We start from the raw sequence: 922746 nt of genomic DNA, 5'->3' as shown, positions 1-922746 counted from the left end.
CACACTGACAGTCATGCGCCAGCCCGACCGGCAGGAAACCATGCTGTCGCCAGTTCTGCAGCGTGCGATCGTAAAAACCGCCGCCCATTCCCAGACGTTGTCCATATTGATCAAAAGCCACCAGCGGCACCATCATCACATCCAGCTGATCGAGGGTGATCAACTGCCGGATATCCAGCGGCGGCTCGGGAATATGGAGTTTATTTTTGCGCAGCAGGGTATCGGGTGAGTAGCGCAGGAATAACAAATTACCGGGGGAAAAGGGGTGTAATACTGGCAGATAAACCGCTTTCTTCAGATGCCAGAGACGGGCAATCAGCGGACGGGTATTGAGCTCGCCATCCACCGACAGGAACAGGGCGATATTGAGCGCTTCAGTCAGTGGAGCGTAATTCAGGGCGTGTTCAGCGAGCTGCTCAGCGGCCAGGGTTTGCTGCTCATCGGTTAGTGCGCGCCGTAAATGGCGGACGTGCTGGCGAATTGCCTGGCGTTGAGGCTGGATTGCATTGGGTCGCTGAGAAGGTTCAGACATGGTTTCCCCGCCGGATAAGTCGCTCAAGCAGCAACTATAACATGACAGTCGGGGAAAAATACCGGGACGAACAGGGTAGTACACAGGGACTACAGAAGAGAGATCTCCGAGATGCCGCCGTAGGCTGTAACCCTTGAACCCTTGGTTCAAGGTGAATATGCCGTCGCAACCATCAGGCTTCTCGGACGGACCGAGCATGCTCACAGGTTACGGAGCGTCACATTCTGTTTTTTTGAAATATCGGCTCAGGGGACTGGCCCACATGCAAACATCTCAGAGAAAATTTACCTCACCGTTACCAGAGTATAGCAACCATGAAGTTTTATTCGAACTTCGCATCCTCACGCTCAGTGATGCGACCTTGCTCAACCAGCGCCTGTTCAATCGTCTGCTGCAACATACGGATACGCTGTTCCATATTAGCAGCATAATCGCGCGTTTTCACTTTCTCTTGCGCCAGCTCGTGGCAGACGTTTAACGCGGCGATGAACACCAGTTGTTCTGTATTGGTGACTCTAGTGCGAACTTTTAGATCTTGCAACCGTTGATTGAGATCTTCAGCCGCTGCATTCAGCGCATCTTGCTGTTCAGGCGGACAATTCACTCTCAACGAACGACCAAAAATTTGTAAATCTACCGGTTGTGCAGACATGCCACCTTCCTGACTGATTACTTCGCCCGCAACTCCCTTAACCATCAATGGTTTGAGAGGTGGGCAACTATATAGACCCGCGAAATAAGTTACAACCCCTTTTCTGGAAACCTTGAGGCAGCTAGTGGTAGCATAACACGAACTTATTCTGCCAACGACGATGAAAACTTATGTCCTTACAGAACGCAACCCCCGATTACAACGCGCTGGCGGCGGCGCTCTCACAGCAGGGCGTAGGAATGACCCCAGCGGAAATGCATGGCTTGCTGAGCGGCATCCTGTGCGGCGGCAATCAGGACCCGAGCTGGAAGACCCTGGTGCACGATCTGGCCAATGAGGGCATGGCGTTTTCACAAAGCCTGTCGATGCCGTTACAGGCGCTGCACGAAAATATCGCCACCACGCTGGAAGATGAAGGTTTTCTGTTTCAGCTGCTGCTGCCGAGCGATGATGACATCACGGTATTCGATCGCGCCGATGCGCTGGCCGGCTGGGTAAACCATTTTCTGCTCGGCCTCGGCGTGACACAGCCTAAACTGGATAAAGTCACCGGCGAGACCGGTGAGGCGATCGATGATCTTCGCACCATCGCCCAGCTGGGCTATGAGGAAGACGAAGATGAGGAAGAGCTGGAACAGTCGCTGGAGGAGGTGATTGAGTATGTGCGTGTGGCGGCGTTGCTGTGTCACGACACCTTTACCCGTCCGCAGCCGACCGCGCCAGAAGTCCGGAAACCGACGCTACACTAAACTTACGTTAACGGGTCAACCGGTCAGTTCAATCCGATCAGATTACAGGGAGTGCAGAGATGATTTCACTGGACAGATTCCAGCAGCGTCGACAGGCGCTGTTAGCGAAAATGGTACCCGGCAGCGCCGCGTTGCTGTTTGCCGCGCCTGAAGTGACGCGCAGCAACGACACTGAATATCCGTTCCGTCAGAACAGCGACTTCTGGTATTTCACCGGCTTCAACGAGCCGCAGGCGCTGCTGGTGCTGATTAAAAGTGACGAAACGCATAACCACAGCGTTCTGTTTAACCGGGTACGGGATCTGACCGCGGAAGTCTGGTTCGGACGTCGACTGGGGCAGGAGGCGGCACCGGCAAAGCTGGGTGTCGATCGCGCTTTGCCGTGGAACGATATTGGCGAACAGCTGCACCTGCTGCTGAACGGTCTGGATGTGGTTTACCATGCGCAGGGCGAACATGCGGAAGCCGACACGCTGGTGTTTAACGCACTGGATAAGCTGCGCCGCGGTTTCCGCCAGAATCTCAGCGCACCGGCGACGGTGACCGACTGGCGTCCGTGGGTGCATGAGATGCGCCTGTTCAAGGATGAGGATGAGATTGCCTTGTTGCGCCGCGCCGGCAAAATCAGCGCCCTGGCGCATACCCGGGCGATGGAAGCCTGCCGCCCCGGGATGTATGAATATCAGCTCGAAGGCGAAATTCATCACGAATTTTCCCGTCACGGCGCCCGCTTTCCGGCTTACAACACCATTGTTGGCGCCGGTGAAAACGGCTGCATTCTGCACTACACCGAAAATGAGAGTGAACTGCGCGACGGCGACCTGGTGCTGATCGATGCAGGCTGTGAGTTTCACGGCTATGCCGGCGATATTACCCGCACCTTCCCGGTTAACGGGAAATTCAGCGCCCCGCAACGCGCCATCTATGACATCGTTCTGGCCTCTCTCTACACCTCTCTCACGCTGTTCCGGCCGGGCATCAGCATCCGTGAAGTGAATGACGAAGTGGTGCGGATTATGGTCAGCGGCCTGGTAGAGCTGGGCGTGCTGGAGGGTGAAGTCGAAACCCTGATTGCTGAAGAGGCGCATCGCCAGTTCTATATGCATGGCCTCAGCCACTGGCTGGGTCTGGACGTGCACGATGTGGGGCACTACGGTACCCCAAGCCGCGATCGGGTGCTGGAGCCAGGCATGGTACTGACCGTGGAGCCGGGGATCTACATCGCCCCGGATGCTGATGTCCCGGCAGAGTATCGCGGCATTGGCATTCGTATCGAAGATGACATTCTGATCACCGAAACCGGCAATGAAAATCTGACCGACAGCGTGGTGAAGGATGCCGAAGCGATCGAAGCATTAATGGCGGCGGCAAAAACAGCATGACTATTCTGATTGCCGGTGGCGGCATGACCGGCGCAACGCTGGCGCTGGCGATATCCCATCTGACGCAGGGCCAGCTGCCGGTGACGCTGATCGAAAGCAGCGAGCCCGCCAGCCGGTCGCACCCAGGCTATGACGGCCGCGCTATAGCACTGGCAGCCGGTACCTGTCAGCAGCTGGCCGATATCAACCTGTGGCAGCGCATTGCCGGCTGTGCCACACCGATTACCCACATTCATGTCTCCGATCGCGGCCATGCGGGATTCGTCTCGCTGGCGGCGGAGGATTACGACATTCCGGCGCTGGGGCAGGTGGTGGAGCTGTTCGATGTCGGACAGCGTCTGTTTGCTGAGCTGAAAAAAGCGCCGGGCGTCACGCTGCGCTGTCCGGCTCGCGTTACGCAGGCCAGTCGCAGCGCGCAGCAGGTCAGGGTAACGCTGGATAACGGCGAGCAGCTCAGTGGCGACCTGCTGGTGGCAGCCGATGGCTCACGTTCGGCGCTGGCGGCCTCCTGCGGTATCCAGTGGCAAACCAGCGACTACCAGCAACTGGCATTGATTGCTAATGTCACCACGGCGTTGCCGCATCAGGGACGTGCGTTTGAACGCTTTACCGAGCACGGCCCGCTGGCGTTGCTACCGATGTCCGGTAATCGCCTGTCGCTGGTGTGGTGCCATCCGCTGTCACAGCGTGATGCGGTTATGCGCTGGAGTGATGCTGACTTTCTTCGTGAACTGCAACGGGCGTTTGGCTGGCGGCTGGGCAAATTTACGCATGCCGGTCAGCGTGAATGTTACCCGCTGGCGCTGCACCGGGCGGTGCAGCCGGTCACGCATCGGGTAGCGGTAGTCGGTAACGCGGCGCAGACGCTGCACCCGATAGCCGGACAGGGCTTTAACCTTGGCCTGCGCGATGTGATGTCCCTGGCCGAGACGCTGGCCTCAGCCCATCGACAGCAGCAGGACCCCGGCAGCTATGCGGTGCTGAATCAGTATCAGCAGCGCCGTGAACAGGATCGCGCCGCGACCATCGGCATTACCGACGGCTTAGTCCGCATCTTCGCGAACCGGCATACGCCGCTGGTAATCGGGCGCAATCTGGGCCTGATGGCGATGGATCATCTGCCGTGGCTACGAAATCAACTGGCTGAGCGTACGCTTGGCTGGGTTAAGCGTTAATAAAGAGGCTTTGATGCAAACTTTTGATGTGGTGATCGCCGGTGGCGGTATGGTCGGACTGGCGGTCGCCTGCGGCCTGCAAGGCAGCGGACTGCGCATCGCGGTACTGGAAAAATCGCCCGAGCCACCGCTCAGCCTGAGTGATGCACCCTCGATTCGCGTTTCGGCCATTAATGCCGCCAGCGAACGGCTGCTGCAGAAGCTGGATGTCTGGTCGACCATTCTTTCGCTGCGCGCCAGCGCCTATCACGGCATGGAAGTGTGGGACAAAGATAGCTTCGGAGCTATCGCTTTTGACGACCAGCAGCAGGGGCTTTCTCATCTGGGTCATATCATCGAAAATCCGGTGATTCATCGCGCCCTGTGGCAACGCGCCAGCGTCTGCAGCGACGTCACGCTGATGGCGCCCTCACAGCTGCAGCAGGTGGCGTTTGGCGACAATGAAGCCTTTATTACCCTGCAGGATGGCAGCATGTTAACGGCGCGTCTGATGATTGCCGCTGACGGGGCCAACTCCTGGCTGCGTAACAAAGCAGATATTCCGCTGACCTTCTGGGATTACGATCATCACGCCCTGGTCGCCAACGTCCGTACTGCGCTGCCGCACGACGCAGTGGCGCGTCAGGTGTTTCATGGTGACGGTATCCTGGCTTTCCTGCCGATGCAGGACCCGCATCTGAGTTCGATTGTCTGGTCGCTGTCGCCGCAGGAAGCAAGCCGGCTGGAGACGATGCCGGAAGCGCTGTTCAACCAGCAGCTGTCGGTGGCGTTTGATATGCGGCTCGGCCTGTGCCAGCTGGAGAGCGAGCGCAAAACCTTCCCTCTGATGGCGCGCTATGCCCGCAACTTTGCCGCGCATCGTCTGGCGCTGGTGGGCGATGCGGCCCACACCATTCATCCGCTGGCAGGGCAGGGCGTCAACCTGGGCTTTATGGACGCGGCTGAACTGATTGGCGAGATTCGCCGTCTGCACCAGCAGGGTAAAGATATCGGACAGCACCTCTACCTGCGCCGCTACGAGCGCAGCCGTAAGCACAGCGCTGCGATGATGCTGGCTGGCATGCAGGGCTTCCGCGAAATGTTCTCCGGCACTCATCCGGCCAAAAAGCTGCTGCGCGACGTTGGCCTCAAGCTGGCGGACAGCCTGCCGGGCGTCAAACCGCTGATGCTGAAGCAGGCGATGGGCCTGAATGATCTGCCGGCGTGGCTGCGATAAACGCAGCGTCAGCGCTCACTACCAGGCCAGCATTTGCTGGCCTTTTTTATCGCTGAAATCCGCGCTGCACCATCACAATGCAGCGCCGCACCACCATTGCCCTTCGTTTGATTTATTCTAATTTTGCCGCGCAATTCGCATTACTTTTTCTTATTCGGTTGCCAAACCGTCACGGTGTTTTTTTAACATCCTGAACGGCTTCTCGCATAAATTTGCTGGGTATATTCAACCTCCCTGCATTTATTGCGTGATTAATCACAAAATCGCAGTTTTTTATCCTGTCGATGTGGAATCCTGGTTAGGCTGTGCATCAGCTTTCGACCCCGGTTTGCTTATGGTTAATCGTCAGATTCGGTGGTAACGTCAGGCTAAAGAGAACGTTTGCGTCGGCACCGTTTCCGGCGCGCTTTGCTACTCACTCGCTTCTGCACAGGATGGTTATGACTCAGCAAACACCTCTATTTGAACAGCATCAGGCCTGCGGCGCCCGCATGGTCGATTTTCATGGCTGGATGATGCCGCTGCATTATGGCTCCCAGATGGACGAGCATCATGCGGTGCGTAATGACGCCGGGATGTTTGATGTCTCCCACATGACGATTGTTGACCTGAAAGGCCCGCGTACCCGCGAGTTTCTGCGCTACCTGCTGGCAAATGATGTGGCAAAACTGACCCAGCCCGGCAAAGCGCTCTACACCGGCATGCTGAATGCGTCGGGTGGCGTCATTGACGATTTAATTGTTTACTTTATGAGCGAAGATTTTTTCCGGCTGGTGGTGAACTCCGCCACCCGTGAGAACGACCTCGCCTGGATCGCCCGGCATGCCGAGGGCTACGGCATTACGCTGACCGAACGTGACGACCTGGCGCTGATTGCCGTTCAGGGTCCGCAGGCGCAGCAGAAAGCGCAGACGCTGTTCAGCGACGCACAGCGGCAGGCGGTGGCCGGTATGAAGCCGTTCTTTGGCGTTGAGGCGGAGGGGCTGTTTATCGCCACTACCGGCTATACCGGTGAAGCGGGATATGAAATTGCATTACCGGCAGAGCAGGCAGCCGATTTCTGGCAGCGACTGCTGGCCGCCGGCGTCAGGCCGGCCGGGCTGGGCGCGCGCGACACGCTGCGGCTGGAAGCGGGCATGAACCTTTACGGTCAGGAGATGGATGAAGGCGTTTCTCCGCTGGCCGCCAATATGGGCTGGACGGTGAGCTGGGAGCCTGCTGACCGGGCTTTTATCGGCCGTGAAGCACTGGAACTCCAGCGTGAACGCGGCACAGAAAAACTGGTTGGGCTGATCCTGACCGAAAAAGGCGTGCTGCGTAACGGGCTGCCGGTGCGCTTCACCGACGACCAGGGCGAGCCGCAGGAAGGGATCATCACCAGCGGCTCTTTTTCGCCCACGCTGGGTTACAGCATTGCCCTGGCGCGGGTGCCGGCCTCGATTGGCGACACCGCCATCGTTGAGATTCGTAACCGTCAGATGCCGGTAAAGGTTACCCGACCGATTTTTGTCCGCGCCGGTAAACCGGTCGCCCAGTAAATTTTATTCAGGAGAAATGGCCAATGAGCAATGTGCCGAATACGTTGAAGTACCGCGACAGCCACGAGTGGGTGCGCAAAGAAGAAGATGGTTCTTACACCGTGGGGATCACCGAACACGCACAGGAACTGCTGGGTGACATGGTGTTTGTCGATCTGCCTGAAGTAGGGACAACCTTTGCGGCCGGTGAAGAGTGTGCCGTCGCCGAGTCGGTCAAAGCCGCATCAGATATCTATGCGCCGATCAGCGGTGAGATTGTGGCGGTCAATGATGCGCTGTCCGACGCACCAGAGCAGGTCAACAGCGAGCCGTATGACGGCGGCTGGTTATTCAAAATCAAAGCCAGTGACGAGTCAGAAATTGACGCGCTGCTGGATGCAGATGCGTATAAAGCGTCTATCGACGAGTAATCGTCAGGCGGCCTCTCGTCGGGGCCGCAGATTTCTGTTTGCTCTCTCTGTTCCCCAGCCCGATTCAGGATTTACTGCTAATGACTCAGACTCTCAGCCAGCTTGAACACAACGGTGCATTCATCGAGCGCCATATCGGTCCTTCACCTGAGCAACAAGCGATGATGCTTGACGCTATTGGCGCTCCGTCGCTGGAGGCATTAATCGGCGCGATTGTTCCGGCAGATATTCAGTTGCCTGGCCCGCCAGCGGTCGGTGAAGCCGCCACGGAACAGCAGGCGCTGGCTGAACTGAAAGCAATAGCCAGTCAGAATCTGCGTTACAAATCCTGGATCGGCATGGGATACAGCGCGGTAATCACGCCACCGGTGATCCTGCGGAATATGTTGGAGAATCCAGGCTGGTACACCGCCTATACGCCGTATCAGCCGGAGGTCTCACAGGGACGACTGGAGGCGTTGTTAAACTTCCAGCAGCTGACCCTGGATCTGACCGGCATGGATATCGCCTCCGCCTCGCTGCTGGACGAAGCCACCGCCGCTGCAGAAGCGATGGCGATGGCAAAACGCGTCAGCAAGCTGAAAAACGCCACTAAATTTTTTATTGCCGGGGATATTCATCCACAAACGCTTGATGTGGTGCGAACCCGTGCCGAAACCTTTGGTTTTGAACTGATTATCGATGAAGCCGAAAAAGCCCTGGATCATGACGATCTGTTTGGCGTGCTGCTGCAACAGGTTGGCACCACCGGCGAAGCGCACGATTACAGCGCGCTGATTGCCGCGCTGAAAGCCCGCAAAGTGGTGGTCAGCATGGCTGCCGATTTCATGTCGCTGGTGCTGCTGGAAGCGCCAGGCAAGCAGGGTGCGGATATTGTGTTTGGCTCTGCGCAGCGCTTCGGCGTGCCGATGGGTTACGGCGGTCCGCACGCGGCCTTCTTCGCCAGCCGCGATGAGCATAAACGCTCGATGCCGGGCCGCATCATCGGCGTCTCCCGTGATGCTGCCGGTCATACCGCGCTGCGCATGGCGATGCAGACCCGTGAACAGCATATCCGTCGCGAAAAGGCCAACTCCAACATCTGTACTTCTCAGGTGCTGCTGGCGAATATCGCCGGACTTTATGCGGTATTCCACGGTCCGGCGGGCCTCAAACGCATCGCCTCGCGCATCCATCGTTTTACCAACATTCTGGCGGCGGGCCTGCAACAGGGCGGTCTGATGCTGCGCCATCAGCACTGGTTCGATACCCTGACGGTGGAGGTCTCAGACAAAGCGGCGGTGCTGAACCGCGCCCTGAGCTTTGGCGTTAACCTGCGTAGCGATATTCATCAGGCAGTTGGCATCACGCTGGACGAAACCACCCAGCGTGAAGATATTCTGACGCTGTTCGCCATTCTGCTGGGTGACGCGCACGGGCTGGATCTGGATAAGCTCGACCACGACGTTGCGCTGGAGAGCCAGTCAATTCCGGCCGGTTTACTGCGCCACAGTGAGATCCTGACGCATCCGGTGTTTAACCGTCATCACAGTGAAACCGAGATGATGCGCTACATGCACAGCCTGGAGAAAAAGGATCTGGCGCTGAATCAGGCGATGATCCCTCTTGGCTCCTGCACCATGAAACTCAATGCCGCGGCGGAAATGATCCCGATCACCTGGCCGGAATTTGCTGAACTGCATCCGTTCTGCCCGGCAGAACAGGCGAGCGGTTATCTGCAGATGATCGGTCAGCTGTCGCAGTGGCTGGTACAGCTCACCGGCTACGATGCGCTTTGTATGCAGCCGAACTCTGGCGCGCAGGGCGAATATGCCGGTCTGCTGGCGATTCGTCGCTATCACGAAAGCCGCAACCAGGGCGATCGTCACCTCTGCCTGATCCCGAGCTCGGCCCACGGCACCAATCCGGCATCCGCACAGATGGCCGGCATGGATGTGGTGGTTGTGGCCTGTGATAAACAGGGCAACATTGACCTCGGCGATCTGCGCGAGAAAGCGGCACTGGCAGGCGACAAACTCTCCTGCATCATGGTGACCTATCCGTCGACCCACGGCGTATATGAAGAGACCATCCGCGAAGTCTGCCAGATTGTGCATCAGTATGGCGGTCAGGTTTACCTCGACGGCGCCAACATGAATGCGCAGGTCGGTATCACCACGCCGGGCTACATTGGCGCGGATGTGTCGCACCTTAACCTGCATAAAACGTTCTGTATTCCGCACGGCGGCGGCGGACCGGGCATGGGACCGATTGGCGTGAAAGCGCATCTGGCCCCGTTTGTTCCGGGTCACAGCGTGGTGCAGATCGATGGCGTATTAACGCAGCAGGGTGCGGTGTCAGCGGCACCGTTTGGCAGCGCCTCTATTCTGCCGATCAGCTGGATGTACATTCGCATGATGGGCGCGGAAGGGCTGAAGCAGGCCAGTTCAGTGGCGATCCTGAATGCCAACTATATCGCCAGTCGTTTGCAGTCAGCCTATCCGGTGCTCTATACCGGTCGTGATGGTCGGGTCGCGCATGAATGCATTCTCGATATCCGCCCGCTGAAAGAGCAGACCGGTATCAGCGAACTGGATATTGCCAAGCGTCTGATTGACTACGGTTTCCACGCACCGACCATGTCGTTCCCGGTGGCGGGAACATTGATGGTTGAACCGACCGAATCGGAAAGCAAAATCGAACTGGATCGTTTTATCGACGCGATGCTCTCTATCCGTATGGAGATCGACCGGGTAACGGCGGGCGAATGGCCGCTGGAAGACAATCCGCTGGTCAATGCGCCGCATACTCAGCTGGAAATCGTCAGCGAGTGGACGCATCCCTACAGCCGTGAGCTGGCGGTTTTCCCGGCGGGCAGCCATAACAAATACTGGCCGACGGTAAAACGTCTGGATGATGTGTTTGGCGATCGCAATCTGTTCTGCTCCTGCGTACCGATGAGCGATTATCAGTAACGCGCGTATACGCGAAACCGCTAAACCAACCTGAACAGGGCCGATTCGTCGGCCCTTTTTTTATGGGAGACAAGATGAAATTAGCACTGGTTACCGGCGGCAGTCGCGGTATCGGACGCGCCACCGCCCTATTACTGGCCGCCAGAGGCTATCGGGTGGCGGTCAATTATCGCCAGCGCGAGGCGGAAGCACAGCAGGTGGTGAGCGCGATCCAGCAGCAGGGCGGCGAGGCCTTTGCGCTGCAGGCGGATATTGCCGATGAAGCGCAGGTGATGGCAATGTTTGCGCAGCTCGATCACCAGTCCGCGCCGCTGACCCTGCTGGTTAACAACGCCGGGATTCTGTTTCAGCAGTGCCGGGTCGAGCAGCTCGATGCGGCCCGCCTGCACAAAGTTTTTGCGACCAACGTCATCGGCACCTTTCTCTGCTGCCGCGAAGCCGTCAAACGAATGGGAACCCATCACGGCGGTCAGGGCGGCGCGATAGTGAATGTCTCATCAGCCGCGGCCCGGATTGGCGCACCGGGTGAGTATGTCGATTATGCCGCGTCGAAAGGCGCGATGGATACGCTGACCAAAGGATTATCGCTGGAAGTGGCGCAGCAGGGGATTCGGGTTAACGGGGTTCGTCCGGGATTCATCTACACGGAAATGCATGCCGATGGCGGTGAGCCGGGTCGGGTTGATCGCCTCGCCAGTGCGATCCCGATGGGGCGCGGCGGGCAGGCGGAGGAGGTCGCGGAAGCGATTGTCTGGCTGGCCAGCGAGGCCGCCTCTTACGTCACCGGCAGCATCATTGATGCTGCCGGTGGGCGCTAACGCAGCACGCCGCTGCTTTTCAGCCGCGGCGTCACCCGTTACAGGTTTTCGCCATTGCTGGCGATAACCTGCTGATACCAGTTAAAGCTCTTCTTCTTCGAACGGGAGAAATCGCCGCTGCCGTCGTCGTTTTTATTGACGTGAATAAAGCCGTAACGCTTATCGTACTGGCCGGTGGTGAAGGAGACGCAATCCAGGCAGCCCCACGGCGTATAGCCCATTAGCTCTACACCGTCGTAAGTGACTGCTTTTTTCATCTCTTCGATGTGGGCGCGCAGATAGTCGATGCGGTAATCATCTTCAATCACGCCTGCATCGTTTGGCTTGTCGATAGCCCCAAAGCCGTTCTCGACGATAAACAGCGGCTTCTGATAGCGTTCATAGAGTTCGTTAAGCGCGTAACGCAGGCCGACGGGGTCAATCTGCCAGCCCCAGTCAGAGGCTTTAACGTGGGGATTTTTTACCACGCCTTCGAAGCCGGTGATCGGGTCATCCACGCCGCTGGCATCGGTTTTCACTGCGTTACTCATGTAGTAACTGAAGCCGACGTAGTCTGCACAGCCCTGACGCAGCGTATCGGCGTCATCCGCTTCCATCTGGATCTCATAGCCTTTACGCGCCCACTCTTTCAGAGTGTAAGCCGGATAGTAGCCGCGCATCTGCACATCGCTGAACACGTAACGCTGATGCATCGCTTCCTGCGCCAGCACCACATCATCAGGATGACAGGAGAAAGGATAGACCGGCACCATGGCGATCATGCAGCCAATCTGAAAGTCAGGATTAATGGCATGACCGAGTTTCACCACCTTCGCGCTGGCAACAAACTGGTGGTGCATCACCTGATACATCGCCTGTTCCGGTTTCTCATGCTCGGTAAAGATCACGCCAGAGCAGCAGTAACCAAACAGCGGATATTGCCAGTTGCGCTGGTTATTGATCTCGTTAAAGGTCATCCAGTATTTCACTTTGTTTTTATAGCGATTCAGCACCACTTCGCTGAAGCGCACAAAGAAATCGACTACCTTGCGGTTGTGCCAGCCGCCATACTGTTTCACCAGGTGATAAGGCATTTCGAAGTGAGAAAGGGTGATGACTGGTTCAATGCCGTACTTCAGCAGTTCATCAAACAGATCGTCGTAGAATTGCAGGCCAGCTTCATTGGGCTGTTGCTCGTCACCATTCGGGAAGATGCGGGTCCAGGCAATCGAGGTGCGGAAGCATTTGAAGCCCATCTCGGCAAACAGCGCCACATCCTGCTTATAGTGAGAGTAGAACTCCACCGCCTGATGGTTCGGATAAAAGTTGCCGGGCTGAACGCCGTCAGTGATCACCCGATCGACGCCGTGTGAGCCGCCGGTCAGCACATCAGCGATGCTGACGCCTTTACCGCCCTGATCCCAGCCGCCTTCAACCTGATGCGCCGCAACCGCACCGCCCCAAAGAAACCCTTTTGGTAACTGCAATTCTGCACTCATGCTTCACTCCATTACGGATATTGAAATTGCAGTGAGTGTAGCAAGGCAATAATGAAAGTCACGATATAACAACGCGCCAGTAATGTGATCTGTTACAGCCAGAAAACAGCCTGTTTTATTTCCCTAGCTGGCGCCCAATCGCCTCGATAATATAGGTGACCGGCACCTGAGTGGTGATGTCATAATTATCGGCCATGCGGATGATCGGGACGTGGTAACAGAGGCTGAAATCACTCATTTTCGCCAGCGAGCAGCTCTCAGTGTTGGTTATAGCGATAAGTTTGCACTTATTTGCACTGAACTGGCTGGCAATACGCAGGATCTCTTCGGTCTCGCCGGAAACCGACAGAATAATCGCAATTGCATTTTCATACAGATCGGGGCTGACGGGATAATAGGGATCGTCAATCGCGTGGCTGAATTTACCGAGGTTAGAGAAGAAACGCGCGCCATATTTCGCCAGGCTGCCCGACGTTCCGACGCCAATAAAAAACACCCGCTCAGCCTGATTAATCTTTTGCGCCGCCTGGGCAATCAACTGGCCGAACTCGTCGTTATTAATACTTTTAAAAAAACTCAACATCTCATGGACGCTGGCGGTATTCACCTGCGGTGCACTCTGCTGCTCGGTTAACCGCAGCCGGATACGAAATTCTGACCAGCCTTCGCAGTGCATCTTGCGGCAAAAGCGTAGCACGGTGGTGGTGGAAACCGCGGCCTGCTCGGCCAGCTCGCGAATGGTCATATAACCAACACGTTCACGATGTTTGATGATGAACTGATAGACCTGCATTTCCAGGTCATTAAGGCGGGCGAGATCGCGGTGCGAAAACATGGATGGCTCATTGTACAGTTGACCAGCCGACAGTTTACCAGATTCATCGGCGGGTTTGACCGTTACAACGTTTCACAGATTATTTTCAGCGTACATGTGTACACCGAAAGCGGAGTTGGCTACTCTGATGGTCCTGTTTTCGTTATGGCTTCACTTTCAGGACACCTTATGACCACCACGCGTATCCCCTCGCCAGGCTATTCACTCTCCGAGGAAATTGCTAATAGCATCAGTCATGGGCTGGGCTGCCTGTTTGGCATTGTTGCCCTGGTTCTGATGCTCAACAAGGCGTTTGAGACCGGTGCAGATGCCACCGCCATCACCAGCTACAGCCTGTATGGCGGCAGCATGATCCTGCTGTTTCTCGCCTCAACGCTTTATCACGCCATTCCCAACGGCCGGGCCAGGCCCTGGCTGAAAAAACTGGATCACTGCGCCATCTATCTGCTGATCGCCGGCACCTATACGCCTTTCCTGCTGGTGGGCCTGAAGTCGCCGCTGGCATACGGCCTGATGGTGGTGATCTGGGGCCTGGCGCTGGCCGGTATCATCTTTAAGCTGACCATTGCCCATCGTTTCAAAGTGCTGTCGCTGGTGACCTATCTCTGCATGGGCTGGCTGTCGCTGATTGTGGTCTATCAGCTGGCGATGACGCTGGCACCGGGCGGCATCTGGCTGCTGGCCATCGGCGGTATCATCTATTCGCTGGGGGTGATTTTCTATGTGGCGCGCCGCATTCCTTATAATCATGCGATCTGGCACGCGTTTGTACTGGGCGGCTCTGTCTGCCATTTCTGTGCGATCTATTTTTATGTCAGTTAGCCAGGCGGAACGGGCTTCCGCCTGGCGACCATCAGAGCCGTGAAGCGAGCATATCTTCCAGCTTTTGCTGATCCACAGCGAACTGGCGGATGCCTTCCGCCAGTTTATCGACCGCCATTGGGTCCTGATTATGCAGCCAGCGGAATTGCGCTTCCGTCAGCGGAGAGGGTGGATTCGACACCGCCGTCGAAGGTGTTAACTGGCGCGTCACCGGTAGCGTGCTGCTTTCCAGGCTCTGCAGCAGATCGGGGGAGATGGTCAGTCGATCGCAGCCCGCCAGCGCCAGCACCTGTTCGGTTTTACGAAAGCTGGCGCCCATAATCACCGTCTGATAGCGGTGAGATTTGTAGTAGTGATAAATGTTGCGTACTGACACCACGCCGGGATCGCGCTGCGCATCGTACTCCGTCTCTGGATTGCGGCTCTGATGCCAGTCATAGATACGTCCGACAAATGGCGAAATCAGAAACACTCCCGCTTCGGCACAGGCCTGCGCCTGAGCAAAGGAAAACAGCAGCGTCAGGTTGCACTGGATGCCGTTGCGCTCCAGGGTTTCAGCCGCGCGGATCCCTTCCCAGGTGGCCGCCAGCTTGATCAGAATGCGTGAGCGATCAATCCCTTGCTCTTCATACATCCGCACCAGCTTTTCGGCTTTGGTGACGCACATGCCGCGATCAAAGGAGAGACGCGCATCCACCTCGGTCGAAACCCGGCCCGGCACGCTTTTCAGAATCTCCACCCCAAGGTTAACCGCGACCCGATCGCTGGCATTGATGATCTGCGTCTGTTTGCTGCCGCCCTGCGTGCGGGCGTCCTCAATCGCCTGCTCAATCAGTGGCTGGTAGCGGGGCAGCGTCGCCGCTTTCAGGATCAGTGACGGATTAGTGGTGGCATCCTGCGGGTGATAGCGACGTATCGCCTCGATATCGCCGCTGTCGGCCACCACGGTGGTGAACTGTTTCAACGCCTCTAAAGGGTTCATTTTCTGCTCCATAGTCAGACCCGCAGCGCCACGCCAGGCACACTTTTCCCTGCGAAAGCCGCGTCGCCTCTCTGGTGGTGTGGTAAAGGAAAGTCAGGCGGAGTCCGGTAACGGGCGGCTTCGCCTGATGAAAAAGCGCGGCTTACTTATTCAGGCTCGCCTGCTCGTAATAATCAATTTTATCGACTTTTGCGCTCGACCCACCGGCCTCAAACTCCGACGCCAGCCAGGCATTGACGATGCTTTTCGCCAGCTCCGGTCCCACCACGCGTGCGCCCATCGTCATCACCTGCGCATTATTACTTTTGCGGGCGCGCTCGGCCGAGAAGGTGTCATGGCACTGGGCCGCCCGGACGCCAGGGACTTTATTGGCCACGATCGCCACGCCAATGCCGGTACCGCACAGCAGAATGCCGCGCTGATATTTTCCCTGCTGGATTGCCGTCGCCAGCGCGAAGGCCACGTCCGGATACATCGGGCGGTCATTGCGGGCGTCATTGCTGTAATCCACCACTTCGTACTGCTTCTCTTCCAGATGACGTTTAATCAAGTTTTTCAGTTCAATCGCCGCATCATCGGCGCCAATCGCGATCGTTTTCATCGTCTTCTCCAGCCAGTTACCCGCTTAGCCCGCCACGCAATGACAGGCGTAAAAATGTTCAGCTTTAGCCTGACACATTTCTGTTCATATGTTCAATAGTATTTCATTTGTTTTACGCGGCGTCGCGGCGACTGGCTGCGCTGTAAGCGTGATTCTTCCCCGCCCGGCGCGGCATACCGGCAGGTTATCTGAAAATTGCGCTGAATTTAATTCATTTGAAGAGGATCACAGATCTCACCGTTGCTGTTGAGAGCTGCTCAATTATACGTGTACTGTTCATTTGTTCGAATAGTGATACCAATGTACAAGAAGACCCATTGAGGACTCGCACATGGATTACCCAAGCCCTGTTTTTTGCACCTGCTTCGACAATGCACCGCGTGCGTTGCCAACACCTGACACCACTTTTTATCGCGCCCAGACCGGAGGTGCGTCATGACCCGGACCACAATGACTGACGTGGAGCAATCCGCGATTCGTAAGATCTCCTGGCGACTGGTGCCGTTTGTCGCCCTGATGTTTTTTATCAACTTCCTCGACCGTACGGCGATTTCATTCGCCGGACCCAATGGCATGACGCAGGATCTCGGCCTGACCGCCGTGCAGTTCGGTCTCGCCTCCGGCATCTTTTTCATCGGTTATATCCTGCTGGAAGTGCCGAGCAATCTGGCGCTGCATCGCTTTGGCGCCCGTAAATGGCTGGCGCGCATCATGATCAGCTGGGGCATCGTGTCGCTGCTCTTTACCTGGGTCAGCAGCATTAATGGGCTCTATACCCTGCGCCTGCTGCTGGGCATTGCGGAAGCGGGCTTTTTTCCCGGCGCGATCCTCTATCTCAGCATGTGGGTGCCCGCACGCCACCGCAGCAAAATCCTGTCGCTGTTTTATCTGGCGCAGCCACTGACCGTGGTATTCGGCGCACCGCTGGCGGCATCCTTTATTGAACAGCATGGCCTGTTTGGCCTGGCGGGCTGGCGCGTGATGTTCCTCGGTGTCTCCATCCCGGCCATTCTGATCGGCATCGTGGCGCTGTTCTGGCTGGTGGATACACCGCGTCAGGCGAAATGGCTGACGGCTGACGAGAAAAACTGGCTGACCCGCGAGCTGGATGCAGAACATAAGACGAAAACCCAGACCGGACACCAGGGCGTGCGCAGCATTCTTGGCAATCGCCGCGTCTGGATGCTGTGTCTGATCTACTTCGGTTTTATCTACGGCCTCTACGCGCTGGCCTTTTTCCTGCCGACCATCATCGGCGGCTTCCAGCAGCAGTTCGGCACCACCTTCAATGTGATGCAGAAAGGATTGATCACCGGCGTGCCTTACCTGATTGCCGCGGTGGTGATGTTCTTCTGGTCCCGTGACGCCTCTCGTCGTGGCTGCAAAACCTGGCACATCGCGATTCCTGCGGTGACCGGTGGCATCAGCGTGCCGCTGGCGCTGTTCATGGACTCGCCTTTCACCACCATCATGGTGATTGCGATTACCGCCAGCTCTATCTTTGCCGCCTTACCCAATTTCTGGACGTTGCCGACGCAGTTTCTGACCGGCGCTTCGGCTGCGGCCGCCATCGCCCTGATTAACACGCTGGGCAATGTGGCGGGCTTCTCGGCGGGCTATATCACCGGCGCGCTGCACGATGCCACCAGCAGCTACACCGTACCGATGTTTGTGGTTGGCGGCTTCATGTTGTTGTCAGCAGTGCTGATGCTGTTGCTGAACCGTAGCCGCCAGCTTGAACCGACCTCTCTCGCACAGGAGCAATTACCATGACTTACCTGTTTAACCAGCCTTCCGCTTTTGCGGCTGAACTGATCGAAGGCTTCGTGGCCGCTAATGCCGATAAAGTACGTCAGGTGCCGGGCGGGGTGGTGCGCAACACCCGCAGCCAGCCGGGCAGCGTAGCGGTCGTGGTGGGTGGTGGCTCAGGCCACTATCCGGCGTTCGCCGGGTTGGTTGGACAAGGTCTGGCGCACGGCGCGGCGATGGGCAATCTGTTTGCCTCGCCGTCGGCGCAGCAAATTTATAATGTGGCGCGCGCTGCCAGTAATGGCGGTGGCGTGTTACTGATGTTCGGCAACTATGCCGGTGACGTGCTGCATTTCGGTCAGGCCTGTGAGCGTCTGCGCGGCGATGGGATCCCGTGCGAGATCCTGGCGGTCACCGACGATATTTCCAGCGCCGGCATCGACGAGATTGAGAAACGGCGCGGCGTCGCCGGTGATCTGACGGTGTTCAAAGTTGCCTGCGCCGCTGCCGAAGCGGGCCATCCACTGAAGCAGGTACTCAGGCTGGCGCAGCATGCCAATAATCGCACCCGTTCGTTTGGCGTGGCGTTTTCTGGCTGTACCTTACCGGGCGCGTCGCACCCGTTGTTCGAAGTGGAAAAAGGGCGCATGGCGCTGGGGCTGGGCATTCATGGCGAACCGGGTATCAACGAATCGGCCGTGCCGACTGCCGATGAGCTGGCCGAAATTTTCGTTAACCGACTGCTCAGCGAGCTGCCGCCGGGCATCAGCCAGACGGCGGGAGAGCGGGTTGCGGTGATCCTTAATGGCCTCGGCACGGTGAAATATGAAGAGCTGTTCGTGGTCTATCGCCGGGTGGCGCAGCTGCTTGAGGCGGCGCAGTTGCAGGTCATTGAACCGGACGTCGGCGAATTTGTTACCAGCTTCAATATGGCTGGCGCTTCACTGACGTTGATGTGGCTGGATGATGAGCTGGAAACCTTCTGGCGCGCCCCGGCCAATGCTCCAGCCTACCGCAAAGGCAGCGTCATCGTTGCCGAAGCGCTGGGGCCGGATGCGATGCTGGAGCAGGCGGAAGAGAGCCTGCCTGTCGCCAGCGCTGACTCACAGCAGAGCGCACAACAGCTGCTGCAACTGCTGGAGGCGGTAGCCACCATGCTGCAACGCAACGCCGAAAAACTGGGTGATATTGATGCGGTGGCAGGCGATGGCGATCACGGCATCGGGATGGAACGCGGCGTGCTGGGCGCGGTTGAAAAGGCGCGTGAGGTGGCGGCGCGAGGCGCGGGAGCCGGCACGCTGTTATGTCGTGCGGCTGATGCCTGGGCTGATAAAGCGGGTGGCACCTCCGGCGCACTGTGGGGCGTGGCGCTGACCGCCATCGGAACCGCCATCGGTGACAGCCAGACGCCGGACGCTGCACGCATTGCCCGTGGCGTGCGGCAGGCGCAGGAAGGGATTCAGCATTTCGGCAAAGCGCGGGTCGGCGATAAGACTATGGTGGATGTGCTGGTCCCGTTCAGCGACAGCCTGAACGCCGCCGTTGCGCGCGGTAGCTCACTGACCGAGGCCTGGTGCGAAGCGGCACGGGTGGCTGATGACGCCGCGCAGGCCACGGCGCAACTGCTGCCGAAAATGGGGCGCGCCCGGCCGCTGGCTGAAAAAAGCCTCGGCACGCCCGATGCAGGCGCGATTTCGCTGGCGATGATCGTCAATACCGTGGCCGATTTGCTGAAAGATCACGCCACCGCGGATCAGGGAGTCTGAGCATGTCACAACCTGTTCTGTGGCTGGGCGTCAGCCTGAAAATGTATTTTGGCTACCAGCAAACCCTCGACTGGTGCCACGACGTTGCCGCGCTGGCGCGGCGTCATCCAGCGATTCAGCGCGGCGATATCGGGCTGTTTGTGCTGCCCGCCTATCCGGCGATACCGGCGGCTGCCGCTATTTTTGCCGATACGCCGGTACGCGTTGGGGGTCAGGATGTCTGCCAGGCTGAAAACGGTGCCTGGACCGGTGAAGTCAGCGCCAGCATGTTGCAGGAGCTGGGCTGTTCGCTGGCGGAGATCGGTCACGCCGAACGCCGCCGCCATTTCCATGAAGATTCCGCGCAGATTGCCGCCAAAGTGGCGATGTCGCTCAGCCACGGCCTGACGCCGGTGTTATGCATCGGGGAAGCGCAGCAGGGGGAACCGTCGCAGGCGATCGCCCTGTGCCAGCAGCAACTGGGCGAGGCGCTGTCGCTGGCACAGCAGCAGGGTCTGACCGGCACGCTCTTTTTTGCCTGGGAACCGCAGTGGGCGATTGGCGCACCGCAACCGGCACCCGAAAGCTATATCCGCGCGGTGTGTGAAGGTGTGCGTCAGTTGCCGACGCCAGCAGGCATTTCTCTGCAGGTGATCTACGGCGGCAGCGCCGGTCCGGGATTGATTCAGCGGCTTGGCGGAACCGTGGATGGTCTGTTCCTCGGCCGCTTTGCCCACGCTCCTGCCGCGCTGGAGCAGATTATTGACGAGGCCAGCGTGCTGGCGGAGGAGTGTCACTCATGAGCCAGATCGGACTTAGCACCTACGCCTTTTTCTGGCGCATGTCAGAGCGGGTTCCGCAGCCGCTGACGCTGGAACAGATGCTGGAGCAGACCGCCGCACTCGATCTGTCGCTGTTCCAGATTTGCGATTATCCGGCAATTGAGAGCTGGTCGGATGCCCACCTGCAACGGTTGCGGCAGCAGGCGGATGCGCTGGGCATTACGCTGGAACTCGGCACTCGTGGGCTGGAGACGGCCCATCTGCAACGCTATCTGCAGATGGCGCAACAGCTCGATGCGCATGTTGTGCGCTCGATGTTTTACACCGCCAGCCATCGCCCCTCACTGGAGCAGGCGGCGCAGCTGATCGCCGACGTGCTGCCGGACTATGCGGAGCAGCAGGTCCGGCTCTGTCTTGAGACCTACGAGCAGGTCAAAACGGCGGATCTGATGTCCGTGATTAACCGCTTTCCGTCGCCGTGGCTGGGTGTCTGTCTCGATCCGGCCAACTGCGTCGCCGGGCTGGAGTTACCTGAGCAGGTCATTGCGCAGACCGCGACGCGGGTCGGCAATCTGCACATCAAAGATTTCGCCTTTACCCGGCGTGATGGCTGGGTCGGCTTTACCTATGCCGGCTGCCCGATGGGTGAAGGCTTGCTCGATTATGACCAGATGATCGCCAGCGTGCGTCCGGCCGAACGCGGCATTAACCAGATTATTGAACACTGGCTGCCGTGGCAGGAAGACGCTGCCACCACCTGTCAGCGTGAAGCTGAGTGGACGGCGCGCAGCGTGGAATTTTTACGTAGTAAACAAAATCGGGAGTAATAATAATGAATCAACTGAAAACCCTTACTGTGATTGGCGCCGGCGGCAAGATGGGCATGCGCATTTCAGCCAACTTCCAGAAAAGTGATTACCAGGTCTTTTACTGTGAAAATTCACCCGCGGCGCAGCAGCAGGTTACTCAACAGGGCCGTGAACTGTCGGATGCCGCCTCGGTGGTGCCGTTAAGCGACGTGGTGATCCTGGCGGTGCCGGATATTGTGCTGGGTAAGGTCTCTGAAGCGGTGGTGCCGCAGATGAAGGCTGGCGCGGTGCTGTTAACGCTCGATCCGGCCGCCGCCTATGCCAATCTGATCTTCCAGCGTGACGATATTGAGTATGCGGTGGCGCATCCCTGTCATCCATCGGTGTTCCTTGAGCGTTACACCAAAGAGGAGCACGCCGACGCCTTTGGCGGCATTGCCGCGATTCAGCACGTTGCCGCGGCTTATGAAGCGGGCAGCGAGGCGCAGCGCGCCGAACTCAGCAAGGTGATCAGCGTGATGTATGGCCCGGTGGAGCAGGTACACTGGGTGACTGTGACCCAGCTGGCCTATCTTGAGCCGACGCTGGTTGAGACCGTCGCCTGCATGGTGGGTGCCTTTATGAAAGAAGCGCTCGATGAAACGGTGAAGCACAGTGGCGTTCCGGAAGAGGCCGCAAAAGCGATGCTCTACGGGCATATTCAGATTGCGCTGGCGGTAGCGTTCCGCGCCACTAATCCGTTCTCTGATGCCTGCATGATCGCCATGGAATATGGACGCGAGAAGATTGTGAAGCCTGACTGGAAGCAGATTTTCGATCAGAAAGAGCTGGATATCGTGATTGCCCGGATGCTGAAAATCGACGCCATTCATCGCTAATCTGTGACACCACTACCGGCTCGCCGCCTCAATGCCTGGCGAGGTGAGCCGGTTCAATGGTATAAATTCCCTCCTGAAACGCCTGTGCTTAGTCAGGTAACTCACTGCGAGACAGATAACGCATGGAAAAACACACGCCTTCTCAGGACGCTGAACTGCTGACCGAAATCGCAGTCGCCTATTATCAGGACGAAATTACCCAGGAAGAGATTGCGCGTAAGTTTGGCATTTCACGCATCAAAGTCGGACGGCTGCTGAAGCGTGCCAGGGAAGAGGGCATTGTTGAAATCAACGTGCGTTACCATCCGGTATTCAGTACCCGGCTTGAGCAGCAATTGCTTGACCGCTTTCCCCGCTTACAGCGTGCGCTGATCGCGCTCGATCTGCAGGACAATGATGAGCAGCGGCGTCAGGTGGCGGCGCTGGTCTCCTCCTGGCTGGAGCAATCGCTAAAAGAAAACTCGGTGGTGGCCGTCGGGCAAGGGCGCAACGTGGCGGCGGTGGCCGATCATCCGGGCCAGGCGCCGACGCGTAACTGTCACTTCATCAGCGGTATCGGCGGCACTCACCGTCCCGGTGATGCGATTAACGCTGACCACATCAGCCGTCGGCTGGCGAAGAAGTTTGGTGGCATCAGCGAAACACTCTACGCTCCGGCCTATGTCGAAGATCGCTCGCTGAAAGCGGCGTTTATGCAGAACGGCACCATTAAAGAGACGCTGGATCGGGCGCGCAAAGCTGACTTCGCGCTGGTCGGCATCGGCGACATGAATGAAAACAGCTACATGGTTAAGTTAGGCTGGTTTACGCCGCACGAAATCATCGACGCCAGCCTGAATCAGGGCGTCATCGGTGATATCGCGGGCTACGACTTTTTTAATTCGCAGGGGCAGCACGTTGATACCGTGATGAACGATCGGGTGATTGGTCTGAGCATTGATGAACTGCGCAAGATCCCGTGCGTGATTGCCATCGCCTCGGAGAACACCAAAGCGATGGCGATTCTGGGCGCGTTACGCACCGGCGCTATCGACATCATTGCCACCACGGCGCAGAACATCCGCACCCTGCTTAACATGACGCAGAAAGCGGAGTAGCCGCCGCGCAGGCACGCAGCCTCTGCGGCGACGTGCCTGAGCCGTTACTCTTCCTGCAGCGAGTAGGGCAGCGGCTGAATGGTCAGATGACCGCCTTCATCACCCTCAACCCGCAGCACGCTCTCCGGCTCCAGATCGTTATTCATCACCACCTGCACCCAGCTGACTCCGTCATCCAGCTGCACCGCCGTCAGCACGCTGCCGGTACGTCGCCAGCGCTCACCCATCCGGAGTTCCAGCGCCGCATTGGCTGGCGGCAGATGGCTGGCCTGTCCCGCCAGCCAGTAGAGTGCGCGTTTGTTCGCGCCACGGTATTTGGCCCGCGCCACCATCTCCTGACCGGTGTAGCAGCCTTTTTTAAAGCTGATGGCGTCCAGCGCCTGCAGGTTGGTGGCCTGAGGAATAAACTGCACGCTGGTGGCGGGATCAATCACCGGAATGCCGGCTTCAATCTCCAGCGCCAGCCACTGCTGGCTGTCATTGAACTCGGCATCATCCGCCAGTTTCTGCTGCAGCGATTCCGCCTGGGCCAGCGAGGTCACGATCAGGAAACGCTCCGCCGGATGCGCAAACCACAGCAGCGTGGTTTCTCCCTGCTGCACCACCGGGGTTTCGCTGTCGGGCAACTGTTCAAACAGGTTGGCCAGCGCGGCGCGCGCCTGGAAACCGGCCACGCCCAGCAACACGGCCTCATCATCGGCCGCCAGCGTCACTTTCGAGAACACCGCATATTTCTTTAATTCGCTCAGCTGAGTGTCGCGCAGTTCACGACGCACCAGATAGGCATAACCTTCGCCGCGATGGAACAGGCGCAGGTTGCTCCACATCTTGCCTTTGGCATCACAGTGAGCGGCGGGCAGATGGTGAGCGGCATCCAGCGCGGCCACGTCCAGCGTCAGCTGACCCTGCAGGTAGGCGGTGCTGTCGGGGCCGAAGACGGAAACCAGCGCCCAGGCATCCAGTGACATCAGCGTTAACGGCAGACGGGACGAGGCAACAGGCTGGCGCGGCGGTAAAGTAAAGGTTGGCATGGAGATATCCTGATTAAGAAGGTTCATCCGAAACAATATCCTCAATGTTAAAAGAGCCGACTGGCAATGCAACCTGTTTACTGAACACGGCGCACAAATCGCGTGATAACCCTGAAAAAAGGCGGCCTGATGTGCGGCAGATCGCACAGCAGGCTGCGCTTCGCCTGCAGCCTGCGACAATCCAGGTTACACTAGCCGCCATGTTGTGAACTGTGGAAACTGACGCATGGATATCAATGATAAATCACGGATTCAGTGGGCCTGCCGCCGCGGCATGCTGGAGCTGGATGTGGCTATTATGCCGTTCTTTAAATATGAATATGACAGCCTGAACGACACCGATAAGCAGGTGTTTATCGCGCTGCTCAGGAGCGACGATCCCGACCTGTTTAACTGGCTGATGAACCACGGCGAGCCCAGCGATCCTGAGCTGAAGCGGATGGTTAACCTGATTCAGCAGCGCAACCGTGAACGCGGCCCGGTGGCAATGTAATCTGCAGCCGTCCCGCCTGGCGCCTATCCTGCTGGGCGTGTGGCTGGTGGTGGCGCTCTCCGGCGTGTTGCTGCTGCCCGTCAGCGGAGGGTTGATTAAGCTGACGATAGCGGGATTAGTGCTGGCTGAAGGCGGATGCCATCATCAACGGCTCCGTCAGCGGCGCGGTTCGCTTCAGCGCGAGAGTGCGCAAATCTGGTGCTGGCAGGGCGAACGCTGGCGGCCGACTCAGCCGCTGCGCTGGCTGCCGTTTGGCGTGTTATGGGTGGCGAAAAGCGAGCGGGGCAGAACCCTGCGCTTATGGCTGATACAGGACATGATGCCGCCGGGTGAATGGCGGGCGTTGCGCGCCCGCTGTTTCAGCGAGGCGCAGAGCGAATGAGCGCTGAAGCGGCTTTACCCGCTAAAGCCGCTCACCGGATAGGGATGTTTAGCGATTACAGCAGTTCGGCGGTCTCGGTTAATATCTGCTCACACCACTGTTCGACGCGTTCGTCGGTGACCTCAAACTGGTTCACATCGTCGAGCGCCAGACCGACAAACTGCTGGCCGTCGGCAGTGAGCGGTTTCGGGCTGGTGAACTCATATCCTGCCAGCGGCCAGTAACCGACAAAGCGCACGCCCATCGGCTGCAACAACTCATGCAGCATACCCAGCGCATCCAGGAACCATTCACCGTAGCCAATCTGGTCGCCCATGCCGTACAGCGCCACAATCTTGTTGCGCAGATTCAGGGTCGACAGTTGCGACCAGATCGCCTCCCAGTCTTCCTGTAACTCGCCGAAATCCCAGGTCGGAATCCCCAGGATCAGCAGATCGTACTGCTCCATCAGGCGCGGATCGTCATCTTTCACGTTGTGCAGGGTGACGAGCTCTTCGCCAATAAAATCGCGAATTTTCTCCGCTACGATTTCGGTGTAACAGGTACTGGAACCGTAAAAAAGACCGATTTTCATGCAGATAACACTCTGTAAAGACTGACTTTGGCGCAATTGTACCAGAAGCGCCGCTGAATCAGGCATAATGAGCATGATTTTACAGCGAACGGCGGGGATAACGTGCAAGACAGCGAACTGACTGAACAGTTTCTCGATGCGCTCTGGATTGAGCGCAATCTGGCGCAGAATACGCTCTCCTCTTATCGCCAGGATCTCCAGACGCTGACCAGCTGGCTGGCGCATCATAATCTGACGCTGCTCAGCGTGATGCCGCTGGATCTGCAGCAGTTTCTGGCCGAGCGGCTGGAAGGCGGCTACAAGGCGACCAGTTCCGCCCGGCTGCTCAGCGCTATGCGCCGCCTGTTTCAATATCTTTACCGCGAGAAGCTCCGGTCTGACGATCCCAGCGCGCTGTTATCGGCACCGAAACTGCCGCAGCGACTGCCGAAGGATCTCAGCGAGGCGCAGGTGGAGCGGCTGCTGCAGGCACCGAACATCGACATCCCGCTTGAGCTGCGCGACAAAGCGATGCTGGAGTTACTCTACGCCACCGGTTTGCGCGTTTCTGAGCTGGTGGGCCTGACGCTGAGTGATATCAGCCTGCGGCAGGGCGTGGTGCGGGTCATCGGTAAAGGCGATAAAGAGCGACTGGTGCCGTTAGGTGAAGAAGCGGTTTACTGGCTGGAGCACTATCTGGAGCATGGACGGCCGTGGTTACTCAACGGACAGACGCTGGATGTGATGTTTCCAAGCAATCGGGCGCAGCAGATGACGCGGCAGACCTTCTGGCACCGCATCAAGCATTACGCCACGCTGGCCGGTATCGACAGTGAAAAATTGTCGCCGCATGTGATGCGCCATGCGTTTGCTACCCATCTGCTGAACCACGGTGCCGATCTGCGTGTCGTACAGATGTTGCTGGGACACAGCGATCTCTCCACCACCCAAATTTATACGCATGTCGCCACCGAGCGCCTGCGTCAGTTGCATCAACAACATCATCCGCGGGCCTGATCTGCGGAAATAAGGAAAGAGATGAACAAGCATTTTGCCATGCTGGCGCTGTTAGCCAGCGCCTTTTCCGGTCTGGCACAGGCCGATGACAGCGCCATTCAGCAATCATTAAAAAAGCTCGGCTTAAATCAGACTGAGATTTCCCCGTCACCGCTGCCGGGCTTCAAAACCGTGCTGTCGGAGAGCGGCGTGCTCTACGTAACCGATGATGGCAAACATATGATTCAGGGACCGCTGTATGACGTCAGCGGCGCACAGCCGGTCAACGTGACCAATCAGCTGCTCGACAAAAAAGTCGAGGCGCTGGTGCCGGAGATGATCGTCTACAAAGCACCAAAAGAGCAGCATGTGGTGACGGTGTTTACCGACATTACCTGTGGCTACTGCCGCAAGCTGCATGAGCAGATGGCAGACTACAATGCGCTGGGGATCACCGTACGCTATCTGGCGTTCCCGCGTGAAGGGCTGCATGGCCAGATTGAAACTGCGATGAAAGCGATCTGGTGCAGCGCCGATCGTAACAAAGCCTTTGATGAGGCGATGAAGGGCGATGCGCCGAAGATGGCCGCGCCAGACAGCTGCAAAATCAATATTGAACAGCACTACAAGCTCGGAGTGCTGTTTGGCATTCAGGGCACGCCAGCCATCCTGACCGACAGCGGCATGATGATCCCGGGCTATCAGGGTCCGCAGGAGCTGAAGCAGGTACTGGATAATCAAAAGCGTGGTGGTTAATCGGTGGTAAAAAACGAAGTGGAACTGCGTCGTCGTGAAGTGACGGTTGAGGATGCGCTGCCGGCAACCCTGCCGCCGTTGCTGAAACGTCTTTATCTGCAACGCGGGGTACGGGACGCGGCGGAGCTGGAGCGCGGCGCGAAAAATCTGCTGCCGTTCCAGGCGCTGAGCGGCATTGATAGCGCAGTGACGTTGCTGCATCAGGCGCTGCTCGATGGTCGCCGCATTATGGTGGTCGGCGATTTTGATGCCGATGGCGCGACCAGCACCGCGCTGACGGTGATGGCGCTGCGCAGCATGGGCGGCAGCAACGTGCAGTATCTGGTGCCGAACCGCTTCGAAGATGGGTATGGGCTTAGCCCGGAAGTGGTTGAGCAGGCGCGCGCGCGCGGTGCGGCGATGATCCTGACGGTGGATAACGGGATTTCGTCCCATGCCGGGGTTGAATGCGCGCACCAGCACGGTATTCCGGTGCTGCTCACCGATCACCACCTGCCGGGAGAAACCTTGCCGGCCGCCGAAGCGATCGTTAATCCCAACCTCGCCGACTGCAACTTCCCCTCGCGCGCACTGGCAGGCGTCGGCGTCGCGTTTTATCTGATGCTGGCGCTGCGTGCGCATCTGCGCACCCTGGGCTGGTTCGGCGCAACCCGCAGCGAACCTAATCTGGCGGAGCTGCTGGATCTGGTGGCGCTGGGCACGGTGGCTGATGTGGTGCCGCTCGACGTCAATAACCGCATTCTGGTGTGGCAGGGACTGAGCCGGATTCGCGCCGGTAAATGCCGTCCCGGCATTCGTGCGCTGCTGGAGATCGCCAACCGCGATGCGCGCCAGCTGGCGGCCAGCGATCTGGGCTTTGCGCTTGGCCCACGGCTTAATGCCGCCGGGCGACTGGATGACATGTCGGTCGGGGTGGCGTTACTGATGACTGACGATCTCAGCCAGGCGCGGATGTTAGCCAGCGAACTGGATGCGCTGAATCAGACGCGCAAAGAGATCGAGCAGGGGATGCAGAGCGAAGCGCTGGCACTGTGTCAGGCGCTGGAGCGTGAGCAGAGCGACCTGCCGCTGGGGCTGGCGTTTTATCATCCGGAGTGGCATCAGGGCGTGGTCGGGATTCTGGCTTCACGCCTGAAAGAGCGCTTTCACCGTCCGGTCATCGCTTTTGCGCCCGCCGGTGACGGGACGCTGAAAGGGTCCGGCCGCTCGATTGCCGGTCTGCATCTGCGCGATGCGCTGGAACGGCTTGATACCCTCAATCCGGGCCTGATGCTGAAGTTTGGCGGTCATGCGATGGCGGCGGGCCTGTCGCTGGAAACGGAACGCTATGAGGAGTTCCGCCAGCGCTTTGCCGAACTGGTCGGCGAATGGCTGGATGGCGAATCCCTGCAGGGCATTATCTGGTCCGATGGTGCGCTGCAGCCGCAGGAATTTTCCCTGCAGACCGCCGAGATGCTGCGTGAAGCAGGTCCCTGGGGCCAGGCGTTCCCGGAGCCCGCTTTCGATGGCAAATTTAAGCTATTGCAGCAACGGCTGGTGGGTGAACGCCATCTGAAAGTGATGGTGGAGCCGCTGGGCGGCGGCCCGCTGATCGATGGCATCGCCTTTAATGTGGATACCACACTCTGGCCCGACACCAGCGTGCGTCAGGTTGAACTGGCCTACAAGCTGGATATCAACGAATATCGCGGCAACCGCTCGGTGCAGCTGATCATCGATCATCTCTGGCCGGTTAACTGACCTTAACCGACAGTCGCGCCTCGTCTGCGGGTGAAGAGGCGCGACACCTGCCCGGCATCGTGTCGCCGTTCCTGCTTTCCCTCCACCGATGCACGGTACGCCATACCGTTAATCCCCGCCGCGCCGCCACCGCATCAGCGCTACAAACTGTCGTCAGTTTCGGGTAAACTTATCCGTTAATTTTCCTCTCCATCGAACGCAAAAAAGACGCTAAAGCCATGTTTGAAATCAACCCGGTCAAAAACCGTATTCAGGACCTCAGTGAGCGCAGCGACGTTCTTCGGGGGTATCTTTGACTACGATGCCAAGAAAGAACGCCTCGAAGAAGTAAACGCCGAGCTGGAACAGCCAGACGTGTGGAATGAGCCGGAACGCGCCCAGGCACTGGGCAAAGAGCGCTCCTCGCTTGAAGCGATTGTTGACACGCTCGACCAGATGACGCAAGGGCTGGAAGATGTCCAGGGTCTGCTGGAGCTGGCCGTCGAGGCCGACGACGAAGAGACGTTCAACGAAGCGGTGGCCGAGCTGGATGGCCTTGAAAGCAAGCTGGGAGAACTTGAATTTCGCCGTATGTTCTCCGGTGAATACGACAGCGCTGACTGCTATATCGATCTGCAGGCGGGCTCTGGCGGCACCGAAGCGCAGGACTGGGCCAGCATGCTGATGCGTATGTATCTGCGCTGGGCTGAATCCCGCGGTTTCAAAACTGAAATTATTGAAGAGTCTGAAGGCGAAGTGGCGGGCATTAAATCTGTGACCATTCGCGTATCGGGCGACTACGCCTTTGGCTGGTTGCGTACCGAAACCGGCGTGCATCGCCTGGTGCGTAAGAGCCCGTTCGACTCAGGCGGTCGTCGTCACACCTCATTCAGCTCAGCCTTTATCTATCCGGAAGTGGATGACGATATTGATATCGACATCAACCCCGCCGATCTGCGCATCGACGTCTATCGCGCCTCCGGTGCAGGTGGTCAGCACGTTAACCGGACGGAATCCGCGGTACGTATTACCCACATTCCAACCGGCACCGTGACTCAGTGTCAGAACGACCGTTCTCAGCACAAGAACAAAGATCAGGCGATGAAGCAGATGAAGGCGAAGCTGTACGAGCTTGAGATGCAAAAGAAAAATGCTGAGAAACAGGCGCTGGAAGACAACAAGTCTGACATCGGCTGGGGCAGCCAGATCCGTTCTTACGTGCTCGACGATTCGCGCATCAAAGATCTGCGTACCGGTGTGGAAACGCGCAACACCCAGGCGGTGCTGGACGGCGATCTGGATCGATTCATTGAAGCTAGTTTAAAAGCAGGGTTATAAGGAACCGACATGTCTGAACAACAACCGCAGAGCGCTGACGCCGCACTTGAGTTAAACAACGAACTGAAAACGCGTCGCGAAAAGCTGAGCGCGCTGCGTGCCAATGGCGTGGCGTTTCCTAACGATTTCCGTCGCGATACGCTCTCGAACCAGCTGCTGGAAAGCTATGGCGAGAAGAGCAACGAAGAACTGGAAGAGCTGGGCATCGAAGTAAGCGTGGCCGGACGCATGATGACGCGCCGTATCATGGGTAAAGCATCATTCGTGACCCTGCAGGATGTCGGCGGACGCATTCAGCTCTATGTTTCGCGTGATGATCTGGCTGAAGGGATCTACAACGAGCAGTTCAAAAAATGGGACCTCGGCGATATCCTCGGCGCGCGCGGCAAGCTGTTCAGGACCAAAACCGGCGAACTGTCGATTCACTGTTCTGAGCTGCGTCTGCTGACCAAAGCCCTGCGCCCGTTGCCGGATAAATTCCACGGCCTGGCCGATCAGGAAACCCGCTATCGCCAGCGCTACCTTGATCTGATCGCCAACGACGAATCACGTAAGACCTTCAAAATTCGCTCGCAAATCATGGCCGGTATCCGTCAGTTCATGGTCAGCCGCGACTTTATGGAAGTGGAAACCCCGATGATGCAGGTGATCCCGGGCGGTGCCTCTGCGCGTCCGTTCATCACCCATCACAATGCGCTGGACATCGATATGTACCTGCGTATTGCGCCTGAGCTCTATCTGAAGCGTCTGGTGGTCGGTGGCTTTGATCGGGTATTCGAGATCAACCGTAACTTCCGTAACGAAGGCATCTCGCCACGTCATAACCCAGAGTTCACTATGATGGAACTCTATATGGCGTACGCGGATTACAAAGATCTGATTGAGCTGACCGAGAGCCTGTTCCGTACCCTGGCGCAGGATGTGCTGGGCACCACCGTGGTGCCGTATGGCGAGCATCAGTTCGATTTCGGCAAGCCATTTGAAAAACTGACGATGCGCGAAGCGATCAAAAAATACCGTCCGGAAACCGATCTGGCCGATCTGGAAGACTTTGATAAAGCGGTAGCGATTGCTGAATCGCTGCACATTAAAGTCGAGAAGAGCTGGGGCCTGGGCCGTGTGGTCACAGAGATCTTTGAAGAGACCGCCGAAGCCCATCTGATTCAGCCGACCTTCATTACCGAATATCCGGCTGAAGTGTCGCCGCTGGCGCGCCGCAACGACCAGAACCCGGAGATCACCGATCGCTTTGAGTTCTTCATCGGCGGCCGTGAAATCGGTAACGGCTTCTCCGAGCTGAATGATGCGGAAGATCAGGCGGAGCGTTTCCTGCAGCAGGTCAATGCCAAAGATGCCGGTGATGACGAAGCGATGTTCTACGACGAAGATTATGTCACCGCGCTGGAACATGGTCTGCCACCTACCGCCGGTCTCGGTATCGGTATCGACCGTATGGTAATGCTGTTTACCAACAGCCACACCATCCGTGACGTGATTCTGTTCCCGGCGCTGCGTCCGGGCAGCAAATAACCATCACGCATAATACCTGACAGACTGCACCCCAAAGGCGGAACTCCGCTGAGTAGGGTGCAGTTTTTTTATCCTGCGCCAAAAGTCTGACAGCTGTCACTCTTCCAGCCACTGCTTTTATCTCACCCGTTCGAATTCATTATCCTGACACACTCCGATACACTATTTTACAGCACTAGTCTTTTTCTCATTAACTCCAATTAAAATCCGCAAAGTTATGCTTTTTTAACAGACAGTTAAACTGGACCCTGCACTTTTTGCGTTCGCTTATACACCGCGCTTAATGGTAATAACGCGCGATCAATCGCTGACTTTATGCGCTAAATGAAACCTATACAAAAATAATTACAATTTAATTCTATGCGAATCAGAAAAAGAGATCATTGCTTTAGCGTTAATGAATGGTCTGATGATTTCATCCTGATTTTAGATTGAGTGTTATAAAAAAGGCTTATCTGAATGGATGCTGCTTTCGAAGGCCGATTAACCTAATTCATTAATACAGAAAGAAATTAAAGCGAATAATATCATCATGAAAAAATAAGATATTCGGAATTAAATAATAAACGCTCCAGATTGGTAATTAATGTTAATAATGAAATAGCACTTTTAGATCAAGATAAAAAATGGCAAAAAACATAGGATAAATTGCGAGTGAAAACTCAGGAGTAATTGTCTTTAAGTGGTGTCACCTCAAATAATAATAAACAATTCATAGGATGAATTAGATGAAGAATGAGATCTTTATTCTCGGTAATAACGAGATGTTAATGCTTGGATTAAATGAACTTACAAGGAATTTTACAGGTAAAAAGGGACTGTTCTCTGTCCGACGTGTCAGTCTGATTGAGCTTATGCATATAGATGCCAGCTATAAAACCAGGAAGAAACAGAGTATTGCTATCGTTCCTGCACATCTCAAGGACGTTATTCATATCTTTGCCGGTATGGAGCATATCAGGCTGGTCCCCAGCAATATCAGTTTGTTTGCATTCTCGTCGCTGCTTAGCGAAGTCGTGTTCTCTGATGCAGGCGCAAATCGGCCAGGATCGAACGATGCACTTTTCCTGACGGCGAAGGAGAGACGCTATTGTTACCTGGTCTACAATGGCATTTCGAATAAAAAAATCGCCTGCTATTTCCAGTGCACAGAGAAAAATATCAGCTATCTGAAAAGAAAGATAATGTCGAAGTGGCAATGCAAAAATAGCCTCGATTTCTACAAGACGATAAATTATTTTTACGGTGATAATGACACGATTTTTGGCTTAAACAGCGCCGGATAGCACGACCGCTTGCAAGCCTGAATGTGTGTTATAGGAAGCATGAACTGTAAAAAACAATGGAAGCGTAGAGCGCGAGCATAACCCAGGCGCCATCAACCTCATCATTACAGGCCTGGCCACATGACATCATGGCCAGCCTGATTCTCTCTTACTGCTGAACATCCTCTCTGACCGTTAACCCCTGATGCGCACTAAAGGCAGAATCCTTTCCGTCTCTGAGCGTAAAAGGCGATGTTGCCTGGCCTCAACTCAGATTGCCGCATGCTATGTTGCTACGCCGCTAAACAACGGACTTCGCCCTGTTAAGACGAGCTGACCTGCACGTCTGGCTGTAGCGCGCATCCTGTTATTCCTGAAAGAGCTCGCACTCAGCTGCCAAAAAAGTGCAATGAAACGCGGTGATTACCTTTTCATCCTGAACTGCTATCTCTGAATGCGTTATCAGCCCGGCTGAAACTGCGTCACCTCAACCGTACGGAAACCTCGTCTGATTATTAACGACCGTTTCGTCAGCGCATAGGCTGGCGCTCAGCATCCTGATCTCTTTGGTGCGACTTTACACTTCGTTCATAAACCCGAGCGTCCTTTTCCGGATAGCAGATACGGATGACTGGTGCTGAACCCTCGGTCTGACCAGAGGGAGTCTGTCTCTGACTTTTAGCTGATTGACACAAACGCCTGCCTTTGAGCTTTTATCTTCTACCTCTTTTTATGTATAAAAGAGCACGGAAGCGATCTCGCTATGCCACTTTCCTTGTTATGCTGAACATTAATGGTGCATCGGTCGGCCGTTAATTTCCCCCTGTAACCTGCGTTTCGGGAATACTCCTCTCATTAACGCCGCTTTCACGCTGAATAAAGCGTTCTTCATCGCGCGAAACCTCCTAAAAGAAACTAATCATCATTTAAATTTTAATTAACAACTTACCTCAATGAAAATACGGGTTTTTAGGCCTTTCAAGTCTCATTTGACAATGAAGTGGTTAGCCTGAATAGCATTGATTTGGATGATTCTCACTAAGATTGTTATTTCATTCTCTTTTTTGTAAAGGTATAAATGCCTCCGTCAGCAAGCGGGTAAAGAAATGTATAGATACATATACGAAGCCTTACTCCTGCACCGAATATAAACAAACATGGCTCATAAAAAATGGGTCGGTTTTTTTATGTAACAACGCGAAGTGTACGCATAAGTAAATAAATTTAATTTAAGGATGATATAAATGAAAAAGATTCAACTGGCAATGATTATGGGTATGGTTCTGGCAAGCGGCAGCGTATTTGCAGCGGATCAGGGTCACGGTACTGTGCAATTCAAAGGCGAAATCATTGACGCACCTTGCTCAATCACTGCTGATACTGTTGAGCAGACTGTTGACCTGGGTCAGGTTTCAAGTTCAGTGCTGGCTAAAGGCGGCAAATCTTCACCTAAAGCATTCAACATCAAACTGGAAGATTGTACGATCACTACCCAGAAAACTGTAACCGCTACCTTCACCGGTAAAGGCGCTACTTTTGATACCACTTCTTCACTGCTGGCTCTGGCTGGTTCAGCTGCAGGCGCAGGTATCGCTATTACTGATGACAACAGCAGCGTCATTAAGCTGGGTACTGCGAGCACCCCTTACAACTTAACTACCGGCACGACTGAAGCTGAACTGCGTTACTCTGCTTACCTGCAGGGTGCAGCTGATAACACCGCTACCCCAATTGTTCCTGGTGAATTCACCAGCGTAGCTAACTTCACTTTAGCTTACGAATAATAGTCTGTATTTAATAAACAGGCGGTTCGCCGCCTGTTTATTTATTCAATGCTTCACGCATTATGAATTTAATAAGCACCGGGTGACGATTAATATGAGAATTTTTTTAATCTCTCTATTTTCCCTTGCGGTACTGAGCCAGTTTTCGGTAGCGAATGCCGCCGGGCAGGGACATGGTAAAGTACAAATGCAGGGAATGATAATAGATACGCCCTGTGCCATTTCGGCTGAAAGTCTGGACCAAAGTATCGATCTGGATGTTTTACCTGTGAGCACCATAGTCAATGAAGGTGTCGGACCTGCGCAACCCTTTACCATCAAACTCAGTAATTGCTCACTGGAATCCTCACTTAAAAACAAAAATGACTGGTCAAAGTTTTCCATTGCATTCGATGGAAATACGACTAATGGAGACCTGTTCAGTACGAGTGGTGAGGCCAATGGCGTAGGTCTGCAGATTTCTGATAAAGCCGGAAATATTGCCGTGCCAGGACAGGCTATGCCTGAGAATAGTATTACACCTGGCAGTATGACAATAAATTATAACTTACGTTTAATGGCAGACCAGAATACAGTTCGGGCTGGCAACTTCCAGAGCACTATACGCTTCAGAATGGATTATTACTGATGAAGGGATCTCATAAAAATTTACCCCTGCCAATAATAACAAGTAAAATACGGCCACTGGTTGTCAGTATAATATTGGCTCTGGGAACGAGTTCTTACGCAAGAGCCGCAGGTAATCAGGATATACAGTTCAATACAGACGTACTGGATGTAAAAGATCGCGAACACATTGACCTGAGCCATTTTGCCCGTGCCGGATATGTGATGCCGGGTAAGTACCATATGATGCTGCGGGTCAATCGCCACGAATTTAATGAAATTGATGTGGTTTTTCAGGTTCCGGCCAACGATCCTAAAGGCAGTGAACCCTGTATTACGCCAGAGATTGCTAACCAGATTGGCCTCAAAGATAAAATGAAAGGGCAGCTCGTCTGGCTGAATAACAATACCTGCTTAGATATTTCTTCGCTGCCGGGTGCCCAGGCAACGGGTAATCTGGCGGACAATGCGCTCGATATTTCGATCCCGCAAGCCTATATCGAATATATCGCTGACAACTGGGATCCCCCGTCACGCTGGGATGAAGGCATCCCAGGCGGCATACTGGATTACAGTGTTAACGCCAGAAATAGCCGCACCTCGGATGTGGGAAAAAATGAGCAGGATGTCAGTGGTAATGGTGTGGTCGGCCTTAATGCCGGACCCTGGCGCCTGCGCGGCGACTGGCAGGGCTATTACAACCACACAACGGGATTAAAAGAACCGTCTCAGCATACGTTACGCATGAGTCGCTACTATATGTATCGGGCTATCGGCGCGCTGCGGGCCAAGCTCACCCTGGGGGAAAACTATCTCTATTCAGATATTTTCGATAGTTTTCGTTTCACCGGGGCGAGCCTGGTATCTGACGACAGTATGCTGCCGCCGAACCTTCGTGGTTATGCGCCGGAGGTCAGTGGTGTCGCAAAAACGGACGCTAAGGTCACGGTTTCACAACAGGGACGGGTTATCTATGAAACCCAGGTACCCGCAGGGCCGTTTCGTATTCAGGATCTTAGCTCTGCTGTTTCCGGTACCCTGGATGTGCAGATTAAAGAGCAGGATGGCAGCGTTCGAACCTTTCAGGTCAATACCGCGAACATCCCTTATCTGACGCGTCCTGGCATCGTTCGCTACAAGATGGCATTAGGTAAACCTTCTGACTATCTGCGGCACAGTCGTGGTCCGAATTTCGCCAGCAGTGAGTTTTCCTGGGGGATCAATAATGGCTGGTCGCTTTATGGCGGGGCGATCATTGGCGGTGATTATAATGCGCTATCCACCGGGGTGGGACGTGATCTGCTGGCGTTTGGCGCACTCTCGGTCGATGTGACTCAGTCCCGGGCGCGTTTGCCGGATCAGGGCAACCTGACGGGTGAATCTTATCGTCTCAGCTATTCGAAGCGCTTTGAAGAGATTAGCAGTCAGGTTACTTTTGCCGGCTACCGCTTTTCCGAACGTAACTACCTGAGCATGTCTCAGTACCTTGACTTACGTTACCTTGGAAACAGCAATGGGCAGGGCAAAGAACTGTACACGATCACCTTCAATAAACAATTTGAAGATTTGGGTCTTAGCGGTTATTTAAACTATAGCCATCAGACTTACTGGGATCAGCCTGCCAACGACAACTATACGATGTCTCTGGCAAAGTACTTTGATTTTATGCGTCTTAAAAATCTGAGTATTAACCTGACGGCGTACCGGTCAGTTTATGATCACGCTAATGATGATGGCGCTTATCTGACGCTTAGTATTCCCTGGGGGAATACCGGTTCAATAAGCTATGACAGCCAGTATTACAACAGTAAAACATCGCATACGGTCAGTCTTTATAATCGTATCGACAGTAACAGTAATTATCAGCTTAGTACGGGCATTGATTCAAACAGTGACGGCAATGTCAGTGGTTATTATACCCATGATGGCGACCTGACGAGTATGACTGCCAATGCCAGCTATAGCAGTAACCAGTATAATTCTTTTGGTGTCTCTCTGCAGGGTGGGGTAACGGCCACCGGTAATGGGGTTGCGTTACACCGCATCGGCACATTAGGCGGAACACGAATGATGCTGGATACCGGTGGGGTGAAAAATGTTCCGCTGGTAGGTAACGGCGGTGTCAGCCACAGTAATATGTTCGGTAAAGCAGTCATCAGCGATCTTAATAGTTATTACCGCAGCAGCGTTCGGGTTGACCTGGATAAACTGGCCGATAATGTCGATGCACCTCGCTCAGTCGTGCAGTCCTCATTAACCGAAGGCGCTATTGGTTACCGTAAATTAGGCATCGTTGCCGGGCAGAAAGCGATGGCGATTGTGAAACTGGCTGATGGTTCCTCACCTCCGTTTGGCGCGACAATTGAAAATAAAGATGCTTATCAGACGGGTATTATTAATGATGATGGCAGCGTCTGGTTGACGGGAATTAATGCCGGCGAAGTGATGAAGGTGAAATGGGACGGTAAAGAGCAGTGCCATGTCACTTTGCCTAAGGTATTACCCCCATTAACCAGTGCATTACTGCTTCCTTGCGAATAAAGCAGCGCTGAAAAGATAAAAAATTTAAGAGAGAGTTATGATGAATATTAAAATTTTATCCTCCCTGATGGCAGGTTTATTACTTGGCTGTGCTGTCATGCCACAGGCCAATGCGGCCATTGCGCTGGACCGTACCCGCGTCATTTTTGATGGCGGAAAAAATTCGACCAGCCTGAATATCAGCAATAAAAATAAAGAACTTCCCTATCTGGCCCAGGGCTGGATAGAGGATGCCAACGGGAATAAAATAGATTCGCCGTTAATCGTACTTCCGCCGCTGCAGCGTCTGGACCCCTCGGCCAAAAGCCAGGTCAAAATCCAGTCGTTACCCGCGATTAACCTGCTGGCTCAGGATAAAGAGACGCTTTATTATTTTAATCTCAGGGAAATTCCACCGCGTACCAATAAAGCCAATACATTACAGATAGCATTGCAGACCAGAATAAAATTATTTTATCGTCCCGCCACCTTGATTAAGACTTCTGCGGAGATGATCAATGTCTGGAAAGATAAAGTTACCCTGACGCGTGAAGGCAATAAATATCGCATCAACAATAATACGCCTTACTTTTTTAATGTCGCCGCGGTGGGTAATGGCAGTAAAGATCTGGCTGAAATTAAGCCGTTGACGATTGCGCCGCAGAGCAGCGAAACCCTCTCTGTGAGTGCAGATCAGATGGGTAATTCACCCGATATTACCTTTATCAATGATTACGGTGGCCGGCCAAAACTGCATTTCCGCTGCAGTGGATCAACCTGCAACGTAGGTGAATATAAAGAAGGCTAATCCTGCGCTGTGCAGGATAGCAAGCAAGAACCAATCAGGAATTGCATATGGATATCGAAGCTACTTCGTTAACAGGAACGGGTTCAGGTCAGAGGATTATTCGTCACGGTTTGCAGGGACTGACATGCCTGATGGTCGCCTCTTTACTCTCAGCCGCGCCTGCTGTCCGGGCGCAGGATTTCAGTCAGGTAGACGGTGAGAGCGGCGTCATGCATATCTCCGGTGCGCTGACCCAGGGGGCCTGCCGTCTGGAAATGCAAAGTGCTGACCAGCATATTGAGCTGGGCACCATCACTACCGGGGATTTCAGCACGGTGGGCCAGCGTGGCGAGGCGATTCCGTTTCAACTGACTTTGCGCGACTGTTTGCTGAATGGCGGGCGTCAACGGGACGCCAGAACACAGAGTACCGTCTGGGATAGCCGCCAGCCTGTGGTCTCCGTCTCTTTTGTCGCGCCAGCCGATAATGAATCGCCCGATCTGGTTAAAGTCGCGGGGGCTCAGGGTGTGGGGCTGCGTCTGCTGGATAGCCGTCACCAGGATGTGCGTCTGGGCGATCGAAGTGAACCGGTTTTTGTCGCGCCTTATCACGATGTGTTGACCTGGTATGTGGTTCCTGAGCGTACGTCAGCGCCGCTGGTCGCCGGAGCTTTCACCTCCACCGTTAACTTTCGCCTGAATTATGACTGAGGTTAAAATTATGCCAGTGCCGCAGAGGGTGAGAGCGCTAATACCATGGCGTCGCATACGCACCTGTTTGAACAGTGTTATTGCGCTTTGTGTATGTCTGTCCGTGGGACCGCTTTACGCGATAGATCCGATTCCGATTAAAATAACCGGTACCGTTATCGCCACGGCTGCCTGTAATTTCGGCAGCGATGAAACGGTAGCCGTTGAATTTGGTGATGTTTATATTAATCAAATCAGCGGCGACTTTTATAAAAAGCCCGTTCCTTACACCTTAACCTGCCAGGGCGATTCTGCGGGTAAAACCATCAGCATGCAGTGGGTTGCCAATGCAGCTGCATTTGACAGTCAGTTAACAACCACCGATGTTTCCGGGCTGGGGATTAAGTTATTGCAGAATAATAGCCAGGTGAGTCCTAATGCCTGGTTTACCATTGACGCAAACTCTCCCCCTTCGCTGGATGTTGTTCTGGTTAAACAATCAGGTGCTTCTTTTAGCAGTGGGCAGGAATTTAATGCATCAGCAACGCTTAAAGTGGCTTATCAATAAGGAAGAATAAAGATGAAAGCCAGGCAACATTCTCTGCTCGGCATGAAGCTACTTGCTGCTTTGCCGCTTCTGTTTCTTTTTAGCGTCGAAACATATGCAGACCAGACGGGTGATACGGTTAATGTCACTATTCACGGCACGTTAAAACGCCAGCCCTGCCATATCAGCAATGACGAGAATATCGCCATTGAATTTGGCAATGTCGGGATCAATAAAATTGATGGCGAACGTTATAAGCAGCCAATCAGTTACACGCTGGAATGCGAAGATCCGGATGCCGCGGCAACGTTGAATATGACGCTGAAAGGGACGCAGACTGACTATAACACCGGCGCAATTACCACCACCATACCGGGGTTGGGTATTGAAATTCTGCAAAATGGGGCGCCGGTTAAGATCAATGAATCCTTTGTGATTGACTATAACAATCCTCCCACTCTGGAAGCGGTTCCGGTCTCTTCCGGCGCGGCATTAACGGAAGGCGCGTTTAGTGCGACGGCAACGTTACTGGCGGAGTATGAATAATGTCAGAATATAAAAAAATCGAAATCATTAACTTTTTTTTAGTCGTTAATCTGATTGTTATTATGCTTTTACTGCTGTTATTACAGGTGAAGGCCCATGCAGTGACGGATAATCTTCGGTTTTCGGGTAATCTTGTCGCGGAACCCTGCGTACTTGATCCGACAACAGAAAATATAGAACTCGATTTCGGTACCATTATTGATAAATATCTCTATATCAATCAGCGCGTTCACAGCCAGCCTTTTACGGTGCGTTTGCTGGAGTGCGATTTATCGCTGGGCAATACCGTGAGTTTAACCTTCAGCGGAACTGCGGACAGCGAATTAACCGATATGCTGGCGATAACCGGTTCGGCCAGCGGTATCGCGATTGGGCTGGAAAGTACCAGCGGTGTTGCGCTGCCGTTTAATAAAGCGACACCCATGTATGCATTGACGTCGGGCACCACCGAACTGGTATTTAATGGTTATGTTCAGGGCAAGCCAACGGCGATTCAAAATCATTCTATTGGCCGGGGCGAGTTTAACGCGATAGCGACTTTTACCCTCAATTATGAATAAGCGCAGCCAGAGACTGAAACGAGTTTGTTGCTATTTATAAATTAGAAATGCGAATAACTGAACCGCGGAATAGGGTATGAGTGCGTGGTAACACAGCATTTTAGCGAGATAAAAATAATGAAGAAATTATCGAAGATAGCCAGTCTGATATTGAGTAAAACCGTGCTATCCGCGTTGGTTATCTGGCTCTGGTCGGCCAGCTGTAGCGCTTATGATTTTAGTGTGACCTGTTACGGTGACAATGGACTGTGCGGGCCGGGCGTCAATTTTACCTTAACCAAAATCAGTACTGCGCATGACGCGGTAGCAATACCGTTTTCACCGGTGTCAGTACAAATTTATCTGGCCAACTGCAGTTCCGATACCAGCTGCACTAAGCTGGTTGGTCCATTCTGGGAAAAAGCGATCAATTACCCCGCCTGGGAAGCAAAAACCTGGGGTAACCTGGGGACGAAGTTTCTTACCGCTAATATTCTCAATGGTGCCATTACTGCGGGTATCAATGCCGGTAGCGGTGATGTCTGGAATCCTCAGGCCTATAAAAACCTCTGCTTCAGCATCACACCCGTCAATCCGAGTAATGGCTGGTCAATCTGGGGGATAAATTATACTTATCCCGCGGGTACCGTGATGTGTTCAGTGCCGATTAACCGGGTTGTGGCCGATACCTGTAGTGTCTCAACACCCAGCATCGACGTCGCTTTTGGTCAGCTTGAGCGGTCAGAAATCAGCACGACGCTGCCTGCGAGTAATGATGTGAGCAAAACCCTGACGCTCAATTGCAGTGGCACCAGCGTTCACAACTTTTCGCTGAAGCTGAATATGACCCCGGTGTCGTGGTCAAACTCACAAATCACTACCAGTAACAGTGCGCTGGGTATCAGCGTATCGAAAGATAGCACCGTGCTGAATAACGGCTCTTCTTTCGACATGAGTGTGGCCGGGTCGGGCACCGCGGGGCTGGTCTTCAGCGTCTTGAGAAATCCTTCGCTGCCCAGCAGCAGCATTGCTACCGGCGACTTTACCGCTTCTGCAACGCTGGTTGTCACCGAACAGTAAGGTTTCTAGCCCTAAAAAAGGGTCTGATGCTCAGGTTTCCCGGCATCAGACCCTGATTAAAATATCTCTCCGCTGAGGCGCTGACCTCACCCACTCCTCAGGTTTTAATCGCCTGATCCAGCCATTGCTGAAAACGCGCATAGGGCACGTAGAGCGCAACATTCTTATACAGCGTCTTGCCGCTGGTATTGTCATTAATGCGATCGCTATAGCCGATGATCACGCCCGCCAGCGTATCGTCAGAGGCGTTATAGACCGCGCCGCCCGACATCCCTTTCACCACTCCGGCATTGGCCGCCACCACCACACAGTCCGCTTTGTTCCAGCTGTTTGCCAGCGTGGTATTAATCAGGTTCTGTCCGCTGGAGCTGACCGGCATCGCCGAAATAAAACTGTAGCCATAGAGATTCACCTGGTCGCCGATATGGCTGTTGCGAAAGCTGGGCGGCAGGCTGGCTTCGCTGTTTTTGTGGTAGACCACCGCCAGATCGCATTGCGGATGCCAGGACTTGACCCGATAGAGCGAAAACTTCGCTACGTGCGCGGCGGTCAGGCTGTACTCCGACGTCAGCGGAATGGTGGTGCCCAGCGTGCCTAATCCCAGCACGGTTGGAATACCGGTCACGGTCATATCGACCCGCTTTTCGGCCTCTTTACTGTACTCATAGTGACCCACCGAGCAGCCGGTTAAGGCAAATATCATCAGGGCAATAAGCCGTTGCATTCTTTCTCCCCGCGTCAGAATGAGTTCACACCAGCTGGCGTTTCATAATGGGGTTATCGGCAACGCTGAAATTTTATTTATTGCAGACACATTAAAAAGCGTAACCGGTGACAGGCAAATGACAACCCTTGCTGGGCTGTGGTGGCAAAATCGGGCGTTTTTGGTTGCGCTGCGGATGACAACATCCTGCAGCGACGGCAGATATTATTGCGACGATAGCAATAATCCTTTGCCGCAAGGGGACTATGTGGTGTTCAGCGGCTGTGCTGTAATAGCCCGCGTGACGCAGATCAAATATTAATAAGCGTCGACTGAGCCACGGCTTCGCGCGGTTCACCTGCATTTTCATCGTATTGGGAGAAATGTTATGCCTGTAGCGTTACTGGCGCTGGCGCTGAGTGCGTTCGCCATCGGCACCACCGAGTTTGTCATTATGGGCCTGCTGCCGGATGTGGCAGGCGATCTTCAGGTGTCGATTCCGTCAGCAGGCTGGTTAATCAGCGGTTATGCGTTAGGCGTCGCGATTGGCGCACCGATTATGGCGCTGCTGACCGCCAGGCTGCCGCGTAAAAAAACGCTGATGCTGTTAATGGTGATCTTCATCGTAGGCAATCTGCTGTGTGCGCTGGCCTACAACTATAACCTGCTGATGCTGGCACGTATCGTGACCGCGCTGTGCCACGGCGCCTTCTTTGGCATTGGTGCTGTGGTGGCGGCCAGTCTGGTGGCGCCGGGACGTCAGGCGTCTGCCGTGGCTCTGATGTTTACCGGGCTGACGCTGGCTAACGTACTGGGCGTGCCATTGGGCACCTGGTTTGGTCAGCTGTTCGGCTGGCGCGCGACCTTCTGGGGCGTGGCGGTTATCGGCGTGCTGGCTTTCATCGCCCTGATTGTCAGCCTGCCAGATAACAAACAGGAAAAACCGGTCGATCTCGCCAGTGAAGTGAGCGCGCTGGCTAACGGTAAACTGTGGCTGTCGCTGCTGATGACGGTATTTTTTGCCGCGGCGATGTTTGCGCTGTTCAGCTATATCGCGCCGCTGCTGTTAGAAGTGACCGGGATCAGCGATCGCGGCGTCAGCTGGACGCTGTTCCTGATTGGCGCGGGCCTGACGGTCGGCAATATTCTGGGCGGTAAAATGGCGGACTGGAAAGTCTCCTTCAGCCTGATCCTCAGCTTCTCCCTGATTGCGATTTTCTCGCTGCTGTTCAGCTGGACCAGCCACGCGCTGTGGCTGGCAGAGATCACCCTGTTCCTGTGGGCGATGGCAACCTTTGCCACCGTGCCAGGCCTGCAGATTAACGTGGTGCGTCACGGTAAAGAGGCCCCGAATCTGGTCTCGACCCTGAATATTTCCGCGTTCAACGTCGGTAATGCGCTGGGTGCCTGGGTCGGCGGGGCGGTGATTGGCCGGGGTTACGGCCTGACGGCGGTACCGGTTGCCGCCGCGGCGCTGGCGGTGATCGGTCTGCTGGTCTGCCTGATCACCTTCCGCAAATCGGGTGGCGCGGCTTCTGCGGTGCGCGCTTAAACCAGGCGTGCGGCGATGCGCGCCGGAAAGTCAGCCACCTGTTGTTGCAGATGGCTGACGAACGCATCGACCAGCGCCGAGGCGGGGCGGTGATGCGGCCGGACCAGGCTAACAGTAAAGGGCACCGACACGCTGAACCGCCGCATCACCACACCGCTGTCGGCATAATCGAGCGCCGTCAGCGGATTGACGATTGAAATGCCGACTCCCGCTCTGACCATAGCGCACACCGACGCGGCGCTGTGGGTTTCCAGCACCAGACGTCGATCCACTTCCTGTTCATGAAACAGCGCATCAAGCAGCTGGCGATAACTGTCGGTGCGCGACAGACTGACATAATTCTCACCGGCAAAATCCTGCGGCGTCAGTACGGCACGCTGACTAAGAGGATGCTGCTGCGGCAACACACAGACCTCATCGCAGGTTAACAGCGCATAACGATCGGTACCGGCCGGTGCATGCTGGGTTTCGGTTAAACCGAGGTCATAGCGCTGCGCCGACAGCCACTCCTCCAGCAGCGGCGACTCCTGCGGGATCACATTCAGACTGACATCCGGATAGCGCTGCAAAAAAGGCTGACACAGCGGTGGCAGCAGCGACTGCGAAAACACCGGTAAACAGGCAACCGAAAGCTCGCCCTGACGAAACTGCCGCAGGTTATCCGCCGCCTCCATGATGCGATCCAGCCCATACCAGGAACGCTGCACTTCCTCAAACAGCCGCAGCCCCTGCACCGTTGGTTGCAGACGTCCGCGCACCCGGCCAAACAGCTGCAGTCCGAGCTGCTGCTCCAGCCGCGCCAGCTCCCGGCTCACCGTCGGCTGCGAGGTGTGCAGCAGCGTCGCGGCCTGCGTCAGGTTACCGCTGGTCATCACCGCGTGAAAAATTTCAATGTGTCGCCAGTTGATGTTCGCCACACTGCCATCCCATATCAATTATGCATAGATGCTATTAAAACAGATATTTTTCGCTATAGCACGATTCTGGCTTAATGGGGTTATCGCCACAGGAGAATCCTTATGCCCCGTTCCTTACAGACCACTGAAACCGCGCTCAACGCCACTAACCTGCTGCCGCTGGCACGCCGCTATGCGGGGCCGTTCTGGGCCTACGATGCCGAAATCATTCAGGCGCGCATCACCCAGTTGCAGGCGTTTGATGTGGTGCGCTTTGCCCAGAAATCCTGCTCAAATATCCATATCCTGCGCCTGATGCGGGCGGCGGGCGTTAAGGTTGATTCGGTCTCGCTGGGCGAAATAGAACGTGCGCTGGTGGCGGGATACCAGCCGGGTGGTGACGAGATCGTGTTTACTGCTGACCTGTTTGATCAGCCCACGCTGGCGCGGATTGCGGCGCTGAAGGTGCCGGTTAATGCCGGTTCCGTCGATATGCTGCATCAGCTGGGGGCTGTCTCGCCGGGCCATGCGGTATGGCTGCGGGTTAACCCCGGTTTCGGCCACGGCCACAGTCAGAAAACCAATACCGGCGGTGAAAACAGCAAGCACGGTATCTGGCACGGGGATCTGGCCTTAGCGCTGGCGGCAATCCAGCAATATGGCCTGCGACTGGTGGGCATTCATATGCATATCGGTTCCGGCGTTGATTACGCCCATCTGCAACAGGTATGTGATGCGATGGTCAGTCTGGTGGTGGAGTTCGGTCAGGATCTGACCGCGATCTCAGCGGGCGGCGGATTGTCGATTCCCTATCGCTACGGTGAAGAGGCGATCGATACCGATCACTATTTTGGTTTGTGGGATGCCGCGCGCCAGCGTATTGCGCAGCACCTGGGTCATGACGTCAAACTGGAAATTGAGCCGGGTCGTTTCCTGGTGGCCGAGTCGGGCGTGCTGGTGTCGCAGGTGAGGGCGGTGAAAGAGATGGGCAGCCGTCACTTTGTGCTGGTCGACGCCGGTTTCAGTGATTTAATGCGCCCGTCGATGTACGGCAGCTATCACCATATCTCGCTGATGGCGGGCGATGAGCGGGCGATTGATGAGCTGCAGACTATCGACACGGTGGTCGCCGGTCCACTGTGCGAATCGGGCGATGTCTTTACCCAGCTGGAAGGCGGCAAAGTCGATACCCGTGCTATTCCGGCGGCGCAGGTCGGCGATTATCTGGTGTTTCATGACACCGGCGCGTATGGCGCGTCGATGTCATCCAATTACAACAGCCGTCCCCTGATCCCGGAAGTGCTGTTCGAACAGGGGCAACCGCGCGAGATCCGCCGCGCGCAGACCATCCAGGAATTACTGGCGCTGGAAGAGGTCTGACCGGCCGCACAGGCGGCAGCAAATGCCGCCTGTCAGTTAAACAGCTCTTTACGCAGCATCACCATCTCCTCCGCCAGATCGCGACACAACATCGCATTCATTAAATGATCCTGTGCATGCACCAGGATCAGCGTCACCGGTAACTTGCCGCTGCCTTCATCCGCGCCAATCAACTGCGTCTGAACCTTATGCGCTTCTTTTGCTGCGGCATCGGAGGCGGCCAGCGCCGCGTCGGCACCTGACCAGTCACGCTGGCGAGCGCACTGGATCGCCATCATCGCTGACGATCGGGCTTCCCCGGCATTGATCAGCAATTCCATCATGGTTTGTTCGAAATCCATACGACCTCCGTTATTGGTATGCCAAATTGGCTTTTTTAATCTTACTGGAATGCCAAAAAACGTTTCCGGGAGCTTTGTCACAGAAAGAAACGGGGAGAATCGTCATTTTGGTATGCCACTAACAGGGAAGATAGCCACGACTACTGGAATGCCAATCTTACATCTCTGAGGGTTGACCCATGTCTCTACAGGACCGCCTTATCGATTCGCTGGGCAGCTTTGCCACCCGCTTCAACAGCTACCGCTACATCATGGCGATCAAAGCCTCGTTCATTACCCTGATGCCGGTGATCATCGTCGGCGCCTTCTCGGTGCTGATTTCAAACATGGTGCTGGACAGTAAAAATGGCCTCGCCAGCTTCGCCGCGCTGAGTTTTTTAGCCGATCTGAAACCGATCACCAGCAGTATTAACTATGCCACGCTGAGCTTTCTTAACATTGGCGCGGTGTTCCTGATTGGGATTGAGCTGGGCCGTATCAACGGCATCAAAACCTTGTTCCCTGGCCTGCTGGCGGTCATCTGTTTTGTCTCCGTGACGCCGACCACCTTACAGATGATGGTCGACGGTCAGATGCATCTGGTCACCGATGTGCTGGCGAAGCAGTTTTCAGATACCAAAAGCCTGTTTCTCGGCATGTTTATCGCCATTCTGTCGGTCGAGATTTATTGCCGTCTCGAACAGGTTGAGCGGCTGAAAATTAAGATGCCTGATACCGTGCCGCCCAACGTTGCCGCCTCTTTTTCGGCGCTGATCCCGTCGATTATCACCGTGACGCTGGTGGCCACCTTTGGCTTTGTTTTCCATCGCGTTAGCGGCATGTATCTGTATGACGCGGTCTATCAGGTGGTGCAGCAACCGCTGGAGTCGGTGGTGCAGAGCCTGTGGGGGATTCTGATTCTGATGTTCGTTGCCCAGCTGTTCTGGGTCATTGGCATTCACGGCAATCAGATGGTGAAACCGATTCGTGAACCGCTGCTGCTGGGGGCGATTATGGTCAATATGACCGCCTTTGAGCAGGGCAAAGAGGCGCCAAATATCATCACCATGCCGTTCTGGGATGTTTACATGAGCATCGGCGGTTCCGGCCTCACCATCGGCCTGTTGACGGCGGTGATGCTGGCAACGCGGCGCAAGGAGATGCGTGAAATCGCCAAACTCTCCTTCGGCCCCGGCATCTTCAATATCAATGAACCGGTGATCTTTGGTATGCCGATTATGCTCAACCCGATCTTGGCGATCCCGTTCATCATTACGCCGCTGGTGACCGGTTCCATCGGCTATTTCGCCACGGTGATGGGATTCGCCGGCAAAGCGGTGGTGATGGTGCCGTGGACCACGCCACCGATCATTAACGCCTGGCTCTCGACGGCGGGATCGATGGGCGCGGTCGTGACTCAGATCATCTGCATTCTGGTATCGGTGCTGATCTACCTGCCGTTTGTCAAAGTGGCTGCCCGCCGCGCCGATGCTGCCGAAGCGCAAAATTCACAACCTGAACTGACCCCGAACCGACCGGAGGTGTTATGAGTCGCCAGCTGATTCAGATCCCGCAAAATTTTATTCTCGGTGCTGCTGCTTCAGCCTGGCAAACCGAGGGCTGGAGCGGGAAAAAAGTGGGGCAGGACTCCTGGCCAGACGCCTGGTATCAGCAGGATCGGCACGTCTGGCATAACGGCTATGGCCCGGCCGTCGCCACCGATTTTATTAACCGTTTTGAAGAAGATGTGGCGCTGATGAAAGCCAGCGGGCTGACACACTATCGTACCTCGATCAACTGGTCGCGTTTTCTCACCGACTATGAAACGGCCACGGTGGACGAAGAGTACGCCGCTTACTATGACCGGCTGATTGACGAGATGCAGCGCCAGGGGATTGAACTGATGCTCTGCCTGGAGCATTACGAGCTGCCCGCCACGCTGCTGGAGCAGTATGGCGGCTGGCAGTCAAAGCATGTGGTTGAGCTGTTTATCCGTTACGTCGAACAGGTGTTTAAACGCTATGCCGGACGGGTGACGCGCTGGTTTGTGTTTAACGAGCCGATTGTGGTGCAGACCCGCGTCTATCTCGATGCGCTGCGCTGGCCCTATGAGCAGAACACCCATAAGTGGATGCAGTGGAACCACCATAAAAATCTGGCCACCGCCCGGGTGGTGCAGCTGTTCCGCCAGGCGGGCTATGCCGGTCGCATCGGTACCATCCTCAACCCGGAAGTCACCTATCCGCGCTCGTCAGCCCCGCATGACCAGAAGGCGGCGCATATTTATGACCTGTTCTATAACCGGGTATTTCTCGATCCGGCTATTAAAGGCACCTATCCGGCGGAGCTGCTGGCACTGCTGGATAAACATCAGATTGAGTGGGAAGCAACGCCGGAAGAGCTGGCGATCATCGCTGGCAATACCGTCGATGAGGTCGGGCTTAATCTTTACTATCCGCACCGCGTAAAAGCCCCGTCCCGAGCCTGGCATCCGGAAACGCCGTTCCATCCCGCTTGGTATTACGAGCACTTTGAGTTGCCGGGCCGGCGGATGAACTCTTCGCGCGGCTGGGAAATTCAGCCGGAAATCATCTGGGATATGGCGCAGCGAATGCGCGATGAGTACGGCAACATTCCGTGGTTTGTCGCCGAGAGCGGCATGGGCGTCGAGAACGAAGCGCTGTTCAAAAACGCAGAGGGGGAAATTCAGGACGACTACCGCATCCACTTTATCAGCGAGCATCTGCATCAGGCGATCCGCGCGCAACAGGCGGGCATCAACTGTCAGGGCTATATGCTGTGGGCCTTCACCGACAATGTCTCGCCGATGAACGCCTTCAAAAACCGCTATGGCCTGATTGAAATCGACCTGGAGAACCAGCGTCAGCGCCGGATGAAAAAGTCCGCCCACTGGTTCCGGGCACTGCGCGATAACCAGCAATTTACCCTGTGGCTTGATGATGAGCCTAAGTAACCAAATAACCCGAGGAAGCGAGAATGAAACGTATTGTTCTGGCCTGTGCCGCAGGCATGTCGACATCAATGGTGGTGACAAGAATGGAAAAAGAGGCCGCCGCGCGCGGATTATCTTTTCAGATCTACGCCATCCCCGAACAGAATCTGCGTGAGGAGTTGCAAAATTACGGCAGCGAAGTGGTGGCGGTGCTGCTGGGGCCGCAGGTGCGCTTTAAACTGGAAGAGAATAAAAAACTGACCGACAGCTATCAGCTGCCGATTGCGGTGATTGATACCGTCGCTTACGGCACCCTGAATGGCGCAAAGGTACTCGATCAGGCGCTGGCTTTGATACACTGAGGCACAGTTTGCGAGCCATCTTCTCCGGCTCGCGGGCATTGTCGCGCAGGGAACGGCGGCAATGCCGTTAGCGCATTGATTGCAAAGGGTGAAAGCGTGGACAAAGCCGAAGCGCCGCAAGAAAAAAAGCAGTATCAGGAAATTGGTCAGCATCTGCGCCAGCAAATCAGCGACGGACATTATCCGGTGGGATCGCGCCTGCCGCCTGAACGTCAGCTGGCTGAAACCTGGGGCGTCAGCCGGACCATCGTGCGCGAGGCGTTATTGATGCTGGAGCTGGAAGGCACGGTGGATATTCGCCAGAGTTCCGGCGTCTACGTGATGCGTATTCCGTCCGCCAGCGACGATGAAGAAGAGGCTTTTTTCCGCAGCGATGTTGGCCCGTTTGAAATGCTGCAGGCGCGTCAGCTACTGGAGAGCAATATCGCCGCCTTTGCCGCTAAAATGGCGACCAAGGCGGACATCGAAAACCTGCGCCGCACGCTGGAGCAGGAGCAGCGTGCCATCGCCGCCAATGACAGCAGTCAGGATAACGACAAGTTATTTCATCTGTTGCTGGCGGGAGCCAGTCAGAATCAGATGCTGCTCGACACCGTGACCAGCATCTGGCGACATCACGACAGCAGCCCGCTGTGGCAGCAGCTGCGTCCCCAGTTTGAAACCCGCGCCTATCGCCTGAAGTGGCTGGGCGATCACCAGACCATTCTGGCCGCTCTGCGCCGTCGCGATGTGATGGGCGCATGGCAGGCCACCTGGCAGCACCTTGAGAATGTTAAAAATACGCTGCTGGAGCTCTCCGATGCGGATGCGCCTGACTTCGACGGTTATCTGTTTGATTCAGTACCGATCTTTCAGGGAAAGCTGATGTAGTGGAGAGTCATTAATGAAGATAGTGCCGCTTAGCGCCGTGCCTCAGTTTGCCGATCAGATTACCGAATGGCAGTGGCGGGCTTTCGGCGATCCTGACAGCCGTGACTTCTTCGCCAGCATTGTCGCCAGCAGCCTGAGCGGAAGCGATTTTCCGGTGACGTTTGTCGCCGTGGAGGCGGGCAATGCGATAGGTACGGTGGGCTTCTGGCGCTGTGATCTGATCAGCCGTCAGGATCTCTTCCCGTGGCTGGCGGCCCTTTATGTGGATAGGTCCGCGCGCGGCAAAGGCGTGAGTGAAGCGCTGCAGCAGCGGGTGATTCAGCACGCTCAGGCGCAGGGATATTCGCGGTTGTGGTTGTGGTCAACCTTCAGCGGCTATTACGAACGTTTTGGCTGGCAGCCTCAGGGCGAGGCGCTGGAATATCCCGACAAGCCTGTGATGCTCTATTCCCGCCCTCTGTAAAGGGTGCCAGCCGCGCTATTGGCGACCGGCACGGGCTGATTCAGGGAGCCGGATAGGTATAACGACGGTGGATCGCCTCTATGCCTTCCAGGATCTCAGCATTTAATGTCAGATTGAAGCTGTCAATGTTGGTCTGCAACTGCTCCAGCGTGGTCGCGCCGAGCAGGGTGCTGGCGACAAACGGCTGCTGACGCACGTAAGCCAGTGCCATCTGTGACGGATCAATCTGGTGCTGGCGGGCTAACGCCACATACTCGGCAACCGCCTGTTGCGACTGCTCGCCGCTGTAGCGGGTAAAGCGACTGAACAGCGTGTTGCGGGCACCGGCAGGCTGCGCGCCATTCAGGTACTTACCGCTCAGGGTGCCAAACGCCAGGCTGGAGTAAGCCAGCAGCTCAACCCCTTCATGCTGACTGATCTCGGCCAGACCCACTTCAAAGCTGCGGTTCAGCAGGCTGTAGGGATTCTGAATGCTGATGATGCGCGGCAGTTCATGCTTTTCCGCCAGTTGCAGATAGCGCATCACGCCCCATGCGGTTTCATTCGACACCCCGATATAGCGAATCTTACCGGCGCGCACCTGTTCGGTCAGCGCTTCCAGCGTCTCCAGCAGCGTCACCTGGGCGGTGGTTTCACTGTACTGATAGCCCAGCTTGCCAAAATAGTTGGTCTGACGTTGCGGCCAGTGCAGCTGATAGAGATCGATATAGTCGGTATTCAGGCGTTTCAGGCTGGCATCCAGCGCTTCGCGGATGTTCTTGCGGTCCAGTGCCATGTTAGGGCGAATCGACGCATCGTTACCGCGCGACGGGCCCGACACCTTGCTGGCCAGAATGATTTTGTCACGGCTGCCGCGCTGTTTCAGCCAGCTGCCAATGTACTGTTCGGTCAGACCCTGGGTTTCCGGGCGCGGTGGCACCGGATACATTTCGGCAGTATCAATAAAGTTAATGCCGGAACGAATAGCCAAATCCAGCTGAGCATGGGCGTCGGCTTCACTGTTCTGTTCGCCAAACGTCATGGTGCCCAACCCCAGCTGACTCACTTCCAGCGTGCTATGGGGAATACGATGATAGTGCATTGCCAGCTTCCTTTTCTTTATGGAATGGAATGTTGTCTCCTCAGGGACTATAGCGCGAGCAATGGCGGGGAAGGAAGGGGGAAAAGTCGGGGAAAACGCCTGCCAGCGGGGAAGATGCGGCAGGCGAGTCAATTTCGCACTTAGCGTTCAATGATGGTCGAGACCTCATCGCCGTTAATCTGTACTGCGTGACCCGACTGATCGGTGTACTGCACCAGCCCGGTTTCTTTATCAATGGTCGGCTTACCTTCGGTCATAATCATCCGGCCATCTTTAGTTGCCATCACATAATCTGAACTGCATCCGCTTAACATCGCTGCGGTTAGCGCCACAATTGCTACACCTGCCCATCCTTTCATTACGCCTCATCTCCACACATCATCGACTGCAAAAAGTGTAGTAATAAATTGTTTTGCCGGCCGGGTTAATCGTAGGAATCTGAAAATTTGCGGGCGAGCACGCTCGCCCTTGACATTTCTATGCGGTTTTCTTCTTACCGCGCATCAGGTTAAGGCACTCAACCGCCATTGAGAAGAACATGGCAAAATAAATGTAACCTTTTGGTACATGAACCGCGAAACTCTCCAGAATCAGGGTGAAACCGACCAGAATCAGGAAAGCTAACGCCAGCATTTTCACCGACGGATGGCGCTCAACAAACTCACCAATGCTGCGGGCAGCGAACATCATCATCAGCACTGCGATCACTACCGCCGCCATCATGATAAACAGATGATCGGAGAGGCCGATGGCGGTAATCACCGAGTCGAGGCTGAAAATAATATCCAGCAGCATGATCTGTACGATCGCGCCGAGGAACGAATGGACGTTGGATTTCTGTTCCGCTTCGTTACCTTCGATGGTTTCGTGGATCTCCATGCTCGATTTCCACAGCAGGAACAGACCACCGAACAGCAGAATCAGATCGCGGGCAGAGAAGGCGTGGTCCATCAGCGTAAACAGCGGATTGGTCAGTCTGGCCACCCAGGCGATAGAGGCCAGCAGTCCCAGACGCATTAACATCGCGCCCAGTAAACCGATGCGGCGTGCGCTGGCTTGCTGGTGCTTAGGCAGTTTAGCGACCACTAACGACAGGAAAATAATGTTATCAATACCCAGCACCACCTCAAGGATGGTCAGGGTTCCCAGTGCCAGCCAGGCGTTGGGATCGGCAATCCACTCAAACATACCTACATTCAATCCTAAACGAAAATTAAACGGGGATTATACGCACTGAATTTGCTTCTCTCCCACAAAATTGCGCCACGTCAGGTGAGAATGTCATTGCTACAGCAGAAAGTGGCGCGCCAGCAGCGGTCCGGTAAAACTCTTCTTCAGGTAAAAGCCGCGCGGTAAGGTTAGGATCGGTTGACCCTGATCGCCAATCCCTTCGGTCAGCGCTTTACTGTTGGCGGCTTTGGGACGGATCTGCAGCCAGGCGCCGTGGCGGGCGGTGATCTGATCTACCTGACCCAGCACAATCATATCCATCAACTCTTCCCAGTCCTGACGCAGCATCTCATCTTCTTCTGCGTTCGGGCTCCATAACAGCGGTGCCCCGACCCGACGCTGCCGCAGCGGAATATCACGCTGGCCTTCGACCGGGATCCACAACACCCGCGCCAGTTTGTGACGTACGTGGCTGGTCAGCCAGGTAACGCCACTGTTACCGGTAAGCGGGGCAACGCAGACAAAGGTGGTTTCCAGCGGTTTCCCTGTGGCATCAATCGGAATGGTTTTTAGCTCAATACCGAGATGGGCGAAGTCCTGCTCGGCTTTGCTGCCGGCACTGGCCCCGAGCAGCAGTTCCAGCAGCATACCGACCCAGCCTTTATCGCGTTTCAGGTCGGGAGGCATCGTCAGACCGGCCCGATCGGCCAGCGTTTCCAGCGTTAATCCGGCTAACGCCTGCGCCCGGGCCAGCAGGATAGCTTCATCTTCAGGCGGTGCTGGCAGGTGGCTCATGGTGATTACTCATGTTGCTTAAAATTTGCACAGGATGTTGCGCAGTGGGGTTAACTGAACAATTCACTGCGCTGAGTGAGGATAATAACATGATAGATCGTGCTTTTTTCAGCGGATCTCGCGGGCAATGAAAGGGGTGCTTGCAGGTTATCCCAACTTACTCGCAACAATGAACAGGATCTCATACCCGGTTATCCACAGAAAAGTGGGATAACCCGCCAGCCTGTGCGGTACTGGTTCCATTTACAGCCTTGACTTTGCCGTTTTTGACGCTAATTTCACCGCTCTGACCTAAGGCTGAGCGATCTGTTGTGGATAACCTGCTAAGCGATTAAAATTCATCCAACTGTAAAGAGTGGACAGTTTTGTCGGGGGTTAATCGCCGTGATAATTTGTTTATTCTTCAATTTTATCTATTATAATCAACCTGATATGGAATAATGGATTTTTCATCTGCCTGAAACGTTCAGCAAGGTTATTCAGTTAACTCCCGCGTTCTGCACAAAGCTATCCACAGAAAAGGTGAATAAGATCGATTTTTCTGAAGGGGATTGTTCATAACTAGCGGCTTCTCTGTGAGTTATCCCGGAGTTTTACGCTTAACACCCCGTGAATCCAGTGGTTTACCGCCTGTAAGGAGTGTGAAACAATCAGCCTATTCAAATTTAGCTTTGAGGTAGTCCGGTGATCGATGATGATGGCTACCGCCCGAATGTTGGTATCGTAATTTGTAACAGGCAGGGACAAGTGTTATGGGCCAGGCGCTTTGGACAGCACTCCTGGCAATTTCCTCAGGGAGGCATCAATCCCGGTGAAACCGCTGAACAGGCGATGTATCGCGAACTGTTCGAAGAAGTGGGGTTACACCGTAAAGATGTTCGAATACTTGCATCTACCCGTAACTGGTTGCGCTACAAGTTGCCAAAACGTTTGGTGCGTTGGGACACAAAGCCGGTATGTATCGGCCAGAAACAAAAGTGGTTTCTTCTGCAGTTAATGTCTAATGACGCGGATATCAATGTGCAGCACAGCAGCACGCCTGAGTTTGACGGCTGGCGCTGGGTGAGCTTCTGGTATCCGGTGCGTCAGGTTGTCTCCTTCAAACGCGACGTCTACCGTCGGGTGATGAAGGAATTCGCTGGCGTGGTGATGTCTATGCAGGAGAGTGCGGGGCAGCGAAACAATCCTGCCCATCGACGTAAGAGAGGATAGGCCACGCCCTTTATGCTCACTCAGTTGCGCGAAATTGTAGAAAAAGTGGCGAGTGCGCCGCGTCTGAATGAAGCACTCGACATTCTGGTCAATGAGATCTGTCTGGCGATGGAAACGGAAGTCTGTTCCGTTTACCTCGCCGATCACGATCGTCGCTGCTATTACCTGATGGCGACGCGCGGCCTGAAAAAGCCGCGTGGCCGCACCGTGACGCTGGCGTTCGACGAAGGCATCGTCGGTTTAGTCGGTCGTCTGGCCGAGCCGATCAACCTCGCCGACGCGCAAAGTCATCCCAGTTTTAAATATATCCCCGCGGTGAAAGAGGAGCGCTATCGCTCCTTCCTCGGCGTGCCAATCATCAGCCGTCGCCAGCTACTGGGCGTGCTGGTGGTACAGCAGCGTGAACATCGTCAGTTTGATGAGAGCGAAGAGTCGTTTCTGGTCACGCTGGCCACGCAGATGGCGGCGCTGCTGTCGCAATCCCAGATGGGGCAGCTGTTTGGTCAGTTCCGTCAGACCCGGATACGCGCCATCGCCGCCGCGCCAGGCGTGGCGGTAGCACCGGGCTGGGTCGATGAGACGCAGCCGCTGCTCGATCAGGTCTCCGCGGCCTCAACGCTGGATGTTCAGCGTGAGCGTGAACGCCTGTCGCTCGCCATGAGCGAAGCCGCCAGCGAATTTCGCCGTTTCAGCAAGCGTTTCAGTGCCAGCGTGCAGAAAGAGAGCGCGGCGATCTTTGACCTCTATTCCCACCTGTTAACCGATGCCCGTCTGAAGAAAGATCTGTTCGATGAGATCGAACGCGGATCGGTGGCGGAGTGGGCGGTTAAACAGGTGATCGAGAAGTTTGCCGAACAGTTCGCCAGCCTGACCGACAGCTATCTGCGGGAACGCGCGGGTGATCTGCGCGTGCTGGGTCAGCGTCTGTTATTCCATCTCGATGATTCGCTGGTCGGCACCAACGCCTGGCCGGAGCGGTTTGTGCTGGTGGCGGATGAACTGACTGCCACCTCGCTGGCGGAGCTGCCGCACGAGCGGCTGGCTGGGGTGGTGGTGCGCGACGGTGCCGCTAACTCCCATGCGGCGATCCTGACGCGTGCCATGGGTATCCCGACGGTCATGGGTGCTGATATCCTGCCGCATCAGCTGAATAAGCGGCTGCTGATCGTCGATGGTTACCGTGGCGAGCTGTTAATCGATCCCGAACCGGTGCTGGTGCAGGAGTATCAGCGGCTGATCAGCGAAGAGAACGCGCTGAGCAAAACGGCCGAAGGGGTCGTCGATCAACCCGGTGAGCTGAAAAGCGGCGAGCGGGTGCAGGTGATGCTGAACGCCGGATTAAGTCCGGAGCATGAACAGGCGCTCGGCAGCTGGGTTGACGGCATCGGCCTCTATCGCACCGAAATCCCATTTATGCTGCAGAACGGCTTCCCGTCAGAAGAGGAACAGGTGGCACAGTATCAGGGCATGTTGCAGCTGTTTCACAACAAGCCGGTCACGCTGCGCACCCTTGATGTGGGCGCGGATAAACAGCTGCCCTACATGCCGATCAGTGAAGAGAATCCCTGCCTGGGCTGGCGCGGTATCCGCCTGACGCTCGACCAGCCGGAAATTTTCCTGGTCCAGGTGCGTGCCATGCTGCGGGCGAATGCGGCCTCCGGCAACCTCAGTATTCTGTTGCCGATGATCAGTCATATCGACGAAATCGACGAGGCGAAACGGCTGATCGATCGTGCCGGTCGCGAAGTGGAAGAGATGCTGGGCTACACCATCCCCACGCCGCGCATCGGTATCATGATTGAAGTGCCGTCGATGCTGTTTATGATCCCGCATCTGGCGTCGCGCGTCGACTTTGTCTCGGTCGGCACCAACGATCTGACCCAGTATCTGCTGGCGGTGGACCGCAATAACACCCGCGTGGCCAATCTCTACGACTCGCTGCACCCGGCGATGCTGCGCGCCCTGCACGCTATCGCCCGCGAAGCCCGTCAGGCCAATCTTGAACTCTGCCTGTGTGGTGAAATGGCAGGCGATCCGATGTGTGTCGCGCTGCTGGTGGGGATGGGGTATCACCATCTCAGCATGAACGGTAAAAATGTGCCGCGCGTGAAATACCTGCTGCGCCATCTGGATCAGGAAGAAGCGCAGAAGCTCAGTGAACAGGGAATGAATGCGCATACCGCTACCGAGGTTCGCCATCTGGTCTCTACCTTTATGGAGCGGCGTGGACTGGGCGGTCTGATCCGCGGAGGCCGCTAAGCGTTATCCGCATTTACATTTCGGCGTCAACTGACAAAACCGGCTGTGCTATGATGCGCAGCCTTAATTTATGTGCCTGTTAACGCCCTTTTTTCAGGGCCGAAGAATAGACGGTGAATGATGAATAACGGCTATATTGCATTTCCGCAGTTCGATCCGGTGATCTTCTCTATCGGACCGGTTTCGCTGCACTGGTACGGTCTGATGTATCTGGTCGGCTTTGTTTTCGCCATGTGGCTGGCGGTGCGTCGCGCCAACAAGCCCGGCAGCGGCTGGAAAAAAGAGGAAGTGGAAAACCTGCTGTATGCCGGTTTCCTCGGCGTGTTCCTTGGCGGCCGTATCGGTTACGTGCTGTTCTACAATTTACCGCTGTTCCTGGAAAATCCGCTCTATCTGTTCAAAGTCTGGGATGGCGGCATGTCATTCCACGGTGGCCTGATTGGGGTGATAGTGGTGATGCTGGTCTTTGCTCGCCGCACTAAACGCCATTTCTTCCAGGTGGCTGATTTCATCGCCCCGCTGATCCCGTTTGGTCTCGGTGCAGGCCGTCTTGGCAACTTCATTAACGGCGAGCTGTGGGGCCGTGTCGATCCGGGGTTCCCGTTTGCCATGCTGTTCCCAGGCTCACGCAGCGAAGATGTCGCGCTGGCCGCCACCAACCCACAATATCAGGCGCTGCTCAATACCTACGGCGTGCTGCCACGTCATCCTTCGCAGCTTTATGAACTGATTCTTGAAGGGGTGGTGCTGTTCATCATTCTTAACCTGTTTATTCGTAAGCCGCGCCCGATGGGCAGCGTCTCTGGCCTGTTCCTGATCGGTTACGGCGCATTCCGTATTATCGTCGAGTTCTTCCGCCAGCCGGATGCCCAGCTTGGCCTGTTTGAAGGCGGAATCAGTATGGGGCAGATTCTCTCCGTCCCCATGATTATTGCCGGTATTGCCATGATGATCTGGGCCTATCGTCGTCGTCCACAGCCACAATTTCGTGAGGAAAAATGAAACAGTATCTGGACCTGATGCAACATGTGCTGAATGAAGGCACGCCAAAAGCTGACCGTACCGGAACCGGCACGCTTTCAATTTTTGGTCACCAGATGCGTTTCAATCTGCAGGATGGGTTTCCGCTGGTCACCACGAAAAAATGCCATATCCGATCCATCATTCATGAGCTGCTGTGGTTCCTGAAAGGTGACACCAACATCGGTTACCTGAAGGAGAATAATGTCTCAATCTGGGATGAGTGGGCGGATGAACAGGGCGATCTTGGCCCGGTTTATGGCAAGCAGTGGCGTAGCTGGGGCACCGCCAGCGGCGAAGAGATTGACCAGATCAGCAAAGTGATCGAGCAACTGAAACGCGACCCTGACTCACGCCGGATCATCGTCTCAGCCTGGAACGTGGGTGAACTGGATCAGATGGCGCTGGCACCGTGCCACGCCTTCTTCCAGTTCTACGTGGCTGACGGCAAGCTCTCATGCCAGCTTTATCAGCGCTCCTGCGACATCTTCCTGGGTCTGCCGTTCAACATTGCCAGTTATGCGCTGCTGGTGCATATGGTGGCGCAGCAGTGCGACCTGCAGGTCGGTGACTTCGTCTGGACCGGCGGAGATACCCACCTCTACAGTAACCATCTGGAGCAGGCGCGCCTGCAGCTGACCCGCGAGCCGCGTCCGCTGCCGAAGCTGGTCATTAAGCGTAAACCCGCTTCGTTGTTTGACTATCAGTTCGATGATTTCGACATTGAAGGTTACGATCCGCATCCGGCCATTAAGGCGCCGGTCGCGATTTAACCCATGCAAATGAAAAAGCCCCGGTGATGCTCTGCACGCCGGGGCTTTTTTTATGCCTGAGCGGTAAAAATATGCGGCACGGCTCGCAGCGTCATGCCACTGAATGTCTGATGATCGTTATCTCTGCGATGTCGTTTCCAGCCTCTCAACAGCCCGCTTGTTCCCGCTTTCATCACCCGGCACGCTAGCGCCATGAAAAGATACCCGTTACGCGGTTTTACCCTGCCGGAACTGCTGGTGGTGATGGTGATCGCCGGCATCCTGAGCCTCGGTGCACTTCACGGCTGGCAGCGCTGGCAGCAACGGCAGCAGCTGCGCGATACCGCCCAGCAGCTGCAGGGATTTCTGTTGCGGCTGCGTGCTCAGGCGTTCCGGCAAAATCGTGACCTGATCCTCTGGTCACGTGCGGGCCAACCCTGGTGTCTTGGCAGCGGCAGTCCGCCATCAGGGCCATGTCAGGCAGGAAAGCGGCTGCATTTCGTCGCACCGTACTCTGACGTAACCTTGTACGAATTACGCGGTGAGCCGGGTTTTTACGGTCGTCGCAACGTAGCCAGAGCAGGCAGCCTTGAGCTGGGTAATGACGCAGGCCGGCTGCGGCTGATTATTTCGGCCCGGGCGCGCATCCGTTTTTGCTTTACCGAAGACGAGGCGTGCCGTTGAAAGCGGCCGGATTCAGCCTGCTGGAGATGCTGATCGCAATGGCGATTGGCGCGGTGCTGATGGTCAGCGCCGGACGTTTCTTGCCGCTGCTGCTGGGCGAAAACGTCGAATTGTTGCAGCGGGCGCAGCTGCGTCAGGAGCTTCAGCAGATCATGGCCACGCTGGAAAAGGCGGTGCGGCGTGCCGGCTATTGCCACGGCGAGTGTGGCAGCGGCGCGCTGACAATCAGTGAAAACTGTCTGCTGCTGCGCTGGGATGAGAACAGCAACGGTCAGTGGGAAGGCGTTAACCAGGCGGACAGCGATCACTACGGCTATCGCCTGCGGTTGCAACAGCTGGAGATGCAGCGTGGGGTTGATGACTGCGGTTCTGGCGGCTGGGAACGGCTCTCCGATCCGGCTTTCCTGACGCTGGAGCAGTTCAGTGTGACCCGCCAGCAGAAGCTAATCCGGTTACGGTTGCAGGGGCGAGCCGGACGCTGGCTGGAAACGGTGGAAAGCTGGGTAGAGGGTGAAAACCTGTGAAGCAGCGGGGCAGCAGCACGCTGGGCATGGTGTTAATGCTGTTAGTGATCGGCAGCCTGACGCTGCATGCCAGCCGGAAAATGCTGGAGCAGGGGATGCTGTTACTGGCTGACGAGCAGCAGTTCATACAGGATTTCTGGCGGGCGCAGTCGGCCCTGCAATGGGGCTTAACCCAACGCTGGCCGGCGGGCGAAACGGCCGGTTGCCAGCTTAACGAAGGCGAGGGCTGGCGCAGTTGTCTACAGCGAGGTGAAGATGGAAAAGGGCTGCTCAAAGGTGAGGCCAGCGGCAGTGGCACCGCGGTGTGGCAGTGGGTCACACGCCAGCAGGGCCAGATTCAGGCGCTGCCGCACGGCTGGATTGACTACTGTCCGCTCACCAGGCCAGGCGACTGTCTCTGAGAACGGCGGATTCAGCCTGCCGGAAGCGTTATTTGCTCTGCTGTTAATGGCATTAAGCAGCAGTGCGCTTTTACAGTATCATCGCGCGCTGGCTCGCGGGTTCAGCCAGCAGTGGGAGCAGCGCGAGGCGTGGCGGGTAGCGGAACAACGTCTGGTCGGGCAGGCGGTCGCAGGCTGGCATTCCACCCTGCAACGCCAGAGCAGCCCGACAGGCTGTGTGCAGGAACGGGCCGATGTCCAGGGGCCGCAGCAGCGTACGGCTACCCTGACGCGATTACGCTGTTAAACCGCAGTCGCAAACGCCCTTTTGATGGGCTTCAACCGCGATCCGCGGTAGAGTTACCGGGCCGCAATACCGCAGTTATGTTCTGAGTTACCACAGGAGTTTTCATGTTTCACGTTTATCACTCAAATCAGCTTGATGTGCTGAAGATTCTGGCGGCTGCGGTGATTAAACATGATCCACTGGATGACCCTTTCGCCTCAGAGATGGTGCTGGTGCAAAGCCCGGGGATGGCGCAGTGGCTGCAAATGGAGCTGGCCCAGACCTTTGGTATCGCCGCCAACATCGAATTTCCACTGCCGGCCAGCTTTATCTGGGAGATGTTCGTTCGGGTGCTGCCCGACATTCCGGTAGAGAGCGCGTTCAGCAAAGCCAGCATGAGCTGGAAGCTGATGCATCGTCTGCCGGAAATGCTGGAGCACGAGGAATTTATCTCGCTGCGCCACTACCTGCATGACGATGGCGACAAACGTAAACTGTTCCAGCTGAGCTCGCGGGTGGCGGATCTGTTTGACCAGTATCTGGTCTATCGCGCCGACTGGCTCAACAGCTGGGAGCGCGGTGAAACCATTGAGGGACTGGGCGAGGCGCAGCGCTGGCAGGCGGCGCTGTGGCGCGATCTGGTCAGCTATACCGAAACCCTGCGCCAGCCTAAATGGCATCGTGCCAACCTCTATGCGCGTTTTATTCAGACGCTGGAGCAGGCGCAGCACACGCCAGAAAATCTGCCGAAGCGGGTCTTTATCTGTGGCATCTCCGCCTTGCCACCGGTCTATCTTCAGGCGTTGCAGGCGCTGGGACGCCATATCGATATCCATCTGCTGTTTACCAATCCCTGCCGCGATTACTGGGGCGATATTCAGGATTATGCCTTTCTGGCGAAGCTGCAAAGCCGTCAGCGTCGGCGTCATGGCGCGGATGAACAGCGCGGACTGTTCCGTGACGTGGAACAGGCGCCTGCGCTCTTCAATGAGGCGGGTGAACAACAGCTGACGAACCCTCTGCTTGCCTCATGGGGCAAGCTGGGGCGTGACAATCTTTTTCTGCTCAGCCAGATGGAAGATAATGACGACATCGACGCCTTTGTTGAGGTGGAAGAAGACAATCTGCTGCACTGCCTGCAGTCCGATCTGCTCAACCTGCAGGACAACGCGGTCATCGGGCTGAACGCCGCCGAACTGGCGCACAGCGATCAGAAACGCCGGCTCGATCCCGCCGATCGCTCAGTGGCGGTACAGGTGTGCCACAGTGCCCAGCGTGAAGTTGAAGTGCTGCAGGATCACCTGTTAGCGTTGATGGAGGCCAACCCGGCGCTGAAAGCGCGTGACATTATTGTCATGGTGGCCGATATCGACGCTTATGCGCCCTTTATTCAGGCCGTTTTCGCCAACGCACCTGCGGACCGTTATTTACCTTTTGCCATTTCAGATCGCCGCGCCAGCCAGGCACATCCGGCGATTGTCGCGTTCCTGCACCTGCTGGCGCTGCCGGATAGCCGCTTTGTCTCAGAAGATGTACTGGCGCTGCTGGATGTGCCGGCGCTGGCCAGCCATTTCGCCATTGATGAAAGCGGTCTGCGCCTGCTGCGACGTTGGGTCAGTGAGTCGGGGGTGCGCTGGGGGCTGGATGACGCCAGCGTGGAAGCCCTGTCATTACCGATCACCGGCCAGCACACCTGGCGCTTTGGTCTGCAGCGTATGCTGCTGGGCTATGCGATGGAAAGCCATAACGGTGACTGGCAAGGCATTCTGCCGTATGACGAATCGAGTGGCCTGGTGGGCGAACTGGCCGGGCATCTGGCGGAGCTGTTGTCGCGGCTTAACCACTGGCGGCAGCGGCTGGCCGAACCACGACCGCTGCAGGCCTGGCTGCCGCTATGCCGCGAGTTGCTGAACGCCTTTTTCAGCCCGGATGCGGAGACCGAAGCGGCGTTGCTGCTGGTTGAAGAGCAGTGGCAGGCGCTGATTGAATATGGCATGGACGCCCGCTTTGAAGAGGCGATACCGGTCACCCTGCTGCGTGACGATCTCCGCAGCCGGCTGGATCAGCAGCGTATCAGCCAGCGTTTTCTTGCCGGACAGATCAACTTCTGTACCCTGATGCCGATGCGTTCGATTCCGTTCCAGGTGGTTTGTCTGCTGGGGATGAATGATGGCGTTTATCCGCGCACCTTAGCGCCGTTAGGTTTTGATTTGATGCAACAAAAGTCACGCAAAGGCGATCGCAGCCGCCGTGACGATGACCGTTATCTGTTTCTGGAAGCGCTGATCTCTGCACAGCAGCAGCTCTACATCAGCTATATCGGGCGGGCTATTCAGGATAATACGGAACGCTACCCGTCGGTGCTGGTCACAGAACTGCTGGACTATATCGGCCAGAGTTTTTATCTGGAGGGTGATGAAGAGCGTGATCTGGATGAGAGTGCGGCGCGGGTGCGGGATCATCTGCAGCATCTGCACAGCCGGATGCCGTTTGCTGCCGATAACTTCCAGCCAGCTGCCAGACTGCAGAGCTTTGCCCGCGAATGGCTACCGGCCGCGCAGGGAACGGGAGAGCCACAACCCGATTTTGTCCAGCCGCTGGCGGCACCGACGATTGAGACGCTGACGCTGGAGGCGTTTCTGCGCTTCTGGCGCCATCCGGTGCGGGCATGGTTTCATCAACGGCTCGGGGTCAATTTCTGGCTGGAAGAGAACGAACTGCCCGACAGCGAACCCTTTGCTCTTGATAATCTGGAGCGTTATCAGATTAACGCGCAGTTGCTGAATGCGCTGGTGGAAGGGGAGGATACCCAGCGGCTCTATGCGCACCACCGTGCGGCGGGTAATCTGCCTTACGGTGCGTTTGGTGAACTGTTCTGGCAGGCGCAGCGTGACGAGATGCAGGAAGTGGCGGCAGAAGTGGTTACCCAGCGCAGCGAAGGCGAGAGCTGGGAAGTCAATCTGCAGCTGGAACAGGTCAGCCTGACCGGCTGGCTGACGCAGGTGCAGAGTGACGGACTATTGCGCTGGCGGCCAGGTGTGCTGAACATGAACGACGGCCTGCTGCTCTGGCTGGAGCATCTGGTCTACTGCGCACTGGGCGGAACCGGCAGCAGCCGGATGTATGGCCGGCAACACAGTCGCTGGTGCTTTCTGGCGGTAAGTCAGCAGGAGGCCCTCACGGCGCTGAATGATTATGTCGCGGGCTACCTGGCCGGTATGCGCCAGCCGCTGATGCTGCTTAACAAAAGCGGCGGCGCCTGGTTAACGGCCAGCTATGACAAAAAAAGCCAGCAACTTCTGACTGATGAGGCGACCCAGCTTAAAGCGCGTAATCGCCTGCTGACGGCGTGGTCAGGCAGTTATCAGGTAGAGGGTGAAGGCAGCGATCCCTACCTGCAACGCCTGTGTCGCGTGCTGGAAGAGACACAGCTACACCAGATAACTGAGGCGGCACAGCGCTGGTATTTACCAGTGCTGGCTGCACATCAGGATGATGAATAGCAGGCCAGGCAGCAGATAAGTTTACTGGCTAATTACACAGAAAGTTTGCTCTGCGTTGAGCCGCGGTGTCAGACACTGACGGTTTATTGGGTAAGGTAAGGGGTTTACATGCGGATATACGCACGCTGGCTGGCAACGCTGCTGATGAGTCTGGTGGCTTTCACAGCACTGGCGCAGACAGAAACGGGCTGGCAGCCGATTAATGAAGTCATTCGCAAGAGTGAACACGATCCTCGTCAGTATCAGGCCATCCGGCTCGACAACGGAATGACGGTATTACTGGTTTCCGATCCGGTGGCACCTAAGTCGCTGGCGGCGCTGACCTTACCGATTGGCTCTCTGGACGATCCCGATCAGCAGCTTGGTCTGGCGCACTATCTGGAGCATATGGTGCTGATGGGCTCTGCCCATTACCCGCAGCCGGACAATCTGGCTGAGTTCCTGAAAAAGCACGGTGGCAGCCACAATGCCAGCACCGCCTCTTACCGCACCGCCTTCTATCTGGAAGTGGAAAATGCTTCGCTGGAGCCAGCAGTGGATCGCCTGGCCGATGCGGTTGCCGCGCCGCTGCTGGACCCGGTGAACGCTGATCGGGAACGCCATGCGGTCAATGCTGAACTGACGATGGCGCGCTCGCGCGACGGTTTACGTATGGCGCAGGTTGGGGCGGAAACCCTTAACCCGGCTCATCCTGCTTCGCGCTTTTCCGGCGGTAACCTCGACACGCTGAAAGATAAGCCCGACAGTAAACTGCATCAGGCGCTGCAGGACTTTTACCACTCGCACTACTCCGCCAATCTGATGAAGGCGGTCATTTACAGCAATAAAACGCTGCCCGAGATGGCATCGATTGCCGCGAAAACCTTTGGTCGGGTCGCTAACCACAACGCCACTGTGCCGGCGATTACCGTGCCGGTGGTGACCGCGGAACAGCAGGGCATCCTGATCCACTATGTTCCGGCTCAGCCGCGCAAACAGCTTAAAATTGAGTTTCGTATTGGCAATAACAGCGATCGTTTTCGCAGCAAAACGGACACCCTGATCAGCTATCTGATCAGCAATCGCAGTAAAAATACCCTGACCGACTGGTTGCAAAAGCAGGGACTGGCCGATGGCGTCAATGCCGGTGCAGACCCGATGACCGATCGTAACGGCGGCGTCTTTGCCATTACCGCCTCGCTGACCGACAAAGGTCTGGCGCAACGTGACGAAGTGGTTGCGGCTATTTTTAGCTATATCAATCTGTTGCGTGAGCAGGCGGATGATAAGCGCTATTTCGATGAGGTCTCTCGCGTCCTGGCGCTCGATTTCCGCTATCCCTCCATCACCCGGGATATGGACTACATCGAATGGCTGGCCGACACCATGCTGCGGGTACCGGTTGAACACACGCTGGATGCGCCCTATCTGGCGGATCAGTACGATGCTGCGGCGATCAAAGCACGGCTCGATGAGATGACGCCGCAGCAGGCGCGTATCTGGTATATCAGTCCGCAGGAACCGCACAATAAACAGGCTTACTTTGTGGATGCGCCGTATCAGGTTGAAAAAATAGCGCCACAGACGTTTGCTGACTGGCAGCAACGCGCCAGCCAGATTGCGCTGTCGATGCCGACGCTGAACCCCTATATTCCGGATGACTTCACCCTGCTGCCAGCGGACGGAAAACAGTATCCGCATCCGGTCAGGCTGGAAAATGATGCCGGGATGCGCATTTACTGGATGCCCAGTCAGTTTTACGCCAGTGAGCCAAAGGCTGCGATCACGCTGGCGCTGCGCAACAAACATGCCATCAGCGACGCGCGCCAGCAGGTCCTGTTTGGCCTGAATGACTATCTCTCCAGTCTGGCGCTGGATGAGCTTAATTCGCAGGCGTCGGTGGGCGGCATCAGTTTCTCCACCGGCGAGAATGAGGGGCTGGTATTCAGCGCCAGCGGCTTTACCCAGCGCCTGCCCACTCTGCTGAAGAAGCTGGTGGAAGGGTATGCCACTTTCCAGCCCACGCCACAGCAACTGGAGCAGGCCAAATCCTGGTATCTGGAACGGCTTGACGCGGCAGAGAAAGGAAAAGCCTTTGAACAGGCGATTCAGCCGATGCAGCTGCTGTCACAATTGCCCTATACCCAGCGCGAGACGCGTCGCAAGCTGGTGAGCACAATCACACTTAACGACGTCACGGCTTATCGCGATCAACTGTTCCGCGCGGCAACGCCGGAAATGATGGTGGTAGGCAACCTCAGCGCCGATAGCGTGATTCAGCTGGGTCGCGAACTGAAACAGCAGATGCAGAGTAACGGGATCGACGCCTGGCGCAGCAAATATGTAACCTTCGAAAAACCGCTGAAAGCGAACCTGCAGCAGAAGGGCAGCAGTACCGATTCTGCCCTGGCGGCGCTCTATATTCCGCTGGGCTATGGCGAATATCAGAGCATGGCGAACAGCTCGATGCTGAGCCAGATTGTGCAGCCGTGGTTCTACAACCAGTTACGTACTGAAGAGCAACTCGGCTATGCGGTATTTGCCTTCCAGATGCCGGTGGGACGCCAGTGGGGAATTGGCTTCCTGCTGCAGAGCAACAGCAAACAACCCGCCTTGCTGCTGCAGCGTTATCAGGCCTTCTATCCGCAGGCGGAAAAACGCTTACGCAACATGAGCCAGGCCGACTTTGCTCAATACCAGCAGGCGATGATCAACGATCTGCAACAGCGGCCTCAGACCCTCGACGAGGAAGCGGATCGCTACAGTCGCGACTTTGACCGCCAGAACGACGCATTTAATACGCGCCAGAAAGTGATCGCCCAGATTAAACAACTGACGCCCGCCAGCCTGGCCGATTTCTTCCAGCAGGCGGTGATAGATCACACGGGTATGGTGATGACCTCGCAGATTGCGGGCAACAGTGATGAAAAAGTGGCCTTTGCCGCGTTGCCAGGCTGGAAAACCTGGAGCGAAGTGGCACAGTTGCAGCAGTCGCTGCCGGTAAAGAGTGAGACCCAATGACGCAGTTACCGCCTGAATCGCTGAACCCTTTAACACTGCCGCTCAGAGGCGAGCGGCTGATTGAGGCCTCAGCGGGCACCGGAAAAACCTTTACCATTGGCTTACTCTATCTGCGCCTGCTGCTGGGCCTTGGCGGTGAGAACGCCTACAGCCGGCCTCTGTCGGTTGAAGAAATTTTAGTCGTAACCTTTACCGAGGCCGCCACCGCTGAACTGCGCGGGCGTATCCGGGAGAATATCCATCAGCTGCGGCTGGCCTGCATCCGCGGTAAAAGCAGCGATTCGATGCACCAGTTGCTGCTTGATCAGATACCCGACTTAACGCACGCCGCCGCGCAGCTGCTGGCGGCAGAGCGACAGATGGATGAAGCCGCCATCTTTACCATCCACGGCTTCTGCCAGCGGATGCTCAACCTCAATGCGTTTGAATCCGGCATGCTGTTTGAGCAGGAGCTGATTGAGGATGAACAGGCGTTGCTGAAGCAATCCACCGCTGATTTCTGGCGTCGTCAGTGCTATCCGCTGTCGCTTGACGTGGCGCGAGTGATTGCCGCGGAATGGAGCGGACCGGACAGTCTGCTGACCACGCTGCGCCCCTGGCTCCAGGGCGAATCGCCCAGCCTGAAACGTCCACCAGCCGCCGATGAAACGCTGGCGTCACGTCACGCCCGCAATCTGGCACGCATCACCTCAATCAAGCAGCAGTGGCAGTCGCTCAGTGCTGATGTTGAAGGCATCATCGGCGCTTCCGGCGTCGATAAGCGCAGCTACAGCAGCAAGAATCTGCCGATCTGGGTTGCGAAAGTGACACAGTGGGCCAACAGCGAAACGCTGGATTACCAGTTGCCGAAAGAGCTGGAGCGATTTGGTCAGCAGCAGCTGGAGGAGAAAACCAAAAAAGGCGAAGCGCCACGCCATCCGGTGTTTGAGGCGATCGATCAGTTTCTGGCGGAGCCTTTATCGCTGCGGGATGTGATCATTGCCCAGGCGCTGACCGACGTGCGCGCCACTGTTCAGCGTGAGAAACGGCTGCGGGCGCTGTTAGGCTTTGATGACCTGCTGAGTAAGCTCGATGAGGCGTTGCAGCAGCCGGGCGGTATCCTGCTGGCTGAGACCATTCGGGCGCGCTTTCCGGTCGCCCTGATCGATGAATTTCAGGATACCGATCCGCAGCAATATCGCATTTTCCGCACGCTCTATATCAACCAGCCGGAACAGGCGCTGCTGTTAATCGGTGACCCTAAGCAGGCAATTTATGCGTTTCGCGGCGCGGACATTTTTACCTATCTGCGGGCGCGAAACGAAGTTAGTGCTCACTACACGCTCGATACTAACTGGCGCTCATCGCCGGAAATGGTCGATAGCGTAAATCGCCTGTTTTCACAGCTGGAATCGCCGTTTCTGTTCTCCGCCATTCCGTTCCTGCAGGTGAAACCGGCCGCGCCGAATCAGGCGCTGAAACTGATCTATGACGATCGGCCACAACCGGCGCTGCGCTTCTGGTTACAGCCGGGTGCAGGCGTCGGCAGCAGTGATTATCAGCAGTTTATGGCGCGTCAGTGTGCGGCGGATATCAGCCGCTGGCTGGTGGCCGGGCAGCAGGGTCGGGCATTGCTGGGAAAAGGCGAGGCACTGCAACCGGTGCGTGCGTCTGACATCACGGTGCTGGTCCGCAGCCGCAACGAAGCGGGATTGATCCGCGATGCGCTCAATGCATTGTCGATTCCTTCCGTCTATCTCTCCAGTCGCGACAGCGTCTACACCACGCCTGAAGCGCGAGAGTTGCTGTGGCTGCTGCAGGCGATTCAGGCACCGGAGCAGGAACGCCTGGTGCGCAGCGCGCTGGCGACCTCGATCTTCGCCATTGATGCCGCCACGCTGGATGCGCTGACCCAGAATGAGCGCGAGTGGGATGCGCTGGTCGAGCAGTTTGCCCTCTGGCAGCAGCTCTGGCACCAGCGTGGCGTGTTACCGATGCTGCGCGACGTGATGATCAAGCGTCAGCTGGCTGAAAATATGCTCGCCTCCGAAAACGGTGAGCGCCGTCTGACCGACCTGATGCATCTGGGCGAACTGTTGCAGGAAGCCTCAGTGCAGCTCGACAGTCCGCATGCACTGGTGCGTTTTCTGGCTCAGCAGATTGCCCGGCCCAATAGTCAGTCGGCCAGCCAGCAGCTGCGGCTGGAAAGCGATCGTCACCTGGTGCAAATCGTCACCATCCATAAATCGAAAGGGCTGCAATACCCGCTGGTCTGGCTGCCGTTTGCCGCTGGCTACCGTGAGGCAGCCAGTGCGCTTTATCACGATCGTGAAAGTTTTGCTGCCTTACTGGATGTGCAGGGCGATGCCCAGAGCATGGCGCTGGCCGAAGAGGAGCGCCTGGCCGAAGATTTACGTCTGCTCTATGTGGCCCTGACCCGTTCGGTTTATCACTGCAGCGTCGGTATTGCCCCGTTGATTAAGGGAACGCGTAAAAAAGAGGGCGAAAGCGATCTGCATAAAAGTGCGCTGGGTTATCTGGTGCAGCGGGGCGAAGCGGCCGATGCGGAGCAGCTCAGCCAGCGTCTGGCGGCGTTAAGCGGTAACGGGATTGAGGTTATCGCAGATGATTTGCGGCCAGGCGAAACGTGGCAGGATCGGCCAGCCGGCGATCAGGCATTAAGCAGCCGTGAAGTCACGCGTGCGCTGGCAGATGCCTGGCGGGTCACCAGTTACTCAGGACTGCAACAGCACCACAGCTCGGCGCTGCTGGATGCGCTGCCCAATTTTGATATCGATGCGGCAGGTGAAGAGGAGGGCAGTGAAGACGCGGCGCTCACGCCCCACCATTTCCCGCGCGGTGCCGCACCCGGCACCTTTTTACATGGCCTGTTTGAATCGATCGATTTTGCCGAACCGCCGGATAAAATCTGGCTGGAAGATCAGTTACAGCACCACGGCTATCCGCTGAGCTGGTTACCAGTCATCCAGCAGTGGATCGAACGGGTCCTGCATACGCCGCTTAACGCTGACGGCCTGACGCTGTCGGCAATAAAAAGCAGTGACCGGCTGATCGAGATGGAGTTTTATCTGCCGATTAATCATCTGCTGACCGCGGCCGATCTCGACGATCTGTTGCGCCGTCACGATCCGCTGTCACGACAGGCGGCAGCGCTCGATTTCCGCCAGGTGCGGGGCATGCTGAAAGGTTTTATCGATCTGGTGTTCCGCTGGCAGGGAAAATATTATCTGCTCGACTATAAGTCGAACTGGCTGGGGGAGAGCCACGCGGCGTATACGCCCGAGGCGATGGCGCAGGCGATGATCGACCACCGCTACGACCTGCAGTATCAGTTATATACCCTGGCGCTGCATCGCTATCTTCAGCACCGCCTGCAGGATTATGATTATCAGCGCCACTTCGGCGGGGTGTTTTATCTGTTTTTACGCGGGATGGATGGCAGTTCGCCGGATAACGGTATTTTTGCCACCCGTCCCGGCGAAGCCTTTATTGAAGAGATTGATGCGTTGTTTGGTCATTCCACGGAGTTGTCATGAGTGAAATGCTGAGCCTGCTGCTTCAGGCGGTTGATAAGCGTCTCCTGCGGCCGTTAGATATTCAGTTTGCCCGCCTGCTGGCGGAAGAATCACAACCGGCACTGCTGCTCGCGGCGGCCTGCGTTAGCGCGGAAGCGGGGGAAGGTCACGTCTGCCTGCCGCTGGATAACCTCAGCGAAGCGGGTCTGTTTGCGGGCCGTCAGCCCGCGCTGGCGCAGGCACTGTGGCAGGCTGCCGGTGCGCCGGATGACTGGTTATCACTGCTGGCCGACTGGGCAGCCGTCAGTGACGGCAGCCTGATTACCCCGCTGGTGCTCAGTAATCGCCGTCTCTATCTGCATCGTCTGTGGCACAGCGAGGGCCGGGTCGCGAGCTTCTTTGCCCTGCAGGAGGTGAAGTCGGCATTTGACGCCCAGGCGGCAAGTGAAGTGCTGAATACGCTGTTCGGCACGCGTCCGGATGACTGGCAGAAAATTGCCGCCGCGGTGGCGCTGACCCGCAAGACCGCGGTGATTTCCGGCGGACCCGGAACCGGTAAAACCACCACGGTGGCGAAATTACTCGCCGCGCTGATCCGGCTGAACCCTGGCAACTTACGGATTCAGTTAGCCGCTCCGACCGGCAAAGCCGCGGCGCGCCTCACCGAGTCGCTGGGTAACGCGCTGCAGAATTTAGCCGTTAGCGAGGAAGAGCGCCGACGCTTCCCGACGGAAGCGACCACGCTGCATCGGCTGCTGGGCGCGCAGCCAGATACCCAGCGTCTGCGCTATCACGCCGGTAATCCCCTGCATCTCGATGTGCTGGTGGTTGATGAAGCCTCAATGGTCGATCTGTCGATGATGGCGAAGCTGATCGCCGCACTGCCGGCCCATGCGCGGGTGGTTTTTCTTGGCGATCGTGACCAGCTGGCGTCGGTTGAGGCGGGTGCCGTGCTGGGCGATATCTGTCGCTGTACCGAGAGCGGCTACAGCCTGGCACGTGCGGAACAGCTCGCGTTGCTGACCGGATGTGCGCTGCAGGGCAGTGACGATCGGCTGGCACCCGCGGTACGTGACAGTATCTGTCTGCTGCAAAAAAGTTACCGTTTTGACGCCAAATCAGGCATTGGTCAGCTGGCTCAGGCCATTAACCTGGGGGATGCGCAGCAGGTGAAAGCGGTTTTCGCCGCAGGCTTTCAGGATCTCTGCTATCAGCCGTTAACCAGTGGCGAGGCTTATCAGGCGATGCTGGATGAGGTGGCACAGGGCTATCAGCCTTATCTGCAGCTGATCAGGCAGCAGGCGTCACCTGCCGAAGTGCTGACGGCCTTTGGTCGCTATCAGCTGCTGTGTGCGTTACGTGACGGGCCCTTTGGCGTGCAGGGGCTAAACCAGCGTATTGAACAGCGGCTGATGCAGCTGCAGCGTATTCGTCGTCCCGCTATCGGCGGGCGCTGGTACCTGGGACGGCCGGTTATGATTACCCGTAACGACAGTGCGCTGGGGCTGTTCAACGGCGATATCGGCATTACGCTGCGCGACGAAGAGGGCAACCTGAAGGTCTTTTTCCCGTTGCCGGATGGCAGCATCAAAGCGATTCAGCCGAGCCGCCTGCCATCGCATGAAACCGCCTGGGTGATGACGGTACATAAATCACAGGGATCGGAGTTTGATCATACCGCGCTGGTAATGCCAACGCAGTTCCTGCCGGTACTGACCCGTGAGCTGGTCTACACCGCGATAACGCGCGCCCGTAAACAGCTGACGCTCTACAGCGATCCGGGCGTATTCCAGCGGGCCGTGCAGCTGCAAACCCAGCGGCGTAGTGGTCTGGTAGAGCGACTGGGCGAGGCAGGATAATCCCCCGTCAGCGCGGGCCGGCGGCATGAGTCGCCCGGCCCGTTGAGCCCTTACAGCGTATGGCGGGTCAGATCGGCCATCAGGACCTTGGAGCGGCGCTGATAGTTATACATCTCTTTTTTACTCTCAGGCAGCGACTCAATATCGACCGGCGTAAAGCCGCGCTCCTGGAACCAGTGGATGCTGCGGGTGGTCAACACAAACAGCTTCTGCAGCCCCATCTGACGCGCCTGTAACGCCACACGCTGCAGCAACATTTCGCCGCGCGATGAGCTGCGATAGTCAGGATGAACCGCTACGCAGGCCATTTCACCGATCTTCTCATCCATAAAGGGATAGAGCGCGGCACAGGCAATCGTCAGGTTGTCGCGCTGAATGATAGTGAATTTATCAATCTCCATCTCCAGCTGTTCGCGTGAGCGACGCACCAGAATCCCCTGTTGCTCCAGCGGCCGGATCAGTTCGAGAATGCCGCCGATATCATTGATATTGGCGCGCCGGATCTGCTCGGCAGACTCCATCACGATCTGCGTGCCGATACCGTCACGAGAGAAGAGCTCCTGCAACAGCGCGCCATCTTCCTGATAGCTGATTAAATGGCTGCGCCGTACGCCACTGCGGCAGGCTTTGACCGCGCCGCGCAGGAAACGAACGGTGCCGGAGAGGTAATCGCCATCGCTTTCCATCTCGTCAATACGCGCCTGGGCATCATTCGGGAACAGCTCGGAGATAATGTTGCCTTCGCTATCCAGTGCGCCCTGTTCTGAGCAGAAGCCGATCATTTTTTCCGCTTTAAGTTTAATCGCCAGTTGGGTCGCCACCTCTTCCGAGGTCAGGTTAAAACTCTCACCGGTCACCGACACCGCCACCGGACCGAGCAGCACAATCGCGTCGTTATCCAGCTGACGATGAATAGCCTCTTCATCGATACGACGAATACGCCCGCTGTGACAATAATCGACGCCATCATCCACACCCAGCGGCTGCGCAATGATGAAGTTGCCGCTGACCACATTGATATGCGCGCCCTGCAGCGGCGTATTGTTGAGGCTCATGGAGAGACGGGCAGTAATATCTAACTGCAGACGACCGGCCGCCTGCTTCACGAGTTCCAGCGATTGCGCATCGGTAACGCGGGTAAACTTGTGATAAACCGGCTCAAGCTGATGTTCCGCCAGGCTGGCATCAATTTGCGGACGGGCGCCATAGACCACCACCAGGCGGATGCCGAGGCTGTGCAGCAGACCAATATCGTTGACGATGCCTGAGAAGTTCTCATGCTCAATCGCTTCGCCGCCCAGCATGATGACAAAGGTCTTGTCCCGGTGGGCATTGATATAGGGAACGGTATGGCGAAAACCCTGAACCAGTTCAGTACTACGTTCCTTCACGGCCAGTCCTCAGTGAATGATTATTCGAATTTTTTGTATTTTTATGCTTTTAGTCGCGATTTTGCAAGCGTTAATCCTGACGAAAATTTACGTTTTTTCGGGTGCCAAAGCCGCTAACAGCCTGCATTATTTAGGATTTCCGGGGTGACATCACCTTGCGGATTGGATAAAGTTTTCGCCGCCATTTTATTAACTGGCGCTTTTTTAGACATTACACAGCAGCTGGAGCGGCATGTCGGATTTTAATTCCCCCTTTTCACGCAGACGATTTTTACAAGGAAGCGGTGCCTTACTGCTGTTAAGTGTTAGCCGGGTCGGTTTGGCGGCGAAAAGCCATATCGTCGCGGTGCGTATCTGGCCGTCATCGACCTACTCGCGTATGACGCTGGAGTCGAATGTGGCGCTGAAGTACAGGCAGTTTGCGCTGAGCAATCCGGAACGGCTGGTGATTGATATTGAAGGGCTGCATCTCAATCCGGTACTGAAAGGGGTCGACAAGCAGGTGAGGGTGGATGATCCCTTTATCAAAAATGCGCGCGTCGGCCAGTTCGACAGCAACACGGTGAGGGTGGTGCTGGAGCTAAAGCGCAGTGTCGCACCCAAAATTTTTAATCTGTCGCCGGTGGCAGGCATTAATCACCGGCTGGTGGTGGATCTCTATCCCAGCCAGAATCAGGTGGAGGACGATCCCCTGCTGGCGCTGCTGAAGGATTATAACCAGGGCGATCTGGAAAAAAATGAAACGGTGCAGGCACCGTTGCCGGGCAAAGCCGGACGCGATCGTCCAATCATTATCATGATCGATCCCGGCCATGGCGGTGAAGATCCCGGTGCACACGGCAAACATAAAACCCGCGAGAAAGATATTGTGCTGAAGATTGGCCGGCGGCTGAAAGCGTTGATCGATAAAGAAGCCAATATGAAAGCCTACATGACGCGCAACGAGGATGTGTTTATTCCGCTGCGCGTCAGAGTCGCCAAAGCCCGCAAGCAGCGCGCCGATCTGTTCGTTTCGATTCATGCTGATGCGTTTACCAGCCGGGCGGCGCGCGGCTCTTCGGTGTTTGCTCTCTCAACCAGCGGCGCCACCTCGGCTGCAGCCCGCTTCCTTGCCCAGACCCAGAATGAATCTGACCTGATTGGCGGCGTCAGCAAGAGCGGCGATCGCTATCTCGACCACACCATGTTCGATATGGTGCAGCGGCAAACCATCCACGACAGCCTGAAGTTTGGCAAAGAGGTGCTGCACCGCATGGGACGCATCAACCATCTGCACAAACGAACGGTGGATCAGGCCGGATTTGCGGTGTTGAAAGCGCCTGATATCCCGTCAATCCTGGTGGAGACGGCTTTTATCAGTAATGTCGAAGAGGAACGTAAGTTGCGCACCACGCGCTATCAGCAGCAGGTAGCGGAGGCGATTCTGCACGGCATCAAAGCGTATGTGGAGAGTGGGGCGGCACTGGCGCATCGGTAAATGGCAGCGGGTAGCCTGCGCTATCCGTTGAGCTCCGATGACGAAGAGGATGTTCAATGAAGAAGAGGAGGTTCAGACGGAAGAAACAAAAAAACACCCTTTCAGGTGTTTAAATGATTGGTTGCGGGGGCCGGATTTGAACCGACGACCTTCGGGTTATGAGCCCGACGAGCTACCAGGCTGCTCCACCCCGCGTCCGTATCGTACTTTTTGCGCTTAGCGACTTTCACATTGTAACTTCTGTAAACTGTTGCAGAAGTATTGGTTGCGGGGGCCGGATTTGAACCGACGACCTTCGGGTTATGAGCCCGACGAGCTACCAGGCTGCTCCACCCCGCGTCCGTGGATGCGCACTATACTCCGCGCGTTATTTGATGCAACCCCTTTTTGCACACAAAGGCCAAATTTACAGTCAGTTGCTGAAGGATTCAACCATCTGATGAATTATTGAACTGATAGCCGGAGGCAGAAAGCGGATGGATTTCATTCTGCCGGGGGCTTTGCTATCGTCGCGGGACGAACATTTATAAAAAGAGACCATAATGAAAGCACACTGGGCCAGGATTGCTGTGACCGGCGCGTTGATCGCCCTGCTGGCGAGCTGTAGTTCTAAACCGACCGATCGCGGTCAGCAATATAAAGATGGCAAACTGGAACAGCCGCTGGCGCTGGTGAATCAGCCGAATGCCAAAGGCAGCCCGGTCAATGGCCGCGACTTTGGCGAGCAGGTGCGCCAGATTCAGACCGCATCATCCGGGCTGTACAGCCGCCAGAATGGAACCTACAGCGCGATTGAAAGCTGGCTGATGGCCGGTGCAGATACCCGCCAGCTGCAGCAGTTTGGCCTGAATGCCTGGCAGATGGAAGGTACGGATAACTACGGTAACGTGCAGTTCACCGGTTACTACACGCCGGTGGTTGAAGCGCGCTATACCCGTCAGGGTGAATTTCAGTATCCGATCTACCGGATGCCACCGCGTAAGCGCGGCGAGAAACTGCCAAGCCGCGCCTCTATCTATAGTGGCGGCCTCGATGACCGCTACGTCATCGCCTACAGCAACTCGCTGATTGATAACTTCATGATGGATGTGCAGGGCAGTGGCTACGTTGATTTTGGCGATGGTCGTCCGATGACCTTCTTTGGTTACGCCGGTAAAAATGGCTGGGGTTATCACAGTATCGGTAAAGAGCTGATCGATCGTGGTGAAGTGAAGCGTGAAGATATGTCGATGCAGGCGATTCGTCAGTGGGCGCAGGAACACTCGCCGCAGGAAGTCCGCTCGCTGCTGGAAACCAACCCATCTTTTGTCTTCTTTAAGCCGGAGCCGTTTACGCCAGTGCGGGGCGCCAGCGCGGTGCCGCTGGTTGCCAAAGCCTCGGTAGCGTCTGACCGTTCAATCATTCCGGCCGGAACGGCACTGCTGGCGGAAGTGCCGCAGCTAAATGAAAAAGGCAAATTCAACGGCAAATATGAGATGCGCCTGATGGTGGCGCTGGATGTGGGTGGCGCGATTAAAGGCCAGCACTTCGACATCTATCAGGGGATCGGGCCGGACGCCGCCCATCTGGCGGGCTTCTATAACCATTATGGCCGCGTCTGGGTACTGAAAGCCGCGCCGGGTGCCGGACAACCGCTGTTCTCCAGACCGCAAAACGGTAATAATGGCTCACTGCTACTCGGTTCCAACTAATTTCTTCTCTGCGGGCCTGCGGGCCCGCACGACGTTACAGGTTCAAATATGAAAGTGTTAAATGATGCCTGGCACCAGCGGTTTGGTGGCACGGCGCGTCTGTATGGTCAGGATGCGTTGCAGCGTTTTGCTGATGCGCATTTCTGCGTCATCGGAATTGGCGGCGTCGGCTCCTGGGCGGCTGAAGCGCTGGCGCGCACCGGTATCGGCAAAATCACCCTGATTGACATGGATGATGTCTGTATCACCAATACCAACCGGCAGATTCATGCGCTCAACGGCAACGTCGGCAAAGCCAAAACAGAGGTGATGGCGGAGCGGCTGCGCGCAATAAATCCCGACTGTGAAGTGATCTGCATCGACGACTTTATTACGCCGGACAACACCGCCGAACTGATGGCGGCGGGTTTCGATTATGTGATCGATGCGATCGACAGCGTGCGGCCTAAAGCGGCGCTGATCGCCTGGTGTCGCCGCAACAGGATCCCCTTGATCACCACCGGCGGCGCAGGCGGTCAGATCGATCCGACGCAGATCCAGGTAGCCGATCTGGCGAAAACCATTCAGGACCCGCTGGCGGCTAAGTTGCGCGAACGGCTGAAAACTTTTGGCGTGGTGAAAAACAGTAAGGGGAAACTCGGCATCGACTGCGTCTTTTCTACCGAGGCGCTGGTCTATCCACAGCCTGACGGCAGCGTGTGTGCTTCACGCAGCACCGCTGAAGGGCCGAAAAGAATGGACTGCGCCGCCGGTTTTGGCTCAGCCACGATGGTGACCGCAACTTTTGGTTTTGTCGCCGTCTCACACGCGCTGAAGAAATATCTGGCACGCGCTGCCCGTCAGGCCGAACCCAGCGCCTGACGCGCCGACTGCTGGACCGCGGTTGAGAGCGCCTGTAATCCGCTGCTGCGTGAGGCGCTGAGCTGGGCGCGCAGACCCAGCTCATCGAACAGCGCCAGCGGATCGTTTTCCAGCAGCGTTTGCGGCGTCTGACCTTCCACCGCGGTAAGCAGTACCGCCAGCAGACCGCGAACGATGCGGCCTTCACTGTCACCATAGAAGTGCAGCGTGCCGTCCGGACGCAACTGGCTGCTCAGCCAGACCCGGTTTTCACAGCCGCTTAACTCAATCCCGGCTTTTTTAAGCGTCTCCGGTAACGCGGGCAGCTGACGACTCAGCTGAATCAGCTGGCGATAGCGATCTTCCCACTGGTGAAAGCGGCTAAAGGTCTCCTTCAGGCTTTCAACCGTAATCAACTCGCCAAATGGATGTGGCGCTAACAGCGGTGAACTCATCTCAACACTCCGATAACAGCGAAATGGCGCTGCGCATGGCGCGCACCAGGGCATCAACATCCTGCAAATTATTATAGGGCGCAAATGAGGCGCGGAGCGTCCCGCTGACCCCCAGCGCTGCCAGTAGTGGCTGGGCGCAGTGCTGACCGGCACGCAACGCAATGCCCTGTTCCGCCAGCAGAGTGACAATATCGCTGTGGTGCAGGCCACTAAATTCAAACGCTAACAGGCTGGCATGGCCGCAGCGAAAACTACGAAAGCCTGGCAGTTCCGCCAGCTGCTCTTCCGCCAGACTGGCGAGCTGCTGGCTCCACATTTCGGCTTTGGCCTGATCGTGCTGACCCAGCCAGCTAAGTGCCGCACTTAATCCGACCACGCCAGCGACGTTTGGCGTACCCGCCTCGAAGCGCCACGGCACCGGCTGCGCGGTAAAACCGTTGAAATCGACCGCCGTCAGCATTTTTCCGCCACCCTGCCACGGCGCCATCTCTTCCAGCAGTTCCGCTTTGCCATACAACACGCCAATGCCCATCGGGGCATAAATTTTATGGCCGGAAAAGGCGTAAAAATCGATATCCAGTGCCTGCACATCGGGTGGGCAGTGCACTACGCCCTGCGCACCGTCCACCATCACCCTGGCGCCGACCGCATGTGCCAGCTGGATTGCCTGGGCGATATCGGGACAGCCGCCGGTCACATTGGACATCTGGCTCACCGCCAGCAGGCGGGTTCGGCTGTTGAGCAGGGCGGGTAGTTGAGCGATATCCGGCAACCGATCGACACCCAGCGGCCATTTGACGACCCGCGCGCCGCACGCCTGTGCTGCCATCAGCCACGGCACCAGATTGGCGTGGTGCTCGGCTTCGCTCACCACAATCTCATCGCCCGGCTGTAAGCGTGGACGCAGCCAGCTATTAGCCACCAGATTAATGGCTTCCGTGGTGCCACGCGTCCAGACAATCTGATGACCATCAGCGGCGTTAAGCCAATGGGCGACCTGGCTTCGCGCCTGCTCATATCGCTCGGTTAAAGCGCGTGCGGCGGCAAACTGGCTGCGGTGTACGGTGCCAGCGCTCAGGCTGTAGAACTGCTGAATGCTGTCGATCACCGCCTGCGGTTTCAGGGTGGTCGCGGCGCTGTCAAGGTAGACACCGGCATCGGCGAGTGCGGGAAACTGCTGGCGAAACGCCGTTGGGTTAAATACGGTCATGCTCGGCCCATGATGAGAATAAATAGGACCAGACTGAAAGAATGGTCTCTGTCTGGCAAAGCTGGAAAAGCGCGTTATGCTGATTATTGCAAGGTTTAAACCAAACCCGCACAACGATCGAACAATATTTGGTCGATCACACTTATCTGCTGCCTCTGGTTAGCGTAACGCGGGTGGTTTGATGCAATCAATCTGCAAGGAGATAGAAGATGAAAAAACTCACCGCAGTGCTGGCCGTGTGTACCCTGGCCTTTACCCTGACTGCCTGTTCCAGCAACTATGTGATGCACACTAATGATGGCCGTACCATTGTTGCCGACGGTAAACCAAAGGTAGACGATGAAACCGGTATGATCAGCTATAAAGATGCCAATGGCAACGAGCAGCAGATCAACCGTTCAGATGTCAAAGAAATGGTTGAGATGGGCCAGTAATTGAGCAAAAAAAAAGCACCGCATTTTGCGGTGCTATTTAAAAATCACTATGGACAGACAGGGTAAATCTACAGGAATTAAGAGCTTGATCCGCAATCGTCGGATCAAAAATTGCAAACACAACATCACGACCACAAGCCAAAAGCTTTCAGAAAATCTGCGAACTCACTCACAATTCTAAAAACTTTTCGTTCCGGCTCAGGAAGTGCGGCAACTATAGGTATTTGCTGGAGGTTCCTCAACGGACAAATTATAATGTCTCGGATTAAAAATTCTAATACGTAAAGGGTGAGTATTAGCCCGCGTGTTTTTTGCCGATCCGGATACGGAAAACCATGTCGAAACGCCTTCCTCCTCTTAACGCCCTGCGGGTATTTGATGCCGCCGCGCGCCATTTAAGCTTTACCAAAGCCGCTGAAGAGCTTTTCGTCACCCAGGCAGCTGTAAGCCATCAGATTAAATCTCTGGAAGATTTTCTCGGTCTGAAGCTGTTTCGCCGGAGGAATCGTTCGCTTTTGCTGACTGAAGAAGGTCAAAGCTACTATCTGGATATCAAAGAGATCTTCTCGGCGCTCAACGAAGCCACGCGTAAATTGCAGGCACGCAGCGCCAAGGGTGCGCTGACCGTCAGTTTACTGCCGAGCTTTGCGATTCAGTGGCTGGTTCCACGCCTCTCCAGCTTTAATATGGCTTATCCGGGGATCGACGTACGGATTCAGGCGGTTGACCGTGACGAAGAGAAACTGGCCGATGATGTCGACGTGGCGATTTTTTATGGTCGCGGCAACTGGCCAGGCCTGCGGGTTGAGAAGCTCTACGCTGAATATTTATTGCCCGTCTGCTCGCCTTCGCTGATGACCGGCGACAATCCGCTTAAAACACCGATGGATCTGGCGCGCTTCACGCTACTGCATGATGCCTCACGGCGTGACTGGCAATCCTATATCCGCCAGCTTGGTTTGCAGCATATCAACGTTCAGCAGGGTCCCATCTTCAGCCACAGCGCGATGGTATTACAGGCTGCGATTCACGGTCAGGGCGTCGCGCTGGCCAATAACGTGATGGCGCAAAGCGAAATCGAGGCCGGGCGTTTAATCTGTCCGTTTAACGACGTATTAGTCAGTAAAAATGCTTTTTATCTGGTTTGTCATGACAGTCAGGCAGAACTGGGTAAAATAGCCGCCTTTCGACAGTGGATCCTGGAAAAAGCTGCAACTGAACAAGAAAAATTCCGCTTTCGATACCAACAATAACGTCTTGATTTTATTGCATTGCGATGCAAACGCACTCTGAGGATCGTTTCATGTCCAGTCGTGCCATGTTTATCTTTGCTGCCATTAGCGGATTTTTGCTGGTGGCATTTGGTGCTTTTGGTGCCCACGTATTGAGTAAATCGCTCGGACCGGCTGAGATGGCCTGGATTCATACCGGGCTGGAATATCAGGCTTATCACACCTTAGCGGTGATGGGGCTGGGTGCTGCGATGCTGCGCCGCGCCAATATCTGGTTTTACTGGAGCAGTGCGCTGATGGCGCTCGGCACCGTACTCTTCAGCGGCAGCCTCTACTGTCTGGCGCTGTCGCATCTGAAGTTTTGGGTTTTTATCACCCCAGTGGGAGGATTATGCTTCCTCGCCGGTTGGGTATTGATGTTGATTGGCGCGCTGCGTCTTAAACGAAGGGCAGAACGCCATGAATAAAGTTTTACTCTATTGCCGTCCCGGTTTTGAAAAAGAGTGTGCGGCAGAAATCAGCGCTAAAGCTGCTGAACGCGAAGTCTACGGCTTCCCGCGGGTTAAAGAGGATTCCGGCTATGTGCTGTTTGAGTGTTATCAGTTTGAGGACGCCGAACGACTGGTACGTGAATTACCCTTTGACGATCTGATTTTTGCACGACAGATGCTGGTGGTGGGCGAACTGCTGCGCGATCTGCCGCAGGAAGACCGGATTACACCGATTGTCGGTATGCTGACCGGCGTGGTGGAAAAGGGCGGCGAACTGCGCGTTGAGGTGCCGGACACCAACGAAGCGAAAGAGCTGACTAAATTCTGCCGCAAGTTCACCGTACCGCTCCGTTCCGCGCTGCGCGAAAGCAAAATTTTGCTCAACTATGAAAGCCCGAAACGTCCGGTCGTGCATGTGTTTTTCATTGCGCCGGGTACCTGTTATGTCGGCTATTCGCTGCCGGAAAACAGTTCTGCTTTCTACATGGGTATTCCGCGGCTTAAATTCCCGTCTGATGCGCCGAGTCGTTCAACCCTGAAACTGGAAGAGGCGTTTCACGTCTTTATTCCGGCTGATGAATGGGATGAACGTCTCGCCAGCGGCATGTATGCCGTCGATCTCGGTGCCTGTCCTGGCGGCTGGACCTATCAACTGGTGCAGCGCAGCATGATGGTCTATGCGGTCGACAACGGTCCAATGGCACCGAGCCTGATGGATACCGGGCAGGTGATGCACGAACGCGCCGATGGATTTAAATTCCGTCCGCCGCGCACCAATATCAGCTGGCTGGTGTGCGACATGGTTGAGAAACCGGTGCGGGTAGCGAATCTGATGACCGACTGGCTGGTAAACGGCTGGTGCCGTGAGGCGATCTTCAACCTCAAGTTGCCGATGAAAAAGCGCTACGAAGAGGTGACGCAGAATCTGGCCATGATTCAGGAGCGGTTTGATGAGAACGGCATCAATGCGCAGATCCGCGCACGCCAGCTCTATCACGATCGCGAAGAAGTCACGGTACACATTCGCCGAATCTGGGCCGCAGTGGGTGGCCGTCGCGACGAGCGCTGATTAACCGGCTGAGTGTTCGCGGCTGAGGGTTTCGGCACTCAGCCGCTGTATCGTAACGTATTCAGATTACCCTGCAGAACCAGATCCCGCTTCAGCGTCGCCACCTCGCGACTCAACTCCGCCATCTGCTGACCGTTGGCTAATTTGTCGCGCCATTTTGGCGGCACCTGATCCAGGTGCTGATAGATCCCGTCGAGCGAATGAAAGTCTGACAACAGCTGTTTAGCACTTTTTGGCCCGATGCCGGTAATGCCAGGGATCTTGCTGCTGCTGATGCCACACAATCCCCAGAAATCGGGTAGCAGCTGCGGTACCACGCCAAACTCAGCTTCGATAAAGGGCAGATCGAGCCAGCGCTTCTGAAAGTAGTCACGAATGCGGATTTCGGGCGCCAGTAGCTGACAGTAACCTTTGTCTGTAGAGACGATGGTGGCCTGATGTCCGGCCTGCGCCATTTTTACCGCCAGCGTCGCGGCTAAATCATCCGCCTCATCCTGTTCGGCAATCCAGCAGCTGACGCCAGCGTCACGAAACGCCTGCTGCAACGCTGGCATTTCCGCCTGCAGATCGTCGGGCATCGGCGGACGGCCGCTTTTGTAATCCGGCAGGCGCTGATGACGCCAGCCATGATGGCGGGCTTCGCCATCAAATACCGCCACGACGTGGGTGGGACGGGTATGCCCTAATAGCTGGCGCAGTGCCGCCACGCAGCCATCGACGCAGGGCGATCCCTGCACCGCATGTAGCCGGCGTATCAGGTTTAACGCATCCACGATAAGAAGATGTAGAGCCATGAGCATCCTGGCAGCCTGACGGCTGCCTCCTGGTTTATTTGATGATTTCGTAGCAGGGGATGTAGGCGGTGCCCGGCAGCTTCATACGTTGCTGCGCAACAAATCCCTGTAGCAGTTCGTCCATGCGATGCATGATGTCGGCGTCGCCATGCAGTTTATAGCGACCTTTTTCGCGGATTTCGCGGATTCCCATCTCTTTCACGTTACCGGCGACGATGCCTGAAAAGGCGCGACGTAAATCGGCGGCCAGTTTTTCCGGCGGCTGGTTGGTGTAAAGGTTGAGGTTGGCCATATTTTCATGGGTCGGCAGGAAAGGCACCTGCAGATCCGGCGCGATGCGAATCGACCAGTTAAAGCTGTAGGCATCGCCCGTTTCACGACGATACTCTTTCACCTGCGGCATCGCTTTCTTCATCAGACGCGCCACTTCAGCGGCATCGTTGATAATAATCTGATAGTGCTTACGCGCCTGCTCGCCCAGCGTGCTGACGATGAAGTCATCCAGCACCCGGAAGTAATCTGCGCTCTCTTCAGGCCCGGTCAGGATCAGCGGTAACACCTGATCGCTGTTGTGCGGATTCATCATGATGCCGAGCAGATAGAGCAACTCTTCTGCGGTGCCGACCCCGCCAGGGAAGATAATGATGCCGTGGGCGATGCGGACAAAGGCCTCAAGGCGCTTCTCAATATCCGGCATGATGATCAGCTCATTCACCAGCGGATTAGGCGGCTCGGCCGCAATGATTGAGGGTTCTGTCAGACCAATAAAGCGGCTGTCCCGGTAGCGCTGCTGAGCATGGCCCACCGCGGCCCCTTTCATTGGCGCTTCCATCACGCCTGGCCCACAGCCAGTACAGATGTTCAGTTCACGCAGCCCCAGCTGGGTACCGACATTACGGCAATACTGATATTCCACCGCATTAATGGAATGGCCGCCCCAGCACACCACGGTGTTGGGATACTCGCCGATGTGCAGCGCACGGGCATTACGCAGAATGGAAAACACGGTGTTGGTGATGGCGGCAGAATCGTTCTCTTCTGCGGCGCTTAAACGGCCCGGCGCATTAAGCTGACCGCTGACAAACAGAATGTCGCGCAGTACGGCAAACAGGTTGGCCTGCAATGAACGAATGATGCGTCCATCAACGAACGCCTCTTCCGGTGGGTTGATCAGTTCCAGTTTGACGCCGCGCTCACGGCGCAGCACGTTGATATCAAAATTCTCAAAGCGGGAGAGTAATTCCTGGCTGCTGTCGGTCTGACTGCCGGAGTTCAGCACCGCCAGCGAGCAGTTGCGAAACAGTTGGTACAGGTCGCTGCTGGCCGTGCGTTTCAGCATATCGACTTCCAGCTGCGAGAGCAGATCCATTGAGCCAAGAGGGCTGATATGGGTAATCAAATGAACTCCTTTACACCCGCCTGGGTGACTGTTGACACTGCAAACGCAGTGACGAAAATCCCTGGTCGGCAATCCGCAGAATGCCGCCATCTCCAGAGTAGCCTTGTCGGCCCGCGTAGCTCAAGTGGAACCACGTCTGTCGCGCACAGCCTGCGAGAGATCTCGCAAACTACTGACGCACCAGACGCGAATAACCGGGAGAGAAGGGCACATTACTGCGCCACGGATTGATGTCGAGCCCGCCACGCCGCGTATAGCGCGCATAGACCGTCAGCGTCTCAGGATGACAGAAACGCAGCAGATCATTAAAGATACGCTCAACACACTGCTCATGAAATTCGTTGTGCTGGCGGAACGACACCAGATAGCGCAGCAGCGCTTCGCGGTCGATACGCGGGCCTTTATAACGAATCATCACCGAACCCCAGTCGGGCTGATGGGTAATCAGGCAGTTCGATTTGAGCAGATGGCTGACCAGCGTCTCTTCAACGATTTCGCTGCCAGCCGCATCAGCCAGATAGTCAGCATTGAAGCGGTAATCCTCGATGGCGATATCCTGCTCATCAATGCAGTAACCGTCGAAGTGGCCGATCGGCTGTCCTTCAATTTCATTGAGCCGGAACAGCGCGACCCGCACTTCACCGTCAGCACAGGCGCTGAGATCGCGCTCCAGCGTCTGGCGCACCTCGCCCCAGTCGGCGAAGCGGGTCTGATTAAAACTGTTCAGGTAGAGCTTAAAACTTTTCGATTCGATCAGGTTGCGGCTGTGCGCATCCAGCACCACTTCACCGACGGCCACCTGTGGCAGCCCTTTGCTGTTCAGCCACGACAGTTCATATAATGTCCAGATATCGCTGCCGCTGAACGGCAGGCTTTCCGGAAACAGGCCGAGCGGTTCACGGTTCAGGCTACGCGGTACCGCCTGCAACAAACTGTTGTCGTAGCGATCGTGATAGGCTGTGGGTTTGCCCAGCGTCAGGTTGCTGAGGGCCTGTTCCTGTTCGTGAGTAGTCATTGCGGTTACCACCAAAATTAATCAAAGTGGCTAAGTGTAACCTATCAGAAGTGAGAATATGAATGACGCAGCACACTGCCGCCGCATTGCGCGACTTTACTACCCGCTATTGTCAGTACTGGCACCAGCACGCTGGCCATGCGCCCGCCAGCAGCGATCTTTATGGCGTACCGTCGCCCTGTGCGCTGGAAGACCGCGACCAGCAGGTTCTGTGGCAGCCACAACCTTTTACGCTACCGCCCAGCCTGGATGCAGTGGGGCGAGCGATCGACCTGCAGTTGCAGCCGCAGATAACCGCGTTTTATACCACCCAGTTTGCCGGAGACATGCAAGCCCGCTTCGGCCAGCAAAACCTGACGCTGTTGCAGGTCTGGAGTGAAGAGGATTTTCTGCGGTTACAGGAGAATCTGATTGGTCATTTACTGATGCAGCGCCGGTTACGTCAGTCACCCACCCTGTTTATCGCCACCACCGAGTCAGAGCAGGCGATTATCTCGTTATCAAATCTCAGTGGGGAAGTGATACTTGAGCAGCCTGGTGGTAAAAAGCGCGAGGTTTTAGCGGAAAGTATTGAGATATTTCTTAAATCATTACAGCCGGTTAGCGCGTGATATGCAGTGATCACCCTGAGTTGTTGTGAGATATCTCTTACAAGCTGTGTGAGAGATCGTCAGATATCACTTGAGACATCCGGATGGCCCGGATGTAAAAAGATTGTGAATCATCGACTTAATGGCGTTAATCTGAAATTGTGTCACTAAGACACTGAACTTACGCTTTTAGTCACTTGTATGCACAAAACGTTCTGTCAGAATGTTTCGCACTGGCAGGATGCTGGGGACAACAGATATTCTCAGGATTGGGGATAAGCCATGAGGCAGGAACGTAACGGAGTTTACGTCACAGGGAAGGTTTCAGGACGAAACAGGATCGCTCAGGATTGAGTAAGGGACACCTCCAGGATGGAGAATGAGAGCCCCTCAGAAGAGGTGGTGGGCCAGGATGCTAAGGATTCATCAGGATGATGCGCGACTGGAGTTCGCACTGGAAAAGTTGTCAGGGAAGAGCAGGGAGCATTAACGTAGCGGGATGGCTGCAAACGAACCGGGAGCACTGTTTATACAGTGCTCCCTTTTTTTGTGCCTGCGCCAACAAGTGATATGCTTGCCGCCCGTTTTTTTACTGCCCGCTGGAGGTGGCGCATGACCCCTGAACAATTGATTATGCAACGGCTGGAGCAGGTTGAAGCGGTGTTGCGTGAGCACGATCTCTGGCAAAGCACGCCCCCTGAAGCCAGCGCCTTCGACAGCCGCGAACCGTTTTGCCTGGATACCCTTGAACCGCTGCAATGGCTGCAATGGGTGTTGATTCCCCGTATGCACGCCCTGATTGCTGCCCGGCATCCGCTGCCGAAAAACTTTGCGGTTGCCCCCTATTATGAAGTGGCACTGGTGCCTGACCAGCCCGGCGTTGCGCCGCTGTTGCTGACGCTGCGTCAGCTTGATGCGTTACTCAAGGATGCGGCTGTCTGATGCTGGAAATCATTTATCAGGACGAGTGGCTGGTGGCGGTCAACAAACCCAGTGGCTGGCTGGTGCATCGCAGCTGGCTGGACCGGCATGAAACGGTGTTTGTGATGCAGACGGTGCGCGATCAGATCGGTCAGCATGTCTTTACCGCGCACCGGCTGGATCGTCCCACTTCCGGCGTATTGCTGATGGGATTATCCAGTGAAGTCGGACGCCTGCTGTCGCAACAGTTTGAGCAGCACCAGATGCAGAAAACCTACCATGCGGTGCTACGCGGCTGGCTGGAAACCGGCGGTACGCTGGACTACCCGCTGGTGGAAGAGCTGGACAAAATTGCCGATAAGCACGCCACTGAAGCGCGCACCGCGCAGCCAGCGGTCACGGATTATCAGTCGCTGGCTACGGTGGAGATGCCGGTGGGCATTGGCCGTTATCCTGCGTCGCGCTATAGCCTGGTGGAACTGTCACCGAAAACCGGTCGCAAGCATCAGTTGCGGCGTCACATGTCGCACCTGCGTCATCCGATTATCGGCGACTCCGCCCACGGCGACCTGCGCCAGAATCGCGGCGCGGCAGAGCACTTCGGGGCTAACCGCCTGATGTTGCACGCCAGCAGTCTGGCGCTGACCCATCCGGTGACCGGCGAGCCGCTGCTGATTCGAGCCGGTCTGGATAGCGTCTGGCAGAACCTGATGACGCAGTTTGGCTGGCAGGATTGCATTCCTGAGGTACCGCGGGTTGAGTTTGCTGCGGCGCCAGGAGAGGATAAGGTTTCAGAATAACGGAGAAGGCAGATGGCAAAGATTGGCATTTTTGTAGGCACGGTATATGGCAATGCGCTGTTAGTGGCGGAAGAGGCAGAGCCGATTCTGCAACAGCAGGGCCACAGCGTGACGGTATTTGAAGATCCGACGCTGGCAGACTGGCAGGCTTACGCCAGCGACGTTGCGTTGATCGTGACCTCCACAACCGGACACGGCGACTTTCCGGATACCATTTCCGGGCTGTTTCACGCGGTAAAAGATCAGCTGGGTCATCAGCCAACGCTACGTTATGGCGTGATTGCGCTGGGTGACAGCAGCTACGACCACTTTTGTGGCGCGGGTAAAACTTTTGATGCATTGTTGCAGGAACACAGCGCCCAGCGCGTTGGCGACGTTCTGCTGGTCGATGCCAGTGAGAATCCGGAACCGGAAGCGGTGACCTCTCCCTGGGTTGAGGCCTGGGGCGCGCTGCTGTAATTCCGCCAGGCCTGCTCTCTTATCCCAGCCTCTTTAGCTGATGCGGCTGGCCCGGTCCGCCGTCACGGCCAGCCGGGTCCGGCTCCAATCAGGTCACCGGTGCCGGATTGAACACCGCCAGCTGATTGCGGATTCCCCAGCGATCTGACCAGGTCTGTTTGCGACCGCTGGCGATATCCAGAATCAACTCAAACAGCCGCCAGCCTACCTGCTCAATGCTCTCTTCGCCGGTGGCGATCGTACCGGCATTGATATCCATCAGATCGTGCCAGCGCTCGGCCAGCGCATTACGCGTTGCCATCTTAATCACCGGAATGGCCGCCAGTCCGTACGGCGTACCGCGTCCGGTAGTGAACACCTGCAGAGTAATGCCGGAAGCCATCTGCTGGGTGCCACAGACAAAATCGCTGGCTGGGGTCGCGGCATAGATTAAGCCGCGTCGGGTAGGGCGCTGACCTGGCGACAGCACTTCGACAATCGCACTGCGACCCGATTTAGCGATCGAGCCGAGCGCTTTTTCCACCACGTTTGCCAGTCCGCCTTTTTTATTACCAGGCGACGGGTTGGCGCTGCGATCGGTCTGCCCCTGATTCAGGTAGTCATCATACCAGGCCATCTCCTCCAGTAAGCGCTTACCAACCTCTTCATTAATGACGCGCGGCGTCAGCAGATGAATCGCATCACGCACCTCAGTGACCTCCGAGAACATCACCGTAGCGCCACAGCGCACCAGCAGATCGGAGGCGAAACCAACCGCAGGATTGGCCGTCACGCCCGAAAAGGCATCGCTGCCGCCGCACTGCATGCCGACAACCAGCTCAGAAGCCGGACAGGTTTCGCGCTGGCGCTGATTCAGTCGCTTCAGGTGTCGCTCGGCGACCTGCAAAATTTCGTCAACCATCGCGCCGAACCCAACCAGCTTCTCATCCTGCAGCCGCACAATGTCATGCTCCTCCAGCGAGATCGGCTGCACGTCTGGCGTGCCGGTCAGCAGCCGTTCCGGCTGTAATTTTTCACAGCCGAGACTGACAATCATCACTTCGCCGCCGAAGTTGGCGTTCAGCGCCAGGTTGTGGATGGTGCGAATCGGCACCACTGCCGCCGGCGCATTGATCGCCACGCCGCAGCCATAAAGATGGTTCAGTGCCACCACGCCATCGACATTGGGATAGCGCGGCAGTAAATCGCGTTCAATCAGCTGTACCACATGGTCAACCACGCCTGCCACGCAGTGTACGCTGGTGGTGATGCCGAGCAGGTTACGGGTGCCGACGCTGCCATCGGCGTTGCGATAGCCTTCAAAGGTATAGCCTTCCAGCGCCGGCAGTTCGGCAGGCACCTGGGTCGCCAGCGGCAGGCTCTCAAGCGGCGGGGCTTCCGGCAGAGCCACCAGCGACTCATCTATCCAGCTCCCTTCGGCGATGTCGCGTAGCGCATAACCGATCACTTCACCGTAGCGCAGAATGGGTGCGCCCTGCGCAATCGCGCTTAGCGCCACTTTATGACCCTGAGGCACATGCTCCGTCAGCGTCAGGCCATCAGCGAAACGGGTGCCGGCGGGCAAGCCCAGGCTGTTGACCACAATCGCGACATTGTCGAGCTCATGGACTTTGATATAGAGCGGTTGTTCGGTTGTAGTAGGGGTCATCGCTCACCTTCCGGTCTGTCGCACCGTACTTTTGCGGTGCGTTGTTGTGATAGTCGCTGTCACAGTTTGCCAGTTTCAGTATAAGGAGGCGCTGCAGGCTGTGCATTGTGCAATTGACCGGCTTTGAAAAGATTTGTCGCGGCGTTTTGGGTCGATTATCCAAAAGCAAGTGAAGAACCTCACAAACAGAGGGGGAAAACGGCTTTCCGGCCTGTTGAGAGGCGGTTATTTACAGGTTCCGTGAGCCATGCCGCAGGATTCTGTGCAAACGCCAAATAATCCAGTAAACATCAATCCTATTCCAGGGCGATGCTCCAATGTCATCGCCGCAGGGTGTTCTTATACTGATTTCCGTTAGCCAAAGTCAGGTTATCCGTCACGACGCTTTACCCATTCTGTCGCAGGTTGCACCGGCCGCGGTTCCCCGGTCAGCACCCTTTACCGGCAGGCTGCCGCAAAACAGTAAGGGTAAAGAAAAGTTTGCCAAAACAAAAAGATCGCCGTGTTTAACCCAACTTCTCTCTGATACCCAACGCGATGTGTATGCAGTCAGAGCGAATGTAGCTCACGCTATATTTCAGGAGTGCATCATGAATAGTTTCAGCCAGACCGCGGAAACGGTGCAGAAGCGCACCAATGCCCGATACTGGATTGTGGTGATGTTATTTATTGTCACCTCATTCAACTACGGCGACCGCGCAACCATTTCGATTGCCGGTTCGGCGATGTCCAAAGATATTGGCCTCGATTCAGTCGGACTGGGTTATATCTTCTCTGCCTTCTCATGGGCGTACGTTATTGGTCAGATTCCGGGCGGCTGGCTGCTCGATCGTTTCGGCTCAAAACGCGTCTATTTCTGGAGCATCTTTACCTGGTCGCTGTTTACCTTCCTGCAAGGGTTCGTCGATCTGTTCAGCGGCTTCGGTATCATCATGTCTCTGTTTATCCTGCGTTTCCTGGTCGGACTGGCCGAAGCGCCTTCCTTCCCTGGCAACAGCCGCATTGTTGCAGCCTGGTTTCCGGCGCAGGAGCGCGGCACGGCGGTGGCGATCTTCAACTCAGCGCAATACTTCGCCACCGTGATCTTCGCACCGATTATGGGCTGGCTGGTCTCCTCCGTGGGCTGGGCGCACGTCTTCTGGTTCATGGGCGGACTCGGCATCATCCTCAGCTTCATCTGGCTGAAGGTCATCCACGATCCCACCGATCATCCGGGCGTGAATAAAGCCGAGCTGGAGTATATGGAGCAGGGCGGTGCGCTGATCAACATGGATGCCAAAAAAGAGGGTCGCAAAGTGGGCTGGAGCGAGAAGTGGTTCCAGATCAAACAGCTGCTGACCTCACGCATGATGCTGGGTATCTACCTCGGTCAATACTGCGTTAACGCCTTAACCTACTTTTTTATTACCTGGTTCCCGGTCTATCTGGTGCAGGCGCGCGGCATGTCGATTCTTAAAGCGGGCTTTATTGCCTCGATTCCTGCGGTGTGCGGCTTTCTCGGCGGCGTGCTGGGCGGGGTGATCTCCGACTGGCTGATGCGCAAAACCGGCTCGCTGAATATCGCGCGTAAAACGCCGATCGTGCTTGGCATGCTGCTCTCTATTTCGATGGTGATGTGTAACTACACCGAAACCGAATGGGTGGTGGTGTTCTTCATGGCGCTGGCCTTCTTTGGTAAAGGGATTGGTGCGCTGGGCTGGGCGGTGATGGCGGATACCGCACCGAAAGAGATCAGTGGCCTGAGCGGCGGCCTGTTCAATATGTTCGGTAACTTTTCTGGCATTGTTACGCCGATCGCTATCGGTTACATCATCGCCACCAGCGGTTCCTTTGAAGGCGCGCTGATTTATGTCGGTATTCATGCCTTTGTCGCTGCCTTCAGCTTCCTGGTGATTGCGGGCGATATTAAACGTGTCGAACTGAAAACCTGGCCCGGTAAGGACGCATTATGAATACGCAAAGTTCGCCGGTGATCACAGAGATGCAGGTTATCCCGGTTGCCGGTTATGACAGCATGCTGCTTAACATTGGCGGTGCGCACAGCGCCTGCTTCACCCGTAACATTGTGGTGCTCACCGACAGCGCCGGGCATACCGGCGTCGGCGAAGCGCCCGGCGGCGACACCATCTATCAGACCCTGATCGAGGCGATTCCGCAGGTGAAAGGCCAGCAGATTGCCCGGATGAACCGGCTGGTGCAGCAGGTGCATAAGGGCAACCAGTCGGCTGACTTTACCACCTTCGGCAATGGTGCCTGGACGTTTGAACTGCGGGTCAATGCGGTGGCGGCGCTGGAAGCGGCACTGCTCGATCTGCTAGGCCAGTCGCTGGGCGTCCCGGTGGCGGAGTTACTCGGTCCCGGCAAGCAGCGTGATGAAGTCACGGTGCTGGGCTATCTGTTTTACCTTGGCGATCGGCGCAAAACCGATCTGCCCTATCTGAGCGGAGATCAGGCCAGCCATGAGTGGTATCACCTGCGTCATCAGGAAGCGCTGACCAGCGAAGCGGTGGTACGGCTGGCGGAGGCGGCTGCGGATAAATACGGATTTAAAGATTTCAAACTCAAAGGCGGCGTGCTGCCGGGCGAGCAGGAGATTGCCACCGCGGCGGCGCTGAAGCAGCGCTTTCCCGACGCCCGCATTACCGTCGATCCCAACGGTGCCTGGTTACTGGACGAAGCCATCGCGCTCTGTAAAGGGATGCAGGATGTGCTGACTTACGCTGAAGATCCCTGTGGTGCCGAGCAGGGCTATTCGGGACGCGAGGTGATGGCGGAGTTTCGCCGCGCCACCGGTCTGCCGGTCGCCACAAACATGATCGCCACCAACTGGCGCGAGATGAATCATGCGGTGATGCTCAACGCGGTCGATATCCCGTTAGCCGATCCCCATTTCTGGACCATGAGCGGTGCGGTGCGGGTGGCGCAGCTGTGCGACGACTGGGGCCTGACCTGGGGCTGCCACTCCAATAACCACTTCGATATTTCGCTGGCGATGTTCACCCATGTGGGTGCCGCCGCGCCAGGCAATCCTACCGCGATTGATACTCACTGGATCTGGCAGGAGGGCGATCAGCGCCTGACCAAAAATCCGCTGCAAATCCGCAACGGCAAAATCACGGTACCGGACGCGCCGGGCCTCGGCGTTGAGCTTGACTGGGACCGCGTGCATCAGGCCCACCAGCTTTACCAGTCACTGCCCGCTGGCGCCCGCAACGACGCCACGGCGATGCAATATCTGATTCCCGGTTGGACATTCGACCGTAAGCGCCCGGCTTTTGGCCGTGCAACAGCATAAGGAGCAGGAGATGAGTTCAACACCTAAAGTGACCGCCATGCAGGTGATTCCGGTTGCCGGTCACGACAGCATGTTGCTGAACCTCAGCGGCGCGCATTCGCCGTTTTTTACCCGCAATATTGTGATTATCAAAGATAACGCCGGTCATACCGGCGTCGGCGAGATTCCGGGCGGCGAAAAAATCCGTCAGACGCTGGAAGATGCGGCTTCGCTGGTGATCGGTAAAACCGTGGGCGAATACAAAAATATTCTCAGCCTGGTGCGCACTACCTTTGCGGATCGCGATGCCAGCGGGCGCGGCATGCAGACCTTCGATCTGCGCACCACCATCCACGTCGTGACCGGCATTGAAGCGGCGATGCTGGATCTGCTGGGGCAGCATCTGGGCGTTAACGTGGCGACCCTGCTGGGCGACGGGCAACAGCGCGACCGCGTTGAGATGCTCGGCTATCTGTTCTATGTCGGCGACCGCCGCAAGACCTCTCTGCCCTATCAGAGCCAGGAGAGCGATCCCTGCGACTGGTATCGCCTGCGTCACGAAGAGGCGTTAACCCCGGACACGGTGGTGCGGCTGGCAGAAGCGGCGTATGAAAAATATGGCTTCAACGATTTCAAACTCAAGGGCGGCGTACTGCGCGGTGGCGAAGAAGCCGAAGCGGTTACCGCGCTGGCGAAGCGTTTTCCTGAGGCGCGCATTACGCTCGATCCTAACGGTGCCTGGTCTCTCAACGAAGCGATCATGCTGGGTAAACAGCTGAAAGATGTGCTGGCTTACGCTGAAGATCCCTGTGGCGCGGAGCAGGGCTATTCGGGCCGCGAAGTGATGGCGGAGTTCCGCCGGGCGACCGGTATGCCGACCGCCACCAACATGATCGCCACCGACTGGCGGCAGATGGGGCATACGCTGTCGCTGCAGTCGGTCGATATTCCGCTGGCTGACCCGCATTTCTGGACCATGCAGGGCTCGGTGCGCGTGGCGCAGATGTGCCACGACTTCGGCCTGACCTGGGGCTCGCACTCCAATAACCACTTCGACATTTCACTGGCGATGTTTACCCACGTTGCCGCCGCCGCGCCGGGCGCCATCACCGCGATTGATACCCACTGGATCTGGCAGGAAGGCAATCAGCGCCTGACCAAAGAGCCGTTCCAGATTAAAGGCGGCATGGTGCAGGTGCCGCAGAAACCGGGTCTCGGCGTTGAGCTGGATATGGATCAGGTGATGCAGGCCAATGCGCTGTATCAGAAACATGGCCTTGGTGCGCGTGATGATGCGCAGGCGATGCAATTTCTGGTGCCAGGATGGACCTACGACAATAAACGTCCCTGCCTGGTACGTTAACCTTTTCGGCTCCCCTTGCGGAGCCACCGCCACAGGAGTTAACCATGAGTAATGCAGCCTGGCCGAATGGATTTCGTCGTCGTTTATTAGCGGGTGAAACCCTGATTGGTAGCTGGTGTGCGCTGGCCAGCCCGATCTCAACAGAGATTTTAGGACTGGCCGGTTTTGACTGGCTGGTTCTGGATGGCGAACATGCGCCCAACGACATCACCACCTTTGTGCCGCAGCTGATGGCGCTCAAGGGCAGTCACAGCGCGCCGGTGGTACGTCCGCCCTGCAATGAGCCAGTGATCATCAAGCGCCTGCTTGATATCGGCTTCAGTAACTTCCTGGTGCCGTTTGTTGAGACTGAAGAGGAAGCGCTGCGCGCAGTGGCCTCCACCCGCTATCCGCCTGCCGGCATTCGCGGCGTGTCGGTCTCTCATCGCAGCAACATGTACGGCACCCTGCCGGATTACAACAGCAGCATCAACGACAACATCACGGTGCTGGTGCAGATCGAAACCCAGCAGGCGGTGGACAACATTGACGCCATTGCTGCGGTTGAAGGCGTTGATGGCATCTTCGTGGGTCCCGGCGATCTCTCCGCCGCGCTCGGCTATCTTGGCCAGCCGGCGCACCCGGAAGTGCTGAAGGTGATTAAACATATCTTTGAACGCGCCAAAGCCGCCGGTAAGCCGAGCGGCATTCTGGCACCGGTAGAAGCGGATGCACGGCGCTATCTGGAATGGGGCGCGACCTTCGTAGCGGTCGGCAGCGATCTCGGTGTGTTCCGCAACGCCACGCAGGCGTTATGCGACAAATTTAAGCGTTAATCAATCAAGGGGAAACGCAATGAAAATTGGATTTATCGGCCTGGGTATTATGGGCAAACCCATGAGTAAAAACCTGGTGAAAGCCGGTTATTCGCTGGTAGTGCGCGATCATAACGCTGAAAACGAAGCGGAACTGACTGAACTGGGCGCGACCGTGGCGAAATCGCCAAAAGAGGTGGCTGAGCAGTGCGATGTGGTGATTACCATGGTGCCCAACTCGCCGCAGGTCATCGAAGTCTGTCTGGGTAAAAATGGCATTATTGAAGGGGCGAAGCCAGGCCTGGTGGTCATCGATATGAGCTCCATTGCGCCGCTGGCGAGCCGTGAAGTCCATGATGCGCTGGCAGAAAAAGGGATCAAAATGCTGGATGCGCCGGTCAGCGGTGGCGAGCCCAAAGCGATTGAAGGCACGCTCTCTGTGATGGTGGGCGGCGATAAAGCGGTATTCGATACCTGCTACGACATCATGAAAGCGATGGCGGGCTCGGTCGTTCATACCGGCGATATCGGCGCGGGCAACGTCACCAAACTGGCGAACCAGGTGATTGTGGCGCTGAACATTGCCGCGATGTCTGAGGCGTTATCGCTGGCAACCAAAGCGGGCGTGAACCCGGATCTGGTTTACCAAGCGATCCGTGGCGGCCTGGCGGGCAGTACCGTGCTGGATGCCAAAGCACCGATGGTGATGGATCGCAACTTCAAACCCGGCTTCCGTATCGATCTGCATATCAAGGATCTGGCGAATGCGCTGGATACCTCACACGGCATTGGCGCGCATCTGCCGCTGACGGCGGCGGTGATGGAGATGATGCAGGCGCTGCGTAATGATGGTCAGGGTTCCGCCGACCACAGTGCGCTTGCCTGCTATTATGAGAAGTTAGCGAAGGTTGAAATCGCCCGCTAAAACCCGGTGCCGGTGTCTGGGGATGCCGGACTGGTTTCAGAGCATTTCAATCACTTAACAGCGCTCGGATTGCCTATGAAAATCGTAATCGCACCGGATTCATATAAAGAGAGTTTATCCGCCCTGGAGGTGGCATCGGCGATTGAAGCGGGTTTCCGTGAAATCTTTCCCGATGCGCACTACCTGAAAATACCGGTCGCCGACGGTGGCGAAGGCACGGTAGAAGCGATGGTGGCGGCGACGAAAGGAAAAATCGTCAGGTTGAAGGTTACCGGGCCGCTTGGCGCGCAGGTTGACGCGTTTTATGGTTTGTCCGGTGATGAACGCACCGCCTATATCGAAATGGCGGCGGCCAGCGGCCTTGAACGGGTGCCTGCTGCGCAGCGCGATCCGCTGGTGACCACCTCCTTCGGCACCGGTGAACTGATCAAGAGCGCGCTGGACAAGGGCGTTGATCATATCATTATCGGCATCGGCGGCAGCGCCACCAACGACGGCGGCGCGGGCATGATGCAGGCGCTGGGGGCGCGACTGCTGGACGCGCAGGGCGGTGAAATCGGTTATGGTGGCGGCGCGCTGCCCGATCTCGCCAGCATTGATATCAGCCAGCTGGATAGCCGCATTGCCGAGTGTCGCATCGAGGTGGCCTGTGACGTGACCAATCCGCTGACCGGTAAAGAGGGGGCATCGGCGATTTTTGGTCCGCAAAAAGGCGCGACGCCCGCGCTGGTGCAGCAGCTCGATCAGGCGCTGACCCATTACGCAGCGATTATTCAGCGCGATCTCGATATGGATGTGCTGCATATTCCCGGCGGCGGTGCAGCGGGCGGTATGGGCGCGGCGCTGCACGCATTTTGTCAGGCAGATTTACGCCGCGGGATTGAGATTGTCACCGAAGCGCTGGGGCTGGCAGAGCAGGTGAAGGATGCCGATCTGGTGATTACCGGTGAAGGACGCATCGACAGTCAGAGTATTAATGGCAAGGTGCCGATTGGTGTGGCCAGCGTGGCAAAGCGCTTTAATAAACCGGTGATTGGCATTGCCGGCAGCCTGACGGCGGATGTCGGCGTAGTGCATCAGCACGGTCTGGATGCGGTGTTCAGCGTGCTCTACAGCATCTGTTCGCTGGAAGATGCGCTGGCCAGCGCCGGAAATAACGTTCAGCTGACCGCACGTAACGTTGCGGCTACGCTGAAGCTGGCCGGTTTCCGCTAGCCTGCGTGCGAGGGCGGGCGTGATCTGCGTCGCTGAGAGTGATGGCGCAGCACGCGGCCGTCGTCCTGCGCGCCATATTGCCGTCCGGCAGGCCATGATGCCGCCTTGCAGGCCACGACGCCGGCCTGAGCCGCCGCATCAACGGCCGCTATTCGACGCCCAGCACCCGCCGGGCTTCTCTGGCAACGTTCTCCATCTCATCCTGCAATTCCAGCAGTTCAGGTTCCAGCGCAGCAATATCGCTGGCATGGTGCAGTTCACGCTCCAGCTGATGACAGAGCTGCTTCATGCGTGGCACGCCGCTGTAGCTGGCGCTGCCGTGCAGTTTATGGATGATCTCACGCAGCGCACTGACCTCATTGCTGGTCATAAACTGCGCCATCTTTGCATGGACTTCCGGTAAAAACTCCAGCAGCATCCGCAGCAGATCGCGCGCCAGATCCGGCTTGTTTGCCGCCTGTCGCAGCGCCAGCTGCCAGTCGAGCGTCGGCAGTATGTTGGGCAGTTCCGGCACGACCACCGGCGGCGGCGGCGTGTAGCGTGCCAGCAGCTGACTTAATTTGCTTTCATCAATCGGCTTCGCCAGATAGTCATTCATCCCCGCCTTAATCAACTGCTCCCGCTCGCCATCAATCGCATGGGCGGTAACGGCGACAATCGGCGTGCTGGCATGGTGCGGCAGGCTGCGGATGATTTCACTGGCGCGAATACCATCAATGTCCGGCATCTGAATATCCATCAGAATCACGTCCAGCGCCTGCTGGCGGGCTTCGCGAATCGCGTGTTCGGCGCTGTTACACAGCACGATGCGCTGCACCTGCTCCTCCAGCAAGGCGCCGATCAGCTTGAGATTGGCCGGATTGTCATCCACCGCCATGACGGTCAACGGCAAGCGTGGCGACAGCGGCAGTTCGCTGATCTGGCGGGTATGCAAATCAACCAGCATCGGCAGCAGACGGGTCAGGGAAACCGGTTTGGCGATACAGCCATCAATGCCACGGACTTTCAGCTCATCGGCCAGCAGCATCATCGGGCTGGGCAGCGCCATCAGGACATGATCGGCCCGATCCAGCAGCGCATTAATCTGGCTTTCAGCCAGCAGCTGATGCTGGCTGACCGTAACCGGCATTGCCATCAGCAGCAGCGGATAGTGCGTCTCGCTTAATCCTTCCAGCGTTTCGCTGTAATCGATCTGCAGCGGCGTCGCGCTTAACATCTCCAGCGCCGCCCGGGCGACAGCGGGATTGGCTTCCACATAGGCGATACGCGCATGGGACAGCGCCTCCAGCACCCGCGGCATACCGGGCGCATTCGGATTGAGATCCAGCTGTACCCGAATCACAAAGGTCGAGCCGTGATCCGGCTCGCTGCTAAAGGTGATTTCGCCGCCCATCTCCCGTACCAGCTTCTGGGTGATCACCAGCCCCAGTCCGGTGCCGCCGTGACGGCGTGAAATGCTGGCGTCCGCCTGACGAAACGCCTGGAACAGTTGGGTCTGCTGCTGCTCAGAAATGCCGATGCCGGTATCCTCGACCTGAATCTCCAGCTCGACCCGGGTATGGGTGATCACCCGCTGTCCGACGCGCAGGCCAATGGTGCCCTTTTCGGTAAATTTAATGGCGTTGCCAATCAGGTTGATCAGGATCTGCTGCAGCCGCAGCGCATCGCCAATCACGTTATCCGGCACGCTGCTGTCGCACACCACCGTCAGCTCCAGACCTTTGTCATGGGCCGAAGGTGCCAGCAGCACCAGGGTTTCATCCAGCGTGGCGCGCAGCGGGAAGGGGATCGCTTCCAGCATCAGCTTGCCCGCTTCCAGCTTCGAGAAGTCGAGCACGTCGTTGATAATGCTGAGCAGATTGTTGGCCGAGCGTTCGATGGTCTGCATGTAATCACGCTGGGTGGCGCGCAGCTGGGTCTTGAGCATCTGACGGGTAAAGCCCAGCACGCCATTCAGCGGGGTACGCAGTTCATGCGACATATTGGCTAAGAACTCTGACTTGATGCGGGCCGCTTCCTGGGCCCGTTTTTTCGCCAGGTCCAGCTCGACGTTCTGAATCTCCAGCTGCTCCAGCGTCTCACGCAGGTCATAAGTGGCCTGATCGATATTGTGCTGCATCTCTTCGTGATAGGCGGTGAGCGACATCGCCATCGCATTAATGCCGTTTTTCAGAATGCTCAGTTCGCCCAGCATGTAACCCTCAACCCGGCTGTCGAGCTGACCGCGACGAATCCGGTCCACGGTGGTGACCATGTTGCGGATCGGGCCGGTGACGTCGCGCATCAGGCGATAGGCGAACAGCATCGCAATACAGAGGCAAAACAGCAGCATCAGCGTGGCGACAAACACCTCTTTGTACTGCTGCAGCCGTACCGATTGCAGATCGAGTTCGATGGCGACATAGCCGAGTGGATTACCGGCCGGTTTGGCATCTTCGTCCGGCAGTTCATCGACGTCATAACGTTCAGTGGTAATCGGGGTGCGCAGAATCAGCACGCTGCCGTGACGTTCCATCGAGACATCATCAGGCAGGGCGCGGATATCATCCTGTTGCAGCAGGCTCAGGTTCTGTTTGTTATTGGAGGTGACGTAGAGCTGGTTATGGTTGTCGAACACCGAAATTGCCCGGACGATACCGGAGTGACGGCGATGCAGCAGGCTGACCAGTTCGCGCATCGCATCGCGGTTATGCCAGGTCATGCTGTATTCGCTGGAGATCGCCAGCGGTTCGATAATGTTGGCGCCGGCATCCATCACCTGCCGCTGCAGTTCGTTGTAGCGATGCACCACAAAAAATGAGCTGAGCAGCAGGCCAACCATCAGGGTGGGTGCCAGAATTAAAATCATCATTCGCGCCCGCAGGCTGTATTTGGTCATAATAGTCGCCTGGCTACTCCGGCATTAACGTCCCTGTGCATCCGTCGACAAACCTGTGCACATCGTTTCAGAGAAAGAGAATTAACAATACTATGGCGCAATTTTACGCGGCAAAACAGCGCAGCACCCCGCAACAACGCATAACCGTCACCATCGACGAGCTGGACCCGTTCGGTCAGGGCGTGGCGCGTCATAAAGGCAAAACCATTTTTGTCAGCGGTGCGCTACCTGGTGAACAGGCCGAAATTATGCTGACAGAGGATAAACGGCAATTTGCCCGAGCGAAAGTGACGCGGCTGTTAAACAGCAGTCCGGCACGCGTCACGCCGCGCTGTCCCCATTTTGAGCGTTGCGGCGGCTGCCAGCAGCAGCATGTGGAGGTGGCTCTGCAACAGCAAAGCAAAGCCCAGGCGCTGAGCCGGATGCTGAGTCAGGCGGCACAGCAGCCGGTGGCGGTCGATGAAGTGATAGCCGGTGAACCCTGGGGCTATCGCCGTCGTGCCCGGCTGGGCCTGCAGTGGCAGAACAAGCAGCAGCGCCTGCAGATGGGTTTTCGTCAGGAAGCGAGCAACGATCTGGTCGATATCCATCAGTGCCCCATTTTGATGCCCGAACTTGAGGCGTTAATTCTCCCGCTACGCCACTGTCTGAGCGGCTTACGTGCCGTCAGGCGTCTCGGCCACGTTGAACTGGTGCAGGCGGACAACGGTCCGCTGATGATCCTGCGACATCTTGATGCGTTGCAGGCTGACGATCGTGAAAAACTGGAACAGTTTTCGCATAAGCATCAGCTGATGCTGTTTCTGGATGCGGGTGATGAGAAAGTAACGCCGTTAACCGCAGCGACGCCGTTCTATCACTCTCATCAACTTAAGCTAACCTTCAGTCCACAGGATTTTATTCAGGTTAACGATAGGGTGAATCAGCAGATGGTGGCGCAGGCGATAAGCTGGCTCGATCTGCAGCCGGAAGACCAGGTACTGGACCTGTTTTGCGGGATGGGGAACTTCACTCTTCCTATCGGAATCTTCGTACAAAATGTGGTTGGTGTGGAGGGCATTGCAGCATTAGTGCGGCAGGCAGCGTATAATGCTGAATTGAATAATCTTAAAAATGTCCGCTTTTTCCAGCATAACCTGGAGGAAGAGGTGTCGCGCCAGCCGTGGGCGGCACAGGGATTTAACAAGGTATTACTCGATCCGGCCCGTGCCGGGGCTGCAGGTGTGATGGCGCATGTGGTTAAACTTGCACCAGAACGCGTGGTCTATGTTTCGTGTAATCCCACCACACTCGCGCGCGACAGCCAGACATTGCTGTCGGCGGGCTACCAATTGGAAAGGGTCGCGATGCTGGATATGTTCCCACATACCCGTCATCTCGAATCCATGGTGCTGTTCAAGAAAACATAAGCGATGGGCTAAGTCGCTGTGCAGGAGAGGATATGGTTGCGGTCAGAAGTGCGCATTTAAATACTGAGGGGGAATTTGCCCTCGACCAGTGGATCGCCAGTCTCGGTATTGCTAACCCGCAATCATGTCAACGCGTCGCCGAAACCTGGCGCTACTGTGAAGCGCAAACCCAGGGCCATCCCGATCAATCGCTGCTGCTGTGGCGCGGCATCGAGATGGTCGAAATCCTCTCGATGCTCAGTATGGATATTGAAAGCCTGTGTGCGGCGCTGATCTTCCCGCTGGCTAACGATGAAGTGGTGAGCGAAGAAGATCTGGAAAAAACGGTGGGCAAAGGCATTGTCTCGCTGGTGCATGGCGTGCGCGATATGGATGCGATCCGTCAGCTGAAAGCGATTCACAATGATTCGATGGCCTCCGAGCAGGTGGATAACGTTCGCCGGATGCTGCTGGCGATGGTAGAAGATTTCCGCTGCGTGGTGCTCAAACTGGCCGAGCGCATCATGAACCTGCGCGAAATGAAAGACGCGCCGGAAGATGAGCGGGTACTGGCCGCCAAAGAAAGCACCAACATCTATGCGCCGCTGGCCAACCGGCTCGGCATTGGTCAGCTGAAGTGGGAGCTGGAAGATTACTGCTTCCGCTATCTGCATCCCGATGAATACAAACGCATCGCCAAACTGCTGCATGAGCGGCGCATTGACCGTGAGCAGTACATCGACAACTTCGTCAGCAACCTGCGCAAAGAGATGGCCAAAGAGGGCGTACGCGCCGAAGTCTATGGCCGACCGAAACATATCTACAGCATCTGGCGCAAGATGCAGAAGAAGTCGCTGGCGTTTGATGAGCTGTTCGACGTGCGGGCGGTGCGCATCGTGGCCGAACGCTTACAGGATTGTTACGGCGCGCTGGGCACGGTACACACGCTTTATCGTCATCTGCCGAGCGAGTTTGATGACTACGTGGCAAATCCTAAGCCCAATGGTTACCAGTCGATTCACACCGTGGTGTTAGGCCCGCAGGGCAAAACGGTGGAGATTCAGATCCGTACCCGCCAGATGCATGAAGATGCCGAACTGGGCGTGGCAGCGCACTGGAAATACAAAGAAGGCCCGACCTCCAGCAGCGCACGCGGCGCGGCGGGTCACGAAGAGCGTATCGCCTGGCTGCGTAAGCTGATCAGCTGGCAGGAAGAGATGGCGGATTCCGGTGAACTGCTGGAAGAGGTGCGCAGCCAGGTATTTGACGATCGGGTTTACGTCTTTACGCCGAAAGGGGATGTGGTGGATCTGCCCGCCGGCTCAACGCCGCTCGACTTCGCTTACCACATCCACAGTGATATCGGTCACCGCTGCATCGGTGCCAAAATCGGCGGCCGCATCGTGCCGTTTACCTATCAGCTTCAGATGGGCGATCAGGTTGAAGTGATCACCCAGAAACAGCCGAACCCGAGCCGTGACTGGCTCAATCCCAACCTCGGTTACATCACCACCAGCCGTGGCCGCTCGAAGATTCACAACTGGTTCCGTAAGCAGGATCGCGATAAGAACATCATCGCCGGACGACAGATTCTGGATAACGAGCTGAACCAGCTCGATATCAGCCTGCGTGAAGCCGAGAAGTTGCTGCTGCCGCGCTATAACGTCACCTCTCTGGAGGAGTTACTGGCGGCGATTGGCGGTGGCGATATTCGCCTTAATCAGATGGTGAACTTCCTGCAGGCGAAGCTCAACAAGCCGAGCGCCGAAGAGGAAGATCGCGAAGCGCTGCGCCAGTTAACCCAGAAATCTTACACTCCACCGTCACGCAAAGAGAGCGGGCGCGTGGTGGTGGAAGGCGTGGGCAACCTGATGCACCACATTGCGCGTTGCTGCCAGCCGATTCCGGGTGATGATATCGTCGGCTTCATCACCCAGGGGCGCGGTATTTCGATTCACCGTGCCGACTGTGACCAGCTGGCGGAGCTGATCTCCCATGCGCCGGAACGTATTGTTGACGCAGTATGGGGCGAAAGTTACTCCAGCGGTTACTCGCTGGTGGTACGGGTGACGGCCAACGATCGCAGCGGATTGCTGCGGGATATCACCACCATCCTCGCCAATGAAAAGGTCAATGTGCTGGGCGTGTCGAGCCGCAGCGATACCAAAAAGCAGCTGGCAACCATCGACATGGATATCGAGATTTATAACCATCAGGTGCTGGGACGGGTGCTGGCGCGGCTGAACCAGGTCTCTGATATCATCGACGCCCGCCGTTTACACTGATGCTTCTGGCCGTCTGCCCGCTATTCGCCGCTGATGTGAATCGCCGGGCAGACGCGCCGCACCACCGGCGCTATTGATGCGCCACCTCACGACCAACCGCAAAGGATTTCCAGAATGAACGCCATTGATCGCCTGCTTGGCATTATGAAAACCCTGCGCGATCCGCAACACGGCTGCCCGTGGGATCGTGAGCAGACCTTCGCCACCATCGCCCCGTATACGCTGGAAGAGACCTATGAAGTGCTGGACGCCATCCAGCGGGAAGATTTTGACGATCTGCGCGGCGAGCTGGGCGATCTGCTGTTTCAGGTGGTGTTTTATGCCCAGATGGCCAGCGAGCAGGATCGCTTTACCTTTGAGGATATCTGCCACGCCATCAGCGACAAGCTGGAGCGCCGTCATCCGCACATTTTTGCTGACGCCAGCGCGGAAACCAGCCGCGAAGTGCTGAAAAACTGGGAAGCGATCAAGACCGCTGAACGGGCGGAGAAGGCCCAGCATTCGGCGCTGGACGACATCCCCAGAGCGCTGCCGGCGCTGATGCGCGCCCACAAAATCCAGAAGCGCTGCCACAACGTCGGTTTTGACTGGACCACGCTGGGGCCGGTGGTGGCAAAAGTGCATGAAGAGATCGATGAAGTGATGCACGAGGCACAGCAAAGCGTGGTGGATAGCCAGAAGCTGGAAGAGGAGATCGGTGACCTGCTGTTTGCGACGGTGAACCTGTCACGCCATCTGGGCAGTAAAGCTGAAACCGCGCTGCAAAAGGCCAACGACAAGTTTGAGCGCCGCTTCCGCCAGGTGGAGGCGATCATCGCCGCACAGGGATTAAGTATGCCTGGTGCCACGCTGGAACAGATGGAAGCGGCCTGGCAGCAGGTGAAAACCGGTGAGAAGTGCTGATTATTCCAGCGCTGTGCATAAATTCGCCATCTGAGCTTACACGATTCAGCGTGGCGACAACTTTGTGACGTACATCAACATTTCATTAACGGCTATCCGCTATGTTAGCCGCAGCAATGCGTTGGAGGATGGCAGTGATTCATCAATTGTGGCTGATAGCGGTTTCCAGTATACTGTTTTCCCGTCCTGGTTATTCCACCGTCTTTAAACCTAAACTCTCAGGTTCAGCATGACAACGAATTATATTTTTGTGACCGGCGGGGTCGTATCCTCTCTGGGTAAAGGCATTGCCGCAGCCTCCCTCGCAGCCATTCTCGAAGCCCGTGGTCTTAACGTGACCATCATGAAGCTGGACCCGTATATCAACGTGGATCCAGGTACCATGAGCCCGACTCAGCACGGTGAAGTTTTCGTCACTGATGACGGGGCTGAAACCGATCTCGATTTGGGTCACTACGAGCGCTTCATCCGCACTAAAATGTCGCGTCGTAACAACTTCACCACTGGCCGTATCTACTCAGAAGTGCTGCGCAAAGAGCGCCGTGGCGACTATCTGGGCGCCACCATTCAGGTGATTCCGCACATCACCAACGCCATCAAAGAGCGCATTATTGAAGGCGGCGAAGGCCACGATGTGGTGCTGGTCGAAATCGGCGGCACGGTCGGCGATATCGAATCCCTGCCGTTCCTGGAAGCGATTCGCCAGATGGCGGTGGATGTGGGCCGCGAACACACCATGTATATGCACCTGACGCTGGTGCCCTATATGGCCGCTGCCGGTGAAGTGAAAACCAAACCGACCCAGCACTCGGTTAAAGAGCTGCTCTCCATCGGTATTCAGCCAGACGTGCTGATCTGCCGTTCCGATCGCGCTGTGCCAGCCAACGAACGCGCTAAAATCGCGCTGTTCTGTAACGTGCCAGAGAAAGCGGTTATTTCACTGAAAGACGTGGATTCCATTTACAAGATTCCTGGCATGCTGAAGTCGCAGGGCCTGGATGACTATATCTGCAAACGCTTCAACCTGAATGCGCCGGAAGCCAATCTGGCCGAGTGGGAACAGGTGATTTACGAAGAAGCCAATCCGGGTGGGGAAGTCACCATCGGGATGGTCGGCAAATACGTTGAATTGCCGGATGCCTATAAATCAGTGATTGAAGCGCTGAAGCACGGCGGCCTGAAAAATCGCGTCACCGTGAACATCAAACTGATCGACTCGCAGGATGTCGAATCACGCGGTGTCGAATTACTGAAAGATTTGGATGCGATTCTGATTCCGGGTGGCTTCGGTTACCGTGGCGTCGAAGGCAAGCTGATGACCGCGCAGTACGCACGTGAAAACAACGTGCCGTATCTCGGCATCTGTCTTGGTATGCAGGTGGCACTGATGGAGTTCGCCCGTAACGTTGCCGGGATGGAAGGCGCCAACTCCACCGAATTTGTGCCAGACTGTAAATATCCGGTAGTGGCATTGATTACCGAATGGCGTGACGAAGACGGCAACGTCGAAGTTCGCAGCGAGCAGAGCGATCTGGGCGGCACCATGCGTCTGGGCAGCCAGCAGTGTCAGTTAACGCCGGGCAGCCAGGTTCGCCAGCTGTACGGTTCTGACACCATCGTTGAGCGCCATCGCCACCGTTATGAAGTCAACAACATGCTGCTGAAGCCGATTGAAGCAGCCGGTCTGCGCGTAGCGGGTCGTTCTGGTGATGATCAACTGGTTGAGATTATTGAAATCCCGAACCATCCGTGGTTTGTGGCCTGCCAGTTCCACCCGGAGTTTACCTCGACCCCTCGTGATGGCCATCCGTTGTTTGCCGGCTTTGTGAAAGCGGCACATGAGCATCAGAAGCGTTTAGCGAAGTAAGATTCACGAGCAGCGCGCGAACTTTTCGCGCGTTGTTTGTCTTAGGATTGACTAACTTGTACTGAGGAAAAACGTAATGTCCAAAATCGTAAAAGTCATCGGTCGCGAAATTATCGACTCACGTGGTAACCCGACTGTTGAAGCAGAAGTGCATCTGGAAGGCGGTTTCGTTGGTCTGGCAGCAGCGCCATCAGGGGCTTCTACCGGTTCTCGCGAAGCACTGGAACTGCGTGACGGTGACAAATCTCGTTTCCTGGGCAAAGGCGTGACCAAAGCCGTTGCTGCGGTAAACGGCCCGATTGCTGAAGCGGTAAAAGGCAAAGACGCGAAAGATCAGGCGAACATCGATAAAATCATGATCGACCTGGACGGTACTGAGAACAAATCCAACTTCGGTGCGAACGCCATTCTGGCCGTCTCACTGGCGGCGGCGAAAGCCGCTGCGGCCTCTAAAGGTCAGCCGCTGTATGAGCACATCGCTGAACTGAACGGCACCCCAGGCAAATACTCTATGCCACTGCCAATGATGAACATCATCAACGGTGGCGAGCATGCCGATAACAACGTTGATATCCAGGAATTCATGATTCAGCCGGTTGGCGCTTCAAGCGTGAAAGAAGCGATCCGTATGGGTTCAGAAGTGTTCCACAACCTGGCAAAAGTGCTGAAAAGCAAAGGCATGAGCACTGCAGTCGGTGACGAAGGTGGCTATGCGCCAAACCTGGGTTCTAACGCCGAAGCGCTGGCCGTTATCGCTGAAGCAGTAAAAGCAGCGGGCTACGAGCTGGGCAAAGATATTACGCTGGCGATGGACTGTGCGGCCTCTGAGTTCTACAAAGATGGCAAATACGTGCTGGCCGGTGAAGGCGGTAAAGCGTTCACTTCAGAAGAGTTCACCCACTTCCTGGAAGATCTGACCAAACAGTATCCGATCGTTTCTATCGAAGATGGCCTGGACGAATCTGACTGGGATGGCTTCGCTTACCAGACCAAAGTCCTGGGCGACAAAATCCAGCTGGTGGGTGACGACCTGTTCGTGACCAACACCAAAATCCTGAAAGAAGGTATCGACAAAGGTATCGCTAACTCCATTCTGATCAAATTCAACCAGATCGGTTCTCTGACCGAAACCCTGGCAGCGATCAAAATGGCGAAAGACGCGGGCTACACTGCCGTGATCTCTCACCGTTCAGGCGAAACCGAAGATGCAACCATCGCTGACCTGGCGGTAGGGACTGCAGCGGGCCAGATCAAAACCGGTTCAATGAGCCGTTCTGACCGTGTGGCGAAGTACAACCAGCTGATTCGTATCGAAGAAGCGCTGGGTTCAAAAGCGCCATTCAACGGCCTGAAAGAAGTTAAAGGTCAGTAATGACCTGTGCAGATGTCGCGTAAAGCGGCATCGCATCATCTGAAAGCCCCGCCTTGTGCGGGGCTTTTTGTTGGCGGCGGTGTGCAGACGCGGATGGCAAATCCCGATCGCAAAGAGGCAAAAGCGGCATCTCTTTCTGCTCGCCCGTGCGATTACGCACCTCATCCCTGAGGTGCGCCCGTTACCGGGCCAACGTTTTGCGTTGTTCAAAAACGCTCCCGGTATTTTTGTCCTAAGCGCGGGTTCTGTCCTGGCCATCTATATTTTGAACCTGTCAGCCGTCTGAAGCCTCTCTTTTGTGACGTTTTGGCTTTTGCCCGGCGCGGAGAAAAGGCACAACGCGTGGTTGAGCTGTGCGGCAAATCTGCCATAATCAGCGCCCTGTTTTTTTCAAGCGAGTCCGTAATGCAATACCCGATTAACGAAATGTTCCAGACACTGCAGGGCGAAGGTTTTTATACCGGCGTACCCGCCATTTTCATCCGCTTACAGGGATGTCCGGTGGGCTGTAGCTGGTGTGATACCAAACATACCTGGGAGAAGCGGGCGGATCGGGAAACGTCGCTGGGCGATATTTTAATTAAAACGGTAGAGAGTGACGCCTGGGGCGATGCCGATGCGGCAACCTTACTTAACGCCATCCAGCAGCAGGGCTGGACCGCGCGCCATGTGGTGATCACCGGCGGCGAACCGGCGATCTACGATCTGCGTCCGTTAACCACGACGCTGGAGCAGCACGGTTTTCAGTGCCAGATTGAGACCAGCGGCACCCATGAGATTCGCTGTTCCGATCGGACCTGGGTGACGGTTTCGCCTAAAGTGAATATGCGTGGCGGCTATGATGTGCTGCCGCAGGCGCTGGTCCGCGCGGATGAGATCAAGCACCCGGTGGCGCGTATGCGTGATGTCGAGGCGCTGGATGAACTGCTGGCCGCTCTTGATGACGATAAAGCCCGTATCATCGCCTTACAGCCGATCAGCCGCAAAGATGAGGCAACCCGACTCTGTATCGAGACCTGCATTGCGCGTAACTGGCGTCTGTCGATGCAGACTCACAAATATCTCAATATCGCCTGAGGCGATGCGATGTGGGCCGGGTGAGAGTCCGAAACCGGGCTAGCCGGATCGGCGGGTAAAAAAACGCTGTGCCGGATCGAAGGGTTCGATCCGACAGCATTAACCGCGGTAGACGCAGCCCGCAGTGCAGGTTTCTTTGATCATCACCGCACTGAGCAGCGGCAGGCGAGGCTTCATCTGATCCCAGATCCATTTTGCCAGCACTTCGCTGGTCGGGTTTTCCAGCCCAGGGATCTCATTGAGATAATAGTGGTCAAGGCGATCGTAGATCGGCTTAAACGCCGCTTTCAGTTCAGCGAAATCCATCACCCAGCCAGTGTGCGCATCCACTTCGCCGGTAATTTCCAGACGCACCAGAAATGAATGACCGTGCAGACGACCGCATTTGTGTCCGGCCGGCACGTTGGGTAAATGGTGCGCGGCTTCGAACTGGAACTCTTTAAATAAAGTGGTAGACATAGTGGTTCTCAGACAGGAAAAAACCGCTAAATTCTACCTGAAAACCGCTATTTTCGCACCTGGATCACATTACGCCGCCACGAAACCTCCCGCCTGCCGATGTTGTACCAGCTAAATAACTGATATATCGCCGCTTTACTTACCACTTTTGCCGATTAATCCTACCAGGAAAACCATTTAGTCATTTTGGTTATTTGATATGTCGAAGGTGTATTTAATCGTTAATATACGGGCCGGTAACCTACGCACTCTTCCGCCATTTTACGGTCCGGACTTCTGATACTGGAATTTTTAACGCGATGACGACTCAGGCACCAGGTTCACTGCTTCCGCTCTCCCCGGAACAACTCGCCCGCTTACAGGCGGCGACGACCGATTATTCCCCCACCCAGCTGGCATGGCTGTCAGGTTATTTCTGGGGCAGGGTTGAACAGACACCGGGTAGCGCAGTGGCCAGCGCGCCGGCCCCCGTCACCGCCACCGCGCCAGAAGCACCGGCAATCACGCTGCTGTCGGCTTCGCAGACCGGCAATGCCCGTCGCCTGGCCGAGCAGTTGCGCGATGACCTGCAGGCAGCCAGACTGAATGTAAACCTGGTGAATGCTGGCGATTACAAGTTCAAGCAAATTGGGCAGGAAAAGCTGCTGATGGTGGTGACATCCACCCAGGGCGAAGGCGATCCACCGGAAGAAGCGGTGGCGCTGCATAAATTCCTGCTGTCAAAAAAGGCGCCGAAAATGACCGGTACCGCGTTTGCGGTGTTTGGCCTCGGCGACAGCTCTTATGAATTTTTCAGCAAAGCGGGCAAGGATTTTGATAGCCGGCTGGCGGAGCTGGGCGCGGAGCGACTGCTGGATCGGGTTGATGCCGATGTCGAGTATGCCGATCAGGCGGCGGCCTGGCGCAGTGCGCTGACAGAGATTTTAAAGCAGCGTGTGCCGACCGAATCCCCGGCTCAGGCTGCCGCAGCCGCCGCAGGCAGCGTCAATGAAGTCACCACCAGCCCCTATACCAAAGAGGCGCCACTCAGCGCCACGCTGGCGGTGAATCAGAAAATTACCGGCCGCGACTCTGACAAAGATGTTCGCCACATTGAAATTGATCTCGGCGAGTCAGGCCTGCGCTACCAGCCCGGCGACGCGCTGGGTATCTGGTATGAAAATGATAGCGCGCTGGTCAGCGAGCTGCTGGAGCTGGTCTGGCTGAAAGGTGATGAGCCGGTGCAGGTTCAGGGCGCAACGCTGCCGCTGGCTGAAGCGCTGCAAAAACATTTTGAGCTGACGGTTAATACGGCGCAAATCGTCGCGCAGTATGCCCAGCTGTCGCGTGATGCCGAGCTGCTGGCGCTGGTGGATGATAAAGCCCGGCTGCAACAGTATGCGCAGCGTTATCCGATTGTCGACATGATTCGTCTGGCCCCGGCGGAGCTCAGCGCAGAGCAACTGACGACGTTGCTGCGTCCGCTGACGCCACGGCTCTACTCAATCGCATCGTCGCAGGCGGAGACCGATACCGAAGTGCATATCACCGTGAGTGCAGTACGCTTTGATATTGAAGGTCGTCAGCGTGGCGGCGGTGCATCGACCTGGCTGGCCGATCGGGTTGAAGAAGAGGGCGAAGTTCGGGTGTTTATCGAGCACAACGATAACTTCCGCCTGCCGGCTAATCCGGACGCACCGGTGATCATGATTGGACCGGGTACCGGCATCGCGCCGTTCCGCGCTTTTATGCAGCAGCGCGAAAACGACGGTGCCAGCGGCAAAAACTGGCTGTTCTTCGGCAATCCGCACTTTACCGATGATTTCCTCTATCAGGTGGAGTGGCAGAAATATGTGAAAGAGGGGCTGCTGACCCGAATCGATCTGGCCTGGTCACGCGATCAGGCAGAGAAGGTATACGTACAGGATAAGATCCGCGCCAACGGTGCGGAAGTGTGGCGCTGGCTGCAGGAAGGCGCGCACCTTTACGTCTGTGGCGATGCGAATCGCATGGCGAAGGACGTTGAGCAGGCATTACTGGATGTGGTGGTCGAACACGGCGGAATGGATCGTGAAGCGGCCGACGAATTTTTAAGTGAGCTGCGCATTGAGCGCCGTTATCAGCGAGACGTTTACTAATGAGCGAAAAACACCCTGGACCGCTGGTTGTAGAAGGCAAATTAGCCGACGCTGAGCGTCTGAAGAAGCAGAGCAACTATCTGCGCGGCACCATTAAAGAAGATCTGGAAGAGGGTCTGACCGGCGGCTTTACCGGTGACAACTTCCTGCTGATCCGTTTCCACGGTATGTACCAGCAGGATGACCGCGATATTCGTGCCGAGCGTGCTGAGCAGAAGCTGGAGCCGCGCCACGCCATGATGCTGCGTTGCCGCTTGCCGGGCGGCATCATTACGCCGACCCAGTGGCTGGCCATCGACAAATTTGCCACCGATAAAACCATCTATGGCAGCATCCGTCTGACTAACCGTCAGACCTTCCAGTTTCACGGCATTCTGAAGAAGAATGTCAAGCCGACGCACCAGATGCTGCATGAAGTCGGACTGGATGCGCTGGCCACCGCCAATGATGTTAACCGCAACGTGCTCTGTACCTCGAATCCGGTGGAGTCGGAGCTGCATCAGGAAGCGTATGAGTGGGCGAAGAAACTCTCTGAGCACCTGCTGCCGCGCACCCGTGCCTACGCCGAAATCTGGTGGGATCAGGAGAAAGTTGCGACCACCGACGAAGAGCCGATCCTCGGTGAGACCTATCTGCCGCGTAAGTTTAAAACTACCGTGGTGATCCCGCCGCACAACGATGTGGATCTGCACGCCAACGATCTTAACTTCATCGCCGTGGCCGAGCAGGGCAAGCTGGTGGGCTTTAACCTGCTGGTCGGTGGTGGACTGTCGATTGAGCACGGTAACAAGGCCACCTACGCCCGTACCGCCAGCGAGTTCGGCTACTTCCCGCTGGAGAAGATCCTCGACGTGGCTGAAGCGGTGGTGACTACCCAGCGCGACTGGGGTAACCGCACCGATCGTAAGAATGCCAAAACCAAATACACCCTGGAACGCGTCGGCGTTGAGACGTTTAAAGCGGAAGTCGAGAAGCGGGCGGGCGTCACTTTTGAACCGATCCGTCCGTACGAATTTACCACCCGCGGCGATCGAATTGGCTGGATCAAAGGCATCGACAATAAATGGCACCTGACGCTGTTTATCGAGAATGGTCGCCTGCTGGACTATCCTGGCCGTCCGCTGAAGAGCGGCGTGGCTGAGATTGCTAAAATCCACCAGGGCGATTTCCGTCTGACCGCCAACCAGAACCTGATTGTGGCGGGCGTGCCGGAAAGCGAAAAGGCGAAGATTGAGGCGATCGCCCGTGAGCATGGGCTGATGGAAAACGTCTCGGCGCAGCGTGAGAACTCGATGGCCTGCGTGGCGTTCCCGACCTGTCCACTGGCGATGGCGGAGGCGGAACGCTTCCTGCCGGCGTTCGTGACCAAAGTTGAAGCGATCATGCACAGCCACGGCGTCGGTGATGAGCACATAGTGTTACGCGTTACCGGTTGTCCCAACGGCTGTGGCCGTGCCATGCTGGCTGAACTGGGTCTGGTCGGCAAAGCGCCAGGCCGTTACAACCTGCATCTCGGCGGCAACCGCATCGGCACACGCATCCCGCGGATGTACCGTGAAAACATTAATGAAAACGAAATCCTCGCCACCATTGATGAACTGGTGGGACGCTGGGCCAAAGAGCGCCATGCCGCTGAAGGCTTTGGTGACTTCGTGATCCGCGCGGGCATCGTTGCGCCTGTGCTGGACCCGGCGCGTGATTTCTGGGAGGAGGCAAAATGAGTCAGATTGACCTCGCAGCACTGAATGAGATGTCCAAAGTCCAGCGCGCAATGGCGCTGGCGGCCACCAATGCGCAGCTGGAGAAATCGTCAGCGGAAGCGCGGGTGAGCTGGGCGCTGGAAAATCTGCCGGGCGCCTACGTGCTCTCTTCCAGCTTCGGCATTCAGGCGGCGGTGTCGCTGCATCTGGTGACGCGTCAGCAGCCCGATATTCCGGTGATCCTCACCGATACCGGCTATCTGTTCCCGGAAACCTATCGCTTCATTGATGAGCTGGCGGATCAGCTCAATCTCAACCTCAAGGTGTTCCGCGCGGAGACCTCACCGGCCTGGCAGGAAGCGCGCTATGGCAAGCTGTGGGAGCAGGGCGTTGAGGGGATTGAGAAATACAACGACATCAATAAAGTGGAACCGATGAATCGGGCGCTGGAAACGCTGGGTGCGCAGACCTGGTTTGCCGGCCTGCGCCGCGATCAGTCCGGTAGCCGGGCTAATCTGCCGGTGCTCGGGGTGCAGCGCGGCGTGTTTAAAGTGCTGCCGATCATCGACTGGGATAACCGCCAGATTCATCAGTATCTGCAGCAGCATAATCTGAAATACCATCCGCTGTGGGATGAAGGCTATCTCTCAGTGGGCGATACCCATACCACCCGTAAGTGGGAGCCAGGCATGGCAGAAGAAGAGACCCGCTTTTTCGGCCTGAAGCGCGAGTGCGGTCTGCACGAAGGGTAAGGGTGCGGTTTCCGGCTTCTCTGCGATTTCACAGAGAAGCCGGTGATTTACTGACCTTTTAAGCCAGCAAATTCTTCAGCCGCGCGCGTGACGTTCACTCTGGTCACTGCGTAGTGCGCCACCGCAACAAAGGGATCTTCTGCCAGTATCGCCTCCAGCCGTTCAGGTTCCATCTCTTTCACCAGCAGCATTCCACCGGTACGCGGATCTTTACGTCCTGCCGCAATCATTACGCCTGCCTCAAAATAGCGATCCAGCCACGTAATGTGTGCGGCCAGCAGCGCTTCTACCTCTTCCATCGGACGAAAATAATCGAGAGAAACAACGTACATAACAGATCCTCAGACTTTGGGATTGGTGAGTTCGCTTAGCAGCGGCAGCAGCACGCTGACGCTGTCGCGGGTACGGGCGGTAATCCGGCCAGGCATCCAGCGATCCAGATAGTTCAGGTTATCGCGATCGGTCTGATGGCGAATGGTGCCGTCGGGAAAATGACGGCTGCGATGACGCTGCTGAGCGCCATCTTTGTTACCCAGCGTCCAGTTGCTGGCCGTGACATCCAGCAGTGGAAAGCCCGCTTTATCAAAGGCGTTCAGGCCGGGAAAATCCTGGCGGGTTAACTGATGGCTGGCGGCAGAAATGCCATGCTGGCGCGCCAGCAGCAAGGCGCGCTCGCTGGTCTGTTTACGCACCGCGCGCGGGGTATTCATCCCGCTGTTGAAATAGAGATGATCGCCGGCGATCAGGCTGTTGAGATCGATCACCAGCAGGGTATTTTTCTTCTCTCTGGCGCTCATGCGCTCGACATAATCGTCCATGCCGTGCATCTCCGCCTCACCGGCGCTGAGCGCCACGAAGCGCACGCCGTAGTGCAGCGGTTGCTGACTCAGCTGTTGTGCCAGCTCCAGCATCACGCCAAGGCCCGAGGCGTTATCATCGACGCCCTGCAGGCGTAAACCACCGAGGTTCTGGTTAGTCTGACTGTTGCTGTGCGGCGTCCAGGTATCCAGATGCGCGACGATCAGAATCTCCTGCGGTTCACTGCCGGCGCGGGCAGCAATCACGGAGGTCGCCGTCAGCTTATGCCAGCGTAATTTTCCGTCATTTTCCTGCCAGTTATAGCCGGTATTGAACTGCCGGGTATTGGTCTTAAAACCCAGCGCGGAAAATTGCTGCTGCAGATAGTCGGCCGCCATCAGTTCGGCCGGACTGCCGCTCATCCGGCCAGGAAAATAGGTGGCGATGTGACGAACCTGCTGCTCGGCAAAATGGCCAGGCTGGCTGGCAAGTGCCAGCGGGGAAAGTAGCGCGCCAATTAACGTCGCGGCTGCCCTCAATTGGAGGGAAAAAAACATAGTGCGTCCTTTTTCATTTTTCAGATACCGGTCCGGCATGACGCACCGGCCGGTCATGCCGGGCGACATTATAGCCTTTTTGCTCCGGCGTACGATGAACAGAATCAGGCACGGTACGCGCAGCGCTCGCTGGCTGCTCTGGCGGTAATCTGTATTTGCTGCCGGATGTGCCGATTTTTCCCCGCGGGTCCGGAGAATAATCTGTGAGCACGGTCACGGATAACCCCTTAATTCTCCGTCGTTAAGATCAAATTGTTCTGTGCTTTGCGGGGTCGTTATTCCATTCAGTAACTACTCATTCCAATTCGTAATTTCATCTGGATAAACTCAGGGACGTATAGTCGCGTTAATACAAAGTTAAAACATCAGGGTTAACGTGGACTATTTGCCCCTTTTTGCCGATCTCTCTGGCCGCCCGGTTCTGGTTGTCGGTGGTGGAGATATCGCAGCGCGAAAAATTGAACTGCTGCGCCGTGCGCGTGCGCGCGTGCAGATTGCCGCGCGTGAACTCTGCCCTGAACTGCAGGCGCTGCTGGAGACGCAGCAGCTGGAGTGGCTGGCGACTGCGTTTGATCCTGCCCAGCTGGACGGCGTTTTTCTGGTGATTGCCGCAACCGATGACAACGCCCTCAATGCTGCCGTATTCGAGGCGGCCAATGCGCGCCAGAAGCTGGTGAACGTGGTGGACGATCAGCCGAAATGCAGCTTTATCTTCCCGTCGATTGTTGACCGTTCACCGCTGGTGGTGGCGATCTCCTCCAGCGGCACCGCGCCGGTGCTGGCGCGGATGCTGCGTGAAAAGCTGGAGGCGCTGCTGCCTGCTAACCTGGGCCAGATGGCTGAGGTGGCCGGACAGTGGCGTGACAAGGTTAAACAGCGTTTTCAGCGGATGTCTGACCGTCGCCGTTTCTGGGAGCGGGCGTTCAACGGCCTGTTCGCCAGTCAGATGTCGGCTGGCAATGTGGATGAGGCGAAACGCACGCTGGATCGTGAACTGCTTGATGAACCGACCCGTCAGGGTGAAATCATTCTGGTGGGCGCGGGGCCGGGCGACAGCGGTCTGCTGACGCTGCGCGGTCTGCAGGTGATGCAGCTGGCCGATGTGGTGCTGTATGACCATCTGGTCAGTGACGAGGTGCTGGAGCTGGTGCGTCGCGACGCCGATCGCATCTGCGTCGGCAAACGGGCCGGCGCGCATTCGGTGCCGCAGGAAGAGACCAATCAGATGCTGGTGAAGCTGGCATTGCAGGGCAAGCGGGTCGTGCGCCTCAAGGGCGGCGATCCCTTTATCTTTGGCCGCGGCGGCGAAGAGCTGCAGGCGGCACAGCAGGCGGGTATTCCGTTTCAGGTGGTGCCGGGCGTTACTGCCGCTGCCGGTGCGACGGCCTACGCCGGTATTCCGCTGACCCACCGCGATTATGCTCAGAGCGTGATGTTTATTACCGGTCACTGTCGTCCGGATGGTGACGACATTGACTGGCCATCGCTGGCGCGGGCACGTCAGACGCTGGCGATCTATATGGGGACGGTTAAGGCTGCGCTGATTAGCGAGGCGCTGATTCAGCATGGCCGCGCAGCGTCAACGCCGGTGGCGGTGATCAGTCGCGGTACGCGTCAGGATCAACAGGTGCTGACCGGCACCTTAGAACAACTCGAGGCGCTGGCCGCCTCGGCACCCACTCCGGCACTGCTGGTGATCGGAGAAGTGGTCAATTTGCACGGGCAACTCGCCTGGTTTCAACATTCGGCACAGCAGGGGGCTCGCGAGTCCGCCGTTGTCAATCTGGCTTGAGGGAAAATCATGGACCAAAAACGACTCACTCATCTGCGTCAGCTGGAGGCGGAGAGTATCCACATCATTCGCGAAGTGGCGGCAGAGTTCAGCAACCCGGTGATGATGTACTCCATCGGTAAAGACTCCTCCGTGATGCTGCATCTGGCGCGTAAGGCCTTCTTTCCAGGCACGCTGCCGTTCCCGCTGCTGCATGTGGATACCGGCTGGAAATTCCGTGAAATGTACGAGTTTCGCGATCGCACCGTAAAAGCGATGGGCGCCGAGCTGCTGGTTCACCGCAACCCGGAAGGCGTGGCGATGGGCATTAACCCGTTCGTCCACGGCAGTGCCAAACACACCGACATCATGAAAACCGAAGGGCTGAAGCAGGCGCTGAATAAATATGGTTTCGATGCGGCTTTTGGTGGCGCACGCCGTGACGAAGAGAAGTCGCGCGCCAAAGAGCGTATCTACTCGTTCCGCGATCGTTTCCATCGCTGGGACCCGAAAAACCAGCGCCCGGAGCTGTGGCACAACTACAACGGTCAGATCAACAAGGGCGAAAGCATCCGCGTTTTCCCGCTGTCGAACTGGACCGAACTGGATATCTGGCAGTACATCTTCCTGGAAAACATCGAGATCGTGCCGCTCTACCTCGCAGCGCCGCGTCCGGTGCTGGAGCGTGATGGCATGCTGATGATGATCGATGACGATCGGATCAATCTGCAGCCCGGTGAAGTGATTAAACAGCGCATGGTGCGTTTCCGTACCCTCGGCTGCTGGCCGCTGACCGGCGCGGTGGAATCGGAGGCGCAAACGCTGCCGGAGATCATCGAAGAGATGCTGGTCTCTACCACCAGTGAGCGTCAGGGCCGCGTGATCGATCGCGATCAGTCCGGGTCGATGGAACTGAAAAAACGTCAGGGTTATTTCTAAGGAGACGCCAGATGAATACCGTAATTGCACAACAGATTGCCGACCAGGGCGGCGTTGAAGCCTGGCTGACCGCACAACAACACAAGAGCCTGCTGCGTTTTCTGACCTGCGGCAGCGTCGATGATGGCAAAAGCACCCTGATTGGTCGCCTGCTGCACGATACCCGGCAGATCTATGAAGATCAGCTCTCTTCGCTGCACAACGACAGCAAGCGTCACGGTACCCAGGGCGAGAAGCTCGATCTGGCGCTGCTGGTGGATGGTCTGCAGGCCGAGCGCGAGCAGGGCATCACCATTGATGTGGCCTATCGCTACTTCTCGACTGAAAAGCGTAAATTTATTATCGCTGATACGCCGGGACATGAGCAGTACACCCGTAATATGGCGACCGGTGCCTCAACCTGCGATCTGGCGATCCTGCTGATCGATGCCCGTAAAGGCGTGCTGGATCAGACCCGTCGGCACAGCTTTATCTCGACGCTGCTGGGGATCAAACACCTGGTGGTAGCGATCAATAAGATGGATCTGGTGGAGTACGATCAGGATCGCTACGAGCAGATCAAACAGGATTATCTCGATTTCGCTGCGCAGTTGCCGGACGACCTCGATATCCGTTTCGTACCGATGTCGGCGCTGGAAGGGGATAACGTAGCATCAGCCAGCCAGACCATGTCGTGGTACAGCGGTCCGACGCTGCTCGACGTGCTGGAAACGGTTGAACTGAAACGCGTGGTCGATCATCAGCCGATGCGTTTCCCGGTACAGTATGTCAACCGTCCAAACCTCGATTTCCGCGGCTACGCCGGAACGCTGGCTTCAGGCAGCGTACAGGTAGGCCAGCGCGTTAAAGTGCTGCCTTCTGGCGTGGAGTCGTCCATTGCCCGCATTGTGACCTTCGATGGCGATCTGCAGGAAGCGGGTGCAGGCGAAGCGATTACCCTTGTGCTGCAGGATGAGATTGATATCAGCCGTGGCGATCTGCTGGTGGATGCCAGTGAAGATCTGGCAGCGGTTCAGTCTGCCAGCGTTGACGTGGTCTGGATGGCAGAACAGCCGCTGCAGGCCGGTCAGAGTTACGACCTGAAAATCGCCGGTAAGAAAACCCGTGGCCGGGTAGAGAAGGTGCTGCATCAGGTCGAGATCAACTCGCTGGAGACGCGTCAGGTCGATACGCTGCCGCTGAACGGTATTGGTCGCATTGAGATCACCTTTGACGAACCGATGGTGCTCGACAGCTATCAGCAGAACCCGGTGACCGGCGGCATGATCTTTATCGATCGCCTGAGCAACGTTACCGTGGGTGCCGGCATGATCCATCAGCCAAACCATGATGCCCCGGTTAATACCGGCGAGTTCAGCGCCTTTGAACTGGAACTGAATGCGCTGGTGCGCCGTCACTTCCCACACTGGAACGCGCGCGATCTGCTGGGCGGTCAATAATGGCCCGGCACGATGACAACGTGGTGTGGCATGATCATCCGGTGACCCGCACCGCCCGCGAACAGCAGCACGGCCATCAGGGCGTGGTGCTGTGGTTCACCGGGCTGTCAGGCTCGGGGAAATCGACCGTGGCGGGCGCGCTGGAGCAGGCGCTGCACCGCATTGGTGTCAGCACCTATCTGCTGGATGGCGACAATGTGCGTCATGGCCTGTGCCGCGATCTCGGTTTCAGCGATGACGACCGCAAAGAGAACATTCGTCGGGTCGGCGAAGTGGCGAAGCTGATGGTGGACGCCGGGCTGGTGGTGCTGACCGCCTTTATTTCGCCGCATCGCGCCGAACGTCAGATGGTCCGCGATCTGCTGGAATCGGGCCAGTTTATTGAGGTGTTTGTGGATACGCCGCTGGCGGTGTGCGAAGCGCGCGATCCTAAAGGACTCTATCGCAAAGCACGCGCCGGTGAGCTGCGTAATTTCACCGGGATCGATAGCGTATACGAAGCGCCGGAAAGCCCGGAAATCCAGCTGGATGGCGAACAATTGGTTACAAAACTTGCCGCCCAATTGTTAGACCTGCTGCGTGACCGCGATATCATCAGATCCTGAACAGACAGCGGCAAATCCACGTTGATTTGCCGCCTTCGCGTCAACAGGACCTCTATGCAGAACATTACTCCCATGCTGGCTCGTAAAGATGAAAGCACCCCGGATGAGCCGCGTTCGTCGCTGCCGGGCGGCATCATCGGCTTTTTTGCCTACTGGTGCGCGCTGGCCATTCCCTTCCTGTTGTACGGCTCTAACACCTTGTTTTTCTTTCTCTACACCTGGCCTTTCTTCCTGGCACTGCTGCCGGTCTCGGTGCTGATGGGCATTGCGCTCAACACGCTGCTGCGCGGCCAGTTGTTGTGGACCACGCTCGCCACAGTCATTCTGGTCATTTGCCTGTTCTGGTTAATGTTCTCTTTTCTCTCCGGCTGGTAACCCTCTCGTGCCAGCGCGCTGATGTGCAAACGCATCGGCAGGTTACAAAACTTTTCCCGTCTGGTGATCCCTCTGATTCATATTTTGCGCAGACGCGCAGCAAAGCGCGCCATTTTCGCCACTGGTGTGGAGTCCTGTGCAAAGTTATGGGATGATTGGGCCGTTTTTAGGGGGCGGGATGGGAAAACTGACGTTACTGCTATTGGTGCTGCTTGGCTGGCTGCAATATTCATTGTGGCTGGGAAAAAATGGCATCCATGACTATACGCGCGTCAACGATGACGTCGCGGTGCAACAGGCGAATAACGCCAAACTGAAATCGCGTAACGATCAGCTGTTTGCCGAAATTGACGATCTCAATGGCGGCTCTGAAGCGATCGAGGAACGCGCACGCAATGAATTGGGCATGATCAAACCCGGTGAAACCTTCTATCGCCTTGTGCCTGACCAGAACAAACGCAACGCGCAACAAGCAGCGCAAAACCAACAACGATAAAACATGAACAATCTGTCCACCCTTGCGGATGTGATTGCCGTGGTGCCCGCTGCCGGAATCGGCAGCCGCATGCAGGCAAGCTGTCCTAAGCAGTATCTGACGATTGGTCAGCACACCCTTCTGGAACACAGCATTGCACGCCTGTTTTCCCATCCCGCTATCAAACAGGTGATTGTCGCCCTGAGCCCCAATGACCCGCATTTTGCCGCGCTGCCGCTGGCACGCGATCCGCGCGTGCTGCAGGTGACCGGCGGTGAAACGCGTGCCGAGTCGGTGCTGGCCGGCTTGCAGGCTGCCAAAGGCGCCTCATGGGTATTAGTGCATGATGCGGCGCGTCCCTGTCTGCATCCGGACGACCTTCAGCATCTGCTGAGCGTGCGTCAACAGAGCCACGTTGGTGGCATACTCGCGGCGCCGGTGCGTGACACCATGAAGCGGGGCGAGCCGGGTAAAGCGGCTATCGCCCATACCGTTGAGCGTGAAGATCTGTGGCACGCTTTAACGCCGCAATTTTTCCCGCACGCGTTACTCACTGCCTGCCTGACGCGCGCGCTGTCTGAAGGTGCCACCATCACGGATGAGGCGTCGGCGCTGGAGTATTGCGGCTATCATCCGGTGCTGGTGAGCGGACGCAGCGATAACATCAAAGTTACCCGGCCAGAAGATCTGGCGCTGGCGGCTTTTTATCTCAGTCAGATTCAATTAAAGGAGAGCGCATAATGCGTATCGGTCACGGTTTTGACGTTCACGCCTTCGGTGGAGAGGGTCCGCTGGTGATTGGCGGCGTGCGAATCCCGTTTGAACAGGGATTTATCGCCCACTCTGATGGCGATGTCGCGCTGCATGCGCTGACTGACGCGCTGTTAGGTGCGGTGGCAATGGGCGACATTGGTAAGCTGTTCCCGGATACCGATCCCGCTTTTAAAGGGGCCGACAGCCGCGGTTTGCTGCGTGAAGCCTGGCGTCGTATTGAAGCTAAAGGCTACCGCATCGGCAACGTCGATGTGACCCTGATTGCCCAGGCACCCAAAATGCTGCCGCACGTACCGCAAATGCGCATCAATATTGCTGAAGATCTCGGCTGCCATATGGATGCGGTCAACGTGAAAGCGACCACCACCGAGAAGCTCGGCTTCACCGGTCGTGGCGAAGGGATCGCCTGTGAGGCGGTGGCCCTGCTGCTCAAAGCCGATAGCCAGTGATGCTGCACTATCTGCACGGCGTGCCTGCCGTCACCGGCGTGATCAAAGCTAACCCGGAGGATTTCGTGGTGGTGGAAGATCTCGGCTATGGCGCGGACGGGGAAGGCGAGCATCTGCTGGTGCGCATCCGCAAAGTGGGTGCCAATACCCGCTTTGTCGCAGAGGCGCTGGCGAAGTATCTCGGCATCCATCAGCGTGATATGAGCTACGCCGGCATGAAAGATCGTCATGCGGTGACCGAGCAGACGCTCTGTTTTCGTCTGCCGGGCAATGCGATGCCGGATCTGCGCGGCTTTGCGCTGGAAGGGGTAGAGATCCTTGAAGTGGCGCGCCACAAGCGTAAGTTGCGTATCGGCGCGCTGGCGGGCAATGCGTTCCGTCTGGTGATCCGTCAGATCAGCGATCGCGATGCAGTGGAAACCCGTCTGACGCAGATACGCGATGCTGGCGTGCCTAACTATTTTGGCGAGCAGCGTTTTGGCCGTAACGGCAACAACCTGATTATGGCGGAGAAGTGGGCGCGCAATGAGATTGTGATGCGCGATCGTAACAAGCGCAGCCTGCTGCTGTCAGCGGCGCGCAGCGCATTGTTTAATCAGGTCACCAGCGCGCGTCTGCAACAGCAGGGCGGACTCAGCCAGGTGATGAGCGGCGATGCACTGCAGCTCACCGGACGGGGCAGCTGGTTTGTCGCTCAGCCTGAGGAGCTCGACGCACTGCAGGCCCGCGTTGATCAACACCAATTGCGCATCACGGCGCCGTTGCCGGGCTGTGGAGAGGCCGGTCCGCAGGCGGATGCGCTGGCGTTTGAACAGCAGGCGCTAGCTGAAGCGACGCTCTTGCTTAGCCTGATCACGCGTGAACGCGTCGATGCAGCCCGCCGCGCGATGCTGGTGGTGCCTCGCGATCTGTGCTGGAACTGGTGGGATGAGGTGACGCTGGAGATGAGCTTCTGGCTCCCCGCTGGCAGCTTTGCCACCAGCGTGGTCAGAGAGCTGCTGACCCAGACTGACGCGCTTGATAATATTGACGAGTAATCCCTGCTGCAACATTACCCTGAATGTGGGTATTGTTGCGGCAAACCCCCGCAGTAGTATGATTTACGCCTACCACTTCCTTGCATGCCTCGCTAGAATGCAAAAATCGCTGTCCGGTCTTCACCTGTTGCCATGCTGTTCAAACGGGTCCTGTCACGGCGACCAGTCGAATAGAAAAAGGTCAGAATAAATGCGGATATTGCTCAGCAACGATGACGGCATTCACGCGCCAGGTATTCAAACGCTGGCGAAAGCCCTGCGGCACTTTGCTGAAGTGCAGGTGGTTGCGCCCGATCGTAACCGAAGCGGCGCGTCGAACTCATTAACGCTGGAAACGCCGCTGCGCACCTTTACTCATGAGAATGGGGATATCGCGGTGCAGATGGGCACGCCGACAGACTGTGTTTATCTTGGCGTCAATGCGCTGATGCAGCCCCGTCCCGACATTGTGGTGTCGGGAATCAACGCTGGGCCCAATCTGGGGGATGATGTGATCTATTCCGGCACGGTGGCGGCGGCGATGGAAGGGCGTCACCTGGGGCTGCCTGCGGTAGCGGTATCGCTCAATGGTCATCAGCATTATGCGACAGCGGCGGCGGTGACCTGCGCTATTCTCAAGGCGCTGACGCAGCAACCGCTACGCACCGGCCGCATTCTTAACATCAACGTACCGGACCTGCCGCTGGCCGAGCTGAAAGGCATCCGCGTGACGCGCTGTGGCAGCCGGCATCCTGCCGATCAGGTTATCGCCCAGCAGGACCCGCGCGGCAACACCCTTTACTGGATTGGGCCGCCGGGGGAAAAACTGGATGCCGGTCCGGATACCGACTTTGCCGCGGTGGATCAGGGCTATGTCTCGGTGACTGCGCTGCATGTCGATCTGACCGCGCACAGCGCCCAGGATGTGCTGCATGAGTGGCTGGCTAAAGCTGAGGTGAACCTGGCATGGTGAATCGGCGTATTGAGACATTGCTGTCACAACTGCGTCAGCAGGGAATTGATGACGAGAACCTGCTGAAAGCCATCAGCGATGTGCCGCGTGAACGCTTTATCGATGAGGCTTTTGAACACAAAGCCTGGGATAATGTGGCCCTGCCGATCGGCTCCGGCCAGACCATCTCCCAGCCTTATATGGTGGCGCGAATGACGGCGCTGCTGGCGCTGAATCCGCATTCACGGGTGCTGGAAATCGGCACCGGTTCCGGCTATCAGACCGCCATCCTCGCCCATCTGGTGGATCACGTCTATTCAGTTGAACGTATTAAAGGGCTGCAGTGGCAGGCCAAGCGCCGCCTGAAACAGCTCGATCTGCATAATGTCTCGACCCGACATGGCGATGGCTGGCAGGGCTGGCCGTCGCGCGGGCCGTTCGACGCCATCATTGTTACCGCGGCCCCGCCAGAAATTCCGATTGCGCTGATAGCGCAACTGGCAGAAGGCGGCATTATGGTGCTGCCGGTCGGCGAAGATCAGCAGGTGCTGAAACGTCTGCGCCGTCAGGGCGAAGAAATTATTGAAGAAACGATTGAGCCGGTACGGTTTGTGCCGCTGGTTCAGGGCGATCTTGCGTGACCGGCTTCGTATTTCTTCACAACTGTTTCATAGCACCACGTACTTGATATTGTTACTATCCAATTTAATCAACAAAAACGCAGATTTTATCGCGCCGCGCAGAGCATTCTGCTGGCAAGTACAGTGAAACAGGTACATCAGGGTTGCCATCACGGGGGATCAATGAGCACGGGAAGCACAATTTTTCAGTTACGCCGTCTGGCGGCGCTTTCACTGGTAGGTTTTTGGCTGGCAGGCTGTAGCTCCAGCGACAACACACAAGCACCCATTAGCCGCGTTGGTGATGGCGGCGGCATGAGCAGCAGCCAGAGTGGCGCAGCAAGCGCCTCTGGTGGTGTTCCCGCGATGCCTTCACAGGGAGGAATGTTAAGCGGAAGTGCAGCATCTGCCTCTGGCAATGGCGGAATGGTTAGTGCCAATAATAATGTGGAGACGCAAAATGGCCGAATCGTGTACAACCGCAGTTATCAGAATATTCCTAAAGGTAGCTACTCCGGCGAAACATATACCGTAAAACGTGGCGACACATTGTTTTACATCGCCTGGATCACCGGCAACGATTTCCGCGATTTAGCCCAGCGTAACAACGTTCCGGCGCCGTATAGCCTGAATGTCGGGCAAACTTTGCAGATTGGCAACGGTTCCGGTCAGCCGATTACTGGCGGTAATGCCATTACCGTTGCTGATGCAACGCAGGGCGGTGTTCCGACCACGCCACAAATTAAATCTGCCGCTGTTGCACAGCAACCTGTTATTACGTATTCTGATGATTCGGGTAGTTCGAGCGGCAGTAAACTGTTGCCTTCGAAAGGAGCAAATGTTGCAACGACAACAGCTCCAGTGGTTACCGCACCCCCAACGGTTAGCAGCACAACCAATAGCTCGACGCCGGTAGGAAGCTGGCGTTGGCCGACCGATGGGAAGATCATCGATAACTTCTCTGCTGCCGAAGGCGGCAATAAAGGTATCGATATCGCCGGCACGCGTGGACAGTCTGTCGTCGCTACCGCTTCAGGAAGGGTGGTGTACGCAGGTAACGCGCTCCGGGGTTACGGTAATCTGATCATCATCAAACACAATGATGATTACCTGAGTGCCTACGCCCATAACGATACAATGCTGGTCCGGGAACAACAGGAAGTTAAGGCGGGGCAGAAGATCGCAACCATGGGTAGCACCGGAACCAGTTCAGTAAGATTACACTTTGAAATTCGTTACAAGGGGAAATCCGTAAACCCGTTGCGTTATTTACCGCAGCGATAATCCGGCAGAACGCACTTTTTTGATGTTCTGCCCTGGAATCACGGGTAGGAGCCGCTTATGAGCCAGAATACGCTGAAAGTAAACGAGTTACATGAGAACGCGGAATTCGAGGAGAATGGAGCAGAGGTTTTTGATGAGAAGGCTCTCGTCGAAAACGAACCTGGTGATAACGACGTAGCGGAAGAAGAGTTGTTATCACAGGGTGCGACGCAACGTGTGTTAGATGCGACGCAGCTCTATCTCGGGGAGATTGGCTATTCTCCGTTGTTAACGGCAGAGGAAGAAGTGCTCTTCGCTCGCCGTGCATTGCGAGGTGACATCCCTTCCCGTCGCCGCATGATCGAAAGTAACTTACGCCTGGTGGTCAAGATCGCCCGTCGTTACAGCAATCGTGGTTTAGCACTGCTGGACCTGATTGAAGAAGGTAACCTCGGCCTGATCCGTGCCGTTGAGAAGTTTGACCCGGAGCGCGGGTTCCGTTTCTCAACTTACGCCACCTGGTGGATTCGTCAGACTATTGAACGGGCGATCATGAATCAAACCCGTACCATTCGTCTGCCGATTCATATTGTTAAAGAACTAAACGTTTATCTGCGTACTGCGCGTGAACTCTCCCACAAGCTTGACCATGAGCCAAGCGCGGAAGAGATCGCCGAGCAGCTGGATAAACCGGTTGATGACGTAAGCCGTATGTTGCGTCTCAACGAACGCATCACTTCAGTTGATACGCCATTAGGCGGAGATTCTGAAAAAGCGTTGCTGGACATTCTGGCCGATGAAAAAGACAACGGACCGGAAGACACCACGCAAGACGATGATATGAAACAGAGCATCGTTAAGTGGTTGTTTGAACTGAACGCTAAGCAGCGTGAAGTGCTGGCACGTCGTTTCGGCCTGTTAGGCTATGAAGCGGCAACGCTTGAAGATGTAGGCCGTGAAATTGGTTTAACCCGTGAGCGTGTCCGTCAGATTCAGGTTGAAGGTTTGCGCCGTCTGCGCGAAATCCTGCAGGCGCAGGGCCTCAACATTGAAGCTCTGTTTCGGGAATAACAGCTTCGTGGATAACTGATTTAAGTGCGAAAAGCGGTGGTGAAAACCACCGCTTTTTTTATGTCTGCAGTTCAGGGAAAAGCGCAGCAGAGAGAATCCGCACAGCGCGGCGGCTGATAACGGCACCAGTAAAGCATCGCGTGCATCAGGCCTGACCGGATGCACGCGCTGTTTACACCAGCGATTTAAGACGATAGATCCATTCCAGCGCCTGACGTGGCGTCAGAGTATCCGGGTCCAGTGCCTCAAGCGCTTCAACTGCCGGTGAGGTCTCTTCAACCAGCAGCGGCAGTTGCGATCCATCTACTGTTGAAGAGGCGGTGTGGCTGGAAACCGTCTCCAGCTCCTTCAGCTTATTACGCGCCCGCTTGATCACTTCCTTTGGCACGCCCGCCAGCGCGGCGACGGCAAGACCATAACTCTTGCTGGCTGCGCCATCCTGTACGCTGTGCATAAAGGCGATGGTGTCGCCATGCTCCACTGCATCCAGATGCACATTGACCACGCCTTCCATTTTTTCCGGCAGGGTGGTCAGCTCAAAGTAGTGGGTGGCGAACAGCGTCATCGCCTTGATGCGGTTTGCCAGATTTTCGGCACAGGCCCAGGCCAGCGATAACCCATCGTAGGTTGAGGTGCCACGGCCAATCTCATCCATCAGCACCAGGCTGTTTTCGGTGGCGTTGTGCAGGATGTTAGCGGTTTCGGTCATCTCCACCATAAAGGTCGAACGGCCGGAGGCCAGATCGTCAGCCGCACCAACGCGGGTGAAGATACGATCCAGCGGACCGATCAGCGTTTCATCCGCCGGTACGAAGCTGCCAATCCACGCCATCAGCGCAATCAGCGCAGTCTGTCGCATATAGGTACTTTTACCGCCCATATTGGGTCCGGTAATGATCAGCATCCGACGCTGCGGTGCCAGCGAAAGCGGGTTAGCAATGAACGGCTCTTTCAGTACCTGTTCCACTACCGGATGGCGTCCACCACTGATTTTAATGCCTGGCTTGTCCAGCAGTACCGGACGGCAGTAGTTAAGTGACCAGGCGCGTTCTGCCAGGTTGCTAAGCACATCCAGCTCAGCCAGCGCCGCGGCACTCAGCTGTAATGCTTCCAGATGCGGTAACAGCTGATCAAACAGCGCCTCATACAGGCTTTTTTCCAGCGCCAGCGCTTTGCCTTTCGAGGTGAGCACCTTATCTTCGTACTCTTTCAGTTCCGGAATAATGTAGCGTTCGGCATTTTTCAGCGTCTGGCGGCGGACATAGTGCATCGGCACCTGATGACTCTGACCCCGGCTGACCTGAATGTAGTAGCCATGTACCGCATTAAAGCCGACCTTCAGCGTATCCAGTCCCAGCTTTTCACGCTCGCGGATCTCCAGCTTGTCGAGATAGTCGGTGGCACCGTCAGCAAGGGCGCGCCACTCATCCAGTTCCGTGTTGTAGCCGGGCGCGATCACACCACCATCACGGATCAGCACCGGTGGCGATTCAATTACCGCCCGCTCCAGCAGCTCGCGCAAATCGGTAAATTCGCCCATCCGGGTCCGTAGCTGTTTCAGCTGTTCCGACTCCACCTCAGCCAGCAGCTGGTTCAGCTCGGGCAACTGCTGAAACGCATGGCGCATCCGGGCCAGATCGCGTGGACGTGCAGTACGCAGAGCTAAACGCGCCAGAATACGCTCCAGGTCACCGACCTGGCGCAGCACCGGTTGCAGGGTTTCGCTGAGATTTTGCAGCTCGGCAATCGACTCCTGACGCTGATTGATAATGCGGGCATCGCGCAGCGGCATATGCAGCCAGCGCTTCAGCATCCGGCTGCCCATCGGCGTAACGGTTTTATCCAGCACCGCCGCCAGGGTATTTTCAGTTCCACCTGCCAGGTTCTGGGTAATTTCCAGGTTACGGCGGGTTGCCGCATCCATAATGATGCTGTCCTGCTGCCGCTCCATGCTCAGAGAGCGAATGTGGGGCAGGGTAGTGCGCTGGGTATCTTTGACATACTGCAGCAGGCAACCGGCGGCACTGAGACCAAGGTGGGCATTTTCGACGCCGAAACCGTTGAGATCGCGGGTGCCAAACTGCAGGTTCAGCTGCTGACGTGCGGTATCAACCTCAAATTCCCACAGCGGACGACGGCGCAGGCCGCGGCGCTGATCGATCAGCGACATCGCCTGAAAATCTTCCGGATAGAGCAGCTCGGCGGGATTGGTGCGTTGTAATTCTGCCGCCATGGTTTCCGCATCGCCGGGTTCAGTCAGACGAAAACGGCCAGAACTGATATCCAGCGTGGCATAGCCAAAGCCGCGCGGACCCTGAACAATCGCCGCCAGCAGGTTGTCTTGTCGCTCCTGCAGCAGCGCCTCATCACTGATGGTGCCGGGCGTGACGATGCGCACCACTTTGCGCTCAACCGGCCCTTTGCTCAGCGCGGGATCGCCGATCTGCTCACAAATCGCCACGGATTCACCCAGCTGCACCAGCTTCGCCAGATAACTTTCGACCGCATGATAAGGTACGCCAGCCATCGGAATCGGTTCGCCAGCCGAAGCGCCGCGTTTGGTGAGTGAAATTTCCAGCAACTGCGAGGCGCGCTTTGCGTCGTCATAAAACAGCTCGTAGAAATCGCCCATACGGTAAAACAGCAGAATGTCAGGATGCTCCGCCTTGAGTCGCAGGTATTGCTGCATCATTGGCGTATGGGAAGGAAAATCCTTTTCGGTTGGCTCTTGCATAGGGTTTTAACTCATATTCAATGCGGTAAGATTCTGGCTGCTGACGCCTGATGAGCCGAAGCGGCTCAGCGTCAGCGCGCAGGATAAGCTGATGATAACGAATAGGGTGGTGGATATACCAGCCTGATGCATCGCCGTATCGTCAGCCGTTGTCGCCTGAGCGGCACCCTATCAAACCGGGGAGGCAACTGGCGACAGAAAAAAGCCGGTTTTTCCGCTGTTGTGTTGCGGCTGCGAGACTGATCGCGAATCCTGTTGCACCAGCCTGACGGCGCGCGTCTCGCGCTGGCGCTAAACGTGTCCGTTTTGCAGCGCCCAGACCGCCGCTTCCAGCCGTGATTTCAGGTTCATCTTTTTCAGTAGATATTTGACGTGCACTTTGACCGTACTTTCACTGATCGCCAGTTTGCGGGCAATCGCTTTATTGGTCATGCCGGCGCTGATCAGTTGCAGAATATCGCGCTCGCGGCGCGTGAGCTGATTGATATCCCGTGCCGGTGCAGGACGGTCTTCACGTAACCGGGCGACCAGAATCGGGGTTAAGGCTTCGCTAAGAACGGTCTGGCCAGCCGCCGCCTGATGCAGTGCTTTCAGCAGCGCTTCCGGCTCCATGTCTTTCAGCAGATAACCGTCGGCGCCGCGTTTCAGGGCGCTGACCACATCCTCTTCATGGTCGGAAACAGTGAAAACCACCACCCGGCCAGAGAGCGAAATCTCGCGCAGCCGGCTCAGGGTATCCAGACCGTTCAGGCCCGGCATATTGAGATCGAGCAGGATCAGGTCAGGATCGTGCTGCTGTGCCAGCGCCACGCCATCAAATCCGTTACCCGCTTCAGCGACCACCTGCAACCTTTCATCCAGCGCAATCAGCTGTTTCAGGCCGTTACGCAACATGGGATGGTCGTCGATTAGTAACAGCGTAAATTTTTCTGGCGTCACGTCACTACTCCGTGGGTTCGCGCGCAGGGCGAAGTGAGATAAAGCGCTATCTTACCGGGGAAGCCGGGTCGCTATATACCCCTTATGGACTACTCCTTTATTTCCTCAGATCGACCCGCCATTCACCGGTTTTCATCGCCTGCTTTAAAAGCCCCTGATAATTAAGGGTTATTTGCTGTTTCTTCATCTACTTAACCGGGATAAAAGCGGGCCTGCGGTGCTTAACAACCTGCTTTGCGGTTGATTTGTATCAAGCTGCCCGCCAGGTCAGATGCGCAGGATATGCACAATTATTATCCTGTTAATGAGAGAGTTATGACCCAATCCGCCCCACTGCAAACCGAAACGCGACGCGCGTTAATTCAGGACTGGCAGCCGGAAAATGAGGCTTTCTGGCAGGCGCAAGGTAAACGTATCGCCAGCCGTAACCTGTGGATCTCCGTCTTCTGTCTGCTGCTCGCCTTCTGCGTCTGGATGTTGTTCAGCACCGTCGCGGTTAACCTGAATAAAGTTGGCTTTAACTTTAGCACCGAGCAGCTCTTTTTACTGACCGCGCTGCCGTCGGTTTCTGGCGCGTTGCTGCGCGTCCCTTACTCTTTTGTTATTCCCATCTTTGGAGGACGTCGCTGGACCGCCTTCAGCACCGGCATCCTGATCATTCCCTGCCTGTGGCTCGGCTTTGCCGTACAGGACAGCCAGACCTCATTCACGACTTTTATGGTGATTTCCCTGCTATGCGGTTTCGGTGGCGCTAACTTTGCTTCCAGCATGGGCAATATCAGCTTCTTCTTCCCCAAAGCCCATCAGGGCGGCGCGCTGGGCATCAACGGCGGCCTGGGTAACCTTGGCGTCAGCGTGATGCAGTTTGTCGCCCCGCTGGCGATTTCCTGTGCCATTTTTGGTTTTGCCGACGTAGGTCATACCACCGTCACCGGCGACAGCATCTGGCTGGAAAATGCATCCTGGATCTGGGTGCCGTTACTGGCGATCGGCATGCTGGCGGCCTGGTTCGGCATGAACGACCTCGCAGCGGCCAAATCCTCGCTGCGTGAGCAGTTGCCGGTGCTGAAACGTCCGCACCTGTGGATCATGGCGCTGCTCTATCTGGCGACCTTTGGCTCATTTATCGGTTTCTCTGCCGGTTTTGCCATGCTGACGAAGACGCAGTTTCCTGATGTTGTGATCATGCATTACGCCTTTTTCGGACCGTTTATTGGCGCACTGGCCCGTTCAGCAGGCGGCATCATTTCTGACCGTTTCGGCGGTATCCGCGTCACGCTGATCAACTACGTGCTGATGGCGCTGTTTGCGGCGCTGCTGTTCCTCACCCTGCCGGGTGCCGGACATGATGGCTCGTTCGTTGCCTTCTTCGCCGTGTTTATGGGCCTGTTCCTGACCGCCGGCCTGGGTAGCGGCTCCACTTATCAGATGATTGCGGTGATTTTCCGCAAGCTCACGCTGGATCGCATTAAAGCAGAAGGCGGCGACGATGCGCTGGCCCTGCGTGAAGCGGGTACCGAAACGTCCGCTGCGCTGGGCTTTATCTCTGCGATAGGCGCGCTGGGCGGCTTCTTCATTCCGCAGACCTTTGGCCTGTCGCTCTCAATGACCGGTTCGCCAGCCGGTGCGATGAAGATTTTCCTGGTGTTTTACCTCTGCTGTATCGCCATTACCTGGCTGGTTTACGCACGCAAGTCCCGCGCCTGATAACAACAATGCCGGCGTGGCGCGCCGGCAATTATTCACTTTCTGCGTCCTCACTGACGCAGGGTTAGCAATGTCACACTAAGCCTTCAGGAGTATTCCGGATGAGCAAGTTTCTTGATCGGTTTCGCTATTTCAAACAGCTGGCAGAACCGTTTTCCGGCCAGCATGGCCAGACCCTGAACAGTAATCGCGACTGGGAAGATGGTTACCGCAGTCGCTGGCAGCACGATAAAATTGTTCGCTCGACTCACGGCGTGAACTGCACCGGCTCATGCAGCTGGAAGATCTACGTGAAAAATGGCCTGGTGACCTGGGAGACGCAGCAGACCGACTATCCGCGTACCCGTCCCGATCTGCCAAATCATGAACCCCGCGGCTGCCCGCGCGGCGCCAGCTACTCCTGGTATCTCTACAGCGCGAACCGGCTGAAATATCCGCTGATGCGTAAGAAGCTGATTCAGCTCTGGCGCGAGGCGAAAACGCAGCACAGCGATCCGGTCGATGCCTGGGCTTCGATTATCAGCAATCCGGAAAAAGCCAAAAGCTACAAGCAGGCACGCGGCCGCGGTGGATTTGTGCGTTCCAGCTGGCAGGAGGTCAACGAGATGATCGCCGCCGCCAACATCTGCACCGCAAAAACCTACGGCCCGGACCGGGTGATGGGGTTCTCGCCCATCCCGGCGATGTCGATGGTTTCTTATGCGGCGGGCGCGCGTTATCTGTCGCTGATTGGCGGCACCTGCCTGAGTTTTTACGACTGGTATTGCGATCTGCCACCGGCATCGCCGATGACCTGGGGTGAGCAGACCGACGTACCGGAATCAGCCGACTGGTATAACTCCTCTTACATCATCGCCTGGGGCTCAAACGTGCCGCAGACGCGTACCCCGGATGCGCACTTCTTTACCGAGGTGCGTTACAAAGGCACCAAAACCGTGGCGGTCACGCCGGACTATGCGGAAGTCGCCAAGCTGTGCGACCAGTGGCTGAATCCGAAACAGGGCACCGACAGCGCGATGGCGCTGGCGATGGGCCATGTGATGCTGAAAGAGTTTCACCTCGATCGCGAAGTCAGCTATTTCAGCGACTACGTGCGTCGTTATACCGACATGCCGATGCTGGTGCTGCTGGAGCCGCGTGAAGGCGGTTATTACGCCGCCGGACGCCAGCTGCGCGCCAGCGATCTGGTCGACGGGCTGGGCCAGCAGAATAATCCTGAATGGAAAACGGTGGCGATCAACGAAGCGACCGGCCAGCTGGTGGCACCGCAGGGTTCAATCGGCTTCCGCTGGGGTGAAAAGGGCAAATGGAACCTTGAGCAGCGTGACGGCGCGTCACAGCAGGAAGTTGAACTGCAGCTTAGCCTGCTGGGCAGCCATGACGAGGTGGTTGAGGTGGGTTTCCCTTACTTTGGCGGCATCACCAGCGAACATTTCAACAGCGTGGCGCTGGATGAGATCCTGCTGCATAAGCTACCGGTAAAACGTCTGCAACTGGCCGATGGCAGCGAAGCGCTGGTCACCAGCGTCTACGATCTGACGCTGGCTAACTATGGGCTGGAGCGCGGGCTGGACGATGCCAACTGCGCGCAAACTTACGACGAGATCAAAGCGTACAGCCCGGCCTGGGCGGAACAGATTACCGGCGTATCACGTCAGAACATCATCCGCATTGCCCGTGAGTTTGCCGAAAACGCCGAGAAGACCCGTGGCCGTTCAATGATTATCGTCGGTGCCGGTATGAACCACTGGTATCACATGGATATGAACTACCGTGGCCTGATGAACATGCTGATCTTCTGCGGCTGCGTCGGGCAGAGCGGGGGTGGCTGGGCGCACTACGTTGGCCAGGAGAAGCTGCGTCCGCAGACCGGCTGGGCACCGCTGGCGTTTGGTCTCGACTGGCAACGTCCGCCACGTCAGATGAACAGCACCTCCTTTTTCTATAACCACTCCAGCCAGTGGCGTTATGAAACGCTGGCCACCAGCGAGCTGCTGTCGCCGCTGGCCGATAAAAGTCGCTACAGCGGCAGCCTGATCGATCTCAACGTGCGTTCCGAACGCATGGGCTGGCTGCCATCTGCGCCTCAGCTTAACGTCAACCCGTTACGCATCGCCGCCCAGGCGAAAGCCGCCGGTCAGTCGCCGCTGGATTACACCGTGGAGAGCCTGAAAAACGGAACGATGCGTTTCGCCGCTGAACAGCCAGACGATCCGCAGAACTTCCCGCGCAACCTGTTTGTCTGGCGCTCCAACCTGCTCGGCTCATCCGGTAAAGGGCATGAGTACATGCTGAAGTACCTGCTGGGTACGGAAAACGGTATTCAGGGCAAAGATTTAGGCCAGCAGGGCCGCGTCAAGCCGGAAGAGGTGGAGTGGCAGGATCAGGGAGCAGAAGGCAAGCTCGATCTGGTCGTTACGCTCGATTTCCGCATGTCCAGCACCTGTCTTTATTCCGATGTGGTGCTGCCAACTGCCACCTGGTATGAAAAAGACGATATGAATACCTCGGATATGCATCCGTTTATTCATCCGCTCTCGGCTGCCGTTGATCCCGCCTGGGATTCAAAAAGTGACTGGGAGATTTATAAGGGCATCGCGAAAGCCTTTTCCGATCTCTGCCCTGGCCATTTAGGGGTAGAAACCGATGTAGTCACGCTGCCGGTACTGCACGATTCGCCAGCCGAACTGGCGCAGCCGTTTGACGCCAGAGACTGGAAAAAAGGCGAATGTGAGCTGATTCCGGGTAAAACCGCGCCGCATATCATGGTGGTGGAACGCGATTATCCGGCCACCTGGGCGCGCTTTACTTCGCTGGGTCCGCTGCTCGATACCCTGGGTAACGGCGGCAAGGGCATCGGCTGGAATACCCAGAAAGAGGTCGATTTCCTCAAGCAGCTTAACTATGTCAAAGCGGATGGCCCGGCGGCGGGACGGCCGAATATTGATACGGCCATCGACGCAGCCGAGGTGATTCTGGCGCTGGCGCCGGAAACCAACGGTCAGGTGGCGGTGAAAGCCTGGCAGGCGCTGGGTGCGATTACCGGCCGCGACCACACCCATCTGGCGCTGAACAAGGAAGATGAAAAAATTCGCTTCCGCGATATCCAGGCACAGCCGCGCAAAATCATCTCCAGCCCGACCTGGTCCGGTCTGGAAGATGAACATGTTTCGTATAACGCCTGCTACACCAACGTGCATGAGCTGATCCCGTGGCGCACCCTGAGTGGTCGTCAGCAGCTCTATCAGGATCATGAGTGGATGCGCGCCTTTGGCGAAAGCCTGCTGGTATATCGTCCGCCAATCGATACCCGTGCGGCGAAACCGTTGCTGAACAGCAAACCCAACGGTAACCCGGAGAAGGCGCTGAACTTCCTGACGCCACACCAGAAGTGGGGCATTCACTCCACCTACAGCGACAACCTGCTGATGCTGACACTGTCGCGCGGCGGACCGATTGTCTGGATGAGTGAAGATGACGCCCGTGAGCTAGGTATTGTGGATAACGACTGGATCGAGGCGTTCAACGCTAACGGTGCGCTGACCGCACGTGCAGTAGTGAGCCAGCGTATCCCGGCGGGTATGACCATGATGTACCACGCGCAGGAACGTATCGTGAATATCCCTGGCTCGGAGATCACCAGCCAGCGCGGTGGTATCCACAACTCGGTCACCCGTACCTGTCCGAAACCGACCCACATGATCGGCGGCTACGCGCAGCTCTCCTGGGGCTTTAACTACTACGGCACCGTCGGCTCAAACCGTGATGAGTTCGTGGTGGTGAGAAAAATGAACAACGTTAACTGGTTAGACGGTGAAGGTAACGACGCCAGTCAGGGCAGCCAGCAGGAGGTAAAACCATGAAAATTCGTTCACAGGTCGGCATGGTGCTGAACCTCGACAAATGTATCGGTTGCCACACCTGCTCGGTGACCTGCAAAAACGTCTGGACCAGCCGCGAAGGCATGGAGTACGCCTGGTTCAATAACGTCGAAAGTAAACCAGGCGTTGGCTATCCCCACGCCTGGGAAGATCAGCAGAAGTGGAAGGGCGGCTGGATTCGGAAAATCAACGGTAAGCTGGAACCGCGCATGGGTAACCGTGTCGGTGTGCTGTCAAAAATCTTCGCCAACCCGGATGTGCCAGCGCTGGATGATTACTACGAGCCGTTCGATTTCGATTATCAGCATCTGCACAACGCACCGGCCGGTAAGCATCAGCCGATCGCGCGTCCGCGTTCGCTGATCACCGGTCAGCGAATGAAGAAAATTGAAAATGGTCCGAACTGGGAAGAGATCCTCGGCGGTGAGTTTGCCAAACGCTCGCAGGATAAGAACTTCGATAATATCCAGAAGGATATTTACGGCCAGTTCGAACACACCTTTATGATGTACCTGCCGCGCCTTTGTGAGCATTGCCTCAACCCGGCCTGCGTAGCGACCTGTCCGAGTGGTGCCATCTACAAACGTGGTGAAGATGGCATCGTACTGATTGATCAGGATAAATGCCGTGGCTGGCGGATGTGCCTCACCGGCTGTCCGTACAAAAAGATCTACTTCAACTGGAAGAGCGGCAAATCAGAGAAATGTATTTTCTGTTATCCGCGTATTGAAGCCGGTCAGCCCACCGTCTGCTCGGAAACCTGCGTCGGCCGTATCCGCTATCTCGGCGTGCTGCTGTATGACGCTGACCGCATTGAGCAGGCTGCTTCGGCGGAGAATGAAAAAGATCTCTATCAGAGCCAGCTGGATATCTTCCTTGATCCCAACGATCCGGCGGTGATCGCCCAGGCGCTGAAAGATGGCGTCGCGCAGAGCGTGATCGACGCGGCGCAACGTTCACCGGTGTACAAAATGGCGATGGAGTGGAAGCTGGCGCTGCCGCTGCACCCTGAATATCGCACTTTGCCGATGGTGTGGTATGTGCCGCCATTGTCGCCAATCCAGTCAGCCGCTGACGGTGGCGCGCTGGCACACACCGGCGTGCTGCCGGATGTTGAAAGCCTGCGCATTCCGGTTGAGTACCTGGCGAACCTGCTGACCGCCGGTGATACCGCGCCGGTGCTGCTGGCGCTGAAACGGATGCTGGCGATGCGTCACTACAAGCGAGCGGAAAGTGTCGAAGGTGAACGGGATGTGCGGGCGCTGGAGCAGGTTGGCCTGAGCGAGGCGCAGGCGCAGGAGATGTACCGTTATCTGGCGATTGCCAATTACGAAGATCGCTTTGTGGTGCCGTCCAGCCATCGTGAACTGGCGCGTGAAGCCTTCCCGGAAAGTAAAGGCTGCGGCTTTAGCTTCGGCGATGGCTGCCACGGCAGCGACAGCAAATTCAACCTGTTTAACAGCCGCCGTATTGATGCCATCGACATCAGTAAAAAAACCGTACGTCCGGAGGATGCATCATGATTGCGCTACGTGTGCTGTCGCGCCTGCTCGATTATCCGGATGAGGCGCTGTTTACCCATCATCAGGCGCTGATCGAGGCGCTGGAAAGCGCCTGTGAACTGAACCTGCAGCAGAGCGCAAAGCTGGTGCGCTTTATTAATCAGCTCTGCGCCCGGCCACTGCTCGACGTGCAGGCTGATTACTGCGAGCTGTTTGATCGCGGCCGCGCCACCTCGCTGCTGCTGTTTGAACATGTGCATGGCGAGTCACGCGATCGCGGCCAGGCGATGGTCGATTTGCTGGCGCAGTATCGGGCCGATGGGCTGGAGCTGGACAGCAAAGAGCTGCCGGATTATCTGCCGCTCTACCTCGAATACCTCGCCTGTAAAACGGCTGACGAGGCGCGTCAGGGGCTGGAGGATATCGCACCGATTCTGGCGCTGCTGGCGGCGCGGCTGGTGGAACGTCAGAGTCCTTATGCCGATCTGTTCAGCGCACTGTTAGCGCTTTCAGGCACCGCGATCCAGCCTGACGCGTTACGCCCGCAGGTGGCGCAGGAAGCGCGCGACGATACCCCAGCGGCGCTGGATGCCGTCTGGGAAGAGGAGCAGATTAAATTTCTCGGCGAACAGGGCTGTGCTTCGGCACAGCAGGCGGCGCATCAGCGCCGTTTTGCCGACGCGGTTGCGCCGCAGTATCTGGATGTTGCTCAGGCGACAACGCGCGCCACAGGAGAATCAGCATGAATTTTATCAACACTTTCTTCTTTGATATTTACCCCTATCTTGCCGGAACAGTGTTTCTGGTCGGCAGCTGGCTGCGCTATGACTACGGACAGTACAGCTGGCGGGCCGGCTCCAGTCAGATGCTGGACAAAAAAGGAATGCGTCTCGCGTCCAACCTGTTCCACATTGGCATCATCGGCATTTTTTTCGGTCACATCGTCGGGATGCTGACGCCGCACTGGATGTATGAATCCTTTCTGCCGATCGACGTTAAACAGAAGCTGGCGATGATTGCCGGTGGGCTGTTTGGCGCGATGACCCTGGCGGGCGGGGCATTGCTGCTGAAACGCCGTCTGATGAATCCGCGGGTGCGGGCCACCAGCAGCGTCGGCGATATTCTTATCCTGAGCTTACTGGTGGCGCAGGCGACGCTGGGCTTGCTGACCATTCCTTTCTCGGCACAGCATATGGATGGCAGTGAGATGATGAAGCTGGTGGGCTGGGCGCAGGCAGTGGTGACCTTCCACGGTGGCGCATCACAGCATCTTGACGGCGTAGCGCTGATTTACCGCATCCACATGGTGCTGGGAATGACGCTGTTCCTGCTGTTTCCGTTCTGCCGGCTGGTCCATATCTGGAGTGCGCCGGTGGAGTATCTGACCCGCCGCTATCAGCTGGTCAGAAACCGCCGCTAAGCCACTAACGGCCACCGGAACTGCGCATCCGGTGGCCGTTTTTCAGGCGACAGCCTTGACGTTTTTTTAAGAATTTGACCTGTATGTCGTTGCGCTGAACGACTACTATTAGCGCATCTGAATTTACCCCTCGTTTATGGATAACCGATGCGTCTCAAGCTAGCTCTCCTTGCGTTCATCCCGTTACTGGCCTCCTGCAGCAGCAAACCTGAGGTTCCCCAACAGCAAAAGATGCTGGCTGCGCCGCAAGGTGGATTTTTACTCCAGCCGTCGCACAGTGGATCGGCAATGTCGGGTGACTTCGCCGGTAATCCGGCCGCGGAACAATTTATCGATCAGATGGTGGAGAAGCACGGCTTCGATCGTCAGCAGTTGCATAACATTCTGGGTCAGGCCAAACGGCTGGATTACGTGCTGCGCCTGATGGATCGCCAGGCACCAAGCTATACGCCAGCGCCGGGGCCGAACGGTGCCTGGATTCGCTACCGCAATAAGTTTATTACGCCAGATAACGTCCAGAATGGTGTGGCATTCTGGGATCAATATCAGGATGCACTGCAGCGTGCACAGCAGGTTTACGGCGTTCCGCCTGAAATCATCGTCGGGATTATTGGCGTCGAAACGCGCTGGGGCCGCGTGATGGGCAAAACGCGTATTCTCGATGCGCTCGCCACCTTATCCTTTAACTATCCGCGCCGCGCTGCTTACTTCAGCAGCGAGCTGGAAACTTTTCTGTTGATGGCGCGTAACGAACAGGACGATCCGCTGGCGCTTAAAGGCTCCTTTGCCGGGGCGATGGGCTATGGTCAGTTCATGCCGTCGTCCTACAAAGAGTATGCGGTTGACTTCAACGGTGACGGCCATGCCAACCTGTGGGATCCGGTGGATGCCATCGGCAGCGTGGCTCACTACTTCCAGCAGCACGGCTGGCGCAGCGGCGAGAACATCGCGGTTCCGGCCAGTGGTCAGGCGCCGCTGCTCGACGATGGCTTCAAAACCCGCTACAGCGTCAGCATGCTGGCCGCTTCCGGCCTGTCACCGCAGGGATCGCTCAACGGTAATGATGAAGTGAGCCTGTTACGGCTTGATCTCGGTACCAGCTATCAGTACTGGTACGGCTTACCCAATTTTTATGTCATTACCCGTTATAACCACAGCACCCATTACGCGATGGCGGTGTGGCAGTTAGGTGAGGCGGTGAGTAAGGCGCGTCAGGGCGGGCTGCTATAAAGACTGTCCTTATTAACAGTAAGGTTATATGATAACGCCCTTTTTCAGGCCTATCCGCCACTGTTATCTCTGGAGTCGTTATGTCTTTACCTGCCTGCCCAGCCTGTCACGCCGATTATACCTGGCAAGACGGCGATAACCTTAACTGTCCTTCCTGTGGTCATATCTGGACCGAGGCGGAAAGCGAAAGCAGCAATCAAACGCTGGAAGTGCGCGATGCTAACGGTAATCTGCTGGCAGATGGCGACAGCGTCACGGTGATTAAAGATCTTAAAGTGAAGGGCAGCTCTTCTTCCCTGAAGATTGGCACCAAAGTCAAAAGCATTCGTCTGGTGGAAGGGGATCACAACATCGATTGTAAGATCGACGGTTTTGGTCCAATGAAATTAAAATCTGAGTTCGTGAAAAAGAACTGAGCTGACGGGCGCAGGGACGCGCCCGTGACAGAAGCTAACTGAACAACCGATCCAGCGCCGCGCACTGCTGCGCATCTAAGCTGCCGCCATAATTACGTGACGCGCTCCCCATTGAGTCATAGCGACGCGACACCGCGGTTTTAATGGTGGTCACAAAATCATCGCCGATGCTGTAAATTGCCATCAACCGACCGATCTGCTGCTGGAGACGGCTCAGCTCAGCCAGATTGCCGTCACGCCACGCCTGCATCATCTGCGCAAAAACCTCCGGCACAATATTATTCAGCCCTGAAATGACGCCGGCACCGCCCGCCAGCAAGTTAGGCAGCAGATATTCGTCATAGCCCGACAGCACCGCAAAATCACTGCGCACCTTCCTGGTCTCTTCAATCATTGCCCGGTTGTGTGACAGGCAGTCCACCGTATCCTTGATGCCGACGAAATTGGGTAATTTTGCGGCTAACGCAGCGACCAGCGTCGGGGTCAGATCGCAGCCGGTACGTGCCGGAAAGTTATAGGCAAACCACTTTCCGCCTAGCTGTTGATCGAGTGCTTCAAAGTAGTGCATCAGCTGCGCCTGCGTCTGGCCGTAATAGTAGGGCGGCAGCACCATCACCGCGTCGTAACCACTTTTCCATGCCGCATCCGCCAGCGTCAGCATATCGGGAATACAGGTGGCAGAGACGTTAGCCACCATTTTTAACGGCGACAATGGCCGGGCTTCTTTGATCAGCTGTAAGCGTTCCAGCTGCGTCAGTGAGGCGAACTCGCCAATGCTGCCCATGATCAGTAAGGTATCAATGCCTGAAGCGTTAAGGCGGGAAAAATGGCGTCCGAGCGCATCGATATCGAGGGCACCCTGCGCATTAAATGGGGTAACTGAGGGGCACCAGACACCGGCAAAGGCAGATTCTGCAGTCATGACTCACTCCTGAAGACGTTTCGGGAAAATGAAACAATGTTTTAACTTAATTATTCACTCTGACCACTACCAGTCTTCGATTCAGAATTGAGCAATGGGTCGCACTTTTCCGCTTTTAAAGCGTCTTAACAAGCGGTCACGTCAGATAACGCAACCGGAGGTGAGCATGAAAGAGTGGGATCCTGTGCTGTATCGCAAATTTGAGGCGGAACGTACCCGTCCGGCGCGTGAGCTGCTGGCGCGCATCAGCTCTGAAGAGGTTGAACAGGTCACCGATTTGGGCTGCGGTCCGGGCAACAGCACTGAACTGCTGACGGAGGCCTGGCCGCTGGCAAAAGTCTGCGGTCTCGACAGTTCTGCCGCGATGCTAGCCCAGGCGCGCGAACGGTTACCGCACTGCCATTTTGTACAGGCGGATATCCGCAGCTGGCAGGCGGAAGCGCCTCAGCAGGTGATTTATGCCAACGCCTCTTTGCAATGGCTGGATAACCATGCCGTGCTGTTTCCCCATCTGGTAAAACAGCTGGCGCCCGGCGGCGTGCTGGCGGTACAGATGCCCGATAATCTCAATGAACCCTCGCATCAATTAATGCGCGAAGTGGCGGCGGCTGAGCCCTGGCGTACGCGTATCGGTGCGGAGACGGCAGACCGTAAACAGCTGCTCTCCGGCGGGGAATATTACGATCTGCTGACTCAGGCGGGTTGCGAAGTGGATATCTGGCGCACCACCTATTATCACGTGATGGCCGATGCTCAGGCGATTATCAGCTGGCTCCAGGCGACCGGTCTGCGTCCATTTCTCGCCCCGCTGGATGACGCCAGCCAGGCCGATTTTCTGGCGGCCTATCATCAGCGTCTGCTCAGCGCCTATCCGGCGCAGCGCGATGGTCAGGTTCTGCTCGCTTTCCCGCGTCTTTTTATTGTGGCGGTGAAAAAAACCTGATGTTCAGGGAAAGCAGGTCGCAAAAAGCGCGCAATACTGGATAGAGGGCTTGAAAACGTGATGATATTGCTCCACGTTCAACCCACGACCTGAGGGAGAAACGCGATGGATGATCAGCAGTTGCAGGCGCTTAGCGCGCAGATAGGTGAGAAGCTTAAACAGCAGAACGCCACCGTGACCTGTGCCGAATCCTGCACCGGCGGGTGGATTGCTAAGGTATTTACTGACATCAGCGGCAGCTCCGCCTGGTTTGAACGTGGCTTCGTGACCTACAGCAATGATGCCAAGCAGCAGCTGGTGGGTGTGCAGGCCACCTCGCTGGAACAGTACGGGGCGGTGAGTGAAGCCGTGGTGCGTGAAATGGCGCTGGGCGCCCGACACGCGGCCCAGGCGGACTATGCTATCTCGGTGAGCGGTATTGCCGGGCCGGATGGCGGCAGTGAGGAGAAGCCAGTCGGCACCGTCTGGTTTGGTTTTGCCGGCCCGCAAGATAAAACCCTGACTTTTCAGCAGCATTTCGCCGGTGACCGTGAGGCGGTACGTCGTCAGTCCGTTGGCTGGGCATTGCAGAAGCTGTATGGCGAATTTCTGACAAATTAAACTTGATACTGTATGACTATACAGTATAATTGTCGGCAACAGAAAGAGTGCAGGCACCCATGAGTGCGTGTTTACCCGGCTTGATTAGGAGTTGAAATGGCGATTGATGAAAACAAACAAAAGGCTTTAGCTGCCGCGCTGGGCCAGATTGAGAAGCAATTTGGTAAAGGCTCCATCATGCGCTTGGGTGAAGACCGCTCAATGGATGTGGAAACCATCTCTACCGGTTCGCTGTCACTGGATATTGCATTAGGTGCAGGCGGTCTGCCAATGGGCCGTATCGTTGAGATTTACGGACCAGAGTCTTCAGGTAAAACCACGCTGACCCTGCAGGTGATTGCGTCGGCACAGCGTAAAGGCAAAACCTGTGCCTTTATCGATGCGGAACATGCGCTGGACCCGGTTTACGCCAAGAAACTGGGCGTAGACATCGACAACCTGCTCTGTTCACAGCCCGATACCGGTGAGCAGGCACTGGAGATTTGTGATGCGCTGGCACGTTCAGGCGCGGTTGACGTCATCATCGTTGACTCCGTGGCGGCCCTGACGCCGAAAGCGGAAATCGAAGGTGAAATCGGTGACTCTCACATGGGCCTTGCGGCACGTATGATGAGCCAGGCGATGCGTAAGCTGGCCGGTAACCTGAAACAGTCCAACACGCTGCTGATCTTCATCAACCAGATCCGTATGAAAATTGGTGTGATGTTTGGTAACCCGGAAACCACCACCGGGGGTAACGCGCTGAAGTTCTACGCCTCTGTCCGTCTTGATATCCGCCGTATCGGTGCCATCAAAGAGGGCGATAACGTAGTCGGCAGTGAGACCCGCGTTAAAGTGGTGAAAAACAAAATCGCCGCGCCATTCAAACAGGCTGAGTTCCAGATCATGTACGGCGAAGGTATCAACACCTTCGGCGAACTGGTCGACCTGGGCGTGAAGCACAAGCTGATTGAAAAAGCGGGTGCATGGTACAGCTACAATGGCGATAAGATTGGTCAGGGTAAATCGAATGCCGGCAACTTCCTGAAAGAGAATGCGGCTGTGGCAAACGAAATCGATATGAAGTTACGTGAGATGCTACTGAACGGCGCTGACGATAAACTGGCAGCAGAGCAGTCTGCTGACAAAGTGGAAAACGCAGCGAGCGAAGCGAACGAAGACTTCTAATCACTGACGCGGGGGTGGAGCTATCCACTCCCGCTGTTTTACTTTACCTGACATCCTGCCTTTCTTACCTTCCTTCTCTGCCGTTCTGTCGCCATAATCCTCCTCCCGTTTGTACAAGGTGCGCAGTATGACTGAACAATCTCAGCCCCAATCCAACGTTGTCTCCTTTTCTCGTCTGCTCGATCGCGCGATGCGCATCCTGGGCCAGCGCGATCACAGCCGTGCAGAACTAGCACGCAAGCTGCAACAGTCGGCGCAGCGTGCCGCCTGGGCGCAGCAAAAAGAGCCGGAAATCGTCACCGAAGAGCTGCTGGAAAAAGTGCTGAACTGGTGCCAGGAAAATGGCTGGTTAAACGACGAGCGTTTCACCGAACGTTTTATTCAGAGCCGCAGCCGCAAAGGTTTTGGTTCACAACGGGTGCGTATGGAGCTGGCGCAAAAAGGAATCGATCGCGAAGCAATTGATATTGCGATGGAAGAGACCGAGGTTGACTGGTCTGCCTGCGCTGCCCAGCTGGCTGAGCGTAAATTTGGTCATCCGTTACCGAAAGAATGGAAAGAGAAAGCCAAAGTCCTGCGCTATCTTCAGTCAAAAGGCTTCATGACCGAAGATATTCAGTCCGTTTTCAGAAATTTTGACGACTAAAAGCCGATGTAATTTTACTTCCCACTGAAGAAAATTTATCTTATTCCCACTTTTTGTTCCTCTCATCGGGCGCCGCCAGGATGTGGCATCGCGGAGAAGATGGAACGTTCGTTAGCGTGATTCCAGGATATATATGAGCAAGAGCACTGCTGAGATCCGTCAAGCGTTTCTCGACTTTTTTCATAGCAAGGGACATCAGGTTGTAACCAGCAGCTCCCTCGTACCGAATAACGATCCGACGTTGCTGTTTACCAACGCCGGAATGAACCAGTTCAAAGATGTGTTCCTCGGCCAGGACAAGCGTGATTATTCGCGCGCGACCACCTCACAACGCTGCGTGCGTGCCGGCGGTAAACACAACGATCTTGAAAATGTCGGCTACACCGCACGTCACCACACTTTCTTTGAAATGCTGGGCAATTTCAGCTTCGGTGACTACTTCAAGAAAGAGGCCATTGCTTTTGCCTGGGAACTGTTGACGAGCGAGCAGTGGTTCGGCCTGCCAAAAGAGCGTCTGTGGGTCACGATATATGAGACCGATGACGAGGCTTACGCCATCTGGGCCAACGAGATTGGCGTGCCGCACGAGCGCATTATTCGTATCGGCGACAACAAAGGCGGTGCTTACGCGTCAGATAACTTCTGGCAGATGGGCGATACCGGTCCTTGTGGTCCCTGCAGCGAGATTTTCTACGATCACGGCGATCACATCTGGGGTGGACCGCCGGGCAGCCCGGAAGAGGATGGCGACCGCTACATAGAGATCTGGAACATCGTCTTTATGCAGTTCAATCGTCAGGCGGATGGCACCATGCTGCCGCTGCCGAAACCGTCGGTTGATACCGGTATGGGCCTTGAGCGCATTTCTGCCGTGCTGCAGCACGTCAACTCTAACTATGAAATTGACCTGTTCCAGAAACTGATTCAGGCAGTTGCGCAGGTGACCGGTGCGACCGATCTCAGCAACAAATCACTGCGCGTGATTGCTGACCACATTCGTTCCTGCGCCTTCCTGATTGCCGATGGGGTGATCCCGTCGAATGAGAACCGCGGCTACGTGCTGCGTCGCATCATTCGTCGCGCCGTACGTCATGGCAACATGCTGGGTGCGAAAGATGCGTTCTTCTATAAGCTGGTCGCGCCACTGGTTGAGGTGATGGGAGCGGCCGGTGAAGAGTTACAGCGTCAGCAGGCTCAGGTTGAGCAGGTACTGAAAAGCGAAGAAGAGCAGTTCGCTAAGACGCTGGAGCGTGGCTTAGCGCTGCTGGATGAAGAGCTGGCGAAACTGCAGGGCGATACGCTGGATGGCGAAACGGTGTTCCGTCTGTATGACACCTTTGGCTTCCCGGCTGACCTGACGGCAGATGTTTGCCGCGAGCGCAACCTGAAGATTGACGAAGCGGGCTTTGAGCAGGCGATGGAACAACAGCGCCAGCGTGCACGTGAAGCGAGTGGTTTCGGGGCGGATTACAGCAACGTTATTCGTATCGATGCGGCGTCTTCTTTCAAAGGTTATGACCAGCTGGATTTAGCGGCTACGGTGAAAGCTCTCTACGTGGCGGGCGAGGCGGTAAATGAAGTCACCGCCGGTCAGGACGCGGTTGTGGTGCTGGATGAAACGCCATTCTACGGTGAATCAGGCGGCCAGGTGGGTGATACCGGCGTGCTGACAGGGAAGAATGCTGAATTTAGCGTGCAGGATACACAAAAATATGGTCAGGCGATCGGTCATATCGGTAAGCTGACGTCAGGGCAATTACGTATCGGCGATCGCCTTGAGGCTGTAGTTGATGCGGCACGCCGGGCGCGTATCCGTCTGAACCACTCCGCTACTCACTTATTACATGCCGCACTGCGTCAGGTCCTGGGTGATCATGTAGCGCAGAAAGGGTCACTGGTTAACGACAAGTACCTGCGTTTCGACTTCTCGCATTTCGAAGCGATGAAACCTCAGGAGATTCGTCAGGTCGAAGATATCGTCAACGCGCAGATTCGCCGCAACTTGCCGGTGGAAACTGAAGTGATGGATCTTGAAGCGGCGAAGTCCAAAGGTGCCATGGCGCTGTTTGGTGAGAAATACGATCAGCGCGTGCGCGTGCTGACCATGGGTGATTTCTCAGTTGAGCTGTGCGGCGGGACTCACGCGGCACGTACCGGCGACATCGGCCTGTTCCGCATTCAGGCGGAGTCAGGGACTGCAGCCGGTATTCGTCGTATTGAAGCGATTACTGGTGAAGGTGCGCTGGCGCAGGTTAACGCCCAGAGCAGCCAGCTACAGGATCTGGCGCAGCTGGTGAAAGCCAACAGCAGCAACCTGAATGAGAAAGTACGCGGTCTGGTTGATCACGTACGGGCGCTGGAGAAAGAGTTACAGCAGCTGCGCGATCAGCAAGCTGCGCAGGAAAGTGCGTCACTGAGCAGCAATACCATCGATGTAAAAGGGGTGAAGCTGCTGGTCAGTGAGCTGAGTAATGTCGAGCCGAAAATGTTGCGCACCATGGTCGATGACCTGAAAAACCAGCTTGGCTCTGCCATCATCGTGTTAGCAACGGTGGCGGAAGGTAAAGTGTCGTTGATCGCAGGTGTGACCAAAGATCTGACCGATCGGGTTAAAGCCGGTGAACTGATTGCGGGTCTGGCGCAGCAGGTCGGTGGAAAAGGCGGTGGTCGCCCGGATATGGCGCAGGCTGGCGGAACCGATGCGGGTGCTCTCAAAGGCGCTTTAGCAGGGGTTGAGGACTGGGTCAGCAGCCGTCTGTAAGTGAATTAAAACAAGGCATCGTATAAAGCGTCAGAACGGTTGTTCCGGCGCTTTTTAATAGGATGTTAAAGCAGCAAATGACAAAGTCAGGTTGATGTAGTGTATTTCGGCTAAACTAACTATCAGCAGAATGTATTAGCGCATCGATGTGCATTGGTGTATTTCTCATACTCATTGTGCAGCGTTAAATGATGGATAATGCCGGGAGCCTGTACAAGCCCGACTCTTTTAATCTTTCAAGGAGCAAAGAATGCTTATTCTAACTCGTCGAGTTGGTGAAACCCTCATGATCGGTGATGAGGTGACTGTAACGGTGCTGGGTGTTAAAGGTAACCAGGTTCGCATCGGGGTTAACGCTCCGAAAGAAGTGTCTGTGCATCGCGAAGAGATCTATCAACGCATCCAGGCTGAAAAAACGCAACAAACCAGCGTTTAACGGATTCAGCGTCTCGCACTTGTGCGAGGCGCTACCGCTTTTTGCGTAAAACCTGCCTTTTTCTTTTCTCCCGCTTATCCCCTTTTTTGTTAACTCCATCATCTTTCATTGTTGATAATTCACTCTTTTTGTCGCCATTTTGTCCCAATTGTGTGTGATTTGCTCAATCAAACAAAGTTTCGGAAAAATTGTTTGACTTAAAAGTCCGGGAAAGTAATATGTGCGCCACGCAGTGCCGATGAGCGGAAACAAAGTTCAGCGGCGCAGTTCGGAAGAACGCGTAAGGTGAGGTGGCCGAGAGGCTGAAGGCGCTCCCCTGCTAAGGGAGTATACGGTCAAAAGCTGTATCGAGGGTTCGAATCCCTCCCTCACCGCCATTTCCGATGCATCCATAGCTCAGCTGGATAGAGTACTCGGCTACGAACCGAGCGGTCGGAGGTTCGAATCCTCCTGGATGCACCATTCGGAATAAAAGAAGTAAAGTGAACTAGCAATTCCTTTCATGGTGAGTAGTTAGCACCCTGCGTTGTACAAGAATTAAACCAATGCATCCATAGCTCAGCTGGATAGAGTACTCGGCTACGAACCGAGCGGTCGGAGGTTCGAATCCTCCTGGATGCACCATTCTTAGTATCATTCCCAGGTTGATTTCTGTAAGTCCATAAAAAAGTTATTCCCCAATGCATCCATAGCTCAGCTGGATAGAGTACTCGGCTACGAACCGAGCGGTCGGAGGTTCGAATCCTCCTGGATGCACCATTCTTAGTATCATTCCCAGGTTGATTTCTGTAAGTCCATAAAAAAGTTATTCCCCAATGCATCCATAGCTCAGCTGGATAGAGTACTCGGCTACGAACCGAGCGGTCGGAGGTTCGAATCCTCCTGGATGCACCATATCTTCGGATAGGGAAAGCGCCTCAGTGTGTCATAGCGTGAAAATCGTCAGACTGCACTAAGGAGGATAACGTTGCTCAGCAACGGCCCGCAGGGCGAAGCGCAAGCTGAGTCATCCTCCCGGACACACCATTCTTAGTATCATTCCCAGGTTGATTTCTGTAAGCCCATAAAAAAAGTTATTACCCAATGCATCTATAGCTCAGCTGGATAGAGTACTCGGCTACGAACCGAGCGGTCGGAGGTTCTAATTCTCCTGGATGCACCATATCTTCGGATAGGGAAAGCACCTCAGTGTGTCATAGCGTGTAAATCGTCAGACTGCACTAAGGAGGATAACGTTGCTTCAGCAACGATTCTCGAAGCGAAAGCTGAGTCATCCTCCCCGAAGCACCCTCTGCATTTCTTTTTTACTTCTCCCCATGTTCTCTCCGTTACGTCATCGCTTTATTGCACCTGCTGAAATCCTGTCTGATCTCTCTCTGCTCTGATTGCTAATGTTCAAATCCGGTTTTCTGTTGTTCGCATTTCATTAATGCCTGGCGATCGACGTTGGTCACCAGAATGTAAAAAACGCAGCAATTTCGTACTGTTATTGCCGGTCGCAGGCGATCACCTTTATCTGAAAAGAAAAATTGCTAATGCTTTCAAAGCATTTGCTGTTCATCCACCCTGGCGACAACCTGTGCACATTAGGCTAAAGTAATGTCTCATTTACAGGAGGTCCGGAGTGACAATGTACGATCAATACGACGCCCTGATTTTCGATATGGACGGCACGATTCTCGATACTGAGCCGACACATCGAAAAGCGTGGCGTCAGGTACTGGCGCGTTACGGAATGACGCTGGATGAAGCGCGTATTGTTGGCTTTAATGGTGCTCCGACCTGGCGACTGGCGCAGTTCATCATCGAAACCAACCAGTCGTCTCACGATCCTCATCTTCTTGCCGCTGAAAAGACCGCCGCTGTGAAAGCGATGCTGCTGGAAAATGTTAAGCCGCTCCCGCTGATGGAAGTGGTGAAGGCGTACCACGGCCGTCGTCCTATGGCGGTGGGTACCGGCAGCGAACACAGCATGGCGGATGCGTTACTGACCCAGCTGGGCGTACGTGAGCTGTTCTCCGCGGTTGTCGGTGCTGATGACGTACAGCGGCACAAACCTGAACCGGATACCTTCTTACGCTGCGCCGAGCTGATGGGCGTGGCGCCAGAGCGCTGTATCGTTTTTGAAGATGCAGATTTTGGGGTTCAGGCGGCGAAAGCGGCAGGAATGGATGTCGTGGACGTCCGCTTACTGTGAGTGACTCGCTCGCTTATGCCTCACTGTTTGGCAGCAGTTTTTTAAGTGCGACGCTCCTGCCGGGAAGCTCTGAAGTACTGCTGGTAGCACTATTAATTGCAAAAAAGACGTCAGTTTACGGGTTGCTTTTGGCCGCATCACTGGGGAACACCTTGGGCGGCTTAACCAACATTTTTCTTGGTCGCTTGCTGCCGTTAAAACGTCAGGGGCGATGGCATGACACAGCAATGACGTGGTTGCACCGATTGGGTCCTGCAGCACTGTTATTCAGCTGGTTGCCGGTGGTAGGTGATCTGCTCTGCGTGCTTGCGGGCTGGTTACGCTTCGCCTGGTTACCTGCGATGTTGTTTCTCGCTGTCGGTAAAACACTGCGTTATATCGTTATCGCGACCGCCACTTTACAGGGAATGCAATGGTGGCATTGATTCGCACAGATTCGAGGCTACGGTTAACATTATGCTGAACAAAAATAAATTATTCTCACAGCGGGAGGTTAATGTGATCCCGGACGTATCTAAAGCGCTCTCCTGGCTGGAAGCGCATCCTGATGCCCTCAAGGGTATCGGCCGTGGCATCGAACGTGAAACGTTGCGCGTGCAGGCAGACGGTAAACTGGCGGAAAGCGGCCATCCCGAATCACTGGGTTCGGCGCTGAAGCATGACTGGATTACCACCGATTTTGCCGAAACGCTGCTGGAGTTCATTACGCCAGTGGATCACAGCATTGATCACATGCTGGCATTCCTGCGTGATATTCATCGTCATGTCGCCCGTGAACTCGGCGAAGAGCGTATGTGGCCCTTCAGCATGCCGTGCGAGATTGACGATGCGAACAAGATTGAACTGGCGCAGTACGGTAAGTCGAATATCGGCCAGATGAAAACCCTGTACCGTGAAGGGTTGAAAAACCGTTACGGCGCGCTGATGCAGACCATCTCCGGCATTCACTATAACTTCTCGCTGCCGCTCTCTTTCTGGCAGGAGTGGGCCGATGTGAAAGATCAGGAAAGCGGTAAAGAGACCATCTCTGCCGGCTATCTGCGACTGATCCGCAACTATTACCGTTTTGGCTGGGTGATCCCTTATCTGTTTGGGGCGTCGCCTGCCATCAGCTCCAGTTTCCTGCAGGGCCGCGAGAGCGCGCTGCCGTTTGAAACCAATGATAAAGATACGATGTGGCTGCCGTATGCCACCTCGCTGCGTCTGAGTGATTTAGGCTACACCAACAAATCCCAGAGCTCGCTGGGCATTACCTTTAACTCACTGGAAGGTTATGTCACGGCGCTGAAGAAAGCGATCAAGACCCCGTCAGAAGAGTTTGCTGAGATGGGCACCAAAGATGCCGACGGCAACTGGCTCCAGCTCAATACCAACGTACTGCAGATTGAAAATGAGCTCTATGCACCGATTCGGCCAAAGCGCGTCACGCGCTCAGGTGAAGCGCCTTCTGACGCGCTGCTGCGTGGCGGTATTGAGTATATCGAAGTGCGCTCGCTGGATATTAACCCGTTCTCAGCGATTGGTGTGGACGAGAATCAGGTTCGCTTCCTCGACCTGTTCCTGATCTGGTGTACCCTGGCTGACGCGCCGGAAATGAGCGCAGACGAGCTGCAGTGTACCCGTAAGAACTGGAATCGCGTGGTGCTGGAAGGGCGCAAGCCCGATCAGAAAATCGCGGTGGGCTGTGGTGAAGCTGAACATTCGCTGGTTGAAGTGGGTAAAACTCTGTTTGCCGATCTGCGTCGGGTCGCGGAAGTTTTAGACAGCAACAACCAGGGCAGCACGCAATATCAACAAGTTTGCGATCAACTGGTGGCATCGTTCGACGATCCTGAGCTAACCTATTCGGCGCGCATCCTTCAGGCAATGAAGGACAATGGTGTGACCGGTACCGGCGTGGCATTAGCAGAGCAGTATCGTCATCTGCTGTGCGAAGAGCCGCTGGAAGTGTTGACCGAAGAGGATTTCAGCCGTCAGGCGAAAGAATCGGTGGCGGCGCAGCAGGCGCTTGAAGCTGAGGATAAGCTGGATTTTGAAGCCTATCTGGCGAGCCGGGAAGGGTAGAAAAGAAAAAGGCCACATCAATGTGGCCAAATTAACATCTCTGTTGTCAGGGATGATGATAACAAATGCGCGTCTTTCATATATTCAGACGTTGGGCGAACAGAAAAGTTTCATCGTTTCAAAAAAAATTCTTAAAACAGGAGGTGACGTATGCCACTACTGGACAGTTTTACCGTTGATCACACTATCATGGCCGCTCCCGCCGTACGCGTTGCGAAAACCATGAAGACTCCGCATGGCGATACGATTACCGTTTTTGACCTGCGTTTTTGCCGCCCGAACATTGATATCCTCACTGAGCGTGGCATTCATACGCTGGAGCACCTGTTTGCCGGTTTCATGCGTAACCATCTGAACGGTGACGGCGTGGAAATCGTGGATATCTCGCCAATGGGTTGCCGTACTGGCTTCTACATGAGCCTGATTGGTACGCCTGACGAGCAGCGCGTCGCAAAAGCGTGGAAAGGGGCGATGGAAGATGTTCTGAAAGTAAAAGATCAGAACCAGATCCCTGAGCTGAACGAATACCAGTGCGGCAGCTACAAGCTGCACTCGCTGGAAGAAGCGCAGCAGATCGCCCGCAATGTGCTGGCACATGAGATCGGTGTTAACCACAACGATGATCTGAAACTGCCTGCTGAAAAGCTGAAAGAACTGCACATCTAGTCAGAACTTATCAGCGAAGAGAAACGCCGCGATTATCGCGGCGTTTTTTTGGGATTTAAGAACCGACGGACTTTTTCAGCGGCGTGGCGGGCGTGATGCGGACCTGCTTGATCATGTTGTCCTGCACATCAAGAATATCGATATTGTACTGACTGATTTGCACCCGGGTCTTTGTCTCAGGGATCTCTTCCAGTACCTCCAGCAGCATGCCATTGATGGTGCGGGCCTCCTGCTCTGGCAGATGCCAGTTAAACGCCTTGTTGATTTCACGCACGTTGGCGCTGCCTTCAACCAGCACCGAGCCATCATTCTGCGGCATCACTTCTTCAGCCAGCGACGGTGACATCGAGGTGGTAAAATCACCCACGATCTCTTCCAGAATATCCTCTATCGTCACCAGTCCTTTGATGTCGCCATACTCATCCACCACCAGACCGGCTTTCTTCTTGTTACGCTGGAACTTCACCAGTTGGGTGTTAAGCGGTGTGCCTTCCGGGATGTAGTAGATCTCATCCGCAGCACGCAGCAGCGTCTCTTTGGTGAACTCTTTTTTCTCGGTCATCATGCGCCAGGCTTCACGCACCCGCAGCATCCCGACGCAGTCGTCCAGAGAATCACGGAACAGCACGATGCGACCGTGCGGCGAATGACTTAACTGACGCACCACCGACTTCCAGTCATCGTTGATGTTAATACCGACGATCTCATTGCGCGGCACCATGATGTCATCCACGCTGACCTTCTCCAGATCGAGCACCGATAGCAGCATGTCCTGATTACGGCGTGATATCAGATTACGTGACTCGTAAACGATGGTGCGCAGCTCTTCTTTGCTCAGCGCGGAGTTGACCGAGCCATCGGTGCGAATGCCGACCAGCCGCATCAGCAGCCGGGTAATGGTATTCAGCAGCCAGACCAGCGGCAACATAACGTACTGCAGCGGGCCCAGCAGGAAACTACTGGGATAGGCGACCTTCTCCGGATAGAGCGCTGCGATGGTTTTTGGTAACACTTCGGCAAACACCAGCACCACGAAGGTCAGCACGCCGGTGGCGATAGCGACGCCGGCATCGCCGTAGAGGCGCATCCCGACGATGGTGCTGAGGGCAGAGGCCAGGATATTGACCAGGTTATTGCCGATCAGCACCAGGCTGATCAAGCGGTCAGGGCGACGCAGCAATTTTTCGACGCGACGGGCAGCGCGGTGGCCATTTTTAGCCTGATGGCGCAGCTTGTAGCGATTGAGGGTCATCATGCCGGTTTCGGAGCCAGAAAAATAAGCCGAAACCAGCACCATGATGATCAGCGTAACAATCAGCGTGGTGGTTGAAACATGTTCCAACGCAGAACTTCCTTTTTAACGAGAGGTAGGAATAAGCAGGTGCTGTAAGATGCGACTGCCAAAGTAGGCCATGGTTAACAACAACGCGCCGCTGCAGTTAAACCACACCACACGACGCCCACGCCAACCTTCATGATAGTGTCCCCACAGCAAAACGATATACACAAACCAGGCGATGATCGAGAGCACCGCTTTATCGACGTTTTCCGCGCTGAAAAGATCCTGCATATAAAACAGGCCGGTACAGAGTACCAGCGTCAGCAGCACCACGCCGACCTGCGTGATGTGAAACATCTTGCGCTCAATCGTCAGCAGCGGCGGCATATCCTGGGTAAAGGCCAGCCGTTTGTTTTTCAGCTGGTAATCGATCCACGCCAGCTGCAGCGCATAGAGTGCCGCAATGATCAGCGTAGCGTAGGCGAACAGCGACAGACCGATGTGAATCATCATGCCTGGCGTGGTTTCCAGATGGCTGATAAACGCATTGGGCACAAAAGTGGCAAAGGCGAGGTTGATCAGCGCGAAACTATAAACAATCGGCAGCAGTAACCAGCCACGGTTGCGGGACGCCACAATGGTCATGATGGCGCAGATCAACAGACTGACCAGTGAGCCGATATTCAGCAGGCTGAGGTTCTGTCCGCTATCGACGGCAAAAATACGTTGCTGCAAAGCCACCGCGTGCGTAATCAACGCCACGCAGGCAGAGAGCATCGCCATTCGACGCCAGCCACCGTTACGTTTCAACAGGCTGGGAACGATCAGTGCAAGACTTAGGGAGTAGGCTAACAGCGCCACTATCGCGAAAACGAACATAGATCCTTTCGGGTATCAGTCAGATAAGGAAAACGGCAGTATAGCGCCAGCGGCAGCTGGCACCAAACGATCTCAGGGGCAATTGCAGAGATCGCTGCGCCTTCGTGTTATAATCCGCCGCATTCTGCCGATCAGGCGCCTCGCGATCTTTTTAAGTGAGAGACCATGTTTGATAATTTAACCGATCGTTTATCGCAAACCCTGAAAAATATCAGCGGCCGCGGAAGGCTGACTGAAGAGAACATCAAAGAGACCCTGCGTGAAGTTCGCATGGCACTGCTTGAGGCTGACGTTGCGCTGCCGGTAGTGCGTGACTTCATTAATCGCGTGAAAGAGAGCGCGGTCGGGCACGATGTGAATAAGAGTCTGACGCCAGGTCAGGAGTTCATCAAGATTGTCCGTAATGAACTGGTTACGGCGATGGGTGCAGAAAACAACGCACTGGATCTGGCGGCGCAGCCACCGGCCGTGGTGTTGATGGCGGGTCTGCAGGGTGCGGGTAAAACCACCAGCGTCGGTAAGCTGGGTAAATTCCTGCGTGAAAAGCACAAAAAGAAAGTATTAGTGGTTTCTGCCGACGTCTATCGTCCGGCAGCGATCAAACAGCTGGAAACGCTGGCGCAACAGGTTGGCGTTGACTTCTGCCCGTCCGATCTGAGCCAGAAGCCGGTCGACATCGTAAACAATGCGCTGCGCGAAGCGCGCCTGAAGTTCTACGATGTGCTGCTGGTGGATACCGCGGGTCGTCTGCACGTAGACGAAGCGATGATGGACGAAATCAAACAGGTTCACGCTGCGATTAATCCGGTAGAAACCCTGTTTGTGGTCGATGCCATGACCGGTCAGGATGCGGCGAACACGGCCAAAGCCTTTAACGAAGCACTGCCGCTCACCGGGGTTATCCTGACCAAAGTGGATGGGGATGCACGCGGTGGTGCGGCGCTGTCGATTCGTCATATCACCGGCAAGCCGATTAAGTTCATGGGTGTGGGTGAGAAGACTGAAGCCCTGGAGCCGTTCTACCCGGAGCGTATCGCCTCACGTATCCTTGGCATGGGCGATGTGCTGTCGCTGATCGAAGATATTGAAAGCAAGGTTGACCGCGAGCAGGCGGAAAAGCTGGCGAAGAAACTGAAAACCGGTGACGGTTTCGATCTTAATGACTTCCTTGAGCAGCTGAAGCAGATGCGCAACATGGGCGGGATGGCCAGCCTGATGGGCAAACTGCCTGGCATGGGGCAGTTGCCGGATAACGTGAAGTCACAGATGGATGATAAAGTGCTGGTGCGCATGGAAGCGATCATCAACTCGATGACCCGCAAAGAGCGCCAGAAGCCAGAAATCATCAAAGGCTCGCGCAAGCGCCGCATTGCAACCGGCTCGGGTATGCAGGTGCAGGACGTTAACCGCTTACTCAAGCAGTTCGACGACATGCAGCGTATGATGAAGAAAATGAAGAAGGGCGGAATGGCGAAAATGATGCGCGGCATGAAAGGTATGATGCCGCCAGGTTTCCCTGGACGCTAAGTGTTCCACAAAAAAGCCCGAAAAGACGCGGTTTAGGTTGCTTTTTGCGCCAAAATGAGTAAAATTTTCGGGCTTTTTATACAGCACCCGGACCCCGTTCCTCGATGGGGGCCGGGTGTTTTATTAACTGAAGAGGATGTTATGGTAACAATTCGTTTGGCACGTCACGGCGCTAAAAAGCGTCCGTTCTATCAGGTCGTCGTTACTGACAGCCGCAATGCACGCAACGGTCGTTTCATCGAGCGCGTTGGTTTCTTCAACCCGATCGCATCTGGTCAGGCTGAAGGTCTGCGTCTGGATCTGGATCGTATCGAGCACTGGGTTGGCCAGGGCGCAACGCTTTCTGACCGCGTTAACGCGCTGGTCAAAGAAGCTAAGAAAGCAGCTTAATCTGTCACGGTGGTAAGCATGAGCAGACAACTTGCCGCACAGCCTCCTGTTAACCCGCTGGTGTTGGGTAAAATGGGAGCCGCCTACGGTATTCGCGGCTGGCTCAAAGTGTTTTCCTCCACTGAAGACGCTGAAAGCATCTTCGACTACCAACCCTGGTTTATCCAGCGCGCCGGTCAATGGCAGCAGATCGAACTGGAGGGTTGGAAGCACCACAATCAGGACCTGATCATCAAAGTCAAAGGCGTTGACGATCGGGATGCGGCGGCTCAGTTAACCAATTGCGAAATTCAGGTTGACTCGACGCAGTTGCCATCGCTGGAAGAGGGCGACTACTACTGGAAAGACCTTATGGGTTGCCAGGTGGTTAACCTCGACGGCTACGAGATGGGCAAAGTCATCGATATGATGGAAACCGGCTCGAACGACGTTCTCGTCGTTAAGGCAAACCTGAAGGATGCGTTCGGTGTGCAGGAGCGGTTAATTCCGTTTCTTGATGAACAGGTTATCAGGAAAGTCGATCTCTCTACTGGCGTCATTGAAGTAGATTGGGATCCTGGTTTTTGATCTCCGAATCGAACGGTAACGTAACGGCGAAGACAATGTGGATTGGTGTAATTAGCCTGTTTCCAGAAATGTTTCGCGCTATTACCGATTACGGGGTAACTGGCCGGGCAGTAAAAAACGGTCTGCTCAGCATTCAAAGCTGGAGTCCTCGTGACTTCACGCACGACCGGCACCGTACCGTGGATGATCGTCCTTACGGCGGCGGACCGGGAATGCTGATGATGGTACAACCCTTACGGGATGCTATCTCCGCAGCGAAAGCAGCGGCAGGTGATGGGGCCAGGGTGATATATCTTTCACCTCAGGGGCGCAAACTGGACCAACAGGGCGTTTGCGAACTGGCGGCACGGGACAAGTTAATTCTGGTCTGTGGCCGTTACGAAGGGATAGATGAGCGCGTAATACATGCCGAAATTGATGAAGAATGGTCAATTGGTGATTACGTTCTCAGCGGCGGGGAACTGCCAGCCATGACGATGATTGACGCGGTCGCCCGGTTTATTCCCGGCGTGCTCGGCAAGCAGGCGTCAGCCGACGAGGATTCGTTCTCTGATGGACTGCTGGACTGTCCGCACTATACCCGACCTGAAGTGTTAGACGGCGTGGAGGTTCCGGCAGTATTACTGTCAGGCAACCATGCTGATATTCGCCGTTGGCGCCTGAAGCAGTCGCTAGGCCGTACCTGGCTAAGAAGACCTGAACTTCTGGAAAACCTGGCTCTGACTGAAGAGCAAGCAAGGTTGCTAAGTGAGTTCCAGCGGGAATTTCACCAGCAACAAAACGATGATGTGGAAGAGTGATCTTCCCCGACTATCAGTTTACCCAGGATATGAGATTTAATTATGAGCAACATTATCAAGCAAATTGAACAAGAGCAGATGAAACAGGACGTACCTTCCTTCCGCCCGGGTGATTCCGTGGAAGTGAAAGTATGGGTCGTTGAAGGTTCTAAAAAACGTCTGCAGGCATTCGAGGGCGTGGTTATCGCTATTCGTAACCGCGGTCTGCACTCTGCATTCACTGTTCGCAAAATTTCTAACGGCGAAGGCGTTGAGCGTGTATTCCAGACTCACTCACCTGTAATTGACAGCATCACTGTCAAACGTCGTGGCGCTGTGCGTAAAGCCAAACTGTACTACCTGCGTGAGCGTACTGGTAAGTCTGCTCGTATTAAAGAGCGTCTTAACTAAGGTATCGCTAACGCGACATCTAAAAGTTAATATATATCAGGGGGTTAGCTATAAGCTAACCCCCTTTTTTTTTGAAGTGGCAGCAAATTGGCAGCAGCGGCATAAGCATTTGGCAGCAGGCATAAAAAAACCCGCTTTCGCGGGCTTCATCAGTGGAGCAGTGAGGGCTGGCTTTCGTGTTGCGTGTGAAGGGGAACCCTGTTTATCTGACCTGGCTCAACAATGATACCCGCCACGCTTTCATGAGTCTTGAATGTGCAGCTGCAATTGATATTTTGACACTGGTGATAGCGCTCTTTGGTTTCACGCGAAATATAACGGCTACTTTTAGCGTGAGCAGCAGTCTGGCACTTAGGGCAATGCATCATCTTAAACTTTCCTTGAGCGAGCGAGGCGGGTGGGATGTATGCATTTTGAATAATCAAACTGGATTTTGCAAATTTAAGTTTCACCTTGTTTATTATTCGTCATCTTCTTCTACGGGGTCGGCCTCTGCTGTGTATTCGACGTCAGACAATAGAACTTCAAAATCCAGCTGCGTGGTATACCCGCTGCCGCTCAGGCTATGCGTCACCTTACTGATAATCCACGGCTGCGCATCGATCACCGACTTAAAGCCGCTCACCCTGACCGGCGTCTCCGGGTACAGGTCGGCGCGGCCCATTGCGAGCGTGAGCGAGAACTCAGCGACGCCGCGCTGCAGCTTATCCCATTTCGCTTTAGCCGCCCGCATCGCGGTCGCTTTCGATGCATACACAGTCGTCATGGTAAATATGTTGTCTTCCGTTCCTGCCAGATAATCCCCCTCTCTGGCCTCGTGCGTTTTAGTCGCAGTCGTCTTTTTCTTTTTAGCCGCGGGGTGCTCCAGCGCGCGCAGGTGCTTTACCTTCGGCTTGCGCTTCACCTTAACTTTCTTTGGCTTCGGGTCTTTGGTATGCAGCCAGCTCGCAGAGACGCCGGTGTATGCGCCACGGTCGGCAATGCTGAAGCTGTGCCGGTCGCCATCCTGCCGCGTGATCGTCATCTGCGGGATTGGCTTGCCGCTGGCGGTGACGCCGTTACCGGGCTTTATAAACAGAAGCCGCCCGGCCTTCACTGCCGCAACCGCGCCGTACAGCGTGGCGAGTCGCGTCAGGAATTTAGCGTCAGTCTCCTGCGTCTGGTCAATGTGAGCCACGGCAAGTCCGGCGAATCCATCAGCCAGCATTGGCTTTAAGTTATTGCGCCCGGCTATCTGCGTTACGACTTCCCCCAGGGTGGTGTCGTGATAGGACACTTCCCGGCGGGAATTGAGCGAGCCACGGAAATCAGCACTGCGGGCGCGGATTGTCATGGTGTCCGGCGCGCCATGGTGCTCTACCTCATCAACGGTGAAATTACCTTTGCCGAAAAGCGTCTGGCCTTTCCAGCCGAGAAACAGCGTTATCACCGCACCGCGTACCGGCATAGCCAGCTGCCCGTCGGCGTCGTCCAGCTCAATGTCCAGCTGGTCAGCCTCAAAGCCGCGATTATCGGTCAGCGTCATCGAGATAAGGCGATCCCGGATATTGGTTGTGACGTCCTTAGAGTTAACCTTCAGCATGAAATCAGGCGTCAGTTGCGCCCCGGCCTGCACCGGCAGGCTGCTTACCCCAATCATCCGAGCAGCCCCCCTGCAGAAGAAATCAGGCTACCGGCTGCTGACTTCACACCGTCGATTGCTGACGTGAGCTGCCTTGGCAGATTCGCGGATCCGCTGATAAGCCCGTCAGCCTGTTTCTTCAGATCGCCAAACATAGAGGTAAGCGACTCATCAACGCGCTTCAGGCTCAGGGTAAACATGATTTTACTGGCCGTCCCGTTGGGGTAAAACTCGCTGAAGGTGTTAGAAATACTCTCGATCACGTACATGCCGTAAATCATGCCGCTGCCACCAATCAGCGGCCACGCCATCCCCTCGTCGGCCATCAGGCGGATTGTCATCAGCGACACCGAGCCGCCCGTGATTTCCGGGCGAAGCTCACCGGAAAGCGTAATTTTTTCATCGCCCGGACCGATAAACTGCGCCGACGGACGCTGCCCGAACCGGCTGTTAGTGGGCCAGCGATAGTCGATATTCTGCTGCATGTCCCCGTAAGGCAGGGTCTGTCGCATAAACGGCATCATGCCGTAAATCATCATCATCGGTTAATCCTCCCAGCCCATTTTGCTGCGGTTCTGTGCCTGCCGGTTGCGCTGCTCTTTAGCCTGGTGCTGCGCCATCAGCGCCATTGCGTCGTCTTTGGTCATGCCTTCGTGCATGTTGATTTCATACTGATAGGTATTCTGGCTGCGGTCGGTGAATCCGCCCCCGGCTGACGAGGCTGAAACCGGGCGGTAAGGCGCGCCACCGTAGGCGATGTTGTATTGCAGCCCGCCGGTATCTGCGCCCGCGCCACCGGTTGTTACCGGATCCGGGGACGGGACTTTGTCTTTCAGGCCATCGGATTTCGTGTCGATAATGCCGAGCTTATCCAGCACCCAGTTGATGCCGCCCATAAGCTGATCGAGCGCGTGACTCGGGATTTTCAGCGCCTCGGCCAGCATGTTGCCGAACTTCTTACCCATGTCTCCGGCGGCGGCAAGTTGGGTCTGCGTGGACTTCACCGGCTCCAGCAGTTTGCCGAACCAGTCCCACAGCTCTTTGACCTTGCCACCTACCCACTCAAACACCGGCTTCAGCGATCCGAAGGAATCACTGATCGGTCCCATCGCTGCGGTAAACCCTTCGGCCATGCCTGCTATAAAGGCGCTGATAGGCTCCCAGTATTTGCGCACCAGTAGCGCCCCGGCCACGATTGCCGCCGCGACGGCCACCACCGGGAGCGTGATAGCGCCGAGCGCGGCCGTAATAGCTCCGCCAGCGATGCTGAATGCCGTGCCGAGGAACCCCGCACCGGCAATCAGGGTATTCACGCCCGCAATCACCGGCCAGGCTACCAGCCCGATTGCGCCCAGCGCCCCGGCTAACATCAGCCCGCCCAATACCACTTTTGCTATACCGCCTGCCAGCGCAGGGTTAGCTTTAATCCAGTTATCAACCGTCAGCAGCAGTGCCGCCGTGTCCTGGGTAAGTGCGCGCAGGCTGCCGTCGTTCTGATCAAACAGGTCGGTGCCAATAGCCTCATAAGCAGACTGCAGCTCTTTCAGGTCGCCGCCGAGATTATCCTGCATGACCTGGACCAGCTCGGCCGTTTTGCCATCAGAGGCTTTAAACGTGGCGGTCAGCTGGTCGAGCTTGCCGGTTGAGGCGGCGGTCATCAGCACAGCGGCCGATGAGCTGGCCTCTTCGCCGAAGATAGTTTTCATGTACTCGGCGCGCTGGCCCGTTCCCAGCTTGTGGCGATCAAAACTCGCCTGCATTTCTTTCAGAATGGTGAATATCGGGCGGGTATTTCCTTTGCCGTCAGCCGTTTTAATACCCAGCTCTTTGATAGCCTTGAATGATTCACCGGTAGGAGCCTGCAGCCTGCTCAGCACGGCGCGGCTTCCTGTACCTGCCATTGAACCTGTGATTTTGGCATCGTGCAGAGCGCCGACCATTGCTGCCGCCTGTTCGATGCTGACGCCCGCGTTTTTTGCTACCGGGGCGACGTAGGTCAGCGCGTCGCTAAGCCCGTCAAAGTCAGCGGCCGTTTTATTCATGGTCATCGACAGCACGTCGCCGATGTGTGCGACCTTATCGTTTGAGAGCTGGAAGGCTGATTTCATCCCCATCAGCAGCCCGGCGTTTTCCTCCATCGTGCGCTTGTTTGCCAGCGCCATGTTGAGCGTAACCGGCGTCACCGCCTGAACGGCAGCGGCATCGCCGCCGCCTTTAGCGATAACGATTTGCGAGCCTGCCGCGTCATCGGCAGAGGCGGCGGTTGTATCACCCAGCTGACGCGCCTGCGCACGCAGGGCTTTCATTTCCGGCGATTCTTTTCCCACGCCGAGCACGGCCTGCAGCTCGGAATTTTTCTGTGCAAAATCAAACCCCGGCATCAGCAGCGACGTAGCCGCCATGCCGCCGACCGTGGCAGCACCGATACCGGCCGCGCCCATATTGCGCACCTTACCCGACAGCTCCTGCCCTTTGCGGTAGCGCTCGCTTGTCTGGTTCAGTCGCTCCTGCTGTGCATTCAGCCGCTGCAGCTCCATTTTCTGGCGGCTCAGGCTGACCGTAGCCTGCGCCGAGGCGGATTTCAGGCGCTGCTGCTCGCTGCTCAGGGCTTTAGTGGAAATCCCCGCTGCGTTAAGCGCCTCGCGCTGCTGCTGCACCGAAAGGCGCAGGCTGTTGGACTTCGTCTGCAGCTCAGACGCTGCCTGACGGGCCTTTTCCAGTGCGCGGGCCTGCTGTGTCGTCGGACGCTCCGTGTTTTTAAACTGCACGGCCAGCGCTGCCACCTCCTGCTTTGCGTCTTTGAGGCTCTGCTGCGTGACGGCCAGCTGCGCACTGGCCTTGCGGAAGCCATCAATTTTCCCCGCCTGCGCGTCCAGTTCCTTAATCGTCGTCTGCGTCTGGCGTATGTCAGATGACAGATTTTTGGCAGCGGTCTGCACGGCTTTGAAGGGCCGCGAAGCTTTGTCTACCGCATTCAGCAGCACCTGCACTTTAAGGTTATTGCTCATCCGGGGTCGCTCCGCTGCGGATAAAGGCTTTATGCTGCCAGCCCATCAGCTCGGCCAGCGGCATGTCGTACATCTCGGAAGGTTGCCAGTGAAATATCGTGGCAATGTCGGCCATCAGGTCGTTGACCGTCAGGCCGTGCGGCCAGTCTATTCGTCCGACTTCGACTGCAAAAAACCAATCACCTTGCCGCCCAGCGCAATCAGGTCAACCGGATCAAGGGCGTTACATTCGGCCTTTGTCAGTGCTGGCAGAGTAATGCGGGGCAGCACGGTCAGCAGTGAGTCAACATCCGACTGGCACAGATCGGCCAGCCGCACGCCGCGCAGACTTCCGGCCGTCGGCTTAATCAGCTCCACGCTTTTGATTTCGGTTTCGCCGCGCATCAGCGGGGTTTCAAACTCAACAACGTTATCTTTCTTTTCCATGATTATTCTCTGTTCACTGTAGTCAGTTAAAGCCAGCGACGTGCGCTGGCGTCAGGGTTTATACCAGGCCGAGGTTTTTACGGCGCTGCTCAAGACGGTCAACACCGTTGACCTTCTCCACCATGTTGATGGTGTCGATTTCGATCAGCTCTTTGCCGTTAAAGGTCAGCTTGTAATAGGTGTTTTTCGAGGTGATTTTGGTTTCGGTATCTTCACCCTGTTTGGCTTCGCCGAAATCAAACGACTGATGCTTACCGCGTACCTCAATCTCTACCGCGATTTCCTCGCCGGTATCGTCGCGCTGGTAAGAGCCGGTAAAGCGCAGGGGAATGTCAGACGCACCCCACTGCGTGAGAACCAGCTCATCGATGCCGCCGATGCTCCATTCAACATCGAGCGCGTCATCTTCCAGACCGTTATCGATAAAGGCCGCGCCGCTCATGCCGCCTGCGCGGAACGGGTCGAGCTTGCGCGCCAGCTTAGGCAGGGTCACGGCGGTGACGACGCCCTGATAGCTGTTGGCGTTGTTAAAAAGGTTCATGCCTTTCAGTTTGCGTGGCAGTGCCATTTACCCGGCTCCTCAGCTGTTTACGGATGCGGCGAAGTTCGCCAGATAGGTGTCGGTGATGCGCTGGCGCAGGGTTAAATCTTCCAGCGGCGGAACCGGCGTATAGTCGTAATCGATAAAGAGCTTGCCCGCCTTCAGGGTGTCTTTATCGTTGGCGCTTTCGTCATACCAGGCAGATGCACCCAGCAGATAACCGGCGTTAACCAGCTCGCGGAACTTGGCATTAATGCCCGCAATAATTTCCTTAACGAGAACTGGCGTTAGCGGTTTATCAACCGCCCACATATGCGCCTCGGCCATCGTGTCAGCCAGCACTTGTGCGGTGCGGGTGTAGTTCTCAAACTGGAACAGCGGATCGTCACTACAGGTGCGGTTGCCCCAGAAGCGGAAACCGTCTTTACGGATCAGCGTGGTGACGTCGGCCTCATTGAGCAGGTCGGCGTCGGTGCCGGTCTGCTGCAAATCCCAGAACACTGATGCGGAAATCCCGGTCACGCCGTTGACGCCGACGTTAGACAGGGTTTTATGCCAGCCTGTGTCGTTGTCGATTTTGGCGCGCAGGCCCAGCGCGCGGGCGGTCGCAAAGGCCGTGTCTGATTTGCTGGTCGCAGTGTTCCACGCAAGAAAATCAGGCCAGATAACCATCAGCTCACGCTGGCTGAAGTTCTGGCGATACAGGCGGGCTTCGGAAATGGTTTTACATTCCCACGCGGAGACGTAGGCAAAGGCGCGCAGCTGCTGCGCGATGCTGGCAAGCGCGGTCGCCACTGCCAGTGAGTCCAGCCCCGGCACGCCGAGAATGCGCGGCTTGACGTCGAGCTGGGTCTGCGCGGCGAGCAGCGCTTTCATGCCGGTATACTGGCCGTTTTCATCCGTGCCGCCGATGATATTGGACGTGGTTTCGGCTTCGTCGGCACCTTCAGCCACGCGCACGACGACGGTCACGGGTTTGGACTGGTCGGCAATAGCCTGCAGCGCAGCCGCGAGCGTGCCTTTTTTGCCAGCCTTACCGACAGCGCCCTGCACGTTGGTGATAAGTACCGGCGTATTGAGCGGAAAGGTTGCCGCATCCGCATCCTGCGCGGTGCAGACCATGCCCACAATTGCGGTTGATACGGTTGTAATGGTGCGCGTGCCGTCGTTGACTTCTACGACGCGGACACCATGATGATAATCAGACATCTGATGCACTCCGTTTTGAGGGTGTACTCAGGGTGTCAGGTCAGGTTTAGCAGTGCATCTGATGAGGGTTTGCTGGTCTGTCAGCAGACAGAATTAATAATCTGGCGCTGCCTGTCGGCCGGTATGTACCGGTAAAGGGTTTTGACCGACACCTCCAGCACAAGCGCAATCTGCTGCAATGTTGCGCCGTTCGCCAGCATTCGTTCAGCGCGGCTGATAACGTCCGGCGTCATCACGCGCCGCCTGCCGCCGATGCGTCCTTTATCCCGCGCAGCAGCCAGCCCCGCGCGGGTGCGCTCTATTATCAGCTCGCGCTCCATTTCAGCCAGCGCGCCCATAACGTGAAAGAAAAACCGGCCCATTGGCGTGCTGGTATCGATGCTGTCGGTCAGGCTGCGGAAGTTAACGCCACGCTCGCGCAGCTCCTCCGTCAGCATGACCAGGTGGCGCATACTCCTGCCGAGCCGGTCGAGCTTCCACACAATCAGCGTGTCGCCAGGCTGCAGGCAGCGCAGCGCCTTTTTCAGCCCCGGCCTTTCGCTGGTTTTGCCGCTTATCCTGTCTTCAAAAATCAGCTCACATTCTGCGCTCTGCAGCGCAACCCGCTGTAAATCCGTGTTCTGGTCATTTGTTGATACCCTGATATAGCCAATCAGCACGCTGAGCTCTCCGCAAATGTGCCAGCGCGGCCCGGCGCAGGGCCAGGCGTTTGTTTCTCAAAAACCTCGGTTTAGGCGACGCAGCAAAAAAGACTGTCGGTAATGGCGCTGATCAACTGCCTGATATGAGTTTCTTCGCCGCTGTGAAATCGGGCAACGGCTACTTTCGGCTACCCAACGGCATGATTCTGCAATGGGGGTTCGGTGCGTTCGCTCAAAAAACAACTACAACCGTCGTTTTGCCGATTGAGTTCCCGACTACAGGCGTAGTCGTGCTCGCCTGTAAGGGCGCATCTTTACCGCTGGCCGGTGAATATAGCGTTGGGACGCAGTACCGCGACAAGGCTTCTTTTAATCTTACAAATACAGGCCCTGACACGACTAAGCAGGGAATTTACTGGCTGGCGCTGGGGTACTAAATGAAAAAATATTCACCATCTGCAAATGCTTTTTACGATACCAGCATCAATCTGGTTATCCCTGCTGATGCCGTAAAAATCACCGATAAAAAATGGGCTGACTTACTCGCCGGACAGGCAGAAGGAAAGCTGATTGCCTGCGGTGCTGACATGCTCCCGTGCCTGACTGCTCAACCGCTGCCAACAGCAGAAGAAATTATCAGCCAGGCCGAAGACAAGCGCAGCAGGTTGAGGGCAGATGCCGATACGATTATTCAGCCCCTGCAGGATGCGAACGATTTAGGGATAGCGACAGATGATGAGGCAAGCCAGCTTATCGCCTGGAAGAAATACTGCGTCATGCTGATGCGGATGAACACGGAAGACGCTGAAAATATTATATGGCCTGAACAGCCCGCATAAACAAAAAGCCCGCATAGCGGGCTTTCTTCATTCCGGCCTGACCGGCCATGTAATATCAGGAGCCTTACTGTTATCAATCCGGCTGAGTTCTACCCGGTATCGCTTCCATTCTGCCAGGCGGGCGATCTCCGCATCAGTTGCAATGCCGATATCAACCGCATCCTGCAGTGGCACGATAGCCCGGTTTGCCTCATCCATTTCGGCTGCCAGTCTGCTGCTGGCAATCAGTTCCGCATTCTCTGCATCCGTAAGCGGGGCAGTAAAAACGCCGTCATTGTAGCGATAATTTATATCGGGCTGTTCGGGCAGCGCGGTGATATCCACCCATACCAGCGAAGGGTGATAGAGTTTTTCAGGCTTCACATTCAGCGCGACAATTTCCGCGACGCGCTGATTTTCAATGCGGGCATACGTTTTCATCAGCTGAATTCCTCAATAAAAATAACGCCATCCGAACCGTAGTTACCAATAAAAGGATCTGAGCGGGTATTACCACCACCTCCAGCCCCAAAGGTTTTCCCTTTAACGGATAAATTACCGTCTCCGCTTCGCTTGCCGCCGCCCCAGTAACTTACACCGCCATCACCAGAACCGCCCCGATAGGGGTTTGTGGTCGTCGAGATAATGCCGGGCGCATCGCTGCCGTCACCACCCGGAATATTCAAATCGCCGCCAACTGCCGTTCCTCCCGCGCCGCCCGCATCACCTGATGAAGTATTAACGCCGTTGCCCGCCGTCAGCATGCCGTTGAATGTGCTGCTTGTTGCTGACAGGTTTTCATCGCTGCCACGGCCTACCACGCCGGGGTAAGTTTTGGTGTCGTCCACGTTCAGCCATGCGATGACTGTTCCGCCTGCGCCACCGCCTGCGCCACGGCTTGTGAAGCCGCTGCCCCATCCAAGATAGCCATAACCTCTGCCGCCGCCGCCGGTCAGGATAATCCTGATGCGTTTCGTTCCGGGTGTAGGCTTGTAGTTGATTGCTCCAGGCGTGGTAAAAATCTGGCGGCCAATAATACGCCCTGAGAATTTTTCTGTTAAACCGAGGTTTTTGAGAACGTCAGCAATCAGCCCGGCGTCTTTGATTTCTGCCAGGGCATTTGCGATCTGCAGGTACTGGCTGTGGGGGTTGTCAGCATCAGTATGCTTTTTCATTACGCTGTCAGCGTATGCCTTCACTTCGATCACGGCGTCATCAACATACTTGCGCGTTGCCAGCACGACTGATGGATCAATTTTCAGCGTGACGGCCGTTGTGCTGTTCACGATTAAAATCATGCGCACGGTCTGCGTCCGCCCGCTGCCTTCAGCCAACTGCGGCTTATAGGTTTCCGGGCAGTTAGCAACGGCAATCAGCACGCCGTCGGCATCATACAGGCCGATTTCGCGGATCCAGAAACCGCCCTCGCTTTCCGGGATAATCTGCTCGGCGATAATCTGGCTGCTGTTTGCCGCGTCAATGGTCAGGGAATTAAGCTGCGCGCGACGCTTCTCGCCGATGAGCTTTGTCTGTGCCGCGTCAGGTGTAGGCAGCGAGCCGCCTCCATCACCGACACCCATAGAGGCGATGTTCACTTTCGAGCCGAGTGCAGCGGCGTTCGCCAGCTTAGCTGCGCCCTGATTGGTCAGCAGGGCAAAATATTTTGTCGTCATGCGCTCACTTCCGTCAGGTCAATAAGATGCACCGCCGCGCCGGAATAGACCGGCCCGCCGACGCTGATAAGTTCAGGGGTATAAGGGTAAACAGTCAGCTCGTCGCCGCTGTAGCTGGCAACGGCGACCGGCAGAGTGCCGTTAGCATCGAGATTAATAGACAGGCCGATAAGGTGACGGCTGCAGGGCTTGGCGTCAGCTATCAGGCGCTCCAGCTCGTTATACATTTCCTCGGTAATGCCGGTATCAAGTACGCCCACGTCCAGCCGGAACGTGCCTGGCGCTTCACCGGTTTTCCACCACTCGATTATTTTGATGAGATAGCCCAGCGGCTCAACGACGCGCCGGATAGCCCCGATAGTGCCCTTGTGCCGGTGCACGTACTGCGAGGCGGCAACCACGGCTCGCTTTGTCGATTCAGGCCAGGCTGAATCCCAGCGGTCAACTGACCACGCCCACGCCAGATAGGGCAGAAGCTCCACCGGGCAAGTGTACGGATTCCATAACTGGCGCAGCGGCACGCTCATCGCGCCGGGGCTCGCCAGCGCCTCGGCAGCAGCAATCTCAAGGGGTGTCGAGCCGGTCGGCAGCAGGCGCTCACTCATCCGAGCCTCCCACGGTCAGCGTGTAGCCTGTGCAGTAAGCGGCCTGTGTTTTATCAAGTACCACATCTGCAGCAGGCTTAATCAGATTGACGCGCTGCACGCCCTCAACGTGCATAGCGGCATACAGCGCAGACAGGCGAATGTCGCGGCCGAGGCGCTTCTGCGCGCTGACAAAGGCGGCGAGCTTTGCCTCTGAGGCGGCGCGGATTGGCTCCGCTTCCGGCCCCGGATAGAGGTACAGCTCGGCCACAATTTCGTATTCCACAATCTTTGCTGACTGCACGCTCACCCGGTCGGCAACCGGGCGCACGTCCTCATCATTGAGCGCTGTATCCACCACGGCCAGCAGATCATCACCGGCCAAGCCGTTGCCCTCACGCGCGAGCACTGTCACCGTGACCACTGCAGGCGACGGGCTGATGGCTGACGCATCGGCTACGCGGCCGTCGGCGCTTCTGGCGTGATACTCATAAGCACCGGTCGGCCCGGCCACGCTCAGCCCCTCAAAGGCCGAGGCGATGCGCAGCCGGAAATCGTCATTACTTTCCATCACTGCGGCGGTAGGCGGAATGGTTGTATCGTCGGCAGGGGTAATGGTCAGGCGGGTTACGCCATTGTTCGCGCCGAGCTGGTCAAGGTCGCCGTCAAGTGCATACGCAACCATGACGGCCTTTGCCGCCTCGTTGATGCGCTGGCGCAGGATCAGCTCACGATAGGCATTTTCCTGCAGCAGCTTAACGATGGGTTCTGACTCCAGCGTCAGCGTGCGGGCGACGGCGTCCTGCTGGTCAGCAGGGTAAAGAGAAATCAGCGTGGCTTTACGCTCGGCCAGCAGGGTTTCATAGTCCAGCGACTCCACCACGTCAGGCGCGGGCAGCTGGCTCAGGTCGATAGTTGCCATAGTCTCAGCTCACAGGAACGGTTAAGGAAAAAGGCTGCGCGTTATCGGTGCGGTTGCCGGACAGCTCAACCACCATTGCGCCGTTGATATCCGACTCAAAGCTGATGGCGGTCAGCTTTACGCGCGGCTCCCATTGCAGGAGCGCCATATAGCAGGCCGACATAATCTGCAGGCGCAGCGCCTCGTTTTGCGGCTGGCCAATCAGCGCGGATAAAAGCGAACCATACTGGCGGCGCATCACCCTGGAGCCAACAGGGGTCAGAAAAATGTCGCTAATCGACTGCCGGATATGATCGAGGTCGGTCAGCGTGCCGCCGGTTTCCCGGTTCATGCCAATATATTTTGCGGTTGTCATACCGGCGCTCCCGTTTTTCCGCCGCTGTCGCCTGGATGGATATGCGAATGCAGCACCTTGCCGTTTGAGGACAGACTGCCGCCGGTATGCGTCACATCACCTTTCATCGTGCCGCCCTTAGTGACCTCCAGCTGCGCAGTTTTGAGCAGCGTTGTGCATTCCACTTCGGGCGAGTCGAACAGGATTTTTACCGCGGCCTTGATGGTTGCGGTCTGTATGCCGGTTGCGTTCAGCGCGCCGGTTTCCGGCTCGTACTCGATCACCGCGCCGTCAGGAAATGACCAGTGCAGTGCATCGGCCGAGGCAGACGGAGCCGGGTTGTCATCCGAGAAAATGCCCGGCAGCACAAAGCCGGTATCAAGTTCGCCGCCGAGGCACAGAATAAGAACCTGCTCACCCACTGACGGCGCATTCCAGGAGCGGGTTTTACCCGCGCGGGCGCTCAGCCAGTGCAGCCAGCCGGTTGTGTTTTTTCCTGTATCGACACGGCACAGCCCGCCGTCAAGATTGACGGCCGACACGGTTCCGATTCGGATCAGGTTGCGCAGCAGGCGCTGAATTTCTGCGAGTTGTTCGTTCATGCCGCAAGGTTGCTATGTTGCGGCATGTTGATCAAAGAAAGCGTGTTTAGCTATGAATGAGCAAACACTGTCATTTTTATAAAGAAGAGTTAAGTATTAATTTCTGGCGGAACGGCGTTAGCAATAATATCACTATGCAATTTTTCAATTGTATTTTGTTCTGATTTATTTCTAACTGCATCAATTAACCTACGGGCCTCTTTCTTATTATCAAAATAGGGCGACTTGTAATATGCAAAGTCACGTAAGTTATTATAGAAATTCTCAATGCATTTAAATGCCGCTATTGCTTCTTCACTAGTCCTTCCAACTGACTCTAAATTATATCTCACACCTTTAATGACGCATGGGTAAGTAGGTGATGACATACACAAATCAATTACTTCTTGCAGTCCCAGCATATGGGCAAGTCGCATTACATCCCTGCAAAATATTTCAATATATAATCCAAAGCTCACCTGTGGATTAACATTATCTAAAATAGAAATCAGCATTCCCCTTGTGGTTTCAAGTAGTTTATCAACTTCCTCAAACCTATCTTTCTTAACAGTTGGGGTTCCATACTTAGGATCACCCGCGAAAAATAACTTATGAATCCGAGGGTGTGGTTTGTTTAACGCCTTTAAATTTTCATGCAATTCTACTTCGCCAATCTGTTCAAAATAAGAGAATAATTCTTTCCTGTGGGCGTGGAATAAATCGATGTTGTTCTTCTGGCTTACAATCTGAATTTGCTTGGCGGTCTGCTTAGTTGCGTGGAATCTGCTAACACTTGCTGAAAGAGGTATTGCGAGAGACAGCACACCCAGCGGCAAGGCACTTATCGAAACGAAAGTTTTAAATCCTTCAGCGTCAAATCTGAATGTATAGCCTGACCATGCTAAAGAACCAAGAAGAAAGAAATACACCATAGGCAGGATAATAGAAAACCAGAATATACCTTGATGGCCTATGCTTTTTTCAGTGTGAAGGGTCATGATATAAGTGTGGAACTCTCGAGTTCCATGCAAACTTTCAAGGTAAGGGTCTTTTGAAGTTATAGATTTCATCCAAAAATAGATGATAGCGTATGAAACAAGTGCTGGTAAAAGCCCAAAAAGTATAAAAGCCCCAGCCCCAAAAAAATAGTGGTAAAAGAATTGAGTAAATCCTTCCATATCATCATTCCCAAGATTGTATTGTTGCTAATGTAAAGCATCAACTATCACCTGTTCAATCATATTGATGTCATCATCATTCAATCCAAATAAAGGACGTGCTTCATACTGCACTTCTTTGCCTTTACGCGATGGCCGGTCGCGCAGGCCGTAATGATGCACGCGGGCCATGCGCTGCACGTTGCCCGCAAACTCGATCACGGCCTCATTCGGGCTGGCCTGCGTCTTCATGTACTTAGCCGTGCGCAGCTTGGCGAATATCTCGCGCTTTATCCGGCCCTTTTTGCTGCGCACCGGCTGCGCTTTGCGGGGCTTAAACGGCGTGCCGTCAGGTGCCTGCTGGCGCTTGATGTTCTGCTGCTGACTCGCGCGCAGCTTGCGGGCAATACTGCGCGCCATTTCTTTACGCGCCGGGGCTGACAGGCTGCTGATAAGCGCCTCCAGCCGGTCATTTACCAGCTGAAGCTCGCTCATGTCTGTAACTCGCTGACCAGCTCACCTTTAACGTAAAGCTGCACCGGCCGCGCGTCATTCTCCGGCAGCGGGTTCTCGCCGACGTGGGTCACGTGCAGCCCGTCGTCGGCCTGCTTCACGATCACGCGCTCGCTCAGTTGCAGCTCAATGCTGATATCGCTGGCCGTGTCGCTGATAACATCCGCCTCAAAGGTGAAGCCTGTCCGGCGCTTTTCCTCGCTTGCCATAATGTCGGGTTCATTCGTTCGCAGCCAGGCAAGCAGCGGCACGATCAGCAGGTCGATGTTACCGGCGTAGTCGGTAATAACCATGTTAAGCCGGTACTGGTATTCAAACGACAGCGAGCTGGCAAGCGTCGAGACGATGCGCCCGCTGTCGATAAACACGTTCAGCGCGTCAGGGTTTCGCTGCAGCTCCGGCACGCTGTCGGTCAGTGTCTGGCGCAGTTGTAGGGGTTTCAGCATCGTGTTGTTCCTGGCAGTCTTTGATGATTTCGACCTGCAGCCCGCAGGCAGCAAGTGCGGCCTCAAGCTGACGATTATCCGCCGCCAGATCGCCCGCCGTTTTAAGGTTGTTTCCCGGCACCGGGCAGCTTGTCACGCGCGGACACCCAATCCAGATAATCTCTGGCGCTGCTGAAGGCCGGGCGGGCGTGCAGCCGGATAACATCGTCAGGCAGAGCAGCAGCAGACCAGTCACGCAGTATCGGAATTGCATCGGTTTCTCTCTGTATGGTCATTTCACGGTTAAGCGCGGCCGTGCTGGCGTGCCCCTGCATCAGCCGCAGCTCGGCCTCACGCTTCTGGCTGGCTCTCGCATCGGCATCCAGCCGGGCTATTGCCCTGTCGCGGCTCTCGATACCTGCTGACAGCGTGCCGATAATGCGCTGTGCGCTGGTCAGGTCGTCTTTGGCTTCTTTCCACTGCCAGCCGGTTACGCCCAGCGCCAGCAGAGCCACGGCCAGAAGCAGCGCTATCAGGCGCGTCATGTCGCACCCCGCAGGCAGTAGGCTGTCTCATTCGCGCGGCGATTTTCCAGCCCGCGATTTCTCACGCCCTTAACGAACACCCAGCGCCGCAGCTCATTACAGGCATCAGGCCAGTGCTGCAGCCGGATATACCGGGCAAAGGTCGAGCTGCAGGCCGCGCGCACGCCGACGTTAAAGGCGAATGACACGGCCGTGTCATAGACCGGCTGTGGCATATCGCTGCGCATGCAGGCATCGATCCCGCGCTCGACGCGCATCACGTCATACACCAGATTGACCGCCGCCTGTCGCTCGCTGATCTGGCTTTGCGGCGTCACGCCCTCTGTGTGACCGATGCCGTTCGTCCAGACACCGGCGCTGCACTGATAGGGCGAGGTGCGGCACCCCTCAGCGTTGGCGATGAGCGCCAGTCCGGCCTCGGACGTTTTCAGGGTTTTGAACTGTGGCAGCAGCGCGGCAATCGCCAGCACGGCCAACACGGCGCAGCGTTTAACGGTCTGGCTCAAGGCTCACCCCCCGCAGGCGCTGCAGCTCGTAGGTTTTACGGCGGTAATGCCAGTTGATAAAGAACGTCGCCACGTTAGTAATGAGCGTGATAACGGCCACGCCGGAACCGACCATAAAGGCGATATCCTGTGGCGTATGACGCCCGAACCACATCAGGATGAGGCCAATCAGGTAGTTGATCACAGAGCTGATTTTTTCCATTTTTAGTCCCACAGGTTGACGGTTTCACCTGCTGAAGATTCAGGCAGATCAGGCAGCGTCACCTCGCAGCCGTGCGGCAGCACCGGCCCGCTTTCGGCGAGGCCCGGATTAGCCGTATAAACCAGCTCGACGGCCTGACCGGTTCGCCCGTAATAGCGCTGACAGATTTCGTCAACGGTATCGCCCTGCTGCGCGTAAACGTTCATCAGAGCAGATCCACAATGCAGCCAGGCTTACCGGCAATGCGGCTGATACTGAATCGCGCGTCGCGCCAGTACTCGTCGGCGCTGGCCTCGATTTCGCCCGCCTTTTTTGTGCCGCTGGCGTCATAGCCGCGATAGCGCTCAACGATGGTGGCGGCGGTCAGCGCGCCGACGGCGGCAAGGTAGGCCGTAATCTTTTCGCTCTCGCCGTCGAGCGATTCCGCAGGCACGTCGGCCAGCACCTTAAAGCCCGCCGCCATCTGCGCGGCGCGCCAGTCGTACAGCTCGGCGTTCACTTCAGAAATTGCCGTTTTCACGGCAAGGCGCAGGCGCAGCGCCGTGACCGTTCCCTCATAGCGCAGCGAATCGCGCAGCTGCTGCAGGTCAATGTCAGGCCAGAAAAACGTATTCTTTACCGGCGGCTCGGCAGCGTCTGCCGGTCGCGGGGCGGGGATAACAACCGTGTTATTCATAATCGGCCTTTGAAATAGGTGGGCGGTGGAGGAGGGCGCAGACACTGAAAGTGCGTTGCCGTCCTGCCGCCCGTGCGCGGGGTCGCGTTCGGTCAGCGGCTGGCGATGGCCTGCTTTTTCATCGCCGTTCCCAGCCGCTCAATGTCTTTTTTGACGCCGCAGCCGTCGTGCAGCTGATGCGCCCTTACAAGGTGGGTCATCGCCTCCAATGCCCTGCCCGCATCGCGAAGCACATACCCGGTTATCTTGTGCAGCTTGGCGCGCACCTGATCGGGCATGTCTTCGGATTCCGTCATCGCAATGGTTGCCAGCAGCGGGTCAACATCGACCGGCGCTTTTGCCGTCCAGGCGCGCGTTGCCGCGCTGGCGACTTCCTCGGCCAGCAGGTAAGGCAGGCTTGCGCGCTTAAAGCCGTCAGGCGACACAAGGCCATGCGTCAGCGCATACCGGGCAATCTCCAGCGCGCCGGGTACGTCGCCTGCATCGAGCCGCCAGATCATGACGGTCATCAGCACGGCATCCTGTGCGCCTTTGCCTTTCTCCAGCACGCCGGACACCCACGGTAGGTACTCAGGCAGCAGCTGACGCTTCATTTCCGCCTTGCGCTCGTTAGAGTGCACTTTCTTCAGGCGGCGCTTGTCGTCGTTGAGCTTGATGAGCATCTGCTCATAGCCGCTGGCGTGGCGCAGCGGGTTGTCGGCGTTCTGCGAGGCTTCGATAGCCTGCTGGCGCATGCGGTGACGTCGGGCAGGGCTTAACATGCGTTACGCCTCCGGAGTTTCTGCTGCCGGGGTTTCTGCAGCCGCGCTGAACTCACCGACTTCGATGTTTTCAACCAGGCAACCGGCCGCGTAATCCTCGATCACGTAGTCCTCGTTGATGGACTCATAGTTCTCGATGCGGTCGCGCTTCGGCACTTCGTCAATCAGACGGCGGTGCGTGCCTTCCTGCCAGTAAATCGACAGGTTATCGGTGCGGGTGATAAACATCGCGTCGGCCGGGAAGTACGGCACGCGCACCGCTGGCAGACCGCCGATGCGTTTCTGACTGATAATGACGTCAGCGGCCAGCTGCTCGGTGTTGGCCTGCGACTGGTTGACGATCGGGAAGTATTTATCAGCCAGCAGCTGACGGCCCACGATGACAACCAGCTCCGGGTCTTCCTGATACCACGGCTCGATCAGGGTGTTGGTGGCATCCATCACCAGCGCGTCGAGATTGGCATAGTCGCCGTTTTTGCCGACGCGGATTTTTTCAGAGACGACGGCGCCGTTTTCGTCGGTGATTTTGCTCATCACGCGCGCCGGTGCATCGTTGCGGTACTTCTGCAGCCAGCCTACGGCCACGTCCTGCAGCATCGGATTCTTGGCGCGGTTCGAAGTTTTGGCGCGTGTAACACCGTTGAAGCCGATCATGATGCGGTCAAGCGCCTGGCGCTTCACGATGGCGTCACGCAGACGGGCCTGAAAATCTTCATAACGCGCCCACAGGTCGAGGGTGTTATAACGGATATGAAAGTCGTAGTTGACCTGCACACACTCATAGCCTTGTTTATCCAGCGCGGCAAAGTCAGCGGTTTCGCGCTCATCGCCGCCTGCCGTATCGGTCACGCTGGCAATCGAACCGGATACGCCGATACCGATTTTCTCGCCCTTCATTTCGGACACCGGCACGATGTTGACGCGGGTCAGGAAGTCTGAAGACTCCTGCACGCGGCTCATCAGGGTCTGCGTGACCGACGGCTCAACGGTAAACTTTTTGTTCATGTCGTCGGTTTCGACGCCGTTCAGCTCGGCGAGGCGGGTCATGAACTGGTTAAACTTAAAGCGGGTATTCTTACGCATTGGCGTTCCTGTTTATCTCTGTGTGGGTTTTTAACGTTCAGGCAACGCCTGATTAGCAGTCGGTCTGCGCGCCGGACTTCGGATCGCTGCCGGTTGCCGCCGGGCGGCGGTTAAAGCTGCCGTCGGTCTGCGAAAGCTGCCCCTTCAGCGCAGCGAAAGCGGCGCGGTCTTCCCCGGCCTGCTGCTCGATAGCCTCCAGACGTGCGGTGACGGATTGCTCCAGCGCAGACAGCTCCTGCGTCTGGCTCTCCGCGTTCAGCTGTACCTGCTCAGCGACGGCCGTTACCGCCGCGCTGACGTCGGCGAACTGCTCGCCACTGGCCTTTTTCTGTCCGGTAAACATGGCGGTGATACGCGTCAGAAGGGACGGCGACGGCTCGGCCACTTCTTCAAACTCGATCACGGTTTCTTCAGCGGCGGTAAAGAGGTTGCCTTTTTCCAGCTTGCGGGACGCCAGCGGGTTAACTTTGGCCGTGGCGCTGAAGCTCAGAATCTCCGTGCCGAGGCTTGCCGGGTCGTCGGTGACGGCCAGGCCAACCAGATACGCCTCGCCCGTGTCGGCGAACTCCGGGTTAACTTCAATGGAGGTGTAGATTTTCTGGCGCGCTTTAGTCAGCTCGACCAGCTCCGGCGTCGGATCGATATGCCCGTAAAGGGCCAGCTTGCCCTTGAGCGGGCCGTCACCGATTTCTTCAGCCTCAATGGCCGTCACGTCACCAAAGCGGCGGAAAGTGCTGTCGGCGGCATAGCCCCGGATGTGTTCCATGTTGATACGTGCGCCGTACATTTCCGGGCTGTAGTTTTTCGCCATCTGCGAAATCCAGTCGCGGGAAATGACACGGCCGTCAGTGGTTGCGCCTTCAACTGCGATACGAAAACGCTTTGCTTTGATTGCTGCCATTAATCAGGCTCCGGTCAGGTGTTGGGTCGGTTCGGGGCCAGTTTCCCCGTCGCCACACAATCCCTCAACGAATGCCAGCCCGCTGATGCATCAGCAAACAGGGACAGCAGGCGCGCCATTTTCGGCACCGGTAGCCTTGCCGGTATGAAAACGACACCGACAACCATCATCAGCGATCCGCGCCGTCAGGCCGCGCTGCTTTACTGGCAGGGTTATTCCGTGCGCCAGATTGCGGAGACGCTCGGACAGAAAACGCCAACCGTGCAGAGCTGGAAGCTGCGCGACGCGTGGGACAACGTCGCGCCCATCAGTCGCGTGGAATCCAGCATGGAAGCCCGGCTGATCCAGCTCATCATGAAAGAGGTAAAGGGGAATGGTGATTACAAAGAGATAGACGCGCTCGGCCGTCAGATTGAGCGCCTTGCCCGCGTTGAGCGCTACCGCAGCAGCGGCAACGAGGCCGACTTAAACCCTAATGTGCGCAACCGCAACAAAGGTGAGCGCCAGCCGGTTGTTAAAAATGAGTTCAGCGAGGAACAGGTAGACAAGCTGACCCGCTATTTTATGGATAACTGCTTTGAGTATCAGCTCAACTGGCATAAAGCCGGGCTGACTCACCGCATCCGCAATATCCTGAAGTCGCGCCAGATTGGCGCCACGTTCTACTTTGCCCGCGAGGCGCTGATCGACGCGCTGACCACCGGGCGAAACCAGATATTTCTTTCGGCCAGCAAGGCGCAGGCCCACGTTTTTAAAAACTATATCCTCGACTTTGCCCGCCAGGCTGACGTTGACCTGAAAGGCGATCCGATTGTGCTGCCGAACGGCGCGCGCCTGATATTCCTCGGCACGAACGTGCGCACAGCGCAGAGCTATACCGGCAACCTGTACCTGGATGAATATTTCTGGATCCCGAAATTCCAGGAGCTGCGCAAAGTTGCCAGCGGCATGTCGCTGCACAAAAAATGGCGCACGACCTATTTTTCCACGCCGTCGGCCCTGTCACACAGCGCCTATCCGTTCTGGTCAGGCGAGCTGTTTAACAAGGGGCGGCGGAACAGAGATGATCGCATCGAGATAGACCTGTCGCATTCACACCTGGCGAAAGGCGCGCTGTGCGGTGACGGGCAGTGGCGGCAGATTGTGACGGTTGAGGATGCGCTCACCGGCGGCTGCAACCTGTTCGACATTGAGCAGCTGCAGCTTGAATACAGTCCGGCGGAATATCAGAACCTGCTGATGTGTGATTTTGTCGATGATGAGGCGAGCGTGTTCCCGTTTGCCGAGCTGCAGAGCTGCATGATCGACAGCCTGGAAGAGTGGGAAGATTTTAACCCGTACCTGCCGCGCCCGTTTGCATACCGGCCGGTCTGGATCGGGTATGACCCGTCGCACACCGGCGACAGCGCAGGCTGTGCGGTTATCGCACCGCCGCTCGTTGCGGGCGGAAAATTTCGCGTGCTGGAGCGTCACCAGTGGCGGGGCATGGACTTTGCCGCGCAGGCTAAATCGATCGAGGACTTAACGAAAAAATACACCGTGGAATATATCGGCGTTGATGCGACCGGCATCGGCCAGGGTGTTTTCCAGCTGGTACGCCAGTTTTACCCGGCCGCGCGTGAAATTAAATACTCGCCGGAAGTGAAAACAACAATGGTACTGAAGGCAAAAGACACCATCAGCAGCGGGCGGCTTGAGTATGACGCCGGGGCTACGGACATCACGCAGTCGTTTATGGCTATCCGCAAAACCATGACGGCCAGCGGCAACCGCTCAACCTATGAGGCGAGCCGCAGCGAAGAGGCCAGCCATGCTGACGTCGCCTGGGCAATCATGCACGCACTGTTAAACGAACCGCTTACCGCAGCCAGCGGCGGCGCTAATCCCTCAATTCTGGAATTTTACTGATGAGCAAACGCAGAGGCCGCAAGGCTTACACCGCCACCCCACAGCCGGTACAGGCAACCGCACCGCAGCAGCACGCCGAGGCGTTTACCTTTGGCGATCCGACGCCGGTCATGGATAAGCGCGACATTCTGGATTATGCCGAGTGCATCGGTAACGGGCGCTGGTTTGAGCCGCCGGTCAGTTTTGGCGGGCTGGCTAAAAGCCTGCGCTCAGCCGTGCATCACAGCTCGCCGATTTACGTAAAGCGCAACATTCTGGCCTCAACGTTTATTCCGCACCCGATGATGAGTCAGCAGGAGTTCAGCAAGTTTGCGCTTGATTATCTGGTGTTCGGCAACGCCTTCGCCGAGCTGCGTCGCAACAGCCTGGGTAAACCGCTACGCCTTGAAACCACCCCGGCCAAATTTACCCGCAGAGGCGTGAAGGATGGCGTTTACTGGTTTGTGAATGACTGGAAAGAGCCGCATGAGTTTTCGGCCGGCAGCGTCTTTCACCTTCTGGAGCCGGATATTAATCAGGAGCTGTACGGCCTGCCGGAATATCTCAGCGCGCTTAACTCGGCCTGGCTGAATGAGGCGGCGACGCTGTTCCGCCGCAAGTATTACCAGAACGGCGCCCACGCCGGTTACATCCTCTACATGACCGACGCGGCGCAGAGCAGCAGTGACGTTGACCGGATGCGTCAGGCGATGCGCGACACGAAAGGCTTGGGTAACTTCCGCAACCTGTTTATGTACGCACCGAACGGAAAGCCGGACGGGATTAAGATTCTGCCGCTAAGCGAAGTCGCGACGAAAGACGATTTCTTTAACATCAAGAAAGCCAGCCGCGACGACCTGTTAAGCGCGCACCGCGTACCGCCGCAGATGATGGGGATTATCCCGGACAACTCCGGCGGATTCGGGGATGCAGTGAAAGCGTCACAGGTATTTGTGCGGAATGAACTGACACCTCTACAAGAAAGGATGAAAGAAATAAATAATTGGATAGGATGCACAGTGATTGAATTTCGCCCCTATTCATTAGAATGAATCAAGGGTTATCGTGCTGCAGAATCTAAGTATTTATCTGTTTTATATGAATATTTTATTCTTTTGTGTAAAGTTAAAATATTGAGGTATGTGTGAAAATAATTGAAACTGAAGTGCGGTAAAACTTTTTCAAGGGTTGATTGACTGTGCAATGCGATGATGTTAATAAGTAAACCTAAACAGTTTACAGGATGTAACATTATGACATTCTCCGCAGAAGCAGACTGTATTGATGATCTTCTTAAGGAAGTTCATGCGGCAATCATCAAAGATGGTTCAAGAATTAAAGCGTCTAAAGGCGATACCATAGAGATACTTGGAGCTAGCTTAGTACTTACTGACCCAGTTAAGCGCGTTAGTAGAACTGAGTCCAGGAGTAAAATAATCAGTTGCATGGGTGAGTTTCTATGGTATTTGACTGGTGACAATAAACTTAGTTTTATTGAACGGTATATCTCTATTTACAAAGAATTTGCTGAAGATGATGGTACAATCCGAGGAGGGTATGGCCCTCGCATCTTTAGTATGCATAATATACATAATCAGTTAGAGAACATTATTACTCAACTGAGCCATAAAAAAACTAGCCGAAGAGCTTTATTGCAACTTTTTGACGCCTCAGATCTGGCATTAGAATCAAATGATTATAAAGAGTATAAAGACATACCGTGCACAATCTCACTTCAGTTCCTAATAAGAGATGAAAAACTAAATCTATTTGTCAACATGCGCTCCAACGATGCGTTTAAAGGCTTAACTCACGATATATTTGCCTTTACAATGATTCAGGAATTTATTGCTAAAATTTTAAATTGCGGCTTGGGTCAGTATTATCATTATGTTTCAAGTATGCATTTGTATGTAGATGATCTTCCTAGAGTTTCTGCTTTACAAAGAGAAGGTTTTATGAGTACCGAATCCATTATGGGTGAAATGCCTGCAATTGATTCTTTAGATTTGAGATTCAAAATACTTAAAGTAGAAGAAAGCTTGAGAAATGACAAATTCTTTAATATTGACCACTCTGAATTAAATGATTACTGGAAAGATTTAATGAGATTGATAAAAATAAACTATTTATTCAGAGGTGATGATAGCTTACAGGAAGCGCATGATGAAATTGCAAAATTAAAAAATGATTCGTTTAAGATTTTTTTTGAAGGAAAATGAAAATGAGAAGGCATCATGAAGTTCAAAAATTTGTATCGGATCTCAAGAACTTTTCAAATAATGAACATTCTTTGCTGGGGCTAACTTCTGATGCTCACTACGAAACGTTTGCTATGCAACTGATAGACAGCATTCGTAGAATAAAATATGTGGAAGCCATTAACAATAAACATAACTATAGCCAGCTTAGGATGGAGCCTAACTCAATTCAATTTGATCCACTTATTGCAGCTAAATTGCATAATGAAGCAGGCCGCTATGATGAGGCATGCTGGTTAATATTTTTGTCTACTCATTTTGGAAAAAACAACAAAACAAAATGGCAATTATGCCGAGATATATACAGTGGGTTAGGTACAATAACTTGGACTTGGGAGAATATTACTGATAATTTTGAGGATTTTGAAAAATGGTATAAAGAATCATCACCGCATTTGGTTTCCACTAGTAAAAAGAGACAATATGGAAATCATAGGAAATATGAAACCCTAAAAGTTGACTCAAGGCGTTCAATACCCAAGGTCTTTAAGTCTTATATTGAATTTATTGGCAATACAAAAAGCCATGAAGCGAGATTTGCTGAGGCTGAAACAATTTCAACGGGTCCTGATCTACTCTTTGAGATATTATACTCAAATATGAGGAGTGTCATTTCCTTCGGCAGAACAGCGAAATTTGATTATCTAACAATGCTTAGAAAAACAAAATTATTAAACTTGGAGCCAAGTCATCTTTTTTTGAACGGTTCAACTGGCCCTATTAAAGGATGTAGACTTCTTTTTAGCAATAATAAAAATGGCGTAGATTCAGTGTCAGAATTAAACGAAAAACTATCCCTTCTTGCAGAAATTTTACCTATAGGATATCTAAAGATGCAGGTTTTGGAGGACGCCCTTTGTAACTGGCAAAAATCCCCCGACAGCTATAAATATTTCGGGGGATAGAGTATTTAGATTATATCATCCTTTTTATATCTCACCTTAAGTCGGTTAAGGTGAGAATACGGGACATTACCAATGTGTTGTAAATGCCCCACAACTATCCCTTTTGAAACACCTATCTTTTTAGCAGTACGTACTATTACTTTCCAGTCTTTAGCTCCGAAGTCTTTAATTATCGTCTGAAAAGGCTTAGGTATTAATGTATCAATAGCAAATTGATCTGCTTCAACTTCTTCCTTTGAACTAAGTTCTATTTCTCCTTCTATACGAATGTTAATTGCATCATGAAGAATTAGATGTCCAATTTCATGGAACAAAGTGAACCAGAAATGATCATCAGTGAGATGTCTAAAACTCACTATGAGAGTGGCGTGATTAGGCTTGAAAAAACATGTCGCACCGCTTGCACGACATCCTGAAGGAGTTGGCAAGACAATAAACGAAACGCCTGCTTTAGCAAAGATTTCTTTAAGTTTCGGAACAAAGATTTTTATATCTGGTTCATTTGAGAGTCGACGAATATCTGGAAGCAAACTTATTAAAGTCTCTTTACTCCATAATTTACAGGCATGACTATTGCTTATTTTTTTAGCTTTTACTATCCATGCCAAATCTGCCATTGGAACAGTCTTAAGACTCAGGGATTTTCTAAATGCAACTAATGGAGCATCATTTTCCACTTTATATGTAAAATCATTAACAGATTTAATGCCAAAAAAGTCTAAGCAATATTTGAATTTTAATTCGCGTGTTGATGCTTTTGGTATCCATCCATAGTTAACCATGTCTTTTACTGGAAGTGATTCAAGCCATTCTTTATTGACAGCATTTAAATGTTCAATATGTTCTCGGTAAGCACCTTCTCGCTTGAGCCAAAACTCTACTGAAACATTAAATATATCCTGTAACTTTAATGCCATGCATTCATTCAAAGATAAATTTCCGAGCAAAAGTTGTTGACCCTTCAAAACAGAGAGACCAATCTTCTTGCTGAGTTCTGCATCGGTAAGCCCATGCTCATCCATGAGGTCTATGATTGTGTCGCCAGGAGGAGATACCCGGTCTGGGCTAAAATCTAGTGTACCAATCATTTTTCGTCACCTATGAACATTAACTTAATACGTCTTACTGCTTTCCAATCTATTGAATTATCATCATTTTTTGGAGGCTTTGCGTGAACACATATGAACCCCATACTTACCTTAGAGTCTAACTTGATTATAATGTATTCTTCGTCATCCTGAAAGCTTGAGACAGGACCTCCTACGGGAAGTTCCAATACGTTATTTATTGCCTTAATGTCAAAAAGGCGTGATATCAGTTTTTTAGATAAACGGAGACCAAGAACTTCATCCGCATGACTTTGTATGAGACAGATATCCCTTAAGTGTCTGCTGTGAAAGGAAATTTCCAAGGGCTTGTCGCTTATAAAATTGGTATAACTGAATTTATAGCAAAAAAAATGTAGCTCTTAAAGTATTAATGTTACTTATAGATGTAGACGAACGATAGTTTTGATGATAAATGAGTAGGTCAATTCCTTTGTCTAAAGAGTTTAAATGAGAAATAAACATTTCAGTTCAAATGCTCTTACAGATGTAATCGCAGAAATGGAACGCCAAGATGCTAAATGGGGGGCTGATCGAGATCTCAATCCGTTCCTATGGGCTTCAATCTTAGGTGAAGAGGTTGGTGAATTTAACCAGGCTATTTTGCATGATTATTACGGGGGGAAATGCGCTGGCACGAGCCGTGATGAAATGGTCCAAGTTGCAGCAGTTGCCTTACAAATTATCGAGTACTATGACCGTCAAAAGTCATAACACTGTAATGTTTAATCAAGCTGCTGGCTTATGCATCCATAGTGCACAACTCCGTTATAATGTCTTCTCGCCAAAAAAACTAACTAACTCAAGAATCAAATTTCTAATCAGATCTTTATTATGCAATCGTAATATTCTCCCTTGAGCGTACAACGGATACATGTTTGACCCTTCGCGCGCAATGCTATCCCCGCCACGCCTGCCCGCTTTGTGCATCGCTTTTAATGCAGTTGCATTCACATAGCTAAACAGCGCCATGACAGGCGCTGCAGGGTGTTTCAGTGCTTAAAAAATTAATGCGAATCCATGCGCGTTATGCATGCATAGCTCATTTACGAGTCACATTGCCTGAAAATCGGAGGATGCGGCACTACCATAGCGCAGCTGCTGCAGGTAAAGAATGCCCTCACGAAGAGAAACGGGGCAAGGCAGCTCGATCATAAAAACAAAATCATAAGTCCTGCCGAGCCAGAATCCTCCGCCAGCCTCTTTAGGACGCTGAAAGAAAACCCAGCCGCCAGAATGGAAGCACTCCAAACAATCGCCCCGGTAAACTATCTGATAATTAGTGTCGCTTCCGGCCATTTGCTAAAGCCTCACAATGCTCGCTGTTCAACCATGCCGCCGCAAAAATCATCAATCTCTAATCGGCAGCATAAAAGATTTCCTCGCCAGCGTTCTGGTTGCTCTCCGAGTTCGCCAATTCGGCAATAATGCTGAGTGCCAGTTTTAGGTCTGACGGCTTGCAGTTTGAGACTAACGAAACCTCCGCAATGAACTGCACGCACGCCATTTTTTTATGTATTTGGTTTGATTCCTGAACCGTCATTTTCCCTCCCCTAACTTAACTGTGTATTTATACAGTAGCATAGCACTTATAAATTGAGAAATGAAAAATATTTGGTTTATTTGTTTTTTATCTTATTGATATGAAACAATTAAATCTAAGGAGTTTTTTAGAATCACTTGCTCATAAATCGTGGTCATCAGAACGATGGTCACCTAATTTCGTTACTCTAATGCAGAAATTACGCCCTTTTTTTGCGGTTTTTTTCTGCTAATCGGTTAAATCGTTCTAATACGAAAGTCTGCTTTGGCTCCAGTATTGGGCGGGCCAGTTCTCCATTAGGTAAGCTGCGGAATACTTGACCAGCGATTTTCGTCTGCGTGCCTTTAATGAGACGCACGGCCAGCCCGCGACTGATCGTTTCACCGCTTAAATCTCTTACTTGGGCTATTACGTTGTCGCACGCAGCTTCAATTTTGTCAGACCGCCTCAGCTTCAGATGCCGCTTTTCTGGTTTCTGCGCCCTTATCCGGCTTAAAAGCTGACGCCGTTCCTTCCTGCTCATGCCGTCCAGGTCGATTTTTGCGAAACTTTCCGTCGGGTTCGAATCCTCAGATCTCAAACCTCCCGTACAGTTATTGACAGAACTCCGAGAGGACGCGGACGCGTCCTTAAATTCAAAAGCCAAATCAACGGCACGTTTCGGGACAATCTTCCATTGCATCAGACGGGTTAAAATTGGCGTATCGTCGCCAACTTCGGTTGCGTAAACACCCTTGATGCGCACGGTTTCCTCACCGTACTCATTCACATCTTCGCTTGCCTGATACCAGGTGCGCACGGCCAGATCGTCGCGGCGCACGAACGGGCCGCCCTGCGCGTTAATGTATCCGGCCCAGTCTCCTGCATCGGCTGCGTCATGCGCGGCCGCAAACTCAACGCTCAGGCCGTGCGCGGTTTCGCTGTCTGCCATGCGGCGCAGCTCGCGGTAAACCGTGACCGGCGCACCGCCCACAAACTGAAACTGCCGGATGTGCCAGCGTGCCGCCCAGGCAGAAACGGCCGAGGCTGTTTCTTTCAGATCTTTTCCGCTCTCGTCGTCTGTCTCACCATCCAGCGCATAACCATCAATATTTTTGGAAATGTATTTAGCAACGTAACCCGTTGCGCTGCCTTTCTCTGGATCGATAGCTTCGGCGTGAAAACGTGCCTTACGGGCCTTGTCTGTCGTCAGCTCTCTGCTATCTTCCTGCCAGGCGTAATCGCGCATAATTTCGCGCACGCGCTCAGCCTGCTCAGGGCGCATGAACATGAGCATGTGCCAGTGTGGGGTCGCATCATGATGAGGCTCAGCAACGCGGATCCCGAAAATGCGGATTTCTTCGCGGTGCAGCTTGGCGCGGATTTTCTGCCAGACGCTGCAGAGATAACGCTGCGTATCGGCCGGGCTGGCACCGTTCCATTTGCGGTTACGATGCCCGGTTTTGATTGTGCCGTGATAGCGCGCGGGGGCGGTCAGCGTATAGAACTCGCCAATAAAACCCATTTCGTTGCAGATGTTTTCAAATCCGCGAATGCGGGTCATCAGCTCACAGCGACGGATCGCCGGATTGGCTACACTGCCGTCGTACTTCTCGATCAGACTGATGCGGTTGCCTTCCTCGTCTTCCAGCTCCATTCCCTTCAAAAATTCACGGGTGCGGCGCTTCTGCTCGCGCCACTCAGAAACTGTCATGCTGCTGGCGTAGGGGGTGTGCTTTTTGCTGACGTTAGCCAGGGCAATCTGAAGATGTTCACGCCATGATGAGGCCACGCGGCGCAGTCGGCCTTTCCACCATTTTTCCGTCTGCATACGCATGATTGCCGGGGTAACTTCCTCCGGGTCAAACAGCCGTGACGTGACTTTATCCCATAATGGCGGGGTCTGGCTCAGCTCGCGGGTAATGGTGGCGGCGGTCATGTAAACGCGGTGCGTATATTTGTAATCTGACTCGTCGCTGGCCTGCTCATGTGCCTGTACCAGCTCGGCGAGAATGAAATTAGCCACATCCCCGGCAAGCAAATCGACGTCGGAGCGAGCCATATCAGGCAGGCGGTTAAAGCGGCGCATCAGCTCCCAAAGCGTGCCGCCCGCGCTGGCCGCGCCAGCCTGTTTGGTTGCATTACCTGTCAGCAGGTTAAACGTGCCGCTGCTCATTTCACCAAGGCGATATTGAGCGTTAACGGTTTCAACGCGTGGCAATGTGCGCTCAACGAAGGTTTTCGCTAAGTACACATTGGCACGATCAATACCCTGTGTTTTTTCCAACTCACTAACCCGACGCTTTACATCAATCTGGATCAGCGTCGGCTGCTTTTCGAGTAGTTCCTGCGCACGCACTAAAGCCGCAATCATCTGACTGCGGCTGTGCATTTCGTCATAGGTTGGGTATGGGCTGGCAATGGCTTCCCGTGGTACATTCCACGGGTAAGCGTATTCCTGAATCATTGAGACGCCTGCACTTCTGCAGACCAGTCAGCGCCTGCGGCCGGGTCAAAGCCAGACCACTCAGGCCCGACGGCGGGACGGCGCATTGCGATAATTTCCGATGCGCGCTTTCCTCCACCTGCGGCAACGCCGACCGACCGGGCTACGCTGATGCTGGCGATATCGAAATCGCGAAGAATGCTGCGGGTGTAGAGGGTATCGCTGTTTGAAACTACTACTGGGCAACGCTCCGAGACGTCGAGCAACATGCTGACCAGATCGTGATGCTCATCTTTGCCAAAACCTGCAGAGTGATATTCCGCGAAAGTACCGTCATAAGGCGGATCGCAGTACACAACATCGCCAGCTTTAGTCAGACGCAGCGTTTCGCGGAAGTCGGCACAGATGAACGTCGCACGCTGGGCTTTTTCTGCGAAGGCTTCTATCTCGGTCAGCGGAAAATATGACTCTGTGTAATTACCAAAGGGGATATTAAATTCGCCGCGCTTGTTGTAGCGGCAAAGACCGCGATATCCATTGCGGTTCAGGTACAGGAAATAAGCGGCGCGCTCCAGTAAAGGTAGCGACGGATCATGATTAAATGCTGCACGCACGGCGTAATAACTTTCGCCAGTCGTGTTCTGATTGAAGAGGCTGGCCGCCACAATGATAAACGGGCGGGTGTGCTCTTTTATCTGGCGATAGAGATTGATGAGGTCAGGGTTTATATCCGCAATCAGATAGGCCGGATAATCCGTGTTCATCATTACTGCGCAGGAACCGGCGAAGGGTTCGACCAGGCGATCACCTTCTGGCAGATGTGCCAGCAGTTCCGGCATTACCCGGGACTTGTTGCCCGCCCACTTCAGGATCGTATTCATACAACACCGCCTTTTGAAACTTTCGTGCGAAGTTCGGCCATGTCCTGACAGCTGACACAGCGAGTCACACCACGCACGGCGCGGCGGCGTTGCTCCGGGATTGGCGCGTCGCAGTCTTCACAGAACGAAGCTGCCACGCTGACCGGGCGGTTAACGACGCTGGCGATATTGCGTGCCAGCAGTTCATCGGCGCGCTGCTGCGCCATGTCGATTGAGTCGGCCATCAGTGCAACTCCTGCGCCTGGTTCTCAAAGCGCTCGGCCTCTTTGTCCAGCAGTTCGATAATTTCTACTGCAGACATTTCTTTTTGGCGGGCATGAATTGCCAGTGCGGCCAGGCGGATAGAAATCGACAGCGCATCATCAGAACGTTGCTCGATTTTGACCTTACTCAGCAGGGCGCTAAGCGCATCGTCATCAGCTTTAAAATTACGGGTCTGTATATTTCGCATGTTTCTTTCTCCTGAATTTGGGCAAAAGAATGCCCGGCGGATTTACGCCATTAATTTGCTTAGGGTTGATTAATTAGAAAGGGTCATTCGCTTTGGAAATAAACTCACGACTGCTTTTAAATGATTCATTGCACAAATAAGCGCCTTTCTTTCATCAGTAGTCAGTTCACTAAATGCAGCGTCGTGCCTGTCTTTACCGATGTTAGCCAGGAAAAGAATTGCGCTCAGTGCGCGCTTGTTATCCCGGTAATTACTGTCTGTCACATCGCGCATTTCATAGAAAAAACGAGCCATATCTATTTCACAGTTGCCGCCCATCAGCTGCGCCCGAAGTAAGGCAACGTGATTCAGCGCCGAAACCCTCTGCCCGGCAGAAAGCTCAACCAGCATTGAATCGCCCTCGATAGCCATGATTTACCTCTTTGCTCTTTTACCTGTACCTGCTGGCTTAATACCGGATGCCAGCGCCTGCCGTTCTCGCCCATAATCCAGCCATTGCCATAGGACATTGACGGACTCTGGCGCTTGAGGTGTGCCGCAAATGAAATCATCGTGCGCCCTCAGCTGATACCAATCGAAGCACCCAGCCCACTGATAGCGTCAACGGTTGAGGCTAAGGTCGGGTTAGAGTGAACGCGGGCCTGCACGGTCAGCGCGGCCAGCATCATGCAGCGAATACCAGTGTTTGCGGCCTCCAGAATACTGCGGCGGCATGTTGCAGTTATCCGCTCCGGGTTTGCGGCACTGGCGGCCATGCTTCCGACTTCAGCAGTCGCTTTCAGCACATAAGACTGAAACTTGTCTTTTGCCAGTTCATTAACCGGTACGCATGGCAGGCAGTGCAGCTGTGCGAGCGCGCCATCTATCAGCGTGGCGTCTTCAGTCAGATCGGTAAGCAATAGCAATTCTGGAACAGTCAGCTGATGAACTTGATCCGGATTTAGCTTGTTGCGCAGAGTCTGCGCTTTCATGCCTGCACGTTGCGCCAGCTCAGCCATGCTGTGTGTCAGCGCAAACTTGCGGCAGGCGTCGTCATAGTGGTTATGTGTGGATGTCTTAAAATCAAACATGGCTATTCCCTTGCTCAACTTGAATAATCGAAATCAGTTAAGAGATTGCGAGGTTCGAGAATCGATATAACGACAGTCCACAGCCTGCTGGGTGAGTTTGTCGCGCCATGCTTTGACGTTGATGAGGACTTTGCTGCGTTTTTCAGCACTTTTTTTATTGTTGAAATCTTTGGTTGGAGCCTTGAGCAGTATGCCCTCGTCAAGCCACTGCCAGACTAAGCGCTCACTGACGCCGCGCATTGCTGCAAAGTCACGAACGCTCATGGCGTCTGCCATTGCAGAGCCGATCATTTTTTGCAGGCTTGGCAGTAAGGCCGAGACAAGCGCATTGATTTGTGAGTCGGTAAAAGGACTGGACTGCTTTTGCGAGCTTTCAGGCTCATGCGTTGAAGTTGCTTTTGCATCTTTCATATCGCATTATCTCCGGTTAAGTAAAATATGGTGCAGTGACGTGCATCTTGGTCGATGAGCGTCACTTTAGATCGAAAATGCGATCATGTAAATCGATTTTGAGTGCGAGCTAATAATGAATGATGAAAATTTGAATACGCAGGAGTTGATAGAGCGGATCAGCTCGTCATATGGCGTTACCACTCAAAGAGCGCTTGCAGAAGTCTTGGGTGTGCCATCTAACAGCATCAGCACCTGGATTCAGCGCAACAGCCTGCCTGGAAAGGCCATTATCAAATGCTCTCTTGAAACCGGCGCAGACTTGAACTGGTTAATGACTGGTGAGCTTGTTAATTCGCATTTGCGAGATGAGCCTTTACTGAAAGGTAAGCAGCTTTACGATGAAATCATGGCTAACGGCGGGAAGTTAGTTTTACGCCGCCTCTTAGATGCTTACGGCTTCACCATGCAAAAGGAGCTGGGCGACTTACTTGATATCTCTTCTGGCACAATCAGCACATGGATCCGCAGGGAATATTTCCCCGGAGATGTAGTAGTTGCATGCGCGCTGGACACAGGCGTGTCTCTCAGATGGTTAGCAACTGGTAAAGGTGAGATGTTCGATAGTCAGCCTGAAGTTGTCACATCATCAATAAGTATTCCGAAGAAAAAGTTAGTGTCGGGGGTTCTCAATGAGGCAGGTAATTGGCTTATGGATCCGGCGCTTTCAGCAGTCGATAAAAGTTGTTTAGTGTTTATTGATGGTGTTGGTCACTCATGGCTAGTGAATACAGAGGCTAAGAACATCGCCAATGGTCGCTGGTTCGTTAATATTGATGACTCTTATGATGTGTATGATATCTCTCGCCTACCCGGTGGGAAAATTAAACTAACCAATCCAAATGTCTCGTTTGAATGTGGGGCATCTGATGTTACCCCTTTTGGGGCTGTATTATTTACTCTGGAAAAACACGTTTAGGGAATGGAATGAAAAGGTTATTTCTTGCCATAGTATGCCTTATTGGGGCATCTGCATCTTATGCTGCCGAAAAATCTGTTGATTTGGATTCTTCAAAATTAGGTGAAGACTGGCCCCTTACTTTTAAGAAAACTAAGGTGTCCTGCATTAATAAACGTTTCATCTTCGTTTATAACACTGATACTGATGACCGATATCCTGTAAATGGCAATGCAAAAGATGCTGTCAAGACCGGGAAAATGGAGGGTTACGACATAGATGCTGTATGGGCTGACGATCCAAACTATAAAGGGGTTAAGAAAAGCATCAGCCCAATTCTTGATGCTGGCAATAACCTTTGTGAACAATAAGTAATTTACCTCGGTTCTCACTATGACTGTCACTAAACAGAAAAATGGCAAATGGCTGGCGCAGGTGTTCCCAAACGGAAGGGAAGGTAAACGCATTCGCAAGCAGTTTAATACGAAGGGTGAGGCCGAGGCTTTCGAAAATTATATAAAGAAGGAATCGGAAGAAAAGCCCTGGCTTGGTGAAAAAGAAGACCGCCGCAAGCTAAGTGAGCTGATTGATTTATGGCATCGCCTACACGGCCAGTCTCTTTCAGCCAGTAAATCCCGACTCGCAAAACTGCACATTGTTTGCAAAGGCATGGGTGATCCCATTGCGGCAAAGATCACCCAAAAGGATTGGGCGCACTACCGCGACCAACGTTTAAGCGGCCAAATTGATAACGGGTATCATTCAAATCCAGCTAAGTGGGTAGCTAAGCCGATTACAGTCAACCGCGAGCAGCAATATCTCGATGCTGTTTTTAATGAACTCCGTAGGCTGGGTGAATGGAAGTTACCTAACCCTATCGAAGGGGTTCGCATCTTCAAAGAGAAAGAAAAGGAAATGTCCTGGCTAACCGGCGGCCAGATAGAGATATTACTGAGCGCCTGCGAATCTTACGGCAAGCTCAATTTGACGCGCATCGTTAAGGTGTGCCTTGCAACAGGTGCAAGATGGAGTGAAGCGGAGAGGCTTAACCGTTCTCAGTTATCACCATATAAATTGACCTTTACCAAAACGAAAGGCGGTAAAAACCGCACAGTGCCGATTCCGCGCTGGCTCTACGACGAACTATCGCCCCTACAGGGTAAAATGTTTCATCCGTGCTATCAGGAATTTAAAAAGATGCTCGCCCTGACCGACATTCAACTGGCAGAAGGGCAAAAAACGCACGTACTACGTCATACCTTCGCAAGCCACTTTATGATGAATGGCGGTAACATTCTGGTACTGCAGCGCATACTCGGTCACGCAAATATTCGTGAAACTATGCGTTATGCTCACTTTGCCCCCGACCATCTAGAGGAAGCGGCAAGTCTAAATCCTATTGCAAACCTAGAGGGACTTTATGAGTGACCCGAAAATGTTAGAGCTGTACAAATATGCAGCTTATCTGATTGCTCTGATATTGGCAGCAATACGAGTTGGCGGGCTGCATTTTATATTCCTTTTCTTCATCAAAGTGTTACGACTAGACTTTACTGAAAAAAAATTAAAAAAGGTTAGTGACAATTTTTATGACATAAAACTTTTTAAGTTTTTTACCGGAATAAAAGCTCGGAACGTTAATGATGTGGTTTTTATACAGGAGTGTATCAATTCTGGTAAAATACATCCTATTAATTTTATTTTTTCAGGCTTTTTCGGGTATGCAGGTAGTAAACGCTCTAATAAAGTAGACCTTTTCTTTGTGTTGTTTTTGTCAATATTTTCTTTGGTTCTAAGTTTTATGACTGCTAACCAAGCTAAACAGTATAAAAAAGATTATGCTGCCTATGTGTTTGATGACGGCGCTAAGTATTATTTAAACGCACAAAGGATCTTAGATTCAAAAAAAGGTAAAGAAATAGACTGCCAGAGCGTGTCTAATATTACAGGTAAAGAAAGAGAGCGAGCTGAAAAGGTTTGCCCTTATTTAATAAAGAATGAACCAAGAATGAAAGAAGCTGTTTTAGACGGCATTAACAACAATAATAGGGACCGAGTTACCTTCACTTCTCTTTCGCTGGTCTTTTTTGCAGCATTTTTAATTCTTTTAGTTGGATTTGCTAACTTCAATTCTTCATCTGCACAGCTTCGTAAGCTCAAGTTGGAAAAACTCCGGCAGTTGCGACTAGAACGGTAAAGAGGTGGCAGCAGATTGGCAGCAGAGCTTTCATAATACCGCAATTTAGTGCATTGAATATTAGTTTAACTAGTTGTTTTTATTGGTAAGTGCATGATGTTTATGACGACTTGATAAAAGCGTCTTAACTAAGGTATCGCTAACGCGACATCTAAAAGTTAATAGCAAACAAGGGGTTGGCGTGAAGCCAGCCCCTTTTTTTATCTTATCATCCGGTCGATGGCGACGAACCTGTGGCATCAGGTCGCTGAAAATGATAAATCGCGCTATTTACCGGCCCGCTTTCCAGCACAATCAGCCCGTAGCGGCAGCCAATAAACTCACCACCACATTTCTCTGCCACTGCCCGACTGGCCAGGTTGTCTTCCGCCGCCAGAATCTCTATGCCGCGCGTTTCAGGACGGGAGAAGCCCAGCGACAGCAACGCGATCACAGCGCGGCTGGCGATACCCTGACGCTGTGCATCGCTGCGTACCCAATAACCCAATGCGCTGAAATCGCCAGGATGACGGGCGAACCGAATCCCTGCGCCGCCCAGTATCCGGTCGCGCTGATCCACAATCGCAAACTCTTCTGCTTCACCTTTCAGGCGTTGCCAGTGGGTAAAGCGTATCCAGCTCTCCGCTTCATGCGGCTGATAATTCGCGTGCGCCCAGACCATCCACGGCAACAAACTATCCAGCGAGGCGTTAACTGCTTCAGTAAACGCAGCGATATCGTTAAGTGTGAAAGGGCGGAGGCGAAGGTGGGGACCGGTCTGCGTCATGGCTCGCTCATAATGATCATGGTTGATTTTTATTCTGACAGCGACGAGAAGGAAAACAATGCTCAATGATGTAAATATATATGTACACTTTGTTTTATGTGGTCTTGCTTTAATGATCTAGTAATTACTTGTTTAATAAGTGTTTTAATAATTTACCTCACGCCGATAAATTTTACTGGTAATAAAAGTGTACGCCTGATGTTGTATTATGTATTCCCTGTGATACAGTGTGCTGCATCCTCCATGAGGATCCCATGACCGCATATACGAGCAAAAAGGATCGCCACCATGCAAAAAGACGCGCTGAACAATGTGCATATCGCCGACGAACAGGTACTGATTACCCCGGAAGAGCTGAAAGCAAAATTTCCGCTGACCGCTGAGCAACAGGCTCAGGTTGCTGCCTCTCGTCAGACTATCTCCGACATCATTGCCGGCCGCGATCCGCGCCTGCTGGTGGTATGCGGACCTTGTTCAATCCACGATACCGAAGCGGCTCTGGATTATGCTCGTCGTTTGCAAACCCTCTCTGAACAGTTGAAGGATCAGCTGTATCTCGTCATGCGCGTCTACTTTGAAAAACCCCGTACCACCGTCGGCTGGAAAGGGTTGATCAACGATCCCTACATGGATAACTCCTTCGATATGGAAGCGGGCCTGCACATTGCCCGTAAGCTGCTGGTGAATCTGGTTGAGATGGGGTTACCGCTGGCGACAGAAGCGCTGGACCCTAACAGCCCGCAGTACCTCGGCGATCTGTTCAGCTGGTCTGCCATCGGCGCACGCACCACCGAATCGCAGACGCACCGTGAAATGGCCTCGGGTCTGTCAATGCCAGTGGGCTTCAAAAATGGCACCGACGGCAGTCTGGGTACCGCGATTAACGCGATGCGCGCGGCGTCAATGCCACACCGCTTTGTTGGCATCAATCAGGCCGGGCAGGTTTGTCTGTTACAGACACAGGGAAACCCTGATGGGCACGTGATTCTGCGCGGAGGTAAAGCGCCTAACTACGGTCCGGAAGATGTTACGCAATGTGAAAAAGAGATGCTCAAGGCGGGACTGCGTCCAGCCTTAATGATAGATTGCAGCCATGGTAACTCTAATAAAGACTACCGTCGTCAGCCTGGCGTAGCGGAATCTGCTATTGCCCAGATCAAAGATGGAAACCGTTCAATTATTGGTTTGATGCTGGAAAGCCACATCAATGAAGGTAACCAGTCTTCTGAGCAGCCACGCAGTGAAATGAAGTATGGCGTTTCCGTCACCGATGCCTGCATCAACTGGGACGTCACCGAAACGTTGCTGCGTGAGATGCATCAGGATCTGCAGGGAGTGCTGTCGGCGCGTCTGTCACACGAGGTGTAAGAGCAATGGTGGCTGAATTAAGCGCGTTACGCGATCAAATTGATAGTGTCGATAAGGCGCTGCTCGACCTGCTGGCCAGACGGCTTGAACTGGTCGCCGAAGTAGGCGAAGTCAAGAGCCGTTATGGACTGCCGATTTATGTCCCTGAGCGTGAGGCCTCAATGCTGGCCTCGCGCCGTAAAGAAGCTGAAGCGCTCGGCGTACCGCCGGACCTGATTGAGGATGTGCTGCGTCGGGTGATGCGCGAGTCCTATACCAGCGAGAACGATAAAGGCTTCAAAACGTTGTGTCCTGAACTGCGTCCGGTAGTGATTGTCGGCGGTAATGGGCAGATGGGGCGGCTGTTTGAGAAAATGCTGCGGCTGTCGGGCTATACGGTGAAAACGCTGGATAAAGAAGACTGGCCACAGGCGGAGAGTTTACTCAGCGATGCCGGTATGGTGATCATCAGCGTACCGATTCACTTAACCGAGCAGGTGATTGCCCAACTGCCGCCGCTGCCAGAGGATTGTATCCTGGTCGATCTGGCGTCAGTGAAGAACCGACCTTTGCAGGCGATGCTGGCGGCGCATAATGGTCCGGTGCTGGGCCTGCATCCGATGTTTGGTCCGGACAGCGGTAGCCTGGCAAAACAGGTGGTGGTCTGGTGTGATGGTCGTCAGCCTGAAGCGTATCAGTGGTTTCTGGAGCAGATTCAGGTCTGGGGCGCGCGCTTACACCGTATCAGTGCGGTTGAGCACGATCAGAATATGGCGTTCATCCAGGCATTACGTCACTTCGCGACCTTTGCTTACGGCCTGCATTTAGCGGAAGAGAACGTGAACCTCGATCAGCTGCTGGCGCTGTCGTCACCGATCTACCGGCTGGAGCTGGCGATGGTCGGACGATTATTTGCCCAGGACCCGCAGCTCTATGCTGACATTATCATGTCGTCAGAGAGCAACCTGGCGCTGATTAAGCGTTATTATCAGCGCTTCGGTGAGGCGATTGCCTTGCTGGAACAGGGGGATAAGCAGGCGTTTATCGCCAGCTTCAACCGGGTCGAGCACTGGTTTGGCGATCACGCGAAACGCTTCCTGGTTGAAAGCCGTAGCTTATTGCGCTCGGCGAACGACAGTCGTCCTTAAAACAGCCGCCGTCCAGAAACAACAAGGCATCCCGCGGGATGCCTTTTTTATCTACTCGCCCGGTTCCACCGGCACCACATTCTCACTGGGATAACAGCCCAGTACCTTCAGTGAACGGGTCATAGTCTGCAACTCCTGCAGCGCCTGCTGCATTCTTTCCGACTGCAGGTTGCCCTGAACATCAATATAAAACATCTCTTCCCAGGGATTGCCGTTTATCGGACGCGACTCCAGCTTGCTCATGATCAGATTATGCTGGCGCAGCACCAGTAAGGCATCGACCAGCGCACCCGCCTGCTGACCGGTTGCCATGATCAGTGTCGTTTTGGCGGGTACCTGATCAGAAACCTCGATGGCTTTGCGGGCCAGCACAATAAAGCGGGTATGGTTTTGCTGCTGATTCGCCAGGTTGCGCTCCAGCACCTGTAGCTGATAGAGCTCGCCACCGGCTTCACTGCCTAGCGCCGCCACCTTCGGTGAGTTAAGCGCCGCCACTTTCTCCATGGCCGCTGCGGTGCTTTCGGTATATTCAATTTTCCAGTGCGGGAATCGGTTAATGAACTGGCTGCACTGCTGGAACGGCTGAGGATGGCTGTACACCGTCTCAATCTGCTGCAGATCCGTCGGGCCATTGACCAGCACGCAGTGGTCAATGGGCAGCGTCATCTCCCCAACGATCGATAAGCTGGTCTGCTGCAGCAAATCGTAGACGTCATTGATTGAGCCAGAACTGGTGTTCTCTATAGGCATCACCGCGTAATCTGCCGCACCGTTCTCTACCTGCTTAATGATATCGTGGAACTTCAGGCAACCGCATTCAACCATGTTATCGAAATGACGGGCGGCATATTTACGCGCCGCCAGATGCGAATAAGAGCCCTTGGGACCGAGGAAGGCGATACGGGCCGCATGGGCATGAGGATGATTAAGATTTTTTTGCAACAGGGCTTGCTGGGTCAATACCGAGTCTTCAATCACCAGCTGAAATAACCGGGTGATGTAGTGCGCATCCAGATTATGCGCTTTGCCCAGCACAATCAGGTTTTCCAGCAGCGCGCGCTCACGTTCAACATCGCGAATCGGGCGGTGGGTGGCCAGTTTGGCCTGCGCAACTTCCACTGCCAGCAGGCGGCGTTCCGCTAAAAGTGTCAGGAGTTTTTTATCAACTGCGCTGATTTTATCGCGTAGCGCCAGCAGTGGATTGTCGGGATTCATAAGGCTCACCTGTAAGCTGTCCAATAAAAAAGCCTCCCGGTTGGGAGGCTTTGTTGTTCGTCTTCGCTTTCGTTTTCACACGACGAATGGCCTCCCGTTCAGGGGAAGGTAAAAAAGAAAGCGAAGAAAAACAGGTCATGTTTCATAGGTATGTCCGTAAAGGGAGTGCTTTGAGAGTAACCGTACTGGTTAAAAGCTGTCAATAAAAAACGCGCCCGCAGGCGCGTTAACCGATCAGGATTGTTCGTCGGCGGGGATGATGTCTTTGACGCTGGCACTGGCACGGCGCGCTTCCGATTTATGCTGTACTTTATTTAGCTGGCGCTCGAGCTTGGCGATCAGGTCATTGATAGCGGTGTACATATCTTCGTGTTTGGCACTGGCCACCAGCGTCCCGTTCGGCGTATTAATCGTGGCATCAGCCACAAATTCTTTGGGTTCTTTGGACAGGACAATATGGGGATTAATCAGGTCGGTTTGCCATTTTTCAAGCTTGGCGAGACGGTCTTCAACATGGCTGCGGATAGCTGCAGTGATTTCCATTTGTTTGCTGGTAATGTTCAGGATCATCAATCTTACCTCTCTGTCATTTCCGTCTTGGTAAGTCCAGCATAGCGCGATAAAGGGTTAATTGCGTGATTTTGATCACGAAAAAATGTCACTTTTTGTCAAGCCAGACAATTTGTGAGAAAGGCAGAGAATGTGGCCGAAAAGCCTTGAAGCGAAGCGATTCTCGCGGCATTCTTGATGAGTTTACTTGCCGGGAAATTTCTATAACTGGCCAGCTAATAAGCAAAAAAAAGCAGCCCATTCAGGCTGCTTTTTTATCGCCGACAATCAACAGACGATCAGTGACTGTTCGCTGCAATGATTTTCGCCACTTTATCTGCTTCAGCGTTCAGCTGCAGATTCCGGTAAGCATTTTCCATCAACGGCAGCGCATCGTGTGTCGCCTGGGTATCTGGATAATCGCGCATCATGCCTTCTACCCGGTTAACAACCGCGACATAAGCCTCACGCTTAGTATAGAATTGCGCCACTGAGAGCTCATATTTGGCCAGACGATCTTTCAGGTAGACCAGACGTTTCTGAGCATCAGCCGCATACTGGCTGTTCGGGTAACCGCGCAGCAGCTGAGAGAAGTCGCGGAAAGCATCACGAGCGTGCGTCGGATCGCGGTCAGACCGATCGATACCAAAGAAGCCCTGCAGCGCCGAGTCATCCAGCGCCATATCCGTCAGACCTTTCATGTAGATGACATAGTCAATGTTCGGATGCGTCGGATTCAGGCGCATAAAGCGGGCAATGGCAGCCTGCGCCAGGGGCAGATCGGCATTTTTATAGTACGCGTAGATTAAATCCAGCTGAACCTGCTGCGAATAAGGACCGAACGGATAACGATTATCCAGCGCTTCCAGTTGCTTAATCGCGGCTTTAAAGTTACCGTCCTGCAGCTTTTGCTGCGCTGTAGCATAAATTTCAGAAGGCGGGCTGTCCGGTACCGCGTCATTAGAGCCGGAACAACCCACAAGGGCCAGGCTCAGTGTGGCAGCAGCCACCAGATGTTTCATACGCGTCATGACGAAGTGATTATCCTCAAAATGTTATGGCGGAAGCTGTCCGTATAGCTCCCGGTAATGACCAGGTACGATAGCACATTATATTAAACGGCATCGCCGTGAAAACCCAACGTTAACGAAGAAGCTGTATATGGCACAACAAGTTCAACTCACCGCAACGGTATCCGAATCACAACTCGGACAACGCTTAGATCAATCTTTGGCGGAATTGTTCCCTGATTATTCACGTTCTCGCATAAAAGAATGGATCCTCGATCGTCGCGTCACCGTAAACGGCGTCATGGTTGATACACCGAAAGAAAAAGTGTTGGGCGGCGAGCTGGTCGCCATTAACGCTGAGATCGAAGAAGAGCAGCGCTGGGAACCGCAGGCTCTGCCACTCGACATCGTTTATGAAGATGAAGACATTATTGTCATCAACAAGCCGCGTGACTTTGTCGTTCATCCCGGCGCTGGTAATCCGGACGGTACCGTATTAAATGCCTTACTTCACCACTATCCGGCAATTATGGATGTGCCGCGCGCTGGCATCGTTCACCGCCTGGATAAAGATACCACCGGTTTAATGGTGGTGGCGAAGACCGTACCGGCTCAGACGCACCTGGTGGAATCGCTGCAGAGGCGTGAAATCACCCGTGAATATGAAGCGGTAGCGATTGGCAACATGACGGCGGGCGGCACGGTTGATGAACCTATCAGCCGCCACTCGACCAAGCGTACCCACATGGCGGTGCACCCAATGGGTAAACCGGCGGTGACGCATTACCGCATCATGGAGCATTTCCGCGCGCACACCCGTCTGCGTCTGCGTCTGGAAACCGGTCGTACTCACCAGATCCGTGTGCATATGTCGCACATCAACCATCCGCTGGTGGGTGATCCGCTATACGGCGGTCGCCCACGTCCGCCGAAAGGCGCATCGGATGCGTTCATTGCGACCCTGCGCGGTTTCGATCGTCAGGCGCTGCACGCCACCATGTTGCGTCTGTATCATCCCATCAGCGGGATCGAGATGGAATTTCATGCAGCCATTCCGCAGGATATGGTCGATCTGATTGCAGCGCTGAAGGCGGATACTGAGGCCTTCAAGGACCAGATGGACTGGTGATGCAGATGATTATTCCTCAATGGCCGGCCCCGGCGCGCGTCCGGGCTTGCTCGACGCAGCGGCAGGGTGGCGTCAGCCTGGCGCCCTGGGATGCACTTAATCTCGGCGGGCATGTGGGGGATAAGCCAGAGCACGTTGCACAGAACCGGCAACGCCTGGTTGAACAGGCGGGTCTGCCGGCGATGCCGCAATGGCTGGAGCAGGTGCATGCCACCGATGTAGCGCGTCTGACATCGAATGGCACGCTGCCGCTGCGAGCTGATGCCTGTATTACCTCGGAGAGTGGCGTGGTCTGTGCAGTCATGACGGCTGACTGTCTGCCGGTGCTGTTCTGTTCAGCAGACGGTAACGAGGTTGCTGCAGCACATGCTGGCTGGCGCGGGCTCTGTGCCGGAGTGCTGGAAAATACCCTGGCGCAGTTCCGATCGCCGCCGCACCAGATTTACGCCTGGCTGGGACCGGCGATTGGGCCGGATGCGTTTGAGGTCGGTGCGGAGGTGCGTCATGCGTTTATGGCACAGGACCCGCGCGCGGCAGAGGCATTTCGTCCTTCAGGTGAGAAGTTTTATGCCGATATCGGGCAACTGGCGCGTCTTCGTCTGCGGGCCGCAGGCGTACAATCCATCACTGCTGACAGCCGTTGCACCTTCACGGAAGGCGACGATTTCTTCTCTTTCCGCCGCGATGGGATCACCGGGCGTATGGCAACTTTGATCTGGCTGTTATAACCTTACGCCATAAGACGGTCCAGTTAGCGTGTTTTTTACTCAAATCTCAGGTCATTAACCTTGAAATTTTGAGGGATGACCTCATTTAATCTCCAGTAGCATTTTGACCTGTAATGGGAGGAATTATGCGTCTGGATCGTCTTACTAATAAATTCCAACTGGCTCTCGCCGACGCGCAGTCCCTGGCTCTGGGACACGACAACCAATTCATTGAACCTCTGCACCTGATGAGCGCACTGCTGAAACAGGAAGGCGGATCGGTTTCACCTTTACTGACGTCTGCGGGTATCGACGTGGCCTCTTTGCGCACTCAGGTTGAGCAGGCTATCGATCGTCTGCCGCAGGTGGAAGGCAGCGAAGGGGATGTGCAGCCTTCATCAGACCTGGTTCGGGTATTGAACCTGTGCGACAAACTGGCGCAGAAGCGCAACGACAACTTTATATCATCCGAATTATTTGTTCTGGCGGCCCTCGATTCACGGGGTTCTCTGGCCGATCTGCTGAAAGCGGCAGGGGCAACCAGTGAAAAACTCACCAAGGCTATTGAACAAATGCGTGGAGGGGACAGCGTGAACGATCAGGGGGCTGAAGATCAGCGCCAGGCATTAAAAAAATACACCATCGATCTGACTGAGCGTGCTGAAAAGGGCAAGCTCGACCCGGTGATTGGCCGTGACGAAGAGATTCGTCGCACCATTCAGGTTCTGCAGCGCCGGACCAAAAACAACCCGGTACTGATTGGTGAGCCTGGCGTGGGTAAAACCGCCATCGTTGAAGGACTGGCGCAGCGCATTATTAATGGCGAAGTGCCTGAAGGTCTGAAAGGGCGTCGGGTACTGGCGCTGGATATGGGGGCGCTGGTGGCCGGTGCCAAATATCGCGGTGAGTTTGAAGAGCGTCTGAAAGGCGTACTGAATGATCTGTCGAAACAGGAAGGCAACGTCATTCTGTTTATCGACGAACTGCACACGATGGTCGGTGCCGGTAAAGCAGACGGCGCGATGGATGCAGGTAACATGCTCAAGCCAGCACTGGCACGCGGTGAACTGCACTGTGTGGGTGCCACCACGCTCGACGAATACCGTCAGTACATTGAAAAAGATGCGGCACTGGAGCGGCGTTTCCAGAAGGTCTACGTGGCTGAACCCACAGTGGAAGATACCATCGCCATCCTGCGTGGTCTGAAAGAGCGTTATGAACTGCATCACCATGTGCAGATTACTGACCCGGCCATTGTGGCGGCAGCGACCTTGTCGCATCGCTATATTGCCGATCGTCAGTTGCCAGACAAAGCGATTGACCTGATCGATGAGGCGGCTTCCAGCATTCGTATGCAGATTGACTCGAAGCCGGAAGCGCTTGATCGGCTGGAGCGCCGGATTATCCAGCTTAAACTGGAGCAGCAGGCGCTGAAGAAAGAGGCGGACGACGCCAGCATTAAGCGTCTTGAGATGCTGGAAAGCGAACTCGACCAGAAAGAGCGTGAATACGCCGAACTGGAAGATGAGTGGAAAACGGAGAAAGCCTCGCTGTCCGGAACACAGAATATTAAAGCCGAGCTGGAACAGGCGCGTCTGAATTTAGAGCAGGCACGTCGCCTGGGCGATCTCGCCCGGATGTCTGAGTTGCAATACGGTAAAATTCCGGCGCTGGAAAAACAGCTGGCTGCAGCCACGCAGGCGGAAGGCAAAACCATGAAGTTACTACGTAACCGTGTAACCGACGTGGAGATTGCCGACGTGCTGGCGCGCTGGACCGGTATTCCGGTAGCACGCATGATGGAAGGTGAGCGCGATAAACTGCTGCGTATGGAGCAGGATCTGCATGGCCGGGTGATCGGACAGGATGAAGCGGTTGAGGCGGTATCGAATGCGATTCGTCGTAGCCGAGCAGGTTTGTCAGATCCCAACCGTCCCATCGGTTCGTTCCTGTTCCTGGGACCAACCGGTGTGGGTAAGACCGAGCTCTGTAAGTCGCTGGCTAACTTCCTGTTCGACAGCGACGACGCGATGGTGCGTATCGATATGTCGGAGTTTATGGAGAAACACTCGGTCTCACGGCTGGTGGGTGCACCTCCGGGTTATGTCGGATATGAAGAGGGCGGTTATCTGACCGAAGCCGTTCGTCGCCGTCCTTATTCAGTGATCCTGCTGGATGAGGTAGAGAAAGCGCATCCGGATGTTTTCAACATCCTGCTGCAGGTGCTGGATGATGGACGTCTGACGGATGGTCAGGGCCGTACGGTCGACTTCCGTAATACTGTGGTCATCATGACCTCTAACCTGGGATCGGATTTGATTCAGGAACGGTTTGGCGATCTGAACTATGCCGAGATGAAAGAGATTGTCATGGGCGTGGTCGGGCATCATTTCCGTCCTGAGTTTGTTAACCGTATCGATGAGGTGGTGGTGTTCCATCCGCTGGCAGAGAAACACATCGCGTCGATTGCCCAGATTCAGCTGCAGCGGTTGTACAAACGTCTGGAGGATCGCGGCTATCAGTTGCATATCTCCGACGCTGCGATCAAGTTGCTGGGTGAGAACGGTTATGATCCGGTGTATGGCGCGCGGCCGCTGAAACGTGCGATACAGCAGCAGATCGAGAACCCGCTGGCACAGCAGATTCTCTCTGGCACGCTGGTGCCGGGCAAAACCATCGAAATGGATGTGGAAAACGACGTCATTACCGCGCATCAGTAATGCAGCGAGAACAAAAACGGGCCTCTGGCCCGTTTTTTTTGCCTTTCAGCGGCTGTTTTGCTGGTTTCCTGGGCATATTGCACATAAAGTGAACGGTCAGTTAAAAAGTTGAAATTAGCACTTGTCAGTCTCCGGGAACTGCCTATAATGCGCCTCCACTGACACGGAACACCGGCTTACGGAGTAACGGGTCAGCAGGCACAGGAGACTGCGCCGCCGGAGAAAAACTTCTGAAATAGAGGTTGACTCTGAAGGAGGAAAGCGTAATATACGCCACCTCGCGACAGGAAGCTAACGCACTGTTCGCACTGCTCTTTAACAATTTATCAGACAATCTGTGTGGGCACTCGCAGGATTGATATCAGCGTCTCCGGACGTAAAAAATATCAAGCCTCACGAGTGAACACATAATGAAATTCATTATGACGTTTTACAGATGAGCACCGCTTAACTTGTTTAAGCAAATCAAACTTAAATTGAAGAGTTTGATCATGGCTCAGATTGAACGCTGGCGGCAGGCCTAACACATGCAAGTCGGACGGTAGCACAGAGAGCTTGCTCTTGGGTGACGAGTGGCGGACGGGTGAGTAATGTCTGGGGATCTGCCCGATAGAGGGGGATAACCACTGGAAACGGTGGCTAATACCGCATAACGTCGCAAGACCAAAGAGGGGGACCTTCGGGCCTCTCACTATCGGATGAACCCAGATGGGATTAGCTAGTAGGCGGGGTAATGGCCCACCTAGGCGACGATCCCTAGCTGGTCTGAGAGGATGACCAGCCACACTGGAACTGAGACACGGTCCAGACTCCTACGGGAGGCAGCAGTGGGGAATATTGCACAATGGGCGCAAGCCTGATGCAGCCATGCCGCGTGTATGAAGAAGGCCTTCGGGTTGTAAAGTACTTTCAGCGGGGAGGAAGGCGATGTGGTTAATAACCGCGTCGATTGACGTTACCCGCAGAAGAAGCACCGGCTAACTCCGTGCCAGCAGCCGCGGTAATACGGAGGGTGCAAGCGTTAATCGGAATTACTGGGCGTAAAGCGCACGCAGGCGGTCTGTTAAGTCAGATGTGAAATCCCCGGGCTTAACCTGGGAACTGCATTTGAAACTGGCAGGCTTGAGTCTTGTAGAGGGGGGTAGAATTCCAGGTGTAGCGGTGAAATGCGTAGAGATCTGGAGGAATACCGGTGGCGAAGGCGGCCCCCTGGACAAAGACTGACGCTCAGGTGCGAAAGCGTGGGGAGCAAACAGGATTAGATACCCTGGTAGTCCACGCCGTAAACGATGTCGACTTGGAGGTTGTTCCCTTGAGGAGTGGCTTCCGGAGCTAACGCGTTAAGTCGACCGCCTGGGGAGTACGGCCGCAAGGTTAAAACTCAAATGAATTGACGGGGGCCCGCACAAGCGGTGGAGCATGTGGTTTAATTCGATGCAACGCGAAGAACCTTACCTACTCTTGACATCCAGCGAACTTTCCAGAGATGGATTGGTGCCTTCGGGAACGCTGAGACAGGTGCTGCATGGCTGTCGTCAGCTCGTGTTGTGAAATGTTGGGTTAAGTCCCGCAACGAGCGCAACCCTTATCCTTTGTTGCCAGCGATTCGGTCGGGAACTCAAAGGAGACTGCCGGTGATAAACCGGAGGAAGGTGGGGATGACGTCAAGTCATCATGGCCCTTACGAGTAGGGCTACACACGTGCTACAATGGCGCATACAAAGAGAAGCGACCTCGCGAGAGCAAGCGGACCTCACAAAGTGCGTCGTAGTCCGGATCGGAGTCTGCAACTCGACTCCGTGAAGTCGGAATCGCTAGTAATCGTGGATCAGAATGCCACGGTGAATACGTTCCCGGGCCTTGTACACACCGCCCGTCACACCATGGGAGTGGGTTGCAAAAGAAGTAGGTAGCTTAACCTTCGGGAGGGCGCTTACCACTTTGTGATTCATGACTGGGGTGAAGTCGTAACAAGGTAACCGTAGGGGAACCTGCGGTTGGATCACCTCCTTACCTGAAGATACCTTCCCGCGTAGTGCTCACACAGATTGTCTGATAGAAAAGTAACGAGCAGAAAAAACCTCTACAGGCTTGTAGCTCAGGTGGTTAGAGCGCACCCCTGATAAGGGTGAGGTCGGTGGTTCAAGTCCACTCAGGCCTACCAAATTCGCACTCACGCTGCGTTATGTCTCCGGCTCGCATAGTCCACTATGCTTCGCGGAAACATGCCTTGCCTGAGCACGAATTGCATTTCTTACGAAGTGTACTCGGTTGAGTGGTAGTAGTGGTCTCTGCAGTAACTGTATGGGGCTATAGCTCAGCTGGGAGAGCGCCTGCCTTGCACGCAGGAGGTCAGCGGTTCGATCCCGCTTAGCTCCACCATACCGTCTTACTGTTTTTTCTGAAAAAAATACTTCAGAGCGTACCGGCAACGGTGTGCTGCGAAGTATTATGCTCTTTAACAATCCGGAACAAGCTGAAAATTGAAACGACATGTCGTTTTCATTCTCCGTAATAAGAATGAAAAATACGATGTGTTCGAGTCTCTCAAATGCTTGCAACACGCAGCGTTGTAAAACGCCTGTGGGTTGTGAGGTTAAGCGACTAAGCGTACACGGTGGATGCCCTGGCAGTCAGAGGCGATGAAGGACGTGCTAATCTGCGTAAAGCGACGGTAAGGTGATATGAACCGCTACAGCCGTCGATGTCCGAATGGGGAAACCCGGTGCACTCAGTGCATCATTGCAGCATGAATACATAGTGCTGCAAGGCGAACCGGGGGAACTGAAACATCTAAGTACCCCGAGGAAAAGAAATCAACCGAGATTCCCCCAGTAGCGGCGAGCGAACGGGGAGCAGCCCAGAGCCTGAATCAGCTTGTGTGTTAGTGGAAGCGTCTGGAAAGTCGCAGGGTACAGGGTGATACTCCCGTACACAAAAGCACACATGCTGTGAGCTCGATGAGTAAGGCGGGACACGTGGTATCCTGTCTGAATATGGGGGGACCATCCTCCAAGGCTAAATACTCCTGACTGACCGATAGTGAACCAGTACCGTGAGGGAAAGGCGAAAAGAACCCCGGCGAGGGGAGTGAAACAGAACCTGAAACCGTGTACGTACAAGCAGTGGGAGCCTTCTTTATGGGGGTGACTGCGTACCTTTTGTATAATGGGTCAGCGACTTATATTCTGTAGCAAGGTTAACCGTATAGGGGAGCCGCAGGGAAACCGAGTCTTAACTGGGCGTTAAGTTGCAGGGTATAGACCCGAAACCCGGTGATCTAGCCATGGGCAGGTTGAAGGTTGGGTAACACTAACTGGAGGACCGAACCGACTAATGTTGAAAAATTAGCGGATGACCTGTGGCTGGGGGTGAAAGGCCAATCAAACCGGGAGATAGCTGGTTCTCCCCGAAAGCTATTTAGGTAGCGCCTCGTGAACTCATCTTCGGGGGTAGAGCACTGTTTCGGCTAGGGGGCCATCCCGGCTTACCAACCCGATGCAAACTGCGAATACCGAAGAATGTTATCACGGGAGACACACGGCGGGTGCTAACGTCCGTCGTGAAGAGGGAAACAACCCAGACCGCCAGCTAAGGTCCCAAAGTCATGGTTAAGTGGGAAACGATGTGGGAAGGCACAGACAGCCAGGATGTTGGCTTAGAAGCAGCCATCATTTAAAGAAAGCGTAATAGCTCACTGGTCGAGTCGGCCTGCGCGGAAGATGTAACGGGGCTAAACCATGCACCGAAGCTGCGGCAGCGACGCTTAGGCGTTGTTGGGTAGGGGAGCGTTCTGTAAGCCGTCGAAGGTGTGCTGTGAGGCATGCTGGAGGTATCAGAAGTGCGAATGCTGACATAAGTAACGATAAAGCGGGTGAAAAGCCCGCTCGCCGGAAGACCAAGGGTTCCTGTTCAACGTTAATCGGAGCAGGGTGAGTCGACCCCTAAGGCGAGGCCGAAAGGCGTAGTCGATGGGAAACAGGTTAATATTCCTGTACTTGGTGTTACTGCGAAGGGGGGACGGAGAAGGCTATATCAGCCGGGCGACGGTTGTCCCGGTTTAAGCGTGTAGGTGTGTGTTCCAGGCAAATCCGGTTCACTTTACACTGAGGCGTGACGACGAGGCACTACGGTGCTGAAGTGATAAATGCCCTGCTTCCAGGAAAAGCCTCTAAGCATCAGGTAACACAAAATCGTACCCCAAACCGACACAGGTGGTCAGGTAGAGAATACCAAGGCGCTTGAGAGAACTCGGGTGAAGGAACTAGGCAAAATGGTGCCGTAACTTCGGGAGAAGGCACGCTGGCGCGTAGGTGGAGGGACTTGCTCCCCGAGCCGAAGCCAGTCGAAGATACCAGCTGGCTGCAACTGTTTATTAAAAACACAGCACTGTGCAAACACGAAAGTGGACGTATACGGTGTGACGCCTGCCCGGTGCCGGAAGGTTAATTGATGGGGTTATCCGCAAGGAGAAGCTCTTGATCGAAGCCCCGGTAAACGGCGGCCGTAACTATAACGGTCCTAAGGTAGCGAAATTCCTTGTCGGGTAAGTTCCGACCTGCACGAATGGCGTAATGATGGCCAGGCTGTCTCCACCCGAGACTCAGTGAAATTGAACTCGCTGTGAAGATGCAGTGTACCCGCGGCAAGACGGAAAGACCCCGTGAACCTTTACTACAGCTTGACACTGAACATTGAGCCTTGATGTGTAGGATAGGTGGGAGGCTTTGAAGCGCAGACGCCAGTCTGCGTGGAGCCAACCTTGAAATACCACCCTTTAATGTTTGATGTTCTAACGTGGCCCCGTGATCCGGGGTGCGGACAGTGTCTGGTGGGTAGTTTGACTGGGGCGGTCTCCTCCTAAAGCGTAACGGAGGAGCACGAAGGTCAGCTAATCACGGTCGGACATCGTGAGGTTAGTGCAATGGCATAAGCTGGCTTGACTGCGAGAGTGACGGCTCGAGCAGGTGCGAAAGCAGGTCATAGTGATCCGGTGGTTCTGAATGGAAGGGCCATCGCTCAACGGATAAAAGGTACTCCGGGGATAACAGGCTGATACCGCCCAAGAGTTCATATCGACGGCGGTGTTTGGCACCTCGATGTCGGCTCATCACATCCTGGGGCTGAAGTAGGTCCCAAGGGTACGGCTGTTCGCCGTTTAAAGTGGTACGCGAGCTGGGTTTAGAACGTCGTGAGACAGTTCGGTCCCTATCTGCCGTGGGCGCTGGAGAATTGAGGGGGGTTGCTCCTAGTACGAGAGGACCGGAGTGAACGCACCACTGGTGTTCGGGTTGTCATGCCAATGGCATTGCCCGGTAGCTAAGTGCGGAAAAGATAAGTGCTGAAAGCATCTAAGCACGAAACTTGCCCCGAGATGAGTTCTCCCTGACTCCTTGAGAGTCCTGAAGGGACGTTGAAGACGACGACGTTGATAGGCCGGGTGTGTAAGCGCAGCGATGCGTTGAGCTAACCGGTACTAATGACCCGTGAGGCTTAACCTTACAACGCCAGAGGCGTTTTTGAGAGACAGATTTTCAGCTTGTTACCGGATACGTTTGTGTCCTGCGGACCCGGGTCCGGAGGATTTTGCGCTGAGGCAGGGCGGCAACCGAGCGATACGAAGGAGCATACTGAAGTATGTGACGGAGTAGCGGGAGGGCGGCCAACGCAGCATCAGCACAAAAGACACAGGACAGAGCACAAAGAATTTGCCTGGCGGCTGTAGCGCGGTGGTCCCACCTGACCCCATGCCGAACTCAGAAGTGAAACGCCGTAGCGCCGATGGTAGTGTGGGGTCTCCCCATGCGAGAGTAGGGAACTGCCAGGCATTATAACAGTGAAGAAGCCCCGCACAGCAGTGCGGGGCTTTTTTACGTCTGAAGATCGCCAATTCTCCCCGCTGGCTGCTGTTCTCACCTCACCGTTGCTGGGCAAAATTATTGCTGTCTGTCCTGAACAACTCGCTGATTTTCCAGCAATTAGCGATGTAGCTCACATTTATAATCTCGGAATACACCGCCTTTACCCGTAGTGAACTTAAATGCTTTACTCACTTCTTTAAATGCTGTTAATCAGCAAGGAACAGAGGCAAGGCATGACACCCATAAATAATAAAGGTCAGACAGAGGATACCAAAAAGCGCATCTGGGCGATCGTTGGCGCCTCATCGGGTAACCTGGTGGAGTGGTTCGACTTCTACGTCTACTCATTCTTCTCCCTCTATTTTGCCCATATCTTCTTCCCGCAAGGCGATACCACCACGCAACTCTTACAGACGGCCGGCGTATTTGCTGCCGGATTCCTGATGCGGCCTATCGGCGGCTGGCTGTTCGGCTACATCGGTGACAAGCACGGGCGCAAAAGCTCCATGCTGATCTCAGTGTGCATGATGTGTTTTGGATCGCTGGTGATCGCCTGTTTACCCGGCTATGACGCTATTGGCATCGCGGCACCGATCATTCTGCTGCTGGCTCGCATGTTCCAGGGATTATCAGTCGGCGGTGAATATGGCACCAGTGCCACCTATATGAGTGAGGTGGCGCTGGAAGGACGCAAAGGTTTTTACGCCTCATTCCAGTATGTCACGCTGATCGGTGGCCAGCTGGCCGCGGTACTGACAGTGGTGGTGCTGCAGTTTGTGTTGAGCGATGCAGAGCTGCGTAGCTGGGGCTGGCGCATCCCGTTCTTCCTCGGCGCCTTGCTGGCCGTGGTTGCGTTGTGGTTACGTCGCTCACTGGAAGAAACCTCTGACAAGAGCAGCCGTCAGCACCGCGATGCGGGCAGCGTGATGGGATTGTTACGCAATCATACCCGTCCGTTCCTGATGGTGCTGGGCTTCACCGCCGGTGGATCCCTGAGCTTCTATACCTTCACCACCTATATGCAAAAGTATCTGGTTAACACCTCGGGTATGGACCCTAAAACCGCCAGCGGCCTGATGACCGGCGCACTGCTGGTCTTCATGCTACTGCAACCGGCTATCGGTGCGCTGTCGGACAAAATTGGCCGTCGTACTTCAATGATGATTTTTGGTGCCGGTGCGGCAATTTGTACCGTGCCGATCCTGACTCTGCTGCAGAATGTTCAGAGCCCGGGCATCGCCTTCCTGTTAATCATGCTGGCGCTGCTGATCACCAGTTTCTACACCGCCATCAGCGGCATTCTGAAAGCAGAGATGTTCCCACCTCAGGTCCGTGCATTAGGCGTCGGGCTTTCTTACGCGGTGGCGAATGCTATCTTCGGCGGATCGGCGGAGTACGTGGCCTTGCTGATGAAGCAACAGGGAATAGAGACGACCTTCTTCTGGTATGTCTCAGCGATGGGCGCGGTGGCTTTTGCGGTGTCGCTGTTACTGCACAAGCGGGGGAAAGGGATTCAGCTATAAGCCCGTTACTGACTGAGATTCCATAAGGCGATGCCGCTGGCGGTACCGGCGGCATCCCAGGCAAAATCTTTCCAGCTCCAGCCGCTACCCGACGGGCGGCTGTCATACCACTCTTTTCCCGCCCCGAGACTGAGCGAAAGCATGATCCCCAGCGTATGACTTTGCCGGGTAGAGAGATGCTGACGCTGACCATATTCGCTGCCCGCCGCGGCCAGCGCCGCAGAGGCGACAAAGTGTTCTGCTTTATCGCGCCCGGTCCAGCGATCGTCGGCCATATGGGCACATCCACTACACAACAGCACAGCAAACAGCAAAATTCGCATAGTGGATGGATGCCTTATGCGGGCGAAGGTTAAAGGATGCGGCTGATTAACCGATCGATACGGATCCGGCGCAGACGACGGATGAGTTTACGCACCTTAGCCGGATAGTCGGCAATGCTCTCCAGCTCGCGGAAATGCTTCACCACCGTGGTGTGCTGACGAATCAGCGTCAGCTCTTTTTCGCGTTGATCCGCCAGCTGTTGCAGTGGATCGTGAATCAACACCGCATTTTCCAGATCGAGCCGCCAGGCGCGAGGGTTAAGATTGTTGCCGGTAATCAGCTGCCATTCATCATCCACCCACATGCCCTTGAGGTGATAACTGTTATCGCCATCTTTCCATAACCGCACTATCAGCTGATCGTTGGTGACGTAATATTGCAGCCGGCTCAGGAAGCGACGCAGGTTAATCTCATACAGATAGGGCAGGGCGCCAATAATTTTAAATGGCTGATCCGGGGCGATATAGAAGTCATTGGCGGTCTTATCGCCGACGATGATCTCAACCTGTTTCCCCTGACGCAGCAGGTGAATAATATTGCGCACCAGTAAAGCCGGCAGATTGAAGTAAGGCGTGCAGATAGTCAGTTTCTGTTCAGCGCAGGGCATCAGGTGGAAGATCGTCTTGTTGAGCAGGCTATGCTTGCCCAGCCCGACCAGCGGCGTCACTGCCAGCTCTTCATTGCTGGCATTCCCTTCAAACTGATAGTTGAATCCCCGGAGATCCTGACGAAACTGACGCGTTTCATTTTTAATTTCCGGGCTGGAAGGACGCTCGGCAAAATCGAGCCGGTTAACGGCCTCTGCCTGCTTCAGATTAAGGTTGATCCACGCGTACATGGTATCCGCCAGCTGCGGATTACGGATAATCTGGTAACGATCATAACGATATTTATCATGCTGATGCAGGTAAACATCATTAATACTGGCGCCGCTGTAAATCAGCTCGTCATCAATAATGAAGCCTTTCAGGTGCAGTACACCTAGCGCTTCACGGGTATTGACCGGAATGCCATACACCGGGATGGCAATGTCAGCATGCTGAGTGGCCATATCACAATACCAGTCAGCATTGGTCAGGCCGCGAGCGGCGCCAATGCGTCCACGCTGCGCCCGATGCCAGTCAACCAGGATAGAAATATCCAGCTGAGGACGTGCCTGTTTCGCTGCATAGAGCGCGTTCATTACCGCACGACCCGCGTCGTCGTTTTCCAGATAAAGCGCCGCGATGCAGATACGGGTCTGCGCTGCCGCGATTTTCTCCAGCAGCGTCTTACGAAAGTCGGCAGGCGAGTAAAGTGTCGACACATCCGCAACGGATTGTGACAGTTTCGGCAGCTGTGCGAGGTGTTGTTGGTGTTTATTACGTTTAAATTTAGACAACATCACAGTGCACTTCTTCTCTGTTCATTGCATGGCCTTTTGCCATCAAATCAGGGTCATAACGACAAATAATAACATCAACTGTCGCGATCCGGGCGTTTTTTACCTTTCTCTACAAGGTTAGCTTAACGCATCCTGCAGCGACAGTTTCAGGCTGACAATACCGTCATCCAGTTGAATATCAACATGAAAGTTGAGCTTGCGCGCCAGGGTAATCATGCCGCGATTATGCGGCATAGTGATACCGTTCAATTGTTGCAAGCCGTGATGCCGGGTATAGCGGATCATCTTTTCCAGCAACCGGCGGCCCATGCCGAGCCCTTTAAGATCGGAGCGCACCAGCACGGAAAACTCGGCGTCAATGTTATCAGCATCGGAGATGGCGCGGGTCACGCCGATAATCTCTGGCTTGCCCTGCTGCTGACGCACCGCCACGATCGCCATCTCCCGGTCATAGTCGATTTGCGTCATGTTGGCGAGATCCTCATGCGTAAACTCGCTGATTTCGCTGAAGTAGCGGTAATAGAGATCTTCTTTGGTCACCTGGCCAATAAAGTCGCGTAGCAGCGGTTCATCTTCAGGCAGGATCGGGCGGAACAGGCAGCTCTGCCCATCCTTTAACTGCACCTGTTCTTCCAGATGCTGCGGATAGGGGCGGATTGCCAGTCGTGCTTCGTTATCGCCACTGAACGGTGCCAGCGTGAGCGTGACATCCAGCAGCGTAAAGTCGTTACCGGCCGCCAGCAGCGGATGAATATCCAGCCGCTGAATCTCCGGGCAGTCCACCACCAGGTTGGAGACCTGCACCAGCAACTGACTGAGACCGGCGATATCCAGCGGGTTGAGGGCGCTTCGGCTGCGAATCTTGCCGCTTTTAATCGCCTGGATCACCAGATAGCGCGCCAGAGTCATATTCAGCGGCGGCAGCGCCACGGCGGCTTGTTTATCCGCCTGCCATTCAACACCGCCTTCGCCCAGCATAATGACCGGACCGAATAGTGCATCCTGTTCCACCACCACCCGCAGTTCCTGTGCTCCGGCCCGGTTCGCCATGCTTTGCACCAGCAGGCCTTCAATCCGCGCCTGCGGGAGCGTCTGACGCACCCGATCAAAGATTGCCTCCGCGGCGCGTTCGACTTCGCTGGCGTTGCGAAGATAGAGCATCACACCCTGGACATCTGATTTATGGGCGATATCGGGCGAGCGCAGCTTCAGCGCCACCGGATAGCCAATCTGATCGGCAATGGCCACCGCTGCGGCGCTGTCGCTGGCGATCCAGGTCGGCAGCGTCGCCAGCCCGTAGGCCTGAAGCACCGGCTGCACCTCATGGGTATCCAGCGCCGTAATGCCGCGATCGAGCGCCTGCGACAGCAGCTGGTGGGCGTGTGCGCTGTCCTGGGTCAGGCTGGCTGGCAGAGCGGGCGTCTCACGCAGCTGCTTCTGATTGCGCCGATATTCAACCTGATGCATAAACGCGGTCACGGTGCCTTCCGGCGTCCGCCAGGTCGGAATTCCCGCCTGGGTAAAAGCACGGCGCGCGGCCTGAGAGGAGAATTCGCCGCTCCAGTTGGTCAGCAGCGTGACCTGCTTGCCGCGCGGGTGCGCCGCAATGGCGGCGATGAGACGCTCGGCCGTTTCGGTCGCGGGCGCGACCGCGCTCGGGGCATGAATAATCATCAGCGCATCCAGCTCATGACTGTCGAGCAAACACTCGACGCAGGCCACGTAGCGATCCGGTGTCGCGTCATCCTTTAAATCCAGCGGGTTGCCGTGACCGGCACCGGCGGGCAGCAGCGTCTCCAGTTGCTGACGCATCTCATCACTAAGTTGGGCCAGCTTGCCGTTACGCGCATACAGCTCGTCCAGCGCCAGCGCAGCGGGCGCCGCACCGTTACTGATAATCATCAACCGTTCACCGCGCAGCGGCCGCATGTGGCTCAGCGACTCGACGGCAGTGAAGAGTTCATGAGTATCCTGCACCCGCAACAGGCCTGCGCGCTGAATGGCCGCGTCCCAGGCCGCATCCAGCCCGCTGTGGCTGCCGAGCAGCGCCTGCGCCTGACGGCTGCGGCCGCTCTTGATCACCAGAATGGGCTTATTACGTGATGCGCTACGCGAGGCGGAAACAAAGCGCCGGGCATCGCTGAGATGTTCGAGATAGAGCAGGATGGCGCTGGTTTTACCGTCGCGCGCCAGAAAATCGAGCAGATCATCCACATCAGTGTCCAGGCTATCACCCAGTGCGATAAACCAGGAGAAGCCGAGATTGCGCTGTTGCGCCCAGTCGAGGATGGTATTGGAGACCGCGGCGGATTGTGAAATGAATGCGATGCGCCCTTTGGCAATCGGCACCGGCGAGAAGCTGGCGTTCAGCCCCTGCCACGGTGCCAGCAGGCCCAGACTGTTCGGTCCCAGCAGCCGTATCTGCCACTGGCTGGCGCAGGCTTTGAGTTCTTCCCGCTGGCTGGCGGGAGCAGAGAGAATAATGCAGGCCTTGCAGCCTTTTTCACCCAGCTGCTGCAGCAGTGTCAGATTACGTTTTGAGTGGGTGCAGATGATAGCCAGATCCGGCGCAAACGGCAGACTGTCGATGTCAGGCCAGGCCAGCACGCCACTGACGGCTTTGTATTTGGGCGTGACCGGTAATACCGGACCGCTAAAACCGCCGGCCAGCAGATTACGCATCATAAAGTAACCGGCACGTCCCGGCGTTACCGAGGCGCCGATTACCGCAATGGATTTGGGTCTTAACAGCGCTTCCAGTCCGCGTTGGCTCATCTCGCCCTCCAGAGATCGGGATTTGCGTGATTGTAAACGCTTTTCGCCGTCAGTGCTTCCGGGCAGATCGCAGGCTGAGCAATCGAACCCGCTCAGCAGGCGACGACGCTCAACACCGGCATCGCTTAACCTGAGGTGGGATGATGCGGCTTGCCGGCCAGATAGGCGGCGCGGAACTGTTCAAAATGGTGGGATAACGCCTGGGCCGCCGGGCGATCGCCCGCCTGTTCCAGCAGCGCCGCCGCCACTTCAGCGGTGCAGTGCTGGCCCTCGCCGTGCGCCTCTCGCAGCGTATAGCGCGACGGGGCCGTTACCGTCAGCGACATGACCGGCAGGGCGTCGAGCCACGGGCTTTTGCGAAACATCTTCCGCGCCTCGGTCCAGGTGCCATCCAGCATAATAAACAGTGGTGGTTTACCGCTGCGTGGCGGGGCGGTCAGCACTTCGCGGCCGGGGTCGGCATAGGCGGCCGGAAAGACCACCAGCGGCTGATAATCAGGGTTGCGTACCGCGTCGAGCAGCAGCGGGTCGGGCTCAGTGCGCGACCAGCCGAAGGCCTGGGTATCCGGCAGGATATCGGCAATCAGGCGGCCAGTGTTGCTCGGCTTCATCGGCTCGGTATCGAACATCACCAGGCAAAAGCGGCTGCGCGCCGTTTGCGGCACGATTTCACTGCAGAGACAGTTTTTCTCAGGCAGCAGACAGCCCTGACAGCGCAACACGCGATTACCGCGCGCAAGAAAGGGGCGGGTGGCACGGGCAAGACGTTGGGTGCGCAGGCGCAAAACAGCATTATCAGACATGAGTATTCAGGGCAGGAAAAACCACAGTGTAATCGAAGCGTCGCCGAAAAGGAAAAGGCCAGCGAGGCTGGCCTTAGCGGATTAAAGTGACTCGTCGAGCCACTCGTTGAAAGGCGCTTTGGGCATCGCGCCATTCAGCATATCGACCATCTCGCCGTTCTTAAACAACATAATGGTCGGAATACTGCGAATGCGGAAACGGCTACTGAGCGCCGGTTCTGCTTCGGTATTCACCTTAATAAAGCGAACCTTACCGTTGCGTTCGCCGGCGACCTCTTTAAACACCGGCGCGAAGTTAACGCAGGGACCGCACCACGGTGCCCAGAAGTCGACCACGACCGGCAGATCGTCCTGCAGATATTTGTCTAAGGTGGCGGCGGTCGCGCTCACCACGTCGCCATCAAACAGTCCGTGTCCACAGCGACCACATTTTGCGCCTTCGGCAAGCCGTTCTTCCGGAACGCGATTAGTTGCCTGACAAGAAGCGCATACCGTATTCATAGAAACCTCTGATGTTGGAATGTGTCGTTCTGGTAATATTGTCCATTATGAAAGGGGGCGAATGCCCTCTCAATCTGGATCGCTCTATAGGTTCAATAGTTGATAGCTAAGCGCCAGCACATCAGGTAATCTGCGCGCTCTCAATGCAGGAGGAACATATGAACGACGAATTTAAAGGCAAAAGCGGCAAGGTCAAAGTGATGTACGTACGTGGCGAGGATGATAAGAGCGCGCGTGCGCCTAATCCGCGTACCGGCAAAGGTGGCCGTCCTGCTGCCCGTCAGGATGATAATCGTCGTTCTTCTGGCCCCCGCACTGAACGTAATGAAGAGGGCGGACGCCCGGCTGGCCGTCGTAGCGATGACGGCGCCCGCAGCGGCTCAGCCCGTCGCGACGAAGGCGGTCGTGGCGCACCACGCCGTAGCGGTGAAGGCGCAGGTCGCCGTAACGAGCGCGCGGATGATAATCGTGGTGCTTACAGCAACAGCGATTCGCCGTGGCGTACCGTGTCACGCGCACCGTCAGAGCGTCCGGCTGCGACAGAAAGCGATAAGCCCGATCACGGTGGCATCAGCGGTAAGAGCTTTGTCGATCCCGAGCAGATCCGTCGTCAGCGTAACGAAGAGACGCGCGTCTATGGTGAGAACGCCTGTCAGGCGCTGTTCCAGAGCCGTCCTGAAGCGATTGTGCGTGCCTGGTTTATTCAGGAAGTGACACCGCGTTTCCGCGAAGCGCTGCGCTGGCTGGCGGCCAACCGCAAAGCCTACCATGTAGTCGAAGATGCAGAGATCACCAAAGCCTCCGGTACTGAGCATCATGGCGGCGTCTGCTTCCTGATCAAAAAGCGCATGGGCATGGCCGTGTCAGAGTGGCTGGGTCAGGCGGGCGCCAAAGATTGCGTGCTGGCGCTGGAAGATGTCAGCAACCCGCACAACCTCGGCGCGATTATGCGTAGCTGCGCGCATTTCGGCGTGAAAGGTCTGCTGGTCAATGACGCCTCTCTGCTGGAGTCGGGTGCCGCAGTCCGTACCGCTGAAGGCGGCGCGGAACATGTGCAGGCAATCAGCGGCGCGACCTTCAGTGAAGGTCTGGAAGCGTTCCGGAAAGCCGGTTACACCATCGTGACCACCTCCAGCCATCAGGGTACGCCGCTGGCGAAAGCGGAGCTGCCGGCCAAAATGGTGCTGGTGCTGGGTCAGGAGCGTGAAGGTCTGTCTGACAGCGCCTTCCAGCAGGGTGATATGAGCGTATCGATTGGCGGTACCGGTAACGTTGAAAGCCTCAACGTATCGGTGGCGACCGGCGTGCTGCTCGCCGAATGGTGGCGTCAGAACGCATAAAAAAAACGGGCCGAAAGGCCCGTTTTGCTTTGTCACATCAGTGCGCACCACCGCCACCGCCGCCTGCGGTAAACGGCGGGCGGGCAAACCAGATCAGCACCAGCAGAATCAAAAAGACCCCCGCCGACGCCCAGAAAATTTCATTCGCTGAAATAATCAGTCCCTGATTAGTAATCTGCTGGGCGATCCAGGCCGACGCCTGCTGCTGCGTCATTCCCATGCTTTCCAGCTGGCTATACATCTGCTGCGAATTGACGTTGTACGGGGTGATCGACTCCGTCAGGTAGCTATGATGCATCGACTCGCGGTTACTCCACATGGTCGTGGTAATCGACGTTCCCACCGAGCCTGCAAAGGTACGCATAAAGTTCGACAGGCTGGAGGCAGCGGCCATGCGCTCCGGCGGCAATCCCGATAGCGTAATGGTGGTCAGCGGCATAAAGAAGCAGGCCACGGCAAAGCCCTGAATAAACTGCGGCCAGGCGGAGGCGCCAAAGTCCATTCCCGGTTCAAACGTATACGCGCGCCAGTAGAAGCAGACGGCATACATAATGAAGCTGAACGTGACCAGCCGTCGCATGTCGAGCTTATGGGCAAAGCGTCCGATGATCGGCGACAGGATCACCGGCAGAATCCCCACCGGCGCAGACGCCAGACCGGCCCATGTTGCGGTGTAGCCGTAGACCTCCTGCAACAGCTGCGGCAACAGAACAATCGAGCCGAAGTAGAGCATATAAGCCAGACTGATCGACAGGCAGCCAATGGTGAAGTTGCGCGACTTAAACAGCGACAGGTCAATGATCGGGTGATCGTCAGTCAGCTCCCACACCAGCAGGACTGACAGCGCAATCACGGCCACTACCCCGAGCACGATGATCTCGGACGAGTTAAACCAGTCGAGCTCCTTTCCGCGATCCAGCATCACCTGCAAACAGCCGATCCCCACCACCAGCAGCACCAGCCCGACCATATCGATCCGCCGGATTTCGGTTTTGGTTTCCCGGCCTCGCAGGGTTTGCAGCGTCAGTATCACCACCGCCACACCAATCGGCACGTTGATAAAGAAGATCCAGCCCCAGTGATAGTTATCGCTGATCCAGCCGCCCAGTATCGGGCCACAGATCGGTGCGACGATCACCGTCATCGCCCACAGCGACAGCGCAACACTGCGCTTGGCGGGCGGATAGTTGTTGAGCAGCAGACTTTGCGACAGCGGGATCAATGGACCCGCGACGATCCCCTGAATGACGCGGAAGAAGATCAGCATCTCCAGGCTGTCTGACATGCCGCACGCCCAGGAGGCGATAGCAAACAGAATGGTGGACCAGGTAAAGAGCTTCACTTCACCGATGCGTTTTGCCAGCCAGCCTGTCAGCGGGATCGAGATCGCATTGGCCACACCAAACGAGGTGATGACCCAGGTGCCCTGCGAGTTCGAGGCACCGAGATTACCGGCGATAGTGGGGATAGCCACGTTGGCGATGGTCGAGTCCAGTACCTGCATGAACGTCGCCAGCGACAGCGCAATGGTCATTAAGACCAGCGGCATCCCTTCAAGCGGTTTTTGTGCCATTACAGCCTCCGCGTCATCATCCGGCGTTGGCGCGGACGATATCGGTGATCAGCTGATTGACCGGCGCAAGGTCAATCGCCAGCGCATTGCTGCTGTAAGCCGCCTGCTGACGCACGCTGGTCGCCAGGGTGCTGCCCTCTGTGCTGGTGGTATCAATTTTCACCAGCGTCGACAGACCAATACGCAACGGATGCTGGGCGATATCCTGCGGGTTAAGCTCGATACGCACCGGCAGACGCTGAACCACTTTGATCCAGTTACCGGTGGCGTTCTGTGCCGGCAGCAGGGAGAACGCACTGCCGGTACCCATATCTAACCCGACCACTTTACCGTGGTAGACCACGTCATCGCCGTAGATATCAGCAACCACCGTGGCGGGCTGACCGATGCGCACGCCTGCCAACTGAGTCTCTTTAAAGTTGGCGTCGATCCACAGATTCGTTGCAGGCACGACAGCCAGCAGCGGTGTGCTGGGGGAGATTTGCGAGCCGACCTGCACGCTACGACGCGAGACAAAACCATCCATCGGGCTACGGATGTCGGTACGCTGCAGCGCCAGCCAGGCATCACGCAGTTCCGCGGCGCTCTGTTTTACCGCCGGCTGGTTTTCCAGCGAGGTATTGAGGATCATCGCCTGATTGGCGTTGTACTGCTGTACCGCTACGTCCAGTTCAGCTTTGGCAGAGGCCACCGCGTCGCGGGCGTGCTGCAACTCTTCACGACCAATCAGATTCGACGCACCCAGCGGCTCACGACGCTTCAGGTCAGCTTCTGCCTGAGCCAGCGCCGTCTGCCGTAAGGTGATGGTGGCCTGATACTGCCTGGCGTTGATCATCAGTTGATGGGTCTGGCGGACGCTGGTGGCCAGCGCGGTTTGCGCTTTTTCAAACGCCTGTTCCGCATCGGTTTTATCCAGCGAAACCAGCACATCGCCTTTTTTAACGAAGTCGGTATCTTCAAACCAGACTTTATTGACGCTACCGGAAACCTGCGCCATCACCTGCACCTGATTCCCCGCCACGTAGGCGTCGTCAGTTTCCTGAAAATGGCGCAGCACCAGGAACCAGTAAACTCCCCAGGCAATACCAATCAGCACAAAGATCAGCGCCAGCACGATGAGCACACTTTTGCGCTTCTTCTTTTTGTTCGCTGACGGTTGCGGGCTTTGTGCTTCTGCCGTTGCACTCATGTCTTTCTCCACGTTTTCCATTTAGTCGGGATGCAGGAATCCATTCCCGCCAGCGCCCGAGTCGAAAAAGCCAGCGACTGAGCGCTGGCCGGATAAAAAAGGAAATTAAAATAACGGTTTCGACAGGTGATTGTGTCGCACTTCTTGCTATTAGCGGGACAGTGAGGCGATCAACTGATCTTCATCCATTTTATCGAGGCGGTTAAGTAACTTACGGGTGATGCCTTCCAGCTGGGACTTCTCATCGACCGACAGTGATGACCAGAGATATTGCAGGCTCTGATGCTGGGGTGGCAGCAGCTGACGCAGGAACTCATTGCCTTTTTCGGTCAGGTGCAGGTGCAGACAGCGACGGTCGTGATCGCTTTCGCGGCGCTCGATCCAGCCGCGCTTTTCCAGCTCATCAGCAATACGCGTGGCGTTGGTACGTGATGAACCCAGTGCCGAGCTCAGCTCTGACGGCTGAATACTCTGGTTCTCCTGCGCATCCAGCGTAATCAATGCCATGAACAGGGTTTCGTTGATTCCCTGGGCCTTCAGCATCTTGTTGCGGTTGTCCAGCAGTTTACCCTGCATGTGCATACAGAGACGCGTCAGGATAATTTCCTGCAACGGAAAATCCTTATGGCGATTGGCACGGATGTTAAGCATCTGCTCAATGGGAGTAAACGAACTTTCCATTAAAAAAAACCTCACTAATTGCAACTTGTATAATAACTATGGTGACAGATTAAGCGTAGTCACATTTTCGGCAGGTGAGAGCGGATACGGTCACACTGCCACCAACAGGCGACTCCAGGCCATTCCCTGGCCCTGGGTTAAAAACCCGTACGCCCGGCGACAGAGAACGTGCCGGGACGTGATCAAAAAGGTGTCGAATTTAATAATTTCGCGAGGAAAAATAACTGAAGTGAATAGGTTTATCACTAACCATAACAAACCTAACCATTTGTGACCAGACTCAATCAGCTATCCGGCCTGCGCTTCAGCTCATTTTTGCCTGCTCAAATCGCTGGCCTTTAAACCAAATCAACAAGTTAACCAGCGTCAGCACGACGCCTGCGCTACATACGCCGTACCAGCCTGACAGATGGTAGGCGGTGGCGGAAAGCAGTGAACCCACTGCGCCGCCGATAAAATAACTGGTCATGTAACCGGCATTAAGGCGGTTACGCGCGTCCGGCAACTGGGCATAAATCACGCTTTGATTGGTGATATGCACCGCCTGTACCGCCAGATCCAGCAACAGGATGCCGACAATCAGTGCCGCCAGAGAGTGCGCGCCCAGTGCGATCGGCAGCCACGACAGCAGCATAATCAGCAGGCCGACGCGGGTAGTCAGCTTCGCTTTGCCTTTATCCGCCAGTGAACCCGCCTGACGTGCCGCCAGCGCACCCGCGGCACCCACCAGCCCCAGCAGGCCAATTTCGCCTTCTGAAAAGTGGTAAGGCGAAGCAGAAAGCAAAAAGGCCATCGAGGTCCACAACAGGCTGAAGTTGGCAAAAGAGAGACAGCCGGTCCAGGCGCGGGTCCGGATCACCCGATTGCTGGCGTAAAGCCTGAAAATAGATGTCAGCAGCTGGCGGTAACTCATCGTCACCGACACGCTGACGCGCGGCAGGAAGTGCCACAGCGCCAGCGCCATGACGCCCATCAACAGGCTGGCGGTCCAGTAAACCGTGCGCCAGCCGCCGAGTTGCGCCAGTCCACCGGCCACGGTTCGCGCCAGCAGGATACCCAGCAGCAGGCCACTCATCACCGTGCCGACAATTTTGCCACGCCGTTCCGGTTCGGCCAGAGTGGCGGCCAGCGGCACCAGAATCTGCGCCGCCACCGAGAACAGACCGGTCATTAGCGTGCCGAGCAGCAAAAACAGGAAAGAGTGCGACAGGGCGATCATCACCATGCCTGCCGCCGCCAGCAGGATCATGGTGACGATCAGGCTGCGGCGTTCCAATCTGTCACCCAGCGGCACCAGCAGCAACAGTCCGCAGGCGTAACCCAGCTGCGCCGTGGTCACGATAAAACCGGCGAGGCTGACAGAGAGATCGAACTGATGAGCAATGGTACTGAGCAGAGGCTGGACGTAATAGTTGCTGGCAACGGAAAGCCCGGTGGCCACCGACATCAGCATAACCAGAGCAGGCGTCAGACCCTGACGGGAAGCATTCATAAACAACAACGGCAGCTAATAATCATAAGACGGTAATAATAACTCAAAAAACTATTTCACACGCATCTTTATTAACAGGCCATACCAGTTTGCTTAACAGACACAAAAAAGGGCGGACAAGGTCCGCCCTGAGGGAGAAGAGAGGCGTTACTTCGCGGCGGCCTGGGCGTCACTGACCCACTTATCAAATTCTGCCTGATGGGCTTTGATCCAGCCATCGACGTGACCGTTGATCGCCTCTTCTGACGACTGGCCGGCATGCATCGCGGCGTTTTCCGCATTGATATCGGCCAGTGGCAGTTTCATCTCTGCGAACAGTTTTGCCGCCGCCGGGTTTTTCTCAGCCCAGGCTTTATTCGCCACAATGTGCATGGTGTTGACCGGGAAGCCGTAGTTAGCGCCGTTAGCCAGTTTAGTATCGACGTTTTTCTGCTCGCCCGGCATGGAAGAGAACGGTACCTGCAGCCAGGTGACATCGCGGCCCGGCTTCATCACGTCGCTGACCCAGTAAGGCGTCCAGGTGTAATAGAGGATCGGCTTAGCCTGCTTAAAGCGGGTAATGGTGTCGGCAATCATCGCGGAATAGTTCCCCTGATTGTGCTCAACGGTTTTACTCAGGCCAAAGGCTTCGATCTGATGATTAATCACCGCTTCACAGCCCCAGCCTGGAGTACAACCGGTCAGGTCCGCCTTGCCGTCGCCGTTGGTATCAAACAGCGCGGCGATCTTAGGATCTTTCAGCTGTTCAATATTGGTGATGTGGTACTTTTCTGCGGTTTTTTTATCGATCAGATAGCCCTGGGCGGCACCGGTGACGTAAGTCCCCTGGCGATAAAACTTCGCATCACCGCCTGCGGCTTTGTACATATCATCGTGCAGCGGCTTCCAGTTGGTGGCAATAAAGGTCGCATCGCCAGCGGCAATCGAGGTATAGCCGACGTTGTAATCCACTTCACTCGGTTTCTCTACCTGATAACCGAGTTTTTCCAGCGCGCGGCTGACAATCAGCGTCTGGAAGGTTTCTTCAGAAATGGTGCTCTGAATGGGCTTCACCGTGATGCCTTTGCCGGGCAGATCGGCTGCAGAGGCCTGTGAAACAGTCAATGTGGCTAACACGGCGGCGAGCAGAGGAGCTGTCTTGCGCATAGTGATTCCTTATTTTTTGCGAGCGGGCGACACGCGGGTGCCGCCCGAAAACTCATTTCTTACGAAACGGAGAGAGGATCAGGCCAATCGGGCCGCTGTGGTACCAGTGACGGTTGCCACGGCTGCGGTTATCACGGCCAAAGGATTGAGTCAGACGATCGAGGATGATGGCGAGGATCACAATGCCGACGCCGCCGACGGTCGCCAGACCCATATCGAGACGGCCAATACCGCGCAGGACCATCTGGCCCAGACCGCCGACGGCAATCATCGAGGCAATCACCACCATCGACAGCGCCAGCATCAGGGTCTGGTTAACGCCCGCCATAATGGTCGGCATCGCCAGCGGCAGCTGCACTTTAAACAGCAGCTGACGCGGACTGGCACCGAAGGATTCACTCGCTTCGATCAGGTCGGCAGGCACCTGCTTAATCCCGAGAATCGTCAGACGCACAATCGGCGGCAGGGCAAAGATAATGGTGACCACCACGCCAGGCACGTTGCCGATACCAAACAGCATGACAATCGGCACCAGATAAACGAAGGCGGGTGTGGTCTGCATCGCATCCAGCAGCGGCCTGACAATGCGTGCGGCGCGCTGACTGCGGGCCAGCCAGATCCCCAGCGGCAGGCCGATCAGGATACAGAACAGCAGCGCGGTGAGAACCAGCGCCAGCGTCACCATCGCCTGCGACCAGGCACCAATCGCACCAATCAGCACCAGCGAAATCAGCGTTGCGATCCCCATTGCCGGGCTGGCAATCTGCCAGGCGATCAGCGCGAAGACCAGGATGGCTACCGGCGCGGGCATCCCCAGCAGCAGTTGCTGGAACGCGCTAAGAATATAATCGACCGGTACCCGAATCCCCTGGAACAGCGGACGAAAGTGATTCACTACCCAGTCGATACCGTTAGTCACCCAGTGATCGAGCGGTATCCAGGTTTTGTGAAACGGGTCCAGAAGATTGAAATGTTCTGGCTGGGCCGCCGGTGCGCTGTGCAGCCAGTCACTGCTGGCGGCATCCGGTGTCGCGCTGCCATCCGGCGCGCCCCAGGCGTCAGCGCCGCCGCTGGTGGCCGGTGCGGCCTGGCTGCTGGCGGGAGCAGCACTGGCGGTATCCCACGGATTGCTGGTTTCCTGACTCATGGCTGGGCTCCTTCACGATCTAATGCGCGCAACAGCGTGCTTTTGGAAATGATACCGACGTACTGATTTTCTTCTCCGACCACCGGCACCGCGCAGGGTGCCTGAGCAACGTGAGAGAGCAAATCGTTGAGTGAGGTATCGGCAGGAACCGCCGCGGGTGCGTCGAGCAGCGCGCTGTCCAGCCCTTCGCCAGCTGCCAGCGCCGCTTTCAGTGAATCCGTGGAGACCACACCGATGAATTTCTGCTTCTCCAGCACGTAGCCGTAATCGCGATCTTCATCCTGTAGCAGTTTGATGGCGGAGCGTGGACCAAAACCGGCCGCTTTGCGGATTAACGCGCCGGCGCTGCGACGGGCGATATCTTTGGCGCTGAAGACGTGGCTGATATCGACGCCGCGGAAGAAAGTGCGCACGTAGTCATTGGCGGGATTATTCAGGATCTCATCGGGTGTGCCGACCTGCACCACTTCGCCGCCCTGCATAATGGCAATACGATCGCCAATACGCATCGCTTCATCCAGATCGTGGGAAATAAAGACGATGGTGCGCTGATGGCGGGCCTGTAAATTGACCAGCTCATCCTGCATTTCGGTTCGAATCAACGGGTCCAGCGCAGAGAAGGCTTCATCCATTAATAATATGTCGGGATTAATCGCCAGCGCGCGGGCTAATCCAACACGCTGACGCATGCCGCCGGAAAGTTCATCCGGGTAAGCATGAGCATAATTCTCCAGGCCAACCTGGCGTAACGCCTCTAATGCTTTTTCCTGCCGTTCAGCCAGCGCTATTCCGGCTAATTCCATGCCGAAGGCGGTATTATTTATGACATTCATATGCGGCATCAAAGCAAATGACTGGAATACCATGCTGATTTTATTTCGGCGAACTTCGCGCAGTTCGCTATCCGATATTTTCGCAATATCGACACCATCAATAATCACCTGGCCGCGTGTCGGCTCTATCAGACGATTGAGAAGGCGAACCATGGTCGATTTTCCTGAACCGGATAACCCCATGATGACGAATATCTCGCCTTCTTCAATGGCCAGACTGGCGTTCTTTACTCCGAGAGAAAGACCGGTCTTCTCCAGAATCACATCTTTGGTTGCACCCTGTTCAATATATTTAAATGCGCGATCCGGATTGTCGCCAAATATCTTATAGAGGTTCTTTACTTCGAGTTTTATTGCCATGCAGTCATTAAATCCTGGTTAAATTATTTAATATTATTCTGCCTGTCCCGCTGAAATTTGAGCAGGCCATACCGTAGCATACTGAGATTATCTGACAACCCTGATGGCGGATATTGGCGTAGCCGCTGGCGGGCTGATGCCGATTATCGCCAGTGCTCACAAGGGATCAGCGCAGATTAATTTTTTATGAAAGGAAGTGGAAATTATTGGCCTTCTGGCCGGTTTTCGGCCGCAAAGGCGGGAAATTAGCGCCTGCAAACGGGAAATATTACCGAAATAATGGCGTCTGACAGCGTAAAATAATTATCTGAATAATCGCAAATTTCAGGTGAATAATCGCCACTGTTCAAAAACTCTTTTGACCGGCTGAAGTGCAGCGAAAAAAAGGGTTTCGCGAGGCGGCACGAGCTGCCATCTGCTCAACTAAACCGCAACTGGCGGGCAGGGAAGGGGATAACCGGTAAGGTCCGGGCGCGGTGGCAGCACGCCCGGCAGGGATCAGAAGTTCCAGTCTTCGTCTTCGGTTTCGACCGCTTTACCCATCACATAGGAAGAGCCGGAACCGGAGAAGAAATCGTGGTTTTCATCCGCGTTCGGTGAAAGCGCAGACAGGATAGCCGGATTCACCGCCGTGAGTTCCGCCGGGAACAGTGCCTCATAACCCAGGTTCATCAGCGCCTTGTTGGCGTTATAGTGCAAAAAGGTTTTCACCTCTTCGACCCAGCCGACATCAGCATAGAGCGCTTCGGTATAGGCGACTTCATTCTCATACAGCGCCAGCAGCAGGTCGTAAGCGAACTGTTGCAGCTCCTCGCGACGCAGATCGTCAGCGGTTTCCAGCGCTTTCTGGAACTTATAACCGATGTAGTAACCGTGGACCGCCTCATCACGAATAATCAGACGGATCAGATCGGCGGTATTGGTCAGCTTGCCGCGGCTTGACCAGTACATCGGCAGCCAGAAGCCGGAGTAGAACAGAAACGACTCCAGAAACACGCTGGCGATTTTTTTCTTCAGCGGATCATCTGCCCGGTAGTGCTCAAGAATGATGCGCGCTTTGTTTTGCAGCGGCACATTCTCTTCGCTCCACTGGTAGGCCGCATCGACATCCTGCGTATTACACAGGGTCGAGAAGATCGAACTGTAGGAGCGGGCATGAACCGCCTCCATAAAGCTGATGTTCGACAGCACCGCCTCTTCGTGTGGCGTCAGCGCATCCTCCATTAGCCCCGGCGCGCCAATCACATTCTGAATGGTGTCGAGCAACGTCAGGCCAGTGAAGACGCGGATGGTCAGCTGTTGCTGCTGGTTATCCAGCGTCTGCCAGGCGGGCAGATCGTTGGAGAGCGGCACCTTTTCCGGTAGCCAGAAGTTGCTGGTGAGACGGTTCCAGACCTCAAGATCTTTCTCATCCTGAATCCGGTTCCAGTTAATTGCCTGAATCTGTTTTAGTTGCATAGTTTTTATCACAGTGCGCAGGAGACGCAGCCCTGAACCTCTGTGCCTTGTAGCGCCATCTGGCGCAGGCGAATGTAATAGAGCGTTTTGATGCCTTTTTTCCACGCGTAAATCTGCGCTTTGTTGATGTCACGCGTGGTGACGTCATCGCGGAAGAACAGCGTCAGCGACAGGCCCTGATCGACGTGCTGCGTGGCTTCGGCGTAGGTATCAATAATCGCTTCCGGCCCAATCTGATACGCATCCTGATAGAGATCGAGATTGTCGTTGGTCATAAACGGCGCGGGATAATAAACGCGACCGGTTTTGCCCTCTTTGCGGATCTCAATGCGCGAGACGATCGGATGAATGCTCGATGTCGCATGGTTGATATAGGAGATCGAACCGGTCGGCGGAATCGCCTGCAGGTTCTGATTAAACAGACCGTGCTGCATCACCGCGTCACGCAGCGCCTGCCAGTCCGCCTGGGTCGGCAGCGTAATACCGGCATCCGCAAACAGTTGCGCGACGCGTTCGGTGCGCGGACGCCATTCACGCTGAATGTATTTATCGAAATAGCGACCGCTGGCGTACTGCGAGTCAGCAAAACCGTCGAAGCTCTGCTGACGTTCGCGAGCCAGCTGGTTCGAGGTGCGCAGCGCGTAATAGGTGATGCAATAGAAGTAGAGATTGGTGAAGTCGAGCGCTTCCGGCGAGCCGTAGGCCATGCCTTCACGCGCCAGATAGCCGTGCAGATTCATCTGACCGAGACCAATCGCATGTGAGCGACGGTTACCTTCGGCTACCGACGGTACCGAGCCGATCTCGCTCATCATGGAAACCGAGGTCAGAGCGCGCACGGCCACATCAACGGTGCGCGCCAGGTCTCGCGAATCCATCGCGTGGGCAATATTCAGCGAGCCGAGGTTACAGGAGATATCTTTGCCAATCCGGCGGTAGCTGAGATCGTCAAAGTACTCGCTGGCGCTGTTCACCTGCAGAATCTCGGAGCAGAGGTTACTCATATTGATGCGACCGGCGATCGGGTTACTGCGGTTCACGCTGTCCTCAAACATAATGTAGGGATAGCCGGACTCGAACTGAATCTCAGCCAGCGTCTGGAAGAAATCACGCGGCTGAATATAGGTTTTACGGATACGCGCATCCGCCAGCATCTCGTCATATTTTTCGCTGATGCTGATATCGCCAAACGCCTGGCCGTAGATACGCTCCACGTCATAGGGTGAGAACAGTGCCATCGGCTTGTTCTCTTTCGCCAGCTGGAAGGTGATATCGGGGATCACCACGCCGAGCGACAGGGTTTTGATGCGGATCTTCTCATCGGCATTTTCGCGTTTGGTGTCAAGGAAACGGAAAATGTCGGGATGGTGAGCGTTAAGCCATACCGCGCCTGCGCCCTGACGCGCGCCGAGCTGATTGGCGTAGGAGAAAGCATCTTCCAGCATTTTCATTACCGGGATCACGCCCGATGACTGATTTTCGATGCGTTTGATCGGTGCGCCCGCCTCGCGCAGGTTCGACAGCAGGAAGGCGACGCCGCCGCCGCGTTTCGACAGCTGTAACGCCGAGTTCACCGCCCGGCCAATCGACTCCATATTGTCTTCAATACGCAGCAGGAAGCAGGAGACCAGTTCGCCGCGCTGTTGCTTACCGCAGTTAAGGAAGGTTGGCGTCGCAGGCTGGAACCGACCGCTGAGCATCTCTTCCAGCAGCAAACGCGCCAGGTTTTCGTCACCCTGCGCCAGCGTCAGCGCCACCATGCAGGCGCGCTGCTCAAAGGTTTCGAGATAGCGTTTGCCGTCAAAGGTCTTCAGCGTGTAGCTGGTGTAATATTTCCAGGCACCGAGAAAGGTTTTAAATTCAAAGCCGCGGTTATCCGCCACCTCATGCAGCGCCAGCAGGAAGTCGAAATCGTACTGGTTCAGCACCTCCGCTTCGTAATAACCTTCCGCCACCAGGTAGCGCAACCGCTCAGCGGTAGTGGCGAAAGGCACCGTATTGGGCTGCACATGCTGCAGGAAAAACTGACGCGTCGCTTCCTGATCCTTATCGAACTGAATCCGGCCGTCGGCATCGTACAGGTTGAGCATGGCGTTAAGCGCGTGGTAATCCAGCGTCACGGCGTTGAGGGTATCTGTTGTTGCCAAAATTGGGTTACTCCCGCTTTAACTTTCGCGATATCGTCGGGGGTTCCCATCAGCTCAAAACGATAGAGGCAGGGAACCTGACATTTTTTTGCAATGATGCTGCCGGCCAGGCAGTAACCGGCACCGAAATTACGGTTACCGGCGGCTATCACCCCACGAATCCCGCGGCGGTTGCCTTCATCATTCAGAAACTGGATCACCTGGCGCGGCACTGCGCCACGGCTACTGCCCCCGCCATAGCTCGGCACCACCAGAATGTAAGGCTGGCTGGTGTGTAACTGCTGTTTAGCATCGAGCGGAATGCGCCGGGCCGGCAAGCCCAGGCGCAGGATGAAGCGGTGGGTGTTTTCCGACTGGCTGGAAAAGTAGACCAGTGGGAACATCGCCTTAGCCTCCGACAGCAGAGAGCTGGCGCAGCGAGGCGATTTTATCCGGGCGGAAGCCGCTCCAGTGATCATCATCGGCCATCACCACCGGCACCTGGCGATAGCCCAGCGTTTTCAGGTTGTCGATCGCTTCTGGCTGGTTATCCAGATTGATCAGTTGATAGGCGATGCCCTGACGGTCCATGGCATTTTTAGTGGCGTTGCACTGGACACAATTATCTTTAGTGTAAATAATAATGCGCATGATTCGTATTTCCCTCTGTATGCGGTTCTGATGCCGGGAAACGAAGCAGAAGTGGTAAATATCGGGCTTCGTCTGGGCGGACATCGACTGTCGTGCTGATGAGGTAAATACTAGATGTAGCGTTTTATTGGGTCAAGCCCACCAGATATAGGGTTTTGAGATTTGCATTTGCCGGAGCGGGACAAAGCCAGTGACGCTGCGCCTTCAGGGCCGAAAAAATGATTTGTAAATATTGGCGCTCAAAAAATGGGCATAAAAAAGCCCCGCACAGGGCGAGGCTCAGAGAAGGTGGAGGCGTTTTAGCGGCGTGAAGCCAGCAGTACACCAAACACCAGACCGATGGCGGCACCGACGCCGACACCGTGCCACGGCTTATCATGCACATAGGTATCAACCTGTGTACCGGCATCACGGGCGACCTGCGCCACACGGTTGCTGCCGCCGTTCAGTTTTGCGCGAGTCTGTTTCAGCAGAGCTTCTGCCTGGCTGCGTGCGGAGTCCACTTCATCTTTGGCATCACTGCCGTAAGATTTCAGCAGTGCTTCAAGTGAATCAGCGAGTTCGTTAACATCCTGATTGATATCAATGTCATCGTTTTTTACGGTTCGATTAAACATTTTTTGGCTCCCTTTGTTTTAAAACGTAATACTAGTGTAGACGACCTTGAGATAAACGAGACGCGAGAGTGGCCTTTAGGGAAAATTCCGAATGCCCACTCTGTCATGCTGTTGTAAGGTTGCGAAGCTTTTGAAAGAGGAGAGGATCGAGCATGTATTTACGACCAGATGAGGTAGCGCGCGTACTGGAAAAAGCGGGTTTTGAAGTAGACGAAATAACGCCACGGGCGTATGGCTATCGCCGGGGTGACAACTACGTTTATGTGAATCGCGAAGCGCGCATGGGGCGCACGGCGCTGGTGATTCACCCGACACTGAAAGAGAAGAGCCAGCCGTTCGCTGAACCGGCTTCTGAAATGAAGACCTGCGATCACTACACCCAATTCCCTCTCTACCTGGCGGGTGATTCACAGGAACACTACGGCATCCCGCACGGATTCAGTTCCCGCATGGCGCTGGAACGCTATTTACAGAGCGTTTTCGGCTAACGCATCAGGCCCCGCCGCGACGGGGCACTGAACGCATCGGTTATCCTCCCATCCCGCCAGTCCATTGCAATTTCCGCCTGTGACGCGTATAAAACTCTTCACTATAGATGTTTAGACGTCCATACGGATAAAAGTGATGAGCGAACAGCAAAACCCCGCGCAGGATCAATTCAAACGCACCATGAAAGTGCGCCATCTGGTGATGTTATCGCTGGGCGGCGTCATTGGCACCGGGCTGTTTTTTAACACCGGCTACATTATCTCCACCACCGGCGCGGCCGGAACCCTGCTGGCTTACCTGATTGGCGCGTTAGTGGTGTGGCTGGTGATGGTCTGCCTCGGCGAGCTCTCTGTGGCGATGCCGGAAACCGGCGCCTTCCACGTTTACGCGGCGCGCTATCTCAGCCCGGCAACCGGTTACACCGTAGCCTGGCTCTACTGGCTGACATGGACCGTGGCGCTGGGCTCCAGCCTGACGGCGGCGGGCTTCTGTATGCAGTACTGGTTTCCGCAGATCCCGGTCTGGATCTGGTGCCTGGTGTTCTGCTGTGCAATCTATCTGCTGAATGTCATCTCGACCCGCTTCTTCGCGGAAGGGGAGTTCTGGTTCTCGCTGATCAAAGTGATCACTATCGTTGCCTTCATCGTGCTGGGCGGTGCCGCGATGTTCGGCTTCATCCCGATGAAAGATGGCACGCCCGCGCCGGGTCTGAGCAATATCACCGCGCACGGCTGGCTGCCGAACGGCGTGTTGCCGATCCTGATGACCATGGTGGCGGTGAACTTTGCCTTCTCCGGCACCGAACTGATTGGCATCGCGGCCGGTGAAACCCAGCAGCCAGAGAAAGTGCTGCCGCTGGCGATCCGCACCACCGTAGCCAGGCTGATCATCTTCTTTATCGGCACGGTGTTTGTACTGGCAGCGCTGATCCCGATGGATCAGGCCGGGATCGTTAAAAGTCCGTTTGTGCTGGTGTTTGAAAAGATCGGCGTGCCCTGGGCGGCGGATATCATCAACTTTGTTATCCTGACCGCCATTCTGTCAGCCGCCAACTCCGGACTCTATGCCTCCGGCCGGATGCTCTGGTCGCTGGCGAATGAAAATACCCTGCCGCGCGCTTTTGCCCGGGTGAATCAGCGCGGCGTACCGCTGCTGGCGATTACCGTCAGCATGATTGGCGGATTGCTGGCGCTGATCTCCAGCGTGGTCGCGCCGGATACGGTGTTTGTGGCGCTGTCGGCGATTTCCGGCTTTGCGGTGGTCGCCGTCTGGCTCAGCATCTGCGCTTCCCATTTTATCTTCCGTCGCCGTCATCTGCAGCAGGGAAAATCGCTGGCGCAACTGGCCTACCGTGCGCCGCTCTATCCGCTGACGCCGGTGCTCGGGTTTCTGCTCTGTCTGCTGGCCTGCGTCGGCCTGGCGTTCGATCCGACCCAGCGCATCGCCCTGTGGTGCGGCATTCCGTTTGTGCTTCTCTGCTATGCCGCTTACCATCTGACCCACAAATCATCGCCAAAGCCTGAGGAGGCTAATGATGTCGCATAATCCTGTCGCGCAGGCTCTGTCTGAATCGCCGCTGCTGATCCTCGATGGCGCGCTGGCCACCGAACTGGAAGCGCGTGGCTGCCAGCTGGCCGATGCGCTGTGGTCAGCCAAAGTGCTGATGGAGAATCCAGAACTGATCTATCAGGTGCACTACGACTATTTTGTCGCCGGCGCACGCTGTGCGATTACCGCCAGCTATCAGGCAACGCCGCAGGGCTTTGCCACACGCGGGCTGGATCAGGCGCAGTCGCTGGCGTTGATTGCGCAGAGCGTTGCACTTGCGCGGCGCGCGCGCGAAGATTATCTGGCGACGCAATCTCAGGAGAAAACCCTGCTGGTGGCGGGATCGGTCGGGCCTTACGGGGCATTTCTGGCGGATGGATCGGAGTATCGCGGCGACTACGCGCTGCCGGAAGCGGAGATGATGGCGTTTCATCGCCCGCGCATCGCGGCGCTGCTGGAGGCCGGAGCCGATCTGCTGGCCTGCGAAACGCTGCCATCCTTTGCTGAAGCGCAGGCGCTGGCAAAACTGCTGACCGAATTTCCGCACAGCGCCGCCTGGTTCTCGTTTACGCTGCGCGACGCGGGCCATATCAGCGATGGAACGCCGCTGTCAGAGGTGGTCGCCTGGCTGAACACTCAGCCGCAGGTGGTGGCGCTGGGCGTCAACTGCGTAGCGCTGGAGAGCGTGACGCCAGCGCTGCAGCAGCTCCAGTCGCTGACCAGCAAGCCGCTGGTGGTCTATCCCAACTCCGGCGAACAGTATGACGCCAGCAGCAAAACCTGGCATTCAGCGCCGTCGGGCTGCACCCTGCACGACAAGCTGGATGAGTGGCAACAGGCGGGCGCGAAGCTGATCGGCGGCTGCTGTCGCACCTCCCCCCAGGACATCGCGGCTATCGCGCACGCTTGTCAACCGCAATAAGATGGCTGAATCGGGCGATGATAGCCCGATTGAGGCGCGTGAAAAGGCGGGAAGGGCGGTTTACACTGTGCTTCCTGACCTTTTTGCGGAACCCTTCATGAAACAGCGAATTCTGGCTCTGGCCGCCGCACTGCTGCTTAGCGGCTGTGCCACCATTGTCGGCAATGAAACCCAACTGGTCCGCATCGACTCGCTGCCGCAGGGTGCGCGCTTTACCGTGCAGGATGAACGCGGTTTCGCGGTCGCACAGGGTTTCACGCCGCAGACCGTTGAGCTGGCGAAATCCACCGGTCGCTACTTCGGCAAGAAACACTATCTGCTGATGCTGGAGAGTCCTGGCTATGTGCCGGTGACGATGCCGATCGAAGCACGCGCGAACCTGTGGTATTTGCTGGGCAACATTCCGCTGGGCGGTTTCCCCGGCTGGCTGCTGGTCGATCCCTTCTACGGCGGCATGTACGACCTCAAGCCAGAGCATCCACGTCCGTTTATGAACCCGGTCGGCGCGCGCGGCTGATTACTGCGCGGTTGGCTTCACCATTCCGCCTGGCGTTTTATGGCGCTCCAGATACTGATGCTGGAAAATGCACATGCGGATGGTGTTACGGTATTCCCCGTTAATAAAAAATTCATGCTTCAGCACGCCTTCGATCTCGAAGCCGAGCTTGGTATAGATGTGGATCGCCTTCTCATTCTCCTGATCGACAATCAGGTAGAGCTTATAGAGATTCAGCACCGAGAAGCCGTAATCCATCGCCAGTTTAGCCGCCTGGGTCGCCAGGCCTTTGCCCTGATGCGCCGGATCGATGATGATCTGAAACTCGGCGCGGCGATGAACATGATTGATCTCGACCAGCTCAACCAGTCCCGCTTTCTGCCCGCTGTGCTCCACCACAAAGCGCCGTTCAGTCTGATCGTGAATGTGCTTGTTGTAGAGATCCGACAGTTCAACAAAAGCCTCATACGGCTCCTCGAACCAGTAGCGCATCACGCTGGCGTTGTTGTCTAACTGATGCACAAAGTGCAGATCTTCCCGCTCAAGCGGACGCAGTTTAACCGTCATTTTCTTTTCCTTCCGTTACAAGATGGCGGCGAGTATACCGCACCCGTCAGATGACAATATTGCGCAGGATGCACTAACTGAACGCATCACCACGGCTGACTCTTTGCGCAACAGTGAGCTTTACCTGCGGGATAAGGAAGCTGGCGCAGGGTTGTCTGGATAAGACGATACCACCGTGAAATGTTCGCCGGGTGACAGGCGCAGAAGAGGGCAAAGCGCAGCGGTGTTGATGACGGCAACCCGCAGCATGCTGCTGCAGGCGGAGATTAGCGACTCGATCCGCAGCGGAACTTTACAGTCGCTGCAGCCGTCAACGCCGGACGGACGGCAGGGACCGTCCGGCAGTTGTCAGGCACCGATCTGTTCGATGATGCGGCCCTGCGCCATCCGTACCGCGCGATCGCACATGTGATCGATCACGTCCGGATCGTGGCTCACCAGCACCATGGTTAAGCCATCCTGACGCTTGAGATCGTTCAGCAGGTTGAGGATCTCCGCCTGCACCGACATATCCAGCGCCGAGGTTGGCTCATCCAGCAGCAGGATCTTCGGCTGCAACAGCAGGGCGCGGACTATCGCCACGCGCTGACGCTGACCGCCGGAAAGCTGATGCGGATAGCGATCGGCCAGCGTCGGATCGAGCCCGACGTGACGAAAGCCCTGATCGATGCGATCGTTGATATTGTCGCGTTTAAGCAGCTTCAGCGGCTCCGCCAGGGTACGGCGCAGCCGGTGACGCGGGTGCAGCGAAGCATAAGGGTCCTGGAATACCATCTGCACTTCCTGACGCAGCGCGCCGGTAAAGGCTTTGCCCGGCTCAACCTGATGACCGGCTAACTGCATCCGGCCCTGCCAGTGAGGATTCAGACCCGCCAGCACCCACAGCAGCGATGACTTCCCGCAGCCGGAAGGACCCACCAGACCAAAACATTCTCCGGCATTCACCTCCAGGCTGACCTCGTGCACCACGGTGCGCAACTCGTAGCCCTGCTTATGGGCGACGCTGAGATCCTGCAACTTAATCATGACTGGCCTCCAGCGCCGCGCGATCCAGCACCGGCAGCACCTGACCGTGGGTTGCTTTGCCCGGACGGCAGGCCCACAGCGTGCGGGTATAAGGATGGGTTGCTCGCGGCAGTTCAGCGGCGGGCAGGGTATCCAGCAGACGGCCTTTGTACATCACCATCACCCGCTCACAGTGTTCCGACACCTGCTGCAAATCGTGACTGATCAGCAGCAGCCCCATGTTGCGCGCTTCCACCAGACCGCGAATCAGCGCCAGCACCTGATCGCGCATCGCATGATCGAGCGCCGAGGTTGGTTCATCGGCAATCAGGAAATCGGGATCGGTAATCAGGGCGATCGCCAGCATCACGCGCTGGCCCATGCCGCCAGAGAGCTGGTGCGGATACTGATTCATCAGCTGACGCGGATCGGGCAGGCCGACCGCATCCAGCATCTCGCACACTTTCTCTTTGCGTTCGGCACGGCTCAGACGACGGTGCAGGATCAGCGGCTCTTCAACCTGCCAGCCAATAGTACGCGTCGGGTTCAGCGCATACTTCGGGTCCTGCATCACCATCGCCACGCGGTTGCCGCGCAGCTGGCTCCAGTGACGCTCGCTCAGCGTCAGCGCATTTTCGCCGGCCACCTGGAGCTGGCTGGCCTGCAGATGCAGCGCGGGCGACAGTAAGCCCATCAGGCTGCGGGCGGTCAGTGACTTGCCGGAACCGGACTCACCGACCAGCGCTACGCGCTCGCGGCCAATGGTAAAACCAATATTATCGACCAGCAGCGCATCGTCGCTACGAATGGTCAGCCCTTCGGCGTGTAGCAGTTTATCTGGCATGACGGGTATCCAGTCGGTCGCGCAGGCCGTCGCCTGTCAGGTTAAAGGCCAGGCTGGCAAACAGAATGGCGGCGCCCGGTGCGGCGGCGACCCACCACTGGTCGAAGATCACTTTACTGCCTTCGGCCACCATCGAACCCCATTCGGCGGTTGGCGGCTGAACGCCCATACCCAGGAAGCCGAGACCGGCCGCGGCAAGAATGATGCCGCCCAGGCTCAGCGCGGCACGCACCACGGCGGTCGGCAGACAGAGCGGCAGAATGTGGCCGAACATCAGGCGAAAGCCGGTGATGCCCTGCATCCGTGCCGCGGCGAGGTAGTCGCTCCGTCGCAGCGCCAGCGTTTCGGCGCGCGCCTGACGGGCAAACGGCGGCCAGCTGGTCAGCGCCAGCGCCAGCGCGCCGTTCATCAGGCCAGGACCGAGAATCGCCACCAGCGCCAGCGCAATCACCAGATTGGGCAGCGACAGGAAGATATCGGTAATCCGCATCAGCAGGCGTTCCGTCCAGCCGCCAACGTAACCGGCGGTAATGCCGATCAGCAGCCCGGCCGGTATGGTCAGCACCAGAATCAGCGACACCAGCAGCAGGGTCGGACGGGCACCGTAAATCACCCGCGACAGCAGATCGCGGCCAAAGCCGTCGGTGCCGAACCAGTGCTGTGCTGACGGCGCCAGCAGACGGCTCGACATGGTTTGCAGATTGGGATCGAACGGCGCAATCAGCGGTGCCAGCAGCGCCATCAGGATCAGGATTGCCACCAGCGTCAGCCCAACGGTTAACGAGGTCACGCGTTGACGACGACGGCGTGGCCGCAGCGTTTCGAGTTCAGAGAGTTGTTGCGTCATCGGGTTCTCGGGTCGGTTAACCAGGTTAAAACATCCGCCAGGGTGTTAATCAGAATAAAGCAGCTACCGATCAACAGGGTAGAGCCGAGAATCGCCGGCACATCGCCGGAGAACAGGGCGTTGGTCATGTAGCGGCCGACACCCGGCCAGGCGAAGACGGTTTCTGTCAGTACCGAGCCTTCCAGCAGCGTGGCGTAGGAGAGGGCGATCACCGTCACCAGCGTGCCCAGCACGTTCGGGAAAATATGGCGCAGCAGGATGCGGACCCGACCGGCCCCTTTGGCCCGCGCCAGTACCACATACTCTTTGCTGCTCTCTTCCAGCAGCGCAGCGCGCAGCAGACGGGTAATGCCCGCCATCGCCAGCAGCCCGAGGATTACCACCGGCAGCCAGAGGTGGGCAATAGCGTTGCGGAACATCTCCGGCTCACCTGACAGCCAGCTGTCGATCAGCACAAAGCCGGTTTTCGGCTCCAGGGTATAGACCCAGATATCGTCCAGCCGTCCCGGACCGGCAGACCAGTGCAGCACCGCATAAAACAGCAGCAGACCGAGCAGGCCGAGCCAGAACACCGGCACCGAATAGCCCAGCAGCGAGATAAAGCGCGCCAGATTATCGATCCAGCTACCCGGTTTCCACGCCGCCAGCAGCGCCAGCGTCACGCCGAACACCACGGCGAAGATCATCGCGCAGGTGGCCAGCTCAATGGTGGCGGGAAAGGTGGTCATCAGGTCGCTGCTGACGGACTGATTGGTCAGCCGCGACACGCCGAGGTCGCCCTGGGCCAGATGGGACACATAGCGCCAGAACTGCACCAGCACCGGCTGATCCAGCCCGAGATCGTGGCGCACCTGGGCGTAGGTCGCTTCACTGGCGTGATCGCCAGCGATCTGCTGCACCGGATCGATCGGCGACAGGTGCGACAGCATAAAGGTGAAGGCGAGCAGGCCAAGCAGGGTGACCAGCAGCGACAGCAGGCTGCCGATCAGCCGTCCGCCACGTTGCCAAAAAAGCCGGGCGAACCCGGCTGTCGTCACAGACTGTGCCATTACTTCGTGACCTGCGAGTAATAGACCATGTCAGGGTTAATGCCCTGCACATAACCTTTCAGGTTGTCGCGCAGGGCGATCAGGTTTTTCGCCTGCATCCCAATCACATAAGGTGAGCTTTTCATCACGTCACGCTGCATCGCTTCATACAGCGCCACGCGTTTTTTCGGATCGCTTTCTGCGGTCGCCGCAATCACCTGCTTGTTCAGCTCAGGAATGTGCCAGTCAGAACGGAAGGCGATGGTTTTGCTGCCATCTTCCGGGTTATAGGCAAAAGAGGCGGCATTGGTGTTGGGATCGAAATAGTCTGAACCCCAGGCATTCAGCGTCGCTTCATACTTATGCGCTTTCACGTTGGTGGAGACTTCGGAGCTCAGGCCCGGTACCACTTCAACTTTCACGCCACCTTTGGCAAAGCTGCCCTGCAGCGCCTGTGCGATGTCGAGGTAAGGCGGCTGGTTGCTGGTGGAGAGTTTAAAGCTGACGTTGGTCAGGCCCGCTTTCTTCAGAATCGCTTTGGCCTTTTCCGGATCGTAGCTGTATGGCGTGTCGTTGATCGCGCCGAGGAAACCTTTTGGCAGGAAGGTCTGATGCACGTCGAACTGGCCTTTCAGCAGCTCGTTGGCGATGCCTTTGTAATCCCACAGGTAGCGCGCCGCTTCCCAGAATGCCGGATTTATCAGCGTCTCGTTGGCACCGATGTTGAACTGAATGTAGTAGAGCGAGGCCATTGGAATCGCTTCGGTCTTCACGCCCGGTTTGCCGTTGAGCGCTGCGATCTGGTCAGCACCGAGATTACGGGCGATATCGGCATCACCCTGTTCCAGCAGCAGGCGACGCGCCGCCGGTTCCGGCACGTTCTTGATCAGGATGTTCTTCATTTTTGGTGCGCCAGCCGGCGAAGTTGGGTTCGCGCTCAGCAGCACCACCTGATGCATCACCACTTTACGGATCTGGTACGGGCCGCTGCCGGCAGAATGGGTCGCCAGCCAGCCGTTACCGAAATCGCCGTTCTTCTGATTGGCCATCGCGGTTTTCTCGTCGACGATTGACGAAACCGGCGCTGACAGCAGGCTCAGCACGTAGGTCGGGCTGACGTTGGCGGTCCAGCTGATCTGCACATGGTTGTCATCGACTTTCTTCAGGAAGCCATCGACGTTATCTTTGGTCCAGCCCAGCTGAGTCAGGATGAAAGAGGGATCGAGATTCAGTTTCACTACCCGGCCCAGCGAGAAGATCACATCTTCCGGACGCAGCGGATTGCCGGTGGAGAATTTCGCGTCTTTACGCAGTTCAAAGGTCAGGCTGCGGTTGTCGCTGCCGGGCTGCCAGGAGGTCGCCAGCGTCGGTTTCAGATCGACCGGATTTTGTGGGTCGGACTGGACCAGACGCTGATAAATATTGGTGAAGGCCTGCACGCTGGTGAGTTCAAAACCTTTGGCCGGATCGAAGCTATCGGCATCGTCAGTAGACTGCGCAATGACCAGCGTATCTTTTGGTGTCGCAGCCTGAGCAGAGAAGGCGGCAGCCAGCGTCAGCGCCAGCAGTGATGGAATTATAGTTTTCATGAAATTTCCTTGCCTTAAAAAGTTACGCGAGTTTACGAAAGGGCCGATGCGAAGAATAGTCGAATATGGGCTAATCATATGCCAAAAAGGTATAAGAGTAAGGTTGTGGTTATAAGAAGGTGACATATTTGTTGCGCCGCTGCGTCTATTCCGGAAACGGCACCTCAACGAAATGATGATTTTTCTTATTGCCGCTTTACCCTGACCTTCCTCTCTTTATAATAGCGTCAAATTATTTCTGGAGAATTCAGTTGGACAGTCACCCTAAATTTATTTTTATTATGGCAAGCTGAATTTTCTTCGCTGCTTGCCAACCGGCGGGCAGCAATCCTCTCTTTTCGTCACGATTGCGCTCCTTTTTCATCACCCTGTTAGCTGAGTGAGTGCGCATTATGTTCATGTTTATTCTGGCTCTTTTTCCTCCACCTCGTCTGGCGTAGCCCAGGCTACGCCCGATCTCCGCTTTCTGCCTGATATTACGTTGCGCTAATTTCGCGCCGCGTGACTTTCTGCGCCCCATTATTTCTGAACAAAGGAGGGATATATGGACGATCCCGCAAGGTTACCCTTTTAAATAACCCGGCAACGCCAGGTTTTCTCCGCATGCCTTATTGGGCGTGCAGGACAACTATTGCTTTAAATCAGGGAGATGTCGAAATGAGCGACATGAAACTGGAACAGGTTGCGATCAAATCTGACGCCAACCGTACAACCAAAAAAAATCAAAAACTATTCGCGATTGCCCGTGAAGCGGGCCAGCCTGTCGACGTCACGCTGGCGAACCTGCGTAGCGATCGGGACGGCCTGACCCACACCGAAGCGGCGGCCCGCCTGGCGCTGTATGGCCCGAATGAGGTCGCCCATGAAAAAGCGCCACCGGCACTGATTCAGTTACTGATGGCCTTCAACAATCCGTTTATTTACGTCTTACTGGTGCTGGCGCTGGTGAGTCTGTTTACTGACTATCTGCTGCCGCTGCGGGCCGGTCAGGAAACCGATCTCTCCGGGGTGATCATCATTACCACCATGGTGCTGCTGAGTGGTCTGCTGCGCTTCTGGCAGGAGTTTCGCACCAACCGTGCGGCGCAGGCGCTGAAGTCTCTGGTGCGCACCCAGGTCACGGTGCTGCGGCGCGAAGCCGTCAGTGACACCGCGCAGCGTCATGATGTGGATATGCGTGAACTGGTGCCGGGCGATGTGATTCTGTTAAGTACCGGCGATCAGGTGCCTGCCGATGTCCGGCTGCTGAGTGCGCGTAATCTGTTTATCAGCGAAGCGGTGCTGACCGGTGAATCGCTGCCGGTAGAGAAACAGAGCGGCAATCTCGCCGTCGATCCGCAGGGCAAATCCGCCCAGGAGTTACTGACGCTCAATAACATTTGTCTGATGGGCACCAGCGTCGCCAGCGGCACGGCCAGCGCGGTGGTGGTGGCGACGGGCGCTGAAACCTGGTTTGGATCGCTGGCCGCCTCGCTGACCGGAAGCCGTCCCCAGACCGCTTTTGATCGCGGGGTTAACAGCGTCAGCCGGTTACTGATTCGCTTTATGCTGGTGATGGTGCCGGTGGTACTGCTGATCAACGGCTTCACCAAAGGCGACTGGATGGATGCCACGCTGTTTGCGCTGGCGGTGGCGGTCGGCCTGACTCCGGAAATGTTGCCGATGATTGTCAGCGCCAACCTGGCCAAAGGCGCGATTGCGATGTCGCGGCGCAAAGTGATCGTGAAGCGGCTGAACGCTATTCAGAACCTGGGTGCCATGGATGTGCTGTGCACCGATAAAACCGGCACGCTGACCCAGGACACCATTCTGCTGGCCCACCACCTCAACCCGCAGGGAGAGGAAGATGGAGAGGTGCTGTTGCTGGGATGGCTAAACAGCGGTAGCCAGAGCGGCGCGAAAAATCTGATGGATCGGGCGGTGCTGATGGCGGGCGACAAAGTGATCTGCCAGACCCGGCGCAGCCAGTTTCACCTGGTTGATGAGCTGCCGTTCGACTTCGAGCGCCGCCGGGTTTCGGTGCTGGTGGAAGATCTCGCGCGCCATCGCTCGCTGCTGATTTGCAAAGGCGCAGTGGAAGAGATGCTGGCGGTGAGCAGCACTATCCGCCAGGGCGAGGCGATCGTTCCGCTGGATGACCGCCTGCGGGCGGAACTGCTGGCGCTGACCCAACGCTATAACCAGCAGGGCTATCGGGTATTGCTGGTGGCGACGCGCGAAGGCGATTTGCAGGCGCAGCTCAGCCACAGTGACGAACGGGAGCTGACGCTGGAAGGGCTGCTGACCTTCCGCGATCCGCCAAAAGCGAGCGCCGGTAAAGCGATTCAGGCACTGCGCGACCACGGCGTCGCGGTGAAAGTGCTGACCGGCGATAACCCGCTGGTTACGCTGCGGGTCTGCCAGGATGTCGGGCTACGCGATCCGGCAATGCTGACCGGTGATCAGATCGAGGCGATGGACGATGCGCAACTGGCGCAGGAGGCGGAACGCTGCACGCTGTTTGCGCAGCTGACGCCGCAGCAGAAATCCCGCGTGGTGCGCCTGCTGCAACAGAATGGTCATACCGTGGGTTTTCTCGGTGATGGCATCAACGACGCGCCGGCACTGCGGGCGGCGGATACCGGTATTTCCGTAGACAGCGCGGCGGATGTGGCGAAAGCCTCATCGGATATTATTCTGCTGGAGAAAGATCTGCAGGTGCTGGGCGAGGGCGTGCTGAAAGGACGCGAAACCTTTGGCAATATCATCAAGTACCTCAACATGACCGCCAGCTCGAACTTTGGCAACGTCTTCTCGCTGCTGATCGCCAGCGCCTTTATTCCGTTTCTGCCGATGCTGTCGATTCATCTGCTGATTCAGAACCTGATGTATGACGTCTCCCAGCTGGCGCTGCCGTGGGACAAAGTGGACCGGGATTTTCTGCGTCAGCCACGCAAATGGGATGCCGGTAACATCAAACGCTTTATGCTGTGGATGGGACCAACCTCGTCAATTTTTGACGTCACTACCTTTGCGCTGATGTGGTTCATCTTCGGGGCTAACCACGCTGGTGTGCAGTCGCTGTTCCAGTCCGGCTGGTTTATTGAGGGGCTGCTCTCTCAGACGCTGGTGGTACATATGCTGCGCACCCGCAAGATTCCGTTTATCCAGAGTCGCGCCACCTTGCCGGTGATGCTGACCACGCTGGCGATAATGGCACTGGGGATTGCGATTCCGTTCTCACCGCTGGGCGCGATGGTCGGGCTGGTGCCGTTGCCATGGCAATACTTCCCGTGGCTGGTGCTGACGCTGTTCAGCTACTGCCTGGTGGCGCAGGGCATGAAACGTTTATATATCCGCCGCTTTGGTCAGTGGTTCTAGGGAGGCGACGATGAAAAATGACCGGATTGATAAAGTGTTTGTCGGCGTGATGATCATCGGTTTAACGCTGATTGCGCTGACGGTGATCGTGCGGTGAGGGCGTTGTGATAGTGAGGTAATAGTGCGGTAATTGAGAGGCAGCGAGGCGACTCGCTGCCTTTTTTGATGCAGTTACTCTTCGTCGCGCTCACGGCTGGCGCGCTGGCGCTCGTAATATTCATCTTCTGCAGTGATGATCTCATCCATCAGAGAATCCATATCGACCACGCGCTCCTCTTCCACAAACTTCCCGGTAAGCGGTGTTTCCGACGTCAGCTTGCCATCTTCATACAGCAGCCAGATCTCTTTGGCATAGCGCGTCTGCAACAGCTGCGGTGCGAACTGACCGTAGTAGGCGGTGATATTGTTAACATCACGCTCGAACATCGATTCGGCGTGGTTGTTGGCTGCGGCATCAACTGCCTGCGGCAGGTCGATAATCACCGGGCCCTGATCGTCAAGCAGCACGTTGAACTCTGATAGATCGCCATGCACGATACCGGCACATAACATGCGCACGATATTACGGATCATGGTGTTGAAATCAGTAAGCGCCTGTTCTTCGGAGAGCGTGACATCGCTGAGGCGCGGCGCGACTGAGCCATTGGCGTCGGTTACCAGCTCCATCAATAACACACCGTCAATGCAGAGATAAGGCTGCGGCACGCGCACACCGGCATTCGCCAGACGGAACAGCGCATCCACTTCAGCCGTCTGCCACGACTCCTCCTGCTGCTTACGGCCAAACTTCGAGCCTTTCTGCATGGCGCGGGCGCTGCGGCTGTTACGGGTTTTACGTCCTTCCTGATACTGCACTGCCTGCTTGAAGCTACGCTGCGTGGCTTCTTTATAGACTTTGGCGCACTGGATCTTGTCACCGCATAACACGGTGTAGACGTCAGCTTCTTTGCCACTTTTCAGTCGCTGAAGCACGTCATCAATCAGGCCATCATCGACCAGAGGCTGGATTCTGTTTGGGATTTTCATGCGGCTTTATACCTTATTTCAGCCCCTTTTCGTATCAATAACACCAACGGCGATAATAGAAAAAAATTGGCAACGTCTAAAGGAAGTGACTAATTCTACCCTGGAAAAAGGTTTTAGGAAGATGATCCTTTCTCGCTTCGGCTGATAGCGATGGTTTTCTCTGAAGCAGCTTATTCAGTGGCGTCAGCGGGCAGGCTGACCGGGGAATCACTGAGGCTAAGGCAGCTCACAACATAGCGGACGGGAGGTTATGCTTCACCAGGTCGGAAGCGGGATGGCGAAATCCTGCGCGGGCCAGGGGCTGGATTCCGGCCAGCCAGAGATTACTTGAGACCCTTGAGCAGCTTCACCGTGCTCTCGATGTCGATCTCATCTTCGGTGAAGATTAAGGTCGAACCCTGAAAGGTAGTGATTGCCAGCTTCTTCAGTGAACGCATTTCACCGGGCTTTACGTCTGATTTCGGTCGGATGTTGCTTAGCAGCACGCCCACCGACAGCACCGGATTCTCTTTATCGATGCGGGTGTCGACCGGCACTTCTTCGCTGTAGACCAGGTAAGATTTGATCGCAGTGATCTTGATGCGCTCACCCGCGATAAAGATGTATTTGCTTTCCGGCACCACTTTCACCGCATAGGCCGACAGGCCTTTGTTATTGGTGGTGGGTTCAAAGGTCACTGCAGCATCTTTCTTGATCAGATCAGGGTTGGCGACCTTAATCACATGAAAATAGCGGTTCTCACCGTTTTCATCTTTGATAAAACCAAAACCCTTATCTTTGAACCAGGTTGTGATTGTTCCGTTCATCGCCATTACCGCCTGTTTAATCGTTTATCTACTCAGTTTTTACAGCGCGCAGTGTAAAGCACAATGCCTGCGCAGACTATATCCGTGTGAATGATAATTTCTGACCGGTAAGAGAGCAATCCGGAGACGTGTTGAAGGATGTCGGGCCATCAGGGATCTGTGGCTGTGAAAGTGCTCACGATGAGTTGGCTGGCAGAGAAATGGGGAAGGGCGCGGGAGATGACGTTGGCGGTGCGGTTATGGCGCAGGGAGTATATCCGGGCGGATAAGGTCACTATCGTCACCTGCTGACCGCCCGGCGCATTCGGGTAAGGTTACTCGTTACCCCATTGGTTGAGGAAGGTCGCGATCTCATCGATACGCTCAGCATCGATGCCCGCTTCCGTGGCCATCTCCTGCTGCGACTCTTCACTGATCTCCTCGTTATTCATCAGACGCGTGATCAGTAACTGGAAGTAGTGCGCCAGCGGTGTGCGTTCTGCATCGCTCACCGGCTTAGCGGATTCGGTCGCATACTCATCTGCGACGTCGTAGTACTTGAGGGGAATGTCGTTAGTCATAAAGAGTCCGCTAAGTTGAAGTGCTGGTCAGATGCTGCCTGCGCTCGATGGCGTAAGTAGCGGGGTTATTATTTCGTGTTTAGGCGGGGGCTGTAAAGGGGAGTGGATGTCAGTAGATAGAAGGAAAATGTGGAGTGAACAGCGTTTATTTCGGGTTAAGTGACCGCCCCGTCGGCCACAACGAAGAAAAAGTATTGATACAGAGTGGTGTAAAAACCCATCAGCCTGGATGTTCGGGGGTTCGCTTTTGCCTGAATCCGGCTTTATTGCCTTATCTGACTAGAGAAGGAGCGGCGGTAGTTGTTTGAAGGTGCTGACTAAGCCTTCTCCCCAGCCTTTACGGATAGTACTGAAGTAGGGATGGTCTTCGGTAATGCGGTATTGCCGGGCATCGCTGAAGCTATCACAAGGGTAGATCATGACGTCGAGCGGCAGGCCAACAGAGAGATTGCTGCGCAGGGTCGAATCCAGTGAAATCAGCGCGCATTGCATCGCTTGCTCCAGAGACATGTCGTAGTGCAGCACCCGGTCAATAATCGGTTTGCCGTACTTGCTTTCACCAATCTGGAAATAGGGCGTATCGCGAGTTGCTTCGATGAAATTACCCTGTGGGTAAATATGGAACAGACCAATATCATCCCCGTTGATTTGACCGCCGAGCAGCAGGTTGCAACTGAAATCTGTCGTACTGCCATTCTGTTGTGCCTCACTGTCACGCTGGATCACCTCACGAACCGTCTCTCCGACCAGAGAAGCGGCCTCGTAAAGGCTGGCGGCATTCAGCAGATTGGGACAATCGGCATTCCTGCTGCGGTGTCGCAGCAGACTGATAATACTTTGAGTGGTCGCCAGATTACCGGCAGTCTGAAGCACCAGCGTACGATCGCCGTCCTGATGAAACACATGTAGTTTACGGAAGGTGGAAATGTGATCCACCCCAGCATTGGTACGTGAATCGGATGCAAAGACCAGCCCGGATGACAGGCGCATGGCCACACAATAGGTCATACCACACTCCCCTCAAAAAAATTTGCACGCCATCAGCGTGCATGAAGTTTTCACCACCAGCAAGTCGCTACAGGTCAATTTACATCATTTGTACCGCGGCAATCGCGCACATATCTTCGTATCCACCGCCAATGCGTAAACCGCGTACCGGACAGGCATCCAGGTAATCAATACCCACAGCAAGTTTAAGATGTTGATCAGGTATACGGATATTGTTGGTAATGTCAAAGCAGTGCCAGCGGTCTTCCACCCAAACTTCGGCCCAGGCATGGGTCGCGACATGTGCAGAATCTTTGCTGTGCAGGTAACCGCTGACGTAGCGTGCCGGTATATTCAGGCTACGGCAGCAGCTCAGAAAGACATGAGTATGATCCTGGCACACTCCACTACCGGCGGCGAAAGCCTCAGCGGCACTGTCGGTCACAAGGGTAGAGCCAGGGGTGTAAGGCATCCTGAGCAGCAGGTCTCCCATCAGATTTTCCAGGGTGGTCAGAATCGCCTGGGGTTGATAATAGCGCAGGGCAAAAGCCTGAATCGCCGCATCGGGCTGGGTCAGCGGACTGTGGCGCAGGAAAACTAGCGGCGACAGATGCCCCTGAGCCTGATCTTCAATGCCGTGTTCAATCTCCACCACGCCATGTGCCTGAATGGTGATGGACTCATGCGGTTCATCGAGTGTCAGCACATGCATGATGTTGCCGAAGGCATCAGTGGTGCAAACCGCCTTATCCGGTAAGGTCAGTTCCCAGGATAGTATGCGTTGATGAGACGATTCCTGAGGCGTCAGCCGCAGGTACTGGATACTGCGTTGCACCGCCTGGTCGTAGCGATAATGCGTGTTGTGCTCAATGCTAAGTTTCATTGCGCCTCCAGATAAGTGTGATGAATACTTTCGGCGATCTCGTTTAACTGGGCGAGAAAGGCTTCCAGCCAGTTGTTCAGCCCGATTCTGCTGAGGTCTTTCATGGAACTGAAGCGCAGCTCGGCGTGCAGGATGTGCGCCAGGCGGCGTGGCTGGTTTGCACGGCCACCTATCAGCTCCAGTTGCTGAACCATATCGTTGATACACGCCAGCAACGAACGCGGCAGCTCGTTGCGCAGGATCATCAGTTCGGCGATGGTCTCCCGGCTCAGCGGCTGCTTATAAATACTATGGTAGGCTTCGCGCGCGCTTACCGCCTGCAGCAGTGTGTCCATGCGGTAATATTCGCGCACCGGATCGTCATCAATATCCATCAGTCTGTTTTTCACCTCCAGCAGACGGGCAGTGCCATCAGCCCGTTCCAGCAACGTCCCGAGACGAATAAAGTGCATCGCGTCACTGCGGAGCAGGGTACCGAACATGGCACCACGGAACAGATGAGATCGCTCTTTCACCCAGTCAAAGAAGGCATCGGCACCGTCTGAGCCTATGCCCTGACGGCGTATCGATTTCATCGCGATCCAGGTGGCATTGATACATTCCCAGACTTCGGATGACAGGCTGCCACGTACCGCATGCGCGTTGTTCCAGCCCATCTGCAGACAACTAAAAATGCTGCTGTAATTCCGGCTATCCAGGGCGAAAAAACTGACCAGATTGGGCATCGTCAGTGTCAGGTTGGTCTCAGCATACAGCTCGCTGGTGCTGGTCAGGTTGAGCGGTACCAGCAGATCATGATTACCCCCATTGCGGATTGGCATCATCGACAGCTTGTTGGTGACGTCCAGTACCCTGGCGATATTTTCTGCCCGCTCCAGATAGCGGGCCATCCAATAGAGTTCACTGGCTGTCCGGCTCAGCATATATCATCCTCCAGTACCCAGGTGTCCTTGGTTCCGCCGCCCTGTGACGAATTGACGACCAGCGAACCTTCCGTCAACGCTACGCGGGTAAGGCCGCCGGGCACCAGTCGAATCTCCGCACCACTCAGCGCAAAGGGTCGGAGATCGATATGACGTGGGGCCAGGCCGTCGTTGACAAAAGTGGGACAGGTGGACAACGCCAGCGTGTTTTGCGCGATATAATTCTGCGGACGAGCCAGCAACAGGTCACGGAAGTGGGCGAGCTCAGCTTTGTTCGCGGCGGGTCCAATCAACATGCCGTAACCGCCAGCACCGTGAACCTCTTTCACGACCATTTTTTCGAGGTTGGCCAGCACATACGACAGCTCATTTTTATGTCTGCACTGCCAGGTTGGCACGTTATTGAGGATCGGTTCTTCCTGCAGATAAAAGCGCACCATATCCGGTACGTAAGGATAGATTGATTTGTCATCAGCTACGCCAGTGCCGATGGCGTTGGCCAGGACGACATTGCCAGCCCGGTAAACCGACAGCAGTCCCGGTACGCCGAGCATGGAGTCCGGGCGGAATGCCAGCGGATCGAGGAAGGCATCATCAACCCGACGATAGATGACATGTATTCGGCATGGCCCGGCAGTTGTGCGCATGAACAGCATGCCATCCTTAACGAACAGGTCGGCGCTTTCAACCAGCTCAACGCCCATCTGCTGGGCCAGGAAGCTGTGTTCGAAGTATGCGCTGTTAAAGCGGCCTGGGGTCAATACCACCACGGTGGGATCGTTAATGGGTGAGCTTTCGCGAAGCGTTTGTAGCAGATGCGACGGATAGCGTTCTACGGGAGCAATACGTTGCTGCGCAAAGAGTTCCGGATAGAGCCGCATCATCATTTTACGGTTCTCCAGCATATAGGAGACGCCGGAGGGGGTACGCAGGTTATCTTCCAGGACGTAATATTCGCCATCACTGTTGCGCACCATATCTACGCCAACAATATGCGCATAGATATTACGGTGAAGATCAACCCCTTGCATACAAGGTTGATACTGTTCGTTAGCCAGAACCTGTTCTGCCGGAATGATTCCCGCCTTCAGAATATGTTGTTCATGGTAGATATCGTAGAGAAAGGCATTGAGTGCCTGCACACGCTGGCGAATGCCGGCATCGAGCATGGCCCATTCGGCGGCCGGTATAATACGTGGCACGCTGTCGAACGGGATCAACCGTTCAGCACCATTATCGTCATCGTAGACATTGAAGGTAATACCTACCCGGTGAAACAGGAGGGCGGCTTCTTCCCGCTTGCGCTGTACAGCCTGATGATCAGCCTGTTGCAGCCATTGCCAGTAGGCGGCGTAGTGGTCACGGTGCTCACCTTCAGCCAGAAGCATCTCATCAAAAAAGGGTGAAGCGGAGAGATTGATATTCAGCATCGTCACCTCGCAGACGTTAAAGGCTGTCAATCTACTCAAGCATAAAGTGTGCCAGCATCTGAAGAAGCGAAACGGTGCAAAGCGGTAATGTTGCAACGTCCAATGCCCTTTTTTGGTGCAGGCTCAGCGCGGGAGTGTCTTAATATGGCGCTTAGTGTGCCGTGGTGGAGAAAAACCACCTCCGCCATAAGGATTCCGATCTTAGCTGGATCCCCGCGGAATCGATCAAACCTATCGAAGTGGTGCGCGGGCTAATGTCGTCCTTATAAGGCTCCGATGCGCTGGGCGGATACTCCATCTGGAATACAGGCGAGTCGTATAAGGTGAATAAAACGGTAAAGATCCGGGCAGGGGTGCTGAATCTGACCGATAAAAAACTCAACCGTGACGACTATAGCGATAACGAAGATGGCAGCAGGTATTTCGCTGCGGTTGATGATAGGTTCTGGCCGGGACGGTTGAGGTCCCGGCTGTTTTCTGTGTCCGCCGTCTGACTGACGGGATATTTTCAACGGCACTGCACGTAGTGGGGAAGCTGTTTTACGAGCTTTGTTCACTACCCGATAATCAGTGTGAAAGATTATTTTGCGCGTGCAGGAATCGCGTACGCCAGGGCTTGAGCACCCATAACGCCAGACCCGCGGTGATAAAGTCGAAGGTAATAGCGCAGCCAAAGACCAGGTGCCAGTTATGGGTGTGCTGATACATCAGTGCCGCCAGCGGACCGCCAAAGATTGCGCCGATACCCTGTGAGATATACAACCAACCATAGTTCGCTGAAGCATTTTCACTGCCAAAGGTGTCGGTCAGTGTGGATGGGAACAGCGAGAAGATTTCACCCCAGCCAAAGAACACTACGCCTGAAAGCAGTACGAATAGCAACGGATCTTCGCGGCAGGCAAGCCACAGCGTCATCGCAACACCTTCCAGCGCGAAGGCAACAAACATGGTATTTTCGCGGCCGTAGCGGTCAGAAATAAAACCAAACAGTGGGCGTGTTAAACCGTTCGTGAAACGGTCGATAGTCAGCGCCAGGGGTAGCGCGGCCATACCGAAAATTACCGCCTTGCTGATGCCGAAGTCTTCGGCAAAAATTGCCATCTGCGAGGTCACCATCAGTCCCGATGTCGACATCATGGTCATCATGATGAACATCAGCCAGAACAGTGGCTGGCGCAGCATTTCTCCGGAGCTGAACTGGCGCTGGTCCGGCACAGGCGACGGTATTTTGTTGACCGACTTCGTCATGCTGGTTTCAGGCAGTCTCAGGCTTTGACTGGCGAGAAAACCCACGGCGGCAAAGAGCAGGCCAAATAGGGTCATTGTCTGTTCCAGCCCGTAGCTGTTTAGAGAAATGGAAATCGGGAAGGTGGTAAAAATTGCCCCCATGCCGTAGCCCGCCGCCACGGTTCCGGCGGCAAAACCGCGCTGCTGTGGAAACCACTTCATTACCAGTCCCACCACGCCGATATAAACAATACCCGTACCCAGTCCGCCAAGGCAGCCATAGACCAGATACAGTGAAGTCAGGCTGTTGACCCGGGCGGCGATTACCCAGCTAAATCCCGCCATTAGTGTACCGATAGAGATCAGCAGGCGTGGACCAAAACGCTCTACCAGCCGACCCTGGAAGGGTGAGAAGAAGGTCTGCAAAATAATCAGCAGCGAGAACGTTACCTGTAGTTCCGCCAGTCCCACGCCGAGTTTGGCAATCATAGGTTTGGTTAACAGCGTCCAGACATACTGCGGGCTGGAAATTGACGCCATGCAAAGTAATCCAAGCAGAAGCTGTACCCACTTGCTGTTTTTCGCTATTACCACCGGTTCGCTCATCAAGGCCATTGTCTTTCTCCAAAATTACGCTTTGCTCTGCTTAACCACTTTTTTGTCGAATTGCCTGCTAATGCTCAATCCCCGGAACCTTCATCCCGATACGCAGATGTAGACGTAAAGCCATTAGCAGGATGTGTGCCAGTTTGAAAAAGTCATTAAATTCAATTGGTAATGGAATGATTAGGGAAGTGAATGTTATGGAGTGCAAAAAATCAGTGCGCTGAGATGGTGCGTAGGAGAGGGTTGATTGCCAGAAAAGCCATCCGGTACCTTTTGATTTCCAGGGTGATGCACTAATTGATTTCCGAGATGACGCACTAAAGACGTTTATCGAAAAAGTTGACCAAGTGCCTGAAATTCCCGGATTGGGGGTACAAAAAAGCCCGCAAAGCTTGTGCCGTGCGGGCTTTCAGGACTTCGATGAGGTTTTTGGTAACCATCAACCAGGCTGGCGGAATCTGAACAAAAATCGCAAGCTCATGTATTTACATGTTTTTATCTAATTCAAGTTTGTTCCGTGTACCTAAACGTGTACCAATTATTAGATCTCACATCCCGGAGCGGCACGGCAAGGATAACGAATTCCCCGCGCTAGACCCAAAATAAAATAATTTTAGAGAAAAGTGTTCACACTGTTCACTTCAGGATTTTATTTATTAAATTCATAATGTTAGGTGGTGAATGGTTTGGGGCGGGATCTACACTAGTATGCAATAAAAGTGATCTCTCAAGTGAGGATACTAAATATGGCCTTAACCGGCTCAAAGCATGAATTTATAAACTAAAAATGTTGGCAGCCATTTTTCAGGCCATTATCATATAGCGTGGTCTTTATGGTGTTATTCATTCGGTTTTTAAGCAGCATGCTCATGCTCATGCTCATGCTCATGCTCATGCTCATGCTCATGCTTGTTTAGTTTGGCAATTTATCATGAATTAATATCGTACATTTATATCTTCTCCTAAATATTCCTGTATATTAACCTCAAACGATTACTAATGATGCAAGACTGACCAATGCTAAACATACATATGGCCCCCAAATTAGCCATCTTTTAAGAGTGAGGATTTTTTTTAAATCTACTATGTTGGTCTCAGTGATATTGATTTTAATTCCTTCATCTGGTAAGTGTAAATCAGAACCTACTAATAATGTATTTAAACTGTTTTCTATTTCATGAGAAAAAGAGATCATTTTGTATTCAATTACTCTTATGCCGCATTCAAAAATAAAAATTGGAAATAAAATAAGAAAGCTAATTACAATGACGCTGTGGCTGTTGTTTGTGTATGCATAGCTCAATAATGCACCCCAGATAGTAATTCCCCACATTCTAACTTTCCATGCAGTTTCAGCATTGTTCTTAGCAATTGATTGGGTTAACTCCCAAGCCTTTAAAAGAATATCCTTCTCTATGTTCATTATATAGCCCATCTTTTTGTAATAGTTGAAAGTAAATTTAGTAGTGCTGTTTTTTTATCTATGTTCTTATGATCTAATGCCATTAATTCAATAACGAATGGAATCATATGATTGACGACAAAGTTGATGATGTCATCATTGTCATCCGTGTATGTTTTGTTACTTAAAGGGTATGGGGCAGAGAGGCTTAACTGAAGTGTTTCAATAAGAGATGTGTAATCTGTTGGGACAGGTTTTTTAGATGTGTTTATAATTCTTAGAGTTGTCTTTAAATTTCTGAATTGCGTTTTAAAAATATGGCTATGTGTTTGCTCAACTAAAGTTTCAAAAATGAATTTAATTTTTTTTCTTAGTTTGCTTATATCGCTTGATGGTGAGTTATCGAATTCGTAAAAAGTTTCTGATAAGTTTGTGTACATCGAATCGTTAATTATCATATTAGTTCCTTATAAATTTAAAAGACTCTTTAATTAAGTTTTTTGCTGCCGCTGAGTTGGGTGATAACTTTAATTTAATATTGATTTCTCTAACACTGTAATCATAAAAATCTTGAAGGAGGATAAGGTTGTTGGATACGCCTATGTTATTTGCTTTTAATTTTATACATTCTCTCTTGTTGAACTCATAAATTCCTTCTTCGGCCAAGCTGAATATGCAGAAATTTTTCAACAGAGGATATAGGTTTACTAAAGCAGACAAGTAATATCCATTCAAGAATTCGAGATCTCTATAAATAAGTGCTTCATTTTTAATTTTATTAATCTCATCTGCGAATGATTTTTTTACTTTGAAGGAAGAAGTAAGTTCGCCCCATTTTGATTCGCAACCATCAATAAGTTTTCCTTGCTCAAAAATATGATAAAGGAATAGGCTGCCTTGGTTGTAAAAATTATTAAATGTTGCTGTGTCATACGATATAAAATTAATTGGCAGTTCAGGAATATCAAGGTCTTTTATTTTGTAAATGGCCTTGCCTTCCGGGTAGTTGTAAAGCAGAACGTCAATATCACTATTTTTATTGTAATCACCCCTCGAAACTGAACCGAATAAAATAGCGAATGACTCTTTTTCAGTACTAAACATAGCAACTCTCAATAGTCAAAACTTGCTATAAGATTATTGTCGTTAACGATTTTTTGACGCATCGAAAACAACGGTGTCAGAACCAAAAAATACAATGTGTTGCGACTTCCAGCTCATTGCATTTTCATACTCTATTTTTTTCAACTAGAAATCAATAGTTGCTTAATGGTTAAAGAACCGGCTCATGCCGGTTCATATATTGCGGGAGTTAATGGCTACATGTGGGGAGCCAGTCGGCCTCGCTGTCCTCATGCAGAGTGAGATTGGTCTGGACACCATTATTTGTCCTGCGCTTCAGCAGTATGCGCTCATACTCCTTTAGCGTCTGCGGCACCGCCTGGCCGAAAGCGGTCAGGCTCAGCGGATGTTGATGGCCACGTGACTCCATAAACGACAGGTAGGCGTGGTAGAGATAGCGCTTCGGATTCAGCGGGCGGATATTGGCGTTACCCATAAACATACCTGTCGCAGTGCTCATCGGCATCAAATAGCCGCAGAAATCAACCAGCGGATCGGCCTGTCGTTTGATATCCAGCGCCTCACCGGAAGTCTGCTGCGCCTGCAACAGCTCGCGGGCTTCATCTGGCGACGCGAAGCGCTGCATCAGATGACGAACAATCACGGCCAGCTCGGTGCTGATTTTGTCCAGTAACTGCGGGTCACGCTCCTTTGCCGGTATCACTTCCGGGAACGTCAGAATAACCCGGCGGCGCGACACGCCGCCGCTGCGATCGCTGAAGCGCATCGGGTTGTTGTTCACCGCCAGAATGACCGCCGGGATGTGCGTTGAATAGGCGTCACGGTATTTGGGGTCAATTGCAACGGCATCGCCGCCGGTGATCGCCTTGATACCCGCGCCGTCGCCGCTCCATTTCTCCTGGTCAGGGAGAATAATCAGTGAGAAGCCCACCACGCTGGCGCGTTCCCGCGACGATTCCAGCGTGTCGATAGTGGCGGACGTGGTGTTGTCTTTTCCGGCCAGCAGAGTGGCTATCGAGGCCATGACACTTTTACCGCTGCCGCCGGGGCCGGTGACTTCGAGAAACATCTGCCAGTCATAGCGGTTTGCCAGCACCATAAATAACGCCGCGAGAATGCGCTCCTGCTTGTCGTGATTATGCCCGGCGGCCCGCGTTAACCAGCGCCAGAAAGCCGGGGCGTGGTCTGCGAGATTTTCACCAGGACGTGGCGCGGTGTAGTCCACACTGTTGACGGTGCGCAGCCAGTGCTCGCGGCGGTGCGGACTGAAGGTGCCTGTTGTGGTGTCATACACGCCGTTACGGAAACCAATCAGGCGGCGGGACGGTTCACCCATCTGCGGCACCATCAACTTGAGCGTGTCCAGCACGCTGCCGATACCGGCGGCCGAGAACGGTGCGCGCACCTTCTGAAACAGCGCGGCGATTTCCCGGCGCAGCGTCTTCGCCTCCATCACCTGCCATGCGCCGTTCTCATAGCGGCATATTTCCTCTCCGACCGGCGGCACGGCCAGCGCCTCCCCGTAATGGGCGACCAGCAGCTCTGCCTTCTGGCTGGCGCTCATGGCCTTCAGGTCGGCCTCGCTGACGGATTCAAACGGGCTGAGCGGCTTCGGCTGCGTGAAATCGGTGAGCTGCGCCAGTGTGGCGATGTCGCCCTGCGCCTGCCACACGTCGTTCCAGTCACCCGTAACCGGCGGCAGTGCGGTTTTTCCGCCACAGGCTTTTGCCGCTTCCTCTGCCTTTAACTGGCCGGTGCCGTTGTCGTCGCGGTCGGCGGCAATCAGCATCATCGCATCAGGGTGTGACTCACGCAGCTGCTTTGCCAGTGAGGGCAGGTTGTTGGCGCTCAGCGCCACGTATACCGCCTCGCCGGTCAGCCGGTGCACGGTCAGGCCGGTTGCGTATCCTTCAGTGAGCCACAGCGTTTTGCCATCCGGCTCGCCAGCCAGCCAGTATGTGCCTTTTACCTGCCCGCCGGGCAGTGTGCGCTTGTCGCCTGCGGCGCTGATGAGTTGCACGTTAACAGCCGTGCCGTCTTCGCCGGTCAGCGGGATGAGCACATCCCCGGTGGCAAAGCTGATGCCACCACAGCGCAGCGCATCAGAAAGCGTCAGCGCTTGCGTACCGTGCAGCCCTTTAGCTAAAAGGTAGGCGTTGTCCGTGCGGCTGACGGCGGCGGCTATAAGTGCCTGTGCCCGTGCGGCTGCGGCTGCGTCTGCCTGCGCGCGGCTTTTGTCTGCGGCTTCATCATGCATAACCGGGGCTGACTCCGGCAGCGTGCCGAGCATTCCGGCCACCTTCATGGCGGCCTCTTTAGCGCTGATACTGAGCGCCTTTTCCACCAGGTTAAGGCCGTCACCGGCCCCGCACTGGTTACACAGCCACGTTCCGCGCCCGTCCTGATTGTCAAAACGGAAGCGGTCTTTACCGCCGCATGCCGGGCAGGCACCGTGTCGCCCCCCGGCGAGCACGCTGATGCCGAGGGCAGGCAGAAGCTGCGGCCAGAATCCGGTGGCCGCCTTTACGGTGTCAGAGACGATATGTTTCATCTGCATGTTCTCCCTCAGTGCAGCGTGATGCGGCTTGCGGCCGCAAGCTGGCTGCGGAAAAGTTCATCCATCATGGTGACGCCGAGCTGCGTCAGGCGCGGCGGCGCGGTCAGCAGGTCCGGCTCAACCATATCGCCCAGCATGGTGCAGGCCATCTCCATGCCTGCATCCGGGCCGTGACGGCGCACATAGAAGCCTTCCAGCTCAAGGGCGATAGTCATCTGAAGCTCATCGAGTGTGGCTGACACGGTAATGCCGAAGCTTTTGCAGGCATTCAGATAGCCCTGCGCCAGCGCGCGGCGGAAAACGGCGGTGCGTACCTCAACGGGCAGGCAGGAGTGATTAACGGTCATCATGGCGGGCCTCCGTGGCTAACATGCGGGATTCACAGGTTTCAACAACTTTACCGAGCTGGTCGGTGAGCAGGGCGACGACCGAGGCAAGCGCCGCGCCGTCCGGCACGCAGCCGCGCGCGTTCAGGCAGTTCACCGAGTCGAACATATTGAGTACGGTCACGCCGACCGTGTGCGCGTGCAGCAGGCGCAGATAGTCAGCGTGGGGAATAGGGTAGGTGTCATGGTTATTCAGGTGTTGAGAAAGGGTATTCATGCCGCCACCGCCTTAACCGGCAGACGACCGGCAAAGGACAGGACGTAATCACGGGCGAGGCTGGCGCGGGCGCTGCGCTCATCGCCGGCTACAGTGCGCAGCATGCAGGGACGGGCGGCGGCATCAGTGCGTCGCACGGCGGCAAAAATAAAGGTGAATTCGGGGTGAGCAGCAGTAAGGGCCGTTGTCATGAGGACAATCTCCATTGAGTAGCGGTTAACGCCACCACCGGAGCTGCAAATCTCATGGGTGGTGGCCCGAACGGGGTTTGCAGTACCGGCCTCAATGGATACCGGCCAGCCCGAAGGCTGCCCCGCCCGGGCCACCATTATTTGACAGCGGCTGCGGTCTAAGAACCACAGCCTGAAAAATGGGTAAGCCAGAGCAATGACACAAAAAAACACGCCTGGCGCGTGCTGTGTCGCCATTGAGTTACACGGGCTGCAAATCCCGGCTGCCGATTTTGCGGCAGCACGAAAACTGTATAACGGTCGCTCGCCAGAGAAAAGCCTTTTTTTAAACATCGGGGCTATTTCCTCAGCAACCGGTCAGGACGTGATCGGATTGCGGCGGATTTGATCGGAATTCCCGGTTCTCTTTTTTCGCCCGCTGCCTGGCAGGCTTCGCTTTTTACTCATAACGGAGATGTGACCGTGCATTCCGCTGGTAAAGGCCGGTGCGGTTGCTGGTCTGCAGCTGAGGGCTGCCGTCAGGCTTTCTGCGACAAAGGCGGCTTCTTCGCGGGTGAGCGGAAAGCCTTTTGTGCCGAAATTCAGCGTAATCATGCTGCACCCCCGGCGCGCTGTGCGATGCGGGCCTGCATCCAGCCGTCAATCTCTGACGCCAGCCAGGCGACGTTTTTACCGCCGAGGGAAATCTGCGACGGGAACTGCTCCCGGCTGATTAAGTCGTAAATGGTTGAGCGTGAGAGGCCGCAGGTGCTGATGACTTCCGGCAGGCGCATGAAGCGGTCGCGCGGGAAAACTGCGTCGCGGATTGCGGGAATGGCGGGAGCCGGTACGGATGAAACTGCGTGCATGGTGTTACCTCATTATGAGTCCGGCCGGTGCTGTCCGGTTCCGGTGGTGTCTTCAGGTAACTCCATATTTTGTTGATATTTTTAAGCGTGGCAACAGTCCTTCTTAGTGCAAAAAATAATCATTCATGAGATTCAGTGCAGTGTAATGCATTGAGTTGCATCCTGTTCTCTTTATATTAAGCTAAGTCATCTTTCGTTGATTATTAATAGATAAAAACAATGAAAAGAGGCTTACCAGAGAAAGGCTGGATTTCCGATAAGTGAACACTAGTTAATACCCAGTGAATACTTCATTTTAAAGTGTTCATTTCTTTACTTACTGTATTTATTATCTTTTTTATCTCAGTGAATACCAGTGAACAGTTATATAAGAAATATCATCAGTTAAGAGGTCATCCCTTATCGGTTATGCCCTTGTTTGTTCATCGACAGGCGGAAAGCAATGAAATGCGCTGTCCTGTGGTACACGACAGAATGGCCTCATCCTTTACAGACGATGAGAGACAATCATGACCACCACGGAACAGAAACCTGCATCACTGGAACGCTTCGAGAAAGCCCGCGCGGAACATACCGAAAGGATGAAAGCCTATAACGGCATCTGCGCCGATATCGCCCGCTGTGAAAAAGAGCAACAGGCGGCCATCGAGGCAGGAAAAGAAGCCGAGAGCAACTGGCGTATAAGTTTCCGTAACCTGCGAGGCAATCTCACTGACGAGCTGCGTGCCGAACATTCTCAGCGCATCGCCAGTCGGGAACTGGCCGATGAGTTTGGCGGGCTGCTAAAAGAGCTGGCGCTGGATAAGCAGGAGGCAATGCTGAAATGCTGCGGCAGTGGCAAAGAGTACGTCGAATCACACAGCGCGGCGTTTACCGGATTTGCGGATGCACACTGGCAGTCAGCGCTGCGTAACGTGAGCCCGTCGCTGTTGTGGGCTATTAAGCTGCGTGTCCGCCGTGAAGAACTTTCCCCGACGTTTGCCGGTGATGACCGGGACCGGATTAAGGACGTGGCTTATCTGGTTGGTGAAGCGCTGACACGGGCGGCTGTGGCCCTGCCGGACAGTGTAATGGAAGAGGCACCGCTACTGGAAAATATTGGTCTGTATCGCCCGCCGTTAACAGGTATTGATATGGAGCTTTACCGCCATCCTATGCGCCGCCAGAAGCTGGCTGAATCAATCCGGGCGCAGCGTGCAAAACTTCAGGAGGGCAGCCAGAAATGATGCACTGTCCTTACTGCAAAAGTGCGGCGCACACCAAATCGAGCCGCTATATGTCCGAACAGGTGAAAGAGCGTTATCACCAGTGCACTAACCTAGACTGCTCCTGTACTTTCAAGACGAATGAGAGCATCACAAAGGTGATCACCGCACCGCCACAGCCGGAGAAAGTACCAGAGGCACCACCGGAACCAATCAGGGAACGCCAGACGCTGGGCCGTTATGGTTCTGCATTCCGCCAGGTTCATTAATCCCCCCACACAGCCGCTGCACAACCAGCGGCTTTTTTGTATTTACTGTCTGTCTTTCTGAAGCCTTTTTCCTGGCGAGCCGCTTTGTAAAGAGCCGTGCATGCATAGCGTGCATGGATCTGCATGCAAAACCATGTACTGCTTTCCCTTGCTTAGGCCATGCCCGGCGCGGCACGGCGCGCATTATGCAGTTGCATGAAAAGCGATGCATAAAGCGGGCAGGCGTGGCGGGGATAGCATTGCGCGCTGACGTCGTGATTCTAGTGGATGAACATAATTGTTTTAAGCGGGTAATGTTTCGATAAACACTCTGAAAGGGCATCGATAGGCTACGGCTGATGTGTTGATAACGTGACGAATGTCTTAATGGGACTTGAGAGGGCTATCCCAACCGTTCATTATAGCCCTGCAACTTTACAGAATGAGACCATGGCAGTGATAGTGAACAATAATCATTCATTTGCTTTCGTGAACTTGGTATGCTCAGATTACAAGTTCTTTGAACCCTCGAAAAAGCTCAAGATTGAAATGGAGTTCCATATGATTGCATCAATACTTTCTAACCAATACGTGAGTGCCTTTGGGTATCTAGTTGGGGTTGTTTCTGGAGTTATTGCTATATATCAAACCCTGCAGGTTAATAAGAAAGACAATGAAATTAATCAACTTAATCTAACAATTAACGAGCTTAACTCTCAGATTAATAATATTACAACAAATCAAAATAATATTAGCCAGGGGGAGCGCTCGCAGTATTTTCAGGAAAATAGTGGTTCAGTGAGCATTGATAATCGGGGGTAACTGTGTCTTCAGGTGTCAATTTTAACGACAATCGCGGTCCAGTGCTTATAAATAACCAGCCCAGAGTCTTAAGGGCAAGTGTTATAGGAAAGTTGGTTGAGATTATATCTAGTTCTGTAGGCGGAGGGGAAAGCTTAAATAGAACTGCTTCAGAAATAAGTGTTAAGATATCATTCAACGATCTTAAAAGAAATCGATGGGTAGCTGAGTTATATAAAGAAGATGCTTTATTGATTGATAATTCTGTTAAGACGCTTGATAGTATCATATATCAAGGCAGTGTTAAGCTCAAAAGGCAATTTAGAAATTATTACAATGCAGCATTAGGCAGATATGGGCTTTATGAAAAACCTTTCGATATGAATATTATAAAAAAAAATTCAGATAATATAGTGGATGAGGTTATATTTTTAGCTCAAGAAACTGTAGGTTCCTGCTCTGATTTAGGAACGGAGTTTCTACAAGAAGATATTGATCAAGGTATTCGTATGATTGTAAGTTATTCAATTATTGAATGCATCGTGTTGGAGAATCCAAATGATTACAATTGATACGGATCCTAAAGCTAATCCAGTGTACATCGGCGCCATGATTCTTAAGTTTTTTAGAAATAATGACTCGAGAATTATTAAAATTTCTCGTTTATACGATTTAGTAAATGATTCATTTGAATTATCTTTCGATCTTTTTCTTTTTTCGCTAGATTGGCTCTTCGTTATAGGTACAGTAGAATTAGACGGAAATGGAGGTATTATCTATGCGGCTCAATAAACTAACGATATTAAAAGATGACAGAGTTGTTAGAGTGGTTGAATTTAAGGATGGCCTCAATTTAATTGTTAATAAACGTACCTCTGGTAAAGAAAGTGGTAATAGCGTTGGGAAATCAACATTATCGCGAGTGTTAGATTATTTATTTATGTCCTCCGGCCATGATATCTATCATGATGCTGAGTTTGGAAAGGATATTCCTGAGATAGTTTCACTGATAAATGACAGTGTTTTATTATTTAAACTGGATTTTATTTCTGTGGAGAATAAAGACGTAGTTGTCTCAAGAATAATTTCCACAATTGAAAAAAACTCAAAATATTTTATCGACAATATTGAGGTCGACAAAAAAGAGTATTCAGATTTTATTTCTCGTTCAATTTTTGGCCTAATCACCGAAAAGCCTACGTTAAGAAATGTTTCGCATAAATTTATTAGAAATACAAATGAAAAAATGCAAATGACTCTTAATTTTTTACACGGCAACACTACTTCTGATGCTTACGATTTGTTGTATTTATTCCTTTTTGGTTTCAACGGATTACCGTTGATTAAAGAAAAGGGAGAACTCAATAAAGAAATAAAGAAACAAAAGAATTATTTAATAGCATATAGAAACCCTCACAGAGAAACTGTATTATCAAAAATGATCAGGCCTCTCAAAAAAGAGATCTTAGAAGCTGAAAAAAACATAAAGAACTTTGATTTCAAAGATAGTCACGATGAGAGTTTAAAAAAATTATCAAAAATACAATCAGTTATCAGTGATTACTCTTTGACATATGCTTCATTGAATATGCGTGCGCAGAATATTGAAGACTCAATTTTATCACTTAGGAGTAATGTAACCCAACTCATAGAAGACGACTTGCTAGATATTTATCGCTCAGCAGGTGTTTATTTTAATGGCGAGTTAAAGAAATCATATGAAGAGATGGTTTTATTTCACAATGATGTAATAAGTAATAAAATAAGTTTTCTAGAGCATGAATTGTTAAAGAAAAAAAATGAAATTCTTTCGGTAAATGAAAAAATAAACGAGTTGCATGAATCAGAGTCCTCATTATTTAAAACCATTAAAGAGCCGGAGACACTAAGGTCTATCAATCAACTTTACAATAGATTGACGGAATTGCGCGAAAATTTTGCGACCATTGAGTCCAATCTCACGCGTATTAATGAAACCAATTCTTTAATAAAATCGTTAGAACATCGTCGTGAAGAATTGCTCTTAAAGATTGATCTAGCTGTTAAAGGATTAGAAAAAAATATTGAGGTTTTCAATGAGTTTTTCGGGGATCTAACTAAAGAAATATATGATGAAAGATATATCTTCGATCTTTCGTTTGATAAGGAAAAAGGGAAGTGTAATTTTGATATATCTTGTGTCACACCAAACAGTAATGGTGGAAAAAAGAAAGGTGAAATAACAGCCTTTGATTTGGCATATATTAAATTTGTTGATAAGATCAAACTCAAGAGACCAACTTTTATTATTCATGATAGCATAGAAGATGTTGACGTAAATCAAATTAGAGACATTTTCTCAGAAGCAAATAATGTCAATGGACAATATATTGTTTCAATATTAAGTGACAAATTTTCGGATGAAAATGATTTGAAACTCATCCAGGATAACTCGATCCTTGAGCTATCATCAATGAATAAATTCTTTAAGATATAATTAAGAAGTGTTTTTTCGATAAACAAGTAAGCCCCACCATACCATTAGTTCTTTTCTTTTATTTAGGTACGTTGAGCGATTATAAGCTCTTCGTACTTCATCTTTATCACTATGAGCTAGAGCTGCCTCGATTACATCAGCATTGAATCCAGCTTCATTCATAGCTGTGCTTGCGATAGAACGCAATCCATGTGCAACGAGTTTCCCTCCATAACCAATACGTTTGAGAGCTGCATTAGCAGTTTGGCTATTCATTGGTTGCTTAGGATCAATTCTACTTGGAAACACATATTCTCGATGAGCACTAACCGGCTTCATCACATCTAGAATATTTAATGCTTGAGGAGATAAAGGAACAACATGTTCACGCTTAGCCTTCATTCGCTCGGCGGGAATGGTCCATAGCTTTGTCTCAAAATCTATCTCTGCCCATCGAGATCCAGAAGCCTCAGAAGGGCGCACAAGGGTCAATAGTTGCCATTCAATCAAGCAGCGAGTCGGAACTGACAGATTGGACATAACCAATGACTGCATCAATTTCGGTAATTCCTCTGGCCGTAACGTAGGCATATTTTGCTTTTTGGGTTTCTCGAAAGCCATACCTACGCCCGAAGCAGGATTCGCATCAATCAACCCTGTGTTGACTGCATAAATCATGATCTCATTAATGCGCTGCACCAACCTGCGAACTGTCTCAAGCGCCCCGCGAGCTTTAATCGGTTCCAATGCTTCCACGATCGTCCTAGCTTTAAGTGCCTGAACAGGAATCTCACCAATCATAGGGAATATGTCTTTCTCCAGCGAACGCCAAATATCCTTCGCATAATCCTCGGTGACGCTTTTGTTCTTAAGCTGAAACCACCTTCCGGCAACAACTGAAAAAATACTATCCAGTTCAATTTGCCGTTGCTCTGATACTTCCTCTTGCTGCTTCTGCGGGTCGATCCCTTGTGCGAGCAGCGAAAGATAGTGGTCACGCATTTGCCTTGCGGCCGCAAGCGTTAATGCAGGGTATGAGCCAAGGCTAAGATTTGTACGGCTGCTACTTGCTGGCCGCTGGTAGCGAAAACGCCATAGCTTCTTACCCGACATTTTAATCAGTAGGAAAAGGCCGTCACCATCATGCAGTGTGAAGTCTTTCTCTTGAGGCTTAGCTTTGAGGATTTCGTTATTGGTGAGGGGGCGTGTCATCCGCGCCATGACTGGTTTCCGTCCTTAATTGGTACACGTTTTTGGCCCACATTATAGCGTGTACCAATTCGTGTACCAATTATCTATGGATTCAGGCGGATCGTATCGGAAGGTTACAGACACAAAAAAGCCCGCAAGGCTTGTGCCGTGCGGGCTCTTAGGACTTCTGCGGATGGCACTGGAACCATCTTTGAAGAATTTTGGTGGAGCTGGCGGGAGTTGAACCCGCGTCCGAAATTACTACACCGTCGGCACTACATGCTTAGTCAGTTTTTACATTCGCCGGTTAGCTGCGAACAGACACGCCACTAACAGACTAGCCTGATTGGATTTAACGCTTCAACCCCAGGCAAGGCATCCACGCGATCTCTTTTGGGTTTGACTTCTCTTGATCCCCGTCTTAAGAGCGGAAGCTAGGGAGAGAAGGCTCTAAGCAGGTTATTAAGCTGCTAGTGCGTAGTTTTCGTCGTTTGCGACTATTTTTTTGCGGCTTTTTACGAGGCAAACCGCCCCTCGGCATGCTCCTAAGGCTTCACAATCCCGTCGAATCCAGAATCAGCCCCAGAACTTCAAATACTAGCAAAAAATCGGGTCAGAATCCAGCGCTTAACGCTTTGAATTCTTCATGATACGGGCTTTATCCAGTTGCCATTCACGGTCTTTGATATCGTCACGTTTATCATGCTCTTTCTTACCACGTGCAACACCAATCTTCAGTTTACACCAGGCGTTCTTCCAGTAGAGCGAGAGCGCCACGATGGTATAACCTTCGCGATTGACGCGGCCATACAGTGAATCCAGCTCACGTTGCTTCAGCAGCAGCTTACGACTGCGCGTGGGATCGCACACCACATGGCTGGAAGCAACGGCTAAGGGTTGAAAGGTTGAACCAAACAGGAACGCTTCGCCATCGCGCAGCAGAATATAGCTATCGCTGATGTTGGCTTTGCCGGCACGAAGTGATTTAACTTCCCATCCTTGCAACGATAATCCCGCTTCATACTCCTCTTCGATGAAGTATTCGTGGCGGGCGCGTTTGTTCATGGCAACAGTGGCAGAACCGGGTTTGTGTGATTTTTTCTTTGTCATAGTGCGGCGTATTTTACATCACTTAGTCGGTTATCGCATCCCCAGTCCAGCGGGGCAGCAGGAAACGGGATATTCTAGCACACCCTTACTCGGGGGCATTTTTGTTTAATCGCTGAAAATGCTATTATTCAGCGGTTTCGTGATGAACAGGAACCATTATGGCTCAGATTAGTCGTTCGGCGCTGGTCCCGTTTAGTGCCGGGCAGATGTACAAACTTGTAAATGATGTGGATGCTTATCCGCAATTCCTGCCGGGTTGCACCGGAAGCCGCGTGCTGGATGCGTCAGAGAATCAGATGACCGCGTCCGTGGATGTGTCGAAAGCTGGCATCAGCAAAACATTTACTACCCGCAATACCCTGACGGATAACCAGAGCATCCACATGCAGCTGGTTGACGGGCCGTTCCGTAAGCTGACCGGCGGCTGGAAATTTATCTCGCTGGGCGATGATGCCTGCAAGGTGGAGTTAAGCCTGGAGTTTGAATTTACCAACATGCTGGTCGAAATGGCCTTTGGTCGAATCTTCAAAGAGCTGGCCAACAGCATGGTGCAGGCGTTCACGCAGCGCGCCAAAGAGGTCTACAGTGCCTGATATTTCGGTTGAGGTGGTCTATGCGCTGCCTGAAAAGCAATATCAGCTCTATGTTAAAGTTGAGCAGGGCAGCACGGTGGAGCAGGCGATAGAGCAATCCGGAATACTGGAGCTGCGCCGCGAAATCGACCTCAGCAGCAACAAAGTGGGTATCTACAGCCGGGCAGTGAAGCTCAGTGATGTGGTTGATGAAGGCGATAGGATTGAAATCTATCGACCGCTGATCGCCGATCCTAAAGAGCTGCGTCGTCAACGCGCAGAACGCTCAGCATCCGGTAAAAAGTAAGCAGCAGATCACCAGGTCCTGATGATCAGCAGCATAAAAAAAGGCGCTCAGTGCGCCTTTTTTACTGTCTGCCGTTGGGTTAGTCGCTTTTTTGCGCCAGATTCGGCTTGTTGTCGATGTTGGTCAGAACGCCGTTGCCATCAAAGTTGAGCGTCAGCGTCTGCTGCTGTACGCGCTCATGGCCTGGTTCCTGACGGAAAACGTAATACCAGACGTTGCTGCCAAACGGATCTTTCATCATTGGCGTACCGAGCGTGTAAGCCACCTGCTGCTGTGTCATACCGGTGTGAATCTTGGCCACATCATTGGCAACCAGATAGTTTCCCTGGTTGATATCAGGACGATATACCACGCGCTCTAAGGTGGAACATCCGGCGGTCATCATCAACATTACCACTGCCGCGGCAGTCAGCGTTTTACAGCGCATCTATACATTCCTTTTCCGGGGCCAAACGCCTTTTACAGGCTGTTTTTTTGCCAACAAAATCTGAACTCTGCCTGCGGCAGGCTTTATTACTTTGGCGACATAAGTGCCGATGATAATAAACCTTTTCGCTATTGAAAACCTCTACAGAGCATGCATATGACCACGGCAGGTTAAAAAAGTGCGCTATCAGGCGGCTAAAAGTTCTTTGGCATTCGCCAGGGTATTGCGTGTGACCTCGCTACCGCCCAGCAGGCGTGCCAGTTCCTGCAGCCGTGCACGCTTGTCCAGCGGCTGAATATGGGTTTCGGTCATTGCGCCATCGGTCTCTTTGCTGACAAAGAAATGCTGATGACCGCAGCCCGCCACCTGTGGCAGGTGGGTGACACACATCACCTGCGTTGACTCACCCAGCTGACGCAGCAGTTTACCCACCACGGCGGCAGTCGGACCGCTGATCCCGACATCAACTTCATCGAAAATCATCGCTGGCGTCTCCATTTTCTTCGCGGTGATCACCTGAATCGCCAGCGCGATACGGGAGAGCTCACCACCGGACGCGACTTTACCCAGCGGCTGCAGCGGCTGGCCGGGATTCGTGGTCACCTGGAAGTCGATGCGGCTGGCGCCCTCTGCCGTCAGCTGATCCGGGTTAAAGGTCAGCGCAATCTTAAACTGGCCGTGCGGCATAGAGAGCAGGTGCATACTCTGGGTAATCAGCTGCTGCAGCTCTTCAGCATACTGTGTACGCTGCTGATGAAGCTGCTCAGCGCTTAACAGGGCAGCCTGATAGTGTTCGCCAACCAGCGACTGCAGGCTCTCCTGATCGCTTTCATGCTGTGACAGCAGCTCCGCTTCAGCCAGCAACTGCTGATGCAGTTCAGGCAGGTTTTCCGGCGTGACGTGATGCTTACGCGCCAGGGCGATCTGGCGTGAAATGCGCAGCTCCAGCTCATACAGGCGATTAGGATCGAGATCGAGGCTGTCGCAGTAGTGACGCAATTCGTCGCTGGCTTCACTCAGCTGAATGGCCGCTTCTTCCAGCAGGTTGTAGACACCGTTCAGTTTCTCATCCAGCGAGGTCAGCTCAGAGAGCATCTCACGGGCGCTGTAGAGCAGGCTGCAGAGATTGTTGTCGTCACTGTCCGCAAGTAGCTGCAGCGCCTGTTGGCTGGTCGAGAGCAGCTGTCCGCTGTTGGCCAGCCGCTTGTACTCTTCGTCAATCTGCTCATATTCGCCAGCCTGCGGCGCAAACTCGTTCAGCTCTTTCAACTGATACTGCAACAGTTCACGACGCGCTTCACGCTCCTGCGCCTGCTGCTGATGCAGCGCCAGGGTGCGGCAGCTCTGGTGCCAGGTCTGATAGTGGGTGCGCATGCGCTGCAGCAGATCGTCATGACCGGCGTAGGCATCCAGCAGATGTTTCTGATGCTCAGGCTTGAGCAGCAGCTGGTGCGCATGCTGACCGTGAATCTGAATCAGTAACTGACCAAGGTCGCGCAATTGTGACAGCGGCACCGCCGTGCCGTTGATGAACCCGCGTGAACGTCCGTCAGCGCTAATCACCCGGCGCAGCAGACACTCATTGCCATCGTCCAGATGATTATCCACCAGCCAGCGCTGAGCAGAAGGGGAGGATTTAAGCTGAAAGCGGGCGCAAAGATCGGCCCGGCTGGCACCCTGACGCACCATGTCGGCATCGGCCCGACCGCCAAGGCATAATCCCAGCGCATCAATCGCGATAGATTTACCGGCACCGGTCTCACCCGTGATTGCTGTCATACCGCGTTGGAAATCAATGTCGAGCTCACGAACGATAGCGAAATTACTGATGGTCAGTTGGGCCAGCATAGGTTCACCTGTATGAATAAACACATATGGTTTTTCATACAGTATAAACTGGAATTTTATCCAGTAAAGAGGCGGCGCGCCTTTTCAGAATAATTTTTTTGACCAGCCCAGTTTTGAACTCAGCGTATTGAAATAGCTGTAGTTTTTGGGGTGGATCAGATTAAGGTGACTGGCGCTGCGTCGAATCAGCACATCTTCGCCTTCCTGGATCGGCAGCGCGATCTGGCTGTCACAGCTGATCTCCAGGTCGCTGCGGCGTGAAGAAAAGCGCAACCGGATGGTACTGCTGCTGTTAATCACCAGCGGACGGGCCGACAGCGTATGCGGGAACATCGGCACCAGCACAATCGCCTCCAGCGAGGGCGTGAGTATCGGGCCGCCAGCAGAAAGCGAATAGGCGGTTGAGCCAGTAGGCGTAGAGATAATCAGCCCATCGGAGCGCTGGGAAAAGGCAAACACTTCATCGATATACACTTCAAACTCGATCATGTGCGCCACTTTACCGGGATGCAGCACCACTTCATTAATGGCCGAGCCAATGCGTGGTGAGCAGTCAGATTTACACACCTGCGCTTCCAGTAGAAAGCGGCTTTCAACGAAGTAGTTGCCCTGTAACACTTCATCCAGCTGCTGTTGCGCATTGTCCGGATCGAGATCGGTCAGAAAGCCGAGATTACCGCGGTTAATGCCAATCACTTTGATGTCATAGCGCGCCAGCACGCGGGCCGCGCCCAGCATATTGCCGTCGCCGCCGACCACCACCGCCAGATCGGCCTGTTGACCAATCTCCGCCAGCGTACCGGTCTGAACGTCGTGTAGCGCCAGCTCCTGCGCGATTTGCTTCTCTACGATCACTTGATAACCTTTGGCGGTCAGCCAGCGCCAGAGCATCTCATGCGTGGTTAACGCGGTGGGATGGCGTGGATGACCCACAATACCAATGCAGTTAAAGTGTTTGTTCATCGAGTGGGTGTTCCTTATAAGCCAAAACGGCAAGGCAATGTGATAGGTTCCCTTGAAACCGTCAAACCGATCCCCATAATAAGCCAACCAGCGAAATGAATGTGCAAAACGCGGAGAAATTCATGAGTAGTAAAGAACAGAACACCCCAAACGAGCAAGTCTCAGACGAAATTCAGCAGGATCAGCAGCAACCTCAGGAAGCGGAGACAGCAGCAGAGGTGGATCCGCGTGATGAGCGTATCGCTCAGCTCGAAGCTGAATTAGCGCAGTCGCAAACCGGCGTGCGTGACGCACAGCTGCGTGCGCAGGCTGAGATTGAGAACATTCGTCGCCGTGCCGAAATGGACGTCGAGAAGGCGCATAAATTCGCTCTGGAGAAATTTGCCAACGAATTGCTGCCGGTGATCGACAGTCTTGAGCGTGCGCTGGAAGTGGCGAATAAAGAAGACGCGCAGCTGGCGCCAATGATCGAAGGGATTGAACTGACCCTGAAGGGTCTGCTCGGCGCAGTGCGTAAATTCGGCGTTGAAGTGGTCGGCGAAACCGGCGTGCCGTTCAATCCGGAAGTGCATCAGGCGATGTCGATGATGGAGTCTGAAGAGTTCGAACCTAACCAGGTGATGCTGGTGATGCAACGTGGCTACACGCTGAATGGTCGCTTACTGCGTCCGGCGATGGTGGCGGTTGCCAAAGCCAAAGGCTGATTTCACGCCTGAATCCGTTCCACGGCCGCGCACTGTCGCGGCCGTGTGCTTTGCGGCTTACGCAGGCAATACCGGCGTCCAGTCAATCGGTTCCTGACCGGCGTCGCGCAGTATCGCGTTGGTTTTCGAGAAGTGCTGACAGCCAAAAAAGCCCCGATGCGCCGAGAGCGGCGAAGGATGCGGCGCCTGCAATACGTGATGGCGCTGACGGTCAATAATGCTGCCTTTCTTCTGCGCGTGCGATCCCCACAGCAGGAACACCACTCCTTCCCGATGCTGGTTAATCGCAGCAATCACATTATCGGTAAAGGTTTCCCAGCCAAATCGCGCATGGGAATGGGCCTTACCGGCTTCCACCGTTAATACCGTGTTCAGCAGCATCACACCCTGTTTTGCCCAGCTTTCCAGAAATCCGTGGTCCGGTTTTTCAAAGCCTGGAATGTCCTGCAACAGCTCTTTATAGATGTTCTGCAGCGACGGCGGCACCTGAACGCCAGGCAAGACCGAAAAGGCCAGACCATGTGCCTGATGAGGACCGTGATACGGGTCCTGACCGAGAATCACCACTTTAACGTCGCCTAATTCTGTCAGGCGAAAGGCGTTGAACACATCCTTTTGCGGCGGATAAACCGTCACGCCGGCGGCACGCTCATCGGCCACTAATTTCAGCGTCTCGGTGAAATAGGGTTTCTGTTTCTCTTCAGCCAGCACGTCGTGCCAGGTCAGCTTTTCAGCCATAATTAACTCCCTTGAGGTGTGTGCGGTAAGCTTAGCCGTTCCTGCTGCTGAGCTGAAGGGCAAAAATATTTTTAATAATGCAAAAAAAGTTAATGTCGGCAGGGTTGTGAGATCAAACAGTTAGCGGAAAAGGGCGATTTCTGGCTGGCTAAAATTGACCCAGGTCAAAACTGCTTCTGCGGAGGAGTGGTATACCGGGGCCTCAAATTTGATTCATTCACGCATTGCCCTGGAGGCGCTGACATGATTACTGGAATCCAGATCACACAAACCAATAAACCCCAACTCCTTAACTCCTTCTGGCTGCTGGACGAAGAGAAAGGCGAGGCGCGCTGCCTGTGCGCTAAAGGCGGCTATGAAGAAGATCAGGTTGTTGCTATCAGCGAACTGGGTGAGTTCACCTATCGTGAAGTACCGGTAGAGATGAAACCTCAGGTGCGCGTCGAAGGTGGGCAGCATCTGAACGTCAACGTTCTGCGTCGTGAAACGCTGGAAGATGCGGTTAAACATCCTGAAAATTATCCGCAGCTGACCATTCGTGTTTCCGGCTACGCGGTACGTTTTAATTCGCTGACGCCAGAGCAGCAACGCGACGTGATCGCCCGTACCTTTACTGAAAGTCTTTGAGTCACAACAATCAGCAGGCGCTGAAAAAGAACGCAAAGCACACACAGTATTTTCTATCAATTTATTAATAAGATAGAAGCCAGGCTCAGAGGCCTGAGCGGCGCTGACTTACGGAAGATGGCCCTCAGGCACTGAAAATGGCACCAACCGCCTGTTACTGATGGTTAAGTCAAAAAAATCGCCTCATCAGAGGCGATTTTTTTATTGATGCGATGATTTATTCCGCATTCTCATTAGCCGGTGCGCTGCCGCTCGGCTTGCGGCGTTTGCCAATATTTTTGGCATCGCGATGGCGTTTTTTCACTCGCGGTTTCTCCGCTTCGCTCGATTTCTTCTCTGCACGCTTCGCCAGCACTTTTTTCGACGGTTTACCGGTGGTTTTGGCATGTGGCGCACGCGTCTCTGGACGCAGCTCATCAATCACGCGCGCTTTCAGCGGCTCGTTGACGTAGCGACTGATTTTACCCAGCAGCACATAATCGTGCGCCTCGACCAGCGAAATCGCGATCCCTTTACGGCCCGCTCGTCCGGTACGGCCAATACGGTGCAGATAGGTGTCGGCGGTGCGCGGCATATCGAAGTTGAAGACGTGACTGACGTCATCAACGTCAATGCCGCGTGCTGCGATGTCAGTGGCGACCAGCACGTTCACCCGGCCTTCAATCAGACGTTTGATCGCTTCGTTACGCTTCGCCTGCACCATTTCGCCTTCCAGATAGCTGCTACGAATCCCCGCTTCGTGCAGCCAGCTGACCAGCTCATGCAGACGCTCACGTTTACGTACAAACACGATGCAGCGCGTCACTTCCGGCTGTTTCAGCAGGTGAACCAGCAATTTGGTTTTGTGTTCCAGATCGTCAGCACGGTAGTACCACTGCTGGATCTTTTTACGTTCGCGGCGGCTCGGATCGGCTTCCAGTTCAACCGGATCGTTCAGCAGACGCTCGGCGAAGTCTTTGATGTTTTCGCCTTCCAGCGTGGCGGAAAACAGCATCGTTTGCTTGCGCCAGCGGGTTTCAGCCGCAATGGTTTCAATATCCTGGGCGAAACCCATGTCCAGCATACGGTCCGCTTCATCAAGCACCAGCGTCTCAACGGCGCGGCAGTCGAAGTTCTCTTCTTTGATGTATTGCAGCAGACGACCGGTGGTGGCGACCACGATATCCTGGTTTTCGCTGAAGACTTCAGCGTGGTTCATGTAGGCCACGCCGCCGGTAATGGTGGCGATATCCAGATGGGTGTGCTTCGCCAGTTCGCGTGCCTGGTCGGCGACCTGCATCGCCAGTTCACGGGTTGGCGTTAAGATCAGAATGCGGGGCGGGCCAGATTTCTTACGAGGGAAATCAAGCAGGTGCTGCAGCGCCGGTAACAGATAGGCGGCAGTTTTCCCGGTCCCGGTAGGTGCCGAACCCAGAACGTCGCGGCCCTCAAGCGCGGGCGGAATGGCTGCAGCCTGAATGACTGTTGGGCGCGTAAAGCCTTTTTCCTGCAGCGCTTCAAGCAGGCTTTCGTCGAGTTCGAGTTCGGAGAATGTGGTTACTGTCATGGTCTACCTCAGTTTGGGGCGCTGATTATAGACAGATCAGACGTAATCTTCATCTGTTAATCCGCCAGGTATAGTCTGCTGCGTGAATTCCGTTACCTGTCACGTTACACTTATGCGCTGCCGCACGGCAGAAAAAAAGTAAATGGTAGCGACCCATGATGCACGACAAGCCGCGTGAGCGGCCCCAGTTAAACAAGAACGGATTTACCTTTAAACAATTTTTTGTGGCGCACGATCGCTGTGCAATGAAAGTCGGAACCGATGCCATTCTGCTTGGTGCCTGGGCGCCGGTGGCTGGCGTCAGACGGATTCTGGACATCGGCAGTGGCAGCGGACTGATTGCGCTGATGCTGGCGCAACGCACGCCGTCTCCGGTTGAGATTGATGCGGTTGAGCTGGAGAGTGAGGCAGCGCAGCAGGCGCAGGAGAATGTTCAGCAGTCGCCGTGGCCGGCACGTATCCGGGTTCATCAGCAGGATATTGCCCGCTGGGCAGAGCGTTGCGAGCAGCGCTATTCACTGATCGTCAGTAATCCTCCTTACTTCGCGCCCGGCGTGGCCTGCTCCAGCACGGCGCGCGACAACGCCCGGGCAACCAGCACGCTTGATCATCAGACCCTGTTGCGCAGCGCGGCGCTGCTGATTGAAGAAGAGGGGATGTTCTGCGTGGTGCTGCCGACCGCCACCGGTGAGACCTTTATCAGCCAGGCGCTGGACGATGGCTGGCATTTACGTTTCCGGCTCGACGTAGCGGAATATGCGCATCGTCCACCGCATCGGGTGCTGCTGGCCTTTTCCCCTCAGGCGGGCGAAACGCTGCAGGAGCGTCTCGCCATTCGCGCGCCCGACACGCACTATTCTGATGACTGGTGTTGCCTGACGCGGGAGTTCTATCTGTTCCTGTAACTGGGTGGCGTCAGGATGGTCGGCAGCGCTTCCGGTAACAGATCGGGATAGTCGCGGATGTAGTGCAGTCCACGGCTCTCTTTTCGCGCCAGCGCGCAGCGCACCATGAGTTCGGCAACCTGCACCAGATTCCTCAGCTCCAGCAAATTGTTGGAGAGGCGGAAGTGATGATAATACTCATCGATCTCCTGCTGGAGCAGGGTGATGCGGCGCAATGCCCGCTCCAGACGCTTGGTGGTCCGCACGATGCCGACGTAATCCCACATAAACAGCCGCAACTCATGCCAGTTATGCTGGATGATCACCCGTTCATCGGCATCATCAACCTGGCTTTCATCCCAGCCGGGCAGCGCGGTAACAGCTTCGACCTCGGGCAGGGTGCGAATCAAATCTTCTGCGGCAGACCAGCCATAGACCAGGCACTCCAGCAGCGAGTTGGAGGCCATCCGGTTGGCACCGTGCAGGCCGGTATAACTCACTTCACCAATCGCATACAGGCCATTAACGTCGGTGCGGCCCTGCTGATCGACCATCACACCGCCACAGGTGTAGTGCGCGGCTGGCACAATCGGAATCGGCTCTCGGGTCAGGTCAAAGCCAAAGGTCAGCAACTTGTCGTAAATCATCGGGAAGTGGGCGCGGACAAAGTCCGCCGGCTGATGACTGATGTCGAGATACATGCAGTCAACGCCCAGCCGCTTCATCTCATGATCAATGGCTCTGGCGACAATGTCGCGCGGTGCCAGTTCAGCTCGCTCATCAAAATCGGGCATAAAGCGGCTGCCGTCAGGACGCAGCAGCCAGGCCCCTTCGCCGCGTAACGCTTCGGTTAACAGAAAATTACGCGCCTGGGGATGAAACAGGCAGGTCGGATGAAACTGGTTAAATTCGAGGTTGGCGACCCGACAACCGGCCCGCCACGCCATCGCGATGCCATCGCCGGAGGCAATATCGGGATTGGTCGTGTATTGATACACTTTTGCTGCGCCGCCGGTCGCCACCACCACCGCGCGGGCAGAACAGATTTCAACCTGCTCGCGATTGCGGTTCCAGATCCACGCACCCACGACCCGGCGTGGTCCGGGCAGCCCGAGTTTGTCTGAAAGAATCAGATCGACGGCGTTAGTCCGTTCCAGAATCCGGATGTTGGGATGGCTGAGCGCCTGGCTGACCAGCGTGGTTTCTACCGCGCGGCCGGTGGCATCGGCGCTGTGCAGAATACGGCGATGACTATGACCGCCTTCGCGGGTCAGGTGATAGCGCATCTCGCCCGCCGCCTGCGGATCGATATCAAAGGCGACGCCGTTATCAATCAGCCACTGCACGCAGTGACGGGCATTGCTGGCGATAAACGAGACGGTATCTCGGTCGCACAGCCCGGCGCCGGCCACCAGCGTATCCTCAACGTGCGACTCAATGCTGTCAGTTTCATCAAACACCGCCGCGATGCCGCCCTGCGCATACAGGGTGGAACCCTCATTGACTTGTGCTTTGCTGAGCACCGTCACCTGATAGTGTCGGGCCAGACGCAGCGCCAGCGACAGACCGGCTGCGCCGCTGCCCACAATCAAAACATCACACTGATAATCCGGATTTGCATTTGTCATGGTGTTTAATTTACTAAACAAGAATAGGGCTGAGCATAAGCTTTAAGCCGGTTGCTGTGAAGTATTTTGAACAACTTTTCAGCTCGCTGGTAGCGGGCGGGTTAAATGCCACCAATAATCAGCAAGTTAAAGCCAGGCGGGTTTAAAAACTGTTTTTTATACCAAACTAAATTAAGCACAGGGATTTAAAGATGAAAAAGCCGTTGTCATAGGTTACTCTGCCTGCGATTTACGCTCCTTGCACTGAACGAAAATGAACAAGCCGGAGACTCTCCAGCGGAGCGGTAAATATTAGGGCGATAAGTGAACTTCGCACCACATCACAACTCTAAGCGCATGCTTGCTCAGAAACATTGAGATGTGCTGGCAGTTACTTTACGCGTAAGAAAAATTTGGGGAGACATTACCTCGGATGAGCGAGCAGTTAACGGATCAGATCCTCGTTGAACGGGTACAGAAGGGAGATCAAAAAGCTTTCAACTTACTGGTAATTCGTTACCAGCATAAAGTGGCGAGCCTGGTTTCACGCTATGTTCCGTCGGGCGATGTGCCTGATGTAGTACAGGAATCGTTTATTAAAGCGTATCGCGCACTGGACTCTTTCCGGGGCGATAGCGCGTTTTATACCTGGCTGTACCGCATCGCGGTCAATACAGCGAAAAATTACCTGGTTGCTCAGGGGCGTCGTCCGCCATCCAGCGATGTGGATGCGATTGACGCAGAAAATTTCGAAAGTGCGGGTGCATTAAAAGAAATTTCGAACCCTGAGAACTTAATGTTGTCAGAAGAACTGAAACAAATTGTCTTTCGTACCATCGAGGCGCTACCCGAGGATTTGCGTATGGCAATCACCCTCAGGGAACTGGACGGCCTGAGCTATGAAGAGATCGCCGTCATTATGGATTGCCCGGTAGGCACTGTTCGGTCACGTATCTTCCGTGCGCGAGAGGCCATTGATAATAAAGTTCAACCGCTTATCCAACGTCAGTGATAACGGCTACTGGAAGGGTACCTAGGCATGCAGAAAGAAAAACTTTCCGCTTTAATGGATGGTGAGACCTTAGATAACGAGCTGTTCTCCACGTTATCAAAGGATGCGGATTTACAGAAAAGCTGGGAAAGCTACCATCTCATTCGCGATACGATGCGCGGCGATGTTGGTGAGTTCCTGCATTTTGATATCTCTGCGCGCGTTGCCGCTGCCATCGAAAAAGAACCGCTGCGTACTGTTACACCGCTGATCCCTGAAGCGCAGCCAGAACCTTCCCGCTGGGAAAAAATGCCGTTCTGGCAAAAAGTGCGCCCGTGGGCTGCGCAACTGACTCAGGTCGGCGTGGCTGCCTGCGTTTCACTGGCCGTTATCGTTGGCGTACAGCACTATAACCAGCCTGCCGGCGGTGCGACTGAAGCGTCTGACTCGCCGGTGTTCAACACGCTGCCGATGATGGGCAAAGCCTCACCGGTCAGCCTGGGCGTACCATCAGATGCGTTTGATACCAATAGCGCTAATCAGCAGGTTCAGGATCAGCGTCGTCGCGTTAACGCGATGCTGCAGGATTATGAGCTGCAACGCCGCTTACATGCCGATCAGCTGCAGTTTGAAACTAACGCACCGAAACAGGCACAGGCTGATGTTCCCGGAAACCAATCGTTAGGACTCCAGCAGCAGTAATGAAGCCGCTTTGGTATGCTGTTAGCCTGCTGACAGGCAGCCTGTTGTGGTCATCTGCCGCCCCGGCGCAAACTTCTGCGTCCGGGGCGCTATTGCAGCAGATGGAGCAGGCCAGTCAGAACCTCAACTACGAATTTGCTTATATCAACGTCTCCCGCCTTGGCATTGAATCGCTGCGTTACCGTCATGCGGTGATCGATCAGCGCATTTTTGCTCAGCTGTTGCAGATGGACGGTCCGCGCCGTGAAGTGATCCAGCGCGACAACGATATCAGCTACTTCGAACCGGGCCTTGAACCGTTCTCGCTTCCTGGAAACCACATTATCGATGCGTTGCCATCGGTCATCTTTGCTGATTTCTCCAAACTGAGCAGTGCTTACGACTTTATTACCGTCGGACGCTCACGTATTGCCGATCAGATGTGTGACGTGTTGCGCATTGTGTCGCGCGACGGCACACGCTACAGCTATGTCGTCTGGCTCGACGTTGATACCAAACTGCCGCTGCGCATTGACCTGCTGGATCGGGATGGTGAAACGCTGGAGCAGTTCCGCGTCATCAGCTTTGCGGTGGACGAAGGAGTGCGTAATCTGATGCAGGGGCTGGAAAAGGCCAATCTGCCGCCATCGCTCTCTGTGCCGAAAGGGGATGCGGTGACGCTCAACTGGCAGCCAGGCTGGATTCCCGCTGGCATGACGCTGGTGTCGCAGAACCGTCGTACGCTGCCCGCGCTGAACAAAAATATGGAGTCGCGTCTCTACAGCGATGGCCTGTTCAGCTTCGCGATCAATATTACGCCGGCCGATAAAAGCAGCACCACCCAGACATTGCGCACTGGGCGTCGTACGGTCCAGACAGTTGTGCGCAATAATAACGAGATTGCAGTGGTCGGCGAATTACCGCCAGCGACAGCAAAACGCATTGCGGACAGCATCGACCTGGGGTCACAAAAATGATGAGAGAATGGGCCACCGTGGTGGCATGGCAGGATGGCATCGCCACTCTGCATACTGAAGCGAAAACCTCCTGCAACAGTTGCCAGGCGCGTAAAGGCTGCGGCAGCCACATGCTGAACAAACTCGGCCCGAAAAATGCCCATGTGATGCAGATTGCCAGCAGCAAACCGCTGCAGCCGGGACAGCGGATCGAGCTCGGTATCCGTGAGAGCAGCCTGCTGGGCTCGGCATTGCTGGTCTACATGACGCCGCTGTTGGGTCTCTTCCTGGTGGCAGGCCTGTTTCAGGCACTGTTCAGTAGCGATCTGGCCGCTGCCAGCGGCGCGCTGCTGGGCGGTATCGGCGGCTTTATTATCGCAAAAGGGGTCTCAATGAAGCTGGGGGATCGTGAAGCCTTTCAACCGGTGATCCTGAACATCGCCTTACCTCCTGACGCGCTGCGTGTTGAAAGCGAAGCGTAACCCACGCCCAGGCCGCGCACTCCGCGGCCTTTGTCCGTTCTTCCCGCTGCAAAACTCTGTTTCGCTTCCACAACGTTCCATTCTTTTATGCGCGGCGTTAACAGTGTAATATGCGTCGTCATTAATGAGGCTGACAGGATTGTGGGTAAAGAGCGATCTTCCTGAATGTGTCTGTGCTCAGGTTTTCAACTGATTCTCTATGCGAAGATATTCATATAAATGAAGCACATAAGAAATTTCTCCATCATCGCCCACATCGACCATGGTAAATCTACGCTCTCTGACCGCCTGATTCAGATTTGCGGTGGCCTCACCGCCCGTGAGATGGCTGCCCAGGTTCTTGACTCGATGGATCTGGAGCGTGAACGCGGCATCACCATCAAAGCACAGAGCGTAACGCTCGATTACCACGCGAAAGACGGCGAAACTTACCAGCTCAATTTCATCGATACGCCGGGTCACGTTGACTTCTCCTATGAAGTTTCCCGCTCACTGGCGGCCTGCGAAGGCGCACTGCTGGTGGTGGATGCCGGGCAGGGCGTAGAAGCGCAGACCCTGGCGAACTGCTACACCGCGATTGAGATGGATCTGGAAGTAGTGCCGGTTCTGAACAAAATTGACCTGCCAGCGGCCGATCCCGATCGTGCGGCGCAGGAAATTGAAGATATCGTCGGCATTGATGCTACCGACGCGGTGCGCTGCTCAGCCAAGACCGGCGTGGGCGTACCGGAAGTGCTGGAGCGTTTAGTACGCGATATCCCGCCGCCACAAGGCGATCCGGAGGCTCCGCTGCAGGCGCTGATTATCGACTCCTGGTTTGATAACTACCTCGGTGTGGTTTCGCTGGTGCGCGTCAAAAACGGCACCATGCGCAAGGGCGATAAAATTAAAGTGCTGAGCACCGGCCAGGTCTATAACGCTGACCGTCTCGGCATCTTCACCCCGAAGCGGGTCGATCGTAACGAACTTAACTGCGGTGAAGTCGGCTGGCTGGTCTGCGCGATTAAAGACATTCTCGGCGCGCCGGTCGGGGATACCCTGACCACCGCACGCAACCCGGCAGACAAAGCGCTGCCAGGCTTCAAAAAAGTGAAGCCGCAGGTCTATGCCGGTCTGTTCCCAATCAGCTCTGACGACTATGAAGCGTTCCGTGATGCGCTCGGCAAACTGAGCCTGAACGATGCTTCGCTGTTCTACGAGCCAGAGAGCTCGACGGCGCTGGGCTTTGGTTTCCGTTGTGGCTTCCTGGGTCTGCTGCACATGGAGATCATCCAGGAACGTCTGGAGCGCGAATACGATCTCGATCTGATCACCACTGCGCCAACCGTAGTGTATGAAGTGGTCACCACCAGCGGCGATGTGGTCTATGTCGATAGCCCGTCTAAGCTGCCGGCGCTGAATAACATCGAAGAGCTGCGCGAGCCAATCGCTGAGTGTCACATGCTGTTGCCGCAGGAGTATCTCGGCAACGTGATTACGCTGTGCATCGAGAAACGTGGCGTTCAGACCAACATGGTTTACCACGGCAATCAGGTCGCGCTGACCTATGAGATTCCGATGGCGGAAGTGGTACTCGACTTCTTTGACCGTCTGAAATCGACGTCACGCGGTTATGCTTCGCTGGATTATAACTTTAAACGTTTCCAGACCTCTGACATGGTGCGCGTCGATGTTCTGATCAACTCAGAACGTGTCGATGCGCTGGCGCTGATTACCCACCGTGAAAACGCACCGTATCGGGGACGCGATCTGGTTGAGAAGATGAAAGAGCTCATTCCGCGTCAGCAGTTTGATATTGCGATTCAGGCGGCAATCGGCAATCACATTATCGCGCGTTCAACGGTTAAACAGCTGCGTAAAAACGTGCTCGCCAAGTGTTATGGCGGTGACGTCAGTCGTAAGAAGAAACTGTTGCAGAAGCAGAAAGACGGTAAGAAGCGAATGAAGCAGGTCGGTAACGTTGAGCTGCCGCAGGAAGCCTTCCTCGCGATTCTGCATGTCGGTAAGGACAGCAAATAAGGATTTCCAATGGCTAATATGTTCGCCCTGATACTGGCGATAGCGACGCTGATTACTGGCATCGTCTGGGTTATTGATCGTTTTAAATGGGCACCGCAACGTCGGGCGAAACAGGCAGCGGCTCAGGCGCAAACCGGCAATACGCTCGACAGCAAAACGCTGGCGAAAGTGTCGTCGCAGCCAGGCTGGGTGGAAACCACGGCGTCGGTGTTCCCGGTGCTGGCGGTGGTGTTTATCGTGCGGTCGTTTATTTACGAACCGTTCCAGATCCCCTCAGGATCGATGATGCCGACGCTGCTGATTGGCGATTTTATTCTGGTAGAGAAGTTCGCCTACGGAATTAAAGATCCGATCACCCAGACCACGCTGATCCCAACCGGTCAGCCGAAGCGCGGTGATATCGCGGTGTTTAAATACCCGAAAGATCCGAGCCTCGACTACATTAAACGCGTTATCGGTTTACCTGGCGATAAAGTGATCTATGATCCTTACAGCAAAACCCTGACGGTGAAGCCAGCCTGTACCGACGATAAAGCCTGTGATACCGCGTTAGCGGTAACCTACACCGACGTTCAGCCGAGCAATTTTATCCAGACCTTCAGCGGCTTCGATGGCAATGAAACCGGCAATGGATTCTACCAGGTTCCGCAGGGCGATACGATGCGTGGCGGCTTACGCCTCGGCACCCGTAAAGAGACGATTGGCAACGTGACCCACGATATTCTGCTGGTAAACGAAGCGCAGAGTCAGGCGGGCATGTATTATCAGCAGCCGGGTCAGCCACAGGCGAGCTGGGTGGTGCCGAAAGGGCAATATTTCATGATGGGCGATAACCGTGACAACAGCGCCGACAGCCGCTACTGGGGCTTTGTCCCGGAGCGCAACCTGGTCGGTAAAGCGGTCGCTATCTGGATGAGCTTTGAGAAACAAGAAGGGCAGTGGCCTACCGGCGTACGATTCAGTCGTATCGGCGGCATCCACTAAAAGTATTGTCTGACTAACAGGCAAATCGGGTGGCCTCCTGCGGGAGGCCACTGCACACCAAACGGAAAGTGTTGGAACCTCAGCCCTGTTTGGTATGCAGAGTCACAGACGCAACAAAGAACTGGAATCGCATGAACCCCATCCTGATTAACAAGCTTCAGCGCAAACTGGGCTACACTTTTACTCATTCGGAACTGTTACAGCAGGCCCTGACTCACCGCAGCGCCAGCAGTAAGCACAACGAGCGTCTTGAATTTCTCGGCGATTCTATTCTCAGCTATGTGATTGCGAATGCGCTTTATCACCGCTTCCCGCGGGTCGATGAAGGTGACATGAGCCGCATGCGCGCCACGCTGGTGCGGGGTAATACGCTGGCTGAGATGGCCCGCGAATTTGACCTCGGCGAGTGCCTGCGTTTAGGCCCCGGTGAGCTGAAAAGCGGCGGATTCCGTCGCGAATCGATCCTGGCGGATACGGTGGAAGCGCTGATTGGCGGTATCTTCCTCGATAGCAGTATCCAGACGGTAGAAAAACTGATCCTCGACTGGTATCAGAGCCGCCTCGACGAAATCAGTCCTGGCGACAAGCAAAAAGATCCGAAAACGCGTCTGCAGGAGTATCTGCAGGGACGTCATCTGCCGCTGCCGAGCTATCTGGTGGTGCAGGTGCGTGGCGAAGCCCACGATCAGGAATTTACCATTCACTGTCAGGTGAGTGGCATGGCCGAGCCGGTGGTGGGCGTAGGTTCCAGCCGCCGTAAAGCAGAGCAGGCAGCCGCGGAACAGGCGCTGATTAAACTGGGTCTTGAATAATCCCTGACCCCGGCACCGGCAGCGGTGCCTGATGAATCATGACCTGACTGCCTTCCGGCCCTGGCGTCTGACACGGCGCTGAATCAATCATGACCCGAATATGCACTATCCCGGCGCCTGAACAGGCGCTGAATAACTCAGGACTCGAATGAGCGAAAACGTAACTTATTGCGGCTTTGTCGCGATTGTCGGCCGACCTAACGTCGGCAAATCCACCTTACTGAACCAGTTGCTGGGGCAGAAGGTGTCGATCACCTCGCGTAAGCCGCAAACCACGCGCCACCGCATCATGGGCATCCATACCGAAGGCCAGTATCAGGCGATCTACGTCGATACGCCCGGTCTGCACATGGAAGAGAAGCGTGCGATTAACCGTCTGATGAACCGTGCCGCCAGCAGCTCGATTGGCGACGTGGAACTGGTGATCTTCGTGGTAGAAGGCACCCGCTGGACGCCAGATGATGAGATGGTATTAGGCAAACTGCGCGACGGCAAAGTGCCGGTGGTGCTGGCGATCAACAAAGTCGACAACATCCAGGACAAGAGTATTCTGCTGCCGCACCTGCAGTTCCTGAGCCAGCAGATGAACTTCCTCGATATCGTGCCGATCTCGGCGGAAAGCGGGAAAAACGTCGATACTATCGCGGCGATCACCCGTAAACATCTGCGTCAGGCCGATCACCATTTCCCGGAAGATTACATCACTGACCGTTCACAGCGCTTTATGGCGTCAGAGATCATCCGTGAGAAGCTGATGCGTTTCCTCGGCGCTGAGCTGCCTTACTCGGTCACGGTAGAAATTGAGCGCTTCGTCACCAACGAACGTGGCGGCTACGATATCAATGGCCTGATCCTGGTGGAGCGCGAAGGCCAGAAGAAGATGGTGATTGGCAACAAAGGCGCCAAAATCAAAGTCATCGGAACAGAAGCGCGCAGGGACATGGAAGAGATGTTCGAAGCGAAAGTGCATCTCGAACTCTGGGTTAAGGTGAAATCGGGCTGGGCGGACGACGAACGTGCGCTGCGTAGCCTGGGTTACACAGACGATCTCTGATTCGATGGAAGGCTGGCAACGCGCCTTTGTGCTGCATAGTCGTCCCTTCAGTGAGACCAGCCTGCTGCTCGACCTGTTCAGCGAAAGCGAAGGGCGGGTACGGGTGCTGGCAAAAGGGGCGCGTTCACGGCGCTCTCAGCTGAAAGGGGCACTTCAGCCTTTCACGCCGCTGCTGGTGCGCTGGAGCGGGCGCGGCGAGGTCAAAACCCTGCGCAATGCCGAAGCGGTGTCGCTGGCGTTACCGCTCAGCGGCATCACGCTTTACTGCGGCCTCTACGTCAACGAACTGTTGTCCCGTGTACTGCAGCAGGAATTTCCCTTCTCCGATCTGTTCTTCGACTATCTCAACTGCTTACAGAGCTTAGCCTCATCTCACGGCACGCCGGAACCGGCACTGCGCCGCTTTGAGCTGGCGCTGCTCGGCCATCTTGGCTACGGCGTCGATTTTCTGCACTGCGCCGGCAGCGGCGAGCCGGTCAGCGATGACATGACTTACAGTTACCGTGAAGAGCGCGGCTTTATTGCCAGCCTGGTGCTGAATCAGCGCAGTTTTACCGGCCGTCAGCTACGGGCGCTGTGTGAGCGCGAGTTTCCCGATGCGGAGAGCCTGCGCGCCGCGAAGCGGTTTACCCGCATGGCCCTGAAACCCTACCTCGGTGGAAAGCCGCTCAAGAGCCAGGAGCTGTTTCGCCAGTTTACCCCGATGAAAAAGCCGGATGTCGCGGGTGAAGTCCCTGATGACGCGGCGGAATAGTGCAGGTGGTACCGCTTGCCAGGCGCAACGCGGTACACTCAACATTACGATGAACAAGAAGTGAGGATGGTCATGGCTGAGTTGCTGTTAGGCGTCAATATCGATCACATTGCCACGGTACGTAACGCGCGTGGTACTAACTATCCCGACCCGGTGCAGGCGGCGTTTATCGCTGAGCAGGCGGGGGCTGATGGCATTACCGTGCATCTGCGCGAGGATCGCCGTCATATCACCGATCGCGACGTGCGTATCCTGCGCGATACCATCCAGACGCGAATGAATCTGGAGATGGCGGTGACCGATGAGATGATTGGCATCGCCTGTGATATCAAGCCGCACTTCTGCTGTCTGGTACCGGAAAAGCGACAGGAAGTGACCACAGAGGGCGGGCTGGATGTGGCCGGGCAGCAGGACAAGCTGAATGCAGCGGTTAAGCTGCTGAGCGAAGCCGGTATCCTGGTGTCGCTGTTCATTGATGCCGATCACCGCCAGATCGAGGCGGCAGTGGCCAGCGGTGCGCCCTATATCGAAATTCATACCGGTGCTTATGCCGAGGCAGCGGAAGGTCTGGCGCGCGACGCAGAACTGGCGCGCATCCGTCAGGCAGCCACCTTCGCGGCCAGCCTGGGCCTGAAGGTCAACGCCGGTCACGGTCTGACCTATCACAACGTGCTGCCGATTGCGGCACTGCCGGAAATGCATGAGCTGAACATCGGTCATGCGATCATTGGCCGTGCGGTGATGAGCGGATTGCCAGATGCAGTCCGGGAGATGAAGCAGCTGCTGCGTGAAGCGCGTCGCTGATGGCCATTCTCGGACTGGGTACCGACATCGTTGAGATCGAGCGTATCGCCGGGGTGATTGAGCGATCCGGCGATCGGCTGGCGCGTCGGGTACTGAGCGAAGCGGAGTGGCAGCAATATCAGGCGCACCAGCAGCCGGTGCGCTTTCTTGCCAAGCGTTTTGCGGTCAAAGAGGCGGCAGCCAAGGCGTTTGGCACCGGCATTCGCGGCGGTCTGGCGTTCAATCAGTTTGAGGTCTACAACGATGCGCTGGGGAAACCGGGATTACGTTTTTTCCAGCACGCCGCAGAAGTAGCACAGCGGCTGGGCGTGGCAAATGTTCACGTCACGCTGGCTGACGAACGTCATTACGCCTGCGCCACGGTGATCATCGAAAGCTAGCCGTGCAGCAGCACAAACTTATCCCACAGCGCATCGCGTGATTCGGTGTGCTGTGGGTCAACGATGATCGTGTTATCGATAGGACAGACCCGCTGGCAGGTTGGCTCATCATAATGACCGATGCACTCGGTGCAGCGGCTGACATCAATTTCATAAATCGCATCGCCCAGCGAAATGGCCTGGTTTGGGCATTCCGGTTCGCACATATCGCAGTTAATGCATTTGGCCGTAATCAACAGCGCCATCTTCCCCACCTGATACCAACAGAAAAAGCGCGGCTATTATACGCCCTGACGCTGATCAGACCAGCTTTTTCACCAGCGCTTCGCTGTGCCGGATATGACTGGAGGCGCGTTCCGGATCGTTCTGCACCAGCGCCATAAACAGCAGATCGGTCAGCGCCAGCTGCGCGGTGGTCGAGGAGATCGCCGCGCTGCGGGTACTTTGCTCTTCCGCCACGGTATAGAGGCAGTGACTGGCGCTCTGTTGCAGAGTATTCGGCGTAAAGCCGGTAAAGGCCAGCACGTCTGCGCCGACCTGGGCCGCTTCCTGCGCCGCCAGATTGATCTCGCGTCGCTCACCGGTATAAGAGATAGCCAGCAGCACATCGCCGGGTCCCATCGCCTGTACGCTGGCCAGCAGGGCATGCATATCCTGCTCGGCCACCGCGTTAATACCGATTTTCATCAGCTTCCACGAAAAATCTTTCGCCACCAGTCCGGAGGCGCCAATTCCCACCAGCAAAATTCGCCGGGCATTTTTCAGCAACTGCAATACGTCGTTGAGCTTCTCTTCGCTGTTGATATCCAGCGTGGCGCGTATGGCTGACAGCTTTTCGGTCAGCAATTTTTCTCCCACCATTTTGAGCGGGTCATCGCTGAGAATATGGTTGTGCACGGTAATCGCATCCTTGTCGGCCAATGACTCGCTCAGGGCCAGTTTTAGCGCCGGAAAACCTTTGTAGCCCAGCTTCTGGGCGAATTTCACCACGCTTGACTGACTGACGCCTGACTCTTCCGCCAGTTTTTGCGAACTCAGATGGCGCGCCCGATCGGGTTGTGACAGCAAAAAATCAGCCAGCCGGCGTTCGTTCAACGCCAGACGGGGATAAAGCTGGCGAATGCGCAGCAATGAACTCATGCCCAATCCTCATGATTCAGGAGTAATTTGCGAAGAATAAACTATTCATCTGGCATTGTAGTCATCGGAATTAAAAATGACAGCCATCGCCGTGCCGCCTGATGATGGCTACAATAGTCTCTATTAACGCAAAATCAGCGAAAAGGAGTGTTGTTTGACCAAGGGTACACAACGTCGCATCGTATTTTTTGACCTGGACGGCACGCTGCACCAGCAGGATATGTTTGGCACTTTCATGCGTTATCTGCTGCGACGCCGGCCGCTGAATCTGCTGCTGGTGGGGCCGCTGCTGCCCGTCGTCGGCATAGGATTGCTGTTCAAAGGCCGGGCGGCGCGCTGGCCGATGAGCCTGCTGCTCTGGTCAATCACTTTTGGTCATTCAGAGCGCACCCTGCTGCGTCTTGAAGCGGAGTTTGCCCAATGGTTTCGTCTGCGGGTCAGGGCTTTCCCGGTGGTGCAACAGCGTCTGACCGACTATCTCGGCAGCGATGATGCCGATGTCTGGCTGATTACCGGTTCGCCGCAGTCACTGGTGGAGCAGGTCTATTACGACTCTGCGTTTCTGCCTCGGGTAAAACTGATCGCCAGCCAGATGCAGCGCGGCTGGGGTGGACGGGTGCTGGCGATGCGCTGCCTCGGTCATGAGAAAGTGGCGCAGCTGGAGGAGCAAATCGGCACGCCGCTGCAGCTCTACAGTGGCTACAGCGACAGCAAGCAGGACAACCCGCTGCTGTTTTTCTGCCAGCATCGCTGGCGGGTGACGCCGGCCGGCGAGCTGCAACAGCTGGAATAAGTTTCAACACAGCGCGGGAGACCGCTATAATGCGCCGCTTTTCTGTCGCCGGGAGTGGCCTGCATGAATCAACAACACGATGAATACTGGATGCGCCACGCGCTTGGTCTGGCACGCCTGGCCTGGGAGCAGGGCGAGGTGCCGGTCGGGGCGGTGCTGGTACAGGAGGATCGGGTGATTGGCGAAGGCTGGAATCGCCCGATTGGTCAGCACGATCCCACCGCCCATGCGGAGATGATGGCGCTGCGTCAGGGCGGCAAGGTGCTGGAAAATTATCGTCTGCTGAATACCACGCTCTACGTGACGCTGGAGCCGTGCGTGATGTGTGCCGGTGCGATGGTTCACAGCCGGATTACCCGGCTGGTGTATGGCGCGCATGATGTCAAAACCGGGGCGGCAGGATCGCTGCTCGATGTGCTGGGTCATCCCGGCATGAATCATCAGGTTGAATTGCACAGCGGCGTATTAGCAGACGAGTGTGCCGCGATGCTGAGTGATTTCTTCCGGATGCGGCGCGAGCAGAACAAAGCGCTGCGTCAGGCGCAGCGCCAGGGTTAGTTCATGGCGATGTTTGGTTCGACGGCCGGATAGCCTTTTGCCAGTTCCGCTTGTGCCGCCATCTGCTGCGCCAGGCGTTTCTCCTGCTCCTGCAGATACCCCACCAGACTGATCTGATACTTACGGATGTTCTCCACGTAGTTATACGCTTCGTGCCCGCGCGCGTAGCCGTAGGTGGTCTGCGTGTAGTAACGCTTCTGGCTCAGCATCGGCAGCCGCAGCTTAACGTCAGCCCAACTATCCGGATTGCCGCCCTGGCGGGCCGTCAGTTTCCGTACGTCCAGCATGTGGGCATAGCCCATGTTATAGGCGGCCAGCGCAAACCAGATACGCTCATCTTCCGGGATGGTTTGCGGCACTTTCTCCATCATGTTTTGCAGATACTGGCTGCCGCCGCGAATGCTCTGTTCCGGATCGGTGCGGTCACCCACGTCCAGGCTTTCAGCAGTATTACGGGTCAGCATCATCATGCCGCGCACGCCGGTCGGCGAGGTGGCCTGCGGATTCCAGTGCGACTCCTGGTAAGAGATAGCGGCCAGCAGACGCCAGTCGATGCTGGTGGCGTACTTCTCGAACAGCGGTTTGATGTCGGGCAGGGTGTTGTCGATGGCGCGCAGGAAGGTGCGGGTATCCACATAATCAAAGGTGCCGACGTGGCCGAGATACTTCTCCTCCAGCCGCGCCATCGCGCCTTCTTCGCCCATGCCGTTAAAGAAGTCGAGCATCGCCGCGTTGAGGCTGTCATCGTCACTGTGCTTAACGTACCAGGTGACCGGCTCCTCATCGGTGACGTCAAACGCCACCGCCAATTGAGGATAGATACGCTGCAGCAGCGCAATGGTCACCGAGTCGCCAATGGTGTAATCGATTTTGCCATCCGCCACCGCTTCCAGCAGCGCTTTCGGACTCTGGTCAGTGGCGATCGCCCAGTCCAGATCGGGGAACTGATTAGAGCGAGCGCTTTTCAGGGTCGAGAGATAGGCCGATCCCGAGGCGACCGTCAGCCGCCCCTTGAGATCGCCGAGGTTTTTCGGGCGTGGCTTATCCACGCGATACACCAGCTGTTGCGAAACGTTGTAGTAGCCGGGCCCGGTGCGATACCGTGCCAGACGTTCGCTGTTGTAATTCAGGCCAGCCGCCAGCACATCCGCTTTCCCCTCATCCAGGTCGTCAAACAGGTCACTCAGGTTCGGGCGAACCGTAACCTTGAGTTTCACGCCCAGATAATCGGCAAAGCGTTTTGCCAGCTCGTAGTCCATACCGGCCGGAGATTGATTTACGGTGTAGTAAGTCAGCGGGGAATTGATGGTGCTGACACGCAACACTCCCCGTGATTTAATCTGTGAAATCGTATCCTGCCCACCGCCATACCACGGGATGGATGGCCACAATGCCATTGCTAACAGCACGGCGACCAGACCGATAAACAGATAATTAAATTTTAGGCGTTTCAAATAGTTATCTCTCGCTGGCTCTAAGGCCTCTGTCTTTTAAAGGCAGTATTTGTCTTCTTTGAACTCCCAGAGCGAGGGGCATTTTGCGCAACAAAGCGCAGCTGAGCAACTCATATAGCAGGTTTTGCGCAAATTTCAGGCAAATCCGGGTTGCCAAAAATTGTGCGCAAACGGTTTCGTCGCGAGGTCGCTTTCTCTATAATACGCCCCGTTTTCCCCTGTTGCGCCCAATGAAGCGTCGCCCGGCGTTTCGAAGACGAGAGATCTTATGATGGAAATTCTGCGTGGTTCGCCCGCTCTGTCGGCATTTCGTGTAAACAAACTGCTGACCCGCTTTCAGGACGCTCACCTGCCGGTGAGTGATATTTACGCTGAGTACGTCCATTTTGCCGATGTCAGCGCGCCACTGAGCGCTGACCAACAGACCCGTTTACAGCGTCTGCTGAAATATGGTCCTTCTCTCGCTGAACATGCGCCACAAGGGCGTCTGCTGCTGGTGACACCGCGTCCCGGCACTATTTCACCCTGGTCATCGAAGGCTACCGACATTGCCCACAACTGCGATCTTCCGCAGGTGCGTCGCCTGGAGCGCGGTCTGGCGTTTTATGTGCAGGCACCACAGTTAACAGAAGCGCAGTGGCAGTCGCTTGGTGCACTGCTGCATGACCGCATGATGGAGACGGTCTACAGCGACTTGGCGCAGGCTGAGCAGCTGTTTGCTCATCATTCCCCGCAGCCGGTGAAAAGTGTCGATGTGCTGGGCGAGGGTCGTCAGGCGCTGGTTCAGGCCAATCTCACGCTGGGTCTGGCGCTGGCCGACGATGAAATTGACTATCTGCTGGCGGCGTTCACCCGCCTGGGCCGCAATCCCAACGACATTGAACTCTATATGTTCGCGCAGGCCAACTCCGAGCACTGCCGTCATAAAATCTTCAACGCCGACTGGGTCATTGATGGCGAGAAACAGCCGAAGTCGCTGTTTAAGATGATCAAAAACACCATGGAGCAGACGCCCGATTACGTGCTGTCTGCTTACAAAGATAACGCCGCGGTGATGGAAGGGTCCGACGTCGGCCGGTTCTTCGCCGACGCCGCAGAAAGTGAATACCGCTGGCATCAGGAAGCGGCGCATATCCTGATGAAAGTTGAGACGCACAACCACCCGACGGCGATCTCGCCGTGGCCAGGCGCCGCTACCGGCTCCGGCGGCGAAATCCGTGATGAAGGTGCAACCGGTCGCGGTGCCAAGCCAAAAGCGGGCCTGGTTGGCTTCTCGGTATCGAACCTGCGTATTCCTGGCTTTGAACAGCCGTGGGAAGAGGATTTCGGCAAGCCGGACCGCATCGTCAGCGCGCTGGAAATCATGACCGACGGCCCACTGGGTGGCGCAGCGTTTAACAACGAATTTGGACGTCCGGCGCTGAACGGCTACTTCCGTACCTACGAAGAGCAGGTCACCAGCCACAATGGCACCGAGCTGCGTGGCTACCACAAGCCGATCATGCTGGCGGGTGGCATTGGTAATATTCGTGCTGACCACGTGCAGAAAGGTGAAATCACCGTAGGCGCGAAGCTGGTGGTGCTGGGCGGTCCGGCCATGAATATCGGCCTCGGCGGCGGTGCGGCATCCTCAATGGCTTCCGGCCAGTCAGACGCCGATCTCGACTTCGCGTCGGTTCAGCGTGACAACCCGGAGATGGAGCGTCGCTGTCAGGAAGTGATCGATCGCTGCTGGCAGCTGGGCGATGACAACCCGATTCTGTTTATCCATGACGTGGGCGCCGGCGGTCTGTCGAATGCGATGCCTGAGCTGGTCAGCGATGGCGGCCGTGGCGGTCAGTTTAACCTGCGCGATATCCTGAACGATGAGCCAGGCATGAGTCCGCTGGAAGTGTGGTGCAACGAATCACAGGAACGTTATGTGATGGCGGTAGCACCGGAGAAGCTGGCGGAGTTCGAAGCGATTTGCCAGCGTGAACGCGCGCCGTTTGCGGTGATCGGTGAAGCCACCGAAGAGCTGCATCTGAGCCTGAGCGACAGCCATTTCGACAATAAACCGATCGACATGCCGCTCGACGTGCTGCTGGGCAAAACGCCGAAGATGACGCGTGACGTGGTGACGCAGCAGGCGCAGGGCAGTGAACTGCAGCGTGATGGCATTACCCTGGTGGATGCGGTGAATCGCGTGCTGCATCTGCCCGCCGTGGCGGAGAAAACCTTCCTGATCACTATCGGTGACCGCAGCGTGACCGGCATGGTCGCGCGCGACCAGATGGTCGGTCCGTGGCAGATCCCGGTAGCTAACTGCGCCGTGACCACCGCCAGCCTCGACAGCTATCACGGTGAAGCCTTTGCCCTGGGCGAGCGCGCACCGGTTGCGCTGCTCGATTTCGCTGCCTCCGGCCGTCTGGCGGTGGGTGAAGCGCTGACCAACCTGGCGGCGACCGCGATCGGCTCGCTGAAACGCGTCAAGCTGTCAGCTAACTGGATGTCGGCTGCCGGTCATCCGGGTGAAGATGCCGGTCTCTACGCGGCGGTCAAAGCCGTTGGCGAAGAGCTTTGTCCGGCGCTGGGCATCACCATTCCGGTCGGTAAAGATTCGATGTCGATGAAGACCCGCTGGCAGGAAGGTAATGAACAGCGTGAAATGACTTCGCCGCTGTCGCTGGTGATCACCGCGTTTGCGCGGGTTGAAGATGTGCGCCGTACCGTTACGCCACAGCTGCAGCCCGATCGGGAAAACCTGCTGCTGCTGATCGACCTCGGCAACGGGGCCAATACCCTGGGCGCCACGGCGCTGTCGCAGGTTTATCGTCAGCTGGGCGACAAGCCTGCCGATGTACGTGATGCGACTCAGCTGGCGGGCTTCTTCAACGCCATGCAGGCGCTGGTGGCGCAGCAGAAGCTGCTGGCCTATCACGACCGTTCTGATGGTGGCCTGTTAGTGACGCTGGCAGAGATGGCTTTTGCCGGACACTGTGGCGTTGAGGTGGATATCGCGGCGCTGGGCAACGACCCGCTGGCCGCCCTGTTTACCGAAGAGCTGGGTGCGGTGATTCAGATCAACGCCGCCGATCGCGCGGTGGTTGAGCAGGTGCTGGCCAATCACGGTCTGGCTGAATGCAGTCATCTGCTGGGCCACGCGCAGCCGGGCGACCGTTTTGTGATTCGTTCGGGTGATAGCGCGGTCTACAGCGAAAGCCGGAGCACGCTGCGCACCTGGTGGGCGGAAACCACCTGGCAGATGCAGCGCCTGCGTGACAACCCGGCCTGTGCCGATCAGGAACACGAAGCGAAGAAGAACGACAACGATCCGGGTCTGAACGTCACGCTGACCTTCAACCCGCAGGAGGATGTGGCGGCGCCAATGATCGCCACCGGCGCGCGTCCGCGGGTCGCGGTGCTGCGCGAGCAGGGCGTCAACTCCCATGTTGAAATGGCGGCGGCCTTTGATCGTGCCGGTTTTACCGCGGTTGATGTGCATATGAGCGACCTGCTGGCGGGCCGTCGCGGTCTGGAAGAGTTTCAGGCGCTGGTCGCCTGTGGCGGCTTCTCGTACGGCGATGTGCTGGGTGCCGGTGAGGGCTGGGCGAAATCGATTCTGTTCAACCCGCGCGTTCGTGATGAGTTTGAGACCTTCTTCCACCGTCCGCAGACTCTGGCGCTGGGCGTCTGCAACGGTTGTCAGATGATGTCCAATCTGCGTGAACTGATCCCTGGCAGTGACCTGTGGCCACGCTTTGTGCGTAACCAGTCGGAGCGGTTTGAAGCCCGTTTCAGCCTGGTCGAAGTGGCCGCCAGCCCGTCGCTGTTGCTCGACGGCATGGCGGGATCGCATATGCCAATCGCCGTTTCCCACGGTGAAGGCTTCGTTGAAGTCCGCGACCAGGCACATCTGGCTGCACTGGAGTCGAAAGGCCTGGTGGCGCTGCGCTTTATCGATAACTTCGGCAAAGTGACAGAAACCTATCCGGCTAACCCGAATGGTTCTCCTAACGGCATTACCGCCGTGACCAATGAAAGCGGTCGCGTCACCATTATGATGCCGCATCCGGAGCGGGTGTTCCGCACCGTCAGCAACTCCTGGCATCCGGCAGAGTGGGGCGAAGACAGCCCGTGGATGCGTATCTTCCGCAACGCGCGTAAACAGCTGGGTTAAAATATGCGCTGATAACTTTATTGATAACAACAGGAGGCCACCGTGCCTCCTGTTTTCTTTTCAGGCGGTTGTTGGCAAATGACGACAGAAGTCGCTTTCGGGTGTCGCTATCAGGCGACATTTATCCTGCTGATTTTTATCAACTAATTATTCGCAGTGCCTGGCTGTTGCTGTCAGGCGACAGTTTTGCCTGTTGCAGCGGCTAATAAACGCTGCAACAGGCGCAGGGTTCTGGCAATCTTCTGAAAAATATCACTATTTATTAACTGGCATGAAAATTGCTATACTCTGTCAGCTGCTCATTCACCTGTTTATGATTGCCCCGCCTGGCGGAAAAGAGCTCATAAAAACCGAATGACGCACCAAACGGAGCCTGCCGTCCACCTCATCGATAATCGTTTGCTTTGCAACGTTATCAAACGCCGGACGTCACGTTGAGTAAGGCTCCACCCATTCCTGTGCGATGCCGCTGGCGTCGCCTCTACGGCAGGCCAGTGCGCCTGCCGTTTTCTTGTCTGCCTCTTTCTTCCTGCATCAGAGTCCGCTAGCATCCAGTCAGCAATTTTCTAAGGAAGCGGCCGCGTGAAAAGATGGCGTTTATTTCCCCGTTCTCTGCGCCAGCTGGTGCTGATGGCCTTTGTGCTGGTGCTGCTACCGCTGCTGGTGCTGGCCTGGCAGGCGTGGGAGAGCCTCTCCGCCCTGAGCGAGCAGGCGGCCGATACCAACCGCAATACCTTTACCGACGTGCGTCGCAGCGAGGCGATGGCTCGCACCGCGGTTGAGCTGGAGCGCAGCTATCGCCAGTATTGCGTGCTGGATGACGCCTCACTGGCGCGGCTCTATCAGACGCAACGTACCCGCTACAGTCAGATGCTGAGCGCCCACAGCGACAGCCTGCCGGAACTGCCCGCTTTCCAGACATTACAGGCCACGCTGCCGCTGCTGACGCAACTGCAATGTGATAATGGCAATCCGGTACCGCGTGCCGCCGAAGCGCTGGATCGCTTTTCCGCCACCAATGCCCGGATGGTGCAGGATACGCGTGAAGTGGTGTTTTCCCGCGGTCTACAGCTCCAGCGAGAGATTGCCGATCGCGGCCAGTTTTTTGGCTGGCAGGCGCTGATTCTGTTTATCATCAGCCTGGCGTTAATGCTGCTGTTTACCGGCATGATCATCGGACCGGTTAAGCGGATTGAGCGGATGATCAACCGGCTGGGGGAAGGGCGGGAACTGGGCAGTAGCGTGGTGCTTCGCGGTCCGCGTGAGCTGCGTTCGCTTGGTCAGCGTATCTTATGGCTAAGCGAGCGGCTGGCCTGGCTGGAAACCCAGCGGCATGAGTTTCTGCGCCATCTCTCTCATGAACTGAAAACGCCGTTAGCCAGCCTGCGCGAAGGCACTGAGCTGCTGGCGGATGAAGTGGCGGGATCGCTCAACAGCGAACAGAAAGAGGTAGTATCGATTCTCGACAGTAGCAGCCGCCATCTGCAGCGATTGATTGAGCAGCTGCTGGATTACAACCGCAAACTGGCCGATGGCCCGACCCGGCTGGAAACGGTCAGACTGGATGAGATTGTCGAGCGGGTAGTCAGCGCTCATGCGCTATCGGCCCGAACCAAACTGATGCAGACGGTGCTGGATCTCAGGGCGACGCACTGTCTGGCCGAGCCAACGTTGCTGATGCGGGTGATCGACAACCTCTATTCGAACGCCGTGAACTACGGCAGCGAATCCGGTACCATCTGGCTGCGCAGTCAGCAACAGGGCGATCGCATCTGGATTGAGGTTGCCAATAGCGGCACGCCGATTCCGCCGGACGAGCAGAAGATGATTTTCGAGCCGTTCTTCCAGGGCAGCCAGCAGCGTAAAGGTCCCGTCAAGGGCAGCGGGCTGGGACTGAGTATTGCCAAAGATTGTCTGCGCCGGATGCAGGGTGACCTGTCGCTGGTCACCAGCGATCGCACCGGCGTCTGTTTTCGCATTGAACTGAACACCACAGCCGGGAATGTCTGACCGATGAAATATTTACCCGCTTTGCTGCTGAGCACGCTGACGACCGTGCTGCTCAGCGGCTGTACCGCTTCTCCGGCCACTTCATCGCTGCCATCCGGTCATCCGGTGGCGGAACCGGAGGTCAAAATAGCCGATTATCTGGCGACCCGTTGCAGTGACGTATGGCAGATTGAGAATCCGGCGGCGCTTGGTAATCCGCTCTACTGGATGCGCGCCATCGACTGTGCGGAACGCCTGTCGCCGGCCGAAGCCCGGGCGGAAGCGCATCGCTGGCCGGCGGAGAGCTGGTCACGCGCCTTTAAGCAGGGCGTGTTAATGGCTAACGGCAACGTAACGCCAATGGAGCGACGCAAGTATGTCACCACGCTTGACAGCTACAGCAGTGACTTTCCTGCTCCGGTGCGTCCGCTTATTCAGCTGTGGCGCAGCAACCAGGCCGCGCAGCTGGACCTCAGCGAAGCGCGCAGCCGTTACGCGCATCTGCAACAAAGCAGTGATGCCCAGCTGGAGGCCATCCGGCAGCAGATGGTCAGGCAGCAACAGCAGCTGAGTGATACGCAGCGTAAGCTGGAGCGCCTGACCGACATTGAGCGCCAGCTATCATCCCGCAAAGCGCCGGATGTCTCTGACAGCAGTCACGGCACCGCACTGCCGCAGGAAGAGGAGCAATAATGGTTAAACAAGCCGCCCGGCTGCTGCTGGTCGATGACGATCCCAGCCTGCTGAAGCTGCTGGGCATGCGTCTCAGCAGCGAAGGTTACCAGGTCACCACCGCCGCCAGCGGTCCGGAAGCGCTGCGCCTGTTGCAGAAAGAAAAAATTGATCTGGTGATCAGCGATCTGCGGATGGATGAAATGGATGGGCTGGCGCTGTTTGGCGAGATTCAGAAACGCCATATGGGGCTGCCGGTGATTATTCTGACCGCACACGGCTCGATTCCGGATGCGGTCTCCGCCACCCAGCAGGGCGTCTTCAGCTTTCTGACCAAGCCGGTGGATCGTGATGCGCTCTACAAAGCGATTGATGAAGCGCTGGCGCAGCAGGCACCCATCAGCGATGACCGCTGGCGCGAAGCGATTGTCACCCGCAGCCCGCTGATGCTGCGGCTGCTGGAGCAGGCGCATATGGTGGCGCAGTCGGATGTCAGCGTGCTGATTAACGGGCAGAGCGGCACCGGCAAAGAGATGCTGGCGCAGGCGATCCATGCCGCCAGTCCCCGTAACGGCAAGCCGTTCATCGCCATCAACTGCGGTGCGCTGCCCGAGCAGCTGCTGGAGTCTGAACTGTTTGGTCACGCCAAAGGGGCGTTTACCGGCGCAGTCAGCGCCCGCGATGGGCTGTTCAAAGCGGCTGGCGGCGGCACGCTGTTTCTCGATGAGATCGGCGATATGCCGCAGGCGCTGCAGGTCAAGCTGCTGCGGGTGCTGCAGGAGCGTAAAATCCGGCCGGTCGGCAGCGATCATGACATCGATATCGACGTGCGCATCATTTCCGCCACCCATCGCGATCTGCCCAAGGCGATGGAGAAAAAAGAGTTCCGTGAAGACCTGTTCTATCGCCTCAATGTGGTGAATCTGAAAATTCCGGCGCTGCATCAGCGAACGGAAGATATCCCGCTGCTGGCGAATCATCTGCTGCGTCAGGCAGCGGAACGGCATAAACCGCAGATCCGCAGTTTCTCGGTTGATGCGATGAAACGGCTGATGGCGGCCAGCTGGCCGGGTAACGTGCGCCAGCTGGTCAATGTGGTTGAGCAGTGTGTGGCGCTCAGCGCCTCGCCAGTGATCAGTGATGCGCTGGTGGCGCAGGCGCTGAGCGGTGAAAACAGCGCGCTGCCGACGTTTGCCGAGGCGCGCAACCAGTTTGAGCTGAACTATCTGCGCAAGCTGCTGCAGATGACCAAAGGCAATGTTACTCATGCTGCGCGTCTGGCTGGACGCAACCGTACTGAGTTCTATAAGCTGCTGTCTCGTCACGAACTGGACGCCAGCGATTTTAAAGAGTAGCGTGCGCCGCACGACTGAGGCGGCTGCAGATCGCAAACAGTGATGTGGATTGCGGATATTCGCGCCCGGCAGCGCCAGCAACATTTATACTTGATAAACCCTTCCGACCACGGAGGGAGTGAGAAAAGGGTCAGACATGAAAAAGATTGATGCGATTATCAAACCATTCAAACTCGATGATGTACGTGAAGCCCTGGCTGAAGTCGGCATCACCGGCATGACCGTGAGTGAAGTGAAAGGGTTTGGCCGTCAGAAAGGCCACACCGAGCTCTATCGTGGCGCGGAGTATATGGTCGACTTTTTGCCGAAAGTAAAAATTGAAATGGTGGTCGGCGATGACATCGTCGATACCTGTGTGGAAACCATCATGCGCACCGCGCAGACCGGCAAAATCGGTGACGGTAAAATCTTTGTCTTTGACGTGGCGCGCGTGGTGCGCATCCGTACCGGCGAAGAGGATGAAGAGGCGATCTGAGTTCGCCGGATTAAAAAAGCCCGCTGCGATGCGGGCTTTTTTTATGGCGGAATCACATGCCTTTATGCGGACCGAACAGTTCATAGTGGATGCGTGTATCCTCTACGCCGGCATCACGTAGCTGCGCGATCACATGCTGCATAAAGCCCAGCGGTCCGCACAGGTAGAACTGCGTCTGCGGCGACTGCAGGCGTGCCGCCATAGCCGTGACGTCCATCAGACCCTGCGCATCATACGCACCGGCATCCTGCGGGGCGGGCTGACGATACCAGACCTGCGAAACGAAATCGCTGAGCTGTGCGCCGGTCGCTTTCACTTCGTCAGCAAAGGCGTGCTGCTCGCCATTTTCCGCTGCGTGCAGCCAGCTTACCGGGGCGCGCGAATGGCGGGCCGCCAGCGCATGCAGCATCGCCAGCATCGGCGTCTGTCCGACACCGGCTGAGATCAGCGCCACCGGCGTCTCAGCGTCAGTCTGCAGGAAGAAATCACCGTGCGGTGCCGCCAGCTGCAACTCATCGCCCACTTTACCCGACTGATGAAGCCAGCCGGACACCGTGCCCTGTGCCTCACGCTTCACCGCAATACGGTAATCTTTGCCATTACTCAGGTGGGTCAGGGAGTATTGACGAATCTGATGATGTTCAAAGCTGGCTGGCTGCAGGTGAACCGTCAGGTACTGACCGGGTTCAAACGCCGCTACCGGGCCGCCATCAACCGGAGTAAAGGTGAAACTTTTGATCACCGCGCTCTGTTGTTCAATCGCGCTGATGCGGAAGGTCCGGGTACCGCGCCAGCCGCCCGGCTGCTGCTCTGATGCCTGATAAATTTGTTCTTCACGCTGGATAAACACCTCTGCCAGAACACCGTAAGCGCGTCCCCATGCAGCCAGCACCTCTTCGCCGGGATCGAGCAGCTCTTTGATGGTTGCCAGTAAATTTTCGCCGACGATGGCGTACTGATCAGGCTGAATATTCAGGCTGGTATGCTTCTGCGCAATCTTTTCCACCGCCGGCAGCAGCACCGCCAGATTTTCCAGGTTAGCCCCGTAAGCGCAGATCGCATTAAACAGCGCTTCCCGCTGAGCGCCGTTGCGCTGGTTGTTCATGTTGAAGACGTTTTTCAGTTCGGGATGGTGCGACAACATGCGGTCATAAAAGTGGGCGGTAAGTTTTGGGCCGCAGGCCGCAATCGCAGGCAGCGTCGATTTAACGGTGGCGATGGTTTGTGCATCAAGCATAGGAAGAACCTCACAGGTAAAGTTGCATTTTAAATGCATCTTATAGCCCGATACGCTGCGCTGTAAATAACCAGACCCCATTTACGGTGATTCCGCTGGCAACTTTTCAGTGCAGGATGAGGAAATCTCCATCACATCCTGAAGAAATTTCCGGCTGCGGTTTCGTCGGAAAAAAGCGTAAAAATCCCGTGCCGCTGCCCAGCCAATCGTTTGAGTAAAAAGAGGGGATTCACCCTACCTTCACCCGATAAAACGGTTTACACTGTGGGCCTTCGCCCCGGTGGGGCTTAAACTGCCGTTAAAAAAGTTAGCTGAGTCAGGAGATGCGGATGTTAAAGCGTGATATGAACATTGCCGATTATGATGCCGAGTTGTGGCAGGCGATGGAGCAAGAGAAAGTGCGTCAGGAAGAGCACATCGAACTGATTGCTTCTGAAAACTACACCAGCCCGCGCGTTATGCAGGCGCAAGGTTCGCAGCTCACCAACAAATACGCCGAAGGCTATCCGGGCAAACGCTACTACGGCGGTTGTGAATATGTTGATATCGTTGAGCAGTTAGCGATTGACCGCGCCAAAGAACTGTTTGGTGCCGATTACGCTAACGTGCAGCCGCACTCCGGTTCGCAGGCAAATTTCGCGGTCTATACCGCGCTGCTGCAGCCTGGCGACACCATCCTCGGCATGAACCTGGCTCACGGCGGACACCTGACGCACGGCTCACCGGTTAACCTCTCTGGCAAACTCTACAACGTGGTCGCTTACGGTATCGATGAAACCGGTAAGATTGACTACGACGAGCTGGCTGAACTGGCAAAAACCCATAAGCCGAAAATGATTGTAGGCGGCTTCTCTGCCTATTCCGGCGTCTGTGACTGGGCAAAAATGCGTGAAATCGCCGATAGCGTCGGTGCCTGGCTGTTCGTTGACATGGCGCACGTCGCCGGTCTGATCGCCGCTGACGTCTACCCAAGCCCGGTGCCACATGCGCACGTCGTCACCTCGACCACCCACAAAACCCTGGCGGGTCCGCGTGGCGGCATCATCCTGGCGAAAAACGGTGACGAAGATTTCTATAAGAAACTGAACTCTGCGGTCTTCCCTGGCGGCCAGGGCGGTCCTCTGATGCACGTCATTGCCGGTAAAGCGGTCGCCTTCAAAGAGGCGATGGAGCCGGAATTTAAAACCTACCAGCAGCAGGTAGCGAAAAATGCCAAAGCGATGGTCGAGGTGCTGATCGCGCGCGGCTACAACATCGTTTCTGGCGGTACCCATAACCATCTGTTCCTGATCGATCTGGTGAGCAAAAACCTGACCGGTAAAGAAGCGGATGCTGCGCTGGGCCGTGCCAATATCACGGTAAACAAAAACAGCGTACCTAACGATCCGAAGAGCCCGTTTGTTACCTCAGGTATTCGTATCGGTACCCCAGCCGTGACGCGCCGTGGCTTCAACGAAGCAGACGTACGTGAACTGGCAGGCTGGATTGCTGACGTGCTGGATAACATCAACGACGAAGCGACCATTGAGCGCACCAAACAGAAAGTGCTGGAAATCTGCAGCCGTCTGCCGGTCTATGCTTAACCGCTAACCCGTTGTGAACGCGCATAAAAAGGATGGCTGATGCCATCCTTTTTTATTGCCTGAAACAGGGCGCTCTGCCAGAGTAGCGTCCACTCTTGCTGCCATGCAGCACTCTTGCTGGAGGGAATATGGCAATCGGCTCCGCCAGATGGCTCGGATTGGGCTACTTCACTTACTTCTTCTGTTACGGCATCTATCTGCCCTTCTGGGGCGTCTGGCTGAAAGGCACCGGCCTTGATGCCGAAAAAATTGGTCTGCTGCTGGGCTGTGGCATGGTGGCGCGCTTTGTCGGCAGCCTGCTTATCGCCTCGCAGGTAAAAAATCCGGCGCAGTTAATTACCGCACTTCGCCTGCTGGCACTGATGACCTGCCTGTTCGCCATCGGCTACTGGGTCGGGCAGCAGTGGATGTGGCTGCTGGCGGTGATGATTGGCTTCAACCTGTTTTTCTCGCCGCTGGTGCCGCTGAGTGATGCGCTCGCCGCCACCTGGACGCAGCAGATTGGCCTGGCCTACGGGCCGGTGCGGCTATGGGGATCGCTGGCGTTTGTCATCAGTTCAGCGCTGACCGGGGTGCTGGTCAGCGCTTACTCCTCGCAGGCGATATTGCTGTTGCTGTCAGTCGGCGCGCTCAGCATGCTGGCGGGCATGATGCTCAGGCCTGCGACCCATCCGCAGGGCAATGAACGTCAGGGCACTGCAGGCGGCGGCTGGGCGGTCTGGCGGGATCTGCTGCGCGAGAATGCGGTCTGGCGCTTTATGCTGTGCGTGACGCTACTACAGGGCGCGCACGCGGCCTATTACGGCTTCAGTGCGATCTGGTGGCAGGAGAGCGGCTATTCCGCCTCGACGGTGGGCTATCTCTGGTCGCTGGGCGTGGTGGCGGAGATTATTATTTTTGCGCTCAGTAACCGGCTGTTCCGCCGCTGGAGCGCGCGCGATCTGCTGCTGCTGTCGGGCATTTGCGCCCTGATTCGCTGGAGCCTGCTGGGCGCCAGTACCGCGCTGCCGCTGCTGATTGTGGCGCAGATTCTGCACTGCGGCAGCTTCACCGTCTGCCATCTGGCGGCGATGCGTTTTATTGCCGCACGCCAGGGCGCAGAGGTCATCCGGCTGCAATCCCTCTACTCCGCGCTGGCGATGGGCGGTGGCATTGCGGTGATGACCATGATTTGCGGCGTACTCTTTACCCATCTACAGGGGCATCTGTTCTGGGTGATGGCGCTGGTGGCACTGCCTGCGCTGTTTCTGCGTCCGCGTTACGACTCAAGCAAATAACGGATACGCTGCTGATGATGTGCCGTCAGCGGCAGTTCCGCATGGATCAGCGGCGGTGAGAACAGCGGCAGAGACGTCGCGTAAGGGGAAATAATCAGGTCAACCTCGCGCGGCGCGCCATCGCGCTGAAAGCTGCTCACCTGCTGGTAGGTGATATTGATCGGCAGCAGGGTGATTTCACGGATCTGCTGCTCGACATCCTGCTCCAGCTGCGGATCTTCACCGGTCAGGATCAGCACCTGCTTCTCCTGCAGCGCGTTTTCCTGCATCAGCCAGGCACCAAAAATCACCGTAATCAGGCTCACCTCTTCCGGCGTAAAAGCGATCTGGTATTCATATTCAAAAGCGCGCAGCGCCAGCTGGGTGGTGCGCAGCAGGCGAGGGTAGAGGCGACTGACATCCAGCGCCACGCTGTTGTCGATGCCGATAGTGAAGTGGGTGCGATCCAGCGCCTGAGCCAGATGGGTATAGAGCTGACGCAGCAGATCGTCGCGGTCGGCGAAGGTCACGGCGGCACACTCCTCAAAGTCGGCAATCAGCTGCACCGTTGCCGCCATTAAGCGCTGCTCGCAGGGATGACGGACCCGATCGGCCGCCGGGGTGTGAATCAGGCTGAACAGCAGCGTCCAGAAATCGGTTTCGCTGATATGTGGTGCCAGATGGCAGCGTTTCCGCCAGTGATGGATCACCGCTTCAGCAGCCCGACGCTCCACCTTGTGCTGCAGCCAGACGCGCTGCGCATCGCTGAACAGTGCCGGCTGGCGCTGGCAAAGACCGTATTTCATAAAGATCTGCAAAAAAAGCCGATCGCGCTCGCTGAAGTCGCGGCCCAGCCGCAGCCCACAATGCTGAATTAATGCCTGCAGATTGGTTTCATCATACAGCGCCTTCTCAATCTTCATCACTTTCAGGCGCTGACGTAACGGAGCGGCAAAATGCTCACAGACGAAATCCTGCGATAACCGCAGACTGCGTCGCAGGTTGTGCAGCAAACAGAGGCGCCGATCCAACTCTGTACCATGAAGACGAAAGCTGCCATCCACCATCTGGTGCAGTTCCAGCTGGTGGTAGCGCTGTATCTCATTACCCACTTCCGCGATATCCTGTCGGGCAACCGCAGGATCCACGCCATTTAACTGACAGACTTTTTCAAGCGTAAGCACGGGAGTCGGCAGAAACAGCAGTAGTAAAAGATGGCACTGACGCTGTGAACGGGTGAAGAGTGGTGCCAAAGGGGTAGCAGAACTCATCAATCAGATTTCCAGCAGGCTATTTTGAGCTAAGAATAGCTAACCCCGTCAGTCCCGGTGTAGGTCAGGCAGATTTTTTAGTCAGAGGTTTAAGGCGGGTCACAAAATTTTGTTACTTATAGATTCTTTTCAACGGGAACGTTACTTTATAACATTATGAAACGCACAGGCTTTGTCTTACTGATGGTATTAAGTCCGGCTGCGCTGGCGCATCCGCACAGTTTCATCGACATGAAAACGGAACTGGTGGCCAAAGACGACACCTTTACCGGGCTGAAAATGACCTGGACGATGGATGAGATCACCTCGGCCGATCTGCTGTATGACGCTGGCGAGGCGAAGCCGGGAAGCGTGGTGTGGAAAAAGCTGGCAGCAGGCGTGATGGCTAACGTGCTGGGCCAGCACTACTTTTCAGAAATCTGGCACAATCAACAGCGGGTGAAGTTTTTGAATCTGCCAACCGAATACAATTTGTCGCGTAACGGTCATAAAGCCGTGCTTGAGTTTATTCTGCCGCTGGCGGAACCGCCGGTACTGACCGGCCAGCGCTTTGAGATCCTCACCTTCGATCCGACTTATTTTGTCGACATGTTTTACGACAATGCCCGCGCCCTGACGCTGCCGCCCGCGCTGCAGCCACGCTGTAAGTTTGCGCTGAATACGCCAAAGCCCAATGACTCCCTGAAACAGTATGCATTGTCGCTGGATAAAGCCGATGCGCCGGCCGAAGAGCTCGATTTAGGCCGGCAGTTTGCCCAGACGGTGATACTCACATGTCAGTGATCGCTACCCCGCAACGCCGCTCGCGCCTCTGGCCGCTCTGGCTGCTGGCGGCGCTGCTGCTGGCTGGCGGTACGCTCATCTGGCTTAACTGGCCGCAAATCCTGCTGCAAAGCGTGTTGTGGCAGAAAGATCTGCATCGACAGATGACCCAGCTGTTACAGCAGGTCGCTGAACAGCCCCAGCAGGCGGGAGTGACGCTGGTGCTGTTCAGTCTGTTGTATGGCGTGCTGCATGCGCTGGGACCGGGTCACGGCAAAGTGGTGATTACCACTTTTCTGGCCACCCATCCGGCCAGAGTGAAGACCAGTATCAGGCTGACGCTGCTGGCGTCGCTGCTACAGGGGTCGGTGGCTATCGTGCTGGTCACGGTGATGCTGGTGCTGCTGCAGACCTCATCGCGCCAGCTGCATCTCAGCAGTTTCTGGCTGGAGAAGGGCAGTTATCTGCTGGTGGTCGGACTGGGGATCTGGATCGGTTATCGCGCGCTGCGATCGCTGTGGCAGGCGTTACGTCCGCGTCCGGCTATCGTCTTTCGGGCGCTCCATCCTGATCATCAGCATGATGCGCACTGCGGATGCGGTCATGCGCATCTGCCATCGCCACAGCAGATCAACGATGCGGTTAGCGTGAAAACCCAGTGGCTGGTAGTGGTATCGATGGGGCTGCGTCCCTGTTCCGGCGCGATCATGATGCTGCTGTTTGCCAAAGTGATCGGTGTGTATGCCTGGGGCGTGCTGTCAGCCGCCGTGATGGCGCTGGGGACTGCGCTGACGATCTCGGCCATAGGTTTGCTGGTCCAGCGCGCCCGAGTGGTCGCACAGCGGCTGACTCAATCCCGCCAGCGCGGACAGGCGTCTCTGCTGTTACCCCTGCTGGCGCTGGCGGGCAGCCTGATTTTAATCATGGCCGGCATCGCATTGTGGCAATCATCCCAGCCTGCCTTTAGCGGCGGTATTCGGCCTTTATGAGTTTAAACCGCAGCGGGAATTAAATTGCCCCTGCTAGCACACCTTCACTAATTTCTTTAAATTCACATCTTTATTTTTTTCTCGCGCTGTAACGGTGGTGAAATGCCTCTTCACTGTCTACGCTGTTATTACCAAAACGGCATTCTCTGCCGGGATGATAAAAACCAGAGCACCTTTCTGTTTGTTGCGAGGAGAATATTTCATGGCTGATACCCGTATTAATAATGGCTATACCGAAACGCTGGCAACCGGGCCAGCGGGATTACCGCTCAAACGTATTTCCTGGAGTGCTGTCTTTGCCGGGGTAATTTGTGCGCTGATCGTTCACATCATATTGACGCTGCTGGGAACGGCTATTGGCGCCACCACTATTGACCCGATGAAGGAACAGAATCCTTTAGACGGTCTGGGTACCGGCGCGCTGGTCTGGACGGCCATTGAAATGCTGGTGGCGATGGCGGCCGGTAGCTATGTGGCGGGTCGCCTGGCGCAGCGCGAAGGGGCACTGCACGGCTTACTGATGTTTGGCCTTAGCACAATTTTCACTATTTACCTGGCGATTGCGCTGGCAAGTAGCGTATTGGGCGGCGCGATGAATATTGTCGGCTCCGGTTTCCAGGCATTGGGTAGTGGTATTTCCGCAGCAGCGCCTTCGGTAACCCAAATGGCGAAAGATAAGTTGCAGGAAAGCAATATTAATTTAAATGATCTGCAGAATGAACTGGAAACTACGCTGCGTCAGACCGGTAAGCCGGAATTACAGCCTGAGAATTTAAAGCAGGATGCAAATAACGAAGCGCAGAATGCAGAGAACCAGGCTAACAACACGGCTAACCATCCTCAGACGGCGGATACTGATCTGACTAACTGGCTAAAAGGCGTGATGGATCGTCATTCAGATACATTACAGGCTGCCGATCGTGATGCGCTGAAAAATATTATTAAAGCGCGTACCGGTAAAAGCGATCAGGAAGTGGATCAGATCGTCGCGCAGACCGAAAAGAGCTATCAGCAGGCAGTACAGAAATATCAGGAACTGAAGCAGCAGGCTGAGCAGAAAGCGCGTGAAGCGGCAGAGAAGGCAGCAGCAGCGACGGCGAAAGCCAGCTGGTATGCACTGATTCTGTTGATTATCGAAGCGGTGCTGGCCGGTGTGATGGGCATGGTGGGTCGTCGTACTCAGCCTCGTCAGGTGTTGTCACACGAACGTCGTTAATTCACGCTAACATCAGGCAATAAAAAAGGCGGCTGATAAGCCGCCTTTTTCTCTGCTGTCGCTTAGCGTTTTAACGCTTCGCTCAGCTCTTCACGCATGTTTGACAGCATCGCTTTCACCACACGTGGGTTACCCGCCACGATGTTACCGGAATGCAGATAACCGTGGTTACCGGTGAAGTCAGTGACCAGACCACCCGCTTCACGCACCAGCAGTTCACCGGCAGCAAAATCCCACGGCTTCAGGCCAATCTCAAAGTAGCCATCAACGCGACCGGCAGCCACATACGCCAGATCCAGCGCAGCTGAACCGGTACGACGGAAATCGGCGCACTGGGTAAACAGTTTAGTGAGGATGTTCATATAGGCTGGCGCGTGCTGCTTCAGTTTGAACGGGAAGCCGGTGGCCAGAATGGTGCCATCCAGATCGCGAGCGATGCTACCGCGCAGACGGTATCCGTTGAGCTGAGCGCCCTGGCCGCGTACGGCACTGAACAGTTCATTACGCATTGGATCGTAAACCACCGCGACTTCAGTGCGGCCTTTAATGCGCACGGCGATGGAAACAGCAAAGTGGGGCAGGCGTTTGATGAAGTTGGTAGTGCCATCCAGCGGATCGATAACCCATTGAATGTCCTGATCCTCACCCGCCAGTTCACCGCTTTCTTCGGTGATGATGGTATGTTTCGGGTAAGATTTACGAATCACTTCGATAATCAGGCGTTCTGCTTCACGGTCAACATTCGTTACGAAGTCGTTGCTGCCTTTCTGGCTGGCTTCGACGGCGTCCGGGGTTTCATAATTCTTGGCAATTAAATTTCCGGCCTTGCGCGCTGCGCGCACGGCAATGTTGAGCATTGGATGCATCGGTATCTCTCGCTGGATGTTAAAGAACGGGGAAAACGGCGCGGAGTATAGCAGCGTGTTCGGTAAATGTCCTGCTTTATGTTAGCATTCACGCCACTGATTTTACTGACCCGTTGCTGAGACTCCTCATTAATGCTGCAAAATATTCGTATCGTGCTGGTTGAAACCTCTCACACCGGCAACATGGGCTCCGTTGCCCGCGCCATGAAAACCATGGGACTGACCAACCTCTACCTGGTTAACCCACTGGTGAAACCCGATTCACAGGCGATTTCTCTCGCCGCCGGTGCCAGTGATGTGATTGGCGACGCTAAAATCGTCGACTCGCTGGATGAAGCTATCGCGGGCTGTAGCCTGGTGGTCGGCACCAGCGCCCGTTCCCGTTCGCTGCCGTGGCCGATGCTGGATGCGCGCGAATGCGGCGTGAAAAGTGTGGAAGAGGGCCAGCAGGCTCCGGTGGCGCTGGTGTTTGGTCGTGAGCGCGTCGGCCTGACCAATGAAGAGCTGCAGAAGTGTCATTACCATGTCGCCATTCAGGCCAACCCGGAATACAGCTCGCTGAACCTGGCAATGGCAGTACAGATCATCGCCTATGAAGTGCGCATGGCCTGGCTGCAGGCGCAGGAACAGGCCAGCCCGCAACCGCAGTATACGGAGTCGCCTTATCCACTGGTGGATGACCTTGAACGCTTCTATCAGCACATGGAACAGATGATGCTGAACAGCGGCTTTATCCGCGAAGCCAATCCGGGTCAGGTGATGAGCAAACTGCGTCGTCTTTATACCCGTGCGCGGCCAGAACGTGATGAACTTAACATCCTGCGCGGGATGCTTTCGTCGTTTGAAAAGCGGAAAAACGAGAAGAAAGAAGAAGATAATAGTTGAGTAAAATACCAGGTTAAATACTTGAGTGTTTTACCTGGTTAAATAGTTGACCAAATTACTCGGGAATGTCAGACTTGCCAGCATCTTTTGCAAATCCTCCGATAACCGGACGCTATTGAGGTCGTACGCTATGAGACTGACATCTAAAGGACGTTATGCCGTAACTGCTATGCTGGACGTTGCCCTTCACTCCCATGAAGGCCCGGTTCCGCTGGCTGATATTTCTGAACGTCAGGGCATTTCGCTGTCGTATCTCGAGCAGTTATTCTCCCGATTGCGTAAAAATGGCTTAGTTTCCAGCGTGCGCGGTCCGGGCGGCGGTTATCTGTTAGGCAAAGAATCAAATGCTATCGCCGTCGGTGAAGTGATCACCGCGGTCGATGAGTCGGTTGACGCCACCAAATGCCAGGGCAAAGAAGGCTGCCAGGGCGGCGAGCGTTGCCTGACTCACGTCCTGTGGCGCGATCTGAGCGTGCGTATCAGTGACTTCCTGAACAATATTACCCTGGCTGAGCTGGTGAATAATCAGGAGATCCTTGACGTGGCCGATCGTCAGAACGCCAATGACAATCGTCGCTTCCAGAGCCCGCGCGCTCAGGAAATCAACGTCAATCTGCGCGCCTCGTAATCCCCGCTGTTGCGGCCCTAACTGCTAACGCGGGCGGGGCCGAATCTGCTATAAAGACGTATGATTTTTTATACGGAGCTGTAGCGCAATGAAATTACCGATTTACCTGGATTATGCCGCCACCACGCCGGCCGATCCGCGTGTGGCCAGCAAAATGATGCAGTTTCTGACGCTGGATGGCACGTTCGGTAATCCGGCCTCCCGTTCTCACCGTTTTGGCTGGCAATCTGAAGAAGCGGTCGATGTGGCGCGCAATCAGGTGGCCGAACTGGTCAATGCCGATCCGCGTGAAATCGTTTTCACCTCGGGCGCCACCGAATCGGACAATCTTGCGATTAAAGGCGCAGCCCACGCTCATCAGGCGCGCGGCAAACATATCATCACCAGCCAGACTGAACACAAAGCCGTGCTCGACAGCTGCCAGCAGCTGGAGCGGGAAGGCTTTGATGTGACCTACCTGAAACCGGCCGCCAACGGCATGATCAGCCCTGACATGCTGCGTGACGCCCTGCGCGACGACACCATTCTGGTCTCGATCATGCACGTCAATAATGAAATCGGGGTGATTCAGGATATCGCTGCGTTTGGTGAGCTGTGCCGTGAACGCGACATTCTGTTTCATGTGGATGCCACCCAGAGCGTCGGCAAGCTGCCGATCGATCTCAGCCTGTTGCCGGTTGATTTGATGTCCTTTTCCGCCCACAAACTGTATGGTCCGAAAGGGATCGGTGCGCTCTATGTGCGTCGTAAACCGCGCGTGCAGATTGCCGCCCAGATCCACGGCGGCGGGCATGAGCGGGGTATGCGTTCGGGGACGCTGCCGGTACACCAGATTGTCGGAATGGGCGAAGCCTATCAGATCGCGGCGCAAGAGCGTGAAACTGAAATGGCACGTCTGCAGAGCCTGCGCGACCGGCTGTGGCAGGGTATCAGCACGCTGCCAGGCGTCACGCTTAACGGTGACCTGCAGCACAGCGCGGCCACTATACTTAACCTCAGTTTCGCCGACGTTGAGGGTGAATCGCTGATCATGGCGCTGAAAGATCTGGCGCTCTCCTCCGGTTCGGCCTGTACGTCGGCCAGCCTGGAGCCCTCTTATGTCCTGCGGGCGCTGGGTGTCAGTGAAGAGCTGGCCCACAGTTCGCTGCGGTTTTCGCTTGGCCGTTTTACCACCGAAGAAGAGATCGATTACGCCATTGCGCTGGTGCAGAAATCGGTGACGCGTCTGCGCGCCTTAATGTAACCGGCAGCTTACCGGCCTGATTCTGGAAACCGCGCCATTATTTGCGCTACGCTGGCATCCTCTGACGGAATCTGTTATCAGGTCTGTCTGCATTTTGCATGTAACATCTTATTAAATCCGCTTTAACAATCGGGCTGGATGAAACGAATAACGTCTATGGAGCTTCGCGATGACCACACAACCGATGAACATCACTCTTAGCAGCCAGCCCGCCGATGCGCGCTGGGGCGAAAAAGCCATTCTGAGCAGCAACGACAGCGGGATGACGCTGCACCTGACCGGCGCTGACGCGCTGATGACCCTTCAGCGAGCCGGCCGCAAACTGGATAGCCAGGGTATCCGCCACGTGGCGCTGACCGGCGAAGGCTGGCACCTTGAGCAGTGCTGGGCATTCTGGCAAGGCTACCGCGGTCCGAAAGGGCAGCGTCAGGTTGAGTGGCCGACGCTGGGTGAGCATGAGCAGGCGGAATTTGATCGTCGTCTGAAAATTATCGACTGGGTACGCAACACCATCAATCTGCCGGCCGAAGAGCTGGGTCCGGAACAGCTGGCGCACACGGCTATCGATCTGATCAGCGAAGTGGGCGGCAGCGCCGTCAGCTATCGCATCACCAAAGGTGAGGATCTGCGGGTCCAGGGTTATATGGGCCTGCATACGGTGGGACGCGGTTCCAGCCGTCCGCCGGTGCTGCTGGCGCTCGACTTTAATCCAACCGGTGACGACAGCGCGCCGGTTTACGCCTGTCTGGTCGGCAAAGGTATTACCTTCGACACCGGCGGCTACAGCATGAAGCAGAGCAGCTTCATGGATTCGATGAAGTCCGATATGGGCGGCGCGGCCACCGTGACCGGTGCGCTGGCGATGGCCATTTCGCGCGGTCTGAATAAACGCGTCAAACTTTACCTCTGCTGTGCCGACAACATGGTCAGCAGCAACGCCTTCAAACTGGGCGATATCATTCGCTATCGCAACGGCAAAACGGTGGAAGTAATGAACACCGATGCGGAAGGACGCCTGGTACTGGCAGACGGTTTAATCGACGCCAGCGAGCAGAATCCGACGATGATCATCGACGCCGCCACCCTGACCGGTGCAGCTAAGACGGCGCTGGGTAACGATTATCACGCGCTGTTCACCTTTGATGAGGTGCTGGCGCAGTCGCTGATGGGTAGCGCGGTCAGTGAGAACGAGCCGTTCTGGCGTCTGCCGCTGGCCGAGTTCCATCGCAGCCATCTGCCGTCTAACTTTGCCGATCTCAATAATATCGCCAGCCCGGCACATGCGGCCGGTGCCAGCAGCGCGGCAGCGTTCCTCTCTTATTTCGTCAGCAACTACCAGCAGGGCTGGCTGCACATCGACTGTTCGGCGACCTACCGCAAAAGCGCGGTCGATCAGTGGGCCGCAGGCGCCACCGGCCTTGGTGTGCGCACGCTGGCTAACCTGTTACTGAAATAAGTGCTATTCCGCGGTGGCTTCAGCCGCCGCATTTTTAGAGAGTGACTATGAACCGTCTTGAAGAGGTGCTAAAGCTGGCGGCGACCGAGCCAGCTCACCGGCCCGAATTTTTTCAACTGCTGCTGGAATCGGACGTCTGGGTACCGGGCGAAAGCACCGCGCAGCAACTTGATGCCAGCACGCCGGTCGATCTGCAGCACTGGGAAAAAGAGGATGGCAGCAGCATCATTCCGTTTTTCAGTTCAGAACAGGCGATGAGCGACGCGGTCAGCACTGAGCAGGCTTATCTGCGTCTGCCGGTGCGCACGCTGTTTGAAATGACCCGCGGCGAAACGCTGTTTCTCAATCCTAAGTTACCGACCGGCAAAGAGTTCTCGCCTGCCGAAATCACTCATCTGCTGGCGGAAGAGGGCAGCGCCCTGAGTCAGCAAACGGTGCTGGAAGGCGGGCAGTCGCTGCTGTTGTCTGAAGTAGCCGAACCGCCCGCGCAGATGGTTGACTCGCTGACCCAGCTGTTCAGCAAATATAAACAGGTGCGTCGTGCGTTTATCGCCAGCATCCGTGAGCGGGCCGATGAAGCGCCGAACCTGCTGATTGGTATTGAAGCGGACAGCGACATTGAGGCGATCATTCAGGCGGCGGGTAGCGTAGCGATGGATACGCTGCCGGACGATGCGCCGGTGGATCTGTGCGAAGTGACGGTGGAAGATCGCGGCATCAGCCACTTCTTTACCGCCCACATTACGCCGTTCTATGAGCGCCGCTGGGGCAGTTTCCTGCGCGACTTTAAAGGCAGCGAACGGATACTCTGATGAAAAAAGAGCGGCGCAATGGCCGCTCTTTTTTTACTTCGCAATCGGCAGGTCGTCGCGGCTGCCCCATTCACTCCAGGAACCGTCGTAAATCGCCGTCTGACGTGCGCCCAGCGCGGTCAGCGCCAGAATCACCACCGCCGCCGTCACGCCCGAACCACAGCTCGCCACCACCGGTTTTTCCGGATCAACCCCGGCGCGGGTGAACAGATCGCGCAGCTCAGCCAGCGGTTTCAGTTCGCCATTGACCACCAGGCTGTTCCACGGCACATTCAGGCTGTTCGGAATGTGACCGCGCAGCAGACCGGGGCGTGGCTCATCCACTTCGGCGTTGAAACGATTGGCCGCACGAGCATCGATAATCTGTGCGCCGCCTTCATGACTGATCAGCAGGACATCGTTCAGCCGGCGGATCTGGCTTTCATCCGCGCTGGCTTCAAATTCGCCTTCCGGCAGCGAGACCGGACCCGTTGCAACCGGATAACCGGCCGCTTTCCAGCCCTGCAGGCCGCCGGCCAGAATCGAGACCTGCGCCACGCCAAAGAGGCGCAGCATCCACCAGGCGCGTGGCGCTGAGAACAGATTACCTTCGTCGTACACCACCAGATGTTTGTCGCTACTGATACCCAGCTCGCGCATCGCCACGGCAAAACGCTCGGCGCGCGGCAGCATGTGCGGATAGGGGCTGGTGTGATCCGACAGTTCTTCAATATTGAAGAAAGGCGCATCGGGCAGATGTTCCGCCAGATATTCGCCATTCACATCCCGGATCGTCTCCTGACCGGGCGGCAGCATACGGGTGTCCAGCACCTGCAGCGTCTCATCGTTGTAGTGTTCCTGTAACCAGTCGGCGGACACAAACAGTGGCGTCGTCATAACAACCTCATCTCAGTGATCTGTGCTGTCAGTGTCGGGCAATGCGGGCGCCATCTCAAGAGAAGCGTTGATTAAATGCGAGCATTGATATGAAATTGCGCAGCGTTACAAAACAACTCCTCTGGGACACGGTGAAGGATTTACCATGAAAAAACGCATTAACCCATGGCTGTTCAGCTTGCTGATCGGCGGCTCTCTGCTGGCAACCGCGGCCACTCCGGTTTTATCGGTCAGCGCGGCGGAAACCGCTGCCACCCAACAGGTCAGCAAGCCACTTGCGCTACTCGACCTCTCTGAGCTTCAGCTCGATGGCGCAGCCGCGCTGGTGTTAACCTTCAATCAGCCGCTGGATGATAAGCAGGATCTGACGCAAAAAGTCAGGCTGATCGATGATAAACAGGGTCAGGTTGACGGCGCCTGGGAGCTGTCAGAGAACCGCAAAGCGCTGCGCTTTCGCCATCCGGAGCCGTCACGTCAGTTTACCGTGACGCTGGAGCCGGGATTACGCGCCGCCAGCGGTGAGACGCTGCCTGCCGGCATCAGTAAAAAAGTGACAACCCGTGATATCGAACCGATGGTGGGCTTTGCCAGCCGTGGCTCGCTGCTGCCGCTGCGTCTCTCTCAGGGTTTACCGGTACTGGCACTGAATGTCGATCAGGTTGATGTGGATTTTTTCCGGATAAAAAACGCGGGCCTGGCGGAATTTCTCTCGCAGTGGAACTACGGCAACAACCTCTCCAGCTGGCAGTCTCAGGAGTTGCTGAAAAGCAGCCAGCTGGTCTATTCCGGACGTTTTGAGCTCAACCCGGCGCGTAACACGCGTGAAAAGCTGCAACTGCCGATGCGTGATATTTCCGCACTTCAGCAACCGGGTGTCTATCTGGCGGTGATGAAGCAGGCCGGTACTTATCGCTACAGTCAGCCTGCCACGCTTTTCACTCTGAGTGATATCGGCCTGTCACTGCATCGCTTCCCGACCCAATTCGAACTGTTCGCTCAGAGTCTGGCAAACGGCCAGCCGCTTTCCGGAGTCAGCGTCAGGTTACTGGATGAGAAAGGACAGGTGCTGCAAAGCGGCACCATCGACAGTAGCGGTCATCTGCGCCTGAAGGCGGATGAAAAAGGGAAGCTGCTGCTGGCAGTGCAGGGTGAGCAGACCTCGATGATCGATCTGTCACGTCCGGCGCTGGATTTGGCCGAATTTCCGGTTGCCGGGCCGCAGGGCTATGACAAACAACTGTTTGTCTTTGGCCCGCGCGATATCTACCGACCTGGCGAAACGGTCATCGTTAATGCGCTGCTTCGTGATGCTGACGGACGCCCGTTGCCCGCGCAGCCGATTAAAGCGGAGCTGGTGCAGCCCGATGGCCAGGTGATGCAGACTTTTGTCTGGCAGCCTGACGCCGGATTCTACCAGCAGCGACTGTCGCTGCCCGCATCCGCCATGACCGGCGACTGGATGCTGCGGCTCAATACCGGCGATAACCTCAAGCGCCAGTGGCATTTCCACGTCGAAGATTTTCTGCCGGAACGCATGGCGTTAACCCTGAAAAACGATCCCCAGCCACAGCCTGCTGATGCCCGTGTTGAGTTCGGTATTGAGGGCCGCTATCTCTATGGCGCACCTGCCGCGGGTAACACGTTACAGGGACAACTCTATCTGCGACCGGCACGCGAGGCGGTGGCTGCGTTGCCGGGCTACCAGTTTGGTGACATTACCGAAGAAGGTCTGAAGCGCACGCTGGATGAGGTGGATCTCAGGCTTGATGCCCAGGGTAAAGCGCAGCTTGAGGTAGAGAATCAGTGGGATCAGCTGCACTCCCCGCTCAATCTCATCCTGCAGGCCAGCCTGCTTGAAACCGGCGGACGTCCGGTTACCCGTCGTGCCACTCAGGCCATCTGGCCGGCAGAAGCCCTGCCGGGTATCCGGCCGCTGTTCGGTAATAAAGCGGTTTATGACTACCGCAGTGACAGCTATCACGATGAGCCTACCGTGCCGGAACAGGGTCTGGCCGAATTCGACATTGTCTATGCCAACAGTCAGGGCAAAAAACTGGCGGCAGATAAGCTGGAAGTGCGCCTGATTCGCGAACGCCGTGATTACTACTGGAGTTTCTCTGACAGCGAAGGCTGGCAGGCGCGGTACGGCGACAAGGATCTGCAGGAAGATGAACGCGCCATCTCTGTCCCGGCTGACGGCAGTACTAAAGTCAGCTTCCCGGTCGAGTGGGGCCACTACCGGCTGGAAGTGCAGGCGGGCGAAAAGATCGTCAGCAGCGTGCGGTTCCAGGCGGGTTATGACTGGCAGGATAACACCAATGGCACGGGCGCGTTGCGCCCGGATCAGGTGAGACTGAAGTTGGATAAAGCCGCTTACCAGCCGGGCGACACCGTGCATCTGCAGGTGGATTCACCGGCGGCCGGTAAAGGCTACCTGATGGTGGAGTCGAGCAGCGGCACCCTCTGGTGGCAACCGCTGACTGTTCCGCAGGGCGGCACAACGGTGGATGTGCCCGTGGCTGAGAGCTGGCAGCGTCACGATCTCTACTTCAGCGCCATCGTGGTGCGTGACGGGGATAAGGTCAGTGGCGCAACGCCAAAACGCGCGGTGGGGCTGTTGCATCTGCCGATGGCGACAGAGGCGCGCCGCTTAAATCTGACGCTGGATGCGCCCGATAAAATCCGTCCGGAACAAAACCTGACGGTAAAAGTTCACGCCAGTCGTGACGGTGGCCCGCTGCCAGAAAAAGTGAATGTGCTGCTGTCAGCGGTGGATAGCGGCGTACTGAGCGTGACAGATTTTAAAACGCCCGATCCGTGGCAGGCGTTCTTTGGCCGTAAACGCTACAACGTCGATCAGTATGACGTCTTTGGTCAGCTGATCGAAGGCGGTGGCCGGCTGGCGGCGCTGCGTTTTGGTGGCGATGGCGAGGATGAATCGATGACGCGCGGCGGCAAAAAGCCGGTGACGCACGTCAATATTGTGGCGCAGCAGTTACAGGCGGTGACGCTGGATAAAGAGGGCAACGGGTCAATTACGCTGCCGATCCCGGCCTTTAACGGCGAACTGCGGCTGATGACTCAGGCCTGGAGCGACGACAGCTTCGGCGCGGCAGAGCGCAAACTGGTGGTCGCGGCGCCGCTGATCAGCGAACTGGCCACTCCACGTTTCCTTGCCAGCGGCGACACGGCATCACTGGCGCTGGATATCACTAACCTGACGGAGCTGCCGCAAACCCTGAAAGTGGATCTGAGCAGCAGTGGTTTAGTGGATCTGACCAGTGCTGCCAGCCAGAGCGTGACGCTGGCTAAAGGCGCACGCACCACAGTGCAGATTCCGGTCACCGCGAAAACCGGCTTTGGTGACGGTGAGGTCACCGTGCAGATTTCTGGCCTGAATCTGCCGGGTGAGCAGGTGAAGCCCAGCAAACAGCAGTGGAAAATCGGTGTCCGGCCACCTTATCCGGCCCGGACGCTGAATTTCGATGCCGTGATCAATCCCGATCAGCCGTGGCAGGTCGCGGCAGCCGCTTTCACCGGGCTGGATGCTCAGACCCTGAATGGACAGCTGACGCTGAGCAATCGCCCGCCGCTGAACATCGCCAGCTATATCAGTGCGCTTTACACCTATCCCTACGGCTGTCTGGAACAGACCAGCAGCGGCCTCTGGCCTTCTCTCTACACCAGCCATGCCGGGCTGACGGCCATGGGGATAAAAACCAGCAGTGATGAGGCGCGCCGGGCCGCAGTCAACACCGGCATTGCCCGTCTGGCGGGCATGCAGCGGGCCAACGGTAGCTTCGGGCTGTGGGATAAACAGAGTGAAGAGGAGTTCTGGCTGACGCCTTACGTGACGGACTTCCTGCTGCGCGCCAGCGAGGCGGGCTATGCGCTGCCGGATAACGTGGTTGATCGCGCTAACGCCCGGCTGCTGCGCTATCTGCAGGATCCCGCGCAGATCAGCGGTGGCAGCAGCGATAATAACGCCGCGCTGCAGTTCAGCGTTCAGGCTTACGCCGGACTGGTGCTGGCGCGTCAGCAGCGCGCGCCTCTGGGTGCGCTGCGCGTCTTGTATGAAAAACGGGACAAATCCCGCTCCGGCCTGGCGCTGATGCAGCTTGGCGTGGCGCTGAAGCTGATGGGTGACGGGCAACGTTCACAGCTGGCGATCATGCAGGGTGCCAGCCTGACGCGCTCAGATAAAGAGTGGTTTGGCGACTATGGCAGCAGGGTGCGCGATCAGGGAATGATGATAGCCCTGTTAGCAGAAAATCAACTGCAGCCTGATTTGCAGAATAGTCTGCTGCTGTCGCTGTCAAAAGAGGTTAACGGCAAACGCTGGTTCTCGACCCAGGAAAATAATGCGCTCTATCTTGCGGCCCATACTCTGCAGCGTGCGCAGGGCAGAAACTGGCAGGCGATACTGGCGGGCGATCCACAGCCGCTACAGGGCGATGCACCGCTGAATAAAGGGCTGGCGGCTGAGCGACTGTTGCAGGGCTTAGCCATCACTAATCCGGGCAGTGCGCCGCTGTATGGTCGTCTCGATGTCACCGGTTATCCGCTGACCGCACCACAGCCGGAAAGCAATGTGCTCGGAATAAAACGTGAATACTTTACTCTGGATGGCAAAGCCGCCGATCTCAGCAGGCTGCGCAGTGGTGAGTTACTGGTGGTGCGTCTGACCGTTTCGTCGACGCGCAGCATCAAAGATGCGCTGGTGGTGGATCTGCTGCCTGCCGGGCTGGAGCTGGAAAACCAGAATCTGGCCGACAGCAGCGCCAGCCTCGGCGACAGTGCGGACGCGCTGAAGGAGAGCATGGGTGATATGCAGCAGGCTGACATTAAGCACATTGAGTTCCGTGACGATCGCTTTGTGGCGGCACTGGCGGTGGATACTTATCGTCCCGCCACGCTGATCTATCTGGCGCGGGCAGTCACACCGGGTCGCTACCTGATGCCGCCGCCGCAGGTCGAGTCGATGTATGTGCCGGAGTGGCGCGCCACTGGCAGCACGCCATCGCAGCTGCACATCCAGTAAGTGACGTCAGGCGTGATTAACATCGGCACTATTAAAAAGCGGTGGCTCGCGCTGCCGCTTTTTTTTCTGGCGCTGTGGCTGGCGACGTGGGGACTGGATCGGCTGTTCCCGTTGCCGCTTAAACAGGTCCAGCCTGCGCGGGTGATTGTTGCCAGCGACGGTACGCCATTGTGGCGCTTTGCTGACAGCCGGGGGATCTGGCGCTATCCGGTGACGCCAGAGGAGGTGGCTCCGGCCTATCTGCAGGCGCTGCTGACCTATGAAGATCGCTGGTTCTGGTATCACCCCGGCATCAATCCACTGGCTCTGCTGCGCGCCGCCTGGCAGGATCTGCGTCATCAGAGCGTGATCTCTGGCGGCAGCACCCTGACCATGCAGGTGGCACGCCTTATTGACCCGCAACCCCGTACGCTGCGCGGCAAGCTGATTCAGGCGTGGCGTGCGCTGCAGCTGGAGTGGCATCTTTCCAAACGTGACATTCTGACGCTCTACCTTAACCGCGCGCCCTTTGGCGGCACGCTGGAAGGGGTAGGTGCGGCCAGCTGGAGCTGGCTGGGAAAAGCACCGTCGCAATTGACGCGCGGTGAGTCGGCGCTGCTGGCGGTTTTACCGCAGGCACCCAGCCGTCTGCGGCCCGATCGCTGGCCGGAGCGGGCGGAAGCCGCCCGTAATAAAGTGCTGGATAGGCTGGCGCAATACCGCATCTGGTCCCCTGAACAGGTGGCGGAGATTCGTCAGGAACCGGTCTGGTTGCCGCCGCGCCAGATGCCGCAGATGGCGCCATTGCTGGCCCGGCGTATGCTGTCGATCAGCCGCAGCGATAAGATTGTCTCCACGCTCGACCCTTCTTTGCAGCGTGATCTGGAAAGTCTGGCGCTGAATGTAAAAAATCAGCTTCCGCCGCGCACCTCGCTGGCGATGCTGGTAGTGGATCACACCACCATGGCGGTGCGTGGTTACGTCGGCTCGGCTGACTTTACCGATGACAGCCGTTTTGGACATGTAGATATGATCGCCAGCGTGCGTTCGCCTGGCTCGGTGTTAAAACCCTTTATTTACGGCATGGCGCTGGACGAGGGGCTGATCCATGCCGAATCGCTGCTGCAGGATGTGCCGCGTCGCTTTGGTGATTACCGGCCAGGTAACTTTGACACCGGTTTTCACGGCCCGGTCAGCGCCAGCGAGGCGCTGGTGCGATCCCTGAATCTGCCCGCCGTCCAGTTACTGGAGGCGCTGGGGCCGAAAAATGCGGCGGCACGTCTGCGCAATGTGGGCCTGAACTTACGTTTTCCGCCCGGCGCTGAACCTAATCTTTCGTTAATTCTTGGCGGCACCGGGGCGCGCATGGATGAGATCGTGGCCGCCTACAGCGCCTTTGCCCGCCACGGCAATGCCGCTCAGTTGCGCTGGACGCCCGATCAACCCTTGCAACAGCGGCGGCTGCTGTCGCCGGAAGCAGCGTGGATTGTCCGGCGTATCCTGGCCGGTGAAGCGCAGCCGGCAGGCAATGGCCGCGTACCCGACGTGGTGCCTCTGGCCTGGAAAACCGGCACCAGTTACGGCTATCGCGATGCCTGGTCGGTGGGAATCAATCCCCGTTATCTGATTGGCGTCTGGGTCGGGCGACCGGATGCGACTCCGGTGGCCGGGCAGTTTGGTTTTGCCTCTGCTGTTCCCGTCATGAACCAGATCAACAGTGTGCTGATGAGCCGCCTCGGCAGGCGTGAGGTGCCGGCTGATCCGCGTCCGGCCTCGGTAACGGTAGCCACTATTTGCTGGCCTGGCGGTCAGCCGCTGCCCGCCGGAGACGAGAATTGCCGCCAGCGACGGCAAAGCTGGATCGCCGCGAATACGCTGCCGCCAACCCTGCTGGCGCCTGGTCAGGAGAGCCTCAGCGGGTTGCGCATCGGCTACTGGCAGAATGCGCAGGGACTGCGTGTGGCAGCAGATTGCCCCAACGCCACCCGTCACGAGCGGCTGGTCTGGCCGCTGCCGCTGGAAGCCTGGCTGCCGCCTCATGAACGGCGGGCGCAACGCTTACCGCCTGTTGATACCCATTGTCCGCCGTTACAGCAGGGCAGCAGCGCACCGCTGATCGTCACCGGCGTGACTGAGCGGCAGATCGTCAAGCCGCTGCCAGGCAACGGCTCGCTGGTGATCCCGGTGGCGGTTCAGGGAGGGCAGGGCGAACAGCGCTGGTGGTTCCTGAATGGCGAGCCTCTGATGACGCAAGACGCCGCGGATCATCTGTCGCTGCATCTTGATCATCCAGGGGATTATCAGTTGGTGGTGATGGATGAAGAGGGGCAGCTCGCCTCCGTCAGCTTCAGCCGGCTGTGATGGTTTTTTGCGCTAAATCAGAGTTGCGGCCGCTTTGCTCCGATTCAGATCAAGATTTTTCAATAAATTGCGGATCTCTGATAGGCAACGCCAGGCTCTGCCCCTATAATCGGCGCCGTTTCTTAGCCGGGGCGTGCGCCTCCGGTTTCTTCAGGACGTCAAGACAGAGGTCAACATGGCAATCGAACGTACTTTTTCTATCATCAAGCCAAACGCCGTCGCTAAAAACGTGATCGGTGCCATCTACAACCGTTTTGAAAGCGCAGGCTTCAAAATCGTTGGCGCAAAAATGCTGCAGCTGAGCAAAGAGCAGGCTGAAGGTTTCTACGCTGAGCATCAGGGCAAGCCATTCTTCGACGGTCTGGTTGAATTTATGACCTCTGGCCCGGTTGTGGTTTCTGTGCTGGAAGGTGAAAACGCCGTTCAGCGTCACCGTGACCTGATGGGTGCCACTAACCCGGCAAACGCGCTGGCTGGCACGCTGCGTGCTGACTACGCTGACAGCTTCACCGAGAACGCGACCCACGGTTCAGATTCTGCAGAATCTGCTGCCCGTGAAATCGCTTACTTCTTCGGCGAAAACGAAATCTGCCCGCGTACCCGTTAATCGCCTGGCGATAAACCACCGGCTGACTTTACAAAAATCTGCCTGAGGGAGGCGACTCCTGCCTGTTATCAGGCCGCAGATGTTGTACAATATTGCGCCTTCATTGACTCCGCTTAATGAAGGCGCAATTTTTTACCTATTCCTGAACAGCGCCATAACGTGTAACAACGAGGCCAGAGAACATTATGTCTGAACAGATTGTGACGCCCGCGTCCGCATCCCCAATTGCCGTTTCCCCCAAGAGCCAAAAAATTAACCTGCTGGATCTCAACCGTCAGCAGATGCGCGAATTTTTCCTGTCGCTCGGTGAAAAGCCGTTCCGCGCTGACCAGGTCATGAAGTGGATCTATCACTACTGCTGCGATGATTTCGAGCAGATGACCGACATCAACAAAAAGCTGCGCACCCGGCTGATGGAGCTGACCGAAATCCGCGCGCCGGAAGTGGCGGAAGAGATGCGATCCACCGATGGCACCATTAAATGGGCGATTCGCGTGGGCGATCAGCTGGTTGAAACCGTCTATATTCCGGAAGGCGACCGCGCCACGCTGTGTGTCTCGTCGCAGGTGGGCTGCGCGCTGGAGTGTAAATTCTGTTCGACTGCGCAGCAGGGCTTTAACCGTAACCTGCGGGTATCGGAAATCATTGGTCAGGTATGGCGCGCGGCGAAGATTGTTGGTGCAGCCAAAATTACCGGCCAGCGTCCGATCACCAACGTGGTGATGATGGGCATGGGCGAACCTCTGCTCAACCTGAACAACGTCGTGCCGGCGATGGAGATCATGCTGGATGACTTCGGTTTTGGTTTATCGAAGCGTCGCGTGACCCTTTCGACCTCCGGCGTAGTACCGGCGCTCGACAAACTGGGCGATATGATTGACGTTGCGCTGGCGATCTCGCTGCACGCCCCCAATGACAAACTGCGTGACGATATCGTCCCGATCAACAAAAAATATAATATCGAAACCTTCCTGGCCGCGGTTAAACGCTACATCGGGAAGTCGAATGCCAATCAGGGGCGCGTCACTATCGAGTACGTCTTGCTGGATCATGTGAACGACAGCACTGACGATGCGCATGAGCTTGCCGCCTTACTGAAAGAGACGCCGTGCAAAATCAACCTGATTCCGTGGAACCCCTTCCCGGGCGCACCTTATGGCCGCAGCTCTAACAGCCGCATCGATCGCTTCTCCAAGGTGCTGATGGACTACGGTTTCACCACCATCGTGCGTAAAACCCGTGGTGATGATATTGATGCCGCCTGTGGTCAGCTGGCGGGCGAAGTGATCGACCGCACCAAGCGGACGATGCGGAAAAAAATGGCTGGTGAAGCGATATCTGTGAAGGCGCTCTGAAACCGTGACCGTTAACGTTTCCTGAGGGTGTGACGCGTGGCAGGCTTAACGCTGCTAACGTCAACCCAATGGAAACGATGATGCGTAAGGGATTACCTGTGGCTTTACTGGCCCTGTTTGTTGTAAGCGGGTGTGTCAGCCACACTCAGCAACCCGGTGCGGCAGAAGTGCGTCTACAGTTAGGTATGCATTACCTGGCGAGCGGTGATGAAGAAGCCGCTGAGCGTAATTTCCTGCGAGCGCAGGCGGCGGCACCGGATGATTATCGGATATCACTGGCGCTGGCCCGGCTGGCGCAAATGCAGGGTAATCGAGCTGCCGCACAGGCCCATTACAAGCTGGCACAACAGCAGGCCCCGCAGAATGGTTTTGTCGCTAACAATTACGGTGCGTTTCTTTGCACTTTAAGGCAGTATGGCGAAGCGCATCAACAGTTTAGTCGGGCAGGCGATGCGCAGCAGGTTGATGCCCGCATCGATGCGCTTGAACTGGCGGGATTTTGTTATCTGCAGGCAGGCGAGTTTGCCACGGCACGGCGTGCATTACAGCAGGCGCTGGAGTCCGACGATCGCAAAGCCGGATCGGTGCTGAGTGAAGCTGAAAAGCTGCTGGCTGAAAACCAGCTGACCAGTGCGCAGATTTTGCTCGAGATTTACCAGCAACAGCGGCCCGAAACGGCACGCAGTCTGGCGTTACACTTACGTTTCGCCGCGCTACAGGGGAATGCCGCTGACGTTTCACGTTATGGCGACCGGTTAGCGCGACGTTTTCCGCAATCGATACAGTACCAGCGTTATTTAGCTAATGAATACTGAAGCCACTCAAGAGAACTCTGCAGTACATTCAACAGGTGAACGCCTGCGTCTGGCCCGTGAGCAGATGGGGCTGACGCAGCAGAACGTCGCTGAACGCCTGTGTCTGAAACTTTCTACCGTGCGTGACATTGAGGAAGATAAGTCGCCAGCCGATTTAGCCTCTACCTTTCTGCGCGGCTACATTCGCTCCTACGCCCGACTGGTGCATATTCCTGAAGAGGAACTGCTGCCAATGATGGCGAAACAGACGCCGGTTCGTGCAGCAAAAATCGAACCGATGCAAAGTTTCTCTTTGGGTAAGCGCCGCAAAAAGCGTGACGGCTGGTTGATGATTTTCACCTGGCTGGTGCTGTTTGTGGTGGTTGGCCTGACGGGCGCCTGGTGGTGGCAGAATCATAAAGCCTCACAGGATGATCTGGTGTCGATGGCCGACCAGAATGGCAGCAGTGGTGATGGTCAGTCTATTCCGCTGGGTGAATCCAGCGGTGACAGCACTACCCCAGCCGCACCCGATGAAAGTAACAATGTGCCGCTGGCGGCTGACAACAGCGCCGCCAGCGTACCAGCCAGTGCGGCTCCGGCCGCCAGTGCCAGCAATAGCAATACCGCGCCTGCAGCGCAGCCGGACAACAGCAACAATGCGGTGGTTTCACCCAGCCAGGCACCGGTAGACAATACCGCTGCCGCGCCAGCGGCAACCCCCAACAGTGCCAGCATCGCACCGCAGATGCCGGTGGGCGCAGCGGCAGTCAGTGAACCGGCTACCGATCCGAATGCAGTGGTGATGACCTTTAACGCCGACTGCTGGCTGGAAGTGAGTGATGCGACCGGTAAAAAACTGTTCAGCGGCCTGCAGCGTAGCGGTGGTAAACTCAGTCTCGCAGGAACCGCTCCGTATCGTCTGAAAATTGGCGCTCCTTCCGCGGTTCAGGTGCAATATCAGAATCAGCCCGTTGATTTAAGTCGTTTTATCCGTAATAACCAGGTTGCTCGCCTGACGTTGGGTGCGCAATAACAGCGTATCGCGTACCGGGCAATTGTGGAGAAGAAATATGCATAACGAAGCACCCATTATCCGCCGTAAATCCAAACGTATTTACGTCGGCAAGGTGCCAGTCGGTGACGGCGCGCCAATCGCTGTTCAATCGATGACGAACACCCGCACCACTGACGTGGCGGCGACGGTCAATCAGATCAAAGCCCTTGAGCGCGTCGGTGTCGACATCGTCCGCATTTCGGTGCCGACGATGGATGCTGCAGAAGCATTCAGACTGATTAAACAGCAGGTGAACGTCCCGCTGGTGGCCGATATCCATTTTGACTATCGCATTGCATTGAAAGTCGCCGAATATGGCGTCGATTGCCTGCGCATCAATCCCGGCAACATCGGGAACAATGAGCGCATCCGCATGGTGGTTGACTGTGCACGCGATAACAATATCCCGATCCGAATTGGCGTTAACGCCGGTTCGCTGGAAAAAGATCTGCAGGAAAAGTATGGCGAGCCGACGCCGCAGGCGCTGCTGGAATCCGCCATGCGCCATGTCGATCATCTCGATCGCCTTAACTTCGATCAGTTCAAAGTTAGCGTAAAAGCCTCTGACGTCTTCCTGGCGGTTGAATCGTACCGTCTGCTGGCGAAACAGATTGAACAGCCACTGCATCTCGGCATCACCGAAGCGGGCGGCGCGCGTGCCGGCGCAGTGAAATCGGCCATCGGGCTGGGTTTACTGCTGTCAGAAGGCATCGGCGACACGCTGCGTATTTCGCTGGCGGCCGATCCGGTTGAAGAGGTGAAAGTCGGTTTCGACATCCTCAAGTCACTGCGCATTCGCTCTCGTGGGATCAATTTCATCGCTTGCCCAACCTGCTCACGTCAGGAGTTTGACGTTATCGGTACGGTCAACGCGCTGGAGCAGCGTCTGGAAGATCTGATCACGCCGATGGACGTTTCCATTATCGGTTGTGTGGTCAACGGGCCAGGTGAAGCAACCCTCTCCACGCTGGGCGTGACCGGCGGCAACAAGAAAAGCGGCTTCTACGAAGATGGCGTGCGTCAGCGCGATCGTCTCGATAACAACGATATGATCGATCAGCTGGAAGCGCGCATTCGTGCCAAAGCGTCGATGCTGGATGCCAGCCGCCGTATTGATGTGCAGCATCTGGAAAAATAATGGCGTGCGCGGTTTGCGTACGTGACTTTTTTGACTGAACCTGTGCGGTTTCATCCTCATAAGGTATGATGCCGGACAGGTTTTTTTGCATTAAGAGATTCTAACGTGGCGAAGAATATTCAGGCGATTCGCGGGATGAACGATTACCTGCCTGCGGATACCGCCATCTGGCAACGGATTGAAAGCGTTCTTAAACAGACGCTGGCGAGCTACGGTTACAGCGAAATTCGCTTACCGCTGGTAGAGCAGACCCCGCTGTTTAAACGTGCCATCGGTGAAGTCACCGATGTGGTTGAAAAAGAGATGTACACCTTCGAGGATCGCAACGGCGAAAGCCTGACGCTGCGTCCGGAAGGGACCGCAGGCTGCGTGCGCGCCGGTATTGAACACGGTTTACTCTACAACCAGGAACAGCGCCTGTGGTACATGGGCCCGATGTTCCGCTATGAGCGTCCGCAGAAGGGACGCTACCGTCAGTTTTACCAGATGGGCGTCGAGGTGTTTGGCCTGCAGGGCCCGGACATCGACGCTGAATTGATCATGCTTAACGCCCGCTGGTGGAAAGCATTGGGTATCGCCGATCACGTTCGCCTTGAACTCAACTCCATTGGCTCCCTTGAAGCCCGCGCCCGCTATCGCGATGCGCTGGTCGCCTTCCTTGAGCAGCACAAAGAGGTGCTGGATGAGGATTGCAAACGCCGCATGTACAGTAATCCAATGCGGGTACTGGACAGCAAAAACCCCGAAATTCAGCAACTGCTGAACGATGCGCCGCAACTCGGCGACTACCTGGACGATGAATCACGCGAACATTTCAACGGCCTCTGTGCGCTGCTGGATGACGCCGGTATCGCCTACACCATTAACCAGCGCCTGGTGCGCGGGCTTGATTACTACAATCGTACGGTGATTGAGTGGGTGACCGACAGCCTCGGTTCACAGGGTACGGTGTGTGGCGGCGGTCGCTATGATGGCCTGGTGGAACAGCTCGGCGGACGTGCAACGCCAGCCGTCGGCTTTGCCATGGGCATGGAGCGTCTGGTGCTGCTGGTTCAGGCGGTGAATCCCGATTTTGAACCGACGAGCAATGTGGATGTCTATGTAATCGCTTCGGGTCAGGGCGTGCAGTCTGCTGCGATGCAACTGGCGGAGAAACTGCGTGATGAAGCGCCAGAACTGCGGTTGATGACCAACTTCGGTGGCGGCAACTTTAAAAAACAGTTTGCTCGTGCTGACAAGTGGGGTGCTCGCGTCGCGCTGGTGTTAGGCGAGGATGAAGTGAAGGCCGGTCAGGTCGTGATTAAAGATCTACGCCGTGGCGAGCAGCAAACGCTGGCTCAGGCAGAGGCTGCTGCTGTTTTGCGCACGCTGTTACAGTAAGCGTGTTACAGCACCAACCATTGAAAGGAGAGGGATTGCGTGGAAGTGTATAGCAATGAGAACGAGCAGACCGATGCGCTGCGCCGCTTTTTTGCCAATAATGGTAAAGCGTTAGCGGTTGGCGTAGTGATCGGCATTGCTGCGCTGGGCGGCTGGCGTTACTGGTCCAGCCATCAGGAAGAGGCGACGAAGTCGGTGTCGGCGCAGTACCAGCAGCTCACCAGCGCCATGCAGGCGGGTAAGCCAGAAACGCTGGAAGCGGTAAACACCTTTGCCAATGAAAACAGCAACACTTACGGTGCGCTGGCCGCGATGGATCTGGCAAAACAGTATGTTGATACCAACCAGCTGGACAAAGCCGCGACGCTGCTGCAAAACGGCCTGAAAGATACCAAAGATGCCAACCTGCAGGCGGTGATTAACCTGCGCCTGGCACGCATTCAACTGCAACAGAATCAAGCTGATGCGGCGCTTAAAACCCTTGACGCTGTGAAGGGTGATGGCTGGACAGCCATTGTGGCCGATATCCGCGGCGAAGCGCTGCTGAGCAAAGGCGACAAGCAGGGCGCGCGCGATGCATGGAGCAAAGGGGTTGAATCTGACGCCTCTCCGGCATTGAAGCAAATGATGCAGATGAAGATGAATAACTTAAGCTAAGCCAGTCAAGAGAGAGCGCATGGAATTACGTAAATACCTGCTGCCGGGGCTGATTTCAGTCACTTTGCTCAGCGGTTGTTCGCTGTTTAGCGGCGAAGAAGATGTGGTAAAAATGGCTCCGCTGCCCAAGGTGGAAAACCAGTTCACGCCACAGGAAGTGTGGAGCACCTCGGTAGGAGATGGCGTCGGTGATTTCTACTCCAACCTGCATCCCGCCTGGCTGGACAACACCGTGTTTGCGGCCGATCGTTTCGGCATCGTGAAAGCGCTGGATGCCACTAACGGTAAAGAAAAATGGAAAGTCGATCTCTCTGAGAAAACCGGCTTCTTCTCGAAAAACCGCTCAGCCCTGTTGTCCGGTGGCCTGACGGCTGAAGGCGATCGCGTCTATGTGGGCAGCGAGCGCGGTCAGGTTTATGCGCTGAACAGCAGCGATGGCAGCCTGGCATGGCAGACCAAAGTGGCGGGGGAAGCCCTTTCCCGTCCGGTGGTCAGCGACGGCCTGGTACTGGTACACACCAGCAACGGTATGTTGCAGGGACTGGATCAGAGCAGCGGCGCCATCAAGTGGAGCGTTAACCTCGATATGCCAGCGCTGTCCCTGCGCGGCGAATCTGCGCCAGCGGTGGCTTTTGGCGGTGCGATTGTCGGCGGCGACAGTGGTCGCGTCAGCGCGGTTATCCTGAATCAGGGTCAGCTGATCTGGCAGCAGCGTATTTCGCAGATCAGCGGTGCGACTGAGATCGATCGTCTGAATGATGTCGATACTACGCCGGTTATCGTTAACGGTGTGGTTTACGCCCTGGCATATAACGGTGATCTCACCGCGCTGGATCTGCGCTCTGGTCAGATTTTGTGGAAACGCGAAATCGGCGGCGTGAAAGATCTGATTGTCGATGCGGGCCGCATCTATCTGGTCGATCAGGATGATCGGGTGATTGCGCTGAACGCCGACGGTGGCGTCGCCATCTGGCGCCAGAGCGATCTGCTGCATCGCAACCTGACTTCACCGGTGCTCTACAACGGCTACCTGGTGGTCGGCGACAGCGAAGGCTATCTGCACTGGATGAACACCACGGATGGTCGCTTTGTCGCGCAGCAGAAACTGGATAGCTCCGGCTTCCAGACCGAACCGGTGGTCGCCAGCGATAAGCTGCTGATCCAGTCGAAAGATGGCGAGGTCTATGCGATTACCCGCTAACGGGTAACGTCTGGCAGGTGAAATCCTCCGCACTAACGGCTCCTGATTTAATCAGGGGCCGTTTCGTTTTTAGTCAGGCATGGTATTCTTTGCGCCTTCAGCCTGAACTTAACGGCCAGAGCCGTTATAATCACGCCATTCGGGCGATTAATTATTTATTGAGGCATTGTTATGGTACCTGTGGTCGCGCTGGTTGGGCGTCCCAATGTGGGAAAATCTACGCTGTTTAACCGTTTAACCCGCACTCGTGATGCGCTGGTAGCGGATTTTCCTGGACTGACTCGCGATCGCAAATATGGTCGCGCCGAAGTGGAAGGGCGCGAATTTATTGTTATCGATACCGGCGGTATCGACGGCACCGAAGAGGGTGTTGAAACGCGGATGGCTGAGCAGTCACTGCTGGCGATCGAAGAAGCGGATGTGGTGCTGTTTATGGTCGATGCGCGCGCGGGCATGATGGCCGCCGATCAGCAAATCGCCAAACACCTGCGTTCGCGTCAGAAAGCCACGTTCCTGGTGGCGAATAAAACCGACGGACTCGATCCCGATCAGGCGGTAGTGGATTTCTATTCGCTGGGTCTGGGCGAAATCCACGCCATTGCGGCGTCGCATGGTCGTGGTGTTTCCAGCCTGATCGAAACGGCTCTGTTGCCGTGGCTGGACAGGGTTGAGCCGGTCGAACTCACCGAAGAAGAAGAGAACCAGGCTTACTGGGCGGCACTTGACGCCGAGGAGACGGCTGAACTGGAGGCCGCAGAGGAAGAAGAAAACTTCGACCCGACAGGCTTGCCGATCAAACTGGCGATTGTCGGCCGTCCTAACGTAGGTAAGTCAACGCTTACTAACCGCATCCTGGGTGAAGACCGCGTGGTGGTCTACGATATGCCGGGCACCACCCGCGACAGTATCTATATCCCGATGGAGCGTGATGGACGTGAATACGTTCTGATCGACACTGCGGGTGTGCGTAAGCGTGCCAAAATCTCTGACACCGTAGAGAAATTCTCGGTGATTAAGACGCTGCAGGCGATTGAAGATGCCAACGTGGTGATGCTGGTGATTGATGCTCACGCCGGTATTTCCGATCAGGATCTCTCGCTGCTGGGCTTTATCCTCAACAGTGGTCGTTCGCTGGTGATTGTGGTCAACAAATGGGATGGCCTGTCGCAGGAAGTGCGTGACGAAGTGAAAGAGACGCTGGACTACCGTCTGGGCTTTATCGATTTCGCCCGCATTCACTTTATCTCTGCGCTGCACGGCAGCGGCGTCGGTAATCTGTTTGAGTCGATCACCGAAGCCTATGACTGTTCGACGAAGCGCGTAAACACCTCGCTGCTGACCCGCATCATGAACATGGCAGCCGAAGATCATCAGCCGCCCTTGGTTCGTGGTCGTCGCGTTAAGCTGAAGTATGCGCATGCCGGCGGTTATAACCCGCCAATTGTGGTGATCCACGGTAATCAGGTTAAAGATCTGCCGGACTCATACAAGCGCTACCTGATGAACTACTTCCGTAAATCACTGAACGTGATGGGAACGCCGATTCGCATCCAGTTCAAAGAGGGTGATAACCCGTACGAAGGAAAGCGCAACCTGCTGACCCCAACGCAGCAGCGTAAGCGTAAGCGCCTGATGGCGCATATGAAGAAAAATAAGCGTTAAGCAAATGAGGGCCGGAAGGCCCTCTTTTTTTGGCCTAAGCTAAAACAACGGGCGGGGAGTGATGATGACCATCCACTGTGAAAAATGTCAGCAGCCGTTACAGCTCAGCGACGGTGAGTTTATCTGTAGCGGTTGCGGCGCGCGCTACCTGGCGGAGGCGTGCTGTCCTGACTGTCATCAGCCACTGGAACGGCTGAGCGCCTGCGGTGCGGTGAACTATTTCTGTCATCACGGACACGGCCTGATTTCGAAAAAACGTGTCGATTTTCAGCCGCAGAAAGCGCCAGGCGGTTCAGGGACAGCATAAGCGGTGCGGATAAAGAGATTGTTGTAGCAAAAATGCTATTGCAGCGTAACAACTGCGTTATAGATGTTCACTCTGTAATGTACCAGGTGGTACAATCCTGCCGCGTCGTGGGGAGGGACCAGCCGATCCATTTTTTTCCGGTCCAGGTCACTTCACAGACGCGGGTCTGTTTATATTCGATTTGAAGCAGTGCGGCACGCCGCATGTCTCTTTGACAAGGTTGCGCAGTTCAGGCGGCAACCGGCGTGAGCGCTCTGCTTATTCAGGAGAGTTAGTGTTATGGCTGAAACATCGTCCCGCTCCGCTAAGGGGCTGGGAATCATATCCGTGCTGTTCGGACTGGTGCTGCTGGCAACCGGTCTGTTCTTCGCGATTGGCGGCGGTAAACTGGTCGCCCTTGGCGGCAGTTTGTACTTCCTGATTGCCGGTATCGTGACCGTTCTGGCAGCAATACAGTTTTTCCGCCGCAAATCCTCGGCGGTGGTCCTGTTTCTGCTGGTATTTGTCGGCACGCTGATCTGGTCACTGTTCGATGCCGGGCTGGAGTTCTGGCCGCTGGTGTCGCGCCTGATGGTGCCGGCTGGCCTGATGGTTGTGGCCTTCCTGCTCTGGCCTGCGCTGCGCAAGCGTGAAGGCAAAAGCTCGCTGGCCAAAGCTGCCTACACGCTCTCTGCGCTGCTGGCCGTTGGCATGGTGGTCACCTTTGTACAGATGTTTCAGCCACATCCTACCGTGGCCTCTTCAGGTGAAGAGCTGCCGCTGATTCCGGTAGACAAAGCGAAACAGCAGAAAGACTGGGATAACTACGGCAACACGCCGCAGGGCAGCCGCTTTGTGGCGCTGGATCAGATCACCCGCGATAACGTCAAAGATCTGCAGGTTGCCTGGACCTTCCATACCGGCGATATCCCGGACAGCCCGACCGGTAACGGCGCGGAAGATCAGCAGACCCCATTACAGGTAGGCAATACCCTGTATCTCTGTACCCCGCACAACAACGTGATTGCGGTTGAAGCAGACAGCGGTAAGCAGATCTGGAAGCGCGAAATCAACGCGCAGGCGGAAGTCTGGCCGCGCTGCCGTGGTCTGGCCTATTTCGATGCCACTAAACCGCTGCAGCAGCCAACTCAGCCAGGCTCGACGCCGGTTCCGGCCGTCACGCTGCCAGCCGGTGATAGCTGTCAGCGCCGCATCCTGATGAACACCATTGATGCACGTCTGATTGCTATCAACGCCGACAACGGTGAATTCTGTGAGAACTTTGGTCATAACGGTATTGTCGATCTGAAAGCCGGCCTCGGGCAGGCACCCGATCCCCAGTATCAGCTGACTTCGGCACCGACGCTGGCAGGCACCACCGTTGTGGTTGGTGGTCGCGTGGCGGATAACGTCCAGACCGATATGCCTGGTGGCGTGTTGCGTGGTTTTGACGTCATCACCGGCCAGATGCGCTGGGCGTTTGACCCGGGTAATGTCGATCCGAATGCGATATTAATGCCGGGCAAAGAGTACGCCCGCAGTACGCCGAACTCCTGGGCACCGATGTCCTACGATCCGGCGATGAACACCGTGTTTATCCCGATGGGCAGCTCATCTGTCGATCTGTGGGGTGCGAACCGTACCGAACTGGATCACAAATATGGTGCATCCGTGCTGGCGCTCGACGCCACTACCGGTAAAGAGAAGTGGGTTTATCAGACCGTACATAACGATCTGTGGGACTTCGACCTGCCGATGCAGCCAAGCCTGATCGATTTCCCACAGAAGGATGGCACCACCAAACCGGCAGTAGTGATTGGCGGTAAAACCGGCATGATCTTCGTGCTCGATCGCATGACCGGCAAGCCACTGACTAAAGTCGAAGAGCTGCCGATGCCGCAGGGCCATATCCCGAACGAGCAGTACACCAAAACCCAGCCTCATTCGACCGGTATGCCGCAGATTGGCAACCAGACGCTGAAAGAGTCTGACATGTGGGGTGCAACGCCGTTTGATCAGCTGGCCTGCCGTATTGGCTTCAAATCGATGCGTTATGATGGTCTGTTCACCGTGCCGGACACCGATAAGTCGCTGAGCTTCCCGGGTTCGCTGGGCGGGATGAACTGGGGCAGCATGTCAACCGATCCGAACAACCACCTGCTGTTCGTCAATGATATGCGTCTCGGCCTGTGGGTACAGATGATCCCGGCTGACACCAATAAGATTTCACGTGGCAGCAACGGCGGTGAAGCGATCAACACCGGTATGGGCGCGGTGCCGCTGAAAGGTACACCGTATGCGGTGAACAAAAACCGCTTTATGTCGCCGCTGGGCATTCCTTGCCAGAAGCCACCGTTTGGTACGCTGTCGGCGATTGACATGAAAACCCAGAAAATCGTCTGGCAGGTGCCGGTTGGTACCGTGCAGGATACCGGACCTTTCGGCATCAAGATGCGGATGAAAATGCCGGTCGGTATGCCAACGCTGGGTGGTACGCTGGCAACCCAGGGTGGCCTGGTGTTCATCGCCGGTACCCAGGATTACTATCTGCGCGCCTTTGATGCCTCAACCGGTAAAGAAGTGTGGAAAGCGCGTCTGCCGGTGGGTAGCCAGGGTGGCCCGATGAGCTACGTTTCGCCGAAAACCGGCAAACAGTACATCCTCATCTCGGCTGGTGGCGCACGCCAGTCGCCGGATCGCGGTGACTACGTGATTGCTTACGCGCTGCCAGACAGCAAGTAACCTCACCAGTGAAAAGGGCCGACGTTGTCGGCCCTTTTTTTGCTTATTTTCCATCACGCCACAGCGCCTGTAATTCTGGTGGCGCCACCTGTTCCGGAATCAGCAACACAATGGTGCCGACCTCGCGGTGGGTCGCATACTGAATCTGAATGCGAAAATAGCGTTGATCGCCGCTTCCCACCTGAGGCGCTTTCTCTTCCGGTTCGCCCAGTGGCATCGCCTGCTCAAGGGCGCGACAGACGCGCTGCTTTTCCGGCGGCGGCAGTTCACCCAGCGAAAAACGGCGCTCAGCACGCAGGCCGGGCATAAAAGCAAGGCCGCCTTCACGCGCCACGATGATGGTGGCATCATCGGTGAGTTCGGGCAGATCACTCATAGCACACCCACTTCTTTCCACGCCTGCTCAATCGCGCTGGCAACGGAACGGTTAAAGCGTTTTTCGCCATGCTGAACGGTAAAGCGGGCAAAGGTTTTGAAATCGGCGTCCTGCGGCAGTTCATCGTCGCACAGCGTGTCGTACCAGGCGTGTCCCGCCTGCTCCCACGCATAGCCGCCCAGTGCTTTCGCCGCCAGATAGAAAGCGCGGTTAGGAATACCGGAATTGAGATGCACACCGCCGTTATCTTCACGAGTCTGCACATAATCATCCATGTGCGCCGGCTGCGGATCTTTCCCCAGCATTGGATCGTCATACGCGGTGCCGGGCGCTGACATTGACCGCAGGCCCTTGCCATTAATGCCGCTAGCCAGTAATCCTTCGCCGATAATCCAGTCCGCCTGATCGGCGCTCTGCTTCTTGCTGAACTGTTTGACCAGCGAACCGAATACATCGGAAAGTGACTCGTTTAGCGCCCCCGCCTGTTCGAAGTAGATCAGACCGGCTTCATTCTCGGTCACGCCATGCGTCAGTTCATGCGCCACCACGTCTATCGCAATGGTAAAGCGGTTAAAAATTTCACCGTCGCCATCACCAAATACCATCTGCTGACCGTTCCAGAACGCATTCTGATATTTGTCGCCGTAATGGACCGTTCCGAGCAGTTTCAGCCCCTGATTATCCAGCGAATTACGCTGATACGCCTGCCAGAAAAAGTCATAGGTGGTGCCGAGATAATCCCAGGCTTCCCCGGCGGCGACATCACCGTTTTCAGGCTGGCCTTCCTGACGGATCAGCTTCCCGGGAAGGGTTTGCTGATTTTGCGCATCATAAATTTCACGGTCCACATGGCCGCCCGCTGCTGTTTTCGCCACGGTCGGCTTTTGCCAGTGTTCCGCCATCAGATGCTGGACATGGGTCAGAGTACGGCGCGCCTGTTCCTGCTGATGGCCGGAGCCGTGCGCGATAATTTTGCGGAGGATATAGGGAGGAATAACGCTAAAAGCCATGTGAAACTCCTTGGCAACAGGGATGTGCCAAAAAGTATAGACCCGACAGGCTGGATAGGCCTGGTGAGTGAGGCCAGCTGTAAGATGAAAAGTATGAACGCAGAGGCAGGATCAGGAGGCGGTTTTGCGGCGGCGCTTTTTCTCTGGCAGCAGCTGCGTCACCTGGCTCTCGACCCAGCCATCATCCAGACGGGTACGCAGAAGATCGCCGCTCTGTAGCTGTTGGGTCTTTTTCACCACCTGGCCCGTGGTGTCGGTGGTCACGCTGAAGCCGCGCGCCAGCGTTGCTAACGGACTGACGCCTTCCAGCTGCGCCACCCGCTGGCCGAACCGCTGTTGGTCGGCGCTCAGTTTCTTTTGCATACTCTGTTGCAGGCGATAGTGCCAGCTTTGTAGCTGTTTCTGCGCGTCGAACAGACGCTGCTGCGGCTGCTGCGCCGTCAGCCGATGCGTCAGACGATCCTGCTGACGGCTGGCGTGGCGCAGAGCGGTTTCCATCGCGTCTGTCAGTCGCTGCTGCAGGCGGAACAGGGCGGTTTGCTGACGGGCAAGGCGTAACTGAGGATGCTGCTGTTGCAGGCGGTGCTCCAGCCGGCTATAGCGCCGCTGCTGGCGCGCCAGATAATAATCCATCGCCATCTCCAGCCGCTGTTGCTGCGACTGCAGCTGACGCAGCAGCTCAAGCTGGTTACGGCTGACGAGCTCTGCGGCGGCAGAGGGCGTTGGCGCACGTAAATCCGCCACAAAATCGGCAATGGTCACGTCAGTTTCATGGCCGACGGCGCTGACGATTGGAATGCGGCTGGCAAAAATGGCGCGCGCGACCCGCTCGTCGTTGAAGCTCCATAAATCTTCCAGGGAACCGCCGCCACGGCCGACAATCAGCACGTCGCACTCATTGCGCTGGTTGGCGATCTCAATCGCCCGGACGATCGCGGCAGGCGCATCGACGCCCTGTACCGGCGTCGGGTAGATCACCACCGGCAATGAGGGATCGCGGCGATGCAGTACCCGCAGCACATCGTGCAGCGCGGCACCGGTTGAAGAGGTAATCACACCGACCTGGCGCGCCGGGTCAGGCAGCGGTTGCTTATGCTGCGGTTCGAACAGCCCTTCGGTCGCCAGCCGGGCTTTCAGCAGTTCAAACTGCTGCTGCAGCAGACCTTCACCGGCCGGATGCATACTTTCAATAATCAGCTGATAGTCGCCGCGCGGCTCATACAGGGTAATATTGGCGCGAACCAGCACCTGCTGACCATGCTGCGGCCGGAAAGTGACGCGACGGTTACTGTTGCGGAACATCGCGCAACGCACCTGGGCACCGTCATCCTTCAGGGTGAAGTACCAGTGCCCGGAAGCGGGTTGAGTGAAGTTAGAGATCTCGGCGCTCAGCCAGACCAGGCCCATCTCTTTTTCCAGCAGCTGACGCACTGTGGTGTTAAGACGGCTGACGGTAAAAATATTGGCGACGGGTGGCAGCGACATGTGACGAAGATCAAATTCCAAATCAGCAGGTTAATTCACCGATACTACAGGGCTGCTAGCACGGATCAAGAGTTTTTCTGAAATAATGCTGGAGGCAATCGATTACGGCCTGTATAATGCCGCGGCAATATTTTATCTATTCTCATTCACCCGAGGTGGAGTATTGCCATGTTAAGAATCGCTAAAGAAGCACTCACTTTTGACGACGTTTTGCTCGTTCCTGCACACTCCACCGTCCTGCCGAATACGGCCGATCTCAGCACTCAGCTGACCAAAAATATCCGTTTAAATATTCCTATGCTCTCCGCTGCGATGGACACCGTGACCGAAGCGGGCCTGGCGATTGCGCTGGCGCAGGAAGGCGGTCTCGGCTTCATTCACAAAAACATGTCTATTGAACGCCAGGCGGATGAAGTCCGCAAGGTGAAGAAGCATGAGAGCGGCGTGGTCACTGAACCACAGACCGTACTGCCAACCACCCCACTGGCCGAAGTGAAAGCGCTGACCGAGCGTAACGGCTTCGCCGGTTATCCGGTAGTGAACCGTGACAACGAACTGGTCGGTATCATTACCGGTCGTGATGTTCGCTTTGTCACTGACCTCTCCCAGCCGGTTTCCGCGGTAATGACCCCGAAAGATCGTCTGGTGACGGTGAAAGAGGGTGAAGCGCGCGATGTGGTGCTGCACAAAATGCATGAAAAGCGCGTTGAGAAAGCGCTGGTAGTAGACGACAGCTTCCATCTGCTGGGCATGATCACCGTAAAAGATTTCCAGAAAGCCGAACGTAAACCTAACGCCTGTAAAGATGCGCAGGGTCGTCTGCGTGTGGGTGCGGCGGTTGGCGCGGGCGCAGGCAACGAAGAGCGTATCGATGCTCTGGTGGCGGCCGGTGTCGACGTGCTGCTGATTGACTCCTCGCACGGTCATTCCGAAGGCGTGCTGTCACGTATTCGTGAAACCCGCGCGAAATACCCCGATCTTGAAATCGTTGGCGGCAACGTGGCGACCGGTGCCGGCGCTCTGGCGCTGGTTGAAGCGGGCGTCAGCGCAGTGAAAGTCGGTATTGGCCCTGGCTCCATCTGTACCACCCGTATCGTGACCGGTGTGGGCGTGCCGCAGATTACCGCGGTGTCTGATGCCGTTGCTGCGCTGGAAGGGACCGGTATTCCGGTGATTGCTGATGGCGGCATCCGCTTCTCAGGCGACATCGCCAAAGCGATTGCAGCGGGTGCATCCTGCGTGATGGTCGGTTCGATGCTGGCGGGTACCGAAGAATCACCGGGCGAAATCGAACTCTATCAGGGTCGTTCATTCAAATCCTATCGCGGCATGGGTTCACTGGGCGCGATGTCAAAAGGCTCATCTGACCGTTACTTCCAGACCGATAACGCGGCTGACAAACTGGTGCCGGAAGGTATCGAAGGCCGCGTTGCCTATAAAGGCCGCCTGAAAGAGATCGTACACCAGCAGATGGGCGGACTGCGCTCCTGTATGGGCCTGACCGGCTGCCCGACCATTGATGACCTGCGCACCAAAGCGGAATTTGTCCGCATCAGCGGCGCCGGCATCAACGAAAGCCACGTACACGATGTGACCATCACCAAAGAGTCACCGAACTACCGCATGGGATCGTAATCCCGTAAGATTTCCCGCCCGGCTTCAGCCGGGCGCTTTACTTTATCAAGTCACCGTTCTGGAAACCCCTCAATGACGACGGAAAATATCCATAAGCATCGCATTCTGATTCTCGATTTCGGCTCTCAATATACTCAGCTGGTGGCACGTCGCGTGCGCGAACTGGGTGTCTACTGTGAACTCTGGGCATGGGACGTCACCGAAGAGCAGATTCGCCAGTTCAATCCGAGCGGCATCATCCTCTCCGGTGGACCGGAAAGCACCACCGAGCTGAACAGTCCGCGTGCGCCTGAATATGTCTTCAGCGCCGGTGTGCCGGTGCTGGGTGTCTGCTACGGTATGCAGACCATGGCGATGCAGTTGGGCGGCAAAGTCTCTGGTTCCAGCGAGCGTGAGTTTGGTTATGCTCAGGTTGAAGTGACCACGCCAAGTGCGCTGGTGCGCGGTATTGAAGACGCGATCAGCGCTGCTGGTAAACCGCTGCTGGATGTCTGGATGAGCCACGGCGACAAAGTGACCGCCATTCCGGACGACTTCGTCACCGTTGCCAGCACCGAAACCTGTCCGTTTGCCATCATGGCCAACGAAGAGAAGCGTTTCTACGGCGTGCAGTTCCACCCGGAAGTGACGCATACCCGTCAGGGCCTGCGGATGCTTGAACGTTTCATCATCGACATCTGCGAATGTGAAGCGCTGTGGACGCCAGCTAAAATCATCGAAGATGCGGTTGAACGCCTGCGTGAGCAGGTCGGCAACGATAAAGTGATCCTTGGCCTGTCCGGCGGCGTTGACTCCTCCGTGACGGCGATGCTGCTGCATCGCGCCATTGGCGATCGCCTGACCTGTGTGTTCGTGGATAACGGTCTGCTGCGCCTGAACGAAGCACAACAGGTGATGGATATGTTTGGCGACCACTTCGGTCTCAACATCATCCATGTGCCGGCTGAGATGCGTTTCCTGGATGCGCTGGCGGGGATTGATGAACCTGAAGCCAAGCGTAAAACCATCGGTCGCGTCTTTGTGGAAGTCTTTGACGAAGAAGCGCTGAAACTGCAGGACGTTAAGTGGCTGGCGCAAGGCACCATCTATCCGGATGTGATTGAGTCGGCGGCTTCTGCCACCGGTAAAGCGCACGTCATCAAATCGCACCATAACGTCGGTGGCCTGCCGAAAGAGATGAAGATGGGCCTGGTTGAGCCGCTGAAAGAGCTGTTCAAAGACGAAGTGCGTAAGATCGGTCTGGAGCTGGGCCTGCCGTACGATATGCTCTACCGCCATCCATTCCCGGGCCCGGGTCTGGGCGTGCGTGTACTGGGCGAAGTGAAGAAAGAGTATTGCGACCTGCTGCGCCGTGCCGATGCGATCTTTATCGAAGAGCTGCATAAAGCCGATCTCTACAACAAAGTCAGCCAGGCCTTCACCGTCTTCCTGCCGGTACGTTCAGTGGGTGTAATGGGCGATGGCCGTAAATATGACTGGGTTGTCTCGCTGCGTGCGGTGGAAACCATCGACTTTATGACCGCACACTGGGCGCACCTGCCGTATGATTTCCTCGGCCGCGTCTCTAACCGCATCATCAATGAAGTCAATGGTATTTCCCGCGTGGTCTATGACATCAGCGGTAAGCCACCGGCGACCATTGAGTGGGAATAAGCCGGTAACCGCCGCCTGAATCCTGAGTAACTGAAGCCCGCCTTACCGCGGGCTTTTTACTGGCTGTTAACAGGCAGGCCATTCTGTTCTCCGTTTTAACCTTTCAGCGCATCCATACCCGCCGCTGGCGGTTTTCTGTTCACTTTGCCGCAAATTGCGCTATCCTGCTCTGCAGTAGAGAGACGCGCGTCCGCTTTGCCGTCCGCCTTTACCCGCCGCTTTCACCGATCGTTCGTATCCCAAAGCCGCCCCTTATTGAATCTGTCTGCTAATCAGGCGTTGCCACTATTGTCACCAGGAATGTTGTCATGCTCTCACTTAAAGTGTTCAGCCTGTTTTTTGTTGCCGTCTTACTGTTATCGCTGGGTGCCAGCATCGCGCAGGCGACCCGCCACAGCGATAACAATGAAAAGGGTGGCTGGTGGTCGGCTCGTCGTGATTCGGCCGGGATAGCCCCCGATCCGCGCGCCATAGCCAACCTGGCGATAGTGCAGGTCTATGCCGCGCCGACCTATGGCTGGAAAGGCGCGGTGGCGGTTCATCCGTGGATCATCTTTAAACGCGCTGGCGAAAGCCGTTATAACCGTTATGAAGTGATTAGCTGGGGCAGCGGCGATAAAGTCCGCCGCAACACCAATATTCCGGATGGTTACTGGTATGGCGCGAAACCGCGGTTGCTGGTGGAGCATCGCGGTCCGGCGGCGGAAGCGATGATCCCGCAGATTGAGGCGGCAATTAAATCTTACCCGTGGCCGACCACCTATCACGCCTGGCCGGGCCCCAACAGTAATACCTTTCTGGCGCATATCGGCCGGGAAGTGCCTGCACTGAAACTCGATCTGCCCGCTAATGCGCTGGGCAAAGATTACCGGCCGTTGTGGCGTCCGATTGGGTTACCGCCATCGGGACGCGGATTACAGGTGTCGATTCTGGGCGTAGCGGGTATGACGCTCGGCGCTGAAGAGGGCTTTGAAGTGAATCTGCTGGGCTTAAATATGGGGCTGGATTTCACGCCTTTCCGGTTGCGTCTGCCGTTTATCGGCGGCCTCGGTCACGACAACCTTCAGCAGGATAAGCCGTAATAGTCTGGCCCCTTAACCGGGGCCAGTTTTATCAGCAGACGCCGAAGTCGCCTTCTTCGTGATACAGATTCACGCTATCCGCCTTGACTTCAATCTCATTTTTGGTCGCATCGTCAACGCGTGCGCACCACAGGGTATCGCCTTCAACCCGCAGCACCTGCATCTTTGGACCGCCGGTCTTTGACTGGACAAAATCATCAGCTTTAAACATGTTGCCTCCATAGAGTGTTTTTATTCTGGTCGCGTAAATCCACAGTTGATGATTTTTTGCGTGCCTTTTTCCAGTTTATACCCTGACTGTTTTACCGCGAGAAAAAGTCTGCCCATGCTGAGCCGCATAACATCTATTTTATCAGTTGTCAGTTGACAACTGGCGGGTTTCACGTCAGGCTGAGAGGCTCAGATGGTCAGAAAGCGACATCCCAGTAAAGAGATTGAATCGGCTTTATGTTACGCAGAATCCCATGGATGGCGGGTAGTGCCGGGCGGCCATCATGCGTGGGGCAAAATGTACTGCCCGAAAAACCTGATGACCTGTCGGTGTGGCGAGTTTTGTTTGACCTGCATCTGGAGTACGCCGAAGAGTGCGCAAAACCATGCCAATGCCCTGCGCCGCGTGGTTGATCATTGTCACTTTCTTACGGCCTGACACAGCAAAAGGAGCGGCTCATGGAATACCGTTTTACTTTACGATTTAGCCTGCCAGCGGAGCACGTCACGCAGGATGAGATGCTGGAGAGTCTGGCAATGGCGGGCTGTGATGATGCGCTGGTCGGGCTTGGCGTTCCCGGCAGAATTGCGCTGGAGTTTAGCCGTGAGGCCTCTTCTGCCAGTGAGGCACTGAAACGCGCAGAAGAAGAGGTCGTGAGCGCAATTCCCGGCGCGATACTGGCGGAAGCGGCACCCGATTTTGTCGGGCTGACGGATGTGGCGGAACTCACCGGTATGTCACGCCAGAATATGCGTAAACTGATGCTCAGCCAGCGTCCGCCGTTTCCGCTGCCGGTGCATGACGGCAAAACTGCGATCTGGCATCTGGACGATGTGCTGGCGTGGTTAAGCCAGCGCGGCACTTATGCGCTACCAGCCGCCATCGGTGAGCTGGCGCAGGTGACGCGCCAGCGCAATCTCAGGCGGGCATTACAACGCCGCGAAGACCGCGCCTGAGGCTCAGTGCGGCAGCAGGAACAGCGTCGCCAGCCCCAGAAAGATGAAGAAGCCGCCGGTGTCGGTGATAGCGGTAATCAATACGCTGGAGCCGACGGCAGGATCGCGCTTCATTTTGGTCATCACCTGCGGCACCAGAACCCCCATCAGCGCCGCCAGCAGCAGATTCAGCGCCATTGCCAGCATCATCACGCCGCCCAGCGCCAGGTTGTCATACATCAGCCAGGTGATGCCGCCCATAATGCCGCCCCAGAACAGGCCGTTGATCAGTGCCACGCCCAGTTCACGGACAATCAGGAACGAGAAGTTTCCCGGTTCAACCTGATGCAGCGCCAGCGCACGCACAATCATGGTGATGGTCTGGTTACCGGTGTTGCCGCCAATGCCCGCGACAATCGGCATCAGGGTGGCGAGCGCCACAATTTGCGAAATGGTGCCTTCAAACAGCCCGATGACCCGCGAAGCGATAAAGGCGGTGCAGAGATTAATCGCCAGCCATGCCCAGCGCTTGCGCACCGACTTACGCACCGGGGCGAACACATCCTCTTCCTGACTGATACCGCCCATCTTACGAATGTTGCTTTCGTTTTCGGCGTTGACCAAATCGATGATGTCTTCAATGGTGATACGGCCAATCAGCCGGCCTTTTGCATCGGTGACCGCGGCGGAGATCAGGTTATAACGTTCAAAGGCGCTGGCGGCGTCTTCGGCTTTATCGTTGAGCTGGAAGGTCGTAGGGCGGGCATTCATCACCTCGCTGACCAGCGTTTTCGGCTTGTTCAGCAGGATGTCAGTCAGCATCAGTTCGCCCAGCAGCAGATTATCATCATTGGTGATGAAGATTTTATCGGTGCCGCCCGGCATGCTTTTATGTTTACGCAGGTAACGCTGTACCGTGGCCAGCGTCACGTCGTCGCGCACCGTCAGGATATTGAAATCCATCACCCGGCCAACGCGGTCGCGGTCAAACTCCACCACGCTCAGCATCCGGGCGCGCAGGCCCGGCTCCACCGACGCCAGCAGGCGACCGGTCAGGTCACGCGGCAGATAGCGTGCCAGCCATACCTGATCGTCGATATCCAGCGGTTCGATGGCGCGCAGAATATCGCGGTCGCTCATCTCTTCGGTCAGGCTGGCCCAGACGGTTTCCGAGGCTTCTACCAGCACCAGGCCGCGTCGTTCGTTCGGCACCAGCCGCCACAGCGCCTGACGTTCTTCTTCCGGTAAGGCTTCGAGGATATCGGCAAGGTCAGCCGCGTGCAGCTGAAGGATATCCTGTTCCAGCGCGTCACGCTGGGTCGCATTTTCACGTTGCTGTTCAGGGCTGAGGTCACTGGCTTTATCCAGCAACGCATCAACCAGATCGTGCTCATTGAGCAGCAGCGTCAGAATGCGATGACGTATTTCACTTAAACGTTGAGAGTGTGAGGCAGACACGTTGAATCCCTTTAGTCTGAAAGCACCAGCACGAAGTGTAGCGTTTCGCCTGAAAAAGGGATGCAAAAAATGGTGCAGTCAACCGGACGGCGTGGCAGTTTTTTCAGGCGAATAAGTCGTGTTCGCTAACGCGTATCGCCAGAACTGACGGCAACCGGTTCAGGCAGCGATTTTTGTTGCTGGTGATGTTCGAAAGCAGCAGGCAGGATAAAAATCAGGCGGCTAAACAAAATGATAAAGCTGATCAGCAACACGATGCGGGTCATGGTGCCGGTTTTTTGACGTCTTCGGGGAGAAATAGCGCTGTTCACGCGGGGTGGTTCCTGTAATGACCCATGCTGGGCGACTGCAATATTTAGTCACAGTCGCCAGATGAAATCAATCGCTGTTGAAAAAAACAGCAGACAAAGATCAGTAACTGGCTTTCTGCGCCAGCAGAGTAGCGAAGCGGCAGGTGATGCGGTTGCCGTTTTCATCTTTACGGTGCAGCTGGCCGGGATGTTCGTTGTACTTCACGATGTGCCAGTTACGGTAGTAATGGCTGAGCTCACCCGATTTAAACGCAAAGGTAAAGTCGCCAGGGCAGGGCATATCGTCGGTGTTCATCGCCGCCACGATCAGGTTGTAGCCATCTCTCACCGTACAGGCCTGCATATCGGCAATCAGCTGCGGAATGGCCTGCGGCTGCAGAAACATCATCACCACGGTCGACAGCACAAAATCATAGCCGCCATTAAAGCGCGTGTTGTTCAGATCGCGTTGCTCGGTGTGGATACCGCTCAGGCCTTCGCGCCCGATGATATCGTGCAGGCGTGCCAGACTCTGCGGATTGTGATCCCAGGCAGTTACCTCGAAACCCTGCTGATTAAGAAACAGCGTATTACGACCGCCGCCACAGCCGAGATCGAGCGCCTTACCGACGTTGAGCATCGGCAGCGCGGCAACCACTTCAGAGTGCGGCTGCGTCAGGCCGTAGGTTTCGGCGAAATAGTTTTCGTCACGCAGACGTTCGGTTTGTTGTGTCATGGTTATCAGTTCAGTTGGATGGGCGCCAGGCGCCCACGTTATCAGGCTTCTTCGAGAATCAGTTTCCATCCGGTAACATCATTCCAGTACCCCTGTTCGCGCTCAAGATCGAGCTGGACCAGCGTGTTCTGGCTGAAGTAACCCGTCGGGAATATCAGCGTCCAGTGGCCGTCATCGCATTTCAGGACCAGCGTATCTGGCCTGGTGGTAGCCTGGCGCTGATTGTTCAGCAGGGTACCCAGACGCAACAGGAAGATCAGCGGCACGAACTGCTTTTTCTTAAACAGCGTCACCCGTGGCAGCTCATCGATCTTCACCGCTTTACGATGGAATCTTACCAGTGCCGCCAGCAGCATTTGCTGATCCTGGTTAAAGCCCGGCATATTGGTGTTTTGCAGGATATAGGCGGAGTGGCGCTGCAGGCCGCTATGGTTAATGGTCAGCCCGACTTCATGCAGCATCGCCGCCCACTTCAGCAGCGCCGCCAGCTGCGGGTTCGCCAGTTTCGGATTCTGATCGCGCCATTGCAGATAGAGCTGTTCGGTGGTGTCGAGCACGCGACGCGCCTGATCGCTGTCGATGGCGTAATGATTCGCCAGACTCTGCGCGGTGCGGCTGCGGATATCCTGATGCCGGAAACGGCCTTCCATTTCATACAGCACGCCTTCACGCAGCGCGCCATCAGAGAGGCGCAGCTCGCGAATCGCCAGGGCGTCGAACACCCCACACAGAATCGCCAGACCCGGTACAAATACCCCTTTGCGCTCTTCTGACAGGCCGGGCAGACTCAGCGCGGCAAACGACTTATGTTTGATCACTTCGTCATACAGTTTGTCGAGACGCTCAGGGGTAATCAGCTTCTCTTTCTCATCCATCGCCTGCAGCACTTCGCAGGCGGCCTTGATGGTACCGGAGGCTCCCAGCGCATATTGCCAGCCGTGCAGGCGGTACTGCCACGCCAGCGTCTCCAGTTTTTGCGCTGCCGCTAAACGGGCACGACGGAAATTTTCGCGGCTGATTTCGCCGTTAGGGAAATAGAGCTGGGCGAAACTGACGCAACCCATGCGGCGGCTTTCCACCAGCTGCGGCTCAAAATCCTCGCCAATCACCAGTTCGGTTGAACCGCCGCCGATGTCGATCACCAGCTTGCGGCCTTTCTCCGGCTGAGTATGTTCCACGCCCATAAAGATCAGACGCGCCTCTTCATGGCCCGAAATCACCTCAATCGGGTAGGGGATCACCTCGGCGGCACGCTGCAAAAAGGTCTCGGCGTTAACCGCCTGACGCAGCGTATGGGTGCCGACAATGGTGACGTTGCTGGGGCTGAATCCCTGCAGGCGCTCCGCGAACAGCGCCAGGCAGGTTAATCCCCGCTCCATCGCCTCTTCGCTCAGGCGATTGTTGGCATCCAGCCCGTCAGCCAGATGGACGCGCTGTTTAAGGCGACCTAATACCTGCATCGCGCCATCCACCACCCGGGCGATGACCATGTGGAAGCTGTTCGATCCGAGGTCGATCGCCGCAAACTCCTGGGGTTTTGGCGTACTTTTATGGGAAATTGGCATAGGATTTATTCAGGTTGTTCCAGGTTCTTGATGTAATCATAAATGGCCAGCTGCGATCGCACTTTGCGACGATTGCCGCGCTGGACGTAATGGTTACTCAACTCTTTATCGACGATGCGGGCTTTTACCGTATCACTTAACTGAATAGCAATAATGTCGAGTATGCGCTGCTTAATGCGTGGATCGAGAATCGCCACCGCCACTTCGATGCGGTAATCAATGTTACGCGTCATCCAGTCAGCCGAGGAGAGGAACACCTTTTTATCGCCGCCATTGTCAAAAATATAGACGCGATCGTGTTCCAGATAACGGTCAACGATACTGATGACACGAATATTTTCACTGATCCCAGGCAAGTCGGGGATCAATGAGCACATGCCGCGTACCAGAAGATTGACCTTAACCCCCACGCTGGAGGCTGTATAAAGCCGGTCAACCAGTCCTTTGTCCACCAGATTGTTAATTTTCAGAGTAATGCCGGACGGCTTTTTCTGCTGCGCATTGGCAATTTCGGTATCGATCAACTCATACAGCATCCGGCGCGAGTTTTGCGGCGACACCATCAGATGATCGAAGGTGACCGGGCGGTAAGGGTTCTCAATAAAGTTAAACACCCGACGCACTTCGTTGGTGATACGCGCATCGGCAGTCAGTAACGAGTAATCGGTATAGAGACGGGCGGTTTTCTCATTGAAGTTACCGGTACCGATATGCGCGTAACGCACAATCTCTTCTCCCTCACGACGGGAGATCAGGAACAGTTTGGCGTGGATCTTCAGCCCGGGCGCAGAAAAAATGACGTGGACGCCCGCTTCGGTCAGGCGTTTAGCCCAGTAGATGTTCGCCTCTTCATCAAAGCGCGCCTGCAGCTCGACCACCACCGTGACTTTTTTGCCGTTATAGGCGGCATGAATCATCGCATCCATGATGCGTGAGTGTTTGGCGACGCGATAGATATTAATTTTGATCGCCAGCACGCTGGGGTCAAACGACGCCTGACGCAGCAGCTCCAGCACATGTTCAAAGGTATGGTAAGGATAGTAGAGCAGCACGTCGCGATCGCGAATCGCATCAAAGCCGTTGCGGAAGCCGTCGAAGCCGATATGGCGAATCTGCGGCAGCGGCCGGTTCACCAGGTTGTTTTTGCCGACGTTCGGGAAGCCGATGAAGTCTTTAAAGTTGTGATAGCGACCGCCGGGCAATATCGAGTCGAAGTTGGAAATGGAGAGCTTATGACACAGCAACTCAACCATCGAATCCGGCATATCACGCTGATAGACGAAGCGCACCGGCTCAGCGGTCAGGCGCTGCTTCAGGCTGGAGGACATCAGCTCCAGCAGGCTTGATTCCATCTCCGTCACCAGATCGTACTCGGCGTCACGCGTCATTTTCATTGAGTAGGCGTTGAGCGCGTCGTAATCGTAGAAGCCTTTAAAAATGTCGTCCAGGCAGTAACGTAAAATGTTATCCAGCAGGATCATCGGCTTACGGCGGCGCGGTGGCTCAGCCGGCAGATTAATGAAGCGCGGCACTTTATCAGACGGGATCTCCAGCAGCGCATAACGAATGTTATCGCCGCGAATAATTTCCACCGCCAGATAGGTGTAATCGTCTTTCAGAAATTCGGTCAGGTCCGTTTCATGGGTGATCAGAATCGGCGAGATGTGCTGACGCAGCTCATGCTTGAAATAGTGGCGCAGCCAGGCCTGCTGATTCGGCGACAGCTGACGTTCGTTAATCAGGAAGATCTGATTACGCGCCATCTCCAGCAGCAGATCGTTATACAGCGCGTCAAACTCCTGGTCAGACTTGAGAACCCGCTGCTGGATCTTCTTAAACAGATGGCGTGGCGTACTGGCGGAACCCTGCTCTTCACCGATCAGAATGCGGCGTTTCAGGTCGGCGAAACGCACCTTATAGAACTCATCAAGGTTATTGGAGTAAATGCCGAGAAAACGCATCCGCTCAATCAGCGGATTACTTTTGTCCGCCGCTTCCTGCAAAACCCGTTCATTAAAGGATAACCAGCTTAATTCTTTTTCAATATAAAGCTTTACCTGACCCATTCTCACTCCATATAGCGGTTGCAGGACTGAAGATCCAGTGTCCACGATCATTATGGCGAGAGTATGGCAGCGTTGTCCAACGTCAATAGTTGTCTTATCAACCGGCTACGGGCAACATAGCGGCTTGTTTTAGCCTGCTACCGGAACCGCATGAGCGTAAACCACATCCCCGTCCAGTTTAGCGACCGAAAGCGTCGTGCCGTTGACCGTCTGACGCGGCGACTGGTCACGTCCTGTGGCGTTGCGATTCTGCTGCTGATGCTATTGCTGTTTTGCTGGCTGATTGGCGTGGTGTTACCGCTGTTTAGCGCACCACAGCTTCACATCGCCAGTCAGCAGCAGTTATGGGATCGCGCACCGGCGTTAGCGCTCGGCAATGATGGCCGCACCGGCTGGCGCATCAGTGAACGCGGGGCAGCACGGTTTATTCCGCTGAATGGCCAGCCGGCAGAACCGGCGCTGGCCTTATCGCGGGCACCGCAACAGGTGGTGCGCAGCGCTGACGGTCAGACGCTGCTGCTGAATCTGCAGGGCGCGCTGATGCTGATGCAGCCGACGGCGCAACAGCAGTGGCGTTTTCCGCTGGGCGATAAACCGTTTCATCTGCCACAGGGCGCGGTGACAAAAATGGCGCTGGCGACCCGCCATGCGGGTCAGTGGCGTATCGCCGCGCTGACCGATGCCGGACTGACGGTGCTGACGCTCGGCACCGATCAGCAGGCCGCCACCATTGACCTGCCGCAACAGCACCTGGATCTGCTGGCCCTTTCCCCGGCGGGCGATCTGCTCTATACCACCGAAGGCAACGTGCTGCGCGTCTGGCAACTCAATGATGATCAGGCGTTGCTGCGTGAAACCCAGACGCTGCCGCAGCGTCCGCAAAGCCTGCATCTGCTGGTGGGCGGAAAAAGCCTGCTGATTCAGGATCAGAATGGCATTACCCAGTGGTTTGCCATCGCCAGCCCGCAGGGTCCGCGGCTGCAACGCATCCGTACCTTTAGCCACAGTGACGGACCGGCGATTGTCATCACCGAATCGCAGCGTCGGGTATTTGCCACTCTGAGTGAAAGCGGCCTGCTGCGGCTGTTCGCCAGCAAGCAGGATGGACCTGTTCTGCAACGCCAGCTGGCGCCAGGCATTCTCGACGCGCAGTTTTCGCCGCGTGGCGACACGCTGTTGATTGAACGGTCGGGCAGCTGGCAAACCCTGCGGCTGGATAACCCGTGGCCGGATGTCACCTGGCGTAACTTCTGGCAGAAAATCTGGTACGAAAACTACCCGAAACCGGACTATATCTGGCAATCGACTGCGGCAGGCGACAGCTATCAGGGCAAGTTCAGCCTGGTACCGATGGTGGTGGGTACGCTGAAAGCCGCCAGTTTAGCGCTGCTGTTTGCGACGCCGCTGGCGCTGGCGGCAGCCATGTATACCGCATTCTTTATGGCGCCGGGCCTGCGCCGCTGGGTTAAACCGGCTATCGAAATGATGGGCGCGCTGCCGAGTGTGGTGGTGGGCCTGATTGCCGGTGTCTGGCTGGCCCCGCACATCAGTCAGGCGCTGGTGGGTGTGCTGTTACTGCCGCTGACGCTGGCGGGCAGTTTGTTGCTGTGCGGTGTGCTCAGCGCACGTTTGCCGCCGCGCTGGCGACAGCCGGGCCGCGAAGTGCTGATCCTGCTGCCGCTGTTGCTGCTGGTCACCTTACTGACGCTGTGGCTGCCGACGCTGTTTATTCCCGACGCGGGCGACTGGCTGCCGCATTACGAACAGCGCAACCTGCTGGTGGCGGCGCTGGCGATGGGCTTTGCGCTGGTGCCGCTGATTTTTACGCTCTCTGAAGATGCGCTGTTCAGCGTACCCGCGGCGCTGGGGCAGGGATCGCTGGCGCTGGGGGCAACACCCTGGCAAACCCTGACCCGCGTGGTGCTGCCTGGCGCCTCCGCCGGGATCTTCGCTGCCCTGATGATCGGCCTGGGGCGTGCAGTGGGAGAAACCATGATTCTGCTGATGGCCACCGGCAACACGCCGCAAACTGAAGGCGGATTGTTCAGCGGGCTGCGCGCCCTGTCGGCCAATATCGCCATTGAAATGCCGGAAGCGGCCGCCGGCAGCGCGCATTATCGCATTCTGTTTCTCAGCGCCCTGATGCTGCTGCTGTTCACGCTGGTGATCAATACCGTAGCAGAGCTGATCCGTCAGCGGCTGCGCCAGCGCTACAGTCAGCAAGAGGAGCAGGTATGAAGGTGATGCGACAGAACGATCGCTGGCGCTGGCTAACCGCCGGTGCGGTGGCGGTCTGCCTGCTGGCCTTTACGCTGCTGATTGGGCTGCTGGCCTGGCAGGGCGTCCGGGCCTTCTGGCCGCAGCGGGTTGATCTCTACAGTTTCAGCCAGCCCGATGGGCGCGAAGTGCGGCTGCTGGGTGAAACGCTTGAGCATCAGCCACGCTTTCCGGCTCCGGCGGATGAGCAGGGCAACAGCGGCGGACAGGTGCATCGTTATCTGATTAAAACCGGCAATCGCGACTGGGATGCGCCCGATTTCCGCGTGGTCTATAGCCGGCAAGCAGCCAGCGTCAGCCAGCCAAAAGCAATCATGGTGCTACAGCGCCGCAGTCACGGCCAGGCTTACGGCTGGTTTGTTGGCCTGCGTGAGGATAATGACGTCTTAACCGCTCAGGACCCCGATGCGCTGCTGCATCAGCGGCTGGCGCAGGTGCAACTGCTGCTGCGGCAGGCCAACCAGATTCGGCGGGTTGAGATGGCACGCGTTAACAGCCAGCGCGAGCAACTCGACGAGCAGGCCGCAAAACAACGCGCTGCCGGGCATTTTGACCTTCAGACCGAGTCGGAATACCAGGCGAATCAGGCGGCATTACAGCGCCGCTTCGATCAACTCAGTGAGACGCTGGCCAGCCTGCAACAGCAGAGCCTGCGCGACGTGCTGATCCTGCGGGATGTGCACGGCATCGATCACGCCATTCCGTTAACGGAAATTGTTGATAGCTGGAAACCCAACGCAATGACGGCAGGCGAAAAAACGGTGCATTTCCTGCATCAGCTGTGGCGTTTCGTCAGCGACTCACCGGCAGACGGTGAAAGCGAATCGGGGGCTTTTCCGGCGATTTTTGGCACCGTGCTGATGGTGTTGCTGATGTCGATTGTGGTGATGCCGCTGGGGGTGATCGCTGCAATCTGGCTGCATGAATATGCCGGACGCAATGCTCTGACGCGGCTGGTGCGGATTGCGGTGGTCAATCTGGCCGGTGTGCCGTCGATTGTCTATGGCGTCTTTGGCCTGGGCTTTTTTGTCTGGCTGGTCGGCGGCACGATCGATCAGCTGTTCTTCGCCAGCGCGCTGCCTAATCCGACCTTTGGTACGCCGGGCCTGCTGTGGGCGGCGTTAACTCTGGCGCTACTGACGCTGCCGGTGGTGATCGTGGCGACGGAAGAGGGACTCTCGCGCATTCCCAACACGCTGCGTCAGGGATCGCTGGCGCTGGGTGCCACTCAGGCGGAAACCTTGTGGCATGTGGTGCTGCCGCTGGCGGTCCCGGCCATGCTGACCGGATTGATCCTTGCGGTGGCACGAGCGGCGGGCGAAACCGCGCCGCTGATGCTGGTCGGGGTGGTGAAGATGGTGCCGGAATTACCGATCGACGCGGTGTTCCCCTATCTGCATCTGGACCGCAAATTTATGCATCTTGGTTTCCAGATTTACGATCTGGCGTTTCAGAGCCCGAATATTGAAGCTGACCGGCCGCTGGTGTTCGCCACTGCGCTGCTACTGGTGCTGATTATTCTGTCGCTCAATTTGCTGGCGATGAGCCTGCGTCACCGTCTGCGTGAACGCTATCGCCTTATGACTCAATAACAGGCTATGACTATGACGCCCGACACTGACATTGCGCTCACCGTGAATCATCTCTCGCTGTGGTACGGCGAGCGCCAGGCGCTGCAGGATATTTCCCTGCAGGTGCCGAAGAACCGCATTACCGCGCTGATCGGGCCATCGGGCTGCGGCAAATCGACCCTGCTGCGCTGCTTCAATCGGATGAACGATGTGATCGATCACTGCCGGGTTGAGGGTGAAGTACTGCTGGGCGGGTTGCCGATCATGCGGCCGGATCAGGATCTTTCTGCACTGCGTCGGCGGGTTGGCATGGTGTTTCAGCGGCCCAATCCGTTTCCCAAGTCGATCTATGAAAACGTGGTATATGGCCTGCGGTTGCAGGGCGTGCGCGATCGGCGGGTGCTGAATGAAGCCTGTGAACGTGCGCTGCGGGCGGCCGCGTTATGGAGTGAGGTGAAGGACCAGCTGGGGCAGAATGCGCTGACCCTGTCGACCGGACAGCAGCAGCGGCTGGTGATTGCCCGGGCGATTGCCATCGAACCCGAAGTTTTGCTGCTGGACGAGCCGACCTCGGCGCTGGACCCGATCTCCACGCTGGTGATTGAAGAGCTGATGACCACGCTGAAGCAGCACTTTACCCTGGTGCTGGTGACCCACAATATGCAGCAGGCATCACGCGTCTCGGATTACACCGCGTTTATGCATCAGGGCGCGTTAGTGGAGTTTGATGATACCGATCGGATCTTTACCGCCCCGAAACAGCGGCGCACCGAAGATTACATCACCGGTCGCTACGGCTAAGAAGAGGGAGAAGGGCGAGGCTTTTGGCAGACGGCTCATAAACGCAAAGCGATGGGAGCCTATGCCCGTAGTAACGCCGCGCGGTGAGGAATGGCGTTTTTTGCGTCTTTACGGAGGGCGTAGGTTCCCTGAGCCTTTACTCCACGACTCTTTCAGGAGAAGCCCGGGCTTCTCCTTCCAGGTCAGTCGTGGGCGTAGCCTTGCGGCGGCAGGGGTTCCCCATCCAGCCAGGCTTTGCCATCACGCATTTTGAGTCGTCCGTCGATAAACCAGCTAATCACCAGCGGATAGATCGCATGTTCCTGATGCTGCACCCGCTCAGTTATCTCCGCTTCGCTGTCGTCAGGGAACACCGGTACTTTGGCCTGCAAAATCACCGGGCCGCCATCCAGCTCATCGGTGACGAAGTGCACCGAGGTTCCATGTTCGCTGTCGCCATTCTCCAGCGCCTGACGATGGGTATGCAGGCCCGGATATTTCGGCAGCAGGGAAGGATGAATATTCAGCAGGCGGTCGTGGAAATGGGCGACAAAGGCGCGACTGAGAATACGCATGTAGCCCGCCAGCACCACCAGATCCGGCGAAAACGCCTCGATTTCAGCGATCAGCTGCCGGTCAAAAGCGTCGCGGTCAGCAAAGTCGCTGGCCGCCAGCGCTTTTGCGGGAATACCTGCCTCCTGCGCCCGGGTCAGACCATAGGCGGCGGCGCGATTGCTGATAACGGCAGCAACGCTGCCGTCAATCCGCCCGCTGGCGCAGGCGTCAAGGATGGACTGAAGGTTGCTTCCGTTGCCGGAAATCAGGACAACCAGCTTTTTCATCCGTTGATAACCACACGCTCTTCAGCATCCGAGGCTTTGATCACGCCCAGCTTCCAGGCTTTCTCGCCGGCCGCCTGCATCAGCGCGACCGCTTTATCTGCGTCAGCCGGGCTCAGGGCAATGATCATTCCGACGCCGCAGTTAAAGGTGCGGTACATCTCAAAGCGGCTGACGTTGCCCGCCTGCTGCATCCAGCTGAACACCGCTGGCCACTGCCAGCTCGTCTCGTCAATCACCGCCTGGGTGTTGTCGGGCAGCACGCGTGGAATGTTTTCCCAGAAGCCGCCGCCGGTCAGGTGCGCAATGGCATGCACATCGACCTGCTCAATCAGGCTGAGAATATTTTTCACATAGATTCGGGTCGGTTCCAGCAGATGATCGGCCAGCGGTTTGCCTTCCAGCTGTTCAGTCAGCGGATCGGTATTGCTGACCTCCAGAATCTTGCGCACCAGCGAGTAGCCGTTGGAGTGCGGACCGCTTGAGCCCAGCGCGATCAGCACGTCACCATCCTGCACTTTACTGCCGTCGATGATTTCAGACTTTTCAACCACGCCGACACAGAAACCGGCCACGTCGTAATCTTCACCGTGGTACATGCCCGGCATTTCAGCGGTTTCGCCGCCAACCAGCGCACAACCTGACTGCAGGCAGCCTTCGGCGATGCCGGTGATGACCGCGGAGGCGGTATCAACATCCAGTTTGCCGGTGGCGTAGTAGTCGAGGAAGAACAGCGGCTCGGCACCCTGAACCACCAGATCGTTGACGCACATGGCGACCAGATCGATGCCAATCGCATCGTGGCGCTTGAGGTCCATCGCCAGACGCAGCTTGGTGCCGACGCCATCGGTGCCGGAGACCAGCACCGGTTCACGGTATTTTTGCGGCAGCGCGCAAAGCGCACCGAAGCCGCCCAGTCCACCCATCACTTCCGGGCGACGCGTCTTTTTCACTACGCCTTTAATACGGTCAACCAGGGCGTTACCAGCATCAATATCAACACCGGCGTCTTTGTAGCTGAGAGAGGTCTTGTCGGTCACTGCGAGGTCCCCACGCGAGTTGCGGTTGGTGGTTTAAATAAAGCGCGGCAATTCTACCAGCGCAGGCAAACGTTTGCGAGTCCGGGATTGCGCACCGGGTGATTTTCATCAATCCTTATTTTGTCCCGGTAAAAGCTGCCGCTTTGCGCAAGGATAAGTGGCGCAGAGGCGAAAAGGCGGTATAATCCCGCGATTTTTTTTTAGCTCAACTCACTCCGGGAGAACACCAATGAAGATCGTGGAAGTCAGACACCCGCTGGTCAAACATAAACTGGGCTTGATGCGTGAGCATGATATCAGTACCAAGCGTTTCCGCGAGCTGGCATCAGAAGTGGGCAGCCTGCTGACCTACGAAGCCACCGCCGACCTGGAAACCGAAAAAGTGACCATTGAGGGCTGGAATGGCCCGGTGCAGATCGATCAAATCAAAGGTAAAAAAATTACGGTGGTCCCGATTCTGCGTGCCGGTCTCGGCATGATGGAAGGCGTGCTGGAACATGTTCCCAGCGCCCGCATCAGCGTGGTGGGCGTTTACCGCGATGAAGAAACCCTGGAGCCGGTCCCTTATTTCCAGAAGCTGGTCTCTAATATTGAAGAGCGTCTGGCGCTGGTGGTCGATCCGATGCTGGCGACCGGTGGCTCGATGATCGCCACTATCGATCTGCTGAAAAAAGCCGGTTGCAGCAGCATTAAAGTGCTGGTGCTGGTGGCGGCGCCAGAAGGGATTGCGGCGCTGGAAAAAGCGCATCCTGACGTCGAGCTCTATACCGCGTCAGTCGATCAGGGACTGAACGAAAAAGGTTACATCATTCCCGGGCTGGGTGACGCCGGGGATAAGATTTTCGGTACCAAATAAATCGCATAGCCGGCCGGAGAGTCGGCTTTTTTTTGGCAAAAAAGCATCATCCCCAATCCGATAGCCTCTGCCGCTGGCGACAGGTTCACGCCTTGTGCGTGGATGTGCCTCGTCGCGGCTGCAGCGAGGAAGGGGATGCATAACATAAGGGGATAAATGATGACTCGTCGCGCCATTGGCGTCAGTGAACGACCGCCGTTACTGCAAACCATTCCACTCAGCCTGCAACACCTGTTCGCCATGTTTGGCGCCACGGTGCTGGTGCCGATTCTGTTTCATATCAACCCGGCTACCGTGCTGTTATTCAACGGCGTCGGCACGCTGATCTATCTGTTTATCTGTAAGGGCAAAATCCCCGCCTATCTCGGTTCAAGCTTTGCTTTTATCTCGCCGGTGTTGCTGCTGTTGCCGCTGGGCTATGAGGTGGCGCTGGGCGGATTTATTCTGTGCGGCGTGCTGTTCTGTATCGTGGCGCTGATTGTGAAGCGGGCCGGTACCGGCTGGCTGGATGTGATGTTCCCGCCGGCGGCGATGGGCGCGATTGTTGCGGTGATCGGTCTGGAACTGGCGGGCGTCGCGGCCAACATGGCAGGCCTGCTGCCGGCTGAGGGCAGCGCGCCCGACAGCACCACGGTGATCATCTCGCTGGTCACGCTGGCGGTGACGGTGTTCGGATCGGTGCTGTTTCGTGGCTTCCTGGCGATTATCCCGATTCTGATCGGGGTGCTGGTCGGCTATGTGCTCTCCTGGTTTATGGGCATCGTTGACTGGCGTGGAGTCGAGAACGCGCCGTGGTTCGCGCTGCCGACCTTCTATACGCCGCGCTTTGAGTGGGTAGCGATGCTCACCATTCTGCCGGCGGCGCTGGTGGTGATTGCCGAACACATCGGGCATCTGGTGGTGACGGCCAATATTGTGAAGAAAGATCTGATCCGCGATCCCGGCCTGCATCGTTCGATGTTCGCCAACGGCTTATCGACGGTGATCTCCGGCTTCTTTGGCTCAACCCCTAATACCACCTACGGTGAGAATATCGGCGTGATGGCGATTACCCGCGTCTACAGTACCTGGGTGATTGGCGGCGCGGCGATCCTCGCCATTCTGCTGTCGTGCGTCGGTAAACTGGCAGCGGCGATTCAGGCGATCCCGGTGCCGGTGATGGGCGGTGTCTCGCTGCTGCTCTATGGGGTGATTGGCGCGTCCGGTATCCGGGTACTGATCGAATCCAAAGTGGATTACAACAAAGCGCAGAACCTGATCCTGACTTCGGTGATCCTGATCATCGGCGTCAGCGGCGCGAAGGTACATATCGGTGCGGCGGAGCTGAAAGGCATGGCGCTGGCCACGCTGGTTGGCGTAGGACTGGCGCTGATCTTCCGCGTGATTTCACTGCTGCGCCCGGAAGAAGTAGTGCTGGAAGCGGAAGATCGTCAGGATTCCTGATCGTCGGCACGCGCATCAGATCGGGGCAGGGACGCTCCATTCATCTCTTTCTGAAAACTGTGGTAGACTTCCCCGGTTTTTTGCTTGTTCTCTTGCTGAGGTGCTTCTGAACACGCCGGCACAATTGTCATTGCCACTCTATTTGCCTGACGACGAAACCTTCGCCAGCTTCTGGCCGGGGGAAAACCCGTCGCTGATTGCCGCGCTGAAAGGTGCTCTCAACCAACAACATGGCAGCTATCTCTACTTCTGGTCGCGTGAAGGCGGTGGCCGGAGCCATTTGCTGCATGCGGCGTGCGCTGAAATGTCTGCACGCGGTGCGGCGGTCGGCTATGTGCCGCTGGATAAGCGTACCTGGTTCGTGCCGGAAGTGCTGGAAGGGATGGAGCAACTGTCACTGGTCTGCATCGATAATATCGAGTGCATCGCCGGCGAGCCGGAGTGGGAGATGGCGATCTTCGATCTCTACAACCGCATTCTGGAAACCGGCAATACCCGCCTGTTTATTACCGGCGATCGTCCGCCGCGTCAGCTTAATCTGCAGTTGCCCGATCTGGCTTCGCGTCTCGACTGGGGGCAGATTTATCGCCTGCAGCCGCTTTCCGACGAAGATAAACTGCAGGCGCTGCAGTTGCGCGCCGGATTACGCGGTTTTGAGCTGCCGGAAGATGTCGGCCGCTTCCTGCTGAAACGGCTCGATCGCGAAATGCGCACGCTGTTTGATACGCTGGATCGGCTCGATCGTGCTTCGATCAGCGCCCAGCGCAAACTCACCATTCCTTTTGTCAAAGAGACGCTCGGCCTTTAGAGAATGTCGAGCACCGCTTCCGGCGGGCGGCCAATGCGCGCCCGATCGCCATTAATCACGATGGGTCGTTCAATTAAAATGGGATGGCTGACCAGCGCGGCGATCAGCGCCGTCTCGCTTTGGCTCTGATCCGCCAGCCCTAACGTCTGATAAAGCGGCTCTTTGGTTCGCATCAGCTGGCGTGCGCTCTGCATCCCCAGCTTCTGCAGCAGAATGTGCAGCGTGTCGCTCGCCGGTGGCGTCTGCAGATAGAGCACCACCTCCGGCTCAATGCCGCGCTCCTGTAACAGCGCCAGCGTTTCGCGGCTCTTGCTGCAGCGCGGATTGTGATAAATCGTCACCATCTCCGGCGATCTCCTGTGATCTCTGGTCATTTAACCTTTCTGATACTGCTTAAAGCGCTGTTGCAACTGACGCAGCTGATCAATACGGGCATCGTATCGCGCCTGCTTCAGGCTGCCGAGCGGCACCTGGGCACTGGCGCTGCTGAGCGTGGTGATCGCCTGATCCAGCCGGCCATTCAGCGCCAGGCTTTCAGCGCGTGCCGACAGCTCTTCATCGTTCAGACCCTGCTGCGCTGAAGCCTGTGCCAGTAAATCCCAGCCGTTAGGATCATCTTTATTGCTCCAGGTATAGCGGTTCAGAATGCGGCTGGCATTGGCGGGCTGTTTCGCCTCGACGTAGGCGTTGGCCAGGTTGAGCTGCACCACCGGACTGTTCTTCGCGCCGGTGGCCGCGGTCAGCATAGCGATAGCCTGCTGCGGCTGATTCAGCCCGATATCAATATCGGACATGATATCAAGGAACCAGACGTTATCCGGCTGCTTCGCCAGCAGCGGGGTGATGATGCGCTTCGCATCGGCATAGCTTTTTGCCTGTAAAAACTGCACGGCCTTGCCATATTGCGACGCCAGCTGTTCGCGAGCGTTGCCGCTGGCGTACTGGCTCAGCAGTTCATCGGTCAGCTGATTGCGGCCGGTTGAATACATCCCCAGCGCACGCACCTTCGCCAGATAGAAATCCTGCGTGGACTGGACCACCACCGGCCGCATCTGATTGGCGCGGTTACGGGCATCAGCCAGGCGGCTGTCGGGCAGCGGGTGCGTCAGCAAGATCTCGGGCGGCTTAGAGGAGAAGCGGCTCTGGTCGGCCAGCTTCTGTAAGAAATTGGGCATCGCCTGAGGATCAAAACCGGCGCGCTGCAGTACCTGAATCCCGATGCGATCCGCTTCCTGCTCGTTGCCCTGGGTGAAGCTGATAATGCCCTGCTGGGTACCCGCCAGCGTCCCGGTCAGCGCCGCCATACCGGCCTGGGGATTGGCCATCGCCAGCAGAATGGAGCCAAGCGCGCCAACCCAGGTGAGCGGCGCATTACGTTTTTGATCTTCCATCGCGCGCGCCAGATGGCGCTGGGTGACGTGCGAAATTTCATGCGCCATCACCGAGGCCAGCTGGCTCTCATTGTCGGTGAACCGGAACAGTGCCGAGTGCAGCACCACATTACCGCCAAAGAAGGCAAAGGCGTTGAGTTCGTCATTCTGGATCAGGAAGAAGTGGAACGGCGTCTTAACCGAATCGGCGTGTGACACCAGCCGCTGTCCGAGCTGATTAATGTACTGATTCAGTAACGGGTCGTTGATCAGGGGCGCACTGGCGCGCAGCTGGCGAACGTAGAAGTCGCCCATCTGTAATTCCTGATTAATCGACAGGGTCGAGCCCGCCGTGGTCCCCATGTCGGGCAGTGAATCGCTGACGTCGGCATAAGCCGGTGCCAGACTGGTTACTATCAGCGCCGGGAGCAGTGCGGCGATCAGCGTTTTCTTTAACCGGTTCAACATGCCTTAATCCTGTAAAGAGGCCCTGAGACGGGACAGGTGCGCAGCGATAACATTCCGTTTTTTCGCAGCTAACAGCGATTCGCAACCATCTTAACCAGAGCATGATAAGAAAGAAATGGGGTTATCTGCGCAGAATGGTGAGTGATTTGTGCAAGATCGCCTTTTCTGACGAAAAAAATTGAATGTCTCTGAAACCTAAACCAGAGCTAAACGAAAAAAGGCGTCCCGCCTGTGCTGGCGATAACTGGCGGCTCTGTTTCCGCTTATTACCGATTTCCCGATGCAGCAGCGAAAAATAAAGCAGATTATGCTGAAGGCAATATCTGCCTGTTCACTTCATTAGTTTAAAGTTATGTAAACACACTCAAAAAAATTGAATGTGGCATGAATTTTTCCAGGTATACTCCGAAAAAAAAGGGTGTTTCGTCACTTTTTGCTCAGATCTTCGATTGAGAAATTAAATCGTTCAAGGTGAAAGCCAACCTTTCTTTCCACTGCGGTGTGGACTTAAATTATGCGTTGTCTGCCGATGCTGCATACGTATTCGCGTTTATTAAGGGCCGATCAATACTGTCTTTTCGTTTAATCGCGATGAAACCTTTCTATTGATTGCGTCCGCGCATTATTTCCCCGATCGCGTAAAGCGTGCTGACCTGAATTTACGCAGGCGCTGAATACTCATGCGCTGTGATATAGATAAGGCCGCGATTCAGAATCAGGATCGATAACGCATTAATTAGTGGAGAGGAGTGTTATGCGCTCAGCGGTTTCGTACGTGTTAATCGCCATTATCGGCGGTGCGGTTGGCGCGGCTGTGACACAAAGCAGCAAAATCTATGACAAAGTGGCGAGTCATATTTCAACTGAGCCGCAGGAGCCTGCGGGTTTCTGGAGTACGCCAGCCATTGCGGGCTACGGCAAAATTCATTATGAGTCTGATGCGGCCTTTAAACCGGTGGCGGGGCTGAGCAATAAAATTGTTTTCCAGATTACCCGCAGCGATGGTGCCATGACCGCACCCAATCTGGGCCTGGAGCGGGTCGCACGGGTGGTGAATCTCTATATCGCCTCCGGCATTCCGGCTGACCAGCTTCAGTTTGTGGTGTCAGTGACCGGCGATGCGACGCCAGCCATGCTGGATAACGCCCATTTCAGACAATTTTATGGTATCGATAACCCGAACCTGAAACTGATTGATGAGCTGAATAAAACCGGCGTGAAAGTGTCGGTCTGCGATCAGTCGGTGGCATTCCACCATTATCCCAATAACTGGATTGATAAATCGGTGGTGCATGCACTTTCCAGCCCAACCACGGTATCGACCCTGCAAAATCAGGGTTACGCGTGGCTGGCAATGTAATTAACGTCTTGTCTGAAACTTCAGGAGAAATAAGTCATGCGTCCAGCAGCCTTTATTGTGGTCGCCGCGGTGGCGGGTTTTATTGGGGGTAATGTTTTACAGTTGCCGGAATTGTTCGATAAGGTCAGCGGGAAAATGGCGGATAATAAAACGCAGCCGGCTGATTTCTGGAGTACGCCCGCCATTGATGGCTACGGAAAAATACATTATGTCGATACGCCCGCATTTAAACCAGGCACCACGCCAGGCCTGAGTAATAAAATTGTTTTCCAGATCAACCGCAGTGAAGGCGATATTCGTCAGCCCAATCTCGGTCTGGAACGGGTGGCTCGCGTGACCAACCTCTATTACGCTGCGGGCGTGCCGCTCAACCAGCTCAAATTTGTCGTTTCGATTAACAGCGATGCGGTGCCGGCTGCCTTAAATAATACCCAGTTTCATAAAGCCTACGGTGTCGACAACCCGAACCTTAAACTGATCGACGAACTGAAAAAAGCCGGTGTTGAGGTGTCGATTTGCGATCAGTCGGTGGCATTCCATCAGCTTGAGCGTGAATGGATCGATCCGAGAGTGACGCACACCATCTCCAGCGGCACTACCGTCGCCACGTTGCAAAATGAAGGGTACGCTTTCCTGATGCTCTGATTCTTCCGGCGGCGGCAACGCCGCTGTCATCTTTCCGTCACCTCACCGCGATGCGCCTGTCATATCTCGCCGTTAGCTTACGCCTCAATGAGATCGATCTCATCGACGATAAACGAGGGCGTAATGACCGATTTAATCAGCGTGGCCAATCTGGCGGGTGTCTCCCGCGCCACTGCCGCTCGCGCCTTCTCTGCTCCTCATCTGCTGAAACCCGACACGCTGCAAAAAGTGCTGGCGGCGTCGGCCGAGCTCGGGTTTCGCCCGAATCATATTGCCCGTCAGCTCCGCACCCAGCACTCCACCACGCTGGGCGTGTTGCTGCCTTCGCTGCTTAACCCGATTTTTGCCCAGCAGCTTCAGGCGATGGAGCAACAGGCCCGGCGTGCCGGCTACGGTTTGCTGGTGGCGACCAGTGACTATCAGGCCGATCGGGAAGCGGCGATAGTCGAACATATGCTGCGCCAGCGCGTGGCGGGTCTGGTACTGACGGTGGCGGATGCCGACAGCAGTACGCTGTTACCGACGCTGGCGGCAGCAGAGATGCCGTTTGTCCTGACGCATAACGTGCCGCAGCAGCATGACTGGCCCTGCCTGTGTGTGGATAACCGACGAGCCATTGCCGAGGCGACCGGGCATCTGCTGGCGCTGGGCCACCGTCATATCGTGATGATCGCCGGGCCGATGCGTCAATCTGATCGGGCGCGCCAGCGCTATCTTGGCTACGGCGATGCCATGCGGCAGGCCGGTCTGATGGCGCATCCGGTCATCGAAATGCCGAGCCATACCCAATCTGATTTTCAGCCGCTGCTGCCGCTGATACACGCCGCATCGCCGCTGACGGCCGTGATTTGCAGCAACGATCTGCTGGCCATCAGCCTGATGGGGGCGGCTGCGCGTGCCGGCATCAGCGTGCCGCACCAGCTCTCCGTGATGGGTTTCGACGGCATTGCACTGGGTGAACAGCTCTCGCCTTCACTGGCCAGTGTGGTGCAGCCGGGCGCGCTGCTGGGGACGCGCGCCATCGATCGGCTTTTACATCCTTCCTCCGGCGGCGGCACAGAGCGGCTGGAACATCATTTGCGGCTTGGGGAGAGTGTCGCCCCGGCATTTTATGGCTCAACTTCAGGGAAACATCATGCTACTCACGGTTAATATCAAACAGCTTTTCAGCGTCGCGCTGCTGGCGGGCTGCACGCTCACCAGTCACTGGGTCCAGGCGGCGGATAATGCCATCTGCTACAACTGCCCGCCCGAGTGGGCTGACTGGGGCACTCAGCTGAAAGCGATCGAAAAAGCGACCGGCATTCAGGTGCCGCAGGATAATAAAAATTCCGGTCAGGCGCTGGCGCAGCTGGTGGCTGAGAAAAACAATCCGGTTGCCGACGTGGTTTATTACGGTGTCAGCTTCGGCATCCAGGCAGCCGGTGCCGATGTGATCGCCGCCTATAAACCGTCCGGCTGGGATCAGATCCCGGCGGGGATGAAAGATCCGGCCGGTAAATGGGTGGCGCTGCACTCCGGGACGCTCGGCTTTATGGTCAATGTGGATGCGCTGGCTGGCGCGCCGGTGCCCCGTTCCTGGGACGATCTGCTGAAGCCGGAATATAAAGGCATGATTGGCTACCTCGATCCCGCCAGTGCTTTTGTCGGTTACGTGACGGCGGTGGCGGTGAATCAGGCCAAAGGCGGCAATCTGCAGGATTTCACTCCGGCGCTTAACTGGTTTAAAGCATTGCAGCGCAACCAGCCGATTGTGCCGAAACAGACCGCCTATGCCCGCCTGATTTCCGGCGAAATCCCGATTCTGCTCGACTACGACTTCAACGCCTATCGCGCCCGCTATAAAGATCACGCTAACGTCGAATTTGTTATTCCGCAGGAAGGCACGGTGACGGTGCCTTACGTTATCAGCCTGGTGAAAAACGCGCCGCATCCGGCGAACGGTAAAAAAGTGATCGACTATGTGCTCTCCGATCCCGGTCAGGCGATCTGGGCGAATGCATATCTGCGCCCGGTACGCCCGGCGGCGATGTCAGCAGAAGCCAAAAAACATTTTCTGCCGGACAGCGATTACGCCCGCGCCCATACCGTCGATTATCAGCAGATGGCCGATGCCCAGAAAGCCTTCTCAGCGCGTTACCTGAGTGAGATCCGCTGATGGCACTCGCTGAAACCGGCCACGCCTTAGCCCGCGTCGGCCGTGCTCGGGCGCGTGTCGGGCAGCCGGACGTGAACTGGCCGTGGATGTTGCTGCCTGCGCTGCTGTTCTTTGCTGCCTTCTGGCTGCTGCCGTTTGCCCGCCTGTTGCAAATCGGCATGACAGCCGATCGCAGCAGCCACCACAGTGGCTACTGGACGGTCATCAGCCAGCCGCAGTATCTGCAAAGCCTGTTTAATACCGTGCTGCTGTCGCTGGCGGTTACCCTGGTGACGCTGCTGATTGCCGCCGTGGTTGGCTGCTTTCTGGCGCGGCAGCGTTTTAACGGACGCGGCACGCTGCTGGCGCTGCTGACCTTTCCGCTGGCCTTTCCCGGCGTGGTGGTGGGGTTTCTGGTAGTGATGCTGGCGGGACGGCAGGGTGTGCTGGCGCAACTCAGTCTTAGCCTGGTGGGGGAGCGCTGGGTGCTTGCTTACTCGCTGAGCGGGCTGTTTATTGGCTACCTTTACTTCTCGCTGCCACGGGCCATCGTCACGCTGGTGGCGGCCAGTGAAAAGCTGGATCGCTCACTGGAAGAGGCGGCCCGTTCACTGGGTGCCAGTCAGTGGCGCATCATCCTTGATGTGATTATTCCGGGTCTGAAACCGGCGCTGCTCTCCTGCGGTGCGCTCTGTTTCGCCACCAGCATGGGCGCCTTTGGCACCGCGTTTACTCTCGGGACGCAGCTGGCGGTGCTGCCGCTGACCATCTACGGCGAGTTCACTAATTACGCCAATTTCGCCACCGCCGCCGCGCTCTCGGTGGTGATGGGAGCGGTCGCCTGGCTGGGCCTGATGCTGGCACGCTGGCTGACCGCCAGCCGCGAGGAACGCACATCATGAAGCGCCGGGGGCTGTTTTATCTGCAGATCTCCATCACCAGCCTGACCGCGCTGTTTATGATCGTGCCGGTGCTGTTATCGATGCTGGCGGGCGTAACGCAAAACTATTTTGTCGGCCTGCGCAGTGGCCTGACGCTGAAGTGGGTGGCGCAGGTGTGGCAGATGTATGCCGACACCTTCTGGCTGTCACTGCTGATCGCGCTGAGCTGTTTAGCGCTGACGGTGGTGATCGGGGTACCGGCAGCCTGGGGCCTGCTGAAGTCGCCCTCACGCTGGGCGGCGCGGATTGAAGAGTGTCTGATGCTGCCGGTGGCGCTGCCCGGTCTGGCGACCGCGCTGGGTATTATTCTGCTGTATGGCCAGTTCAGTAGTCTGCGTGACAGCTGGTTGTTCATCCTGATTGGTCATGTGCTGTTCACGCTGCCGTTTATGATCCGACCGGTGCTGGCGGTGATGCAGGCGATTCAGCTACCGCGCCTGGAAGAGGCCGCTGCCAGCCTCGGGGCCGGTTTCTGGCACCGTTTCTTTACCGTGGTGGTTCCCAACTGCCGCAACGGCATCCTGGCTGGCGCTTTTATGGTGATTACCCTGTCGGTCGGGGAGTTCAACATTACCTGGATGCTGCACACCCCGCTGACCAAAACGCTGCCGGTCGGACTGGCGGACAGCTACGCCTCGATGCGGCTGGAAGTCGGGTCCGCTTATACCCTGATTTTTATTCTGATGATTTTACCGCTGCTGCTGTTGCTCAATGCCTGTAATCACTGGCTGGAACGACAAACCCGGCGGCAGCAACGTGAGGAGCAAGCATGAACGAGGCGGTAAACGTAACGCTGCGCGGCTGTTCGCGCCGCTTTAATCAACATGTGGCGCTGCATCCGCTCGATCTGCAGGTGCAGGCGGGTGAAACGCTGGTGCTACTCGGCCCGTCGGGCTGCGGCAAAACCACGACATTGCGCATCATCAGCGGGCTGGAGAGCAGCGATCGGCCGGGCGAAGTCTGGTTTGATCAGCGCAACGTGACCAATTTGCCGATTGAGAAACGCAATGTCGGCATGGTGTTCCAGAACTACGCGCTGTTTCCCACGCTCAACGTGGCGCAGAACGTCGCCTATGGCCTGAAGGTGCAGGGCGTGCCGCGCACCGAGCGTGAGGCGCGGGTGGCGGAGATGCTGGCGCTGGTGGATTTGACGCATCTGGCGCAGCGCGGGATTGATAAATTGTCCGGCGGACAGAAGCAGCGGGTGGCGCTGGCGCGTGCGCTGGCCGCCCGACCCAAAGTGTTGCTGTTCGATGAGCCGCTGGCGGCGCTCGACGCCCGCCTGCGCGAACGGCTGCGACTGGAGATCGGCGCGCTGCTGAAGCGGCTGGCGATCACCGCCGTCTACGTGACCCACGACCAGCAGGAAGCGATGGCGCTGGGCGACCGCATTGCAGTGATGGAGCAGGGTCGCCTGGTGCAGATCGATACGCCACAGGGAATTTATCAGCGTCCGGCGTCACGCTTTGTCGCTGATTTTGTCGGGGCGATTAACTGTATTGCCGAGGATCGGCACGGCAAACCGCTGCGTTTCTGTCGGCCGGAAGATGTGCTGCTGGCTGACGAGAGCCGGTATGCCCAGCAGGGTATGGTGATGGGCAGTACCTTTCTTGGCGCCTCGCAGCGCTTACTGATCGATATCGGGCTGGAAACGCCGATTCAGGTCGAACGCCACGCCCGCGAAGTCTGGCAGGCCGGACAGCGCATCAGCTGGTCGCTGGCCAGCCATGCCGCACTGGAATTTAGTTGCTAAGGAGTCAGGATTGTCTGTTCAACCTACGGTGATTGCGCAGCTCAGCGATCTGCATATCAAGGCCAATGGCCGTCTCTCTTATAAAAAGGTCGATACCCATGCGGCCTTACTGCTGGCTATCGATACGCTAAACGCGCTGCGACCGCAGCCCGATGTGGTGGTGATTACCGGCGATCTGGTCGATTTCGGCAGGCCTGACGAGTATCAGACGCTGCGCGACGCCCTGCAGCGGCTACAGCGACCCTATTACCTGATGGCGGGCAATCATGACGACCGCCAGGCGCTGCGCGCTGCCTTTCCGGATCATGCTTACCTGCAAAACGGGCCAACCCTGAACTGGCAACTGACCGTTGGCGATGTCAGGCTGCTGGCGCTTGACTCCAGCGTGCCGCAGCAGCCGTGGGGCTATGTCGATGAGCAGCAACTGCTGTGGCTGGATCGGGCGTTGAGTGCCGCGCCCGATCGGCCCACGCTGGTAATGCTGCACCATCCGCCTTTTGCCTGCGGTATCGATCATATGGATCGGCAACGGTTACGTCAGCCCGACGCGCTTGAGGCGATCATTGCCCGTCATCCGCAGGTGGAACGGGTGCTGTGCGGTCATTTGCATCGCAGCTTACAGACCCGTTTTGCCGGCACGCTGGCCTGCGTAGCGCCGGGCGCCTCGCATCAGGTGGCGCTGGATCTGCAGCCTGACGGTCCGGCGCACTTTGTGCTGGAGCCGCCCGGATTTCTGTTGCATCGCTGGCAGCCCGGAGAGGGAATGGTGACGCACCAGTGCGCCATTGGCCGCTTTTCCGGGCCCTGGCCGTTTTACGATAGCCAGGGATTGATCGATTAGGACCAGATAAATTTGAATTTAGTGTGGTGCCGGCGGCCTTAACCCTGCTCAAATCCTCTGTCAGGGTGTAAACTGACGCCAGTATCGCCAGGCCATCCGGCACACGCTAATAACAATAATCAGGCACGTAATCGATGATTTTTTCACCTGCGGCGGCAACGTCATGATAAGGCGTTTTCGACCCAAAACCGATCTGCGCAATTTAATCGCGCTGCTGGTCATAGTCAGCATCGTCATCACCCTCGCCAATACCCTGTACGCCACCTGGCGGGTTCAGCGGCAGGTATTGATTGAAAGCACGCTGGAAGCTAACCGGGCCTACGCCGCCAAGCTGGCCTCCACCAGTGAAATTTTCTTTCAGCTGGCGCAGTCACAACTGCACTACAGCGCTAACCAGATCAGCGGCGATTTCGGTAATGACAAACTGCTGCAGAGCGAAGTCAACCGACTGCGCGAGCAGACCATCAGTTTTAACTCGGTCGCGGTGGTCGATCAGCAGGGGATAGTCAGAGCTATCTCGCCGGAATCGCTGACGCTTAAAGGGATGCACCTCACCAGCGACGCGTCACGAGAGGCGCTGTCGATGCGTCAGCCGATGATCAGTAAACCGACGCTTTCTGCCGCTAACAATCTGCTGGTGTTCGTCTCCTGGCCCATCTGGAGCCGGGAAGGGGACTATCTGGGTTATGTGGGCGGCACCATCTATCTGAAGAAGAAAAGTGTTCTGAATGCGCTGCTGGGCGAACAGTTTTATCGCGATGGCACCAGCGTCTACGTGCTCGACAGCAATAATCAGGTGCTCTATCACCAGAATCGCCAGCTGATTGGCAAAACGCTGCCCGCCATCATCGGCCCACGCGAGGAGCAGAGCAACGGCTCGCTGAAGATTTCGCCAGCAGGAGAGGTTACCCAGCTGGCAGGCTATGCGGTGGTACCGACCACTGGCTGGATGGTGGTGGCACTCAAGCCGGTTAACGTGACGCTGGAGCCGCTGTCGGGCCTGTTGTTGAAGGTGCTGAAAAACTCTGTACCCTTTGCGCTGTTAACGCTGCTGGTGGCGGTGATTCTGGCCCGGCTGATTGCGCTACCGCTGTGGCAACTGGCGCGTAAGGCCAGCCGGATGGATGCGCAGGGCGTGTCAAAAGAGATAGGCGGGATCAGCGCCTGGTATTTTGAAGCTGCGCAGGTCAAGCGTGCGCTGCTGACCGGCATCGGACTGGTGCAGGATAAAATTGGCCGACTCAACTCGGAAGCACAGACCGATCCGCTGACCCAGTTACTCAATCGTCGCGGGCTCAACGCAGTGCTGGACTATTACCAGACGCTGCGTCAGCCATTTTCGGTGCTGGCACTGGATATCGATCATTTTAAAAACGTCAACGATAGCTGGGGCCATGACGTCGGCGACCGGGTCATTCAGCAGGTCGCGAGCACGCTGCGCGCCAGCGCCCGCCAGTCTGATGTGGTCTGTCGTAACGGCGGCGAAGAGTTTCTGATGCTGCTGCCAGGTACCGCACTGGAAGAGGCGCTGATCATTGCCGAACGGGTGCGGCTCGGCATTGCCGAAGCCTGGCTTACTGACGTCGGACGCATTACCTTATCGATTGGCGTCTCGGCATGGAGCGGTCAGCAGGATGTGACGCTTGAAGATAGCCTGAAGCAGGCGGATGCTGCGCTCTATCAGGCGAAAAACAGCGGCCGTAACTGTGTGATCGCCGCGGCAGTCAATTAGCCGCTACGTCGGAAGCCGCAACCCTGGCAGGGCGCGGGTTAACGGAGAGATTCTGGTGGCGGAGAGGCGGTAAGCCCTCTGGCGGCTGAAGCGGATCACCGCAGTCAGTCAGGGCAGTGACGCTAATAAGCAGGACGCGGCGAGCAGGCTGCCGCGTCCTGCAGACATCAGGCGGACTTAACGTAGTCCAGCACGATATCGTGGTGATTGGAGGTTTTAAAGTTATCGAAGACCTTTTCCACCTTGCCGTCAGCATCCAGCAGGAAACTGATGCGATGGATGCCGTCATAGGTTTTACCCATAAAGGTTTTTTCACCCCAGACGCCAAACGCCTTACAGACCTCATGATCTTCATCTGACAGCAGGGTGAAGTTCAGCAGCTCTTTTTCGACAAAGCGTGACAGCTTTTCCGGTTTGTCAGTGCTGATACCCAGCACCTCCACGCCCGCTTTTTTTAACTCATCCATGTTGTCACGCAGACCGCATGCCTGGACGGTGCAGCCGGGTGTCATCGCCTTCGGATAGAAATACACCAGAACGCGCTGTCCCTGGAAGTCGGTCAAATTCACTTGTTCGCCATCCTGATCGGGCAAGCTAAATTTCGGTGCGGTATCACCGGCTTTCAGTGGATTCATCACATCTCTCCATTTTTTTATTCAGGCTGTCGGTAATACACCATCCGGCGCGAAACTGCCAAATGGAAAATTACCATCAGGGGGTATTTCACCACATAGCCGGGCACGTTTCGGTGACGGTCATGTGGAGAAATAGCTCCGGTATCAACATGCGCCGTTAGCGTGTCGGGCTGATGGCTTCACTGCTGTCGGCATCCGACAGGCTGTAAAGGCGCAGCGATCCCTGGGCATTCAGCTCATGACACAGCGTATTAAAGGCCTGCTCAAACGACGTGCCTTCAGTCCGCGTCGGACTGTGGGCGGTCATTTGAATATAGAGCGTGGGAGGCAAATCGTGTTGTCCCGGTGTAATCCGGGAGACCAGTTCGGCAACATTCATCTGATGCTTATCGATCAGATCGGTGAAGCGTTCAATGATGTGCGGCGAATCCGCTACCTCAACCTGGATAAAGGCGGTATCCGGCATCGGCGGACGGCGACTGGCATTGGTCCGCTTCATGACAATCAGCAGTTCCAGTTCGGCGCCTTTCAGCGGCAGAGTGGATTCAATCAGCGTAATGGCGTTCCAGCTGCCTGACAGCAGCATGATAAAGGTGAACTCATCCCCGAGCATGGCGAGACGGCTATCTTCAATGTTGCAACCGCAGCTGCTGACGTGTCGGGTAATGGTGTTGACGATACCCGGACGGTCAACACCGAGCGCGGTGATCACCAGATGATGGGGCTGAGATTGCGGCAAAATGGCTTTTCCTGTGCATTCGCTAATAACTATAAGGTAAACATAAAAAAAACTGCTGACAAGCGCCGGAATAGCGTGGCTTGCTTGCTTTTCCCTAAGCGTAAAACGTACCATGAAGCACTTGTTTGTCGAGGGGATCGCCAATGTTTACGGGAAGTATTGTTGCACTCGTTACGCCAATGGATGACAAAGGTAATGTCTGCCGTGCGAGTCTGAAAAAACTGATTGATTATCATGTCGCCAGCGGCACCGCGGCGATTGTTTCCGTCGGCACCACAGGCGAATCGGCCACGCTGAGCCATGAAGAACACGGCGATGTGGTGATGCTGACCCTGGAGCTGGCGGATGGCCGTATTCCGGTGATCGCCGGGACCGGTGCGAATGCCACCGCTGAAGGCATCTCTCTGACTAAACGTTTCGAACACTCCGGCGTGGTCGGCTGCCTGACCGTCACGCCTTATTACAACCGTCCTACGCAGGAAGGGTTGTTCCAGCACTTTAAAGCGATCGCCGACAGCACCAGCCTGCCGCAAATGCTGTATAACGTTCCCTCACGTACCGGTTGTGACATGCTGCCGGAAACCGTTGCCCGCCTGGCTGAAATAAAAAATATTATCGGAATCAAAGAGGCAACCGGGAACTTATCGCGGGTAAGTCAGATCCAAGAGCTGGTTAATGAAGAGTTCATTCTGGTGAGTGGCGACGATGCTACCGCACTGGACTTTATGCAACTGGGCGGCAAAGGCGTCATTTCGGTGACGGCGAACATAGCCGCGCGCGAAATGGCTGAGCTGTGCACACTGGCACAGCAGGGTAATTTCGTCGAGGCACGCCGCCTGAATCAGCGTCTGATGCACCTGCACCAGACGCTTTTCTGTGAACCCAATCCTATCCCGGTAAAATGGGCTGCGAAACAGCTAGGATTAATCGCTAACGACACGCTGCGTCTGCCAATGACGCCACTGACTGCAGCCGGCCAGCCGAAAGTGGAGCAGGCGCTGGTGAAAGCGGGTTTGCGATAATTTAGGGAGTTTGAATGAATTACTCAGTAAAGCGGTCAACGGTAGCCACAGTGGTGGGGCTTTCCACCCTGATGCTGTTGTCGGCCTGTTCAAGCGACCAGCGCTATAAGCGCCAGGTCAGCGGTGACGAATCTTATCTGCAAGCCAGCGAACTACATGAACTGAAAGCCCCAGCCGGGATGATCCTGCCGGTTCAGCGTGGCGATTTTGATGTCCCGCGCACCAGCAGCAAGGCCCCGACCGGCAAGCAGCTTGATATCCGTCCACCGGCCCAGCCGCTGGCGCTGCTGAACGGTACCCGCGCGCAATACAGCAATAATACCGGCGCGTTGATGCTTGATAACAGCCGTGGCTCCGTCTGGTCGCAGGTCGTCAATGTGGTGCAGTCTTACAAATTCCCGATTGCTTCACGTAATGACGCCGGACAGCAGCTGACCACCGACTGGGTTCAGTGGAACCGCGCTGATGAAGATCAGCAGTATCGTGGCCGTTACCAGATCAGCGTGCAGTCGCAGAGCTATCAGCAGCTGCTGACGGTTCGCCTGCTGGAACTGCAGCAGGATGGCAAAACCATCACTTCGCCTGCGCAGATCCAACGCTATACCGCGCAGATGCTTAACGACATCAGCACCGGCATGGATAAGATCCAGACCGCCAGCGAAAATGCGGCTTCGGGTCGGGTGAATGGCGCGATTGATGTGCAGAGCGGTGCGGATGATACCGGCCTGCCGTTGCTGATCCTGCGTACGCCGTACAACGTGGCCTGGCAGCGTCTGCCAGAGGCAATGAAACGCATCGGAATGGAAGTGACCGATACGACCCGCTCAACCGGCAGCATGAAGGTGACCTATAAATCACCGGGCAGCAGCGGCTGGGATGAAGTAGGCGCTAAAGATCCCGAATTGCCAAACGGGGATTATAAAGTGCAGGTCGGCGATCTTGATAACCGTACCAGCCTGCAGTTCATCGACCCGAAAGGGCATGTGCTGACCCAGTCGCAAAATGATGCGCTGGTGGCGGTGTTCCAGGGCGCGCTGAACAAATAAAAATGATGAAGGGCCGGAGATTCTCCGGCCTTTTTATTTTGTTTTTGGCATAATAGCGCGCGGCGAAGTAAACGATTGCGTCAAGGCAATCGCCGCAGCGGCACAGGCCGCTGGACACCCGTTATTTCAAGTCTGGAGTGAACAAGATGCAAAAGCGAGCTGAGCTGTATCGCGGTAAAGCGAAAACCGTATACAGCACCGATAACCCGGATCTGCTGATACTCGAATTCCGCAACGATACGTCAGCAGGTGACGGGGCTCGAATTGAGCAGTTTGATCGTAAAGGGATGGTGAACAACAAGTTCAACCATTTCATTATGACTAAATTGCAGGAAGCGGGTATCCCGACCCAGATGGAAGCGCTGCTGTCTGATACCGAAGCGCTGGTGAAGAAGCTGGAGATGGTGCCGGTTGAGTGCGTGGTGCGCAACCGTGCCGCGGGTTCGCTGGTAAAACGCCTGGGCGTGGAAGAGGGGCTGGTGCTCAATCCACCGCTGTTCGATCTTTTCCTGAAAGACGATGCGAAACATGACCCGATGGTCAACGAATCCTATTGCGAAACCTTTGGCTGGGTCAGCAAGGCAAACCTGGCGCGGATGCAGGAACTGACCTTTAAAGCCAACGAGGTTCTGAGCAAGCTGTTTGACGACGCCGGACTGATTCTGGTCGACTTCAAGCTGGAGTTTGGTCTGTTTAACGGCGAAGTGACGCTGGGCGATGAGTTCTCGCCAGACGGCGCGCGCCTGTGGGACAAAGAGACGCTGGATAAAATGGACAAAGACCGTTTCCGCCAGAGCCTGGGCGGCGTGGTTGAAGCCTATGAAGCCGTTGCTCAGCGGTTGGGCGTGAAGCTCGACTAAGCCACACCGCACAGCAGAGAAAGGAGAGCCCCGGCTCTAATGCTCGTCAGTTAAGGTTAAATGTGCAAAGGCTGTCACGGTCAGACGTGGCAGCTTTTTTGTATGGGCGAGCGTGCCGGAGTGCGGGCCTGAGCACCGCTGCTGCTGCCGGGCCGTCCTCGCGCCGCTGCGCGGTTCCTTCGGCTTTGAAGTCGTGCCGACGAACCGTTCGGGGATCGGCCTTTCCTGGCCGGCCCCGAACTCTCCACGCTTCCCGGCGTGGCGTTCTGGCCCAACGTCACGCCTCAGCGCTGCGGATAGCCCTTTCAGCAGCAGAGGCGCCCAGGCCTCCACTATCGTGCCCTTTTTAACAGCACGCACTGAAGTTTCAGAGCAGGCTGGGGTCGCTCAGGGGCAGGCAATCCGCAGCGCTGAACATTAGCCAGGAGAGCCCGCAGGACGCGGGCGAAAGGCGGGGCGGCACAGGATGTGCCATCCCCGGCGGTCCGTCAGGCAGAGGAATGACGTGAAGGCACCGCGCAGCGGCGCGAGGACCGCCAGCCCCTGAGCGGCACCAGCCCGCGTTATCACCTGCTGCTTAACTGACAGGCATTAGAGCCCCGGCTCTCCTTTTTTCATTTTGGCGTAAAGCTGGTTATTGCCCCGGCACACAACTAAAATCATGCCATCTGAGTAAACCGCTAAGGGAGTAAAGCATGCGCTGGCAAGGGCGTCGCGAAAGCGACAATGTAGAGGACCGTCGCGATCAATCGTCCGGTTATGGAGGCCGCCAGATCCGTCTGCCGCGCGGCAAGGGTGGTATCGTTCTGCTGATCGTGGTCGCGGTGGCCGGCTATTATGGCTATGACCTGACCGGCTTACTGACCGGCGGAGAGGTGGCGCCGACCAGTCAGCAGCAGCAGCGCAGCGTCAGCGCTAATGATGACGAGGCCGCGAAATTCACTAAGGTTATCCTGGCTACCACCGAAGATACTTGGGGCAAACTGTTCCAGCAGATGAACAAACAGTATGTCGCGCCGAAGCTGGTGATGTATCGCGGCGCAACCCGCACCGGCTGCGGTACCGGCCAGTCGGTAATGGGACCCTTCTACTGTCCTGCCGATCAGACGGTTTATATCGATCTCTCATTTTATGACGAGATGAAAACCAAACTCGGTGCTGGCGGTGACTTTGCCCAGGGCTATGTGATTGCGCATGAAGTCGGCCATCACGTGCAGAAGTTACTTGGCATCGAACCGAAAGTCCGCGAAATGCAGCAGGGTGCCAGCCAGACTCAGGTCAACCATCTGTCGGTCAAAATGGAGTTACAGGCTGACTGCTTCGCAGGCGTCTGGGGACACTATATGCAGCAGGAGAATATCCTGGAAGTCGGCGATCTGCAGGAGGCGCTGAATGCCGCCGAGGCGATTGGTGACGATCGTCTGCAACAGAAAAGTCAGGGACGGGTGGTGCCGGATAGCTTCACTCACGGCACCTCGCAGCAGCGCTACAGCTGGTTCAAGCGCGGTTTTGATAGTGGCAATCCGGGACAGTGCAACACCTTTGCCAGCAACGAATGACCCTGCAGCACACCACCGTCCTGATGCAGCAGGCCGGGATTCGACGGCTGGCAGTGATCAGCGGCGATCCCGCCTGGTGCCTGGCGCGGGCGGCGGTATGGCGTGACGCGCTGGCGGGTGACTGGCTGACGCTGGCCGAAAGCGCGCTGTTTCCCGGTCCGCACTGCGCGCCAGGTGCGGTGCGCACTCTGCTGGGACGCGAATTTCATCACGCCATTTTCGATGCCCGCGCGGGCTTTCACGCTGACGCCTTCGCCGCACTGGCTGGCACCTTAACCGCCGGTAGCTGGCTGCTGCTGCTGGTCCCGCCGTGGGACCGCTGGCCGCACCAGCCGGATGCCGATAGCCTGCGCTGGGCGGATGTCGCCGAACCCATCGCCACGCCACGCTTCGTTCACCATCTGCAACAGCAGATTCTCACCGATGCCGAAGTGCTGCTGGAGCGGCAGCATCAGCCGTGCCGTTGGCCGCCGCTGTCAGACAGGCCACGCTGGCAGTGTCAGGCACCGCAGCAGCAACAGGCGGTGCTGGAAAAGTGGCTGGCAATATCGTCTGGCGTGGCGGTCCTGACCGCCGCCCGTGGCCGCGGAAAATCGGCACTGGCGGGGATGCTGGCGCGTCACAATGGTCACGCGCTGGTGACCGCACCGGCCAGAGCTTCAACGGAGGTCCTGGCAGCGTTTGCCGGCGAGCATTTTCATTTCATGGCACCAGACGCGCTACTGGCGCTGGACCCGCCGCCTGCCGCTGAGTGGCTGATTATTGATGAAGCGGCAGCTATTCCCGCGCCGCTGTTGCAGGCGCTGGTCAGCCGTTTTCCCCGTGTGTTACTCACCACCACCGTACAAGGTTACGAAGGTAGCGGGCGCGGCTTTATCCTAAAGTTTTGCGCCGCACTGCCGCAGGTGCGCTATTTTACCCTTGATGAGCCACTGCGCTGGTCGCGTAGCGATCCGCTGGAGCGCTGGCTCAACCAGACGCTGCTGTTTGATGATGCCACCGCTGTCACGCCTTCCTCATCAGCCCTTCCGCATCCTGCCTCCCGCGACGATTTTCCAGCGTTGCAGGCGGCCTATCGCCTGCTGACCAGCGCCCATTACCGGACCTCACCGCTGGATTTACGTCGGCTGCTGGATGCGCCAGGTATGCAGCTGTGGCTGGCTGGCGAGACAGCGGCGTTGCAGGGCGCATTATGGCTGGTGGAAGAGGGTGGACTTGATCCGGCGCTGGCGCAGGCGGTGTGGGCCGGTACCCGTCGGCCACGCGGTAGCCTGGTGGCTCAGTCGCTGGCGGCGCATGCAGGACTGACGGAGGCGGCAACGTTACGCTCACTGCGCATCAGCCGTATTGCCGTGGCTGCGGAAAGCCGTCGCCGTGGAATCGGCCAGCAGCTGGTGACCGCGGCCCGTCACGCTGCCGCTGATTACGACTATCTTTCCGTCAGCTTCGGCTACACTGAGTCTCTTTGGGCCTTCTGGCGCGCCTGTGGTTTTACCCTGGTGCGAATCGGCAGTCAGCGCGAGGCGAGCAGCGGCTGTTACGCCGCAATGGCGATGCTGGCCTGTTCTGCTGCCGGAGAAGCGTTGCAGCAGCGCGCGGCACAGCAACTGGCCCGCGACTGGCCGCTTTTACCTCAGCCTGTCGCGTTACCGGCAGGCGTTGTGATGCGGTATGACGCGGATTTTACCGATCAGGATGCCTGGCTGGCCGCCGGTTTTGCCTGGGCACAGCGGCCACTGGAGGCCAGTTTGCCGGTGTTGCAGCGGCTGGCAGGCCTCCGGCTGCAGCCGTTACCGCTGCTGGAAGCCGCGATTGCCGCGCCGGATGCGCTCAGCACGCTGGCCCGACAGGCGGGACTGAGTGGACGTAAAGCGCTGATTACTGCGCTGCGTCAGCAGACCGCCACCGCGCTTGAAAACCTGCCAGGCCTGGACGCTGAGGCTCTGCGTCAGTCGTTGAAATAATTCGACCTGCGGGTTCAAATTTTCCTCATATCATTTCGCGCCCGGCGGCGTAGAGTGAAAACAGGAGGTCAACATGACACTGAAATATGTAATCGTTCAACAGCCCGCCACGGCGGCCCAGCTGTTTCTGCTTTATCACGGCGTGGGCGACAATCCGGATTCAATGGGCGAGATTGGCAGCTGGTTTGCCCGCACCTTCCCGGAGGCGCTGGTGGTGTCGGTGGGGGCGCCCGCCGCAGGCCGCCAGTGGTTTCCCGAAGCCGATTTACACGACCAGACGGTTCAGCAACGGGTCGACGCTGCGATGCCGCAGTTCGTCGAGTCGGTTCGTCACTGGCAGCAGCAGAGCGGTGTCCGGGCGGAAGCGACGGCGCTGATCGGCTTTTCGCAGGGCGGCAGCATGGTGCTGGAAGGGGTAAAAGCGCATGCCGATCTGGCGGGGCGGGCGGTGGTGTTTAACGGTCGCTTCGTCACGCTACCCGAGAAAGCCAGTACCCGCACTACGGTGCATCTGATTCACGGTGATTACGATGAGCAGATCCCGATGCATCATGCGCAGCTGGCGGAGCAGCGTCTGACGGCATTAGGCGGCGATGTTACGCTGGATATTGTCGACGATCTGGCCCATGCCATCGACCATCGCAGCATGGCGCTGGCGCTGGATCATCTGCGTTATACGGTGCCGAAACGTTATTTTGACGAGGCGTTGAGCGGGGCGAAGCCCGGTGATGATGATGTCATCGTGATGATGTAAAAATGCCCTCGCTCAGCGAGGGCATCCGGCATTACTTCTTCTTCGGCCAGTCGTCGTCATCGTCCCATTTATCGTTAAAATCACGATGCGGCGGCAGGTTCGGTTTGTTATCCATAAATTTTTTGTGATCGATGCGTTTCAGATCTTTATACACATTCATCAGCACGCCGACCATCAGCAGGATCACCAGGATCCACCAGTAATCTTTAATAAACTCCATTTCCCGCTCCTTAACATCGCACTCAGGCGATCAGTTGTTCCATGATGCGTTGATACATCCGGCTCAGCATCTGCAGGTCGGAGGCTTTCACACACTCATTGATTTTATGAATGGTGGCGTTTACCGGACCCAGTTCCACTACCTGCGCACCCATGCGGGCGATAAAGCGGCCATCAGAGGTGCCGCCGGTTGTCAGCAGCTGCGGCTTAATTTCATTATAGTGCGCTACCGCTTTTACGACGGCATCCACCAGCTTACCGCGATCGGTCAGGAACGGCTGACCCGAGAGTTTCCACTCGATGGTGTAGCGCAACTGATGACGATCCAGCAGCTCTGCGACCCGCTGACGGATCATCGCGTCGGTCAGTTCGGTACTGAAGCGGAAGTTAAACTGCACGAACAGCTCGCCGGGAATGACATTATTACTGCCGGTTCCCGCCTGTACGTTGGCAATCTGCATACTGGTCGCCGGGAAAAACGCATTGCCCTGATCCCATTCGACCGCCACCAGTTCGTTCAGCGCGGGCATCGCCCGATGCACCGGGTTATCCGCCAGATGCGGATAGGCGACGTGGCCCTGCACGCCGTGGATGGTCAGATTGGCGGTGATCGAGCCGCGTCGGCCATTTTTCACTACGTCACCGACCACTTCGGTACTTGAGGGTTCGCCGACCAGGCAGTAATCAAGCCGCTCCTGGCGTGCCATCAGGCGTTCAACCACCTTCACGGTCCCGTTGGCACCGCTGGCTTCTTCGTCTGAGGTGATCAGAAACGCCAGCCGCCCTTTATGGTGCGGATGGACGGCGACAAAACGCTCCGCCGCCACCACCATCGCCGCCAGCGAACCCTTCATGTCGGCCGCGCCACGGCCAAACAGCATGCCGTCGCGGATGGTGGGCTCAAACGGCGGATTGATCCAGCGGCCGGCATCGCCCGACGGGACCACATCGGTATGACCGGCAAAGGCCAGCGTTTCGCCTTCACCGCGGGTCGCCCAGAAATTCAGGGTGTCATCGATGTTCATGGTCTCAATGTGGAAACCAATCGCCTGCAGGCGGGCAATCAGCAGCGCCTGACAGCCGGCATCATCGGGACTGAGAGAAGGGCGACGAATCAGCTGTTGCGTCAGCTCAATGACCGGGCAAAACATATTACTTCTCCTGGATAGCATTCTGATAACTCGTCTCACTAAAGCCGGCAAGCAAAGTGCCATCCGGAGTGCGTAACAGCGGGCGTTTAATCATGGCGGGCTGGGCCAGCATCAGGGCTTTGGCGCTGTCGGCATCGGTGACGGCTTCGCGCTCTGCCTCGGGCAACTTGCGCCAGGTGGTGCCGCGGGTGTTGAGCAGGGTGGTGTAACCCAGCGCATCAATAAACTCCTGCAGCATCGCATCACTCAGGCCATCAGCGCGGTAGTCATGAAACCGATAGTCGATACCAGCCGCCGTTAAAAAGCCCCGGGCTTTTTTTATCGTGTCGCAATTTTTAATCCCGAACATCACCCACTGCGCGCTCATCGCCTGATCCTTATTATCCTGTGAAAAGTGGAAGCTGAAAAAAGCAGCCAAAGCGGGAGTTTAGCATAGTGCGATCCGTTGCGGCATCTCACCAGGCCAGCCTGACCTGCCGAAAAACGCTTTCGGCTGCGCCTGGTTTATCACCGGGTAACCGTTATCAATTTCAGCCGTAATCATTACCTGGCTTATCATTGGGTGATTAAGAATTTCGCCATGTTTGAAAAATAGTCTACCGCTGGGTTTATCAAAAATTATTTTCAGTCGGGTTAAGCAGTTGCTGAAATGTGCGTCAGCTACCAAATCCGATAAATCTCAGGTTTTATTCACCGCTGCCGATAGTGATAACAGGTGTAAACGTATTCACCTGATGAAAAAAAGCGCGTAACATTGCCATCACAATAAGAGAGGGCATTATGATTGACACTGAAATGGGGAACTGGAAAGAATTTATCGAAGCGATGTTACGCAACAAGTAACACGCTAAGAGACAAGCAGGGCGATTCCCCTCTTGCTGCAATTCTTACCACACACAGAAATAAGGCGGTCACTGACATCAGTGGCCGCTTTTTATTTCTGACCTTGCTGGCCCGATTGCGGGCCAATCGGCTTAATCGTGTGGCTTCTCTTTTAGCGGGAAGCGCCGGCGGACCAGCACAAAGAACAGCGGTACAAAGAAGATCGCCAGCAGCGTGGCGGAGATCATGCCGCCCATTACGCCGGTCCCCACCGCATGCTGGCTGCCGGAACCGGCTCCGCTACTGATTGCCATCGGCAGCACCCCAAAGATAAACGCCAGCGAAGTCATCAGAATCGGCCGCAGGCGCTGGCGTGACGCCTCCAGCGTCGCGGCCACCAGTTCGCCGCCTTTGCTGTTGATCTCATTGGCAAACTCGACGATCAGGATGGCGTTCTTGGCGGAGAGCCCCACCACCGTCAGCAACCCGACCTGGAAGTAGACATCGTTCTCCAGCCCGCGCAGCCAGGTGGCGATCAGCGCCCCTACCACGCCGAGCGGCACCACCAGCATCACCGAGAACGGAATCGACCAGCTCTCATAGAGCGCGGCAAGACAGAGGAAGACCACCAGCAGCGAAATCGCATACAGCGCCGGGGCCTGTGAGCCGGAGAGCCGCTCCTGATAAGAGGCACCGCTCCACTGGAAGCCGACGCCCAGCGGCAGGGCGTTGACCAGTTTTTCCATCTCGTCCATCGCGGTGCCGCTGCTGACGCCATTCGCGGCTTCACCCACAATCTCCAGCGATGAATAACCGTTGTAGCGTTCAAGCCGCGGTGAACCAGTTTCCCAATGACTGGTGGCGAAAGCGGAGAAGGGCACCATGCCGCCGCTGCTGTTGCGCACGTACCACTTATTAATGTCTTCCGGCAGCATACGATATTCGGCCGCCGCCTGAACGTAGACCTTTTTCACCCGACCGCGATCGAGGAAATCATTCACGTAGCTTGAGCCCCAGGCGGTGGTCAGCGTGTCGTTGATGGTATCGAGTGAGACGCCCAGCGCCTGCGCTTTGCGATCATCAACATCAATCTGCAACTGCGGGCTGTCATCAAGTCCGTTGTGCCGCACCCGCGACAGCGACTTATCATTGGCGGCCATCTCCAGCAGCTTATCGCGCATCGCCATCAGCTGCGTATGCCCGACTCCGGCGTGATCCTGCAGTTGCAGGTCAAAGCCGGATGAGCTGCCCATACCGGTGATCGCCGGCGGGCTACTGGCGATCACCCGGCCCTCTTTGATCTTCTGAAAGGCTTTTGTGGCACGATCGATAATCGCGAATGAGGTGCGATCGGTGCCGGGGCGATCTTCCCAGTTTTTCAGCCGCACAAACAGGCGCGCTACGTTCTGACCGTTACCGCCAGGACCGGCACCGATGGTCGAGAACACCGACAGCACATTGGCTTTCTCTTCGGTCAGATAGTACTGCTCCACTTTTGCCACCACGGCGGCGGTTTGCTCCAGCGTCGCGCCTGCCGGCAACTGGACCTGGGTCAGAAACACGCCGCGATCTTCCAGCGGCAGGAACGAGGTTGGCAGACGCAGAAACAGGAAGGCCATCAGGCCGATAAGCGCCAGATAGAGCAGCAGCCAGCGGCCGCCCTTACGCAGAATGCCCGCCACGCCGTGCTGGTAGCGGTCAGCATTTTTATTGAAGTGACGATTAAACCAGCCGAAAAAGCCGCGACGATCGTGCGACTCGCCGGGCTTCACCGGCCTGAGCAGCGTGGCACACAGCGCGGGCGTCAGGATCATCGCCACCAGCACCGACAGCACCATCGCCGACACAATGGTGATCGAGAACTGGCGATAAATGGCCCCGACTGTGCCGCCAAAAAAGGCCATCGGCACAAAGACGGCGGAAAGCACCAGCGCAATACCCACCAGTGCGCCCTGAATCTGGCCCATCGATTTACGTGTTGCGGCGCGCGGCGACAGTCCCTCTTCGCTCATCAGGCGTTCAACGTTTTCCACCACCACGATGGCATCATCCACCAGTAACCCGATCGCCAGCACCATGGCGAACATCGTCAGGGTATTGATACTGAAACCGCAGGCGTAGAGCACGCTGAAGGTGCCCATCAGCACCACCGGCACCGCGATGGTCGGGATCAGGGTAGCGCGGAAGTTCTGCATAAACAGATACATCACGCCAAACACCAGCACGATCGCCTCCAGCAGCGTCTTCACCACATCGGTGATAGAGGCTTTGACGAACGGCGAGGTTTCATAGGCGATTTTCGCTTCCAGTCCGTGAGGAAAATAGTGCGACAGCTCTTCAATACGCGCCCGCACCAGTTTGTCGGTATTCATCTCATTGGCGCCAGAGGCCAGTTTCACCCCTAGTCCGGAAGCGGGCTGGCCGTTGTAGCGGCTGAGGTAGTCATATTTTTCTGCACCCAGCGCGACGCTGGCGACGTCGCCCAGCGTCACTACCGAGCCATCCGGATTGTTTTTCAGGGTAATCGCCCGGAACTGTTCCGGCGTCTGCAGCATCGACTGAGCATTCACCGTGGCGTTAAGCGCCTGTTTCGCGACTGATGGCAGGCCACCCACCTGACCGACGGCGACCTGGGCGTTCTGCGACTCGATTGCGCTGACCACATCATCGGTGGTCAGGGCGTAGGCGATCAGTTTGTTGGGATCGAGCCAGATACGCATCGCATACTGCGAGCCGTAAGCGTCAACCTGGCCGACGCCATCGATGCGGCTCAGCGGGTCCTGAATGTTACTGGCGACATAATCTGCAATATCCTGCTTATCCATGCTGCCGTCGGTGGAAACAAACGCCACCATCAGGATGTTGCTGTCACCGGTTTTATTGACCGTCACGCCCTGCGACTGCACTGCCTGCGGTAATTTGCGCAGCGCGGACTGCAACTGGTTCTGCACCTGCTGGCGCGCTTCATCCGGATCGGTTCCGGCGGTAAAGGTGAGCGTGATCTGCGCCTGGCCGGTATTACTGCTGTTGGATGACATGTACATCAGGTTATCGATGCCGGTCATGTTCTGCTCGATCACCTGGGTCACGGTGTTCTCCAGCGTCTCCGCCGAGGCGCCAGGGTAGTTAGCCGTAATGCGAACGTTTGGCGGTGCCAGATCGGGATACTGTTCAATAGGCAGCGAAATGATGGAAAGGGTGCCGCAAAGACACAGCAAAATCGCCAGAACCCAGGCAAAGATGGGTCGGTCGATAAAGAAATTCGACATTAAATCGACACTCCTCAGTGCTTTTTTTATCAGGAACGAGACCCCAGGAAAGGGTGCACCAGCAGAGCAACCGGATGATCTTCGCCACGATTTCCCGCCGTCACTTACTCTACGTGCGGTCAATTAGGAAATCGTGGAGAAATTGTGGAGAAAGTGTAAATTCCCCGATTATTTAACGATGGCGGCTTTCAAGCCAGAGTACCGTAGCGGCAACGCGTGAGCGCACATCCAGTTTACGCAACAGATTGCGGATATGCACTTTTACCGTCTCTTCCGAAATATGCAGAATGGCGGCGATCTCTTTGTTCGACAGACCGCGCGCAACCTCCTGTAGCACGTCACGCTCACGTTCAGTCAGCTGACGTAACGGATCGGCGCTGTGCTGGCGGTTAGCCAGATAACGGGCGACGCCTTCGCTGAAAACTTTTTCGCCCTGCGAGGCCTGCAGAATCTGCGCCAGCAGGATCTCCGGCTCGCTATCTTTCAGCAGATAGCCATCGGCACCGGCATCGACCATGGTGAAAATATCGCTGTGGGCGTCGGAGACGGTCAGCACCAGAATGCGCGATCCGATGCCTTCATGACGCAGCGCTTTAAGCGTATCCAGTCCCGACATGCCTTTCATATTCAGGTCGAGCAAAATCACGTCGGGTTCCTGCCGGCGCGCTTCTGCCAGCGCTTCAGTACCGTTGTTGGCTTCGGCGATCACCACCAGTCGGGGGTCCAGCGCCAGCAGCTGCCGGATACCCCGGCGCATCAGTGGATGGTCATCAACAATCATCAACGTTAATACGGGCTGTTGCATGTTCTTTTCCTTTTCCCCGATCGGTATCAGGCGGTTATGCGTGCTGCGGCTGACGCGGAAGGCTGCGCCGCAGTGGCTTTGCCGTTCGTCAGTGGCCAGAAGGTGTCTGGCGATGGCACATCTACAGAGTTAATCCGCTTCAGAACGTTATTCGAACTGACGCGTCGGACGTGGTGGAAAACGCAGCGCCACCTGGGTGCCGCGAGGCAGAACGCTGATGCTCAGATTGCCGCTTAATCGCTGCGCGCGTTCCGCCATAATGGTCAGTCCATAGTGGCCAGGCGGCTCGTCGGTGCTGCTGATGCCGACGCCATCATCGGTAATAGTCAGTAAGTGCTCACCTTGTTCGGTGCGCTGATAATCAATAGTAATGCGCTGTGCGCTGGCGTGACGAATCGCGTTCAGCAACGCTTCCCGCGCGATCTGTAACACATGCACCTGCTGCTGGGCTTCCAGGCTCTCCAGCCCCGGCTGATAGTTAAAGTCAATTTTCGCCCCGACCTGTTCCTGTAGCGAGGCGATCATCGCCTGCATCGCCGCCACCAGATCCGCCTGTTCAATGGTCAGGCGGAAGGTGGTCAGCAGTTCGCGTAACTGGCGATAGGCATCCGCCAGCGCCTGATCAAAGTCAGCAATGATACCGTGTGCGGCCTGGTCAGATTTATCGACGGTGCGCCGCAGCAGCGTGAGCTGTATGCGTAAAAATGAGAGCGACTGCGCCAGCGAATCGTGCAGTTCGCGAGCGATGGTGGTGCGCTCCTCAATTAGCAGCATCTGCTGATACTGCTTCTGCGCCTGCCAGATCCAGATGGCGCGTCCCAGCATCGCTGCCAGGCTGCGCATCAACTCCTCCGGCGGCGAAGAGGCGTGCGCCTGCCAGCGCAATTCACCTGGCTGCTGGTCGTCCTGATGCAGCGGTAACCGTCGCCAGTCTGCTGCCGCATCCTCTTCACCGGCGCGAAACTGAAAACGGTCGCTGTCGAGCCGAATCGCCGTGAGTTTCTCGCGGGTCAGAACGTTATCCAGCACCGCTTCAAACAGCGCCGGATGCAGCGGGCTGGCGGTCAGCATTTGCGAGCTGTCATACAGCAGCGACAGCGTGCGGTTCGCCTGGGTGAGATCTTCGGTTTTGGCACGCACCGTACTTTCCAGTAACTGATAGTGCGAATGCAGACGTGTCGCCATGCCGCTGAAGGTGTGCGACAGCACCTTGAGCTCGTTCTGCTGCGCTACGTGCAGCGGCGGAAAATTAAAATTGCCGCTCTCAACATAGCGACTGGCGGTGACCAGCGCGTTAAGCGGGCGCACCACCTGCTGTCGGGTGAAACGAATCGTCATCAGCGCCAGCGCGACAATCGCAATCACGCCCGCCAGGCTACTCGCCGCCACCAGATGCATTTTCAGTTCGGTATAGCGCTGCAGCCCCAGCACGAAGCGATCGATCTCGCCGACATAGAGCGGCACCTGTTGCTGATAAGCCAGGGTATCACCCTGTTCCAGCCGCTGCTGCAGCGACGGCCAGACCGCACGCAACCGCTGGTAGAGAATTTTCACCTCGCGCGGTACCCAGGGACGATCCAGCTTTTGCAGTACCGGTGCATCAAGCGTTTGCTGGAACAGCACCAGGTGCTCAGCCAGCTGCTGCGGCTGTCGGCTGGCATCCCAGGCCATACGGTAGCTCTGCATTCGCAGTGAGCCAGCCAGATTGATCGCCTCGGCATCGCGCTGACTGCTGAAAAGCGTGACCAGCGCCAGACCGGTGGTGAGCAGTGACAGCAGGACGATGGCGCTGAGCGCCTGTGCAATGCTGCGGGTAACGGAACGTTTAACAATCACATGAATAGCCCTGTAAGGAGTGCGGGATTATAAGAGAGCGGTGACGCCACGCAAAGTCCCAATACACTGTTTGTTGCACAACCCGTTACATAAAGTACATAAAATCACCGCAGCTGACCCTTCCCAGGATAACGTGCACAACCCGGGTTAAAAAATAATCACCTTTACATTGATCCTATGTTGCCTTTCATTGCAGCGTTAATAATTCATCCAGTCATTAACGACGTTGCAGATCACATTTATGGAGCATCCGATGAAAAAACTGAATGCAGTTCTGGCTGGTGCCCTGTTAGCCACCGCCTCATTTTCGACCTTCGCCGCGCAGCCGGTTGATCGTGAACAGGCGCAAAGTATGCAGAGCATCGGTAGCGTTTCGGTATCGAATGTACGTGGCTCGCTGGATGATGCCAGTCGCCAGCTGTCGCAAAAGGCTGAAGAGATGGGCGCCAGCCACTATCGCGTAATCGGTGTTGATAACCCAGGCGACTCCAGTCTCTGGACCGGCACCGCTGAGATCTACCGCTAAACCGACCCTCCTGTTTCCATCCCTGTAGCTTTTACCGGCCCGTTTGAGGCCGGTTTTTTTGTTTTTGTGCATCAGTACCGATTCTTACAAATCAACCTGTGCAGTTACCCACTATATTTTGCTTCGTTCTTGCAGAACGGGTAGGATTCATCGCCGTTAATTCCCGCGCTGCTTTCGCTAACTCACAGGCAGACGCACAGAGGAAAATACCCCATTTCGCATGGCATAACGCAATCGTTTGGATGTACTGCGAATGATGGTCAGGACAAACAGGAAAGCTATGAAATCGAATAAAAAATCTGCGGCCGAGATGCGCGCTGCAAAAAGACGCTGGCTGAATTCGCACGACAGCGGCTACCAGAAGGCGATGGGCAACCGTCACGTTCAGATGATCGCTATCGGCGGCGCCATTGGTACCGGCCTGTTCCTTGGTGCCGGTGGCCGCCTGCAGGCCGCTGGCCCGGCACTGGCCATTATCTACCTGGTGTGTGGCATCTTCTCATTCTTTATCCTGCGCGCATTAGGCGAACTGGTGTTACATCGCCCCAGCAGCGGCAGCTTCGTCTCTTATGCCCGTGAGTTCCTCGGTGAAAAAGCCTCCTACGTCGCCGGCTGGATGTATTTCGTCAACTGGGCGATGACCGGTATCGTCGACATCACCGCCGTTGCGCTCTACATGCACTACTGGGGCGCGTTTGGTGATGTCCCGCAGTGGGTCTTTGCGCTGGGCGCGCTGGCGATTGTGGGTACCATGAACATGATCGGCGTGAAGTGGTTCGCCGAAATGGAGTTCTGGTTCGCGCTGGTCAAAGTGCTGGCGATTGTGCTGTTTCTGGTGGTGGGCGTGGTGTTTCTTGGCACCGGCAAACCGCTGGATGGCAACAGCACCGGTTTCCATCTGATCAGCGACAATGGCGGCCTGTTCCCGCATGGCTTACTGCCCGCGCTGGTGCTGATTCAGGGTGTGGTCTTTGCCTTCGCCTCGATTGAATTAGTCGGTACGGCGGCAGGCGAGTGTAAAGACCCGAAAACCATGCTGCCAAAAGCGATCAACAGTGTGATCTGGCGTATTGGCCTGTTCTATGTCGGCTCAGTCGTGCTGCTGGTATTGCTGCTGCCGTGGAACGCCTATCAGGCGGGTCAGAGTCCGTTTGTGACCTTCTTCTCGAAACTGGGCGTGCCCTATATTGGCAGCATCATGAATATCGTGGTGCTGAGCGCGGCGCTCTCCAGCCTCAACTCCGGCCTCTACTCGACGGGACGTATTCTGCGCTCCATGTCGATGGGCGGATCGGCGCCGAAATTCATGTCTAAGATGAACGGTCAGCAGGTGCCTTATGCCGGCATTCTGGTCACCATCGGCGTTTATGTGATTGGCGTGGTGCTGAACTACTATGTGCCGTCTCAGGTGTTTGAGATTGTGCTGAACGTTGCGTCGCTGGGGATTATCTCCTCCTGGGCCTTTATCGTGGTCTGCCAACTGCGCCTGCGTAAAGCAATCAAAGAAGGCAAAGCGGATGACGTCAGCTTTAAGCTGCCAGGCGCGCCGTTTACCTCATGGCTGACGCTGCTGTTCCTGTTCAGCGTGCTGGTGCTGATGGCGTTTGATTACCCGAACGGCACCTACACCATCGCTTCTATTCCGCTGATCGCGGTGATTCTGGTGCTGGGCTGGTTTGGCGTCCGTAAGCGCGTCAGCGCTATCGCCGAAACCGAACACGATCACCATGAAGAAGAGGCGAAGCCAGTCCGGCTGGCTGACGAAAGCCCGCGTTAATCTCTGCCTGTTATAAAGAAGCCAGCCTGCGTGCTGGCTTTTTTATTGCCGTTCGCCAGCCACCCCGACGGGCGAATTCAGATAGTTTTCCCGCCAGCTTCATCCTATGATGGCAGACTCCCTTTATGCCGTAGCGGAGCAAGCATGTCGTTTAAGATCAATATCATCAAAGATAAGTTGCTGTCTGAAAACTGGTTTGTGCTACGCAACGTCACCTATGACATCACCGACCAGCGTGAGCGGGTGATTCGCCATAAACGCGAAGTCTACGATCGCGGAAACGGGGCGACTATCCTGCTCTATAACCGCGAAAAGAACAGTGTGGTGCTGACGCGTCAGTTCCGCATCGCCACCTGGGTCAACGGTAATCAGGACGGCATGTTAATCGAAGCCTGTGCCGGGTTACTCGACGACGATTCCCCGGAAGATTGTATTCGCAAAGAGGCGATTGAAGAGACCGGCTACGCGGTCGGTGAGGTAGAAAAACTCTATACCTGCTATATGTCGCCGGGCGGCGTTACCGAGCTGATCCATTTCTTCGCCGCCGAATATAATGAATCGTTGCGTGACAATGCGGGCGGTGGCATTGAAGATGAGTCGATCGAGGTGCTGGAGATCGGATTCCCGGAGGCGCTGGCGATGATTAAAGATGGCCGCATCTGCGATGGCAAAACCGTGATGCTGTTACAGCATGCACAGTTAGCGGGCTGGTTAACACCCTGACGCACGCCGGTCATCGATCCAGTTTTATCCTGAGTGCCAACAGCCGATGCGTGGCTTTCGATCCAATCATGCACGCTTTTTAAGCAGTTAACCGCGCTTTCTGGACGGGTTCACAGAATGCGGCCATCAACGGGCCCGTTGATGCGCTATCATCTCCACTCTGAGTATTCGGGGATCGATTTTCTTAATGTCGTATTGGATGAAATCGCTGTGGCTGTCGTCTTCGCTATGGGTTGCCTCTGTGCAGGCCGATCCGTTGCAGAAGTCATTTAACGACTGGCAAATGACCTGCAACAACGCGGCATTCTGCGTGGCACGCAATATTCCGGGTGACAAAGGACTGGTAATGACGATTTCGCGCCATGCGGGCGTCAATGACCGTCCGCTGTTGCGTATTGACTATGGCAGCGCCTACAGCGGCGATCTGCCGGGCGGGCCGCTGCAGGATAATCTGTTACTCGATCAGCGCCGCCTGAAACCCGATCTGAAACACTGGACGGTGGAACCCCATCATCTCGCCACCAGCAACGCCATCGCCATCGATGAGTTTCTTGATCTGGTGCTGGACGCCAAAACCGTGCAGCTCACTTACGATCCCAATGCGCTGATCTCACTCCGCGGCATGAAAGCGGCCCTGCTGCTGATGGATGACGTGCAGGGCAGGGTAAACGGCATGAGCGCCTGGGTTAAGCGCGGCGATCGTGCCAGCTGGGATGTCCCGCCGTCGCCATCCCTGCCGCAGTTACCGCCAGCGCCGCCACCGCCCGCAGCCCTGACCCGCGAAGAGACCAGCGGCCTGATCGACTACGGCACCTGGCGAATTAATACCGACTCCTGCTCGCTGGACCCGATGCGGCGCGAAGTGAGCGTCGCGCCACTGACCGATCAGAAAGCGCTGCTGCTGGTGAGTTGTGAAATGGGTGCGTATAACGTCATCGATCTGGCGTTTGAGGTGACACGCAGCCAGCCCTATGTGGCGCGCGGCGTGACGCTGACCCTGCCGTTTACTCCACCTGGCGGCAGCGAACGGCAGCTTGATCTGATTAATGCCGAGTATGATGCGGCCACCGGACAGCTCTATACTTTCGGCAAAGGGCGCGGACTGGGAGATTGCGGCAGAGCGACACGCTGGCAGTTCGACGGGACGCGGTTTGTACTGGCGGAGTATGCTGAAGAATCGACCTGTGATGCCTGGCACAGCAGCGATGACTGGCCCACCCTGTGGGTAAGCCAGTCCGCGGCAGCAGTACAACAGCGTTAACGAATCGCCTGCACCATCATCGGTGATCCGAGCTGATTCCCCACCAGTTCGGCCAGCATATTGTTAACGCCATCGCTCATCGGCGTGAAGCGGGTGAGCGGTGAACGGGTAACCACCACAAAAACCCCGACGTTATGCTGCGGCACCATCGCCATATAGGTAATGAAGCCGCCGCCGCCGCCGGTTTTCTGAATAATGCCGGGACGTCCCTCTTTGGGTCCCATATAGACCCAGCCCATTCCCAGCGCGTCGGCTTTGCCCGGCACATCCATGCCTTCGACTTTGTGTAACTGGTCACGACGATAAATCAGCGTCTGCAGACGATCGATCTGAGGCGTGCGATGGTTCACGGATGAGTTAAGGAACTGCTGCATCCAGCGGCCCATGTCATCTGGCGTGGAGTAGACGCCACCGCTGCCAATCGCCGCCAGGGTATTGTTGCAAGGGCTGGCCCCTTTCTCGGCGACCATCAGGCGGCCGCACTGCTCGGGCGACGGGGTAAAAGTGGTATCTTTCATGCCGAGCGGCCGGGTAATCAGCTGCTGGAACAGCGCCGGATAAGGCGTGCCGGCTGCCCGCGCTAAGGCATCGCTCAGCAGATCGTAACCCAGGTTGGAATAGGCGGCATTGCTGCCCGGCGCGGCTTTAAGCTGGGCGCGCGACAGCCAATCCCAGCGCTCGCCGCGTGTTGGCCAGACAAACACCGGACGATGCGGTTTACCGCCCGGCTGCTCACGCGGCAGACCGCTGGTGTGGGTCGAGAGGTTAATCAGCCGAATCGGCTGGCCGTTGAAGCTCGGCACCCGGGCGCCCGGTGGCGCATATTTACTCAGCGGATCGTCAAGGCGAATCTGCCCGCGCTCCGCCAGCTTCACCATCACCTCGCTGGTCATCAGCTTACTGAGTGAAGCAATACGAATCAGCGAATCCTTCTGCGGTCGCACATTGTTGCCTGGCCGGGTTTCACCAAAGCTGGCGAAAACGCGCTGATTACCATCAATCGCCACCAGTGCCATACCGGTCGCGCCGCTGCCGTAGAAGATATGTTCTGCATAGCGATCGACAATCTGTGACGCCAGCAGCGGATCGGGCGCGACCTGCGCCATGCTTTTTAATGGAAGCAGAGAAACCATCAAGGCCAGTAAATAAGATGTGCGCATGTTCAACGGAGAGGGCTTCGCTATAGAAACGGAGAAAAATGCTGCCTTAATCTTCAACCTTTGGCAGGCAGCGAACCGTATCATTCCGTCAGACCACAGACAGGAAGAGGCGGGCGGCCAGCGTACAGGCAGCGTAAAGTATGACGGGTCTATAGTAATCAGTTTGCGCGAGGCGTGAAGAGGGGAAAAGAGATTTTTTTCTGTTTCAGGCTATGAGCAGAAATGGCCCTTCCCGCAAGCGCGGGAAGGGCAAAAGCATTAAACTGGCTTGAGTAATGCTTCAGCGTGGCTGACGATGTTTTCAATCGTGAAGCCAAACTCAGGGAACAACTTACCGGCCGGTGCTGATTCACCGAAGGTGGTCATTCCGACAATCGCACCATCCAGGCCGACATACTTGAACCAGTAATCGGCGATACCGGCTTCAACCGCCACGCGCGCTTTCACGCCGCTCGGCAGCACCGATTCACGGTAGGCAGCATCCTGCGCATCGAACAGATCGGTCGACGGCAGTGAGACAACCCGCACTTTATGGCCGCCGGTGGTCAGCTTCTCCGCGGCGCCCAGGGTGATCTCAATCTCCGAACCGGTAGCAATCAGAATCACCTCTGGCGTACCGTCACAATCTTTCAGCACATAACCGCCGCGCTTGATGTTCTCAATCTGCTCTGGCGTGCGCTCTGGTTGCAGCAGGTTCTGACGTGACAGGATCAGCGCCGTCGGGCCGTGATGGCGCTCTACCGCCGCTTTCCATGCCACCGCTGTCTCGACCTGATCGCACGGACGCCAGACGCTCATGTTCGGCGTCAGGCGCAGGCTGGCGATCTGCTCAACCGGCTGGTGCGTCGGGCCATCTTCGCCCAGACCAATCGAGTCATGGGTGTAGACCAGAATCTGCCGCGCCTTCATCAGGGCCGCCATACGCGCCGCGTTACGTGCGTACTCAACAAACATCAGGAAGGTTGCGGTGTAAGGGACAAAACCGCCGTGGTGCGCGATCCCGTTACCAATCGCCGTCATACCGAACTCACGCACGCCGTAGTGAATGTAGTTACCGGCCGGATCGTCTTTAATCGACTTCGAGCCGGACCAGATGGTCAGGTTACTCGGCGCCAAATCAGCGGAACCGCCGAGGAACTCAGGCAGTAACTTGCCGTAGGCTTCCAGCGAATTTTGCGATGCTTTACGGCTGGCAATTTTCTGTGGATTAGCCTGCAGGTCATTGATGAATTTGGTGGCTTCTGCTTCCCAGGCCGACGGCATTTCGCCATTCATCCGGCGCTCATACTCCAGCGCCAGCTCAGGATAGGCCTGCTTATAGGCGGCAAATTTCGCATCCCAGGCTTTTTCGCGCTCCGCACCGGCTGCTTTCGCATCCCACTGCTGATAAATATCGGCCGGGATTTCAAACGGCGGATAGTTCCAGCCGAGCTGCTTACGCGTCAGCGCCACTTCTTCCTCACCCAGCGCCGCGCCGTGCGACTCCTCTTTACCGGCTTTGTTCGGCGAACCGAAACCGATAATGGTGCGGCAGATAATCAGTGACGGCTTATCTGTGACGCTCTGTGCCTCTTTAATCGCCTGGCTGACGGCTTCCGGATCGTGTCCGTCGATGTCGCCAATCACATGCCAGTTGTAAGATTCAAAGCGTTTATGGGTGTCGTCGGTAAACCAGCCTTCGGTTTCGCCATCAATGGAAATGCCATTGTGATCGTAGAAGCCGATCAGTTTGCCGAGGCCAAGGGTACCGGCCAGCGAACAGACTTCGTGCGAAATCCCTTCCATCAGACAGCCATCGCCCATGAAGACATAGGTGAAGTGGTCAACGATGTCGTGATCCGGACGGTTAAACTGCGCCGCCAGCGTGCGTTCAGCAATCGCTAAGCCAACCGCGTTTGCCAGTCCCTGACCCAGCGGGCCAGTGGTGGTTTCAACGCCAGGGGTGTAGCCGATCTCCGGGTGGCCCGGCGTTTTCGAATGCAGCTGACGGAAGTTTTTCAGCTCTTCAATCGGCAGGTCATAACCGGTCAGGTGCAGCAGGCTGTAAAGCAGCATCGAACCGTGGCCGTTGGAGAGGATAAAGCGGTCGCGGTCAAGCCAGGCGGGGTTGGTCGGATTGTGCTTGAGGAAGTCGCGCCAGAGCACTTCTGCGATATCTGCCATGCCCATAGGCGCACCGGGGTGACCTGAGTTTGCTTTCTGTACCGCATCCATACTCAGTGCACGAATCGCGTTTGCCAACTCTCTGCGTGAGGACATAAAGTTCTCCCTTGTTAAGAATCAGGGCGGGAAATTCCCGCCCGACTAAAATTGAACACTACAGGCGTGCGGCCAGCACATCTTCCAGCTTCTGCTGGTCAACCGCGAACTGACGGATACCGTCAGAAAGTTTTTCCACCGCCATCGGGTCCTGATTATGTTCCCAGCGGAACTCAGCCTCAGAGAGCGGCGACGGCTGATGGAAGCCTTCGGTTGACGGCTCCAGTTTACGCTCCAGCGGCGCATCGCTGTTCTGCAACTCTTCCAGCAGGTTAGGCGAAATGGTCAGGCGGTCGCAGCCGGCCAGCGCCACAATCTGCTCCACTTTACGGAAGCTGGCGCCCATGATGATGGTGCTGTAGCGATGCTTTTTGTAGTAGTCGTAGATGCGACGAACGGATTTCACGCCCGGATCTTCATCGACCACATAGGGGTCCATTGGTTTGCGGCTGTTGTACCAGTCATAAATACGGCCAACAAACGGCGAGATCAGGAATACGCCCGCCTCGGCACAGGCCCGCGCCTGGGCAAAGGAGAACAGCAGCGTCAGGTTACAGTTGATGCCATTCTTCTCCAGCTCTTCCGCCGCGCGGATGCCTTCCCAGGTGGAGGCCAGTTTGATCAGAATACGTGAGCGATCGATACCGTGCTCTTCATACAGGCGAACCAGTTTCTCTGCTTTGGTCACACACATGCCACGATCGAAAGAGAGGCGCGCATCCACTTCGGTCGAAACACGGCCCGGTACGCTTTTCAGAATCTCCATACCGAGGTTAATCGCCACTTTGTCACTGGCGTTGATGATCTGCGTCTCTTTGCTGCCGCCCTGTTTTTTGGCGTAGTCAATCGCATCATCGATCAGGTGTTTATAGGCATCAAGACTGGAGGCTTTGAGGATCAGCGACGGGTTGGTGGTGGCGTCTTCCGGGTGGTAATTACGAATCGATTCAATATCACCACTGTCCGCCACCACGGTGGTGAACTGTTTCAGGGCTTCTAGCTGGTTCATTTCTACACTCCTTGAAAAGAAAACATGAAAGCGAAAAGGGAGCACCTCAGGCCTCGGAGCCAATCTATGGCGTGCTTTGCTACCGGGAACGCGAACCCATAACATTGCAACAGACACTTTCGGATGAAAATGCGGTTTCTCTGATTGTTGCTCTGCGAGGCGGTGCGAAGGAGCCGTCATGCGGTGTTAACCGTGGGGTGCGCCATATTCCACCCTTAAGCATAGCAGCCAGGATAAATGACGCAGGCAACACTGTAGCAATCCGTGCCGTATCAGAAGGGGTAGAGGCGGAGAAGGGCGGTGAAACCGCCGCGCGGGCGCAGAGCCACGCGGCGGAAGCGGGGATTATGAGGGCAGGTTCAGCCAGTTCTTCACCGGCAGGAAATCACGGTAGAGCGCCGCTTCAGGGGAGTCTTCTGCCGGCTGATAAGCATATTCCCAGCGCACCAGCGGCGGCATCGACATCAGGATCGATTCGGTCCGGCCACCGGTCTGCAGGCCAAACAGCGTGCCGCGATCCCACACCAGATTGAACTCCACGTAGCGGCCGCGACGATAGAGCTGGAACTGCCGTTCCCGATCGCCCCACGGATGATCTTTACGCCGTGCCACAATCGGCTGATAGGCGTCGATAAAGCCGCGGCCCACCGCCTGCATAAAGCGGAAGCACTGTTCAAAGTCGGGCGTATTCAGGTCGTCAAAAAACAGGCCGCCAATGCCGCGCTGCTCATCACGATGCTTCAGGTAAAAGTAGTCGTCGCACCACTTTTTATAGCGTGGATAGATATCGTCGCCGAACGGCTGACAGAGATCGAACGCGGTCTGATGCCAGTGCAGCGCATCCTCTTCGAAGCCGTAGAACGGCGTCAGGTCAAAGCCGCCGCCAAACCACCATACCGGATCGGCACCCGGTTTCTCTGCAATAAAGAAACGCACGTTGGCATGGCTGGTGGGCACGTAGGGATTATGCGGATGGATCACCAGCGACACGCCCATCGCTTCAAAACTGCGGCCGGCCAGCTCTGGCCGGTGCGCGGTGGCTGAGGCCGGCATCTGGTCGCCATGCACGTGCGAAAAGTTGACGCCCGCCTGTTCAAACACCGCGCCGTTGCGCAGCACGCGGCTTTGTCCGCCGCCGCCGCCCGGGCGCTGCCAGCTATCTTCAGCAAAGGCTGCGCCGCCATCTTCAGCCGCCAGTCGGGTACAAATCTCATCCTGCAACGCCAGCAGGAACGCTTTTACGCGGGAAATATCAGCCATCTCTTCGCTTATCGTAAGTGTTAGTCTGCCGCGATTATACGCAAAATCTGGCGGCTTGCATGGCTGCGGCAGGCACAGCGCCATGAACGGTTAGCCGGGATCAGGCATTGCGGCGATCAAATTCGTCAAAGTAATTAACGATGCCACCGGCGATGGCGGCGGCAATTTTCTGACGAAACGCATGAGTCCCGAGCAACTGTTCTTCACGCGGATTAGTAATAAAGGAGGTTTCGACCAGCACCGAAGGAATCGACGGGGACTTCAGTACCGCAAACGCCGCCTGTTCCGTGTGCTGACTGTGCAGATGATGCACCGGCCGAATCTGATCCAGCACATGCTTGCCCAGCGTCAGGCTGTTTTTGATGGTATCGGTCTGAACCAGATCGAACAGGATTTGCTGCAGATAGTGATCCTGCTGCTGGACCTTTTCGCCGCCCAGCTTGTCGGCATCATTCTCGCGCTGCGACAGATAACGCGCCATCGAACTGCTGGCGCCGCGATTAGAGAGAGCAAAGACCGAGGCGCCATTGGCGTCCGGACTGGTGAAACCATCGGCATGGATCGACATAAACAGATGCGCGCCGTGCTGATGGGCAATCTCAACCCGCTGGTAGAGCGGAATGAAATGGTCGCTGTCGCGCGTCAGCCGGACTTCAATGTGCGGATGATTCTGTAACTCACGCTGCACATTGCCGGCAATTTCCAGCACGATATGTTTCTCTTCCGATCCCTCTTCGCCCACCGCGCCGGAGTCGATGCCGCCGTGGCCAGGGTCGAGCATCACGATGCGTTTACCTCCTTTTGCTGGCGGAGCCGGGCGCGGGTGACGCGTACTGTTCTGCAGCGCGGCAGACGCCTCTTTGGCCTGAACGGCACGCGGCGATAAAATGGCCAGCGCCAGCCCGGAAAGCAGTAACTGACGACGGTGAATCAAACGTTTAAGCAATTGCATGGACAGGCCCGCTAAGAAAAATCCTGCCGATGTTATAGCGTAACGCTATGCTGGCTGCGATCTCTGAAACATTTCAGGGCATTACTTTGTATTTCAGTCCGCGAACAGAAAAATTGCGTTTTTTATTTGCTGCCAGCGAGGCGAGGGTTGCGTGCGCCGAAGAATGCGTGATAATCAGCAAATTGTGCTTAGTTGCAGGTAAAGAAGATGGAAATCCGCGCCTTCCGGCAGGAAGATTTTGAAGAAGTGATCACCTTATGGGAACGTTGCGATTTGTTACGGCCATGGAACGATCCGGAGCTGGACATCGAACGTAAAATGCATCACGACCCCGATCTTTTCCTGGTCGCTGAAGTGGGCGGCGTGGTTGTCGGTACGCTGATGGGCGGTTACGATGGTCATCGCGGCGCGGCATACTATCTGGCGGTCCATCCCGATTATCAGGGCCGTGGTTTTGCCAACGCGCTGATGAACCGGCTGGAGAAGAAACTGATTGCCCGCGGCTGTCCGAAACTGCATCTGATGATCCGTGAAGAGAACGATCAGGTGGTGGCGTTTTACGAGAAGCTCGATTATGAGCCGGTCGATGTGCTGCTCTACGGCAAGCGTCTGATTGAAGATCGTGAATATTAATCCTTCACCCGACTATCTGCCGGATGAATATGACGGCAAAGGGCAGCTGCGGCTGCCGTTTCTTTTTTGGCTGATCCTGTTGCTGCAGGCGCGTACCTGGCTGCTGCTGGTGATGGCGGGGGCCTCACGTCAGCAGGGCAACGATCTGCTGGCACTGTTTTATCCTGACTCGCAGGCGTTCTGGACTGGCCTCGCACTGGGCTTACCGGCGCTGGCGGGTCTGCTGCTGACCGGTTACCGGTCGCGCTGGCCGCGGCTATGGCAACACTGGCGTAGCGTGCTGGCGCTGTCGCTGCTGGTGAATTTACTGTGGCAGGGCGCGCAGTTTGCCCAGGGCGATCTGCTCAGTTCACCACTGCCGCTGCTGCTGACGCTGTTTGATCTGCTGGCGTTAATCTGGCTGCAAAGCAACCGTCGCCTGCGCGACTGCTTTTTGCCTGAACACCATCTTAAATAAACTTTTTGCCGCTTTGCGACTCCAATCAGTTCCGCCTTTCCGGCATCGCATTAACAGGAGTTTTCATGAAAGCTGTTCGTACCACGCTACTGATGGCCGCCGTTGTGTTGAGCGGCTGTGCCAGTTCGGGTTCCGGCGCTGACCGTAGCCAGCAGGTAAGCTGGTGGAATCCGCTGAGTTATCACTGGTCTTCGGCGCTGCCGTGGAACTGGTTTGGTTCCTCACTGACCGTGACCGAGCAGGGGGTGGGTGGCGTGACCGCCTCGACCGCCATGAATGAAAGCACCATCAATGACGGACTGAACGGGGATTACACCCTGCGTCAGGGGATGCGCAGCCACAATGGCGAAGTGGTTTCCTTCTGGCAGGCGCTGAAAGAGGGCGAGGTTAAACTGGTGGTCTACGGTCAGACACAGCCAGAACGGATTGAGGTGATGGACGGCAATATTGCCAGCGCTGATGGCAGCAAAATCGGCGATCTGTTCAGCAATAAATTCAGTAAAGCCTTCGACAACTGCACCTTAGCCAGCGGCACCGATGCGCGTGACGTGGCATGCCGTGCGCCCGGCAGCCAGCATCTGACCTATGTCTATCATGGCGACTGGCATGGACCGGAAGGTTTGATGCCGTCAGACGATACGCTGAAAAACTGGAAGCTCAGCAAGATCGTCTGGCAACGTTAAGCGCGCCAGCGCTGTTAGCGGCGGCGGGCCGGTCATCCCCTCTCACTCCTGAATCCTCTGGCGGACGTCACGCGACGTCCGCCTCCGCTTTTGCTGAAAACGGCATAAACTTCGCCGCCGTCTTATGCTTTTTTCGACTTTGAAATCATCAAACGATATATAAAACCGTTACTGGTTTTCACAGAGTTATAAATAAACTGGTGCCTCAGCGGGTGAGATCCGCATCAAACTTTTTCAGGGTGCCAAATGACATTACAAGCGATGAAAAAAATCGTGAGCGGTCTCGCGTTGTCGCTGAGCCTTGCCGGCGCAGCCCATGCCACTGAATTACTTAACAGCTCCTACGACGTATCGCGTGAGCTGTTTGTTGCCCTGAATGCGCCCTTCATCAAGCAGTGGGATGCCAGCCATCCTGCCGATCCGCTGACCATCAAGATGTCACATGCCGGTTCCTCGAAACAGGCACTGGCGATCCTGCAGGGGCTGCGCGCCGATGTCGTGACTTACAATCAGGTCACTGACGTGCAGGTGCTGCATGATAAAGGCAACCTGATTGCGGCGGACTGGAAAAGCCGCCTGCCTAACAACAGCTCGCCGTTCTACTCCACCATGGCGTTCCTGGTGCGCAAGGGCAATCCAAAGCAGATCCATGACTGGTCTGATTTGGCCCGCAGCGACGTGAAGCTGATCTTCCCCAATCCAAAAACGTCCGGCAACGGTCGCTATACCTATCTGGCGGCCTGGGGCGCAGCGGACAAGGCTGATGGCGGCGATCAGGCCAAAACCCGCGCCTTTATGACCCAGTTCCTGAAAAATGTGGAAGTGTTCGATACCGGCGGTCGCGGCGCAACCACGACCTTTGCCGAACGTGGGCTGGGCGATGTGCTGATCAGCTTTGAGTCGGAAGTGAACAATATCCGTAATCAGTACGGTAAAGATCAGTATGAAGTGGTGGTGCCGAAAACCGACATCCTGGCGGAGTTTCCGGTGGCGTGGGTGGATAAAAATGTCGCCCATAACAACACGGCCGACGCGGCCAGCGCTTACCTGAACTATCTCTATACACCCGCCGCGCAGGCGATCATTACCCGCTATTACTATCGGGTGAACAACCCGCAACTGATGGCGGAGCAGAAGGATCGCTTCCCGCAAACCGAGCTGTTCCGGGTTGAAGAGGCGTTTGGCGGCTGGGATAAGGTCATGCAGACCCACTTCGTCAGCGGCGGTGAGCTCGACAAATTGTTAGCGGCGGGGCGCGGATAATGTTTGCAGCCAGCCAGAAACGTGTATTGCCCGGCTTTGGTATCAGCCTCGGCACCAGCCTGCTGTTTACCTGTCTGATTCTGCTGTTGCCGGTCAGTGCCGTGATTATGCAGCTGTCGCAAATGACGCTGCAACAGTACTGGGATGTGGTCACCAATCCACAGCTGATTGCCGCCTATAAAGTGACGCTGCTCTCTGCGGGTGTCGCATCACTGTTCAACGCCGTGTTCGGCATGCTGATGGCGTGGATCCTGACCCGTTATCGCTTTCCTGGCCGGACGCTGCTGGATGGCCTGATGGATCTGCCGTTCGCGCTGCCGACCGCCGTGGCGGGTCTGACGCTGGCCGGACTGTTTTCAGTTAACGGCTGGTACGGACAGTGGTTCGCACATTTTGATATCAAAATTTCCTACACCTGGATCGGCATTGCGATTGCGATGGCGTTCACCAGCATCCCGTTTGTGGTGCGTACCGTGCAGCCGGTGCTGGAGGAGTTAGGCCCGGAATATGAAGAGGCCGCGGAAACGCTCGGCGCAACGCCGTGGCAGAGCTTTCGCCGCGTGGTGCTGCCGGAAGTCGCGCCCGCACTGCTGGCCGGCACGGCGCTCTCCTTTACCCGCAGCCTGGGTGAGTTTGGCGCGGTGATTTTCATTGCCGGCAACATCGCCTGGAAAACCGAAGTGACCTCGCTGATGATTTTTGTCCGGCTGCAGGAGTTCGATTATCCGGCAGCCAGCGCTATCGCCTCGGTGATTCTGGCCGCCTCGCTGATTCTGTTGTTCGCGATTAACACATTACAGAGCCGCTTTGGCCGTCGTCTGGGAGGCCACTAATGGCAGAGGTTTCGCAACTTAATCATGCTGCCCGCCAGCCGGTCAACTGGGGCAAATGGCTGCTGATCGGTATTGGCGCGCTGGTGTCGATACTGCTGCTGGTGGTGCCGATGGCTTCGATCTTCTGGGAAGCACTGAATCAGGGGCTGATTGTCGCCCTTAGCAACCTGGCGGACCCTGACATGCTGCACGCTATCTGGCTGACCGTGATGGTGGCGCTGATTACCGTGCCGGTTAACCTGGTGTTTGGCACGCTGCTCGCCTGGCTGGTGACGCGCTTTACCTTTCCCGGACGGCAACTGCTGCTGACGCTGTTTGATATTCCGTTTGCCGTCTCACCGGTGGTCGCCGGTCTGATGTATCTGCTGTTCTGGGGCGTGAACGGTCCGGCGGGCGGCTGGCTGGATGCCCATAACATTCAGATTATGTTTGCCTGGCCTGGCATGGTGCTGGCAACGGTATTTGTCACCTGTCCGTTTGTGGTGCGTGAACTGGTGCCGGTGATGCTGAGCCAGGGCAGTCATGAAGATGAGGCGGCAGTGCTGTTAGGCGCTTCCGGCTGGCAGATGTTCCGTCGCGTCACGCTGCCGAATATCCGCTGGGCGCTGCTGTATGGCATCGTGCTGACTAACGCCCGCGCGATTGGTGAATTTGGTGCGGTCTCGGTGGTATCGGGATCGATTCGCGGTGAGACCTATACCTTACCGCTTCAGATTGAATTACTGCATCAGGATTACAACACCGTTGGCGCGTTCACCGCCGCCGCGCTGTTGACGCTGATGGCAATTGTTACGCTGTTTCTGAAAAGCATTGTGCAATGGCGCTTAGCGCAACAGCACACTCGCTTGCAACAGGAGGGAAATCATGAGCATTGAGATTAACAAGATCAACAAATCCTTTGGTCGCACGTCGGTGCTGAACGATATCTCTCTTGATATTGCCTCGGGCGAGATGGTGGCGTTACTGGGCCCGTCAGGTTCGGGGAAAACTACGCTGTTGCGCATTATTGCCGGGCTGGAACATCAGAACAGCGGTCAGATCCGTTTTCACGGTAACGATGTCAGCCGCCTCCATGCGCGCGATCGTCAGGTCGGGTTTGTCTTTCAGCACTATGCGCTGTTCCGTCACATGACGGTATTCGACAACATCGCCTTTGGTCTGACCGTGCTGCCGCGCCGGGAACGTCCGTCCTCTGCCGAGATTAAGCAGCGCGTCACCCGCCTGCTGGAGATGGTACAACTGGCGCACCTGGCGAATCGCTTCCCGGCGCAGCTGTCAGGCGGTCAGAAGCAGCGTGTGGCGCTGGCGCGTGCCTTAGCCGTCGAACCGCAAATCCTGCTGCTGGATGAGCCATTTGGTGCGCTGGATGCACAGGTGCGTAAAGAGCTGCGCCGCTGGCTGCGTCAGCTGCATGAAGAGATTAAATTTACCAGCGTGTTCGTCACCCATGACCAGGAAGAGGCGATGGAAGTGGCGGATCGCGTGGTGGTGATGAGCCAGGGCAATATCGAACAGGTGGGTACCCCAGACGATGTGTGGCGCGATCCGGCGACCCGCTTTGTGCTGGAGTTCCTCGGTGAAGTAAATCGCTTTGACGGCGAGATCCAGGGCTCACAATTCCACGTTGGCGCCCATCACTGGCCGCTGGGTTATACCTCAGCGCATCAGGGAGCGGTCGAACTGTTCCTGCGTCCGTGGGAAATTGATGTCTCACGCCGTAGCAGCCTGGAAACGCCGCTGCCGGTGCAGGTACTGGAGATCAGCCCGCGCGGCCATTTCTGGCAACTGGTGGTGCAACCCACTGGCTGGCAGAGCGAGCCGTTCTCGCTGGTCTTTGAAGGCGAGCAGACCGCGCCGATCCGTGGCGAACGCCTGTTCGTTGGCCTGCAGCAGGCGCGTCTTTATCAGGGCGACACCCCGCTGCGCGCAGTTGCCTTTGCTCAGAGCGCCTGATATTTTCTCATCAACACCGGCGGGAGTGTGACTCCCGCCTTTTTTTTGCCATTTTTTTGTAATACGCCAGGAACAACACCGTGACGACTCTCGAAGATACCATCGGCAATACGCCGCTGATTAAGTTGCAGCGCCTGACGCCCGCTAACGGCAGTGAGGTGTGGCTCAAGCTGGAAGGCAATAATCCGGCGGGATCGGTCAAGGATCGCGCGGCCTGGTCGATGATCCATCAGGCAGAGCTGCGCGGCGAAATCACGCCAGGCGATCAGTTAATTGAAGCCACCAGCGGCAACACCGGCATTGCGCTGGCGATGATCGCCGCGATGAAAGGCTATCGGATGCGCCTGCTGATGCCGGACAACATGAGCCAGGAACGGCAGGATGCGATGCGTGCCTACGGTGCCGAACTGGTGCTGGTGTCGCGCGAGCAGGGAATGGAGGGCGCACGCGACCTGGCGCAGGCGATGGCGGCACGCGGTGAAGGTCGGGTACTTGACCAGTTCAACAACCCCGACAATCCGCTGGGCCATTATCAGACCACCGGCCCCGAGCTGTGGCAACAGTCAAACCAGCGGATGACCCACTTTGTCTCCAGCATGGGCACCACCGGCACCATTACCGGCGTCGGGCGTTACCTGAAAGAGCACAATACCGGCGTGCAGGTAATCGGTTTGCAGCCCAGCGAAGGCAGCAGTATTCCGGGTATTCGCCGCTGGCCGCTGGCCTATCTGCCGGGCATTTACCGGCCTAATCTGGTGGATGATGTGATTGACATGTCGCAGCAGGAAGCGGAAGAGACGATGCGCGCACTGGCAAGACGGGAAGGGATCTTCTGCGGCGTCAGCTCTGGCGGCGCGGTTGCGGGCGCACTGCGTATCGCCGCTGCGCATCCCGGCAGCGTGGTGGTGGCGATCGCCTGCGATCGTGGCGATCGCTATCTCTCCACCGGTCTCTATCAGTAACGCTCTCTCCGCCTGAACCGGCCTGCGCGCGCGTTATCGCTGCCCGCAGGCTTTTTTTTACGTGGCCTGAAGCTGGCTGTGGTGCTAAATCTGTAAGGATCACGTAAATCAGGCTGCGCCTTTTCCCGGCACAGGACAAAATAGCGGCAATTTTGTACGAGAGATAAAAATGAAAATCCTGCTTGTAGATGATGACGTTGAATTAGGCACCATGTTAAGCCAGTACCTGATTGCCGAAGGGTTCGATGCGCAGCTGGTGTTAACCGGCAGCGCCGGCGTTCAGGGCGCGCTGTCCGGACACTATACCGCCATGATTCTGGATATCATGCTGCCCGATATGAGCGGTATCGATGTGCTGCGCCAGGTGCGACAGAACAGCCGCTTGCCGGTCATCATGCTGACCGCCAAAGGCGACAACATCGATCGGGTGATTGGGCTGGAGATGGGCGCGGATGATTACATGCCAAAACCCTGCTATCCGCGTGAACTGGTGGCCCGTCTGCGTGCGGTGCTGCGTCGTTTCGAAGAGCAGGCGCCGCAGCCTGACACCAAAGAGCCGCTGCGCTGGCGCGAGCTGACGCTGAATCCCGCTACCCGCATCACCGAATGGCAGGGTAAAGCGTTTGATTTAACGGCGTCAGAATTTAACCTGCTGGATTTACTGCTGCGTGCGCCGGATCGGGTGGTATCGAAAGATGAGCTGTCAGAGAAGGGGCTGGGTCGTCCGCGTGAAGCCTATGACCGCAGCGTCGATGTTCATATCAGCAACATCCGTCAGAAGTTAAGCGCCTTAACCGCGGACAGCATCAATATTGAGACCGTACGCAGTATTGGTTACCGTATTCGATGAAGCAAAGCTACCGTGGACGGATGTTCTGGAAGATCCTGATCGGCTTCTGGGTGGTGTTCGTTATCATGAGCCAGTTAATCTGGCTGGGCTTTTCCCTCTCCGGTAAACGCCATGAGCCGCCTGAAATCGTCGCCATCCGTCGTACCGTCGATCTGCAAATGGCCTCGGCGGTGTCGGTGCTGGAGCGGGGCGGGCCTGACGCACTGGAAGATATGATGGCGGGCTGGGAGCCTAACGATCGCCAGTTTTTTACCGTTACCCAGCATTCCCGACCCGCACTTCAGCCCAACCTGCCCGAGCGGCTGAATTTACCGTTTCAGGGACCGATACCTGACCAGGTGGTACGCTGGGTGCACGGCGCGGATGGCAAAGAGTATGAGCTGCGTTACAACATCAAGGGTATGCGCGAAGACAGCAGCATGAATATGATGCCGCGCAAGTTCCTCAATATTCCTGAGCCGATGTTTGTCTTTGCCGGTTCGGTCGGGCTGCTGTTCAGCCTGCTGCTGGCCTGGAACCTGACCCGACCAATGCGTCAACTGCGCGAAGGTTTTTCCCGGGTCGCAGAAGGCGATCTAAGCGTGCGGCTGTTTCCCATGATGCGTAAACGGCACGACGAGATTTCCAACGTGGCGGAAGCCTTCGATGCGATGGTGGAACGGCTGGAGACGCTGGTGCGGGCGCGTGAAGAGTTGCTGCACGATATCTCCCATGAGCTGCGCTCACCGCTGGCGCGGCTGCAGCTGGCCACCGGTCTGGCACGGCAGACGCCGGAAAGCGTCGGCAGTTCGCTCGATCGGATTGATGAGGAGGCGCGTCGGCTGGATAAGATGATCGGCGAGTTGTTAACCCTGTCGCGCGCTGAACATGAAAGCATTCCCGACGAGCAATACTTTGACCTGACCGGTTTACTCGATGCGGTAGTGACCGATGTCCGTTACGAAGCGCAGATCCCGGGTGTCAGGGTCGAGTTTCAGGTGGATAAAGCGGCGGATTATACCGTGCGCGGCAATGCCGAGTTGATACGACGCGGCGTTGAGAATGTGCTGCGTAATGCGCTGCGCTTTTCCCTTCCCGGTCAGCTGATTGACGTTCGTTTAAGTGCGGAGCAACAGTGGCTGGCGATTCGGGTGCGGGATCAGGGACCGGGCGTGGATGAAGAGAAGTTATCCAGCATCTTCGACCCGTTTGTACGGGTTAACTCTCCGCTGATGGGCAAAGGCTATGGTCTGGGGCTGGCAATCGTGCGTAAAGTGGTGCTGGCGCATCATGGCGACGTTAAAGCGATGAACCGACCTGATGGTGGCCTGGAACTGACGCTGCGTTTACCGCGCTGGCAGCAGCCCTGAGTTTTCCCGTCTGTCAGAAACAATAACGGCACCCGAAGGTGCCGTTATGTTTAATCAATGATGCTTACTTCCTGATGCGAATCACCGGCGTTTCGCCGACGGTGACCTGGCCAGACAGCTTAATCAATTCCTTGATTTCATCCATGTTGGAGATGACAACCGGCGTCAGGGTTGATTTTGCTTTCTCTTCCAGCAGCGGTAAATCGAACTCGATGACCACATCGCCTTTTTTGACCTTCTGGCCTTCTTCAGCGATGCGTTTGAAGCCTTCACCTTTCAGTTCAACCGTATCGATACCGAAGTGGACGAACAGCTCAATGCCGTTATCCGATTCGATTGAAAAAGCGTGGTTGGTTTCAAAAATCTTGCCAATAGTGCCATCAACAGGCGCAACCATCTTGTTGCCGCTCGGTTTGATCGCAATACCGTCGCCCACGATTTTTTCTGCAAACACCACATCTGGTACGTCTTCAATATTCACGATTTCGCCTGACAGAGGCGCTACGATATCAATTGTCCCAGCGCTATCTGTTTTTTCGCCAAAAAGTTTAGAAAACAAACCCATGATCTTCTCCTAAGCAGTAATTTGGGGCCAGCATCTCGCAGATTAGCAGAGCGTTTTTTCTTTGATGAACTTGTTAACCAGGTTCATCAAATCATCCGCTGTCGGTTGAGCCAGTGCCTGCTCCGCCAATGCCTTCGCATCTTCGAAATTAGTATTACGAATGATTTTCTTGATGCCAGGGATAGAAATGGCACTCATGCTGAACTCGTCCAGCCCCATTCCCAGTAACAGTAGTGTAGCACGTTCATCACCTGCCAGCTCACCACACATGCCAGTCCATTTGCCTTCAGCGTGAGATGCATCAATGACTTGCTTGATTAAGTTAAGCACTGACGGCGTCATTGGGTTGTACAGGTGCGAGATCAAATCATTACCACGATCGACCGCCAGAGTATACTGCGTCAGGTCGTTGGTCCCAATACTGAAGAAGTCGACTTCCTTCGCCAGATGGTGAGCAATCACGGCCGAAGCGGGGGTTTCCACCATGATGCCGACTTCGATGCTCTCATCAAACGCTTTGCCTTCTTCACGCAGCTGGGCTTTCAGCAACTCCAGTTCCGCTTTCAGGCTGCGCACTTCTTCAACCGAAATGATCATCGGGAACATAATGCGCAGTTTGCCGAAGGATGAGGCACGCAGGATAGCACGCAGCTGAGCATGCAGAATCTCTTTGCGATCCATGGCGATACGAATCGCGCGCCAGCCGAGGAACGGGTTCTCTTCTTTCGGCAGGTTCATGTACGGCAGATCTTTGTCGCCGCCGATGTCCATGGTACGCACGATAACCGCCTGCGAACCCATCGCTTCAGCCACGGCCTTGTAAGCCTGGAACTGCTCTTCTTCGCTTGGCAGCGAGTCACGGTCCATGAACAGGAACTCGGTGCGGTAGAGGCCGACGCCTTCTGCGCCGTTACGCTCAGCACCAGCGATATCGCGTACGGTACCGATGTTCGCGCATACTTCTACCTGATGACCGTCCAGCGTGACCGCGGGCAGATCTTTCAGTTTGGCTAATTCATGTTTTTCAGACAGATACTGGGTCTGTACTGCTTTCAGCTCTTCCTGAAGGGCTTCAGAAGGATTGACGTGAATAGCATTATTAACGCCATCCAGAATCAGGAAGTCGCCGTTTTTGATGTTGGCGGTGACGTTACCGGTACCGACAATCGCCGGGATCTCTAGTGAACGCGCCATGATTGAGGTGTGCGAGGTACGGCCACCCAAATCAGTAATAAAGCCCAGCACCTTTTTCAGGTTCAGCTGAGCGGTTTCTGACGGCGTTAAATCTTTGGCCACCAGAATGGATTCGTCCTGAATAGCGCTCAGGTCAACGATATGCAGACCAAGGATGTTCTGCAGCAGACGTTTACCGATGTCACGCACGTCAGCCGCACGCTCTTTCAGGTATTCGTCATCTAACTCTTCCAGCGCTTTCGCCTGGCCATCAATCACAGAGTAGGCAGCGGCGTCAGCAGAGGCGTGATCTTTTTTGATCAGGTCGATGATTTCCTGCTCCAGCTCTTCATCTTCCAGCAACATGATGTGGCCTTCGAAGATGGCGGCTTTCTCTTCACCGAGGGTTTCACCCGCTTTGACGCGAATCGCTTCCAGTTGTACTGCCGCCTTGCTGCGGCCATCGAGGAAGCGCTGAACTTCCTGCTCAACCTGGTCATCAGAAATTTTCTTGCGGTTGATGACGATCTCGTCTTCTTTCAGCAGCAGTGCTTTGCCGAAAGCGATACCTGGTGATGCTAAAATGCCTGAAATCATAACCTTACCTTTTAATCACGATGGCTGATTGGACTCTATGCGGTGCCATTGTCGCGGGACACGTACTCTACGAAAGCAATAACGCGGACAGATTGTCCGCGATCAAGATGTTTGCACTCAATGGCGCAGAGGAGTCGATTTGCTGGAAAGCTGAGCGGAAGTTACTCCAGTTCAGCCATCAGTTTAACCAGATGCTCAACTGCTTTTTGCTCGTCTTCACCTTCCGCGGAAAGGGTCACGACAGTACCCTGAGTTAAACCCAGCGTCTGCAGTTTGAACAGGCTTTTTGCGCTCGCTGATTTACCGTTAGAGGTCACGGTAATTTCTGACTGGAAAGCTTTGGCTTCTTTTACGAATTGCGCAGCTGGGCGAGTGTGCAGACCGTTTGGTGCGGTAATGGTAACTTCTTGCTGGAACATTCTATTTCCCCAACGTTATCAGGATGAGTGTTTTGGATCTAAAGTCTAGCCTGGAGCCGTCACTTTAGCCTGTGTAGGTGCGCGGGTATAGCGTCATGCTGACCAACGACGCGCATGAATGAATTTTTCAATTCCGTTGCGTGTCAAAAACGATTCTACACGTCACCGGGTAATTATGCCGTTAATCGCCGTTTCGCCAAATCCGTAAATCGATTCAGCTTGATCCACTTCAAAGAGGGATTAATTTCAGGCATCGAAATAATTGGCAGTCTAAATACCAGAGCCACGTCACTGAAATCAATCTGTCTGGTGGTGAAAGTGAGATCTGCACCACAAAAAAGCACCCATTCGGGTGCTTTTTTCTCCATTTTCAGACTTCCGTCCGTTACTGCTGCAGCTCTTTTTCGGTAAAGAGATCGGCAAATAGGGCGGTACTCAGGTAGCGTTCGCCGGAAGAGGGGAGAATCACCACGATGTTCTTATTGGCGAAGGCTTCATCTTCCTGCAGTTTCAGTGCCGCAGCTACCGCAGCGCCGGATGAGATACCGGCCAGGATACCTTCTTCTTCCATCAGCTGACGCGCGGTACTGATAGCCTCTTCGTTGCTAATGGCAATCACCCGATCGATCAGGTTCAGGTCAAGGTTACCCGGAATGAAACCGGCACCGATGCCCTGAATTTTATGCGGGCCGGGCTTGATTTCATCACCGGCCAGCGCCTGGGCAATTACAGGGGAATCAGTGGGTTCAACCGCCACTGAAATCAAATCCTTCTTGCCTTTGGTGTTCTTGATGTAGCGGCTCACGCCGGTCAGCGTACCGCCGGTGCCAACGCCGGCAATGAACACATCGACTTCGCCATCGGTGTCTTCCCAGATTTCGGGTCCGGTGGTTTTTTCATGGATTTCCGGGTTCGCCGGGTTGCTGAACTGCTGCAGCAACACATATTTATCCGGATTACTGGCAACAATCTCTTCGGCTTTGCCGATAGCGCCTTTCATGCCCTTGGCGCCTTCGGTCAGCACCAGCTGTGCGCCCAGCGCTTTCAGCAATTTACGACGCTCGACTGACATGGTTTCCGGCATGGTCAGCGTCAGTTTGTAACCGCGCGCGGCCGCCACATAGGCCAGCGCGATACCGGTGTTACCGCTGGTCGGTTCAACCAGCTCAACGCCCGGTTTCAGAATGCCACGTTTCTCTGCGTCCCAAATCATATTGGCACCGATACGGCATTTTACGCTGAAGCTCGGGTTACGGGATTCAACTTTCGCAAGGATGCGGCCGTTACCGATGCGGTTCAGGCGAACCAGCGGCGTATGACCAATTGTCAAAGAGTTGTCTTCATAGATCTTACTCATAGCCTGCCCTTAACTGTATGAATTATTGGGAACCCTCTGAGCATACCTGTTCTGCCTGGGTGCGGAAGGAAAGAAATCGCATATCTATATTTCAGCCGGCAATAAGCCCTGCAAAAAAGAGCATAAGGCCGGCTGACGCTGTCAGCGCTGGCCAGTGCGGGCCAGCTGCAGCCGATAGCGATCAACCCACATTGCCGTAGCGCCGCACACAGCCACCGGCATGATGGCGAGGTTAAGAATCGGAATCATCGTGAACAGACTAATCAGGGCGCCAAACTGCATGTTAGCGGTTTTGTGCTGCCGCAAAGCGTTGCGCATCTGCTGGAAAGGCACTTTATGGTTATCGAACGGATAGTCGCAATATTGCACTGACAGCATCCAGGCGCTGAACAGGAACCACAGTACCGGCGCAACGGTCTGGCCGAAGCCGGGAATAAAATAGAGCAGCAGCAGACCGACGGCGCGCGGCAGGTAGTAGCCCAGTTTTTGCAGCTCACGCTTCATAATGCGCGGCACATCCTTAATCAGACCGATCCAGCCGCTGTCGGGAAGGGGCTTACCGGTGAGACGCCCTTCGAGCTGCTCAGCCAGCAGGCCGCAGAATGGGGCCGCGATCAGGTTCGCCAGCGTCGAGAAGAAGTAGCTGAATACCAGCACAATCGCAATCACTGACAGCGGCCACAACAGATAGCTCAGCCACTGTAACCACTCCGGGATCGACGCCATCAGTCGTGGGATCCAGTCGCCGAGGCGATAAAACAGCCAGATAAACGCGCCGCCCAACATAACGATGTTAATCAGCAATGGCATCACCACAAAACGCCGGATGCCAGGTAAACGCACCAGTTTCCAGCCCTGACTAAAGTAGTGCACACCGTTAAAATTTGAGACGGGATTCTCAAGGGCCATAAAGCCAACTCTCCTGAAGATGTTAAGGCGCGCCTACTATAACCTGGCTTTTTCTGCTGACAATCTGCCGTTTGGGTAAAAAAGCAGCGAGAAAGCATCGATAGGCTATCTTATTTGTCAGAAAAATCCTGTACAGACTTGCACTTGTCTGGCAGGGCAAATACAGTTAGAGGATAAAGTTTGCCGCGGTGGCAAGGTATTGGAACAACAGAGAATACAATGATGCAGGATTTGCGTCTGATATTAATCGTTGTTGGTGCGATCGCCATTATAGCGCTCCTTCTTCACGGGCTGTGGACCAGCCGAAAAGAGCGCTCGTCAGTGTTCCGCGATCGCCCGCACAAACGTCTTAAACAACGTGATGAACATGATGAGCAGGATCTGATTGACGACGAGGACGACGGCGTCGGTGAGGTCCGTGTACGCCCTGAGCGTTCGGCTCATCAGGAACCGCGTTTTGATGAAGTTCGCGATTCACAGCCACAAGCGCCGCGTAAAGCCGCGCCTGCTGAGCCTGTGCGTCAACCCGCACCGCGACCTGCACCGCAGTCTGAACCTGAGAGCGATCCGCTGTTCGATACGGCGCCACAGCCTAAATCACAGCCGCGCCCGGAGCCGGTTCGTCAGCCGCAGCCCGCGCCGACCTTTGTCGCACCGCCGGTACAGGCTGACCCGCTGCTGGATTCAGACCCGCTGGAATCGGTGCAGCCGGAACCGCTGTATCAGGCTGAGCCAGAGCCACAGTCTGAAATCATTGCCGCGCCAGGGCCAGAAACCAAAGCGCCAGCCGAGAAGCCGAAAGAGGCAGTGCTGGTACTGCATGTGGCCGCACACTCCGGTGGCGAACTGAACGGCGAAGCGCTGCTGCAGGGCATTCTGCAGGCGGGCTTCCAGTTTGGCGAAATGAACATTTTCCATCGTCATCTCAGCCCGGCAGGCAGCGGCCCGGTGCTGTTTAGCCTGGCCAACATGGTTAAGCCAGGTTCGTTCAATCCTGACCTGATGACCGACTTCAGCACGCCTGGCATCTCTATCTTTATGATGGTGCCGTCGTACGGTGATGCGAATCAGAACTTCAAGCTGATGTTACAGTCGGCGCAGCGTATCGCAGATGATGTTGGCGGTGTGGTGCTGGATGATGAGCGCCGGATGATGACACCACAGAAGCTGGAAACCTACAAAGCGCGTATTCGCGATGTGGTCGGCGTCTGAGACCTGCGCTAACGGTTATCTGAATTGTTAAAACAAACCCCCGCCTGTCGGGGGTTTTTTATCTGATGGGGCTTTATGAAATCCGTCCAGGATCAAATCACCGAACTGCGCACTACGTTGCGCCATCATGAATACCTCTATCACGTTATGGATGCCCCGGAAATCCCGGACGCCGAGTACGATCGTCTGATGCGCGAACTGCGCCAGATGGAAGAGGCGCATCCCGAACTGATTACCCCTGACTCACCCACTCAGCGGGTCGGGGCCGCGCCGCTGACGGTGTTCGAGCAGGTGCGACACGAAGTTCCGATGCTGTCACTGGATAACGCCTTTGATGAAGCGACCTTTCTGGCCTTCAACAAACGGGTGCAGGATCGACTGAAAAACAGTGACGACATCACCTACTGCTGCGAACTCAAGCTGGATGGACTGGCGGTCAGCCTGCTGTATGAAAACGGTTTGCTGGTTCGGGCCGCAACGCGCGGTGATGGTACGACTGGCGAGAATATTACCGCCAACGTGCGCACCATTCGCGCCATCCCGCTGCGGCTGAAAGGTGACAACATCCCGGCGCGACTGGAAGTGCGCGGTGAAGTGTTTATGACCCAGCGCGGCTTTGAAAAGCTGAATGAGGAAGCGCGTCGCACCGATGGCAAAGTCTTTGCCAACCCGCGTAATGCGGCAGCCGGATCGCTGCGCCAGCTTGATCCCCGCATCACCGCTAAGCGTCCGCTCACCTTCTTCTGCTACGGCTTTGGCCTGCTGGAAGGCGGCGAGATCCCGCATAGCCACATGGCGCGGCTGCAACAGTTTAAAGCCTGGGGATTGCCGGTCAGCGACCGGATTCGTCTGGCGCACAACGCGGAAGAGGCACTGGCTTTTTATCGTGAGATTGAGCAACAGCGTCCCGCGCTCGGTTTTGATATCGATGGCGTGGTCATCAAAGTCGATTCACAGGCGTTGCAGGAGCAACTGGGCTTTGTTGCGCGCGCGCCACGCTGGGCCATCGCCTTTAAGTTTCCGGCTCAGGAGCAGATGACCTGGGTCCGTGACGTTGAGTTTCAGGTCGGGCGCACCGGCGCGATTACTCCGGTGGCGCGACTGGAGCCGGTTCAGGTGGCGGGTGTCATCGTCAGTAATGCCACGCTGCATAACGCCGATGAAATTGAGCGACTGGGCTTACGCATTGGCGACCGGGTGGTGATTCGCCGGGCGGGCGATGTGATCCCGCAGGTGGTCAATGTGGTGGTGACGGAACGTCCCGATGATGCGCGCGAAGTGGTGTTTCCGGCGCATTGCCCGGTCTGTGGTTCGGATGTTGAGCGGGTAGAAGGTGAATCCGTTACGCGCTGTACCGGTGGACTGATCTGCGGCGCCCAGCGTAAAGAGGCGCTGAAGCACTTCGTTTCGCGCCGGGCGATGGACGTCGACGGGATGGGCGATAAAATTATCGACCAGCTGGTAGAAAAAGAGTATGTCAAAACGCCGGCCGACCTGTTCCGTCTGACCGCCGGTCTGCTGACGGGTCTTGACCGGATGGGCCCGAAGTCGGCGCAGAACGTGGTGGATGCGCTGGAGAAAGCGAAGTCGACCACGCTGGCGCGGTTCCTGTATGCGCTCGGTATCCGCGAAGTGGGTGAAGCCACCGCCGCTAATCTGGCGAACCATTTTGGTGAACTGGAAAAAGTGATGGATGCCGATCTGGACGCGCTGATCGCGGTACAGGATGTCGGCAAGGTGGTAGCGTCCCACGTGCGAAACTTTATGGAAGAGGAGAGTAACCGCGAGGTGATCCGCCAGCTGGTCGACGAGATTGGCATTCACTGGCCGCCGGTGGTGGTGGTGAGAGCGGAAGAGATCAACAGCCCGTTTGCCGGTAAAACCGTGGTGCTGACTGGCTCGCTGTCGCAGATGAACCGTGATGACGCTAAAGCGCAGTTGACGGCGCTGGGTGCGAAGGTGAGCGGAAGCGTGTCAAAGAAAACCGATCTGCTGATTGCCGGTGAAGCGGCCGGTTCTAAGCTGGCAAAAGCGCAGGAACTGGGGATTGAAGTGATCGATGAAGCGGAAATGATCCGCCTGCTGGGCGCCTGAAATGGATAAGCACCAGCTGGTGGCTATTGCCAATACCGCGATGCCTTTTGGCAAGTACAAAGGGCGGATGCTGATCGATCTGCCTGAGCCTTATCTGCTGTGGTTTGCCCGCAGCGGAGATTTTCCGTCAGGCCCGCTCGGTGAACTGATGCAACTGACGCTGGCGATCAAAATCGAAGGCCTTGAAGGGTTAGTGAAACCGCTCAAGGCCGCTGACTGAAACCAGCCCGCGCCGGCGGGCTGTTTTTTACTTCTGTGACTCCATCACCGAGGCTTTAACCTGCTGAGCCTGTTGCTTCTCACCACTCTTCTTATAGCGTCCGGCGATAAACGAACAGACCATCAACTGAACCTGATGGAAAATCATCAGCGGCAGGACAATGATCCCTACCGTGCTGGCCGGAAACAGAATATTCGCCATCGGGACGCCGTTCGCCAGGCTCTTCTTCGAGCCACAAAACAGCACCACAATTTCGTCGGCGCGCTTAAAGCGGAACAGACGAGATGCCAGCAGGTTGATCAGCAGCACCGCGACCAGCAACAGCACCGATCCCGCCAGAATCCACAGCAGCGTAACCACCCCAACTCGATGCCAGATGCCATTCACGACCGCTTCACTGAAGGCTGAGTAGACCACCAGCAGAATCGATGTCTGATCGGTTTTACCAATCAGGCTGCGGTGTTTCTCAATCCAGCCGCCAATCCAGCGGCGGGAAAGGTGTCCGAGGATAAAGGGCACCATTAACTGCAGCATGATCTTCCCGATCTGTTCAAGACCATCGGTCGGAGCGCTGCTATGCACATCCATCACCAGATTAACCAGCAGCGGAGAGATGAAGACGCCCAGCAGACTGGAGGCGGAAGCGCTGCACACTGCCGCTGCCACGTTGCCGCCCGCGATAGAGGTAAAGGCGATGGCTGACTGCACGGTAGCAGGCAAAATGCAGAGATAAATAAAGCCGGTGTAGATTTCCGGGCCAACGTTAACCGGATGCCACCAGACCAGCAGCAAGCCCAGCGCCGGGAACAGCACAAAGGTGCTGAACATAATCCACAGATGCAGCTGCCAGTGGCTGCTGCCCGCAATGATTTTTTCACGCGAAAGTTTGGCACCGTGCATGAAGAACAGCAGCGCAATAGCGGCAGTGGCGAGATAGTCGAAGATATCGACATAGATGCCTTTCGCGGGCAGGAACGTGGCCAGCAATACGGTGATGATGAGTTTCACCATCATCGGATCGAGCTTTAAAAATCCCATTGTTAAAGTCCGGTTAAATATTGAATGGTAATGATTGTGCGCGAAGCGGGTTTAGAAATAAAATTGATTTATTGAATTAATCTATGAGCTAAATCGATGAATTACACCCTGCGCCAGCTGCGAACCTTTATTGCGGTCGCCCATCACGGCGGTTTCAGTCAGGCCGGACAGGCGATCGGCCTGAGCCAGTCGGCGGTCAGTCACAGTATCAAAGAGCTGGAAGCGGAGATTGGCGTACGCCTGCTGGACCGCACCACCCGGGAAGTGATGCTGACCGAAGCCGGACAGCAGCTGGCGACACGGATGGAGCGATTGCTGGAGGAGATCAATACCACGCTGCTGGATATCCGCAGTTACGGCGAGCAGCGCAGCGGCACGGTACGGCTGGCGGCCAGCCAGACCATTTCAGCCCATCTGGTGCCGCAATGCCTGGCGGCCAGTCAGCAACATTTTCCCGATATCAAAGTGATACTCCACGATCGCGCCCAGCAGTGGGTATTGCAAAGCGTGCGCAACGCCGAGGTCGATTTTGGCATCATCATTGGTCCTCTCAGCGATGCCGATTTCGATTACCTCGCCATTCTCGACGAGCCCTTTCTGCTGCTCTGCCGCGATGACGATCCGCTGGCGCAGGTTGAACAGCCGCAATGGTCCATGCTGGATGGGCGTACGATGGTGCTACAGGATTACGCGTCAGGGAGTCGGGTATTGATTGATGCAGCGATGCAGCAGCAGCAGATTCATGTCGAAGTGGTGCAGGATATTGGGCATCCCGCCACGCTATTCCCAATGGTTGAGGCAGGGATCGGCATCAGCATTTTACCGGCGCTGGCTTTGCCGCTGCCGGCCGGGCGAGCGTTGACGGTGAGGCGTTTGTATCCGGAGATCAATCGCAGCCTGATGCTGATTAAACGCAAAAATCGCTCGCTGACGCCTGCCGCTGAAGCGATCTGGCAAGAGGTGCGCCAGCAGGCAGCGCTGCTGGCGCAACAACGCGCGGTCAGACCGGCGTTTTAGATATAGACGTCCAGCTGGTTAGCGTCAGTGGGACGATTAACCCCGTCCGCTTTGATTTCACCGGTCTGGCTGCTGCTGTCACTTTTCTGCTCAGCCTGTTCAGCTTGCTTCTGTTGCAACTGCGCAATCTGCGCCTCCAGCATGGTGATCTGCGATTCATACATCTGCTGCATTTCAGCTTTCTGTTTGTCCGTCAGATCGGCGTTGCCGGAGAGATCTTTGAGTTGTTTAGTGATGTTCTGAATCTGTTTACTCAGCGCGGCCACCTGCGACGCTACACTGCCGCCGCCGCTGTCACCGCCACTGACTGCACTGCTTAAAATCCCGGATATTGATGACATCATTTTCTCCCTGCAATTAGTCAATAACGTTATCGGCGTGCAGGAAAATGACTTGAGAAGAAAAGTGTCAGGGTGGAGGGAAAAGAGCGGCACGGGCAGAGTAGGGTGAGATGAGTGCGGGTGATGCTGTCGCATCAGCCTGAATCGCTCCCGGCGATTCAGTCGAACCTGCGGCAGGTTCTCATCCCGCACGTTCAGCGCTGTGCCACAGAAACGAAAAAAGCGCCATAAAGGCGCTTTATTCTGAATTGGTGGGTCGTGCAGGATTCGAACCTGCGACCAATTGATTAAAAGTCAACTGCTCTACCAACTGAGCTAACGACCCGAAGTGGTGGGTGATGACGGGCTCGAACCGCCGACCCCCTCCTTGTAAGGGAGATGCTCTACCAACTGAGCTAATCACCCACTTCGTACTGCTTAACAGGCGTGTATCACACTAAGATATGGTGGGTGATGACGGGTTCGAACCGCCGACCCCCTCCTTGTAAGGGAGATGCTCTACCAACTGAGCTAATCACCCATATCTTATATCCTGTTCACTGCGGGCCACTGGTTTAGAGTGGTGGGTGATGACGGGCTCGAACCGCCGACCCCCTCCTTGTAAGGGAGATGCTCTACCAACTGAGCTAATCACCCCCGCTGTGTGGAGTCGCATTATAGGGATAGTAGATTTTGAGTCAACGCTTTTTAAAACATAAATGTGCGTTCGGTTTATTTTTAAACATCCTGTCGCGCTTTTAGTCAATGTGCTGGTTTTACTGGCAGAAAAGGCCCTTTTCCTGGGGCGCAGGCGGCGGGCACGCATTGAGGATTCACCGCTAGATGCTAGAATGTGCCCACTATTTCGCGTCTAACCTGTTTTTTGTCATCCAGACAGAGAACCCGCGCATTTAAGGCAATACTCAATGAAAATCAAAACTCGCTTCGCGCCCAGCCCTACCGGCTATTTACATGTGGGCGGCGCTCGTACCGCACTTTACTCCTGGCTCTTCGCCCGCCACAACCAGGGCGAGTTTGTGCTGCGTATTGAAGATACCGATCTGGAGCGCTCCACACCGGAAGCCATTGAAGCCATCATGGATGGCATGAACTGGCTGAGCCTCGACTGGAACGAAGGCCCGTATTACCAGACCAAACGCTTCGATCGCTACAACGCGGTGATTGATGAGATGCTGGCAGCGGGCACCGCGTATAAATGCTACTGCTCGAAAGAGCGCCTCGAAGCCCTGCGTGAACAGCAGATGGCAGATGGCGAAAAACCGCGTTATGACGGCCGCTGCCGTGACAGTCACGAGCATCATGCCGCCGATGAGCCGTGCGTGGTGCGTTTCCGTAACCCGCAAGAGGGTTCGGTGATTTTTGACGACCAGATCCGCGGTCCGATTGAATTCAGCAACCAGGAGCTGGATGATCTGATCATCCGCCGCACCGACGGTTCACCGACCTATAACTTCTGCGTGGTGGTGGATGACTGGGATATGGGAATTACCCACGTTATCCGTGGCGAAGACCATATCAATAACACCCCGCGTCAAATCAACATCCTGAAAGCGATTGGCGCGCAGGTGCCGGTTTATGCACACGTATCGATGATCCTCGGTGATGACGGCAAGAAGCTCTCCAAACGTCATGGCGCCGTTGGCGTGATGCAGTACCGCGATGATGGTTACCTGCCGGAAGCGCTGCTGAACTACCTGGTCCGCCTCGGCTGGTCCCACGGCGATCAGGAGATCTTCAGCGTTGCCGAGATGACCGAGCTGTTTACGCTGGATGCGGTCAGCAAATCGGCCAGTGCCTTTAATACAGAAAAACTGCAGTGGCTGAATCACCATTACATTAATGCGCTGCCGCCAGAATATGTCGCGACCCATCTGCAGTGGCATATTGAAGAACAAAAAATTGATACCCGCACCGGTCCGGAACTGGCGAAGCTGGTTGGCCTGCTGGGTGAACGTTGCAAAACGCTGAAAGAGATGGCCGCTTCCTGCCGCTATTTCTACGAAGATTTTGCAGAGTTTGACGCCGATGCCGCGAAAAAACATCTGCGTCCGGTGGCGCGTCAGCCGCTGGAAGTGGTGCGTGACAAGCTGGCAGCCATCAGCGACTGGACAGCCGAAAACGTTCATCAGGCGATTCAGAGCACCGCAGATGAGCTGGAAGTCGGGATGGGGAAAGTAGGTATGCCGCTGCGTGTGGCGGTAACGGGAGCGGGTCAGTCACCCGGTCTGGATGTCACCGTTGAAGCGATTGGTCGGAGCCGCAGCGTCGCGCGTATTGAGCAGGCGCTGGCTTTCATCAGTGAGCGTGAAGCGCAGGCCTAAACAAACCAGCCGGAAGCAGTCTGCTTCCGGTTTCTTTTACTCTTCACTGATATCCAGCCGCTGCAGTATCCCTTTTATTCCAATCCGTAGGATGAGTGCTGAAAGCTTTTGCTGTTCAGCCGGACTCATTTGCTGGAGGGTACGCAGTAATAGTGTTGTTGAATCGGCCGGGACATGATATCTGGCGACTGGCTCATGCAGATTCCGCGTCGACTGAATGAACTTTTCCACGCGTTCATCAATATGAATGAGTCGCGCTTTGCCGCCCTGAACCCCAGGCCTGAGCTGGGTGGTCCAGTTTTCGCGCTTAATCCACTTGTTCACTGTCTGTCGGCTGACGCCTGTCTCCATGGCGAGCTCGGCAGGTGTGAGCCATTCCTTTTTCACATCACTTTCCCTGATAATGATCTTTTACTCTTCGCTAATCCCCAGCCGCAGCAAAACACCCTTGATCCCTTCACGTAATATTAATGCGGTGAACTGATCCTGCTCTGCCTGACTCATTTGCTGGACGGAACTTATTAATAACGCAGGCAATGATTGAGGCGCTGTACCATAGGTCGCTGAGGGTTCGTTCAGATTGCGCGTTGACTGGATGAAATTTTTTACACGCTCATCAATATGGATCAGGCGAGCCTTACCGCCTTGTACACCGGGCTTCGGCGTGGTGGTCCAGTTTTCCCGCTTGATCCATTTGTTCACCGTTTGCCGACTGTAACCCGTTTCCGCCGCCAGCTCTTCGGGAGTGAGCCATTCCTTTTTCACGATGCTGTCCCTGTTAAATACATTAGCAGTACATATTACAGCAAAACGTAACGGGTGAAAGTAACTGAAGGTGAAATTGCCTTTTGCCACTCGACAAAAGGCAAGCGTTGATTTATTGCACGCTGCTGGCCGGTTCAACCGCCGGACGGAACGCGAGGAAGTAGGCCAGACCGACGAAAACTGCACCGCCGACGCCATTACCTAAAAACACCGCCACGAAGTTGGGGAAATATTCTGCCCAGCTCATCTGGCCGGCGAAGATGGCGGCCGGAATGATAAACATATTCGCGACAACGTGCTGGAAGCCGATGGCAACAAAGGCCATCACCGGGAACCACATGCCAAAGATTTTCCCGACCACATCTTTACTGGCGAATGCCAGCCAGACCGCCAGACAGACCAGCCAGTTACAGCCGATGCCTGATATAAAGGCGTGCAGGAAGTCGGCGTGGACTTTTGCTGACGCGATCGCCACCGTCTTCTTCAGGTAATCTCCTTCGGTCATGCCCAGCATGTGACCAAAGAACCAGGCCACCGCCACGCTGCCGAGGAAGTTGGCCAGCGTCACCCAAAACCAGTTACGCGCCACGCTGAAAAACGAAATACGACGGGCAAACCAGGCAACCGGTAAGGTCATCATATTGCCGGTCAGCAGCTCGCCGCCGGCCAGTACTGTCAGAATCAAACCGACCGGGAAGACCGCTGCGCCCAGCAGGCCGCCGAATGAACCCCAGTCAGCAGGCAGAGAGTTAATTACATGCAGATCCAGCAGGAAGCCGGTAGCAATAAAGGCACCCGCCATAAAGCCGAGGATCAGAAGGATGCTGACAGGCGCACGGCTTTTAGCCACGCCGGCCTGGATCGCCAGTTGTGCGATTTCTTTTGGTGTATGCAGCGACATATTATCTCTATAGTTTTTTTTGATTAATGGGACGGTAAACGCCTGGTGGACGCGCGGCTGGCGGGAGAGGGTCCCGGTGGCCGCTTAATTAGCGCGCTAAGTTTTGCATGGGGAAAAGCTGAAGACAAGAAAATTCCTATAACATATTTAACCCTGATTTAACCTGGCGGCCGTCTGAATAACATAAAAAAAGCGATCAGAGCCGACAGGTCACGTTTGGGCCGTTGCCATGCTGCTGAAACCGCTAAGGTTGCCGCCTTTTTCAGCGATCAGACACAGAATGTGATTTTGCCGTTGACACCCTGGAGGGGGTTTCATATTATGCCGTCCGTCGCTTAACGCGACAGTTTTTCGGTTCGGGGCTATAGCTCAGCTGGGAGAGCGCCTGCATGGCATGCAGGAGGTCAGCGGTTCGATCCCGCTTAGCTCCACCAAACTTCTTCCCAAAAGTTTGGCACTGAAAAACGATTCCAGATGTGGGGGTATAGCTCAGCTGGGAGAGCGCTTGCATGGCATGCAAGAGGTCAGCGGTTCGATCCCGCTTATCTCCACCATTTTTTTGACACGTCGCTGTCAACATTTCCGAATCTGACTTTTCGCTTAACGGCGTAATCTTTCCCTGTCTGACATTCTTCCGCTGGATTTTTTGCTGCAGGCTAAACCTCGCGGATCAGGCGCATGGCCTGTGCGTAGCCTCGCGCTACCTTCCGGTATGCTCATCCGTTGCTTCAGAGGACGTTCAGCACAGAGCTTCCCGCACGGCGTCAGCCCAGATTTACGAGTCGCAGAAAAGGTTGCAGGATGAGAAAAGAAGAAGCAGAAAAGCAGAGGGAAGAGAAGGGCGAGACGGGCTCGCCCTTTTAGATCAGAACGCCAGCACCAGACCGGCAATCGCGGCAGAAAGCACACTGACCAGCGTCGAGCCGTAAAGCAGTTTCAGACCAAAGCGGGAAACCACATTGCCTTGCTCTTCGTTCAGGCCTTTGATCGCGCCCGCGACGATGCCGATAGAGGAGAAGTTAGCGAACGACACCAGGAACACCGACAGGATGCCTTCGGCGTGTGGTGAGAGCTGACCGGCGATTTTCTGCAGATCCATCATCGCCACGAACTCATTCGACACCAGCTTGGTCGCCATAATACTGCCAACCTGCAACGCTTCACCTGCCGGCACGCCCATCACCCAGGCAAACGGATAGAAGACATAGCCCAGCACGCCCTGGAAGGTGATACCGAAAATCACGTCAAACAGCGCATTCAGACCCGAAATCAGCGCGATAAAACCGATCAGCATCGCGGCCACAATGATGGCAACGCGGAAACCGGCCAGAATGTATTCGCCCAGCATTTCAAAGAAGCTCTGACCTTTATGCAGATCCTGCAGTTGCAGGTCTTCTTCACTGTCGACGCGGTAAGGGTTGATCAGTGACAGCACAATAAAGGTACTGAACATGTTCAGCACCAGCGCCGCGACCACATATTTAGGCTGCAGCATGGTCATGTAAGCGCCGACAATCGACATAGAGACGGTCGACATCGCGGTGGCTGCCATGGTGTACATCCGGCGCTGTGACATCTGGCCGAGGATATCTTTATAGGCGATGAAGTTTTCTGACTGTCCCAGTATCAGAGAACTCACGGCGTTAAAGGACTCCAGTTTGCCCATGCCGTTGACTTTCGACAGCACGGTACCGATGCCACGGATCACCCACGGCAGGATGCGGAAGTGCTGCAGAATACCGATCAGCGCAGAGATAAAGACGATCGGGCACAGCACGTTAAGGAAGAAGAAGGCCAGGCCTTTATCATTCATGTTGCCGAAGACAAAGTTGGTTCCTTCCGCCGCATATTTCAGCAGATGGTCGAACACACCGGCAAAGCCTTTGACGAATCCCAGTCCCGCTTCTGAGTTCAGGAAGAACCAGGCGAGCACAATTTCAATCACCAGAAGCTGTATAATGTAGCGAATGCGAATACTTTTACGATCGTGGCTGACCAGTAACGCCAGCACACCGACCACCACCAGTGCTAAAAGAAACTGCAAAATATGGGACATGGTTGCTCCAAATTTGAGGAGGGTTGTATTTTGCTGCGTATTCTATGTAACGCGTTACTTAAAAACGAGATCTGAACCACAATATAAGTATTCGCTATCACCTTATCTTGCAGAAAACTCTTAGCGATCACGTCTCGTTTACAAAACCTTCACAGTAGATAACCACAAATTTATTGTCTATATTTTGCACCGGGCGTAGAGTGACATCGTTGCTCACATTTTTAGCACTCACTTCCTTTACTGTAAGATATAGCAATGGCTATACTTTATAGCAGCATCTATTTCACCAATAACTAAAACCGAATTTCACTTGCTCTTGCTTCCTCCTAAGCTTGCCGGGGTAGGCAAATGTTCAGACAGGGTACCAGATATGTTTGAAAGTCGTACCGCCGAGCGCGCCGCTCGCGGAGTAAGAAAAGTCAAACTCGCACTGTTGGGACCCGCGTTTATTGCCGCTATCGGCTATATCGATCCGGGCAACTTTGCGACCAATATTCAGGCAGGCGCGGCGTACGGCTATAAACTGCTGTGGGTGGTGGTATGGGCCAACATCATGGCGATGCTGATCCAGCTGATGTCCGCCAAACTGGGCATCGCCACCGGTAAAAACCTCGCTGAACATATTCGTGACCGCTTTCCCCGGCCGGCGGTCTGGTTCTACTGGGTGCAGGCGGAAATTATCGCCATGGCGACCGATCTGGCGGAATTTATCGGCGCGGCACTGGGGTTCAAGCTGCTGCTGGGCATCTCATTAATGCAGGGCGCGGTGCTGACCGGTATCGCCACCTTCCTGATCCTGATGTTGCAGAGTCGCGGGCAGAAGCCGCTGGAACTGGTGATTGGCGGGCTGCTGCTGTTTGTCGCCGCCGCCTATATCGTTGAGCTGTTCTTCTCACAGCCTAAAGTGAGCGAACTGGTGATCGGTATGGCGCTGCCGTCGTTACCGACTTCCGATGCGGTGTTCCTTGCGGCTGGCGTGCTGGGCGCAACCATCATGCCGCACGTCATCTATCTGCACTCTGCGCTGACGCAGGGGAAAAGCAGTGACAGCAAAGGACAGCGTTACTCATCGACCAAACTGGACGTGGCGATTGCCATGACCATTGCCGGATTCGTTAACCTGGCGATGATGGCTACCGCGGCGGCCGCTTTCCACTTTAGCGGCCACAGTAAAATCGCCGAACTCGACCAGGCTTACCTGACGCTGCAGCCGTTACTGGGTGAGGCTGCGGCGATCGTGTTTGGCCTCAGCCTGGTGGCCGCCGGTTTATCCTCTACGGTGGTGGGAACGCTGGCGGGACAGGTAGTGATGCAGGGCTTTATTCGTTTCCATATTCCGCTCTGGGTGCGCCGCACGGTGACCATGCTGCCCTCCTTTATTGTTATCTGGGCGGGCTGGGACCCCACGCGCATTCTGGTGATGAGTCAGGTGCTGCTCAGCTTTGGTATTGCGCTGGCATTAATTCCGCTGCTGGCGTTCACCGGCAACCGCGAACTGATGGGCGATGAGATGGTTAACTCGCGTCTGATGCAGCTGACCGGCTGGGTGATTGTCGCGCTGGTGATTACGCTGAACATCTATCTGCTGGTGGGCCAGGCGCTGGGGTTGTAGGCGGCGTCAGGCAAACAAAAACGCCCGGTTATGCCGGGCGTTTTGCATTAATTCGGACTGCTTAATGATGGTCACGGCCACGGTGATCGTGATGATCATGGCGGTCATGATGATCGCGGCGATACTGATGGTCCCAGCGGCGATCCCGGTCACGCTGATGCCAGCGACGTTCACGCTCCCACTCCTGATGACGACGCCACTCTTCATGACGCCACCAGCGGCGGTCATTCCATGAGTAACGGTCGTTCCACCAGCGCGGTTCACGCCAGCGGCCGCCATCCCAGTAATAACCACGGCGATCGCGATCGCCGAGATGTAAGGTCACACCGGGGGCCAGAGTAATAGAGGCGCTGGAAGCCTGTGCCGTGTGCATTGCCAGCGGTGACAGCATGGTCAGCAAGGCGGCAAACAAAAGAGCTCTTTTCATTTTTATCTCCTCATCAACAGTCTGATGCTGTTGCGGCGCAGCGATGATGCCTGCGTATTGCTGTTGTTACCGCTTCATTGTGTCGGAAGATTGTGAGGAAATTGGGGAGAAAAGGGGGATTGAGACAATTCTGGCGCAGAAAAGCCCGGCCTGCGCCGGGCGAACAACATTAAAGCAGGGCGGACTCAATCGCGGCTAATTCCGCCTCATCAAACTGACGATTGGCGAGCATGGTTACCGCATCATCAATCTGGGCGGTTTTACTGGCCCCAATCAACACCGAGGTCACCCGCTCATCGCGCAATACCCAGGCCAGCGCCATCTGCGCCAGCTTCTGACCACGCTGCAGGGCAATCTCGTTCAGCTTGCGGACTTTTTCCATCTTCTCATCGGTCAGCTGATTCTCGCTGAGGAATTTACTGCCGCTTGCCACCCGCGAATCTTCGGGAATGCCCTGCAGGTAGCGATCGGTCAGCACACCGCCCGCCAGTGGTGAAAACGCGATGCAGCCGACGCCCGCTTCACCCAGCGTCTGAATCAGACCCTGCTCCGGCGTGCGTTCGAACATCGAATAGCGCGGCTGGTGGATCAGGCATGGCGTACCGAGATCGCGCAGAATGGCAATCGCCTCTGCGGCGCGATCGGCCGGATAGTTCGAGATGGCGGCGTATAACGCTTTGCCCTGTCGCACCACCTGATCCAGCGCGCGCATGGTCTCTTCCAGCGGCGTTTCCGGGTCCGGGCGATGATGATAAAAAATATCGACGTACTCCAGCCCCATGCGCTTCAGGCTCTGGTCGAGGCTGGAAATCAGGTATTTACGCGATCCCCAGTCACCATAGGGACCGTCCCACATCGTATAGCCCGCTTTGGTCGAGATAATCAGCTCGTCGCGATGGGCGCGAAAATCTTCCCGCAGAATGCGGCCAAAATTCTCTTCCGCAGAACCCGGCGGTGGACCGTAGTTATTGGCTAAGTCAAAGTGAGTGATGCCGTGATCAAAGGCATGACGCAGCAACGTGCGGCTGTTGTCTACCCGGGTACTGTCGCCGAAGTTATGCCACAGCCCAAGTGAGATAGCGGGAAGTTTAATGCCACTGCGGCCGCTACGGCGGTATTCCATCTGCTGATATCGGTCGGGACGAGGGAAAGACGACATTCAACGCTCCTGGGTCAAAAACGGGGATTTGTGCCAAAAGGTTAGCAGTGTATACGGTTACACTCAGTGACAACGCGCCGCAGATCGCATAATTACAGAGTAATCCGCCACCGTAACGGCGGCTTGCCAGGCGTTGTGGCTGGCCTTGTCGCAACTTTTCTCGCCAATTTTGCAGCTTGTCAGATACTTAACCGGACTCTCCCTGAAAAGGAATGCGCTATGTCCGTTTTTACTGTTGGTGATTACCTGCTGGCTCGTCTGCAGGAGATTGGCGTGCAGCATCTGTTTGGCGTGCCGGGTGACTACAATCTGCAATTTCTGGATCGGGTCATCGATCATCCGGTTATCCACTGGGTAGGTTGTGCTAATGAGCTCAACGCCGCCTACGCCGCAGACGGTTATGCCCGTTGCCGCGGGGCAGCGGCACTGCTGACGACCTTTGGCGTGGGTGAACTGAGTGCCATCAACGGCATTGCCGGCAGTTACGCCGAACATCTGCCGGTGATCCACATTGTTGGCGCGCCCGCGACCCGGGCGCAGCAGCAGGGCGATTGTGTGCATCATTCGCTGGGTGACGGTGACTTCCGTCATTTTATCCGAATGGCGGAAGAGGTGAGTGCCGCAACGGCCCTGTTGACGGCGGAAAATGCCACGACAGAGATCGATCGGGTGATTGTCAGCGCGCTTCAGATGCGCCAGCCCGGCTATCTGTCGCTGGCGGTGGACGTGGCTGCCTGCGAGGCTGAGCCGCCAACGCAGCCATTAAACCTGACTAACGCCTCATCAGATTCGGCGCGGAAGGCCTTCCGGCAGGCCGCAGAGCAGTTGCTGGCACCGGCACAGCGGGTTTCGTTACTGGCGGACTTTCTGGCGTTGCGCTGGCAGCAGCAGTCAGCGCTGGCCGCACTGCGACAGCAGCGCGCCATCCCCTGCGCCAGCTTACTGATGGGAAAAGGCGTGCTGGATGAGCAGCAGCCAGGCTTTGTCGGCACCTATGCGGGCGAGGGCAGCGCGGGTCAGGTTCGGCAACAGATTGAGCAGGTTGATGTGACGATCTGTGTTGGCGTGCGCTTTACCGACACCATCACCGCTGGCTTTACCCAGCAGTTTGCCGCTGAGCAACTGATCGATCTGCAGCCGCACAGTGCCAGCGTCGGCGAGATAACGTTTTCACCGCTATCAATGGCCGACGCGCTCAGCGAACTGAATGGCCTGTTCGCGCGTTATGGTCAGCAGTGGCAGACCGGACCGGAAATGCCCGCCGCCGCGCCGGTTGAGGAGGCGGCAATCATCAGCCAGCAGGCTTTCTGGCAGAAGATGCAGGATTTTCTGCAGCCGGGCGATGTGATTCTGGCTGAACAGGGCACGGCGGCGTTTGGTGCTGCCGCGTTGCGTTTGCCAGCGCAGGCACAGTTACTGGTTCAGCCATTATGGGGATCAATCGGCTATACTCTACCGGCAGCGTTTGGCGCGCAGACCGCCGATCCCGATCGTCGGGTGATCCTGATTATCGGCGACGGTTCGGCCCAGCTGACCATTCAGGAATTAGGCTCAATGCTGCGCGACCAGCAGCATCCCATCATTTTTCTGCTGAATAATGAAGGGTATACCGTTGAGCGAGCCATTCATGGCGCAACACAACGTTACAATGATATCGCCCAGTGGAACTGGACGGCGCTGCCGCAAGCCCTTAGCCTGCACGGCCAGGCACAGAGCTGGCGGATCAGTGAAACGGTCCAGTTACAGGAGGTGATGGCGCGGCTGGCACGACCACAATATCTCACGCTGGTTGAGGTGGTGATGCAGAAAGAGGATTTACCGCCGCTGCTGAGAAAAGTGACCGCCTGCCTGAATCAACGTAACGGCGGATAGATTCAGATAGTTGCCGCTGTGCAGGTCAGGCTATCGCGGTTAGGCTGTAGCGCACCTGAGTAAGACGCTCACCAATCGCACCGGTGAGCGTTGTTGTTTTATGGGCAGGATTTTATAGTGTCCTCCAACTCTTTAAGACCCCAAGCGGAGCAACAGAAGAATGACAACCTATGCCTTGGTCGGCGATGTCGGCGGCACCAACGCCCGTCTCGCCCTGTGTGAGGTGGAAAGCGGCAGCATCTCCCAGGCCAAAACATTCTCAACATCAGAGTACGACAGCCTCGAAGCCGTCATCCGCCATTATCTTGATGAACAACAGCAGGATGTTAAAGATGGTTGTATTGCCATCGCCTGCCCGATTACCGATGACTGGGTTGAAATGACCAACCACGACTGGGCATTTTCGACGCGCCAGCTGAAAGAGAACATCGGTTTTGAACACCTGGAAATCATTAACGACTTCACTGCGGTATCCATGGCGATCCCGATGCTGACTGCCGAAAACGTGATTCAGTTCGGTGGCGGTGAGGCGGTGAAAGATAAGCCTATCGCTATCTATGGCGCCGGTACCGGCCTTGGCGTCAGTCATCTGGTTCATGTCGACAAGCGCTGGGTGAGCCTGCCGGGCGAAGGCGGTCATGTCGATTTCGCCGCCAACAGCGAAGAAGAAGACCAGATCCTGGAAGTGCTGCGTGAAGAACTGGGCCATGTTTCAGCGGAACGCGTGCTCTCGGGTGCCGGCCTGGTTAACCTCTATCGCGCTATCGTTAAAGTCGACAATCGCGTACCGGAAAACCTGAAGCCGAAAGATGTCAGTGAACGTGCGCTGGATGATAGCTGCACCGACTGTCGTCGCGCGCTCTCGCTGTTCTGCGTCATCATGGGACGCTTCGGCGGCAACCTGGCGCTGAATCTCGGCACCTTTGGCGGCGTCTATATCGCCGGCGGTATCGTGCCGCGCTTCCTTGAGTTCTTTAAAGCGTCAGGTTTCCGGGCGGCGTTTGAAGACAAAGGCCGTTTCCGTGACTACGTTGCCAGCATTCCGGTTTACATGATCACCCACGATCAGCCGGGTCTGCTGGGTGCCGGTGCGCACCTGCGTCAGACGCTGGGCCGCGAACTCTGATCTGCCGTTAGTCCGCGATACCGCTTTCCGACCTGGCCTGCCGGGTCGGGAAGTGCGCTTACGCCATTCCCCTGTTACAACCGCATTAACTGACGAAACAGCTTCACTTTGCTGCGGCTGACCGGTACCTGAAACTCCAGGTCACGCAGCTTCAGCAGATAGGTGTTGTTAAACCACGGCTCGATCTCGCGAATTTTATTCAGGTTTACGCAGTAAGAGCGGTGGCAGCGGAAAAACTGCTGCTCCGGCAGACGTGAACAGAACTCGGTAATATTCATCGACATCACATAGGATTCGCGCCGGGTATAAACAAACGTCAGCTTCTCATGTGCTTCCACATAGTAAATATCATTCACGTCGGTGACGATAATGCGCTCATCTTTCAGCAGGTTCACCGTCTGCGGCACGGCGGCAACGGCGGCATTGCTTACCGCCTGCTGAGTCTGCCCGGCAGCTTCAAGTTTATTAAGCATGGTGACAATGCGTGACTCATGATAGGGCTTGAGGATGTAGTCGAACGCTTCCAGCTCAAACGCCTCGACCGCATGTTCTTTCCAGGCGGTGATAAACACAATCAACGGCTTGTGGGCAAACTGACTGATATTCTGCGCCAGCAGCATCCCGTCAAGCGACGGAATATTGATATCGAGAAAAATCACGTCGACCCGATGCTGCTGCAGATACTTCAGCACGTCGAGACCGTCATCAAAGCAGGCTTCGATCCGGATTTTGCTATGCTGCTGGATCATCCAGCTCAACTCCTGCTGGGCTAAAAACTCGTCTTCGACAATGATCGCTTTCATAACAGATTCTCCGCCAGCCGCTGGCCGTTTTTACTCAGCATAAAGGCGATTTCGGTACCGGGCTGATGCCGTACGATAGACAATCCCTGACCCGATAACAGCTTGACCCGATGATGAACATTCAACAGGCCGATTTTATTGCCGGGCATCTCATTACGGGCCACCCGTGCCATCACCTCATCGCTGATTCCCTGGCCGGTATCGCGTACCGCGATCCGCACCCGATCGCCCAGGTCCCGAACGCTCAGCGTCACCACGCCTTTACCTTTACAGGGCTGGATGCCGTGCACGATAGCATTCTCCACCAGCGGCTGAATCAGCAGGCTGGGCAGCAGGAAATGCAGATCTTCATCAACGTCATAAATCATCGTCAGCTTGTCGCCAAAGCGTGCCTGTTCAATGGCGATATAATCCTTCACCTGCCACAGCTCTTTACGGATGTCGATCAGCTCATCGTCATTCAGTTCGAGGTTATAGCGCAGATAGCGCGACAGATTGATCACCAGCTGGCGGGCGGTATCGGGATTAAGGCGGATGGAAGAGGAGATAGCGTTCAGGGCATTAAACAGAAAATGAGGATTTATTTTACTTTGCAGAGCGCGCAGTTCCGCTTTATTGGCCATCTCACGCAGCTGCTCAGCGCGTGAAACTTCAAGCTGGGTTGAGATAATCTGTGAAAGCCCAATCGCCATCTCCTTCAGCGAACCGGTTATACGGTGGGCCCGGCGGTAATAAATTTTCAGCGTGCCGGTCACTTTGCCTTTTTCCCACAGCGGGATAACGATCATGGAGTGAATATCTTTGGTGCGGTACGCTTCGTCATTGTTTCTGATGATGATTTTACCGCTGGCGATCGCCTGAGCGGTGGTCGGGCTGATGTCTTCATCCCCCTGCTGATAGTTCTGCTCACCGTAGCCCACATAGGCCAGAATCTGTTTTTTGTTGGTCATCGCCACCGCGTCAGCGTTGATATCGCGGCGGATAATGTCACAGATATTGCGCAGCGACTCGCTGTTAACCTGACGAAACAACGGCAGGGTTTTATTGGCGATCTCCAGCGCCAGCTTGGCCTGGCGGGCAGCGATGGCCTCTTTTTCGCCCTCAACGCTCTGCACCAGCAGCACAATCAGACCAATGCTGGAAGCGCCGAGAATCATCGGCAGCGCAATCTCCGACACGATAGCCAGCCCGAGTGAGGTCGGGCGCGCCCAGAGGATAATCAGCAGCATGGTCAGGCTCTCGCACAGCATCCCGCCGAGGATACCGACTCGCCAGCGCTGCTCTTTCACCACTCGCCGGTTAATCCCGCCCGCCACAAAACCGGCAATGATGCTGGTGATCAGACAGGGCACTGAGGTTACGCCGTGGATATCAATTAAAAAGCGGTGCAGGCCGGCAATCACGCCGGTCGCGATACCGACCCACGGCCCAAACAGAATGCCGCCCGCCATCACGGCGATCACCCGCACATTCAGCAGCGAGCCATCGACATCCACCCCGGACCAGGTACTGAATAAGGCAAACAGCGAAAAGATGACGGTGACGACCGCCTTTTCATAGCCGGTGTGTTCATCTTTTTGCAGCAGCTGGCGAAACAGCCGGGTGCGCGTCAGGAAGAACAGGCAGATCAGCATCAGTGCAGCGCGGTCAAATACGGCCAGTAACATCGTAAAGTGGGAGGACACAGGCGACTCATCGGCAAAGGAAAGTGAACCTATGATAAAAAATGTGATCGTGATGCGCTAGCATCACGGTTCGCCGCCATGCCGGAAGATGTTTCAGATCAACTCTGGCAGGCGAATCGCAAAAAGCGGAAAGCCTGAGTGCTATAAAGGGGAACAGTTTTTCCGCCTGACCGCACTGGTCGCGGCCAGGGCGTTTTGCTATGTTGCGCGATGAAGCGAGGCAGAGACTGTCGATACATCGCGCCCATCGGGAGCAGAAAATGCAATTAGTCACCGCCAGATTAACCCTGAGTAAACTCCAGCCAGAGGACTGGCAACTGTTCCGCGCCGTCCATCAGGACCGCGACACCATGACCTGGGTCAGCGAAATTCCTGACGAAGCGGATATCCGTCAGCGCTTTAATGAGCGGCTGGCCCCCTGGCAGGCCAGTAGTTTTCACATGCTCTGTCTGGTGGCCCGCCGCAATGACAGCGGCGAGCCGATTGGCCTGTTTGGCTGCAGCCCGGAGTGGGAGCCCTATCGTCAGGCGGAGGTAGGCTACATGCTGCTGCATCGCCACTGCGGTCAGGGTTTTGGCAGCGAGGCGCTGGCGGCGCTGTGTCAGTTCTTATTTGAAGCCGATTTCCATAAGCTCAAAGCGATGGTGATTGAAGGCAACCAGGCGTCACGGCGCATTCTGGAAAAAAATGGCTTTCAGCTTGAAGGGACGCTACGGGATAATTATCTGCTGAACGGCTGCTGGGTAAACGATTGGCTGCTGGGACGGCTGAATCCGCAAAAATAAAAATATTTTCCGCCACCCTCGACAACGTTGTGATTGTCACGTTATGTTCTTGAGAGGTCACCGCAGTGACCAGCGTCGCTCGGACGGTCCGGGCGCTAACGTACTCCAGAGGACATCATGGCTGATAACAGCACACCCCGTCGTTTCTCACGTATCGAACGTCTCCCCCCTTACGTTTTCAACATCACCGCTGAACTGAAGATGGCTGCGCGTCGGCGCGGCGAAGATATCATCGACTTTTCAATGGGTAATCCGGATGGGGCCACGCCGCCGCACATCGTTGAGAAGTTGTGCCAGGTCGCACAGCGTGACGATACCCACGGCTATTCGACTTCGCGCGGCATTCCTCGCCTGCGCCGGGCGATTTCACGCTGGTACGCCGAGCGTTATCAGGTAGAGATCGATCCGGAATCAGAAGCGATTGTCACCATCGGCTCAAAAGAGGGGCTGGCGCACCTGATGCTGGCGACGCTGGATCACGGTGATACCGTGCTGGTGCCGAATCCCAGCTATCCGATCCACATTTACGGTGCCGTGATTGCTGGCGCGCAGGTCCGTTCGGTACCGCTGGTGGCGGGTGTCGACTTCTTTAATGAGCTGGAACGCGCCATCCGCGAAAGCTATCCCAAGCCGAAAATGATGATCCTCGGCTTTCCCTCTAACCCGACCGCGCAGTGCGTAGAGCTGGACTTCTTTGAACGCGTCATTGCGCTGGCGAAGCAGTACAACGTGCTGGTTATCCACGATCTGGCCTATGCCGACATCGTTTACGATGGCTGGAAAGCGCCGTCGATTATGCAGGTGCCCGGGGCGCGTGACGTCGCGGTTGAATTCTTTACCCTGTCAAAAAGCTACAACATGGCGGGTTGGCGCATTGGTTTTATGGTCGGTAATAAAGAGCTGGTCGCTGCGCTGGCCCGGATCAAGAGTTACCACGATTACGGTACCTTCACCCCGTTGCAGGTAGCGGCGATCGCCGCACTGGAAGGCGATCAGCAGTGCGTACGCGATATCGCTGAGCAGTATAAACGCCGCCGTGATGTGCTGGTCAAAGGGCTGCATGAAGCGGGCTGGATGGTCGACAATCCCAAAGCCTCAATGTACGTCTGGGCGAAAATCCCTGACCATTACGCTCATCTGGGATCGCTGGAGTTTGCCAAACATATGCTGCAGGAAGCCAAAGTGTGCGTATCGCCCGGTATCGGATTCGGTGACTACGGCGATACGCATGTACGCTTTGCGCTGATTGAAAACGGTGACCGGATTCGTCAGGCGGTGCGGGGGATTAAAGCGATGTTCCGTGCCGATGGCGTGTTGCCGGGCAGCGTAAAAAATCTGGAAGAAGAGATCTGACAGCCAACTGGGGCGACAAAGCTGTCGCCCCCTGGCGGCACTGTCACGCCATTACTTCAGCAGCAGAACAAAGGTTCCGAACCAAAGCAACGCGAAAAAAGATATTCCCATCAAGGCATATTTCACAAAGCAACTCCTCTGAGCGGTTACGATGATGGCGATCCCAGGCCAGTGCAACGCGAACAGATGTGGAAAAAAGATCGCCGCCTGGACTAGCGGTCTGCTTTTTTCCGGGTCGATCTGAATAATTCAGAACAGGATCGAGCGCTAATTTACGCGTAATCCCGCCTAAATGAAATAGGTCCGTTCTGAGATATTCCTCACAAATTTACTGCACTTCGATTTCCGGGATCGCTGACATGCCTACACGCAATTGCGCCAGATGTGGTTGGTCACTTTCCAGCACAATTTTCACCGGCAGACGCTGAACGACTTTAGTGTAGTTGCCTGTCGCGTTATCGGGGGCGATCGCCGAAAAAGTTGCGCCGGTGGCGGGAGCGATGCTGTCCACGTGACCGGTAAAGGTCTCGCCGGGTAAGGCGTCGATATGGATACGCACCCGCTGTCCTGGCCGCACGTCGCTGAGCTGTGTCTCAAGAAAGTTAGCGGTGATATAGGTCTGCTGCAGCGGCACCACGGCCAGCAGACGCGTCCCGGCTGAGACGTAGGCGCCGGTACGCACCGAACGCTGACCCACCATGCCGTCAACGGGCGCAGTGATGCGCGTGTAGGAGAGATTCAGCACGGCCTGATCGACACTGGCTTTCGCCGCCGCCACATCAGCTTCCGCTGAGCGCACCGCCGCCTGCAATACGCCAACCTGTTTCATTGCCGATGCCAGCGCTGCCTGACTCTGGCGAACGGCCGCCAGTGCCGAGCGCTGGGTAGAGCTCGCTTTCTGCTGATCGTCAGCGGCCACGGTGCCGCTTTTATACAGGCGATTGTAACGATCGGCGCTCTGGCCAGCGTACTGCGCCGACGCCTGGCTGGCGGCCACGCTGGCTTTTTGCTGCTCAATCACCGACTGCTGCTGCTCCAGTTGCGCCTGGCTGCTCAGCAGTTTCGCCTCGCTAACCTGCAGGTCGGCTCTGGCGCTCTCCAGCGCCACGCGATAGTCACGATCGTCGAGCGTGGCCAGCAGTTCACCCGCTTTAACCTGCTGATTATCCGCGACCCGCACGCTGTTGATATAGCCTGACACCTTCGGTGCAACCAGCGTGTAATCGGCATTGACGTACGCATCGTCGGTACGGTGATCGTTACGGGTCATCAGCGACCAGACGAACCAGGCGATAGCCAGTAACACCAGCAGTAGCAGACTCAGCAGCACCGTTTTTCTCATTATTAAAGCACGCATATTCAGTTATTCCGGGATGGGGGTTGGATCAGCGTCTGGGGCGGCCAGACACGTTTAGGCAGGATGGCCGTCAGTAAAAGCAGGCACGCAGCAAAGCCGGTCAGCATCAGCCAGCTATCACTCAGGCTTAGTACAGTCGCCTGATGCTTAACCAGCGTGGCGAAACCGCTGATGTTTTCGCTGGCGCTGATGCTGCCATCCGGCAACAGCGGCTGACTGCTGCTGGCCTCACTGCTGACGGTCGCGGTCATCAGCCACGGACGACTGGCCGCCTGATTAATTAAAATGCTGGAGTGGAACTGCTCGCGGTGGCTGAGAAACACTTCCACCAGCGTCGAGGCGGCAATGCTGGAGAAGCCGCGCACGGTGTTAAACATCGCCGAGGCGAACGGGCCTTCGGGTGGCGCAACCACGCTGGTGGCGCTCATCAGTATCGGTAAGATCACCATCGGCTGTCCAAACGCCTGCAGAATCTGCAGCAGCCAGAAGTTTTGTCGCGCCCAGTCGCTGGTGACCTGCATCCCCAGCAGACAGGAAGTCACCAGCAGGCCAGCACCGGCCGCCAGCATCCAGCGGCAGTCGATCCAGCGGATGTTCAGCAACGCCGCAATCAGCGGCGCAATCAACAGCTGCGGCAGGCCAACCGTCAGCGCCAGCGGCGCAAATTGCAGGGTACGGAATCCTTCAACCTGCGCAAAATAGGCGGAAGGCAGCGCCGAGCCTGACAGTGAAAGCGTCAGGACGCAGGCCAGCGCCAGTAATCCGTGCGTCAGATTGTGGCGTTTCAGCATCTGCAACTTAAACAGCGGCAGCGGATGGAACCACTCATTGATCAGGAACACCAGCAGCAGCGGCAGCGCGGCCAGCAGCATTCCGGCGATCAGCGGCGAGTTAAGCCAGTCGAGGCGTTCGCCCTGGGTCAGCACCAGAATCAGTAAAGCGATGGCGCTGCAGCCGGTCACCATGCCGAACAGATCGATCTGCTGGAAGCGTTCGGTGCGCAGCGGGTCCTGCGGCAGCCCCCAGCCCGTCAGCAGCATGGCGATTAGCATCCCGGGCACGATCTGCCAGAACACCATCATCCAGCTGACGTGATCGGTCCACAGCGACGCCAGTGAGGCGGCCATGTTCGGCCCAAAAGTGGCGGTCAGCGCATAGCCGGCAAGGCCAAACAGCTTGAACGGCGGCGGCAAAAAGCGCAGGGCGACGGTCATCAGCATCGGCGGCAGGGCACCACCAAACAGTCCCTGCAGCACCCGCAGCGCGATAAACAGGGTTGGATCTGGCACCAGCGGCAGCGCTATACCGGTCAGCATAAAGCCCGCTGAAACGCCAAGCGTAAAGCGCCGTAGCGATAGCGTGACGGCAAACCACGGCGCGATCATCATCGCCGCCACTTCCGCCGCCTGATAACCGGAGATAATCCAGCTACCCTGATCGTAGCTGATGCCGGTCGCGGCGCGGATGTCAGCCAGCGCAAGATCGCTGACGCGATCGTTCAGTCCGGAAGTCAGTGCGGCAATCAATACGCCGACTAATCCCAGCGCCAGACGCAGCGTAAAGGGGTGAGGTGCCGGCACGGTGGCTGGCTTAGCATTCATAGCAGGTTGTCTCGTTATTTTTTTGATGCAGTGTATTGCAATGTGATACAGGCTGCAATATTACATCCCGGTATGGTGTATTGCAATGTGGTACAGGCTGTAAAAAGTGCGGCGATCGCGCTACAGTAAGGCAGCTTAAAAAGGACGACGCTATGGCACATCAACCCTCCAGCCGTGAGGATGAAAAAACGGGCGGTATTCAGGTCATCGCCCGTGCGGCAAAAATTCTGAATGCGCTGGGCGAACAGCCGGGCGGCATGAGCCTGGGTGAGATTGCTCAGGCGGTCGATCTGCCACGCTCTACCGTGCAGCGGATTGTTGCCGCGCTCGACAGTGCAGAACTGGTCCGCAGCAGCGGTGCGGGCGGACTGCGGCTGGGACCGGCATTGCTGAAGCTGATCTCCAGCGTGCATACCGATGTGGTCGATCTGGTCCGGCCGCTGCTGGAAAAACTCTCTGCCGATACCAATGAAACCGTCTCGCTGGCGCGCGCCAGCGGTACCCAGCTGGCTATTGTTCACTGCGTGGTGGCTTCGCGTGAACTGCGCGTGGTACCGCACATGGGCCTTAATCTGCCGCTTTACAGCACCTCCGGCGGACGGGCGCTGCTGGCATTAGAGTGCGATAAAGATGTGCGGGTGATTGTCGGCGAAGCCTGGCGGGAATTAACCGAGATGACGGTGAAAACCCTGCCGCAACTGCTGCAATTGATCAATGAAGTCCGTGAAACCGGCATCGCCGTGGATCGCGGGGAAACGCTGGAAGGCATCTCAACCATGGCGTTTGCTCTTGATACGCTGTTTGGCCGCTTCTCTGTCTCTTTGCTGGTGCCCTCTGCACGCTTTCACCGACACGAAGCGCGTTATCGTGATGAAATGCTGAAGTGTAAAGAGGCGCTGGTACGTGAAATTGGCAAAATCGCCGCTGTAGAAGGATAAGCATTCAATGAAAACCTTATTAATGGCCATTGATCATTCGCCGGTTGCGGAAAAAGTGGTTGCCCTGACGATTGAAGAAGCTCTGGCACACCGCGCCGAAGTGGTGGTGCTGTGTTGCGTCGATCCGGCTTACTCCTCCTGTAATCAACCGATGGAAATTGATGCCGGTGAAGATCCGGCCGATTTTGTTGCGGCGCAGGATGAGCAGAATACCGCCGAACTGGTGGTGCGCCACGCGCTGGCACCGTTACTGCGGGCCGGCATTAATGCGCGCGGTATGATCCTGGCCGGCGAAGCGGCGGATACCATCGTTGCGCAGTCGCTTCAGCTCAAGGCCAGCATGATCATTATGGGCCGCCGTCATCTCTCTTCTTTTAACCGACTGTTAAAAGGATCGGTCAGTGCCTCGGTGATTGAGCGTGCTCACTGCCCGGTGCTGATTGATGTGCGTAAGGATTAATGCCGTAGCATGACCTCTCTGTCTGTTATAACGCTGGCCGCCTTTGCGCTGCTGGCGCTGATTATTATTGTGCTGATTAAAACCACCCGACTGCGCCTGTGGCAGGGACTGATTATTTTTCTGCTGCCGCTGATCGTGGCGAATCTGCTGTGGTTTAGCTGGGTTGCGCCACAGCAGGAGCAGACCCGGCAGCGCGAGCAGGCGATCGGTTACCTGGCGCAGATGCCCGGTTACCGGGTATTGCAGAGTCAGGAACCGGCGCTGTGGCAGCTACTGACCCAGGAACTGACGCGTCGGATTCGCGCCGGCGAACCGGTTGAACAGGCCACCGGAGAACTGCGCGGCTGGCTTATTGATGTGGTGAATCAGCGGCTGATGCGGGGAACGGATGCGGCGGTGGTGAACTACATACGCGTGTCGGTGGAGGAGATGCAGGCGCTCAATGCGCAGGACGCCGGTCTGTGCTTCCGGTTTCTCTATCCGCAGGTCAACGGCGGCGTTAATTTAGTGAAAACGCTCACGCCGTCGCTTAACCAGAAAGAGGCCGAGGCGATGGAGCAGTTGTTGCTCAATAGCACGCATCCACCGCAGCCGGTGGACAGCGCGCTGGCGCAACGCGATCTGAAACAGGTGGTCGCACAGCTTTATCAGCGCTGGGGCGATAAGCTGCAACAGCTGAACGTGCCAGCCGACACCGCGGTGGATCGTTCATCGATGTGTGCCATGTCAATCGATCTCTACAGCGCTATTCTCGCATTACCTGACAAGCGCGCGGCCAACCTGTTACGTAAAATGATTGCTGTTTCCGGTTAGCGACGGGCATAAAAAAGCCCGCTTAGCGCGGGCCGAAAGGTCAGGATGATTTTATTGTTCTGGCTTTTACCTGGTGTGGTACAGACTTCGTTTTGTCTGAAGGCATCTTGTCATACCCTTTCTGATAGTGATAGCCGTTTAATCGTATCGCATTAATCGGCTAAAACTTATCAAGTTTCCGTTTTTCGCGCATTAATCCTATGGATGCGCGACATGCTGCGTCATACACTGCGCAGCAATGTGAGGATAAATAAATGAAAAAACAGATTATTGGCGCGCTGGCGCTGATTTTGCTAAGCGGATGTACCGCCAGCAAACCCGGGGCATTTGAACGTATCGACGAAGATCCCAGCTCAAATACTGTCCAGTACCGCTTTGACCCAATGAAAGTCGATCGCGATGCGCTGGATATTGATCTGGCAAATTACTGCAATAAGAAAGGATTCGATAAGGTAGAAGCATTGCCGGCCCAGGACAGCCATATTCCGGGGCTGAAAAAAGCCTGGTTCCAGTGTAATTATGCAGTTAAAAGCTAAATAAAATGGGCGGGATAATTATCCCGCCCTGAATGTTTCTCTTTCTTTTATTATGCTGTGTGACGTCTTTGCCCGTTAGCGGTGATGATGTCCGCCATGATACCCACCGTGATAGCCTCCATGATAGCCGCCGCCACCTCCGCGGTGCCAGCCATTGTCGTGCCGTGGTTCGATAATGCAGCCGCTTAATAACGTCATCAGCGCTACTACCGAAACGACTTTAATTAATCTTTTCATAGGAAAGCTCTCCTCTTTTCCAATGACTACGACGTTACGCTGGAAAAGTGGAGTGAAGATGCAGGATTTGTAGAGTTATTTAGGAAGATATTACCGGATATTTCATTTTGCTGAAATTTATAGCGAGGAAGCAGAAGAAAATAAGAAAGGGATGAATAGCGATTATTCTTAGCGAGAATTGTCTTAAAAGCAAGCGAAAATAATTCTCATTTAAAATGAATTATAGCTACATTATTAGCAGGACTTTTCATCGGGAGAGAAACATGGCGTATGAGGTAAAAAATGTACTGAAATTGCAGGCTGAGCTGGGCGAATGCCCGCTCTGGTCAACCGGGGAGCAGGTGCTGTGGTGCGTCGATATTCTGGCACCGGCGATTCACCGTTTTGATCCCGCCAGCGGCGAACTGCAAACCTTTCCTCAGCCAGAAGAGGTGGGTTGCATTGGTCTGCGCGAGCAGGGCGGGCTGATTGCGGCCTTGCGCAGCGGCGTCTGGCTGCTGGACGCGCAGGGCAAACCAGAAAAAAAGGTAGCGGATAATCCAGGTGAAGCCGCACGCAGCCGTTTTAATGATGGCCGTGTCGATCCCTGGGGTAACTTCTGGTGTGGCAGCCTGTGGGAACCACAGGATAAAAATGGCGGGCTGTTATGCCGGGTTACGCCTGAGCTGAAGCTGGACGTCAAAGCGCGGGATATCAAAATCTCCAACGGCGTGGCGTTCTCTCCCGATCGACGCTGGATGTACCACAGCGACACGCCCAACGAAGTGCTCTATCGCTATCCACTGGACAGCCAGGGTGAACCGGGTGAACGCAGTGTTTTCCGTCGCTTTGACGCGGCTGGTGGCTTACCGGATGGCGCGGCGGTGGACAGTGAGGGATATTACTGGTCAGCACAGTTTGATGGCGGGCGCGTCGTGCGTATCGATCCGCAGAGCGGCGAAATAGTCGACGAGATCCTGCTGCCGGTGAAGTGGCCTACCATGGTGGCCTTTGGCGGGGCCGATCTGAAAACGCTGTTTATCACCAGTTCGCGTGAAGATCGCACCGAAGAAGAGCTGGCGCGCTACCCTGAGTCAGGGGATATTTTTGCGGTTGAGGTCGACGTGGCGGGTATTGCAGAGCCGCGTTTCCGCGGTTGAGCAAAGGGCCGCGTTATCGCGGCCCCGGAAGATTAATGGCGTTGCAACACCGGCTTACCGGCCACCGGCTGATTCGGCAAACGGATGGTCAGTGACAGCAACAGGGAGATCACCAGCAGAGTCATAATCAGACTGAAGGTGACGGTAAAGCCGCCAAACAAGGAAGCCACCAGTGAACCCATCACGCTACCGATACCAAAGCCGAGATAGAGCAGCCCGTAATTTTTAGTCAGGTTGTTAAGGCCGAAGAAGTCACTGACCAGTGAAGGGAACACGGTGATGGTACCGCCGAAGCTGAAGGCGATGCAGGCTAACGACAGGAAGAAAGTGGTTTCATTCATATGGGTAAACAGCAGCACGCTCATTCCCGCCAGTGAAACAACCTGCGCCAGCGAAATCACCCGAATACGCATCATCTTATCCGAGAGCACGCCCAGCACCAGACGGCCGCTAAGGTTAGCAATGGCAATAACCGTCACCGCGTTGGCGGCAGTCTGGGTGGAGAGATGCACCAGACCTTCGCCGATATCCTTGGCGACACCAATCACATATAAACCGCTCATGCAGGCCGTCAGAAACATCAGCGCCAGCATCCAGTATTGTGGCAGACGTACTGATTGGGCCAGCGTGTAATCGCGCGCCTGCTGCTGGCTGGTGCTGGCTGCGCTTTGCAGTGGCGCATCACGCATCAGCAGCGCGCCCAGCACGATCATCGACATGGCCAGCAGACCCCAGATGATAAACGTCTGTTCCAGACCAAACCGGCTAAGCAGCGCGCCGCAGATAAATTTAAAGCCCAGGCTACCAAGGCCGTAAGCCCCAATCGCACAGGCCGAGATCATCCCTTTACGCTCCGGGAACCACTTCACGCAGTTTGAGAGTGTCATCAGGTATCCGGCACCATCTGCCAGACCCACCAACAAACCCGCGCTGAAATAGAGCATCATCAGGTTATCGGCATGGGCGGTCAGCCAGAAGCCTGAAGCCATCAGCAGGCCTGCGCCGATAGTCACACGGCGAACGCCAAACCGTTCCTGCAGTTTTCCCGCCAGCGACGAGGCAATTGCCAGCCCTAAACTTAACAGGCCAAACGAGAAGGCGACCTGACTGATCGACGCATCCAGTTTTTGCGACAGCTGGCCGTTGAATAAACTCCATGTGTAGACCGAACCCAGCGCAAACTGAGTAATGACCGTTCCGATCAGTGTGAGCCAGCGGGTACGCTGGTAAGTAGCCTGTTGAGTCTGGTTCATTTTGTCTCTCCCGTCCGGGAATCCGGAAATTACGCTCAGAATAGGGCAGCCTTACGCGTGCGTGATGGGTAACGGCATGAACGGAAGCGGGGACGGCATGAAATGCCACTAACCGGGTATGAACGGCAGCGGGAGGAAGTAACCAAAGCGGCAGCTTAATGATTAAGCGTAATTAGCCGTAAGATAATGTTTCAGGCAGGCGATTTCACCAGCAACTTTGCAGATTTTTTGCCAGGCTAAGGGTTCACTTATCAGGAGGAAATATGAAAGACCGGACATATGAATCCATTACCAGTGAGGATGAGGTTTGCTGCATTATCGGTCAGGCAGTGATTGAACTGAGTGCAGAACAACAGCCTGTGACCAAATCGACGCTTGCGCTTAAATTATTATCGATGGCCGATCGTGATAGTGACGATGAGCGTGTTCTGCTCTACTGGATTGCCCGTAAGGCAATTAATCAACCACAAAAACTTATTCAACAGCAGCAGCAATGGGCATGATGCTCATCCGGAAGCGGGCCGCAACCCGCCTCCACGTCAGACGATAGCGCGGCGACGGCTTGCCGGCCAGCGGGCAAACATCACCAGGTTGCCCAGCAAAATCATGACAAGGCCAGGGATGGCGCTGACATGCCATTCGTAACCTTCATAGCGGGTAGACAACGCCAGCGCAACCAGCGGAAACAGCACTGTTGTGTAGGCAGCCCGGCTCGATCCGATGCGACCCACCAGCGTAAAATAAGCGCCAAAGCCCAGCACCGACCCGACGATTGCCAGATAGCTCAATGCGCCCAGCCATTGTCCATTCCAGGCAGGCTCAAGCGACACGCCCTGCAGCAGTGACACCAGCGCCATCAGCAGCGCGCCATACAACATGCCGTAACTGTTGGTGGTCAGGACATCACGTTGCTGTCGCTGATGACGCAGGCTAATCATATTACCGAACGAAAAGCCCAGCGTGCCGAGCGCGCTCAGCCCGATTCCCCACATCAATTCGCTGGAGGCCTGAGTGTGACGCAGGTCGTGCCAGAACAGCGCCACAATACCCGCCATACCCAGCACTATCGCCGGAATCAGACGTGGAGAAGGGCGCTGGCCGAAGAAAATCCAGCTATTGACGGCGTTATACATCACCGCCATCGAGAAAATTACTGACTCCAGACCGCTGCTGATATAACCGGAGGCGTAGTAGAAGCAGACAAAGTTGAAGCCGAACACGCAGCCACCCTGCAGCAGGCAAAACAGATGATCGCGCAGGTTTAAGCGATGCAGCCGTTTCACCGCTTTCAGCAGCAACAGCATCACCAGCGAGGCCAGTAAAAAGCGCCAGAATACCGCCACGGTCACGGCGGTGATGCCTGCCGATTGTTGCGCATAGATGGCGATCCAGGTAGTGCCCCAGATCAGAACAACAGAGAGATATAAAAACAGGTTCATGGTCGCGTCCTTTTTCCCTAAAGCACACCAGTCTGCGGCCAGCTGGCGATGGTGTCTTGCATCAGGCTGCGTGAGATTTGCAAAATCTTGCGCATTTTTGAGTCGCCAGGGCGCGGCGGCCTGTTCTCGCCGCCGCCGGAGCCGTAAACTGGCCCTCTGTTCACTGACCCTGACATCACGATGCGCACTTACCAGACGTTTGAAACTCTGCAACGCCATAAAGCGCAACTGCGCGATCGGGTGCAGTTGCACAGCGGCCTGCAACTGGCGGCCTGGTTCAACAGTGGCGATCGCGTGACGACGCTCAGCGATCACCACACGCTGAGTCTCTATGTCGAAGGGGGCTACGATACCTGGCATAAAACTGCCCACGGCTGGCGTAATGGCGGGGCGCCGGATCGTTTCTGTCTGATGCCCGCGGGCATTGAATCGACGTGGGATCTGCGTGCCGATTTGGCTTTTGTGCATCTTTACTGCAGCGAAGCGCAACTGCGGCATCTGGCTGAACAGGTCTGGGATCGCAGCCCGGCGCAGTTAAATCTGCATGAAAAAATCTTCTCAGCCGATCCGCGGATTACTCAACTCTATCGCCACTTTCTGCTGAGCTGCGACTGGCAACAACCTGCCAGCCAGCTGACGCTCAGCAGCGCATCAACCTTATTGCTGACCCATCTGCTGCAGCAATATAGCGAAGTACAGTGGCAGCTCCCTCAGGTGCGCGGCGGTCTGGCACCGGTGGTATTACGTCGGGTGCTCGACTTTATTGATGCGCATCTCGATCAGCCGTTAACGCTGGCCGATCTGGCTTGCGAAGCGGCACTGAGTGAGTTTCATTTTGCCCGTATGTTTCGTCACACCGTGGGCGAAGCGCCACACCAGTTCGTGATGCGTCGCCGTATGCTGCGAGCGCAGTTATTACTGGCGCAGCCGGATCTGACGCTGACAGAAATTGCTCTGCACTGCGGTTTTCACTCTTCCAGCCACTTCAGCCACCGTTTTCGTCAGGTACATGGCGTGACGCCCTCGGCTTTTCGTCAGGCGAAGCGCCCAGCGCGGATTGAATAGCGGCGTTCACCGCAGAAGAAACGCTTAACCGCAAACTGCGATAATCTGGCATCGCTCTCAGCGGCTGGCTGCTGTGAGGTTAAAGGCGGTCAGATAATAAACGACCTCGCCGGAGCGAGGTCGTTTTACCCGTCATGCCGTTACTGAATGGTAAACTGCCAGGAGCCCATCGGCTTGCGAACCAGCATCATGGTTTTTTCCACGCCATCAATAACGACATAATATTGTTCATTGAGTTTGAGGCCTCTGGGAAACGATTCATTCCCTTCATAGCGCACCGTAATTTTATTACCGAATACCTCTGCATCAGCCTCCTGACCAAACTGGGGCAGAGTAATTTTCTTTTTCACGCCTTGGGTCCTCGTTTTGATAAAGCGGGTGAGTGGCGAACCATCCTCGTTGTACAGCGTTGCTGTAATAGTGTAGCCGCGCGCAGAGACGATCACGATACCCCAGCCGCTATTACGTTGATGGAGAAGTCAGTTTACAGCTGATTAGGGCAGGCATATTTGACGAGAAAGTTACTGCTTTTGCGGAGATGCGCTTCCGGTGAGTCAGTTTATCTGTGATGGGCAAACGTCTTATCACATTCAGCTAAGAAGATATCGCCACTGCCGGAACCGGTGGAGCAGAGCTGAAGGTTTGTTTTCACGGCGGCAAGGTTTAAACGTTGTCGTACTCGTTACGGCGCGCGAATTAACGAGGGGTTTGGGGCAGGTAGCAAGGATGCGGCGTACTGGTGTCCCCTGCAGGAATCGAACCTGCAACTAGCCCTTAGGAGGGGCTCGTTATATCCATTTAACTAAGAGGACGACGGCGCGCAGTATAACGTAGAAAGCGGCAAAGATTCACTACAACGCCGTGCGTTTGTTCATTCCGCCAGCAGTTTAGCGGTTCTCTCCCCAACATTACCGCTTTCCCCCGCATCACCGGTGCCAGCTTTGTGTGAAATCCGTGCCGCCACCACCCTCATTTTGTGTAGCGCTGAGCTGTGCCAGCATCCGGTTTCTGCCCGTCTCTTATTCATACTCCATATAAATAATGATGGTTCCTACCACCGTTCCGGGCGTCGCGTTGGCGGCATCGTAGATTTTGTATCTGGCGCCAATATCAAAAGAGGTCAGCGATCCCACCAGATCTTTATTTTTCGTTAACGATGCCAGAGAAGTGGAAGCGGAATCGTAGCCGCTACTGAATTTCAGAGGATCCGCGATATCGTTAAACAGCTGGAATCCGATGCCTGTCGATGTGGAAGAAGCATTTCTGACAATAAACTTCGCGTTATCTACAAGATCGTTGCTGTAAGCCCTGAGATTAAAGGTTTTGGTCGCCTTACTGTTGATGCTGCCGCTACAGGAGAGCGGAATGGTAAAGCGCGTATCCGAAGCGTCGCCTGACTTGATAGTGAACAGCGTCGTCGAGGGCAGTGAGAACTGCTGATTCTGAATATTGCAGGTGGTACTGACCGGGACGAAGGTAACGTCAAAGGAGGCAAATCCTTTTAAATCGGAGTAGGAACTTGTCGCCGCGGCAGCTTTAGAAGAAACCAGTCCCCGCAATGCACTCGCTGTCGGGTAGGCATTGCTGCCGTTTGATGAAATAAAATAGAGCACCGGAATTTCAATTTTTCCGGTTGTGGTAGCAATGTCATACGCCGTGCCATCGACGACTTCAGCGTTGATGGTGATATCAGTATCAAACTCACTCGAGGCATAATCCTGAGTAATAAAAGCGCCAAACTCTTTGCTTGAGGCAGGAATAGAGGCGGTGAATCTAATATAGGTTTCCTGATCGCCAGTCACAAATTTTACCGTATAGCCACCCTCAAGGCCGTTGCGATAATAGAGCGTCTCCCCACCGGTGACGCAGGTCAGTTTAAATCCGGAGAAATTTGAGCTGTTAGTGGTTGAGTGGCTACTGGTCAGTGACAGCATCGTTGCAAGTTCAATATCGTTAACGGTTGAAGTGGCTACCGCGCTCTTGCCAGTAGATAAATTCGACGCATCACAATAGGCTAATGCCTGGTTAACTGAAAACAGGCTCAGTCCGGTCAGCAGCATTATCGCCGTGGAAAGAATTTTTATAAATTTACGCATAGATTTTCTCCGGTAAGCACGGCGTTTTTAATAATGCAGGACGGCTGGTTGTCCATCCGGACCATAATGTAATCGGGTAAGCTATCCGCTTTGACATAGACCAGGCCGCCCTGTGCCACATAGCCGAGTTCCTCATCTTTTTTGTTAAACAGAGAGGCACCAAACGTCAGTGGTTTTCCATCGGCATAACGGGCATGCAGGGAAAATGTTTTCCGGGTATCGGTCGCATACTTCACATAGGAAATACTGCCTTTCCACGGCGCGATTTTTTTAATATTGCCCTGAATGTCACTGGATGAATCTGAATTGAGGTAAAAGGTATTTTTACGCCACGGCGTAGCGTAGGGCACCAGCGCCTTCCCCTGTTTATTGGTATAAAGGGTCGCATTACCATTCACTTTCGCGCCAGCCACACCCGGTGCATCAATAATCACAAAATGATTTCCGGTTTGCGGTGAGGTCAGTAAGCCATGCTGCGACAACAGCAACGTGCCAGAAGCACCGGCACCATACTGGGTATAATGCTCTCCCTGGGTGACGTTACCGGTGAAGGTGGACCAGGGTGACGCATAAGAGACATACCCGCTGGAAGAGGCTCCCTCATTGTTCCGATGATTAACCAACAGGTTATATCTTAAAGCGTCAGAGACTTTTTCATTCCAGCCGAGTGACGCACTGGTCTGGCTTCCCTGCACGCTGGTAGATGCACTGACGGTGCCGTTGTGGTTAAACAGGCTCCACGGAATGCTCAGCGATAAAGTGGCATATTGCTCATCGCGGTAGACCGCCTTACGCCGGTTTTCCGCGTAAATTTCAGCATTGGTATAAATTCTTTTACCGGCATTAACGGACCAGGATATCTGATTGTAACTGTTACTCCATCCCAGACTAAACTGACGGGAAACCTTCGACGTATTCCAGTAACCCACCGCATAGAGCCCGGCATTGAGATTGCCATAACCCGCCGGAAGGCGCTGATCAAGCGTCAGGTTCAGGCTGTTTTTTTCCTGGGCACGGTAGCCAATCTGATCGCTGATAAACTCCGCGGCAGAATCGGACTGACTCAGGGTAGTGAAGTTTTTATCGCTGTGCGTCGCGCCAACCGTAACGGAGGTTTTGGTTGGAAAATGTTTATTTAACGCGACCCTGACTTTATCGCCCTGGCGTTTTTCCGGGTTGAGAGTGGCCTGAGTATATTGATAACTGGTAGTCAGCGTGCCCAGCCACGGCACAAGCAGGCCGCTACCTATCAGGCCGGACTGATAATTCTCGCTGGCAATGGCACCGGTCACCAGTGTCAGGTTGTTCCGGACACCTCTGGAATATTCCGCCTGGATAAAATCGCGTTGTTTAAACAGCGCATCGCTGCTGAATTTACCCGCATACATCACCCAGTCCGATGAGCCGCTTCGCAGCAAATTACCCGAGGAGGAGTAAGGAATAATGGTCGTGGTTTTACTGCCGTCTGCATTTTCAATGACCAGGTAAAGATCCGAACGGGAGCCGGTAGGCATCAGCTCAGAAAACTCAAAGGGTCCGGCGGGAACGCTTTGCTGGAAAATGATTTTGTCGTCCTGCAGGACTTTAACTGTCGCATTGCTGTCTGCAATGCCGCTGACGACGGGCATATAGGTCCGGTAGCTGTCGGGCAGCATGGCCAGCTCTTTCGTCAGGCTGACGCCGCGAAATTTAACGCTGTCGAACCAGGATGAACTGGTGTAGTCATCGCCTGCTTTTACCGTTGAACTGATTGCCGGCAATGACTTTTCAAGGTAGCGGGAGCGGTTAACCCAGCGTGAGTAGGTTTCATTACGATAATAATAGGTGTTATCACGGAAATGCCAGTCGGCAACGTTCAGCCCGCTGTTCAGTGTCAGGTAGAGGTTCGACTGATTATTGCCGTTACTGTAGTTTCCGGCAGAGTAGATAGCATTATAGTTGGTAAATATGCCGGGGATGCCTTTATCCCACAGCTCTGGCGGCATCCAGTTACGGTCATGAGAAATAATACGCGCCTGCGGCACGGTAATATCCAGCTGAAAAATATTCTGACGAAAACTGACTTCATCCTTTCCGACGATCTCATTCAGGGCGATCCATTCCTGACTGAGCGCCTCTTTTTGCACTGCCGGTTTAGTTTTATCCGTTTTTATATCTAACGCGGCCAGTGCATTGGCGGAAATCAGGAAACTATTTTTCCCTTCAACCTTTAACTGATGTTTGCCTTTCCACTCTTTATTGACGTAAATGTCGACGCTATAAATACCCGGGGCAATGGTATTTTTCTCTTCAGACCACGCCTCATTGGAGGCGCTGCCCAACATAAAGCCCTGGTTGAACTCTTCATCGGCATAGCTGCGCAGGCACACGGCGACACCGATAAAAATGAGCATTGTCTTCAAAAACGTCAATTGGCTTTTCATTAGCGTTTAATATCAACCGTTCTGAGTGTGCCGAAGTCATCGATAAAGGTCAGGTAAACCTGCGCCTGTTTTGATAAAGCCGCTGAATGGGGAAGGGGTGTGCAGCTTAGCGGTTTTGCTAAAACAGTGGACTGCAGGAAATTATCCTTTTTGCTGCCATTTTTAACATGGCTTAATCCGGCGACGGTCACGTAATAGGGCGAATCATTTTTAATGCAGGCGCCATTATTCTGCTTAACCAGCGACAGGTAACTCTGCAGTTTATTAATGTCAGCTTTCAGATTGGCCGGCCGGTAAAAAACTTTCACCCGATTACGGACGGCGAACTGGATATAGCTGCCGCTTTTGTCTTTGGGATTAGGGGGAATATCAATGAAATTGAGCCAGAAAAGGCTTTCACGATCGGCTGGCAGTGAACCGGCAAGATTGTTTTTAACGACGGTCAGGATCTGACCATCATTCGCGCTGATGCGAACCACTGAAGGCACGACGGCCAGCGGTAATCTGAGATCTTCGGGTTTCGCATCAGGATTGCCATTATCTATCCATGCCTGAACCAGGTGAGCTTCGGCTGATTTATTGACCAGCTGGACGTTGACGCTTTTTTTATCGCTGTTATAGATGACGCGCGTGTTGTTCATAACCACACTGGCGCTTGCGACGCAGGAAAGAGTAAACAGTAATGTGCCTAAATAAACGCGTTTCATTTTCTGATCTCATTTTTGACATCCTTGTCGGGTTAAATTATCCGGATTTAACAATTAACCGCAGATCGATTAATCGTAATTGAAGGTATAGGTTGCGGTGGTCACAACAGAACCGGGTTTCACTGCCGCACCACCGTAGTTGTAGTAGTTGGCAAAGTAGTTCAGTGCTCCACTTGGGGAGACGTCATAGGTCGTTCCGTCAGTGGAAGAGGTGCTCAGACCGGTGTCGAGTGCGCTATTAAGTGCGACCAGCTGGCTACCATCTTTGGTAATACCGATTCCTACGCCGCTGGCGGTACCGGTACTGTTTTTCAGGTAGGTATTGTCTTCCGACACGTTACCGCCTGAGAAGGTGATTTTCAGTGTTTGCGCCGCTGCACTGGTGCTATCAAAACCGGCGCAGCCATCGACATTCAGCGTAAACGGTTTAGCATTAGTCGACACCACGCCCACAGCGGTACCCATATCGCTGCTGGTCACCGGGTTTAAATCAACGGCGAAATCGCTGCCGCTGTTGGTGGTGACATTACAGGTTGCATCAGTGACTGAACCGTAAAAGGTGATGGTTCCGCCGCCAACGCTTTCGGTGGTTGCGGCCAAAGCAACCTGACAGGTCATTAACAGGGCGAGTCCTGCGGTGACTTTATTAAACATTATTTTTTTCATGTTATAATCCTTATTATGCGTAACGTAACCGGCGTATATTTTTCCGTGTTGACGTTACTTATGGTGTGGCGACGCTGGATTAATACCCTTGTCTGATTTTGTGTGTTAATAACAGGCGGCATAGTAATGCTAAAGGTGATGCTGAAATAAATATTATTATGTGAACTGATTGTTTAATTTAAATAGGTTGTTTTAAATTTACTGCGTTGCGCAGCTCTGGTGTTTATAAACTCTCTTTTATAATGGGGTGACAAAATAACACTACTCTTTACCGTTTTCCTGTTAGTAGTAAATCTAACAAAAAATGCGTTAGGAAAATATCCATTTATTTCGATATCCATCTTCAAATGGAATCTTGCGTTAATTTAAGGGTGTTTTTGTATGATTGGAGGCTGGCTTTATTAACATGCATTCCAAAATGAGAATGCGGTCCCGACGGAGAATGACGTTTATTGACAGAGGGATAATTTAATTTACGATTGCAGCCTGGTGATTGCAAATAATTCTTTATTCACGCTGTGCAGATTATTTTTGGCGGGGAGTAAATAATCGCTGAAGCGAATGCGTCATTCACTTTAAGGCAGTTATTGCAGTTATTGCAGTTATTGCAGTTATGGCGAATATGACGTGATGCGAATTAATGGCTGAAGCGGGGGAAGAGGGCGAGCGGTGTTGGACCAGCCCACGCCGCATCGCCATCTTCCTCCTTTAATTACTCTTCCTGTTGTTCGCGCTCGCGACGTTTCTCCTGCTTTTTCTGGTCGGCTTTGGCTTTGGCGACCGCCGCCTCGCTCATATCGTTGCGGATCTGCGCATGGCTGATCAGGGCAAAAATCAGGGTACCGCCGGTGATATTACCTAACAGCGTGGGCAGGGCGAAGGGCCAGAGGAACTGATGCCAGGGAATGCTGCCATTAAAGACCAGGTAAAGCACCTCGACCGACCCTACAACGATGTGCGCCAGATCGCCCAGCGCCACCAGCCAGGTCATCATCACAATCACCACCAGTTTGGCTCCGCCGGCAGACGGGAACATCCAGACCATAGTGGCAATAATCCAGCCGGAAATCACCGCGTTGGCAAACATCTCGCCTGGCGTGTTTTCCATCACTTTCATGCTGATGTCAGTAAACGCCTGGCGGGTTGCATCATCAAAGATCGGCATCTCATTAAAGGCCAGCGCTGCCAGCGCGGTGCCAATCAGATTGCCCAGCAGCACGAAGCCCCATAAGCGCAGCAGCAGGCCGACATTGCCCCAGGTCGGCTTGTGCATCACCGGCAATACCGCGGTAACGGTGTTCTCGGTAAACAGCTGCTGGCGCGCCATAATGACAATCACAAACCCAAAGGTATAACCGAGATTTTCCAGTAAAAAGGCCCCTGGCACGCCCTCAAGATGAACCTGAAATATCCCTTTCGCCATCAGCGAAGCGCCCATCGATAAGCCGGCTGCAATGGCTGACCAGAGCAGAGCCATACCGTCGCGTTCCAGCTCTTTCTCCCCATCCTGACGAATCTCTTCATGTATGGCTGCCGCACGCGAAGGTAGCGCCTCCTCGTCGACCTCTATTTCTTTACCCTCGTCCTTTTCATCACTTTCAACGTCATTGTGATCCTGTTGGTTACCTGATGAAGGCTTCATATTTTCTCCTGGTGATAGTGCTGTGGCGTAATAAGCGTAGCTGCTTTTTATTTGCCGATAATGTAACGAGGGATATGAATAAGCGTAACAAGCTTTTTCGTGGCTGCATTTTTAAGCGACCACCACGGCACACCGCACTTATCGCCTCCTGAAGGTCACTCTGAACGGCGCGGCAAACTTCGGCCCACAGCAACATTATGGTATTATCCTGGCCTTCTTTTAGCTGGTGCGATCCCCCCTTCATGTTGGAAATCATTACGCTCTCTTGTGTACGCGATGAACGAACGCTGTTTCATCAGCTCTCTTTCAGCGTTCATGCTGGCGACATTGTGCAGATTGAAGGGCCAAATGGTGCCGGTAAGACATCGCTGTTGCGTTTAGTGGCGGGATTAAGCCGGCCAGAGCAGGGCGAGATACGCTGGCACGATCGTCCGATCGCGCAGCAGCGTGAACAGTGGCACGCATCACTGCTTTACCTGGGGCATCATCCCGGCGTGAAGGCGGTGCTCTCCCCATTAGAAAATCTGCGTTTTTATCACCGCGACTGCGAAGACGCGCAGATTTTTGCCGCGCTGGAAAGTGTGGATCTGCTCGGTTATGAAGAGGTGCCGGTGGCGCAACTCTCTGCCGGCCAGCAGCGTCGGGTCGCGCTGGCACGTTTATGGCTCAGTCGCGCCACCCTATGGATTCTGGATGAGCCGCTGACCGCCATCGACAAAACCGGCATCGAAAAATTAATGATGAAATTTGCTCAGCATGCCGATAACGGCGGGGCGGTGATCGTGACGACCCATCAGGATCTGCCCGATCCTGCAGGGCGCGTGCGTAAAATTCGCCTCAGCGCGGCGGAGTCAATCTGATGCTGTTTCGTCTTATTCAGCGTGAATTGCGCATTGCCTTTCGCGGCGGGGCCGATGTGGTTAACCCGCTGTGGTTTTTCCTGATCGTCATCACCCTGTTTCCGCTGGGTATCGGGCCCGATCCGCAACAGCTGGCGCGTATTGCGCCGGGTGTCGCCTGGGTCGCCGCACTGCTGGCCTCGCTGCTGGCGCTTGAGCGGTTGTTTCGCGATGATTTTATCGACGGCTCACTGGAGCAACTGTTGCTGCAGCCGACGCCGCTGCCGGTCACGGTAGTGGGCAAAGTGATTGCGCACTGGCTGGTCACCGGATTACCGCTGATTGTCCTGTCGCCGCTGGCGGCACTGCTGTTATCGCTCGATTTTAATGGCTGGTGGGCGATGGCGTTAACGCTGCTGATCGGCACGCCGACCCTGAGCTTTCTCGGCGCCATCGGCGTTGGATTAACGGTGGGATTACGGCGCGGCGGCGTGCTGCTGAGCCTGCTGGTGCTGCCGCTGGCGATTCCGGTGCTGATTTTCGCCAGTGCGGCCATTGAGGCTGCCGGCCAGGGGTTACCGATTGGTGGCTATCTGGCGATCCTCGGGGCGATGCTGCTGGTCAGCGCAACGCTCTCCCCGTTTGCGACCGCAGCGGCGCTTCGGATCACGCTGCAATGAGTCCGTCACGGCGGCGCAGCGCCCAATAACTATTAACCGTAAATGTGAGCACTTGCTATGTGGAAAGCGTTACATCAGCTGGCTAAACCCGACCGGCTCTACCAACTCTCTGGTCGTCTGGTGCCCTGGTTCGCCGTGACCGGCCTGGCAGCGCTGCTGTTGGGTTGGATCTGGGGATTTGGTTACGCACCGGCTGATTATCAGCAGGGCGACAGTTTCCGCATTATCTATATCCACGTTCCGGCCGCCATGTGGTCGATGGGCATCTACGCGTCAATGGCCATCGCGGCATTTTGCGGGCTGGTGTGGCAGCTGAAGATGGCCGACCTGGTCTCTGCGGCAATGGCGCCGGTGGGCGCGGTGTTTACCTTTATCGCGCTGGTTACGGGCTCGGCGTGGGGGAAACCGATGTGGGGCACCTGGTGGATCTGGGATGCGCGCCTCACCTCTGAGCTGGTGCTGCTGTTCCTCTATATGGGTGTTATTGCGCTCTACCACGCCTTTGACGATCGTCGCACCGCCGGACGTGCCGCCGGTATCCTGATTCTGGTGGGTGTGGTGAATCTGCCGATCATTCACTACTCGGTTCAGTGGTGGAACACTCTGCATCAGGGCTCCTCCGGCATACTGCAACAGGCGATCGCGCCGGTGATGCGTACGCCGCTGCGCTGGGCGATTCTCGGTTATCTGCTGCTGTTTATCACCCTGACCCTGATGCGGTTACGTAATCTGATTTTATTAACCGAACGCCATCGCCCCTGGGCCATCAGCGTAGCGAATAAGGGAGAGAAAGCATGACGCCGGCCTTTTCCTCGTGGCACGCCTTCTTCGTCATGGGCGGTTACGCCTTCTATGTCTGGCTGGCGGTCGCCTGCACCCTGATCCCGCTGATCGGTCTGGTCATACACACCCTGCTGACACGCCGTCGTCTGCTGGCGCAGATTCGCCAGCGTGAGGCGCGCGAACGCCGCATCCGCACTGCGAAGAGTAAACAAGCCGCTGCTGATGCGGCAGGAGAAAGCCTGTGAATATCCGTCGACGTAATCGTCTGTATGCCGTGCTGGCGATTCTGATCGGCCTCAGCCTGGCTACCGCGCTGGTGATGTATGCGCTGCGCTCGAACATCGACCTGTTTTATACCCCGAGTGAAATTCTCTACGGCAAAGGCGAGGCGCATGAGATACCGGAGCCGGGTCAACGGTTGCGGGTTGGTGGCATGGTGATGCCGGGCAGCGTCAAACGCGATCCCAACACGCTGGCCGTCTCATTCAAACTTTACGATGCCAATGGCGTCGTCAGCGTCAGTTTTGAAGGGATTTTGCCGGATCTGTTCCGCGAAGGGCAGGGCGTGGTGGCTCAAGGGGTGCTGGAGTCGGGCAACCGGATTACTGCCAAAGAGGTGCTGGCGAAGCACGATGAAAAATATACGCCGCCGGAGATTGAAGACGCGATGAAGAAAAATCACAACGGCCCGCAGTCGCTGTATCAGCCAGGAAAACAGTCATCATGATGCCGGAAATCGGAACCTTTCTGCTCTGTCTGGCACTGGGTATTTCGCTGCTGCTCAGCACCTATCCGCTGTGGGGCGCAGTGCGCCAGGATGCGCGCCTGATGGCAATGGCGCGTCCGCTGGCCGCTGGCCTGTTTGTGCTGATTGCCGCGGCATTTTTGCTGCTGGTCTGGGCGTTCATCGCCAACGATTTTACCGTCAGCTACGTCGCCACCAACTCCAACAGCCTGCTGCCGGTCTATTACCGCATCGCTGCCACCTGGGGCGCTCATGAAGGTTCACTGCTGCTGTGGGTGCTGCTGCTCAGTAGCTGGACGGTGGCGGTGGCGATCTTCAGTCGCGGCATGCCTCAGGATGCGCTGGCCCGCGTGCTGGCGGTGATGGGAATGATCAACCTCGGTTTCCTGCTGTTTATCCTGCTGACCTCCAATCCGTTCAGCCGGACCTTGCCCGACTTCCCGATTGATGGTCACGACCTGAATCCGATGCTGCAGGATATCGGCCTGATCTTCCATCCGCCGCTGCTCTATATGGGTTATGTCGGTTTCTCGGTGGCGTTCGCGTTTGCTATTGCCTCCTTAATGGCCGGACGGCTTGATACCGCCTGGGCGCGCTGGTCGCGTCCCTGGACTACCGCGGCCTGGGTATTTCTCACCATTGGTATCGTGCTCGGTTCAGCCTGGGCCTATTACGAACTCGGCTGGGGCGGCTGGTGGTTCTGGGACCCGGTGGAAAATGCCTCGTTTATGCCGTGGCTGGCGGGCACGGCGTTAATGCACTCGCTGGCGGTCACCGAAAAGCGCGGCACCTTTAAGGCCTGGACGGTGTTGCTGGCCATTACCGCGTTCTCGCTCAGCCTGCTCGGCACCTTCCTGGTTCGTTCCGGTGTGCTGGTTTCGGTTCACTCTTTTGCGTCCGATCCGGCGCGCGGCATGTTTATCCTCGCCTTCCTGGTGATTGTGATTGGCAGCTCGCTGCTGCTGTATGCGATTAAGGGCGGACAGGTACGGAGCCGGGTACAAAATGAAACCTGGTCACGCGAATCTTTCCTGCTCAGCAACAACGTACTGCTGATTGCCGCCATGCTGGTGGTGCTGCTCGGCACGCTGCTGCCGCTGGTGCATAAGCAGCTGGGACTGGGCAGCATCTCGGTGGGCGAGCCATTCTTCAACACCATGTTCAGCTGGCTGATGGCGCCGTTTGCCTTGCTGCTGGGGATCGGGCCGCTGGTGCGCTGGCGTCGTGACCAGCCACAAAAGCTGGCGAAACGGCTGGCGCTGGCGCTGATCGTGACGCTGGCGGGCTCAATCCTGATCCCCTGGTGGTTGCAGGATCGTATTGCTGCCATGACCGTGGTCGGTCTGCTGATGTCGCTGTGGATCATTGTGCTGACGCTGCTGGAACTGCATGAGCGCGCCACTCATCGGCACCGCTTCTTTAGCGGACTGCGCCATCTTTCGCGCAGCCACTGGGGCATGGTGCTGGGCCATCTTGGCGTCGGCGTCACAGTGATTGGCATCGCCTTCAGCACCCAGTACAGCGTCGAACGCGATGTGCGCATGAAGGCGGGTGACAGTGTGGACATTCACCACTATCACTTTGTTTTTCGCGGCGTCCAGAACCTGCAGGGTCCGAACTACAGCGGTGGCGCGGGCCTGATTGAAGTCACGCGCAACGGTAAACCGGAAGCGATGCTGCAGGCTGAAAAGCGTTTCTACACCGCCGCGCGCACCATGATGACCGAGGCGGCGATTGACGGCGGCTTCAGTCGAGATCTCTACGCGGCGTTAGGCGAAGAGCTGGATGATGGTGGCTGGGCCGTGCGGATCTATTACAAACCCTTTGTGCGCTGGATCTGGTTCGGCGGCCTGTTAATGGCGCTGGGTGGCCTGTTCTGCCTGTGCGATCCCCGTTATCGCGCCCGCAAAAAAGCGACACCTGAGGAGCTGGCATGAATAAGAAAATCCTGTTTATTCCGCTGGTGCTGTTTCTGCTGCTGGCGGCGGCGCTGCTGTGGCAGCTGTCACGCAATGCCGAGGGCGACGATCCGACCCGGCTGGAGTCGGCACTGATCGGCAAACCGGTGCCGCTGTTCCGGCTGGAAGCGCTGGACCAGCCGGGTAAAGTTTACGATCAGCAGGTGCTGACCGACGGCAAGCCGATTCTGCTGAACGTCTGGGCCACCTGGTGCCCGACCTGCCGCGCTGAACATCACTACCTGAATAGCCTGGCGGAGCAGGGCATTCGGGTGGTGGGACTGAACTACAAAGACGATCGTAACAAAGCGGTCAGCTGGCTGAATACGCTGGGTAACCCCTATGCGCTCAGCCTGTATGACGGCAACGGCATGCTCGGGCTGGATCTGGGGGTTTACGGCGCGCCGGAAACCTTCCTGATCGATGGCAAAGGCATCATACGCTATCGCCATGCCGGCGATCTGAATGAGCGCGTCTGGCAGCAGGAAGTGAAGCCGTTGTGGATCAAATACAGTAAGGAGGCCGGAGCATGAGGCGTCTGTTACTGCTGGCCTGCGGTCTGCTGTTCAGCTTCAGCCTGTGGGCCACTATCGATACCCTGCAGTTCGATTCGGTAGCGCAGGAAGAACAGTACCGCGATCTGACCGCTTCGCTGCGCTGTCCGAAATGCCAGAACAACAGCATCGCCGACTCAAACGCGATGATTGCGGCGGATATGCGTCTCAAGGTCTATCAGCTGATGAAGCAGGGCCAGGATCGCCAGCAAATCATCGATTACATGGTGGCGCGCTACGGCAACTTCGTCACTTACCAGCCGCCCGTGACGCCATCAACGCTGATTTTGTGGGCCGGACCGGCGCTGTTCGTGCTGCTGGGTGGCGCAGTTATCGTGCTGCGCAGTCGCCAGCGCAAAACCCGCAGTGAGCTGGACGAAGATGAACAACAGCGTCTTGATGCGCTATTCAAGTCAGACAGGAAGCCGTAATGAGTGCATTTTGGATCACCCTTTTACTGTTATTACTGGCGGCCTGTGCTCTGTTCCTGGCCGCGGGCTGGCGGCAACGTCAGACCAGCGCGGGCGATCGCGATCGTCTCAATCAGCGCTTCTATCATCAGCGGCTGAGCGAGCTGGCGCAGGACGAAGAGCAGGGCGTGGTGGCGGAGCGGCCGGTGATGGAGCGGGAACTGCAACAGACGCTGCTGGCCGATATCCCGCCCGCCACTGCGCTGCAGCCGCACAGCAGCAGCCGCTGGATATTAGTGCCGGGACTGATTCTGCTACTGGTGGTGTCGCTGGGGACTTATCTGAAAGTCGGCGGTCTGACGCAGCTGATCGGCTGGAAGCAGGTAGAGCAAGCGTATCCTGACCTGCGGGCGCGGTTAATGGACCCGGCAGCCAAACCGCTGAGTATGGAAGAGCTGGCACGGTTGCAGCTTGGGCTGCGCAGCGCACTGCAGTCGGAACCGGATAATCTTAACGACTGGACCATGCTGGGCCGGCTCGGCATGGTGCTGAATAACGCCAGCGTTGCCAGCCAGGCGTTTGAACGGGCCCTGCAGTTAGCGCCCAATGATACCGGGCTGAAGCAGGATTACGCCGAAGTGCTGACCCGCTCCAGCGATCCGCAGGATAACCGCCAGGCGGCGCTGCTGCTGCACGAATTGCTTAAAGCTGATGGTCACAACCTGCGTACTCTGGGTCTGCTGGCGTTCAATGCCTTTGAGCAACAGCAGTACGATCAGGCTATTGATGCCTGGCAAACGCTGCTGACGCTGTTACCGGCCAGTGATGAGCGGCGCGCCATGATTGCCCGCAGCATTGAACAGGCTAAAACCGCCGCCGGGCAGCAGAGCAGCCAGCTGGCGCTGACTATCAGCCTGACGCCGCAGGCAGAAAAAATGTTACCGCAAGGCGGAGTGTTGTATATTTCTGTGTCTGATGGTGTCTCGCCGGTGCCGGTAGCCGTGAAGCGCATGCCGCTCAGCCACTTCCCGTTATCGCTGACGCTGGATGACAGCAATGCCATGATGCCGGATCGCCTGCTGTCGGCGCAGCATCAGATCCAGGTCCGGGCGCGAATTTCGCGCGACGGCAGCGCCAACCCCCGGACGGGGGACTGGTCGGGTCTGAGTGCGATCACGCCCTGGGATGGTCATCAGCAGATAGCAGTAGAAATTAATCAACAGCAGCCCTGAGCGCGTGACCGATCACGTTCAGGCGGACCCCGTGGCAACCCCGGCTGACGTGAAGTTAGCTATGCTGATGGGATATGCAGGTTCGTTACCGGGCTGCCGCCTGAAAATGGGCAGACCTTTTTTCATCCGCACAGGGAGAATGGAATGAATTATCGCCTGACCAGCCTGGCTGTCGCCAGCCTCCTTCTGGTAGGTTGTGCCAGTTCGAAGCCAGCGAATGACGAACCCGCTCAGCGCAGCGATCCGTTCGAAGGCTTCAACCGCACGATGTTTAACTTTAACTACAACGTGCTGGACCCCTATGTGCTGCGCCCGGTGGCAGTGGCCTGGCGCGATTATGTGCCGGTACCGGCCCGTACCGGACTGAGTAATTTCCTCGGCAACCTTGAAGAGCCCGCCAGCATGGTTAACGCCATTCTGATCGGCAACGGACGGGATGCGGGCATTCACTTCACCCGCTTCTTCCTGAACAGCGTGCTGGGCCTGGGCGGCTTCATTGACGTGGCCGGTAAAGCCAATCCGGAGCTGGCGCGTGAAGAGCCGCACCGTTTCGGTACCACGCTGGGGCACTATGGCGTCGGATATGGTCCCTACGTAGAACTGCCGGCTTACGGCAGCTTTACCCTCCGTCAGGATGGCGGCGGTTACGTCGATACCCTCTATCCGGTTCTGGGCTGGCTGACCTGGCCGATGTCGATTGGTAAATGGACGCTGGAAGGTATTGAGACGCGGGCGCAACTGCTTGACTCGGATGCGATCCTGAAACAGCAAAGCGATCCCTACGCCTTTATCCGCAACGCCTATTTCCAGCGTCACGATTTCCTGGCGCGCGGCGGCAAGCTCAAGCCGGAAGAGAACCCGAACGCGGCAGCGATTCAGGACGATCTGCAGGATATCGACGCGCAGTAACTTTTCGCCAGCATCGGTTTCTGCCAGTAAAAAGGGCGACTCATTTGAGTCGCCCTTGTTGTTTGCCTTTGCGCATCAGAACTTATAGTTAAAGTTCGCGCCATACAGCCAGGCCTTACCTTCGGAATTAAAGGTATAAGGACCTTCTTTGACCGTTACGTTCTGACCATGCATATAAGAGATACCGACATCGACTGAGGCGTGATCGTCGAAGGCATAGGAGGTACCGGCGCTGAGCCACAGGCGATCCTGATCCGGGATCGAGATTGAGCGCTTATCGGCCGGAACCGGGCTGTCATCAAAGGCGATACCGGTACGGAAGGTCCAGTTCTGGTCATAGAAGTAGGTCGTCCCCAATGCAATACGCCAGGCATCGCGGTAACTCTCATCTTTATAGAACAGGGTCTGGCCGTTAGAACCGGTCGCCTTCAGCTCCTGGAACTGGCTCCAGCTGGTATAGGCCATGCTGTAGTGTACCGCCCACTGCGGTGCCACTTTGTGCCAGCCTGACACTTCCCACATTTCCGGCAGGTTAAGCGTCAGTGCGCCAGGAATGGTTGAACCGTTGGTGCCGAAAGGGATGCCTGACTGCTGCGGATTGTTAACCGCGTTCAGGGCGGAAGGGAGATTACTTTTGTAATCACCATCAAAATCGACTTTTACTTCCGAGCGATAGGTAAAGCCGAAACGGTTATTTTCATCCACTTCATACAGGATGCCGGCGTTCCAGCCGTAGCCCCACTCATCGCCTTTCAGATGGGCGACCTGGGTATCGGCCGGAATACGTAATGCCGCGCCTGATTCACCGGCATAACGCTCGATTTTGGCTTTGGCATAGACGGCATCAAATCCCACCCCAACACTGAAATGTTCATTCAGCCGGTAAGCGGTGCTGAGATTAAAGTTCCCGGTCATCAGGTCCGTTTTACCGCCATAGCCACCGGCGGTGTAACCATTATTAAACTCTGTTGCTAAGCCATAATTGGAGGTGGCAGAAGCACCGATCCACCATTGATCGTTAATCGGCTGAACGTAATGAATATTCGGCACCCACTGATTCGGGGCGATATTATCGGCATCGAGGCTACGACCGCTCTGACTGCGACCGCTGATATTGACATCCGGATCGATATAGACCGCGCCAATAGAGAATGCCGGACGATCCATTAATGCCATCGTTGCCGGGTTACGGCTGGCGGATGCGGCGGTATCGCCCATTGCGCCTTCGCCTGAATATGCGCGACCTAAACCAATCGAAGAAAATTCATTTAACTGAAACCCAGCTGCGTAAACGTGTGAAGAGACAAGTGCCACTGCAGCCGCCACGGCTGACTTTGCAAACAGGTTTTTATGGTTCATGACCACAACCTCATGTGAATTATTATTTAACGTTATTACGTCGCGTAACAAGGGACGGCGGATTGTAGGGACTGATGTAAATCGTACATATCAGACCAGTGCGGAGAGTATAGGTCCGACCTGTGTGCATGTTGCAATATTGTTTTTAAAATATTTCAGGATTGATCGCTTAAAATTCGATCTGCGTAACAAAACTGAGCTGGCGCAGCACAGCATAACCAGTCCAGTTTGTTCTGGATCAAATTTTATTGTGATATTCGTCACTTAGCTACCGCTTCGTGGCGCATCTTTAGCCGAAGAGGTAAAATCTGGTGCATAAAATTGCTTATCCCACCAGACCTATCGTCAGGAGAAAATAATGACTGATGCCATTAAAAAATGCAGTGCGACGGAAACCGCTGCCTGCTGTTGTGTTGATGTTGGCACGGTAATGGATAATACCGATTGCACCGCCAGCTGGTCGGAGTGGTTTGCCCAGCGCACTGAGGCGGAAGCCAAACTGGCCAGTCTGACCGAACGTGCCCGCCAGGTAGAGTCCGATCCCTGTCTGATTGAGGCGCGCTTCAGCGAGGTGGATCAGGGCGTCCAGCTTGATATCGATTTCACCTTCTGCTGCCAGGCAGAAACCCTGATTTTCCAGCTCGGTTTACGCTAACCCGCCCGACGCCGCGTTCAGCGCGGCGTTTTTCATTTTCGTGTTTCCCTTCGCACTTTTTCCCTTTCGATATTGGCGACTCACCCGCTTGTGGTTAACACTGGGATCAGGTCAGACCTCTTCAGGCAATGACGCCACGGTCCCGAGTCACAGGTGAGAACAATGAGCAAAGCGCAGCCGCTGCTGACGCGCGATGGCGAACGCATCGCGATTACCCACGGGTTACGTACCCCTTTTCTGCGCCAGGCGACCGGCTTCCACGGCATTCCGGCGGTGGAACTGGGCCGGATGGTGGTCAGCGAATTGATGGCGCGCAGTGAACTGCCGGTGGAAGTGATTGATCAACTGGTGTTTGGTCAGGTGGTGCAGATGCCGGAAGCGCCAAACATTGCGCGCGAAATCGTCCTGAGTAGCGGCCTGAGCGTTCATACCGACGCCTACAGCGTCAGCCGCGCCTGCGCCACCAGTTTTCAGGCGGTGGCTAACGTTTGCGAAAGCCTGATGGCGGGAACTATCTCTGCCGGCATCGCCGGCGGCGCGGATTCGTCATCAGTGCTGCCGATTGGCGTCAGCAAAAGCCTGGCGCGGGCGCTGGTCGATCTCAATAAAGCCCGCAGCCTGCAGCAAAAACTGCAGATTCTGCGCCGCCTGCGTCCGCGCGATCTGCTGCCGGTACCGCCTGCGGTGGCCGAGTATTCAACCGGACTGCGAATGGGCGATACCGCCGAGCAGATGGCTAAAAGCCACGGCATCAGCCGCGAGGCGCAGGATGCGCTGGCGCTGCGATCTCATCAGCATGCCGCTAAAGCCTGGCAATCGGGCGTGCTGCAACAGGAAGTGATGGCGGCGATGGTGCCACCGTGGAAAAAACCGATCGACCAGGATAATAACGTGCGTATGGATGCAAAGGCGGAGGACTATGCCCGGCTGCGTCCGGCATTCGATCGCCAGCATGGCAGCGTCACCGCGGCCAACAGCACGCCTCTGACCGATGGCGCCGCCGCGGTCATTCTGATGCGCGAAGGGCGCGCGCGTGAGCTGGGCCTGCAACCGCTGGGCTATCTGCGCAGCTATGCTTTTACCGCCATCGGCGTACAGCAGGATATGTTGCTGGGTCCGGCGTACGCCTCACCGCTGGCGCTGGATCGTGCCGGCGTCACCCTGGCCGATCTGACCCTGATTGATATGCATGAAGCCTTCGCCGCCCAGACCCTGAGTAACCTGCAGCTGTTCCGTGACGAGCGCTTTGCCCGCGAGGTGCTTAATCGGCCACACGCGCTGGGCGAAGTGAATGAAGAGCGTTTTAACGTACTGGGCGGATCGATCGCCTACGGTCATCCTTTTGCCGCTACCGGTGCGCGGATGATCACCCAGACGCTGAACGAACTGCGGCGGCGCGGCGGCGGGTTAGGGCTGGTCACCGCGTGTGCGGCGGGTGGTCTGGGTGCGGCAATGGTTCTGGAGGCCGAATAATGGAACAGAGTGCTTTTCATTTACAGATGCGGCTGGATCACGTTGGCGTCATCACCATCGACGTGCCGGGCGAGAAGATGAACACCCTCAAAGCGGAATTTGCCGGACAGATCACCGCCATCATTGCCGAGGCGCGGCGCGACCCGCAACTGGCGGGGCTGGTGCTGATTTCGGGCAAAGCTGACAACTTTATAGCGGGTGCAGACATCAGCATGATCGATCGCTGCCAGAGTGCCGCAGAGGCTGAAGCGCTGGCGAAGCAGGGCCAGGAAGTGATGGCGGCGCTGGCCGCCTTGCCTTTCCCGGTGGTGGCGGCGATTCACGGTGCCTGCCTCGGCGGTGGGCTTGAGCTGGCGCTGGCCTGCGATGCACGCATCTGTTCTCTGGATGATAAAACCCGCCTCGGCCTGCCGGAAGTCCAGCTTGGCTTATTGCCCGGTTCAGGAGGCACGCAGCGATTGCCCCGTTTGATTGGCGTGCAGCAGGCGTTGCCGCTGATCCTGACCGGCAAAAGCCTGCGGGCGAAGCAGGCACGTAAACTGGGCATCGTTGATGATGCGGTGCCGCAGGCGATCTTGCTGGAAACGGCGATTGCCAGAGTGAAAAAGGGCAAGGTCAGCGGCCGCACGCTGCCGCTGCGCGATCGGCTGCTGCATGGACCGGTGGCGCGTCAGGCGCTGTTTGCGCTGGCAACCCGCCAGACCGCCGCTAAAACCCAGGGTAACTACCCGGCGGCGAAACGCATCATTGAGGTGGTGCGAGTCGGGCTGGAGCAGGGCAGCCGCGCGGGGCATGAGGCTGAAGCACGCGCCTTTGGTGAACTGGCAATGACGCCAGAATCGGTTGCGTTACGCGGTCTGTTCTTCGCAACCACCGCGATGAAAAAAGAGCCGGGCGGTGACGCCACGCCGCGTCCGGTGCGCAGCATCGGCATTCTCGGTGGCGGTCTGATGGGCGGCGGTATCGCCAGCGTCAGCGCGATCAACGCCGGGTTGCCGGTGCGGATAAAAGATATCAGCCTGGCGGGCGTCAACCATGCGCTGAAAACCAGCTGGGATTTGCTGAGCAAAAAGGTGAAACGCCGTCAGATCACGCCGGCTCAGCGTCAGCAGCAGATGGCCCGCATTACCGGCGGCATCGATTATCAGGGCTTCGCCCGCCGTGATGTGGTGATTGAAGCGGTATTTGAAGACCTGGCGCTCAAGCAGCAGATGGTGCGCGAGATTGAATCGCACTGTCAGCCGCAGACCATTTTTGCCTCTAATACCTCTTCCTTGCCGATTGAGGAGATCGCTGCCGGGGCGCAGCGGCCGGAAAATGTCATCGGGCTGCACTATTTCAGTCCGGTGGAGAAGATGCCGCTGGTGGAGGTGATTCCCCATCTGAATACCTCTGGCGAAACGCTGGTCACCACTGTGGCGCTGGCGCGCAGCCAGGGCAAAACGCCGATTGTGGTGGCGGATCAGCCCGGTTTTTACGTTAACCGGATTCTGGCGCCCTATATCAATGAGGCAATGCGTTGCCTGCTGGAAGGCGAACCGATTGAACATATCGATCGTGCGCTGGTGAAATTTGGTTTCCCGGTTGGCCCGCTGCAGTTGCTGGATGAGGTCGGGATTGATGTCGGCAGCAAAATTTCTCCGATTCTGCAGCAGGCCTACGGCGAGCGTTTTGCCGCGCCCACTGCGTTTGAGGCGGTACTGAAGGATGGGCGCAAGGGGCGTAAAAACCGCAAGGGCTTCTACCGCTACGATCAGCCACGCTGGCAGCGTAAAAAACCGGATGCGTCGCTTTACGCCTTGCTGAACATTACCCCACAGGCGCGGCAGAGCGAGGCACAGATAGCCGAACGCTGCGTGATGATGATGCTGAACGAAGCGGCGCGCTGTCTGGATGAGCAGGTGATTCGCTGCGCGCGCGATGGTGATATCGGCGCAGTTTTTGGCATCGGCTTTCCGCCCTTTCTCGGCGGTCCCTTTCATTATATGGAACAGCTGGGCGCGGCGGAGCGGGTCAACAGATTAACCCGGCTAATGCAGCAGCATGGCGATCGTTTCGCCCCCTGTGAGGCGCTGATCAAGGCCGCCGCAGAATAGACGAAATTTTACATTTCTGACTGAATCGGAATATCCACTCCGATTCAGCGGGTTAGAAAAGCGTCGCCAGAGTGTGCGCCGCAGCAGGAATCTGAGAAGTGCTTATTTAATAAACAACCGGTTGACTATACTGAAGCCATTAGGGTACAACACAGCGTTCACTCGCAGAGTGAAGAGTCAGGCGCGATGCGTCGGGCGATGTCGACAAACAACAGCGGTGCTTTATGCAAGTTTTTATCATGCGTCACGGCGATGCAGCTCTGGAAGCAGCAAGTGATTCGGTCAGGCCTTTAACCTTATGTGGCTGTGATGAATCACGCCAGATGGCTAACTGGCTTAACAGTCAGACGCCAGACATAGAATGTGTGCTGGTCAGTCCCTATCTGCGTGCGCAACAAACGCTCGCGACGGTACGTGAGGCATTCCCTCTGCCGGAAGGCCAGGAAGTCTTACCTGAATTAACGCCGGGCGGCGATCCGGGGCTGGTGGGCTGCTATCTGCAAACCCTGGCAAACGAAGGCGTGAAATCGGCGCTGGTGATTTCACATTTACCCCTGGTCGGGTATTTAGTGTCAGAACTCTGCCCGCAGGAAGCGCCGCCGATGTTCGCTACTTCGGCTATCGCCTGTGTGGAGTTTGATCCCGCCCGGAGCGAAGGCAAACTGCTGTGGCAGGTCAGTCCGCGCAAACTGGCAAAAGCGATTTAACGTCTGTGGGCCGAAACTTCGGCCCTTCCTCTCAGGGCAATTCAGGCGGTTGCCACTCCTCAATCTCTATCAGCACCAGTAGCGCGGCGTCTCCGCCAAACATTTTGGGTGCCTGATGAAAAGCCATCACCCACGGATGTTGCGCCAGCCACAGTGGCGTTTGCTGCTTCAGAATATGTTTCCCGTGGCCGGTCATCACGCTGGCGCAAAACAGATGCTCACGGCGACAGGCGGCGATCAGCGCACCCAGTTCCTGCTTGGCCTGCTGCTGAGTTAAGCCGTGCAGGTCGAGGAATATCTCTGGCGTATAGTCGCCGCGCCGCAGTTTCTTCAGTTCAAAATGGCTGACATCCGCGCGCACATAGCGCGTTGCGCCTTCGGTTGAGAGCAACGGCTGAAACTCATCCGAAAAATAGTGACTGTTGTCCGCCTGCTCCGAGAGCAGACGCTTTACCGGCACTTCACGGGTTTTCACCCGCGGTTTGTGCACAAAGGTATCCTGTTTTAGCTGACGCGTTCCGGTCATTAGCTGACGAAACAGCGCTTTATCATCCTGGCTCAAGGGCGTTTTTTTACTCATGGCGGGCCGGTCATATCAGAAAAGGCTGTCAGACAGCAGATGGCGATACCTTACCGTTAAGTGTCATTAAATGTCAGCTTTTTCACCTTGCTGCGCTGAATTCTCCCCGGCTTCATGGCACACTATCGGCCGATTTAGCAAATGGCCTGCGGAGGGCTACGTGGACAAAATTTTCGTCGATGAGGCAGTGAATGAGCTGCACACCATTCAGGACATGCTGCGCTGGGCGGTCAGCCGCTTTTCCGCTGCCGGAATCTGGTACGGGCACGGCACAGATAATCCCTGGGACGAAGCCGTTCAACTGGTCCTGCCATCCCTCTGGCTGCCGCTGGATATTCCGGAAGAGATGCGCAATGCGCGCCTGACCGCCAGCGAGCGTCATCTGATCGTCGAGCGGGTGATTCGCCGCGTCAATGAGCGCATTCCGGTCGCCTATCTGACCCACAAAGCCTGGTTCTGCGGCCACGAATTTTATGTTGATGAGCGGGTACTGGTGCCGCGTTCACCGATTGGTGAACTGATCGAGAATCGCTTTGCCGGTCTGATCGGCGAGAAACCGCGTCACATTCTGGATATGTGTACCGGCAGCGGCTGTATCGCCATCGCCTGCGCCTATGCCTTCCCGGAGGCGGAAGTTGACGCGGTCGATATCTCCACCGATGCGCTGGCCGTGGCTGAGCAAAATATTGAAGAGCATGGGCTGATGCAGCAGGTGACGCCGATTCGCGCCGATCTGTTCCGTGAGCTGCCGCCGCTGAAATATGATCTGATCGTCACCAATCCGCCTTATGTCGATGCGGAAGATATGGACGATCTGCCGGGCGAATATCACCACGAGCCGGAACTGGGGCTGGCAGCCGGCAGCGATGGCCTGAAGCTGGTGCGCCGCATTCTGGCCTGCGCGCCGCAGTATCTCAGCGAGCAGGGCGTGCTGATCTGTGAAGTCGGTAACAGCATGGTACACATGATGGAACAGTATCCCGATGTGCCGTTTACCTGGCTGGAGTTCGACAACGGCGGCGACGGCGTCTTTATGCTGACGCGCCAGCAGATTGTCGACGCACAACATCATTTCTCTTTTTACAAAGACTAAACGTGGGGCGAAGCCTCGCCCGCCAAACCGTAACAAGGAACCACAATGGCCGGAAACAGCATCGGACAATTTTTTCGAGTAACCACCTTTGGCGAGTCTCACGGTGTTGCGCTGGGCTGCATCGTTGATGGTGTGCCGCCAGGTATACCGCTGACGGAAGCCGATATTCAGCACGATCTCGATCGTCGTCGTCCGGGCACCTCGCGCTATACCACGCAGCGCCGCGAGCCGGATCAGGTGAAAATTTTGTCCGGTGTGTTTGACGGGGTCACCACCGGGACCTCCATTGGACTGCTGATTGAGAATACCGATCAGCGTTCGCAGGATTACGGCGCGATTAAAGATCTGTTCCGTCCGGGCCATGCCGACTACACCTACGAACAAAAATATGGTCAGCGTGACTACCGTGGCGGCGGCCGTTCATCGGCGCGCGAAACCGCGATGCGCGTGGCGGCCGGGGCGATTGCTAAAAAGTACCTGCAGATGAAGCATGGCGTGGTGGTGCGCGGCTATCTGGCGCAGATCGGGGATATCGCCTGCGAGCTGAAACAGTGGGAGATCGTTGAACAGAACCCATTCTTCTGCCCGGATGCTGACAAGCTGGATGCGCTGGACGAACTGATGCGCGGCCTGAAAAAAGAGGGCGACTCGATTGGCGCCAAAGTCACGGTGATGGCGGAAAACGTGCCGCCAGGCCTCGGCGAGCCGGTGTTTGACCGGCTGGATGCCGATCTGGCCCATGCGCTGATGAGCATCAACGCGGTGAAGGGCGTCGAGATTGGCGATGGCTTTGCGGTGGTCAATCAGCGCGGCAGCCAGCATCGTGATGAAATTCGCCGCACCGGTTTCCAGAGTAACCACGCGGGCGGCATTCTCGGCGGTATCAGCAGCGGTCAGACCATCAGCGCCAATATCGCAATGAAACCGACCTCCAGCATCACCGTGCCGGGCAAAACCATCACCCGCGACGGCGAAGAGGTGGAGATGATCACCAAAGGGCGTCACGATCCCTGTGTCGGGATCCGCGCCGTGCCGATCGCTGAAGCGATGATGGCGATCGTCCTGATGGATCATCTGCTGCGTCAGCGCGCGCAGAACGGTGACGTTAACAGCACCGTGCCGCGCTGGTGATTCGATGAAAACAGTTCTGCTCACGCTTAGCGCGCTGCTGTTCAGCGCCTCCAGCCTGGCGGCGACGCCGTGGCAACAAATTCAGCAGCCGATCAGCGGCGCGCCGCAGTCGATCGGCGGCTTTACCAACGGCTGTATTGTGGGGGCTCAGGCGCTGCCGCTCAATTCGCCGTATTATCAGGTGATGCGTCAGGATCAGCGGCGCTACTTTGGCCATCCTGACCTGATCCAGTTCATTCAGCGGCTCAGCACCCAGGTGCATAACCTGCAGCTGGGTAATGTACTGATTGGCGACATGGGCATGGCCGCGGGCGGGCGCTTCAGCAGCGGCCACGCCAGCCACCAGACCGGTCTTGATGTGGATATCTGGCTACAGTTGCCGAAAACCCGCTGGAGCGCGCAACAGTTACTGAAGCCGCAGCCGCTCGATCTGGTCGGGCCCGGCGATAAAAACGTCATTGCCCGTCACTGGCAACCGCAGATCGACAGCCTGATTAAGCTGGCGGCGAAAGACGATGAGGTCACGCGTATCTTCGTCAATCCGGCGATTAAAAAACAGCTCTGTGCCGATGCCGGTGCGGATCGCGACTGGCTGCGTAAAGTGCGTCCTTGGTTTGCCCACCGCGCCCATATGCATGTGCGTTTGCGCTGTCCGGCTGGCAGTATTGGCTGTGAAGATCAGCCTGCGCCACCGCCAGGTGATGGCTGTGGCGCAGAGCTGCAGAGCTGGTTCCTGCCGAAAAAACCGGGCACCGGTGCGCCAGTGAAACGCGAGCCGCCACCGTTACCGCCTGCCTGTCAGGCCCTGCTGGATAAGCATTTACTGTAAGGGATCACATGGATTGGTTCGTGATCAGCCCGTTGCTGGTTGGGCTGCTGTTCTTTGTTGCGATGCTGGCCGGTTTTATTGACTCCATCGCGGGCGGCGGCGGCCTGCTGACCGTGCCGTCGCTGCTGGCAGCCGGGCTGTCACCGGCGCAGGCGCTGGCGACCAACAAGCTGCAGTCGGTAGGCGGTTCGTTTTCCGCCAGCCTCTACTTTATCCGGCGCGGTGCGGTGAAGCTGAATGAGCAGTGGCTGAATATCGGCATGACGTTTCTCGGTTCGGTGCTGGGCGCGGTGCTGATTCAGCGCCTGCAGGCTGATTTTTTGCGCCAGATGTTACCGCTGTTTCTGATTGCGATCGGTTTGTGGTTTCTGCTGATGCCGCGCATTGGCGAAGAGGATCGCGCCCGTCGCCTGCACGGCATCGCTTATGCGCTGGTGGGCGGCGGCTGTATCGGCTTCTACGATGGCTTTTTCGGACCGGGCGCCGGCTCTTTTTATGCGCTGGCGTTTGTTACCCTGTGTGGCTACAACCTCGCCAAAGCGACCGCACACGCCAAGATTCTTAACTTCACCTCCAACTTCGGTAGCCTGCTGTTCTTTATGTTCGGCGGCAAAGTGGTGTGGGGAACCGGCCTGATCATGATGCTGGGCGCGTTTTGCGGGGCGCGGCTGGGCGCACGGCTGGTGCTGACCCGCGGGCAGCGGTTGATCCGGCCGATGGTGGTGATCGTCTCCGCCGTCATGAGCATTAAATTGCTATGGGACAGCCACGGCAGCGCCGTTCTGGCGTGGTTAGCCACGCTGCACCTTTAACACAGACAAGATAATAATGAGCACAACACACGATTACACACAGCTGATAACGCTGTTTGATCGCTGCTTTAGCGATGAATTTCAGACCCGTCTAATTAAAGGCGACGACGAACCGATCTATCTTCCGGCAGATGCAGAGTCGCCGTGGAACCGCGTGGTATTTGCCCACGGTTTTTATGCCAGTGCGCTGCATGAAATTTCTCACTGGTGCATTGCGGGTGAAGCCCGCCGCAAACTGGTCGATTTTGGCTACTGGTACTGCCCGGACGGCCGCGATGCGCTGACCCAGAGCCAGTTTGAAGCGGTTGAAGTGAAGCCACAGGCGCTTGAATGGATGTTTTGTGTTGCCGCAGGCTTTCCCTTCAACGTCAGTTGTGACAATCTCAACGGAGATTGTGAGCCGGATCGCATTGCGTTCCAGCGTAAAGTGCATGCTCAGGTCATGAGCTATCTGACGTCCGGTATTCCCGCTCGTCCCGCGCGTTTTATTGCCGCCCTGGCGGAATTTTATGGCAGGCCTTCATTAAGCGCATCGCAGTTTCCCTGGCCGGACGATCTGTGATGCAGCAAGGCATTATCAAAAGAGGAATTGAGATGATCGCAGAATTTGAAGCGCGTATTCTGGCCCTGATTGACGACATGGTTGAGCATGCCAGTGACGATGAGCTGTTTGCCAGCGGTTATCTGCGTGGACACCTCACGCTGGCGGTGGCTGAAGTCGAACAACTGGGCGAGCATACGCCGGAAGCGTTACAGATCCAGGTTTCCCGCAGTTTGCAAAATGCGATTGCTGCCGGTGAACTGTCGCCGCGCGATCAGGCATTAGTGGTCGGTATGTGGGACAACCTTTTTGTCCAGGCACGTCAGCTCTCCGCGTAACGGTGCCGGGCGGTTCGCCGCCCGCAACGCCCTGTCAGACCGGTTTTCCCTTCAGTAGTTTTCTTACCCAGTAACGATTCGGATTCAGCGCGGCCAGCGTGGCGGCATCGGCGGGTTGCGGCTCGCCCGTCAACTGTGCTGCCAGCACCTCAGCCGCCAGCGGTGCGCTGCATAAGCCGCGTGAACCGAGCGCGCCAAACAGATAGAGCCCGTTAAAGCCAGGCGCATCCGCAATCGTGTCGCCTGCTGCCTGCCGGGCCGGTAAATCGGCGTAGTCTGCCAGCGTGGCGGCATAATCGGGCACGCTGCCGACCATCGGGAGGTGGTCGCGGGTGGCGCAGCGCACGCCGTTACGCGCTTCGCCCGCGCTGATGTCTACCCTGTCGGTCCAGGGGTTATCGGGCAGGCACTGCTGCAGACGACTGTGGTTCTGCTGCTGATCGTCCTCCCGATAAGCTGTATCGGTATCGCCACGATGATAGCTGGCACCGATGCAGTGGGTGCCGAACTGCGGGCTGACCGGCGTCAGATACCCTTCGTAGCAGAGCACGGTCTGCAGTGCAGCCAGTTCCGGCGTCGAGGGAACGTGACTTACCTGGCCCGCCACCGGATAGATCGGCAGCGGCGCACTCTGGGTAAACTCGCTGATGGCGTGACCGTTCGCCAGCACCACCGTCTTATGGCGCACCGCCGGGCGATCGCTGAACGACAGCGTCCACTGTTCACCGTCATGCGCCAGCCCGGTCACCCGATGCAGCCAGTGAATCCGCAATCCCTGGGTTTCGCCGTGCGCCAGCATCGCCGTGGTCAGTTCGGCCGGTGACAGCCAGCCGCCCTGCGGATAGAAAATCCCGCCGCAGCCGAGCGTCACGCCCGCCAGCGCTTCCGCCTGTGCGGTATCAACCCCATAAGCCACATCGTCAGGTAATCCCATCGCCAGCATCTGTTCAATTTTTTTGCGGCTTTTCTCGTCCCAGCCGAGTTGTAACACGCCGCTCCAGCGATGTTCATACGGCAGCGACAGCCGATCGTAGAGACGACGGGCAAAGCTGAATGCCGCCGGAAAGAAGGTAGCGATAGCCGGATCGTGCTGATTAAGCAGCGGATAGAGTGCGCCCTGACGATTGCCGGAGGCGCCCAGCGCCGGCGCTTCATCAGCACAATAGAGCGTCACCCGCCAGCCGCGCCGCAGCAGCGCCAGCGCGAGACTGGCGCTGGCCACACCGCCGCCAATCAGCGCCGCTTCGCGCGACGAGCTGGCGGGACGGGCATACCACGGCTGGGCTGCGGGCCGCGGCGGGGCATCCTGCAGGCTGCCACACAGCATCTCGCGTTTGGGCCCGAAACCTTTGCGCCGGGTAACGCTGAAGCCAGCCTGCTGCAGTCCACGCCGTACGAAGCCAGCGGCGGTAAAGGTCGCAAAGGTGGCCTGCGGCCGCGCCAGCGCTGCCATCATGCTAAACAGCTCAGGCGTCCACATATCGGGATTTTTCGACGGCGCGAAGCCATCAAGAAACCAGGCGTCCACCTGACGATGCAGGCTGTCATCCAGCGTACTTATCAGCTGATTAATATCACCCAGCCACAGATCGAGCGTGATGCGCCCGCCATCGAACAGTAAACGCTGACAGCCGGGCAGGGCGACTGGCCACTGCGCCTGCAATTCGCTGGCCCACGGCGCCAGTTCGGGCCAGTGCTGATGCGCGGCGGTTAAATCGGCGCGCGTTAACGGAAACTTCTCAAAGCTGATGAAATGCAGACGTTTTAAAATCGCATCCGGCTGCTGACGCTGAAAGGCATCAAATGCCTGCCACAGCGTCAGAAAATTGAGGCCGGTGCCGAAACCGCTTTCCGCCACAATCAGTAACTCACGCGGATGCTGAGCGAAGCGCTGCGGTAACTGATTCCCCCCAAGGAAGACGTAGCGGGTCTCTTCCAGACCGTTATCATTGGAGAAATAGACGTCGCCAAACGCTCGGGAAACAGGTGTACCCTGTTCATTCCAGTTCAGCTGTGCATGTTCGACCGGGGTTAATTTCACGCTAAAGGCTCATTTTTCAGGCAGTGGCGCGATTTTAACGACCGACGTGACATGACGCAAATTTACAAAAGGAAATGGCTGATCGGACTTGTTCGGCGTACAAGTGTACGCTAGAGTGCTCGTCAATTAAGAAGAAGTGGATGAGGATTATTGAATGAAACGTGCTGTGATTACTGGCTTAGGGATCGTTTCCAGTATTGGTAATAACCAGCAAGAGGTGCTGGCATCTCTGCGTGAAGGCCGCTCTGGCATCACCTTTTCTGAAGAGATGAAAGATTCCGGCATGCGTAGTCACGTCTGGGGTAACGTAAAATTAGATACCACCGGCCTCATCGATCGCAAAGTCGTGCGTTTCATGAGTGATGCGTCCATCTATGCCTATCTTTCCATGGAAGAAGCAATTAAAGATTCTGGCCTGAGCGTGGAAGCGTATCAGAACAACCCACGTGTGGGTCTGATTGCCGGTTCAGGCGGCGGTTCACCGCGGTTCCAGGTGTTTGGTGCTGATGCAATGCGCAGCCCACGCGGCCTGAAAGCGGTTGGCCCGTATGTGGTCACCAAAGCGATGGCTTCTGGCGTTTCAGCCTGCCTCGCCACGCCGTTTAAAATTCACGGCGTAAACTACTCCATCAGTTCAGCCTGTGCCACTTCAGCACACTGTATCGGTAATGCGGTTGAGCAGATCCAGCTGGGCAAACAGGACATCGTGTTTGCTGGCGGCGGCGAAGAGCTGTGCTGGGAAATGGCCTGTGAGTTCGACGCTATGGGCGCGCTCTCTACCCGTTACAACGACACGCCAGAAAAAGCGTCACGCACCTATGACAATGAGCGCGACGGCTTTGTTATCGCCGGTGGCGGTGGCATGGTAGTGGTTGAAGAGCTGGAACATGCGCTGGCCCGCGGTGCGCATATCTATGCTGAAATCGTTGGTTACGGCGCGACTTCAGACGGCGCAGACATGGTAGCTCCGTCAGGTGAAGGCGCGGTTCGCTGCATGAAGATGGCGATGAACGGCGTTGATACCCCTATCGACTACCTCAACAGCCACGGCACCTCAACGCCAGTGGGTGATGTGAAAGAGCTGGGTGCGATTCGTGAAGTCTTTGGCGACAACACCCCGTACATCTCTGCCACCAAAGCCATGACCGGTCACTCACTGGGTGCGGCAGGCGTTCAGGAAGCGATCTACTCGCTGCTGATGCTGGAACACGGCTTTATTGCCCCAAGCATCAACATCAGCTCACTGGATGCGGCGGCTGAAGGCATGAATATCGTGACTCAGCCAATGGAAAAAGCGCTGACTACCGTGATGTCCAACAGCTTCGGCTTCGGTGGCACCAACGCCACCCTGACCATGCGTAAATATCAGGCATAATTGCTGAGCAATTTGACATAAGGCCGCATTGCGGCCTTTTTTTTTGCGTATTATTTCTTAACTACGCTCCGTTGTTGAAAAGTGATGGGTTTTTATTTATAAAACGCCGTCTGATAATTTCAAAGGCCGTTCTGGCCAGAAAATAAAAGCGATAATCTTAATCAAAGGAGCTGATATGCTTAAAAAATGGATGCTTGCCGCGGGGTTAGTTATAAATTTAACCGGGTGTTCTGTTGCGACCTATAGTCATAAACTTCAGGATGTGGAAACCGGCGACCGCGTTGGAATCACCTTCGATAACCGAAATCTGGATTACATTCGCGTTTATCCTGAAACCAAAACCTGTATCAATCTGGATGCCAAAGACAACGGGTATACCAACAATGCCATTGGTTTTTAGACGCAATTAAATAATAAGCTGATGGGCTTTCCTGAAATTCCGGAGACGCCAGAACTCCGTCGTGAGTTTTGGGTAAGCGCAAAAGATAATATAGCCATTCGCATGATCCAACCCAATGGCGCGTATGATACCGTCTCATTTCGGCCTAAAGTCGGTTCGTTTTATTACGTGACCGGGCTTTTCACGAGTCAGTATACGCCGCGCAGCCTCTCGGTGGTTGAGGTCTATAAAACGGATAAAGGATATTACGATCGCAAGCCGGTAGAGGATCTCAAACTGAAGAACTGTGAAGACGGCTCTTTCCGGTTACAGCATTTTTGATGGGGCAGGCGGGCCTCGCTGTCAGCAGCGAGGCCCGCAGGCAACCGGCTTCAGGTAATCTGCTTGCCGATGAAACGCTTGTCATACCATGCATCCAGGGTTTCCAGCATTTTTGCCGCTTCCTGGGCGGTAAAGCCGTAATAGCGCGTGCTTTTCGAAACATTGATCACCAGCATCGGTACTTCAGCTCGCGTATGCAAAAAATCAAAGTGGTAATCCACCTCGTTGTTTTCAAATAAATAGCCAACAATATTTCCTGCCGGGCGTTTCATCACGATATGTTTATTATCAGAGGCGTTGTTGTTTGCCCACGCTAAAAAGTCACGTATAGGTTTGGTTTGTGCCGCATAGTTATCGCGGGTGAAACCGAGGTAACTTACGTCGTCGTTGTGATTGATATGTTTTGACAGTGCAATTTTATTGTTGTCATCCGATATCTTAATGTCGAAATCCATCTTTTCCGCGCAGTCGGTGAATTTGGGTTTGTAGTTGCAGGCGGAAAGATTGCCAACGGTATACATTTCATAAAAACGGCCATTGGCATACTTATCAAACGTATCAAAAGCGGTGCAGGCGGATAATGTTGCTGCGCAAAGTAAAATTGCCGGAATAAAACAGGGCTTCAAGATATTCATCTCCGTTGAATTAAAACGGGATAATACAGCATCTCATTTCGCAGGAGAAGAATGGGAGGCGGAACGAATAGCGTAAAAAAATAAACGAGGCACAGACCTGAATAGAGCCGCAGGTTGGTTCTTCGCTATATTCCATTCAGACTGACCAAAACGGCGTGCGTCACTCCGGCGAAATGCGCGCTTAATTATCCCTGAATAACCTCGCCAGCTTTGTGCATCCCGCCACGATCTCATCCGGCGTCAGCGCCGCATAGCCCAGTATCCAGCCTTGCTGACGCGCCGGTCCGGCATAAAGCGGGCTAAGACGCGGCAGCAACAGGCCGATCTGCGCGGCCCGGGCGGTTAACTGCGCCTCATTCTGCGCTAACTTCACCGTTAGCTGTAATCCGCCGCCGCTGTCGATCGGGGTGAGCCACGGCGTCAGCCGCTGATTAATCTGCTCGATCAACTGCTCACGCCGGCTGCGATAGAGTTGACGCATCAGCCGCAAATGGCTGGCGAAATGGCCCTGTTGCAGAAAAGCCGCAGTAACGGCCTGTGGCAGCAGGGCGCTGTGACCATCCAGCACGCTGCGTGCCTGGCCCAGCGGTGCCACCAGCGCCGGCGGTACCACCATCCACGCCAGCCGCAGCGAGGGAAACAGTGATTTGGAGAAGGTGCCCAGCGTGATCAGCCGCTGATGGCGATCCAGTCCCTGCAGCGCAGGAATCGGACGTTCGTCGTAGTGAAATTCGCTGTCGTAATCGTCTTCGATCAGCCAGCTCTGGTTGCGCTGTGCCCAGTCCAGCCATGCCAGACGTCGCGGAAGGCTCAGCGTGATGCCGGTAGGATAATGATGCGATGGCGTCAGATACATGAGCTTTGCACTGCCGCTGGTGGGTAGGGCTCCTTCGGCATCGACCGCAATCCCGCGCAGCTGGGCGCCTGCAGCCAGAAAGGCATTGCGCGCACCGGGATAGCCCGGCTCCTCCATCCACACCTCATCACCAGGATCGACCAACATCATGGCAAGTAACTGCAGCGCCTGTTGTGAACTGGTCAGAATGATCACCTGTTCCGGCTGGCATGTCAGGCCTCGGGAGAGCGCCAGGTAATCTGCGATAGCGCTGCGTAACGGCAGATAGCCACAGGGATCGCCATATCCCATCGCGGCGCTGCCCAGTGAACGCTGCACGTTACTGCTCAGGCGTCGCCAGGTCTCATGAGGAAAAGCGCGTAACTCCGGTGAGCCGGCAGCAAACGCGTGCGGAAACGGCGGGTCCTGGCAGCCACCGGTTGCCAGCACCTGCTGACCGCGAGCCGAAAAATGAGCCGGCTGATGAATCGCAGACGGCGCTGACGGCGCGGGCATAGTAATCGCCACGAAGCTGCCGCGCCCGGTTTCACGCCGCAGATAGCCTTCACTCTCCAGCTGACCGTAAGCCGCCTCTACCGTAACGCGCGACAGGTTGAGATCGCGGGCCAGCTGGCGGGTTGAGGGCAACTGCTGGCCAGCGTGCAGATGATGACGGCTAATCGCCAGCCGCAGGGTGGTACACAGCCGTTCGCGCAGGCCGCCGGTGGCCTGATGCTGAAAAAGTTGCAACAGCGGTGAGCGCATAAGGGTCTTATCCGGTAAGCAAAATCGGTCTCAGAGAGCAGTCCACTTTGCCGTAAACTGCGGGCACACCACAACAGGAGAATCATAATGTCATCGGTATTACGTATTCCCGCCGCCACGCCGCAGCAGAGCCTCGATTATTTACAGGCAAAACTCGCTTATTACACCGATGCCTGGGATCTGGCGGAAGATCTGGCGCAGCGCCAGCCTGAGATAGTGGTGATTGATGCGCGCGCCACCGCGGTCTACCGCGCGGGTCATATCTGCGGGGCGATCAGTTTTCCCCATCGTGAAATGGATGCGGTCAGCACCGCGCAGCTTGATCGCAGCAAAGTCTATGTTACCTACTGTGACGGGATTGGCTGTAATGGTTCGACTAAAGCGGCGTGGAAACTGGCTGCGCTGGGCTTTCAGGTAAAAGAACTGATTGGCGGGCTGGATTTCTGGAAGCGCGACGGCCATCCGCTGAGCTGGGGAGATGCGCCGGGCGAGTGGCCAGTGGCCGCGCCCGACGCCGCCTGTGGCTGTTAACTCACAGTACCAGCCAGAAGATAAACAGTACCAGCAGTACCACGGCTATCCCCAGCATCGGGCGTTTTGCCAGCGGTTGCAGCGGTTGCGGCAGTGAGGTAACAAACGGCGACCAGATTGGCTGCGGCTTGATCTCGCTGGCAGCCAGCGGCTGTTCGTGGATCTTTTCGGCGCGACGGCTGAACAGGAAGTTCAGCAGATCCTGAGTCTGAGTCACGGTCAGCACCGTTTGCGGTGTCGCCTGGAAACGCTGCTGGCTGTAATCCTCCAGCAGGCGCTGCTCATGCTGATCGAGCGGCTGCTTCAGCGACGCTTCCAGCAGTTGCAGCGTCGGCGCGCTGTGCTGACTCAGGGTCTGGCGCACCTGCAGATACTGCGTCAGCAGCGGGAAATGACGCGACGGGATCGGATCGCCGCTGGTCAGGTTCACCAGCTTCAGCGCTGCGGTCCAGAGTTTACCGGTCGATTCCCCGGTGGCGGCGGCGAGGCGCACCACCTGCTGATTCAGGGTCTGATGCTCGGCGGGTAACAGGCTGCGATCGCTGACGCGGGTCTGCTGCGGCTGTGGAATCGCCATCTGACCGTTCTGCAGCATGGTCAGGACCTGACGCAGCTGATCCTGGCTGAGCGCGCTCAGTACCGTCTGACCAAATTGCTGACGAATGAAATCGCTGACTGCCTGGCGATTATTGCCTTTCGGCAACAGATCGGTGAGCTGCGTCATCAGCTGACGGGTTGCATGACCGGTCTGCGCCTGGGTCAGGCGGGCATTCAGGTACTGCTCTGCCGCCGGAAAATGGCGCGACTGCAGCTCCGCTTCACTCTTAACGCCCACTTCATGACGCACGCCAGCCCACAGCTCAGGCGCTTTCAGATTACTGAGCGAAAGAATACGCACGATCAGACGTTCTAACGTGGTGCGCTGGGCAGGGGAGAGTGGCTGCTCACCCGCCACCGAACCGGGACGCGTCGCGCCGGTTTGCGGATTGACAGATGAACGATCGCCGACCGGCACACCGGGGCCGCTGAGAGGTTGCATGGCGGATTCCTTGGGGAAAACAGAACAGCGTGGGGTGCGCCGGAAAATGAATGCGCCATGATAGCAAAAGCCCCCGGGAAATCCCACGGGGGCGCACGCGTTTCGGCGGGAGATTTACTCTTCTGCCAGCTTCAGACGATGACGACGCCAGCGTTTCCAGATTGGCGGCACAACCAGCACGGCAATCGCCAGCACCAGCAGCACTTTGCAAATCAGGCTTTCCCACAGGATGACCATATTTCCGTTGCTGATCGACAGCGCACGACGCAGGTTCTGCTCCAGCATTTCACCCAGCACAAAGCCCAGAATTAACGGCGACATCGGAAAATCCATCTTACGCAGGATATAACCGAAGATCCCCAGCCCGACCATCAGCAGCAGATCGAAGGTGGTGCTGTGTACCGCGTAAACGCCAACCGCTGAGATGGCGGCGATGGCCGGCACCAGGAACCACAGCGGAATGGTCAGCATACGGGCGAAAACGTTGATCATCGGGATGTTCATGACCAGCAGCATCACGTTGCCGATTAACAGCGCGGCAATCAGTCCCCAGACAATATCCGGCTGCTCAACAAACATCGCCGGTCCCGGCGTGATGTTATACAGCGTTAACGCGCCGACCATCACCGCGGTCGTGCCCGAGCCAGGGATCCCCAGCGTCAGCATCGGGATAAAGGAGCCACAGGCGGAGGCGTTGTTTGCTGCTTCCGGCGCGGCCACACCGCGAATATCACCTTTACCAAACTGATCGCTGCCGCTGATCTTCTTCTCGGTCATATAGGCGATGGCGCTGGCAATGGTTGCACCGGCACCCGGCAGTACCCCGACGAAGAAACCGATGAAAGAGGAACGCAGCGTGGCGCCGGTGACCATTGCCGCTTCTTTCATATTGAACATCATGCGACCGCTGGCCCGTACCGCTTTCTGTCCGCCGCTGGTCGACTCCAGCATCAGCAGAATTTCGCTGACCGAGAACAGGCCAATCACCACCACCACAAACTGAATACCGTCGGAGAGATGAACGCTGTCAAAGGTAAAGCGGTAGACGCCGGTATTGGCATCGACGCCCACCGTGGCCATTCCCAGCCCAATCAGCGCGGCGAGGAACGATTTCAGCGGGTTATGGCTCATCATGCTGCCAAGACAGGCGATGGCGAATACCATCAGGGCAAAATATTCCGCCGGACCAAACGCCAGCGACCAGCTTGCCAGCAGCGGAGCGAACAGAATAATGCCGATAATGGCGATGGTGGAACCGATAAAGGAGCTGACCGCCGAAATCGACAGGGCAACGCCCGCCTTGCCCTGTTGCGCCATCGGATAGCCATCCAGCGCGGTCATGATCGCACCGGCATCCCCCGGTACGTTAAGCAGAATAGACGAGATACGTCCGCCATATTCACAACCGATATAGACCGTGGCCAGCAGAATCAGCGCCGATTCCGCCGGTAAGTGCAGCGCAAAAGCCAGCGGCATCAGAATCGCCACGCCGTTAATCGGGCCAAGACCCGGCAGCAGGCCGACAATGGTGCCGATAAAGCAGCCAATCAGGGCGATCAGCAGGTTCTCTGGCGTCATGGCGACGGCAAAGCCCTGCATTAAAAAGGACCAGGTATCCATGATGCTCTCCTTAACTCAGCCAGCTGCCGACCGGAAGGGTCACTTCCAGCAGGCGATCAAAGGCATAAAACAGCGCACTGCCCATCACTATCCCGGCCAGCGCCGCTGCCCACCAGCGCGCGCCAAACAGCAGACCGATGCCGAAAGTCAGCAGGGTGGTACAGATAGCAAATCCCAGCGTTTCAAACAGCCAGCCATAGAGCATCATCATCAGCGCCAGCGCCACCAGCCGTTTCAGCGTACTGGCGGGCGGCCAGTGAATGGTGTCGGGTTTGCGAAACAGCATCAGCAGGGCACAGATCGCCATCAGGCCGAGGATCGCCATCGGGAAGGGCCGTGGCCCCACCGGTTCATAGCTGTATTCGCTCTGGATTTGCCAGGCTACCACCATGCCGCCGAGGCACAGCGCCAGCCACAGGCCTGCAAAAATACGATCGCTCATCGCATGCTCCTGTTATTTGGCCAGGCCAAATGATTTCGCCTGCTCACGGTAATCCGACACCTGCTTTTTCACGTAGCTGTCGAGCTCCTGGCCAAACATATTGAATTCGAACAGGCCGCGCATATCACGCTGCTTTTTAAATTCCGGGGTATCCACCATTTTTTTGAACGCCTGCTCCCACCACTGGTAATCGGCGTCGCTGACTTTCGGGCCGAGGTAGTAACCGCGGATGACCGGCCAGACGATGTTGAAACCTTGCTCTTTGGCGGTAGGCACCTGCGCCAGCTGGCCCGGCAGACGCTGCTCGGACATCACCGCCAGCACCCGCATTTTGCCGCTCTGCAGATGTGGCACCATTTCACTCATGTCGCCGGAGACCACCTGAATATGATTGCCGAGCAGTGCAGTCACCGGCTCACCGCCGCCTTCAAAGGCGACATAGCGCATCTTGCGTGGATCGATACCCGCTTCGCGCGCCAGCAGGGCGGTTTTCATCCAGTCCTGGCTGCCGATAGACGCGCCGGCACCAACGACTACTTTGGTCGGGTCCTCTTTCATTGCCGCCATCAGTTCACCCAGGGTTTTCCACGGCGCATCGTCACGCACCGCCACCATGCCGTAGTCGGTTCCTACTGCTGCCAGCCACTTCACATCGTCCACCGAGTAGCGGCCAAATTTGCCCTGCGACAGGTTCAGCAGCGAGCCGCCCGAGAAGGCGACTACCGTGCCAGCTTCAGCCGGGCGTTGGGCAATAATCGCGTTGTAGGCAACCGCGCCGACGCCGCCGGGCATGTAGGTGACGCGCATCGGCGTCTCAATCTGTTTGGTTTCCTGTAGCGAAACCTGCAACAGCTTACAGGTGAGGTCAAAACCTCCACCCGGTTTGGCCGGTGCAATACATTCAGTGCGGCCTGGACCCTCGGCGGCGATTGCAGCAGGCACCATCAGCGCCAGCAAGGCGGTGGTCAGGGCGGTATGGATTATTTTTTTCATCGGAGGCTCCATTCATTCTTCCAGAGTGTGATTGCTGCCGAACTATTGGCGTTACCGAATTGTTAAAACAATTACCTTTCATTTACCTTTCACTGCCCGGATTTAATGACAGGATGTGATATGCGTCTCTTACTGGTGGAAGATACGGCTGACCTGGCGCGCTGGCTGCAGAAAGCGCTGACGCAAAAAGGCTTTGCCGTTGACTGGGTAGCTGATGGCGTTGCCGCCGATCACGCCCTGCAATGTGAAGCCTATGCGCTGGTGGTGCTGGATGTCTCGCTGCCGCGCATCGATGGGCTGGAAGTGCTGACGCGGTTGCGGCGGCGCGGACAGAGCGTGCCCGTTTTGCTGCTGACGGCGCGCAGTGCGCTGGACGATAGGGTGCGCGGCCTGAACCTCGGGGCGGATGACTACCTGACCAAGCCTTTCGAACTGGATGAACTGGAAGCGCGACTGCGTGCGCTGCTGCGGCGCAGCCAGAGCCAGGCCGCGCAAACGCAGTCGCTGGGCCAGCTGGTGCTGGATGGCGAAGGCTATTTCCTGCTGGGTGACCGGCCGCTGGCGCTGACGCCGCGTGAATCGAGCATTCTGACGACGCTGATGCAGCGCCACGGCCGGCCGGTTTCCCGTCAGCATCTGTATGAACAGACTTTTAGCCTGGCGGATGAGGCCAGCCCGGAGAGCATTGAGCTCTATGTCCATCGGGTGCGGAAAAAACTGGCGGGCAGCGATGTCGCCATCGTGACGCTACGCGGACTCGGCTACAGCCTGGAAACGCTGGCGTGCGGCTGATTCATTCGCTACGCGGCGAACTGCTCGCCTGGCTGGGTCTGCCGCTGCTGCTGCTGTGGGCGCTGTCAGTTTATACCCATTATCAGAGCGGGCTGGCGGCCGCCAATCAGGCTTACGATCGCTCGCTACTGGCCTCGGCGCGCACCGTGGCAGAACGGCTGGTGGTGCGCCAGCATCATCTGGAGGTGGATGTCCCCTGGGTGGTGCTCGACAGTTTCGAACGTAACATGAATGATCAGCTGTTTTATCAGGTGATCTCCCCGCAGGGAAAGACGCTGTCCGGTTATGACGATCTGCCGCCGATCCCGCCCGCCAGTAAAATGTCGACCGCTTATCCGGCGCTGGTGCACTTTTATGATGGACGCTATCACCAGCACCGTATTCGGGTCGCGGCGCTGTGGCAGCCGGTGAGCGAGGCGGGCGTTGACGGCATGGCGCTGGTGCTGGTGGCGGAAACCGTCAACTCCCGGCAGGAGTTTGCCCGCGGGCTGATGCGTACCGCGCTGATCAGCCAGAGCGGGCTGGTGCTGATGACGCTGCTGCTGGCCAGCCTGATGCTGCGCCGGGTGTTACGCCCGCTGCGGCGGCTGTCACGGATTGTCTTGCAGCGCGACGGCGGAGAATTAACCCCGTTGCCCTCGCTGCCGTGGTCAGAACTGCAACCGCTGATCATCGCCTTTAACCGCTATCTGGAGCGTCTGCGCGGCCTGCTGGCGCGTCAGGATCGCTTCAGCGCAGATGCCGCCCATCAGTTGCGCACGCCGCTCACCATCCTCAAAACCCAGGTGAGCGTAGCGCTCAGCAGTGAACGGCCCGAGCAGTGGCAGGAGAGTCTGCTGGGTATGCGTCATACGCTGGATGAGACCATCTTACTCACCGATCGGCTGCTGCAGCTGGCGCGTATCAAGGCGCGTCACGGTGAAGATAAGCCGATGATGCGGGTCGATCTGGCGGTCATCGTGCGTGAAGCCTGCCTCAGTCGCTACACGGCGGCGCGCACCCGGCAAATCGATCTCGGCTATGAGGGCGAGGAGAGCAGTCAGGTGATCGGGGATGGTGTGCTGCTCGGCGAGCTGTGCGCCAACCTGCTGGACAACGCGATTAAATATACTCCGCATCAGGGTATCGTTACCGCGCGGGTGGTAGCGGGAAAACTGGAGATTGAGGACAGCGGACCGGGCATTGACGGAGCAGAGCAGTTGAAAGCGCTTCAGCCCTTTCAGCGGCTGGATAATGTCGGAATGCAGCCCGGTGCCGGAATCGGGCTGGCGCTGGTACAGGATATCTGTGCCTGGCATGGTGCCAGTATGCAGCTGGATCGCAGCCCGCAACTGGGCGGGCTGCGCGTGACGGTGCGGTTTACAACCGACGCAGGCTGACGGGCTTAGGCCGGGTCAGCGGGGTGCGCAGCCACTGGGCCAGCATCACTCCGAACAGCGTCAGGCCGCCGCCAATCCAGTGATAGCTGTGCAACTGCTCATGCAGAAACATCACCGCGATCAGCGCGGTAAACACCGGGATCAGATTCATAAAGATGCTGGTGGTGCTGGCTCCCAGATGCTGTACGCCGTGGATCCACAAAAACGGCGCGATGATTGAGGCAAACAGACCGGCAAAGGCGACCAGCGGCAGATTGTGCCGGTTCAGCGCCACCTCAGGTGCCAGCAGAAAGCCAGGCAACAGCAGTACGACACCGAATAAAATCTGCACATAGAGGCTGTGCCAGATCGGCAGCGGCAGCGCCCAGCGCCGGGTCAGCACGCCATACAGCGCATAGGCGGCAGAGGCGGCCAGCATCAGCAATTCGCCTTTGCCCAGGCCCTGATGCAGCAACTGCATCACATTACCTTCACTCACCAGCCACACCAGGCCAATGAACGAGATAATGCTGCCGAGCAGGATGCCAAGCGTCGGAGCGATCCGCAGGATCACCACGCTCAGCAGCACCGTGAGCAGCGGGATCAATGCGCCGATAATCCCCATAAACAGCGCGCTGACGCTCTGGGCCGCATAGTAGGCGAGGCTCTGATATAGCACCATGCCCAGCAGGCCAAGGATCAGCAGCCGCCAGAGATGCGGCCGGATCGCCTGACGCGTCCGCCAGATACCGGGCAACACAAACGGCGTCAGCACCAGCAGCGCCAGCAGCCAGCGATAAAAGGAGATCGCTGCCGGATCGATTGCCGTTGCCGACAGCTTGCTGACAATCGAGTTGATCGACCAGATCAACACCGCGAACAGCGGATACAGGAAAAACATGCTCACTCTCCACAGGCTAAGATGAGGCGCAGTGTACGCTTGTCCGGATTTATCCAGATAGTTAATATCAGACAAAATTAATCGCTCTCCGGACATAATGACCTTACAGATTACCTACCAGCCGCCGCTGGACGCACCGCAGCTGCACTACTTCATGCGTTTCGAACAGGCCAACGCCCATACCGAATATCTGCCGCATACTCATGACTGGGGCCAGCTGATCTTCGTAAAAAGTCATGTGCTGGAGATGCGGGTGGAGGGCGAGCGGTTGCTGACGCCGGCCGATATCCCGGTGTGGATCCCGCCGGGTCACCGGCACAGCAGCTATAACCATCGTCAGGCGCAGTTCCGCACCTTTAATCTCGCCGCCGCGTTATGCAGCGGCCTGCCGCAGCGCGCCTGTCTGTTAATGGTCGATCCAATTGTTCACGCCATCATGGATGAGTTTGCCAGCCAGCAGATTGAGCAGCCGGTCACCGAAGCGCAGTGGCGGTTATGTGAGGTGCTGCGCGATCGCCTGCCGCTGGCGCAGGTGCAGGAGAGCTATCTGCCGACCTCAACCGATAAATTCCTGGCACCGGTGCTGCACGCGCTGGAGGCTAATCCGGGCGATAACACCACGCTGGCAGGCTGGGCCGCGCGGGTTTTTACCACCGAGCGGACGCTGGCGCGGCGCTGTCAGCAGCAGCTGCATATGACCTTTGGCGAATGGCGACAGCGGCTGCGTTTTCTGCGCGCCATTGTGCTGCTGGAGCAGGGCGCCAGCGTGCAGAGCATCGCCCATGATCTCGGCTACAGCTCCGCATCGGCGCTGATTGTGATGTTCCAGCAGCAGGCCGGCACCACGCCGGATCGTTACCGCGCGCGGTTAGGCTAACGCGTCGCTTTGTGCCAGAATAATGGCCTTTATTGCAACAGACAGGAAAGCCGTGGTGAAGATTCTCGTCGATGAAAATATGCCGTATGCCCGTGAGTTGTTCAGCCGTACCGGAACAGTAGTGGCGGTACCGGGTCGTCCATTGCCGGCGGCGGAGCTGGCCGATGCCGAGGGTCTGATGGTGCGGTCGGTGACCCAGGTGAATGAAGCGCTGCTGGCCGGTAAGCCGGTGAAGTTTGTCGGCACCGCCACCGCCGGCACCGACCACGTCGACGAAAACTGGCTGCAGCAGGCGGGCATTGCCTTTTCAGCCGCGCCGGGCTGCAACGCCATCGCGGTGGTGGAGTATGTCTTCTCCTCGTTGCTGCTGCTGGCGGAACGTGACGGTTTCCAGCTGCGTGACCGCACCGTCGGCATCGTCGGTGTCGGCAACGTCGGCGGACGGCTGCAAAAACGGCTGGCGGCGTGGGGCGTTAAAACCCTGCTGTGCGATCCGCCGCGTGCCGACCGCGGCGACGAAGGCGAATTTCACTCGCTGGAGACGCTGGTTGAGCAGGCGGATATTCTGACCTTCCATACGCCGCTGTTCAAATCGGGGCCGTATAAAAGCTGGCATCTGGCGGATGCGGCGTTACTGATGGCGCTGAAGCCCAACACCATTCTGATCAACGCCTGTCGCGGCCCGGTGGTCGATAACGGCGCGCTGCTGGAAGTGCTGAAGATGCGTACCGACCTCAGCGTGGTGCTGGACGTCTGGGAGCCGGAGCCGGATCTGTCGCTGGCGCTGCTCGATAAGGTGGATATCGCTACGGCGCACATTGCAGGCTATACCCTCGAAGGCAAAGCGCGCGGCACCACCCAGGTATTTGAAGCCTGGTGTGACTTCATTGGTCAGCCCCAGCAGGTGCCGCTCAGCAGCCTGCTGCCGGTGCCGGAATTCAGCGACATCACCCTGAATGGCCCGCTGGATCAGGCAACGCTGAAACGGCTGGTGCATCTGGTGTATGATGTGCGCCGCGATGATGCGCCCCTGCGAAAAGTGGCGGCTCAGCCTGGCGAATTTGATCGCCTGCGTAAGCAGTATCAGGAGCGCCGCGAATGGTCCTCGCTGCAGGTCTGCTGCGATGACGCCGCAACCGCTGAGATGCTGACCCATCTGGGTTTTAACGCAACGCTCTCTTCCCGATAGTTCGTGCCCTGGCACGACGGCCTGCGGGCAGGGAAAAATCCGAATCCCTGGGCGGTGAGATCACCGCCTTCTGTTTTTATGTCATTGTCTGGAGTAAACCAACATGTCTGACGGCTGGAATATTGCGCTACTGGGCGCGACAGGCGCAGTAGGGAACGCTGTACTGGAATTGCTGGCGGAACGCCAGTTCCCGGTTGGTGAATTGTATCTGCTGGCCAGCGAAAACAGCGCCGGTGAGATTAAACGTTTTGAAGGCCGCTCGGTGCGAGTCGAAAACGCGGCGGAATTTGACTGGTCGCAGGCGCAGCTGGCCTTTTTCGTTGCCGGTCGCGATGCCTCGGCCCGTTTTGCTGATGACGCCGCGAACGCCGGTTGCTTAGTGATCGACAGCAGCGAGCTGTTTGCACTGGAACCTGACGTGCCGCTGGTGGTGCCCGATGTGAATCCGCAGGTGCTGGCCGACTACCGCAACCGTAACATCATCAGCGTGGCGGATAACCTGGTCAGCCAGTTGCTGACCGCCATCAAACCGCTGATGGATGCGGCTGGCTTAGGCCGGTTACAGGTCACCAATCTGATCTCCGTCTCCAGCTACGGCAAAGTGGCGGTGGATGCGCTGGCCGGTGAGAGTGCCCGGCTGCTGAACGGCATCCCGGCGGATGAACACCACTTTGGTCGCCAGCTGGCGTTTAACCTGATGCCACAGCAGGCTGATGCGGAAGGCAGCGTAGAAAGCGAGCGTCGCCTGGTCGATCAGGTGCGTAAAGTCCTGCAGGATGAAGGTTTACCGATCGCGGTCAGCAGCGTGCAGGCCCCGGTTTTTTACGGCAATGCGCAGATTGTGCACATTGAAAACCTGCGTCCGCTCGCGGCTGAAGAAGCGCGTGCGGAACTGGCGCTGGTGTCAGACATCTCGCTGAGCGAAGAGGATTCAGTCCCGACACCGGTCACCGATGCCTCCGGCAACGGCGCGCTGAGCATCGGCGGCGTGCGAAACGATTACGGCATCCCGGAGCTGCTGCAGTTCTGGTCAGTGGCCGACAATATCCGCTTTGGCGGCGCGTTGATGGCGGTGAAAACGGCTGAGAAACTGGTTCAGGAGTACCTGTAACCATGTCCGACGGTCAGACGCAAAAACTGGCGCTCGGCATCGAGTATGACGGCAGCCGCTATTACGGCTGGCAGCGTCAGCAGGAAGTGCGCAGCGTGCAGGAGAAGCTGGAGCGCGCGCTGTCAAAAGTAGCCGATCATCCGGTCAGCGTGTTTTGTGCCGGACGCACCGATGCGGGCGTCCACGGCACCGGACAGGTGGTGCATTTTGAAACCACTTCGCAGCGGGCGGATGGGGCCTGGACACTCGGCGTGAACGCCAATCTGCCGGCAGATATCGCGGTACGCTGGGTGAAAGCGGTGCCGGATGAATTTCATGCCCGTTTCAGCGCCACCGCCCGACGCTATCGCTATCTGATCTACAATCAGCGGCTGCGTCCGGCAGTACTGGCGCAGGGCGTGACCCATTTTTATCATCCGCTGGATGCTGAAAAGATGCATCGCGCCGGGCAGTGCCTGTTGGGGGAGAATGATTTCACCTCGTTTCGCGCCGTGCAGTGTCAGTCGCGTACCCCGTGGCGCAACGTGATTCACCTGAATGTGACGCGTCAGGGGCCGTACGTGATTGTTGATATTAAAGCCAACGCCTTTGTGCATCACATGGTGCGCAATATCGTTGGTAGCCTGATGGAGATAGGCTGCGGCAATCAGCCGGAGTCATGGATGGCAACGCTGCTGGCGGCGAAGGATCGGACATTAGCCGCAGCCACAGCCCGGGCAGAAGGGTTGTACCTGGTGGCGGTGGATTACCCATCCCACTTTGCGTTACCACAGCCGTCGATGGGACCGTTGTTCCTCGCGGATTAATTCACTTTAGGGCTTAAAAGGGCGCGTTATGGAGTTTATCCATTTTCTGGTTGATTTTATTTTGCACATTGATGTGCATCTTGCCGAACTGGTTGCGCAGTACGGTATCTGGATTTACGCTATTTTGTTCCTGATTTTGTTCTGCGAAACCGGTTTAGTGGTGACGCCCTTCCTGCCCGGTGATTCGCTGTTGTTTGTCGCGGGCGCACTGGCGGCGCTGCCTGGCAACGATCTCAATGTGCATCTGATGGTGGCGCTGTTAGTGGTGGCGGCGATCCTGGGTGATGCGGTCAACTATACTATCGGCCGTCTGTTCGGCGAGCGGTTGTTCAGCAACCCGAACTCAAAAATTTTCCGTCGCAGCTATCTGGATAAAACCCATGCGTTTTATGCCCGTCACGGCGGTAAAACCATTATTCTGGCGCGCTTTGTGCCGATTGTTCGTACCTTTGCGCCGTTTGTTGCCGGTATGGGCCACATGTCCTATCGTCACTTTGCGCTGTTCAACGTCACCGGCGCGCTGGCCTGGGTCCTGCTGTTCTCCTATGCCGGTTACCTGTTTGGCGATCTGCCGGTGGTACAGGAAAACCTGAAGCTGCTGATCGTCGGCATTATTCTGGTCTCGGTATTGCCGGGCGTGATTGAAGTCTGGCGTCATCGCCGCCAGGCAAAGCAGCAGAAGCAGCCCTGAACGGCAGCTTCGCTCAGGGGTAAGACCAGATTTTTATCCACAGTCTGAACGGGTTGTGGTTTAATGAGCGACATTTACCGTCTGCTGAAGCGGTTTTCAGCAGTATCAAGACGACTGGACCAGGTCAGTTTTAAACAGAAAGGTCATCAATGAGCTGGATTGAACGCATTCTTAATAAAAGCAACGTTACGCCTGCGCGCCGCGCCAGTATCCCGGAAGGGGTCTGGACCAAGTGCGACAGCTGTGGCCAGGTTCTCTACCGTGCCGAGCTGGAGCGTAATCTTGAAGTCTGTCCGAAGTGTGACCATCACATGCGTATGCACGCCCGTGAGCGCCTCGGCAGCTTCCTCGATCAGGGCACCCTGGTTGAGCTCGGCAGTGAACTGGAACCCAAAGATCTGCTGAAGTTCCGCGACTCGAAAAAGTACAAAGATCGTCTGATTGCTGCGCAAAAAGCGACTGACGAGAAAGATGCGCTGATCGTGATGAAAGGCCAGCTGCATGGTATGCCGGTTGTGGCGGCCGCCTTTGAATTTGCCTTTATGGGCGGTTCAATGGGTTCAGTAGTGGGCGCTCGCTTTGTGCGTGCGGTTGAGCAGGCACTGGAAGATAATTGCCCGCTGATCTGTTTCTCCGCCAGTGGCGGGGCGCGTATGCAGGAAGCGCTGATGTCGCTGATGCAGATGGCGAAAACCAGCGCCGCGCTGGCTAAAATGCAGGAGCGCGGTCTGCCTTATATTTCGGTACTGACCGACCCGACCATGGGCGGCGTGTCAGCCAGTTTCGCCATGCTGGGCGACCTCAACGTGGCGGAACCGAAAGCGCTGATTGGCTTTGCCGGTCCTCGCGTAATCGAGCAGACCGTGCGTGAAAAACTGCCGCCGGGCTTCCAGCGCAGTGAGTTCCTGATTGAAAAGGGCGCGATTGATATGATCATTCGCCGTCCGGAAATGCGGTACAAACTGGCAAGCCTGCTGGCGAAAATGATGAACCTGCCAGCACCGCTGCACGATGGTGAAGAGTCTGCCCCGGCGACGACTCAACCGGAGAGCAACGAGGCCTGACAGGAGATAGAGAGGCGCGCCCGTCGCGCCTTTTACCAATGCACCGTATACCTCAGCCTCCGTCTGCCGGGTATAAATAAGCAAAACGGGACATATGGACAATCTTCACCTCCCTCAAGCCACGTCGCCTTTGGCCACGTGGCTTTATTATCTTGAGCACCTGCATACTCAGGCCATCGAACTGGGCCTGGATCGTATTCGCCAGGTGGCGCAACGTCTCGACCTGCTGAAACCGGCTCCCTTCGTCTTCACCGTCGCCGGTACCAACGGCAAAGGCACCACCTGTCGCACGCTGGAAACGCTGCTGATGGCGGCTGGCTATCGCGTTGGCGTCTACAGTTCGCCGCATCTGGTGCGCTATACCGAACGGGTACGGGTTCAGGGCCAGGAGCTGAGCGAAGCACAGCACTGCGCCAGTTTCGCCGACATCGAAGCCGGACGCGGTGACATCTCTCTGACCTATTTCGAATTTGGCACCCTGTCAGCGCTGAAGCTGTTTCAACAGGCGCAGCTGGACGTAGTGATCCTGGAAGTGGGTCTCGGCGGACGGCTCGATGCCACCAATATTGTGGATGCGGATGTCGCGGTGGTCACCAGCATCGCACTCGATCATATCGACTGGCTTGGCCCGGATCGGGAAAGTATTGGTCGTGAGAAAGCGGGCGTTTTCCGGGCCGGTAAACCGGCGGTAGTGGGTGAACCTGATATGCCGCGCAGTATTGCGGCGGTGGCCAGTGAAAAGGGCGCGGCGCTGCTGCAACGCAATCGTGACTGGTCTTACCGTGAACAGCCGGAAAGCTGGTCGCTGCGTGACGCGCATGGCGAGCTGAACGATCTGCCGCTGCCGCAGGTACCGCTGCCGAATGCAGCGACGGCGCTGGTGGCGCTGCGCGCGTCCGGGCTGCAGGTCAGTGAAGCGCAGATCCGCGCCAGCCTGCCGTTAGCCATGCTGCCGGGTCGCTTTCAGACCCTGAGTGAATCGCCACGGGTGATTCTGGACGTGGCGCATAATCCGCACGCGGCGACCTATCTGGCGTCACGCCTGGCGACGCTGCCAAAAACCGGCAAGGTTCATGCGGTGGTGGGTATGCTGCATGACAAAGATATTGCCGGCACGCTGGCGGCGCTATCACCGGCGGTGGATCGCTGGTACTGCGCGCCGCTCGACGGGCCTCGCGGGGCCACCGCGGCGCAGCTGCTGGAATGGCTGCCGCAGGGCGAGGCATTCAGCACGGTAGAACAGGCCTGGCAGCAGGCGCGCCAGCAGGCGCAGCCGCAGGACATTGTGCTGGTGTGTGGTTCGTTCCACACCGTGGCACAGGTCATGGAATCGATTGAAACGGAGAAAGGGCGTGGCAAGTAAGTTTCAGAACCGTTTAGTCGGCACCGTTATTCTGGTCGCCGTCGGCGTGATTGTATTGCCGGGGCTGCTGGACGGGCAGAAGAAGCACTATAAAGAGGAGTTCGCTGCCATTCCGCTGGTACCGAAACCGGACGATCAGCAGGACAGCGAGATGGTGCCGCCGGTGACCCAGACGCTGCCCGCGCAGCCGCCGGAAGGTGCCGGTAATGCGGTCAGCAGCAGCAATGGCAAAACCAGCGCACCGGCTGATCAGGGACGGACCAGACCGGCAGAAGAGAGCGAGCCCGCCGTGGTCACGCCACCGCCGGTCCATCAGTCAACGCCAGTGCAGGTGAAACCCAAACCGGTCGAACAGCCAAAACCGAAGCCGGTTGAGCAGCCGAAGTCAAAACCGGTCGAACAGCCAAAACCGAAACCGGTTGAGCAACCCAAACCGGTAGAGCAGCCGAAGCAGACTGAGCAGCCGAAAGCCGCGGAACCCGTCGCGCCTGCGGGTCAGGCCTATGTGGTTCAGCTGGGCGCACTGAAAAATGCCAGCAAAGTGAATGAGATTGTCGCGCAGCTGCGGCTGTCGGGTTATCGCGCCTTTACCGTGCCGTCAACGCCGGTACAGGGACAGATCACCCGCATTTACGTCGGACCGGACGCCTCAAAAGCTAAAATGCAGAGTGCAGTCGGCGAGCTGAAAGGCATCTCCGGACTGGGCGGTGTGGTGAAGCCATACAGCGCGCGCTAACCCTGGCGATTGGCGCTGCCGATAACAGTAACAGGCAGCGCCTTTAGCGCCTTAGCACAGGCGGCTAACGTGGCGAAACGGGTAAAAAAATGATGATTTTCAACGGGCTGACCGTTAGGGAATCAACCAGGCGACGAAGGTTTTTTTCATCGCCTTTTTTATGGATGCAGAACAGGAAAACCGCTACGCAAACGTTTTCTTTTTCTGTTAGAATGCGCCCCGAACTGGATGCAGGGGTGCAATGGCACTGGCGCTGGAAGAGTTCATGATCTGGATTGATTACGTCATTATTGCGGTAGTTGGTTTTTCGGCTCTGGTCAGCCTGATCCGTGGGTTTGTCCGGGAAGCCTTATCTCTTGTTACCTGGGGATGCGCGTTTTTTGTCGCCAGTCATTACTACGCCTACCTTGCAGTCTGGTTTACAGGGTTTGACGACGAACTGGTTCGTAACGGTATCGCCATTGGGGTGTTGTTTGTCGCCACCCTGATTGTCGGTGCGATTGTGAATTACGTGATCGGCTCGCTGGTGGAAAAAACCGGCCTGTCGGGAACCGACCGGGTGTTGGGCGTCTGTTTCGGGGCGTTGCGTGGTGTGCTGATAGTAGCCGCTTTGCTGTTCTTCCTCGATACTTTCACCGGCTTTTCAAAAAGTCCGGACTGGCAACAGTCTCAACTCATTCCCGAGTTCAGTTATATAATCAGGTGGTTTTTCGATTACCTGAAAAGCACGTCGAGTTTTTTACCCCGGTGATGCGACCGGGAGTGCGGCTTAATGAGGAAATGACAACATGTGCGGTATTGTCGGTATCACCGGTTTCATGCCGGTCAACCAGTCGATCTATGACGCGTTAACGGTGCTCCAGCACCGCGGGCAGGATGCCGCAGGCATTTGTACTATCGATGCGCTGAAGTGCTTCCGTCTGCGTAAGGCCAATGGCCTGGTCAGCGACGTTTTCGAAGCACGCCACATGCAGCGTCTGCAGGGCAACATGGGGATTGGTCACGCGCGTTATCCTACCGCGGGCAGCTCAAGTGCCTCTGAAGCGCAGCCATTCTACGTAAACTCGCCGTACGGTATCACGCTGGCACATAACGGTAATCTGACCAACGCCCACGAACTGCGTAAGCATCTGTTCGAAAAAGGCCGTCGTCATGTGAATACCACCTCAGATTCTGAAATTCTGCTGAATATTTTTGCGCAGGAGCTGGATCGCTTCCAGAACGATCCGCTGGAAGCCGACAATATTTTTGCTGCCGTCGCGGCGGTGCACCAGCAGGTGCGCGGCGCCTATGCGGTGGTGGCGATGATCATCGGTCATGGCATGGTGGCGTTCCGCGACCCGAACGGCATCCGGCCGCTGGTGCTGGGCAAACGCGTAATTGCGGATGGCCGTACCGAATATATGGTCGCCTCGGAGAGCGTGGCGCTGGATACGCTGGGGTTTGAATTTATCCGTGACGTTGCGCCGGGTGAAGCGGTCTACGTCACTGAGCAGGGTCAGCTCTCGACCCGCCAGTGCGCCGAAAACCCGAAAAGCAATCCCTGCCTGTTCGAGTACGTCTACTTTGCCCGTCCCGACTCTTTCCTCGACAAGATTTCGGTCTACAGCGCCCGTGTCCGTATGGGTACTAAGCTGGGTGAGAAAATTGCCCGTGAGTGGGAAGATCTTGATATCGATGTGGTGATCCCGATTCCGGAAACCTCGACCGATATCGCGCTGGAAATTGCGCGCATTCTCGATAAACCCTATCGTCAGGGCTTCGTGAAAAACCGTTACGTTGGTCGTACCTTTATCATGCCGGGTCAGCAGTTGCGCCGCAGCGCTGTGCGCCGCAAGCTGAACGCTAACCGCGCCGAGTTCCGGGATAAAAACGTGTTGCTGGTGGATGACTCCATCGTGCGCGGCACCACCTCTGAGCAGATTATTGAGATGGCGCGTGAAGCTGGTGCGAAGCGGGTTTACCTGGCGTCAGCGGCACCGGAAATTCGTTTCCCGAACGTCTATGGCATTGATATGCCTAGCGCCACCGAGCTGATTGCTCACGGGCGTGAAGTGGAAGAGATTCGCCAGCTGATTAAAGCCGATGCGCTGATTTTCCAGGACCTCGACGATCTGATCGAAGCAGTGCGTGAAGAGAACCCGGATATTACCCAGTTTGAATGTTCGGTGTTTAACGGGGTTTACGTGACAAAAGATGTCGATCAGCAGTATCTGGAGTATCTTGAATCGCTGCGTAATGATGATGCTAAAGCGCTTCAGCGGCAGAATGAAGTTGAGAACCTCGAACTGCACAACGAAGGCTAAGCGCCAGCGTTAAAGCAGAGAAAGCAGGGCGGGAGCAATCCCGCCCTGTTTGTTTTCAGAAATCGCCTGGCCGCGTTATGATGGTGCATCCGGATACAGCAAGGTTGGAATATGAAACGACTCATCATTGGCATCTCTGGCGCCAGCGGGGTGATTTATGGCGTGCGTATGCTGCAGGTTTTGCAGCAGGTCGATGAGGTGGAAACCCATCTGGTGATGAGCCAGGCGGCGCGTCAGACGCTGGGGCTGGAGAGTGATTACTCACTGCGTGACGTGCAGGCGCTGGCCGATGTGGTGCATGACGTGCGCGATATTGCAGCAAGCATCTCATCAGGATCGTTTAAAACCCTGGGAATGGCGATTTTGCCGTGCTCAATGAAGACCCTGTCCGGCATTGTCCACAGCTACAGCGATTCGCTGCTGACCCGTGCGGCTGACGTGGTATTAAAAGAGCGGCGCAGGCTGGTTCTGTGCGTGCGGGAAACACCGCTGCACGTTGGCCACCTGCGCATGATGACCACCGCGGCCGAGCTGGGCGCGATTATCATGCCACCGGTACCGGCGTTTTATCATCGTCCTGAAACCATTGAGCAACTGGTTGATCAAACGGTTAATCGGGTCATCGATCAGTTTGATATCGAATTGCCAGAGGATTTGTTCACGCGCTGGCAGGGTGCATAAAGTTCCGCTGGCGCACTTATTTAGTGCATAAGCGCGCCTCGGATCACTCTTCGTGCATTTGATGCACCAAAAGTTAACATCATCGCTTTTTCTCTTTTACTTCACTGTTATATTCCCCTGACAAACTCAGCGTTTTCGGCTGTCCCACGTCACGCTAAGTGCGCGGATAACTTGCAGAACTGGCATGAAACATGCAAATTACTTTGCGCAAACACATCACGAACCACATAACAAAAAGCACTTCACTTGAGGGTAATCTATGAAAAAGCGTGTTCTGGCTCTTTCCCTGATGCTGGGTTTATCCAGTGCTGCCAGCGTATTTGCGGCGGTGCCAGGTTCAATCCGCATCGGTACAGATCCAACCTACCCACCGTTTGAGTCAAAAAACGCGCAAGGGCAGTTAGTGGGCTTTGATATCGACCTCGCTAACGAAATCTGTAAACGCATTCATACCCAATGTACCTACGTTGAGAGCGACTTCGACGCGCTGATCCCTTCGCTGAAAGCGAAGAAGATTGACGCCATCATCTCTTCTCTTTCGATCACAGCAAAACGTCAGGAAGAAATTGCCTTCTCGGAAAAACTCTACGCCGCCAACGCGCGCTTAGTGGCACCGAAAGGTTCAAAAATCGAGCCGACGATTGAGTCGCTGAAAGGCAAAAATATCGGCCTGTTACAGGGGACTACGCAGGAAACCTACGCCAACCAGAACTGGCGGCCAAAAGGCGTCAACGTGACGCCGTATGCCAACCAGGATCTGGTCTATCAGGATCTCAATGCCGGGCGAATTGATGCCGCGTTCCAGGACGAAGTCCAGGCGAGCGAAGGGTTCCTGAAGCAGCCGGTTGGTAAAAACTACGCGTTCGCCGGTCCGGCAGTGAAAGATGACAAAATCTTCGGCGTCGGTACCGGTATGGGGCTGCGTAAAGATGACAGCGAACTGAAAGCCGCCATCGACAAAGCCTTTGCTGAGATGCGTAAAGATGGCACCTACGACAAGATTGCGAAGAAGTATTTCGACTTTAATGTGTACGGCGACTAACCATCCTGTCGCTCTGCCGACTGATTGCTGAGGTGAGCGGACCGGATGCAGGTGCAGCAATTGCCGACAGCGGTCGGCGTTGTTGTCACTGGCATTGACCGGCCTGCTGACATCCGCAACGACCTGGCTGAGCAAAGCTGCCCGCGCACTACTGGCGGGCAGCGTTCCGTTTCCACCGCACGACAGGACCCTTTCGATGCTGTATGGCTATTCTGATGTAATTCTTCGGGGCACGCTGGTGACGCTGGAACTGGCGCTGACCTCAGTGGTACTGGCAGTGCTGCTCGGCCTGATCGGGGCCGGTGCCAAACTGTCCCGTAACCGACTGCTGGCGATGATTTTTGAAGGCTACACCACCCTGATTCGCGGTGTGCCGGACCTCGTTCTTATGCTGCTGATCTTCTACGGTCTGCAGATTGTGCTCAATCAGGTGACCGACGCGCTGGGTCTGGCCCAGTTTGATATCGACCCGATGGTCGCGGGTATCATCACGCTCGGCTTTATCTATGGTGCTTACTTCACTGAAACCTTTCGCGGCGCCTTCATGGCGGTGCCAAAAGGGCAGATCGAAGCGGCAACCGCCTTTGGTTTCACCGGTTCACAGGTGTTCCGCCGCATACTGTTTCCGGCAATGATGCGCTATGCGCTGCCGGGCATTGGCAACAACTGGCAGGTTATCCTCAAGGCGACGGCGCTGGTCTCCCTGCTGGGGCTGGAAGATGTGGTGAAAGCCACTCAGCTGGCCGGTAAAAGTACCTGGCAACCGTTCTACTTCGCGATTGTGGCGGGCGTCATTTATCTGGTCTTCACCACGCTGTCGAACGGCGTGCTGTGGTGGCTCAACCGGCGCTACACGGTCGGCGTGAAGAGGGCGAGTTATGATTGATATCATTCAGGAATACTGGAAATCGCTGCTCTGGACCGACGGTTATCGCTTTACCGGCGTCGCCATTACGCTGTGGCTGCTAATCCTCTCGGTGGTGATCGGCGGAACGCTGGCGATCCTGCTGGCGATTGCGCGGGTTTCGCCGAACCGGTTTATCAGTTTCCCGGTCTGGTTGTTCACCTATGTGTTTCGCGGTACGCCGCTCTACGTGCAGTTGCTGGTGTTCTATTCGGGGATGTATACGCTGGAAATTGTTAAGGGCACCGAACTGCTGAACGCTTTTTTCCGCAGCGGACTGAACTGTACCTTGCTGGCGTTTACCCTGAATACCTGCGCTTACACCACCGAAATTTTTGCCGGTGCGATCCGCTCGGTGCCACACGGTGAAATTGAGGCAGCGCGGGCCTATGGCTTCTCTACCTTTAAACTCTATCGCTGCATTATTCTGCCGTCGGCGCTGCGCACCGCGTTACCCGCTTACAGCAACGAAGTGATTTTAATGCTGCACTCCACTGCGCTGGCGTTTACCGCTACGGTACCGGACTTGCTGAAAATCGCGCGAGATATTAACTCGGCGACCTATCAGCCGTTTACCGCGTTCGGCCTGGCCGCAGTGCTGTACCTGATCATTTCTTACGTGTTAATCAGCCTGTTCCGTGTTGCGGAACGCCGCTGGCTGGCTCATGTAAAACCCTCTTCATCGCATTGAGTAGAACTATGGCTGACAATAAATTAAGCGTCACCGAATTGCATAAACGTTACGGTGAACATGAAGTGCTGAAAGGGGTCTCGTTAACCGCCAACGCGGGCGATGTGATCACTATCATTGGATCGTCCGGTTCGGGGAAAAGTACCTTTTTACGCTGCATCAACTTCCTCGAAAAACCGAGCGAAGGCACCATCGTGGTCAACAATCAGCAGATCAACTTAGTCCGCGACAAAGATGGTCAGCTCAAGGTAGCGAACAAAGAGCAGCTGCGCGCACTGCGTACCAGCCTGACCATGGTGTTCCAGCACTTTAATCTGTGGAGCCACATGACGGTGCTGGAAAACGTTATGGAAGCGCCGATTCAGGTGCTGGGACTGAGTAAAGCGGAAGCGCGTGAACGGGCGATCAAATATCTCGATAAGGTCGGGATTGATGCGCGGGCACAGGCGAAATATCCGGTTCATCTCTCCGGCGGTCAGCAGCAGCGCGTGTCAATTGCACGCGCGCTGGCAATGGAGCCGGAAGTGCTGCTGTTTGATGAGCCAACTTCAGCGCTCGATCCGGAACTGGTGGGCGAAGTGCTGCGCATTATGCAGAAACTGGCGGAAGAGGGGAAAACCATGGTAGTGGTCACGCACGAAATGGAATTTGCCCGCCACGTCTCCAGCCACGTCATTTTCCTGCATCAGGGCAAGATCGAAGAACAGGGCACGCCAGTGGAGCTGTTTGGCAGCCCGAAGAGTGCTCGTCTGCAGCAGTTCCTGAAAGGCTCGCTGAAGTAACGCTGCGCCCGCGTGTGGCTGATGCGGGCCAGGTCATGAGGTGCGGCTGACGGTAGCGCACAGGCTGCGCGTTATCGTCAGCGTTGACACCGCTTCGCCAGACGGCACCGGCTGACGGTGCTGCGCCTGCACGCCGGTGATGATTCGCCGATCGCGTTCGTTAATGCTTCACCACATCCTGCAACGCCTGCTGTAAATCATACCAGCGGAAAGTAAATCCCGACGCCTCCAGCCGTTTCGGTATCACATGCTGTCCACCCAGTACCAGCACGGCGGATTCCCCCATCATCAGTTTGATGGCGCTGGCGGGCGTGCGCATAAAGGCCGGACGGTGCATCACCCGCCCCAGAATGGCGGCAAACTGCTCATTGCGTACCGCGTAAGGCGCGACCATGTTGAATGGGCCGCGCAGATCGTCATGATCCAGCAGCCAGATAATCGCGCTGAGCATATCGTCAAGATGGATCCACGGCATATATTGCTTGCCGCTGCCGATCGGCCCGCCGATTCCCAGCTTAAACGGCAGCTTCATTTTGCTGAGCGCACCGCCCTCGGCAGCCAGCACCACGCCGGTACGCAACAGGCAGACGCGGGTGCGATCGCTTTCGGCCGCGAGCGCCAGCTGCTCCCAGCGCGCGCAAAGTTGATGGGTAAATTCGTCGTGTCCGGGGTCCTCTTCGGTCAGCACCACATCGCCGCTGTCGCCGTAAAAACCGGTTGCCGAGCCGGAGATCAGCACCGCCGGCGGCGTGGTGCTGGCGTTGATCAGTGAGGCGATCTGTTCCGTGATCTGCCAGCGGCTTTCGCATAACTGCTGCTTATGCGGTTCAGTCCAGCGTTTGTCGGCAATGGGCTCGCCCGCCAGGTTGATCACCGCATCAACATTATTGAGATCGGACTGTTGCGACAGCCCTGACCAGAGCGCCACGCCTTCGCCCAGTTTTTCACGCGCGCTCACCACGTCACGCGTCACTACACTGATCTGGTGACCGAGCTGTTGCAGGCGAGGAATCAGATGACGACCTATCAATCCCGTTCCACCGGTAATAAGAATGTGCATGTTGCGGCTCCCTTGACGTTGTTGTTATTTATTCTCTTCAGCATAGAAGAGTAAGGCCAGTGTGAGGTGAGTCGCGTCGCGCTTTCTTGCAATCAGGCGAAACATCGGACCAGCTCAGCGTTGCCTTCAGAAATAAAAGTCGGTAAACATGATGCAATCCTGACAGCCAATTGAGGTAACCGATGAATTATCCGCCCATCACCCTGTGGTCAGATTCATCATTTTTCAGTCCTTACGCCATGTCGGCTTACGTTGCGCTCACCGAAAAGGGTATTCCGTTTACCCTGAAGCGGGTTGATTTGTCGCAGAATCAGCAATTCGCGGCGGCCTATCGTGAGCTCTCGTTAACCTGCCGGGTTCCCACGCTGCAGATCGATGACTTTCTGCTGAGCGAATCGTCGGCGATCGGCGAATATCTCGAAGAGCGGTTTCCGGCTCCCGAATTTGAACGTCTCTATCCACGCGACCGTGAAAAACGGGCGCGGGCAAGAGAGATTCAGGCCTGGCTACGCAGCGATTTTCTGTGGATCCGACAGGAGCGGCCGACTGAAGTGCTGTTTGCCGGCGAGCGATTTTCACCGCTGACCGCCTCAGCGCAGCAGGCGGTGGATAAGCTGGTTACGGCAGTTGAACGTCTGTTACCCGAAGGGCAGCAAAATCTGTTTGGTGAATGGTCAATTGCCGATACCGATCTGGCGGTGATGCTCAACCGACTGGTACTGCATGGCGATCCGTTACCCGCACGCTTACAGCACTATGCTGAGTTTCAGTGGCAGCGTGCCTCAGTACAACTGTGGTTAGCTGAAAGCGGTAAAAATCGATAGCTTTCGAGGCTTGCTCAAGCTAACGGAAGTGATTACCTTACGCCACACTATGAGAATAACGTGGTAAACAGCGCGTGCATCCAGGCACGCTAAACAGGAAAGGGTTACGGATGGTGGATCACATTGCGGGTGATGATGTCGAGTGGGTCGATATCGTTAGCGAAGAGAATGAAGTCGTTGCTCAGGCGACACGCGCACAGATGCGTGCTCAATGCCTGCGTCACCGCGCCACCTATATCGTGGTACATGACGGTATGGGCAAGATTCTGGTACAGCGTCGTACCGAGATCAAAGATTTTATGCCGGGCAAACTGGACGCGACCGCCGGCGGTGTTGTGCAGAGCGGCGAAGATATGCTGGAGTCGGCGCGACGTGAAGCGGAAGAGGAGCTGGGCATCGCCGATGTACCCTTTGCCGAACATGGCAAATTCTACTTCGAAGATGAACACTGCCGCGTCTGGGGCGGGCTGTTCAGCTGTGTGTCACACGGACCCTTTGCGATGCAGGAAACCGAAGTCGATGAGATCATCTGGATGACGCCTGATGAGATCACCGCACGTTGTGATGAGTTTACCGACGATTCGCTGAAGGCGTTGTCGTTGTGGATGAGCCGCAACGGCGAGAACCGCGCCTGATAAACGAGTGAACCGCGCTGCCTGTGCCGTTCACCTGAATCGGTGGTGGCAGGCGGTTACGCGATCGCAGATAAAAAAAAGGGCATGCGCCGTGGCATGCCCTCTCTGTCAGATTAATGCTTAGCCTTCAGCCTGCTGTGACTGAATAGCGGTCAGAGCGATGGTGTAGACGATATCATCCACCAGCGCGCCGCGTGACAGGTCGTTGACCGGTTTACGCATCCCCTGCAGCATCGGACCAATAGAGATCAGATCGGCAGAACGCTGTACCGCTTTGTAAGTGGTATTACCGGTGTTGAGATCCGGGAAGATGAACACCGTCGCGCGACCGGCAACCTGTGAATTTGGCGCTTTCGACTTCGCCACATCTTCCATGATCGCGGCGTCATACTGCAGCGGACCATCGATCACCAGATCAGGACGTTTCTCCTGCGCGATACGCGTGGCTTCACGCACTTTTTCCACATCGCTACCTGCACCCGAGGTGCCGGTGGAGTAGGAGATCATCGCCACACGCGGGTCGATACCAAAGGCTTTGGCGGAATCGGCTGACTGAATCGCGATCTCGGCCAGCTGTTCAGCGGTCGGGTCCGGGTTAATGGCGCAGTCACCGTAGACCAGCACCTGCTCAGGCAGCAGCATAAAGAACACCGACGACACCAGCGAACTGTTTGGCGCGGTTTTGATCAGCTGCAACGGTGGACGAATGGTATTCGCGGTAGTGTGGACGGCACCGGAAACCAGACCGTCGACTTCGCCACTTTCCAGCATCATGGTGCCAAGCACCACGTTATCTTCCAGCTGTTCCTGCGCCACCACTTCGGTCATGCCTTTGCTCTTACGCAGCTCAACCAGACGCGGCACGTAGTTTTCACGTACCTGAGCCGGATCGACAATCTCGACGCCTTTACCGAGCTCAACGCCCTGTGCAGCAGCGACACGCTGGATCTCATCCGGATTACCTAACAGCACGCAGGTCGCGATGCCGCGTTCGGCACAGATCGCGGCGGCTTTCACGGTACGCGGCTCATCACCTTCTGGCAGCACCACACGTTTGCCTGCTTTACGCGCCAGCTCGGTCAGCTGATAGCGGAAGGCTGGCGGTGACAGACGACGGCTGCGTTCAGAGGTGGCGGTCAGTGACTCAATCCAGTCAGCATTGATGTAGCTGGCGACATACTCCTGCACTTTTTCAATGCGCTGGGTATCATCAGCCGGCACTTCCAGGTTGAAGCTCTGCAGGCTGAGTGAGGTTTGCCAGGTGTTGGTTTTCACCATAAACACCGGCAGGCCGGTCTGGAACGCGCGCTCACACAGTTTCGCGATGCGCTCGTCAATCTCATAGTTACCGGTCAGCAGTATCGCACCAATCTCGATGCCGTTCATCGCGGCCAGGCAGGCGGCAACCAGCACATCCGGACGGTCAGCAGAGGTAACCAGCAGCGAGCCAGGGCGGAAATGCTCCAGCATGTGCGGAATGCTGCGGGCGCAGAAGGTAACGGATTTCACCCGGCGGGTCTGAATCTCACCTTCGTTGATGATGCGCGCATTGAGGTGACGGCACATATCGATGGCGCGGGTCGCGATCAGATCGAAGCTCCACGGCACGCAGCCTAATACCGGCAGCGGGCTGTCGGAAAACAGCTGCTTAGGATCGATATTGGCGATGCTGGCTTTTGACGAGTCATCAAAGATCTCTGACAGGTCAGGGCGGGTACGCCCTTGTTCATCGACGGGCGCATTCAGTTTGTTGATGATCACGCCGGTGATGTTCTTATTCTTCTGTCCGCCAAAGCTGCTTTGGGTCAGCTCAATGCGTTCTTTCAGCTGGGCCGGAGAGTCATTGCCCAGCGCCATCACGAAGACGATTTCCGCATTCAGGGTTTTCGCGATTTCGTAGTTCAGCGCGTTAGCGAACTGATGCTTACGGGTCGGGACCAGGCCTTCCACCAGCACCACTTCGGCATCCTGGGTGTTGGCATGGTAACGGGAGATAATTTCTTCCATCAGCACATCCTGCTGGTTCGATCCCAGCAGAGATTCTACCCGTGACATCTGCAGCGGTTCAGCGGCAGGAATCGATGAGTTCTTACGGATGATGGTGGTGGTTTGATCCGGGGTATCGCCGCCAGAACGCGGCTGAGCAATCGGCTTGAAGACGCTGAGACGCACGCCTTTACGTTCCATGGCGCGAATGACGCCGAGGCTGACGCTGGTCAGGCCGACGCTGGTGCCGGTCGGAATGAGCATAATTGTACGTGACACGATTGAACCTCTCAGGAATTGCAGGGTGTCAAAAACAACTCCGTCAGCCTGAGCTGACGGAGAGAAGTGATTACGCAGTCAGACGCGCAGCGTCCTGGGCGATGACCAACTCTTCGTTGGTTGGAATCACCAACGCCGGGCGGGTCCCTTCTTTATTGATGTAGCCGGACTGGCCAAAGCGGGCCGCCAGGTTACGATCGTGATCGACTTCGAAACCGAGTAGCGCCAGCTTTTTCAGCGACAGTTCACGCACCATCGCGGCGTTTTCACCGATGCCGCCGGTGAAGACCACGGCGTCAAGACGGCCATCCATCAGCGCGGTATAGCTGCCGATATATTTCGCCAGGCGATGACAGAACACATCCATCGCGCGCTTCGCATCTTCTTTGGTGGTGTAGTTCTCTTCAACATAACGGCAGTCGCTGGTCACTTCGGTCAGCCCTAACAGGCCAGACTCTTTGGTCAGCAGCTTGTTGATCGCATCCACACTCATGCCGAGGGTGTCGTGCAGGAAGAAGATGATAGCCGGATCGATATCACCACTGCGGGTACCCATCACCAGACCTTCCAGCGGCGTCAGACCCATTGAGGTATCGACGCACTCACCATTGCGGATTGCCGAGACAGAACCGCCGTTGCCGAGGTGACAGGTAATGATGTTCAGTGACGCCAGCGGCTTGTTGAGCATTTTGGCCGCTTCATGGGTGACGTAGAAGTGGCTGGTCCCGTGCGCGCCATAGCGACGGACGCCATGTTCTTTATATAATTTGTACGGCAGCGCGTAGAGATAGGACTCTTCCGGCATTGTCTGATGGAAAGCGGTGTCAAATACCGCGACATTCTTATCTGACAGGTGCGGGAAGTTTTTCATCGCCTCATCGATACCGATCAGGTGGGCCGGATTGTGCAGCGGGGCGAATGAAGAGGCATCTTTAATGCCCTGAATCACCTCTTCGGTGATCACCACGGACTGCGTCAGTTTTTCGCCGCCGTGAACGATGCGATGGCCGATTGCAGCAATTTGTGCCGAAAGCGCGGGTTTTTGTGCCAGAATGGTTTTAACAATGAAATTCAGTGCTTCGCTATGCGCCGCGCCGGCACCGAGAGGGGCTTCCTGTTTTTGACCGTCCAGCTTCCACTTAATACGCGCTTCAGGAAGATGAAAGCATTCCGCCAGACCAGACAAAAACTCGTCACCGCTGGCAGGATTGAGGATGGCAAACTTAAGGGAAGAGCTGCCACAGTTCAGGACCAGAACTAACTTACTCGACATGGAAGTACCTATTTTTAGAGAGTGGCGAAAAAAAACGCAATCAGACTATCAGCGTAGCCCATGAAAGCTGGTAGATTAATGATAAACATCATGCGGTAGTCAGAATTCTGCTTTTCCGCAAAAAATTTTAGTAATTTTACGCAAAAATTTGAAATTTCTTTGTCGAAACATGACCCGTCCTCTTCCCAAAGGCGGTCGTCGCTGCCAGAAAGGTGGAGAAACGGCGTCAGGATAGCCGGAGTCACCTTTAAAGACAAAAAAAATTGAAGGATGTCACGTAAAGTTGTGTAGTTATAACTATTTTTTAATCTTTGCAGTATTAGTTGAGGTGAGCCATGGCGAATGAATCTGGCAGTACCAGCTGGTTCCGGATGTTTCAGCGCGGACAGCATTACATGAAGACCTGGCCGGCTGATAAGCGCCTGGCACCGGTATTCCCGGAAAATCGTGTCTCATCAGCGACGCGTTTTGCCATTCGTTTTATGCCACCTTTGGCCATTTTTACGCTGACCTGGCAGATCGCGATGGGCGGTCAGCTCGGGCCAGCCGTCGCGACCGCACTGTTCGCCTGTAGCCTGCCGATGCAGGGGCTATGGTGGCTGGGTAAACGCTCCGTCACGCCGCTTCCGCCCACGTTGCTCAACTGGTTTCATGAAGTGCGGGCAAAACTGGAAGAGGCAGGGCAGGCCATCGCCCCGGTTGAAGGCAAACCGACCTACCAGGCGCTGGCTGACGTGCTGAAACGCGCTTTCAAACAGCTGGACCGCACCTTCCTCGACGACCTCTGAGTCACGCCGTTTTTACACTAAAAACCCGGCGAACCTGCAGTCAGATCAAAGAAAGGCGATACGGAGATTTCCGTATCGTCAGCCCTGTGTGATCATTTCCACCTTGTCTGTTATCTGAGCGGTCTCTGGCCGGGAGTAAATGATGGAAATGACCCATGCACAGCGTTTGATCCTTACCAACCAGTACAAAATCATGGCAATGCTTGAGCCAGAAAATGGTGAGCGCTTTCGCCGTTATCAAACCATTATCGAACGCGGCTATGCGCTGCAGATGCGCGAGCTGGACAAAGAGTTCGGTGAGCTCAGCGAAGAGACCTGCCGGACGGTGATCGACATTATGGAGATGCACCATGCGCTGCACGTCTCCTGGTCGAACCTGAAAGATAAAGGCACGCTGGAAGAGCGGCGTCTGGCTTTCCTCGGTTTCGATGCGGCAACCGAAGCGCGCTATCTGGGGTATGTGCGTTTTATGGTCAACAGCGAAGGGCGCTACACCCATTTTGATTCCGGCTCCCACGGGTTTAATGCCCAGACGCCGATGTGGGAAAAGTATCAACGTATGCTGGCTTTGTGGCAGACTTGTCCGCGACAGTACCATTTAAGCGCCAATGAAATTGCGCAAGTGATTAATGCCTGAGGAGGAGTGACGCGTGAACTACAGTGGTTTTCTATTTGATTTAGATGGCACCTTAGTTGATTCACTGCCGGCGGTTGAACGTGCCTGGAGTCAATGGGGCGCCCGCCACGGCATTGCAGCGGAAGAGATTCTGGCATTTATCCACGGCAAACAGGCGATCACTTCACTGCGTCATTTTATGGCCGGTCAGCCGGAAGCGGCGATTCAGGCGGAGTTTGTGGCGCTGGAACAGGCCGAAGCGGCAGATACTGATGGCGTTCAGGCACTGCCCGGCGCACACGCATTGCTGAATACGCTTAATGAATTGCAGATCCCCTGGGCGATTGTGACTTCAGGTTCCGTCCCGGTGGCGCATGCGCGACATAAAGCGGCAGGATTACCGCAACCGGCGGTGTTCATTACTGCCGAGCAGGTAGCCAAAGGTAAACCCGAGCCGGACCCTTATCTGCTGGGTGCCGAAAAGCTCGGCTTAGCGGCCACTTCCTGCGTCGTGGTTGAAGATGCGCCAGCCGGGATTCTCTCAGGCCTGAATGCCGGTTGTGCGGTTATTGCGGTTAATGCGCCAGCTGACACGCCACGATTTAACGAGGTGGCGTTGTCGCTCACCTCGCTTGAGTCATTAATCGTGACCCGGCATCGCGATGGGCACTTCAGCTTTGGCCGTCAGGATCAATAACGCTTCCGCGCCGCGGATTCAGAGCGGCGTATCCTGTGAAATTTCATCCAGTGACAGGCTGAAACTGGGAATAAACACCTCAACGAAGTAATCCATTTCCGGCGAGCGGCGGTCGGCCAGGGTTTTTTCCAGCCTGGCCTTGGCCAGCAGAAATTCGTTGTTACCGGCGGAAAGCTCTTCCAGACACTTCACGTAAGCACAGAGCGCATCCGCCTGCTTCACGACCGCCTGTTCCTCTTCACTGTGCAGATGCTCATCAATCAGCGGACGGTAGATCGCCTGAAACTCTTCAGGCAGCATCTCAATCAGCTTCTGCTGCGCAATTTTTTCAATCTTTTTATATTCGTGGGCAATTTGCGCGTTGTAATACTTCACCGGGGTCGGCAGATCGCCGGTCAGCACTTCGCTGGCATCGTGGTAGAGCGCCAGCATGGCGATGCGATCGGCGTTGAGCGTGCCGTTGAACTTGAGGTTTTTAATCGACGCCAGGGCGTGCGCCACCATCGCGACCTGCAGACTGTGCTCAGAGACGTTTTCGGTGCGCACATTACGCATCAGGGGCCAGCGATTAATCAGTTTCAGGCGGGAGAGATGGGCAAAGAAGTGGCTTTGAGTCATGAGCGTTCCTGTGAGCCGACAGGGGAGAGACGGGCTCTCCCCAAATAGCGTCAGTATACGCGGCTGAGATTACTGACGATAGCCTTGCAGGAAGCGGCCAAACTTATTGATCGCCATCTCAAGATCATCGACGCGCGGCAGAGTGACGATGCGCAGGTGATCCGGCCACGGCCAGTTAAAGGCGCTGCCCTGTACCAGCAGCACTTTCTCCTGCAGCAGGAAATCCAGCACCATCTTCTGATCGTCAAAGATATTGAATTTTTTCGCATCAATGCGCGGGAACATATAGAGCGCGCCCTGCGGTTTCACGCAGCTGACGCCGGGAATATCATTAATCAGCTCCCAGGCGCGCTGGCGCTGTTCATACAGCCGGCCGCCAGGCATGATAAATTCACTGATGCTCTGGTAGCCACCCAGCGCGGTCTGAATCGCATGCTGAGCCGGAACGTTGGCACAGAGACGCATTGAAGCAAGCATCTCCAGCCCTTCAATGTACCCTTTAGCGTGCTTTTTCGGGCCGTTCAGCACCATCCAGCCCTGACGGAAGCCCGCCACACGGTAGGTTTTTGACAGGCCATTAAAGGTCACGGTCAGCAGATCGGGGGCCAGCGCGGCGATGCAGTGATGCTGTGCTTCGTCGTACAGAATTTTGTCGTAGATCTCATCGGCGAAAATGATCAGGTTATGCTGACGGGCAATTTCGACGATCTCTAACAGCAGCTCTTTGCTGTAAACCGCACCGGTGGGGTTATTCGGGTTGATGATAACGATGCCGCGGGTGCGTGGCGTGATCTTACTGCGGATATCATCCAGGTCGGGGAACCAGCCAGCCGATTCGTCACACAGATAATGCACCGCTTTACCGCTCGACAGCGAGACGGCTGCGGTCCATAACGGATAGTCGGGTGCCGGTACCAGCATCTCATCGCCACTGTTCAGCAGGGCCTGCATCGCCTGCACGATCAGCTCAGAGACACCGTTACCAATGTAGATATCCTCGACGGTGACATCGCGCATATCGCGTGCCTGATAATGCTGCATGATCGCTTTACGGGCAGAATACAAACCTTTCGAGTCGCAATAACCCTGTGCGCTCGGCAGATTACGAATCACATCCACCAGAATTTCGTCAGGCGCTTCAAAACCAAACGGCGCGGGATTACCGATGTTCAGTTTGAGTACTTTGTTGCCTTCTTCTTCGAGGCGTTTGGCCTCTTTCAATACCGGACCGCGGATGTCGTAGCAAACGTTATCCAGCTTACCGGATTTATCAATCTGAAAAGTCATTGTTACCGCCTTAATGGGCAGAATCCTTTTGGCTGCCACAGAAATCAAACCAGCACAATGTACTCTCCTCACGAACACAAAAGAAGGGTGCCGCTCGGTTTTGGCGCGTTCAGCAACTTTTCCCGCCGCTGATAGCGCAAAAGATATTTGTTACCCTGATGATTAGTTAAACTAACCATATCAGCATTGCTAAACGATATTTTTAGCTGAGAGAGGCGGGCACTGGCGGGGCTGCATTTGCACATTATGAAACATTTTTGGAACTTATGACGGTTGAACCTTTCCCGACATTTGAAATATACACTCTGTGAAATAGTTAAAAGATATTTTATTGATGGTTAAATAATCATCGTTTAAGGGGTGTTGACGTGGCTCAGGTCTTAATGCTGCTAAAGAATGATGCCGTTGGCACCTTGTCATAACCGGAGAAGTGCCAAAAGATCAGGTCCGGATGGCACCAGCTTTGCGAATCAGAAGGCATTCACTGTCACTTCCGGCCAGAGATCAGACTCACCGAACAGGTGAAAAGAAAGCGATCCGCTGGCAGAAGGGGCCGGAAACGCCTTTAGCGCAAAATTTACAGCGCTTTTCACAAAATCATTTCCATTTTGAAGTCAAAAATGATTAAGTATAATTTATTATTTAGTGCGTCTTGCCGCTCCGCTTTACCGGATGCAACATCGCGCATTCTGTCCCGCTTCGCTGTTTTGGGTGGGAATAAGACAACTACGCAGCTTCCTGCATTCGCGCACCCCGCGCCTTCGGTTCAGAAGTTGTATCTGTCTTCCTGATCCTGTTGATCTTCTGATGGGTCTTCAGCGGTCTGTAAACGTCAGTGAAATTTTTTGTGCCAGTCTCAACACAGGACTGTCATTGAGCACCATTACTGTTTATCACTTTGATAAGCTTAGTAATAACACCAGGGTAGTAGTTCGTAAAAATCTAATAAGTGAAGAAAAAAACATGACTAATGCAAATCGTCCGATACTGAATCTCGACCTCGATCTGCTGAGAACCTTCGTTGCCGTTGCTGATCTCAATACGTTTGCCGCCGCCGCTGCAGCGGTCTGCAGAACGCAATCAGCCGTCAGCCAGCAGATGCAACGTCTGGAGCAATTGGTAGGTAAAGAGCTGTTTGCCAGACATGGACGTAATAAGCTATTAACCGAGCACGGAATCCAGCTTTTAGGTTACGCCAGAAAAATCCTTCGTTTTAATGACGAAGCCTGCACCTCCCTGATGTACAGCAATATTCAGGGTGTGCTGACGATTGGCGCCTCCGATGATACCTCTGACACCATTCTGCCGTTCCTGCTGAACCGGGTTACCTCGGTTTATCCGAAGCTGGCTATTGATGTGCGGGTAAAACGTAACCCTTTCATGATGGAAATGCTCAACCAGGGCGAAGTTGACCTTGTGGTCACCACTTCCAGCCCGGGCAATTTCACCTATCAGGTCCTGCGCACGTCACCGACTTTGTGGTACTGCGCGGCAGATTACATTTTCCAGCGTGGCGAAGCCATTCCGCTGGTGCTGCTGGATGAGCCAAGTCCTTATCGCGACATGGCCATCGATCATCTTAATGAAGCGGGCATCCCGTGGCGTATCTCGTACGTCGCGTCAACGCTGGCTGCGGTTCGTGCCGCGGTTAAAGCGGGATTGGGCGTCACAGCACGTCCGGTCGAGATGATGAGTCCGGAACTGCGGGTGATGGGCGCAGCAGAAGGTTTACCGGTGCTGCCGGATACCCAGTATCTGCTGTGTCGTAATCCTGACAGCGATAACGAACTGGCACTGGCAATCTTTAACGCCATGCAGTCAACCAATGACCCGTACAATCTGAGTGCCAATCCGGATGGTACGCTGTTACTGGACGACGAAGAGTAAGTTGGTTGCCATCATGCTGCACAGATCCTGTGCGGAATGAGCGGCACAAAACGCCGATAAAAAAGCCTTTCATTCTGTAAGCAGAACGAGAGGCTTTTTTTTACCCGCCTGATGATAGCTGACAGCTTTTTCCGCTTCGCCAGCCTGCTGTTTCAATAGTCACCTGCTGCAATTAATTTCATCTCTGCTTTAACTGAAACTTACCCACCAAAAAAACGGATGCTTCGTTTCGCCTTGCGCCAAAAAATGGAGGAATTTAGCGCAAAAAGGGCAGAAGTGTGTTCTGGATCAAAAAAATACCCCTGGTAAGGGGAAGGAAAACCCGCGGATACCTGTCAAAATATGTTTGTTAAATGCACGATCCATGCGTGTAAATACCCGCTACACTAAAATTAACCCTACAGACTGAAGCGATTTAGCTGGAAAGCGGGGCATCATTTGTTAATAATATGATGCAGGTGTGAAATAATGTTTGGATACTTTTGTCAAAGTTGACAAAAGGTTATAGAAAGGAGTAAAAAACCCCATAAAATTGCTGCTTATTTAAGAATAACAGCGACATTTAAAAGGTTTTTATCCTTCCCTTGAATCGATGTGGTCAGTTTGCTGCGGGAAACGCGTGCAGGATGCCAGCGCCACTTTTGATGAGTAAGCAATGAGTATGTCAACTACCACCGAAATCATCGCTCAGCATTGGGCGTTTATCGTCTTTATCGTCATCGCATTTGGCCTGTGTGCTTTCATGTTGACCGGAGGATGGCTGCTTGGCGGCAGAGCGCGCGCGCGTTATAAAGACACGCCGTTCGAGTCAGGCATCGAGTCCGTAGGCGACACCCATATCCGCCTGTCGGCCAAATTCTATCTGGTTGCGATGTTTTTCGTCATCTTCGACGTCGAAGCCCTCTTTTTATACGCATGGGCGACCTCAATCCGCGAAAGCGGCTGGGTCGGCTTTGTGGAAGCCGCAATTTTCATTTTGGTGCTCCTGGCGGGCTTGGTCTATCTGGTACGCATTGGCGCACTCGATTGGGCTCCTGCACGTCGTCGCGTCGTGGTTAAAACCACCACGATCAGTCACACCAATCCTCACAAGCAGTAAAAGAGAGGCAATAAGATGGACTATACGCTCACCCGCATAGACCCGAACGGTGGTGAGAACGACCGTTATCCTCTGCAAAAGCAGGAAATCGTCAGCGATCCGCTGGAGCAGCACGTTCATCGCAGCGTTTACATGGGCAAACTCGAAAATGCCCTGCACGACATGGTGAACTGGGGGCGTAAAAACTCCCTGTGGCCTTATAACTTCGGCCTCTCCTGTTGTTATGTAGAGATGACGACCTCGTTTACCGCCGTGCATGACGTGGCACGTTTTGGTGCTGAAGTCATGCGCGCCTCGCCACGTCAGGCCGACTTTATGGTGATCGCCGGTACGCCATTTACCAAAATGGCCCCGGTGATTCAGCGTCTGTATGACCAGATGCTGGAGCCAAAATGGGTGATCTCAATGGGTGCCTGCGCCAACTCTGGCGGCATGTATGACATCTATTCCGTGGTGCAGGGCGTGGATAAATTCCTGCCGGTTGATGTGTATATCCCTGGCTGCCCGCCGCGTCCGGAAGCCTACATGCAGGCGCTGCTGCTGTTGCAGGAGTCGATCGGCAAAGAGCGTCGTCCGCTCTCCTGGGTGGTTGGCGATCAGGGTGTTTACCGTGCCAACATGCAGTCCGAGCGTGAGAGAAAACGCGGTGAGCGCATTGCGGTCACTAACCTGCGCAGCCCGGACGAAGTGTAAGTTAACCGTATGGATGGCAAAACGCGCCTGCAGCAGAACATCACAATTTAATGCATGGCCCCATCCTGACGCCTTCATTTGAGTGCCTGAGACCAGGCCGGAATGGTGAGTAACGTATGACAGATTTGACCACGCAAGATCTCGCTCAGCCTTCATGGCAAACCCGTGATCACCTGGATGACCCGGTGATCGGCGAGTTGCGTAACCGTTTTGGGCCGGATGCCTTTACCGTTCAGGCGACCCGCACCGGGATTCCGGTAGTCTGGGTAAAGCGTGAACAGCTACTGGAAATCACCGAGTTCCTGCGTAAATTACCTAAACCTTACGTCATGCTGTATGACCTGCATGGCATGGATGAGCGTTTACGCACCCACCGCGCCGGCTTGCCTGCCGCGGATTTTTCCGTTTTTTATCATCTGCTGTCGATTGAACGCAATCGCGACATCATGCTCAAGGTGGCGTTATCTGAAAATGATATGCACCTGCCGACCATCACCCGCCTTTTCCCGAATGCCAACTGGTATGAGCGTGAAACCTGGGAGATGTTTGGTGTGACCTTCGATGGTCACCCGCACCTGACCCGCATCATGATGCCGCCGACCTGGGAAGGTCACCCGCTGCGCAAGGATTACCCGGCGCGCGCCACCGAATTTGATCCGTTTACGCTGACTAAACAGAAAGAAGATCTGGAGATGGAAGCGCTGACCTTCAAGCCCGAAGACTGGGGTATGAAGCGCAGCACCGCCAATGAGGACTTCATGTTCCTCAACCTCGGTCCTAACCACCCGTCAGCGCACGGGGCTTTCCGCATCATTCTGCAGCTGGATGGCGAAGAGATCGTCGACTGCGTGCCTGACATCGGTTATCACCATCGCGGTGCCGAAAAGATGGGTGAACGTCAGTCGTGGCACAGCTACATTCCTTACACCGACCGCGTCGAGTATCTCGGCGGTTGCGTGAATGAGATGCCTTACGTGCTGGCGGTGGAGAAACTGGCCGGTATCGTGGTGCCGGATCGCGTCAATGTGATCCGCGTGATGCTGTCAGAACTGTTCCGCATCAATAGCCATCTGCTCTACATTTCGACCTTTATTCAGGACGTCGGCGCCATGACGCCGGTGTTCTTTGCCTTTACCGATCGCCAGAAAATTTATGACGTGGTGGAAGCCATCACCGGCTTCCGTATGCACCCGGCCTGGTTCCGCATTGGCGGCGTGGCGCACGACCTGCCGAAAGGCTGGGAACGTCTGCTGCGTGACTTCCTTGACTGGATGCCGAAGCGCCTGAAGGAGTATGACAAAGCCGCACTGCGCAACAGCGTGCTGGTTGGTCGTTCTAAAGGCGTTGCCGCGTACAACATGGAAGAAGCGCTGGCGTGGGGCACCACCGGTGCGGGCCTGCGCGCCACCGGCCTCGACTTTGACGTGCGTAAATGGCGTCCGTACTCCGGCTACGAAAACTTCGACTTCGAGATCCCGACCGGTTCAGGCATCAGTGATGCGTACAGCCGCGTTCAGCTGAAGATGGAAGAGATGTGGCAGTCACTGCGTATCCTGGAGCAGTGTCTCAACAACATGCCAGAGGGTCCGTTCAAAGCCGATCACCCGCTGACCACACCGCCGCCGAAAGAGCGCACGTTGCAGCACATTGAAACGCTGATCACCCACTTCCTGCAGGTTTCGTGGGGGCCGGTAATGCCGGCTAACGAATCCTTCCAGATGATCGAAGCGACGAAAGGGATCAACAGTTACTACCTGACCAGCGACGGCAGCACCATGAGCTACCGCACCCGCGTGCGTACGCCCAGCTTCCCGCATCTGCAGCAGATTCCTTCTGTGATCCGTGGCAGCCTGGTATCCGACCTGATCGTATACCTCGGTAGTATCGATTTTGTTATGTCAGACGTGGACCGCTAATTATGCACGATCAACACATTGCCATTAAAACGATCGACCCCAACGAGGTCTTCGTGCTGAGCGCGGAAGAACATCACGCCATTGAGCACGAAAAACACCACTACGAAGATGCGCGTGCCGCTTCAATCGAAGCGCTGAAGATCGTGCAGAAAGCGCGCGGCTGGGTGCCGGATGGCGCGATTCACGCCATCGCTGAGGTGCTGGGCATTCCGGCCAGTGACGTTGAAGGTGTAGCGACATTTTATAGCCAGATCTTCCGTCAGCCGGTCGGCCGTCATGTGATCCGCTATTGCGACAGCGTCGTCTGTCACATCACCGGTTATCAGGGCATTCAGGCGGCGCTGGAACAGAATCTGAATATCAAACCGGGCCAGACCACGGCAGACGGACGCTTCACGCTGCTGCCAACCTGCTGTCTGGGCAACTGCGATAAAGGGCCAACGATGATGGTGGATGAAGATACCCACGTGCATCTGACGCCAGAAGGCATCGCCACTTTGCTGGAGCAGTATCAATGACATTGAAAACTATCATTCGTACTGCTGAAACCCATCCACTCACCTGGCGGATGCGCGACGACAAGCAGCCGGTGTGGATTGATGAATATCGCAGTAAAAACGGCTATGCCGGTGCTGAAAAAGCGCTGAACAGCATGTCGCCTGACGAAATCGTGGCGGCGGTGAAAGACTCTGGCCTGAAAGGGCGCGGCGGTGCGGGCTTCTCCACCGGCCTGAAGTGGAGCCTGATGCCGAAAGATGAGTCGATGAACATCCGTTACCTGCTGTGTAACGCCGATGAAATGGAGCCGGGCACCTATAAAGACCGCCTGCTGATGGAGCAGATGCCGCACCAGCTGGTGGAAGGGATGCTGATCAGCGCCTTTGCGCTAAAGGCTTACCGTGGCTACATCTTCCTGCGCGGCGAATACATTGAAGCCGCGGTGCATCTGCGCCGGGCGATTGCTGAAGCCACCGAAGCGGGCTACCTCGGTAAAAATATTCTCGGCACCGGTTTTGACTTCGAACTGATTGTTCACACCGGCGCGGGCCGCTATATCTGCGGCGAAGAGACAGCGCTGATTAACTCGCTGGAAGGCCGTCGTGCTAACCCGCGCTCCAAACCGCCGTTCCCGGCGAGTGCGGGTGCATGGGGTAAACCGACCTGCGTTAACAACGTGGAAACGCTGTCAAACGTGCCGGCGATTCTGGCTAACGGCGTCGACTGGTACAAAGGCATCTCGAAAAGCGACGACGCCGGTACCAAGATGATGGGCTTCTCCGGTCGGGTGAAAAATCCTGGCGTCTGGGAACTGCCGTTCGGCATTACCGCCCGTGAAATCCTCGAAGATTATGCTGGCGGGATGCGTGACGGACTGCGCTTCAAGGCCTGGCAGCCTGGCGGGGCAGGGACCGACTTCCTGACCGATGAGCACCTGGATCTGCCGATGGAGTTTGCCAGCATTGGTAAAGCCGGCAGCCGTCTGGGAACCGCGCTGGCGATGGCAGTCGATCATGAAATCAACATGGTTTCGCTGGTGCGAAATCTTGAAGAGTTCTTCGCCCGTGAATCGTGCGGCTGGTGTACGCCATGCCGTGACGGTCTGCCGTGGAGCGTAAAAATTCTGCGTGCGCTGGAGCAGAAACAGGGTCAGCCAGGCGACATCGAAACCTTACTGCAACTCTGCCGTCAGCTCGGTCCGGGTAAAACCTTCTGCGCACATGCGCCGGGTGCGGTCGAGCCGTTGCAGAGTGCCATTAAGTATTTCCGTGAAGAGTTTGAAGCTGGCATTGCGCCGCAGGTGTTCGGTAATACCCGCGCGATTGGCGGGATTCAGCCAAACCTGCTGAAAGCGCGCTGGTAATTCACCGCAGCACACGGAATCAGGCCTGGTGCCGCCGCCCCGACAATCGGCTGTGTGTCGGGGCAAGAATATGATTAACGCTCGTTTCTGACGAGCCTTACGGAAGCATGTCACTATGGCTACAATCCATGTAGACGGTAAAGAGTATGATGTGAACGGAGCGGACAACCTGCTACAGGCGTGTCTCTCTCTGGGCCTTGATATTCCTTATTTTTGCTGGCATCCGGCGCTGGGAAGCGTTGGGGCCTGCCGCCAGTGCGCGGTAAAGCAATTCCAGAATGCCGAAGATACCCGCGGCCGTCTTGTCATGTCCTGCATGACGCCGGCTTCTGACGGCACATTTATCTCCATCGATGATGGCGAAGCGAAAGAGTTCCGCGAAAGCGTGGTGGAATGGCTGATGACCAACCACCCGCACGACTGCCCGGTGTGTGAAGAGGGCGGTAACTGTCACCTGCAGGATATGACAGTGATGACCGGCCACAGCTTCCGCCGTTATCGCTTCACCAAGCGTACCCACCGCAATCAGGATCTCGGCCCGTTCATTTCGCATGAGATGAACCGCTGTATCGCCTGTTATCGCTGCGTGCGTTACTACAAAGATTATGCCGACGGCAAAGATCTGGGTGTCTACGGTGCGCACGACAACGTCTATTTCGGTCGTCCGGAAGATGGCACGCTGGAGAGCGAATTTTCCGGCAACCTGGTTGAGATCTGCCCGACCGGCGTCTTCACCGATAAAACCCACTCCGAACGCTATAACCGTAAATGGGATATGCAGTTTGCGCCGAGCATCTGCCAGCAGTGCAGCGTCGGCTGTAACACCAGCCCGGGTGAACGCTACGGTGAACTGCGCCGTATTGAGAACCGCTATAACGGTACGGTAAACCACTATTTCCTCTGTGACCGTGGCCGTTTTGGTTACGGCTACGTCAACCGCAAAGATCGTCCGCGTCAGCCGATGCTGCTGCGTGGCAATGACTGGGTGACGCTTAACGCAGAGCAGGCGGTTAATGCCGGCGCGGATCTGCTGCGTCAGGCGAAAAAAGTGATCGGTATCGGCTCACCGCGCGCCAGCATTGAAAGTAACTTCGCGCTGCGTGAACTGGTGGGCGCAGAAAACTTCTCTACCGGTATGCCGGCTGGCGAACAGGCCCGGCTGGAACTGATGCTTAAAGTGCTGCGTGAAGGCGGGATCTACACGCCATCGCTGCGCGAAATCGAAAGTTACGATGCGGTGCTGGTGCTGGGTGAAGATCTGACCCAGGTTGGCGCACGCGTGGCGCTGTCTGTGCGTCAGGCGGTTAAAGGCAAAGCGCGCGACATGGCGGCGGCCCAGAAAGTGGCAGACTGGCAGATTGCTGCGATCCTGAACATCGGTCAGAACGCTAAACATCCGCTGTTTATTACCAACGTCGATGAAACCCGTCTGGATGATATCGCGGCATGGAGCTATCGCGCCCCGGTTGAAGATCAGGCGCGCCTCGGTTTCGCCATCGCCAATGCGCTGGATGAAACGGCTCCGGCAGTGACCGATTTCGACAGCAAGCTGAACGGCAAGATGGATGTCATCGTGCAGGCACTGGCCGGTGCGAAAAAACCGTTAATCATCTCCGGGACCCACTCCGGCAGCAGCGCGATGATCGAAGCGGCAGCCAACGTGGCGAAAGCTCTGAAAGCGCGCGGTGCCGATGTCGGGATTACCCTGCTGGCAGGACACGCTAACAGCGTGGGTCTGGGCCTGATGGGTGGCAATCCGCTGGAAAGCGCGCTGGAGCAGCTGAGCAACGGTGAAGCCGATGCGCTGGTGGTGCTGGAAAACGATCTCTATCGTCACGCACCGAAAGCGCTGGTGGATGCGGCACTGGCACAGACCACCAACGTGATTGTGGTGGATCATCAGCGTACCGCTACGCTGGAAAAAGCCGGTCTGGTGTTATCGACCGCCAGCTTCGCCGAAAGCGACGGCACCTCGATTAACCATGAAGGTCGCGCACAGCGTTTCTTCCAGGTTTACGATCCCTCTTACTACGACAACAGCATTGTGATGCTGGAAAGCTGGCGCTGGTTGCATTCGCTGCACAGCACGCTGGAAAGCCGTCACGTTGACTGGACGCAGCTGGATCATGTGATCGATGCCGTGGTGAGTCATCTGCCACAACTGGCCGGCATTAAAGATGCCGCACCGGATGCCAGCTTCCGTATTCGCGGACAGAAACTGTCGCGTTCACCGCACCGTTCCAGTGGCCGTACCGCCGCGCGCGCCAATATCAGCGTGCACGAACCGCGTCAGCCGCAGGATCAGGACACCATGTTCGCCTTCTCAATGGAAGGGAACAACCAGCCAGGCGCACCGCGCTCGCAGATTCCGTTTGCCTGGGCTCCGGGCTGGAACTCACCGCAGGCGTGGAACAAATTCCAGGTCGAAGTGGGCGGCAAACTGCGTAATGGCGATCCAGGCGTCCGCCTGTTTGAAGCCAGCGCCGCGCAGCTACCCTGGTTCAGCAACGTCCCTGCGGCGTTCGTCAGTGAAGCGCAATGGCGCGTGGCTCCGTACTACCAGCTGTTTGGTAGTGAAGAGATGTCACAGCGTTCACCGGTGTTCCAGCAGCGTATGGCGCAGCCAATGCTGGTGATTAACCCGGATGATGCGGCGAAACTGGGCGTCAATAATGGTGCTGCCGTGGAGTTCACCTGTGCCGGTGAAACCGTGCGTCTGCCGGTCCGTTTCTCTGCCTCGCTGCAGGCGGGACAGATTGGTCTGCCGCTGGGTATGCCGGGCGTACCGCCGTTCCTGGCGAACGGTAAAATCGACAAACTGCAGGAGGCGGCGCAATGAGCTGGTTAACACCGGATGTTATCGACATTCTGCTGGCCATCGGTAAAGCCATCGTCATTCTGCTGGTGGTCGTGGCCTGTGGCGCGTTCATGAGCTTTGCCGAGCGTCGTCTGCTCGGCCTGTTCCAGAACCGTTACGGACCGAACCGGGTAGGCTGGGGCGGCTCGCTGCAGCTGGTAGCGGATATGATCAAAATGTTCTTTAAAGAGGACTGGGTCCCGCCGTTTACCGACCGCTTTATTTTCACCCTGGCACCGGTTATCGCCTTCGTCTCGTTGCTGCTGGCGTTTGCCATTGTGCCGGTATCGCCAACCTGGATGGTCACGGACCTGAACATCGGTCTGCTGTTCTTCCTGATGATGGCAGGCCTGGCGGTCTACGCCGTGCTGTTCGCCGGCTGGTCGAGTAACAACAAATACTCGCTGCTGGGTGCGATGCGTGCTTCGGCGCAAACGCTGAGCTACGAAGTGTTTCTCGGACTGTCGCTGATGGGCGTGGTGGCGCAGGCGGGCTCGTTCAACATGAACGATATAGTCAACAGCCAGACCCATTTGTGGAACATCATTCCGCAGTTCTTCGGCTTCATTACCTTCTGTATTGCGGGCGTAGCGGTGTGTCACCGTCACCCGTTTGACCAGCCGGAAGCGGAGCAGGAACTGGCCGATGGTTACCACATTGAATATGCCGGTATGAAATTCGGCCTGTTCTTTGTCGGCGAGTACGTGGCGATTACCACCGTATCAGCGCTGATCGTGACGCTGTTCTTTGGTGGCTGGCATGGCCCATTCCTGCCGCCGTTCATCTGGTTCGCCCTGAAAACGGCGTTCTTTATGATGATGTTCATCCTGATTCGTGCTGCGCTTCCGCGTCCACGCTATGACCAGGTGCTGTCGTTCGGCTGGAAAGTGTGTCTGCCGTTGACGCTGTTGAACCTGCTGGCGACCGCCGCAGTGATTCTCTACACAGCGCAGTAAGGGGTTAACAAATGACTTTAAAAGATATTGTCGTTGGCTTCGGCACGACAGTGCGCAGTATCTGGCTGATTGGCCTGCACGCCTTCGCCAAACGTGAAACGCAGATGTACCCGGAAGAGCCGGTTTATCTGCCACCACGCTATCGTGGCCGCATCGTGTTAACCCGCGATCCGGATGGCGAAGAGCGTTGCGTAGCCTGTAACCTGTGCGCCGTGGCCTGTCCGGTCGGCTGTATTTCGTTGCAGAAAGCAGAAACCAAAGATGGTCGCTGGTACCCGGAGTTCTTCCGCATTAACTTCTCACGCTGCATCTTCTGCGGCATGTGTGAGGAAGCCTGTCCGACCACGGCGATTCAGCTGACGCCCGATTTCGAACTGGGTGAGTTCAAGCGTCAGGATCTGGTGTATGAGAAGGACGATCTGCTGATCTCGGGTCCGGGTAAATATCCGGAATACAACTTCTACCGCATGGCGGGTATGGCGATTGACGGTAAAGATAAGGGCGAAGCGGAAAACGAAGCTAAGCCTATCGACGTCAAAGGCTTATTACCTTAAGGAGCAAGGCATGGAATTTGCGTTTTATCTTTGCGGGCTGGTGGCGGTGCTGACGACGTTGCGCGTCATTACCCACACTAATCCGGTACATGCGTTGCTGTACCTGATCATTTCGCTGCTGTCGATTGCCGGCGTCTTCTTCTCGATGGGCGCCTATTTTGCCGGCGCGCTGGAGATCATCGTCTATGCCGGTGCGATTATGGTGCTGTTCGTCTTCGTGGTGATGATGCTGAACCTGGGCAAACAGACGGAGAAGCAGGAACGCGAGTGGCTGAGTCCGTCGCTGTGGATTGGGCCTGGTCTGGTGTCGCTACTGCTGCTGGTGGTGATGGTTTACGCCATTCTGACCGCCAACGATCAGGGCATTGACGGCACCATTATCGACGCCAAAGCGGTCGGCATCAGCCTGTTTGGTCCTTACGTGCTGGCGGTGGAACTGGCTTCCATGCTGCTGCTGGCGGGTCTGGTGGTGGCGTTTCACGTCGGTCGTGAAGATCGGCAGGGTGAAGTGCTCAGCAACCGCGTTTCTGACGCCGCGCAAGCGAAAAAGGAGAATGCATGATCCCGTTACAACATGGATTGATACTTGCTGCCGTGCTGTTCGTCCTCGGACTGACTTCGCTGGTGATCCGCCGTAACCTGCTGTTTATGCTGATCGGCCTTGAGATCATGATCAACGCCGCCGCGTTAGCGCTGGTGGTGGCCGGGAGTTACTGGGGTCAGGCCGATGGACAGGTAATGTATATCCTGGCGATCAGCCTGGCCGCAGCCGAAGCCAGTATTGGCCTGGCGCTGCTGCTCCAGCTCTATCGTCGTCGTCAGACGCTGAACATTGACACTGTGAGCGAGATGCGCGGATGAATCTTCTCTATTTAACAGTACTGTTTCCGCTAATCGGCTTCCTGCTGTTAGCGTTTTCCCGTGGTCGCTGGTCAGAGAACCTGTCGGCCGCGATTGGTATGGGATCGGTAGGACTGGCAGCGCTGACCACGGTGATGGTCGGCGTCGACTTCTTTGCCAACGGTCAGCAGGCTTATACGCAGGCGCTCTGGACCTGGATGCATGTCGGCAACTTTGACATGAAGGTGAACCTGACCCTGGATGGTCTGTCACTGACCATGCTGTCTGTGGTCACCGGTGTCGGTTTCTTTATCCACATGTTCGCCTCCTGGTACATGCGCGGTGAAGAGGGTTACTCGCGTTTCTTCGCCTACACCAACCTGTTTATCGCCAGCATGGTGGTTCTGGTGCTGGCCGATAACCTGATGCTGATGTATCTCGGCTGGGAAGGGGTAGGGCTCTGCTCTTACCTGCTGATCGGCTTCTACTACAGCAATCCGGATAACGGCAAAGCGGCGATGAAAGCCTTCATCATCACCCGTGTCGGCGATGTGTTTCTGGCATTCGCGCTGTTCATTCTCTACAACGAGCTGGGCACGCTGAACTTCCGCGAGATGATGGAACTGGCGCCGGCGCACTTTGCCGCAGACAACCACATGCTGCAGTGGGCAACGCTGATGCTGCTGGGTGGCGCGGTCGGTAAATCGGCACAGCTGCCGTTGCAGACCTGGCTGGCCGATGCGATGGCCGGCCCGACACCGGTTTCGGCACTGATCCACGCCGCGACCATGGTGACCGCCGGTGTCTATCTGATTGCCCGTAGTCATGGCCTGTTCCTGCTGACGCCGGAAGTGCTGCATCTGGTCGGAATTATCGGGGCAATTACCCTGGTGCTGGCTGGCTTTGCCGCGCTGGTGCAAACCGATATCAAACGTGTACTCGCTTACTCCACCATGAGCCAGATTGGCTACATGTTCCTGGCGCTGGGCGTCCAGGCGTGGGATGCGGCGATTTTCCACCTGATGACGCACGCCTTCTTTAAAGCGTTACTGTTCCTCTCTTCCGGTTCAGTGATTCTGGCCTGCCACCATGAGCAGAACATCTTTAAGATGGGCGGCCTGCGTAAGAGCATTCCGCTGGTTTACACCTGCTTCCTGGTGGGCGGCGCGGCACTGGCGGCTCTGCCGCTGATTACCGCTGGCTTCTACAGTAAAGATGAGATCCTGTTTGGCGCACTGGCCAACGGTCACATCAACCTGATGGTTGCCGGTCTGGTGGGCGCTTTCCTGACCTCAATCTACACCTTCCGCATGATCTTCATCGTGTTCCACGGCGAAGAGAAAATTCACGCACATGCCGGTAAAGGCATTACCCATCATCTGCCACTGATTGTCCTGCTGCTGCTCTCCACCTTCATCGGCGCACTGATTACGCCGCCACTGGCTGGCGTGCTGCCAGCCAATGAGTTTGGTGAAGCCGGTAAAGTAGGACTGGAAATCACCTCTGGCGTGGTCGCTATCGTCGGCATTCTGATTGCTGCCGCGCTGTGGCTGGGCAAACGTGAGCTGGTAACGAAGATCGCTAACAGTGCACCAGGTCGTTTCTTCACTACCTGGTGGTTCGCTGCCTGGGGCTTCGACTGGCTCTACGACAAAGTGTTCGTCAAACCTTACCTCGGTATTGCTTGGCTGTTAAAACGCGATCCGCTGAATGCCCTGATGAACCTGCCTGCACTGTTCTCACGTATCGCCAATAAAGGTCTGGTGGTGAGTGAAAACGGGTATCTGCGCTGGTATGTCGCGTCAATGAGTGTCGGTGCCGTGGTCGTGCTGGCCCTGATGCTGGTGATTTAAAGATTGATGAGCGGGGCAGGTTAGCTAATCTGCCCATTGAGAATGTCAAAAATTGTCCTGAGTAAGGGCGTTATCGTCGCGGCCAGTTTGGTTACCGCCAGCGCACAGCAACCGGAGCATACTGAAGTATGTGAGGATTGCGAGCACTGCCGGGAGCCAAAATGGCAAGTAAGATAGCCCGAACTAAGACAAAGAAAAGGGAAGTGTGCCGTGTTATTACCTTGGCTAATTATCATACCCTTCGTCGGTGGTCTGATTTGCTGGCTGACCGAGCGCCTTGGCGCGAAGGTGCCACGCTGGATCGCACTGATCACCATGGGGCTGACGTTGGCGCTTTCGCTGCAACTCTGGTTGCAGGGAGGCTATTCACTGACGCAGGCAGCGGGCATTCCGCAGTGGCAGTCAAGTTTCTCCGTACCCTGGATTCCACGCTTCGGCATCAGTTTCCATGTCGCTATCGATGGTCTGTCGCTGCTGATGGTGGTGCTGACCGGCCTGCTCGGCCTGATGGCGGTGCTCTGCTCCTGGAATGAGATTTCAAAGTATCAGGGCTTTTTCCACCTGAATCTGATGTGGATTCTGGGTGGCGTGATCGGGGTGTTCCTTGCCATCGACATGTTCCTGTTCTTCTTCTTCTGGGAAATGATGCTGGTGCCGATGTACTTCCTCATCGCGCTCTGGGGTCATAAAGCCTCTGACGGTAAAACCCGTATTACCGCCGCCACCAAATTTTTCATCTATACCCAGGCGTCAGGTCTGGTGATGCTGATTGCGATTCTGGGTCTGGTTTTCGTCCACTACAACGCCACCGGCGTCTGGACCTTTAACTACGAACAGCTGCTGAAAACGCCGATGTCGAGCGGTGTCGAGTATCTGCTGATGCTGGGCTTCTTTATCGCTTTCGCGGTAAAAATGCCGGTGGTACCGCTGCACGGCTGGTTGCCAGATGCGCACAGCCAGGCACCCACTGCAGGTTCGGTGGATCTGGCCGGTATTCTGCTCAAGACTGCGGCTTACGGTTTACTGCGCTTCAGCCTGCCGCTGTTCCCGAACGCCTCCGCCGAGTTCGCGCCGATTGCCATGTGGTTAGGCATCATCGGTATTTTCTATGGTGCCTGGATGGCGTTCTCGCAGACCGATATCAAACGTCTGATCGCTTACACCTCAATCTCGCACATGGGCTTTGTGCTGATTGCGATCTACACCGGCAGCCAGCTGGCGTTCCAGGGTGCGGTGATTCAGATGATTGCGCACGGCCTGTCAGCCGCGGCACTCTTCATCCTGTGTGGTCAGCTCTATGAGCGTCTGCATACCCGTGATATGCGTCAGATGGGCGGCTTGTGGTCGCGGATTAAGTGGATTCCTGGCCTGTCGCTGTTCTTTGCCGTGGCTAACCTCGGGATGCCGGGCACCGGTAACTTCGTCGGCGAATTTATGATTCTGACCGGCAGCTTCCAGGTGGTGCCAGTGATCATCGTCATCGCCACCTTTGGTCTGGTGTTCGCCTCGGTCTACTCGCTGGTGATGATGCAGCGCGCTTACTACGGCGAAGCGAAATCGAAAGATCCGCTGCCGGGCATGTCGCCGCGTGAGTTTCTGACTATCGGGGTACTGGTGGTGCTGCTGGTGCTGCTGGGCGTCTATCCACAGCCGATTCTGGATACTTCGCACGCTGCCATGAGCAATATTCAGCAGTGGTTTACCGCTTCAATTTCAACTACAAGGCCGTAATTCGCCATGACAATAACTCCTCAACAATTGATCGCGTTGCTGCCGCTGTTAATCGTCGGATTGACGGTGGTGGTTGTGATGCTGTCCATTGCCTGGCGACGCAACCACTTCGTTAACGCCACGCTAACGGTGGTGGGCCTGAACCTGGCACTGCTGTCACTCTACTTTGTTGGCCAGGTCGGGGCGATGGATGTCACGCCGCTGCTGCGGGTTGATGGCTATTCCATCTTTTATACCGCGCTGGTTTTACTGGCGAGTCTGGCAACCTGTACCTTTGCTTATCCCTGGCTGACGGATTTCCCCGACAACAAAGATGAGTTCTATCTGCTGGTGCTGATTGCGGCGCTCGGTGGCATCGTGCTCGCCAGCGCTAACCATCTGGCAGCGCTGTTCATCGGTATTGAGCTGCTGTCACTGCCGCTGTTTGGTCTGATCGGCTACGCCTTCCGCCAGAAACGCTCACTGGAAGCGGCACTGAAATATACCATTCTGTCAGCGGCGGCTTCGTCGTTCCTGCTGTTTGGTATTGCGCTGATTTACGCTGACTCCGGTAACCTCAGCTTTGTGACGCTCGGCAAGAGCCTGACCGACAGCATGATTCAGGAGCCGCTGCTGCTGGTGGGTCTGGGTATGATGATCATCGGTCTTGGCTTTAAACTGTCGCTGGTGCCGTTCCATCTCTGGACGCCAGATGTTTATCAGGGTGCGCCTGCGCCGGTTTCTACCTTCCTGGCAACCGCCAGCAAGATTGCGATTTTCGGCGTCATCATGCGTCTGTTCATGTATGCACCGGTGACCGACAGTGAAGCAGTGCGGACCGTGCTGGGCGTGATCGCCTTCGTCTCGATCCTGTTCGGTAACCTGATGGCGATCTCTCAGAGCAACATCAAGCGTCTGCTGGGTTACTCTTCAATCGCTCACCTCGGTTATCTGCTGGTGGCGCTGATTGCGGTGAAAGATCATCAGCTGTCGCTGGAAACAGCCGGGGTTTATCTGGCCGGTTACCTGTTCAGCAGCCTCGGCGCGTTTGGCGTGGTGAGTCTGATGTCCAGCCCGTATCGTGGCCCGGATGCTGACTCGCTCTACTCCTATCGCGGTCTGTTCTGGCATCGTCCGATCCTGTCAGCGGTAATGACGGTGATGATGCTGTCACTGGCCGGTATCCCGATGACGCTCGGCTTTATCGGTAAATTCTACGTTATCGCCTCGGGCGTCAGTGCGCACCTGTGGTGGCTGACCGGTGCCGTGGTGGCGGGCAGTGCGATTGGTCTTTACTACTATCTGCGCGTCACGGTGAGCCTCTACCTTAGCCCGCCGGAACTGCATACCCGCGATACGCCAGCTAACTGGGCCTTCACCGCGGGTGGTGTGGTGGTGCTGATTTCAGCGATTCTGGTGCTGCTGTTAGGGGTTTACCCGCAGCCGCTGATTACGCTGGTGCAGATGGCCCAGCCGCTGATGTAACTTCGACCCTTACCGAACAATCAGGCCTGCGGGCCTGATTTTTTTTGCCTCTAATTTGCCTGCCGCGCGGCGATAATCTGTTTCGCCACAGGCCAATCCGCTAAAGTGAGCAAACTGATAAGGAGAGACTATGGACATAACCTGGCGGGATAAACATCATCGTGACCTGACCACCACCGAGCTCTATGCGCTGCTGGCACTGCGTTGTGGGGTGTTTGTAGTGGAACAGCAGTGCGCCTATCTGGATGTGGATGGGCTGGATTTGCAGGGCGATAACCGTCATCTGCTCGGGATGCACGACAATCAGCTGGTGGCATACGCGCGGTTACTGGCCCCGGCCGATGCGGCCAGCCCGGTAAAGATTGGGCGGGTGGTTGTGTCTGATAGCGTGCGCGGCGCCCGTCTGGGCAACCGCCTGATGACCGAGGCGCTGGCGAGCTGTCAGCAGCACTGGCCGCAACGGGATCTGTTTCTCTCTGCGCAGGCGCATCTGCAAGCGTTCTATGGGCAGCACGGTTTTGAGCCGATCGGTGAGACTTATCTCGAAGATGGCATCCCGCATATTGATATGCAGAAGGCCGCCACGGCAGAATAGAAAAAGGCGAGGCCAGTGCCTCGCCTTACGGACTTAGCCCACCGTCATCTGCCGGTCATCAACGTATTTGCGCTGGTCCGGTGCAGGCGGGAAGTACTGATAAAGCCAGGTTTCACTCAGTGTCTCTTCCTTGCTGCGCAGGAACAGACGCATATCCACCGGCTGGGTGGAATCGCTGTTCGGATACCAGTCAAACAGAATACGGTAGCCCTTGAGCGGTTCAACGTAGAGGATCTCCACCTGCTTCACGCTGCCGGATGAAACGGTAATCACCGGTTCAATCCCTTTTGGCGCGGCGGCCTGCAGATCGCCGCCAATAAAGTCGATGGCGAAGCGGCGACACCAGGTTTCCGGGAAGTGCTCGCCCGGTGCCCAGCCTTCCGGGAAGCCGCCAATACCGGTACGGGTGGCATCAACGCGCGCCAGTCCGCTGCGCACCGGCGGCAGACCACTCCAGTAGAGCTTATAGGAGAAGTTCAGTTCGCTGCCCGCTTTTACCGGTTCCGCCGGCTGCCAGAAGCAGACGATATTATCCAGCGTCTCACCGGTGGTCGGGATCTCCATCAGGTTGATCGCGCCTTTACCCCATTTCCCCACCGGTTCCACCCACAGGCTCGGACGTTTGTCATACCAGCCAATCACATCCTGATAATCTTTGAAGTCGTGATTAAGCTGCAACAGACCAAAACCGCGCGGGTTCTCATCTTCATAAGCATTGAACTGCAGACGCTGCGGGTTGTTGAGCGGACGGGCAATCCATTCGCCTTTCCCGGTCCACATCGCCAGCCGATCGGAGTCATGAATCTGTGGATGGTAGGTGTTGCACATGCGGCGTTCGTTGGTGCCGCAGCTGAACATACTGGTCATCGGCGAGATGCCGATCTGGCGGATCTCTTTACGGGCAAACAGGTGGTTTTCCACTTCCATCACCACGCGTTTCTCTTCGCAGTGGATGATGAACTTGTAAGCGCCGGTCAGGCTGGCACCATCCAGTAAGGCGTAACAGGTGAAGGTGGTGTCTTCCGCTTTCGGCGTTTCAAACCAGAAGGCGGTGAAGTCCGGGAACTCTTCCTGACCGTTACTGAAGGTGTTAACGGCCACGCCACGCGCCGATAAACCGTACTGGAAAGTCTCATCCACGGCACGGAAGTAACTGGCACCGAGGAAGGAGACGATGTCACGGCGGGCCAGTTCCGGCTTTTTAAATGCCCGGAAACCAGCGAAGCCGAGATCGGTTTTGCCTTCCAGCTGTTGCGTATCGACGTGCGCATTGTTGTAGTTGAACAGCTCAGGACGGAAGTGGATTTCGCGCGCCTGGCGGCTTTCACCGTCAACCGAGAACATGCGGATACGCCGTTTGAAGCCCATGCCGACGTGGAAGAACTGGACGTCAAGTTCACGGTCGGGAATGTTGTTCCACAGTGAATGGCTGGCGTCATACTGAATTTCGTTGTAGGCCTGCGGCGTTAGCGTGGCCAGCGTCTGCGGCAGCGCGCCGGGCGCGCCACTCCAGGGTTGTTTCGCCAGCGCGGCTGCATTCTTCTTCAATACGTCGAAATCGAAGCGTACTGCGGTTCCGTCAGCAATGCCATCTTCTGCCCAGGCGGATTGCGCAAACAGCGTTGACAGGCCGGTCATGCCGCTGACGGCGGAGAAGGCCATTGACGCTTTCATAAACATTCTTCGATTCATGCCAGAGATCATTCCTTAGCTGTTCGAGTTTGTCGTGACTGTCGTGCGGGATGCACTTTCATGGCCCGATAATCACAGGCAACAGGAGGATACGACAGTCCGGTTACGGTAAAATTCACTCCGAAGAAAATTTATCAGATTAATCAAAGAAGCGAAGCGAAATTCGGCGTTTACCCCTGCGTCTTACACTTCTTTGCGAAAGCGTAGCGGATATCCCGGCAGTTTGTCTGGCGTTAGCAAATGAAATATCAGGTGATTCCTGGGGCGGTAAAACGGCAGAGCGCCAGATTGTAGCTATAGTTAAGAGACTGCTTTGCAATTCACACGGAGGAAATGATGGTAAATCAGACTGATCAATTCGAAACCAATCTGGATGACGATATTACGCTGCTGACTGAAACGCTGGAAGAAGTGCTGAAGTCTTCAGGCGATCCAGCCGATCAAAAATATATCGAGCTTAAAACTAAAGCGGAACAGGCACTGCACGATGTGAAATCCCGCGTTAGCCAGGCGTCTGATAGCTACTACTATCGCGCCAAACAAGCGGCCTACCGTGCGGATGATTACGTGCATGAAAAACCGTGGCAGGGAATCGGTATCGGTGCCACTGCCGGTCTGGTGCTCGGCCTGCTGCTGGCGCGTCGCTAATCTTTCAGACGACACCGTAACAGCAGTGTGATGATAAAAACGGCGGGCGTTCCCCGCCGTTTTTGTTGTTTTTTTTTGCCGCGCCGCGCTGAATGCCAGCATCAGTGTAAACCCCGTCGGGCCGCCGGGGCGCGACTTTTCCGCAGTCACATCCTCAGCCAGACTCCTTCCGTTCAGTTCCGCCTGCGGTCCTCGGTGATCGATGCTGATTGTGTTTCATCCGCGGACTTCCTACAGTAAAGCGACCGGCATAAGGAGAACCAACGTGATCAGAGTCGAGATGCTTTCAACCGGGGATGAGGTGCTGCATGGCCAAATCGTCGATACCAATGCGGCCTGGCTGGCCGATATTTTATTCCAGCAGGGTTTACCGATGACCAGCCGCACCACGGTGGGCGATGCCCTTGAGTCGCTGGTGAGCACGCTTCAGGCGCGCAGTCATGAGGCGGATGTGCTGATCGTCAATGGTGGGCTGGGACCCACCAGCGACGATCTCAGCGCGCTGGCCGCCGCGCAGGCCTGCGGTGTGGAGCTGGAGCTGCAAACGGACTGGCTGGAACAGATGGAAGCCTGGTTTGCCAGCCGCGGACGGGTGATGGCGGCCAGCAACCGGAAACAGGCGGAGATCCCGGCAAATGCTGAACTGATTGATAATCCGGTCGGCACCGCCTGCGGCTTTGCTCTGCAGTTGAATCGCTGCTGGATGTTCTTTACTCCCGGCGTGCCGTCTGAATTTAAAGTGATGGTCGAGCAGCAGATTATTCCGCGTCTGAAAGCGAAGTTTTCCCCGCCTGAGCCGCCGATCTGTCTGCGTCTGACCACCTTTGGTCGTGGCGAAAGCGATCTGGCCGCAGAGCTTGAGCCGCTGGCGTTACCGGAAGGGGTGGTCATGGGTTACCGCTCTTCGATGCCGATCATTGAGATCAAACTGACCGGCCCGGCCAGCCAGCGCGTGGCGATGGAACAGGTATGGCAGCAGGTGCGGCTGCAACTGGCAGAATGCACGATCTTTGAGGGCACGGAGGGGCTGCCAGCGCTGCTGGCGCGTGAGTTACAGCAGCGGGATTACCGGCTGACGGTGAGTGAGCACTATACCGCTGGCTTGCTGAACTGGCAGCTGGCCGCAGCGGATGTGCCGTTGAGTGGTGCGCACATATTTCCGCCGCAGCAGGAGACGCTGACGCAACAGGTGGCGCGCACCCGTGAACTGGCGACGCAGCAGCAGGCAGCGCTGGCACTCTCGGTCGGCAGTTTGCAGCAGGAGGAGATTGCGGTAGCGCTGCACACGCCTGCAGGCAGCTGGGGCCAGCGCGTGAAGTTCAGCACCGGTCGCTATAACCTGGAGACGCGGCAGAAGGTGGTGGCGATGATGGCGATGAATATGTTGCGCCGCTGGCTTCACGGCAGCGAAGTCAGTACCGGTCACGGCTGGATCGAGGTGGTTGAGACGGTCAGAGAGTAAAGGTGGAACAGCAAAACGGGCGCTTGATGCGCCCGTTGTGTTTATAGCTCGATTTCGATCTCGCCTTTGGCTTTGCAGCAGCAGGGCAGGATCTCATCCTGCTGCACAAAGGCCAGCGGCCGCTGTGGGTAATGCACTTCGCCTTTCAGCAGCCGCATCCGGCAGGAGCCGCAGTAGCCTTCGCGGCACTGGAACTCCACGCAGAGATTATTGGCTTCCAGCAGCGTCAGCAGATTGGTATGTTCGTCTGTGCATTCCAGCCGGGTGCCGGAACTGCGCAGAATCACAACGTCGCGGCTCATGATTACAGCTGGAAATCGTCGAAGTCGTTAGCGCCCACTTCAGAATCGATCTGACCCACCAGATAGGAACTCACTTCCACTTCCTGTGGCGCAACCTGGACGTTGTCAGAAACCAGCCAGGAGTTAATCCACGGAATCGGGTTAGAGCGGGTCTGGAACGGCAAATCCAGGCCAACCGCCTGCATACGGATATTGGTGATGTACTCAATGTACTGGCAGAGAATATCTTTGTTCAGGCCGATCATCGAACCGCCGCTGAACAGATATTCCGCCCACTCTTTCTCCTGCAGCGCCGCCTTCTTAAACAGCTCGAAGCACTCTTCACGGCACTCCGCCGCAATCTCTTTCATCTCCGGATCGTCTTCACCGCTACGCAGCAGGTTCAGCATGTGCTGGGTGCCGGTCAGGTGCAGCGCTTCATCGCGGGCGATCAGCTTGATGATTTTGGCGTTGCCTTCCATCAGCTCACGCTCGGCGAACGCGAATGAACAGGCGAAGCTGACGTAGAAGCGGATCGCTTCCAGCGCATTGACGCTCATCAGGCAGATATAGAGCTGCTTCTTCAGGGCGCGCAGGCTGACAGTCACCGATTTGCCGTTGACCTGATGGGTGCCTTCGCCCAGCAGATGCCAGTAGTTGGTCATCTCAATCAGATCGTCGTAATAGCGGGAGATATCCTGGGCACGGGCCAGAATCTGCTCATTGGTGACGATATCGTCAAACACCACCGCCGGATCGTTCACGATGTTGCGGATGATGTGGGTATAAGAGCGCGAGTGGATGGTCTCAGAGAACGCCCAGGTTTCGATCCAGGTTTCCAGCTCCGGAATAGAGATCAGCGGCAGCAGCGCCACGTTCGGGCTACGACCCTGAATCGAGTCCAGCAGGGTCTGATACTTCAGGTTGCTGATGAAGATGTGTTTTTCATGCTCTGGTAGCGCCTGATAGTCGATGCGATCGCGTGATACATCGACTTCTTCCGGACGCCAGAAGAAGGAGAGCTGCTTTTCGATCAGCTTTTCAAAGATGTCATATTTCTGCTGGTCGAAGCGCGCCACGTTTACCGACTGACCGAAAAACATCGGTTCTTTCAGCTGGTCATTTTTGTTCTGTGAGAAAGTGGAGTAAGCCATAAAAAATGTCCAAAAGTAGACGAAGCGAAGCCGCCCCGTGAAAGGAGTGGGGCGGGAGTTTCTCCCGCCCGCCCGTTAGATCTTACATGCGCCGCTTTCGCAGCCATCATCCTGGATAGAAGGGGCCAGGTCATCCTGTGCATCTTCCGCACCGTCACGGGTGTTCTGGTAGTAGAGCGTTTTCACGCCAAACTTGTAGGCCGTCAGCAGATCTTTCAGCAGCTGCTTCATCGGCACTTTGCCATTGGCGAAGCGCGACGGATCGTAGTTGGTGTTCGACGAAATCGCCTGGTCGATAAATTTCTGCATCAGACCCACCAGTTGCAGGTAGCCGTCGTTGTTCGGCATTTCCCACAGCAGCTCGTACTGATCTTTCAGGCGCTCATACTCCGGCACCACCTGACGCAGAATGCCATCTTTCGAGGCTTTGATGCTGATGTGGCCGCGTGGTGGTTCAATGCCGTTAGTGGCATTGGAGATCTGCGACGAAGTTTCAGACGGCATCAGCGCAGAGAGCGTTGAGTTGCGCAGGCCGTGCGTTTTAATCTCTTCACGCAGGCTTTCCCAGTCCAGATGCAGCGGCTCGTTGCTGATGGTGTCGAGATCTTTCTTGTAAGTGTCGATCGGCAGAATGCCCTGCGCATAGGTGGTTTCATTGAACCACGGGCAGGCACCTTGCTCTTTCGCCAGCTCGTTTGAGGCTTTCAGCAGGTAATACTGAATCGCTTCAAAGGTTTTGTGCGTCAGGCCATTTGCGCTGCCATCGGAGTAGCGCACACCGTGTTTCGCCAGGTAGTAAGCGTAGTTGATCACGCCGATACCCAGGGTACGACGACCCATCGCGCCACGTTTGGCCGCCGGGATCGGGTAGTCCTGATAATCGAGCAGCGCATCAAGTGCACGTACCGCCAGGGTCGCCAGCTCTTCCAGATCGTCCAGGCTTTCAATCGCGCCCAGGTTGAATGCTGACAGCGTACACAGGGCGATCTCACCATTTTCGTCGTTCACATCTTCCAGTGGCTTGGTCGGCAGCGCGATCTCAAGGCAGAGGTTAGACTGGCGAACCGGCGCGATGCTGGCGTCAAACGGGCTGTGGGTGTTGCAGTGATCGACGTTCTGAATGTAGATACGGCCGGTAGAGGCACGTTCCTGCATCATCAGTGAGAACAGGTCGACCGCTTTCACCCGCTGCTTACGGATGCTCTGGTCGTGCTCATATTTAGTGTAGAGACGCTCAAACTCATCCTGATCGGCGAAGAACGCATCATACAGGCCCGGCACATCAGACGGGCTGAACAGGGTGATATCTTCCCCTTTCAGCAGGCGCTGATACATCAGCTTGTTGAGCTGTACGCCGTAGTCCATGTGACGCACGCGGTTGCCTTCTACGCCACGGTTGTTTTTCAGCACCAGCAGGCTTTCGATTTCCAGATGCCACATCGGGTAGAACAGCGTGGCTGCGCCGCCGCGTACGCCGCCCTGAGAACAGGACTTCACCGCCGTCTGGAAGTGCTTATAGAACGGGATACAGCCGGTATGGAACGCTTCACCGCCGCGGATCGGGCTGCCCAGCGCACGGATACGACCGGCGTTGATGCCGATACCGGCGCGCTGAGAGACATATTTAACAATCGCGCTGGAGGTGGCGTTGATCGAGTCCAGGCTGTCGCCGCACTCAATCAGTACGCAGGAGCTGAACTGACGCGTTGGCGTGCGCACGCCGGACATGATCGGCGTCGGCAGTGAGATTTTGAAGGTCGAGATCGCATCGTAGAAGCGCTTGATGTAATCCATACGCGTTTCGCGCGGATAGCCCGAGAACAGGCAGGCCGCGACCAGGATATAGAGGAACTGCGCGCTCTCGTAGATTTCGCCCGAGACGCGGTTCTGCACCAGATATTTCCCTTCCAGCTGCTTCACGGCGGCGTAGGAGAAGTTCATGTCACGCCAGTGGTCGAGGAACTCGTCCATCCGGGCAAACTCTTCTTCGCTGTAATCTTCCAGCAGGTGACGGTCATATTTGCCCATGCCGACCATTTTAACGACCTGGTCATACAGCTTCGGCGGTTCAAACTGGCCATACGCTTTTTTGCGCAGATGGAAGATCGCCAGGCGTGCGGCGAGGTACTGATAATCCGGGGCATCGCGAGAGATGAGGTCTGCTGCGGCCTTGATGATGGTCTCATGAATGTCAGACGTTCTGATGCCATCATAGAACTGAATGTGGGAGCGCAGCTCCACCTGCGATACTGAGACGTTGTTCAGCCCTTCGGCTGCCCAGTCCAGTACACGGTGAATTTTGTCGAGATCAATGCGCTCCTGGCGGCCATCGCGTTTAGTAACGAGCAGACTTTGGTTCATGTCGCGTTTTTACCTTTGCGTGAGTATCCAAAAATTAAAAGAAATCCCGGTTTATACACAGCATATTCATTGTGAATAATATGTGGATAAACACAACATCTAGGGGGTTTGGGCTAAAGCCATAACTATATGGGGGCATATTTTAGTATTTTACTGCCGCTTAACAAGAGGAAAAAATGATGTCTGGAGGGGTTGTAATTTCTGCGAAATTTCTTAGCCCGCGTCTTATAAGGCCCGCCATCATGTCAACCAGATCCCACTTTTTTTTCTTAATTTGATCGGGCGCGTATTTCTTATTCAATCCGCTGTGCCAGGTCTGAGAAAGGGTGAAAAATCGCCAAAACCCGCTACCCGTGGTTCTGCTGGCGGGCGAACATGGAACGAGCAGAGAGGTCAGCTCGTCGCGGTTCAGCCTAACCCGTTGGCCGATAACAGAATGCTCGCCGACGGTGGAGCAACCCGCTATCGGATAGCCGCCAGGCTGCCGATGAACGGGTAACACGGGTAATAAAGGAGGGCAGAAGAGGGTGAAGGCGTCAGCGGATAGAACCTGCTGACGCTTAATCCTGCGGCGAGGCCCGCGCTAACCGGCGAGCCGCGTGACTCAGACCGCGCGGTGGGTATGCACCATATAGTTGACGTCGGTACCCGGTGCCAGCTTAAAGCGGTTGGTGACGGGGTTGTAGTGCAGGCCGATGATGTGGCGTTCACGCAGCGCGGTTTCATCAACCCAGCCCAGCAGTTCGGAAGGACGGATGAATTTCTTCACGTCGTGGGTGCCGCGCGGCACCATACGCAGCACATATTCGGCGCCAAACACCGCCAGCAGCCAGGCTTTCGGGTTGCGGTTCAGCGTAGAGAAGAAGACTTCGCCGCCGGGCTTGACCAGCTGCGCGCAGGCGTGAACCACCGAGCGGGGATCGGGCACGTGCTCCAGCATCTCCATGCAGGTCACCACATCATATTTTCCGGCGTGCTGCTCCGCGTGCGCTTCCACCGTCTGCTGGACATAGTCGAGCGTTACGCCGCTCTCCTGAGCATGCAGGCGCGCCACGGCCAGCGGTTCAGCGCCCATATCCAGTCCGGTGACGATAGCGCCTTCACGCGCCATGCTTTCCGCTAAGATGCCGCCGCCACAGCCGACGTCGAGCACGGTTTTACCAAACAGACCGTTGCTGTGCTGCGCGATATAGCCCAGTCGCAGCGGGTTGATCCGGTGCAACGGTTTAAATTCACCCTCCAGATCCCACCAGCGCGAGGCCACGGCCTCAAATTTGGCAATTTCCTGCGCATCGACGTTCTGCTGATGATTCTGCGGTTGTGCATTCATTGAATCGTAACTCCTGACAAAATGTGCCATCAGTATAAACGCTTAACCGGTTATGGCACACCTTTCAGGCGCAAGGAAAAGCGGCTGAAATCGGTGGTTAACGTTCACCAGAGCATTGCAGTGTGATATACTTTCGCACCTTTAAAATCCGGGATTAAGTAGAGGGATAGCGGCTCCATGAGCGACCTTGCGAGAGAAATTACACCGGTCAATATCGAAGAAGAGTTAAAGAATTCTTACCTCGATTACGCCATGTCGGTCATCGTTGGCCGAGCTTTACCCGATGTGCGTGACGGCCTGAAGCCGGTGCATCGTCGCGTACTCTTTGCGATGAGCGAACTGGGTAACGACTGGAACAAACCCTATAAAAAATCTGCCCGCGTCGTCGGTGACGTTATCGGTAAATATCACCCGCATGGTGATTCCGCCGTTTACGACACCATTGTACGTATGGCCCAGCCTTTCTCCCTGCGTTACATGCTGGTGGACGGTCAAGGCAACTTCGGCTCCATCGACGGCGACTCCGCTGCGGCGATGCGTTATACCGAAGTCCGCATGTCCAGAATCGCCCACGATCTGTTAGCTGACCTGGAAAAAGAGACCGTCGATTTTGTCCCTAACTACGACGGCACTGAGCAGATCCCTGAAGTTCTGCCGACCAAAATTCCAAACCTGCTGGTCAATGGTTCCTCCGGTATCGCCGTGGGGATGGCAACCAATATTCCGCCGCATAACCTGCGCGAAGTGATCAACGGCTGCCTGGCCTACATTGAAGATGAGAACATCAGCATTGAAGGGCTGATGGAGCACATTCCGGGACCCGATTTCCCGACCGCTGCCATCATCAATGGTCGTCGTGGCATTGAAGAAGCCTACCGTACCGGGCGCGGCAAAATTTATATCCGTGCGCGTGGCGAAGTGGAAGCGGACGCCAAAACCGGCCGTGAGACCATCATCATTCATGAGCTGCCTTACCAGGTTAACAAGGCGCGTCTGATTGAGAAAATTGCCGAGCTGGTGAAAGAGAAGCGCGTCGAAGGCATCAGCGCACTGCGTGACGAGTCTGATAAAGACGGTATGCGCATCGTGATTGAGATCAAGCGTGATGCGGTCGGCGAAGTGGTGCTGAATAATCTCTATTCACTGACTCAGCTGCAGACCTCGTTCGGCATCAACATGGTGGCGCTGCATCAGGGCCAGCCTAAGATTATGGCGCTGAAGGAGATTTTGGAAGCCTTTGTCCGCCATCGTCGTGAAGTGGTGACGCGTCGTACCATTTTTGAACTGCGTAAAGCCCGTGACCGTGCGCATATCCTTGAAGGTCTGGCGATTGCGCTGGCCAACATCGATCCGATCATTGAGCTGATTCGTCGTGCGCCAAGCCCGGCGGAAGCCAAAGCCGGTCTGATTGCGCAGGCGTGGGATCTGGGCAACGTTTCCGCGATGCTGGAACGTGCCGGTGATGACGCCGCGCGTCCGGAGTGGCTGGATGCGCAGTTCGGTATCCGTGACGGCCAGTATTATCTGACCGAGCAGCAAGCCCAGGCGATTCTGGATCTGCGTCTGCAGAAACTGACCGGCCTTGAGCATGAAAAACTGCTGGATGAGTATAAAGCGCTGCTGGATCAGATCGCTGAGCTGCTGCATATCCTGTCCAGCGCCGAGCGTCTGATGGAAGTGATTCGCGAAGAACTTGAGCTGATGCGCGATCAGTTTGGCGATGAGCGTCGTACTGAGATCACCGCCAATACCGCTGACATCAATATCGAAGACCTGATCAATCAGGAAGATGTGGTCGTGACGCTGTCGCATCAGGGCTATGTGAAGTATCAGCCTCTGACCGATTACGAAGCGCAGCGTCGTGGTGGTAAAGGTAAATCGGCCGCGCGTATCAAAGAAGAGGACTTCATTGATCGCCTGCTGGTTGCCAATACCCATGACACTATCCTTTGCTTCTCAAGCCGTGGCCGTCTCTACTGGATGAAGGTTTATCAGCTGCCAGAAGCGAGCCGTGGTGCGCGTGGACGTCCTATCGTTAACCTGCTGCCGCTGGAAGCCAACGAGCGTATTACTGCGATTCTGCCGGTACGCGAGTATACCGAAGGCTTTAACATCTTCATGGCGACCGCGCTCGGTACCGTGAAGAAGACCGCGCTGAAAGAGTTCAGCCGTCCGCGCAGCGCCGGCATTATTGCCGTGAATCTGCGTGACGACGATGAGCTGATCGGCGTGGCGCTGACCAACGGTAATGATGAAGCGATGCTGTTCTCCGCAGCCGGTAAAGTGGTGCGTTTCGCGGAAACCGCGGTCCGTGCGATGGGCCGTACCGCATCCGGTGTGCGCGGCATCAAGCTGGCCGAAGGCGATCGCGTGGTGTCGTTGATTGTGCCGCGTGAAGAGGGTGCAATCCTGACCGTGACGCAGAATGGCTACGGTAAACGTACCGCCAACAGCGAATACCCGACCAAGTCGCGTGCGACGCAGGGTGTTATCTCGATCAAAGTGACCGATCGTAACGGTCCGGTGATTGGAGCGGTTCAGGTAGTCGATGGCGATCAGATCATGATGATCACCGATGCCGGTACGCTGGTGCGTACTCGCGTGTCTGAAGTCAGCATCGTGGGGCGTAATACCCAGGGTGTGATTCTGATTCGTACGGCAGAAGATGAGAACGTAGTCGGTCTGCAACGCGTTGCCGAACCGGTTGAAGAAGAAGAGCTGGATTCAATCGACGGTAGCGTGGCGGAAGGCGAGGATGATATCGCGCCGGAAGCGGAGCTCGACGATGAAGAGATTGCACCGGAAGCGGATGCAGAAGACGAAGATGACGCGGCTGAAGACGAAGAGTAATTTGTCTGACGTAAGCTGAGATTCGTTGCCGAAACGGCAGGTCAGGGGAAACCCGGCCTGCCGTTTTTTTTGGCGCTGATGGCGGAGCATTGAGGTGGCGCTGCGGTGAGTGAGGTGTGGTTGGTGGAGTGAAGCGGTTAAGGGCGCTGCGGTGAGCTGGGTGCGGCCGAAAGGCCCGCACTGCCCGATCGCAAAGGATTCCCGCTTCCCTGCGGATCGGCCGCGCCATCCCTGGCGCGGACGCTTTGCTCTTCGGGCAGAGCGGGTCTTTCTGGTCTGGCTGTGGTGCGCTGGTGGCTGTGCGCTGGTAGCTGCGGGTTATGGGTGGTGGTGGGGTGAAGTGGCGCTGCGGTGAGCTGGGTGCGGTCGAAAGGCCCGCACTGCCCGATCGCAAAGGATTCCCGCTTCCCTGCGGATCGGCCGCGCCATCCCTGGCGCAGACGCTTTGCTCTTCGGGCAGAGCGGGCTTTTCTGGTCTGGCTGGGGTGCGCTGGTGGTTGTGAGTTGTGAGTTGTGAGTTGTGAGTTGTGGATTGTGGTGGTGGGGTGAAGCGGCGCTGCGGTGAGCTGGGTGCGGTCGAAAGGCCCGCACTGCCCGATCGCAAAGGATTCCCGCTTCCCTGCGGATCGGCCGCGCCATCCCTGGCGCGGACGCTTTGCTCTTCGGGCAGAGCGGGTCTTTCTGGTCTGGCTGTGGTGCGCTGGCGGTTGTGAGTTGTTGTTGTGGTGGTGGGGTGAAGCGGCGCTGCGGTGAGCTGGGTGCGGCCGAAAGGCCCGCACTGCCCGATCGTAAAGGATTCCCGCTTCCCTGCGGATCGGCCGCGCCATCCCTGGCGCGGACGCTTTGCTCTTCGGGCAGAGCGGGTCTTTCTGGTCTGGCTGGGGTGCGCTGGTGGCTGTGCGCTGGTAGCTGCGGGTTATGGGTGGTGGTGGAGTGAAGCGGTGAAGCGGTGAAGCGGTGAAGCGGTGAAGCGGTGAACTGGGTGCGGGTCTTTCTGGTTCAGTCAGCGGCGTTGCTTTTTATTGTTATGAGCGTGTCTTGGGTTGAATGGGCAGATACGGCCACCTGATGCTGGAGTAAAGATACCGCTTTCGCTATCCTAAAAGATTCCCAATCCTGGCGCTAAACCCGCTACCGACTGGCTTTTTTTTCCCGTTAAAGCTAGTGTATGGGCATTAAAAATCGATGATGCGACTAACCTTGCCAACTGCGAGTTCCACTTGAAATATCCTGTCTCTTTCCGCACCACGCTTCGCATCTCGCGCTATCTTTTTCGCGCGCTGGCGCTGCTAATCTGGACGCTGGGCGCCGTACTGACCGCCTTCTATATCATCAGCGTGTTGCATGAAAAAGAGACGCAGGTTCGTCAGGAGTTCGCCAGTAATTACGGCTCTATTCAGTGGTATGTCCGGCATTCAGCCGACATGATGCGTGAGCTGAAATATATTACTGAGAACCGCTTAACCAACGCCAGCAGCGGGCTGGATGTGCTGACCGGCATGATGCCAGGCAAAGCGGCTCAGCCGCAGTTTACACCGCTGTTTTCCGATGGCGACTGTACCTCAATGAGCAACACCTGGCGCAACTCGCTGGATTCCCTTAGCTACTACATCAATTACTGGAAAAGTAACTTCGCCTCGTCGTATGAGCTGAATCGGGTATTTTTCATTGGTGGCGAAAATCAGTGTCTGGCTGACTTTACCATCGGCAGCAGCAACGCCGATCGCGAGCGTAGCCTGAAATCGCTGCGTGAGAACGTGTTGCGCTACCGCAACAGCAATGAAGAAGAGCGCCGCAATCCGATGTACTGGATTAACAGCACTGCCCAGCCGGGTGTCGGTACCTTCTATATGGTGGTGCCGGTCTATGTCGCCAATAAACTGCAGGCGCTGCTCGGCGTCGAGCAGAATATCCGGCTGGACGAATTTATTCAGCCCGGCAGCCTGCCGGTTATCGCCTCGGTAACCGATGAAAATTATCGTCCGTTACTCAATTCGCGCCGTGGCGGTCTTGGCTTCTCGCTGGACGATCTGCCCGATGATAAAACCTGGTTTGGCTACCTCAACGGTTATCGCCAGCTGGTACTGAAGAAACCGCTGCCGCCGTCCGATCTTAACGTGGTGTGGTCAATCCCGACTCATGTGATGGTCGATCAGCTGAAGCTGATGATGATCAATGCGCTGCTGCTCAATATTTTCAGCGCGATCATGCTGTTTACCCTGGCCTGGCTGTTTGAGCGCCGGATGTTCCTGCCCGCCGAAGAGAATGCGCACCGGCTGGAGGAGCATGAGCAGTTTAACCGTAAAATTGTCGCCTCCGCGCCGGTGGGTATCTGTATCTTACGCACCAGCGACGGCACCAACATTCTGAGTAATGAGCTGGCGCATAACTATCTGACGCTGCTGACCCAGGAAGATCGCCAGCGGCTGAACGAAATCATTGGCGGCCAGCAGGTGAACTTTGTTGATGTGCTGACCGGCAGTAACACCAACCTGCAAATCAGCTTTGTTCACTCGCGCTATCGCAATGAAAACGTAGCGATTTGCGTGCTGGTGGATGTTTCGGCGCGTGTCCGGATGGAGCAGTCGCTGCAGGAGATGGCGCACGCGGCGGAACAGGCCAGTCAGTCGAAATCGATGTTCCTCGCCACCGTCAGTCACGAACTGCGCACGCCGCTTTACGGCATCATCGGTAACCTCGATCTGTTGCAGACCAAGCAGCTGCCGAGCGGCATTGATTCGCTGGTCACCGCGATGAATAACTCGTCCAGCCTGTTGCTGAAAATCATCAGCGACATTCTCGACTTCTCTAAAATTGAGTCGGAACAACTGAAGATTGAGCCGCGTCCGTTTGCGCCGCGTGAAATTGTTACCCATATCGTGGGTAACTACCTGTCGCTGGTGGTGAAAAAACGGCTGACGCTCTACTGCTTCATAGAGCATGACGTCCCGCAGGTGCTGGATGGCGATCCGCTGCGTCTGCAACAGGTGATCTCAAACCTGTTGAATAACGCGATTAAGTTTACCCACACCGGCTGTATCATCCTGCATGCGTATGTGGCCGAGGGCTATCTGGCGTTCCGCGTGCGCGATACCGGGGTTGGCATTCCGGCCAAAGAGCTGCCGCGGCTGTTTGATCCTTTCTTCCAGGTGGGTAATGGCGTGCAGCGTAATTTCCAGGGTACCGGACTGGGGCTGGCGATTTGTGAAAAACTGATCAACATGATGGATGGCGATATTGAGGTCGACTCAGAGCCGGGCATGGGCAGTCAGTTCATCGTACGCATTCCGATTTATAAAGGCCAACCGCCTGCGCTACCGCGGCTGGAAGAGATGCAGGACAAAAAAATCTGGCTGGCGATGTGCAACGAATACCTGGCGGAATTTATTGCGCGGCAGTTGCGGCAGCAGGGCATTCAGGTTGCTGAGTACAACGGCAAGCCCGGCCCGGACGATGTGGTGATGACCGATTACGAACTGGAAATCGATCTGCCGCTGCGGGCGCTGGTTACTTTTGACGGGTCGCATGTGGATATGCCGCGTGAACCTCATCCGGGACGCTGGATTCACTCTACCGCCACGCTGCATGAAGTGCCGACGCTGCTGGCGCGTATCTATCGCATCGTGCTGGACAGCGACGCAGCGGATGCGCTGTTGCTGGCCGGGCCGGTAGAGCAAAAAGTGCATAACGACGACATTATGGTGCTGATCGTTGACGATCATCCGATCAACCGTATGCTGCTCTCTGAACAGCTCGGCACCCTGGGTTACCAGGTCAAAACCGCGCAGGATGGGGTCGACGCGCTCAACGTGCTGAGCCGCAATGAGATCGATATTGTGCTGACCGACGTTAACATGCCGAATATGGATGGCTATCGCCTGACGCAGCGGCTCCGTCAGCTGGGACATCTGTTCCCGGTGGTGGGCGTAACGGCCAACGCGCTGGCTGAAGAGAAGCAGCGTTGTATGGATGCGGGAATGGATAACTGTCTGTCGAAACCGGTGACCTTAGACGTGCTGAAGGTAACGCTGGCGATCTATGCAGAGCGGGTACGTAAAACGCGGGCAGGATAGGGCGGGAGTAAAGGCGGTGCCGGTAGCACCGCCTCGTGATACTAGTCTTTTTCGACCTGAGTCTGGCTGACAGACGACAGGTAGTTCAGCAGCGCGATATCGTTATCCACGCCCAGTTTCATCATGGCTGATTTCTTCTGGCTACTGATGGTCTTAATACTGCGGTTCAGTTTCTTGGCAATTTCGGTCACCAGGAAACCTTCAGCGAACAGACGCAGCACTTCGCTCTCTTTTGGTGACAGGCGTTTGTCGCCGTAACCGCCAGCGCTGATCTTCTCCAGCAGTTTTGCCACGCTTTCCGGCGTATACTTTTTGCCTTTCTGCAGTGCAGCCAGAGCTTTTGGCAGATCGGTTGGTGCGCCTTGCTTCAGAACGATCCCTTCAATATCGAGATCCAGCACGGAGCTCAGAATCGCCGGGTTATTGTTCATGGTCAGAACGATAATCGACAGATCCGGATAGTGACGTTTAATATATTTAATCAGCGTGATGCCATCGCCATACTTTTCACCCGGCATAGAGAGGTCGGTGATCAGGACGTTGGCATCGAGCTTAGAGAGATTGTTGATCAGTGCTGTTGAGTCTTCGAACTCACCTACAACGTTAACCCATTCAATTTGTTCCAGAGACTTTCGGATACCGAAAAGAACAATCGGATGGTCATCGGCAATAATTACGTTTAAGTTATTCATCTTATTGGTTACCTTGCTGCAGCAGTTGATTGACGTAAGCGTCAATATCACTGGTGGTATTTTTAATGTTTGAATCGTCACACGCTTTAATGTGGTGTTCTAACTCTTCACAAAGCTGTTTGCCGGGAGTCAGATTGAGCATGGCAAACACGCCCTTGAGGCGATGCGCTGTCTGAGCAAGCGAGGCGTAGTCCTTTTCCGCCGACTCAGTATACAGTCTCTTTACATCAACCGGTACTGTCTCCGTAAACAGCTGGAAATAGCCGCCGCTCATCAATGGCGTGGCCGCTTCTTCTTCAGCATCATCTTCCATCACATCGTGTGACAGTTGCTTCTCAATCAGCGCCAGCAATGCATCGAGCAGCGCATTACTGAGATTGAAATTAACCCGATACTGCTGGTCATTCAGCGCATGATGACCGGGTTCATCACCGGCCAGCAGCAGTGACCAGCCGCTCAGTTTGGTCGGATCATCGGTGATCAACACATCATGATCTTGCCCGGAAATACGCTCGTCTGGCGTCAGACAACGCGCACCCCAGTTTTCCAGATGGCGGCAGACGATCTTGTGTACGTCTTCCACGGCAATCTCCACCAGCGCGGTGACGCCATCGAGAATTTTTTCCTCTTCCTCTTCGGTTTTCTGTTCCAGCACCAGCGGCAGCTGCATGTTGTAGCGGGTGCCGATATCGGCTTTCGCCACGATATCCAGACTGCCGCCCATCTGCTTGCACAGCTGTTTGCACAGGAAGAAGGCCATACCTGACGCCTGACCATAACGATCCTGGCGGGTATCGCCAAGGAACGGGAAGTCGACATTCGCCAGCTCATCCACCGTCAGGCCGGCACCGGTATCGACCAGCTCAATCATCAAGCGGTCGGCCTGTTTATCCGCTGCTTTGACTTCCAGCGTGATTTTGCCCCAGCGCGTGGTAGTCAGCGAGTAGTGCATCAGTGTAATCAGAACCTTACGCAGCGCCCGGCGATCGCCAAAGCGCATTTCATCATTCGGCAGATGATTGTTCACCACCAGCGCCAGCCCTTTACGCCGCATCAGCGGCAGGCTTTCCAGCGCGATTTCATCCAGCAGCTCCTGCAGACTGAATACCGTCGCGTCCGGTGACCAGTCGTGCGCCTCCAGCCGGTTAAGCAGCACGATATCGTCGACCAGGCGCGCCAGACCCTGACTCTCATCCAGCACGTCCAGCACGGTTTCATCGCTGTCACGCTGACTCAGCTGGACCAGCTGCGAGACAATTTTTTCCAGCGGCTGATTCAGAGCATGACCGAGGTTATGCAGCAGCTGCTGTCGCATCTGATGGTTACGATCCAGTACCTGCTGCGCCTTTTGCAGCTTCTTATTCACCAGCAGTTCACGATCCTGATCGCGCATCATAAACAGCTGAGTATGAGGCGACAGCACGCTGCGGGCGTGACGAATCTCATACACTTCATTATTGATGGTGGCCTGCAGCACGCCCTGATGCTGGTCGGACATATTAATGATCTTCTGCAGATTAAGATGTGGCAGAAGATGTTCCGCGATCTTATTACTTAGCAGAGTGCGGTTACTGGCGAAGTCATACACCAGCAGGCCGACCGGCAGGCTGGCAACAATCTCTTCATTTAATACCCGCAGCGAGTCCAGTTCCGCGCTCTGGTTCTCACTGGGCCGCAGTGACTGCTGGCGCAACAGCACCATGCCACCCAGCGACAGCAGGAACAGCAGCAGATTGATCAACAGTGGCCACAGCAGATTATGCAGCGTATCAATAATCAGCCGGCTAATCGGCACCCGATAGACCAGCTGCAGCGAGGTACTCGGCAGCGTGGCGGCAATTTCGACATTGGGATTCACCAGCGAAATCTGGGTATTTTCTGACTCCTGCTGATCGCTGGCAGTGGCAGCAGGCAACGTCGTGTCCTGGCGCAGCTGGAAGTTCTCCAGCGGCATGTTTTGCGGGATCAGATCGTTGACCGGCAGATCAAAGGCCACCACGGTTGCCAGATGGCCTGGCTGGTTAAAGGTGGTGCGCAGGGTAAAGTAGTGATCGTTCTGAAAGGCGAGATGACGCAGCGCCGAGAAACTTTCGCGCTCATCCAGCGCATTGGCCTGCTGCAACATTTCCGCACGGCGGCCATCCACCATCGAGCTGATGGCGCTCTCTTTGTAGCGGGTTGCCATATCTTTCAGCGGCAGGGTAGAGATCATAATCAGGCTGTTATCCTGACCGTTGAGAAAGTACATCGACCAGGTCGGATTTTCCGCGCCCCATAGCGTGTCGAGATAATTGGACATCCGCATGGTCATGTCGAGCGTGCTGCTGTCATGCGAACCAAAAATCAACGCTTCGGTTTTGCGTCGGGTTTTTTCCAGATAATAGACGTCAGGACGCAGCCGCGTCTCCTGCAGATTGGCGCTGGGCGCGGCGCCCGCTGCGCTGGTAGAGAGGTTTTCATAAATCTGCCAGGTGGCAAAACGGTAGGCATCGATGCGTTTTTGTACGTCGCGCGCCAGATCGGTCATGGCGTAACGTTTGCTGGTCAGCCAGGCGTTGACCGAGTTATGCACCATAAAGCCCAGCGCCAGCAGCAGCACCAGATTAAAAACGACAAAGAAGCGGGTGACATTGCCGGATGTCAGGGGAAACTTGTAAGGCAACATAGCGTGTCTGATACCTGAATTATCGCGCAACTTTTCGCGCACTGGCGGCCACAGCTAACAGCAATAGCGCAATCAATAAAAACGCGCCGCTGAGGCTGATCCATTGTGAAATGAATCCGATTAAAGCCGGACCTGAGAGAATACCCGCATATCCCAGCGTTGTCATGGCAGAAATCGCCAGGTTCGCCGGCATATCCCGTTGATTCCCGGCGGCATTGAATAACATCGGCACGGTGTTCGACAAACCGAACCCGACCAGCAGAAAAGCCAGCAGGGCCACTTCCGGCCACGGCAGCCAGACGGCCAGGCTCATGCCGGCAGCAGCCGTCAGCGCGCCGGTCAGCATCACCGGATAACGGCCAAAACGGTGAATCACCTTATCGCCGCTGAAGCGGCCCAGCGTCATTGCCAGCGAAAACAGCGCGTAGCCCAGACCGGCATAAGTCGGCGACATGGCCGGATTCTGCAACAGCAGCAGCGCGCCCCAGTCCAGAACCGCGCCCTCTGCCAGAAACAGGATAAAGCAGAGCAGGCCGAGAAAGGCGACCCAGCCACGGGGGATCACCAGCCAGGGCTGATCGGGCTGATGTAAGCGCTCATTCAGCAAGCCGGGCAGGCGCCACACTAACAGCAGCAGCATCACGGCCATGATCACCAGAATGGCGGTCAGCGGGCTGAAGCTCAGGCTCAACAGCAGGCTGACGGCACCGGCACCCAGAATGCCGCCGAGGCTGAAGAAACCGTGGAAGCCAGACATCATCGGTTTGCCTGCGGCTTTCTCGACCTGTACCGCCTGGTAATTCATCGCCACATCCAGCATCCCCAGACCGGCACCAAAAAAGGTCAACGCTGCAGCCATCACCAGATGGGAATCCGCCGTGGCCAGCAGCGGCATCATCGCCAGTACCAGCAATGCTGAAAGGGCCATCACCCGACGACAGCCAAACCGCGCCACCAGTGTGCCGGTTACCGGCATCGCGGCCAGCGAACCCAAGCCCAGACAGAGCAGCAGCGCGCCCAGTGATGCGCCGCTGAGCTGCAGACGATCGCGGGCAAACGGCACCAGCGGTGCCCAGGCCGACATGCCTAAGCCATTGATCAAAAAGATGGTGCGCGTGCCCCAGTTCAGGCGGCTCTGATGTTTGTTTTGCGGTGCAGCGTCCAGTGCAGTCATAGCTCAGATTCGTCAGTGGCAAAGCGAAAAAGTGTAGCATCGCGGCCATGAAAACCGGCATCCGCCGCACCAATTATTATCAGTGGAGTGGATGCAGCAGATGCGTAACAAAACCGCGAGTTTACCGACTTTTAGCCTGACGCGGATTTTTTCCAGAACTTTCCTGGCTAAGTTCGCAACACAGAATGTGACTTAAGCCAAATTTGATCGCTGTTTTTCAACCAGTTGACCTAAAAATCCGCCTTCAGGGCCAGCGATAATTGTTGGCTGAATCGCTTAATTGAGAAATTCTTTTCGGCTGCTCTAAAGCGCTGGCAAAGGTTGATTTTTAACCTTTTCGCATCCTTTTTGGAAACTTCCTGCAACAAATTGACATGTAAAACAACGATGAAGCAAATTTTCTGAATGCCTTATTTCAAGTATTACTTATGAAATGAATGTTAAAACATAACGAAATCTACACATTGAAATTGATTTATGCCTCAGTTACGTTAAAGATTAAGCAGGCGAGACCGCTACGTTTTGCGTATAACGATGATCAAATAATCCAATAAAAATATCGCCATGTATCGGTTTCATCCCGATGCGCGGCAACATCTGGCTTAACTGCCTTTACATACACCGGGCTAAGACGCTTTCTGTCTGACAGAAGGCGAAAGAATGTGTGGATACTACAAGCATAAAAATATTTTATGTTTTTAGATTCAGTATATTAGCTAATCTGGTGAAGTAGAGGTTACACATGGCAGAACTCACGCAAGGCCGGGTCGATATCATTTCGCGCGAAAACGGCACGCTCATCTCGCAGATAACCGGTGGTTCATCACAAACTATTAACCTCGCCGAACCCAGCGTGGTCCGCATTAGCGGCACGCGTGCAATGGTGACCCAGTACGAACGCCAGGGCGACGATCTGGTTCTGCATATGCGCGACGGCAGCACGGTGCGCTACCAGAAATTTTTCTTAGATGACGCCGAGGGCGAACACAGCGAACTGGTTTTTGATGATGGCGTTAACCCGCCGGAGCATGCGCTGTTCCCGCAGACCGCAGAAGGTGCGGACCTGGCTTCAACCTCAGTGACGCCGACCTATGAATCGCTCGACAGCGTGGAACCGCTGTTGCTGGCCGACAATACCAACTCATCAATGGGTGTGATCACCGCTGGCGGTCTCGGCGTGCTGGGCTTAGCGGGCCTCGCCATCGGTGCCGGCGGCGGTGGCGGCGGTGGTGGTGGTGGTGGCGATAACAACAATGGCACCGATCCTGGCACGCCCGTCGATCCGGGAACGCCCGGTGCGCCCGCCATTACGCTGAATACCTTTGCCGGCGACGACCTGCTGGATAATGCGGAAAAATCGACCGATCAGTTGCTGAGCGGCAGCACCAGCAACGTTGAAGCGGGTCAGATTGTGACCATCAGCCTCGGCGGGCAGACCTACAATGCCAGCGTCGCTGCGGATGGCAGCTGGAGCGTCACTATTCCGGCCAGTGCGCTGGCCGCGCTAGCGGCCGGTACTACCACCATTTCCGTCAGCGTAACCAATGCAGCGGGCACCAGCGCCAGCGGTACGTTGCCGATAAACGTTGCCGCACCGGAAACCGATCCCGGTACGCCTGCCACTCCAGCCATCACTCTTAATCCGTTTGCCGGTGATAACGTCCTCAGCAACGCAGAGAAAACGGTCGATCAAATCCTGAGCGGGACCACCACTAATATTGAAGCGGGTCAGGTGGTTACCGTCACGCTGGGCGGCCAGAGCTACAGCGGCAGCGTAGCTGCCGACGGTCGCTGGCAGATTACCGTTCCGGCAGATGCGCTGGTCGCGCTGGTGGCGGGCAGCACCACCATCACGGTCAATGTGGCGAATGCGGCAGGCACCGCCGTAACGGGCAGTCTGGCGATCGGCGTTGACGCGCCAGTTACTCAGCCTGGCGTTCCGGTTATCGCCATCAATCCGTTTGCGGGCGACGATATCCTCAGCAATGACGAAAAAAACAGCGATCAGACGGTGAGCGGCAGCACCGGCAACGTTGAAGCGGGACAGATCGTAACTATCACCCTTGGCGATCAGACCTACACCGCCGCCGTGGGTGCAGATGGTAGCTGGAGCGTGGCGCTACCGGCAGCGGCGCTGAATGCGCTGGCGTCAGGGACGCTGGCTATTTCGGTTGTCGTCACCAGCCTGGCCGGCGTCGAAGCCAGCGAAAATCGTGACATCAGCGTTGAAACCCCGGTTACGCCGGGCGTGCCCAGCGTGACGCTGGCAGATTTCGCCGGCGATAACCAGTTAAGCAATATCGAAAAAACCAGCGATCAGACGCTGAGCGGCAGTACCAGCAATATTGAGGCCGGTCAGATCGTTACAGTGACGCTGGGCGGTCAGACTTACAGCACCAGCGTCGGCGCGGATGGCAACTGGAGCCTTACCGTGCCTGCCGCGGCACTGACGGCGCTGGCGGCGGGCGATACTACTATCACGGTGTCGGTCAGCAATGCGGCCGGTAGCACCGCCACTACCGCGCTGCCCATTACCGTTGAAGCGGCGGTCACCCCGACAGGCGAACCCACCGTGGCGATTGGTCAGTTTGCCGGCGATGACATCCTTAGCAACGATGAAAAAGGCACGGCCCAGACGCTAAGCGGCACCACCACCAATATTGAAGCGGGCGCGCAGGTCACCGTGACGCTGGGCGGACAGAACTACCTCGGTATCGTCGATAATACCGGCAACTGGCAGGTGACGATTCCGGCAGCGGCGCTGGGCAATTTACCCGCCGGTTCGAATGCCATCAGCGTGACGGTGAGTAATACCGCCGGCACCAGCGTCAGTGAAACGCGTGATATCGCGGTGGAGGCGTCAGGCACCGGGCCAGCCATCCCGACCCTGACGATTAACGATTTCGCCGGTGATAACCTGCTCAGCAACGATGAAAAAAGCGTTGATCAGATCCTGAGCGGCACCACCACCAATATTGAAGCCGGGCAGCTGGTTAACGTGACTCTCGGCGGCCAGGTTTACAGCGCCAGCGTCGATGCCGATGGCGGCTGGAGCCTGACGGTGCCTTCCACGGCGCTGGCCGCGCTGGCGGCGGGCGACACCACTATCACGGTGTCGGTCAGCAATGCTGCCGGCACCACGATCAGCGACACTCTGCCGATCGGCGTCGCGGCACCGCTCACCCTGCCGGGCGAGCCGACCGTTACCCTCAATCAGTTTGCCGGTGATGATATTCTCAGCAACAGCGAGAAAACCGGCGCTCAGCTGCTAAGCGGCACCACCACCAATATTGAAGCCGGTCAGCCAGTCACGGTGACGCTGGGCGGTGCCACCTTCAACACCACGGTGGCCGCAGACGGCAGCTGGAGCGTCACCATACCGGCCCCGACGCTGGCGGCTTTAGCCGCAGGCAGCGTCACGCTGAGCGTGTCGGTTAGCGATCTGGCTGGCACGACGGTAAGCGAAACGCGTGACATTGTGGTTGAGCCACCGGTGACGGCGCCCGGCACGCCGACCCTGACGCTGAATGCGTTTACTGACGATAACCTGTTGAGCAACGACGAGAAGCTGGACGCTCAGGCGGTTTCCGGCACCACCACCAATGTCGAAGCGGGCCAGATTGTGACCGTGACGCTGGGCGGCCAGTCATACAGTGGCACCGTCAGCGGCGACGGTAGCTGGAATATCAGCATTCCGGCGGATGCGCTTGGCGCACTGGCTACGGGGTCCACGACGCTGATCGTCACGGTCAGCAACGCGGCAGGCACCGCCGTGAGCGAAAGCCTGCCGATCACCGTCGAAGCCTCGCCGACCGCGCCTGACGTTCCCACGCTGACCATCGATCCGTTTGCGGTTGATGATGTGCTGAATAATGACGAGAAAGCGACCGATCAGATAGTGAGCGGCAGCAGCACCAACGTCGAGGCAGGACAGACGGTGACGGTCTCGTTCGGCGATCAGAGTTTCAGCGCCACGGTAGCGGCGGACGGCAGCTGGAGTCTGACCATTCCGGCCAGCGCGCTGGCGGCACTGGCTGCCGGCAGCGCCACCGTAAGCGCTACCGTGAATAACCTGGCGGGCGTCGGGGCCAGCGAAAGCCGCGGCATCGTGGTCGAAGCCTCACCCGAGCCTGGCGCACCAGCGATTACGATCGATCCCTTTGCCGGTGACGATCTGCTGGACAACGGCGAGAAAGCTGTCGATCAGACGCTCTCCGGCACCACCCTTAACGTCGAAGCGGGGCAAACCGTCACCATCACGCTGGCAGGCGACAGTTACAGTGCGCAGGTTGGCGCGGATGGTCGCTGGAGCACTCAGATTCCGTCTGCGGCGCTGAGCGCACTGGCGGCAGGTACCACCACGCTTGCGGTGAGCGTCAGCAGCGCGGCAGGCATCGCCGCCAGCGACAGCCGTGAGATCAACATCGCGCCAGCCGCGGGCGAGCCGGGCGTACTGACCATCAGCGAGCCGTTAAGCGGCGATGGCTTCCTCAACCAGCAGGAGATCGGCAGCGATCTGCTGATCTCCGGTTCAGCCGTTGGTGTCGCCGCCGGGCAGGCCGTGCTGGTCGCCTTTAACGGCAGCACCTACAGCGGCGTGGTCACCAGCAACGGATTCTGGAGCGTCACCGTCCCGGCCAGCGCTCTGGCCGGTATCGCCGATGGGGTCCAGTCGGTGTCGGTGACCGCCTTTGATGCGACTAACACGCTGCTGACCGATTCAGCACCGCTTAATGTGGTGGTGAGTAACCAGCCACAAATTAACCTGAACACCAGCGCGCTCAGTGATGGCATTCTCAACCGCGCCGAGGCCAGCAGCGATCAGCTGATCGGCGGCACGACCGGCAAAGCGGTAGCGGGTCAGCAGGTCGAGCTGGAACTCAATGGCAAAACCTACAGCGCCACGGTGAACGCCGACGGCAGCTGGAGCCTGGCACTGCCGGCCAGCGATCTCGCTTTGCTGCCGCAGGGCGCCAACAGCCTGAACATCGCCGTTATCGATGAGGCGGGTAACCGCGTTGAGGAGACCCTGAATTTCAGCGTTGATACGCTGTTGCCAAATCTGATTGTGGCGGCGGTGGCTGGCGGTGACGGCATTCTCAACAGCAGCGAAGTCGCGGCCGGGCTGCCGGTCAGCGGCACCGGCGCTGCGCCGGGCGAAGTGGTGTCGGTGGTGCTGAATAACCAGAGTTACAGCGCCACGGTGGATGATGCTGGCAACTGGACCGTCACCGTACCGTCCGGCGCGCTGCAGGCGCTGGCGGATGGCAGTAGTTACACCTTAGGCGTCACCCTGACCGATGCCAGCGGCAACAGCATCACCCAGACCCAGCCGCTGGCGGTCAGTACCCAGTTGCCGGTCGCAACGGTCGCAGTCCCGGGTGGCGACGGCGTGCTCAGCAACGGTGACCTGACACAACCGTTGCTGATTGGCGGTACCGGCACGGCAGGTGATACCGTCTCGGTGCTGCTGAACGACAAAACCTACACCGCCACGGTGGATGAGAATGGTAACTGGTCCGCTTCGGTGCCGGTTTCCGATCTCGCTGCGCTCACTAATCAGACCTATCCGGTAACGGTTACCGTCACCGATGCCGCCGGTAACAGCAGCGAGCAATCTACTGATCTGCGGGTCGCGACCGCGCTGCCCGCATTGACCCTGAACGATCTGACGGATGATGGTGTGATCAACATTGCCGATGCGCAGCAGCCGCTGATCGTCAGCGGTACCGGCGATCAGGGCGATCAGATTCGCGTCTCCCTTAACGGACAGACTTACAGCGCGGTAGTCACCCAGGAGGGCAACTGGAGCGTTAACATTCCGGCTGCCGATCTGGCGCAGGTGCCGGATGGTGCGCAGACGGTTACGGTAGTCGCCACCGACAGCGATGGCAACGTCAGCCAGACGGCGGATGCCGTGACCTTCGCCACCACGCCACCGCTGCTGGATCTCTCCACACCCGGCAGCGATGGTTATATCAATATTGCTGAGCACAGCCAGGATCTGACCCTCGACGGACGTGGCGGCAGTGCTGGCGATACGGTATCGGTCGACTTTAACGGCGCGGTCTACACCACGACGGTCGATACCAGCGGCAACTGGAGCGTCACGGTGCCGGCGGCGGTAATCGGCCAGCTGGCTGACGCTATCTATCCGGTTAATGTGACCCTTACGGATGCGTACGGCAACAGCAGCAGCGTACTGTCTGACGTTACCGTGCTGGCGTCAACGCAGCCGGCGCTGACCATCAATCCGGTCACCGCTGACAATCAGGTCGATAGTGCGGAACAGCTCAGTGACATTCTGGTCACCGGCAGCGTGACCGGCGTTCCGGCCGGTACGCCGGTGCTGCTGACCCTCAACGGTCAGTCTTATGATGGCGAAGTACTGGCAAATGGCGACTGGAGCGTCTCGCTGCCGGCGGGATCGCTGGGCGCGGCCGGTGAAAAGACCTTTACGGTGGCAATTTCGGACATTGCCGGTAACCCGGCGCAGCCTGCCCAAGGGCAGTTCACCGTTATTACCACTGACGCGCCGCTGTTGTCGATTGCGCCAGTGAGTGAAGATAATGCACTTAACGCGATTGAAGCGCTGAGCGATCTGACGGTCAGCGGCAGCTCCAGCAACCTGCCTGTCGGCAGCGTGGTCAGCGTGACGCTGGCGGCGGGCGGCACCGTCTACAGCGCCACCACCGATGAAACGGGCGCCTGGACGGTCACCGTCCCGGCGGGGGATCTGGCTAACCTGCCGCAAGGCAGCACCACGGTGACCGTAACGTCAGGTGAGGTCACCAGCAGCCAGACGCTGCTGGTGGCGACCACGCCGCTGGCTGCTCCGGCAATCGATACGCCGTTTACCGACAGCGTGCTTAACAGTGCTGAAGCCAGCACAACACAGACGCTGACCGGGACCACGACGCCAGGCCAGGCGGTTAACGTTAGCGTCGGCGGCAATACCTATCCGGCAACGGTAGCAGCGAATGGTGACTGGAGCCTGATCCTGCCGCCATCGACCCTGCAAAATCTTGCCCAGGGCAGTAATCCGATCACCGTTACTACCGTCGATCTGGCTGGCAACAGCACCAGCACCACGGTGCCGCTGACGGTCGATACCGGCACTCCGACGCTGGTGGTCAACCCGATTGCCAGTGATGGCATCATTAATGGCGCGGAGGCTGACGCCGATCTGACGATCAGCGGCATCGTTGCGCCCGGCAGCAGTGTCAGCCTGGCGCTGAATGATGTTCCCTATCAGGCGATTGTCGCTGACGACGGACGCTGGACGGTCACCGTGCCACGCGCCGATTTGCAGGCGCTGACCGATGGCCGCTACGACCTTAACGTCACGGTCACCAGCGTCGGTGGCAACAGCAACAGCAGCGTCCTGCCGGTGACCGTTGATACAACCGCACCGGATTTCAGCCTTAATCCGCCAGCGGGTGACGGCGTGCTCAACGGCGCGGAACAGGCGGCCGGCTTCAGCTTTAGCGGAACCGGCAGTGAAGGTGATCGGGTCAGCCTGACGCTGAACGGCGTCACGTATACCGGCACAGTCAATATCGACGGTAACTGGTCGCTGGCCCTGCCGCCAGCCGCACTGGCGGGTCTGAATAACGGCAGCAGCTATCCGGTGGTGGTCACCGTCAGTGACGCCGCAGGCAACAGCAGCAGCCAGAGCACGACCCTGAGCGTGGCGACTGCCGCGCCGCCGCTGAGCGTCGAGCCGGTCAGCGGCGATAACGCCCTGAGCGTTGGTGATCTGACGCAGCCACTGGTGATCAGCGGCACCGGTCAGAATGGCGATCAGATTACGGTCGGACTGAACGATACGGTCTACAGCACCACCGTTGGCGTCAATGGCGAGTGGACGTTACAGATTTCCCCTGACGATCTGGCCGCGCTACCGTCGGGCAGTAATGTACTCACCGTCACCGCAACCGACGCCAATGGCAACCAGACCAGCCAGGTCATCGATCTGAACGTGGTGAATGCGCCGGAACTCCAGCCGACGCTGACCATTGACAGTGACACCTTTGCCGGTGATGGCGTGGTGAGCGCTGCCGAACAGCTGCAACCGCTGACCCTGCGCGGCACTTCCACCAACGTGGAAGCAGGACGGCAGGTTAGCGTCTCCCTCAATGGCACCGACTACCGTGGTGTAGTGGACGCCAGCGGCAGCTGGAGCATTGTGCTGCCGGCCGGTGCGCTGGCCGGTCTGAGCGAAGGCAGTCAGACCCTGACCGTCAGCGTGATCAATGCGGTGGGTAATACCGCCAGCAGCCCGCTTAACTTCAGCGTCGATACTACCCAGCCCTCTGTCGCTCTGGCACCGATCAGCGGCGATAACTACCTCAACGCCAGTGAACTGACTGGCGATGTGGCGGTAAGCGGTAGCACCAGCGGTCTGCCGCAAGGCAGCATCGTCGGGGTAACAGCAAATGGCACCACCGTCACCACCACCGTGGCGGCAGACGGAAGCTGGAGCCTGACCTTACCGGCAGGCACCTTTACCACGGCACCGGACGGTCCGCTGACCGTCACTACCACCGTGACCGATGCTGGCGGTACGCCACTGGCGACCACCGGCTCGGTCATTACCGTCATCGCCACCACGCTGCCCGTCGCCACCGCAGGCGACGCCTTTGGTGACAATATTCTCAACGGTGCGGAAGCGGCGACCAGCGGCATCATCACCGGCAACACCGGCGTCAGCGGCGACGGCCAGACGGTCAGCGTGACGCTGGGTGACGTCAGCTACAGCGGGTCGGTCGATGAGGCCGGTAACTGGCAGGTCACTATCCCTTCTGCAGCGCTGTCAGCTCTGCCACAGGGTGAAACCGCCTACACCGTTGTGGTCAGCGATGTGGCCGGCAACAGCAGTCAGACAGTGGGTAGCGTGGTGGTTGATACGCTGCCACCGTCGCTCAGCCTGAATACGCCGTCGGACGGCATCATCAATGCCGCAGAGAGCCAGCAGCCGCTGGCACTGAGCGGCAGCAGTGAAGCTAACGCCCTGATTGTCGCCAGCTTTAACGGCATCAGCCTCAGCACCACGGCGAACGCCGATGGCAACTGGACGCTGGCGCTGCCCGCCACCATTTACAGCGGCCTGGTCAACGGCAGCTATCCGCTGACCGTGACCGCCAGCGATGCGGCAGGCAACAGCACCACAACCAGCACCAGTCTGGCGCTGAAAGTCGAACCGGCCAGCCTGCCAACCCTGACGCTGGATGCGTTTGCCGGCAATAATGTGGTAGATGGCGCGGAGCGGCAGACCGATCAACGCCTGTCGGGTACCACCACCAATGTTGAACCGGGGCAACTGGTCACCGTCACCCTTGACGGCAACGTCTACAGCGCGGCGGTGCAGGCGAGTGGTGCCTGGAGCCTGACCGTGCCAGCCGGTGCACTGAGTGCGCTGGCGGACGGTAGCGCCAGCCTCACGGTGGCAGTCAGCGACGTGGCGGGTAACACCGCCAGCAATACGCTGACTTTCGACGTCAACAGCAACGCTTCCGGCCTCGCGATTAATGCGCTGAGTGATGATAACTATCTGAATGCCCAGGAGCTGGGTGAGTCGCTGATCGTGACCGGCACCTCGGTCAATGTGCCGTTGAATGGCACGATCACGCTATTGCTTAACGATGTCAGCTACACCGCGCAGGTCTCGGCGAACGGCAACTGGAGCCTGATCGTACCGGCCAATGCGCTGGCCGGTCTGGCGGATGGCGCATACACCCTGACGGTCACCGCGACCGACAGCGGTGGCGCGACGCTCAGCAGCAGTTCGACGCTCACCGTACTGGCGACCAGTCTGCCCGATCCGACGATCACCAGCGCGTTTGGCGATGGCACGCTCAACAGCAGCGACATCACCCTCGCTCAGACCCTGAACGGCACCACCGGGGCGACCGGTGACGGCCAGACCGTCAGCCTGGTGCTGAATGGCAGCACCTATACCGCCACCGCTGACAGCAACGGCAACTGGTCAATTTCGGTACCCGCCGCCGCGCTGGCCGATCTGCCGGAAGAGAATATCAGCTACAGCGTGACGGTACGTGATGCGGCAGGCAATACCGCCTCCACCGACGGCACTGTGCGGGTGGATCTGACGCCGCCAGCCTTAATCCTGAATGCGGTGGCGGATGACGACATCGTCAATATCGCCGAAAGCAACGCACCGGTTATCCTGAGCGGCAGCAGTGATGCCGGCGAAGGCCAGCTGGTCACCCTGACGCTCAATAATCAGATCTGGACCACCACGGTAACGGCAAATGGCGAGTGGAGCCTGACGCTACCGGCTGGCGCGCTGGCAGGGATTCCGGCCGGCCTCTATATTCTCACTGCCACCGTCAGTGATGCGGCGGGCAACCCGGTAACCGAAACGCGCGAGATCAATGTGGCAACCGGTTCGCTGTCGGTCAGCATTGAAACGCCGTTTGGTGATGGCTATCTGAGCCGCAACGAGGCTGACTCCAGCCAGACCCTCAGTGGCACCACCGGTTTGATCGGCGAAGGTCAGACGGTGATTGTCACGCTGGGCGACACCGATTATCCCGCCACGGTCGATGCGCAGGGCAACTGGACGGCGACGCTGACAGCGGCAGAGTTGCAGGGGCTGAGCGAAGGTATCGCCACGCTGGTGGTGAACGTCAGCGATGCGGCCGGTAACAGCGGCTCGCTGACCAGCAGCGTCACGGTGGATTTCACGCTACCGGCGCTGAGCGTTAACGCCATCGGCGGCGACAACATCATTAACTCGCTGGAGGTGCTGCAGGATGTTGCGATTAGCGGCACCGCCTCTGTTGCCGATGCGGGTCAGGTCGTCACCGTCAGTTTCCAGGATGTGGATTATCAGACGCAGGTGCTGTCAGACGGCAGCTGGCAGCTGACACTGCCAGCCAGCGTGCTGCAGGGGCTGACGGATGGCAGCTATCTGGTTGGGGTATCGCTTACCGATGCGGCAGGCAATTCGATCAGCACCAGCCAGACGCTGACCCGTGATGCCGACGGTGCAACGCTGCCGACCCTGACTATCGGGCCGATCAGCGTCGATAATTACCTCAATCAGGCGGAAGCGGCAAACGATCTCATTATCAGCGGCACCAGCACCAATCTGGCTGAAGGTCAGGTGGTCACGGTTACGCTGAACAACACCGACTACAGCGGTACGGTCGTCGCCGGTGGCGGCTGGACGGTGACCGTTCCGGCGGCGGATGTGGGGAATCTGCCGGATGGTGAGCAGCTACTGGTGGTGGTTTCTGCTGATGTTGCCGGTAACCCTGCCAGCAGCAGCAGTAATCTGGTGGTGGTCGCCAGCGATCAGGCCCAGCCGACGCTCAGCGTCAATGTGGTCGCGGGTGATGATGTGATCAACGCCACCGAAGCTGCGGGCGAGGTGGCGGTCAGCGGCACCAGCACCCAGCTGGTCAGCGGCACGCTGGTCACGGTGACCTTCAATCAGGTCGATTACACCACCACGCTTGATGCGAATGGCAACTGGACAGTCAACATTCCTTCGACCGCCTTCGATAACCTGGCCTCGGGCAGCAGTCAGACCGTGACGGTGACAGCCAGTGACGTGGCGGGCAATCCGGCCAGCGCAACCCAGCAGATCAGCCTGGATACCACGCAGCCGATTCTGACTGACATCCTGGTCAGCGCCGGTGATAGCCTCAATCAGGTCGAGTCTCTGCAGGATCTGACCATTACCGGCAACACCGATATCGGCCTGCCGGTGGCCGTAACGCTGAACAACGTGACCTATACCGCTACCGCAAACGGCGACGGCGTCTGGACAATCACGGTGCCGGCCGGGGATTTACAGCAGCTCACTGACGGCCCTAATCCAATCAGCATCTCGGTCACGGATGCTGCCGGTAACACCACCACCGACACCACCACATCACTGAATGTGGCATTCAATACGCTGCCGACCATCACCCTGAACACGCCTTTCGGTGATGGTCTGGTCAGCGCCGATGATGCCGCCGGTGCGCTAACGCTCACCGGTAACAGCACCAGCGTGCCGGTGGATAGTCAGGTGACGATTACCATCGGCACTCAGTCCTTTACCACCACCGTCGATGCCAGCGGCAACTGGACGCTGAACCTGGAGGCGGGTGCGCTGACCGCCTTACCAGACGGCCAGACTCAGGTTGTGGTCTCCACCAGCGATGCGGCCGGTAACCCGGCGCAGGCGACGGCAGGCGTCGAAATTCTGCTGACGCCGCCAGTGGCGCCGACGTTTGCCACCACGCTGTTCGGCGATAACGTGATCAACAGCAGTGAAGCGGCAACGGTTCAGCTGATTACCGGCACGACCGCAGTGGGCGACGGCCAGACGGTCAGCGTCACGGTCGGTGATGACAGGATTCCGTTATCGGTGACGGTTGATGAGAACGGCAACTGGACCGCCAGTCTGACGCCAGAGTACATCGCGATTCTTGGCGACGGGCAGCACATCCTTACCGTGACCACCACTGACCGCGCGGGTAACAGCATTGACGCGACGAAGACTTTTGTCTCGGCGATTACGCCGATTGCCGCGCCAAAGCTGGATACGCCGTTTACGGATGGCCGTATCAATGCGGACGAAGCGGCTGCCGGTGGAACGCTGACCGGCGCGCTCAACATCACCAATCCGGCCTCCGTGGCGGTCACGGTCAATGGTACGGTCTATTCCGCCGCCCTTGATGCAGATAACGGCCGCTGGACGCTGGATCTGCCACCGGCCCTGTTGCAGTCGCTGCCGGATGGTAACTGGCCGGTCACCGTAACGGTCACCGATGTCAACGGTAACAGCGCCAGCACCGGCGGTAATGTGCTGGTGGCGGTTAACACGCTGCCTGACGTTACCCTTAATCTGCCGTTTGGCGACGGTGCGCTTAGTGCGGCAGAGGCTGGCAGCGAGCAGTTGCTGAGCGGAACAACCGGCATCACCGGTGCCGGGCAGACGGTGAACGTAGTGATCGCCGGCTTTAATGGCGATCAGCCGCTGGCGGCGACGGTACAGACCGATGGCAGCTGGTCGCTGACGCTGACGCCAGCGCAGTTAGCGACCTTCACCAGCGGCAGCCACACCATTACGGTCACCGCCAGCGACATTGCCGGTAACTCCGACAGCACGGCGCTGAACGTGGTGACCGAGGTCACGGTGCCTGCACCGACCTTTAACGACGGCGCACTGGGTACGGATAGCGTGCTGAACATCAGTGAAGCGGCGGCAGGCATAACGCTGACCGGCACCACCGGCAGCGTCGGGGACAATCAGGCGGTGAGCATCACGGTCGATCTCAACGGGGCACGCTACACCGGAACGGTAGACGGTGCGGGAAACTGGGCGGTCACTATTCCGGGCAACGCCCTGAACTCACTGAGCGATGGTGCGCATACCCTGACGGTCAGCGTGGTCGATGCGGCGGGCAACACCGGTACGGCAGAGCTGCCGTTCAGCGCCGATCTCACGGCACCGCTGCCGACGCTGGTGCCGGAGAGCAGCATTAACGCCGCCGATGTCGCCAGTGGCGTGACGTTGACCGGCACCACCGGTGAGGCGGGTGAGAACCAGAGCGTGCAGGTGACAATCGGCAACAACGTCTACTCCGCCGTGGTGACCGCCGATGGCGGCTGGACGCTGCCGCTGGAGAGTGCACAGCTGTCGCTGTTAACCGATGGCAGCTATCCGGTCACCGTGACGGCAACCGATGCAGCCGGTAACAGCAGCAGCATCAACAGTTCGCTGGTGATCGATACTACGCCACCGACGCTGGCTGTGGGTGCCTTTGCCGGCAATGACATCCTCAACTATAGCGAGAGCATCCAGCCGCAACTGCTGAGTGGTGTCGCGAACGGGGCTGAACCGGGCAGCGTGCTCAGCGTCGCGCTGGGTGCCACCACACTCGGTACGGCGGTGGTCGGGGCAAACGGCAACTGGAGCCTGACTCTGACGCCGGAACAGATGGCCTCCTTCACGCAGCTGACCACCATGCTGGCAGTCAGCGTCAGCGATCTGGCGGGCAACAGCATCAGTCAGAATGTGACCTTCGCGGTTGATCTCACACCACCGGCAGGACCGCTGGTGGCGCTGGGAACGATCTCTGGCGATAACATTATCAGTACCGCTGACCAGGCGGGCGGGGTGGTGATCAGCGGCACCTCGGCTAACCTGGGCGCGGGCGGCGTGGTCTCGGTGGTGATCAATGGCGAAACTTATGGCACTACCCTGAATGGTGATGGCAGCTGGGCGACCGTCGCCTTGCCGGTCACGGCGTTTGGCACGGGCGGTAGCGCAACCATTATCGTCAATGCCACCGACGGCACGACGCCGGTGACGACCCAGGGCAGCGTACAGATCGATCTGACGCCGCCAACGCTGACGCTTAACGACTTTACCGGCGACAACCGGATCAATGCCGCTGAAAGTGCTACCAGTCAGGTGATCAGCGGCACCGCCGATACCGCTGAAGTCGGGCGGACGGTGGTGGTCACCTTTAATAACAAAACCTATAACGCGATTGTGCAGAGCAATGGCAACTGGTCCACCACGGTACCGGCCAGCGATATGCAGGCCCTGCCGGATGGCGCATCCACCCCGATTACCGCCCAGCTGGCGGATGCCGCCGGTAACGTCACCACCGTCAGTGAGACGGTAACGGTTGACACCACGGCACCGCTGATCCTGATTGATGCCTTCCTCGGCGATAACCTGATCAATGCCGCAGATCTGGTGGTTAATCAGGTGCTGACCGGTAGCGCGCAGGGCGCAGAAGGCCAGACCATTGGCCTCTACCTGGGTGACGGCGCGCCAATTGCCACGGCGGTGGTGGGCGCCGATGGCTTCTGGACCCTCAATGTCGATCCGCAGGTGCTGTCGAGCCTGAATGATGGCGCGCTGGTGTTTGGCGTGCGGGTCAATGACGTCAGCGGTAACCAGACCGATGCTACCCTGACGGTGAATAAAGTGGTCAACAGTTTGCTGACGCTGGTGGTCGACTCGGTATTTGGCGATGGAACGCTGAGCGCCATTGATACCACGGTGGCGCAGACCATTACCGGGGTCGCGACCTCGGCGGGAGTCGGCGCGACGGTCTCGGTCGTACTGGGCGGAACGACGCTGTCAGCCGCAGTGGGTCAGGATGGCAAGTGGGCGATTGTAGTACCGCCTTCCGTGCTGGGGCTGCTCAGCGACGGCGAGCTGGCGCTGAACATCACGCTGACCGATGCCGCCGGGAACGTCCGTACCGTACCGGAAACCGTCACGGCGATTGTCGATGCCGTGCCGGTGGTCGGCGACCTTACCGGCCTGTTTGGCGGCGATAACCTGCTCAACATCGTTGAAGCCGGTGCCGGTCAGCTGATCGGTGGTGTGATTGAAAATGCCGCCGTCGGTTCGCAGGTCACCGTCACCTTCGGCAGCCGCAGCTACACCACCACGGTGCAGGCGGGCGGTAACTGGAGCGTTAACCTGCCGGGCAGCGATCTCAGTTCACTGCTGAATGGCAACCTGACACTGGGCGTCAGCGTCACCGATCCGGCGGGTAACGTGGCTTCCAACAGCGTATCTATCGGCATCTTTACCCAGATGCCATCCATCAGCCTGACCTCGCTGTTTGGTGATGGCGTGCTGAACCTGGCAGATATTGCCACCGGCCAGGTGATCAGTGGAGTGGTGAACAATGTTGCGCAGGGATCGGTGGTGACGCTGACTGTCGGCAACAGTCAGCTCACTGCCACCGTGGGCGCTGGCGGCGCCTTCAGCGCCACGGTGACGCCGGATATTTTAGGCACGCTGGCGCAGGGTAACCTGACGGTCGGCGCTTCGGTCACCGATGCGGCGGGCAATACCGCCAGCACCAGTGCCGGTATCCGGGTCGATACTCTGCTGCCCACCATCACCGTTAATCCGCTGTTTGGTGACGGTCTGCTCAACGTGGCGGATGCGCTGGTGACGCAGGTGATCGGCGGTGCGGTTGGCGGGGCGGAAGCGGGATCGCGTGTCGTGGTCTCTGTGGGATCGCAGCAGTTCGTGACCGCCACCGATGCGAATGGCAACTTCAACGTTTCGCTGACGCCAGCCCTGTTGCAGGGCATTGCCGATGGCAATCTCACCGTCGGGGTCAGCGTGACGGACAGCGCGGGCAACACCAGCACTGCCACCGCGGGCGCGCTGGTGGGCATTCATAACCTGCCTAAGGTAACGCTCAATCCGCTGTTTGGGGATGGGGTGCTGAACCTGGCGGAGTCGCTGGTGACCCAGACCATCAGCGGCACCGTATCGGGTGTGGCGGCAGGCAGCAGCGTCCGGCTGGCGATTGGCAACACCACCGCCACCGCGCTGGTGAACGCCGACGGCAGCTTCTCGACCACGGTGACGCCAGCGGTGCTCTCTACGCTGCTGAGCGGCAACTTCACGGTGAGCGCCTCGGTCACCGATCCGGTAGGCAACACCAGCAGCAGCAGCGCTGGCGTATCGCTGGGATTGATTCAGCCGACGCTGTCGGTGAATACGGTGTTCGGTGACGGCGTACTGAGCGCAGCGGATCTGGTCTCGAACCAGACCATCAGCGGCAGCTCCAGCCTGTCGGCTGGATCAACCGTCAGCGCCACGCTGAACGGTCTGACCTATACCACCAAAGTGGTGAGCGGCGGCAGCTGGAGTATCAGCGTGCCGAAAGCCGATCTGGCTGCTATCACCGACGGCAGCAAAACCGTCACCGTCAGCGGTACCGATATCTATGGCAATGTGGTGAACAGCAGCGGCACGCTGAGCGTGATTGCGCATACCGCGCCTACCGTCGCCATCACCTCCCTGTTTGGTGACAATGCACTGAGCGCCATCGATGTGAAAACCGCGCAAACCATCAGCGGCAGCGCCACCAATGCGGAAGGATCGGTGGTGCGCGTGGTGCTGGGCGGCCAGACTTACAGCACCACGGTGAGCAGCAACGGCAACTGGAGCCTCTCTGTCCCGGCAGCAAATCTCGCTGCCATTAGCGATGGCCTTCAGACCGTCACCGCCAGCGTCACCAACGGCGCGGGCCTTAGCGGCAGCGGTTCGGCCTCGCTGGGTGTGGTCAGCCACACCACGCCAACGGTCAGCCTGAGCAGCTACTTTGGCGGCGATGGTTATCTGAATATCGCGGAAGCCGATGCGCCGAAAACCATCAGTGGCACCAGCACCAATGCCGTCGGCGGCACGGTGACGGTGAACGTGGCGGGTAACATCCTCACCACCACCATTGGTGCCAACGGGGCATGGAGTATCAGCGTGCCGTCAGCGACGCTGAAAGCTATCCCGGACGGCAGTCATCCACTCACCGTCACGGTCGCCGACATTGGCGGCAACACCGTCACCAGCAACAGCAGCTTCACCGCGCTGTCGCACAATACGCCGCTGGTGGGAGCCGATCCGGTACTCAGTGTCGTGACCTCGTTACTGACCGGACTGACGGTACAGGGCGGATCGCTGAACGCGGCGCAGGGGTCGAAAGTCAGCGTCACGCTGTTGCTCAGCAACGGCGGCAACGGACCGACGATCAATACCACGACCGATGCGCTGGGACGTTACTCGGCTAACTTCGCGCCATCATTGTTGTCGGTTGGCGGGCTGCTGCTGTCGCTGGGTACGCTGGCGAAAGTCACCATCACTGACGTGGCAGGCAACAGCTATTCGACCACCAATACCCTGCTGTTAGGGTCATTGTTGCCGATTACCACTGCCGCCAGCGAGTCGGTGGCGCTGTTCTCGGTGGCCGATGACAGTGCCACGGTAGCCAGTGTCAGTGGAGAAACGCAGCACGCCAGCAGCAGTGAGGAGAGTTCCCCTCACGCTGCCGTGGTGTCCACACTGACCACGGAGGCGGATATCGTCACGCCGGTCAGCAGCAGTGACAGCGCCAACGCTACGGAGACCGCCGCCGCCGCCGCCGCGCCGACAGAGGAGGCCAGCTACACCATTGGTGGCGTGGTAATCACCCTGGCCGATGGCAGCACGCTGGAGGGCGCGTCAGTGACCGGCAGCAGCGGGGCCGATACCGTGACGGTCAGTGACCTCAACTTTACTCACATTGATGGTGGCGCAGGCACCGATACGCTGGTGCTGAACGGCGAGCATCTGAACCTGGATCTTACCACGCTCGGCCTGAAAGTGGAGCACATTGAAGTGCTTGACCTGGGGAAAACCGGCACTAACGCGGTGAAACTCGATCTCAATGAGGCACTCAGCATTACCGATAAACAGAGTGATGATTTGATGATCAAGGGAGCTGATGGCAGCCAGGTGACGCTGGCGAACAGTAACGGCGGCGTCTGGGCCGTGACCGGTGAGCGCACGGTTGAGGGGCAAACCTTTGAGGTTTACCACAACTCGGCGCTGACCAGCGATAATACCCTCGGCGACGTGCTGGTGCAGCATAACCTGCAGGTGCATATCGTCTAGCTCCGCTAAAAGGTCAGTAATGCTGATGAAATCAGCGGGTGTGTGAGCACCCGCTGATTTTTTTTATTTACCGCCCGTGATAATTTCATTTTCCAGATTTTCGCCACTATTCATTATTAATATGAAAGATTAGGGTAGGGGCAGAAAACGGCGCCACGCCGCCGGTTGCACTGAATCTGACGTCATAATTTCTTTCGCTGCTTTTTTAGCAGCCTATTCATTAATCCTTGTTACCTGCGGGTAACCGATTCCGGCCAGCGGAAACGGGCGGCCTGCGCTTGCCCGACATAACTGCGTCAACCAGAAAGATCAGTTTATCTGATGGTTTTCGCCTGCGTTCCTGTTCTGAATTGAGGTTACCTATGTCACAACGTGATACGCTTCGTGCCGTCCGGCTCGAATCCACTTTTCAGACCGCGGTAAGTGAATTTGCCGTGCCCGCCACGCCCGATGTCGCCCCGACCGCCAGTGGCCCTCTTTCGCTGGCTGTTGCCGGCACGTCAGCGGAGACGGCGCTAAGCTCACCGCTCAATCTCTCTGCGCTGGCGGTCAGCACCGCCGCGGATACCCAGCCACCCGCTGCGCTGCGGCCCTATGAACCGATCGCTGCAGATGGCGTGATCGCTAACTGGGAAGCCCGGAACCCGGTTCATCTGCGCGGCCAGGCGGTGGGAGAGGCGGGCTCAACCGTCACCCTGACTTTTAACGATCAGAGCTGGCACAGCACCGTCAATCAATGGGGCTACTGGAACGCCTCGATGCCCGCCGAGGTTTTGAAAGGCGTACCGGACGGTAATCACACCCTGACGCTGACCATCACCGATAAAGCCGGGAACAGCACCGATACCACGGTCGATTTCGGTCTCTATGCCGATCGCAGCATTAAGCCGACCCTGACGGTCGACACCATCAGTAAAGATGATGCGGTCAACATTGAGGAGAGCGTCTATGGCGTGGAGATCAGCGGCAGCGGCACGCATCTGGCGGCGGGCGGACGGGTCACGCTGACCCTGGGCAGCCTCACCACCACCGCCCTTGTCGACAGTGAAGGCAAATGGACCGGCAACTTCAATGAAAGCGATCTGAAAGCCTTGCAGGATGGGGTCTACAGTTTGCAGGTCAGCGCGAAGGACCCTAATGGCAATAGCGCCACCGAAACGCATCAGCTCACCCTGATTACCCATCTGAGCAGCCTGCCGCAGATTAGCTTCGACAAGGTGACGGCCGACGACGTGATCAATCTGGCGGAAACCCAGCAGGATCTGCTGCTGAGCGGCACGCTCTCGACCGTGATGCCGGGCCAGCGGCTGGTGATTACCGGCGCCAATGAGAAAGATTACGCCGCCACGGTTAGCGAGGAGGGACACTGGCAGGTGGTGATACCGGCGGCGGATGTCCACGCCTTTATTAACGTTGGCGAGATCCGCGCCTGGTCGATTGACGGTGCCAACAACTACACCGATGCCAGCCATGAGCTGAATATCAAAACCGGTTTTATTCCGATCTATATCGAGATGAATATTGGTGGCGATATGATCCTCAACGCTCAGGAGGCGCAGCACGATCTCAGTCTGTATGTCGAAGGGGCCAATGAAATGGTACTCAATGGCAAAACCTATCAGCCGGACAGCAAAGGCATGGTCACCCTGAGCGCCAGCGATCTGCAGGCGTTACCGGATGGCCCGGTATCCGCCACCTTTAATCGCTGGGATGACTATGGCAACAGCGACAGCCAGACCTACAGTGAGCTGTTTACCGTGGCAATCCATCAACGCCCGACCCTGACGCTGGAGACCCCGTTCGACGATAACCGGATCGACGCCGCCGATGTCAATAACTGGCATCTGATCCAGGGCAACTCGACCCATCTGGAACCGGGCAGCCTGGTGCAGTTAAGCCTCGGCGATCAGCACTACAGTGCCAGTGTGAAAGCCGATGGGGGCTGGGCGCTGACCATTCTGGCCGGGCAACTGGCCCCGCTGGATGATGGTGAATATCAGATGACGGTGAGCGCCAAAGACAGCGCCGGTAATCTGGCCAGCGCCAGCCAGACGGTAACGGTGGCATCACATAGTGACACCGCCGCGACGCTCAATGCACTGGCGGTAGATCAGCTGCTGGAGAGGCTCAGCCCGAACGGTGAGGCAGAAACCCTGACGGCCGCCGCGTCGTCTCCTGCCGCTGCGGCCCACGACAGCAATCTGGTCGCCGAATCACCTTACACGCTTGCCGATCATCTGTGGCAACACGCTGCCGCGCATCCGCTGGTCTGACCCACAACACATTAGTTCAGGTACTGCCTTCCGGACGGGTTAGTTAAGCCCGTCTGGATTGGCGGGTGAATCTCTGCTGCTTAAATTTTACGCTATTGACAAAATAATTAATTATTTCATCGATATTTAGCAGGAAGAAGCCAGGGTTATGATCTAATAATGTTAAAGGTCGTTTAGCGTCTGGCTTACGATCCATAAATTAAATGACGCAGTTCAATGAGGCGAGAGCCCGTGACGGCGCACCGTTTTGCACTCTTTGTTCACCGGGAAAACACCATGATGATAAGAACCCCTGTTGGTAAACATAATGAACAAAGCGCGATTGACCTTTTTGTTATGCGCCCTGAATGGCGTAGTGTTGCCTGCGGCTATTGCCGCACCCTTGCCCAAAGCTGAATTTAACTGGCGTGCCGCCCCCAGCGAAGAACAGATAGCCACCTTAACGCTGCGTGACGCCATCCTCCGCGCTTTCGCCCGCAACCCGAAAATCTCGGAAGCGGCCGCTCAAATCCATGTCGGTGAAGGCGATCTCGACGCCGCTAAAAGTGCCTGGTATCCGCAGATCTCTTTGCAGGGTGCGGCAGGCCGATCTCATCAGACCGACTCCGCCGGCAGCCTGAATAACAATGGGTCCGGCGGCATCATGCTCAGTCAGTTGTTGTACGATTTTGGCCGCACCGGCGGGGCCATCGATGAACAGCACGCCTTGTCCGATGCCTATCTCTTTGGCCTGTTCGACTCCATGACCACCGTGGCGGAAGATACGTTACAGGCCTATCTGGAAGTTAAACGTTACCAGGCGCTGGCGGAGACGGCCCATACCAATATCGCCTCTCTGGAGCGGGTAAGGGATATCGCCCGACTGCGCGCCGATGCCGGCCTCAACTCACAATCGGACGTGTTACAGGCGGAGACCCGCATCGCCGCCATGCATGCCACGCTGGAACAGTATCGGGCGCAGCTGCGTTCGGCCAAAGCGCAGCTGACGGTGCTGACCGGCGTGGTACCGGCTGCGCTGCCGGAGTTGCCGCAGGCGCTGCTGAACCAGCAGATTACCCTCGATAAAATTGCCTACGCCAACAGCGCAGCGGTGCGCAGCGCCCAGGCGAAACAGGAAGCAGCCCGCGAGCGGGTGCGTCAGGCGCAGTCTGGCCACTGGCCGACCATCAAAGTTCAGGCGGGCCGGACCCGTTATGAAAACGATCGCCAGTCCTACTGGGATGATGAAGTCCAGCTTCAGGTTGAAGCGCCGCTCTATCAGGGCGGGATAGTGAATGCCAGAACGCAATCCGCTGAAGGCGATCGTGAAGCGGCGCAGGCGGCAGTGCAGCAGGCCAAACTGACCATCAATCAGAATGCTTCTACCGCCTATGCCGACATGATTGGTGCGCAGCAGCGCCAGGCGGCCGGTGAAGTGCAGCTGGCCAGCGCCGACCATACCCGAAACGTCTACGCCGATGAGTATCGGCTCAGTAAGCGCAGCCTGAACGATCTGCTGAGCGTGGAACAGGATGTGTTTCAGGCGGACAGTTCGCGCATCACCGCGCTTTACGATGGCTGGGATGCCACCGTGCGCTACGCCGCGGCGGTCGACAATCTGCTGGATATCCTGGGTATCGATCGTCAGCGCAGCAGCGGCGATCTCCTTCCTTCGCTGCAATAGCGAGCTTCCGTATTAAAAGGCATTAACGATGAGTGCACAAAATCTGAATACCGAAAACTGGATTGCCGCCATGCTGCGCGTGGCGGCACGCTTCGGTAAGCCTGCCGACGGCAAAACCCTACGCCAGCAGATGCGCTGGTTTGAACATCTGCCGGTGGCGCAGCAGCTTGAACGTCTCTCCGGGCTGCTCGGGCTGCATCTGACCATGGTGCCGCAAAACAAGCTGCGCTGGCGTCAGGAGATCACCCCGGTGGTGCTGGTGCTGGAAAACAGCAGCGTGGCGGTGCTGGAAGGCATCGATCCCGACGGCAGCGCGCGCTACTGGCTGAGTGAAGGCGGGGACGTGGTGCGTGAAGGGGCGCTGTCCGAACTGCTGACCCGCAGCCAGGGCGATGTCGGGGTGATCGGCGTGGCGGCGCGCGGTCGCGATGCGCGCATCGATGAGTTTGTTCAGCCCTATGAGCCGCACTGGTTCTGGAAGAATTTTCGCGGTATGGGGCGACGCATTACCGAGATCTCACTGGCGTCGGTGATCAGCAACGTGCTGGCGCTTGCCGGGATCCTGTTCTCGATGCAGGTCTACGATCGGGTGATCCCGGCGCAGTCGCAGGCGACGCTCTGGGTGCTGTTTGTCGGGGTACTGATTGCGGCGGCGATTGAGTATCTGATCCGCCTGATGCGAACGCAGGTCTCTGACTTAATGGGTAAACGCATCGACCTGAAAGTCTCCGCCATGCTGTTTGCCCGGGCGATGAGCATCCGTAATGAAGCGCGGCCAAAATCGACCGGCTCATTTATATCGCAACTGCGCGAAATCGATCAGGTGCGTGAATTGCTGACTTCGACCACGGTAGGGGCCGCCGCCGATCTGCCGTTTGTTATCCTGTTCCTGTTCATCATGTCATTTATCGGTGGCTGGCTGGTGCTGATCCCGCTGGCAGCGATTCCGCTGATCGTTATCCCTGGCATGCTGGTGCAGATCCCGATGGCGCGGCTGGCGAAAGAGGGGCTGCGGGAAGGGGCGCTGCGTAATGCGGTGCTGGTGGAAACCATTGAAGGCATAGAAGATATTAAAGCGCTGCAGGCGGAACCCTATTTTCAGCGCCAGTGGGAACAGACGCACGAAGTCAGCGCTGCAATCAGTAACCAGCAACGCTTATGGGGCGCGCGGCTGACCGGCTGGGCCTCGACGGTGCAGCAGCTCACCTACGCCGGGATGCTGGTGTTTGGGGTCTACCTGATACTCGATTCGCAAATCACCACCGGTACCCTGGTCGCCTGTAGCCTGCTCTCCTCACGTACCATCGCGCCGCTGATGCAGCTCACCATGGTCTTTTCCCGCTGGCAGCACGCCAAAATGGCGATGAAAGGGCTGGATGAGCTGCTGAAGAAACCGCTCGATCAGCCGGAGGCCGCCACGCTGGCCCACTGTCCGACGCTTACCGGCCAGTACGATCTGCGTAACGTGCACTACAGCTACGACGAAGAGAATGAAAAGAACGTCCTCAACGTTCAGCAAATGCAGATCAAACCGGGCGAGAAGATCGCCATTCTCGGCAAAGTGGGTGCCGGCAAATCCACCCTGCTAAAAATTCTCGCCGGTCAGGCGCTGGCGACCCAGGGCAAGGTGATTGTCGATGGCGTCGATATTGAACGCATCGATCCAATCGATCTGCGTCGCCAGCTCGGCTGGCTATCCCACGATTCGCGGCTGTTCTTTGGCACGCTGCGGCAAAACCTGATGCTGGGAAATCCGCACGCCAGCGAACAGGAGATGCTGCAGGCGCTGCGCATCAGCGGCGCGCTGTCGCTGGTGCAGCAGGATGCGGCCAGTCTGGATCGCATTATTAATGAAGGGGGGCGCGGCCTGTCGGGTGGACAGCGTCAGATGGTGATGCTGAGCCGGATGATCCTGCGCCAGCCGCAGGTGGTATTGCTGGATGAGCCGACGGCCGCGATGGATGAGCAGTTAGAGGAGCATGTTATCCGTCAGCTACAGGGCTGGATCAGCGGCCGCACGCTGATCCTGGTCACCCATCGTCCGGCGCTGCTAAAGATGGTCGATCGCATTGTGGTAATGGATAACGGCCGGATAGTGGCCGATGGGCCGCGTGACGAGATCCTGCGCCGCGCCACCTCAACCGCCGCCCAGCCGGCGCCGGGCCCGAATAAAGGAGATGCCGCATGAGTTTGGTGATGATTGATAAAGATCTGGCGCGCCATGAACGCCGCACGTCCGCCATTATCTGGCTCTGTACCGCGGCGCTGGCCATTTTTCTTATCTGGGCGCACTTCGCCATTCTGGATGAAGTGACCGTCGGCACCGGCAAAGTGACGCCGTCCAGCCGGGCGCAGGTGATTGACAGCCTGGACGGCGGCATCGTCAAACAGCTCAACGTGCATGAGGGCGATATCGTCGAGAAAGGGCAGATTCTGGCGACGCTCGACCCGACGCGCTTCCAGTCTAATTTCGGTGAAGCCCAGGCTAAAGTACGTACGCTGCGTGCCTCGTCAGAACGGCTGGAAGCGGAACTCTCCGGTACGCCGCTGAAATTCAGCGCCGAAACGTTGAAAGAGCCGCAGCTGGTGCTGCGGGAAAGGCAGTTGTATGAATCCCGGCGGCGCAATCTGACGGAAACCATCAGCAATTTGCAGCAGTCGCTCAAACTGGTGCAGGATGAACTGCGTCTGACCGAGCCGCTGGTGGCTAAAGGCGCGGCCGGCCAGGTCGAGGTGATCCGCCTGCGGCGTCAGGTCAGCGATCTGCGCGGCAAAATCGATGAGGCGCGCAATGACTATCTGGTACGCGCCCACGAAGAGCAGGTTAAAAACAATGCTGAACTGGATGCGCAGCTACAGGTAGCGGCGGGTAAAGAGGACCAACTGACGCGCGCCACGCTCTATTCGCCGGTGCGCGGCATCGTTAAAGATATTCAGGTGACCACGGTCGGTGGCGTACTGGAGCCGGGCGGCAAGCTGATGGAGATTGTGCCGCTGGAAGATCAGTTGCTGATTGAAACCCGCATCAACCCCCGTGATATCGCCTATATCCGGCCTGGCCTGGCGGCAATCGTGAAGATCACCGCCTACGACTCCTCTATCTATGGCGATCTGCCAGGCGAGGTGGAAATTGTCTCGCCGGATACGCTGCAGGATGAGGTTAAGCGCGATCAATACTACTATCGCGTCTACGTTCGCACCCAAAAGGCGGAGCTGACCAACCGCGCCGGGCGCAAATTCCCGATTGTGCCGGGTATGGTCGCCAATGTAGAAATTAAAACTGGCCAGAAATCGGTGATGGATTATCTGCTTAAACCGCTGAATAAAGTTAAAGAATCGCTGCGAGAGCGATAATACCGCGATCCAGATATTATCTCAGCCTGCTTAATTACCGTGATAAATTAAGTGGGCGGAGTTATTGTCAGGCAAGCGGCAAATAAGGGGGAAATTAACTTTCTGTGCGGCTTAACAACAATGTTAATTCAGACATGCAAATCAAGTTTACGCAGAAATAGTGGTAGCGGCGGATGACAGGCAAAAAAATGCCGGACAAACATGTCCGGCGGGAAATATAGGGTAAACATCTCATTCGGGGTGAATGAAGGTAATAATGAAATAAATGATGATAGCGGGATCTATTGTATTACCTGATGACGCATAAGTTTTATCATTCAGTGCTTCAGAGTAATCCGATGTAACGCGTTGATAACAAAGGTAGCAGAATCAGATTGGCTTTTTGTGCCATATTTTTTATCGATACGTGCTGGTTATTAGTTCCCCAAATCTTACATTATGAAATAACTGTTTCGTACTCTGAAACACTTTTGGAAATTTAGTAGCATTTTCGTGATGGATTATTGCCCGATATAAAACAACAATGGCCTGCCGGCTGAATTTTTAATCATTCAGTTAGCAGTGGCAAATAATAAAGGCACATTACAGAGGGTAATAAAATGAAACGTCGCGTTCTCTCCCTGTTGGTCCCTGCGTTGCTGGTCGCAGCAGGATCGGCAAACGCAGCTGAAATCTACAACAAAGACGGCAACAAATTAGACCTGTTCGGTAAAGTCGATGGCCTGCACTACTTCTCCGATAATGATAGTTCTGATGGCGATCAGTCCTACGTCCGCTTTGGTTTTAAAGGCGAAACCGAAATCAGCGACCAGTTGACCGGTTACGGCCAGTGGGAGTATCAGGCGGCGCTGAACAATGCAGAGTCGCAGGGTACCGAAAACAGCTATACGCGCGTCGGTTTTGCCGGTGTGAAATTTGGTGATGCAGGCTCGTTCGACTACGGTCGTAACTACGGCGTTGCTTACGACATCGGCGCATGGACCGACGTTCTGCCGGAGTTCGGCGGTGATACCTATGGCGCGGACAACTTTATGTTCCAGCGCGGCAACGGTATGGCAACCTACCGCAACAGCAACTTCTTTGGCCTGGTCGATGGCTGGAACTTTGCGGTGCAGTATCAGGGCAAAAACGGCAATGGTGATGAATCACCGAACGGCCGCGATGTGCTGGGTCAGAACGGTGACGGCTGGGGCCTGAGCACCACTTACGATCTCGGTTCCGGTTTTGGTATTGGTGCGTCGGCATTCCAGTCTGACCGTACCAACGATCAGAACGGCAACCAGGCGGGTATCCTGGGCCGTGGCGACAAAGCTGAAGCCTATACCGGCGGTCTGAAATATGATGCCAACAACGTTTACCTGGCAGCGATGTACACCAAGTCGTATAACGCAACCCGCTTCGGCAGCAGTGATTCCCCAGTGTTTGGTTACGCTGATAAAGCGGAAAACTGGGAACTGGTGGCGCAGTATCAGTTTGACTTCGGTCTGCGTCCATCGCTGGCGTATGTTACCTCACGCGGCACCGACGTGCAGAACTGGGGCAAACAGAACCTGAAGAAATACATTGATGTAGGTGCGACTTACTACTTCAACAAAAACATGTCCACCTATGTGGATTACCAAATCAACCTGCTGGATGACAACCAGTTCACCGACGCGGCCGGTATCAACACCGACGACGTGGTGGCGCTGGGTCTGGTTTACCAGTTCTGATTTGTACAGATGCGCAGCCACGGCTGCGCATCTGCGTTATCAATCCTTTTCTTTTATCTCTTCTGCTGCTCGCCACGTTTTCGCTTTTGCAACGGTCGCGACCGGTGAAACCACCACGCCAAATCGGGCCCCTTCAAATGCGACGCCCCCCAGCGTAAAGGCTGAAAAGCTCAGCCACTGATGCCAGGCTGCCTGCAGGTTTTGTGACCTTTTCATTCTGCACCTCTCAGAGATAAACACTGATTCAACAGTGCAGAATTCATGCCAGCTTTACCGCTCTGATAGCCACGGGCCTGCCGCGCATTCTGGTAAACTTGCCGCGCAGATTAAGGCGGCCAATGCCCCGTTAAGGTGCAACGCTGCTGATTAATGGCGCGACCGCGACAGCGTCATGTGACGATGACGGCGCTGATGCCAGACTTTGTAGCTGCTGAAGATGAACAGACCCAGGGCGATGGCAAGAATCACATAGATCATCTGCTACTCCTTTCATTAAACCTAACCGTTAAACGTAAATCGCCCGGTTACGGGCGGATGCATAGTAGATGACTGACTGATACTGTCGCCATTGGGTAAAGTATTCAACCTTATTTTAACCTCTTTACCAGCGATTTATGCTTTGTAGCAGGAATAGATAAATTTTTACAAGTGAGGAGTGATGCGATATCAGATTAATCTGCTGTCTTTACCTTTTGCCATCCTGTTGTTAGCGGGCTGTGATAAGCCCGCGACACCTTCTGCAATGGTGCTGGAAGGCAAAACCATGGGGACGGTATGGCGCGTCAGCCTGGCGGACGTCGCCAGCGAGCGCAAAGCGGAGTTGCAGCAACGGGTTCAGCAGCAGCTGGATAGCGATGACGCTGAACTTTCCACCTGGAAAGCCGATTCTGCGCTGTCACGGTTCAATCAGAGCCGCGCGCTGACGCCGCAGCCGGTCAGCGAGAACATGGCGGATATCGTTACGCTTTCCTTACGCATTGGCGCTAAAACCGGGGGCGCGATGGATATCACCGTCGGACCGCTGGTCAATCTGTGGGGATTCGGCCCGACAAAGCAGCCGATCCATATCCCGGATGAGGCGCAAATTGCCGCGGCTAAAGCGCAGACCGGCCTGCAGCATCTGCGGGTCATTCAGGGCGCAGGCGGCCAGTGGCTGCAGAAAGATCTGCCGGGCCTGTATGTTGACCTTTCAACGGTGGGCGAGGGCTTTGCCACCGATCATCTGGCTCGCCTGATGGAGCAGCTAGGGATCAACAACTACCTGGTTTCGGTGGGTGGCGCGGTACTGAGCCGTGGGCTGAATGCGCAGCATCAGCCGTGGCGGGTAGCTATTCAGAAGCCGACCGACCGCGAGAATGCGGTACAGGCGCGAGTCGATCTGCAGGGGCACGGTATCAGTACCTCTGGCAGCTATCGCAACTATTATGAACTGGACGGCAAACGCGTTTCTCACGTCATCGATCCCGTTATCGGCCGGCCGATTGAGCATAAACTGGTGTCGGCCACGGTGATTGCCACCACTGCGCTGGAGGCTGACGGCTGGGATACCGGCCTGATGGTGCTTGGCAGTGAAAAAGCCAAAGCGCTGGCGATCCAGCAGCATCTCGCGGTCTATCTGATCAGTAAAGAAGGCGAGAGTTTCGTGAGCTGGATGTCACCGCAGTTTGCCGCCTTTTTGATTAAACCTGAGTCGACAGGAGCACCCTGATGTTAGATCTGTTTAGCGAAGAGCAACCCTGGCAGGAACCGCTGGCTGACGGCGCGGTGATCCTGCGCCGCCGCGCGCGCGATGAGGCAGAAGCACTTTATCAGCAGATTCTGGCCATTGCCGACCAGAACCCGTTTGCCCACCGCATCACGCCGGGCGGCCATCGTATGTCGGTGGCGATGACCAACTGCGGCGATTTTGGCTGGTCGGTTGATTCGCGCGGATATCAGTATCAGCAGCAGGATAACCTCAACGGGCAAAAATGGCCGGCGATGCCGCCACTGTTTCGCAACCTGGCGCAGGCGGCGGCGCGTGAAGCAGGGTTTCCCGACTTTCATCCCGACGCCTGCCTGCTCAATCGTTATGAACCGGGCGCGAAGCTGACTCTGCATCAGGATAAAGATGAGAAAGATCTGCGTCAGCCGATCGTTTCGGTCTCGCTGGGATTACCGGCGGTGTTTCAGTTTGGCGGTTTTGAACGCGGCGACAGCACGCAACGGGTGCTGCTGGAACATGGCGACATCGTGGTGTGGGGTGGGCCGTCACGCCTGCGTTATCATGGCATCCTGCCGCTCAAGCCAGGCGTGCATCCGCTGGTCGGTGCCTGGCGTTATAACCTGACGTTCCGCCGCGCCTTTTAATCCGCTGCGCGACCCGCGAAGCGTTGCGAATAACTATTGCTATCATTTTGCATCACATTACACTGCAGGCTGTTTTTCGACTGCTGGATTGCCTGCATGACGTTGTTAAGCGTTGTTTTTCGCCAGTTTCGCTGGCCTTTTATCGGGGTTATTGCGCTGACGCTGCTGAGCGCGGTGTTGGGTATTGGCATGATTGCCTTTATCAACCGCGAAATGATCGTTGCGATCAATAGCTCCTATGCGGTTCTGCCGCAATTCCTGCTACAGCTGGTGGTGCTGATGGCGGTGACGCTGGCTTCCCAGCTGGCGCTGACCATGCTCGGCCATCAGTTTGTCTGGCGGATGCGCGGTGAATTTATCAAACGTATTCTGGATACCCGGGTGGAGCGCATCGAGCAGCTCGGCAGCGCGCAGCTGCTGGCGGGACTGACCAGCGACGTGCGTGCTATTACCCTGGCCTTTGTGCGTCTGCCGGAGCTGATCCAGGGCATTATCATTACGCTCGGCTCGGCGTTTTATCTGGCGTGGCTGTCACCCAAAATGCTGCTGGTGACCAGCGGCTGGCTGGCCGTCACGCTGATCGGTGGCTGGCTGCTGGTTTCCCGCGTCTATCAGCACATGGCGAAGCTGCGTGAAATTGAAGATCATCTCTACCGTGACTACCAGACGGTGATTGATGGGCGTAAAGAGTTGCAGCTCAACCGCGAGCGCGCCCGTCAGATCTATGAAACGGTCTATCAGGAAGATGCCACCGCCTGGCGACATCATATTGTGCGTGCCGATACCTATCATCTCAGCGCCGTGAACTGGTCCAACATTATGACGCTGGGCGCGATCGGCATGGTCTTTTTTATGGCCAACAGCCTGGGCTGGGCCAATACCGCGGTGGCGGCGACCTTTTCTCTGACGCTGCTGTTTCTTCGCACGCCGCTGCTGTCGGCCGTGGGCGCGCTGCCGACCCTGCTCAGTGCGCAGGTCGCATTCCGCAAACTCAATGCCTTTGATCTTGCGCCTTATCAGCCTGATTTCCATGCCTCACCGTCAAAAGCAAGCTGGCAGACGCTGGAACTGCGCGATGTCTGTTTTCATTACGGTGAAAACGGCTTTAAGGTTGGCCCGATTAACCTGACGCTGCACCGCGGTGAACTGCTGTTTCTGATTGGCGGCAACGGCAGCGGTAAATCGACGCTGGCGATGCTGCTGACCGGTCTTTATCAGCCTCAGTCTGGCACGCTGCTGCTGGATGGCCAGCCGATAGACGCGGACGGGCTGGATCGCTGGCGTCAGCACTTCTCCGCCGTCTTCACCGATGTGCACCTGTTTGATCGGCTGATTGGTCATGAAGGAATACCGGCGAATCCGGCGCTGGTGCAGCAGTGGCTGGAGCGGCTGAAAATGCAGGACAAGCTGAAGATTGAGGGCAATAAGGTGCTGAATCTGCAGCTCTCTAAAGGGCAGAGCAAACGGCTGGCGCTGCTGCTGGCGGTAGCCGAAGAGCGGGATGTGCTGCTGCTGGATGAATGGGCGGCGGATCAGGACCCGCATTTTCGCCGTATCTTCTATCGTGAACTGCTGCCCTGGCTGCAGGCGGCCGGCAAAACGGTGTTCGCTATCAGCCATGATGATCACTACTTTATCCACGCCGATCGGTTGCTGGAGATGCGGGAAGGGCAGCTGACTGAACTGACCGGCAGTGAGCGCGAACAGGCGACGCTGGACTCGGTACAACGCACCGATACCGGGCTTTGATGCAGGCTGGCAAAGCTTAGCAAAAAGGCATATTGGCTGCCTCTGCGGCTAACGGGTTATCCTGAAAATCAGCAGAGAGCCCTGCTCTCTGCCATCCTGGAACTTCTTCTGTCGTCATGTGTTTACCCCGGCTAAGCCGTTTTGCTTAGCCGGTTTTTTTATCCCTGATGTGTCAGCAGGGTTATCACGCTATGCTCCCGCCATAAAAACTCTGCCTGCAAGGTTGTGCCCTGGGTAAAGCGATCGCTGAAGTGATCGGTGAGCCGCAACGTCGCGCACTGACGGCTGAGATCAACTGTTTCCAGCACTGCCTGCTGAAAATCCATTGGCTGATGCAGCTGTGGCCACAGCGCTTTATAAAGTGACTCTTTCAGCGAAAACAGCAGGGTAGCCGCCGCATTAAAACCGATGGGCAGTGCGCGCAGCCGTTGCTGCTCGTGGGACGTCATCAGCAGTTCGGCGGTTTCATTGGCCGTCGCCTCTGACATCAGCTGCTCAACATCCACGCCGATACAGCAGCCGGGCTGACGGGTCACTGCCAGCGCCACCACACCGGCGCTGTGCGACAGCGAAGCCTGCACGTCGTCGGGCCAGCAAGGCGAGCGGTCGGGCGCATTCGTCAGAATGAAGTCATCAATGCCCAGTTGCGTCATTACTGTGCGAGCCAGTTGCCGGCTGGCGAGATATTCGGCCCGCCGCGTGTTCACCGCCTGTGTCAGTCGGTCGGGCAGCGGTATGCCCCATGCGGTGGCGAGTGCATCACGGTAATGTTGCGGGTTGAAGCGGCTCACCGCCAGCCAGGGATCGATGTCGCTCAGATGCTGAGAAAGGATAAAGCCGCCTGCGGGAGGCGGCAGCGGAACGTCGGGATAGCGCATGCGGTGCCTGACTGAAGCTAAAAAGGCATTAAATCAGGCCGGGAAGGGTGGGGCAAGCCGTCCGCAGCGATCAATCGTTCGGCGGGATAGCAAAACTTTTCAGTGAAACGACAAAATGGTGGTGACCTTTGCTGATGCGAGCGCCACGGTCGCACCAGTGGCTCGCCAGACGAAAGAAGTCGTCGCTGCCAATGTCATACGCCAGTTCCACTTTGCTAATGCCTGAATGCAACAACGCTTCTGCATCCTTCAGGCTTTTCGCTTTGATCGCCATAAAAATTATCCGTCAATTTCAGGGGAGTTCAGAGTAGACATTTTCTGTGACATTTTTGTTTCAGTTTGATGAATTGGCGTCGCGTTGTGCTTATTTTGTGAGGCAGACTGGATTTCGATGCAACCTGTAACCGGCTGAATGCATGACAGATGTTAGCTGACACGGCGAAGTTTTCTGAAAGCGCAGCCATAGAAAAGGCCGCGTCTGGCGCGGCCTTAGTGGGTTACTTCTTGTCTGGCGGTGTTTGTTGCTTATCGCCGGACTCTGGTGCTTCGGTTGGATCGTCTTTTTCGATTGCTGTCATGAACTCTCCTATCGTTACCCACACGATCTTCAGTATAGATCGGAATAGGCAGAGTGCGAGCAAAGTGACCGTTTGATGACAAAAATGAGGCTATGCCTGTTTTCAACCACTGCATCAGGATAACCGGCGTTGCGTGTGATGATGCGGTGTAAAGCGGGAAGGGGACGCGGATAAAGCCTGGAGCTGAAGATCAGTGCGCTGATCTCAGCGGAGAGATAAAGACCGCATATTCGCATTGAGAAACGAAAAAAGCAGCCTTTTGGGCTGCTTCTTCAGGGAATTTGGTCGGCACGAGAGGATTTGAACCTCCGACCCCGGACACCCCATGACCGTGCGCTACCAGGCTGCGCTACGTGCCGAACACTGGAGGATTAGTCTACTGGTTCCCGCCATGAATGCAAGACACCAGCCGACTATTTGCCTCATTATTAATCAGTTAGCGATAAAACGTTTCTCTTCCGTCAGCACCTGTAACAGCAACGCCAGCTCCGGTTTATGATCTTTTAACGCCTTGCCCTGCGCATCATAGGCGCGATAGCTGCCGTTATTGTTCAACACCAGCGTCACCTGTGGCGTGGTAATCACCAGCTTGTTCTCTTCACTGCTGGCAACCCAGTCGTGGCGACGGCGCGCGGCAAACAGATCTTCACCCTGTGAGTAGTTAACCGGATTGGTGCGTACATGCAGCAGACGTTGCATCAGCGTCGCCATCACATCCTGATGATCGGAAAGACGATCAACGGTTTGCGCTGGGGTATCCGGCCAGTGAATCACCAGCGGCACCTGCAGGGTTTCACGGTTACCGGCGCTATCAGGATCACCGTTCAGTGCCAGTCCGCGCTGGGCAGTAATCACCACCACGGTATTTTTCAGCAGATCGCGTGCCTGCAGGGTAGTCAGCACCGCGTGAATCTGTTCATCGACCGACGGTGCCTGACGCAGATAGCTGCGCTGGCGCGCTTTGGCGTTGTCGCCGGTGACGGTCGGGCCATTCAGCGCCACCCATGAGAACCACGGATTGCTGGCACCGTTCTGTTTGTCCAGCCAGTTCTGCCACTGCGTAACGGTACTGGCGTTAGGCTGACTGGTGCTGGCGGGCAGCGAGTAATCGGTCAGCAGCGCCTGGCGATAAAGCGGCGGATTAAATCCTTCCGACGAGAACAGGCCAAACTGATAGCCCTGGGTGCTGAGCGCGCCGAGCAGCGCGGACGGCGTACGTGACGCCAGTATCCCGTTCATGTAGCTGGACGAGATGCCGTAAAACAGGCCAAACAGCCCTTTCTCCGGCGTATCGCCGGCGCTGTAGTGCTGGGTAAAGCGCACGTTTTCACTGGCAAACTGATTCAGCTGCGGCAGCGCTTTCGCCAGCGTGGCGTTATTCAGACCATCCACGGTCAGTACCAGCAGGTTATTGCGGGTACCGGCGTCACGGAAGGTAATCTCACTCAGCGGATACTCAACCGATAACGCTTCCGGATCGCCTTGCTGCACCAGACGACGCTGATATTCCTGCGCATCCAGCAAGCCGTGACGTTCCAGAAAGCGTCGGGCAGTCATCGGATAGGAGAGCGGCAGGTTGGCGCGCTGCATGGTGATCGGGCGATAGAAGTTGGCATCGGCCCAGATATACATCAGATGGCTGGCAAAGAAGGCGCTGATAAACAGTGCCGCGACCGGTTTACCAAATGAACGACGATTAAGGCTGCGCAGCTTCTGCCAGCTCCAGGTAGCAAACAGCATCTGTACCAGGAAAATCAGCGGGACGCTGATAAACATCAGCTGCCAGTCACGCGCCATCTCACTCTGATCGGGGTTGATCACCAACTCCCACACCACCGGGTTCAGGTGCAGGTGGAAGCGGCTGAACACCGCGCTGTCGACCATGATCAGCGTCAGGCCCGCGGTGGCGACCACCGCCGAGATCACCCGCAACAGCCGTTGCGACATCACCACAAAGGTCAGCGGGAAGATAATCAGCAGATAGGCGGCAAAGACGATAAAACTGAAGTTACCTACCCAGCTGCTATAGGCGTAGACACGCCCCGCCAGCGAAGAAGGCCAGTCAGCAACCAACAGGTAGCGACTGCCTAAAATCAGCGCGAAAAGGATGTTAAACAGAGCAAACCAGTGACCCCAACTGATCATCTGGGAGACTTTTTCGCGGTAGCGCTGCCGGTTGGTTACCATATTATGAGATCAAATCAGCAAATTAATGGGCGTTATCGTCACGTACCGACGCCTGCAGGGCATCAGCGAAAGATCGTGCCAGTGAACGACGTTGCGCAGGGGCGACATCGCTGTTAATTAAGTTGGTCACCATATTTCCCAGTACCATCAGGGAGAGATCGGTCGGCGCCTTGTCCTTCTGCAGGATTTGGGCCATTTCCGCGAGGAGTTGTTCCACGCGTTCGTCACTGTAACGGGAAGATTGTGGCATATCGTTATCTAAGCTCATTTCAAAAGGCGATATATTACCGGAACAGCGACCTTTTTTCCGCAATTTTATCGAAAGCGCACTGTTCGCTTTACGCATGGAGTTGAAAGCCGATGCCGGCGGTGTTTGAATACGCGCCTGTGCTAAAAGGAGAGTCTACCATGAGTCTGGATATCGACCAGATTGCCCTGCATCAGTTAATTAAACGCGATGAAAACCAGCTTGAACTGGTGCTACGTGATTCGCTGTTACCAGCCACTAACACAGTTAACGCCATGGTGGAGGAGCTGCACCGGGTTTACAGCGCGAAGAGCAAAGCCTATGGCCTGTTCAATCCTGAGAGTGAACTGGCGGAGGCGCTGCGTAATTGTCGCCAGGGCAACGATGATTTTCTCGCTTTTAGCCGCGCGGCCACCGGTCGCCTGCGCGATGAGCTGGCAAAATATCCGTTTGCCGAAGGCGGCGTGGTGCTGTTTGTTCACTATCGCTACCTGGCCGTGGAGTATCTGCTGATTGCGGTGCTTAACAGCCAGTCGAGCATGCGCGTCAATGAGCAGATGGACATCAGCAGTACCCACTATCTCGACATTAATCATGCCGACATTGTGGCGCGTATCGACCTGACCGAATGGGAAACTAATCCGGAATCGACCCGTTACCTGACTTTCCTGCGCGGCCGCGTCGGACGTAAAGTGGCTGACTTCTTTATGGATTTCCTCGGTGCGGAAGTGGGATTAGACACCAAAGCGCAGAACCGCGGTCTGTTGCAGGCGGTGGATGATTACTGCAGCGAGTCAAATCTCGATAAGCAGGAGCGTCAGAACTACCGTCAGCAGGTCTACAGCTACTGCAACGAGCAGCTGCAGGCGGGCGAGGAGATCGCGCTGGAAGAGCTGTCGGGTGAATTGCCGCCGCTGGGCGAAAAAACCTTTCAGGCGTTCACCCAGGAACAGGGCTATGAACTGGAAGAGAGCTTCCCGGCCGACCGCAGCACCCTGCGACAGTTAACCAAATTTGCCGGCAGCGGCGGGGGACTGACGCTGAACTTTGATGCGATGTTGCTCGGCGAGCGCATTTTCTGGGACCCGGCTACCGATACCCTGACCATCAAAGGGACGCCGCCGAACCTGCGCGATCAGCTGCAGCGCCGGACCAGCAGCAAATAAAAAAGCCGGGCTGAGCCTTAATACTCGTTAGTTAAGCGACAGGTGATAACGCAGTCTGGTGCCGCTCAGGGGCTGGCGGTCCTCGCGCCGCTGCGCGGTTCCTTCACTTCATTCGTCTGCCTGACGGACCGCCGGGGATGGCACATCCTGTGCCGCCCCGCCTTTCGCCCGCGTCCTGCGGGCTCTCCTGGCTAATGTTCAGCGCTGCGGATTGCCTGCCCCTGATCGGCCCCAGCCTGCTCTGAAGCTTCAGTGCGTGCTGTTAAAAAGGGCACGATGGTAGAGGCCTGAGCGCCTCTGCTGCTGAAAGGGCTATCCGCAGCGCTGAGGCGTGACGTTGGGCCAGAACGTCACGCCGGGAAGCGTGGAGAGTTCGGGGCCGGCCAGGGAGGGCCGATCCCCGAACGGTTCGTCGGCACGACGTTAAAGCCGAAGGTACCGCGCAGCGGCGCGAGGACGGCCCGGCAGCAGCAGAAGTGCTCTGGCCCGCACTCCGGCACACTCACCCAAAAAAAAGCTGCCACGTCTGACCGTGACAGCCTTTGCAAATGTAACCTTAACTGACAAGCATCAGGGCTGAGCCCGGCTTTAACCGTATCTGGCGGCAAAATAAAAGGGCCGGTTTCGCAACCGGCCCTTCTACGTTCAACTTATCCGGCGATTAAGCGCGAACGAAGTCGATGTGAAACAGTTTTGGCTTGAACGGGTGACGCTGAACAGCCTGAACTTTCACTTTGGTTTCTTTACCGTCAACAGACAGGGTCAGCACTTCGTCGTAGAAACCTGGCTTAGCTTGCAGGTTCATTACGGAGTCGTGATCCAGGTCGATGGCAACAGCCGCTTCAGAACCACCGTAGATGATGGCCGGGAAACGGTTTGCTGTACGCAGGCGGCGGCTCGCACCCTTACCCTGCTCTTTACGTTCTACTGCATTGATAGTGAGCATCAATATCTCTCTTTTTTAATTCCTGCTACAGGCGACCCAGTAACAGGCAGGTTATTCAATACCGCTAATGCACATGCAAAAGCGGGCGGCAGTATAGCCGTTATGCCAGGTGGTAGCAAACGATATACCCGCCGGCACCGTACTTAACGCAGCTCGTTGGCGCGACGGAAGCGGCCCTGATAATCAAACATCTTTTCGCGGATCTGCCAGAACTGGCCTTTGGCCCGCGCGACCACAAAGTCGGGATGACGCAGCAGCGGCTGCAGCGCCAGCACATCAGCGGCGGTCTGCCAGCCCAGCGGCACGCCAGGCGCGCGCTGATGCGGACGCATAAACAGTTGTTCAAATGCCTTACGCTGGGCTGGAGTCTGCAGGCGAAAACGTTCGCTGACGCTGGTGCCTTCCTCATCGAAGTAGGTGGCTTTCAGCCATTCACCTTTGGCATCGCGCCCCTGTTCCAGCGTCATACCGCCGCAGCGCAGCACCAGCGCATCTTTTAATTTCAGCGCGGCCTTCAGCATGTCGTCGGGATCGACCAGAATTTTATCGCACTGGTGACAGCGCCGGGCGGCAATATCATTTTCTGCGCCGCAGTCGGGGCAGCTCTTGAAGCGGAAGCGGAAGTCGCACTGCTCGCGCTCACCGTCGTCATCTTCCAGTACGCCCTGACAGCGACGGCCAAAATGCTCAATCACCATGCCGTCGGCGGTGGCTTTGCCCCAGAAGGTATTGGCGAAACCGCAGGCGGGACAAAACACCTGCACCGGCTGATTATCACTGGCACCTTTGGGCGCGCCCACTTCCGGCGTAAACAGGTCGTGCGGGTTGCCGGCGTAATCCAGGATCAGACAGTCTGTTTTGCCCGGCGACAGCCGCAGGCCGCGGCCGACAATCTGCTGATAGAGGCTGACCGATTCCGTCGGGCGCAGAATGGCGATCAGATCAACGTGCGGCGCATCAAAACCGGTGGTCAGTACCGCCACATTAACCAGGAACTTCAGCTGTTGCGCCTTAAACGCCACAATCAGCGCATCGCGCTCTTTGGCCGGCGTCTCCGCCGACACCAGGGCGCTGTTAGCGGGCAGCAGTTGCAGAATTTCACGCGCGTGCTCGACCGTAGAGGCAAAAATCATCACGCCCAGCCGATCTTCGGCGAACTCAACAATCTGACGAATGATATGCGGCGTCACGCGCTGCTGTTGTTTCAGTTCGCGGTTAAGATCGGCTTCGCTGAATAAGCCGTTGGCCTGGGCGGTCAGGCGACTGAAGTCATACTGCACCACCGGCATATCGAGCCGCTCCGGCGGCACCAGAAACTGATGTTTAATCATGTAGCGCAGCGGCAGTTCATAGATACAGTCACGGAACAGCGCTTTTTCATCGCCGCGCACCATACCGTGGTAGTGAAACTGGTAAATCCAGCCTTTACCGAGACGGAACGGGGTGGCGGTCAGGCCGAGCAGCCGCAGCTGCGGGTTATGTTGTCGCAGATGATTGAAAATCTGCTGATACTGGCTCTCTTTGTCATCGCCGATACGGTGGCACTCATCGACAATCACCAGAGAAAAAGCGCTGTCGAACTGGTCCAGGTTGCGCGCCACCGACTGCACGCTGCCAAACACCACTTTGCGCTGACTCTCTTTGCGCTGCAGGCCAGCGGCAAAGATATCCGCTTCCAGCCCGTAGGCCTGATATTTGCTGTGGTTCTGCGCCACCAGCTCTTTGACATGCGCCAGCACCAGCACCCGGCCGCGCGCCAGCCGGGCCAGCTCGGCGATCACCAGGCTTTTCCCGGCACCGGTCGGCAGCACAATAACCGCAGGATGATGATGACGACGGAAATGCGCAACGGTGGCATTGACCGCGTCCTGTTGATAGGGGCGTAAGGTAAAAGACATGGCTATCACTTTTGACAAACTGGGGATAATTATGCCACGAAAGCGCGGTAAACGCGCTGTCAGGCGGGCGCGGATCACGTTATACTTCCCGCACATTTTCAACGGTTAACCAGGCCGTTTCAGGTTCCCTCCGCAGTAACAGGCAAAACGAATTCATGCGACTCGACAAATTCATCTCTCAGCAACTGGAAATCAGCCGTGCCATCGCCCATCGCGAGATCCGCGGCCAGCGTGTCACCGTAAACGGTGAAGTGGTGCGCGACACTGCCTTCAAACTGCTGCCCGACCACGAAGTCGAATATGACGGCAACGTGCTGCAAATGCAGACCGGACCACGCTACTTTATGCTGAACAAGCCGCAGGGTTACGTCTGCTCAACCGACGATCCCGATCATCCGACCATCATCTATTTTATCGAAGAGCCGATGGCATTCAAACTGCACGCCGCCGGTCGTCTCGACATTGATACTACCGGGCTGGTGCTGCTGACGGATGATGGTCAGTGGTCACACCGTATTACCTCGCCGCGCCATCACTGCGAGAAAACCTATCGGGTGATGCTGGAGTCACCGGTCAGCGACGACACCGCCGCGCAGTTTACTGCCGGTGTGCAGCTGCACAACGAAAAAAGCCTGACCAAACCGGCGCAGCTGGAGGTGATTACGCCGACGGAAGTGCTGCTGACCCTGAGCGAAGGGCGTTATCACCAGGTGAAACGGATGTTTGCTGCGGTAGGAAATCGGGTGGTGGGTCTGCATCGCGAGCGTATCGGGGACATTTCGCTGGATGTGGATCTGGAACCGGGTGAATACCGGCCATTAACCGCCGAAGAGATCGCCAGCATCGGCGTGCCGAAAGAGCTGCAGGCGAAATAACAGTGCAGGCCGGCTGCAAGGCGCAGCGGCCGATCGGTTTTAACCAGCAAGGGCAGGAGAGGCTATGCGCAAGGAAAAGAATTCGCCGATAGGGTTGGTGGTCATCCTCGGTCTGTTAGCGATGCTGATGCCGCTGTCGATTGACATGTATCTGCCGGCAATGCCGCAAATTGCCCGTGAATTTGGCGTCTCTGCCGGTAGCGTGCAGATGACGCTCAATCTTTATATCCTTGGTTTTGCCATTGGTCAGCTGATTTACGGACCGCTGGCCGACAGCTATGGCCGTAAGCCGGTGATTGCGCTGGGTACCCTGATTTTCGCCGTCGCCGCGGCGGCCTGTGCGCTGTCGCAGAGTATCGATCAGCTGATCGCCATGCGTTTTCTGCATGGTTTATCTGCCGCCGCCGCCAGCGTGGTGATCAATGCCCTGATGCGCGACAGTTACTCGAAAGAGGACTTCTCGCGCATGATGTCCTTCGTGATGCTGATCACCACCATTGCGCCGCTGCTGGCACCGATCATCGGCGGCTGGCTGCTGCTGATCTGGAACTGGCACGCCATCTTCTGGGCGCTCTCGGCTGCCGCGGTGGTCACCACCGTGCTGGTGACCACGCAGATTCGTGAAACCCTGAAGCCCGAGCAGCGACAGCGTTTTCATCTGCGTACCACGCTGGGTAATTTTGTCATTCTGTTCCGGCACAAGCGCGCGTTCAGCTACATGCTGTCGAGCGGCTTCTCGTTTGCCGGGCTGTTTACCTTTCTCAACGCCGGCCCCTTTGTCTACATTGAACTGAACCACGTCTCACCGCAAAATTTTGGCTATTACTTTGGCCTTAACGTGGTGTTCCTGTTCATCTTAACCCTGATCAACAGCCGCGCGGTGCGCCGGTTTGGTCCGGTGGCGATGTTCCGGCTGGGACTGCTAATTCAGTTCTGTATGGGAATCTGGCTGCTGATCGTCAGTGCGCTCGATCTCGGTTTTCTGCCGCTGGTGATGGGCGTGGCGATGTTTATTGGCTGCGTGTCGATGGTCTCATCGAATGCAATGGCGGTGATCCTCGACGAATTTCCGCATATGGCGGGCACCGCCTCTTCGCTGGCCGGCACGCTGCGCTTTGGCGTTGGCGCGCTGGTGGGCGCACTGCTGTCGCTGGTCAGCTTTAACAGCGCCTGGCCGATGGTCGGCACCATCGCGTTGTGCGCGACGCTCTCTCTGCTGCTTTTTTTCTACGCTTCCCGTCCTCGATCCGCCTCGCGTTAAGCGGGCTTAGTCGATCAGGCCGCTACGGTTACGCCGGGCGGTCCGATCGGTTACGTCACTTTGTTTCTATAATGTGAAAATATTTAGCTAATAAAGTAACCACATTGCGTCTAAAATGATTGTTAAGTGCTGCCGAACGCGGTACATATAGCCTGAATTGCGATACCACTCGCAAAAAAATAAATTCAGCGATCCGCTTTGGTGTGAATTGAGAAGGCGGGCCTTGACGTCCCGTTTCTGACGGTACCCGGCATCGGGTCAGGCGTCACTGGCGTGGATGGCGAAGTAAATTTCTCTTGGGGACATTGATAACTATGCTGCAACTTTCGATTGTGCATCGCTTGCCACAGCGTTTTCGCTGGGCCAGCGATCATCATAGTGCCATCGAAGCAGATGACGGCACGCTGGACGATCAGGATTTTATCGCGCTGCGTCTGATCAGCCATGACGGTATTCCGGCGTGGGAGATCCTGCAGCAGCTCAAAGAGGTGCTGGCTGACATTCAGGTCGATTGTAAAGTGGCCGAATGCGAAGGGCAGCCCTGTCTGTTTATCCAGCGCAGCGACGAGAGCGCGACTAACTGCTGCCTGAAAAATCAGGGCGTGGCGATTGCCGAAACCTTTATCGCGGGTTGAGTTGCGCTGAGCGCAGCAGCTCGCGCGTATATTCCGCAGTCGGCGACGCAAACAGCGTCTCACATTCCCCCTGTTCCACCACCTCTCCCTGACGCAGTACAATAAGCTGATGGCACAGCGCGCGCACCACCTCAAGATCGTGACTGATAAACAGATAGCTCAGCTGACGCTGCTGCTGCAACCGGCGTAACAGCGTCAGAATCTGTTTTTGTACCGTGCGATCCAGTGACGAGGTGGGTTCATCCAGCACCAGCATCTCCGGTTCGAGGATCAGCGCACGCGCAATCGCGATACGTTGCCGCTGACCGCCGGAAAATTCAGCCGGATAGCGATGGCGGCTTTCAGCCTCCAGCCCGACCTCTGCCATCACGGCCTTAACCCGCTGCTCCTGCTGTTGGGCGCTGAGCTCAGGCTGATGCACCGCCAGCCCTTCGGCAATAATCTGCTGAACCGTCATCCGCGGATTAAGCGAAGAGTTCGGGTCCTGAAACACCACCTGAATCCGCTGGCGCAGTGGCAGCAGTTGCCGCCGAGACAGCTGATGCAGCGGCTGGCCGTCGAACCAGACCTCGCCACCGGCCTCAATCAGCCGCAGCAGCGCCAGCCCGGTAGTGCTTTTTCCTGAGCCGGATTCGCCTACCAGCCCGAGGCTTTCGCCGCGCCGCAGCGTAAAACTCAGTGCCGAAAGCGCCCGTTTTTCGCCCACCCGGCGGCGGAACAGACCGCGGCGCAGCGGGAAGCTGACCTGAAGTTGATCGACCCGCAGAATCTCCGGCGCGTCGGCGGGCAGCGGTAGCGGTTTCCCTTCCGGCTCGGCCGCCAGCAGTTGCTGAGTATAAGAATGCTGCGGCTGGCTCAGCAGCGTCTGACAGCGATTCTGCTCAACCACCTTTCCCTGACGCATCACGCTGACGGTATCGGCCAGCTGACGCACAATATTCAGGTTATGGGTGATAAACAGCATCCCCATATTAAATTCACGTTGCAGCTCGCGCAGCAGCCGCAGAATCTGTGCCTGTACCGTCACATCCAGCGCGGTGGTCGGCTCATCAGCAATCAGTAATGCAGGCCGGGTGAGCAACGCCATGGCGATCATCACCCGCTGTCGTTCACCACCGGAAAGCTGATGCGGGAAATCGTTTAACCGGCTGGCCGGCTGGCGAATCCCGACCCGCTCCAGCACGCCAAGAATTTCACCGCGCGCCGCCGCAGGTCGTAATCCGCGATGCAGCGACAGCACTTCATACAGCTGCTTCTCCACGTTATGCAACGGATTCAGCGACACCATCGGCTCCTGAAAGATCATCGCGATCTGGTCGCCGCGAATGCCGCGCAGCCGCTGCTCGCTGGCACGCAACAGATCCTCACCGTTAAACAGAATCTCACCGCCCGGATAGGCCACCGTCGAGGGATGCAGCAGCCGCATCACCGACAGGGCAGTCACGCTTTTGCCGGAACCGGACTCGCCGACCAGCGCCAGGGTTTCGCCGGCTTCGACGCGTAGTGAAACCTCATCAACCACCTGATGCAGCTGCTCGCCCTGACGAAAGGCGACAGAAAGATGGTTGATAGCAAGCAGTGGCGCAGCCATTCAGACTCCTTTACCCGGATCGAAGGCGTCACGTACCGCTTCGCCGATAAAAATCAGTAGCGACAGCAGGATCGCCAGTGAGAAAAAGCCCGCCAGGCCCAGCCAGGGCGCCTGCAGATTATTTTTACCCTGCAGCAGCAGTTCTCCCAGCGACGGCGAACCCAGCGGCAAACCGAATCCGAGGAAATCGAGCGAAGTCAGCGTGGTAATCGATCCACACAGGATAAATGGCAGGAAAGTCAGGGTAGCCACCATCGCATTTGGCAGCATGTGGCGCAGCATAATCCGGCTGTCACTGACCCCCAGCGCCTGGGCCGCGCGAATGTAGTCGAAGTTTCGGGTGCGCAGAAACTCGGCCCGTACCACGCTGACCAGGCTCATCCAGCCAAAGGTTACCGTGACCAGCAGCAGCCACCAGAAACCGGGCTGAATCACGCTGGAGAGCAAAATCAGCAGAAACAGCGAGGGCATACCGGACCAGACTTCAATCAGTCGTTGTCCGATCAGATCCACTCTGCCGCCGAAATAGCCCTGTACCGCGCCGACCACCATGCCGATCACGCTGGAAAACAGCGTCAGCAGCAGGCCAAACAGCAGTGAAATGCGCGTGCCGTACAGCAGGCGAGCCATTACGTCACCGCCGGTCGCGTCGGTGCCGAGCCAGTTCTGCGCCGACGGTGGTGAAGGGAAGGGCACCTGAGTAGCAAAATTGATGGTGCTGTCGCTGAAGCGGATCGGCGCCCAAATCGCCCAGCCCTGCTGATCGATGCGCTGCCGCAGCCAGGGGTCCTGATAGTCGGCGGTGGTTGGCAGCACCCCGCCATAATCGGTCTCGCTGTAATCCACCAGCAACGGGAAATACCAGCGCTGCTGGTAATGCACCAGCAGCGGCTTGTCATTGGCGATCAGTTCGGCGCCCAGCGACAGCAGGAAAATCACCAGGAAAATCCACAGCGACCAGTAGCCGCGTCGGTTATGACGAAAGCGCTGCCAGCGCTGCTGATTCAGGGGAGACAAGCGCATCAGCGGCCCTCGAAATCAATGCGGGGATCGACCAGCGTATAAGTTAAGTCACTGAGAATATTCATCAGCAGGCCGATCAGGGTAAAAATATAGAGCGTACCGAACATCACCGGATAGTCGCGTTGCAGCGTGGCATCGTAGCCCAGCAATCCCAGTCCGTTAAGTGAAAATATCACCTCAATCAGTACCGAACTGGTGAAGAACATGCTGATAAAGGTGGCGGGGAAGCTGGCGATCACCAGCAGCATCGCATTGCGAAACACATGATGGTAGAGAATGCGGCGCTCCGGCACGCCTTTGGCGCGGGCGGTGACCACGTAGAGTTTACGGATCTCATCCAGAAAGGCATTCTTCGTCAGCATGGTCAGAGTGGCAAAGCCGCCAATCACCGTGGCCAGTACCGGCAGCGCGATGTGCCAGAAGTAATCGAGTACCTGGCCGTACCAGGGCAGGCTGTCATGCTGCGGTGAGGTGAGACCGCGCAGTGGAAACCAGTCGAGATAGCTGCCGCCGGCAAACAGCACGATCAGCATGATGCCAAACAGAAAAGCCGGAATGGAGTAGCCAATAATGATGAAGGTGCTGCTCCAGATATCAAAGGCGCTGCCATTGCGCACCGCTTTGCGAATGCCCAGTGGAATCGACACCAGATAGATAATCAGCGTGCTCCACAGGCCGAGGCTGATCGAGACCGGCAAACTCTCTTTAACCAGCTGAAGCACCGAGGCGCTGCGAAACAGGCTGTCGCCGAAGTCAAAACGGGCATAGTTCCACAACATCTCGCCATAGCGCTGCCAGATCGGCTTATCAAAGCCGTAGCGCTGCTTAATCTCGGCAATCACCTCCGGGTCCAGACCGCGCGCGCCGCGATACTGGTTATCAGCGGGATTCAGTGCATTCAGGCTGGCGCGGGACGCCGCGCTGTCGGCACCGCCGCTCGCCAGCCCTGTAGTCTGACCAAACTGAATATTGGCCAGCGCCTGATCCACCGGACCGCCAGGCGCAATCTGCACAATAAAAAAGTTAAGGGTGATGATCGCCCACAGCGTGGGAATAATCAGCAACAGCCTGCGCAGAAAGTAAGTTGCCAACGTTCCACTCCTTAGCGTTTGCTGGCCGGCAGCCGGGCAGCTTTGTTCACGTCATACCACCAGTTTTCCAGCCCGAGGCTGTAAGCCGGTTTGCCGGCCGGATGGGAAAATTTATCCCAGTACGCCAGCCGTTGCTCTGCGTTGTACCACATCGGGATCATATAGGCATTCCACAACAGAATACGATCCAGCACCTGTGCCAGCGGCCGAATCGCCGGAAGATCGCCGTGATGCGCCACAATCTGTTTCACGAAGTGATCGACCAGCGGATCTTTAACCCGCGCAGTATTCCACGACGAGGCGATGTAATCTGACTGCCAGTAAACCTGCAGGCTGGAGGAGGGGATCGGCATCGCGCCATAAACGGTGGCGATCATCTCGTAGTCGCCTTCGCGTAACCGCCGCAGATACTGTGAACTGTCAACCTGACGCAGGTTGAGAGTGATGCCGAGTCGCGACAGATTGTGCTGCAACGGCAGCGCCCATTCGGTATTGGTTCCGCTGCGCAACAGCAGTTCAACCTTAAACGGCTGACCGGTTTTCGCATTCACCAGCCGGCGATCGTTAATCTGCCAGCCCGCCTGTTTCAGCAAGGCAAATGCCCGTAACAGACTGGCGCGATCGTAACCGCTGCCGTCGGTAACGGGCGGATGGTAAGGCTGAGTGAAGAGTTCAGGCGGCAACTGCGCGCGCCACGGGGCCAGCAACGCCTGCTGCTGCGCGTCGGGCAGGCCGCTGGCCGCAAAGTCGGTATTCTGGAAATAGCTGCTGGCACGCTGATAAGCGCCATAGAACAGGGCTTTGTTCATCCACTCGAAATCAAACGCCAGCGTCAGCGCCTGCCGGACCCGACGATCGTGGAACAGCGGTTTTTCATTGTTAAACGCCAGCCAGCGGGTATCAATGGCGGCTTCGTTTGGCAACGTCTCTTTCACAATACTGTGATCGTCAAAATGGCGGCCGCGATATTGCGTGGCCCATTTTTTGGCCGAGGTCTCTTCCCGCAAATCGAATGCGCCCGCTTTGAAGGCTTCAAACGCCACATTGTCATCCAGATAGTAGTCGTAGCGGATGCGGTCGAAATTAAAACGCCCGCGGTTAACCGGCAGATCGGCGGCCCAGTAATCTTTTACCCGGCTGTATTCAATAAACTGGCCCAGCTTCCACTTAGTGATGCGATAAGGACCGCTCGACAGCGGCGGTGAACTCAGGGGTTCGTTGAACTTTTTATCGTGCCAGAATTTTTCCGCCAGCACCGGCAGCGTCAGTAAGCCCAGCATCCGGTCTTTGTCCGGCTGCTGCGCATCAATCCGCACCGTCAGCCGATCCAGCGCCTTAACGGTCACGCCGCGATAGGCGACGCGAAACTGCGGTACCCCTTCGGTCATAAATTTGGTAAAGGAAAATGCCACATCCCCGGCGGTGATGGGCGTGCCATCCTGAAAGCGGGCACGGGGATTCAGGCGGATCTCAATCCACGTAAAGTCACTGGCGTAGCGGGCGGACAGGGCAATCAGCGGGTAATAGCTGCCGGGTTCATCATCTGAACCGGTATAAAGCCCGTCATACAGGGTTTCCGTATTGATGCCGGGATTGCCGCGCGAGGCGTAGCGGTTGAAGTTGTCGTAGGTCCCCACCACCGCCATGGTGATGCTGCCACCTTTAGGAGCATTGGGATCGGCGTAGTCATAATGGCTGAAGTCGGGCGGGTATTTCGCTTCGCCGGCCTGCGTGAAGGCGAAACTTTCTTTGATGCTGGCAGCCAGCAACGGGCTGCTGAGCAGACCACACAGCAATAATAATCCAGCACGAAGCAGCACCACGGTTACGCTCTCCTGTGATTTTCCGATTCAGGCATTATGACGCTGGAAATAGTCTATCAGCGTTTCAGGCCGCAGCGGTCGACTAAAAATGTAACCCTGAAGATGGGTAACACCGCGATTGATCAGCCAGGCGGCCTGTTCACCGGTCTCGACGCCTTCCGCCACGCTTTTAAGATTGAGCTTTTTCGCCAGCTGCAACACCGTATCCAGCACCGGCGAGGTCAGGGTATCGGTGCCGATGCTCTGAACGAAACCGCGATCGATTTTCAGGTAATCGAAGGCATATTTTTCCAGATAGATCAGCGCGCTGTGTCCGGTGCCGAAGTCATCAATCGCAATATTGATCTTTTGCTGATGCAGCCACTCAAACAGTTCGCCGACATTTTCATCGCGCACCATGGCTCGTTCAGTGATTTCAAATACGTAGTTAAAGTGCGCGGCGGGCATGGTGTCGAGCCAGCGCAGCACATCCTGGCGGAAACCGCTATCGGCCAGGTGCAGCGGCGAGATATTCAGACTGAGGCTGGCATGACGGGGAATGGTATGGCAAAGCAGTTGGGCATCGCGGGCGACCAGCTGAAACAGGTGCCGGGTCAGCGGAATAATCAGGTTCTGCGCTTCGGCGTAACCGATAAACACATCCGGCGGGATCGGTCCCTCAACAGGATGCGTCCAGCGCAGTAGCGCTTCCATACCGTAGGGCTGACCGTCGTGAGAGGTGACCAGCGGCTGATATTCAATATGAAACTCGCCGCGCTTCATGCCCTGAATCAGATCTTTTCCTGGCCGCTGACAGACCGACAGCAGCAGCCAGCAGCCGCCGGTGACCAGCACAGAGAGCAGCAGGCTGCTTAGCAGAATATTTTGATAATCGCTGAGCGCCAGCGTGGTGCCATATAACACAAATTGCAGCGGGTAACCCGGCAGGGACTGTTGCAACAGCGGCGGGGGCAGCAGAGTGTTGTCGATCACGCCTGACTGCCAGCTGGTTAACGCGCTGCGCTGCGCCACCAGCGCCATGCCAGAGATCTCCGGCCGCCATGACGGCAACAGCTGATAGGGCGCAAGGGTAATATTGAGAGTGGCAAAGACGCCAGACTGCGCGCTGCCAGGGTTCCTGATCCACAATGCCAGCGCCGGTTTATCGGGTTGCAGCGGGGTTCCGCCCATCAGCTGCAGATCAATATCGCGCGTTGTATCACTCCCTGGCGATATGACGTTGAGCGGCAGGTTAAAGCTGCCGGTGGCCGATGAGCAAAAGGCGTTACCGTCATTCACCAGCAGAATCGCGCGCAGATTACCGGCAAAGGCGGCGCGTGAGGTCAGTTCGCGATTGATGGTCTGGCAGGTAGCCTGGGTAAAGGGAAGCAGGGGACTGAGTGTGTTGTTAATCAGTGAGGAGAGCGTTTGCTGCAGTGCTGTTCGGCTGTTTTCTAATAACTGCTGATGTTGCTGCTCGCGCTTGTGCCAGAGATGGTTAAGCGACAGTGCGGTAAATAATAAAAAGAACAGGCAGCCGATCATCGCGCTGCTCCATGCGATTCGACGAGGATAGGTTGCATGGCGCATCAGCGCCCCCGACAGTGGCATGAGGTGCTTCCTCTGATAAAATTATTATTATGTTATTGCGCACGACTGCTTCGGTATAAGCGCCTGAGAATATAACGAGAGGACGGGGAATGTCTCGATATTCTTTTGAAAGACAATGGTTTTCATGCCATCAGTCTCAGGCGGGTAAAGGCAACAGACGAAAAAAAACGCTGCGTTAGCAGCGTTTCATATTCTCTGGCTGAGAAGGAGATCAAAGGCGGTAATCAGGTCGGGTTACGACTTAATACACGTCGCCCTTCACGATAACGCTTTTTCCAGTAATCATCGTTCAGATTTGAAATCATCACACCACTGCTGGTGGAAGCATGAACGAAGTTATCATTACCGAGATAGATGCCAACATGACGGCCAGTAGAACCAGCACGGAACAGCACCAGATCGCCAGGACGCAGTTTAGTGCGCGAAATCTCTTTACCGGTGCCCTGCTGCTCTGAGGTAGAGCGCGGCAGTTCTAAGCCAAATTGATCGCGGAAGGTGCGCTGTACAAAGGCGGAACAATCGATACCGCGTTTGGTATCGCCACCCAGACGATAGCGCACGCCTTTCCAGACAGCGTATTGATCCATGATGCGCGACTTAACGTCGACGTTACGCACCATTTCTTCAAACTCATCCTGAGACGCCTGAAGTAAAAAACCATTGTGGTTGTTAACTTCATGATTCTCGTTATTCGCGTTTTGACCGTTATGGGTACTGCTACAAGCTGAGAGGAGAGTTGCCAGTGCCACTGCAGGCACGATTCGCCAGATATATCTCAGTATTGGTTGAGACTTGACCATTATTCGGGTTTTCCTTCGATGTCCTTACGACAAGATTGTCGCCAGCCAGATGACAAAACAGGGAGATTAATAAGCGAAACAGACTAAGACAATTCCTTAATTACTAAAATGTGTTAATGGACACATTTTTACTGTAAAAAAAATCGAATTCTCTGATGCTGTTACCCCACAGCGACTGAGGTTAACTGATTCCAGACGCCGTGGCGAGTGCTTTCAATCAAATTCTTATAGGTTTTTCTGATGTGAAATCAAACCTTAACACACTGACTAATTTAGCAACAATTGTGGTCAAATGATGGTGAGAGCAGGGGACCAAAATGGCGCTAATTCGGCCTATAGCCTGCTAATTGAGAATTTTCTTTATGGACAAGCGAACGTGAGGATTATTTGACCGATGAAGCCGGTCATAACCTTTTCTTTTAATGGATTTGATTAGCCTGCTAATAGTGCATCGGGTTTTTTTATAAGCGCGGGCGGCTAAGAATAAGGCCATTATTGCACCCGCGCTTATCATTCAGGCCAGGGGCTTATATTTACCCGGCAATTTGCGATAAAACCAATTAACCAGCAGATCGCTGGCCGGAGTTAATAACCACCAGCTTAATCCCACTAATACCACTGAAAGGGAACCGACAGCGATATCGGTGAACCAGTGCGCGCCCGCCATCACCCGTGGCAGTGAAAAAATAACCACAATCGCCGCCGCAATTAAAAAACGACCGAAACCAAAATAACGCCAGATAAAGCAGGCGAAGATCATCAGCATCATGCCGTGGTCGCCAGGGAAACTGTCTTTCGAGGCATCTTTGGCCGGAATACCGGTCAGTTCACTGACCCGATGGACGTTTTCGAAGAACAGCGTCGGGCTGGAATGCTTCACCGGCAGCAGATGGCCCAGCTGGTTGAGCACCACCGCGGTGAGCAGCATGGTAATGCCGATAGCCAGCATCCGTCGCCGTGCCTGCGGGGTTTCTCCTCGCCAGATCGACAGATAAAGCAGACCCATCGCCAGCAGCGAGACCGCATCAAAGCCACGATAGTTAGTGATCGCCACGAGCAGCGCAAAGCCGGAATGGATAATCATCTGGCTATTAAAGCCAAAGAAAATGGATTTATCGACGCCATACCAGAAACCATGTTCAGGTGGCAGATACCATGACAGGAATAGCACCACACCTAATGCGTTCAGCAGCAGGATGGTTATAAGGCGAGTTACGCGCATAGTTAAACTCATATTTAAAAAAATAACCGCCGACGATACCCTTGTCAGCGTAAACGGCACTTCAACAACGCCGATTGTAGTCTATTCCAGTCAGCCTGCTGCGAATGAATGATCTCAATACGGCTGTCGGCGGGTGGCAGCGATCGCGTTTCAAGCTGCAGATCCGCGCCCTGACGATTAATATTCAGCGATCCCTCTTCAACGCGCATGACGCCTTTTATCCGATCGCCTGGGGCCAGCCGGACCCATTCCAGCAGCGCCGCCCGATCAAACCGCGTCTCAGGGTCAAACAGCCAGCCACAGGCGCTATAGTCCTGCCCCTGATTCAGCGCCCGACGCCAGCGTGCCTGACCTTCCAGCCGCAGTGCCGCGACGCCGCTGACCGCGGCAGTCACCGGATGATGATGCTGCGGCACCGGCAGCTCGCGTGGCTTGCCGCGCGGCGTATCCAGCAGCGCCAGCGGAATCTGACCAAATTCGGTGGCAATAAAGGGCCGCTGATCCTGCGCATCCTGTTGCCAGCGGGCTAAGCGCTGATAATCCTCCGGCTGCCAGCGATCCTGCTTGTTACCGATGATTACGTCTGCTGCGGCCAGCTGATCGCGGAAATTTTCATTGGCGACCACGCGTGGATCGGCCAGCTGGCGGGCATCCAGCAGGGTGAGGGTGGCGTTAAGTTGCAGCCAGGAATGGTAGGTCGGGGAACTCAGCATCTGCAGTAACTGACGCGGATGGCCTAAACCGGTCGGCTCGATCAGCAGCCGGTCCGGTTTATTTTTCAGCAGCATATTGAGCCCGACCTGCATCGGCAGGCCGTTGACGCAGCACATGCAGCCGCCAGGGATCTCTTTTAACGTTGCGCCGCGGTTCGCCAGCAGCGCGCCATCGACACCAATCTCACCAAATTCATTGACCAGCACCGCCCATTGTTCATTGGCAGGCTTTGCCGCCAGCAGATGACATAACAGCGTGGTTTTGCCACTGCCTAAAAATCCGGTGATCAGATTGACCCGTGTCATCGGTCCGCCTCCTGTCAGCATAGCCGGGTTAAAGTGTTATAATATAACAATCGGCAACCCGGCAACGTTCAGGCTGTGCGATCAGTCGGCGCGGCCCATATAACGGCGTTCGGCAATATGAATGCGGATGCGGTCGCCGTTGCTGAGGTATTCCGGTACCTGAACCACCAGCCCGGTGCTCATGCCAGCCGGTTTAGTGCGGGCACTGGCCGAGGCGCCTTTAATGCCGGGCGACGTATCGACAATTTCCATGTCGACGGTTTGCGGCAGTTCCAGCGCCAGCACCTGGCCTTCCATCGTCAGCACCTGAATGCCCGGAATCCCGCCTTCAGGAATAAACAGCAGCTCTTCTTCGATCTGCTCTTTTTTGAAGTTATAGGGAGTGTAATCTTCGTCGTCCATAAAGACGTACTCATCACCGTCTATATAAGAGAAGGTGACGCTGCGGCGGCTGAGCGAAATCGCATCAATGATCTCGTCGCCTTTAAAGCGTTCTTCTACTTTCATTCCGGTGCGTACATCGGTGAAACGCATCTTATACAGGGTGGCTGCGCCACGCGCGCTTGGGCTCTGGACATCAATATCTTTAACCAGCAGCAGTTTTCCGTTATGGGTAACGGCCATTCCTTTTTTGATCTCATTCGCTTTTGGCATTGCTGTTCTCTTTGCTATCTCTGAGAGTGAATTGCGCGCCACGTTACTCGCGCCGGTGAAAACTGGCAATATGGCGACGGTGAAATTTTACCTGGGGCAGCGGCAGACGTGGCAATTACGCCGTCAGACTGCTATTGTCGCCGCGACTTTCTCTGCCGGAGCACAGTATGCAATGCCGTAGCCACTGCGGTGCCTGTTGTACGGCGCCCTCCATCTCTTCACCGATCCCCGGCATGCCCAACGGCAAACCCGCTAACACCCCCTGCGTGCAGCTTGATGAGGCTTTGCGCTGCAAGCTGTTTGGATCTGACTTACGTCCCGCGGTGTGTGCCGGCCTGCAGCCTGCGCACAGCATGTGTGGCGATTCACGTCAGCAGGCGATGATCTATCTGTTGCAGCTGGAAGCGGACACCGCGCCCTGATCCGCTGACGTTGCTGAACCTTTGGCTGAGTTTATGCCAGGCTTACAGCAACCGCGTCAGCGGGCAGAGAGCAAAATCTTAAAACGTCGATGAAATGTGCGTAACATCAAAAATCTGCTACGCCGTTTGCGCATTTTCTTGCCTGCTGCCAGGTGCTGTACCACAATCCTTGAAACGTTTCAGCGGTGACCACGCCACCTGTTTTCAGCAGGATGGCGTAATAATTTCCCCACTGGCTGAAACGATTCAATCTCAGCAAGCGAGGAGAATTATGTTCCAGCTCGAATTGCAGGCCATCCATACCGGAGCCAGCGCCCAGAATAAAGAAGAGGCCATTCGTCAGGTTGCAGCAGCGTTGACCGCTGCCGGTAATGTGACGGAGGGCTACGTCAACGGTATGCTGGCGCGTGAGCGGCAAACCTCAACCTTTCTGGGCAACGGCATCGCGATTCCGCACGGCACCACCGATACCCGCGATCTGGTGCTGAAAACCGGCGTCCAGGTGTTCCAGTTTCCGCAGGGCATCAGCTGGGGCGACGATCAGACCGCCTATGTGGCTATTGGCATTGCCGCCAAATCGGATGAGCATCTGGCGCTGCTGCGTCAGCTGACCCATGTTCTGAGCGATGACAGCATCGCTGAACAGCTTAAAACCGCCTCTGCTGAAGATCTGCGTGCGTTGCTGATGGGCGAAAAACAAGCCGCCGAATTTAGCTTCGACACCTCATTAATTACCCTGAACGTCGCCGCCAGCGATCTGATCACCTTACAGGCGATGAATGCCGGTCGGCTGCAGTCGGCTGGCGTGGTCGATGCCAGCTACGTCGCCGATGTGGTTTCCAACCCGCCGCTGAGTCTCGGTCAGGGGATCTGGCTGAGCGACAGCAGCCTCGGCAACCTACGCAGCGGCGTCGCCGTCAGCCGTGCCGCCCATCCGTTTGAGCATCAGGGCGAATCTGCGGCGCTGTTAATCAGCGTGGCGGCGGTGGATGAACGTCCGCTGGAAGTGCTGGGTTACCTCAGCGCGCTGTTACAGCAGGGCAAAGCGGACCGTCTGCTGAAAGCCGATGCCGCCGGTGTCTATGCGCTGCTCACCAGTGAAGTGGACGAGCAGGCTGAGGTCCTGACGGCAGAATTTACCATCCGCAACGAGCACGGTTTACATGCCCGTCCGGGTACTGCGCTGGTCAGCGTCATCAAGCAGTTCAACAGCGACATTACCGTTACCAATCTTGACGGCAGTGGCAAACCCGCCAACGGCCGCAGCCTGATGAAAGTGGTCGCGCTCGGCGTGAAGAAAGGCCATCGCCTGCGCTTTACCGCCAGCGGCGAAGACGCTCAACAGGCGCTGAACGCGATTGAAGAAGCGATCACCAGCGGACTGGGCGAGGGGGCAGCATGAGCAGACGCGTCGCAACCATCACGCTGAACCCGGCCTATGATCTGGTGGGCTATACCCCTGAAATTGAACGTGGCGAAGTTAACCTGGTAAAAACCACCGGACTGCACGCGGCAGGTAAAGGCATCAACGTTGCCAAAGTGCTGAAAGATCTCGGCATCGACGTCACCGTAGGCGGTTTCCTGGGGAAAGAGAATCAGGATGGCTTTCAGCAGCTGTTCAGCGAACTGGGCATTGCTAACCGTTTTCAGGTCGTGCCAGGCCGCACCCGTATTAACGTCAAACTGACTGAGCAGACTGGCGATGTCACCGATCTGAACTTCTCAGGATTTCAGGTCACCGGACAGGACTGGGACCGCTTTACCAGCGACTCTCTGACCTGGCTGGGCCAGTTCGATATGGTCTGCGTCAGCGGCAGCCTGCCGGAAGGGGTCGATCCTGACGCCTTTACCCGCTGGATGACCGAGCTGCGCACTCATTGCCCGTGCATTATCTTCGACAGCAGCCGTGATGCGCTGGTCGCCGGGCTGAAAGCCGCGCCGTGGCTGGTTAAACCTAACCGCCGTGAGCTGGAAATCTGGGCCGGTCGTAAACTGCCGGACCTGCAGGATGTGATTGGTGCTGCCCATGAGCTGCGCGAGCAGGGCATCGCCCATGTGGTGATCTCGCTGGGCGCAGAAGGCGCGCTTTGGGTTAATGCCTCAGGCGAATGGATTGCCAAACCACCGGTGTGCGAAGTCGTCAGCACCGTCGGCGCGGGCGATTCAATGGTGGGCGGCCTGATTTACGGGCTGTTAATGCGTGAATCCAGTGAACACACGCTGCGTCTTGCAACGGCAGTGGCGGCGATGGCCGTCAGTCAGAGCAACGTTGGCGTTTCCGATCGTACCCAGTTGGCCGCAATGATGGCGCGCGTCGACTTACAACCCGTTAACTGACAGCAGGAGAGCGATAATGAAAACGCTGCTGATAAAAGATCCTTCATTGGGACTGGCTTCCGCTTACATGGCGCAACAACGTCTGACCGCTGCGGGCCTGACGCTGACTGATAATCCTGCCGAGGCCGAACAGGTTATCGTGCTGGGCAAAAACGTGCCGGACGACGCGGCACTGAACGGTAAACCGCTGTGGCAGGGTGAGGTTCAGCTGGCGATCCGCGAGCCAGAAACCTTCCTCACTCGCGCCAGAGCCGAAGCGAAACCCTGGCAGGCTGCGGCAGCCGTTGCCGGGCCAGCTGGTGCGCCTGCGGCGGCCCAGGCCGGTGCGCAGAAACGCGTGGTTGCGATCACTGCCTGCCCGACCGGCGTAGCCCACACCTTTATGGCCGCAGAGGCGATTCAGGCTGAAGCGACCCGTCGCGGCTGGTGGGTCAAAGTAGAAACCCGCGGCTCAGTTGGTGCTGGTAATACCATTACGCCGGAAGAAGTGGCGGCGGCCGATCTGGTGATCGTGGCGGCTGATATCGAAGTCGATCTGGCGAAATTTGCCGGTAAGCCGATGTACCGCACCTCAACCGGACTGGCGCTGAAGAAAACCGCGCAGGAGCTGGATAAAGCAGTAGCCGAGGCGAAGCCGTACAAAGCCACTGGCGCGCAGAGCAGCGACAACCAGAACGAGAAGAAAGAGGGCGCAGGCGCCTATCGTCACCTGCTGACCGGCGTTTCTTACATGCTGCCGATGGTGGTAGCGGGCGGTCTGAGTATCGCGCTCTCCTTTGCCTTTGGTATCACCGCTTTTAAAGAGCAGGGCACGCTGGCTGCCGCGTTAATGCAGATCGGTGGCGGTAGCGCCTTCGCTCTGATGGTGCCGGTACTGGCAGGCTTTATCGCCTTCTCCATTGCTGACCGTCCGGGTCTGACCCCAGGCCTGATTGGCGGGATGATCGCCACCAGCATCAACGCAGGCTTCCTCGGCGGGATCATCGCCGGTTTCATCGCCGGTTACGCAGCGAAGCTGATCAGCGGCAAAGTGAAACTGCCACAGAGTATGGAAGCGCTGAAGCCGATACTGATTATTCCGCTGTTTGCCAGCCTGATTACCGGCCTGCTGATGATTTATGTGGTCGGTAAACCGGTTGCCGGCATCATGAACGGTCTGACGCACTGGCTGGCGAACATGGGTACCGCCAACGCGGTGCTACTGGGCGCGATTCTGGGCGGCATGATGTGTACCGATATGGGCGGTCCGGTCAATAAAGTGGCTTACGCTTTTGGTGTCGGTCTGCTGAGTTCTCAGACGTATGCCCCGATGGCGGCGATCATGGCGGCCGGTATGGTGCCACCGCTGGCGATGGGCCTGGCGACGCTGGTTGCCCGTCGTAAATTCAATAAAGGTCAGCAGGAAGGGGGCAAAGCGGCGCTGGTACTGGGTCTCTGCTTTATCTCTGAAGGTGCGATTCCGTTCGCGGCCCGTGACCCGATGCGTGTTCTGCCTTGCTGCATCGTCGGCGGCGCGACCACCGGTGCCATCTCGATGGCGGTGGGTGCCAAACTGATGGCACCACACGGTGGGCTGTTTGTGCTGCTGATCCCAGGCGCGATCACCCCGGTGGTCGGCTATCTGGTAGCGATTGTGGTCGGCACGGCGATTGCTGGCCTGAGCTATGCGGTGCTGAAACGTCCGGAAGAGCAGCTGGCAAAAGCCTGATTTGCTCAGGGGCATAATCTGCTGAAGTAAAAAAACAGGGAGCCAGATGGCTCCCTGTTTGCTTTTTCAGACGGTGAATAATGTTAAAGCGATGGGTGAATACGCCTGGAGTAAAGCATTGCGCCGCCGGGATAAAACGCCAGCCCCTGCCCGGCACCAGACTGCGTTATCACCGATCCCTTAACTGATCGGCATTAAGCCGACTGGCTCCCTGTTTTATCCCTGCTGTTCGGACTTCAGCCAGGCAATCTCATCTTTCCAGATATCCGGGTTGATGGTTTCAAGGATTAACGGAATCCCGTCAAAACGCGCATCCTTCATCATCCAGCTGAACACGGTTTTACCGATATTGCCTTCACCCAGGCTGTGATGACGGTCAACGCGGCTGCCGAAGGTGCTTTTTGCATCGTTGAGATGCATCCCGCGCAGATACTTAAAGCCAACGATGCGCTCAAACTCAGCGAAGGTGGCGACACAGTCCGCTTCGGTACGCAGATCGTAGCCACCGGCAAAAGCGTGGCAGGTATCCAGGCAGACCCCGACGCGTGTCTTATCCTCAACCTGGTCAATAATTTCCGCCAGATGCTCAAAACGGAAACCCAGATTGCTGCCCTGACCGGCGGTGTTTTCAATCACGGCTGTGACGTTACGGCTCTGGTCGAGGGCGATGTTGATCGATTCGGCGATGCGTTTCAGGCAGGCCTGCTCGTCAATCTGATGCAGGTGGCTGCCCGGATGGAAGTTCAGCAGCGTCAGGCCAAGCTGATCGGCACGCTGCAGCTCATCAATAAAGGCAGCGCGGGATTTTTCCAGCGCCTCAGCCACCGGATGACCAAGGTTAATCAGGAAGCTGTCGTGCGGCAGGATTTGCTGCGAACTGAAGTGATATTTCTCGCAGGCGGCGCGAAAGGCATCAATCACCTCAGTGGAAAGCGGGGCGGCTTTCCACTGCCGTTGATTTTTGGTAAACAAGGCGAAGGCGGTTGCGTCGATCTCATGGGCGCGTATCACTGCCTGATCCACACCACCTGCCGCACTGACGTGTGCGCCGATATATTTCATGCCGTTCTCCTGAAGGGGCTATGCACTGAAGAGACGGCATGATACCTGATGCGGTTAGCCCATGAAATGTTGCACCAGCAGATTGATGGCACCGCCGCCGACGATCAGCCAGATAAACACCAGCGCACCCAGCAGCAGCGGTTTCACGCCTGCTTCACGTAATGCACTGAAACGGGTGGTTAATCCCAGCGCTGCCATCGCCATCGCCAGCAGTAATCCGGCCAGCTGATTCAGCATTGCGACAACTTCAGCCGGTAACAGGTGCAGCGAGTTAAACAGCGCAACCGCAATAAACAGCAGCGCAAACCACGGAAAGGTCACCGGACCCGAAGCCTGTGCGCGTGGCGTCTGGCGGCGCAGCACCGCACTGAGGCAAAGCAGGAACGGCGCCAGCATCATCACCCGCAGCATTTTGGCAATCACTGCGCTGTTCTCGGCATCCGGCCCGATGCTGTGTCCGGCAGCCACTACCTGCGCCACTTCATGAATGGTTGAGCCGGTAAACACGCCAAACTGCGCCTGATCAAGGGCAGGGAAGAGCGTATGCGCCAGTGGCCACAGCAGCGGATAGATAAAAATGGCCAGGGTACCAAACAGCACCACTGTGGCGATAGCGACTGCGACTTTTGACGCTGCCGCTTTAACCACCGGTTCGGTCGCCAGCACCGCCGCCGCACCACAGATACTGCTACCGGCACCAATCAGCCAGACGGTATCGCGATCCAGCTTCAGCAGGCGTATCCCCAGCAGACAGGTAATAAAGAAGGTGCTGCTCAGGGTGAGTGCATCAATCAGGATACCGCTGAGGCCGACGTCAGCGATCTGCTGCAGCGTGATGCGGAAGCCGAACAGAATCACCCCCAGCCGCAGCAGCTTCTGTTTCGCCAGCGCCACGCCGGCATCGCAGTGTGGGGAAAGCGGCGTATAGATGCTGTTGCCGATAATAATGCCCAGCACAATCGCCAGCGTCAGCGATCCCAGCCCCCACGAGGCGATCGCCGGTTGCCCGGCCAGCCAGCTGGCGGCAGCGGCAATCAGCGCGGTCAGCAGCAAACCAGGGAGCCAGAGCTGAAGCTGAGGGTGCGTTTTGTGAATGCTCAGATCTGCCATGTCGATTCCTCCTTCTGATTGAGACCCGATCATGGCGCTGGCTGGCTTAAAAGTGAAATTGATAATATATTTATAATTGACCAGAATAATCGATAAGGCGGCTATTATGCTATTTTCGCGTCTGCGCCGGTGGGCGAGGCTGATCAAAAGGGACATCGTGGTGCTGTGGTTTGCCTTTCGCGATCCGCGCACCCCGTGGTGGAATAAGCTGGCGATGATGGGGCTGGTCGCTTATGGCATCAGCCCGATCGATATCATTCCGGATGTGATCCCGTTTGTGGGTCTGCTGGATGATGCGGTGATCATTCCCTCTGGCGCAATGATACTGCTGCGTCTGCTGCCACGCGAGGTGCGTATCAGCAGCAGCGAAAGGGCGCAGTCCCAGCGTGCGCGCGGCAAAAAAATCGCCGGCTGGCTGGTGCTGATCGCGTTGATCTGGCTGGCGGTGGTGATCTATCTCATCAGGCAATAAGTGATTTAAGGAGCGCCGATGCACATTACGCTGCGGCAGATAGAAGTATTCACGGAAGTGCTGAAAAGTGGTTCAACCACTCAGGCGTCACAGCTGCTGGCATTGTCACAGTCGGCCGTCAGCGCGGCGCTGGCCGATCTGGAAAACCAGCTCGGCGTACAGCTGTTTGATCGGGTCGGTAAGCGGCTGGTGCTGAATGAGCATGGGCGACTGCTCTATCCGCGTGCGGTTGGCCTGCTGGAACAGGCCAGCGAAATTGAGCAACTGTTTAAAGAGGACAACGGGGCGATTCGCATTTTTGCCAGCAGCACCATCGGCAACTATCTGCTGCCGGGCATGATGGCGGCTTACCGGCGTGATTTTCCCGGCCTGCCGCTGGAGCTGAGCGTCGGCAACAGTCAGGATGTGATCACGGCGGTGTCCGATTTCCGCGTTGACGTTGGCCTGATTGAAGGACCCTGCCACATGACCGAACTGGTCAGCGAACCCTGGCTGGAGGATGAGCTGGTGGTGTTTGCCGCCCCGGATGCGGCGATCCTGCAACAGCCGGTGACGCTGGAGACGCTGGCCGCTGCGCCGTGGATCCTGCGTGAACGCGGCTCCGGCACCCGTGAAATCGTCGATTATCTGCTGCTGTCGCATCTGCCGACTTTTCAGCTGGGTATGGAGCTGGGCAATTCCGAGGCGATCAAACATGCGGTGCGCCACGGCATGGGCATCAGCTGTCTGTCACGTCGGGTGATTAGCGATCTGCTGGAGACCGGTACGCTGGTTGAACTGGCGCTGCCGCTGCCGCGTCTGACCCGTACGCTCTATCGCATTCATCACCGACAAAAGCACATCTCGAAGGCACTGACCCGTTTTTTATCCTATTGTCGCGAGTGATTACTAATAATCCGGGCGCGATCATGAACGTAACTTATAACAGCGCGGCATTCGCTATACAGCGCAGGCTTAGCTGCTACAATCGCGCCTCATTTTTACCCAGCGTAGCGTTTACACATGCATAATGACTCAAATACAACACAACAACCTGCGTTACGACGTGCGTTAAAAGCACGTCATCTGACGATGATCGCCATTGGCGGTTCTATTGGTACCGGCCTGTTTGTCGCCTCCGGGGCGACCATTGCCCAGGCGGGGCCTGGCGGCGCGCTGCTCTCCTATATCCTGATCGGGCTGATGGTCTATTTCCTGATGACCAGCCTCGGTGAGCTGGCGGCCTTCATGCCGGTATCGGGCTCCTTTTCCACCTATGGCGCGAAATATGTCGAAGAGGGCTTTGGTTTCGCGCTCGGCTGGAACTACTGGTACAACTGGGCGGTGACCATCGCGGTTGACCTGGTGGCCTCGCAGCTGGTGATGAACTACTGGTTCCCCGATACCCCTGGCTGGATCTGGAGTGCGCTGTTCCTCTGCCTGATGTTCCTGATGAACTACATCTCGGTGAAGGGCTTTGGCGAGGCAGAATACTGGTTCTCGCTGATTAAAGTAGCGACCGTGGTTATCTTTATCGTGGTGGGTGTGCTGATGATTACCGGCATCATGCGCGGCGCGGAGCATGCAGGCTGGCAGAACTGGCAGGTGGGTGACGCACCGTTTGCCGGCGGTTTTGCAGCGATGATTGGCGTGGCGATGATTGTCGGATTCTCCTTCCAGGGCACCGAACTGATCGGTATCGCGGCGGGCGAATCTGAAGATCCGGCCAAAAACATTCCGCGCGCGGTGCGGCAGATTTTCTGGCGTATCCTGCTGTTCTACGTGTTCGCGATCCTGATTATCAGCCTGATCCTGCCGTATACCGATCCGCAGCTGCTGCACAATGATATCAACGATATCAGCGTCAGCCCGTTCACTCTGGTGTTCCGCAATGCCGGGCTGCTGTCGGCGGCGGCGGTGATGAATGCGGTGATCCTGACGGCGGTGCTGTCAGCCGGTAACTCTGGCATGTACGCCTCAACCCGTATGCTCTACAACCTGGCCAGCGAAGGCAAAGCGCCGCGCATTTTTGCCCGGCTGTCAAAAGGCGGCGTGCCGCGCAATGCGCTGTGGGCCACCACCGTGGTGGCAGGACTCTGCTTCCTGACCTCGAAATTTGGCAACCAGGAAGTGTACCTCTGGCTGCTCAACACCTCGGGTATGACCGGCTTTATCGCCTGGCTGGGTATCGCCATCAGCCACTACCGTTTCCGTCGCGGCTATGTGGCGCAGGGACACGATCTGAATGCGCTGCCGTACCGTTCCGGCTTCTTCCCGCTGGGCCCAATCTTCGCCTTTGTGCTCTGCCTGATTATCACCCTCGGTCAGAACTACCAGGCGTTCCTCAATGACCGCATCGACTGGTACGGCGTGGCGGCGACCTACATCGGTATTCCGCTGTTCCTGATTATCTGGTTTGGCTACAAGCTGACGCGCGGCAGTCGCTTTGTGAAGTACAGCGAAATGGAATTTCCGGTTCACAAAGATTAACTTAGCGGATGGCACGGGCTCAGGGCGCTAATGCTATTGAGTCCGGTGCCTGACAGCGCGCTTTGAGGCGTGCCTAAGGCGCTGGCTTAGCGCGCTACGTCCTGCGCAAATACGCCCTCTAAGGCAAGGTTCAGCGCGGGCGATTATGCACCTCATCCCTGAAGCGCGTCTTAGCCGGGCCAACGCTTTGCGTTGTTCAAATTGCGTTGTTCAAATTGCGTTGTTCAAAAAACGCAAAGCGTTTTTATCTGGGCGGCGCGATGCTTTGCGAAAGGCGTATGCTCCCTGAGCCAGTCTCCCACCTGTCACACCGTTTTTTACTGTTTTTTCCCCTCTCGTTTATGCTCACGAATTGATAATTATTATCACCTGCACTATTGTGGCTGCGTTTTCTGACGGCATAGCCACACAGGGTTAAAACATGACTACCGAAACTTCGCTGCTGGCGGGGGATGAGACGCTTCAGCACACCATGCAAAACTACCATCAGGTGCTGCGCCGCCGCCTGTTCTGGATTGGCATACTGCTGCTGGCGATACTCGCCTCGCTGATCCTCGACTTCACCCTGGGCCCGGCCGGTCTCTCACTGCAAACGCTGTGGAACACGCTGCTTAGCCCGGAGAGCGTCGATGCCGGTACTCGCGTTATTGTCTGGGACATTCGTCTGCCCTATGCGCTGATGGCGATTGTGGTCGGGCTGTCGCTGGGGCTGGCAGGCGCAGAGATGCAGACCATCCTGAATAACCCGCTCGCCAGTCCGTTTACCCTTGGCGTCTCGTCTGCGGCGGCGTTTGGGGCAGCGCTGGCGATCATTCTCGGCATCGGCATTCCCGGCGTCCCCGATCAGTGGCTGATCTCTGCGAATGCCTTCGTGTTTGCGCTGTTTGCTGCCCTGATGCTGGATGCAGTGACCCGCTGGACTCAGGTTTCGTCGGCAGGCGTGGTGCTGTTCGGCATCGCGCTGGTGTTCACCTTCAATGCGCTGGTCTCGATGATGCAGTTTATCGCCAGCGAAGATACGTTGCAGGGACTGGTGTTCTGGACCATGGGCAGCCTGGCGCGCGCCTCGTGGGAGAAGCTGGGCGTACTGACCGTGGCGCTGGCCATTCTGCTGCCGTTTTCACTGCTGAGCAGCTGGAAGCTGACGGCGCTGCGCTTAGGCGAAGACCGCGCGGTGAGCTTTGGCATCGATGTGCGCCGTCTGCGTCTGGCGACGTTGCTGCGCATCAGTATTCTCTCTGCGCTGGCGGTGGCCTTTGTCGGCCCAATCGGCTTTATTGGCCTGGTGGCACCGCACATCGCCCGCATGATGTTCGGTGAGGATCATCGCTTTTATCTGCCAGCCAGCGCGCTGGTCGGGGCGCTGGTGCTGTCGCTGGCGTCCGTCGCCTCGAAGAACCTGATCCCGGGCGTGATCATTCCGGTCGGTATTGTCACCTCGCTGATTGGCGTGCCGTTCTTCCTGAGCATTATTTTGCGTCATCGGGGGACAGTCTGATGCAACAGGGTCTGACGTTACGCGGGTTCAGTGCCGGTTATCCAAAGCACAAGGTGATTGAAAACCTCAATGTTGCGCCGCTGCCGCGCGGAGAAATCACCGTGCTGCTTGGGCCAAACGGCTGTGGCAAGTCAACGCTGCTGCGGGCACTGGCCGGGCTGAATAAAGGCCGTGGCGAACTGTGGCTCAATGGCGAAAACCTGATGACCCAGCCGTTTGCACAGCGGGCAAAGCATGTGGTTTATCTGCCTCAGTCATTGCCGGCCGGCGTGCATCTGCACGTGCTGGAGTCGATTATCGTGGCGCAGCGCGCCTCCGGTGGCCTGCACAGCGCTAACAGCCAGGCGGAAGTGATGCACCTGCTGGAACAGCTGGGCATTGCTCATCTGGCGATGCGCTATCTCGATCAGCTGTCGGGTGGGCAGAAGCAGCTGGTCGGGCTGGCGCAGTCACTGATTCGTCGTCCGGCGCTGCTGCTGCTGGATGAACCGCTCAGCGCGCTCGACCTGAATTATCAGTTTCACGTGATGGATCTGGTGCGACGTGAAACGGCTCAGCGCAACATGGTGACGGTGGTGGTGGTGCATGACATCAATATCGCGCTGCGTCACGCTCAGCATGCGTTAATGCTGAAGCAGGGCAGTCTGGTCGCCGAAGGTCAGCCGGATCGGGTCATTACACCCGCCACGCTGGCACAGGTGTATGGCGTGGAAGGCCGGATTGAGCACTGTAGCCGCGGTATGCCGCAGGTGATGATCGACGGGCTGGTACACGACGCACTGGTGTAATGCTGAAGCAGGGCGGTTAACCGCGAAGAAGAGAAATACCTCATCGCCTCCGGCAGGAGACGATGAGGTGAGGCTTAACGCGCCAGCAGATGCTGCGCGTGGAAGCGCAGATGATCCTCAACAAAACTGGCGATGAAGAAGTAGCTGTGATCGTAACCCGGCTGAATACGCAGGGTCAGCGGGAAGCCCGTCTCACGGGCCACCGACTCTAACCGCTCCGGCTGTAGCTGATCGGCTAAGAACTGATCGCTATCGCCCTGATCGATCAGCATCGGCAGGCGGTGTGAAACCTGCGTCATCAGCTGACAGCTATCATAGTCACGCCAGGCTGCGCGATCGTCGCCCAGATAGGCCTGAAACGCTTTCTGTCCCCACGGCACATCCATCGGATTCACTATCGGCGCAAACGCCGAGGCTGAGGCAAAGCGACCGCCCAGACGCAGCGCCAGCATCAGCGCGCCATGTCCACCCATTGAATGCCCCATGATCGACTGACGTTCGCTGACCTTGAAGTTATCCGCAATCAGCGCTGGCAGCTCACTGCTCAGATAATCGAACATGCGGAAATGGCGGGCCCACGGCTGCTGCGTGGCATTGAGGTAGAAACCGGCGCCCTGGCCGAGATCGTAACCCTCATCATTCGCCACCTCTTCACCACGCGGGCTGGTATCCGGCATGATCAGCATCAGACCCAGCTCCGCCGCGACGCGCTGCGCCCCGGCTTTGGTGGTGAAGTTTTCATCATTGCAGGTCAGGCCGGCCAGAAACCAGACCACCGGCGGCGGCGCATCATCGTGCGGAGTCGGCAGATAGATGCTGAAGGTCATCGGGCAGTTCAGCACCGCCGACTGATGACGCCAGCGCTGTTGCCAGCCGCCGAAAATGCGATGTTCTTCCAGAAGCTCCAGAGTGGATGCCATAACGCCTCCTGATTACTTGTTAAAATGCACCACCGAGCGGATCGATTTCCCTTCGTGCATCAAATCAAAGGCGTCATTAATCTCTTCCAGCGGCATGGTGTGGGTGATGAAATCATTCAGCGCAAACTTGCCGTCGAGATAATCCTGCACGATGCCTGGCAGCTGGGAACGGCCTTTCACGCCGCCAAATGCCGAACCGCGCCAGACGCGACCGGTTACCAGCTGGAAAGGACGGGTTGAGATCTCTTCGCCCGCACCGGCTACGCCGATAATCACTGACTCGCCCCAACCCTTATGGCAACACTCCAGCGCCGAGCGCATCACGTTGACGTTACCGATACATTCAAAGGAGTAATCGACGCCGCCATCGGTCAGTTCAACGATCACTTCCTGAATCGGCTTATCGTAATCTTTCGGGTTAATCAGATCGGTGGCACCCAGCTTACGTGCCAGATCGAACTTACTGGTGTTGATGTCGATGGCGATGATGCGACCGGCTTTCGCCATTTTGGCACCGATCACCGCGGACAAACCAATACCGCCGAGACCGAAGATCGCCACGGTGTCGCCTTCCTTCACTTTGGCGGTGTTCATCACCGCGCCCATGCCGGTGGTGACGCCGCAGCCCAGCAGGCAGACTTCTTCCAGCGGGGCTTCTTTGCTGATTTTCGCCAGCGAGATCTCCGGGATAACCGTATATTCAGAGAAGGTCGAGGTGCCCATATAGTGGAAAATCGGCTTACCGTCTTTGAAGAAACGGGTGGTACCGTCTGGCATCAGGCCTTTGCCCTGGGTGGTACGAATCGCCTGGCAGAGGTTGGTTTTGCCGGACAGGCAATATTTACATTGACCACACTCCGGGGTGTAGAGCGGGATCACATGGTCGCCGACTTCGACGCTGGTGACGCCTTCGCCGACCGCTTCAACGATGCCACCGCCTTCATGGCCGAGGATCGCCGGGAAAACGCCCTCAGGATCGGTGCCGGACAGGGTATAGGCATCGGTATGGCAAACGCCGGTCGCCACGATGCGAACCAGCACTTCACCTTTCTGCGGCGGCATTAAATCGACTTCTTCAATTTTCAGCGGTTCGCCAGCAGCCCAGGCAACAGCGGCACGGGTTTTGATCATATTCATGCAATCCCTCTTCCAGTCAGATTGTGACGCGCAGTGGCGTCTGGTTGGTCGTGATGATTCAGAGCCTGGCCCGCCAGGCTCTTAAACATAGCGCGGAACGCTTATTCCGCCGTCTGTAATGGGTGGATCAGCTCATCGTTGAGCGGGCGATCGTCAAATTGTTCGATAATCAGGTATTTCAGCGCTTCGACATTCGGGGTAAACGCATCGCGTCGCCACATCAGCCAGGTAGCCGTATCACGATAGCCTGGCGGCAGGCTGTGCGCCTGAACCCGTGAACGATCGGCCATCTGCTTCAGCACCGAGGCCGGGATCATCGCCACGCCCGCGCCGCCTGCCACACAGGCCAGCATGGCGTGATAGGACTGAATCTCCATCACGTTGTCAGGCGCGGTCTGGCTGTCGCGATACCAGCTTTCCAGCTTCACCCGGTAGGAGCAGCTATTGCGAAAGGCAAACAGCGTATCCCCCTGGACGTCACGCGCGCTGCTGATCGGCGCGTGATCCAGCCCGGTGATCAGCACCATCTCCTCGCGAAAGGCGATACAGCCGTTGAGATCGTCATGAGAAACCGGGCCATCGACCAGCGCGGCGGCTAAGGTGCCTTCACGCACCCGATCGATGATTTCGCCCGAGGTGCCGGTGATCAGCGACAGCGCCACTTTGGGAAAACGCTGGTGATAGGCGGCCAACAGGCCTGGCAGTCGGGTCGCCGCGGTACTCTCCATCGATCCTAAGGCAAAATTACCGGCCGGTTCGCCGGTGCGGGTCATGCTCATCGCTTCTTCGCTCAGCGCCAGGATACGCTGCGCATAATTCAGGAAATTATGGCCCATTGGCGACAGGCGAATGCGCTGCTTCTCACGAATAAACAGATCAACGCCTAACTCTTCTTCCAGCTGGCGCAGCCGTGTGGTCAGATTAGAGGGCACGCGATGCAGCTGTTCTGCCGCGCGCGCCAGCGAACCGCTTTCGGCGACGGAACAGAACATACGTAGCTGAACTAAATCCATATCTTCTCTTCCCGTAAACAACTTGGTTAATATTATTCACTTTCCGTGAGTTTAAACATCCTGCATGCTGTAAGCAAGTCGGAAAAGATCTCAGGTCAGCACCAAACCAGCACAACAGGAGTTCAGCCATGGCGGTACGCGTCGCGCTTAGCGCATTTTTAACCTTATTTGTGGCAATGGGGATTGGGCGCTTTGCCTTTACGCCGCAGGTACCGCTGATGATTCAGGAGCACCAGCTGACGCTGACCAGTGCCAGCCTGGTGGCGGCATTAAACTATCTCGGTTATCTGTGTGGCTCTTTTGATGCGATGCGCGCGCACCGTCGGGTAGAGCTGCGGTTGCTGGCTGGTGTCTGGGGCGCGGTGATCCTGACGCTGCTTTCGGCCTGCGTTAGCGGTCCCTGGCTGCACGGGGCGATTCGTTTCCTGATTGGCTGGGCCAGCGGCTGGGCGATGGTGCTGGTGGCCGCGTGGAGCAATGAACAGCTGCATCGGCATGGCAGGGCAGGGTTATCGGCGGCGGTGTTTGCCGGTCCGGGCTGCGGTATCTTTGTCAGCGGTCTGCTGGCGGTCGTGCTGCACAGCTTTCAGGTATCTGCATCGCTGGCATGGGCCGCTTACGGCGCGCTGGCGCTGCTGCTGATTGCGCTGATTAGCCGTAACCTGCCGCGTCGGGGCGAACTGCATCGTCCGGATCAGGCACCTGAACCGCTGGTGCTGAACCGCGATCTGAAGCGGCTGGTACTGAGCTACAGCCTGGCGGGCTTTGGTTACATTTTGCCTGCCACTTTTTTGTCGCAGATGGCGGCGGCACGCTTTCCTGACGGGGCGTTCGCGCAGTTCGTCTGGCCAATCTTTGGCGGAGCGGCGATGGTCGGCATTGTGATCGGCATTATGACCCGGCGCTGGGGCAGCAGCCATGCCCGGCTGGCGCTGGTGCTGTGGGCGCAGGCGCTGGGCGTGCTGGCGGCAGCGCTGTTGCCGGGCTTCAGCGGCTTGCTGATTGGGGCGCTGCTGGTGGGTGGCGGCTTCCTCAGCGTCGTGCAGCTGTCACTGCTCTATGCGCGTGAACTGGCACCGCAGCATCTGCGATACATGGCCGGATTACTCACCACCGGTTATGCGGTCGGGCAACTGGTCGGCCCGCTGCTGTCGTTTCTGTCAACCGCGCTGCTGCACCGGCTGGAACCGGCGTTGTGGGTGGCGGGCGCGAGTCTGGTATGGGCGGGTCTGCTGGTCTGGCGACGCGCTGCCTGACCCGCGTTGATCACCAATCTGATTGATTGCTGGATTCCCCGCAAAGAAAGTTTCACAATACGCGCTCAGTTACAGGGCCCGCAGGCATTGACCGGCGGGCGCAACACCAGCCGGAGAAGAGTACGATGAGCACCTTAAGTCAGGAAGCTGCCCTGGTTCATGAAGCGCTGTTAGCGCGTGGCCTGGAAACGCCGTTACGTGCACCGACGCGCGATCTCGATGACGAAACGCGTAAGAGCCTGATTGCAGGCCACATGACCGAAATTATGCAGCTGCTGAATCTCGATCTGGAAGATGACAGCCTGATTGAAACCCCGCACCGCATTGCCAAAATGTATGTTGATGAGGTGTTCTCCGGTCTCGACTACGCCAACTTCCCTAAAATCACCGTCATTGAGAACAAAATGAAGGTTGATGAGATGGTCACCGTGCGTGATATCACCCTGACCAGCACCTGTGAACACCACTTTGTGATTATCGATGGCAAAGCGACCGTCGCCTATATCCCGAAAGATACGGTGATTGGTCTGTCGAAGATTAACCGCATCGTGCAGTTCTTCGCGCAGCGCCCGCAGGTGCAGGAGCGCCTGACGCAGCAGGTACTGGTGGCGCTGCAAACGCTGCTGGGTACCAATAATGTCGCGGTGTCGATTGATGCGGTGCACTACTGTGTGAAAGCGCGTGGCGTGAAAGATGCCACCAGCGCTACAACCACCACCTCACTCGGCGGACTTTTTAAGTCCAGTCAGAACACCCGCCAGGAATTTCTGCGCGCGGTACGCCATAGTTGAGTCAACGGCGGGCGCACTCTGGCGCCCGCGTCGTCAATGCAGGGTGCCGCATGCAACGCTATCACGCGCTGGATTTCATACGTGGATGTGCCATTCTCGGCATCCTGCTGCTTAATATTGTCGGCTTCGGACTGCCGTCCGCCGCCTATCTCAATCCTGCCTGGCAGGGCAGCGTCACGCTCTCTGACGCCTGGACATGGGCGGTCTCTGACGCACTGGCTCAGCTCAAGTTCCTCACCCTGTTTGCGCTGCTATTTGGCGCGGGTCTGCAAATGCAGCTGCCGCGCGGCAGCCGCTGGCTGACCGCTCGCCTGACGCTGCTGGTCTTATTCGGTTTTCTGCACGGCGTGTTTCTGTGGGAAGGCGATATTCTGCTGGATTACGGCATTATCGGTCTGGTGATATGGCGGGTTTTGCGCGATGTTCCCTCGACCCGCAGCCTGATGAACACCGGCATTCTGCTCTATCTGCTGGGCTGTGGCGTATTGCTGGTGTTCGGGTCGATTTCCGACCATCAGGCGACCCGTTCATGGCTGCCGGGCGCGGCCGATCTGCAATATGAGCAATACTGGAAACTGACCGGCGGCTGGGATGCGGTGCAAAACCGGCTCGATCACCTCGCCTCGGGTTTAATGGCGCTGGCGGCACAGTATGGCTGGCAGCTGGCGGGCCTGATGATGATTGGCGGGGCGCTGCTGCGCAGTGGCTGGCTGACCGGCGAATTTTCACCACAGCATTATCGTCAGGCGGCTGCGCTGCTGCTGACGATGGGGCTGTCGATTGCGGTGGCCGGCGTGGCAGCGCAGTGGCTGTTACATTGGGAATTTCGCTGGACCGGCTTTTATCTGCAAACCCCGCGTGATTTAGCGAGTCCGCTGATCAGCCTCGGCTATGCTGCACTCTGCCTCGGCTACTGGTCACGAATTAGTCGCTGGCGTATTAGCTATGCGATTCAGTGCGTTGGCCGGATGGCGCTAACCAATTACCTGCTGCAAACCCTGATCTGCACCACACTGTTCTATCGTTTCGGGCTGTTCATGCATTTCACCCGTCTGCAACTGGTGATGATGGTGCCCGCGGTGTGGCTGATCAATCTTCTGTTTTCACTCATCTGGTTACATTACTTTGCGCAGGGGCCGCTGGAGTGGCTATGGCGGCGTCTGACGCTGCTGGCCGCCGGTAAACCTGCCGTCACTGACAACGCCAGATAATGACCGCCATCACAAAGGTTGCAGAATTGTATGTAACCGTTTTCATTGATGTGACGCAATTCACGCTGCCTGCCTCCCGCCCCTGACAAAATAGCGCCGGTGTTCAACCCGGCGTGATGCCTTATTCTTCCTCTGTGGAACTGCTGCATGATAACGATTCGTGATGTTGCCCGTCAGGCTGGCGTGTCGGTAGCGACCGTCTCGCGCGTACTCAACAATAGTAGCGCTGTCACGTCTGATACCCGTGACGCCGTGTTACAGGCGGTTGACGCGCTGGGATATCGCCCTAACGCCAACGCGCAGGCGCTGGCTACTCAGGTCAGCGACACCATCGGCGTGGTGGTGATGGATGTTTCCGATCCCTTCTTTGGCGCACTGGTCAAAGCGGTCGATACCGTGGCACAGCGCGTACACAAGCATGTATTAATCAGCAACTCCTGGCATCAGGAAGAGAAAGAGCGCCACGCGATTGAGGTGCTGATTCGGCAACGCTGCAGTGCGCTGGTGGTCCATGCGAAAACGCTTTCAGACCAGGAGCTGGCTGAATTTATGCAACATGTACCCGGCATGGTGGTGATTAACCGCATCGTGCCCGGTTTTGAGCACCGCAGCGTCAGCCTGGATAACGTCACCGGCGCGCTGATGGCGTCACGAACGCTGTTACAACAAGGGCATAGCCGCATTGGCTACCTCTGTTCCAGTCATCCGATTGAGGATGTCGCCCAGCGCCGCGAAGGCTGGCTGCAGGCGATGGCGGAGCAGGGCATCCGGCCGCAGGAGAGCTGGATCGCCAGCGCTGAGCCCGATATGCAGGGCGGAGAAGCGGCAATGGTGGAACTGCTGGGGCGCAACCTCAATCTGAGTGCGGTGTTTGCCTATAACGACGGCATGGCAGCGGGCGCGCTCACGGCATTAAAAGACAACGGTATTCAGGTACCACAGCATTTTTCTGTCATTGGCTTTGATGACATCCCGATTTCGCGTTACACCGATCCGCAACTGACAACCGTACGCTATCCCATTGTTTCTATGGCTAAACTGGCCACAGAGCTGGCGTTACAGGGCGCGGCAGGGCTGCTGGATGACACCGCAACTCACATCTTTATGCCAACGCTGGTACGCCGTCATTCGGTGGCGCAGCGGCAAAATGTGGAGTCCGTCACTAATTCAAGCGATTCAGCCATGTAACCGTTTTCAATCTGTGATTACATTCACAGTTAATTAACATTGCCCTCACTATGATGGCAGCGTCTCACCGGACTGAAACATTATGTAACGCCCGCGTAACCGCATCAGGCACCGCTTCAGTCACTGGATGAAATGGTTCACAACATATTCATATTCACGGAAGCGTTTGCGTACAGGGAAGTCAGATTTTGGACGGCGGTCCAGCGGCTTAGCGTAACGTTGTGTCTACTCCGCATCGCCGATCAGTTTTACCGATTGTTCTCCCGCCTCTGTGGCGCGGCAGAGCTAAAAAGACCCTGCATAAAAAACCGGAGATACCATGAATAAGAAGGTTTTCACGCTCACAGCACTGGTTGCCAGCATGATGTTTGGTGCAACCGCTCACGCAGCTGACACCCGTATCGGCGTGACCATTTACAAATATGATGACAACTTCATGTCGATGGTGCGCAAAGACATCGAGAAAGAAGCGAAAACCATCGGTGGCGTTCAGCTGCTGATGAATGACTCGCAGAACGACCAGTCTAAACAGAACGATCAGATCGACGTGCTGATGGCGAAAGGCGTGAAAGCGCTGGCGATTAACCTGGTTGACCCGGCGGCTGCCGCGGTAGTGGTCGATAAAGCGCGCGCGAATGAAGTGCCGGTGGTGTTCTTCAACAAAGAACCTAATGCCAAAGTGCTGGCCGGTTATGACAAAGCCTATTATGTCGGTACCGACTCTAAAGAGTCCGGCATCATCCAGGGCCAGCTGATTGAGAAGCACTGGAAAGCGACCCCAGCATGGGATCTGAACAAAGATGGTCAGATTCAGTTCGTGCTGCTGAAAGGCGAGCCAGGTCATCCTGATGCTGAAGCACGTACCAAATATGTGATCGATACCCTGAACAAAGATGGCCTGAAAACCCAGCAGCTAGCGATGGATACGGCGATGTGGGACACCGCTCAGGCGAAAGACAAGATGGATGCCTGGCTGTCAGGCCCGAACGCCAAAAAAATCGAAGTCGTTATCGCTAACAACGATGCCATGGCGATGGGTGCGGTTGAAGCGCTGAAAGCGCACAACATGACCTCGATTCCGGTGTTCGGCGTCGATGCACTGCCAGAAGCACTGGCGCTGGTGAAATCGGGCGCGCTGGCCGGTACCGTGCTGAACGATGCGGAAAACCAGGCGAAAGCGACGCTGGATATTGCCAACAACCTGGCAAATGGCAAAACCGCCACCGACGGAACTAACTTCAAGATGGTTGATAAGATCGTCCGCGTTCCTTACGTTCCGGTTGATAAAGAAAATCTGTCACAGTTCGTGAAATAAGATCGATTGCGGGCGCGACCGCTGTCGCGCCTTTTTTATGTCACCACCGTTTTTTAGCCAGGTAAATTATGGCCAGTGATAATACGACCGCGCAGCGAGAATATCTGCTGGAAATGACCGATGTCAGTAAATCATTTCCCGGCGTTAAAGCATTAGATAATGTCAATTTAAAAGTGCGGCCTCACTCTGTTCATGCATTAATGGGCGAGAACGGCGCCGGAAAATCTACCTTATTAAAATGCCTGTTTGGTATTTATAAGAAAGATACCGGTAGCATTTTGTTTCAGGGTAAAGAGATCGATTATAAGAGCTCCAAAGAGGCGCTGGAAAATGGCGTGTCGATGGTGCATCAGGAATTAAACCTGGTATTACAGCGTACCGTGATGGACAACATGTGGCTGGGGCGTTATCCCCGTAAAGGCTTCTTTGTCGATCAGGACAAAATGTATAACGACACCAAGGCGATCTTTGACGAGCTGGATATCGATATCGATCCACGCGACAAAGTGGCGCATCTTTCCGTGTCGCAAATGCAGATGATTGAAATTGCCAAAGCGTTCTCTTATGACGCGAAAATTGTGATTATGGATGAGCCTACCTCCTCGTTAACCGAGAAAGAGGTCAATCATCTGTTCACCATTATTCGTAAACTGAAAGATCGCGGCTGCGGCATTGTTTATATTTCGCACAAGATGGAAGAGATTTTCCAGCTGTGTGATGAAATCACCATTCTGCGTGATGGACAGTGGATCACCACCCAGCCGCTTGACGGGCTGGACATGGATAAGATCATCTCAATGATGGTTGGCCGTTCACTGAACCAGCGCTTTCCGGACCGGACCAACGTGCCGGGTGAAACCATTCTTGAGGTGCGTAACCTGACGTCATTGCGTCAGCCATCGATTCGCGACATCTCGTTTGATCTGCGTAAAGGGGAGATTCTCGGCATTGCCGGACTGGTGGGCGCTAAACGTACCGATATCGTCGAAACGCTGTTTGGCATTCGCGAAAAATCGGGCGGCACCATTAAACTGCACGGTAAAACGATTAATAATCACAGCGCCAACGAAGCTATTAACCACGGTTTCGCGCTGGTAACGGAAGAACGACGTTCGACCGGGATTTATGCTTTTCTGGATATTGGTTTTAACTCGCTTATTTCCAATATTAAAAAATATAAAAACAGTATGGGGCTGCTGGATAATAAACGCATGAAGAGTGATACCCAATGGGTGATCGATTCAATGCGGGTGAAAACGCCAGGTCACCATACGCAGATTGGTTCGCTTTCGGGTGGTAACCAGCAAAAAGTCATTATTGGTCGCTGGTTATTGACCCAGCCTGAAATCCTGATGCTTGATGAACCGACGCGCGGTATTGATGTCGGGGCAAAGTTCGAAATTTACCAGCTGATTGCTGAGCTGGCGAAAAGAGAAAAGGGCATCATTATTATCTCTTCCGAAATGCCAGAGCTGTTAGGCATTACCGACCGTATTCTGGTGATGAGTAATGGTCTGGTAGCAGGCATTGTTGATACCAAAACCACCACGCAGAACGAAATATTGCGTTTAGCGTCATTACACCTTTAATGAAGCAAGGGCTGTTAACATGAAAGCGACTACAAAAAAGAATGCGCTAACCTGGTTAAAAGAGGGCGGCATTTATGTCGTGCTGCTGGTACTGCTGGCTATTATTATTTTCCAGGACCCGACATTTTTAAGTTTAATGAACCTGAGTAACATTCTGACCCAATCTTCGGTGCGCATTATTATTGCACTGGGTGTGGCGGGGCTGATCGTTACCCAGGGTACTGACCTTTCCGCGGGTCGTCAGGTCGGTCTGGCTGCGGTCGTCGCAGCAACCTTGTTGCAGGCGATGGACAACGCTAACAAGGTGTTCCCGTCGCTGGATACCGTGCCGATTCCGCTGGTAATCCTGACCGTCTGCATCATTGGCGGCGTGATTGGTCTGGTCAACGGTGTGATCATTGCCTACCTCAAGGTGACCCCGTTTATTACCACGCTCGGCACCATGATCATCGTTTATGGCATTAACTCGCTCTATTACGATTTTGTCGGTGCGTCACCGATTGCCGGTTTTGATGCTGGGTTCTCGAAATTTACCCAGGGCTTCTTACGCTTTGGTGATTTCAAGCTCTCGTTCATTACCTTCTACGCGGTGATTGCGATTGTGTTTGTCTGGGTGCTGTGGAACAAAACCCGCTTCGGTAAAAACATTTTTGCTATCGGTGGTAACCCGGAAGCGGCGAAAGTCTCAGGCGTTAACGTCAACCTGAACCTGATCATGATCTATGCGCTGTCCGGTGTGTTCTACGCCTTCGGCGGGATGCTGGAAGCGGGCCGTATCGGCTCGGCAACCAACAACCTCGGCTTTATGTATGAGCTGGATGCGATTGCGGCCTGTGTGGTCGGCGGCGTCTCCTTCGCCGGCGGTGTCGGTAGCGTGGCGGGCGTGGTGACCGGTGTACTGATCTTCACCGTTATCAACTACGGCCTGACCTATATCGGTGTTAACCCTTACTGGCAGTACATTATCAAAGGCGGCATCATCATTTTCGCCGTGGCGCTGGATTCGCTGAAATACTCGCGCAAAAAATAATGCGCTGGCGATGACGTCAGAAAAGCAGAGCGACCTTCGGGTCGCTTTTTTTTATGGGAAAAGTGCTGGCGTTGTTGCTGTGAGATTGGGGCTGGTTAGGGAACACTGCCAGACTGGAAAAACGCTAAGGCCAGTCCATGACACGCCCGGCCCGTGTCATTTCTCCGCAGAACGCTTTTTATAGGGAAGAGTGCTGGTGTCGTTGCTGTGAGACGGAGTATGCGAAGGGAACACGGTCAGATCGGAAAGTCGCAAAAGCCGTCATCCATGACATGCTCGGCCCGCGCCATCCCTGGCGCGGGACGCTTTCCTCTTCTGACCGTGTTCCCTGCGCGTTGAGCTTAGTCATTGCTATCAGATTCACCCTGCTCCAACTTCTCAGCAATCTGTAGAGACCCTAAGGGGGAGTCGTGCTGAATTCGCTGTAATAGCATGAGAGGTGTGAGCTTAAATATCACAGCAGACTGGTCTTCACTTTTAGACGGCGACAAAAGTTAAAGCGAAGGGTCATATGCCGGTAGCAAAGCATCGCGGGCCAGGGACAAAAAAGCCGGGAGCGTTTTTAACAACGCAAACGTTGGCCCGGCTACGGGCGCACCTCAGGGATGAGCTGCGGCATCGCCCATGCTGAGCCCGCCACGGAGGGCGGTTTTGCGTCTTTGCGCAAGGGCAGGCTCCCGGAGCCCTGCACGTACTATAAGACCCCAGCATGGGCGTCACAGTCAGCACAGCATAAAGAAGCCGCTGTGCGTGAGCTATTTACGCAGCTTCTGTTCCAGTTCCAGCAACTGTTCCGGCGTCACCGCCGGGTAACTTTGCGCATCTTCGGGGACCTCGCGCACCGCCGGAATGGGCACCAGCGGCCCGAGGAAGCGGGGTTCCCGCTTCAGCAGGAACAGATCAGCCAGCGCACCCAATCGCGCACCGACCTCACGGAAACGCACGCTCAGCATGTTTTTCGGCGAGGGCACGGCATAACACTGCGCCTGAATACCAAGCTGCAGCGCGATAAACAGCGCACGTTCACAGTGGAAGCGTTGAGTGATGATAATGAAGTCGTTGGTATCGAATACTTTACGGGTGCGGACAATCGAATCCAGGGTACGGAAACCGGCATAGTCCAGCACGATATCAGCCGGATCGACACCGGCTTTGATGAGATCGCGGCGCATGGTCATCGGCTCGTTATAGCTTTGCAGCGCGTTATCACCGCTTAACAGCAGATAATTGACCTTGCCGCTGTTGTAGGCATTCAGCGCGCCCTGCATACGATAGAGGTAATACTGATTGATGACGCCGGTGCGATAATATTTAGCCGTACCCAGTACCACACCGACCTGACGATGTGGCAAAGAGGCAACATTCTCGTAGATAAAGGGCGCAGTTTTCCAGCTGATCCAGCGATCAAGGCCAAGCGCCGTCGCCACCATCAGCAGGATGATGAAAAGCAGTCCAATGAAAACGCGTTTCAGCATGCGCCTGGAGACTCGATATCAGAATGGTGAGATGGCACAAGGCTACTTGAGCCGCCGCAGCGAAGCAAGTTAGTGCCGGTTGGCTGGTCTCTTTTTGAGCATTGCCGGACCAGAATAGGTCCGGCAGCGCACGATTAGATCGAGGTACGACGATAATGACGGTATTGCGGCAGCCAGAAGTTGTTGGCAATTGCCTGCGACAGCACATCTTCAGAGGTGACGACAGCCACACCTGCCAGCTGTGCCGCTTTACCGACTTCCATAGCGATGATTTTCGACACGCCCTGGATATCTTTGATTTCAGGCAGAACCGGACCTTCGCCATCGTTAACCAGCGGGGAGCAGTCAGCCAGGGCACGGCTGGCAGTCATCAGCATGGTATCCGTCACGCGACTGGCACCTGAGGCGATAACGCCCAGACCAATACCGGGGAAGATATAGGAGTTGTTGCACTGGGCAATCGGGTAGATTTTTCCGTTCCAGCTGACCGGCGAGAATGGGCTGCCGGTGGCGACCAGTGCCGCGCCGTCGGTCCAGGCGATGATGTCGGCTGGCGTCGCTTCAACGCGTGAGGTCGGGTTAGAGAGCGGCATGACGATCGGGCGTTTGCAGTGCTTGTGCATCTCGCGGATGATCTCTTCGGTGAACAGCCCTGGCTGACCCGATACCCCAATCAGAATATCCGGCCGGGCGTTACGCACCACGTCGAGCAGCGAAATCGCGTCGCTGGTGACATCCCAGTGCTGAATGTTTTCACTTTTCTGCACCAGCTTGCTCTGGAAATCGAGCAGGTTAGGCAGCTTGTCGGTCAGCAGACCAAAGCGATCCACCATCATGACCCGGCTGCGCGCTTCTTCATCGCTCAGACCTTCCGATTTCATCTGCGCAATAATCTGTTCCGCGATGCCACAACCGGCAGAACCGGCGCCCAGGAACACCACTTTCTGTTCGCACAGGCGGCTACCGGCGGCGCGGCTGGCGGCGATCAGTGTCCCGACGGTGACCGCGGCGGTGCCCTGAATGTCGTCGTTAAAGCAGCAGACTTCATCACGATAGCGGTTAAGTAACGGCATGGCATTCTTCTGGGCGAAATCTTCGAACTGCAACAGCACTTTCGGCCAGCGGCGTTTTACCGCCTGAATAAATTCGTTAACGAAAGCATCGTACTCTTCGCCGGTAATACGCGGGTGACGCCAGCCCATGTAGAGCGGATCGTTCAGCAACTGCTGGTTATTGGTACCGACATCCAGTACCACCGGCAGGGTATAGGCCGGGCTGATACCGCCACAGGCGGTGTAAAGCGACAGTTTACCGATCGGGATGCCCATACCGCCGATGCCCTGGTCACCCAGACCCAGAATGCGCTCACCGTCAGTAACCACAATCACTTTCACGTTCTGTTTAGTGGCGTTCTGCAACATATCTTCGATACGGTCGCGGTTCGGGTAAGAGATGAAGACCCCGCGTGCGCGGCGATAAATTTCAGAGAAGTGTTCACAGGCAGCGCCGACGGTAGGGGTATAGATAATCGGCATCATCTCTTCGAGATGGTTATCCAGCAGGCGATAGAACAGCGTTTCGTTGGTGTCCTGGATATTACGCAGATAGACGTGCTTATCGTTATTGTTTTTGAAGTCCTGGAACTGACGCCAGGCACGCTGCGCCTGCTCTTCAATTGACTCTACCGCTTCCGGCAGCAGGCCATTGAGATTAAATTCGTTGCGTTCTTCGATGCTAAAGGCACTGCCTTTGTTGAGCAGGGGAAATTCCAGCAATATCGGGCCAGCGTAAGGGATGTAGAGCGGACGTTTACTTTCGTAGTCGAGTTCCATGCAGTGATGCTCCGGTTGCAGTGTTGTCTGGCGTCACGCCGGAAAGGTAGCGCCAGTTTACTTACCCGTTATAGCTCAGGCTGCAGGAGCAGTGCAGCGGCCGAGTTTCCGCTGCGAATCATTCACGTACCTGCTGCTATCCTGCAACCCGAATTATTCAGAGTAATTTGTCATGACGTGAATTCTGGCGCCAGATCCTATGAAATTTCCCACAGAAGTACAGCATTTGTTCATAAAAGGTCACAAAACTGTGGCCTTTCTGACAGCCGGTTATGCTTTGTGCAATCTGACAGCCAGCAGCTCACTGCAACCAAAGGTCTGTAATGTGGCCTGCGTGGCGGCAAACTGGCTCAGCGTGGCATTTTCGACTTCTGCCAGCACCGCTCTTTTTATCTGGCTGCTGTGTCCACCCTGCATATTCAGCAGCACCAGCGCGGCCTGTAACGGCGGAAAGCTGGGGTTAAACGCCGCGTTCTCAGCATAGCGACCGGTCACAATGGTGCCGGATTCGGTTTCCAGCGCCACGCCGCTGTGTGACTGGCTGTAGGGCGCGTGACTGGCGTTGGCCGCCGCAACGGCAGCCTGTACCAGCGGATCGCCGTCAGCACGATAGCCGTGATCGACCGCGTCCATCAGCAGCGTGGTGATGTCGAGGTCGCGCGGGCCAAAGGCATCAGGCAGGTAATCCGCCAGGGTGCTGATGGCGCGCTGCGGCAGCGAAATACGAATCTCTGTGCCGCTGTTGAGTTCATTCATAAACTGACGGCAGTGGCCGCACGGCGTGTAGTTGACCGTGATGGTCTCCAGCCGGCGTTCACCGCGCAGCCAGGCGTGGGTGATGGCACTCTGCTCAGCGTGTACCGTCTGTTGCAGCGGCGTGCCGGTAAACTCCATGTTGGCACCGAAGTACCAGGTACCGCTGACGCCACGAGCGATAGCACCGACGTTAAAGTGTGACACCGTCGCTACGGCACAGGCCGCTGCCAGTGGCAGCAGCGCCAGCGCCAGCGCATCGGCGTCCATCTGAGTCTGTTGCTGCAGCGACGCGACCTGGTCGGCGCTCAGCACGGCCTGAAAGTCAGGCGCGTCCAGCAGCGGAGCCAGCGCCGTTTGCAGAGTTGACGGCAACGCCTCGAAGGCGGAGAGGAAACGTGAATGCATGAGAGCCTCATTAAATTCAGCAGGGCGATATGCCAGTCATCGGTTTATATGTGATCCACATCGCTCTGACAATGCAACCTGTGTTGCATGTTTCAACTTTGCGAGATCTCTCGCAAAGTTTTAGCCAAACCAGTGCAGCAGAACCGGAAAAATAATCGGGGCTAGCAGTGAGGTGATAATGCCGCAGATCACCAGCGCCAGTGAGCTGAATGCCCCTTCCTGATAATCAAGTTCTGCGGCGCGGGCGGTGCCAAGGGCATGAGAAGCGTTGCCGATCGCCAGGCCGCGCGCCGCTTTAGATTTGACGCCAAGCAGATTCAGCAGCATATGACCGAATACCGCGCCCAGCACGCCGGCGATCAGCACGCAGATCGCGCTGATCGCCGGAATGCCGTGCAGCGAACCGGCCACCGCCATCGCAATCGGCGTGGTCACCGACTTGGGAATGATCGTGGCGGCAATTTCCGGCGTAGCACCCAGCCACAAGGCGATGGCGGTGCCCGACACCATCGCCGTCAGGCTGCCGATAAAACAGACGCCAATGATCGACTTCCAGCGGGCGCGAATCTGATGCATCTGCTCATACAGCGGCAGCGCCAGCGCCACCACCGCCGGTTGCAGCAGCTGATTGAGAATCTGACTGCCGGCAAAATAGCGCGAGTAGGGCAGCTGCAACAGCAGCAGGATCGGGATGATAATCGCCATCGCCACCAGCAGCGGATTGAGCAGCGAGATTTTCAGGGTTAGCGCCAGCTTGCGCGCCAGAAAGAAAGCCGCCAGCGTCAGCGGCAGCGACCACCAGATATCACTCATCCTCTGACTCCCTCACCGGGCGGCGGCTATGGAGCTGGTGAGCGCTTACGCCGACCACAGCCAGCACCACAAAGGTACTGACGATGCAGGAGATGACGATCGGACCAAACTGGGCGCTGAGAATATCGGTGTGGCTCATCACGCCGACGCTGATCGGCACAAACAGCAGCGCCATGTAACGAATGATCAGATGACAGCCCGGTTTTACCCAGCTGACCGGCAGGATTTGAGATGCCAGCAGGGCGAACAGGATCAGCATTCCAAGAATACTGCCAGGAATGGTGATGGGCAGCAGCGAGGCGATGCCGTTGCCACTGTATAAGCAGAGATAAATGATAATAAAGGCACGTAGGTAGCGCCCGCAGACAGACAGCACGGTGAGCATGACAGGCTCCTGTTTTCACTGAGCTTCATCATACGCATTAACCGCTTAGCGTGCTAGCGATCACATAACAGGCACCAGGCAGACGATCGGTGGCGCAGAGCAGAAGATAAACCCACACAGAAGAGGAACGAGGAGTGAGGAAAAAGAGGGCGAAGAAACGATCTTCCCCTACTGCTGTTGCCAGCAGTAAGGAAAGATCATGGCGGGCGGTTACTTAACCGGCATACCCGGTACCGCACCGCTGTCTACCGACAGCACAAACAGATCTTTGCCGCCAGGACCGGCTGACAGCACCATCCCTTCGGAGATGCCAAAGCGCATTTTTCGCGGAGCCAGGTTAGCCACGATGATGGTCATCTTGCCGACCAGCACCGATGGATCGGGATAGGCCGCGCGGATGCCAGAGAAGATCTGACGCTTCTCGCCACCCAGGTCGAGCTGCAGACGCAGCAGCTTGTCCGAGCCCTCAACCAGCTCGGCCTGCTCAATCAGCGCCACCCGCATATCGACTTTGGCAAAATCGTCGATGGTGATGGTGTCACCTACTGGCGCATCCGCCAGCGGACCGCTGGCTGCCGGCGCGCTGGCCGCGGCGGCATCTTCTTTCGACGCCTCAATCAGCCCCTCAACCTTCGCCATTTCAATGCGGCTGTAGAGCGCTTTAAACGGCGCGACCTGGTGATCCAGCAGCGGCTGCGGGATCGCATCCCAGCTCAGTTCGCAGTTAAGGAAGCCTTCTGCCCGCGCACTCAGCGACGGCAGCACCGGCTTCAGCCAGGTCATCAGCACGCGGAACAGGTTAATCCCCATTGAGCAGATCGCCTGCAGATCGGCGTCACGGCCTTCCTGCTTCGCCACCACCCACGGTGCCTGCTCATCCACGTAGCGGTTTGCCAGATCGGCCAGCGCCATGATTTCACGGATGGCGCGGCTGTACTCGCGGCTCGCCCAGGCTTCGCCAATCTTCTCTGACGCATCCACAAAGGTTTGATAGAGCGCCGGATCGGCCAGTTCAGCCGCCAGCTTGCCGTCAAAGCGTTTGGTAATGAAGCCAGCGTTACGTGAGGCCAGGTTAACCACTTTATTCACGATGTCAGCATTCACGCGCTGAACGAAATCTTCCAGATTCAGGTCGATGTCGTCGATGCGGGACGAGAGCTTAGCTGCGTAGTAATAACGCAGGCTGTCGGCATCCAGATGCTGCAGCCAGGTGCTGGCTTTAATAAAGGTGCCGCGCGATTTCGACATCTTGGCCCCGTTCACTGTCACATAACCGTGCACAAACAGGTTATTCGGCTTGCGGAAGTCGCTGCCTTCCAGCATTGCCGGCCAGAACAGGCTGTGGAAGTAGACGATATCTTTGCCGATAAAGTGATAGAGCTCGGTGGTGGAGTCTTTACGCCAGAATTCATCAAAGTCGATGTCGCCACGCTTGTCACACAGGTTCTTAAACGAGCCCATGTAGCCGATTGGCGCATCCAGCCAGACGTAGAAATATTTGCCTGGCGCATCCGGGATCTCGAAACCGAAATAGGGCGCATCACGCGAAATATCCCACTGTTGCAGACCCGATTCGAACCACTCCTGCATCTTATTGGCGACCTGATCCTGCAACGCACCGGAACGGGTCCAGGCCTGCAGCATGGCGCTGAACGATGGCAGATCAAAGAAGAAGTGTTCAGAGTCGCGCAGCACCGGCGTCGCACCGGAGACCACTGACTTCGGATCAATCAGTTCGGTCGGGCTGTAGGTTGCACCGCAGACTTCACAGTTATCACCATACTGATCGGCAGATTTACATTTCGGGCAGGTGCCTTTAACAAAACGGTCCGGCAGGAACATCCCTTTTTCCGGATCGTAGAGCTGAGAAATGGTGCGGTTCTTAATGAAACCGTTCTCTTTCAGGCGGCCGTAAATCAGCGCCGAGAGCTGGCGGTTCTCGTCACCGTGCGTTGAGTGATAGTTGTCATAGCTGACGTTGAAACCGGCAAAATCCGCCTCGTGCTCCTGTTTCATTTCAGCAATCATCTGCTCCGGCGCGATGCCAAGCTGCTGCGCTTTCAGCATGATCGGCGTGCCGTGCGCGTCATCGGCGCAGATGAAGTAAACCTGATTGCCACGCATTCGCTGGTAACGCACCCAAATGTCTGCCTGAATATGCTCGAGCATGTGGCCGAGATGGATTGATCCGTTCGCGTAAGGCAGCGCGCAGGTTACCAGAATTTTTTTAGCGACTTGAGTCATAGTTTGCGTAGCTTTCTGTTGATTGAAAAAACGGGCTTAGATGGTAACCGAAGGCTCCGCTGGCGTAAACACAAGGGATTCGCCACCGCCAGTCGCCGCGAAACCCTGGCCATCTGATATCATTGACAATACATCGCTGAAGCACAGCGTAAGAACAGCAGAAAAAAGGAGTGGGGGATGACAGCACAATCCCGGGAACCGCATACGCCTGAAGCCCTGCGCGCCATCGTGGTTGGCGTGCTGAGAGGCTTTGAGCATCCGACGCTTCAACAGAATCTCACCGCGCTGAAAGCGTTACATCATGTGGCGCAGCTCGACGGCAAACTGCATATCGAACTGATTATGCCGTTTGCCTGGGCCAGCGCCTTTGAAGAACTGAAAGCTGAAACCAGCGCGGAGCTGCTGCGCCTGACCGGCACGCGCGCCATTGACTGGCGTTTAAGCCACGATATCGCCACCCTGAAGCGGGTGAAAAATCAGCCGGGCGTTAACGGCGTGAAAAATATTATTGCCGTCAGCTCCGGCAAAGGCGGCGTGGGCAAATCCAGCACCGCTGTCAATATGGCGCTGGCGCTGGCCGCCGAAGGCGCGCGCGTCGGCATCCTCGACGCCGATATTTATGGCCCGTCGGTGCCGAATATGCTCGGCACCGAACACGAGCGGCCCACCTCGCCCGATGGGACCCATATGGCACCGATTATGGCGCACGGGCTGGCCACTAACTCAATCGGCTATCTGGTAACGGACGATAACGCGATGGTGTGGCGCGGCCCGATGGCCAGCAAAGCGCTGATGCAGCTGCTCAACGAAACCCTGTGGCCGGAGCTCGATTATCTGGTGCTGGATATGCCGCCCGGCACCGGCGATATCCAGCTGACGCTGGCGCAGAATGTCCCGGTCACCGGCGCGCTGGTGGTCACCACGCCGCAGGACATCGCGCTGATCGACGCCCGCAAAGGCATCGTGATGTTTGAGAAAGTCAGCGTGCCGGTGCTGGGCGTGGTAGAGAACATGAGCCTGCACATCTGCAGCCAGTGCGGCTTCCACGAACCGATCTTCGGTACCGGTGGGGCACAAAAACTGGTGGCTGATTACCAGACTCAGCTACTGGCCCAGTTGCCGCTGCACATTAACCTGCGAGAAGATCTGGATGAAGGCCAGCCGACGGTGATTCGCCGGCCGGAGAGTGAATTTACCGCGCTCTACCGCCAGCTTGCCGGACGGGTTGCCGCCCAGCTTTACTGGCAGGGCGAGGTGATCCCTGGCGATATCGCGTTCCGCGCGCTCTAAGCCCGGCCCGACCCGCTGGTGTATTCAGACGCCAGCGGGTAGTGCATCAGCACATAGCCTCCCTGTTCCCCTTCGCCCTGTGAAATCATTTTCCAGCCATGTTTCAGGTAAAACGCCTGAGCTGCTTTATTCATCGACAGACACTTCAGCGCGCCGGTCGAGGTGAAGCGCGCCTGAACCGCTTCCAGCAACGCGCTGCCGGCACCGCGGCCCTGCCAGTCAGGCGCGACATAGAGGCTATGCAGGAAATTGTCATTCTCCAGCAGGCCGGCAAAGCCGACCCGCTGACCGTCGCTCTCGGCCACCAGTACGGTTTCACCGAGGATCACGCTATCAAAGTCTTCCAGCTGCCAGTCGCTGCCATCCAGCCAGTGCCAGTTATGCCGACGCGATGCCAGAAACAGCGTACGCAAAAAAGGTCGATCGGCTTCAGTAAACGGACGAATCTCCACAAGTCAGCTCCCTTTATCTCCGGTCTTACAAAGCTAGCAGCGATTGGCGGAAAAGATTTGGAAAAGATAAAGCGGGTTAATTGTCGCGCCATTCGCTGTACACTGCCTCGCGGGCCAGAGAGCATCACGCTTTCCGCGTTTGATAGCTTTCGTTTATTTGATTGATAACGACTGCATATTAGATGTTGGCCCGGAAATTCTGTAACGTACATCACATAATTCAACGGAGGCCATCAGATGTCTATTATCAATACCAAAATCAAGCCGTTTAAAAACGCAGCATTCAAAAACGGCGAGTTCATCGACGTAACCGAGAAAGACGTTGAAGGTAAATGGAGTGTGTTCTTCTTCTACCCGGCTGACTTTACCTTCGTTTGCCCGACCGAACTGGGTGACGTAGCCGATCATTACGAAGAGTTCCAGAAACTGGGCGTAGATATCTACTCCGTTTCAACCGACACCCACTTTACCCACAAAGCCTGGCACGGTTCTTCAGACACCATTGCGAAGATTCAGTACGCGATGATCGGCGACCCGACTGGCGCGCTGACCCGTAACTTCGAAATCATGCGCGAAGCAGAAGGCCTGGCTGACCGTGGTACCTTCATCGTTGACCCGGAAGGTATCATCCAGGCGATCGAAATCACTGCGGAAGGCATTGGCCGTGACGCCTCTGACCTGCTGCGTAAAGTGAAAGCGGCACAGTACGTCGCCTCTCACCCAGGCGAAGTGTGCCCGGCGAAATGGAAAGAAGGTGATGCAACACTGGCTCCATCTCTGGACCTGGTTGGCAAAATCTAATCCCGCTTCGGCCTTTCGATCTTTCTCTCATCGGGTGCCACGGCACCCGATTTTTTGACCAGGATATCACTATGCTCGACACAAATTTGAAAACTCAGCTCAAGGCTTACCTTGAGAAATTAACCAAACCTGTTGAGTTGATTGCCACTCTGGATGAGGGTGCCAAATCAACCGAGATCCGTGAACTGTTGGTCGACATCGCAGGCTTGTCTGATAAGGTCAGCTTCCGCGAAGAGAACGATCGTCAGGTCCGTAAACCGTCGTTTTTAATCACTAACCCAGGTTCGAACAACGGCCCGCGTTTTGCCGGTTCGCCACTGGGTCACGAATTTACCTCACTGGTGCTGGCGCTGTTGCAGACCGGTGGGCACCCATCGAAAGAAGCGCAGAGCCTGCTGGATCAGGTTGCCGCGCTGGATGGCGATTTCCATTTCGAAACCTATTATTCGCTCTCATGCCACAACTGCCCTGATGTGGTACAGGCGCTGAACCTGATGGCGGTGCTGAACCCACGCATCAGCCACACCGCGATTGACGGTGGCCTGTTCCAGAATGAAATTCAGGAACGCAACGTGATGGGCGTGCCGGCGGTTTACCTTAACGGTAAAGAGTTTGGTCAGGGCCGCATGAGCCTGGCAGAAATCGTCAGCAAAGTGGACACCAACGCCGACAAACGTGCCGCTGAAGAGCTGAACAAGCGTGACGCCTATGACGTTCTGATCATTGGTAGCGGACCGGCGGGCGCAGCAGCAGCAATCTATTCTGCCCGTAAAGGCATTCGTACCGGTCTGATGGGCGAACGTTTCGGCGGCCAGGTGCTGGACACTGTGGATATCGAAAACTACATTTCTGTGCCGAAAACCGAAGGGGCCAAACTGGCTGGTTCACTGCGCGCACACGTCGATGATTACAATGTCGATGTGATTGAGAGCCAGAGCGCCATCAAACTGATTCCGGCGGCGGCTGCGGGCGGCCTGCACGCGGTTGAAACTGCCTCCGGCGCAGTACTGAAATCACGCAGCATTATCCTGGCGACCGGCGCACGCTGGCGTAACATGGGTGTGCCGGGCGAAGAAGAGTATCGCACCAAAGGCGTTACCTACTGTCCGCACTGTGACGGCCCGCTGTTTAAAGGCAAACGTACCGCAGTGATCGGCGGCGGTAACTCCGGCGTTGAAGCGGCGATTGACCTGGCTGGCATCGTTGAACACGTCACGCTGCTGGAATTTGCCGGTGAGATGCGTGCTGACAAGGTGTTGCAGGATAAACTGCGCAGCCTGAAAAACGTTGATGTGATCCTGAATGCCCAGACCACCGAAGTGAAAGGCGACGGTAGCAAGGTGACCGGTCTGCAGTATATCGACCGTACCAGCCAGACCACTCACGAACTGCCGCTGTCCGGTATTTTCGTGCAGATCGGTCTGCTGCCTAACACCCCGTGGCTGGAAGGCGCCGTTGAGCGTAACAAAATGGGTGAAATCATCATTGATGCCAAGTGCGAAACCAGCCTGAAAGGCGTTTTCGCGGCCGGTGACTGCACCACGGTGCCGTACAAACAGATCATTATCGCCAGCGGCGAAGGTGCAAAAGCCTCGCTGAGCGCCTTTGATTACCTGATTCGCACCAAAGTGGCTGAATAAGTTTTGCGATAGCCACGCAACAGCCCCTCGACAGATGTTGAGGGGCTTTTTTTTAGTATCCCGCCAGCGTCATCAGCATCATCCACAACGGCGTCGTCACCGCAGCAAACAGGGTTGAAAACAACATGCTGGCGGCAGCCGGGCCGGTTATCACGTTGAATTTCTGTGACATCAGGTAGACATTCACCCCGACCGCCATCGATCCCAACAGCACCACTACTTTACTCTCCAGCGGCGGCAGGCCGGTCAGCCAGGCGATCGCCCATACCGTCATCGGTTGCAGCACCAGCTTGAGCAGGCAGAGGGTATAGCTCTCTTTCAGGCCTTCACGCACCCGGTAATGGGCCAGACTCATGCCCAGCGTGACCAGTGACAGCGGCGCAGCGATCGATCCCAGCATTCGTAGCGGCTCAGCGGCCAGCAGCGGCAACGGGCGCTGCAGAAAACTCCAGGCGGTGCCGCTGAGAATGCCGATAATCAGCGGATTCTTCAGCACGCCGATCGCCGTGCGTCCCAGCCCCTGCATTGAAAAGCTGCCCTGTTTCGCCCATTCCACCGATACCGTCAGCAGCGTCCAGAGGATCAGGCTGTTAAATACCAGCACCAGCGCCACTGAGGGCAGGGAAGCCGGCCCCAGCAGCACGGTAGCCACCGGAATGCCCAGCATCACGTTATTCGAAAAGATGCCGCCCAGCGCAAAGACCGAGCCTGCCACGCCATCCAGCTTAAACAGTCGTTTCGCCACGATCCGGCCGACAATAAATACCAGCAGGCAACTGCCAAAGAAGGCCAGCAGCAGCCGCGCGTCAACCGGCGGACTCTGGTGGAAATGGCTCATCACGCCAAACAGCATGCAGGGCAGCGCGACGTTGAACACGAAGCGGTTCATCCCTTCGCTGATGCTGGCGGGCCATTTACCCAGCCGGGTCAGTCCGTAACCGAGCAGGATCAGGATAAACAGCGGTGCAGACAGATAAATTTGATGACTGAGGCTATTGAGCAGAAGAGGCATACGGCGGTTCATTTCAGGCAGCTAATAATTATCAGCCTAACAAATTGTTAACCAACAGGTAACCTGCCGTGGCGATAAATCTCGATCTGTCTGCTTTTTAGCCCAGCCAGCGGCGCGCCTGCCGATCGCTGATATCGCGATAATAGACACGATGAATCATTTCGCCGCAGCCCGAACAGCGGGCGGAAATATACGTGGAAAGATAGTGTCTGCCATTTGGCGCAGTGGCACCATGACGTTCGATATTAATGTCCTGCCATCGATGGCGGTGAGGAATAAGCGCTGACAATCGCATCATACATCCTGAATAGTATGAAGTTCCGCTTCCGGAGTCGTTCAACTCCATGAAAATAAGTGTTTTTTTTGCGATGCTGTGCGCAGGCTAATTATTATGGCGTGATGCAGCTTATCAATGGAAATAACATCCCCGCAGGGCGCTAATATTACCTACCTCAAAAGAGGTATATTTATAGCCCGCAGCATTAAGCCTGTTTTTGCCGTCACAGGAATTGATCGGGATCATACGAAGTGTTACCGGCGCGAGGATTGATCGCGCAGGGGTGACTGGTTTTCGCTGCGACGGCTCTTTATGTTGCAGGCTGTAACGTGACTCGGGTGTCCTTGCTGGTGAAGACTGAGAAATACCCGTTGAACCTGAACTGGATAATGCCAGCGTTTTTATTGTTACTATTATAATTTAAATCAATGTGTTATGTGTTTTTCCTGTTTTGTTAAGCCGTACCATATCAATGCGCAATAAATGAAACATACAACCATACGTCGTACCATCAAACGTAACGGTTTTTAGAACGTCCGTTTTCGTCTGTCCGATAATTAGTTTTCTGTAAGACGTTAGGGGCCGATAGCCACACTGCCAGGCTAAATAAGTCACAGATCAAATATAACGAGGATAGCAGCGGCACTATCTACCGAGCGGAGAAAGCGGGCAGGGAAAACAGAGAATACTAAACAACAAGTGGTGATCTATTCTAAACTTATCGAGATGGGATTTCGCGGTTTTTTTCATCGACAGTGGAAACAATATTCTCGCTTGTGTCCGGAAAAACATGTCCAAGATAGGCGTAGTCTTAGCTGATTTACGCTATCAGCTTGGTATCCAGCAGCTTGACGGTTATGTACATAGGCAATTAGTTCACAATTTACGGAACACCATCATTTCAATCAGACTGGCTGGTTACCTTGGCGCACTTGTAGTATGTGCTTGAATATGAAAAAAAACGTCACAAGGATCATATGGAGATGCTTTCATATTTTCCTATGAAAAATGTTTGTTACGTCATTGATAGATTGTGTTGTAAAAGCTAATTGTTTGGTAAATGTCATAGTTTTAGTGAAATTTGGGTGATATAAATTAGGTGAAAATATGGTGTGCTAAGTAAAGCTATTGTTTTATACACAGCTAACATAAAGGATTGATGATGTTTATAAAAAAACTGAAGGTTGAGAACTTTAAAGGATTTCATGGGGAAAATAATAAATTGGAATTTAATATTCCCGATGGTGAAACTGAAGGTAGTGGGCTTAATGTTTTTGTTGGTGAAAATAATGCTGGGAAATCCACCGTTTTTGAAGTTATAGATTTTATTAAAGATGGCACTAAAAAAAACATCGAAGATATTATAAGCAAGTCAATTCCGGACGATATTCCTGAAAAACTTTCAGCTGAGTTAACTTTTACTGGTAATTTATCAGAAGTAATTGCTGCTCATGTACAAACAAATAAAGTTGCAGCATTCTCTTCGCATATTTATGAAAGTGAGGGTGTGAGTTATTTTAGAGTCAAGAGATGTAGCGAGGTTGGTGAGAAGAAAATATTATTTTGGAACGGAGATGAGTTTGTTAATCCAAGCGGCATAGATGCGCCTTTTAAGAAATTTTATGATAATAATTTCATTTGGGCTGATACAAATCCAAGCAATGAAGCAAAATTTGGGTCTACAACTATATGTGGTTCTCTTTTAAAAGAGATAGCATTGGGCCATATTGCAACAGACGAGTATAGAGCGTTTTCGGAACAGTATCATCTCGTATTCAATCATCCTGAATCAGAATTGAGGCAGAAAATATCTTTAGTTGAAAATCAGGTTAAGGATGTTTTTTCCTCTCAATTTGGTATGGCAAATATTTCTTTCATTTTTGAAGAGTTGCAAGTAGAGAATTTCTTCAAAACTATTTCTATCATGATTGATGATGGGGTAAATGTCCCTATGGGAGAAAAGGGGCATGGTATGCAAAGGGCGCTGGCCTTATCATTACTTCAGGTTTACGCTGAGATAACATGTAATGCTCATGGTGCAGGTATAAGCAAGCCATTTTATCTTTTCATTGACGAACCCGAAATTTGTCTTCATCCATCAGGCCAACAAAAACTTTTAGAGGCTTTGATGCTTATATCTAAAAGTAGACAGGTCTTTGTTACAACGCATTCTCCTTTTATTTTGTCTTCTCCTTATCTTAAAAATGTTGGCCTGTTTGTTTTCAAAAAAGAGAATAACAAAAATATTGTGGAAAGAGCTGATACGTCCCCATGGTTTCCTTGGTCTCCATCTTGGGGTGAGATTAACTTTAAAGCATACAATCTAGCAACTGTTGAATTGCATAATGAATTATATGGTTATTTGCAAGAGAAAAAATCCTGCCCCAGTGAAAGAGCAATGGAACAATGGTTAAGTTCGAACGGGATTGCGCTTGATAAAATATGGGTTAAGGAGGTTAAAAGTGTTGCGCAATCTCCTGTGGATACTTCGTTGCAAACATTCATCCGTAATCATATACACCATCCAGAAAATATTACAATGCAATCTCATCGTTACACACAACAAGAATTATTAAATTCGATTCAGCAAATGATTGGGTTTTTGTAAATTCAAATGCGAGCAATTTGGTTTTATGTCAATCAGTTTTAAATGACTGGCATCATCCGGGAGGGTTTTTTTTGTCTCTAGAATTTATATTTTGGGACGCATCCAGGGATACAAGTTGGGACACAGCGCATTTTTTAGGGTTGAGACTTTGGCTTCCCACTGGCATTATCCAGAACATGAATAAATGAAATGCTAATCAAAAGTTTTTGATTTTATTCTATATGACTCGGGGTGCCCTTCCACGTGAAGGCTGAGAAATACCCGTTGAACCTGAACTGGATAATGCCAGCGTAGGGAAGTCTGATGCCTGACCGCATTCGCCTTCTTGTTCGCCGGTTGGGAGCTATGATGAATCATCAATCTCAACACCTTTCTGCTGCGCAATTCGCGCCCATTCTGCACCGCTTCCGTCGCCAGTCACCACTGGTGCACTGCATGACCAATGACGTGGTTCAAAACTTTACCGCCAATGTGCTGCTGGCGCTTAACGCTTCGCCAGCGATGGTGATTGATGCAGAGGAGGCCGCGCAGTTCAGCGGTTTTGCCGATGCCTTGTCAATTAATGTCGGGACGCTGACCGCTGAGCGCCAGCAGGCGATGCAGGCGGCGATCACGGCTGCCCGTCAGGCCGGCACGCCCTGGACGCTGGATCCGGTGGCCGTTGGAGCACTGACGCTGCGCACGACTTTCTGTCAGCAGCTGCTGAGCCAGCAACCGGCGGTGATCCGGGGGAATGCCTCAGAGATTCTGACGCTGGCGCAGCAGGCCGGCGGCGGACGCGGAGTAGACAGCCTGCATCAGGCGGATGTGGCGCTGGAGGCGGCCCGGCAACTGGCCCGTGACTATCAGACGCTGGTGATCGTGACCGGCGAAGTGGACTACGCTACCGACGGTCTGCGGACTTTTGCCATTCACGGCGGCAGCCCGCTGATGACGCGGGTGGTCGGCACCGGCTGCGCGTTGTCGGCGGTGGTGGCGGCCTTTAGCAGTCTGACCGGTGACCGGCTGCTCAACGTGGCGACGGCCTGTCAGGTGATGGCACGCGCCGGTGAGCAGGCAGCGGCAGGCTCGACCGGTCCCGGCAGTTTTGCCACGGCGTTTCTTGATGCGCTCTGGACGCTGGAGGTGAACCATGAAGCGCATTAATGCCCTGACCATCGCCGGTACCGATCCCAGCGGCGGAGCGGGGATTCAGGCCGATCTGAAAACCTTTTCGGCGCTAGGCGCTTATGGCACCAGCGTGATCACCGCGCTGGTGGCGCAGAATACCCGAGGCGTCCAGTCGGTCTACCGCATCGATCCTGACTTTGTCGCCGCTCAGCTCGATTCAGTGCTGGATGATGTGCGTATCGACAGCGCGAAAATCGGCATGTTATCGGAAACCGCGATAGTAGAACGGGTCGCGGCACGGCTGAAGCGCGCTGAAATTCCCTTTGTGGTACTGGATACGGTGATGGTGGCGAAAAGCGGCGATGCGCTGCTCTCGCCGGATGCAATTGCCAGCGTGCGCGAACTGTTACTGCCTCAGGTGTCGCTGATCACGCCGAATCTGCCGGAGGCGGCGGCGTTGCTGGGATGTGCCGTAGCGCAGAATGAAGCGCAGATGCGGACGCAGGGCGAGGCGTTACTGGCAGCGGGATGTCAGGCGGTATTGATGAAAGGCGGACATCTTACGGCTGACGACAGTCCGGACTGGCTGCTGACGCCTTCGGATCAGCTGCGGTTCAGCACGCCGCGCGTCAATACCCGGCATACCCACGGCACCGGTTGTACGCTGTCAGCAGCGCTGGCGGCATTGCGTCCCCGCTATGCGAACTGGGCAGATACGGTGGCTGAGGCCAAAGCCTGGTTGCAGCAGGCGCTGTTGCAGGCAGATTCACTGGAGGTCGGGCAGGGGATTGGGCCGGTACACCACTTTCATCAATGGTGGTAACAGCGTTGCGTCGTCCCTGAACAGGGCGACGCAGCGGTATCAGGGGGCTTCAAACCATGCGCTGTTGCGCTCGGCGATAGGGGTAATCGAGAAGATCATCTCCTGCAGATGGCGGCGCATCGCCGCTTCGGCAGCGTCAGGGTCGTGCTGTTTTAACGCCGCGAAAATCTCCTCATGCTGCTCAATCAGGCTTTCCGGCGGGGAAACTTCACTCAGCGTCAGAAAACGCACCCGGTCCATCGCCGCTTTGATGTTCTCGACCGTTTCCCACGCCAGCTTACAATCAATACTTTCGGCAATCAGCCGGTGAAACTCATCATCCAGGCTGAGAAACGCCTGGCTGTCATGCCGCTCAGCGGCCATACGCTGCAGTTGCAGGTTGTGCGCCAGCACCATCAGCGCCGGTTCGCCAATCTCCAGCGCGGCACGACGCACCACCGACACTTCCACCGCTTCACGGATAAAGCGACCATCCGCCACCCGTTTGGCAGAGATTTTACGCACAAAGGTGCCGCGCTGCGGCAATACCTGTACCAGCCCGGCCTCGGCCAGTTTGATGAACGCTTCCCGCACCGGCTGGCGAGAGACGTTAAAACGCGCAGAGACCTCTTTTTCCGACAGCAGCGAACCAGGCTGAATCGCACAGGTCACGATATCTTTGCGCAGAAACCGGTAAATCTGCTGATTCACCGGTTCGCTGGTGGTAATGGTATAAGCGATCGACATGCAGCAATATCCATATTACGGCTGGCTGATGCCAGCCCGATGGGAAAGAGTCAGTCTAATCAGCACGCTGCGTCTGCGCCAGTGCTTTGTCACCAGGCGGTTATGCCTGGCTCATGCACTGTTGTACCGTCGCCCGCGCGCCCTGAGTCGTCAGCTGCTGATAATAGGCGGTCAGTCGGGCAACCAGATCGGCGTTTTGCGCCAGATCGTCGCCAAAGATTTCGCGCAGACCCAATAGCGCACGCACACGCGGCGCGCCTTCTTCGCTGCTGGCGACCGTCTCTGCCAGCGTGGCTTTCAGCGGATCGCGAATTTCAATCGGCTGGCCCTGCTCGTCAATGGCCCCGACATAGCGCATCCAGGCTGCCACGCCCAGCAGCAGCAGTTCGCAGCGGCTGTTGTTACGCAGATGCCAGCGCAGACTGTCCAGCAGACGCTGCGGTAATTTTTGCGATCCGTCAGTGGCGATTTGGTATGTGCGATGTTTGATGGCGCGGTTTTCATAGCGGGCAATCAGCGAATCAGCATAGGCTTCAAGGTCCACGCCCTGGGTGCGCAGGGTCGGTGCCTGCTCATCGACCATCAGTGAACGGGCTGCGGCACGGAAGTGCGGGTCCGCCATGCAGTCACTGATGTGCTGATAACCGGCAAGGTAACCCAGATAGGCGAGGAAAGAGTGGCTGCCATTCAGCATCCGCAGTTTCATCTCTTCATACGGCAGCACGTCGGAGACCAGTTCGGCACCCGCTTTTTCCCACGCCGGGCGACCGCTGACAAAGTTATCTTCGATGACCCACTGAAAGAAGGGTTCCGCTTCCACCGCCACCGGATCACGGGAGCCGAGCCGTTCGGCTAGCGCATCAAAGGCAGCCTCGGTCATCGCCGGCACGATGCGGTCAACCATGGTTGACGGAAAGGTGATCTGCTGCTGGATATAATCAGCCAGCGCCTTATCCTGCCGTTGTGCCAGCTGCACAATCACGTTGCGGGTCACATGGCCATTCTCCGGCATGTTGTCGCACGACATCACGCTGAAAGGTGGCAGACCCAGCTCGCGACGCCGGGCAATCGCGGCCAGAATCAGACCCGGCAACGAACGTGGCGACTGCGGGTTTTGCAGATCATGGACGATGTCGGGATGAGCCGGATTGAGATTGCCGCTGGCCGGCTGGTGGCAATAGCCTTTCTCCGTCACGGTCATCGAGACAATCGCCACATCGGGCTGACACAGCGCGTCGATTACCGCATCAATGCCGTCGCCTTTGCCATGCAGTGCCGCCGTGATCACGCCGATGACCCGGGTCTGCAGCGAATCATCCGCCATTTCGGTCAGGGTATAGAGCAGTTGCTGTTTGCGCAGCGCCTGAATCAGTTCGCCGCTGTTAAGGTTAACTTCGCAGTAACCCCAATCGCTGTCGTGTTCGGCGGCCAGCTTATCGCTGCACAGCGCCTGATGGGCACGGTGAAAGGCACCAAAGCCGATGTGCACCATCCGGGTTTTAAGCTGGCTACGGTCGTAGGCAGGGCGCTGGATCTCAGCGGGCAGGCGATCAATCTGTAACATAGTCCGTCCTTATGGCAAACGGGGCGCGAGGCGCCCCGAAATCAGTGATCATGTCGCGTGATGAAGGTTATACCGAAACCGGTTTATCCTGCGTTTTCGGGCTGCGAATCACAAACAACACCAGGAAAGCACCCAGCGCGGCGACACAGCCAGCCAGCACAAAGGCGCTATCGAATTTACCGGTATGCTGGACAATAAAGCCGGTGACAATCGGGCCGATGATACCGGACAGGCTGCCGACCAGATGGATAAAGCCGCTGATGCTGCCGACCCGGCTCTTGTGCACCACATCCTGAATAATCGCCCAGTAGATTGCGCCGGTAATGTAGAGGAAGAAGATCGACACCGACATCATCATCACCGCGGGAACCACATCTTTTATCGTACCTGCCAGCGCCACACAAATTGCCGCCGCCAGCAGTGAGACCACCAGCACAATTTTACGGGACAACAACAGTTTGCCGGTAATGTTAAAGATTTTATCGGAGATCCAGCCGCCCAGCGCCAGGCCGACGAAACCGACAATCCACGGGATCATGGTGGTGATGCTCATCGACTTGATATCCAGGCCGTGCGCCTGCACCAGATAAGCCGGAAACCAGCTCAGGAAGAAGAACAGAATGTAGTTGTAGCAGAAGAAGGCAAACGCGGTCACCAGGATGATCGGCTGACGCAGGTAGTAGCCAAACGGATGAGCGGTTTCTGACAGATCGGCCTCATCATTGGGGTTCGCCGCTTTCAGACGTTCAATTAACAGGCGCTCCTCTTCACTCACGCGTTTACTTTTCGCCGGGTTGTCCGCAGCGAAGAACAGCCAGAAGGTCATCCATACCAGACCGATGCAGCAGACGATAATGAATGCCGGACGCCAGCCATAAGCCAGCGCCAGATAACCGATAATCGGACCGGCTACCGCGCCACCCAGCGGCGAACCGGCGCTGAGTAATCCCATCGCGGTGGCGGCCTGTTTTTTGGGAAACCAGCCGTTGATCGCTTTGTTGGCCGAGGCACAGATAGGTCCTTCAGCCATACCGAACAGCACGCGCAGGATCAGCAGCGACCAGAAACCGGTCGCCAGCGCGGTCATGCCGCAGAAGATCGACCAGGCGCCTACCGCGACCGCCAGCACAATTTTCGGGCCAAACCGGTCAGTGGCGAGGCCACCGACGAAGTTAAACAGCGCGTAACCGAAGAAGAAGCTGCCGAAGATCATGCCGAACTGCTCAGCATTGATTGCCAGATCTTTTTCCACCAGCGGCACGGTCAGCGACAGGGCAACACGATCGAGGTAATTGATCATGTAAACCAGGAACAGCAGTAAAACGAGGGTCCAGCGCAGATTCTTGAACATACAAACTCCGTGATCTGTTTTCTCTTTATAATCATGCCGGCGGGTACGCACCGGCTGAGGACACCTGGTGTTCAGTGGGCATTAACCCATTTGCAGGATCACTTTGCAGCAGGTGCGCGGATCTTTCTCGAACAGCGTCATGGCGCGTTCAATCTCCTGAAGTGGGAAATAGTGCGTGACCAGCTTCTCTGGCTGGATTAACCCTTTTTCCATCCATTCAATCACCTGCGGGAAGCGGTTGCTGTTAAGCCGTGAGGTAAACAGCGACAGCTCTTTGCTGGTGAGACTTTGCTGCGTAATGCTGCAGGGTTCGCCGGAAAAGCCCAGCAGACCGATACGCGCCGCCGGAGAGGCGAGGGCAGCCGCTTCGGCCAGAATGGTGGGATGGCAGGCCGCGTCGATAATCAGCGTCGGCTGAACGCCTTCCAGCTGCGCCGCCAGCGGAACCTCGCTGTTGTTAAACAGCCGATCGGCCCCGTTCTGCTCTGCCAGTGCCAGCCGTTCCGGCAGGCGATCCACCACCATTACCTCTTTGACGTTGTAAACGCCTTTCAGCACCTGAATCGCGGTTAAGCCCATCGGACCGGCACCGTAAATCAGCGCCACATCCTGCGGTTGCGGCTGCAAAAACGCAGTGATGTTAGCGGCGATGGTAAACGGCTCGACCAGACTCGCCAGCCGATCGGGGATGCTGTCCGGCAGGCAGAAGGCATTGCTGGCGGGGGCCAGCGCATAGTCACTGAAGCCGCCGTCGCGATGGACGCCAATCACCTGCAGTGAAGTACAGACGTTGGGGCGACCTACCGAACAGGGATAGCAGTGACCACAGCTGACCACCGGATCGACCGCCACGCGTTCACCCAGCCGGGCCGCATCGACGCCGTCGCCGACCGCATCGATCACGCCAAAAAATTCATGACCAATCACCCGCGGATATCTGGCGAACGGGTTGTGGCCGTGCCAGATATGGACGTCAGAGCCGCAGATGCTGGCATAGGCCACTTTCACCCGGACTTCACCGGCCGCCGGTTGCGGCAGCGGACGTTCAGCCAGCACCAGCTCGCCTGGTTGTTCAATTACCACACTTTTCATCGGGCGCTCCTTACCAGTTCCACAGCGTGCCGTCTTCGAGACGGGCGACCGGCAGATAGGCGGGTTCGTAGGGATATTTCGCGGCCAGCTTCTCGTTAAATTCAATGCCCAGACCCGGTTTGTCGCCAGGATGCATATAGCCCTGGTCAAAGGTCCAGTTAGCCTCGAACAGCTCCATCATCTGTTCAGAGAAGCCCATATACTCCTGCACGCCGAAGTTAGGCACCCAGAGATCAAAGTGCAGCGCGGCTGCCATGCAGATTGGCGAGAGATCGGACGGACCGTGTGAGCCGGTGCGTACCTGATAGAGTGAGGCGAAATCCGCAATGCGGCGCATCCCGGTAATTCCGCCCGCATGGGTAATGGTGGTGCGGATATAGTCAATCAGCTGCTCTTCAATCAGCTGCTTACAATCCCAGATGCTGTTGAACACTTCTCCTACCGCAATTGGCGTCACGGTGTGCTGACGGATCAGGCGGAAACATTCCTGATTCTCGGCAGGCGTCGGATCTTCCATCCAGAACAGGCGGTAATCTTCCACGCTCTTACCGAAACGCGCCGCTTCAATCGGCGTCAGACGGTGGTGCATGTCATGCAGCAGATGCTCATCAAAGCCAAATTTGTCACGGATCGCCGCGAACAGTTTTGGTGTGAAATCGAGGTATTTCTCGGTTGACCAGAACTGCTCTTCCGGCCAGTTACCCTTAGTGGCGGGTTCATAGGCCAGCCCTTTACCTTTCGCCATGCCGTAGGTGGTTTTCATCCCCGGTACGCCGCACTGGGCACGGATCGCCTTGAATCCCAGCTCTTTATGCTTCGCGTAGTCGTCCATCACTTCATCGATGGAATGGCCGGTAGTGTGGCAATAGACCATCACGCCGGTGCGTGACGCGCCGCCCAGCAGCTGATAAACCGGCATATTGGCGGCTTTGCCTTTGATATCCCACAGCGCCATATCCACCGCAGAGATGGCGGACATGGTCACCGGGCCGCGACGCCAGTAAGCGCCTTTATAGAAGAACTGCCAGATATCTTCGATTTGATGCGCATCGCGGCCAATCAGCTGCGGGCAGACGTGATCTTTCAGATAGGACGCTACCGGTAATTCGCGGCCATTCAGCGTGGCATCGCCAATGCCGGTCAGGCCCTGATCGGTAGTGATTTTGACAGTGACAAAGTTTCTGCCTGCACAGGTTACAAATACTTCAGCGTTAACAATTTTCATCCCGATAGCCTTTAGTCAGCATTCAATGATGAAAAAATACGCGCTTTAATACTACCATACAAGTTGATGCGGCAGAGTTGTGAAGGCAATCACAAAGCGTTAACGCCGGCAAAAAGAAAGGGGCTTTCGCCCCTTGTTTGATCAATCAGGACAGCAGCGGACACTGCGGCGGCAGACGGCAACTTAGCGCACCGGCCAGCACCTCAATCACGAACTCACGTCCGGAAAGCGGCTCACCGTCAAGGTTAAAGGTCATTTCATGCGGTGAACGGATCGTCAGCGACTGCAGCTGCGTGGTGACGATGCCGGGATTGTCATCATCGCCGGTCAGCGAGTGCAGCAGCGTAGGCAGCAGTTCCTGAGCGGTGACGATGCTGACATCCAGCCGGCCATCGTTGATCAGCGCCGACGGACAGAGACGCTGTCCGCCGCCCGCCTGACGGCCATTACCAATCCCAATCACCAGCGCATCGCCCTGCCAGTGAAAGTCGGGTCCGCTGATTTCACAGGTATCGGGCTTGAGGGTATCCATCCGCATCAGGCCGTGAATAAAGTAGGAGACGCCGCCCAGAGCCGATTTCAGTTTTTCCGGCGTTTCGGTGGTGATCCGGGTGCCAAATCCGCCGGTCGCCATATTAATGAAATAGTGGGTCTGATTGACCCGCGCCAGATCGATGCTGCTGGCTTTACCCTGAATGGCCAGCCGCAACGCGGGTTCCATCTCTTCGGGGATGCCGACGCTGGTGGCAAAATCGTTGGCGGTACCCAGCGGCAGAATGCCGAGCACCGGACGATGGGCCGCTTCAGAGGCTGCCAGCGCGGTGGCGATCTCATTGATGGTGCCGTCACCGCCGCCAGCGACCACGGTCTCTGCCTGTAGTGCAATCGCCTCTTTGACATAGCGGTCACCGTCACCTTTTTCAAAGGTCACACGTACCGCGATTTCAAAACCTTCTTCACGCAGCGAGCTGATTGCGTCTCGCAGATCATCATTGCCTGCGCCTTTTCCATTCAGAATCAGCAGCGTAAGCGATTTTTTATCCATTATCTGTTCCTTGAAGATCTACAGAGTGAGAGGAGGGTTATAACATAGCTGACCGCCGAAAATTATTGGCGATAGTGAGAAAAAAGAAAACCCGCACGGGGGAGCCGGGCGGGTGAATGAGGTGGTTCCAGTAATAACCTGCTGATTGTTGTTACTCGTTGGCAGCAGGCGGGACTATAAGGCAGCGCCGCTCAGGGGTCTGTGATCCTGTTCTAACTTCATCAAAATGTTTCAGTTGGTAAACGATTTGCATGAGGATCGCGCGTGTCCTGGCCGTCAGCAAAGTTGCGCAGCAGCAGGCCGAAGCGCAGATCAACCTCTTCGGGTACCCGCAGCCAGACGCGGTGTCCGTCGCCGGGCGCAACATCGATCGCCTCGCCGCGTGCATTCTGCAACGCATCCAGCTGACACAGCAGATTCCCGGCGGGCGTCATGATCTCCAGCTGATCGTGCAGCATGAATTTGTTTTTCACCGCCACTTCCGCCCAGTCATCCCGTCGCTCACCGGTAAATTCGCCCACGAACTGCTGACGATCGGAGACTGAAAAGCCCTGCTGATAGTTCTGGTAGCTGTCGTGGGTGTGACGACGCAGGAAACCTTCGGTATAGCCGCGATGGGCCAGTCCTTCCAGCGTTTCCAGCAGCGACGGATCAAAAGGTTTTCCGGCGGCAGCATCGTCAATCGCCCGGCGATAGACCTGCGCGGTGCGGGCGCAGTAATAGTAAGATTTGGTGCGGCCTTCAATCTTCAGCGAGTGGACGCCCATCTGACTGAGACGCTCAACGTGCGCCACCGCGCGCAGATCTTTGGAGTTCATGATGTAGGTGCCGTGTTCATCTTCAAAGGCGCTCATTACCTCGCCCGGCTTCATCTTCTCTTCCAGCAGAAACACTTTGTCGGTCGGCTGCCCGACGCCGAGCGTCGGCGTGACATCCTGCACCGGGATCGGCTGATGGATACCGACGATATTGCCGACCTCATCCTGCTGGCCTTCGGCCACCTTATACTCCCAGCGGCAGGCGTTGGTGCAGGTGCCCTGATTGGGATCGCGTTTATTCATGTAACCGGAGAGCAGGCAGCGGCCGGAGTAGGCCATGCAGAGTGCGCCGTGAACAAACACCTCCAGTTCCATCTCCGGCACCTGCTGACGGATTTCGGCAATCTCTTCCAGCGACAGTTCGCGAGACAGAATCACCCGGCTCAGCCCCATCTGCTGCCAGAACTTAACCGTCGCCCAGTTAACCGCATTGGCCTGTACCGACAGATGAATCGGCATCTGCGGAAAGGCCTCCCGCACCAGCATGATCAGGCCCGGATCGGACATAATCAGCGCATCAGGCTGCATCGCCACCACCGGGGTTAAATCACGGATAAAGGTTTTCAGCTTGGCGTTATGCGGCGCAATGTTAACCACCACATAGAACTTTTTGCCCAGCGCGTGCGCTTCATCGATCCCTTTGGCGAGGTTTTCGTGGGTAAATTCATTGTTGCGCACCCGCAGGCTGTAGCGCGGCTGGCCGGCATAGACCGCATCGGCACCATAGGCGAAGGCGTAGCGCATGTTTTTCAGCGTGCCGGCAGGGGAAAGCAGTTCGGGTTTCATCGGGTTCTCACTGATGTCAGGTCAGTATGCCGCCTCAGGCGACAGCGGCAGGGCCGGTCAGAGGCCCTGCTAAAGGTGCGGAATTGTAGGCAGTGGGAAAACGGAAGTAAATTGATCGGGATCAAACTAGATCAAATGACAAACGTCAGCTTCCCAGCGATAGCCCATACCGTAGACGGCGCGGATAAAAGGTTGTTCGCTATCAAGGCTTTCCAGCTTGCGGCGCAGATTTTTAATGTGGCTGTCGATGGTCCGATCGGTGACGACACGGTAGTCGTCATACAGATGGTTGAGCAGTTGCTCACGCGAGAACACTTTGCCTGGCTCCAGCGACAGCGTTTTTAGCAGGCGAAACTCTGCCGGAGTCAGATCCAGCGGCCGATCGCGCCAGCTGGCCACAAAGCGGCCTTCATCTATCGTCAGCAGCGAGCTGTTCGGCACCTCTTCGGCACTGCGTTTCACCCGGCGCAGAATGGTTTTCACCCGCGCCACCACTTCACGCGGGCTGAACGGCTTGCAGATATAGTCATCTGCGCCGATCTCCAGCCCCAGCAGCCGATCGATCTCTTCGGTGCGGGCGGTGACCATAATGATCGGGAGTTCCGAGTGGCGACGGATCTCGCGACACAGCGTCAGCCCGTCGGTGCCGGGCAGCATCAAATCCAGCAGCATCAGGTCGGGCGGCGACTGGCGTACGTAGTCCAGCACCGCATTGCCATCGGCAATATGGTGGGTGCGGTAATTGGAGGCGTGCAGATAGTCGATCATCAGCTGCGCCAGTTTTGGTTCATCTTCGACCACCAGAATTAACGGGTCGTGGTTTGGCTGGCTCATAAGCAGTTACACAGAGGGAACGTAGCGCAAGTGTAGCGCGATTTTCAGTCCACCTAAATCAGAGTGCTCTGCAGAGATGTCACCACCGTGCGCATCAACGATGTTTTTACAGATCGCGAGGCCGAGTCCCGACCCGCCGCTGGCCCGGTTACGCGAGCCTTCGGTACGGAAGAAGCGTTCGAAAATCTGCGTCTGATGTTCGCCGTCGACGCCGGGCGCACTGTCTTCCAGATCGATGCGCCAGTAAGGCGCTTCATACCACAATTTCACCTCGACCCGGCCTCCGCTGTCGGTATAGCGCAGGCTGTTTTCCAGCAGGTTGGTGAACAGCTGCATCAGGCGATCGGGATCGCCAAAGAATGGCGCTTCATCCGGCAGGTTGAGTTTCAGGGTTAAATCATAGGCGCGGTAGCGTTCAGCAAAGCTGCCGGCGGTCACCTCCAGCAACTGCACCAGATCGGTCGCCTGCTTGCGGTAGGCGAGGGCGCCCTCATCCGACAGGGAAAGCTGATGCAGATCGTCCACCAGCTTGGTCAGCACCACCACTTCACTCTGCAGCGAGGCGATTGCCTCCGGCGTGATTTTACGCACGCCATCCTGCATCGCCTCCAGCTCGCCGCGCAGAATGGCCAGCGGGGTACGCAACTCGTGGGAGATGTCCGCCATAAAGGCGCGGCGCATGCTTTCGTTTTTTTCCAGCGAGCTGGCCAGCAGGTTGAAGTCACCGGCCAGCTGACCCAGTTCATCCTGACTGCCAACCTCTACCCGGGTTGCAAAATTACCGGCCGCCAGATGATGGGTGCCGTCAACCAGCCGTTTGACCGGTGCCAACAGGCCGCGCGCCATCAGCCAGGTCACCAGCGCCGCCAGCAGCGTGGAGAGCGCGACGATATACCAGCTGGTGCGCCGCTGCTGTTGATCAAAATTAATGTCGGTGCTGCGCGTCAGCCGCTCCGGCGGCGAGCCGATCACCCAGCCAACCACTTTACCGTTGCTGGTGGTGATATTACGTCGCGATCCTTCGGGCGGCACCGGCGAGCGCGGGCCGACCATCACTTTATATTGCTGGTCGAGGATCCAGAACTGGGTGCGCCAGCCGTGGGGCGGCAGCTGATTATTGCTGTCGGGATTCTGCTCCAGCGACCGCAGAATATTAAACACCAGCCGATCGTTATGGCGCAGAAAATCCCAGTTACCGTGCTGCTCATACTGATCGGCCAGCGCGTCACTCAGCAGGCTTAACCGTTGTTCATTGCCGCGCTTGATGTAATCGACAAAGCCATGTTCAAAGCTGAGGCGGACGCCCCAGTGCATGGTGATCAAGACCAGCATGCAGGTCGAGAAAATCGCCATAAACAGCTTGGCGCCAATGCCGATGCGCAGGTTAACCTTCATGACTTTCTCCGGCGTCGTAAGTCGACGTTTTTACTCACCTGCTGCGGCACGCGCCAGAACACCAGCGCCGGCAGGATAATAATCAGGGACATGCACAAATAGGCATAAATAAACATCTGATGTTCCGCACTGCTGTCGCTGGCAGCATCCTGAGCAAAGGCACCCAGCAGCAGGCCAGCCAGCGTCACGCCGATACTCATCGACAGCTGCATAATCATCGACAGCAGGCTATTGCCGCTGGAGGCGAGTTCATCGGGCAGCTCTTTCAGCGTCAAAGTATTCATTGATGAGAAGCGGATGGCGTTGACCATGCCCTGCAGAAATAGCACCAGCGGCAGCAGCCAGACCCAGCCCAGAATCGCCACCAGCGGGAACAGCAGCACCACCAGCGCCAGCGCAATCGTCGATACCACCAGCACGTTGCGATAGCCAAACAGGTTCACGATGCGCACCACGATGCGCTTCATTCCCATATTGCCCAGCACCATCGGGATCATCATCAGCCCGGCGTGAAACGGGCTGTAGCCCATGCCGACCTGCAGAAAAATCGGCGTCATAAAGGGCAGCATGCCGCTGCCGATGCGGCCGGTAAAACTGCCGAGCAGGCCAATCGAGTAGATGCGGTTATCAAACAGCTTCAGGCTGAACAGCGCATTGTCATTGCTGCGCGCGTGCATCAGATAGAACAGCAGTGAGAACATCCCGACCAGGATCATCGCGCCGAGCAGTAACGGCGAGCCGCCGCTGCTGCGCTGACCATCCAGCGCCAGAGTTAAGGTCGCCATACCCACCGCCAGCAGGATAAAGCCGCTGAAGTCAAACCGTCGGGTTTGCATCGCATAGTTCGGCATCAGCATCAGGGTCGCGACGGCACCGGCAATGCCGACCGGAATGTTGATCAGGAAGATCCAGTGCCAGCTGGCGTACTCCACCAGCACGCCGCCCAGCGCCGGCCCCAGCAGCGGACCGATCTGACCCGGCAACGTCACAAAGGTCATTGCCGACATATACTGTTCGCGCGGCACGATTTTCATCACCGTCAGGCGCCCGACCGGCACCATCATCGCGCCGCCAATGCCCTGAACCACCCGCGACATCACCAGCTGATCAAGCGTGGTGGAGAGGGCGCACAGCAGTGAGCCGAGGCTGAACAACACAATGGCGCTGAAGAAAATATTGCGCACCCCGAAGCGGTCGGCCAGCCAGCCGCTGACCGGCAGCATCACCGCCACCGTCAGCACGTAACAGACAATCACCGAGTGCATATGCAGCGGACTGACGCCCAGATCGTGCGCCATCGCCGGAATGGCGGTGTTCACTATGGTGGTATCCAGCGTCTGCATAAAGAAGCCGATCGCCACTATCCATAATTGCCAGCGGACATTTGCGCTCTGTGTGTTCATCGTTCAGCCCCGAAAATCACGTCACTTCGCTCTCTTCACCCCGCGCGACGCTGCTGCATCGCACACCCTGTTATTGCTGCTGCGCTGTGACCCGCGGACGTTTTTTATGCCGCAATTTATCCATCATCAAATAGACCACCGGCGTGGTGTAGAGCGTCAGCAACTGGCTCATCACCAGGCCACCGGCAATGGTAATGCCGAGCGGCTGGCGCAATTCCGCGCCGTCACCGCTGGTCAGCACCAGCGGCAGCGCGCCAAACAGCGCTGCCAGCGTGGTCATCAGAATCGGCCGGAAGCGCAGCAGACAGGCCTGAAAAATCGCTTCGTGCGCGCTGAGCTGGCCGTTGCGCTGTGCCTCAAGGGCGAAATCTACCATCATGATAGCGTTCTTTTTCACGATGCCGATCAGCAGCAAAATCCCGATTAGCGCAATCAGGCTGAACGGGGTATCGAACAGTTCCAGCGCCAGCAGCGCGCCGACACCAGCCGATGGCAGCGTCGACAGGATGGTCAGCGGATGAACATAGCTCTCATAGAGAATCCCCAGCACGATATAGACCGCGCCAATCGCCGCCAGCATCAGCCAGAGCTGGCTGCTCTGCGACTGCTGAAACACCTGAGCGGTACCGGCAAAGCTGCCGCGCACGCTGGAGGGGACGCCGAGTGCGGTCATGGTGCGATCGATCGCTTCAGACGCCTGCGACAGCGACACCCCTTCCGGCAGGTTAAACGAGATGGTCGACGCCGCCGAAAGCCCTTCATGGTTAACCGACAGCGGGGCGTTGGCTGGCTGCCACTTTGCAAACCACGACAGCGGAATCGCCTTGCCTTCGCTATTGATAACAAACATCTGCGACAGAGCGCTGATGTCCTGGGTGTAGCGCGGATCGACCTCCATTACCACTTTGTACTGATTCAGCGGCTGATAGATGGTGGAGATCTGACGCTGACCAAAAGCGTTGTTTAGCAGGGCGTTAGCGTCAGAGACGCTGATGCCAAGCCGTGCCATGCTTTCACGATCGTAGCTCAGGTCCATCTCACTGCCTTTATCCTGCTGATCGGAGTTGACGTCAGCCAGCTGCGGCAGGGCGGCGAACGCCTGACGGATTTTGGGCTCCCAGGTTCGCAGATCATTGAGATCGTCCGACAGCAGCGAATACTGATAGCTGGCATTCGACTCGCGTCCGCCGACGCGCAGATCCTGCACGGCATTCAGGTAGAGGTTAGCGCCTGGCTCCTTCGCCAGTTTGATCCGCAGGCGGGCGATCACCTCCTGTGCGCTCTCTTTACGCTCGGAGAGCGGTTTCAGCGAGATAAACATCGAGCCGCTGTTGGTACGCATCCCGCCGGTAAAGCCGACCACGCTTTCGACCGCCGGATCGGCACCGACGATCTCCATGAAATCCTGCAGCTTGCTGCGCATCGCCTGGAACGAAATACTCTGATCTGCCGAGATAAAGCCGGAGAGCCGGCCGGTATCCTGTTCGGGCATAAAGGTTTTCGGGATGCTGATAAACAGCCAGACGGTCAGGCCGATGGTGGCTAAAAACAGCAGCAATACCCAGCGGGCATGGTTCAGCACCACGCGCAGCGATCGGCCATAGCCCTGCTGGATCGCCAGCAGCAGCCGGCCTGAGCCATGCCGCCGTGGCTGGCTGCCCGGCACCGTGGGTTTCAGCAGATACGCACACATCATCGGCGTCAGGGTGACCGAGATAAACAGCGAAATCACGATCGCGACCGACAGGGTGATAGCAAACTCGGCGAAGAAGCGGCCAATCAGCCCGCCAATCATCAGCAGCGGCAGGAAGACCGCAATCAGCGACAGACTCATCGACAGCACGGTGAAGCCGACTTCCCGCACCCCTTTCAGCGCCGCGGCCAGCGGTTTCATTCCCGCCTCGACGTGGCGGGCAATGTTCTCCAGCACCACAATCGCGTCATCCACCACAAAGCCGGTGGCGATGGTCAGCGCCATCAGCGACAGGTTATTCAGGCTGAAGCCGCACAGGTACATCGCGGCGAAGGTGCCAATCAGCGAAACCGGCACTGCAACCGCCGGGATCAGCGTGGCGCGACCGGAACGCAAAAAGGCGAACACCACCAGGATCACCAGCGCGACGGCAATCACCAGCGACTGCTCCACTTCATGCAGTGAAGCGCGAATGGTTGGCGAGCGATCCTGCGCAATCTGCAGATCAATAGCGGCCGGGATCACCTCATGCAGCAGCGGCAGTTCGGCGCGAATGCGATCGACGGTATCGATGACGTTGGCTTCAGGGGTTTTGCGAATCAGCAGCAGCACCGCCGGTTTACCGCGCGACATCCCGGCGTTGCGCACGTCCTGAACCGAGTCCTCAACCGTGGCAACGTCCGACAGCCTGACCGCCGCGCCGTTGTTGTAGTGCACGATCAGCGGCTGATACTCACTGGCGGTCTGCAGCGCGTCATTGGTACGCAGCTGCCAGCGCTGCTGCGAATCATCCAGTGCGCCCTGCGGCCGCCGCTGGTTGGCATTGCTGATGGCGGTGCGCACCGCATCCAGCGACACGCCCTGATTAAACAGCGCCTGCGGATTCAGCGCCACACGCACCGCAGGCAGCGAACTGCCGCCCACCGTGACGTCGCCCACGCCCTCAATCTGTGACAGTTTCTGCGCCAGCTGGGTCGAGGCGTAGTCATACAGCTGACCCGGATTGTAACTATCCGAGGTCAGCGTCATGATCATGATTGGCGCATCCGAAGGGTTAACTTTGCGATAGGTCGGGCGCGACGGCATCCCGGTCGGCAGCAGGCTCTGCGCGGCATTAATCGCCGCCTGCACATCACGCGCTGCGCCATTGATGTCGCGATCAAAATCGAACACCAGGATAATGCGGGTACTGCCCAGCGAGCTGGTAGAGGTCATTTCACTGACCCCGGCGATGCGGCCCAGCGAACGCTCCAGCGGCGTGGCGACCGACGAGGCCATGATCTCCGGCGCGGCACCGGGCAGGGAAGCCGATATGACGATGACCGGGAAATCGACCTGCGGCAGCGGGGCGACCGGCAGCAGGCGAAAGCCCAGGATCCCGGCCAGCGCAATCGCCAGCGTCAGCAGAGTAGTGGCGACCGGCCGATGGATAAACAGCGCAAAGAACTTCACTCTGCGGCCTCCGTGCGGCCGAAGCGACGACGGGTTGCCAGCGCCAGTCGATCAAACAGCAGATAGATCACCGGCGTGGTAAACAGGGTCAGCACCTGACTGACAATCAGCCCGCCGACCATCGCAATCCCCAGCGGGTGACGCAGTTCCGCGCCGACGCCGGTACTGAGCATCAGCGGTAATGCGCCCAGCAGTGCGGCCAGAGTCGTCATCAGAATCGGCCGGAAACGCAGCAGACAGGCCTGATAGATGGCGTCGTAAGGCTGCATACCCTGTTCACGTTCGGCCGCCAGCGCGAAGTCGATCATCATGATGGCATTCTTTTTCACGATACCGATCAGCAGAATGATGCCGATGATCGCCACAATATCCAGCTCGTTGCCGCTGAGCATCAGCGCCAGCAGCGCGCCGACGCCAGCGGTCGGCAGCGTCGACAGGATAGTGATCGGATGGATAAAGCTCTCATACAGCACCCCGAGCACGATGTACATCGCCACGATGGCCGCCACAATCAGCCAGACGGTGCTGCTCAGCGCGGCTTCAAACGCCAGCGTGCTGCCCTGGAACTGGGTCATCATATCGGCCGGCATACCGAGCTGCGCTTCCGCCTGCGACACCGCTTTAACCGCATCCTCCAGCGAATAGCCGTCAGCCACGTTGAACGAGAAGGTGGCCGACGGGAACTGGTCGAGATGGTTAATGCTGAGCGGGGTATGGCGCTGCTCAATCCGGGCGATGGTGCTCAGCGGCACGCTGCCGCCGTCGCTGCTGGCCAGACGAATGCCGTCCAGACTTTGCAGGCCGGGCGTGGCGCGGTTGTCCTGCTCCAGCACCACGCGATACTGATTGGCCTGGGTATAAATGGTGGAGATCAGTCGCTGACCAAAGGCGTTATACAGCGCGTTATCCACGTCAGCCATACTGATGCCCAGCCGGCTGGCGCTGGCGCGATCAACATTGATATAGGCTTCCAGCCCCTGATCCTGCCAGTCGCTGCTGACGTCCCGCAGCTGCGGCAGGGTGTTGAGCTCGGCCAGCAGCGCCGGCACCCAGGTAGAGAGCGACGCCAGCGAGCCCGACTGCAGCGTAAACTGATAGGGCGTGCGGCTCGCCTGGGTATCGATGGTGAGATCCTGCACCGCCTGCAGCCATAACTGCACGCCCGGAATCTGGCTTACCTGCTGCTGCAGCCGTTGCTGAATCACCGGAATCCGATCTTCACGCTGGTCGAGCGGCTTGAGGTTGATTTGCAGGCGGGCGCTGTTCAGCGCGGCGTTGGTGCCGTCGACGCCGACAAACGAGGTCATGCTCTGGACCGCCGGATCTTTCATGATAATCGAGGCGACGTCGCGGGTACGCTCGGCCATGCTGGCGTAGGAGACCGACTGCGGCGCCTGCAGCGTGCCCTGAATAATGCTGTTGTCCTGCTGCGGGAAGAAGCCTTTCGGGATCATCATCCACAGCATCAGCGTCAGCACCAGCGTGCCGAGCGCTACCGATAGCGTCAGCCACGGATGGCTGAGCACCCGGCGTAAACCACGGCCATAGACGGCGATAATGCGATCAAACATCGCTTCACTGGCGCGCGAGAAACGGTTCTGTTTACGCAGCGACTCGGCGCTCAGCATCCGGGCACACATCATTGGCGTCAGGGTCAGTGAAACCACCGCTGAAATCAGAATCGCCACCGCCAGCGTCACGGCAAATTCGCGGAACAGACGTCCGATAACATCGCCCATAAACAGCAGCGGGATTAATACCGCAATCAGCGAGAAGGTCAGGGAGATGATGGTAAAACCGATTTCGCCTGCGCCTTTCAGCGCCGCGGTCAGCGGTTTTTCCCCTTTTTCGATATAGCGGGAGATGTTCTCGATCACCACAATCGCGTCATCGACCACAAAGCCGGTGGCGATGGTCAGTGCCATCAGCGTCAGGTTGTTGATCGAGAAGCCGAGAAAATACATCGCCGCAAAGGTGCCGATCAGCGACAGCGGTACCGCCACCGCCGGGATCAGCGTGGCAGGCACATTGCGCAGAAACAGATAGATGATCATCACCACCAGCGCCATCGCCAGCATCAGCTCATACTGGGTATCGTTCACCGACGCGCGAATATTAGTGGTGCGATCGGTCAGCAGTTTAACGGAGACCGATTTTGGCAGCGCCGCCGTCAGCGCTGGCAGCATGGCGCGGATGTTATCGGCGGTGGCAATAATATTGGCACCCGGCTGACGCTGCACGTTGAGCACAATGGCGGCGTCGCGGTTGGCCCACGCACCCAGCCAGCTATTCTCCGCACCCTGCTCAATAGTGGCAACGTCACCCAGCCGCACCGGTGCGCCATTGTTGTAGCTGATGATCAGCTGACGGTAATCTTCTGCCGATTTCATCTGATCGTTGGCCGACAGGGTAATCGAGCGCGTTGGCCCATCCAGACTGCCTTTGGCCGAATTGACGTTAGCGTTACTGATGGCGGTGCGCACCGTCTCGCTGGTCAGGCCCAGCGCCGCCAGCGCCTGGGCATTCATTTTGACCCGCACTGCGGGCCGCTGACCGCCGGACAAGGTCACCAGACCCACACCGCTGACCTGAGAAATTTTCTGTGCCACCCGGGTTTCCACCATGTCCTGTACCTGGGTCAGCGGCATACTGCTGGTGGTAACGGCCAGCGTCATGATCGGCGGATCGGCCGGGTTCACTTTGCTATAGACCGGCGGGTTAGGCAGATCGTTAGGCAGCAGGTTGGTGGCGGAGTTAATCGCCGCCTGCACTTCCTGTTCCGCCACGTCGAGCGGCAGGCTGAGCTGGAACTGCAGCGTTACCACCGATGCACCACCTGAACTCTGCGATGCCATCTGCTTCAGGCCCGACATCTGGCCGAACTGACGCTCCAGCGGTGCGGTAATCGACGAGGTGACGACATCCGGGCTGGCGCCGGGATAGAGCGTGACCACCTGAATCGTCGGGTAATCGACTTCCGGCAGCGCTGAGACCGGCAGAAAGCGGTACCCCAGCACGCCCGCCAGCAGAATGGCAATCATCAACAGCGTGGTGGCGACCGGACGCAGAATAAACTGGCGTGACGGTCCACCGCTGTGATCGGGAGGCATCACCTGCATTACTCACGCTCTCCTTTCGACGGCAGGGTCGCACGGCTGCTGCGCGGGGCGGTACTTTGCGGCGCGACAATCTCCACGGTTGCCCCTTCGGTCAGGCGATCGAGGCCGTCAGTCACCACCCGCTCACCGGCTTCCAGACCGGCGCTGATCACCACTTTCTGGCTATCCTGCAGGCCAGCCATCACGCTTTTCTTACTGACTTTATTGTCACTGTTAACCACCCAGACGAAGTGGCCTTCATTGCCCATCTGTAGCGCAGCGGCCGGGATCACTATCGCATCCTGCAGCGTATTGACCTTCAGCCGGACGTTTACGAACTGATTCGGGAACAGCGCGTCGTCCTGGTTATCGAACCGCGCTTTGATTTTGATGGTGCCGGTGGTGACATCAATCTGGTTGTCGAGACTCAGCAGCTTACCGCTGGCAATCAGCGTCTGATTACTGCGATCCCAGGCTTCGACCTGCAGCGTTTCGCCGTTTTTCTGCGCCTTGAGAATCTGGCTGATGTTATTTTCGGCCAGCGTGAAGACCACGTCGATGGGATGCGTCTGGGTGATCACCACAATGCCGGTGGTATCGCCGCTGGTGACGTAGTTGCCGACATCAACCTGCTTCAGGCCGACCCGACCAGCAATGGGCGCGGTGATGCGGCTGTAGGTCAGATTAAGCTGGGCGCTGGCGACGCTGCCTTCATCGGCCTTCAGGGTGCCGAGGGTTTCGCTCACCAGCGAGCGCTGAGTGTCCAGCTCCTGTTGTGACACCAGCGAACTTTTCGCCAGTTTCTCGAAACGCGCCAGGTCGCGCCGGGCATTCGCCAGCGTGGCCTGATCTTTTGCCAGCTGCCCCTGCGCCTGGGTTAATGCGACCTGATACGGGCGCGGATCGACTTCCGCCAGCAATTCCCCGGCTTTGACCTGCTGACCTTCGGTAAAGTGAATCGCCACCAGATCGCCATTCACCCGGCTACGTACCGTGGCGGTATTGGCCGCGGTCACGGTGCCTAATCCGCTCAGATATTGCGGCACGCTCTGGCGAGTGGCGCTGGCCGCCTGGACCGGGGCCAGCGGACGGCGCGCGCCCTCAGCGCCACTTTTGCCGCGGGGTGCCTGACCTTTTGTCTGGCTATCGCTTTGCGGTTTAGCAGCGTGTTGCTGCCAGCCGTAATAACCGCCCACGGCGGCGATAATCACCACCAGCACAATCAGGCTCTTTTTCATAACAGGATGTCGGGTGCTCATTATTTTTCATGCTCTCCAGCAGTGACGTAGTCCCAGGCGCAGGCAGCAAACGGTGAGCCTGCAAACGACAGATTGTAGTCGCCTCTGACGGGCAAAAGTTGAAGGAAATAAGGATATCTGTCCGGGCGGGGTCATTATGCCTGTTCTGACATTAATCTCACCTCAATCGTCATAAAGGCGTTAATACGCTTTGCTATGCTCAGTAACAGACCGTTTCGATACACCACTAAGGAGCAGATAATGAGTCAGAATGAGACCCGACAGTTGGGCGACAGTGGCATTTCGGTACCGCGACTGACGTTTGGCGGCAACGTGTTTGGCTGGACCGTGGATCGGCCCACCTCGTTTTCGCTGCTGGACGCGCTGGTGGAAAAAGGGCTGTGGTTTATCGATACCGCCGATGTTTACTCACGCTGGGCGCCGGGAAATAAAGGCGGCGAATCAGAAACCCTTATCGGTGAATGGCTGAAGAAAAGCGGCAAGCGCGACAGTATCGTCCTGGCGACCAAGGTCGGGATGGAGCTTTCGCCGGAGAAAACCGGGCTGAAACCGCAATATATTCGTCAGGCGGTCGAAGACTCACTGCGGCGGTTGCAGACCGATTATATCGATCTCTACCAGGCGCACCGCGACGATCAGGACACGCCGCTGGCCGAAACCCTGAGCGCCTTTGACAGCCTGATCAAAGAGGGCAAAGTGCGGGCCATCGGGGCGTCTAACTACAGCGCGGCGCGATTGCAGCAGGCACTGGAGATCAGCGAGGCGGAAGGGCTGGCGCGTTATGAAACCCTGCAGCCGGAATACAACCTCTACGATCGTCAGCCCTACGAGTCGGAACTGGAGCCGGTGGTCACGCATCATGGTCTGGGAGTGATTAACTACTACTCGCTCGCCAGCGGCTTCCTGAGCGGCAAATACCGCCAGCCAGCGGATGCCAGCAAAAGTCAGCGCGGCCAGGGCGTAGTGGAAAAATATCTCAACCCGCGTGGCCTGAAGATCCTGGCGGCGCTGGATGCGATCAGCGAAGCGCATCAGGTTTCTCCGACCCAGGTGGCACTGGCCTGGCAGATTGCCCGTCCCAGCATCACCGCACCGATTGTCAGCGCCACCTCGCTGGCCCAGCTCGACGATCTGGTCGGGGCGACCCGGCTGACCCTGACGCCAGAACAGATTGAACAACTGTCACAGGCCAGTCGCTGACAGAACGGGGCCGCTGCGCCCCGTTTCGCCTTACTCTTCTTACGCTTCGCCTCTTCTGTCGAAAGAGTAACCACACTGCGATCCAGCTCACACTTGCACGAATAAACTGCCCGGTTGACGAATCGTGCGCACGTATTTACAAAAATTGAACTTTCCTCAGCACTATTCTCTGCGGGTCATTCCCCCGTAACTCACATAAGAATAAGCATGATGAAAAACAAACAAGCAGAACAGCGTTTTCCGCTGCGCCGTGTGGCAACCGGCACCCTGATTCTGGCGATGTTAACCGGCCAGGCGATGGCCGCTGACGCGCTGAGTCCTGATTCAGAGTGGATGTTTGGTGACTGGGGCGGTTACCGAACGCAGCTGCAGAACGATGGCATTAAATTTGACGTCAATTACACCATGGAAAGCGCCGCCAACCTGGGCGGCGGTGCCGATACCAATACCACCATGCGTTACAGCGATCAGTGGTCCTTCGGCACCAATTTCGATCTGGAAAAACTGCTGGACTGGCAGGATGCGGAATTTCAGATGACCATCACCAACCGTGACGGGCAGAACCTGTCGGAGCAGGTGGCGGACAAGCGCACCGGAATGCTCTCGTCGGTGCAGGAGGTCTATGGTCGCGGTCAGACCTGGCGTCTGACTCAGTTCTGGTTGCGGAAAGGGCTGTTTAACGATGTGGTCGATCTGAAAGCGGGTCGGGTCACGGTCGGTGAAGACTTTGATAACTTCGACGGCAACCTGTTCCAGAACCTGGCGCTGGGTAGCGGCCAGGCCGGTAACTGGCGTGGCGATCGCTGGTTTAACTGGCCGGTTTCTCAGTGGGGTGGCCGAATCAAATTCAATATCACCCCTGAAATTTTCTTCCAGGTGGGATTCTATAACCAGAACCGGGCAAACTACGATCGCGGCGATGGCTTCCGTCTCGATACCAGCAATTCTGAAGGTAATCTGGTGCCGGTCGAACTGGGCTGGAAACCGACGCTCGGCGCGCAAAAACTGCCGGGTAACTACCGCATCGGGTATTACTACTCGTCAGCCAATGGCGATGTCTATGGCAGCTGGCGCAACGGTGCCTATCAGGACCAGGATCACGCCTACGGCGGCTACCTGCTGTTACAGCAACAGCTGACGGCGCAGGATGGCGATGTGAATCGCGGTCTTGGCGTGCGGGTTCAGGCGGTGATGAACGATCACAAAACCTCAAAAACCGACAACTATCAGTCGATCGCCTTTACCTGGAAAGGGCCGTTTGATGCGCGTCCTGACGATGAGATTGGCGTCGGTGCGGCACGCATTCACGTCAACAGCGACTACACCCGTTCGCTGCGTCAGCAGAATGAGGCCAACGGCGAAAGCCGTTTTGACAGCCCGACCTATCTGCCGATTCAGGATGGCTCAGAATATAACTACGAGGTCTATTACAACGCGAAAGTGACCAACTGGATGTCACTGCGCCCGAACCTGCAATATGTGGTGGCGCCTGGCGCGGTCAGCGAAGTAAAAGATGCGTTTATCGGCGGCATCAGCGCCAATATCGCGTTCTGATCCTGAGTTAAAACGGCACAGGGAAGTGCCGTTGAAATTGCTCCCTGAGCGTGCTCGTCGTTATCCGCAAATAAAACGGCATTCACGGGTGTAGCTCGTCAGTTAAGCAGCAGGTGATAACGCAGTCTGGTGCCGCTCAGGGGCTGGCGGTCCTCGCGCCGCTGCGCGGTTCCTTCACGTCATTCCTCTGCCTGACGGACCGCCGGGGATGGCACATCCTGTGCCGCCCCGACTTTCGCCCGCGTCCTGCGGGCTCTCCTGGCCGACTCATTCTGCTCAGCGCTGCGGATTGCCTGCCCCTGATCGGCCCCGGCCTGCTCTGAAACTTCAGTACGTGTTGTAAAAAAGGGCACGAGCGTGAAGGCCTGAGCGCCTCTGCTGCTGAAAGGGCTATCCGCAGCGCTGAGGCGTGACGGTGGGCCAGAACGCCACGCCGGGAAGCGTGGAGAGTTCGGGGCCGGCCAGGGAAGGCCGATCCCCGAATGGTTCGTCGGCACGACGTCAAAGCCGAAGGTACCGCGCAGCGGCGCGAGGACTGCCCGGCAGCAGCAGCGGTGCTCTGGCCCGCACTCCTGCACGCCTGCTCACAAAAAAAGCTGCCACGTCTGACCGTGACAGCCTTTGCACATTTAACCTTAACTGATCGGCATGACACTCAAAGGTGCCGTTTTTTTATTGCAGATCAAGGTTAACGGAACATCACTTCCGCCCAGCGGGCCAGTCCTGCGGTCACCGAGGCGAAATCATCGCCGCCGGCAATCGGGGTATCAGGCAGCGCCTGCTGCAGTGCTGCACGCAGCAGCGGCGAGCGCGCACTGCCGCCGGTCAGGTAAACCACATCTGGCTTGATCTGGCTGGTGGCTCGCGCCAGCTGAACCTGCTCAAGAATTTTCTCCAGCGGCTGATTAATGGCCTCCTGCAACAGGTTGACGCTGATATCCGCCTGCAGCGTCGCCGCGACAAAGTCGAGGGATGCCGCGTGCTGCGCGCTGTCCGACAGGGCGATTTTGCTCTCTTCAGCCGCCCGAACCAGTCGATAACTCAGTTTCTGCTGCCACACTTTCAGCAGGCGCGCCACCACGTCACTCTGCTCGGCGTCGCGCACCAGATCGCGCAGCAACTTACCGCAGGCGGCGCTGTAAAACTCGCTCTGCGCCGGAACATCGTTAATCGCCACCGCATTCCACCACGGCAGGGCGGGCAGGGCGATGCCTTTCTGTGTATTGCCGCCGAGGCCGAGCAGCGGCATCAGGGTTTTAAACGCCAGCATAATATCGAGATCGTTACCGCCAACGCGGCAACCGCTGTGGCCCAGCAGGCTTTCGCGGCGATCGGCTTTATCACGCCACTGCGGGCCCATCAGTAACATTGAACAGTCGGTGGTTCCGCCGCCGATATCGACCACCAGCACCCGGGTTTCCTGCTGCAGGGTGGCTTCAAAATCGAGACCGGCCGCTACCGGCTCAAACTGAAACTCCACGTCGCGGAAGCCGGCCCGCTGCGCGGCACGCAGTAAAATGCCCTGCGCCTGCTGGTTGGCCTCTTCACTGCCTAAGCCCTGGAAGTTAATCGGACGGCCAATCACCGCCTGATCGATCGGCTGATCGAGCTGGCTTTCGCCCTGCTGACGGATGTGCAGCATCATGGCGCAGACCAGATCTTCAAACAGGGCGATCTGCTGCGGCTTCAGGCCGCTGGCACCGAGAAAGGATTTAGGGGATTTTACGAACCAGACATCTTCCGGATCGACCATGTAGTGCTGCAGGGCGGTCAGGCCGAACTGCACGCTGTTGGGCAGCACGTCGATATCTTCTTCGCGGTTGAAACGCAGCGCGCGCTGCAGCAGGGCGGTGGTTTCACTGTCGGGCGTGGGCACCTGATGATGGCGATAGAGCCATTCGCTGACGGACTCACGGGTCGGCGCACAGATCATCGACGGCAGCAGGCGCTGGCCGTTTTCCAGCGTTAACAGACGCGGCGCGCCATTTTCACTGACGGCTATCGAACAGTTAGCCGTGCCGTAATCGAATCCTATGAACATTTTCGCCCCATGCCGGAAAAAAGGGGGCGACTTTAACGCAGCTTTAACAGGGTAGCAAGCGCTCAGCGGCGGATTTAACGGATGGCAAAAAAGCGCGCTTCAGCCAGTACGCTCAGCGGCTGACGTTCGGCCACCGCACTGCCCCAGACGCCGTCGACGTCCAGGCTGGCCAGCGCGGTCAGCACCGCCGGCACCGACACCGGACCGGCCAGCAGGGCGATATTGCGCTGCGATGCCTGACCCTGAATGATGGTCAGCAGCATCTCATCCATCAGATTATTGTGTACATTGGTCACCAGTTCCGGCGCCAGCACCAGACAATCGACCAGTTCATCGCTGAGCTGATTAAAGGCTTCAAGATTACGCCCGAACTGCTGTAATACGATGCGGCAGCCGCACTGACGCAGTTGCAGCAGGGCGCTGTGCAGCTGTTCGCCCTGACTTAACACGCTGGCGGTCTGGAAGGCGAAGCCACAGCGGCTGTCGGTCAGGCCCGCTGCGTCAAAGCGGCGACAAAGCTGCCGGACAAAATCCGCATCGCTGAGTGCCTGAGCATTCAGCGGCAGGATCACCGGGATGCCTTTTTCATTCAGCCCCTGCACGTCATGCTGGAAAAAAGCATTGAGAATTTTATTGTCCAGCTGCCGCCGCAGCGCCTCATCGGGCAGGTTATTGCGCAGCAGGGTTTCATCCACCAGCAGGCCATCGGGCGTCAACAGCTGTACGTCGAGAAGCCAGAGAAAGGCGGACTGTGGCGTTTTCGGCGGGGCAACCGCCCAGGCGGGCAGTTCAATCTGCAAGGAGTCGATCATCGCGGCATCCAGCCCCTGATGATTACCCGCCAGCGGCATCCGGTGCTGCTCATAGATCATGTAACGGCCACGCCCGCTGCGCTTGGCGTTATAACAGGCGATATCCGCCTGCGACAGCACATCACTGCTCTGGCAGTTGTCGGGCGAAATCTGGGTGACACCGGCGCTGGCGCCAACATGATAGAGCCGCCCCAGCCACTGAAAACGGTAATCGTTGACCGTGGCCACGATGCGCTGAATCACCTCGTGCGCCTGCTCAACCTGACAGTCAGGCATCAGCAAGGCAAACTCATCGCCACCCAGCCGCGCCAGGAAGTCACTGCTGCGCAGATGATGCTGCATCAGGTCTGACAGTTCGCGTAACAGCGCATCGCCCGCGGCGTGACCGGCGCTGTCGTTGACCGCTTTAAACTTATCAAGATCGATAAACACCAGCACGTGCTGATGCTGATGTTCCGCCGCATCGTACAGCAGACGTTTTAACTGGTGCTCAAAGCTGGCGCGGTTAGGCAAACCGGTCAGGGTGTCGTGCAATGCACTGTAGCTCAGCCGCTTCATCAGTTTGCGCGACTCGCTGACATCCTGAATCACCATTACCGCGCCCTGTTCCAGCCCGGCTTCTGAACGCAGCGGAGTGATGCTGTAATGAATGTCGATATGGCCGCCATCCGGGGTATGCAGCACCAGATCCTCGGCCAGATCGGGCGTAATCTTTTCGCGTGGCAACTGACACAGCAGCAGGTTTTCCACTTCCGGTCCGTTGCGGCCCTGAGTAATGTGCAGCAGTTCGCTGAGCGGTTTACCCGCCGCCTGTTCCTGCGTCCAGCCGCTCATCTTTTCCGCCACCGGATTCATAAAGGAGACCTGCATCGCCTGATTGGTGCTGATGACGGCCTCACCGATGGAGCCAAGCGTGATCGCCATGCGCTCTTTCTCCTGAAACAGCGCCTCGTTCAGATTGCGTAACGGAGTGATGTCCTGGCAAATACCGAGCATCCGCTCAATTCGTCCCTCTTTACTGAGGATGCGGTTAGCCTGAGTGCGTATCCAGCGCTGACCGTCAGCGTTAACCACGCGGTACTCCATATGGAAAGCGCTGCGCAGTTCGATCGCCTGCTGTACCGTCAGGGCGGCATGTTCCCGATCGCCGGGATGCAGCAGGTGCACCCACAAATCGTAACTGGGCGACTCATGAGACGCCAGGCCAAACAGCGCATACATCCGTTTGTCCCATAACATCTCGCCGGTCAGCAGGTTCCATTCCCACACGCCGATTCCGCCCGCCTCATTGGCCAGCGTGATCCGCTCCATCAGCCGCCGGTTAACCTGTTCACTCTGTTTCAGCTCGGAGATATCGATGATCTGGGCAATCAGGTAGAGCGGCACATTGTCAGTATCACGGACCAGCGACACCGTCAGCCGGGTCCAGACAATCTCACCATCTTTGCGGAAGTAACGTTTTTCCATCGTGTAGGTGTAGATCTCGCCGCTGAGCAGTTTACTCAGCTGCTGCAGATCGTTGCTGAGATCATCAGGATGGGTGATCTGCTGAAAGGTGAGTCGTCTCAGTTCCTCTTCCGGATAGCCCAGCGTCTGGCAGAGCGAATGGTTGACCTGCAGCCAGCTGCCTTGCGGCGACACCAGCGCCATGCCGATCGCCGAGTACTCCATTGCGTGACGAAAACGGGTTTCGCTCTCGCTGATGTGATTTTTCTCACGGCGAAACGCATCCATCACCAGCGACATGATATGGCTGGGGATCAGCACCAGCAGGAACGGCAGCCAGCTGGAGACCGGTCCCAGCGCACTGTTATTGTTCACCACGCTGACCAGGCTAAGCGCCAGCAGCATTGACATAAAACTGGCATTGATGAAGAACAGCACAAAAGCCTGCAGCTTAGGCAAGCGGACGGCGCACCAGAACAGGATCACCACAATAAAGGTGAAGGGCCACGGCAGAAAGCGCAGAGCCAGATAACTGGCAATCAGCGTGACCGCCAGCGTCAGGAAAAATTCGGTCAGGCGCTTATCGCCTATCTGGCTGCGGCGTAGCGGCCACGGCAGCAACAGCAACATCGGGCCCAGCACCAGCATCCCGATGATTTCGGAGATCACCCAGGTATAAAAGAAGGGGAACGAGGCGTGACCACTGACCTGCAGTACCCACAGCGCCATCAGCCCACCGAGCACCGGGGTTAACACGCCCACCGACAGCACCAGCCGCGCCCAGTCATGCAGCGAACTGAGCGGTGCGCGCCGATCGAGTAATGCCCGCAGCAGGATACCGCCGAGGCCCGCCTGCAACAGATTGAGCAGGGCGAATTTAATATTCGACAGCGCCGGTCCGATGATTAAAGCGTTGGCACAGGCAGTACCGATGACACAGGTGGTCAGATAGAGCGGAAGCTGACGCGACGGACAGCGGAAAACCACCACCGTCATCACGGCGGTTGGAAACCATAGCGGCGAAATTTTACCGCTGACGACGATCAGTTCGAGGCAGAATAGCGTCAGAAAAAACACCAGGCAGCCGAGCAGAAGTGCGGGCAAAGCGTGCTTTTGCGGTCGGTTGTGCAGGGTGGGGATCTCAATGGTCATGCAGACGTCCGGCAGGGCGCACGCATTCGCAACGGCGAAATATGCACCAGTCATTCTCTTTCAGCATGCTAGCACATTCAGCAAAGAAAAAAGGGGCGAAATCAAAGTTGCCCGTTATTCGACGAATTGACGGGCATAGAAAGTTAGCCTTTGATTACTGGCGGAAAAGATCGGCGCGGGTATAGGGCTTTTCCATGCCGGCCAGGCTGGCGGAGAAACGTTCGAGGAACTGCTGGGTTGTCGCGACCCGACCATGACCTAACAGCACAAATGGCACTAACAGTGCGGCACCCACCTGAGGCCAGCTGAACCCTTTGAGGGCGGTACGCCGCTGGGAAATCAGGAACGCCGTACTCAGGGTAAAGCCGAGCAGCAGGCCGGTCGCCACTTCACTTTTCGAGTGCGCATGGATCACCAGACGAGAGAAGCCCACCATCAGCGGGATCATATAGCCGACGCCAATGGCGAAGCCGCGCCATAAGGCGGACCAGCGGCCTGAAATCAGCCACAGCATCACCGGCCAGAGCGTCGCAGACATCGCGCTGTGACCGCTGAAGCCGGTAAAATTAAAGCGCGCACTGCCAATACCAAAGCCGAGAAACAGAATTTTTGACAGGCTCACCAGCAGTCCGGCCAGGCCAAAGGCGACAACCCAGTAGAGCACCGTACGGCGGTTATCGCTTTTCCACGGCAAAATCAGCGCAATAATTACCGCTGTTGGAATCAACAGCATGCTGTCGCCAAAATAGGTCAAGGTCTTCCAGAGCATACAACTCCTGATAGGATCGTTCGTTCGCGCCGGGCAGCCACGCGTTCAGCGCACCGCACCGGCGAATTTATCTGTATTACAGTCTGACCTTAGTTTATCGGTGAAATGAGTGGCGTCCAAAGGAGAAAGTCTGAAAAGTCACGGACGCCATTTCTCTGGCATCAAAACGCCGAAATCCCTATACTTAGCGCGAACACACCCTCTCCATTTCGGCCCGTCATCTGGATGCGTAATGCGTGACCAGTGGCAGGCTCCAGTTATCAGGTCTTAAAAAAGTATGACTGACAAGTCTCATCAGTGCGTGATTGTAGGCATTGCCGGCGCTTCCGCATCCGGTAAAAGTTTAATTGCCAGCACGCTCTATCGTGAAATCCGTGATCAGGTAGGTGACGAGCATATCGGGGTTATCCCGGAAGATGCTTATTACAAAGATCAAAGTCACCTCACCATGGAAGAGAGGGTTAAAACCAATTATGACCATCCGAGTGCGATGGATCATGATTTGCTGTTGCAGCATTTACAGGCGGTCAAAGCCGGCCAGGACATTGAGCTGCCGGTCTACAGTTATGTAGAGCACACCCGCACCGCAGAAACGCTGCACCTGAAGCCAAAAAAGGTGATTATCCTTGAAGGCATTCTGCTGCTGACCGACGCGCGCCTGCGCCAGGAACTGAATTTTTCGATTTTCGTCGATACGCCGCTCGATATCTGCCTGATGCGCCGCATGAAGCGTGACGTCAATGAGCGTGGCCGTTCGATGGACTCGGTGATGAGCCAGTATCAGAAAACGGTTCGCCCGATGTTCCTGCAGTTCATTGAGCCGTCAAAACAGTACGCCGATATCATTGTGCCGCGCGGCGGGAAAAACCGTATTGCCATCGATATCCTGAAAGCCAAAATTAATCAGTTCTTTGAATAATTCACATCTGTCCGGATAGGACGCGAACCGGCGGCACGCAGTCTGGCGCCTGTTCGCTACACTTACGTCATGGAGTTAGCGCAATGAGATTATGCGACCGCGATATTGAAGCCTGGCTGGATAATGGCAAGCTGGCCATTGAGCCGCGTCCGCCGGTTGAGCGGATTAATGGCGCCACGGTCGATGTGCGGCTGGGCAACCAGTTCCGCACCTTTAGCGGCCATACCGCAGCTTATATCGATCTGAGTGGACCGAAACATGAAGTCAGCGCGGCGCTGGATCGGGTGATGAGCGATGAAATCGTGCTGCCGGATGGTGAAGCCTTTTTCCTCCATCCCGGTGAACTGGCGCTGGCGGTGACGCTGGAGTCAGTGACGCTGCCGGACGATCTGGTCGGCTGGCTGGATGGCCGCTCCTCCCTGGCGCGACTCGGGCTGATGGTGCACGTAACGGCGCACCGCATCGATCCTGGCTGGCAGGGGCGCATCGTGCTGGAGTTCTATAACTCCGGTAAACTGCCGCTGGCTCTGCGTCCTGGCATGTTAATCGGCGCGCTGAGCTTCGAGCCGCTTTCCGGCCCGGCTGCCCGTCCTTATAATCGGCGTGAAGATGCAAAATATCGTGGTCAGCAGGGTGCTGACGCCAGCCGTATTGATAAAGACTGATTTACTGAGGATGTAATGAAGAGAGTGATAACCACGCTGGCCATCCTGTTAGTGGTGGTCGTAGCGGGAATGACCGCACTGGTGCTGCTGGTAAATCCCAACGACTTTCGTGCCTATATGGTGCAACAGGTTGAACAACGCAGTGGTTATCAGCTTCAGGTCAGCGGCGATCTGCGCTGGCACGTCTGGCCGCAGCTGAGCATTCTCGCGGGCCGCATGAGCCTGACCGCGCCCGGAGCCAGCCAGCCGATGGTGACGGCTGACAATATGCGGCTGGATGTCGATCTCTGGCCGTTGCTGTCGCATCAGCTTAGCGTCAGCCAGGTGATGCTGAAAAATGCTGTGGTGCGGGTCACGCCCGACAGCGCGGCGCAACCGGCAAAAAACGCCCCTCAGGGACCGCGTGATGCGGAGCCTTCTTCGCCTGCAACCGGCTGGTCATTTGATATCGGCCAGCTGCGGGTGGCCGACAGTCTGCTGATCTGGCAACAGCCGGGTGGCGACGAATATAACTTCCGCAACTTCAATCTTAATCTGGAGCAGGATGCGCGTAAGCAGGCGCAGCTGACGCTCAGCACCAGCCTGACGCGCAATCAGCGCACCGCCGTGGTCAGCCTCAATGCTCAGCTGGATGCCGCGCAATATCCGCATCGCCTCTCGGGCCAGATCGCGCAGCTCGATTACAACGTATCCGGCGCTGATCTGCCGGCGCAGGGAATAAAAGGCACGCTGAGCCTGCAGGCGGACTGGAACGCCGACAGCCAGCAGTTCGCCCTGAACCATCTGCAGTTAACCGCCAATGACAGCGCGATGACCGGTCAGGCCGAGGGCCGGCTGGCACTGCCGCAGCGGCTGGCGCTTACGCTCAATGCCAGCACCCTGAATCTGGATAATTTACTGGCCGACTCTCCGGTTGCGGCTGCGCCAGGCGCGCAGCGGGCAACGGTGGCTCGCTCGCCGGTGATTGCCCAGCCGCGTGAGAAAAGTAACGCCGATTCCCCGCTCAATACTCTTGATCTGGCATTAAAGGTGCAGGCTGAGAATGCGGTATGGCGCGGACTGCCGCTGACCGGCCTGACGATCGACGCCACTAACCAGCGCGGATTAATGACGATTAACACCCTGAAAGGCAATCTGGGTCAGGGGAGTTTTTCGATTCCGGGCAGCATCGATATCCGCCAGCCGCTGACCCACGTCAGCCTGCAACCTCAGCTCAATGCGATTGCTATTCAGCCATTGCTGAAAGCCTTTGAACTGCCGGAAAGTCTGCAGGGCGCGGTGAGTCTGAGCGGTAATCTGGCCGGTGACACGCTGAGCGTGGATGAGGCGAAGCGCAGCTGGCAGGGCAGGGCGGTAATCAGCGCCACGCAACTGCAGCTGGCGCAGATCAATCTGCAACAGATGGTGCGTCGGGCAGTGGCGCGGGTGAGCAATCGTGTCACCAGCGACGACCAGCCGGATCAGGGCATCGATCAGATCAGCGGTCAGGTGGCACTGAACCGCGGCGTGCTCAGCTTCAGCCAGCTCAGCGGTAACGGTCAGCAGCTGGCGCTGCAGGGTGACGGTAAAGTGAATATGGTCGAGCAGCAGCTCGACGTGACGCTGGGACTGAAAATCAGCGGCTGGCAAGGCGACGAGGAGCTGGTGGCGGCGCTTGCCGATCAGGCGATCCCGCTACGGATGTATGGCAGCTGGAACGATCTGCAATATTCATTACCGGTGGATGCGGTGTTGCGGGAACGGCTGCAGAATGAGGCGAAATCACGGTTAGATAAGTGGATCGATCGTCAGCAGGATAGCGACAATAAACAGAATATGCAGAAACTGCTGCGCCCGTAACGGGCGCAGCGGGTTACACCTCGTAATCGATCGCCGGTTGTTGCAGGATCTCAACTTTCTGCACCCGGTGATTTTCTACCTGCAACGTCCGCAACAGATAATCACCCATCTGCACCTCTTCACCCTCCTGCGGAATATGCTGCAACCGATCCATCAGTAATCCCGCCAGCGTATGATAATCACGCTGCTCTTCCAGCGGCAATTTCACATACAGCGCCAGGTCATCCAGCGGCATATGGCCGTTAGCGATCCAGTGCCGCTCGCCCTTGATCTGAATATCGTAACGGGCATCAATCTCGCCCGCTTCATTCGGCAGGTTACCGGCGATGGTTTCCATCACATCGCTGAGAGTCACTACGCCCTCAACCGACCCAAACTCATCGACTACAAAGGCAAAATGGGTATGGGCCTGGCGAAACTGTTCCAGCGCCTGCAACAGCGTTAAACGTTCAGGGAATACCAGCGGCTGGCGAATCAGCGCCCGCAAATCCAGCGAATGATGATGCAGCGACTGGTGCAGCAGGTCGATAACGTGCACCACGCCGAGCGGCTCGCTGGAATGCTCGGTAATCAGAATACGGGTATGCTGGTTGCGGTCGAGCCGCGCCATGATCTCCGCCGGGTCCTCACTGAGATCGATATGCTCGACGTCATGCCGCGAGGTCATAATGCTGTTAACGTGGCGCTGGCCCAGTCCCAGCACGCGGGCAATCATCACCCGTTCCTGGCGGTTAAACAGCATATTGGCGTTACTGTCGGCAATCAGCGAGGAGGTTTTCGCATCCAGTTCTGCCGGTTCCGCTTCTCCGCGCAGCAGGCGCAGCACCGCCTCGGCGGTACGCTGACGTAACGGCCGGCCAGCCGACAACACCCGCCGGCGATTATACTGCGCCAGCTGGTTCAGCGCCTCAATCAGCACCGAGAAGCCGATCGCCGCATAGAGGTAGCCTTTAGGAATCGCGAAGCCAAAGCCTTCCGCCACCAGGCTGAAGCCAATCATCAATAAAAAACTCAGGCAGAGGATCACGATGGTCGGATGGCTGTTCACAAAGCGGGTCAGGGGCTTGCTGGCCAGCAGCATCAGCAGAATGGCAATGGTGACTGCAATCATCATTACCGGCAGATCATTGACCATTCCGACCGCAGTAATCACCGCATCCAGCGAGAAAATCGCGTCCAGCACCACGATTTGTGCGACCACTGGCCAGAATTTAGCGCCGCCTTTTTGTTGACCGGCCTCATCATCGTGCCCTTCAAGGCGGCTATTCAGCTCGGTTGTGGCCTTAAAAAGCAGGAAAATCCCGCCTGACAGCAGCAACAGATCGCGCGCACTAAAGGCGTGACCCGCCAGTGTGACCCACGGTTGGGTCAGGGTAACCAGCCAGGAAAGCGAGGCCAGCAGTAATAAGCGGCACAGCAACGCCAGCAGCAGGCCAATCACCCTGGCCCGGTCGCGCAGTGCCGCAGGCAGCTTCTCAACCAGAATGGCGATGAACACCAGATTATCGATACCCAGCACCAGTTCCAGAACGATTAGCGTCACTAATCCTGCCCAAAGCGACGGGTCTGCAATTACCTCCAGCATGAGGGGTTCACCTGAATGTCCTTAATTGAGTTTTGTCTGATGATAGTGGAGTGTCTCGCTGGCTACAAATGCCGGTGCAGGTGGAAAATCGTCTTACCAGAGAAATTAACAGTAATTAATCTCTCTCTACATTCATGACCATTTGATTAAATCGGCAGAGAGTTTTGCATAAGAAGTGGCACAGAAGCATTGCTGAATGCGCGATATCTTGCTGCGCTGCTTATGCGATTTATCCTAATGGTGACATGGCATTAATCTGAATTATGAAAAAAGGATTGCACTTCGATTGCATGACGAGGAGGGCGCCATTACTAATGGCTGGTAGTCTTTTTCCTAAAATAGTACAGGGATGGCGGGGCCTACTTGTAAACAAGCCAGTAATAACTAGTATAGCAACGAGTTTGCAAAAGTCTGCGCCAAAGTCGTAATTCGCGTGACCAATCGACGTCAAATGTTATGAATTGTGATCTCGTCCGATAACTGCTGCATTAAGCGTCAATACGACGCCCCGTGCAGAGCAATATGAATGATGACAGCGGTATTGGCAGCGACAGCCAAGGGCGGTAGCGTGCCTGAATCGCGTTTATCGTTTATTAAATGACCGCTGTTACGGTCGATTAAAGTCAGAGTAATCTGTTGGAATTAATCACAATAATGCTGGATTTATGGTTAAGATCGTTGGCGTAAAGGCCGCAGGAGCTCCCCTCATAAACGGCTCAGTCCTGAGAATTTATACCGCTCAATAAATATACAGGCGAGAGACGTGGCGGGTTTAAGGAAATAAAATAAAGAGTTAAATATGCGCGATACTGAATTTACGTTTAAAAGTCTTATCACCAAATTAATGCTGGCTTGCTCAGACTTAATTTGTTTCAACGCAGCGTTTTTTGTGGCGATGATGCTAATTAATATGCAGTCAGAATCGCCGCTGGCAGATATTTCTGAAAAAGAAATGAATTTAAAAATTGCCACTCACATTTGCCTGTCGGTAATTTGTATTGGCTGGTTCTGGGTAAGGCTGCGTCACTATACCTACCGCAAACCTTTCTGGTTCGAATTAAAAGAAATTTTTCGTACCATTCTTATTTTCTCAGTGATTGATCTGTCGATTACCGCATTGTCACAATGGCAGATGTCGCGGTTCGTCTGGTTGCTGACCTGGGTGCTGGCGCTTATTTTCATTCCGACCTGTCGCGCGCTCTCTAAACGTGTGCTGAACCATTACGGTTTGTGGAAAAAGCAGACCATCATTATCGGCAGCAGCAAAAATGCCCACGAAGCCTGGCAGGCACTGCAGAGCGAAGAGGTGATGGGTTTTGACGTGATCGCCTTCTACGACGTCGATGGCACCTGTCCGCAGAGCATCCTCGATGGCGTGCCGGTACTGCGCGATGAGCAGGAGCTGTGGAGCCTGACCAGCAGCGAAACGCAGTTTATCGTGGCGGTGGAGTTCGAACAGAGTCAGTACCGTGATAAGTGGCTGAAATCACTGGCGATGCATAATTGCCGCTCCGTTTCAGTGATTCCTACATTGCGTGGCGTGCCGCTTTATGGCACTGATATGGCCTATATCTTCAGCCATGAAGTGATGATCCTGCGGGTACAGAACAATCTGGCAAAACGCACTTCGCGTTTCCTGAAGCGGGCATTTGATATCGTCGGTGCGCTGTCGATTATCCTGATGCTGATGCCGGCGCTGCTGGTGCTGGGCTTCCTGGTTGGCCGTGATGGCGGACCACCGATTTATGGCCATGAGCGTGTCGGCATGAATGGCCGTAAGTTCAAATGCCTCAAGTTCCGCTCAATGGTGATCAATTCCAAAGAGGTGCTGGAAGAAGTGCTGCGCACTGACCCGATTGCACGCGCCGAGTGGGATAAAGATTTCAAACTGAAAAATGATCCGCGTATCACCAAAGTGGGCCATTTTATCCGTAAAACCAGCCTTGATGAGCTGCCGCAACTGTGGAACGTGGTGCGCGGCGACATGAGCCTGGTCGGTCCCCGTCCCGTAATTGAAGATGAACTCTGTCGTTATGCTGGTGATGTTGATTATTACCTGATGGCAAAGCCAGGCATGACGGGATTGTGGCAGGTCAGCGGTCGTAATGATGTTGACTACGAAACCCGCGTCTATTTCGACTCGTGGTACGTGAAAAACTGGTCACTGTGGAATGACATCGCCATCCTGTTTAAGACAGTGGGTGTGGTGTTGAAGCGAGACGGTGCGTATTGATTGTGAGGCGATAAGAGCGTGTTAAACGCATGCTCTCGTGGTTCGGTGCCGTTGTCAGGCGTGTCGTTGTTAGCGGCCATCGTCAGGGAGAACGCAGATTGTCATTACCGAAGCGTAATGCTCTGCTACTGTTATTCCGCCCTGATAGATGGTTACTACTTATAACAATTGGAGCAAAGGATAATGAACGACAGGTTCAGTGCTTAATTAAGTTAGTTTTACTTTTTGTTGGACGCTTACACAGCGGCGTATTCGCCTCTATCAATCAATAACTGATAGCGAAGATCTAAATGATTACAATCAAAATGAAATTGATACCCTTGCTGGTATCCGCCACTTTTCTTAGCGGGTGTACGATCGAACCAGGTCAGCGCCTTTCCACATCGGGAAAAGATGTCATCGAGCAGCAGGACAGCAACTTTGACATCGACAAGTACGTCAACGTCTTTCCGTTAACCCCAACGCTGGTTGAGAAAATGCGTCCTAAGCCGCTGGTGGCTCAGGCGAATCCTTCTCTGCAGAACGAAATTCAGAACTATGAATACCGTATCGGCATTGGCGACGTCCTGACTGTCACCGTCTGGGATCACCCGGAGTTGACCACGCCAGCCGGTCAGTACCGTAGCGCCAGCGACACCGGTAACTGGGTACATTCCGATGGCACGATTTTCTACCCTTACATTGGTAAAGTCCGCGTAGCGGGCCGGACCGTGGGTGAAGTGCGTAACGAAATCGCCCGTCGCCTGGCACAGTACATCGAAAGCCCACAGGTCGATGTCAGCATCGCCTCGTTTAAATCGCAGAAGACCTACGTGACCGGTTCAGTGACCACCTCAGGTCAGCAGCCGATTACCAACGTGCCGCTGACGATTCTGGATGCCATCAACGCCGCAGGCGGCCTGGCAGCGGATGCGGACTGGCGCAACGTGGTGCTGACGCACAACGGTCGCGAACAGCGCGTGTCACTGCAGGCGCTGATGCAAAATGGCGACCTGAGTCAGAACCATCTGCTCTATCCGGGCGACATTCTGTACGTTCCGCGTAATGACGATCTGAAAGTGTTCGTGATGGGTGAAGTGAAGCAGCAGGCGACCCTGAAAATGGATCGCAGCGGCATGACGCTGGCGGAAGCACTGGGCAATGCGGCCGGGATGGATCAAACCACCTCTGACGCCACCGGTGTGTTCGTTATCCGTCCACTGCGCGGCACCGATCGCAACAAGATTGCCAACATCTATCAGTTGAACACCAAAGATGCGGCATCAATGGTCATGGGTACTGAATTCCAACTGGAACCGTACGACATCGTCTATGTCACCTCCACGCCGCTGACGCGCTGGAACCGTGTGATCTCGCAATTACTGCCAACCATTGCGGGTATCAACGATGTGAGCGAGAGCGCACTGCGTATCCGCAACTGGTCAAACTAAGGTTTCACCATGATTACGTCCGTGTTAGTCGTTTGCGTCGGCAATATCTGCCGCTCTCCGACCGGAGAGCGCCTGTTTAAACGCGCATTACCCAACACCCGTGTCAGTTCTGCTGGTCTGGGCGCCCTGGTGGGGCGTCCTGCCGATCAGACTGCCAGCGACGTAGCGGCCGCACATGGTCTGTCGCTGGAAGGGCATCAGGCTCAACAGCTGACGGCCGAAATGTGCCGCAACGTCGACCTGATCCTGGTGATGGAGAAGCGTCAGATTGAACAGGTGAACCGCATTGACCCGGCCGCGCGTGGCAAAACCATGCTGCTTGGGCACTGGCTCAATCAGAGAGAAATTGCGGATCCGTACAGAAAAAGCCGTGAGGCCTTTGAAGAGGTTTACGGGTTACTGGAAAACGCTACCCAGAAATGGGTCAACGTATTAAGCCGATAGTTGGGATTATCCATGAATATAAAAAACAAGGTCAGAACCGCGCCGGGAGAGGATTCAAATGGATGGGATCTGGCGCATCTTGTGGGACAGCTTATTGATCATCGCTGGATCATTGTTGCCGTTACCGCTTTCTTTATGCTGGCGGGCACGCTCTACACACTGTTTGCGACACCGATTTACAGCGCCGATGCGTTAGTACAGGTTGAGCAGAAAAATGCCAGCACCGTACTGAACGAACTGGACAGCATTCTGCCACCGACGCCAGCCTCAGATACTGAGATTGAGATTCTGGAATCGCGCATGGTGATCGGCAAAACCGTTGACGATTTGGGTCTGGATACCGTTGTCGAGCAGAACTATTTCCCGGTTATCGGTAAAGGTCTGTCACGTCTGATGGGCAACAAACCGGCTAACATCGCGATTTCGCGCCTGGAAATTCCACGCACTATCGACAAACGTAACGTTGAGCTGGAAGTGACCGGTCCGGACAGCTACACCGTGTCGAAAGATGGCGATGAGCTGTTCAAAGGTAAAGTGGGTCAGCTGGAGTCGCACGGCGACATCACCATGCTGGTGAGCGAGATTCATGCCGACGAAGGCACCAGCTTCACCGTGACCAAGCTCAACAATCTGCAGGCTATCCGCTCGGTGCTCTCTAACCTGACCGTTGCAGACAAAGGTAAAGATACCGGCGTACTGGGTCTGGAATATCTGGGTGAAGATCCTGAGCAGATCAGCAAAGTCCTGAACCAGATCGTGAATAACTATCTGTTGCAGAACGTTGAGCGTAAGTCAGAGCAGGCAGAGAAGAGCCTGGAGTTCTTACGTACCCAGCTGCCGCAGGTTCGCGCCAAACTGGATGAAGCGGAAGACAAGCTGAACACCTTCCGTCGTGAGAACGAATCAGTTGACCTGTCGCTGGAAGCGAAATCTGCCCTCGACTCCTCGGTCAGCGTGCAGAGCCAGTTGAACGAACTGACTTTCCGTGAAGCCGAAGTCTCTCAGCTGTTTACCAAAGATCACCCGACTTACCGCGCACTGCTGGAAAAACGCAAAACGCTGGAAGGTGAGCAGGCTCAGCTGAACAAGAAAATTTCTGGTATGCCACAGACTCAGCAGGAAATTCTGCGTCTGACCCGTGACGTGCAGTCCGGTCAGGAGATCTACATGCAGCTGCTGAACCGTCAGCAGGAGCTGGGCATCAGTAAAGCCAGCACCGTGGGTGATGTTCGCATCATCGATGGCGCGGAAACGGCTAACTCGCCAGTGGCACCTAAGAAGCTGCTGATCATCGCCGCCAGCCTGATTTTTGGTCTGTTCGTGTCGGTGGGTCTGGTGCTGCTGAAAGCGCTGCTGCATCACGGCATCGAAAACCCGGATCAGCTGGAAGAGCTGGGCATGAACGTCTACGCCAGCGTTCCCCTGTCGGAATGGCAGCGTAAGAAGGATACCGAAGCGCTGGCACGTCGCGGCAGCAAGGTGAAAACCGATCCGCACGAAACGCTGCTGGCATTGGGTAATCCGACTGACCTCTCTATCGAAGCGATCCGTAGCCTGCGTACCAGCCTGCACTTCGCAATGATGGAAGCCAAAAACAACATCCTGATGATCACCGGTGCCAGCCCGGGTATTGGTAAAACCTTTATCTGTGCCAACCTGGCGACGCTGGTGGCGAAAGCGGGTCAGCGCGTACTGTTTATCGATGGCGACATGCGTCGTGGTTACACCCACGAACTGCTGGGCGCGGATAACAAATCGGGTCTGTCCAACGTGCTGTCCGGTAAAACGGAGTTCAGTCCGGCGCTGATTCAGCAGGGCGTTTACGGTTTCGACTTCCTGCCACGTGGTCAGGTGCCGCCGAACCCGTCTGAACTGCTGATGCATCGTCGCATGGGTGAGCTGCTGGAGTGGGCGAGCAAGAACTACGACCTGGTGTTAATCGATACACCACCGATTCTGGCGGTTACCGATGCGTCAATTATCGGTAAGCTGGCCGGCACCTCGCTGATGGTGGCGCGTTTCGAAGCCAACACCACCAAAGAAGTGGACGTCAGCTTCAAACGCTTTGCCCAGAACGGTATCGAGATTAAAGGTGTGATCCTCAACGCCGTGGTGCGTAAAGCTGCCAATGCGTATGGCTATGGCTACGACTATTACGATTACGAATACGGTAAGCCAACCAAAAGCTAATCACTGAGTGGATAGGGGCGGTCTGACCGCCCCTTTTTATCGCCCCTTTGAATGACGACACGCATCAATTTACACAGGTAATTCTGTCAAAACCCACATAAGCGATGAAGGTATAAATCGCATGGCGAGCGTCACTCAACAGAATTCATCACCAGCATGGCATCAGCCTGTCGCACGCCCGCAACGGCAGTCGCGTCAGGCACGCTGAGAGGTCAGCCGGGAAGGCAATCAGCGTCGCCGACTGTTGGCATGAGAACTTGTGGAATTAAGGAATCACACCATGGCTCCATATTGGTATGTATCAGGGTTTTTACTGGTGATTTCGCTGGTTGAACTCCTGCTGAAAAAAGACGAACGAACCAACCATCTTCTGACCTGGTTGCTCTGTATCGCGACCGTGACGCTGATTGTGTTCGGCGGTATTCGCGGCCTCGGCACCGGAATGGATGACTACCAATACCGCAACTTCTTCGAAGATTTTATCCGGCGTATTCAGGTTAACGGCTTCTTTAATACCGTGGCATTCTTCCGCTACGAGCCGCTGATCTTTGCGATTGCTACCCTGACCAGCCTGATCTCTCATAACGCCAGTACCTTCCTGTTTGTCTTTTCGATTCTGGCGGTGGGCACCAATGCGATCTTTTTCAAAAAGATGTCACCCTATCCGGTGATGGCGCTGGCGCTCTATTCGGCGCACATCTTTATCAACAAAGATATGAACCAGATTCGTTTCGGCCTGAGTTCAGCGCTGTTCCTGGGCGTGATCTGGGCGCTCTATCTGCGGCGTTACTGGATGGCGACCGGCTTCTTTGTCCTCTCCTTTCTCAGTCACAACACCGCCGTCATGGTGGTGACGCTGATCCCGTTCCTGTTTATAAGTGAACGCCGCTTGTGGCCGATTCTTATTATTGTGCTGAGTATCCCGGCATCAAAAGTCGGGGGAATGGGCTTTGTATCGGTCATTGCCGGCCACCTCGGAGCGTTAGGCGAAAGGGCAGCCAACTACAACAACGACAATTCAGCCGCGGCAACCACCGGTAGCGTCTTCTCGGTTTCCAACCTGAAGAACGTCGCGCTGGTGTTTATCTTTGTCTACTTCATGCTGAGCAACCAGCTTAAACGCGACAATTACAACGCCTGGCGACTCAACTACCTGTTGATCATTACCTTTGCGATTGGCGGTGGCATCAGGATCTTCTTCTACAACTACTCATCCGGCGCACGTCTGTCGAACTACCTGCTGCAGGTGGAGCCGATCATTCTGACGCTGTTGATCTACCAGTCGAAGCGGGTCTGGAAACCGGCGATGTTTGCGATGTTCGTCTTCTTCCAGATGTACTACCTCTACTACAACACCATCTCACTCAAGCAGGCGGTGGTGGGGTATGAAGTAGCGCGTGAATTTAAACTGATCCACTGATGAACAGGGTGAAGGCGATGAACCGATATCTTCCGTTGTTGCTGGTCGCCGCGCCGCTGATGGCGCAGGCGACGCCCACTCCGGCCGCGATCGTTATCGCGGCCTATGGTGACTCGACGACCGCAGGCGTGACCTCGTCGGGCGGGCGTAACATCATTATTAAAGATAATGAAATCAGCTATCTGCAGCAGATGTTGCAGCAGAAGTATGGGCCTGCGGTACGCATCGAGAATCACGGTTCGCCCGGAGCCCTGCTGACCGAACTGACTAAATCGTCGCTCAGCTGGGAGCAGCGGATGGCACAGTCTGATGCCAGCATCATTCTGATCAATTACGCCATTAACGATGCGCGCATCTACTCAGCAAAAAACCGGCCGGCTGGCGCAGAGAGCCCGGAGGATTTTAACCGCATCCTCACCGGACTGATTAAAACCGCCAAAGCGCACCATAAACAGGTAGTGCTGCAACAGCCTAATCCACTCTGTGGCCGGGCTGAGCGCTGGAACCTCTGGCCATATGTTTATCAGCTGAATCAGGTGGCGCAGCAGCAGCAGGTGCCCATTGTCCGACAGTATCAGCTGATCAAGCAGCAGGGCGACTGGCGCAGTGAGATGTCACCGGACTGCATTCACCCGACCAGCACACTCTATAAAAAGAAAGCTGAGCAAACTTTTGAGCTGCTAAGTCAGCATTTTGACAGCGTGTTTAAAACCAACAGCTAACCATTTGATTTAATAAATTTCAGGAGCAGGACAGTATGTATGTACTGATAATGGCGTTGTCGCTGGGACTGGCGCTGATGGTGTTGCGGTTGTTCTCATTCCATCGCGGCATTTATAACGATAGCGGGATTAAAAGTATCTCCGGATTGCGTGCGCTGCTGGCCAGCATCGTGGCGTTTTCCCACTTAGCCCATTATCTCTATGCACGCGATAACGAATGGATTTTTGATAAAGACTATTTTTCGCTGATTTCGCAGGGCAACTTTTTTGTGAACAGCGGCAAGTTTGGCGTGGCGCTGTTTTTTATGATCTCCGCCTTCCTGTTTTATCGCTGGCTGGACAATGACCGTCTCTCTCCCCGCGAGCTGACCCAAAAATTACTCAAGTCGCGGGTGCGCCGGATAGTGCCGATGTTCTGGTTTTCGGGGCTGGTGATTGTGTCGATTGGCTGGTTACAGGGTGATCTGGTACCGGACCTGACGTCGCTGAAACAGGGGCTGCTCTGGTTGCTGTTTGTCGGCAATTATCACATCGGTTCAATCAAGACCGCCGATATTAACGCCGGCGTTGAGTGGACGCTGCGACTGGAATGGCTGCTCTATCTGTCGATTCCGCTGATTTATCTGCTTAATCGTGTCACCGGTGGCCGTTACAAAACGCTGCTGATCCTCGGCTCGATTGGGGTGATTTTCATGATTGCGGTGGCGCTCCGTGTGTGGGGAACCGCCTATACCGATCCGCGTCCGGTGCTGGGATTCGCAATGGGGTATCTGGCCTGGCTCTACCGTGACCACTGGGTGCAGGGCCGCAACTCTGGCAAGGCGGCCGTGCTGGCGATTGCGCTCGCCGTCGTGGCGCTGTTCTTTACCAGTAACGCGTTCTTCTACCTGATTTTCCTCGCCTGCCTGGCGATAGTGTTTTTCATTGTCAGCAGCGGCAACGCCATTTTTGGCCTGCTGGAGAACAAGACCCTGATGTCGGTGGGTGAAGTGAGCTATAGCCTCTATCTGATTCATGGCGTGGTGCTCTATTTCATTAAGCAACTGCCGCTGCCCGCATTGCAGCACAACTTTGTGCTCTATACCGCGCTCTCGACCCTGTTTTTTGTGGTGTCGTTTTACGTGGCAAAACTGACCTACCTCTACGTGGAAAAACCGTTTATCGGCAGCAGCAATAAGAAAAAAGTGGCGATTGAACCCTCGCCGACAAATTAGGACATCACCGGTTACCCTACCAGGCCCAAACGTTATATCTTTGAAATTGGAAATGTTTTTAATGAGGTGCTGGCAATGAAGGACATTCGCTTCTCCATCGTAATTCCTGCTTACAATGCGTCAGAATCGATCGTGACGACGCTGGATTGCGTTAAAGCGCAGACGTATCGCAATTTTGAAGTAATCATCGTTGATGATAAATCCGCCGATGCGGCCGCGCTGGCGGAAGTGGTGCGCAGCGAGCGCTATCAGGACCTGAACATTAATCTGGTGCTCTCTGAGGTTAAGCTCAATGGCGCCGGTGCGCGTAATAAAGGCATTGAGCTGGCAACCGGCGATTACGTCAGTTTCCTCGACGCCGATGACGAGTGGCATGCCGATAAGCTGCGTCAGGTGAGCGAAAAAATTGCTCAGCTGGACGCGCAGGGTAAACAGAAGGTCGTGATTTTCAGCCAGGTGAACATCTATCAGGATGGCGCTTTTCTGAAAGTGATGCCGATGCAGCCACCGGGCAAAAATGAAACCGTCGCCGAATATCTGTTCGGCTGCTACGGCTTTATTCAGACCAGTACCATCGTGCTGAAGCGCGAAGATGCAGCGAAAATTCAGTTCGATACCCGCTATATCCGCCATCAGGATTACGATTTCTGCATTCGTGCCGACCGCATGGGCTATGCGTTCGAGATGATCGCCGCGCCGCTGGCTAATTACCATCTGGTGACGAAGTTCGGCTCGAAGCACAAAGGGGAGTCGGTGAACTACTCGATGTTCTGGCTCGACGCCATGAAGCCGCACCTGACCCCGCGTGACATTCACACCTACAAAGCCTTTAAGCTGCCGCTGCGCTACAAGATGGACGGCAAGGGCGTGATGGCGAGCCTGACTTTTGCCCGCTACTTCTTCCTGACGAACCAGGATAATCGCGCTTACTTTATGAACCGGGTCAAAGACAAGGTCAGATCGCGGTTTGGCGGTGAAAAAGCGCTCTCCTGATTCACGCTAATGCTTTGTTTGCTCCTGTTAGCAGGAGCAGCTTTCTCCTTATTTTGCTTATTATTCTGGGTTAAAGATGAATAATCACGTTGGAACCGTCGGCATTGTTATGCCTATGTATAACGCACGTCAGACGGTATTACGCGCCGTGCAATCGGTTATCAATCAAAGTTATGCCGACTGGCACCTTTACCTGATTAACGACAAATCGACCGATGACTCCCTCGCCTGGGTGCAGGAACAGTGTCAGGACCCGCGCATCACCATTCTGGATAACGCCGTTAACATGGGCGCTGCCGAAACCCGTAACGTCGGGCTGCGCGCCGCCAGCGAAGAGATCATCGCGTTTCTCGACAGTGACGACGAATGGCATGCTGACAAACTGGCGCAGCAGGTGGCGGCGATGGCGGCCGGTGATAACTTTGTCATCACCGAATATCACTACAAAACCCGCAACGCCGATCACGACATTACCTACAGCAAACCTTATCTGCAGCAGGAAAACTTTGTGAAGAAGCAGTATCGCGTCTGCTTCTCCTCGGTCTGTTTCCGCCGTCCGCCAGAAGGCATCTTCTTCCAGCGTAAGGGTCACGAAGACTTTCTTTTTCTGTATGAACTCTTCACCCGCTATAAGCAGGCACGCGTGATTCAGACCATTCTGGTCAATTATTACGAATTAGGTGATTCCCTTTCCCGTAATAAGAACAAAGCGGCGAAATGGCACCTTGAATTATTAAGAATTATCTATAAAAACAATCCTTTAAAAATCTATTACTATTACGGCTGGTATATGGTGAATGGCGTGCTGTTTACCCTGAAGCATCGTTAAGCCAATCGGCAGGATTGTCTTTATTATTTGAGGTGGATAGCGTTTCATGAAAAAAATCGTCCTGGTGATCAAAGATGCCTATTCGTATGCGGGCACCGAGAACATCTGTAACTTTATGTCAGAATGTCTTGGCGAAACACACGACGTCACCATCTACTCGCTGGAAGGCAGCGGAAAAACCTTCTATCCGTTTGAGCACGTCAAACAGATCGTCAGCTTTGAAGGGCAGAGCAACCCGATTAAAAGCGCGGTGGCCCGTATTCACGAAGAGGGTTTCGATACCGTTTTCCTGATCAGTATGGGACGCCTCAGCGTGATGTTCGCTTTCTGGAACCTGCTGGCGATGAAGAAAAAGCGCGGCAAAGCCTATGCCTGCGAACATATCGCCATTAACTCCTTCAGCAAACCGATCAAGTTCCTCAAGTTTCTGCTGCTGCGCTACTACGACCGCGTGATTGTTCTGACCGACAAAGATCATCAGGTGTTCAGCCGCTGGCGCATTCCCAGCAAGCAAATCCCAAATCCGGTGGTGTACAAAGGCTTTCAGCGTCAGACGCGCCATCGTCAGGCGCTGGCCGTGGGTCGTCTGGATAACCAGAAGGGCTTCGATTTGATGCTGGATATCTGGCGCGATTTTGCCCGTTCCCATCCTGACTGGACGCTGGTGATTGCCGGTGACGGCGAACTGCGTCAGCAGTTACACGATCAGGCCGCGGTGCTGGGGATTACTGACAGCGTGAAGTTTGTCGGTAAGGTCAGCAACATTAACGATTACTACCGCGACAGCGACATGGCGCTGATGACCTCACGCTATGAAGGATTGCCGCTGGTGCTGCTGGAAGCCAAATCCTGGTCACTGCCGGTAGTGGCCTATGACTGTCCGACCGGACCGCAGGAGATCATCAATCACGGTGAAGATGGCTTCCTGGTGCCGATGAATGACAAAACCACCTTCCTGGCGAGGATGGATCAACTCGCCAGCGATGACGCCCTGTTCTATGCCATGAGCGAAAAAACAAAACAAACCGCGCTGAAATTCGACGGTAATCAAATCAAGCAAAGCTGGCTGGCGTTGGTGTAATTGGTGCTGGAAAAGCGCCCTTGCGACGTGCATCAGGGACACCGCCATGGCCACTGGCCTTATTGACTACGGGAAATGATGCATGAAAAGAAGAGAAGTTTTACAGACCGCCGCCTCCGCTCTGGTTGGCGCTCTCTCCGTGAGCACCTTTTCCAGCTACGCTGCTAAAAGTAACGGTATCGCCCTGAAGCCGGTTGATGCCACTGATGTGCCGAAGGGCGACGTGCCGATCCTGACGCCAGAAAACGTTTATGCCATGCCGCCGCAGTTCTGGCAGAGTTTTGAAGGCAAGCTGTGGATCGGTAAAGCCGGCACTGACGCCAGCAAGCCAGGCAACCAGATTCCGGTGTTCCTGCGTGATGCCAATGGCAAAGTGTCGCAGATTGCTCAGCCGGTCGCCCTGAACAAAGGCAATTTTTCCCAGTTCATTCAGGATAACGCGGCGCTGATCGCCGATCCGTCGCACTCGATGGCGGTGGAAGACAACAGCGGTCAGATGTTGTTTAACATCACTGACGTCAGCCGTCCTGGCGCGGCTGATTTCAGTCAGCGTCTGGCGCAGCCTGCCGGTTACCAGCTGATTGGTGAAATCCCGTCCGTGGAAGAGTTACGTAAAACCCGTCCGCTGTTCGAAGGGGCCAAAGTGAAGCTGAAAAGCTGGCATGAAGGCTTCGAAGTGGGCGGCGGCGAGTTTGTCGGCAGCTTCCAGCCCGCCCAGGATGATGGCGGTGTTAACTTCGCCGGTCAGGGTTTCCACTGGCGTCGCGTGGTAGAAGATTTTAACCGCTTAACCCTGTTTGATTTCGGCGCGATTGCGGATGGCAAAACCGATACCGCTCCGGCGATCATGGCGATGTTCACCTGGTCGCAGCAGGCTAACCAGCAGATCTGCATCCAGTTCCCGGCCGGCACCTTTTTTGTCTCGGTCTGTGACTTCGGCGATAAATATCTCAACTTCTTCCGCGTCTCCGGAGCGATGGTCAACTTCGGTTACTTCCCGGCCACCACCGTGGTCTCGGATGGCAAATCAGAGTTCATCTTCTCGATGAATGCGCGCCGGGTTGAGCTCTCTAACCTGATTTTCAACGGTAACAATGAAAAGAACCCCAACAAACAGGGCTTCTTCCATAATATCTGTCCCGGCGGTCAGTTTTTCCGGGGTGCCTGCCTGCGTTTCAATTTTGTCGGCGGTACCGCCATCAGCCTGCAGGACACGCTGGATTGCAAAATCGACCAGTGGTACGCCTCACGCTGCAGCGGCGACGTGATCAAATCGGGCTGGTCAGGCCAGAAGCAGGGCAAATGGGATCACAGTACCGCGATTGAGTTATCTAACTTTAATGCGCAGCACTGCCGTGGCGGCAATGTACTCAACCTGCCGCGCTGCGGTCAGTCGATTATTCACAACGGCTGGATTGAGCATTGCGACAATCCTGGCGACATCTCGAACGGTCAGTGGATCGTCGATGCGCTGAGCCTGGAGGATTGTAAGAATCCGCTGATCGCGCACAACTCCCGACTCAATATGCGTCAGACCAGCCTGCAGTCAGGCAGCTGGATCGACAACTCCAGCCAGGGCGATCGTCTGCTCAGCATCTGGGAGATGGGCTCAACCCGCGTTGAGTCGTACGGTGTCGCGCTGGATGGCAGCCTCAAGTACAACTACATCACCTCGCGCTGGCGGTTAGAGAACAACACCAATCAGGAGACCTGGTTCGATCTCGGCAGTCTCTACTCACCGACGGTGGGGGATTCGTGGGAGATTGAAATCTTTGGTCAGGCGCAGTTCAGCAACGGCAGTGGCGATCAGCCGCTGATGAACCTGATCAGCGACAAAACCACCGGTGGCCGTGCGGTGATCCACGTTCAGCGCAAGAAAGGGCGCTCGGAAGCCAGCTGGTCTGCCGAAGGCAGTTCGCCGGTGGTCGACGTGCGCTATGTGGCGGAACATGACACCGATGTGCGGATCTTTATCAAGCTGGCGGGCTGGACCCCGGCGGCGGCGGTGCTGGTGAAAACCACCGGTAAAGACCGTTTTGTCACCGGACGCTGCGCGCGGGTGAATGCCCGGATGCAGCCCGGTAATCCGCCGGCCGGTGATGCCACCAAACGGGCACCGCAGCGTTTCAGCCTGCACAACGGCAAAGCGGGCGTCGGTGCCAACGAACAGGGCGATTTGCTGATGGCCTCGCGGCCGCTGTCGGCTGACCAGGTGGATACCAGCAAGCCGGAAGGTTTTGTCTCGGTGGTGATCAACGGCAAACAGGTGGCGCTGCCTTACTTCGCGATTAAGTCGTAACCGATTCAGGCGTCACTGATTCAACCGTAAGGGATGCATGACGGCCGCCATAATGGAGGCGGCCGGTCTTAACAGGAGCAGGACCCTTTGGGTGCGTTATCCCGTATTGCAGTTATTTAAACAGAGTTCATTTTGCCCGTTGCGGATCTGGGCGGCTTGCAGAATTAAAAAAATTCATTCGGAGTTGTTATGAAAATTTTATTGGTGGGTAACCATACGTGTGGGAATCGTGGGGATGGCGCGATTCTTCGTGGACTGATTGATTCAATGAAGTCTGCTCGCAGTGATTTAGACATTGATGTGATTAGCCGTTATCCAACCAGCTCCGGTTATTTGCTCCAGCAGGATATTCAGCAGGATTCGCTGTTTCTGCACAATAGCAAGTCAGCAAAAGGTCTGGTCGGTTCGTTTAAGCGTAAAGTCGCGAACCGTTTGATGCCCGATATTATGATGGCGCATCTGGGCAAGGGCGGCCTGTACAAGTCGTTCGCCGTGCCGCCGCACCTGAAAGCGTTTACCGAAAGCCTGGCAAAGTATGATGCGATTATTCAGGTCGGCGGATCGTTCTTCGTCGATCTCTACGGCGTGACCCAGTTTGATCACGCGTTGTGTGCGCTGATGGCGAAAAAACCGATCTACCTGATTGGTCACTCTGTGGGTCCGTTCCAGAACCCGCGCGTTAATGCGCTGGCTAACTTCGTGTTCGATCGCGTCGACAGCCTGGTGCTGCGTGAGTCGGTCAGCCTGGATCTGATGAAGCGCGATGGTGTCACCAGTTCGAAAGTGGCCGCCGGCGTGGATACCGCCTTCCTGGTGCGGGCGCGTGAAGTGGAAAACCCAAGCCACAACCTGCTGCACTGGCAGGGCATTATCAGCGGTCGTAAAACTATCGCCATCACCGTGCGTGAACTGGCGCCGTTTGATAAACGTCTGGGCGTGACCCAGAAAGAGTACGAAGCCGCCTTTGGCCGGGTGATTAACGCCATGATCGCCGAAGGCTACCAGGTGGTGGCATTCTCGACCTGTACCGGTATCGACAGCTACGCCAAGGATGACCGTATGGTGGCGCTGACGCTGCGTGACCACGTGGCACAGCCAGAGCATTACCATGTCATCATGGATGAGTTTAACGACCTGGAGCTGGGTATCCTGCTGAGTCATTGTCACCTGACCATTGGTACCCGTCTGCACTCAGCGATTATTTCGATGAACTTTGGCACCCCGGCCGTGGCGATCAACTACGAGCACAAGTCGATGGGTGTGATGAACCAGTTGGGTCTGCCGCAGATGGCAACCGATGTGAAAAGCCTGATGGATGGCTCGCTGATCGACAAGGTCCAGACGGTCCTCGCCGACTACGACAACATCAAGCAGAAGGTCGACACGGCCGTTGCGAATGAAAGGGAAATTGGCAATCGGATCACTGAAGAGATTCTCAAAGTATTAGGGTAATGTGATGAAACTGACTTTTTTCACCATGCGTTTCCCGGTTGCCTCTGAGACATTCGTACTAAATCAGGTGACCCATTTTATCGATGCCGGTTACGAGGTGGAGATTATTTCGGTCTTTCCCGGTGATTTAGTCAACCGGCACGCCGCCTTTGATGAGTATGGTCTGGCGGCAAAGACACACTATCTGCTGCCGGAAGAGAAGGTCTCGATTGTCGATAAGCTGAACCAGCGTCTGCGGCTGGTGCTGCCGAAGGTGACGAAGCCGTCGCTGCTGCGTTCGCTCAATGTGCGCCGCTATGGCGCCCAGTCGAGCAAACTGCTGCTGCCGTCGATCGTCGCCAATGCCACGCAAACCTTTACCGCCGACGTGTTTCTGGTGCATTTCGGCTACGCCGGCGCGCTGGCGAATAAGCTGCGTGAGCTGGGCGTGCTGAAAGGCAAGCAGGCGACCGTGTTTCATGGGGCGGACATTTCCCGTCGTCACATTCTGGAAGAGCACAAACTCGATTACGTTAACCTGTTCCGACAGAGTGAGCTGATGTTACCGATCAGCCATCTGTGGCAGAACAAGCTGATCGAGATGGGCTGTCCGCCGGAAAAGATTCACGTTACGCGCATGGGAATTGAGCCGGAGAAGTTTAACTTCCAGCCGCGTCAGGCGTTTCAGACACCGCTGCGCATCGTTTCGGTGGCGCGTCTGACCGAGAAGAAAGGGCTGGATGTGGCGGTGAAAGCCAGCGCGATTCTGAAACAGCGTGGCGGTCAGTTCCAGTACACCATCATTGGCAATGGCGATCAGGATGAGATGATGCGTGATTTCATCGCCCGCGAGGGGATGGAAGATTGCGTCAGTATGCCGGGCTTCAAACCGCAGGATGAAATCCGCCGCGCGTTAAGTGAAGCGGATATCTTCCTGCTGCCATCGAAAACCGCGGCCGATGGTGATATGGAAGGCATCCCGGTGGCGCTGATGGAAGCGATGGCGGTCGGGCTGCCGGTGGTTTCTACGTTCCACAGCGGCATCCCGGAGCTGATTGAGAACAACGTTTCCGGCTGGCTGGTGGAAGAGGACGATCCTGAGGCGCTGGCCGAGACGCTGCTGAAGCTGTCGCAGGGCGAAGTCGACGTGGCACCGGTGGTGGCTGCGGCGCGCCATAAGGTTGAAACGGAATTTAATCAGCACATCGCCTACGGCGAACTGGCACAGATCCTGGAGCGTCTGGCGTGAGTGGATTTAAGTCACAGGCAATCTGGCTGTTCGGCAGCACCTGTTTTTCTGCGGTGCTGCAGGTGGCGCAGCTCAGCTTTCTTGCCCGCAAACTGGAAACCCATGAGCTGGGGCTGTTAGCCATTATCAACGCCATTCTGGCGGTGGCTGGCGTGCTGCAGGATATGGGGATGAGCAGCTATCTGGTGCATCGCCAGAACATCAGCCGCCGCGAGCAGAGCACCATTTACTGGGTCAACGTTTCTCTCAGTCTGTGTACCGGTGTGATCATGCTGCTGATCGCCTTCCCGGTGGCGTGGTTCTATCATCTGCCTGAGCTTGTGGGGCTGATCATGCTGACCAGCCTCAACTTCCTGGTGCTGGGGCATCTGTCGCAGTATCAGGCGCACTACATCAAAACCAAGCGGATGGTATCGCTGGCGAAGATTGAGATGGGCACCAAGCTGTTTGCCTTTCTCTGCGTAGTGGCGATGCTGGAGTTCACCTCACTGACGGTGGCCGCGGCGATTCTCGGTCTGTTTATCAACGCCTTTACCCGCATCCTCTGCATGATCGCGCTGGGTGAGAAGTCGTGGCGTCCGACCTGGGAGTTCGATAAAGCGACCTTCTTTGGTGCCATTCGTTACGGCAGCTATCAGCTCGGTTCGCAGACCATCAATCAGTTGCGTACCCAGGCCGATGCGTTAGTGGTGGGTAAGGTGATGGGCGCTGAGATGCTCGGTGTCTACTCGCTGGCGAAAGAGCTGGTGCTGCAACCGCTGAAACTGGTCACGCCGGTGATTAACCGCCTGGCGCTGCCGCGTTTCGCCGAGAAGCAGCACGATGCCGAACAGCTGAAAAAACTGTTCCTCAAGGGTACGCTGGGCATCATGCTGTTCAGCAGCGCGATGTACCTGGTGATTGGCATCTTCTCGCCGGTGATCGTCCGCGTACTGTATGGCGCATCTCATGAGCAGGTCTATCACCTGATTCCGCTGATGCTGCTGTTTGGTATGCTGCGCCCGATGGGGGGCCTGACCGGAGCGATCTCGCAGGCTAACGGACGCACCAACGTCGAGTTCTACTGGAACATCGTGGCAAGTATTGTGGTACTGGCGGTGCTGGCCACCACCTTTATCTGGCCGAACGTGCTCTACGTCGCGCTGACGCTCTCTATCTCGCAGATTCTGATCTCCGCCCTGGCGCATCCGTTCTTTATTAAGCCGGTGATTGGCATTCGGTTTATGCCCTATGCCCGCCAGTGGGTTGCGGTTTCAGTGGTGTTTGTCGGCGTCATGATGCTGGTTAATCACTTCAATCTGTTTGTGATGCCGGAATGGTTTGAAGGCTGGTTATAACAGCACAGCACTCTTATTAACGGGCGGCCTCAGGGTCGCCCGTTTTCATTTATCGCTGGTCTTAGCCGCTGGCCGAATCGTGTCGGCAATGGCAGGGGCGAAATAAGTTTACTGCTTGTCTTTATTCAGTTTCTGCTGTCGCTGGCAATGGGCAAAATGCCGAATTTCCATGTTGTGACAGAGAGTTAGTGTCCGATTTTCAGATAAAGATTATACTTGCTGTTCTGGCCGATCCTGCATAATCGACCCACATCTTCATTTTATTAAACGGAATAAATATGACCAAGCTTAAAGCAGTAATCCCGGTTGCGGGTCTCGGTATGCATATGCTCCCTGCGACTAAAGCCATTCCGAAAGAGATGCTGCCTGTCGTCGACAAACCGATGATTCAGTACATCATTGACGAATGTGTGGCTGCGGGCATTAAAGAGATTGTGCTGGTCACCCATGCCTCTAAAAATGCGGTGGAAAACCACTTCGATACCACCTATGAGCTGGAAGCGCTGCTGGAAGCGCGCGTGAAGCGTCAGCTGCTGAGCGAAGTGCAGTCTATCTGCCCGCCAGGCGTGACCATCATGAACGTGCGTCAGGCGCAGCCGCTGGGTCTGGGTCACTCTATTCTGTGTGCCCGTCCGATGATTGGCGACAATCCTTTCGTGGTGGTGCTGCCAGACGTTCTGCTGGATGATTCCACCGCTGACCACATGCGTTATAACCTTGCGGCAATGGTTGCCCGTTTTGAAGAGACCGGCCACAGCCAGGTACTGGCGCAGCATATGCCTGCTTCCGATCTCTCTGAGTACTCGGTGATCACCACCGAAGAGCCGATTGATCACCCAGGCGACGTCAGCAGCATCACTAACTTTGTTGAGAAACCAGAGCATCCTGCTGAGCTGAACTCTGACCTGGCGGCCGTGGGTCGCTATGTCCTGTCTGCTGATATCTGGGCAAAACTGGAGCGCACCGAGCCAGGCGCTTGGGGCCGTATCCAGCTGACCGATGCGATCGCCAGCCTGAGCCAGCATAAAACAGTGGATGTCTCGCTGCTGACCGGTCACAGCTTCGACTGCGGTCGTAAACTGGGTTACATGCAGGCGTTTGTCTCTTATGGTCTGCGCAGCAACGCTCAGGGCCGCGATTTCCGCGAAGCGATCCAGAAGATTCTTGCCAAACAACACTAATACCTTCGCCGCGCATCCCGCGGCAGAAAGAAAGGAGTACACATGGCTATTTTAGTAACGGGTGGCGCAGGCTACATCGGCTCCCACACGGTGCTGGCGCTGCTGCAGCGCGGTGATGACGTTGTGGTACTGGATAACCTGTGCAATGCCTCACGCGAAGCGATTAACCGCGTTGAGAAGCTGGCGGGTAAGAAAGCGACCTTCGTTGAAGGCGATATCCGCGACCGTGCCTCGCTGCGCGACCTGTTCGCCTCGAACAGCATTTCTGCCGTGATCCACTTCGCCGCGCTGAAAGCGGTGGGTGAATCAACCCGTATGCCGCTGGAGTATTACGAGAACAACGTCGCGGGTACCGTGGTACTGCTGGAAGAGATGCGCGAAGCGGGCGTGTTTAACTTTATTTTCAGCTCTTCCGCCACCGTTTACGGTGCGGATGCGCCGGTGCCGTACGTTGAGACCACGCCGATTGGCGGGACCACCAGTCCTTATGGCACCTCCAAGCTGATGATTGAGCTGGTAATGCGCGACTTCGCCAAAGCGGAACCGAAATTTAAGGCGATCGCTCTGCGTTACTTCAACCCGGTCGGCGCGCATGAGTCCGGTGAAATCGGTGAAGATCCAACCGGCATCCCGAACAACCTGCTGCCGTACATTGCTCAGGTAGCTATCGGCCGTCTGGAGAAGCTGGGTGTGTTTGGCGGCGACTACGACACGCCAGATGGCACCTGCCTGCGTGACTACATCCACGTGGTTGACCTGGCGGAAGGGCACCTGAAGGCACTGGATCATCTCAACAAAGTGGAAGGCTACACCGCTTACAACCTCGGCGGCGGCAAAGGCTTCTCGGTGCTGGAGATGATTAAAGCGTTTGAGAAAGCCTCAGGTAAAGCCATTCCGTTTGAGATCAAACCACGCCGTGACGGCGACCTGCCAGCCTTCTGGGCTGACGCCTCACTGGCGAATCGTGACCTTGACTGGCGCGTAACGCGCGGCATCGATGAGATGATGCGCGATACGTGGAACTGGCAGAGCAAGAACCCGGATGGGTTTAAGTAAACTGCAATGAAATGCAAAAAACCCGGCTAAGGCCGGGTTTTTTTATGTCTGCGTTAAGCAGAATTGCATATATAGACTAAACATTAGCCCGTAGCCAATACATTCCTGACAATCAACGCGATTAATGCGGATTTATCCTGGCGTGCCATCTGCTCAATTGAAACACTATAGAGCGTTGAGCTACGGCTTGAGCAGAGGCCTGGCGCGATAAGCACGTCGCTACTATGCTGTTTTGCCAAAGATTACTTTAGCTGAAGTGCATCTTTATCAATGGTTAACCAAACTTAAGTTTTGCCTGGCACAATGAAAGAATAGGCATATTATTTTTGCCGCACAAATTGTACTATTTGCGGTGGTCTCAGAACCCGTATGCGATTGAATAAAATATCATCAACGCATCGACAAGCTAACCTGTGATGGCATGAATCCTATCACACAGCATATTGGTTGCTGCAAGCCAAGGGCGGTAGCGTGGCTGTTTATTCATAATGAATAAAAATTGACCCGCTTTATATGCAATAGCATGCTTAAATTTGTTAGAGGATGTGGAATGTTACTTCCCGTAATCATGGCCGGAGGAACCGGCAGCCGCTTATGGCCCCTTTCCCGCGAACTTTATCCTAAACAGTTCATCTGTCTACACGGCGAACACTCGATGCTACAGGAGACAGTTAACCGCCTGACGGGCATTGAGGCCCGTGCACCGATGGTGATTTGCAACGAAGAGCATCGTTTTCTGGTCGCCGAGCAATTGCGACAAATTAACAAGCTATCCCATAACATTATTCTTGAGCCAGTTGGGCGCAACACGGCCCCGGCTATCGCACTTGCCGCCCTTAATGCTGTGGAGCAGGGTGATGACCCGGTACTGCTGGTACTGGCAGCGGATCACGTGATTGAAGATCGTACCGCTTTCCATCAGGCCATTAAGGTAGCGACCGCACACGCTAAACAGGGCAAGCTGGTTACTTTTGGCATCGTGCCAACCGGCCCGGAAACCGGATACGGCTATATCCAGCGTGGCGAAGCGCTCGCTGGCGCAGAGAGCGGGCTTTATCAGGTGCAGCGCTTTGTTGAGAAACCTAATCAGAGTACCGCTGAGCAGTACCTGGAATCCGGTGAATACTACTGGAACAGCGGGATGTTTATGTTCCGCGCAAAACGCTATCTGCAGGAACTGGAAAAATTCCGCCCGGATATCCTCGAAGCCTGTCGCCGCGCGATGGCTAACGTGAAAGAAGGCAATGATTTTATCAGTATCGATAAAGACGATTTCATCGCCTGCCCGGATGAGTCAGTAGATTATGCGGTTATGGAACAAACTGATGCCGCAGTCGTCGTTCCGCTGGCAGCAGGGTGGAGTGACGTCGGTTCCTGGTCAGCGCTGTGGGAAGTGAACGATAAAGATGCCCACGGCAACTCCCTTAAAGGCGATACTTTCCTGCACAACACAAAAAACTGTTACATCAACAGTGAAGATCAGTTGGTTGCCGCCATCGGGGTAGAAAACCTGGTGATTGTGAACACCAAAGATGCGGTGCTGGTTGCGCGTAAAGATCAGGTTCAGGATGTGAAGCGTGTGGTTGAGTTCCTGAAAAGTGAATGCCGCAGCGAATATCGCCGTCACCGTGAAACCTACTGGCCATGGGGACGCTGCGATCTGGTGGTTAATACCGGACGATTCAACGTCAACCGCATTACGGTGAAGCCGGGTGAGGCCTTTGAATTGCAGATGCATTACCACCGGACTGAGCACTGGGTCATCCTGTCGGGTACCGCGAAAGTGACTATTCAGGATAAAACCTTGTTGCTGACAGAGAACCAGTCAACCTTTATCCCTATTGGTCATCCACATACCTTAGAAAACCCAGGCAAAATTCCATTAGAGCTGTTGGAAATCCAGTCGGGTTCCTATCTTGGCGATGACGATCTCATTTTGATTAAACAACAGTTTGCAAGTAAGTAAGGACAGACAAGATCATGGCAGCACTGACCTGTTTTAAAGCTTATGACATCCGTGGTGAGCTGGGCACCGAACTCAATGACGATATTGCTTACCGCATAGGTCGCGCCTACGGCGAATTTATCCGGCCTAAGACCATTGTGGTCGGCGGGGATGTTCGTCAGACCAGCGAATCGCTGAAACTGGCGCTGGCAAATGGATTGCGGGATGCGGGCACCGATGTACTGGACATCGGTATGAGCGGAACCGAAGAGATCTACTTCGCCACTTTTCACTTAGGAATTGATGGCGGGATTGAAGTGACTGCCAGTCATAATCCAATGAACTACAACGGCATGAAGTTAGTGCGGGAAGGTGCGCGTCCAATCAGTGGAGATACCGGATTGCGTGACGTCCAGCGTCTGGCTGAAGCCAACGATTTTGCTCCGGTTGACGAGAGCAAACGCGGTAGCTACAAGCAGATCTCAGTCCTGGATGCCTATGTCGATCATCTGATGGGCTATATCGACCTGAAGAACTTCACTAAGCCAATGAAGCTGGTGATTAACTCAGGTAACGGTGCGGCCGGCCATGTCATCGATGAGATTGAAAAGCGCTTCCAGCAGGCGAATACGCCTGTCACCTTTATCAAAGTACATCATCAGGCAGATGCGACTTTCCCTAATGGCATCCCTAATCCACTCCTGCCGGAATGTCGTAAAGATACTTCTGACGCGGTACGTGAGCATCAGGCTGATATGGGCATTGCTTTTGACGGTGACTTCGACCGCTGCTTCCTGTTTGATGAGAATGCTGAGTTCATTGAAGGCTATTACATCGTTGGCCTGTTAGCAGAAGCATTCCTGAAAAAAGAGCCTGGTGCAAAAATCATCCATGACCCGCGTCTGACCTGGAACACCATTGATGTGGTTACCAAAGCGGGCGGCATTCCGGTGATGTCTAAGACCGGACACGCTTTCATCAAAGAACGCATGCGTGAAGAAGATGCGGTCTATGGCGGTGAGATGAGCGCGCACCACTACTTCCGTGACTTTGCCTATTGTGATAGCGGCATGATTCCGTGGCTGCTGGTGGCTGAATTGCTGGCGGTGAAAGGCGAAACGTTATCCGGGCTGGTTGCAGAGAGAATGAAAGCGTTTCCTTGCAGTGGGGAGATTAACTATAAAGTTTCCAACCCGAAGGCCATTATCGCTGCTCTTGACGAAAAATACGCTTCTTCCTCAATAGCTCAGGATAATACAGATGGTGTCAGTCTGGATTGTGAAAGCTGGAGATTCAACGTCAGAACTTCTAATACTGAACCTTTGCTTCGACTTAACGTCGAAACCAGAGGTGATACCGAGGCGTTGAGCAAATTACTGAAAGAAATTGATTCGCTTATTAAAGCATCATCGATTTAGTTTAACACTTAGCTACTAATTTTAATTTTCTTAATCATGGGTTTACGAATGACGAATAAAACTGCAGTAATTACCGGAATCACAGGTCAGGATGGTGCTTATCTCGCAGAGCTGCTACTGAACAAAGGATATACCGTTTATGGTACCTATCGTCGTACCAGTTCAGTGAATTTCTGGCGCATTGATGAGCTTGGCATCCGGTCTAATCCAGCTCTGCACCTGGTTGAGTATGATCTGACTGATTTGTCATCAAGCATCCGTTTGCTTCAGGAAAGCAAAGCTACGGAAGTCTATAACCTTGCTGCTCAGAGCTTTGTCGGTGTCTCGTTTGATCAGCCACTAACTACTGCTGAAATTACCGGTATTGGCCCAGTGAATTTGCTGGAAGCGATTCGTATCGTTAATCCAAAAATCCGGTTTTATCAGGCATCTACCTCAGAGATGTTTGGCAAAGTGCAGGCCATCCCTCAAAAAGAAGATACCCCTTTCTACCCGCGTAGCCCCTACGGTGTAGCTAAGCTTTATGCACACTGGATGACCATAAACTATCGTGAAAGCTATGACATTTTTGCGTCCAGCGGCATCCTCTTCAACCATGAATCACCTCTGCGTGGGCAGGAGTTTGTAACACGTAAGATTACCGACTCAGTTGCTAAAATTAAGCTCGGTAAGCTGGAAGTGCTTGAGTTAGGCAACATGGATGCTAAGCGTGACTGGGGCTTCGCGAAAGAATACGTCGAGGGTATGTGGCTGATGCTACAAGCTGACGAGCCAGATACTTTCGTACTTGCTACCAATCGTACTGAAACCGTTCGTGACTTCGTCTCCATGGCGTTTAAAGCCGCGGGCATCGAATTGCGCTTTGAAGGCAAAGATGAGCAGGAAGTGGCTATCGATGTCGCGACAAACAAAGTTGTGGTCAAGGTCAATCCTAAGTTTTATCGCCCGGCTGAAGTAGAATTACTGATCGGCAATCCTCAACGTGCTAAAGATATTCTGGGCTGGGAACCTAAAACAACTCTGGAAGAGCTGTGTGCAATGATGGTTGAAGAAGATCTGCGTCGTAATAAACAAGGATTCTCCTTCTGATATGATTAATGGCAAAAAAGCACTGATCACAGGGATCAAGGGCTTTACCGGCCAATATATGGCAGCGGAATTATCCGCTGCCGGGTATGAAGTATTTGGTTTCGGTTCATCCCCAGCCCAAAATTCGGCAAACTATGTTCAGGTCGATCTCACAGACTCAGTAGCAGTAAAGCAGGCCGTTGATGCTGTTTCACCTGACGTGGTCGTTCATCTTGCGGCAATTGCTTTTGTTGGACATGCCGATTCAAATGCATTCTACGACGTAAATATTTGCGGGTCTCGTAATTTGCTGCAAGCTTTATCTGAATCCGTAAAGTGTCCTGAAGCGGTTCTGCTTGCCAGCAGCGCAAATGTTTACGGTAATAACACCCCAGGTAAATTAGCGGAATCAACAGCGGCCAGGCCGGCAAATGACTATGCTGTGAGTAAGCTTGCAATGGAGTACATGGCTAGCCTGTTTTACAGCAAACTACCTATTATCGTCGCTCGCCCATTTAATTATACTGGTGTTGGACAAGCAGGAAATTTTCTTATTCCTAAAATTGTTAAGCACTTCAGGGAACGCCAGCCGGTTATAGAACTGGGAAACATAGACGTATGGCGCGATTTTTCTGATGTTCGCGATGTAGTAGGCAGCTATCGGGGATTATTAAAATCTTCGGCTTTTGGTGAAATCGTCAATGTCGCTTCAGGTAAAATGCATTCGTTACGTGAGGTTATTAACCTCTGTGAGGAGTTGACGAGTCATCAAATACGAATCGAGATTAATCCTCAATTCGTCCGTCCAAATGAAATAAAAGAGCTTTGTGGCGATATTAGTTTATTGGGTAGGTTAACCGGTAACAATACCGCCAAAATAACGCTCAGAGAAACGCTCAAATGGATGCTACAGGCAAAAGGTTAAACGTTGTTTTTTCAACGGATTGTATCAAATACCCCCTGACTGGAATTGGCCGTTACGCGTTTGAACTTGCTAAGCAACTTCAGGAGAGAGAACAGCTTTTACTTACATTTTTTCATGGTACTAAAGTTCGTGATTCGCTGGCGGTAGCCAGTGAATCAGCGCAGTCCATTCAATCTGTTAAGCGAAGGTTGCAAAAAAGCAAAGCTGCCAGTGAGATATATCGACTCACTTATCCGGTCATGAAAACTATCGCGCTCAGGAATTTCAAAGATCATATTTTTCACAGCCCAAACTATTATCTTCCTCCTCGCGTAAAGCATTGTGTCGCAACTTTTCATGATTTGTCTGTTTTTCACTGGCCGCAGTTCCATCCTGCAGGCCGTGTTCATCTTATGCAAAAAGAGTTAAGAAATACGGTCTCAAGAGCGGCAATGCTTATTACTGACTCACATTATACTAAAAAAGAATTAATTGATTTTTTTGGAGTCGAAAACGATAAAGTCAGTGTTGCACCATTGGGTTATAACGAGCAATTTCGTCCCCGACAAGAAACAGAAACACGAGATGTTCTGAATAAATATCAGCTCAAATGGCGCAGCTTTTTTCTTTACACAGGTACCATTGAACCCAGAAAAAACATTCTGACGTTGCTGAAGGCTTTTGACTCACTACCTACTAATGATAAACGGGCGCTTCCTTTAGTGATAAGTGGATACAAAGGCTGGGAAAACGAAGAACTGTTCAGACTTTTCAGGAAGGGTGAGAGTGAAGGCTGGTTAAAATATCTGGGCTTCGTGCCTGGTAAAGAGCTGCCACATCTTTATAGTGCAGCTAACTGTTTTGTCTTTCCTTCTATATATGAAGGTTTCGGTTTACCGGTATTAGAAGCCATGGCTTCAGGTACACCAGTGATTTGTTCTGATGCAACCTCACTTCCTGAAGTAGGAGGGGGCGCTCCACTGATGCACTCCCCAGAAGATGTTGATACTTTGACTGCCCACCTCAAGCTAATGATAGAAGATGCTGACGAAAAAAGCCGCATGACTGCTTTAGGGCTTGCTCGTGCACAGCAATTTTCATGGTCCAGATGCGCGGATAAAACCATTGAAGCTTACGAGCAGGTTGCTAAATTTATATGATTAAGGTTCTGCACTGTTATAAAACATATTATCCAGACACATTTGGCGGCATTGAGCAGGTTATTTATCAACTGGCCGAAGGCGGAGTAAAAGAGAACATCCAGTCTAAGGTGTTTACTCACAGTCCCTCTTTCGATATTAAGGAGAGTAAATTAGCTCATCACTCCGTCTACCGGGTCAAAACATTTCTTGAGCTGGCTTCCACACCTTTTTCATATTCAGCGATCCGTGAATTTAAAGAACTGGCGAAAAATGCTGATGTCATTCATTATCATTTCCCCTATCCATTCATGGATTTTATGCATTTTGCTGCAGGCATCAAAAAACCATCCGTCGTAAGCTATCATTCTGATATTGTTAAACAGAAGATGCTACTGAGGTTATACACGCCTCTGATGAACCGGTTTCTAAATAGCGTGGATCGTATTGTCGCTGCCTCACCGAATTATGTAGAAAGTAGCCCCGTTCTACAGCAGTTCGAAAACAAAGTGGAAGTCATTCCTTACGGACTTGATAAAAAATTCTATCAAAATAATGATCCTGCTGTTCTACTTAAGTGGCAGGCAAGATTTCCGGATGGCTTCTTTCTGTTCATAGGCACATTTCGCTATTATAAAGGCCTGCATATTTTAATCGAAGCGGCTAAAAACAGCCGTTATCCGATTGTCGTAGTTGGAGCAGGCCCAATTGAAGCCGAGCTAAAATCTCAGGCGCAGCGACTAGGGGTAGATAATATTCATTTCCTGGGTGCGTTAGACGACAGCGATAAATCTGCGTTACTGCAACTGTGTACCTGTCTGGTATTTCCTTCGCACCTGCGTTCAGAAGCCTTTGGTATTTCATTGCTTGAAGGGGCGCTTTATTCAAAACCCCTGATTTCCAGTGAGATTGGTACGGGCACGACCTTCATTAACATCGACCGGGTAACCGGTTTGGTGGTGCCACCTTCAGATCCGGTCTCTTTGCGTAAGGCGATGGATGAGATATGGCACAACCCGAACCTGGCCAGCACTTATGGCGCAGCAGCGCTTGCGCGCTTTGAGGCGCTTTTTACTGCCGAAAAGATGATCCAGAGTTATACACGACTCTATAAATCCTTGTTAAATGTGTGATTTTTTTTCAGATTATTTCATCTGACTATCGCACCATTCATTACCTTTTATCAGCTATCCTGAGTTAACATACTGATCACTTATAAAGTGGTGTTACTGGTAACACCATGCGAGACCACAGACAGGAGTATGTAATGTCCAAGCAACAGATCGGCGTTGTAGGTATGGCAGTGATGGGCCGCAACTTGGCTCTTAACATTGAGAGCCGCGGTTACACTGTTTCTATCTTTAACCGTTCGCGCGAAAAGACGGATGAAGTCATCGCAGAGAACCAGGGCAAGAAGCTTGCTCCTTTTTACACAGTTGAAGAGTTTGTTGAATCGCTGGAGAAACCACGCCGTATCCTGCTGATGGTACAGGCGGGTGAAGCGACTGATAAGACTATCGCCTCGCTGACGCCACATCTGGATAAAGGCGACATTCTGATTGATGGCGGTAACACCTTCTATAAAGACACCATCCGTCGTAACAAAGAGCTGTCAGACCAGGGATTCAACTTCATCGGTACCGGTGTCTCCGGCGGCGAAGAGGGCGCACTGAAAGGTCCATCCATTATGCCTGGCGGCCAGAAAGAAGCGTATGAGTTGGTTGCACCGATTCTGGATAAGATTGCGGCACGTGCTGAAGATGGCGAAGCCTGTGTGGCTTACATCGGTCCGGACGGCGCGGGTCATTACGTGAAGATGGTGCACAACGGTATCGAATACGGCGATATGCAGCTGATCGCTGAAGCTTACGCGCTACTGAAAGGTGCGCTGGGCCTGAACAACGAAGAGCTGGCTGAAACCTTCACCGAGTGGAACAACGGCGAACTGAGCAGCTACCTGATCGACATCACCAAAGATATCTTCACCAAGAAAGATGAAGAAGGTAACTATCTGGTTGATGTGATTCTGGATGAAGCAGCCAATAAAGGTACCGGTAAATGGACCAGCCAGAGTTCACTGGACCTCGGCGAGCCGCTGTCGCTGATTACTGAGTCGGTATTTGCTCGTTACCTCTCCTCGCTGAAAACGCAGCGCGTAGCGGCTTCCAAAGTGCTGAGTGGCCCACAGGCGCAGGCTTTCACTGGCGATAAAGCGGAGTTTATCGAGAAAGTGCGTCGTGCACTTTATCTGGGCAAAATCGTCTCTTATGCGCAGGGCTTCTCTCAGCTGCGTGCGGCCTCAGAAGAGAACAACTGGGATCTGCATTACGGTGAAATCGCGAAGATTTTCCGCGCTGGCTGCATTATCCGTGCACAGTTCCTGCAGAAAATCACCGACGCCTATGCTCAGGATGCGAGCATCGCTAACCTCCTACTGGCACCATACTTCAAAGATATCGCTGACCAGTATCAGCAGGCGCTGCGTGATGTGGTTTCTTATGCGATTCAGAACGGTATCCCAACACCAACCTTCTCTGCGGCGATTGCTTACTACGACAGCTACCGTTCAGAAGTACTGCCTGCCAACCTGATTCAGGCGCAGCGTGACTACTTTGGTGCGCATACCTATAAGCGCATTGATAAAGACGGTGTGTTCCACACCGAGTGGTTAGATTAAATCAGGTAGTATGTAATTGTAAAACCCGGCTTTGCCGGGTTTATTTTAACAATCCCTTCGAAAAAACGAATTCTCGAATCTTCAGGATTTATAATGATATTCAACATTAGCAAAACGCTATGGACGTACCGTAGCTTTATATTGGGAAATATGAAGCGAGAGTTCCAGTCAAAGTATCAAAATTCATTATTAGGCGCACTATGGAATGTTATCAATCCATTAGCAATGATAGTTGTTTATACAGTTATCTTTGCTGAGATAATGAGAGCCAAACTTCCCGGTGTTGATAGCACCTATGCTTACAGCATCTATTTATGTGCGGGCGTACTTACGTGGGGATTCTTTTCAGAAATAACATCACGCTCACAAAACGTTTTTATCGAAAATGCAAACATACTTAAAAAAATTAATTTCCCCAGGGTTTGCTTACCAATAACAATTGTGTGTAATGCCTTCGTTAATTTTGTGATTGTGTTTGGATTGTTTACTCTGTTCTTAATAGTAAGTGGTAATTTTCCTGGTGTCGTTTATCTGGCATTAATCCCGGTTTACATTATCACTATTTTGTTGGCTGTAGGTATTGGAGTAACATTAGGTGTATTAAATGTGTTTTTCAGGGATGTAGGGCATTTCTTTGGGATATTCATGCAATTCTGGTTTTGGCTCACGCCTATCGTTTATCCTGTAACAATTATACCAGAGCGCTACAAAGCGTTGATTAATATCAATCCGATGAGTGGCATAATGTTCAGTTGTCAAAATATTCTGGTTAAACATATTGCTCCGGTCTGGAGTGATTTACTCCCTGCTGTTTTTGTCGCAATTTTTTTCAATCTTATAGGGCTGTATTTGTACAGACGTCATGTTGGCGAAATGGTGGATGAACTTTAATGAGTCAGGTAATAAAAGTAAATAAAATCGGCAAAGCTTATAAAGTCTATCCAAACCGCTGGAGCCGCTTCCTGGAATGGATTTCACCCATAAAGAAAGATCACCATGAGCTAAGATGGGTACTTAACGATATCAGCTTTGAAATAGAGAGTGGACAAGCTGTCGGTATCATTGGTATGAATGGCGCGGGCAAAAGTACTCTGCTAAAAATACTTACTGGTACGACTAAACCAACCAAAGGTGTTATCACGACTAAGGGTAAGATTGCTGCGCTGCTCGAATTAGGCATGGGTTTCCATCCCGATTTCACAGGACGGCAAAACGTTTATATGGCTGGCCAGTTAATGGGGCTGACAGTTGAAACCATAAATAAGCTGATGCCGGAAATTGAAGAATTTGCAGAAATCGGTGAATACATCGATCAGCAAGTCAGGGTCTATTCAAGTGGGATGCAAATGCGCCTTGCTTTCAGTGTTGCTACCTGCGTCAGACCGGATGTTCTGATTGTCGATGAAGCATTATCTGTGGGGGATACATATTTTCAACACAAAAGCTTCGAAAAAATCAGAGAATTTAAAAAACATGGCACAACGCTACTAATTGTTTCTCATGATAAACAAGCTATTCAAAGTATCTGTGATCATGCGATTTTACTTAATAAAGGGAGAATCGAGAAGCAAGGCGATCCAGAAATGGTCATGGACTATTACAACGCACTATTAGCTGATAAGCAAAAACAGAAAATAGAGCAAGTAATGAACCAGCAAGGGAAAGTGCAAACTATTTCGGGTACCGGTGAAGCCGTTGTAGATAATATCACAATTTATAATGAGGCTGGCGAGCAGGTTGAATACATCGAAGTAGGGGAGACCGTTAAACTTTCTATTGATGTGCTCGTTAAATCAGATATTGAAAAACTTGTAGTTGGTTATGGCATAAAAGATCGTCTGGGTCAGGTTATGTACGGCACCAACACACAGCTTAAGAAAAAACCTATCTTTAATACAAAGGCGGGAGAGAAATACAAATTTGAGTTTCAGTTCGATATGAATATGGGGCCAGGAAGTTACTCCATACAGACTGCGATAGTTAGTTCGGACACACATCTGGTGAACAATTATGAATGGCGTGACCTTGCCTTTGTGTTTAATGTCGTCAATGCGAGTCACCCACACTTTGAGGGTGTGAACTGGTTAGACCCAGAAATCGAGATAAACAAACATGACTAAGGTTTCATACGCTCAGAATTACGAAGATATCATGCTTTGGAGAGCGTTAAAGCATATAGAAAATGGTTTCTACGTAGACGTTGGAGCTAACGATCCGATAATAGATTCCGTTACGAAATTATTTTACGATGCAGGCTGGAGTGGTATCAACATTGATCCTGTTGAGAAGTTCATCGAGAAATACCACCTTTTGCGTGAAAGGGATATTAGCATCGCAAAAGCGGTATCGGATGAAAAAGGTGTAATGCAACTGTGGCAATGTGATGTACCTGGCTGGTCTACACTAGACAAGGACGTTGCCGCTAAACATGAATCGGAGGGATATGAAGGCTATTGGTCTGAAGTAAGCATCAATACCCTGGCCGCGATCCTTGAAGAACAAAACATAGCTGATATTCATTTCCTCAAGATTGATGTTGAAGGTGCTGAATATGCAGTGCTTAAAGGCAATGACTGGAATAAATATCGGCCATGGATAGTATTAATTGAAGCTACTGTGCCCAATACCCAGATTTCAGATTACGACGAATGTGAAAAACTACTGTTAAACAATAATTATCACCACGTTTTCTCTGATGGGCTTAATCGCTACTATGTAGCGAATGAACATCCTGAACTCGATGATGCGTTCAAATATCCACCTAATGTTTTTGATGAGTTCATTTCTTATAGAGAATCTCAACTACAATCAGAACTTGATGAAAACTATATCAGAATGGTTAAGGCAGTGAACGAAGCTAACACGCTTTATGAAAAAGAGCAGGCTCTCATGCATGAACTGGAGAGACTCACGCTTCAAAAAGAAGAAACAGATGCAAACTATCAGATCCTTCTGGAGGAAAATTTAAAGCTATCAGCACTTGCTACCGGAGCTGACGCCTTAAAAGAGCAAGAAAATGAAATCAAAAATGATAACAGCAAAAAAGAAAAAAGTTTTCTGAAACAGAAGAACAAGCTTTTACAGAAAATTGTCAGCACTGAAGAAGAGCTTGAACAGTCAAAAGCTGCAATTACTGATCTAAATAGTAAAATTGCAGAATTGAATCGGCATGCTCATCACTGGTGGGAGACGGCTCAACGATTTGAAACTGAGCTGAACCTGGTTTATGCAAGCAGAACGTGGAGATATGGTACTTTACCAAAACGTATTCTCTCCCGGATTAAAATCAAAGTTCATTCACTCAAACAGCAAACCAGGCACTTACTATCTAGAATTACAAATCTCACATACAGACTGGCAAGAAATGTAGCATTGAGCGCATTGCAGAAGCCGGCGATTAGAGGTCCTCTTCTAAAAGTAGTAAACAGGTTTCCTGGACTTAAAAGCTATCTCAAAAGAAAATACATCAGAAGTGTAATTCAAAGTTCTGTACAGGAAAGTACAATGCCAAAAGATAGCGTTAAAATAAATCAAATAAAAAACGTTATCAAAGCCAAATTAAAAAAATAGGTAATTCAAATGCGTCTAGTTATCGACTTGCAGTCATTACAAGGAACAAACAGTAATCGTGGCATTGGGCGTTATGCTCTGTCACTAACTTCAACGCTACTGGAGTTATGTCGAAATGATGAAGTATACCTACTACTGAATGGAAGCCTTCCTGAATCAGTAAACACTATTCGGGAAGCTTTTAATGAAAAGGTTAATCCGGAAAATATTTTAACATTTTCTTCCCTGGAACATACCGCTGGATTACATAGTGAAAATAAATGGCGTCAGGGCGTTGCTGAGTTATCCAGGGAGGCTTATCTTGAAAAGATTGCTCCCGATGTAGTACTCATTACAAGCCTTTTTGAAGGGGTTGTGGATGACACAGTGACAAGTATCATAAATAAAAATAAAAATTATCTGACAGCTGTTGTATTATATGATTTGATTCCTTTTATAGCTGCAAAGGATTATCTTGAAAATCCCGGGATGTCTAAGTGGTATTATAAGAAAATAGACCATTTAAGACGTGCTGATATGTTATTAGCTATATCTGAATCTTCGCGCCAGGAAGGTATAAAGTATCTTCCTTTCCCAGAAGATAAAATTATAAACATATCCACTGATGCTGACAGTAATTTCAAGAAATTAGAAATTGTTAATCCCCAGGTACTGACTAAGTTTAACATTACTAAGCCCTATGTAATGTACACAGGTGGGATCGATAAACGAAAAAATATTGAAGGCCTGATAACTGCATATTCAGAACTTGATGAAAACGTAAGAAGTGACCATCAGTTAGTGATTGTTTGTTCGGTCAATAATGAGAGTCGTCAAATACTAAAGAAACTTATCCATGAAGCACAGTTGAGTGAAACCGAAGTTGTAATTACGGGTTACATCACTGATGAGGAATTGGTTGAGTTGTATAACCAATGTGCATTGTTCGTCTTCCCAAGCTTCCATGAAGGTTTTGGCCTTCCCGTACTGGAAGCAATGCGTTGCGGTGCCCCTGTCATCTGTTCAGGGCTAACAAGTCTTCCTGAGGTTGTTGGACTTGAAGATGCTATGTTCGATCCAAAAGATGAACAGCAATTTATTGACTTGCTCGAAAAGGGATTAACAGATTTGAACTTTAGAGATCTGTTAATTTCACATGCTGAGACGCAGCAATCAAAATTCTCATGGGAAACGACGGCTCGTAAAACGTATGATGCACTTAATAAACTTAATGCACATAAAAGTCACATGCCTGTCATCTCTCATTTACTTCAGCGTAAAAAAATAGCCTATGTTACACCCGTTCAGCCCGCGAAATCAGGCATAGCGAATTATTCAGCTATTTTACTGCCTGAACTTGCAAGATATTACGATATTGACATTATTATTAAAGATAATGTCCCAGTCGATAAGGTTGCCGAGTCTTACAGTAAAATAAGAAACACGCAATATCTATTGGAAAACTCTGATAAATATGATCGGGTTGTTTACCAATTTGGCAATTCCGAACACCACGACTATATGTTTCCACTGCTGGAAAAAATACCCGGCGTAGTAGTATTACATGATTTCTATATTTCTGGCGTCGTGCAGCATATGGATGTATTCAATACCCATCCTGGTGTCTGGACACGTGAATTACTTATTGGTCATGGGTACAAAGCTTTAAGAGAACGATATTTAGAAAATAATAGCGCAGAAGTAGTATGGCGTTACCCTTGTAGCTATTCAGCCTTGTCTCTGTCTCAGGGCGTCATTGTACATTCCGAAAACTCAGTTCGCTTGGCTAAGCAGTGGTATGGTACAGTTAACCCAAATTTATGGAGCGTGATACCCCACCTTCGTGAGCTGCCATTAATCAATGATAAAAGTGCTGCCAGGAAAAAGTTATCAATTAGCGATGATGCATTTGTCATCTGTAGCTTTGGATTCCTGGGTGAATCTAAATTGAATGATAGGCTGATTGAAGCATTTGCTGAAAGCAGTTTATACGATTCTAAAGAATGTTATATCTTCTTTGTTGGTGAGATGCATGAAGGTGATTTCTCTAAAAAGATAACCCGTCGCATTACAAGTTTAAAAATAACAAACAGAATACAAGTTACAGGCTGGACCGATCTCGATACGTTTAAAGATTATTTACAGGCAGCTGATATCGCCGTGCAACTTAGATCACTTTCCAGAGGAGAAACCTCAGGGGCTGTGCTCGATTGCATGAGTTATGGTTTACCAACTATCATCAATGCTAATGGCACTATGGCTGACATTAATCCTGAAAGTGTCATTATGCTTGAAGATAAATTTGATGATGAGTCGCTGGTTGAAGCCCTTGAGTCGCTTTTTAAATCAGAGAGTTTGCGAAAAAAACTTTCGAGTAAAGCGATAGAAGAAATTTCAACTAAGCATTCTCTGTGGCGATGTGCAGAGCAGTATTCAAAAGCTATTGAAAATTTTTACCACCCAAAAAATAATTTTGTTAGTGAGACGCTTGATTCACTTTTTCAGGTTGAAGGATCTTATTCTGAGCAAGATTTAGATGCATTGGCTACGGCAACTGCTTACAATAAAGGCGCGGCTATTACCTATCCTAAATTGCTCGTTGATATTTCTGAACTGGTTCAGCGTGACGCAAAGTCTGGTATTCAGCGTGTTGTCAGAAGCATTCTGATGCAATGGCTGGAAAACCCACCAGAAGGTTTTCGTGTTGAACCTGTTTATGCCACTAATGATAGGGACGGTTACCATTTTGCTCGTTCATTTACGGCCAGGTTCCTCGGTATTGAAAATGTACATCTTCAGGATGAACCTGTTGATTATGTAAATGGTGATGTTTTTGTTGGCCTTGACCTGCAACCACACATTACGGTAAGACAAGAAAAAACACTAAGCAAAATGCGCGCTTTAGGTGTCAAGATTAATTTCGTTGTTTATGATTTAATTCCTCTTCTTCATTCTCACTTTTTTGTCAGTCCCGAAGATGCAGCAAAAGACCATGCGCGCTGGCTCTCCGTGGCAGCAAACAGTGAATCACTTATTTGCATTTCAAAAGCCGTCGCTGATGAAGTAGAAGAGTGGTTAAGAACGGATTTCCAGGGTAAAGCTAAACCAGAAGTTAAATGGTTTCATCTGGGTGCTGACATTACTAATTCGAAACCCAGTGCTGGTATCACAGGCGAAGATGAACGGATCCTTAGCATTGTCAATGATGCGCCAGCATTTCTGATGGTCGGTACATTGGAACCCCGTAAAAATCACTCCTTAGCATTAGAAGCTTTTGATAAGCTATGGCGAGAAGGTAGTGATGCTGTTTTAGTTATTGTCGGAAAAGAAGGTTGGGGTGTTGATGAATTGATGCAACGCATTAAAGCTCACCCTGAAAATAATAAAAAACTTTTCTGGCTAAATAATGTCTCAGATGAATTTTTGCAACGGCTGTACCAGGAAACCCAGTGCCTTATCGCTGCCAGTACTGCAGAGGGCTTCGGTTTACCCCTTATTGAAGCTTCACAAAATAATCTTGATATTATAGCGAGTGATATCAAGGTGTTCAAAGAAGTCGCACAGGAACATGCACTATATTTTAAAAGTGACGATGCTGCGTCGCTTAGTGAGACCGTTTTACAATGGCTTTCACTAAAGCAAAGTAATACTCAACCTGTGTCTGCTAATCTTAAATGGAAAACATGGGGTGAGTCTGCACAGGATCTATTAAATTCAGTGATTAAATAATGTTGATTTTTAGTAGATTAACTTTTTGATAAACGATGTGATGTTTTAGCCCTGTAGCTGGTTTCCGATAATTATCTGCCATGTGAACAGGGCTTATACATTTATTGTTTGTCATAAATGTCATAAGGCGTTTTAAGTGTGAAGCTAATTATTCAAATACCCTGTTATAACGAGGCTGAAACTTTATCGATTGCACTGACAGCTTTGCCAAGGCATCTTGAAGGTTTCAGTAAAGTAGAGTGGTTGATCATTGATGATGGGAGTACTGACGCGACATGTGAAGTAGCGCAGGCCTGTGGTGTTGACCATATAATAAAACATACGGGTAATAAAGGACTTGCAAAAGCTTTTATTACTGGCATTGAGGCATGCATTTTGCTCGGGGCTGATGTAATAGTAAATACTGATGCAGATAACCAGTATAACGCAGATGACATTCCTGCGCTTGTAGCGCCTGTCTTGAGCAATCAGGCTGAGATAGTTATTGGTGCCAGACCCATACAGGCTATTGAACATTTCTCATTAGCCAAAAAAATACTTCAGAAAATCGGAAGTTACGTAGTAAGAAGCGCCAGCAAAACAACAATACCCGATGCACCAAGTGGTTTTCGTGCAATCAGCCGCAATGCAGCTCAAAAGTTAATGGTTTTCAGTGAATATACCTATACTCTTGAGACTATTATCCAGGCTGGACAAAAAAATATTTCAATTACATCTGTCCCTGTCAGGGTTAATGATGATCTCCGTCCTTCTCGTTTAGTGAAAAGTATCCCATCCTATATTCAGAGAAGCATTTTTACTATAATACGAATTTATGTGATATATCGCCCGTTCAGATTTTTCATGAGTATCGGGTCTCTGATTATGTTGATAGGATTAATTATTGCCGGCAGATTTTTGTTTCTATTTTTGAACGGCGACGGTGATGGGCACATACAGTCTCTGATTCTCTCAGCCGTATTAATGATGATGGGATTTCAAACTATCCTGGTGGCTTTTTTGGCAGATCTTCTTTCTGCTAACAGAAAGCTAATTGAAGATGTCCGGGAAAAAGTCGCAAAATTAACAATAGAGAAAGGTAGTAAATAAGATGGCTTTTTCATCAGGCAAAAAAGAAAACGGTATCGTATTTGGCAATGCTTATGATAAATATGGTTCAAATAATCCTATTGTCAAACATATGATGCGTGGTTTTGACCAATCTCTTGAGCGCTACATAAGCCAAACTGGCGTCAATGAGTTTCATGAAATAGGCTGTGGTGAAGGTTACTGGGTTTTAAAATATTTAGAAAAAGGATTTAATACTCGTGGAAGTGATTTCTCCTCGGAAGTTATCTCGATAGCGAAGAGTAATGCTACAGAACGAGGTGTGTCAGAGGATCTATTTACCGTTAAAAGCATTTATGATTTAAACGCTGCCGCAGACTCCTCTCAACTGATCGTATGTTGTGAGGTTTTGGAGCATCTTGAAAATCCTCAAGCGGGTCTCGAAAAAATAAAAGAAGTTGCTCGTAATTATGTGATTTTGAGCGTTCCATCAGAACCATTATGGAGAGTTTTAAACCTTGTAAGGTTAAAATATATTTCTCAATTGGGTAATACGCCTGGTCATTTGAATCATTGGTCTCGAAATAAGTTTGTAGCCCTGATTTCTGAATATTTCGATGTTCTATCAGTAAGTTCACCAACTCCCTGGACAATGTTACTGTGTCAAGTCAAAAAAGATTGATGCTTTTAAAAAAAGCAGTGAATTACGTTTCTTATTTATTGGTTTTCCTCAGCGTAATTTTTATTGGCTATAAATTTTATACCTTACAAGGTCTGGTTAATCTTACAGGTTTTTTTAAAGATCATGCTCTGGTTTTTACTGTTGCGTGTCTGGTGTATGCTCTTAATAATTATCTCCTTGCGGCTGGTTGGCGTTTAATATTAGCCGGACTTGACGAAAAGATAACTATAAAGTTATCAGTGGCGATTTTTGGGGTTTCTCAAATTGCTAAGTATATTCCCGGTAATATATTTCAGTTCGCAGGGAAGCAAGTGCTTGCAGTCAGACATAACCTCAATTCTGCTAAAGTGGCTAAGTCGCAATTTTTAGAAATCATACTCTTGTTGTTATCCTCTTTACCCTTCAGTGTTTACGTAGGGGTGTATTACTTTCTCGAAATGGGAGTTGCGCTCTCTATTTTTACTTCTTTTTTGTTTTTTTTGGGCGCATCATTTATTATCAACAGAATTAGCACTAATTTTTTCAGAACCTTTTCAAGCTATATGATATTTATGTTTGTCTCGGGACTGATGTTCTTCTTGATAGTTACTTCGACAATAAAAGTAAATTCTACTTTATCTTTAGATGCATTTGTTTTATGTAGCTTTGTTGCGGCATGGCTGATCGGGTTTATTATGCCTGGCTCTCCAGCTGGATTAGGAGTAAGGGAAAGTATACTAATTCTTCTTCTTTTTCCGGTTTTTAGAGATCAGTCATTGGTTTTTAATGCCGCCATTCTAACACGTTTAGTGACAGTTATTGGTGACTTGATTTTTTTCATTTTCTCTTCAACGGTTCAAAGGTTTATTGATAGTGAGCGACAAACAAAAAGAATTTAAAAGAATCCCGTTCCTGTTTTTTGCATTTATTGCTGGTTTATTTTCACTTATCACTAATAATCTTATACCATATTTTTCGCTTCCTACGCTTGGGCAGGCTTTTTGGGCTGTGGGCTTCGCACAGTCTATAGCAAATAGCTCTGTGTTTACTGCTCACGCTTCAAATTTTGGATTCCCTTACGGCGGCAATATTTCATTCGGCTTGTCTGCTGTATATCCTATGAGTATTCTTTTACGATTAGGGTTTTCTCCTGCTAATAGTTATATTATTATTTTCACTTTATTCATATTAATTTCTTTTGTGTCTGCTTACAAAATAAGTAGGCATTTTAAGGTTAACCAGTATACATCAGTTTTATTGTCACTGTTATGGGTCATTACGCCTGTAGTCGTTCAGCATGCTAATTATTCCATGTTAACCCTGGGTATAGCATTGCTTCCTTTTTATTTTTTTAGTTTTATGAAGGCAATGACTTTTTGTGATGGCAATCAGCGCCTTAAATTTTATACTTTTTCGTTGTTTATTTGTACTGTTTCATCCGTCATTTCCATTTTTATGGATGGATACACATTCATTATGCAGGCGGTTTTGAATTCATTTTATTTAATGTACTTTCTCTCCAAAGATAATAATCGAACGCTGAAGGTAATTGTTAAAGTAGTTTCGGTGCACGCTTTCGCTTGTATATTTTCTTATATTCTTTATGCTGCGTTTATAGGTAGGTCAGGCTATGAACCCCAGCAACTCTCTTTTTTCCGTTCCTGGGGCGTTGATATTTCTTTTCTTGCTGCCCCATCATCAGGTATTTCATGGCTTCTGGATAATCTGCATTGGTCCGTGTTTCGCACCGAGGGGCAGTATTATGGAGATAGTTCCGTATGGCGAACGACATTTTTATTGCCCATGTTGATCTTATCTCTTTGCCATTTCTCTAAGTCAAAAATTAGAAATAATAAAAGTATTGTAATTTTATTCTTATCTGTCTTTATATTTTCATTGTATTTCTCGTTGGGACCTTCCTTCAAGTTTATGCTATTGAAACCTACAGGCCAGCCTGATCTCTCACCCATAATACCTGATAATTATCCTTTATTACCCACTGGCACCGGTTGGATTTCAGAACACATACCCGGTTTTGACGTTATGAGAGCATCGTATCGTTGGATAGCATTATCCTTTTTCGCTATATGGTGCTTAGTTGTTCTGCTGTTATCGTCCCGTAAAAATAATTTTTTCTCAGCGCTTTTAGTGAGCTTTGCTATTTTATTTTATATTCCGCCTCTTGAGAATCATTTATCAGCAGGCAGGTATTATAATGAAGCATTTGAACGTGTTGATAATGAAGTGGTGAGAAATCTTAAGCCGTTAATCAATTCTGGTGATTTGGTTGCTTATGTCCCTTGGGGTAATGATTTTTTGGCTAATTACCTGTCTTCCGCCCTGAATGTTAAGAGCTTCAACTTAGGTGGGGATAAAAATGTCCAGCAATCTATGGTGTATTGGCCTCAGGATTTCCTTAAGCTGCGGGGTGAGTTAACAGGCTCCAGCCTGAAATATATTATAAGGCTGTTAAGCTTCGAAAATGTAAATGCAGTTATTATACCTAACTTTGACATGCTCTGGTCAGCCCATGTCTGGCCTTGTAAGATGCCAGACACACCAGTTGAAGCGCAAATGATTTATCCTGACTTTACCTGTCCTGACGCCAAAAGGATGCAATTTTTGCCGCTAGTGAACGTATTAAAGCAAGAGGGATATTTAGATGTTATTCAAAATGAATTATTCACAGTCATCCGTTTGAAGAAAAATGCTATTAATTATCCACTGTTATTCTCTGCTGATTCATTAGCTAAATATAGAGTGCTCGGTAAGGGATGGTATGATCCAGAAGAAAACGGTATATGGTCATCGGCTCGTGCAGATCTTTTTTTGCCGTCTGTAAAAGGAAAAGTTAAGAGTGCGACTTTAAGATTGAATTTTAATGTCTTTGATGCTTCGGAATCTCACCCCAGGAAAGTTATTTTCAGAGTGAAGTTATCTAATAAATCTTATGAGAAAAGCATTGTTTCGGTGGGTGGAAACGATCATGTTGATTTAACTGTCGATAATATAGAAGATGCATTTGTTACATTAGAAGTTATTGATGCTGTTTCGCCATCTATTTTTGGCAGTCGTGATGAACGGGTTCTCGGGCTATTTTTAACCAGCATTAATAATTTATCTTAATAGTACCTGCATCTTTCCTATTTTATACAGTGCATTGTATAAAAATTGAGTCATCGCTTAATAAAAAAGGCTGCCAGCTCACTTAGCTGGCAGCCTTTTTTTTATCCCACCAGCAAATCCCCGCTCCGAATCTCACTCTCGCCCGCCAGCCTCACGACCAGCATACCCGCCGTTGCAAACCGTACCCAGTGTCTCGCATAGAGAATGCCGCCGTGTTCAGCCATTAATGGCGTGATCTGGTCGGTGACCGGATCAACAATCTCCGCTACCACTTCGCCAGCACGAATCCTGGCACCCAGTGATTTGCGATGCAGAATCAGACCGGAGACCGGAGAGTGAATATATTCGCAGGCGGCCAATGGCGTCGGTGGATGCTTCAGGGCAGGGGAGGTCGCGGCAGAACCTTCGCTGTAGCGCTCTTTAATCATACTCTGTTCATCCGCCGCTTCGACCACGTCGGGCGCGCTCAGTCCGGTACCGCTTTCGCCAATCGCCACCACGTCTTCGCCTCCGGTGGTCACCGACACCAGCTCATCGCCACCAATCACCGGTGCCGCCACTTCAACCGAAACCGCCGGCTCGCTGTAACCGATGTAGCCGCTTTCCTGTAACGCGGAAATAATCGCATCCGCATCCTTTTCAGCCTGCTCAGGAGAGACGTCGCGTACGCCACGCAGTTCAAGGGTAACCGGCAGCAAGCCGCGCGGCATCGGGAAGTCTTTGCCAAAACGTTCTGCCAGCGTCAGCCAGGGTTCACAGCAGGCTTCATCAAACGGTTCGCCGCCTGAAATCTGCGCCAGCAGCTGTACCTCACTGCCTAACCAGCGCGCCAGCGGCTCGATATCCGGCCAGGCGTGCGGCGTAGTATAGAGATGCGGCACGGCTTCCCAGTCACAATGCAGATCAATCATCAGATCGGCCTGACTGGCCATGCGCATCAGGGTATAACGCTGCGCATCCAGTTCGGTTCTGGGCACCGTATCGCGGTAGTGACGATCGATCGCCTCACGGATCAGGGTTTTATTCTGCGCTTCGCTCTGGGTAAGACTGTCAGCCAGTCCGGCTGCCAGCGTCTCGCCCAGCGAGGGGAAGCGGCGATTAAAATCCTGTCCCGATAAGGTATGAAAACGACCCAGATGCGTTCCGTGCCAGTGCTGACCCAGCGCCAGCGGATTGGCGACCGGCACCAGGGTGAAAGCGGCTCTTAACTGGCCAGCTGACTCCAGCGTCTGTAGCCGTTGCTTTAAAAACCATGCCACCGCCATGCCCGGCAACTCGTCGCCATGTAGCGCAGCCTGGATATAAACCTGACGCGAGTGGTTTTCAGCAAAATGGAAACTGATAATTTCACGTTGGGTGCCTAAAGAGGCGCTTAACAGAGGATGATGTTGTTGATGCATACCGTGTTAATGTCCTGTGGTCGGCGAAGGACGGCAGCGCGCCGTCCTGAAAAGGTTAGAGTATAGTGCCGGATCGCATTAAATGACGGAAAAGCCTGCCTGCGATGCTACTGCTGAACAGAGATATCGGTGGCGAAATAACGCTTCTGAATCTGATCAAAGGTGCCATTCTTTTTGATCTCAGCAAAGGCATTATCCAGTGCCGTCTTCAGTTCCGTGTCACCTTTACGCAGCCCGATGGCGGTGCCGGGACCGATAATCGGGTCCTGAACGATCGGGCCTGCCAGCTCAAAATCTTTTCCCTGCGGCTGCTTCATGAAGCCAATCGCCGCCTGTGCGGCATCGGTGAACACCACATCGAGACGACCGGCAACTAAATCACTTTCGACCTGCGCCTGGTCACTATACGGCACCACGTTCACGCCATGCGGTTGCCATTTTGCCAGTGCATAACGCTCCTGAACCGTGCCCTGCTGAACGCCTACCGTTTTGCCTTTCAGTGATTCCGCGGTCGGCAGTACGCCAGCGCCTTTGCGGGCAATCAGCTGGGTGTGAGTGTCGTAGAGCGGCACGGTGAAATCGATCTGCTTCAGCCGCTCTTCCGTAATGCCCATATCAGAGAGGATGGCATCGAACTTGCGTGCTTTCAGTGCCGGGATCATGCCGTCAAACTGGCTTTCAACCCAGACGCATTTCGCCTGCATCTGGGTACACAGCGCATTGCCCAGATCGATATCGAAACCAACCAGTTTGCCCTGCGGTGTTTTCGATTCAAACGGTGGGTAGGTGGGATCAACAGCGAAGCGGACCTGGTCGATTTTTGCCTGCGCACCAAAGGCACTGCCGGCGACGACAGCCATGATCAACGTCTGACGCAGACGGGTAGTAAAGCGGTTCATTGCCATGTAATGGTCTTCTTTAGTCGTGATGAGGGTTCACGCAGAGTAACGTTGACCGCTAGTGATGGCAATTACTGGATGATATTCACCACGTTAGCCCGGCACAGCGCCCGATAATCTTCCGTGTTGAGGATAACTGAGCGATCCAGCAGACCGGCGTTAAAAGCGATCTCCGGGTAGCGGTCAAACAACAGCGGATCAACAACCAGGTTTAAATCGGGATGAAAGCTAAATGGTGGAATCGCACCAAACACGCAACCGGTCAGGGCGTCGGTTTCTGCCGGACTGGCGAGTGAGGCACGGCGTCCGCCGACTGCGGCGGCCACTTTGCACAGGTCAGCCTGCTGATCGGCGGGCAACACCGCCAGTACATGCTGCTTAATGCCATTCCCTTTAACATGGCAGACCAGCGCTTTGGCGCCCTGACCGACGGCAGTGCCGCGGATCGCCGCCACCGCTTCGCACTTACCGGTCGCCTGATGTTCCATCAGTCGATAACGTGCCTGGTGCTGGTCGAGCAGGGCGATCAATTTTTCATGGGTGGTCATGGTTCTCTCCAGACGCAGTGAGTTGCTGGATCAGGGTTTGCAGCATAAGCGGCTGACGCGGTAATAGACCTGCCCTGAGACCGAACGGTTTAAAGGCACGATTCAGCGTAGTTAAGGTGGTGTGGTCTCAATGTCTGGACTGCTGGATTTTGATTAAAGCAGCATCCCGCCGGACACCGTTAATACACCACTGGAGAGTTAACATCATCGTGCCTGTTGAGCAATATTTTGCTCAAAAATAGCGCTAAGGGTTATTTTTGAGAAGGACACTGCTCAAAATCATCGCCTCAGCCTGATTTTGAGCAGCTTATTGCACATTTTACTTATGGCGGGCGCGCAGGTTGTTGATCACCGCGCTGAAGTCGAGATCCTGATCCTGTAACAGCACCATCAGGTGATAGACCAGATCTGACGCTTCATTAGTCAGTTCATCCCGATCGTTGACCGTAGCGGCCAGCGCAGTTTCAACGCCTTCTTCACCCACTTTCTGCGCGATGCGCTTGGTGCCGCTGGCGTAGAGTCGTGCGGTGTAAGAGCTTTCAGGGTCGGCTGTTTTGCGGGACGCCAGCAGCTCTTCCAACTGATAGAGGAAGGTCCACTCTGGCACGGCCGGCGAGAAGCAGCTGGTGGTGCCCAGATGGCAGGTCGGACCGATCGGGTTCGCCAGTATCAGCAGCGTATCGTTATCGCAGTCTGGCGTGATGCTCACCGCTTGCAGAAAGTGGCCGGAGGTCTCGCCTTTGGTCCACAACCGGTTTTTGGTGCGGGAGAAAAAGGTCACGTTGCCTTCGGCCAGGGTTTTTTCCAGCGCCGGCTGAGTCATGTAACCGTGCATCAGCACTTCGCCAGAGACGTTATGCTGCACGATGACCGGCATCATGCCCTGGGTTTTGTCCCAGTCAAGCTGGGTCAGTTGTTGTTCGGTTAACACGCGCGAATCTCCACTCCGTTGTCGATCAGGAAGCTTTTCAGCTCGCCAATATTGATAATCTGCTTATGGAACACCGAGGCGGCTAACGCACCATCGACGTTGGCCTCGGTAAAGGCGTCGAGGAAGTGCTGCATAGTGCCTGCGCCGCCAGAAGCGATCAGGGGCACTTTGCAGACTTCACGCACTTTCTTCAGCTGCACCAGGTCATAACCGTTACGCACGCCATCCTGATTCATCATGTTCAGCACGATTTCGCCAGCGCCCAGTTTCTGGACCTCCTGCACCCACTCCAGCGTTTCCCACTGCGTCACCCGGGTCCGCGCTTCGTCACCGGTATACTGATTCACCTGATACTTACCGCTGGCTTCATCGAACCAGGTATCAATGCCGACCACAATGCACTGTACGCCAAAGCGGTCCGCGAGGCGGGTAATCAGCGTGGGGTCAGCCAGCGCAGGAGAGTTAATCGAAATCTTGTCCGCACCAAATTCCAGAATGCGCGCCGCGTCTTCCGGCGTTTTGATCCCGCCTGCCACACAGAACGGAATATCGATTACTTCCGCGACCCGCGAAACCCAGCTCTTATCGACGACCCGGCCATCAGATGACGCGGTGATGTCATAAAACACCAGCTCATCAGCGCCTTCAGCCGCATAGCGCTGCGCCAGCGGGACGATATCGCCAATGATCTCGTGATTACGGAACTGCACGCCTTTCACCACCTGGCCATCACGTACATCAAGACAGGGAATTATCCGTTTTGCCAGCATGAGATAGCCTCCGAAACTGTGAATTTACCTTCCAGCAGCGCACGTCCGACAATCACGCCCTGAACGCCGCTGCCGCGCAGGGCGGCGATATCATTAAGTTCACCAATGCCACCCGAAGACTGGAAGGCGATGTCCGGGAAGCGAGCGGTCACTTCCTGGTAAAGCGCGACGTTGGAGCCGCTCAGGGTGCCGTCGCGTGAAATATCGGTGCAGAGTACATGCTTCAGGCCAGCCGGCTGGAAATCGGCAATCACCTGTTCCAGCGTAACGCCCGCCGCTTCCTGCCAGCCGCTGATCGCCACTTCTTTGCGGTTATCAGCATCAATGCGCACATCCAGCGCCAGCACAATCGCCTCTGCGCCAAACTCGGCAAACCAGCGTTTTACCTCGTCAGGCTGCTTCACCGCGGTTGAACCCACCACCACGCGGCTGGCTCCGGCGTCCAGCAGTGCTTTCACATCGTCACGATGACGAATGCCGCCACCGACCTGCACAATCACGTCGACGCCGTCGAGCAGGGTTTTCAGCAGCGCAATCTGCCGCTTTGCCGGATCTTTCGCGCCGGTCAGGTCCACCAGATGCAGCACCGTGGCGCCTTCCTGCGCATACTGCTGCAGACGAGGCAGCGGATCGCTGCCGTAGTCGCGCTGCTGGCCATAATCGCCCTGATGCAGACGGACGACTTTGCCGTCGATTAAATCTAACGCGGGGATAATCATCACATCTCCAGGAAGTTTTTCAGCAACTGCGCGCCCGCTTTGCCCGAGCGTTCCGGATGGAACTGGACGCCGAAGAAGTTATCTTTCTGCACCGCCGCGGTGAAGGCTTCACCGTAGTGACACTGGGCGATAGTGCTGGCATTAACCGGCATGGCGTAGCTGTGAACAAAGTAGAAGTAGCAGCCTTCCTCAATGCCACGGAACAGGTGGTTGCCCGCCTGGGCGGTAATCTGGTTCCAGCCCATGTGCGGCAACGGCAGACCATGGGTGTTCATCAGCGAGACCGGCTGATCGATAATCCCCAGCGTCGGCACGCCGCCGTTTTCATCACTGCCGCGTCCCAGCAGCTGCATCCCGAGACAGATGCCCAGCACCGGCTGGGTACAGGCTTTGACCAGATCGATCAGGTCACGCTCTTCCAGCTGATTCATCGCCGCCTGCGCGGTGCCCACGCCCGGCAGAAACAGTTTGTCGGCGCGCAGCACCACATCGGGATCGCGGCTGACTTCCGGGGTGTAACCCAGACGTTCAATCGCCCATTTCACCGACGAGAGGTTGGCGCAGCCGGTATCCATGATTACCACGTTCATCACAGCACTCCTTTCGAGCTCGGCAGCGTATTACCTTCAACGCGGATCGCCTGGCGCAAAGTACGGCCAAAAGCTTTAAACAGGCTTTCGACGCGGTGATGATCGTTCTTACCTTTGGTTTTCAGATGCAGGGTGCTCATCATGGCGTAGGAGAGCGAACTGAAGAAGTGCTCAACCATCTCGGTGCTCAGGTCACCGACGCGCTGATAGTTAAATTCCGCTTTAAATTCGATGTGCGGACGGCCGGAGATATCCAGCGCACAGCGTGCCAGACACTCATCCATCGGCAGCACAAAGCCAAAACGGCCAATGCCACGCTTATCGCCCAGCGCTTTAAGTAACGCTTCACCCAGCGCCAGGCCGGTATCTTCCACCGTGTGGTGATCGTCGATGTAGAGATCGCCTTTCACTTCGATGTTCATGCGGAAACCGCCGTGCACCGCAATCTGGTCCAGCATGTGGTCAAAAAACCCGACGCCGGTGTTAATTTTGCTGCCGCCTTCGCGATCCAGCCACAGCTCGACCCGCACCTGAGTCTCTTTGGTATTACGCTGCACCAGCGCATAGCGGTCGCGCTGGGTCAGACGCTGCTGAATGGTCTGCCAGTTCTCGCCGTCCGCGCCATAACGGATTGGCTGAATGCCCATGTTCTCCGCCAGCTGCACGTCAGTCAGGCGATCGCCAATCACGTAGCTGTTAGCGGTATCCAGCGCGCCTTCAGCCAGCCAGGCTTCCACCATTTTGGTTTTTGGCTTACGGCAGTCACAGTGATCTTCGGGCAGGTGCGGGCAAATCAGCACGTCGTCAAAGGTGATGCCCTGTGAGTTCAGCACCTGCATCATCAGGTTATGCGGGCCATCAAAGTCCGCCTGCGGGAAGCTCTGGGTGCCGAGTCCATCCTGATTGGTGATCATCACCAGGCGGTAACCGGCAGCCTGCAGCGCCAGCAGTGCCGGGATGACGTCAGGCTCAAACGCCAGTTTGTCCATACGATCCACCTGAAAATCTTCAGGCGGCTCAGAGATAAGGGTACCGTCGCGGTCAATAAAAAGGGTCTTCTGGCTCATGCTTGCTCCACAGAGAGGGCTTGCAGCGCGGCGATCACACGTCCGCACTCTTCACGCGTGCCGATGGAGATGCGCAGACATCCCGACAGGCCCGGATTTTTGTTCTGGTCACGCAGGATAATGCCCTGATCCCACAAGGTTTTGAAGACTTTTGGTGAGTCGGAAAACCGCGCCAGCACATAGTTGGTTTCACTGGCGAAAACCTGTTCTACGCAGCCCAGCTTTGCCAGCTCTGCCAGTAACCAGCTGCGGTTGTCGTTGAGCTGCGCCACATGCTCACGCATCAGCGTGATGCCTTGCTCGCTCAACGCCTGACCGGCGACATCCGCCACCGGTGTCGCCAGCGGATAGGGCGCAATTACCTTCATCAGCAGGTCGATGACCGGCTGATTGGCCAGCGCGAAACCACAGCGCAGGCCAGCCAGCGCAAAGGCTTTCGACAGGGTGCGCAGGATCACCAGGTTGGGATAATCTTTCAGCCAGCCGGTCAGCGTCGCCTGCGGACAGAATTCAATATAGGCTTCATCCGCCACCACCAGCGCTTTGCCGGCGGTCATCGCCAGCAGCTGACGGATATCATCCTGATTGATCAGGTTGCCGGTGGGATTGTTCGGGCTGCAAAGGTACACCACCTTGACGCCTTCCAGCTGCTCAGCAATGGCGGGCAGATTAAGCTGCCAGTCGGCCAGCGCCGGGACGGTGCGGTATTCAATGCCGATGGTTTCGGCGCTGACGCTGTACATGCCATAGGTCGGCGGGCAGAACAGAATCGCATCCTGACCCGGCTCACAGAAGGCGCGCATGATCAGTTCGATGGCTTCATCTGCGCCACGGCTCACCAGCACCTGCTCCGGCGTTAAGCCCGCGTAAGCAGCGTAGCGCTCAATCACCAGTTTAGGCTGACACTCCGGATAACGGTTCAGCGTCTGCTGTGACAGCTCAAACGACACCGGCAGCGGGAACTCGTTGGCATTGAGCCAGACATCACCGTTGCCACCCAGCCGGCGCGCCGACTGGTAAGGCGTCAGGGCGCGAACGTTGGCGCGCGCCAGTTGTTCAATATTCTGGCTCATGCTTGCTCCTTCAGTGCGGCAACGCGCAGGGTGACGGCATTTTTGTGGGCATCCAGCTGCTCGGCGGCTGCCAGCGTTTCAATCGTCGCGGCCAGGTTGAGGAAGCCCTGCGGCGTCAGCTCCTGTACCGTCATACGTTTCTGGAAATCCGCCAGGCCGAGGCTGGAGCAGGTCGAGGTGTAACCGTAGGTCGGCAATACGTGATTGGTGCCAGACGCATAGTCGCCCGCGGACTCCGGTGACCAGTCACCGAGGAATACTGAACCGGCGCTGGTGATCGACTCCACCAGTTCGCGTGGCTGACGGGTCTGCAGGATCAGGTGCTCCGGACCGTACAGATTCGAAATTTCCACACACTGTTGCAGATCGCGCGCCACAATCAGACGGCTGCTCTCCAGCGCCTGACGGGCCGTGGCGGCTCGCGGCAACTGCGCCAGCTGCTGCTCAACCGCTTCAGCGACTGCATCAGCCAGCGTGCGCGAAGGCGTCAGCAGAATCACCTGGGAATCGGGACCGTGTTCGGCCTGCGACAGCAGATCCGACGCCACGAAAGCGGGCGTCGCGCCCTCATCGGCAATCACCAGCACTTCTGACGGACCCGCCGGCATATCAATCGCCGCCCCATCCAGGCGCTGACTGACCTGACGTTTCGCTTCGGTCACCCAGGCGTTGCCCGGACCAAAAATTTTATCGACGCGCGGCACGGTTTCGGTGCCGAAGGCGAGGGCGGCAATCGCCTGCGCACCGCCAACCTGAAACACCTCTTCGACGCCACACAGCTGAGCGGCATAAAGAATCTCATCAGCAATCGGCGGCGGTGAGCAGAGCACCACGCGACCACAACCGGCGATGCGCGCCGGGGTTGCCAGCATCAGCACGGTAGAGAACAGCGGCGCAGAACCGCCAGGAATATAGAGTCCGACCGATTTCACCGGGCGGGTGATCTGCTGGCAGCGTACGCCGGGCTGGGTTTCAACATCCACTGGCGGCAGGATCTGCGCATTGTGGAAGGTTTCGATATTGGCCACCGCTACCGCCATCGCCTGTTTCAGCGTATCGCTGAGCCGGTCACTGGCATCGCTGATCTGTTGCGGCGTTACGCGCAGATTCTCAACCTGCGCCTTATCGAAGCGGGCGCTGAAGTCGCGTAGCGCCGCGTCACCACGGGCCTTCACCTGCTCCAGCACTTCACGTACCGTCTGGGTCACATTCTCTGAGGCGGCAATAGCCGGACGTAACAACAGCGCTTGCTGCTGTTCTGCGCTGCATTGCTGCCAGTCAATCGGGGTAGAAAAGGCCATGGCTTACTCCATCATCTTCTCAATCGGCAGCACCAGAATCGAACTGGCACCCAGCGCTTTCAGTTTTTCCATGGTTTCCCAGAACAGGGTTTCACTGCTCACCATGTGCATCGCCACGCGGCTGACATCGCCTGCCAGCGGCAGCACCGTTGGGCGCTCTGCGCCAGGAAGCAGGCTGATCACTTCTTCCAGGCGTTCACTCGGTGCGTGCAGCATGATGTACTTCGATTCACGCGCTTTAATCACGCCCTGAATACGGGTCATCATTTTGTCGATCAGCTCCTGCTTCGCGGCAGGCATCTCGCCGTCACGCTGGATCAGCACCGCTTTTGAACGATAAATCACTTCAACTTCGCGCAGGCCATTGGCTTCCAGCGTGGCACCGGTCGACACCAGATCGCAGATGGCATCTGCCAGGCCGGCACGGGTGGCGACTTCAACGGACCCGTTCAGTAAACAGGTTTTGAAGCTGACGCCTTTTTTGTCGAGGTATTGTTTGAGCAGGTGCGGATAGGAGGTGGCAATACGGGATTTATCGAGGCATTCCGGGCCGGTGTACTCGGCATCTGTCGCCATCGCCAGCGACAGGCGGCAACCGCCGAAATCCAGGCGGCGCAGCGTGAAATAACGCGGGTCTTCACCCTGGGCACGGCGTGAGAGCAGCTCTTCTTCCAGCACGTTCTCACCGATGATGCCTAAATCGACCACACCATCCATTACCAGACCAGGAATATCGTCATCACGCACCCGCAGGATGTCGATCGGCATGTTCTCCGCAAACGCAATCAGGCGCTGTTGCTGAAGATTGATTTTAACGCCACAGCGCGCCAGCAGTTCGCGTGAATCATCGCTTAAACGGCCGGATTTCTGCATAGCTATGCGTAAACGGGTGTTATCTAACATGGTTCCTGTCCTCTTTAAGCCTATTCCAGTAGGCGTATATTGTTGCAGTCAGTCTGGTCACGGACAGTGCGCAACAACCGGAACGTACCCGCAGTACGTAAGATTGTGAGCACTGCCCAGGGCCAGAGTGGCAAATAAAATAGCCTGATGGGATAGGCTACTGTTCCTGTCCTGATTGCTGGATTTGCGTCAGCCCATAAAAAAACCCCCGGAAGACGATCTTCCGGGGGTTCTCTTGCGTTCGCACCACTGGAAGATCTTGAAAGTCTTCCAGCACACATCGCCTGAAAGACTAGTCAGGATGATGGTGGTGGTGATGGTTGAACTGAACGCGTGTCATAATAATCTCGTCGATGAATGAGTATTCATTTGTGAGGTTTAACCTAGCGAAGATGGCTGCGATTGGCAACCCTTTTTTAACCAGTCGGTTCGGAAAGCGCTGAAACCGGTTGTTCTGGTTTGCATTCCGGGAGCAAACTAGGTTGAAGTCAGGGTTGATGTTTCACGCCAGGAGTCAAAATGAAGAAGGTCGCAATTGTGGGACTGGGTTGGTTAGGTATGCCGCTGGCTACAGCGTTAACCGCACGAGGCTGGCAGGTCACCGGCAGCAAAACCACGCCGGACGGGGTGGACGCGGCGCGCCGCTGCGGCATCGAAGCCTTTCAACTGGCGCTGACGCCGGATCTGGTGTGTGATGCCGCCGACGTCGAGCCGCTGTTCAACGTCGATGCGCTGGTGGTCACGTTACCCGCCAGCCGTACCGCAGAAGGGGGCGAAGCCTATCTGCAGGCGGTGCAAAACGTGGTGGATAGTGCGCTGGTCTATAACGTGCCGCGCATCATCTTTACCAGCTCGACTTCGGTCTATGGCAGCGAATCCGGCATCAAACGCGAAACCAGCCCGCTGATACCCGAAACCGTCGCCGGCAAAACACTGGTAAAACTGGAGAACTGGCTGCACGATCTGCCGGGCACCAGCGTCGATATTGTTCGTCTCGCCGGGCTGGTGGGGCCGAAGCGCCATCCGGGTCGGTTTCTGGCCGGTAAGCAGGATGTAGCGAACGGCTCGCAGGGTGTTAACCTGGTACACCTGGATGATGTAGTAGAAGCGATAACGCTGCTGCTGCAGACGCCAAAAGGAGGACGAGTCTATAACCTGTGCGCCGCAAAACATCCGTCGCGCGACACCTTTTATCCGGCGGTCTCGCGACAGCTGGGTCTGCAGCCGCCACACTTCGCGCCGCAAACCGGCAACGAAAGTGGCAAGCTGATTGACGGCTCACGCATCTGCACCGAGCTGGGCTTTGAGTATCGCTACGACGATCCGGTGAAGATGCCGCTGGAGTAAAGCGGGTGCTGCTGTTCCGGTGGCGCGCCACCGGAACAGGAATCAAAGCAGACAGAAATCGGGCGCAAATAGTTACAACATACTAAAAGCCTGAAGAAACGGCCAGAGCCTGCCCCGGCAACACGTTTCAGCGAAGTACGACAGGCAGGGGATGCTGCTACCTCATCACACTCCTAACCGATCGCGAATCGCGTACCACACCGCGCCCATCGCCGTCAGCGGCACCTTAAAGCGACGTCCGCCTGGGAACGGCAGGTGAGGCAGGCGGGCGAAGGCGTCAAAACGCTCAGCATCGCCGCGCAACACTTCGCTGATCAGCTTGCCGGACAGATGAGTGCTGGTCACGCCGTGGCCGCTGTCGCCCTGCATGAAATAGACATTGTTCTCCAGCCGGCCAAACTGTGGCATACGCGACAGGGTCAGCAGAAAATTACCGCTCCAGCTGAAATCCAGCTTCACATTCTGCAACTGAGGAAAGGTGCGGCGCAGTTTTGGCCGAATCAGCGCCTCGATATCGGCAGGCTCGCGCGCGCCATAGACCACGCCGCCGCCATACAGCAGCCGGTTGTCAGCGGTCAGACGGAAATAGTCGAGCAGATAATTACAATCTTCCACGCAATAATTATTCGGCAACAGCGACAGCGCCTGATCGGGGGACAGCGGTTCGGTGGCCACAATCTGCGAGCCGCACGGCATACTTTTACCGCTCAGACGGGGTTCAACCTCACTGGCCAGATAGGCGTTACCGGCGAAAATCACAAATTTTGCGCTCACCTCGCCGTGCGCGGTTTTTACCCGATTCGGTGAACCATAGGCCACCTTCAGCGCAGCAGACTGTTCATAGATGCGCCCGCCGTGTCGCCGGATCGCTTCCGCTTCACCCAGCGCCAGATTGAGCGGATGCAGATGACCACCCCGGCGATCCAGCAGTCCGCCGACGTAGCGTTCGGTGGCCACCTCACGGCGAATGCCGCGCTCATCCAGCAACTCCAGATCATGATTGCCATACTGTTGCCATAACGCTTTCTGTTTACGCAGGTGCGCCATCTGGCGGGCATTCAGTGCCGCAAAGATACCGCCAGGCCGGTAGTCGCAGGCAATAGCGTAACGATCAATACGATCGCGGATGATCGCTGCGCCCTCGAACATCATGCTGCCCAGCATACGTGCGCTCTCTTTACCGTAACGCTGTTCAATAACGTCGACATCGCGGCTGTAGGAGTTGACCACCTGGCCGCCGTTGCGCCCGCTGGCACCAAAGCCGATACGCGCCGCTTCCAGTACTACCACCTCGTAACCCGCTTCAGTCAGATGCAGCGCCGCTGACAGGCCGGTAAAACCGCCGCCAATGATACAGACGTCACACTGAATGCTCTCCTGCAGCATCGGCCAGGGTTCATGCGGATTGGCGGTCGCTGCGTAATAACTCTCCACGTAATTCATCACTACCTCCTTGAAGCGCTCAGAAATTGGCAGGCGTATGGGCACTGACAATGCGGCAGGGTACGTCAGACGTATTGGTAAAACTGTGCGGCAGACCGGTATCAATCACGTAACTTTCACCGGCGTACAGATGAAAACTCTGACCATTGATCACCAGGGTAATTTCACCCTCCAGCAGCGTGCCGGTCTCTTCACCGGGATGTCGCAGTTTTTCGCCAGTGCTGGCTCCGGGTTGATAGGTCTCCAGCAGCATCCCCAGCGAGCGCTGCGGATTACCGTTTTCAACCAGCTTCAGCGAGACGCCCTGGCTGCCCATCTCCAGCAAATCCTCGGGACGGACAATGGTTTTAGGCGTGGCGTCGGCTTTCGGTTCCGAAAAAAACTCCGACAGAGAGAGCCCGTACACTTTTAATAGCTTCTGCAGGGTACTGACCGCCGGGCTGACCTTATCCTGCTCAATAGTGCTGATAGCGCTGTGAGTCAGGCCCGCCAGCTCGGCGACGCGGCGCTGTGACAAACCCAGCGCCTGACGGATCTCAGACAGCCGGCGTCCGGGTGCCAGCGTGACGTCATTCATGATCTTTTTCCTTGTGAAAACGCAGCGCAGCCTGAATAAAACCCTCAAACAGCTGGCGCGATCCGGTAGCGCGATCCGCCTGCCATTCCGGGTGCCACTGTACCGCCAGCGCGAAAGGATGGTGGCGCAGGCTGACCGCTTCAATCAGTCCATCCGGCGCACGGGCCTCAACGCGTAACTGCGGGCCGGGTTCACGGATGCCCTGATGATGCAGGGAGTTAACCTGCAGCGGCTGGGTGCTGTCGAGCAGCGTCGCGAGCAGCCCATCCGCTTCAATCGTCACCGGATGCGCCGGGGCATACTGTTGATCCAGCGGCTGGGTCTCATCTTCATGATGACGCTGAAACGGCGACAGCTGACTGAGGTCGCGCCACAGCGCGCCGCCATTTGCCACCACCAGTTCCTGCATCCCGCGGCAGATACCGAACATCGGCATTTTTCGGCTGGTGGCGTACGTAATCAGCTGAAAGGCAAGACGATCGCGGCCCGGATCGGCGTGCGGTTCGTCACCGGCTTCACCATAATGCCAGGGTTCGATATTGCTCGGGCTGCCGGTCAGCAGCAGGCCATCCAGCACCGTCATAGCGTTTTCTGATAGATGAGGCGCATTGACCAGGCTGTGGGGCAGGGCAAGCGGCACTCCGCCCGCGAGGATCACCGCATCAAGATATTTGTTGTGCACGGTCTGCGTCGGATGACCACCGATATGGCTTTGACACATCACTACGCCAATCAAAGGTTTGTCAAAAATAATGCCCATCTCACATCCTCGCATCGCTGTTCGAAATATCTACCGAAAGGGCACGTCTGGCGGTTAAGTGTGCAATATTTTGTCAATCTAGCAATCTGCTGTTTGTTCTTCAAACAGATTTGTTACATTTGCACACTTTTTATGTTGGCGCTATGTTAGAGGAGTGGCTGTTATTTTGAGCATTGCGCAAACCGAATAGGGGCGGGTGAGATCATGACTAACCTGGTAGAAGTGGAAGACTTCACGCTTCACAGTGAAGAGAAACGAACCAGCGCGTTCCAGCTTGAGGTGAAAGCCTGGCTGGAGCGCCATCCTGAAACGCAGTATGTCGACATCCTGTTAAATGATTTAAACGGTGTTTTTCGCGGTAAGCGCATTCCCATCTCGGCGCTGCCAAAGCTGGAAAAGGGCTGTTATTTCCCCGCCTCGGTATTTGCCATGGATATCCTCGGCAACACGGTGGAAGAAGCCGGGCTCGGACAGTCCCTCGGCGAACCTGACAACCTCTGTCTGCCCGTGTTGGGCACCTTAGTTCCCTCCGCTTCCGATCCTCAGCACATTGCGCAACTGCTGCTCACCATGTGCAACCAAGATGGCACTCCCTTTGACGTTGAACCCCGAAATGTCCTTAACCGGCTATGGCAACAGCTGCGTAACCGAGGTCTGTTTCCGGTGGTAGCGGTAGAGCTGGAGTTCTATCTGGTCGACAAGAAGCGCGATGCCGAAGGCTTCATCCAGCCGCCGTGCGCGCCGGGCAGTGATGAACGCAATATGCAGAGCCAGGTCTATTCGGTCGATAATCTCGATCACTTCGCCGATGTCTTGCGCGACATTGACGATCTGGCGCGTCAGCAGGGCATTCCGGCCGATGGCGCGCTGGCAGAGGCGTCGCCTGGCCAGTTTGAAATCAATCTGCATCACACCGGTGACGTGCTGCGCGCCTGCGATCATGCGGTGCAGCTGAAACGGCTGATCCGTCAGGTCGCGGAAAATCACGGCATGACCGCCACCTTTATGGCGAAACCGTATGAAGAGTACGCGGGCAGCGGTATGCATGTGCATATCAGTATGCTGGATGCGGCCGATCATAACGCATTTGCCTGTGATGACGGCAGCGACTCGCCACTGATGAAACGGGCGCTGGCCGGCATGATCGATCTGATGCCCGCCTCAATGGCGCTGCTGGCCCCTAACGTTAACGCCTATCGCCGCTTTGTGCCGGAGGCTTACGTGCCGCTGCAGGCGTCGTGGGGCCATAACAATCGCACCGTGGCGCTGCGGGTGCCGTGCGGCGATATCGATAATCATCGCATTGAGTACCGGGTCGCGGGCGCGGATGCTAATCCTTATCTGGTGGTGTCGGCGATGCTGGCCGGGATGCTGCACGGGCTGGATACTCCGCTACCGTTACCCCAACCGGTGACCGGCAACGGCCATCATGCTGAAGGACTGGCGCTGCCGATCCGGCAGAGCGACGCCCTGTATGAGTTCGACAACAGCTATCCGCTGCAAAAGTTGCTCGGCGAACGCTTTGCCCGGGTCTGGTATAGCTGCAAGAATTATGAACTGATGCAGTTTGAACGGCTGATCACCGCCACGGAGATAGACTGGATGCTGAAGAACGCCTGATCATCTTTTTTTTTGCATCCGGTGCCCCGGTGGCTTGTATTCCTGCCCTGCTATGGGGCAGAATACGCGGCCTGCAAAATCAGACCATAACCGACGCTCACCGCGCCGGTTATTTTTTTTGCATCCTGTTTTAACAAATAGTTTTTCGCTGACTTAACCGAGGCCGGGCACGCACCCGGATAGATAAACACTGAAAACACGCGTAAGCGTGAGATTGAGGATACAAAGATGGGGATGTTTTCCACACTGCCAGCTCAGGCTGGCGCGCGCTTTCGTGATGACTACGGCGCCGCGTTGATCACCAACCTTACTCCCTGTCGCTTAATGCGCAGTTGCCCTGTGACCCAACCCAGTCAGGTTGTTGCGCATGGGGGACTGAAGCATGTCGCTTAATACCTCCGCTGCACCACAGCGTACACAGCTGAAAAAAACGCTTACGTTACTTCCGGTCGTCATGATGGGCTTAGCCTACATGCAGCCTATGACCCTGTTCGATACCTTTGGCATCGTTTCCGGGCTGACCGACGGTCACGTCGCCACCGCTTACGCTTTCGCGCTGATTGCGATTCTGTTTACCGCCGTGAGTTACGGTAAGCTGGTACGCCGCTTCCCCTCTGCGGGCTCCGCTTATACCTACGCTCAGAAGGCGATCAGTCCGCACGTCGGCTTTATGGTCGGCTGGTCATCCCTGCTGGACTACCTGTTCATGCCGATGATCAACATCCTGCTGGCGAAAAACTATTTCGAATCGCTGGTGCCCGGTATCCCGTCGTGGATTTTCGTGGTGCTGCTGGTTGGTTTTATGACGCTCTCTAACCTCAAGGGCATCAAAACCGTCGCCAATTTTAACAGCGTGATTGTGGTGCTGCAGGTGATTGTCATGGTCGGCATTACGGCAATGGTGATCTACGGCGTGGCGAACGGCGTCGGTGCCGGTACGCTGGCGAGCAGCAAGCCGTTCTGGTCTGAGAATGCGCACGTCGTGCCGATGATCACCGGGGCGACGATACTCTGCTTCTCGTTCCTCGGCTTTGATGGCATCAGCTCACTGTCGGAAGAGACCAAAGATGCAGAACGTACCATTCCGCGTGCGATTTTCCTGACGGCGCTGATTGGCGGCGTGATCTTTATCATCGCCTCTTACTTCCTGCAGCTCTACTTCCCGGACATCACGCGCTTCCAGGACCCGGACTCCTCACAGCCTGAAATCATGCTGTTTGTTGCCGGTAAAGCGCTGCAGGTCGGCATCCTGATCTTCTCGGTGGTCACGGTGCTGGCATCCGGTATGGCGGCGCACGCTGGCGTATCGCGTCTGATGTATGTGATGGGCCGTGATGGCGTATTCCCGGAGCGTTTCTTCGGTTACGTCCATCCTAAGTGGCGGACCCCGTCGCTCAACGTGCTGCTGGTCGGTGCGATTGCGCTGATGGCGATTAACTTTGATCTGGTGACCGCGACGGCGCTGATCAACTTCGGTGCGCTGGTAGCCTTCACCTTCGTTAACCTGTCGGTGATTGCCCAGTTCTGGATCCGTGAGAAGCGTAACCGCACGCTGAAAGATCACGTCCAGTATCTGCTGCTGCCGCTGCTGGGTGCGCTGACGGTCGGTGCGCTGTGGGTGAACCTGGAAGAGAGTTCGATGGTGCTGGGCCTGATCTGGGCTGCCATCGGCATTATCTACCTGGCGTTCGTGACCCGCAGCTTCCGTAATCCGGTGCCGCAGTTCAGCGAAGAGGTTTAATCCCGCGACACTTCGCCGCCTTCCGCTGTTATTCGGGAAGGCGGCGAAAGCCTCAGTCAGCCAGCACCAGTTCGCAACTGCCCGCGCTTAACGCAACTCGTCCCGCCTCACTCAACTGACTGTCGGTCACCACCAGATCAAACTTCTCCAGCGGCAAGGCCAGAAAGGTCGCAATCTTGTTATATTTTGAGCTGTCGCTCACTAGCACCCGTTTACTGCTCACCTCGCTGACCGCCTGCTTTACCGTCACCTTGTCTTCATCCGGGGTAAATAAGCCGCGCGGCCCCCAGCAGGAGGCGGAAATAAAGGCGATATCGATCGCCAGATGACGCAGGCTGCGCGCCGCCGACTCGCCGACGCAGGAGCGGTTCTCACGGCATACCGTGCCGCCAGTGTGGATCACCCGACAGTGGCTGGCTTCCATCAGCAGATTTGCCACCATGAAATCGTTGGTCACCACCAGCAAATCATCCCGATCCACCACTTCCCGCGCCAGCGCCAGCGTGGTGGTACCGGCATCGAGATAGATGCAGCTATTGCGCGGAATGTGCTGAGCGGCATAGCGGCCAATGGCGCGCTTCTCATCGTTATACAGGCCACTTTTGGTCAGGTGTGACGGTTCCGCCGCCAGCCGATCCGCCGACCGCACGCCGCCCGATACTGACAGCACCGCACCTTGCTCCTCCAGCTTTTGCACATCACGACGGATAGTCATGTGTGATACGCCCAGCCGCTCGGTCAGTTCAGCAATGCTCACCACTCCCCGATCCGCGACCAGCGCCAGAATCTGTTGATGACGTTCAACCGGAATCATATTCCCTCCCTGAGATTTATCATTTTTTCACATTGTAAAGCATCCGCCTGTTAACCAGAACAGGAATTAACAGCCCATAAGGGTTCGCTCTGCCGTCATCATCGCCGTCAGGCCCCATGATCCGGTGTCGGCACGCAATGTTAATAATTGTTCCATCTCACATCACAGATGTTTTTTTGTGAGACATGGCACATTTTTACCGGCTTAAAGCTGGCAGGATTAACAGTAACAAACAAATAATCACTTAATTTAACAGTGGAGGCCGACAGTGCCAGTCGAAAATATCTGTGTTATCGGGTTAGGTTCTATGGGCATGGGTGCCGCGCAATCCTGTATCCGCGCCGGTCTTAACACCTGGGGTGTCGATCTCAATCCCGCCGCGCTGGAGACCCTGCGCCAGGCGGGCGCGCGTGACGCGCAACCCTCCGCCGCCCACTTTGCTGACCAGCTCGACGCGGTGCTGCTGCTGGTGGTGAATGCGCAACAGGTCAACGCCATTCTGTTCGGAGATGACGGCCTGGCGGCGAAGCTGCGGCCCGGCACGGCGGTGATGGTTTCATCGACGCTCTCGGCGCAGGATGCGCAGCAAATTGAACAGCGGCTGGCGCAGCATCAGCTGCTGATGCTGGATGCGCCGGTCTCCGGTGGTGCCGCTAAAGCCGCCAGCGGTGAGATGACGGTGATGGCATCGGGCAGTGAAGCGGTCTTCACCCAGCTGCAACCGGTTCTGGATGCTGTCGCAGCGAAAGTTTATCGGGTAGGCAGTGAGATTGGCCTCGGCTCCACGGTCAAAATTATTCATCAGCTGCTGGCTGGCGTGCATATCGCCGTTGGTGCAGAAGCGATGGCGCTGGCCGCGCGCGCCGGTATCCCGCTGGAAACCATGTATGAAGTTGTCACTAACGCCGCCGGTAACTCGTGGATGTTCGAAAACCGTATGCGCCACGTGGTCGACGGTGACTACAGCCCGAAATCGGCGGTCGATATCTTCGTCAAAGATCTCAATCTGGTGACGGATACCGCCAAATCGCTGCACTTCCCGCTGCCGCTGGCCTCGACCGCGCTCAATATGTTTACCGAAGCCAGCAATGCCGGTTATGGCCGGGAAGATGACAGCGCGGTGATTAAAATCTTCAGCGGCATTACCCTGCCACAGGGCAAGGAGAAGAGCTGATGCGTCTTGGAGTGATAGCCGACGATTTTACTGGCGCTACCGACATTGCCAGTTTTCTGACACAGAACGGCCTGAGCACGATTCAGTTCAACGGCATCCCCGATAGCGAGCAGGCCGCAGAGGCGCAGGCGATTGTGATTAGCCTGAAGAGCCGATCCTGTCCGGCCGATCAGGCGGTTGCACAGTCGCTGGCGGCGCTGGCGTGGTTACAGCAACAGGGCTGTGAGCGCTTCTACTTCAAATACTGCTCCACCTTCGACAGCACCGCGCAGGGCAATATCGGCCCGGTGACCGATGCGTTGCTAGCCGCGCTGGGTGAAACTCAGACGGTGATCTGTCCGGCGCTGCCGGTGAATGGCCGCACGGTCTATCAGGGCCATCTGTTTGTCGGCGATCAGCTGCTGTCGGACTCCGGTATGCGCCATCATCCGGTGACGCCGATGCACGACAGCAACCTGCTGCGTCTGATGACGGCGCAGGCCACAGGCAAAGCCGGGCTGATTAGCGCCGCGCAGGTCGATCAGGGTGCGGAGTCCGTGCGTCAGGCGCTGGACCAGCTGGCGGAGCAGGGCGTGAACTATGTGGTCATCGATACCATGAATGAACAACATCTGCTGACCCAGGGCGAGGCGCTGTGCGATCGGCGGCTGGTCACCGGCGGTTCCGGGCTGGCGATCGGGCTGGCGCGTCAGTGGGCAACGGCCGGGGCGGATGCGGCAGCGGCGGAGCAGGCGGGACGGCCGCAGGGCGATCGTGCGGTGGTGATCTCCGGCTCCTGCTCGCAGATGACCAACCTTCAGGTTGCCGCGTATCGCCAGCTGGCACCGGCACAGGAAGTGCAGATCGAACGCTGTCTGCAGGATGCAGACGGTTATGCCCAACAGCTGTGTGACTGGGTGGAAGCCAACAGCCATCAGGCGCTGGCACCGCTGCTGTTTGCCACCGCTGACGCGCAACAGCTGCAGGCGATTCAGCAGCAACACGGCGCCCGGCGCAGCAGCGAGGCGGTGGAGCAGCTGTTTGCCGCGGTGACCCGTGAGCTGAAGCGGCGCGGCTGGCAACGCTTTATCGTGGCGGGCGGCGAAACTTCCGGCGTGGTGGCCCAGAGCCTGGGCGTCACCGCGTTTCATATCGGCCCGACCATCTCGCCTGGCGTGCCGTGGGTGCGCGACATCCACCAGCCGCTGTCGCTGGCGCTGAAGTCCGGTAACTTTGGCGATGAACACTTTTTCCGCCGCGCGCAAACGGAGTTTTCCCATGTCTGAATCTTTCTCTTTAGCTGAGCAGCAGGCGCGTGACGAAATGGTCCGGCTCGGTGCCTCCTTTTTCCAGCGCGGCTACGCCACCGGCTCGGCCGGTAACCTCTCCGTACGGCTGGAAGATGGCAATCTGCTGGCGACGCCAACCGGTTCCTGCCTCGGTGAATTACAGGGTGATCGGCTGGCGAAAGTCACCCCTGATGGTGAGTGGCTCTCTGGCGATAAACCCTCCAAGGAGATCGCGTTTCACCGCGCGCTCTACCTGAACAATCCCGACTGCAAAGCGGTGGTACATCTGCACAGCCACTACCTGACGGCGCTCTCCTGTTTACAGGGACTGGACCCGGAAAACTGCATCCGCCCGTTTACGCCCTATGTGGTGATGCGGGTTGGCGATGTGCCGGTGGTGCCGTACTACAAGCCCGGCGATCAGCGGCTGGCGGAAGACCTGGCGCAGCTGGCACCGCGCTATCGCGCCTTTTTGCTGGCCAATCACGGGCCGGTGGTGGTGGGGAAATCATTACGTGAGGCGGCAGATAACACCGAGGAGCTGGAGGAGACGGCCCGGCTGATCTTCACTCTCGGCGACCGCGCCATCCGTTATCTCAACGATGCCGAAGTGGCCGAGTTAAGGAGCCGATAATGCCAAAGTTTGCTGCCAACCTGTCGACCCAGTTTACCGAACTGCCGTTTGCGGAACGCTTCGCCGCCGCCGCGGCCGCCGGTTTTGAGGCGGTGGAGTTTCTGTTTCCTTATGACTATCCGGCGGAACAGCTGAAGCAGTGGCTGGATGAGAATCAGCTGCAGCTGGTGCTGTTCAATACCGCGCCCGGCAACGTCGCGGCGGGTGAGTGGGGCGTTTCCGCCATTCCCGGACGTGAAGCGGAAGCGAAAGCGGATATCGATCGTGCGCTGGACTATGCGCGGGCGCTCAACTGCCCGCAGGTGCACATCATGGCGGCAACCGTGCCGCCGGGTGGTGATCGCCAGCGCTATGTTGAGACCTTCATCGGCAACATGCGCTATGCCGCTGAGCGCTTTGCCCCGCACGGTATCACCCTGCTGATTGAGGCGCTGAATCCGACCACCAAGCCAGGCTATCTCTACTCCAGCCAGTATCAGACGCTGGAGATGGTGGATCAGATCGATCGGCCCAATGTGTTTACCCAGCTCGATCTGTTCCATGCGCAGTTAGTGGATGGCAACCTCAGCCATCTGATTCGCCACTATGCCGGGCGCTATCGCCACGTACAGATTGCCTCGGCACCGGATCGCCATGAACCGGATGGAGGGGAGATCAACTACCCGTGGCTGTTTGACCTGCTGGATGAGGTCGGTTATCGCGGCTGGGTCGGCTGCGAATATTTCCCGCGAGGCAGCACCACGGCCGGCCTCGGCTGGTTTGCGCCCTGGCGTACGCGCCGCTAATCACCTGCATGCTGAATCACACCGCTTGCCAGACAAACGGTGTGAGTCCTGCTGCAGCTTAATCACACCAGTGTTGAATCAATAAAAATATAACTTACTGAAAATTATAATTAATCAGAGGTCTGCCGATGTCCACTACGCTGCTGTTATCCATCGCGCTGGTCAGCGTGATTCTGCTGTTGCTGCTGGTAATCAAAGCCAAAGTCCATCCGTTTATTGCACTGCTGGTTGCCAGCCTGTTTGTCGCCATCACCACCGGTATCCCGGCCGAAAACATCATGAAAGTGATCCTCGGCGGCATGGGGAGCCTGCTCGGCAGCATTGCCGCCATCATTGTGCTGGGTGCGATTCTCGGCGCGATTATTGAAACGTCCGGCGGGGCCGATCGGCTGGCAAACCGCTTCGCGCAGCTATGCGGACCGCAGCGCATGGTAGCGGCACTCACCACCGTGGCCTTTATTCTGGGGTTGCCGGTATTTTTTGACGTCGGGTTTATTATCGTGGTCCCGCTGATCTATGGCTTTACCAAAGTGATGCGCGTATCGCCGCTGAAGTTTGGTCTGCCCATGGCGGGCATGATGCTGATGGTGCATGTTACGGTGCCCACCCATCCGGGACCCGCCGCTGCCGCCGGATTGCTGAATGTCGATCCTGGCTGGTTAATGATGACCGGAATTGCCCTGTCGATACCGACCGGTATCGCTGGCTATTTCGTCGCCAAAGCGCTTAATCTTCGAAAATATCATCTCTCAGTTCAGGTACTGGAGCAGCTACAGCTGACGGAGCCGAACGCCGGGGGGCAATCCGCCCGTCACCACGATGCACCGGGCGCATTGCTGATTTCAGGCTTAATCGTGCTGCCGATCCTGCTGATTATGCTGGGCACGTTGCTGCCGCCGCATCTTACGCCTGGCAGCCTGCCGCTGAAGATCCTGACGCTGGTCGCATCACCGGCGGTGGCGTTACTGATTACGCTGGCGCTTGCCGGATGGTTACTGGGGCTGCGTCGTGGCTGGACCGCAGAGAAGCTGGAAACGCTGTCAAACAACGCGATATCCACCGCTGCTGGCGTGATTCTGGTTTCAGGTGCCGGAGGCGCGTTTGGTAAAGTGCTGGTGGAGTCTGGCGTAGGCAAAGCGCTGGCCACTTCGCTGCAGACGATCCATCTGCCGTTAATCCCGGCTGCGTTTATTCTTTCACTGGCGCTGCGCGCCTCACAGGGCTCAGCAACGGTGGCGATCGTCACAACCTGTGGATTGCTGAGTACCGCCGTTGCGGGTCTTGGCGAGATGCAGCTGGTGCTGGTGGCGCTGTCCGCCTGTTTCGGCGCGCTGGGCTTGTCACACGTTAATGATTCGGGCTTCTGGGTGGTCACCCGTTATCTCGGCCTGTCGGTCGCCGATGGGTTACGCAGCTGGACGGTACTGACGACTCTGATGGGATTATGCGGTTTTGCGCTGACCTGGCTGGTCTGGGTGATGATCTAAAATCGCAGATGCCGGGACCGCTGACGGCAGCGGGACCCGGCATTAAGGAAGCAGTGAAGGCCGGGCAGAGCGCGCGTTAAGAGACCAGTTCCTGCGCGTAGAGATAGAGCGCTTTTAACTGTCCCAGCTTCTCTGGATCGGCTTCATGAAGATTCGCCAGACCTTCCAGTTCCTGCATAAACGCCTGCACCCGATCAGCATTCAGCACTTCACGCCGATGCTGTAACCAGCGCTGCTGCTCAGCATCATCCAGCGTACCGGGGAAATTACGCGCCCGATAACGGAACAGCAGTTTCGCCACGCGCGCGCTGTCGAAGGTTAAATCCAGCGCCGGCAGATTGGCGGGGGCGGTCTGACGTATAATATTCATGCCCGCGCGATCGGCATCGCTGAAAAAGCCATCGTACAGCTGAGTATCGACATCGTCCGACGGGGTAAACGGCTCCGCTTCAGCAAACAGCGTGACCAGCTTCTCCCGCACCTCAGGCTGCTGACGCAGCAACGCCAGATTCGCCAGACAGTGCTGACGATCGATACCCAGCCGGGCGGCATCTTCCGGACGCAAAGTATTGGCCGGGGCCAGCACCGGACACTTGTTGATATGAACCAGCTTTACCGGTACCGCTGGCCGATCGCCGAGATCGTTTTTCGGCGTATAAAGTCGCTCGCGCAGGGTATCGGCATCGAGTTGCAGCAGCGGTGAGATATCACCGGCCAGATCGACCACAATCAGCGCATTGCGGTTATCGGGATGCCAGGCCAGTGGAACCACCCAGCTGGTATTGCCGCGCGCCGCGCCGAACATGCCGGAGACATGCACCAGCGGTTTCATCTGCGGGATATCAATCAGGTTCATCAGCTTGTTTTTGTTACGGTGGGTAAACAAAAACTCAAACAGTTTTGGCTGCTTCTCTTTTACCAGCTTTGCCATCGCCAGCGTGGCATAGACATCTGACATCGCATCATGCGCATTTTCATGCGCCACGCCGTTGGCTTTGGTCAGATGTTCCAGCCGGAAGCTGGGAAAACCCTCTTCGTTCTCCGGCCAGTGAATGCCTTCCGGGCGTAACGCATAGCAGGCCCGCATCACGTCGAGCAGATCCCAGCGCGAGTTACCGTTCTGCCAGCTCCAGCCATAGGGATCGTAGAAGTTGCGGTAGAAAATATTGCGCGTCACTTCATCATCAAACCGGACGTTGTTGTAGCCCACCACACAGGTCTGTTCGACGGTAAACAGGGCGTGAATGCGTTCAGCAAATTCCGCTTCAGTGACGCCGCGCGCCATCGCCACCTGCGGCGTAATCCCGGTAATCATTACCGCTTCCGGCTGCGGCAGATAGTCATCCGGCGGACGGCAGTAAAAGACCTGCGGCTCGCCGATCGGATTAAAATCGCTGTCGGTGCGCAGCCCGGCAAACTGCGCCGGCCGATCGCGTGAAGGACTGGTCCCGAAGGTCTCGTAATCGTGGAAGAGGAAGGTGGGCTGTACGCGATCGTTATTCAAATTTCATATCCGCTCAATGTCGTTCACTAAACTGATGAACAGAAAGTCATCAGGCTTCCCGCTCGCTTAATGCCTTACTTCATCGGCACCTGGCTGCTGGTGCGAGAGCTGTGCCTGTGCAGAGCACGGTCACGCAGGCAGCATCAGGCTTCACAACCTACATGGTAAACCATAATCCGACCGGCCTGAAGTTTCGGATGGTAGCGGGGACAGGGGTTGCATCTGGCTGAGAGGTAAGGCGGCAGGATTAAACCGGACTTTTTATCTCTCAGGCTGTAGCTCGCTCATTCCAGGTGTCTCGATAGATAATATTCCCTTCGGTATATTTCCAGGTTATCGCTTCATAGCGTAATTCCAGCGTTTCCAGATGCGTGCTGCTGATGCCGTTGGGTGCAAGATAGGGCGATACCGTGGTGACCTTCACGTTTTCCAGGATGATATTAAAATATTCAGTCTCAATTCCTGCATCAATTATCCGGTACATCCTGATTGTCGCCTTCTTCATGATTCGGCCTTCGCAGACAGCTCTGTACAGAAGTGGAGTTGTTTGATCAAACTCCTTCACTATCGTTATAGGCTGGTGAATGCGTGTGCCTGTAAGTTTTCCCCAGTTAGGATCGACCGGAATAGTAACGCCGTGGGAGAATGATTTGAGTTCAATAGAGCCTGAACGCAGTGGCATCTGACAACTACCGACGATTGGAGATCCATTTTCATCGTTAAGCCATAAATGTGCGGGAGCAGACATGTTATATCCTTATATGTTGGAGTTTTTGTTAAATAACGGGTTACCATTTAACCAAGCGGTGGAAAAATATAATGATAACTACAGCAAAAACAGGTACGGGCCACAAAGGGCCTTCAGGGAAGATCTGAAAAAGGGCTACAGAAAAAGCCAGAGTAAGGAGAGCTGGTCCATAGAGAGAAATCCAGGATTTAAAAAGTCGCTTGAGAAATCTTTTTATTAAATTTTCCATTATTCATTTACCGAATCATGTTAGTAATAACTCTGGAGATTTCATCATCAGATGCCCACGCACTTCGCAGGGCTCCAGATCTTTCGAATAAAGGATCAATCAGAAAAAACATCATCTCTAGTTCATTGGCATATAATGCAGAATAATAGCCAGGCAGGGCATATCGAAGTCGGTTTGCGCTATCAGCAGCTTTCTGAACGACGCCATACATTCCCGCAAGAGCAGCAACTGCACCAGCTTTGAGGCCCACCAGTGCGTTCATATCAAGGCTCATTTTCATGCCAACAGATACCGCAGCTGCTACAGCTAAAGAAAACCCGTGCTGCGTTAAATAACTGGCAGCAATATGGATATTTACTGCCATTAACGACTTCTTAATACGCTGTAGTTGGCTAAGGGTTTTGTATTTGAAGACATCTTCAAAATATATTTTGAGCATGTCATTTACTATGTTTCCATGACTGATGAGCTGATACACGCCTTTGGTAAATCTTAAGTCCTCAACTTTTTGCTGCTGACAAATCTCCTGATATTCATCCGTAAAACATGATGTGTAATACATTGCGCGCTGCACACCTGCGCCTATCATATCAATTTGATCAGATACCGCTTTCCCAACGCCGGTAAATGCGTGATCAAGTTTTAAAGCGAGGATGTTATTCGACTGCAGATAACTAATTATTTCTTTGCTGTAGTACATTACCCTTTCCTTTTGATTAATGTCCGCGCGAAATCCGAATAAATTTAAGGGTAAAGATTATTTTGCAATGTGGTGTAAAAGAGGCATTTTGCACCTTTTCCAATAAGTACCCTCTGAGCAGAGACCACGTTATTCAAACCTGTTAAGGCGCGATCAAGTTTCAGCACCACTATCCTGTTGGTTTGCAGAAAATCGATAATCTCCTCACCGTAATAGATAACCTTATCCCTCAGGCCGATGTTCCTTTTATAACCTCACAAAAGGTACGGGCAAATGTTCATTAAGTAAACAGCTTTCACCGCACGCCGTGATCCATCGAACAGTCAGCCAGCGTCTCAGCCGCCGCAGTTCATACTTTTTTTCAATTTATTCAAACCTTCACAACGCTTTTGCCGTAAAAGGTGCGGCTGTTTCCGTTTCGTTTCATAAATAAATTTTTTCTCCCGTGCAGGTAAGGATGAAGTGTTGAAAAGGCGTCTGTTGATTACCGTTACCGCTACTGTTTTTTGGGCTTCGCTGGCACAGGCTGACGACATGCCGTTTCCCGTGACGCCACCGGCGATTGATGCGGCCTCCTGGGTATTGATGGATGCCACTACCGGCCAGGTGCTGACCGCTGGTAATCCGGATGCGCGCCGCAATCCTGCCAGCCTGACCAAGCTGATGACCGGTTATGTGGTCGATCGCGCTATCGATCAAAAGAAAATCAGCCGCGACGATATGGTCACCGTCGGCAAAGATGCCTGGGCTGCCGGTAATCCGGTGTTCAAAGGGTCATCGCTGATGTTCCTCAAGCCCGGCGATAAGCTGAGCGTGCGTGATTTAAGCCGGGGAGTAATCATCGATTCCGGTAATGACGCCTGCGTGGCGCTGGCAGATTATGTGGCGGGCAGCGAAGATAACTTCGTCAAAATGATGAATCACTATGTTGATAAACTCGGCCTGCAAAATACCCACTTCGAAACGGTGCATGGTCTGGACGCACCAGGCCAGTTCTCCAGTGCGCTGGATATGGCGAAACTGTCGCGGGCGATTATCGACGGTGAGCCTGACTTCTATGCCATGTACAGTGAGAAAACCCTGACCTGGAACGGCATCACTCAGAACAACCGTAACGGCTTACTGTGGGATAACAACCTGCATGTCGATGGGCTGAAAACCGGCCACACCGAAACCGCGGGCTTTAACATCATCGCCTCTAACGTGGTGGGCAAACATCGTCTGATCGCGGTGGTGATGGGTGGTAAGAGTCCCAAAGGGCGGGAAGAGCAGGCGCGCAAACTGCTGGTATGGGGTCAGAATACCTTTGATACCGTGCAGCTGTTCCATGCCGGTAAGAAAATAGGCAGCGAGAATGTCTGGTATGGCAATCCGCATCAGGTTGAAGTGGGTACCGCGAATGATGTCTATCTGTCGCTGCCGCGCAGTGAAGTGCAGAACGTCAAAGCGAAATACATCATTAACCGCAGCGATCTGGAAGCGCCGCTGAAAGCCAATGAAGTCATTGGTGAAATTCAGGTGATGGATAAAGATCAGCAGATTGCCCACTATCCGCTGGTGGCGCTGAGCGCCGTAGAGCCTGCTGGCGTGATTACCCGCATCACCGATTATCTCAGGCAGAAATTCTGATCGGCATCGCTGGCACCGTAAACGGGGGCAGCCTTCTGGCTGCCCCACGGAGGTTTAGCGTAACTCTTCCTTCATCTTCTTCACCTCACTGGCCTCAACCGGCGCGGCGGCATTGCCCCAGCTGTTGCGAATGTAGGTGAGCACTGCCGCAATATGGTCATCACTCAGCGTACCGGCAAAGGCTGGCATCGCCGGTGCCGTTGGCCGTGCGTCGGTATCCACGCCGCGACTGCCCGCCAGCACCACATGCATCAGTGATGTCGCATTCGGCTGATTGATCAGCGGATTATCCGCCAGCTGCGGGAAGATGTTCTTTTCACCGCGGCCACCCGGACTGTGGCAGGCCGAGCATTTGGCTTCATAGATCGTCGCCCCGAGCTTCATTCTGTCATCACCGGCATCCAGCGGTTTGGGCTTCTCATCGGCTTTTTTATCGCCCTCCTTGAGATAAACCGCCACCGCATTAAGATCGTCCTCGCGCCAGTGCTGGGTTGAATGGCGCACCGCATCGGCCATCGGGCCGGACGCGATGGCATAGCGGTTCACGCCGGTCCGCAGGTAAGTGACGATATCCTGCTGCGTCCATTTACCCAGCCCGGTATGGTCGCTGGCGTCCAGGTTCGGCGCATACCAATCCTCAACCTCGCTGCCGCCGAGGAAGCGGCCATTTTTGTCGCCGCCCAGCAGATTTTTCGGGGAGTGGCAGGTGCCGCAGTGGCCGAGTCCTTCAACCAGATAGGCGCCACGGTTCCATTCCGCCGACTTGTCCGGATTCGGTTTAAATTCGCCTTTATCAAAGTTGATCCAGTTCCACACTATCAGGCTGGTACGGATGTTGAACGGGAAGGGGAGCTGGTTGGTCTCAACCGGATGATGGATCGGTTGCAGCGTCTGCATCCAGGCCCACAGGTCCTGCAGATCTTTTTCCGACATTTTGGTGTAGGCGGTAAACGGCATCGCGCCATATAACCGTTTGCCGTTATGACCGACGCCGGTATTCATGGCGCGGCGGAAATCATCGTAACTCCAGTCACCAATCCCGGTTTCACGATCAGGGGTGATATTCGCCCCAACCAGGGTACCAAACGGCGTTTGCAGCTTAACGCCACCGGCGAACGGCTGTTTCTCATCGGTGGTGTGACAGGCGGTACAGTCGCCCAGCGTGGCGATATAGCTGCCGCGGGCGATCTGATCATATTCCGGCTGCGCCTGACTGCTGAATGATGCGGCCAGCAGCAACGCGGCGGCAGAGAGAAGCGGTAAAGTTTTCATGCGCTGATCATCTCCCCCGGACGTTTCAGGTAGTAGCGACGGATATCATGCGCCGCTTTAAAGGCCAGCGCGCCCACCGTACCGGTCGGGTTATAGCCGGGATTCTGCGGGAAGGCGGAAGCGCCGACCACAAACAGATTCGGCACATCCCACACCTGCAGATGCTTATTCACCGAGCTGGTGCGCGGATCGGCTCCCATGATAAAGCCGCCGACGACGTGAGAAGACTGATAGGGCACGCTGCTCCAGTGGCCGGTCATCGGCTTAACGATCATCTCACGCGGGTTCATCACCTTAGCAATCTCAGCCACCTTGTTGGTGCAGTACTGCGCCATCTTCAGGTCGTTCTGCGCGAAGTCGAAGGTGATACGTAACAGCGGGCGGCCGTGCGGATCTTTGTAGTTGGGGTCAAGCGACAGGTAGTTGGTGCGGGTGGTATAGCTGCTGGCTTCACAGCCAATCGACATGGTGCTGAGATAGTTATCTTTCAGCGTCTGTTTCCATTTCGACCCCCACTTCGGCGTGTTGGGCGGCAACGGTCGATAACCAATCGGCGCTGCGCCAATTGGCGTTACGCGGATGCTGCCGCCGCCGAAAAAGCCGAGGCCGCTGTGGTCAAAGTTATCGTTATTAAATTCGTCGATCCCCATCCCGACCGCGCCTGCGCCGATAAACGGATTGAAGTTTTTGTTATCGAAAAACAGCGTGACGTTGTTGGCGGTCTGGTAGGCGTAGTTGCGCCCGGTGGTACCGCTGTTGGTCACCGGATCGTAGGCCTCGCCAATCCCGGAGAGCAGCATCAGGCGCACATTTTCAAAGGTGAAGGCGGCGACGATCACCAGATCGGCGGGCTGTTCCCACTCGTCGCCTGACGAGTCGATGTAGGTGACGCCGGTGGCTTTTTTGCCGGTTGAGTCCGTCAGCACCTGCAATACTTCACTGTTGGTATAGGCGGTGAAGTTAGGCTTACGCATCAGCGCCGGCAGCACGGTGGTGATGGCGCTGGCTTTGGAGTAGTTGGCACAGCCGTAGTTAGTGCAAAAGCCGCAGAAGGTGCAGGGCCCCATCGTCACGCCGTACGGATTGGTATAGGCCTCCGAGACCAGCGAGGAGGGCACCGGGAACGGCTGATAGCCGAGATTTTTTGCCGCATCGGCAAACAGCGTTGGCGCATAAGGCTGACGCAGCGGCGGCGTCGGATAGTCGCCGGAGCGCGCGCCCTCAAACGGATTGCCGCCCGGCCGTTTTTCACCGTTAAGGTTACCGGCGCGGCCCGAGGTGCCCGCCACCCGCTCAAACTGCATATAGTGCGGCTCCATCTCCTCCCAGGTTGTGCCCCAGTCCTGCAGCACCAACTCATCAGGTATGGCGCTGGCACCGTAACGCTCGGTCAGATGGCTCTTCAGGCGGAACTCTTCGGGCTGGAAGCGAAAGGTGATGCCAGCCCAGTGGTTGCCTGCGCCGCCGGTGCCGTTGCCGGGGTGAAACGATCCCCAGGTGCGCATCGGTAACGCGGTCTGCGACGGGTTGTTGCGCATGGTGCAGGTGTTCTGGCGAGTGCGCAGCATCAGTTCTTCACGCATCACATAACGCAGCTCATCGGTGACGGTACCGATATTGAAGTCGCGAGCGGTATCGCGCCACGGACCCCGTTCAATACCGACCACTTCCAGGCCTTCATCGGCCAGTTCATTGGCGATAATCGATCCGGCCCAGCCGAGGCCAATCACCACGACATCGGTTTTGGGAAGTTTTTTCATGATTCGTCCTTTGCTTTCCATTGCGCAATACTGATCGGTTCGAAGTGCAGATCTTCGTTATGCCGCTCGATGTAATCGCGGTAGTCATAGCGCGCGCCCGGAAAACCGAGCATTTTCCATGACACCATCTCCCGGTTGCCGCCATACACCGGATCGGCAAAGAAGCCTTCCATGGTGTTATTGAGCACTTCGAGAAAGAAGGATTGCGCATCGAAATCGCTGAAGTGAACCTTACCGGCCTCCATCGCGTGCAGCAGTTCGTCCTGCTGTGGCGGCGTCAGATCAGTGAAGTTTTTGTTCGAGGTCTGCTGAACGTAGCGGTTAAGCGCGGCGATGCCCTTGCGGTAGCGCTGGCGCGGCACCAGCGGGGATTGATCGCCCTGTTCAGTGGTGCCTTGCTGAAACGGGCCCTGCATATAGAGGCGCTCAAAAGTGCCGTAGGAGCCGTGCAGCTGACGATCGATAAAGACCGCGCAGCCCGCCTCTTTGCCGCCCACGCTGAGGTCATCGGCCGGGATCAGCCGGTCAACCATCGCTTCGATGGTCTTTGCTTCAGCATCAGTAAAAAACAGCCAGCCTTGCTGGGGATAGGTTTCTGGAGGATTATCGGAGAATGGCGTCCAGCCTGGACTGCCTTTCAGAGAAACGGCATCGGCGACCTGGCTGACCGTCGCCGCAACGCCCAGCGTCGACCATGTCAGAACCTGCCGCCGCGTGACGCCCGGCAGGGTTTTTGCTCTCTTTCTCATCGTGCTTCCTTCTCAAGTGTTACTAACAAAAGCGAAAGGTTAAAAACTGTTGGCAATTTGTTTTTTGAGTTCGGGGCCGTATGTAAAGGCGATGTTGATAATTGTAAGGGAACGTCAAAACTGTTTTGAAATGTAGATGGCGCACTAAGCCTTAGCAACATCAGGGGTTAAGATAGCGCACGAATTGATCCACCAACCGGAAAACCACTTTGCGATCTGATAAGCCCATATCAAAACTTGAGTTTTGGTTCTATCGTCACTACCGCAGTGTTCATGGCGTGCGCATCGCTATCGCTTTTTTACTCTGCTTTATTTTTGTCCGGGCTACCGGTATTCCGGAAGGCACCTGGCCGCTGATTACCCTGGTGGTGGTGATGGGGCCGATCTCAACCTGGGGAAATGTCTTTCCGCGCGCCTTGCAGCGCATCAGCGGCACGGTGGCGGGATCGATCTCGGGGTTGATTGCCCTGAAGCTGGAGCTGATCTCCATGCCGATGATGCTGGCATGGTGTGGCGTGGCGATGTTTATCAGCGGCTACCTGACGCTGGGCAAGCATCCCTATATGGCGCTGCTGATTGGCATTACCCTCAGCGTGGTGGTTGGCGCACCGACCGGCGATTTCACCATGGCGCTGTGGCGCGGCGGCGATGTGATCCTCGGTTCGCTGATGGCGCTGCTGTTTACCGCCATCTGGGCGCAGCGCGCCTACATTCACTGGCGTATTCAGCTCTCGGACACGCTGGCGGAGATGGCGAAAATTTATCACGCCGGCTTCTCACCCAACCTGGTGGATAAGCCGCGCCTGAACAAGCCGCTGGGTAAGTTGCTGACCAGCGTAATCAGGATGCGGGCGCTGCTGGAGCCGTCGAGCAAAGAGACGCGCATTCCGAAATCGGTGCTTGAAGCGATTCAGACCATAAACCGTAATATGGTGTACACCATTGAGATGCAGATTAATGCCTGGTGGGCTTCGCGCGAGAGCCATCTGATTCTGCTAAATGCTCCGGCATTACGTCGTACCCAGCAGATGACCGAAAGCACCCTGCGTGCGCTGTCGGTGATGGCGATTGAAGGCGAGACCGACGAAGTGCTGGCCAACAGCCACGAACTGACCGAAATCAGTGACGAACTGCGGCGGCTGATAGCGGAAGCTGGCAGTGAAAGGCTGGAGGAAACGCCGATCTACGGTTACGTCTGGTTAAGCCTTGAGCTGGCAAAACAGCTGGAGCGGATGACCGATCTGATGCGGATGGCGCTGCGCAAATAATCACCTCAGACAATGACTTAATGTGAAACCGGGTTTCTTTGCGCTAAGATAAGGGCCAGTCCGAAATTAGCTGTGAAAATTGCGTATAAGGCTGGCTAGCCGCTAAGCTGATCGTTTTGTCTCTCTCCCTGCGTCAGCAGGCTCAAAGAAAGGTGCCATCATGGAAAATGCCAAGCAATCATTTCAGGACGTCCTGGAGTTCGTGCGTATGTTCCGCCGCAAAAACAAACTGCAGCGTGAAATTGTCGATAACGAGAAGAAAATTCGCGACAACCAGAAGCGCGTCCTGCTGTTAGACAACCTGAGCGAGTACATTAAACCCGGCATGAGCGTGGAGGCGATTCAGGAAATTATCGCCAGCATGCGTGTGGATTATGAAGATCGCGTCGATGAGTACATCATCAAAAACGCCGATCTGTCGAAAGAGCGTCGTGAGCTGTCGAAAAAGATCAAAGCCATGGGCGTCGGCGAACACCCGAAAGCCTGAGGCAGATAACGGAGCCGGTCCGCTGCGCTCTGTTAACTGAGGCCCGCTCCCGTTTCCGGGGGCGGGTTTTTTTATGGGCGATGGATTGCGACGTGGCGGTCAGCCTCTGCCTGGCGGAGTGGCTGCGCTACTTTGCTGTCAGCTGGCGGGCAATGGCCTGTAGCTGCTGCGCCAGCGCGGTTAAATCGACGCCGGAGTCGGCGGGTGGGGCGGTGGTTTCCCGGATCACCAGCGTGGTTTCCAGCGCTGCATCACTGAGGGTTTCGCCCTGTAGCTGCGCCAGCAATCGCTCGACGCTGAGCACGCCAAGCTGTTGTAAATCCTGACGCACCGTGGTGAGCGGCGGCTGATACCACGCACTCTCGGCGGTATCGTCATAGCCAATGACCGAAATCTGTCCCGGAATCGCCACGCCGTGCTGATGGAGGGCGCGCATCGCACCCAGCGCCATCTGGTCATTGGCCACCAGCAGGGCCTGAGGTAAGGCATCGGGCAACTGCGCCAGTAACACCTGATAGCCTGACTGCGCACTCCAGTCGCCGCGCAGCGAGCAATGCGGTGTCAGCTGATGATCTGCCAGCGCCTGACGCCAGGCAGCTTCCCGCTGACGTGCCGACACCGATCGCTCCGGGCCGTTCAGCAAGCCGATCTGCCGGTGTCCCAGCGCCACCAGATGTTCGACCGCCGCTCGCGCCCCGGGATGATTAGGATACTGACACTGCGCCACGGCCGCCTGCGGCTCGACATCCAGAAACAGCGCCGGTTTTGCGCCGCACAACGCCTGGATCTGCTGCGCCTCCTCCGCCTGCAGCGGCAGGTTAATCAGTAAGCCATCCACCCGCTGAGCCAGCAGCTCGTTGACCGTCGCCGCGGCGTCATTGCCGCTCTCCATCGCGATCACCAGATGGTAGCCCGCCGCCGCCGCGCGTCGCTGAATTGCCGAGGCAATCTGAGCCGGTGCCATCAGCGCCAGATCGCTGGTGGCAAGTCCCAGGGTACGGGTCGCTTTACCGGCCAGCTGTTGCGCCACCCGATTCGGCACATAATTGAGCTGCTGCATCGCCGCTTCTACCCGCTCCCGGGTGCGGACAGAAACCTGTTCAGAACGATTAAGCACGCGTGAAACGGTTTGATAAGAGACGCCAGCCAGTTGAGCGACATCATCAAGGGTCACAGAGCGGGAAGTCATTGATCTCTCCAGTAGATGAAGTGGCGATTGTAGCAAATTTTCCCACTGCAGCGCTGCTGTGGCGCGTTACACTGCGCAGCGACAAGGAGAAAAAGATGCAGCTTACTGAACGTGACAGGAATGACGTCAACCTGATTGCCGACTGGCTGGCGCTGGATCAGCTCTCCGGACAGGATGAGATCCACGCCGATTTGCTGATACTGGCGGGCCATGCGGTGCTGCCTAACATTGAAGGCGCGGTGGCGCTGGCAAAAAGTTCTGGCTTACCGCTGTTGATCAGCGGTGGCATCGGCCATGCCACGCCGCTGCTCGCCGGGGCGATGGCCGCGCATCCGTTGTATCGCCAGATTGATACGCAGGGAAAAAGCGAGGCGCAGATGCTGGCTGCTATCGCGCGGACCTTTGCCGATCTGCCGGACGATCGGCTGCTGCTGGAGGGCGAATCGCGCAACTGCGGCGAAAATGCGGCCTTGAGTCAGCGGCTGCTGGAGAGCCGTGGCATCCGGCCGCAGCAGGTGATTCTGATTCAGGACCCGTTGCTGCAGCGGCGCACCGACGCCACCTTCCGCTGGCAGTGGCGCGATCGGGCGGCGGCTCCCCGCTTTATCAGCTGGCCGGTTTTTGTGCCGCAGTTAACCGCTGAGGCGGGCCAGTTGCGGATTACCGGCGCTGCGCCGCAGGGTCTGTGGTCGCTGGAGCGCTTTATGTCGCTGCTGATGGGCGAGGTCCAGCGGCTGCGTAACGACGAACAGGGCTATGGGCCGCGCGGCAAAGGGTTCTTTGCCGAAGTAACGTTGCCTGATGAGGTTGAGGCAGCGTGGCAACGGCTGATGCGTCTCGCTGGCGTACAGCAGCGGATTCAGGGGAGCTGAAAAGCGGCGGGCCGGCGCGATGCGGCCCGCTGGCGTTTAGCGATTTTGCAGATAGACCTGCAGATTGACAAATACCGCATTCAGCAGGGGCGTGTTCAGACCGTACTGACCGGCACGCAGCAACAGATCGCCGATGATCTGGTCGGCTTCAATATCGAATCCCTGGCATAAATCGCGGTACATCGAGGAGGTCATCGGTGTGGCAGGATCGTTCAGCAGCTCGAAGATTCTGGCGGTTACCGCCGGGCGTGGCTGATAACCCGCAGCACCGATTACCGTCAGGATCTCGGTGAAAATTCCCTGAAGCAGCGCTTCGCCGCCTGATGATCGCAGCACCTGCTGGGTATCACCGCGCGCCAGACAGCAGACCGCGCCGAGCGTGCTGAGCAGCAGCCACTTCTCCCACAGTTCATCCATCATGTTGTCGCTGAAGCGGGTATCGACCTGAGCGTCGCGCAGCGCTGCGTCAACCCGCTGCAGGCGCGCATCGTTATTACCGTCGAGCGCGCCGTAATAGAGTTGATGCAGCGCGGTCATCTGGATCACTTCACCGTTGTCGCCCAGCGTGGCGTTGATTTTACACATTCCGCCGATCACCGCCTCGCGGCCAAAGCGCTGCTGCAGCGTTTCAATGTGCCGCATACCGTTCAGAATCGGCATGATCAGCGTCTGCGGACCGACGGCAGGCGCAATGTCTTCCATCACCTGTTCAAGGGCAAAACTTTTTACCGTCAGAATAATCAGGTCGTAGTGGCCGTGCAGTGACGCCGCCTGCACCAGTTGCGGCCGCAGCGTTTCGCTGCCGCCGGGCGTCTGCAACACCAGCCCCTTTTCCTGCAACTGCCGGTAGCGCCGTTCGCGCACCAGAAACGTCACGTCCTGGCCCGCCTGAGCCAGTCGCGCGCCAAAATAGCCGCCGGTCGCGCCGGCACCTGCTATCAGAATCCGCATAGAGTTTCCCTTTAATTAAATACCGTTACCTTAAAACGTCGTCGCCGGGCTTGCCAGCCCGTGCGTGCGGTGCGGCATCCTGGTGGATGGCGGTCAGCACGCTGGTCAGTAAGCCGGGGAAGCGTTGTTCGAGATCCTCACGCCGCAGCGAAATCAGATTTTCCCGCCCCAGCGGTCGTTGCCAGATCACGCCACTGTCACGCAGCACCCGCCAGTGATGCGTCATGGTCGATTTCGCCACTTCACCGCGCAACAGGCCGCAGGGCTGTTCACCTTCACGCGCCAGGGTATCCACGATCGCCAGCCGCAGCGGATTGCCCAGCGCGAACAACACATTTTCCAGCCGTAACTCTCCGGTTTCCGGATGATGACTCAGCATAACCTTCCTGTTGTTTAGAGTGAGCTGATTAATAATAGCTCAAACTGTTCGTATAGAGTCGTACCATTGGGCTACGCTTGCTGACACAGCTGCGCAAAAATTGCGCATCACGTTCCCGTCAATCTGACTAAGGATACATCATGCCCCGACCCCTACCGATCGAACGTTACCGTAATATCGGCATCTCCGCGCATATCGATGCCGGTAAAACCACCACCACCGAGCGCATTCTGTTTTACACCGGAATGAGTCACAAGCTGGGGGAAGTGCACGATGGCGCGGCAACAACCGACTGGATGGCGCAGGAGCAGGAGCGCGGCATTACCATCACCTCTGCCGCCGTCAGTTGCTTCTGGCCGGGCATGGATAAGCGCTTTGAGCCGCACCGCATCAATATTATCGACACCCCAGGCCACGTCGATTTCACCATCGAGGTCGAGCGCTCAATGCGGGTGCTGGATGGGGCGGTGATGGTGTATGACGCCGTGGGCGGTGTACAGCCGCAGTCGGAGACGGTATGGCGTCAGGCGAATAAATATCATGTACCGCGGCTGGCGTTCGTCAACAAAATGGACCGCCAGGGCGCCGATTTTTTCCGCGTCGTCACCATGATGCAGTCACGGCTGAAAGCCAATCCGGTACCGATTGTGATCCCGATCGGGCGTGAAGAGCAGTTCGTCGGGGTGATCGATCTGATCCGTATGCAGGCGATCTACTGGGATGAAGAGAGCCAGGGAATGACCTTCAGCTATGGTGAGATCCCGGCTGACCAACTGGCCGAAGCGCAACGCTGGCGTGAAAAAATGGTCGCGGCGGCGGCGGAAGCCAATGAAACCCTGACCGAAGCCTGGCTGGAGCAGGGCGATCTCAGCGAGCAGCAGGTGATTGCCGGTTTACGCCAGCGCACGCTGCAAAACCAGATTCAGCCGATGCTGTGCGGCAGCGCGTTTAAGAACAAAGGAGTGCAGCGGATGCTGGATGCGGTGGTCGAACTGATGCCGTCACCGGCTGATGTGCCGGCGATCAGCGGCATTGATGAGGCTGGCAACCCCGCTGAACGCCATCCGGATGATGACGAACCGTTCTCGGCGCTGGCGTTTAAGCTGATGAGCGATCCCTTTGTCGGCCAGTTGACCTTTGTGCGGGTTTACTCGGGCGTGTTACGCAAGGGTGACAGCGTCTATAACGCGGTTAAAGGCAAAAAAGAGCGCATTGGCCGTATCGTGCAGATGCACGCCAACGCCCGTCATGAGATCGACGAAATACGCGCCGGAGATATCGCCGCCTGCGTCGGGCTGAAAGAGGTCACCACCGGCGAAACCCTGTGCGATCCGCACGCCATCATTACCCTGGAGCGGATGGAGTTTCCTGAACCGGTGATTTCGCTGTCGATTGAGCCGAAAACCAAAGCGGACCAGGAGAAGATGGGGCTGGCGTTACAGCGGCTGGCGGCAGAAGATCCCTCGTTCCGGCTGCACACCGATGAGGAGTCGGGCCAGTCGATCATCTCCGGCATGGGCGAACTGCATCTGGAGATTATCGTCGACCGCCTGAAGCGTGAATTTGGCGTCGAGGCGAATATCGGGCGACCGCAGGTGACTTACCGCGAAACGCTGCGCAAAGCGGTACAGGATGTGGAAGGTAAGTTTGTGCGCCAGTCGGGCGGCAAAGGGCAGTACGGCCATGTGGTACTGAGCCTGCAACCGGGTGAGGCGGGCAGCGGCTTTGTCTTTGAAGATGCCACCAAAGGCGGCGTGGTGCCGCGTGAATATATCCCGTCAGTGGAGAAAGGCGTGCGCGAGGCGCTGAACAGTGGCGTGCTGGCGGGCTATCCGATTGTTGATATCAAAGCGACCCTGACGTTTGGCTCTTATCATGAGGTCGACTCCTCGGAGATGGCCTTCCGCATGGCGGCCATTCTCGGCTTTCGCGCCGCGGCCAAACAGGCCGATCCGGCGATTCTGGAGCCGGTGATGAAGGTGGAAGTGGAGACGCCGGAAGAGTACGCCGGCGGCATCATGGGCGATCTGTCGTCACGTCGCGGGGCGGTGCAGGGCATGGATGAGCATTTTGGCGGCCGGATTATTCGCGCTGAAGTGCCGCTGTCGGAGATGTTCGGCTACTCCACCAGCCTGCGCTCGCTGACCCAGGGGCGCGCCACCTACAGCATGGAGTTCAGCCACTACGCGCAGGCGCCGCGCAACGTGGCTGATGCGATCATCGCCGCCCGTAAATAGAACAGTGCGGCAGGGAAGCCTGGTGCCCGTCAGTAAAGCGACAGGTGTTAACGCGGTCTGGTGCCGCTCAGGGGCTGGCGGTCCTCGCGCCGCTGCGCGGTTCCTTCACGTCATTCGCCTGCCTGACGGACCGCCGGGGATGGCACATCCTGTGCCGCCCCGCCTTTCGCCCGCGTCCTGCGGGCTCTCCTGGCTAATGTTCAGCGCTGCGGATTGCCTGCCCCTGATCGGCCACAGCCTGCTCTGTGGCTTCAGTGCGTGCTGTTAAAGGGCACAAAAGTGGAGGCCTGAGCGCCTCTGCTGCTCAAAGTCGGGTCACCCCAAGCGCGGCTGCCTGCTGTTCAATGCGGATAATCGTCTGATAATCCTCGCGCTGCAGCGGGCTGAAGCCGCTAATCAGGCTGGCTGCACAGACTTCCCGCCACGCCGGATCGGTCACCAGTTCGCCCAGCACCGCCTGAAGCGTCTCGCGCTGTTGCGCGCAGGTCGCGGCAGAGGTGATCAGCGGCAGCCCGGGCGCAGGCGGGGTTTCGCCAATAATATGCAGTCCCTGTAACTCCTCCGGCGCATATCGGGCGATCAGTGCCCAGCTGACACAATCAATCGCCGCGATATCGGCCTGATGCTGACGCACCGCCGCCAGTGACTGACGATGCCCGCCGCTCAGCACCAGCCTTGAAAACATCACGCCCTGCTGTGCCGCCACCAGACGCAGCGCGTTATAGCCAGAGTGCGAATCCACGCTGTTAGCCACCGCCCGACGCGCATGAAAGTCGCTCAGCGTCGCGCCCTGATCCCGCGCCACCAGCCAGCTACGATAATCGGGACCGCTGCAGCCTGGCGCGCTGTAGTGAAACGTGCCGACCAGCTGCACCGCGGGTAGCCGCGTCACCAGCGGATAGCCGCAGGTCTGGCTCAGCAGCAGCCGATCGTCCTGCCAGTGGGCCAGCAGATCGTCGGGCCAGATCGGCTGTGCCGCTGTGCCGTGCTGCGCCAGCAGGGTCACGATGGCCTGGCTGAGCGCCACGGTGGTTAGGCGATCAATGTCATACATCGGTAATGCCAGCAGGTCAGTCATGGCGTGCCTCTTCTGAACGCCCCGGATGGGCATTGACTCCGACCGGTCGCGCCCAGAACTGACGCAGCCAGACCCGGTAGCCCGCCACGCGAAAACCGTGATTACGCTGATAGTAGCGCTCGCGGTCATGCAGATAGAGGCGGCGCAGGCCATACCAGGGCACGCCGGGCAGATCGTGATGCACTGAATGGTAGTTCAGATTCAGAAACAGGATGCGCCAGGGCAGCGCCGCTTCATTGTTGACCGAACGCGCCAGCGGATCGTCAGCCGCGCGATGCTCGTAGAAGGAGCGCACTTTGGTCAGCGCCAGCGCCGGGTAGCTGACCGCCAGCAGATACCACAGCGGGGAAAAACCGCGCTGGGCCATCCACCACAACAGCAGCGCCAGCAGGGTGCCGTGCAGCAGCCACATCCCAATCGCGGCCCGATCGCCGCCGCGTATCGCCCGCCACATCGCCCGGAAGGTACCGACGATATCCAGCAGCGGACCCAGCAGCAACCGGCCAAAAAAAGTGTTCCGCAGATGGATCAGCTGCTGCTGCCACGGCGACAGCTGCGCCCAGCGTGCGGCGGAGAGGTAGTAACTTTCCGGATCGTCATCCGGTTCGGTCAGGGTGTGATTACGGTGATGGGCCAGATGGGAATCGCGGTAGAGGCCAAACGGAAACCACACCGCCAGCGGCAGAGTACCAAACAGCTGATTGACCCGCGGCCAGCGCGTCGGATGCCCGTGGATCAGCTCATGCTGCAGCGACATGTACCAGGCGGTAAAGCCAGTCAGCAGCAGCGTAGCGGGCAGCCGTCCGAGCATCTGCCAGTTGAGCAGCGTACCGAACCAGCCGCCATAGATAGCGATGATCAGCAGCCAGGTCGGCAGTTCGGTGCGCCACAACGCACTGCGCGACAGCTGTTGCAGCAGGGCGCGCTGCTGCGGATGAAGGTAACCGGCACGGCTTTTTTGCATGATCAACCTGGCAGAAGAGGAACAGGCAGCCACAGTGAAATAAACGCGGCGCAAAGACAAAGACGTTATTTTTCTTAGCTATGTCGAAAATCCTGAATATGGCGCTGAAAGATATTGACTATCAGTGGCGACGACGACGGCGTAACCTTTGCTTATCGAAAATCGCCTCAGCATGTGCGGGTTAGCGTTGCCCGCCAGGAGAAGTAACAGATGAAAAAGATTGGCTTTTTATCCTTCGGTCACTGGACACCCTCTTCACAGTCAGCCACCCGATCGGCGCAGGATGTGTTACTGCAATCGATCGACCTGGCGGTGGCGGCCGAAGAGCTGGGCGCAGATGGTGCCTACTTCCGCGTGCATCATTTTGCCCGCCAGCTGAGTTCCCCGTTCCCGCTGCTGGCGGCGGTGGGTGCCCGAACCAAAAAAATTGAGATCGGCACCGGCGTGATCGACATGCGCTATGAGAATCCGCTCTATATGGTGGAAGATGCCGGTTCAGCCGACCTGATTTCCAACGGTCGTTTGCAGCTCGGCCTGAGCCGTGGTTCGCCGGAACAGGTGGTGGATGGCTGGCGCTATTTTGGCTTTGAGCCAAAAGCGGGGGAGACCGACGCGGATATGGGACGTCGTCATACCGAAGAGTTTCTGGAGGTGCTACGCGGTGAAGGTTTTGCTAAACCTAATCCGCAGCCGATGTTCCCGAACCCGCCGGGTCTGCTGCGCCTCGAACCGTTGTCAGAAGGGCTGCGTGATCGCATCTGGTGGGGCTCTGGCTCCAATGCCACCGCAGAGTGGGCGGCAAAAATGGGTATGAACCTGCAAAGTTCGACCCTGAAAGATGATGAAACTGGCGAGCCCTTCCATATTCAGCAGGCGAAGCAGATCCGCGCCTACCGTGAAGCGTGGAAAGCCGCTGGTCATCAGCGCGAGCCACGGGTTTCAGTCAGCCGCAGCATCTTTGCGCTGGTGAATGACATGGACCGCGCCTACTTTGGCCGCAGCGGCAGTGACCAGGATTCGGTGGGTTTCCTCGACGAAAAAACCCGCGCCATCTTTGGCCGCAGCTATGCCGCTGAGCCGGAGCAGTTAATTAAGCAACTGGCGCAGGATGAAGCGATTGCTGAAGCCGATACGCTGCTGCTGACCGTGCCGAATCAGCTGGGCGTGGCGTATAACGCGCATGTGATTGAGGCGATACTGAAATATGTCGCGCCGGAACTCGGCTGGCGTTAATCCCTTCCCCAACACAGCGCCTTAGTAATAAGGCGCTGATTTCCTCTTCAGCAACCCTTCCCGCGTCAGTCGCTTAATGTCTTAATGCACTCCTCAGCGTCGCCACCTGACGGACGGCCCGCGCCGGCTTGTTTCGCTATTCGCATCCCGTGACGTAAATTATCAGTAGTCACTATTTTATTCGTTGCCTCTTCTTTTGCTTATCCGCCCGCCTGTGACCGCGCACTGCGCCGATAACTTTGCGGGCATGACAATCCGCAGGTGCAGAGCCAAAAGTGATCCTTAATCGCTATTTTGTGACCATTGACAATATTGGTCACTTGATAAGAGAATGGCGCGAACTCCCCATTCACTGATAAAGGTCACATATGTTCAGGTTTAATCCTGCCACCGTTGCTCTATGCCTGCTGCCGCTGGCACTGGCTGCCTGCCATGACACTGCCCGTGATGACGATCCGCGCAACCAGCCGCCTCAGGTCCGGGTCGCAAAGGTGGTCAGCGCCACTGACGCCGCACGCGCCTTCAGTGGAGTGGTGGTTGCCCGGGTCCAGAGCGATCTTGGCTTTCGGGTATCGGGCAAAATTCTTGAACGTCTGGTGGATAACGGCCAGAGCGTCAGACGCGGTCAGCCGCTGATGCGTCTCGACCCGGTCGATCTGCAGTTGCAGGTCCAGGCCCGGCAGCAGGCCGTTGCCGCGGCACAGGCCCGCCTCAGACAGACCGCGGCCGATCAGGCGCGTTACCGCAGCCTGTTGAGCAGCGGGGCGGTCTCCGCATCGGCTTACGATCAAATCCGCGCCGCAGCAGAGACGGCGAAAGCTGAACTGCGGGCGGCAGAAGCGCAGGCGGATGTGGCGCGAAACGCCAGTGGTTATGCGCTGCTGCTGGCGGACGCCGATGGCGTAGTGATGGCCACGCTCGCCGAACCGGGCCAGGTCGTGAGCGCGGGCGAACCGGTGATCCGGCTGGCCCGCGCCGGTCAGCGTGAGGCGCGGGTCGAGCTGCCGGAAACGTTGCGTCCGGCGCTGGGTAGCGTAGCGATGGCAACCCTCTATGGCCGCAATAGTGCGGCGGTGCCGGCCCGGTTGCGGCAGCTGGCGGATGCGGCGGACCCGCTGACCCGTACCTTTGAAGCCCGATATGTGCTGGAAGGGGCGCTGGCCGCTGCGCCCCTTGGCGCGACCGTCAACCTCGCGATCCCCAACAAGGCCACACAGCCTTTGCTGCAGGTGCCGCTGGCCGCGCTCTACGATGCGGGCAAAGGCCCTGGCGTCTGGCAGATTGCCGGGCCGCCCGCCACCGTCGCCTGGCGGCCGGTAAAAGTCATCAGTCTCGGCGATGAGTCGGCTACCGTCAGCGGTGAACTCCAGCCGGGAGAGCCGATTGTAGCGCTGGGCGCGCACCTGCTGCATGAAGGCGAACGTGTCCGTCTCAGCCAGGCTGACGCCGCCGGGAGCCAGCCATGAGTCACGGACGGTTTAACCTCTCGGCGCTGGCGGTACGTGAGCGCGCCATCACGCTGTTTCTGATCATCCTGATTACCGTTGCCGGGGTGCTGTCGTTTTTTGAACTCGGTCGGGCGGAAGATCCGCCGTTTACCGTGAAACAGATGACGATTATCACCGCCTGGCCGGGCGCCACTGCGCAGGAGATGCAGGATCAGGTGGCGGAACCGCTGGAGAAGCGGCTGCAGGAGCTGAAATGGTATGACCGCAGTGAAACCTATACCCGTCCTGGTATGGCCTACACCATGCTGTCGTTGCAGGACAAAACGCCGCCGTCACAGGTGCAGGAGCAGTTCTATCAGGCGCGTAAAAAGCTCGGGGATGAGGCCAGCAATCTGCCTGCCGGAGTGATAGGCCCGATGATCAATGACGAGTTCTCCGTTGTGACGTTTGCGCTGCTGGCGCTGAAGGCCAGAGGGGAACCGCAGCGTCTGCTGGTGCGAGATGCCGAAGCGCTGCGTCAGCGGCTGCTGCATCTGCCGGGCGTGAAAAAGGTCAACATCATTGGTGAACAGGCCGAGCGCATTTACGTCTCCTTCTCACACGATCGACTGGCGACGCTCGGCATCTCGCCGCAGGACATTTTCGCCGCCCTGAATGACCAGAACGTTCTGACGCCAGCCGGCTCCATCGACACTGCCGGACCGCAGGTATTTATCCGGCTGGAAGGGGCCTTCGATAAGCTGGAAAAAATCCGTGAAACGCCGATTGTGGTGCAGGGCAGAAGCCTGAAGCTGGCGGATGTGGCAACGGTCGAGCGCGGTTATGACGATCCTGCCACCTTTCTGGTGCGCAATCAGGGTGAACCGGCGCTGCTGCTCGGCATCGTGATGCGTGACGGCTGGAACGGGCTGGATCTCGGCAAGGCGCTGGCGGCGGAGACCGTCAAAATTAACCAGGCGATGCCGCTCGGCATGTCGCTGACTCAGGTCACCGACCAGTCGGTGAATATCCGCTCGGCGGTTGATGAGTTCATGGTGAAGTTTTTCGTAGCGCTGCTGGTGGTGATGGTGGTCTACTTCGTCAGCATGGGCTGGCGCGTCGGTGTGGTGGTGGCGGCCGCGGTGCCGTTAACCCTGGCGGTGGTATTTGTGGTGATGGAGGCCTCCGGGAAAAACTTTGACCGGATCACGCTGGGCTCGCTGATACTGGCGCTCGGGCTGCTGGTGGATGACGCGATCATCGCTATCGAAATGATGGTGGTCAAAATGGAGGAGGGCTACGATCGGGTTAAAGCCTCCGCCTATGCCTGGAGCCACACCGCCGCACCGATGCTGGCCGGGACGCTGGTCACCGCGGTGGGCTTTATGCCCAACGGATTCGCTCAGTCGACCGCCGGTGAGTACACCAGCAACATGTTCTGGATTGTCGGCATTGCGCTGATCGCCTCATGGGTGGTGGCGGTGGTCTTTACCCCGTATCTCGGCGTGAAGATGCTGCCAGCCATCAAAACCGTCGAGGGCGGCCATGCGGCGATCTACAACACCCGTCACTACAATCGCTTTCGCCATCTGCTGACGCGCGTAATTGCCCGCAAATGGGCGGTGGCGGGCGCGGTGATTGTGCTGTTTGTGGCGGCGGTGTTCGGCATGGGACTGGTGAAAAAACAGTTCTTCCCGACCTCCGATCGTCCGGAAGTGCTGGTGGAACTTCAGTTGCCCTACGGCAGTTCCATTGAGCAGACCGCGGCGGCCACGGCAAAAATCGAAACCTGGCTGAAAAAGCAGCAGGAGGCGAAAATTGTCACCGCCTATATCGGCCAGGGACCACCGCGTTTTTATCTGGCGATGGCACCGGAACTGCCCGATCCTTCGTTTGCCAAGCTGGTGGTGCTGACCGACAGCCAGCAGGCGCGTGACGCGCTGAAGTTACGGCTACGCGCGGCCGCGGCCAGCGGTCTGGCTCCTGAGGCGCGGGTGCGCGTCACTCAGCTGGTGTTTGGCCCCTATTCACCTTATCCGGTGGCCTGGCGGGTGATGGGACCCGATCCTGCACGGCTGCGGGTTATCGCCAGCCAGGTGGAAGCGGTACTGCAGGCCAGCCCGATGATGAGAACGGTCAATAGCGACTGGGGTTCACAGGTGCCGACCCTGCATTTCTCGCTCAATCAGGACCGTTTGCAGGCGGTGGGGCTGACCTCCAGCGCCGTGGCCCGCCAGCTGCAGTTTCTGCTGTCGGGCGTACCGATCACTGCGGTGCGGGAAGATATTCGTTCGGTGCAGGTAGTCGGACGGGCGGCCGGCAATATCCGGCTCGATCCGGCGCGGATCGGCGACTTTACCTTGATGGGCGCGGCGGGCCAGCGTATTCCGCTGTCACAGATTGGCGAAGTTAAGGTACAGATGGAAGATCCGCTGCTGCGGCGGCGCGACCGCACGCCGGTGATCACCGTGCGCGGCGATATCGCTGATGATTTGCAACCGCCGGATGTCTCAGCCGCCCTCGGCAAACGCCTGCAGCCGATCATCGCATCGCTGCCGGAAGGCTACCGGATCGAGCTGGCGGGCTCGATAGAGGAGTCGGGAAAAGCGACCCAGGCGATGGCGCCGCTGTTCCCAATCATGATCGCCATCACGCTGCTGATTATTATTTTGCAGGTGCGATCCATGTCGGCAATGGTGATGGTATTTTTAACCGCTCCGCTTGGACTGGTCGGTGTGGTGCCGACGCTGCTGCTGTTTAATCAGCCGTTCGGCATCAATGCGCTGGTCGGGCTGATTGCGCTGTCGGGGATTCTGATGCGTAACACCCTGATCCTGATTGGTCAGATTCACCACAATCAGCAGCAGGGGCTGGCCCCGTTTGATGCGGTGGTTGAGGCGACCGTGCAGCGCGCCCGACCGGTGCTGCTTACGGCGATGGCGGCCATTCTGGCGTTTATCCCGCTGACGCACTCGGTATTCTGGGGCACGCTGGCCTATACCCTGATTGGCGGTACGCTGGGCGGCACCATTATCACGCTGGTCTTCCTGCCGGCGATGTATGCCATCTGGTTCCGGATCCGTCCGGTAGCGGAGTAACCGGCGGGCGGTGAAAGCCGCCCCTCTGAACATCCTGCGCTACGCCGTGCCTGTTGACAGGCGCGGCGCTTTTCATCGTTAAAACCTTTTCAGCTAAGCATATTCAAAGGAGCAGGCTATCAAAGGTATAGGGTGAGACAGGTGTGCCTTTTTCAAAAGCCACTATAGAGTAGCGCTGAGAATACATAAAAGAGGTGTGACCATGAGCAATTCTGTTGATGAAGATGCAAAAGATGCAAAGCCTATTGTCGAAGCCGATCGCGAAGCGGCGGCGGGTAAATGTCCTTTTCACGCAGGAAAGGCAAACCAGACATCAGGCGGCGGCACGACCAGCCGTGACTGGTGGCCTAACCAGCTGCGTGTCGACCTGCTGAACCAGCACTCATCCCGCTCTAACCCATTGGGCGAGTCGTTCGACTACCGTAAAGAATTTGCCAAATTAGACTACGCTGCGCTGAAAGCCGATCTCAAAGCCTTGCTCACCGAGTCACAAGCCTGGTGGCCTGCCGACTGGGGCAGCTACATCGGTCTCTTTATCCGTATGGCCTGGCACAGCGCCGGCACCTATCGCGCCGTTGATGGTCGCGGTGGTTCAGGACGCGGTCAGCAACGCTTCGCCCCGTTAAACTCCTGGCCGGATAACGTCAGCCTGGATAAAGCGCGCCGTCTGCTGTGGCCGGTGAAGCAGAAGTATGGTCAGAAGATCTCCTGGGCTGACCTCTATATCCTGGCGGGCAACGTGGCGCTGGAAAATTCCGGCTTCCGCACCTTTGGTTTTGGTGCCGGACGTGAAGATGTCTGGGAACCGGATATGGATGTCAACTGGGGCGATGAAAGCACCTGGCTGGAACACCGTCACCCGGAAGCGCTGGCGCAGTCACCGCTGGGCGCGACCGAAATGGGGCTGATCTACGTCAACCCGGAAGGCCCGGAACACAGCGGCGATCCGGCTTCGGCTGCCCCGGCCATACGTGCCACCTTCGGCAACATGGGCATGAACGATGAAGAGATCGTCGCCCTGATCGCCGGTGGTCATACGCTGGGCAAAACCCACGGTGCCGGTTCGGCCGACCACGTTGGCGTTGACCCGGAAACCGCACCGCTTGAAGCACAGGGCCTGGGCTGGGCGAGCAGCCACGGCACCGGCGTTGGTGCTGATGCGATTACCTCAGGTCTGGAAGTGATCTGGTCGCAGACGCCGACCCAGTGGAGCAACTACTTCTTCGAGAACCTGTTCAAATATGAGTGGGTCCAGACGCGCAGCCCGGCGGGCGCGATCCAGTTTGAAGCGGTCGATGCGTCAGAGATTATTCCTGATCCGTTCGACCAGACGAAGAAACGTAAACCGACCATGCTGGTTACCGATCTGACCCTGCGCTTCGACCCGGAGTTCGAGAAAATTTCGCGTCGTTTTTACAACGATCCGCAGGCATTCAATGAAGCCTTTGCCCGCGCCTGGTACAAGCTGACGCACCGCGATATGGGGCCGAAAGCGCGTTATATCGGTCCGGAAGTACCAAAAGAAGATCTGATCTGGCAGGACCCGCTGCCGGTACCGGTTTACCATCCGACCGGCGCCGACATCGCCCAGCTGAAAGAGAAGATTGCCGCCGCGGGCCTGAGCGTCAGCGAACTGACCTCGGTGGCGTGGGCGTCAGCCTCTACCTTCCGTGGCGGTGACAAACGCGGTGGTGCCAACGGCGCGCGCCTGGCGCTGCTGCCGCAACGCGAGTGGGACGTAAACGCTATTGCGGTCCGGGTGTTGCCGACGCTGGAAGCGCTGCAGCGTGAATTTAACAAGGTTTCGCTGGCCGATCTGATTGTGCTGGCCGGTGTGGTCGGGGTTGAGCAGGCGGCGAAAGCGGCTGGCGTTGAGATTGAGGTGCCGTTTATTCCGGGCCGGGTCGATGCGCGTCAGGATCAGACCGATATCGAGTCGTTTGAGTTGCTGAAACCTCGCGCCGATGGCTTCCGTAACTACGGTCGCGGCTACGGTAAAACCACCACCGAGAACCTGTTAATTGATAAGGCCCAGCAGCTCACGCTGACGGTGCCGGAATTAACGGTGCTGATTGGCGGAATGCGCGCGCTGGGCACCAACTACGACGGCAGCCAGCACGGCATCTTCAGCCGCCGCGTCGGGGAACTGAACGCCGATTTCTTCGTCAATCTGCTGGATATGCGCATTGAATGGAAAGCGGTTGATGGCTCCAGCGAACAGTTCGAAGGTCGCGATCGCCTGACCGGTGAAGTCCGCTTTACCGCTACCCGCGCCGATCTGGTGTTCGGCTCCAATGCGGTATTACGCGCCTCGGCGGAAGTCTATGCCAGCAGCGATGCTAAAGAGAAGTTCGTTAAAGACTTCGTTGCAGCCTGGACCAAAGTGATGAACCTCGATCGGTTCGAACTCTGATCGCCCGCTGTTAACGGTTGAAAGCAAAAACCCGCTGAGTGATAAGCGGGTTTTTTATTTTTCAAAGCCTGATGGCTCAGCGAGCGGGCTCGCCAGGCTGACGCTGGAGTAACAGCGGATCGTCATCTAACACCAGCGTGTCACGCAGCGCCCAGCCTTTGAGTTTACCGGGATTGAGTAACCCGTCTGGATCGAGGCACTGTTTAACCGACACCACCTCGGGTTTGATCTCACCCTGTTTGCCCTCTTCAATTTGATAGACATGCGGATTGTTGATCCTGACATCATGAGCGCGGAAGGTGTCCATAATCTCATTCAGCCTTGCTTCGCTGGTATAGCGCACCAGTTGCAGGCCGCTGGCAGTGATATTGCCTTCACCGTCACGCAGGAACTCAATATGCGACATCACTTCATCACCCAACCGGGCGGCCATATCAATAATCTGCTGACGATAACAGGCCGGGTTAAACGCAGTCTGTAAATAGGTCAGCGTGCTGTCTGCCTTCAGCGCGTGAAGCGTGGTGTGGTTCCAGCAATATTCCATCAGTGACGCATTCGCCTCGCGTGCTGCGTCGGCAGGCTGCCGCACCGCGTTGCTGCCGCGATATTTCTCCAGCAGCCCCGTTGCCAGCCGTTCACTTTCCCCGGCAATCAGGCTGATCACCGCGTGCTGACCCGCCTGATAATGGCCATTAAGATGGGTGAAGTAGCCGGGGATCGGCGCGGCAAAGAGTGCCAGCTGACGTTTCACCACTCCTGGTGAACGGGCAAAGGCATTGGCGTAATCCAGCGCATCGGTAAAATCGTCGAACACGTCGAGCCGCTCTATCCAGTGGTGAACCGGGGCCAGCGCCAGCTCAACCTCCAGCACGATCCCGTTGCTGCCGTAAGCGTGATGCAGCAGCAGCGCCTGCGGTGCCGGTATCTGCAAAATGCGCGGTTCCGCCTCCACCGTCATGACTTTGACGCTGAGTACGTTACCGGCTGCGGCCAGCGGGCCATAGTTGATTGAGCCGATGCCGCCGAAACCGCCGCCGTACAGCCCGCCCAGCGTGGCAAGGCGGTAAGTCGAAGGCATACAGCGCAGTTCCCAGCCGGTCGGGCGGGTCAGGGCTTCAATCTCCGCCAGCCGCATTCCGGCCTGCGCCCGCACCACGCCATCACTGAGTTCACACAGCTGATTAAAGCCGGTCATATCAACCAGAATGCCGCCCTCCAGCGGCACCAGCTGGCCATAGTTGCCGGTTGCGCCACCCCGCAATATCAGCGGTAACTGATGCTGTACGCAGGCGCTGACCAGCAGACTCAGCTCCTCTTCACTGCGCGGTTTAACCACCGCATCGGCCTGCTTATCTTCCAGTTGCCGTTTGAGTACCGGGCTGAACCAGTGAAAGTCGCGCGACAGACGTTTAACCTTTGGCGGCTGCAATGTCCAGTCGAGATCGGGAAGTGCCTGTTGTATCAGAGTAAGTGCCTGCTGACGGTGTTCAATGTGCATCGTGTTCCTGCCTGAAAATAGAGGTTAATGAGACTGAACCGCTTCGCTCTCGTGCCAGGCGCTGAGCGCGCGGCGGGAAATCCACGACATCACACCAAACAGTGCAATCCCGGCGAGGGAGATCAGCAGCAGCGCCGCGAACATCAGCGGAATATCGAGCTGATAGCCCGCCTGCAGGATCTGGTAGGCCAGCCCGGTATTATTTCCGCCGGTCCCGGCGACAAACTCGGCCACCACTGCACCAATCAGCGACAGCCCGCTGGAAATTCGCAGCGCACCGAAAAAGTAGGGCAGCGCGGAAGGAATGCGCAGGCGAATCAGCACCTGCAGACGACTGGCGCGGCTCAGCCTGAAGTAGCTCAGCAGCCCCGGCGAGACGCTGCGCAGCCCCTGGGTGGTGTTAGAGATAATCGGGAACACCGCCATCAGGGTTGAACAGACCACCAGCGACAGAGTGGTGTCTTTGACCCAGATAATAATCAGCGGCGCAATGGCGACGATGGGCGTCACCTGCAGGAAGACGATGTAGGGAAACAGGGCGGTTTCGACAAAGCGGTTCTGCACCAGCACAAAGGCCACGGCGGCACCGATGACGATCGAGAGTAAAAACGAAATCAGCGTGATTTTCAGGGTGAAGAGCAGCGCCATCATCAGCGACCCGAAATGGGTCCACAGGCTTTGCAGCATCACCAGCGGTGACGGCACCAGAAACTGCGGGATGTTGAAGTAGCTCACCCAGCCCTGCCACAGCAGCACCACTACTACCGCGACCACGGTGGGATAAAACACTTTGCGAAAGCCGGGATTGGCAATCCACGGCGAAGATTTTTGCGTCTGCATGGTATTACTCCCCGCCCGATTGGCTGGCTTGTAGCAGGCTGTCCTGCAGTTGCTTTGCGTAACGTGAAAAAGCCGGACTGACGCGGAAATCTTCGCTGCGCGGGAACGGCTCATTGATGGCGATATCCTCCACCACCCGGCCCGGCCGGGCTGCCATCATGATCACCCGCTGCGACAGAAAAACCGCTTCATGTATTGAGTGGGTAACGAACACCACCGTCAGGCCCTGTTCACGCCACAGCCGCAGCAGGTCACTGTCGAGTTTATTGCGGGTGATTTCATCCAGCGCGCCAAAGGGTTCATCCATCAGCAGCAGTTTCGGACGCGTGACCAGCCCGCGGGCAATCGAGACGCGCATCTGCATACCACCGGAGAGCTCGCGCGGCAGCACCCGGGCAAACTGACCCAGCCCGACCAGTTCCAGCGCCTCGGTGACGCGGGTATTGGCTTCGGCCCGCGGCACGCCCGCCAGATCCAGCGGCAGACGAACGTTGTTTTGCACTGTGCTCCACGGCATCAGCGTGGCTTCCTGGAACACAAAGGAGAGCGGAACCTGCGCGCTTTCCCGGCTATCGCGACGCCACAGCACCAGTTTGCCATCGCTGGGCTCGGTCAGCCCGGCGACCATTTTTAGCAGCGTACTTTTGCCACAGCCCGACGGACCGAGCAGGGTGACAAATTCGCCCTGATGAATGGTGAGATTGACCGGCAGCAGCGCGCGGGTGCCGTTGCTGTAAATTTTCTCTGCCGACAACACTTCGATAGCCGGCTCTGCGTGCGGCGTGGCGGCACGACGATCGCGCATCACGGTCAGGTTGGGGGCGGAATTCATGGCATCACCTTCGCGTCTTTGATCATATCGAGGCTATAGGTCTGGTCGAACGGCACTTTCTCCGCGTCGATCAGCTTGTTTTTCACCAGCATCTCCCAGCTCTTTTTCAGCCGAGCTTCGGTGATGATGCCGATACCGCCGGTTTGTGCGTCACCGCCGGTAACCAGCTGGTATTTCTTCATCTGCGCGATGCCGAAGGCGATCTGGTCGGCGCGCATCTGTGGGTTATCTTTGGCGATCAGCGCATTGCCGGCGGTCGGGTCCTGCAGATAGGCTTTCCAGCCCTGCATCGAGGCTTTGACGAAGGCGGCCACGGCGGCCGGTCGTTTTTTCACCGTGTCAGCCATGCAGATAATCGAGTTACCGTAGGGCGGATAGCCCCAGTCGCTGAGCATGTAGACGTAAAACGGTTTGCCGCCTTTGGCAATCGAGAACGGCTCGGAGGTGACGTAACCCTGCTGCACCAGGTTGTTATCGGCGAGAAAAGGCTGAACGCTGAAGGTATAGGGCCGGACTTTCACTTTATCCAGTCCCAGCTCGCTTTTGGCCCACGGCCAGAACGAGTTATAGGCCTCGGTTGCCAGCAGGAAGGTTTTGTCCCTGAGCTGCTGCGGATGGTCCACCTTGTCATGGCTGATAAAGACCGTCGGCGAATGCTGGAATACCGTCGCCACCGTAACGGCATGAACCCCAGCCTCCCAGGTCTCCAGCGCCTGGCCGTTATCGCCCAGCGTACAGTCGGCGCGTCCGGCCGCCATCAGCTGCATCACGTTGACCTGCGGGCCGCCCATATTGATGCTGACATCCAGTCCGGCTTTTTTGTACAGCCCGTCGGCCTGCGCCTGATAAAAGCCACCGTGCTCCGCCTGGGCATACCAGTTGGTCAGGAAGGTAAATTTCTCTTCCGCCATCGCGGAGGCAGAAACCCCGGTCAGCAGCAGGGCCAGCAGAGAGAGAGTCGATCGACATCCAGGTTTCATCGTAAGCACTCCACTATTCAGAGACAAAAGAAGACGAAGGGGGCGTAAAGGTGGTTTGTACAAAACCGTGCCAGTGCTGTTTTCCCCAGGTGGGTTCGCTGCGGACTTTCCAGCTCATCTGGTGGATTTCGGTGATCGCCTGCGCCCAGCTTGCCGCCAGCGAATCGAGGATCGCGTGGCCCTGTTCGGCGGTAGCGCCGGTGGGATCGCCAATCACGCCACTCGGTCCGAAATCGTAGGCGGCCCAGGCAGCCGCCGGTCGGCCTGACGAGAGCGTCGGGCAGGGAAATGCTGGCGGATAGTTAGCAACCGCCTGGTCGAGGTGGACGCACTCCGGCGCCAGCGCCAGCATCACAGCGGTTTCGCTGTGACCGGCGTGCATCGCCATCTTCTGCTCCTCGGCGCTGAGGAACTGGTTTTCGACATTCGGCACCCGAAACACGTCGTGCGGGATCACGATCATATCGCCATGACGCAGGCGCATTTCCCGCGCCGCCATCTGCAACACCTGCGGCTGTCCGCCGTGACCGTTGATCATCAGCAGCTTGCGAAAACCGGCGCGGTAAAGCGATTCGGCAATTTCCAGCACGGTGTGTAGCAGGGTGTCGCCGGTTAAGGTCAGCGTGCCGGGAAAGTTCAGGTGTTCGTCTGACTTGCCGTAGGTGATTGGCGGAATGGCGTAGGCCGGGACCGACGCGGGCAGCCGCGCCAGCGCATGGCCCGCCACGCCGGAGGCGATCACGCTGTCGACCGAACAGGGCAGGTGCGGACCGTGCTGCTCAATCGCGCCGGTCGGCAGCACAATCACCGTATTGGCTTTGTCGGGCAGGGCAGCAATCGCCGTCCAGCTGAGAAAAGGCAGAAATCGCGCTGCGGGAATATAACCGTTAATCATGCTGTGCCTCGTGATCGGAAATTATCGGGGGAGCGGTAGCCAGGCGGTGGCTTCCACTTCAATCAGTACCTCGGCGCTGGGCAGCATTTCGCTGACCTGTACCACGGTTGAAACCGGAGGCTGGCCGTCATAAAACAGCTTTCTGACCCGGCTGTAACAGGGAAAGTGATCGAGATTGCGAAAGTACTGCACCAGCTTGAAGACATCACTCATCTGCCCGCCCGCCTGTTCGATGGTGTGGCGAATGCTTTCCAGCACGTACCAGCTCTGCGCGAGGATCGGTCCCTGTCTGGCATCGGTGGAGAACTCGCCGGTTTCGCCAACTAACTGGCGAACTTCGGCCGGGATATCCTTAAAGCCGCGTACCAGAGTGCCGCTCTGCGGGTTAACCGGAATGATGCCGGAGAGAAAGACAAAATCGCCGGCCCGACGCCAGGCGGCATAGTGGGCGAGCGGTTTGCCCGCGCCCTCTTCAAGACTCATAGGGGTTCTCCTGCTGCCAGGTGCGTTGATGGGTCAGCCTGCCGCGCTGGATCACCAGACGGGCAGCACTGTTTAATGGCCAGCTGCCACTGTCGCTGCCGGGAAACAGCACCAGCGTGGCGTCGCTGCCGGGTGACAGCGGCGGTACGGCTGAAGGTTCTCCGGTCAGGGCGGCGACATCACAAATCAGCCGTGAAGCGTGGTCAAAAACGTGGCTCAGCTGCAGGGCGAACAGGGCGCAGCTCAGGGTATCCAGCGGGTCATAACTGCCTGCAGGACAAAAGGCATCCTGAACGTTGTCGCAGCCGATCAGCAGCGGAACGCCAGCCGCCTGCGCCTCTTTCAGCAGAGTGATGCCGCGCTGACGCGGCGTACGCCCGGTTACGGCATCCTGCAACAGCAGGTTGGTCATCGGCAGAGCAATCAGCGTGACGCGCTGTGCCGCCAGCTGTTGCAATACCTGGCTCGCCTGCTGCTCACTGCCGGACGCCAGCGCGCAGCCGTGACTGCAACAGATGTGGCCGCTGAAGCTGTTTTCAGCCAGCCAGTGCGCCAGCCAGCTCAGACCCTGGGCCACGGGCGACAGCTCTTCATCAATGTGCAGATCGAGATCCAGATGCCAGCGTGCGGCGCTGCGCATCAGGTGAGTCATCGCCGCCGGGTCCCAGTTTGAGGAGTGGATAAAGCCGCCGAGCAGGCAATGCTGGCCGCTCTGCGCCACGGTGCGGGCGATGCGGTCAGCGACCTCAGGGTCGGCGAACAGGCCCAGCGGCACCAGCGCGACCCGTTCCAGCCGCATCGTTGGCGAGGCTATCGCGGCCAGTTCCGTCCAGGCGAGCGGGGCGGTAGCGTCAAACCAGTCGAGATGGGTGCGTAAGCGGGTGACACCGTTAGCCGTCGCTAATGCGATCGCCTTGCGGGCGCGCTGCTGCAAATCTGACGGCGTCCAGTGCTGACGATCCTGGTGCAGGGTCTCAATCGCGGCCAGCAGACCCGGTTTCGACGGGCGACTGCGGGCAAGAGTAAAGGTTTTATCGAGATGCGCGTGCGGTTCAATCAGCCCCGGTAACGCCAACGCGCCGTGCTGATCCCACAGACCAATCTGATCGCGTCCGGCGGGCGTCAGGGCGGCAATCTTGCCATCCTCAAAGCGCAGATCCGCCAGTAGTGGCTCGCCCGCTTCCGTCGGCCAGTTCGCTGGCAGTAGCCAGGCGGGCAGACGAACATTGGCAATGCCTTTCAGTGGGGCGTCAGTGAAAGCAGCAGGCATCTTCAGGCTCCGGGGTGGCATTAAAGATCGAGGACCAGAACCGGCGTTCTGGATCGCGAGCAGCACAAGGTTATCTGCGTATTTTCCGCTTTCTCTTCGGCAGTCAGCACACAGTCGCGATGATCGGGAATACCGTCGATAACATCCGTAATGCAGGAGCCACAAATACCCTGTTCGCACGACAGCATAATATCGACGCGGGCGCTTAACAGGACTTCAGCAATTGTCTGCTTCGGGCCAACTAAATAACGGCTGCCGGTTGAGCTGAGCTGAATATAAAATGGGTTATCGCTGGCGCTGTTATTCAGTGCCGCATTGCTGAACCGCTCAAAAGATAATTGTTGCGGCTGCCAGTGATGCTGCTGCATAAGATGTTGCAGGCGCTGAATAAAGCCATCCGGACCGCAGGCGATTATTCGCGTCTGTGGGTCAGGCTGTGATAAACAGGGCGGCGTGAGGTGACGCAGGGAGTCACTGGCGCTGCTGTAATGAAAATAAACCTGGTCGGCCAGTAAGGGCGCTGATAAGCGTGAAGCAAAGGCGGCCTGTTGTGGCGCAGAAAGATAATAATGCAGCTCAAATTCAATACCTTGCCGGGCAATCTGTTCCGCCATGGTCAGCAGCGGCGTAATACCAATCCCGCCAGCAAACAGCAGATAGCGTCCCGCTTCGGGCAACGGAAAGTGATTACGCGGCGCTGAAATCGTCAGCTGATCGCCGGGCCGGAAATGATGATGAATATAATGTGAACCGCCGCTGGAACGTTCGGCCCGCCTGACGCAGATTTCATAATATTCGCCGCTGTGGGAGTGGCTGCAAAGGGAATACTGGCGCGGACCGATATCCGGAATAATCACGTCAATGTGCGCGCCGGGTAAATAAGCCGGTAACGCTTCGCCGTGCTGCGAAATAAGCTGCAGGGAAAGATTATCGACACCGTTAATATCGACAGATTTAATCGTGACAGGAATCAGTCCGGCATCTTTCATCGTCATTTACCGTTTTTCATTAAGCTGGCCTGTATAAAAAGGACGAAAACGCACTCGCCGACTGACCCGAAGCGAAACAGCGGCTCGCTGCCCGGCATCTGCCTGTCCGGCGATGAAACAATCGTTCCCGTTGCAATGAAATCTACGTTATTGTGATAAAACTGTTGCGTCCAGCGCTTTGATTCGCACATCCCGTTGCATAAAAGAGAGCACTCGCTATGTTCGCCTTCTCCCGATTTTTGCTCTATTTCACTGAAGTCGCCCGTCAGGGATCGTTTCGTAAGGCCTCCGAAACCCTGCATGTGGCGGCATCCTCCATCGACCGGCAGATCCTGCGGGTTGAGAAAGAGCTGGCGATGCCGCTGTTTGAGCGTCACCCCAGCGGCCTGCGGCTGACCGCCGCCGGTGAGCTGTTGTTGCACGCGGCAAATAACTGGAAAAAGGATTTTTCCCGGGTCTGCGAACAGCTTGACGATCTGCGCGGTCTGCGCCGCGGTCATGTGCGTATCGCCACCATCGACGCCATTAATCGGCAGTTTTTCTCGTCGATGCTCAGGCAGGTGCATCTCGACTATCCGAATATCTCTTTCACCCTGACCACCATGAATAACGTCGATATTCAGCAGGCGCTGATCTCAGGCGATGCTGATTTTGGCGTGATGCTCAATCCGCACACCTCACGTGAGCTGCAGGTGCGGGCGTTTGCCGAAATTAACCTTGGGATTGTGGTGCCGGGCGGACATCCGCTCGCCAGCAAAAGCGGGGTGCGATTTAATCAGTGCATGGATTATCCGTTTATCCTGCCTTCCGCGCCGCTGATGCTGGCTGAACCGGTGCAGGCGCTGATCAACATCCACGGTGGCAGCATCAGAGAAGTGGCGGTATCGAATAATATCCACATGATTCGCTCGCTGATTAAAGAGAAGATCGGCATCGGTATTCTCTGCTGGCTCGATATCATGGATGAGGTGGAAAGCGACGAACTGCGGTTTATTCCGCTGACCGATCCGCAGCTCAAAACCTTTACCCTGTCGCTGTGCGTCGCACCGGCCAGGCAGCTCTCGCTGGCGGCCTCAATGATGCTTAAACAGCTGGAAATGCTGTTCAGCCAGATCCAGACTCCAGGCCATCACCGATCCTGACTCTGCACCAGCATGGTGCTCTCTGCTCCTTAATGAATCAAAGGTTGCAGCGCGCCCAGCTCCGATCGCCGCGCCAGCCGCCATCCACGCCGATCCGCTGACCTGGCATCCTTTTTGTATAACTCAGTGTGAGTAGAAGCGGTCAGTGCAGGTAACTGCGCGGGACATTGCTCAGCCACCATTTCGCGGTTCATGTTGAACCGGTTGGGGGCTGAGCCGCATTGGCTCAGCCTCTCTCCGGTGACGATTAGGAGAGGAGCAATGAAGTTACTATTCCGCATTCCCCTGTCTGGCTGCGTGCTGAGCACGCTGATTTCTGGCGCATTTGTCTTCCCGGTGGGTGCCGCAGAGAAAATCGCCTTGCTCACTTCCTGGTACGCCCAGGCTGAGCAGGGCGGCTACTATCAGGCGCAGGCGACCGGCATTTATCAGCGCTACGGGCTGGATGTCAGCATTCAGTCCGGCGGACCGCAGATCAACGGTATGCAGTTGCTGTTATCAAAGCGGGCCGACGTGATCATCGGTTATGACCTGCAGTTACTGGAAGCGGTACAGCGCGGCTTTCAGGCGAAAGCGATTGCCGCCCCGTTCCAGTTCGATCCGCAGGGGCTACTGACCCACGCCTCCGTTACCTCCCTTGACGGCCTGAAAGACAAAACCATTCTGGTTTCCAGTTCCGGCCAATCCACCTGGTGGCCGTGGCTCAAGGCGCAGTATCAGCTCAGTGATGGGCAGGTACGTCCCTACACCTTCAATATTCAGCCGTTTATTGCCGATCAGAATGTGGCCCAGCAGGCTTACGTCAGCTCTGAGGTTTTCCAGGCACAGAAGGCCGGGGTGAAATCGAACTTCTTTCTTTTCTCCGAACACGGCTATCCCCCTTACGGCGGCATTCTGATCACCCGACCAGACCAGATCAGCAGCCGCAATGAGGCGATGGCGAAGTTTGTCCGTGCCTCAATGGAGGGCTGGGTGAGCTATCTGAACAACCCGGCACCGGGCAATGCGCTGATTAAAAAAGATAACCCGAAGATGACCGATGATTTGCTGGCCTGGGGCGTGACGCAAATCAAACAGCACCATCTGATTGACGGCGGCGATGCCGCGACAGCCGGCTGGGGCACCATGACACAGGAGCGCTGGCAGAAAACCCGGGATTTCATGGTGAAAGCCAGCCTGCTGAAGGCGGATACCGACTGGAAACAGGCGTACACCACCGAGTTTGTTCAGCAGATGCAGGTTAAACCGTGAGGAGCGATGCGATGTCATCTCAGTCATTACTGATTAAAAATGCGCACGCCATTCTGACTGGCCTGCCGGGCGATCGGGCGCGCCAGGCCGGGCCTGATATCCGCGTCCGTGAGGGCGTGATCGAAGCCATTGGCTCGCTGAGCGCCTTGCCGGACGAGCGGCTGATCGATGCCCGCGACTGCGTGGTCTATCCCGCCTGGGTCAATACCCATCACCACCTGTTTCAGTCATTGCTCAAAGGTGAGCCGCAGGGGCTGAACAAAAGCCTGACCGCCTGGCTGAGCGCGACGCCCTATCGCTTTCGCGCCACTTTTGACGAGCAGACGTTCCGGCTGGCGGTGCGTATTGGCCTGATTGAGTTGCTGCGGTCCGGCTGCGCCACGGTCGCCGATCATAACTATCTCTACTGGCCGGATATGCCGTTTGATCCCTCAGAGATTCTGTTCAGTGAAGGCGAGGCGCTGGGGATGCGCATTGTGCTGTGCCGCGGCGGCGCAACGCAGGGGCGGACCATTGAGCAGGATCTGCCACAGGCGCTGCGCCCGGAGAATTTCGGCCACTACATGGCTGATATCGAACGGCTGGTGGCGCGCTACCACGATCCGCGACCAGCCTCGCTGCGGCGGGTGGTGATGGCTCCGACCACGCTATTGCATTCGGCTCCCGGCGCGCAGCTGCGCGAAATGGCCGGGCTGGCGCGCCAGCTCGGTATCCGGCTGCACAGTCATCTGTCGGAAACGGTGGATTATCTGGATACGGCGCGCGATCGCTTCAATATGACGCCGGTGCAGTTTTGCGCCGAACACGACTGGCTGGGTGATGACGTCTGGTTTGCGCATCTGGTGAAGCTGTTGCCGCAGGAGATCACGCTGCTGGGTGACAGCCGGACCGGGATTGCGCACTGCCCGCAAAGTAATGGCCGTCTCGGCAGCGGCATTGCCGATCTGCTGGCGCTGGAGCAGGCGGGCGTCCCGGTTTCGCTGGGCGTGGACGGTGCAGCATCGAACGAAGCGGCAGATATGCAGAGTGAAGCCCATGCGGCCTGGCTGTTGCAGCGCGCCCGAAAAGGCATGTTTGCCACGCCACGCTATGACGGCGGAACGTTTGAAGGCGGCGGCGATGCGGCGACCATCGAAGATGTGGTGCGCTGGGGCAGCGCTGGCGGCGCGCAGATCCTCGGCCTGCAACAGAGCGGCACCGTGCAGGTCGGGATGCTGGCTGATATCGCCATTTACCGGCTGGACGACCCGCGCTACTTCGGCCTGCACGACATGGCGATTGGCCCGGTGGCCTGCGGCGGTCGGGCTTCACTCAGGGCACTGATGATCAATGGCCGGGTGATTGTCGAAAACGATCACATCCCTGGCCTCGATCTCGACGCCATGCGCCATCAGGCAATGTCAGCCGTCCGCACCCTGCAACAGCGTGCCGCCGGTTAACCCTCTTCTGTAAAGGAAAAAAATAATGACACAATCAACCCAGACACAAGGCTACGCACTGCAGGAACTGGAAAAAGAAGCGGCGATGGGCGCAATGGGTGAAGAGACCTTTGCCCGCGAAGTCCGCTGCATCGACCTGTCAGATTTTGAACAGCGTAAACCTGAGATTGCCGATGAACTGTGGCAGGCCGCGGTGGAGATCGGTTTCTTCCAGGTCAGCAATCACGGTATCGCTCTCGACGATATCCGTCAGGCGTTCAGCATGACGGAAGATTTCTTCTCACTGCCGGATGCGGTCAAAGCCCGCTATCCGCTGGCGCGTAACGCCGGCTGGGAAAATAAGTCGCAGGTCCGTCCTTCGACCAAAACCCCGGATCAGAAGGAGTCCTATCAGATTACCCGTCCCTTAATGGATTCGCTGTGGCCGACCGAGCAGGAGTTGCCCGCCTTTAAGCAGACCATGCTGAGCTTCGAATCACAGTGCTGGCAACTGGGGATGAAATTGCTCTCCTGCTTTGCACTCAAGCTCGGTTTTCCTGAGCACTTCTTCGAGCAGGCGCACAATCCCGATCGGAACACCTACCAGAGCACGCTGCGGATGCTGCACTACTATGCGACCGAACAGTCGGAGCAGGGAATGTGGCGTGCCGGTGCGCATACCGATTTCGACTGCCTGACGCTGCTGTTCCAGCGCCCCGGTCAGGGCGGCCTGCAGGTGTGCCCTGGCAAGGATCGCGAAAGCCAGCAGTGGACCAGTATTGAACCGCGTGAAGAGGTGATCACCTGCAATATTGGCGACATGCTGATGCGCTGGAGTGACGACCAGCTGCCGTCAAACTTCCATCGGGTGAGAAGCCCGCTGCCAGGAGAATATCAGGGCGCGCGCTATAGCCTGGCGTTCTTCTGTCAGGCGAATAAAGATGTCGAGATCCTCGGCCCGCAGGCGAAGTATCCGGCGATCAGCGCTGAAGATTATCTGCAACAGCGTATCCAGGCGAACTTTGCCAAAGGGTAAAGCGGAATAGCAGCAAAAAGCCCGCTCAGGTTTCCCTGAGCGGGCTTTTTTAAAAACTTCGCTTCATCGCTGATCGTGCCACGAGGCTCTCTGCAAAAGACGGGTATTCAGAACAAGCATCTAAAAGTCGGCTCGAAGCGAGAGGGTGTCCAAAGAGCTCTGACGGTCTGCTCTGTGCCAAAAGCGGACGCTGCTAACTTCATGTTAAGTAGATGTGCGGGAAGCAGGTCACCTCGAACAGTCCACAGCGCAAGATGTCTCTTTGCTTCCGGATCGGTTCTCTTGTGTGACTTGCTTAAGGTTGACCACGATTCTCTTTGGCAAACGATTGAAAGCCTGAGGCTCAGATAACATAAAAAGCAATAGGCAGAAACAATTAAAATATTGGCTGTTTTTGCCGATAGTTCCAGGTAAATTAATTCCGGGTTTCTATTATAATGAAAAAATATTTATCATTTACTATCCTGAGTATGTCTTTATTAAGTGGCTGCTCAGCCTTTAATTATTCCGCGCCGCTTTATAAAGACCCTGTCGGTGAAAAAAGCAATCTGGCTCGAATCCGTTTTGTTGGGAATGTAACCGGCACATCGATATCGACTAAAGAGAACAGAGAATATCAACAGTTAGTGCCGCATACTTCATTTGGTTATTATAATGACACCCGAGATATTGGTATGCCTAAGATAAGTTATCGCCAGAATGATTATAAGAATTATTATTTTGAAGTATATGCAAAACCAGGTCAGGCTATTTTCCATATTCTTACAGACAATACCGATCAGGGAAGCTGCTCAATGTCAGCGTTAGTTAATCTTGAGGCTGGAAAAGATTACGACGTGAATTTTGATGCACATGAACAGTTTACTAAATGTGTTTTCCACTTTAGTGAAATTGTAATCGATCCAGCTACAGGAGTGAAAATCCTTAAAGCTAAACCGTTTAAGAAAGAGGATTACTTTGCGACCAAATTCAATTAAATTAATCATTTATACTTTAATGTTGGCTTTACCTTTCGTGCAGGGCTGTATGTCTGGAGGCGTGCGCTCACATAATCTTCCGGAGACATTTTCTGAAAAAAAACCTCTTAGCAGTTGGTTAATTGCTGGAAAAACAACTAAACGGGAAGTCCTGAACCGTTTTGGGCCACCCAATTTTCCTGAAAACTTCAGTGAAGCCCTGAGCTGGCGCTATATCTGGAGTCAACAAAGCAGACTCGTAATAGTTCCGCTTTCGCCGAAAATACTCGGTCATGAACAAATTCTTACTTTATCTTTTACCGAGGATGGTCATCTGATTAATTATAAACTTGATGAGCAGAGCCCTCACCTTCAAAAAGGTGATGATCCTAAAGGGGTATTTTTTTAAACACCACAACCAGAGGCGTCTCCATCATAGCAATTGACCTGCTACCCTCTACTTGATACAACGCGGACTTACTGATGTCCGCTTTTCGCTCACAGCGGACCTTCCGATTCGTTAGCTCAACCGCTGTGTGCCAAAAACGGAGATTTAAGCGTTCAGGGAATACTAATTCCCTGGGAATTTCCCATCGTTTTATAGAGTCTCAAGCAATAATTTACATTTCATATTTTGTAATTTTTTGAATATTGTCATGAGGAGCTCGTGGCTTTTTTCGAATTCACCTGTGAAAAATTGTCGAGCTGTCTAATCGCAGGGACCAGGCAGGTGCCTAAAGTTACTATGACTACTGCTATCGCTGAAACCAGAAGCACATTACTCCTGCCATAATGAATTGCCAGCGGCCCAGCGACCAGTTCACCTAAGGGAATGGCCACAAACGAACCTACAGCGTCATAGGCGTACACGCGAGCCAATTTTTCCTGAGGAACATGAGTTTGTAGTGAATGAGCCCATGAGACTCCGAACAGACCGAACGTTGCACCAGCAATAAAAAAAGCTGCAATAAGCCACGTTGCAGAAGCAGGTTGACTAAGCATAAAAATTGGCAGTGAGCATAGTGATACTAGCATTGCACCAATAAAAAGATCGCGTCGTGGACGCCATCTTAGGGCGAAGAATGAACCTGTCATAAGGCCAACGCTTTGCGCAGCAACCATAATTCCCCAATTAGCTCGCCCAAAAGAAGCATCAGCAATCACAGGGCCAAGTACCATCATTACGCCACTAAATGCTGCATTGATAATGGTGAATTGGACCACAATTGCCCATACCCAGGCTCGGCTTGTGAATTCTTCCCATCCTTCTTTTAAGTCCTGCAGGATATTACCTGATGGTGGGCATGCTTTGATTGATGTAATACGAATTAAGAAATAAAGCGGTGCAGAGGCTGCAAAACCTATCGCATCAATTGCCAGTCCCCAACCGGGTCCGACAGAACTGATTAGCATCCCACCAAGCGAAGTGCCGATAATCGTACCGCCATAAATACCAAGCTGAATTAATGCATTCGCTGCTCGCAAATTCTGCACTGGAACAGTTTGAGGGACCAGCGCTGAGGATGCAGGTAACGCGATGCCAGCTGCTGCTCCATTCAAAGTTCCAAGTAATGCCAGACTCATCACAGTTGCTGAACCGTCCAACACAGACCATGCGACAATAGCTTGTGAAACTGCCGCAATAACAGAAGAGGATACCAATACCTGGTTACGAGAGTAGCGGTCCGCTAATACGCCCCCGATCAACAAGAATAAAACGTTAAAAATTGAGCGGGACGCAACAACGAGACCTAAATCAGATACCGATCCGCCAATATCAAGCACTGCGAACGCTAATGCAATCGGTGCAATACCATTGCCCAAAACGGTAAGAAGGCGAGCAGCAAACAGATAACGAAAAGGACTGAAGTGAAAAACGCTAACTTTTTTAGTAAATGTTTTCATTGTAAAAATGGCTTCTGGATAAGAGGATTTATTTTAGAACGCCTGTCTTTTGCTAATACTTTAGCATGATCTGATGGTTACACTGCATTATGTCGTTTAGGTAAGCAGAGAAATAACTTCCGCTCCTCACTCCTCATGGATATTGGCCTGTATGTCAGTCCGCCTTGTGCCAGGAGCTGACTTCGCGAACATCACGACACGTTAAGGAAAGATATCTAAAATCACGTGGCCGGGTTTTACGGGATGTTTACAGGGTTGCCGGAGCGTTACCTTTTTACTGATGCGGCCAATTTTCACGCCACCGTTCTGCATGAGCGGGTTCACTGGACTGGGGCAAAAGCCGCCTGAATCGTGAAATGAAAGGGAAGTTGGGCAGTGCGAGTCAGGCTTTTGAGGAGTTGATCGCCGAGCCGGGAAGCGCGTACCTGATGGCGGATCGGGGGATCGCTGGAGAGGTGCAGCATGAAAGCGATATTGCTTCCTGGCTGAAAGCACTGAAGAATGACAAGCGCTATATCTTCAGGGCCGCGAGTGCAGCGTCCAAAGCGCATTATTATTCGATGGGTAAATGTATCGCTTTCACAATAAATTGCTGACCTGCTCCCCATTGCCTAACACGCATCGAAGTAAGTATGCATTCCGAATGACCCGCTCCCCATCGCCGGAAAATTCGGTTTCCCGAAAACCATCGCAATGATCTTCGGACCACGCGATGAAGGCGAATTTGCGATCGTCGCGGGCCTACTGCAAATGTCATACGACTTCGCTAGCGGAAAAATCTCGGTGGCATAGGCGGCCGACGGCGGCGTGGCCAACCGGAATGCGGAGAATGGGGTGATTCTGCAGGTTATATCTGCTATTTCATCATTTACGGCAAGGGGGGCACGCCTGTGGGCCGAGTCTAAACTCCCTGGCCCCTCGACTGAATATTCTCCTGGCCTCTTAATACATCTCACAGGCTTATCCGGTTGTTGACCAAATGAGCCTGCTTATGGGTCTTATTGAAGGCAGGCATTGCCGGGTGGTTTTAAGCGGGAAGCCGCCGTTCCGCTGACTGCAAAAATGGCGTGCCCGTGTCAGCATAAAACCTGTTAGTTCGGTTCTCACCCCATGATGACGCTTTGGCCTTACGCCAATGCAAACCTCTAAGTCGTATTTTGAATAGAATACATTGACAACAAGTTGCCAATGTGAAAACTTGTTGTCATATAAGAGAGGTTCTATGGCACATACTAAAGCTGACCAGCTGACTCAGGTCATTCTCAATGTTTTCCGGCTTAATGGCGTCCTGACGGAGTGGGGTGACAGGTTTGTTCTGCCTGAGGGGCTGACCAGTACCCGCTGGCGGATGCTCGGCGCGGTGGCTCTGGCACAACGGCCGGTCACCGCGCCTCAAATTGCATTAACGATGGGGGTTACCCGGCAGGGGGCACAGAAGCAGCTGAACCTGCTTGTTGAGTCCGGCCTGATGAAAACGCAGGCTAATCCCATGCATAAACGGTCGCCTCTTTATACCCTGACGGCGCAAGGCCAGTCGGTTTATGACACCGTTAACGTACGCTGGCAGCATCAGGCAACAGAAATGGCGGCGGGATTCGGCACTACCGATCTGGAAACGGCATTCCATGTGCTGAAAAACCTGTCAGATATTCACGAAAAATCCCTGGCGGAGCACAAATGATGAAGCGTCAGATCCATGCCACCGCGTCGGTGCTTGCAGCCCTTTTTCTGGCCACGTTCTGGACTTCGACGCTGGTCACCGAACTGTTCCTGTCGGCCGCTGCGGTGACAGAGGTGAAACAGCTCATAGCCTATGCTCTGATGGTGTTCGTGCCCCTGATGGGGATTACTGCGGGAACCGGGTTTTCCATGGGAGGGAAGGGGCGTCATCCGCTTTTGGTTTCAAAACGCCGCCGGATGCCATTCATCGGTATTAACGGACTGTTAATTCTTGTGCCTTCAGCCTTATTTTTGGCAGTTCGTGCAAAAGCGGGTCTGTTTGACGGCGTCTTTTACAGCGTCCAGGCGCTTGAGCTCATCGCCGGCGCAGTAAATCTGACCTTAATCGGATTAAACATACGCGATGGCTTTAAGCTCAGCCGCCTTCGCCACACGGGTCAAACGCTTCCTCAGCGTAAATCGATCATCTAAGGAGTCCCTATGCGTGCTGCCGTTGTTTCACGTTTTGATGTTCCCCCCTCGTATGGCGACTTTCCTGAACCGGTAGCCGGTGAAGGCGAACGGGTGCTGCGCGTGCTGGCCACCCCGCTGAGCCCTATTGTGAAAAGCCTCGCCGCCGGGAGACACTATTCGGGCACCCGTGACGTAAATTTCGTGCCGGGTATTGACGGTGTGGGGATTGCCCCGGACGGCAAACGGGTCTACTTCCTGTTTCCCAAACCCCCGTTTGGCTCAATGGCCGCACAGGTACTGGTGTCAGCTGATTCAACCGTGCCGGTACCTGAGAGTGTCGGTGATGCACGGGCAGCTGCGGTCGTGACGGCGGGGCTTTCCTCCTGGGTCGCGCTGACGCAGAGGGCGAAATTTACACGCGGTGAATCGGTACTCATCAACGGCGCTACCGGATCTGCAGGCGGACTGGCCGTGCAGATAGCAGCCTGGCTTGGTGCGGGCAGGATCATCGCCACCGGACGCAACCGGGAGAAGCTGGCACAGTTGCCGCCGGAAGTTGAAAAAATCGTGCTGGATGACTCTGCAGACGAGGCGCTGAAGCAGGCTTTTTCAGGGCCGGTTGACGTTGTTCTGGATTATCTCTGGGGAGAGCCGGCAAGCCGGATTATCAGACAGGCCACGGCGGATCGCGGTTCACGGCTTGGAGAGCCACGCCTGCGGTTCGTGCAGCTGGGTTCTGTGGCCGGGGAAACCATCAACGTCTCTGCCGCCTCGCTTCGCAGCTCAGGTCTTGAAATTTTGGGCAGCGGCATCGGCAGCCTTTCCGTTCATGAGCTGATAGCCGGGGCAGGTCAGCTGCTGGCGGCGATCCCGGAAGGGGGTTTCGATACGCCGGTAAGAACCTGCGCACTCTCAGATGTCAGCCAGATTTGGAATGAGGATACGGGGGAGGAGAGGGTAGTGCTGATCCCATGACGTTTCAGGGCAGGAAAGAGACATGTTTTTCCTGTTAACGTGCAGGTGAACAATCGTTAAAACCCGATGGCAGCCTGTCAGGCTGCCATCGCCTTATTACCAGTTCTGTCGGGTGGGTGAAATAATCAGGTCATTGACCGTTACGTTTTGCGGCTGATTAAGCGCATACACCACGGCACTGGCCACATCCTGCGGGCTGATAGCAATTTTAGTCAGTTCCTGAGCGATCTTGCGGCCTTCAGGATCGCTTACCTTATCCGCCCAGCCTGTATTAATGACACCCGGGCTGATGGTGTTCACGCGAATACCTTTATTCACGCCTAAATCTTTGCGCATCGACTCGGTCATCGCATGCACAAAAAACTTGGTCGCGCTGTAAACGCCCGCGCCTGCATCAACCTGATGGCCCGCCACGGACGCCATATTCAGGATTTGTCCGTCTTTTTTCTCCAGCATTCCCGGAAGCACGGCCGCAATGGCGTTCAGGTAACCCTTCACGTTGACGTCCACCATTTTGTTCCAGTCTTCCCACACCACATCGCTCCAGCTGGAGAAGAGCATCAGGCCGGCATTGTTGATCAGGATATCGACCGAACCGAAGGTCTCAGTGGCGTATTTTGCCAGCGCTTGTGTGTCTTCCAGACGAGTCACGTCTGTAACCAGACCAACTGCCTCACCGCCTTCTGCTTTGATGCTCTTCACTAACCTGTCAAGGCCATCCTGATCCAGCGCGGCCGCCACGATATTCACGCCGTGCCGTGCAAGTTCCAGCGCGGTTGCTGCGCCAATGCCCGATGACGCGCCGGTAATGACAGCTGTTTTTTTCTGCAGGTGATTCATTTTATTGTCCTTCTTTATCAGGTACAGGAGGCGGGGGGATCCCCGCCGGTTTGGTTTATCAGTAATGGCCTTCCGGCCAGTCGGTGTAGCCTTTAGCCCCGCCGCCGTAATACGCTTCTTTCGGCGCAATCGTCAGTCCGGCACCGTAACGCAGACGTTTTACCAGGTCCGGGTTGGAAATAAACAGGCGACCAAAGGCAACGGCATCAATAATTCCTGCGTTCCGGCGGCTGATGGCCATCTCAAGGTCATAGTTGTTGTTGCCGATAAACGGCCCGTCGAACTGCGCGCTCAGCGCATCCATATCCACGTCGGCAGGCACGTCGCGGGAAGTGGCCGTCGCCCCCTCAACAAAGTGCAGGTACGCCAGGTTAAACCGGTTCAGTTGCTGAATGAGGTAACCGTACATCGCCATGACGTTGCTGTCCGGCGGGGTATTACCGGCATCAGGTGTCACCGGCGAGAGGCGAATGCCCACTCTGTCATTGCCCCAGATGCCGACGATGGCTTCTGTCACTTCAAGCGTGAGGCGGGCCCGGTTTTCAATTGAGCCACCATAGGCGTCAGCGCGGTGATTGGTGGAGTCACGCAGGAACTGATCGAGCAGGTAGCTGTTTGCTGAGTGCACTTCTACGCCATCAAAGCCGGCACGCAGGGCGTTTTCTGCCGCACGTTTGTACTGTTCAATGATGCCGGGGATTTCCTCTGTTTCGAGCGCACGCGGGGTGGAAACCGGCACGAAACCGTTGACGGTATAGGTCTGCCCCTCTGCTTTGATTGCGGAAGGTGCCACAGGGCGTTCTCCGTTGGGCTGCAGCTCAACGCTTGAAAAACGGCCCACGTGCCAGAGCTGGCAGACGATTTTTCCGCCCTCAGCGTGGACGGCGTCAGTCACCTTTTTCCAGCCAGTCACCTGCTCTTCGCTCCAGATCCCCGGGGTAGCCGCATAGCCGCGGCCCTGCGCTGAGATGTTGGTGGCTTCTGAAATAATCAGGCCCGCGCCGGCGCGCTGTGCATAATAAGTCGCATGCAGTTCATCAGGCACGCCGTCCTCGCCGTAACGGCTGCGGGTCACCGGGGCCATCACGATGCGGTTAGCCAGCTGAAGCGTCCCCATCGTAACGGGTGAAAATAAATCGGTACGGGTACTGTTGTCAGTCATATAAACTCCATAATAGTTGACCGGTCGTCTAGTTTTAAGGTAAAAAAAATACGGCTACCCGAGCAGCCGCAGGGTGGCGTTCAAGGCTTTCTCAAACGCTTTATCAGGATCATGAATTTTTGCCATCAGGGAGGCACCAAGCCAGAGCTGATAGAGTTCTTCGGCGAGTTCCCCGGCATTCGCAACCGCCGGGAGAGAACGGTCTTCCTGGCCCTCACGGATACACTGAGCAATTTTCTGCACGATATCGTGCGTCCCTTTTGCCAGAACGTGTCGCATGCTGTCGTACTGATCGCAGACTTCTGCGCCCAGCTTGACCACGAGACATTTACTTTCGGGCAGGTCTGCGCCCTGGGTCGTTTTCCAGAAAGTGAAGTAGCGCAGCAAACGCTCACGGGCTGGCCCGCGGCCATTAAGCTGAATGTCTACCTCATCCAGATAGTGGCTGAAATAGTGCGCCAGCAGCGCTTCGGCAAAATCTTCTTTAGACTTAAAGTAATAATAAAACGAGCCTTTAGGGATACCGGCGGCCTGGACAATCTCAGCAATTCCGACGGCGCTGTAACCTTTGTGCGTAATAATTGCCCTCGCCACATCAATGATGTGCTGGCGTATGTCTGTCGCGTGCTTTTTCATAGTCCGGGTACTCTAGTAAAAAAACTGACCGGTCGTCTAGTTGTATTGTGTGGCATTTCGTGCGTTCAGGCATTCAGCGGCGGCAGCAGCCTGATGGCGTGCTGTCCGGTCAGCTTCAGGCTTTCAGGCGTGGCGCCGTCTTTCGCTTCAATTGACATCCCTTCAAGCAACGTATTCAGAACGGTAGCCAGGGCAGCGGTATTTGTTCCCGCAGGCAGCTGATTTTCCCGCACCGCTCTGCCCAGCCGTTTTTCAAACAGGTCTTTCCCCTCCTGCCGGAGAACGCTGACCGCCCTGATGACATCGGTCGAGTCCGCTGAGACATTAATCGCCGCAAGTACCACCATGCAGCCACAGGGTGCTGAGGGTGAGAGCAGTATCTCTGCCGCTTCGCTGAAGAATCGATCAATGGCCTGAGTGATGTCCGGCGTCTGTTCGAGCCGCTCCCAGGTCGTTTTCCAGTATACCCGCTCGTAGTAATTTACCGCCTCAAGGAACAGTTTTGCCTTATTGCCGAAGGCTGCATACAGGCTGGGCGGATTGATTTCCATTGCGGCACAGAGTTCGGCAACCGACGCCGGCTCAAAGCCTTTACGCCAGAACAGATCCAGAGCCTTGAGCAGCGCCTTGTCACGGTCAAAGCTGCGCGGCCTGCCTTTAGGTTTTTCCACGGCTTCGGGTAAATCACGATTTTTCATGCAGGGAGGTCTCAATGATTCGCTTGACAGTTTACGTAGTGATCACTATACAATAATAACATTACATAGCGATCACTACAAAATGCAGGAAGTTGATGGCGAACCTTATCTCATCTCTGAGTCTCTATCTTCAGGCTGCCGGCGGGGTGGGGACGGTGCTGTTTTTCGCCGTTTTTGTCGCGGCCACGCTACTGTTTTTCCCGGCCTCATTACTGACTGCACTGTCGGGATGGCTGTTTGGTGCCACGGGCGGAACGCTGATAGCCCTGCTGGCCGGTATCACCTCTTCATTGCTGGCTTTCGGGCTGGCCAGGAGCCGCCTCTTTCCGCATGTTGCGAAGGTGGCCGTCAGGAGCACCAACCTGAGCAGGGTGCTTTCTCTGGCGCAGCACAATGGCATTGTGCTTGTTCTGCTGCTCCGTCTGAGCTCAGTGGTGCCGTTTGCGCCCCTGAACTACGGGCTGGGGGCGAGCGGCATGCATTTTAAAAAATATCTGGCTGCCACGATGCCCGGCCTTATTCCGGGAACCTTTATCTACGCCAGTGCGGGTGCCACCGTATCAGACGTGGGGGGGCTTGCGTGGGGGGATTTTTCACCCCTGGAAATGATGCAGAACACCGGTGTGTTAACCGGTGCGGCGGTCGCCGCGCTGGGCCTGGTATTGCTTTATCTGCTGCAACGGTGCATCAGACGAAAAATGGGTATCTGAACGGATACCCGGTTTATTAAAACGGAGACATAAACATGAGCGACACAACCTACGTGCAGGACTATAACGCCATCGTGGACGTGCTTAATCAGTACAATGAAGGCGGTAAGCAGGCGAAGAGCGAACTGATGAAGCCCGCCTTTAGCGATAAGGCGACTATTTTCGGCGTTGACGGGAACGGCCATCTCAGCGGAGGTCCGATTCAGGGGCTGTTTGACACCATCGATACCGCCTTCCGTCCTTCACCCGAAGCCAAAGCGGCCATTGTGCGTGTAGATATCGTGGGTACGGCGGCCAGTGCCCGCATCGACACTGACGACATTTCGGGCTTTCGCTTCACCGACTTTTTCAATCTTCTGAAGGTGAACGGTCGCTGGACCGTGGTCAGCAAGATTTACCACACCCACGTCGCACCCTGATAACGGCCCGGCCCGTTGACTGATGCAGCGTGCAGTTCCTGCATGCTGCCAAAAAGAGGAAAGTAAGATGAGTAAAAATATCAAAGCGGTACCCACTGCCGATTACCGGGCTGTCACGGAAACGGCTGAGAGATACGTTGATGGACTGCGCACCGGTGAAGCTGAAACGGTGGCGCAAGCCTTTCATAACGATGCGGTGATGTACGGCTTTACCAACGGCAGGCTGCTGGGCGGGCCGGTGGAGAACCTGTACGCCTTTGTTCGCGAGAACGGCAGCGCGCCGGATATCGTAACCCGCCTCGATGTGCTGGCTATCACGCCGACGACCGCAGTAGTGCGGGTTGATATGGAAAATGACGCTATAGGTGCGGACTATAACGATTATCTGACACTGATTAAGATTGACGGACGCTGGCAGGTGATCGCCAAAGTGTACCATCAGTTTGAAGGTTGATAACGCGGCGATTACCGCCGCCTCATGACAGGGCAAGGAGAACCTAATGACCCGTGTTTTCATTATTGGTGGCGCAGGCCAGATAGGCAGGCGCCTGAGCAGGATCCTTTCGGATAACGGACATGATGTCCGGGCGCTGTGTCGCAAACCAGAGCAGGAAACGTTATTACGTCAGCAGGGGGCTGAGCCGGTCAGAGGAAGCCTGACCGAGCTGGATGAGGATGCGCTGGCTGCATACCTGACAGGCAGTGAGGTGGTGGTATTTACGGCCGGCGCCGGCGGCAAGGGCGGCCAGGAAATGACCAATGCGGTAGATGGCGAGGGGCTGAAAACCGCCGTTGCCGCTGCCCTGAAGGCCCGGGTGTCGCGCTTTCTGCTGGTTTCCGCATTCCCGGAGGCCGCACGGGGTCAGTCGGTGTCTGACACGTTCGAGAACTATATGCGCGTCAAAAAAATGGCCGACGTGGCGCTGGCGCAAAGCGCTCTCGACTGGGTGATATTACGACCTGGCACGCTGCGGGACGAGCCCGGCACGGGCCTTGTCCATGCGGGCCTCGCTATTCCTTATGGGGATGTTCCCCGTGATGATGTGGCGGCCACTCTGGCTGAAATCATTGAACAGCCTGGCGTCAGTCGCATCATTATCGAGCTGACTGCCGGCGAGGTTCCGGTTCGGGAAGCCCTGCAGAAAATGGCGGGCCGGTAAAGTGAGCCGCCTGTTGCTGCTGGGTGCAACCGGGCTGGTGGGCGGCCATGTCCTTCACCAGGCGCTGGCCAATCCCGCCGTCAGTGTCATTATCGCCCCCACGCGAAAGCCACTTCCTCCGTACGCTGCCGGCGGAAAGACGCTTATCAATCCCCAAATCAGTTTTGAGGATCTGCGCACCTGCGTGCAGGAAGGAACGGTGGACGCGGCGATCTGCGCACTTGGCACCACGATGCACAAAGCCGGAAGCCGGGACGCCTTCCGGCAGGTTGATTACGACTATCCGCTGGCATTTGCCCGCCTGGCGCAGAGCCTAGGCGCCTCAACCTTTGCCCTGACCTCGGCTGCCGGGGCAGATCCGGATTCACGCTTTTTTTATAACCGCGTAAAAGGAGAGCTTGAGCAGGCGCTCTTGCAGGCGAATTTCCGTTCGCTGACCTTCGTCCGGCCCGGCGTTATCGGGGGGGCCAGGAAAGAGGTGCGCCCGGGGGAAATGGCCCTGAAACTCGCCCTTAGGGTTTTCGCACCGTTTCTACCGCCCCGCTGGCGTCTCAACCCGGCAGCAGAAATCGCCGCCCGCCTTATACAGTCCGCGCTGAATCCGCAGCCGGGCATTTCCATCATTCGCGCGGCCGACATGGCCGGAAAACGCGCAACACAATAAAAGGCACCGCTATGTCAGTCGTAAAATTTAACGCCACCGTCGCCGCTGATGCGAACCGGGTATGGCAAACGCTCCGCCAGTTTGGCCGCATCAGTGAATGGCACCCGGCGATCCGCAGCAGTGAAATTGAGGACCATCAGCCGGACGGGCTGCCGGGCTGCAAGCGCAGGCTGGTGCTGAAGAACGGGGACGTTCTTCGTGAGCAACTGCTGATGGTTGATGAAACGCGTCAGGCTTTTTCTTACCGCTTTATCGAATCGCCGCTGCCTGTTGATGACTATGTGGCGACCGTCAGCCTTATTCCCCTGACCGGACGGGACGAAACGGTCATTGTCTGGCAGGCCAGCTTTGAGGCGCGCGCACGCGAGAAAGCGCCGGAGATGACGGCCATCGTCCAGGAACTGATTATGTCAGGGCACCGGAGCCTGGCTGACTTTATTGAAGGCCGTTAAAACTTCAGCGGAGCAGCAAGATGAATGAGTTTATAAAAGCGGTAGAGCTGGCAAAGGCATACCGCCTGATAAATCACGGCCCGGTCACCCTTGTATCTGCCCGTCATGACGGTATCGAAGACGTCATGGCGGCATCCTGGGTGTGTGCGCTGGATTACCAACCCGCCCGTCTTACCGTCGTACTGGATAAGACGGCCTTTACCCGCAGCCTTATCGAGCAGAGCCGGTCATTTGTGATCCAGGTACCGCTCGCGTCTCAGGCGGAGTTGGTTTATCACCTTGGCTCACAATCCCTGCACAGCGAAGCGGATAAGATCCCGCGGTCAGGCGCTTCTCTGTTTAACCTGCCCGGCACTGACGTGCCGTTGGTATCAGGATGCGCCGCGTGGCTATACTGCGAGCTTATCCCCGAGGCGCATAATCAGCAAACCTACGATCTGTTTATTGGCGAGATAAAGGCGGCATGGGCTGACAGCCGCGTCTTCCGCGACGGCCACTGGCAGTTTGAGCAACTGCCGGCAGACTGGCGCAGCCTGCACTATATTGCTGGCGGTCACTTCTACACGACCGGAGATGCGGTCAACATCGCCGGCGCGCCGGCGGCGACCCCCGGGGCTCCGCAGGGCTGATGTTAAAAGCATGAACGTCCGTGACATGATTTAACGGGGCTTGCGCAGGCTGTCCCGCCTTGCCTGCATGATAATCAGCTCAGAAATGCGCCTGACGTCATCATCAAGGCGCTCAAGCGGCCGGTGAATCAGCCCCACATCCCGATAAAAAATCTTCTGCCCCAGACTGAGCGCCCTGACCGATGATGGCCAGCGGTGCCAGGCGGCAATCTGGGGCAAAAGGGCGACACCCACACCGTTACTGACCAGCTTAAGGATGGCCTCCAGTTCGTCGACTTCACAGATTTCAGTGACCGTTATGTCCATCTCTCTCAGAAAACGATCCACCAGGCGTCCGCCGAAGGAAGAACGATCGTAGCGAATAAATGGCTGTTCTCTGATTAGCCCCGCGATATCATCGCCCGCGACACCTTTCGGCACGATGAGATGAAAAGGCTCATGAGCCAGCGCGCTCCACTGCAGGCCTTGCGGCAGGGAGAAAGGCGGTTTCAGGACAGCGGCCATATCTATTTCGCCGGCGTCAACGAGATTGATGAGATCCATCGACAGCCCCGGTATCACGCGGGTGCGACACCCGGAGCTCTGCTTACTGAACAACGTCAGCGCGTCCGGAAGCAGGGTGCGCTGTACGGAAGCAATGGCGCCAATCGTCACGATTTTGCCGGGAATAGCCCGGGTCAGCCTCTCGCCCAGACCGTCATACAGCATCAGCAGTTCCTGCGCCTGGGTGACGAGCTGCAGCCCTTTCTGGTTGAGGCGTGCATTTCTCCCTGAGCGGTCAAACAGCGCAAAGTTTAAGTCCGCTTCAAGACGCTGCATCTGGGCACTGACAGCAGCCTGGGTGAGACCGATTTTATTCCCCGCCGCCGCGAAGGTTCCCTCTTTTGCCACCATCAAAAACGTCTTCAGTTCACGGATCATAAGTCACCTAATACACAAATATAATTTGTATTATACAATGATAAATATTGATTTTAATCAAAGAAAATTATTTATAATCTCCTTTGTGACGGTAATGTTAATGTCACACCAGACGCCGTTCTGGCTCAGCGCGTTGCATTACTCAATATCAATCAGATTTTCCGCAGCCAGAAGGCAGCGACTTTCTTATGAGGATGTATTAATGAGCCTTTCTCCCTTTCATCTGGCAATTCCTGTGTATGACCTGAAGGCAACCCGCCATTTTTACGGTGAGGTATTCGGACTGAACGAAGGGCGTTCGAGCGAGCAGTGGGTAGATTTTGATTTTTATGGTCATCAGTTGGTGATCCATGAGCATCCTAAAACGGCGTCTCAGGAAAGCGTGCATTCAAATCCCGTTGACGGCCATGACGTACCGGTGCCGCATTTTGGCATTGTGCTGAAATGGGACGAATGGGAGGCGCTGGCTGAACGGCTAAAATCGTTCGGCACCCAATTTGTTATTGAGCCCTACATCCGCTTTAAGGGGCAGGTCGGGGAACAGGCCACGATGTTCCTGTTTGATCCCTGCGGTAATGCGCTGGAATTTAAAGCGTTCAAAGATATCAGTCAGCTTTTCGCAAAATAATACTCTGAGCACGGCTTCAGGTCGTGCCACCTCTCTTTTCACCCGAATGTATCTCGCGTGACTTCTGCCGCTTTCTGGCAGAGGTTGCCCTGTTTAATCTGAGGGCTGGACATGAAAAAAATAACACTGGTTTGGCAGATCGTTATCGGCCTTTTACTGGGGATCGTGGTGGGATGGTATTTCAACACGCATCCCGAATATCAGCAGTGGGTCAGTCACGAAATTCTCAAGCCGCTCGGCGATATTTTTATCAAGATGATGAAAATGGTCGTGGTGCCGATTGTCTTCTGTTGCATGATCCTGGGTATTACCGGAAGTGGCGATAATAAATCCTTTGGCAGGATGGGCGTGAAATCCCTGGGATATTTCTTTACCGTCACCGGGATAGCAATCGTTTTCGGACTGGTGCTGGCCAACCTGATTGCGCCGGGAGAAGGCACAAGCATACAGGGAATGGCACACGGTGAAGGGCACATGAAGATGGAGCCGGCACGCGGTGCGCTGGTGATCGTGCAGAACATTGTTCCGGATAATCTGTTCGTGGCGCTCTCAGAGGGCAAACTGCTGTCGGTGCTGTTTTTTGCTGTTCTGTTTGGTCTTACGCTCAATGGCCTTCCACGCGAGAAAACGGCCCCGATCCTCAGCGTCCTGCAGAGTGTGTCAGACGGCATGTTTCGGGTGGTTACTATCGTCATGGCCTACGCGCCGGTTGGCGTATTCGGCATGATTGGCGCTACCGTTTCGACTTTCGGCTTTGCCTCGCTTCTGCCGCTCCTCAAGCTTGTCGGCACGGTGTATCTGGGCCTGATATTATTTGCCCTGATCGTGCTGGGTGGTATCTGTGCTCTCATCGGTGAGAACGTCTTTAAACTGGCGAAATATTTCCGCCAGGAGCTGGTACTGGCCTTCTCAAGCGCCGCTTCAGCAGCCGTTATGCCTCAGCTGATGTATAAGCTGGAGCGCTACGGCTTGCCGGGCCGCATCGTCAGTTTTGTCGTGCCGGTTGGTTATGCCTTTAATCTGGATGGGGCATCGATATTCCTCGGTGTAGCAACCATATTTGTCGCGCAGCTTTACGGTATCGATCTGACGCTGATGCAGCAGATTATCCTGGTTGTCACCATGGTGCTGACCTCAAAGGGAGCCGCAGGCGTACCGGGTTTTGCCATCCTCATTCTTTCTGCCACACTAGCCTCGGCAGGCCTACCACTTGATGCCGTTGCGCTGATAGCCGGTATATTCCGCATTATCGACAGCGGAACTACAACTTTAAATGTGCTTGGAAATATTGTGGCTCCACTGGTCATTAACCGGTGGGAAAAAGCAACCGAACCGGTTACCGGCACACACGCCGAATTAAACAAGCACTGATATGTCAGTAAAGGGAACGTTGTTTGTTCCCTTCTGCATTTAGAAGGCTTATGTAGGTATTTGCGGGAACGTTTTCTTTTTGCCAATGCTGTTAATATCTGCGCCGCCGGTTTGCATGAGCTTGATTCACTGGATCGCGGCAAAAGGCGGCTGAATCGAGAAATGAAAGGGACGCTTGGCAGCGAGTGGCATGGCGCAGAGAATCGTTCCCGATGGCGGAGCAAATGGAGTTGTACTGGTCGAGTTTCACCTGATAGATAAGCCGGTACTGGAATGATCGTTTCGGGTTCCACTATTCGTTTCTGAAAAGCGGGGACAAACCACATCAATCTTTTCCATCCGCAGACTCAAAGACAAAGAATCCACCAACACTAAGTCAACGTTACGCTCTAATTTGTTTTGAGCAATGTGAGAAGGTCTGTTTAAAACGTGATGTTAATATAAAAAGCAGAGCACTGAATGACCAGCTCTGCTTTTATTGTTTTGGTCAATTACTGATATTCCTGATTAGGATATTTATCTTTTCTGCAATCCGCTCCATACATAAGGAGGCAGAAAAGCATGCCGGCATGCATCCAGGTAATCCGACCACCACTGCATCATCGCTTTACGGGCATCAAGATATTCCGCTTTATGGATGTAAGCTGCTCGAACGCTATTGTGTTCCTGATGGCTCATCTGACGTTCCACGGCATCCTGCGCCCACAGTCCTGATTCCATCAGAGCACTACAGGCAATCGCTCGAAATCCGTGGCCGCAGATTTCATTTTTCGTGTCATAACCCATCAGACGCAACGCCTTGTTGACGGTGTTTTCACACATTGGTTTATACGGATTATGGTCACTTGGAAAAATCAGCTCCTGATGCCCGGATATTTCCCGTATTTGTTTAAGAATAGTGATGGACTGACGGGAGAGTGGAACGATATGTGGAGTGCGCATTTTTGCACCACGCCCAGAATAGCGGACACCAGGGATAGCTTCGCGTGTAGCTGGAATGGTCCAGATTTTGTTTCTGATATCGATCTCAGACCAACGTGCGAAACGCAGTTCGCTAGAGCGGATAAAAAGGTGCAGGGTGAGTGATACTGCCAGCCGGGTTAATTCGCGTCCCTGACGATAGCCATCAATTCGACTCAATAGTTCGGGTAGTCGTTCAAGGGCAAGGGCCGGGTAGTGTCGTTTAACTGGTGCTACGATGATACCTTCGAGATTCGACGCCGGATTGCTCTCAATCATTCCCTGATGTACGGCATGACGCATGATGTTGCACATATGCTGCCGGGTACGTGCTGCGACTTCCAGCAGACCTTTTTGCTCAATGCCTTTCAGCAGGGCGATAAAGTGACGAGGTTTCAGTTCAGCTACCGGCAAGTGTCCAATCACAGGAAATATATGATTGTTCATGCTGGCAAGCAGACGGGAGGCGTGGTTCTCTGACCATGTTCTGTTGCTTTTATGCCAGCTCAATGCAACGTGCTTAAATGTTTTTTCCGGTGAGCGGGCAGCTTTCTCTGCGATACGTTGCTGTGATGGATTGATATTCTGCGTCAGCAGCTTGCGTATGCCATCACGTTGCTGTCGGGCGTAAGCCAGAGAAACATCGGGATAGGCACCTAAGCCGAGGCGGGATTCTTTACCATTGAAACGATATTTGAGATACCAGAGACGTGAACCGCCTGGATTGACTAAAAGGTACAGGCCATGAGAATCGGAAACTTTGAAAGGTTTAGCGGATGGTTTTAAGCTGCGGATTTTAGTGTCGTTCAGAGACATATGGTGGTCACTCCATAATCGAACTGAAATGACCCCAAATCAGACCACCAATCTTGCCCGATGCGGAGGGGGAAATGAAAATGCATCGGGAAGACTTTTCACACTAACTTGTTGAATCTAAATCGTATAAAGATTCGTGAAGATGCATGAAAACATAAATTTGGCTCCTCTGACTGGACTCGAACCAGTGACATACGGATTAACAGTCCGCCGTTCTACCGACTGAACTACAGAGGAATTGTTGGAACGGGGCGCATAGTAACGGCCTGCCCGGGCCATGTCAAAGCTCTTTTTCACAAAATCGCCCGACTGCTGAAATAGTCGCCACTCCCGCCTGATGCCCCACAAAAAATACTCGCTTTTCGCCCGTTCCGCCCAGCGGAGTTAAAAATCGCTGGCGGCAAAAAATGAGGTATTTATGAGGTGTTTTGCCGTAGCGATCCCCTTGTCAGGCGGCGTAATCAGTGGTTTTACCGGATAGTTTTCCACCATCGTCACATTTATTTCATTCTGGCTTTGTAAACGGCATAAATGAAATTTAGATTTCATTTCAACCTTGAGATGCGCCTATGGAGTTGAAATGAACAAAGTCAGAATCGGCATGATTGGCAGTGGGTATATTGGTCGCTGTCACGCCATTGCTTATGCCCAGGCTCCCACCGTTTTTGCGCTGAAAGGCGAGATCGTGCGGGAGATGCTGGCGGAAGTGAACCCGGAGCTGGCGGCCCGCCAGGCCGCGACCTTTGGCTTCGCCCGATCTACCGGCGACTGGCGCGAGCTGGTGCGCGATCCGGCTATTGATGTCGTCGACATCTGCGCCCCTAACTTCCTGCATAAAGAGATGGCGCTGGAGGCGATCCGCCACGGAAAGCACGTCTACTCCGAAAAGCCGCTGTCGCTGAGCGTGGCCGATGCCGAAGAGATGGTGGCCGCCGCCACGGCCGCTGGCGTCAAAACCCTGGTCGGTTTCAACTACATGAAAAACCCCACCAGCCAGCTGGCGAGAGAGATCATCGCCAATGGCGAGATCGGTGAGGTGGTGCATTTCTACGGCACCCACAACGAAGATTATCTGGCAAAACCGGAGACGCCGCTCGACTGGCACTGCCAGAAAGCGCTGGCCGGTCTGGGCGCGCTTGGCGATCTGGCGGCGCATATCGTCAATATGGCGCACTATCTGGTGGGGGATATCGCCGAGGTCAGTGGCGACATGATGACGGTGATCACTTCACGTCCGGACCCAAAAGATCTCAGCCGCCAGCTGCCAGTGGAAAACGAAGATCAGGCCAGTGCGCTGCTGCGTTTCAACAGTGGGGCGCATGGCGTGATTGAAACCTCCCGCATCGCCTGTGGTGCTAAGATGGGGCTGACCTATGTGGTGACCGGCACCAAAGGCACGCTGCGCTATACCCAGGAGCGCATGGCGGAGCTGGAACTCTACATTCACGATGAGCCGGCTGGCCGTCAGGGCTTTAAAACGCTGCTGACCGGCCCGGCGCACCCCGATTATGCCAACTTTTGCGTCTCGGCCGGACATGGCATCGGCTTTAACGATCAGAAGACGGTTGAGATCCGCGATTTGATTAACGGCATCGCAGCGGGCGATCGTATGTGGCCCGATTTTGCGGAAGGATTACAGGTGCAGAAGGTGCTGGAGGCGATTGCGCTTTCTGCGCGGGAGCGCCGCTGGATGACGGTGTAGGGCGAGCGACGGAAAACGCAGCAGACGGGAAGCCAGCGCTTCCCGTCCGGTATTAGCAGGCGAGGCCGCTTTTTTCCCACCACAGCTTATCCAGTGCGTAGTAGCGGTCGCGCTGGCTTTCCGGCTGAGCCAGATCGCGCTTCCACGGCTTCGCCAGGATGAAGTGAAGATTCTTCACCTCGTCGTCATGCCAGATCGGGCGATGCTGGAACGGCAACGTTTTCAGCGCATTGTAGACGTAAGAGAGCGGCATCCAGCGACCGGCGAAGGCCTCATTCAGCAGGTCCTGTTCTGAGAAGGGATAATCGCTCAGGTCATCAATCGCCGCGATACGCTGTTCCAGTGCGTCGTAGACCGCGTTATCAGGAGTCAGCACCAGAAAACCGCCGTTCAGGTAGTAGTCCAGGCTGGGCGGAGCGGCTTCACCCCGCGCCTGCCAGGTGTAGTGGCACTGCTCGGGCTGCCAGTCCGCCGGATAAGAGGCGATCTGATTCGGATTACAACGACAGGCGTGGCACGCCGCCATCAGGTTATCCCCGAGATCGAGCGTGAACAGCTCATCCATATTCTGCAGCACCAGCATATCGGCATCGAGAAACACCACGCGCTGATAATCAGTCAGCTGCCATGCACGCAGCTTGGTCCACACTTCGCCAAACTGCGCCGAGGCGTAATGCTGATCCAGATCGGCGCGCGGATAGATGGGCTCAACCGGGGCGATGACGCAGCCCTCGGCCTGCAATGCCTGGCAATCGTCAGCGGAAATCGCTGAGGTGGTCATCACCACCAGCGGCCACTGGCTGTTGCTCTGTTTCAGCGAGCGGTGCAGCGCTTTGACGCCCACCAGATAGTCGGGTTGAGTTAACAGCGTTACCCAGGCAAACATATTTTTCCTTATTCAGTCAGTCAAAAAGTGGGGCGATGTAGTCATTACCTAACCGGCCATGCGGATCGAGCTGGCTGCGCAGGGCGCGGAACGCATCCCACTGCGGATAGATCTCACGCCAGTTATAGCGATCGGCGTCGTAATACTTGCCCCAGTGCGGGCGTCCACCCTCGTCGGCCAGCAGTTTTTCCACTTCGGTCAGGAAATGCAGACCTTCCTGTGACAGCGTGCCGTCATCGGCGTAATAGACCACGAAACCGAAAAAGCAGGTTGGCTGGTCAGACGCCGGGCTGAGCCAGGCCGAAGAGGCACCGGTACAGCGCAGGATGATTGGGTAATGCATATGCGGGCGGTTCTCCGCATACCACTGCTTAATCCGGCGGATAATGGCAGGCGTTTTCGCCAGCGGCACGCCGATTTCGACATTAATCTGCGGCACCGCGATGCCCCGACAGAACAGCTGATAGATGTCACCGGTAACATCGGTGAAGTCGCGAAAACGGGTCACGGTGCGAAACTGCTTACCGCCTTTGCCCTGAATCTGGGTATCGCGATGCATGTGCGCCAGCGTCTGATCGATGGTGTCATTCAGGCTGTCATCCGCCTGACCTTCGTGTTCAACCACCTGACGATCCTGCTGTTCATAGCGCAGACGCTCGTCATCACTCGCCTCGTGGGCGTTCCAGACGTGTACCCGGTTGTCATCAACAAACCACCAGGCCTTGCTGAGCGGATACTCTTCATTCCAGCGCAGCAGGTCCTGCTCCAGCGTATCCGCAGAAACCGCATTTTTGTGACAGGTAAAGATGCGGAACGGCTCGGTTCGCAGCGTCACGGCGGTCACGATGCCCAGCGCGCCGAGTGAAACCTGCGCCGCCGGGAAGTCTGGCTCGCCACGGTTAAATTCCCGCACGCTGCCATCGGTCAGCACCATACGGATCGCCAGCGCTTCATCGGCAATCGAACTCTGTTGCAGACCCTGGCCGTGCGTGCCGGTCGCCATCGCGCCGGCCAGGGTCTGAATCGCAATCACCCCAGGCGACGAAGCCAGCATCCGGTTCATCCCGGTCAGGCTGCGGTAAACCTGATCGAGCGGTGTCGCACCGCCAAAGGTCACGCTCTGTTCATCACTGGCGATCTGGCCCCTGAACGCGCTGAGATCGAGCAGCAGATCCTGTTCGCTGACGTGCAGCATCCGACCGGGGGAGAGCTTGCTGCCGATCACCCGGATCTTACCGCCTGACTGGCGCATTAATTCCTGAAGTTCCGCCTCGCTGGAGGGACGCTGAACCTGATGGCGGCTACCGATCTGGGCGTTTTGCGCCCAGTTCCAGAGCCGGTCATCGTTGGGATCAACATCGGTGTGGCGAAGCGGGTAAAGGTGGGCGTCTCTGCTCACAACAGCATTCCTTTTATGGCGTTTTTGTGACGATATTCACTAAGCGTAGACCATGACTAAGCCAGGCCGTAAAGATGCCCGTTTATTTGCGGATGTAGCGTAACGTTGCGGTTACAGCCAGTTGACGGTTGCGGCGAATACTCTCTTCTTCGCTGTTATCCGGGCTGAACAGCGCGTTAAAGGTGTAGCGGTTGGAAACGTGATGCACGCAGATACTGCTGATCAGGCGATGCACGTCGATGGTTTGTACTTCTTCGATAAACAGACCCTGTTGCTGACCGCGGGTCAGAATGTCATCCAGCACGTCCAGCGCGCTGCGATTGAGGGTTTTAATCTGCGTTGACTGGCTGATATAGCGACCGCGTAGCAGGTTCTCGCTGCACACCAGCCGCATAAAATCGGGATGGGCGACATGATAATCGAAGCTGGCTTCGACCAGACGCGTCATCGCCAGTTCCGGTTCCATCGCCGCCAGATTAAGGCCGGTTTCGTGCTGGCGTATCTGCTGGTAGACCTGCTCCAGCACGTCGATGTAGAGCTGCTCTTTACTGCCGAAGTGATAGACCACCATTCGTTTGGTGGTCTGCGCGTGCTCGGCAATCTGCTCCAGTCGCGCGCCCTGCATACCAAACTCGGCAAAAGTTTTCAGTGCGCCCGCGATAATGCGTTTTTTCAGCCCTTCAGGGTCATTTTTACGTTTGGTTAATTCCGACATAGTGCTCAACAGGGTGGTTTTGACCGGAGAATGTTAGCACAGCGGCAGAAGGATGCCTTTAACCGACAGCGCGGCGCAGCCGACGATCGCGTAGCGCGATCCACCACGGCTTGCTGACACAGGCCGGGAATTTACAGGTATAATCGGGGAAATTTCGTAACAGGCTCAGAAACCAACATGACCAAACTCACCTTACAAGAGCAGATGCTGAAAGCGGGATTAGTCAGCAGCAAAAAGATGGACAAAGTCCAGCGCACCGCCAAGAAATCACGCGTTCAGGCGCGTGAGGCCAGAGCGGCGGTTGAAGAAAATAAGAAAGCGCAGCTTGAGCGCGACAGGCAGTTGAACGAGCAGCAGAAACAGGCGGTTTTATCCAAAGAGTATAAAGCGCAGGTGAAGCAGCTGATTGAAATGAACAGGATCGACATTTCAAAGGGCAACATCGGCTTTAACTTCACCGATAATAACCTGATTAAAAAGATCAACGTCGATAAGCTGACCCAGGCGCAGCTGATCAGCGGCCGTCTTGCTATTGCCCGTCTGGCGGCGGAGAACGGCGGCGAGCATCAGTATGCGATTATCCCGGCCAGCGTGGCGGATAAAATTGCGCAGCGCGATGCCAGCAGCATCGTACTGAATAGCGCGCTGAGTCAGGAAGCGCAGGATGAAGACGATCCCTATGCTGACTTTAAAGTGCCGGACGACCTGATGTGGTAAGTCCGCGTTGCGGCGGCGGTGACGGCAGGACAATAACGGTCACTGCTGCGCGTCGCCGGCATCAGAACGGGCTGGCGTGCCGCGCGTGAATCGCCTCGCCGCTGACCGGATGCATAAAATGCAGCTCGCTGGCGTGCAGCATCAATCGCGGTGTTGTTTCACAACCAGGCCTCTGTAGCCCGCCATACAGGTCACAGCCCAGAATCGGGTAACCCAATAGCTGGCAATGAATCCGCAGCTGATGAGTGCGCCCGGTTTCCGGGGTTAATACCACTCGCGTTACCGGCACCACGTTGCCATCCTGCTGCGCATACTCTGTACGCTCAACCACCTGATAGCGCGAACGCGCAGGTTTGCCGTGGGTAGTGCAAATCGTCATTCGTGGAAAGCACGCCGCATCTTTCGCAATCGCCGCCTCAATCATCCCGTCGTCATCGGCCAGATGGCCGCACAACAGCGCGCTGTAGATTTTGCGCACGCTGCGCTGGCTAAACTGCTGGCAGAGCGCCGCATTGATCGCCTTGTTGCGGGCAATCACCATCAGCCCGGAGGTGCCGAAATCGAGCCGATGTACCAGCGTGCAGCCCGGAAAGTTTTTCACCAGCCGGTGATGTACCGAATCAAGGTTTAGCGGATTTTTGCCCGACAGGCTCAGCAGCCCGCTGGGCTTATTGATCAGCAGCAGATGATCATCCTGATAGAGGATCTCAATCTGGTCATGACACGGCGGTGCAATAAAAGTATCGACTATCTCAGACATCGGGTTACCGGCGGGAAAGGGGAGGCGGATGATAACTAATTTTGCCTGGTGTGACGAATGGTGGATGGCGGGCGATCAGAACGCCAGCCGGTTATGCTCGCCGTCTAATCAGCCCGCTGCGGGGTGGCGTGTTGTCTGGCCGCCAGCGAATGCGGAACGGGCTAACCATGACATACTCTGTTGTCTCTCTTTTAAGGTAAAGGTAACTCAGACTGAATTGAGTGGATAAGCAGGGATTTATGTAACGCAGCAACATGTGAACTGGCTTACATTTTTGACCTTCATCACACTTTATAGTGACCGCCTGATTAAACGACGCATCTCATTATCATGGCATCGATTAAAGACGTAGCAAAAAAAGCGGGAGTGTCTACGGCTACCGTATCGCGTGTGCTGAACCATCATCCCAGCGTGACGCCGGAAACACGCCAGGCAGTACGTGATGCAATGGATTACCTTTGCTATGTCCCCAGCAAAAGTGCGTTTCAGCTGAGTGGTAAATGTTCCGGGCTGATTGGCGTGGTGCTACCAAACCTGGTGAATCCACACTTTTCTGAGTTACTGGCGACCTTTGAAGAGGAAGCAAGATACATCGGGAAATCGGTGATTATTAAGACCCATCAGAATCAGCCTCAACAGGATAAGCAGATTATTCACAGCCTAATCGGAATGGGGATCGACAGCCTGCTATGGGTGCCCACAGAGGCCGAAAGCGAACTTGCGGAATGGTTGACCGCGACCAGCATTCCGGTGGCGGTGGTCACGCAGGTTTCTCGTTTTTTTAATTCTGTCTCTATCAATCAAAGGAAAGGTGCAGAAGCTATTGCGGAGCATTTTATCCAGACCGGGCATACCACCTTTGGTTTTATTGCTCAGGAGGGCGTCGATAATCGAAAGGTCTCTTCCTGGAGTAAAAAAATCACCAGTCAGGGGTTAACACTCGCTAAAGAGAATCAATTCTGGATAGCGAAAGGCGAAGGTGAAAAAATATCCGGCCATATTCGGATACTGGACGATATTATCGGGATGTTAGCTGACCGGAAAAAAGCGTGCTCTTCTCTTTGGGTCTATAACGATGTTGCTGCCAGTTATGTTATCGATGGCTTAAAGGAAAGAGGGGTGGCTGTCCCGCAGGATATTGCTATCGCCAGTTTTGACAATACCCTGCTGGCGCAGACCAAAAAAATAACCAGCGTGGCTCAACCGATTGGCGAGATCGCCCACCTGGCATTCCAGATGGTGAATAATACCCCTAAGCAGGAGAGTATCGAAATGTATGAAATTGTCTCACGGTTAATTATACGTGAGAGCAGTATCGCGCTTAATATCACGGCTGTCTGATTTCTGCTTTTCCCGCTTAATTCTTATTAAACGAGCCGAAAATTTTTATTCAGTCATCCGCACAGGGGCTGGCGATAATGCTCTGTGTTTAATTTTTATAGCTGTGCATTATTGAGGTGATTTTATGTCCGCAACGGTAATGGAAAAGCAAAGCGCTTATGGAAAACTGCGTCTGAAAGAGAAGATCGGTTACGGGATGGGGGATGCGGGATCCTGTATGATCTGGAGTGTACTGGCGCTCTATCTGACGTGGTTTTATACCGATGTATATGGATTAGCGCCTGGCGTCGTTGGAACACTATTTCTGGTGATCCGTATTTTTGACGCCTTCAGCGATCCGATTATGGGTGCAATCTGCGATCGTACGCAAAGTCGATGGGGTAAGTTCCGCCCGTGGTTGTTATGGATGGCGGTGCCCTTTGGCCTGGGTGCCATCGTGATGTTTACCACACCTGACCTGAGCATGAACGGAAAAATTATTTATGCCTGGGTGACTTATCTGGTGATGTCACTGATCTATACCGCAATCAACATTCCCTATTGCTCAGTCGCGGGGGTGATCACCCTGAATCAAAAAGAGCGACTGGGCTGTTTATCATGGCGTTTCTTCCTGAATGGCCTGGCGACGCTGATTGTCTCTTCCTCAATTTTACCGTTAACCGACTGGTTGGGTAACGGTAACCGCGCTTCAGGTTTTCAGCTGACCATGGTGATCATGGGGTGCGCCGCGACGCTGATGTTCCTGTTCTGTTTTGCCAGTATCAAAGAGCGCGTTGTTTCAATTAAATCTGACGATTCGTTAATGAAAGATTTGAAAGACATTGCTAAAAATGACCAATGGCTGCTGATGATTACGATTACCTTTCTTAACGTCTTCCCGGCCTTTATTCGCGGGGCTGTTACTATTTATTATGCCACCTATGTGATGCAGGCCTCCGTTGGGTTTATTACCTTTTTTATGGCGCTTGGTGTCGCCTGTAATATGTTGGGAAGCGTAATAGCTAAGCCACTGACTGACCGATTTGATAAAATTAAGCTATTCCGCATTATTAATATTATCCTTGGTGTTCTCTCTTTCGCGCTGTGGTTTGTTGACCCAAAATCGCTGACGCCACTGCTTACGCTATTTGTGATCATTAATATTCTGCATTTAATTCAGTCCGGACCTATTCTATGGGCAATGATGTCAGACGTCGATGACTACGGTGACTGGAAATTTGGCAAACGACTCACCGGTATTTCCTTTGCCGGCAATCTGTTTATGCTGAAAATGGGACTGGCGGTCGCTGGAGCCATCGTCGCCTGGATTCTTTCCTATACCGGCTATGTCGCTAACAAACCGCAACAAAATGCGCAGACCCTTGAGGGCATTATTATCATGTTCTCATTACTGCCGATGGTGAGTTATTTCATCAGCGCATTTATGGTGCGCTACTTCAAACTGGATAACCTCTTCCTGGAAAAAATTAAAGTCGATCTCGCAAAACGCGAGCTTGAAAAAGGTTCGGTTCAATCGCAGGAGTTTAAAAATGTCCCTGTCCATTAATGTTAAGCAAGGTCAGCGCCTTGATTTATGGATAAAGCAAACAAAGCCGGCCGGTCAGCACCTGTTTGCTATCCACATGGAAAATGCGGTGCTTTTCAAAATAGAAACAGCACCGCCGTATTATCACTATTTTACCTGGACCGCATGGCAGCAGGGTATGGTCTCTCTGGAGTGGTTACCGGAGCACAGTGAGATTTCGTTGTGTTACAGCTGGCACCCTGACACGCTCCCGCAGCAGGGCGTCAGCTTTATTGATATCGAAAATAACGACCTTTGCCTGCGAGATGACCGCGCAGTTGCAGAGCACTATCTGCAGGAAGAGTTACGCCCGGCATTACATTTTTCTCCACGTACCGGCTGGATGAATGACCCTAATGGTCTGCATCGGAAAGGTGAGGAGTGGCATCTGTTTTACCAATATCATCCGCATAGTACTCAATGGGGGCCGATGCACTGGAACCACGCGGTGAGTCAGGACCTTTACCACTGGCGTCACTATCCGGTTTTCCTTCAGCCAGAGCAAAATTTATCTGCGCTTGGGGCAACGGGCGGCGCATTTTCCGGCAGCGCTTTCATCGATGCCGAGGGGCAAACGCGTTTCTGGTATACCGAAAGGCTTCCGGCTTACGATCTTTATCGCGGTTATCGAGAAATCCAGAAAATGGCGGTTCCGCAGCCTGCTTACGACAAACCCGCTTTGATAAAAACAGTATTAACAGAGCTGCCTGCAGGCGTCGATTGTGATTTCCGTGATCCGAAAGTCTGGTATGAGGAAGCGGACGCGACCTTTTATATGATCCTGGGCGCGTCGGTGAACGGCGATCCTGCCATGCTGCTGTTTCACTCCGAAGAGAGTGACCGCTGGCAATTCCATCATGTGCTCTACACCGCGCCCCCTTATTTTCGGGAAAATGGGGGCCGCTGCGTCGAATGCCCGGACTTTTTCTGCCTTGACGGCGTCTGGGTAATGATTATCGGTATTGTGGGTTACACCGAGCCGACAACCGGACGACATAATCTGTTATTTGCACAAACAGGTGATTTTCGGCGCGGTTATTTCACTCCCTCAGCGCAACCGCTGCAGATGCTGGATTTCGGCACCGATTTCTACGCCCTGCAGACCTGGGGTGAAAGCGACAGTCGCACAGGGTTTGCCTGGTTATACAACTGGGCGACACAAAAGAATGTTCATTCTGCCTATTCCGGCGAAATGTCTCTGCCGCGTCGTTTTCATCTTAATGCCCGGCAACAACTCTGTATGACACCGGTATTGCCGCCAGCCTCGCTGATCATCAGTGAAGAGCGGCTGGATGCGTGTAGTCACTGGTCAGGCAGCACTGCCTGTAAGTCCTGCATCATTACCTTTACCCCGACCTCGCATTTTTGCCTGACTCTGACCGGTCAAACCGGGCAGCAGATTATTCTGGCGCACGATGGACACACGTTAAGTCTGCTGGAAAAAGATCGGGATGACGGCCGTTATCAGGCACCGCTGGCCAACGTGGGCGATGTGACATTATGTTTTGATGCCGGAATAGTGGAAGTTTTCGCTCAGCAGGGGAGCGTGTGTGGAACGCGACGTTATTATTCATGCAGTTCACTGACTGAAATAACGCTCTCTGGCGCACAGGCAAAAATAACCCGCTATCACTCCCCTTACGCACAGCCATAACTCAATTTACTGCTGATTTTTTCTTATTACTGTCACCGAAGGAATTAGTCATGACAAGCCAAAACTATTACGATGTTACAGAATGGAAGGAAGGTAACCCTTATCAGGATATTGGTGAGGTTATAAACAGTATTATTTCTGATATTAAAATCAGACAAACCGAAACGGATCTCAATCAAGGCGGTAAGCCGGGCGCGGTTATCTATATTCCACCCGGCGACTATCCGCTTCTTACCCAGGTGTTAATTGATATTAGCTATCTGAAGATTATTGGTTCCGGGCATGGCTTCACCTCTTCAAGTATTCGATTTAATACGCCCGAAAGTGAGTGGGCAAAATGGCATGAAGTGTGGCCGGGGGGAAGTCGACTATGCGTTAATCTTTCTCCCGCTGCCGGAAGTGACCCCTCTGCCGGTGCTGCCTTTTATGTGAAACGTAGCGGTGAGCCACGCATAAGTTCGGTCGAGTTTGCTGATTTTTGTATTGATGGCTTACATTTTGTCGATGATGGTTCAGGCAATGATGATCCCGAAAATAGTTATCTGAACGGTAAAACCGGTATCTATATCGCGAGCGCGCAAGACTCTTTCCGTATCAGCGGCATGGGGCTGGTCTATTTAGAGCATGGGGTGACAATTTTTAACGCTGATGCGCTGGCGATACACAATAATTTCATCGCTGAATGTGGAAACTGCATTGAGTTGCGCGGTTCGGGGCAGGCATCAAAAATCACCGATAATCTGATTGGTGCAGGTTACAGAGGTTATTCTATTTATGTAGAAAATTTTGGCGGCCTGCTGATTACGGCTAATAATATTTTCCCACGCGGCAAAAGCAGCGTACATTTTTCTGGGGTAGTTCGCTCTTCGATATCCAGCAACAGATTCCATTCATTTTATCCGGGGATGCTGGTTCTGGAAGGCAATAGTTCAGAAAACCTGGTCACGGCTAACCATTTTTTCCGTGAGCGTGAACCCTGGGGACCGATGCAGGCTTATAATAATGGATTAGATGATTTATATGGTCTGCTTTATATCAGCGGTAACAACAACTCCATTATTGCTAATCATATTTCGGAAACGATTGATTTGCAGTCTATCATCCCGCAGGGCGCAACACCGGTGATAATCCGGCTGGTGTCGGGTGAGGGGAATTATATTTCGGATAACCATATTGTCGCGACCACCGAAGTTTCACCGGCGGAGAGTGCGGCCACCGAATCCTGTTTCTCAACTCAGGTGAGTGCACTGCTGGCAACAAAAGGGCTGGTAGCTCTGGAGGTTATCGCAGTACAGATCGAAGAAGCCTCTTTGCAAAATACCGTACTGGATTCAGGCAGTGAGAGTCAGGTTTTGCTGGATAAGAAAGTGAATGCGTTCAGGGCTACGCCCGTACCTGGCTTGCTGAGCTGAGAGCGCTTAACGGGCTCACGCAGACAGTTTATGAGTGATTTTATTCTGAGCTGACTGACGGCAACCAATGCGGCGCACCCTTTCTCTACACAGGTGGTGCATGTGAAAGGTGACCACCGCTACCGTGGATAGCGGTGGTCAGGCAAAACACAGGCACCGGCGGCAGGGCAGTCATCATCTGTTGATCGGCAGCAGACGCGCATTGGTATGGCATGAGCCATGCCGCAAATCGACAGTGAGTGGTGATGTGACTTCATGACGCTGGCATCCCGATACCACAAAGACTAACCGGGATCGGGATATCTGAATCACTATCGGGACTGTTAAATTTTGAGCAACCTAATCCGCTGATCACGTTGTTTATTGCAGGCTATTTTAAAGGAGTAAAAATGCCGCTACCTGAACGTATGAAACCCGCCAGCGTAAGCCGAAAAAAAGTCGTACAGCTGGCCAGCCAGGCTCAGCAGATACTCGCGAAAATTGATGCCGGAGCAGGTCCGCAGGAGAGTGAACTTTTCTAAATCTGGCTCCTCTGACTGGGATCGCCTTTGCCAGTAACTGGCTAGTAAGTAAGCTAAAACTGAATTGTCTTCCTGTCAGGACCACCAGAGTGACCACCGATAAGATTGTGTTGAGCAAAAGGTGTCTGGAGCCTTTGTTGTATGTGGTGAACATGACTATGACGTCCCCCCAGCAATAAGCGTAGCCAGGGAGCGGGTAACAATGGCCGCCGCCCATGGTACTTTACTGCGTCGAGGCTAATGATTTCATTGCGCATCCGACTGTTATCGATTGAAAGCTACACTGACAGGAACATACTGAAGGCCAGGAGACAAGCATTACGCCGAAGTATGGTTTTCCAACAAAATAGAATAGGACGGAAACGTTACACTGCCATCAGTCTACTCAGTGAGACAAACTCATCGGCATCAGGCATCTTCAACATCTGATTTTTGATTGCCTGAGAAAGATCCTTAAGCATCGTTCTGGAGCGCACATCCAGGCAGTTATTATAGGTAACGATGTGCGCCGATGGTATTTTCGGAAGACTGACAACGTGACTGGCGTCCGTTAGCTCTTTCAGATCCGAAACTGTGAGCGCGGTTTCTGGTAAGGGGACAATCCCCAGCCCTGATTTTGCTGCCGCAATGATGGTTTCCATTCCGCCGCCCTGGAAACTATCAAACCACGGGATTCGAGCTTCAAGTAATAAGTCCAGAATGAGCTTCCTCATACGGCAAGATTCTCTTAAGGTAATTAGCGGGATTTTATCCTGCTTAAAAGCCAAAGTTGGAGAGCAATACCATCTATAGTTTTCACTCCGTAGATATTCTCCGCCTTTTTTATCGCCATCCTGAGTGATAATTGCTATATCTAATTTTTTATTTTCGAGTGCGTACAGAACTTTGGAAGAGCTGTCTACTTTAACTTCAATCATAAGGTCGGAGTAAGTTTGTCTGATACTTTGAATCGTCTGCATGAGAGGGATATCCAGTACATGGTCGCTAATACCAATTTTGATATTTTGGATATTTTCACAGACGTTGAGCGTTGTTAACGCGCTGGCGTGGGCCACCATCAGACTTTGAGCCCGGGATAGGAACACTTCGCCCTGCGGCGAAAGGTAGATATGACGCGGCGTTCGGTGGAAAAGCGGATATCCAAGAATATTCTCAAGCTTTTGAATTTTAACGGTAACTCCTGACTGAGTGATGCAAAGTGACTCGGCTGCCAGGGTAAAGCTATTTAGCTCGGCAACTTTAAGAAAAGCCTCAACTGAATGCATATCAAGATATAAGCCCATCACCATTCCCGTTCGTCATTACTGAAATCAATTTAATGAAATTGTATCATGTTTTTCATTTTGGTAAATATTGCTTATCGGAAAAATCCTGACTGAAATATGCATACGAAAAAACGTCTGACCGTGAGGATTTTCCGAAAAATTAACTTTCATCGGCCGGTCGTCTCGAGCGAAAACGTCATTGAGCAGATAAAAAAATTATTAATAAATGAGATATTTTTTCATTCTTAACCTTCCAGGCAACGTAAGCCGTCGCCTGGAGGAGTCAAGGCTATGAATGTCTGATTTCAGCAATGGCGAAGAGTTTTTATTAAATATATCCTGGTTATGGCGCTTGAATACATCATTTGGTTCCCTTATTAAGGACGGTAATTTGAACATCAGTAAAGAAAAGATTTTAATCATCGATTCAACGACTGAAAAGCATTTCAACACAGCTATTGTCGAACAACAGATATTAGCCGGGCATGATGTTCAGTTACTGCATATTAGCCATGTAAGTGAAATTCCTTTAAATTTTATTTCAGAAGTCAATTATCTTATTATCTGGGCATGTGTCCCCGCCGTTAATTTCGATAAAGCATTTTTATCCAGTTTAAAAAATTGCCGAACCATTGTTAAAGCGGCGGTGGGTTTTGACAATATTGATATCTCTGCTGCTCGTGAGTTGGGCATTTCTGTGCTTAATATTCCGGATTATGGCACGGAGGAAGTTGCCGACCATGCTTTGGCACTGCTGCTGGGCATTGCGAGAAAACTTGAAGAGATCCATATCCACGTCAAACAAGGTGGCTGGGATTGGGCAAGTGTCAAAAAGCTCTATCGCCTGCGCGGCCGTAAATTAGGCATTATCGGTTTTGGCCGTATCGGTGGTGCGGTTGCCAGAAGGGCGGCGGCGTTTGGTCTGAATGTACAGTTCTACGATCCCTATGCGGTCAGCGGGCTGGATAAAACGCATGGTGTCTTTCGCTGCGAATCTCTGCAAGAGCTTCTGACTAGCTCAGACATCATCTCCGTGAATGCGTCGTTAAACCGCACTTCTCACCATCTGTTGTCACACGCCGAATTCGACATGATGAAAATGGGTGTTTTGCTGGTCAACACGGCGCGCGGCGGAATTATTGATTCTGACGCCCTTTTTTCAGCCATCAAATCAGGAAAAGTGGCAGCTGCTGGTCTGGACGTGCTGGAAAATGAACCCGACATTCCCGACGGCTTCAGAACGCTGGATAACGTGCTGCTGACCGCACACTCCGCTTTTTATACGGAAGAATCTTTTCTCGAAATGCGAACCAAATCCGCTGAACTGGTTCGACAAAAAATGAACGGGCTACCTGTCAGAAACTGCGTTAATGAAAATTCCGGCGAGCACTCTGTACCCTACTAAATACAAAGGTTATGAGCATGTCTAAAGATAATATGATTGACATTAAACAATTTGAAGAAGAAACCCGATTCTCTGAAAAAACCACGCCTTATTTAAGAGAGCTGATTAAGAAAAGCGTTGCAATCAGAGATATGTACGAGTTTAACCCAGAATATGAAACCTTGCCGGCTAATCTGGATGTGGATTTATTAAATGAAAAGACCTCGACACCGGTATTCGGCACGGTAAGAAAATATGATGGTCAGCTGCTGGTATTGCTCTCTTATACCTGTGCGGCCAACTGTCGTTATTGCGAACGTCAGGATCGTGTCGGAGTAGGTCTGGACGTTGAAGGCAGACTTAAAATGTCTCAGATCGATGATATTGTAGAGTATATCGCCAATGATCCGACCATTTATGAAGTCATTGCCAGCGGGGGTGACCCTCTGACCAACCCGAAAGGATTGCAATACCTGTTTAACAAGTTGAAAGAAATCGAACATGTTAAGGTGGTGAGGATCCATACGCGTTATCCGTTACAAAACCCTGGCAAAGTACGTATGGAATTAATGGAAGAGTTGGCAAAAGCAAAACCAACGGTCTATTTAAGCCTGCATATTGATCATCCCGATGAGCTTCAGCCTGAAGTCATCGAGCTGATTCATGCATTCAGAAAAATGGGTTATGTGATGTTAACGCAGACCGTTTTCTTAAAAACCATCAACGATAATAAAGAAATACTTAAAACGCTGTTCCTGCGTTTATTCGAACTGGGTGTACGACCTTATTATATTTATCATGGTCAGGAAGTGACCTCTACGCGTCGCTTTGTTATGAGCCTGGAAGATGAAATGGCGATCATGACGCAATTACGCAATGAACTTTCCGGTCTGGCCTTCCCGCAGCATGTTATCGATATTCCCAGCGCATCCGGAAAAGTCGTTGTCCCCAGCGAACACTGGAATACCGACACCGCGACAGTGACTGATTTTTATGGCAAGACAGTAAACACTCACGACTGGTCAACGGTTATTAAGCAGGGCTCGCCGGAGAACTGTTAATATGAAAACATTTATCATTCTTCAAAATATTGTCACCTTTCGTGCTGACTGGAATAAATTAATCGACCGCGATCGGTTTTCGGTCTGTTTGCTTACCGGACATCAGGGATGGGGAAATCTGCCTGAAGATCAAAAAGTTTGCTTTGACGATATCAAAATTTGCGACCCTTTTACCGTCGACAATCTCGAGCAGGCTTGCCGCGATTTGTTCGCTGAGCGCCATATCAGCGATATGTCTGAAGTCAGCATCATCACTAATGACGAGTATTTCCTCGGCCATGCTGCCCGGTTGCGTGAAATATTGGCTATTAAGGGCGCGACATTTGCGCAAATAGAGCCATTCATCAACAAGCTGCGTATGAAAGCGGTAATGGAAGCCGGGAACATAGCTATTCCCAGAGTGCTGCCATTCTCGCCAGCAGAGTATCAGCGTGAGCCGGAAAAATATTGTCAGCAGATTGAGAAGGCCGTGGGGTATCCCGTTTTTGCCAAGCAGATTGACTCGGCGGGGAGTGAGCTGATCGCTAAAATTGAAGATCCTGCCGCGTTACGCCGCTGGTGCAGTGATAACCGTGTCGTCGCGAACTATGAGCTCGATGAGTTTATCGAAGGGCGTCTTTACCATATCGACTCGCTGATTTTTAACGGCAAAATCGAAGAGATTTATATCTGTCAATACAGCTATCCGAATGCGGAATTCATTGAGGGCAAACCTATTGGTAGTCTGCCGCTGGAAAAAAATGACCCGTTGTATCAGCAGTTTTATGAATACAATCAACGCGTATTTGATGCTCTGGGCTATGTGCCGGACGGGGCCACGCACCTCGAAGCATTCCTCACACAGGATAACCGTATCGTATTTTTAGAGATTGCAGCGCGGGCGCCGGGCGGTTGGATCCCACAAATGCATGCACTCTGCTCCGGAAGTAATATTGAAGAGCAGCATTTTCGTTCACAAATGGGGCAGTGGCAGAAACCGGTGCCACAGTCAGAAACTTATGCCGCCTGGGTGTGGTACCCCCATCGGGAAGGGGAATGTGCCGACCTGACGAAAGACATCAACATCGTAAATGAATATAAAACGGTGTGGGAAGTGAAGCAGGGTTCGCTGCTTGTTCGCCCGCAAAGTGTTCGCGACCGTATTGGCGGTGTCCTGCTTTGGGGATCCTCTTATTCGTCTCTGAAAGAAGATTATCACTGGCTGGTTGAACAATATATTCCTTATCAGCGTATGCAACAGGTCGGTAATGAGGTCACGGAATGAATACATGGGGTATGTTGAGGCTGTGGTGGCCAAGCGCAATCAGTATTAGCTTACTTAATCTGGAGTTGCCGCTTATTTCGGTCATTCTGTCCGCCTATAGTCTGCAGGCGTCCGGAGATTATGCCATAGCCTTGAGTACCTTTATGTTTGCCAATGCCTTTGTTTTTCCTTTGTGTGCAGTGGTTATCAAAATAAGGAAGAGCAGGGAGACGCTGATATTCGCCATGCTGCTGGCTGTCAGTGTCTTTGTTATATTCAATATTGCCGTCTCAATATTCAGTTCGAAGATGACGCCACATATTGTATTCATCACGCATTTCTTTTCACTCTCATTATTGGCCGTAGCCGTCAGGAGGTATTTGCAGGGATGCTGTATTTTGGAAGGAAAAACTGCACTAATGAGCCGGGCTTCTTTAGTACGGGTGCTGGTCTCGGTCATCGGGTGTTTTACCTTGACCCGATTTCAGGTTCCTGTCGATATGGCGGCCATTGTGGCGCTGGTTTGCGGAGCATACACCGAGGCGGCCCTGTTGTTCATTATGGTACGCTGGCAGGGCATTCGTTTATATGACAGCACAGGTCATCACTATGCTGCGCTGTTAGCGCCGTACGCTTCGGCTTTCCTTATGTCAGCTTCATCACTGATGAGTAATATCATCGTTGTGATCTGTTTGGGGCAAGTCGCCGAAGGAGACACTGTTTTAAGATACTGGCCGCTGACCTTCGGGATGATATGTATTTCGATAGGCTCGGTGCTTGATATCGAAAGTATTCTGCTCAAGATACTGGGCCACCAGTCGCCGGGAAAATCACTATTCACATTTCTCAGCGTTCAGTGTCTGGTTGCGCCGGTGTTGTTTATATTATTGTGTGTCATTCTGGGTAGCTTTAATTTGTTTCCGGCAGGCAGCAAAGTGTTATATATGAATGCGTATTTCTTTATCGCTATTGTTGGTGTTTCGACAATGTGGATTGTCCGCGGATATTGTCGTTCTGTCCTGATGACGAATAACCGTCTTGGTGTGATTAATTTCAGTATCTTCACTGCGCTGGTGACGCCTGTTGCAGTCTTTTACCTCTTTCACATCGCTGATTATGGCCTGATGCTTTCAGTGGGTATTTTTTCCTCTCTGATCGTAGTTGAACTGCTGTGTTATGGGGTTTATGGCCTTATACGAGGAGTAAGCCGGCCACAGTGGGTGAAAAGTTAGATAATTAAAGGATTCGCTGTTGTTGTTGTCTGTACCCGGTGAATATAAAAAATAAATATCAGTAATAAAAATGCGCCCCATTCGAGGGCCATTAATCATGTTTTAAAATTGAAGGCAAGGTGTGTAATAAAAATGACAGCCGTAACGAAGTTTATCCCCTATACCCAACGTACTATCAGTAAAGCCCCTCAATGGGAAAAGTTCACTCCCGAAATGAAACATACCGTTGAGGTGCTGAGTCAGGTATTACCTTTTCGTGTCAATCAATATATCCTCGATGAACTTATCGACTGGGATAATATCCCCGATGACCCTATTTTTCGTCTGACATTCCCGCATCGTGAAATGCTGAGGGAAAATGAATTTTCCCAGCTCAGTGATGCTCTTCGTCAGAATAAAGACGAAGCGACTTTGCAGACGATCATTAATAAGATCCGCCATCGTATGAATCCGCACCCGGCGGGTCAGCTTACACATAATGTTCCTATGCTCAACGGTGAGGCAGTGCAGGGGCTTCAGCACAAATACAAAGAGACCGTGCTATTTTTCCCTTCTGCAGGTCAAACGTGCCATGCTTATTGCACCTTTTGTTTCCGCTGGCCGCAGTTTGTGGGCATGGATGAACTTAAATTTGAGGCGCGCACTTCCGCCCTGCTGGTTGAATATCTTAAGCGTCATCCTGAAGTTTCCGATGTATTAATCACCGGCGGCGATCCAATGATTATGAATGCGCGCGCTCTGGGTGATTATATTCGTCCTCTGCTTATTCCTGAGCTTAGCCATATCAAGAATATTCGTATCGGTACAAAGTCGGTGGCTTACTGGCCGCAGCGCTATGTTACCGATAAAGACGCTGACGATGTATTACGCTTGTTCGAAGAGGTTGTGGCTGCGGGAAAAAATCTTGCCCTGATGGCACACTATAATCACCCTCAGGAGATCCAGCCTGAAATAGCCCAGACTGCGCTGAAGCGTATTATTGCCACCGGTGCTACGGTGAGAATGCAATCTCCACTTATCCGCCATATTAATGAAGATCCAAAAGGGTGGGCGACCCTGTGGACGACCGGTGTACGTCTCGGCGCTATCCCTTATTACATGTTTGTCGAGCGGGATACCGGCCCCAATGAATATTTCGGGCTTCCTCTCTTTAAGGCCTGGGAAATATTCCAGCAAGCTTATCAGTCGGTATCCGGTTTGGCGAGGACGGTGCGCGGCCCTTCAATGAGTGCCTTCCCCGGTAAAGTCATGATTGATGGGATAACAGAAATCCGCGGCGAGAAAGTCTTTGCGCTGCAATTTCTTCAGGCGCGTAACCCGGACTGGGTACGTCGGCCCTTCTTTGCCAGATATGATCCGCAGGCCTCGTGGCTGGACCATCTGCGACCTGCCTTTGGTGAGTCACATTTCTTTTTCGAAAATAAAGACAAAACCACGCCTTTCGAAGAAATGGCCAGAATCGTCACTGTATAAACTGCCCGGAATTAAAAATGATACCTGAATATGAAGTCTATGCGCTGCGCTATGCAGAGCATAAAAACCGATCGCGTAATGAAAACTTTATTTCGCACGATGAACACGATAACAGTGATATGCCGCTGGATTTTTATTGCTGGTTAATTCGCCATGAAAATACCTTGCTGATGGTGGATACCGGATTTAATCGCGAGCTGGCCGTGAAACGTGATCGACATTATTACGGTTCGCCAGAGTCGCTGTTGCAAAAGCTGGATGTTGACGCAAACCGCATTGGAAAAGTTATTGTCACGCATATGCATTATGACCATATCGGCAATCTGAAGGCCTTTCCCAATGCCACGCTGTATATGCAGGAAAAAGAGATGCATTACTGCACCGGCAGACACATGCTGCACCGCTATGTGAGAGCGCCTTATGATCCCGAAAATATTGCCAATGCGGTTTATCGTCTGCATCAAGGTAAAGTGCGCTATGTCGGCAGGCATGAGGAAATTTTACCGGGTATTCATACGCAGCTTGTGGGGGGGCACACCGCAGGGTTGCAAATTGTCACGGTAAATACAGCGCGTGGTAAAATTGTCCTGGCCAGCGATTCTGCGCATTACTGGCACCATGTCGATGCCTCAACGCCGTTTCCAATCGTGATGGACATTCCCGACATGCTGGCGGCGCATAATACCCTGAAGCAGCTTGTATCCGACCTTACCTGCATTATTCCCGGCCATGATCCCCAGGTGCGAACGTTATTCCCGCGCTTTAAGGGCGAAGAAAATATTGTACAACTCCACCTTCCGCCAGAAGGAGAGATCCGTGCGCGTTAATCATCTCGCTATTATTGGTTTTGGTCCTCGTGGCCTGAATGTCCTTGACCGTATTATCGAAAATGTCATTAACGATGCTATTCAGGATCCTATTCACCTGCATATTATTAATCCGGGAAATCCGGGGCAGGGGAGCCATCCGGCAGAACAACCTGAGCATTTATTGGTGAATACGGTCTCCTCTCAAATCACCTTGTTTGCAGGTAACAGCCAGGCATTGAAGGCCGGAGGCGAATCGTTTATTCAGTGGGCAAAAACGGCGGGTTACCGGCGTGAGAACGATACCTTTACGCAAAATGGCGTCGGGGCAGAGCTGACGGATATGGAGTATTTGCCCCGATCGCTGCTGGGTGAATACCTCACAGATTACTATCAGCGTTTGCTTAAACTTTTACCGGAAAATATCACGATTACCGAATATCGTCAGTTTGCCGTAAACCTGACTAAAGACGAACGTTTTACCGTCACTCTGCAAGACGGAAAACGTATTGCCTGTGATTTCGTTTTCCTGACCACCGGGCACGGATACCGTAAACCCACGCACAGCGATAGCCATTTTTCAGCATTTTGCGAGCGTCATCGTGATCGCAATCCGCTGCTGGCTTATCACGCTTCTCCCTATCCGGTTAAGCGGCTTGATACGCTTTCGGCAAAATGCCGGGTGCTTATTCAGGGATTCGGCCTGACGGCGCATGACACGATTTCGGCGCTGACCCTCGGGCGCGGGGGACGCTATATCAAATCCGGTGACGGGCTTGAATATATCGCCTCGGGAAGGGAGCCGGAAATAGTGCTCTCCTCACGCCAGTGTCTGCCGTTTGCGGGCAGGGGTATTAATCAGAAGGGGCTAACCGGTCGTCATACCGGGCAATTTCTGACGCCTGCGGTGGTAGAGGCGATCGCTGCCAGCAATATTGCCGAACGGAATTCAAAACAGATCGATTTCCAATCGCAGATATTGCCCCTCTTAATTAAAGAGATGGCTTATGCCTGGCAGTGCGCGCTGATGCAGACACGGCTGGATCCGGACACATTCAGCGCCGACGAACATGTTGTTGCGCAGATTGAACAGGTGCTCTGGCCGCTGCGCAACCAGACCTTTGATGACTACCCGTCCTGGTGTGCATTCTTCCTTGAGATGGTTAATCATGACCTGCAACAGGCTAAATCAGGCAATATGAACAGCCCGTTAAAGGCGGCGACCGATGTATTGCGCGATGTGCGGGAAGCCTTGCGCCGGGCGGTTGAATGGAACGGGCTGACACCAGAATCACACCGTTACTTTATCGAATCCTTTAATCCGATTATTAATCGCATCTCTTTCGGCCCTCCGCTGCGCAGAAACCAGGAGCTACTCGCCTTGTTTGCGGCCGGTGTCGTCACACTGGGTGGCGGTCCGGCGACCGGGATTGTTTGCGATGAAAGCCAGTCCCGCTTCGTACTGCGCGGCCAGTTTACCCGGCAAAATTACCAGAGCCCGGTAGACGCCATTATTATCGCCAGACTCGACGCATATTCCCCTCTGACGGATGGCAGCGAGCTTACTCGTAATCTGCTCAGGAACGGACTCATTACGCCTTATATGAATGGTGATTATCATCCGGGGGGGATGGCGGTAGACAGAGAGCTGCATCCGATTAATGCCAGCGGAGTGGCCGACGAAAATCTTTGGGCGATCGGTTTCCCCGTCGAAGGTCCACATTACTATACCCACGCCTTGCCTCGCCCACATTTGCCCTCGCGACAGTTTGAGGATGCGAATATCAGCGTGAAGAGTTGCCTGCGCCGTCTCGTCCGTCAGGAATATCCGCTCACGACACCGGTGGAGGCATCAGCATGACTGAACAGAACGTCTTACAGCCGGGAAACTTGCGTTCATTCAGTCGCTATCTGGAGGATAACCAGCGGCCTCGCGAAGAGAGCGTCATCTGGAAGCAGTCATCTATTTTGCAGGCCCTGCAAACTGAAGAATTCACGGCCCGTGGTGCACTGTTTCTTGAAAATCCCCATCGCGAGAAGCAGGGAGAAACCTTGCATGATCTGTCTGTCACCGTTCAGGTTATTCCTGCCGGCGACCGCACTACGCCACACTCTCACTCTTTCTGGCATCTGTACGTGGTGATATCCGGAAAGGGGGAGCTGGTGCTGGATAATAACTCCCCGACGCCGTTTGCCAGCGGTGACGTTATATATGTGCCGGCATGGAGTGAGCATCAGTTTATTAATCAGGAGGATGAAAATCTGGTTTTGTATGTGATCCAGAATTTGCCGGGTATGGCAAAGCAGGGAACATTATTACGAAACGATGGAGATAAAACCTACTCGCCTCATTCGAAATAAATTACTTAATTATTAAAGGTATCATCATGGCTGAAATATCTTCGTCTCCGTCGCTGAGCGCATCAAAAGTAATGACGCACATCTTCTTACCGTTTGCTTTCGGACATTGTACGTCATTTCTGTTCAGGAATATTAATGCGGTATTAGCACCCTTTTTGATTTCGGCAATGTCGCTGTCGGCCGGGCAGCTCGGCATTTTATCCAGTGCGTATTTCTTCTCATTTTCTCTGGCGCAGTTGCCTGTCGGGCTGGCGCTTGATCGTTATGGTCCGAAACGTGTGCAGCTTACTCTGCTTGGCGTGGCGGTGGCTGGGGCAGTGCTGTTTGGTATCGGGCACAGCTTCACCACCTTATTGCTGGCGAGAATACTCATCGGGCTGGGGTTGGCGGCATGTTTTATGGGCTCAATTAAAGTGCTGTCATTTTGGGTGCCGGTAGGCAAATTACCCTCGATTCATGGGTATCTTCTGGCGGCAGGCGGACTGGGCGCGATGTTGTCAACCTTGCCGGTTGCCTGGCTGGTAGGATTTATCTCCTGGCGGATGCTGTTTTTTGTGATGGCAGGCATCACGCTGATGGTGATGTTGGCCATCGCCTTGTGGGTACCGAAAGATCCTGTTGAACACAAAATGGTGAAGTGGCCGAGCCTCGCCTCATTGCTTGAGGTATATAAAAACCGGGCGTTTCGCAAAGTGATTAGTCTGTTGCTGCTCCCGCACACTGTCGCTTTTGGTTTGCAGGGACTGTGGATGGGCAAATGGTTGCAGGATGTCGGGCAGTACAGCATCGCGGAAACCTCCGTTTATCTTTTCATTGGCATGGGCGCGGTCGTGGTGGGGTCATTGTCCGTGGGAGCGGTAACACAATGGGCCGGAAAATTTAACATTAAACCGCTGGACGTGGGGGGAATCGGTATTGCGCTGTTTTTGGCCGTGCAGGTGCTTTGTGCATTAAATATCGTGCCTTTGCTTCCCGCATTGTCGATAGGCTTCACACTCATCGGCACCATCGCTGGCCTTGAATACACCATCGTCGCGCAAAATGTGTCACCGGCAATGACCGGCCGCGCGGCAACCTGTCTCAATCTGCTTATCTTGTTCGGTGCCTTTCTCACGCAAACGTTGTTCGGGGTGATCATTGGATTCTGGCCAATGGATGTCGCAGGTCATTATCCGCAAATAGCCTATCAGGCCGCGTTTGGTTTTATGATCCTCCTGCAGGCACCAGGCTTCTTCAAATGGCTCGTGGGTGTGATTAAGCGTGGCTCACTCAAGACGGCGGATGACAGCTTATGATCAGGCTCTACGGTTGCCGCACGTCGTCTGCGACGAACAGGGTACGCATTGCATTGCGTTTAAAAGACATTAGCTATCAATATGTTGAGGTCGATTTACAACAGGGGGAGCATCTTACCTCCTCTTACCGCGAACTCAATGCACAAAGAAAGCTGCCGTTGTTAATGCACAACGGTCAGATATTGACGCAGTCACTGGCCATTATCGAATACCTGAACGATATCCGTGCCGGGCACGACTTACTGCCTCGCGATCCGCTGGAGCGGGCCGCCTGCCGGAGTTTTGCCTCTCTGTTCGCGGCCGATTATCACCCGCTGATCACCCGTCGTGTGGCAGACAGACTGCGTGCGTCTGACATGACCGAAACCGATATCAGTCAGTGGAAGCTTCATTGGCTGGACGAATCCCTGCAAGTGGCAGAAGAAACCTTGTCGCAGAGAGCCGTACACCAGCCGTTTTGCTGTGGAGCTTCTCCTGTGATGGCGGATATATGTCTTTTTGCTCAGTGTGAGTCGGCGCGTAAACAGGGGATAGATCTGAGCCATCACAAGTTGCTCTTCGGCATTTATACGTTGTGTTATGAGCTTGATGCTTTCCACGAGGTTCCATAAAGAACATTGGGCGCTGCCGGGTGGCGGGTTCAGAAAAATGGGCTTCAGCGTTGAGGCCAATATCTACAATAAACAGAGAAGTCAGAAATGAATACGTTTAAAAAAACAGCAGTGGCGATGGCATTTTTACTGGCAAACGGTGCGGCGTATGCTGCACAGGCAGAGAAAATCAGCGACCCGCTGAAATGGCCCGCACAGTGTGATGAAGTCAGGTTTTCTGACAGCGACCTGAGCCTGGACAGATTGCCAGATATGGATCCGCAGAAGGCCAGCCCGGAGCAACTTGCCGCGATTAAAAAAATCAGTGCCGGACCGCGTGGTTGTATTTTCGGGCCGTTTTCAGTGTTACTGAGAAGCCCGGAATTACTCACGCGTGTTCAGATGCTGGGTGAGCACGTGCGTTTCACTTCCGAATTGCCTAACCGCATCCGTGAGTTCACCATTCTGATTGCCGGACGCGAAATGCAATCGCCCTACGAGTGGTATATCCATGAGCCGATTGCCTTACGCTCAGGGGTGACCCGTGAAACTGCCGATGCCCTGGCGGCACAGCGCAGACCTCCGCATATGACCCACGATGAAGCCATTACCTATCAGTTTGTCACCGAACTTCATAAAACTCATATGGTGCAGGATGCCACCTATGACGCATTCAAAGCGCGTTTTGGAGAGTCGGGTGTGGTTGAGCTGACCGCGCTGGACAGTTATTTCGGGCTACTTGCCCAGGAACTTAACGTCGCGCGCACGGCAGCACCGGAAAATGTACAGCTTCCTTTCAACCCACCCTGGAAATCATAAGGCTGCACGATGTCACTTACTATTACTGAAGAGTGTATCTACTGTGATATTTGCCGTCCGGCGTGCCCTAACAGCGCGATTTCCGCAGGAGATGAACTGTATGTGATTAACCCAAACCTTTGCACTGAATGTGTGGGTCATTATGATGAACCACAATGTCAGCAAGTGTGTCCGGTGGAATGTATTCCGCTGTTACCCGAACTAGCCGAAAGCAAAGAAAAACTTTGGGAGAAATATACGCTAATCACCGGGTCGGTTGTTTCCTGATATAGAAGTCCTGACAAAAAATACGCCGAGGCGCAATGCCGGCCAGTTAAGCCTGACTGACTTTTTTATCCAGTATCTGTGCTTTCCCGGTAAGAGAAATTGCCGTAAAGGAGGGAGAAATTATCACAAAGCCCGCTCAGGTTTCCCTGAGCGGGCTTTTCTAAATCTGGCTCCTCTGACTGGACTCGAACCAGTGACATACGGATTAACAGTCCGCCGTTCTACCGACTGAACTACAGAGGAATCGGTTGATGGCGCGCAGTTTACTGATTTCTGCCGCAGGCGCAATGGCCTTTTTCACCGGATGCGATCGATTGCAGAAAGCGTAATCAGTTCCCGCTCCTGCCTGGCAGCCAAAAAGCGCTGCGCTCACACAGGACTTCTCTTCATCGCCCTTGCGCCTCAGGGACGGCTGCTAAACTTACTGGCTTATCAGTAACGATTCAGCACCGATTCTCACTGGCGAGACGCTGATCAATCAGCCCCTCGCGCGCTTAAAAAGGAGAAACCGATGACAGAGCGTCCACACTATCCTCAGCAGCGACCAGCGCAAACCGGGTTTGCTGGCTCAGTAACAAGGCAGCCAAAACCTCATCACAGTGAAGAGCGTTACCAGCGCTCTGACCATTCGAAAGAGAAAACCGCCATCACGAGCGGCCGCATCAAAAGTCTCTGACAGGTGAAGGAGGAAAAATGAAAGCCTATCCATTAAAGCTGACAACACCACTCGCCACCCACATCTTCGGCGGCCAGCGTATCCGGCAGCAGCTGGGTAAAGCAGGGCTGCCGGACTCACGCGTAGCCGAAACCTGGGAGATCAGCGATGTCGACGGCATGATCGCCTCGGTCACCAACGGCGAACTGGCGGGCACCAGCCTGCGCGAGTTGATCACCCGTTACCCTGATGACATCGTCGCACCCGGCTGGCGCGGTCCGCACTTTCCGCTGCTGAGTAAATTTATCGATGGCAGCGGAATGCTGCCGGTGCATCTGCACGCCGATGATGAAGCGGCGCAGCGTCTTGAGCTGCAGCCAAACGGCAAAACCGAAGCCTGGCATATTCTGTGGGCGGCGCCGGATGCCACCTGTCTGCTGGGCGTACGCGCCGGTGTGGATCATGCCCGGCTCAAAGCGGCGCTGCTGGCGGAAGATTACGATGCGGTGATGCATCGGGTGCCGGTCAAAACTGGTGATACTTTTTACGTTCCCGGCGGGATGCTGCACAGCTTTGGTCCCGACACGCTGATCTATGAAATCGAACAGACCTCCGACATCCAGCAGCACGCCATGCCGTGGAAAATGGAAGATGGCTCGCGTCTGAGCCAGGCGGAGTGGGAACAGAACATTGATGCGCTGTTACAGGAACTGCGGCCGGAGCTGCGCTGCGAACCTCAGCCGGGACTGACGCTGAACAGTGCGGATCTGACGCGGCGGTTTTGCTGTGCCAGTCCTTATTTTGTACTGGAGCGCTGGCAGTTCAGCCAGTCACAGCGCTTCAGCTTCAACAGCGCGCGTATTCTTTCCAACCCTGGTGAGCCGCTGACGGTAGAAGCCAATGGCGTCAGTGTAGAGATGGGTCGGGCGGAATCACTGCTGTTGCCTGCCGCGCTGGATGAGGTGATTCTGCACGATGCGGGTGACCTGTTAATCGGTTATGTGCCGGATCTGGCTGATGAAGTGGTAACACCGTTGCGCCAGGCCGGTTACAGCGATCGGGCCATTGCCGCGCTGGGGGAGATTCCGGCCCTGGCAGAATAAAGCTGGCTCAGCGCAGGGCGTGTCAGGCGCGGGGCGCCGCCGCCTGGCACACCTGCTTTCCTGCATCTCCCCGTCACCGGTCAGAGGTGTCAGGAGCCGCGCCGGAATCTACAGCAACGGTTCTGAACTGAGGTCGCGATGCCGCACCATTGCGTTAAGCCTCACGTCATCAAAAACGGCCTATGGCGCGGGACACCAGCTCATTCAGGCGGAGAGAGAACAGAAATCAGCGATGAGATTGGATTACCGGTTGATAATGCGTATGATTCTCATTCTTTTGCCCGGTCACACTGGACCGGTGCGATTCATCCCTTGATGGAGTTACGCATGAAATCGTTGTTTAGTCCGCGCAAAGCCACTGTTGCTCTGGCCATCGCCGCCACCTTTGGCCTCACCGCCTGTCAGGCCCCAGCCAAAAAAGTCGATGCGCCTGCTGCTGAAGCAGCAAAACCGGTTGATACGGCGATAACGCAACGCGCTCTGGGGGACGGTCTGTATGAAATGGTCTATTCACCGGTTTCTGAAGCGCTGTTTGTTGCCAGCGCTCAGGCGTTTAAGGATGTGAATGGCGGCATGATCTATCGCCTCGATCCGGCCACGCTGGCGACCAAAGGTGAAACCCACACCGACATGAAAAACTTCGGGACCGCCATCGATCAGCAGGGCAGCGTGTTCTACACCACCAACTCACTGGATGGTGCGATCTCTAAAGTCGACGCGCAGAGTGGCAAAGTGCTGCAGCGTCTGGTCTTCCCTGGCAAAATCAGCAAAGAAGGTTATCCGGCCGGGGCGCGCGAAGTGCTGTGGCACGGTAACGAGCTCTATGTTGGTCGCGTTGCCGATCCTGGCTATATCTCGGTGGTGGATACCAAAACCTTTAAGCTGAAAACCGAGATTAAAAATGCCGGTAAATGGGTCACCGGTCTCCTCTATTCCCCGCTGACCGAACGTATTTATGCCGCCAACGGTTCCGGTGAAATCCTGGTGATCAATCCGCGCAGTCACAAAATCGAAAAACGCCTGACCGCCGGTGATGGCAAAGAGTATCTGTTCCTTAATATGGCGGAAGATCCGGCCACCGGTCGTCTGTTTGTCACGGACGATTCCAAAGCCAAAACCACGCTGGTGTTCGACGAACGCAGCGGGAAGGTGATCAAACGTATTGAAGGTGACGCGCTGGGCATTAAATTCAATGCACAGCGTAATGAGCTCTACATCAGCCAGCGCGAATCGAAAAAAGTGCTGCAGCTGGACGCCACCACCTACGCGGTGAAAAAGAGCTGGGCGTTTGATAAAAGTCCTAACAGCCTGCTGATTGGCCCGGACAACAACACGCTCTATGTCACCCTGAAGGCGGAGTTTAACAAGGACTCATCGACTAAGGGCACGGACGAAATCGTGCGGATTGCACTGAAGTAATCACGCGCTAAAAGCGTCACTCTGTATTGGCAGGGAAGCGACGCGAACAAAATGAAAGCCCGCTCCGGGAAGCCTGAGCGGGTTTTCTTATTGATAACAACGCCTCACATCATCTCACCCGATAACAAATCTGGTACAGCTCGCAAATCGATGAAGGTTGTATGGATTCATCACTGACCCGACTGAACGCCTCTCTCACTTTGCACTAAAGGCACAGGCATCTGAAATCCCCCTGCATCACACTCGATTATCGCTTCACACCTATATAGTATTTGACCTATATTAATAGGGAGATCCCGTGTGGATGATTAAAACGACGGAGAGATTTGATCGCTGGTTTACCTTGCTTAATGAGAGCGATCGCGCCTGTGTACTGGCAGGATTAATGGTGTTGCGCGAAAAGGGGCCGGGGTTATCCAGGCCATATGCCGATACGCTAAAGGGCTCTGTTTATATCAACATGAAAGAGCTGCGTATTCAGAGTCGCGGCGAGCCGATAAGGGCTTTCTTTGCTTTTGACCCGAACCGCACGGCGATTGTGCTTTGTGCCGGAAATAAGGTGGGCAATGAAAAGCGTTTTTATCGGGAGATGATTCCGGTTGCCGATCGGGAATTTACACACTGGCTGAATGGCTTTAAAGATGAGGAGTAACCAGATGGGTAGAACGCTTGAACAGCTTATTGCGGATGAAAAACCGGAAGTCGTTGCCGACGCACAGGCGATGGCGACGGATATCCTGCTCAACATTCACCTTGCCGAACTGCGCGAGAAAGTCCAGAAAACACAGGTCGAAATGGCAAAGGCGCTGGGTATTACACAGCCTACCGTGGCGGGCATGGAGAAGCCGGGCCGCGACCTGAAGCTTTCCACGCTCAAGCGCTATATCGATGCGGCAGGGGGTAAGCTGCGGCTGGTGGTGGAACTGCCGGACGGCTCTCACTTCGGGTTTGAGGTGTAAACCATTCAGGCGGGGATGCCATGCCGCCGTGACCAAAAACGTAAAAAGCCCGCTCAGGTTTCCCTGAGCGGGCTTTTCTAATTCTGGCTCCTCTGACTGGACTCGAACCAGTGACATACGGATTAACAGTCCGCCGTTCTACCGACTGAACTACAGAGGAATTGCTGGAACGGGGCGAATATTAGCGGCGTGGGTTCAGCTTGTCAAAGCCCTCTTTGATGAATTGCGTTCAGATGCTCGTAAAAGCAGCGGATCGGCGTTTTTTTAGGGTTTTCGGTGACTTTTCAAACTGCCAACAGGATCTCAATTTAAGGGCATTTCCTGACAGATGTTAGATGCATGTCAAAGTTTTGTTATTTGGCGATGTTAAAACAATCATTTCAGTGCTTTTATGATAAAAATTTCAAAACGTGATTATATGGAATAAATAAACTGCTTATCATCACGGACGCAACTGTTGTGAAAAAGTAAAACAACATTTTGAAATTAACTGTTTGTGAATCAAGTGATTGTGAAAAGGAGTGGTCGGTCACAAAAATAGCCAGAACCGGAAGTCTTACCTCAAATTTAACGAAACAGACGCCAGCCCGGTTGGATGAATGTAAAAGATATTTTTCATTCGCAGTGTCAGCCACTGAGCAAGTTAACAAATAAGAAGGGTCCCTATGAACATTAAAAGAACGATTGTCGCCTCACTGTTAGCCTGCATGTTGCCTGCCGCCGTCATGGCAAAAGATCTCTCTGTCGGTGTCTCTATGGCACTGTTTGATGACAACTTTCTGACCATTCTCCGCACCTCAATGCAGAAAGAGATGCAGAAAGATGGCGTCAAAGGCCAGATCGAAGATGCAAAAGGTGACGTTTCACAGCAGCTGCAACAGGTTCAGACCTTTATCGGTCAGGGCGTCGACGCCATCATCGTCAACCCGGTCGATACCAACGCGGTGAAACCGATTATGGATCAGGCAACCAAAGCCGGCATCCCACTGATCTTCGTTAACCGTCGTCCACAGGCTGAGCTGACAGACAAAATGGCTTATGTCGGTTCCGATTCCGAGCTGGCTGGCCGCTTACAGATGGAAGCCCTCGCTAAAGCGATGAACGGCAAAGGCAACGTCGCCATTCTGATGGGCGATCTGGCCAATGAAGCGACCCGTGACCGTACCAAAGGGGTTGAAGAGGTTGCCGAGAAATTCCCGGGTATCAAAATTGTGCAGAAGCAGACCGCAAAATTCATGCGTAACGACGCGGTGGATGTGGTCAGCAACTGGATGACCGCCGGTAATGAAATTAATGCTATCGCCTCTAACAACGACGAAATGGCGATCGGTGCCTTACAGGCGCTGGGCAAAAATCCGGACAAGATTCTGATTGCTGGCGTTGATGGCACGCCCGATGCGTTGCAGATGCTGAAGCAGGGCAAAATGATCGCGACCGTCTTCCAGGATGCGCAGGGCCAGGGTGAAGGTGCGGTACAGACCGCGGTGAAGCTGGCGAAAGGCGAGAAGGTTCAGAAGATTATCAATATCCCTTACCAGTTGATCACCAAAGAAAACATGGAACAGTTTACCCAGCGTAACCTGAAATAATCGTTCCCGACCCAGCTGTACGGAGGTGATGTATGACCGCTTTTGCGCTTGAAGCCGAAGGCATCAGCAAGTTCTTCCCCGGCGTGAAAGCACTCGACAACGTCTCGTTGCGGGTGCGTCCGGGAACGGTACATGCCTTGATGGGCGAAAATGGCGCGGGCAAATCCACTTTAATGAAGTGCCTTATCGGGATGTATCGTCCCGATAAGGGCACCATTCGCATTAAAGGGGAGCCGGTGCAGTTTCAGGACACTATGGACGCGTTGCGTTCCGGTATTTCGATGATCCACCAGGAGCTGAACCTGGTGCCGTACATGACGGTAGCGGAGAATATCTGGCTGGGCCGCGAACCGATGAAGTTTGGCTTTGTCGATCATGCCCGACTGAATCAGCTGACCCAGACGCTACTCAACCGGCTCAACATCCGGTTAAAAGCGGAAAGCATGGTTGGCGATCTCAGTATCGCCTCGCAGCAGATGGTGGAAATTGCCAAAGCGGTCTCCTGGGATTCAGACATCGTGATTATGGATGAGCCCACCTCCGCGTTAACCGAAACCGAAGTCGCGCATCTGTTTACCATCATTCGTGACCTGCGGGAGCAGGGCAAAGCCATCATCTATATCAGTCACAAGATGGATGAAATTTTCACCATCACCGACGAAGTGAGTATTTTCCGCGACGGCAGCTGGATTGGCAGCGACCAGACGGCGAAATATACCCGCCAGTCATTAATCACCCAGATGGTGGGGCGCGAACTGACCCAGCTGTTCCCGAAATTCAACAATGCCATTGGTGAAGAGGTGCTGACGGTTCGCAACCTGAGCTGCAAAGACCGCTTCACCGACATCAACTTCAGCGTTCGCCGTGGCGAGATCCTTGGCGTGGCCGGGCTGGTGGGCGCGGGCCGCAGCGAGGTGATGGAAAGCCTGTTCGGTATGGAAAGTTTCGACAGCGGTGAGATTCTGATTGATGGCGTACCGGTCAATATCGACTCGCCCTCCACCGCGATTGAAAAAGGGATGGCGTTTCTCACCGAGGATCGCAAAAAGTCCGGGCTGTTTCTGGTGCTGTCGGTGATGGAGAACATGAGCATCGTCAACATGCCGGAGTACAGCGGAAAAAGTGGTTTTGTCAGCCATGTGAAGATGGCGCAGGACTGTATGGATCAAATCCGGCGACTCAATATCAAAACGCCGACCATGGATCAGATCATCAACAACCTCAGCGGCGGCAACCAGCAAAAAGTCCTGATTGCCCGCTGGCTGCTGGCGCAACCCAAGATCCTGATTCTGGATGAACCGACGCGCGGTATCGACGTCGGGGCTAAAGCGGAGATCTACCGCTTAATCAGTGAACTCGCCAACCGTGGCGTGGCCATCATTATGGTGTCGTCTGAATTGCCGGAAATTCTCGGCATGAGCGACCGGGTGATGGTGATGCACGGCGGGCGTATAACCGGCATCCTCGATAAAGAAGAGGCCGATCAGGAAACCATTTTGTCGTTGGCATCCGAGTGAGGCGCGAGACAACTATGAGCAATATGAAAGCCACTGCCACCCCGGCAGCACCGCAGCAACCCTCTTTTTTCGCCAGTCTGCGTCACAAATTGCCGAAAGATACCGGCATTTTTGTGGTGATGGTGGGGATTGCGTTAATTTTTGAAATGTTCGGCTGGTACGTGCGTGACCAGTCTTTTCTGCTCAACACCAACCGCCTGATCCTGATTGTTCTGCAGGTGGCGATCATCGGGATTATTGCGGTCGGCGTCACCCAGGTGATCATTACCACCGGTATCGACCTTTCCTCCGGGTCGGTCATCGCCCTGACGGCCGTAGTTGCCGCCAGTCTGGCGCAAACCTCGGATAGCCTGTCGCCGATGTATCCGTCGCTGGTGAATATGCCGGCAGCGATCCCGATTGCCGCCGGTATCGGCGTCGGCTTACTGTGCGGCGTGGTGAATGGCGTGTTGATCACCCGCACCGGTATCCCGCCATTTATTGCCACGCTCGGCATGATGGTGTCGGCGCGTGGTCTGGCACAGTATTACACCCAGGGTAACCCGATCAGCTTCCTTTCCGATGGCTTTACCTCTATCGGTCAGGGTGCGATGCCGGTGGTGATTTTCCTGGTGGTGGCGCTGCTGTTCCATATCGCGCTGAAGCATACCCGCTACGGTAAATATGTTTACGCCATCGGCGGCAACATGACTTCCGCCAAAGTCTCCGGCATTAACGTTAATAAATACCTGATCATCGTCTATTCCATCGCCGGCGCACTTTCGGGCCTGGCGGGCGTGGTGCTGGCCGCCCGTGTCAGTAGCGGACAGTCGAGCATGGGGATGTCCTACGAACTGGATGCGATTGCCGCAGCCGTAATCGGTGGCAGCAGCCTGATGGGCGGTGTTGGTCGCATTACCGGTACGCTGATCGGTGCCGTGATCCTCGGCCTGATTAAGAGCGGATTCACCTTCGTGGGTGTCGATGCTTATATTCAGGACATCATTAAAGGGATCATTATTGTTGCTGCGGTTTCGATTGATATGCATCGCAACCGTAAAAAACGCTGATTCACTCCCGGCGTTGCGCCGCCGGAACGCGGGCGCATGCCTTGCCCTCTCTGCTGCCTGGCAGAGAGGGCAAGGTTCATCCTAATCCTGCCGAATTGCCGCCAGATTCCCGCTAAAGATAAGAAATCCCACTGATAGCGTTTACACTTCTTTCTGCATCCGCGACGCCTGAAGCCAGACTCTCTGCGCGTTTTCAGGCTGCCGCTGCACTAAAACAGTCTGCCGGTCATCACTTTTATGCACATCTGACTCGCAGCGCCTGCACTATCCCGGTGCGCCTGGTCCGCTTTACGCTTCCGTGCGGCTATCGCCGCTGCTTATTAACTCTTATGAGGTAATCAGAAACGCTTATTTTCCGGCGCGTTAGGAAAATTCTGGTTAGAGCAACGGCTGTGCTGACTAAACCTGGCCTGCATCTTGCAATTTCCTTAGCAACAAGGCGATTGGCTCAGACCAATTTCGCTATTCGGGGTTAGTGACGGAGGCAAGATGAATTTAAGACGACTGAAGTACTTTGTTAAAATCGTCGATATCGGCAGTCTGACTCAGGCGGCAGAAGTGCTGCACATCGCCCAGCCGGCGCTCAGCCAGCAGGTGGCGACGCTGGAGAACGAGCTGGATCAGCAACTGTTGATCCGCACCAAGCGCGGCGTAACGCCGACCGAAGCCGGTAAGATTCTCTACGCCCACGCGCGTACTATTCTGCGTCAGTGTGAGCAGGCACAAACCGCGGTAATCAATGCCGGTCAGGTGCTGAGTGGCCAGGTATCGATCGGCCTCGCACCGGGTACCGCCGCATCCTCGCTGACCATGCCGCTGTTGCAGACGGTACGCGATCAGTTCCCGGAAGTGCTGGTTTACCTGCATGAAAACAGCGGCAGTTCGCTGAATGAAAAAGTGATGAACGGTCAGCTGGATATGGCGGTGCTGTACGACCGTGCGCCCACCGCCGGAATTACCAGTATGCCGCTGATGAAAGAGGAGCTCTATCTGGTCGGGGCTACCGACTGCCCGGGTGCCAGCGTCGATCTGGCTGATGTGGCGCAGATGAGTCTGTTCCTGCCGCGCGACTACAGTGCAGTGCGCAAACGTGTCGATGAGGCATTTTCATTGCGTCGCCTGAGTGCGCGGATCATCGGTGAAATCGAGTCGATCTCCACGCTGACAGCAGCGATCTCCAGTGGTATGGGCGTCACCGTGCTGCCGGAATCCGCCGCACGTTCGCTGGTCGGCTCGACCCATGCCTGGATGGCGCGCATCAACAGCCCGTCACTGAGTCTGCCGCTATCACTGAACATCTCCGCCCGCTTACCGTTGTCGCCTTCGGCGCAGGCAGTGAAATTATTCTGCTGTCGCTGCTGAATAAGCCGATGAGCGAAGAGAGGGAGTTGATGTTAGTGAGTTAAGGGGCAGGGCTCTGTTGGGGTTTGCCTGGCGGCGGGCTGGGGTCAGGTTACGCTAGCGGCGGGCTGACACTGAGTAAGGTTTCGATGGCAGCGGGCTGACACTGAGTAAGGTTTCGATGGCAGCGGGCTGACACTGAGTAAGGTTCCGCCTGGCAGCGGGCTGGCACAGAGTAAGGTTTCGCATGGCAGCGGGCTGGCATAGAGTAAGGTTTCGCCCGCCAGGCGATGCGGAGTTTCAGTTTGCCCGAGCGGGCGGACGCGTCAAGGGGCGGACGCCCGCCCCTTAACAATCCCGGCGTCCGGCTGCCTACGCTGCGCGCGGTGCCTTCGTCATTCCCTGCGGCCGACGGACCGTCCGGACTCGCCGTCCCTGGCGAGGCCGTCCTTTCGCCGACGTCCTGTCGGCTCTTCCTGGCCTTCGCTCACTCCTCAGCGCTTCGGACGCCTCTCACAACCCCCCGCCTGCAAACCCGCTATTTTGTTTTATGGCCTGATATTGTCTGCCTGCTGATGGTTTGAGCCTGATAGTCAGGCGCGCTTCGCACTGCTGCATCCTGCGCAGCATCTGCATGACAGCGGATTCTCAGGTTGCTGTCTGTCCTGATGTCGTCTGATTATTGACGGCCCTGAAAAAAACCAGCAGCACCGACAGTCATTGTGCTCATACATACAGCGGCGAAGAACTCACCAGGAAATACAGAAATAACAGCGAGGGGTGGGAGGCCGTCTGAAGCGCTGAGCGGATGAGGGATTTCAGGACGAGCGACAGGGATGTCGCGAAGAGGCGGGGCCGCGCCAGGGATGGCGCGTCCCGGCCGGTCCGTAAGAAATCCGGAAGAAGCGAAGGGACCGCGAAGCGGCGGTGAAGCAGGCCGGAGCCCGGGGTCAAGGGGGCGCGGCGACTGGCGCCCCCTTGTCGGTCGCCGGCAGCGGCGAAGCTGAAACTGCCGCAGCCATCCGGCGAACGAAACCTTCTCAGAGCCCGTTCGCGCAGCGAACCCCACCAGCCATCCGGCGAACGAAACCTTCTCAGTGCCCGTTCGCGCAGCGAACCCCACCAGCCACCCGGCGAACGAAACCTTCTCAGAGCCCGTTCGCGCAGCGAACCCCACCAGCCAGCCGGCGAACGAAACCTGCTCATAGCCCGTTCGCGCAGCGAACCCCACCAGCCATCCGGCGAACGAAACCTTCTCAGAGCCCGTTCGCGCAGCGAACCCCACCAGCCGGTCGGCGGAACGAACCCCGCTCCCAGCCCGTTCGCGCAGCGAACCCTCACCCAGCCGGTCGGCGGAACGAAACCCCCTTAGCCCCGTTCGCGCAGCGACCCCCCCAACCCTCATTCCCACCCCGTTATTCCCTAAAGTCATATAAGTAAATTTTTTAGTATTTCCTGTTATCAATAATAGTTCTTACCATCAATTCATCAGATTACGTAAAGGGAGGTAAATACCGTGAATTTCCAGCAACTTAAAATCATCCGCGAGGCGGCCCGCTGTGAATTTAATTTAACGGAAGTCGCCAATACGCTATTTACGTCCCAGTCGGGTGTGAGCAGACATATTCGTGACCTCGAAGATGAACTGGGTGTGGAGATCTTTATCCGCCGCGGCAAACGCCTGTTAGGCATGACCGAACCGGGAAAAGCCTTGCTGACTATCGCTGAGCGCATCCTCGATGAAGCCGGAAAAGTGCGGCGGCTGGCCGATGTCTTTACCAATGAAACCAGCGGTATCCTGACGATTGCCACCACCCATACCCAGGCGCGCTACAGCCTGCCGAAGATCATTAAAGCCTTCCGTCAGCTCTATCCCAATGTCCGGCTGGAACTGAATCAGGGATCGCCGCAGGAAATCGTCAGTATGCTGCTGGCGGGCGAGGCGGATATCGGTATTGCCAGTGAAATGCTGGTCAATAACAGCAGCCTGGCGGCCTTCCCCTGGTTCAGCTGGCATCACGCTCTGCTGGTGCCGAAAGAGCATGAGCTGGTGCAGAATCAGCCGGTATCGCTCAGCACCCTCAGCCGCTATCCGCTGATCACCTATCGGCAGGGCATAACCGGCCGGTCACGCGTCGACCGGGCGTTTCAGGCCGCCGGGCTGAAACCGGATATTGTTCTCAGTGCGCAGGACTCCGACGTGGTGAAAACCTACGTCAAACTCGGTCTGGGGGTTGGAGTACTGGCCGATCAGGCGTGCGAAACTGAAGAGAACGATGACCTGGTCCGCGTTGAGGCGACGCATCTGTTTGATGCCAGCACCGTCTGGCTGGGTCTCAAACGTGGTCAGCTGCAGCGTAACTATGTCTGGCAATTCCTCGAATTGTGCAACGCGAACCTGTCGCTGGAGGAGATTAAACGCCAGGCGCTCTCCTACGGTAATGAAGATGAGCCGGTAATCGACTTCCAGATTTAACGCTGAGGCGCATCCATTTGGGTGCGCTTCTCACTGCACGGCATAAAATTTCTTTTCACGGCCAAAAATTCCTTTCCGGTACTTTCTGCTCTCCGACAACAACATCCTGCGCTGACCCGCCGCGATAAAGTGGAATCAACTGACCACAAGGGGATGTTATGTCGCGACTACAACTGAAAGATAGCGATCTGCTGCGCCAGCAGGCGCTGTTCGCCGGACGCTGGCAGGGCGCGCAGCAGGGCGCCACGCTGCCGGTCACCGATCCTGCCACCGGCGAAACCCTCGCCACCATTCCGGCGCTGGGAAAAACAGAGACTGAGCAGGCGATAGCGCATGCCGAATCCGTACGCGTTGCCTGGGGAAAAACGCCCAATGCCACGCGCGCGGCGCTGCTGGAAAAATGGCACCAGTTGATCATTGATCATGCCGACGATCTGGCGACGATCATGACCGCCGAGCAGGGCAAACCGCTGGCAGAAGCCAAAGGTGAAGTGCTGTACGGTGCCAGCTTTGTTAAATGGTTTGCTGAAGAAGCGCGTCGTATCTACGGCGATACTATTCCGGCCCCCAGCGATGACCGCCGTATTCTGGTGCTGAAACAGCCGGTTGGCGTGGCGGCAGCCATCACACCCTGGAACTTCCCGATTGCGATGATCACCCGCAAAGTGGCCCCCGCGCTGGCCGCGGGCTGCCCGATTATCGTCAAACCCTCTGAACTGACGCCGCTCTCGGCGCTGGCGCTGGCGGTACTGGCGGAACGCGCCGGCTTCCCGTCCGGCGTGCTGCAGGTGCTCACCGGCCTGCCGACCGAAATTGGTGAGACGCTGACCGCCAGCCGCACGGTGCGAAAGATCTCCTTTACCGGCTCCACAAAGGTCGGGCAGTTGCTGATGCAACAGAGCGCTGACAGCATCAAACGCCTCAGCCTGGAACTGGGTGGCAACGCGCCGTTAATCGTCTTTAACGATGCTGATATTGAGATAGCGGTGGCGGGCGTGATGATCAGCAAGTTCCGCAATGCCGGCCAGACCTGCGTCTGCGCCAACCGGATTCTGGTGCAGCGCGATATCTATCCGCAGTTCAGCGCCCGGCTGCTGGAGGCGGTCGCGACCCTGAAAGTCGGCGATGGCTTCACGCCGGGCACCACCATTGGACCGCTGATCAACAACCGGGCGCTAGAGAAAGTGAACGGTCACATTGACGATGCGCTGAGCCAGGGAGCCACGCTACTGACCGGCGGCATCAGTCGGGGCAACGGCACCTTTGTTGAGCCAACGGTGCTGGGTAACGTCACCAGCACTATGCGCATCGCGCATGAAGAAACCTTTGGCCCGGTCGCGCCGCTGTTTATTTTCGATGATGAAGAGCAGGCGATTGCGATGGCGAATGACACGCCTTATGGCCTGGGGGCCTATTTCTTCACGGAAAATATCCGACGGGCGTGGCGGGTGGCGGAAGCGCTGGAGTTTGGCATGGTCGGCTTCAATACCGGAGCGATCTCATTAGAAGTCGCCCCGTTTGGCGGCGTGAAATTATCCGGTATTGGCCGCGAAGGTTCACGTTATGGAATTGATGAGTATCTTGAACAAAAAACATTTCATATCGGCAGTCTCTGAATAATCTCACTCTATTAACCGCGTCAGCCTGTTTTCCGGGCTGGCGCTTTTTTTTGCACCCATCATTGTTACCGCCCGGCGTTAATTATCTGCACCCTGAATAACAGAGAAATTTATCAACAATGTGAAGCAGGTCGATTATTTACCAGTGAAAATCTGTCGTCGGGTGCAACGCTGGCTCACTGATATCCGTCATGGTGCAATTTCCGTGCGCGTTGCACCCGCAGAGTGCAACAATTTTGTGAAGTAAATCATCTGTTTAATTGTTCGGCAATTCCGCAAAAATTCCTTCATCAATACGGCAGAAAATTTTTTTGCGCTGTTTTAAACGCATTTTTATTTTTTGCCCGGCTGGCATACTTTCTGCATTAGCTTATTAACGCGATAACTAAGCGCGGTTTAAAAGGCTAATAAGCCAGCAAGTGACGGGTGTAACAAATAAGGATTCTTCCATGTTAAGTTTCGACCCTGAAAAAGTTTCTCTTCCGGTTGGTCATTATATTGGCGGCCAGCATCTTCAGAGCCAGGGCGCGCCCTTTGCGGTTAAGCGTCCCTCCGACGGCAAGGTCTACGCCACGCTGCATGACGCCACGCCGCAGGATGTCGATCACGCGGTTACCGTGGCGCATCAGGCGCTGAAAACCAGTGGCTGGTCAGGCTGCGCGCCACGTGAACGCGGTCGCGTATTGCGGCGCTGGGCTGAGCTGATTGAGCAGGACCCGCTGCTGGCCCAGCTGGAAGCGCTCGGATCGACCCGACCCATCAGCGATGTGGTACTGCACGAAATCCCGTTCACCGCCGAAGCGATTCGTTTTTATGCCGAATGCGCCGACAAATACAGCGGTGACCTGTTCCCGACCCGCGACAGCAGCCTCGGAATGCTGATTGCCGAACCTTACGGCGTAATCGGTGCCATCACCCCGTGGAACTTCCCGCTGTCGATGGCCTCATGGAAATGCGGACCGGCACTGGCCGCCGGCAATGCCGTGGTGCTTAAACCTTCTGAGCTGACCCCGTTTTCCACCGTACGGCTGGCCGAGCTGGCAATTCAGGCGGGCTTACCGGCTGGCGTGCTTAACATTGTGCAGGGCAGCGGGGCGGTAACCGGCAGTGCGCTGGTGAAACATCCGCTGGTGCGCAAAGTCTCCTTTACCGGTTCGACCCTCACCGGCGCGCGCATTATGAGTGATGCGGCGCAGTTCGGCATGAAACCGGTGACGCTGGAGCTGGGCGGCAAAAGCCCGCAGCTGGTGTTTGATGACGCCGGTGACCTGGACATCCTGGCGCAGCGCATCCTGCGCGGTTTCACCGCCAATGGCGGCCAGGCGTGCGTGGCGGGGACCCGTTTAATCGTGCAGCGCGGCATCGCCGATGCACTGACTGAGCGACTGGCACTGCTATGTCGCGAGGTGAAGCCGGGCGTCACCTGGCATGAAGGCAGCCGCTACGCGCCGCTGATCGATGACCGTCAGGGCAACAAAGTCTGTTCAGTGATTGAGGCCGCCAAAGCGCAGGGCGCGGAAGTGCTGGTGGGCGGCGAACGCTTCGCCGACACCGACGGCGGCTGGTTCTGGCAGCCCACCTTACTGAGCCACGTCGCGCAGGATAATCCGGCGGTGCAGCAGGAAATTTTTGGTCCGGTGCTCACCATTCAGCCGTTCGACGATGAAGAGCAGGGCCTGGCGCTGGCGGCGCACGACACCTACGGCCTGTGTGCCGGTGTGCATACGCTCAGCCTGCCGCGGGCGCTGCGGGCGATTCGCGCCCTGGAGGCCGGTACCGTCTGGGTCAACCGCTATGGCCGCTCTGGCGATTTCATCATTCCAACCGGCGGCTTTCTCGGGTCAGGCATCGGGAAAGATTTAGGCCGTCAGGCGTTTCAGGCCTGCCAGCGCCAGAAAAGCGTACTGATCGATTTCTAAGCGCAACTGACTATGACGAGGTTATTAGATGGCTCTGTTTAAACCGAAATACATCACGTTCGACTGTTACGGCACGCTGATTCTGTTCGACATGGCCGGTGCCGCGCAGCGTCGCTTCAGCGACCGCATCGACCCGGCGCAGATGCACGCTTTCACCACCGACTTCTCCAGCTATCGGCTCGATGAGGTGCTGGGCGCCTGGAAACCCTATTACGACGTGGTCAGTAATGCGCTGCAGCGCACCTGTAAAAAGTGGGGCGTGAGCTGGGACAAAGCCGACAGCGACTTTATCTACACCGACTGCGCCAGCTGGGGGCCGCATCCTGATGTGCCATCCGGGCTGGCAAAAGTGGCAGAGGAGTTTCCGCTGGTGCTGCTGACTAACTCGATGAAGGACCTGATCCCGCATCATATCCCGCGCCTCGGTGCACCCATCCATATGACGATTACCGCGGAAGAGGCGGGCGCGTACAAGCCGCAGATGAAAGGCTTTGAGTACATGCTGGAGAAGCTCGACTGTCGCCCGGATGAGATCCTCCACGTCTCCTCCAGTTTCCGCTACGACCTGATGACCGCACACGATCTCGGCATCAAACACAAAGTGTGGGTCAACCGCGGTCATGAACCGGCCAATCCGTACTATCAGTACACCGAAATTAAAGACATTGGCGGCCTGCCTGGCGTCGTTGGACTCTGAGGAAAGCGCCATGAAACTGGAATCGTTCTGGCAAGCCACCGCACCGGCCTTTAGCGGCGCCGCGACCGACCCACTGCCGTCACAGGCTGATGTGGTGGTGATTGGCGGCGGCTTCACCGGCGTCTCGGCGGCGCTCAGCCTGGCGCGCAGCGGCCTTAGCGTGGTGCTGCTGGAGAGCGGCGAAGTGATGAGTCAGGCTTCGTCGCGCAACGGCGGGCACTGCAACACCGGCGTGGCGCAGAACTTCGCTTCGCTGGTGGCGAGTCAGGGGCTGGAACAGGCCAGTCGTTTCTATCGGGCGTTCGACGACGCGGTCAGCTATGTCGAACAGCTGGTACAGCACGAACAGATCGACTGCGATTTCCGCCTGTGCGGCAAGCTCAAGCTCGCCAGCAAAGCGACCCATCTCGCCGGGCTGCGCGAAGCCGCGGAGCTGATGCGCCGCACGGTCGATCCAGAGATTGAACTGCTCGACAAAGCGGCCGTCCGCCAGGAGATCGGCAGTGATAATTTTCACGGCGGCCTGCTGCAAAAGCGCGGCGGTCAGATGCACATGGGCAAGTTCGGCGTCGGACTCGCCGAGGCGGCGGCCCGCAGCGGGGCGAAAATTTATCCTCATCATGCGGTAACCCGGCTGGAGCGCCTTAATGGCTATCAGCATCGGGTGCATACCGGGCAGGGCGAGATTATGGCCGACAAAGTGCTGATGGCAACCGGCTGTTCCAACGTCGGCCCCTTTCCCTGGTTTCAGCGCCGCATCGTGCCGGTCGGTAGCTTTATCGTGGTCACCGAGGCGCTGGATGACGAGTTGCTGCGCCAGGTGTTACCGCACAACCGCACCTACGTCACTTCACTAAACATCGGCAACTACTTCCGAAGCACCGCCGATCGCCGGCTGGTCTTTGGTGGCCGGGCGCGCTTTGCGGTCAGTAACCCGACCTCCGATTCGCGCAGTGGCGAGATCCTGCGCCAGGCGATGGTGCAGATGTTTCCTCAGCTCAGCAATACTCCGCTGGCCTACTGCTGGGGCGGTATGGTCGATATGACGGCGGACCGGTTACCCCATGCCGGTGAGCAGGATGGGGTGTTCTATTCGCTGGGTTACAGCGGCCACGGAACCCAGATGTCGGTGTGGATGGGTCGGGTGATGGCCGATCTGCTGGCCGAAAAACAGACAGAAAACCCCTGGCAGCGCGCGTCATGGCCTGCGCTGCCCGGTTATCACGGCAAGCCATGGTTTTTGCCCCTCGCCGGGCTCTATTACAAAGCAAAGGATCGCCTGTCATAAGTTCCCGCCGGATCAGGCCACCTCCGGCCGCCGGAAGAGTTACTTCACGTTCGCTTGATGGTTTATTGAGGGTGTACAGATGAGCAAATTTGATAATAAAGAGCCTGACGCGGTTAATCCGGCACTGACGCGAATGATCACCGAAGGATCGCTGTCACGCCGTAGCCTGATGAAAATGCTCTCGGCTGGTGCGGTAATGAGCAGCGGCCTGATCGGCTTTTCCGGTGCAGCGCTGGCCGATGACAAGCCCGTCAAAGGCGGCAAACTGCGGGCGGCGATGTCGAACGCTTCCGCCACTGACACACTCGATCCGGCGAAAAGCAACAACAGCGCCGATTACACCCGTCAGTACATGTTTTACAGCGGCCTGACCGAGCTGGATAAAAGCCTGATGGCACAACCGGCGCTGGCCGAATCGCTGGAGTCCAGCGATGGCATCAGCTGGCATATCAAACTGCGCCAGGGGGTTACCTTCCACGACGGCAAACCCTTTACCGCCAAAGATGTGATCTACTCGCTCAGCCGCCATAAAGATCCGGCGGTCGCGTCTAACGCCTTTAAGCTGGCCGATCAGTTCAAAACCCTCAGTGCGGTCGGCGATCATGAGGTGCTGCTGGAGCTGAGTAGCGCCAACTTCGATGTACCTTATATGCTGGCGACGCCGCCGTTCCTGATAGTGCAGGATGGCACTAAAGATTTCAGCAAGGGCATCGGTACCGGTCCGTTCATCTGCAAGGCCTTTATGCCGGGCGTGCGCTCGATCGGCACCCGCAATCCCAACTACTACAAGCCCGGTTTACCGCACCTCGATGAGATAGAGCTGATTGGCGTGACCGATGCGGCGGCGCGGGTCAATGCGCTGATGTCGGGCGATCTGCACATCGTCTCCACCCTGTCGGCGGCCGATTGCAAACGGATCAAGGCCACCAGCGACTTCGGCGTGCTGGAGAGCAAATCGGGCATGTACACCAACCTGATTGTGCGCACTGACGTCAAACCAGGCAACAACGAAGATTTTGTGCTGGCGATGAAATATCTGCAGCCGCGTGAAATGCTGGTCAAAACCGTGCTGCAGGGCTACGGCGACGTCAGCAACGACACGCCGGTTCCGCCGTGGCATCCGCTCTACAACGCCGACCTCAAACCGCGTCCGCTCGACGTTGAAAAGGCGAAGTTCCACATCAAAAAAGCTGGCATGACCGGGTCGACGGTAGAGATCATCACCACCCCGAATATCGAAGGCGCGAATGAAGGTGGCCAGCTGATTCAGCAGATGGCACGGGGTGCTGGCATCAACTTCAAAGTGCGACGCGTGCCGTATGACGGTTACTGGTCTTCGCACTGGACCAAAGATCCGGTGGGATACGGCTCGATAAATCCGCGACCGACGCTCGACATGCTGTTCTCACAGTTTTATCTCTCTAGCGCACCGAATAATGAATCGGGCTGGAAAAACGCACAGTTTGACCAACTGGTGATGGCCGCCCGTGGCGAGCGCGATCAGGCGAAACGCAAGCAGATGTATGGCGATATGCAGACGCTGATTTATGACCATTGCGGCACCATCATCCCGACCTTTATCAGCTCGACTGACGGTTACAGCAAAAAGGTGAAGGGCGTGGAGGCCTGGCCGTCGGGCATGATGATGGGCTATCGCTTCCATGAGTTCGCCTGGCTGACCGCCTGATCCCAGCCAATCCAGTCAGACGATTTTATGGGTCTGTCTGACGCTGGGCAGTGATCTCCATCCACACGTACTACGTGTACGTTCCGGTTGTTCCGCGCAGTCCGTGTCCGGACTGCCAGCAACAATTACGCCTGGTGGGCCAGGCTCGTAATAAGGAGTACGCCGATGAACCGATACATGATGTTCCTGATTGCCCGGCGGGTCGGTGCCGGCATCCTGACTTTACTTATCGTCTCGGCGGTGGTGTTTTTTATCACCAGCCTGCTGCCAGGCGATGCGGCGCAGATGATCCTTGGACAGAACGCCACGCCGGAGACGGTGGCAGCGTTACGTCAGCAGCTGGGCCTGGATCAGCCGCTGCTGATGCGCTACTTCAGCTGGCTGGCGGGCATGGTACAGGGTGACTTTGGTACCTCGTTTGCCAGCCATCTGCCGGTCTCGCAGCTGGTGGCGCAGCGCATTCCGGCCACCTTTGAGCTGGCGGCGATCACCACCCTGATCTGCGTGCCGCTGGCCCTGATCATCGGCATCATTGCGGCGATGAATCGCGGTACCCGGCTCGATCGGGCGCTGGTGATCGGCACCATGGCGACGGTGGCGGTACCGGAGTTTCTGGTGGCAACGGTGGCGGTACTGATCTTTGCCGTCAAGCTGCACTGGGTATCGGCGATGTCGTTCGGCAGCCCGGACAGCGATCTGCTGAGCTACCTGAAAGCCTATGCACTGCCGGTGCTGACCTTGTGCTGCGTGCTGGTGGCGCAGATGGCGCGCATGACGCGCGCGGCGATCATCAACCAGCTCGACAGCCCTTATCTGGAGATGGCGCTGCTGAAAGGGGTTTCACCCCTGCGGGCGGTGCTGCGTCACGCGCTGCCGAATGCGGTCGGGCCGATTGCTAACGCTATTTCACTCAGCCTCTCCTATCTGTTCGGCGGGGTGATCATTATCGAAACTATCTTCAGCTATCCCGGCCTCGCCAGCCAGCTGGTTGACGCAGTCAGTAACCGCGATCTGCCGGTAGTGCAGCTCTGCGTGATGCTGTTTGCTGCCTGTTACCTGGTGCTGCTGCTGGCGGCTGATGTCCTGACTATTGCCTTTAACCCCAAATGGAGAAGCGCATGAACAGACTCCTGCTTCCCGTCCGTTTTTTCCAGTCGCTCTCGTGGTCAGGTCGGCTGGGACTGCTGATGTCGCTGTTCTGGCTGCTGATGGCCGCCTTCGGCACCCAGCTGGCACCGCACAGCATTGATGATATCGGCGGCGGTCCGCTGATGGGCGGTCTGACGCCCGATAACCTGCTGGGCACCGACTATCTCGGGCGCGACATGCTGAGCCGTATTCTCTACGGCGCGAAGTTCTCGATCGGGCTGGCGCTCAGCGCCGCGCTGCTGGCCAGCCTGATTGGCACGCTGCTGGCGCTGCTGGCGGCGGTCGCCGGTCGCTGGCTGGAAGAGCTGCTGGGCCGCGTCAACGATGCGCTGCTGGTGCTGCCAGGCAAAGTGCTGTCGCTGATGATAGTCGCGGTATTTGGCTCGTCACTGCCGATGCTGATCCTGACGGCGGTCTTTACCTACTGGCCCGGCGCGTTCCGTATCGCTTTCGCCATGGCCAGCACGCTACGCAGCATGGATTATGTTCGTGCTTCCCGGTTACGCGGTGAAAGCCGCTGGTACATCGCGATTCACGACATTCTGCCTAATATGGTGCACCCGATGCTGACCGATTTTGGCCTGCGCTTTGTCTACATCGTGCTGCTGTTAAGCGGCCTGAGTTTCCTCGGACTGGGCGTACAGCCGCCGTATGCCGACTGGGGCACGCTGGTGCGTGAAAATATTCAGGGACTGTTTGATGGCTCGCCCGCGGTGTTGATGCCAGCGCTGGCGATTGCCAGCCTGACTATCGGGGCCAACCTGTTTATCGACAGCCTGCAGGCGATGCGTCCGATGACGCTGGCGAAGGAGGGAGCATGAACGTGACGCCACATACTGCAATGCCGGTGATATCGGTCGACAAGCTGCGAGTTACCGCGCAGACCGATCGCGGCGAAGAGATCGATCTGGTCTCCGACATTCACTTTACCGTTCAGAAAGGCGAAGTGCTGGCGCTGATTGGCGAATCCGGCTCGGGGAAAACCACCATCGCCATGGCGCTGATGGGCTATGCCCGCAGCGGCTGTCGCATCGCCGAAGGCAATATTCACGTAGCGGGTACCGACGTCAATAGCCTGTCACCGGGCCAGCTGCGCGCGTTTCGCGGTAACAAAGTCTCGTATATTGCCCAGAGCGCCGCCGCCTCCTTCAATCCCGGCATGAAGATTCTTGATCAGGTGATCGAGCCGGTGGTGATCCACGGCACCATGACCCGCAAAGCGGCCAGAGCTAAAGCGATTGGCCTGTTTCGTGAACTGGCATTGCCCGATCCGGATACCATTGGCGACCGCTTTCCGCATCAGGTTTCGGGCGGGCAGTTGCAACGACTGATGACGGCGATGGCGCTGATTGGCGATCCGGACGTGGTGATCCTCGACGAACCGACCACCGCGCTGGACGTCACCACTCAGGTGGAGGTGCTGAAAGCGTTTCGCCGGGTGGTGGCACAGCGTGGCGTCACCGCCATTTACGTCAGCCACGATCTGGCCGTGGTGGCGCAGATGGCGGATCGGATTCTGGTACTGCTGCGCGGACAGATGGCGGAGTATGGCACCACCGCGCATCTGATTGGCGCACCGCAGGCGGAATATACCCGCCTGCTGATGGAGGCGGCGCGGCAGAAAGAGCGCCCCAGCAACTGGTGTCCGGCCGCGGCCGATGTCCAGCCACTGCTGGAGGTACGCGACCTGAATGCAGGCTACGGTCCGCGCGACAGCGACGGCCACCCGAAAGTGCGCATCCTCGAAGAGATCAACCTCAAGCTGTGGAAGGGGCAGGCCATCGGCATCATTGGTGAGTCGGGTTCCGGTAAAACCACGCTGGCGCACGCCATTGCCGGGCTGAATGCGCCGAGTCATGGCCATATTCTGTTCAACGGTCACTACATTGCTGGCGATATGCAAAAACGCCCTGACAATGAGCTGCGGCGCATTCAGTATGTGTTCCAGATGGCGGATACCGCCCTGAATCCGGCGCACAGCGTGGAGCAGATACTGTCGCGTCCGCTGACGCTGTTTCACGGACTGAGCGGAGCGGCCCGGCAACAGCGGCTCTGGCAGCTGCTGGAGCTGGTCAAATTGCCGCGCAGCGTGTTGTGGCGGCGTCCGTGGGCGCTCTCCGGCGGGCAGAAGCAGCGTGTCAATCTGGCACGGGCGCTGGCGGCTGAACCGGATCTGATCCTGTGCGATGAAGTGACCTCGGCACTGGATACCGTGGTGGCCGCCGCGGTGCTGGACTTAATCAGTGAGCTGCGCCGTGAACTCGGCCTGTCAGTGATCTTTATCAGCCATGATATGCATGCGGTACGCGCAGTATGCGATGAAATAGTGGTGATGAAGAGCGGACGAATCATCACCCAGCTGGCGCGCAACGACTACGATAAGCCGACCACGGAACTCTATTTTGAGCGGCTGAAACGGGCGGTGCCGGAACTGCGGCAGGGCTGGCTGGATGAGCATGAAGAGGTGCTGAAAGCGGAGTAAGGCTGAGGCGCGACGCGCCCCGCAGCAGCAAAGAGGCAACTGAGAATATGACAACGCCTCTGCCCGTCGTGGCAGAGGCGCGAAGCAGGAAGTGGCCGCGTTATCGGGTCGCATCCTGCCTGATAACCAATAACAGAGGTAGCAATGCTATGCCTGCACCGATTCGTTATGTACAGGACAGTGCAAACTTTCCGGAGACCGCCGATGTGGTGGTGATTGGCGCCGGTATCGCCGGGGCTGCCGCCACCTGGGAGCTGGCAAAACAGGGGCTCAGCGTGGTGTTAATCGAAAAAGGGCTGGTGGGGGCAGAGCAATCGAGCCGCAACTGGGGCTGGTGCCGCCAGCAGAACCGTGATGAGCGCGAATTGCCGCTGATCATTTATGCCCTGCAACGCTGGGGCGAACTCAACGCCGAAACCGGTGAAGAGCTTGGTTTTCGCCGCAGTGGGCTGGTCTACGCCACCCAAATTGAAGCGGATATCGCCGCGTGGGAGAAGTGGGGTCAGATGGCGAAAAGCTACGGCGTCCGCAGCGACATTCTCACCGCCGAACAGGCGAAAGCGATGACGCCTGGCAGCACCACCGCCTGGCGTGGTGGTGTCTCATCCCCGACCGATGGCCATGCCGAACCGCGCCTTGCCGCACCGGGCCTGGTGATCGGCGCGCAGAAGCACGGTGCGCTGGTATTTCAGCAGTGTGCAGTGCGCGGGCTGGATATCGCCGCAGGCCAGGTCAGCGGCGTCTGGACCGAGCGCGGCCTGATCAAAACCAGCCGGGTGATCTGTGCCGCGGGTGCCTGGACCTCGATGTTCTGCCGCCGTCACGGTATCGATCTGCCGCTGGGCAATGTGATCGGCACCGCCTTTCGCACCCAGCCGATTGAACAGGCGATTGCCATGCCGCTCTATACGCCGGGCTTCGCCTGCCGGCCACAGCTGGATGGCAGCTACACCGTGTCGGTCTCGGGACGCGGACGGCTGGAGCCAGGCGCGCAGGGGCTGCGCTATGCCCGCCAGTTCTATCCGACCTTTAAAAGCCGGCGGAAAAATCTCACCCTGAATCTCGGTATCACGCCGTTCTTCAACGGCCCGGAAGCGATGGGACGCTGGGAATTTGATCGCATGTCGCCGTTCGAACGGATGCGGATTCTCGATCCGGCGGCGGATGCGCACATTGTTGAAGAGGGGCTGGCTGCAATGCGCCGTGAATACCCGGCGCTGGCAAATCTGAAGCTGGCCCAGTCGTGGGGCGGCATGATCGACAGCACCCCGGACGCGATTCCGGTGATCTCGACGGTGGCGAAACTGCCTGGCCTGGTGTTATCCGCCGGCTACAGCGCACACGGCTTCGGCATCGGACCGGGCGCCGGACGGCTGGCTGCCGACCTCGCCACCGACGCCACCCCAATCGTTGATCCCAGACCTTACCGCTACAGCCGTCTGGTCGACGGCAGCGGACTCGAAACCCCCGGCATGATGTAAGGAGACTCCATGAGCATAACGCTACGTGCAATGACGCCAGACGACCTTGATACCTGCTACGCGATGACCCAGGCGCTGAAATGGCCGCATCGCCGCGAAGACTGGCAGCTGGCGTTGCAGTTAGGTGAGGGCACGGTGATAGAGGATCAGGGCAAACTGATCGCCAGTGCGGTGCTGTGGCGCTGGGGCGAACAGGCGGCCACCATCGGCCTGGTGATCGTCGACAATCAGCAGCAGGGACGAGGTCTCGGCAAACAGCTGATGCTGGCGCAACTGGAAAAGCTGCCCGGCTACAATGTGCGCCTGCATGCAACGGAAATGGGCAAGGGGCTGTATGAAAAGCTCGGGTTTGTCAGCTGCGGTGAGATCCGCCAGCATCAGACCCGCGCACTGGCGACGGTACCGCCAATCCAACTGCCTGCCGGACTGGAACTGCGTCGCGCCACCGGGGCCGACCATTCATCGCTGGTGGCGCTGGATTACCAGGCGCACGGGATGCACCGTCCGGCGCTGTTTGATCACCTGCTCAGCGACACGCAGACCCTGCTGGTGCAGGATGCTGACCAGCAAATCCACGGTTTCGCCAGCCTGCGCCGCTTTGGTCACGGCTGGGCGATTGGCCCGATCATCGCCGATGATTTCCCGGTGGCGCAGGCGCTGGTCGCCGCGCTGATGCAGGGAGTAGAGGGAGAATTTCTGCGCATAGATACCGAGGCGACTCTGCCGCTGGCTGGCTGGCTCAGCACGCTGGGGCTGGAACAGGTTGACGCGCCGACCACCATGGTACGCGGAACGCCGTGGACGCCGCAGAACATGCAGGCGTTTGGCCTGATGACGCAGGCGATGGCCTGATGCAGATAGTCTATAAATCTGAGCCGGAACGTGGCCGGCTGTGGCAGCGCTGGCTGGCGCAGCAGGCACCCGATATTCAGCTGCATATCTGGCCGGAAACCGGCGAGCCGGATCGGGTTGATGCGCTGATCGCCTGGCAGCCGCCCGCCGATATCACCGCCTGTTTTCCCAATCTGAAGCTGCTGTTCTCGGTGGGTGCCGGTGCCGATCAGTTTGACCTCAATGCTCTGCCGGCCGATTTGCCGGTGGTCAGGATGATTGAACCGGGGCTGACCCAGGGCATGGTCGAATATGTCACCTTTTCGGTGCTCGGCCTGCATCGTGATATGCCGCGCTATTTGCAGCAGCAACGCCAGCAACAGTGGCTGGCGCACAGTGCGCTGCCCGCCGCGCAGCGTCGGGTTGGGGTAATGGGAATGGGCGAACTGGGCCAGGCGGCTTTGCGGCAGTTGGTGGCGCTGGGCTTTGACTGCGCGGGCTGGAGCCGGACGCCACGACAGTGCGCTGGCGTCCGCTGCTGGCACGGCGATGACCAGCTGGCCGATTTTCTGGCGCACAGCGACATCCTGGTCTGCCTGTTGCCGCTCACCACCACCACTCACGGCTTGCTCAATAGCACGCTGTTCAATCAGCTGCCTTATGGTGCCGCGCTGGTTCAGGCGGGCCGCGGTCCGCAGCTGAATCACGACCATCTGCTGCTGGCGCTGAAGAGTGGTCAGCTGCGCGCGGCGGTGATTGACGTCACCGATCCCGAACCCTTACCGGCGGATCATCCCTTCTGGCACCATCCGGCGATCTGGCTGACGCCACACATCGCCAGCCAGACCCAAAACGAGAGCGCGATTGCTGCCCTGCTGGATAACCTGCGTCGCTATCAACGCGGGGAGCCGCTGCATGGGCTGATTGACCGTTCGCGAGGATATTAAGATGGATCATTTAGTCGCGCTGCGTCGCGATCTGCACGCCCATCCGGAAACCGGTTTTAACGAGCAGCGCACCAGCGATATCGTGGCCGCCTTTATGCATCAACTCGGCATTGAGGTGCATCGCGGCATCGGTAAAACCGGCGTTGTCGGGGTGCTGAAAAAGGGTAGCAGCGCACGGATGATCGGTCTGCGTGCTGATATGGATGCGCTGCCGATGCAGGATCAGGGTGATGCGGCGTGGAAAAGTCAGGTGGAACAGGTGAGTCACGCCTGCGGTCACGATGGTCACACCGTGATGCTGCTGGGCGCGGCGGAAGTGCTGACGCGCGATATCTCATTCGATGGCTGCGTCTGCTTTATTTTCCAGCCCGCGGAAGAGGGGCTGGCCGGGGCGAAGGCGATGATCGACGACGGATTGTTCAGCCGTTTTCCCTGTGACGCGGTCTATGCGATCCACAACTGGCCGGAACTGCCGCTGGGCAGGGTACAAACCCGGCCTGGTCCGATTATGGCGGCAGCCGACCGCTTCGACATCCGGGTGATCGGCGAGGGCGGCCATGCGGCGCAGCCCCACCTGACGCGCGATACCCTGCTGGCAACCAGTGAACTGGTGGTGCAGCTCAATACGCTGGTGGCGCGGGCGCTCGACCCCTGCGAAACCGGGCTGTTAACCGTGACCCGCATGCAGGGCGGCTTCTCACACAATATGATCCCGGCTGAAGCCAGCCTGACCGGCACGGTTCGCACCTTCAATCCGGCGGCACAGGCAACGCTGGAAGCACGGCTGCGCCAGATGGCAGAACACATTACCGCCGCGCACGGCCTGCGCGCCGAGGTCAGCTATCACCGTTACTACCCGGCGACCATCAACAGCGCCGCTGAAGCGCAGTTTTGTTTGCAGGCGCTCAGCCAGGCGGGTATTCCGGCCGACCTCGCGCCGCAGCCCGCGCTCACCTCAGAAGATTTCGCCTTTATGTTGCAGGCGCGTCCCGGCGCTTACCTGTGGCTGGGATCGGCACCCAGCAAGCCGCTGCATCATGCGGCCTATGACTTCAACGACGCGCTGATCCCGCATGGCATCCAGGTGTTTGTCGCGCTGATTCAACAGGCGCTGGCAGAGAAATTTCCCTGCTGAAAGCCGCAGGATTTTGACAGGAAATGCCGCTGCCTGCGGAATTACGGCAGCGTAAGAAACCAACGGGTTGCGATACTTGAGCCAACCGAACGTTACGTGGATGAGGGTTTAAAATGCAGAATGTCATGGCAGAGCAGCAAGCATACTCCGATAACAGCCTGTTACTGGATGCACGCGAGCAGAACGTGCCGCGTGGCGTGGTCACCGCACATCTGTTGGTGATCGAACGCGCGAAAGGCAGCGAAGTGTGGGATGTGGAAGGCAATCGCTATCTCGACTTCGTTGGCGGTATCGGCGTGCTGAATGTCGGTCATAATCATCCGGCGGTGGTCAATGCCGTCACCCGTCAGCTGGGCATGGTTTCCCACGCCTGTTTTCAGGTGGTCGCCTATCCGGGCTACATCACGCTGGCCCAGCGGCTGAACAAGCTGGTGGGCGGAGATGAGGCCTATAAAAGCGTCTTCTTCACCAGCGGCGCCGAAGCGGTAGAAAATGCGGTGAAAATCGCCCGTTCCCATACCCAGCGCCCCGGCATTATCGCCTTTGATGGCGCTTTTCATGGCCGTACGCTGCTGGGCGTAACCCTGACCGGCATGTCTGCGCCCTATAAACAGAATTTTGGTCCGTTCCCGGGTGACATTTACCGTGTGCCTTTCCCGAACCCGCTGCACGGTATCACCGAAGCGGACTGCCTGAAGGCACTGGATCAGCTGTTCGCGGTACAGATTCTGCCGGAGCGGGTCGCGGCGATCATCATCGAGCCGGTACAGGGTGACGGCGGCTTCCTGCCCGCGGGTCCGGCATTTATGCAGGCGCTGCGTCGTATCACCAGCCAGCATGGCATTCTGCTGATCTGTGATGAGATCCAGTCCGGCTTCGGGCGTACCGGCACGATGTTCGCTTTCCAGCAGTTGGGGATCAAACCGGATTTAGTCACGCTGGCGAAAAGCCTGGGCGGCGGTCTGCCGATTTCCGGCGTTGTCGGGCGGGCAGAGATCATGGATGCCCCCACGCCTGGCGGACTCGGCGGCACCTATGGCGGCAATGCGCTGGCCTGTGCTGCGGCGCTGGCGGTACTGGACCTGTTCGAACAGGAGAATCTGTTGCAGCGTTCCTGCCAGCTCGGCGAACAGCTCAATGCGCGTCTGCGTCAGCTGGCGGATAAATATGCCTGCATTGGCGATGTGCGCGGCGTTGGCTTTATGCAGGCGGTTGAGATTCTGGACTTTGAAACCGGGCGGCCCGATGCAGCCCTGACCCAGAAGATTCTCGACAGCGCCTGCCAGGAGGGTCTGCTGCTGATTAAGTGCGGGCTGCATCGTAATACCATCCGTTTCCTGGCACCGCTGGTGACCACTGACTCGCAACTGGAAGAAGCGCTGCATATCTTCGATATTGCGCTGGCCCGCGCCACCGGCCGGTTAGGGTAAAGTCCGCTTCCTCATTGATATTGTTGGAGTAATTTGAAAACCTCCCGCTGGTATAACCACTGCTTAGCGCTGGCGCGTTTACCGTAAAGCGTGTTATATCTTCGGGAGGTTCTGCACATTTGATTAACAATGAGGGGTGCTATGAACGGCTTAATGAAACTCGACCGCATCGACATCAACATTCTGGTGCAACTCCAGAAAGATGGCCGTATCAGCAACGTTAACCTCGCCGATGCTGTAGGCCTTTCCCCAAGCCCCTGTCTGCAACGGGTCAAGCGCCTGGAACAGGCGGGCTTTATCACCGGCTATGAAGCGCACATCAACCTCACGCGCATCACCGATTCGGTGACGGTATTTACCGAAGTGACCCTCTCCGGTCATCGCCGCGAAGACTTTATGAAATTTGAAAGTGCGATGCGCGACGTCGATGAGCTGATGGAGTGCCATCTGATCACCGGCGGCTATGACTATTTGCTGCGTTTTATAACCCGCAGTATTGAGCATTACCAGGAAGTGATTGAGAAGATGCTCGACGCCCAGATCGGCATCGATAAGTACTTCAGCTATATCGTCATTAAATCACCGATCATGAAAAGCAGCGTGCCGTTGCGCTCGCTGATCAGCAAACAGAACTCGGTCGAGTTTGGTGTCTGACGGGCGGCCTCTGGTCGCTTATTCCCGCCTTCCCTCAACACGGGGAAGGGGGTGAGCGCAGGAGCCGTTTTCCCCGTGCTGTTTACCGTCACTCATCTGCTTTAGCCCGCACTGCCTGCCTCCAAACCTGATTCACCCCCGTCTGTATGCCCGCCACCTCAGCCCGTTTTGACGACGCTGGCGCGCAGCGGCGACACCGCTGACCCGGCTCGCCACCAAACACAACCGCCCGCAGCATAAAATTTCATTCCCCGCTGAAATTCAGCCGCTAAAACCGCTTCTGATACGCGCTACAGTCTTAACCGTTCCGCAAAGCCTTTTACACTGATTTCAACCGATACAAGGAGTTGTCATGAGCTCATTCGTGATTGCTGACCAGCAATGGCAGCGTGATGCATTTACCGTCTCCACCGCACGTCAGCGGCTCGACCTCGACTGGGTCCACCACCAGCTGGCGGAAAAGTCCTACTGGGCGCAGGGCCAGCCGCGGGCCAAAACTGAGCGGGCGATTGCCGGTTCATTGCCGTTTGGCCTCTATCACCAGCAGGCGCAGATCGGTTTTGCCCGGCTGATCACGGACTACACCCGTTTTGGCTGGCTGTGCGATGTGATGATCGATGAGAACTGGCGCGGGCACGGGCTGGGTAGCTGGCTGGCGACCTGCGTCCGTGAACATCCCGAACTGCAAACGGTGCACCGCTGGATGCTGTCAACCCGTGATGCCCATCAGGTCTACCAGCGACTCGGCTGGCGTGTGGTGCAGGATCCACAGACGCTGATGGAATTTCCTCCCTCCTGACCCTGGAGTTAACCTGAGATGCGATACCGCGTTGGCGTGGATATTGGCGGATCTTTTACCGATTTCGCCGTGCTCGATCAGCAAACCAATCAGATTCATACCCTTAAAGTCCTGTCGCGCCCGGATCAACCGGGCAGCGAAATCGTCACCGGGCTGACGCAGTTTCAGCAGCGCGATGGCATTGAACCGGCAGAGATTGGCTATTTTACCCACGGCACCACGGTCGGGATTAATGCGGTGATCCAGCGGCGCGGCGTGCGGCTGGCGCTGTTTGCGACTGAAGGCTTCTGCGATGTGCTGGAGCTGGCGCGCCTGAAAATCCCGCATATCCACGATCTCTTTTCGCGGCGTCCCGCGCCGCTGATTAGCCGCGATCGGGTGTTTGCCATCCGCGAACGCAGCGACTGTCACGGCAACGTGCTGCAAGCGGTCGATCGCCAGAGCGTGCTGGATGCGATAGAGCAGGCGCGGGCGGCGGGCTGTCAGGGCATTGTGGTCTCGCTGCTGCACAGCTACCGCAACCGGAACAATGAAGCCGCAGTGAAAGCGATTATCGACGAAGTGGCCCCGGAGCTGCTGACCTCCTGTTCGGCCGACATCTGGCCAATCATCCGCGAATATGAGCGCACCATCACCGCCACCATTAACGCCTACGTTCAGCCGATGGTGATCAACTATCTCGAATCCTTTGAGCAGGCGCTGCATCGCCTTGGGGTGAAACCACCGCCGCGCATTACCAAATCAAATGGCGGCGTCATGGGCCTTGAGCAGGCGAAACGCGAATGCGTACAGATGGTGCTCTCCGGTACCGCATCAGGAGTCATCGGTGCCAGTTATCTCGCCAGCGCCTGCGGCTTTGACAAAATTCTCAGCCTCGACATCGGCGGCACCAGTGCCGACGTGGCGGTGATCGTCGATGGCAAGGTGGCGCAGGGCAACGGCGAAATCATCGGTGATTTTCCTATCTTTATTCCGTCGGTGGCGGTGACCTCGGTCGGGCAGGGCGGCGGCTCGCTGGCGTGGATTGATGGCCAGGGCGTGCTGCAGATGGGACCGGACAGCGCCGGATCACTGCCGGGACCGGTCTGCTTCCAGCGCGGCGGCACCCAGCCTACCGCTACCGACGCCTTTGCCGCCTGCGGCATGATGGGGCACGGCGCGCTCGGCTACAACGCGGTAAGCGTGGATGTGGCCGCCGCTCGTGCGGCCTGGCAACCGCTGGCGGACAGGCTCAATGTGACGGTGCAGGAAACGGCAGAGACCGCCATCCAACTGGCGATCTCCAGCATGTACAGCGATACCAGCGGCTTGCTCTCCCGTTTTGGCCTCGATCCGCGTGAATTCTGGTTCCTCGCCTTTGGCGGCGCAGGGCCGATGATGGGCTGTTTCCTGGCCCGCGAGCTGAACATGAAAGGCGTTATCGTGCCGCTTACGCCAGGCGTTCTCTCGGCGCTCGGCGGGCTGGTGGCGGATATCCGCAATGACTTTATCCGCACCCTCTACAGTGACCTGACGCCAGCGCTGGCTGACACCTTAGCCAGCGAAGCGCAGGCGTTACAGCAACGTGCCTGCGGCTGGCTGGCGCAGGAGCACGGCAGCGAGATGCCGTACCAGCTGCAATTCAGCGCCGACATGCGCTATCGCGGCCAGTCGTTTGAAATTGAAGTGCCGCTGGAGGCGAACTGGCTGGCGACGGCTGACGTTACGGCGCTGCATCAGGCGTTTGACGCCCAGCATCAGCAGATGTTTGGTCACTGCGATCCGGAAGCGCCGGTACAGCTGATCAATCTGCGGCTGGTGATCGCTTCGCCCACCCCGAAACCGGCGATCAATCGTCTGCCGGTGGCCACCGAACCGGCTGCGGTGCTGAAGCAGGCAGACGCCTGGATCGATGGCGCATGGCATCAGGTGGATGTGGTGCTGCGGTCGGAACTGCGTGCCGGGCATCGGCTCACCGGCCCGGTGATCGTCGCTCAGGATGATTGCACCACCTGCGTGCCGCCCGGCATGTGGGTCAATGTCGACCCTTTTGGCAACCTGCTGATCACTGCGAGTGAGGCGTAATATGGCAATTGACGGACGTAACCTGCAGATCCTCGCCAACTACTGCGCGGCGGCCGCCGATGCAATGGCGTTTACCCTGATGCGCACCGCGCACTCAACCTTTGTAAAAGAGACTGAAGATTTCTCCTGCCAGATCGTCAGCCGTGACGGCCTGGCCTTCGCCTCACCACGCAGCTTCGGCGCGCCCTGGTACAGCGGCATCGACTATGCGCCGGTGCTGGCGCTGATTGCGGATTACGCCGAGGGTGATATCTGCATCACCAACGATGCCTACGCCGGTAACGTCGCGACTCACTCGCCCGATATCCATATCTGGAAACCGGTGTTTCATCAGGGCGAGATTGTCTGCTTCGTGGTGGGGCACATCCATAACACCGATGTCGGCGGCGCGGTGCCGGCCTCGCTGTCGCGTTCGCTAACCGACATCGTGCAGGAAGGGATTCGCATCCCGCCGCTGAAGATCGTCAGCAATGGCGTACTGAACGGCGATGTGGCGCGCATCATGCGGCTTAACGTGCGGGCTCCGGATCAGAACTGGGGCGATTTCAAAGCACAACTGGCGTCGGTGAACGTCGGTGAGCGCAAAATTCACGACATTATCGCCCGCTTTGGCGTGGAGGATTTCCTGCAGGGCATTGAAGGCATTCTCGATTACGCCGAAGCACAGGCGCGTAGCATTATCACCACCATTCCGGACGGCGACTATTTTTATGCCGATTACGCCGACGAAGATGGCGAAGGCGGTTATCCCTGTCGCATCGCGATTACGCTGCGGGTCAGGGGCGACCAGCTGGAGCTCGACTACACCGGCAGCGATCCTCAACTGGCTTCCTCACTGAATATGCCGACCGGCGGCCGTGAGCGCCATCCGCTGGCGCTGGTCGGCGTGACCTATGTGCTCTCCACGCTGGACCGCTCGCTGCTGCTCAACGCCGGTACGCTGCGGCCGACCCGGGCGATATTGCCGCCCGGCACGGTGATGAACTGTGAGGCCCCGGCGGCGGTGGGTATGCGCTCATTGACCTGCGCACTGTCGCAGATCGCCACGCTGGGCGTCTTCTCGCTGGCGATGCCGGACCGTCTGCCGGCTAACTCGCCCGGCGGTAACTCGATCATGAATATCCGTACCCAGACCGCCAGCCGCAGCGTGGTCGCCTCGCTCGGTCCGGTTGGCGGTGGCGCGGGCGGCACGCCGCGACATGATGGACCCGATGGCTCGGGCGGCCTCTCCGCGTTCCTGAAAAACACCCCGATTGAGATCAATGAAGCGGAGGTCCCGATTCGCTTCCACCGCTATGGACTGGCGCAGGACAGCGCCGGTGCTGGCCAGTATCGCGGCGGGTTAGCCACCGAAATGGCGTTTGAAATTTTTTCGCCCAACACCACCATTACCGCGCGTAACCGCAACCGCTCGGTATTTGCCTCGGCAGGCGTGATGGGCGGGCAGAGCGGGGCGCTCTCCTGTTTTCGCACGCTGCGCGACGGGAAGGTGATCAACCACGGCAACACCGATGTGATCGGCGCAGAGCCGGGCGATGTGGTGGAAGTGCGCGGGCCGGGCGCCGGCGGCTACGGCTTGCCGTCGCAGCGCGATCCGGAAGCGGTATTGCAGGATGTGCGCTGCGGCTTTCTCAGCCTGGACGCCGCCCGGCAGCAGTATGGCGTGGTGATCACCGATAACCAGCTGGATCAGCCCGCGACGGCCCGACTGCGCGCCGCGATGCCACAGCAGGCGAGCCAGCATTTTGAGCACGGCGCAGCGCGGCAGCGCTTTGAATCGCTCTGGACAACGCAGCGGTATCACTTACTTACGGTTTTTCTTGCTGCGGCGCCGGTCAGCTGGCGGCACTTCCTGAAAACCCAGGTATTCCGCGCGGTGGAAGAAATAGGCGAAACGGCGGATATGGCGCAGATATTCAGTGATTTGCGTCAGCGATATCCGGCAATGGCGAACAACTAACGGCAACGCGCCATCGTCTACTACGCTTTAAGTCTGCAAGGACAACCAAGGGAAACGCGACGATGAGCATGAAAACCAGTGATTTTTTTGTCCAGCGCCTGAAAGAGTGGGGCGTCACCCGGATTTATGGCTACCCTGGCGACGGCATTAACGGCGTGCTGGGGGCGATCCAGCGCGCCAACAAAAAGGGTGATGGCATCGAGTTTATTCAGGTGCGCCACGAAGAGATGGCCGCCTTTATGGCGGCCGGTCACGCCAAATTCACCGGCGAAATGGGCGTCTGCCTGTCAACCGGCGGGCCTGGTGCCACCCATCTGCTGACCGGTCTGTATGACGCCAAAATGGACCATGCACCGGTGCTGGCGATTGCCGGTCAGGCAGAAGCCACGGCACGCGGAGCCAGTTATCAGCAGGAGATGAATCTGGATCGCGTCTTCTCAGACGTGGCGAATTTCGTTCAGGAAGCGGCGGCCCCGGCCCAGGTACGACACCTGATCGATCGCGGGGTACGCATTGCCAAAGCCCAGAACGGCGTCGCGGTGGTGATTATCCCTAAAGATATTCAGGATGAAGAGTGGCAGGCACCGCAGCATCTGCACGGCTTCACCCATTCGGGCAGCGGCTATCAGCGGCCGAAAGTGGTGCCGTATGAAGCGGATCTGCAACGGGCCGCCGACGTGCTGAACGCCGGTAAAAAAGTGGCGATTCTGATTGGTGCAGGCGCACGCAACGCGGCGGTTGAAGTGGTGCAGGCCGCCAATGTGCTGGGTGCCGGAGTCGCGAAAGCGCTGCTGGGCAAAGATGTGCTGCCGGACGACGCGCCGTTTGTCACCGGTTCGATCGGCCTGCTCGGCACCAAACCCTCGTCAGATTTGATGAAAAACTGCGATACCCTGCTGATGATTGGCAGCGGCTTTCCGTGGACCGAATTTTTGCCGGAAGAGGGCAAGGCGCGGGCGGTACAAATCGATATCGATCCGGCGATGCTCGGCCTGCGCTATCCCTGTGAAGTGAATCTGCATGGCGATGCCGCCGAAACCCTGCGCGCGCTGCTGCCGTTGCTGGAGCATAAGCAGGATCGCAGCTGGCAGGAAGATATTGCGGTTCAGGTGCGTGACTGGTGGACGCTGATGGAAGAGCGCGCGATGGCACCGGCGAATCCGGTCAATCCGCAGCGCGTGGTGTGGGAGATGTCACCGCAGTTGCCGGACAATGCGATTGTTACCTCCGATTCCGGTTCCTGCGCCAACTGGTTCGCCCGCGATTATCGGGTCAAACAGGGACAACGCGCTTCGCTCTCGGGCGGTCTGGCCTGCATGGGGGCCGCCGTGCCTTACGCCATCGCAGCGAAGTTTGCTCATCCGGAAAAACCGGTGGTGGCGCTGGTTGGGGATGGCGCGATGCAGATGAATAACATGGCGGAGCTGATCACCATTCAGAAATACTGGCAGCAGTGGGCCGACCCGCGATTGATCGTCTGCGTGTTCAACAATCAGGATCTCAATCAGGTGACCTGGGAGCAGCGGGTGATGGAAGGCAATCCGCGCTTTGACGCCTCGCAGCAGTTGCCGGATGTGAAATACGCCAAGTTTGCCGAATCGCTGGGCATGATCGGTATTTTCGTCGATAACCCTGACGATCTGGCGGCCGCCTGGCAGCGTGCACTGAGCGCTGACCGTCCGGTGCTGCTGGAGGTGAAAACCGATCCGGAAGTGGCACCGCTGCCACCGCACATCACCTTTAAGCAGGCAAAAGCCTTTATGGCGTCGATGGCGAAAGGCGACCGTGGCGCGGCGCAAATCATCAGTGATACCGCCAGTCAGCTGCTGCATAAAAAGCATTAAGGGTTAAATCGGGCAGTGTCGCACCGCTAACCTTAGCCTTCTCTCCCCGGACGCACTCGCGTCCGGGTTTATACCCCTCTTCATCATCACTAACGGGAGTCTTAACATGGCGGCTCATACAAGCCCTGTCTGGTTTATCTCAGGATGTTCTACCGGTTTTGGACGTGAACTGGCGCAGCAGACTATCGCGCGCGGTTTCAGGGTGGTGGTGACGGCCCGCGATACCGCAAAAGTTGCCGATCTGGTCGACGGCCATGACAATGCGCTGGCGGTGACGCTGGATGTCACGCAGCAATCCAGTATTGATCAGGCGGTGCAGGCTGCGCTGAACGCGTTCGGCACCATTGACGTACTGGTGAATAATGCCGGTTACGGTTATCAGAGCTCAGTGGAAGAGGCTGAAGAACAGGCGATCCGCGCGCAGTTTGATGCCAACGTATTCGGCCTGTTTGCCCTGACCCGCGCCGTGCTCCCTGTGATGCGCAAGGCACGCCGCGGTCATGTGATCAACATTACTTCTGTGGCGGGTTTTATCGGTTTTGCCAGCTCCGGCTACTACTCAGCCAGCAAACATGCGGTGGAAGGCTGGTCCGACTCACTGGCGCAGGAAGCGGGTCCGCTGGGCATTCACGTCACCTGCGTGGAGCCGGGACCGTTCCGCACCGACTGGGCGGGCCGCTCGCTGCATCAGACCCCAAGCACCTTACCGGAATATGCCGATACCGCGGCCGCCCGGATGAAAGCTACCGCCGAATACAGCGGCACCCAGAAAGGCGATCCTGCCCGTGCGGCGCAGGCCATGATTGCGATTACCGAGCATGATAATCCGCCACGCCATCTGGTGATGGGCGCATGGGGATATGAGGCGGTAACCAGCAAACTCAAAGAGCGGCTGGCGCAGATTGAAGCGTGGAAACAGACGTCGGTGGAGACTGATTTTCCGGAGTAGAACTTATTACTGTGCGGGTGGCAGAAAGCCGCCCGCGCGCGCGTGAGCCTGAAGTCGTTAAAAACAGGAAAGGCCCGTTTATCGGGCCTTCAGGAACTAAGCGCGTACCTTAGCTTTCTACATTTCGCGCGCATTCAGTTCTTGCAGCTTGCGGCGCAGCAGGGCAGAGGAGGAGCGTTTTCTCGCCTGAGCTAACTGGGCTTTAATGGCAGGCAGATCGGGATTGGCCAGCCACTCAGCTATCAATAGTGCTCTTAACTCCTTATACCGGGTTTCGACCGGAGCCAAAGGGGTTATTTCATCGTGTTTATTGTAAAACGACATAGCAAGCTCTCCCTGTAGTCACGACTTTATAAGCCCGGAAATAGTCCGGGATTAAAGGTTGCGGCGCTTTTTTCGACAACCCTGTTCGGGGATAGTAGCGCAGTTCATTTTTTAACCCAAGTACGGCGTCGTAGATCTCCTCCAGGGGAGTCGGACGGTTGCGGTCAACGATCTCTCCTGACGCAGCCTGGAAAACAAACCCGCCAATAAAGAAACGTTCATTGTGTGCCATTAACGCCAGTACTACGCTTTTTAAAACGACAGCACTACCTAATCCGGCAAAGCTGACATGGCGAAAATCGCTCAGGCACCCCAGACTATCGAACACGTCAAAGCAGACCTCCGCCAGGCCGTTAACCGGAAATGAGACGCCTTGTGGCATCCGGTATTCGATACGGGTAAAAGTCTGTTCATCCAGCAGATTGCCAACGATGACGGTGTAGGTCTCATTACCGGCAACAAACACGTAGCTGTGATGAACACGGCGATCGTAAATAAACCTTTTTCGCCTGATGTTGTAATCTTCGAGAAAAATCTCTTCTTCTATGCGCACTTGTCATCCCTGTATGCAGCCTGTGAATCTTTAAGCAACGATTCTTCTGCTCCTGCCCGGCTCCGTCAAATATCCATATAAAAAATGTGGTTACCCATTCCAGGGTAACCGCCGCTGTTGCTGCGTATCGACCCCATTTTGCGACTCTTGCCGCACTTCACTTCAGTGATGCGCCCCGTAATCGCGCACGCCTGCGTCATCATCGTGCTGAAAAAATAAACAGAGACCCGCGTCCGGCATCATAAGAATTCGATCTTGTATCCCAGGCCGTATTCCATCTGGCATCCCCGTTTCAGACCGCGCTGTTCACCGCTAACTGGCACGCTTCCTGCACCTTTCTGCACTTAGTAATCGGGAAGACTTTTGGCGAGGTTCACATGTTTGACTCCTTATTAGATGAAGATGCGACCACCCTGGCGGCACTGGTCCGCCGCGGTGAGGTCTCGGCCAGCGAACTGACCCAGGCGGCGCTGACGCGGATGGAACGGCGTGAACCGCATATCCAGGCGTTTTGTACTCCGACGCCGGACCTTGCGCTGGCACAGGCGAAGGCGCTGGATGCGCGGCGGGCGCGGGGTGAAACGCTGGGTGCGCTGGCGGGCGTGCCGCTGGCGGTGAAAGATTTGATCTCTACCGCCAGCGTCCGCACCACCTCCGGTTCGGCGGCATACCAGGATTTCATACCTGAAGACGATGATATTACGGTCGAGCGACTGCTGGCCGCCGACGCCATTCTGCTGGGAAAAACCACCGCGCCCGAGTTTGGGTACAGCGGTGTCGGACACAATCCTCTGTTCCCGTCGCCGCGCAATCCGTGGGACCTGACCAAAACCCCTGGCGGCTCCAGTGCCGGATCGGGCGCGGCAGTGGCGGCGCGGCTCTGTCCAATCGCGCTGGGCAGTGATGGCGGCGGCTCGGTGCGCATTCCGGCGGCGCACTGCGGCATATATGGTTTCAAAGCCTCAATGGGACGCGTGCCGCTGTGGCCCGGCTGCCGCGATGAACGCTATCCGGGCGTCTCCAGTTGGGAGTCGCTGGAGCACATTGGCCCGATGACGCGCACGGTGCGCGACGCCGCCCTGATGATGTCGCTGATGGCGGGCCCGGATATGCGCGATCGCCACTCCATTCCCTGCAGCGACGTTGACTGGCTGGGCGCGCCCGGCCAGCCGGTCGAAAAACTGCGCATCGCCTTTAGCGCCGATTTTGGTTACGTGGCGGTCGATCCCGAGGTGCGCGCTGTGGTCAGTGCCGCCGCGCAGCGTTTTGCTGAGGAAATCGGTGCGGAGCTGGAGCAGGCCGATCCCGGATTCCGCGATCCTTCGGCGGCCTTTGGTGCGCTGGTGGCGATGGAAAGCGATCTCAGCGGGATGCGCAGGATGATGGAACAGCAGGGCGATCGGATGTCGCCGCACCTGGTCGCCATGCTGCAACGCGACTGGCGGGCCGAAACCTTTACCGACGCCATTACCACCCGCAAAGCGGTCAGCAACAGCCTGTGGCGCTTTATGCAGCGCTACGATCTGCTGATCACGCCGACGCTGGCGGTGCCGCCGTTTGCGCTCGGTATGCAGGGACCGGAAATCATTGATGGTCGTATGGTCCGCAGCGATCACTGGCTGTCGTTCTGCTTCCCGTTCAACTTCACCGGCCAGCCTGCGGCCTCGGTGCCCGCCGGGTTCACCGCCAGCGGCCTGCCGGTGGGGCTGCAAATCGTCGGACGGCATCTTGATGATGCCTTAGTGCTGGCTGCCAGCGCGGCTTTCGAGCGCATTCAGCCGTGGAACCACCTTCAACCTGGAATCGCCCAATGAAAAATGCTTCTGCACCTGCGTTAGAACAGGAATTTGAACATCAGCCGGTGCCGCTGTCGCACCGCCACTCCACCCGCTCCGTCTCGGCGGTCTGGTTCGGTTTCCCGATGATCCTGACCAACGCGCTGTTTGGCGGCATCATCACCTGGCACCTGGGCTTCTGGCCGGCGCTGATCGCCATTCTGCTCGGCAATCTGGTGCTGTTCGCCTACGTCGGCGCGCTGAGCTGGTACGCCGGTAACACCGGGATGAACTTTGCCTTACAGGCGCGCCGCACCTTTGGCAGCAAAGGTTACATTCTGGTCTCCGGCTTTCTCTCAACGGTGGTGATTGGCTGGTACGCCTTCCAGACCGGCCTGACCGGCACGGTGATCAATCAGACTTTTGGCTGGAATGCGCTGGCGGTCACCGCCTTTGCCATGGTGCTTTATACCGCCATTACCTTTCTCGGGGTGCGTGCGCTGTCGGTGCTGGGGATGATCGCCGCGCCGCTGTTTGTGGTGCTGGGCGGAGTGGCGCTGTGGCTGATAGGCCAGCAGCATGACTTCAGCACGGTGACTCACTGGCAGGGCAGCGCCAGTGCGGCGGGCGCGATGAGTATGGGCACCGCCGTCACCATGGTGGTGGCGGGCTTTGCCGACTCCGGCACCATGACCGCCGACTTTACCCGCTGGTCGAAAAACGGCCGTTCGGCGGTGATCGCAGCGTTTTCCGCCTTTCCGGTGGCGAACGTCATCTCTTATCTGTTTGGTGTAGTCATCGTTGCGGTCGGCGCGGCGGTCGATCCGCTGACCAACGGCGGCAACTTTCTGCCGATGCTGATGGGGCACAGCGCCTTTTTATCGGTGGTGGCCTGTCTGTTCGTGTTTATTAACCTCGGCTCGGTCTGCACCCACTGCCTGTATAACGGCGCGGTGGGCTTCAGCCATCTGTTCAGCAGTAAAATGCGCCTCTGGACGCTGATCCTGGGCGCGATCGGCGGGGCGCTGGCGCTGGCGGGCGTCTGGTCTTACTTCCTGGACTGGCTCAGCCTGCTGGGCATTGTGGTGCCGCCGTTTGGTGCAGTGATGATTGTTGACCTGATTTTCATGGCGAAAATCAGCGAGCAGCGACCGTCGCAGCGTTTTCGCGCTACCGCTTTTGCGGCCTGGGCGATCGGAAGCCTGTGTGCCGTTATCGCCCATCTGGCCTTTCCGCAGTTGGGTGAGGCGGTGATCGGCCTGGTGACCGCCGCGCTCAGTTACAGCCTGATTAGCCGGGTGCGTGCGCCGCGACCGGTGATGGAGAAGAAAAATGCCTGATTACAGCGTCAACTCAACCCCCTACGCCTGGCCGTTTGACGGTGGCTTCAGCCCGGCCGATACCGCGCTGGTGGTGATTGATATGCAGACTGACTTCTGCGGCGTCGGCGGCTATGTCGATACCATGGGCTACGATGTGGCGCTGACCCGCGCCCCGATTGCGCCGTTGCAGCAGGTGCTGGCGGCGATGCGCGCCCGGCAGTTTCCGATCATTCATACCCGCGAAGGGCACCGGCCCGACCTCAGCGACTTACCGGCCAATAAGCACTGGCGCTCGCGACGGATGAAGGCGGGCATTGGTGATGACGGGCCGTGCGGCCGTATTCTGGTGCGCGGCGAACCCGGCTGGGAGATTATCCCGGAGCTGGCGCCGTTGCCGGGCGAGGTGGTGATCGATAAACCGGGCAAAGGCTCGTTTTACGCCACCGATCTGGAGCTGATCCTGCGCAGCCGGCACATCCGCAATTTGATCCTCACCGGCATCACCACCGATGTCTGCGTGCACACCACGCTGCGGGAGGCCAACGACCGCGGATTTGAATGTCTGGTGCTGTCCGACTGCTGCGCCGCCACCGAGCGGCGACATCATGAGGCGGCGCTGAGCATGATCCATATGCAGGGCGGAATTTTTGGCGCGGTTGCCAGTTCGGCAGCCTTGCTGGATAGCCTTGGCGGATAACGCCTGTGGTCTGCCGCCGGTCAGCTCTGCCGTGCCTCACGCGGTGGGCTGGCCTCAATCAGGCTGGCAAGCTGATCGACCGGAACCGCATGACTGAACAGATAACCCTGCAGCTGGTTACACCCGGCATCCGCCAGCGCCGTCATCTGGCCTGGCGTCTCGACGCCTTCGGCGGTCACCATCAGACCCATCGCGTGGCCCAGCTTCACCACCGATTCAATAATCGCCACCGAGTTATCCGCTACGCCCAGCGACTGGGTAAATGAGCGGTCAATTTTGATCTTATCGACCGGGAAGTGGCTGAGATAGTTGAGGCTGGAGTAGCCGGTACCAAAATCGTCCAGCGCTATCCGGAAACCAGCGTCGCGCAGCGCAACAATGATGGCGCGGGCTTCATGCTCATCGTCGATCAATACGCCTTCGGTAATCTCCAGCTCAATTCGCGTCGGATCGCCGCCGTGCTGCCGCACAATGTCAGTCATCCGCTCTACAAAGCCGGTGGCGCGAAACTGCACCGGTGAGACGTTGACCGCCACCATCAGGTCGGGAAAACGCTGCTGGGTGGCACAGGCTTCCGTCAGCACCCATTCACCCAGCGGAATAATCAGCCCGGTCTCTTCCGCAATCGCAATAAATTCACCCGGCACTACCAGGCCACGGATCGGATGATGCCAGCGCAGCAGCGCCTCGACACCAACCATCTGCTGACCGCCAATATCCATCAGCGGCTGATACCAGACTTCCAGGCCCTCACGGTTTTGCAGCGCAGTGCGCAGATCGGCGGCGATGGTTTGCCGGGTGCGCACTGACTCATCCATCGCCCGTTCGAACTGGCGATATTTGCCGCGTCCGCCACTTTTGGCTTCATACAGCGCAATGTCCGCTTTGCGCATTAACTCCAGCCGATCAACGCCATCTTTGGGTGCCAGCGCCAGGCCGATACTGGCACCGCTCCAGACTTCACTGCCAAACAGCGTAAAGGGCTGGCTGAGCTGGTCGATGATGCGCTGCGCCAGACCCTGAGCCTGAGAGAGCGTCTCCACTTCTGGCATCACCACGATAAACTCGTCGCCGCCGATCCGGCCAACGGTATCGCTGGCCCGCACCATCCGGCTCAGACGCTGTGCCACCGCAACGATCAGTTCGTCGCCGGCGTGATGACCGTAGGTATCATTGATTGCTTTGAAGCGGTCGAGATCGATCAGCAGCAGCGCCACCCGCTGATCGTGGCGCGTCGCCAGCGCCAGTGCCTGAGTCAGACGATCTTCGACCAGCGCACGATTGGGCAGCCCGGTCAGCACATCGTGAAACGCCAGATGCTGCGCCTGCGCCTCAGAGGCACCGAGCTTCAGCATCGACTGCGACAGATTGATCGACGAGGTCCAGAGACGGCGCACCATATACAGGCAGAGCAGGGAGATCGCCAGCACCGCCAGGCCGGTTGACGGGCCGATAGTGCGCAGCATCTGCGCGCCGGGGCGTGACGGCACCCAGTTGAGATAGCCGACCGCCTCACCAGACTGCGCAATCAGCAGATAACGCGCCCCGGTGCCGGGCTGCGGGCTACCGTTGGAGAAATGGAGTCCCTGTAACTGATTGCGTTCGGCCAGGCTGGTCAGATAGCCATCGTCGAGAAACTTCAGGCTGACCAGCCGGAAGCGTGGCAGGGCGTCACTGTCACGCTGAATATTGCCGACCGCCAGCGCGGCGGTGCGACCGGCTAAGCGGGCGTAATCAGCTTTGTCCTCGCGCGAACTCTCTTGCACCAGCGGATTTTTCAGGATGTCGTTGACCAGCGTGGCTGCCTGCTGTGGCGCGACCGGCTGGCCGTCACGCCATAGCCTGACGATCTGGTTTTGCTGATCCAGCACCAGGATCAGCTGATGGCCAAACATCTCAAACAGCCAGTTGCCAATGTTCTCATCCAGCCAGCCTGAGGCGGCACCTTCATCCAGCAGCCGCTGCTCAAGCGGCCGCCAGCGTGACAGACTGCGCAATTGGCGCAGATGTTCGTTCAGACTCTGGGTGAACGAGGCTTCAATCATCCGCTGTTGCTGTTGCCGCGCCTCCGCGTTGGTCAGCGAGGTGCCAATGAACAGCGCTGTGCCCGCGCCGCCAAAGGTCAGCAGCAGAATCGCCACCAGCGGCACCAGCACTTCACGCAGGAAACTGCGGCGGAAATCGCCAGAAAGTTTAAGGCTGTTAATCATTTTTTAGTTTTTCTCAAAAGCAGGAGTACAGCTTAAAAGCTAGCAGACGGTAACGGGACTTTCACACAAACCTTCAGAGTCAGTGAAGCGGATGGGGATTTTTGTGGTGAAGGTGAGGAGGCAAGAGCTGGTGCGGCAAGAATGAAGGGGTGACAACAGGAGATTAATCCAGTCAGGCTAATGGTTGATAGGTTTTGAGGTGACGTGGTTGCAGCAGAAGCGCATGTTGATGGTGCCAGAATGATATCCAGACATAAAGTTGTGTATGTTAAGGTCAGGACATCTTAACGCTGTTGAGTGAAAACAGAATGCCTCAAATGACTCTTCACCTTTTGAATGCGCAGAACAAACTAACCGCTCACGCTCAATGGTTGCAAAGCTGTCTGAACGCGACATACCAGCTGGCTAATAGCTTTATGCCGCTCCCTTCTGTGGATGTTGTTGTAAAAGCCGGATCATATGTCATTCCTGAGAAAGGGCATCTGGGATATTGTCCTGAGCCCGGCATCATTTATATAACCGTCGATCCTGAGAATGCCCTGTTTTGTAAAAATGATGCTCATTCGCTTGAACGCATGTTTGCTCATGAACTGCATCATGCCGCGAGGTGGGCCGGACCGGGATACGGCTCTACTTTAGGTGAAGCGATTGTCTCTGAAGGGCTTGCTGGTCATTTTTCTCTGGAGCTTTTTAAAGGTAAGCCTGAGCCCTGGGAAAGCCTCAGCCCAGACACCGTTCAGCCCTTCACGCTGCAACTCAGTGAAAGCTGGCATCACACTGATTATGACCATAACGCATGGTTTTTTGGGGCGAGGGATCTACCGAAATGGGTGGGATATACCGCAGGGTTCAACCTTGTCAGAAAGTACCTGACAAACTTTCCCAGTCTGAAGGCTTCAATGCTGGCAAACATAGAGGCAGAGAAATTCCGGCCATTTATCTGAACTGCAACGGCTGCCTTGTGCAGCGTCATGATTCTGCATGAGCAGAAAAGAGAATCGTCCACGCTTCCCTGCTGACCATTCGACCCGGCAGCCGTCTCCTTCTGTCTGTTCTCTGGACAGGGTATTCTGATCACTGCTAACAGCCAAATTCACCTCTCCTTCACTCCCCCGTCACGGTTCTGTCATCTGATCCGGTCAAGGTAATGCCATCCCGCAGTGACTTTCGCTGCGTCCCCACTCTGTAACCCGTGAGGATTTCATCGTGATGGAGTTATCCAGACATCCTACCACTGTCTATCAGGCCGTCGCTGCACAACTCGAACAGGCGCTTCAGCAACGCTACCGCTGTGGCGACTATCTTCCTTCCGAACAACAGCTGGCCGATCATTATGAAGTTAACCGCCACACCTTACGCCGGGCGGTAGATGAACTGGTGAACAAAGGGCTGCTGCAACGCCGTCATGGCGTCGGCATCCTGGTGCTGATGCGGCCTTACGACTATCCGCTGCACGCTCAGGCGCGCTTTAGCCAGAACCTGATGGAGCAGGGCAGTCACCCGACCAGCGAGCGGCTGCTGGCGGTGTTGCGTCCTGCCAGCAACGACGTTGCCAGCGCGCTGGGCGTCAACGAGGGCGATAACGTGATCCACCTGCGCACGCTGCGGCGTGCTAACGGTGTACCGCTGTGTGTCATCAACCACTTCCTCGCCGATCTCAGCTGGTGGCCGCAGTTGCAGCATTTTAACAGCGGTTCGCTGCACGATTACCTCGACAAGCACACCGGCAAACAGCTGGTGCGTACCCAGACCCGCATCAGCACCCGACGGGCGCAGGCGAAAGACTGCAAGCAGCTGGAAATCGCGCTGCATTCGCCGCTGCTCTGCGTGCGTACCCTGAACAAAACCCGCGACGGTGCAATGGCTGAATACTCGGTCAGCCTGACGCGCGGCGACATGATTGAATTGACTCTGGAGCACTAATGGAACAGCAAACGGCCCGCCAACGCTGGCTTTCGGTGCTGGCACACAGCAGCGCGGCACAGCTTAACGCGCACTGGCAGGCGCTAAACCTCCAGCCGGTTTTCACCCTGATCCGTCCGGCAGAGATCGGCCTGACCCGGCTGCAGGCGCGCATGGGCGCGACCGGTAAACGCTTTGTGATGGGCGATGCGACGGTGACGCGCGCAGTGGTTCAGCTCAGCGACGGCACCCTGGGTTACAGCTACCTGCTGGGACGTGATAAAGCCCACGCCGAGCGCTGCGCCTTAATCGATGCCCTGTTACAGCAGCCGGAAACCCGGGCGTTGTTAGAAGAGAAGATTATTACCCCGCTGGCGGCATGGCGTGACGAGCAGCGTCAGCTGCGCGCGCGTGAAATCGCCAGCAGCAAAGTGGATTTCTTTACGCTGGTACGCGGAGACAACTGATGACTTTACTGGCAAGTTTTAACCATCCGGTGGCGGATGCACAGCGCGCATTCCGCCGCATCCTCAAAGCGATGAGCGAGCCGGGCGTGATGGTGTCGCTGCCGCTGCAACAGGGCTGGGGTGCACTGTCGCCCGCCGCCACCGCGCTGTTACTGACGCTGGTCGATCAGGAAAGTCCGGTATGGCTGGATGCGCAGATCGACAACGAACAGCTGCGCAATAACCTGCGTTTCCACACCGGCGCGCCGATTACCGCGCAGCAGGATGCGCCTTTCGCGCTCAGTCATGCCAGCTCGCATCCCGATCCGGCCCACTTTGCCGCCGGTGACAATCTGGCCCCGGAAAAGAGCACCACCCTGATTATTGAAGTCCCGTCGCTGAATGGCGGTCTCACGCTGCGTCTCTCCGGACCGGGCCTGCGTGAAACCCGCGCCATTGCGCCACAATTGCCGGAAAGCGTGCTGGCCTATCTGCGCAGCCGGCCACATCCGTTCCCGCAGGGCGTCGATCTGATTTTTACCTGTGGCGAAGCGATGATGGCGGTGCCGCGCACCACGCTTGTGGAGGTGTGCTGATGTACGTTGCGGTGAAAGGGGGCGAAAAGGCGATTGCTAACGCCCATCAGCTACAGGCCGATCTGCGGCGCGGCGATCGGCATGTCGCCGAGCTGGGCTGCGATCAGGTGGCCCAGCAACTCGGTCTGGCGGTCGATCGGGTGATGACCGAAGGCGGGATCTACGATCCTGAACTGGCAGCGCTGGCGATTAAACAGGCCAGCGGCGACCTGGTAGAGGCCATCTTCCTGCTGCGCGCCTATCGCACCACGCTGCCACGCCTGGCCGAGAGCCAGCCGCTGGCGACGGCATCAATGCGTATCGAGCGGCGTATCTCGGCGGTCTACAAAGATCTGCCGGGCGGCCAGGTGCTGGGACCGACCTATGATTACAGCCACCGTCTGCTCGACTTTACTCTGCTGGCCAACGGTGAAACGCCGGCATCGCCACGAGACGATCGCGCGCTGGATACGGCCTGTCCGCACATGTTCAGCATGATGAGCGACGAAGGGCTGGCGGTGCGTGAAGAGGATGACGGCAGCGAACCCGTCGATATCACTCGCGAGCCGATGAGTTTTCCCGCCTCGCGCGCTGCACGTCTGCAGCAGCTGGTACGCGGCGATGAAGGTTTTCTGCTGGCGCTCGGCTACTCGACCCAGCGCGGCTATGGCCGCACCCATCCGTTCGCCGGTGAAATTCGTACCGGCTATCTCAGCGTCACTATCTGCCCGGAAGAGCTGGGCTTTGAGCTGGAGATTGGCGAACTGCTGCTGACCGAGTGCGAAATGGTCAACGGCTTCGCCCACAGCGATGAAAGCGCGCCTCATTTTACCCGTGGCTACGGCCTGGTGTTTGGCCGCGCCGAACGCAAGGCGATGTCGATGGCGCTGGTTGACCGGGCGCTGCAGAGCCGTGAGCAGCAGGAACGCATCACCAGCCCGGCGCAGGATGAAGAGTTTGTGCTGTCGCACGCCGATAACGTCGAAGCCGCGGGCTTCGTCTCCCATCTTAAACTGCCGCACTACGTTGATTTCCAGGCGGAACTGGAACTGCTGAAACGCCTGCGACAGGATCATCAGGAGCGCAACCATGGCTGAACTCAGCGGTTATAACAACGGCTATCTGGATGAGCAGACCAAACGCACCATCCGTCGCGCCATCCTGAAAGCGGTGGCGATCCCTGGCTATCAGGTACCGTTTGCCGGACGGGAAATGCCGATGCCTTACGGCTGGGGCACCGGCGGCATTCAGATCACCGCCAGCGTGATTGGCGATCAGGATGTGCTGAAGGTGATCGATCAGGGTGCGGATGACACCACCAATGCGGTCTCAATTCGTCGCTTCTTTCAGCGCGTCAGCGGCGCAGCGACCACCGAACGCACCGCCGATGCCACGCTAATCCAGACCCGGCATCGCATTCCGGAAACGCCGCTGGAAGAGGAGCAGATTCTGATCTTCCAGGTGCCGATCCCGGAACCGCTGCGCTTTATTGAGCCGCGCGAGACCGAGACCCGCACCATGCACGCGCTGGAGGAGTACGGCGTCATGCAGGTCAAACTGTATGAAGATATTGCCCGTTACGGCCACATCGCCACCACCTACGCCTATCCGGTGAAGGTTAACGATCGCTATGTGATGGACCCGTCGCCGATCCCCAAATTCGACAATCCCAAGATGAACATGATGCCGGCGCTGCAACTGTTTGGTGCCGGACGCGAAAAGCGCATCTACGCCTTACCGCCCTATACCAAAGTGGAAAGCCTCGACTTCGATGACCATCCGTTCACCGTTCAGCAATGGGATGAACCCTGTGCGCTGTGCGGTTCGCGCCACAGCTACCTCGACGAGGTGGTGATGGACGATCAGGGAACGCGGATGTTTGTCTGCTCCGACACCGACTTTTGCCATCAGCAGCAGGAACAGCAACATGCACAGTGATCAGCCGCTGCTTGCGGTCAGCCAGCTCACCCATCTTTATGCGCCGGGAAAAGGCTTTGAACAGGTCAGTTTTGACCTCTATCCGGGGGAAGTGCTGGGCATCGTCGGCGAGTCCGGCTCCGGCAAAACCACACTGCTGCACAGCCTGTCGGCACGTCTGACGCCGCAGCAGGGCAGCATTCATTATCAGGGACGCGATCTCTATCAGATGAGCGAAAGCGATCGCCGCCGCCTGCTGCGCACCGAATGGGGCGTGGTGCATCAGCATCCGCTGGACGGATTGCGGCCGCAGGTCAGCGCCGGCGGCAATATCGGCGAACGGCTGATGGCGGTCGGCGAGCGCCACTATGGTGACATCCGCGCTGAAGCCAGCCGCTGGCTGCAGGCGGTGGAGATCGCCGCCAACCGTATCGACGATCTGCCCACCACCTTTTCCGGCGGGATGCAGCAGCGCCTGCAGATTGCCCGCAATCTGGTGACCCAGCCGCGCCTGATGTTTATGGATGAGCCAACCGGCGGGCTGGATGTGTCGGTACAGGCGCGGCTGCTGGATCTGCTGCGCACTCTGGTGCGGGAACTCAATCTGGCGGTGGTGATTGTCACCCACGATCTCGGGGTCGCGCGACTGCTGGCGCACCGGCTGCTGGTGATGAAACAGGGGCGGGTGGTGGAGAGCGGATTAACCGACCGGGTGCTCGACGATCCCCATCATCCTTACACGCAATTGCTGGTCTCTTCGGTGCTCAATTAAATGATGACTTACACACCTATGTTGCAGGTTGAGAATCTGTGCAAAACCTTTGTGCTGCATAACCAGAACGGCGCTGCGCTGCCGGTATTAGAGAACGCCAGCCTGACGGTGAATCAGGGGGAATGTGTGGTGCTGCACGGCCATTCCGGCAGCGGTAAATCGACTCTGCTGCGCGCCCTGTACGGCAACTACCAGCCCAACAGCGGGCATATCCGGCTGCAGCATCAGGGCGAATCGATCGATATGGCGCAGGCGACGGCGCGGCAGATCATCGCCATCCGCCGCGACACGCTCGGCTGGGTCAGCCAGTTTCTGCGGGTGATCCCGCGGGTGCCGACGCTGGAGATTGTGATGCAGCCGCTGCTGGAGCGCGGCGTCGAACGCGCCTTCTGTGAAAAGCGCGCCCGTGAGCTGCTGAGCCGGCTTAACGTGCCGGAGCGTCTCTGGTCGCTGGCGCCGTCGACCTTTTCCGGCGGTGAGCAGCAGCGGGTCAACATCGCGCGCGGCTTTATCGCCGACTATCCGGTGCTGCTGCTGGATGAACCCACCGCCTCACTCGACAGCGTAAACCGGGATGCGGTGGTCGGACTGATTGAACAGGCGCGCGCCCGCGGTGCCGCTATTGTCGGCATTTTCCACGATGAAGCGGTGCGCGACCGGGTAGCCGATCGGCTGCACCTGATGCAGCCGATCGCCACAGGAGCACAAGCATGATCATTAATAACGTCCGACTGGTGCTGGAAAACGAGGTGGTCGCCGGATCGCTGGAGTTCCGTGACGATCGCATCAGCAGCTTCAGCGAAACCGCCAGCCAGCAGCCGGGCGCGCTGGACGGTGAGGGCGCCTGGCTGCTGCCGGGGCTGGTGGAGCTGCACACCGATAACCTCGACAAGTTTTTTACGCCACGGCCTAAAGTGGACTGGCCCGCCCACTCGGCGATGAGCAGCCACGATGCGCTGATGGTCTCCAGCGGTATTACCACCGTGCTGGACGCGATTGGCGTCGGTGACGTGCGCGACGGCGGGCACCGGCTGGAGAACCTCAGCAAGATGATCAACGCAATCCGCGACAGTAACCGTAAAGGGCTGAACCGGGCCGAACATCTGCTGCACCTGCGCTGTGAGTTGCCGCATCCGACCACCGTGCCGCTGTTTGAAGCGCTGATGGGGACGCCGGAGCTGGCGCTGGTCTCGCTGATGGATCACTCACCCGGCCAGCGTCAGTACGCGTCACTGGAAAAATATCGCGAATACTATCAGGGCAAATATCAGCTGAATGACGCTGAGATGGATCGGTTTGAGCATGACCAGCTCACCCTGGCGGCAGAGTGGTCGCAGCCTAACCGTCAGGCGATTGCCGCGCTGTGCCGCGAGCATGGTATCGCCATCGCCAGCCACGACGACGCCACCGCGGCGCACGTTGAGGAGTCTCATGCGGCGGGCAGCCGTATCGCTGAATTTCCGACCACGCTGGAGGCGGCTCGCGCTTCACGCTATCGCAATATGCAGGTGCTGATGGGCGCGCCAAACATCGTGCGCGGCGGCTCGCACTCCGGTAACGTCGCCGCCTGGGAGCTGGCCTCACACGGCTTGCTGAATATCCTGTCGTCTGATTACTATCCAGCCAGCCTGCTGGATGCGGCATTCCAGCTGGCGGCAGATGAGCGCAACAGCCTCGGTACGGCGCAGGCGATTGCGCTGGTCACCTGTAATCCGGCGCGGGCGCTGGGGCTGGAGGATCGCGGGGTGATTGCGGAAGGCTGCCGTGCCGATCTGGTGCTGGCGCACACCGCGCACGGTCATCCGCATGTCCGGCACGTCTGGAGCAAAGGCCGGCAGGTCTATTAATGACGCGCCTTATCTGGTTAATCGGGCCGTCCGGATCGGGCAAGGATAGCCTGCTGAATGCGCTGCGTGAGGCACCGCCAGCCCGCCTGCTGATCGCCCATCGCTACATCACCCGCGCCGCCGATGCCGGTGGCGAAAACCATGTGGCGCTGAGCGAGGCGGAGTTCGCTCGCCGCGCCGCGCTGGGGCTGTTCGCGGTCAGCTGGCAGGCGCACGGCTTTCACTACGGCATCGGCACGGAAGTTGAGGCCTGGCTGCAGCGCGGTCAGAACGTGGTGGTCAACGGTTCGCGGCTGCATCTGGCGCAGGCACAGGCGCGGTTCGGACCACAGCTGCTGCCGCTCTGTTTGCAGGTGACGCCGTCGGTACTGGCGGCGCGGCTGCGCCAGCGCGGACGGGAGGATGAGGCTGAGATCGCCCGGCGACTGGCGCGTGCCGCCCAGCCGCAGCCGGACGGCTGTCTGCTGCTCAACAATGACGGGGCGCTGGACCGCACGGTCCGGCAACTGCGTCAGCTGCTGGAGGCGCATCAATGAAACTGACCTTTCTCGGCACCGGTGGCGTCACCGCCGCGCCGCTGTTTGGCTGCGACTGCCGCGCCTGTCAGCGGGCGCAGCAGGACTCGCGTTATCATCGCGCGCCCTGCAGTGCGCTGATTGAGGCGGGCAGCGAGCGGATTCTGCTCGACGCCGGTCTGCCGCTGCTGGTTTCACGGTTCAGGCCTGGCGAGCTGACCCGCATTCTGCTGACGCATTACCACATGGACCACGTACAGGGCCTGTTTGCGCTGCGCTGGGGCAAGGGTGCGTCTGTTCCGGTGTGGGGGCCGCCCGACACGCGCGGCTGTGACGATCTGTTTAAACATCCTGGCCTGCTCGATTTCCGGCCCCCCTTAACCCCGTTTGTCGCCCACTCTTTTGGTGAACTGCAGGTCACGCCGCTGCCGCTACAGCATTCACGGCTGACTCACGGCTACCTGTTCGACTGGCAGGGGAGCCGGCTGGCCTGGCTGTGTGACACCTGCGGCCTGCCGCCCGACACCGAAGATTTCCTGCGCGGTCAGCCGCTCGATCAGCTGGTGATCGACTGCAACGATCCGCCGCAGGCTGCCCCGCGTAATCACAACGATCTTAATCTGGCGCTGGCGATCATCGACCGGCTTCAGCCGCGTCAGGCCTGGTTAACGCACCTCAGTCATGAGATGGACAACTGGTTAGCCGATCACCCGCTGCCCGAGGCGATTCAGCCCGCGCGCGATGGTCTGATCCTGTCATGCGGTGCCGGCTGGCCTGTCACAGTTTGATCATCTGGCTGTCATCCCGCCTTCATGGCGCCACGCCTTAATAACCGGCAGAACGTAATCAGCGACGACGGAGAACAACATGGCACAGGCACTTCTGAAAACGGTGGTCGATAACGACCTGCCACCGGCCACGCTCGGCGGACAAAAAGTGTTGTCGGTGCAGAGTCTGAGCAAAGCGTACGGCGACAGCACCGTGCTGGATAAGGTCAGTTTTGACCTGCACGCCGGGGAACTGGTGGCGGTGATTGGCCGCTCCGGGGCCGGGAAATCGACCCTGCTGCATATGCTCAACGGCACCATTGCCGCCAGCTCCGGCGCAATTATCAGCCTGCATCAGGGCGAAGCGGACCGCAACGTGGTAGCGCTCAGCAGCCGCCAGCTGCGTGAATGGCGTAGCCAGTGCGGCATGATCTTTCAGGACTTCTGTCTGGTCCCGCGCCTGGATGTGCTGACCAACGTATTGCTGGGTCGCCTGAGCCAGACCAGCACGCTGAAATCCTTCTTTAAAGTCTTTTCCGACCATGACCGCGCTCACGCCATTGAACTGCTGCAGTGGATGAACATGCTGCCGCAGGCGCTGCAGCGGGCAGAAAACCTGTCGGGCGGTCAGATGCAGCGCGTGGCGATCTGCCGGGCGCTGATGCAGAACCCGAAAATCCTGCTAGCCGATGAGCCGGTGGCGTCACTCGATCCGAAAAATACCAAACGCATCATGGACGTGCTGCGTCAGGTGAGCGAGCAGGGCATCAGCGTCATGGTGAACCTGCACTCTATCGAACTGGTAAAGCAATACTGCACCCGGGTGATCGGCATTCAGCGGGGAGTGGTGCTGTTCGATGGCCATCCGTCGCAGCTTACCGACGGCCTGCTGCACCAGCTGTACGGCGATGAACTTAATCAGATCCACTAACTTCCACGGCAAGAGAACAACCTCGAATGAAACTGACTTCTTTAGCGCTACTGACGGGTGTAATGGCTTTTGGTGTTAACGCAGCGGATGCGCCGAAACAACTTAATCTCGGCATTCTGGGCGGACAGAACGCCACCCAGCAGATTGGTGATAACCAGTGTGTGAAAACCTTCTTTGATAAAGAGCTGGGTGTGGATACGCAGATGCGTAACGCCTCTGACTACTCCGGAGTGATTCAGGGACTGCTGGGCGGCAAAATCGATATGGTGCTGAGCATGTCACCCGCCTCGTTTGCTTCGGTCTACCTGCAGGACCCGAAAGCGGTCGATGTGGTCGGCATTGTGGTGGATGACAAGGATCAGTCACGCGGCTATCACTCGGTGGTGATTGTTAAAGCGGACAGCCCGTATAAAAAACTGGAAGACCTGAAGGGTAAATCCTTTGGTATGGCCGATCCCGATTCGACCTCCGGCTTCCTGATGCCGAACCAGACGTTTAAGAAAGAATTTGGCGGCTCGGTGGACGACAAGTACAACAACACGTTCTCCAGCGTGACCTTCTCCGGCGGCCATGAGCAGGACATTCTCGGCGTGCTGAACAACCAGTTCGACGGCGCGGTGACCTGGACCTCGCTGGTCGGCGATTACAACAGCGGCTATACCTCCGGCGCGTTTGGCCGTCTGATCCGCATGGACCACCCGGATCTGATGAAGCAGATCCGCATTATCTGGCAGTCGCCACTGATCCCCAACGGTCCGGTACTGGTCAGCAACAAACTGCCCGCGGATTTTAAAGCCAAAGTGGTGGCGGCGATTAAAAAGCTGGATAAAGACGATCACGCCTGTTTCGTCAAAGCGGTTGGCGGTGAGCAGCATATCGGCCCTGCCACCGTCGCTGACTATCAGAACATCATTGATATGAAGCGCGACCTGATGAAAGGCAGCCGCGGCTAACGCCCGGTGACGGCTACCTTGCCTTCCCCGGCTGTCCGGGGAAGGCGGGACGCGGCAGGTCCGTCTGCGTCCTGATGCTTCAGCCCCGGAGATCCCCCCTTGACCGAATTCGAACGTTATTACCAACGCATCCGCCGCCAGCAGAAACGCGACACGCTGCTCTGGTCACTGCTGCTGGTCGCACTCTATCTGGCGGCGGGCAACGTGGCGGAATTTAATCTGCTCACCGTCTGGCAGTCGCTGCCGCACTTCTTTGACTACCTGCGGGAAATCATGCCGGTGCTGCATCTGCCGCTGCTGTTCGCGGATGGCAAAACCAGTGGCTCGCTGGCTTACTGGGGCTACCGTCTGCCGATCCAGCTGCCGCTGATCTGGGAAACCCTGCAGCTGGCGCTGGCCGCGACGCTGCTGGCGGTAGCGCTGGCGGCAGTGCTGGCCTTTTTTGCCGCCGACAATACCCGTACGCCCGCCAGCCTGCGACTGGCGATTCGCGCCTTTGTCGCCTTTCTGCGTACCATGCCGGAGCTGGCGTGGGCGGTGATGTTTGTGATGGCGTTTGGCATCGGCGCGATCCCTGGCTTTCTGGCACTGGCGCTGCATACCGTCGGTAGCCTGACCAAACTGTTTTACGAGGCGATTGAATCGGCGTCTGACAAGCCGGTGCGCGGCCTGGCGGCCTGTGGCGCCACCACCCTGCAGCGGATGCGCTTCGCCTTCTGGCCGCAGGTGAAACCGATCTTTCTCTCTTACAGCTTTATGCGGCTGGAGATTAATTTCCGCTCCTCAACCATCCTTGGACTGGTGGGCGCGGGCGGCATCGGCCAGGAGCTGATGACCAATATCAAACTGGATCGCTACGACCAGGTGAGCATCACCCTGCTGCTGATCCTGATTGTGGTGTCACTGCTCGATACGCTATCCGGCCAGTTGCGCCGTCGCGTTGTGGGAGAAACCGCATGATCAGCGTGGTACCGGACATCACTCATCTTAAAGCGCAGCACCGCGAACTGTTTGCTGCGCAACCGCGTTACCTGCGTCGCCTCGGCCTGCTGGCGCTGGCGGTGCTGCTCTACTATCTGTTCTTCTTCTCGGTCTATGGCATTGAGGTGTCCCGCCTGCTGAACGGCTGTCAGCAACTGGGGCGTTACTTTCTGCGAATGTTTGTCTGGCAGGATTTTGCCAACTGGCCGTTTGGCTATTACTTCTCGCAGGTCGGGATCACCTTAGGCATTGTGTTTGCCGGCACCCTGACCGCCACGCTGCTGGCGCTGCCGCTGTCGTTTCTGGCGGCGCGCAACGTGATGCACAGCCGGGCGACCCGACCGGTGGCCTTTCTGATGCGTCGGCTGTTTGACCTGCTGCGCGGTATCGACATGGCAATCTGGGGGCTGATCTTCGTCCGGGCGGTCGGTATGGGGCCACTGGCCGGGGTACTGGCGATTATCCTGCAGGATGTCGGATTACTGGGCAAACTCTATGCCGAAGGCCACGAAGCGGTCGAGCGCTCGCCGAGTCGCGGCCTGGGGGCGGTTGGCGCGAACAGCCTGCAGAAACACCGTTTTGGCATCTTCACCCAGTCGTTCCCGCAGTTCCTGGCGCTCAGCCTCTATCAGATTGAATCCAATACCCGATCGGCGGCAGTGCTGGGCTTTGTCGGTGCCGGTGGCGTCGGGCTGGTCTACGCCGAGAACATGCGGCTGTGGAACTGGGACGTGGTGATGTTCCTGACGCTGATCCTGGTGGTGGTGGTCATGGTGATGGATGTGCTCTCCAGCCGCCTGCGCAAGCGCTACATCAGCGGGAAACCGGTGCCGCTGTGGCAGCCTGCCGGGCGTGATTAAGCCGTTCGCTGCGCTGCCAGGCACGTTGCAGTGCCTGCACCAGTTGCGCCTGCTGCCAGGGCTTCGCCAGCCGTTCGCACAGCGGTAACGTGACCGGCTGGTTACGCAGATCCTGACCACTGATGAGCAGCGTCGCCAGCTGCGGCCAGTTCTGCTGCGCCTGGCGGATCACTTCCGCACCGTTAATCTCGCCGGGCAGCATCAGATCGCTAATCAGCAGATCGATATCGGGCGTCTGACGCAGCAGTGCCAGCGCCTGTTCACCGTCGCCGCACTCCAGCGTCAGATAACCCAACTGATGCAGATGCTCACACAGCGTCTGGCGCACCGCCGGTTCATCATCCAGCACCAGCACCAGCCGATCGTTGGCCGCGTCGGGCGGCGTCGGCTGGGCCGGCGGGAGCGGGGCGGTGGCCGCCATCTCAGGGGCGCGCGGCAACAGCAGCCGCACCGTGGTCCCCTGGCCCGGCGCGGTTTCCAGTTCAATCTGACCACCGGACTGACGCACGAAGCCATAGACCATCGACAGCCCCAGCCCGCTGCCGCTGCCGGTGGCTTTGGTGGTGAAGAAAGGCTCAAAAACCTGCTCGCGCACCGCTGCTGACATGCCGCAACCGTGGTCAATCACCTCAATTGTGACCCGGTCACGTTTTTCATCCTGCTCCAGCCGCCGCTGATTCCAGATACGGATGCGGATTTCCCCGCTCTGCTGCTGCATGGCATCCCGGGCGTTGACCACCAGATTCATTAAGGCGTTTTCCAGCTGGCTGGCATCGATCCAGGCGGGCCAGCCGGGACGCTGCGCATCAATCACCAGTTGCTGACCGGGCAGCAGCGAGTGCTGCAACAGCCCCTGCAGATTATCCACCAGCGTCACCACCGACACCGCGTGCGGAAACAGCGCCTGTTTACGTGAGAAGGCGAGTAAGCGCTGGGTCAGCTGGGCGGCGCGATCGGCCGCCTGGCGCGCCCGCTCAATCCGGCTGGCGAGCGGGCCGGGCGTCAGCTGGCCTTCGGTCAGCGCCAGGCTGCCGATAATCACCGCCAGCAGATTGTTGAAGTCGTGCGCCAGCCCGCCGGTCAGCTGACCGACCGCTTTCATCTTCTGGCTATGCTGCAGCGCCTCCTCCAGCGTTTTACGCGAGGTCCGGTCCAGCACGGTATTGACCATGCCGCGCCGGGGAATCGGGCTGAAGCGCAGCTCCAGCGTGCGGCCATCGGCCAGCCGGATCTCCTGCGGTTCACCGGGATCGTGCAGATCCACCGCCAGCGGCGCCAGTAGCTGCTGCCAGTGAACGCCGCGATGCAGTTCACGCGACGGGATACCGAGCAGCTCGGCATACTGCGCATTCCACACCACCAGCTGACCGTCGTTATCAAACAGCGCAAAGCCGTCGCGCATCGCCAGAAAGGTCGATTCGAGCTGGTTGCTCTTCTCTTTCAGCAGCCGCGAGGTATGGGCCAGTGAGGCGGTGTTACGGGCGAAGACGTTAAACGCCCGCGCCAGCTCGCCCAGCTCATCCCGCCGCTGCAGCCCCGGCACGCTGACGTCCTGTTCACCCTGCGCCAGCCGGGTCATCGCCCCGGCTATCGCCGTCAGGCTTGAACCGAGATTGCGGTAGATATAGATACCGGCGTAACCGGTGATCGCCAGCGCCAGCAGCGCAAACAGCGCAATAAACCCGATGATTGAGTCCAGCTCGCGGTGGGTCGCCAGGGTCCGCGCCTCGCTCTGTAGCGCCACCTGCTGCACCGAGGCACTGATATCCTCATTCAGCATCGCTACCAGCGCTTTGATGCGATAGGTGGCATAGGCAATCGCCAGATCGCTCTGTTCCAGCGCATCGGCCAGCGGCAGCAATCGCTGCTGGGTCGCCAGCAGGCGCTGCACTTTTACGCCGGTCACGCCCTGCAACGGCACCGCACGCCACTGCGTCATCACCTGCTGTAACTGGTCGATCACCGCCACGGGCGACGGGGTACGGATGGCGATCCCGATCAGCCGCTCGGTCTGCTGACGCAGCGCGGCGTCCGGCTGGCTCTGCCGTTGACGTTGCACCAGCTGGTCAATATGGCTGAGCAACAGCTGCGCCTGCCACAGGTCGCTGAGCATGTTGTTGCGTTGCAGGTGACGCTGATGGCCGGTCAGCAATAACTGGTTGATGGTCTGCTCCAGCATCAGGCTACGGGCGCGGATGCGGGCAATACGTTCCGGCTGGCGCGCCGCCAGTGGCGCACTGGCCAGCAGCGTTAGCGAGTGCTGCAGCGCCTGCTGATTCTGTTTCAGACGTTGTGATTCACTCTGGTACTCCAGCGCCCCAACCACCTGCGACAACCGCACCGCCGCCGTCGCCACATTGGCGGTATCACGCGCCAGCGCCAGGCTGCCGTTCATGTCCGCCAGCGTCTGCGCCTGCGCCTGTTCCTGAATCGCGCCAGCATGACGAAAGCCGAAGATCGCCACCACGCTCACCATCAGCGTGACCAGCACCACCAGCAGATTGAATAGCAACAGGCGGCCTCGCGCCCCGGCCTGCCACGGATAACTGCGCTGCATCCCACGACCTCATCCTCACTGCAACGATGAGCCGAGTATAGGAGCGCGCAGGCGGGCGTTTATGACAAATATGAACGGGCGCTGACATTTTCCGTTTATCTGGCGTTGGTTAACTGGCGGCTCTTGATAATCAGCAGGAGCCGGCCGATGACAGCCACACCGATACTGGAAATGCGGGAAATCACCCGGCGCTTCGGCAGTTTTTATGCCCTGAAAGGGGTCGATCTCACCGTTTATCCCGGCGAAGTTCACGCCCTGATGGGGGAGAACGGTGCCGGTAAAAGTACGCTGATGAAGATTCTGGCCGGTGCCTATACCGCCAGCAGTGGGGAAATTTTAATTGAGGGTAAACCCTGGGCGCTGAAGGGGCCCAAAGAGGCGCTGGCCGCCGGGATTACCCTGATCTACCAGGAGATCAATCTGGCACCCAATCTGACGGTGGCGGAGAACATCTTTCTCGGCAGCGAAATCGCGCCCGGCGGACTGGTAAAGCGGCGGCAGATGGCGGAGCAGGCGCAGCGGGTGATCGACCGGCTGGGCGCGCAGTTCAGCGCCTGGGATTTGGTCAGCCGGCTGAGCATTGCCGAGCAGCAGCAAGTTGAAATCGCCCGTGCGCTGCAGCGTAACAGCCGCATTCTGGTGATGGACGAGCCAACCGCGGCGCTCTCCAACCGCGAGACCGAACAGCTGTTTGCGCTGATTAAACGGCTGCGCAGCGAAGGGATGGCGATTATCTATATCAGTCACCGGATGGCCGAAGTTTATGAGCTTTCCGATCGGGTCAGCGTGCTGCGCGACGGCCAGTATGTCGGCAGCCTGACCCGCGACCAGCTCAACGCCAGCGAACTGGTGCGGATGATGGTGGGTCGCCCGCTCAGCGACCTGTTCAACAAAGACCGCACCATACCGCTGGGCGATATCCGGCTGGCGGTTAATCACCTTACCGACGGCGGCAAAGTGCATCCCAGCAGTCTGGCGGTGCGGGCCGGTGAAATTGTGGCGCTGGCCGGACTGGTCGGCGCAGGGCGCAGCGAACTGGCGCAGCTGATTTTTGGCGTACATCCACCGAAAGATGGCGAGATCTGGATCGATGGCGAAAAGGTACGGATTCGTTCACCGCGCGAGGCGATTGCGCAGGGGATCGGTTTTCTGACCGAGAACCGCAAGGAGCAGGGACTGTTTCTGGAGATGGCGGCACAGGAGAACATCGTGATGGCCACGCTGGAACGCGACGCCAGCTACGGGATGCTCGACCGTCGCAAAGGGCAGTCGATTGCCACCGAGGCGATCGCCTCACTCAATATCCGGGTGCCCCATGCCCAGGTACGGGCTGGCGGTCTCTCCGGCGGCAATCAGCAGAAGTTGCTGATCTCGCGCTGGGTGGCCATTGGTCCGCGCATTCTGATCCTCGACGAGCCAACGCGCGGGGTGGATGTCGGCGCGAAGAGCGAAATCTATCGCATGATGCAGCAGATGGCGCGGCAGGGCGTGGCGATTTTAATGATCTCCAGCGAACTGCCGGAGGTGGTCGGGATGAGCGACCGCGTTTACGTGATGCACGAAGGCACCATTGTGGGTGAGCTGGAAGGCAGCAACATCAGTCAGGAAAACATTATGACGCTGGCAACCGGTGCGCACAGCGCGTCACCGCTCGAGGTATAAGGATACCAACATGACACAACTGGCCCGGACCAAAGCCCCGACGCTGAAACGCGCGCTGATGGGCGATCTGCTGCAAACCGTCGGTATCCTGCCGATTCTGATCCTGATCGTGGCGGTGTTTGGCTTTGTCACGCCGAACTTCTTCACCGAAGCGAACCTGCTGAACATTACCCGCCAGGCCTCCATCAATATCGTGCTGGCGGCGGGCATGACCTTTGTCATCCTGACCGGCGGTATCGATCTGTCGGTCGGCTCGATGCTGGGCACCACCGCCGTGGTGGCGCTGGTGGCCTCGCTCGATCCGATGCTGGCCTCAATGACCATTCCGATGGCGCTGGGGGCCGGACTGGTGATGGGGCTGTTCAACGGCGTGCTGGTGGCATGGGCCGGTTTGCCGCCGTTTATCGTCACGCTCGGCACCTATACCGCGCTGCGCGGGGCGGCCTATCTGCTGGCGGACGGCACCACGGTGATCAACTCCGATATCAACTTTGAATGGATCGGCAATGGCTATCTCGGGCCGGTGCCGTGGCTGATTGTGATCGCTTTCGCCGTCATCGCTATCTGCTGGTTTATCCTGCGCCGCACCACGCTGGGGGTACATATTTATGCCGTCGGCGGCAACATGCAGGCGGCCCGCCTGACCGGCATCAAGGTCGGTATGGTGCTGATTTTTGTCTACGGCATGAGCGGCCTGCTGTCGGGGCTGGGCGGGCTGATGAGCGCCTCGCGACTCTACAGCGCCAACGGTAACCTCGGCGTCGGCTATGAGCTGGATGCGATCGCCGCAGTAATCCTCGGCGGCACCAGTTTCGTTGGCGGCATCGGCACCATTACCGGCACGCTGATTGGCGCGCTGATTATCGCCACCCTGAATAACGGCATGACGCTGATGGGCGTCTCCTATTTCTGGCAACTGGTGATCAAAGGCGCGGTGATCATTATTGCGGTGCTGATCGACAAATATCGCACCCGCCATCACGTGAGTTAAGGCTGGAAGGGCGGAGACGCAGCCGCCACCATAAAAAACGCCATTTAGTCGTTGGCACTTTGATAACCGCAGGAGAAGGTCTATGCGTTTTAATCCGATTGTAACCGGACTGCTGGCGGCGACGCTGTTCAGTACCGGCATGGCTCAGGCAAAAGAACTCAAATCTATCGGCGTGACGGTCGGCGATCTGGCTAACCCATTTTTCGTGCAGATCACCAAGGGTGCGGAGATGAAAGCGCGGGAACTGGCGGGGGATAAGGTCAACGTGACGCTGGTCTCCAGCGGCTACGATCTCGGTCAGCAGGTCGGCCAGATTGATAACTTTATCGCGGCGAAAGTTGACATGATTATCCTTAATGCCGCCGACTCCAAAGGCATCGCCCCGGCGGTGAAGCGGGCGCGGGACGCTGGCATCGTGGTGGTGGCGGTTGACGTGGCGGCCGATGGTGCCAACGCCACCATTACCTCCGATAACACCGAAGCCGGGGTGATGGCCTGTAAATATATTTCTGACCGTCTGAAAGCCAAAGGCAACGTGGTGATCATCAACGGGCCGCCGGTCTCTGCGGTTCAGAACCGCGTTGAAGGCTGTATGACCGAACTGAAGCGCCATCCGGAGATCAAGCTGCTCTCTTACAACCAGAACGCCAAAGGCAGTCGCGAAGGCGGGCTGGAAGTGATGACCGGCCTGCTGTCGGCTAATCCGAAGATCGATGCGGTATTCGCCATCAACGATCCGACGGCGATCGGTGCCGATCTGGCGGCGAAACAGGCGCAGCGTAACGAATTCTTTATTGTCGGCGTCGATGGATCGCCGGACGGTGAAGAGGCGCTGAAGCGGAAGAACTCACTGTTCGTCGCCACCCCGGCGCAGGACCCGCAGGTGATGGCCGCCAAAGCGGTGGAGATCGGCTATGACATTCTGCAGGGCAAACCGGCACCCGATAAGCCGGTGCTGATTCCGGTGAAGCTGATCGATCGTAACAACATCGGCAGCTATCAGGGCTGGACGGTGAAATAAGCCACAGGCGGCACCGCAGGGTGCCGCCTGCAGGAGGACGCTCATGCAACGTTCAGAAGTGAACCGCGCGCTGCAACAGACCCGCGAGTTTTTCATCCGCCAGGATGTGCATCTGCCGCCGTGGGCGGATTACGATCTGCGCCAGTGGCAGCTTCAGGATCGTCAGCAGGCGCAGGAGATTCTGGCGCTGCGGCTGGGCTGGGATGTCACCAGCTTTGGCGCGGCTGACTTTCTGCAGACCGGCCTGACGCTGTTTACCCTGCGTAACGGATCGCCAGGCGGACAGCCGTGGCACAAACCCTATGCCGAAAAGGTGATGCACGTGCGCGAAGGCCAGCGCACGCCGATGCATTATCACCCGCAGAAAATGGAAGACATTATCAACCGCGGCGGCGGCAATCTGATTATCGAATTACATAATCGCGATGGCGACGGGCTGGCGCATTCGCCCGTGCAGGTGTCGCTCGACGGCATACGCCAGTCGCACGCCGCCGGTTCGCAGATACGGCTCTCGCCGGGCGAAAGCGTGACGCTGGAAACGGGCATCTGGCACAGTTTCTGGGGCGAAAGCGGCTTCGGTGATGTGCTGGTGGGCGAGGTATCGATGCCGAATGATGACGAAAACGACAATGTATTTCTGACGCCGCTGGCGCGCTTCAATCCACTGCAGGAGGATGAGGCGCCGCGCTGGCTGCTGTGCAACGATTATGCGCACTGGCTGCCCTGAGCAGGGCAGGCGTGGCGCGGTCACTCAGGCGATCTGGCTGGTGCGCGTTACGGCATCAGGTTTGACCACATCGGCCGAAAAAACATAGCCAAGGCCACGAATGGTGCGGATCAGGCTGGGCTGGTGCGGGTTAGTTTCAATTTTACGCCGCAGCCGCATGATCAGTACGTCGATGGTGCGATCAAAGACGTCGAGCGTTTCGCTGTGGGTCAGCTCCAGCAGCTGATCGCGGGTCAGCACCTTGCGGGCATGACGCACCAGCGCCCGCAGCAGGCTATATTCACCCTGGGTGAGCGGTATCAGTTCGCGTTGCGGGTTAAACAGCTGAGCGCGGGCATCGTCAAGTTGCCAGCCGTTAAAGCGCCAGCCCGCCTGGTCCTCGGCTGCAGGCAGCAGGCGACCACCGCGACGCAGCGCAGCCCGGGCGCGCGCCACCACCACTCTCGGGTTAAAGGGTTTGGCGATATAATCATCCGCGCCCATCTCCAGCCCGACCACCATCTCCGCTTCCGATCCCATTCCGGTCAGCATGATCACCAGCACGTCGGGCCGCTGGCGCTGTAACTGCTGTAACACCAGCAGGCCATTGGTATCCGGCAGCATCATATCCAGCATCACCAGCCCGATCTCCGGGTGATCCTGAAGCATCGCCAGGGCCTCTTTGCCCTGATGACAGCTGTAAACACTGAACACATGTTCACTTAGCGCGTCCTGCAACACGTCGCAGACGGCAAGATCATCATCCACCACCAAAATTGCTGGCTTCATTGCGCGGCCTCAATGTTACGAAAGAGTTAATTCTGGAGTGTACACAGGCTAATGACGGTTGCTGTTTCAGCCTGCTGAAACGTGACCAGCTTCGCCTGGCAGAGTGCGGAATCGTGCGCTGGCGCAGAGTTTTTCTGACCCCCGATGTCGCCGCAGGAAAACGATTGCGCAGAATCAGTGCATTGCACCATAATCGCGCCTTGTTTTGGTTCGGAATTGTCTTAGCCGTGTATTGACTCGCCAGGTAATCGATTGCGTCGGCTTATGGCATGGCAATTGCTTAGGGCAGTGGGCCCAGACACGTTTTTTTACCCCATTCAGGCTCGCGAGTATGCAGCAGCCCGTTTCGCTGTTCCGGGAACAGAATAATCAGCATGCAAACCCCTTTGGCAAGCGAGAACGCACATTCGTGACGTCTCCTGTATCGAGAGATGATGATGTTAGAAAAATTATTCAAACTCAAAGCACACAACACCACGGTTCGCACCGAGATTATCGCCGGGATCACCACCTTCCTGGCGATGGCCTACATCCTGTTTGTTAACCCGAGCATTCTGGGCGCCACCGGCATGGACAAAGGGGCGGTATTTGTTGCCACCTGTCTGGCGGCGGCCATTGGCTGCGTGCTGATGGGGCTGATTGCGAACTACCCGATTGCGCTGGCACCGGGCATGGGGCTGAACGCCTTCTTTACCTACACCGTGGTGCTGCACATGGGCTACACCTGGCAGGTGGCGCTGGGCGCGGTCTTCCTGTCGGCGGTGATCTTCTTTGCGCTGTCGATCTTCAAAATCCGCGAATGGATTATTGCCAGCATTCCGCTGCCGCTGCGCGCCGGGATTGGTGCCGGTATCGGGCTGTTTCTGGCGCTGATTGCGCTGGAAGGGGCGGGGATTGTGGTCGATAACCCGGCGACGCTGGTGGGGATTGGCGATCTGACCAAGCCGGGACCGCTGCTGGCGATGCTGGGCTTTATCGTGATTGTGGTGCTGGAAGCGCGTCGCGTCACCGGCGCAGTGCTGATCGGCATTTTGCTGGTGACCTTTATTTCAATGGGCATTGGCCTGTCACCGTTTGCCGGCGTGTTCTCCGCACCGCCGTCGATCGCCCCGACCTTTATGCAGCTGGACATTGCCGGTGCCTTTAACGTTGGCCTGGTGAGCGTGATTTTTGCCTTCCTGTTTGTTGATGTGTTCGACAACACCGGGACACTGCTGGGCGTGACCAAACGTGCCGGTCTGGCGGATGAGCAGGGCAACGTGCCGAAAATGGGCCGGGCGCTGATCGCTGACAGTGCGGCCGCGTTGTTTGGTTCGCTGCTGGGTACCTCGACCACCACCAGTTACGTGGAATCTGCGGCGGGCGTCAGCGCCGGCGGCCGTACCGGTCTGACGGCGATTGTGGTGGCGGTACTGTTCCTGCTGGCACTGTTCTTCTCGCCGCTGGCCTCCAGCGTGCCGGTCTATGCGACTGCGCCAGCGCTGCTGTTTGTCGCCGTGCTGATGGCATCAGGTCTGGCGGAGATTGACTGGAAAGATATCACCACCGCCGCACCGGTCACCGTGACCGCGCTGGCGATGCCACTGACCTATTCGATCGCCAACGGTATCGCGTTTGGTTTTATTACCTGGACGCTGGTGAAATTGCTGAGTGGCCGTACTAAAGAGGTCAACGCGGCGCTGGTGATTTTGTCGATTCTGTTTGTGATTAAGTTGGGGTGGCTGAGCGCCTGATCGGGGAGGTTTCGCCTGGCGGCGGGCTGGGGCTGGTTACGCATGGCTGCGGGCTGGGGTCAGGTTACGCCTGGCAGCGGGCTGGCACAGAGCGGGTTTCGCATGGCTGCGGGCTGGCACAGAGTAAGGTTTCGCCCGCCAGGCGCTGGGGAGTTTCAGTTTGCCGGAGCGGGCGGACGCGTCAAGGGGCGGACGCCCGCCCCTTAACAATCCCGGCGTCCGGCTGCCTTCGCGCCACGCTGCGCGTGGTGCCTTCGTCACTCACTGCGGCCGACGGACCGTCCGGACTCGCCGTCCCTGGCGAGGCCGTCCTTTCGCCGACGTCCTGTCGGCTCTTCCTGGCCTTCGCTCACTCCTCAGCGCTGCGGACGCCTCTGGCAAACCCCCGTCTGTAAATTCTTAAATGTTATGTGGCCCGGCATTGTCTGGCGGTTCACGAATACGGATGCTTCTGGCAAAACCCGCTCTGTAATTCCTGAATGGTTATCCGGCCCTGCCGGGTGTGGTAGCTGGCAAACTTAAAACTGACAGCACTGACAGCACTGACAGCACTTACAGCAGCGACAGTTAGTCCCCACAGCAACGAAGAATGCGAAAAGAAAAACAGAAATAACAGCGAGGGGTAGGGAGGCCGTCTGAAGCGCTGAGCGGATGAGGGATTTCAGGACGAGCGACAGGGATGTCGCGAAGAGGCGCGTCCCGGCCGGTCCGTAAGAAATCCGGAAGAAGCGAAGGGACTGCGAAGCGGCGGTGAAGCAGGCCGGAGCCCGGGGTCAAGGGGGCGCGGCGACTGGCGCCCCCTTGTCGGTCGCCGGCAGCGGCGTAGCTGAAACTGCCGCAGCCAGCCGGCGAACGAAACCTTCTCAGTGCCCGTTCGCGCAGCGAACAAATCAGGTAAGCCACCTTTCAGTTAATCAGGACATGTCCTTTACTGAGGAAAAATGGCGGAATGTAGTTGTCCCAGCCTCTCAGGAAGCAGTACTGCTGCAGTGCGGCATTATTGATTACGCCGCTTTTGTTGTAGCAGCGTGTCAATCGGTTGCGAAGGGCCGACGGGCTGATGCCAAGAATCTCCGGCATGCTGTGCTGTTTTACACCACAGAACAGCAACAGAATCACTTCCCATTCTTTGTCAGTAAAAATACTGGCTGGTCGGGTAAAAACAAAAGGCTTCCTGCCGCTCGGTTTCAAAAAGGTAGAAAAGTAAATATTGCTGATCTCCATGTAAGTACAAATGATGCCATTAACCCCCTCTCTGAACGGCCAGGGGCGTTTCTCCACCAAAAATGATCTGAGCCTGTTACGCCTACCATACTCGAACGTTTTGAGTACAAGGCTCATCTGGCCAGTGGTCACTATCTTTCTGTCATCATGGCGTATATGGCGATAATAATCGCCGATATCCGGCGTCAGGTCAGTGTCGAGGGAACCTACTAGTGTGTCATCTGATACGTTGAAATAGAGGCAGGCAAGTTTATTGCCATAAACATAGCGTGAAGCACTGTCCTTTATTGCCCAGCCAAACAGGGAGTGGTCAAAATAGCATCCGAGATGATTGAGTTCTTGATTCATCAGCTTAGCCTCTGATTATGATATGTCCCTTCTTCAGAAAGAACGCCGGTATATAGTTATCAAATTGGCTTAGGCGACAATAGTCAGTCAGGGCAAAAACGGAGTTGAGACCCGTTTTTCGGTAACAGCTTCGGAGCCTGCCGTTAACGGCATCAATTGAAATTGCCAGTACACTGCTTATTTCTTTGATTTTCATTCCACAGACCAGCAGATATACCACCTCCCATTCTTTTTCGGTAAATACGGATGAGGGGGATTTGAAGGTCGCATGCTGAATTATTTTTCCATCCAGTAACGAGGTTGGTGTAACGATTCTGACGTGCCTGACGCTGATAACGGTGCCGATGCAGTTATGCTCGTCGTCATAGAGCGGTTCCTGAACATTATAAGCGGGCTGCATGATTTTCTCTTTGCCCTGAATGTGCGTAGTGATAGCCCTTACTGGATGACCCGTGCGCTCTATTTCCCTTTCCTGCTGGTTAAACAGCTCTGAAAATTCGGCAACGGGAACGGGAATCTCACTGATATTCCTGCCTTCATAGTTATATCGATTTGAAAGGGTTTGCCAGGTTTTGAACGTGTTATTGACATAAACAAAGCGGGAGTTATTGTCTTTAACTGCCCAGCCAACGATCGGATCGTGTTCAAACATTTCGATCAAGCTGGCAGGTAATGGAATTGTTTTCATAAACGTATCCTTACATTTAAATTACCCTACATTAAATTGACCTTACATCGTAATAACCCTACTGAAAAAGCACGCTGCAGATAAAATACCGTACTGCAATCATACCTTCATAACAGAAAGAAAATATCATAAAAGTATTAATGCGGCTAATCACCAGGGAAATTGCCTGCAATTATAAAAAATAAAAACTATGCCCATAGCCGAAAGGTTATGGGCTTTTTTCACCTGTCATTATTTAACAATGTTACTTTCCAGAGTAATTGCGCTGAGGTGTGGTCCGGGAGAGAGCAGGTTACGCTAGCGGTGGTCTGATACAGAGTGAGGTTTCGCCCGCCAGGCACTGGGGAGTTCAGTTTGCCGGAGCGGGCGGACGCGTCAAGGGGCGGACGCCCGCCCCTTAACAATCCCGGCGTCCGGCTGCCTTCGCGCCACGCTGCGCGCGGTACCTTCGTCATTCCCTGCGGCCGACGGACCGTCCGGACTCGCCGTCCCTGGCGAGGCCGTCCTTTCGCCGACGTCCTGTCGGCTCTTCCTGGCCTTCGCTCACTCCTCAGCGCTGCGGACGCCTCTCACAACCCCCCGCCTGCAAACCCGCTATTTTGTTTTATGGCCTGATATTGTCTGCCTGCTGATGGTTTGAGCCTGATAGTCAGGCGCGCTTCGCACTGCTGCATCCTGCGCAGCATCTGCATGACAGCGGATTCTCAGGTTGCTGTCTGTCCTGATGTCGTCTGATTATTGACGGCCCTGAAAAAAACCAGCAGCACCGACAGTCATTGTGCTCATACATACAGCGGCGAAGAACTCACCAGGAAATACAGAAATAACAGCGAGGGGTGGGAGGCCGTCTGAAGCGCTGAGCGGATGAGGGATTTCAGGACGAGCGACAGGGATGTCGCGAAGAGGCGGGGCCGCGCCAGGGATGGCGCGTCCCGGCCGGTCCGTAAGAAATCCGGAAGAAGCGAAGGGACCGCGAAGCGGCGGTGAAGCAGGCCGGAGCCCGGGGTCAAGGGGGCGCGGCGACTGGCGCCCCCTTGTCGGTCGCCGGCAGCGGCGAAGCTGAAACTGCCACAGCCATCCGGCGAACGAAACCTTCTCAGCGCCTGTTCGCGCAGCGAACCCCACCAGGCGAACGAAACCTTCTCAGAGCCCGTTCGCGCAGCGAACCCTCACCCAGCCGGTCGGCGGAGCGAAACCTTCTCCCAGCCCGTTCGCACAGCGAACCCCCACCAGCCAGCTGGCGAACCAACCCCTACCGGAAAGGCGGCTCATTAAACGTCCGCAACTTACGCGAATGCAGCTTATCGCCTTCGGCACGCAGCAACTCCACCGCATGAATCCCAATCTGCAAATGCTCCGAAATCGCGCCTTCATAAAAACGATTCGCCTGGCCTGGCAGCTTGATCTCGCCGTGCAGCGGCTTATCTGACACGCAGAGCAGGGTGCCGTAAGGAACGCGGAAGCGATAACCCTGAGCTGCAATGGTGGCGCTCTCCATATCGACCGCTACCGCGCGGCTCAGGTTGAAACGCAGCGCCGACGCTGAATAGCGCAGCTCCCAGTTACGGTCGTCGGTGGTGACCACGGTGCCGGTACGCAGCCGCTGCTTCACCTCTTCCCCTGGCATACCGCTCACCGTCTTGGTGGCGTCATACAAGGCGCGCTGCACCTCCGCAATGCTCGGTACCGGGATGTCCGGCGGCAGCACGCTGTCGAGCACATGATCGTCACGCAGATAGGCGTGCGCCAGCACATAATCGCCAATCCGCTGGCTCTCACGCAAGCCGCCACAGTGCCCAATCATCAGCCAGGCGTGTGGACGCATCACCGCCAGATGATCGCAGATGGTTTTGGCATTTGACGGGCCGACGCCGATATTGATCAGCGTAATGCCGCGCCGGTTCGGCGAGGTGAGATGCCAGGCGGGCATCTGGTGCTTTTTCCAGGCGAGATCAGAGAGCATCGTCTCGCTGTTAGCCGTTTCAGCGGTCAGCACCACGTCGCCGGCGCAGGCCAGGCTGTCATACGGCGTATTGGGATCGCGCACCTGCTCAATCGCCCAGCGAACAAACTCATCGACGTAACGGGTGTAGTTAGTGAACAGCACAAACGGCTGGAAATGATCGACCGAGGTGCCGGTGTAGTGACGCAGACGGGCCAGCGAGAAGTCAGTACGCAGCGCGTCGAAGTGCGACAGCGGAAACTTTGCGTCGGCATGGAACAGGCCATCGGCGGTCTCATCGCCAATCTGTGACAGTTCGGTGGTCGGGAAGTGACGGGCAATGCCGGCGCTCATGGTGCGATCCAGCGACAGATCGGAACCGTCAATCACGTAAGGATAAGGGATCTCCTGGCTGGAAGGACCGACATCGATCTCCAGCTGATACTCCTTCTCCAGCATCGCCAACTGTTCAGCAATATAGTGACGCAGCAGCGCAGGACGGGTGATGGTGGTGCTGTAGCTGCCGGTGTGGGTAAAGCGTCCCCAGGCGCGGGTACGGTTCTGCTGAGGACCTTCGCCGTGCCAGCTGATGCGCAACTCGGGGTAAACAAATAGCCCTTCTGCGCGTTGGGTTGCATCCGGCAGCGTGCCGTTTTCGGTGAAGGCTTTGATTGCCGCGCGCAGCGCATCAACCGCGCCCTCATACAGGCGCTCAAGTTCATCCAGCGCTTGCTGGCTGGTCAGGTTTTTCCGTTGTGTCGGCATGGTTTCTCCTTCCATTTGTTACCGTAATTTGCCCAAGCTTAGCGGGTTTGTTGCAGAGATTGGTGAAGAATCTGTGATCGACCGCATTTTGCACCAACCTGGTGCTGGTGTGTTGGCTGCGTCGCTCTATTGTTAGTGAGCGGTGACTCGCTGATCTGGTGGCCGGTCACCTTCGCCCGCCGTGCAGATGATTTTCTTATCCGCAGAAATTATGGCGAGATTATTGCTTAGATCCTCTGTGGTACCGCAGGCCGTACCCGGAAAACCGCTCTCCACGCTCTGTTCAGAAACTGATTTCTCCTGATTGGCATTGGCTCTTAACCCTGTTGAGGATGACCGCATGTCTGTGAAAGTGATCAAGTTCCCTATCAAACTGATGATGACTGGCTGTTTAATGACCGCCTTATCGGCGCACGCCGATATTAAAATTGGCGTCGCCGGACCTTTCTCGGGTCCGAACGCCACCTATGGTGCGCAGTACTGGAAAGGTGCTTCGCAGGCCGCGGCGGATATCAACGCGGCGGGCGGCATTAACGGCGAGAAGATCGTGCTGGTTCAGGGCGATGATGCCTGTGAGCCCAAGCAGGCGGTGTCGGTCGCGAACCGGCTGGTGGATCAGGACAAGGTGAATGCCGTGGTTGGCCACTTCTGTTCTTCCTCCACCATGCCCGCTTCAGAGGTGTATGACGAAGCGGGCGTGCTGGCAATTACGCCAGGCTCCACCAATCCGCAGATCACCGAGCGCGGCATGAAGACGATGTTCCGGATGTGTGGCCGTGACGATCAGCAGGGTGCTATTGCCGCGAATTACATCATCGACAAACTCAAGGCGAAGAAAGTCGTGGTGATCCACGATAAAGATACCTACGGTCAGGGGCTGGCGGATGCCACCAAAGCGGCACTGGAAAAACGCGGCGTGAAGGAAGCGATGTATGAAGGCTTGTCGCGCGGCGAGAAAGATTTTAACGCGCTGGTGACCAAGATCGGCCAGCTCAAACCGGATGTGGTCTACTTCGGCGGCTGTCATCCCGAAGCGGGACCGCTGGTGCGTCAGATGCGTGAGCAGGGCGTGAAAGCGGACTTCTTCTCTGGCGACTGTATCGTGACGGAAGAGATGGTGACCGCCGCCGGCGGACCGCAATACACCAAAGGGGTCTATATGACCTTTGGCAACGATCCACGCCAGATAGCTGATGGCAAAGCGGTGATTGAAAAGTTCCGCGCCGGGGGCTTCGAACCTGAAGGCTATACACTTTATGCCTATGCCTCGATTCAGGCCATTGCCGCGGCCTACAAAGGGGCCGGTAAGGACAATGAAAAAGCCAGCGAATGGCTGAAGGCCAACAGCGTGGATACCGTGATGGGCAAAAAATCCTGGGATAGCAAAGGGGATTTAAAAGTCTCTGATTACGTGGTTTATCAATGGGATGATAAAGGGAAATATCATCAGCTCTGAGTAAACCGCCAGGCTGTAATCCCCCGCGATTGCAGCCTGAAACCGTCGGACGACAGCCGGGGGATGCAAGCGCATCACTCAGGCACGACTTTTCCGGAGCCGGTATCACTGGCTCCCGCAGTGAGACTTCTGCTATGGATGCCTTCTTTTTACAGCAAATGGTGAATGGACTGACGCTGGGTGCCGTTTACGGCCTGATCGCGATTGGCTACACCATGGTTTACGGCATAATCGGCATGATCAACTTCGCCCACGGCGAAGTCTATATGCTGTCTGCCTATCTGTGCGCCATCGGTCTGGCGCTGCTCTCCGCGTTTGGTATTCACTCTTTTCCGCTGCTGATTTTCGGTACGCTGCTGTTCACCATCGTCATTACCGCCGTCTATGGCTGGACCATCGAACGCATCGCCTATCGTCCGCTGCGCAACTCCACACGGCTGGCACCCTTGATCTCCGCCATCGGCATGTCACTGATCCTGCAAAACTATGTGCAGCTTAGCCAGGGACCTAACCAGCAAGGCGTCCCCACCTTGTTAACCGGCGTGTTGCGGCTGGAGCTGGAAAGCGGCGTGGTGCAGATCACCTGGACCAAAGTCTTTATCTTAATCGCGGCCGCCTGCGGCATGGCGCTGCTGACCTGGATCATCCAGTACACACGGCTGGGGCGCATTTGCCGGGCGGTACAGCAGGATCGACGGATGGCGGCGATCCTCGGGATTAATACCGATCGGGTGATTTCACTGGTGTTTATGATTGGCGCGTCGATGGCCGGTCTGGCTGGCGTGCTGGTGACGATGAATTACGGCACCTTCGATTTTTACGCCGGGTTCATTATCGGCATCAAAGCCTTCACCGCCGCGGTGCTGGGCGGGATAGGTTCGCTGCCAGGCGCGATGCTCGGCGGCCTGCTGCTGGGCGTGGCAGAGGCGCAGTTCGCCGGGCTGGTGAACTCCGATTATAAAGATGTCTTCTCCTTTGCGCTGCTGGTGGTGATCTTAATCTTCCGCCCGCAGGGGTTGCTGGGCCGCCCGCTGGTGGCAAAAGTATGAGGGCGCTGCAATGAATCAAACCCGTCAGGGAGTGAATGTGGCTGAGGCGCTGCGGGAAACGGTGCTGGCCGGGTTAATTGCACTGATCGTCTTTGGCCCGATCGTTGGCATTGTGCTGGAAGGCTATCAGTTCCGGTTACAACCGCTGCGGGTGGCGGTGCTGGTGGGCATCGTGATGGCGGGTCGTCTGCTGTTCAGCCTGTTTCTGCAAACCCGCCGTGGCCAGGCGCTGCTGCGCACCTTTGACGGCGAGGGCGGCGGCGTTTACGTGCGTGAACCGGGTTACCGTTCCCGGCTGCGCTGGATACTCCCGCTGCTGTTGATCGCCGCCTGCCTGTTCCCGCTGTTTTCAACCAAATACCTGCTGACAGTGGCGATTCTGGGGCTGATCTATGTGCTGCTTGGCCTCGGTCTGAACATTGTGGTGGGGCTGGCCGGATTACTGGACCTCGGTTACGTGGCATTTTATGCCATCGGCGCGTATGGCCTGGCGTTGGGCTACCAGTATCTTGGGCTGGGATTCTGGAGCATGTTGCCGATTGCCGCGCTGATGGCGGCCTGCGCCGGGGCGCTGCTGGGGTTTCCGGTGCTGCGAATGCACGGTGACTATCTGGCGATTGTGACGCTTGGCTTCGGGGAAATTATCCGGCTGGTGCTGAATAACTGGCTGTCGTTTACCGGCGGGCCGAATGGCGTCTCGGTGCCATCTCCGACCTTTCTTGGGCTGGAGTTTGGCCGCCGTGCGCGCGAAGGTGGCGTGCCGTTCCACGAGTTTTTCCACCTCAGCTACAACCCCAACATGAAATTTATCTTTATCTACACCGTGCTGGTGCTGGTCGTGCTGCTGGTGCTGTTTATCAAGCATCGCCTGACGCGTATGCCGGTTGGCCGGGCCTGGGAAGCGTTACGGGAAGATGAGATCGCCTGCCGGGCGATGGGGCTGAATCATGTGCTGGTTAAGCTGTCGGCTTTTATGCTCGGGGCCTCAACCGCCGGGATTGCTGGCGTCTTCTTTGCCAGCTATCAGGGATTCGTCAATCCCACCTCGTTCACCTTCTTTGAGTCCGCGCTGATCCTGGCGATTGTGGTGCTGGGCGGCATGGGATCAACGCTGGGCGTGGTGCTGGCGGCGTTTGTGCTGACCGTGGCACCGGAACTGCTGCGCAGTTTTGCCGAATATCGCGTGCTGCTGTTTGGCATGTTGATGGTGCTGATGATGATCTGGCGACCGCGCGGGCTGGTGCGCACCAGCCGTGTCGGCGTCCCGCTGCGCCAGGGAGCCCGCCATGAGTGATGCGATTTTGCAGGTTGAAAAACTGATGATGCGCTTTGGCGGTATCCGGGCGCTCAACGAGGTCAGCCTCCGGGTTGAACGCGGGTCAGTCACGGCGTTAATCGGGCCGAACGGGGCGGGTAAAACCACCGTCTTCAACTGTCTGACCGGCTTTTATCGCGCCAGCGGCGGGCGGATACAGCTCAACGCCAACCAGCGCTCTACCGATGTGATTCAGGTGCTGGGCGAAAAAATCCATGCCAGCGACTGGTTGCATCCGGCGCAACTCGGCTCCCGTCTCTGGTACAAGATGTTTGGCGGCGCGCATCTGGTTAATCGCGCCGGGCTGGCGCGTACCTTTCAGAATATCCGGCTGTTTCGTGAGATGTCAGTGATTGAGAACCTGCTGGTGGCGCAGCACATGCTGGTGAACCGCAACCTGCTGGCGGGCGTATTCAATACCCGAAGCTACCGGGCGGCGGAAAACCGCGCGCTCGACCGGGCGTTCTACTGGCTGGAAACGGTGGACCTCGCCACCACCGCCAACCGGCTGGCGGGTACGCTGTCGTATGGTCAGCAGCGACGGCTGGAAATTGCGCGCGCCATGTGTACCCAGCCGGAGCTGATCTGTCTGGATGAGCCCGCCGCCGGACTGAACCCGGTGGAAACGGAGGCGCTCAGCGCTATTCTGCATCGCCTGCGGGCCGATCACCGCATCAGCGTGCTGCTGATTGAGCATGATATGCCGATGGTGATGAGTATCTCCGATCGCATCGTGGTGCTGGATCACGGCGAGGTTATCGCCGAAGGCACGCCGCAGCAGATTCGCCAGGATGCGCGGGTCATCGCCGCCTATCTTGGCAGTGACGAAGAGGAGTAAATGATGGCGGAACCACTGTTGCAGTTTGAGGCCGTCGATCTCTTTTATGGTCCGCTACAGGCGCTGAAAAATGTTTCGCTGACGGTTAACGCCGGTGAAACGGTCGCGCTGATTGGTGCCAACGGTGCCGGGAAATCGAGCCTGCTGATGTCCATCTTTGGTCAGCCGCGTATCGCCAGCGGCGAGATTCTGTTTCGCGGCCAGCCCATCAGTCAGAAGTCGACCCATTTTATTGCCGCCAACGGCATCGCTCAGGCACCGGAGGGCCGCCGGATCTTTGCGGACATGACCGTGGAAGAGAATTTGCAGATGGGCACCATCGCCATCGGCAATCGTTATCAGAAAGAGGATCTGGCGCGGATGTACAGCCTGTTTCCTCGCCTGCTGGAACGTCGGCGTCAGCGTGCCATGACCTTGTCCGGCGGGGAACAGCAGATGCTGGCGATTGCGCGTGCGCTGATGAGCCGGCCCGCGCTGCTGCTGCTTGATGAACCGAGCCTCGGTCTGGCACCTCTGGTTGTTAAGCAAATCTTCACTATTCTGCGCGAACTGACGGCGCAGGGAATGACGCTGTTTCTGGTGGAGCAGAACGCGCGCCACGCGCTGAAGCTGGCCAATCGGGGTTATGTGATGGTCAATGGTGAAATTCGTTTAAGCGGCAGTGGCGCAGAACTGCTGAACAATGAAGAAGTTCGCAGCGCTTATCTGGGCGGCGCAGCAGTGCCTGCCGTCGTTGGGCTAAAAAGTTTGTAACGATGATTAATTTGGGCAGGAAAGACTTTGCATATTTCTCTGCCCACTATCATCATTAGATCTCCTGTCCAGTCTCTTCTGATTTGGTAATCCTTTGCAAAATCCTGGCGTAGCAGTGATGCAGGCGATCAAGCGCACGGCGTGGTATCCAAAACGTCGCGCTTACCGCACGCTCTACTGGCGTGAAATATCGCCATTAGCCGTGCCTATCTTTTTTGAGAACGCCTGTGTGTTATTGATGGGCGTGTTGAGCACCTTCCTGGTCAGCTGGCTGGGTAAAGAGGCGATGGCGGGCGTGGGCCTGGCAGACAGCTTCAATATGGTGATCATCTCATTCTTTGCCGCCATCGACCTCGGTACCACGGTGGTGGTGGCGTTCAGCCTGGCGAAACGCAACGGCAAGCGCGCCCGCGCCGCCACGCGACAGTCGCTGGGGATGATGACGATACTGGCCTTTGTGCTGGTGATCGCGATCGAGTTCTGGGGCCATCTGATCATTGATGCGATAGCCGGTGCCGCCGATCCCAAAGTGAAAGCGCTGGCGCTGAGCTATCTGCAAACCTCGGCCTGGAGCTATCCGGCGGCGGCCATCACCCTGATTGGCAGCGGCGCACTGCGCGGCGCAGGCAATACCAAAATTCCGATGCTGATTAACGGCGGGATGAACATCCTCAATATCATCATCAGTAGCGTACTGATTTATGGCTGCTTCTCGTGGGACGGTTTAGGGTTTATCGGTGCCGGGCTCGGGCTGACCATCACCCGCTATATCGGCGCAATTGCGGTGATCTACGTACTGATGATTGGGTTCAACGCCTCGCTGAAGATTACTCTGTCGAGCTATTTCCGGCGCTGGAACAGCAGCATTCTGATGGAGGTGCTGGGTATCGGCGTGCCGGCCAGCATCGAGTCGGTGCTGTTCAACGGCGGCAAATTACTCACCCAGGTGTTCGTCGCCGGGATGGGTACCAGCGAGATCGCCGGTAACTTCATCGCCTTCTCCATCGCCTCGCTGATTAACCTGCCGGGCAATGCGCTGGGATCGGCGTCAACCATCATTACCGGGACCCGCTTAGGACGAAATCAGGTGTTTCAGGCGGAGCGTCAGGTGCGGCATGTCTTCTGGCTGGCGACGCTTTGTCTGACCGCGATGGCGCTGCTGACGGTGCCGCTGGCCGGTTTGCTGGCGCGGTTTTACACCAGCGACCCGGAAGTGATTAACGTCACGAAGCAGCTGATCTGGCTTAACGCGCTGTTTATGCCGCTGTGGGCCGCCTCCTGGGTGCTGCCCGCCGGTCTGAAAGGCGCGCGCGATGCGCGTTATACCATGTACGTCTCGATGTTCAGCATGTGGGGCGCGCGCGTGGTCGCCGGTTATCTGCTCGGTATTGAGCTGGGCATGGGCGTCATCGGCGTCTGGCTGGGGATGTTCCTCGACTGGACGGTGCGCGGCGTCTTTTTCTGGTGGCGACTTAACAGCGGCAAATGGCTGAATAACTACCGCCGGATGATCGCTAAATCAGGCTAGCGCCGCGCAAAACGCCTTCCTTTTAGCCGGGGAAGGCGTTACGGCGTGCTGCACTACCGTCAAAAACCCCATCCCCGTCACATCTCCAGGCTTCCGGCTCAATCTTCAGTCAGTTGCACAAAGCCAGCCGGCATTTCTGCCGTTAGCGTTAAACGCCTGCCAACTGAAGCAGCTAATAATAAGAGTGAAGGTGACCCTATGATCCGTCTCAAACCGGCGCTGGCCTTGCTGCCGCTGCTGTGCAGTAGCCCGCTGTGGGCGACAAGCTATGTCTATGTCTCGAACGCCGACTCCGGAACCGTTTCCCGCTATCAACTCAACGACACCACCGGCAGTTTGCAGTGGCGCGGCGACACGCCAGCCGGTAAAAAGATAATGCCGCTGGCGGCCAGTCCGGATGGCAAGCGGCTGTATGGCGCGCTGCGCAGTCCGCCTTATTCCATCATCAGCTGGCGGGTGACGGGACAGCATGGCGACCTGCAGCGGCTGGCGGTAACGCCGGTTGAAGCCAGTTTTCCGTGGATCGCCACCGACAGAAGCGGGCGCTATCTGCTCGCCGCCTCGTATGACAGTGATATCGTCACCAGCAACCGCATCGACGCACAGGGCGTGGTGACGCCGCAGGTGACCGGTCGGGTCAAAACCGGGCCGCACGCCCACTCGGTGATCACCGACGTCAGCAATCATTCGCTTTATGTCGGTAACCTCGGTGCCGATCGGGTGCTGGAATACTCCTTCGCCGACAACGGTGTGATCACTCCGCTGGGCAAGGGTTTTGTCCAGGGCGAGAAGAACAGCGGTGCGCGCCATTCGGTGATCTCGCCGGATAATCGCTTTCTCTATAACCTGGCGGAGATGAGCGGCACCGTAACCCAGTTCAGGCGCGCGGCCGATGGCTCGCTGACGGAGCTGAAACGCTGGCCGAATGCGGTGGCCGGAAAATATGGTCTGCAGCACGGTGAGCAGCGTCCGGCAGGTTACAGCGATCCAACGCCACGCATCTGGGCGGCAGACATCAAAATTACCCCGAATGGCCGCTTTCTCTACGTCACCGAACGGACCTCCAGCACGGTGAGCGGCTACCGGGTCGATCCCGCCTCGGGCGAGCTGACGCTGATTGGCAGTTGGCGGGTCGAGAAGCAGCCGCGCAGCATTGCGATTGATGCCAGCGGGAAATGGCTGATTGCCAGCGGCGAGAAGAGTGCGGTGATTGGCAGTTACGCGATTGATCCGGTCAGTGGCGAACTGAAACGGGTCGCTGAAGCGCCGGTCGGCAAGGGCGCTAACTGGGTAACGCTGATCGCCGGATAAGACCATGCGGTTCGCTTTGCTGCCCGCAGAGGTCGTGCAGGGCGGATCGCATAGTTAATTTCTGGCATAGCAGAGCAGAAATTTTTGGTTCAGTTTACGCGCCTGAACGGGTTTACTCGTCTTATCAACCGATACGGAGCGCGTACGATGAAACAGAAACTGAAAGCCTGGTTTGAACAACTGCTGAGTGGATCTGCGGCGACTGAGGCAGAACGCGATATCAACATTGAATTGCTGTTTCCCCTCAGCCAGCTTTACGGCATGGAGTATTATCCGGCACTGCATCGCTACCATGAAAAATAATCCCTGTTGTGCGTTAACGGATTAAAGGCCCGCCATTTTGCGCGGGCCTTTTTACGTTTGGGCCAGGATGGGGTGTGGACATCATTTCTCCGATGAATACAGGATAGAGAGCTCTGATCGGCATGTCAGGAAATTTCGTTTAATATCTGCGAGTTGTGTTCCAGTTCTGCCTGTTGTCGTCCAGCGTTAATTGACCTATTCTTTTTCAGCGCCTGCAAAATCAGGCGACGGAATTGGAACTCCGGTTAAGCATGCTGGCGACAATGTATTATTGTCGTACGTCTCGCTACACCTCTATGGTGGGCTGGGCGAGGGCATCTCAGGGTGCGGTTTAAAAGCATACTGGAGACATCCCCATGACCACGAACCTCGATCAATGCCACTTCTCATCTGAAGGCGCGCCATCTAAAACACAACGTCGCTATACCATCGGCTATCTGCCTAAACGCGGTGATTGCACTACACCTGCAATACATCTGAGCGGAAAATGGCTGCGTGAGGCAGGATTTGATACCGGAAGCATTATTACGGTGAAAATTGAGCAGGGTTGTCTTGTGCTGGTTCCGCAAAATGATTAAATATAATTTCCTGATACAGGGGAGTGACTCAGATAATTTTAATCACTTTCATTGAATCGCGTGATGACGATTGTTTTTAGAGTTTATCTGGCAGGGGATATAAGTGAGGTTGTAAAGTCTGTTTTTGTATTTTCTACAGGACCATCTCAATACTTTCCATCAACGATTAAAAGAGCTTGCCAGCATTGGTCTTAATTCATCCTGACTAATCTAAAAGATAAAAGCCCAATACTTAAATAGCAGGCTTTTATCTTTTTATTGATGACGGCTTAGTGCATTAACTGACTGACCAGGGCGCTGAGATCGGCATTCTTTTCCAGTGAACCCGCAGAGGAGGCTTTATCAACCAGTTGAGGTAAATATTTTACCAGCAGGTTAAGCGCATCCTGAGTATTAATACCCATCCGTTCGGCTAATTGCTGAATGGCCTCTGAATGAATCATTTTTTCCACAATATCGCTGCTGACAGCAATATTCTGTTCATCACCCAGCCAGGAGTTTACCACCGCATTAAAATCGCCGCTCTGGATATGGCTGACGATGGCGTGCAGGCCACCTTGCTGCTCAACCCACTCCAGCACACCTTTGACTTCCTGACTGGTTTGACTATTCAGACCACACATTCCCAGCACTTTTTCCAGTAAACTCATTTTATTACCTTTAAATTTAAACGATTCAGGACTGCTTACAGGCCCTGATTTTATGCATCACAAAGAGCACGACAATCGAGCCCGCTGTCGCGATGGCAATACTGTAGAGATTGAAACCACTGATCTTACCAAAGCCCAGCGCTGTACTGATTACCCCGCCAATCAGAGCACCGACGACGCCAAGAATAATGGTCATGAAAATGCCCATATGTTCTTTGCCGGGCATAATACATCTGGCAATAATACCCGCAATCAGACCAAATATAACCCATGACAATATGCCCATCTATTCTCTTCCTTTCTCAGTTTTATAATCGCAGCGTTTAGCGTTGGTTTAATTGTTAGCGTAAAAGCAAGCGTATCGTACGCTGCGTTAAAGGTCCCTGGCAATCAGGCTAAGTAAACATTCCACAAACGTAAGAGGGTCAACCATGAGCATTTTGGATAGCATAAAAAATATTGGTGGCGAGTTGTTACATGCTGTAGATAATAATGTTGAAAATAAAAAAACGCCGGAATCGTCGGAATCGTCGAATCAGCGTACTTATACTGTAAAGTCAGGCGATACGTTAAGCGCGATCGCTAAGCAGTATTACAATGACGCATCAAAATATATGAAGATCTTCGAGGCCAACAAAGAATTGTTAAGCAGCCCGGACAAGATCGTGGTGGGTCAGGTGTTACACATTCCTGAGTAATCTGGTGAAGCTATTCGCAGCGGGTTGGAAAATCGGTTTCCGGCCCGCTTTGCTGTGGGCGCGTAACCTCTGTTTCCAGTGGGCATAAATCGCCGGGCGGGCTCCATCAAATCGAAAATCTGCCACAGTGAGCGCAGGGAACGGGCATCTGAGGGTAAAGAGAGTGACGTGCTGGCGGGAATTAAAGCAATGCTGAAGGTATAGATGACTGAGAATGGAGATGAGCATGCGTCTGAAAGCGCTCCTCTGAAAAGCAAAAAGCCTGCTCGAAAGCAGGCTTCTTTAAATATGGCTCCTCTGACTGGACTCGAACCAGTGACATACGGATTAACAGTCCGCCGTTCTACCGACTGAACTACAGAGGAATCGTTGGAACGAGGCGAATATTAACGGCGTCGCCCTAAGGTGTCAACAGCAAAAAATACATTATCATTCAATTGGCTAGCTTTAGCGCAAAGCGATCGCGATTTAAGCAGTTTGCGCCGACAGCGTCGCGATCCGCGTGAGCGGGTCCTGCTGGTAAAACTGGCGAAGATGCTGATACATCGCCGGAAAGCGCTCGGCCAGCAGGTCCGGCGCGGTGAAGAAGTACTCCGACAGCACGGCAAAACATTCGGCCGGATCGCTGGCGGCATAAGGATCAATGCTTGCCGCCTGTTCGCCCACCAGCTCGACTTCGCTTTCGATCGCCGCCATCGCTGCCCGCAGATCTTTCTCCCAGCTGGCGACGTCACGCAACGGCATCACCGGAATCCCGCTGGTGTAGCCGCCGCCGCGGGCATCGAGCTTATGCGCTACTTCGTGAATCACCAGGTTGTAGCCGGAGAGATCAAACGAGTCCTGAATATCGAGCCAGTTCAGCACCACCGGCCCCTGAGTCCAGCTCTGACCCGCATGCACTGCGGCGGCGCTGTGTACCAGTCCATCTTCGTCCTGCCAGTGATCGTCAACCTCAAACGGCTCCGGATAGATCAGCACATCGTGAAAACCATCCAGCCACTCCAGACCCAGTTTCAGCACCGGCAGAGAGAACAGCAGGGCGATGCGCACGCTGCGCAACTCATCAAGCTGAACGTTATCGAGCGGCACCAGCTTTTTCTGTTGCAGGAAGCGCTGTGCCAGCTGCACCAGCGCCTGCTGCTCCTCCTCACTGAGCAGGGTGAAAATCGGCTGTGCCAGACCTGCCTGCCACGGCAGCGCGGCCAGCGTCGAGTCGTTATGCGATTTCCAGGGCCATTTAAACATCATCACTCCCGCACAGAACCGGACTATCTCGCTATCCTGGCGCGCCAGATACAAAAATGCCAGCATCCAAAACAGCATGCTGGCACCATTAATCTGGCTGCAGGGCTTAAGGCGGTCTATTCAACCCGTTAGCGCAGCCGTTGTCTGTGATTCAGCCCGCAAAGCGCAGGGCTGACAGCTTATTTACGCTCGATGCGCTGAAACTCTATCACCCAGACCCACGGGTTCACTTCCCAGCTGGTCGCGCCATACTGTTTTTCCCAGGCTTTGCGGTAGGCTTCTTTCGGCGATTCTGAGTTAACGTTCATAGTGAAGAAGTTATTGAGGAAGTGCGAATCGGTCTGAACGCCTTCCGCCATAATGTCATCTTCACTGATGTCCTGAATCTTCTCTGCCCGCACTCCGGTAATTTCCAGGTTGATACGGCTGGCCCAGCGGGGCATGTGGATGGCGGTCTGCCAGCCAAACTGTTCCGCTTCCGGGCTGCTCATCACATGCTGACCCAGTTCGTTACTGTCCGCCCGATACTGGCAATAGGCTGGCTGACGAAAGGGCGTTGGATCGCGCTCATATTCTGCCAGATCGTTCTCGGGCACCATTGGACCACGCCAGGTTTCACGCACCCACAGCACATCGCCGGGTTTGCCATACGGACAGTGATAACTGATATCAGTCATCGACATCATTTTGTAGCCATGCAGATGGTTAGCACTCACATCGAAAGCATGCACACCTTCGTGATGATCCTGTCCCGGTCCGAAAGCCTGAGTTTTCATAATGCGCCGGGTTTGCGTTTGCTGGCCAACCAACAGGGCACGAACACGCTGTTCGGAAAAAAGAATCGGCCGTTCTTTCATGGATTACCTCTTTTTATTAGTAGAACCCGGTTACTGCTGTAAACATCCCCTTGCTCACCTCAGGGGATTATCATAAAGGGTATAAATCATTTTGCTTAATAATTTGTCGGTGGGTCTGAAGGCGAAAATGGCCGCTTTTCGTGTTAAAAACCAGCAAAATGCAAAAACCGCACCAAAGCTTATCACGCTGGTCAGATAAAGCGCTGAACAGCCCGGTTACAGTACGTTATAACGGTAAAAATAGGAACCTTTTCAGAATTGTTCACCTGTCATTATTGACAGTTTTACAGTTATTTCGGGAATCTGGTCGCCTGAAATCGGCCCGTTGGAAAATTTTTCTGCTGGAGCAAACATTACACACATTAAACTAATGCGCTTAGCCGCCATCCGCTGAGGAAAGACCGAAAAGTGCTTAAATTGCGGTTATTTTGTATCAGAGGTGCTATAAAAATGATCCAGATCTCATTTTCCTGCCGGAAATCCCTGGCAGCGCCGCTCTTTTCCTCAGCACGGTAAGAAAAGTGTCATTAGCCATTCGCTATGATGGCTTGCTGTTGCGCAGCGTTCGCGACCAAAGTTTGCGCATCGATCACTACAGGGAGATAAATAATGTCACTCACACTCTGGCAATCTCGCTATGAAAGCTGGTTTCAGGCCAACTGGGTCCATGATGATGGCGCACACGATATTGCGCATTTACGCCGCGTCTGGATGAGCGCACAGCGCATCATGACCGGCACTGCCGCCAATCCGCTGGTGGTATTAACCGCCTGCTATTTTCACGATGTGGTTAACCTGCCGAAAAACCATCCTGAACGCCATCTGGCTTCGACTTATGCCGCCACCGAAACGCAGCGCATATTGCAGCAGGACTTCCTCGATTTTCCTGAGGATTTGACCGAAGCAGTAATGCACGCGGTAAAAACCCACAGCTTCAGCGCCGGCATTCCGCCGCAGACGCTGGAAGCAAAAATCGTCCAGGATGCTGACCGGCTGGAGTCACTGGGTGCCATTGGGCTGGCGCGGGTGTTCTATACTGCCGGGGCGCTGAATCGTCCGCTGTTCGACAGCGTCGATCCGCTGGGCAAAGATCGTGAACTGAATGATGTGAAATGGACGCTGGATCACTTCCAGAAGAAGTTGCTGCGTCTGCCGGAAACCATGCACACCGATACCGGACGGATGCTGGCTGAACACAATGCGGACTTCCTGGTGCGCTATATGGCCAAGCTCTATGCGGAGTTACAGGGCAATCTGACCGGGATGGACGAGGGCGTGCTGCGGGACTTTACGCCGCTTCGGGCCGAATATTAAATTTTTGTGACAGTATGTTAATCGAAACGGTCATCCGGTAGCGTGGAAGCAATAACAAAAAGGAGCAGCACGATGACCGAAACCGTTAATTTGACGATTAAAATTGATCCCGCACTGAAAGAAAATATTAAACAGCTGGCGCTGGAGAACCAGATTTCGATGAGCCAGGAAATTGTGCAGCGTTTGCAGGCCAGTCTGGAAACGCATCCGCATCCGGCCATTGATAATCAGGATCTGACCGAGGCGTCACCCGAAGCGTCATCAGAGGGGCTGACCAGTGCGGAAGTGAAGCAAATTCGCCTGCTGCTGAAGAAGCAGGGCAAGAAGAAGAAGTAAAACTAAACCCGTCGCCTGACGGGTTTTTTGTTTTATTGCGTCAGATCACCGTGACGGAACTGCTGCACCGTCTGTGCCAGCCGGCTGGCCTGCTGGTGCAGCGCATCTGCCGCGCTGCGCTGCTGCGCACTCAATCCTTCATTGGTCTGTAATTGTTCATTCAGCGCCAGCACCTCGGCGGCAATATGCGATACCCGCGCACTTTGCGCGCTGGCGTTGTGTTGCAGCTCATTTAGCCGGGTGACGACCGCGCTGACCGCCTCGCCAATCTGCCCGAACAGCGCTTCCAGCGACTTCACTTTGCTGAATCCGCTATCCACATGCTGTCGGGTATGCTGGATCAACTGGTCAATCTGGCGGGTCGAATCACCGCTTTTATTCGACAGCAGTCCAATTTCCTTCGCCACCACGGAGAAGCTGCGGCCATAGACACCCGCATGGGCCGATTCTATAGCGGCGTTCAGCGCCAGCAGCCGCGTTTGCAGCGACAGGCTATCCAGCAAATCGACAATTCCGGCAATATCGCCCGACGCCTGCACGATCTGCCGCATCTGACTTTCCATCTGATCGACCTGACCGGCGCACTGCTGCATCAGACGATCGGCGGATTGCGCCTGATCGGTAGCCTGCAGTGAAAAACGGGTGCTGTTTTCCACCTCTTCTGAAACCCGATGCAGACGCTGTGACAGATGACTGAAGCTGGCATTTTGTGCCTGGTGCTGCTCACGGGCCTGCTGATTATAGTGCTGCATCTCGCCAGCCGCCGAGGTCACGCTGGCCGCCACCCGATCAATTTCATGAATGATGTGGTGCAGACCCAGGCGCATCTCATCCATAGCGTGAAACAGCTGCTGCGTCTCACGCGACTGCCGCCGGGCTGGCGCGTCAGAGACCCTTAAATCGCCGGTGGCGATAGCCTGGAGCTGACGGCTGGCCTGCTGCAGCGGCGTAATGACGCCCCGCACCAGCAAGGCTCCGCCCGCGATCAGCAGCCCGAACAGTAGCCCGGTCACCAGCAGTGAGGCATTACGGGTTTCAGTTAAGGTTAAGAGTGAACGGTGATTGACGGCCGCCAGCTGGCGGTTCGCCTCGCTGATCGCCTGAAACCAGGCATCGTTAAACTGCTGTTGATAGGCCTGCATCGGCACCATAAAAAAGGCGTCGATCTGGCTGGCGGCCAGGCCTTTTAGCTGCTCGTCCAGCCCCTGCGTTAACAGGGTGAAGCTCTGTTGCAGCGCACTCTGCGGGGCCGCCTGATAGCGGCTGAACAGCTGTTCGGCCTCGCGCAGCGAAGCGTTCGCGCTCTCCGCCAGGCTTTTCCAGCTGTCGACCGAGCCGCTCTGCTGATCCTGCATCAGATAGATGCCGGCGCGGTGGCTGTTATCGCTGGCGGTGAGCAGTTCGATACGGGCGCGATCCAGCAGCGCCAGTCGCTCACGCAGGGCCTGCGAGTGCGTCAGGTTAACCTGCGCCTGGCCGACCTGGGCCGTCAGCAGCAGGATGCCGGCCGATTGCAACAGACAGAACAGCGCCACAAACAGGATGAATTGGCCGCGCAGGCTGGTAAGCCAGCCAGGCAGACGAGGGGAAAACCGGCGTTTAGCGCCGCTGAGCGGCAGCAGAGTAAGCAGTGACATCACGCAACCCGAAAAAAGAAAAACGGCAGTATCAAGGGCTTGCGTGACATCTTTGTGACAATCCCGCCGGATCGCGGGAGAACAGCAGAATCGGTTTTCTTAACCTAAACCGCGCAGCTTAATCCGCGCGTAACTGACGAATATGGGGCAGCAGCAGCTGAGCGACCGCGGCAAAAACCGGTACCACCACCGAGTTACCGAACTGCTTATAGGCTTGCGTATCCGATACCGGAATGCGGAACGGCTCACTACCCGGCACGTCGAAGCCCATCAGGCGGGCGCACTCGCGCGGGGAGAGACGGCGCGGACGGCGTGCCATATTGGCCGCATTGTGAAACTCCGCTTCGCCCAGCGCGCTGTCCCAGCCGCGATCGATCAGGATCTCCGATCCATCCTTGTAGTAACGCGCCGAAAGGGTTCGCACGCAGCACGCCGGATTACGCGGATCGTTCAGCCCGAATCCAAAGCCGTTGCCTTTGGCCTTGTGTTTTTTGGCGTACTGGTAGAGATAGCGCCACAGCACCGGTGACAGAATATATTTTTCATCCGGCTGCTGCTCCAGCAGGCTTTGCAGGCTCGGCACCACCGGCGGGAAAAACTTTTTGATATCGCGCAGAGTAAAATCCTGACAGCCTTTAATGTCACGGCGAATGCCGACCAGCACAATGCGTTCGCGATGCTGCGGCAGAAAATGACGGGCATCGATCACTTTCGCATCCGGGCTGCTGGCGGCGGCATCGGCCACTTCATAGCCCAGCTCATCCAGCGTCTCCATAATGATGGCGAAGGTCTGGCCCTTATCGTGGCTCTTGAGGTTCTTCACATTTTCCAGCACGAAGAACGGCGGCTTTTTCGCCGCCAGAATGCGGGCCACATCGAAAAATAAGGTGCCCTGAACCTGACATTCAAAGCCGTGGGCGCGGCCTAAGGCATTTTTCTTACTGACGCCCGCCAGCGAAAACGGCTGACAGGGAAAGCCCGCCAGCAGAACCTGATGGTCGGGGATCGCCGCATCAATGGCGCGATAGATATCCGCGTCATCGCTCAAGCCTTCCGGCTGCGTCACCTGGCGAATATCGGTGTTAAAGTGATGCTCCAGCGGATCGCTGTAGTGATTGGCCTTGTAGGTGCGGACCGCTTCCTTGTTCCACTCGCTGGTAAAGACGCATTTGCCGCCGATGGCGTCAAAGCCTTTACGAATGCCGCCAATGCCCGCGAACAGATCGATAAAGCGAAACTCAGGCGCATCATAATGGGCTGGCCGGCTGGGCAGCAGCGCCTGCAACAGTGCCAGCTCTGCATCACACAGCGGCGGCAGCGCGCTTTTGCCCTGGCGTACCCGGTTGAGCAGGGCAGGTGTCCAGCTGAGAAAACCGGCCTGTTGCAAACGGGTGGTGATATCCCGGACCGAATAGATGGAGAGCACTTGCTGTAACAGTTGAGACGCCTCAGAAGAGGAAAGGGCAGCGGAGTGTGGTTCAGCGATGGCGGCGGGGTGCATGCGTTTTTCCTTAACAGTGAGGCGCCTATGCTATCACTCCTGGCGCTGCGAGGAAATTGGCGGCGTGTGCCGCTATGCAGATTGCGCGGCAGCCAGATTTTTACCGCAGCAATCTGATAGCGCCGCTTCGCGGCTTTCGCTTTTCGTGGCGCAGGCTAAAGTTGAAGGACCAGCAAAAAAGGAGAGTTTATGGCTGACGTTCACTCCAGCGAAATACGCAGCAAAAATATGCGTGCCATTCGCGCACAGGATACTGCTATTGAGCAGCGTGTGGCGCTGTTGCTGAAGGATCGCGGATTCAGCTATCGGGTACAGGATAAGAATCTGCCGGGACGGCCCGACTTCGTGCTGCTGGAGCAGCAGGCGATCATTTTTGTTCATGGCTGCTTCTGGCATCGGCATCACTGCTATCTTTTTAAGCTGCCTGCCACCCGTACCGAATTCTGGACCGGCAAGATCAACAGTAATGTCGAACGCGATCGGCGGTATGTCCGTCAGCTACAGGAGAGCGGCTGGAAGGTGCTGATCATCTGGGAATGCGCGCTGCGTGGGAAATTCCGGCTGGCGGATGACGATCTGCTGGAGCGGCTGGAAGAGTGGCTGCTGGCAATGGCGCAGAGCGCCGAGATTGACCACCAGGGCATTCATCATTATCACGCAGAGTGAACCTTGCTAATCAGCAACATAATTGGTTAGATCTGCGCTTTCTCCGTGGCCAGGAGCCTGACATGAGCAGCATTAAACTGACGGTAAAACGCCTTTACCAGCTTCGCGACGAGCGGATGGTGAATACCAAAGCGACCGCGCGCGTCTATCAGGGCGACAGGCTGATCGCCACGGAAGAGATTACCGGCATGACCGAAAGCCCGGTCAGTAAGTATTTGCACGCTGAAGGGACGGCAGGCGAAGCGGTACGGGTGGAGTGGGATTGTGAGGGCATCGCCGAGATGACAGTCACGGAGATCGAGCGCTGCCCATGTTGTCAACATAACGAACCAGACTAAGGATACGATTTTGGCGGGAACCAGCTTACTGACTTTACTTGATGATATTGCAACACTTCTGGACGATATTTCCGTCATGGGAAAAGTGGCGGCGAAAAAGACCGCTGGTGTACTGGGTGACGATCTGTCGCTGAATGCCCAGCAGGTGACCGGCGTGAAAGCCAACCGGGAGCTGCCGGTGGTGTGGGGCGTCGCCAAAGGGTCATTTCTGAATAAACTGATCCTGGTGCCGCTGGCGCTGATTATCTCCGCCTTCGCCCCGTGGCTGATTACGCCGCTGCTGATGATCGGGGGGGCCTATCTCTGCTACGAAGGGGTAGAGAAGGTGATGCACAGCCTGCAAAACGACAAGCAGCATAAATCGCCGGAAGCGCGCCAGCAGCGTCTCGATGCGCTGGCAAACCAGGATGCCGCCGAGTTTGAAAAGAAGAAAATCAAAGGCGCGGTGCGCACCGATTTTATTCTGTCGGCGGAGATTGTGGCGATCACGCTGGGCATCGTGTCGGAGTCGCCGCTGCTGAACCAGGTGATTATTCTGGCGGGTATTGCGATTCTGGTCACCGTGGGTGTTTATGGCATCGTGGCGGCGATTGTCAAAATTGACGATCTGGGCTTCTGGCTGCGGGAGAAATCGTCGCGCATCGCCCAGGGCATCGGCAGCGTCCTGCTGGCGGCAGCGCCGTGGCTGATGAAGATTCTGTCGGTGGTGGGCACCATTGCCATGTTCCTGGTGGGCGGCGGCATTGTGGTACACGGCATCGCGCCACTGCATCATCTGATTGAGGAAGCCAGCAGCGGATTCAGCGGCTGGATCGCCACGCTGCTGAGCAACGGCGCCAATCTGGTGCTCGGATTTATCATTGGGTCGATCGTGCTGTTAGTGGTGAACCTTATTGCCAAACTGCGCGGGAAATCGGTATAAAGCGCACTGTTATTACGGTCAGGAGAATGATGATGAACGACGACATGTTTGAATTTGATATCGACGCGCAACTTGAGCAGGCGGAAGCGAAAGCAGAGAAAAAGGCCAGCGAAGTGCCGGATGATCTGAGCGACGAAGCGGATTGCGAAGGCTGCAAAATCTGACTTCAGCCTGAACGTCTCTTCAAAGCGGATAATATTTATTATCCGCTTTTTTTATTTTCAACATATCCAACTGCTTAATTCTGAATTTGCCGCTTATTTGTGTGCCTTAACAGGCAGGAACCCTTTTGGGCTGCTATAAAGAAAATAATCACACAAGGTCAATGAGGAGGGCGCAACATGGTTTTTGCAATCAGTGAAGAAGTTCAGCACAAAGAAGATGGTCAGACGATGGTGGTCACCGGCTATGCCAGTGGCATGGTGGAGTGTCGCTGGTACGATGGTTATGCGGTGCGTCGCGAAGCGTTTCGCAGCGATGAGCTGAGCGCGCGCTCTTCCCCGCAGCAGCTGGCCAGCTAAATGGCCTGGCAGCAGGCCTGCAGGTACCGATACCTGACAGGCCCGGCTTTGCCATCCTCTTTCGCCTGACTCAACGCTATCCGGCACGCTCCCTGTGCCGCTGCTCGCCTCAGACGTTGCCGTCGTTGTCCTCTTCCACCGCCTGATAAATACGCTGAAGAATGTCCGGAAACGCTGACTGCACGCGGCTCCAGCTCGGGATAAACGGCTTATCATTAGGACGTTCAATAAACGCCTGTCCCGCTTCGAGAATCGACTGGGTAAACATTTCCACCGCCGCCTCTTCAACGTGCTGGTCGAACTTCAGGCCATTCATCGCGGCTTCATGGTTGTAGATCTCCATCATATCCAGCGCATTGCGATAGTAGGTGGCTTTGAGCACCCGGAACGAATCGCTGGTCAGCGGCACGCCCATCGTCGCCAGCTTGCGCATCAGTGACTGCACAATGTCGCTGCTCATGCGCTTCAGCCCGCCGGTACCATCATCTTCCGCCAGCGGCTGATGTTTATGGTCATAGTTATCCGCGATCTCCACCTGACAGGATTGACGGGTGGTGTAGTTGCGATAGATCTCCGATAGCACACCAATCTCCAGACCCCAGTCGCCGGGAATTTTTATCCCGTTCAGTACATGGGTACGCATCGCGAACTCACCCGAGAGCGGATAGCGGAAGCTGGAGAGATAATCGAGATATTCTGAATGACCATAGACCTTCTGCAGCGAACGCAGCAGCGGACCGACCAGCAGACGACCGACGCGGCCATTCAGCTTGCCATCCGCAACGCGGGCGTAAAAGCCTTTACAAAATTCGTACTGGAACGCCGGGTTCGCCAGCGGATAGAGCAGCCGCGCCAGCATACCGCGCTCATAGGTGACGATATCGCAGTCATGCAGTGCGACGCAGCTGGTGCGGTCAGAGGCGAGCGTATAGCCGGTACAGAACCAGACGTTGCGCCCTTTGCCCGGATGAGTGGGCGATAAACCCTCTTTATCCAGTTCGGCGTCGATCGCCTTCAGGCGTGGGCCATCATTCCACAAAATGCGATGCCGCTGTGGCAGGCGCGAGAAGAACTCGCGGGCAAATAAAAACTGATCGCGGTCAGCGCGATCCAGCCCAATCACAATCTCATCGAGATAAGGTACTTTAGCCAGTTCATCGACAATTTTTGTCAGCGCCGGCCCTTCTAATTCTGAAAACAGCGACGGCAGGATCAGTCCCATTTTCCGTTTGCGGGCAAATCGCACCATCTCTTTTTCCAGCGATTCCACGCTGCGGTGGGTGAGATTATGAAAATTGGTGATTACGCCATTCTGATAGAAGTCACTCATCGCACCATCCTTTTAATGCCCGTGGGCAGCTCACTGAGGTTGAGTCAAAAAATAGTCCAGCCCTTCACGCCAGCCTTCAGGGCCATAGTGCGCCGTATGATAGACCTGCTGCTGATCGGTCCGGCTGAGGGTGACCGGTGTTTTACTGTAGCCTTTAATCACAACGGCATAATCGACGGCGTCGAGCATCGGCGCGTCGTTAGGGCCATCTCCTAATCCGATGGTGGTGCGTCCTTCCTCGGGCTGCTGCGCCAGTAGCCAGCGTACGGCTTCCCCTTTGCCGCTGCCTGCCGGCATCACATGCCAGAAGCGTCCGCCCTGCGCCAGCATCAGCCCATCCGCGCTCAGCGCCTGACGAAAACGATCAAACGCCTCGTCACTGTCACGCCAAACCACGACTTCCGAGGCGTCACGCTGCCGCGCCAGGGCGGCCTCCGACTCCGTCAGCCCGGTCATCGATGAGACCTCCGGATCGGAAAAATCGTGGAAGCCGGTAAACCGGAAGGTGGT

823 protein-coding genes, 22 tRNA genes, 3 rRNA genes, 2 other RNA genes, 4 pseudogenes, 1 riboswitch and 2 other annotated features (2 of these 857 cut by a window edge) are annotated in these 922746 nt (G+C 55.9%); of the genes and pseudogenes, 521 read left to right on the top strand and 333 right to left on the bottom strand.

The features are described 5' to 3' along the window. From ACX3P5_RS15110 to zapA, 3 genes are all read right to left on the bottom strand, one after another. A protein-coding gene (locus ACX3P5_RS15110; RefSeq protein WP_233987190.1) for a 5-formyltetrahydrofolate cyclo-ligase crosses the window boundary here: on the bottom strand, window positions 1-532 show its 5' portion. It extends 80 nt beyond the left edge of the window; only the first 532 of its 612 coding nucleotides appear in the window; the start codon lies at window positions 530-532; its stop codon lies off the left edge, out of view. A 99-nt stretch (window positions 533-631) separates the two neighbouring features. After that, window positions 632-815, bottom strand: a non-coding RNA gene (gene ssrS, locus ACX3P5_RS15105) — 6S RNA. A 39-nt stretch (window positions 816-854) separates the two neighbouring features. Further along, the gene (gene zapA, locus ACX3P5_RS15100) at window positions 855-1184 is read right to left on the bottom strand and encodes a cell division protein ZapA (protein ID WP_094120675.1); all 330 of its coding nucleotides are present in this window, start codon (window positions 1182-1184) and stop codon (window positions 855-857) included. A gap of 170 nt (window positions 1185-1354) precedes the next feature. Here zapA and ACX3P5_RS15095 point away from each other — a divergent pair, with 170 nt between their 5' ends. From ACX3P5_RS15095 to ACX3P5_RS15060, 8 genes are all read left to right on the top strand, one after another. Continuing rightward, window positions 1355-1933 carry a YecA/YgfB family protein gene (locus ACX3P5_RS15095; RefSeq protein WP_094120674.1) on the top strand — a complete coding sequence of 193 codons (579 nt, stop codon included), beginning with the start codon at window positions 1355-1357 and terminating at the stop codon, window positions 1931-1933. Between the two features lie 59 nt (window positions 1934-1992). After that, the gene (pepP, locus tag ACX3P5_RS15090) at window positions 1993-3315 is read left to right on the top strand and encodes a Xaa-Pro aminopeptidase (protein WP_233987191.1); all 1323 of its coding nucleotides are present in this window, start codon (window positions 1993-1995) and stop codon (window positions 3313-3315) included. After that, window positions 3312-4490, top strand: a complete 1179-nt coding sequence (ubiH, locus tag ACX3P5_RS15085) for a 2-octaprenyl-6-methoxyphenyl hydroxylase (RefSeq protein WP_458968943.1) — start codon at window positions 3312-3314, stop codon at window positions 4488-4490. Before pepP ends, ubiH begins: the two co-directional genes overlap by 4 nt. A gap of 13 nt (window positions 4491-4503) precedes the next feature. Further along, on the top strand, window positions 4504-5706 hold the full coding sequence (gene ubiI, locus ACX3P5_RS15080) for an FAD-dependent 2-octaprenylphenol hydroxylase (RefSeq protein WP_233987193.1): 1203 nt from the start codon (window positions 4504-4506) through the stop codon (window positions 5704-5706). 440 nt (window positions 5707-6146) lie between these two features. Next, a complete protein-coding gene (gcvT, locus tag ACX3P5_RS15075; RefSeq protein ID WP_336756473.1) occupies window positions 6147-7244 on the top strand; it encodes a glycine cleavage system aminomethyltransferase GcvT in 1098 nt (365 codons plus the stop codon). A gap of 23 nt (window positions 7245-7267) precedes the next feature. Beyond that, the gene (gene gcvH, locus ACX3P5_RS15070) at window positions 7268-7654 is read left to right on the top strand and encodes a glycine cleavage system protein GcvH (RefSeq protein ID WP_233987195.1); all 387 of its coding nucleotides are present in this window, start codon (window positions 7268-7270) and stop codon (window positions 7652-7654) included. Window positions 7655-7734: 80 nt separating this feature from the next. Further along, a complete protein-coding gene (gene gcvP, locus ACX3P5_RS15065) occupies window positions 7735-10608 on the top strand; it encodes an aminomethyl-transferring glycine dehydrogenase (protein WP_458968942.1) in 2874 nt (957 codons plus the stop codon). 74 nt (window positions 10609-10682) lie between these two features. Further along, on the top strand, window positions 10683-11426 hold the full coding sequence (locus ACX3P5_RS15060; protein WP_336756471.1) for an SDR family oxidoreductase: 744 nt from the start codon (window positions 10683-10685) through the stop codon (window positions 11424-11426). A 38-nt stretch (window positions 11427-11464) separates the two neighbouring features. Here the strand turns inward: ACX3P5_RS15060 and ACX3P5_RS15055 are convergent, their stop codons facing one another. Further along, window positions 11465-12904: a 6-phospho-beta-glucosidase gene (locus tag ACX3P5_RS15055; RefSeq protein ID WP_233987200.1), complete on the bottom strand. Its 1440-nt coding sequence runs from the start codon at window positions 12902-12904 to the stop codon at window positions 11465-11467. A 115-nt stretch (window positions 12905-13019) separates the two neighbouring features. Beyond that, window positions 13020-13739: a MurR/RpiR family transcriptional regulator gene (locus tag ACX3P5_RS15050; protein WP_336756468.1), complete on the bottom strand. Its 720-nt coding sequence runs from the start codon at window positions 13737-13739 to the stop codon at window positions 13020-13022. A gap of 168 nt (window positions 13740-13907) precedes the next feature. On the opposite strand from ACX3P5_RS15050, the gene trhA reads away from it, so the two are divergent. Beyond that, window positions 13908-14561, top strand: coding sequence for a PAQR family membrane homeostasis protein TrhA (trhA, locus tag ACX3P5_RS15045; RefSeq protein WP_336756466.1), 654 nt, complete (start codon window positions 13908-13910; stop codon window positions 14559-14561). A 31-nt stretch (window positions 14562-14592) separates the two neighbouring features. Here the strand turns inward: trhA and tal (ACX3P5_RS15040) are convergent, their stop codons facing one another. Both tal (ACX3P5_RS15040) and rpiB read right to left on the bottom strand, forming a co-directional pair. Continuing rightward, on the bottom strand, window positions 14593-15543 hold the full coding sequence (gene tal / locus ACX3P5_RS15040; RefSeq protein ID WP_233987203.1) for a transaldolase: 951 nt from the start codon (window positions 15541-15543) through the stop codon (window positions 14593-14595). Window positions 15544-15685: 142 nt separating this feature from the next. Beyond that, window positions 15686-16144, bottom strand: a complete 459-nt coding sequence (gene rpiB, locus ACX3P5_RS15035; protein WP_064703550.1) for a ribose 5-phosphate isomerase B — start codon at window positions 16142-16144, stop codon at window positions 15686-15688. A 435-nt stretch (window positions 16145-16579) separates the two neighbouring features. Here rpiB and ACX3P5_RS15030 point away from each other — a divergent pair, with 435 nt between their 5' ends. The 6 genes from ACX3P5_RS15030 to ACX3P5_RS15005 all read left to right on the top strand — a co-directional run bounded on the left by ACX3P5_RS15030 (window position 16580) and on the right by ACX3P5_RS15005 (window position 23204). Further along, entirely contained in the window at window positions 16580-17917 is a 1338-nt protein-coding gene (locus tag ACX3P5_RS15030; protein ID WP_233987204.1) for an MFS transporter, read from the top strand. Next, window positions 17914-19659 carry a dihydroxyacetone kinase family protein gene (locus ACX3P5_RS15025; RefSeq protein WP_458968941.1) on the top strand — a complete coding sequence of 582 codons (1746 nt, stop codon included), beginning with the start codon at window positions 17914-17916 and terminating at the stop codon, window positions 19657-19659. Before ACX3P5_RS15030 ends, ACX3P5_RS15025 begins: the two co-directional genes overlap by 4 nt. Before the next feature lie 2 nt (window positions 19660-19661). Further along, the gene (locus tag ACX3P5_RS15020; RefSeq protein WP_458968940.1) at window positions 19662-20441 is read left to right on the top strand and encodes a triose-phosphate isomerase family protein; all 780 of its coding nucleotides are present in this window, start codon (window positions 19662-19664) and stop codon (window positions 20439-20441) included. Continuing rightward, on the top strand, window positions 20438-21247 hold the full coding sequence (locus ACX3P5_RS15015; RefSeq protein WP_458968939.1) for a sugar phosphate isomerase/epimerase family protein: 810 nt from the start codon (window positions 20438-20440) through the stop codon (window positions 21245-21247). Before ACX3P5_RS15020 ends, ACX3P5_RS15015 begins: the two co-directional genes overlap by 4 nt. Before the next feature lie 2 nt (window positions 21248-21249). Next, window positions 21250-22107: a phosphogluconate dehydrogenase C-terminal domain-containing protein gene (locus tag ACX3P5_RS15010; protein ID WP_233988127.1), complete on the top strand. Its 858-nt coding sequence runs from the start codon at window positions 21250-21252 to the stop codon at window positions 22105-22107. A 122-nt stretch (window positions 22108-22229) separates the two neighbouring features. After that, entirely contained in the window at window positions 22230-23204 is a 975-nt protein-coding gene (locus ACX3P5_RS15005; RefSeq protein WP_458968938.1) for a sugar-binding transcriptional regulator, read from the top strand. A gap of 44 nt (window positions 23205-23248) precedes the next feature. On the opposite strand, the gene ygfZ is transcribed toward ACX3P5_RS15005, so the two are convergent. Continuing rightward, window positions 23249-24235, bottom strand: a complete 987-nt coding sequence (gene ygfZ, locus ACX3P5_RS15000) for a tRNA-modifying protein YgfZ (protein ID WP_458968937.1) — start codon at window positions 24233-24235, stop codon at window positions 23249-23251. A gap of 226 nt (window positions 24236-24461) precedes the next feature. On the opposite strand from ygfZ, the gene sdhE reads away from it, so the two are divergent. Together sdhE and ACX3P5_RS14990 are read left to right on the top strand one after the other, a co-directional pair. Then, entirely contained in the window at window positions 24462-24728 is a 267-nt protein-coding gene (sdhE, locus tag ACX3P5_RS14995) for an FAD assembly factor SdhE (RefSeq protein WP_233987210.1), read from the top strand. Beyond that, the gene (locus ACX3P5_RS14990) at window positions 24703-25110 is read left to right on the top strand and encodes a protein YgfX (protein WP_458968936.1); all 408 of its coding nucleotides are present in this window, start codon (window positions 24703-24705) and stop codon (window positions 25108-25110) included. The genes sdhE and ACX3P5_RS14990 overlap by 26 nt, the downstream gene beginning before the upstream one ends. A gap of 55 nt (window positions 25111-25165) precedes the next feature. On the opposite strand, the gene fldB is transcribed toward ACX3P5_RS14990, so the two are convergent. Further along, a complete protein-coding gene (gene fldB, locus ACX3P5_RS14985; RefSeq protein ID WP_233987212.1) occupies window positions 25166-25684 on the bottom strand; it encodes a flavodoxin FldB in 519 nt (172 codons plus the stop codon). A gap of 102 nt (window positions 25685-25786) precedes the next feature. On the opposite strand from fldB, the gene xerD reads away from it, so the two are divergent. The 15 genes from xerD (at window position 25787) to ACX3P5_RS14910 (ending at window position 42365) form a co-directional block, all read left to right on the top strand. Next, window positions 25787-26680: a site-specific tyrosine recombinase XerD gene (gene xerD, locus ACX3P5_RS14980; protein ID WP_336756449.1), complete on the top strand. Its 894-nt coding sequence runs from the start codon at window positions 25787-25789 to the stop codon at window positions 26678-26680. A gap of 21 nt (window positions 26681-26701) precedes the next feature. Next, a complete protein-coding gene (gene dsbC / locus ACX3P5_RS14975; RefSeq protein WP_094120918.1) occupies window positions 26702-27415 on the top strand; it encodes a bifunctional protein-disulfide isomerase/oxidoreductase DsbC in 714 nt (237 codons plus the stop codon). A 3-nt stretch (window positions 27416-27418) separates the two neighbouring features. Then, window positions 27419-29155 (top strand): single-stranded-DNA-specific exonuclease RecJ, encoded by a 1737-nt coding sequence (gene recJ, locus ACX3P5_RS14970; protein ID WP_458968935.1) that lies wholly within the window; start codon window positions 27419-27421, stop codon window positions 29153-29155. Between the two features lie 218 nt (window positions 29156-29373). Continuing rightward, a protein-coding gene (prfB, locus tag ACX3P5_RS14965; protein WP_233987215.1) for a peptide chain release factor 2 occupies window positions 29374-30472 on the top strand; the annotation gives its coding sequence in 2 pieces (ribosomal slippage) (window positions 29374-29448 and window positions 29450-30472; 1098 coding nt in all). 9 nt (window positions 30473-30481) lie between these two features. Then, window positions 30482-32002, top strand: a complete 1521-nt coding sequence (gene lysS, locus ACX3P5_RS14960; RefSeq protein WP_233987216.1) for a lysine--tRNA ligase — start codon at window positions 30482-30484, stop codon at window positions 32000-32002. Between the two features lie 728 nt (window positions 32003-32730). Continuing rightward, the gene (locus ACX3P5_RS14955; RefSeq protein WP_458968934.1) at window positions 32731-33288 is read left to right on the top strand and encodes a helix-turn-helix transcriptional regulator; all 558 of its coding nucleotides are present in this window, start codon (window positions 32731-32733) and stop codon (window positions 33286-33288) included. 1223 nt (window positions 33289-34511) lie between these two features. Continuing rightward, window positions 34512-35051, top strand: a complete 540-nt coding sequence (locus tag ACX3P5_RS14950; RefSeq protein ID WP_233987218.1) for a fimbrial protein — start codon at window positions 34512-34514, stop codon at window positions 35049-35051. 94 nt (window positions 35052-35145) lie between these two features. Next, on the top strand, window positions 35146-35679 hold the full coding sequence (locus ACX3P5_RS14945) for a fimbrial protein (protein ID WP_233987219.1): 534 nt from the start codon (window positions 35146-35148) through the stop codon (window positions 35677-35679). Continuing rightward, window positions 35679-38198, top strand: coding sequence for an outer membrane usher protein (locus tag ACX3P5_RS14940; RefSeq protein ID WP_458968933.1), 2520 nt, complete (start codon window positions 35679-35681; stop codon window positions 38196-38198). The genes ACX3P5_RS14945 and ACX3P5_RS14940 overlap by 1 nt, the downstream gene beginning before the upstream one ends. A 40-nt stretch (window positions 38199-38238) precedes the next feature. Further along, window positions 38239-38985: a fimbria/pilus periplasmic chaperone gene (locus ACX3P5_RS14935; protein WP_458969190.1), complete on the top strand. Its 747-nt coding sequence runs from the start codon at window positions 38239-38241 to the stop codon at window positions 38983-38985. A gap of 47 nt (window positions 38986-39032) precedes the next feature. Continuing rightward, complete coding sequence (locus ACX3P5_RS14930; protein WP_233987222.1) at window positions 39033-39674, top strand: fimbrial protein; 642 nt, start codon at window positions 39033-39035, stop codon at window positions 39672-39674. 67 nt (window positions 39675-39741) lie between these two features. Then, window positions 39742-40221: a fimbrial protein gene (locus ACX3P5_RS14925; protein ID WP_233987223.1), complete on the top strand. Its 480-nt coding sequence runs from the start codon at window positions 39742-39744 to the stop codon at window positions 40219-40221. 12 nt (window positions 40222-40233) lie between these two features. Beyond that, window positions 40234-40746, top strand: a complete 513-nt coding sequence (locus tag ACX3P5_RS14920; RefSeq protein WP_233987224.1) for a fimbrial protein — start codon at window positions 40234-40236, stop codon at window positions 40744-40746. Further along, window positions 40746-41306, top strand: a complete 561-nt coding sequence (locus tag ACX3P5_RS14915; protein ID WP_336756438.1) for a fimbrial protein — start codon at window positions 40746-40748, stop codon at window positions 41304-41306. Before ACX3P5_RS14920 ends, ACX3P5_RS14915 begins: the two co-directional genes overlap by 1 nt. Window positions 41307-41423: 117 nt before the next feature. After that, the gene (locus ACX3P5_RS14910) at window positions 41424-42365 is read left to right on the top strand and encodes a fimbrial protein (RefSeq protein WP_336756436.1); all 942 of its coding nucleotides are present in this window, start codon (window positions 41424-41426) and stop codon (window positions 42363-42365) included. 97 nt (window positions 42366-42462) lie between these two features. Here the strand turns inward: ACX3P5_RS14910 and ACX3P5_RS14905 are convergent, their stop codons facing one another. Next, on the bottom strand, window positions 42463-43089 hold the full coding sequence (locus ACX3P5_RS14905) for a serine protease (protein ID WP_233987226.1): 627 nt from the start codon (window positions 43087-43089) through the stop codon (window positions 42463-42465). Between the two features lie 19 nt (window positions 43090-43108). Here ACX3P5_RS14905 and ACX3P5_RS14900 point away from each other — a divergent pair, with 19 nt between their 5' ends. Together ACX3P5_RS14900 and ACX3P5_RS14895 are read left to right on the top strand one after the other, a co-directional pair. After that, window positions 43109-43390, top strand: a complete 282-nt coding sequence (locus ACX3P5_RS14900) for a hypothetical protein (protein WP_458968932.1) — start codon at window positions 43109-43111, stop codon at window positions 43388-43390. Between the two features lie 66 nt (window positions 43391-43456). Then, window positions 43457-44620, top strand: coding sequence for an MFS transporter (locus tag ACX3P5_RS14895; RefSeq protein WP_458968931.1), 1164 nt, complete (start codon window positions 43457-43459; stop codon window positions 44618-44620). On the opposite strand, the gene ACX3P5_RS14890 is transcribed toward ACX3P5_RS14895, so the two are convergent. Further along, window positions 44617-45537, bottom strand: coding sequence for a LysR family transcriptional regulator (locus ACX3P5_RS14890; protein WP_233987229.1), 921 nt, complete (start codon window positions 45535-45537; stop codon window positions 44617-44619). The genes ACX3P5_RS14895 and ACX3P5_RS14890 overlap by 4 nt on opposite strands. A gap of 102 nt (window positions 45538-45639) precedes the next feature. Here ACX3P5_RS14890 and lysA point away from each other — a divergent pair, with 102 nt between their 5' ends. Next, window positions 45640-46896 carry a diaminopimelate decarboxylase gene (lysA, locus tag ACX3P5_RS14885; RefSeq protein ID WP_458968930.1) on the top strand — a complete coding sequence of 419 codons (1257 nt, stop codon included), beginning with the start codon at window positions 45640-45642 and terminating at the stop codon, window positions 46894-46896. Window positions 46897-46928: 32 nt separating this feature from the next. On the opposite strand, the gene ACX3P5_RS14880 is transcribed toward lysA, so the two are convergent. Next, window positions 46929-47237, bottom strand: coding sequence for a PTS lactose/cellobiose transporter subunit IIA (locus ACX3P5_RS14880; protein WP_233987231.1), 309 nt, complete (start codon window positions 47235-47237; stop codon window positions 46929-46931). 179 nt (window positions 47238-47416) lie between these two features. Here ACX3P5_RS14880 and ACX3P5_RS14875 point away from each other — a divergent pair, with 179 nt between their 5' ends. From ACX3P5_RS14875 to ACX3P5_RS14855, 5 genes are all read left to right on the top strand, one after another. Continuing rightward, the gene (locus tag ACX3P5_RS14875) at window positions 47417-48766 is read left to right on the top strand and encodes a PTS sugar transporter subunit IIC (RefSeq protein WP_336756430.1); all 1350 of its coding nucleotides are present in this window, start codon (window positions 47417-47419) and stop codon (window positions 48764-48766) included. Further along, entirely contained in the window at window positions 48763-50190 is a 1428-nt protein-coding gene (locus ACX3P5_RS14870; RefSeq protein ID WP_458968929.1) for a glycoside hydrolase family 1 protein, read from the top strand. Before ACX3P5_RS14875 ends, ACX3P5_RS14870 begins: the two co-directional genes overlap by 4 nt. Before the next feature lie 23 nt (window positions 50191-50213). Continuing rightward, window positions 50214-50531 (top strand): PTS sugar transporter subunit IIB, encoded by a 318-nt coding sequence (locus ACX3P5_RS14865; protein ID WP_233987234.1) that lies wholly within the window; start codon window positions 50214-50216, stop codon window positions 50529-50531. A gap of 96 nt (window positions 50532-50627) precedes the next feature. After that, window positions 50628-51401, top strand: a complete 774-nt coding sequence (locus ACX3P5_RS14860; protein ID WP_033733824.1) for an FCD domain-containing protein — start codon at window positions 50628-50630, stop codon at window positions 51399-51401. 13 nt (window positions 51402-51414) lie between these two features. Then, window positions 51415-51864: a GNAT family N-acetyltransferase gene (locus ACX3P5_RS14855; RefSeq protein ID WP_233987235.1), complete on the top strand. Its 450-nt coding sequence runs from the start codon at window positions 51415-51417 to the stop codon at window positions 51862-51864. Window positions 51865-51904: 40 nt separating this feature from the next. Here ACX3P5_RS14855 and ACX3P5_RS14850 read toward each other — a convergent pair whose 3' ends face one another. From ACX3P5_RS14850 to mutH, 4 genes are all read right to left on the bottom strand, one after another. Next, window positions 51905-52945 carry an NADP(H)-dependent aldo-keto reductase gene (locus ACX3P5_RS14850; protein WP_233987236.1) on the bottom strand — a complete coding sequence of 347 codons (1041 nt, stop codon included), beginning with the start codon at window positions 52943-52945 and terminating at the stop codon, window positions 51905-51907. A gap of 140 nt (window positions 52946-53085) precedes the next feature. Next, window positions 53086-53304: a YgdI/YgdR family lipoprotein gene (locus ACX3P5_RS14845; RefSeq protein ID WP_233987237.1), complete on the bottom strand. Its 219-nt coding sequence runs from the start codon at window positions 53302-53304 to the stop codon at window positions 53086-53088. 118 nt (window positions 53305-53422) lie between these two features. After that, window positions 53423-54133: a TerC family protein gene (locus ACX3P5_RS14840; RefSeq protein WP_458968928.1), complete on the bottom strand. Its 711-nt coding sequence runs from the start codon at window positions 54131-54133 to the stop codon at window positions 53423-53425. A 99-nt stretch (window positions 54134-54232) separates the two neighbouring features. Next, complete coding sequence (mutH, locus tag ACX3P5_RS14835; RefSeq protein WP_233987239.1) at window positions 54233-54910, bottom strand: DNA mismatch repair endonuclease MutH; 678 nt, start codon at window positions 54908-54910, stop codon at window positions 54233-54235. 684 nt (window positions 54911-55594) lie between these two features. Between mutH and rppH the strand changes: the two genes are divergently transcribed. The 12 genes from rppH (at window position 55595) to recD (ending at window position 73904) form a co-directional block, all read left to right on the top strand. Then, the gene (gene rppH, locus ACX3P5_RS14830) at window positions 55595-56122 is read left to right on the top strand and encodes an RNA pyrophosphohydrolase (protein ID WP_031376193.1); all 528 of its coding nucleotides are present in this window, start codon (window positions 55595-55597) and stop codon (window positions 56120-56122) included. 12 nt (window positions 56123-56134) lie between these two features. Further along, window positions 56135-58381, top strand: coding sequence for a phosphoenolpyruvate--protein phosphotransferase (gene ptsP, locus ACX3P5_RS14825; RefSeq protein ID WP_336756421.1), 2247 nt, complete (start codon window positions 56135-56137; stop codon window positions 58379-58381). A gap of 120 nt (window positions 58382-58501) precedes the next feature. After that, window positions 58502-59383 carry a prolipoprotein diacylglyceryl transferase gene (lgt, locus tag ACX3P5_RS14820; protein ID WP_094120945.1) on the top strand — a complete coding sequence of 294 codons (882 nt, stop codon included), beginning with the start codon at window positions 58502-58504 and terminating at the stop codon, window positions 59381-59383. Then, complete coding sequence (gene thyA / locus ACX3P5_RS14815) at window positions 59380-60174, top strand: thymidylate synthase (protein WP_233987241.1); 795 nt, start codon at window positions 59380-59382, stop codon at window positions 60172-60174. Before lgt ends, thyA begins: the two co-directional genes overlap by 4 nt. Window positions 60175-60366: 192 nt before the next feature. Further along, the gene (locus tag ACX3P5_RS14810; RefSeq protein ID WP_233987242.1) at window positions 60367-60837 is read left to right on the top strand and encodes a prepilin-type N-terminal cleavage/methylation domain-containing protein; all 471 of its coding nucleotides are present in this window, start codon (window positions 60367-60369) and stop codon (window positions 60835-60837) included. Beyond that, window positions 60834-61361 (top strand): prepilin peptidase-dependent protein, encoded by a 528-nt coding sequence (locus tag ACX3P5_RS14805; RefSeq protein WP_458969189.1) that lies wholly within the window; start codon window positions 60834-60836, stop codon window positions 61359-61361. The genes ACX3P5_RS14810 and ACX3P5_RS14805 overlap by 4 nt, the downstream gene beginning before the upstream one ends. Then, window positions 61358-61762, top strand: coding sequence for a DUF2509 family protein (locus tag ACX3P5_RS14800; protein ID WP_233987243.1), 405 nt, complete (start codon window positions 61358-61360; stop codon window positions 61760-61762). The genes ACX3P5_RS14805 and ACX3P5_RS14800 overlap by 4 nt, the downstream gene beginning before the upstream one ends. Further along, window positions 61722-62048: a prepilin-type N-terminal cleavage/methylation domain-containing protein gene (locus tag ACX3P5_RS14795; RefSeq protein ID WP_458968927.1), complete on the top strand. Its 327-nt coding sequence runs from the start codon at window positions 61722-61724 to the stop codon at window positions 62046-62048. Before ACX3P5_RS14800 ends, ACX3P5_RS14795 begins: the two co-directional genes overlap by 41 nt. Before the next feature lie 104 nt (window positions 62049-62152). Next, a complete protein-coding gene (gene recC / locus ACX3P5_RS14790) occupies window positions 62153-65530 on the top strand; it encodes an exodeoxyribonuclease V subunit gamma (RefSeq protein ID WP_336756415.1) in 3378 nt (1125 codons plus the stop codon). A 108-nt stretch (window positions 65531-65638) separates the two neighbouring features. After that, window positions 65639-68530 carry a pitrilysin gene (ptrA, locus tag ACX3P5_RS14785; protein WP_458968926.1) on the top strand — a complete coding sequence of 964 codons (2892 nt, stop codon included), beginning with the start codon at window positions 65639-65641 and terminating at the stop codon, window positions 68528-68530. Beyond that, a complete protein-coding gene (gene recB, locus ACX3P5_RS14780) occupies window positions 68527-72066 on the top strand; it encodes an exodeoxyribonuclease V subunit beta (protein ID WP_458968925.1) in 3540 nt (1179 codons plus the stop codon). The genes ptrA and recB overlap by 4 nt, the downstream gene beginning before the upstream one ends. After that, window positions 72063-73904, top strand: a complete 1842-nt coding sequence (recD, locus tag ACX3P5_RS14775; protein WP_458968924.1) for an exodeoxyribonuclease V subunit alpha — start codon at window positions 72063-72065, stop codon at window positions 73902-73904. Before recB ends, recD begins: the two co-directional genes overlap by 4 nt. Before the next feature lie 50 nt (window positions 73905-73954). Here recD and argA read toward each other — a convergent pair whose 3' ends face one another. Then, window positions 73955-75295, bottom strand: coding sequence for an amino-acid N-acetyltransferase (gene argA / locus ACX3P5_RS14770; protein ID WP_336756409.1), 1341 nt, complete (start codon window positions 75293-75295; stop codon window positions 73955-73957). Window positions 75296-75527: 232 nt separating this feature from the next. Between argA and amiC the strand changes: the two genes are divergently transcribed. Beyond that, entirely contained in the window at window positions 75528-76772 is a 1245-nt protein-coding gene (gene amiC, locus ACX3P5_RS14765) for an N-acetylmuramoyl-L-alanine amidase AmiC (protein ID WP_233987250.1), read from the top strand. A gap of 118 nt (window positions 76773-76890) precedes the next feature. Here amiC and ACX3P5_RS14760 read toward each other — a convergent pair. Both ACX3P5_RS14760 and ACX3P5_RS14755 read right to left on the bottom strand, forming a co-directional pair. Beyond that, window positions 76891-76967, bottom strand: a tRNA-Met gene (locus ACX3P5_RS14760). Window positions 76968-77034: 67 nt separating this feature from the next. Next, a tRNA-Met gene (locus ACX3P5_RS14755) sits at window positions 77035-77111 on the bottom strand. A 203-nt stretch (window positions 77112-77314) separates the two neighbouring features. Here ACX3P5_RS14755 and mltA point away from each other — a divergent pair. Both mltA and tcdA read left to right on the top strand, forming a co-directional pair. After that, on the top strand, window positions 77315-78463 hold the full coding sequence (mltA, locus tag ACX3P5_RS14750) for a murein transglycosylase A (protein ID WP_458968923.1): 1149 nt from the start codon (window positions 77315-77317) through the stop codon (window positions 78461-78463). A gap of 48 nt (window positions 78464-78511) precedes the next feature. Then, window positions 78512-79324, top strand: coding sequence for a tRNA cyclic N6-threonylcarbamoyladenosine(37) synthase TcdA (gene tcdA / locus ACX3P5_RS14745; protein WP_233987251.1), 813 nt, complete (start codon window positions 78512-78514; stop codon window positions 79322-79324). Here tcdA and csdE read toward each other — a convergent pair. Beyond that, complete coding sequence (csdE, locus tag ACX3P5_RS14740; protein ID WP_233987252.1) at window positions 79303-79758, bottom strand: cysteine desulfurase sulfur acceptor subunit CsdE; 456 nt, start codon at window positions 79756-79758, stop codon at window positions 79303-79305. The two genes, tcdA and csdE, sit on opposite strands and share 22 nt — an antisense overlap. Before the next feature lies 1 nt (window position 79759). Beyond that, window positions 79760-80968 carry a cysteine desulfurase CsdA gene (gene csdA / locus ACX3P5_RS14735; RefSeq protein ID WP_458968922.1) on the bottom strand — a complete coding sequence of 403 codons (1209 nt, stop codon included), beginning with the start codon at window positions 80966-80968 and terminating at the stop codon, window positions 79760-79762. 209 nt (window positions 80969-81177) lie between these two features. Here csdA and ACX3P5_RS14730 point away from each other — a divergent pair, with 209 nt between their 5' ends. The 4 genes from ACX3P5_RS14730 (at window position 81178) to rlmM (ending at window position 84194) form a co-directional block, all read left to right on the top strand. Next, window positions 81178-81402 (top strand): YgdI/YgdR family lipoprotein, encoded by a 225-nt coding sequence (locus ACX3P5_RS14730; RefSeq protein ID WP_233987254.1) that lies wholly within the window; start codon window positions 81178-81180, stop codon window positions 81400-81402. A gap of 335 nt (window positions 81403-81737) precedes the next feature. Continuing rightward, entirely contained in the window at window positions 81738-82655 is a 918-nt protein-coding gene (locus tag ACX3P5_RS14725) for a transcriptional regulator GcvA (RefSeq protein ID WP_233987255.1), read from the top strand. A 50-nt stretch (window positions 82656-82705) separates the two neighbouring features. Beyond that, window positions 82706-83101, top strand: coding sequence for a DUF423 domain-containing protein (locus ACX3P5_RS14720; protein ID WP_031374718.1), 396 nt, complete (start codon window positions 82706-82708; stop codon window positions 83099-83101). After that, entirely contained in the window at window positions 83094-84194 is a 1101-nt protein-coding gene (rlmM, locus tag ACX3P5_RS14715; RefSeq protein WP_336756400.1) for a 23S rRNA (cytidine(2498)-2'-O)-methyltransferase RlmM, read from the top strand. The genes ACX3P5_RS14720 and rlmM overlap by 8 nt, the downstream gene beginning before the upstream one ends. A 38-nt stretch (window positions 84195-84232) precedes the next feature. Here rlmM and xni read toward each other — a convergent pair whose 3' ends face one another. From xni to queF, 3 genes are all read right to left on the bottom strand, one after another. Then, a complete protein-coding gene (xni, locus tag ACX3P5_RS14710; RefSeq protein ID WP_458968921.1) occupies window positions 84233-84988 on the bottom strand; it encodes a flap endonuclease Xni in 756 nt (251 codons plus the stop codon). A gap of 34 nt (window positions 84989-85022) precedes the next feature. After that, window positions 85023-86387, bottom strand: coding sequence for a nucleotide 5'-monophosphate nucleosidase PpnN (gene ppnN / locus ACX3P5_RS14705; protein ID WP_233987258.1), 1365 nt, complete (start codon window positions 86385-86387; stop codon window positions 85023-85025). Between the two features lie 169 nt (window positions 86388-86556). Beyond that, window positions 86557-87402 (bottom strand): NADPH-dependent 7-cyano-7-deazaguanine reductase QueF, encoded by an 846-nt coding sequence (gene queF / locus ACX3P5_RS14700; RefSeq protein WP_458968920.1) that lies wholly within the window; start codon window positions 87400-87402, stop codon window positions 86557-86559. 62 nt (window positions 87403-87464) lie between these two features. Here queF and syd point away from each other — a divergent pair, with 62 nt between their 5' ends. The 4 genes from syd to ACX3P5_RS14680 all read left to right on the top strand — a co-directional run bounded on the left by syd (window position 87465) and on the right by ACX3P5_RS14680 (window position 90172). Further along, window positions 87465-88013, top strand: a complete 549-nt coding sequence (syd, locus tag ACX3P5_RS14695; protein WP_458968919.1) for a SecY-interacting protein — start codon at window positions 87465-87467, stop codon at window positions 88011-88013. A 591-nt stretch (window positions 88014-88604) separates the two neighbouring features. Continuing rightward, window positions 88605-88934: a YqcC family protein gene (locus ACX3P5_RS14690; protein WP_233987261.1), complete on the top strand. Its 330-nt coding sequence runs from the start codon at window positions 88605-88607 to the stop codon at window positions 88932-88934. Next, window positions 88934-89713, top strand: a complete 780-nt coding sequence (truC, locus tag ACX3P5_RS14685; RefSeq protein WP_233987262.1) for a tRNA pseudouridine(65) synthase TruC — start codon at window positions 88934-88936, stop codon at window positions 89711-89713. Before ACX3P5_RS14690 ends, truC begins: the two co-directional genes overlap by 1 nt. Before the next feature lie 12 nt (window positions 89714-89725). Then, a complete protein-coding gene (locus ACX3P5_RS14680; protein WP_094120838.1) occupies window positions 89726-90172 on the top strand; it encodes a flavodoxin in 447 nt (148 codons plus the stop codon). A gap of 88 nt (window positions 90173-90260) precedes the next feature. Here the strand turns inward: ACX3P5_RS14680 and garD are convergent, their stop codons facing one another. After that, the gene (gene garD / locus ACX3P5_RS14675; RefSeq protein ID WP_233987263.1) at window positions 90261-91820 is read right to left on the bottom strand and encodes a galactarate dehydratase; all 1560 of its coding nucleotides are present in this window, start codon (window positions 91818-91820) and stop codon (window positions 90261-90263) included. 590 nt (window positions 91821-92410) lie between these two features. Here garD and ACX3P5_RS14670 point away from each other — a divergent pair. The 6 genes from ACX3P5_RS14670 (at window position 92411) to ACX3P5_RS14645 (ending at window position 99391) form a co-directional block, all read left to right on the top strand. Next, on the top strand, window positions 92411-93772 hold the full coding sequence (locus ACX3P5_RS14670) for an MFS transporter (protein ID WP_233987264.1): 1362 nt from the start codon (window positions 92411-92413) through the stop codon (window positions 93770-93772). Beyond that, window positions 93769-95115 (top strand): enolase C-terminal domain-like protein, encoded by a 1347-nt coding sequence (locus tag ACX3P5_RS14665; protein WP_458968918.1) that lies wholly within the window; start codon window positions 93769-93771, stop codon window positions 95113-95115. Before ACX3P5_RS14670 ends, ACX3P5_RS14665 begins: the two co-directional genes overlap by 4 nt. A 10-nt stretch (window positions 95116-95125) precedes the next feature. Then, the gene (gudD, locus tag ACX3P5_RS14660) at window positions 95126-96457 is read left to right on the top strand and encodes a glucarate dehydratase (RefSeq protein WP_293002288.1); all 1332 of its coding nucleotides are present in this window, start codon (window positions 95126-95128) and stop codon (window positions 96455-96457) included. 44 nt (window positions 96458-96501) lie between these two features. Beyond that, complete coding sequence (gene garL / locus ACX3P5_RS14655; protein ID WP_233987267.1) at window positions 96502-97272, top strand: 2-dehydro-3-deoxyglucarate aldolase; 771 nt, start codon at window positions 96502-96504, stop codon at window positions 97270-97272. 19 nt (window positions 97273-97291) lie between these two features. Further along, window positions 97292-98176 (top strand): 2-hydroxy-3-oxopropionate reductase, encoded by an 885-nt coding sequence (gene garR / locus ACX3P5_RS14650; RefSeq protein WP_233987268.1) that lies wholly within the window; start codon window positions 97292-97294, stop codon window positions 98174-98176. A gap of 75 nt (window positions 98177-98251) precedes the next feature. After that, window positions 98252-99391 carry a glycerate kinase gene (locus ACX3P5_RS14645; RefSeq protein WP_336756391.1) on the top strand — a complete coding sequence of 380 codons (1140 nt, stop codon included), beginning with the start codon at window positions 98252-98254 and terminating at the stop codon, window positions 99389-99391. A 148-nt stretch (window positions 99392-99539) separates the two neighbouring features. On the opposite strand, the gene barA is transcribed toward ACX3P5_RS14645, so the two are convergent. Further along, window positions 99540-102269 (bottom strand): two-component sensor histidine kinase BarA, encoded by a 2730-nt coding sequence (gene barA, locus ACX3P5_RS14640; protein WP_233987270.1) that lies wholly within the window; start codon window positions 102267-102269, stop codon window positions 99540-99542. 92 nt (window positions 102270-102361) lie between these two features. Between barA and rlmD the strand changes: the two genes are divergently transcribed. The 6 genes from rlmD to queE all read left to right on the top strand — a co-directional run bounded on the left by rlmD (window position 102362) and on the right by queE (window position 111161). Further along, window positions 102362-103678 carry a 23S rRNA (uracil(1939)-C(5))-methyltransferase RlmD gene (rlmD, locus tag ACX3P5_RS14635; protein ID WP_458968917.1) on the top strand — a complete coding sequence of 439 codons (1317 nt, stop codon included), beginning with the start codon at window positions 102362-102364 and terminating at the stop codon, window positions 103676-103678. Between the two features lie 32 nt (window positions 103679-103710). Further along, on the top strand, window positions 103711-105942 hold the full coding sequence (relA, locus tag ACX3P5_RS14630; RefSeq protein WP_233987272.1) for a GTP diphosphokinase: 2232 nt from the start codon (window positions 103711-103713) through the stop codon (window positions 105940-105942). 114 nt (window positions 105943-106056) lie between these two features. Continuing rightward, the gene (mazG, locus tag ACX3P5_RS14625; protein WP_233987273.1) at window positions 106057-106845 is read left to right on the top strand and encodes a nucleoside triphosphate pyrophosphohydrolase; all 789 of its coding nucleotides are present in this window, start codon (window positions 106057-106059) and stop codon (window positions 106843-106845) included. A 229-nt stretch (window positions 106846-107074) separates the two neighbouring features. After that, window positions 107075-108712: a glutamine hydrolyzing CTP synthase gene (gene pyrG / locus ACX3P5_RS14620; RefSeq protein ID WP_233987274.1), complete on the top strand. Its 1638-nt coding sequence runs from the start codon at window positions 107075-107077 to the stop codon at window positions 108710-108712. 76 nt (window positions 108713-108788) lie between these two features. Next, complete coding sequence (eno, locus tag ACX3P5_RS14615) at window positions 108789-110084, top strand: phosphopyruvate hydratase (RefSeq protein WP_094120850.1); 1296 nt, start codon at window positions 108789-108791, stop codon at window positions 110082-110084. A gap of 405 nt (window positions 110085-110489) precedes the next feature. Next, on the top strand, window positions 110490-111161 hold the full coding sequence (gene queE / locus ACX3P5_RS14610) for a 7-carboxy-7-deazaguanine synthase QueE (RefSeq protein WP_233987275.1): 672 nt from the start codon (window positions 110490-110492) through the stop codon (window positions 111159-111161). A 99-nt stretch (window positions 111162-111260) separates the two neighbouring features. Here queE and queD read toward each other — a convergent pair whose 3' ends face one another. Further along, the gene (gene queD / locus ACX3P5_RS14605; RefSeq protein ID WP_233987276.1) at window positions 111261-111620 is read right to left on the bottom strand and encodes a 6-carboxytetrahydropterin synthase QueD; all 360 of its coding nucleotides are present in this window, start codon (window positions 111618-111620) and stop codon (window positions 111261-111263) included. Window positions 111621-111919: 299 nt separating this feature from the next. Here queD and cysJ point away from each other — a divergent pair, with 299 nt between their 5' ends. Genes cysJ through ACX3P5_RS14590 form a run of 3 tightly spaced genes read left to right on the top strand, consistent with a single transcriptional unit; the run spans window position 111920 to window position 116189 of the window. Next, complete coding sequence (gene cysJ, locus ACX3P5_RS14600) at window positions 111920-113737, top strand: NADPH-dependent assimilatory sulfite reductase flavoprotein subunit (RefSeq protein ID WP_458968916.1); 1818 nt, start codon at window positions 111920-111922, stop codon at window positions 113735-113737. Continuing rightward, window positions 113737-115458: an assimilatory sulfite reductase (NADPH) hemoprotein subunit gene (gene cysI / locus ACX3P5_RS14595; protein WP_233987278.1), complete on the top strand. Its 1722-nt coding sequence runs from the start codon at window positions 113737-113739 to the stop codon at window positions 115456-115458. The genes cysJ and cysI overlap by 1 nt, the downstream gene beginning before the upstream one ends. Further along, window positions 115455-116189: a phosphoadenylyl-sulfate reductase gene (locus tag ACX3P5_RS14590; protein WP_233987279.1), complete on the top strand. Its 735-nt coding sequence runs from the start codon at window positions 115455-115457 to the stop codon at window positions 116187-116189. Before cysI ends, ACX3P5_RS14590 begins: the two co-directional genes overlap by 4 nt. Before the next feature lie 47 nt (window positions 116190-116236). Here ACX3P5_RS14590 and ACX3P5_RS14585 read toward each other — a convergent pair whose 3' ends face one another. Continuing rightward, complete coding sequence (locus tag ACX3P5_RS14585; protein ID WP_233987280.1) at window positions 116237-116521, bottom strand: YciI family protein; 285 nt, start codon at window positions 116519-116521, stop codon at window positions 116237-116239. Between the two features lie 9 nt (window positions 116522-116530). Then, window positions 116531-117544, bottom strand: a complete 1014-nt coding sequence (locus ACX3P5_RS14580) for an aminopeptidase (protein WP_458968915.1) — start codon at window positions 117542-117544, stop codon at window positions 116531-116533. Window positions 117545-117920: 376 nt separating this feature from the next. Between ACX3P5_RS14580 and cysG the strand changes: the two genes are divergently transcribed. From cysG to rpoS, 13 genes are all read left to right on the top strand, one after another. Beyond that, window positions 117921-119336, top strand: coding sequence for a siroheme synthase CysG (gene cysG, locus ACX3P5_RS14575; protein WP_458968914.1), 1416 nt, complete (start codon window positions 117921-117923; stop codon window positions 119334-119336). Between the two features lie 9 nt (window positions 119337-119345). Continuing rightward, the gene (gene cysD, locus ACX3P5_RS14570; RefSeq protein ID WP_233987283.1) at window positions 119346-120254 is read left to right on the top strand and encodes a sulfate adenylyltransferase subunit CysD; all 909 of its coding nucleotides are present in this window, start codon (window positions 119346-119348) and stop codon (window positions 120252-120254) included. An 11-nt stretch (window positions 120255-120265) separates the two neighbouring features. After that, on the top strand, window positions 120266-121693 hold the full coding sequence (cysN, locus tag ACX3P5_RS14565; protein WP_233987284.1) for a sulfate adenylyltransferase subunit CysN: 1428 nt from the start codon (window positions 120266-120268) through the stop codon (window positions 121691-121693). Next, window positions 121693-122298, top strand: a complete 606-nt coding sequence (cysC, locus tag ACX3P5_RS14560) for an adenylyl-sulfate kinase (protein ID WP_336756379.1) — start codon at window positions 121693-121695, stop codon at window positions 122296-122298. Before cysN ends, cysC begins: the two co-directional genes overlap by 1 nt. 54 nt (window positions 122299-122352) lie before the next feature. Then, window positions 122353-122673, top strand: a complete 321-nt coding sequence (locus ACX3P5_RS14555; RefSeq protein WP_094120860.1) for a DUF3561 family protein — start codon at window positions 122353-122355, stop codon at window positions 122671-122673. A gap of 178 nt (window positions 122674-122851) precedes the next feature. After that, entirely contained in the window at window positions 122852-123169 is a 318-nt protein-coding gene (gene ftsB, locus ACX3P5_RS14550; protein WP_013358867.1) for a cell division protein FtsB, read from the top strand. A gap of 3 nt (window positions 123170-123172) precedes the next feature. Further along, the gene (gene ispD / locus ACX3P5_RS14545) at window positions 123173-123889 is read left to right on the top strand and encodes a 2-C-methyl-D-erythritol 4-phosphate cytidylyltransferase (protein WP_233987286.1); all 717 of its coding nucleotides are present in this window, start codon (window positions 123173-123175) and stop codon (window positions 123887-123889) included. Next, window positions 123889-124371 carry a 2-C-methyl-D-erythritol 2,4-cyclodiphosphate synthase gene (gene ispF / locus ACX3P5_RS14540; RefSeq protein WP_094120862.1) on the top strand — a complete coding sequence of 161 codons (483 nt, stop codon included), beginning with the start codon at window positions 123889-123891 and terminating at the stop codon, window positions 124369-124371. Before ispD ends, ispF begins: the two co-directional genes overlap by 1 nt. Next, window positions 124368-125408: a tRNA pseudouridine(13) synthase TruD gene (gene truD, locus ACX3P5_RS14535; RefSeq protein WP_458968913.1), complete on the top strand. Its 1041-nt coding sequence runs from the start codon at window positions 124368-124370 to the stop codon at window positions 125406-125408. The genes ispF and truD overlap by 4 nt, the downstream gene beginning before the upstream one ends. Window positions 125409-125598: 190 nt before the next feature. Beyond that, window positions 125599-126360, top strand: coding sequence for a 5'/3'-nucleotidase SurE (surE, locus tag ACX3P5_RS14530; RefSeq protein ID WP_233987288.1), 762 nt, complete (start codon window positions 125599-125601; stop codon window positions 126358-126360). Next, window positions 126354-126980: a protein-L-isoaspartate(D-aspartate) O-methyltransferase gene (locus tag ACX3P5_RS14525; protein WP_031374755.1), complete on the top strand. Its 627-nt coding sequence runs from the start codon at window positions 126354-126356 to the stop codon at window positions 126978-126980. Before surE ends, ACX3P5_RS14525 begins: the two co-directional genes overlap by 7 nt. Before the next feature lie 162 nt (window positions 126981-127142). Beyond that, the gene (nlpD, locus tag ACX3P5_RS14520; RefSeq protein ID WP_233987289.1) at window positions 127143-128243 is read left to right on the top strand and encodes a murein hydrolase activator NlpD; all 1101 of its coding nucleotides are present in this window, start codon (window positions 127143-127145) and stop codon (window positions 128241-128243) included. Between the two features lie 57 nt (window positions 128244-128300). Next, window positions 128301-129293: an RNA polymerase sigma factor RpoS gene (rpoS, locus tag ACX3P5_RS14515; protein ID WP_031374757.1), complete on the top strand. Its 993-nt coding sequence runs from the start codon at window positions 128301-128303 to the stop codon at window positions 129291-129293. 172 nt (window positions 129294-129465) lie between these two features. On the opposite strand, the gene mutS is transcribed toward rpoS, so the two are convergent. Then, window positions 129466-132027 (bottom strand): DNA mismatch repair protein MutS, encoded by a 2562-nt coding sequence (gene mutS / locus ACX3P5_RS14510; protein WP_458968912.1) that lies wholly within the window; start codon window positions 132025-132027, stop codon window positions 129466-129468. A 291-nt stretch (window positions 132028-132318) separates the two neighbouring features. Further along, on the bottom strand, window positions 132319-132966 hold the full coding sequence (gene narL / locus ACX3P5_RS14505) for a two-component system response regulator NarL (RefSeq protein ID WP_262287757.1): 648 nt from the start codon (window positions 132964-132966) through the stop codon (window positions 132319-132321). 315 nt (window positions 132967-133281) lie between these two features. Between narL and ACX3P5_RS14500 the strand changes: the two genes are divergently transcribed. The 7 genes from ACX3P5_RS14500 to ACX3P5_RS14470 all read left to right on the top strand — a co-directional run bounded on the left by ACX3P5_RS14500 (window position 133282) and on the right by ACX3P5_RS14470 (window position 143122). Continuing rightward, complete coding sequence (locus ACX3P5_RS14500) at window positions 133282-134673, top strand: NarK family nitrate/nitrite MFS transporter (protein WP_233987291.1); 1392 nt, start codon at window positions 133282-133284, stop codon at window positions 134671-134673. A gap of 101 nt (window positions 134674-134774) precedes the next feature. Then, window positions 134775-138536: a nitrate reductase subunit alpha gene (locus ACX3P5_RS14495; RefSeq protein WP_458968911.1), complete on the top strand. Its 3762-nt coding sequence runs from the start codon at window positions 134775-134777 to the stop codon at window positions 138534-138536. Beyond that, entirely contained in the window at window positions 138533-140077 is a 1545-nt protein-coding gene (gene narH / locus ACX3P5_RS14490) for a nitrate reductase subunit beta (protein WP_458968910.1), read from the top strand. Before ACX3P5_RS14495 ends, narH begins: the two co-directional genes overlap by 4 nt. Next, complete coding sequence (gene narJ, locus ACX3P5_RS14485) at window positions 140074-140802, top strand: nitrate reductase molybdenum cofactor assembly chaperone (RefSeq protein ID WP_233987294.1); 729 nt, start codon at window positions 140074-140076, stop codon at window positions 140800-140802. Before narH ends, narJ begins: the two co-directional genes overlap by 4 nt. After that, window positions 140799-141476, top strand: a complete 678-nt coding sequence (gene narI / locus ACX3P5_RS14480; RefSeq protein WP_233987295.1) for a respiratory nitrate reductase subunit gamma — start codon at window positions 140799-140801, stop codon at window positions 141474-141476. Before narJ ends, narI begins: the two co-directional genes overlap by 4 nt. 147 nt (window positions 141477-141623) lie before the next feature. Beyond that, window positions 141624-142706, top strand: a complete 1083-nt coding sequence (mltB, locus tag ACX3P5_RS14475) for a lytic murein transglycosylase B (protein ID WP_233987296.1) — start codon at window positions 141624-141626, stop codon at window positions 142704-142706. A gap of 80 nt (window positions 142707-142786) precedes the next feature. Beyond that, window positions 142787-143122 carry a zinc ribbon domain-containing protein YjdM gene (locus ACX3P5_RS14470; protein ID WP_233987297.1) on the top strand — a complete coding sequence of 112 codons (336 nt, stop codon included), beginning with the start codon at window positions 142787-142789 and terminating at the stop codon, window positions 143120-143122. Window positions 143123-143156: 34 nt separating this feature from the next. On the opposite strand, the gene ACX3P5_RS14465 is transcribed toward ACX3P5_RS14470, so the two are convergent. Continuing rightward, complete coding sequence (locus tag ACX3P5_RS14465) at window positions 143157-144044, bottom strand: dihydrodipicolinate synthase family protein (protein WP_458968909.1); 888 nt, start codon at window positions 144042-144044, stop codon at window positions 143157-143159. A gap of 166 nt (window positions 144045-144210) precedes the next feature. Here ACX3P5_RS14465 and tam point away from each other — a divergent pair, with 166 nt between their 5' ends. From tam to luxS, 16 genes are all read left to right on the top strand, one after another. Further along, the gene (tam, locus tag ACX3P5_RS14460) at window positions 144211-144987 is read left to right on the top strand and encodes a trans-aconitate 2-methyltransferase (protein ID WP_458968908.1); all 777 of its coding nucleotides are present in this window, start codon (window positions 144211-144213) and stop codon (window positions 144985-144987) included. A 105-nt stretch (window positions 144988-145092) separates the two neighbouring features. Beyond that, entirely contained in the window at window positions 145093-145587 is a 495-nt protein-coding gene (gene pncC, locus ACX3P5_RS14455; RefSeq protein ID WP_233987300.1) for a nicotinamide-nucleotide amidase, read from the top strand. A 96-nt stretch (window positions 145588-145683) separates the two neighbouring features. Further along, entirely contained in the window at window positions 145684-146754 is a 1071-nt protein-coding gene (gene recA / locus ACX3P5_RS14450; RefSeq protein ID WP_094121087.1) for a recombinase RecA, read from the top strand. A 127-nt stretch (window positions 146755-146881) separates the two neighbouring features. Further along, window positions 146882-147400, top strand: a complete 519-nt coding sequence (locus tag ACX3P5_RS14445; RefSeq protein ID WP_233987301.1) for a regulatory protein RecX — start codon at window positions 146882-146884, stop codon at window positions 147398-147400. Window positions 147401-147533: 133 nt separating this feature from the next. Beyond that, window positions 147534-150161, top strand: coding sequence for an alanine--tRNA ligase (gene alaS, locus ACX3P5_RS14440; protein WP_458968907.1), 2628 nt, complete (start codon window positions 147534-147536; stop codon window positions 150159-150161). A 250-nt stretch (window positions 150162-150411) separates the two neighbouring features. Then, the gene (gene csrA / locus ACX3P5_RS14435) at window positions 150412-150597 is read left to right on the top strand and encodes a carbon storage regulator CsrA (protein ID WP_008927091.1); all 186 of its coding nucleotides are present in this window, start codon (window positions 150412-150414) and stop codon (window positions 150595-150597) included. A 284-nt stretch (window positions 150598-150881) separates the two neighbouring features. Continuing rightward, window positions 150882-150974, top strand: a tRNA-Ser gene (locus ACX3P5_RS14430). An 8-nt stretch (window positions 150975-150982) separates the two neighbouring features. After that, a tRNA-Arg gene (locus ACX3P5_RS14425) sits at window positions 150983-151059 on the top strand. An 85-nt stretch (window positions 151060-151144) separates the two neighbouring features. Further along, a tRNA-Arg gene (locus tag ACX3P5_RS14420) sits at window positions 151145-151221 on the top strand. Window positions 151222-151279: 58 nt separating this feature from the next. Continuing rightward, window positions 151280-151356 (top strand) — tRNA-Arg (locus tag ACX3P5_RS14415). Window positions 151357-151414: 58 nt separating this feature from the next. Then, window positions 151415-151491, top strand: a tRNA-Arg gene (locus ACX3P5_RS14410). A gap of 191 nt (window positions 151492-151682) precedes the next feature. Beyond that, a tRNA-Arg gene (locus ACX3P5_RS14405) sits at window positions 151683-151759 on the top strand. Between the two features lie 468 nt (window positions 151760-152227). Continuing rightward, window positions 152228-152794, top strand: coding sequence for a fructose-1-phosphate/6-phosphogluconate phosphatase (gene yqaB, locus ACX3P5_RS14400; protein WP_458968906.1), 567 nt, complete (start codon window positions 152228-152230; stop codon window positions 152792-152794). Beyond that, on the top strand, window positions 152791-153219 hold the full coding sequence (locus tag ACX3P5_RS14395; protein WP_233987304.1) for a YqaA family protein: 429 nt from the start codon (window positions 152791-152793) through the stop codon (window positions 153217-153219). The genes yqaB and ACX3P5_RS14395 overlap by 4 nt, the downstream gene beginning before the upstream one ends. A 31-nt stretch (window positions 153220-153250) precedes the next feature. Further along, window positions 153251-154858, top strand: a complete 1608-nt coding sequence (gene gshA / locus ACX3P5_RS14390) for a glutamate--cysteine ligase (RefSeq protein ID WP_233987305.1) — start codon at window positions 153251-153253, stop codon at window positions 154856-154858. A 150-nt stretch (window positions 154859-155008) separates the two neighbouring features. Continuing rightward, window positions 155009-155524: an S-ribosylhomocysteine lyase gene (luxS, locus tag ACX3P5_RS14385; RefSeq protein WP_094121081.1), complete on the top strand. Its 516-nt coding sequence runs from the start codon at window positions 155009-155011 to the stop codon at window positions 155522-155524. A 55-nt stretch (window positions 155525-155579) separates the two neighbouring features. Here the strand turns inward: luxS and ACX3P5_RS14380 are convergent, their stop codons facing one another. Further along, window positions 155580-156866 (bottom strand): HlyC/CorC family transporter, encoded by a 1287-nt coding sequence (locus ACX3P5_RS14380; protein ID WP_336757300.1) that lies wholly within the window; start codon window positions 156864-156866, stop codon window positions 155580-155582. 15 nt (window positions 156867-156881) lie between these two features. Next, window positions 156882-157682, bottom strand: a complete 801-nt coding sequence (locus tag ACX3P5_RS14375; protein ID WP_458968905.1) for a cytochrome C assembly family protein — start codon at window positions 157680-157682, stop codon at window positions 156882-156884. Between the two features lie 165 nt (window positions 157683-157847). Between ACX3P5_RS14375 and ffh the strand changes: the two genes are divergently transcribed. The 5 genes from ffh (at window position 157848) to rplS (ending at window position 161356) form a co-directional block, all read left to right on the top strand. Further along, the gene (ffh, locus tag ACX3P5_RS14370; RefSeq protein WP_233987308.1) at window positions 157848-159209 is read left to right on the top strand and encodes a signal recognition particle protein; all 1362 of its coding nucleotides are present in this window, start codon (window positions 157848-157850) and stop codon (window positions 159207-159209) included. A 141-nt stretch (window positions 159210-159350) separates the two neighbouring features. Further along, window positions 159351-159599, top strand: a complete 249-nt coding sequence (gene rpsP, locus ACX3P5_RS14365) for a 30S ribosomal protein S16 (RefSeq protein ID WP_003849041.1) — start codon at window positions 159351-159353, stop codon at window positions 159597-159599. An 18-nt stretch (window positions 159600-159617) separates the two neighbouring features. Beyond that, window positions 159618-160166 (top strand): ribosome maturation factor RimM, encoded by a 549-nt coding sequence (gene rimM, locus ACX3P5_RS14360; RefSeq protein ID WP_233987309.1) that lies wholly within the window; start codon window positions 159618-159620, stop codon window positions 160164-160166. Between the two features lie 35 nt (window positions 160167-160201). Further along, window positions 160202-160966, top strand: coding sequence for a tRNA (guanosine(37)-N1)-methyltransferase TrmD (gene trmD / locus ACX3P5_RS14355; RefSeq protein WP_094121076.1), 765 nt, complete (start codon window positions 160202-160204; stop codon window positions 160964-160966). 42 nt (window positions 160967-161008) lie between these two features. Continuing rightward, a complete protein-coding gene (rplS, locus tag ACX3P5_RS14350) occupies window positions 161009-161356 on the top strand; it encodes a 50S ribosomal protein L19 (protein WP_031374778.1) in 348 nt (115 codons plus the stop codon). 149 nt (window positions 161357-161505) lie between these two features. Here the strand turns inward: rplS and ACX3P5_RS14345 are convergent, their stop codons facing one another. The 9 genes from ACX3P5_RS14345 to ACX3P5_RS14305 form a co-directional block, all read right to left on the bottom strand. Continuing rightward, entirely contained in the window at window positions 161506-161724 is a 219-nt protein-coding gene (locus tag ACX3P5_RS14345) for an ogr/Delta-like zinc finger family protein (protein ID WP_187508653.1), read from the bottom strand. A gap of 92 nt (window positions 161725-161816) precedes the next feature. Continuing rightward, window positions 161817-162995, bottom strand: coding sequence for a phage late control D family protein (locus ACX3P5_RS14340; protein WP_458968904.1), 1179 nt, complete (start codon window positions 162993-162995; stop codon window positions 161817-161819). After that, window positions 162992-163519: a phage tail protein gene (locus tag ACX3P5_RS14335; RefSeq protein WP_458968903.1), complete on the bottom strand. Its 528-nt coding sequence runs from the start codon at window positions 163517-163519 to the stop codon at window positions 162992-162994. The genes ACX3P5_RS14340 and ACX3P5_RS14335 overlap by 4 nt, the downstream gene beginning before the upstream one ends. Before the next feature lie 3 nt (window positions 163520-163522). Beyond that, window positions 163523-165985 carry a phage tail tape measure protein gene (locus ACX3P5_RS14330; RefSeq protein WP_458968902.1) on the bottom strand — a complete coding sequence of 821 codons (2463 nt, stop codon included), beginning with the start codon at window positions 165983-165985 and terminating at the stop codon, window positions 163523-163525. Continuing rightward, a complete protein-coding gene (locus ACX3P5_RS14325) occupies window positions 165975-166100 on the bottom strand; it encodes a GpE family phage tail protein (RefSeq protein ID WP_458968901.1) in 126 nt (41 codons plus the stop codon). The genes ACX3P5_RS14330 and ACX3P5_RS14325 overlap by 11 nt, the downstream gene beginning before the upstream one ends. Before the next feature lie 32 nt (window positions 166101-166132). Next, window positions 166133-166411, bottom strand: coding sequence for a phage tail assembly protein (locus ACX3P5_RS14320; protein WP_115759134.1), 279 nt, complete (start codon window positions 166409-166411; stop codon window positions 166133-166135). Window positions 166412-166469: 58 nt separating this feature from the next. Then, the gene (locus tag ACX3P5_RS14315; RefSeq protein WP_010246672.1) at window positions 166470-166979 is read right to left on the bottom strand and encodes a phage major tail tube protein; all 510 of its coding nucleotides are present in this window, start codon (window positions 166977-166979) and stop codon (window positions 166470-166472) included. Window positions 166980-166991: 12 nt separating this feature from the next. Beyond that, window positions 166992-168161 (bottom strand): phage tail sheath protein, encoded by a 1170-nt coding sequence (locus tag ACX3P5_RS14310; protein ID WP_279852257.1) that lies wholly within the window; start codon window positions 168159-168161, stop codon window positions 166992-166994. A gap of 80 nt (window positions 168162-168241) precedes the next feature. Beyond that, on the bottom strand, window positions 168242-168820 hold the full coding sequence (locus tag ACX3P5_RS14305) for a recombinase family protein (protein ID WP_150030391.1): 579 nt from the start codon (window positions 168818-168820) through the stop codon (window positions 168242-168244). 50 nt (window positions 168821-168870) lie between these two features. On the opposite strand from ACX3P5_RS14305, the gene ACX3P5_RS14300 reads away from it, so the two are divergent. Together ACX3P5_RS14300 and ACX3P5_RS14295 are read left to right on the top strand one after the other, a co-directional pair. Next, on the top strand, window positions 168871-169239 hold the full coding sequence (locus ACX3P5_RS14300; RefSeq protein ID WP_458968900.1) for a gp53-like domain-containing protein: 369 nt from the start codon (window positions 168871-168873) through the stop codon (window positions 169237-169239). Beyond that, window positions 169240-169641 carry a tail fiber assembly protein gene (locus ACX3P5_RS14295; RefSeq protein WP_458968899.1) on the top strand — a complete coding sequence of 134 codons (402 nt, stop codon included), beginning with the start codon at window positions 169240-169242 and terminating at the stop codon, window positions 169639-169641. 27 nt (window positions 169642-169668) lie between these two features. On the opposite strand, the gene ACX3P5_RS14290 is transcribed toward ACX3P5_RS14295, so the two are convergent. From ACX3P5_RS14290 to ACX3P5_RS14205, 18 genes are all read right to left on the bottom strand, one after another. After that, a complete protein-coding gene (locus ACX3P5_RS14290; RefSeq protein ID WP_424993936.1) occupies window positions 169669-170061 on the bottom strand; it encodes a tail fiber assembly protein in 393 nt (130 codons plus the stop codon). Continuing rightward, window positions 170061-171293, bottom strand: coding sequence for a phage tail protein (locus ACX3P5_RS14285; RefSeq protein ID WP_458968898.1), 1233 nt, complete (start codon window positions 171291-171293; stop codon window positions 170061-170063). The genes ACX3P5_RS14290 and ACX3P5_RS14285 overlap by 1 nt, the downstream gene beginning before the upstream one ends. After that, on the bottom strand, window positions 171290-171898 hold the full coding sequence (locus ACX3P5_RS14280) for a phage tail protein I (protein WP_010261146.1): 609 nt from the start codon (window positions 171896-171898) through the stop codon (window positions 171290-171292). Before ACX3P5_RS14280 ends, ACX3P5_RS14285 begins: the two co-directional genes overlap by 4 nt. Continuing rightward, a complete protein-coding gene (locus ACX3P5_RS14275; RefSeq protein ID WP_458968897.1) occupies window positions 171891-172799 on the bottom strand; it encodes a baseplate assembly protein in 909 nt (302 codons plus the stop codon). The genes ACX3P5_RS14280 and ACX3P5_RS14275 overlap by 8 nt, the downstream gene beginning before the upstream one ends. 4 nt (window positions 172800-172803) lie before the next feature. After that, a complete protein-coding gene (locus ACX3P5_RS14270) occupies window positions 172804-173154 on the bottom strand; it encodes a GPW/gp25 family protein (RefSeq protein ID WP_422883070.1) in 351 nt (116 codons plus the stop codon). Next, entirely contained in the window at window positions 173151-173735 is a 585-nt protein-coding gene (locus ACX3P5_RS14265) for a phage baseplate assembly protein V (RefSeq protein WP_458968896.1), read from the bottom strand. Before ACX3P5_RS14265 ends, ACX3P5_RS14270 begins: the two co-directional genes overlap by 4 nt. Window positions 173736-173824: 89 nt before the next feature. Further along, window positions 173825-174892 (bottom strand): hypothetical protein, encoded by a 1068-nt coding sequence (locus ACX3P5_RS14260; protein WP_458968895.1) that lies wholly within the window; start codon window positions 174890-174892, stop codon window positions 173825-173827. A gap of 27 nt (window positions 174893-174919) precedes the next feature. Continuing rightward, window positions 174920-175366, bottom strand: a complete 447-nt coding sequence (locus ACX3P5_RS14255; RefSeq protein WP_458968894.1) for a phage virion morphogenesis protein — start codon at window positions 175364-175366, stop codon at window positions 174920-174922. Next, complete coding sequence (locus ACX3P5_RS14250; protein ID WP_458968893.1) at window positions 175363-175830, bottom strand: phage tail protein; 468 nt, start codon at window positions 175828-175830, stop codon at window positions 175363-175365. Before ACX3P5_RS14250 ends, ACX3P5_RS14255 begins: the two co-directional genes overlap by 4 nt. Then, window positions 175763-176035 (bottom strand): Rz1-like lysis system protein LysC, encoded by a 273-nt coding sequence (gene lysC, locus ACX3P5_RS14245; protein ID WP_458968892.1) that lies wholly within the window; start codon window positions 176033-176035, stop codon window positions 175763-175765. Before lysC ends, ACX3P5_RS14250 begins: the two co-directional genes overlap by 68 nt. Continuing rightward, window positions 175932-176354 (bottom strand): Rz-like lysis system protein LysB, encoded by a 423-nt coding sequence (lysB, locus tag ACX3P5_RS14240; RefSeq protein ID WP_458968891.1) that lies wholly within the window; start codon window positions 176352-176354, stop codon window positions 175932-175934. Before lysB ends, lysC begins: the two co-directional genes overlap by 104 nt. After that, window positions 176351-176860: a lysozyme gene (locus ACX3P5_RS14235; protein WP_458968890.1), complete on the bottom strand. Its 510-nt coding sequence runs from the start codon at window positions 176858-176860 to the stop codon at window positions 176351-176353. The genes lysB and ACX3P5_RS14235 overlap by 4 nt, the downstream gene beginning before the upstream one ends. Then, a complete protein-coding gene (locus ACX3P5_RS14230) occupies window positions 176844-177062 on the bottom strand; it encodes an HP1 family phage holin (RefSeq protein WP_010255079.1) in 219 nt (72 codons plus the stop codon). The genes ACX3P5_RS14235 and ACX3P5_RS14230 overlap by 17 nt, the downstream gene beginning before the upstream one ends. A 2-nt stretch (window positions 177063-177064) precedes the next feature. Then, window positions 177065-177268: a tail protein X gene (locus ACX3P5_RS14225; protein WP_458968889.1), complete on the bottom strand. Its 204-nt coding sequence runs from the start codon at window positions 177266-177268 to the stop codon at window positions 177065-177067. After that, window positions 177268-177738 carry a head completion/stabilization protein gene (locus ACX3P5_RS14220; protein ID WP_458968888.1) on the bottom strand — a complete coding sequence of 157 codons (471 nt, stop codon included), beginning with the start codon at window positions 177736-177738 and terminating at the stop codon, window positions 177268-177270. The genes ACX3P5_RS14225 and ACX3P5_RS14220 overlap by 1 nt, the downstream gene beginning before the upstream one ends. A gap of 92 nt (window positions 177739-177830) precedes the next feature. Next, on the bottom strand, window positions 177831-178499 hold the full coding sequence (locus ACX3P5_RS14215) for a phage terminase small subunit (RefSeq protein WP_458968887.1): 669 nt from the start codon (window positions 178497-178499) through the stop codon (window positions 177831-177833). Window positions 178500-178502: 3 nt separating this feature from the next. Beyond that, a complete protein-coding gene (locus ACX3P5_RS14210) occupies window positions 178503-179582 on the bottom strand; it encodes a phage major capsid protein, P2 family (RefSeq protein WP_458968886.1) in 1080 nt (359 codons plus the stop codon). Between the two features lie 52 nt (window positions 179583-179634). Continuing rightward, a complete protein-coding gene (locus tag ACX3P5_RS14205) occupies window positions 179635-180483 on the bottom strand; it encodes a GPO family capsid scaffolding protein (protein ID WP_458968885.1) in 849 nt (282 codons plus the stop codon). Window positions 180484-180627: 144 nt separating this feature from the next. Between ACX3P5_RS14205 and ACX3P5_RS14200 the strand changes: the two genes are divergently transcribed. The 4 genes from ACX3P5_RS14200 to ACX3P5_RS14185 all read left to right on the top strand — a co-directional run bounded on the left by ACX3P5_RS14200 (window position 180628) and on the right by ACX3P5_RS14185 (window position 185536). After that, a complete protein-coding gene (locus ACX3P5_RS14200; RefSeq protein ID WP_458968884.1) occupies window positions 180628-182391 on the top strand; it encodes a terminase ATPase subunit family protein in 1764 nt (587 codons plus the stop codon). Then, window positions 182391-183422 (top strand): phage portal protein, encoded by a 1032-nt coding sequence (locus ACX3P5_RS14195; RefSeq protein ID WP_458968883.1) that lies wholly within the window; start codon window positions 182391-182393, stop codon window positions 183420-183422. Before ACX3P5_RS14200 ends, ACX3P5_RS14195 begins: the two co-directional genes overlap by 1 nt. Window positions 183423-183623: 201 nt before the next feature. Beyond that, window positions 183624-184592, top strand: a complete 969-nt coding sequence (locus ACX3P5_RS14190; RefSeq protein ID WP_458968882.1) for a thymidylate synthase — start codon at window positions 183624-183626, stop codon at window positions 184590-184592. Window positions 184593-184594: 2 nt separating this feature from the next. Continuing rightward, the gene (locus ACX3P5_RS14185; RefSeq protein WP_458968881.1) at window positions 184595-185536 is read left to right on the top strand and encodes an alpha-glutamyl/putrescinyl thymine pyrophosphorylase clade 3 protein; all 942 of its coding nucleotides are present in this window, start codon (window positions 184595-184597) and stop codon (window positions 185534-185536) included. A 5-nt stretch (window positions 185537-185541) separates the two neighbouring features. On the opposite strand, the gene ACX3P5_RS14180 is transcribed toward ACX3P5_RS14185, so the two are convergent. Then, the gene (locus ACX3P5_RS14180) at window positions 185542-186624 is read right to left on the bottom strand and encodes an ImmA/IrrE family metallo-endopeptidase (protein WP_458968880.1); all 1083 of its coding nucleotides are present in this window, start codon (window positions 186622-186624) and stop codon (window positions 185542-185544) included. A 468-nt stretch (window positions 186625-187092) separates the two neighbouring features. Here ACX3P5_RS14180 and ACX3P5_RS14175 point away from each other — a divergent pair, with 468 nt between their 5' ends. Beyond that, the gene (locus ACX3P5_RS14175) at window positions 187093-187356 is read left to right on the top strand and encodes a MazG-like family protein (protein WP_458968879.1); all 264 of its coding nucleotides are present in this window, start codon (window positions 187093-187095) and stop codon (window positions 187354-187356) included. Window positions 187357-187695: 339 nt separating this feature from the next. Here ACX3P5_RS14175 and ACX3P5_RS14170 read toward each other — a convergent pair whose 3' ends face one another. From ACX3P5_RS14170 to ACX3P5_RS14125, 10 genes are all read right to left on the bottom strand, one after another. Continuing rightward, entirely contained in the window at window positions 187696-187941 is a 246-nt protein-coding gene (locus ACX3P5_RS14170; RefSeq protein ID WP_458968878.1) for a hypothetical protein, read from the bottom strand. Window positions 187942-187999: 58 nt separating this feature from the next. After that, on the bottom strand, window positions 188000-188185 hold the full coding sequence (locus ACX3P5_RS14165) for a hypothetical protein (protein WP_458968877.1): 186 nt from the start codon (window positions 188183-188185) through the stop codon (window positions 188000-188002). A 199-nt stretch (window positions 188186-188384) separates the two neighbouring features. Continuing rightward, window positions 188385-190631 (bottom strand): replication endonuclease, encoded by a 2247-nt coding sequence (locus tag ACX3P5_RS14160; RefSeq protein WP_458968876.1) that lies wholly within the window; start codon window positions 190629-190631, stop codon window positions 188385-188387. Next, on the bottom strand, window positions 190628-191491 hold the full coding sequence (locus tag ACX3P5_RS14155; protein WP_458968875.1) for a DNA adenine methylase: 864 nt from the start codon (window positions 191489-191491) through the stop codon (window positions 190628-190630). The genes ACX3P5_RS14160 and ACX3P5_RS14155 overlap by 4 nt, the downstream gene beginning before the upstream one ends. Next, complete coding sequence (locus ACX3P5_RS14150; protein WP_346555271.1) at window positions 191488-191715, bottom strand: TraR/DksA family transcriptional regulator; 228 nt, start codon at window positions 191713-191715, stop codon at window positions 191488-191490. Before ACX3P5_RS14150 ends, ACX3P5_RS14155 begins: the two co-directional genes overlap by 4 nt. After that, complete coding sequence (locus ACX3P5_RS14145; protein WP_458968874.1) at window positions 191715-191942, bottom strand: DUF2732 family protein; 228 nt, start codon at window positions 191940-191942, stop codon at window positions 191715-191717. Before ACX3P5_RS14145 ends, ACX3P5_RS14150 begins: the two co-directional genes overlap by 1 nt. 69 nt (window positions 191943-192011) lie before the next feature. After that, entirely contained in the window at window positions 192012-192353 is a 342-nt protein-coding gene (locus ACX3P5_RS14140) for a DUF5347 family protein (RefSeq protein WP_458968873.1), read from the bottom strand. Beyond that, complete coding sequence (locus ACX3P5_RS14135; protein WP_191913768.1) at window positions 192290-192493, bottom strand: phage filamentation protein Fil family protein; 204 nt, start codon at window positions 192491-192493, stop codon at window positions 192290-192292. The genes ACX3P5_RS14140 and ACX3P5_RS14135 overlap by 64 nt, the downstream gene beginning before the upstream one ends. 9 nt (window positions 192494-192502) lie before the next feature. Continuing rightward, window positions 192503-193012 (bottom strand): phage regulatory CII family protein, encoded by a 510-nt coding sequence (locus ACX3P5_RS14130; RefSeq protein WP_458968872.1) that lies wholly within the window; start codon window positions 193010-193012, stop codon window positions 192503-192505. A 33-nt stretch (window positions 193013-193045) separates the two neighbouring features. Beyond that, window positions 193046-193423, bottom strand: a complete 378-nt coding sequence (locus ACX3P5_RS14125; RefSeq protein WP_458968871.1) for a Cro/Cl family transcriptional regulator — start codon at window positions 193421-193423, stop codon at window positions 193046-193048. Between the two features lie 115 nt (window positions 193424-193538). Here ACX3P5_RS14125 and ACX3P5_RS14120 point away from each other — a divergent pair, with 115 nt between their 5' ends. Genes ACX3P5_RS14120 through ACX3P5_RS14105 form a run of 4 tightly spaced genes read left to right on the top strand, consistent with a single transcriptional unit; the run spans window position 193539 to window position 196557 of the window. Continuing rightward, window positions 193539-194381: a phage repressor protein CI gene (locus ACX3P5_RS14120; RefSeq protein WP_061704142.1), complete on the top strand. Its 843-nt coding sequence runs from the start codon at window positions 193539-193541 to the stop codon at window positions 194379-194381. 8 nt (window positions 194382-194389) lie between these two features. Next, a complete protein-coding gene (locus ACX3P5_RS14115; RefSeq protein ID WP_458968870.1) occupies window positions 194390-194731 on the top strand; it encodes a DUF2511 domain-containing protein in 342 nt (113 codons plus the stop codon). Window positions 194732-194753: 22 nt separating this feature from the next. Beyond that, a complete protein-coding gene (locus tag ACX3P5_RS14110) occupies window positions 194754-195788 on the top strand; it encodes a site-specific integrase (RefSeq protein ID WP_458968869.1) in 1035 nt (344 codons plus the stop codon). Further along, on the top strand, window positions 195781-196557 hold the full coding sequence (locus ACX3P5_RS14105) for a hypothetical protein (protein WP_458968868.1): 777 nt from the start codon (window positions 195781-195783) through the stop codon (window positions 196555-196557). Before ACX3P5_RS14110 ends, ACX3P5_RS14105 begins: the two co-directional genes overlap by 8 nt. A gap of 208 nt (window positions 196558-196765) precedes the next feature. On the opposite strand, the gene ACX3P5_RS14100 is transcribed toward ACX3P5_RS14105, so the two are convergent. Continuing rightward, on the bottom strand, window positions 196766-197323 hold the full coding sequence (locus tag ACX3P5_RS14100; RefSeq protein WP_458968867.1) for a GNAT family N-acetyltransferase: 558 nt from the start codon (window positions 197321-197323) through the stop codon (window positions 196766-196768). A gap of 288 nt (window positions 197324-197611) precedes the next feature. On the opposite strand from ACX3P5_RS14100, the gene ACX3P5_RS14095 reads away from it, so the two are divergent. Then, on the top strand, window positions 197612-198691 hold the full coding sequence (locus tag ACX3P5_RS14095) for a 3-deoxy-7-phosphoheptulonate synthase (RefSeq protein WP_031374780.1): 1080 nt from the start codon (window positions 197612-197614) through the stop codon (window positions 198689-198691). 5 nt (window positions 198692-198696) lie between these two features. Further along, window positions 198697-199818, top strand: a complete 1122-nt coding sequence (gene tyrA / locus ACX3P5_RS14090) for a bifunctional chorismate mutase/prephenate dehydrogenase (RefSeq protein ID WP_233987311.1) — start codon at window positions 198697-198699, stop codon at window positions 199816-199818. A 51-nt stretch (window positions 199819-199869) separates the two neighbouring features. Here tyrA and pheA read toward each other — a convergent pair whose 3' ends face one another. The 4 genes from pheA to bamD all read right to left on the bottom strand — a co-directional run bounded on the left by pheA (window position 199870) and on the right by bamD (window position 202613). Next, entirely contained in the window at window positions 199870-201033 is a 1164-nt protein-coding gene (pheA, locus tag ACX3P5_RS14085; RefSeq protein ID WP_031374782.1) for a bifunctional chorismate mutase/prephenate dehydratase, read from the bottom strand. Window positions 201034-201055: 22 nt separating this feature from the next. Next, window positions 201056-201180 (bottom strand) — a sequence feature (Phe leader region). Then, on the bottom strand, window positions 201132-201179 hold the full coding sequence (gene pheL, locus ACX3P5_RS14080) for a pheA operon leader peptide PheL (protein ID WP_193387678.1): 48 nt from the start codon (window positions 201177-201179) through the stop codon (window positions 201132-201134). (Overlaps the previous feature by 48 nt.) Before the next feature lie 87 nt (window positions 201181-201267). Then, complete coding sequence (gene raiA, locus ACX3P5_RS14075; protein WP_233987313.1) at window positions 201268-201603, bottom strand: ribosome-associated translation inhibitor RaiA; 336 nt, start codon at window positions 201601-201603, stop codon at window positions 201268-201270. Between the two features lie 278 nt (window positions 201604-201881). After that, a complete protein-coding gene (gene bamD / locus ACX3P5_RS14070) occupies window positions 201882-202613 on the bottom strand; it encodes an outer membrane protein assembly factor BamD (protein ID WP_233987314.1) in 732 nt (243 codons plus the stop codon). Window positions 202614-202743: 130 nt separating this feature from the next. On the opposite strand from bamD, the gene rluD reads away from it, so the two are divergent. From rluD to ACX3P5_RS14025, 9 genes are all read left to right on the top strand, one after another. After that, on the top strand, window positions 202744-203721 hold the full coding sequence (gene rluD, locus ACX3P5_RS14065) for a 23S rRNA pseudouridine(1911/1915/1917) synthase RluD (RefSeq protein ID WP_233987315.1): 978 nt from the start codon (window positions 202744-202746) through the stop codon (window positions 203719-203721). Continuing rightward, entirely contained in the window at window positions 203721-204449 is a 729-nt protein-coding gene (gene yfiH / locus ACX3P5_RS14060; RefSeq protein WP_336757294.1) for a purine nucleoside phosphorylase YfiH, read from the top strand. Before rluD ends, yfiH begins: the two co-directional genes overlap by 1 nt. A gap of 113 nt (window positions 204450-204562) precedes the next feature. Next, window positions 204563-207148, top strand: a complete 2586-nt coding sequence (clpB, locus tag ACX3P5_RS14055) for an ATP-dependent chaperone ClpB (RefSeq protein WP_233987317.1) — start codon at window positions 204563-204565, stop codon at window positions 207146-207148. Between the two features lie 473 nt (window positions 207149-207621). Further along, a 16S ribosomal RNA gene (locus ACX3P5_RS14050) occupies window positions 207622-209161 on the top strand. A gap of 74 nt (window positions 209162-209235) precedes the next feature. Beyond that, a tRNA-Ile gene (locus ACX3P5_RS14045) sits at window positions 209236-209312 on the top strand. A 142-nt stretch (window positions 209313-209454) separates the two neighbouring features. Beyond that, window positions 209455-209530, top strand: a tRNA-Ala gene (locus tag ACX3P5_RS14040). 212 nt (window positions 209531-209742) lie between these two features. Further along, window positions 209743-212649: ribosomal RNA gene (locus ACX3P5_RS14035) — 23S ribosomal RNA — on the top strand. Between the two features lie 210 nt (window positions 212650-212859). Continuing rightward, a 5S ribosomal RNA gene (gene rrf, locus ACX3P5_RS14030) occupies window positions 212860-212975 on the top strand. The 16S, 23S and 5S rRNA genes sit together here with 2 tRNA genes alongside, the layout of an rRNA operon. A gap of 267 nt (window positions 212976-213242) precedes the next feature. Continuing rightward, entirely contained in the window at window positions 213243-214532 is a 1290-nt protein-coding gene (locus tag ACX3P5_RS14025) for an MFS family transporter (RefSeq protein ID WP_233987318.1), read from the top strand. 5 nt (window positions 214533-214537) lie between these two features. On the opposite strand, the gene ACX3P5_RS14020 is transcribed toward ACX3P5_RS14025, so the two are convergent. The 5 genes from ACX3P5_RS14020 to trxC form a co-directional block, all read right to left on the bottom strand. Further along, window positions 214538-214855, bottom strand: a complete 318-nt coding sequence (locus tag ACX3P5_RS14020) for a YfiM family lipoprotein (protein ID WP_233987319.1) — start codon at window positions 214853-214855, stop codon at window positions 214538-214540. Window positions 214856-214884: 29 nt separating this feature from the next. Then, window positions 214885-216240 (bottom strand): CDP-diacylglycerol--serine O-phosphatidyltransferase, encoded by a 1356-nt coding sequence (pssA, locus tag ACX3P5_RS14015; protein WP_458969188.1) that lies wholly within the window; start codon window positions 216238-216240, stop codon window positions 214885-214887. A gap of 117 nt (window positions 216241-216357) precedes the next feature. Further along, entirely contained in the window at window positions 216358-219015 is a 2658-nt protein-coding gene (locus ACX3P5_RS14010) for a bifunctional acetate--CoA ligase family protein/GNAT family N-acetyltransferase (protein WP_458968866.1), read from the bottom strand. Window positions 219016-219140: 125 nt separating this feature from the next. Further along, entirely contained in the window at window positions 219141-219818 is a 678-nt protein-coding gene (locus ACX3P5_RS14005) for a tRNA-uridine aminocarboxypropyltransferase (RefSeq protein WP_233987322.1), read from the bottom strand. An 81-nt stretch (window positions 219819-219899) separates the two neighbouring features. Next, window positions 219900-220319: a thioredoxin TrxC gene (gene trxC, locus ACX3P5_RS14000; protein ID WP_233987323.1), complete on the bottom strand. Its 420-nt coding sequence runs from the start codon at window positions 220317-220319 to the stop codon at window positions 219900-219902. 158 nt (window positions 220320-220477) lie between these two features. Between trxC and ACX3P5_RS13995 the strand changes: the two genes are divergently transcribed. Next, window positions 220478-221659 (top strand): tRNA/rRNA methyltransferase, encoded by a 1182-nt coding sequence (locus ACX3P5_RS13995; protein ID WP_458968865.1) that lies wholly within the window; start codon window positions 220478-220480, stop codon window positions 221657-221659. Window positions 221660-221696: 37 nt separating this feature from the next. Here the strand turns inward: ACX3P5_RS13995 and emrB are convergent, their stop codons facing one another. The 12 genes from emrB to ACX3P5_RS13935 all read right to left on the bottom strand — a co-directional run bounded on the left by emrB (window position 221697) and on the right by ACX3P5_RS13935 (window position 234932). Then, complete coding sequence (gene emrB, locus ACX3P5_RS13990) at window positions 221697-223232, bottom strand: multidrug efflux MFS transporter permease subunit EmrB (protein ID WP_233987325.1); 1536 nt, start codon at window positions 223230-223232, stop codon at window positions 221697-221699. Window positions 223233-223248: 16 nt separating this feature from the next. Then, entirely contained in the window at window positions 223249-224421 is a 1173-nt protein-coding gene (gene emrA / locus ACX3P5_RS13985) for a multidrug efflux MFS transporter periplasmic adaptor subunit EmrA (RefSeq protein WP_458968864.1), read from the bottom strand. Window positions 224422-224571: 150 nt separating this feature from the next. Further along, window positions 224572-225102 (bottom strand): transcriptional repressor MprA, encoded by a 531-nt coding sequence (mprA, locus tag ACX3P5_RS13980; protein ID WP_031376453.1) that lies wholly within the window; start codon window positions 225100-225102, stop codon window positions 224572-224574. 304 nt (window positions 225103-225406) lie between these two features. Beyond that, entirely contained in the window at window positions 225407-226594 is a 1188-nt protein-coding gene (locus ACX3P5_RS13975; RefSeq protein ID WP_458968863.1) for an MFS transporter, read from the bottom strand. 147 nt (window positions 226595-226741) lie between these two features. After that, window positions 226742-227740: a glycine betaine/L-proline ABC transporter substrate-binding protein ProX gene (proX, locus tag ACX3P5_RS13970; protein ID WP_233987328.1), complete on the bottom strand. Its 999-nt coding sequence runs from the start codon at window positions 227738-227740 to the stop codon at window positions 226742-226744. A 52-nt stretch (window positions 227741-227792) separates the two neighbouring features. Next, window positions 227793-228887, bottom strand: coding sequence for a glycine betaine/L-proline ABC transporter permease ProW (proW, locus tag ACX3P5_RS13965; RefSeq protein WP_458968862.1), 1095 nt, complete (start codon window positions 228885-228887; stop codon window positions 227793-227795). After that, window positions 228884-230080 carry a glycine betaine/L-proline ABC transporter ATP-binding protein ProV gene (proV, locus tag ACX3P5_RS13960; protein ID WP_336755788.1) on the bottom strand — a complete coding sequence of 399 codons (1197 nt, stop codon included), beginning with the start codon at window positions 230078-230080 and terminating at the stop codon, window positions 228884-228886. Before proV ends, proW begins: the two co-directional genes overlap by 4 nt. Window positions 230081-230578: 498 nt before the next feature. Further along, on the bottom strand, window positions 230579-231538 hold the full coding sequence (gene nrdF, locus ACX3P5_RS13955) for a class 1b ribonucleoside-diphosphate reductase subunit beta (RefSeq protein WP_233987331.1): 960 nt from the start codon (window positions 231536-231538) through the stop codon (window positions 230579-230581). Between the two features lie 8 nt (window positions 231539-231546). Further along, window positions 231547-233685, bottom strand: coding sequence for a class 1b ribonucleoside-diphosphate reductase subunit alpha (gene nrdE / locus ACX3P5_RS13950; protein ID WP_458968861.1), 2139 nt, complete (start codon window positions 233683-233685; stop codon window positions 231547-231549). Beyond that, complete coding sequence (nrdI, locus tag ACX3P5_RS13945; RefSeq protein ID WP_094119807.1) at window positions 233655-234068, bottom strand: class Ib ribonucleoside-diphosphate reductase assembly flavoprotein NrdI; 414 nt, start codon at window positions 234066-234068, stop codon at window positions 233655-233657. Before nrdI ends, nrdE begins: the two co-directional genes overlap by 31 nt. A gap of 4 nt (window positions 234069-234072) precedes the next feature. Next, window positions 234073-234315, bottom strand: a complete 243-nt coding sequence (nrdH, locus tag ACX3P5_RS13940; protein ID WP_233987333.1) for a glutaredoxin-like protein NrdH — start codon at window positions 234313-234315, stop codon at window positions 234073-234075. Between the two features lie 299 nt (window positions 234316-234614). Beyond that, window positions 234615-234932, bottom strand: a complete 318-nt coding sequence (locus ACX3P5_RS13935; protein ID WP_233987334.1) for a DUF883 family protein — start codon at window positions 234930-234932, stop codon at window positions 234615-234617. A 152-nt stretch (window positions 234933-235084) separates the two neighbouring features. Between ACX3P5_RS13935 and ACX3P5_RS13930 the strand changes: the two genes are divergently transcribed. The 4 genes from ACX3P5_RS13930 (at window position 235085) to ACX3P5_RS13915 (ending at window position 238408) form a co-directional block, all read left to right on the top strand. Continuing rightward, entirely contained in the window at window positions 235085-235420 is a 336-nt protein-coding gene (locus tag ACX3P5_RS13930; RefSeq protein ID WP_031376461.1) for a DUF2002 family protein, read from the top strand. A gap of 133 nt (window positions 235421-235553) precedes the next feature. Continuing rightward, window positions 235554-236966, top strand: coding sequence for an S-methylmethionine permease (gene mmuP, locus ACX3P5_RS13925; RefSeq protein ID WP_458968860.1), 1413 nt, complete (start codon window positions 235554-235556; stop codon window positions 236964-236966). After that, the gene (gene mmuM / locus ACX3P5_RS13920) at window positions 236956-237891 is read left to right on the top strand and encodes a homocysteine S-methyltransferase (RefSeq protein WP_233988131.1); all 936 of its coding nucleotides are present in this window, start codon (window positions 236956-236958) and stop codon (window positions 237889-237891) included. Before mmuP ends, mmuM begins: the two co-directional genes overlap by 11 nt. Before the next feature lie 97 nt (window positions 237892-237988). Beyond that, window positions 237989-238408: a hypothetical protein gene (locus ACX3P5_RS13915; protein WP_262287603.1), complete on the top strand. Its 420-nt coding sequence runs from the start codon at window positions 237989-237991 to the stop codon at window positions 238406-238408. Here the strand turns inward: ACX3P5_RS13915 and speG are convergent, their stop codons facing one another. From speG to ACX3P5_RS13885, 6 genes are all read right to left on the bottom strand, one after another. Further along, complete coding sequence (gene speG, locus ACX3P5_RS13910) at window positions 238409-238954, bottom strand: spermidine N1-acetyltransferase (protein WP_003850356.1); 546 nt, start codon at window positions 238952-238954, stop codon at window positions 238409-238411. A 348-nt stretch (window positions 238955-239302) separates the two neighbouring features. Continuing rightward, window positions 239303-239980 carry an ABC transporter ATP-binding protein gene (locus ACX3P5_RS13905; RefSeq protein ID WP_233987337.1) on the bottom strand — a complete coding sequence of 226 codons (678 nt, stop codon included), beginning with the start codon at window positions 239978-239980 and terminating at the stop codon, window positions 239303-239305. Continuing rightward, a complete protein-coding gene (locus ACX3P5_RS13900; protein WP_458968859.1) occupies window positions 239973-240803 on the bottom strand; it encodes an ABC transporter ATP-binding protein in 831 nt (276 codons plus the stop codon). Before ACX3P5_RS13900 ends, ACX3P5_RS13905 begins: the two co-directional genes overlap by 8 nt. Beyond that, the gene (locus tag ACX3P5_RS13895) at window positions 240793-241650 is read right to left on the bottom strand and encodes an ABC transporter permease (protein WP_094119797.1); all 858 of its coding nucleotides are present in this window, start codon (window positions 241648-241650) and stop codon (window positions 240793-240795) included. Before ACX3P5_RS13895 ends, ACX3P5_RS13900 begins: the two co-directional genes overlap by 11 nt. Continuing rightward, on the bottom strand, window positions 241647-242699 hold the full coding sequence (locus tag ACX3P5_RS13890) for an ABC transporter permease (RefSeq protein WP_094119796.1): 1053 nt from the start codon (window positions 242697-242699) through the stop codon (window positions 241647-241649). Before ACX3P5_RS13890 ends, ACX3P5_RS13895 begins: the two co-directional genes overlap by 4 nt. Continuing rightward, the gene (locus ACX3P5_RS13885; RefSeq protein ID WP_458968858.1) at window positions 242699-244267 is read right to left on the bottom strand and encodes an ABC transporter substrate-binding protein; all 1569 of its coding nucleotides are present in this window, start codon (window positions 244265-244267) and stop codon (window positions 242699-242701) included. Before ACX3P5_RS13885 ends, ACX3P5_RS13890 begins: the two co-directional genes overlap by 1 nt. Window positions 244268-244924: 657 nt before the next feature. Here ACX3P5_RS13885 and mgtA point away from each other — a divergent pair. Together mgtA and mgtU are read left to right on the top strand one after the other, a co-directional pair. Next, on the top strand, window positions 244925-247627 hold the full coding sequence (gene mgtA / locus ACX3P5_RS13880; RefSeq protein WP_458968857.1) for a magnesium-translocating P-type ATPase: 2703 nt from the start codon (window positions 244925-244927) through the stop codon (window positions 247625-247627). A gap of 10 nt (window positions 247628-247637) precedes the next feature. Beyond that, a complete protein-coding gene (gene mgtU / locus ACX3P5_RS13875; protein WP_442956310.1) occupies window positions 247638-247724 on the top strand; it encodes a magnesium transporter protection protein MgtU in 87 nt (28 codons plus the stop codon). A gap of 74 nt (window positions 247725-247798) precedes the next feature. Here the strand turns inward: mgtU and ACX3P5_RS13870 are convergent, their stop codons facing one another. The 7 genes from ACX3P5_RS13870 to ACX3P5_RS13840 form a co-directional block, all read right to left on the bottom strand. Beyond that, a complete protein-coding gene (locus tag ACX3P5_RS13870; protein ID WP_458968856.1) occupies window positions 247799-248653 on the bottom strand; it encodes a PA4780 family RIO1-like protein kinase in 855 nt (284 codons plus the stop codon). A 323-nt stretch (window positions 248654-248976) separates the two neighbouring features. Then, complete coding sequence (locus ACX3P5_RS13865) at window positions 248977-249465, bottom strand: cold-shock protein (protein ID WP_031378050.1); 489 nt, start codon at window positions 249463-249465, stop codon at window positions 248977-248979. Window positions 249466-249773: 308 nt separating this feature from the next. Further along, on the bottom strand, window positions 249774-250019 hold the full coding sequence (locus ACX3P5_RS13860) for a DUF2543 family protein (protein WP_094119791.1): 246 nt from the start codon (window positions 250017-250019) through the stop codon (window positions 249774-249776). Window positions 250020-250298: 279 nt separating this feature from the next. Next, window positions 250299-251027: a peptidase gene (locus ACX3P5_RS13855; RefSeq protein WP_458968855.1), complete on the bottom strand. Its 729-nt coding sequence runs from the start codon at window positions 251025-251027 to the stop codon at window positions 250299-250301. Window positions 251028-251106: 79 nt separating this feature from the next. Next, window positions 251107-251889, bottom strand: coding sequence for a transglutaminase family protein (locus tag ACX3P5_RS13850; protein WP_458968854.1), 783 nt, complete (start codon window positions 251887-251889; stop codon window positions 251107-251109). Next, window positions 251886-252812: an alpha-E domain-containing protein gene (locus ACX3P5_RS13845; RefSeq protein WP_458968853.1), complete on the bottom strand. Its 927-nt coding sequence runs from the start codon at window positions 252810-252812 to the stop codon at window positions 251886-251888. The genes ACX3P5_RS13850 and ACX3P5_RS13845 overlap by 4 nt, the downstream gene beginning before the upstream one ends. Then, window positions 252806-254242, bottom strand: coding sequence for a circularly permuted type 2 ATP-grasp protein (locus ACX3P5_RS13840; protein WP_458969187.1), 1437 nt, complete (start codon window positions 254240-254242; stop codon window positions 252806-252808). Before ACX3P5_RS13840 ends, ACX3P5_RS13845 begins: the two co-directional genes overlap by 7 nt. Before the next feature lie 284 nt (window positions 254243-254526). Here ACX3P5_RS13840 and ACX3P5_RS13835 point away from each other — a divergent pair. After that, window positions 254527-254736 (top strand): annotated as a pseudogene (locus tag ACX3P5_RS13835) (hypothetical protein); the annotation flags it as partial. A gap of 73 nt (window positions 254737-254809) precedes the next feature. Here ACX3P5_RS13835 and oxlT read toward each other — a convergent pair. The 10 genes from oxlT to ACX3P5_RS13785 form a co-directional block, all read right to left on the bottom strand. Next, window positions 254810-256084, bottom strand: a complete 1275-nt coding sequence (gene oxlT, locus ACX3P5_RS13830) for an oxalate/formate MFS antiporter (RefSeq protein ID WP_336755780.1) — start codon at window positions 256082-256084, stop codon at window positions 254810-254812. A gap of 976 nt (window positions 256085-257060) precedes the next feature. Then, window positions 257061-257498 (bottom strand): hypothetical protein, encoded by a 438-nt coding sequence (locus tag ACX3P5_RS13825; protein ID WP_458968852.1) that lies wholly within the window; start codon window positions 257496-257498, stop codon window positions 257061-257063. Next, window positions 257498-257935, bottom strand: a complete 438-nt coding sequence (locus ACX3P5_RS13820) for a hypothetical protein (RefSeq protein WP_458968851.1) — start codon at window positions 257933-257935, stop codon at window positions 257498-257500. Before ACX3P5_RS13820 ends, ACX3P5_RS13825 begins: the two co-directional genes overlap by 1 nt. A 1-nt stretch (window position 257936) precedes the next feature. Then, entirely contained in the window at window positions 257937-258581 is a 645-nt protein-coding gene (locus ACX3P5_RS13815) for a nucleotidyltransferase domain-containing protein (RefSeq protein WP_458968850.1), read from the bottom strand. A gap of 208 nt (window positions 258582-258789) precedes the next feature. After that, entirely contained in the window at window positions 258790-261111 is a 2322-nt protein-coding gene (locus ACX3P5_RS13810) for a primase-helicase zinc-binding domain-containing protein (RefSeq protein WP_458969186.1), read from the bottom strand. Window positions 261112-261125: 14 nt separating this feature from the next. Next, window positions 261126-261467 carry a DUF5375 family protein gene (locus tag ACX3P5_RS13805; protein WP_458968849.1) on the bottom strand — a complete coding sequence of 114 codons (342 nt, stop codon included), beginning with the start codon at window positions 261465-261467 and terminating at the stop codon, window positions 261126-261128. Beyond that, a complete protein-coding gene (locus ACX3P5_RS13800) occupies window positions 261454-261720 on the bottom strand; it encodes a hypothetical protein (RefSeq protein ID WP_341575404.1) in 267 nt (88 codons plus the stop codon). The genes ACX3P5_RS13805 and ACX3P5_RS13800 overlap by 14 nt, the downstream gene beginning before the upstream one ends. Beyond that, window positions 261717-262244, bottom strand: a complete 528-nt coding sequence (locus tag ACX3P5_RS13795) for a host cell division inhibitor Icd-like protein (protein WP_458968848.1) — start codon at window positions 262242-262244, stop codon at window positions 261717-261719. The genes ACX3P5_RS13800 and ACX3P5_RS13795 overlap by 4 nt, the downstream gene beginning before the upstream one ends. A gap of 24 nt (window positions 262245-262268) precedes the next feature. Further along, the gene (locus ACX3P5_RS13790) at window positions 262269-262505 is read right to left on the bottom strand and encodes a hypothetical protein (RefSeq protein ID WP_458968847.1); all 237 of its coding nucleotides are present in this window, start codon (window positions 262503-262505) and stop codon (window positions 262269-262271) included. After that, window positions 262502-262759 carry a helix-turn-helix transcriptional regulator gene (locus ACX3P5_RS13785; RefSeq protein WP_264250130.1) on the bottom strand — a complete coding sequence of 86 codons (258 nt, stop codon included), beginning with the start codon at window positions 262757-262759 and terminating at the stop codon, window positions 262502-262504. Before ACX3P5_RS13785 ends, ACX3P5_RS13790 begins: the two co-directional genes overlap by 4 nt. Window positions 262760-263268: 509 nt before the next feature. Between ACX3P5_RS13785 and ACX3P5_RS13780 the strand changes: the two genes are divergently transcribed. The 6 genes from ACX3P5_RS13780 (at window position 263269) to ACX3P5_RS13755 (ending at window position 267489) form a co-directional block, all read left to right on the top strand. Continuing rightward, window positions 263269-263985, top strand: a complete 717-nt coding sequence (locus tag ACX3P5_RS13780; protein WP_458968846.1) for a hypothetical protein — start codon at window positions 263269-263271, stop codon at window positions 263983-263985. Next, window positions 263982-264233, top strand: coding sequence for an ogr/Delta-like zinc finger family protein (locus ACX3P5_RS13775; RefSeq protein ID WP_458968845.1), 252 nt, complete (start codon window positions 263982-263984; stop codon window positions 264231-264233). The genes ACX3P5_RS13780 and ACX3P5_RS13775 overlap by 4 nt, the downstream gene beginning before the upstream one ends. Before the next feature lie 540 nt (window positions 264234-264773). Continuing rightward, a complete protein-coding gene (locus ACX3P5_RS13770; RefSeq protein WP_458968844.1) occupies window positions 264774-265034 on the top strand; it encodes a hypothetical protein in 261 nt (86 codons plus the stop codon). 2 nt (window positions 265035-265036) lie between these two features. Then, window positions 265037-265585 carry a hypothetical protein gene (locus ACX3P5_RS13765; protein WP_458968843.1) on the top strand — a complete coding sequence of 183 codons (549 nt, stop codon included), beginning with the start codon at window positions 265037-265039 and terminating at the stop codon, window positions 265583-265585. Continuing rightward, on the top strand, window positions 265572-265805 hold the full coding sequence (locus ACX3P5_RS13760; RefSeq protein ID WP_458968842.1) for an ABC-three component system middle component 6: 234 nt from the start codon (window positions 265572-265574) through the stop codon (window positions 265803-265805). Before ACX3P5_RS13765 ends, ACX3P5_RS13760 begins: the two co-directional genes overlap by 14 nt. Then, on the top strand, window positions 265792-267489 hold the full coding sequence (locus ACX3P5_RS13755; RefSeq protein WP_458968841.1) for a DUF2326 domain-containing protein: 1698 nt from the start codon (window positions 265792-265794) through the stop codon (window positions 267487-267489). The genes ACX3P5_RS13760 and ACX3P5_RS13755 overlap by 14 nt, the downstream gene beginning before the upstream one ends. Here the strand turns inward: ACX3P5_RS13755 and ACX3P5_RS13750 are convergent, their stop codons facing one another. The 3 genes from ACX3P5_RS13750 to smpB form a co-directional block, all read right to left on the bottom strand. Continuing rightward, entirely contained in the window at window positions 267490-268689 is a 1200-nt protein-coding gene (locus ACX3P5_RS13750; protein WP_458968840.1) for an integrase domain-containing protein, read from the bottom strand. It abuts the gene before it with no gap. Between the two features lie 192 nt (window positions 268690-268881). Continuing rightward, window positions 268882-269243, bottom strand: a transfer-messenger RNA (tmRNA) gene (ssrA, locus tag ACX3P5_RS13745). 43 nt (window positions 269244-269286) lie between these two features. Beyond that, window positions 269287-269769 carry an SsrA-binding protein SmpB gene (gene smpB, locus ACX3P5_RS13740; protein WP_159861142.1) on the bottom strand — a complete coding sequence of 161 codons (483 nt, stop codon included), beginning with the start codon at window positions 269767-269769 and terminating at the stop codon, window positions 269287-269289. A 158-nt stretch (window positions 269770-269927) separates the two neighbouring features. On the opposite strand from smpB, the gene ACX3P5_RS13735 reads away from it, so the two are divergent. Beyond that, window positions 269928-270362, top strand: coding sequence for a type II toxin-antitoxin system RatA family toxin (locus ACX3P5_RS13735; protein ID WP_031376296.1), 435 nt, complete (start codon window positions 269928-269930; stop codon window positions 270360-270362). Next, on the top strand, window positions 270355-270648 hold the full coding sequence (locus ACX3P5_RS13730; RefSeq protein ID WP_233987348.1) for an RnfH family protein: 294 nt from the start codon (window positions 270355-270357) through the stop codon (window positions 270646-270648). Before ACX3P5_RS13735 ends, ACX3P5_RS13730 begins: the two co-directional genes overlap by 8 nt. Before the next feature lie 79 nt (window positions 270649-270727). Here the strand turns inward: ACX3P5_RS13730 and bamE are convergent, their stop codons facing one another. The 3 genes from bamE to nadK form a co-directional block, all read right to left on the bottom strand. Next, window positions 270728-271075: an outer membrane protein assembly factor BamE gene (gene bamE, locus ACX3P5_RS13725; RefSeq protein WP_031376294.1), complete on the bottom strand. Its 348-nt coding sequence runs from the start codon at window positions 271073-271075 to the stop codon at window positions 270728-270730. Window positions 271076-271261: 186 nt separating this feature from the next. Further along, window positions 271262-272923 (bottom strand): DNA repair protein RecN, encoded by a 1662-nt coding sequence (recN, locus tag ACX3P5_RS13720; RefSeq protein ID WP_458968839.1) that lies wholly within the window; start codon window positions 272921-272923, stop codon window positions 271262-271264. An 84-nt stretch (window positions 272924-273007) separates the two neighbouring features. Beyond that, window positions 273008-273886 (bottom strand): NAD(+) kinase, encoded by an 879-nt coding sequence (gene nadK, locus ACX3P5_RS13715; RefSeq protein ID WP_031376292.1) that lies wholly within the window; start codon window positions 273884-273886, stop codon window positions 273008-273010. Window positions 273887-274008: 122 nt separating this feature from the next. Between nadK and grpE the strand changes: the two genes are divergently transcribed. Next, window positions 274009-274590, top strand: coding sequence for a nucleotide exchange factor GrpE (gene grpE / locus ACX3P5_RS13710; protein ID WP_031376291.1), 582 nt, complete (start codon window positions 274009-274011; stop codon window positions 274588-274590). A gap of 57 nt (window positions 274591-274647) precedes the next feature. Here grpE and ung read toward each other — a convergent pair whose 3' ends face one another. Next, entirely contained in the window at window positions 274648-275328 is a 681-nt protein-coding gene (gene ung, locus ACX3P5_RS13705) for a uracil-DNA glycosylase (RefSeq protein ID WP_458968838.1), read from the bottom strand. Window positions 275329-275571: 243 nt separating this feature from the next. On the opposite strand from ung, the gene grcA reads away from it, so the two are divergent. Continuing rightward, complete coding sequence (grcA, locus tag ACX3P5_RS13700; protein ID WP_233987351.1) at window positions 275572-275955, top strand: autonomous glycyl radical cofactor GrcA; 384 nt, start codon at window positions 275572-275574, stop codon at window positions 275953-275955. A gap of 217 nt (window positions 275956-276172) precedes the next feature. Here the strand turns inward: grcA and srmB are convergent, their stop codons facing one another. Next, on the bottom strand, window positions 276173-277501 hold the full coding sequence (gene srmB, locus ACX3P5_RS13695; RefSeq protein ID WP_262287605.1) for an ATP-dependent RNA helicase SrmB: 1329 nt from the start codon (window positions 277499-277501) through the stop codon (window positions 276173-276175). A gap of 155 nt (window positions 277502-277656) precedes the next feature. Here srmB and trmN point away from each other — a divergent pair, with 155 nt between their 5' ends. Then, the gene (gene trmN, locus ACX3P5_RS13690; protein ID WP_458968837.1) at window positions 277657-278406 is read left to right on the top strand and encodes a tRNA(1)(Val) (adenine(37)-N(6))-methyltransferase TrmN; all 750 of its coding nucleotides are present in this window, start codon (window positions 277657-277659) and stop codon (window positions 278404-278406) included. Here the strand turns inward: trmN and nadB are convergent. After that, on the bottom strand, window positions 278391-280013 hold the full coding sequence (nadB, locus tag ACX3P5_RS13685) for an L-aspartate oxidase (protein ID WP_458968836.1): 1623 nt from the start codon (window positions 280011-280013) through the stop codon (window positions 278391-278393). The genes trmN and nadB overlap by 16 nt on opposite strands. Window positions 280014-280425: 412 nt before the next feature. On the opposite strand from nadB, the gene rpoE reads away from it, so the two are divergent. The 11 genes from rpoE (at window position 280426) to acpS (ending at window position 289909) form a co-directional block, all read left to right on the top strand. After that, entirely contained in the window at window positions 280426-281004 is a 579-nt protein-coding gene (rpoE, locus tag ACX3P5_RS13680; RefSeq protein ID WP_094119811.1) for an RNA polymerase sigma factor RpoE, read from the top strand. A 27-nt stretch (window positions 281005-281031) separates the two neighbouring features. Then, the gene (gene rseA, locus ACX3P5_RS13675) at window positions 281032-281685 is read left to right on the top strand and encodes an anti-sigma-E factor RseA (RefSeq protein WP_233987355.1); all 654 of its coding nucleotides are present in this window, start codon (window positions 281032-281034) and stop codon (window positions 281683-281685) included. Further along, window positions 281685-282641, top strand: coding sequence for a sigma-E factor regulatory protein RseB (gene rseB / locus ACX3P5_RS13670; RefSeq protein WP_233987356.1), 957 nt, complete (start codon window positions 281685-281687; stop codon window positions 282639-282641). Before rseA ends, rseB begins: the two co-directional genes overlap by 1 nt. Next, window positions 282638-283102, top strand: a complete 465-nt coding sequence (rseC, locus tag ACX3P5_RS13665; protein ID WP_233987357.1) for a SoxR-reducing system protein RseC — start codon at window positions 282638-282640, stop codon at window positions 283100-283102. The genes rseB and rseC overlap by 4 nt, the downstream gene beginning before the upstream one ends. A 219-nt stretch (window positions 283103-283321) precedes the next feature. After that, window positions 283322-285121 (top strand): translation elongation factor 4, encoded by a 1800-nt coding sequence (gene lepA / locus ACX3P5_RS13660; protein ID WP_094119770.1) that lies wholly within the window; start codon window positions 283322-283324, stop codon window positions 285119-285121. Between the two features lie 9 nt (window positions 285122-285130). Next, on the top strand, window positions 285131-286105 hold the full coding sequence (gene lepB / locus ACX3P5_RS13655; RefSeq protein WP_458968835.1) for a signal peptidase I: 975 nt from the start codon (window positions 285131-285133) through the stop codon (window positions 286103-286105). A 131-nt stretch (window positions 286106-286236) separates the two neighbouring features. After that, the gene (gene rnc / locus ACX3P5_RS13650; RefSeq protein WP_069728695.1) at window positions 286237-286917 is read left to right on the top strand and encodes a ribonuclease III; all 681 of its coding nucleotides are present in this window, start codon (window positions 286237-286239) and stop codon (window positions 286915-286917) included. A gap of 148 nt (window positions 286918-287065) precedes the next feature. Beyond that, window positions 287066-287971, top strand: coding sequence for a GTPase Era (gene era, locus ACX3P5_RS13645; protein WP_094119768.1), 906 nt, complete (start codon window positions 287066-287068; stop codon window positions 287969-287971). A gap of 4 nt (window positions 287972-287975) precedes the next feature. Beyond that, entirely contained in the window at window positions 287976-288725 is a 750-nt protein-coding gene (gene recO, locus ACX3P5_RS13640; RefSeq protein ID WP_336755801.1) for a DNA repair protein RecO, read from the top strand. A 72-nt stretch (window positions 288726-288797) separates the two neighbouring features. Beyond that, window positions 288798-289529 (top strand): pyridoxine 5'-phosphate synthase, encoded by a 732-nt coding sequence (gene pdxJ, locus ACX3P5_RS13635; RefSeq protein WP_233987360.1) that lies wholly within the window; start codon window positions 288798-288800, stop codon window positions 289527-289529. Beyond that, complete coding sequence (gene acpS, locus ACX3P5_RS13630) at window positions 289529-289909, top strand: holo-ACP synthase (RefSeq protein ID WP_094119766.1); 381 nt, start codon at window positions 289529-289531, stop codon at window positions 289907-289909. Before pdxJ ends, acpS begins: the two co-directional genes overlap by 1 nt. Here acpS and ACX3P5_RS13625 read toward each other — a convergent pair. Both ACX3P5_RS13625 and ACX3P5_RS13620 read right to left on the bottom strand, forming a co-directional pair. Then, the gene (locus ACX3P5_RS13625; protein WP_094119765.1) at window positions 289906-290154 is read right to left on the bottom strand and encodes a YfhL family 4Fe-4S dicluster ferredoxin; all 249 of its coding nucleotides are present in this window, start codon (window positions 290152-290154) and stop codon (window positions 289906-289908) included. The genes acpS and ACX3P5_RS13625 overlap by 4 nt on opposite strands. Window positions 290155-290209: 55 nt before the next feature. Next, the gene (locus tag ACX3P5_RS13620) at window positions 290210-291049 is read right to left on the bottom strand and encodes a MurR/RpiR family transcriptional regulator (protein ID WP_233987361.1); all 840 of its coding nucleotides are present in this window, start codon (window positions 291047-291049) and stop codon (window positions 290210-290212) included. A gap of 154 nt (window positions 291050-291203) precedes the next feature. On the opposite strand from ACX3P5_RS13620, the gene yfhb reads away from it, so the two are divergent. Next, complete coding sequence (gene yfhb, locus ACX3P5_RS13615; protein ID WP_336755737.1) at window positions 291204-291842, top strand: phosphatidylglycerophosphatase C; 639 nt, start codon at window positions 291204-291206, stop codon at window positions 291840-291842. 63 nt (window positions 291843-291905) lie between these two features. Next, complete coding sequence (tadA, locus tag ACX3P5_RS13610; RefSeq protein WP_458968834.1) at window positions 291906-292400, top strand: tRNA adenosine(34) deaminase TadA; 495 nt, start codon at window positions 291906-291908, stop codon at window positions 292398-292400. Here the strand turns inward: tadA and mltF are convergent. Next, window positions 292397-293854 carry a membrane-bound lytic murein transglycosylase MltF gene (gene mltF, locus ACX3P5_RS13605; protein WP_233987364.1) on the bottom strand — a complete coding sequence of 486 codons (1458 nt, stop codon included), beginning with the start codon at window positions 293852-293854 and terminating at the stop codon, window positions 292397-292399. The genes tadA and mltF overlap by 4 nt on opposite strands. Window positions 293855-294122: 268 nt before the next feature. Between mltF and purL the strand changes: the two genes are divergently transcribed. The 5 genes from purL to glnB all read left to right on the top strand — a co-directional run bounded on the left by purL (window position 294123) and on the right by glnB (window position 302504). Continuing rightward, window positions 294123-298013, top strand: a complete 3891-nt coding sequence (gene purL / locus ACX3P5_RS13600) for a phosphoribosylformylglycinamidine synthase (protein ID WP_336755736.1) — start codon at window positions 294123-294125, stop codon at window positions 298011-298013. 582 nt (window positions 298014-298595) lie between these two features. After that, on the top strand, window positions 298596-300023 hold the full coding sequence (locus ACX3P5_RS13595) for a sensor histidine kinase (protein ID WP_233987366.1): 1428 nt from the start codon (window positions 298596-298598) through the stop codon (window positions 300021-300023). 3 nt (window positions 300024-300026) lie between these two features. Beyond that, on the top strand, window positions 300027-300695 hold the full coding sequence (qseG, locus tag ACX3P5_RS13590; protein ID WP_458968833.1) for a two-component system QseEF-associated lipoprotein QseG: 669 nt from the start codon (window positions 300027-300029) through the stop codon (window positions 300693-300695). After that, entirely contained in the window at window positions 300695-302029 is a 1335-nt protein-coding gene (gene glrR / locus ACX3P5_RS13585; RefSeq protein WP_409520427.1) for a two-component system response regulator GlrR, read from the top strand. The genes qseG and glrR overlap by 1 nt, the downstream gene beginning before the upstream one ends. Before the next feature lie 136 nt (window positions 302030-302165). Then, on the top strand, window positions 302166-302504 hold the full coding sequence (glnB, locus tag ACX3P5_RS13580; RefSeq protein ID WP_003848647.1) for a nitrogen regulatory protein P-II: 339 nt from the start codon (window positions 302166-302168) through the stop codon (window positions 302502-302504). 52 nt (window positions 302505-302556) lie between these two features. Here glnB and hmpA read toward each other — a convergent pair whose 3' ends face one another. Next, window positions 302557-303741, bottom strand: coding sequence for an NO-inducible flavohemoprotein (gene hmpA, locus ACX3P5_RS13575; protein WP_233987368.1), 1185 nt, complete (start codon window positions 303739-303741; stop codon window positions 302557-302559). A gap of 329 nt (window positions 303742-304070) precedes the next feature. Here hmpA and glyA point away from each other — a divergent pair, with 329 nt between their 5' ends. Together glyA and ACX3P5_RS13565 are read left to right on the top strand one after the other, a co-directional pair. Continuing rightward, window positions 304071-305324, top strand: coding sequence for a serine hydroxymethyltransferase (gene glyA, locus ACX3P5_RS13570; protein ID WP_233987369.1), 1254 nt, complete (start codon window positions 304071-304073; stop codon window positions 305322-305324). A gap of 128 nt (window positions 305325-305452) precedes the next feature. Further along, window positions 305453-306601, top strand: coding sequence for a 3-phenylpropionate MFS transporter (locus ACX3P5_RS13565; RefSeq protein WP_458968832.1), 1149 nt, complete (start codon window positions 305453-305455; stop codon window positions 306599-306601). Here the strand turns inward: ACX3P5_RS13565 and csiE are convergent. Beyond that, a complete protein-coding gene (csiE, locus tag ACX3P5_RS13560; protein WP_233987371.1) occupies window positions 306583-307851 on the bottom strand; it encodes a stationary phase inducible protein CsiE in 1269 nt (422 codons plus the stop codon). The two genes, ACX3P5_RS13565 and csiE, sit on opposite strands and share 19 nt — an antisense overlap. 156 nt (window positions 307852-308007) lie before the next feature. Between csiE and ACX3P5_RS13555 the strand changes: the two genes are divergently transcribed. The 3 genes from ACX3P5_RS13555 (at window position 308008) to ACX3P5_RS13545 (ending at window position 310818) form a co-directional block, all read left to right on the top strand. Beyond that, the gene (locus ACX3P5_RS13555; RefSeq protein WP_233987372.1) at window positions 308008-308634 is read left to right on the top strand and encodes a DUF1007 family protein; all 627 of its coding nucleotides are present in this window, start codon (window positions 308008-308010) and stop codon (window positions 308632-308634) included. Next, entirely contained in the window at window positions 308625-309602 is a 978-nt protein-coding gene (locus ACX3P5_RS13550; RefSeq protein ID WP_458968831.1) for a nickel/cobalt transporter, read from the top strand. Before ACX3P5_RS13555 ends, ACX3P5_RS13550 begins: the two co-directional genes overlap by 10 nt. 202 nt (window positions 309603-309804) lie before the next feature. After that, on the top strand, window positions 309805-310818 hold the full coding sequence (locus tag ACX3P5_RS13545; RefSeq protein ID WP_233987374.1) for a TIGR04086 family membrane protein: 1014 nt from the start codon (window positions 309805-309807) through the stop codon (window positions 310816-310818). 62 nt (window positions 310819-310880) lie between these two features. Here ACX3P5_RS13545 and suhB read toward each other — a convergent pair whose 3' ends face one another. Beyond that, window positions 310881-311684, bottom strand: a complete 804-nt coding sequence (suhB, locus tag ACX3P5_RS13540; protein WP_031376258.1) for an inositol-1-monophosphatase — start codon at window positions 311682-311684, stop codon at window positions 310881-310883. 132 nt (window positions 311685-311816) lie between these two features. Here suhB and trmJ point away from each other — a divergent pair, with 132 nt between their 5' ends. The 5 genes from trmJ to sseB all read left to right on the top strand — a co-directional run bounded on the left by trmJ (window position 311817) and on the right by sseB (window position 316708). Next, a complete protein-coding gene (trmJ, locus tag ACX3P5_RS13535) occupies window positions 311817-312569 on the top strand; it encodes a tRNA (cytosine(32)/uridine(32)-2'-O)-methyltransferase TrmJ (RefSeq protein WP_233987375.1) in 753 nt (250 codons plus the stop codon). A 130-nt stretch (window positions 312570-312699) separates the two neighbouring features. Continuing rightward, window positions 312700-313197 carry a Fe-S cluster assembly transcriptional regulator IscR gene (iscR, locus tag ACX3P5_RS13530; RefSeq protein ID WP_233987376.1) on the top strand — a complete coding sequence of 166 codons (498 nt, stop codon included), beginning with the start codon at window positions 312700-312702 and terminating at the stop codon, window positions 313195-313197. An 88-nt stretch (window positions 313198-313285) separates the two neighbouring features. Then, on the top strand, window positions 313286-314440 hold the full coding sequence (locus ACX3P5_RS13525) for an IscS subfamily cysteine desulfurase (protein WP_233987377.1): 1155 nt from the start codon (window positions 313286-313288) through the stop codon (window positions 314438-314440). A gap of 169 nt (window positions 314441-314609) precedes the next feature. Next, the gene (gene pepB / locus ACX3P5_RS13520; RefSeq protein WP_458968830.1) at window positions 314610-315896 is read left to right on the top strand and encodes an aminopeptidase PepB; all 1287 of its coding nucleotides are present in this window, start codon (window positions 314610-314612) and stop codon (window positions 315894-315896) included. A 47-nt stretch (window positions 315897-315943) separates the two neighbouring features. Beyond that, window positions 315944-316708 carry an enhanced serine sensitivity protein SseB gene (sseB, locus tag ACX3P5_RS13515; protein WP_094119748.1) on the top strand — a complete coding sequence of 255 codons (765 nt, stop codon included), beginning with the start codon at window positions 315944-315946 and terminating at the stop codon, window positions 316706-316708. 33 nt (window positions 316709-316741) lie between these two features. On the opposite strand, the gene sseA is transcribed toward sseB, so the two are convergent. Continuing rightward, the gene (sseA, locus tag ACX3P5_RS13510) at window positions 316742-317584 is read right to left on the bottom strand and encodes a 3-mercaptopyruvate sulfurtransferase (protein ID WP_233987379.1); all 843 of its coding nucleotides are present in this window, start codon (window positions 317582-317584) and stop codon (window positions 316742-316744) included. 145 nt (window positions 317585-317729) lie between these two features. Here sseA and ACX3P5_RS13505 point away from each other — a divergent pair, with 145 nt between their 5' ends. From ACX3P5_RS13505 to ACX3P5_RS13445, 13 genes are all read left to right on the top strand, one after another. After that, on the top strand, window positions 317730-322625 hold the full coding sequence (locus tag ACX3P5_RS13505; RefSeq protein ID WP_458968829.1) for an alpha-2-macroglobulin family protein: 4896 nt from the start codon (window positions 317730-317732) through the stop codon (window positions 322623-322625). Window positions 322626-322637: 12 nt separating this feature from the next. Continuing rightward, window positions 322638-324965 carry a peptidoglycan glycosyltransferase PbpC gene (pbpC, locus tag ACX3P5_RS13500; RefSeq protein ID WP_458968828.1) on the top strand — a complete coding sequence of 776 codons (2328 nt, stop codon included), beginning with the start codon at window positions 322638-322640 and terminating at the stop codon, window positions 324963-324965. 175 nt (window positions 324966-325140) lie between these two features. Continuing rightward, window positions 325141-325572, top strand: a complete 432-nt coding sequence (gene ndk, locus ACX3P5_RS13495) for a nucleoside-diphosphate kinase (protein ID WP_003848684.1) — start codon at window positions 325141-325143, stop codon at window positions 325570-325572. A 185-nt stretch (window positions 325573-325757) separates the two neighbouring features. Beyond that, entirely contained in the window at window positions 325758-326927 is a 1170-nt protein-coding gene (locus ACX3P5_RS13490) for a bifunctional tRNA (adenosine(37)-C2)-methyltransferase TrmG/ribosomal RNA large subunit methyltransferase RlmN (RefSeq protein WP_233987382.1), read from the top strand. Window positions 326928-327007: 80 nt separating this feature from the next. Then, a complete protein-coding gene (gene pilW / locus ACX3P5_RS13485; RefSeq protein ID WP_458968827.1) occupies window positions 327008-327742 on the top strand; it encodes a type IV pilus biogenesis/stability protein PilW in 735 nt (244 codons plus the stop codon). Next, window positions 327732-328757: a cytoskeleton protein RodZ gene (rodZ, locus tag ACX3P5_RS13480; RefSeq protein WP_458968826.1), complete on the top strand. Its 1026-nt coding sequence runs from the start codon at window positions 327732-327734 to the stop codon at window positions 328755-328757. Before pilW ends, rodZ begins: the two co-directional genes overlap by 11 nt. A gap of 37 nt (window positions 328758-328794) precedes the next feature. Continuing rightward, on the top strand, window positions 328795-329916 hold the full coding sequence (ispG, locus tag ACX3P5_RS13475) for a flavodoxin-dependent (E)-4-hydroxy-3-methylbut-2-enyl-diphosphate synthase (RefSeq protein WP_233987384.1): 1122 nt from the start codon (window positions 328795-328797) through the stop codon (window positions 329914-329916). A gap of 105 nt (window positions 329917-330021) precedes the next feature. Beyond that, on the top strand, window positions 330022-331296 hold the full coding sequence (gene hisS, locus ACX3P5_RS13470) for a histidine--tRNA ligase (protein ID WP_233987385.1): 1275 nt from the start codon (window positions 330022-330024) through the stop codon (window positions 331294-331296). 39 nt (window positions 331297-331335) lie between these two features. After that, the gene (locus ACX3P5_RS13465) at window positions 331336-331953 is read left to right on the top strand and encodes a YfgM family protein (RefSeq protein WP_233987386.1); all 618 of its coding nucleotides are present in this window, start codon (window positions 331336-331338) and stop codon (window positions 331951-331953) included. A 19-nt stretch (window positions 331954-331972) separates the two neighbouring features. Beyond that, complete coding sequence (gene bamB / locus ACX3P5_RS13460) at window positions 331973-333154, top strand: outer membrane protein assembly factor BamB (protein ID WP_233987387.1); 1182 nt, start codon at window positions 331973-331975, stop codon at window positions 333152-333154. Window positions 333155-333325: 171 nt separating this feature from the next. Further along, window positions 333326-334816, top strand: coding sequence for a ribosome biogenesis GTPase Der (gene der, locus ACX3P5_RS13455; protein WP_233987388.1), 1491 nt, complete (start codon window positions 333326-333328; stop codon window positions 334814-334816). Window positions 334817-334880: 64 nt separating this feature from the next. Then, on the top strand, window positions 334881-335123 hold the full coding sequence (locus ACX3P5_RS13450) for a zinc ribbon domain-containing protein (RefSeq protein WP_458969185.1): 243 nt from the start codon (window positions 334881-334883) through the stop codon (window positions 335121-335123). Window positions 335124-335402: 279 nt separating this feature from the next. Continuing rightward, complete coding sequence (locus ACX3P5_RS13445; RefSeq protein ID WP_336755729.1) at window positions 335403-337844, top strand: glucose/quinate/shikimate family membrane-bound PQQ-dependent dehydrogenase; 2442 nt, start codon at window positions 335403-335405, stop codon at window positions 337842-337844. A 43-nt stretch (window positions 337845-337887) separates the two neighbouring features. On the opposite strand, the gene ACX3P5_RS13440 is transcribed toward ACX3P5_RS13445, so the two are convergent. The 3 genes from ACX3P5_RS13440 to xseA all read right to left on the bottom strand — a co-directional run bounded on the left by ACX3P5_RS13440 (window position 337888) and on the right by xseA (window position 340715). Then, window positions 337888-338220 (bottom strand): protealysin inhibitor emfourin, encoded by a 333-nt coding sequence (locus ACX3P5_RS13440; protein WP_233987390.1) that lies wholly within the window; start codon window positions 338218-338220, stop codon window positions 337888-337890. Beyond that, window positions 338217-339230 (bottom strand): M4 family metallopeptidase, encoded by a 1014-nt coding sequence (locus ACX3P5_RS13435; RefSeq protein ID WP_336755728.1) that lies wholly within the window; start codon window positions 339228-339230, stop codon window positions 338217-338219. Before ACX3P5_RS13435 ends, ACX3P5_RS13440 begins: the two co-directional genes overlap by 4 nt. A gap of 111 nt (window positions 339231-339341) precedes the next feature. After that, complete coding sequence (gene xseA, locus ACX3P5_RS13430) at window positions 339342-340715, bottom strand: exodeoxyribonuclease VII large subunit (RefSeq protein ID WP_336755727.1); 1374 nt, start codon at window positions 340713-340715, stop codon at window positions 339342-339344. Between the two features lie 168 nt (window positions 340716-340883). Between xseA and guaB the strand changes: the two genes are divergently transcribed. From guaB to ACX3P5_RS13415, 3 genes are all read left to right on the top strand, one after another. Next, window positions 340884-342350 (top strand): IMP dehydrogenase, encoded by a 1467-nt coding sequence (guaB, locus tag ACX3P5_RS13425; RefSeq protein WP_233987393.1) that lies wholly within the window; start codon window positions 340884-340886, stop codon window positions 342348-342350. Window positions 342351-342422: 72 nt separating this feature from the next. Next, a complete protein-coding gene (gene guaA / locus ACX3P5_RS13420) occupies window positions 342423-344003 on the top strand; it encodes a glutamine-hydrolyzing GMP synthase (protein WP_233987394.1) in 1581 nt (526 codons plus the stop codon). Window positions 344004-344311: 308 nt separating this feature from the next. Beyond that, complete coding sequence (locus tag ACX3P5_RS13415; protein ID WP_458968825.1) at window positions 344312-345085, top strand: DUF3750 domain-containing protein; 774 nt, start codon at window positions 344312-344314, stop codon at window positions 345083-345085. A 31-nt stretch (window positions 345086-345116) separates the two neighbouring features. Here ACX3P5_RS13415 and ACX3P5_RS13410 read toward each other — a convergent pair whose 3' ends face one another. Further along, window positions 345117-345296 carry a DUF2158 domain-containing protein gene (locus ACX3P5_RS13410; protein ID WP_094121574.1) on the bottom strand — a complete coding sequence of 60 codons (180 nt, stop codon included), beginning with the start codon at window positions 345294-345296 and terminating at the stop codon, window positions 345117-345119. 192 nt (window positions 345297-345488) lie between these two features. On the opposite strand from ACX3P5_RS13410, the gene ACX3P5_RS13405 reads away from it, so the two are divergent. After that, window positions 345489-345734: a hypothetical protein gene (locus ACX3P5_RS13405; protein WP_458968824.1), complete on the top strand. Its 246-nt coding sequence runs from the start codon at window positions 345489-345491 to the stop codon at window positions 345732-345734. Between the two features lie 20 nt (window positions 345735-345754). Next, complete coding sequence (locus tag ACX3P5_RS13400; RefSeq protein WP_458968823.1) at window positions 345755-346252, top strand: helix-turn-helix transcriptional regulator; 498 nt, start codon at window positions 345755-345757, stop codon at window positions 346250-346252. A 3-nt stretch (window positions 346253-346255) separates the two neighbouring features. On the opposite strand, the gene mgtE is transcribed toward ACX3P5_RS13400, so the two are convergent. The 5 genes from mgtE to ppk1 form a co-directional block, all read right to left on the bottom strand. Then, window positions 346256-347689 (bottom strand): magnesium transporter, encoded by a 1434-nt coding sequence (mgtE, locus tag ACX3P5_RS13395; RefSeq protein WP_458968822.1) that lies wholly within the window; start codon window positions 347687-347689, stop codon window positions 346256-346258. Window positions 347690-347814: 125 nt separating this feature from the next. Next, a complete protein-coding gene (locus tag ACX3P5_RS13390) occupies window positions 347815-348000 on the bottom strand; it encodes a YfgG family protein (protein WP_031375371.1) in 186 nt (61 codons plus the stop codon). Between the two features lie 100 nt (window positions 348001-348100). After that, complete coding sequence (gene tehB / locus ACX3P5_RS13385) at window positions 348101-348715, bottom strand: tellurite resistance methyltransferase TehB (protein WP_458968821.1); 615 nt, start codon at window positions 348713-348715, stop codon at window positions 348101-348103. A gap of 41 nt (window positions 348716-348756) precedes the next feature. Next, window positions 348757-350280 carry an exopolyphosphatase gene (ppx, locus tag ACX3P5_RS13380; RefSeq protein WP_233987401.1) on the bottom strand — a complete coding sequence of 508 codons (1524 nt, stop codon included), beginning with the start codon at window positions 350278-350280 and terminating at the stop codon, window positions 348757-348759. Between the two features lie 5 nt (window positions 350281-350285). Further along, window positions 350286-352346 (bottom strand): polyphosphate kinase 1, encoded by a 2061-nt coding sequence (gene ppk1 / locus ACX3P5_RS13375; protein ID WP_233987402.1) that lies wholly within the window; start codon window positions 352344-352346, stop codon window positions 350286-350288. A 150-nt stretch (window positions 352347-352496) separates the two neighbouring features. Here ppk1 and ACX3P5_RS13370 point away from each other — a divergent pair, with 150 nt between their 5' ends. The 3 genes from ACX3P5_RS13370 to pstB are packed head-to-tail and all read left to right on the top strand — an operon-like array spanning window position 352497 to window position 356995. Continuing rightward, the gene (locus tag ACX3P5_RS13370; RefSeq protein ID WP_458968820.1) at window positions 352497-354584 is read left to right on the top strand and encodes an ABC transporter permease subunit; all 2088 of its coding nucleotides are present in this window, start codon (window positions 352497-352499) and stop codon (window positions 354582-354584) included. Then, entirely contained in the window at window positions 354581-356215 is a 1635-nt protein-coding gene (pstA, locus tag ACX3P5_RS13365; RefSeq protein WP_336755719.1) for a phosphate ABC transporter permease PstA, read from the top strand. Before ACX3P5_RS13370 ends, pstA begins: the two co-directional genes overlap by 4 nt. Before the next feature lie 12 nt (window positions 356216-356227). Next, a complete protein-coding gene (gene pstB / locus ACX3P5_RS13360) occupies window positions 356228-356995 on the top strand; it encodes a phosphate ABC transporter ATP-binding protein PstB (protein WP_233987405.1) in 768 nt (255 codons plus the stop codon). Between the two features lie 182 nt (window positions 356996-357177). Here pstB and purN read toward each other — a convergent pair whose 3' ends face one another. Together purN and purM are read right to left on the bottom strand one after the other, a co-directional pair. Next, window positions 357178-357816, bottom strand: coding sequence for a phosphoribosylglycinamide formyltransferase (gene purN / locus ACX3P5_RS13355; RefSeq protein WP_233987406.1), 639 nt, complete (start codon window positions 357814-357816; stop codon window positions 357178-357180). Then, the gene (gene purM / locus ACX3P5_RS13350; RefSeq protein ID WP_233987407.1) at window positions 357813-358853 is read right to left on the bottom strand and encodes a phosphoribosylformylglycinamidine cyclo-ligase; all 1041 of its coding nucleotides are present in this window, start codon (window positions 358851-358853) and stop codon (window positions 357813-357815) included. The genes purN and purM overlap by 4 nt, the downstream gene beginning before the upstream one ends. A gap of 229 nt (window positions 358854-359082) precedes the next feature. On the opposite strand from purM, the gene upp reads away from it, so the two are divergent. The 3 genes from upp to hda all read left to right on the top strand — a co-directional run bounded on the left by upp (window position 359083) and on the right by hda (window position 361960). Further along, a complete protein-coding gene (gene upp / locus ACX3P5_RS13345; protein ID WP_233987408.1) occupies window positions 359083-359709 on the top strand; it encodes a uracil phosphoribosyltransferase in 627 nt (208 codons plus the stop codon). Between the two features lie 159 nt (window positions 359710-359868). Further along, window positions 359869-361152 (top strand): uracil permease, encoded by a 1284-nt coding sequence (gene uraA, locus ACX3P5_RS13340; protein WP_233988136.1) that lies wholly within the window; start codon window positions 359869-359871, stop codon window positions 361150-361152. Between the two features lie 106 nt (window positions 361153-361258). Beyond that, window positions 361259-361960 (top strand): DnaA inactivator Hda, encoded by a 702-nt coding sequence (hda, locus tag ACX3P5_RS13335; protein ID WP_180217190.1) that lies wholly within the window; start codon window positions 361259-361261, stop codon window positions 361958-361960. On the opposite strand, the gene arsC is transcribed toward hda, so the two are convergent. Together arsC and bepA are read right to left on the bottom strand one after the other, a co-directional pair. Continuing rightward, complete coding sequence (gene arsC, locus ACX3P5_RS13330; RefSeq protein WP_233987409.1) at window positions 361957-362304, bottom strand: arsenate reductase (glutaredoxin); 348 nt, start codon at window positions 362302-362304, stop codon at window positions 361957-361959. The genes hda and arsC overlap by 4 nt on opposite strands. Before the next feature lie 30 nt (window positions 362305-362334). Then, window positions 362335-363798: a beta-barrel assembly-enhancing protease gene (gene bepA / locus ACX3P5_RS13325; protein WP_233987410.1), complete on the bottom strand. Its 1464-nt coding sequence runs from the start codon at window positions 363796-363798 to the stop codon at window positions 362335-362337. Window positions 363799-364552: 754 nt separating this feature from the next. Between bepA and ACX3P5_RS13320 the strand changes: the two genes are divergently transcribed. The 9 genes from ACX3P5_RS13320 (at window position 364553) to ACX3P5_RS13280 (ending at window position 373207) form a co-directional block, all read left to right on the top strand. Then, on the top strand, window positions 364553-365158 hold the full coding sequence (locus ACX3P5_RS13320; protein WP_233987411.1) for a DsrE family protein: 606 nt from the start codon (window positions 364553-364555) through the stop codon (window positions 365156-365158). Window positions 365159-365194: 36 nt separating this feature from the next. After that, complete coding sequence (locus ACX3P5_RS13315; protein WP_336755716.1) at window positions 365195-365803, top strand: DsrE family protein; 609 nt, start codon at window positions 365195-365197, stop codon at window positions 365801-365803. 123 nt (window positions 365804-365926) lie between these two features. After that, the gene (locus ACX3P5_RS13310; RefSeq protein WP_458968819.1) at window positions 365927-366955 is read left to right on the top strand and encodes a LacI family DNA-binding transcriptional regulator; all 1029 of its coding nucleotides are present in this window, start codon (window positions 365927-365929) and stop codon (window positions 366953-366955) included. Beyond that, complete coding sequence (locus ACX3P5_RS13305) at window positions 366939-367961, top strand: ABC transporter substrate-binding protein (protein ID WP_094121592.1); 1023 nt, start codon at window positions 366939-366941, stop codon at window positions 367959-367961. The genes ACX3P5_RS13310 and ACX3P5_RS13305 overlap by 17 nt, the downstream gene beginning before the upstream one ends. Further along, window positions 367961-368842: an ABC transporter permease gene (locus ACX3P5_RS13300; RefSeq protein WP_458968818.1), complete on the top strand. Its 882-nt coding sequence runs from the start codon at window positions 367961-367963 to the stop codon at window positions 368840-368842. Before ACX3P5_RS13305 ends, ACX3P5_RS13300 begins: the two co-directional genes overlap by 1 nt. Next, window positions 368839-369654: an ABC transporter permease gene (locus tag ACX3P5_RS13295; protein ID WP_094121594.1), complete on the top strand. Its 816-nt coding sequence runs from the start codon at window positions 368839-368841 to the stop codon at window positions 369652-369654. Before ACX3P5_RS13300 ends, ACX3P5_RS13295 begins: the two co-directional genes overlap by 4 nt. After that, on the top strand, window positions 369651-370634 hold the full coding sequence (locus tag ACX3P5_RS13290) for an ABC transporter ATP-binding protein (protein ID WP_458968817.1): 984 nt from the start codon (window positions 369651-369653) through the stop codon (window positions 370632-370634). The genes ACX3P5_RS13295 and ACX3P5_RS13290 overlap by 4 nt, the downstream gene beginning before the upstream one ends. Window positions 370635-370644: 10 nt before the next feature. Further along, the gene (locus tag ACX3P5_RS13285) at window positions 370645-371475 is read left to right on the top strand and encodes a phosphodiesterase (protein WP_094122048.1); all 831 of its coding nucleotides are present in this window, start codon (window positions 370645-370647) and stop codon (window positions 371473-371475) included. A gap of 163 nt (window positions 371476-371638) precedes the next feature. Further along, the gene (locus ACX3P5_RS13280) at window positions 371639-373207 is read left to right on the top strand and encodes a sensor domain-containing diguanylate cyclase (RefSeq protein WP_458968816.1); all 1569 of its coding nucleotides are present in this window, start codon (window positions 371639-371641) and stop codon (window positions 373205-373207) included. Between the two features lie 167 nt (window positions 373208-373374). Here ACX3P5_RS13280 and bcp read toward each other — a convergent pair whose 3' ends face one another. Then, window positions 373375-373842 (bottom strand): thioredoxin-dependent thiol peroxidase, encoded by a 468-nt coding sequence (gene bcp, locus ACX3P5_RS13275; protein ID WP_031375386.1) that lies wholly within the window; start codon window positions 373840-373842, stop codon window positions 373375-373377. A gap of 157 nt (window positions 373843-373999) precedes the next feature. Next, window positions 374000-374581 carry a glycine cleavage system transcriptional repressor gene (locus ACX3P5_RS13270; protein ID WP_094122051.1) on the bottom strand — a complete coding sequence of 194 codons (582 nt, stop codon included), beginning with the start codon at window positions 374579-374581 and terminating at the stop codon, window positions 374000-374002. Between the two features lie 143 nt (window positions 374582-374724). Between ACX3P5_RS13270 and dapA the strand changes: the two genes are divergently transcribed. The 6 genes from dapA (at window position 374725) to ypfH (ending at window position 381786) form a co-directional block, all read left to right on the top strand. After that, complete coding sequence (gene dapA, locus ACX3P5_RS13265) at window positions 374725-375603, top strand: 4-hydroxy-tetrahydrodipicolinate synthase (RefSeq protein ID WP_233987417.1); 879 nt, start codon at window positions 374725-374727, stop codon at window positions 375601-375603. A gap of 14 nt (window positions 375604-375617) precedes the next feature. Next, the gene (gene bamC / locus ACX3P5_RS13260; RefSeq protein ID WP_336755712.1) at window positions 375618-376649 is read left to right on the top strand and encodes an outer membrane protein assembly factor BamC; all 1032 of its coding nucleotides are present in this window, start codon (window positions 375618-375620) and stop codon (window positions 376647-376649) included. A 146-nt stretch (window positions 376650-376795) separates the two neighbouring features. Next, the gene (gene purC / locus ACX3P5_RS13255) at window positions 376796-377509 is read left to right on the top strand and encodes a phosphoribosylaminoimidazolesuccinocarboxamide synthase (RefSeq protein WP_233987419.1); all 714 of its coding nucleotides are present in this window, start codon (window positions 376796-376798) and stop codon (window positions 377507-377509) included. A gap of 695 nt (window positions 377510-378204) precedes the next feature. Beyond that, window positions 378205-379068 carry a KPN_02809 family neutral zinc metallopeptidase gene (gene ypfJ, locus ACX3P5_RS13250; protein ID WP_233987420.1) on the top strand — a complete coding sequence of 288 codons (864 nt, stop codon included), beginning with the start codon at window positions 378205-378207 and terminating at the stop codon, window positions 379066-379068. Beyond that, window positions 379065-381032: a tRNA(Met) cytidine acetyltransferase TmcA gene (locus ACX3P5_RS13245; RefSeq protein WP_458968815.1), complete on the top strand. Its 1968-nt coding sequence runs from the start codon at window positions 379065-379067 to the stop codon at window positions 381030-381032. The genes ypfJ and ACX3P5_RS13245 overlap by 4 nt, the downstream gene beginning before the upstream one ends. 73 nt (window positions 381033-381105) lie before the next feature. Then, entirely contained in the window at window positions 381106-381786 is a 681-nt protein-coding gene (gene ypfH, locus ACX3P5_RS13240; protein WP_458968814.1) for an esterase, read from the top strand. A gap of 31 nt (window positions 381787-381817) precedes the next feature. Here ypfH and ACX3P5_RS13235 read toward each other — a convergent pair whose 3' ends face one another. The 3 genes from ACX3P5_RS13235 to ACX3P5_RS13225 are packed head-to-tail and all read right to left on the bottom strand — an operon-like array spanning window position 381818 to window position 383523. Next, the gene (locus tag ACX3P5_RS13235; protein WP_233987423.1) at window positions 381818-382006 is read right to left on the bottom strand and encodes a YpfN family protein; all 189 of its coding nucleotides are present in this window, start codon (window positions 382004-382006) and stop codon (window positions 381818-381820) included. Between the two features lie 22 nt (window positions 382007-382028). Beyond that, the gene (gene dapE, locus ACX3P5_RS13230; protein ID WP_458968813.1) at window positions 382029-383156 is read right to left on the bottom strand and encodes a succinyl-diaminopimelate desuccinylase; all 1128 of its coding nucleotides are present in this window, start codon (window positions 383154-383156) and stop codon (window positions 382029-382031) included. A 1-nt stretch (window position 383157) separates the two neighbouring features. Then, window positions 383158-383523, bottom strand: a complete 366-nt coding sequence (locus ACX3P5_RS13225; RefSeq protein WP_094121199.1) for an ArsC family reductase — start codon at window positions 383521-383523, stop codon at window positions 383158-383160. A 413-nt stretch (window positions 383524-383936) separates the two neighbouring features. Here ACX3P5_RS13225 and ypfM point away from each other — a divergent pair, with 413 nt between their 5' ends. After that, window positions 383937-383999 (top strand): protein YpfM, encoded by a 63-nt coding sequence (gene ypfM, locus ACX3P5_RS13220; protein WP_139015967.1) that lies wholly within the window; start codon window positions 383937-383939, stop codon window positions 383997-383999. 131 nt (window positions 384000-384130) lie between these two features. Here the strand turns inward: ypfM and acrD are convergent, their stop codons facing one another. The 3 genes from acrD to narQ form a co-directional block, all read right to left on the bottom strand. Beyond that, complete coding sequence (gene acrD / locus ACX3P5_RS13215; protein ID WP_233987425.1) at window positions 384131-387247, bottom strand: multidrug efflux RND transporter permease AcrD; 3117 nt, start codon at window positions 387245-387247, stop codon at window positions 384131-384133. 172 nt (window positions 387248-387419) lie between these two features. Then, window positions 387420-388052 carry a response regulator gene (locus tag ACX3P5_RS13210; protein ID WP_233987426.1) on the bottom strand — a complete coding sequence of 211 codons (633 nt, stop codon included), beginning with the start codon at window positions 388050-388052 and terminating at the stop codon, window positions 387420-387422. A gap of 147 nt (window positions 388053-388199) precedes the next feature. Then, window positions 388200-389888: a nitrate/nitrite two-component system sensor histidine kinase NarQ gene (gene narQ / locus ACX3P5_RS13205; RefSeq protein WP_233987427.1), complete on the bottom strand. Its 1689-nt coding sequence runs from the start codon at window positions 389886-389888 to the stop codon at window positions 388200-388202. A gap of 253 nt (window positions 389889-390141) precedes the next feature. Here narQ and ACX3P5_RS13200 point away from each other — a divergent pair, with 253 nt between their 5' ends. The 4 genes from ACX3P5_RS13200 to ACX3P5_RS13185 all read left to right on the top strand — a co-directional run bounded on the left by ACX3P5_RS13200 (window position 390142) and on the right by ACX3P5_RS13185 (window position 394175). Further along, window positions 390142-390414: a YdgH/BhsA/McbA-like domain containing protein gene (locus ACX3P5_RS13200; protein WP_233987428.1), complete on the top strand. Its 273-nt coding sequence runs from the start codon at window positions 390142-390144 to the stop codon at window positions 390412-390414. 280 nt (window positions 390415-390694) lie between these two features. Beyond that, window positions 390695-392191, top strand: a complete 1497-nt coding sequence (gene ansP / locus ACX3P5_RS13195; RefSeq protein ID WP_233987429.1) for an L-asparagine permease — start codon at window positions 390695-390697, stop codon at window positions 392189-392191. A gap of 144 nt (window positions 392192-392335) precedes the next feature. Beyond that, complete coding sequence (nudK, locus tag ACX3P5_RS13190; RefSeq protein WP_233987430.1) at window positions 392336-392914, top strand: GDP-mannose pyrophosphatase NudK; 579 nt, start codon at window positions 392336-392338, stop codon at window positions 392912-392914. Window positions 392915-393101: 187 nt separating this feature from the next. After that, window positions 393102-394175, top strand: coding sequence for a DUF1176 domain-containing protein (locus ACX3P5_RS13185; RefSeq protein WP_233987431.1), 1074 nt, complete (start codon window positions 393102-393104; stop codon window positions 394173-394175). Here the strand turns inward: ACX3P5_RS13185 and ampH are convergent. From ampH to amiA, 5 genes are all read right to left on the bottom strand, one after another. Beyond that, on the bottom strand, window positions 394172-395335 hold the full coding sequence (gene ampH / locus ACX3P5_RS13180; protein ID WP_233987432.1) for a D-alanyl-D-alanine-carboxypeptidase/endopeptidase AmpH: 1164 nt from the start codon (window positions 395333-395335) through the stop codon (window positions 394172-394174). The genes ACX3P5_RS13185 and ampH overlap by 4 nt on opposite strands. 258 nt (window positions 395336-395593) lie before the next feature. Further along, window positions 395594-397594, bottom strand: a complete 2001-nt coding sequence (tkt, locus tag ACX3P5_RS13175; RefSeq protein WP_458968812.1) for a transketolase — start codon at window positions 397592-397594, stop codon at window positions 395594-395596. Window positions 397595-397652: 58 nt separating this feature from the next. Beyond that, window positions 397653-398603, bottom strand: a complete 951-nt coding sequence (gene tal, locus ACX3P5_RS13170) for a transaldolase (RefSeq protein ID WP_031375846.1) — start codon at window positions 398601-398603, stop codon at window positions 397653-397655. Between the two features lie 345 nt (window positions 398604-398948). After that, window positions 398949-399863: an oxygen-dependent coproporphyrinogen oxidase gene (hemF, locus tag ACX3P5_RS13165; RefSeq protein ID WP_233987434.1), complete on the bottom strand. Its 915-nt coding sequence runs from the start codon at window positions 399861-399863 to the stop codon at window positions 398949-398951. Window positions 399864-399963: 100 nt separating this feature from the next. Then, on the bottom strand, window positions 399964-400815 hold the full coding sequence (amiA, locus tag ACX3P5_RS13160) for an N-acetylmuramoyl-L-alanine amidase AmiA (protein ID WP_233987435.1): 852 nt from the start codon (window positions 400813-400815) through the stop codon (window positions 399964-399966). Between the two features lie 207 nt (window positions 400816-401022). Here amiA and ACX3P5_RS13155 point away from each other — a divergent pair, with 207 nt between their 5' ends. From ACX3P5_RS13155 to ACX3P5_RS13110, 10 genes are all read left to right on the top strand, one after another. Next, complete coding sequence (locus tag ACX3P5_RS13155; RefSeq protein ID WP_233987436.1) at window positions 401023-401448, top strand: GNAT family acetyltransferase; 426 nt, start codon at window positions 401023-401025, stop codon at window positions 401446-401448. Further along, complete coding sequence (locus tag ACX3P5_RS13150; RefSeq protein WP_233987437.1) at window positions 401438-401905, top strand: DUF2919 family protein; 468 nt, start codon at window positions 401438-401440, stop codon at window positions 401903-401905. Before ACX3P5_RS13155 ends, ACX3P5_RS13150 begins: the two co-directional genes overlap by 11 nt. Window positions 401906-401970: 65 nt before the next feature. Beyond that, window positions 401971-402588: an RpoE-regulated lipoprotein gene (locus ACX3P5_RS13145; protein WP_458968811.1), complete on the top strand. Its 618-nt coding sequence runs from the start codon at window positions 401971-401973 to the stop codon at window positions 402586-402588. Window positions 402589-402834: 246 nt separating this feature from the next. Continuing rightward, the gene (locus ACX3P5_RS13140) at window positions 402835-403851 is read left to right on the top strand and encodes a sulfate ABC transporter substrate-binding protein (RefSeq protein ID WP_293003029.1); all 1017 of its coding nucleotides are present in this window, start codon (window positions 402835-402837) and stop codon (window positions 403849-403851) included. Further along, window positions 403851-404684 (top strand): sulfate/thiosulfate ABC transporter permease CysT, encoded by an 834-nt coding sequence (gene cysT / locus ACX3P5_RS13135; protein ID WP_233987440.1) that lies wholly within the window; start codon window positions 403851-403853, stop codon window positions 404682-404684. The genes ACX3P5_RS13140 and cysT overlap by 1 nt, the downstream gene beginning before the upstream one ends. Then, window positions 404684-405559 carry a sulfate/thiosulfate ABC transporter permease CysW gene (cysW, locus tag ACX3P5_RS13130; RefSeq protein ID WP_233987441.1) on the top strand — a complete coding sequence of 292 codons (876 nt, stop codon included), beginning with the start codon at window positions 404684-404686 and terminating at the stop codon, window positions 405557-405559. Before cysT ends, cysW begins: the two co-directional genes overlap by 1 nt. Beyond that, window positions 405549-406637, top strand: coding sequence for a sulfate/thiosulfate ABC transporter ATP-binding protein CysA (gene cysA / locus ACX3P5_RS13125; protein ID WP_233987442.1), 1089 nt, complete (start codon window positions 405549-405551; stop codon window positions 406635-406637). The genes cysW and cysA overlap by 11 nt, the downstream gene beginning before the upstream one ends. 80 nt (window positions 406638-406717) lie before the next feature. Beyond that, window positions 406718-407599 (top strand): cysteine synthase CysM, encoded by an 882-nt coding sequence (gene cysM / locus ACX3P5_RS13120; protein ID WP_233987443.1) that lies wholly within the window; start codon window positions 406718-406720, stop codon window positions 407597-407599. Between the two features lie 169 nt (window positions 407600-407768). Continuing rightward, window positions 407769-408449, top strand: a complete 681-nt coding sequence (locus tag ACX3P5_RS13115) for a response regulator transcription factor (RefSeq protein WP_233987444.1) — start codon at window positions 407769-407771, stop codon at window positions 408447-408449. Continuing rightward, window positions 408446-409798: an ATP-binding protein gene (locus ACX3P5_RS13110; RefSeq protein WP_233987445.1), complete on the top strand. Its 1353-nt coding sequence runs from the start codon at window positions 408446-408448 to the stop codon at window positions 409796-409798. The genes ACX3P5_RS13115 and ACX3P5_RS13110 overlap by 4 nt, the downstream gene beginning before the upstream one ends. Window positions 409799-409862: 64 nt before the next feature. On the opposite strand, the gene crr is transcribed toward ACX3P5_RS13110, so the two are convergent. The 6 genes from crr to cysZ all read right to left on the bottom strand — a co-directional run bounded on the left by crr (window position 409863) and on the right by cysZ (window position 414818). After that, window positions 409863-410363, bottom strand: a complete 501-nt coding sequence (gene crr, locus ACX3P5_RS13105) for a PTS glucose transporter subunit IIA (protein WP_008926530.1) — start codon at window positions 410361-410363, stop codon at window positions 409863-409865. A gap of 42 nt (window positions 410364-410405) precedes the next feature. Beyond that, complete coding sequence (gene ptsI, locus ACX3P5_RS13100; RefSeq protein WP_233987446.1) at window positions 410406-412133, bottom strand: phosphoenolpyruvate-protein phosphotransferase PtsI; 1728 nt, start codon at window positions 412131-412133, stop codon at window positions 410406-410408. Window positions 412134-412294: 161 nt separating this feature from the next. Continuing rightward, complete coding sequence (gene ptsH, locus ACX3P5_RS13095) at window positions 412295-412552, bottom strand: phosphocarrier protein Hpr (RefSeq protein WP_003848868.1); 258 nt, start codon at window positions 412550-412552, stop codon at window positions 412295-412297. A 173-nt stretch (window positions 412553-412725) separates the two neighbouring features. Beyond that, window positions 412726-412920 carry a hypothetical protein gene (locus ACX3P5_RS13090; RefSeq protein ID WP_233987447.1) on the bottom strand — a complete coding sequence of 65 codons (195 nt, stop codon included), beginning with the start codon at window positions 412918-412920 and terminating at the stop codon, window positions 412726-412728. A 17-nt stretch (window positions 412921-412937) separates the two neighbouring features. Further along, window positions 412938-413909 (bottom strand): cysteine synthase A, encoded by a 972-nt coding sequence (cysK, locus tag ACX3P5_RS13085; RefSeq protein ID WP_233987448.1) that lies wholly within the window; start codon window positions 413907-413909, stop codon window positions 412938-412940. Window positions 413910-414050: 141 nt separating this feature from the next. Beyond that, entirely contained in the window at window positions 414051-414818 is a 768-nt protein-coding gene (gene cysZ / locus ACX3P5_RS13080; protein ID WP_233987449.1) for a sulfate transporter CysZ, read from the bottom strand. A 219-nt stretch (window positions 414819-415037) separates the two neighbouring features. On the opposite strand from cysZ, the gene zipA reads away from it, so the two are divergent. The 3 genes from zipA to ACX3P5_RS13065 all read left to right on the top strand — a co-directional run bounded on the left by zipA (window position 415038) and on the right by ACX3P5_RS13065 (window position 418344). Next, the gene (gene zipA, locus ACX3P5_RS13075; RefSeq protein WP_458968810.1) at window positions 415038-416030 is read left to right on the top strand and encodes a cell division protein ZipA; all 993 of its coding nucleotides are present in this window, start codon (window positions 415038-415040) and stop codon (window positions 416028-416030) included. Window positions 416031-416105: 75 nt separating this feature from the next. Next, window positions 416106-418124 (top strand): NAD-dependent DNA ligase LigA, encoded by a 2019-nt coding sequence (gene ligA / locus ACX3P5_RS13070; RefSeq protein ID WP_336755703.1) that lies wholly within the window; start codon window positions 416106-416108, stop codon window positions 418122-418124. Window position 418125: 1 nt separating this feature from the next. Then, complete coding sequence (locus tag ACX3P5_RS13065; protein ID WP_233987452.1) at window positions 418126-418344, top strand: DUF3820 family protein; 219 nt, start codon at window positions 418126-418128, stop codon at window positions 418342-418344. A 27-nt stretch (window positions 418345-418371) separates the two neighbouring features. Here the strand turns inward: ACX3P5_RS13065 and ACX3P5_RS13060 are convergent, their stop codons facing one another. Beyond that, the gene (locus ACX3P5_RS13060) at window positions 418372-419382 is read right to left on the bottom strand and encodes a bile acid:sodium symporter family protein (protein WP_233987453.1); all 1011 of its coding nucleotides are present in this window, start codon (window positions 419380-419382) and stop codon (window positions 418372-418374) included. Window positions 419383-419478: 96 nt separating this feature from the next. On the opposite strand from ACX3P5_RS13060, the gene ACX3P5_RS13055 reads away from it, so the two are divergent. Then, a complete protein-coding gene (locus ACX3P5_RS13055) occupies window positions 419479-420399 on the top strand; it encodes a LysR family transcriptional regulator (protein ID WP_233987454.1) in 921 nt (306 codons plus the stop codon). Here the strand turns inward: ACX3P5_RS13055 and ACX3P5_RS13050 are convergent. From ACX3P5_RS13050 to ACX3P5_RS13030, 5 genes are all read right to left on the bottom strand, one after another. Beyond that, on the bottom strand, window positions 420396-420740 hold the full coding sequence (locus ACX3P5_RS13050; protein ID WP_336755701.1) for a FlxA-like family protein: 345 nt from the start codon (window positions 420738-420740) through the stop codon (window positions 420396-420398). The genes ACX3P5_RS13055 and ACX3P5_RS13050 overlap by 4 nt on opposite strands. A 249-nt stretch (window positions 420741-420989) precedes the next feature. After that, window positions 420990-421065: transfer RNA gene (locus ACX3P5_RS13045), tRNA-Lys, on the bottom strand. Between the two features lie 4 nt (window positions 421066-421069). Continuing rightward, window positions 421070-421145, bottom strand: a tRNA-Val gene (locus tag ACX3P5_RS13040). Window positions 421146-421184: 39 nt separating this feature from the next. Then, a tRNA-Val gene (locus tag ACX3P5_RS13035) sits at window positions 421185-421260 on the bottom strand. Between the two features lie 40 nt (window positions 421261-421300). After that, window positions 421301-421376, bottom strand: a tRNA-Val gene (locus ACX3P5_RS13030). A 269-nt stretch (window positions 421377-421645) separates the two neighbouring features. Here ACX3P5_RS13030 and gltX point away from each other — a divergent pair. Next, entirely contained in the window at window positions 421646-423061 is a 1416-nt protein-coding gene (gene gltX, locus ACX3P5_RS13025; RefSeq protein ID WP_233987455.1) for a glutamate--tRNA ligase, read from the top strand. Between the two features lie 36 nt (window positions 423062-423097). Here gltX and ACX3P5_RS13020 read toward each other — a convergent pair whose 3' ends face one another. From ACX3P5_RS13020 to ACX3P5_RS13010, 3 genes are all read right to left on the bottom strand, one after another. Beyond that, window positions 423098-423448 carry a YfeC-like transcriptional regulator gene (locus tag ACX3P5_RS13020; protein WP_336755699.1) on the bottom strand — a complete coding sequence of 117 codons (351 nt, stop codon included), beginning with the start codon at window positions 423446-423448 and terminating at the stop codon, window positions 423098-423100. A 24-nt stretch (window positions 423449-423472) separates the two neighbouring features. Beyond that, window positions 423473-423826: a YfeC-like transcriptional regulator gene (locus ACX3P5_RS13015; protein ID WP_233987457.1), complete on the bottom strand. Its 354-nt coding sequence runs from the start codon at window positions 423824-423826 to the stop codon at window positions 423473-423475. 112 nt (window positions 423827-423938) lie between these two features. Then, window positions 423939-424727, bottom strand: a complete 789-nt coding sequence (locus ACX3P5_RS13010) for a formate/nitrite transporter family protein (protein WP_233987458.1) — start codon at window positions 424725-424727, stop codon at window positions 423939-423941. A 358-nt stretch (window positions 424728-425085) separates the two neighbouring features. Between ACX3P5_RS13010 and ACX3P5_RS13005 the strand changes: the two genes are divergently transcribed. Both ACX3P5_RS13005 and ACX3P5_RS13000 read left to right on the top strand, forming a co-directional pair. Continuing rightward, window positions 425086-425161: transfer RNA gene (locus ACX3P5_RS13005), tRNA-Ala, on the top strand. Between the two features lie 44 nt (window positions 425162-425205). Then, window positions 425206-425281 (top strand) — tRNA-Ala (locus ACX3P5_RS13000). A 311-nt stretch (window positions 425282-425592) separates the two neighbouring features. On the opposite strand, the gene ACX3P5_RS12995 is transcribed toward ACX3P5_RS13000, so the two are convergent. Then, a complete protein-coding gene (locus tag ACX3P5_RS12995) occupies window positions 425593-426783 on the bottom strand; it encodes a NupC/NupG family nucleoside CNT transporter (protein ID WP_336755698.1) in 1191 nt (396 codons plus the stop codon). Between the two features lie 370 nt (window positions 426784-427153). Here ACX3P5_RS12995 and ACX3P5_RS12990 point away from each other — a divergent pair, with 370 nt between their 5' ends. Further along, window positions 427154-428395 carry an Nramp family divalent metal transporter gene (locus ACX3P5_RS12990; protein WP_089561698.1) on the top strand — a complete coding sequence of 414 codons (1242 nt, stop codon included), beginning with the start codon at window positions 427154-427156 and terminating at the stop codon, window positions 428393-428395. Between the two features lie 61 nt (window positions 428396-428456). Here the strand turns inward: ACX3P5_RS12990 and ACX3P5_RS12985 are convergent, their stop codons facing one another. Together ACX3P5_RS12985 and mgrA are read right to left on the bottom strand one after the other, a co-directional pair. After that, a complete protein-coding gene (locus tag ACX3P5_RS12985) occupies window positions 428457-428822 on the bottom strand; it encodes a DUF2502 domain-containing protein (protein ID WP_233987460.1) in 366 nt (121 codons plus the stop codon). A 169-nt stretch (window positions 428823-428991) separates the two neighbouring features. Beyond that, window positions 428992-429981, bottom strand: a complete 990-nt coding sequence (gene mgrA, locus ACX3P5_RS12980; protein ID WP_233987461.1) for an L-glyceraldehyde 3-phosphate reductase — start codon at window positions 429979-429981, stop codon at window positions 428992-428994. Window positions 429982-430200: 219 nt separating this feature from the next. Between mgrA and ipdC the strand changes: the two genes are divergently transcribed. Together ipdC and glk are read left to right on the top strand one after the other, a co-directional pair. Continuing rightward, window positions 430201-431853, top strand: coding sequence for an indolepyruvate decarboxylase (gene ipdC, locus ACX3P5_RS12975; protein WP_458968809.1), 1653 nt, complete (start codon window positions 430201-430203; stop codon window positions 431851-431853). A 160-nt stretch (window positions 431854-432013) separates the two neighbouring features. After that, entirely contained in the window at window positions 432014-432979 is a 966-nt protein-coding gene (glk, locus tag ACX3P5_RS12970; RefSeq protein WP_233987463.1) for a glucokinase, read from the top strand. A 74-nt stretch (window positions 432980-433053) separates the two neighbouring features. Here the strand turns inward: glk and ACX3P5_RS12965 are convergent, their stop codons facing one another. Further along, window positions 433054-433782, bottom strand: coding sequence for a LytR/AlgR family response regulator transcription factor (locus ACX3P5_RS12965; RefSeq protein ID WP_233987464.1), 729 nt, complete (start codon window positions 433780-433782; stop codon window positions 433054-433056). Continuing rightward, window positions 433779-435449, bottom strand: a complete 1671-nt coding sequence (locus ACX3P5_RS12960; RefSeq protein WP_293003178.1) for a sensor histidine kinase — start codon at window positions 435447-435449, stop codon at window positions 433779-433781. Before ACX3P5_RS12960 ends, ACX3P5_RS12965 begins: the two co-directional genes overlap by 4 nt. A gap of 278 nt (window positions 435450-435727) precedes the next feature. On the opposite strand from ACX3P5_RS12960, the gene ACX3P5_RS12955 reads away from it, so the two are divergent. Continuing rightward, window positions 435728-436252 carry a GNAT family N-acetyltransferase gene (locus tag ACX3P5_RS12955; protein ID WP_336755694.1) on the top strand — a complete coding sequence of 175 codons (525 nt, stop codon included), beginning with the start codon at window positions 435728-435730 and terminating at the stop codon, window positions 436250-436252. Window positions 436253-436369: 117 nt separating this feature from the next. Further along, window positions 436370-437605 carry an alanine transaminase gene (alaC, locus tag ACX3P5_RS12950; RefSeq protein ID WP_233987467.1) on the top strand — a complete coding sequence of 412 codons (1236 nt, stop codon included), beginning with the start codon at window positions 436370-436372 and terminating at the stop codon, window positions 437603-437605. Window positions 437606-437656: 51 nt separating this feature from the next. Here alaC and ypdK read toward each other — a convergent pair whose 3' ends face one another. From ypdK to ACX3P5_RS12935, 3 genes are all read right to left on the bottom strand, one after another. Beyond that, the gene (gene ypdK / locus ACX3P5_RS12945) at window positions 437657-437731 is read right to left on the bottom strand and encodes a membrane protein YpdK (RefSeq protein ID WP_099257831.1); all 75 of its coding nucleotides are present in this window, start codon (window positions 437729-437731) and stop codon (window positions 437657-437659) included. Window positions 437732-437933: 202 nt separating this feature from the next. Then, the gene (locus tag ACX3P5_RS12940; RefSeq protein ID WP_233987468.1) at window positions 437934-438962 is read right to left on the bottom strand and encodes an HlyD family secretion protein; all 1029 of its coding nucleotides are present in this window, start codon (window positions 438960-438962) and stop codon (window positions 437934-437936) included. Window positions 438963-438964: 2 nt separating this feature from the next. Further along, a complete protein-coding gene (locus ACX3P5_RS12935) occupies window positions 438965-440563 on the bottom strand; it encodes an MFS transporter (protein WP_233987469.1) in 1599 nt (532 codons plus the stop codon). A 152-nt stretch (window positions 440564-440715) separates the two neighbouring features. On the opposite strand from ACX3P5_RS12935, the gene ACX3P5_RS12930 reads away from it, so the two are divergent. The 4 genes from ACX3P5_RS12930 (at window position 440716) to ACX3P5_RS12915 (ending at window position 443310) form a co-directional block, all read left to right on the top strand. Continuing rightward, window positions 440716-441501: an IclR family transcriptional regulator gene (locus ACX3P5_RS12930; RefSeq protein WP_233987470.1), complete on the top strand. Its 786-nt coding sequence runs from the start codon at window positions 440716-440718 to the stop codon at window positions 441499-441501. Between the two features lie 7 nt (window positions 441502-441508). Continuing rightward, window positions 441509-441961, top strand: coding sequence for a universal stress protein (locus ACX3P5_RS12925; RefSeq protein WP_233987471.1), 453 nt, complete (start codon window positions 441509-441511; stop codon window positions 441959-441961). A 9-nt stretch (window positions 441962-441970) separates the two neighbouring features. Beyond that, complete coding sequence (locus ACX3P5_RS12920) at window positions 441971-442774, top strand: hypothetical protein (protein WP_458968808.1); 804 nt, start codon at window positions 441971-441973, stop codon at window positions 442772-442774. Window positions 442775-443028: 254 nt separating this feature from the next. Then, complete coding sequence (locus ACX3P5_RS12915) at window positions 443029-443310, top strand: putative periplasmic lipoprotein (RefSeq protein WP_233987473.1); 282 nt, start codon at window positions 443029-443031, stop codon at window positions 443308-443310. Between the two features lie 75 nt (window positions 443311-443385). Here ACX3P5_RS12915 and ACX3P5_RS12910 read toward each other — a convergent pair whose 3' ends face one another. Next, window positions 443386-443547 carry a hypothetical protein gene (locus ACX3P5_RS12910; RefSeq protein ID WP_233987474.1) on the bottom strand — a complete coding sequence of 54 codons (162 nt, stop codon included), beginning with the start codon at window positions 443545-443547 and terminating at the stop codon, window positions 443386-443388. A 263-nt stretch (window positions 443548-443810) separates the two neighbouring features. Here ACX3P5_RS12910 and ACX3P5_RS12905 point away from each other — a divergent pair, with 263 nt between their 5' ends. Next, the gene (locus ACX3P5_RS12905; RefSeq protein WP_458968807.1) at window positions 443811-444686 is read left to right on the top strand and encodes an SMP-30/gluconolactonase/LRE family protein; all 876 of its coding nucleotides are present in this window, start codon (window positions 443811-443813) and stop codon (window positions 444684-444686) included. Between the two features lie 32 nt (window positions 444687-444718). On the opposite strand, the gene ACX3P5_RS12900 is transcribed toward ACX3P5_RS12905, so the two are convergent. Next, window positions 444719-445939, bottom strand: coding sequence for an L-lactate MFS transporter (locus ACX3P5_RS12900; protein WP_233987476.1), 1221 nt, complete (start codon window positions 445937-445939; stop codon window positions 444719-444721). 263 nt (window positions 445940-446202) lie between these two features. On the opposite strand from ACX3P5_RS12900, the gene ACX3P5_RS12895 reads away from it, so the two are divergent. Next, window positions 446203-446442 (top strand): hypothetical protein, encoded by a 240-nt coding sequence (locus tag ACX3P5_RS12895; RefSeq protein ID WP_233987477.1) that lies wholly within the window; start codon window positions 446203-446205, stop codon window positions 446440-446442. A 36-nt stretch (window positions 446443-446478) separates the two neighbouring features. Here the strand turns inward: ACX3P5_RS12895 and ACX3P5_RS12890 are convergent, their stop codons facing one another. Beyond that, window positions 446479-447378, bottom strand: coding sequence for a DMT family transporter (locus ACX3P5_RS12890; protein ID WP_233987478.1), 900 nt, complete (start codon window positions 447376-447378; stop codon window positions 446479-446481). Between the two features lie 180 nt (window positions 447379-447558). Here ACX3P5_RS12890 and ACX3P5_RS12885 point away from each other — a divergent pair, with 180 nt between their 5' ends. Then, entirely contained in the window at window positions 447559-448443 is an 885-nt protein-coding gene (locus ACX3P5_RS12885; RefSeq protein ID WP_458968806.1) for a helix-turn-helix domain-containing protein, read from the top strand. Window positions 448444-448583: 140 nt separating this feature from the next. On the opposite strand, the gene ACX3P5_RS12880 is transcribed toward ACX3P5_RS12885, so the two are convergent. The 7 genes from ACX3P5_RS12880 to ACX3P5_RS12850 form a co-directional block, all read right to left on the bottom strand. Continuing rightward, window positions 448584-448889 (bottom strand): hypothetical protein, encoded by a 306-nt coding sequence (locus tag ACX3P5_RS12880; protein WP_336755690.1) that lies wholly within the window; start codon window positions 448887-448889, stop codon window positions 448584-448586. A gap of 291 nt (window positions 448890-449180) precedes the next feature. Continuing rightward, window positions 449181-449255: transfer RNA gene (locus tag ACX3P5_RS12875), tRNA-Arg, on the bottom strand. Window positions 449256-449462: 207 nt separating this feature from the next. Beyond that, a complete protein-coding gene (locus ACX3P5_RS12870) occupies window positions 449463-450539 on the bottom strand; it encodes a fimbrial protein (protein WP_336755674.1) in 1077 nt (358 codons plus the stop codon). Beyond that, window positions 450524-452932 (bottom strand): fimbria/pilus outer membrane usher protein, encoded by a 2409-nt coding sequence (locus tag ACX3P5_RS12865; protein ID WP_458968805.1) that lies wholly within the window; start codon window positions 452930-452932, stop codon window positions 450524-450526. Before ACX3P5_RS12865 ends, ACX3P5_RS12870 begins: the two co-directional genes overlap by 16 nt. Before the next feature lie 29 nt (window positions 452933-452961). After that, entirely contained in the window at window positions 452962-453669 is a 708-nt protein-coding gene (locus ACX3P5_RS12860; protein WP_233987482.1) for a fimbrial biogenesis chaperone, read from the bottom strand. Between the two features lie 69 nt (window positions 453670-453738). Then, window positions 453739-454335 (bottom strand): fimbrial protein, encoded by a 597-nt coding sequence (locus ACX3P5_RS12855; RefSeq protein ID WP_233987483.1) that lies wholly within the window; start codon window positions 454333-454335, stop codon window positions 453739-453741. A gap of 712 nt (window positions 454336-455047) precedes the next feature. Next, complete coding sequence (locus tag ACX3P5_RS12850; protein WP_336755672.1) at window positions 455048-455977, bottom strand: formate/nitrite transporter family protein; 930 nt, start codon at window positions 455975-455977, stop codon at window positions 455048-455050. Between the two features lie 242 nt (window positions 455978-456219). On the opposite strand from ACX3P5_RS12850, the gene ccmA reads away from it, so the two are divergent. The 10 genes from ccmA to mlaA all read left to right on the top strand — a co-directional run bounded on the left by ccmA (window position 456220) and on the right by mlaA (window position 464087). Next, the gene (gene ccmA / locus ACX3P5_RS12845) at window positions 456220-456837 is read left to right on the top strand and encodes a cytochrome c biogenesis heme-transporting ATPase CcmA (protein WP_336755671.1); all 618 of its coding nucleotides are present in this window, start codon (window positions 456220-456222) and stop codon (window positions 456835-456837) included. Further along, on the top strand, window positions 456837-457496 hold the full coding sequence (gene ccmB, locus ACX3P5_RS12840; RefSeq protein WP_336755670.1) for a heme exporter protein CcmB: 660 nt from the start codon (window positions 456837-456839) through the stop codon (window positions 457494-457496). Before ccmA ends, ccmB begins: the two co-directional genes overlap by 1 nt. Window positions 457497-457553: 57 nt before the next feature. After that, window positions 457554-458294: a heme ABC transporter permease gene (locus ACX3P5_RS12835; RefSeq protein WP_094121021.1), complete on the top strand. Its 741-nt coding sequence runs from the start codon at window positions 457554-457556 to the stop codon at window positions 458292-458294. Continuing rightward, window positions 458291-458524 (top strand): heme exporter protein CcmD, encoded by a 234-nt coding sequence (ccmD, locus tag ACX3P5_RS12830; RefSeq protein ID WP_233987487.1) that lies wholly within the window; start codon window positions 458291-458293, stop codon window positions 458522-458524. Before ACX3P5_RS12835 ends, ccmD begins: the two co-directional genes overlap by 4 nt. Continuing rightward, window positions 458521-459006: a cytochrome c maturation protein CcmE gene (gene ccmE, locus ACX3P5_RS12825; RefSeq protein ID WP_233987488.1), complete on the top strand. Its 486-nt coding sequence runs from the start codon at window positions 458521-458523 to the stop codon at window positions 459004-459006. Before ccmD ends, ccmE begins: the two co-directional genes overlap by 4 nt. Then, entirely contained in the window at window positions 459003-460961 is a 1959-nt protein-coding gene (locus ACX3P5_RS12820) for a heme lyase CcmF/NrfE family subunit (protein ID WP_233987489.1), read from the top strand. The genes ccmE and ACX3P5_RS12820 overlap by 4 nt, the downstream gene beginning before the upstream one ends. After that, window positions 460958-461515 carry a DsbE family thiol:disulfide interchange protein gene (locus ACX3P5_RS12815; protein WP_233987490.1) on the top strand — a complete coding sequence of 186 codons (558 nt, stop codon included), beginning with the start codon at window positions 460958-460960 and terminating at the stop codon, window positions 461513-461515. Before ACX3P5_RS12820 ends, ACX3P5_RS12815 begins: the two co-directional genes overlap by 4 nt. Further along, window positions 461512-461967 (top strand): cytochrome c-type biogenesis protein, encoded by a 456-nt coding sequence (locus ACX3P5_RS12810; protein ID WP_458968804.1) that lies wholly within the window; start codon window positions 461512-461514, stop codon window positions 461965-461967. The genes ACX3P5_RS12815 and ACX3P5_RS12810 overlap by 4 nt, the downstream gene beginning before the upstream one ends. Further along, window positions 461967-463178, top strand: coding sequence for a c-type cytochrome biogenesis protein CcmI (ccmI, locus tag ACX3P5_RS12805; protein ID WP_233987492.1), 1212 nt, complete (start codon window positions 461967-461969; stop codon window positions 463176-463178). Before ACX3P5_RS12810 ends, ccmI begins: the two co-directional genes overlap by 1 nt. Window positions 463179-463322: 144 nt before the next feature. Then, window positions 463323-464087, top strand: a complete 765-nt coding sequence (gene mlaA / locus ACX3P5_RS12800) for a phospholipid-binding lipoprotein MlaA (protein WP_336755667.1) — start codon at window positions 463323-463325, stop codon at window positions 464085-464087. A gap of 75 nt (window positions 464088-464162) precedes the next feature. On the opposite strand, the gene fadL is transcribed toward mlaA, so the two are convergent. Next, complete coding sequence (gene fadL, locus ACX3P5_RS12795) at window positions 464163-465446, bottom strand: long-chain fatty acid transporter FadL (protein WP_233987494.1); 1284 nt, start codon at window positions 465444-465446, stop codon at window positions 464163-464165. A 358-nt stretch (window positions 465447-465804) separates the two neighbouring features. Between fadL and ACX3P5_RS12790 the strand changes: the two genes are divergently transcribed. From ACX3P5_RS12790 to sixA, 4 genes are all read left to right on the top strand, one after another. Beyond that, entirely contained in the window at window positions 465805-466101 is a 297-nt protein-coding gene (locus tag ACX3P5_RS12790) for a YfcZ/YiiS family protein (protein WP_233987495.1), read from the top strand. Window positions 466102-466263: 162 nt separating this feature from the next. Continuing rightward, on the top strand, window positions 466264-467574 hold the full coding sequence (gene fadI / locus ACX3P5_RS12785; protein WP_458968803.1) for an acetyl-CoA C-acyltransferase FadI: 1311 nt from the start codon (window positions 466264-466266) through the stop codon (window positions 467572-467574). Then, window positions 467574-469670 (top strand): fatty acid oxidation complex subunit alpha FadJ, encoded by a 2097-nt coding sequence (fadJ, locus tag ACX3P5_RS12780; protein WP_458968802.1) that lies wholly within the window; start codon window positions 467574-467576, stop codon window positions 469668-469670. Before fadI ends, fadJ begins: the two co-directional genes overlap by 1 nt. A gap of 224 nt (window positions 469671-469894) precedes the next feature. Continuing rightward, a complete protein-coding gene (sixA, locus tag ACX3P5_RS12775) occupies window positions 469895-470377 on the top strand; it encodes a phosphohistidine phosphatase SixA (RefSeq protein ID WP_233987497.1) in 483 nt (160 codons plus the stop codon). Window positions 470378-470408: 31 nt separating this feature from the next. Here sixA and smrB read toward each other — a convergent pair whose 3' ends face one another. Next, entirely contained in the window at window positions 470409-470957 is a 549-nt protein-coding gene (gene smrB, locus ACX3P5_RS12770) for an endonuclease SmrB (protein WP_094121033.1), read from the bottom strand. A 160-nt stretch (window positions 470958-471117) separates the two neighbouring features. On the opposite strand from smrB, the gene prmB reads away from it, so the two are divergent. The 6 genes from prmB to ACX3P5_RS12740 are packed head-to-tail and all read left to right on the top strand — an operon-like array spanning window position 471118 to window position 475701. Further along, window positions 471118-472050: a 50S ribosomal protein L3 N(5)-glutamine methyltransferase gene (prmB, locus tag ACX3P5_RS12765; protein WP_233987498.1), complete on the top strand. Its 933-nt coding sequence runs from the start codon at window positions 471118-471120 to the stop codon at window positions 472048-472050. A gap of 45 nt (window positions 472051-472095) precedes the next feature. Next, entirely contained in the window at window positions 472096-473181 is a 1086-nt protein-coding gene (gene aroC / locus ACX3P5_RS12760) for a chorismate synthase (protein ID WP_233987499.1), read from the top strand. 4 nt (window positions 473182-473185) lie between these two features. Then, window positions 473186-474010, top strand: a complete 825-nt coding sequence (gene mepA, locus ACX3P5_RS12755) for a penicillin-insensitive murein endopeptidase (RefSeq protein ID WP_458968801.1) — start codon at window positions 473186-473188, stop codon at window positions 474008-474010. Between the two features lie 8 nt (window positions 474011-474018). Continuing rightward, a complete protein-coding gene (locus tag ACX3P5_RS12750) occupies window positions 474019-474822 on the top strand; it encodes a sulfite exporter TauE/SafE family protein (RefSeq protein WP_336755663.1) in 804 nt (267 codons plus the stop codon). Window positions 474823-474838: 16 nt separating this feature from the next. After that, window positions 474839-475384 (top strand): elongation factor P hydroxylase, encoded by a 546-nt coding sequence (locus ACX3P5_RS12745; RefSeq protein WP_233987502.1) that lies wholly within the window; start codon window positions 474839-474841, stop codon window positions 475382-475384. 32 nt (window positions 475385-475416) lie between these two features. Then, window positions 475417-475701, top strand: a complete 285-nt coding sequence (locus ACX3P5_RS12740; protein ID WP_003854283.1) for a YfcL family protein — start codon at window positions 475417-475419, stop codon at window positions 475699-475701. 34 nt (window positions 475702-475735) lie between these two features. On the opposite strand, the gene mnmC is transcribed toward ACX3P5_RS12740, so the two are convergent. Then, on the bottom strand, window positions 475736-477742 hold the full coding sequence (gene mnmC / locus ACX3P5_RS12735) for a bifunctional tRNA (5-methylaminomethyl-2-thiouridine)(34)-methyltransferase MnmD/FAD-dependent 5-carboxymethylaminomethyl-2-thiouridine(34) oxidoreductase MnmC (protein ID WP_458968800.1): 2007 nt from the start codon (window positions 477740-477742) through the stop codon (window positions 475736-475738). A 154-nt stretch (window positions 477743-477896) separates the two neighbouring features. On the opposite strand from mnmC, the gene fabB reads away from it, so the two are divergent. From fabB to ACX3P5_RS12720, 3 genes are all read left to right on the top strand, one after another. Then, the gene (gene fabB, locus ACX3P5_RS12730) at window positions 477897-479117 is read left to right on the top strand and encodes a beta-ketoacyl-ACP synthase I (RefSeq protein WP_094119745.1); all 1221 of its coding nucleotides are present in this window, start codon (window positions 477897-477899) and stop codon (window positions 479115-479117) included. A 175-nt stretch (window positions 479118-479292) separates the two neighbouring features. Continuing rightward, on the top strand, window positions 479293-479517 hold the full coding sequence (locus tag ACX3P5_RS12725) for a hypothetical protein (protein WP_458968799.1): 225 nt from the start codon (window positions 479293-479295) through the stop codon (window positions 479515-479517). 21 nt (window positions 479518-479538) lie between these two features. Beyond that, window positions 479539-479838, top strand: coding sequence for a hypothetical protein (locus tag ACX3P5_RS12720; RefSeq protein WP_458968798.1), 300 nt, complete (start codon window positions 479539-479541; stop codon window positions 479836-479838). A 50-nt stretch (window positions 479839-479888) separates the two neighbouring features. Here the strand turns inward: ACX3P5_RS12720 and ACX3P5_RS12715 are convergent, their stop codons facing one another. Beyond that, complete coding sequence (locus ACX3P5_RS12715; protein ID WP_233987505.1) at window positions 479889-480473, bottom strand: hypothetical protein; 585 nt, start codon at window positions 480471-480473, stop codon at window positions 479889-479891. A gap of 181 nt (window positions 480474-480654) precedes the next feature. Then, the gene (gene pdxR / locus ACX3P5_RS12710; protein ID WP_458968797.1) at window positions 480655-482073 is read right to left on the bottom strand and encodes a MocR-like pyridoxine biosynthesis transcription factor PdxR; all 1419 of its coding nucleotides are present in this window, start codon (window positions 482071-482073) and stop codon (window positions 480655-480657) included. Window positions 482074-482160: 87 nt separating this feature from the next. Between pdxR and ACX3P5_RS12705 the strand changes: the two genes are divergently transcribed. Further along, on the top strand, window positions 482161-482604 hold the full coding sequence (locus ACX3P5_RS12705; RefSeq protein WP_336755658.1) for a rhodanese-like domain-containing protein: 444 nt from the start codon (window positions 482161-482163) through the stop codon (window positions 482602-482604). Window position 482605: 1 nt separating this feature from the next. Here ACX3P5_RS12705 and flk read toward each other — a convergent pair whose 3' ends face one another. From flk to ACX3P5_RS12685, 4 genes are all read right to left on the bottom strand, one after another. Beyond that, window positions 482606-483643, bottom strand: a complete 1038-nt coding sequence (flk, locus tag ACX3P5_RS12700) for a flagella biosynthesis regulator Flk (protein WP_233987508.1) — start codon at window positions 483641-483643, stop codon at window positions 482606-482608. Window positions 483644-483757: 114 nt separating this feature from the next. Continuing rightward, window positions 483758-485263, bottom strand: coding sequence for a tripartite tricarboxylate transporter permease (locus ACX3P5_RS12695; protein ID WP_233987509.1), 1506 nt, complete (start codon window positions 485261-485263; stop codon window positions 483758-483760). A gap of 10 nt (window positions 485264-485273) precedes the next feature. Beyond that, entirely contained in the window at window positions 485274-485705 is a 432-nt protein-coding gene (locus ACX3P5_RS12690; RefSeq protein WP_336755657.1) for a tripartite tricarboxylate transporter TctB family protein, read from the bottom strand. 12 nt (window positions 485706-485717) lie between these two features. After that, window positions 485718-486698 carry a Bug family tripartite tricarboxylate transporter substrate binding protein gene (locus tag ACX3P5_RS12685; protein ID WP_233987511.1) on the bottom strand — a complete coding sequence of 327 codons (981 nt, stop codon included), beginning with the start codon at window positions 486696-486698 and terminating at the stop codon, window positions 485718-485720. Window positions 486699-486818: 120 nt separating this feature from the next. Here ACX3P5_RS12685 and tctD point away from each other — a divergent pair, with 120 nt between their 5' ends. Together tctD and ACX3P5_RS12675 are read left to right on the top strand one after the other, a co-directional pair. Beyond that, window positions 486819-487490 carry a transcriptional regulator TctD gene (gene tctD, locus ACX3P5_RS12680; RefSeq protein ID WP_458968796.1) on the top strand — a complete coding sequence of 224 codons (672 nt, stop codon included), beginning with the start codon at window positions 486819-486821 and terminating at the stop codon, window positions 487488-487490. Further along, the gene (locus ACX3P5_RS12675; RefSeq protein WP_233987513.1) at window positions 487481-488869 is read left to right on the top strand and encodes a sensor histidine kinase; all 1389 of its coding nucleotides are present in this window, start codon (window positions 487481-487483) and stop codon (window positions 488867-488869) included. Before tctD ends, ACX3P5_RS12675 begins: the two co-directional genes overlap by 10 nt. On the opposite strand, the gene ACX3P5_RS12670 is transcribed toward ACX3P5_RS12675, so the two are convergent. Beyond that, a complete protein-coding gene (locus ACX3P5_RS12670; protein WP_458968795.1) occupies window positions 488850-489749 on the bottom strand; it encodes a DMT family transporter in 900 nt (299 codons plus the stop codon). The genes ACX3P5_RS12675 and ACX3P5_RS12670 overlap by 20 nt on opposite strands. Window positions 489750-489846: 97 nt before the next feature. Here ACX3P5_RS12670 and ACX3P5_RS12665 point away from each other — a divergent pair, with 97 nt between their 5' ends. From ACX3P5_RS12665 to hisP, 15 genes are all read left to right on the top strand, one after another. Beyond that, window positions 489847-490626 carry an AraC family transcriptional regulator gene (locus tag ACX3P5_RS12665; protein ID WP_458968794.1) on the top strand — a complete coding sequence of 260 codons (780 nt, stop codon included), beginning with the start codon at window positions 489847-489849 and terminating at the stop codon, window positions 490624-490626. Between the two features lie 55 nt (window positions 490627-490681). After that, window positions 490682-491815, top strand: a complete 1134-nt coding sequence (pdxB, locus tag ACX3P5_RS12660) for a 4-phosphoerythronate dehydrogenase PdxB (protein WP_458968793.1) — start codon at window positions 490682-490684, stop codon at window positions 491813-491815. 103 nt (window positions 491816-491918) lie between these two features. Further along, window positions 491919-492926, top strand: coding sequence for an aspartate-semialdehyde dehydrogenase (locus ACX3P5_RS12655; RefSeq protein WP_233987517.1), 1008 nt, complete (start codon window positions 491919-491921; stop codon window positions 492924-492926). 2 nt (window positions 492927-492928) lie between these two features. Continuing rightward, entirely contained in the window at window positions 492929-493732 is an 804-nt protein-coding gene (gene truA, locus ACX3P5_RS12650) for a tRNA pseudouridine(38-40) synthase TruA (protein WP_336755653.1), read from the top strand. A gap of 28 nt (window positions 493733-493760) precedes the next feature. Then, window positions 493761-494423: a DedA family protein gene (locus ACX3P5_RS12645; protein ID WP_233987519.1), complete on the top strand. Its 663-nt coding sequence runs from the start codon at window positions 493761-493763 to the stop codon at window positions 494421-494423. A gap of 149 nt (window positions 494424-494572) precedes the next feature. Continuing rightward, complete coding sequence (accD, locus tag ACX3P5_RS12640; RefSeq protein WP_336755652.1) at window positions 494573-495487, top strand: acetyl-CoA carboxylase, carboxyltransferase subunit beta; 915 nt, start codon at window positions 494573-494575, stop codon at window positions 495485-495487. Window positions 495488-495581: 94 nt separating this feature from the next. Next, a complete protein-coding gene (gene folC / locus ACX3P5_RS12635) occupies window positions 495582-496850 on the top strand; it encodes a bifunctional tetrahydrofolate synthase/dihydrofolate synthase (protein ID WP_233987521.1) in 1269 nt (422 codons plus the stop codon). Beyond that, complete coding sequence (dedD, locus tag ACX3P5_RS12630) at window positions 496840-497586, top strand: cell division protein DedD (RefSeq protein WP_458968792.1); 747 nt, start codon at window positions 496840-496842, stop codon at window positions 497584-497586. Before folC ends, dedD begins: the two co-directional genes overlap by 11 nt. A 265-nt stretch (window positions 497587-497851) precedes the next feature. Beyond that, a complete protein-coding gene (gene cvpA / locus ACX3P5_RS12625; protein ID WP_031376251.1) occupies window positions 497852-498337 on the top strand; it encodes a colicin V production protein in 486 nt (161 codons plus the stop codon). A gap of 37 nt (window positions 498338-498374) precedes the next feature. Further along, complete coding sequence (gene purF, locus ACX3P5_RS12620) at window positions 498375-499892, top strand: amidophosphoribosyltransferase (protein WP_233987523.1); 1518 nt, start codon at window positions 498375-498377, stop codon at window positions 499890-499892. Between the two features lie 111 nt (window positions 499893-500003). Beyond that, on the top strand, window positions 500004-500573 hold the full coding sequence (locus ACX3P5_RS12615) for a UbiX family flavin prenyltransferase (protein WP_336755650.1): 570 nt from the start codon (window positions 500004-500006) through the stop codon (window positions 500571-500573). Between the two features lie 259 nt (window positions 500574-500832). Further along, window positions 500833-501615: a lysine/arginine/ornithine ABC transporter substrate-binding protein ArgT gene (argT, locus tag ACX3P5_RS12610; protein WP_233987525.1), complete on the top strand. Its 783-nt coding sequence runs from the start codon at window positions 500833-500835 to the stop codon at window positions 501613-501615. Window positions 501616-501811: 196 nt separating this feature from the next. Beyond that, window positions 501812-502501, top strand: a complete 690-nt coding sequence (locus tag ACX3P5_RS12605) for a histidine ABC transporter permease HisQ (protein WP_233988139.1) — start codon at window positions 501812-501814, stop codon at window positions 502499-502501. Then, entirely contained in the window at window positions 502494-503210 is a 717-nt protein-coding gene (locus tag ACX3P5_RS12600; protein WP_233987526.1) for an ABC transporter permease, read from the top strand. The genes ACX3P5_RS12605 and ACX3P5_RS12600 overlap by 8 nt, the downstream gene beginning before the upstream one ends. 8 nt (window positions 503211-503218) lie before the next feature. Next, window positions 503219-503992 (top strand): histidine ABC transporter ATP-binding protein HisP, encoded by a 774-nt coding sequence (gene hisP, locus ACX3P5_RS12595; RefSeq protein WP_233987527.1) that lies wholly within the window; start codon window positions 503219-503221, stop codon window positions 503990-503992. A gap of 160 nt (window positions 503993-504152) precedes the next feature. Here the strand turns inward: hisP and ACX3P5_RS12590 are convergent, their stop codons facing one another. Then, a complete protein-coding gene (locus ACX3P5_RS12590; RefSeq protein WP_233987528.1) occupies window positions 504153-505052 on the bottom strand; it encodes a TIGR01777 family oxidoreductase in 900 nt (299 codons plus the stop codon). A 182-nt stretch (window positions 505053-505234) separates the two neighbouring features. Here ACX3P5_RS12590 and yfcF point away from each other — a divergent pair, with 182 nt between their 5' ends. Beyond that, entirely contained in the window at window positions 505235-505876 is a 642-nt protein-coding gene (gene yfcF, locus ACX3P5_RS12585) for a glutathione transferase (protein WP_233987529.1), read from the top strand. 110 nt (window positions 505877-505986) lie between these two features. Then, window positions 505987-506511, top strand: a complete 525-nt coding sequence (yfcD, locus tag ACX3P5_RS12580) for an NUDIX hydrolase YfcD (protein ID WP_233987530.1) — start codon at window positions 505987-505989, stop codon at window positions 506509-506511. Between the two features lie 120 nt (window positions 506512-506631). Here yfcD and pta read toward each other — a convergent pair whose 3' ends face one another. Together pta and ackA are read right to left on the bottom strand one after the other, a co-directional pair. After that, entirely contained in the window at window positions 506632-508776 is a 2145-nt protein-coding gene (gene pta, locus ACX3P5_RS12575) for a phosphate acetyltransferase (RefSeq protein ID WP_442956303.1), read from the bottom strand. Between the two features lie 70 nt (window positions 508777-508846). Further along, window positions 508847-510049 carry an acetate kinase gene (gene ackA, locus ACX3P5_RS12570; RefSeq protein WP_233987531.1) on the bottom strand — a complete coding sequence of 401 codons (1203 nt, stop codon included), beginning with the start codon at window positions 510047-510049 and terminating at the stop codon, window positions 508847-508849. 335 nt (window positions 510050-510384) lie between these two features. Between ackA and yfbV the strand changes: the two genes are divergently transcribed. The 3 genes from yfbV to ACX3P5_RS12555 all read left to right on the top strand — a co-directional run bounded on the left by yfbV (window position 510385) and on the right by ACX3P5_RS12555 (window position 512150). After that, complete coding sequence (yfbV, locus tag ACX3P5_RS12565; protein WP_233987532.1) at window positions 510385-510837, top strand: terminus macrodomain insulation protein YfbV; 453 nt, start codon at window positions 510385-510387, stop codon at window positions 510835-510837. 142 nt (window positions 510838-510979) lie between these two features. Beyond that, on the top strand, window positions 510980-511474 hold the full coding sequence (locus tag ACX3P5_RS12560; RefSeq protein ID WP_233988141.1) for a YfbU family protein: 495 nt from the start codon (window positions 510980-510982) through the stop codon (window positions 511472-511474). A gap of 13 nt (window positions 511475-511487) precedes the next feature. Further along, the gene (locus tag ACX3P5_RS12555) at window positions 511488-512150 is read left to right on the top strand and encodes a sugar phosphatase (RefSeq protein ID WP_458968791.1); all 663 of its coding nucleotides are present in this window, start codon (window positions 511488-511490) and stop codon (window positions 512148-512150) included. Window positions 512151-512168: 18 nt separating this feature from the next. Here ACX3P5_RS12555 and yfbR read toward each other — a convergent pair whose 3' ends face one another. Together yfbR and ACX3P5_RS12545 are read right to left on the bottom strand one after the other, a co-directional pair. Beyond that, window positions 512169-512768, bottom strand: a complete 600-nt coding sequence (gene yfbR / locus ACX3P5_RS12550) for a 5'-deoxynucleotidase (RefSeq protein ID WP_233987534.1) — start codon at window positions 512766-512768, stop codon at window positions 512169-512171. A 69-nt stretch (window positions 512769-512837) separates the two neighbouring features. Next, window positions 512838-514055, bottom strand: coding sequence for a pyridoxal phosphate-dependent aminotransferase (locus ACX3P5_RS12545; RefSeq protein WP_233987535.1), 1218 nt, complete (start codon window positions 514053-514055; stop codon window positions 512838-512840). Between the two features lie 963 nt (window positions 514056-515018). Between ACX3P5_RS12545 and lrhA the strand changes: the two genes are divergently transcribed. From lrhA to ACX3P5_RS12470, 15 genes are all read left to right on the top strand, one after another. Further along, the gene (gene lrhA, locus ACX3P5_RS12540; RefSeq protein ID WP_021509211.1) at window positions 515019-515942 is read left to right on the top strand and encodes a transcriptional regulator LrhA; all 924 of its coding nucleotides are present in this window, start codon (window positions 515019-515021) and stop codon (window positions 515940-515942) included. Between the two features lie 655 nt (window positions 515943-516597). Continuing rightward, window positions 516598-517041 (top strand): NADH-quinone oxidoreductase subunit A, encoded by a 444-nt coding sequence (locus ACX3P5_RS12535; RefSeq protein ID WP_233987536.1) that lies wholly within the window; start codon window positions 516598-516600, stop codon window positions 517039-517041. Between the two features lie 15 nt (window positions 517042-517056). Further along, window positions 517057-517734, top strand: a complete 678-nt coding sequence (locus ACX3P5_RS12530) for a NuoB/complex I 20 kDa subunit family protein (protein WP_009089012.1) — start codon at window positions 517057-517059, stop codon at window positions 517732-517734. A 116-nt stretch (window positions 517735-517850) separates the two neighbouring features. Beyond that, on the top strand, window positions 517851-519650 hold the full coding sequence (gene nuoC, locus ACX3P5_RS12525) for an NADH-quinone oxidoreductase subunit C/D (protein ID WP_233987537.1): 1800 nt from the start codon (window positions 517851-517853) through the stop codon (window positions 519648-519650). 2 nt (window positions 519651-519652) lie between these two features. After that, complete coding sequence (nuoE, locus tag ACX3P5_RS12520) at window positions 519653-520168, top strand: NADH-quinone oxidoreductase subunit NuoE (RefSeq protein ID WP_046288191.1); 516 nt, start codon at window positions 519653-519655, stop codon at window positions 520166-520168. Between the two features lie 2 nt (window positions 520169-520170). Then, window positions 520171-521511 (top strand): NADH-quinone oxidoreductase subunit NuoF, encoded by a 1341-nt coding sequence (gene nuoF, locus ACX3P5_RS12515; RefSeq protein WP_233988142.1) that lies wholly within the window; start codon window positions 520171-520173, stop codon window positions 521509-521511. 115 nt (window positions 521512-521626) lie between these two features. Continuing rightward, on the top strand, window positions 521627-524350 hold the full coding sequence (nuoG, locus tag ACX3P5_RS12510; protein WP_233987538.1) for an NADH-quinone oxidoreductase subunit NuoG: 2724 nt from the start codon (window positions 521627-521629) through the stop codon (window positions 524348-524350). Further along, window positions 524347-525324 (top strand): NADH-quinone oxidoreductase subunit NuoH, encoded by a 978-nt coding sequence (gene nuoH / locus ACX3P5_RS12505; protein WP_233987539.1) that lies wholly within the window; start codon window positions 524347-524349, stop codon window positions 525322-525324. The genes nuoG and nuoH overlap by 4 nt, the downstream gene beginning before the upstream one ends. Window positions 525325-525335: 11 nt before the next feature. Next, window positions 525336-525878 carry an NADH-quinone oxidoreductase subunit NuoI gene (gene nuoI, locus ACX3P5_RS12500; RefSeq protein WP_031376232.1) on the top strand — a complete coding sequence of 181 codons (543 nt, stop codon included), beginning with the start codon at window positions 525336-525338 and terminating at the stop codon, window positions 525876-525878. 10 nt (window positions 525879-525888) lie between these two features. Continuing rightward, window positions 525889-526440, top strand: coding sequence for an NADH-quinone oxidoreductase subunit J (gene nuoJ, locus ACX3P5_RS12495; RefSeq protein ID WP_031376231.1), 552 nt, complete (start codon window positions 525889-525891; stop codon window positions 526438-526440). Further along, on the top strand, window positions 526437-526739 hold the full coding sequence (nuoK, locus tag ACX3P5_RS12490) for an NADH-quinone oxidoreductase subunit NuoK (RefSeq protein WP_003854236.1): 303 nt from the start codon (window positions 526437-526439) through the stop codon (window positions 526737-526739). Before nuoJ ends, nuoK begins: the two co-directional genes overlap by 4 nt. Beyond that, complete coding sequence (gene nuoL / locus ACX3P5_RS12485) at window positions 526736-528571, top strand: NADH-quinone oxidoreductase subunit L (protein WP_336755647.1); 1836 nt, start codon at window positions 526736-526738, stop codon at window positions 528569-528571. Before nuoK ends, nuoL begins: the two co-directional genes overlap by 4 nt. 210 nt (window positions 528572-528781) lie before the next feature. After that, window positions 528782-530302, top strand: a complete 1521-nt coding sequence (gene nuoM / locus ACX3P5_RS12480; protein ID WP_094119703.1) for an NADH-quinone oxidoreductase subunit M — start codon at window positions 528782-528784, stop codon at window positions 530300-530302. 6 nt (window positions 530303-530308) lie between these two features. Further along, window positions 530309-531766, top strand: coding sequence for an NADH-quinone oxidoreductase subunit NuoN (gene nuoN, locus ACX3P5_RS12475; protein ID WP_233987541.1), 1458 nt, complete (start codon window positions 530309-530311; stop codon window positions 531764-531766). A gap of 130 nt (window positions 531767-531896) precedes the next feature. Beyond that, the gene (locus tag ACX3P5_RS12470) at window positions 531897-532361 is read left to right on the top strand and encodes a GNAT family N-acetyltransferase (protein ID WP_458968790.1); all 465 of its coding nucleotides are present in this window, start codon (window positions 531897-531899) and stop codon (window positions 532359-532361) included. 33 nt (window positions 532362-532394) lie between these two features. Here the strand turns inward: ACX3P5_RS12470 and ACX3P5_RS12465 are convergent, their stop codons facing one another. Further along, complete coding sequence (locus ACX3P5_RS12465; RefSeq protein WP_336755645.1) at window positions 532395-534053, bottom strand: glucan biosynthesis protein D; 1659 nt, start codon at window positions 534051-534053, stop codon at window positions 532395-532397. A gap of 336 nt (window positions 534054-534389) precedes the next feature. Between ACX3P5_RS12465 and elaB the strand changes: the two genes are divergently transcribed. Both elaB and ACX3P5_RS12455 read left to right on the top strand, forming a co-directional pair. Further along, window positions 534390-534701, top strand: coding sequence for a stress response protein ElaB (gene elaB / locus ACX3P5_RS12460; protein ID WP_233988143.1), 312 nt, complete (start codon window positions 534390-534392; stop codon window positions 534699-534701). 265 nt (window positions 534702-534966) lie between these two features. Next, window positions 534967-536163: a nicotinamide mononucleotide deamidase-related protein YfaY gene (locus ACX3P5_RS12455; RefSeq protein ID WP_458968789.1), complete on the top strand. Its 1197-nt coding sequence runs from the start codon at window positions 534967-534969 to the stop codon at window positions 536161-536163. A 41-nt stretch (window positions 536164-536204) separates the two neighbouring features. Here ACX3P5_RS12455 and yfaE read toward each other — a convergent pair whose 3' ends face one another. From yfaE to ubiG, 4 genes are all read right to left on the bottom strand, one after another. Next, window positions 536205-536465 (bottom strand): class I ribonucleotide reductase maintenance protein YfaE, encoded by a 261-nt coding sequence (yfaE, locus tag ACX3P5_RS12450; RefSeq protein WP_233987545.1) that lies wholly within the window; start codon window positions 536463-536465, stop codon window positions 536205-536207. A 2-nt stretch (window positions 536466-536467) separates the two neighbouring features. Further along, on the bottom strand, window positions 536468-537598 hold the full coding sequence (gene nrdB, locus ACX3P5_RS12445) for a class Ia ribonucleoside-diphosphate reductase subunit beta (protein WP_233987546.1): 1131 nt from the start codon (window positions 537596-537598) through the stop codon (window positions 536468-536470). Window positions 537599-537673: 75 nt separating this feature from the next. Then, on the bottom strand, window positions 537674-539959 hold the full coding sequence (gene nrdA / locus ACX3P5_RS12440; protein ID WP_336755643.1) for a class 1a ribonucleoside-diphosphate reductase subunit alpha: 2286 nt from the start codon (window positions 539957-539959) through the stop codon (window positions 537674-537676). A 604-nt stretch (window positions 539960-540563) separates the two neighbouring features. Then, complete coding sequence (ubiG, locus tag ACX3P5_RS12435) at window positions 540564-541289, bottom strand: bifunctional 2-polyprenyl-6-hydroxyphenol methylase/3-demethylubiquinol 3-O-methyltransferase UbiG (protein ID WP_094119698.1); 726 nt, start codon at window positions 541287-541289, stop codon at window positions 540564-540566. A 177-nt stretch (window positions 541290-541466) separates the two neighbouring features. Here ubiG and gyrA point away from each other — a divergent pair, with 177 nt between their 5' ends. Beyond that, complete coding sequence (gene gyrA, locus ACX3P5_RS12430) at window positions 541467-544139, top strand: DNA topoisomerase (ATP-hydrolyzing) subunit A (RefSeq protein WP_336755642.1); 2673 nt, start codon at window positions 541467-541469, stop codon at window positions 544137-544139. 1220 nt (window positions 544140-545359) lie between these two features. Beyond that, the gene (gene rcsC, locus ACX3P5_RS12425; RefSeq protein WP_336755641.1) at window positions 545360-548212 is read left to right on the top strand and encodes a two-component system sensor histidine kinase RcsC; all 2853 of its coding nucleotides are present in this window, start codon (window positions 545360-545362) and stop codon (window positions 548210-548212) included. A 41-nt stretch (window positions 548213-548253) separates the two neighbouring features. Here rcsC and rcsB read toward each other — a convergent pair whose 3' ends face one another. Genes rcsB through ACX3P5_RS12410 form a run of 3 tightly spaced genes read right to left on the bottom strand, consistent with a single transcriptional unit; the run spans window position 548254 to window position 552743 of the window. After that, window positions 548254-548904 (bottom strand): response regulator transcription factor RcsB, encoded by a 651-nt coding sequence (rcsB, locus tag ACX3P5_RS12420; protein ID WP_031376602.1) that lies wholly within the window; start codon window positions 548902-548904, stop codon window positions 548254-548256. A 1-nt stretch (window position 548905) separates the two neighbouring features. Next, on the bottom strand, window positions 548906-551566 hold the full coding sequence (gene rcsD / locus ACX3P5_RS12415; protein ID WP_233988144.1) for a phosphotransferase RcsD: 2661 nt from the start codon (window positions 551564-551566) through the stop codon (window positions 548906-548908). 22 nt (window positions 551567-551588) lie between these two features. Further along, window positions 551589-552743, bottom strand: coding sequence for an MFS transporter (locus ACX3P5_RS12410; RefSeq protein WP_458968788.1), 1155 nt, complete (start codon window positions 552741-552743; stop codon window positions 551589-551591). A gap of 742 nt (window positions 552744-553485) precedes the next feature. On the opposite strand from ACX3P5_RS12410, the gene ACX3P5_RS12405 reads away from it, so the two are divergent. The 6 genes from ACX3P5_RS12405 (at window position 553486) to ompC (ending at window position 580184) form a co-directional block, all read left to right on the top strand. Next, window positions 553486-571182 (top strand): Ig-like domain-containing protein, encoded by a 17697-nt coding sequence (locus tag ACX3P5_RS12405; protein ID WP_458968787.1) that lies wholly within the window; start codon window positions 553486-553488, stop codon window positions 571180-571182. Window positions 571183-571544: 362 nt separating this feature from the next. After that, the gene (locus ACX3P5_RS12400) at window positions 571545-573455 is read left to right on the top strand and encodes an Ig-like domain-containing protein (RefSeq protein ID WP_458968786.1); all 1911 of its coding nucleotides are present in this window, start codon (window positions 571545-571547) and stop codon (window positions 573453-573455) included. A 307-nt stretch (window positions 573456-573762) separates the two neighbouring features. Continuing rightward, on the top strand, window positions 573763-575118 hold the full coding sequence (locus ACX3P5_RS12395; RefSeq protein ID WP_233987553.1) for a TolC family outer membrane protein: 1356 nt from the start codon (window positions 573763-573765) through the stop codon (window positions 575116-575118). Window positions 575119-575146: 28 nt separating this feature from the next. Continuing rightward, on the top strand, window positions 575147-577306 hold the full coding sequence (locus ACX3P5_RS12390) for a type I secretion system permease/ATPase (protein WP_233987554.1): 2160 nt from the start codon (window positions 575147-575149) through the stop codon (window positions 577304-577306). Beyond that, window positions 577303-578472 (top strand): HlyD family efflux transporter periplasmic adaptor subunit, encoded by a 1170-nt coding sequence (locus tag ACX3P5_RS12385; protein ID WP_293003156.1) that lies wholly within the window; start codon window positions 577303-577305, stop codon window positions 578470-578472. The genes ACX3P5_RS12390 and ACX3P5_RS12385 overlap by 4 nt, the downstream gene beginning before the upstream one ends. Window positions 578473-579071: 599 nt before the next feature. Continuing rightward, window positions 579072-580184 (top strand): porin OmpC, encoded by a 1113-nt coding sequence (gene ompC, locus ACX3P5_RS12380; RefSeq protein WP_233987555.1) that lies wholly within the window; start codon window positions 579072-579074, stop codon window positions 580182-580184. Between the two features lie 39 nt (window positions 580185-580223). On the opposite strand, the gene ACX3P5_RS12375 is transcribed toward ompC, so the two are convergent. Beyond that, window positions 580224-580400: a hypothetical protein gene (locus ACX3P5_RS12375; protein WP_233987556.1), complete on the bottom strand. Its 177-nt coding sequence runs from the start codon at window positions 580398-580400 to the stop codon at window positions 580224-580226. Window positions 580401-580550: 150 nt separating this feature from the next. Beyond that, window positions 580551-580661, bottom strand: coding sequence for a response regulator (locus ACX3P5_RS12370; RefSeq protein WP_233987557.1), 111 nt, complete (start codon window positions 580659-580661; stop codon window positions 580551-580553). 181 nt (window positions 580662-580842) lie between these two features. On the opposite strand from ACX3P5_RS12370, the gene apbE reads away from it, so the two are divergent. The 3 genes from apbE (at window position 580843) to ACX3P5_RS12355 (ending at window position 584282) form a co-directional block, all read left to right on the top strand. After that, on the top strand, window positions 580843-581892 hold the full coding sequence (gene apbE / locus ACX3P5_RS12365; RefSeq protein ID WP_458968785.1) for an FAD:protein FMN transferase ApbE: 1050 nt from the start codon (window positions 580843-580845) through the stop codon (window positions 581890-581892). Continuing rightward, entirely contained in the window at window positions 581892-582533 is a 642-nt protein-coding gene (alkB, locus tag ACX3P5_RS12360; protein WP_233987559.1) for a DNA oxidative demethylase AlkB, read from the top strand. The genes apbE and alkB overlap by 1 nt, the downstream gene beginning before the upstream one ends. A gap of 96 nt (window positions 582534-582629) precedes the next feature. Beyond that, entirely contained in the window at window positions 582630-584282 is a 1653-nt protein-coding gene (locus tag ACX3P5_RS12355; RefSeq protein WP_233987560.1) for a multidrug ABC transporter permease/ATP-binding protein, read from the top strand. 158 nt (window positions 584283-584440) lie between these two features. Here the strand turns inward: ACX3P5_RS12355 and ACX3P5_RS12350 are convergent, their stop codons facing one another. The 5 genes from ACX3P5_RS12350 to ACX3P5_RS12330 form a co-directional block, all read right to left on the bottom strand. Further along, window positions 584441-585160, bottom strand: a complete 720-nt coding sequence (locus ACX3P5_RS12350) for a 4'-phosphopantetheinyl transferase family protein (protein ID WP_458968784.1) — start codon at window positions 585158-585160, stop codon at window positions 584441-584443. Window positions 585161-585230: 70 nt separating this feature from the next. Beyond that, window positions 585231-585434: a hypothetical protein gene (locus ACX3P5_RS12345; RefSeq protein ID WP_031377240.1), complete on the bottom strand. Its 204-nt coding sequence runs from the start codon at window positions 585432-585434 to the stop codon at window positions 585231-585233. A gap of 586 nt (window positions 585435-586020) precedes the next feature. Then, window positions 586021-586097 (bottom strand) — tRNA-Pro (locus ACX3P5_RS12340). A 73-nt stretch (window positions 586098-586170) separates the two neighbouring features. Beyond that, window positions 586171-587925, bottom strand: coding sequence for an LPS biosynthesis-modulating metalloenzyme YejM (gene yejM, locus ACX3P5_RS12335; protein ID WP_458968783.1), 1755 nt, complete (start codon window positions 587923-587925; stop codon window positions 586171-586173). Between the two features lie 22 nt (window positions 587926-587947). Next, window positions 587948-588175: a YejL family protein gene (locus ACX3P5_RS12330; RefSeq protein ID WP_009089108.1), complete on the bottom strand. Its 228-nt coding sequence runs from the start codon at window positions 588173-588175 to the stop codon at window positions 587948-587950. A 158-nt stretch (window positions 588176-588333) separates the two neighbouring features. On the opposite strand from ACX3P5_RS12330, the gene yejK reads away from it, so the two are divergent. Further along, a complete protein-coding gene (yejK, locus tag ACX3P5_RS12325) occupies window positions 588334-589338 on the top strand; it encodes a nucleoid-associated protein YejK (protein ID WP_233987563.1) in 1005 nt (334 codons plus the stop codon). A gap of 661 nt (window positions 589339-589999) precedes the next feature. Here the strand turns inward: yejK and rplY are convergent. After that, the gene (rplY, locus tag ACX3P5_RS12320) at window positions 590000-590284 is read right to left on the bottom strand and encodes a 50S ribosomal protein L25 (protein ID WP_013358540.1); all 285 of its coding nucleotides are present in this window, start codon (window positions 590282-590284) and stop codon (window positions 590000-590002) included. A gap of 143 nt (window positions 590285-590427) precedes the next feature. Further along, window positions 590428-592182 carry a DEAD/DEAH box helicase gene (locus ACX3P5_RS12315; protein WP_094121673.1) on the bottom strand — a complete coding sequence of 585 codons (1755 nt, stop codon included), beginning with the start codon at window positions 592180-592182 and terminating at the stop codon, window positions 590428-590430. Window positions 592183-592337: 155 nt separating this feature from the next. Here ACX3P5_RS12315 and rsuA point away from each other — a divergent pair, with 155 nt between their 5' ends. From rsuA to ACX3P5_RS12300, 3 genes are all read left to right on the top strand, one after another. Beyond that, a complete protein-coding gene (gene rsuA, locus ACX3P5_RS12310; RefSeq protein WP_458968782.1) occupies window positions 592338-593057 on the top strand; it encodes a 16S rRNA pseudouridine(516) synthase RsuA in 720 nt (239 codons plus the stop codon). A 64-nt stretch (window positions 593058-593121) separates the two neighbouring features. Further along, on the top strand, window positions 593122-594318 hold the full coding sequence (locus tag ACX3P5_RS12305; protein ID WP_336755635.1) for a Bcr/CflA family multidrug efflux MFS transporter: 1197 nt from the start codon (window positions 593122-593124) through the stop codon (window positions 594316-594318). 314 nt (window positions 594319-594632) lie between these two features. After that, the gene (locus ACX3P5_RS12300) at window positions 594633-594953 is read left to right on the top strand and encodes a YejG family protein (protein WP_233987567.1); all 321 of its coding nucleotides are present in this window, start codon (window positions 594633-594635) and stop codon (window positions 594951-594953) included. Here ACX3P5_RS12300 and yejF read toward each other — a convergent pair. The 9 genes from yejF to yeiP all read right to left on the bottom strand — a co-directional run bounded on the left by yejF (window position 594940) and on the right by yeiP (window position 605766). Beyond that, on the bottom strand, window positions 594940-596544 hold the full coding sequence (gene yejF / locus ACX3P5_RS12295; protein WP_458968781.1) for a microcin C ABC transporter ATP-binding protein YejF: 1605 nt from the start codon (window positions 596542-596544) through the stop codon (window positions 594940-594942). The two genes, ACX3P5_RS12300 and yejF, sit on opposite strands and share 14 nt — an antisense overlap. After that, window positions 596545-597567: an ABC transporter permease gene (locus tag ACX3P5_RS12290; protein ID WP_336755633.1), complete on the bottom strand. Its 1023-nt coding sequence runs from the start codon at window positions 597565-597567 to the stop codon at window positions 596545-596547. Next, a complete protein-coding gene (locus ACX3P5_RS12285; protein ID WP_458968780.1) occupies window positions 597567-598658 on the bottom strand; it encodes a microcin C ABC transporter permease YejB in 1092 nt (363 codons plus the stop codon). The genes ACX3P5_RS12290 and ACX3P5_RS12285 overlap by 1 nt, the downstream gene beginning before the upstream one ends. Window positions 598659-598669: 11 nt before the next feature. Further along, on the bottom strand, window positions 598670-600478 hold the full coding sequence (locus ACX3P5_RS12280) for an extracellular solute-binding protein (protein WP_458969184.1): 1809 nt from the start codon (window positions 600476-600478) through the stop codon (window positions 598670-598672). A gap of 30 nt (window positions 600479-600508) precedes the next feature. Beyond that, window positions 600509-602071, bottom strand: coding sequence for a cyclic di-GMP phosphodiesterase (locus ACX3P5_RS12275; protein WP_233987571.1), 1563 nt, complete (start codon window positions 602069-602071; stop codon window positions 600509-600511). Between the two features lie 224 nt (window positions 602072-602295). Continuing rightward, window positions 602296-602871, bottom strand: a complete 576-nt coding sequence (mepS, locus tag ACX3P5_RS12270) for a bifunctional murein DD-endopeptidase/murein LD-carboxypeptidase (RefSeq protein ID WP_031377229.1) — start codon at window positions 602869-602871, stop codon at window positions 602296-602298. A gap of 514 nt (window positions 602872-603385) precedes the next feature. Beyond that, entirely contained in the window at window positions 603386-604093 is a 708-nt protein-coding gene (locus ACX3P5_RS12265) for a phosphatase PAP2 family protein (protein WP_233987572.1), read from the bottom strand. A 44-nt stretch (window positions 604094-604137) separates the two neighbouring features. Next, a complete protein-coding gene (locus ACX3P5_RS12260; RefSeq protein ID WP_458968779.1) occupies window positions 604138-605112 on the bottom strand; it encodes a CobW family GTP-binding protein in 975 nt (324 codons plus the stop codon). An 81-nt stretch (window positions 605113-605193) separates the two neighbouring features. Next, on the bottom strand, window positions 605194-605766 hold the full coding sequence (gene yeiP / locus ACX3P5_RS12255; protein WP_336755629.1) for an elongation factor P-like protein YeiP: 573 nt from the start codon (window positions 605764-605766) through the stop codon (window positions 605194-605196). A gap of 167 nt (window positions 605767-605933) precedes the next feature. On the opposite strand from yeiP, the gene ACX3P5_RS12250 reads away from it, so the two are divergent. Continuing rightward, window positions 605934-606188: a YkgJ family cysteine cluster protein gene (locus ACX3P5_RS12250; protein WP_233987575.1), complete on the top strand. Its 255-nt coding sequence runs from the start codon at window positions 605934-605936 to the stop codon at window positions 606186-606188. Between the two features lie 106 nt (window positions 606189-606294). On the opposite strand, the gene ACX3P5_RS12245 is transcribed toward ACX3P5_RS12250, so the two are convergent. Then, window positions 606295-606489, bottom strand: coding sequence for a hypothetical protein (locus tag ACX3P5_RS12245; protein WP_233987576.1), 195 nt, complete (start codon window positions 606487-606489; stop codon window positions 606295-606297). Between ACX3P5_RS12245 and fruB the strand changes: the two genes are divergently transcribed. Genes fruB through fruA form a run of 3 tightly spaced genes read left to right on the top strand, consistent with a single transcriptional unit; the run spans window position 606460 to window position 610233 of the window. Further along, window positions 606460-607590 carry a fused PTS fructose transporter subunit IIA/HPr protein gene (gene fruB / locus ACX3P5_RS12240; RefSeq protein ID WP_458968778.1) on the top strand — a complete coding sequence of 377 codons (1131 nt, stop codon included), beginning with the start codon at window positions 606460-606462 and terminating at the stop codon, window positions 607588-607590. The two genes, ACX3P5_RS12245 and fruB, sit on opposite strands and share 30 nt — an antisense overlap. Next, on the top strand, window positions 607587-608525 hold the full coding sequence (gene fruK, locus ACX3P5_RS12235) for a 1-phosphofructokinase (protein ID WP_233987578.1): 939 nt from the start codon (window positions 607587-607589) through the stop codon (window positions 608523-608525). The genes fruB and fruK overlap by 4 nt, the downstream gene beginning before the upstream one ends. A 16-nt stretch (window positions 608526-608541) precedes the next feature. Next, entirely contained in the window at window positions 608542-610233 is a 1692-nt protein-coding gene (fruA, locus tag ACX3P5_RS12230) for a PTS fructose transporter subunit IIBC (RefSeq protein ID WP_458968777.1), read from the top strand. 216 nt (window positions 610234-610449) lie between these two features. Here fruA and nfo read toward each other — a convergent pair whose 3' ends face one another. Further along, a complete protein-coding gene (nfo, locus tag ACX3P5_RS12225; protein WP_233987581.1) occupies window positions 610450-611295 on the bottom strand; it encodes a deoxyribonuclease IV in 846 nt (281 codons plus the stop codon). Between the two features lie 54 nt (window positions 611296-611349). Beyond that, window positions 611350-612405: a YeiH family putative sulfate export transporter gene (locus ACX3P5_RS12220; RefSeq protein WP_458968776.1), complete on the bottom strand. Its 1056-nt coding sequence runs from the start codon at window positions 612403-612405 to the stop codon at window positions 611350-611352. A 106-nt stretch (window positions 612406-612511) separates the two neighbouring features. On the opposite strand from ACX3P5_RS12220, the gene ACX3P5_RS12215 reads away from it, so the two are divergent. The 5 genes from ACX3P5_RS12215 to ACX3P5_RS12195 all read left to right on the top strand — a co-directional run bounded on the left by ACX3P5_RS12215 (window position 612512) and on the right by ACX3P5_RS12195 (window position 617632). Next, window positions 612512-612877: a YkvA family protein gene (locus ACX3P5_RS12215; protein WP_233987583.1), complete on the top strand. Its 366-nt coding sequence runs from the start codon at window positions 612512-612514 to the stop codon at window positions 612875-612877. Between the two features lie 18 nt (window positions 612878-612895). Next, window positions 612896-613762 (top strand): DNA-binding transcriptional regulator YeiE, encoded by an 867-nt coding sequence (gene yieE / locus ACX3P5_RS12210; RefSeq protein WP_458968775.1) that lies wholly within the window; start codon window positions 612896-612898, stop codon window positions 613760-613762. A gap of 117 nt (window positions 613763-613879) precedes the next feature. Beyond that, window positions 613880-615346: an amino acid permease gene (locus ACX3P5_RS12205; RefSeq protein ID WP_233987585.1), complete on the top strand. Its 1467-nt coding sequence runs from the start codon at window positions 613880-613882 to the stop codon at window positions 615344-615346. Window positions 615347-615767: 421 nt separating this feature from the next. Continuing rightward, entirely contained in the window at window positions 615768-616844 is a 1077-nt protein-coding gene (locus tag ACX3P5_RS12200; RefSeq protein ID WP_233987586.1) for a FecCD family ABC transporter permease, read from the top strand. Beyond that, window positions 616844-617632, top strand: a complete 789-nt coding sequence (locus ACX3P5_RS12195; RefSeq protein WP_336755623.1) for an ABC transporter ATP-binding protein — start codon at window positions 616844-616846, stop codon at window positions 617630-617632. The genes ACX3P5_RS12200 and ACX3P5_RS12195 overlap by 1 nt, the downstream gene beginning before the upstream one ends. A 74-nt stretch (window positions 617633-617706) precedes the next feature. Here the strand turns inward: ACX3P5_RS12195 and fghA are convergent, their stop codons facing one another. From fghA to ptrR, 3 genes are all read right to left on the bottom strand, one after another. Further along, the gene (gene fghA / locus ACX3P5_RS12190; RefSeq protein ID WP_458968774.1) at window positions 617707-618552 is read right to left on the bottom strand and encodes an S-formylglutathione hydrolase; all 846 of its coding nucleotides are present in this window, start codon (window positions 618550-618552) and stop codon (window positions 617707-617709) included. Window positions 618553-618564: 12 nt separating this feature from the next. Continuing rightward, entirely contained in the window at window positions 618565-619689 is a 1125-nt protein-coding gene (locus tag ACX3P5_RS12185) for an S-(hydroxymethyl)glutathione dehydrogenase/class III alcohol dehydrogenase (protein WP_233987589.1), read from the bottom strand. A gap of 101 nt (window positions 619690-619790) precedes the next feature. Next, window positions 619791-620702 carry a putrescine utilization regulator PtrR gene (ptrR, locus tag ACX3P5_RS12180; protein WP_233987590.1) on the bottom strand — a complete coding sequence of 304 codons (912 nt, stop codon included), beginning with the start codon at window positions 620700-620702 and terminating at the stop codon, window positions 619791-619793. Window positions 620703-620830: 128 nt separating this feature from the next. Between ptrR and ACX3P5_RS12175 the strand changes: the two genes are divergently transcribed. The 7 genes from ACX3P5_RS12175 to mglC all read left to right on the top strand — a co-directional run bounded on the left by ACX3P5_RS12175 (window position 620831) and on the right by mglC (window position 629082). Next, the gene (locus ACX3P5_RS12175) at window positions 620831-621958 is read left to right on the top strand and encodes a YbfB/YjiJ family MFS transporter (protein ID WP_458968773.1); all 1128 of its coding nucleotides are present in this window, start codon (window positions 620831-620833) and stop codon (window positions 621956-621958) included. 125 nt (window positions 621959-622083) lie between these two features. After that, window positions 622084-622749 carry a GTP cyclohydrolase I FolE gene (gene folE / locus ACX3P5_RS12170; RefSeq protein WP_233987592.1) on the top strand — a complete coding sequence of 222 codons (666 nt, stop codon included), beginning with the start codon at window positions 622084-622086 and terminating at the stop codon, window positions 622747-622749. A 50-nt stretch (window positions 622750-622799) separates the two neighbouring features. Beyond that, window positions 622800-623960: a DUF418 domain-containing protein YeiB gene (yeiB, locus tag ACX3P5_RS12165; RefSeq protein ID WP_233987593.1), complete on the top strand. Its 1161-nt coding sequence runs from the start codon at window positions 622800-622802 to the stop codon at window positions 623958-623960. Between the two features lie 147 nt (window positions 623961-624107). Beyond that, entirely contained in the window at window positions 624108-625148 is a 1041-nt protein-coding gene (gene galS, locus ACX3P5_RS12160) for an HTH-type transcriptional regulator GalS (RefSeq protein WP_233987594.1), read from the top strand. A gap of 319 nt (window positions 625149-625467) precedes the next feature. Then, a complete protein-coding gene (mglB, locus tag ACX3P5_RS12155; RefSeq protein ID WP_336755620.1) occupies window positions 625468-626463 on the top strand; it encodes a galactose/glucose ABC transporter substrate-binding protein MglB in 996 nt (331 codons plus the stop codon). Between the two features lie 68 nt (window positions 626464-626531). After that, entirely contained in the window at window positions 626532-628052 is a 1521-nt protein-coding gene (mglA, locus tag ACX3P5_RS12150; protein WP_233987596.1) for a galactose/methyl galactoside ABC transporter ATP-binding protein MglA, read from the top strand. Window positions 628053-628071: 19 nt separating this feature from the next. Then, window positions 628072-629082: a galactose/methyl galactoside ABC transporter permease MglC gene (gene mglC, locus ACX3P5_RS12145; RefSeq protein ID WP_233987597.1), complete on the top strand. Its 1011-nt coding sequence runs from the start codon at window positions 628072-628074 to the stop codon at window positions 629080-629082. Window positions 629083-629837: 755 nt separating this feature from the next. Here mglC and sanA read toward each other — a convergent pair. From sanA to metG, 6 genes are all read right to left on the bottom strand, one after another. After that, window positions 629838-630557: an outer membrane permeability protein SanA gene (sanA, locus tag ACX3P5_RS12140; RefSeq protein ID WP_233987598.1), complete on the bottom strand. Its 720-nt coding sequence runs from the start codon at window positions 630555-630557 to the stop codon at window positions 629838-629840. 134 nt (window positions 630558-630691) lie between these two features. After that, window positions 630692-632389 (bottom strand): NAD-dependent malic enzyme, encoded by a 1698-nt coding sequence (locus tag ACX3P5_RS12135; RefSeq protein ID WP_233987599.1) that lies wholly within the window; start codon window positions 632387-632389, stop codon window positions 630692-630694. A gap of 270 nt (window positions 632390-632659) precedes the next feature. Then, window positions 632660-633550 (bottom strand): cytidine deaminase, encoded by an 891-nt coding sequence (cdd, locus tag ACX3P5_RS12130; protein WP_336755619.1) that lies wholly within the window; start codon window positions 633548-633550, stop codon window positions 632660-632662. A 120-nt stretch (window positions 633551-633670) separates the two neighbouring features. Next, a complete protein-coding gene (locus ACX3P5_RS12125) occupies window positions 633671-634363 on the bottom strand; it encodes a CidB/LrgB family autolysis modulator (RefSeq protein WP_233987601.1) in 693 nt (230 codons plus the stop codon). After that, a complete protein-coding gene (locus ACX3P5_RS12120; protein WP_233987602.1) occupies window positions 634356-634748 on the bottom strand; it encodes a CidA/LrgA family protein in 393 nt (130 codons plus the stop codon). Before ACX3P5_RS12120 ends, ACX3P5_RS12125 begins: the two co-directional genes overlap by 8 nt. Window positions 634749-634958: 210 nt before the next feature. Further along, window positions 634959-636992: a methionine--tRNA ligase gene (gene metG, locus ACX3P5_RS12115; protein WP_458968772.1), complete on the bottom strand. Its 2034-nt coding sequence runs from the start codon at window positions 636990-636992 to the stop codon at window positions 634959-634961. Between the two features lie 177 nt (window positions 636993-637169). On the opposite strand from metG, the gene apbC reads away from it, so the two are divergent. Further along, complete coding sequence (gene apbC, locus ACX3P5_RS12110; RefSeq protein WP_233987604.1) at window positions 637170-638282, top strand: iron-sulfur cluster carrier protein ApbC; 1113 nt, start codon at window positions 637170-637172, stop codon at window positions 638280-638282. On the opposite strand, the gene ACX3P5_RS12105 is transcribed toward apbC, so the two are convergent. Beyond that, entirely contained in the window at window positions 638279-638734 is a 456-nt protein-coding gene (locus tag ACX3P5_RS12105; RefSeq protein WP_233987605.1) for a GNAT family N-acetyltransferase, read from the bottom strand. The genes apbC and ACX3P5_RS12105 overlap by 4 nt on opposite strands. A 237-nt stretch (window positions 638735-638971) precedes the next feature. Between ACX3P5_RS12105 and ahpC the strand changes: the two genes are divergently transcribed. Then, the gene (ahpC, locus tag ACX3P5_RS12100; RefSeq protein ID WP_010617942.1) at window positions 638972-639535 is read left to right on the top strand and encodes an alkyl hydroperoxide reductase subunit C; all 564 of its coding nucleotides are present in this window, start codon (window positions 638972-638974) and stop codon (window positions 639533-639535) included. A gap of 71 nt (window positions 639536-639606) precedes the next feature. Continuing rightward, window positions 639607-641175, top strand: coding sequence for an alkyl hydroperoxide reductase subunit F (gene ahpF, locus ACX3P5_RS12095; protein WP_233987606.1), 1569 nt, complete (start codon window positions 639607-639609; stop codon window positions 641173-641175). A gap of 52 nt (window positions 641176-641227) precedes the next feature. Here the strand turns inward: ahpF and ACX3P5_RS12090 are convergent, their stop codons facing one another. Together ACX3P5_RS12090 and ACX3P5_RS12085 are read right to left on the bottom strand one after the other, a co-directional pair. After that, on the bottom strand, window positions 641228-642187 hold the full coding sequence (locus ACX3P5_RS12090; RefSeq protein WP_458968771.1) for an AEC family transporter: 960 nt from the start codon (window positions 642185-642187) through the stop codon (window positions 641228-641230). 97 nt (window positions 642188-642284) lie between these two features. Further along, window positions 642285-642482, bottom strand: a complete 198-nt coding sequence (locus tag ACX3P5_RS12085) for a hypothetical protein (protein WP_233988147.1) — start codon at window positions 642480-642482, stop codon at window positions 642285-642287. Between the two features lie 1144 nt (window positions 642483-643626). Between ACX3P5_RS12085 and ACX3P5_RS12080 the strand changes: the two genes are divergently transcribed. From ACX3P5_RS12080 to thiD, 3 genes are all read left to right on the top strand, one after another. Beyond that, on the top strand, window positions 643627-645072 hold the full coding sequence (locus ACX3P5_RS12080) for an ATP-dependent nuclease (protein ID WP_458968770.1): 1446 nt from the start codon (window positions 643627-643629) through the stop codon (window positions 645070-645072). A 217-nt stretch (window positions 645073-645289) separates the two neighbouring features. Beyond that, window positions 645290-645386, top strand: a riboswitch (TPP riboswitch). 34 nt (window positions 645387-645420) lie between these two features. Continuing rightward, on the top strand, window positions 645421-646218 hold the full coding sequence (thiM, locus tag ACX3P5_RS12075; protein ID WP_458969183.1) for a hydroxyethylthiazole kinase: 798 nt from the start codon (window positions 645421-645423) through the stop codon (window positions 646216-646218). Beyond that, window positions 646205-647005, top strand: a complete 801-nt coding sequence (thiD, locus tag ACX3P5_RS12070; protein WP_233987609.1) for a bifunctional hydroxymethylpyrimidine kinase/phosphomethylpyrimidine kinase — start codon at window positions 646205-646207, stop codon at window positions 647003-647005. The genes thiM and thiD overlap by 14 nt, the downstream gene beginning before the upstream one ends. A 39-nt stretch (window positions 647006-647044) precedes the next feature. Here the strand turns inward: thiD and ACX3P5_RS12065 are convergent, their stop codons facing one another. The 13 genes from ACX3P5_RS12065 to ACX3P5_RS12005 form a co-directional block, all read right to left on the bottom strand. Beyond that, window positions 647045-647731, bottom strand: coding sequence for a GntR family transcriptional regulator (locus ACX3P5_RS12065; protein ID WP_233987610.1), 687 nt, complete (start codon window positions 647729-647731; stop codon window positions 647045-647047). Between the two features lie 100 nt (window positions 647732-647831). Further along, the gene (locus tag ACX3P5_RS12060) at window positions 647832-649295 is read right to left on the bottom strand and encodes a mannitol dehydrogenase family protein (protein WP_458968769.1); all 1464 of its coding nucleotides are present in this window, start codon (window positions 649293-649295) and stop codon (window positions 647832-647834) included. A gap of 67 nt (window positions 649296-649362) precedes the next feature. Further along, on the bottom strand, window positions 649363-650646 hold the full coding sequence (locus ACX3P5_RS12055) for an MFS transporter (RefSeq protein WP_233987612.1): 1284 nt from the start codon (window positions 650644-650646) through the stop codon (window positions 649363-649365). Window positions 650647-650727: 81 nt separating this feature from the next. Further along, window positions 650728-651738, bottom strand: coding sequence for a Zn-dependent oxidoreductase (locus ACX3P5_RS12050; protein ID WP_336755614.1), 1011 nt, complete (start codon window positions 651736-651738; stop codon window positions 650728-650730). Window positions 651739-651748: 10 nt separating this feature from the next. Continuing rightward, window positions 651749-652963, bottom strand: a complete 1215-nt coding sequence (manD, locus tag ACX3P5_RS12045; RefSeq protein WP_233987614.1) for a D-mannonate dehydratase ManD — start codon at window positions 652961-652963, stop codon at window positions 651749-651751. Between the two features lie 145 nt (window positions 652964-653108). Then, window positions 653109-654008: a lipid kinase YegS gene (gene yegS, locus ACX3P5_RS12040; protein WP_458968768.1), complete on the bottom strand. Its 900-nt coding sequence runs from the start codon at window positions 654006-654008 to the stop codon at window positions 653109-653111. A 221-nt stretch (window positions 654009-654229) separates the two neighbouring features. Continuing rightward, window positions 654230-655612 carry a prephenate-dependent tRNA uridine(34) hydroxylase TrhP gene (trhP, locus tag ACX3P5_RS12035; protein WP_233987616.1) on the bottom strand — a complete coding sequence of 461 codons (1383 nt, stop codon included), beginning with the start codon at window positions 655610-655612 and terminating at the stop codon, window positions 654230-654232. A gap of 126 nt (window positions 655613-655738) precedes the next feature. After that, window positions 655739-656446 (bottom strand): envelope stress response regulator BaeR, encoded by a 708-nt coding sequence (gene baeR / locus ACX3P5_RS12030; protein ID WP_233987617.1) that lies wholly within the window; start codon window positions 656444-656446, stop codon window positions 655739-655741. A gap of 6 nt (window positions 656447-656452) precedes the next feature. Then, window positions 656453-657841: an envelope stress sensor histidine kinase BaeS gene (baeS, locus tag ACX3P5_RS12025; protein ID WP_458968767.1), complete on the bottom strand. Its 1389-nt coding sequence runs from the start codon at window positions 657839-657841 to the stop codon at window positions 656453-656455. Next, a complete protein-coding gene (gene mdtD, locus ACX3P5_RS12020; RefSeq protein ID WP_233987619.1) occupies window positions 657838-659244 on the bottom strand; it encodes an MFS transporter in 1407 nt (468 codons plus the stop codon). Before mdtD ends, baeS begins: the two co-directional genes overlap by 4 nt. Before the next feature lie 70 nt (window positions 659245-659314). After that, a complete protein-coding gene (gene mdtC / locus ACX3P5_RS12015; protein WP_458968766.1) occupies window positions 659315-662389 on the bottom strand; it encodes a multidrug efflux RND transporter permease subunit MdtC in 3075 nt (1024 codons plus the stop codon). After that, window positions 662386-665508: an MdtB/MuxB family multidrug efflux RND transporter permease subunit gene (locus tag ACX3P5_RS12010; RefSeq protein ID WP_233987621.1), complete on the bottom strand. Its 3123-nt coding sequence runs from the start codon at window positions 665506-665508 to the stop codon at window positions 662386-662388. The genes mdtC and ACX3P5_RS12010 overlap by 4 nt, the downstream gene beginning before the upstream one ends. Next, window positions 665508-666746 (bottom strand): MdtA/MuxA family multidrug efflux RND transporter periplasmic adaptor subunit, encoded by a 1239-nt coding sequence (locus ACX3P5_RS12005; RefSeq protein ID WP_233987622.1) that lies wholly within the window; start codon window positions 666744-666746, stop codon window positions 665508-665510. Before ACX3P5_RS12005 ends, ACX3P5_RS12010 begins: the two co-directional genes overlap by 1 nt. Before the next feature lie 240 nt (window positions 666747-666986). Between ACX3P5_RS12005 and ACX3P5_RS12000 the strand changes: the two genes are divergently transcribed. Then, window positions 666987-667946 (top strand): aldo/keto reductase, encoded by a 960-nt coding sequence (locus tag ACX3P5_RS12000; protein ID WP_233987623.1) that lies wholly within the window; start codon window positions 666987-666989, stop codon window positions 667944-667946. Between the two features lie 210 nt (window positions 667947-668156). Further along, window positions 668157-669500 carry a carbohydrate porin gene (locus ACX3P5_RS11995; protein WP_458968765.1) on the top strand — a complete coding sequence of 448 codons (1344 nt, stop codon included), beginning with the start codon at window positions 668157-668159 and terminating at the stop codon, window positions 669498-669500. 688 nt (window positions 669501-670188) lie between these two features. On the opposite strand, the gene yegD is transcribed toward ACX3P5_RS11995, so the two are convergent. The 3 genes from yegD to ACX3P5_RS11980 all read right to left on the bottom strand — a co-directional run bounded on the left by yegD (window position 670189) and on the right by ACX3P5_RS11980 (window position 675720). Further along, window positions 670189-671541: a molecular chaperone gene (yegD, locus tag ACX3P5_RS11990; RefSeq protein ID WP_233987624.1), complete on the bottom strand. Its 1353-nt coding sequence runs from the start codon at window positions 671539-671541 to the stop codon at window positions 670189-670191. A 74-nt stretch (window positions 671542-671615) separates the two neighbouring features. Then, a complete protein-coding gene (locus ACX3P5_RS11985; protein WP_458969182.1) occupies window positions 671616-674951 on the bottom strand; it encodes a diguanylate cyclase in 3336 nt (1111 codons plus the stop codon). Window positions 674952-675105: 154 nt separating this feature from the next. Continuing rightward, a complete protein-coding gene (locus ACX3P5_RS11980) occupies window positions 675106-675720 on the bottom strand; it encodes a phosphatase PAP2 family protein (RefSeq protein ID WP_233987625.1) in 615 nt (204 codons plus the stop codon). Between the two features lie 277 nt (window positions 675721-675997). Between ACX3P5_RS11980 and udk the strand changes: the two genes are divergently transcribed. The 3 genes from udk (at window position 675998) to asmA (ending at window position 679143) form a co-directional block, all read left to right on the top strand. After that, window positions 675998-676639 (top strand): uridine kinase, encoded by a 642-nt coding sequence (udk, locus tag ACX3P5_RS11975; RefSeq protein WP_031375322.1) that lies wholly within the window; start codon window positions 675998-676000, stop codon window positions 676637-676639. Window positions 676640-676722: 83 nt separating this feature from the next. Continuing rightward, window positions 676723-677304: a dCTP deaminase gene (dcd, locus tag ACX3P5_RS11970; protein WP_031375323.1), complete on the top strand. Its 582-nt coding sequence runs from the start codon at window positions 676723-676725 to the stop codon at window positions 677302-677304. Between the two features lie 15 nt (window positions 677305-677319). Further along, a complete protein-coding gene (gene asmA, locus ACX3P5_RS11965) occupies window positions 677320-679143 on the top strand; it encodes an outer membrane assembly protein AsmA (RefSeq protein WP_458968764.1) in 1824 nt (607 codons plus the stop codon). A 13-nt stretch (window positions 679144-679156) separates the two neighbouring features. Here asmA and ACX3P5_RS11960 read toward each other — a convergent pair whose 3' ends face one another. Further along, the gene (locus tag ACX3P5_RS11960; protein ID WP_458968763.1) at window positions 679157-680728 is read right to left on the bottom strand and encodes a TerC family protein; all 1572 of its coding nucleotides are present in this window, start codon (window positions 680726-680728) and stop codon (window positions 679157-679159) included. A gap of 799 nt (window positions 680729-681527) precedes the next feature. Between ACX3P5_RS11960 and wbaP the strand changes: the two genes are divergently transcribed. The 31 genes from wbaP to ACX3P5_RS11805 all read left to right on the top strand — a co-directional run bounded on the left by wbaP (window position 681528) and on the right by ACX3P5_RS11805 (window position 723100). Further along, complete coding sequence (gene wbaP / locus ACX3P5_RS11955) at window positions 681528-682961, top strand: undecaprenyl-phosphate galactose phosphotransferase WbaP (protein WP_233987628.1); 1434 nt, start codon at window positions 681528-681530, stop codon at window positions 682959-682961. A 290-nt stretch (window positions 682962-683251) separates the two neighbouring features. Beyond that, the gene (locus ACX3P5_RS11950) at window positions 683252-684391 is read left to right on the top strand and encodes a polysaccharide export protein (RefSeq protein ID WP_031375327.1); all 1140 of its coding nucleotides are present in this window, start codon (window positions 683252-683254) and stop codon (window positions 684389-684391) included. A 9-nt stretch (window positions 684392-684400) separates the two neighbouring features. Beyond that, window positions 684401-684835, top strand: coding sequence for an arsenate reductase/protein-tyrosine-phosphatase family protein (locus ACX3P5_RS11945; protein ID WP_233987629.1), 435 nt, complete (start codon window positions 684401-684403; stop codon window positions 684833-684835). A 12-nt stretch (window positions 684836-684847) separates the two neighbouring features. Then, complete coding sequence (wzc, locus tag ACX3P5_RS11940; RefSeq protein ID WP_233987630.1) at window positions 684848-687025, top strand: tyrosine-protein kinase Wzc; 2178 nt, start codon at window positions 684848-684850, stop codon at window positions 687023-687025. A gap of 280 nt (window positions 687026-687305) precedes the next feature. Further along, window positions 687306-688445 (top strand): EpsG family protein, encoded by a 1140-nt coding sequence (locus ACX3P5_RS11935; RefSeq protein ID WP_233987631.1) that lies wholly within the window; start codon window positions 687306-687308, stop codon window positions 688443-688445. A gap of 17 nt (window positions 688446-688462) precedes the next feature. Beyond that, entirely contained in the window at window positions 688463-689167 is a 705-nt protein-coding gene (locus ACX3P5_RS11930; RefSeq protein ID WP_458968762.1) for an SGNH/GDSL hydrolase family protein, read from the top strand. Between the two features lie 35 nt (window positions 689168-689202). Continuing rightward, the gene (locus ACX3P5_RS11925; RefSeq protein WP_233987633.1) at window positions 689203-690381 is read left to right on the top strand and encodes an acyltransferase family protein; all 1179 of its coding nucleotides are present in this window, start codon (window positions 689203-689205) and stop codon (window positions 690379-690381) included. 75 nt (window positions 690382-690456) lie between these two features. Further along, window positions 690457-691374, top strand: a complete 918-nt coding sequence (locus ACX3P5_RS11920; RefSeq protein ID WP_336755606.1) for a glycosyltransferase family 2 protein — start codon at window positions 690457-690459, stop codon at window positions 691372-691374. Between the two features lie 76 nt (window positions 691375-691450). After that, the gene (locus tag ACX3P5_RS11915; protein ID WP_262287615.1) at window positions 691451-692203 is read left to right on the top strand and encodes a glycosyltransferase family 2 protein; all 753 of its coding nucleotides are present in this window, start codon (window positions 691451-691453) and stop codon (window positions 692201-692203) included. Between the two features lie 46 nt (window positions 692204-692249). Then, complete coding sequence (locus ACX3P5_RS11910; RefSeq protein WP_233987636.1) at window positions 692250-693284, top strand: glycosyltransferase; 1035 nt, start codon at window positions 692250-692252, stop codon at window positions 693282-693284. An 82-nt stretch (window positions 693285-693366) separates the two neighbouring features. After that, window positions 693367-695583 (top strand): phage tailspike protein, encoded by a 2217-nt coding sequence (locus ACX3P5_RS11905; RefSeq protein ID WP_458968761.1) that lies wholly within the window; start codon window positions 693367-693369, stop codon window positions 695581-695583. Between the two features lie 189 nt (window positions 695584-695772). After that, a complete protein-coding gene (gene wcaK, locus ACX3P5_RS11900) occupies window positions 695773-697035 on the top strand; it encodes a colanic acid biosynthesis pyruvyl transferase WcaK (RefSeq protein ID WP_233987638.1) in 1263 nt (420 codons plus the stop codon). Between the two features lie 4 nt (window positions 697036-697039). Continuing rightward, the gene (locus ACX3P5_RS11895) at window positions 697040-698263 is read left to right on the top strand and encodes a glycosyltransferase (protein ID WP_233987639.1); all 1224 of its coding nucleotides are present in this window, start codon (window positions 697040-697042) and stop codon (window positions 698261-698263) included. Continuing rightward, the gene (locus ACX3P5_RS11890) at window positions 698260-699600 is read left to right on the top strand and encodes a lipopolysaccharide biosynthesis protein (RefSeq protein ID WP_233987640.1); all 1341 of its coding nucleotides are present in this window, start codon (window positions 698260-698262) and stop codon (window positions 699598-699600) included. The genes ACX3P5_RS11895 and ACX3P5_RS11890 overlap by 4 nt, the downstream gene beginning before the upstream one ends. Before the next feature lie 278 nt (window positions 699601-699878). Continuing rightward, window positions 699879-700781, top strand: coding sequence for a UTP--glucose-1-phosphate uridylyltransferase GalF (galF, locus tag ACX3P5_RS11885; RefSeq protein WP_458968760.1), 903 nt, complete (start codon window positions 699879-699881; stop codon window positions 700779-700781). Between the two features lie 42 nt (window positions 700782-700823). Continuing rightward, entirely contained in the window at window positions 700824-701837 is a 1014-nt protein-coding gene (gene galE, locus ACX3P5_RS11880) for a UDP-glucose 4-epimerase GalE (protein ID WP_094120342.1), read from the top strand. Between the two features lie 550 nt (window positions 701838-702387). After that, window positions 702388-703803 (top strand): mannose-1-phosphate guanylyltransferase/mannose-6-phosphate isomerase, encoded by a 1416-nt coding sequence (locus tag ACX3P5_RS11875; protein WP_233987642.1) that lies wholly within the window; start codon window positions 702388-702390, stop codon window positions 703801-703803. Between the two features lie 14 nt (window positions 703804-703817). Then, a complete protein-coding gene (gene cpsG / locus ACX3P5_RS11870; protein ID WP_233987643.1) occupies window positions 703818-705200 on the top strand; it encodes a phosphomannomutase CpsG in 1383 nt (460 codons plus the stop codon). A gap of 48 nt (window positions 705201-705248) precedes the next feature. Then, window positions 705249-706289: a GDP-mannose 4,6-dehydratase gene (gmd, locus tag ACX3P5_RS11865; protein WP_233987644.1), complete on the top strand. Its 1041-nt coding sequence runs from the start codon at window positions 705249-705251 to the stop codon at window positions 706287-706289. Between the two features lies 1 nt (window position 706290). Next, a complete protein-coding gene (locus ACX3P5_RS11860) occupies window positions 706291-707193 on the top strand; it encodes a GDP-mannose 4,6-dehydratase (RefSeq protein ID WP_458968759.1) in 903 nt (300 codons plus the stop codon). Further along, window positions 707169-708332, top strand: coding sequence for a glycosyltransferase family 4 protein (locus ACX3P5_RS11855; protein ID WP_233987646.1), 1164 nt, complete (start codon window positions 707169-707171; stop codon window positions 708330-708332). The genes ACX3P5_RS11860 and ACX3P5_RS11855 overlap by 25 nt, the downstream gene beginning before the upstream one ends. Then, on the top strand, window positions 708329-709444 hold the full coding sequence (locus ACX3P5_RS11850; RefSeq protein ID WP_458968758.1) for a glycosyltransferase family 4 protein: 1116 nt from the start codon (window positions 708329-708331) through the stop codon (window positions 709442-709444). The genes ACX3P5_RS11855 and ACX3P5_RS11850 overlap by 4 nt, the downstream gene beginning before the upstream one ends. A gap of 134 nt (window positions 709445-709578) precedes the next feature. Continuing rightward, the gene (gene gndA / locus ACX3P5_RS11845; protein WP_094120353.1) at window positions 709579-710988 is read left to right on the top strand and encodes an NADP-dependent phosphogluconate dehydrogenase; all 1410 of its coding nucleotides are present in this window, start codon (window positions 709579-709581) and stop codon (window positions 710986-710988) included. A 93-nt stretch (window positions 710989-711081) separates the two neighbouring features. Beyond that, entirely contained in the window at window positions 711082-711879 is a 798-nt protein-coding gene (locus ACX3P5_RS11840; protein WP_233987647.1) for an ABC transporter permease, read from the top strand. Next, on the top strand, window positions 711879-713108 hold the full coding sequence (locus ACX3P5_RS11835) for an ABC transporter ATP-binding protein (protein WP_233987648.1): 1230 nt from the start codon (window positions 711879-711881) through the stop codon (window positions 713106-713108). The genes ACX3P5_RS11840 and ACX3P5_RS11835 overlap by 1 nt, the downstream gene beginning before the upstream one ends. Continuing rightward, a complete protein-coding gene (locus ACX3P5_RS11830) occupies window positions 713101-714558 on the top strand; it encodes an FkbM family methyltransferase (RefSeq protein WP_233987649.1) in 1458 nt (485 codons plus the stop codon). The genes ACX3P5_RS11835 and ACX3P5_RS11830 overlap by 8 nt, the downstream gene beginning before the upstream one ends. A gap of 9 nt (window positions 714559-714567) precedes the next feature. Next, window positions 714568-718266: a glycosyltransferase gene (locus ACX3P5_RS11825; protein WP_458968757.1), complete on the top strand. Its 3699-nt coding sequence runs from the start codon at window positions 714568-714570 to the stop codon at window positions 718264-718266. Window positions 718267-718404: 138 nt separating this feature from the next. Beyond that, complete coding sequence (locus tag ACX3P5_RS11820; RefSeq protein WP_262287616.1) at window positions 718405-719355, top strand: glycosyltransferase family 2 protein; 951 nt, start codon at window positions 718405-718407, stop codon at window positions 719353-719355. A gap of 1 nt (window position 719356) precedes the next feature. Then, window positions 719357-719995 carry a class I SAM-dependent methyltransferase gene (locus ACX3P5_RS11815; RefSeq protein WP_233987653.1) on the top strand — a complete coding sequence of 213 codons (639 nt, stop codon included), beginning with the start codon at window positions 719357-719359 and terminating at the stop codon, window positions 719993-719995. Continuing rightward, window positions 719974-720873, top strand: a complete 900-nt coding sequence (locus ACX3P5_RS11810; protein WP_458968756.1) for a hypothetical protein — start codon at window positions 719974-719976, stop codon at window positions 720871-720873. The genes ACX3P5_RS11815 and ACX3P5_RS11810 overlap by 22 nt, the downstream gene beginning before the upstream one ends. Continuing rightward, window positions 720848-723100, top strand: coding sequence for a hypothetical protein (locus ACX3P5_RS11805; RefSeq protein ID WP_336755596.1), 2253 nt, complete (start codon window positions 720848-720850; stop codon window positions 723098-723100). Before ACX3P5_RS11810 ends, ACX3P5_RS11805 begins: the two co-directional genes overlap by 26 nt. A 101-nt stretch (window positions 723101-723201) precedes the next feature. Here ACX3P5_RS11805 and ACX3P5_RS11800 read toward each other — a convergent pair whose 3' ends face one another. From ACX3P5_RS11800 to hisL, 12 genes are all read right to left on the bottom strand, one after another. After that, on the bottom strand, window positions 723202-724500 hold the full coding sequence (locus ACX3P5_RS11800) for a succinylglutamate desuccinylase/aspartoacylase family protein (protein ID WP_458968755.1): 1299 nt from the start codon (window positions 724498-724500) through the stop codon (window positions 723202-723204). 107 nt (window positions 724501-724607) lie between these two features. Beyond that, complete coding sequence (locus tag ACX3P5_RS11795; RefSeq protein WP_458969181.1) at window positions 724608-725399, bottom strand: ABC transporter substrate-binding protein; 792 nt, start codon at window positions 725397-725399, stop codon at window positions 724608-724610. 71 nt (window positions 725400-725470) lie between these two features. Continuing rightward, complete coding sequence (locus tag ACX3P5_RS11790; RefSeq protein ID WP_458968754.1) at window positions 725471-725947, bottom strand: YbaK/prolyl-tRNA synthetase associated domain-containing protein; 477 nt, start codon at window positions 725945-725947, stop codon at window positions 725471-725473. 319 nt (window positions 725948-726266) lie between these two features. Beyond that, window positions 726267-726878 (bottom strand): bifunctional phosphoribosyl-AMP cyclohydrolase/phosphoribosyl-ATP diphosphatase HisIE, encoded by a 612-nt coding sequence (hisIE, locus tag ACX3P5_RS11785; RefSeq protein ID WP_458968753.1) that lies wholly within the window; start codon window positions 726876-726878, stop codon window positions 726267-726269. Next, on the bottom strand, window positions 726872-727648 hold the full coding sequence (gene hisF / locus ACX3P5_RS11780; protein WP_336755593.1) for an imidazole glycerol phosphate synthase subunit HisF: 777 nt from the start codon (window positions 727646-727648) through the stop codon (window positions 726872-726874). The genes hisIE and hisF overlap by 7 nt, the downstream gene beginning before the upstream one ends. After that, on the bottom strand, window positions 727630-728367 hold the full coding sequence (gene hisA, locus ACX3P5_RS11775; RefSeq protein ID WP_233987660.1) for a 1-(5-phosphoribosyl)-5-[(5-phosphoribosylamino)methylideneamino]imidazole-4-carboxamide isomerase: 738 nt from the start codon (window positions 728365-728367) through the stop codon (window positions 727630-727632). The genes hisF and hisA overlap by 19 nt, the downstream gene beginning before the upstream one ends. Further along, window positions 728367-728957, bottom strand: coding sequence for an imidazole glycerol phosphate synthase subunit HisH (gene hisH / locus ACX3P5_RS11770; RefSeq protein ID WP_458968752.1), 591 nt, complete (start codon window positions 728955-728957; stop codon window positions 728367-728369). The genes hisA and hisH overlap by 1 nt, the downstream gene beginning before the upstream one ends. Beyond that, on the bottom strand, window positions 728957-730024 hold the full coding sequence (hisB, locus tag ACX3P5_RS11765) for a bifunctional histidinol-phosphatase/imidazoleglycerol-phosphate dehydratase HisB (RefSeq protein ID WP_233987662.1): 1068 nt from the start codon (window positions 730022-730024) through the stop codon (window positions 728957-728959). The genes hisH and hisB overlap by 1 nt, the downstream gene beginning before the upstream one ends. After that, entirely contained in the window at window positions 730021-731097 is a 1077-nt protein-coding gene (hisC, locus tag ACX3P5_RS11760) for a histidinol-phosphate transaminase (RefSeq protein ID WP_458968751.1), read from the bottom strand. The genes hisB and hisC overlap by 4 nt, the downstream gene beginning before the upstream one ends. After that, window positions 731094-732398 (bottom strand): histidinol dehydrogenase, encoded by a 1305-nt coding sequence (hisD, locus tag ACX3P5_RS11755; RefSeq protein WP_458968750.1) that lies wholly within the window; start codon window positions 732396-732398, stop codon window positions 731094-731096. Before hisD ends, hisC begins: the two co-directional genes overlap by 4 nt. 3 nt (window positions 732399-732401) lie before the next feature. Next, the gene (gene hisG, locus ACX3P5_RS11750; RefSeq protein WP_004571317.1) at window positions 732402-733301 is read right to left on the bottom strand and encodes an ATP phosphoribosyltransferase; all 900 of its coding nucleotides are present in this window, start codon (window positions 733299-733301) and stop codon (window positions 732402-732404) included. A gap of 196 nt (window positions 733302-733497) precedes the next feature. Next, window positions 733498-733618, bottom strand: a sequence feature (His leader region). Continuing rightward, window positions 733594-733641, bottom strand: coding sequence for a his operon leader peptide (gene hisL / locus ACX3P5_RS11745; protein WP_100396937.1), 48 nt, complete (start codon window positions 733639-733641; stop codon window positions 733594-733596). Its footprint overlaps the feature before it by 25 nt. A gap of 179 nt (window positions 733642-733820) precedes the next feature. Between hisL and ACX3P5_RS11740 the strand changes: the two genes are divergently transcribed. After that, entirely contained in the window at window positions 733821-734648 is an 828-nt protein-coding gene (locus ACX3P5_RS11740; protein ID WP_458968749.1) for an SDR family oxidoreductase, read from the top strand. A 165-nt stretch (window positions 734649-734813) separates the two neighbouring features. Here the strand turns inward: ACX3P5_RS11740 and ACX3P5_RS11735 are convergent, their stop codons facing one another. From ACX3P5_RS11735 to puuD, 3 genes are read right to left on the bottom strand one after another with little or no spacing between them, the layout of a single operon-like run. Continuing rightward, window positions 734814-736091, bottom strand: a complete 1278-nt coding sequence (locus ACX3P5_RS11735) for an NAD(P)/FAD-dependent oxidoreductase (RefSeq protein WP_233987666.1) — start codon at window positions 736089-736091, stop codon at window positions 734814-734816. A gap of 19 nt (window positions 736092-736110) precedes the next feature. Next, window positions 736111-736668: an HTH-type transcriptional regulator PuuR gene (gene puuR, locus ACX3P5_RS11730; RefSeq protein ID WP_233987667.1), complete on the bottom strand. Its 558-nt coding sequence runs from the start codon at window positions 736666-736668 to the stop codon at window positions 736111-736113. Then, window positions 736661-737428, bottom strand: a complete 768-nt coding sequence (gene puuD, locus ACX3P5_RS11725) for a gamma-glutamyl-gamma-aminobutyrate hydrolase (protein ID WP_458968748.1) — start codon at window positions 737426-737428, stop codon at window positions 736661-736663. The genes puuR and puuD overlap by 8 nt, the downstream gene beginning before the upstream one ends. Before the next feature lie 204 nt (window positions 737429-737632). Here puuD and ACX3P5_RS11720 point away from each other — a divergent pair, with 204 nt between their 5' ends. Beyond that, a complete protein-coding gene (locus tag ACX3P5_RS11720) occupies window positions 737633-739048 on the top strand; it encodes a glutamine synthetase family protein (protein WP_293002171.1) in 1416 nt (471 codons plus the stop codon). A gap of 382 nt (window positions 739049-739430) precedes the next feature. Further along, entirely contained in the window at window positions 739431-740789 is a 1359-nt protein-coding gene (locus ACX3P5_RS11715) for an APC family permease (protein ID WP_233987669.1), read from the top strand. A 52-nt stretch (window positions 740790-740841) separates the two neighbouring features. On the opposite strand, the gene ygbI is transcribed toward ACX3P5_RS11715, so the two are convergent. After that, on the bottom strand, window positions 740842-741603 hold the full coding sequence (ygbI, locus tag ACX3P5_RS11710; protein ID WP_233987670.1) for a DNA-binding transcriptional repressor YgbI: 762 nt from the start codon (window positions 741601-741603) through the stop codon (window positions 740842-740844). 268 nt (window positions 741604-741871) lie between these two features. Here ygbI and ltnD point away from each other — a divergent pair, with 268 nt between their 5' ends. From ltnD to ACX3P5_RS11685, 5 genes are all read left to right on the top strand, one after another. After that, the gene (ltnD, locus tag ACX3P5_RS11705; RefSeq protein WP_336755587.1) at window positions 741872-742777 is read left to right on the top strand and encodes an L-threonate dehydrogenase; all 906 of its coding nucleotides are present in this window, start codon (window positions 741872-741874) and stop codon (window positions 742775-742777) included. Then, a complete protein-coding gene (gene otnK / locus ACX3P5_RS11700; RefSeq protein WP_458968747.1) occupies window positions 742777-744042 on the top strand; it encodes a 3-oxo-tetronate kinase in 1266 nt (421 codons plus the stop codon). The genes ltnD and otnK overlap by 1 nt, the downstream gene beginning before the upstream one ends. Next, the gene (otnC, locus tag ACX3P5_RS11695; RefSeq protein WP_069729547.1) at window positions 744035-744679 is read left to right on the top strand and encodes a 3-oxo-tetronate 4-phosphate decarboxylase; all 645 of its coding nucleotides are present in this window, start codon (window positions 744035-744037) and stop codon (window positions 744677-744679) included. The genes otnK and otnC overlap by 8 nt, the downstream gene beginning before the upstream one ends. Continuing rightward, window positions 744679-745464, top strand: a complete 786-nt coding sequence (locus tag ACX3P5_RS11690) for an HPr family phosphocarrier protein (RefSeq protein ID WP_336755585.1) — start codon at window positions 744679-744681, stop codon at window positions 745462-745464. The genes otnC and ACX3P5_RS11690 overlap by 1 nt, the downstream gene beginning before the upstream one ends. Before the next feature lie 128 nt (window positions 745465-745592). Further along, window positions 745593-746951: a GntP family transporter gene (locus tag ACX3P5_RS11685; protein ID WP_262287618.1), complete on the top strand. Its 1359-nt coding sequence runs from the start codon at window positions 745593-745595 to the stop codon at window positions 746949-746951. A gap of 76 nt (window positions 746952-747027) precedes the next feature. Here the strand turns inward: ACX3P5_RS11685 and sbcB are convergent, their stop codons facing one another. Together sbcB and ACX3P5_RS11675 are read right to left on the bottom strand one after the other, a co-directional pair. Further along, complete coding sequence (gene sbcB, locus ACX3P5_RS11680; protein WP_458968746.1) at window positions 747028-748455, bottom strand: exodeoxyribonuclease I; 1428 nt, start codon at window positions 748453-748455, stop codon at window positions 747028-747030. A 268-nt stretch (window positions 748456-748723) separates the two neighbouring features. Beyond that, on the bottom strand, window positions 748724-749203 hold the full coding sequence (locus tag ACX3P5_RS11675; protein WP_233987676.1) for an Hcp family type VI secretion system effector: 480 nt from the start codon (window positions 749201-749203) through the stop codon (window positions 748724-748726). Between ACX3P5_RS11675 and ACX3P5_RS11670 the strand changes: the two genes are divergently transcribed. Then, window positions 749202-749423 carry a hypothetical protein gene (locus ACX3P5_RS11670; RefSeq protein ID WP_458968745.1) on the top strand — a complete coding sequence of 74 codons (222 nt, stop codon included), beginning with the start codon at window positions 749202-749204 and terminating at the stop codon, window positions 749421-749423. The two genes, ACX3P5_RS11675 and ACX3P5_RS11670, sit on opposite strands and share 2 nt — an antisense overlap. A 16-nt stretch (window positions 749424-749439) precedes the next feature. Here ACX3P5_RS11670 and ACX3P5_RS11665 read toward each other — a convergent pair whose 3' ends face one another. Continuing rightward, window positions 749440-750132 carry a hypothetical protein gene (locus ACX3P5_RS11665; RefSeq protein WP_458968744.1) on the bottom strand — a complete coding sequence of 231 codons (693 nt, stop codon included), beginning with the start codon at window positions 750130-750132 and terminating at the stop codon, window positions 749440-749442. A gap of 465 nt (window positions 750133-750597) precedes the next feature. Here ACX3P5_RS11665 and dacD point away from each other — a divergent pair, with 465 nt between their 5' ends. Next, window positions 750598-751761 carry a serine-type D-Ala-D-Ala carboxypeptidase DacD gene (gene dacD, locus ACX3P5_RS11660; RefSeq protein ID WP_262287619.1) on the top strand — a complete coding sequence of 388 codons (1164 nt, stop codon included), beginning with the start codon at window positions 750598-750600 and terminating at the stop codon, window positions 751759-751761. 54 nt (window positions 751762-751815) lie between these two features. Here the strand turns inward: dacD and ACX3P5_RS11655 are convergent, their stop codons facing one another. Genes ACX3P5_RS11655 through ACX3P5_RS11645 form a run of 3 tightly spaced genes read right to left on the bottom strand, consistent with a single transcriptional unit; the run spans window position 751816 to window position 755542 of the window. Then, window positions 751816-753033 (bottom strand): cytochrome c, encoded by a 1218-nt coding sequence (locus ACX3P5_RS11655; RefSeq protein WP_233987681.1) that lies wholly within the window; start codon window positions 753031-753033, stop codon window positions 751816-751818. Next, window positions 753030-754796 carry a GMC family oxidoreductase gene (locus ACX3P5_RS11650; RefSeq protein ID WP_233988154.1) on the bottom strand — a complete coding sequence of 589 codons (1767 nt, stop codon included), beginning with the start codon at window positions 754794-754796 and terminating at the stop codon, window positions 753030-753032. Before ACX3P5_RS11650 ends, ACX3P5_RS11655 begins: the two co-directional genes overlap by 4 nt. Next, the gene (locus ACX3P5_RS11645; protein WP_293002157.1) at window positions 754790-755542 is read right to left on the bottom strand and encodes a gluconate 2-dehydrogenase subunit 3 family protein; all 753 of its coding nucleotides are present in this window, start codon (window positions 755540-755542) and stop codon (window positions 754790-754792) included. The genes ACX3P5_RS11650 and ACX3P5_RS11645 overlap by 7 nt, the downstream gene beginning before the upstream one ends. Window positions 755543-755751: 209 nt before the next feature. Here ACX3P5_RS11645 and ACX3P5_RS11640 point away from each other — a divergent pair, with 209 nt between their 5' ends. Next, window positions 755752-756810, top strand: coding sequence for an FUSC family protein (locus tag ACX3P5_RS11640; protein ID WP_233987683.1), 1059 nt, complete (start codon window positions 755752-755754; stop codon window positions 756808-756810). Window positions 756811-756970: 160 nt separating this feature from the next. Then, window positions 756971-757297 carry a PTS system regulator TmaR gene (tmaR, locus tag ACX3P5_RS11635; RefSeq protein WP_004571340.1) on the top strand — a complete coding sequence of 109 codons (327 nt, stop codon included), beginning with the start codon at window positions 756971-756973 and terminating at the stop codon, window positions 757295-757297. A 127-nt stretch (window positions 757298-757424) separates the two neighbouring features. Here tmaR and ACX3P5_RS11630 read toward each other — a convergent pair whose 3' ends face one another. Then, a complete protein-coding gene (locus ACX3P5_RS11630) occupies window positions 757425-758486 on the bottom strand; it encodes a LacI family DNA-binding transcriptional regulator (RefSeq protein ID WP_233987684.1) in 1062 nt (353 codons plus the stop codon). Between ACX3P5_RS11630 and ACX3P5_RS11625 the strand changes: the two genes are divergently transcribed. Further along, on the top strand, window positions 758486-759358 hold the full coding sequence (locus ACX3P5_RS11625; protein WP_336755582.1) for a YdcF family protein: 873 nt from the start codon (window positions 758486-758488) through the stop codon (window positions 759356-759358). The two genes, ACX3P5_RS11630 and ACX3P5_RS11625, sit on opposite strands and share 1 nt — an antisense overlap. Window positions 759359-759394: 36 nt before the next feature. On the opposite strand, the gene ACX3P5_RS11620 is transcribed toward ACX3P5_RS11625, so the two are convergent. Further along, window positions 759395-760309: a ketopantoate reductase family protein gene (locus ACX3P5_RS11620; protein ID WP_458968743.1), complete on the bottom strand. Its 915-nt coding sequence runs from the start codon at window positions 760307-760309 to the stop codon at window positions 759395-759397. Between the two features lie 25 nt (window positions 760310-760334). Further along, entirely contained in the window at window positions 760335-760688 is a 354-nt protein-coding gene (locus ACX3P5_RS11615) for an ArsR/SmtB family transcription factor (RefSeq protein WP_458968742.1), read from the bottom strand. Window positions 760689-760828: 140 nt separating this feature from the next. Here ACX3P5_RS11615 and fusA point away from each other — a divergent pair, with 140 nt between their 5' ends. Beyond that, entirely contained in the window at window positions 760829-762925 is a 2097-nt protein-coding gene (gene fusA, locus ACX3P5_RS11610; protein ID WP_458968741.1) for an elongation factor G, read from the top strand. Between the two features lie 304 nt (window positions 762926-763229). Here the strand turns inward: fusA and ACX3P5_RS11605 are convergent, their stop codons facing one another. Both ACX3P5_RS11605 and ACX3P5_RS11600 read right to left on the bottom strand, forming a co-directional pair. Further along, a complete protein-coding gene (locus tag ACX3P5_RS11605) occupies window positions 763230-764003 on the bottom strand; it encodes a phosphate/phosphite/phosphonate ABC transporter substrate-binding protein (RefSeq protein WP_336755578.1) in 774 nt (257 codons plus the stop codon). Continuing rightward, window positions 763996-764967 (bottom strand): fatty acid desaturase, encoded by a 972-nt coding sequence (locus ACX3P5_RS11600; RefSeq protein ID WP_458968740.1) that lies wholly within the window; start codon window positions 764965-764967, stop codon window positions 763996-763998. Before ACX3P5_RS11600 ends, ACX3P5_RS11605 begins: the two co-directional genes overlap by 8 nt. 210 nt (window positions 764968-765177) lie before the next feature. On the opposite strand from ACX3P5_RS11600, the gene ACX3P5_RS11595 reads away from it, so the two are divergent. The 4 genes from ACX3P5_RS11595 (at window position 765178) to katG (ending at window position 773138) form a co-directional block, all read left to right on the top strand. Beyond that, a complete protein-coding gene (locus ACX3P5_RS11595) occupies window positions 765178-766200 on the top strand; it encodes an LLM class flavin-dependent oxidoreductase (protein ID WP_233987691.1) in 1023 nt (340 codons plus the stop codon). 368 nt (window positions 766201-766568) lie between these two features. Further along, window positions 766569-767666, top strand: coding sequence for an efflux RND transporter periplasmic adaptor subunit (locus tag ACX3P5_RS11590; protein ID WP_336755576.1), 1098 nt, complete (start codon window positions 766569-766571; stop codon window positions 767664-767666). Beyond that, window positions 767663-770725: an efflux RND transporter permease subunit gene (locus tag ACX3P5_RS11585; RefSeq protein WP_458968739.1), complete on the top strand. Its 3063-nt coding sequence runs from the start codon at window positions 767663-767665 to the stop codon at window positions 770723-770725. Before ACX3P5_RS11590 ends, ACX3P5_RS11585 begins: the two co-directional genes overlap by 4 nt. A gap of 202 nt (window positions 770726-770927) precedes the next feature. Next, window positions 770928-773138: a catalase/peroxidase HPI gene (gene katG, locus ACX3P5_RS11580; RefSeq protein WP_336755574.1), complete on the top strand. Its 2211-nt coding sequence runs from the start codon at window positions 770928-770930 to the stop codon at window positions 773136-773138. A gap of 76 nt (window positions 773139-773214) precedes the next feature. Here katG and ACX3P5_RS11575 read toward each other — a convergent pair whose 3' ends face one another. The 8 genes from ACX3P5_RS11575 to ACX3P5_RS11540 are packed head-to-tail and all read right to left on the bottom strand — an operon-like array spanning window position 773215 to window position 780931. Then, window positions 773215-774636, bottom strand: coding sequence for an FAD-binding oxidoreductase (locus ACX3P5_RS11575; RefSeq protein WP_336755573.1), 1422 nt, complete (start codon window positions 774634-774636; stop codon window positions 773215-773217). A gap of 24 nt (window positions 774637-774660) precedes the next feature. Continuing rightward, window positions 774661-775476 carry an ABC transporter permease gene (locus tag ACX3P5_RS11570; protein WP_233987696.1) on the bottom strand — a complete coding sequence of 272 codons (816 nt, stop codon included), beginning with the start codon at window positions 775474-775476 and terminating at the stop codon, window positions 774661-774663. Window positions 775477-775480: 4 nt separating this feature from the next. Continuing rightward, on the bottom strand, window positions 775481-776308 hold the full coding sequence (locus ACX3P5_RS11565) for an ABC transporter ATP-binding protein (RefSeq protein ID WP_336755572.1): 828 nt from the start codon (window positions 776306-776308) through the stop codon (window positions 775481-775483). After that, entirely contained in the window at window positions 776305-777288 is a 984-nt protein-coding gene (locus tag ACX3P5_RS11560; RefSeq protein ID WP_458968738.1) for an ABC transporter substrate-binding protein, read from the bottom strand. Before ACX3P5_RS11560 ends, ACX3P5_RS11565 begins: the two co-directional genes overlap by 4 nt. 13 nt (window positions 777289-777301) lie before the next feature. Beyond that, window positions 777302-778183, bottom strand: a complete 882-nt coding sequence (locus ACX3P5_RS11555) for a creatininase family protein (RefSeq protein WP_458968737.1) — start codon at window positions 778181-778183, stop codon at window positions 777302-777304. 21 nt (window positions 778184-778204) lie between these two features. Then, on the bottom strand, window positions 778205-778666 hold the full coding sequence (locus tag ACX3P5_RS11550) for a RidA family protein (RefSeq protein WP_233987700.1): 462 nt from the start codon (window positions 778664-778666) through the stop codon (window positions 778205-778207). Continuing rightward, window positions 778656-779936, bottom strand: a complete 1281-nt coding sequence (locus ACX3P5_RS11545; protein ID WP_336755568.1) for an amidohydrolase family protein — start codon at window positions 779934-779936, stop codon at window positions 778656-778658. Before ACX3P5_RS11545 ends, ACX3P5_RS11550 begins: the two co-directional genes overlap by 11 nt. 20 nt (window positions 779937-779956) lie before the next feature. Continuing rightward, on the bottom strand, window positions 779957-780931 hold the full coding sequence (locus ACX3P5_RS11540) for a PDR/VanB family oxidoreductase (RefSeq protein ID WP_458968736.1): 975 nt from the start codon (window positions 780929-780931) through the stop codon (window positions 779957-779959). 212 nt (window positions 780932-781143) lie between these two features. Here ACX3P5_RS11540 and ACX3P5_RS11535 point away from each other — a divergent pair, with 212 nt between their 5' ends. The 6 genes from ACX3P5_RS11535 (at window position 781144) to ACX3P5_RS11510 (ending at window position 787137) form a co-directional block, all read left to right on the top strand. Beyond that, entirely contained in the window at window positions 781144-782067 is a 924-nt protein-coding gene (locus ACX3P5_RS11535; protein WP_458968735.1) for a LysR family transcriptional regulator, read from the top strand. A 261-nt stretch (window positions 782068-782328) separates the two neighbouring features. Further along, on the top strand, window positions 782329-783318 hold the full coding sequence (locus ACX3P5_RS11530; RefSeq protein ID WP_233987704.1) for an ABC transporter substrate-binding protein: 990 nt from the start codon (window positions 782329-782331) through the stop codon (window positions 783316-783318). Window positions 783319-783329: 11 nt separating this feature from the next. Then, entirely contained in the window at window positions 783330-784757 is a 1428-nt protein-coding gene (locus ACX3P5_RS11525; protein ID WP_233987705.1) for an amidohydrolase family protein, read from the top strand. Between the two features lie 25 nt (window positions 784758-784782). Continuing rightward, window positions 784783-785772 (top strand): isopenicillin N synthase family dioxygenase, encoded by a 990-nt coding sequence (locus ACX3P5_RS11520; protein WP_233987706.1) that lies wholly within the window; start codon window positions 784783-784785, stop codon window positions 785770-785772. Window positions 785773-786209: 437 nt separating this feature from the next. Further along, on the top strand, window positions 786210-786749 hold the full coding sequence (locus ACX3P5_RS11515; protein ID WP_458968734.1) for a hypothetical protein: 540 nt from the start codon (window positions 786210-786212) through the stop codon (window positions 786747-786749). A gap of 49 nt (window positions 786750-786798) precedes the next feature. Further along, entirely contained in the window at window positions 786799-787137 is a 339-nt protein-coding gene (locus tag ACX3P5_RS11510) for a hypothetical protein (RefSeq protein WP_233987708.1), read from the top strand. Window positions 787138-787382: 245 nt separating this feature from the next. Here the strand turns inward: ACX3P5_RS11510 and ACX3P5_RS11505 are convergent, their stop codons facing one another. Beyond that, window positions 787383-788633 carry an MFS transporter gene (locus ACX3P5_RS11505; RefSeq protein WP_458968733.1) on the bottom strand — a complete coding sequence of 417 codons (1251 nt, stop codon included), beginning with the start codon at window positions 788631-788633 and terminating at the stop codon, window positions 787383-787385. 255 nt (window positions 788634-788888) lie between these two features. Here ACX3P5_RS11505 and ACX3P5_RS11500 point away from each other — a divergent pair. From ACX3P5_RS11500 to ACX3P5_RS11485, 4 genes and pseudogenes are all read left to right on the top strand, one after another. Next, window positions 788889-789229 (top strand): annotated as a pseudogene (locus tag ACX3P5_RS11500) (zincin-like metallopeptidase domain-containing protein); the annotation flags it as partial. Between the two features lie 626 nt (window positions 789230-789855). Then, window positions 789856-790314, top strand: a complete 459-nt coding sequence (locus ACX3P5_RS11495; RefSeq protein ID WP_458968732.1) for a MarR family winged helix-turn-helix transcriptional regulator — start codon at window positions 789856-789858, stop codon at window positions 790312-790314. Further along, window positions 790311-790784, top strand: a complete 474-nt coding sequence (locus ACX3P5_RS11490) for a hypothetical protein (protein WP_458968731.1) — start codon at window positions 790311-790313, stop codon at window positions 790782-790784. The genes ACX3P5_RS11495 and ACX3P5_RS11490 overlap by 4 nt, the downstream gene beginning before the upstream one ends. Window positions 790785-790793: 9 nt before the next feature. Beyond that, complete coding sequence (locus ACX3P5_RS11485; protein WP_458968730.1) at window positions 790794-791741, top strand: quinone oxidoreductase family protein; 948 nt, start codon at window positions 790794-790796, stop codon at window positions 791739-791741. Between the two features lie 96 nt (window positions 791742-791837). On the opposite strand, the gene ACX3P5_RS11480 is transcribed toward ACX3P5_RS11485, so the two are convergent. The 4 genes from ACX3P5_RS11480 to ACX3P5_RS11465 all read right to left on the bottom strand — a co-directional run bounded on the left by ACX3P5_RS11480 (window position 791838) and on the right by ACX3P5_RS11465 (window position 795077). Next, window positions 791838-792581, bottom strand: a complete 744-nt coding sequence (locus tag ACX3P5_RS11480; protein WP_458968729.1) for an SDR family oxidoreductase — start codon at window positions 792579-792581, stop codon at window positions 791838-791840. A gap of 58 nt (window positions 792582-792639) precedes the next feature. Beyond that, entirely contained in the window at window positions 792640-793743 is a 1104-nt protein-coding gene (locus ACX3P5_RS11475) for an alkene reductase (RefSeq protein ID WP_458968728.1), read from the bottom strand. Window positions 793744-793797: 54 nt separating this feature from the next. Then, window positions 793798-794379 carry a TetR/AcrR family transcriptional regulator gene (locus ACX3P5_RS11470; RefSeq protein WP_458968727.1) on the bottom strand — a complete coding sequence of 194 codons (582 nt, stop codon included), beginning with the start codon at window positions 794377-794379 and terminating at the stop codon, window positions 793798-793800. A 65-nt stretch (window positions 794380-794444) separates the two neighbouring features. After that, complete coding sequence (locus tag ACX3P5_RS11465) at window positions 794445-795077, bottom strand: TetR/AcrR family transcriptional regulator (RefSeq protein ID WP_198774002.1); 633 nt, start codon at window positions 795075-795077, stop codon at window positions 794445-794447. A gap of 155 nt (window positions 795078-795232) precedes the next feature. Here ACX3P5_RS11465 and ACX3P5_RS11460 point away from each other — a divergent pair, with 155 nt between their 5' ends. From ACX3P5_RS11460 to ACX3P5_RS11430, 7 genes are all read left to right on the top strand, one after another. After that, window positions 795233-795787, top strand: coding sequence for a TVP38/TMEM64 family protein (locus ACX3P5_RS11460; RefSeq protein ID WP_458968726.1), 555 nt, complete (start codon window positions 795233-795235; stop codon window positions 795785-795787). A gap of 35 nt (window positions 795788-795822) precedes the next feature. Next, complete coding sequence (locus ACX3P5_RS11455) at window positions 795823-796206, top strand: nuclear transport factor 2 family protein (protein WP_050158515.1); 384 nt, start codon at window positions 795823-795825, stop codon at window positions 796204-796206. A 67-nt stretch (window positions 796207-796273) separates the two neighbouring features. Next, complete coding sequence (locus ACX3P5_RS11450) at window positions 796274-796660, top strand: nuclear transport factor 2 family protein (protein WP_266061905.1); 387 nt, start codon at window positions 796274-796276, stop codon at window positions 796658-796660. 46 nt (window positions 796661-796706) lie between these two features. Then, entirely contained in the window at window positions 796707-797366 is a 660-nt protein-coding gene (locus ACX3P5_RS11445) for an SDR family oxidoreductase (RefSeq protein WP_458968725.1), read from the top strand. Window position 797367: 1 nt separating this feature from the next. Beyond that, a complete protein-coding gene (locus ACX3P5_RS11440; protein WP_458968724.1) occupies window positions 797368-798030 on the top strand; it encodes a Rossmann-fold NAD(P)-binding domain-containing protein in 663 nt (220 codons plus the stop codon). 11 nt (window positions 798031-798041) lie between these two features. Continuing rightward, the gene (locus ACX3P5_RS11435; RefSeq protein ID WP_458968723.1) at window positions 798042-798482 is read left to right on the top strand and encodes an SRPBCC family protein; all 441 of its coding nucleotides are present in this window, start codon (window positions 798042-798044) and stop codon (window positions 798480-798482) included. Between the two features lie 20 nt (window positions 798483-798502). After that, a complete protein-coding gene (locus ACX3P5_RS11430) occupies window positions 798503-799111 on the top strand; it encodes a flavin reductase family protein (protein ID WP_458968722.1) in 609 nt (202 codons plus the stop codon). 30 nt (window positions 799112-799141) lie between these two features. Here ACX3P5_RS11430 and ACX3P5_RS11425 read toward each other — a convergent pair whose 3' ends face one another. Beyond that, on the bottom strand, window positions 799142-800032 hold the full coding sequence (locus ACX3P5_RS11425; protein ID WP_458968721.1) for a LysR family transcriptional regulator: 891 nt from the start codon (window positions 800030-800032) through the stop codon (window positions 799142-799144). Window positions 800033-800234: 202 nt separating this feature from the next. On the opposite strand from ACX3P5_RS11425, the gene ACX3P5_RS11420 reads away from it, so the two are divergent. Both ACX3P5_RS11420 and ACX3P5_RS11415 read left to right on the top strand, forming a co-directional pair. After that, window positions 800235-800660 carry a VOC family protein gene (locus ACX3P5_RS11420; RefSeq protein ID WP_197665072.1) on the top strand — a complete coding sequence of 142 codons (426 nt, stop codon included), beginning with the start codon at window positions 800235-800237 and terminating at the stop codon, window positions 800658-800660. Window positions 800661-800771: 111 nt separating this feature from the next. Beyond that, window positions 800772-802031 (top strand): cation:dicarboxylate symporter family transporter, encoded by a 1260-nt coding sequence (locus ACX3P5_RS11415; RefSeq protein WP_458968720.1) that lies wholly within the window; start codon window positions 800772-800774, stop codon window positions 802029-802031. A gap of 516 nt (window positions 802032-802547) precedes the next feature. Here ACX3P5_RS11415 and ACX3P5_RS11410 read toward each other — a convergent pair. The 3 genes from ACX3P5_RS11410 to ACX3P5_RS11400 form a co-directional block, all read right to left on the bottom strand. Next, entirely contained in the window at window positions 802548-803807 is a 1260-nt protein-coding gene (locus tag ACX3P5_RS11410) for a tyrosine-type recombinase/integrase (protein WP_198774011.1), read from the bottom strand. A 161-nt stretch (window positions 803808-803968) separates the two neighbouring features. Next, a tRNA-Asn gene (locus tag ACX3P5_RS11405) sits at window positions 803969-804044 on the bottom strand. Window positions 804045-804191: 147 nt separating this feature from the next. Then, a complete protein-coding gene (locus tag ACX3P5_RS11400; protein WP_336755563.1) occupies window positions 804192-804356 on the bottom strand; it encodes a hypothetical protein in 165 nt (54 codons plus the stop codon). 31 nt (window positions 804357-804387) lie between these two features. Between ACX3P5_RS11400 and ACX3P5_RS11395 the strand changes: the two genes are divergently transcribed. Then, complete coding sequence (locus tag ACX3P5_RS11395) at window positions 804388-805509, top strand: Gfo/Idh/MocA family protein (protein WP_233987717.1); 1122 nt, start codon at window positions 804388-804390, stop codon at window positions 805507-805509. A 52-nt stretch (window positions 805510-805561) separates the two neighbouring features. On the opposite strand, the gene ACX3P5_RS11390 is transcribed toward ACX3P5_RS11395, so the two are convergent. The 3 genes from ACX3P5_RS11390 to ACX3P5_RS11380 all read right to left on the bottom strand — a co-directional run bounded on the left by ACX3P5_RS11390 (window position 805562) and on the right by ACX3P5_RS11380 (window position 808509). After that, entirely contained in the window at window positions 805562-806395 is an 834-nt protein-coding gene (locus ACX3P5_RS11390) for a glycosyltransferase family 8 protein (protein WP_233987718.1), read from the bottom strand. A 16-nt stretch (window positions 806396-806411) separates the two neighbouring features. Beyond that, the gene (locus tag ACX3P5_RS11385) at window positions 806412-807794 is read right to left on the bottom strand and encodes a D-arabinono-1,4-lactone oxidase (RefSeq protein ID WP_458968719.1); all 1383 of its coding nucleotides are present in this window, start codon (window positions 807792-807794) and stop codon (window positions 806412-806414) included. 82 nt (window positions 807795-807876) lie between these two features. After that, window positions 807877-808509: a TetR family transcriptional regulator gene (locus ACX3P5_RS11380; RefSeq protein WP_233987720.1), complete on the bottom strand. Its 633-nt coding sequence runs from the start codon at window positions 808507-808509 to the stop codon at window positions 807877-807879. Window positions 808510-808686: 177 nt separating this feature from the next. Between ACX3P5_RS11380 and ACX3P5_RS11375 the strand changes: the two genes are divergently transcribed. Next, window positions 808687-809226: a DUF2058 domain-containing protein gene (locus ACX3P5_RS11375; protein ID WP_233987721.1), complete on the top strand. Its 540-nt coding sequence runs from the start codon at window positions 808687-808689 to the stop codon at window positions 809224-809226. A gap of 61 nt (window positions 809227-809287) precedes the next feature. On the opposite strand, the gene ACX3P5_RS11370 is transcribed toward ACX3P5_RS11375, so the two are convergent. Beyond that, window positions 809288-809986, bottom strand: a complete 699-nt coding sequence (locus ACX3P5_RS11370; RefSeq protein ID WP_458968718.1) for an RluA family pseudouridine synthase — start codon at window positions 809984-809986, stop codon at window positions 809288-809290. Window positions 809987-810316: 330 nt separating this feature from the next. On the opposite strand from ACX3P5_RS11370, the gene ACX3P5_RS11365 reads away from it, so the two are divergent. From ACX3P5_RS11365 to ACX3P5_RS11345, 5 genes are all read left to right on the top strand, one after another. Further along, a complete protein-coding gene (locus tag ACX3P5_RS11365; protein WP_458968717.1) occupies window positions 810317-811327 on the top strand; it encodes a LacI family DNA-binding transcriptional regulator in 1011 nt (336 codons plus the stop codon). A 124-nt stretch (window positions 811328-811451) separates the two neighbouring features. Beyond that, the gene (locus ACX3P5_RS11360; RefSeq protein WP_031376315.1) at window positions 811452-812873 is read left to right on the top strand and encodes a glycoside-pentoside-hexuronide (GPH):cation symporter; all 1422 of its coding nucleotides are present in this window, start codon (window positions 811452-811454) and stop codon (window positions 812871-812873) included. Next, window positions 812857-814545: a glycoside hydrolase family 32 protein gene (locus tag ACX3P5_RS11355; protein ID WP_458968716.1), complete on the top strand. Its 1689-nt coding sequence runs from the start codon at window positions 812857-812859 to the stop codon at window positions 814543-814545. Before ACX3P5_RS11360 ends, ACX3P5_RS11355 begins: the two co-directional genes overlap by 17 nt. 50 nt (window positions 814546-814595) lie before the next feature. Beyond that, window positions 814596-815957 carry a NosD domain-containing protein gene (locus tag ACX3P5_RS11350; RefSeq protein WP_458968715.1) on the top strand — a complete coding sequence of 454 codons (1362 nt, stop codon included), beginning with the start codon at window positions 814596-814598 and terminating at the stop codon, window positions 815955-815957. 389 nt (window positions 815958-816346) lie between these two features. Then, window positions 816347-816478 (top strand): hypothetical protein, encoded by a 132-nt coding sequence (locus ACX3P5_RS11345; protein WP_458969202.1) that lies wholly within the window; start codon window positions 816347-816349, stop codon window positions 816476-816478. Window positions 816479-816843: 365 nt separating this feature from the next. Here ACX3P5_RS11345 and ACX3P5_RS11340 read toward each other — a convergent pair whose 3' ends face one another. Further along, window positions 816844-817761: a LysR family transcriptional regulator gene (locus ACX3P5_RS11340; protein WP_293003293.1), complete on the bottom strand. Its 918-nt coding sequence runs from the start codon at window positions 817759-817761 to the stop codon at window positions 816844-816846. A 277-nt stretch (window positions 817762-818038) separates the two neighbouring features. Between ACX3P5_RS11340 and ACX3P5_RS11335 the strand changes: the two genes are divergently transcribed. The 12 genes from ACX3P5_RS11335 to ACX3P5_RS11280 all read left to right on the top strand — a co-directional run bounded on the left by ACX3P5_RS11335 (window position 818039) and on the right by ACX3P5_RS11280 (window position 830274). After that, the gene (locus ACX3P5_RS11335) at window positions 818039-819148 is read left to right on the top strand and encodes a C-terminal binding protein (protein WP_336755557.1); all 1110 of its coding nucleotides are present in this window, start codon (window positions 818039-818041) and stop codon (window positions 819146-819148) included. A 17-nt stretch (window positions 819149-819165) separates the two neighbouring features. After that, a complete protein-coding gene (locus ACX3P5_RS11330) occupies window positions 819166-820188 on the top strand; it encodes a KamA family radical SAM protein (RefSeq protein ID WP_458968714.1) in 1023 nt (340 codons plus the stop codon). 1 nt (window position 820189) lies between these two features. Next, window positions 820190-821452: an ATP-grasp domain-containing protein gene (locus ACX3P5_RS11325; protein ID WP_336755555.1), complete on the top strand. Its 1263-nt coding sequence runs from the start codon at window positions 820190-820192 to the stop codon at window positions 821450-821452. Continuing rightward, complete coding sequence (locus ACX3P5_RS11320; protein WP_458968713.1) at window positions 821449-822663, top strand: hypothetical protein; 1215 nt, start codon at window positions 821449-821451, stop codon at window positions 822661-822663. The genes ACX3P5_RS11325 and ACX3P5_RS11320 overlap by 4 nt, the downstream gene beginning before the upstream one ends. Before the next feature lie 132 nt (window positions 822664-822795). Then, window positions 822796-824136, top strand: coding sequence for a KamA family radical SAM protein (locus tag ACX3P5_RS11315; protein WP_233987731.1), 1341 nt, complete (start codon window positions 822796-822798; stop codon window positions 824134-824136). A 17-nt stretch (window positions 824137-824153) separates the two neighbouring features. Further along, entirely contained in the window at window positions 824154-824963 is an 810-nt protein-coding gene (locus tag ACX3P5_RS11310; protein WP_458968712.1) for an N-acyl homoserine lactonase family protein, read from the top strand. Next, window positions 824953-826803 carry an FAD/NAD(P)-binding protein gene (locus ACX3P5_RS11305; protein ID WP_458968711.1) on the top strand — a complete coding sequence of 617 codons (1851 nt, stop codon included), beginning with the start codon at window positions 824953-824955 and terminating at the stop codon, window positions 826801-826803. Before ACX3P5_RS11310 ends, ACX3P5_RS11305 begins: the two co-directional genes overlap by 11 nt. Beyond that, window positions 826800-827303, top strand: coding sequence for a cupin domain-containing protein (locus ACX3P5_RS11300; RefSeq protein ID WP_336755550.1), 504 nt, complete (start codon window positions 826800-826802; stop codon window positions 827301-827303). The genes ACX3P5_RS11305 and ACX3P5_RS11300 overlap by 4 nt, the downstream gene beginning before the upstream one ends. A 26-nt stretch (window positions 827304-827329) precedes the next feature. Continuing rightward, window positions 827330-828598 (top strand): MFS transporter, encoded by a 1269-nt coding sequence (locus ACX3P5_RS11295; protein WP_233987735.1) that lies wholly within the window; start codon window positions 827330-827332, stop codon window positions 828596-828598. After that, the gene (maiA, locus tag ACX3P5_RS11290) at window positions 828595-829209 is read left to right on the top strand and encodes a maleylacetoacetate isomerase (RefSeq protein ID WP_458968710.1); all 615 of its coding nucleotides are present in this window, start codon (window positions 828595-828597) and stop codon (window positions 829207-829209) included. Before ACX3P5_RS11295 ends, maiA begins: the two co-directional genes overlap by 4 nt. An 87-nt stretch (window positions 829210-829296) precedes the next feature. Then, the gene (locus ACX3P5_RS11285; protein WP_458968709.1) at window positions 829297-830007 is read left to right on the top strand and encodes a carboxymuconolactone decarboxylase family protein; all 711 of its coding nucleotides are present in this window, start codon (window positions 829297-829299) and stop codon (window positions 830005-830007) included. A gap of 9 nt (window positions 830008-830016) precedes the next feature. Continuing rightward, complete coding sequence (locus ACX3P5_RS11280) at window positions 830017-830274, top strand: YfhL family 4Fe-4S dicluster ferredoxin (RefSeq protein ID WP_233987738.1); 258 nt, start codon at window positions 830017-830019, stop codon at window positions 830272-830274. Between the two features lie 167 nt (window positions 830275-830441). Here ACX3P5_RS11280 and ACX3P5_RS11275 read toward each other — a convergent pair. Beyond that, window positions 830442-830517, bottom strand: a tRNA-Asn gene (locus ACX3P5_RS11275). Between the two features lie 450 nt (window positions 830518-830967). Here ACX3P5_RS11275 and ACX3P5_RS11270 point away from each other — a divergent pair. The 4 genes from ACX3P5_RS11270 (at window position 830968) to ACX3P5_RS11255 (ending at window position 834410) form a co-directional block, all read left to right on the top strand. Next, a complete protein-coding gene (locus tag ACX3P5_RS11270) occupies window positions 830968-832032 on the top strand; it encodes a class I mannose-6-phosphate isomerase (RefSeq protein WP_458968708.1) in 1065 nt (354 codons plus the stop codon). Window positions 832033-832359: 327 nt separating this feature from the next. Beyond that, a complete protein-coding gene (locus tag ACX3P5_RS11265) occupies window positions 832360-833451 on the top strand; it encodes a YncE family protein (protein WP_336755548.1) in 1092 nt (363 codons plus the stop codon). Between the two features lie 298 nt (window positions 833452-833749). Further along, window positions 833750-834103: a type II toxin-antitoxin system RelE/ParE family toxin gene (locus ACX3P5_RS11260; protein ID WP_458968707.1), complete on the top strand. Its 354-nt coding sequence runs from the start codon at window positions 833750-833752 to the stop codon at window positions 834101-834103. A gap of 4 nt (window positions 834104-834107) precedes the next feature. Further along, window positions 834108-834410 carry a helix-turn-helix domain-containing protein gene (locus tag ACX3P5_RS11255; protein WP_233987742.1) on the top strand — a complete coding sequence of 101 codons (303 nt, stop codon included), beginning with the start codon at window positions 834108-834110 and terminating at the stop codon, window positions 834408-834410. Between the two features lie 84 nt (window positions 834411-834494). Here ACX3P5_RS11255 and ACX3P5_RS11250 read toward each other — a convergent pair. Continuing rightward, window positions 834495-834570, bottom strand: a tRNA-Asn gene (locus tag ACX3P5_RS11250). 505 nt (window positions 834571-835075) lie between these two features. On the opposite strand from ACX3P5_RS11250, the gene ACX3P5_RS11245 reads away from it, so the two are divergent. The 24 genes and pseudogenes from ACX3P5_RS11245 to ACX3P5_RS11130 all read left to right on the top strand — a co-directional run bounded on the left by ACX3P5_RS11245 (window position 835076) and on the right by ACX3P5_RS11130 (window position 867317). Further along, window positions 835076-835999 (top strand): sugar ABC transporter substrate-binding protein, encoded by a 924-nt coding sequence (locus tag ACX3P5_RS11245; RefSeq protein ID WP_458968706.1) that lies wholly within the window; start codon window positions 835076-835078, stop codon window positions 835997-835999. Between the two features lie 32 nt (window positions 836000-836031). After that, window positions 836032-837516 (top strand): sugar ABC transporter ATP-binding protein, encoded by a 1485-nt coding sequence (locus tag ACX3P5_RS11240; protein WP_336755546.1) that lies wholly within the window; start codon window positions 836032-836034, stop codon window positions 837514-837516. Window positions 837517-837539: 23 nt separating this feature from the next. After that, complete coding sequence (locus ACX3P5_RS11235) at window positions 837540-838565, top strand: ABC transporter permease (RefSeq protein ID WP_233988156.1); 1026 nt, start codon at window positions 837540-837542, stop codon at window positions 838563-838565. 489 nt (window positions 838566-839054) lie between these two features. Next, window positions 839055-839971 (top strand): annotated as a pseudogene (gene nac / locus ACX3P5_RS11230) (nitrogen assimilation transcriptional regulator NAC). 1451 nt (window positions 839972-841422) lie between these two features. Then, complete coding sequence (gene cbl / locus ACX3P5_RS11225) at window positions 841423-842382, top strand: HTH-type transcriptional regulator Cbl (protein ID WP_233987746.1); 960 nt, start codon at window positions 841423-841425, stop codon at window positions 842380-842382. 158 nt (window positions 842383-842540) lie between these two features. Then, complete coding sequence (locus ACX3P5_RS11220) at window positions 842541-843998, top strand: NAD-dependent succinate-semialdehyde dehydrogenase (protein ID WP_336755533.1); 1458 nt, start codon at window positions 842541-842543, stop codon at window positions 843996-843998. A gap of 452 nt (window positions 843999-844450) precedes the next feature. Further along, entirely contained in the window at window positions 844451-845920 is a 1470-nt protein-coding gene (locus ACX3P5_RS11215) for an aldehyde dehydrogenase family protein (RefSeq protein ID WP_233987748.1), read from the top strand. Window positions 845921-845948: 28 nt separating this feature from the next. Further along, complete coding sequence (locus ACX3P5_RS11210) at window positions 845949-846617, top strand: haloacid dehalogenase type II (protein ID WP_458968705.1); 669 nt, start codon at window positions 845949-845951, stop codon at window positions 846615-846617. Between the two features lie 10 nt (window positions 846618-846627). After that, complete coding sequence (locus ACX3P5_RS11205; protein ID WP_458968704.1) at window positions 846628-847905, top strand: NAD(P)/FAD-dependent oxidoreductase; 1278 nt, start codon at window positions 846628-846630, stop codon at window positions 847903-847905. A 79-nt stretch (window positions 847906-847984) separates the two neighbouring features. After that, on the top strand, window positions 847985-849592 hold the full coding sequence (locus ACX3P5_RS11200) for an ABC transporter substrate-binding protein (RefSeq protein WP_458968703.1): 1608 nt from the start codon (window positions 847985-847987) through the stop codon (window positions 849590-849592). A 165-nt stretch (window positions 849593-849757) separates the two neighbouring features. Continuing rightward, on the top strand, window positions 849758-850714 hold the full coding sequence (locus ACX3P5_RS11195; RefSeq protein WP_233987752.1) for an ABC transporter permease: 957 nt from the start codon (window positions 849758-849760) through the stop codon (window positions 850712-850714). Then, window positions 850711-851562, top strand: coding sequence for an ABC transporter permease (locus ACX3P5_RS11190; RefSeq protein ID WP_233987753.1), 852 nt, complete (start codon window positions 850711-850713; stop codon window positions 851560-851562). Before ACX3P5_RS11195 ends, ACX3P5_RS11190 begins: the two co-directional genes overlap by 4 nt. Then, the gene (locus tag ACX3P5_RS11185) at window positions 851559-853223 is read left to right on the top strand and encodes an ABC transporter ATP-binding protein (RefSeq protein WP_336755529.1); all 1665 of its coding nucleotides are present in this window, start codon (window positions 851559-851561) and stop codon (window positions 853221-853223) included. Before ACX3P5_RS11190 ends, ACX3P5_RS11185 begins: the two co-directional genes overlap by 4 nt. Before the next feature lie 149 nt (window positions 853224-853372). Further along, window positions 853373-854704 carry an NAD(P)/FAD-dependent oxidoreductase gene (locus ACX3P5_RS11180; protein WP_233987755.1) on the top strand — a complete coding sequence of 444 codons (1332 nt, stop codon included), beginning with the start codon at window positions 853373-853375 and terminating at the stop codon, window positions 854702-854704. Window positions 854705-854713: 9 nt separating this feature from the next. Continuing rightward, the gene (locus ACX3P5_RS11175; protein WP_458968702.1) at window positions 854714-855556 is read left to right on the top strand and encodes a GNAT family N-acetyltransferase; all 843 of its coding nucleotides are present in this window, start codon (window positions 854714-854716) and stop codon (window positions 855554-855556) included. Continuing rightward, window positions 855556-856482, top strand: coding sequence for a 2-hydroxyacid dehydrogenase (locus ACX3P5_RS11170; protein WP_233987757.1), 927 nt, complete (start codon window positions 855556-855558; stop codon window positions 856480-856482). The genes ACX3P5_RS11175 and ACX3P5_RS11170 overlap by 1 nt, the downstream gene beginning before the upstream one ends. Before the next feature lies 1 nt (window position 856483). Next, a complete protein-coding gene (locus tag ACX3P5_RS11165) occupies window positions 856484-857617 on the top strand; it encodes a M20 aminoacylase family protein (RefSeq protein ID WP_458968701.1) in 1134 nt (377 codons plus the stop codon). A 113-nt stretch (window positions 857618-857730) separates the two neighbouring features. Further along, window positions 857731-859047 (top strand): 4-aminobutyrate--2-oxoglutarate transaminase, encoded by a 1317-nt coding sequence (gabT, locus tag ACX3P5_RS11160; RefSeq protein WP_458968700.1) that lies wholly within the window; start codon window positions 857731-857733, stop codon window positions 859045-859047. 141 nt (window positions 859048-859188) lie between these two features. After that, window positions 859189-859701 (top strand): Lrp/AsnC family transcriptional regulator, encoded by a 513-nt coding sequence (locus tag ACX3P5_RS11155; RefSeq protein ID WP_094121843.1) that lies wholly within the window; start codon window positions 859189-859191, stop codon window positions 859699-859701. Between the two features lie 352 nt (window positions 859702-860053). Beyond that, window positions 860054-860500 carry a GNAT family N-acetyltransferase gene (locus ACX3P5_RS11150; protein ID WP_233987760.1) on the top strand — a complete coding sequence of 149 codons (447 nt, stop codon included), beginning with the start codon at window positions 860054-860056 and terminating at the stop codon, window positions 860498-860500. A gap of 18 nt (window positions 860501-860518) precedes the next feature. Then, window positions 860519-862564: a hydantoinase/oxoprolinase family protein gene (locus ACX3P5_RS11145; RefSeq protein WP_458968699.1), complete on the top strand. Its 2046-nt coding sequence runs from the start codon at window positions 860519-860521 to the stop codon at window positions 862562-862564. 1 nt (window position 862565) lies between these two features. Next, window positions 862566-864524, top strand: a complete 1959-nt coding sequence (locus ACX3P5_RS11140; protein ID WP_233987762.1) for a hydantoinase B/oxoprolinase family protein — start codon at window positions 862566-862568, stop codon at window positions 864522-864524. A gap of 62 nt (window positions 864525-864586) precedes the next feature. Then, on the top strand, window positions 864587-866368 hold the full coding sequence (locus tag ACX3P5_RS11135; protein ID WP_336755525.1) for a thiamine pyrophosphate-requiring protein: 1782 nt from the start codon (window positions 864587-864589) through the stop codon (window positions 866366-866368). 106 nt (window positions 866369-866474) lie between these two features. Next, a complete protein-coding gene (locus ACX3P5_RS11130) occupies window positions 866475-867317 on the top strand; it encodes an oxidoreductase (protein WP_233987764.1) in 843 nt (280 codons plus the stop codon). 117 nt (window positions 867318-867434) lie between these two features. Here ACX3P5_RS11130 and ACX3P5_RS11125 read toward each other — a convergent pair whose 3' ends face one another. Both ACX3P5_RS11125 and ACX3P5_RS11120 read right to left on the bottom strand, forming a co-directional pair. Beyond that, complete coding sequence (locus ACX3P5_RS11125; protein ID WP_233987765.1) at window positions 867435-867641, bottom strand: hypothetical protein; 207 nt, start codon at window positions 867639-867641, stop codon at window positions 867435-867437. Further along, on the bottom strand, window positions 867625-868194 hold the full coding sequence (locus tag ACX3P5_RS11120) for a hypothetical protein (RefSeq protein WP_458968698.1): 570 nt from the start codon (window positions 868192-868194) through the stop codon (window positions 867625-867627). The genes ACX3P5_RS11125 and ACX3P5_RS11120 overlap by 17 nt, the downstream gene beginning before the upstream one ends. Window positions 868195-868571: 377 nt before the next feature. Here ACX3P5_RS11120 and ACX3P5_RS11115 point away from each other — a divergent pair, with 377 nt between their 5' ends. Genes ACX3P5_RS11115 through biuH form a run of 3 tightly spaced genes read left to right on the top strand, consistent with a single transcriptional unit; the run spans window position 868572 to window position 871988 of the window. Further along, window positions 868572-870008, top strand: a complete 1437-nt coding sequence (locus ACX3P5_RS11115; protein WP_458968697.1) for an amidase — start codon at window positions 868572-868574, stop codon at window positions 870006-870008. Then, window positions 870005-871309 (top strand): purine-cytosine permease family protein, encoded by a 1305-nt coding sequence (locus tag ACX3P5_RS11110; protein ID WP_233987768.1) that lies wholly within the window; start codon window positions 870005-870007, stop codon window positions 871307-871309. Before ACX3P5_RS11115 ends, ACX3P5_RS11110 begins: the two co-directional genes overlap by 4 nt. Continuing rightward, complete coding sequence (gene biuH / locus ACX3P5_RS11105) at window positions 871302-871988, top strand: biuret amidohydrolase (RefSeq protein WP_233987769.1); 687 nt, start codon at window positions 871302-871304, stop codon at window positions 871986-871988. The genes ACX3P5_RS11110 and biuH overlap by 8 nt, the downstream gene beginning before the upstream one ends. A 20-nt stretch (window positions 871989-872008) precedes the next feature. On the opposite strand, the gene ACX3P5_RS11100 is transcribed toward biuH, so the two are convergent. Beyond that, window positions 872009-874198 carry a putative bifunctional diguanylate cyclase/phosphodiesterase gene (locus ACX3P5_RS11100; RefSeq protein WP_458968696.1) on the bottom strand — a complete coding sequence of 730 codons (2190 nt, stop codon included), beginning with the start codon at window positions 874196-874198 and terminating at the stop codon, window positions 872009-872011. 317 nt (window positions 874199-874515) lie between these two features. On the opposite strand from ACX3P5_RS11100, the gene ACX3P5_RS11095 reads away from it, so the two are divergent. The 15 genes from ACX3P5_RS11095 (at window position 874516) to phnE (ACX3P5_RS11025) (ending at window position 886664) form a co-directional block, all read left to right on the top strand. After that, the gene (locus ACX3P5_RS11095; protein ID WP_233987771.1) at window positions 874516-875142 is read left to right on the top strand and encodes a DUF2268 domain-containing putative Zn-dependent protease; all 627 of its coding nucleotides are present in this window, start codon (window positions 874516-874518) and stop codon (window positions 875140-875142) included. Window positions 875143-875407: 265 nt separating this feature from the next. Beyond that, window positions 875408-876121: a phosphonate metabolism transcriptional regulator PhnF gene (phnF, locus tag ACX3P5_RS11090; protein WP_458969180.1), complete on the top strand. Its 714-nt coding sequence runs from the start codon at window positions 875408-875410 to the stop codon at window positions 876119-876121. After that, window positions 876121-876567 carry a phosphonate C-P lyase system protein PhnG gene (gene phnG, locus ACX3P5_RS11085; protein WP_094121883.1) on the top strand — a complete coding sequence of 149 codons (447 nt, stop codon included), beginning with the start codon at window positions 876121-876123 and terminating at the stop codon, window positions 876565-876567. The genes phnF and phnG overlap by 1 nt, the downstream gene beginning before the upstream one ends. Next, window positions 876567-877142 (top strand): phosphonate C-P lyase system protein PhnH, encoded by a 576-nt coding sequence (gene phnH, locus ACX3P5_RS11080; protein WP_031377906.1) that lies wholly within the window; start codon window positions 876567-876569, stop codon window positions 877140-877142. The genes phnG and phnH overlap by 1 nt, the downstream gene beginning before the upstream one ends. After that, window positions 877142-878218: a carbon-phosphorus lyase complex subunit gene (locus tag ACX3P5_RS11075; protein ID WP_336755519.1), complete on the top strand. Its 1077-nt coding sequence runs from the start codon at window positions 877142-877144 to the stop codon at window positions 878216-878218. The genes phnH and ACX3P5_RS11075 overlap by 1 nt, the downstream gene beginning before the upstream one ends. Further along, window positions 878211-879059 carry an alpha-D-ribose 1-methylphosphonate 5-phosphate C-P-lyase PhnJ gene (locus ACX3P5_RS11070; protein ID WP_458968695.1) on the top strand — a complete coding sequence of 283 codons (849 nt, stop codon included), beginning with the start codon at window positions 878211-878213 and terminating at the stop codon, window positions 879057-879059. Before ACX3P5_RS11075 ends, ACX3P5_RS11070 begins: the two co-directional genes overlap by 8 nt. Beyond that, window positions 879049-879810 carry a phosphonate C-P lyase system protein PhnK gene (gene phnK / locus ACX3P5_RS11065; protein ID WP_094121880.1) on the top strand — a complete coding sequence of 254 codons (762 nt, stop codon included), beginning with the start codon at window positions 879049-879051 and terminating at the stop codon, window positions 879808-879810. The genes ACX3P5_RS11070 and phnK overlap by 11 nt, the downstream gene beginning before the upstream one ends. Next, window positions 879811-880524, top strand: coding sequence for a phosphonate C-P lyase system protein PhnL (gene phnL, locus ACX3P5_RS11060; RefSeq protein WP_458968694.1), 714 nt, complete (start codon window positions 879811-879813; stop codon window positions 880522-880524). It begins immediately after the preceding gene. Beyond that, on the top strand, window positions 880521-881657 hold the full coding sequence (gene phnM, locus ACX3P5_RS11055) for an alpha-D-ribose 1-methylphosphonate 5-triphosphate diphosphatase (protein ID WP_233987776.1): 1137 nt from the start codon (window positions 880521-880523) through the stop codon (window positions 881655-881657). Before phnL ends, phnM begins: the two co-directional genes overlap by 4 nt. Continuing rightward, the gene (gene phnN / locus ACX3P5_RS11050) at window positions 881657-882193 is read left to right on the top strand and encodes a ribose 1,5-bisphosphokinase (RefSeq protein WP_233987777.1); all 537 of its coding nucleotides are present in this window, start codon (window positions 881657-881659) and stop codon (window positions 882191-882193) included. Before phnM ends, phnN begins: the two co-directional genes overlap by 1 nt. Then, entirely contained in the window at window positions 882190-882960 is a 771-nt protein-coding gene (phnP, locus tag ACX3P5_RS11045) for a phosphonate metabolism protein PhnP (protein WP_458968693.1), read from the top strand. The genes phnN and phnP overlap by 4 nt, the downstream gene beginning before the upstream one ends. A 79-nt stretch (window positions 882961-883039) precedes the next feature. Next, a complete protein-coding gene (gene phnC, locus ACX3P5_RS11040; protein WP_233987779.1) occupies window positions 883040-883870 on the top strand; it encodes a phosphonate ABC transporter ATP-binding protein in 831 nt (276 codons plus the stop codon). Window positions 883871-883896: 26 nt separating this feature from the next. Beyond that, window positions 883897-884823, top strand: a complete 927-nt coding sequence (gene phnD, locus ACX3P5_RS11035; RefSeq protein ID WP_233987780.1) for a phosphonate ABC transporter substrate-binding protein — start codon at window positions 883897-883899, stop codon at window positions 884821-884823. A 99-nt stretch (window positions 884824-884922) separates the two neighbouring features. Beyond that, a complete protein-coding gene (gene phnE / locus ACX3P5_RS11030; RefSeq protein ID WP_233987781.1) occupies window positions 884923-885783 on the top strand; it encodes a phosphonate ABC transporter, permease protein PhnE in 861 nt (286 codons plus the stop codon). Continuing rightward, window positions 885780-886664 (top strand): phosphonate ABC transporter, permease protein PhnE, encoded by an 885-nt coding sequence (gene phnE, locus ACX3P5_RS11025; RefSeq protein ID WP_233987782.1) that lies wholly within the window; start codon window positions 885780-885782, stop codon window positions 886662-886664. The genes phnE (ACX3P5_RS11030) and phnE (ACX3P5_RS11025) overlap by 4 nt, the downstream gene beginning before the upstream one ends. Here phnE (ACX3P5_RS11025) and ACX3P5_RS11020 read toward each other — a convergent pair. Further along, window positions 886618-889221: an ATP-binding protein gene (locus ACX3P5_RS11020; protein ID WP_458968692.1), complete on the bottom strand. Its 2604-nt coding sequence runs from the start codon at window positions 889219-889221 to the stop codon at window positions 886618-886620. The two genes, phnE (ACX3P5_RS11025) and ACX3P5_RS11020, sit on opposite strands and share 47 nt — an antisense overlap. Before the next feature lie 147 nt (window positions 889222-889368). Between ACX3P5_RS11020 and ACX3P5_RS11015 the strand changes: the two genes are divergently transcribed. The 4 genes from ACX3P5_RS11015 to ACX3P5_RS11000 all read left to right on the top strand — a co-directional run bounded on the left by ACX3P5_RS11015 (window position 889369) and on the right by ACX3P5_RS11000 (window position 893622). Next, window positions 889369-890883 carry a sugar ABC transporter ATP-binding protein gene (locus ACX3P5_RS11015; protein WP_233987784.1) on the top strand — a complete coding sequence of 505 codons (1515 nt, stop codon included), beginning with the start codon at window positions 889369-889371 and terminating at the stop codon, window positions 890881-890883. Window positions 890884-890893: 10 nt separating this feature from the next. Next, window positions 890894-891874 (top strand): ABC transporter permease subunit, encoded by a 981-nt coding sequence (locus ACX3P5_RS11010; RefSeq protein ID WP_031378037.1) that lies wholly within the window; start codon window positions 890894-890896, stop codon window positions 891872-891874. 82 nt (window positions 891875-891956) lie between these two features. Continuing rightward, window positions 891957-892895, top strand: a complete 939-nt coding sequence (locus ACX3P5_RS11005; protein WP_233987785.1) for an ABC transporter substrate-binding protein — start codon at window positions 891957-891959, stop codon at window positions 892893-892895. Window positions 892896-892938: 43 nt separating this feature from the next. Continuing rightward, on the top strand, window positions 892939-893622 hold the full coding sequence (locus tag ACX3P5_RS11000) for a D-lyxose/D-mannose isomerase (RefSeq protein ID WP_458968691.1): 684 nt from the start codon (window positions 892939-892941) through the stop codon (window positions 893620-893622). Window positions 893623-893646: 24 nt separating this feature from the next. On the opposite strand, the gene ACX3P5_RS10995 is transcribed toward ACX3P5_RS11000, so the two are convergent. Next, a complete protein-coding gene (locus ACX3P5_RS10995; protein WP_233987787.1) occupies window positions 893647-894390 on the bottom strand; it encodes a response regulator in 744 nt (247 codons plus the stop codon). Window positions 894391-894824: 434 nt separating this feature from the next. On the opposite strand from ACX3P5_RS10995, the gene ACX3P5_RS10990 reads away from it, so the two are divergent. Beyond that, on the top strand, window positions 894825-896123 hold the full coding sequence (locus ACX3P5_RS10990) for an NCS2 family permease (RefSeq protein ID WP_218833860.1): 1299 nt from the start codon (window positions 894825-894827) through the stop codon (window positions 896121-896123). A 906-nt stretch (window positions 896124-897029) separates the two neighbouring features. On the opposite strand, the gene ACX3P5_RS10985 is transcribed toward ACX3P5_RS10990, so the two are convergent. The 3 genes from ACX3P5_RS10985 to ACX3P5_RS10975 form a co-directional block, all read right to left on the bottom strand. Then, complete coding sequence (locus ACX3P5_RS10985; protein WP_336755514.1) at window positions 897030-897695, bottom strand: PAS domain-containing protein; 666 nt, start codon at window positions 897693-897695, stop codon at window positions 897030-897032. A gap of 4 nt (window positions 897696-897699) precedes the next feature. Beyond that, window positions 897700-898383 carry a helix-turn-helix transcriptional regulator gene (locus ACX3P5_RS10980; RefSeq protein ID WP_458968690.1) on the bottom strand — a complete coding sequence of 228 codons (684 nt, stop codon included), beginning with the start codon at window positions 898381-898383 and terminating at the stop codon, window positions 897700-897702. Between the two features lie 1252 nt (window positions 898384-899635). Beyond that, window positions 899636-901090 (bottom strand): AMP nucleosidase, encoded by a 1455-nt coding sequence (locus tag ACX3P5_RS10975; protein ID WP_233987788.1) that lies wholly within the window; start codon window positions 901088-901090, stop codon window positions 899636-899638. Window positions 901091-901466: 376 nt separating this feature from the next. Here ACX3P5_RS10975 and ACX3P5_RS10970 point away from each other — a divergent pair, with 376 nt between their 5' ends. The 9 genes from ACX3P5_RS10970 (at window position 901467) to ACX3P5_RS10930 (ending at window position 910221) form a co-directional block, all read left to right on the top strand. Continuing rightward, window positions 901467-902546 (top strand): branched-chain amino acid ABC transporter substrate-binding protein, encoded by a 1080-nt coding sequence (locus tag ACX3P5_RS10970; RefSeq protein WP_409520464.1) that lies wholly within the window; start codon window positions 901467-901469, stop codon window positions 902544-902546. 134 nt (window positions 902547-902680) lie between these two features. Continuing rightward, window positions 902681-903595, top strand: a complete 915-nt coding sequence (locus ACX3P5_RS10965; protein WP_233987790.1) for an ABC transporter permease subunit — start codon at window positions 902681-902683, stop codon at window positions 903593-903595. A 10-nt stretch (window positions 903596-903605) separates the two neighbouring features. Then, complete coding sequence (gene livM, locus ACX3P5_RS10960; RefSeq protein ID WP_233987791.1) at window positions 903606-904889, top strand: high-affinity branched-chain amino acid ABC transporter permease LivM; 1284 nt, start codon at window positions 903606-903608, stop codon at window positions 904887-904889. Further along, window positions 904882-905748 carry an ABC transporter ATP-binding protein gene (locus tag ACX3P5_RS10955; protein ID WP_233987792.1) on the top strand — a complete coding sequence of 289 codons (867 nt, stop codon included), beginning with the start codon at window positions 904882-904884 and terminating at the stop codon, window positions 905746-905748. The genes livM and ACX3P5_RS10955 overlap by 8 nt, the downstream gene beginning before the upstream one ends. Before the next feature lie 3 nt (window positions 905749-905751). After that, window positions 905752-906501 carry an ABC transporter ATP-binding protein gene (locus ACX3P5_RS10950; protein ID WP_233988157.1) on the top strand — a complete coding sequence of 250 codons (750 nt, stop codon included), beginning with the start codon at window positions 905752-905754 and terminating at the stop codon, window positions 906499-906501. A 118-nt stretch (window positions 906502-906619) separates the two neighbouring features. Continuing rightward, the gene (locus tag ACX3P5_RS10945) at window positions 906620-908029 is read left to right on the top strand and encodes an EmmdR/YeeO family multidrug/toxin efflux MATE transporter (RefSeq protein WP_233987793.1); all 1410 of its coding nucleotides are present in this window, start codon (window positions 906620-906622) and stop codon (window positions 908027-908029) included. A 198-nt stretch (window positions 908030-908227) separates the two neighbouring features. After that, complete coding sequence (locus ACX3P5_RS10940) at window positions 908228-909340, top strand: lactonase family protein (protein WP_458968689.1); 1113 nt, start codon at window positions 908228-908230, stop codon at window positions 909338-909340. 147 nt (window positions 909341-909487) lie between these two features. After that, the gene (locus tag ACX3P5_RS10935; RefSeq protein WP_233987795.1) at window positions 909488-909643 is read left to right on the top strand and encodes a hypothetical protein; all 156 of its coding nucleotides are present in this window, start codon (window positions 909488-909490) and stop codon (window positions 909641-909643) included. Between the two features lie 356 nt (window positions 909644-909999). Further along, window positions 910000-910221: a SymE family type I addiction module toxin gene (locus ACX3P5_RS10930; RefSeq protein ID WP_233987796.1), complete on the top strand. Its 222-nt coding sequence runs from the start codon at window positions 910000-910002 to the stop codon at window positions 910219-910221. Between the two features lie 269 nt (window positions 910222-910490). On the opposite strand, the gene ACX3P5_RS10925 is transcribed toward ACX3P5_RS10930, so the two are convergent. After that, window positions 910491-910871: a YidB family protein gene (locus ACX3P5_RS10925; RefSeq protein ID WP_458968688.1), complete on the bottom strand. Its 381-nt coding sequence runs from the start codon at window positions 910869-910871 to the stop codon at window positions 910491-910493. Between the two features lie 25 nt (window positions 910872-910896). After that, window positions 910897-911157, bottom strand: a complete 261-nt coding sequence (locus ACX3P5_RS10920; RefSeq protein WP_458968687.1) for a GlsB/YeaQ/YmgE family stress response membrane protein — start codon at window positions 911155-911157, stop codon at window positions 910897-910899. 256 nt (window positions 911158-911413) lie between these two features. Between ACX3P5_RS10920 and ACX3P5_RS10915 the strand changes: the two are divergent. Beyond that, a pseudogene (locus ACX3P5_RS10915) lies at window positions 911414-911569 on the top strand (LysM peptidoglycan-binding domain-containing protein); the annotation flags it as partial. Window positions 911570-911858: 289 nt separating this feature from the next. Here the strand turns inward: ACX3P5_RS10915 and ACX3P5_RS10910 are convergent. The 3 genes from ACX3P5_RS10910 to ACX3P5_RS10900 all read right to left on the bottom strand — a co-directional run bounded on the left by ACX3P5_RS10910 (window position 911859) and on the right by ACX3P5_RS10900 (window position 913671). Next, window positions 911859-911934 (bottom strand) — tRNA-Asn (locus ACX3P5_RS10910). A gap of 103 nt (window positions 911935-912037) precedes the next feature. Next, the gene (gene mtfA, locus ACX3P5_RS10905; protein WP_233988158.1) at window positions 912038-912814 is read right to left on the bottom strand and encodes a DgsA anti-repressor MtfA; all 777 of its coding nucleotides are present in this window, start codon (window positions 912812-912814) and stop codon (window positions 912038-912040) included. Window positions 912815-912993: 179 nt separating this feature from the next. Next, window positions 912994-913671 (bottom strand): ASCH domain-containing protein, encoded by a 678-nt coding sequence (locus tag ACX3P5_RS10900; RefSeq protein ID WP_094121706.1) that lies wholly within the window; start codon window positions 913669-913671, stop codon window positions 912994-912996. A gap of 609 nt (window positions 913672-914280) precedes the next feature. Here ACX3P5_RS10900 and ACX3P5_RS10895 point away from each other — a divergent pair. Further along, complete coding sequence (locus tag ACX3P5_RS10895; RefSeq protein WP_336755510.1) at window positions 914281-914985, top strand: phosphohydrolase; 705 nt, start codon at window positions 914281-914283, stop codon at window positions 914983-914985. 72 nt (window positions 914986-915057) lie between these two features. After that, complete coding sequence (locus tag ACX3P5_RS10890) at window positions 915058-915321, top strand: hypothetical protein (protein WP_233987801.1); 264 nt, start codon at window positions 915058-915060, stop codon at window positions 915319-915321. Between the two features lie 32 nt (window positions 915322-915353). Here the strand turns inward: ACX3P5_RS10890 and ACX3P5_RS10885 are convergent, their stop codons facing one another. Together ACX3P5_RS10885 and dcm are read right to left on the bottom strand one after the other, a co-directional pair. After that, on the bottom strand, window positions 915354-916958 hold the full coding sequence (locus tag ACX3P5_RS10885) for a methyl-accepting chemotaxis protein (RefSeq protein ID WP_458968686.1): 1605 nt from the start codon (window positions 916956-916958) through the stop codon (window positions 915354-915356). Between the two features lie 118 nt (window positions 916959-917076). Next, window positions 917077-918459, bottom strand: a complete 1383-nt coding sequence (gene dcm, locus ACX3P5_RS10880; protein ID WP_458968685.1) for a DNA (cytosine-5-)-methyltransferase — start codon at window positions 918457-918459, stop codon at window positions 917077-917079. Between the two features lie 189 nt (window positions 918460-918648). On the opposite strand from dcm, the gene ACX3P5_RS10875 reads away from it, so the two are divergent. The 5 genes from ACX3P5_RS10875 (at window position 918649) to ACX3P5_RS10855 (ending at window position 920906) form a co-directional block, all read left to right on the top strand. Then, a complete protein-coding gene (locus tag ACX3P5_RS10875) occupies window positions 918649-919125 on the top strand; it encodes a very short patch repair endonuclease (protein ID WP_233987804.1) in 477 nt (158 codons plus the stop codon). Window positions 919126-919187: 62 nt separating this feature from the next. Then, window positions 919188-919463 (top strand): hypothetical protein, encoded by a 276-nt coding sequence (locus ACX3P5_RS10870; protein ID WP_233987805.1) that lies wholly within the window; start codon window positions 919188-919190, stop codon window positions 919461-919463. Between the two features lie 10 nt (window positions 919464-919473). Further along, window positions 919474-920385, top strand: a complete 912-nt coding sequence (locus ACX3P5_RS10865) for a DUF808 domain-containing protein (RefSeq protein WP_458968684.1) — start codon at window positions 919474-919476, stop codon at window positions 920383-920385. Window positions 920386-920417: 32 nt separating this feature from the next. After that, on the top strand, window positions 920418-920549 hold the full coding sequence (locus ACX3P5_RS10860; RefSeq protein ID WP_255352405.1) for a hypothetical protein: 132 nt from the start codon (window positions 920418-920420) through the stop codon (window positions 920547-920549). Between the two features lie 177 nt (window positions 920550-920726). Next, window positions 920727-920906: a YodC family protein gene (locus tag ACX3P5_RS10855; RefSeq protein ID WP_233987807.1), complete on the top strand. Its 180-nt coding sequence runs from the start codon at window positions 920727-920729 to the stop codon at window positions 920904-920906. 109 nt (window positions 920907-921015) lie between these two features. On the opposite strand, the gene ACX3P5_RS10850 is transcribed toward ACX3P5_RS10855, so the two are convergent. After that, entirely contained in the window at window positions 921016-922236 is a 1221-nt protein-coding gene (locus ACX3P5_RS10850; RefSeq protein ID WP_233987808.1) for a glycosyltransferase family protein, read from the bottom strand. 30 nt (window positions 922237-922266) lie between these two features. Next, window positions 922267-922746: the 3' portion of a mannosyl-3-phosphoglycerate phosphatase-related protein gene (locus ACX3P5_RS10845; protein WP_458968683.1), read on the bottom strand. Its footprint extends 309 nt past the window's final position; the window shows 480 of its 789 coding nt (coding positions 310-789); the start codon falls outside the window, past its right edge; it ends in the stop codon at window positions 922267-922269.

The sequence above is a fragment of the Pantoea sp. S-LA4 genome (genome assembly GCF_054482835.1).
The sequence above is the reverse complement of the archived record's forward strand: the minus strand, read 5'-3'. Positions and strand labels throughout refer to the sequence as shown.

Excerpts from the sequence above, each read along its gene's own strand:
- zapA (WP_094120675.1), bottom strand. The coding sequence starts at position 1,184 with ATGTCTGCACAACCGGTAGATTTACAAATTTTTGGTCGTTCGTTGAGA.
- ACX3P5_RS15095 (WP_094120674.1), top strand. The coding sequence starts at position 1,355 with ATGTCCTTACAGAACGCAACCCCCGATTACAACGCGCTGGCGGCGGCG.
- pepP (WP_233987191.1), top strand. The coding sequence starts at position 1,993 with ATGATTTCACTGGACAGATTCCAGCAGCGTCGACAGGCGCTGTTAGCG.
- ubiH (WP_458968943.1), top strand. The coding sequence starts at position 3,312 with ATGACTATTCTGATTGCCGGTGGCGGCATGACCGGCGCAACGCTGGCG.
- ubiI (WP_233987193.1), top strand. The coding sequence starts at position 4,504 with ATGCAAACTTTTGATGTGGTGATCGCCGGTGGCGGTATGGTCGGACTG.
- gcvT (WP_336756473.1), top strand. The coding sequence starts at position 6,147 with ATGACTCAGCAAACACCTCTATTTGAACAGCATCAGGCCTGCGGCGCC.
- gcvH (WP_233987195.1), top strand. The coding sequence starts at position 7,268 with ATGAGCAATGTGCCGAATACGTTGAAGTACCGCGACAGCCACGAGTGG.
- gcvP (WP_458968942.1), top strand. The coding sequence starts at position 7,735 with ATGACTCAGACTCTCAGCCAGCTTGAACACAACGGTGCATTCATCGAG.
- ACX3P5_RS15060 (WP_336756471.1), top strand. The coding sequence starts at position 10,683 with ATGAAATTAGCACTGGTTACCGGCGGCAGTCGCGGTATCGGACGCGCC.
- ACX3P5_RS15055 (WP_233987200.1), bottom strand. The coding sequence starts at position 12,904 with ATGAGTGCAGAATTGCAGTTACCAAAAGGGTTTCTTTGGGGCGGTGCG.
- ACX3P5_RS15050 (WP_336756468.1), bottom strand. The coding sequence starts at position 13,739 with ATGTTTTCGCACCGCGATCTCGCCCGCCTTAATGACCTGGAAATGCAG.
- trhA (WP_336756466.1), top strand. The coding sequence starts at position 13,908 with ATGACCACCACGCGTATCCCCTCGCCAGGCTATTCACTCTCCGAGGAA.
- tal (WP_233987203.1), bottom strand. The coding sequence starts at position 15,543 with ATGAACCCTTTAGAGGCGTTGAAACAGTTCACCACCGTGGTGGCCGAC.
- rpiB (WP_064703550.1), bottom strand. The coding sequence starts at position 16,144 with ATGAAAACGATCGCGATTGGCGCCGATGATGCGGCGATTGAACTGAAA.
- ACX3P5_RS15030 (WP_233987204.1), top strand. The coding sequence starts at position 16,580 with ATGACCCGGACCACAATGACTGACGTGGAGCAATCCGCGATTCGTAAG.
- ACX3P5_RS15025 (WP_458968941.1), top strand. The coding sequence starts at position 17,914 with ATGACTTACCTGTTTAACCAGCCTTCCGCTTTTGCGGCTGAACTGATC.
- ACX3P5_RS15020 (WP_458968940.1), top strand. The coding sequence starts at position 19,662 with ATGTCACAACCTGTTCTGTGGCTGGGCGTCAGCCTGAAAATGTATTTT.
- ACX3P5_RS15015 (WP_458968939.1), top strand. The coding sequence starts at position 20,438 with ATGAGCCAGATCGGACTTAGCACCTACGCCTTTTTCTGGCGCATGTCA.
- ACX3P5_RS15005 (WP_458968938.1), top strand. The coding sequence starts at position 22,230 with ATGGAAAAACACACGCCTTCTCAGGACGCTGAACTGCTGACCGAAATC.
- ygfZ (WP_458968937.1), bottom strand. The coding sequence starts at position 24,235 with ATGCCAACCTTTACTTTACCGCCGCGCCAGCCTGTTGCCTCGTCCCGT.
- sdhE (WP_233987210.1), top strand. The coding sequence starts at position 24,462 with ATGGATATCAATGATAAATCACGGATTCAGTGGGCCTGCCGCCGCGGC.
- fldB (WP_233987212.1), bottom strand. The coding sequence starts at position 25,684 with ATGAAAATCGGTCTTTTTTACGGTTCCAGTACCTGTTACACCGAAATC.
- dsbC (WP_094120918.1), top strand. The coding sequence starts at position 26,702 with ATGAACAAGCATTTTGCCATGCTGGCGCTGTTAGCCAGCGCCTTTTCC.
- lysS (WP_233987216.1), top strand. The coding sequence starts at position 30,482 with ATGTCTGAACAACAACCGCAGAGCGCTGACGCCGCACTTGAGTTAAAC.
- ACX3P5_RS14955 (WP_458968934.1), top strand. The coding sequence starts at position 32,731 with ATGAAGAATGAGATCTTTATTCTCGGTAATAACGAGATGTTAATGCTT.
- ACX3P5_RS14950 (WP_233987218.1), top strand. The coding sequence starts at position 34,512 with ATGAAAAAGATTCAACTGGCAATGATTATGGGTATGGTTCTGGCAAGC.
- ACX3P5_RS14945 (WP_233987219.1), top strand. The coding sequence starts at position 35,146 with ATGAGAATTTTTTTAATCTCTCTATTTTCCCTTGCGGTACTGAGCCAG.
- ACX3P5_RS14940 (WP_458968933.1), top strand. The coding sequence starts at position 35,679 with ATGAAGGGATCTCATAAAAATTTACCCCTGCCAATAATAACAAGTAAA.
- ACX3P5_RS14935 (WP_458969190.1), top strand. The coding sequence starts at position 38,239 with ATGAATATTAAAATTTTATCCTCCCTGATGGCAGGTTTATTACTTGGC.
- ACX3P5_RS14930 (WP_233987222.1), top strand. The coding sequence starts at position 39,033 with ATGGATATCGAAGCTACTTCGTTAACAGGAACGGGTTCAGGTCAGAGG.
- ACX3P5_RS14920 (WP_233987224.1), top strand. The coding sequence starts at position 40,234 with ATGAAAGCCAGGCAACATTCTCTGCTCGGCATGAAGCTACTTGCTGCT.
- ACX3P5_RS14915 (WP_336756438.1), top strand. The coding sequence starts at position 40,746 with ATGTCAGAATATAAAAAAATCGAAATCATTAACTTTTTTTTAGTCGTT.
- ACX3P5_RS14910 (WP_336756436.1), top strand. The coding sequence starts at position 41,424 with ATGAAGAAATTATCGAAGATAGCCAGTCTGATATTGAGTAAAACCGTG.
- ACX3P5_RS14905 (WP_233987226.1), bottom strand. The coding sequence starts at position 43,089 with ATGCAACGGCTTATTGCCCTGATGATATTTGCCTTAACCGGCTGCTCG.
- ACX3P5_RS14900 (WP_458968932.1), top strand. The coding sequence starts at position 43,109 with ATGAGTTCACACCAGCTGGCGTTTCATAATGGGGTTATCGGCAACGCT.
- ACX3P5_RS14895 (WP_458968931.1), top strand. The coding sequence starts at position 43,457 with ATGCCTGTAGCGTTACTGGCGCTGGCGCTGAGTGCGTTCGCCATCGGC.
- lysA (WP_458968930.1), top strand. The coding sequence starts at position 45,640 with ATGCCCCGTTCCTTACAGACCACTGAAACCGCGCTCAACGCCACTAAC.
- ACX3P5_RS14880 (WP_233987231.1), bottom strand. The coding sequence starts at position 47,237 with ATGGATTTCGAACAAACCATGATGGAATTGCTGATCAATGCCGGGGAA.
- ACX3P5_RS14875 (WP_336756430.1), top strand. The coding sequence starts at position 47,417 with ATGTCTCTACAGGACCGCCTTATCGATTCGCTGGGCAGCTTTGCCACC.
- ACX3P5_RS14870 (WP_458968929.1), top strand. The coding sequence starts at position 48,763 with ATGAGTCGCCAGCTGATTCAGATCCCGCAAAATTTTATTCTCGGTGCT.
- ACX3P5_RS14865 (WP_233987234.1), top strand. The coding sequence starts at position 50,214 with ATGAAACGTATTGTTCTGGCCTGTGCCGCAGGCATGTCGACATCAATG.
- ACX3P5_RS14855 (WP_233987235.1), top strand. The coding sequence starts at position 51,415 with ATGAAGATAGTGCCGCTTAGCGCCGTGCCTCAGTTTGCCGATCAGATT.
- ACX3P5_RS14850 (WP_233987236.1), bottom strand. The coding sequence starts at position 52,945 with ATGCACTATCATCGTATTCCCCATAGCACGCTGGAAGTGAGTCAGCTG.
- ACX3P5_RS14845 (WP_233987237.1), bottom strand. The coding sequence starts at position 53,304 with ATGAAAGGATGGGCAGGTGTAGCAATTGTGGCGCTAACCGCAGCGATG.
- ACX3P5_RS14840 (WP_458968928.1), bottom strand. The coding sequence starts at position 54,133 with ATGTTTGAGTGGATTGCCGATCCCAACGCCTGGCTGGCACTGGGAACC.
- mutH (WP_233987239.1), bottom strand. The coding sequence starts at position 54,910 with ATGAGCCACCTGCCAGCACCGCCTGAAGATGAAGCTATCCTGCTGGCC.
- ptsP (WP_336756421.1), top strand. The coding sequence starts at position 56,135 with ATGCTCACTCAGTTGCGCGAAATTGTAGAAAAAGTGGCGAGTGCGCCG.
- lgt (WP_094120945.1), top strand. The coding sequence starts at position 58,502 with ATGAATAACGGCTATATTGCATTTCCGCAGTTCGATCCGGTGATCTTC.
- thyA (WP_233987241.1), top strand. The coding sequence starts at position 59,380 with ATGAAACAGTATCTGGACCTGATGCAACATGTGCTGAATGAAGGCACG.
- ACX3P5_RS14810 (WP_233987242.1), top strand. The coding sequence starts at position 60,367 with ATGAAAAGATACCCGTTACGCGGTTTTACCCTGCCGGAACTGCTGGTG.
- recC (WP_336756415.1), top strand. The coding sequence starts at position 62,153 with ATGTTTCACGTTTATCACTCAAATCAGCTTGATGTGCTGAAGATTCTG.
- ptrA (WP_458968926.1), top strand. The coding sequence starts at position 65,639 with ATGCGGATATACGCACGCTGGCTGGCAACGCTGCTGATGAGTCTGGTG.
- recB (WP_458968925.1), top strand. The coding sequence starts at position 68,527 with ATGACGCAGTTACCGCCTGAATCGCTGAACCCTTTAACACTGCCGCTC.
- recD (WP_458968924.1), top strand. The coding sequence starts at position 72,063 with ATGAGTGAAATGCTGAGCCTGCTGCTTCAGGCGGTTGATAAGCGTCTC.
- amiC (WP_233987250.1), top strand. The coding sequence starts at position 75,528 with ATGTCGGATTTTAATTCCCCCTTTTCACGCAGACGATTTTTACAAGGA.
- mltA (WP_458968923.1), top strand. The coding sequence starts at position 77,315 with ATGAAAGCACACTGGGCCAGGATTGCTGTGACCGGCGCGTTGATCGCC.
- tcdA (WP_233987251.1), top strand. The coding sequence starts at position 78,512 with ATGAAAGTGTTAAATGATGCCTGGCACCAGCGGTTTGGTGGCACGGCG.
- csdE (WP_233987252.1), bottom strand. The coding sequence starts at position 79,758 with ATGAGTTCACCGCTGTTAGCGCCACATCCATTTGGCGAGTTGATTACG.
- csdA (WP_458968922.1), bottom strand. The coding sequence starts at position 80,968 with ATGACCGTATTTAACCCAACGGCGTTTCGCCAGCAGTTTCCCGCACTC.
- ACX3P5_RS14730 (WP_233987254.1), top strand. The coding sequence starts at position 81,178 with ATGAAAAAACTCACCGCAGTGCTGGCCGTGTGTACCCTGGCCTTTACC.
- ACX3P5_RS14725 (WP_233987255.1), top strand. The coding sequence starts at position 81,738 with ATGTCGAAACGCCTTCCTCCTCTTAACGCCCTGCGGGTATTTGATGCC.
- ACX3P5_RS14720 (WP_031374718.1), top strand. The coding sequence starts at position 82,706 with ATGTCCAGTCGTGCCATGTTTATCTTTGCTGCCATTAGCGGATTTTTG.
- rlmM (WP_336756400.1), top strand. The coding sequence starts at position 83,094 with ATGAATAAAGTTTTACTCTATTGCCGTCCCGGTTTTGAAAAAGAGTGT.
- xni (WP_458968921.1), bottom strand. The coding sequence starts at position 84,988 with ATGGCTCTACATCTTCTTATCGTGGATGCGTTAAACCTGATACGCCGG.
- queF (WP_458968920.1), bottom strand. The coding sequence starts at position 87,402 with ATGACTACTCACGAACAGGAACAGGCCCTCAGCAACCTGACGCTGGGC.
- syd (WP_458968919.1), top strand. The coding sequence starts at position 87,465 with ATGACGCAGCACACTGCCGCCGCATTGCGCGACTTTACTACCCGCTAT.
- ACX3P5_RS14690 (WP_233987261.1), top strand. The coding sequence starts at position 88,605 with ATGACCCCTGAACAATTGATTATGCAACGGCTGGAGCAGGTTGAAGCG.
- truC (WP_233987262.1), top strand. The coding sequence starts at position 88,934 with ATGCTGGAAATCATTTATCAGGACGAGTGGCTGGTGGCGGTCAACAAA.
- ACX3P5_RS14680 (WP_094120838.1), top strand. The coding sequence starts at position 89,726 with ATGGCAAAGATTGGCATTTTTGTAGGCACGGTATATGGCAATGCGCTG.
- garD (WP_233987263.1), bottom strand. The coding sequence starts at position 91,820 with ATGACCCCTACTACAACCGAACAACCGCTCTATATCAAAGTCCATGAG.
- ACX3P5_RS14670 (WP_233987264.1), top strand. The coding sequence starts at position 92,411 with ATGAATAGTTTCAGCCAGACCGCGGAAACGGTGCAGAAGCGCACCAAT.
- ACX3P5_RS14665 (WP_458968918.1), top strand. The coding sequence starts at position 93,769 with ATGAATACGCAAAGTTCGCCGGTGATCACAGAGATGCAGGTTATCCCG.
- gudD (WP_293002288.1), top strand. The coding sequence starts at position 95,126 with ATGAGTTCAACACCTAAAGTGACCGCCATGCAGGTGATTCCGGTTGCC.
- garL (WP_233987267.1), top strand. The coding sequence starts at position 96,502 with ATGAGTAATGCAGCCTGGCCGAATGGATTTCGTCGTCGTTTATTAGCG.
- garR (WP_233987268.1), top strand. The coding sequence starts at position 97,292 with ATGAAAATTGGATTTATCGGCCTGGGTATTATGGGCAAACCCATGAGT.
- ACX3P5_RS14645 (WP_336756391.1), top strand. The coding sequence starts at position 98,252 with ATGAAAATCGTAATCGCACCGGATTCATATAAAGAGAGTTTATCCGCC.
- barA (WP_233987270.1), bottom strand. The coding sequence starts at position 102,269 with ATGACCAAATACAGCCTGCGGGCGCGAATGATGATTTTAATTCTGGCA.
- rlmD (WP_458968917.1), top strand. The coding sequence starts at position 102,362 with ATGGCGCAATTTTACGCGGCAAAACAGCGCAGCACCCCGCAACAACGC.
- relA (WP_233987272.1), top strand. The coding sequence starts at position 103,711 with ATGGTTGCGGTCAGAAGTGCGCATTTAAATACTGAGGGGGAATTTGCC.
- mazG (WP_233987273.1), top strand. The coding sequence starts at position 106,057 with ATGAACGCCATTGATCGCCTGCTTGGCATTATGAAAACCCTGCGCGAT.
- pyrG (WP_233987274.1), top strand. The coding sequence starts at position 107,075 with ATGACAACGAATTATATTTTTGTGACCGGCGGGGTCGTATCCTCTCTG.
- eno (WP_094120850.1), top strand. The coding sequence starts at position 108,789 with ATGTCCAAAATCGTAAAAGTCATCGGTCGCGAAATTATCGACTCACGT.
- queE (WP_233987275.1), top strand. The coding sequence starts at position 110,490 with ATGCAATACCCGATTAACGAAATGTTCCAGACACTGCAGGGCGAAGGT.
- queD (WP_233987276.1), bottom strand. The coding sequence starts at position 111,620 with ATGTCTACCACTTTATTTAAAGAGTTCCAGTTCGAAGCCGCGCACCAT.
- cysJ (WP_458968916.1), top strand. The coding sequence starts at position 111,920 with ATGACGACTCAGGCACCAGGTTCACTGCTTCCGCTCTCCCCGGAACAA.
- cysI (WP_233987278.1), top strand. The coding sequence starts at position 113,737 with ATGAGCGAAAAACACCCTGGACCGCTGGTTGTAGAAGGCAAATTAGCC.
- ACX3P5_RS14590 (WP_233987279.1), top strand. The coding sequence starts at position 115,455 with ATGAGTCAGATTGACCTCGCAGCACTGAATGAGATGTCCAAAGTCCAG.
- ACX3P5_RS14585 (WP_233987280.1), bottom strand. The coding sequence starts at position 116,521 with ATGTACGTTGTTTCTCTCGATTATTTTCGTCCGATGGAAGAGGTAGAA.
- ACX3P5_RS14580 (WP_458968915.1), bottom strand. The coding sequence starts at position 117,544 with ATGTTTTTTTCCCTCCAATTGAGGGCAGCCGCGACGTTAATTGGCGCG.
- cysD (WP_233987283.1), top strand. The coding sequence starts at position 119,346 with ATGGACCAAAAACGACTCACTCATCTGCGTCAGCTGGAGGCGGAGAGT.
- cysN (WP_233987284.1), top strand. The coding sequence starts at position 120,266 with ATGAATACCGTAATTGCACAACAGATTGCCGACCAGGGCGGCGTTGAA.
- cysC (WP_336756379.1), top strand. The coding sequence starts at position 121,693 with ATGGCCCGGCACGATGACAACGTGGTGTGGCATGATCATCCGGTGACC.
- ACX3P5_RS14555 (WP_094120860.1), top strand. The coding sequence starts at position 122,353 with ATGCAGAACATTACTCCCATGCTGGCTCGTAAAGATGAAAGCACCCCG.
- ftsB (WP_013358867.1), top strand. The coding sequence starts at position 122,852 with ATGGGAAAACTGACGTTACTGCTATTGGTGCTGCTTGGCTGGCTGCAA.
- ispD (WP_233987286.1), top strand. The coding sequence starts at position 123,173 with ATGAACAATCTGTCCACCCTTGCGGATGTGATTGCCGTGGTGCCCGCT.
- ispF (WP_094120862.1), top strand. The coding sequence starts at position 123,889 with ATGCGTATCGGTCACGGTTTTGACGTTCACGCCTTCGGTGGAGAGGGT.
- surE (WP_233987288.1), top strand. The coding sequence starts at position 125,599 with ATGCGGATATTGCTCAGCAACGATGACGGCATTCACGCGCCAGGTATT.
- ACX3P5_RS14525 (WP_031374755.1), top strand. The coding sequence starts at position 126,354 with ATGGTGAATCGGCGTATTGAGACATTGCTGTCACAACTGCGTCAGCAG.
- nlpD (WP_233987289.1), top strand. The coding sequence starts at position 127,143 with ATGAGCACGGGAAGCACAATTTTTCAGTTACGCCGTCTGGCGGCGCTT.
- rpoS (WP_031374757.1), top strand. The coding sequence starts at position 128,301 with ATGAGCCAGAATACGCTGAAAGTAAACGAGTTACATGAGAACGCGGAA.
- mutS (WP_458968912.1), bottom strand. The coding sequence starts at position 132,027 with ATGCAAGAGCCAACCGAAAAGGATTTTCCTTCCCATACGCCAATGATG.
- ACX3P5_RS14500 (WP_233987291.1), top strand. The coding sequence starts at position 133,282 with ATGACCCAATCCGCCCCACTGCAAACCGAAACGCGACGCGCGTTAATT.
- ACX3P5_RS14495 (WP_458968911.1), top strand. The coding sequence starts at position 134,775 with ATGAGCAAGTTTCTTGATCGGTTTCGCTATTTCAAACAGCTGGCAGAA.
- narH (WP_458968910.1), top strand. The coding sequence starts at position 138,533 with ATGAAAATTCGTTCACAGGTCGGCATGGTGCTGAACCTCGACAAATGT.
- narJ (WP_233987294.1), top strand. The coding sequence starts at position 140,074 with ATGATTGCGCTACGTGTGCTGTCGCGCCTGCTCGATTATCCGGATGAG.
- narI (WP_233987295.1), top strand. The coding sequence starts at position 140,799 with ATGAATTTTATCAACACTTTCTTCTTTGATATTTACCCCTATCTTGCC.
- mltB (WP_233987296.1), top strand. The coding sequence starts at position 141,624 with ATGCGTCTCAAGCTAGCTCTCCTTGCGTTCATCCCGTTACTGGCCTCC.
- ACX3P5_RS14470 (WP_233987297.1), top strand. The coding sequence starts at position 142,787 with ATGTCTTTACCTGCCTGCCCAGCCTGTCACGCCGATTATACCTGGCAA.
- ACX3P5_RS14465 (WP_458968909.1), bottom strand. The coding sequence starts at position 144,044 with ATGACTGCAGAATCTGCCTTTGCCGGTGTCTGGTGCCCCTCAGTTACC.
- tam (WP_458968908.1), top strand. The coding sequence starts at position 144,211 with ATGAAAGAGTGGGATCCTGTGCTGTATCGCAAATTTGAGGCGGAACGT.
- pncC (WP_233987300.1), top strand. The coding sequence starts at position 145,093 with ATGGATGATCAGCAGTTGCAGGCGCTTAGCGCGCAGATAGGTGAGAAG.
- recA (WP_094121087.1), top strand. The coding sequence starts at position 145,684 with ATGGCGATTGATGAAAACAAACAAAAGGCTTTAGCTGCCGCGCTGGGC.
- ACX3P5_RS14445 (WP_233987301.1), top strand. The coding sequence starts at position 146,882 with ATGACTGAACAATCTCAGCCCCAATCCAACGTTGTCTCCTTTTCTCGT.
- alaS (WP_458968907.1), top strand. The coding sequence starts at position 147,534 with ATGAGCAAGAGCACTGCTGAGATCCGTCAAGCGTTTCTCGACTTTTTT.
- csrA (WP_008927091.1), top strand. The coding sequence starts at position 150,412 with ATGCTTATTCTAACTCGTCGAGTTGGTGAAACCCTCATGATCGGTGAT.
- yqaB (WP_458968906.1), top strand. The coding sequence starts at position 152,228 with ATGTACGATCAATACGACGCCCTGATTTTCGATATGGACGGCACGATT.
- gshA (WP_233987305.1), top strand. The coding sequence starts at position 153,251 with ATGCTGAACAAAAATAAATTATTCTCACAGCGGGAGGTTAATGTGATC.
- luxS (WP_094121081.1), top strand. The coding sequence starts at position 155,009 with ATGCCACTACTGGACAGTTTTACCGTTGATCACACTATCATGGCCGCT.
- ACX3P5_RS14375 (WP_458968905.1), bottom strand. The coding sequence starts at position 157,682 with ATGTTCGTTTTCGCGATAGTGGCGCTGTTAGCCTACTCCCTAAGTCTT.
- ffh (WP_233987308.1), top strand. The coding sequence starts at position 157,848 with ATGTTTGATAATTTAACCGATCGTTTATCGCAAACCCTGAAAAATATC.
- rpsP (WP_003849041.1), top strand. The coding sequence starts at position 159,351 with ATGGTAACAATTCGTTTGGCACGTCACGGCGCTAAAAAGCGTCCGTTC.
- rimM (WP_233987309.1), top strand. The coding sequence starts at position 159,618 with ATGAGCAGACAACTTGCCGCACAGCCTCCTGTTAACCCGCTGGTGTTG.
- trmD (WP_094121076.1), top strand. The coding sequence starts at position 160,202 with ATGTGGATTGGTGTAATTAGCCTGTTTCCAGAAATGTTTCGCGCTATT.
- rplS (WP_031374778.1), top strand. The coding sequence starts at position 161,009 with ATGAGCAACATTATCAAGCAAATTGAACAAGAGCAGATGAAACAGGAC.
- ACX3P5_RS14345 (WP_187508653.1), bottom strand. The coding sequence starts at position 161,724 with ATGATGCATTGCCCTAAGTGCCAGACTGCTGCTCACGCTAAAAGTAGC.
- ACX3P5_RS14340 (WP_458968904.1), bottom strand. The coding sequence starts at position 162,995 with ATGATTGGGGTAAGCAGCCTGCCGGTGCAGGCCGGGGCGCAACTGACG.
- ACX3P5_RS14335 (WP_458968903.1), bottom strand. The coding sequence starts at position 163,519 with ATGATGATGATTTACGGCATGATGCCGTTTATGCGACAGACCCTGCCT.
- ACX3P5_RS14330 (WP_458968902.1), bottom strand. The coding sequence starts at position 165,985 with ATGAGCAATAACCTTAAAGTGCAGGTGCTGCTGAATGCGGTAGACAAA.
- ACX3P5_RS14325 (WP_458968901.1), bottom strand. The coding sequence starts at position 166,100 with ATGGCCGACATTGCCACGATATTTCACTGGCAACCTTCCGAGATGTAC.
- ACX3P5_RS14320 (WP_115759134.1), bottom strand. The coding sequence starts at position 166,411 with ATGGAAAAGAAAGATAACGTTGTTGAGTTTGAAACCCCGCTGATGCGC.
- ACX3P5_RS14315 (WP_010246672.1), bottom strand. The coding sequence starts at position 166,979 with ATGGCACTGCCACGCAAACTGAAAGGCATGAACCTTTTTAACAACGCC.
- ACX3P5_RS14310 (WP_279852257.1), bottom strand. The coding sequence starts at position 168,161 with ATGTCTGATTATCATCATGGTGTCCGCGTCGTAGAAGTCAACGACGGC.
- ACX3P5_RS14295 (WP_458968899.1), top strand. The coding sequence starts at position 169,240 with ATGAAAAAATATTCACCATCTGCAAATGCTTTTTACGATACCAGCATC.
- ACX3P5_RS14290 (WP_424993936.1), bottom strand. The coding sequence starts at position 170,061 with ATGAAAACGTATGCCCGCATTGAAAATCAGCGCGTCGCGGAAATTGTC.
- ACX3P5_RS14285 (WP_458968898.1), bottom strand. The coding sequence starts at position 171,293 with ATGACGACAAAATATTTTGCCCTGCTGACCAATCAGGGCGCAGCTAAG.
- ACX3P5_RS14280 (WP_010261146.1), bottom strand. The coding sequence starts at position 171,898 with ATGAGTGAGCGCCTGCTGCCGACCGGCTCGACACCCCTTGAGATTGCT.
- ACX3P5_RS14275 (WP_458968897.1), bottom strand. The coding sequence starts at position 172,799 with ATGGCAACTATCGACCTGAGCCAGCTGCCCGCGCCTGACGTGGTGGAG.
- ACX3P5_RS14270 (WP_422883070.1), bottom strand. The coding sequence starts at position 173,154 with ATGACAACCGCAAAATATATTGGCATGAACCGGGAAACCGGCGGCACG.
- ACX3P5_RS14265 (WP_458968896.1), bottom strand. The coding sequence starts at position 173,735 with ATGAACGAACAACTCGCAGAAATTCAGCGCCTGCTGCGCAACCTGATC.
- ACX3P5_RS14260 (WP_458968895.1), bottom strand. The coding sequence starts at position 174,892 with ATGGAAGGATTTACTCAATTCTTTTACCACTATTTTTTTGGGGCTGGG.
- ACX3P5_RS14255 (WP_458968894.1), bottom strand. The coding sequence starts at position 175,366 with ATGAGCGAGCTTCAGCTGGTAAATGACCGGCTGGAGGCGCTTATCAGC.
- ACX3P5_RS14250 (WP_458968893.1), bottom strand. The coding sequence starts at position 175,830 with ATGCTGAAACCCCTACAACTGCGCCAGACACTGACCGACAGCGTGCCG.
- lysC (WP_458968892.1), bottom strand. The coding sequence starts at position 176,035 with ATGTTATCCGGCTGCACGCCCGCCCGGCCTTCAGCAGCGCCAGAGATT.
- lysB (WP_458968891.1), bottom strand. The coding sequence starts at position 176,354 with ATGACGCGCCTGATAGCGCTGCTTCTGGCCGTGGCTCTGCTGGCGCTG.
- ACX3P5_RS14230 (WP_010255079.1), bottom strand. The coding sequence starts at position 177,062 with ATGGAAAAAATCAGCTCTGTGATCAACTACCTGATTGGCCTCATCCTG.
- ACX3P5_RS14225 (WP_458968889.1), bottom strand. The coding sequence starts at position 177,268 with ATGAACGTTTACGCGCAGCAGGGCGATACCGTTGACGAAATCTGTCAG.
- ACX3P5_RS14220 (WP_458968888.1), bottom strand. The coding sequence starts at position 177,738 with ATGAATAACACGGTTGTTATCCCCGCCCCGCGACCGGCAGACGCTGCC.
- ACX3P5_RS14215 (WP_458968887.1), bottom strand. The coding sequence starts at position 178,499 with ATGTTAAGCCCTGCCCGACGTCACCGCATGCGCCAGCAGGCTATCGAA.
- ACX3P5_RS14210 (WP_458968886.1), bottom strand. The coding sequence starts at position 179,582 with ATGCGTAAGAATACCCGCTTTAAGTTTAACCAGTTCATGACCCGCCTC.
- ACX3P5_RS14205 (WP_458968885.1), bottom strand. The coding sequence starts at position 180,483 with ATGGCAGCAATCAAAGCAAAGCGTTTTCGTATCGCAGTTGAAGGCGCA.
- ACX3P5_RS14200 (WP_458968884.1), top strand. The coding sequence starts at position 180,628 with ATGAAAACGACACCGACAACCATCATCAGCGATCCGCGCCGTCAGGCC.
- ACX3P5_RS14195 (WP_458968883.1), top strand. The coding sequence starts at position 182,391 with ATGAGCAAACGCAGAGGCCGCAAGGCTTACACCGCCACCCCACAGCCG.
- ACX3P5_RS14190 (WP_458968882.1), top strand. The coding sequence starts at position 183,624 with ATGACATTCTCCGCAGAAGCAGACTGTATTGATGATCTTCTTAAGGAA.
- ACX3P5_RS14185 (WP_458968881.1), top strand. The coding sequence starts at position 184,595 with ATGAGAAGGCATCATGAAGTTCAAAAATTTGTATCGGATCTCAAGAAC.
- ACX3P5_RS14180 (WP_458968880.1), bottom strand. The coding sequence starts at position 186,624 with ATGATTGGTACACTAGATTTTAGCCCAGACCGGGTATCTCCTCCTGGC.
- ACX3P5_RS14175 (WP_458968879.1), top strand. The coding sequence starts at position 187,093 with ATGAGAAATAAACATTTCAGTTCAAATGCTCTTACAGATGTAATCGCA.
- ACX3P5_RS14170 (WP_458968878.1), bottom strand. The coding sequence starts at position 187,941 with ATGGCCGGAAGCGACACTAATTATCAGATAGTTTACCGGGGCGATTGT.
- ACX3P5_RS14165 (WP_458968877.1), bottom strand. The coding sequence starts at position 188,185 with ATGACGGTTCAGGAATCAAACCAAATACATAAAAAAATGGCGTGCGTG.
- ACX3P5_RS14160 (WP_458968876.1), bottom strand. The coding sequence starts at position 190,631 with ATGATTCAGGAATACGCTTACCCGTGGAATGTACCACGGGAAGCCATT.
- ACX3P5_RS14155 (WP_458968875.1), bottom strand. The coding sequence starts at position 191,491 with ATGAATACGATCCTGAAGTGGGCGGGCAACAAGTCCCGGGTAATGCCG.
- ACX3P5_RS14150 (WP_346555271.1), bottom strand. The coding sequence starts at position 191,715 with ATGGCCGACTCAATCGACATGGCGCAGCAGCGCGCCGATGAACTGCTG.
- ACX3P5_RS14145 (WP_458968874.1), bottom strand. The coding sequence starts at position 191,942 with ATGCGAAATATACAGACCCGTAATTTTAAAGCTGATGACGATGCGCTT.
- ACX3P5_RS14140 (WP_458968873.1), bottom strand. The coding sequence starts at position 192,353 with ATGGCTATCGAGGGCGATTCAATGCTGGTTGAGCTTTCTGCCGGGCAG.
- ACX3P5_RS14135 (WP_191913768.1), bottom strand. The coding sequence starts at position 192,493 with ATGATTTCATTTGCGGCACACCTCAAGCGCCAGAGTCCGTCAATGTCC.
- ACX3P5_RS14130 (WP_458968872.1), bottom strand. The coding sequence starts at position 193,012 with ATGTTTGATTTTAAGACATCCACACATAACCACTATGACGACGCCTGC.
- ACX3P5_RS14125 (WP_458968871.1), bottom strand. The coding sequence starts at position 193,423 with ATGAAAGATGCAAAAGCAACTTCAACGCATGAGCCTGAAAGCTCGCAA.
- ACX3P5_RS14120 (WP_061704142.1), top strand. The coding sequence starts at position 193,539 with ATGAATGATGAAAATTTGAATACGCAGGAGTTGATAGAGCGGATCAGC.
- ACX3P5_RS14115 (WP_458968870.1), top strand. The coding sequence starts at position 194,390 with ATGAAAAGGTTATTTCTTGCCATAGTATGCCTTATTGGGGCATCTGCA.
- ACX3P5_RS14110 (WP_458968869.1), top strand. The coding sequence starts at position 194,754 with ATGACTGTCACTAAACAGAAAAATGGCAAATGGCTGGCGCAGGTGTTC.
- ACX3P5_RS14105 (WP_458968868.1), top strand. The coding sequence starts at position 195,781 with ATGAGTGACCCGAAAATGTTAGAGCTGTACAAATATGCAGCTTATCTG.
- ACX3P5_RS14100 (WP_458968867.1), bottom strand. The coding sequence starts at position 197,323 with ATGACGCAGACCGGTCCCCACCTTCGCCTCCGCCCTTTCACACTTAAC.
- ACX3P5_RS14095 (WP_031374780.1), top strand. The coding sequence starts at position 197,612 with ATGCAAAAAGACGCGCTGAACAATGTGCATATCGCCGACGAACAGGTA.
- tyrA (WP_233987311.1), top strand. The coding sequence starts at position 198,697 with ATGGTGGCTGAATTAAGCGCGTTACGCGATCAAATTGATAGTGTCGAT.
- pheA (WP_031374782.1), bottom strand. The coding sequence starts at position 201,033 with ATGAATCCCGACAATCCACTGCTGGCGCTACGCGATAAAATCAGCGCA.
- raiA (WP_233987313.1), bottom strand. The coding sequence starts at position 201,603 with ATGATCCTGAACATTACCAGCAAACAAATGGAAATCACTGCAGCTATC.
- bamD (WP_233987314.1), bottom strand. The coding sequence starts at position 202,613 with ATGACGCGTATGAAACATCTGGTGGCTGCTGCCACACTGAGCCTGGCC.
- rluD (WP_233987315.1), top strand. The coding sequence starts at position 202,744 with ATGGCACAACAAGTTCAACTCACCGCAACGGTATCCGAATCACAACTC.
- yfiH (WP_336757294.1), top strand. The coding sequence starts at position 203,721 with ATGCAGATGATTATTCCTCAATGGCCGGCCCCGGCGCGCGTCCGGGCT.
- clpB (WP_233987317.1), top strand. The coding sequence starts at position 204,563 with ATGGGAGGAATTATGCGTCTGGATCGTCTTACTAATAAATTCCAACTG.
- ACX3P5_RS14025 (WP_233987318.1), top strand. The coding sequence starts at position 213,243 with ATGACACCCATAAATAATAAAGGTCAGACAGAGGATACCAAAAAGCGC.
- ACX3P5_RS14020 (WP_233987319.1), bottom strand. The coding sequence starts at position 214,855 with ATGCGAATTTTGCTGTTTGCTGTGCTGTTGTGTAGTGGATGTGCCCAT.
- pssA (WP_458969188.1), bottom strand. The coding sequence starts at position 216,240 with ATGTTGTCTAAATTTAAACGTAATAAACACCAACAACACCTCGCACAG.
- ACX3P5_RS14010 (WP_458968866.1), bottom strand. The coding sequence starts at position 219,015 with ATGAGCCAACGCGGACTGGAAGCGCTGTTAAGACCCAAATCCATTGCG.
- ACX3P5_RS14005 (WP_233987322.1), bottom strand. The coding sequence starts at position 219,818 with ATGTCTGATAATGCTGTTTTGCGCCTGCGCACCCAACGTCTTGCCCGT.
- trxC (WP_233987323.1), bottom strand. The coding sequence starts at position 220,319 with ATGAATACGGTATGCGCTTCTTGTCAGGCAACTAATCGCGTTCCGGAA.
- ACX3P5_RS13995 (WP_458968865.1), top strand. The coding sequence starts at position 220,478 with ATGAACGACGAATTTAAAGGCAAAAGCGGCAAGGTCAAAGTGATGTAC.
- emrB (WP_233987325.1), bottom strand. The coding sequence starts at position 223,232 with ATGGCACAAAAACCGCTTGAAGGGATGCCGCTGGTCTTAATGACCATT.
- emrA (WP_458968864.1), bottom strand. The coding sequence starts at position 224,421 with ATGAGTGCAACGGCAGAAGCACAAAGCCCGCAACCGTCAGCGAACAAA.
- mprA (WP_031376453.1), bottom strand. The coding sequence starts at position 225,102 with ATGGAAAGTTCGTTTACTCCCATTGAGCAGATGCTTAACATCCGTGCC.
- ACX3P5_RS13975 (WP_458968863.1), bottom strand. The coding sequence starts at position 226,594 with ATGAATGCTTCCCGTCAGGGTCTGACGCCTGCTCTGGTTATGCTGATG.
- proX (WP_233987328.1), bottom strand. The coding sequence starts at position 227,740 with ATGCGCAAGACAGCTCCTCTGCTCGCCGCCGTGTTAGCCACATTGACT.
- proW (WP_458968862.1), bottom strand. The coding sequence starts at position 228,887 with ATGAGTCAGGAAACCAGCAATCCGTGGGATACCGCCAGTGCTGCTCCC.
- proV (WP_336755788.1), bottom strand. The coding sequence starts at position 230,080 with ATGGCAATAAAACTCGAAGTAAAGAACCTCTATAAGATATTTGGCGAC.
- nrdF (WP_233987331.1), bottom strand. The coding sequence starts at position 231,538 with ATGCAACTAAAACAGATTCAGGCAATTAACTGGAACCGGATTCAGGAT.
- nrdI (WP_094119807.1), bottom strand. The coding sequence starts at position 234,068 with ATGTTCCCACTGGTCTACTTTTCCAGCCAGTCGGAAAACACCCACCGC.
- nrdH (WP_233987333.1), bottom strand. The coding sequence starts at position 234,315 with ATGCGCATTATTATTTACACTAAAGATAATTGTGTCCAGTGCAACGCC.
- ACX3P5_RS13935 (WP_233987334.1), bottom strand. The coding sequence starts at position 234,932 with ATGTTTAATCGAACCGTAAAAAACGATGACATTGATATCAATCAGGAT.
- ACX3P5_RS13930 (WP_031376461.1), top strand. The coding sequence starts at position 235,085 with ATGTATTTACGACCAGATGAGGTAGCGCGCGTACTGGAAAAAGCGGGT.
- mmuM (WP_233988131.1), top strand. The coding sequence starts at position 236,956 with ATGTCGCATAATCCTGTCGCGCAGGCTCTGTCTGAATCGCCGCTGCTG.
- ACX3P5_RS13915 (WP_262287603.1), top strand. The coding sequence starts at position 237,989 with ATGAAACAGCGAATTCTGGCTCTGGCCGCCGCACTGCTGCTTAGCGGC.
- speG (WP_003850356.1), bottom strand. The coding sequence starts at position 238,954 with ATGACGGTTAAACTGCGTCCGCTTGAGCGGGAAGATCTGCACTTTGTG.
- ACX3P5_RS13905 (WP_233987337.1), bottom strand. The coding sequence starts at position 239,980 with ATGATTAAGTTGCAGGATCTCAGCGTCGCCCATAAGCAGGGCTACGAG.
- ACX3P5_RS13900 (WP_458968859.1), bottom strand. The coding sequence starts at position 240,803 with ATGCCAGATAAACTGCTACACGCCGAAGGGCTGACCATTCGTAGCGAC.
- ACX3P5_RS13895 (WP_094119797.1), bottom strand. The coding sequence starts at position 241,650 with ATGACGCAACAACTCTCTGAACTCGAAACGCTGCGGCCACGCCGTCGT.
- ACX3P5_RS13890 (WP_094119796.1), bottom strand. The coding sequence starts at position 242,699 with ATGGCACAGTCTGTGACGACAGCCGGGTTCGCCCGGCTTTTTTGGCAA.
- ACX3P5_RS13885 (WP_458968858.1), bottom strand. The coding sequence starts at position 244,267 with ATGAAAACTATAATTCCATCACTGCTGGCGCTGACGCTGGCTGCCGCC.
- mgtA (WP_458968857.1), top strand. The coding sequence starts at position 244,925 with ATGAGCGACATGAAACTGGAACAGGTTGCGATCAAATCTGACGCCAAC.
- mgtU (WP_442956310.1), top strand. The coding sequence starts at position 247,638 with ATGAAAAATGACCGGATTGATAAAGTGTTTGTCGGCGTGATGATCATC.
- ACX3P5_RS13870 (WP_458968856.1), bottom strand. The coding sequence starts at position 248,653 with ATGAAAATCCCAAACAGAATCCAGCCTCTGGTCGATGATGGCCTGATT.
- ACX3P5_RS13865 (WP_031378050.1), bottom strand. The coding sequence starts at position 249,465 with ATGGCGATGAACGGAACAATCACAACCTGGTTCAAAGATAAGGGTTTT.
- ACX3P5_RS13860 (WP_094119791.1), bottom strand. The coding sequence starts at position 250,019 with ATGACTAACGACATTCCCCTCAAGTACTACGACGTCGCAGATGAGTAT.
- ACX3P5_RS13855 (WP_458968855.1), bottom strand. The coding sequence starts at position 251,027 with ATGACCTATTGTGTGGCCATGCGCCTGTCATCCGGGCTGGTCTTTGCA.
- ACX3P5_RS13850 (WP_458968854.1), bottom strand. The coding sequence starts at position 251,889 with ATGAAACTTAGCATTGAGCACAACACGCATTATCGCTACGACCAGGCG.
- ACX3P5_RS13845 (WP_458968853.1), bottom strand. The coding sequence starts at position 252,812 with ATGCTGAGCCGGACAGCCAGTGAACTCTATTGGATGGCCCGCTATCTG.
- ACX3P5_RS13840 (WP_458969187.1), bottom strand. The coding sequence starts at position 254,242 with ATGCTGAATATCAATCTCTCCGCTTCACCCTTTTTTGATGAGATGCTT.
- oxlT (WP_336755780.1), bottom strand. The coding sequence starts at position 256,084 with ATGGCCTTGATGAGCGAACCGGTGGTAATAGCGAAAAACAGCAAGTGG.
- ACX3P5_RS13825 (WP_458968852.1), bottom strand. The coding sequence starts at position 257,498 with ATGAACATAGAGAAGGATATTCTTTTAAAGGCTTGGGAGTTAACCCAA.
- ACX3P5_RS13820 (WP_458968851.1), bottom strand. The coding sequence starts at position 257,935 with ATGATAATTAACGATTCGATGTACACAAACTTATCAGAAACTTTTTAC.
- ACX3P5_RS13815 (WP_458968850.1), bottom strand. The coding sequence starts at position 258,581 with ATGTTTAGTACTGAAAAAGAGTCATTCGCTATTTTATTCGGTTCAGTT.
- ACX3P5_RS13810 (WP_458969186.1), bottom strand. The coding sequence starts at position 261,111 with ATGAAACATATCGTCTCTGACACCGTAAAGGCGGCCACCGGATTCTGG.
- ACX3P5_RS13805 (WP_458968849.1), bottom strand. The coding sequence starts at position 261,467 with ATGATGACCGTTAATCACTCCTGCCTGCCCGTTGAGGTACGCACCGCC.
- ACX3P5_RS13800 (WP_341575404.1), bottom strand. The coding sequence starts at position 261,720 with ATGAATACCCTTTCTCAACACCTGAATAACCATGACACCTACCCTATT.
- ACX3P5_RS13795 (WP_458968848.1), bottom strand. The coding sequence starts at position 262,244 with ATGTTTAAAAAAAGGCTTTTCTCTGGCGAGCGACCGTTATACAGTTTT.
- ACX3P5_RS13790 (WP_458968847.1), bottom strand. The coding sequence starts at position 262,505 with ATGATTACGCTGAATTTCGGCACAAAAGGCTTTCCGCTCACCCGCGAA.
- ACX3P5_RS13785 (WP_264250130.1), bottom strand. The coding sequence starts at position 262,759 with ATGCACGCAGTTTCATCCGTACCGGCTCCCGCCATTCCCGCAATCCGC.
- ACX3P5_RS13780 (WP_458968846.1), top strand. The coding sequence starts at position 263,269 with ATGACCACCACGGAACAGAAACCTGCATCACTGGAACGCTTCGAGAAA.
- ACX3P5_RS13775 (WP_458968845.1), top strand. The coding sequence starts at position 263,982 with ATGATGCACTGTCCTTACTGCAAAAGTGCGGCGCACACCAAATCGAGC.
- ACX3P5_RS13770 (WP_458968844.1), top strand. The coding sequence starts at position 264,774 with ATGATTGCATCAATACTTTCTAACCAATACGTGAGTGCCTTTGGGTAT.
- ACX3P5_RS13760 (WP_458968842.1), top strand. The coding sequence starts at position 265,572 with ATGATTACAATTGATACGGATCCTAAAGCTAATCCAGTGTACATCGGC.
- ACX3P5_RS13755 (WP_458968841.1), top strand. The coding sequence starts at position 265,792 with ATGCGGCTCAATAAACTAACGATATTAAAAGATGACAGAGTTGTTAGA.
- ACX3P5_RS13750 (WP_458968840.1), bottom strand. The coding sequence starts at position 268,689 with ATGGCGCGGATGACACGCCCCCTCACCAATAACGAAATCCTCAAAGCT.
- smpB (WP_159861142.1), bottom strand. The coding sequence starts at position 269,769 with ATGACAAAGAAAAAATCACACAAACCCGGTTCTGCCACTGTTGCCATG.
- ACX3P5_RS13735 (WP_031376296.1), top strand. The coding sequence starts at position 269,928 with ATGGCTCAGATTAGTCGTTCGGCGCTGGTCCCGTTTAGTGCCGGGCAG.
- bamE (WP_031376294.1), bottom strand. The coding sequence starts at position 271,075 with ATGCGCTGTAAAACGCTGACTGCCGCGGCAGTGGTAATGTTGATGATG.
- recN (WP_458968839.1), bottom strand. The coding sequence starts at position 272,923 with ATGCTGGCCCAACTGACCATCAGTAATTTCGCTATCGTTCGTGAGCTC.
- nadK (WP_031376292.1), bottom strand. The coding sequence starts at position 273,886 with ATGAACAAACACTTTAACTGCATTGGTATTGTGGGTCATCCACGCCAT.
- grpE (WP_031376291.1), top strand. The coding sequence starts at position 274,009 with ATGAGTAGTAAAGAACAGAACACCCCAAACGAGCAAGTCTCAGACGAA.
- ung (WP_458968838.1), bottom strand. The coding sequence starts at position 275,328 with ATGGCTGAAAAGCTGACCTGGCACGACGTGCTGGCTGAAGAGAAACAG.
- grcA (WP_233987351.1), top strand. The coding sequence starts at position 275,572 with ATGATTACTGGAATCCAGATCACACAAACCAATAAACCCCAACTCCTT.
- srmB (WP_262287605.1), bottom strand. The coding sequence starts at position 277,501 with ATGACAGTAACCACATTCTCCGAACTCGAACTCGACGAAAGCCTGCTT.
- trmN (WP_458968837.1), top strand. The coding sequence starts at position 277,657 with ATGATGCACGACAAGCCGCGTGAGCGGCCCCAGTTAAACAAGAACGGA.
- nadB (WP_458968836.1), bottom strand. The coding sequence starts at position 280,013 with ATGACAAATGCAAATCCGGATTATCAGTGTGATGTTTTGATTGTGGGC.
- rpoE (WP_094119811.1), top strand. The coding sequence starts at position 280,426 with ATGAGCGAGCAGTTAACGGATCAGATCCTCGTTGAACGGGTACAGAAG.
- rseA (WP_233987355.1), top strand. The coding sequence starts at position 281,032 with ATGCAGAAAGAAAAACTTTCCGCTTTAATGGATGGTGAGACCTTAGAT.
- rseB (WP_233987356.1), top strand. The coding sequence starts at position 281,685 with ATGAAGCCGCTTTGGTATGCTGTTAGCCTGCTGACAGGCAGCCTGTTG.
- rseC (WP_233987357.1), top strand. The coding sequence starts at position 282,638 with ATGATGAGAGAATGGGCCACCGTGGTGGCATGGCAGGATGGCATCGCC.
- lepA (WP_094119770.1), top strand. The coding sequence starts at position 283,322 with ATGAAGCACATAAGAAATTTCTCCATCATCGCCCACATCGACCATGGT.
- lepB (WP_458968835.1), top strand. The coding sequence starts at position 285,131 with ATGGCTAATATGTTCGCCCTGATACTGGCGATAGCGACGCTGATTACT.
- rnc (WP_069728695.1), top strand. The coding sequence starts at position 286,237 with ATGAACCCCATCCTGATTAACAAGCTTCAGCGCAAACTGGGCTACACT.
- era (WP_094119768.1), top strand. The coding sequence starts at position 287,066 with ATGAGCGAAAACGTAACTTATTGCGGCTTTGTCGCGATTGTCGGCCGA.
- recO (WP_336755801.1), top strand. The coding sequence starts at position 287,976 with ATGGAAGGCTGGCAACGCGCCTTTGTGCTGCATAGTCGTCCCTTCAGT.
- pdxJ (WP_233987360.1), top strand. The coding sequence starts at position 288,798 with ATGGCTGAGTTGCTGTTAGGCGTCAATATCGATCACATTGCCACGGTA.
- acpS (WP_094119766.1), top strand. The coding sequence starts at position 289,529 with ATGGCCATTCTCGGACTGGGTACCGACATCGTTGAGATCGAGCGTATC.
- ACX3P5_RS13625 (WP_094119765.1), bottom strand. The coding sequence starts at position 290,154 with ATGGCGCTGTTGATTACGGCCAAATGCATTAACTGCGATATGTGCGAA.
- ACX3P5_RS13620 (WP_233987361.1), bottom strand. The coding sequence starts at position 291,049 with ATGAGTTCATTGCTGCGCATTCGCCAGCTTTATCCCCGTCTGGCGTTG.
- tadA (WP_458968834.1), top strand. The coding sequence starts at position 291,906 with ATGAATCAACAACACGATGAATACTGGATGCGCCACGCGCTTGGTCTG.
- purL (WP_336755736.1), top strand. The coding sequence starts at position 294,123 with ATGATGGAAATTCTGCGTGGTTCGCCCGCTCTGTCGGCATTTCGTGTA.
- qseG (WP_458968833.1), top strand. The coding sequence starts at position 300,027 with ATGAAATATTTACCCGCTTTGCTGCTGAGCACGCTGACGACCGTGCTG.
- glrR (WP_409520427.1), top strand. The coding sequence starts at position 300,695 with ATGGTTAAACAAGCCGCCCGGCTGCTGCTGGTCGATGACGATCCCAGC.
- glnB (WP_003848647.1), top strand. The coding sequence starts at position 302,166 with ATGAAAAAGATTGATGCGATTATCAAACCATTCAAACTCGATGATGTA.
- hmpA (WP_233987368.1), bottom strand. The coding sequence starts at position 303,741 with ATGCTTGATGCACAAACCATCGCCACCGTTAAATCGACGCTGCCTGCG.
- glyA (WP_233987369.1), top strand. The coding sequence starts at position 304,071 with ATGTTAAAGCGTGATATGAACATTGCCGATTATGATGCCGAGTTGTGG.
- ACX3P5_RS13565 (WP_458968832.1), top strand. The coding sequence starts at position 305,453 with ATGGCAATCGGCTCCGCCAGATGGCTCGGATTGGGCTACTTCACTTAC.
- csiE (WP_233987371.1), bottom strand. The coding sequence starts at position 307,851 with ATGAGTTCTGCTACCCCTTTGGCACCACTCTTCACCCGTTCACAGCGT.
- ACX3P5_RS13555 (WP_233987372.1), top strand. The coding sequence starts at position 308,008 with ATGAAACGCACAGGCTTTGTCTTACTGATGGTATTAAGTCCGGCTGCG.
- ACX3P5_RS13550 (WP_458968831.1), top strand. The coding sequence starts at position 308,625 with ATGTCAGTGATCGCTACCCCGCAACGCCGCTCGCGCCTCTGGCCGCTC.
- ACX3P5_RS13545 (WP_233987374.1), top strand. The coding sequence starts at position 309,805 with ATGGCTGATACCCGTATTAATAATGGCTATACCGAAACGCTGGCAACC.
- suhB (WP_031376258.1), bottom strand. The coding sequence starts at position 311,684 with ATGCATCCAATGCTCAACATTGCCGTGCGCGCAGCGCGCAAGGCCGGA.
- trmJ (WP_233987375.1), top strand. The coding sequence starts at position 311,817 with ATGCTGCAAAATATTCGTATCGTGCTGGTTGAAACCTCTCACACCGGC.
- iscR (WP_233987376.1), top strand. The coding sequence starts at position 312,700 with ATGAGACTGACATCTAAAGGACGTTATGCCGTAACTGCTATGCTGGAC.
- ACX3P5_RS13525 (WP_233987377.1), top strand. The coding sequence starts at position 313,286 with ATGAAATTACCGATTTACCTGGATTATGCCGCCACCACGCCGGCCGAT.
- pepB (WP_458968830.1), top strand. The coding sequence starts at position 314,610 with ATGACCACACAACCGATGAACATCACTCTTAGCAGCCAGCCCGCCGAT.
- sseB (WP_094119748.1), top strand. The coding sequence starts at position 315,944 with ATGAACCGTCTTGAAGAGGTGCTAAAGCTGGCGGCGACCGAGCCAGCT.
- sseA (WP_233987379.1), bottom strand. The coding sequence starts at position 317,584 with ATGACGACGCCACTGTTTGTGTCCGCCGACTGGTTACAGGAACACTAC.
- ACX3P5_RS13505 (WP_458968829.1), top strand. The coding sequence starts at position 317,730 with ATGAAAAAACGCATTAACCCATGGCTGTTCAGCTTGCTGATCGGCGGC.
- ndk (WP_003848684.1), top strand. The coding sequence starts at position 325,141 with ATGGCAATCGAACGTACTTTTTCTATCATCAAGCCAAACGCCGTCGCT.
- ACX3P5_RS13490 (WP_233987382.1), top strand. The coding sequence starts at position 325,758 with ATGTCTGAACAGATTGTGACGCCCGCGTCCGCATCCCCAATTGCCGTT.
- pilW (WP_458968827.1), top strand. The coding sequence starts at position 327,008 with ATGCGTAAGGGATTACCTGTGGCTTTACTGGCCCTGTTTGTTGTAAGC.
- rodZ (WP_458968826.1), top strand. The coding sequence starts at position 327,732 with ATGAATACTGAAGCCACTCAAGAGAACTCTGCAGTACATTCAACAGGT.
- ispG (WP_233987384.1), top strand. The coding sequence starts at position 328,795 with ATGCATAACGAAGCACCCATTATCCGCCGTAAATCCAAACGTATTTAC.
- bamB (WP_233987387.1), top strand. The coding sequence starts at position 331,973 with ATGGAATTACGTAAATACCTGCTGCCGGGGCTGATTTCAGTCACTTTG.
- der (WP_233987388.1), top strand. The coding sequence starts at position 333,326 with ATGGTACCTGTGGTCGCGCTGGTTGGGCGTCCCAATGTGGGAAAATCT.
- ACX3P5_RS13450 (WP_458969185.1), top strand. The coding sequence starts at position 334,881 with ATGACCATCCACTGTGAAAAATGTCAGCAGCCGTTACAGCTCAGCGAC.
- ACX3P5_RS13445 (WP_336755729.1), top strand. The coding sequence starts at position 335,403 with ATGGCTGAAACATCGTCCCGCTCCGCTAAGGGGCTGGGAATCATATCC.
- ACX3P5_RS13440 (WP_233987390.1), bottom strand. The coding sequence starts at position 338,220 with ATGAGTGATCTGCCCGAACTCACCGATGATGCCACCATCATCGTGGCG.
- ACX3P5_RS13435 (WP_336755728.1), bottom strand. The coding sequence starts at position 339,230 with ATGGCTTTTAGCGTTATTCCTCCCTATATCCTCCGCAAAATTATCGCG.
- xseA (WP_336755727.1), bottom strand. The coding sequence starts at position 340,715 with ATGTCGCTGCCACCCGTCGCCAATATTTTTACCGTCAGCCGTCTTAAC.
- guaB (WP_233987393.1), top strand. The coding sequence starts at position 340,884 with ATGTTAAGAATCGCTAAAGAAGCACTCACTTTTGACGACGTTTTGCTC.
- guaA (WP_233987394.1), top strand. The coding sequence starts at position 342,423 with ATGACGACGGAAAATATCCATAAGCATCGCATTCTGATTCTCGATTTC.
- ACX3P5_RS13415 (WP_458968825.1), top strand. The coding sequence starts at position 344,312 with ATGCTCTCACTTAAAGTGTTCAGCCTGTTTTTTGTTGCCGTCTTACTG.
- ACX3P5_RS13410 (WP_094121574.1), bottom strand. The coding sequence starts at position 345,296 with ATGTTTAAAGCTGATGATTTTGTCCAGTCAAAGACCGGCGGTCCAAAG.
- ACX3P5_RS13405 (WP_458968824.1), top strand. The coding sequence starts at position 345,489 with ATGGTCAGAAAGCGACATCCCAGTAAAGAGATTGAATCGGCTTTATGT.
- ACX3P5_RS13400 (WP_458968823.1), top strand. The coding sequence starts at position 345,755 with ATGGAATACCGTTTTACTTTACGATTTAGCCTGCCAGCGGAGCACGTC.
- tehB (WP_458968821.1), bottom strand. The coding sequence starts at position 348,715 with ATGACACAACAAACCGAACGTCTGCGTGACGAAAACTATTTCGCCGAA.
- ppx (WP_233987401.1), bottom strand. The coding sequence starts at position 350,280 with ATGCCAATTTCCCATAAAAGTACGCCAAAACCCCAGGAGTTTGCGGCG.
- ppk1 (WP_233987402.1), bottom strand. The coding sequence starts at position 352,346 with ATGGGTCAGGTAAAGCTTTATATTGAAAAAGAATTAAGCTGGTTATCC.
- ACX3P5_RS13370 (WP_458968820.1), top strand. The coding sequence starts at position 352,497 with ATGAGCGTAAACCACATCCCCGTCCAGTTTAGCGACCGAAAGCGTCGT.
- pstA (WP_336755719.1), top strand. The coding sequence starts at position 354,581 with ATGAAGGTGATGCGACAGAACGATCGCTGGCGCTGGCTAACCGCCGGT.
- pstB (WP_233987405.1), top strand. The coding sequence starts at position 356,228 with ATGACGCCCGACACTGACATTGCGCTCACCGTGAATCATCTCTCGCTG.
- purN (WP_233987406.1), bottom strand. The coding sequence starts at position 357,816 with ATGAAAAAGCTGGTTGTCCTGATTTCCGGCAACGGAAGCAACCTTCAG.
- upp (WP_233987408.1), top strand. The coding sequence starts at position 359,083 with ATGAAGATCGTGGAAGTCAGACACCCGCTGGTCAAACATAAACTGGGC.
- uraA (WP_233988136.1), top strand. The coding sequence starts at position 359,869 with ATGACTCGTCGCGCCATTGGCGTCAGTGAACGACCGCCGTTACTGCAA.
- arsC (WP_233987409.1), bottom strand. The coding sequence starts at position 362,304 with ATGGTGACGATTTATCACAATCCGCGCTGCAGCAAGAGCCGCGAAACG.
- bepA (WP_233987410.1), bottom strand. The coding sequence starts at position 363,798 with ATGTTGAACCGGTTAAAGAAAACGCTGATCGCCGCACTGCTCCCGGCG.
- ACX3P5_RS13320 (WP_233987411.1), top strand. The coding sequence starts at position 364,553 with ATGCGCTCAGCGGTTTCGTACGTGTTAATCGCCATTATCGGCGGTGCG.
- ACX3P5_RS13315 (WP_336755716.1), top strand. The coding sequence starts at position 365,195 with ATGCGTCCAGCAGCCTTTATTGTGGTCGCCGCGGTGGCGGGTTTTATT.
- ACX3P5_RS13310 (WP_458968819.1), top strand. The coding sequence starts at position 365,927 with ATGACCGATTTAATCAGCGTGGCCAATCTGGCGGGTGTCTCCCGCGCC.
- ACX3P5_RS13305 (WP_094121592.1), top strand. The coding sequence starts at position 366,939 with ATGCTACTCACGGTTAATATCAAACAGCTTTTCAGCGTCGCGCTGCTG.
- ACX3P5_RS13300 (WP_458968818.1), top strand. The coding sequence starts at position 367,961 with ATGGCACTCGCTGAAACCGGCCACGCCTTAGCCCGCGTCGGCCGTGCT.
- ACX3P5_RS13295 (WP_094121594.1), top strand. The coding sequence starts at position 368,839 with ATGAAGCGCCGGGGGCTGTTTTATCTGCAGATCTCCATCACCAGCCTG.
- ACX3P5_RS13290 (WP_458968817.1), top strand. The coding sequence starts at position 369,651 with ATGAACGAGGCGGTAAACGTAACGCTGCGCGGCTGTTCGCGCCGCTTT.
- ACX3P5_RS13280 (WP_458968816.1), top strand. The coding sequence starts at position 371,639 with ATGATAAGGCGTTTTCGACCCAAAACCGATCTGCGCAATTTAATCGCG.
- bcp (WP_031375386.1), bottom strand. The coding sequence starts at position 373,842 with ATGAATCCACTGAAAGCCGGTGATACCGCACCGAAATTTAGCTTGCCC.
- dapA (WP_233987417.1), top strand. The coding sequence starts at position 374,725 with ATGTTTACGGGAAGTATTGTTGCACTCGTTACGCCAATGGATGACAAA.
- bamC (WP_336755712.1), top strand. The coding sequence starts at position 375,618 with ATGAATTACTCAGTAAAGCGGTCAACGGTAGCCACAGTGGTGGGGCTT.
- purC (WP_233987419.1), top strand. The coding sequence starts at position 376,796 with ATGCAAAAGCGAGCTGAGCTGTATCGCGGTAAAGCGAAAACCGTATAC.
- ypfJ (WP_233987420.1), top strand. The coding sequence starts at position 378,205 with ATGCGCTGGCAAGGGCGTCGCGAAAGCGACAATGTAGAGGACCGTCGC.
- ACX3P5_RS13245 (WP_458968815.1), top strand. The coding sequence starts at position 379,065 with ATGACCCTGCAGCACACCACCGTCCTGATGCAGCAGGCCGGGATTCGA.
- ypfH (WP_458968814.1), top strand. The coding sequence starts at position 381,106 with ATGACACTGAAATATGTAATCGTTCAACAGCCCGCCACGGCGGCCCAG.
- ACX3P5_RS13235 (WP_233987423.1), bottom strand. The coding sequence starts at position 382,006 with ATGGAGTTTATTAAAGATTACTGGTGGATCCTGGTGATCCTGCTGATG.
- dapE (WP_458968813.1), bottom strand. The coding sequence starts at position 383,156 with ATGTTTTGCCCGGTCATTGAGCTGACGCAACAGCTGATTCGTCGCCCT.
- ACX3P5_RS13225 (WP_094121199.1), bottom strand. The coding sequence starts at position 383,523 with ATGAGCGCGCAGTGGGTGATGTTCGGGATTAAAAATTGCGACACGATA.
- acrD (WP_233987425.1), bottom strand. The coding sequence starts at position 387,247 with ATGTCGAATTTCTTTATCGACCGACCCATCTTTGCCTGGGTTCTGGCG.
- ACX3P5_RS13210 (WP_233987426.1), bottom strand. The coding sequence starts at position 388,052 with ATGCAACAGCCCGTATTAACGTTGATGATTGTTGATGACCATCCACTG.
- ACX3P5_RS13200 (WP_233987428.1), top strand. The coding sequence starts at position 390,142 with ATGAAAAAACTGAATGCAGTTCTGGCTGGTGCCCTGTTAGCCACCGCC.
- ansP (WP_233987429.1), top strand. The coding sequence starts at position 390,695 with ATGAAATCGAATAAAAAATCTGCGGCCGAGATGCGCGCTGCAAAAAGA.
- nudK (WP_233987430.1), top strand. The coding sequence starts at position 392,336 with ATGTCGTTTAAGATCAATATCATCAAAGATAAGTTGCTGTCTGAAAAC.
- ACX3P5_RS13185 (WP_233987431.1), top strand. The coding sequence starts at position 393,102 with ATGTCGTATTGGATGAAATCGCTGTGGCTGTCGTCTTCGCTATGGGTT.
- ampH (WP_233987432.1), bottom strand. The coding sequence starts at position 395,335 with ATGCGCACATCTTATTTACTGGCCTTGATGGTTTCTCTGCTTCCATTA.
- tkt (WP_458968812.1), bottom strand. The coding sequence starts at position 397,594 with ATGTCCTCACGCAGAGAGTTGGCAAACGCGATTCGTGCACTGAGTATG.
- tal (WP_031375846.1), bottom strand. The coding sequence starts at position 398,603 with ATGAACCAGCTAGAAGCCCTGAAACAGTTCACCACCGTGGTGGCGGAC.
- hemF (WP_233987434.1), bottom strand. The coding sequence starts at position 399,863 with ATGGCTGATATTTCCCGCGTAAAAGCGTTCCTGCTGGCGTTGCAGGAT.
- amiA (WP_233987435.1), bottom strand. The coding sequence starts at position 400,815 with ATGCAATTGCTTAAACGTTTGATTCACCGTCGTCAGTTACTGCTTTCC.
- ACX3P5_RS13155 (WP_233987436.1), top strand. The coding sequence starts at position 401,023 with ATGGAAATCCGCGCCTTCCGGCAGGAAGATTTTGAAGAAGTGATCACC.
- ACX3P5_RS13145 (WP_458968811.1), top strand. The coding sequence starts at position 401,971 with ATGAAAGCTGTTCGTACCACGCTACTGATGGCCGCCGTTGTGTTGAGC.
- ACX3P5_RS13140 (WP_293003029.1), top strand. The coding sequence starts at position 402,835 with ATGACATTACAAGCGATGAAAAAAATCGTGAGCGGTCTCGCGTTGTCG.
- cysT (WP_233987440.1), top strand. The coding sequence starts at position 403,851 with ATGTTTGCAGCCAGCCAGAAACGTGTATTGCCCGGCTTTGGTATCAGC.
- cysW (WP_233987441.1), top strand. The coding sequence starts at position 404,684 with ATGGCAGAGGTTTCGCAACTTAATCATGCTGCCCGCCAGCCGGTCAAC.
- cysA (WP_233987442.1), top strand. The coding sequence starts at position 405,549 with ATGAGCATTGAGATTAACAAGATCAACAAATCCTTTGGTCGCACGTCG.
- ACX3P5_RS13115 (WP_233987444.1), top strand. The coding sequence starts at position 407,769 with ATGAAAATCCTGCTTGTAGATGATGACGTTGAATTAGGCACCATGTTA.
- ACX3P5_RS13110 (WP_233987445.1), top strand. The coding sequence starts at position 408,446 with ATGAAGCAAAGCTACCGTGGACGGATGTTCTGGAAGATCCTGATCGGC.
- crr (WP_008926530.1), bottom strand. The coding sequence starts at position 410,363 with ATGGGTTTGTTTTCTAAACTTTTTGGCGAAAAAACAGATAGCGCTGGG.
- ptsI (WP_233987446.1), bottom strand. The coding sequence starts at position 412,133 with ATGATTTCAGGCATTTTAGCATCACCAGGTATCGCTTTCGGCAAAGCA.
- ptsH (WP_003848868.1), bottom strand. The coding sequence starts at position 412,552 with ATGTTCCAGCAAGAAGTTACCATTACCGCACCAAACGGTCTGCACACT.
- ACX3P5_RS13090 (WP_233987447.1), bottom strand. The coding sequence starts at position 412,920 with ATGGAGAAAAAAGCACCCGAATGGGTGCTTTTTTGTGGTGCAGATCTC.
- cysK (WP_233987448.1), bottom strand. The coding sequence starts at position 413,909 with ATGAGTAAGATCTATGAAGACAACTCTTTGACAATTGGTCATACGCCG.
- cysZ (WP_233987449.1), bottom strand. The coding sequence starts at position 414,818 with ATGGCCCTTGAGAATCCCGTCTCAAATTTTAACGGTGTGCACTACTTT.
- zipA (WP_458968810.1), top strand. The coding sequence starts at position 415,038 with ATGATGCAGGATTTGCGTCTGATATTAATCGTTGTTGGTGCGATCGCC.
- ligA (WP_336755703.1), top strand. The coding sequence starts at position 416,106 with ATGAAATCCGTCCAGGATCAAATCACCGAACTGCGCACTACGTTGCGC.
- ACX3P5_RS13065 (WP_233987452.1), top strand. The coding sequence starts at position 418,126 with ATGGATAAGCACCAGCTGGTGGCTATTGCCAATACCGCGATGCCTTTT.
- ACX3P5_RS13060 (WP_233987453.1), bottom strand. The coding sequence starts at position 419,382 with ATGGGATTTTTAAAGCTCGATCCGATGATGGTGAAACTCATCATCACC.
- ACX3P5_RS13055 (WP_233987454.1), top strand. The coding sequence starts at position 419,479 with ATGAATTACACCCTGCGCCAGCTGCGAACCTTTATTGCGGTCGCCCAT.
- ACX3P5_RS13050 (WP_336755701.1), bottom strand. The coding sequence starts at position 420,740 with ATGTCATCAATATCCGGGATTTTAAGCAGTGCAGTCAGTGGCGGTGAC.
- gltX (WP_233987455.1), top strand. The coding sequence starts at position 421,646 with ATGAAAATCAAAACTCGCTTCGCGCCCAGCCCTACCGGCTATTTACAT.
- ACX3P5_RS13010 (WP_233987458.1), bottom strand. The coding sequence starts at position 424,727 with ATGTCGCTGCATACACCAAAAGAAATCGCACAACTGGCGATCCAGGCC.
- ACX3P5_RS12995 (WP_336755698.1), bottom strand. The coding sequence starts at position 426,783 with ATGTCCCATATTTTGCAGTTTCTTTTAGCACTGGTGGTGGTCGGTGTG.
- ACX3P5_RS12990 (WP_089561698.1), top strand. The coding sequence starts at position 427,154 with ATGTTTGAAAGTCGTACCGCCGAGCGCGCCGCTCGCGGAGTAAGAAAA.
- ACX3P5_RS12985 (WP_233987460.1), bottom strand. The coding sequence starts at position 428,822 with ATGAAAAGAGCTCTTTTGTTTGCCGCCTTGCTGACCATGCTGTCACCG.
- mgrA (WP_233987461.1), bottom strand. The coding sequence starts at position 429,981 with ATGTCGTCTTTCCCTCGTCCCGACCGATATCAGCAGATGGAATACCGC.
- ipdC (WP_458968809.1), top strand. The coding sequence starts at position 430,201 with ATGTCCGTTTTTACTGTTGGTGATTACCTGCTGGCTCGTCTGCAGGAG.
- glk (WP_233987463.1), top strand. The coding sequence starts at position 432,014 with ATGACAACCTATGCCTTGGTCGGCGATGTCGGCGGCACCAACGCCCGT.
- ACX3P5_RS12965 (WP_233987464.1), bottom strand. The coding sequence starts at position 433,782 with ATGAAAGCGATCATTGTCGAAGACGAGTTTTTAGCCCAGCAGGAGTTG.
- ACX3P5_RS12960 (WP_293003178.1), bottom strand. The coding sequence starts at position 435,449 with ATGTTACTGGCCGTATTTGACCGCGCTGCACTGATGCTGATCTGCCTG.
- ACX3P5_RS12955 (WP_336755694.1), top strand. The coding sequence starts at position 435,728 with ATGCAATTAGTCACCGCCAGATTAACCCTGAGTAAACTCCAGCCAGAG.
- alaC (WP_233987467.1), top strand. The coding sequence starts at position 436,370 with ATGGCTGATAACAGCACACCCCGTCGTTTCTCACGTATCGAACGTCTC.
- ACX3P5_RS12940 (WP_233987468.1), bottom strand. The coding sequence starts at position 438,962 with ATGCGTGCTTTAATAATGAGAAAAACGGTGCTGCTGAGTCTGCTACTG.
- ACX3P5_RS12935 (WP_233987469.1), bottom strand. The coding sequence starts at position 440,563 with ATGAATGCTAAGCCAGCCACCGTGCCGGCACCTCACCCCTTTACGCTG.
- ACX3P5_RS12930 (WP_233987470.1), top strand. The coding sequence starts at position 440,716 with ATGGCACATCAACCCTCCAGCCGTGAGGATGAAAAAACGGGCGGTATT.
- ACX3P5_RS12925 (WP_233987471.1), top strand. The coding sequence starts at position 441,509 with ATGAAAACCTTATTAATGGCCATTGATCATTCGCCGGTTGCGGAAAAA.
- ACX3P5_RS12920 (WP_458968808.1), top strand. The coding sequence starts at position 441,971 with ATGACCTCTCTGTCTGTTATAACGCTGGCCGCCTTTGCGCTGCTGGCG.
- ACX3P5_RS12915 (WP_233987473.1), top strand. The coding sequence starts at position 443,029 with ATGAAAAAACAGATTATTGGCGCGCTGGCGCTGATTTTGCTAAGCGGA.
- ACX3P5_RS12910 (WP_233987474.1), bottom strand. The coding sequence starts at position 443,547 with ATGAAAAGATTAATTAAAGTCGTTTCGGTAGTAGCGCTGATGACGTTA.
- ACX3P5_RS12905 (WP_458968807.1), top strand. The coding sequence starts at position 443,811 with ATGGCGTATGAGGTAAAAAATGTACTGAAATTGCAGGCTGAGCTGGGC.
- ACX3P5_RS12900 (WP_233987476.1), bottom strand. The coding sequence starts at position 445,939 with ATGAACCAGACTCAACAGGCTACTTACCAGCGTACCCGCTGGCTCACA.
- ACX3P5_RS12895 (WP_233987477.1), top strand. The coding sequence starts at position 446,203 with ATGAAAGACCGGACATATGAATCCATTACCAGTGAGGATGAGGTTTGC.
- ACX3P5_RS12890 (WP_233987478.1), bottom strand. The coding sequence starts at position 447,378 with ATGAACCTGTTTTTATATCTCTCTGTTGTTCTGATCTGGGGCACTACC.
- ACX3P5_RS12885 (WP_458968806.1), top strand. The coding sequence starts at position 447,559 with ATGCGCACTTACCAGACGTTTGAAACTCTGCAACGCCATAAAGCGCAA.
- ACX3P5_RS12870 (WP_336755674.1), bottom strand. The coding sequence starts at position 450,539 with ATGCGTAAATTTATAAAAATTCTTTCCACGGCGATAATGCTGCTGACC.
- ACX3P5_RS12865 (WP_458968805.1), bottom strand. The coding sequence starts at position 452,932 with ATGCTCATTTTTATCGGTGTCGCCGTGTGCCTGCGCAGCTATGCCGAT.
- ACX3P5_RS12860 (WP_233987482.1), bottom strand. The coding sequence starts at position 453,669 with ATGAAACGCGTTTATTTAGGCACATTACTGTTTACTCTTTCCTGCGTC.
- ACX3P5_RS12855 (WP_233987483.1), bottom strand. The coding sequence starts at position 454,335 with ATGAAAAAAATAATGTTTAATAAAGTCACCGCAGGACTCGCCCTGTTA.
- ACX3P5_RS12850 (WP_336755672.1), bottom strand. The coding sequence starts at position 455,977 with ATGAAGCCTTCATCAGGTAACCAACAGGATCACAATGACGTTGAAAGT.
- ccmA (WP_336755671.1), top strand. The coding sequence starts at position 456,220 with ATGTTGGAAATCATTACGCTCTCTTGTGTACGCGATGAACGAACGCTG.
- ccmB (WP_336755670.1), top strand. The coding sequence starts at position 456,837 with ATGCTGTTTCGTCTTATTCAGCGTGAATTGCGCATTGCCTTTCGCGGC.
- ACX3P5_RS12835 (WP_094121021.1), top strand. The coding sequence starts at position 457,554 with ATGTGGAAAGCGTTACATCAGCTGGCTAAACCCGACCGGCTCTACCAA.
- ccmD (WP_233987487.1), top strand. The coding sequence starts at position 458,291 with ATGACGCCGGCCTTTTCCTCGTGGCACGCCTTCTTCGTCATGGGCGGT.
- ACX3P5_RS12820 (WP_233987489.1), top strand. The coding sequence starts at position 459,003 with ATGATGCCGGAAATCGGAACCTTTCTGCTCTGTCTGGCACTGGGTATT.
- ACX3P5_RS12815 (WP_233987490.1), top strand. The coding sequence starts at position 460,958 with ATGAATAAGAAAATCCTGTTTATTCCGCTGGTGCTGTTTCTGCTGCTG.
- ACX3P5_RS12810 (WP_458968804.1), top strand. The coding sequence starts at position 461,512 with ATGAGGCGTCTGTTACTGCTGGCCTGCGGTCTGCTGTTCAGCTTCAGC.
- ccmI (WP_233987492.1), top strand. The coding sequence starts at position 461,967 with ATGAGTGCATTTTGGATCACCCTTTTACTGTTATTACTGGCGGCCTGT.
- mlaA (WP_336755667.1), top strand. The coding sequence starts at position 463,323 with ATGAATTATCGCCTGACCAGCCTGGCTGTCGCCAGCCTCCTTCTGGTA.
- fadL (WP_233987494.1), bottom strand. The coding sequence starts at position 465,446 with ATGAACCATAAAAACCTGTTTGCAAAGTCAGCCGTGGCGGCTGCAGTG.
- ACX3P5_RS12790 (WP_233987495.1), top strand. The coding sequence starts at position 465,805 with ATGACTGATGCCATTAAAAAATGCAGTGCGACGGAAACCGCTGCCTGC.
- fadI (WP_458968803.1), top strand. The coding sequence starts at position 466,264 with ATGAGCAAAGCGCAGCCGCTGCTGACGCGCGATGGCGAACGCATCGCG.
- fadJ (WP_458968802.1), top strand. The coding sequence starts at position 467,574 with ATGGAACAGAGTGCTTTTCATTTACAGATGCGGCTGGATCACGTTGGC.
- sixA (WP_233987497.1), top strand. The coding sequence starts at position 469,895 with ATGCAAGTTTTTATCATGCGTCACGGCGATGCAGCTCTGGAAGCAGCA.
- smrB (WP_094121033.1), bottom strand. The coding sequence starts at position 470,957 with ATGAGTAAAAAAACGCCCTTGAGCCAGGATGATAAAGCGCTGTTTCGT.
- aroC (WP_233987499.1), top strand. The coding sequence starts at position 472,096 with ATGGCCGGAAACAGCATCGGACAATTTTTTCGAGTAACCACCTTTGGC.
- mepA (WP_458968801.1), top strand. The coding sequence starts at position 473,186 with ATGAAAACAGTTCTGCTCACGCTTAGCGCGCTGCTGTTCAGCGCCTCC.
- ACX3P5_RS12750 (WP_336755663.1), top strand. The coding sequence starts at position 474,019 with ATGGATTGGTTCGTGATCAGCCCGTTGCTGGTTGGGCTGCTGTTCTTT.
- ACX3P5_RS12745 (WP_233987502.1), top strand. The coding sequence starts at position 474,839 with ATGAGCACAACACACGATTACACACAGCTGATAACGCTGTTTGATCGC.
- ACX3P5_RS12740 (WP_003854283.1), top strand. The coding sequence starts at position 475,417 with ATGATCGCAGAATTTGAAGCGCGTATTCTGGCCCTGATTGACGACATG.
- fabB (WP_094119745.1), top strand. The coding sequence starts at position 477,897 with ATGAAACGTGCTGTGATTACTGGCTTAGGGATCGTTTCCAGTATTGGT.
- ACX3P5_RS12725 (WP_458968799.1), top strand. The coding sequence starts at position 479,293 with ATGCTTAAAAAATGGATGCTTGCCGCGGGGTTAGTTATAAATTTAACC.
- ACX3P5_RS12720 (WP_458968798.1), top strand. The coding sequence starts at position 479,539 with ATGGGCTTTCCTGAAATTCCGGAGACGCCAGAACTCCGTCGTGAGTTT.
- ACX3P5_RS12715 (WP_233987505.1), bottom strand. The coding sequence starts at position 480,473 with ATGAATATCTTGAAGCCCTGTTTTATTCCGGCAATTTTACTTTGCGCA.
- pdxR (WP_458968797.1), bottom strand. The coding sequence starts at position 482,073 with ATGCGCTCACCGCTGTTGCAACTTTTTCAGCATCAGGCCACCGGCGGC.
- ACX3P5_RS12705 (WP_336755658.1), top strand. The coding sequence starts at position 482,161 with ATGTCATCGGTATTACGTATTCCCGCCGCCACGCCGCAGCAGAGCCTC.
- flk (WP_233987508.1), bottom strand. The coding sequence starts at position 483,643 with ATGCAACCTCTCAGCGGCCCCGGTGTGCCGGTCGGCGATCGTTCATCT.
- ACX3P5_RS12695 (WP_233987509.1), bottom strand. The coding sequence starts at position 485,263 with ATGGATACCTGGTCCTTTTTAATGCAGGGCTTTGCCGTCGCCATGACG.
- ACX3P5_RS12690 (WP_336755657.1), bottom strand. The coding sequence starts at position 485,705 with ATGAGCGATCGTATTTTTGCAGGCCTGTGGCTGGCGCTGTGCCTCGGC.
- ACX3P5_RS12685 (WP_233987511.1), bottom strand. The coding sequence starts at position 486,698 with ATGAAAAAAATAATCCATACCGCCCTGACCACCGCCTTGCTGGCGCTG.
- tctD (WP_458968796.1), top strand. The coding sequence starts at position 486,819 with ATGCGTCTCTTACTGGTGGAAGATACGGCTGACCTGGCGCGCTGGCTG.
- ACX3P5_RS12670 (WP_458968795.1), bottom strand. The coding sequence starts at position 489,749 with ATGTTTTTCCTGTATCCGCTGTTCGCGGTGTTGATCTGGTCGATCAAC.
- ACX3P5_RS12665 (WP_458968794.1), top strand. The coding sequence starts at position 489,847 with ATGACCTTACAGATTACCTACCAGCCGCCGCTGGACGCACCGCAGCTG.
- ACX3P5_RS12655 (WP_233987517.1), top strand. The coding sequence starts at position 491,919 with ATGTCTGACGGCTGGAATATTGCGCTACTGGGCGCGACAGGCGCAGTA.
- truA (WP_336755653.1), top strand. The coding sequence starts at position 492,929 with ATGTCCGACGGTCAGACGCAAAAACTGGCGCTCGGCATCGAGTATGAC.
- ACX3P5_RS12645 (WP_233987519.1), top strand. The coding sequence starts at position 493,761 with ATGGAGTTTATCCATTTTCTGGTTGATTTTATTTTGCACATTGATGTG.
- accD (WP_336755652.1), top strand. The coding sequence starts at position 494,573 with ATGAGCTGGATTGAACGCATTCTTAATAAAAGCAACGTTACGCCTGCG.
- folC (WP_233987521.1), top strand. The coding sequence starts at position 495,582 with ATGGACAATCTTCACCTCCCTCAAGCCACGTCGCCTTTGGCCACGTGG.
- cvpA (WP_031376251.1), top strand. The coding sequence starts at position 497,852 with ATGATCTGGATTGATTACGTCATTATTGCGGTAGTTGGTTTTTCGGCT.
- purF (WP_233987523.1), top strand. The coding sequence starts at position 498,375 with ATGTGCGGTATTGTCGGTATCACCGGTTTCATGCCGGTCAACCAGTCG.
- ACX3P5_RS12615 (WP_336755650.1), top strand. The coding sequence starts at position 500,004 with ATGAAACGACTCATCATTGGCATCTCTGGCGCCAGCGGGGTGATTTAT.
- argT (WP_233987525.1), top strand. The coding sequence starts at position 500,833 with ATGAAAAAGCGTGTTCTGGCTCTTTCCCTGATGCTGGGTTTATCCAGT.
- ACX3P5_RS12605 (WP_233988139.1), top strand. The coding sequence starts at position 501,812 with ATGCTGTATGGCTATTCTGATGTAATTCTTCGGGGCACGCTGGTGACG.
- ACX3P5_RS12600 (WP_233987526.1), top strand. The coding sequence starts at position 502,494 with ATGATTGATATCATTCAGGAATACTGGAAATCGCTGCTCTGGACCGAC.
- hisP (WP_233987527.1), top strand. The coding sequence starts at position 503,219 with ATGGCTGACAATAAATTAAGCGTCACCGAATTGCATAAACGTTACGGT.
- ACX3P5_RS12590 (WP_233987528.1), bottom strand. The coding sequence starts at position 505,052 with ATGCACATTCTTATTACCGGTGGAACGGGATTGATAGGTCGTCATCTG.
- yfcF (WP_233987529.1), top strand. The coding sequence starts at position 505,235 with ATGAATTATCCGCCCATCACCCTGTGGTCAGATTCATCATTTTTCAGT.
- yfcD (WP_233987530.1), top strand. The coding sequence starts at position 505,987 with ATGGTGGATCACATTGCGGGTGATGATGTCGAGTGGGTCGATATCGTT.
- ackA (WP_233987531.1), bottom strand. The coding sequence starts at position 510,049 with ATGTCGAGTAAGTTAGTTCTGGTCCTGAACTGTGGCAGCTCTTCCCTT.
- yfbV (WP_233987532.1), top strand. The coding sequence starts at position 510,385 with ATGGCGAATGAATCTGGCAGTACCAGCTGGTTCCGGATGTTTCAGCGC.
- ACX3P5_RS12560 (WP_233988141.1), top strand. The coding sequence starts at position 510,980 with ATGGAAATGACCCATGCACAGCGTTTGATCCTTACCAACCAGTACAAA.
- yfbR (WP_233987534.1), bottom strand. The coding sequence starts at position 512,768 with ATGACTCAAAGCCACTTCTTTGCCCATCTCTCCCGCCTGAAACTGATT.
- ACX3P5_RS12545 (WP_233987535.1), bottom strand. The coding sequence starts at position 514,055 with ATGACTTTTCAGATTGATAAATCCGGTAAGCTGGATAACGTTTGCTAC.
- lrhA (WP_021509211.1), top strand. The coding sequence starts at position 515,019 with ATGACTAATGCAAATCGTCCGATACTGAATCTCGACCTCGATCTGCTG.
- ACX3P5_RS12535 (WP_233987536.1), top strand. The coding sequence starts at position 516,598 with ATGAGTATGTCAACTACCACCGAAATCATCGCTCAGCATTGGGCGTTT.
- ACX3P5_RS12530 (WP_009089012.1), top strand. The coding sequence starts at position 517,057 with ATGGACTATACGCTCACCCGCATAGACCCGAACGGTGGTGAGAACGAC.
- nuoC (WP_233987537.1), top strand. The coding sequence starts at position 517,851 with ATGACAGATTTGACCACGCAAGATCTCGCTCAGCCTTCATGGCAAACC.
- nuoE (WP_046288191.1), top strand. The coding sequence starts at position 519,653 with ATGCACGATCAACACATTGCCATTAAAACGATCGACCCCAACGAGGTC.
- nuoG (WP_233987538.1), top strand. The coding sequence starts at position 521,627 with ATGGCTACAATCCATGTAGACGGTAAAGAGTATGATGTGAACGGAGCG.
- nuoH (WP_233987539.1), top strand. The coding sequence starts at position 524,347 with ATGAGCTGGTTAACACCGGATGTTATCGACATTCTGCTGGCCATCGGT.
- nuoI (WP_031376232.1), top strand. The coding sequence starts at position 525,336 with ATGACTTTAAAAGATATTGTCGTTGGCTTCGGCACGACAGTGCGCAGT.
- nuoJ (WP_031376231.1), top strand. The coding sequence starts at position 525,889 with ATGGAATTTGCGTTTTATCTTTGCGGGCTGGTGGCGGTGCTGACGACG.
- nuoK (WP_003854236.1), top strand. The coding sequence starts at position 526,437 with ATGATCCCGTTACAACATGGATTGATACTTGCTGCCGTGCTGTTCGTC.
- nuoL (WP_336755647.1), top strand. The coding sequence starts at position 526,736 with ATGAATCTTCTCTATTTAACAGTACTGTTTCCGCTAATCGGCTTCCTG.
- nuoN (WP_233987541.1), top strand. The coding sequence starts at position 530,309 with ATGACAATAACTCCTCAACAATTGATCGCGTTGCTGCCGCTGTTAATC.
- ACX3P5_RS12470 (WP_458968790.1), top strand. The coding sequence starts at position 531,897 with ATGGACATAACCTGGCGGGATAAACATCATCGTGACCTGACCACCACC.
- ACX3P5_RS12465 (WP_336755645.1), bottom strand. The coding sequence starts at position 534,053 with ATGAATCGAAGAATGTTTATGAAAGCGTCAATGGCCTTCTCCGCCGTC.
- elaB (WP_233988143.1), top strand. The coding sequence starts at position 534,390 with ATGGTAAATCAGACTGATCAATTCGAAACCAATCTGGATGACGATATT.
- yfaE (WP_233987545.1), bottom strand. The coding sequence starts at position 536,465 with ATGAGCCGCGACGTTGTGATTCTGCGCAGTTCCGGCACCCGGCTGGAA.
- nrdB (WP_233987546.1), bottom strand. The coding sequence starts at position 537,598 with ATGGCTTACTCCACTTTCTCACAGAACAAAAATGACCAGCTGAAAGAA.
- nrdA (WP_336755643.1), bottom strand. The coding sequence starts at position 539,959 with ATGAACCAAAGTCTGCTCGTTACTAAACGCGATGGCCGCCAGGAGCGC.
- ubiG (WP_094119698.1), bottom strand. The coding sequence starts at position 541,289 with ATGAATGCACAACCGCAGAATCATCAGCAGAACGTCGATGCGCAGGAA.
- gyrA (WP_336755642.1), top strand. The coding sequence starts at position 541,467 with ATGAGCGACCTTGCGAGAGAAATTACACCGGTCAATATCGAAGAAGAG.
- rcsB (WP_031376602.1), bottom strand. The coding sequence starts at position 548,904 with ATGAATAACTTAAACGTAATTATTGCCGATGACCATCCGATTGTTCTT.
- ACX3P5_RS12410 (WP_458968788.1), bottom strand. The coding sequence starts at position 552,743 with ATGACTGCACTGGACGCTGCACCGCAAAACAAACATCAGAGCCGCCTG.
- ACX3P5_RS12405 (WP_458968787.1), top strand. The coding sequence starts at position 553,486 with ATGGCAGAACTCACGCAAGGCCGGGTCGATATCATTTCGCGCGAAAAC.
- ACX3P5_RS12400 (WP_458968786.1), top strand. The coding sequence starts at position 571,545 with ATGTCACAACGTGATACGCTTCGTGCCGTCCGGCTCGAATCCACTTTT.
- ACX3P5_RS12395 (WP_233987553.1), top strand. The coding sequence starts at position 573,763 with ATGAACAAAGCGCGATTGACCTTTTTGTTATGCGCCCTGAATGGCGTA.
- ACX3P5_RS12390 (WP_233987554.1), top strand. The coding sequence starts at position 575,147 with ATGAGTGCACAAAATCTGAATACCGAAAACTGGATTGCCGCCATGCTG.
- ACX3P5_RS12385 (WP_293003156.1), top strand. The coding sequence starts at position 577,303 with ATGAGTTTGGTGATGATTGATAAAGATCTGGCGCGCCATGAACGCCGC.
- ompC (WP_233987555.1), top strand. The coding sequence starts at position 579,072 with ATGAAACGTCGCGTTCTCTCCCTGTTGGTCCCTGCGTTGCTGGTCGCA.
- ACX3P5_RS12375 (WP_233987556.1), bottom strand. The coding sequence starts at position 580,400 with ATGAAAAGGTCACAAAACCTGCAGGCAGCCTGGCATCAGTGGCTGAGC.
- ACX3P5_RS12370 (WP_233987557.1), bottom strand. The coding sequence starts at position 580,661 with ATGATCTATGTGATTCTTGCCATCGCCCTGGGTCTGTTCATCTTCAGC.
- apbE (WP_458968785.1), top strand. The coding sequence starts at position 580,843 with ATGCGATATCAGATTAATCTGCTGTCTTTACCTTTTGCCATCCTGTTG.
- alkB (WP_233987559.1), top strand. The coding sequence starts at position 581,892 with ATGTTAGATCTGTTTAGCGAAGAGCAACCCTGGCAGGAACCGCTGGCT.
- ACX3P5_RS12355 (WP_233987560.1), top strand. The coding sequence starts at position 582,630 with ATGACGTTGTTAAGCGTTGTTTTTCGCCAGTTTCGCTGGCCTTTTATC.
- ACX3P5_RS12350 (WP_458968784.1), bottom strand. The coding sequence starts at position 585,160 with ATGCGCTATCCCGACGTTCCGCTGCCGCCTCCCGCAGGCGGCTTTATC.
- ACX3P5_RS12345 (WP_031377240.1), bottom strand. The coding sequence starts at position 585,434 with ATGGCGATCAAAGCGAAAAGCCTGAAGGATGCAGAAGCGTTGTTGCAT.
- yejM (WP_458968783.1), bottom strand. The coding sequence starts at position 587,925 with ATGGTAACCAACCGGCAGCGCTACCGCGAAAAAGTCTCCCAGATGATC.
- ACX3P5_RS12330 (WP_009089108.1), bottom strand. The coding sequence starts at position 588,175 with ATGCCACAATCTTCCCGTTACAGTGACGAACGCGTGGAACAACTCCTC.
- yejK (WP_233987563.1), top strand. The coding sequence starts at position 588,334 with ATGAGTCTGGATATCGACCAGATTGCCCTGCATCAGTTAATTAAACGC.
- rplY (WP_013358540.1), bottom strand. The coding sequence starts at position 590,284 with ATGCTCACTATCAATGCAGTAGAACGTAAAGAGCAGGGTAAGGGTGCG.
- ACX3P5_RS12315 (WP_094121673.1), bottom strand. The coding sequence starts at position 592,182 with ATGTCTTTTACCTTACGCCCCTATCAACAGGACGCGGTCAATGCCACC.
- rsuA (WP_458968782.1), top strand. The coding sequence starts at position 592,338 with ATGCGACTCGACAAATTCATCTCTCAGCAACTGGAAATCAGCCGTGCC.
- ACX3P5_RS12305 (WP_336755635.1), top strand. The coding sequence starts at position 593,122 with ATGCGCAAGGAAAAGAATTCGCCGATAGGGTTGGTGGTCATCCTCGGT.
- ACX3P5_RS12300 (WP_233987567.1), top strand. The coding sequence starts at position 594,633 with ATGCTGCAACTTTCGATTGTGCATCGCTTGCCACAGCGTTTTCGCTGG.
- yejF (WP_458968781.1), bottom strand. The coding sequence starts at position 596,544 with ATGGCTGCGCCACTGCTTGCTATCAACCATCTTTCTGTCGCCTTTCGT.
- ACX3P5_RS12290 (WP_336755633.1), bottom strand. The coding sequence starts at position 597,567 with ATGCGCTTGTCTCCCCTGAATCAGCAGCGCTGGCAGCGCTTTCGTCAT.
- ACX3P5_RS12275 (WP_233987571.1), bottom strand. The coding sequence starts at position 602,071 with ATGCCACTGTCGGGGGCGCTGATGCGCCATGCAACCTATCCTCGTCGA.
- mepS (WP_031377229.1), bottom strand. The coding sequence starts at position 602,871 with ATGGTCAAGTCTCAACCAATACTGAGATATATCTGGCGAATCGTGCCT.
- ACX3P5_RS12265 (WP_233987572.1), bottom strand. The coding sequence starts at position 604,093 with ATGCGCGTAACTCGCCTTATAACCATCCTGCTGCTGAACGCATTAGGT.
- ACX3P5_RS12260 (WP_458968779.1), bottom strand. The coding sequence starts at position 605,112 with ATGACACGGGTCAATCTGATCACCGGATTTTTAGGCAGTGGCAAAACC.
- yeiP (WP_336755629.1), bottom strand. The coding sequence starts at position 605,766 with ATGCCAAAAGCGAATGAGATCAAAAAAGGAATGGCCGTTACCCATAAC.
- ACX3P5_RS12250 (WP_233987575.1), top strand. The coding sequence starts at position 605,934 with ATGCAATGCCGTAGCCACTGCGGTGCCTGTTGTACGGCGCCCTCCATC.
- fruB (WP_458968778.1), top strand. The coding sequence starts at position 606,460 with ATGTTCCAGCTCGAATTGCAGGCCATCCATACCGGAGCCAGCGCCCAG.
- ACX3P5_RS12245 (WP_233987576.1), bottom strand. The coding sequence starts at position 606,489 with ATGGATGGCCTGCAATTCGAGCTGGAACATAATTCTCCTCGCTTGCTG.
- fruK (WP_233987578.1), top strand. The coding sequence starts at position 607,587 with ATGAGCAGACGCGTCGCAACCATCACGCTGAACCCGGCCTATGATCTG.
- fruA (WP_458968777.1), top strand. The coding sequence starts at position 608,542 with ATGAAAACGCTGCTGATAAAAGATCCTTCATTGGGACTGGCTTCCGCT.
- nfo (WP_233987581.1), bottom strand. The coding sequence starts at position 611,295 with ATGAAATATATCGGCGCACACGTCAGTGCGGCAGGTGGTGTGGATCAG.
- ACX3P5_RS12220 (WP_458968776.1), bottom strand. The coding sequence starts at position 612,405 with ATGGCAGATCTGAGCATTCACAAAACGCACCCTCAGCTTCAGCTCTGG.
- ACX3P5_RS12215 (WP_233987583.1), top strand. The coding sequence starts at position 612,512 with ATGCTATTTTCGCGTCTGCGCCGGTGGGCGAGGCTGATCAAAAGGGAC.
- yieE (WP_458968775.1), top strand. The coding sequence starts at position 612,896 with ATGCACATTACGCTGCGGCAGATAGAAGTATTCACGGAAGTGCTGAAA.
- ACX3P5_RS12205 (WP_233987585.1), top strand. The coding sequence starts at position 613,880 with ATGCATAATGACTCAAATACAACACAACAACCTGCGTTACGACGTGCG.
- ACX3P5_RS12200 (WP_233987586.1), top strand. The coding sequence starts at position 615,768 with ATGACTACCGAAACTTCGCTGCTGGCGGGGGATGAGACGCTTCAGCAC.
- ACX3P5_RS12195 (WP_336755623.1), top strand. The coding sequence starts at position 616,844 with ATGCAACAGGGTCTGACGTTACGCGGGTTCAGTGCCGGTTATCCAAAG.
- fghA (WP_458968774.1), bottom strand. The coding sequence starts at position 618,552 with ATGGCATCCACTCTGGAGCTTCTGGAAGAACATCGCATTTTCGGCGGC.
- ACX3P5_RS12185 (WP_233987589.1), bottom strand. The coding sequence starts at position 619,689 with ATGAATATGATCAAAACCCGTGCCGCTGTTGCCTGGGCTGCTGGCGAA.
- ptrR (WP_233987590.1), bottom strand. The coding sequence starts at position 620,702 with ATGGATTTAGTTCAGCTACGTATGTTCTGTTCCGTCGCCGAAAGCGGT.
- ACX3P5_RS12175 (WP_458968773.1), top strand. The coding sequence starts at position 620,831 with ATGGCGGTACGCGTCGCGCTTAGCGCATTTTTAACCTTATTTGTGGCA.
- folE (WP_233987592.1), top strand. The coding sequence starts at position 622,084 with ATGAGCACCTTAAGTCAGGAAGCTGCCCTGGTTCATGAAGCGCTGTTA.
- yeiB (WP_233987593.1), top strand. The coding sequence starts at position 622,800 with ATGCAACGCTATCACGCGCTGGATTTCATACGTGGATGTGCCATTCTC.
- galS (WP_233987594.1), top strand. The coding sequence starts at position 624,108 with ATGATAACGATTCGTGATGTTGCCCGTCAGGCTGGCGTGTCGGTAGCG.
- mglB (WP_336755620.1), top strand. The coding sequence starts at position 625,468 with ATGAATAAGAAGGTTTTCACGCTCACAGCACTGGTTGCCAGCATGATG.
- mglA (WP_233987596.1), top strand. The coding sequence starts at position 626,532 with ATGGCCAGTGATAATACGACCGCGCAGCGAGAATATCTGCTGGAAATG.
- mglC (WP_233987597.1), top strand. The coding sequence starts at position 628,072 with ATGAAAGCGACTACAAAAAAGAATGCGCTAACCTGGTTAAAAGAGGGC.
- sanA (WP_233987598.1), bottom strand. The coding sequence starts at position 630,557 with ATGCTGAAACGCGTTTTCATTGGACTGCTTTTCATCATCCTGCTGATG.
- ACX3P5_RS12135 (WP_233987599.1), bottom strand. The coding sequence starts at position 632,389 with ATGGAACTCGACTACGAAAGTAAACGTCCGCTCTACATCCCTTACGCT.
- cdd (WP_336755619.1), bottom strand. The coding sequence starts at position 633,550 with ATGCATTCACGTTTCCTCTCCGCCTTCGAGGCGTTGCCGTCAACTCTG.
- ACX3P5_RS12125 (WP_233987601.1), bottom strand. The coding sequence starts at position 634,363 with ATGAGTGATATCTGGTGGTCGCTGCCGCTGACGCTGGCGGCTTTCTTT.
- ACX3P5_RS12120 (WP_233987602.1), bottom strand. The coding sequence starts at position 634,748 with ATGCTCACCGTGCTGTCTGTCTGCGGGCGCTACCTACGTGCCTTTATT.
- metG (WP_458968772.1), bottom strand. The coding sequence starts at position 636,992 with ATGACTCAAGTCGCTAAAAAAATTCTGGTAACCTGCGCGCTGCCTTAC.
- apbC (WP_233987604.1), top strand. The coding sequence starts at position 637,170 with ATGACAGCACAATCCCGGGAACCGCATACGCCTGAAGCCCTGCGCGCC.
- ahpC (WP_010617942.1), top strand. The coding sequence starts at position 638,972 with ATGTCTATTATCAATACCAAAATCAAGCCGTTTAAAAACGCAGCATTC.
- ahpF (WP_233987606.1), top strand. The coding sequence starts at position 639,607 with ATGCTCGACACAAATTTGAAAACTCAGCTCAAGGCTTACCTTGAGAAA.
- ACX3P5_RS12090 (WP_458968771.1), bottom strand. The coding sequence starts at position 642,187 with ATGCCTCTTCTGCTCAATAGCCTCAGTCATCAAATTTATCTGTCTGCA.
- ACX3P5_RS12085 (WP_233988147.1), bottom strand. The coding sequence starts at position 642,482 with ATGCGATTGTCAGCGCTTATTCCTCACCGCCATCGATGGCAGGACATT.
- ACX3P5_RS12080 (WP_458968770.1), top strand. The coding sequence starts at position 643,627 with ATGTTTATAAAAAAACTGAAGGTTGAGAACTTTAAAGGATTTCATGGG.
- thiM (WP_458969183.1), top strand. The coding sequence starts at position 645,421 with ATGAATCATCAATCTCAACACCTTTCTGCTGCGCAATTCGCGCCCATT.
- thiD (WP_233987609.1), top strand. The coding sequence starts at position 646,205 with ATGAAGCGCATTAATGCCCTGACCATCGCCGGTACCGATCCCAGCGGC.
- ACX3P5_RS12065 (WP_233987610.1), bottom strand. The coding sequence starts at position 647,731 with ATGTCGATCGCTTATACCATTACCACCAGCGAACCGGTGAATCAGCAG.
- ACX3P5_RS12060 (WP_458968769.1), bottom strand. The coding sequence starts at position 649,295 with ATGTTACAGATTGATCGCCTGCCCGCTGAGATCCAGCGCCCTGCCTAC.
- ACX3P5_RS12055 (WP_233987612.1), bottom strand. The coding sequence starts at position 650,646 with ATGTTCAAGAATCTGCGCTGGACCCTCGTTTTACTGCTGTTCCTGGTT.
- ACX3P5_RS12050 (WP_336755614.1), bottom strand. The coding sequence starts at position 651,738 with ATGAAAAGTGTGGTAATTGAACAACCAGGCGAGCTGGTGCTGGCTGAA.
- manD (WP_233987614.1), bottom strand. The coding sequence starts at position 652,963 with ATGAAAATTGTTAACGCTGAAGTATTTGTAACCTGTGCAGGCAGAAAC.
- yegS (WP_458968768.1), bottom strand. The coding sequence starts at position 654,008 with ATGGATAAAAAATCGCTTACGCTGCTGATTCTGAATGGAAAAGGCGCA.
- trhP (WP_233987616.1), bottom strand. The coding sequence starts at position 655,612 with ATGAAACCCGAACTGCTTTCCCCTGCCGGCACGCTGAAAAACATGCGC.
- baeR (WP_233987617.1), bottom strand. The coding sequence starts at position 656,446 with ATGAGCCAGCCAAACCACGACCCGTTAATTCTGGTGGTCGAAGATGAA.
- baeS (WP_458968767.1), bottom strand. The coding sequence starts at position 657,841 with ATGAAGGTTAACCTGCGCATCGGCATTGGCGCCAAGCTGTTTATGGCG.
- mdtD (WP_233987619.1), bottom strand. The coding sequence starts at position 659,244 with ATGAACACACAGAGCGCAAATGTCCGCTGGCAATTATGGATAGTGGCG.
- ACX3P5_RS12010 (WP_233987621.1), bottom strand. The coding sequence starts at position 665,508 with ATGCAGGTGATGCCTCCCGATCACAGCGGTGGACCGTCACGCCAGTTT.
- ACX3P5_RS12005 (WP_233987622.1), bottom strand. The coding sequence starts at position 666,746 with ATGAGCACCCGACATCCTGTTATGAAAAAGAGCCTGATTGTGCTGGTG.
- ACX3P5_RS12000 (WP_233987623.1), top strand. The coding sequence starts at position 666,987 with ATGAGTCAGAATGAGACCCGACAGTTGGGCGACAGTGGCATTTCGGTA.
- ACX3P5_RS11995 (WP_458968765.1), top strand. The coding sequence starts at position 668,157 with ATGAAAAACAAACAAGCAGAACAGCGTTTTCCGCTGCGCCGTGTGGCA.
- yegD (WP_233987624.1), bottom strand. The coding sequence starts at position 671,541 with ATGTTCATAGGATTCGATTACGGCACGGCTAACTGTTCGATAGCCGTC.
- ACX3P5_RS11985 (WP_458969182.1), bottom strand. The coding sequence starts at position 674,951 with ATGACCATTGAGATCCCCACCCTGCACAACCGACCGCAAAAGCACGCT.
- ACX3P5_RS11980 (WP_233987625.1), bottom strand. The coding sequence starts at position 675,720 with ATGCTCTGGAAGACCTTGACCTATTTTGGCGACAGCATGCTGTTGATT.
- udk (WP_031375322.1), top strand. The coding sequence starts at position 675,998 with ATGACTGACAAGTCTCATCAGTGCGTGATTGTAGGCATTGCCGGCGCT.
- dcd (WP_031375323.1), top strand. The coding sequence starts at position 676,723 with ATGAGATTATGCGACCGCGATATTGAAGCCTGGCTGGATAATGGCAAG.
- asmA (WP_458968764.1), top strand. The coding sequence starts at position 677,320 with ATGAAGAGAGTGATAACCACGCTGGCCATCCTGTTAGTGGTGGTCGTA.
- ACX3P5_RS11960 (WP_458968763.1), bottom strand. The coding sequence starts at position 680,728 with ATGCTGGAGGTAATTGCAGACCCGTCGCTTTGGGCAGGATTAGTGACG.
- wbaP (WP_233987628.1), top strand. The coding sequence starts at position 681,528 with ATGCGCGATACTGAATTTACGTTTAAAAGTCTTATCACCAAATTAATG.
- ACX3P5_RS11950 (WP_031375327.1), top strand. The coding sequence starts at position 683,252 with ATGATTACAATCAAAATGAAATTGATACCCTTGCTGGTATCCGCCACT.
- ACX3P5_RS11945 (WP_233987629.1), top strand. The coding sequence starts at position 684,401 with ATGATTACGTCCGTGTTAGTCGTTTGCGTCGGCAATATCTGCCGCTCT.
- wzc (WP_233987630.1), top strand. The coding sequence starts at position 684,848 with ATGAATATAAAAAACAAGGTCAGAACCGCGCCGGGAGAGGATTCAAAT.
- ACX3P5_RS11935 (WP_233987631.1), top strand. The coding sequence starts at position 687,306 with ATGGCTCCATATTGGTATGTATCAGGGTTTTTACTGGTGATTTCGCTG.
- ACX3P5_RS11930 (WP_458968762.1), top strand. The coding sequence starts at position 688,463 with ATGAACCGATATCTTCCGTTGTTGCTGGTCGCCGCGCCGCTGATGGCG.
- ACX3P5_RS11925 (WP_233987633.1), top strand. The coding sequence starts at position 689,203 with ATGTATGTACTGATAATGGCGTTGTCGCTGGGACTGGCGCTGATGGTG.
- ACX3P5_RS11920 (WP_336755606.1), top strand. The coding sequence starts at position 690,457 with ATGAAGGACATTCGCTTCTCCATCGTAATTCCTGCTTACAATGCGTCA.
- ACX3P5_RS11915 (WP_262287615.1), top strand. The coding sequence starts at position 691,451 with ATGAATAATCACGTTGGAACCGTCGGCATTGTTATGCCTATGTATAAC.
- ACX3P5_RS11910 (WP_233987636.1), top strand. The coding sequence starts at position 692,250 with ATGAAAAAAATCGTCCTGGTGATCAAAGATGCCTATTCGTATGCGGGC.
- ACX3P5_RS11905 (WP_458968761.1), top strand. The coding sequence starts at position 693,367 with ATGAAAAGAAGAGAAGTTTTACAGACCGCCGCCTCCGCTCTGGTTGGC.
- wcaK (WP_233987638.1), top strand. The coding sequence starts at position 695,773 with ATGAAAATTTTATTGGTGGGTAACCATACGTGTGGGAATCGTGGGGAT.
- ACX3P5_RS11895 (WP_233987639.1), top strand. The coding sequence starts at position 697,040 with ATGAAACTGACTTTTTTCACCATGCGTTTCCCGGTTGCCTCTGAGACA.
- galF (WP_458968760.1), top strand. The coding sequence starts at position 699,879 with ATGACCAAGCTTAAAGCAGTAATCCCGGTTGCGGGTCTCGGTATGCAT.
- galE (WP_094120342.1), top strand. The coding sequence starts at position 700,824 with ATGGCTATTTTAGTAACGGGTGGCGCAGGCTACATCGGCTCCCACACG.
- ACX3P5_RS11875 (WP_233987642.1), top strand. The coding sequence starts at position 702,388 with ATGTTACTTCCCGTAATCATGGCCGGAGGAACCGGCAGCCGCTTATGG.
- cpsG (WP_233987643.1), top strand. The coding sequence starts at position 703,818 with ATGGCAGCACTGACCTGTTTTAAAGCTTATGACATCCGTGGTGAGCTG.
- gmd (WP_233987644.1), top strand. The coding sequence starts at position 705,249 with ATGACGAATAAAACTGCAGTAATTACCGGAATCACAGGTCAGGATGGT.
- ACX3P5_RS11860 (WP_458968759.1), top strand. The coding sequence starts at position 706,291 with ATGATTAATGGCAAAAAAGCACTGATCACAGGGATCAAGGGCTTTACC.
- ACX3P5_RS11855 (WP_233987646.1), top strand. The coding sequence starts at position 707,169 with ATGGATGCTACAGGCAAAAGGTTAAACGTTGTTTTTTCAACGGATTGT.
- ACX3P5_RS11850 (WP_458968758.1), top strand. The coding sequence starts at position 708,329 with ATGATTAAGGTTCTGCACTGTTATAAAACATATTATCCAGACACATTT.
- gndA (WP_094120353.1), top strand. The coding sequence starts at position 709,579 with ATGTCCAAGCAACAGATCGGCGTTGTAGGTATGGCAGTGATGGGCCGC.
- ACX3P5_RS11840 (WP_233987647.1), top strand. The coding sequence starts at position 711,082 with ATGATATTCAACATTAGCAAAACGCTATGGACGTACCGTAGCTTTATA.
- ACX3P5_RS11835 (WP_233987648.1), top strand. The coding sequence starts at position 711,879 with ATGAGTCAGGTAATAAAAGTAAATAAAATCGGCAAAGCTTATAAAGTC.
- ACX3P5_RS11830 (WP_233987649.1), top strand. The coding sequence starts at position 713,101 with ATGACTAAGGTTTCATACGCTCAGAATTACGAAGATATCATGCTTTGG.
- ACX3P5_RS11825 (WP_458968757.1), top strand. The coding sequence starts at position 714,568 with ATGCGTCTAGTTATCGACTTGCAGTCATTACAAGGAACAAACAGTAAT.
- ACX3P5_RS11815 (WP_233987653.1), top strand. The coding sequence starts at position 719,357 with ATGGCTTTTTCATCAGGCAAAAAAGAAAACGGTATCGTATTTGGCAAT.
- ACX3P5_RS11800 (WP_458968755.1), bottom strand. The coding sequence starts at position 724,500 with ATGCATCAACAACATCATCCTCTGTTAAGCGCCTCTTTAGGCACCCAA.
- ACX3P5_RS11795 (WP_458969181.1), bottom strand. The coding sequence starts at position 725,399 with ATGAACCGCTTTACTACCCGTCTGCGTCAGACGTTGATCATGGCTGTC.
- ACX3P5_RS11790 (WP_458968754.1), bottom strand. The coding sequence starts at position 725,947 with ATGACCACCCATGAAAAATTGATCGCCCTGCTCGACCAGCACCAGGCA.
- hisF (WP_336755593.1), bottom strand. The coding sequence starts at position 727,648 with ATGCTGGCAAAACGGATAATTCCCTGTCTTGATGTACGTGATGGCCAG.
- hisA (WP_233987660.1), bottom strand. The coding sequence starts at position 728,367 with ATGATTATCCCCGCGTTAGATTTAATCGACGGCAAAGTCGTCCGTCTG.
- hisH (WP_458968752.1), bottom strand. The coding sequence starts at position 728,957 with ATGAACGTGGTAATCATGGATACCGGCTGCGCCAACCTCTCGTCGGTG.
- hisB (WP_233987662.1), bottom strand. The coding sequence starts at position 730,024 with ATGAGCCAGAAGACCCTTTTTATTGACCGCGACGGTACCCTTATCTCT.
- hisC (WP_458968751.1), bottom strand. The coding sequence starts at position 731,097 with ATGAGCCAGAATATTGAACAACTGGCGCGCGCCAACGTTCGCGCCCTG.
- hisD (WP_458968750.1), bottom strand. The coding sequence starts at position 732,398 with ATGGCCTTTTCTACCCCGATTGACTGGCAGCAATGCAGCGCAGAACAG.
- hisG (WP_004571317.1), bottom strand. The coding sequence starts at position 733,301 with ATGTTAGATAACACCCGTTTACGCATAGCTATGCAGAAATCCGGCCGT.
- ACX3P5_RS11740 (WP_458968749.1), top strand. The coding sequence starts at position 733,821 with ATGAAGAAGGTCGCAATTGTGGGACTGGGTTGGTTAGGTATGCCGCTG.
- ACX3P5_RS11735 (WP_233987666.1), bottom strand. The coding sequence starts at position 736,091 with ATGAATTACGTGGAGAGTTATTACGCAGCGACCGCCAATCCGCATGAA.
- puuR (WP_233987667.1), bottom strand. The coding sequence starts at position 736,668 with ATGAATGACGTCACGCTGGCACCCGGACGCCGGCTGTCTGAGATCCGT.
- puuD (WP_458968748.1), bottom strand. The coding sequence starts at position 737,428 with ATGGGCATTATTTTTGACAAACCTTTGATTGGCGTAGTGATGTGTCAA.
- ACX3P5_RS11720 (WP_293002171.1), top strand. The coding sequence starts at position 737,633 with ATGACTAACCTGGTAGAAGTGGAAGACTTCACGCTTCACAGTGAAGAG.
- ACX3P5_RS11715 (WP_233987669.1), top strand. The coding sequence starts at position 739,431 with ATGTCGCTTAATACCTCCGCTGCACCACAGCGTACACAGCTGAAAAAA.
- ygbI (WP_233987670.1), bottom strand. The coding sequence starts at position 741,603 with ATGATTCCGGTTGAACGTCATCAACAGATTCTGGCGCTGGTCGCGGAT.
- otnK (WP_458968747.1), top strand. The coding sequence starts at position 742,777 with ATGCGTCTTGGAGTGATAGCCGACGATTTTACTGGCGCTACCGACATT.
- otnC (WP_069729547.1), top strand. The coding sequence starts at position 744,035 with ATGTCTGAATCTTTCTCTTTAGCTGAGCAGCAGGCGCGTGACGAAATG.
- ACX3P5_RS11690 (WP_336755585.1), top strand. The coding sequence starts at position 744,679 with ATGCCAAAGTTTGCTGCCAACCTGTCGACCCAGTTTACCGAACTGCCG.
- ACX3P5_RS11685 (WP_262287618.1), top strand. The coding sequence starts at position 745,593 with ATGTCCACTACGCTGCTGTTATCCATCGCGCTGGTCAGCGTGATTCTG.
- ACX3P5_RS11670 (WP_458968745.1), top strand. The coding sequence starts at position 749,202 with ATGTTATATCCTTATATGTTGGAGTTTTTGTTAAATAACGGGTTACCA.
- ACX3P5_RS11675 (WP_233987676.1), bottom strand. The coding sequence starts at position 749,203 with ATGTCTGCTCCCGCACATTTATGGCTTAACGATGAAAATGGATCTCCA.
- ACX3P5_RS11665 (WP_458968744.1), bottom strand. The coding sequence starts at position 750,132 with ATGTACTACAGCAAAGAAATAATTAGTTATCTGCAGTCGAATAACATC.
- ACX3P5_RS11655 (WP_233987681.1), bottom strand. The coding sequence starts at position 753,033 with ATGAAAACTTTACCGCTTCTCTCTGCCGCCGCGTTGCTGCTGGCCGCA.
- ACX3P5_RS11645 (WP_293002157.1), bottom strand. The coding sequence starts at position 755,542 with ATGAGAAAGAGAGCAAAAACCCTGCCGGGCGTCACGCGGCGGCAGGTT.
- tmaR (WP_004571340.1), top strand. The coding sequence starts at position 756,971 with ATGGAAAATGCCAAGCAATCATTTCAGGACGTCCTGGAGTTCGTGCGT.
- ACX3P5_RS11630 (WP_233987684.1), bottom strand. The coding sequence starts at position 758,486 with ATGACTTCCCGCTCTGTGACCCTTGATGATGTCGCTCAACTGGCTGGC.
- ACX3P5_RS11620 (WP_458968743.1), bottom strand. The coding sequence starts at position 760,309 with ATGCGGATTCTGATAGCAGGTGCCGGCGCGACCGGCGGCTATTTTGGC.
- ACX3P5_RS11615 (WP_458968742.1), bottom strand. The coding sequence starts at position 760,688 with ATGCTGAGTCATCATCCGGAAACCGGAGAGTTACGGCTGGAAAATGTG.
- fusA (WP_458968741.1), top strand. The coding sequence starts at position 760,829 with ATGCCCCGACCCCTACCGATCGAACGTTACCGTAATATCGGCATCTCC.
- ACX3P5_RS11605 (WP_336755578.1), bottom strand. The coding sequence starts at position 764,003 with ATGACTGACCTGCTGGCATTACCGATGTATGACATTGATCGCCTAACC.
- ACX3P5_RS11600 (WP_458968740.1), bottom strand. The coding sequence starts at position 764,967 with ATGCAAAAAAGCCGTGCCGGTTACCTTCATCCGCAGCAGCGCGCCCTG.
- ACX3P5_RS11595 (WP_233987691.1), top strand. The coding sequence starts at position 765,178 with ATGAAAAAGATTGGCTTTTTATCCTTCGGTCACTGGACACCCTCTTCA.
- ACX3P5_RS11590 (WP_336755576.1), top strand. The coding sequence starts at position 766,569 with ATGTTCAGGTTTAATCCTGCCACCGTTGCTCTATGCCTGCTGCCGCTG.
- ACX3P5_RS11585 (WP_458968739.1), top strand. The coding sequence starts at position 767,663 with ATGAGTCACGGACGGTTTAACCTCTCGGCGCTGGCGGTACGTGAGCGC.
- katG (WP_336755574.1), top strand. The coding sequence starts at position 770,928 with ATGAGCAATTCTGTTGATGAAGATGCAAAAGATGCAAAGCCTATTGTC.
- ACX3P5_RS11575 (WP_336755573.1), bottom strand. The coding sequence starts at position 774,636 with ATGCACATTGAACACCGTCAGCAGGCACTTACTCTGATACAACAGGCA.
- ACX3P5_RS11570 (WP_233987696.1), bottom strand. The coding sequence starts at position 775,476 with ATGCAGACGCAAAAATCTTCGCCGTGGATTGCCAATCCCGGCTTTCGC.
- ACX3P5_RS11565 (WP_336755572.1), bottom strand. The coding sequence starts at position 776,308 with ATGAATTCCGCCCCCAACCTGACCGTGATGCGCGATCGTCGTGCCGCC.
- ACX3P5_RS11560 (WP_458968738.1), bottom strand. The coding sequence starts at position 777,288 with ATGAAACCTGGATGTCGATCGACTCTCTCTCTGCTGGCCCTGCTGCTG.
- ACX3P5_RS11555 (WP_458968737.1), bottom strand. The coding sequence starts at position 778,183 with ATGATTAACGGTTATATTCCCGCAGCGCGATTTCTGCCTTTTCTCAGC.
- ACX3P5_RS11550 (WP_233987700.1), bottom strand. The coding sequence starts at position 778,666 with ATGAGTCTTGAAGAGGGCGCGGGCAAACCGCTCGCCCACTATGCCGCC.
- ACX3P5_RS11545 (WP_336755568.1), bottom strand. The coding sequence starts at position 779,936 with ATGCCTGCTGCTTTCACTGACGCCCCACTGAAAGGCATTGCCAATGTT.
- ACX3P5_RS11540 (WP_458968736.1), bottom strand. The coding sequence starts at position 780,931 with ATGACGATGAAAGATGCCGGACTGATTCCTGTCACGATTAAATCTGTC.
- ACX3P5_RS11535 (WP_458968735.1), top strand. The coding sequence starts at position 781,144 with ATGTTCGCCTTCTCCCGATTTTTGCTCTATTTCACTGAAGTCGCCCGT.
- ACX3P5_RS11530 (WP_233987704.1), top strand. The coding sequence starts at position 782,329 with ATGAAGTTACTATTCCGCATTCCCCTGTCTGGCTGCGTGCTGAGCACG.
- ACX3P5_RS11525 (WP_233987705.1), top strand. The coding sequence starts at position 783,330 with ATGTCATCTCAGTCATTACTGATTAAAAATGCGCACGCCATTCTGACT.
- ACX3P5_RS11520 (WP_233987706.1), top strand. The coding sequence starts at position 784,783 with ATGACACAATCAACCCAGACACAAGGCTACGCACTGCAGGAACTGGAA.
- ACX3P5_RS11515 (WP_458968734.1), top strand. The coding sequence starts at position 786,210 with ATGAAAAAATATTTATCATTTACTATCCTGAGTATGTCTTTATTAAGT.
- ACX3P5_RS11510 (WP_233987708.1), top strand. The coding sequence starts at position 786,799 with ATGTCTGGAGGCGTGCGCTCACATAATCTTCCGGAGACATTTTCTGAA.
- ACX3P5_RS11505 (WP_458968733.1), bottom strand. The coding sequence starts at position 788,633 with ATGAAAACATTTACTAAAAAAGTTAGCGTTTTTCACTTCAGTCCTTTT.
- ACX3P5_RS11495 (WP_458968732.1), top strand. The coding sequence starts at position 789,856 with ATGGCACATACTAAAGCTGACCAGCTGACTCAGGTCATTCTCAATGTT.
- ACX3P5_RS11490 (WP_458968731.1), top strand. The coding sequence starts at position 790,311 with ATGATGAAGCGTCAGATCCATGCCACCGCGTCGGTGCTTGCAGCCCTT.
- ACX3P5_RS11485 (WP_458968730.1), top strand. The coding sequence starts at position 790,794 with ATGCGTGCTGCCGTTGTTTCACGTTTTGATGTTCCCCCCTCGTATGGC.
- ACX3P5_RS11480 (WP_458968729.1), bottom strand. The coding sequence starts at position 792,581 with ATGAATCACCTGCAGAAAAAAACAGCTGTCATTACCGGCGCGTCATCG.
- ACX3P5_RS11475 (WP_458968728.1), bottom strand. The coding sequence starts at position 793,743 with ATGACTGACAACAGTACCCGTACCGATTTATTTTCACCCGTTACGATG.
- ACX3P5_RS11470 (WP_458968727.1), bottom strand. The coding sequence starts at position 794,379 with ATGAAAAAGCACGCGACAGACATACGCCAGCACATCATTGATGTGGCG.
- ACX3P5_RS11465 (WP_198774002.1), bottom strand. The coding sequence starts at position 795,077 with ATGAAAAATCGTGATTTACCCGAAGCCGTGGAAAAACCTAAAGGCAGG.
- ACX3P5_RS11455 (WP_050158515.1), top strand. The coding sequence starts at position 795,823 with ATGAGCGACACAACCTACGTGCAGGACTATAACGCCATCGTGGACGTG.
- ACX3P5_RS11450 (WP_266061905.1), top strand. The coding sequence starts at position 796,274 with ATGAGTAAAAATATCAAAGCGGTACCCACTGCCGATTACCGGGCTGTC.
- ACX3P5_RS11445 (WP_458968725.1), top strand. The coding sequence starts at position 796,707 with ATGACCCGTGTTTTCATTATTGGTGGCGCAGGCCAGATAGGCAGGCGC.
- ACX3P5_RS11435 (WP_458968723.1), top strand. The coding sequence starts at position 798,042 with ATGTCAGTCGTAAAATTTAACGCCACCGTCGCCGCTGATGCGAACCGG.
- ACX3P5_RS11430 (WP_458968722.1), top strand. The coding sequence starts at position 798,503 with ATGAATGAGTTTATAAAAGCGGTAGAGCTGGCAAAGGCATACCGCCTG.
- ACX3P5_RS11425 (WP_458968721.1), bottom strand. The coding sequence starts at position 800,032 with ATGATCCGTGAACTGAAGACGTTTTTGATGGTGGCAAAAGAGGGAACC.
- ACX3P5_RS11420 (WP_197665072.1), top strand. The coding sequence starts at position 800,235 with ATGAGCCTTTCTCCCTTTCATCTGGCAATTCCTGTGTATGACCTGAAG.
- ACX3P5_RS11415 (WP_458968720.1), top strand. The coding sequence starts at position 800,772 with ATGAAAAAAATAACACTGGTTTGGCAGATCGTTATCGGCCTTTTACTG.
- ACX3P5_RS11410 (WP_198774011.1), bottom strand. The coding sequence starts at position 803,807 with ATGTCTCTGAACGACACTAAAATCCGCAGCTTAAAACCATCCGCTAAA.
- ACX3P5_RS11400 (WP_336755563.1), bottom strand. The coding sequence starts at position 804,356 with ATGAAATCTAAATTTCATTTATGCCGTTTACAAAGCCAGAATGAAATA.
- ACX3P5_RS11395 (WP_233987717.1), top strand. The coding sequence starts at position 804,388 with ATGAACAAAGTCAGAATCGGCATGATTGGCAGTGGGTATATTGGTCGC.
- ACX3P5_RS11390 (WP_233987718.1), bottom strand. The coding sequence starts at position 806,395 with ATGTTTGCCTGGGTAACGCTGTTAACTCAACCCGACTATCTGGTGGGC.
- ACX3P5_RS11380 (WP_233987720.1), bottom strand. The coding sequence starts at position 808,509 with ATGTCGGAATTAACCAAACGTAAAAATGACCCTGAAGGGCTGAAAAAA.
- ACX3P5_RS11375 (WP_233987721.1), top strand. The coding sequence starts at position 808,687 with ATGACCAAACTCACCTTACAAGAGCAGATGCTGAAAGCGGGATTAGTC.
- ACX3P5_RS11370 (WP_458968718.1), bottom strand. The coding sequence starts at position 809,986 with ATGTCTGAGATAGTCGATACTTTTATTGCACCGCCGTGTCATGACCAG.
- ACX3P5_RS11365 (WP_458968717.1), top strand. The coding sequence starts at position 810,317 with ATGGCATCGATTAAAGACGTAGCAAAAAAAGCGGGAGTGTCTACGGCT.
- ACX3P5_RS11360 (WP_031376315.1), top strand. The coding sequence starts at position 811,452 with ATGTCCGCAACGGTAATGGAAAAGCAAAGCGCTTATGGAAAACTGCGT.
- ACX3P5_RS11355 (WP_458968716.1), top strand. The coding sequence starts at position 812,857 with ATGTCCCTGTCCATTAATGTTAAGCAAGGTCAGCGCCTTGATTTATGG.
- ACX3P5_RS11350 (WP_458968715.1), top strand. The coding sequence starts at position 814,596 with ATGACAAGCCAAAACTATTACGATGTTACAGAATGGAAGGAAGGTAAC.
- ACX3P5_RS11345 (WP_458969202.1), top strand. The coding sequence starts at position 816,347 with ATGCCGCTACCTGAACGTATGAAACCCGCCAGCGTAAGCCGAAAAAAA.
- ACX3P5_RS11340 (WP_293003293.1), bottom strand. The coding sequence starts at position 817,761 with ATGGGCTTATATCTTGATATGCATTCAGTTGAGGCTTTTCTTAAAGTT.
- ACX3P5_RS11335 (WP_336755557.1), top strand. The coding sequence starts at position 818,039 with ATGTCTGATTTCAGCAATGGCGAAGAGTTTTTATTAAATATATCCTGG.
- ACX3P5_RS11330 (WP_458968714.1), top strand. The coding sequence starts at position 819,166 with ATGTCTAAAGATAATATGATTGACATTAAACAATTTGAAGAAGAAACC.
- ACX3P5_RS11325 (WP_336755555.1), top strand. The coding sequence starts at position 820,190 with ATGAAAACATTTATCATTCTTCAAAATATTGTCACCTTTCGTGCTGAC.
- ACX3P5_RS11320 (WP_458968713.1), top strand. The coding sequence starts at position 821,449 with ATGAATACATGGGGTATGTTGAGGCTGTGGTGGCCAAGCGCAATCAGT.
- ACX3P5_RS11315 (WP_233987731.1), top strand. The coding sequence starts at position 822,796 with ATGACAGCCGTAACGAAGTTTATCCCCTATACCCAACGTACTATCAGT.
- ACX3P5_RS11310 (WP_458968712.1), top strand. The coding sequence starts at position 824,154 with ATGATACCTGAATATGAAGTCTATGCGCTGCGCTATGCAGAGCATAAA.
- ACX3P5_RS11300 (WP_336755550.1), top strand. The coding sequence starts at position 826,800 with ATGACTGAACAGAACGTCTTACAGCCGGGAAACTTGCGTTCATTCAGT.
- ACX3P5_RS11295 (WP_233987735.1), top strand. The coding sequence starts at position 827,330 with ATGGCTGAAATATCTTCGTCTCCGTCGCTGAGCGCATCAAAAGTAATG.
- maiA (WP_458968710.1), top strand. The coding sequence starts at position 828,595 with ATGATCAGGCTCTACGGTTGCCGCACGTCGTCTGCGACGAACAGGGTA.
- ACX3P5_RS11285 (WP_458968709.1), top strand. The coding sequence starts at position 829,297 with ATGAATACGTTTAAAAAAACAGCAGTGGCGATGGCATTTTTACTGGCA.
- ACX3P5_RS11280 (WP_233987738.1), top strand. The coding sequence starts at position 830,017 with ATGTCACTTACTATTACTGAAGAGTGTATCTACTGTGATATTTGCCGT.
- ACX3P5_RS11270 (WP_458968708.1), top strand. The coding sequence starts at position 830,968 with ATGAAAGCCTATCCATTAAAGCTGACAACACCACTCGCCACCCACATC.
- ACX3P5_RS11265 (WP_336755548.1), top strand. The coding sequence starts at position 832,360 with ATGAAATCGTTGTTTAGTCCGCGCAAAGCCACTGTTGCTCTGGCCATC.
- ACX3P5_RS11255 (WP_233987742.1), top strand. The coding sequence starts at position 834,108 with ATGGGTAGAACGCTTGAACAGCTTATTGCGGATGAAAAACCGGAAGTC.
- ACX3P5_RS11245 (WP_458968706.1), top strand. The coding sequence starts at position 835,076 with ATGAACATTAAAAGAACGATTGTCGCCTCACTGTTAGCCTGCATGTTG.
- ACX3P5_RS11240 (WP_336755546.1), top strand. The coding sequence starts at position 836,032 with ATGACCGCTTTTGCGCTTGAAGCCGAAGGCATCAGCAAGTTCTTCCCC.
- ACX3P5_RS11235 (WP_233988156.1), top strand. The coding sequence starts at position 837,540 with ATGAAAGCCACTGCCACCCCGGCAGCACCGCAGCAACCCTCTTTTTTC.
- ACX3P5_RS11220 (WP_336755533.1), top strand. The coding sequence starts at position 842,541 with ATGTCGCGACTACAACTGAAAGATAGCGATCTGCTGCGCCAGCAGGCG.
- ACX3P5_RS11215 (WP_233987748.1), top strand. The coding sequence starts at position 844,451 with ATGTTAAGTTTCGACCCTGAAAAAGTTTCTCTTCCGGTTGGTCATTAT.
- ACX3P5_RS11210 (WP_458968705.1), top strand. The coding sequence starts at position 845,949 with ATGGCTCTGTTTAAACCGAAATACATCACGTTCGACTGTTACGGCACG.
- ACX3P5_RS11205 (WP_458968704.1), top strand. The coding sequence starts at position 846,628 with ATGAAACTGGAATCGTTCTGGCAAGCCACCGCACCGGCCTTTAGCGGC.
- ACX3P5_RS11200 (WP_458968703.1), top strand. The coding sequence starts at position 847,985 with ATGAGCAAATTTGATAATAAAGAGCCTGACGCGGTTAATCCGGCACTG.
- ACX3P5_RS11195 (WP_233987752.1), top strand. The coding sequence starts at position 849,758 with ATGAACCGATACATGATGTTCCTGATTGCCCGGCGGGTCGGTGCCGGC.
- ACX3P5_RS11190 (WP_233987753.1), top strand. The coding sequence starts at position 850,711 with ATGAACAGACTCCTGCTTCCCGTCCGTTTTTTCCAGTCGCTCTCGTGG.
- ACX3P5_RS11185 (WP_336755529.1), top strand. The coding sequence starts at position 851,559 with ATGAACGTGACGCCACATACTGCAATGCCGGTGATATCGGTCGACAAG.
- ACX3P5_RS11180 (WP_233987755.1), top strand. The coding sequence starts at position 853,373 with ATGCCTGCACCGATTCGTTATGTACAGGACAGTGCAAACTTTCCGGAG.
- ACX3P5_RS11175 (WP_458968702.1), top strand. The coding sequence starts at position 854,714 with ATGAGCATAACGCTACGTGCAATGACGCCAGACGACCTTGATACCTGC.
- ACX3P5_RS11170 (WP_233987757.1), top strand. The coding sequence starts at position 855,556 with ATGCAGATAGTCTATAAATCTGAGCCGGAACGTGGCCGGCTGTGGCAG.
- ACX3P5_RS11165 (WP_458968701.1), top strand. The coding sequence starts at position 856,484 with ATGGATCATTTAGTCGCGCTGCGTCGCGATCTGCACGCCCATCCGGAA.
- gabT (WP_458968700.1), top strand. The coding sequence starts at position 857,731 with ATGCAGAATGTCATGGCAGAGCAGCAAGCATACTCCGATAACAGCCTG.
- ACX3P5_RS11155 (WP_094121843.1), top strand. The coding sequence starts at position 859,189 with ATGAACGGCTTAATGAAACTCGACCGCATCGACATCAACATTCTGGTG.
- ACX3P5_RS11150 (WP_233987760.1), top strand. The coding sequence starts at position 860,054 with ATGAGCTCATTCGTGATTGCTGACCAGCAATGGCAGCGTGATGCATTT.
- ACX3P5_RS11145 (WP_458968699.1), top strand. The coding sequence starts at position 860,519 with ATGCGATACCGCGTTGGCGTGGATATTGGCGGATCTTTTACCGATTTC.
- ACX3P5_RS11140 (WP_233987762.1), top strand. The coding sequence starts at position 862,566 with ATGGCAATTGACGGACGTAACCTGCAGATCCTCGCCAACTACTGCGCG.
- ACX3P5_RS11135 (WP_336755525.1), top strand. The coding sequence starts at position 864,587 with ATGAGCATGAAAACCAGTGATTTTTTTGTCCAGCGCCTGAAAGAGTGG.
- ACX3P5_RS11130 (WP_233987764.1), top strand. The coding sequence starts at position 866,475 with ATGGCGGCTCATACAAGCCCTGTCTGGTTTATCTCAGGATGTTCTACC.
- ACX3P5_RS11125 (WP_233987765.1), bottom strand. The coding sequence starts at position 867,641 with ATGTCGTTTTACAATAAACACGATGAAATAACCCCTTTGGCTCCGGTC.
- ACX3P5_RS11115 (WP_458968697.1), top strand. The coding sequence starts at position 868,572 with ATGTTTGACTCCTTATTAGATGAAGATGCGACCACCCTGGCGGCACTG.
- ACX3P5_RS11110 (WP_233987768.1), top strand. The coding sequence starts at position 870,005 with ATGAAAAATGCTTCTGCACCTGCGTTAGAACAGGAATTTGAACATCAG.
- biuH (WP_233987769.1), top strand. The coding sequence starts at position 871,302 with ATGCCTGATTACAGCGTCAACTCAACCCCCTACGCCTGGCCGTTTGAC.
- ACX3P5_RS11100 (WP_458968696.1), bottom strand. The coding sequence starts at position 874,198 with ATGATTAACAGCCTTAAACTTTCTGGCGATTTCCGCCGCAGTTTCCTG.
- ACX3P5_RS11095 (WP_233987771.1), top strand. The coding sequence starts at position 874,516 with ATGACTCTTCACCTTTTGAATGCGCAGAACAAACTAACCGCTCACGCT.
- phnF (WP_458969180.1), top strand. The coding sequence starts at position 875,408 with ATGGAGTTATCCAGACATCCTACCACTGTCTATCAGGCCGTCGCTGCA.
- phnG (WP_094121883.1), top strand. The coding sequence starts at position 876,121 with ATGGAACAGCAAACGGCCCGCCAACGCTGGCTTTCGGTGCTGGCACAC.
- phnH (WP_031377906.1), top strand. The coding sequence starts at position 876,567 with ATGACTTTACTGGCAAGTTTTAACCATCCGGTGGCGGATGCACAGCGC.
- ACX3P5_RS11075 (WP_336755519.1), top strand. The coding sequence starts at position 877,142 with ATGTACGTTGCGGTGAAAGGGGGCGAAAAGGCGATTGCTAACGCCCAT.
- ACX3P5_RS11070 (WP_458968695.1), top strand. The coding sequence starts at position 878,211 with ATGGCTGAACTCAGCGGTTATAACAACGGCTATCTGGATGAGCAGACC.
- phnK (WP_094121880.1), top strand. The coding sequence starts at position 879,049 with ATGCACAGTGATCAGCCGCTGCTTGCGGTCAGCCAGCTCACCCATCTT.
- phnL (WP_458968694.1), top strand. The coding sequence starts at position 879,811 with ATGATGACTTACACACCTATGTTGCAGGTTGAGAATCTGTGCAAAACC.
- phnM (WP_233987776.1), top strand. The coding sequence starts at position 880,521 with ATGATCATTAATAACGTCCGACTGGTGCTGGAAAACGAGGTGGTCGCC.
- phnN (WP_233987777.1), top strand. The coding sequence starts at position 881,657 with ATGACGCGCCTTATCTGGTTAATCGGGCCGTCCGGATCGGGCAAGGAT.
- phnP (WP_458968693.1), top strand. The coding sequence starts at position 882,190 with ATGAAACTGACCTTTCTCGGCACCGGTGGCGTCACCGCCGCGCCGCTG.
- phnC (WP_233987779.1), top strand. The coding sequence starts at position 883,040 with ATGGCACAGGCACTTCTGAAAACGGTGGTCGATAACGACCTGCCACCG.
- phnD (WP_233987780.1), top strand. The coding sequence starts at position 883,897 with ATGAAACTGACTTCTTTAGCGCTACTGACGGGTGTAATGGCTTTTGGT.
- phnE (WP_233987782.1), top strand. The coding sequence starts at position 885,780 with ATGATCAGCGTGGTACCGGACATCACTCATCTTAAAGCGCAGCACCGC.
- ACX3P5_RS11020 (WP_458968692.1), bottom strand. The coding sequence starts at position 889,221 with ATGCAGCGCAGTTATCCGTGGCAGGCCGGGGCGCGAGGCCGCCTGTTG.
- ACX3P5_RS11015 (WP_233987784.1), top strand. The coding sequence starts at position 889,369 with ATGACAGCCACACCGATACTGGAAATGCGGGAAATCACCCGGCGCTTC.
- ACX3P5_RS11010 (WP_031378037.1), top strand. The coding sequence starts at position 890,894 with ATGACACAACTGGCCCGGACCAAAGCCCCGACGCTGAAACGCGCGCTG.
- ACX3P5_RS11005 (WP_233987785.1), top strand. The coding sequence starts at position 891,957 with ATGCGTTTTAATCCGATTGTAACCGGACTGCTGGCGGCGACGCTGTTC.
- ACX3P5_RS11000 (WP_458968691.1), top strand. The coding sequence starts at position 892,939 with ATGCAACGTTCAGAAGTGAACCGCGCGCTGCAACAGACCCGCGAGTTT.
- ACX3P5_RS10995 (WP_233987787.1), bottom strand. The coding sequence starts at position 894,390 with ATGAAGCCAGCAATTTTGGTGGTGGATGATGATCTTGCCGTCTGCGAC.
- ACX3P5_RS10990 (WP_218833860.1), top strand. The coding sequence starts at position 894,825 with ATGATGTTAGAAAAATTATTCAAACTCAAAGCACACAACACCACGGTT.
- ACX3P5_RS10985 (WP_336755514.1), bottom strand. The coding sequence starts at position 897,695 with ATGAATCAAGAACTCAATCATCTCGGATGCTATTTTGACCACTCCCTG.
- ACX3P5_RS10980 (WP_458968690.1), bottom strand. The coding sequence starts at position 898,383 with ATGAAAACAATTCCATTACCTGCCAGCTTGATCGAAATGTTTGAACAC.
- ACX3P5_RS10975 (WP_233987788.1), bottom strand. The coding sequence starts at position 901,090 with ATGCCGACACAACGGAAAAACCTGACCAGCCAGCAAGCGCTGGATGAA.
- ACX3P5_RS10970 (WP_409520464.1), top strand. The coding sequence starts at position 901,467 with ATGATGACTGGCTGTTTAATGACCGCCTTATCGGCGCACGCCGATATT.
- ACX3P5_RS10965 (WP_233987790.1), top strand. The coding sequence starts at position 902,681 with ATGGATGCCTTCTTTTTACAGCAAATGGTGAATGGACTGACGCTGGGT.
- livM (WP_233987791.1), top strand. The coding sequence starts at position 903,606 with ATGAATCAAACCCGTCAGGGAGTGAATGTGGCTGAGGCGCTGCGGGAA.
- ACX3P5_RS10955 (WP_233987792.1), top strand. The coding sequence starts at position 904,882 with ATGAGTGATGCGATTTTGCAGGTTGAAAAACTGATGATGCGCTTTGGC.
- ACX3P5_RS10950 (WP_233988157.1), top strand. The coding sequence starts at position 905,752 with ATGGCGGAACCACTGTTGCAGTTTGAGGCCGTCGATCTCTTTTATGGT.
- ACX3P5_RS10945 (WP_233987793.1), top strand. The coding sequence starts at position 906,620 with ATGCAGGCGATCAAGCGCACGGCGTGGTATCCAAAACGTCGCGCTTAC.
- ACX3P5_RS10940 (WP_458968689.1), top strand. The coding sequence starts at position 908,228 with ATGATCCGTCTCAAACCGGCGCTGGCCTTGCTGCCGCTGCTGTGCAGT.
- ACX3P5_RS10935 (WP_233987795.1), top strand. The coding sequence starts at position 909,488 with ATGAAACAGAAACTGAAAGCCTGGTTTGAACAACTGCTGAGTGGATCT.
- ACX3P5_RS10930 (WP_233987796.1), top strand. The coding sequence starts at position 910,000 with ATGACCACGAACCTCGATCAATGCCACTTCTCATCTGAAGGCGCGCCA.
- ACX3P5_RS10925 (WP_458968688.1), bottom strand. The coding sequence starts at position 910,871 with ATGAGTTTACTGGAAAAAGTGCTGGGAATGTGTGGTCTGAATAGTCAA.
- ACX3P5_RS10920 (WP_458968687.1), bottom strand. The coding sequence starts at position 911,157 with ATGGGCATATTGTCATGGGTTATATTTGGTCTGATTGCGGGTATTATT.
- mtfA (WP_233988158.1), bottom strand. The coding sequence starts at position 912,814 with ATGTTTAAATGGCCCTGGAAATCGCATAACGACTCGACGCTGGCCGCG.
- ACX3P5_RS10900 (WP_094121706.1), bottom strand. The coding sequence starts at position 913,671 with ATGAAAGAACGGCCGATTCTTTTTTCCGAACAGCGTGTTCGTGCCCTG.
- ACX3P5_RS10895 (WP_336755510.1), top strand. The coding sequence starts at position 914,281 with ATGTCACTCACACTCTGGCAATCTCGCTATGAAAGCTGGTTTCAGGCC.
- ACX3P5_RS10890 (WP_233987801.1), top strand. The coding sequence starts at position 915,058 with ATGACCGAAACCGTTAATTTGACGATTAAAATTGATCCCGCACTGAAA.
- ACX3P5_RS10885 (WP_458968686.1), bottom strand. The coding sequence starts at position 916,958 with ATGTCACTGCTTACTCTGCTGCCGCTCAGCGGCGCTAAACGCCGGTTT.
- dcm (WP_458968685.1), bottom strand. The coding sequence starts at position 918,459 with ATGCACCCCGCCGCCATCGCTGAACCACACTCCGCTGCCCTTTCCTCT.
- ACX3P5_RS10875 (WP_233987804.1), top strand. The coding sequence starts at position 918,649 with ATGGCTGACGTTCACTCCAGCGAAATACGCAGCAAAAATATGCGTGCC.
- ACX3P5_RS10870 (WP_233987805.1), top strand. The coding sequence starts at position 919,188 with ATGAGCAGCATTAAACTGACGGTAAAACGCCTTTACCAGCTTCGCGAC.
- ACX3P5_RS10860 (WP_255352405.1), top strand. The coding sequence starts at position 920,418 with ATGAACGACGACATGTTTGAATTTGATATCGACGCGCAACTTGAGCAG.
- ACX3P5_RS10855 (WP_233987807.1), top strand. The coding sequence starts at position 920,727 with ATGGTTTTTGCAATCAGTGAAGAAGTTCAGCACAAAGAAGATGGTCAG.
- ACX3P5_RS10850 (WP_233987808.1), bottom strand. The coding sequence starts at position 922,236 with ATGAGTGACTTCTATCAGAATGGCGTAATCACCAATTTTCATAATCTC.